We start from the raw sequence: 920508 nt of genomic DNA, 5'->3' as shown, positions 1-920508 counted from the left end.
CAAAGCGCGCGCCAAGTCCGGCAAGCTTTTCATTGATACCTGCAAGCTCCGTCTTGCCCGCCTCATCGAGCTTCGCACCGGAGCGGACAAAACCTTTCCATGTCTTTTCAAGAACGCGTTTGGTCTCGGTGTCGAGGTCCAGCATATCGCGATTTTCATAGAGCGCGTCGATGCGGGCGAAAAGCACCGGGTCCATCATGATGCGCGAATAATGACGCGACATTTTCGGCGCCATCTCGCGTTCGAGCGCCTGGATCGTGTCGTTGCTATGCGCACCAGCGCGCATCCAGAAAATCGATGAAACGCGGTCGAGCGCCTTGCCGGTCAGCTGGAGAGCTTTCAGCGTATTATCGATGGTCGCTTCATCGGTCGCCTTCGCGATGACTTCCACTTCTGCGAGGTCCGCAGCCAACGCGGCATCGAATGCAGACGCGAAATCGTCATCCTTGAAAGCGGTGAAATCCGGCAGGCCCAGGGGTCCGCTCCATTCAGTCAGCGCGCGATTGTAAGCGGTCTTGTCGGACATGATGAGACTCCGGTTCAGATGAATTCGATATGGATCAGACTTAGGAGTTAAGCAGCAGAGGGGCAAGGGCTGGAAGGCCGCTTTCACGGTTTCCACATCGCGGGCGTCTTGCTGCCGGGGCAGGAGCTTGGAAAAAGCGTTCGACATCGTCTCGCAGGGCTTGACTTTATTGGCGACCCAGCGCAAATCACGCTCGCAGCCGAATTTCTGCGGCAGCATTTTCAACCGGAGTTTTATTCTCTTATGCCCAGCGACAGTCACAGTCGATTGTTTCAGCCGTCAAGGCAGTTCGTGATCTGATCGCTTGCGGTCGGCTTGCACGGTCTGCCTTTGACGGCGGATCGACAGAAAGGCAAGCCCATGACCGACAACAACTTCTTCCAGGAAGTACTCAATGTTGCCGACCTTCCTGCTGCTGCCATCGCAAGCCGCATTGCGGACATGCGTACCGGCGACGCAGTGGAACTCGTTAACGAACTCGATGCCGATGATGCAGTCGCCGTCATCGCACAGCTTTCGCACGAAGATGCCATCCGTCTGCTCGACCAGCCGGAACTTCACCGTGCTACCGAAATCATCGCTACCCTGCCGCCCGGCCTCGCGAGTCTCCTGCTCGATGGTATGTCGGCGGACCGTGCAACCGACGTTTTTCAGGAACTGGAAGACGACGACCGCGCACGCCTGTTTCCCATTCTCGCGCCTGAAACCAAGGTCGCGCTGAAGAAATTGATGGGCTATCCGCCGAATACGGCGGGCTCGCTCATGACCATCGAATTCATCGCCGTGCCTTCCAACTGGAATGTTGGCCAGACGCTGGAATATATCCGCAAGGTCGAACGCACGCGCGAGACGGTTTATGCGATCTATGTGGTCGATCCGGCCAGCCGTGTTCTGTTGGGTGTGGTCAGCTTGCGCCGCCTCATCATCCGTCAGCCGGACGAACCGATTCTGTCCATTGCCCGCGACGAAGAGCCGATCACCATTTCGCCGCTGGCCAGCCGTGAAGAAGTGGCGCGTCTGTTCCGCAAGCACGACCTTCTGGCCGTGCCCGTCGTGGACGAAAGCCGCCACATTATCGGCATTGTGACTGTCGATGACGTGCTCGACGCCATGACGGAAGAGGCAAGCGAGGACGCTTACCGTTTCGGCGGTATGGAGGCGCTGGATAAGCCCTATATGCGCATCGGCTTCGGCGAGATGCTGAAGAAGCGTGCGGGTTGGCTCGGTATCCTTTTCCTTGGCGAAATGCTGACCGCGAGTGCGATGCAGCATTTCGAGCTGGAGCTTGAAAAGGCTCTGGTGCTGACGCTGTTCATCCCGCTCATCATGTCATCCGGCGGTAATTCCGGCTCGCAGGCGACGTCGCTGATTATCCGCGCGCTGGCCTTGCAGGAAATCAAGCTCAAGGACTGGTGGCGTGTTGCCCTGCGCGAATTGCCAACGGGATTGGCGCTTGGCGGTTTCCTCGGCGTCATTGGCATCATTCGCATCGCCATCTGGCAGACGCTCGGCATCTACGACTATGGCGAACACTGGATTCTGGTGGCCGCGACCGTCGGTATGGCGCTGGTCTGTATCGTGACTTTCGGCTCGCTGACAGGCTCCATGCTGCCCTTCATCCTGCAAAGGCTCGGATTCGATCCGGCCAGCGCATCGGCGCCTTTCGTTGCAACTCTGGTCGATGTGACCGGTCTTGTGATCTATTTCAGCGTCGCGCTGGTCATTTTGTCAGGTACGCTTTTATAAGGCTCAGGCATGTCGCGAAAAAGTGGAAACCGGTTTTTCGATAACGACATGCCTGAAAAGAATTCAAAAAACTGTCAGAATGACAGTGTAAAAACGCAATGAAATTCGGGTTTTTCGGGTTAATTGAGGGGCAGTTTCGCGCTGCCCCTTTCTAAAATGCAAAAAAACCTGTAAGAGCGCCGCATTGTTTTTCCGCGCGGGTCTGTTGGCGCGGCTCCCAACTCATATAGAAGTGATCTCCATATGGAATTGCGTAATATCGCTATTATCGCACACGTCGATCATGGCAAAACCACTCTGGTCGATGAACTCCTGAAGCAGTCCGGCTCGTTCCGCGACAACCAGCGCGTCGCAGAACGCATGATGGATTCCAACGACATCGAAAAGGAACGCGGGATCACCATTCTCGCGAAGGCCACTTCGGTTGTCTGGAAAAACACGCGTATCAACATCGTCGACACGCCGGGCCACGCCGACTTCGGCGGTGAGGTTGAGCGTATCCTTTCGATGGTGGACGGCGCTATCGTTCTCGTTGACGCTGCCGAAGGCCCGATGCCACAGACGAAGTTCGTCGTCGGCAAGGCGCTGAAGGTTGGTCTGCGTCCGATCGTTGCGATCAACAAGATCGACCGTCCGGATGGCCGTCATGAAGAAGTCATCAACGAAGTGTTCGACCTCTTCGCCAATCTCGACGCGACCGACGAACAGCTCGACTTCCCGATCCTGTACGGTTCAGGCCGTAACGGCTGGATGGCGTTGAACCCGGAAGGCCCGCAGGACGAAGGTCTGGCTCCGCTGTTCGACCTCGTGCTCAAGCACGTTCCGGCACCGAAGGTTGCTGAAGGTCCGTTCCGCATGATCGGTACGATCCTCGAAGCCGATCCGTTCCTGGGCCGCATCATCACCGGTCGTATCCATTCCGGCTCGATCAAGCCGAACCAGGCCGTCAAGGTTCTCGGTCAGGATGGTTCGTTGCTCGAAAACGGCCGTATCTCGAAGATCCTTGCATTCCGCGGTATCGAGCGTCAGGCCATTGACGAAGCCCATGCAGGTGACATCGTCGCTATCGCCGGTCTTTCCAAGGGCACCGTTGCCGACACCTTCTGCGATCCTTCGGTAAGCGAGCCGCTGGCTGCTCAGCCAATCGATCCGCCGACCGTGACCATGTCCTTCATCGTCAATGACAGCCCTTATGCGGGCACCGAAGGCGACAAGGTGACGAGCCGCGTTATCCGTGACCGTCTGCTCAAGGAAGCTGAAGGCAACGTTGCACTGAAGATCGAGGAATCGACCGAAAAGGATTCGTTCTTCGTGTCCGGTCGTGGCGAATTGCAGCTTGCAGTTCTGATCGAAAACATGCGCCGTGAGGGCTTCGAACTTGGCGTTTCGCGTCCGCGCGTCGTCATGAAGGACGGCGAGAACGGCGAGAAGCTGGAGCCGGTGGAAGAAGTCGTCATCGACGTCGATGAAGAATATTCCGGCACGGTTGTGCAGAAGATGTCCGAACGCAAGGCCGAAATGGTCGAGCTGCGTCCTTCCGGCGGCAACCGCGTTCGTATGGTGTTCTACGCACCGACCCGTGGTCTGATCGGCTATCAATCGGAACTTCTGACCGATACGCGCGGCACGGCGATCATGAACCGTCTGTTCCACGACTATCAGCCGTACAAGGGTGAAATCGCTGGTCGCAACAATGGCGTTCTGATCTCCAACGATCAGGGTGAAGCTGTTGCTTACGCATTGTTCAACCTTGAAGATCGCGGCCCGATGATCATCGACGCTGGTGTCAAGGTCTATCAGGGCATGCTGATCGGCATTCACAGCCGTGACAACGATCTGGAAGTCAACGTGCTCAAGGGCAAGAAGCTCACCAACATCCGCGCCGCAGGCAAGGATGAAGCCGTGAAGCTCACCCCACCGATCAAGATGACGCTGGAACGCGCTCTGTCGTGGATTCAGGACGACGAGCTGGTTGAAGTGACGCCGAAGTCGATCCGTCTTCGCAAGCTCTACCTCGACCCGAATGAGCGCAAGCGCTTCGAAAAGAGCGGCAAGTCCAGCGCTGCTTAAGTTGACAGAATAAAGAAAACGGCGCCTTCGGGCGCCGTTTTTGTTTGCACGTTTAACGTGAACTTCAGCTCTTTGGTCGATTATGAGATCAATTGGGGGCGCTGATGATATTCTCGCGTTATGAGCGATTTGTTCTGACTGTCGTTGGTGCGTTGGGCGCAATCGACATTCTTCTGATTGCCGCGAAGGGCATTCGCGTAGACTGGACAGGCTACGGAATGATCGGGGCGATCGGTCTTGGAACGATCATGCTCGGCCTGTTTTATCGCTTCGTAAGGAATGATGCCCGGATTGCGGAGACACTCATTCTGACTGCGGGCTTCATATTGTTCACACTGGTCGGGTCGGTCTTTAACTATATGTTGCTGCCGATCCATTTCCCGCGAATTGACGAATTCCTGGTCGGCGTCGATCGACTGATGGGATATGATTGGCCAAGTCTGGTCACATACATTGCGCAGTGGCCCGGTGTTTCAGCACTGTTGAAGATAGTTTACTTCACTTCCCTGCCGCAGTTGGTGATGGTTGTTCTGTTGCTCGGCTTTTCGGGGCAATCAGAAAAACTTGCTCATTTCCTGATGACTGGAATTGTAGGCGCTCTTCTCAGCATCGTGGTGTGGGCCTTTTTTCCAACATTCGGTACATCGGCTGTATGGAACCTGCCTGATGATGTTGTGAGAAGTGCAGGATTGGCTGTCGGTCCGTCCTATGGCTTGGAATTGATCCGCTTGTCGAAGGAAGGGGTAGATTATCTGACGCCAGCCAATGTGCTCGGCCTGATCGGATTCCCGTCCTTCCACACCGTCATGGCTGCCATGTCCGTGGTCTTTACATGGCGCATCGCATGGGTGCGTTTACCGGTACTCGCTCTGAATATATTCATGGTACCCGCGATCCTGCTGCACGGCGGACACCATCTGAGCGATGTCTTTGGTGGACTGGCAGTTTTCACCATTGCCTATTTTATCGCGCACTATGCGATCAACGTTCTCCGCGACGATAGGGCTGCATCAGCGCCTGCGGGACACGTGCCCGCCGCGCCATCACGATGAGCGCCACAATCGACATGATATAAGGGATCATCAGGAAAAGCTGATACGGAACGACCTTGCCGTAGACCGTCTGCAGACGCAGCTGGAATGCGTCGAATAGCGCGAAGAGCAAGGCACCCAGAAGCGCACGAGCGGGCTTCCAAGAAGCGAAAACGACGAGCGCGATACAGACCCAGCCGCGTCCCTGCATCATCGTCGGGAAAAACGAATTGAAGGCGGAAAGCGTAAGGAACGCGCCGCCGACAGCCATGAGCGCGCTGCCGAACATGATTGTGAAAATGCGTACGCGGATCGGGTTGATGCCCTGCGCTTCAGCTGCGTGCGGGTTTTCGCCAGTCATGCGGATCGCAAGGCCGAGCGGCGTGCGGAAAAGCACATAACCAAGCAGCAGTGCCAGAGGAATGGCGATCCACGTGAGGGCCGTTTGCGTGCCAAGCACCTGTCCGACGAACGGGATATCTGCAAGCCAGGACGGATTGACCGGCTGGAATGGTGTGATCGTCGGCGGAGTTGAAGAGAGCGGCACCAGAAGACGAAACAGGAAATAGCTAAGGCTCGATGCAAATAATGTGATGCCCAAGCCCACGACATGCTGCGACAGGCCGAGCGGCACGGTGAGGGCTGCATGAAGCAGGCCGAACAGAGCGCCGGAAGCGGCGGCGGCGAGCACACCGACCCACAGGTCGGCACCATTATAGACAGTCAGCCAGCCGATCATCGCGCCGAAGGTCATGATTCCTTCGATACCGAGATTGAGCACGCCCGCCCGTTCGCAATAAAGCGCACCGAGCGTGCCGAAGATCAGTGGCGTTGCAATGCGCAGGACCGAGACCCAGAGGCCTGCGGAGAGCAGGATATCCATCAACTCGTTCATCGGGCGATCCTGTATTGTGTGAAGAACAGAGCAACCAGCATAGTCAGAAGCGACAGCGCCACGGTGACATCGGCGATGAAGCTCGGAATGCCAATGGCACGGCTCATGCCGTCGGCACCGACAAACATTGCGGCAGCAAAAAGTGCGGAGAAGATCGCGCCGATAGGATTCAAATTGGCCAACATGGCGACAATGATGCCGGAATAGCCGAAGCCCGGCGACAGATCGGTCGTGACGTAACCCTTAACGCCCATGACCTGTATTGCGCCTGCAAGTCCTGCAAGACCACCGGAAATGCAGGCGACTTTCACCAGTGTCTTGCCAAGCGGAACGCCTGCAAAACGCGCGGCTTGCGGGTTGAGACCGGCAGCCTTGGTTTCCAGCCCGAACACGGTGCGCTTTTGCACATAGGCGATGATGAGCGCAAGAGCGATAGCGATGACTATGCCAATGTGAAGCCGCATGCCCGCCATGATTTTCGGCAGCACCGCCGCATCCGGCACAGGCTCGGATTGCGGCCAGCCAAAGGCGAGGGGGTCTTTCATCGGCCCTTCGATCATCATCGAGACGATGAGCACGGCAACGAAGTTCAAGAGTAGTGTCGTCACCACTTCATCGACACCGAAGCGCAGGCGAAGCCCGAGCGGGATGAGCAGGAAAATCATGCCTGCAATCGCGCCGACCACGAGCAGCAGCGGAATGAGAATAGCGGCTGGAAGCTGCAATTGCGTCCCACAGGCGACCACCGCCAGCGCACCCATATAGAACTGGCCTTCGGCGCCGATATTCCAGAGTTTGGAGCGGAAGGCGACGGCAGCGGCAAGGCCGGTCAGCATCAGGGGTGTTGCGCGGGTGAGTGTTTCGGTGATCGAAAGCTTGTTGCCGAAAGCGCCGATGGCTATCTGGCGGAAGGATTCCAAAACCGGCGCACCGGCAGCGGCAATGAGCAGTCCGGCAAGCACAAAGGCGGTCAAAACGGCGATAATTGGTGCGGTTGCTACCAGTGCCATGGGCCGTGTTTCGCGTCTTTCAATACGCATCAGTTCAGCCCCTTCGTGAGATTAGTCTGCCATTCCCCAGCCATCATCAGGCCCAGCCGTTGAGCATTGGCTTCTCCGGCGTCAATCGGCGGCGAGAGGCGGCCCTTGACGATGGCCTGTACGCGGTCGGCAAGGCCGATAATTTCATCCAGATCTTCCGAGATTAGCAGAACCGCTGCTCCCTTTGCCCGCGCTTCCAGAATACGGGCATGAATGGCTGCGACGGCACCTTCATCAAGGCCACGCGTCGGTTGCGCCGCGATCAGAATGCGCGGAGCCGTTTCCAGATTGCGACCCAGAATAAGCTTCTGCATGTTGCCGCCGGAAAGCAGGCGAATGCGGCTATCAGGCGTGCCGCCACGCACATCGAAATCCTTGATGATGCGGTCGGTAAATTCACGCGCAGCCGCGCGATTGACCAGAAGACCATTGGAGAACTGCGGATCGCGCACGCGTTCAAGCACAGCATTTTCCCAAAGCGTCAGGTCACCGATTGCGCCTTCCGCATTGCGATCTTCGGGAATGCGGCCAACACCTTCGGCCACAAATTGGCGCGGGTCGAATTTGGTGACCGTTTGCCCGAACATGACAAGTGAGCCACTCGCAGGCTGGCTGAGACCCGAAACGAGACGCCCGAGCGCTGCCTGCCCATTACCCGACACGCCAATGATGCCAAGCGTTTCGCCAGCGCGAAGGTGAAAGTCGAAGTCACTAAGGCGGGCCGCGCCATCTTCCACCACTGTTACATTCTTCGCTTCCAACAAGGTTTCGCCGGGCGTGGCCGCTGCACGCGAAGGGCGTGAAACGCGACGGCCAACCATCAGTTCAGCGAGTTCCTCTTTTGAGGTTTCGGAGGCCTTGCGCTCAGCGACAAGCTTTCCACCGCGCAGGACGATCACCCGGTCGGCTGCCGACATGACTTCATGCAGCTTGTGCGAGATGAAGATCAATGACAGGCCTTGACGCGCCATTTCCTTCAATGTCGCAAACAGGTTCTCGGCTTCCTGCGTGGTCAGAACGGCGGTCGGTTCGTCGAGGATCAGAATGTCGGCGTCGTTATAAAGCGCTTTGAGAATTTCCACGCGCTGCTGTTCACCGACCGAAAGATCGCCAAGCCGTGCATCGGGATCAACCTGCAGGCCGAAGCGTTTGGCGATTTCCGCGATCTTTTTATGCGCCGCACCGTGCGCGGATTTGAGTCTCCAGAGGCTTTCAGTGCCGGTGATGATGTTTTCAAGCACTGTGAGGTTGGGCGCGAGCGTGAAATGCTGGTGCACCATGCCAACGCCTGCATCAATGGCGGCGCGGGGCTTGCCCTGCGGGATTTCTGCACCCTTGACGAAGACACAGCCCTCATCCGGTACATAATGGCCGAACAGGATATTCATCAGCGTGGTTTTGCCTGCGCCATTCTCGCCCAGGAAAGCGAGAATTTCGCCGCGTTCAAGCTTCAGCGAAATATCGTCATTGGCGGTAAGCGTGCCAAACCGCTTGGTGATGTTCTGCAGTTCAAGAACGGTCGTGGTCATGTGTGCAACCCCGCAACGGGAAATTTGTGCTGCCAACGCTGGTCCGCCTCCAGACGCTGGCCAAGGCTCAAAAGCAGCCGGTCCGCGCCCATCGGGGCCACAAGCTGCAAGGCGACCGGCATGTCGTTGGTATCCGTCCCAAAGGGAAGCGAGAGCGCCGGAAAACCGGAAATATTGGCGAGCGCCGCATAAGGTGCGAAGGCATTCATCTTCTGCCAATGCGCATCGACATCGCCGTGATTCATGGAAAAGGAGCCGAGCGGCATCGGCCCTCGCGCGAGCATGGGTGTAATCAGCACGTCGATGTCGCGGAAAATCTGCCAGAGCATATGTGCGGCGCTGACGGCTCCGTTCATGGCGCGGTAAAGCGCGGTGGCTTCCATGCGCCGCCCGCGCTCCGCAACGGCGCGAGTGAGCGGTTCAAGCTTGTCTTCATCAAGGGCCAGAAAATCGATTGCAGCCGCAAGATTGACGGAAATGATACGGTCAAATGCGCGTGCGCTGGAAGCGATCAGCGGGCTGAATTCCGAAGCCGGGATTTCGCGGATTGTGTGCCCCTGTGCCTCAAGGAAATGCGCTGCATCTGCCACAACCTGCAGGCGCTCTGATGTGATTGGATAGTTTGCGAGATCGCCGGTCACTATGCCGATACGAAGGCGGTCCGGCACATCGCCTGCCTGCATCGCCGGGTCGGGCAGAAAGCCTTCCGTTTTGCCTTCGACAAGCGGCAGTAACGCTTTCGCATCACGGACCGAGCGGCAAAGCGCAAATTCGCTCGCAATGCCTGCGAGATAATTGCCGAAATGCGGACCAGCGGGCATAGCACCGCGACTTGGTTTCAGGCCGACAAGCCCGCAGGTTGCAGCGGGTACACGGATGGAACCACCAGCGTCGGTAGCGTGCGCAATTGCGACTATCCCGGCTGCAACCGCTGCTGCCGCTCCGCCGGATGATCCACCGGGTGAAAGCGTTTCATCGAAGGGATGGCGTGCGGGAGGAGCTCCCGCTGGCTCGCTCGCAAGCGCCAGACCGAATTCGGGAACGGTGGTTGTACCGAAGAAATTCAATCCGGCTGCGCGTAGCCGGTGGCCGAGTTCGGAATCCATCTGAGGTGAGGCATTGAGGAATGCCTGCGAGCCGAGCCGGATCGGCAGACCGGCACAGGGCCCGCCCAGATCCTTGAACAGGGAGGGAACGCCCGCGAAGGCAGCTCTGGATGGCGCTGCATCGAATGCAATGGCACCGGCGCGGCCAAGATCGCGATCGAGATATGCAATGGCGCCCAGGGGGCGCCATTTTTCTGCTGCGTCAAGAGCAGCATCCATGGCCTGTTCGGCACTGAGGATTCCTTCCGCAATCGCCTGCGCGAGCGCGGTCGCATCCTGCTGGTTCATGTCGATTGCCACGATATGCTTGCCCGTCCTGAATGACTACTTCGGTTCGGCCGGGTTCGGCTTGTACTCGAACTTGCCTTCCTTCAGTTCCACACGGCGGGCTTCCATCTTGGCTTCCGCTTCGGCAGGGGCAATGCCCTTGACGTAGATGATGTCGTTGCCGCCTTCCTTCATCAGGCTGAACGGCGTGTAATCCTTGCCGGTTGCCTGGCTGGCCTTCACGTCGGCGATAGCCGCATTAAGGATCGGGCGGAAATTCCAGATCGCATTGGCGAAGACCGTGTCGGGATAGCGCGGCGTATAGTCGATCAGCGAGCCGATGGCCTTGATACCACGTTCCTTGGCGGCATCTGCCGTGCCGATGCGTTCACCGAACAGGATGTCGGCGCCCGAGTCGATCTGGGCAAGTCCGGCTTCGCGTGCTTTCGGCGGGTCAAAGAAGGTGCCGATGAACGACGCGATGAACTTCGCATCGGGACGGGTTTCCTTCACGCCATCCTGAAAGGCATTGATGAGCATGTTGACTTCCGGGATCGGCACGGCACCGACGGAGCCGAAGGTACCAGACTTGCTCATCGCGCCTGCCAGCATGCCCGCGAGATAGGCAGATTCAAAGTTCCAGGTGCCGAAAACACCAAAATTATCGCCCTGCGGCTTGCCGGAGGAGCCCATGACGAAAGCCGTCTTCGGATAATCGCCTGCCACCTGGCGCGCTTCGCGTTCGACGGCATAGGATTCGCCGACGATCAGCTTGATGCCCTGTTCGGCATATTCGCGCATGGCGCGGGGATAGTCGCTTGCCGAAACGCCTTCGGAGAAGACATATTCGATGACGCCTTCGTCATTTGCCTGCTTAAGTGCCTCGTGAAGGCGGGAATTCCAGGCATTCTCGACCGGCGAGGCGTGGATGCCTGCGACTTTCAGCTTTTCATCGGCCGCAAAGGCGCGGGTGGTCATTGCCGTTGCGCCGAGTGCTGCAGACATTGCGAGAATGTCGCGACGGGTAAAGTTCGGTGCTTTGATGATTTTGGTCATAGGACCCCTCTTTTGTGTTTTCGGCGTGCCGGGAATGCACTGCCGGTTGCTTCGTTTTGTGTGAGCAGAATGTATGAGCAACGGTTCTATCTTTGCTCAATCTGCCTCGAATACAAGCGAATTAGGCTGCGGCCTGAAAATTAGGCATGGGGCTTCAAGCCGCGACTGTTCCGGTTCGTTCATCCGGCAATGTGCCGGGTAGGCCGAAACTGTTGATATTATTAGCCGATTGGCGCGTAATCAGCCCCGTCAACCGAAGACGGACGGCCTTCGAGATTGATGCGGCTTATGCGCTGCGGGGTTTCGGCGATGACCTTGCCGCGCTTCACGACCTTGAGGCGGTTTGCCTTGAGCCGCAGCGCTTCAATTGGATCGCGCGCCTGCAGCACCACGAAATCGGCATTGCAGCCCTTTGCAAGACCGTAGCCTTCGAGGCCCAGCGCCTTGGCGGAATTGACGGTGAGTGCATCGAAAACCTGTTTCTTGCCTTCGATGGAGGTCATCTGTGCGACATGGATCGCCATGTGGCCGACTTCCAGCATGTCGCCGGAACCCATCGAGTACCAAGGGTCCATCACGCAATCGTGGCCGAAAGCGACATTGATACCGGCAGCCATCAGCTCCGGCACGCGTGTCATTCCGCGGCGCTTCGGATAGGTGTCCGCGCGGCCTTGCAGCGTGATGTTGATGAGCGGGTTCGGGATGGCGTTCATCTTTGCTTCCGCAATCAGCGGGATGAGCTTCGAAACGTAATAATTATCCATGGAATGCATGGAGGTGAGGTGCGAACCGGAAACGCGGCCCTGCAAGCCGAAGCGCATTGTCTGCGCCGCCAGCGTCTCGACATGGCGCGACATCGGATCGTCGCTTTCGTCGCAATGGATATCGACCGGCAGCCCGCGTTCAGCGGCAATGCGGCAGAGTTCCTCCAGCGAGGCTGCGCCATCAGCCATGGTGCGCTCAAAATGCGGAATGCCGCCGACGACGTCGAGGCCCATATCGAGCGAGCGGTTGACGAGATCGACTGCGCCCGGCGAACGGTAGTAACCATCCTGCGGAAAGGCCACGAGCTGCAGATCGATGTAAGGCTTTACCTTCTCGCGCACTTCGATCATCGCCTCAGCAGTGAGAAGACGCGGATCGCTGACATCGACATGGCTGCGGATCGCCAGCAGGCCCTGCGAAACGGCCAGATCGCAATAACGCAGCGCGCGCTCGACCATGGCTTCAACGGTCAGCATCGGCTTCAGTTCGCCCCAGAGCGCGATGCCTTCAAGAAGCGTACCGGAACGGTTGAGGCGCGGCAGGCCGAGCGACAGGGTCGCATCCATGTGGAAATGCGGATCGACGAAAGGCGGGGTTACGAGCCGGTCGGTCGCATCGATTTCCTGAGCCGCCTGATGCTCCCCCTTGGAGGGCCCGATATCGGCAATCTTGCCGTCCTTGACCAAAATGTCCTGCTTCTCGCGACCGTCGGGGAGATTGGCGTTTCTCACGATCAAATCGAACATCGGCGGGACCTTTCGTCTGGATATGCAAGAACAGAGCTCAAAAATATGGGCTCATTTTCCAATTGCCTTATACCCTATATCCGGTGGGCGCAATGCCGGGGGAAGCTGGAAGGGGTCGTCATCCTCAATGGAAAATGCTAGGCCCCGCAATCATCTTTGTAGGATTGCCATGTTCACGATCAGTCGCGTCGAAACCTTTAGTCAGGAGATCAAGAAAAGTCGATTTCTGGCCATTGCTGCGCCTGTCGCAAACGAGCAGGCGGCGAAGGATTTTTTGAGCGAGCATTCCGATCTGTCGGCGAGCCATAATTGCTGGGCCTGGCGCATGGGGCAGAACTACCGTTTCAGCGACGATGGAGAGCCGAGCGGCACGGCAGGAAAGCCGATCCTGCAGGCAATTGACGGCCAGCAGCTGGACAATATTGCAGTCGTGGTTACGCGCTGGTTCGGCGGCATTCTTCTGGGAAGCGGTGGCCTGATGCGCGCCTATGGCGGCACTGCCGCTACCTGTCTGCGACAGGCTGAGAAAACAGAAGTTATTCCGCTGGTCGGATTTCAGTTCGCCTGCGATTTTTCAGATCATGCGCTGCTGAAAGCACGCCTGACAGCGGTGGAAAACCTTGCCATCGCGCAAGAGAATTTCACCGGCACCGGCGTGGAAATGGCGGGCACGATGCCCATCGCCGCGCGGGATGAACTATCCCGCCTCGTCACCGATCTGACGCGCGGCAAGACGATTATCGCATTTGATGACTAGAGCATGTCTCCCAAAAGTGGGGACCGGTTTGGGATAAAGACATGCTTAAAAACAAAGAGATAGAGGGTTTCCAATGATTCAATCAAAACAGGAAATGCTCTAGATTGTACCGCTCGTATACTGCTGGCGCTTGTTCTCATACATCAGCAGGTCGGCGCGCTTGGCAACGGTTTCCAGCTTCTCGCCCGGCATGCTGGTCGCAGAGCCGATGGAAAGATTGAGCTTGAGTTGGGAATAATACTGGTTGTTGATATCGACCAGCCGCTGAATGTCCTCGACCATCGCCTCGGCGCCGCGCTCATCGACATAAGGCAGCACAACCGCGAATTCGTCACCGCCAATGCGTGCGGCATGGCCCGGCTGCTTCACGGCTTCATTCAGCACTTCTCCGATGCGTCGCAGCAATCCGTCGCCTGTCGCATGGCCCCATTGATCATTCGCGGCCTTGAGGCCGTTGAGATCGATGATGATGACTGAAACGGGCGTATGGCCCTTGCGCTCAAGCCGGTTAAGCTCATCGACATAATAGGCGCGATTGTGCAGCTTGGTCAGCACATCGTGCTTGCCCAGATATTCCAGATAGGCCTCGGCCTTCTTGCGCGCCGTGATGTCGGTAAGTGCGACCTGCACCAGCGACCAGTCCGTCTCATGTCCCGGTAGAACAGAGAACTGCAGCAGAACATGCCGTTCGGATCCATCGAGCGCATAGTTCACCACTTCGCGACGCTGGAACAGAATCCCGTTCCACAGGTCGATCAGTTGTTCGCGGAAAGAGGCTTCCATCTCGTCCTTGAAGATATGCGGCAGGTTCTGCAGCAGCGTTTTCTTGTCGGACGCGAGGAAGAGGGCCGTCGTCTCCGTGTTGATTTCGAGCACGCGGATTTCGCTCATGCACTGGCGCACGAATTCTGGATGCACGTCGGTAAACACCCGAAAATCAACGATGCCGCGCTGGCGCACATCGTCCATCAGTTGCTTGATGCGGCTGAAATCCTCGACCCAGAGCGAAACCGGTGAATGTTCGAAAAGGCCCACTGCGTGCTGTTTGTGCCGATCCTGCTCGCGGCGGGCATTCTCGCGAGCGGTCACATCCTCGATGGAAAGCAGAACCCGCTCCCAAGTGTGTTCATAGCCGGGAAGCACGACGCCCTTGAGCTGGATGTCGAGCCGCTTGCCGCCGAGCGAATAGTTGATGGTGTCGCTTGAGAAAGTACCGCCGCCGTTCCAGAGCTGGACCATCTCATCGATATGCGGGTCCAGCATGTCGTCGCGAAACACGCGTTCGAGGTTGGCGACCAGATGACTGACGCTGTCCGCCTCGAAAAGCGAAAGCGTCTTGCGGTTGACCTTCAGAACCCGGATATGGCTGGTACAGATGCGCAGCCGGGTTGTGTCTTCGTGCAGGAAAGCCCCGAGATCGGTAACGCCAAGCGCGCGCCATTCTTCGAACTGCTTGCGCAGACCGCTATAATCCTCAAGCCACAGGGAAATTGGCGCAAGGTCAAAAATATTGGCGCTGTCGCTCAAGGCAGACTCGATATTCATGGATTTCCCGCTCTACCATTGGCTTCCCGCATTTCCGAAACTGAGACGTTCAGGATATGCGTCCAAACCGGATTCTCTTTTCCCATCGGGAAAAGCCGCGATGGATTATTGGGAGCGCGTTATATTACGTGAGGCTCAGATAAACTAGAGGTTTTAGTGTAAAAACACTTCGCTTTTTACGAAAAATACAAAGGGCGGCCCCTTGGGGCGCCGCCCTGAATAGATATATAGGCGGCTATCAGTTCTCGATCGGCAGCCGATGGCGCACGAGCGTTGTCCAGTACGAGCAACCCCAGGCAATGACATCGTCGTTGAAGTCATATTTCGGATGATGGAGATTGGCGCTCGGGCCGTTGCCGATATTGATCATCGCGCCCGGCACCTCGTTCAGCATGAAGGCAAAGTCTTCACCGCCAAGCGTTGCCGGCATATCCCGAGCCACGCGGTCAGCGCCCGCAACTGCATCGGCAGCGATTGCGGCCAGTTCCGTTTCGCGCTCGTGATTAACGGTGACCGGATAGCTGCGCTGATAGTCGAGCGTGGCCTTGGCGCCGAAAGCATCGGCAATGCCCTGCACGGCGCGAGCCAACTTTTCCTCGATATGGTCGCGCACTTCCTCACGAAGCGTGCGGACGGTACCGGTCAACCGAATTTTCTGCGGAATCACGTTGAAAGCATCACCACCCTGAATGGTGGTGATCGAGATCACTGCGGAATCCAGCGGGTCGACGGTGCGTGCGGTCAGCGTCTGGATTGCCTGAATGAGTGCTGCCGTCACCGGGATGGGGTCGATGGTCTGGTGTGGGGAGGCCGCATGTCCGCCAACGCCCTCGATGGTGATGTCGAGAATGTCAACCGATCCCATGATCGGGCCGGAATTGATGATGAAGTGTCCGACGGGAAGATTAGGGCGGTTATGCATGCCGTAGACTTCATTGACCGGCCAGCGCTTGAACAGGCCGTCGTCGATCATCGCCTTTGCGCCTGCGCCGCCTTCTTCGGCAGGCTGGAAGATAACGATGACGGTGCCGTCGAAGGCGCGGCTTTGCGCCAGTTCGCGGGCAGCGCCCAGAAGCATGGTCGTATGGCCGTCATGGCCGCAGGCATGCATTTTCCCCGGCACTTTCGATGACCATTCCGCGCCGGTTTCTTCGAGGATCGGCAGCGCATCCATGTCGGCACGCAGGCCGATGGCGCGACCGGAACGGTTCGACTGCCCATGAATGACGCCGACGACGCCGGTGCGCCCGATGCCGGCCACCACCTCATCGACGCCTGCGGCGCGCAGCGCTTCGGCAACCTTTTCTGCAGTCCGGTTTACATCGTAAAGCAGCTCCGGGTTTTCGTGCAGGTCACGACGGAACGCGACGAGTTCGTCCAGCTGGTTCGATGTCCAGTTTTCAACCGGCATGTCAGGCTCCTTTTGTGTTGTCTTCAGTCTTGTCGAGACGGTAGCGGAAATCGCAGTGGCTTGCGCCCTTCATGATGGTCTGCGAGCGTTCCAGCTTCATTTCTGGGTTGTAGCCGATGCAGAAATCGCCATCGCGATTGCAGGAGAGCAGGTGGCCGATATGGCCAAGACCCATCTCGCGGTACATTTCCGAATAACGGCATCGCGTAACGTTGAAATCGAAATGATCTTCGCCCTGCGAAATCACGTCGATCTCCAGTGCGTTTTCCTTCGTCCACAGCGGCTGGATATCGGCAAAGTCCTGTATCGTTGGCGTGCGGCCCAGCTCGTCGGCAAAACTCTTGCCCTGTTCGATGGCCGAACGGCTGACGGCTTCGCCGATTGCAGCCTGCGCTTCTTCCTCACCGGAGCGTTCGCGAATAACTTCGTAAACATTCTTGAGAACCAGCGCTTCGATGCGGCGACGTTCGAGAATTGACATTTGATTCATGGACCTGACCTTTCACATGAACGTTAAATGAGCGGAACTAAAGATTTGGCTCGGAGAGATCCTTGCGCCGAAGCCATGCGAGGTAGAACGGGGCAATCTTTCGCGCGACTTTATGAAAAGGCAGCGGTGCCGGTTCCGAGACGGGCAGGGCAAGTTTTTGCACAGGCTCGCCGTCGAGCGCACGTGCAAATTCCCGCCCGAGCGATGTGCCAAGCGCAACGCCGCGACCGTTGCAGCCGATCCAGGCCCAGCCATTGGGGCCGAGCTGATGAACGCGTGGAAAGCGATCCCATGTCATGCCGATATAGCCGCTCCACACATGGGTGATTTCCGGCTCGCCAAGCGCTGGAAAGGCTTCCGCCATGTTGCGCGCCGTCTTGCGCTTGACGCGTTCTGCGATGTTGAAATCGCCCATCACCACGCCGCCGGTAATCAGCCGGTTGCGGGCATCGTAGCGGAAGAAACGCAGGTCGCCGCGGGTGTCGGAAACGGCCTGCCGACCGGGCAAAATCGTTGCGCGCAGATTATCGCTGACCGGCGCGGTCGCCATCTGCCACGAGAGCACCGGCACGATGGTGCGGGCAAGGCGCGGGGCAAGCCCTTCACGCAACTCGCCGGTATAGGCGTTGGTGGCGAGCAAAAAGCCCTTGGCGCGCACTGTGGCGCTGGCGGTCTTGACCTCCCAGTGATCACCCACTTGGGCATAGGAGATGACCGGGCTTTGTTCGTGAATGATCGCGCCGTGGCGTTCGGCAGCGGCGGCAAGACCGCGTGCGAAGGCCAGTGGATTGATATGACCGCCGGTCGGGTTGAACATGCCGCCATACCAGAAATCGCTGCCCAACAGCCGCGATGTTGCGGCGCGGTCGAAAAATTCCGCCGGGAAGCCGAAGCGTTTCCATGCGTCCACGCGGGTTTGCGAAAGCTTCACCCGGCCCGGCGAATGGGCAGGCTGGAACCAGCCGTTCTGCTCGGCCTCGGCCTCGATGTTTTCATCACGCACGATGGAAAACAGAATGTCGGCGCTATTGCCGATCAGTCGAGCAAAACGTTCGCCCGATGCGCCGTAGCGTTTGGCGATTGCATCGGGTTCCGCCGAAGTCATGGTCGGAATGACCTGTCCATTGTTGCGCCCCGATGCGCCCCAGCCGACCGCATTGCCTTCCAGCAGGATGACACGCTTGCCGCGTTTCGCCAGATGGAGCGCTGCTGAAAGTCCCGTAAAGCCACCGCCGACGATGGCGATATCGGCTTCCGCGTCATTGGTCAGCGGCTTTGCCGGTATGCGGGCAGGGGCAGTGGCAGCCCAGATGGAGGGTGGAAAGACTATGTTCTGCATGGTGTCACGCATTTTCCAAACGAGGAGGCGTCCAGCCCTTGCCGGGAATGGAGGCAAGGAGGCGCTGTGTATATTCATGTTGCGGATTAGCGAAGACTTGCGCCGTCAGACCTGCTTCGGCGATCTCACCCTTCGACATGACGATGATGCGGTCGCAAAGCTGGGCCGCGACGCGCAGATCATGCGTGACGAAAAGAAGCGACAGATTGAGCCGTTCGCGGAGGTCGGCCAGAAGCCGCAACACCTGAGCCTGTACGGAGACATCGAGCGCGGAGACCGGTTCGTCGGCGACGATGATGCGCGGCTCCAGCGCCAGCGCGCGGGCGATGCCGATGCGCTGCCGCTGCCCGCCGGAAAATTCATGCGGAAAACGGTCGGCTGCGGCAGGCGAAAGCTCGACCAGCTCCAGCAACTCGCGGGCCTTTGCGTGCGCCTCTGCCTTCGGTACGCCATGGACGATTGGCCCCTGTGCGATCAGGTCCACGACGCGGCGGCGCGGGTTGAGCGAGGCCATCGGGTCCTGAAAGACCATCTGGATGTCCTTGCGCATGGCCCGCACTTCACGCGGGCTGGCGCTCAGAAAATCTTTGCCATTCACATCGACCTTGCCGCTATCGGCTTCAAGCAGACGGGTGACGATGCGCGAAACGGTTGTCTTGCCCGACCCGCTTTCGCCCACGACGCCAAGCGTTTCACCCTGACGTAGTTCAAACGAAAGGTCCTTCACGGCAGGAACGGCACTTCTTTTGCCGGTCAGCAATCCGCCGCGCGCCTTGAAGGTTTTGCGTAAAGCGCTCGCCTTGAGAATGATCGGCTGAGCGTCCACAGATGGCTTCGGTTCGGGCGGAGTGAGAGCTGGAACCGATGCAATCAGCGCCTTGGTATATGGGTGCTGCGGATGGTTCAGCACTTCGTTTGCCGGGCCTTCCTCGACCAGTTCGCCAAGCCGCAGAACGGCAACGCGGTCGGCAATTTCCGCCACCACGCCGAAGTCATGCGTGATGAACAGGATGCCAGTATCGTGTTCGCGTTGCAGGTCGCGGATCAGTTTCAGGATTTGTGCCTGCGTGGTCACATCGAGCGCGGTGGTTGGTTCATCGGCAATGATGAGGCGCGGTTTCAGGATAAGCGCCATGGCAATCATGACGCGCTGGCGCTGTCCGCCCGAAATCTGGTGCGGATAGGCGTTGTAAGCGGATTCCGGGTCCGGAATTTTCACTTCCGCCAGCATGTTCAGCACGGCGGCGCGACGTTCCTTGCGACCGAGTTTCGTGTGCAGGCGCAACACTTCATCGATCTGCCAGCCGACCGTCTTCTGCGGGTTGAGTGCGGTCATCGGCTCCTGAAAGATCATGCCGATGCGGTCGCCGCGCAGCTTCTTCATGTCGGTTTCGCTGAGCGAATAGAGATCGGTGCCTTCCAGCCTGATTGTGCCATTGGTCACGCGCACATGCGGTTCCGGCAAAAGGCGCATGATTGCGCCTGCCGAAAGCGATTTGCCGGAGCCGCTTTCGCCGACGAGGCAGACGATTTCACCGGGGTTGATGGTCAGTGTCAGGTCCTGCAGGGCGTAAGGGCGGTCGGCACCCTTTGGCAGCGCGATCTGCAGATTTTTGATTTCGAGAACGGGTGCAGCGGTCATTATTTCTTCTGCCTCGGATTAAGCGCGTCGTTCAGGCCTTCGCCAAGCAGGCTGAAGGAAAGAACGGTGAGCAGAATGGCGATGCCGGGAATAACCGAGCAGAACCAGTCAGTGCGCAGCACGGCGCGACCTTGGCCGATCATGTTACCCCAGCTTGCATAGTTTGGGTCACCGAGGCCGAGGAAGGCGAGCGCGCTTTCCATCAGGATGGAAGTGGCCATCACCACGGATGCGAAGACAATCACCGGCGGCAGGGCATTCGGCAGGATTTCACGGAAGATTATTGAGGCATTCCCGACGCCGAGATTGCGCGCTGCATCGATGAATTCGCGCTTGCGCAGCGCCAGAAATTCGGCGCGCACCATGCGGGCAGGCGCGGTCCATGACACGATGCCGATGCAGATGATGATATTTTCGATCGATGAGCCGAAGATTGCTACCAGTGTCAGAAGCAGTACGAAGCTTGGAACGGTCTGGAAGGCTTCGGTGATGCGCATCAGAACGTCATCCACCCAGCCACCATAATAGCCGGCAAGCGCGCCGATGATGATGCCGATCACGATAGAAATCAGGGTGGCGACCACGCCGATCAGAAGCGAAATGCGCGCGCCATGGACAATGCCTGCCATGATATCGCGCCCAAGCTGGTCGGTACCAAGGGGCGTTGCAGCATTGATGAATGGCCAGACGAGCGGATCGCCTGCGCGCCGCAGCGGGTCGCCGGGCGCAATGACATCGGCCAGCAACGCGATCAGGACCACGGCGATGAAGAGGATAAGGCCCAGTACGGCAGCGCGGTTGCGGCTGAAGCGCTGCCACAGAATTTTTGCGCGCGAGACCTGCGGGCGGGTGAGGGAGAGGTCCTGTGGAGTCATGACAGTTCGATCCTGGAATCAAGCCGCGCATAGATGAGGTCGGTGATGAAATTCACGATCACCACCAGCACCGAGCACAGAAAGATGATGCCCATCAGCGTGTTGAGGTCGCGCTTGATCACGGAGGTGTAGGCAAGCTGGCCGAGGCCGGGCAGAGAAAAGATTGTCTCGATCACGACCGAGCCGCCAAGCACAGTCGAGAATTGCAGTCCGAGCAGCGTGACGACGGGCAGGAATGCGTTACGCATGATGTGATGGAACATCAGCCTTGCACCGCTTGCACCCTTGGCGCGTGCGGTGCGAACATAATCAAGGTCGGCCACTTCCAGCACACTGGTGCGCATCAGGCGCATGTAGAAGGCGAGATAGATGAGCGAAAGCGCCGTCGTCGGCATGACGAGGTGCACGGCAATATCCCAGACATTCTTCCAGCCGGTATAGAAACCGGCAATCGTCTTGTAGCCACCGACCGGCAGCCAGCCCAGCTTGACCGAAAAGATGAACATCAAAATGAGGCTTAGGAAGAAGCTCGGCATGGCGTAGAAGACAAGGCCGAGCGTGGAAATCGCATTGTCGGTCAGCGAATAAGCCTTGCGCGCGGCGAAAGCTCCGAGCGCAATGCCGAAAATGAAGGCCACCGAAAGCGAGGAAACCATGAGCAAGAGCGTCGGCACGAGGCGGGCCATCAACACGTCCAGCACCGGCTGCTCGTAGACATAGGACCAGCCGAAATCGAACTGTGCCAGCTTGGTCATGTAGATCCACAGCTGCGTCCAGACCGGCTGGTCGAGGCCGTATTCGGCGCGCAGATTGGCGACGAATTGCGGGTCTGCGCCGCCCATGTCGCCAACAAGCGCGTCCACCGTGTCGCCGGGCGCAAGCTTGATCAGCAGGAATGACCCGATCATGATGAGAAGAATGACGGGGATCGCCTGCAAGATGCGCCGCAGCGCAAAAGTCAGGATCGGGGGCAGGGGCATTGCGGGTTATCCTGCAAGATATTCATTTCAGCATTCATAAAACTGGGGAGCCGCTGCCGGATGACCGGCAGCGGTTGGTATTGTTTATTGATCGATCCACAGATCGTACCAGCTGGAAGAATCCCAGCGCGGCGTGTTGTGGTGGTTCTTCAAGACCTTATTGGTCACGCCGACGAACGGATGTTCGATGGCGAAGATGACCGGCAGGTCTTTCATCTCAAGCTGCTGGATCTGGTGATAAAGATCGGCGCGCTTGGCCGGGTCGAGCTCGCTCGCGGCCTTGTCGATCAGGCTGTCCATTTCGTCCGATTTGTAGTCGAACTGGTTGGACCATGCGGTGCCGACCGGAGCGCCGGAGCGCAGCCAGACGGTGGTGGAAACAGCCGGATCGGAGCGGAACTGGTGCCAGCCGCTTGCCGTGTCGAAGTCATGGTCACGATAGACACCGTTCAGAAAGCCCGGCGCATCGTTGGTCAGGATCTGGACGTCGATACCGACTTCCTTCATCGCCTGGGCATAATACTCGGCCCAGAGCTGCGTATATTCACCCCATGGTGCCGGGCGATGACGCAGCTTGAAGCGGATGCCGTCGGGGCCAGCCGGGTAACCGGCTTCGTCGAGCAGTTTTTTCGCCTTTTCAACATCATACGGGTAAGTCTGGACCTGATCCGTGTAATTGGCGCCGCCAGCGCTTGGGATCGGGCCACGGCCCGGCTTGGCATAGCCGCGCATGATCGTCTTGATCGCAAAGTCGATATCGAGCGCGTGATAGATCGCCTGGCGAACTTTCAGATTGGCAAGGATCGGATTGCGCAGATTGAACTCGATGGTCGAGTGGGCAACGTTGTTTTCGAAACCCTTGGTGCCGGTGTCAAAGCGGCCATCCTTCTGGAGGCGCTCGGTATCCGACATGGAAATACCGTTGAAGGCGGTTTCCATCATTTCACCGGCTTCAAGCGCTGCGGCAGCAGCGGCCTTGTCCGGCATGAAACGCCAGACGATGCGGTCGAGATAAGGATATTCCTTGCCACGCCAGTAATCGTCGTTGCGCTCGGCAATGATGTGCTGGCCGCGCTCATACTCGACGAACTTGAACGGTCCCGTGCCCACCGGCGCGGCGTTGTACTTGTTCTTGAGAATATCAGTGCCTTCATAAAGATGCTTCGGCACCGGATGGCCGAGATCAGGCATGGCAGCGACGAGCAGTTCCAGCGGCATCGGCTTGGAATAGCGGAACACTGCTGTGTAAGGATCGGTGCAATCGACGGCTTCGAGATTGGCCTGAAGCGTGGTCGAATAGTTGAGCAGCTTCTTCCAGAGGTTCATCGCGCTGAACGAAACGTCATCGCAGCTGAAAGGCTGACCGTCATGCCAGCGCACATTCTCGCGCAGCTTGAAGGTGATGGCCTTGCCGTCTTCCGAGGACGACCAGCTTGTGGCCAGAACCGGCACATAGCCCTCATAAGTGCGGTCGATCAGCGGCTCCATGATACGGCCGGTGATCTGATAGACGCCGGTGGAGGCGCGCAGCGCAGGGTTAAGCACACCCTGCTCGGTGTTCATATGGACGATGACAGTGCCGCCGCGCTTCACTTCTTCGGCGTGCGAAGACGCCGTCGCAAGCGAAAACGCCGCTAGAAACAGGCCAAGGCCAGCTTTTCTGATATGCATTCTCTGTTCCCCTGAAGGACGTTGAGGGAGGGCTTTTTAGCCTCTTTTCCCGCACGTCCCAATATTGTTCAAGCCCCTGAAATCGCAACGAAATGCCACCTCAGAGGGTCTTTATTGTATGCAAGCATTGATATGCTAGAATCCGTGGCGATAATGTCAAGATAAACTAATATCGCGGGCAAAATTGGTAAAATTTCTCGACCAGCCTGCGTTAATAAATGTCGATTTTCTACGACGGAGTTTGTTGATGAGTCAGAATTCCCCCGAGCAGAACGCAAACTCGGGCAAAAACGAGCGCGGTGCGGTCTGGATCACCGGCGCCGGGTCCGGCATCGGCGCTGCCATGGCACGACGGTTCGCGCGTGAAGGCTGGCGCGTCGCGCTAACGGGCCGCAAGGCGGATGCACTTGCAGTGATTGCCGAGGAGATCGTCTCCAATGGTGGCGAGGCGCAGATATTTCCGGCGGATGTTCTCGACCGGGAGGCGGTTGCCGCTACTGCCGGAGCTATCGTCGATTGGGCAGGTCGTCTTGATGTGCTCTGCAACAATGCCGGTCTCAATATTCCGCGCCGTAGCTGGGCGGATATTGATTTCGATTCATGGGACGATGTCATCGACATCAACATCAAGGGTGCGATCAATGTGATTGCCGCTGCTTTGACGCCCATGCGCGCACAGGGTGGTGGGTTGATGATCCACACATCGTCCTGGGCAGGGCGGTTTTCATCGCCCGGCGGCGGCGTCCCCTATGGTGCGTCCAAACATGCGCTCAACGATCTGAGCGCCAGCCTGAATGCGCAGGAAGGACCAAACGGCATCCGGTCGACGGTGCTATGCCCCGGTGAGGTGGCGACGCCGCTTCTGGCGCGTCGTCCGGGCTTCGATCTCTCTCGCATGGATGATGTCATCCAGCCCGAGGATATGGCTGAAACCGCCCTCTATGTTGCCAATATGAATCCCAAGGTTACGATCCACGAGATCGTTCTGGCTCCGACCAAGAAATAGAAAAGGAAGTTTTGTATGTCTCATCCGGTCAAAGGCGTCGATCATATTTTCCTGCTGGTCGGCGATCTGGAGAAAAGTGCCGAACAATATCGCCGTTTCGGATTCACACTGAGCCCACGTGGACTCCACAGCAAGGAAAAGGGCACCGGCAACTACACCATCATGTTTCCGGAGGATTATTTCGAGCTGCTCGGCATCGTTGCCGAGACGCCGGGTAATCTGCATCAGCGTGAGAAACTGGCAGCGCAGGGCGAAGGCCTCCATGCCATTGCCTGCCGCATCGACAATGCGCGCGATGCCAAGGCGGAACTGGACGCACTTGGCATCAAGACCGGCGAGGTTGGCGCGTTTCAGCGTCCCGTAGAACTGCCGGGCGGCGGCGAGGGTGTTGCGGCTTTTGAAACGGTGTCTTTCGCGGAAAGTGAAGTGCCGCAAGGTATGGTCTTCATGTGCCAGCACAAGACCCGCGAAACAGTCTGGCTGCCGGAACTGATCGAACATGCAAATGGTGCAAATGGCCTTTCCGCCATTGTTGCCATCTCATCCGATCCGGAAGCTGCTGCCAATGGTTTTGCCCGCCTGTACGCCAATGGCAAGGCAGAGGTACAGGATGGTGGCTGGAAGGTTTCGACAGGCTCACGTTCGGCAGACATATGGGTTGTGAGTGAGGAGAAAGCCGCTGCAATCTATCCCGGTGTGGATTTTGCCCGGACACCGGGCAAGGCTTTCGCCGTTCTGCGCATCCGGGTCGCTTCGCTGGACAAGGCGCGCGGCGTTCTCGATACCAACGGAATTTCCCACGTGAAGACATCTGCGGGCATCGCCGTGCTGCCGGAAAATGCCAGCGGCACGGTTCTGGAATTTTCCGAACAGTAAGAATTTGAACAGGCGGGGCTGTGAGGCCCCGCTTTGCTAATCAGCGCGGAAAGCGCTGGTTTTCTTCCAGCACGTTCAGGTCCATGTGGTTGCGCATATAGCGCTCGGACGCCTTTTGCAGCGGCTGGTAGTCCCATGGATAGTAGGCGCCGTTGCGCAACGCCGGATAGACGACGTGGCGACGCGCCTGACTGGCCCGGACGTCGGCATCGTAGCGTTCCAGATTCCAGCGTTTTTCAGCTTTGGCCAGAAGGTCGTCCAGAGCGGTTTTGAATTCCGGCAGTTCCGCCAGATTGCGCAGCTCGTCGGGATCGTCGGCAAGGTTGAACAATTGTGGCGGGTCGGCGCGGCACAGGTTGAGCTTCCAGTCGCCATCCCGCAGCGAGATCATTGGCGCAATGGTGCCTTCGGCTGCATATTCCATAGGCACCGCCCCGCGCTCCGCGCCAGAGGCAACATCTGTCAGTGAAACGCCGTCGGTCCACGGCATGATGCCCTTGAGGTCGATCCCGGCAAGGTCCGCCAGTGTCGGCAGAACGTCGAGCGTCGAGACGGGCGCATCCACGCGGCCAGCCCGCAATTGCGGGGCCGCAATCATCAACGGGACGCGAGCGGAGCCATCGAAGAAGCTCATCTTGAACCACAAGCCGCGTTCGCCAAGCATATCGCCGTGATCGGAAGTGAAGACGACAATCGTGTCTTCCGCCATGCCGCAGCGTTCGACGACATCGAGCAGGACGCCGATCTTGTCATCCACATAGGAGATATTGGCGAAATAGGCCTGACGTGCCGTGCGAACCTTCTCGCGGGTCAGATCGTAGTCCTCGGCCTTGCAGGCCCGTAACAGGCGTTCGGTGTGCGGGTCGATCTCGCTTTCAGCCAGCGGTCCGATTTTCGGATCAAGTTCGGGAATGTCCGCATAGAGATCGAAGAAGCGCTTGCGCGCTACGTAAGGGTCATGTGGGTGGGTAAAGCTGACAGTCAGACACCATGGCCGCTCGTCGTGGCCGCGCGCCAGATCATAGAGCTTCGCTTCGGCCTGATAGGCAACTTCATCGTCATATTCGAGCTGGTTGGTGATTTCGGCGGAACCCGCTCCGGTGATCGAACCGAGATTGTGATACCACCAGTCGATACGTTCACCAGGCTTGCGATAATCCGGCGTCCAGCCGAAATCCGCCGGGTAGATGTCGGTGGTGAGCCGCTGCTCGAAACCGTGCAGCTGATCCGGACCGACGAAATGCATCTTGCCGGAAAGCGCCGTCTGGTAGCCAGCGTTGCGAAGGTGATGCGCATAGGTTGGGATTTCAGACGAAAACTCCGCCGCATTGTCATAGACGCCAGTTCGAAACGGCAACTGGCCCGACATGAACGACGCACGCGCCGGGGCGCAAAGAGGGCTTGCCGTGTAGCAGTTGGCAAAACGTGCGGAACGTTCGGCAAGCTTTCTCAGATTGGGAACATGCAGGAATTCGGCCGGGCCGTCCGGAAAGAACGTGCCGTTCAGCTGATCGACCATGAGGATGAGGATATTCGGCTTTTTCATTGTGCGGGACCGTTGGCAAGTGTGGGAACGCGAAACGGCGGGCGCTGAAACGCCCGCCTGCAAAGTGCGTGTTGTTCTCGGTTAAAGACCGAGGTTTGCCTTGACGGCTTCCGCGCCCGGTTCGCCCTTGAAGGTGGTGACGCCCGCAAGCCATTTGTCGATCTGGTCCGGATGCGCCTTCAGCCATTCCTTGGCGGCTGCAGGACCTTCCGCACCTTCATCGAGAATCTTGCCCATCAGCTCATTCTCGATATCGACAGTGAAAGTGAGGTTCTTGAAGAACGTTGCGGCATTCGGGCATTGGGCGGCCCAGCCGGTGCGGCCAAGCGTGTAGACTTCCGCGCCGCCGAAATTCGGGCCGAAATAGTCATCGCCACCCGCCAGATATTCTATCTTGAGCTTGTTGTTCATCGGGTGCGGCGCCCAGGCCAGAAACACGACCCAAGCCTTATCCTTGTTCTTGCGATCCACCTGCGCGAGCATGGCCTGCTCGCTCGATTCCACCAGCTTCCAGCCATCGAGCTTGAACTTGTGGTCCTCGATGATTTTCTGGATGTTCTGGTTGGCAGGTGCACCCGGCTCGATGCCGTAGATTTCCTTGCCAAATTTGTCCGCATGGGCGGCGAGGTCGGCAAAGTCCTTCACGCCTTCGCTTGCCACATAATCCGGCACGGCCAGCGTGAACTTTGCCCCTTCGAGGTTTTTCACGATGACTTCGGCGGCTTTCGCCTTGTCGAGATCGTCACGGAACTTCTGTTGTGCGGGCATCCAGTTGCCGAGGAAAACGTCAAGATTGCCAGTCTTGAGCGCCTCATAGCCGATGGGCACGGACATGGTTTTTACATTGGGCTTATAGCCGAGACCTTCCAGCAGCACGCTTGCGACGGAGTTGGTGGAGGTGATGTCGGTCCAGCCCGGATCGGACAGCCGGATGGTTTCGCAAGCGGCGGGATCGGCAGCAGAAGCCGCTCCTGAAAGCCCCGCCAGTGCCGTGAACGCCAGTGCCGCAATCTTCAAGTAGCGCATTTTGTGACCCCTCCTATAGATTAAGACCAGTTATGTCTTATGTTCCTACTTTAAGGAGAACATCATTTAGGCTAAGGAAAAACCCATTCATTTTTTATCGAAGCTATAGAAAGTATTTATGGTTTCTCCATCCTGGGACCTTGGCAGCCTTGGCGTTTTCGAAGCGGTGGGACGATTGGAAAATCTGACCCTTGCAGCGCGTGAACTCGGCATGACGCAACCGGCCGTCAGCTATCAGATAAAACGCATCGAGGAGCGTCTGGGCGTCGCATTGTTCGCCCGGCGGGCGCGCGGCGTTGAGATATTGCCCGAGGGCCGCATTCTTTATGAAGCAGTGCGCTCCGGTCTCGATGGAATCGATGAGGCTGTGCAGCAGATCAAACGCCGTCAGCGCGCGCCGGGACTGCGGATCGCGACCGACTATGGCTTCGCGACGTTCTGGCTGATGCCGCGTGTCGCGCAGTTTCGCCCGAAACATCCGGAGGTGGATGTGCGCATCACGGCATCATCCATGCTTCAGCCGCTCGACCGGCGTGACGCGGATATTTCGGTCCTTTTCGGCGGTCGCGAGGATTTCCCGAAGGACGCTATCGCCTTCATCGGTGAAAAAGTCGTGCCGGTCTGTTCGCCAGCCTATCTTGCCGAACATGGCCCGTTTCCGGATGGGAAAAGGCTGGGTACCGCTTCACTGCTGCATCTTGATACGCTGCAGGGTGATCGCTGGTTCACATGGCAGTCATGGCTCGATGCTATCGGTGAGGACATCGAGGACGGCAATTACGGGCTGGTCTTCAACACCTATAATCTGGTGATCGAGGCAGCCATTGCCGATCAGGGGGTGGCGCTTGGCTGGGCGGGGCTGATCGACGGGGCCGTGCAGCGTGGGCAGCTTGTCCATGCTTGCGAGGTGTCGCAGACGAGCGACAAAGGTTATTGGCTGGTCTTCAATCCGGACATTTCTGCGGGGGCGCGCAAGCTCGCACTGGAATTGCTGCAAGCAGCAGACGAAAGCTGATATTGTAAGAAAGCAGTCGCGATCCTACTTTTGCACATCATTCAATATCTGACGCGCTTGCCAAAAGCGCGCGGTTTTTTAAGAGGTGTCGATATGATTACCTGGAACCGGATCGATGAAACGAATTGAACTTCTGATCGAAAATATCATTCTGGCGTCACGCTGGCTGCTGGTTGTCTTCTATCTCGGTCTCGCCGTTGCGCTGGCGATCTATGCTGTATCCTTCGTGGGCAAGCTGTTCGATTTTGCAACGAAAGTTACCGCGCTGAATGATACCGACACGATCCTGAAAGTCCTCGGGCTCATCGACGCGGCGTTGATTGCGAGCCTCGTGGTGATGGTCATCATTTCGGGCTATGAGAATTTCGTCAGCCGCTTCGATCAGGCCGGCGACGAGGTGCACTGGCTTGGCACCATCGATGCAGGCTCGCTCAAGATCAAGGTTGCCTCGACCATCGTGGCGATCTCGTCGATCCATCTGCTGCAGATATTCCTCAACGCCACCACCTACACGTCAAACCAGTTGCTGTGGTTCACCATCATCCATCTGGCATTCGTGTTTTCGGCGCTGTTCCTCGCCTATATCGACAAGCTCACGGCCAAGGATAAAGGCGGGGCTAAAGGCAAGGGCAAGATCGAGCCGAATATCTGATGCTCTCGGATATAATTCATTGAAAAGACCCGGCTTTTGCCGGGCCTTTTGTTTTGAAAGACGAATGCAGTAAAGTTGGTTTCAATCAATGTGAAGAAGCTGCCGCTATGCATTGCTGGCAGCGGTGTGGCTCCATTTCAACCTTGTGCTAGACTGACCTTCTTTGAGAGGAAAGGCTGACCATGACACGTCTGACGGCGAAGGATTTCCCGCAAGAACTTCTCGAACTCTACGATTTCTATGCCCATGGCCGGATAACCAAACGAGAGTTTCTGGACAAGGCTGCAAAGTTTGCGGTCGGCACCATGACGGCCACAACCATACTGGCCTCGCTCAGTCCCGATTATGCGATGGCGCAACAGGTCGAATTCACCGATCCCGACATCCATCCCGAATACATCACCTATCCGTCACCGGAAGGAAACGGCGAGGTCCGCGCATATCTGGTGCGACCGGCCAAGCTGCAGGGCAAGCTGCCCGCCGTCGTGGTAGTGCACGAAAATCGCGGACTGAACCCGTATATCGAAGACGTCGCCCGCCGGGTCGCAAAGGCCGGTTTCATCGCACTCGCGCCCGACGGTCTCACCTCGGTTGGTGGCTATCCCGGCAATGACGATAAGGGCCGTGAATTACAGCAGCAGGTCGACCCGACCAAGCTGATGAACGACTTCTTTGCGGCGGTCGATTTCATGATGAAAAGCGATCTGACGACCGGAAAGGTCGGCATTGCCGGCTTTTGCTATGGCGGTGGTGTTGCCAATGCGGCGGCAGTCGCCTTTCCGGAACTCGCAGCCGCTGTGCCTTTCTATGGCAGGCAGGCCCCGGCGGATGACGTGCCGCGCATCAAGGCGCCTATCCTGTTGCACTACGCCGAACTGGACACCCGCATCAACGAGGGCTGGCCCGCTTATGAGGAAGCGTTGGAAAAGAACGGCAAGACCTACGAGGCTTACATCTATCCGGGCGTCAATCATGGCTTCCACAACGATTCCACACCGCGCTACGACGAAGCGGCGGCGAAGCTCGCATGGGATCGGACAATCGAATGGTTCAAGCGCTATCTGGCCTGAAGTTAGAGCATGTCTCCCGAAAGTGGGAACCGGCTTCGGGATGAAGACATGCGTGAAAACGAACAGATAGGGCGCCGATCTGATGCAATCAGATCGAAACGCGCTCTAGGCCTTCGCTTTCAGGGCCTTGAAGACGTTGACGGCTATCACGACGACAATACCGATTAGAACCGCAAGTACAGCCTGCAGGAAGGAGGTGGCGATCCATTCGAAGGCGGCTGCAAACCGGGTGCCCTCGGTCGGCAGGTGCGAGACGATGGAATGGATGAAGGCTTCAACGCTATGGATGCCGATGGAATCCAGCCCATGTACGATGATGCTGCCGCCGACCCAAAGCATGGCGATGGTGCCGACAGTGCTCAGAACCTTCAATATGATGGGCATGCCCGCGACCAGCCCCTTGCCGAGTTGCCTGCCGAAAGCCGTGTGACTGTTGCGCACGAGCGAGACGCCCATATCGTCGAGCTTCACGATGATGCCGACCACGCCATAAACGGCGAAGGTGATCAATATGCCGACTGCGGCGAGGATGGCCGCCTGCGTATAAATGCTCGACGGAGCCAGGCCCGCCAGCGTCAGTGCCATGATTTCCGCCGACAGGATGAAGTCCGTGCGGATCGCACCGCTGACGGTTGTTTCCTCGATCTCCTTGGCAGTCGTGCCCTTGGTTTCCTCATGTTCCTCTTCCTTGTGCGGGATGAAGAACTCCACCAGCTTTTCCGTTCCTTCAAAGGCCAGATAGACACCGCCGATCATCAGAAGCGGCATGATGAAGGATGGTGCGAAATAGCCGAGGATGAGCGCCAGCGGCAGCAGGACGATGAGCTTGTTGCGCAGCGATCCCTTGGTGATTTTCCAGATGACCGGCAATTCACGTTCCGGCTTCAGCCCCACAACATATTTCGGCGTGACGGCCGTATCATCAATTACGATGCCTGCTGCCTTGGCGCTGGCCTTTGCCGTCTGTCCTGCAACATCGTCGAGCGAAGCTGCCGCCATTTTCGCAATGGCTGCGACATCATCGAGAAGCGCGAACAAGCCGGACGCCATGGGGAGCCTTTCTATATTGCTGTTGCAGGTAGCTAAACTTTGAATGGGCAGTACGTCTAGATGGAAATCATCATAGCCTGCAACTGTATCTGAAATCGATACAATCTGTGCATGATTGTCAATGTTTCAATGATCATACCGATGGCTATATTGGCGGTAACACAACAGGAGAGATAGCCATGCTTAATCAGATCAAGGGCCTCCACCACGTGACCTCGCTTGCCGCCGATGCGCGCTCCAATAACCGCTTTTTCACCGATACTCTGGGACTGCGCCGCGTCAAGAAGACTGTCAATTTCGACGATCCGAGTGTCTATCATCTCTATTATGGTGATGAACTAGGCACGCCCGGCACTGTCATGACCTATTTTCCATTTCCCGGCATGCCGCGCGGTCGCGATGGTACGGGCGAGGTGGGGACGACGGTATTTGCTGTGCCGCAGGGTTCTCTTGGCTTCTGGGAGGATCGTTTCGAGCAATCCGCCGTCAAGATTGAATCCGAAGACGAGGCGTTCGGCGAAAAGCGTATCCATTTCCGTGGACCGGATGGCGACAGTTTTGCACTGGTTGAAGTGAAGGACGATCCGCGTGCGCCGTGGGCACATGAGGGGATTGATGCCGAGCACGCCATCCGTGGCTTTCATTCGGTCTCAATGCGGCTTCGCGACGAAGGCGCGACCTCGGAATTGCTGAAATATATGGGATACCAGAAGCTCGATGCGAAGGACGGTGTCACCCGGCTCATCATGCCGGAAGGCAATGGTGCGGGCGTCATCGATCTGGAAACCTTGCCAGCAGTTGGTCGCAACCAGCAGGGTGCCGGTTCCGTGCATCATGTGGCATTCGCCGTCGAAAACCGCGAGAAGCAGCTGGAGGTGCGCAAGGCGCTGATGGATACGGGCTATCACGTCACACCGGTCATCGACCGCGATTACTTCTGGGCGATCTATTTCCGCACGCCGGGCGGCGTGCTGTTCGAGGTGGCCACCAACGAACCCGGTTTCGACCGCGACGAGGATACGGCCCATCTCGGTGAAGCGCTGAAGCTGCCGGAGCAGCACCAGCATCTGCGTGGCTATCTCGAAGAGCATCTGGACAGGATCTGAAGACGTCGGGACAGGAGATCGAACATGACAATCCAAACCTATGAGCACCGGCTGAAGGCCGGTGCGAACGGAGCGCCGCTGTTCATCGTGTTTCACGGTACGGGCGGCGATGAAAACCAGTTTTTCGGTCTGGCGGAACAGCTTTTGCCGGAAGCGACCATCGTGTCGCCACGCGGTGATGTGTCGGAATATGGAGCTGCGCGCTTCTTCCGCCGCACAGGCGAGGGCGTCTACGATATGGAAGACCTTGCTCGCGCCACCGACAAGATGGCCGATTTCATCGCTGGCCTTGTGGCTCAGCACAAGCCATCCGAAGTGATCGGGCTCGGCTATTCCAATGGCGCCAATATCATGGCGAACCTTCTGATCGAGAAAGGCAGGGTGTTCGACAAGGCGGCACTTCTGCATCCGCTGGTGCCATTCAGGCCGAAGGACAATCCGGCGCTCGAAGGCGCGAAAATTCTGATGACTGCCGGGCGGATGGACCCGATCTGTCCGCCGGATCTGACAGAAGCGCTTGCATATTATTTCGAGCGCCAGAAAGCTGATGTCGAGCTGGTCTGGCATCCGGGCGGGCACGAGTTGCGCCAGACGGAACTGGCCGCCGTTCAGTCACTGCTCCAGAATTGAGCTCAAAGCCGCCGTTCAATTTTGTACGGCGGTATTACTGTTCTGGCTCTCTTGAAAAAAACAATATACATTATATTTAATTGTATATTGAAAATTGGGTGCCATGATGGATGCGATTTCGGGCCGAGTGCCAGCCCATGAAAACAAGATGACGCGCACGGAAATGGAGGGGCGGGCAACCGAGGTTGCCGAACTCCTCAAGACGCTGTCGCATCCGGCGCGGCTTATGCTGGCCTGCACGCTTGCAGAACGGGAATATTCGGTTGGAGAGCTGGAGGAAGCGCTTGGCATTCACCAGCCGACGCTGTCGCAACAGCTGGGCGTGCTGCGCGAAGCGGGCATTGTCGAAACCCGTCGCGAAGCGAAGCAGATTTTCTACCGGCTGACGGAAGCCAAGGCTGCACAACTCATCGAGGCGCTTTACGGCATTTTTTGCGCACCGGAGGAACGGGCATGATCACAACCTATCTGCAATCATTGGCAGGCGGCATGTTGCTCGGTCTTTCCGCAGTCCTGCTGCTCGTCTTCAATGGGCGCATCGCCGGGATCAGTGGCATCGTCGGGCGGCTTCTGGGTGGCAAACAGATTCCAGCCAATGCGGTCTTTGTCGTCGGCCTCGTTCTGGGACCGATTATCTATGAGGCGATTTATGGTTCATTTCCCCCGGTCACGATGGCTATGTCCTGGCCCGTCATCGTCGTGGCAGGACTTCTGGTCGGCATCGGAACGCGGATGGGATCGGGCTGCACATCCGGTCATGGCATCCTCGGCATGGCGCGGTTTTCCAGGCGTTCGATAGCCGCAACGCTCACCTTTCTTGTAACCGGCATTGTGGTGGCCAGCATTTCGGGAGCATTGCTATGAAACAGTCGGCATATGCGCGTCTGGCCATGACGCTGCTTGCGGGCGCGATCTTTGGGTTTGGTCTGTCGCTGTCGGGCATGATCGATCCATCGCGCGTGACGGGCTTCCTGAATATTACCAGCGGCCATTGGGACCCAAGCCTTGCCTTCGTGCTGGGCGGTGCCCTCCTGGTGGCTATCCCCGGCGTGATGTTGCAGCGGCGTATGGCGCGGCCGGTGCTGGACCAGTCTTTCCATCTGCCGGAGAATACTGAGATCGACCGTCGGTTGATTACCGGTTCTGCCATCTTCGGCGCGGGTTGGGGGCTGGCAGGCTTTTGTCCCGGCCCTGTCGTGTCCGCACTGTCCATGGGGTTGCCGCAGGTATGGCTCTTCGTTGCGATGATGGTTTTGGGAATGATTTTCCACGATCGTATTATGATGAAGTCTTCATAGGAAAATCATTCCGGGCGGCGAAATTCGGACAAAAGCCAGCAGAAGCATTCAAATCTTGAACTCTTTGGTCAAATTACCCTTTTAATAGGGAGATGAATGAGTTAGGCACCCTTTGAACGATCTTGAGGGAACCGTGCCATGGCTGGATTGCTGAAACGTTTTGCCGGATATTATCGTCCGCATCGTGGGCTGTTCGCGCTGGATTTTACCAGCGCCGTGGCATCCGGCCTGCTAGAGCTTGCCTTTCCGGTTGCCGTTACGCTTTTCATCGACAAGCTGTTGCCGACCGGCCAGCTCGGCGTGATCGCCATTGCTGCGATCGGCCTGCTGGCCATTTACGTCGTCAATGCCTTCCTGCAGGTCATCGTGACCTATTGGGGGCATATGCTTGGTATCAAGATCGAGACAGAGATGCGCCGCAAGGCCTTCGATCATCTGCAGAAACTCTCCTTCGGCTTCTTCGATAATCAGAAGACCGGCCATCTTGTGGCGCGGCTGACCAAGGATCTGGAAGAGATCGGCGAAGTGGCGCATCACGGGCCGGAAGATGTCTTCATCGCGATCATGACCCTGATCGGCGCCTTCATCCTGATGCTGTGGGTGCATCCGCAGCTTGCGCTGATTACCGCCGTCATCGTACCGCTGTCGGCCTATGTCACCGCCCGCTATGGCGGACGCATGACGCACACATGGCACGCGCTTTACCGGCGCGTCGGTGATTTCAACGCGCGTATCGAGGAAAATGTCGGCGGCATCCGCGTTGTTCAGGCCTTTACGAACGAAGATCATGAACGCCAGCTTTTCGCGGAGAGCAACGACAAGTATCTCACCACCAAGCTCGCCGCCTACAAGATCATGGCCGCGTCGATGTCTCTGTCCTATCTGTCGATGCGCTTTGTGCAGGTCGTGGTGATGCTGGCGGGCGCATGGTTCGTGGTGCGCGGCGAACTGACGGCTGGTGGATTTGTCGGCTTCCTGCTGCTGGTGAACGTGTTCTTCCGCCCGATTGAAAAGATCAATTCGGTCATCGAAACATATCCGAAGGGCATTGCCGGTTTTCAGCGCTATACGGAATTTCTCGATACGCGCCCGGATATTGCAGACCGCCCCGGTGCGCAGTCCGTTGCACGTCTGACCGGCGATATCGAATATCGCGATGTCAGTTTCGGCTATAGTACCGAGCGTCCCATTGTCGATGGTCTCGATATTTCCATTCGTGCTGGCGAAACGATTGCCTTTGTTGGTCCTTCAGGTGCAGGCAAGACGACGATCTGCTCGCTGCTGCCGCGCTTCTATGATGTGACGAAGGGCGCGATTCTTGCCGACGGCAGCGACATTCGCGATATGACCCTGAAGTCTCTGCGGTCGAATATCGGTATTGTCAGTCAGGATGTGTTCCTGTTCGCCGGAACGATCCGGGAAAACATCGCTTATGGCCGTCTCGATGCGACCGACGCGGAAATCGTCGAGGCTGCGCGCCGCGCGCGGCTTGATGGCGTGATTGCCAATCTGCCGGAAGGCTATGACACGGTTATCGGCGAGCGTGGCGTCAAGCTTTCCGGCGGGCAGAAGCAGCGCATGGCCATTGCGCGCATATTCCTGAAGAACCCGCCGATCCTGATCCTTGATGAGGCGACTTCCGCGCTTGATACGGAAACCGAACGTGCCATCCAGCAATCGCTCGCCGAGCTTTCGCAAGGGCGCACGACTCTGGTGATCGCACACCGCCTTGCAACCATCGTCAATGCCGATCGCATTCTGGTGGTGGAGGGCGGGCGGATTGCCGAACAGGGCAGTCATGCCGAGCTTCTGTCCATGAAGGACGGACGCTACAAGCGCCTCCATATTGCGCAGGCCGGGCTGGATCAGGGGCATTATTCAGCGGCGGAATAGGCTGATCTGCATATCAGGATACGCTTAATAAAGGCGGCCTTTGGCCGTCTTTTTATTGTCTGACAACGAGCGGAAGAGTTTCCTTTGATATCTGATGTATCAGATATTGACATATCAGATTCGCTGTTTCAGGATCGGAGCGTGAATTCAGTGACAAACAGGTGTTGCCTTGGGTGATAACGTTTCCCCCCTTTCTCCGATCAAGGTGAAGAGCCTCAGAGACCATGTGCATGACAATCTGCGGGAGGCGATTATTTCCGGGCGGATCAAGTCCGGCGAAAAGCTGAATGAGAGGCAGCTGGCATCCGATCTGGGCATCAGCACGAGCCCTTTGAAAGAAGCGCTGCGCCAGCTGGAAGGAGAAGGGCTGGTGCGCACGGAGGCCCGTCGTGGAACGTTCGTGTCGTTCAATGCGCGGCAGGCCGAAGAGATGACGCTCGCTCGTGCCGCGCTTGAAAGCATCATTGCGCGGCAGGCGGCCAAGCATGGCGGCGAGGAGGCGTTCGGCTTTCTTCGCGCGGTGATTGAAGAAATGCGGGCGGCGGTCGAGGCAGGCAATGTCGATCAGCTGATCGAGCTGAACGAGAAGTTCCACGACGGCATCCATGAGGCATCGGGATGTGAATATCTGCGCCGGTTGCAAAATGCACAGCGCATGTACGACCACGCCGCAAGGGTGACTGTTCTGTCGCGCGAGGATGTGCGTCGGCAATCCTTCAACGAGCACGAAGCAATCATGAAGGCAATTACGGCACGTAACGGCGATCTGGCTGAGCGTCTGATGCGCGAACACATCGTGAAAGCGGGAGACACGCATATCGAACTGGTCTTCTGACCAGTACATTGGGAGGAAATAATGGATCTAGCGGAATACCGCCGGGTGCTTCGGGGCATTTCGGGTGTGCACGCGACTGCCTATGATACAGATGGTGAAATCGATGACGCGCTGACGGCGAAAATTGTCGAGCGGATCGCCGGCGCCGGTGTGCATAATATCGTTACCGGCGGCAATACGGGCGAGTTCTACAGCATGACTGTGGATGAGGTCATCCGCTTGCAGGCTATCGCGGTGAAAGCGGCAAATGGCAAGGCTGCTGTGACAGCCGCAGCCGGCCGTTCCGTGCGTGATGCGATCAGGATTTCACAAGCAGCACAAGCCGAAGGTGCCGATGGCGTGATGATCCATCATCCGCTAGATCCCTTTGCGGCGCCGCATGCGCAGGTGGATTATTTCATCGCGATTGCCGAAGCCATAGACTTGCCAATCGTTGCCTATATCCGTTCGGATCTGATTCCGCTCGATGAAATGGTGCGCCTTGCGACCCATGCCAAGGTCGCAGGCGTCAAGTTTGCATCGCAAAACACGATGCTCTTCTTCGAATGCTGTCGGGCGACAAAAGGCATGGATGCGACCTGGATCTGCGGCTTGGCGGAAAGCTGGGCCTTGCCTTTTTATGCCCTTGGTGGCCGCGGCTTTACCTCTGGCCTCGTGAATGTTGCACCGAAGCGTTCGCTGGCGGTCTGGAATGCGCTGGAAGCGGGAGATTTCGCAAAAGCGCGGGCGGTAGTCGAAAGCATTGCCGATTTCGAGACCATGCGCACCAAGTACCGTAATGGCGCGAACGTGACTGTTGTGAAGGAAGCGTTGCAAATTCAGGGGTTTGAGGTCGGAAAAGTGCGACTACCCGGATTGCCGCAGCTTGAAGCGAATGATCGCGAGGTGCTCCAGACAATCGTCTCGGGCTGGGAGACTGATGGCATTGTCTGACAAATGAAACCCGGCCGTCCTGACAGGGAGAAGAGGGGCGCACCGGAAAACCAAAAAGTGGAGGAGAACATGAATAAGGGAATTTCACGTCGTACATTCATGGCGGGGGCCGGGATTGCGACCGGCATGGGTATCATGCTGCCGAAAGGCGTATGGGCACAGTCGGCGAAACTGCCGTCGTCGCCAGTAGCGCTCAACGTCATTGATGCCGCTGGCAATCTGGCCCTGACCCAACCGATCTTCGACAATTTCGCAGCCGAGCAGAAAGCGCTGGTTTCGCGCTTCACCTTCAACAAGGCACCGGCGCCGGAACTGCCGGGGAAAATCAAGGCGCAGCAGCGCGCCAACCGAATTGACATAGACATGGTGATCGTCGGGCCGGATGCGCTTTCCGCCGGACTTGCCGATGACATATGGACCGACATCATCGCGTTGCCGGATAACGGCTTGCCGAAGCTTCAGGATATCTATCTTGAACCAGCATGGCGTATGCAGGAAATGTCGAAGGGCAAGGGCGTTGTGGTTTCCTATTATCCATCTGGCCCCCTTCTTGAATATCACCCCGACAAGGTGAAGACACCGCCCAAGACCGCTGAAGAACTGCTGGCCTGGACGAAGGAAAACCCGAACAAGTTCATCTATGCTCGCCCGGCCAATTCCGGTCCGGGGCGCACCTTCCTGATGGGGCTTCCCTATCTTCTGGGTGATAGTGATCCGAAGGACCCGGTCAAGGGCTGGGACAAAACCTGGGCCTATCTGAAGGAACTGCACAAGAATATTGAATACTACCCGGCAGGTACGGGCGCGCTCATGAAGGAACTGGGCGAAGGCACGCGCGATATGACGGTGACCACCACTGGCTGGGACATCAATCCGCGTGCGCTCGGTGTGGTGCCGAAGGAAATGGGCGTCAGCAAGCTGGAAGGCTTCCACTGGGTTTGCGATGCGCATTACTTCGCCATTCCTAAGGGCGTGTCCGAGGAAAAAATCGCAGTGCTGATGGAGTTCATCAAGTTCTCGCTCAAGCCTGACCAGCAGGCCTATTCCTACGATGCCGGTTATTTCTATCCGGGTCCTGCTGTGAAGGACGTCACCATCGAAATGGCGCCGAAGGAAAGCCAGAACATCATCGCGGAGTTTGGCCGTCCGGAATATGCCGACTGGATTGCAAATAATCCGATCGAGCTGCCGCTCGAACCGGAGGCGCTGGTCGCTGCATTCCGCCGCTGGGACGAAGACGTCGCCGCTGGTTGATTGACCGAAGGCTGGGTGGTGGGCCGTGAAGGGCTCGCCACTGGCCGCTGATAGTCGCCAATTCTAAATCATGGTGCTTGTGTCAATGTCCTTTCAAGAACTCCGGCTCGACCGGATGAGCCGATCATTCGGAACTTTCAATGCGCTGAGGGAAATCAACCTCACAATCCGGAAAGGCGAGTTCATCGCACTTCTGGGACCTTCCGGCTGCGGGAAATCGACGGCTCTCAATTGCATCGCCGGACTTCTCGGCACGACGAGCGGCGGTATCTATATCGATGAACGGCGCGTGGACCAGTTGAAACCGGAGGATCGCGGTTTCGGCATGGTGTTCCAGAACTATGCGCTGTTTCCGCATATGAATGTCCTGCAAAATGTCGGGTTCGGTCTCAAGATGCGCGGTCTGGCAAAAAGCGAGATCGACGAACGTGCGCGCGCCGCATTGGCTTTGGTGCGCTTGCAAGGACAGGAAGAAAAACTGCCGGGACAGCTTTCCGGTGGCCAGCAACAGCGCGTGGCAATTGCCCGCGCCATCGTCATCGAGCCGCCGGTGGTTCTCATGGATGAGCCGCTTTCCAATCTCGACGCGAAGCTGCGGCTTGAGATGCGCGCCGAAATCCGCCGCATCCATAACCAGCTCGGCTCAACGACGATCTATGTGACCCACGATCAAGACGAAGCCCTGTCGCTGGCCGACCGCATCGTGGTCTTGCGCGACGGTGAAATCCGTCAGGTCGGCAAACCGCACGAGCTTTACGAAGAGCCCCGCTATCGTGATGTCGCCGCCTTCATGGGTTTCCGCAACGCCTTGCCAGGCAAGGTCGTGCGCGTCGAGAACGGGCAGGCGATCATTTCCGTCGCGGGAAACGAACTCGTTGGCCGTGCGATGGATGGGCTTGAGCCGGGTGACGATGCCGTGCTGATGGCACGCGGCGATGATGTCGTGTCCGGTTCGGGTCATCGCAATGACCTGCAGGCGACCGTCGAGACCATCGAATATCGAGGGCGCGAATATGTCGGTACAGCCCGCACCGAAACCGGGATGGAGCTGATCTTTCATGGGCCGCAGGGCGTGGAGCCCGGCAGTCGTATCGTGTTGGGCGTCGATGCTGGCCATGCGCTGGTTTTCCCGGCGGAGGGCTGAGCGATGGTGGCTGAGACCTATGCGGATGCACCGCTTAAGCCCGGTTTGCGACAACGGCTTGCAAATCGCGGCTTCGACGGCGTCACCCTTCTGATCCTGCCCGCGCTGCTCTTTGTGGTGGGTGTATTCATCTATCCGTTTCTTTACGGGCTAGTTCTGTCCTTCAATCCAATTGATGGCGGCGGTGCACTGGCCAATTACACCAAGTTCTTCTCCGATCCCTATCTTTACAAGACCATCGGCGCGACGCTTTGGCTTGCGATTCCTGTAACCGTCATCAGTGTTCTTTTCGCGGTTCCCATCGCCATGCGCGTGCGTCTGATGCCGCGCCAGCGCCTGCTGACCACGATCCTCGTTCTGCCGGTGACGCTCGGCACGGTTCTGATTGCTGAAGGTCTTTTGAATTATCTGGGGCCGCAAGGCTGGTTCAGCCGCACGCTGATCTATATTGGCCTGATCGATAATCCGCTGAAGCTCACTAATAATTACTGGGGGGTCTTTGCATCGCTGGTCATTACGGTTTTTCCGTTCACCTTCCTGCTGACGCTTTCCTACATAACCGGCATTGATCCCGCACTGGAACGGGCCGCCGCCACGCATGGCGCCAATAGCTGGCAGCGCTTTCGCCATGTCATGCTGCCATTGCTGGTGCCGGGGCTGGTGGTCGCAGCCTGCCTCACCTTCGTGCAGGCATTTGCTGTGTTTCCATCCGCTGTCCTCTTGGGCGCGCCGTCGGGACCGACCCGCGTGATATCCATCGCTGCGGCACAGGCGGCCTTCGAGCAATATGACGACTCCATGGCTTCATCCATCGCCATGATCATGGCGGCAGTGCAATTGCTCGTCGTCGGGGCACTGCTCGGTGTGCGCTCGCTCTTCTATCGCGGCTCGACCGCTGGCGGAAAGGGATAGATCATGATCCGCGATACTTCCATCCTTTCCAAGCTCTGGATCACTCTCGTCTGGCTCGTAACCGGCTTCTTCGTGCTCAATGTTCTTGCTGTCATCGTGGCCGTGGTGGTTTCAAGTTTCGGCACGCGCTGGCTGGGTACATGGCTTCCAGACGCGTTTACCACGCGCTGGTATGCAGCCGCCTGGGCCGAATTCCAGCTTGATCAAGTGCTTCTGGTCACCTTTCAGGTCGTCTTTGCAGTGGTGATCCTGTCGGGTGTTCTGGGCGTCACGGCAGCTTACGCCATGGCGCGCCGCGATTTTCCCGGCAAAAAGCTTGTGCTGCTGATCTTCCTGCTGCCGCTTCTGGTGCCGCCGATAACCTTCGGCATTCCGCTGGCAACCGTGCTTTACAAGTTCGGGGTGGGCGGTACCTTCTGGGGCGTCGTTCTCGCCAATCTCGTGCCGACGGTACCCTTCGTCATTCTGGTGATGATCCCCTTCATCGAGCAGATCGACCCGAAGGTCGAGGCGGCGGCGCGTGTGTTTGGCGCAGGCACATTCAAGCTCTTCATCCATGTGCTTCTGCCCATGCTGTTGCCCGGTGTGCTTGCGGCCATGCTGCTGGTTCTGGTGCGCACGGTCGCGATGTTCGAGCTGACCTTCCTGACCGCAGGACCGACATCGCAAACGCTCGTCGTCGCGCTCTATTATTCGGTGTTCGCTGCCGGGGTCCGCTCCGTCCAGTCCATCGACGCCATGGCGGTCATTTACATGGTCACCTCGCTGGTTTGGCTGCTTCTGGCCCTGCGTTTCGTCAATCCGACGCAGATCGTTGCGCGCAACCGTCAACCGTCCGCGCATTGAGGCACAACAGGATGAAAATCATCGCTATCGAAACGGTGCAGCTTCCGCACCTCAACAACATAGTGTGGGTGCAGGTCCACACCAATGAGGGCATTGTCGGACTTGGTGAGACTTTCCGTGGTGCAAATGCGGTCGCCGCCTATATCCACAGCGATATCGCACCGCTGCTCGTCGGCCAGAACCCGCTGGAGATCGACCGTATCTCCAAACTGCTGCTGGAGCCTTATGTCGGCTTTCGCTCGTCAGGCGTGGAAATCCGTGCCGCCTCGGCGATAGACATCGCGCTTTGGGATATTTTTGGCAAGGTGACCGGCCAGCCAATCCATCAGTTGCTCGGTGGTCTGTCTCGACAATCGATCCGCACCTACAATACCTGCGCGGGCTACACCTATAACAAAAGCGGCGCGCGCCGATATATCGGTGATGCCGATGAGGCAACGGAAGGGCCCTACGAGGACCAGCTGGCTTTTCATAGGGACGCAGGTGCACTTGCCGAAAGCCTTCTGTCGGAAGGCATCACGGCCATGAAAATCTGGCCCTTCGACCCGTTCGCTGTCGCATCCGGCGGAAACTTCATCCATGCCGGCGATCTCGACAAGGCGCTGGCACCGTTTCGCCAGATACGCGATGCGGTCGGCGAGCGGATGGAAATCATGGTCGAGTTCCACTCCATGTGGGACTTGACGTCGGCTCTGGCCATTGCGCGCGAACTGAAAGTCTTCCGACCGTTCTGGTCGGAAGACCCGATCAAGATGATGAACCCGCAGGCGCTGGCCGTTTACGCACGCCAGTCCGGCATTCCGGTCTGTGCCAGCGAAACCATGGCGACGCGTGCGCAATTTCTCGATGTCCTACGCGCCGATGCCTCCGATTATGTCATGCTCGACATTTCATGGTGTGGCGGGCTTTCGGAAGCGAAGAAGATCGCCACCATGGCCGAGGCATTTCAGCGCCCCATTGCGCCGCATGACTGCACTGGTCCGGTGGTGTTCGCGGCCTCCGTCCATCTGTCGCTCAATGCGCCCAACGCGATCTTTCAGGAATCTGTGCGGGCCTATTACACCTCATGGTATCGCGATCTGGTGACGGTGATGCCGCGCATAGAGAAGGGCATGATCTATCCGTTCGAAGGAGCGGGTCTGGGATTGGAGTTGTCTGATTTCGTACTCAGTCATCCCGATGTCATTCGGAAAAAGACGGGAGCTGAATGATGGGACCGTTTCGCTGCATAGCCGATCTTCGCGGGCAACTGATGGAAAGTCCGGTTTGGGATGACCGCAGGGGAACACTTTTCGCCTGCGATATCTATGGGCGCCGCATATATGAAATCGACATTGACGTCGATAGGGGTGTGCTTCGTGAATGGTCCTTTACAAGCGAGGTAGCAAGCTTCGGATTGACAGAAAGCGGACGTCTCGTGGTGGCGCTTTCACGTGAGGTTGTCCTGTTTGATCCTGAAACCGGCATTCGTGAACCGCTATGGGCGGGGTACGATGAGCCGGGAACATCCCGCCTCAATGACGGCAAGGTCGGTCCTGACGGTGCGTTCTGGATCGGCAGCATGGATGGCCGTCATGAGCGGGAAGCCATCGCGCGGCTCTACCGAGTAACATGGGACGGCGAGGCTTCTGTTAAGGCCGAGGGTTTTGAGATTTCTAATGGTCTCGCTTGGACGGCGGACGGCAGAACCATGTTCCATACGGATTCCCGCAGGCCGTGGATCGACCGTTATGACTTCGACCCGGAGACCGGTGAGATTAGTGGGCGCAAGCGCATTTGCGACCTCGATGAGCAAAGCGGCAGGCCGGATGGCGGCGCCTGCGATGCTGAGGGTGCTTATTGGAGCGCGGGTGTATCCGCTGGCATTCTGAATCGCTTCGACCGCGAGGGTAATCTGCTTGAAAAGGTTCCGGTACCGGTTCCGGCTCCAACAATGCCCTGTTTTTGCGGACCAGACCTGACACTTCTGGCCATCACCTCGCATCGCCAGCTGCCGGAAGCGACCCTGGAGGCCGCACCTCGGTCTGGTGGCGTATTTCTGGCGCAGGCTTCGGTTGCAGGAGCCCCTGTGGCCCGGATGAACGGAGTGTAACGTGATCGCGCAGGCACTCCTGAATATTTGTTTTGAATTGAATATCATCTCGAAGCCGTTTTACGCCCTTCGGGATATTTTCTGATCGGGAAGGTAGGGAAATGACCAGAAAGACCTATGGAGATCTGCGTTCGGCGCGCTGGATGCTGCCCGATGATCAACGCTCGTTCGGCCATCGTTCGCGCACCATGCAGATGGGATATGATCCGGTCGACTGGGAAGGTCGTCCGATCATCGCCATCATAAACACCTGGTCCGAGGCCCAGCCTTGCCACATGCATTTCAAGGATCGGGTGGAATGGGTCAAGCGCGGCATCCTGCAGTCAGGCGGATTCCCGATGGAGTTGCCAGCATTGTCGCTGTCGGAAAACTTCGTGAAGCCGACAACCATGCTCTATCGCAATCTGCTGGCGATGGAGACCGAGGAACTTCTGCGCTCGCATCCTGTCGATGGTGCGGTGCTTATGGGCGGTTGTGACAAGACAACGCCGGGTCTCGTCATGGGGGCCGTCAGTATGGGACTGCCGTTCATTTTCTTGCCCGCCGGACCAATGCTGCGCGGCAATTATGCCGGTAAATATCTGGGGTCCGGCACTGATGGCTTCAAATACTGGGACGAGCGCCGCGCAGGCACCATTTCCAAGGAGGAATGGCAGGGGATTGAAGGTGGCATCGCACGGTCCTACGGCCATTGCATGACCATGGGAACCGCATCGACCATGACCGCGATTGCCGAAGCCATGGGGCTGACGCTTCCCGGTGCATCATCGATCCCGGCTGCGGATGCCAATCATCAGCGCATGTCCACGCAGTGCGGTCGCCGCATTGTGGAAATGGTCTGGGAAGACCTGACGCCGGAAAAGATTATGACGCCCGCTGCAATAACCAATGCGGTCACTGTTGCGATGGCAACGGGATGTTCGACAAATGCCATCATTCATCTGATTGCGATGGCGCGCCGGGCAGACGTGCCACTGGAACTGGACGATCTGGATCGCATCGGACGCACGACGCCTGTGATCGCGAATATCAGACCTTCCGGCACGATCTATCTGATGGAAGATTTCTACTATGCGGGAGGGTTACGAGCGCTCATGAAGCAGCTTGGCGACAAACTCGATCCTTCGGCCGTGACCGTGACCGGCAAGCCGCTGACCGACGGTCTGGATGAGGCTCATATCTGGAACGATGACGTGATCCGCCCGCTTTCCAATCCGGTCTATCATGAAGGCTCGCTTGCGGTGCTGAAAGGCAATCTCTGCCCCGATGGCGCGGTGATAAAACCTGCTGCCTGCGACCCCCGCTTTCACCGCCATAGTGGCCCGGCGCTTGTCGCGGACAGTTACCCCGACTTGAAAAAGATCATCGACGACCCCGATTATCCCATGACGCCGGATACGGTTCTGGTGCTGCGTAATGCCGGTCCGCAGGGCGGGCCGGGAATGCCGGAATGGGGCATGATCCCCATGCCGAAAGCGCTGTTGAAACTTGGGCTGCGCGATATGGTGCGGATTTCGGATGCGCGCATGTCGGGAACCAGTTTCGGTGCCTGTGTTCTGCATGTCGCGCCGGAATCCTTCATCGGGGGACCACTCGCCCTGCTGAAGACGGGCGACATCGTCGAACTCGACATTCCAGCCCGCAGCCTCAACATGCTGGTTTCGAACGAGGAGCTGGCGGCACGGCGCGCGGCCTGGCAGACGCCACCACCCAAATATGAGCGCGGCTATGGCTTTGTCTTTTCCAAGCATGTCGAACAGGCCGACAAGGGCTGCGATTTCGACTTCCTGAAAACCGATTTCGGCCGTCCTGTCGACGAACCGGTTATCTATTGAGAGGCAGTTTCGATGTCAGATTATGTGCTTTCCGAGGAAACGCGGGCCAAGCTGAAGACGGTTTCGACGGCTTCCGTTGCGACAGCGCTTTACAAGCGTGGTCTGCGCAACCAGTTCATTCAGGGCGTGTTGCCGGTGGCGCGCAGGCGCGAGAACATGGTCGGTCAGGCCTTCACGCTGCGCTACATCCCGGCGCGTGAGGACCGGAATCCCATCACGGTTTTTCGTAATCCGGACCACAAGCAGCGCGTTGCGATAGAGACTTGCCCACCCGGTTTCGTGCTGGTGATGGATGCGCGCAAGGATGCGCGTGCGGCGACTGCGGGGTCTATCCTCGTGACAAGGCTTGCCTTGCGCGGCGCGGCGGGCATTGTTTCTGACGGCGGATTTCGCGATGTCAGCGGGATCGGCGAGCTTGATATGCCTGCTTATTGCTCAAAGCCATCTGCGCCGACCAATCTCACGTTGCATGAGGCGGTGGATATCAATGTGCCGATAGCCTGCGGCGATGCGGCAGTGTTTCCGGGCGATGTGCTGGTTGGCGATGCTGACGGTGTCATGGTCATTCCGGCTGGTCTTGCGGATGAAATCGCAACCGAATGTATCAGCATGGAAACTTATGAGGATTTCGTCCTGGAAGAAGTGCTGAACGGCGCTACCATTGTCGGCCTCTATCCGTGCACGAAAGAAGAGACCGAGCGCAAGTTTGAGAACTGGCGCGAACAAAATGGCCGTTAGCGCATCCCGAAAAGTGTGAAACGGTTTCCGGATAAGAATCGCGACAAAACAAAAAAAGAGAGGCGTTACGCCTCCCTTTTTCATGCAGCTTTGTTGCCGTGTTTTAGTAGAGCACGTTCTTGGCTTCCGGCTGGTCGATATTGTCCTTGGTGACGACGACGGCGCCCGTATCGACAACCTTCTCGACCTTTTCTTTGTTCAGCACCTTCAACAGGGTTTCGATGCCCTTTTCGCCCATCTGGTAGGAACCCTGAACCACGATGGCATTGAGCGTGCCGTCCTTGACGAATTCCTGCAGGTCCTGATTGCCGTCGAAGCCGATGGCGGTCAGCTTGCCGGACTTGCCTGCCTGCTTGATCGCGCGGCCCATGCCGATGGCAGTCGGTTCATTGGCACCGAAGATGCCGACGAGGTCGCCATTGGCCGCCAGAACGTCGGTGGTCTGGTTGAGCGCTGTCGCCATCTGCGATTGTGAGTAGTAAGGACCGACGACTTCCAGCTTGGAATTGGCCTTGATGTAATCCACGAAGCCGCCGACGCGACCGATTTCCGAGCCAGCGCCCGCAACATAGGACATGACGGCGATCTTGCCGGTCGTGCCTGCCTTGTCGATCAGGGCCTTGGCTGCGGCTTCACCGGCCTTGCGGTTATCGGTGGCGAGGAACGACTGGTAGTATTTGTCGGCACCATCGGCGAGCTGCGAGTCAATGATGACGACCGGAATGCGGGCTTCCCATGCCTTCTTTACCGCAGGCGTCAGCGCATCCGGATCGGACGGGGCAAGAAGGATTGCATCCACTTTGCGGTTCACGGCATTTTCCACCATGTTCACCTGATCGGCGATGGCCGATTCAGCCGCCGGACCCTGGAAGGTCATGGTGTGATCCTTGGAATCCTTGATCGCAGCTTCGGCACCCTTCTGAACGTTCTGCCAGAAAGTCGAATTCACGGTCTTCACGATAACGGCGATTTCGCCCGCCGAAGCGCTTGCCGCTCCAGTAAGCACAAAGGCCGAAGCCATCAATGCAGAAACCAGTCTACGCATGTTTTCCTCCTGTTATCGAGCTCTTGGCTCTACCCTTTTCCGGAATGTCCTGACACATTCCGTCTCCCCTCTCATCGACGGTTGCGCATCTGGTCGATCCATACTGTGACCAGAATGACGAGGCCGATGATGATCTGCTGTGTGAAAGCGGAAATGCCGTTCATGTTGAGGCCGTTCCGCAGGATTCCGATGACGAACGAGCCGATGAACGTGCCCGAAATCGTGCCGACGCCGCCGATGAGCGAAGTGCCGCCGATGACCGCGCTCGCAATGGCGTCGAGTTCATAGGCGACGCCTTCATTGGGCTGTGCGGTCACGAGGCGGGACATGAGAACGCAGCCCGTCAGACCCGCCAGTGTTCCCGATACGACATAGGTGAAGGCCGTTACACGGGCGACGTTGACGCCCGAAAGCCGTGCAGCCTCGGCATTCGATCCGATGGCATAGATGTGGCGGCCAAGCACGGTGCGGTTCAACACGAGTGCGGCCACGATCGCGATCACGATCATCAGCACAACCGGGTAGGGGATGCCGGGGAAGGTGACGACCGGAAAGCCCTGTTCGTCGATGCGCTCGATGCGAAACAGCGAGCCGTTGCCCAGCACGCCGAAGGATTCGCCAAGGCCGGAGACGGCACGCGCACCGGTGATCTGAAGGGCTACACCGCGCGCGATCAGCATCATGCCGAGCGTGGCAATGAAGGGCGGTAGCTTGAGTTTTGTGATGACGACGCCGTTGATGAGGCCGCAGAGCGACCCCGTCAATATACCGAGCAGCATGGCGAGCGGGATCGGCAGCGAAAGATCCTTGACCGCAAGTGCGGCCACAACACCGGCAAGCGCCAGCACGGAGCCGACCGAAAGATCGATGCCGCCGGTTATGATGACATAGGTTGCGCCGATGCCGAGAAACGCGATTGAGGTCACCTGCAAGGCGATGGTCATCGCATTGTTGACGGTCATGAAGGCGCTGCTGGTGACGGAAAAGATCGCCGCCAGAATGATAAGGCTGCCGACAGCCGCAAATTTCTGGATGATATCCTTCTGACGGTCGCTGAGCCCCTTGGATTTTGCCGTCTGCTGGGGCTTGTCCGTAGTGATTTCGGCCATTACTGCGTCCTCATTTGTCCTGCCGGCCCCGACCGGAGGCATAGGTCATGATTTCTTCCTGCGATGTCGCGGCCGTGTTCAGGACGGCGGTGATGCGCCCCTCGTGAAAGACCGCCACACGGTCCGAAAGCCCCAGAATTTCCGGTAGCTCCGAGCTGATCAGCACAATGCCGATGCCCCTTGCGGCCAGTTCGTCCATGATCTGGTAGATCGCGAATTTTGCACCGACATCAATGCCCCGCGTCGGTTCATCGAAGAACATGATACGCGGTTCGCGGAACAGCCATTTGCCGATGATGATCTTCTGCTGATTGCCGCCCGAAAGCAGCCGAACGGGCTGGGCCAGCCCCGGCGTCTTGATATTGAGAAGATCGACATAACGCTGGCTCGCCTGCCGCTGTCGCTCGAAATCGATCACGCCATAGGCACTGCTGACCGCTTCCATATTGGCGAGTGTGAGATTGGCATCGACCGGCATCTTGACCGCCAGTCCTTGCGCCTTGCGGTCTTCAGACAGATAGGCAATGCCTGCCTCGATGGCGTCGCGCGGGCTGGAGATGGAAAGCGTCTCGCCTTCAAGCACAATCGTTCCGGCATCGTGCGGATCGGCGCCGAAAATCGCCCGCGCTACTTCCGTGCGCCCTGCGCCCATCAGTCCGGCAAAGCCGAGGATTTCTCCGCGCCGGAGTTCAAAGCCGATATTCTCGAAGAGGCCGCTTCGTGTCAGTCCGCTGATGGAGAAAATCACTTCCTCCGTCGGCTTTCGGGTCGGTTCCGGAAACTTTTCATCAAGCGAGCGCCCGACCATCCCGGCCACGATTTCATCCACGGTCACAGCGTCAAAGTCCTTGGTCCAGACATAACGTCCGTCGCGCAGGATGGTGACGCGGTCGACGATCTCCGCCATTTCATCGAGACGGTGCGAAATATAGACGATGCCGGTGCCTTGCGCTTTCAGTTCGCGGATGACCTTGAACAGAAGCTGCGCTTCCTGTTCGGTTAGCGAGGAGGTCGGCTCGTCCATGATGAGGACGGAGGCATTGAGCGAGAGGGCCTTGGCGATTTCAACCATCTGGCATTGGGCGACGGACAGGTTCAGCACCTGTGCAGACGGGTCGATCTTGACGCCAAGCCGGTCGAGGCAGTGCTGCGCGTCCTGCTTCAGCTTGCGGCGATCGACGAAGAAGCCGCGTTTCGGCTCGCGAGCGAGATAGATGTTTTCGGCAACGCTCAGATGCGGAACGAGGTTCAGTTCCTGATGGATGATGGCGATGCCCGCCGCTTCCGATTCAAGCGTGGAAGCAAAGCGGACAGTCTGGTCGCGATAATGGATCGTCCCGCCATCAGGCTGATAGACGCCACTGACGATCTTCATCAGCGTCGATTTGCCCGCACCATTCTCGCCGCAGACAGCATGAACCTCGCCCGCCCGCAATTCGAAGCTGACATTCGACAGAGCTTTGACGCCTGGAAATTCTTTGGAAACGGAATCCAGCTTGAGCAAGATAGGCGCGGTATCGGCGCGCACAGTGGCTGACGGCAATCCTCCCATCGCGCTTCCTCCCTCGCGCAAAGTTTCGTCACCTATGCATGGAAGAAGTAGAAGCCTGCTGGTTTCTGGTCAAGCCAATTTTGCGCGAGCAGCAAAAACCCGCCACATCGCGGACTGGCCCTCCAGAATTTCAGTTATTAAACCTAATTGGCCTGACCAGACCATGATTTTGCGGTTTTACCTGCATCGTGTATCATTTACTGAAAAGAAGAGAAAAGGCAGCTACTGCTGGCCAGAAGAGAGCACATAAGTACTGCAATTCCGACAGTATCGCAGTATTTTGTGTCGCGGCCTCTGGAAAGAGGGGCGGTTCCTTTCTATCATTATATTCCGATTATCTGATCCCGAGGGGCAGTTTTGTACTTTGAAATAATTACGGTCGTGCTGTTGACGATCCTCAATGGTGTTCTCGCCATGTCGGAACTCGCAGTGGTTTCCTCCCGCCCAGCGCGACTGAGGGTAATGGCCGACAAGGGCAGCCGCGGCGCCCGCATGGCCATCGAGCTTGCCGATAATCCCGGCCGTTTCCTGTCCACCGTCCAGATCGGCATCACGCTGGTCGGCATTCTGTCGGGTGCATTTTCTGGCGCGACGCTGGGTGCCCGTTTGTCGGGCTGGCTTCTTGGGCAAGGCTTGTCGCCAGCCCTTGCCGATGCTGTTGGCGTCGGTTCGGTGGTCGTGGTCATCACCTATCTGTCGCTGATTGTCGGCGAACTCGTGCCAAAGCAGATCGCACTGCGTGAGCCGGAAGCGGTTGCAAGCCGTGTAGCGCCGACCATGACACTGCTGTCCAAGATGGCTGCACCGCTGGTCTGGCTTCTCGATACATCGGGCCGTCTGGTCTTGAGACTGCTTGGCCAGTCGGGCAAGTCGAGCGACGGCGTGACCGACGAAGAGATCAAGTCCGTTCTCGCCGAAGCGCATAGCGCGGGCGTGATCGAAACGGAGGAATCCCGCATGATTGCAGGCGTTATGCGCCTTGCGGACCGGACGGCACGCGGGCTGATGACGCCGCGCATGGATGTCGAAATGGTCGATGTGGATGATAGTTTCGATGAAATTCGCCTGCAACTGCACAATACAAGCCGTTCGCGGCTTCCTGTGCGCGGCGAAGATTCCGATGAAGTGATCGGCGTCTTACAGGTGCGCGACTTCTTCAATCAGCTGTCCTCCAGGGGCAGTGTCAATCTGCGCGAGATCGTCCGTGATGTTCCGGTCGTGTCGGACTTTTCCGATGCGCTCGACGTGGTGGAAGCCATTCGCGGCACGCCAACGCATATGGTGCTCGTCTATGACGAGTACGGTCATTTTGAAGGTGTGATTACTGCGGGCGATGTGATGGAAGCGATCATCGGCGCCATGCAGGAGGACCATATCGAGGAAAAGGCTATCGTGCGCCGGGCGGATGGTTCTTATCTCGTCTCGGGCTGGATGCCGATTGACGAGTTCTCGGAGTTTTTGCGTTTCCCGATTGACGACGATGCGGAATACAACACCGTTGCCGGGCTGGCGCTTGAGGAACTGAAGCATCTGCCGGATGTGGGTGAAACCTTCGTCAAGAACGGATGGGTGTTCGAAATCGTTGACCTTGACGGACGCCGCATCGACAAGCTGCTGCTGACGGCGGAAGAACAGTCGACTGAGTAATTCCGGGATAGAACATTCCCTGGTTTGTCCGAACTGTGGCGCATGGCATGGGTTCCTGCGCGTCCCTAACTATTGTTGAGCGCGCGCCTCAAGCGGCATGTCGATGGTATGCCTTGTCCGCCGAAGTGATCGTCTTGATTGAACTGCCGTACCATTGGCATTTTAGATTGTATGCATGTTATAGTTGTCAGTCGGGGGCAGGTTTGCTGTCATTCCTTTTTAATCAGGACACGAGGGGCGTCCCGATTGGAAAAAAGCTGAACGTGCTCTGGCCAGTGGTGGCGTTTAAATGGGGTCGAGAACTGAATATTGGCTTCAACTGGTCAGGTCGGCCTATGGCAGGCAGGACAGCCCGATAGCCGACAAGATACTTGCGGACCAGCTCAGGGAGATTTGCGACGGCGCGCGCTTCTCGATGCCCATCAGCACGATTCTGTCCGTGCTCATTTTACTGGTCCAGATTGCTGCCGGGCATTTCTGGATGCCCATCATCTGGTTCGCGCTGGTCAATATCATCAATGCGCTGCGCTTTATCGATGCGATAGCCTATTATAGAAGCCCGGCTGCGCCAGTTGAGAATATCGCGGTTCTGCAGCGCCAGCTCGCCCGCTTTCAACTGCTTGGCGCTATGGCCGGTTTCGTCTGGGCCGGTATCGCCATTCTTTCCCATGGGTTCTCTGATCCGCAATCGTCGGTCTATCTGGTCATTCTGGCCGGTATCTGCGCGGGCGCCGTCACCTACGGCTCGTCCTATGCCGCCGTTGCAATCAATTTCATAACGCCGCCGCTTGTCGTGACGGTGGTGTGTCTGGTCCTGCAAACCGACCTGCAATATGGCGTGATTGCCGTTGCAGTTGTTCTGTTCTGGCTCGGGCTTACGCGTGGCGCACTTTTGGGGCAGAACCGCTTCATCCAGACCAGCAGGTTGAAACACGAAGCCAAGCAGCTGGCTGACGAAATGGCGCTCAAGTCGCAGGAGGACCCGTTGACGGGGCTCTTCAACCGGCGCGGCTTTGAAACCTCCATTCGCCTCTATCCTGTGAAAGACGGCCCGTTCATCGTCATGCTGATCGATCTCGACGGGTTCAAGTCCGTCAACGACACCTATGGTCACAAGGTGGGTGACGACCTCCTTGTCGCCATTGCGCAGCGTATCCGTCAGGTCTCGCCGGAGCGTTCCGTTCTGGCGCGTATTGGCGGTGATGAATTCGTACTCGCTTATCCCGAGCCCTCAGCCAAGATCGAGGCCGGATTGGTGGCCGCACGCATCATCGGCAGTCTGACCGCCCATTATGAGGGGATTCTGTCGGTGGAGATCGGCGCCTGTGTCGGCATTTGCCGGCTGGAGCGTCTCGATCCGGTCGAAATGTTGCTGCGCGCCGACTTCGCGCTTTATGCGGCCAAGAAACGCGGACGCAACGAATATTATTTTTTCGAGAAGCGTCTGCAGCACGAGTGGGAGCGCAAGCAAAGCATAGAGCGAGACCTGCGCATTGCAATCGAAACCGGGCAGGTGCAAACCTACTTTCAGCCGGTGGTGCAACTCTCCAGTGGGCGCATGGTTGGTTTTGAGGCACTGCTGCGCTGGGATCATCCGCAGCACGGCACAATTCCCCCGCCGGAAATCATCGATGTTGCGTGCGAAGTGGGTGTGGTGCGTCAGCTGACGAATAATGTGCTCTTCAATTGCTGCGAGATGATCGACAAGCTCACCGAAGGCGGGCGCAGCGATCTGACAGTTGCCATGAATCTTTCCCCTCGCGAACTGGCGGGGGGACGCATTCCGCACGAAATCCTGTCCCAGATGGAAAAACGCGAACTTCCGATGTCCATGCTTGAAATCGAGATAACGGAGGAAGCTCCCTTCGATCAGCGGGGGATGAGTGACAGTCTCGGAGTGCTGTCGAGCGCTGGTGTCTCTATCGCACTTGACGATTTTGGCACCGGCTTTGCTACTTTCGCCTCCTTGAAGAAGGGCCTCATCACCAAGATCAAGATCGATAAGGTTTTCGTGCGCGGCATTGCCGAATCCGAAGGCGATCAGCACATCGTGCGCGCCATGGTCGAGCTGGGCGATGCTCTTGGCATCAAGGTCACTGCCGAAGGGATCGAGACCGAGGAAGATCGCGACATGCTTTGTAAGCTCGGTTGCAATGCCGGGCAGGGCTTCCTGTTTTCACCAGCTTTGCCGGCGAGCATGGCTCTTGATGCCCTTGCCAAAGCGAGTGCCAGCTCACGGTTCGATCAGGCTGTCCGGTAGTTTAGGTGGATAATCCATCTCGATTTCGTCCTGACCGTAAATAGGGCTCTTCAGGTTGGGGCCGGTCAGGATGGGGCGGATCTTGTATTTTCCTGTAGTCAGCCCTTCGGGAAAGAACGGCGAATAGGCGTCATCGTCGCCGACCGGGTGATAGATCACAAATTGCCCGCCGCGCTTCTGTACGGGATTATCATCGAGTGTTTCGCTCTTTCCCGGCTCAAGGGTCTTGTTGAAGAGATCATAGAGCTTATGAGTGGTTTGCTGGCCGTCGGCAGATGTGAAAATCAGGTGCAATTCACCATAGCCGAGTTCTACGGCTTCGCGGCTTTCATTGGCCAGCGTCAGCGTGAACAGGTGCTTGTAATAATCCTGATCCTTGTCGACCTCGCTGTAATCCGCGAGACCGAGCTGCAAGGATTGTAGTTTTTGCCCGTTTTCCGCCTGCCAGGCCGCAAGGTCATAGGCCTCTTTCAGGGATATCCAGCCCTCCAGCGGCCCGGTTTTGCCCTGATAGGCAATTTTCATCCAGTCATCGCCGGCAAAGACAAGCTTGCGCGCCTTGTCGCCTTTGGCCAGATAGGAATTTGTGGTGCTTTGCCGGTCAGGATCGCTGTACAGGGCCAGCTTTTCTACAGGAACCTCCCAGCCTTGTTCCGTTTCATCCGGTGCCAAAGGCACTTCAAGAACGCTGTTTCCCTGTGCGTCATAGGTGACCATGCGCATGGGTTTCATCAGGTAGGGCCAGCCAGACATCTGCTCTTCCGGGCGCGATTGTTCCACAAGCCGCACCGTCTGGTCGCGATCAATCGACAGGATGTCGACGCGGTTATAATGCCCATCCAGACTACAGCTGCTTTTGATCAGCTTTCGTTCCGGGATGCGTTCGACATTCCACAGCTCGCCGCAATTCAGTTTTCCGCCAAGTTCGTCCTCGATAATCAGTGGGGAAAAGGCTTTGGCTTTTGGATTATAGAGATAAAGCGCGACGCCAACGTCGAGGCTTCCCGCTTCGCGGGCGCCCAAAGAAAAATCGGTGTAGCCATCGAAGTCATAGTCGCCGGTTTCGAAGCTGACAGGCCCGTCCAGTCCGTTGAGCCAATCGGAATCCAGCAAAACGAGTTTCGATCCATCGGGCTGGGTCAGAACATAACCCTCTTTGCGTCTTTCGATATGCGCGCTCACGCCCGGTTCTGGCAGAAGGCGAGGAAGATTTTCTTCCGCGAAAGCAAGGTTCATCAGGCCTGGCGATAGAAATGCCAGACAAATTCCGCGTGCCGCGAGGTGGAAAAATCGTCTCATTGCCATCTGCTTGTTTGATGTGGTCAGCTTTGCTTACACGAGACATGGCTGAAACGGGAGTTGTTCTTTCCTGTCATCCAAAGCTTGGTCGCAAACCGGATGAGATGTATGGTCCCAGCAACGAAGAACCGGCGGGAGACGCGATCAGTGGAGGAAACGTAATGACCGATAAAAAACCTGACGGTCCGGTACTTTTGTCGGGCGGCAATCCCCAGATTGCAAAAGGGGAAGGGGATGCGCCGGTTCAGGCCTATATCGCTGCCATGCCGGGATGGAAAAGCGAAGCAGGTCGCCGCCTGGATGCTCTCATCGTGCGTACCGTTCCCGATGTGCATAAAGCGGTCAAATGGAATTCCCCCTTCTACGGAATGAAGGGAGAGGGGTGGTTCCTCAGCTATCATTGTTTCGACAAATATATAAAGGTTGCATTCTTTCGCGGCGCAAAGCTGAAGCCGATGCCGCCGGTTGAATCCAAGAGCCAGGATACGCGCTATTTCCACATTCATGAGCACGACGATGTGGATGAAGCCCAGCTGACGGACTGGATCAGGCAGGCAAGCCAGCTACCGGGCGAGAAAATGTAGGTTGGAGCACAGATCGAAAGACGCTCTGGGAGGGGTTTCATGACAGATGATAATGACGCTTCAAAGCTTATTGACGGGCGGATTGTCGAGCTCGATGACTGGCGCGGCGAGACGCTCGCCCGAATGCGGGCGCTCATAAAGAAGACCGATCCCGACGTGATCGAGGAATGGAAATGGCGTGACGTGCCGGTATGGTCGCATGACGGCATCATCTGCACCGGCGAGACTTACAAGAAGGTCGTGAAGCTGACTTTTGCCAATGGCGCAGCGCTGAACGATCCCACCCGCATCTTTAATTCCAGTCTTGAAGGCAATACGCGCCGCGCGCTGGACATAAGCGAAGGTGAAGAGGTCAACGAAGATGCCTTCATCGCACTCGTTCAAGCTGCCATAGCGCATAATACAGCCAAGCGGGCGCAGCGAAAAACCAAACGCAGCTGATTGCCCCCTAATTTGCGAGAATTCTTGTGAAATCCGTCGGTTTGCGGCGGATTTTTTAATGCGCATTTCGATGCTCGGGTGCGTGTCTGTCGTGCAAAAGGCAGTCTCAAAGTTACGAGCACACGAAATCGCGAAGACAAAACATGTATCTATGTCTATCTTTATTTCTTATAATTGATCATCTTGTAGAGCGTTTATTTTAGTAAATACTAATGAAAGTAACAATAATATATATTTAATAAATTGTAATATTGTATAAGTATCGTCTCGATACAAAAATAATTGCCACTTGATCTATGGCTTTTTGTTGTGGCGGTAAAGAGGATATTCAGATGTGTATAGCCTGTAATCCGGGTATGGTGGCGTTTCTGCGGTCCACGGCCTCAAGGCGCGATTTTCTCAAATATCTCGGCGCTGCCGCCGCGACTTCGGCCTTTGCCTGTTCTTCGCCGGGCATGGCATTCGCGCAGCAGGCTGCAGCACCCGCGGGCGATATCATCTTCAAGGGCGGGACAATCCTGACCATGAATGACAAGGCGCCGCGTGCCGAAGCGATTGCCATTCGCGGCAACAAGATATTGGCCGTCGGCAAGCTGGATGACGTGCAATCCGCCATCGGTTCCGGAGCGCAGGTGGTGGATCTTCAGGGCCGCACCCTGATGCCGGGCCTGATCGATCCGCATATGCATTTCGTGTTCACGGCATTCGAGGACTGGATCGATGTCAGCCCGATCACGACACCGGATTACGCGACCGTCTGGTCGAAGTTGCAGAAAGGCGTGGCTGATGCCAAGCCGGGGGAATGGGTGCGCGCGCAGCAGTTTGATGCCAGCATCACCCGCGATGCCAAAATTCCGACGATTGCCGAACTGGATGCACTTGCGCCCAACAATCCATTTTTCATGCAGGAAAGCAACGGCCATATCGCCTATGCCAACAGTGCCGCCTTCAAGGCCGCCGGTATCACCCGCGAGACGCCTGACCCGTCCGGTGCGCGCTTTGTGAAGGATGCCGATGGCAGCCTGACCGGGCGCCTGGAAGAGATGGCGGCGCAACAGGAATTCCTTGGCGTCATGCCGTCTCCGACTGCGGCGGATATGATCGGGCGCGTCCAGCGTTTTCTGGATCACGCAAGCTCCGTTGGCTGCACCATGCTGCACGATTGCGGCATCGGCATCATGGCCGGTGCGCAGGATCTCAAAATCCTCGATGCGGTTCTGGGCGGAGGCAAGGCCCCGGTGCGCTATCGTGGTATGCTCGTGTCAACGATCATGGATGAATGGGAAAAGGAGGGGATCAAACCCGGTCGCGGCAATGATCTTTTCCGCGTCGATGGCATCAAGGCGTGGGCCGATGGTTCCAATCAGGCGCAGACCGGTTATCAGCGCGAGAACTATCTGGGCACCGATGCGCGCGGCGCCCTGAACTACAGCCTTGAGCAGGTAACGGAAGTGATCCGCCGGGCGCATGAAGGCGGCTGGCAGGTTGGCGTTCACGCCAATGGCGATGCGGCAATCGACATGGTACTGGATGCTTACGAGGCCGTTCTCGGAAAGTCCTCGAACAGCGATCTTCGCCATCGCATCGAACATTGCAGCGTTTTCCACCCGGAGCAGATGGTACGTATGAAGGATATGGGGCTTTCGCCGTCCTTCCTGATCGGCCATGTGCGCTGGTGGGGCAAGGCGTTCCGCGACCGTCTTCTGGGGCCTGAGCGCGCCCGCTTCTATGATCCGTGTGCTTCCGCGCTGGCTGCGGGTCTCAAGATTTCGCTTCATTCCGACTGGAACGTGACACCGATTGAGCCGCTGCGCTATGTCGAGGATGCCGTCACCCGCGTGATGAACGAAGGTGGCGACGTGTTCTTCCCCGAAGAACGTATTCCGGTGGATGCAGCGCTGCGCGCTGTTACCATCGATGCGGCCTGGCAGTGTCATATGGAAGACCAGATCGGTTCGCTGGAAACCGGAAAGTTCGCAGACTTCGCCATTCTGGAAGAAGACCCGACCGCGCCCGATGTGAAGATCGGCAAGATCAAGGTCAGCGAAACCTGGATGGATGGCACCAAACGTTATGCGGCCTGACCGGAAAATGCGGCGACAGAACGAAAACTGTCGCCGGATTGGTTCGGCTTCACAGAATATCGGCGGCGCGGTGATGTTTATCGACGCCGTCGATCAGAAACACCTCTCCTTCCGATCCTTGCCGGCGCCATTCGATAATCGCCTGATAGGCAGGCGAGGCATACCAGTTGCGTGCTGTTGCTAGATCGGGAAAAGCGATGACGATCAGATCGTCCGGTGACAGACCTTCCAGTTCATCCTTCGGTCCACCGTGAATGATGAAGTGTCCGTCGAAGGGCGCCAGAGTTCCATCGATGGCTTTCAGATAATCGACAATTCCCTGATTGACCCTGACATTGCGAAGCTGGGCGATTGCATAAGCCGTCATTTGAGGTCTCCGTTCGATCAGAATGCGGTTTGAGGGATGCGGGCGGCGCGAACTTCGAGCCAGGTAAGCACAGTCACAGCCGCGGCCTGTCCAACGAGAAAAACCCAGCCGAACAGATTGGGAAAAATCATCCCCGCAACAGGCAGGAAAAGGCTGGCTGCTACCCATGCGCCATTGCCAAGAATGACGAGGTTTACCGCCCATGCGGGAGGATTTGCGCTCCGCGACACCCAGGCCATAAAGGCTGCGACTGGCAGCAGCAGTATGCCTGCCCAGTAAAGCAACGACGCTGGAATTCCAGTCAGTTCGCCCACCGGTGCTGAGGCAGTGACAAGCGCGGCACCCATCGCTGCGCAGGTAACGGCATCGATTGCGACGATTGGCTTGAGGGCAAATATTGGGTGTGTGGTTTTCATCCTATCGACCTTTCAATTTGGCGTCCCGTTCTTCGGGCTGGCTGCATATTTGCCCTGTTGCGTTCTGGGGTCGATTACGTGAGAGGTAATTGTTGCTATGAATTTTGCGACGCATTCCAGAATGCACCTGCCAGCCATGATGGGCAGTCAAATCGTTGAAGGGATCGGACAAGCCTATGACCGAAACACAACAGACAGTCGGCTCGCTTCTCCGGGAATGGCGGCAGCGCCGCCGCTTCAGCCAGCTATCCTTGGCGGTCGAGGCCGAGATTTCGCAGCGTCATCTGAGTTTTCTTGAATCAGGGCGCTCGGTGCCGAGCCGCGACATGGTTCTGCGTCTGGTCGAACATCTGGACGTGCCGCTGCGGGCGCGCAACCGGATACTGGTTGCCGCCGGATATGCGCCCGTTCACAGCGAGCGAGGGTTGGAAGCGCCGGAATTTGCCGCCGCGCGACGCGTGATTGAAGCCCTGCTGCACGGACACAACCCGCATCCCGCCCTTGCAATCGACAGGCATTGGACCCTGCTTCTGGCTAACAAGGCGGTAGGTGTTCTCACGGAGGGTGTGGCGGAACATCTTCTGCAGGGGGAGGTGAATGCGCTTCGCCTCAGCCTGCACCCGGAAGGACTGGCCCCGCGCATCCAGAATTTTCGGCAGTGGCGCAGCCATATTCTTGCGCGCCTTGCTCGCGATGCGGACAATTCAGCCGATCCGCGACTGGCAGCACTTCTCGATGAACTGAAATCCTATCCGGTCCCCGCGCGCGCGGTGTCTTCGGGTGGGGGAACTGTCACTGATAATCCGGTGGCCATTCCGCTCAGGATCGACAGCCGTGAAGGCCCGCTGGAGTTTTTGAGCGCGACGACGGTATTCGGCACCGCCGTCGATATCACGCTGTCGGAAGTGGTCATCGAGACCTTCTTCCCCGCCAATGAGGAAACGGCAGCCGCCATGCGGCGGCTCACCGTCGAGTCGTAGTTTAAACAGCCCGCGTCAACCCGCCATCCACACGCAGGTTCTGGCCGGTGATGTAGGCGGCGCCATCCGATGCGAGGAAGGCGATCGTCGCCGCGATTTCCTCGCTCTTGCCATAGCGCTGCAATGGAACGCTTGCCCGGCGCTCTTCCGTCTTCGGCAGGCTGTCGATCCAGCCCGGAAGAACATTGTTCATGCGAATATTGTCGGCAGCATAGGTGTCGGCGAAAATCTTGGTGAAAGAGGCGAGCCCTGCGCGGAAAACCGCCGAGGTTGGGAACATGGCGCTCGGCTCGAATGCCCATGCGGTCGAGATATTGATGATGACACCAGACTTCTGCTTCTGCATCGTCGGCACGACGAGACGCGACGGGCGAACTGCATTCAGGAAATAAGTGTCCATTCCCTTGTGCCAGTCTTCATCGGTAATTTCGAGGATCGGCGCACGCGGGCCATGACCTGCGCTGTTTACCAGCACGTCGATACGGCCCCATTTTTCCAGAACAAGGTCTACGAGGCGCTTCAGATCATCATTCGACTGGTTCGAGCCGGTGACGCCGAGGCCACCCAGCTCCTGTGCCAGCGCTTCGCCCTTGCCGGAGGATGAGAGGATTGCAACCTTGAAACCGTCCTGCGCAAGCCTGCGCGCGGCGGCTGCACCCATGCCGCTTCCGCCCGCCGTTACAATCGCTACTTTTTCTACTGTCATGATGCGTTCCTTTTTCCGAAATGTTGCACTAGGTCGCAACTGTCGACAACCATTATTTGACGTTATAGCGGAGAGCCATTATCGTGACGAACGAAAACGCGTAACGTTAATCAATAGAAATTCTATCGAGTTTAACTCATGAAAAGGCTTCCCTCGCTCAATGGTCTGCGTGTGTTTGAAGTCGTCACGCGACATCTGAATTTCCGGCTGGCAGCGGAAGAACTTGGCGTGACACAGGCAGCAGTGGCCCAGCAGATACGCGGGCTTGAGGCAGAGCTTGGACTGAAACTCTTTGAACGCCAACCCCGCACGCTGGTCATGACCGAACCGGCTCGTGCATATATTGCCAATGTGCGACGGGCTTTCGACCTGCTTTCGGAGGCGACCGAAATGCTGCGACCCGAGCCGCAGCACCTGACCATCAGCGTGACGCCGACCTTCGCGTCGAAGTGGCTGATCCCGCGATTGGCGGAATTTACGCACACACATCCCGATATAGAATTGCGCATTGTCGCCAGCGACAAGGTCGCCAATTTCCAGACCGATGCCGTCGATCTGGCGGTACGCTACGGCGAGCCGCCTTTCGGTCCGGGACTGAACGCGGAGCTGCTTTTCGAGCACGTGATTGTCGCCGTGGCAAGCCCGGTGCTGGTCGAAAGGCTTGATGATCCGGGGCTGCCGGAAAACCTGGAACGCTATCCGCTGCTGCACGACGCACATAATTTCTGGCCGCAATATCTGGAAAAGGCTTTTCCGGACGGCGTGTCGACATCGCCGAAGAATATCCGCTTTAACCAGACGTCACTTGCCATCGATGCGGCGATTGCCGGGCAGGGGCTGGCGCTGGCAAGCCGCTTCTTCGTGGAAAAGGAAGTTGCAGCGGGCAGCCTCGTCCAGCCAATGGCCACCGAGCTGCGGGTGGGCGCGGATTTCTATGCGGTTTCCCTGCGAAAACCGCGTCATCCGGAATCGGTCGACGCAGTCAAAGCCTGGTTAAAAAGCGCATCCCGAAAAGTGTGAAACGGTTTTCGGACTAAGATGCGCGTCAGGTTGATGGCTCGGGCACTTCCAGCGGGGCTTTCTGGCTGCGGGTCGGTATGGTGATGCAGACAAGGCAGATGACAACCAGAAGAACACCAAACCAGCCGAGGGCGGAAAGGCGTTCGCCGACAATCACCACTGCGAAGAACGCGGCGACAACCGGTTCAAAAAGTGTGATCGTCGTCGCCACACTGGTTTCAACGCGGCTCAACCCGTAACCGAAGCAGACATAGCCGAGGAACATCGGCACGAAGGCCATGTATAGGCCGACAGCTGCATTGTTCCACGAGGCGAGGAACGGTCCGCCGGTTGCGAGCAGAACCGGCATCAACAAAAGACCGCCTATACCGAAAGTCGCGCCCATGGCGGTTGTCGATGATATGCCGCCCTGCATCAGCTGGCGCGCGCATGAGGAATAAAGCGCATAGGTGAAGCCCGCCACCAATCCGACCAAGGCTCCCATGAGTGTGGAGCCTTCTGTAGACGCGGCATGGCCGCCGCCGTCCTCCGACATGCTGAGCAGGACCATGCCGACAATGCCGATGATCGCACCTGCCAGCCAGCGCAGCGAAGGGCGAAAGCCGCTTTGCCGATACTCAATCCCTGCCGAAAGAAGCGGGGCGGAACCGAGCGAAATGACTGTTCCGATGGTCACGCCAGCCATCCGCATGGAGCCATAGAAAGCGAGGGGATAGATCGCGACGCAGACGGCTCCCACTAACAGGACGCGCCATTGATCGGCCAGCGCCTTTCGTGAAGCGATCAGTCCGCGCCAGGCGATTGCTGCCTGCGCCAGTCCGCCAAGTCCCATGGCCGCGGCGCCGATCGCCGCCGCGCCAACCTCGGGCGCAAAGGTTGCTGCGGTGCCTGTCGTGCCCCAGATGGTGGAAGCGACGATGATGGCGGTCACTCCCAGAAGATAGTTTTTTGATGATTGCATTTTACACTGGTTTCAAAATTGTCGTGACCATGGCCTTGGCCTCGCCAAGACGCGCACTATTGCCTTCAAGGCCAGCCCGCATGATTGCTCCTTCGAGAATGAAGGAGAGCTGCACGGCGAGCTGGCGGACCCGGGGCGGATCGTCCGGGATCAAGCCGGTGAGATGTGTCACAAGCAGGCCTTCGACTTCTTCCTTGTGTTTTCTCACCGCCTTGCGGCCCGGATCGCCAGCGGGCAGTTCTGCTGCCGCATTCAGCAGCCCGCAGCCGCGAAACCCGTGTTCGTAGGCAAATTCCGCGTGATCGCGGTAAGCGTCGAATATGGCCAGTATCCCATCCATCGGGCTTGCTGCCTTTTCCAGGCGATTGTCATAGAGGCCCAACCATTCGGCATGGCGATGCTCCAGATAGGTGGCCACCAGCTCCGCCTTGGATGCGAAGTTGTTGTAGAGGCTCTGCTTTGCCACGCCCGCACGCTGGATGATCGCGTCGATCCCGGTCGCCGAAATACCTGCATCGTAAAACAGTTCCGCTGCCGCTTGCAGAAGCCGCTCGCGTGCCGGTTTTGAACTAGGTGTCGCGGGATCGTCCATCATATTTCATCCGAATAATTAGGTAGACCAGTCTACCTAATTGAAAGGTGGAGTCAATCGGGGGAGAAAAACCGTTTGGAAGTCTCACTGGAGGAGAAGTTCTGCGCCGGTTTTGGTTTTAACCCCTTGTCCCTTGGGAGAGATTCACGTATCCGCTCTATTAGGCAGATGGAACGGGAGGTCGTCCGGTGCCGCAGAGAATTTCCCCCCTGGCGCCTTTCCAATACAAAACATTTCGGGCGCTCTGGTCAGCTACATTGGTTTCCAACCTCGGCGGTCTGGTGCAGACGGTCGGTGCTGGCTGGATGATGGCAACCATCGCCCATTCGGACGATATGGTTGCACTGGTGCAGGCTTCGACAACTCTGCCCGTGATGATCTTTTCAGTTGCTGCAGGCGCCTTGGCCGATAATTTCGACCGCCGCCGCATCATGCTCACCGCGCAGGTTTTACTACTGATTGTTTCGGTTGCACTGGCGGTTTTTGCCTATCTTGGCATTCTCACACCATGGATGCTGCTCAGCTTCACATTCCTGATCGGCTGCGGCGGGGCCTTGCACAACCCGTCATGGCAGGCGTCGATGGGGGACATCGTGCCCCGCACCAATCTGCCCGCAGCTGTAGCGCTCAACAGCATGAGCTTCAATCTCATGCGAAGCATTGGTCCTGCCATCGGCGGTATCATCGTTGCGGCAGCGGGTGCTGCTTTTGCCTTCATTTTCAATGCGTTCAGCTATTGTGCGCTTATTCTGGCGCTATGGCAGTGGAAGCCGGAAACGGTCAAATCCACCCTGCCGCGCGAAACGCTGGGACCGGCCATGGTGGCAGGGCTGCGTTATGTCGCCATGTCGCCGAACCTTCTCAAGGTGATGTTCCGGGGGTTTCTGTTCGGCCTGTCCGCGATTGTCATTCTGGCGCTTTTGCCGCTCGTCGCGCGCGATCTCGTCCACGGAACAGCGCTCACCTACGGTATCATGCTGGGCTTTTTCGGGCTTGGCGCCATTGGCGGCGCCTTGCTCAGTGCCCGGCTTCGCGAACTTCTCGGCAATGAATGGTTGGTGCGCGGCGCTTTTGTGGCCTTTGCGATCAGTTGTGCCTTGCTGTCGATCAGCCGGAATATGTGGCTGAGCTGCATTTTCCTGCTGCCTGCGGGTGTTTCGTGGGTTCTGGCGCTGTCGCTGTTCAACGTTACTGTGCAGCTTTCCACGCCGCGCTGGGTGGTGGGGCGTGCTCTGGCGCTCTATCAGACGGCGACTTTCGGCGGGATGGCGGCAGGTAGCTGGCTCTGGGGCTCTGTCGCAGATGAATATGGCGTGCCAGGCGCGCTTCTGGCTGCTGCCGTGGTGCTGATGTTCGGCGCGCTGATCGGTCTGCTCCTGCCGCAGCCTGAATTTGAAGACCTCAATCTCGATCCGCTCAACCGTTTCAGCGAGCCGCAGCTTCGGCTGGATTTGCGTTCGCGCAGCGGTCCAATCATGATCATGGTCGACTATAAGATCGCACAGGAAGATGTTCCAGCCTTCCTTTCCGCCATGGCTTTGCGCCGCCGTATGCGCATCCGCGACGGTGCCCGGCAATGGGTGCTGCTGCGTGATCTGGAGAACCCGGAAACCTGGACGGAAAGTTATCACGTGCCAACCTGGGTCGAGTATGTCCGCCATAACCAGCGTCGCACCCAGGCCGATGCCGAAGTGTCGGAACGGCTCCTTTCTTTGCACAAGGGGGACAAGCCGCCGCTCGTCCATCGCATGATCGAAAGGCAGACTGTTCCGGTTCATGACGACATGCCGCTAAAGGCACATCTGGACCTGTCTTAGAGCACCGATCTGATTCAATCAGATCGGTGCTCTAAACTTTTCTTCCCAAAGCATAATCTTACCGATCCTCTTTTCACTTCGATCGGATTATGCACCAAGCGCCGATTTCAAATTAAGGCAAGTTCGGGATTTGTGTCCGTTCGGCGCTGAAGCGGCATTTCTTGGAGCAAAACCTGCTTATTTTGCATCAAATTTTGTGGCGACGGGCGGACGAAAACAAGGCGAAACAAAGGCTAGAAGCCCAGACGCTCCCGCAACGCTTTTCGATAGGATCGCGAGACTGGCCACGACTGATCGATGCCGCGCATCCTGACCAGCCATTTGTCGATGGTACTTCTGTCCAAGTCCGATACATGCAGCACGTTTATGAACGTCGTGCGGTGAATGCGAAAGAAGACGCTAGCGGGAAGAATGCCTGCCCATATGCCAAGCGGTCTGGAATCAAGAACGGAGGAACCATCGCCAAGCCATATCTCGCTGTAATTGCCAGCCGAGCGCACCCCGATGATTTCCTCCGGGGACACTCCGCGCATTACCCCGCGTTTGCTGACATAGATTACTGATGTCGGGTCAGGCTCTTCGTCTGACACCGCTTCCTCATCGGAGGTCGAATATTTCGCCTGTGCGATCAGGCACGCACATTGGAACATGGCTTTGATTTCTGCGCGCGACCAGTGTCTGGCTTCCACGGTCGTATCGAAACCGACGATCCCTCGCAGCCGACGCTGATGAAAAACCGGTATGCTGAGTATGCTTTGATTGCCCTGACGCAGGAATTCAGCCTGAATGGCGCGCGCGGTGCGCGGCAGCCCCCTGACATCGTGGACGGCGACGGCCTGTCCCTCGCTCAGATAGCGGTGCAGCCAGCCAATCAGCGTGGTTGGGGTTTCCTGAAGTTCGGAAATATAGGCGGTTGTATCGCCTTTACACCATTCATGCGTGTTACAAAACCGCAGCAGATCAGGCGAATACTCAATCATCCAGGCGCGATCAGCCCGCGATGCATTGCCCACGAAGGCGAGAAACTCCGAAATCGCGTTCTCGAAGGGCTCTCGGAGCAGGTGCAGTGCGCAAACATAGGGCCAGTCGAGTGCAGGTGCGTCCGAGCACTCCTTTTCAGAATAAATCCGGTAGGCCCCAACTGCGCTGTCCAAGCTGCCTCCCAAAATGTTGCGTTATCGAAATCGGTCGTCCTTTAATAGTAAGACAGTATATTGAATATAGTTTTTCGCTATTTGCAATGGAAATCATGCTGTGGCTGCAACCATTGTGCCAGTTGATTTACCTATCAGAGTGTAGAATTATCTGGAATGGGGCGGCGTAATGGACATGAAACGGCCAAAAGCCCCGGAAAGCCTCGGTATGTGTGGTGATAGCATAATCATACCGAGGCTGCGCATTTGCCTGATTCCGCCGAAGCGGTGCGCTGGATCAGATTAGTGATCATTGCGACAGAAAGAAGTCTTACTTCATGGCCTGATGTAATGCCTGTGGATCAATTAATTTGTATGCAAATTATTTCCATATCGCAGGCATTTTATTTCAAATACTTCGCGCGGCCATGCCCTCGATTTCGACCTTCAGCTCGGGCCGTGCCAGTCCGGCGACATAAACGAGCGTGGTCGGTGGAAGGCTGTCACCCAGCAACTCAGCGCGGATTTTTTTGGCGCGTTCCGGGTCGAGCCGGTCCACGAGGAAGATGTTCAGCTTCACCAGACTGGCCGGTGTGAGGCCCTGACTGTCGAGGATGCCGACAATGTTGCGCAGAGCCAGCTCATATTGCTTTTCCGGCTCTTCGGGAACTGTACGGCTCAAGTCCATGCCGACCTGGCCTGCAATAACCAGAAGTTCCGTGCCGGACGGAATGACTGCCAGATGTGAATAGGCCGCTATAGGCGGTGCGACATTGTCAGGGTTTAAAATCCGAACGGAATTCTTTGTTTCGTCTGGCAAGGTCGCCTCTATCTTTGGAGAGCATTCAGGCCCGAAACGGGTCCGGGCCTGACATAGAAATCAACCGATATCTTCGACCTGATCGAGATACTGACCATATCCCTCCGCTTCCATTCGGTCTTTTGGAACGAAACGGAGTGAGGCCGAATTGATGCAATAGCGAAGGCCGCCGCGATCAACCGGCCCATCCGGGAAGACATGGCCCAGATGACTGTCGCCATGTGCCGAGCGCACTTCGGTCCGTACCATGCCATGCGAGATATCGTTCAGTTCGGCAACATTGGCGGGTTCGATCGGCTTGGTGAAGCTGGGCCATCCGCAATGGGACTCATATTTGTCGGCTGAGGCGAAGAGCGGCTCGCCCGAAACGATATCGACGTAAATTCCCGGCTCTTTGTTGTAGAGATATTCACCGGTCCCGGGGCGCTCGGTGCCGCTTTCCTGCGTGACGCGATATTGCTCGGGCGTGAGCTTCGCAATCGCTTCGGGGTTCTTGCTGTAGGTCATGATATGCGCTCCCTTGATATGTGCCCTGAATCTAGGACGAAGGGAGTAACTATTCCAGCCCGTCGCAAGTGACGAACTGTTGAAGAAGGGAGGTTGCGTGCGAAGAAGATTTTCTTCACACGCAACAAACGCTTCAATTGCAGAGTTCAGTCAACTGCGATCATCACGTCGGATGCCTTCACCACGGCATAAGCGCCGCCGCCAGCTTTCAGGCCAAGCTCGTCGACAGCCTCATTGGTGATGGAGGAGGTAACGATCACACCATTGCCGATATCGATCCGGACATGGGATGTGGTTGCCCCTTTGGTGACTTCGACGATTGTTCCCTTTAGTCGATTGCGGGCGCTTATCCTCATTGTGCAGTCCTTTCGAAGGTTGATTTCGATCGCTGAATATAGAGTGACTTCACATATTTGGAACAGAAAAACCCCCGCCGGAGCGAGGGTTCTGTTTCAATAATTTCGCGAAGATGAACCTTATTTGGCAGTGACCACTCGCTCTGCAGGAGCGGCCTTGCGGGCACCTGCGAGAAGCAGAACAGCGATGCCGCAAAGGGCCGCAAGCGTGTAGAAACCAGCATCATGATTGCCCACTGCGACATCGGCCCAATTCTTGATTTGCGGCGCGAAGAATGCACCGAGATTACCGATGGAAACAATGAAAGCGATGCCGCTGGCCGCGCCGATCCCGCCCAGATAACGGGTAGGCAGGCTCCAGAATACAGGTTGCGAAGCTGTGAGGCCCGGCACGGCAATGCAGGCCGCAAGAAGCATCAGCCATGGGTTGCCGGTGAGCCCGATGACGGCGAGCGCCACTGTTCCAGCGATGACCATGCCCATGCAGACAAGCCGATGCTGGTTGGTCTGGTCGGCCAGAACCGTGAAATAACGGGTTGCGATGACCGAGCACAGCCAGGGAAGGGCGAGAAGCGAGCCGATAAGAAGATTCATCTGCCCATTCGATGCTGCCTGTGCGAAGCGCGATGGGAAATAGAAGGTCAAAGGCGCGGTGCCGATCTGCAGAAAGAAGTAGATGCCAATGAAAGCCCAGACGCGGCGGTCTTTCAGTACCGACATGGCTGAATGCTGGGCCTGTGTTTCTTTTGCGGCTTCTTCCGCGGCGATAACCCGTGTGAGGGCATCGCGCTCCTCGACCGAGAGCCAGCGCGCTTTTTCGGGGCGATCCGTCAGGTAGAAAAGGGCGATGATCCCGACCAGTGATGCGCCGAGCCCTTCGACCACGAACATCCATTGCCAGTTGGTGAGGCCAAAAATACCGTGATGGGTCAGCAACCAGCCGGAAAGCGGGCTTCCCAGGACGAGCGCCAGCGGAACGCCAAGATAGAAGATACCGGTCGCGCGTGCGCGCTGCTTCGCGGGGAACCAATAGGTCAGATAAAGTAGGACGCCCGGATAGAAACCGGCCTCGCAAACGCCGAGCAGAAAACGCAGCGTGTAGAAGACGCCTTCCGTATGAGCGAACATCATGGCGGCGGAGACGATACCCCACGAAATCATGATCCGGCTCAGCCAGAGGCGTGCGCCGACCTTGTGCATGATGATGTTGCTGGGAACTTCAAAAAGCGCATATCCGATAAAGAATATGCCGGCTCCGAATGCATAGGCAGCATCACTTAAGCCCGTGTCAGCCTGAAACTCGGACTTGGCGAAACCGATATTGGCGCGGTCCAGAAAGGCCAGGATCAGCATGATTGCCAGAAATGGCAGAAGTCGCTTTGTCGCCTTGCCAACGGCGGAATCGACGAGATTGTCTTGCATCGTTGAGCCTCCTCCTCAATGCTGCCCCTCCGGGCACGATGGTGAAGCGGAAACTAGTCACAATTCTCTGATAAATACATAGCGCATATATGAATATGTGGCGACGTATTTGAGGCTTTACCGATATATCCGGTGCGATGACAGCTGCTTTAATCTTTGGTTCTATGTGTAAGTTGAGGTATAATTTTTATATGAATAATATTTTTAGTATGCGAGTTTTGATGACTTATCAACGGATAGTTTCCTGCTGGAATAATCCGTGATTTTGCGTGTCGCTCACCGGCTGATCCTTACGCGCGGGAAAATTTCCATGGTCAGATAGTGCTCATCGAAGCTTGAAATATGGACGAGAGCTGACCGGTTCAGAAATTCGACCTCATTGTTGCGGAAGACGAGAAGATCGTCCTCACGAAGTTCACGCAGCATCCGGTTGATATGGATCGGCGTAAGCCCCAGCGCATCGGCCAGCTCGCTTTGTGTCAGCGGACAGAAAAAGCTGTTTTCATCGCCCGTTCCGTTGATCCGCGCCCTGTGCCCCAGTTCGAGCAGGAGATGTGCGATACGCACAAGTGCACTTCGGCGGCCTATGCTGATGAGATGCTCAATCAGAATGGCACGCTGACGCGCCATCAGTTCCATGAATGTCATGGCAAGGCGAGGGGAGTTGAGAAGGCTTTCGGTGAGATGATCCAGGGAGATTTCGAGGACAGAAAGCTCGGTAACCGAAATCAGGGTATAATAGTTGAAGCCGAGCCCGGTTCGGAAACCCAGAAAATCACCTTTCATGGGAAAGTCCAGAATCTGGCGGTCGCCATCGGGAAGATCGCGATAGATGCAGCCCCAACCACTCTTTATTATGTGAACCGAATTGGCCCAGTCTCCCTGGCTGCTCACCACGGTGTGCGGGGCATAGTTTTTTGAGGATATAGGCAGGGCGCTAAGAACGCTCAGGTCACTTTCATTGAAAACCGCACTGATAGGCGCGCTTTCCAGAAAATGGCGCAGCGTTTTTGCTTCGTCGGCATTTACCACCATAGAGCCTACCTGCCGTTTCGCCCAGCGTGAGTGCATATAAGTTTTAAGTCGAGCGCCCCCCACGGTTCGTTTCCCCCGGCTCTTCCAAGGAGGCCAGGTATCTAAAGAGTTTCAGCGAGGCCATTTGTTTTGGCAAGGTAGTAATTTCTACCACTAATTGGGTATATATCCGCGCTTTGTCTAAACCATATTTTGCCGAAACCCTTAATCTAGGTTAATGACACTCAAAGAATTTTCAGGCAGTCTTTTCATCAAAATAAGAACAAAAACAAGAATTGCTTCCGGGGTTTTGTCTAGATCTCAAGAAGAAAAATATAACAGGTAACCGATGCGCTTCCGTGATTGTGATGTGCAAACAATGGGGTCGTGCGCATAAGTCGGATTAGAGGGCGAACAGATGAACATTTCTCCACAATTCAGTAGCAGGACGAGTGAATTAAAGAATAATGGCTTTGGGGCGTCAAAAGATAGTTCTTTTAAACCTGAACAGCCTAACGACAGCATGTTGCCGCTACTGGTCATCATAGACAACCGTGCGTTGGATCGCGAATGCCTCGCACATGGATTGACAAACCACAGCATCGAAATGTCGATCGCCACATTCAGCTCGTTCGAGCAGTGGCAACATCAGCGCAAGGGCCGCACCGCAGGTGCAGTGCTCTTCAACATCGGTGGCCAGAAGGTTTCGGACCCGGCTGTCGGAAATTATCTCAATCGCATTGTTACTGACTGCGCTCCGGCACCGGTCATTCTTCTGGCCGACAAGGAAGAAATCTCGCAGGTTCTCAAAGCGCTCGACCATGGCGTGAAGGGGTATATTCCAACATCGGTGAATGTGAATGTCTGCGTTGAAGCATTGCGGCTTGCCATGGCGGGCGGAACCTTTGTTCCAGCCAGCAGTGTGCTCGCTCTGCGTCACGCCACCGATCCGAACTCACAGCGGCTGCAACCTCTCGGCGGAATGTTTACCCAGCGTCAGGCCGAAGTGGTCAATGCGCTGCGCCGCGGCAAGGCGAACAAGATCATCGCCTATGAGCTGAAGCTGCGGGAAAGCACGGTCAAGGTTCATATCCGCAACATCATGAAGAAGCTGAAGGCGTCCAACCGTACCGAAGTGGCTTGCATCATCAACGAGCTGTTCCCGTCGGAAACATCGTTCTCTGACTTGCAGTAGGGCGCAACTGGCGGCAGCGAAGCCGCCCGGCCGACGGATAGAATTGTTCCGTGAAGGAGACTTTTGGTGATTATCTCCGACGTTTCAGCAGGAAACGGGCGGCAGCCGGTGGCTGACCTGCTCGACACTATAAAACGTAGAAGGATGATGCTGATCGTACCGGTGCTTGCAGGCATCGGTGTCGGCTTCGCAGGGTATCTTACAGCACCAGTCAGTTATGTGTCGGAGTCTGTGCTGGTGCTGGATATGCGGCGATTGCAGGCGCTTCCCAATGAAAGCGCGATCACGCCACTGCCGCAGGACAGTCCGGTTCTGCGTTCCGAACTCGATATCATCAATTCGCGTATGATGGCGCGCAAGGTCATCGACATTCTGCAAGCGGAGAACATTGTCGTGCCGACGGAATTCCGTTCGCGCACGGTGTTGTCGTCTGCTTCGAATACAGGATCGCAGGCGAAGAGCGCACGCGATGTCGATCCGGCCATGCGGGAACGCCAGCAGATCGACCTTCTTCTTTCGCGGTTGCGGGTCACAAATGATGGCCGTTCCTATACGATCTTCATTTCTTATCGCGCTTCCGATCGGGTTTATGCGGCCCAGGTCGCCAATGCCTTTGCCACGGCCTATCTCAATCATCAGATCGACGTGCAACAATCGGCCACGCGGCGTATCAGCGAATGGCTCGGCGAAAAGCTTGGTACGTTGCGCAGCGATCTTGAAAGTGCCGAAAGTGCTGCGGAAGAGTTCCGCCAGAAGTCGCGGCTTGCGGGCGATCAGGGACAGATCAGCTTTCAGGCCCAGCGCGTCGCGGCTCTGAACAATGAAATTGTCGCCGCAACGGGAGCAGTCTCGCTCGCCGAAGCGCGACTGCGCACGGCATCAGAGCTGAAGAACAACAATGAAGCGCCTGCACTGGCCGAGGTTCTGGCTTCGCCTGCGATCCAGACCTTGCGCAATGAGGCAGCACGCGTCGAACGCCAGCTTGGCGAATTGCAGTCGAATGGCGCGTTGAAGAGCGCTGAAATTCCTGTGCTGAAGGCGGAACAGGAAGCGTTGAAGCAGCAGATTTCGAGCCAGGTCGGCGAAATCATCAAGAGCCTTGGCAATGAAATCCAGATTGCGCGTCAGCGGCGCAGCGGACTGGAAGGCGCATTGAAAGATGCGGAAGCCGATCTTGCCGAAGCCAATCAGGCGCAAGTCAGGGCCGGGCAGCTGGACCGCGAGGCCAATGCCAGCCGCACGGTCTATGAAAGCTATCTCACGCGTTACAAGCAGCTGATCGAACAGGACGGCATTGCCGCGCCCGAAGCACAGATGATCTCGCCTGCGGAGCCGGCGATGGCCAAGGCCAGCCCGAACCTCGCCAACTGGCTGCTGCTGGGGCTGGGGTTGGGCGGACTGGTTTCACTTGCAGGCACCATGCTGAAGGAAACATTCGACAAGATCAGGCCCGCACAGACGGCATCTCTGATGCTGCCCGGCATTCCGGCTGCGACGTTGCTGCCGGTTTCGCCGCAGCTGACTGTGCCGCTTCTCGTCAATCGCGGTCTCGATCCGGCAAGCCCGTTCGGTCGTGCAATCAAATCCGTGCACGATCGTCTGCGGGCACTGACACGCGGCCGGGATTCCTTGGCGCTGTCCGTCGTCTCCCTGTCCGATGGCGAGGGAAAGACCCTGTTGATCACCGCGCTCGCGCAACAGATCGCCGCGACCGGCTTAACGGTTGCAGTCATCGATGCGACAAACAAGCGGTCGGGCCTGTCGGAGGCCTTCGGGCTTCCGCATGGTGATTACGGTGCTGTTTCTACAGGGCGTCCGCTTTCCGGTGCAACGCTCGTGCATGATCACGGTTCGGGGATCGATATCATCAAGCCGAACAGGCAGATGCGTGACGGAGACTGGCTGGCCGAGCTGATTGCCCAATTGCGCGCGGATCACAAGATCATCCTTGTCGATCTGCCGGCGGTCATGGAAGACAAGCGCTCGGTTCTCCTGTCGCGGGCGACGGATACGGCGCTTCTTGTGGTTCCGTCCGAGCGACAGGACCAGCTTGCGACCAATGCATTGATACAGACGATGGCGTCGTTCGGGCGCAAGCCCGCGCTGGCGGTCGTGAACCATAATTCTTCGTCTTATCGCAGCTGGATAGTGCTCCCCGTGGTGCTTTGCGGACTGGGCTTGCAGAAAGCACGGCGGAGCATAAGCGCGATATTCGCGCGGCGCCGGAAACCAGATGCGGATGGCGCACAGGAACAGGCGTGAGGGCAAACCATGTCATACAGGATCATCAAGAATCGCATTGGTACCCATCTTCGGGCCACTATGCTTTCGGGCCTCATTCTGGTCGGCGGGGCTTTTGGAGCGCTTGCGGACGGACAAGCCTATCGGGTCGGCGCAAATGACGTGCTGCAGGTAACCGTTTATGGGCAACCGTCACTCACCGGACTTTACCCGGTCGATGTGGACGGCAATATCGGTTATCCGGTCGTGGGCAATATTTCCGTCACCGGGCTGACCACCAATGAGATCAGCGAGAAGATCGCGGGATCGCTATCCCAGCATATTCCGGGACTGACGGTCACAGCAACGATCAATCAGTATGCGCCGGTATTTGTCGTTGGTGATGTGAAGGCACCGGGAAAATATCAGTTCCGGCCCGGAATGGTGGTGCTTGAACTCATGGCGCTGGGTGGCGGAGCCGGAAAAGCGGAATCTCCAGCCCTCACCGCCGGGATGCAGCTTATTTCCGCGCAGCAGGAATATGTCGACCTGCAGATGCAGATCACTGCCATGGCAATTCGGCGGGCCCGTTTCGAGGCGGAACTGAACGGCACGGATTTTACTTATACTCTGCCGGATCAGGCGGCTGCGAACAAGGAAACCGTGGCCCTGACGCAGAAGATGCTGGACGGTGAAAAGACAGTGTTCAACGTCCGCCGCAACAATCTTGCAGCCGAGCGTCGGGCGCTTGAAGCGCAAGCAGCGAGCTATGGCGATGAAATCCAGACCCTGCAGCAGAGTATCAAGCTGCACGACACCGAAATCGGGCTGTTGCAGGAGAATGTGGATTCCAGCAAGTCACTGGTGGATCGCGGCCTGGCCGCAAAATCCAACCTGCGCGACATGGAGCGTGATCTGTCGGCCACACGGCGAGCCGCGCTGGAGCTTGCTTCGTTTCTTGCACGGGCGAGACAGAACCAGCTTGCCATGGAGCAGCGCATCGCCAATCTGGAAGAAATTCGCAAAAGCGAAGCGGCTACCAATTTGCAGGATATTGACCTCAACATTGCCCGCATGGAGCGCCGCAGCAATACACAACTCCAGGCTATGGCCGAGATTGCCAAGTCTTCCGGTAATATTTCCGCAGCCACGCTGCGCCAGAAACTGGTGTTCTCGATCAGTCGTATCGTGAATGGCAGCTTTCAGGATATCGTCGCCGACGAAAGCACGGAAATCAAACCGGGTGACATCCTGCGCGTCGAGCTGGATATGAGCAGGGTCGGCGGCTCACCGTCATAGGTTGAGAGTTTCACTTCAATGGAAACTTAGGAAGGCGCGGCGTCTCTTCGTGCTTCGAGACGACGCTGCGCGTCTCCCCGGCATGAGGGATGCCGAGGAGACTTGTCCAGGATCGACAATGTCGAAGAAAACGTCGCGCTTGATCGGAAAAGCGGGTCCCGCTTTTCCGGGGGCTTCAAGCGGCGACAGGATCGGCGGCTTCCTCCAACCAATCGCGATAGACTTCACGCAGGCCGTCCTCCAGACGAATTTGCGGCTTCCAGCCCAGCGCCCGCATCCGCGACGTGTCGAGGAGTTTGCGCGGTGTACCGTCCGGTTTGCTGAGGTCGTGTTCAAAGCGACCTTCGTAACCGACGACGCGGGCAACGGTCAGTGCCAGATCCTTGATCGAAATCTCTTCACCCGTCCCGATGTTCATCGGCTCAATGCCGTCGTAGAAACGCAGCATGTGCAGGCAGGCATCGGCAAGATCATCCACATGCAGGAACTCCCGCAAGGGCTTGCCGGTGCCCCAGAGCGTCACATGGTCGGTCCCTCGCACCTTGGCCTCGTGAATCCGGCGGATCAATGCCGGCAGGACATGCGAGGTGTTGGGATCAAAATTGTCGTTTGGACCGTAAAGATTGGTCGGCATCGCCGTCATGAAGTGATTGCCATATTGCCGTGCGCAAGCCCGAGCATATTCAAGCCCTGCGATCTTGGCGACGGCATAAGCTTCGTTGGTCTCTTCCAGCGGGCCTGTCATCAGGGCATCCTCGGTGAGAGGCTGCGCTGCGTCGCGGGGATAGATGCAGCTTGATCCGAGCCACAACAGGCGTTCGACACCGTTCTGATGGGCGGCGCGGATGAGGTTCATGCCGATGGCGAGATTGTCATAGAGAAAATCTGCCGGATATTGCGAATTGGCAAGGATGCCCCCAACGCGGGCGGCAGCGATGATGATGACATCCGGCTTGCGACCGCTGATGAAATTCTCCGTCGGTCCCTGCCGGGTCAGATCGAGTGCGCTGTGCGCTGCAGTGATGATGTCGCAATCCGTGCCTTGCAGGCGGCGCAGAATGGCCGAACCGACCATGCCTGTATGCCCGGCAACGAACACCTTCTTGCCTTCGAGTGAATAAAACGGAGCGGGGGTGATGTCAGCCGTAGAAGTCATTGCGTCCAACCTCCCGCATGATGTTGCGCAAATCCCAGTCGACCATTTCGGTGACAAGATTGTCGAAGCCCGTTGTATGCTGCCAGCCGAGGCGATTTTTCGCCTTGGATGCATCGCCGAGCAGGAAGTCGACCTCGTTCGGACGGAAATAGCGGGGATCGATCTCTATCAGCATTGCCGGATTTTCGGTCGCGGCCGATTTCTTCCACGCCGTTACCGTGCCACTCGATCTCCTTGTCGACGGCCTTGAAGGCGTGTTCGACAAACTCGCGCACCGTGTGCGTTTCGCCGGTCGCCAGCACGTAGTCGTCGGCGGTGTCTTCCTGCAGGATACGCCACATGCCCTCGACATAATCACGCGCATGACCCCAGTCGCGACGGGCATCGAGATTGCCGAGCCGAAGCCTGTCTTGCAGGCCGCGTTCAATGGCCGCGACAGCACGGGTGATCTTGCGGGTAACGAAGGTTTCGCCGCGAAGCGGGCTTTCGTGATTGAACAAAATGCCGTTGGAGGCATGGAAGCCATAGGCGTCGCGGTAGTTTACCGTCGTCCAGTAGGCATAGAGCTTTGCTGTCGCATAAGGACTGCGCGGGGCAAAAGGCGTCTGTTCGTTCTGTGCCTGGGGCGAGCTGTTACCGAAAAGTTCCGACGTGGAAGCCTGATAGAAACGGCATGTCTTGCCGAGACCCAGAATACGCATGGATTCGAGCAGACGCAGCGTGCCGAGCGCATCGGCATTGGCCGTATATTCAGGCGTTTCAAAGCTTACCTGAACATGGCTTTGCGCGCCGAGATTATAAATCTCGTCGGGTCGCACTTCCTGAATGACACGGCACAGATTGGTTGCATCGGTCAGGTCACCGAAATGCAGGCGGAAGCGAATGTCCTCCTCATGCGGGTCCTGATAGAGATGATCGATACGCGCAGTGTTGAACGAGGAAGACCGCCGTTTCAGACCATGTACGCGATAGCCTTTTTTGAGCAGAAGCTCGCTTAGATAAGCGCCGTCCTGTCCGGTCACACCGACGATGAGAGCTGTTTTCTCTTGCAAGGGCTTCCCTCCGACCAAAGCTTTCCAAAGCTGCAATGAAACCATGTTAGCGATTTCCTGCGTGGGCAGAACGGCTCCAAAACGGCAATTGCGGGCCGGAACATCCCTCTTCGGATGAGGCTTGAGGCGCGTCCGGTATGTCCGGTTTCACCCAAAGAGGTAGGCAGTTCGCCCGGTGTCGGTGCATGCCATGCCTTTGTGTTTCTTGCGGTATCTGCTGCGCAGTTGCGATGCTCGTTTCAACGGGATCGAACAACAGGACGTGAAATCATGCGTGTGGTGCTTGCCAATCGTTACTTCTACCCGGACCAGTCGGCGACGAGCCGGATGGTGACGAGCCTTGCCCATACGCTTGTGCGTGAAGGCATCGAGACGACAGTGCTGGCAAGCCGCAGCTATCACGACAAGCGGAAGGACGTGTTGCCCGCGCGTGAAACGATCGACGGCATAGATGTGCATCGCATATGGACCTCGGGCTTTGGTCGGGGCAAACTTGTCGGGCGCGCGGTCGATTATGCAACCTTTCATCTGTCCGCGGCCGCCTGGTTTGCATCCAATGCCCGCAAGGACGATGTTTGCGTCGTCTGTACCGATCCGCCGCTTCTTTCCGTTTCGGCAGCGCTGCCTGTTCGCCTGCGACGGGCAAAGCTGGTCAACTGGGTGATGGATCTTTTTCCCGAAACGGCAATGGAACTCGGCCTCATCAAATCCGATACCGTTTCCGGTAAGCTCGCCCTGATCCTGCGCAACTGGTCGATGCGTCAGTCGGCATTGACCATTTGCCCGATAGAGCGCATGGCGCATTACCTTTCAACACGCGACATTCCGGCGGAAAGCCTCAGCGTGGTTCACCACTGGGCCGACCGCAATGAGATCGTTCCGGTGGAACCGGCGCAAAATCCCTTGCGCCGCGCATGGGGGCTCGGTCGGAAATTCGTCATCGGCTATTCGGGCAACTTCGGACGCGCGCACGAATTCAAGACAGTTCTCGATGCTGCCGAACGGCTTCGGCATATGAAGAGCATCATCTTCCTGATGATAGGCGAGGGACAGCAGCGCGGGTTCGTTGAAAGCGAGGTCAAACGACGCGGCTTGACCAATGTGATGATGAAACCGTTCCAACCCGTTGATAAACTTTCCGAAAGTCTCGGCGCGGCGAATGTGCATCTGGTTTCGCTGAAGCCGGAGCTGGAACATTGCATCGTGCCCAGCAAGTTCTATGGCGTGCTCGCAGCCGCGCGCCCGACAATCTTCATTGGCGATACGGAAGGCGAGATCGGCACGATTGTTCGCGATTTCCAGTGCGGCATGGCGCTGCGGCCGGGCGAAGTCGATGCGCTGGTCAATGCGATCCTTCATTTGCGCCATTCGCCGGTCGGGCGCATGTCGATGGGCAACAATGCCCGCTATCTGATGGAAACGGCCTATTCGCGTGAATATGGCGCAGCCGTCTGGCAATCCGCCATCTCGCGGCTCGAGGAAAAGGTGGTGCCACAAGCCATGCCGGTTCTGGACCGGCAATTCCAGCCGAGGGAACTATGATGGACGGGTCGGTCGTTGTCAGCCAGCTTGGCGCGCGCATGCATTATGCAGTCCCGCGCATTTTCGCAAGCCGGGACAAGCTTGCGCATTTCTATACGGATATATGCGCGCTTCAGGGGTGGCCACGATTGCTGAACAACCTGCCGCCGTCAATGTTGCCCGCATCCGTGCGGCGACTGGTGGGGCGTACACCGCAAGGGATTCCACAGGAGCGCATGACGACATTTCCGACGTTCGGTCTGCACTCTGCCGTGCGCAGGCTTTCCAACCAGACAGGACCGAAATCCACGGCTAATGCCATTTGGGCGGGCGAAACTTTCGGCAGACTGGTGTCGACAAGCGGCTTTCACGGTGCAAGCGGTGTCTATGCTTTCAGTGGCGAAGCGCTGGAATTGCTAACGGTCGCAAAGAGACAGGGATTGTGGACGGCGGTGGAGCAGATGATCGCACCGCGCACCATCGTCGATCAGTTGGCCTGTGAGGAAGAGGTGCTTAATCCAGGCTGGCAGCTTCCGGTCGCAAATGATGTTCATGCCGATGTTTTTGCCGCGCGTGAGCAGGCGGAATGGCAGATCGCCGATGCCGTGGTCTGTCCATCCGATTTTGTGGCGCGTCATGTGATCGAAGCGGGCTGCGCACCGGGAAAAGTCGTCGTTGTGCCCTACGGCGTCGATGATCGTTTTCTGCTGAATCCTTGCCCGCGTTTGCTGGGGCCGCTGCGGGTGCTGACTGTCGGTGCGGTTGGTCTTCGCAAAGGGTCGCCCTATGTCGGCGCGGTGGCGCGAGAACTTGGCGACAAGGCACATTTCCGCATGGTGGGGCCAATCGATGCCCAGCCGGAAGCGCAGGCAAAGCTTGCCACGACGGTCGAACTGACCGGGCCAATACCGCGTAGCGAAATGCGGGCCCAGTTTGAATGGGCGGACGTGTTTCTGCTGCCATCGCTCTGTGAAGGGTCGGCGACAGCAGTTTATGAGGCGCTTGCCGCAGGTTTGCCGGTCATCTGCACGGACAATACTGGCAGCGTCGTGCGACATGGCATAGACGGTTACATCGTCCCGATCCGTGATGTGAGTGAAACCGCCGAGATATTGCGGCAATTTGCCGCCAATCCTGCAACGCTGGCCCGGATGAGCGACAGCGCAAGGGAGAGGGCCAGCGATTTTACTGTTTCACGCTATGGCGAGCGACTTCTACAGGCGCTGTCAAAACATTCGAGGGCAGATGCAAAATGAAGATCGTTCACGTCATCGGTTCCTACGATCCTGCTAAAGGTGGCCCGCAGGCTGTCGTTGTACGCCTTGCGGCGGCACAAGCCTCGCTCGGTCATGAAGTGACAATCGTCAGCTATTGCGATGATGAGGTGAGCCGCCGCGCCAGCAAGGCCACGGCGACGATACCCGACTTCGGGAAGGTGCGCACGTTGCTTCTCCCAATGCCCGATCTGCGGGAAACCTTGTCCGGCGGAGCTGCCGCGAAAGCGATGGAAGCGTTGGTTCGTTCCGCAGATTTCGTACACCTGCATGGCGTATGGGAGACCAATCTTCTGCGGGCTGCAATGCTCTGCCGCCGCTTTTCCGTGCCTTACTGCATATGTTGTTGCGGCATGCTTGACATGTGGAGCATGCAGCAGCGCGCATGGAAGAAGAAGCTTGCAATGGCGCTGGGCTTTCGCCGCATGCTCGACAGCGCGGCCTTCATTCAGGCGTTGAATGCGGATGAAGTCGACCTGATGCGCCCCCTTGGACTGAAACCGCCATCGATGATTATCCCGAACGGTATCTTCCTCAATGAGGTTGAGGGCGACGGTGACGTCGCGGTGCCCGGATTGCTGGGACGGCCTTATGTGCTGTTTCTGTCCCGGCTTCACTACAAGAAGGGCCTGGATATTCTTGCGGATGCCTTTCGTCGGGTCGCACCACTGTTTCCCGATGTGGATCTGGTGGTCGCTGGTCCCGATGGCGGGGCTGAAGATGAATTCCGTGAACGTATTCGTCTGTACGGACTTGAATCGCGTGTTCATATGACCGGCGGGCTTTACGGTCCGGCCAAGATCGCTGCCCTGAAACAATCGGCCTGCTTCTGCCTGCCGAGCCGTCAGGAAGGGTTCAGCGTTGCTATAACTGAGGCGCTTGCCTGCGGTGTACCGGTAGCGATTACCGATGCCTGCCATTTTCCAGAGGTTGCCGAAGCGGAAGCCGGGGTGGTCTGCTCGCTCGATCCGATGGCGGTGGCCTCAGCGCTTGAGCGGATTCTGGAAGACCCGGACGGGGCAAAGCGGATGGGCGCAGCCGGTGCAAGGCTCGTGCGTGCCAATTACACCTGGCCGCGCATCGCGCTCCAGACGATTGCGGCCTATCAGAGCTTCCAGTCGCTAAAGAGCGATGCCGTTGCGGGGCGCAGGCGTCTTCGATCCGTTCCCGCCGCCAGATAGTCAAGGCTTTCGCCTCGGGCGCACCTGCTTGGCCGGATTGCCAGCATAGACCTTCCATGGGGCCATATCACGGAAACTGACCCCACGCGCGCCAAGAACTGCGCCTTCACCGATGGTCACGCCGGGCCCGACAAAGGCTTCAGCTGCAACCCAGCCATAAGGCTCGATGCGAATGGGCGCTGCCGTGAGCGGAAAATCAGCCTGGTCAATATTGTGTCCCGCAGTGCAAAGATGTGCGCGCTGCGAGACGATGGCGAAGGGCGCAAGCGTGACATGCGCGACGTTATAGCAAAGCGCGTCCGGCCCGAGCGATGAATGAGCGCCCATGGTCAGATTGGCTGGCCACCAGATGCGCGCGCTGCCGCGTACGATGGCAGTCTTGTGAATCTTGGCACCGAAGGCACGCAGCACAACGCCGCGCCAGCGCCACAGGAAGGACGGCGTCCATGCCGCCAGTACCAGCCAGCTTGCCTGCCAGATTAAACGCTGGACACGATGTCCGAGAGTGAAGGTTGCCCCGCCTTCCATGGGGCGTGACGATGTCTTGCGGCCGCTGATCGGAATGGGTGGGTTCTGCTGCGATGCGACGGACATTACGATCATCCTTACAAGAATTGTGGCATGGCAGCGCTTCGCTGCGGCATGGGCAGGTTAACTGAGCTGTTGCGGATGCGACAGAATGAGAGGACAGGGATCAGGAAAAGCGCCATGTGCAGCCAGACTGTGATGACCCAGTCGGTCTGGTGGGAAATGGCATGCATCGCGGGCACGATCGACATCATATAGACGAGTTGCCCCAGCATCTCGTCCGCCATGGCAGTCTCCCAGAGCCGACGCATGGCCCAGGCGAGCACAAAGAACTTCAGCGCTCCGAAATACCAGAACGACGAAAAGGCATCGACAAGGCCGGTCTCGGTCGTTCCGGTGACCGGATTATAGTCGCGGCTTGGCTGCGGCGTATCAAGACGGAGCGAGTCTTTGATGCCTGCGCCGACGAGTTGCGCGGGCACGAAGGTGAACACGATGCGGTTCCAGTGGAACTTGCCATAGTCGAATTCCAGCCTGCGGTCGATCTCGTCTATACGTTGCACGGCATTGCGCATTTCCAGACCGCCGCGTTCCAGCGTCTCATTGAAGTTGGCGGTGTAGTCGATCTGCATGATGTCATCGAGAACGAAGCCTGAAGCCGCGCGCGTGATCTGCCGGTAATCGCCCATGCTGGTCATCAGGAATGTCCCTGCAAAAATACCGACAAACATTATGACGCGTGGCACGACCATGCGGCGGTAGAACCAGAAGGCAAGCAAGATCATCAGGAGGAGCTGGATTGCCTCGGCACGTTTTCCGGTCACCAGAATGCGGTCGAAATAGAAGACGAGATCGAACAGGATGATCGCCAGTGCAAACCATGAGGGGCGTCGCACACAGCACAGAAGGGCGATGCCAAGGCCATAGGGCATGAGCTGAGCGAAGAAGAGATAGACGACTGGCATGCCGGTCATCTGCATGCCTATGGAGACATCGCCCGGGAGGCGACTCAAGAGGAAGTAGAACACCGCGCCGAAAACCGATAGGCCGGCTGCGGCCCGTATCAGCCTCCGTTCGCTGAAGCTCATTCTGAGAAACCTGATCGGGTGCCTTGTCATGCGCCAGCCGAGGACCAGCATGGCAAGGGACAGAATGCCCATGATCATTGTCTTGGCATAAGCCCCCGATGGCAGAAACTGGTCATGAACAAGGGCAGGAAGCTGCGGCAGCAGGAAGCCGAAAGTCATCACACCGGCAAGGAACGGAAACTGATACATCCGTTCCGGGCGGAAGAAGAGACTGCCAGCCATGAGGTACAGGACGAAACCGGCGAAAATCCAGGTGAGCGGGAGGTTCATTGGGCGCCTCCTGCCAAAGTGCATACGGCCGAAAGATCAGGCGCCGGTTCGCCTGAGGAAAGGTCGTACGGGAAGATGCGGCCCGAAAGCAGATACCAGCCGAGTTTCACATATTCCTTCGCGACGAGTTCCATGTCTGCGGGCGTGGCCGGAAAACCGGGACGGCCGCCATCGCCACCGATGGGAGACGAGATAAAGCGCATCTGCGGGCAGGCGGCGCGAAAGCTCGCAATGGCGCGGCGCGAATGATACCAGTTGGTCACGATAACGGCGCTTCTCGCCCGTATCTTCCGCATGACGGGCGCCGAAAACTGCGCGTTCTGCCACGTGCTACCTGACTGGCATTCCACGAAGATCGCGGATGGCTTAACGCCGTTGCGCACTATGACCTGCATGTTCGAAATACAGTCACCGTCACCCGTAACGAGGATGAACGGCGAGCGCCCCTCCCTCCAGAGGCGGGCGGCCTCCGCCGCGCGCGGCGGGCCGTCGCCGCCGGGGACCACAATCACATCGGCTCTGCCGCCGTCGTCCTGCAAGGTCAGAACTGGCTCGGAGAAGAACATCGCGGCAAGCCCCATAATAATGGCAAGGGTAGAATAAGGATAGCCATCATACCATACGCCGTTCTGGCGCTTCGGTTTTCAGCGGGTGCATGGCATCAGGAGATCCGGCGGGAAGGGCCGATTGGCGCTGGCGCTGCTCTTCCGCTTTGATGACGATCATGAACTCGTATGCTGAAAGCAGACGGCAATAGAGATAGCCGGGTTTGCCATCGAGAAAGCCGCCGCGCAGCACATACATGTAGATGAAGCGCAATGTAGGCCGGCACGGTAGATTGTAGGACAGGGACTTCATCGCCCGCCGCCGTCTTTCGGGACTGGCTGACAGGAGACCACCCCAGTCGATGCGTCGCTCCAGCCGTCTCGCTGCCGACAAATTCGCCTCGGCGGATGAGTAGCGATTATGCTTGTCGTACCAGGCTTCGAGGCCTTTATTGAAGCTGTAATGGATGAAATGGGCCTGCAATGCACCCTCCGGCCCGCCGCTTGCGCGGGAATGTACGGAACGCTCGAAACGGACCCGGTCGGGCCTTACTAATCGGGCTATCCATGTCGGATAGAGGCTTGCGTGACGGATCCAGCGCCCCATGAACATATTCTTGTAACGTGCCTTGAAGAAGACTTCGGGCCGCTCGGGATCGGCCGCGATCGCCAGCATTTCATCACGCAAATCCATGGGTGTAATTTCATCCGCATCGGGCGTGTAGACCCAGTCATGCTTGAACTCGATTTCCGTCAGGCCATACATACGCTGGCGGTCTTCGGTATCGTAGGAACGCTGGAAAACGCGGGCGCCTGCCGCCTTCGCGATCTCGACCGTGCGGTCGCTGCTGTAGGAATCGAGGATGACGATGTCATCGCACCATTCGAGCGAGGCGAGACAAGCAGGCAGGTTGACCTCTTCGTTCAGCGTCATGATGAGTACGGAAACGTTCATGAAGTTGCACCAGGATAAGTGATGTTCTGTTTGGTAGTCGGGTTGGCCTCGGCCATCGAGGCGGCAACGATCGGACATTCGCCCCGGGTCATGCGCAGCACGAAAAGCGTATGTGCTGCGGCAGGGATCGCCAGTGCGAGAAGCATTGGCCAGACAGGCATGTCGAGCCGCATGGCGAGATAGGCGATGGCTCCGGCAAGGAAGTTGAGCGCCATGACCGCCACGGCTGTTTGCCCGCACGAAAGCCCTGCATCCATCAGCAGGTGATGCAGATGCTGACGGTCCGGTGAGAATGGGCTTCTGCGGGCAGACATGCGGCGCACGATCAGGCTCAGCGTATCGATGACGGGCACGAAGACGATCCAGATCAGGATGGGAAAGGCGACGGCGGCGGCTCCGCTCGCAAGAATGAGGATAAATCCGGCAAGGGCTGCACCAAGAAAAGTGCTGCCCCCGTCACCAAGGAAAAGGCTCGCTTTGGCGCGCCAGCGATGACGCATGTTGAATACCAGAAAACCGAGACAGGCAGCGGCCAGCGCAAGCGCCTGCAACCCGAGGCGATGTTGGCCAAGGCCGAAGCCGATCACGGCGAGCCAGAAGAAGGCTGCAGCACTCGCTGATCCAGCCAGTCCGTCAACGCCATCACTCATATTGACGGCGTTGACGAGACCGACAATGAAGGCAAGCGCGATAATAAGAAAAAGCGGCCCGGTCAGAGACTGAATCGGGATGAGTGTCGGCAATTCCGGCGATGAGGCTGCCGCCGCTTCAAGACTGCCGGGTGCTAGCCCGAGATAGAGCTGGTTCAGCCCGGCAATGCCGATAATGAGGAAAGCCGCAAGCAGCTGGATTCCCAGGCGCGGTGCGACAGGCAGGCTGAAACGGTCATCGAGAACGCCGGTGATCAGGATCAGCACAAGCCCAGGCAGCAAGACAATCGCATTGGCATGGCCCGAATTGCCGATCGCCAGAAGCGCGGCCACGGAAAACGAGAGAAAAATGGCAATGCCACCGCAAAGTGGAACGTTTCCGTCGTGTCTCTTGCGGGCATCAGGTATGTCGATGAGATACCATTCGCGTGCCAGCCCGCGAAAACCGAGGCAGAAGGCAACGGAGAGCGCGAAGGCCAGAAGCGTGATCCAGGAAAGACTCGTCATGTCTCCTCCGAGGCGCGTTCAGAAGTCAAACTCGGGAAATTTTTACCCTCAGCCGCTGCCGACCACGACTTGGCTTTAGAGCGTGCCGCATACTCCTTTCAGGTCAGGTGCTAACACCAAGGGCGACATTTCGTGCTCGCGGCAAAAGCTTATCCTTGGCGAATAATGTGAAGGGCGGAACGGCCGTCTTTCAAATGTCCGGACAAACGTTCTGGGGGGCAAGGCATCGTGAAACCAAACTTGCAGAACACATCCGGGCTCCTTTCAAGGAGCAGATCATGAGCGGCAGTCGCAGGGGCATTCTCATGGCGGCACTAGAGCAATATGCCGCACTGATCTTCAATTTTCTCACGGTCGTTGTCGTTTCGCGTTTTCTCGACCCTGCCGAAACGGGCATGGGGGTCATCGGCCTCAGTATTGCCGCCATCGTTTTTTCGCTGCGGGAGTTTGCAAGTGCCGAATTTCTCATCAAGCTCGACCGCGTGGAAGACAAGGACCTTCAGACATCGCTGACCTATCTGATGGGCGTTACGCTGCTGCTTTCGGTGGGGCTTTATGTGCTGCGCGATTTTTTCGCCGCGTCCTATCGCGATCCGATGCTTGGCTTCTTTCTCGATATCACCATCGCTGCCGCCATTGTCGAAAGCCTCTCCATGCCGATCATCGCGCTGCTGCGGCGTGACATGGCCTTTGGCGTGCTTGCCCGTATCCGAACCGCCGGTTCGGGCGTCGGAGCCCTGGCCACAATCGTTACGGCTTACATGGGGTTCGGCTATCTTTGCTTCGCGGTCGGCCTGCTTGCAGCGGCCGCGGTCACGACCGCGCTTGCCATCACGATCCATCCGTTGCGACGCCTGTTGCGACCCACCTTTGCCAGCATTGATGCGGCCTGGCGGTTCGGCATCTATCTCGGTGCGAATGCCAGTCTCGGCAAAATCTGTGAAACCTTTCCGCAGCTCATACTGGGCCGCTTCATGCCCATTTCGCAGGTCGGTATCTATAATCGTGCAAGCACGGTCAGCGGATTACCCGACCGGGTTATCCTCTCGGCGATCTTTGCCGTCGCGTTTCCCATGCTGTCGGCGCAGGTGCGCGAAGGCGTCGACATACGCATATCCTATATCCGTGCACTGTCCTATATCAGCGTGGTCTATTGGCCGGCGCAGACCGTACTGGCTTTTCTGGCCTATCCGGCCGTGCGCATCATTCTGGGGGATGGCTGGCATGAGGCCGTCCCGATCGTCGCCATATCCTGTACCGCAAACATGTTCTGGTGCCCGGTGCTGCTGACCTATCCGCTTTTGATGGCGCTCGGTCACAACCGGGATGCCTTCGTGTTCAGTCTGATCTCGCGTTCGGTCGTGGCGCCGTTGCTTTGCGTTGCCGCGTTCTTCGGCCTGTTCGCGGTTGCGCTCAGTCAGTTCATCACCTCGCCGTTTCAGATGGTCGTTTCAATCCTCTATGTGAAAAAATACGTTTCCTTTTCACGCCGGGAGCTTTTCGGCGCATTCGCGCATAGCGGCCTTGTGACGGCGCTCACGCTTGTTCTTCCCTTGGTCGCACTGGTGGCAAACGGGTTTTCATTCGATTTTCCGCCGCTTCAAGGTGTTGGCATCGGGGTGCTCGCTGCCGTGAACTGGGTTGTCGCCGTCTTTGTCACGCGGCATCCGTTCGCCGAGGAGCTGAACCAAATCTTCATGACATTTGCCAATATGAGCGTGTTCAACCGCCGCATCTTCCGGCGTTGGCGCAACGGGCTGACATCTTCAACCCCGGCGAAATAAGCGTTGATTGCAAGGGAGTGCGCATGCAAACTGTCGATATCGCCATCCCGAACTACAATTACGGGCATTATCTGCGCGAATGCGTCGAAAGCGTATTGTCACAGTGCGGGGTGAATGTGCGTGTGCTGATTATCGACAATGCATCGACCGACGACAGTGTGGCGATTGCGAGTGAACTTGCGGTAGAAGACAGCCGGGTGGAACTGCGTCTGCGGGAGCGAAATCTCGGGCCCCATGCTTCGTTCAACGAGGGGGTGGACTGGGCAAGCGCTGAGTATTTTCTGATCCTATGCTCCGACGATCTGCTCGCGCCGGGTGTGCTGGCAAATGCCGCCGCATTTCTCGATGAGCACCGCGATGTGAATCTCGTTTACGGACATATGTCGATGATCGCAGCCGGTACCCGTCGGTCAGAGATAGAATTACCGGAGCCGGGTAAGGCTGGCGGGTGGAAGGTTCGGTCGGGACCGGATTATATCGCAGCCTGTTGTCGCAATGCGATCAGCCTTGTCGACGGCCCATTGGCGATTGTGCGTACCGCAGTGCAGAAAAAGGTAGGTCATTATCGCACAAGTCTGGCTCATACGGACGATATGGAGATGTGGCTACGCTTTGCCACGCAAGGCGCGGTTGCAGAAACCGAAAGCATTCAGGCTTTTATTCGTGCGCATCCGCAAAGCCGTTCCTCCCATATCGCAGGAATATTGCAATGGAACCGGGAGGTTGAAGAAGCTTTCGTTTCCTTTTTCGACCATGAAGGGCGTGACCTGCCCAATGCCCCGCGGCTTATGGCGGAGGTGAGGGACTGCCTTTCGAAACGGGCCTACTGGTCTGCCGTATCCAATGTGTTGCGTCGCGAGAAGGGGGCGGGGGCGCTCCTCGCAGCTGCATTGAAACGAAAGCCTTTGATGGCGATTGTTCCGCCCTTCGATTACCTTCTGCATCGAAGCGAGCGGCGTAAGCATCTGAAAGCTATGAGTTAGTGCGCTCTGTTGCGTCGTGTGTCTAAGCCGTTCTTGTTTTTCAGAAGTTTCTGGTGAAGGTTCTGCTCCTGCCATTCGAGGCGCAGCCGGTACTGATCAGTGCCCGCCCGCACGGCTTGTTCCAATTCAGGGCGACGAAGCAGCATATTGTCTATCTGCCGGATCAGAGTTGGCGGGTCGAAGCTTTCCACATGGTGGCAGAATTCGCTCAGGCCATTATCTGCGAGAAGCACATCGTTCTTTCGCGCATAACTCAACGAGATTGTGGGCCGTCCCATATGGAGCGCGCAGATCACATTGTGATAGCGGCTCGCCAGGACAATATCCGTTTGCGCGATCTGCTTCATCAGATCATGCAGCGAGGTGACCGGCTCATAAATGAGTTGCTGGTTGTGGTCGGTCGGGGGCAGAAGCGCCATCAGGTCGTCGATAGCTGCACGGTCGATATTGTCGCCGGTCAAAAGACGCACGGTACGGCCCTGCTGAAGCTGCGACTGGATCACGACGGACATTTTTTCTAGGTAGTTGCTGTAGATGGAGTCGCCATTTCCGTCGCGTCGCTTCCAGCCGCGATAAGCCATGATCCCGATACCTATCCGCTTGATATGTTGCTGCGGATCGTTATGCGGCAGGATTGTTTCGGCTGCCTTCGGCAAGGAGAAAGCAAGATCGGCACTGGCGCTGTCGCCGGCCTGCTGAACCCCCAGCGTTTTCATGAACTCATGCGAAATCGTATCTCGATACGATCTGAATGTGGCCATCAGCGCGGATTGCCGCATGAACCATCGGCTGAGTGGATGATTGATCGGGCCTGCGCCGACGGAAACCATGAGAAGCTCCGCACCGCTCAGCCGGGCGGCGAGCGACCATCGCAATATCACGAACGGCCAGCCGAAAGGATCGGCGCTGAAATCGTCGAGAAAGCCGGTGCCGGGTACGATGAGAAAATCGAGCTTGCGGCTCAGCGCCATCGAATTTGCAAAATTACGAATACGGCGGGGTGCCTGCATCAAGTACCGGTCGGCCTTTCGCAGGAACCGGTTGGCGGGAGGATCGCCGCCGATAGGAACGGTTTCTATGCCATATGTGTTTCTGATGACGTCAGGCCCGGAACATATGCAAATGACCTCGATCTGGGGATCGGTTCGCTGCAACTGCCGCAACATGGCCTCCAGCGAACCGTCATTGCCGGTATTGCCGGAACCAAATTGCCCGAAAAGTCCTATTCTCATGCGCGTGTCTCCCGCTGCACCGACAAGCTTAGGCCAGACCGACCTGCAGGAAAACTGGCAGAAGGGTGAACACTATACTCTATTGTAGGATGGGGTGTACCCCTCATAGCCGAAATGCGTGGCAGAGCAATTTCGATACACTGGCCAGCGGTATATCCATTGCCCCCCGATATACCGGAGTAAGGCTTCGAGGGAGTTGTTCCCTCGAAGTCTTGTCTCCCCTGAGGTGTTTCTGTGGCAACAAGGTTCTGGCCATGAAATGTGCTTACTTTGTCCGTCCTCACATAGGCGGGACCTATTCGGTTTTCACGCGTCTGCGCGCCTCGCTTGCCCAGTCGGGCATAGAGCTTCGCTGGCTTGCTGCAGGCGCTGCTGGCGATACGGTCAATGTGCCGACAGGGCAGGGGCTTGATGATGCGCTTCGCAAGGGCGATGCCATCGACCGCATGGGTGTGCTGGATGAAGAAACTCGCGCAAGGCATATGATCAGCTTCCTGCGCGAAAACCATTTCGACGCCGTTTTCGTCAATGTTCTTGCGAACCGTTTCGAAACCAATCTGGCGCGCTATCTGCCCGCCGATATTCTGCGCATCATGATCGTGCACAATATCACACCCGGCACCTACGCGGCGGCGCGGGCAATCCGTGATCATGTTCACGCAACTGTCGGCGTTTCAAAACGCTGCCGTGACGATCTCGTGCGCCAGCATGGTTTCGATGCGTCGCGCACGCTTGTCATCCCGCATGGACTGAACCGGGACATTCACTTGTCGCGCAATGTTCAAAAGCCGGATGAGTCCGGCCCGCTTCGCCTGCTTTATCTGGGGCGGATGGAAGACAACTCGAAGGGCATTTTCTGGCTGCCGAATATTCTGCGCGAGCTCGATTGCTCCTATCACCTGACGGTCGCCGGTAATGGTCCCGACCTGGAACAGCTGCGGCATCGTCTTGCGCCTTTCGGTGACAAGGTCAGTTTTAGTGGCTGGGTTGCGCCTGCCGATGTTCCCTGGCTGGTGAACCAGCATGACGTCATGATCATGCCGTCACGCTTTGAAGGTTTCGGTCTGACGCTCATTGAAGCGATGAGTCAGGGATGCCCGGCGGTCGTCTCGAAGATCGCTGGTGTGACCGATACGATTGTCACCGATGGCGAGGACGGGCTCTTGTTTCCCGTCGGCGATTTCCGTCAGGCTGCGCGTCATATAAACCGGCTTGCACGCGACCGAGAGCTACTTGCCGGCATGGCAGCCGCCGCCCAGCAGAAAGTGGAAACGGTCTTCGACAACGATATTGCTGGTCGAGCCTATGCCGGTCTTCTCGAACATCTCGCGGAGGATCGCCCAGCCATTGCGCCACCACTGGCGCTTTCGCAATGGTCGATGCCGAACGCACTTCATTCCAGTTTGCGCAGTCGCTTGCCAAAACCGGTAAAGAACTGGCTGCGTCAGGTGCGCGAGCGCCTGCATACGAGATGGTCGGCAGCATGATCTGTGAATAAGAAAGGAGAAGGGGCATGAACCTTTTCACATCGCAGTTCCGCAATTCTCAGTTGCTCGCCAGCAAGGCGCACGCGCTCATTCCGGGCGGCTGTCACACCTATGCCAAGGGTGACGACCAGTATCCGGTACTCGCGCCCGGGTTCATCCAGCGCGGGTCCGGTTCGCATGTCTTCGACGTCGATGGCCATGAATATATCGAATATGGCATGGGCAATCGTGCGGTCGGGCTTGGCCATGCCTACCCGCCCGTCGTGCGCGCCGTGCGCGACGCCTTGCAGGACGGATGTAATTTTACGCGCCCAAGTGCCATCGAAGTCGAATGCGCGGAAAGTTTTCTGGAGCTGATCGACGGCGCCGAGATGGTGAAATTCTGCAAGGACGGCTCGGATGCGACCTCCGGCGCGGTGCGATTGGCGCGTGCCTATACCGGACGTGACATGATTGCCTGTTGTGCCGATCATCCATTTTTCTCGACCGATGACTGGTTCATTGGAACGACGAAGATGAATGCAGGCATTCCAGCTTCGGTTTCGGCTTTGACGGCAACTTTCCGTTACAACGATATTGCAAGCGTTGAAGCCCTGTTCGAGGATTATCCGGGGCGTATTGCAGCCATTATCCTCGAACCTGCAAAGGCTGACGAACCGCAAAACAACTTCCTGCAGGAAGCAAAGCGCATCGCCCATGAAAACGGAGCCTTGTTCATTCTGGACGAGATGATTACCGGCTTCCGCTGGCATATGCGCGGCGCGCAGAAGCTTTATGATGTCGAGCCGGACCTGTCCTGTTTCGGCAAGGCGCTGGGCAACGGTTTTGCAATATCAGCGCTGGCAGGCAAGGCGGAATATATGCAGCTGGGTGGACTGACACAGACCGACCATCCTCGCGTTTTCCTGCTTTCGACCACCCATGGCGCTGAAACCCATGCCATGGCAGCCGCGATTGCCACGATGACCATCTATCGCGACGAACCGGTGATCGAAAGACTCTATGAGCAAGGTTCCAAACTGGCAGAGGGCGTGAATGCGACGATTGCCAGTCACGGCCTGCAGAACCATGTTCGCCTGTTCGGGCGTCCTTGCTGCCTTGCCTATGGAACGCTCGACGAGCAAGGGCAGCCGTCGCAGGCATTTCGTACTTTGTTTCTTCAGGAAACGATCCGGCGCGGTGTGCTGATGCCATCTTTGGTCGTGAGCTATACCCACAGCGACACCGACATTGCGCGCACGGTGGATGCCATCGACGGTGCGCTCGACGTTTACGTCCGGGCGTTGAACGACGGTGTAAGCTCTTATCTGACCGGACGTCCTTCACAGGTGGTCTATCGCCGCTTCAATGAAGCGCCGACTTATCCGCCGACGATGCGATGAAGCGTTTTGTAGTCGCCATTATCGCCACGATCCTGCTGTTTATGGCAGCAGGATCGTCCCATGCGACTGCTTCTTTTCCGATCAAGATCAGCCAGGACCGGCGTATATTCGAGGATGCAACAGGTAAGCCGTTTCTGTTGCATGGCGATACCGCCTGGTCGCTGATCGCGGAGTTGAAGCGCGAGGATGTTGAGGACTACCTGCAGGATCGCAGGAAGCGCGGCTTCAATGCTATTTTGGTCAATCTGGTCGAACACCAGTTCTCCCGCCATCCCCCCGCCAATGCTTATGGCGAGAAGCCCTTCAACGGCGAAGCCTTCGTCGATCTCAACCCGAAATATTTCGACCATGCCGCCTGGGTGATCGAACGGGCGCAACAACTGGGCTTTGTCGTTCTTCTCGCGCCAGCCTATCTTGGGGTGAGCGGCGGCGATCAGGGCTGGTTCCGGGATATAGAGGCCGCGGGACCGGAAAAAATGCGTCTCTACGGCCAGAAAGTTGCGGAACGATTTCGACAATACCCCAATATTGTCTGGGTTTTTGGTGGGGATTTTAATACGCCGGACGAGAACCTGGTTTCCAGCATGGCCGAGGGGATCATGAAAATCAGTCCGTCCTCGCTGAAGACGGTTCATCCCAGCCCCGAGACTAGCACCGCCGAGATCTGGGGCAAGGAGAACTGGTTCTCCTTCGACACGCTCTATAGCTACAAGGACGTCCACGCCGGAATGCTGAAGCGCACGGCGGAAGACACGGCCATGCCGGTCATTCTGTTGGAAACATTCTATGAGAAGGAATGGGAGTCGACACCCCAAACGATCCGGCGAAACGCCTATGGCGCCTTGCTGGCCGGCGCTGCGGGACAGTTCTTTGGAAATAATCCGATCTGGCATTTCAGCAGTTCAGGGCTTTTTGCTTATGACGGCACCTGGCCCGATGCGCTGAACAGTCCCGGAGCACGGTCAATGGCGATTATGAAGGCGTTGTTTGGAAAACTGCCCTGGCCGCAACTGCAGCCTGATCGCCAAAGACGCATCGTCGTGAACCCGGAAAGCTATGGCTCCTCCCTGTCAGATGGCACATTGTCGGTCATCTACGGCGATGCGGATGGTTTCGCAGTGCAGAAGGATGTCGTCAGGCAAGGCTGGCAGGCAGTCTGGTTTGATCCCGTTTCCGGCTCATTTGCGGATGCGGTTCAGCCGGAGGTGGATGCCTCGATTGCGATCTACACGCCGAGGCAGTCGAAGAATGCGGGCGGGGGAACAGACTGGCTTCTGCTGATCGGCAGCAACGAGCGTCTGCAACCCATCCAAAAGAGGTAGGCGATACGTCCTTTCACGCTTTTTATAAACGCTTGTCCTAATCGGGCATGCCTTCGGTCAAGTCGTCGCTCCTGTCCTCTCTGGCTAACATGCATTTATCAAAGCTTGAGGAGTCGGACATGAAAGTACTGGTTACGGGCAATCAGGGCTATATCGGATCGGTCATGGTACCGGTCCTCATGAATGCGGGGCATGAAGTGTCCGGCTATGACATCGGCCTTTACGAACATTGCCTCTTTGAAGAAGGCGGTGCCGTTATGAACGTGCCGACCATCCGAAAGGACGTGCGCGATGTGTCGCCGCGCGATCTGGAAGGGTTCGACGCGGTCATTCATCTAGCCGCGCTCTCCAATGATCCGCTGGGTAATCTCAATGAGGAATTGACCTACGACATCAATCACCGGGCAAGTGTCGCCATGGCGAAAGCGGCCAAGCGGGCAGGTGTCGGGCGTTTTCTGTTTGCATCATCCTGCAGCAATTACGGCATCAGCGATGCTGATTTGATCGACGAAACTGGAGAATTGAAACCGGTAACGGCCTATGGCCGGTCCAAGGTGCGGGCGGAACAGGAGATCCGGGAACTGGCGGATGCAAGCTTCTGCCCGGTCTATCTGCGTCCAGCAACGGCTTACGGTGTTTCGCCTTTCCTGCGCTTCGACATAGTGCTCAACAATCTCGTGGCATGGGCGGTGACGAAGGGGCTGATCTATCTCAAATCCGATGGCACGCCATGGCGACCCATCGTGCATATCCGCGATATTTCCCGCGCCTTCATGGCGGCTATGGAAGCACCGCGCGAAAAAGTCTGGAACGAAGCTTTCAATGTCGGTTCGACGGAGCATAACTACCGCATCCGCGACATTGCGGGCATCGTCGCCGAGAATGTTCCCGATTGCCGTATCGAATATGCGGATGATGCCGGACCGGATACACGTTCCTATCGCGTCAGTTTTGAAAAGCTGGCGCGGGTGCTGCCAGAGGCAAAACCGGAATGGGATGCCGTTGCTGGCACGCGCGAACTGCTTGCCGCCTATAGCCGCTCGACGCTGACACTTGAGGAGTTTGAGGGCCCGCGCTTCCAGCGCATCGCGCATATTCGCAAGCTGATTGCGGAAGGGGTCTTGGATGCCGATCTGCGGCGCGCCGACGATGAACCGCAACCGCTTCGGGCAACGGCGTGATGGATACGGGGGCCGGGCACAAGGGCGTTGAAATTGCCATTCCGCCATTGTCGAACGGGATGGCCATCTACGATCTTGCTGCCCGCCTCTATCCAGTCTGCCGCAGTCTCGCCGGTGATGGCGTGCGCGAAACGCTTGCCATCATCGGGGAACATTTGCCGCTGACGGTTCATCAGGTTCCAACGGGCACTCTGCTTTATGATTGGAAAGCGCCGCAGGAATGGATCATCCGTGAGGCCTATATCGCGGACATGAACGGCAATCGCATCGTCGATTTTGCCCGGCATAATCTGCATGTGGTGAATTTCAGCGTGCCTGTGCGGGTGCGAATGCCGCTCAACGCGCTGAAGGAGCATATTCATACACTGCCCGATCAGCCGGACCTCATTCCCTATCGCACCTGTTACCATGCGGAGGGCTGGGGCTTCTGCATGACGCATAACGGGTTTCTGTCGATGCAGGACGGCGACTATGACGTCGTGATTGATGCGGAGCGCCGGGACGGTTTTCTGACCTTCGGCGAGTTCATTCACCGGGGGGAAACCGACGAGACGTTCATCCTGTCGGCACATTTTTGCCACCCGTCGCTGGCCAATGACAATTGCTCCGGGCTGGCGCTGCTGGCGCGTCTTGGCGAAGTGCTGCAATCACGGCGCACGCGCCTGACCTACCGGCTGCTTTTCGGCCCGGCGACTTTCGGCGCTCTTGCATGGCTAAAGCAGAATGAAGAGCAATTGGGGCTGGTCCGGCACGGGCTGGTCCTGTCTTGCGTCGGCGATGCTGGCGGGCCGAATTACAAGCGCAGCCGTCGCGGTGATGCGGAGATTGATCGCATCATGGGCCATGTCCTTGCCGGTTGCACCAATGCGACGCTTCATGATTTCTGGCCATATGGCTATGATGAGCGCCAGTTCTGTTCTCCGGGATTCAACCTGCCAGTCGGTATGTTCCAGCGCAGTCTTTATGCCACCTTTCCGGAATATCACACGTCAGCCGACAATCTCGATTTCATCAAACCGGACTATCTTGAGCAATCGTTCAACATGGTCTTGCAGGCTGTTGAAATTGCTGAGCGAAACTGGCTTCCGCTGAACACGTCGCCAAAGGGGGAGCCGCAGCTTGGGCGGCGTGGCCTTTATGGAAACATGGGCGGAGACAGTCGCGCCGCGCAAAACGCCATGGCGCTGCTGTGGGTGCTCAATCTGGCGGATGGCGAGCACTCCATTCTCGATATGGCAGAGCGTGCGAAACTGCCATTCGCAACCCTTGCCGATGCCGCAGACCGGCTCCGCGATGCAGGCTTGTTGGTGGAGAGCTAAAGCAGCGGCCAGGCCAGATCCTTATCGGAAATGACGCTTGGCCTGTTCGGCCATGGTATGCCGAGCGACGGGTCGTCATAGCGTAAGCCTGTCGCATAATCAGGTGCATAGGGCTTCGAGATCATGTAGCGCACGAGGACGTCAGAGGTGAGGGTCTGGAAGCCGTGTGCGCAGCCTTCGGGGATGTAGAGCTGGACGCCGTTTTCGGCGGATAGTTCCACGCCGGCCCAGCGCCTGTAGGTCGGCGAATGCGGGCGCAGATCGACCAGAACATCCCAGATGACACCCTGCAGGCAGGTGACGAGTTTGGTCTCCGAATGTGGCTCGTTCTGGTAGTGAAGGCCGCGCAATGTTCCTTCTTCGCGTGAGAAAGACAGGCTGTGCTGCGGAAAATGTGTTTCCATCTGTCGCTCGGCGAAGGCGGCTTCGCAATAGACCCGCGCGAACCAGCCGCGCTCGTCCTCAAGCCTTTCCGGCTCGATAGACCAGGCGCCATCGATGTTGAGCGAAGTGAAACGCATGTTTTGCTCCGATTTCCATACATGCGCATTCTGACAGCGGGATTATCGGGCGATAGAAGTTTCTTCGATGCATCCAAATAGCCTTCCGGGCGAGGCCAACCTGTCCGAATGAGGTAGGCGCCTACGCCCACGTCGCCATAGGGTGAAGATCGGGTATCTACTCCTCGTAGTCCGTCCGGTGAATGTTGCGCCCGATCGTATGTACGGCTCGCCCCTGATGACAGTCTCGGCAATTTTTAGGCCGCTTAGTAGTTTTGATTATCCGACGTGGATCGGAGTTCAACCCCATCAACCCGTAACGGACCAGTCCGAAGGTTCGTTGAGGCGAGGAACGACGTATGACCATCCAGACGCCGGATATTTCGCGGAGCACGAGCATGGCGCAAGAGCAGACCGGCTGTCGCCTGTGCGGTAAACTACTCAAACACACCTTTGTTGATCTTGGGATGTCGCCGCCTTGCGAAAGCTTCATTACGGCGGATCGCCTCGACCGCATGGAGCCTTACTACCCGCTCTACGCGCTTGTCTGCGATCATTGTTATCTGGTGCAGTTGAAGGAGTATTTCTCGCCTGCCGAGATTTTCACTGAATATGCCTATTTCTCGTCTTTCGCCACCAGCTGGGTCAGCCATGCGAAGACCTATTGCGACGAGATAACCGAGCGGCTGGGACTGAACGAAAACAGCTTCGTGGTCGAGATCGCCAGCAATGATGGTTATCTCCTGCAGCATTTCCTGCCGAAGGGCATCCCCATCCTCGGCATCGAACCGGCGGCCAATGTGGCCGAGACTGCCATTGCCAAGGGCGTGCCGACACGCGTGGATTTCTTTGGCTCGACGCTCGCTGCCGAACTGGTTGGTACAGGACGCAAGGCCGACCTCCTGATCGGTAACAACGTTCTGGCGCAAGTCCCTGATCTCAATGACTTTGTGCGTGGTCTGCAGCTGTTGCTGAAGCCGGAAGGCGTGATTACGCTGGAGTTTCCGCATCTCGCCAATCTTATCGAACAAAACCAGTTCGACACGATCTATCACGAGCATTTCTCGTATTTCTCGTTGCTGACGATCCGGTACATGGCGCACCGCCATCACCTGAAGGTCATCGACGTGGAGGAACTGCCAACCCATGGCGGATCGCTCCGGGTGTATCTTGCGCATAACAGCAGCAAGCGGAAGGCAGGACCGCGTGTGGCCGCCCTTCTGAAGCGCGAAGAGAGTTTCGGCCTCAACGAGATTTCGACCTATGAGCAGTTTGCCGAAAAGACCCGGCGCACCAAGCGCGATCTCCTGTCCTTCCTGATTGCAGCCAAGAATGCCGGCAAGCGCATCTGCGGTTATGGCGCGCCGGGCAAGGGCAATACGCTTCTGAACTATTGCGGCATTGGCACGGATTTCCTGGATTTCACGGTCGATCGCAACCCCTATAAGCACGGGCGTTTCACGCCAGGCATGCACATTCCGATCTACGATGTGTCGGCGATCGACAAATACCGGCCCGATTACATCCTCATCCTGCCGTGGAACTTCAAGGACGAGATCATCCGGCAGATGCAGCACGTGGTCGAATGGGGTGCAAAGTTCATCATTCCGATCCCACACGTCACGTTGATTGACCCGGCACTACTCACAGAGGAGCGGTAAGTCATGAAAGTCGTTCTGTTCTGCGGCGGTCTTGGAACCAGAATCCGCGAATATTCGGAGAACATCCCGAAGCCGATGATCCCGCTCGGCCATCAGCCGATCCTGCATCACGTTATGGAATATTACAGCGACTACGGGCACAACGAGTTCGTTCTGTGCCTGGGCTACAAGGCCAATGTCGTGAAGGATTTCTTCCTGACGATCCGCCCGCAGACCTTCGCGGACTGTGTGGTTTCCGATGGCGGGCGCAATGTGCAATTGCTTGAGGAAGTGGATCGTGACTGGAGCGTGACGTTGCTCGATACGGGGATCTGGCGCAATATCGGCGAGAGGCTCTGGAGTGCGCGGTCGCATGTGGCGAATGAGGATATGTTCCTTGCCAATTACAGTGACGGGCTCAGTGATGTCGATCTCGACGACATGACGGAACGTTTCCGTGCCAGCGGCAAGATTGCCTGTTTCCTCGCCGTCCGCCCGCCGCTGACCTATCACCTTGCAGATATTGCCGAAGGCGGCGACGTGCGGGCTTTCCGGACTTCGAACACCTCCGATATCTGGATCAATGGCGGTTACTTCCTCTTCCGCAAGGAAATCTTCGACTATATGCGCGAAGGGGAAGAACTGGTGCTTGAACCATTCGGTCGTCTGATCGCCGAAAACCAGCTGATGGCCTATAAATATGAGGGTTTCTGGCGCTCGATGGATACGCTGCGCGACTGGCAGACACTTGAGGACATGGTCGAAAAGGGCGACATGCCCTGGAAGAGGCACAAGGCGGAAGAGGCCGAACGACGCGCTACCAATGTCGCGATAGCGCTATGATCGATCTGCGTTCGCTCGCTAATCAGAGCCGTCCGCTGCAGTTGCTTTGTCTGGGCGCGCATTCCGACGATATCGAAATCGGTTGCGGCGGCACGCTTCTGAGCCTGATCGAGAGCGGCACGCCATTGCATGTGGAGTGGTGTGTTTTGTCGGGAAATGAAGAAAGGCGCGCGGAGGCAGAGGCTTCCGCGCGCGATTTTCTGCGCGGGATAGACAGTTTCAACATTCATCTTGCCTCGTTCGAGGATAGTTATTTCCCGGCGCAAAGCCGTGAGATCAAGCAATGGCTGATCGAACAGCGCGGCGAGGGCAGCCGGATATGGTCTTTACTCATCGCCATGGCGATGCGCATCAGGACCACCGCACGGTCAACGAGCTGACATGGAACCTGTTTCGGGATCAGGTGATCCTTGAATATGAAATCCCGAAATGGGATGGCGATCTGGGCCAGCCCAACGCCTATTCGGCGCTACCGGCTGCGATCATGGATCGCAAGATCGACCTGTTGATGAAACACTTCGGTACGCAGCGCTCGAAGGACTGGTTCGACGCGGAAACCTTTCGCGGGCTTGCCCGGCTACGCGGCATGGAATGCCGTGCACCTGAGACCTACGCCGAGGCGTTCCATGCCCGTAAGTTGCGGTTGTTTTAGTTTGCAACTGGCTCTGCATTTGTGTCGACACGGACGACCACCGACATGCCGGGCACTAGACGTGCCGCATCCGGTTGATCTTCATTGATGGCGATGCGAACGGAAAGGCGCTGCGTGATCTTGGTGAAGTTGCCGGTCGCGTTGTCGGATTTGATGACGCTGAATTCGGAACCGGCAGCAGGCGCAAAGGCTTCGATGTGCCCCTTCAGCTCTGCGTGGCGCAGCGCATCGACGGTGAATGTGACCGGCTGGCCAATCTTCATGCCGTAGAGCTGAGTTTCCTTGAAATTCGCCATTACCCATTTGATCTTTGGTACGACGGAGACGAGCTGCGTTCCCGCTGTCACATATTGACCGAGACGCACGCCCACTTCGCCGAGCGTGCCGTCACGTGGTGCAATGATATGGGTGTTCTGCAGGTCGATCCGCGCCAGTTCAACGGTTGCTTCCGCATTGGCGATATCGGCATTGAGGCTGTCGCGATTGACGATGATGGACTGCAGGTCCTGTTGTGCGACGGCCAGCGCTGCCTGAGCTTCCTCGACGGAGGCCTGCGCCTGAAGCAGGGTGCCGTGAGCCGTATCGGCAGAACTTTGCGTGGTCACACCGCGCGGCAGCAAAGCCTCGACGCGCTTTGCATTGGCTTCGGCCACCTCAAGTGCTGCCTTGGCGCCGGAAATCTGTGCCTGCCGCGACTGGATCGTCGCTTCAGCCGAACGCTGGCTCTGTTCTGAATTGGCCAGGGCTGCCTTCTTGCTGTTGAGTGCGGCCAGCGCCTGATCCAGCTTCTGCTGATAGCTGCGGCTGTCGATCTCAAACAGTAGGTCGCCCTGTTTTACTGTTTGATAGTCGTTGACATTGACCTTGGTGACATAACCGGCGACCTGCGGACTGATAACCGTCACCTGTCCACGGACATAGGCGTTATCGGTTGTCTCGACGGTGTGTTTGAAAGGCGGCAACTGCCACGCCCACAGCACCATCAGAACGCCTGCAAGGCCGATGATGAGGGCGAGGCCGCCGCGAATATACTGTTTTCCAACTGACATTTTCAAATACTCGTCGATTTAACCAGCCACCGTAGCGTTATGGTGGGTGTGCATGTTTTCATAGAAGCGATAGGCGATCAGGCAAACGAGCGAGAGGCCCGCAATGACGGAGATTGCGAGAAAAGCATCGTTATAGGACAGCACCGTCGCTTCCTTGGTGACCTGTTGTCCGAGAAGCGCCAGCCCTTCGGCCTTCGTCAGTCCCTGATCAGCCAGAACCTTTGCATAGGTGCCGGAGAGCGCCTGAACGCGCTGGGCGACGACGGGGTTGGACATAACCAGTTGCTCCACCAGATAGGCGGAATGATACTTTTCGCGGATCGCGATGAATGTGCTGAACACGGCAGAGCCGATAAGACCGCCGATGTTCTGCGTGAACAGGAAGATGACGATGAAACTCGTCATGTAGGTCGGTCCTTGTTTCAGCGCCTTGGTGATGCCCGCAAGCATGGCCGGGGGCAGGAACAGAGCGCCGCCGAAGGCTATCAGGCCCTGACTGAGATAGGCGTTGTGCGGGCGGGTCAGGTTTGTGGCATGGCTGTCCAGAAAGGCACCGACCGCGATGAAGACCAGCGCCAGCCCGAAGATGAACGATACGCGTTCAAGCTTCATCCACATGCCGCAGGTAATGCCCCCCGCCGAGGATGCAGCGAGAATGACGAGATAAAGGCCGCGGCTCTGGCCGTCCTGCAGGCCGAATGCCTGAAAGAGGCCGACCGCACCGGTTGTCTGCTCGGCAAGCACGATGCGGAATATGAAGAGGATCAGCGTGAAGCGCAGGATTTCCGGTTGGAACAGCCAATGCAGGTTCATCAGCGGCTGCTCGCGGTTGAGTTCGATTGCGGCAGCGCAGGCAAGAACAGCGATTGAGATCGCCAGACATATGCCGATCCAGGGGGCTTCGAACCACCAATAGTTCTTGCCCTGAACCAGTACGACCGCGAGAAGCCCAAAGCCGATGGCAATCAGTCCGTAAGCGACGAAATCCAGCCAGTGCAACACTTTTGCACGCGGCGCTTGTGTCATCGGCAAAATATAGACCACGGCGAAGGCTGCGAGCGACAGGCCGATTTCGACCATATAGAGCTGCTGCCATTGGCCGATATCGAAAAGTAGCGGTGAGATTACACGCGCCAGTGGGCCTGCTGCAGCCGAACAGGTGAGCGCAAGGCTGAGGCCCCAAGTCATTTTCTTGGCGGGCGGAAAGGCTTCGAGCATGTAAAGAAAGCCGATGGTCGAGATCGGCGCCGCAGCAGCGCCCGCAATGAAGCGGATCGGGATCGCCGACCAGATATCATAGACAAGCAGATGCAGCAGGGAAGAAATCAGGAAAACGGCAATCGCGATTTCCGCAAAGCGGCGCAGACCGAACTGGGTGCGTATCTTGATGAGAAGGATCGTCAGGCTGGCATAGGGAGCCATATAGGCTGCGATAAGCCACGAGGTTTCCGTCAGCGTTGCGCCGAGTGATCCCTGTATCTGCTGCGTGTTGGCCGAGATGAAATACATGCTGAGACCGCGCGTCGACCACATGAGGACAGACGCGGCTATGTAGATAGCGGACATGTAAACCGGCATATGCGGAACGGCAGGCGTTGCAGCCGGTTGGCTTGCCGGGGAAGCCTGTTGTCCTTGCTGATCGTTGTCTTCTTCCGACATGGTTCTAGCGGTCTTTCCCCGCGAGTGTCGTTTCCACCGTTTGGCTGATTTCCTGAAGAACAGTAAGGGCAGTTTCAAGTGACTTCTGATCGAACTTTTGCAAGAGCTCCGACCGAATGTTGCGGGTGATTTCCTGCAGCTCGCGCACCTGCGCCTGCGCTTCACCCGTCAGCTCGATACGTTTCGCGCGGCGATCGCTTTCAACCGCGGCGCGATAGATCAACCCCTGCTTTTCAAGCCCATCCAGAAGGCGCACCACGGAAGGGTGCTCGATTTCCAGAGCATCTGCCAGCTCGCGCTGATTCCAGTCGCGCTGCTGGGCGAGAAGCAGGAGTACGCGGGCACGTGCCAGCGTCAGCCCGCGTTCCCGGACGCGGGAATCGAACAGGTTACGCATTTTGCGCGCGGCCGTGGAAAGCTCCATCGTGAAAGCCGCTTCGAGATCATGTTTTGACTGAGACATTGTATAGCTATCTATTATATGTGTAGTTATATATAATGTTTAGAACCTGCTAATCAATGGGTTTGATGGCACTCAGATGCAGGAACGGAAAAATATTTGCGGCTTCGGGAATAAATCGCGGTCGTCGATTGTCTTATCTCCATATCGCATGTCGCGATTGGAACCCCGTGAGGCAGATCATGAAAACGTTTGGTTTTATGTCCGTACTGGCAATCGCTACCGTGGCGGCGTCAGCCGCGCTGGCCGCGCCATCCGTCAAGACGATGGAAAGCTCTAAGGGGCAGGTGCTGGCAGGCACCAAGGATATGACGCTCTACACTTTCGACAAGGATAGCAAGGGTGAATCCAGCTGCTATGATACTTGCGCGAAGAACTGGCCGCCCTTCATGGCGATGAAGGGAGCAAAGGCTTCCGGCGCATATACGCTGGTCAAGCGCAAGGATGGCAGCGAGCAATGGGCGAAAGACGGAATGCCGCTCTATTACTGGGTGAAGGACAAGAAGCCCGGCGATGTCACCGGAGACGGCGTTAATGGAGTCTGGCACGCAGCAAAGCCATGAGGCCGATGTGAGCCATCCCGCTCCCGAAAGTTTCGAGGGCCAGCTTCTGGCCCTCCTGCCGGTCATGCGGCGTTATTCGCGTAGCCTTGCCAAGTCCGATGCCGAAGGCGAGGACCTTTTGCAGGATTGCGTGGCGAAGGCGTTGTCGCGGCGCGGCCAGTGGCGTGGCCTCAATCTGCGTGGGTGGATACTCACGATGATGACCAACCTCTATCGCAATGGCTACAAAAGCCGCGCCCGGACCCGACATGAAACGCTGGATGCCGCTGAAAATGTCAGTGTCGCTGCGACGGAGACGGATCCGTTCCAGCTGCAGCAGCTTGAAGAGGCGATCAACACCCTGCCGGACGATAACCGCGCGGTGCTGATGCTCATCGTCGTCGAAGGCTACAGCTATGGCGAGGCGGCGGAAATGCTGGGCATACCTGTCGGAACGGTCATGTCGCGGCTTTCACGGGCAAGACATCGCGTTGCCGAACATATGAGCGGCTCGAATATTGTAACGCTTCGGAGAAACCGATGACAGAACGCAATTCTCCCATAACCGAAGCGGAACTGCTCGGCTTTGTCGACGGGCAATTGTCCGAAGCAGAACATGCGCGCATTGCCGGGCTTCTTGAAAGCAACCCCGAGCAGGCGGCGCTGGCTGCCGAATGGCGCAGACAGAACGAAGGTATCAGGCAACTCTTTTCCGGTTATGCCGAGGCAAAGAACGACGATCCCGGAATGATCCGCTCAGCGGGGATACGCCAGTCGCGCACCTATCGCAGCGCTGTTGCCGCAGCGGTTCTGGCGGCCTTGTTGATCGGCGCCGCAGGCGGCTTTGCAGGTGCGCGCCTGTTTGCGGAAGCCGAGCCGCAATTGGCGAGCGTGCAGACTTTGCCACAGCAGTCGCAGGCGGCATATCTCATCTATGCCAGCGAAGTACGGCATCCGGTTGAGGTCTTTTCCAACGAAGAGGCGCATCTTGCGACATGGCTTGGCAAACGGCTCGACATACCCGACCTTCGTGTTCCCGATCTCCGCTCGTTGGGCTTTCAGCTTGTCGGTGGGCGCCTGTTGCCGGTTGACGGCAAGGCTGGCGCCTTCTTCATGTATGAGGACGAGGCAGGAAAACGGCTTTCGGTGATCGTCGGTCGCAATCCGGATAACCGCGATACGAGCTTCCGTTTTGCTTCAAGCGATGGTGTCGAAACTTTCTACTGGATCGACAACGATCTTGGTTATGCAGTAAGCGGCGAGATTTCGCGCGAACGGCTGCGGCAGGTGGCGGAAGAATGCTACCGCCAGTTTCCGGGTTGACCTGCTTATCGGTCGTCGCTGAAAGCGTGAACCATCGCATCCTTTGAGCTGCCACTCGCGATCAATGCGGCAAGCAGGATGCGCGCCTGACCCGGGCGAAGCGTATGTGCGTGAATGGCTCCAGCTTCGCCAAGATCATATCCGCCGCCGCCGCCGCCATAGCCGGGTGTCAATAGGCCTTCCGGTACGCGGCTTGAAACTGCAACGGGAATATTGCGGCGCGAGCATTCGCGGACAGCTTCGACAACGCAGGGTGTGGTATTGCCCGAACCGAGCGCTGCAAGAACGATGCCGCTGGCACCGGCTGCAATGCTCGCTTCTATGTGGAGGGCATCGCAGCCGGGATAAATGGCAATCGTGTCGATCCGGCGGTCACCGACAGGAGCGGGAAGCGTCGGGCTCTGGATAGGGATCATACGTGCAGAGCGGAAGGCGTCGGCGCTGTCGCTGCTGAACTTGTATGCCCCCCAAGCCGGTACGATCCGTCCACCGAAGGCAATAAGGACGCCTTTGTCGGCATTGGCCGGATCGCAGGCAAGCCGAATGGTGGTGGCGAGATTTTCCGGCCCATCCGCCTGCGGGTGGTCGGCGGTAAACTGTGCTCCGGTGAAAATCACGGGTTTGCTGATGCGGCGCTGCAGATGCACCAGCAGCGCCGTTTCTTCCATGGCATCCGTTCCGTGCAGGACGACGATGCCGTCGACGTCGCCATCCTTGAGGCAGGAACCGACGGCATCGCTGATGCGCTGCATGTCGGAAAGGGTGAGGCTTGCAGAATCCTTCGCCATCAGGTCGACCGGGCGAAGCTCCGCTTCAAGGCCCGGTACGAATTCCAGCAGATCCTCACCGGACAGGACCGGTGTGCTTGCTCCGTCTTTCCCACGCTTGCTGGCGATGGTGCCGCCAGTGGCGATCACCGCTATGGAAGGCTTTGCAAGCGTCATATTTCCGAATCCTCTCACTTACCGGGAATGCTGGCGTCTACAGCACGTTCGGTAGCAAGTCGATGGATGCGTTCACGCATCATATACCAGCCGAGGATGAGGGCAGGGCCGATGATTGCCAGTGAAGCAATCGTCCATGTGCCGACTGGATAGTCGAGCGCCATCAGGACAAGCACGCCAAGCAGGAATGCGAGTGTGAGGATGCCGGTGTAAGGTGCGCCGAACATGCGGAAATCCGGGCGCACGATTTCGCCGCGACGCGCAAGATGCCAAAGTTTCAGCTGGCAAAGGACGATGACGCCCCATGCCGTGATGATGCCGAGCGCGGAGAGATTAAGCGCGATTTCAAAGGCTGCCGCAGGCACGACAGCATTGAGAACAACACCGATGACAGTGACGACAGCGGTAACCGCGATGCCCATATAGGGAACGCCGTTCTTGTTCATCTTGGCCAGTGAGGCTGGCGCCGAGCCGGAAATGGCCATGGAGTGCAGGATGCGCCCGGTGGAATAAAGCCCGGCATTCAGCGACGACAGAACCGCAGTCAGGACGACGAGGTTCATGATGATATCCGCACCTTCGACGCCGATCTTGCCGAAGAAGGTCACAAACGGGCTCTCGCCAGCAGAATAGGCTGTGTAGGGAAGAAGCAGCGAGAGCAGCAGAACAGAACCTACATAAAAGACGAGAAGGCGGAAGACCACGGTGCGGATTGCGCGGGGCATGACCTTGCGCGGGTCTTCGGTTTCTCCCGCTGTGGTGCCCAGCAACTCGATGGATGCATAAGCGAAAACCACACCCTGTATGATGATGAATGCAGGCAATATGCCGTTCGGGAAAAGGCCTCCGCTATCCGTGATGATGCTGAAGCCAGCCGAATGACCGTCAATCGGTGTGCCGGAAACAACGAAGTAAATGCCGACAACCAGAAAGGTCACGAGCGCAATGACCTTGACGAGACTGAACCAGAATTCCAGCTCGCCAAACACTTTCACCGACAGAAGGTTCATCGACAACACGATGACAAGGGCCGTCAGTGCGAACACCCATTGGTCAATGCCTTGCAGCCACGGCACATAGTGCTTGAAAAAATTCATATAGAGCGCGACAGCCGTTACGTCCGCGACCGACGTCATGGCCCAGTTGAGCCAGTACATCCAGCCTGCCACGAACGCCAGTTTTTCACCGTAGAATTCGCGGGCATAGGAGACGAAGGAACCGGAGCTGGGGCGATGCATGATGAGCTCGCCCAGTGCACGCAGCACCAGAAAGGCAAAGAATCCGCAGAGGGCATAGACGAAGACCAGGGCCGGACCTGCCATTGCGAGGCGTCCGCCTGCACCGAGAAAGAGCCCGGTTCCGATCGCGCCGCCGATGGCGATCATCTGGATCTGACGCGGTTTCAGGGCTTTGTGATAACCACGGTCCTCTTCAATGAACACTTCGCGTTCGGCCGGGGTGGCCTTCATGGTTTCGATCGGCATTGCTCCTCCCTGAGAGCGCGGTTTCGACAGGCGACCGTTCGGCGTGAAAGGCCAATTAGGGCGCGCCGCCGGTCATTCAATGAGGGTATGGAATTCATCCCTATTTGATGGGTATTCTGTAAAGCTGCATGACAGATCTTGAAGCCGGTTTTAACGCATATCGCAGAACGCGCGTCAAGTATTCGGCTTCAAATGAGAAGCATCGCATGCATTTCCGAAATAGGCTGGCAGGGAAAAAATCAGCAGGAATAAAGTGTTACCGGCATGTGCTTATCTGGCATGAAAATGCCGCGCCAAGCCAGATTGGCATGAATAATCTGCGCGAATCCTGTGTAAAGCGGTGGTCCTGCAATTGTGGTGTCAGACCTCATCCTTGCCGATGATCGTCGTTACAGCAGTCTTGACTTTGCTCAGATGCGCTTCCATCGCAGCGCGGGCATCAGTTTCCGATCCCGCCTCAATAGCTTCGACAATCAGGCGATGTTCGACATTCGAAGCTTCGCGGCGGCCAGACATCAGGTTGACGAGTTCAGATTGCTGGATCAGCGCCTCGCGGGCATCAGCGACAATCTTGGAGAAGACCGTGTTTCCGGAAGCCTCGGCAATCGCGCAGTGAAATTCGGAATCGAGCAATTCCCATTTCTGTGGGTCCGTCTGGCGGTCCATCTTGTCGCAAAGTTCAAGCAGGTTGGCGAGTTGTTCGGCGCTGCGTCGTAAAGCTGCCCAACCTGCCGCCGGCACTTCGATGAACGGGCGTGCCTCGATCAGATCACGCGCGGAATAGCCGCCATAATTCAGTTCGCTCGCGGGGGAAGCATTCAGGACATAGGTGCCACTACCTGTCCGGGTCTGGGTTAGGCCCAGTGTCTGTAGTGACCGCAGCGCCTCGCGCACGATTGGGCGGCTGACACCGAACCGGCCAGCGAGTTGAGTTTCAGAGGGCAGGCGGGTGCCCACGGCAAGGCGACCGGATGTGATGGCCGAGCGAATATCGTCGAATACAACTTCAGCCGCATTCTTTCGTGTGACCGGATGTGTGTCCGATAACCAGTCGGCCAATTCGCTCATGTCCGAACCTCCGTCAATTGCTTCGCTCCTGTCAAGCAGCTAGGCAATTTTCAGAAGGATATCAATCCCAAAGCGGTTCAAAAAGGCAGATCAAGAGACACAAAAAGCCCTGCGCTCCGGCTGGAGCGCAGGGCTTTCCTATTGGAACTTATCAGGCCGCTGTGGCGGCCGTGTTCAACTTGTTGGCCGACAGGATGCTGATGAACGCTGCACCATAAGCCGTGAGCGGCGCCATCTTGGCAAGCGCGCTCGCAATGGCGTCGTGGTGGCTCAGCTCTTCCTCGGAATCGTGGCGGAAGGATACGCAAACAGTTTCGCCATCTTCACCGATGAATTCTACCTGATAGGAATTTTCCTTGCCGCATCTTTTGACCAGAGCATCGACAATTTGCATGCAATCATTCTCCTTCCGAGCCGCATGAACGCGCTGGAATGAAGATGGTTCCATAAAATTTTATCTTTTTGTCCAATCTCAGTTCCGGCTTGACAGGCGGGCTGCACCCAGTGCCGCTGCGAACGCAATGGCAAGCATGACAAAGGTGAATTTGGCAACCGCAGACCATCCATCCGCAACCCAGAAATAGCCGCCTGCTGCACCGGCAACACTGGAGCCGAGATAGTAGGCGAGCAGATAGAGCGATGACGCATGTCCCTTTGTGTGGAGTGCCAGCCGACCGACCAGAGCGCTGGCGACCGAATGGCTGACGAAGAAGCCGACTGTCACGAGGATGATACCCACAATGATGACAGGCAGCGGTGCAAAGAGGGTCAGAAGACAGCCCGCAGCCTGTATGGCAAGCCCGATGGGAAGCACGGTGAAATAGCCGAGCCTGTCGCCCATTCTGCCAGCAAGCCATGAAGCTGCAATGCCGAACAGATAGACCGTGAAAATGGCGCCGAGCGCTGTCTGGCTGAGGCTATAAGGCGCCGTCACGAGGCGGAAACCGATATAGTTATAGATGGTGACGAACGAACCCATCACGAGAAAGCCAATGGCAAAGAGCAGTGGCAAGGCCGGGTTGCGGATGTGACCGATCCACGCGCCGAGGTGAAACCGTGCATTGAAGCCGGGACGCGGGACAAAGTTCTGCGAGGCGGGCAGCAGGAGGAGGAAACCAATGGATGCGGCTAGTCCCAGCAGGCCCATACCTGCCAGGCCGACGCGCCAGGAGAAATACTCTGCGAGCGTTCCGGCGATGACACGGCCCGCCATGCCGCCGAATGCATTGCCAGCAATATAAAGTCCCATTGACGCGCCAAGGCCACGCGGGTCGATTTCTTCTGCCAGATAGGTCATGGCGACCGCAGGCACGCCGCCAAGCAGCAGGCCTGCAGGGCGCGAATGACGAGCAGCATATGCCAGTCCGGCACCAATGCACTGGCTATTGTGCAGAGTGCGGAGCCGAGAAGCGAGGCGAACATCAGTGTCCTGCGTCCGAAGCGTTCGGATACAGCTGCGGCACAGAAAATTGCAAAGGCTAGAAAGCCTGTCGAAACAGAAAGCGACAAGGAACTGGCTGCAGGCGTGATGTTAAAATCATGCGCGAAAAGCGGCATCAGCGGCTGGACGCAGTAAAGCAGGGAGAAGGTCGCAAAGCCGGACAGGAACAGCGCGATGCTCGCATTGCGGAATGCCGGCGTGCCCTTGACGAGATAATTTTTCTGTTCGGTTGCCGTGGGAGCTGAAACGAGCTTGAGCTGGCTTTCCGGTGTTCTGACGCTGTCGAGGCTGCGTTCTGCGAGGCGTGACATGACTTTGCCTTTTCAAATCCTCCCGTTTTTTGATCTAGTCAAAGATGTTTCATTTGTCCAATATATGGAAGTGACGATTGTAATAGCTTTTGGATATGGCGATGGAACTGCGTCATCTGCGTTATTTTCTGGCCGTGGCCGAAGAGGGCAATTTTACACGCGCGGCTGCGAAGCTCGGTATCGGCCAGCCACCGCTCAGCCAGCAGATACGCGACCTCGAAAACGAGATCGGTGTTGCGCTATTTCATCGCGTGCCGCATGGAGCCGAACTGACCGCAGCAGGAACTGCATTCCTCGGTGAAGCGAAGGCTTCTCTTGCTGCCGCCGAGAAGGCGAAGCTCGCAGCGCAAGGCGCGGCACGGGGAGAAACCGGCAGGCTGGCATTGGGCTTTACCGCTTCGTCTGCCTTCAATCCGGTCGTCAGCGGCACGATCCGTAAATTTCGCGCCAGATGGCCCGATGTCCGGCTGACCCTGACGGAGATGAACAGCCATCTTCTGATGGAAAAGCTGGTCAGGGGGGAAGTGGACGCCGCCTTCATCCGACCCGGTTTGGAAAACCCCAAGGATGTGCGCATGAAACGGCTGGCTGATGAGCCGATGCTGATCGCCCTGCCGAGCCATCATCCGCTTGCCGTCCATCCCAAGCTGCCGATTTCAGCTCTGGCAAATGAGGCATTCGTGCTTTTCCCGCGCATTGTGGGGCTTAGCCTTTACGACGATGTGGTTGAGGCTTGCCGAAATGCAGGCTTTGAAATGATCGTCGCGCAGGAAGCACCGCAGATGCCGTCGGTCGTAAACCTGGTCGCCGCCGATCTTGGCGTTTCGATTGTTCCCGCTGCCATTGCCCAGATCAAGCTGGCCGGAGTGACTTACCGTCCAATCGAAGGCGAGCCGCTTCTGGCTCGGCTGGGGCTGGTTTCGATGAAGAACAACCGGTCGCCGCTCATCGATAATCTGACTAGCCTGTTGCCGGATCAGTAATCATGTCCGTTCCGTCGCCGGAAGCGATAGTTTGCTGGCTGTGTCGGCGTTGACCGTCACTTTTGGACATGTATGATGGTTGTCGCGGCGACGTACCTGGGAGGGGACGCTGCTTTTCCATCCTTAAGATAACCGTTCACGAGGGCTCTGACGCCCACAAGCCGAACGGTCGAATTTTGCCCTATCCCGTCCGATTGGAGATTTTCGTGAAAAGACTTCTGATTACCGGTGCTGCGGGCGGACTCGGGCGCGTAATGCGAGATAAACTGGCCGGCAAAGCCGAGCTGCTGCGCCTGTCCGACGTTGCCGATCTCGGCAAAGCCAAACTCAATGAAGAGTTGGTTCAATGCGACCTCGGCGATTTAGATGCAGTCATGCGTCTTGTCGAAGGTTGCGACGGTATTCTGCATCTCGGTGGTATTTCGACCGAGGCGTCTTTCAGCAAAATACTCAACGCAAATATCGTCGGGATGTACAATCTGTATGAAGCTGCGCGGGCGCATGGCCATCCGCGTATCATTTTTGCCAGCTCAAACCATACGATCGGTTTCTATAGACAGGACGAATATATCGACGCAAAGGCGCCCACACGTCCAGACGGTCTTTACGGCATTTCAAAATGCTTCGGTGAGTCCATTGCCAGCATGTATCATGACAAGTTCGGTCAGGAGACGGCAATCGTTCGCATCGGCTCCTGTTTTGAGGAGCCGCGCAATCATCGCATGCTTTCGACCTGGATGTCGTATGACGATTTCGCCGGTCTGATTGAGTGTGTTTTCCGGGCGCCGATGCTGGGATGTCCCGTTATCTGGGGTGTTTCGAACAACGATTCGGCGTGGTGGAACAACAGCCATGCCCGTTTTCTCGGCTGGCACCCCAAGGACAATGCGGAACGTTTCCGGGTCGAGCTGGAGAAGACAACGCCGCGACCAGCGCCGGATTCAGCACTCGCGGTCTATCAGGGCGGTACATTTGTCGATGAACCGATCCATCAGGATGATTGATCGGAACCTTTCTGTTTAACGGCAGAAGCCTCGTAAGGTCAGGGCTCCTCCGGTTTGATAACACCTTGGAGTGCATATTTTGCTTTACGTACCTCAAAACGAAAGCTAAGCTTTTTATCGTGACGCTTTGGGAGGAGTTCACGTGCAGCCAGAACTATCGGCAAAGAGCATATTAAAGACGCAAAAAATGCGGCAGTTCGCTGTGGGCGGTTGCGCATGAGTGCGCCAGATAAAGATGACGGGCCAGCACTGTTGGAAGCTGTGTCGCTTTCCAAATCATTCGGTCCTGTTCAGGTTCTGAAAAATATCGATTTGCGCATTTTCGGCGGCGAAGTCCATGCGATCATCGGCGAGAATGGAGCCGGGAAATCGACGCTGATGAAGTTGCTTGCAGGCAATGAGCGTCCTACGAGCGGAGAAATCCGCATCGACGGCAAGCCGGTTATTTTCTCGGGGCCGGTAGAGGCCGAAGCGCAGGGCATTGTGCTGGTGCATCAGGAAATTCTCCTCGCACCCGATCTGACCGTCGCGCAGAACATCTATCTTGGTCGCGAGCTTAACCGTGGACTGGTCGTCGATGACAAGTCGATGCGCGAAGGTGCGCGCAAGGCCATCCGTGATCTTGGTGCCGATATCGATCCGGATGCAGTTGTCGGCTCCCTGTCGATCGCACAGCGCCAGCTCGTGCAGATTGCGCGCGTGTTGCTGGTGCCGCATCGTGTGGTGATTTTCGACGAACCGACCGCCTCGCTGACACCGTTTGAGACGGAGGCGCTGCTGAAAGTGATCCGGGATATTCGTGCGAAGGGTGTCGCCATCCTCTACATCTCGCATCGTCTGCCGGAAGTGAAGGAAATATCCGATCGCGTGACTGTGCTTCGCGATGGCAAGCTTGTTTCAGCGCATTTGTCTTCGGAATTGCAGCCATCGGACATGGCCCGCCTGATGGTCGGTCGTGACGTTTCAAAGCTTTATCCTGACCGCGCAAGCCAGCATGACAACGCTGCCATTCTCGAAGTCGATAACTTCAGCGTACCCGGCTACGTGCAAAATGCGAGCTTCCATCTCAACCGGGGCGAGATACTCGGCTTTGCCGGTCTGGTCGGCGCCGGACGCACGGAGCTGATGGAAGGGATCGTCGGTCTGCGACCCGGTAAGGGGGATGCACGCCACAATGGCAAGCCGGTTCATTTCCGCAATGCGCATGAAAGCCAGAAGGCGGGAATTGTTTATCTCAGTGAGGATCGGAAGGGCAAAGGGCTGCTTCTGTCCAAGGACCTGGGCGTCAATCTCACGCTAGCTTCATTGAAGAAATTCGTCAGCGGTTTGCAGATCGACCGCAACCGGGAACGCACTGCGCTCGATGATGCGATCCGCGAGTTCGATATTCGCACAGGCCGCAAGGACATTCTGGCAGGTCAGCTTTCGGGGGGGAACCAGCAGAAGCTTTTACTTGCCAAGATGATGATGCTCGATCCGTCCATCGTCATCATTGATGAACCGACACGCGGTATCGATGTTGGCACAAAGGAGCAGATCTACCAGTTCATTGCCAATCTGGCAGATGAGGGGAAATCGATAATCGTGGTTTCGTCGGAAATGCCGGAGCTGATCGGTATCTGCGACCGCATCGTCGTGATGCGGGAAGGGCGGGTTGCCGGTGAGGTGACAAGCGACCGTATGACGGAACATGACATCGTCGTGCTTGCAACCGGCGTAGAAGCCGAAAATGCCGCATAAAAACAATAAAGTGGGAAGTAGATGACACAGGTTGCGACCGATAAAAGCTCAGTGGCGAGAACATCCAAGGATTGGGATTTAAGGGCCATTGCCCCGTTCATTGCGCTCGCCTTGCTGCTTGTACTTGGTGCTATCGCTAGTCCGAATTTCATAGGCCTAGACAATTTACTCAATGTCATGACACGCGCTGCATTTATCGCGATTATTGCAGTGGGCGCGACCTACGTAATCTCTTCGGGCTGTCTGGACCTGTCAGTAGGATCAATGGTGGCTTTCGTCGCCAGCATCATGATCCTGTTCATGAATAGTGGGGTGATTGCCGATCCGGTGATGATGCTGATTGCGGCCGTAATGCTGGCATTGATCATCGGTGCAGCCTGCGGTCTGTTGAACGGGCTGATAACGACGGTTGGCGGAATTGAGCCTTTCATTGCAACGCTTGGAACCATGGGTATCTACAGAGGTTTGACGACTTGGCTGTCACAGGGCGGCGCGATCACTCTTCGCAATTCCGAAATTCAGGCCATGTATCGCCCGGTTTACTACGGACACATAGCTGGTATTCCGGTCCCCGTTATCTTCATCTTTGCGACGGCGGCGCTAGCAGCTTTTGTGCTTTATCGCACACGCTATGGCCGTCATTTGCTGGCGGCAGGTTCCAACGAAGATGTGGCGCGCTATTCCGGTATCTCGGTCAAGAAGGTGCGCACTGTTGCTTATGTGGTGCAAGGGTTGTGCGTGGCTGTTGCGGTGCTGCTTTATGTGCCGCGTCTCGGCTCCACCTCGGCCCAGACCGGCATGATGTGGGAACTGAATGCCATTACCGCTGTCGTCGTCGGCGGTACAGTGATGCGCGGCGGCGTGGGCCGTATCTGGGGCACGATCTGCGGCGCGTTCATTCTGGAGATCATCGGAAACATCATGATCCTGTCGAACTTCGTCAGCGAGTATCTGCTCGGGGCAATTCAGGGCGCGATCATCATTATCGCCATGCTGGTGCAACGTTCGCTGTCGCGAAGATAGGTCTAATGCATGTCTCCCAAAAGCGGAAAGCGGTTTTGGGAGACATGCATGAAAACAAAAGCTTAAAGCGTGTCATACGAGTACGATAAAATGTGACACGCTTTAAGGATTGGCGGAATTGTTGGGGCGATTCCAGCCTGAGAGGAATGAGAGCCCCGTGTTTACTGGGAGGAAGACTATGCGAGGGAATTTGATGAAGCTTGCTTTCGCCGCCTTGACGGCGGGTGCGCTTGCCTTTGGCAGCGCAGCAAGCGCACAGGACAAGAAAGTGACGATCGGCGTGTCGATTCCGGCGGCCGATCATGGCTGGACGGCAGGCGTCGTCTATCATGCCGAACGCGTGGCGAAGCTTCTGATGGCTGAGCATCCGGGCCTCAACGTCATCGTCAAGACGTCGCCCGATGCGGCATCGCAGGCCAATGCGTTGCAGGATCTGGCCGTACAGGGCCTCGACGGGCTGGTTGTTCTGCCAACCGATCCAGATCCGCTTTTCAACGCCATCAAGGAAATCAAGGACAAGGGAACCTTTGTCGCTCTGGTCGACCGTGCGCCGAGCAGCAACGACAATTCCATCCGCGATCTTTACGTGGCGGGTAACAACCCGGCACTCGGACAGGTCGCCGGCGAATATATCAAGAAGACCACGCCCGATGCCCAGGTCGTCGTCATTCGCGGCCTGCCGATCCCGATCGATCAGCAGCGTCAGGACGGTTTCGACAAGGGCATTGAAGGCTCCAACGTGAAGGTTCTGGATCGCCAGTATGGCAACTGGAACCGCGATGATGCTTTCCGTGTCATGCAGGACTTCCTGACCAAATATCCGAAGATCGATGTGGTCTGGGCACAGGATGACGACATGCTTGTCGGCGTTCTCGAAGCCATCAAGCAGGCCAACCGCAGCGACATCCAGTATGTTGTGGGCGGCGCAGGCTCCAAGGACATGATCAAGAAGGTGATGGATGGCGACAAGCTTGTGCCGGTTGATGTTCTCTATCCGCCAGCAATGGTTTCAACTGCCATGGAACTCGCCGCCGGTCATTTCTATGACCAGATTCCTGTGAGCGGCAGCTACATCCTCGATGCAACACTCGTCACCAAGGACAATGCGAAGGATTTCTATTTCCCGGATTCGCCGTTCTAAGGTGCTTGAATACCGTGCGCCTGTCTGGGCAGGCGCACGGCTTTTCTTTTCATTCCCGATATGCAGCGCGAAGCGCGCTCTCAAATTGCTCGATGCCGGTTGATGGCGGGGTCCGAGCATATTCAGGAGAAATTTGATGAAGACGATCAAGGGTCCCGGGATTTTTCTTGGGCAGTTCGCAGGCGATGAAGCGCCGTTCAACACATGGGATGGCATCACCAAATGGGCTGCCGAAAAAGGCTATGCCGGGGTGCAGGTTCCCACATGGGCCAGCCAACTGATCGATCTGAAAAAGGCTTCTGAATCGAAGGATTATTGCGACGAATTCGCCGGGGTCGCTCGCCAGAACGGCGTCGAAGTCACGGAGCTTTCGACCCACTTGCAGGGCCAACTCGTTGCGGTGCACCCGGCCTATGATGAAGCTTTCGACGGTTTCGCAGTGCCGGAGGTGCGCGGCAATCCCAAGGCGCGTCAGGCCTGGGCGGTTGAGCAGGTAAAGATGGCGATCCGCGCCTCGCGCAATCTCGGCATCGGCGCGCATGCAACCTTTTCCGGCGCGCTGGCCTGGCCGTTTGTCTATCCATGGCCGCAGCGTCCTGCCGGTCTGGTCGAAACCGCATTTGAGGAACTCGCCCGACGCTGGAAGCCGATCCTCGATCATGCCGACGAGCACGGGGTCGATATCTGCTATGAAATCCATCCGGGCGAAGACCTGCACGATGGTGTGACCTTCGAGATGTTTCTGGAGCAGGTCAAAAATCACCCGCGGGCCAATATGCTTTACGACCCGTCGCATTATGTCCTGCAGTGCCTCGATTATCTGGACAATATCGACATCTACAAGGACCGCATCAAGATGTTTCACGTCAAGGATGCGGAGTTTAATCCGACCGGGCGGCAAGGTGTCTATGGCGGCTATCAGGGCTGGGTCAATCGTGCAGGCCGCTTCCGCTCGCTCGGTGACGGGCAGGTGGATTTCGGCGCTGTATTCTCCAAGATGGCCGCGAACGATTTTGACGGCTGGGCCGTTGTCGAATGGGAATGCGCGCTGAAGCATCCTGAAGATGGAGCGCGTGAAGGCGCGGAGTTCGTCAAGGCGCATATCATCCGCGTCACCGACAAGGCATTTGACGATTTCGCATCCGGCGGCACCGATGACGCTGCCAATCGCCGTATGCTCGGCCTATAAGATACAGGGATCGATATGACCATCGAAGCAAAGACCACGGAAACAGCTGCTCCCCGTATCCGCCTCGGCATGGTGGGTGGTGGTGCTGGCGCGTTTATCGGCGGCGTTCACCGTATGGCGGCGCGGCTCGACAACCGGTTCGAACTGGTGGCAGGCGCTTTGTCGTCATCAGCGGAAAAGGCGCAGGCCTCGGGACGTGAACTGGGGCTGGCCGAAGACCGTATCTATTCCAGCTACAAGGACATGGCCATTCGGGAGGCGCGGCTGAAAAACGGCATTGAAGCCGTTTCCATCGTAACGCCGAACCACGTTCACTATGAAGCTGCCAAGGAGTTTCTGCGGCGCGGCATTCACGTCATCTGCGACAAGCCGCTGACCTCGACGCTTGCCGATGCGAAGAAGCTGAAAAAGGTTGCCGATGAAAGCGGTGCCTTGTTTGTTCTGACGCATAATTACACCGGCTATCCGATGGTGCGGCAGGCACGCGAGATGATCGCCAATGGCGATCTTGGTGATCTTCGTGTCGTACAGGTGGAATATGCGCAGGACTGGCTGACCGAAGCGGTTGAGGCAACCGGTGCAAAGGGCGCTGTCTGGCGCACCGATCCGGCGCAATCGGGACTTGGCGGCGCGACCGGCGATATTGGCACGCACGCGTTCAATCTCGCCTCCTTCGTGACCGGCCTGACGCTTGACAGTCTTGCCGCTGATCTCGACAGTTTTGTCGAAGGACGTCGCCTGGATGACAATGCGCATGTGATGCTGCGTTTTGCGGGTGGTGCCAAGGGCATGCTCTGGTGCAGTCAGGTTGCGCCCGGCAATGAAAATGCGCTGCGCCTGCGCGTATATGGCACAAAGGGCGGCATCGAATGGGCGCAGGAAGACCCGAACTATCTCTGGTTCACGCCTTTTGGCGAGCAAAAGCGGCTCATCACGCGGGGCGGTGCCGGTACTGGCTCTGCGAGCGCCCGCGTGACCCGCGTACCGGCTGGGCATCCTGAAGGTTATCTGGAAGCTTTTGCCGCGATTTATTCGGAAGCGGCCAATGCCATCGAAGCTCATCGCAACGGCAAAAAGCTGGACAGTGCCGTGATCTATCCGACCGTCGATGACGGATTGAAGGGCGTTGCTTTCATCGATGCCTGCGTGCGCTCGTCACAGAAAAACGGCGGCTGGGTCAAGCTTTAGAAATTGACATGTAATAGAAGAAAGGGCGCTGGTGGCGCCCTTTTTTGTATCCGTCGATTATTGGCTTCAAACGTAGCGATTGACGACGTTTTCGAGATACTCCTGGCGGCCGGATTTCGGCTGCGGATTGATGTCCTTCGTTTCGACTTCAGCCGTGATCTGGTCCAGCGAGAGGCCAGTCAAAAGCTTCTTGCCGAAATCGCCGTTCCAGCCTGCATAACGCTCATCGAGCGGCTTGGACAATGCGCCGTCTTCAAGCATTGCGGCGGCTGCTTTCAGCCCGCGTGCACAGCAATCCATGCCACCGATATGGCCGATCAGCAGGTCCTGCGGATCGAGCGACTGACGGCGCAGCTTGGCGTCGAAATTCGTGCCACCGGTGGTGAAGCCGCCTGCAAGCAGGACCTGATAATAGGCGAGTGCCATTTCCGGCACATTGTTCGGGAACTGGTCCGTATCCCAGCCTGACTGATAGTCATTGCGGTTCATGTCGATGGAACCGAAAATGCCAAGTGCACGGGCAAGCGCCAGTTCATGCTCGAACGAGTGACCGGCGAGAATGGCGTGGCCCTGCTCGATATTGACCTTCACTTCGTTTTCGAGGCCGTAACGCTTCAGGAAGCCATAAACCGTCGCGACGTCGTAATCATATTGATGCTTGGTCGGCTCCTGCGGCTTCGGTTCGATCAGGATCGTGCCCTTGAAACCGATCTTATGCTTGTATTCGACTACCAGATTGAGGAACCGTCCCATCTGGTCAAGTTCGCGTCCAAGATCGGTGTTGAGCAGCGTTTCATAGCCTTCGCGACCACCCCAGAGCACGTAGTTCTCACCACCGAGCCGTTTCGTTGCGTCGATGCAGCTTTTTACGGTCGCTGCGGCAAAGGCGAACACATCGGGATCTGGATTGGTTGCGGCCCCGCCCATATAGCGGCGGTTGGAAAAGAGATTGGCTGTGCCCCAGAGAAGCTTTACGCCGGTTTCGGCCTGCTTCTTCTCGAAGATATCGACAATTTCATTGAGATATCGCGTGTTTTCCGCAAAGTTGCGCCCTTCGGGCCGCACATCTGCATCGTGGAAGCAATAATAGGGCGCGCCAAGCAGGGAGAAAAACTCAAAGGCCACATCAGCCTTGAGCTTTGCTGCATCCAGCTCGTTGGAATACCAGGGACGGTCGAAGGTGCGTCCGCCGAACGGGTCGCCACCCTCCCAGGCAAAGCTGTGCCAGTAGGCGACCGCAAAGCGCAGATGGTCTTCCATGCGCTTGCCCAGCACGATTTCATCCGGATTATAGTGACGGAATGCCAGCGGGCTATCACTGTCCGGCCCCTCATATTTAACCTTTTGAATGTCGCCGAAAAATCCGGTGCTCATTGTGTCCTCCCGTTCGAATGTCGTCATGTCTGATTGTTTGCGGCAGCGTCACTAACCGGCGAGGGCGTGAAGTGCCGGATAAAGGGCGTGATAGCGCTGATAGGCTTCCCCATAGGCAGGGAGCAGGGCGGCTTCCGGCTCTATCGTGCGCTCCGTACGCGGTGGCGTGCAGACGGCAAATGGATCGACGCCGGTTGCCGCAATGAGGCCCAGTCGTGCGGCACCAAAAGCGCCACCGAAGTCGCCTTCTTCCGGCAAGGCAATCGGTACATTCAACGCGGTCGCGATTGCCTTCAGCCAATAGGTGGAGCGCGAGCCACCACCGACGGCGGTCAGCGACTTGATATCGGTGCCAGCCGATTGCAGCGCGGCGAGATTGTCACGGATAGCGAAGGCGACGCCTTCCAGAACGGCTTGCGTTAATGCGCGCTGATCGGATTCATGCTCAAGGCCTGAAAATACGCCGCGTATCTTCGCATCGTTATACGGGGTGCGTTCGCCCGAGAGATAGGGCAGGAATGTCGCGCTGCCCGGTGCATTCAGCGTGTCGCCGAGTTCCTTATCGAGTTCATGTGCCGTTTTGCCGACAAGCCGTGCATACCAGTCAAGCGCGCTCGCTGCGGACAGGATGACACCCATCTGGTGCCATGTGTCGGGCAAGGCATGACAGAAGGCATGAACCGCACTTTCAGGCTTCGGCTGATAGGCACCATTTGCGGCAAAGAGTACGCCTGATGTGCCGAGCGAAACGAAGGCATGGCCGGGCTTGACCGTACCCATGCCGCAGGCCGAGGCCGCATTGTCGCCAGCGCCGCCCGCCACGACCGGTTGACCGGCGATACCCCATTCGGCGGCAAGTTCGGCCCGCAGCCGTCCGGTTGCGTCCGTGCCTTCGGCAAGGCGCGGCATCTGGTTTTCATCGAGGTTGGTCTTGTCCAGAAGCTCGCGCGACCAGCGGCGTGCACCGGTATCGAGCCAGCTTGTACCTGCCGAATCCGACATGTCGGAGACATACTCCCCGGTCAGCCAGAGGCGAAGGTAGTCCTTCGGCAGCAGCACCTTACGGATGCGCGCGAAAATCTCCGGTTCGTTATTGGCAACCCAAACCAGCTTCGGTGCGGTAAAACCGGGAAAGACAATATTGCCGGTGATGGCGCGAAACGCCGGATCGGCATCGAGTTTGGCCGCTTCGCGATAGCTGCGCGTATCGTTCCAGAGGATGCAGGGACGCAATACCTGATCCTGTTCGTCCAGCAGGGTGGCACCATGCATCTGGCCGGAAAGGCCGATACCGGCAATCGCCGAAAACTCTTTCGGATGGGCCGCGCGCAGGCCATCAATTGCAGTGCGGCAGGCCTTGATCCACTGTACCGGGTCCTGTTCGCTCCAGCCCGGATGGGGGCGGGACACGTCCAGTTCGCCATGGGCCGAACCGATCACCGTCTGCGCGTCGTCGATCAACAGCGCCTTGACACCGGATGTTCCTAGATCGAGCCCGAGATACATATTTGCTCCTGTTGGAAAGGCGTTGTGGCCCGCGCGTCAGTCGAAATGCGGCAGGTTGTCTTTAAGGAAAATTTCGATGCGGATGTGTTCCTGTCCCGGAACGATCGCCAGACGATCCGCAGATGCTTTGAGAACCCGGATGGCGCTGCGGATTTCATGGCCCGCATCCTGCGCCAGCACCGCATGGATAATGCCATCTGTCAGCGCTTTTGAGGTCACGCTGTCGCGTTCGTGCGCGATGACGAGCGGTCGATTGGATGTATGCTCAGCCAACGCCTTCACAAGACCGCTGTTGCCAGCGCCGAGGCTATAGATCCCGGCAATGTCGCTGCGCTCGTCAAGCAGCTTGCCGACAAGGTGTTCCACACGCGATCCTTCATCGAAGCCTTCCAGAACGGGCAATATCTCGCGACCCGGAAAGTCTGCTTTCATGGCTGCCGTAAAACCGTCGAAACGTTCCTGATGATCGCGGACTTTCAACGAACCGGCGACCACTGCAAGAGCCCCCTCCGTTCCGTTGGCAAAGAGCCCCAGAAGCCGCGCTGCCGTGCGTCCGGCTGCGCCGTTATCGACGCCGACATAATGCGTTCGTGTGGAATGCCCAAGGTCGGATACGAGCGTGACGGCGTGCATGCCTTGCTCACCCAATCGGGCGCAGGCTTCGCGCACGGGATCGGTGTCGACTGCCACGAATGCAACGCCGTCGGGCTTGCGTGAGGCACATTCGTCCAGTGCTGCGACAAGTGCTGCTTCATCGAAGGCCGGAACGAGTACGACATTGACCAGTACACGCTCAGCCAAAGCCCGTTCTGTCGCGGATTGCAGTTCCGCGCGCAGGCTCAGCATGAAGGTATTTTCATTGTCCGGCAAAATAAAATCGAACTGATAAAGCCGTCCGCGTGCGAGGTTGGCAGCGCCCACATCGCGCACATAACCGAGCGTGTTCATCGCTTCCATAACCCGGTCGCGCGTCTTTGCTCTCACACCCGGACGTTCGTTCAGCACACGGTCGACCGTGGCAAGGCTGACGCCCGCTGTTCTGGCTATATCATGGACTGTAGGTTTCATCCTCGCTCCTCGATGCGGACCATAAGATCAAAAATGAGGTACGTAAATCAAAAAATGCTTGCTATTCATTTTTCTTCACGTATCAATGGTTCCCGAGGATGGGGCAGTGTGTCTTTTGCATGCTGTCCCGATGGAGTGATCTTGGCGCACCGCGCCTATGGGAGGATCAGCCATTCAAGGAATAAGCAGCTCTGAAGAGGGCTGTTTTATCGTGCCGAACTCCGGGGGCGGAACACGTTCGGGGGCGCGGTTTGATATCAGCCGGTAGCAAGCCGGTGTTGTTTGGAGGAGATTTGCATGAAACGTCGTAATTTTCTGACCGGCGCGCTGGTTGCCGCGGCTTTGGGCATTGGCGCCATGGCGTCCACGCCGGTCTATGCTTCGCCGGAAAACCCGGTCATTGGCTTTTCCATCGACGATCTTCGCGTCGAGCGCTGGGCGCGTGACCGCGACTATTTCATTGAAGCGGCGAAAAAGCTGGGCGCCAAGGTCAATGTACAGTCGGCTGACGGCAATGAGGAAAAGCAGGTCAAGCAGGTTGAAAACCTGATTGCGCAGGGTGTTGACGCCATCGTCATCGTGCCCATGAATTCCAAGGTTTTCGATGCGGTCGTGGCTGACGCCAAGGCATCCGGCATCAAGGTTCTGTCCTATGATCGTCTGATCCTCAATGCGGATATCGATGCCTATATCTCGTTCGACAATGAGCGCGTCGGCTTCATGCAGGCCGAAGCCGTCCTGAAGGCCAAGCCGGAAGGCAATTATTATCTCCTTGGCGGCTCGCCGACGGATAACAACGCCAAGCTTCTCCGTGCCGGCCAGGAAAAGGCTCTGAAAGAAGCTATCGATTCCGGCAAGGTGAAGGTCATTGGCTCGCAGTGGGTGAAGGAGTGGAGCCCGACGGAAGCGCTCTCCATCATGGAAAATGCTCTGACGGCTGCACAGAACAAGATTGATGCGGTTGTCGCTTCAAATGACGGCACCGCCGGCGGCGCCATTCAGGCTCTTGCCGCGCAGGGACTGGCTGGAAAGACTGCTGTTTCCGGTCAGGATAGCGACCTTGCCGCCGTCAAGCGTCTGATTGACGGTACGCAGACCGTTACGGTCTACAAGCCGCTGAAACTCATTGCTTCGGAAGCTGCCAAGCTGACCGTCCAGATGGTCAAGGGTGAAACGCCTGAGTTCAATTCCAAGCTCGACAATGGCGGCAAGCAGGTCGACACGCTTCTGCTGACGCCGACTGCCGTGACCAAGGACAATATCGACATCTACGTTCAGGACGGCTTCTACACCAAGGAGCAGATTGAAGGGAAGTAAGCTTTTCCGGCGACTTATCCTTGAGAGAATAGTGGGGCCGGAAGTCTGGAAATCATGATCCAGCTTCTGGCCTCACCGACTTGTCGATGCTGTCTGTGACAGCGTTGTCCGGAACATTCCCGCCAGAAGATGGTGTGGTTTGAAACCGGACGGCTCATGCTGCTGCGTTACTGCAAGGTCATATGCGATGTCCGAATATCTTCTAGAGATGCGCAATATCGGTAAGGACTTCAACGGCGTGAAAGCGCTTGACGGTATTTACCTGAAAGTGCGCGCGGGGGAGTGTGTCGGCCTTTGCGGTGAGAACGGCGCGGGCAAATCCACGCTGATGAAAGTGCTTTCCGGCGTTTATCCCCATGGCACCTGGAGCGGGGAAATTTTCTGGGAAGGCCAGGAACTGAAGGCGACGGGCATCCGCGATACGGAAGCCGCGGGTATCGTCATCATCCATCAGGAACTCATGATGGTGCCGCATCTGTCGGTTGCGGAAAACATCTTTCTGGGATCGGAGCCGACAAGCGGAGGCTTCATCGATTATGACCAGATGAATGCGCGTGCGACGGAACTTCTGGCGCGCCTCAAGATCCATGACATCAATGTCGCGCTTCCGGTCTATCATTATCCGGGTGGCAAGCAGCAGTTGATCGAGATCGCAAAGGCGATCAACAAGAATGCGAAACTGCTCATTCTGGATGAGCCGACATCGGCGCTGACGGCATCCGAAACACGCGTCCTTCTCGATCTCATCAAGGACTTCAAGGCGCAAGGCATGGCCTGTGTCTACATCTCCCACAAGCTGGATGAAGTGGCCGAAATTTCCGACACGGTGACGGTCATTCGCGACGGAACGCATATCGCGACGAAGCCGATGGCGGAACTCACCACGCCAGCCATCATCACCATGATGGTGGGGCGCGAGATGAAAAACCTGTTTCCGCGCGAGCCGCACGATATTGGCGAGGTTGTTTTCGAGGCGCGCAATATCAACTGCTGGGATGTGACCAATCCGGATCGCAAGGTGGTCGACAATGTTTCATTCGCGCTGCGACGCGGTGAAATTCTCGGTATTGCCGGGCTGGTGGGCGCGGGGCGCACGGAACTGGTGTCCAGCCTGTTCGGTGTCTGGCCCGGAGCGCATGACGGGCAAGTCTTTCTGGAAGGCAAGGAGCTGAAGATCCGCACACCGCGTGATGCGGTTCGACAGGGCATCTGCATGGTGCCGGAGGACCGAAAGAAGGATGGCATCCTGCCGATCATGCCTGTGGGCTATAATATGACGGTCTCCGTGCTGGATCGCTTTTCCTTGCGCGGATTGCTCGACAAGGAAGCGGAACTGGCCACGATCCAGCGCGAAATTCTGCGCCTCAAGGTGAAGACTGCCGATCCGATGCTGGAAATTGCATCCCTGTCCGGTGGCAACCAGCAGAAGGCGGTGCTGTCGAAGATGATGCTGCCAGACCCCAAGGTGCTCATTCTCGATGAGCCGACGCGGGGCGTCGATGTTGGTGCGAAATATGAAATCTACAAACTGATCTTCGCACTCGCGAAACAGGGTGTCGCGGTGCTCATGGTCTCTTCCGAAATGCCGGAAGTTCTTGGCATCAGCGACCGTGTTCTCGTGATCGGTGAGGGCAGGCTGCGTGGCGATTTCCCCAATGAAAATCTTACCCAGGAGAAGGTGCTTGCCGCTGCAATCGGCAAACCGATGACCAATGCGGCCTGATCCTCGAATAACTCTTTGTTTTCACGCATTTTCCTTATGCAAAACCGTTTCACATCTTTGCTGGAAATGCTCAAATTTGACCGGTGCATGATATGACATTGACGGGCAAAAGCCTTCGGAAGTTTCTGGCGGATTATAAGATTGTCGCGCTGCTGATTGTGGTTGCGCTCATCTGGGCATTGTTTGCGATCCTCACCTACGATCCCGAAATGGGACGTTCGCAGTTCCTGACGGCACGCAACTTCTCCAATCTTCTACGCCAGATGGCCATTACCGGAATGCTCGCATCGGCGATGGTTTTCGTCATTGTTGCCGGCGAAATCGATCTTTCTGTCGGCGCATTATTAGGGCTTCTGGGCGGTGTCGCCGCTGTTCTCGATGTGATCTACGGATGGCCCTTATGGGCGACGATCAGCACGGTTCTGGTTCTCGGTGTGGCGCTTGGCGCCTTTAACGGCTGGCTGACTGCCTATCTCGGCATACCGTCCTTCATCGTCACGCTCGGCGGCCAGCTTGTGTTTCGCGGCATCGTGCTTGGCATCATGGGTGGCGTCACCATTGCGCCGATCTCTCCGGAGTTCAAATATATCGGACAGGGCTATCTGCCGGGCTGGCTTGGCAATCTCTGCGCTATTGCCCTGTTCGGCGTGCTGATCCTGATGACGCTGCGCACGCGGGCCAGCAAGCGCAAGCATAATCTCCAGACACTTTCATCCGGGATGGAAGTCGCAAGGCTTCTCGGTATTGGTATCCTGATCCTCGGTTTTATCCTGATCCTCAACAGCTATCAGGGTGTGCCGGTTCCGGTGCTGATCCTGCTGGTGATCCTTGGCGTCTTCACTGTCATTGCAAAACAGACCGTGTTCGGTCGCCACATCTATGCGGTTGGTTCGAACACCGAAGCGACGCGCTTTTCCGGCGTGAACGTCAATTTCGTCAAAATGGCCGTCTTCGCACTGATGGGGTTGATGGCGGCGGTGGCTGGCCTGACAACGACCTCACGCCTCGCGGCAGGCACGCCATCGGCAGGCATGGGCGGCGAACTTGACGCCATTGCCTCCTGTTTCATCGGCGGCACCTCCATGCGCGGCGGCGTTGGTTCCGTGCTGGGTGCACTGGTCGGCGCGCTCATCATGTCGAGCCTCGACAACGGCATGTCCATGCTCGGCGTCGATACGTTCTGGCAGCAGATCATCAAGGGCAGCATTCTTGTTCTGGCTGTCTATCTCGACATCGTATCTTCCGGCACGCGGCGTGGATAAGTGCGGGTCTATATATTAAACAAATAAAATATATTGAGCCCTACCAATCAGCTGGCTAAACTGCGGCCATGACGATGCTCAAGGATATCGGCGGTCTGCTCGCTCTGACAGCCCGTCTTCTGGCACGGTTATGGCCCCAGCTGCTGCTTATCGGTACGCTGGGCTATATTGCACGCGACTTGCTGCTCGATGCTGCGGTACGCGCGGGCGGATACTTTCCGCTCGCCGGAATGGTCGTGCTTTCGCTGGTCGTACTTGTGAAGCTGCTCGTCGTGGTGACGATGTTCGCCACGCTGCGCCCCGGATTGCCAGCGCTTGCTTCGTTGCGCCAAACCGCTACGGCAGGAACCGCACCGTCGCCCGGCAATCGCAAGGCCGACCGTATGCTGATGGTGACGGCAGCTGTCATTCTGCCGGTCTTCGCCTATTACGCCGCATGGGGCTTTCTTGGCGACACAGTGCGCGAATATTCGCGGCTTGCTTTTGAGCGCACAGCCTTTGGCGAGAAGATGCACATATTCGACCTTGTGCGTTCCGGTAGCCTGATCGCGGCAATTTTCGTCTGCTGGCTGATCCGCTGGATTGCCAAACGGGCGAATGAGAAAGTCCATTCACCTTGGTTGCGGCTGTTGATTGTCGCCGCCGACGCAAGCTGGATATTCATAGGTCTGTTTGCGCTCGACAAGTGGAAGGATGATCTCATCCGCTGGATTGGGGCCGGGTCCCTGCTCGACAGTTTCGATGTCAGTGCTGCATGGTTTTCGATGAGCGCTTACGCTGCCGAAAATTTTGTGCCCGTGGAGTTCCAGCAACCGAGCTTCTGGGTACAGGCGCAGAATCTGTTCTTCTATGCGCTCCTGCCGATGGTCTGGCTGGTGATGACCGCAATCATCTACGGCTATGATCTGTCCGCCAGGAAAGCACCGGTTCCGCCAGCCCCATCTCGCGGAACGACCTTCCGGAAGTGGTTGAGCGACTTCACTGCACATTATCTGGGCGGTTATCGCAGCCGCTACCGGCCTGTATGGACCTGCCTGAAACTGGTCGTCGGGGCAGGGCTTGGAACCCTGCTGTCGTTTATCGTTCTCTACCGTGCGATAAGCTGGACCGGCGCATGGATCTGGTACGGTACGACCCATTATCTTGGACCATACGATATCGAAATTTGGCAACGCATCGCCAATGTTCTGGCTATTCTGATCGGTAGCCCGACGGAGCTTGATGGCGGCATCCTGCTTGACGCAATACGTATCGCACTTCTGGCGGCAGTCCTCGAATATGCGTTGGTGAGCCAGAAGAACAGGGCTATTTCAGAACCAGATGCTCAGGCTGTTTCCCCAGCATAGAGAGCGATAGCGAAAGCTCTCCGACGTTTTCGGGAACAAGAAAGCTCTCGACGATACGAACCGGGGCGCTGCCATTTTCATTGGCAAGATCGTAGCATTTCGGCTTGTCGGCGGCTTCCGGTTTCAGTTTTTGGATTACTTGATTGGATACATACAACGTCGACCAGCTGCGGCCTTCAGTGTCCGTCGCAGTTACGAAACAGGGGATCAACTGTTTCAACTGTTCACCGTCCTGAATAGTCACTTCGATTTCTGCAAGCACGATATTCGTCTTTGGCAATGTGCCTGGAAACTTGTCCAATGCGACCAGTTTCCAGTTGGCACCAGCATAAGTCTGCACATCGCCACGCGGCACGACAATCGGCTCTTGCAGGTTCTGCTCGATCCATCGCAACAAACCGCCGTCGGAACGCACGAAAACAGCAAGGGGCAGGGCGATAATCAGGAGAGCAAGGCATATCCAGAACGATTTTCGCTCGCCTGAAGAGGCTGCTTCACTCATTGGCTGACCTCCAATTGCCAGGGCATGATGGTCCCCATGCGTTTGACCGCGATTGACTGGCTGACATTGTCCTGCGCCGTGGAGTTCATGCTGATCTGCACCTGTTCTGAAAGAGGGGTCAGTGAAGATTCGGCAATGAGCAGCTTTCCACCTGCGATCTGGTCACGCGGCAATTCAAACACCATCAGTATAGGACGTGGAATCCCCGGCTCCAGTCGTTCTGAGCCGACTATACCGGGCGCATAAGTCGGACGTTTGCTCATGGCGTAGCGGATACCGTTCGGCCCAAGCCATTCGACAGCCGCGAGGCCAAGGCTCTCGATCTTTGCTTTGGCTGCGGCCTCGATGACCAGCCATTCGCCATCCGTATTATAGGCGCGGGTCCTTCCGATGCCGGGTGTCGTCAGTTGCCGGGCCCGATAAACATTCACGATGCCGACGACAAAACGACTGGTTTCTGCTGGCTTTCCCTGCTGTCCTTCAATGGTTACGGAGGAAAAGATATCGCTGTAATAGGGGGTGGAATGCTGCATGCCATATAGCGCGGCGGCGGCCACGCACAGCATGAGAGTGTTTTTGAGCCAGCCCATCATCCTTCGCTCTCGGCAGATGACATATGAACAGGCAATTGGATGACCGCGATGGGGTCCCGATCAAGCCATGTAGAGGCCCCATAGAGATTATCCCGCTTCTTGTAGATTTCACTGCCAATGAGGAGCCGCACTTCCTGCGGCGGAGTTTCACCTTGCGGCCATTCCCATACTACGGTCAGCTTTTCCGGCATGCGGGATTGATCGGGCTCGCAATCCATTTGTCCTTGATGATGTAAACGATTGGGTCTTTCAGCGCCGGATTTGGCGGATCGAGGGTGAGGAGCCTTCGCGATGCATAGGCTGACGACGCGGAGCGATTGTCCAGATTGACATCGACCATGAGGTAGTTCTTGGGCTCGTAAGGTTTCACACCGGTCGGTGGAACAGAGCTAAAGCGCGCACCGGTTATCGCCACGTGCCAGCGTCCAGTATCGACCGTCTCGCCGGGGTTCAGTTCCCGCATAGGCTCAGGATTGGCTGCTTCATAAATTGCTGCTGCATAGGAGAATACGCTTGCGGCGGCCGTGCCGATACCCGCAATGACGATGGCAGCCAGTCGCTGCCGGAAGCTTCGACGCTGTTCGTCCGCCATGACACCTCCCTCTGTGCTGGCGATTCAAACGACAATACAGGCCCCCGGCCAAGCCCCCGGTTCCTATAGCATATCAATGCTCCAGCGTCATCTTTTGGCTTAACCTAGGTTAACCTTCCTCGACGAACACCTCGTCGCGCTTCTTGCGTACCGATGGAAGCAGCACGACCACGAGAACGGCCGCAGCTATGGCGAGCAGAATGGCGCTGATCGGGCGGGTGAAAAAGGTTGCCGGGTCGCCGCGTGACAGGATCATGGCGCGTCGCAGATGTTCCTCCAGCAACGGGCCGAGAACGAAGCCAAGCAGCAGGGGGGCGGGTTCGCAGCGCAGTTTGGCCAGCAGATAGCCGATGAAGCCGAAGAAGGCGACTGCGTAGAGATCATAGACATTCGAATTGACGCTATAAACGCCGATTGAACAGAAAGTCATGATAATCGGAAAAAGCACATAATAGGGCACTGTCAGAAGCTTTACCCACAGGCCGATCAGTGGCAGGTTCAAGATGATGAGCATGAGATTGCCGATCCACATCGACGCAATCACGCCCCAGAACAAGGCGGGTTGTTCTGTTGCAACATTCGGGCCTGGCACGATGCCCTGAATAATCATGGCGCCGATCATCAATGCCATGACCGGATTGGCTGGAATGCCGAGTGTGAGCATCGGAATGAAGGATGTCTGCGCACCGGCATTGTTGGCGGATTCCGGTCCTGCAACGCCTGCTATCGCGCCCTTTCCGAACTCTTCCGGCGTATCGGAAATACGCTTTTCCACCGTGTAGGAAGCAAAAGACGCCAGAATGGCGCCACCGCCGGGCAGGATACCAAGCGCCGAACCGATGACCGTTCCGCGCAGGATTGGCGCAGTCATGCGCTTGAAATCGTCGCGCGTCGGCATCAGTCCTGTGACTTTGGCCATCAGCACTTCGCGCGCATGTTCATTTTCGAGATTGCGCAGAATTTCAGCGATGCCGAACACGCCGACAGCAACGGCAACGAAATTGAGGCCATCCGCATATTCTGTAATGCCGAGCGTGAAACGCGGTGTGCCGGTGTAGATGTCAGTACCGATAAGACCGAGCAGCAGCCCCAGTACAACCATCGCCAGAGCCTTGATGATCGAACCGTGCGCCAGTGCCACGGACGACACCAGCCCGACGACCATCAGCGAGAAATACTCAGCCGAGCCGAATTTCAGGGCGATTTCTGTGAGTGGCGGAGCGAAGATCGCCACCAGAAAGGTGGAGACAGTGCCGGCGAAGAATGAACCGATTGCCGCGATTGCAAGTGCTGCACCGGCACGCCCGCGGCGCGCCATCTGGTAGCCGTCGATGGCCGTCACCGCCGACGAGGATTCTCCCGGCATGTTGATGAGAATTGCGGTTGTCGACCCGCCATATTGGGCACCGTAATAGATGCCAGCAAGCATGATCAGTGCGGAAACCGGATCGCCAATCTGGAACGTGATCGGAAGAAGCATGGCAATGGTCGCGGTGGCACCGATGCCCGGCAAAACGCCGATCAACGTGCCAAGCAATACGCCGACAAGGCAAAAGCCGAGATTGGCAAGCGTCGATGCTGTTGAGAAGCCAAGCGCAAGATTGTTGAAAAGCTCCATGCTCGTGCCCCTTTAGAACGGCCACCAGGGCCCGAAACGCTGATATGGCAGCGCGAGCGCGTAGCTGAAGACAATGACCGAAAAGACCGTGATTGCAGCGGCAAGAATGATTGCTGCAAGTGGTTTCATACGCATCGAGGCGAAAGAGGCGATGAGACAGGTCAGAAACAGCGACGGTACGAAGCCGAGGCCGCGCACGGTCAGGCCGAAGAATATCGGCGCAGGTAGAATAAAGAACAGGCCGCGCCAAGCGATCGGGCCGATAGGCTCGCCGGAGACACGTGTAGCCTGAATAAGGATGACCAGTCCAAGCAGGATTAGCACACCGGAAAGGACAAGTGGGAAATATCCCGGTCCCATACGTAGCGATGTGCCGAGGTCCAGACCAAGCGACTGATAGGCAAAAAAGGCACCTGTCAGTGCGAGCAGTGCACCGCACAATCCGTTGGTCGGATCTATTGAGAATTTCCTTGAGGGCTCGTTCATGGCCAATCGTCTTTCGGATTTGCCGTTGAAAGGGCTATGCCGGAAGATCGGCATATGACGTCGGTCGTGTATCCCGTCGACTGCAGTTTGATGTGCAGCCGAAGGGAAAACGACAATCAAGGCGCGTCAGATGACATGCCTTGATTGTTTCCTGTACGATCAGTCCGCGTATTGTCCTGCAGCTTCGATAATCGGCTTCCAGCGCGCGATTTCGGATTCGAGCTTGGCCTTCAATGCCGCCGGTGTCGCATCGGATTCCGGAGATGGCTTTGTGCCGAGTTCGGCAAAACGGGCAACCACATTCTGGTCTTTCAAGGCCACCTGAAGCGACTTCGACAGACGTTCGGTGACTTCCGCCGGGGTTCCCTTGGGGGCATAGATGCCGTGCCAGATGCCCACTTCCATGCCGTCCAGACCGGCTTCCTTGGTAGTCGGAAGGTCTTTCAGTACGTCCAGACGTTCAGGCGAGGTAACGGCATAAGCCTTGATCGTGCCGGCCTGAATCTGCTTCGTCGTGTTGGTGGTCTGGTCACACATGATGTCGACCTGTCCACCGAGAAGATCGGTCATGGCCGGGCCGGTTCCCTTGTAGGGAACTGTAACGAGCGGCGTTTCAATCGCGCTCATGAACAACATGCCGCAAAGATGCGATGCCGCGCCGATACCGGCATTGGCGACCGTCGCCGTATCCTTGTTGGCCTTGGCATATTCGATCAGTCCCTTGAGATCGGTTGGCTCAAGGTCTTTGCGTGCAACAATCGTCATCGGAACTTCCGTGACAAGACCGACATATTCAAATGCATTCAGCGTGTCATAGGCGAGCTTGCGGTAAAGCGTGGCGCTTGTGGCCATGCCGATATGGTGAAGCAGAAGCGTATAGCCATCCGGATCGGCGGTTGCGACACGCCCGGCGCCGAGTGTTCCACCTGCGCCGCCGACATTCTCGACGATAACCTGTTGTCCGAGATCCTTGGACATGGATTCTGCCACCAGTCGCGTGACAGTGTCGGTAGGCCCACCGGCTGAGAAAGGCACGACCATGGTGATCGTCCGTTCCGGATAATTTTGTGCCTGTGCGGTGAAAGCTGCGGTGGAAATAGCAAGTGTTGTCGCCAGAGCGGCGATAGTTTTCATCATAGCGTCCTCCCAGACTATGTTGCGGCGGGCGTGCCGGTATTCTGAATTTGGTTCCCCACGCCTCTTTGGGCGCTTCGGACAATCAGATGCGATACTATTCAATGACTGCAATAAAATATTTCTGCACCGTTGTTGCTCTTGAATCGGCCGAATTATTCGGTGCGCTTGAAAAAGAATGTAGATGTATCCCGGCGGCTTGCCAATGCCTGACCTTCAATGAAAGCGCTTGTACTACCAAAGTCTGGGTAGCTCGCTTGCCATGTTTTCGCCGTGCGTTGGGGTATCGTCTTGAAGGTTCTTTCTGATCGGGGCTAATCTTATGCAGTTTTGATTGCGGGAAGCTCAGCATTCAAGACGAGGTGATCGACGAGGCTCCTGGCCGGTGTGGCTAGTTCTTCTAAGGATTGCACCGCTATTGCCAGATTTCTTCTTGCCCAAGCATCGGAGATAGCGACCGTTGCAATGGGGAGTGTCTTTCTAAGGCGTCGGGCGGCGGTCTGCGGAATGATCGCAACACCTACGCTGGCAGCCACCATATTACCGACCCCTTCAAACGTGCGGAGTTTCGTCCTGATTTTAAGCCTGCCGCCTAGCCGGGTTGCCTGAATTTCGAGGTGCTCCTGCAGTGCGCCAGCTGATAGACCGATGAACTGTTCCTGCAGGATGTCAGAGAAACTCACGCGCTTATGTTCAGCCAGCGGATGGCTTCTGGCAGTGATCAGTACCAGCTGATCTATTGCAAAAGGAACCAGCTCCAAACCCGTAGTTTCCACCGCATCCGATAAAATTCCGATCTCAACAAAGCCGCGCAAAATGGCACGAGCAATATCGCTGCTCTGCCGTTCTTTCAACTCCACATCGATGCGAGGATTTTTTGCCATCCAGGCGGCGAGTTTTGCCGGAAGATATTCGGTGACGGTAGCGGTATTGGCCGCGACGCGAATGGCTGTGCGCATGGCTTTGGCATGTGAGCCCAATTCGCTATGCAGGTCGGCCATCTGCCGCATGACCGCTCTTGCGTGATGGACAAGGGCTTCGCCTGCTTCGGTAAGGGCAACGCCGCGTCGTCCCCGCTCCAAAAGCGAAACCTGCCCGGAGGCCTCCATGTCACGCAGGCGCTCGCTTGCCGCTGGAAGCGACAGGCCGACTTCAGCCGCACCATGAGTGATGCTGCCGGTATCGGCGACAGCGAGGAAGAGGCGAAGGTCGGTAAGATCAAAGCGCATAAGCGATGTTAGCGCGAATTCTGCCTATGGAAAAGCCGAAGGCTCTATAAGGAACTTCCGCATTCCGTCCGATGGCCAAGTCGCTATAGCAGGGACATGATTTATTCATTACCCTTGATCCTGACGATTGCGGTAACGTTCCTCGGTGCCGGCTTTGTCAAAGGCCTGACAGGAATGGGGCTGCCCACAGTTGCCATGGGCATATTGGGCGCGCTCATATCTCCGCTCGCAGCTGCAAGCCTGCTGATTATTCCGTCCTTCATCACCAATCTTTGGCAGCTTCTGGCGGGGCCTAGCTTCGGTCAGCTTATGCTTCGTCTCTGGAGCATGATGCTTGCCATTGCAGTCGGGACCATTGCGGGAACTGCGATTCTGGTCGGGGGGAACATTGCAGTCACCACATCGATGCTGGGATTCTCGCTCGTTATCTATGCAGCCTACACGTTGTTCGCCCGCCAGCTACAGGTGTCGGAAAAGCTTGAACGCCTGCTGTCACCTGTCATCGGGTTGCTGACCGGCTTGATTGCGGGCGCTACAGGGATATTCGTCATACCGGCTGTGCCCTATCTGCAATCGCTAGGATTCAGAAAAGATGATCTTGTGCAGTCGCTTGGGCTTTCCTTTACTGTCTCGACTGCTGCACTTGCGGTCGGGCTTTCGAGCAGGCAGGCATATTCCGGTGATCTCCTGCTGGCGTCTGTTCTGGCCATTGTTCCTTCACTGGTTGGCATGTTCCTAGGGCAGGCTTGTCGCCGCAAAATCCGATCAGAAACCTTCCGTCGATGGTTTCTGATCGGCCTTATGATCCTGGGGCTTGAAATGACATTGAGACCATTGTTCTCGATGAGTTGATGAACGGGGAACAATTTTTCCATTCCGGCAAGCGGATACGGATTTGCTTTCTTGTTCGAATCCGGCAAGGGCAGGATATTGTCTCACCCCCAAGAGAACAGTCTTTAGCTTCAACGGGTTTTCGCTGAAGCGTCCCCTATCATCGGCCTGATTGACGGAATGACCCAGAGAGATCCAGAACAACACCAGTCGCGTGCGCTCCGATTGTTCAAGCCGGTTCTTGCCGGTGCAACGCTGCGAGAACGTTCGATTGCTTGCCTCGGTGCCTTGATTGGTATCGCGCTGACCGGATTCATATCGAGCATGCTGCTGGGAAGCGGTCCGCATCTGCCTTTGATCGTAGCGCCGATCGGTGCTTCGGCGGTTCTGCTTTTCGCAGTTCCAACCAGCCCGCTGGCGCAGCCGTGGTCGATCATCGGCGGCAACACGATTTCCGCCTTTGTGGGACTGGCCGTCACCCAGTTTGTTGATGATCCGGCTTTGGCGATCGGCCTTGGCGTGGCGCTCGCCATCGCGGCAATGTCGGTTACCCGTAGCCTCCATCCGCCCGGCGGCGCAGCGGCGCTGACTGCAGTTCTGGGTGGTTCTGCGGTTGCCAAGTGGGGATTGCTGTTTCCGCTTGTGCCGGTCGCGCTGAACTCTTGCCTTCTCGTCGGCCTTGGTATCCTTTTTCACAAACTGTCGCGTCGGAAATATCCGCACGTGGCGGCGGCTGCTCCGGTAAACAAGCACAGCACTGAAGATTTGCCGCCTTCGGTCCGGATGGGCATCCGCGAGGAAGATATCGACCGCGCCTTGCTTGCACTGGATGAAAGCTTCGATATCGATCGCAACGATCTTGGACGTCTGCTGCGGCAAGTGGAGCTTGAAGTGTCCATTCGTTCCCACGGCGACCTGACCTGCGCCGACATTATGTCTCGTGATGTCGTCAGTATCGATGAAGATGCAACGGCGAGTCAGGCGCGCGACCTGATCTTGCGGCATAATCTACTGACCTTGCCGGTACACACGGCCGACGGTCGTCTGAAGGGCGTAGTCGGTTTGCGCGAATTGATGCATCCGGGTGACGATTTCAGAAACTATATCGTGGAAGCGCCCACCGCTGCGCAAGCCGATCCGGTGATGAGCCTTCTGCCCAGCCTGACCGATGGATTGGCGCATGCTGTCGTGGTTGTTGATGAAATGCGCCGCATCATCGGTTTGGTGTCGCAAAGCGATCTTCTGAGCACACTCGCGCGTTCACTTCCCGATGAAAAGCGGGCGCCTCTGAAAGCGGCATAACCTGCCGGGCCTGCGCTTCTCTATTGAATTGGAATGGTTTTCCGGGCAGGGTTTCCTGACCCGGAAATCTGCAGCAGGTGATTATGTCCGTCCAGCGCGCGAGCTTCTATATTCTACTGGCACTGGTCACCATCGCCTTTGCATGGCTGCTGTTGCCTTATTATTCGGCGGTTCTCTGGGCAGTCATTCTCGCCGTGGTTTTTTCGCCAGTACAACAGCGCCTGGAACGTCTGCTCGGCGGCAGGAAAAACATTGCCGCTCTGCTTTCAGTACTGATGTGCATCTGTCTGGTCATCATTCCAATGCTCGCGATTTTCGGTTCGCTGGTACAGGAGGGGAATTCTCTCTATCAACGCCTGAGCAGTCGTGAGTTTGATCTGAACAGCTATATCTCACGCATTCTGGGCGCCTTGCCGGATTCGCTGGAGGAGTGGCTGACCCGGTTCGAGCTAGGTGATTTCGCGGAATGGCGGGCGCGCATATCGTCTGCGATCATGCAGGGCAGTCAGCTTTTTGCCGGAAAACTGGTCAGCTTCGGCCAGAACACGCTGCAATTCTTCATCGGCTTCGGCATCATGCTCTATCTGCTGTTCTTCCTGTTTCGCGACGGTGCGGACCTTGGACGGAAGATCAGGCAGGCCATTCCGCTCAATGATGATTACACGCGGCAGTTTCTGGAAAAGTTCATCGCTGTCATCCGCGCGACGGTGAAGGGCAATATCATTATTGCCATCATTCAGGGCACGATCGGTGGCGTGACTTTCTGGTCCTTGGGCGTTGAGGCGGCTTTGCTCTGGGGCGTGTTGATGACATTCCTTTCCATGCTGCCAGCGGTCGGCGCAGCACTGGTCTGGGTGCCGGCAGCGGCCTGGTTCTTTGCAAGCGGAGAATGGATCAGCGGAGGTATTCTGGTTTTCGTGGGCGTATTCGTGATCGGACTGGTCGATAATCTCCTGCGCCCGCCTCTGGTCGGAAAAGGCACCCGCATGCCGGATTATGTCGTGCTGATCTCCACGGTTGGGGGCATTTCACTGATCGGGATCAATGGTTTTGTGGTCGGGCCGCTGATTGCCGCGATGTTCATTGCTGCGTGGTCGCTTCTGGCAGAAGAGCAGAAGGGGAATAGCTCCGCTCAACTGCCAAAGAACTAAATCTTACGCGACCTTCAGCTCCGCGATGGGAAGTCCGGTTTCGGTCATCTTGTTGTCGACACCATTTTCATCGAGAAACTGCTTCATCTCGGCATAGGTCTCGAACCATGCCCGGTTATACTTGTCGAACAACGACTGGTCCCAATAGTCTTCCAGCCGGAAAGGCTTGTCGCTGAAGACGTCATAGCTCGGTATCTTGTAGGTTTCGGCAAATTCGGCTGTACGGCTGTCATAGGTGAAATAGATGGACGGCACGCCGTTGGCCAGCGCCATCAGATTACCATGCAGGCGATAGCCGAGAACGAGCTGTTGCCTGCGCACCAGTTCCTCGTAATCAGCAACGACATCCGAATAGAACATGCGATGGCGATAGAGGTTTTCTATTGTCTCGTCGAAATACCAGTCCGCTGTCCAGCGATGGTTCTTGAGCGCTGCAATGGCCTCCTCCTTCTGCTCCGCAGTGCCGAAGACCATTTTCTTCTCATCGATCTCGCCCTGAGCCATCAAGGTCACATCGAAGCGCCCGGCCATGGTTTTGATAAGGTCGCGGTGACGCGTCAGATATTGCTCGATATCCTGTGCATAGGCTGGTGAAACCTCGCGGCGAACCGTAACGCCGACTTGAGTCACGTTTTCCAGTGGTGGCAACTTGATACGCAAATGCTGGTTGTTGCGGCGAAACGCAGTCGGACAACCGACGATGCGCACATTGCGGATGCCGATATCGTTCAGTACCTGCGCCGTGTAAGCGCCGCGCACACCGATGGATGTCGTCGAATCTGCAATGATGCGCAGGACCGCCTTGGTCTCTTCGGAAAGCTGTATTTCCCCTCTGACCGGCGCTTGTGCTCCGATACCGAATGCTATGACCGGCAGTTTAAGCCGTTGCAAGACCGGGATCGTGTCGCGCCAGTTCATATCCTTGTTGATATAGTTCGAACCGCGCAGGATCACATAATCATACTCTTCACGCAGCTGATCAATCTTCTCAGGTGAGAAATTGGTGATCGGAAGTTCGGAAGCCTTCTCGTAATTCATCAGTTTCAACGATGACTCGAACACGAAGGCATCGCCGATATTGTGATAATGATTGATGCTGCCCTGAACGTCGGTGTGACGATACCAGCGGACATTGTCGTGATCGTACACTTCTCCCGCAGGGATCATGACGAGGGCGCGTGCCATACGGTCTTCCTTCTGTTTCACTAAGGTCAAGCCAGGCTCAGCTTGCCTGAGAAAGAGCAGTTTGCGTAACTGCCGGTTTCTGTCTGCGGGGTTTTGACCCACGCAGCCGGTTGTAGAGGTCCAGATGTTCCTTTGCGCAATCGACATAGTGGACCGGATTGCGGATGGAATGATGCAGTCTATCCCATATGCTCGGCTCGCTGAGCACTTCTGTAAAACGGTCGGCCAGATCCTCGGCGCTGCGAACACGGAAATGCAGGCCGTCTTCGCCATCGCGGATTTTCTCAGCCATGCCGCCAATATTCGAGCAGATGACCGGACGGCGATGGTGCAGCGCCTCCTGAATGACAATGGGTGAATTTTCCCACCAGATTGAGGGCATGACCACCCAGTCGACCGACTGCATGAGGCGCGGCATTTCAGCATTCTGGTACGCACCATAGAAACGCACACGCGGACCAGCCTCTTCAATCAATTTCTGCATGCGTTCCTGAAAAGCGGGTGGCTGCTTTTCCAGATTGCCGCCGAAGATCATCAGGCGGGAATCCTCGCCCCATACCTGTTCCGGCACACGCGATACGGCATCGACCAGAACGTCTATGCCCTTGAACGGGTTGATCTGACCGAAAAAGGCAAAGCGACTGCGACGCGGGTTCGGGCCGGTCAGCTCACGCGGAGGGGTAACATCACGGATGGCGATGCCGTTCTCGATGACTGCCATCTTGTCGGGGTTGAGGCCCCATTCCAGATAGCGGTTGGCAAGGAACTCGCTCGGCGACACAAATGCGTCGGCCAGTTCCAGCATGCCGCGCACGAAACGTTCGCGCTTGAGAAAACGCGCTGGCGGTATCTGCGGAAAACAGCCGTGGCAATCGATAGGGGACGCCTCGTTGCAGAGCTTGGAGGTGCCAGCTTTGACCATCTGGCCATCATTGTTGCAGATCGACAGGAATTCATGAAACGTCACCAGAATGATGCGATCCGGCAGTGCCTCGCGGATGGCATAGAGCGTTTCAAGCCCGAGGCCGAGAACATGATGGAAATGCACGATGTCCGGATCGAAGTCGCGGACAAAGCGCAGCAGGTCACGGCGGATTTCATCGGTGTTCTTGTTCGACAGATAGAAGTGATCGTATTCGTCGGCATGGAACAGGATTTCGTCGCTGGCGCGCCGCATGCTCATGAGCGCCGTCGTGCCATGCCGCGGGATCGGATGAGCGGCGCGGGCCAGATAGACTGACTGAACATCGGGAATGGTGTTCAGCCCCTTGTGCAGATTGTAGGAAGCGATTTCACCGCCACCGAGCGAGATCGATGGGTGAGCGTGCGAGATGACGAGAACACGGAGTTTATCGCTCATGCGGGTTCCTCCACCTGTACGTTACGCCTGCCAGCGAGAATGGAGGACCACCGTGCATCGAAGACCTGCCGGTCAATGCGCTCAATGAGCGCTATGGTCGATGCCCTGTCAGTTACGGATGTATCGTCTGCTCCCAGCATCTGCGCTGATGGTAACCAATAGGAGCGCAAGCCCGATTGTTTGAGTTTCAATCCGAGATCCAGTCCCTTTTCATGGGTGCCGAGATAACCGCGCGTGAAACCACCGACGGAAAACAGGGCTTCACGCGGAAGGATGCAGCACTCGAACGTAGCCGTTGCGACTTCCGTCAAGGACATTCCTGAAACGGCGTCGATGGGATAACCGGCGTAGCGGCTAATCAGAGCGCGATCCGCCGACATGCCGGATTGCGGTCCGGCAACCCAGGTTCCCGCCCAGCGAATTGAATCATCCTCATAGGCAAGGGTGGGAGACAGCACGCAGTCCTTGTGCGCTTCATAGGCGCTGATGAGCTTGTTCAGCCATCCGGAGCGGCGCGGCAGCAGCGATCCGGCCAGAAATATGACCTGATCTGTCGAAACCGTGCGGGCGCCGACTTCCAGTGCATCGTAGAGGTCTTCCGACCCCGTAGCTGAAACGAGCCTGATACGCAGGCGGTAGAAATCCGCAAGACGCCTGATTTGTACGCCGACGCGATCAATGATCTCGGTTGCAGCTGCGATTACGATTGGCGCGATGCGGGTTTCGGGATCGAGCGCGAGAAGCGCCAGCAAAGGTTCGACTTCCTCGACGCGCTCGTCGATACCGATGATGATCGCAGGCCCTATCGCATCTTCGAAGGGGCCGAGATCGACTACACCAAAGACTTCCGGCGCAGGGCGGTTGACGCCGCGCAGCAGCGGCACGAGCTGCTGGTCGACAATATGGCGCAGCGCCCATGCATTTGGATCGGTCGCGCGGATTTGCCGTACGATAGCGTCACGCGAGGTGACGCGGGTTGGCGTCAATGGAAAAAATGCGCGCCGTCCGTCGCTGATTGCAAGTTCTAGATAGAATGGCGACGTGCTGTCGCCTGCAAGCTCGGGTGCGAAGGCAACGAAACCATGCGCGTGACGGCTGGGGTCCAGCCCGGCATTGAATGGCGGCTGATTGTCGAATTCGTGGGTGACGTCGGGCCGGTCGATGCGGGTCCAACTGGTATCGATCTGGATTTCACCGCGATGACGGCGCAGCTTCACACTTTCCACGTGGCTATCGGGATCGAGCAGCCAGCCCGAAACCAGCATGCCGCTGCCTTCCACCCGGAAGACATTGTCTATCCCCATCCGGACAGGAAAGGGAAGGCTGGATACCGTGTCGGCACCATCGAAACGATTTGCGGCGGAACGCATGCGCAGCAGGATGTCTGTCGAGCTGCGTACCCGCGGCAGAATTGCCCGGATATGGCCCGGCGTTTCGCGCGAGCCGGACAGCAGCCTGCGGTCGTAGACTTCGGTAAAACGCCAGCCCCTTCGCCCGCGAAACAGAAGCCGTTCGATATCAGTCGGTTCGACCGGTTCGTTGGCAAGAAGAAGGCCTGCAAATCCGGAAGCTTCATCATTGAGATCTGGCCGTGCGAAAACGCTGACTGCGCATTCCGCAAGCGAAGGGTTCTTGCCGCTGATCAGCAGCCGGGTTACCGCAGGTGTCAGATCCTGCGCCCAGCCCTGAACGAAAATCTCGCCTTCATCGCTGCCGCCGATGAGTTCGATGCAGCCGTCAGAACGGGCCCCCGCCTGTAGCAGAACGGTGATGGCCGAAAGTTTCTTCCGGCTGATAGGGCCGGAAATCAGACCTTCCACCAGTTCATCGATGACGCCCGGCAAGCTCGGTCCGGCTAGATCGCCGATCATGGCGACAAAATCGGCAATAGAAGCGGAGCGCGATGCGAAATTGTAGCGGGCGACCTTTGCCCGGTGTTGGAACATGATCGTCTTGAGAGTGCCACGGCGCAAAGCAGCCGTTGGCACGACGGCGACGAAACCATGTGTTCCGGCAGGTGAAGGCTCCCTGAGTGGCCATGTAATCAGGTTCGTCTTCACGCTCATGGCAGGATCGCCATTCAGGAACGCTGTTACCTGATCGTTTGTTGCACTGCCGATGCCGAGCACCAATGCCAGCGTGTCTTCGATCGCGCTGCCGACGACCATTTCACCCTCCATCATCATGGGAGGGCGATCCGGTGCACGAGTTGGTCTTGCCATCGACTGTTGCGTGATAGGTCTCTCGTCTTGCGCCATAAGGTTTTTCCTCAGGGCATGACCGCAAGGGTCAGCAATGCGCCTGCGACAAAACCCGTCAAGACGGCAGCCAGCAAGATCAGGAACTTGAGGTCGCCGCCGCTGCGCTTGCGCACGTCATCCAGACGCTGTTCCAATCCTGCAACAACGCCGTCCATGCGCATGATGTGCACGTCAAGTTCGGTCATGCGCTGATGGAGATCGGTTCGCAAGCCGTCGACGGAACTTGCAATGTCGAGCAGTTCTGCCGGGGCGGCATTGCCGGATGCATCAAGGGTAGGCGCGACGCGTTGCAGCGAACGCTGATTGACTTGCAACTGGCGCTGCGCTGCCATCAGCATGTCGAGCTTGTCCAGAATGCGCGTCATCGGCGCGGCGATAAGCGCTTCGGCCGCCTGTTCGTCGGGCTTCGGTACGCGTAGCTTCTGCTCCGCGCCAGACGCATTGGCGGCGACGACAACGAGTTCGCCAGCCCGAGCAGCGGCAAACTGCGGCAGCATCACCTCAAAAGCGTGCTTGCCATCGCCGATACCGTTGCGCTTCAGATCAGGACGATCCTTGTCGGCGGGTGCTTCAGCAATAGGCTTGTCGTCCAGCAAAACGCGGATCAGAAGCCGTTCTGTCGGAACGGATGGATCGAAGGCCCAGCCATAGAGACGGCCTTCCTCGATGGCATCAACGCGTCCTTTCATGGCTTCGGTCCTTTGAGGCGCGGCAGCGGCATTGGGTGCCGCTGCATGTTTGGTTTCCCCCTCGGATGGAACTTTGGTCGCGATGTTCATGATTTACCTCTTATGCTGCCTCGACACGCGCGATACGCAATGTCCCGATCAGATCGAGGTAGCGTGCGGCGGTCGTGTCGATGGTGTCCGGATGACGCGCATTCTCGCTGAGCGACTGGCGCAAGTCCGGGTTTTCCGCCATTCGACGCATCGCCTGGGCGAGCGCGAGCGGATCATTTGGCGGAACGGTAAGGCCATTGACCTCATTCTCAATCATTTCGGCCATTCCGCCGATATTGCTGCATATGACAGGACGGTTTTGTCCCTGTGCTTCCTGAATGACGAGCGGAGCATTTTCCCACCAGATCGACGGCATGATGGCGCAGTCGACGGACCGGATCAGCTGGGCAATGTCCTCACGACGATAAGCACCCCGACGCTGGACAAACGGCGATGTCTCGGCAAAGAGCCGGTCGATTTCGCTGACAAAGCTTTCGCTTTGAAATGGCGCTGCACCATGCACGCGCAATTCGAAATCGAAACCCTCGGAAATAAGCTGCTGTGCTGCTTCAAGCAGGACCGTTGCGCCCTTCCACGGATTGAGATTGCCGAAATAGCCGAAGACCGGTTTGTTGCGCTCGACCTGCCGCGTTTCGGCTGCGGGGCGTTCCGGTTGGCCATTGGGAATGACGCTGATCAGCTCTTCCGCAAGTCCCCATTCGACATAGCGTTGTTTCAGAAACTCACTCGGTGAGACGAATGCATCGACTGCGCTGAGGAGCGATTTGATATGCCGTTCACGCAGTACGAATTTATCAAGCGCGATGTCCTTGAAACAGGCATGGCAGCGGTCAGGACCGGCCTCATGACACAGTTCCTTTCCAGTGGTGCGAACCATCAGGCCATCATGGTGACAGATGGGGTAATAGTCGTGCAAAGTCAGAATGATGCGGCAATCCGGTAAAGTTCGGCGCACGATATGCGGGAATTCGGCGCCGAGCAAAAGCAGATGGTGCAGATGGACGACATCAGGCCGGAAATCCTTCAGTAGTTCGACAATGTCGGGAACGATCCCGTAAAGGTCGATCTGGCTCATGTAGAACCGGTCGAAATGACCGGACCAGAGCAGGATTTCATCGCCGCCATTACCGATGCTCTGAAAGCTCGTACCGGGACGAGCCTCACGATGCACCTTGTTGGTAGCACCCATGAACATGGCTTCGCAACCGGCGCGCTGATAGGCGCGGAAAAGATCATGTGCGAAAATTTCAGTTCCGCCGGGGTGCAGAGATGGATGGTTATGGGCTGCTATGAGCACACGCTGGGCCATCAGGCAGCACCTCGCGAGGCGATGAAAAGATCCTGATAGTGATCCGCTTCGATGCCGCGCCAGTGACCGAAGGATCTTGTCTCTAGTGTCAGTTTCGCGCCGGCAAGCGCACGATCCAGAAAGCCGTTTTCAAACCCGACCGCCGCAAGCGGCGGCAATTCCGGTACGAACCAGCACGGTCCGTTGCCATGGCGTTCAAATGCAAGTCGTTTGTCCCGTTTGCCAAGGCGGTCGCGCGCGGCCACATCGTCCACGACGAAGGCCGTCATGAATAATTTTCCACCGGGAACGAGGACGCGAGAAATCTGGTCGAGATAGGTCTTGACCTCGTCTGACGTCAGATGCGTGACCACCGATGTCATGATGATGAAGTCGAAGCTCTTGTCCGCGAAAGGCAGGACGAGATTGAGCCCGTTGACCGCCCCTTTTGGGTTATAGAGATCGTGGGCAATATCGATGTGTCGGAACTCGAAGTTCGGATAACGCGATGTGATGTTCTGGCGACACCAGTTCACGCCGCCTGCCACGGGATCAATCCCGGAATAGCGGGCTTTTGCCGAGTCGAGGTATTGCGTCAGCGGCACTGCCATGCGACCGATACCCGAACCGATATCGAGCACACGGGCGTCGGGTCGAAGCCCGCCCTTGCGAATGAAATGACCGAGAAATTCGGCGCCGACTGCACGATAATCCCCGTCGCCGACGAACACGCTGTTCGGGTCGGGGGAGGGCAAAAAGCGGTTCTTCAAAACAGACTGCATCAGCCAATCGGTCTGCGCATCCGGTATTGCTGGTTTGGCTTCAAATTCTGGCTGTTTCAGCGCTACCACGTCCGTCAAGCGGCGCTCCTTTCAGATTTGGTCATGATCACATTGGACAGGTCGGCAGCGCCTTCCTGTTCCTGGGGCAGGACCATCAATTCGGTAATGTCATCATCCCAGCGCTGTGTGTGGAGCCAGGAATTATATTGGCTGGCGAGGCCGCGCATGTAATCCGTGCTGCGGCGGATCGAACGGCGCTCGAAATGGTAAAGTGCTACGGCGGGTTCATAGAATATCTGGAAGCCAAGTTGCCTGATCTTCAGGCAGAGATCGCTGTCCTCGTAGTCGCCGATGACATAGTCTTCCGTAAAGCCGCCGACGAGATCGAAGATATCCTTGCGTGTTATCAGACACGCACCGGTAACCCCCGGCACCTCCCTCGAACGAAGCGCAGGCGGATAGTTGCCCGGCATACCCTTGTAATAATGGTGGTTCAGCCAGACACCCTGACGGTCGCGGGCAAAATAAAGCCCCGCATGTTGAAGCGAGCCATCCTCGAAAAGAAGGCGAGGGCCGATTGCTCCGAGCTTGGGCTGATCGAACAGAGGCTGGATCAGCTGCTGCAGCCAGCCATTTTCCGCAGGAACGACGTCGGAATTCAGCATCACGATAGTCGCTCCAGTCGCAATGCTGGCGCCTGCATTGCAGGCACGCGCATAACCACCATTGCGGTTCATGATGGCGAGCTTGAATGGCATGTCGTGCAGAATGTGCAAGCCGCCCAGCATATGCTCGGTGTCGTCCTGAATTTCAGGAGAATCCAGCACGAAAATGAACTCTGCATTCTCCATCAGCCAAGGGTCCGTCGCCATCGACGAGAACTGGAAACGCAGAAAATCCAGGTTGCGGTAGAGTGGAATAACGATGGATGCGAGTGCGGAGGCGGGCGTTGTTCCGTAATCCTTCACTTCGGATATCCGCACCGTTGCGGCGAGCTTCTTCTCAACTTCGGTGAGAGCTGGTCCCAGAATATGCGAGAAGACGTGAGGCCTTGCTTGCTGCGGCGGCACGGACCGCAAGATGCGATTACGCTGCGCCGATGGCTCGAAGGGTTGCGGTGCGGGGACGAGGGGCGCGGTGGTGCCGGACGCGAGACGCATCTGGAACCGCGGCTGCAAGAGCGGCCCAAGATTCTGCACCGAAGGAAGCCAGGCTACAAAGCCCGTCACGTCCTGCTGTGGCGTATCTTCCCGCTTGGCAATTTTGGCTGGAAACTTGTGAAAGTTCGGCTTCAACGACAGTGCGCTTCCGTTTTCGGGAATATATTCGATATCGGTAAGCATGGCGGCGGGGTCATGCATCCATCCGCCAACAATCAGTCCGCCATCGAGCGCCAATGCGAGATCGATTTCCGCTGCCGGATGGGTGGCAGATTGTGCGATCTGACGAACGGGGAGCGGAGTGCGCGTTTGCAGGTCGATGGCGACCGCAGCACCGGAAGGGCTTAGTTTGCCGAGCTGGCGAACAAGAAATTCCCGCAAAGCACCATTGCCCTGCCATTTGGTCCACCATTTGGCGAAATCTGTTTGTTCACCGGTCGTTGCCGCAAGCTTGCGAACGGCAACGCCTTTCTGGCCGGTGAACACCAGCAGCAGCGATGACGGCAGGTCTTGCGCTGCTTCCAGCAGAAAATGGCATGGCTGCCAGGCATTGCGAGCCTGCCTGCCCACCACAAATCGTGGCGGAATAACCGTGACGCTGCCGGGTGTGATGCCATAAATGGCCGAAATCTCGCCCAGCATCGGGTCGACTGCGGTTTCAAGAAGGTGATGTCCCTGAACCGGTTCGCCGCAATGCTGGGCCTCGCGCGGTTCCGGCGTCAATGCGAAAGTCAGGTCACGCACGAGGGATGCGAAAGTCTGGTTTCGCGACAGCCGGAAAGTGCTGCGCCACGTGGTCAGAATATTGGTCAGAAGCTTGATGTGGCCGGGTAAGGTGAGGTCGCTCACGACATACTCGACGTCAAAGGGAGCAAGCTCATTAGTAGGATACACGATAGCCTGAGCCGTAGGGCCGAGAGAGCCTGCGGAGAGCGAAAGTTCGACGGGTTCTTTACCCGTGCGCATGGCCCAAAACATGCGTAGGCCGCCATTCTCGAGCGGAATGCCAACGCTCAATAACGGAACCGGTTGGGCCGCCATTTCAAATGTGCATTTGGTGGTTGTGCGAGCCGGGCCTGGGATATCCCAGATGACCACAGCGACATCGGCGCAAAGACGGCAAATAGAGAGGTTCTCGGTTTTGCTTTCAGTGTCCGCCGAATGATCGAGGTTCAATGTGAGGCCCTTTCATTCTTGCAGGAAAGTTCGGCTTGCAGGAAGTTCCGGGCAAGCAAAAGTTAGGGAAGATGCGTGCCCGGTAAAGACGAAACGTGCCCGACGGGAGGATTGCCGGGCACGCTCTCAATTGTTCAATCAGTGAACAGTGAAGTACTGGTCGGGATGAGCCTGTACATCGTCTGCATTGGTGTTCACGAGGGTAACGGAATCGCCATTGCCGAGATCGACAACGACATTGCCACCAACCTGCGTGACACGATCGGCAAGATCGTCTGCGGAAGCGATATCAAGGCCATTGATACCCTTCTGAATTTGCAGAATGTCTTCGCCGGGATTGAAGTCGAGAATGACGTCGTTTCCGCCGCCACCATTGAACAGGAATGTATCGCTGCCATTTCCGCCGATGAGAACGTCGTTTCCGGCACCGCCATCGAGGATGTCGCTGCCATTCCCACCATAGAGAATGTCATTATGCGCGCCGCCAAAGAGCAGGTCGGAGCCGTTGCCGCCCTGGAGAATGTCATCTCCATTGCCGCCATACAGCACGTCGCTGCCATTGCCGCCGCTCAGGACGTCGTTTCCTTCATTACCGAAGAGAATGTCGTTCCCGTTTTCGCCGAACAGGGTGTCGTTACCCGTGCCGCCGAAAAGGATGTCACTCCCGTTACCGCCGAAGACAGTGTCGTTACCATCGCCTCCGAATACGAGATCATCACCGCCATGGGCGCGGATGAAATCGTCAAAGCGGGAGCCGAACAACACGTCGTCGTAGGCGCCGCCTTCTAAAGTGGCCATCTGCTTCTCCTTGTGTTCCTGTATGGGGTTTCCACAAGCCGGAATGCTCCGACCATTATGCTCTTAGTAGTCTGCTCTGCATTAACTGGAATTGCAACATTGGTAATTGGTATAAATTTGGCAACGATAAGTAACAAATTATTACCATTAATTTATATTGCAGTTATGTAAACAAAAATATGAATGATATTTATAGTAATTATAATTTCTATTTAAGTTGTATTTACAGAGAAAATAGTTCTAAATTTGAAATATCTGAGTGATGAAAAGAAAAATGAAAATATTTCAATGAGATGACGCCGCGCATGAAATGTCATGCGCGGCGTCCCTTCTTTTCGGAATTTCAACCTATGATTCGAGTTTTTACTTTGAAATTATCTGATCATTAATCTTCACGGAATGCCCGGTTCAAACTATCAGTGATAGGTGAGACCAAGTAATCGATGGCGCGACGCTCCTTGTGCACGATGATTATCTCGGCGGGCATGCCAGGATAAAGTCGGGCAGTCGGATTTGCGGCAAGTGACGCCGGAGTAATTTCGGCTCGCGCGACGAAAAATGCGGTATCTGTCTTTTCATCGAGTGATTGATCGGCGGCAATATAGGTCAGTTTGCCGTCTAGCGGCGCCATTGAGCGCTGATTGTAGGCAGTTAACCGGATCTGTGCGCCTGCGCCAACCGATATGCTGTCGATATCACGCGGGCTGATCTTCATTTCAACGACCAAAGGTTCGTTCTCAGGAACGATATCCATGATCGCCTCGCCCGGTGCGATGACGCCGCCCGGTGTTCGCAGCCGGATATTCGCGACAATACCATCCTGCGGCGAGCGAACTTCCACGCGACGCATCACGTCCTTCGCGGCAACGATACGTTCCTGCACATCGGAAAGCTCGACCTGACTGGAGGTGATTTCGCCTGCGATCTCCGACTGGAGATCGCTTTCGATCCCTGTCAGGGCGAACTCTGCACCAGCTTTTGCCTGTTCGGCTTTCGCCTTGTCACCGGCATATTCACCGCGGTCGCCCGCAAGCTGGCTGAGGCGTGTATCGATTTCCGTGAGTTTCGATTTCTGGGCAAAGCCTTTTTCAACAAGGCTGGCAATCGCCTTGCGCTGTTCGCTGATAAGCTCGATCTGTCGGTCGGTTGCCGCTATCTGCGATGTGGAGGCCTTGGCCTGTTCAGTATATTGCTCAATGGTCTTCTGCTGGATGTCGATCTTGCTCAGTTTCTGCGCAAGTCGTTTCTGGAAGAAGATGTTTTCGGCGCGAATGGCGTTCTGTGCATTCTCGCCGCCATCGGCGAAACCTTCCGGAAAACTGATTTCTTTTTCACCGGATTGCTCGGCGCGCAGGCGGGCCAGTTTTGCGATCAGGCCGATGCGCCTGCTCTCCAGAGATTGGAGATCGGAGCGTGCCTTGGTGTCGTCAAGCCGGAGCAGGGGCTGGCCGACCTTGACTATGTCGCCTTCCTGCACGAGCAGACGATCAAGAATGCCACCTTCGAGATGGCTGATTGTCTTGCGTTTGGAATCGACAATCACCGTGCCCATTGCGACTGCCGCACTTCCCAGATTGGCGGAATAAGCCCAGGCGAAGAATCCGCCGAAAGCGACACCGATTGTGGCGAGGCCTGCAATGATGAGACCGCGCAGCGGTGATCTTGAATCCTCTCGTTCCAGATCAAGCGCCCATTCAGGTTTGACACTGCCGAAACGGGTGAGAGTTTTGTGATCCGATGATTCTGCTCGCGGCGCGAGCAGGCTGGAGACACGACGAGAAATGACTGATTTACCCATCATGCGTTTGCTGCTCCCATTTGCGGGCCGTTATTGGCAGGTGTCAGTGATGCGACGACATCGGTGCGCGGACCGAACTGTGAAATCCGCCCGTTTTCGAGCACCAGCAGCTTGTCGGCGACCTGCATGATAGATGGCCGATGTGCGATCATGATGACAATGGCGCCATCGTCGCGGGCATGTTCGACGGCTCGGATCAGCGCACGTTCGCCGACGGCGTCGAGATTTGAATTCGGCTCATCGAGAACGATCAGGCGGGGGCGGTTGTAGAGGCAGCGGGCGAGCCCGATTCTCTGGCGCTGACCGCCAGAGAGGGTGAGGCGACCGTCGCCGACCGGCGTGTCATAGCCGAGCGGCATGCGTCCGATCATCTCGTGCACATCGGCAAGGCGCGCGGCTTCCAGCACGCGATGCGGGTCGCTGTCACCCATGCGGGCGATGTTGTCCTTGATGGTTCCATCAAGAAGTGAGACCGACTGCGGCAGATAGCCGGCAATCTCACCGAAAGAGCCACGTTCCCAGAGATAAACGTTATTGCCGTCGAGGAAAACGCCGCCTGACGTGGGTTTGACGATACCGATCAACAGTCGGGCCAGCGTTGATTTACCAGCAGCCGAAGGACCGACGACGCCCAGCACTTCACCTGGCGAAATCGAGAAGGAGATGCCCTTGATGATCGGAACGTCGACGCCCGGCGCTGCATAGATCAGCTTGTCGATCACGAGATCGCCGTTGGGTCGCGGTGTTGGCATGGTCTGGCGAACGGCCAGATTTTCCGAAAGCAATGACTGAACGCGTTTCCAGCTGGCAATTGCGCTGACCCACTGGCGCCAGTTTTCAACGATTCGATCGAACGGCATCAGCAAACGACCGATGATGATGCTGGTTGCGATCATGGCGCCGGGAGTGATTTCCTGCTGCATGGCAAGCAGCGTGCCGATACCGAGCGATCCAATCTGGATGATGAAACGTGCCGTGCGGGCAATCGAGGATAGGGCACGGGCGCGTGTTCCACCAAGATCGAGTACTTCCAGCGCCTGAACCTGCATCGTTCGCCATCGACGAGCGAGCGCTGGAAGCATGCCCATGGCTTCGATGACTTCGGCGTGGCGCAAGCTGCTGCCGATTTTGGAAACCGCTTCGATGTTAGCTTGATTCGCCTCCTGAATCAGATTTCGGGTCAAAAGGTCGGTGAGCAGACCACACGCCACCAGAATGATGACGGCGACGAGACCGATCACGCCCAACATCGGGTGAAGCAGGAACAGAACGCCGAGGAAAATCGGCGACCATGCCGCATCGAGCGGGGCATTGATGGCCGGGGATGTAAGGAAACTGCGCAACTCGTTGAGATCGCGCAACGTCTGCGTCGCTTTCGGCATCCCCTGATTCACAGAGGCCTGCACCGCTGCTGTCAGAACAGCTAGGTTCAGGCGGCGCACGAGCGCGCTGCCCATGGCCTGGAAGGAAAGCGAGCGGATATATTCCAGCACGCCGAACACCAGCATCGCACCAATGGCGAGTACGGTCAGCATGGTGAGCGTGTCCATGCTTCGGCTGTTCAGCACCCTATCATGAACCTGCAACATATAGAGAGGTACAGTGAGTTGTAGCAAATTGATACAGGCGCTCAGCAGCACTGCATAAAGTAGTCCCGACAGGAAAACGCGGCGGGCCTTGAAAATCAGGCCTTTGGGCGTAGTTACCGAATCGTCCTGCCTCTTTTTGTGCGCAGGGCTCTTGCCAATCGATTTGAATTCGCGAGTATCATTCATACGCTATCTGCCTTGGAATGGTCACAGGTGGCGGATATCCCTAAAAACTGTGTGCTAGTTCTCAAGATCAGTAAAGTAATACTGCAGAGAATGTGACAGAAAAAAGGTTCTTACGGCGGGGAAATGCGAAAGGAGCAAAGAAAATATAACTGCAAATTTCTTCAAAATTTGAAGTAAAATTGAAAATGGAGAGCAAAAGATGCAAAAACTTCTACACGAGGGAGTGGAAGTCGAAACATCAGTCGATGGCTTTACTGCCGTTGATTTTCCTGAAGTTACCGCCGAAAAACAGGAACGCAGACATCCGGTCCATACAGTCGTTATCACGCATTTCGAACTGGCCCGGATGATAGAACGAGTAAACCGCCGCTTTGTGAGCTTGCTGAAAACCGAGCTGACGAAGTTGGGCGTGGAAGATATCGGCCCGGCCCAGACCCTGGTTCTGATGGCTATCGGCGATGTCGAGCTCACTGTGGGTGAATTACTGGATCGCGGACATTACGTCGGTTCCAACATTTCCTATTATCTTAAACAGCTTACCGATGGTGGGTATGTTGATCGTGTCGCCTCGCAGAGGGACAAACGGTCTGCCCGTATCCGCCTGACGGACAAGGGTGAGCGGCTGTGTGCAAGCTTGCGGAATGCAAGCCGGGCCTACAACCATATCCTCACTCGCGATGATGACGATCTCAGAAATCTCGAGATCGCCTATCAGACTCTGCACAGACTGGAACTCGTGTGGGGTAACGCCGCACGATTTGGCATTTGATGTGTTGCGACGCTTTTTCGGCCACTAGCCGAGCACGTTTCGTAACATGCGTATAGCATTTGTGCACAGGCGCGGTTTCGGCCAGTTTGCTGCTTTAGCCGAAAGTCTGGCTACCAGCGGACATGATGTAAGCCTGATCTGCGAGACAGTGGACCGTCGCCTCCCAGCGGTCCGCGTCATCCGCCACAGAGTGGAATCTGGTCCTCGCACCGGCGGTGCGATGGCCAGATATCTCGAAGTACCCGATCATCATACGAGGATCGGGTACCGTGTGGCCGAAACCCTGGAATCCATGGCTCATCAAGGCCAGGCGCCCGATATCGTCATCGGTCATATTGGTTGGGGCAGCTTGATGTTCGTCAAGGACGTGCTGCCGTCAGCACCAGCTCTTGGTTATTGCGAGTTCTTCTATCGCGCCAATGGTGCGGATGTAGGATTTGCGCCCGGCGACCGACCAGACATCGAAACTCGCAAGCGTCTGCGTTTGCGCAACATGGCCCAGCTCGTCACCCTTGAAGGAATCGATGGTGGGTTTAGCCCGACACACTGGCAGAAAAGCCTCTACCCGCGTTCCGTGCAGAATCGCATCGCCGTGGTGCACGAAGGGGTGGATACAAAACTCTTCTATCCAGACCGTCACGCCACGATTCAGCTACCCGATGGACGCACGCTGAAGGCAGGAGAATCGCGCGTGATTACATTCGTCGCACGCGATCTCGAACCCTATCGTGGATTTCCGCAAGCGCTCGAAGCCGCTGCCAAGGTCGTTCGGCAGAACGATGATGCGATCTTCGTGTTTGTCGGCGGTGATGGTGTCAGCTATGGAACGCCACCGCCCGGTGGCGGATCGTGGCGCGAGCATCTGGTCAAGAATTTGGATCTGCCGCCGGATCGCATCGTATTTCCTGGTACAATTCCGCACGCCCAACTCCGTAAGCTCTACCAGATATCCACCGCACATATTTATCTGACATATCCGTTTGTCCTGTCCTGGTCGGTGGTGGAAGCGATGGCCTGCGGCGCGCTTATCATCGGTTCGGACACGCCGCCTGTTCGGGAAGTGATCCGCTCAGGTCAAAACGGGCTGCTCGTGCCGTTTTTTGACTCGGATGTGTTGGCGGAAGTGATCATGAATGTCCTTCGCGATCCCGATGCATGCCTCCAGATGCGTGCAGCCGCACGCCGGACAGTCGAAAATCGGTTCAGGCTGTCGGATTGTTTACAGCAGCAAAAAACCTTGATCGATGCAGTATTGAACGGGAGATAGTCAGTATGTGGCGACAATCGGGCGTGCAAACAGTGATAATGAAATATAAAATGCCGTATTTCTGCGTGTTTACGACGTAAACGCAATATATATGCACATTGTTTCAAATTTTGAATTAAAGTTGTTCCAAATATTCGCAATATTATCATATAGTTGATGCTATAAGGCTGTTGACAATACATTGACTGTATTTTCTCATTGCAAGTGCAGGCCGAGACTCCCAAGTCGGCCATCACACAATGGATGATTATGTTGAGCACACCACTTCCTGCGATCTCGGCGCGGAAATCCCGCCGATATGCCATTGCTTCGATGCGTGATCGTGAAGCGCTGGAAGCGACGTCTCTGGGCGGGCTGACCACTTTTGTTGAAGGGGATGGAAAACGTCTTCGGCTGGCGAATACATTTCCGCTCATCGCGATTGCTGCTTCGCAAGAGGGCGAGGACGAACTGAAGACGGTTCTGCAACAGGTTTATCGTCTGAGCACCATTCCGGAACTTCCCGTTGTGCGAATCGACGATGCGACGGCGGAAACCGTTCCCCTGCTGGTCACCCAACTGCTTGAGAGCAGTTTGGATCGCCTTGTAGGCCACGTCAGCAAGGTTCACACCGAGCTCGCCATGCTGCGTCGCGAGCGTGAGACAATGTTTGAGAATTACCGGGCGATTGAAGACGCGTTTCACGCTCGCAACTGGGATTCCTCAACGGAAATCTTCAGCCATGCCCCTCTGGTCGACCCGAAGGACGAAGGCTTTGCGCGTCTGCTGCGCGAATCGGAGATCGAACAGCTTTTCCCGGTTTCGAGCTATGCCGTTTCCGGTTTTGCCCTGCATTTCCGTGAGTTGCCTGCTAATCGCAATGGCCAGCTGATCGTTACGCTGGACTATCTTGAAAACGGTGAAGGGATCGCCGAATGGCTGGTGCCTTACGGTGCGCTGCATTCGGAGTGGAACTTCTTCTCGCTTCCGAAGGCGTGCGATGGCAGCCATCGGACATTGCGTCTGCGCATCTCAGCTTCGGGCGGGGTTCCACCAGAATTGTCGTTGGGCAATGTGATCGCCAATGAGCGTTATGCGGCGCGTGCGCGTATTCCACATGCTGATCTTGACATGCGCCCTCTGGCATTGCGGATTTTCACAGGCCTGCCGGGCGTCCGTCCGGCATCGCTGCCGAATGCCATTGTACCGACTGCGCTGATCAATGGCCGCAGGGTTGATGATTACCGTCTGCCCGTTGAATTGCTGCGTAACGTGGCCAACGTGTCCGTCACACCTATTACGCCCGACTTTCCGACTGTGCGGTTTCTTGAACATGAAGATGCCATCGGCTGCCATCCGCTTGAGGAGGGGGTCACCGCAGCTGCAATCCGTCGTGTGGTCGCGCCGGGCACAGTTCGAGTTTCAGCGCGGGCTGTGATCGATCATCCCGAAGGCCAGCCCTGCGCAGTGGGACTGCTGCTGGTCAATCTGGCGTCGGATGTGAAGGAAGAAATCGATGCGATTTCCAGCCTCGACCGCCGCCGCCAACAGGTGTTGTTCAGCGGCTGGTCGGAAGTTGCACCCAATCGTCCGATCGACATCAACTTCATGCTTGAGGAACCGATCGACCGCACGATGGATCTCGTCGTCCTGAGCAAAGCCGCAGCAGGTTCCGTGGATTTTTCCTGGCTCAAAGTGTTCAACTTCCGGCTGGTCAAGCACATTGAGGCGCGCCCCAGTCAGGAAATAACCAAAGAGGCCGCGAATGTACGATAGGTCGAAAGATTTGATCGTTGTCGCCATGCCACTCTATGGTCATGCGGCGCTGGCTCTCGAAGCGCTGGAAACCGTTCTCGCGTCAGAAACGGTTTTCCGCACGCAGATCGTGGTGTCCGTCGATGGTGATCCGCGCCGCGAAGTGTTTGATAGCCTGACGCTTTATGCGGCGGCTCATCCAAACATTCACATCATCTTCGGCGAGAATGCAGGGCCCGGCGGGGCGCGCAATCGTGCTGTCGACTATATTCTCGAAGAGATGCCGGATGTTAAAGCGGTTTATTTCGTTGATGCCGACAACCGGGTACAGCCCCACACCATCGATACGCTCTATCGCAAGCTTTTGGCGTCGAATGCGGGCTGGGTTTACACCAATATCGATACCTTTTCGGTCAACTGGCGCGCTCATTATGGCGACAGCTATTCGCGCCTGATCCACTGCATCACTGATAATATCTGCGATACCGGATCAATGATTTCTGCGGAGGTTTTCCGCAGCGGTGTCCGTTTTGATGATGATCGTCAAAATGGCTTTGAAGACTGGGAGTTCTGGCTGTCCGCCATTGAGGCAGGCTTTGTCGGTGCGCCTTGCCACGATACCGGCTTCGAGTATCGCCTGCGCGCGGAGAGCCGTTTCAAGGAAGCCAATCGTGATCGCTCCGGCTCAATCAGTTTCCTGCGCAAGCGGCACAAGGCGCTGTTCCGTCGCCCGACGCTTGTGGGTTTCGAGCATGAAGAATGTCCGCGCTATGGCGTGATCCGCGCAGGCGAGGGGACGGTCAGCCTTTTCACCGACCTCAGCCTTGGCACCTCAGATCTTAAATTTGATGATGCCATTCGCGCCTTCTGGGGCAGTGTGTCCGAACCGGACAATTTTCACTTTCCGCCGTTTCTAGCCTCTTCGAATACAGAGACATTGAAACTTCTGGCGCGTTCACGACTGTTGCCGAATATCCTGTCGCGGCTCGAAAAGCTTTCTGAACAGGCCAATATCGTCTTTGTGGAACTCACCAATGTCGAAGACGAGCGGCGCATCGATACTGAGATCATGCCTTCCGGCACGCGCCAGCCGCACGCTGATCTGATTTTCGTCTCGACGAAACTGATCAAGGACATCATCGAAAACGATGCGCTGGATTGGTTCGCATCATTGGGCACGCAGCAATTGTGGCCCACATCGGCGCGGATGAAAGTGCGTTTCCCGTTCCCGCGTGTGCGTCAGCGCCGGGCCTTGTCACGGCCTGAACAATCGATGCTCAATCTGGTGACGTCGATTGCGACCAGCCCGCTCAAGCAAAGTGCGGCCATGCGCTGGACATGGCGTCCGCGTCGCCTGCCCGCACTTTCTGAAATGTATCAGGTGCTGCGCAATGAACTTGGTGGCGGGCCGGTGCTGCCACTTGCGCATAATGCAGCAAGGAAGAAAACGGCTGCCGTTCTGGTGCCGAATGCCTCGTTCGGCGGGGCGGAGAAGGTTGCTTATGCCGCCGGGCGTGAGTTGAAAAACCAAGGATTTGAAACCCACCTCTTCGTGCTTGGCAATGAGCGGATGGATGTGCTGGACGAGTTCGACCAGTCCTTCGACTACCTGCATTTCTGGAAGGATGGCATTCCCGCCTGGGGAGACACAAATCGCTTCTTGGGGCAGGATTTTATCACCGACGATCATCCGCTTGATTGGGGCATCCTGCGTGGCCAGCTTTCAGGATTCGACCTTGTCGTGAACAATCACGTCATGGCGGCGCATCCGTTGATGGGTAAACTTCGCTCTGAAGGCACGCGCACGGCCTGCTATCTGCATGTGGTGGATGAAACGGTCTTCCGCCGTCAGGCGGGGCAGCCCTATGCCGCGATTGCCTTTGAACATGCCTATGATGCATTTCTGACCTGTTCGGATCAATTGAAAATCTATCTGCACAGCTTTGGCGTGCCGTATGAAAAAGTGTTCTCCGTGCCAAACGGAGCTAGTTTTTCAATCGATACAAAACTGCGTGCGCAAGTCACCGCAGCGCGCAAGCAAGGCCGCAAGGGCGAACCGATGCGAATGCTCTATATGGGGCGTCTCGATCGCCAAAAGGGTATCGACAGGCTGCATGATGCAATCGTCAAGCTGAAAGAGCAGGGTATTCCCTTCGAAGCGCAGGCAATTGGCGGCGAAATCCTCTCCGACGATCCAAGTGCCTCTTGGATGACGCGCCTGAAGGATGCGGGTGTGAAAGTCTCGCCACCAGTCTTTGACGGCAAGGACATTGCGAACCATCTCGCATGGGCCGATGTTCTCTTGATGCCATCGCGCTGGGAAGGTGCGCCGCTGATGATTGCCGAAGCACAGCAGCTTGGCTGCGTGCGGTTGCGACGGCGGTTGGTGCTGTCGATGAGCTGATCAATCATGGCCGCGATGGCATTCTCATCCGCAATGGCAACGATGCGCAGATCGTCTCCGACATGACGCGCATTCTGACCATTCTTGCGCAGGATCGCGAAGCCCTGATGCGAACCGCTGAAGGTGCGCTCGCCTCCGCTGCTCACCGCACATGGAGTTCGGCTTTCTCCGAATTTACCGATTGGGCGAATGAAATTCGTCCCGCTTATCCGAAATCCCGGTCTTCCCAGCCGGATGTTGCAGATGCTGCCAGCACGATTGCCGTTCTCCCCGGCCGTGCAGTTGCCTGATTATACCAGAAAGGTCGACCTATGAGCCGCCCAACCAATCCAAGAATCCTCGTCACAGGCATTCCGAGCCATCTGACGCGCCTTATCCAACGTGCGGATAAAGCGCAGGTCCATTATTCGGAAAAACAGCGGGATTCCGAATCCAGGGATAATTTCATCCAGGAGCTGAAGAATATCAGCAATACTGGCAATTATCTGATCGGCGAAGGTGCCATGACGGCGCTTCTGCCGAGCGCCAAGCACATCCCGTTCTGGCATCTCTATAATTGCGTGAACAATGGAACGGGTCTCGAAGAGGTCAACAAGGAATTCGATATCTGCGTCTTCACCTGCGCAAACCTTCTGCGCAAAGGCCTGTCTGCGGATGCGGAAGCCCTCGTTCTGTCCAAGCTCGACATGCCGGTGGTTATGCTCGGCATCGGCATCCAGAACCGTCCTGACATTGAAGGCGAAGACGGCCTGCCAGCGGGCACGAAGAAGCTTTTGGAAGTACTCAAATCCCGTGAGCATTATTTCCTCACGCGCGGTGAAAATGCTGCCGGATATCTCCGCGATCAGGGCTTTTCCTATGTTCGTCCGGTCGGCTGTCCGTCGCTCTATTTCCGTCCGGATAATATGCGCAAGGCGATCAGTCGTCTGCCCGATGTGAAGGTGGGCGAGGGTCGTACCGTTTTCACCGGCTATATGGGTGCGGAACTTGAAACCATTGGTGATATGAACGCGCTGAGTTCGGATGATGGTCGTTCTGCCTATGTGGTTCAAGATGAGCTGCTGCACTTCGACATGCAGCTTGAATCCGATGCCAATGGCCGCGCCTACGATTCCACAACCGGCGAACTCGTCGGTCCGTTGACCTACAAGGGCTCGGACGATCTCAAGAAGAAGATCAGCGTTCACGCCTTCCTCGATACTAATCAATGGCGCGCCTGGTGCTCGACTATGGATTTCTCCTTCGGTCGTCGTTTCCACGGCAATGTTATTTCCATGCAGGCTGGTGTGCCGAGCCTGATGGTCGCTGTCGATGATCGTATGCGAGAGATGCTGAACTTCTCAGGCCTTCCGAAAATCGATGCCCGAGACCTCAACGCGGCCAATGACCGGCGGGCTTTCGTGAGCGACCACATCGCCGCGATGAATATCCCCGAAGTCATCGAAAACTACTCGGCGCGAGAACGCAATTTCCGAAGTGTGCTTTCAGAAATCGGCATTGGATAACTCCCAGTCCAGCCCGGTCTGAAGCAGGCTTCAGATTTATATTGTTCGCATGTCTTTGTCCCAAAACCGGTTCCCATTTTTGGGAGACATGCCTTAACTCCAGCGAAGATGGATCACCATGCGCATAATGATCACCGGCATCCCGTCCTATTTGATGCGGACCGTCGAAAGCGTTTCTGGGGCGAGTGTCAAGCATCGCCCCTATTTCGAGCCCATCCGCACGAAGAAGGATGTGATCGATCAGGTCAAGAAGATTGCCAATACGGGCAATTATCTCATCGGTGAGGGCGCAGCCAACGCCGTGCGCGGCCATGATGTAACCTATGTCCCGTTCTGGCATCTGGCCAACAGCCTCAATTCACCGGATACCTATGCGAAGCTCAACGAAAGCTTTGATCTTTGCCTGTTTGCCTCAGCCAATCTTCTGCGGCCCGGTTATGCGGCAACGACGGAATCCTTCGTCTTTGAAAAGCTGAACATGCCGATTGTGGTCATGGGCATCGGTATTCAGAAGAAGGAAAATCTGAAAGCGGAGTTGCCAGAAGGCACGCGACGGTTCCTCGAAATTCTGCGCCGCAAGGAAAGTTTCTTCCTCACGCGCGGGCATTTCACCGAAGAGTTCCTGAAAGATGCGGGCATGAAATATGTCCGTCCGACCGGCTGCCCATCGCTCTATTATGCGCCGGATCAGATGAAGCTCTCGCTGAGCCGCCTTGCCGATCCTAGCCTTGCAGACGCGCAGAAAATTTCCTTCGGTGGTTATCTCGGCAGTGTGGCGGATACGATTGTTGATGCCCATGCACTGCTCGAAAAGGACAGCGTTGCAAGCTACGTCATTCAGGATGAGGTCATCGTCTACAACATGAACATGGCGGGTGAAGATCATTCCGAAGCCTATGATCAGGCCGCAAGCCGCATCACGGCGCCGGTCGATTACAAGCACATGGAAAAATGGCAGCGCAAGAACGAGCTGCTGGTATTCTTCGATACGCACAAATGGCGCAGCTGGATTTCCAGTCAGGATTTCGGCCTGAGCCGCCGTTTCCACGGCACGATCATCGGAATGCAATCGGGTGTTCCGGGGCTGATGATCGCGGTCGATGACCGTATGCGCGAAATGCTCGGTTTTGTCGGCTTTCCGCATATCGATGCGAGCGTCTGGAACCGCGAGCCGCAGAAAAAAGCCTATCTGCGCGACTTCCTTTCCAGGATCGATGTGCCAGCGGCCATCAATCGTTATTCGGAATGTGAAGCCAATTTCAACGGCGCGCTGAAGGATATTGGTATCCGATGATGCAAACGCGCAAGAGCATCGGGAGTGGGGTGGTGGCAGTGGTGGCGCTTTTAGGCGGCATGTTGTTAGCAGCCCAATCTGAGAGCGCTTTTGCCGATACGCGCTTTGGCGTCAACAGGGTCAACATGGCCTGGCTCAAGCCGGCAGAGCGCAAACAGATCTTCGATCAGATGGTCGAAAACGGCGTGGTGGCAGTTCGGTTGTCGCTCACACGACCGATTGATCAGAGCATCGATGCTGTGCGCCTTGCCCATGAGAAGGGTCTGGCCATTCTGCTCGAAATATCGCTCAACAATGCAGACTTCTATCCTGAAGGAACGAAGCCCCGTTCCGGGCGTGGGCGTATCTGGGACATGTATCGGCTTTCCGACATATCTCCCGAGCACTTTCAGCAGGCAATGGGTGACGCCTTGCAAAAGATTGATGCGCTGGGGGTCCCGCTCGTTGCCGTTGAACCCGGCAATGAGATCAACTGGGGTGCCTATAATGGCGATCTTGCCATTCTGCCCAAGGAAAAGATGAAGACTGCCCGCTCTTTAAGCGAGATGGAGGAGATTCCTCTGGTCGAAAAAGGTGCTGAAAAATACGTCGAACTTTTGCGTATTGTCCGGGCAGAGCTGGCGAAAACCAAGCATAGCACCGAGGCAAAGGTCGTATCTGCGGGTTTGTCCGATATCCCTTTCATCGATGCCGACCGGCGCGGAATCGACACTGTCGAACCCGCCGCCTTTACTGATCTTCTCAAGAAGTATGGTTTGGATGGCGCTGCAGACGGCTACGGCATTCACATCTATCCGGGCAGCAGTGGCACGCGGGCCGCACGTGCAAAGCACATCAGCAATGCGCTTTCGTTCTGCGGTGGGGCGGATGGCAAGCCTTGTTGGATCACGGAATGGGGCTTTGCCAATACGTCCAAGGCCTGCCCGGCCAATGACAATAATCGCGAACAACTGGTCGAGAAAGCACGCGACCGTTTTCGGCAGATGATGGATAGCGGCCGGATCGCAGCTGCTTATTATTTTGATTGGGATGCAAGCACTTACGGTGTGTGGCGTTGCGGTTCGCTAACGCCAGCCGGTAAGGCTGCAACGGTGACGAAATGAAACTCAAGACTGTAATCATCGGTGGTTCAAACACTGTCATGCTGCCCGGTTATCTGCCGACGCTTTTATCGACGATGGCGAAACGCGGGGTGGAACTCGACATCGTCGCTGATCTTGCGGTCGGGGGCACGACGAGTGCGCTCGGTCTTTATCAGCTCAAGCAGTTCGAACAGCTCGAAGAGTGTGAGCTGTTGCTGATTGAGTACGCGATCAACGATGCCTTCGTTTATGGCGATGAACGGCGTCCATTCCGTCATTGGGCACGGTTTTACGAAGGGATCATTCGTTACGCGCTTGAGCGCAACCCAAACTTGCGTATTGCAACGCTTGTGTTCGGCGCACGCAATGGCTCATTTCTGAATTCCGTTCCCTCTATTGATGCCGGCATCAACTACATTTCGCAATGGTATGGAACGATCTCAGCCGATGTCTCGCGAATGCTGATGCAACAATATGGCCGTGATGTCGTAAGCAATCCGGCTTTCTATCTCGATCAGGGCCATTATGCGCGCCCTGTTTCCACAACCATCGTTGCGAATTTGATTGCGGATGTTCTTGAACCGGCCTTGTCAGTTCCGCATCGTCCGAAGGCGCTGCCATTCGCCATAGATCCAGACCATTTCGCCAATGCGCGCGCGCTGAGCGGCGAGCAGCTTTGCAAGCGGCTGGGGCGCGTGCCGGTCCAATACAGCAATCGCCGGTTCTCGATCTCGGCTCTCGATCTCGGTTCAGACAGAATGCGCTTTGAAGTTGATAACGGGCAGCTGCTGGCGCTTGGCTATGTTTGTGACCCCCGTATTCCGCCGCTTGATGTTGCGATGGGCGGGGAGGTGCACCGCGCGGCAATGATGAAGGGCGGCGTACGCGACGGAACCTACAAGTTTCTGGTTTCGATGCTGAGTTTCGAGTTTCTTTACGGCACTAAATTGCTGGAAGCACGCGGGAATGTGGCGCTTACTCTATCCGGTGCCGAAGAGGGCGTGGAACATAAGCTGCATGTTCCCAAAGATAGTGCCCATCACGAGGAACTGCCTTTGGAGCCGGTGCTTCCGATAACCGGCATGCTGTTTTCCGGCAATTTGAAAGTCATGTCGCTGGAGAAGAAAGCTGCGGAAAACACCGTTCTATCAGAAGCGGCCCAGTAGCCGTTATTCTACGAAAATGTTGACGCTGGCGGCCCGTCCGGCAGCGTCGACCACGGTCAACGTCGAATATCCGGTTCCGTCCGGTTGCCAGTTTGTTGTCCGCCGCCGTTCAATCTCAGCAATGGGCTTGCCATTGGCAAGCCAGCGAAACGGTGCGCGTCCGCCCTGTAATTTCAGCACCAGCGGCGAGGCATTATCGGTCAGGGCTTTCAATTCGACATGCGCGCCATCAGGTGGAAACACGATGCGCGGCGCAGGCTCAATCGAGGCTTTGAGAACCGGCAGAGGATCGCTGCTCGATGAAAAACGTATCTGCGTCACCGGAAGATCAGCGCGTGCTGTGCGAAATGCGCCAGCAGGCGCACGCGGTAACGGCACGGAAACAACGCCTGAGCGCACAAAGGCTTCAAACAGGATGGGCGCCGCCGAAACATAGCCCGCAAGGCCCGGCACCGAGCCACCATCGGCACGCCCGACCCAGACACCCAGCACATAACGCCCGTCATAACCGACCGACCAGGCATCACGATAACCATAGGACGTTCCGGTCTTGTAAGCGAGGCCGAGGCGTTTAGCACCCTGCGGCGGCACGACACCGGCCAGAATATCGCCAATCTGCCACGATGCCTGCTCGGTGAGAATAGGGGCCGATGGCTGCACCGGCTCGGTACCTTCGGTGCCGTCACGAAGGGCTGCACCGCGACCGCCATTGGCAAGGCCTGTATAAAGCTGCACCAGATCGCGCAGGCTGATGCCCGCACCGCCAAGTCCGATGGCAAGGCCCGGCGCTTCGCCTTTCGGCAATTGGAGATTAACCGCCGCCTGACGAATACGCGTGGTGAGCCGTGCTGTACCGACTGCATCGAGCAGGCTGATGGTCGGCACATTCAGCGACATTTGCAGCGCCTGACGGATGCTGACATCGCCCTGATAGCTCATATCGAAGTTACGCGGACGATAACCCGCAAAATCCTGCGGGCGGTCCTCGATGATGGTTTCCTGCGCAATCAGTCCCTGCTCGAAGGCCAGCCCATAGATGAAAGGTTTGAGCGTGGAACCGGGCGAGCGCACGGCGCGGGTCATATCGATCCAGCCCTGCCGCTTGCCATCGAAATAATCAGCGGAGCCAACCTCGCCAAGAATATTGCCGTTGCGGCTGTCGGCCAGCACCATGGCGACCGATACTTTTGGCCCAAGCTTCGCAGCAGCTTCGCGTGCCACAACTTCAAGCCCAGCCTGCACCGACTTCTTAAGCGTCAGCTGATGCCGGGCCTCGGTCGGTGCCTGCTTCAATGCGAGATCGGCAAAGTGGGCGGCCAATGAAGGCAAGGGATGACGCGTCGCGGATATGCGCTCACGCGATGCGCGCTCGGCTTCTTCGCTCGTGAAAACATCAGACGAAACCATGCGTTTTAGAACGCGATCCCGCGCAGCAACCGCATTCTCCATCTCGCGATCCGGGCGGCGGCGCTCCGGCAATTGCGGCAGGGCAACAAGAAGCGCTGCTTCCGATATGGTGAGGCGCAGCGGCTCCTTGCCAAAATAGGCTAACGATGCCGACCGCACCCCCTCCAGATTGCCGCCATAAGGCGCGAGTGTCAGATAGCGCTCCAGAATTTCAGACTTGCTTAACCGCCGTTCGATCTGGATTGCACGCGCCAGCTGTCGGAACTTGGAGCCGAAGCTGCGGCTTTCGCGAGGTTCTATCAGGCGGGCAAGTTGCATGGACAGTGTGGAGCCGCCGGAAACAATACGACCACTCCCTGCAAGCTGATAAGCGGCACGCAACAGCGCCCAGCCATCAATACCGCCATGATCGTAGAACCGCTTGTCCTCATAGGCGATCAGCATTTTCACGAATTTCGGATCGACATCCTCAATCCGTGTATTGAGCCGCCAATAGCCGTCCGGCGTTGCATAGGCGCGGAGCAAAGCGCCGTCACGATCCATGACTTCGGTGGAAATGGTCAGCCGTTCCGGCAAAGGCGGAGGATAAGCGCGGTCGAGCCAGTCAAGCCCAGCAACCGTTCCTACAGCGGCGATGCCGAGAAACACGGCACCGCCAATCGCTATTTTCCACCGCCTTTTCATTCGTCTGGCCGCGCTATGGCGCGGCCACCTCCATCATGCCCGTTGCCGTGCGCGCTGCAAATTGCGGACGATACATATCCTCAACCGTTGCCGCCGGATGCGTGTAAAGACCCGGCGTCACCGCACGCACCACATAAGCGAGTGTGATCGGCTTCTTCTCGCCTGCGGAGCGGTCGAAAGCAGCCACGAAACGATCATTGCGGAATTCGAGATGGGCCGCTTGCGTGCTTTCGAGCCATGAGAAATTGCCAAGATCAGCGCTGGAAACAAGGCCCGGATTGTCGATCTCAAAACCGGCTGGCAAGAGATCAGTCACAAGCAGACGCGACTGCCATTGCTGCAGATCATCGATTTTCAGAACAACCACATAGCGCTCATTCTGGTTGACGCCGGTGACATTGGCCGGTTCGCCATCAAGCGTATAATAAGTGCGCTCGATTGCGAAACCTTCGCCACCGGCAGGCAGTGACTGCGCAGGCGGTGCAACTGCGGTCACGACCGCATCAACCGAACCCTGACCCTTGTTGGTGACGACCAGCGGCTGTGCTTCAAGGGCTGCACCATTGAGACGCTCGGAGAACGCGCCCTGATGCGCTGTGCCATTGATGTCGAGGCTGATTGCGCCATTGTCATCCTGAAGCCCGCGTGCTGCAAGCAGCATCCATGCCTGATCCTGCGTACTGAGATAACGTGCCTTTTCGCGCTGGAACTCGACCAGCGTAATCAGCGATGGCAGCACTTTCGGCGCAGGCTTGGTTTCCGAAGCAAGCGCCAGCATGGCCGCACCATCACGCAGCGGCGAGCCATAATCAGAGCGGTTATAGTCATAGCTCGACTGGCTGGTTGCAAGCTGGAGCGACGCATTGAACACGCGTTCCGAACGCGGCTGATCACCATAAAGGGCAAGTGCTGCACCCAGCTGGGCGACGGCCATCGGGCTTGCAAAGTTTTCAAGCTGGGTATCGACAAAGTAACGCAGATCACCAACAGAAGCCTTCTTGTTGCGGGAGAGAACATAAAGCGCATAGGCAATGTCGTTACCGCGTTCCTTGACGTCGGTGGTATAGCCGAGCGCATTTTGCAGATTAGAAAGTGCGGACAGCATCGCCTGCCGCGGCACGTCATAGCCCTTTTCGCGGGCACGCGTCAGGAAGTCCGTCACATAGGCGTCCATCCAAAGATCACCCGATCCCGGCGACCAGAGGCCAAACGACCCGCTTGAAGACTGGTTGTTGAGCACGCGGAAGATGGAATCCTGTACGCGCTTTTTAAGTTCTTCCTGACTTTCCAGACCCGCTGCTGCTTCTGTGCCTGCCGCCATTTCGCTCAAATAGAGCAGCGGTAACGCGCGGCTGGTGGTTTGCTCTGTGCAGCCATAAGGATAGCGGTCGAGCGCCATCAACAATGCTGGCACATCAAATGCGGCACTTCGCGTTACACCAACGCTGACAAAAGCACCATCAAGCAGGCTTTCAGACAGAAGGCCGCCATCGACTCGCACACTTCCGCCATTGGCCGTGAGATTGACGACATGGCGGCTCGTGACCGGCAGATCGACCGGACGCACCGGCAATGCCAAAGCCTGTTCAACATTGAGGCCTGCATCATTGGAAAGCCGGATCGTCACACCACCGGCACCCGTTGCCACAGCATTGAGCGGCACGGTGATCGACTGCCGTTTGCCACCTGTAAGCGCAATGCTTTCAGGATAGGAGCCAACCTCGACACCGAGATTATCTGTGGTCTCTAAGCTCACACGATAATCGCCATCCGGTGCATCCGTATTGGCAATATCGAAGCGGATATTGGCCTGATCGCCGGGGGCCATGAAGCGCGGCACACCAGCGGTAATAACCACCGGATCGCGGATGATGACATCGGTGACGGCGTGGCCGACAGCCTTCTTGGTCCATGCAACCGCCATGACACGCGCGGTGCCGTTGAACTGCGGTATGTCGAAGGTGATCGTAGCCTTGCCGTCACTGTCGAGTTCAACAGGGCCGGAGAACAGCGCAACCAGCTTTTCGGTGGGCGGGCTGCCTTCCGCTGCCATATTGCCACCATCGCCACCTGTGCGCAGCTTGCCGGTGACGCCGAGCGAACCATCGATCAGGCGACCATACATATCGCGCATTTCAAGGCCCAGCTGACGCTGGCCGAAGAACCAGTTTTCAGGGTTCGGCGGCTGATAGCGTGTCAGATTGAGAATGCCGACATCGACTGCCGCGACCATGACATAGGCCTGTTCGCCACCCGCATTTTCAACCGAAACCGGGATGGAAAGTGTGGAACGCGGCGTGATCTTTTCAGGCGGGGTCAGCTTGACAGCAAGCTGCTTGTCGGCAGGATCGACCTTCAGCCATTTAAGACCAATGGCACGAGCAGGCATACGGCTTTCAATCGCCTCACCCGGTCGGAACAGCGTTGCTGTTACATAGGCGCCCGCACCCCAATCCTCACCAACTGGAATATCGATGGTCGTGCCACCTTCCGGCACACTGGCCGTGATGGTCTGGAGCAGCTTCTCTGCACCAATGGTGATGAGTAACTCACCGGCAAAACGTGGGGATACTTTTAGTTCAGCCGTATCACCCGCCGCATAATGTTCCTTGTCGAGCGCGATTTCCAGCCCGTCCGGTGTTTCGGTCGAAGTGGAGCTGACAAACCAGCCCGCATCGAATTCATAGCTTGTGGCCGGACCCGAAGCATCAGCTGTTTCGATTTCCAGACGGTAACGACCCCAATCGACCGGCAGACTGATTTCAGCTTCGCTATCGGTTGTAAGGTCAATCTTGCCGTTGGCAATAGCCTTGGTGAAAGTCACCGGTTCGTAGTTCCAGCTGTTGCCACTGCGATACCACTGATAATTACGCTCGATCTTGACCAGCGACCATTGTGCGCCATCAAGCGCCTTGCGATCACCCTTGCTGTCAGAGGCGATCAGGCTGAACTTTGCAGTGCCGCCCTGCGGAACTTCATCGCCAGCGAAATCCGGGCGAATGCCGATGAGATCGGTTTCCGGCTGAATGGCCACATCGATTTTACGCTCAACCGCACGACCTCCGGTTTCGCGCATACGAACGGTCACGGCTGCGTTTACGAGACGCGTTGTTGACGGCATTTCATCGATTGTAACCGGGAAAGTTGCCTTGCCGTTGTCATCGACTTTTGACAGGCCATTGAGCGGCAGGCGTGTGGCTTCGCCCTGTTCTTCATCGGCGAGGCCGAAGTAATAGCCCTTGAAGCGGTCCCACTGACGCTTGGTCGAAAGCGTGACTTCGCCTTCAAGCGCAAGACCGGCGGCAGGCGCGCCATAGAGGAAACGACCGTCCACGGTGATATTGGCGGTTTCGCCAACAGCAATTTCTGGTTTGTCAGACGTCAGATCGAACTCGATCCGGTCCGGTACAAAATCTTCAACCAGAAACATCTGCGTTGCAATCGCTGGCTGCTTGGGATCGGTATAGACCGACACAGACCATGTGCCGCGCATGGCGTTGGTTGGCAATGTCAGGTCGATGGCATGACCACCGGCCAGTTTGCTGTCGGAAACGAGACGGCGATCTTCCACGCCATCGGGACGCGTGAAGATGAAGGTGAGCGGCAGATCATCGATTGCGGTTGCGGTGTCGTCACGCGCAAGCGCGCCTACATGCACAACTTCGCCAGCGCGGTAGATACCGCGCTCTGTCCATGCATAAAGATCAAGCGCTTTCGGCACCGCACGGCCCGTCACACCACGATCGGAAAGATCGAAACCGGCGCGCGCCATATCGAGGAATGTGAAATCCTCATCATGCTGACTTGCCATCAGCACCGCTGGCACCATGCCGTCCGTGCCGCGTGTCAGTCCCGGCGTAAACGTCGCACGGCCATCGCTGTCGGTGGTCGCTTCGCCCAGCACTTCATTGTTGCGTGCAAGCAGCGTCAGCTTCACGCCTTTAAGCGGCTCTGCGCTTTCCAGCGAACGGGCAAACACATTGATGCCGTCCTGTCCGGTATAGGTCGAAAGGCCGATGTCGGAAACAACAAACCACTGCGTTGCCTTGGTGCCATATTCGTCATCGGACTTCTGAACCAGAGGTTCAGCGGTCAGCACATAGACGCCGGGCTTGCGTTCCGGCAGTGCTTCATCAACCGGGAAACTGGTCGTTGCTTCCTTGTTCAGCTCATTGCCTGCAACCTCGATTTCACCTTCCCAGACAGGCGCACCCATCTGATCGGAAACCGTGCTGATGTCGTAGCTGTCCAACTGGCGCAGGAACTGGTAGCCGGAGAGAAGCTGTGCCAGCGAACGGTCGCCGACGCGGTAGAGCTTGACCTTGGCTGTACTCAAATTGACGCTGACCAGCGGAATGCCGCGACGTGCCTTGGCAGGCAGCACGAAGCTGTCGCCGGTAAAGCGCACGGATGGCGCACGGTCCTGCACATAGATCGAAAGATTGACCGGAGCTGGCAGCACTTCGCCAACAGCCGATGGCAGACCCTGACGGAACGTCACTGTGTAATTGCGGCCATGTTCCAGACCTTCGACACAGATCTGACGATCCTTGGCTTCAACTGCCTGCGGCGCGCCATTGTCAAGCTTGACGAAGCTTGAATAATCGACACCACTCTTGACCAGTTCTTCCGAGAACTGCGCGCAAATGCGCGGGGCGGCATTATCATTATCGACCGTGTTGTTGACGATGCGGAAGCCTTTGCGGGCTTTCAGATCTTCATAGACTGCACGAACGGATGCGGAATTGACGAGATCAAGGCTCGCTTCATAGGCCTGTAAGGCCGGGCGCGATGCATCGCGCGTTTCCAGTGCCTGCGCCATGACGGCAAGCGCTTGCGCGCGCTCATCCTTGGTGCGTGAGGTCTGGTAGGCAAACCACGAGGCCGACGTCGCATCGCGCTGGAACTTGGAACGTTCCTGACCGTTGGACGGCTCGGTCGCAAGCGCTGAAAGCGCATATCCGGTCCAGATTTCGCTTTCATCCGGCGACATGCTGGCAGCCAGGCGGAACTTTTCCATCGCCGTGCGCGGATCGCCATTCAGGCCCGCTGCACCTGCTTCATTTCGCAAAGTGCGCAGGCTGTCGGAGCTTTCAAGGCCATTGATTTCGCGCTTCAGACGACGGGCTTCGTCAATCAGATTGGCGGCGAAGAACGAGATGCTGGGCGGAGCGCCAATATCTTCTACTTCGCGGGCTGCAGCGGATTGCGTGACGACCTTACCCGCAATAGAGCCAACGGACTGATTGAGCTTGTTGAAATCGGATTTCAAGAAACACCACTTGACCTTCGGATTATAGGTGAAGGCGAGGCAAGCATTGTCACCCAGACAAATGTTTTTGCACTGGTCGAGCGAGACATTCTTCTCCGTACGCAAGTCGAAGCCGAAATAATCGCTATCTTTGGTGATCTCTATCCGCCGGGTTTCGGCCGCTTGTGTAGTGTGTGGAGCTGCCGACAGGCAAGCTGTGACTGCAAAGGCCCAGAAAAGCCGGTTGAAACCAATAAGCATTTGCATCCCCTCACGACGACCGGTGCCATTTCCAATTCTATTAGAAAAGGCGAAAAGAATCCGGCTCATGTGAAGCCTCACCGCGACAAACTGTCAAGGCGAATAGGGATTATCTACAACTATTAGGATAAGTTTAGGGAATAATACGCTCTACGAGGTAAATGCCTCGCAGAGCGTGCACGGGTAATCTAGATGATCCCACCATTGGCGCGCAATATCTGGCCATTTACCCATGCACCGTCGGGTCCGGCCAGGAACGCAACCACCCCTGCAATGTCTTCCGGGGTCCCCAGACGTTCGAGCGGGCTCATCTTGGCCATGCGTGCTACCAGCTCTTCGGATTTTCCATCGAGAAAGAGATCGGTCGCAGTGGGGCCGGGCGCAATGGCATTGACGCTGATGTTTCGACCGCGCATTTCCTTGGTCATGATCGCCGTCAAGGTTTCGACTGCGGCCTTGGTTGCGGCATAAACACCGTAGTTTTCCAGTTTCAGGCCGACGACAGTGGTGGAAAAATTGATAATACGCCCATTGTCGCGCAGTCGTTTACCAGCCTCCCGCATGGTATTGAAGGTGCCCTTGAGGTTGACCGAAACGAGCTTGTCGAAATCTACGTCCTCTGTTGTGGCGAGAGGCGACAGGGTCATGATACCGGCATTGTTGACGAGAACATCTACGCCGCCGAAAGCGTCTTCGGCCGCATCGAACATTCTCTTTACTGCGGCAGGATCGGCAACATCAGCCTGTGCTGCTCGCGCAATGCCGCCCGAAGCCTCGATCTTGTTGACGACGGCGTCGGCGAGAGCGGCATTGCCTGCATAGTTAACGATGATAGTAAAACCGTCGTGGCTCAGTCTTTCGGCAATGGCAGCGCCAATGCCGCGCGATGCTCCAGTGACGATGGCAACCTTGTTTTTCATATCGGACATTGTCTGCTCCGTTCCGGTGGTTTGGGTTTGTACAACCCACAGCAAGATCGCACTATTCTAACACCGTTTAATCCGGCATTATTTGTCATTACTATCCGAAAGTAGCGAACAATCAGATGGACCGGTTTGATGCGATGCGGGTTTTACCCGTGTACTGGAACGACGCAGTTTCACATTGGCGGCGGAAGATCTAGGGATCCCGCGTTCAACCGTCACCGACGCGATCAAGCAGCTCGAAAGACGATTGGGCACGCAATTGTTCTTGCGCACTACGCGTCACGTTAATCCAACGCTTGATGGTCAGGCCTATTATCAGCGCTGCATAGAAATCATAGCTAGTATCGAGGATGCCGAAGGCGGATTTTCTGGCGCAATGCCGAGAGGTTTGCTTCGGGTGGAAGTGCAGGGCACGCTTGCGCGGCATTTTCTGCTACCGGAATTGCCAGCTTTTCTGGAAAAGTATCCGGATATTGAACTTTATATGACCGAGGGCGATCGGTTCGTTGATCCGGTTCGGGAAGGTATCGATTGCGTTCTGCGTGTGGGTCTCCTGCAGGATAGCGACATGATTGCCCGGCGTGTTGCGATGCTGGATGAGGTTACCGTCGCATCTCCTGCCTATCTTGCACGATTTGGGGAACCCCGACATCCAGATCAACTGACTGATGGCCATCAGATGATCGGCTTCCGAGCCAGCGGCAGCATAGCCCGTATGCCCCTGGAGTTTATGGTCGACGGCAAATTGCGAACAGTGACAATACCGGCTCCGGTTTCGGTCAATGCCGCTGAAAGCTATACGGCTGCGGCCAGCTTGGGCCTTGGGATCATTCAGATACCTCGCTATCATGCGATACGACATATTGCGGATGGAAAATTAGTACAGATACTCCACGCTTATCCGCCCAGCTCGTCACCGGTATCTGTTGTATATCCGCGCGATCGGCAACTTTCTCCCCGGGTCAGGGTATTTATCGACTGGATTGCCATGATACTCGCCCGTCAGAACAATTGAGGCCGTTAACCCCTCATTAAGAATTTGGAACAAGATGGCTTCTTACGTGTTAGAATAGAGCCTGCAGAAATGCAGAAAGCACATCGCTACGCACCACGGGAGGGAGGGCAGAGATGAGCAACATTCTATTCTGGACCGCTTTGGTAATCGTTCCTGTGCTTCTGGGCACAGCCTACGCTTATGTGCAATCGATACGGCATAGGGACGACTTCTAGAACGCAAGCATAGGTGACGGAAAGCTGCTCTTATCTTGAAGCAAGCGAGTGGTCGCGTGCTTCAAGATAATTCTATTGCATAGAATTTTGTATCGACAGCCATCCGCGGAAAATCTTCCGGTAAATCTGTATGGGAGATTTCCACGAAGCCGTTCTTTTCATAAAACCGATGTGCGCCCAGAAACTTCTCGGTCGTTCCAAGCAATACTTTGGTAACGCCTCGTTCGTGAGCGTGCGAAATGAGCGTTGCAAGCAATTTGTGCGCAGTACCGAATTCGGAACCGCGATAAGCCTTGGCGACAAACATTTTCCGCAAAGCAGCCTGACCTTGCCCTATATCCTTGAGGGCTATGGTGCCGACGATGTGACCATCGGCTTCGGCTACCCAAAATTCACCGCTTCCCTGACGATAGAACCCCTCCACGTCTCGTATATCAGGTTGGTCGTCTGCGCTGATCGGAATGTCGAACTCGCATTGTTGTATTGGCAAGATTACAGCAAAAACACTGTCCGCGTCGCCCGTCTGGAATGTTCTAATTCTGATCAAGTCCGCTTTGCTCGTCATTGTGCTGCCGTTCATCTCGCCCGCGAATCTACATTGATTTAATTGTTAATGAATCCGCTTCTCGGATTCTGGGTCAAGAGACGTTCAAATCTGTCCGGCTGACGGGATTTTCGTAGATAAAGCTAATATTGGGCTCTTTTAGAAGGTTTTGATCACATTCAGTTGGTATTCGGTTGCTTACACCAATTTCAACCAGAGCGCGCTGTGTGCGGTAGCGTGTGAATCCCCCTATTCAGGGGGATCAAGGCGAATATATGAGCAAAATTAGCAGTTTACGCTATAAAATATATTTCATGCTATTTTACTCGGAAGAAAAGGTGTCATATTTTGGTAATCGATATGGTTGCTTTGAAATTTTGATTATCTTTGTTTTGTGGAAGTAGTTTCACTTTTGAAGTGATATTTTACGTTGCCTAATGAAAGAAAATACCCTTCTATTGTTTTGAGTAGAGCACTGCAAAGAGCTGAGGGGTTTCAATGCATTGTCGCAACATCGGCTCGCGCGCCATCCGTTTTCTGTCCAGCACAGCGCTCATATCCTTAGGAACGGTTTTGCTACAAAGCACTCCCGGCATGGCTGCATGTTCGTTTTCGCCGACGCTAGGTGATGACACATTCATTTGCGACAGCGGCACATCTCCCGGCGGTCTTACCGACCTCAATGGTAACAATACATTGCTTTTGCCGACTGGAGGGACAGGCACCGTCAGCGGAGATGTAGCGTTCGGCTCCGGTGTGGACCGCGTGGAAGTCCATTCCGGTTCGATTGTAGGGAATGTCAATCAGGGCGATGGTTTCAACAGCTTTCTCATTACGGGCGGAAGCGTTACAGGCAATGTTCGTCAGGGAAATGATATTGACGAGTTCCGTATAACGGGCGGCGAGATTGGTTCGCTCAATCAGGGTAACGGGTACGACCAATTTTTTATGTCGGGTGGACGTATCGTCGATGCCTTTGACGATGGCGATTATGCAGTGATGACGGATGGACGCATCGGACGCGTCAATCTCAAGCTTGATGATAATTATTTCAACATGTCTGGCGGAACAATTGACCGCAATCTGATTGCCGGGCTTGGTAATGATACGATTATCGTTTCTGGCGGTATGATCGGCGGCAATATAAGCATCAGTAGTGGAACCGACAGTGTAACCATGACGGGCGGCACGGTTGCAGGTGATGTTCTGCTCGGTTTCGGTAATGATCAGTTTTCATGGAGTGGTGGCGGCATAATCTATGGGAAGATTGATCTTGGCCCGGATAACGATACGGCCGTTCTTGCCAACCTTACAGATGCCAATATAGGCGCTACTGCACGGCTTAGCGGCGGCGATGGGAATGATGTTCTCACGTTCAATAATGTGAAAACAGGAAAAGTCTCCCGTTTTGACAGCTGGGAAACAATCAACCTTACTGACGATACGCGCCTTGTTTTCGACAGCGCTCTTACGTTGGGCGACGCCGGAACGGGAACGGGGACGCTCAATATCGATGCGACGAGCACCGTCTATGGCGGTGCTGCAATGGGTAGTGTGAACCCGTTCGCAGTAAGCCAACTGGCCAGTGTCTTCAACGCCGGGCGTATTGATCTCACCAATGGAGGGACGAGCACTACTGACACATTTACGATCAAGGGCAATTACGTCGGGCAGAACGGTCTTCTGTTTTTAGATACCGTTCTGGCTTCTGATGGCGCTCCTTCGGACAAGCTTGTGATCGATACAGGTGTTGCATCAGGTAACACCGCCATTGCGGTTACCAACGCGGGTGGGGCAGGCGCTGCAACAAATGCGAACGGCATTATGGTCGTACAAGCATTGAATGGTGGTTCCACCAGTCAGAATGCTTTTTCACTGAACGGTCGTGCTGCTGCCGGTGCCTACGAATATTTTCTGTTCAAGGGCGGTGTAACGGCGAATACCACCGAGAACTGGTATCTGAGATCAACTTTGGTTCGTGGAAGCGAACCGCCTGCTTCGACGGGGGGAACATCCGTTTCGCCGGAAGAGCCCGAAACAACTGCGCCGCCACCCGCACTCGAGCAGCCTCCAGCGACTTTGCCTGTCGACCCGGATACAGAAACGCCGGTAACAGAAGATGCTTCCGCTCCCGATGCACCTCCACCTCCCGTATCGGCGGAGGCTCCTAATCCACCCGACAATACGACGGGTCAACAACAGAATGTTGTCCTTCCATTCGACGGAGCAGTTCCGCCTTCACCTGGTGCAACGAGGGTTAAGGGCGACGTGATTTCTCTCTATCGCAAGGAAGTGCCGGTTTATTCAGCATTGCCGCCTGTGGCGTACCATCTGGCGCTTTCTACGCTCGGTACGTTTCATGAACGTCGTGGCGAGCAGGATTTGCTGAAAACTGCCGGATATCTGCCTGCGAGCTGGGGCAGAGTCTTCGGGCAGGATATTGATATGAAATGGCGAGGAACGGTTGCACCGGGTCTCGACGGAAAGCTCTTTGGTATTCAGGCGGGACAGGATATTCTGGGTCGCGAAACGGATGGCGGACATTTTGACCGTTTCGGTCTGTTTTTCGGTTATGCCCGCGCAACAGGTGATATCACCGGGCAAGCGCTCGGCTGGAACGATCTCGCTGTTGGCGATCTCGAAGTTACGGGTACGAGTTTCGGCGGGTACTGGACTCATATCGGGCCGCAAGGCTGGTATCTCGACGCCATACTTATGGGAACGTGGTTCGGTGGTGATGCAACCTCGAATGAAGGTCAGAGTATTGACCTCGACGGGCATGGGGTTACGGCTTCGCTCGAAGGAGGCTATCCTCTCGCCCTGAGCGAAAGCTGGACACTGGAGCCGCAGGCGCAACTGATCTGGCAGCATCTCTCGCTTGATGATCAGGCTGATCGTTATTCCTCGGTAGCGTTTGATACAGGTGATGCATGGACGGGCCGGATCGGGTTCAGATTGCAGGGTGAACAAGAAACTTCGGTCGGGAAATTACGGCCATATCTGAAAGCCAATCTTTGGCAGAATTTTTCATCGGATCAGACTGTGCGTTTTGCCACTGATCCGATTGTGACTGATCTCAAGGGCACATCGCTGGAACTGGGTGGTGGGCTGACCTTGGATATTACCGAGAAAGCCAGTTTGTTTGCGACTGCAGACTACACGACCAATCTTGGTGGCGAACGCAACCGGATATGGGAGGGTAACTTGGGGCTGAATATAAAATGGTGAAGGCAATGGCGATCGGAGATGATCGCTGTAATGACAGAGGAGGGAACAACGGTAATGGGTAGACGTGCATACGAAAAGCTCGCGAGAATCTGTGCATCCCTAAACACATCCGAGCAGGAGCTGGCCCACTCTCTCGGTATTTCGCGAGTTGCGCTGAAAGCGATAGATCGCACTGATGCGCCGCTTTATCTTCGATTGGCATTGGCCGCTCTGGTATCGGAAATGGATCCGGATCAAGTGCTGAACTCCAAACGAGGGAGCTCAGAAATGGAAGCACCTCGTCAGCTCTTGTCGGTGAGGTGATCATCAAAAGTTATGGGTTTCAAAGGTGTTGTGGTGGCAAAATCTTTCGCCTTGCTTCTTTTGATTGGACTGTTCTGTTTCCCGCAATTGGCTGCCGCGTCCTGCACGCGTGCAGCCGGTGCTGCGGATATGATGACGCAGCGCCAGCTTTCGGCACTGCGCGCGCTGGAACGCAGCCGTGGTTGCAAGGGTGGCGACGAACGCGGCGGTTTTTTCAATCCTTGCCGCGATCTTTCTCAAAGAATAGCTGAAATACAGCGGCAGCTTTCATCCAGTTCGCTTTCTTCCCGATCATGCGTAGAACAACCGGCTGCCAGTCCGGCAGCAAAAGTGAAACTTGATCGTCCCAAAGTTGCGTCTGTCGCAACGAACGACAAGCCATGGGTGCCGAATGGTATCAAAGGCGCCCTGACTTATTGTGTGCGTTTGTCGGATGGTTATCTATTCCCAGCTCCGCATTCACAGTTTCAGAAGTCCGACAGCGTGACGGAAACAGTGGCACAATGCCGTTTTATTTGTCAGGGGGAGAATGTCGATCTCTACGTTCTGAATGATCCGAACGGCGAAACGGCCGATATGGTGTCAGTCTCGAACGGTAAGCCCTATGTCGAGTTGTCTACCGCATATAACTATCAGGGAAGCGGTGATTTCAGAAGATGCAACTGGGCCGGTTATGTCGACAAGATCAGTGAGCTGCGGGCCAGTAACAAGGGCGGTCGCGCGTTCAAAAATGTCGTTGTTCCCATGCCAGATGCTCGACCGACTCGTAATGATGACGTAGCTGCTTCAGCGGCGTCTTTTGCTCCCATAACAGACCGTAGTGTACGTGTTGTCGGCCCTGCCTTCATTTTTGATGACGGCGCGGGAAACATGAAGCTTACTGCACACTGACGGTGGTGAACCAAATCCTCAAGTTCAATTTGAATGAGACGTGTCGCGATTGGGACTGAACCGCTCGCTTTCCGTCTGTAACCTCCCTGAAACGGGCGTTGTCAATTTGCGTCCGGAGACCATCGATCATTGCATTGTTTGAAATCTGTCAGTGTTGTTCGACCTGGAGGAGGTAGACATGAGCAAGAACCGTGGCGTCGTTTATTTGCGGCCCGGGACAGTCGAAGTGCGCGATATTGAAGATCCAGCGTTAGCGGCACCGGACGGGAGGAAGCTGGACCACGCCGTTATATTGAAGGTAATCTCGACAAATATTTGTGGTTCCGACCAGCATATGGTTCGCGGACGCACGACTGCGATGCCCGGTCTCGTGCTGGGGCATGAAATTACCGGTGAAATTATTGAAAAAGGCAGCGATGTCGAGATGCTCGATGTGGGCGACATCGTTTCAGTCCCGTTCAATGTCGCTTGCGGTCGCTGCCGTTGCTGTAAATCCCAGGACACAGGTGTTTGCCTGACGGTCAACCCGTCGCGTGCCGGTGGCGCCTATGGATATGTGGATATGGGAGGCTGGATTGGTGGGCAGGCCCGCTATGTCATGGTACCCTATGCCGATTTCAATCTACTCAAGTTCCCTGATCGCGAGCAGGCGATGGAAAAAATCCGCGACCTGACGATGCTTTCTGACATCTTGCCGACCGGCTTTCACGGTGCGGTGAAAGCCGGCGTCGGGGTTGGTTCGGTTGTATATGTCGCGGGTGCGGGACCGGTGGGGCTTGCTGCTGCGGCATCCGCTCGCATTCTGGGCGCTGCGGTCGTTATGGTCGGTGACTTCAACAAGGAACGGCTCGATCACGCGCGGAAAGTGGGTTTCGAACCAATCGATCTTTCGGCAAGTGATCGTCTCGGCGACATGATTGCAGAAGTCACAGGCAGCAACGAAGTGGATAGTGCTATTGATGCTGTTGGGTTCGAGGCGCGCGGTCATAGCGGTGGCGAGCAACCGGCGATCGTGCTGAACCAGATGATGGAGATAACTCGTCCCGCCGGGGCAATTGGTATTCCGGGGCTTTATGTCACCGAAGACCCTGGTGCTGTCGACAATGCTGCGAAACAAGGCAGCTTGTCGTTACGGTTTGGTCTCGGTTGGGCCAAGGCGCAGTCATTCCATACCGGACAGACACCCGTTCTGAAGTACAATCGCCAACTGATGCAGGCGATCCTGCATGGACGCCTGAATATCGCCGAGATCGTAAACGCTCAGGTCATTTCACTTGAGGATGCGGCGAAGGGCTATGAGAGCTTTGATCAGGGTGCGGCGAAGAAATTCGTTCTCGATCCGCATGGCCTCGTGAGCAAGGTGGCCTGATTCAAGTCGATTTCGAAATGCAGGAAGGGCGCTCTCACGAGCGCCCTTTTCGTTTGGGATTGTTTCAATCTGTAACGTTACAGATTCATAGACCTTGAGTGTTTCATGCTGAATATCAAACGAGATAAAACACAAGATGATCCTTTCACACCAAAAAATTTCTTTCAGGAAAACAACAAAAGATCAATCTGTTAAACTCTGCCTGAGTGCTAGATCCCACTTGTCAGAAATTAAGGACTTGCAAGCGAGATGGTTTTGAATACCATATCTGTAACGTTTCAGATTTGGGAGGATATGGAATGTTACCAGAAAGAGCAAAAGTTCTCGCCACATCTGTTTGTCTCGCTATGACAACGTTGACAATGGCAGATTCAACTTCTGCGGCTAATCTTGAAGTTACGCATTGGTGGACATCAGGTGGTGAAGCGGCAGCTGTCAAAGTTCTCGCTGAAAAATATGACGCGCTCGGCGGCGACAAGTGGGTCGATGGGGCGATTGCCGGTAGCGGTGCTACAGCCCGCCCGATCATTATCAGCCGTATTCTCGGCGGTAATCCAATGGGAGCGACCCAGCTCAATCATGGACGGCAGGCTGAAGAACTGGTTCAGGGCGGATTGATGACGGATTTGACCGAGCTTGCCGAAAAGGAAGGCTGGGCCAACTTCATTCGCCCGAAGAGCCTCTTGGAATCCTGTACTTATGAAGGGCGCCTCTACTGTGTGCCGCTGAATATTCACTCATGGGAATGGATGTGGATCAATCCGCAAGCCTTTCGCGAGGCCGGAACCGAACCTCCAAAGAACTGGAATGACCTTATAGCTGCAGCTCCCAAGCTGAAGGAAAAGAACATTGTGCCGTTGGCGACCGGTGACGGTTGGCAGGTGAATGGCATGCTGACCGTCCTGACAACTGCGATTGGCGGTAAGGACCTCTATCTAAAGGTCAATAAGGACAAGAACGCCGATGCGGCACGCGGTCCTGAAATGAAGAAGGTTTTTGAAGCGCTGGCTCAGGCGCGCTCATTGGCTGACCCGGGTTATGTGGGCCGTTCATGGAACGAGGCGACCAACATGGTGCTGACCGGCCGCGCCGGTACGCAGATCATGGGAGACTGGGCGCAAGGCGAGTTTGGGACAGCAGGCAAGGTTGCAGGCAAGGATTATGACTGTTTGCCAGGACTCGGCGTTCATCAATATCTGGATACTGGCGGTGATGCGATCTACTTCCCGAAGAACAAGGATCCGGAAGTCACCAAGGCACAGCTCAAGCTGGCAAGCATGCTCGTTTCCAAGGAAACGCAGGTTGCCTTCAATCTGGCCAAGGGTTCGCTGCCGATCCGTGGCGATGTGGATCTCGATTCAGCCTCGAGCTGCATGCGTGCGGGTATCGATATTCTGAAGAACCCGGACAACATCGTTCCCTCTGTGGAGCAGTTGCGTGCGCCGGATACCCAAGGGCAAATCGAAAGTCTGGCTGCCGAGTTTTTCTCCAATCCAGACATGACGGTCGATGATATTCAGGAACGTTTTGCGGAGATTATCGAACAGGCACAATAGTCACGTTCAAGTCCTGCGCTGTCGATGAGGACGACGGTACAGGACACTCCGAGAACCGGAACAGGGAGGAGTATCATGGCCGTCATGGAAGAGGGCAGTCGTGGAAAGCCGTCGGGAATATTTCGCAATCTGAATGCAAAGGTTGCAGCACTTCCGATGATCGCGACGGTTCTCGTGGTCTTCATTGGCTGCACGCTCTGGACGGTTGTTTATTCCTTCACGTCCTCCAAATCGCTGCCTATGTTGAATTTTGTCGGCTTCGATCAATATACGCGCCTGTTTTCTGCAACCCGCTGGCATGTGTCAGTCCGCAATCTGGCGATCTATGGCGTCCTCTGCATGGGCTTTTCCCTTGTGGCGGGGTTTGTCCTTGCTGCCCTGATGGACCAGAAAATCCGCTTCGAGAACACATTTCGCACGATTTTCCTCTATCCCTATGCCCTGTCGTTCATTGTGACGGGCCTTGTCTGGCAGTGGATATTCAATCCCCAACTCGGACTGGAGAAAGTCATTCGCGATATAGGCTTCGACAACTTCCAGATGGCTATCCTGTCGAGCCGCACCTACGTCATCTATGCAATTGTCATTGCCGGGCTCTGGCAGATGACGGGGTTGGTCATGGTTCTGATGCTGGCCGGGCTGCGCAATGTCGATGATGAAATCTGGAAGGCTGCACGAGTTGACGGCATTCCGAAGTGGAAAGCCTATCTCTTCATCATCCTGCCGATGATGCGCCCCGTTCTGGTGACGACCGTCGTTCTTATCGCGACAGGCATCGTCAAACTATACGATCTGGTGGTTGCCATGACCAATGGCGGTCCCGGCATAGCGTCGGAAGTACCAGCAAAATATGTCTACGATTTCATGTTCGGCTGGGCCAATTTGGGGCAGGGGCTTGCTGCTTCTACCGTCATGCTGACCACGGTTCTGATCATTCTCGTTCCTTGGACAATGCTAGAATATAGTCGGAGGAAAGCGCGATGACTGAAGCTGTCCTCAACAGGAAGAGGCCAGCCGAAACTGAGGCTGTAGCAGCCCAGGCTCGTCCGGCACAAAAGCGGGCTTCGCAGCCGTGGGGTCGTAAGCCAAAACGGCGCTTTGCACCGGCCACCATCATGCTCTACAGCATTTTGTTCGTTGCTGCCGTCTATTATCTGTTGCCGCTTTACGTGATGGTAGTCACTTCTCTGAAGGGTATGCCGGAGATCCGGCTCGGCAACATCTTTTCACCGCCAGTCGAAATCACCTTTGAGCCATGGGTCAAGGCATGGAGTCAGGCTTGTACCGGCCTTTATTGTGAAGGCATTAGCGCGGGTTTCTGGAATTCGATCAAGATCACCGTGCCGAGCGTGATCGTTTCCATCACCATTGCTTCGGTCAATGGTTACGCGCTGGCCAACTGGAAGTTCAAAGGATCGGAAATATTCTTTTCAGTCTTGTTGTTTGGGGCATTCATTCCGTATCAGGTCATGCTGTATCCGCTCGTTATCATTACGCGCGAGCTTGGTATATTCGGCACGCTGACCGGCGTTGTCTTCATTCATACCATCTTCGGCATGCCGATCTTGACGTTGTTGTTCCGCAACTATTTCGCCGGCCTGCCGCCGGAACTCTTCAAGGCAGCGCGTGTCGACGGAGCCGGGTTCTGGCGCATTTTCTTTCAGATCATGCTGCCGATGTCGCTGCCGATCTTCGTGGTTGCAATCATTCTGCAGGTGACCGGTATCTGGAACGACTTTCTGTTCGGCGTGGTATTTGCGGGAACCCAGAATTTTCCGATGACCGTCCAGCTGAACAATATCGTCAACTCCATGCAGGGCGTGAAGGAATACAACGTCAATATGGCCGCCACCATTCTTACCGGGGCTGTGCCATTGCTCGTCTATTTTGTTTCTGGTCGGTATTTTGTACGCGGCATTGCCGCTGGCGCAGTGAAAGGATGAACTGATGAACTCCAGCGTTTCCATCCAGGACCTATCGCTCGGCTTCGGCTCGGTCAATGTGCTGCAAAATCTCAATCTGGAGATCGGGGAGGGTGAATTCCTCGTGCTTCTTGGGCCTTCCGGTTGCGGCAAGTCTACGCTGCTCAATTGCGTGGCGGGCCTTCTCGATATTTCGGAAGGCAGCATCTTCATCAAGGGGCGTAACGTTACGTGGGAAGAACCGAAGGATCGCGGTATCGGCATGGTGTTTCAATCCTATGCGCTTTATCCGCAGATGACTGTCGAAAAGAACCTTTCCTTTGGTTTACGTGTTGCCGGGCTGCCCAAAGGAGAGATCGATAAGCGTATCAAGCGTGCTGCTGAAATTCTCCAGATCGAACCTTTGCTGCAACGTAAACCCTCAGCCCTGTCCGGCGGACAACGTCAGCGTGTTGCGATCGGTCGTGCGCTGGTGCGCGATGTCGACGTGTTTTTGTTCGATGAACCGCTTTCCAATCTGGATGCAAAATTACGTTCTGAGCTGCGCGTTGAGATCAAGCGCCTTCACCAGAAACTCGGCAATACCATGATCTACGTCACGCACGACCAGATCGAAGCCCTGACATTGGCGGACCGCATCGCAGTCATGAAAGGTGGGGTGGTCCAACAACTGGCTGATCCGTCGACGATTTACAATCGCCCAAAGAACAGGTTCGTAGCGGGTTTTCTCGGCTCGCCGTCGATGAATTTCTTTACGGGAGAAATTACGGCTACAAATGGCAAGCCAGTCTTCCATGTTGGCGAGACCGCCGTTCAGCTTGATGGATATGACGGTGGGCTGACACCCGGACGTAAGGCCACTCTCGGGGTTCGTCCTGAGCATACTAGACTTGATGTCGAAGATGGTTTTGAGGCGACCGTCGATCTGGACGAGCCGATGGGTGCCGACAGTTTGGTCTGGCTTCGCCTGAACGGACATTCGCTATCCGCACGGGTGGAAGCGGGGAAGCGCTATCGGGCAGGTGAGAAGGTCAGGATTGGTTTCAAGCCGGATGCCCTGTCGCTTTTCGATGCGCAAACGGAGGAGAGGCTTTAGATGAATAGCGAAGAACGCTCCCCTTAAGAGCCTCTCCTGCGAGAGGCGAAGCTATTGGCTTTCAATGGACGGCACGAGGGCTTGCCTCGGACCGTGCGGGGATTTTTTGCTCGCAAGAAAGCCCGACACAATTCTGGATAGAGTTCTGAGGACGAGGACATGAACGGATATTCCTATCAACTTTACAGCTCCCGCAACTTCCAACCGTTGGAACGAACGCTCACCATGCTGCGGGATCTCGGCTATCGTCGGGTGGAAGGCTATGGGGGGATTTATGGTGATCCTGTTCGATTAAAGAAGGACCTCGACGCATTGGGACTTTCCATGCCTACCGGGCACTTTGGTCTGGATATGCTGGAGAACGAAGTCGACCGTGTTCTGGAGATTGCCAAGGTCGCCGATATGAAGGCTATTTTCTGCCCTTATCTCGATGCAGACCGCCGCCCGGATAGTGTTGCCGGTTGGCAGGAGTTCGGAAAGCGCCTTGCTATCGCTGGAGAGCATTATCGCAAGGCGGGCTATGCATTTGGCTGGCACAACCATGACTTCGAATTCCGCCCGTTGGCCGACGGTTCCGTGCCACAAGAACATATCCTCGATGCTTCGCCCGATCTTGCATGGGAGGCGGATATTGCGTGGATTATCAAAGGTGGTGCCGACCCGCTTGAATGGATCAGGCGCTATGGCGACCGAATCCTTGCGGTCCATGTCAAGGATATCGCCATAGCCGGTGAAAAAACCGACGAAGACGGCTGGGAAGACGTCGGACATGGCACTGTGGACTGGGCTGAATTGTTTACGGCTTTGCGCAAGACGCCCGTCCGCTATTTCATCATGGAACACGATAATCCGTCGGACGACACCCGATTTGCGAGCCGTTCCATCGAAACCGTAAAGAATTTCTGAGTTGGAGAGCGAAATGACCAAGACACTTGGTGTCGGCATTATCGGTTGTGGTAATATATCCACTGCCTATCTGCGGCTGTCTCCCATGTTTCGAGGTATCAAAATAATGGCGTGCGCGGATATAAATCCTGCTGCAGCAAAAGCGCGCGCAGACGAGTTTGGTGTAAAAGCGCAGACTATCGACGAGCTGCTTCAGAATGACGACATTGACATCGTCGTCAACCTGACAGTTCCCGATGCTCATTATGCTGTCACGAAGCAAATTCTGGCCGCAGGCAAACATGCATACTCAGAAAAACCTTTGGTTCTCTCGATGGAGCAGGGGCTGGAACTGAAGGCGCTCGCCGATGGTCGTAACCTGAAAGTGGGGTGCGCGCCGGATACGTTTCTGGGTGGAGCCCATCAGCTGGCGCGGCGCGAAATCGATAATGGTAATGTCGGTCGCATCACTTCCGGTACATGCCATGTCATGAGCCATGGCATGGAGCATTGGCATCCGAATCCGGACTTTTTCTTCCGAAAGGGCGGTGGGCCGATCCTTGATCTTGGACCGTATTACATCGCCAATCTCGTTAATCTGATTGGCCCCGTGAAGCGTGTCGCCGCTTTGACTTCTGTAGCTACACCGACGCGGACGATTAGCTCTGAACCACGCAAGGGCGAAGCCATTCCTGTGGAGACGCCAACGACCATTCACGCATTATTGGAATTCGAACAGGGCGCAACAGTAACACTATCAGCCAGTTGGGATGTCTGGGCGCATCGCCATGCGAACATGGAGTTGTATGGCACCGAAGGATCGCTTTACCTGCCCGATCCCAATTTTTTTGGCGGAGAAGTTCAAATGGCTAAGCCGGGCGAACCAGTAGAGCCAGTTAAAAATTGGGAGCATCCATTTGGCGTTGCCAATGAACAGCATTCTCAAGGTATGATGGCTAACTATAGAACGGCTGGTCTGGCAGATATGGCGGCTGCTATTCTGAATGGCCGCGATATACGTTGTTCACTGGAGCGTGCACTGCATGGGGTCGATGTCATGCTGGCTATTTTGAGATCAGGCGAGGAAAAGCGTTTCATCGACATCGAAACGCGTTGCACGCGCCCGGAAGCACTGAACATTAAAGCGGCTGAGGCTTTGTTGCGGCCAGTTGAAAATGGAAAGAAACGGGCGGCGAACTGACTTTGCATCGCTCCTCCCGAGCGATAGGAGGCTATTCCGGGCTCACGGGTCCGGAGTGGCCTCCGCCCATTCTTATCCGATGGTCTGCAAGGACCTCACATCGATGCCGTTAATCCGGCCCAGAATGGCTTTGCCAAGCTGCTGCCCGGCCAGCTTGAAACTTTCCTCGACGACAATCAGCCCCGGGCGAAACCAATGCAAAATCTGCGTCGATTGTTTGGCTGCGACATCGACTTCATTACCGATACTCAATCCCGCATCTTCTACACCGGCAACAATTGCCAGAGCGGCTGCACTGCCAGAGCAGATGATACCGTCCGGTCGATCAGGCCTTTTCATCAATTGAGCTATATGCTGTCGCAAATCCTCAAGCGGTGTATCGAGATCAACGTCTTCGAGCGGCGATCCACCACAGTGAAAGGCACGCAGACCTTCATAAAATCCACCTACCATATGCCGGTAATAGGTGAGATGCGCGGGTGGAGTCAGTAAAGCGAGCCGCTTTCGTCCGCGCGCCGCTAGTTTGCCAACCATATCCAGCGCGAAAGTGAAATTATCAAAGTCGTGAAAAGGGTGCTCAATGCCCGTATCAGTGCGACCATGGGTGGCAAACGGAAAATCATGTTCCGTCAGATAATGGACGCGCTGATCGTCCGGTTCTGTACGCGAAAAAATAATACCGTCGGCTGAACCCGTTTCCACGATGTAGCGGATTGGTTCGATTGGTGCCCGCGAATGAAAATAGGGTGTCAGAATGAGATGATATTGCGTTTCGGCAAGAACATCCGCGACGCCATGAATGACCTGGCTGGTAAAGCCCATGATCTCGTCCTGTGTGTTCAGGACAAGGGCAATGACATTCGTCTTGCCGGTTCGAAGGCGCACACCGGCACGATTGGGACGATAGCCGATCTGTCGGGCGATCAGTTGTACGCGTTTTCGTGTTTCCGGACCGATTTCCGGTGCATCCTTTAAAGCACGCGAAACCGTGGTCACGCCAAGGCCGGTCATGAATGCAATTGTCTTCAGCGTCGGACGTTCATTTTCAAAGAACGATTTGGCTGGATTTTGCGGCTTGGAAGCCTGCGGGCTCCGTTTTTCATTCATGCGTATTTCGTCCGGCAGCGAGGAACGATGTGTACGGGAAAAAGCTAGAATTCGCTTTATCTATCAATAGCTTGTTTTAACGTACTTGTCATCTTTTATGATGTTAAATCAATATTTCCAGATACCATTTCGAACGGTTTTTATTGCGCTCCGCACGCACTCGCTGAGGCATGCTTTCCATCGTCTCGGTGCTTGTCATTGCCAGCGATAAGAACTTCTCCTTGAACGCTGTTTTGACTGGATTGTCATGAATAAATTTCAGTATAATAGGACAATTCTGGATATGTCATGATGGAGTTGGTAGACGCATGTGGGAACCCATGTTGGAAATGCGCAAGGGCGTCACCAAGCATAGGCTTTTGACAGATAAAATTGTCGACGATATCGAGAAAGGCGTTCTTTTGCCGGCCACGCGTATGCCGACCCATCGCGATTTGGCGCACAAGCTCGGGCTTTCGGTGCAGACGGTGAGTATCAGCTACAAGGAGGCAGAACGGCGCGGTTATTTACGTGGTGAGGTTGGCCGGGGAACCTATGTCTGCAACCGGGTGACGGAGCGGGCTGATCGTTTCATGCTTGATCGGGATCCCAGCGGAACGGCGGATCTGTCGATCATTCGCGCCGTCTATACAGAAGCCCACGAGAATGCATCGCGTCGTCTGCTGGAGGAAATGAGCCAGTCGGACAATGCGAGCTTCATGCGCCCTTGCCGTCCGATTGCGGGGCTGGATCGGCATCGTGCTGTCGCGCGGGACTGGTTGCGTGGTCTTTCCGTGGATGTCGATCCGGGCCGGATCATCATCACGAATGGCGCTGCTCATGGCTTGTTTCTTGCCGTCGCTGCTGTCGTCCAGCCGGGAGAGGTGGTACTGACGGAAAGCCTGACCGATCATGGCATCATAGGTCTTGCCAATGTGCTTGGCTTCACGCTGCGTGCGCTGCCGACGGATAGAGAAGGTATTCTGCCCGATGCCTTTGAAATTGCATGTAAGGCGGGAGATGTAAGGGCGCTAGTACTCATCCCGACGCTTGGCAATCCGACCAGTCATTTAATGGGCGCTGAAAGGCGCATTGCTGTTGCGGATATTGCCCGGCGATACGGCGTTTGTGTCATCGAGGATGAAGTCTATAAGCCGATCCTTGAAGAGCCTCTGCCATCAATGCCGGAACTGCTGCCAGAACTGGGCTTCTTCGTAACAAGCTTCACCAAGACGGTTATGACCGGCTTGCGGACAGGCTATCTTGTGGTGCCTGCGCATTATTCCATCCGCGTAACGTCGATTTTGCGCGTCACGAGCTGGAGCGGCGTTAATCTCGTTGCAGAGATGGTCAGCCGCTGGATCGAGGACGGAACGGCGACCGGGCTTCTGGATATTCAGCGTAGCGAATTGCGTTCAAGGCAGACATTGGTAGCCGATATTCTTGAACCGCACATTGCAGGCAGCAATCCGCTGTCGCTTTGTGCGTGGTTGAAGATCCCGCGCAACTGGTCGGAGGATGGTCTGGTCCGTGCTCTGGCAAGCAAAGGCGTTGCTGTCACACCTTCTGATCCGTTCGTGGCGGGCGGTGAACGGGGGGATGGGGGCATCCGCATTTGCCTCGGCGGAAGGCTTTCGCGATCTGCCTTGCAGACAGCTCTTGAAACTATTCGCGAAACCTTCGCGCAACTACCGCCGGTCTATGATGTCAGTTCTATAGCCTGAGTGCTATAGAACTGATTGCAGAAACTCTTTGGTCCGCTCTTCGGTCGGAGACTGGAATATCTGTTCGGGCGTGCCCTGTTCGCAGATGCGTCCCTTGTCGAAAAAACAGACACGATCGGAAACTTCGCGTGCAAAGCGCATTTCATGGGTGACGAGGAGCATTGTCAGATCATGTTCTTGCGCCAGACTGCGAATGACCGCCAGAACTTCGCCGACAAGCTGTGGATCAAGTGCCGATGTAGGCTCGTCAAAGAGTAGAACACGCGGACGCATAGCCAACGAACGCGCAATCGCAACGCGCTGCTGCTGGCCACCTGAAAGCTGTGAAGGGTAGTGATCTTTCTTGTCTGTCAGGCCGACAAGAGCAAGAAGATCGAGTGCACGCGCCTCGGCTTCGTCCCGCTTCATACCGAGAACGTGTACAGGCGCTTCGATGATATTGCGCAGCACAGACATATGCGGAAACAGGTTGAAGCTCTGGAACACCATACCGACATGCGATCTGATTTTACGCAAGTGGGCTTCGCTCGCCCGAAACTGTCCTTTGCCGTTTGGTTGGTGATAGGACATATCTGCGAGTTCGAGCGTACCCTCCTGAAACGGCTCCAGTGTCATGAGAATACGGAGCACCGTTGATTTTCCCGATCCTGATGGACCGATCAGCGTTACTTTCTCGCCTGTCTTGACCGAGAAATTGAATTGATCCAGCACAGTCAGTGCGCCGAAACGCTTGGCTACGTCCTGAAAGCGGATAATTTCCTGGGTCATTTGAGGGCGATCCCGTTCTTTGGAAGTGTGCGTTCGAGCAGGCGTATGAGCGCCGAGCAGATAAGTGTCAGGATGAGGAAGATCAGGCCGACCATCGACAGTGGCACCAGATATTCGAAGGTGCGGTCGCCGATCAGATTGGCGAGGTTTAGCATGTCGACGATACTGACGACAGACAGAACCGGGGTCTCCTTCAGCATCGAGACAAGGTAGTTGCCCATAGCCGGGATGATCCGGGGTATGGCTTGCGGAATGACGATATCGCGATAGGTGCGCCATGGTGTGAGGTTCAGCGCACGTGCCGCTTCCCACTGTCCGCGCGGAATGGCCTCTATACCTCCGCGATAAACCTCCGACGTATAGGCCGAATATTGAAGGCCAAGCGCCAGAGCGCCGGTCAGGAATGCGGGCAGTACGATGCCGTAGACAGGCAGCACGTAGTACAGGAAAAACAACTGCACCAGCAGCGGCGTATCGCGCAGAAACTCCACAACGACCACGGTCGGCCAGGATATGATTTTGTATGGGCTGCGGCGCAGAAGCGCAAAGACAAGGCCGAGCACCAGTGCAATAGCAAAGCCGGTGGCTGCGGCTTTCAGGGTTACCGTCAGACCAATTGCCAAAATTGGCAGAATGGAAATCGCAAAGGAAAGCGTGGACGAGGTGTCCCATGCATAGCCGTAGATCATGCGAAACCTCCTGCCATTGTCTGGCGTTTCAGTCGTCGCTCAAGCCAGCGAATAGCGGAGGCGAGCACCAGAGCCATTGCAAAATAGCCGAGTAATGTCAGTGAGTAGATCGTTACATTGTCCAGCGTCAGATTGCGCAAACGCTGGGCCTGGAAAGTCAGATCGCTGATGGCGATAAGCGAGGCGAGTGCTGTATCTTTCAGATTATGAATAGCCAGATTGCCGAAAGCCGGCATCATCTCGACAACCGCCTGTGGCAGGACGATGTGAAACAATGTGTGGCCTCTGCTGAAGTTGAGGGCTCTTGCGGCTTCATGTTGCGCTTCAGGAACGGCCTGCAAGGCACCACGCACGACCTCAGCACCATAAGCACCGATATTGAGGCCAAGCCCCATAATGCCGGTCGTGATCGGATCGAATGAAATGCCGATCAATGGCAGGGCGTAATAGAGCCAGAACAATTGCACGAGCAGTGAAGTACCCCGGAATATCTCGATATAGATCACCGCAATCGTGGAAAGGATCGGCCCACCCGCAAAACGGGCAATGCCGGCTGCGAACGCCAGCAGAGTGCCGATAGCCATCGAACTGAGGGCAAGAACGACGGTGATTTGTGCGCCTTTGAAAAGGGCGGGAAGATACTCCGTCCAGTGCATATGGTCTTCTCCCGATAGAGATGAGACAAGGCCCGCCGAACCAATCATCATGGCACGGCGGGCGACAAAAGCGTTACTTTGCGTTGCAGAGGGTGGCCGTATCAACAGTCCGGGCCGCCTCTACGCTCTCTTCGCTAAGCCCGTAAGTCATCAGGATTTTGGCGTAGTCATCAGTTTTCTTGAACTCGATGAGTTCCTTATTGAAGGCGTCGTAGAATTCCTTGTCCTCCGGACGGAAGCTGAAAGCGCCGAAACTGCGCGCGGACTTGCCATCCACAACCGGATCGGTAAATGGATGTGCCTGTTCCAGTTGTGGCGAATTTTCAACGAGCTTGGCCACTGTCAACTCTGTTGCGGCATAGGCATCCGCACGACCGGTCTGAACCGTGGATGGAGCGTCAGCATTGCCCTGAATCATGATGATCTGCGATTCATCGATACCCATTCCATGCAGGAAATCAATCTGATCGGCACCCGAAACGATTGCGACTTTCAGAGACGGATCTTTCTTGATGTCGTCATAGGAATGAATGTTTTTTGGATTGCCTTTTGGCACCAGGAGACCTTCACCATAGCTGGAATTGGCCACCGTGAACTGAACCTGTTTACAGCGGTCGGGCAAAACATTCTGCTCGGCGGCGACAAACTCAAAGCGTTTGGCCTTCAATCCGGGAATAAGCGAGCCGAAAGGCGTAACAGTCCAATCGACTTCTTCAATTCCGAGTTTTTTGAAAATTGCTGCGGCAACGTCAGGGCCGATGCCTTTGGCTGCGCCACTTGCGTCCATATAACCATAGGGCACTTCGTTGGCGGTCGCTCCTCGCACAAACCCTGCGCTTTTCAGATCGTCAATGGTGACGGCCTGTGACGGGATTGTAAGAGCTGCAAATGCTGCCGCGGAAAGCAGAGCGGAAATCGTATGAAGTTTCATGCGCATGGTGTTCACTCCTCTTTATGGATGCCGGTTGTTTTTGGTCCGGCTTTTCAATTGGTTGGTACTGATTGATTTAAGACGAAGAAGGCTCCTCGCTGATCGTGGCGATGACCGAAAGGCAATCACCCATCTTGATGAGACCCGGAAAGTGTCGTGCCGCGAGAATTCCGTCGAGTGCGGCGCGGTACTCCTGCGGAGCTACGCCGGTGCGCGCCACATTATGAACGCGGGCAATGAGGTCGCCCTTGCGTATTTCCGCGCCAAGATCGACCAAAGGTTCAAGCAAACCTTCGGTATCGGCAAAGCCGAAGCATTCCTGCGATGGCATATCGAGCCATGTGGTGGGCGAAAGCTCCACCTCTCCTTGCAGAATGCCTGCGTGGCGCAATAGGTTGCGAATGCCACGCTTGGCGATTGCTGCCGACCGTGCTGAAATCGTGCCGCCGCCAGAAAGCTCGGTCGTCACAAACACCTTGCCCGCTTCTTCAGCGGTCGTGTCGTACATGCCTACAGCATCGATCTCGATCATTCGCATGGAGAAAGGGGCGGAGAATGCTTTGACGGCAGCAAAGCATTGGGCTTCCTGAGTTGCATCGGGCAGGGCGTGCGCGGCGGCATAGGGCAGGAAGTCGAGTGTTCGTCCGCCGGAATGAAAATCCATGACGATATCGGCTGTGGGCAGCAGATAGCGGGTGAAATAATCGGCGATCTTTTCAGTTACCGTGCCATCCGGACGGCCGGGGAAACTACGATTGAGATTGCCTTTATCTATCGGCGATGTGCGTGTTCCGGCCATGAAGGCCGGGAAATTCATTGCAGGAACAATAATAACGCGTCCGTTGATCTCAGCTGGTTTCAGATTGGCGGCTAGATCGTAGAGTGCAACCGGCCCCTCATATTCATCGCCGTGATTGCCACCCGTAAGAAGGGCGGTCGGGCCGTTGCCGTTACGAATGACACAGATTGGCAGCATCAGCGAGCCCCAGGCGGAATCGTCTCTGGACCATGGCAACCGCAAATGCCCGTGCTGTACGCCGTCGCGGTCAAGATCGACAGTCGGCGTGATCGGGGAGGGACGTGATGGAGGCGAGCTAAGCATCATCGCAGCGTCCTAATCCTTGACCACGAGTTTGCGTGGCACATTCGACAGGCATTCGACGCCGGTTTCGGTGATCACGATGCTCTCGGTGATCTCCAGCCCCATGGTTTCCAGCCAGAGACCTGTCATGAAATGGAAGGTCATCCCGGGCTGCAACTCGGTGTGATCGCCGGGGCGCAGGCTCATCGTGCGTTCGCCCCAATCCGGTGGATAGGACAGGCCGATTGAATAGCCGGTGCGGTTGTCTTTGATGATCCCGTATTTCTTCAAAACAGCGAAGAAGCCGTTGGCGATATCTTCGCACGTGTTGCCAGGGCGAGCAGCAGAAAGTCCCGCTTCCATACCTTCGAGCGTTGCTTTTTCTGCATCAAGAAAAGCCTGCGTCGGCTTGCCGAGAAATACAGTCCGCGACAGTGGGCAATGATAACGCTTATAGCAGCCGGCGATTTCGAAGAAAGTACCTTCTCCGGTCTTCATCGGTAGATCATTCCAGGTGAGATGCGGGGCGGAGGCATCGGGTCCAGAAGGCAGCAGTGGCACGATGGCAGGATAATCGCCGCCGAAATCGTCAACGCCGCGCGTGCCTGCATCGTAGATTTCGGCAACCAGATCGCATTTACGCATGCCCGGCTCGATTTTATCGACGATGCGCTGGTGCATGGCTTCCACGATGCGACCGGCTTTGCGCATATAGCCGATCTCGGTTGAACTCTTCACCGCCCGCTGCCAGTTGACGAGACCTTGCGCATCTTTGAACTGTGCATTGGGCAGATGCTTCTGCAGAGCATGGTGGGCCGCAGCAGTGTACCAGTAATTGTCGAACTCGACGGCTATCGTCTTGTTACCCCATCCCTTTTCCTCAAGGATTGAGGCCAGAAGGTCCATCGGGTGGCGTTCCAGCGATTGCACGTAATGGTCGGGATAGCCGATAATGTTGTCATGGCTGATCCACGCGGTGCGTTTAGCACCGTTGCCATCCTGACCACGACCATACCAGATCGGTTCGCCTTCCATCGAAAGCACAACGCATTGATGGACATAGAAGGACCAGCCATCATAACCGGTAAGCCAGTGCATGTTGGACGGGTCTGTGACGATGATGACATCGAAGCCTGCCTTCTCCATGGCGCGACGGGTTTTGGCTATCCGCTCATCATATTCCGCGCGGGTGAAGTTGAGTTCCACACTCATCGACTGGCTCCTGCAGTTTTGGTTGAATCAATTTTCGTGCCTGCGTCGCGCAGGCTGGCGCGCTCCGTCGCAAGACGGGCGATTGCAGTATCCTGAACCCCGGTGCCGGTGAGGTCGCAGAAGGTTATGTCCTCTGCCTTCCGCTGGAATGTGGGGGCATTGAGAACGATCTGGCCCAGTTCTGGAAAGACAGTATCCGCTGCAACAATCCCAGCCGAAATTGCGTGGTGCAGTTCGCCAAGCCTGCGTGTCTGGGAGAGGCTGTCAGCGACATAGATGATTGATCGCTGGAAAAGGGTGGGGTCGATCTCGTTCTTATGTTCGGCATCCGATCCCATAGCAGTAACGTGCTGACCGGGTGCAAGCCATTCAGCCTTTATGAGTGGCGTTTCCGATGGCGTGGTCGTGACGATGATGTCAGTGCCATCACAAGCTTCCTTTGCATCTGCAATCGCCGTCACCGGTATTCCGAGCTTTTGGGTGAAGTTTTGCGCGGCTTTTTTCGCGCTATCGAAGTTGCGTGCCCAAATCCGCGCCTCGGTGATGGGGCGCACGAGCGTCAGCGCTTCAAGCTGCATTCCAGCCTGCATGCCCGCACCGATGATGGTGGCGACACGGGCATTTTCCCGCGCCAGATATTTTGCTGCGACAGCACCGGCAGCCGCTGTACGCACATCGGTCAGATAGCCATTATCCAGCAACAATGCTTCGATAAGCCCTGTCTTTGCCGAAAACTGGATCATCAGCCCATTGGTGGATGGTAAGCCGATGGAAGGATTATTGAAGAAGCCGGGACTTACTTTGATGGCAAAGCTGTCTATCCCGGGAATATAGGCCGTCTTCACATCGACTTCGCCACGTTCTGCGGGGATATCCAACCGAAGAATGGGCGGCATGCTGACACCGCCACTCGCGAGTGCCCGGAAAGCATCCTCCACGCACGCCACGCTTTCAAGTTCGAGGGCTATGATCTGTCGCAGATCAGCTTCGGTCAGAATTCTCATTTCAGCCATCAGCCTGCCCTCCGATAACGGTCTTCCACGATTGCGCGATGTTGTTCGGGATCGATATTGCCACCAGAAACAATGATGGCGGTTGGTCCTGTCGGCCTGATCTTGCTGCTCAACAAGGCGGCAATACCGACGGCCGCGGCCCCTTCGATGACTTCGCCTTCTTGCGTTGCGGCATGTCTGATCCCCGCTGCGATCTCCTCTTCATCGAGCAGGATCACATCATCAAGCAGCGAGCGGCACATCTCAAAAGTCCAACGGTTATCGAGGCCTATGCCACCACCGAGGGAATCTGCCAGCGTATCCTGTTCCTCAACATTGACTGGTTTGCCCGCTTCAAGGCTCGCTTGCATCGCCGCGCCGCGGCGCATGGAAATTCCAATTACCCGCGCTAGTGAGCGTTTTGCTTTCACTGCTGCAGCCACTCCGGCGGCAAGTCCACCACCAGAAAGCGGAACAAGCACGGTGTCCAGTTCAGGGAGGTCTTTGACAATTTCCAATCCCATCGTTCCCTGTCCGGCAATGATGCGCGGATCGTCGAATGGTGGGATGGCATTCATGCTTTCATCACGCACAAGTCGCACGACTTCTTCCATCGCATCGTCCTGTGAGTTCCCAACGATGCGCACATCCGCACCAAGATCGCGGATTGCCTCGACCTTATTGCGCGGTACAAGCGATGAAAGACAGATTGTGGCGGTCAACCTTTGCATGGACGCCGCATGAGCCAACGCGCGCCCATGATTTCCGGTAGAGGCTGTGACAAGTCCCTGCTTGCGTTCATTTTCGGACAGGCTGAGAACGGCATTTGTTGCGCCGCGAAGCTTGAAACTACCCGTTGGTTGGCGGTTTTCAAGCTTGAGAAAAACCGGCACGCCTGATCGCCTGCTGAGACTTTCGGAGTGGATCAGCGGTGTTCTTTGGACATGACCATTCAGCCTGTCTTGGGCTTGCTCTATTTCGTTGAGACTGATCATTTGCGACACACTTCCCGACATCCGCACCGCCGTTCAAAGCGGCGTGACAATGGGGAGCGCTGCACCAAGCAAAACACGTCTTCGCTGCAGGCGAGCAAATTGAGGGCGCAATAATACGCTACGTGCGAAACCGTAAGGCCGCATCTTCGTTCCCCATATGTTTGATTTTTTGTTCTTGGCTCTATGTGTGAAAGACCTATAGGATCATGTCAATAATTATATTGGATCATTACAATTTTGATCTGTCACGACTTTTCGATGTCGGAGCCTTGTCAGCGGCGCAGGGGCGTGCCAATGAGAACAGGAATGTTTGCAGATGCTGGATCAACAGAATGAAAGCCGCCTTGAAGCTCGACGCCGTCGATTTGCGTATTCTCGAAGCCGTTCAGGAGAATGCGCGGATCACCAAGCTTGCCTTGGCGGAGAAGAGCGGGCTTTCTGCGACACCCTGCTGGCTGCGACTGCGCAAGCTGGAAGAGGCGGGGATTGTCACGGGCTATCATGCGCGCATCGCCTACCGTAAAATTGCTCCCATCGCGCATGTCATTGTGCAGATCACTCTGGGCAATCATCGTCAAAGCGATTTTGACCGGTTCGAAAGAGCCGTCACAGCAGTACCCGAAATCGTGTCCTGCTGGTCGGTTGGCGGTGGAGTGGACTATTTTCTGATGATCGTGGCGCGCGACATTGATGGCTATCAGCGTCTGATTGACCGTCTTCTGGATCAGAATATCGGCATAGAACGCTACTTCACCTATATCGTGACTAAGCTGGTCAAGGACGAGAAAGCGAGTGCACCTTTGTCGCTGTTCAAGGAAGTCGCGGACTAGCCCAAACAGACTGTCTGGCTTTTAAATTTAGTCCAATTCGAATGTTCGTCGGGCTGCCTTTGGTCCGAATCCAGAGCTATCCTGTGACAAACTTCTTCCTGAATTGGGAGAAGAACAATGAATGCCGTTCTGGATCATCCGATACAACATGATGGGCTTGGCAGGCTTCGCGATAAGCATCTTTTTCGTGAGCTGGGCTATGTCGATGGACGCTGGGTAGCGGGACAAAAGGCCGAAACCTTCCCTGTTCTCGATCCTGCAACGGGTCAACGGCTTGCCCGTGTGGCTAGTCTTGGCGAAGCTGAGACGACGCTTGCGATCGATGCGGCAGTAAAGGCGTTTTCGGCCTGGCGTGATAAGCTGCCCCACGAACGATCCGCGGTCTTGCGGCGTTGGTTCGAGCTGGTCACGGCAAATCGCGAAGATCTCGTATTGCTGATGACGCTGGAGCAGGGCAAGCCGCTGGCGGAATCGCGCGGCGAAATCGACTATGGCGCATCTTTCATCGAATGGTTTGCAGAAGAGGCCAAGCGTCTTAACGGCGAAACCATAGCGAGCCATCTCCCCAATGCCGAGATGCTCGTGCGCCGTGAGGCGTTGGGTGTCGTAGCACTTGTTACTCCATGGAATTTTCCGCATGCCATGATCACACGCAAGGCGGCTGCAGCGATTGCCGCCGGTTGCCCGGTCGTCGTGCATCCGTCTTCAGAAACACCGCTTTCTGCACTCGCCCTCGCCGAACTGGCCGAACGTGCGGGAATGCCTGCGGGCATATTCAATGTGGTGACGGGCAAAGCCGCGCCTATCGTCGATGTATTGTGCCGCGACGAGCGTGTACGGGCGCTGAGCTTCACCGGTTCAACGGAAATCGGCAAGCTGATCGCTACCAAATGTGCGAATACGATGAAACGGCTTGTCATGGAGCTTGGCGGACATGCACCTCTAATCATCTTCGATGACGCCGATGTCGAGCGGGCGGTCGATGTTGCTATGGCCGCCAAATTTGCGACCTCTGGTCAGGATTGCCTTGCTGCCAATCGTATCTTTGTTCAGCGCGGCATTCTGAAAGCATTCACAAAGGCTTTTGCTGTGCGCATTGAGGCGCTGAAGGTCGGCAATGGTCTTGATCTGACGGTGGAGATTGGGCCTCTGATGCACAGCCGGGCGGTGGACAAGGTCGAAGAGCACGTGCGGGATGCTGAAAAGCGAGGCAGTAAGATACTCGTCGGCGGCAACCGGCTGAGAGAGAACTCGCTTTTCTTTGAACCGACATTGCTGGTCGATGTGCCTGACGATGCGGCGATTATGCACGAAGAGACATTCGGACCGGTAGCTGCTGTCACGGTTTTTGATGATGAGGACGAAGTCATAGCCCGCGCCAATGCCACACAATATGGCCTCGTTGCTTATGTCGTAACGGTGAATGGCGCCCGACAGCTCCGCATGGGGCGCGCACTCGAATATGGAATGGTAGCGATCAACCGCGCGAAAATCACCGGCGCACCGATCCCTTTCGGCGGCTGGAAGCAATCCGGGCTTGGCCGCGAAGGCTCCCATCAAGGCATCGAAGCCTTCACCGAACTCAAATATCTCTGCATCGATAGTGCCGCGTGAAAGCGTGGCGACTGGAAAGGAACATAACCATGTTGAACAATAGCAATGAACTCACCGCCTGGGACCGGGATCACTTCTTTCATCCGTCCACGCATATGGGTATGCATGCCCGTGGTGAAACGCCAACGCGCGTGTTGGAAGGCGGCGAGGGCGTGTACATTGCCGATGTAAATGGCCGGAAGAGCCTTGATGCCTTCGCGGGTCTTTATTGTGTCAATGTTGGTTATGGCCGCACAGAAATTGCGGATGCGATTGCAGAACAGGCGCGCAAACTTGCCTATTATCATGCCTATGTCGGTCATGGCACTGAAGTGTCGATCACGCTTGCCAAGATGATCATCGACCGCGCGCCAGACCACATGAGCCGCGTTTATTTTGGTCTGTCCGGTTCGGATGCGAACGAAACCAACATCAAGCTGATCTGGTATTACAACAATATTCTTGGCCGCCCGGAAAAGAAGAAGATCATTTCTCGTTGGCGCGGATATCATGGTTCGGGCGTGATGACGGGAAGCATGACGGGTCTTGCAACCTTCCACAACGCCTTTGACCTGCCACGTGCACCGGTCCTGCATACGGAATCGCCATACTATTTCCGTCGCGCGGATCGCTCGATGAGCGAAGAACAATTCTCGCAACATTGTGCCGACAAGCTCGAGGAAATGATCCTTGCTGAAGGTCCGGATACGATTGCTGCCTTTATTGGTGAGCCGGTTCTGGGTACGGGGGGCATTGTGCCGCCACCGGCTGGTTACTGGCAGAAGATTCAGGCTGTTCTTGATCGCTACGATATTCTGCTCGTTGCCGATGAGGTCGTTACCGGCTTCGGCCGTCTTGGCAGCATGTTTGGTTCCGACCATTACGGCATGAAGCCAGATCTGATTACCATCGCCAAGGGATTAACCTCGGCCTATGCTCCGCTTTCCGGCTCGATTGTATCGGACCGCATGTGGCAGGTGCTGGTTCAGGGATCGGACAAGATGGGGCCAATTGGCCATGGCTGGACCTATTCTGCCCATCCGATCTGCGCTGCAGCAGGCGTAGCCAATCTCAAGCTCATCGACGAGTTGAAATTGGTTGAAAATGCCGGCTCCACAGGTGCCTATTTCCGCAAGGCACTGCAGGATGCTCTTGGCGATCACAAGCATGTCGGCGAAATTCGCGGCGAAGGTCTGATGGCGGCAATCGAATTCGTGGAAGATCGCGACGACCGCAAATTCTTCGATCCTTCGCTGAAGATCGGCGCACAGGTTTCAACGGCACTTCTTGCCAACGGCGTTATCGCTCGCGCTATGCCTGAAGGCGATATTCTCGGATTTGCTCCACCACTCTGCCTGACGCGTGAAGAAGCAGACAAGGTTGTTGCCGCGACGAAAAAGGCAGTTGCGACCGTCTTTGCTTGAGCCAGTAAGAGCCGTGGCTGTCGGATATTCAATGTCTGACAGCCACGGCTTTTCTCTTTGTTCGCCAGAACAGAAATGTCGCCTTGTCGAAGCCGTTCCATTCGCCATATGTGTTGGTGAGGCATTGAGGAACCATTCCTATGACGACGATTGGCTTGAAGCGTATTTATGAAGCTCCTTCACCGAACGATGGCTACCGTGTACTCGTGGATCGTGTTTGGCCGCGCGGTATGACAAAGGAGAAGGCGGATATAGATCTTTGGGCCAAAGATATTGCCCCGACCGCCAATCTTCGCAAATGGTTCTGCCATGATCCGGCGAAATGGAATGATTTTCAGATAAAATATCGCGAAGAGTTGGAAGGTAACAAGCCAGCACTGAAGGATTTGATCGCGACCGCCAAGGCAAGAGGTGGGCGACTAACGCTCTTATATGGCGCGAAAGACGAAGAGCATAATCAAGCTGTCGTCTTGCATGAATTCATGCAAACTCTGTAGACGGCCTCAAAGAGTGCCACAACCGTGGCACTCTTTGGTATTCAATCTCAAAATCACCACTTGGTGTGGACCTTGAGTAGCGCTTTACGCCCTTCACCATAGCCGCAGACATAAATGCCCTGACAACCAGCGACATAGTTCTTGTCGAACAGATTGGTGACGTTGAGGTCGACCCCCCAATTGTCTTTTTCGTAACCGAGCTTCAGGTCGGCAAGCGCCACAGCTGGCACCTTGAGTGTATTTTCCTCATCGGCATAAGAGGAACCGAGGTAGCGTACACCGCCGCCGAGCGTCACCCCTTGAAAAGCACCGTCTGGCACCTTGTACTCGACAAAGACGGAAGCCTGTTGTTCCGGCAAGAGGTAAGGACGATTGCCGATAATATCGGGGTTGCTGTCATTCTCTTTGATTTTCAGGTCGTAGGCAGTAACCGAAGCAGTCACTTTCCAGGCATCGGTGATATTGGCCTGAACTTCCAGTTCGAAACCGCGCGAGTTGACCTTGCCAAGCTGCTCACGCGCGAAGCTGGAGCCAGTGAGGGCATTCTCCTTGGTCAAATCAAACAGTGAAGCGGTGATCAAACCGTCGAACAATTCCGGACGGTATTTGACGCCCACTTCATACTGTGTTCCCGTCTCCGGTTGAGCATAGCTGCCATCTGCCAGCGTTTCGATGATCGGATTGAAGAAGGTCGCGACGCTGACATAAGGCGTTATGCCATTGTCGAACTCGTAGCCCAGTCCAGCGCGGCCTGAAGCTTTGCCCTTGTTATATTCGTAGCTCGGCAATCCTGCCGCGTCAGTTTTGACATAGTCGTAGCGACCGTTGAATGTTGCGATCCAGCCGTCGCCGAACTCTACTCGATCCTGTGCGTAAATGCCGATCTGGTGACGTCGCAGATCCTGATCGATATAAGGGTCGAACATCGGGCCCTGTGGTTCACCATATACCGGATTGAAACCATCGATAACAGTCGCCCCGCCGGTCTGCTGCATCTGTTCAATACGGAAATAACGGTACTCGACACCAAACAGAAGATTGTGTGTCAGAGCATCGGTCTCGACTGTTCCCTCAAGCTGGTTGTCGGCAAGGAAGGTATTGACCGTCGTATCGTGCCTGAAATTGATGCGCGCAATGTTCGGATTTCCTGGTGCCGGCTGCGGCAAGAAACCTTCATAACCATAGGCGTAAAGGGTGTGTTCTTCACATGTGAAAACCATAGCGAACGTTCTGCCGTACAGTCCAGTCATTGTCGAACTGATGCTCGAATTCATAGCCGATGGAGGCCTGCTCGCGCTCGTAGGAATCAATGTCGGGCTCGGTGAAATTTCGCTTGCGCGAAATCTTGCCGAACTCGGTTGGAACGACAGTGCCGTAGTAGGGAAGAAAGCCTCCGCCATCGTGGGTCAGATCAAGATGGGTATAGTTGCCGAGAATGGTCAGCTTCGTCGCTTCGTCCGGCTTGTATTCAATGCTTGGCGAGATGACGCCGCGAAATTCCTTGGCGAAGTCTGTATAATTATTGCCACCCTGAATCTTGCCGTTCACACGGTAATTGACCGTATCGCTGGCTTTGTCGCCGATGTCGAAGCCAAGATAGGCATTACCGTAACTATTGATGCCCGTTTCTAGATATCGCAGCCGCTCGTCGGTCGGACGCTTGCTGATATAGTTGACAATGCCGCCCGGATTGGACCCGCCGTAAAGGGCAGACGATGCACCACGCAGAACGTCGATACGTTCAATGCCAAAGCTATCGATCAGGAAACCACCGAAGCCGTAGCTGAAGTTCTGCAAACCGTCGAGATAGGTGCCGTATTGGGTGGCTTCGAAACCGCGAATATAGAGCCAGTCGGTATCGTTATCGACACCGAAAGGCTGTCCGAGCACACCTGGCGTATAGCGCAATGCTTCGTCCAGCTTTTGCGCGCCGATGGTATCCATCTGCTTGCGCCCTACAACTGATACGGATTGTGGAATCTTTTCGATGGCAACGCTGTCTTTCGAGCCGGTTGTCGTTGCTGTTGGAACAAAGCCGTTTACCGGCGCAACACCCTCATCACTACGACCATTTCCCGTCTGTACGACAACCGTGTCAAGGCGAACCGTATTGTTAGCCTCTTGCGCATAGGTTGTCGAAACCGGCAGAAACGCAAATGCTGCGTTGCCGGCCAGCAGCATCAGGAAGTGTTGCTTTATCGATGTGGTCATTCGGTGCAAGCCCCTTGAGAAATCCTATATCTGACCCAACTTGCCAACGTCCGATAAGACAACAGCCAGGTGCGGCGAATGCGTCAGCGCTGCAACGCATTGCAAATTAATATGAGTATTTACATCAAGATATTGCTAGAAGATTGTTCGTTATTTCGCCTAATTGAATGATCTTTGGCTAATGTAAAATGTCCTCAAATATCGCTCGTGCTGGGTTTACTGTTGGTGTTGTCTGACCCAGGCGGCAGGCGTAATGCCGGTCAGTTTCTTGAAAACACGGGTGAAATGCGCCTGATCGGCGAAGCCCGTGAGAGCTGCGATATGGGGTAGGGACACGTTTGGTTGCAGAAGCAGCATCTGCGCTTGATCAATGCGCTTCCGCATCTGCCAGGCGTGCGGTGAAACACCTGTCGAGGCCTTGAAGGCGCTGCAGAAATAGGATTCGGACAATCCGGCGAGCGTTGACAGTTCTTGAAGGCGGATAACGCGCGCGTAATTATCCTCCATGAATTCAGTAACGCGGCGAAGCTGTCGCGGTGAAAGCTTGCTGTTAAGTGTCCTTTGTTCCAACTGCGCTTCAAAGAGTTCTGTTACAAGTGCGGTTAGCAGGCCCTCTCCATAAAGGTCATGCATCGGTGCTTTTGAAATGCATTCTTCGGCCAGCAAGGAACCAATCTGTTCGATCTTCGAGTTCGAAAAGAACAGGCGAGGCTTTTCGATGCTACTTTTGTCCAGTACGTGACCGAAGCGTTGTTGTAGGGCAGCAATATCGAAATGCAGATCGAGATGCTTTAGTTTTCCCGGACGTGTTACGCGGCTCCAGATCGTCATGCCAGCAGGGACGTAGCAAAGCCTTTGCCGCGGTTGAACACTCGCCAGCGTATGGTTGGTTTGTTCGGGGCGGATTGCCAGTTCCCCTCGGCTTTCAAGCACAAGAAAAAGGCGCGGCGCTTCCGAAACATATTCTCCGCGTGCGCCTGGTCCGCAATCGACCGACCATACGTCGGCTATTGCGCCATTCCAAACGCGATAATGGAGATCGTCCAGTAAGCTGACGTCTTCAATGTGACTTTTCATATGCGGATGGAAGCCCAAACTCTTCTTCCCGATGGTGTTTCTCAAAACATGTATATCTTTCTCATATTTTGCTATCAACCTTCGATGAACTGCTTTATTGCAGGGCAGATATCTAGGTCCTGACCCTAGAGTTGACCAAAATCAGGAATGAGAATGATGACCTCCGCTCTGTTCGAACTCGAGAATGTCACCTTTTCAGCCGCCGGGCGCGTCCTGTTGCAACCGCTGACGATGTCGATACCGGTGGGAAGCCTGACAGCGCTTATCGGGCATAATGGTTCAGGCAAATCAACACTTCTGAAGATTTTGGCTCGGCAGCAGCCAGTGTCCGGCGGGACTGTACGCTTTGCGGGTAAGGCGCTTGGTGATTGGGGTGACCGTGAGTTTGCGCGTAAGCTTGCCTACCTGCCACAGCAGACTGCACCTGCGGCAGGCATGCTGGTCAGGGAACTTGTCGCTTTGGGGCGCTACCCCTGGCACGGTGCTCTAGGGCGCTTCGGCGCAACGGACCGTCAGAAGGTGGAAGAAGCCATCGAACTGACCGGGATCGGAGCCTTCGCGGACCGATTGGTCGATACCCTTTCGGGCGGTGAGCGTCAGCGCGTCTGGCTCGCCATGCTGGTTGCTCAGGATGCGGAATGCCTTCTGCTTGATGAACCGACTTCGGCGCTGGATATCGCGCACCAGATCGAAGTTCTCTCGCTTGTGCGTAAGCTGTCACACGAAAAGGACCTGAGCGTCTTCGTCGTCTTGCATGATGTCAATATGGCCGCACGCTTTTGCGATGAAGTGTTTGCACTCCACAGCGGCAGATTGATCGCACAATCCACGCCTAAGGGAATTATGGTGCCAGAACGCCTGGAGGAAATCTATGGCATTCCGATGGAAGTCATGCAGCACACTTCTACGGGACAGTTGATCGCTTCGCCGCGATAGGCTGTCAGTCCCTACCTTCTTCGGGCGTTCCTAACGGAAACAGATGACGGAATGGTCGCGCTTCGTCGAGTGCGCGGGCATAGCTCGGCCGTGCAAGCAGACGTTTGCGATAGGTCCACACATTGGCGAATTTTTCGGGAATGGCATAGGTCCAGTCTGCGTAGAGCAGGGCAGGCGCCGCAGCGCAGTCGGCAAGGCTGAAATCATCCCCCGAGACCCATTTGCGCCCTTCCATATGTCGATCCAGAAACGCATAGGCTGTATCGAAGGCTGCTCGCCAGCGGTTGCCCCCGTCGTCATGCTCGCGACCAAGTGCGATATAGACGAGGCGTTGCTGCGGGTAGTTTATGTAATTATCGAAGAAACGATCCCACATTCTCACGTCAGCGCTGACAAGCGGGTCCGATGGGATCAGTTGTCTGGTGTGGGGATGGGTGGCGTCGAGATACTCGATGATACCGGTCGCTTCAAACACCAGTTTTCCATTATGCGTTAGCACGGGGAATTTACCGAAGGGCCAAACGGCGTTGAACTCGCTCGCTACCGGTTCCGTACCATCAAGAATTCTTGCTTCGAAAGCTATGTCCTTTTCATAGAAGGCGGTTATCGCTTTTTGGCAGTATGACGAAAAGGGATGAAGGTAGAGTTTCAAGGTCATCGTGGTCCTCCCAGACAGATGGCAGATGAACTTCAATCGCCGTTGGCGCGATAGTCCGCGCGATTGATGCCATGACGCTGCATCTTATCGTAAAAGGTCTTTCGCGGAATACCGAGCGCCTCAATCGTTTCCTGAACATTGCCATTATGGGCGGCAAGCGTTTCGCGGATAAGCGTTTCTTCGTAGCGCTCGAGCCGTTTTGGAAGTGTTTCTTGATTGCCGACCATCGATTGCAGCAAGTGAGCCGGTTTCGCAACGCCAAGCGCTACGCGGTCGGCAAAATGTGCCAATTCGCGGACATTTCCCGGCCAGCTATGGTTCATGAGATGTCGGTGTGTCGCTGTATCGATAGCGGGCACATCGCGATTGAAGCGTTTCGACGCTCGCGTCAGGAAATGTGCGAAAAGCAACGGAATGTCGTCTCGTCTTTCTCTCAGCGGCGGGATGGAAAGCGTGACGACATTCAGCCGGTAATAGAGGTCCTCACGGAAGTCGCCTCTCTGGGCGGGGTCACCGAGGTCGATCTTTGCTGCAGCCACAACCCGCAGATCGACCGGGCGAACCTCATTCGTGCCGAGTGGAGTGATTTCGCGCATCTCAAGGACGCGCAGCAGTTTCACTTGCGTTGCTGCAGGCATGCTTTCAATTTCATCGAGAAACAGCGTGCCACCACTTGCATGTTCAACCCGTCCGAGCCGCTTTTTCTGAGCTCCCGTGAAAGCACCTGCCTCGTGACCGAACAGTTCGCTTTCAATCACCGTTTCGGGCAAGGCCCCGCAGTTGAGTGCTACGAAATTGCCTTTGCGACGATGGCCCCAGTTGTGCAGCAACTGTGCGACGACTTCCTTGCCACTGCCAGTTTCACCAGCCACGAGCACATCAACATCCGTATCGGCTATATCGCGCAAGGTACGGCGCAGATTTTCCATCGCCGGTGTCTGGCCGATCAACGGCAGATCACCTTCCACATTCTCGGCGGCTTCGCGTAAGGCGCGGTTTTCAACGATAAGCTGTCGCTTTTCCCATGCACGACGGATGCTGTGCACGAGCCTGTCGGCTGCAAACGGCTTGGCGATGAAATCATAGGCACCGTCCTGAATGGCTTGCACCGCCATCGGAATATCACCGTGGCCAGTAATCAGGATTACTGGCAAATCGGGGTCAATGGCTTTGATCCGGGCAAAGAATTGGAGACCGTCGATCTGCGGCATGCGGACATCGGTAACGACAACGCCATCATACTCAAAAGTAACGTTGTTCAACGCATCCAGTGCGCTTGGAAAATCAGCAACTCCGAAACCGGCAAGCTCAAGCGTTTGACGAGTGGCGCGGCGGAGCGCCTTGTCATCGTCGACAAGAATAACGAAGGGTGACTTGTCCATCATGCTTTTCTCAGTTCGATGCGGAAAGATGTGCCTGCGGCATTACTTTCGGCAGAGATGGTCCCGCCATAGTCAGTGACGATCTCCTTGACGATCACAAGACCTAGACCGAGACCTTTTTCCTTCGATGTATTGAAAGGCGAAAACAGATTGTCGCGAATATGCTGCGGCATACCCGGTCCATTGTCGGAAACCAATATGATGACTTTGTCACGATCTACATGAGTACGGACTTCTATTTTTCCATCATTCTGTTTTAAATCAATGGCTTCCAGTGCATTCTGGAACAGGTTGATGAAAACCTGCTCCAGCCGGATTGAATGACCGATAACTTGCAGTTCCGGCGGTGGTAGTGCGATATCGAGCTGATCCATGTGCCCAGAGAACCTGCTTCGCAACAGTACCAGCGCACCCGAAATGACCTGACTGAGCGAAGTCGGTTCGGAAGGAGTACGTCCCTTGCGGGCAAGTGCTTTAAGGTCACCCGTGATTGTACCTATGCGGTCTGTTAATGCGGCGATTTCACTGAGGTTTTCGGTTGCGTTGGAAAGGCATTTCCGTTCGATGAAGGTTTTTGCGTTGTCTGCATAGGCGCGAATAGTTGCGACGGGCTGGTTGATTTCATGCGCCACGCCAGCCGCTACTTGCCCCATGATGGCCAGGCGATTGGCGTGCACGAGGTCCTGCTGCACCCCTTGCAGCATTGTTTCGGTGCGACGATGGTCGCTGATCTCAGCTTGCAGTCTGTCGCGTGCCAGACTGAGATCGCGGGTGCGCTCTTCCACGCGTTCTTCCAGTTCCATCTGTGTACGTTGTGCATTGGCGATGCGTGTCGCGATTTTCTGCCTGCGACGTAGAAGAAGTCCGGCAACCATTGCGATAGCTGAAAGGATGATAAAGGTGAACAACCGGGATTCACGAATGGCGGAAGGAATCTGCGGGCGAATTGGCGCGAGACTGTACATCTGCCAGGGAGTGGAAGGCACGATCGAACGGATTGCGAGAAAGTCGGTATTGCGCGCATTGCCGGGCAGCAGCGCATCAATCAACTGTACATCCTCGCCGTCAATTGACTTGATCGACAGGGGCAAGGGCTTAAGTGGCGCGTCACCAAACTGCAGGCTATCGCGGATAGACTGAAGCTGCTCCTGATCGATCGAGCCAATGGTCATGAAACGCCAAGACGGCAAGCTTGTAATCAGAACGATATTTCGTTCATCCGTCACGAAGGTCGGCCGTCCGGCATTGTTCCAGTCACTTTCCAGCCTGTCGAACTCCAGCTTGACAACGATCACCCCCAACGGACCGCTTGGGCCATCGATGCGACGAGATATGTAAAGACCGGGGCGATTGCTGACATTGCCGAGCGCAAAGTACTCTGCATCCCCGTTTTTCAAAGCGTTGTGAAAATAGGGGCGAAACTTGTAGTCGTTGCCGACAAAACTCGTTGGTCCGCGCCAGTTGCTTGCCGCGATGGCAATGCCGTCCATGCCCACAAGATAAATGACGGCCGCTTGAGTCCCATCCGCCAATGCTTCGAGTTTCTCATTCAAGGGATCGATTGTTGTGGCTGTTTTGTCCAGTAATGCAGCTTCCAGCGCCTTATCCTTTGACAGCACCAGAGGCAAAGCACGTTGCTTGTCGAGAACAGCGCGCAACAATGCAGTGTTGAGGTTGGCATCGATCCTTGTCTGCTCGCTTAATGCGAGGACGGCCTTGTCTCGTGCCATGTCGCCGACGACCCAGAATGCAAGCGCGAAAACCGCAGCCCAAAACAATCCGAACAACGCCCATGTCCGTCGGTTGATGTTTGTGGGTCGGGTGCGGCTGTCCGCTGGGGAGGGGTTCGAACTCATTGCTCTCATTGTGCAATATTTCACACAAATAGGAAATAAAAATGTGCGGATAATCGCACTTCTGCTAGATTTACTTCGATGCGAAAACTCACAAATTTAAAGAAAACAACACGTTAGTGATCTATCTCCAAACTGGCACGGACATTGCAATCAATCAGTTCAGCAGCGGCTGGGACCGCTGGAATTCGAGACTGAAGGCTTGGGAGGCTGGACAGGTTCCGGACTGAGCCGAACGGAGGACATCATGATTGCAGTACCGACAGGTGCCGCGGCTGCGCCGCGCGGCCCAATCCCCTTTTACAAGCATCTTTATGTACAGGTATTGGTGGCTATTGCTGCCGGTATTCTGCTTGGCCATTTTTACCCCGAGCTGGGCACGCAGTTGAAGCCGCTTGGCGATGCGTTCATCAAGCTCGTGAAGATGATTATCGCGCCTGTCATCTTCCTGACCGTTGCAACCGGCATCGCCGGAATGACCGACATGAAAAAGGTCGGTCGCGTTGCCGGTAAGGCAATGATCTACTTCCTGACGTTTTCGACGCTTGCCTTAATTATTGGGCTTATCGTCGCCAACGTCGTGCAGCCGGGCGCCGGGATGCACATCGACCCGGCTTCGCTTGATCCGAAGGCCGTTGCCAACTACGCCGCCAAGGCACATGAGCAGACCATCACCGGCTTTCTGAGCAACATCATCCCGACAACGATTGTTGGAGCATTCGCAGACGGCGACATTCTGCAGGTGCTGTTCTTCTCGGTTCTGTTTGGTATTGCGCTGGCTCTGGTCGGCGACAAGGGCAAGCCTGTCACCGATTTTCTTCACGTCCTGACAGCACCCGTTTTCAAGCTGGTTTCGATCCTCATGAAGGCCGCTCCAATCGGGGCTTTCGGTGCCATGGCATTCACCATCGGCAAATACGGCATCGGCTCGATTGCCAATCTCGCGCTTTTGATCGGCACATTCTATCTCACGGCCCTGCTGTTCGTGCTTGTCGTTCTGGGAGCTGTCGCCCGTTACAATGGCTTCTCGATCCTCGCGCTTATCCGCTATATCAAGGAAGAGCTGCTGCTGGTTCTGGGCACATCTTCGTCTGAAGCCGCACTTCCCGCGCTGATGGACAAGATGGAGAAGGCTGGCTGCAAGCGCTCTGTCGTTGGCCTCGTCATTCCGACGGGCTATTCGTTCAATCTCGACGGCACAAATATCTACATGACGCTGGCAGCCCTCTTCATCGCGCAGGCGACGGATATTCCACTGTCACTGAGTGATCAGATACTGCTTCTACTGGTGGCAATGCTGAGCTCAAAAGGTGCAGCAGGCATTACGGGTGCCGGTTTCATCACGCTTGCGGCGACACTGTCCGTCGTTCCAGCCGTTCCAGTCGCGGGCATGGCCCTGATCCTCGGTATCGACCGCTTCATGTCAGAATGCCGCGCTCTGACCAATCTCGTTGGCAACGCGGTCGCAACCATCGTCGTGGCACGTTGGGAAAATGAACTCGATACCGACAAGTTGGCCGCAGCGATGAACGGAACGCCTGTTGTCACAGACCTTGTTCCGCAGCTGGAACCTGCCGAATAACGGCATATCAGACAGTAAGAGAAACGGCCCGCTTCCGGCGGGCCGTCTTCCATCTAGCGCTCTACAGGTTTGCCTTGCGTTATCAACCGAGCGCTATGCTGGCCGGAGATGTAAGTCCAGAGCCAGCTCCAGGCGACGGCGGCACGGCTTCGCGTTCCAATAAGGAAGAAGATGTGCGCAATGCCCCAGAACCACCAGGCGATGAGTCCCTTGAGCTTGAAGCGCCCCATATCGACCACAGCGGCGCCTCTGCCGATGGTCGCAAGATTGCCCTGATGCTTGTAACGGAATGGCATCGGTGGGGTCTTTCCTTCAATGCGGCTTTTGATGACCTTCGCAACATAGGCACCTTGCTGCTTGGCGGCAGGGGCAATACCCGGAACCGGCTTGCCGTCCGGTCCCTCGACCCATGCGGTATCACCAATGACGAAGATATCCTCATGGCCAGGTACATTGAGGTTGGATAACACCTTCACGCGCCCTGCTCGGTCACTCTCGGCGTTGAGCCACGTTGCAGCTGGAGAGGCAGCCACGCCTGCTGCCCAGATTGCTGTCCGGCATGGAATGAACTCTTCGCCGACAGTCACGCCCTCGGCTGTAATGTCCTTGACCGGAATTCCGAGCCGTACTTCCACCCCCAGTTTTTCGAGCGCTTTCAACGCATAATTGGACAGGTCTTCTGGAAACGCCGCCAGAATGCGCGGACCGGCTTCAAGCAGCATCACGCGTGTCTGCCGCGTGTCTATATTGCGAAACTCCGGCCATATGGTTTGTTTGGCCAACTCAGCGATAATGCCTGCTAGTTCAACGCCCGTCGGCCCGCCACCGACGATGGCAAATGTCAACAACGCTTGCCGCTTTGCTTCATCGCTTTCACGTTCTGCACGCTCAAAGGCGAGAAGCAGGCGACGGCGAATGGTGGTTGCGTCCTCAAGTGCCTTCAGTCCGGGTGCTAGCGCCTCCCACTGATCATTGCCGAAATAGGCGTGTCTTGCACCGGTGGCGAGTACAAGCATGTCGTACGAAATTTCGGTGCCGTTTTCGAGCAGCACCTGACGGTGTTCGGTGTCAACATCGGTGACTGTGCCCAATAGCGTGGTCACTTCCTTGCGATCTTTGAACAGATGCCGGATCGGCCAGGCAATTTCGGACGTGGCGAGGATAGTTGTTGCCACCTGATAGAGAAGCGGCTGGAACAGGTGATGATTGCGCTGATCGATCAGCGTTATTCGCACGTCGACGTTTCTAAGATCGTGGATCAGTTGCAATCCGCCAAAACCGGCGCCGACGACAACGAGATGGGGGGCTCGCTTTTCATTCATTACTTCAGCCTGCTTTCATCCTTAAAATGCTCGTCAATCACCCTGTTGCAAGAGGAGGATCGTCGTCAGACATATTTTATGTCTGTGTCCTGCTTTTTCCAGACATCTTACCCCGATATTGATCTATTTTAAGTTTTCATCACAGAACGGTGTAAAGAGATTGTCTCCGTTCCAGAATAGAACAATTCCAGAAAGCACTTTCAACTTTTTGAGCGATCTTGTGTTTGCTGTCATTTCTTTTAACATTTTGTGTTTGCGGCCTCTTGTCTTTGGTGTTTCCGCTCTAGCTAACCCTAGGTTGTTATCGGAGCTTGGAGGGACGGATGCATTGGCTTCAGGCAATATTTCAGCAGGCACCCGAAATTGCTTTGTTCCTTTCCCTGGCCGGCGGGTATGCGGTCGGCAAGATACACTTCGGCAAGTTCCAGTTAGGAGGGGTTGCCGGGTCACTGCTTGTCGCGGTGATAATCAGCCAGGTGGGCGTTCAGATCGATAATGGGGTGAAGGCTCTGCTCTTCGCCCTTTTTATTTATGCGGTCGGTTTCGAAAGTGGTCCGCAATTCTTTAGATCACTCGGGCGGCAATCCTTGCGTGAGATCGCAATGGCCGCGGTGCTCGCTATCAGCGGTCTCGCGACCGTCGTCATCATGGCGCGCATATTCGGTTTGGACAAAGGTCTTGCGGCGGGTATCGCAGCAGGTGGGCTAACGCAATCTGCAATCATCGGAACGGCAAGTTCGGCCATTTCCAAGCTTGGTCTGGCAGCTGACGAAGTACAGCGATTGCAGGCCAATGTCGCTGTTGGATATGCTGTGACCTATATTTTCGGTTCCTTCGGAGCGATCATTGTCTGCGTCAATCTGCTGCCGAAATTCATGGGACGCACTATCCGCGACGATGCCATCAAGGCGGAAGCCGAACTTTTGGCTGGCATAAGGGTCTTGGGGCAGGGCGAAAGCGAAGCAGCTCCTGATCTTGTGGGGCGCATCTATAAGGTGGAACAGGCATCAGGAAAGACCGTGGCCCAGATTGAGGCGATGACCTCTGTTGAAGACGCCATAACCATTGAACGGGTCAAACGTGCTGGCAAGATCATCGGCCTCGCACCCAATCTCCATCTGGAAAGGGACGACATCGTTCTTGTGGCCGGCAGGCGCTCAGGCGTTGTCGCTTCTGGCAACAAGATCGGCACCGAATTGCAATCTTCTGAAGGCATGGATGTCGTCGTGCAAATCCGTGACGTGACGATCACTTCACCGGATTATGTCGGCAAGACCGTTGCTGCGATCAAGGAGAATATAAGCTCTGAACTGCGCCATGGCGTCTATGTTATCGGCGTCAAACGTGCCGACAAGCCTTTGCCGCTGCAACCTGATACGGTCATCAGTGCTGGCGATGTCGTTTCACTCTACGGAACCGATCAGGATTTGCAGCGTGCGGCGAAGTCTATCGGTCCGGTGATCGTTCCGAGTGACAAGACCGATTTCGTGTTTCATGGTCTTGGTATCGCATTCGGTCTTCTGATTGGTCTGGCTGTCGTGCGCATTGGTTCGATACCGCTGACACTCGGCAGCGGCGGCGGAGCGCTTCTGTCAGGTCTGCTCTTCGGTTGGTATCGCAGCCGGAACATGACCATCGGCAACATGCCGACGGGTGCCTCCACATTGCTGCGCGATTTGGGCCTCGCTGGCTTTGTTGCAGTTGTCGGCCTCCAGTCAGGTCTGCAGGCCGTGCAGACAATTATCAGCAGCGGTCTCACCATTTTCCTGATCGGTGTGGTCGTAACCATTCTGCCGCTGATCATCACGATGTTCTTTGGCCGTTACGTGCTGAAATATGACAATGTGGCTATATTTGCTGGCGCTCTTTCCGGGTCGCGCAGCGCAAATCCTGCCTTCGGCGAAGTGCTCGACAAGGCAGGCAATTCCATTCCTACCACCCCGTTCGCAATCACCTATGCGCTTGCCAATGTCTTTTTGACATTGCTCGGGCCGTTGGTGGTCGCTTTCTCCTGAGGAGTAGATCATGGCGAAGACTGATTATAGCAAATATGCAAAGCTAAGCCCGTTCGAACTCAAGGACGCACTGATCCAGCTGGCTTCAAGCAAAGCTGATCTGACCATGCTGAACGCCGGGCGCGGCAATCCGAACTTTCTTGCCACCTTACCACGTCGTGCCTTTCTGCGGCTGGGGCTATTTGCAGTCGCAGAAGCCGAACTTTCCTATTCCTATATGTCGACAAGCGTGGGCGGTTTGCCGAAAGTCGAGGGAATTGAAGGGCGTTTCCAGAGATTTCTTTCAGATAATGGCGACCAGCCCGGGGTGAAGTTTCTCGGGCGTGCACTGTCTTATGTGCGCGATCAGCTGGGCCTTTCCCCATCAGAATATCTGCATGAAATGGTGGAAGGCATTCTTGGGTGTAACTATCCGGTTCCACCGCGCATGCTGAAGATCAGCGAAGAGATCGTGAAGCATTATCTCGTGCGCGAGATGATCGGCGGTTACATGAGTTCCGATAAACTCGATATATTCGCGGTCGAAGGCGGAACTGCTGCCATGACCTATATTTTCGACACGCTGAAACAGAACAAGATACTTGATGAAGGCGATACAGTCGCCATCGGCATGCCAGCTTTCACGCCCTACATCGAAATACCGGAACTGAACAATTATCGGTTGAAAGAAGTGCACATCAATGCCGACCCGCACCAGGGCTGGCAATATCCGGAAGCGGAGCTGAACAAGCTGCTCGACAAGTCGGTCAAGGTCTTCTTCCTGATCAATCCGAGCAACCCGCCGTCGGTCAAGATGGATCAACGCGGCCTTGAGCAAATCGCGCGGATCGTCAAGGAAAAGCGTCCCGATCTCATGATCTTGACGGATGACGTCTACGGCACTTTTGCAGATGACTTCAAGTCGCTCTTTGCGATCTGCCCTTACAATACAATGCTCGTCTATTCTTTTTCCAAGTACTTCGGAGCAACCGGCTGGCGTCTTGGTGTTGTCGCCATGCAGAAGGACAATCTTCTGGATGAAAAGCTCAAGAACCTCCCGTCATCGGCGAAGAAGGAAATGAATGAGCGCTATTCCTCACTAACGCCGGATGTCTCAAAACTGAAGTTTATTGACAGGCTTGTTGCCGACAGCCGCACTGTCGCGCTTAACCACACAGCAGGGCTATCAACGCCGCAGCAAGTGCAGATGGTTCTGTTCTCGCTTTTCGGTCTGATGGACGAAAAGGATTCCTACAAGGCCGAACTCAAGAAGTTGATCCGTCACCGTGAAGCGGCGCTTTACCGCGAGCTTGGGCTGGAACCACAGTCCGACGAGAATGAAGTCGATTATTATACGCTGCTCGATCTGGAGGATATCGTTCGCCGCCTCTATGGCGATGATTTCGCGGCCTGGGTGAAGAAGAATATCTCTCCAACAGAATTGCTTTTCCGTATCGCAGATGAAACCGGCATTGTTATGCTTCCGGGCACTGGCTTCGGTACTTTGCAGCCTGCAGGGCGTATCTCGCTGGCGAACCTCAATGAGTATGAATATGCCGCTATCGGGCGTTCGCTCCGGCGTATGGCGGAAGAGGTTTACGACAAGGAATTCAAGCCAAAGAAGAAAAACAAATAAGTTGTTGGGCAGGGGCGCGAAAAGCGCCCCTTCAGCCATTAGGCTGACGACAGAACCAGCAAGTCGCGGCGGACGTCATCACCGTTGCCGCTTATGAGCTGCTTCTCGATATCCGCATGTGTGGCCTTCCATATCGGCACCGCTGCAGCAAGAGCTGCTTTTCCCTCAGGCGTGAGTTGCAATAAACGCTCGCGCCTGTCCTTCGGGTTGATAACGATCTCCACCCAACCTTGCCGTTGCAATGGCTTCAACGCTGCGGTCAAAGTCGTCTGATCCATGGCCAACAGTTCTGCCACCGGCTTCATTGGCGGCGGCGACGGGCGATTGAGCGACATCATCAGCGAGAATTGACCGTTGGTCAGCCCAACTGGACGCAGAGCGTCGTCAAAGCGGCGGGCGAGCGCACGTGCGGCGCGCTGAACATGCAAGCAAAGGCAGGTATCACGAACCAGAAGTGTTGTTTCAAAAGGTACATCGAGGCTATTTGACATGATTTATTAATATTGATATCAATGTAAATCGTCAAGCGGGAACATTGATATCTGGGCATAGACAGGGAGCAAAAGCCGGAGGAGGGCTTGCACCATGAATGAGGTTGTATCCCGAGAAGTTTGGCTTGAGGCGCGACGTGCGCTTCTGGCAAGTGAAAAAGAAGCCACTCATCTGCGCGACAAGGTCAATCGTGAGCGGCAGGCACTGCCATGGGTGAAGGTTGATAAGGACTATGCATTCGATACGCCTTCGGGTCGGAAGTCGCTTTCCGAACTGTTCGACGGGCGTAGCCAGTTGCTGGTCTACCATTTCATGTTCGGACCCGACTGGGATCAAGGTTGCACAGGGTGTTCGTTCCTTGCTGACAATCTTGATGGCGCCGTGACACATCTCAACAATCACGACGTCACGCTAATTGCCGTTTCGCGCGGGCCTCTGGCAAAGCTGGAAGCTTACAAAAGGCGAATGGGTTGGCATTTTCCATGGGTTTCGTCAGAAGGCAGTGATTTCAATTTCGATTACCACGTCTCCTTTACGAAGGATGAGCTCGAGAATAACCGTGTTTTCTACAATTTCGACAAGCTGGCTGCTGAAGATGCTTTTGATGAGCTGCCCGGCATGAGCGCTTTCTACAAGGACGACAGCGGTGCCATCTATCACACCTATTCCAGCTATGCCCGAGGCATCGAGGAGTGGATAGGTACTTTGATGATCCTCGACCGCGCCCCCAAGGGCCGGAATGAAAATGGCACGATGCATTTCGTCAAACGGCATGATGAGTATGAAGCACAGGCTTCCAAGCACAGCTGCTGCGGCTGATCATTCAACTGCGAAAGAAATCCAAGGGAGTACTTTCAATGAAAAACGGCTCTTCTCCGTTCGTCTGGTACGAACTTATGACAACAGATGCTGACAACGCACAGGATTTTTATACAAAAGTCGTCGGCTGGACAGCGAAAGATGCCGGGGTTCCCGGCATGAAATATACATTGTTCGAAGTGCCCGGATGCATGATTGCAGGCATGATGTCGATGGCGGATATGCCAAAGGAAGATTGCGGAGGCGAACCCGGCTGGATCGGTTATGTCGGTGTCGCAAATGCAGACGAATATGCCAAAAAGGTTCAAGCTGAAGGTGGCAAGGTGCTCAGAGCAGCGCAGGATATCCCGGACATTGGACGGTTTGCGATCGTTTCGGACCCGCAAGGTGGTATCTTTGCACTTTTTGAACCGAAAGACGACATGCCGCCACCGGCTGACTTCGGTTCGCGCAAACCGGGGCATCCGGGCTGGCATGAACTGTATGCTCAAAACTGCGAGACGGTATTTCCGTTCTATGAGAAAGTTTTCGGCTGGAAGCTCTCACGAAATTTCGACATGGGGCCTATGGGCAATTACAAGGTGTTCAGTGTCGATGGTGCCGATCACGGCGGTATCATGACCGCACCTCCCGGCACTCCTGTTGGCTGGGGTTTCTATTTCATGGTCGATGGCGTGAAAAATGCTGCCAGCCGGGTCAAGTCTCTCGGCGGAGCGGTTTTGCAAGAGCCGATGGAAGTGCCGAACGGGGAATGGGTTGTTCAATGCAAGGATCCGCAAGGTGTGAACATCTCGCTCGTGGCGCCAAAACCGTAGGATAATTGCGCCTTGCGATTGACTGCCGATACATTTGCGATGATTGGTTGGACCATCGAAACGTATCGGCGGAAGATCGATCATGCACGACAGAAGGATGCGTCAGTCTCGGCAGGCAGGTACTGTTTTTGCCGCGGATGTTGGTGGGTCCTTCATTCGGCTGGCCCGCTCTGTACATCCGGGACACATCGAACTTCTTGAAAAGTTGCCGACCCCTGCAAGCAGTTGGGATGAGTTCGGGGGCGCATTGGAAACTGTGCTTCGAACCCGCGCATCGGACGAGGTGGGGCCACTTGCACTTTCCATCGCTGGATTGGTTGATCCAGTAACAAGTTCCGCTTTCTCGGCGAACATTCCTTGCATCACCGATCACAGATTAAGTCTTGAACTCGGCGAGCGATTGGAGCGACAGGTAATCGCCGCCAATGATGCTGATTGTCTGGCCCTTGCAGAAGCTATCGAAGGGGCTGGTGAGGGGCACGACATAGTTTTTTGCGCAGTGCTGGGCACAGGTGTTGGCGGCGGGCTTGTTATCGACGGTCGATTGGTTCGCGGTAAAGCCGGTTTGACTGGCGAATGGGGGCATGGCCCGATCCTCAACACATGTGTAGAAATAGACGGACAAACAGTGTCGGTTCCTCGCTTCGATTGCGGCTGCGGTCAGAGCGGTTGCGTCGATACGATTGGCGGCGCGCGCGGGATCGAAAAACTGCACCAGTTTTTGAACGGTATAGATGCGAGTAGCCATGCGGTCCTGCAGGAATGGCTGGAAGGCAGACCGGAGGCGAGACGGACGATTACCGCTTATCTCCAGCTGGTTGCCGATCCGCTTGCAGCCGTCGTCAACATAACAGGCACGTCGATTATTCCGGTTGGTGGTGGACTTGCTACTGCTTCCGAATTGATCTCCGCACTTGATACGGCCGTCAGGGCCAGAATTTTGCGGAAAATGAACCAGCCATTGGTCGTTCCGGGTGTATTCGGCAGTGATGGCGGTTTGGTTGGGGCCGCAATATTGGGGCATCAGACGTGAGCGTGTTACTTGAAGTCTGCGTAGATAGCGCCGAAGGGTTGCGGTCGGCAATAGAAGGTGGTGCGGATCGTATCGAGCTCTGTTCTGCGCTTGAACTTGGTGGTTTGACGCCTTCGCTGGGATTGATGGAGCTTGCCTCGAAAGCGCCAATCCCGGTTTACACAATGATCAGACCGCGCGCGGGCAATTTCTGCTTTTCGACAGAAGATGAAGCCATCATGGTGTCGGATATTCGTAATGCCAGAAATGCCGGTTTGGCCGGTGTTGTCATTGGTGCTTCGCTGAGCGACGGTTCTCTTGATGTCGCCATGTTGGAAAGACTGGTTACAGAAGCAAAAGGCCTTGGAACGACGCTTCATCGCGCATTCGATCTCGTTCCGAATATGGAGATTGCCGTGCAGCAAGCAATTGCACTCGACTTCGAGCGCATTCTGACGTCTGGTCTGTCACAAACTGCGGAAAAGGGGTTGGATAATCTGCGGGTGCTGGCTGAGTTGGCTGGTGGCCGCATCCGCATCATGCCCGGCAGCGGCGTCAACGCGGAGAATGCGAGACGGATCGTGGAGGCAACGGGCGCGGCAGAGATTCATGCTTCATGCCGTGTCCCGGTCGAAGAGAAGGATTCTCGCGCTATCGCTTTCGGTTTTGCCGCAGAACAATCATTTCGGACATCAGCTCAGCGTGTAAGCGCGTTGAAAGCCGCCATAGAAAAAATTTGAAGGACATTCATTCCAAATTTTGTAAGTCGCTGAGTGCAACATTCATAAACTGATCGGCAAAAGAAATGGAAATTTCTCATACACTTTAAGGCGACACTTAAACCCTATTGCCACCCTGAAAGAGTTTGAGTAGAAGTGACATCACATCAAGAGTTGGGGAGACGCCCAACGCCAACCTGCCTCTCCGGGCAAGGTGGTACTCTCTGTAAAGAGAGGATGTGGCCAAACCGGCAAATATACGGATAAAGCCACTCGCGTCCTCCCCCAACATAAACTAGGGACCGACGCGACATGCCGATTAAAATTCCTGATGATCTGCCAGCAACCAGTGTTCTCCAGGCCGAGGGCGTCATGGTCATGCGCGAAGCAGATGCCATTCGTCAGGATATTCGTCCGCTGAAGATCGGCCTTCTCAATCTGATGCCGAACAAGGTCACGACAGAGACGCAGATTGCGCGTCTGCTTGGCGCGACACCGCTGCAGGTCGAGCTAACTCTTGTTCGTATCACCAACCATGTGGCGCGCCATACGCCTGCCGATCACATGTTGTCGTTCTACCAGCCGTGGGAAGAGGTGCGGGACCAACGCTTTGACGGTTTTGTCATCACCGGTGCTCCGGTCGAACGCCTCGAGTTCGAGGAAGTCACCTATTGGGATGAGATGCAGCGTGTCTTCGATTGGACGCAGACCCATGTGCACCGGTCACTGAATATATGTTGGGCCGCACAGGCTGCCGTCCATCATTTCCACGGCATGGGCAAGTACGAGCTGCCGGGCAAGGCGTCAGGCGTCTATAGCCAGCGCAACCTTGCGCCGTCGTCTCCCTACCTTCGTGGCTTTTCGGATGATTTCAAAATCCCGGTTTCACGTTGGACCGAAGTGCGCAAGAGCGACATTCCAGCCGAGAGTGAGCTGAAGGTTTTGGTCGATAGTCCGGAAACGGGCCTTTGCCTGCTGGACGATCCACGTCATCGCGCGCTGCATATGTTCAATCACGTGGAGTACGACACAACGTCGCTTGCCGATGAGTATTTCCGCGACATTCAGGCTCAGCCTGAAACAAAGGTTCCAGCGAACTATTTCCCCGGAGATGACGCGACGCGCCAGCCGGAAAACCGCTGGCGCAGCCACGCGCATCTTCTGTTTGGAAACTGGATCAACGAGATGTATCAATCGACGCCTTACGACCTGCAAAATATCGGGAAGCGTTAAGGGCACACAGTAAGGAAAGCGCAACCAGAATGCATCCGATCCACGGCAGGGCTTGCAAGTGCCAGTGCCGTAAAGCAAGTCCGCCCGTGGCCGTGCCAAGCGCTACACCTATGTGCATGGCAGATAGATTGATCCCGACACCGGCATCTGCCGTTGCGGGATCGGTCGTGATGAGAAAGCTCTGAACGACGGGTGATATCATCCAACTGATACAAGCCCAGATCATCAGTACTGCGCCGAAAATAGTGCTGGACCCTGTTGCAAGTGGTATCGTTGCTAACGCCGTCATATAGAGAAGTGGCGTCAGCACGATAGCCAACCTTGGTGAAAGCTTGTCGACGAGCAGTCCGCCGAGATAACCGCCTGTCATTCCGGCCACGCCGAACGCCACCATCGCCCAGATGACTTTCTGTGAAGAGATGTGGACAGCCTCCAGAAGATAGGGTGACAGATAGGCGAACAAGACGAAATGACCGCCGATCATCAGGATGGAAACCAATTGTGCTGATACCAGCCGGAAGGATTTCAGGTGCGGCATATAAGGTGGCAAGCCACGCAGGCTTCGACCTGCACGGGGCAGGGAAAGCAACGACAGGAGCAGCACCAAAGCTGCCGCCAGTGCCAGGCACAGGAAGACCGCACGCCAGCCCAGCCAATCGTTGACAATCATTCCCGTGGGGACACCGGCCACCATCGATCCGCTTATACCCATGAATATGATCCCGATGGCGCGTCCGCGCATTGCGGGACTAACCAGCTCTGTCGCCAGCATGGTGGCAATCAGGCAGACGACTGCACTTGCGGAGGCCATGCCGATGCGCGCGATAAACAGGACAGCATAATTGGAGCTAATGCTCGCGATGATATTGCTTGCGATGAAAACGCCCAAGGCGAAGACGAGGATGGCTTTCCGTTCGAAGCGCGTTGTGAGAACGAGTGCCATTGGAGCGGTAAGCGCAAAGGTAATCGAGAAGATTGATGTGAGCTGCCCAGCAGCACTGACTGAGACATTCAAACCGGGTGCGATGCCCGGAAGAATGCCGACGATAATGTTCTCGGCGGTGCCGGTAACGAAGGTTGCCAGCGCCAGCACAAATAACCGGACGTCCATATTTGCCATTCCCTTTCATGGTAACACCATGCGGGCAGCAAATGGCCCGGCATGGCGATATTGCATGCCGGGTTTCGAGGCAAAGCTTCGGTTATCCCTGATATAACTTCATAACATCCAAACTGGCTTCTGGCCAGTTTCTCGCTGTTTAGCTGGCGGCACGCGCCAGCCATCTGTGCCAGTCGTCCTCTGAGCCGTGGAAAACGTTCAGGTCAATCTTACCGTTCACGCCCTGCGACAGACCCGACCCGGAATACTGCCAGAAGGTCCATGGGCGACCCGGATAGACCTTCGACGGATGCTGGGCAACGGCACGCAGCCAGAATGGATAGTTGGTGAAGGCACCTTTCAGGTTATCGTCATAGAAGTCCGGAGCTGTATAGATGATTGGCCGCTTGCCATAATGCTGCTCCAGCCTGTCCATGAAGACCTGCATCTTTTCCCGCACCTGCGCCGGAGAAGGCCGACGCTTGCAGGAGGAATCGCCGTTCCATTCTACGTCGATGACAGGTGGAAGCGCATCGGCTTCCTTTGGAACATTGCGGATGAACCAATCGGCCTGCTGGCTTGCCACGCGGCACCAGTAGAAAAAGTGGTATGCACCGCGTTTGATGCCCGCTGCTTTCGCTTCGCGCCAGTTCTTGCGGAACATGGGATCGAGGTGGTCGCCGCCGTCGGTCGCCTTGATGTAGGCGAAGTTTGCACCTTGCGTGCGCAGTCTCACCCAATCGATATCACCCTGCCAGCGGGAGACGTCCACACCGTGCACTGCCAGCTTGCGCGGCGACGAGCGTCCAAAATTGATTGGTTTCGCATCACGAAAGCGGTGGCTGTAGACTTTCGATCGTTCCTGTGGTGCGAGGCGCACCGGCGGATAGGCTGCGACTTCCGGCTTTGGAACAGAGATGCGCGCCTGAGGGCGTTCCTGCAACTGCGGTTGCTGTGTAACGGGAGCAGGCGGCTCTGCCTTGAACGGACCCGCATCCGGAATGGGGCCGGCCCAAGCCAGAACTTCTTCCTGCTCGGCAGCTGGCATCGGCTGCGGTGCGCTCGCCATTTCGCTCAAGGGGGCGGGCGGAACCGGGCGAGCCACCGAACTTGTGGTCTCAGCCGATGTCTTCGACTGGAGCATAATGCTGTCGATGCCCGAACTTGACGTACAGCCCGTCAAAGCGGCGCAGGCAAGGGCAATGACTGATACAACCGAAGAACGCATGAGCACCCGTAACGCAAAACAAATGGGCTGCAACGCTCCCTCCGAGCTAATTGCTAATCAAAGCTTACCGGGAAATGCTGAATCCAAAGTTTACGAAATTGCTAATGCACATTCTCTAATTCGATTGTTGAAGAATTTTTATCAGCGCTGTTGCCGAATTCTCCAATGCGGTTTCATCAAATCCTGAGAATCCGAGGATAAGCCCCTGACGTGGCGTCAGTTTTGTATAGAGCGTTGATAGCGGATAAACCTCGATACCAGCATCTGCGAGAATAGTGGCAAGGCGCGTATCGCTTTTCCCGTCTGGCAAAGCCAGCAGCAATGAAAGCCCGGCAGGAGGGGCCTCAATCTGGAACAGTTCCGGCTCTCCAGGCGCCAGTGCTGCAATCAGTTTACGCCGCCGCGATGCATGTATGCGCCGCATGCGCCTGATGTGCTGTGCAAAGGCTCCCGTTTCGATAAAACTGGCCAATGCCGGTTGGGCCAAGGGCGATGGCGCTGGGAATAAGGTTTGTCGCAGCGCCCTGAATCGAGTGGTCATGTGCGACGGTACAATCAGAAAACCGAGCCGCAGGAGTGGCGAAAAGACCTTGGAGAAACTTCCGATATAAAGGATGCGATCTGGATCAAGCGACATCAGGGATGGCAATGGCTGGCCGACATAACGGTGCTCGCTGTCATAATCGTCCTCGATGATGATGGCGTCGCGTTCCCTTGCCCAGGCAAGCAGCTCCAGACGGCGCCCTAATGGCATGGTCACGCCTGTCGGGTGGTGCCGTGCCGGTGTGACAAACGCTCCACGCGCATTGTTGGCCTTGTCTCGCGCGGTCGAAACATCGAGACCTCCGCCATCAATGGGGACGGGAATGATGTCGAGGCCATTGACGCCAAGGATCTTGCGCGCGGGCGGATAGCCCGGTTCCTCCATCCACAGTCTGTCACCCGGTACAAACAGGGCCTCCCGAATGAGGGAAAGAGCGTCCGCGCTGCCGCCGGTAATGATAATCTGTTCTGGTGACACAATCATCCCGCGCCACTCGTGCAAATGACGGGCCAGTGAAGATCGCAAAAGATGAAAGCCGAACACATCGTCACTGCTTAGCAGCTCAGGGGATGGGTTGCGCCAGATGCGCCCGAGCAGCTTCCCCCACTCGTCGTGTGGGAAATGATCACTATCAAATACACCAAGATGAAAAGGTTTGGCTTCCTCGTGATGTAACTGCGGCTGGACTATCGCGTCGAGGGGCGGATGGTCGACTGTCAGGCTGGTGTCGGGAAGTTCGGCGGTGACATGGGTTCCGGAACCTTGACGTCCTTCGAGATAGCCCTCGGCAATCAACTGGTCGAATGCCGCGAGAACGGTTGTTCGTGACAGGCCTAGTTCCAGAGATAAGGCGCGGGTAGACGGCAATCTTGAATCGGGTTTCAGGCGTCCGGCTAAAACCGCTTGTCTTATCTGATCAACCAGTTGGGCGGTCAGCGAGACATCGCTGGAGCGATCAATCCCGAATTCTGGAAGTGTATTCGAAATTGGCATTATATTATTCTCTTAAAGTGGCTATTTTCTCAAAGCCACTATGACGGCAGTTTGGCCGAATATAAAGGAGAAAAATCGGCCATGACGACAGCCCCTTCTGAACGCAGCCGTGTAAAACGCTTGCATGAGCGCGGTGCCTATGACGCAGCCACGGTTCACGCAATCATCGATGCGCAGCCTCTGGCGCATGTGGCCTATGTGTTCAACGGAACGCCCTATGTCACGCCTACGCTGGTCTGGCGTGAAGGCGATTTCATTTACTGGCACGGATCGTCCGCCAGTCGTATGCTGGAAAGTTGCGACGAAGCAGAAGTGTGCGTAAGCTTTACGTTGCTCGACGGGCTGGTTCTCGCTCGCTCGGCGTTTCATCACTCCTGCAATTACCGTTCGGTCATGGCTTTCGGGACAGCGCGCAAAATTTCGGACATCGCGGTAAAGGAACATCACTTGCACAGCTTCGTAAACGGCCTTTTTCCGGGTCGCTGGGAAGGCCTGCGGCCGATGATGGCAAAGGAGCTGAAGGCCACCATGCTTCTGGAACTGGAACTGAATGAAGCGTCAGCAAAGGTTCGCTCCGGTCCGCCGAAGGATGACGATGCCGATTATGCCCTGCCAATTTGGGCAGGCGTCATTCCCATGACCACCCAGATGGGCGCGCCGGTGGATGACGGTCGTATTCTGCCGGGCGTTGCTGCGCCGGATGCCATCATGCAGTTTGGTTATGTGGCTGAAGCGGCGGAATAGGCAGCCGAAGGTTCAGGCGGGTCCGAGAAAGATGTGTGTCTCGGATTTCGCGATTCCGTCCATGGCGCGGATACCTGTTACCAGCCGGTGAAATTCATTCATGTTGGGGACTTCGATCTCGGCGATCAGGTCCCACGTACCATTCGTGGTGTTCACCGCGGAAAAGCCGGGGTTCTTGCGTAAAGTCGCTATCACGCTTTTGATGTTTCGCCCGGTCAATTCGATCATCATGATGCCGCGGATCATGTCGGTGGCACCATGATCCTTCAATCTGACTGTAAAGCCTGCAATGACGCCTGATGCGATCAGGCGCTCCATCCGGCTTTGGATCGTGCCCCGCGCCACACCCAAAATGCTGGCGAGAGTCGGAATGGACGCACGCGCATTGATGCGCAGTTCTGATATTAATCGTTGATCCAGATCATCCATCACCACACCGCCATTTGACGATTTCGTCAGTTTGATTGCGTTTATCGCAGATTGCTGGACATTTCTATACAGAATTGACGTTTTCGTTGATCCTTTGCTCCGTTAGCGTGCTTGAAAACAAACAAGCCGGATAAGCAAGCAACGCAACCGGCAAGGGGAGTTTCGGAGGTGGATCGATGGAGCTTTTCTTTCTCCCGCTGCTGGGTAACCAGAGCATATCGTTCTTGCCTGTTCCGAATCTGTTTTCCCAAGAAATTTGCCGTCGCCCGTCGGGCGTCGACGATCTGGAAAGATGCGTCCAGCCGGGCGCTCGGAACGGGCATCGCCCGTGATCGCGATACGATCACTTAGGAGAAAATGAAATGAAAACCCTTCTGTCTTCGCTCATTGCCGCTGGCGTCGGTGCGCTGATGATGCTCGCTCCCGCTCATGCGGACGACCTCGAAAAGGTCAAGCAGAGCGGCGAATTGCGCATCGGCATGAGCGGTGTTTTCCCGCCATTCAGTTTTGTTGATGGTCAGAACCAGGTGGTCGGTTTCGACGTCGATATCGGCACCGAAATTGCCAAGCGCCTTGATGTAAAGCCGGTTGTCGTGACCACCGCTTTCGACGGCATCATTGCAAGCCTGCGCGCAGGCAAGTTCGATGTGGTCGTCGGCAGCATGAGCATCACGCCGGAACGCGAAAAGGCTGTCGATTTCGCAGGCCCTTACTATCGCGGTGGCCGTGGAATTTTCGTGACGGAAGCCTCGCCGGTGAAGTCCATGGACGAACTGAAACATGGCAAGACCATTGCCGTGACGCTTGGCGAAACCAGCGACAAGTGGGCGCGCGAGCAGGGCGGCTGGACCGTCCGTACCTATAAGGGCATCCCGGAACTGCTGCTTGAGCTTCGTTCAGGTCGCGTGGACGCCATTGCATCGGATGACATTCCGATCCTGATCGCCATCAAGGAAAGCGGCGAAAAGGTTCGTCAGCTCGATACGCCTGAACTTCAGGGCACCGACAATGTCGGCATCGCTCTGCGCAAGGGTAACCCTGAGCTTAAGGATGCGATCAACAAGGCTCTCGACGACATGAAAGCGGACGGCACCTACGAGAAAATCTCGACCAAGTGGATCGGTCGCGACATCCGCTAACCGCATGAAACCCCGAGCCGGGACAGCTATTAACGCAATTGTCCCGGCAACATTTCTTTCCGGCTTGGTTTTCCAGACAGGAAAGGGGAGATAATGAACTTCTCTTTGATGGTGGAGGTCTTTCCATATTTTTTGGAGGCCGCCCTGGTTACCGTCGAAATATCGGCGCTTGCCATTTTGATCGGGTTGAGCGTCGGTGCGCTTGCCACATCTGCAAAACTATCGCGTTTCTGGCCGTTGCGTTTTATCGGTACGGCCTATGTCAGCGTTTTTCGCGGCACACCATGCCTTCTGCAGCTTTTCGTTCTCTATTTTGGCGGCCCGCAGATCGGCATCAATCTTGAGCCGTTTGCAGCCGGTGCCATCGGTCTCGGTCTTAATATTGGCGCTTATTACGCCGAAGCCATGCGAGGCGCCATTCTGACGGTCGATACCGGGCAGAACGAAGCCGCCCGTTCCATTGGCTTCAGCAACGGACAGTCGATGCGCTTTGTGGTGTTGCCGCAGGCAGCGCGGCTCATGATCCGTTCGCTCGGTGTCAATACAGTCATGCTGATCAAGGGGTCTGCTCTCGTTTCCGCGATTTCCGTGGTCGAACTGACTTACACGGCTCAACGTTTCATCGGCTCGACCTATCGTCCGTTTGAAATCTTCGGCATCGCCGCGGCCATCTACATGGTCCTCATTTATATCGTTGCACGCTTCGTCGATTTCCTCGAAGCCCGCTATGCACTCAAATAGGCGGTGATCCCATGCAACTCGATTTCTCTATCGTCCCGCCCTATACTGAACTTCTGATGACCGGCATCTGGTGGACGCTCATCATCGCCGTGTCCTCATCCATCGTCAGCTTCTTCGGCGGTATCGCTTTTGCCTTGCTCGTTCTCTATGGCAACTGGCTGGTGCGTTACCCTGTCCGTTTCTTCATCTGGCTGTTCATGGGCACGCCGCTGCTTCTGCAGCTGTTCCTGCTCTATTACGGCCTGTCGCAGATCGGCATCAACATTCCAGCCGTATGGACTGGCATCATCGGCCTTGGCCTGCATTTTGCGGTCTATAATTCGGATATCTTCCGCACCGCGATCCTGACTGTCGATCCGGGGCAGAATGAAGGTGCCCGTTCGCTGGGTTTCGGCAGCGGTCAGACGCTGCGCTACATCGTCGTGCCGCAGGCCGTCCGCAATGCGTTGCCACAGGTGGGCAACAATCTGATTGCGCTTTTGAAGGACACGGCGCTCGTGTCAGTAATCGGTATTACCGAGCTGGTTCACGCTTCGCAGCAGGCGATCAGCGAAACCTACAGCCCGTTTGAATTCTACATCACTGCCGCAGTGATCTTCTACGTACTCAATCTCATCCTGGAAGCCGGATTGCACTGGATGGAAAAGAAAGTCGAGGCTTACCGATGAGCAACAGCAAACCCATGGTGGAAGTGCGCGACGTCCACAAGTCTTATGGCGCGCTCGAAGTTCTCAAGGGCATCAACCTGTCTGTTGAACGCGGCCAGATTATCGCCATTATCGGGCCGTCCGGTTCCGGCAAAAGTACTTTGCTGCGCTCCATCAACCATCTGGAAACGGTCAACTCAGGCCAGATATTGCTGGACGGCGTGCAGGTAAACCAGTCGTTGAGCGGACGCTCCTTCGAGCGGCATATCAATGCCGTGCGCCAGCAGATGGGCATGGTTTTCCAGCACTTCAATCTGTTTCCGCATCTCAATGTCATGGAAAACATCACACTCGGACCCATCAAGTTGAAGGGCAAGAGCAAGCAGGAAGCGCAGGAGCTGGCCGTTTCTCTTTTGAAGAAGGTCGGTCTTGCCGATAAGGCGTCAATGTATCCGTCGCGTCTGTCGGGCGGGCAGAAACAGCGCGTGGCTATTGCCCGTGCACTGGCGATGCAGCCGAAAGTCATGCTGTTCGACGAGGCGACTTCTGCGCTCGATCCGGAACTGGTCGAGGAAGTCAATCAGGTCATGAAACAGCTCGCGCAGGAACACATGACCATGCTGATCGTGACCCACGAAATGCGTTTTGCCGCCGAAGTTTCAGACAAGGTTCTGTTCATGGACAAGGGCGTCGTGGTCGAAGAAGGCAAGCCGGACGTGATCTTCACCAATCCGGAAAATGAAAGAACGAGAGCGTTCCTGCGAAAGCATCTCAACCAGTAAGTCGACGTTTAAACCAGATTTGAAAACCCGCCTGTGCCTTCCCCAAGGCACGGAGACGGGGAACTATTGAGCGAGGAAAGACCGTGGCATCCCCAAATGAATGGAACCCGACAGAACGGGTGCGAGAACTCTCCTATCGCATGGTGAGATGGCCGAGCGAAACGGGAACACCTGACGAGGCATCGTTCGGGCCGAAGCTGGCCGAGCTTTTACGCGAGATCCCCTATTTCCAAAAGAACCCTGACGATATTGCCGTCATCGACAGTCACGGCTCGCCGATGACCAAGAATGTTATCGCCGTCGTGCGCGGCGCCGGGCGACGAACCCTGGCTCTGGCGGGGCACTTCGATGTGGTGGAAACTGCAAATTATCGCGATTTGAAACATCTTGCTTTCGAGCCGGATGCTTTGCTGGAAGCTCTTCTGGCCGATCTTACCAGCCGTCCGCTTGCACCGAACGAGGAAAAGGCACTCGCCGACTTCCAGAGCGGAAATTACATTCCCGGTCGGGGCATGCTCGACATGAAAAGCGGTGTTGCAGCCGGTATCGCAACGTTGGAACATTTCTCGCAGCGGGTAGATCGCGAAGGCAATCTGATTTTGTTTGCGACACCTGACGAAGAGCGTGGTTCGCGGGGAATGCGCAGCCTGCGCGATGCGTTGCCGGAACTTGCCGAACGCTGGGGCCTCGATATCGTTGCCGGTATCAATCTAGACGCAACGAGCGATCAGGGTGACGGTGTGGAAGGCCGAGCCATCTATCGGGGCACAATCGGCAAGCAGCTTCCCTTTGCTTTTGTGGTCGGACAGCCTTCTCATGCGAGTTATCCGTTTGAAGGTGTCAGCGCGCATCTCATTGCATCGGAAATCATGCGGGCGGTGGAAGCCAATGCAGCCCTTTGCGATACGGCGGATGGCGAAGTTTCGCCACCTCCAATCTGCCTTGAAGCGCGGGATTTTCGCGGTGGTTATGAAGTGACCACACCGGAACGGACGTGGATTGCTTTCAACTGGCTGACCCATTCCGTCTCGCCTGATGCTTTGTTCCAGCGGTTCAAGGCAATTGTCGGTGAGGCGCTGGATCGGGCGATCACGCACTTCAATGTGGAGGCAGAGCGCTTTGCAAAGCTGGTTGGCAGCGATGCAGATGCTAATCACAAGGGCAGAATTCTAACCACGGCCGAGTTGCGCGACGAAGTCCGGCGTATTGGTGGTGATGCGGCACTGGAACGGATAGCGGTGCTGGAAGCTGAAATTTCAAGCAGCGATAATCCGCTTCTCATCACGCGGGAGCTTGTCAACGCCATGGTTGCCGAGGCACGCGTTACAGGCCCGACGGTCATTATCGGCTTCGGAAGTCTCGTCTATCCGCATGTTCGCATGGGGGTCGAAACGACCGAAGAACGGCGTTTCGCAGAAGCTCTGGAAACCGCACGCGTGCATGCGGAGCGCCAGTTCGAAACGACGATCCGATACAGGGAAATCTTCGCCGGTATTTCAGATATGAGCTTCTTCGGTCATATCCCTGACGCGACGGATAGTGAAGTCATCGCGGCCAACACACCAGCGGCTCAATTTATCGACCGCGCCAATCCGAAAGCGCTTTCCTATCCGGTGGTGAATATCGGCCCGTGGGGCCGCGAGTATCATCAGCGGTTGGAGCGGGTCTATGCACCCTATGCCTTCACGGTACTGCCACAGTTTCTCAACGGCATCGCTACGCGCTTCCTGAAGTCTTAGCGGTTCGCGAATAGCGGCGCGGTGTCCTTCACTTTGCCTGATTGACGGTTATAGCGATCATGTGGAGGACATCGTCAGCGCTGCACCCGCGTGAGAGGTCATTAGCGGGTTTGGCGAGGCCCTGAAGCACGGGGCCTATGGCCTGCGCCCCACCAATACGTTGGGCAATCTTGTAGCCGATATTGGCGGCTTCGAGATTGGGGAACACAAAGACGTTGGCATTGCCCTTGAGCGGTGAATCCGGCGATTTGGCATGGCTGATTGCCTCGACGAATGCCGTGTCGAACTGTAATTCTCCATCGATGCACAGATCAGGCTTACGCTCCCGCACCGTCCGGGTTGCCTGAACGACCTTTGACACACGCTCATGCGCAGCGCTGCCGCCGGTGGAGAAGGACAACATGGCAACGGCCGCATCTTTTTCCGTGAGCTGGCGGTATGAATCTGCCGACTGTATGGCGATGTCGGCAAGTTGTGCGGAATCCGGTTCCACCATGAGGCCGCAATCGGCAAAGACGAAAGCGCCTTTCTTCTGATGATGAGACTGGCACAGCAGCATCAGGAAGAAGCTTGAGACGAGCGATGCGCCGTCGGCCTTACCAATGATCTGCAGGGCATGGCGCACCACATCGGCTGTCGTTGCGACTGCGCCAGCCACCGTCCCATCCGCATCGCCTTCGCGTACCATCATGGCGGCGAAGCCGAGTGGCGTCTTCACCATCGCCTCGGCCTGTTCTTCCGTCATGCCCTTGGCCTGACGCAGCCGATAGAGTTTTTGCGCATAATCCGCGCTTTTGCCCGATACTACTGGATTTATGATCGCGATCTTTGAGCCGTCAATCTGCCTGCTGATGACGCTTTCGGAGCCCAGAAGCGTGATGCGGGCAATGGCTTCGCGTTCGGCACGGAGCGCCGCATCGATGATGCGCGGATCTTCGCCCTCGGCCAGCACGATGTGACGTGGCCTCGAACGAGCTTTCTCAAAAATCTTTTCCAACGGCAGCATGGCGCATTCTCTTCAAAAGGCCGGGAGTTGCGCTCCCGGCCTGATCACTGACGGACTGGTTCAGACGGGCATTTGCTGGCGCATGTCGGCCTTGTCGATGCCGGCCACGACAACGGGTTTCTTCATCGCATCGCGGCGGAATGGTTCGCCCAGTTCCTGATTGAGCACGACTTCGATGAAGGTAGTCACCCCCTTGGCCTGCTCGTCGATTGCCGTCTGCAAGGCTTCGGTCAGCGCCTGCTGGCTATCGACGGTCACGCCTTTCAGGCCGCAGCCATCCGCCACCTTGGCGTAGCTCAGGTTCGGATTGAGTTCGGTGCCGACGAAGTTGTTGTCGTACCACAGCGTCGTATTGCGCTTTTCAGCACCCCACTGATAGTTGCGGAAGATGACCATGGTGATCGCAGGCCAGCCCTTGCGACCGATGGAGGTCATCTCGTTCATGGATATGCCGAACGCACCGTCGCCTGCAAAGCCGACCACTGGCGTGTCAGGCTGGCCGATCTTGGCGCCGACGATGGATGGGAAGCCATAACCGCAGGGGCCGAACATGCCCGGCGCCAGATATTTGCGTCCGTGTTCGAAGCTTGGATAGGCGTTCCCGATGGCGCAGTTATTGCCGATGTCGGTGGACATGATGGCGTTCTTCGGCATGCCAGCCTGAATGGCACGCCATGCCTGCCGCGGCGACATGCGGTCCTTCTCGCGCTCGCGCGCACCGGCATTCCAATGCGTGCCCGGATCGTCATCCTCATGATCCATCGAGGAAAGTTGCTGCAACCAGGCGGATTTACGCTGATGGATGAGCTGCTTGCGCTCGTCGCGACCTGCATTGCCCGCATTGGCTCCCATCTGGTCGAGAATCTGCTGCGCAACCTGCTTGGCATCGCCGCAAATGCCGACCGAGATCTTCTTGGTGAGGCCGATACGATCAGGATTGATGTCGACCTGAATGATCTTTGCATCTTTCGGCCAATAATCGATGCCGTAGCCGGGTAGGGTCGAGAACGGATTGAGACGGGTGCCGAGCGCCAGAACCACATCGGCCTTGGAGATCAGCTCCATCGCGGCCTTGGAGCCATTGTAGCCGAGTGGACCTGCGGACAGCGGATGGGTGCCGGGAAAGGCATCATTATGCTGATAGCCGCAGCAGACCGGCGCATCGAGCCTTTCGGCAAGCGCGATGGATTCAGGGATCGCACCGCCGATAACGACACCGGCCCCGTTAAGGATAACCGGGAATTTCGCATTGGTCAGTAGTTTTGCAGCCTCGGCAATGGCATCGCGTCCGCCGCTCGGGCGTTCCAGTCGAACGATCTGTGGCAGGTCGACGTCGATGACCTGGGTCCAGAAATCACGGGGAACGTTGATCTGTGCCGGTGCACAGCCGCGCCATGCCTTCTCGATCACGCGGTTCAGCACTTCGGGAATGCGGGTCGCATCGCGCACTTCTTCCTGATAGCAGACCATCTCTTCGAACAGGGCCATTTGGTCAACTTCCTGAAAACCGCCCTGACCGATGGTCTTGTTGGCAGCCTGTGGAGAGACAAGCAGCATCGGCGTGTGGTTCCAGTAAGCAGTCTTGATGGCAGTCACGAAGCCGGTTACGCCGGGCCCGTTCTGAGCAATCGCCATGCCCATCTTGCCTGTCACGCGGGTATAACCGTCGCAGATCAGCGCCGCATTCGTCTCATGGGCGCAATCCCAGAAGGTAATGCCCGCCTTCGGAAACAAATCCGATACCGGCATCATCGCGGAGCCGATGATCCCGAATGCATGTTCTATCCCATGCATCTGCAAGACCTTAACAAATGCTTCTTCCGTCGTCATTTTCATGGCGCGTACCTTTCCTTGGAATTCAGAGAACTTCGTCTTTCAGCGCATACCAGTGATACATTGCGCGCTGGCCTATGCGCCTGAATGGCGTCAGCATGCCGTAACTCGGCAATTCGGAGGTGAAGATCGGCAGGTCGAGTTCCTGTCCCCGACCCGTCATCAGTTGGGCAACCCGGCGTCCGGCCTGCGCTGAATACATCACGCCGTTGCCGCCGTAGCCCATGGCATAGTAGATTTCCTGCGTCGGATCAGGACGATAGATGCGGGGCATCATGTCATGACTGACATCGACCCACCCCCACCAGGAATAATCGATCTTGATGCCTTTCAGAGCCGGGAACTTCCGGTAAAGGCCCGAAAGCAGCAGATCGTAATGTTTAGGGTTCGGTGCATCAGCCCCGGTAATCGCGCTGCGGCTACCGATCTGCATCCGCCCGTCAGGCAGAAAACGATAATAGTGACGAAGCGTGCGCGTGTCGGTTAGCGGAATACCGGTCTTGGGGCCGCATGCTTCAATTTCATCGGGTGTCAGCGGTCGTGTCACGACAGAGTTCGACAGCACCGGCATCAGCCGGTAACGGGTGAGAGGATGGAGGCCGGGCGAGGTGTATCCCGCTGTCGCGAAGCAAACCTGTCGCGCCGTGACTGTACCGTTCGGCGTGTTGAGATGGAATACATTGCCGTTCTTGCGGCAGCTGAGAACCGGGCTTGCGGTGTGCACCTTTGCGCCCAGCTTGCGTGCAAGCCGGAGATAGCCGAAGGCAAGTTTCGCGGCGTGAATGCCAATGCCGTCTGGCTCATACATAGCTCCGCGAGCTTCTTGATCCCGGATGAAATCGCGGTGAATCTCGTCGCGACCGACCATGCGCGTCCGATAGCCGAATACGTCGTTCAGCAGGCGGGATTCTTTCTCCAGCGAAGGAATGACCTTGTCGCGATGGGCGATGTAGAGATGACCGCCATCCTGCGGATCACAATCAATTTCCGGTTCGGCAATGAGTGAACGAAAGAGATCAAAACCCTCGGCAATTTCCTTATGCAATTTCCGGGCGACGTCCACACCCCAGCGCTCGATCCATTGTGAACGCTTGAGCCGGCCGGCTGAAATCTGCGCCTGACCGCCATTGCGGGTGCTGCAGCCCCAGGCGACGCCATTTGCTTCCAGCACCACGGCCTTGACGCCATGATCCCGAGCGAGATGGATTGCCGCCGAAAGACCGGTATAGCCTGAGCCGACGATAACGACATCGGCATCGACGTCTCCGCGAATAGGGCCATCGTCTTCCGGCGCCGGTCCGGCAGTGCCTATCCAGTAAGTCGGGGCATAGTCGCGGCCTTGTCCTGGCGTCTTCGAAACCACCGGATCATAAGCGGGGTCGAATGGCTGGGTGGCCGAGAAACTGTTAAGAGTGTGGGTATCCATATGTCGGTCCTCCAAAACACCGACTGGCGATGTTGGGGCTTACGCCTTCAGCAAAGGCCGGTTCTTGCGGAATGCCTGTTTGCGGACGATCTTGCCGTCGCGCTGTGTGAAGAGATCGCAGCCTTCTGCCTCGACGCGTGCGCCGTTGGCATCCGTTCCGCGAAAGGTCCATTCGGACACGGCACGGTCGCCGCTCACGAAATGTCTGTGTCCGTCCCATTTCACGTCGGGCATCGCGGCCCAGACGCCGGAAAAAGCCTTGGCAATCGCATCCTTGCCTTCGAGACGGGTGCCGTAAACTTCCTCACCACCGATGGTGTAAAACACGCAGTCGTCGGCAAAGAAGGCCATGATCGCGTCGATGTCGTGCCGGTTAAAGGCATCGAAGAGGTCGGAAAAATGCTTCTCTGTGAGTTGTCCGGCGGACATTCGAATGCTCCTTGATACGTCTGAAATCTGCCCTGATTTCGGGCAAAGCTTCCCTGTGGCGCGGCAGAGTTACCGCGCGATTGATATTGCGAATTGGATTTCGGTCGGGCTGGTTAAAGCGGTTGTAGCGCCATCAGACTTTACCCTTCCACGGGATGAGGACCTTTTCCATGTAACGGATCAAAAGGTCGAAGGCGAAAGCGAATACACCGATGACGATGATGCCCATGATGACGGTGTCGCTGGCCAAAAACTGCGCTGCATTGAGTACCATGAAGCCAAGACCGCGATGTGCCGCCACCATTTCCGCCGCAACCAGCGTCGTCCAGCCCACACCGATCCCGATGCGCATGCCGGTGAAGATTTCCGGCATGGCCGCTTTCATGATGACCTGCGTTATTACCTGCGTCCGGGATGAGCCCATCGCATAGGCGGCATGGATCTGTTCGGTTGAGACCGAGCGCACGCCAGCTCTCGCTGCGATCGCCATTGGCGCAAAGATCGCGAGAAAGATGAGGAACACCTTCGGGAACTCGCCAATACCAAGCCAGATGATGATCAGCGGCAGGTAGGCAAGCGGCGGCAGTGGTCGGTAAAATTCGATAATCGGGTCCAGCACGCCACGAACGAAGCTGCTCATGCCCATCATGATGCCGATGGGAATTGCCGTGATGCAGGCAATCGCGAAGGCACCCAATACACGTCCAAGGCTGGCGAGCGTATGTTCGGCCAGAGTGGAGTTTGCCACGCCGTCTGTCATGGCAACCATGAACTTGCCATAGACAGCGAAGGGAGAGGGGAGAAACAGCGGTTTGACCCAGCCCATTCCCGTTACGAGAAACCAGAGCCCCAGCAAAATCAGTGCGGTTACAAGGCTGATGAAGCCGCTATTGCCGTCGCCGGGGGCGCCATAGATTTTACCGGGTTTGACTGGTCTTGCCCGAGTTACGAACTCAAGCATGGACCAGTTCCGGGTTTCCTGATGCACGTTCATCGCCATAGATAATCCCCAGAATTGTCTCACGCATCTTGATGAAGTCGGGACTGGACTTGACGGCGCGCGCGTCACCGCATTCCAGAAAGCGTCGGTTGAAATCCAGATCATAGGTATGGGTGATCCGTCCGGGGCGCGGCGACATGACGATCAGCCGCGAACCGAGGAACAAGGCCTCTTCGACGCTGTGAGTGATGAAGAAGAACATTTTGTTGGTCACTTGCCATACCCGCAAAAGCAATTCCTGGATTGTTTCGCGGGTGAGGGCATCAAGCGCTGCCATGGGCTCGTCCATAAGCAGCATCGCCGGGTCGCAGGTCAGTGCGCGAGCAATGCCGACACGCTGCTGCATACCGCCGGAAAGCTGGTAAATCTTGTGATTGTGGAAATCCTGCAGGCCGACCAGCGCCAGATTTTTCGTGGCACGCGCCCGGCGTTCTGCCTTCGGTACACCTTGAAGCTTCAGGCCAAACTCGGTGTTGTCAACGACATTGAGCCAGGGAAGCAGAGCATGTTTCTGGAACACGACACCCCGGTCGGCGCCGGGACCACGCACTTGCCTTCCGCCCAACGTGATTTCGCCGGATGACGGGATCATGAACCCTGCCATCAGATTGAGAAGCGTGGTCTTGCCGCAGCCGGACGCACCAAGCGCCACCACGAAATCCCCGCTGTCGATCCGCAAATTAACGCCCTTCAGCGCAATCACGGCTTCTTCCACATAAAGACCGGGATAGGTCAGACTGACATTCGATACGTTCAAGGTTTCCATTACGTCACCTTTCGGGAACGAAGAAGCGGTTCCGGCAAAAGCCAGAATGCACACACAGCATTGCAGGAACCGTCTCGGTTCAGCGGCTTGCCCGAAGGCATGCCGCTGGCGGAGGCGCTTGAATTACTTTACGTAATTACTTCGCTGCGGCTTCGGCAAAACTGCCATTCACGTTGCCGCTATAGTCATCCAGAGCTTGGTCGAGCTGTTTTTGGTCGACAAGAAACTTTGCACTCTGGGTGACGGATTTGAGCGCTCCGCTGTCCTTGCCACCGCCGAGCCATGTCGGGGAGGCTTGTTCTTCCACTGTGGGGAAGGACAACAGCGCGAGTGCGCCCGGTATGTCAGCGGCATTGCCACCGATCAGCTTGACCATGCCTTTGACCTGTTCGGAGTCTGCTGTCCACTGGCCGCCATTGGCCTTGTAGTCGGCATAGGCATCCTTCAGCACCGTGGTGAAGGCGGTCATGAATTTGGGGTTTTCGCTGGCGAAGCTCTTATCCACCACAAGGCCGTCGAAAGTCGGGACACTTTTCGCGCCGATTTCTTCGGAATTGGCAATTTCCTTGCCGGTCTTGAGGATTTCGGAAAGAGCAGGGGGCCAGACATAGGCCGCGTCGATATCGCCGCGCTGCCAGGCGGCAACGATCTGCGGCGGTGTCATGTTGAGTATTTCCGCGTCGCGCGGATTGATCTTCCAGATGTCGCTCATGCCGACAAGGAGATGGAAATGCGAGGTCGAGACAAAAGGCACGCCGACCTTCTTGCCCTTGAGGTCTTCCGGCTTCTCTATGCCCGAACCTTCGCGCGCTACCAGTGCTTCCGATTTGCCGATATTATCGAGAATCCAGAAGAGTTGAAGGTCAACACCGCGTGTGGCGGCTGCTGCGATGCCTGTTGAACCGATAACGCCTATCGGCACGTTGCCGGAAGCAAGTGCCGTTGAAATATCGCCACCCGATGCGAACTGGCGCCAGTCAATCTTATATCCGGCTTCCTTGGCTGCCGCATCGAATTTTCCGTTAGCGATTGCGGTCAGAAACGGCCCGACGATCTGCTGATAACCGACCACGACCGTCGTTTCGGCATAGGCCGCAGACGTTGAAAGCGCTGCTACGGCCGAAAATAACACCACCCGTTTTATGCTCTTGAAATAGTTCATGGAGTTCCCCTTCCATTTAAGAACCATGCCTGACTTGGTCACGACTGTTGACGTTTTTCGCCAATCTGCAGTTCCAGTTACAAACGATAGCCATCTCATGAAATTTGCCTTATATCCAGTTGGAATAGTCAATAAGTCCAGTTTGGCATTAAAGATGGCGCTACCCGGGAATTGGGGTTCGTGCTCACGTTACCGTCGAAATTATTCCACGAGGAGAAACAGAAAGAAGAAACGCTATTGCTAAGTAGAGCACGAAGCGGAAAAACTGACGCGAACTTGGGTGTAATCGCAGATTCACTAATGGAGCAGCGTTTTGGATGCCGTCTCGCCGACGATCTTCTTCATAGATGGCAGCAGAAATACCGGATTGCAGTCGCAAATCCGGGAAACAACGGTATCAGCCATTCTTTCCGGCGCTGTTTTGCCCGGTGCCCGCATGCCCTCCACGCGGCGGCTGGCGGATTATCTGAAAGTCTCGCGCCTCACGGTAACGCTGGCCTATCAGGAGCTTGTGTCCCAAGGTTATCTGGAAGTGCATTCCCGCAGTGCCTATCACGTGGCTGCAGCGCCGCCCATCAGCCGTCCAGACAAGGATTTTTTGCAAGCGCCTGACACCGCCGTCGATTGGTCATCCAAGTTGCGTCTCGGCTTCAACATTGCCAAGACCATTCGCAAGCCTCTGGATTGGCGGAAGTATCGCTACCCCTTTCTCTATGGCCAGATGGATCAGACCTTGTTTGATCTCGCCGCATGGCGCGATTGCGCACGGCGCGCGCTGGCCAGAGAAGACTTTATCCTTATGGCGGGTGATTTTGCCGCTGCCGATGATGTGGAACTTGTCAATTATATCCGTTCGCGCACGCTGCCTAGCCGCGGAATACACGCGGAGCCAGACGAGATACTTGTTACCGTTGGCGCGCAGAACGCGCTTTGGATCATCAGTCATCTGCTTTTGACACGGCGCTCGCATGTCGTGTGCGAAAATCCCGGACATCCCGATATTAGTGCCACACTCCATCTGACAGGGGCCAATGTAACGGCGCTTGACGTCGATGAAGGCGGCTTGCCACCCGAGTTGCTGCCAGATGAGATCGACGCGGTCTTCGTCACGCCGAGCCACCAGTCACCCACGGCCGCCACTATGCCACGTGCGCGGCGTATCGCACTTCTGGAGGCTGCAGCCGAGCACGATTTCGTCATTGTGGAAGATGATTACGAATTCGAGATGAGCTTTTTGCAGCCGCCGACGCCGGCGCTAAAATCGCTCGACCAGTATGGCCGCGTTCTCTATGTGGGCAGTTTTTCAAAGTCGCTGTTTCCGGGGCTTCGGCTTGGCTACTTGGTTGCTCCGGCACCTGTCATCCGTGAGGCGAGGGCGCTACGCGCGCTCATGCTTCGTCATCCGCCCGGACATTTGCAGCGAACAGCCGCCTATTTTCTGGCTCTTGGTCACTATGATGCGGTTATTCATCGTATGCGGATTGAATATCACAAGCGCCATATTGTCATGATCGAGGCCCTTAATCGCGAAGGATTGAAAATCGCTGGTAAATCGGCCTTTGGCGGTACGGCATTCTGGATCGAAGGACCGGAGGGCATGGATGCCGACAAACTCGCGCGTGATCTGCGCGAGGACGGCGTGCTGATCGAGTCGGGGTCCCCTTTCTTCTGGAGCGATGACAGGCCATGCCGCTATTTTCGCATCGCTTATTCTTCCATTCCGATTAATCGGATTGCGGAAGGCGTCGAGCTTCTAGCCAAAAGAATGCGGCAAATCTCGTAGTTTTGGAACGCTTGGGTTCAGGCTGCGTTCATGTGGATTACGATAACGGATTTGTGAAGTTGCCGGAATTTGTCCCAATTCGATGGATATCGCTGGCGGTTCTACGGCGTCTTTGCCCGCGATTCTGTGGATGAGACGCATATCAATTCTGCCTTCCAGAAGGAGAAGGATTTATGTCTATTCGTTCGAAGCTTCTTGCCACTGTTGCCGTGCCGGTTCTGTCGGCCTCTATTCTAGCGCAACCCGTACTGGCGGATTCATTGATGGCTCCAATCCTGCTGGCACAGGAGAACGGAGACCAGCCATCCGACGAGCAGTTGCAGCAGCAACAGCGCGAGGCTGAAGAACAGCAAAAGGCAGCGGAAGAAGAAGCCCGTCGGGCTGAGGAACAACAGCGCGCTGCCGAGGAAGAAAATCGTCGTCAGGCCGAAGAGCAGCAGAAGGCTGCTCAAGAGGAAGCCCAGCGTCAAGCGGAAGAACAGAAGCGCGCTGCGGAGGCAGAGGCGCAACGCCAGGCTGAAGAGCAGCAAAAAGCCGCCGAGCGCGAAGCACAGAAGCAAGCCGAGGAACAACAGAAGGCAGCCGAGCGCGAAGCGCAGAAACAGGCCGAAGAGCAGGCCAGGCAGGCTGCCGAACAGAAAAAGGCTGACGAAGAGGCACAGCGTCAGAGCGAACAGCAGCAGAAGGCCGCTGAAGAGGAAGCTCAGCGTCGCGCTGAAGAACAGAAGAAGGCTGATGAAGAGGCTGCTCGCAAGGCCAATGAGACGCAGGAACAGACCGCTCCCGCTGAAAAGCCGGTGAAGGAAGAGCCTGCACAGGAACCGGAAGCGAAACCTGAGCAGCCGGCGGCGAAAGAACCGGCCAAGCAGGCCGAGCAACCTGCCAAGGAAGCTCCGGCGCAGGAACCGGAAAAGCCAGCCGAACAACCGGCAGACGCATCTCCGGTCTCGCCTCCGCAGAAAGAACCAGCGGAAGAATCCGCTGTTGAGCATCCCGAAGAAGCTCAACCGCAAGAACCGAAAGCAAAGGAAGAGCCACAGAATGAGGCTCAGCCTGCACAGCCGGTCGAACAGCCGCAATCAACCGAAGACCAGCAAAAACCGTCTTCGGAGCTAGCGCCAGAGATAGTCGATCAGCGTTCGACCGAGGAAAAGCAGGAGATTGCGAAAGACCCTGCGAAGACGGACGATACGGTTGTCTTGCCAGTCGAAAATGGCGCTGCCATTCTCGACAGCGACAAGGACGCCGACAATTCCGGCGGAAGCCAGTCGCGTGAAGAGCGTCGCAAGCAGCGCGAACAGCAACGTTCCGCTGAGGAAAGTGCACCACCGCCCGCAAATGATGCGGCGGCACAGGTTGCGATTCCAGAGGAAGTGAAGGCAGCGCTGCCGCAGAAGATCGAAGCCAATCTCAAGGAAGAGGGCACCCGTATCAAGGAAGCGCCGGTTTTTGCCGTGCCGGAAACCACCAATATCATCAACAACACGGTGGTGAACAATACGGTCATCAATAATACGACGGTCAATAACGTGACCAACAATGTCACCAACGTCAAAGTGATCGAGGAGGTGGATAATCGTGTCATTCTGGACGTGGGCGACCGTATCTTCGTTCGCGGCGATGATCGCCCAAGGTTGCGCCGTGATGCCGAGGAAACCTATTACGATGAACTGCCGCGCGGGCGCACCCGTGAAACCATTGTCCGCCCGGGTGGCAACCAGATCGTTACGGTTTATGATCGCTACGGCGATATTCTTCAGCGTTCCCGTATCGACCGGGACGGCAATGAATATCTGATGATCTATGCGCCGGAATATGACGACAATCCGCGCGCTTCGATTATCGATGTTGGTTACGAACTGCCGCCGATGCGTCTGACCATTCCGGTAAGAGATTACATCATCGACGTCGCAGACGATCCGGATCGCGATTTCTATGACTTCCTTGCCATGCCTCCGGTAGAGCGTGTGGAGCGTGTCTATACGATCGACGAGGTTCGTCATTCAGCCCGCCTGCGCGACAAGGTGCGTCGTATCGATCTGGATACAATCCACTTCGCGACGGGCAGCGCCGAGGTTTCGCTTTCGCAGGCGAAGACGCTACGCAAGGTTGCAACCGCCATGCAGAAGGTACTGGCAAAGGATCCGGGCGAAACCTTCTTCATTGAAGGGCATACGGATGCGGTTGGATCGGACCGTTCAAATCTCGTCCTGTCCGATAAACGTGCTGAATCAGTTGCAAGCCTTTTGACGGAAGTCTATGAAATTCCACCAGAAAACCTTGTCACGCAAGGCTATGGCGAACGCTTCCTGAAAATTCGCACGCAGGCAGCCGAACAGGAAAATCGTCGTGTCACGATCCGCCGCGTGACTCCGCTTGTCCGCCCGGTGGCTCAGCGCTGAACAAACAAACACCCGGATGCGATTTTGCATCCGGGTGTTTTTCATGAAGTAATTTTGCTCAGGCAATCTTGGGCTGGATCGTCGTCACACGGTCGAGCATCTGTTCGCTCAACGGACGTGGTTTGACCGCTTCGATCTGCACCATGAGTTCGGCGATCTTCTCGGCATCCATGACGCCGCATTCATAAATCTGGATGATTTCGCGCGCCATTTCGTCTTTTTGGGGAGAAGTGATTGGACAACGAGCCATCGCTTCACACGACTTGACATAAGCCGCTTGCAGCTCCTCCAACTCAATGGGCTTGAAACGCCCGAAGTAGTAATCTCTCGAAAATGGCATTTTATGCATTCCGCAGATGGCGACAGACAGATAATCCGATCTGAAAGCCTGAAAATTCTTGCGACCCGCTATACTAAAACATAGCTGATTGCAAAGCATTATAATCCAGAATTATTTAGTTTATGTAAAATATTCAGTCAGTTGCAAAACCGAAAGCATTAGAGAGCTAAAATTTGCTGAGGGATCGTAAGCAGACTCTTTTCCAACCAATGCCGTTAAACGCGATCAAGTTCCAGTTTGGCTACTATTTCAGCGATCTTGTCCGGATTTTGTTCACCGGATTCAAATGTTCTTATAATTGCGCGTGCAAGCGCTTCTTTGCTTTCGTGCGTCGTTGAACATCGATCAAGCAGTGCGCAGCAGCGATTATAGGCAATCTGCAGCACTTGGAGATCGTTTGGCGCATATGTTCCCTGATATTTGTTGCCGCGAAATGGCATGGACGCCTCCCCGTTTGATTGATTGAACCTCTAATTCAGAGGGAAAGCAACAGATCGTTTTATGACAGCGATATCAGGCGCATCACGATAGTGTTCTTGGTGATCCGGTTCTTCCGAATATAAATAGCGATAATCTCTGGCTACCGGTTTACGGGGTTCGAAATCTCGCCGCGAGTTTGTTGAAAGCTGGTTGAAAGCTTGCCTGCGCTAACCATTCAAAACCGATTGAGGAATCGGCTGCATATCAGGAGGGGTCTGGCATTGCCGGGCCAACAGGAGCTCTCGGAGGAGCGTAGATGAAAATCTCTATCGATTCATGCCGCCATCTATTTGGCGCGGCCTTCATTGGCGGCGCAATGGTACTTGGTGCAGGCGTTGCCCATGCCGAAAAGCTGACAGTGATTGTCGGCGGTATGGAAAAGCAGATTTACCTTCCGGCAGTGCTGACGGAAAAGCTGGGTTACTTCAAGGATGAAGGCCTTGATGTCGAGCTGATCAACAGCCGCGCCGGCGTGGATGCTGAAAACGAACTTTTGGCCGGTGCGGCTCAGGCTGTGGTCGGTTTTTACGATCACACGATCGACCTGCAGTCGAAGGGCAAGTTTATTCAGTCCATCGTCCAGTTCAGTCAGGCGCCGGGTGAAGTGGAACTCGTTTCCAGCAAATATGCCGACCAGATCAAGTCGCCGGGCGATTTCAAGGGGCATACGCTTGGCGTCACCGGGCTCGGCTCCTCGACGGACTTCCTGACTCAATACCTTGCCATGCGCAATGGCCTCAAGCAGGGCGACTACACGCTGCTTCCTGTCGGAGCGGGCAATACTTTCATTGCCGCCTTCAAGCAGGATGCCGTTCAGGCAGGCATGACCACGGAACCGACCGTCGCCAATATGCTGAAGAGCGGCGATGCCAAGGTGCTGGTCGATATGCGCACGCCCGACAAAACCATCGAAGCGCTTGGTGGACCTTACCCGGCTGCGTCGTTCTATGTGCAAAGCGCATGGCTCGAGACGCACAAGGAAGACGCGCAGAAGCTTGCCAACGCTCTGGTCAAGACCATGCGTTACATCGCTTCGCACAGCGCTGAAGAAATCGCCGACCAGATGCCCAAGGATTATTACGTCGGTGACAAGGACTTTACGTAAAGGGACTTGCCGAGGGCAAGGCACAGTACACGCCGGACGGCCGGATGCCGAAGGATGGCCCTGAAACGGTTCTCAAGGTTCTCGCAACCTTCAAGAAGCCGCTTCAGGAGAAGCAGGTCGATCTTTCGAAGACCTTCACGACCGAGTTCGTGGACAAGGCCAACGCAACGCTTGACGCTGCAAAGTAAACAGCCTTCGACTGGCGTTCAAACATGAACGTCAGTCCCGCTGTCCTCCAAAGATTCAACCGCATTGCAGGCGCGCGACAGAGCATTTCCAGCAAACGTGTAAGACGGTTTTGCGCTCGGAGATCTTTGATAACGAAACTATCGCGCGCGAGCGGTGCCGCATACCCGCGAGGAACCCATGCTGATGGAAGCCCCCAGAACCATTGCGCGTGAGAAAGCTACTGCAATCGCGCTCAACAATGTAACTCGCCGTTTCGTCACCCCCGACGGCAAGATGATGACCGCATTGCGCGACTTCACCATGAATGTTGCGCAGGGCGAGTTTGCCTGTGTTGTCGGTCCGACCGGCTGCGGCAAGTCAACGACGCTTAATCTCGTAACCGGTCTCGCCAAGCCAAGTGCCGGCGAAGTCCGCCTGATGGGCAAGCCTATCGAAGGTATCAGCCCTGATATCGGCTTCGTGTTTCAGGCCGATGCGCTTTTTCCGTGGCTTAATGTCATCGACAATGTGAGTGCCGGTCCGCGTTATCGCGGTATGGGCAAGGAAGAAGCCTATGAGAAAGCGCGTAGCTGGATCGCCCGTGTTGGTCTGGCCCGTTTTGAAAAGCACTATCCGCACCAATTGTCTGGCGGCATGCGCAAGCGCGTGGCGCTGGCACAGACCTTCATCAACGAACCGAAAATCCTGCTCATGGACGAACCGTTCAGTGCGCTTGACGTACAGACGCGCACGCTGATGCAGGGTGAATTGCTCGATCTCTGGCAACAATCTGGCGCGTCCGTCATCTTCGTCACGCACGATCTCGAAGAAGCGATTGCGCTGGCCGATAAAGTCTATGTGCTGACCGCCGGTCCAGCCACGGTCAAGAGTGTCTACGATATCGACATCCCGCGCCCGCGCGTCATGGAAGACATCCGCTACGACAGCCAGTTTGTGGATATCGCCAAGGTCATCTGGGACGATTTGCGCGAGGAAGTGCAGATCGGCCAGAAGCGCGCGCTGGCAAACGGAAACTAATCGGAGAAAATGATATGACAACACAAGCTCTCTCCGCGTCACCAAGCTTGCAGGTCAATGCAAGTGCCGACGAACTTGCGCGCACCGAAGCGAAATTTCGCGCCGATATAAGCCGCCGCCGAGCGGTCGTTATTCTCGTACGCCTCGCCATTCTTGTCGCTGTTCTGGGCGGCTGGGAACTCGGTGCACGGACCGGCCTCATTGACCCATTCTTCTTTGCAAGCCCGTCCGGCATCGCCGACCAGATATGGATCTGGGTCACGGAAGGCACGTCACAGGGACCGCTTTCGGAACAGATCATCGTAACACTTGAGGAAACCGCGCTTGGTTTCCTTATCGGTGCGGTCGGCGGCGTCATTTGCGGCATCCTGCTGGGTCGCAACAAGTTCCTCGCCGATGTGTTCTCGATCTATATCAAGATCGCCAATTCCATCCCGCGTGTCGTGCTGGGTTCGATCTTCATTATTGCGCTTGGCCTCGGCATGGCATCCAAGGTGGCGCTGGCCGTCGTCATGGTTTTCTTCGTCGTATTCGCCAACGCGTTTCAGGGCGTGCGCGAAGCCGACCGCGCGCTGATCGCCAATGCGCAGATATTGGGTGCATCCCGTTCGCAGATCACGCGCACCGTCATCGTGCCGTCGGCCATGAGCTGGATTCTGGCAAGCCTTCACGTCAGTTTCGGTTTCGCGCTCGTCGGCGCGGTCGTCGGTGAATTCCTCGGCGCCAAGAAAGGCGTTGGCCTGATGATTTCCACGGCGCAGGGCACATTCAATGCCAACGGCGTCTTTGCGGCCATGGTCATTCTGGCGGTACTGGCGCTCGTCGTGGAATACATCATCACGTTGGTCGAAAACCATCTGGTGAAATGGCGTCCACAGGCACTTTCCGAACAGGGAAGCTGATAGTCGGATAGATGCAATCGAGTCAGGCGGCGGGCAAGGTGACAGTCACCGTAAGCCCGCCGCCTTTCGTTTGGGAAAGCTCGACATGGCCGCCCGCCGTGTCAGCAACTTCGCGCACGATGGCAAGGCCCAATCCGCTTCCATCCGCGACAGTGCCTGGAACACGATAGAAACGCTCGAAAACGTGTTCATATTCATTTGCGGGGATGCCTGGTCCGTTGTCCTCGACCCGTATGTCGATTTTGGGCCCGTCCTGATCAATCACAAGCGTTACTGTGCCGCCTTCGGGCGTATAGGTAAGGGCGTTGTCCACCAGATTGACGATCATCTCTCGCAGCATGGTGCCGTCGCCAGAAATGATGGCTTTGGTTGCTTTGAGCTCGAACCCGAGATCGATCTTGCGGTCGAACGCCTTGCCCGCGAGGCTTTCCAGAATTTGCTGTCCCGCTTCCGCCAAATCAACCCGATCGGCGCGAGGACGCCTGCTGCCTGGTTCGGCACGCGAAAGCGTCAGCAATTGTCCAGCAAGCCGCGACAGCTGCATGGTGGTATTCTTGATACCTGCCAGAACGTCTTTGCGGTCACTTTCGCAGGTTGTCCGTTCTGCGAAACTGGCCTGCGTTGATAGTGTAGCAAGTGGCGTGCGCAACTGATGTGCTGCATTCTGGATGAAACGGTGCTGCGCCGACATCTGCTTGCGCACGCGTTCCATATACTGGTTCAGCGCTGTGACGAGCGGTCGAAGTTCGGTCTGAACTGTCTGTGGATCGAATGGTTCCAGCTCGGATGTGCGATTGCGAACTTCGTTGCGGAGCCGAATCAACGGGCGTAATACAAAGCGCAAGCCCATTAACGAAAGGGCACCGGCAACAATGATAAGCAGCGATTGTTCCAGTACGGAGTTCAGCCATAGCTCCTGCTGCATGGCGGTGTATCCTGCGAGGGTGACACCCACGACCACGTCGACAGCTTGTGGCAGGTTGGACGGTGCTGCAACGGGATGGCGCAAGACAACCAGACGCAAGGGATGGTCGCGATAGCTGCCCTCATAATGGAGTGGGTCGTAATTCGCGATTTCAGCCGGTTTCGGCAAGTCGGGAAACCCTGCAAGCAGGCGTCCGTCAGAAGTTTCAACCCGATAATAGACCCGGTCGCCATTTCCCGTCGAAAACATCTCCAGCGCTACCGGCGGAATGACAGCATCGATGGCATTATGCGAGGCAGCAGTCGCTTCGCCAATGGCGCGTGCTGACGCTGTCAGCATTCTGTCTGACACGATCCCGGCCATATTTTCCGACGCACGCCATGCGGTCCAAAGGTTGATCCCGGCCACGACAATCAGCGGAATCACGATCCAGGAAACGAGCTGTGCACGCAGGCTTGGGAGAGGCGAGTGAACAGCCGTTTCATCTCAACTCGCCTCACGCAGCAGATAGCCCAGGCCGCGCAAGGTTACGATCTCGGCTTTGCTGCCCTCCAGCTTTTTGCGCAGACGATGAATGTAAATCTCGATGGCGTTCTCATCAGTCTCGCTGTCGAAATCGTAAATACCTTGAACAAGTGTTGTCTTGCTGACGGTGGTTCCGATGCGCCGCAGAAGCTGCTCCAGAACTGCATGTTCTTTGGGTGCAAGCGACAGCGGATCGTCTCCGAGTGAAAACAGCCGGGTGTTGGTGTCGAAACGTAAAAGGCCGCAGGTCACAACAGGCGCTGTCCGCTGACTGGCTCGGCGAAGATGAGCACGGATGCGCGCTTCAAGTTCGCTGAGTTCGAACGGCTTTGCCAGATAATCGTCAGCACCGGCATCCAATCCGCGGATACGTCCGTCAAGACTTGCATTGGCCGTCAGGATGATGACGGGCACCTCATTGCCTCTGCCGCGGATGTGCTCCAGCACGTCGAGCCCGGTTTTGTCCGGCAATCCGAGGTCGAGAACCACGAGATCATACTCCGTGAAGGCGAGCGCCTGTTCCGCATCCGCCGCGTCGTGCACAGTATCGACGCTGTAGTTCGACTGCTGCAGGCTTTTTGCCAGCCAGTTTGCGAGGGTGAGATTGTCTTCGACGAGCAGAATTCGCATGAGTGACGATGATAGTGGTTTCTGTTCCGCGTCAAGAAGCTTGGACGTTGAAACGATGGATGAGATGAATATCTTCCGGCTCGCGCTTGAAGAGCAATGGATCAGGCGTCGTGGTGACTTTTGCACCTTGCTTCACATAAAAATCGATGGTCCGCCGTGTGGGTGTCGCAGAAATATAGAAACCTTCTGCTCCGGCCTCCTTCGCAATGGCCACGCTGCGACGATAAAGTTCACCAGCAAGTCCCAATCCCCGGACTGTCTTCCCCACATGCATGAAGCCGAGCTGGTACAATTCGGGATAGGCGCCGACAGGGCGTACATCCGTAACTGCGACGGCCACCAGGGTGCCATCGAGATAGGCGCCAAGAAATACGCCGCCATGGTCGTGACAGTCGAGCAGGATATGTGTGTAGATTTCCGCTTCGCCCTCCGGCCAGCCCTGCACATCGTAGAATTGCGGCTCCAGCAGGAGTTGCTCTCCTTCGAGGCGATACATTTCCTCGATGATCTCGCTGCGATCAATTTGCCAGATGTCAGTCACTTCGCTGCACTGCAGTGGACGTATGATGAAATCCGCATGCTTCTTTTCGTGTACCATGACCGCCGCCTTCGAAATTTCATTTGTACGATGAACTATCGTTTCATCGATAGGCACTCAAGGGGGAGCAGAAGTGGCGATCGCAGTGCTTCAACGAACTTGTTGGCAATTTGTCAGGAGGAACCTCTCATATTGCAAAAACTTACAATAATTTTGACCAATATCATGGCTACTCCCCGCCATTTGTCTCGGGTACTGCTGAGTACAGGTGCGAGGAATATTGAGGCGTGTGGGAGGCTAACAGCTAACTTCAATCGGACGAATTGGACCAAAACAGCTTGTTGAGGGCAGAAAACTGCCTGAAAATGAGCAATTTCGCATCAACTCTCCGATCTGCCCTTGCGAGAGCGGGGCCTGAGTTCTATCAGCATCATCAAAAATTGCAGTCTGAGGAAGGTTCGGCAATTGCATTGCCGGAACGTCCTGATGCCCGCCGCCATCTTGTATGGCGTCGGTGAAATGATCGATGGAGCCGAGTTGAAAAACCATCACGATATCTGGGATATCGTCGACGCCAAGAGCGCCGCATATTTCGAACTGAGCGATACGGTTTGGGATAATCCTGAAACAAACTACGAAGAGTACAAATCGAGCGATGCCCATGCGGCGATGCTGGAAGCCGAAGGGTTTCGCGTCGAGCGTGGTATTGCGGGCCTGCCGACTGCGGTGATGGGCGAAGCTGGCGACGAAGGACCGGTCATCGCCATCCTTGGTGAGTTCGATGCATTGCCGGGCCTCAGCCAGATATCTGGACTGGTTGAAGAGCAGCCAGTCGAGGCCGGCGGCCATGGACATGGCTGCGGTCATAACCTGTTGGGCTCAGGGTCGTTGCTCGCTGCTGCGGCAGTGAAGGATCATCTTGCCGCACAGGGCATCAAGGGCCGCGTGCGCTATTACGGTTGTCCGGCGGAAGAGGGCGGTTCGGCCAAGGGGTTCATGGTCCGGGAAGGACTTTTTGACGATGTGGATATCGCGTTCTGCTGGCACCCGGCGCCTTTTGCCGGTGTAAACGATCCGGTTTCGCTTGCCTGCAACGAAATCAATTTTCACTTCAGCGGTCGCGCAGCCCATGCTTCGTCAGCCCCGCATCTGGGGCGCAGTGCGCTGGACGCAGTTGAATTGATGAATGTGGGCGTGAACTATATGCGTGAGCATATGCCGTCTACGGCGCGCATTCATTACGCTGTGACCGATACGGGTGGTTTTGCGCCGAATGTCGTGCAGGCCAAGGCAACGGTGCGTTATCTCGTTCGCGCCCGCAGCCTGCCGGAAATGCAGACCCTTCTGGAACGCGTCAAGAAGATTGCCGACGGCGCGGCGCTGATGACCGAAACGACGGTGCGCAGCGAAATCGTCAGCGGCGATGCCGATCTGATAGGCAACACGCCGCTGGAACAGATGATGCAGCTTCAGCTTGAGCGGCTCGGACCTCCGGACTTTGATGAGCAGGACCGCGAAACCGCAAGCCGTTTCCAGAAGACCCTGTCTAGGGAAGACATATCAGATGCTTTCCGCCGCTTCGGCGTGGAGCCCAAGGATGGCCTCGCGCTTTGCGAAGATATCTATACGCCCTATAAAGGCGACAACACTCTCGTCGGCTCTACCGATGTCGGCAGCGTGAGCTGGATCGTGCCCACCGTGCAGATGCGCGGCGCGACCTGCGCAATTGGCACGCCGCTTCATTCGTGGCAGATGGTGGCGCAGGGCAAGCTGCCCGCCGCGCATAAAGGCATGGCCCATGCTGCAAAGATCATGGGCAGCACGGCCATCGAATTGTTCCGTAATCCGGAGCAGATTAAGAAAGCCAAGCAGGATCACGAAAAACGGCTCGACGGAACCGTATTCGTCAATCCGATTCCAGATAGCGTTCAACCCGCTCTGCCCGAAACCGCGAAATGACGCGGGCGGGCAGACAGAATCTGAAAATAGAAATGACATTCAATCCCCCAATTCCAACAGGGCCTGACGCATCATGAAGCAGATGGGCTTTCTCGATATTTTGAGCTTCGGGCCCGACGGCTGGGGCTACGTGCTGATGATGGGTGCACTGGTGAGCGTGGCGCTCGCCGTCCTGGGCTTCCTTCTTGGCGCTGCCATCGGCGTTTTTGCTGCCTGGGCGAAGATTTCCGGCGGGCGCACGCTTCGCGCTGTCGCCGACGGCTACACCACGATCATTCGCGGCATTCCGGATCTCCTCGTCATCTATCTGTTTTACTTCGGCGGCAGTGCGGCAGTCACCGCACTTGGCAAATATTTCGGTGCGGAAGGCTTCATTGGCTTTCCGGGCTTTCTTGCGGGTGTGCTGGCAATTGCCATTCCTGTGGTGCGCACCACACCGAAGTGTTTCGTGGTGCATTCCGGGCCGTTTCCAAAGGTGAACTCGAAGCCGCTACTGCTTGCGGCATGGGCCAGATGCTGAAATTCCGCCGTATCATCGCGCCGCTCGCGCTGCGACACGCATTGCCGGGGCTTGGCAATGTCTGGCAGGTTTCACTCAAGGAATCCGCTCTGGTGTCGGTTGCCGGTGTGGTTGAGCTTCTGCGTCAGGCACAGATCGGCGCTGGCTCGACCGGACTGCCCTTCAACTTCTTCCTCATTGCCGGTGCGCTCTACCTGCTGATTTCGTCTGTTTCCGGCGGGCTTCTGCAGTTTGCCGAGCGTCACTTTTCGCGTGGCGTCCGGAGGGCAAAATGAACCTTGAATTCTATTCCGACGCATTCTTCCAGATGCTGGGCGGCGTGCCGCTGACCCTGAAGCTTGCGGCAACTTCCATCGTGTTTGGCGCCATACTTGCCTTGCTTTTCGCCTTGATGCGCCTGTCGGGCATCAAGGTGCTGGACTGGATTGCCCGCCTTTATGTGTTCGTGTTCCGCGGAACACCGCTTCTGGTGCAGATATTCATCATCTATTACGGTCTCAGCCAGTTTCCGGCCATCCGTTACTCGTTCCTGTGGCCGGTTTTGCGCGAGCCTTACTGGTGTGCGATCATTGCGCTGACATTGAACAACGCCGCCTATGCGAGCGAAATCATCCGTGGTGGCCTGCTGTCGGTGCCGCACGGCCAGATCGAAGCTGCAAAAGCCTGTGGCATGTCGTCCTTCACCTGCTTCCGTCGCATCGTCATGCCACTTGCGATCCGTCAGGCATTGCCGGGTTACGGCAACGAGATGATATCGATGATCAAGGCAACCTCGCTTGCATCGATCATCACGCTCATGGAAGTGACCGGTATTGCGGCAAAGCTGATCGCCGAGAGCTATCGGGCCATAGAAATCTTCGTGATCGCCGGTGCGATCTACCTTGCCATCAACTTCGTTCTGACACGTGCGCTGATGTTCGCAGAATATAAGCTGACCCCTTATCTGCGCCAGCCGGTCGTCAAGCTTTCCTCCGAAGGACAAACATCGTGAGCAAAATCGTTTCCCCCAATGCACCGGTGGCGCTGAAAGTCGAAAACCTGCGCAAGAGCTTCGGTGCGAATGAAGTGCTGAAAGGCATTTCGCTTGAAGCACGTGAAGGTGAGGTCATTTCGATCCTCGGTTCGTCGGGTTCCGGCAAGTCGACTTTCCTGCGCTGCATCAATCTTCTGGAAACACCGACGTCGGGCACTGTGACGGTTTCGGGCGAAACCATCCGTATGGCGCAGAATTCGAAGGGTGAAGCCTACCCGACCGACAAGAAACAGGTTTCGCGCATTCGTTCGGAACTGGGCATGGTGTTCCAGAGCTTCAATCTGTGGTCGCACAAGACCATTCTGGAAAACATCATCGAAGCGCCGATCTATGTGCAGGGACGCCCGCGCGCGGAATGCGTGGCAGAAGCAGAAGTTTTGCTGGCAAAGGTCGGCATTGCTGACAAGCGCGATTTCTATCCGGCCCATCTTTCGGGCGGACAGCAGCAGCGCGCCGCAATCGCCCGCGGACTGGCGATGAAGCCGAAGGTCATGCTCTTTGACGAGCCGACTTCAGCACTCGATCCGGAACTGGTCGGTGAAGTGTTGCGCGTCATGCGCGGCCTTGCCGAAGAAGGCCGCACCATGCTGGTCGTGACCCACGAAATGGGCTTCGCGCGCGACGTCTCCAACCGCGTCGTATTTTTCCATCAGGGTCTGGTGGAAGAAGACGGTGCGCCGGAAGACGTGTTCGGCAACTCGAAGTCGGAACGTTTCCGCAAGTTTATCAGCCACGAAAACGCTGCCTAATTACCGAAATTCCGTGTTCCGGCGTAAGCCGGACAGAAATAACCGCAACAGGATATCTGCAATGAAGACCACCGGACTTTTCAAAGCCGTGTTCATTTCCGCTCTCGCTCTGACGAGCGTCTCGGCCCATGCCGAGGAAAAGAAGTGGACAAAGATCACCATCGCCACGGAAGGTGCTTTCCGTCCTTACAACTTCACCAAGCCCGATGGCTCGCTGGATGGCTATGAAGTCGATCTCTACAAGGACCTCTGCGCCCGCATGAAGGTTGAGTGCACGATGGTTGCGCAGCCTTTCGACAGCATCATTCCGGCGCTCAATGCCGGCAAGTTTGATGCGATCATGGCTGGCCTTACTGCTACGCCGAAGCGCGAGGAAACCATCAGCTTCTCGATTTCCTATGGCCTGACGCCGCAGACCTTTGCGACGCTGAAGGACAGCCCTTACGCCAAGCTGCCGCATACCGGCGAAACCCTTTATCTCGCCAAGGATGAAGCGGCTGCCCAGAAGGCAATCGACGAAGTATCGGCTGAAATCAAGGGCCGCACCGTCGGCGTCCAGACCGCTTCGCTCGGCCTGTCGCTGCTCGACAAGTATTTCAAGGATGGCATCGACATCCGTGAATACAAGACCACGGAACAGCACGACCTCGACCTGAAGTCTGGCCGTGTAGACCTGATCGTAGCTTCGCTCGCTTACCTCACGGACGCTGCCAAGAAGCCGGGCAACGAAGACATCGTCATGACCGGTCCGTTCTTCAAGGGCGGCATTCTGGGCCGTGGCGTTGCTGTCGGTCTGCGCAAGGACGATACCGAACTGAAGAAGATGTTCGACGTTGCCATTGAAGCTGCAAAGGCTGACGGCACGATCAAGCGTCTGTCGGAAAAGTGGTTCGGCTTCGACGTTACGCCGTAATTTTCGAGTGACATCATAAGCAAAGCGCCGCCTTTGGGCGGCGTTTTCATTTGGGAGTATGCAAACCTTCACATCAAACCGGCAAGCGCCTATAAGATCGCCAGAAGTCTGCTGAGAGCCCAAAACTTACTGTGAGGGTGTGATGGTAAAGATCGGTTTCGTGACTGTTTCCGACCGCGCAAGTCGCGGGGAGTACGAAGACCTGAGTGGCCCTGCCATGGAAGCATGGCTGAAAAGCGCTGTCGTCACGCCTTACGAAACAATTCGCCGCGTCATTCCCGATGGCATGGAATCGGTACGCGATACGCTTATCGATCTTTGCGACAACGAGGCCTGTGATCTTATCCTGACCACGGGTGGCACGGGACCAAGCCCGCGCGATGAAACACCGGAAGCCATGCAGGCCGTTCTGCACAAGGAGCTGCCCGGTTTCGGCGAACTGATGCGCCGCGTCAGCCTTGAACAAACCCCGACCGCCATTCTCTCCCGCCAAACGGCAGGCAGTCGCGGCAAGAGCTTCATCCTCAATCTTCCCGGTAAACCAGCTTCAATTGCCATGACCTTGCAGGCGATTTTTCCGGCAGTGCCTTATTGTCTCGACCTCATCGAAGCCGGGCGTATCGATACCGATCCGGCAGTCGTGAAAGCTCATCGACCGGGCTGAATTTTCGCCAGAGCTATGTTTGCGGGCGTAGTAGATCGCACCTCGGGGCTCATGTCGCGACGAAATTGCGCAACCCAGCTTTGCGCTTTTGCATAATTTCCATGCTTGCTTTTCCCTGAGTCAGGACTGAATAATAGGGAAAAAGAAGGGGAATTAAGTGAAGCCATTTGACGAGATGCTCAACCATGGCGGGAATGTCCGCCAACCATATGAATTTCTCAAGCAGTGGCTCGACCAGCAGGACCCGCACAAACTTCTGCAGAAAAGCGATGACGCCGAAAGCGTTTTCCGCAAGACGGGCATCACCTTTGCTGTCTACGGCGATCAGGAAGCGGGCGAGCGCCTCATTCCCTTCGATATCATCCCGCGTATCATTTCAGGTCAGGAATGGCGGCGTCTGTCGCAGGGCATCGAACAGCGTGTAATGGCGCTTAACGCCTTCCTCGATGACATTTATCACCGTCAGGAGATTGTCCGGGCAGGGCGCATTCCGAAAGACCTGATTTCAAAGAATGAAGCCTTCTTGCCCGAGATGATCGGCTTCCGTCCTCCGGGCAATGTCTACACCCATATTATCGGCGTGGATATCGTGCGCACCGCCGAGAACCAGTTCTATGTGCTGGAAGACAATGCCCGCACGCCATCCGGCGTTTCCTATATGCTGGAAAACCGCGAGACGATGATGCAGCTCTTTCCCGAGCTGTTTCAGAACGTCAAGGTTCGCCCGGTTGAGAATTATCCGCAATTGTTGCGCCAGTCGCTGGCAAGTGTTGCGCCTCCCGGCACGCAGGATGTGCCGACCGTCGCGGTGCTGACGCCCGGCATTTATAATTCAGCCTATTTTGAACACGCATTCCTTGCCGACCAGATGGGCGTCGAACTGGTCGAGGGAAGCGATCTGCGCGTCGTTGACGGACGTGTCGCGATGCGTACCACACAAGGTTATCGCGCTATCGACGTGCTCTACCGGCGCGTGGACGATGCGTTTCTCGACCCGCTGACATTCAGGCCGGATTCGACGCTGGGCGTTGCAGGCATCATGGATGTCTACCGGGCAGGGAATATCACTATTGCCAATGCGCCCGGAACCGGCATCGCCGACGACAAGGCGATCTATTCCTACATGCCGGAAATCGTGGAGTTCTATACGGGCCGCAAGGCCATTCTCGAAAACGTTCCGACCTGGCGTTGTTCCGAACCAGATAGCCTTGCTTATGTGCTCGACAATCTTGCCGAGCTTGTCGTCAAGGAAGTTCACGGCTCCGGTGGTTATGGAATGCTGGTAGGCCCCGCTTCGACAAAGGCCGAACGCGATGCTTTTTCAGAGAAACTGAAGGCAAGGCCGCGCAACTATATCGCGCAGCCCACGCTTGCGCTCTCAACGACGCCCATCTTTACCGAGAGCGGGCTGGCGCCACGCCATGTCGATCTGCGCCCATTTGTTCTGGTTTCGGATCGCATCCGCATCACACCCGGCGGGCTCACCCGCGTGGCATTGAAGGAGGGATCGCTTGTCGTGAATTCCAGCCAGGGCGGTGGAACCAAGGATACGTGGGTACTCGACGACTGAAACTGCATTAACGTGCTGCAACTGACGACAAGATCAGGGCGCGAAAAGGGGAATGATTTATGCTTCTTGGCCGTACGGCAAACGGACTTTACTGGATGTTCCGCTACATAGAGCGTGCCGAAAACATGGCACGTCTCGTCGATGCGGGGCTTCGCATGGCGCTGACGAAAACGTCTGACGCACCGGAGGAGTGGTCTTCGGTCGCGGTTTCAGCGGGTGCAAGTCAGGGCTTCTCTGCAAAATACGACGTCTATAACGCCGCCAATGTTGCGGACTTCCTGCTGCGCGATGCAGACAATCCATCAAGCGTGATGACCTGCATTGAAACCACGCGTTCCAATGCCCGCATGGTGCGCACGGCGCTGACGCGCGAGGCGTGGGAAAGCGTCAACGAAGCATGGATGTCACTGAAAAAGTCGCTGTGTAAGCCGTTGAAGGAAAGTGACCTTCCGCAGCTTCTCGACCAGATCAAGCGCGAGACGGCGCTCATTCGTGGCTCTTTCCATGGCACGATGCTGCGCAACGAAATCTTCGATTTTGCAAGCCTTGGTACTTTCATCGAACGCGCTGATAATACGGCTCGTATTCTCGATGTGAAATATTATGTCCTGCTGCCTGCGATATCCTATGTCGGCACGACGCTGGACAATTATCAATGGGAATCGATCCTGCGGTCGGTCTCCGCGCACCGCTCTTATCGGTGGGTCTATGATGGTGATTACCGTCCGGCGCAGGTCGCGGACTACCTGATCCTGAACGGCCGTATGCCGCGTTCGCTCCATTACTGCTATCGCAGCATCGCCGAACATCTGGATTATCTGTCGAAAGATTATGGCAATCGTGCTGCCTGCCACGCGACAGCGGACAAAATCTATGCAAGCCTGCAAAACCAGGACATATCCGCGATCTTCGATGTGGGCTTACATGAGTTTCTGACCGAATTCATCACTCGCAACAACCGGCTCGGCAACGAGATTGCTGAAACCTATAATTTCTATTGAGGTCTTCGCTTGCTGCTCAACATCCGGCACGTTTCGCATTATCGCTATGAGCATCCGGTTCCTTATGCGGTGCAAAGGTTGCGGTTGCGTCCGCCAACAGTGCCGGGCCAGATGGTCAAGCACTGGGAGTTAAAAATCGAAGGCGGTGAGCCGGAGGCTTCCTATGTCGACGGCTTTGGCAACAAGACCGATCTGGTCCAGCATTCTCGCAATATCAATGAAATTGTCATAACCGCCAGCGGCAGCGTCGAGATGGAAGACCGGGCCGGAGTGCTTGGACCGGTCTATGGTTATGCGCCGCTCTGGCTCTTCGAGCGCGAGACGCCACTGACTGCGCCGGGCGAACGCATCAAGGCGCTGGCAGCTGATCTCACGACCGGGCAGGAACGGCTTGCCCTGATGCACGATCTGATGAACACCATCCACAAGGCGGTCGCCTATATGCCGGGGACGACGAGCGTTTCAACGGATGCTGAAAGCGCTCTGGAAAGTGGGAAGGGCGTTTGCCAGGATCACACGCATGTTTTCCTTTCCGCAGCCCGACTGATCGGCATTCCGGCACGATACGTATCGGGGTATCTGATGATGGAAGGTGTGGAAGAACAAACCGCAAGTCACGCTTGGGCTGAAGCCCATATCGATGGCCTGGGATGGGTGGGGTTCGATGCCGCCAACAATATTTGCCCGAATGACCGTTACGTGCGGATTGCAACCGGCCTCGACTATCGTGATGCGGCCCCGATTTCCGGCGTTCGTTTAGGCGGTACAGTGGAAAGCCTTGCGGTTCACATCAATGTAGGGCAGTGATCTTTCTGGATAGCGAGTTGCCTGCCGGATATTGCTTATGACCTATTGTGTTGGAATGAAAATCGATCGTGGCCTTGTGTTCATGTCCGATACACGGACGAATGCCGGGCTCGACAATATTTCTGTCTTCTCAAAAATGCGGAGCTGGTCAGAGCCCGGCGAGCGCGTGATTGTTCTGCTTTCGGCGGGAAACCTTGCGACAACGCAAGCCGTTGCAAGTCTTCTGGAAGAACGGATGAAAGCTCCGGCAGACAGGCACCCCTCGGTTTTCGACGCGCCTTCCATGTTTCAGGTTGCGCGTCTTGTCGGTGACACCGTCAAGGAAGTGATCCAGAACTCCGCTACCGGTGGACAGAATGCCGATGCTTTCGGCGCATCGTTCATTCTCGGCGGACAGATCAAGGGCGGGCAATCGCGCCTTTTCTATATCTATCCCGAAGGCAATTTTATCGAGAGCTCGGCCGATACGCCTTTTTTCCAGATTGGCGAGAACAAATATGGAAAACCGATCCTCGTGCGCGCTTATCAGGAGCAGATGAGTTTCGAGGAAGCGGTGAAGCTGCTGCTGGTTTCGTTCGATTCCACACTGAAAGCCAACCTTTCAGTTGGGCTTCCGCTCGACATGCAGATTTATGAAGCGGACAGTTTTGAAACTGGCGCTCGCAGACGGTTCGAGGCCACCGATCCTTATTATCAGACCGTATCGGAAAGCTGGTCGGAAGCGCTAAAATCCGCGTTGGAAAAATTGCCGCCGTTCAGTTTCGACGACAAGTAAAAAGGCCGGGCACTTTGCCCGGCCTTTTCGTATCGCCATCAGTTCTTTGTTACGGTCTGAACATAGTTGGCATCGGCCACCATGTTGAAATCGTGCACATTCGGACCCGTCACAGCCGTTTCAATCTGCTGATAGATGATTGCGAACGGGCTTGTTTCCTGAAACTTCTTTTGAAGATCATGATACATCGTCTCACGTTTGGCTGTATCGCGCTCTTCAACAGCAGCCATTGTTTCCGCCGTCAGTTCCGGAATTTCCCAATGCGCCTGCCAGGCGTTGGTGCGCATCGAGACATCTTCGCCATTGTTTGGATTATTGGTGAACGTCACCGCATTGGTATGCGGATCCCAATAATCCGGTCCCCATATACCCAGCGCCAACTGGTGCTTGCGTGCGCGAACCTTGGTGGTGGTCAGCTTGCCGTCACCCTGCAGGATTTCCACCTGAACGCCTGCCTTACCCATCGTCTGCTGAATGCTTTCCGCTATGCCGACGAATGGCTGGCTGTTACGTACATCGAGCGTCACCTTGAAACCGTCCTTGAGGCCAGCTTTGGCGAGAAGTTCCTTGGCTTTATCGACGTCGTAGGTGAATGGCTTGTCGCCGACAGCACCGAACATGCCGAGTGGCAGGAAGGACTGGTGCGTGCGACCGATACCCTTGATGAGCTTCGCTTCTATCGTATCGTAATCGACCAGGTATTTCAGTGCCTGCCGAACTTCGGGCTTTGCGAGTTCAGGTACATTCTGGTTGGCGACCAGATAATAGACGCGCCCCTTCGGTGCGTTGATGACATGGTACTTCTGATCCTTGCTCAATTCTTCGATATCGCCAGGTTCCAGATTGCGTGCAATGTCGATGTCGCCCGCCTGCAACAGCAGACGCTGCGAAACGCCTTCTTTCACGTGGCGATAGATAACGCGCTTCATTGCCGGTTTTGCATCGCTATAATTTTCGTTGCGCTCCAGAAGCAGGACTTCATTTGCGCGCCATTGCTTCAATGCGAAAGGACCGGAACCGGCGTAATTGGTCTTCAGCCATTCATAACCGAAATCGGTTTCGTAAGGAAAATCCTTTGTCTTCTCTGCCTTCTGCTCATGTTCCTTGACCAACTTGCTGTCGACAATCGACGCAACGCTGGATGTCAGACAGTTCAGGACAAAGCTTGGCGCAAACGCCTTGCCGGTCGTGAACACAAGCGTTTCGTCGTCGGTGGCAACAATATTCTGATCGGCATTATCGCGAGTGAGACCGAACTGGCTGAGAATGAAGGCCGGGCTCTTGTCGAGCTTGATCGCGCGCTGCAGCGAATAAGCGGCGTCGTGTGCCGTCAGCGGGTTGCCGGAGGCGAATTTTAGGCCCTTGCGGATTTTGAACGTGATCGACTTACCGTCATCGGAAAAGGCCCAGCTTTCGGCAATCTGGGGGATGATCTTCGTGGGGTCCTTGGTGTCAGTCGTGACGAGGCGTTCATAGGTGCTGGTGAGCACTTCAGACGTCGTGATCTCGAAGATTTCCGCCGGGTCGAGCGAAATGACGTCATCTATGCTCATGGCAATGACGAGCGTGTCAGTCGGTGTAGCTGCTTCCACTGCCTTGGGTGATGCCGACAGAAAGAGCGTGAATGCCAGTGCGGCTGGAATCGATGCGCGCAGCAGCTTTCGTGCAAGGCCATGTCTTGTTTGGTCTGCCTTCGAGTTATTCTGAATGAGTGACAGTATTACGGTCGTCATGCAACTTCCCCTCCGGGCTGTGCAATCCGCATATGTCGCGCAATTGCAGCCCTGCATTGATGAAGCCTCAAGAGCCTGTCGCATTGTTCGCGACTCTCTTCAAAGCTTCTCCATTACAGCCAGCTTTTGGGGAGGGGACAACGGTCTGATGAAATATTTTTCCGCGGAAATGCAAAAGCCGGAGGAAAATTCCCCCGGCTCAATTCATACAGTACAATCAGGCGATTAGAAGAACACTTTGAAGCGATCGCCATCGTCCATGAAAGCCTTTTCAGCAAAAGGCTGTTCGTTCGAGCCGAACGGCATCTGTGCGCGGAGCTTCCACGAAGCCGGAACGTCCCAAGCCTTAGCGACTTCGTGGTCGATCAGCGGGTTGTAGTGCTGAAGGCTGGCACCAATGCCGGCGTTGGCGAGCGCGGTCCAGACCGAATGTTGCGCCATACCGCCCGACTGTTCGGACCAGACCGGGAAGTTGTCAGCGTAAAGCGGGAAGTTTTCCTGAAGACCCTTAACGACGTTCTGATCTTCATAGAACAGAACCGTACCTGCACCGGCGGAGAAGCTGTCGATTTTGGCTTCGGTCTGGGCGAAAGCGTCGGCAGGGACGATCTGGCGAAGTGTTTCCTTCACGATGTTCCACAGCCTGTCGCTCTCGGCGTCAAACAGGATCACAGCGCGCGAGCTCTGCGAATTAAACGAAGACGGCGTGTGCTTGACCGCTTCACGGATCAGCTCGGCGGTGTCTTCATTCGACAGCGGAAGGGACTTGCCCAGAGCGTACTGTGTGCGGCGCTTCTTGATGGAATTCAGCAGGGAATTGTTCATTATTCTGTCCTGTGTTTCAGCGGTCCAACAGGCTGTCTGGCTTGGGATTTTCAAGACAACCTCATGAATGATGTTGAGGGAAATATTGTTATTTTGGCTGTCGAAGCCAGCCCGTGTTTCTGAAACACACTGTCAACGATCCGTTGCTAGCCGGGTTTTACTGTTTACATTTTGATCGTTGCATCCATGCGCTGTCCGCGCCTGCAGGCGTCTGAACAGGGCAACCTTCCCAGCTTTATGGGGTTTACAAGGGCGATTGTTTATTGGAATCTAACTAAAACAGTGGGATTTAAAAACGATAGTTTGACGACGCGCTTTTCTTATCGTTGTCGTGAAAAGGGACGAGGTCACGATAGTTTGAAGTCATTCATTATCATCGGAGCGGGCGCAAGCGGCATCATCCTGGCTGCACAATTGCTTCGGCGCTCACCAGATTCGACTGTGCGGATTTTCGAGCGTTCAGGTCAATTAGGGGCAGGCATCGCATACGCGACGGAAAACCCGAGCCATCTTCTCAATGTCCGCGCCAGCAATATGAGCGCATATCCCGATCAGCCGGATCATTTCCTGAACTGGTTGCAGTCGAGCGACATTGCCGCTCCCGGCCATTTGTGGGAACCGCACAGTTTTGCACCACGCAAACTCTACCGCTCCTATCTGAAGCATCTCATCGCGCCTTATCTTTCTGACGATGATACACGTTTGAAGGTTGAAAAGACCGGCGTCGTCGATGTCGCGCTGAAGGACGGCAGACCAGCCGTTACCGCTGAGACAGGAGACACGTTCACTGCCGATACGGTGATTGTGAGCACGGGCAACGAAGCCGCCATCGCGAAATCCGGCAATCACGTTACGGAATACTGGTCGAGCAATGGCTATTTCGATGTGCCGACAGATGCGCCGGTGACGATATTCGGCACAGGTCTGTCGATGATCGACAGCGTCCTGTCGCTGCTCGACAACGGGCATCGTGCGGAAATCTATGCGATTTCGCGCCGTGGGCTTCTTCCTGCGGTTCATGCCCCTGCGCAAGCTTTCCCTGTCGAGGCAGACGATCTCCCGGTATCGCTGGGCCTTTCCAAGCTTGTGCAGCACGTGCGTGCCATGATGACGGAAGCGGAAAAAACCGGTTCCGGCTGGCGTGGCGTGATGGATGGTCTGCGTCCGCATACACAACATATCTGGGCGAGCCTGCCGACGTCGCAGCGCCGCAGCTTCCTCCGTCATCTGCGTCCTTGGTGGGATGTGCACCGGCATCGCATGGCACCGGCTGTCGCAAAGCGTATTGAAGCTGCCGTGAACAGCGGCCAGCTCAAAGTCGCGGCAGGCCATCTGGTTTCGGTGCGCGACCAAGGCGGCGAGATTGAAGTCCGTTATCGCCCTCGGCGTAGTGAGCATGTCGAAAAACTGCAGGTATCGACGGTTATTGATTGTCGTGGCGGCAATCCACGTTTTTCGACAACCCGCAATGCGGCGCTGATTGGTCTCATGGAACATGGCTTGGCCCGACCGGATGCACTCGATCTCGGTTTTGACGTCACACGGGATCTGCAGATTCTCAATAAGCGAGGAGAGCCATCCGGTCCGTTTTACGGTATCGGACCTGTTACGAAAGGCGCGTTCTGGGAGGTTACTGCCGTACCGGACATTCGTGTTCAGGCCGAACGGCTATCGGCGATTTTGCTTGAAGGATGAAGCCGCATCTGCGGTAAAATTCATGGCAAGTTTCGTGTCATCCGGCTGAAAGATTTTCGGGTCAGTATGGCCGACAGTCAGGCGTCGCGGTTCGCAGCGGTTGATAAATTATAGATTTTTCGGCGCAGGGAACAATAAAATGATTCAAATCTATGCGATAAGCCATTGAAAGCTATTGCCATAATGTTCCGTGGCCGGTCATAATAAGGCCATCGGAATATATGATTCCTCACTACAACTTGCCGGAGCGATTCTGTTGCTGTTTTCTTGAGCGGTGCCTGCTTCGGATCAACCTTGATTTCGGCTAGGAGGCCTGTGGCGCATGACGATGGACGGCAGAATGCTTTTCCTGCTTGTCCTTCTACCATTCTTGGCAGCGCCATAACCGGCTTATTCAGAGGGGCGGATCGTAGCGGTTCGGCCTGGTTTACGGCAGCGATTGCGCTTGTTGCCTTTATTGTCACCGCCAGCCTTTATCCCATCGTGTCGGATGGCAAGGTGCTTCATGGCACTGTGGAATGGCTTCCGGCCTATGGCCTCAATGTCACCTTCCGAATGGATGGCTTCGCCTGGCTTTTCGCGATGCTCATCACGGGTATCGGCCTGCTGGTCGTCATTTATGCGCGTTATTACATGTCGCCCGAAGATCCCGTGCCGAGGTTCTTCTCGTTCCTGCTGTCCTTTATGGGATCGATGCTCGGCGTAGTTCTATCCGGCAATCTGATATTGCTCGCCGTGTTCTGGGAGCTGACCAGCATCTTCTCGTTCCTGCTGATCGGCTATTGGTATCACAATGCCAGTGCCCGCGACGGCGCGCGCATGGCGCTGACCGTGACGGGTATCGGTGGTTTCTGTCTGCTGGCAGGCGTTCTGATCCTCGGCCATATTGTCGGAAGCTACGATCTCGACACAGTTCTGGCAGCGGGGAACATCGTTCGGACACATCCGCTTTATAGCGTGGCGCTTATTCTGATCCTGCTCGGTGCTTTTACGAAAAGCGCGCAGTTTCCGTTCCACTTCTGGCTTCCCAATGCGATGGCAGCGCCGACGCCTGTTTCTGCCTATCTGCATTCGGCCACCATGGTGAAGGCCGGAGTCTTCCTGCTGGCGCGCCTGTGGCCGGTTCTCAGCGGAACGGAAGAGTGGTTCTGGATCGTCGGTTCGGCAGGGCTGATCACGCTTCTGATTGCCAGCTTCTTCGCAGTTTTCCAGCAGGACCTCAAAGGGCTGCTTGCCTATTCGACCATCAGTAACCTTGGTCTGATTACCGTTCTGCTTTCTCTTGGCAGCCCACTTGCTGCGGTTGCCGCGATCTTTCACATGGTCAACCATGCGATTTTCAAGGCATCGCTGTTCATGGCTGCGGGCATCATCGATCATGAGACCGGCACGCGCGACATGCGAAAGCTGAGCGGGCTGTTGCGCCCCATGCCGTATACGGCAACGCTTGCCATGGTCGCGAGTGCGGCAATGGCAGGCGTACCGTTGCTCAACGGCTTTATTTCCAAGGAAATGTTCTTCGCTGAGGCGGTGGAAACGCACATGGCGTCGTGGCTTGATACGATCACGCCCTATGTCGCCACGATTGCCGGTATCTTTACGGTCGCCTATTCGGTGCGCTTTATTTATTCGACGTTCTTCGGGCCACCACCGCATGACCTGCCGCATGAGCCGCACGAACCGCCGCACTGGATGCGTCGTCCCATTGAACTTCTGGTGCTGCTTTGCCTGTTGATCGGCGTCATTCCGGGCCTTTCCATCGGACCGTTTCTGCATTCGGCAGTTCTGTCGGTGCTGGGCAAGGCGACGCCTGAATATAGTCTCTCGGTCTGGCACGGATTCAACCTGCCGCTGATGATGAGTATCGTCGCCATGATCGGCGGTATTCTTCTGCACTGGATGCTGAAAAACTATCTTGCCACCAGTGAAGACGGTCCCCCCTTATTCCGGCATTTGCAAGGGCAGCGCATTTTCGAACGTGTTCTCGTGACCTTGTCATGGAACTGGGCACGTAAGGCAGAATCCTTCCTCAGCACGCGTCGTCTGCAGCCGCAGCTCCGTATCGTGGTTGCGGTGGCCGTCCTTGCAGCTGCCTGGCCGATTTTCGTTTCCGGCTTGCAGTCAGGTTCGCTTGGCGCCCAGCCCGTGGACCCGATTTTTGCCGGACTTTGGATACTTGGTGGTGCCTGTGCTATCGGCGCGGCCTATCAGGCCAAGTACCACCGACTTGCGGCGTTGATCCTCCTCGGAGGGGCGGGGCTCGTTACCTGCATCACCTTCGTCTGGCTGTCCGCGCCCGATCTTGCTGTGACCCAGTTGCTGGTCGAGATCGTCACCACTGTTCTGCTGCTGCTCGGGCTTCGCTGGCTGCCGAAGCGTTGGGAGGATCCTGATCCGCTCCCGGTGCAGATAGGTCCGCGCATCCGCCGTTATCGCGACTTGCTGCTTGCAATCGGCAGCGGGGCAGGGGTCGCTGTCATCGCCTATGCTGTTATGACGCGTATTTCGCCCAGCAGCATCGGCGACTATTTCCTCGAAAACGCCTATTCAGGCGGCGGTGGCAAGAATGTCGTAAACGTCATTCTGGTCGACTTCCGTGCTTTCGATACGTTTGGCGAAATTGCCGTCCTCGGTATTGTGGGCCTCACGGTTTTTGCGCTCCTGCGTCGTTTCCGTCCTGCCCCTGACACAACCGGATCGACAGCCCAGCAGAAAATCCAGGACGCTTATGACGAGGCAGCGCCTGACCGCAAGGCAGGTGAAACACTGGCCGATTATCTGGCCGTGCCGTCCGTCATCATGCAATGGCTGTTCCCGGTTATCATTGTGCTGGCAGTGCATCTGTTCCTGCGCGGTCATGATCTGCCAGGCGGCGGATTCGCGGCCGGTATTACGCTCGCAATTGCATTTTTGCTGCAATATCTGGCGTCTGGTGCACGCGTGGTCGAGGACCGCTTGCGCATTCTGCCATTGCGCTGGATCGGGCTCGGACTGCTGTTTGCAGCGGCAACAGGTGCTGGGTCGTGGTTCTTCGGCTATCCGTTCCTCACCACATTTTTCCAATACACGGAAATACCGCATATCGGAAAAATGCCGACAGCCAGCGCCCTGCTGTTCGATCTTGGCGTCTTCACCCTCGTGGTTGGCGCTACCGTGCTGGTTTTGATTGCACTCGCACACCAATCACTCCGTAAACACCGTGTCGAGAAGCTGGCCGCAACGAAGGAGGAGAACTGATGGAACTCGTTCTTGCTCTGGCAATCGGCGTGTTGATGGCATCCGGCGTATGGCTCATTCTTCGCCCGCGTACCTTTCAGGTGGCAATCGGCCTGTCGCTGATTTCCTACGCGGTCAATCTCTTCATCTTTTCGATGGGACGCTTGCGCACGAATGCTGCCCCGGTGCTCGATAGCGGTGTTGACGTTCAGGCCGCACAATATACCGATCCGGTACCACAGGCGCTCGTACTGACCGCCATCGTCATCGGTTTCGCAATGACCGCACTTTTCCTTGTCGTGCTGCTCGCTTCGCGCGGGTTGACGCGTACGGACCACGTAGACGGCAAGGAGAACTGATGTTGGACTGGAAAACGCACCTCATCGTTGCTCCAATCATTCTGCCGCTCGTCACGGCAGCAATCCTGCTGCTGTTCGATGAGCGCAAGCGCAAGCTCAAGATGGCCATCAACTCCATCTCGACATTGGGTTTGATCGCGATTGCCATCACGCTTGCTGGCATGGCGAGCGACAAGGCGCCTGACGCTCTGGTTTACCTGATTGGCAACTGGCCTGCACCGTTCGGCATCGTGCTGGTTCTGGATCGTCTCGCGGCCCTTATGCTTGTGCTGACTAGCTTGCTCGGCATGGCTTCACTCAGCTTCGCACTTGCGCACTGGCACAAGGCCAGCCCGCATTTCCATACAATCTTCCAGCTTTTGCTGATGGGGCTGAACGGCGCATTTCTGACTGGTGATCTGTTCAACCTCTTCGTGTTCTTCGAAGTGATGCTGGCGGCATCCTACGGCCTGGCGTTGCATGGGTCAGGTCCGGCGCGCGTAAAGGCCGGCATGCATTATATTGCCGTCAATCTCGTCGCGTCGTCTCTGTTTTTGATCGGCGTCAGCCTGATCTATGGCGTGACCGGCACCTTGAATATGGCCGATCTTGCACAGAGAATTCCGCAGGTCGCAGCTGAAGATCGTATGCTGCTTGAAGCAGGTGCTGCGGTTCTGGGCGTTGCATTCCTCGTCAAGGCAGGCATGTGGCCCCTCAATTTCTGGCTTGCGCCAACCTATACGGCAGCAGCAGCACCGGTGGCGGCGGTCTTCGCCATCATGAGCAAGGTCGGCATTTACGTCCTTCTGCGCCTGTCGCCGCTGATGTTCGGCATCGGTGCCGGTTCTTCCTATGGTTTCGGCAATGACTGGCTCTATTTCGGTGGAATGGTCACGCTTGCCTTCGGCCTGATCGGGGTGGTCGCATCGCAAGCAATGGGACGTCTTGCCAGCTACAGTATCCTCGTGTCTTCCGGCACGTTGCTGGCTGCCATTGGCAGCGGTAACACCGCCATGACCGGCGCCGCGCTGTTCTATATGGTGAGTTCCACGCTTACCATCGCGGCTTTTTTCCTGCTGATTGAACTGATCGAACGCGGTCAGGATGCGGCTGCAAACGTTCTCGCCGTTACCATGGAAGCCTATGGTGACGATGAGGAGGAAGAAGACGAAGACGAAGTCGGCGCAGTACTGCCCGCAACCCTTGCCGTTCTGGGAACGTTTTTCGGCATTTGTGCGATATTGCTGATCGGCCTGCCGCCATTCTCTGGATTCATTGCCAAATTCCTGATCCTGGCAGCGGTTTTCAACGGCGACAGTCCGACACCGCAGCTCGCAATGCCAGTCAGTCCGGCAAGCTGGGCTTTGGTCGCGCTCCTTCTGCTGTCTGGTCTTTCAGCGCTGATCGCGATGACACGTACCGGCATTCGCACTTTTTGGGCATCGCTCGAAGGCAACGTGCCACGCGTTCTGGTCCGGGAAGTCGTGCCGATTGCGGGGCTTCTGGCAATCTGTCTGGCGCTGACAATCGCTGCCGGTCCGGCGATGAGTTATATGGATGAAACGGCGCGTTCGCTGCACAATCCCGCATCCTATATCAGCAGCGTACTCAACGCGCCGCGCGCAGGCACCGAAACGGAGGGGGCTCAATGAAAAAAATCCTGCCTTACCCGCTTCTGTTCGCCTCGCTGCTCCTGTTCTGGTTGCTTTTGAACGGCTTCACACGGGCACAGCTCCTGCTTGGCGCGATCATCGCGCTCGTGGCGTGTCTCATCATGACGGCCCTGCAACCGCAGAAGAACCATATTCGTTCGATCCCGACGATGCTCTTGCTGTTCGGCACCATGAGCTACGACATCCTGCAATCCAATATCGCGGTGGCAGGTATCATTCTGTCGCGCAAGCGCAAGCGGCGTCCCGGCTTTGTCGTTATCCAGCTCGATCTGGAAAACCGGACCGCTCTTGCCGTTCTCGCCTGCATAATCACAGCGACGCCGGGCACGGCCTGGGTGGATTACAACGCTGCAAGGCACGAACTGACCATCCACGTACTCGATCTGGATGATGCGCAGGCGTGGCGGGACACGATCAAGGGAAGATATGAGCAGCCGCTCATCAAGATATTCGGAGCGGCGGACGTCATGGAAAAGGAGAAATCCGCATGAGTGCAGTCATTATCTTCTGGTCCCTGCTTGCTGCTCAGCTGATGCTTCTTGGCGCTCTGGCTTGTGTGGTTTATCGGCTGCTTGTAGGCCCGCGTGCGCAGGATCGCATTCTTGCGGCCGATGCGCTCTACCTCAACGCGCTGCTTCTCCTGATTACGTTCGGCATACGCACGGGCAGCATCATTTATTTCGAGACGGCGCTGATTATCGCTCTTCTGGGTTTCGTTGCCACCGTGGCGCTTTCAAAATTCCTCATGCGCGGGGAGGTGATCGAATGATCAATGCAGGTGAACTTCCCGTATGGGCCGCTGTGATCATTGCGTTTTTTCTGGTCTCCGGCGCCTTCCTGACACTCGTCGGATGCATCGGACTCGTCCGCTTCAAAAGCTTTTACGAGCGTGTTCACGCCCCCACGCTTGGCTCGTCGTTTGGCGCTGGCGGAATCTTGATCGCGTCGATCATATTTTTCTCCATCTTGCAATCGAAGCCGATTCTGCATGAAGTGCTGATTACCGTCTTTGTGGTCGTCACAACGCCGGTAACGCTCATGCTGCTCAGCCGCGCCGTGATCCATCGCGACAGAACGCAGGACAGCAAGGAGCTGCCTTCATCTTCCGACCCGCTATAGGTCTGTAGGTATCATGCTTGAAGGTGCGGAGAGGGCGGAAAGCTTGCGTTTTCCGTCGCACCAAATGGGGAAATTCGCTGCTCCGTCATGGAAGCAGCGGCTGTTGCTTCCGGGCTGACCGGAGACCTGTTTTGGAGTTCGCTTCAAGACCGGCTATCCTGCCGATCGGAAACATTATCTGCCATTTGCCGAATCTCTGGCTTGACTGCCTACCGACTGCGGAGCGGAAGCGGTGGCCTATCGTGTTTTCGGGCATTTGGAGGAGTGTCCGGGGCTGCGGCCAATTGTCCATTCGGGCTTTCGCCCGGGACAAACGGATTGAAGGTTCAAGCCATTTGAATTATCTGAATTTCAGTAATTTCTGAAAGTTCAGAATTTACGGGAGAGAGAATTTTGGAATTGTCGCCAATCGTTCAGTCGTTCGTGCTCCACTTCGGAGAAATGGGCAGCCGTTGGGGCATCAACCGCACGGTGGGGCAGATCTATGCACTGCTTTACGTGTCGCCTGAGCCTCTTTGCGCTGACCAGATCGTCGATGCTCTCGGTGTGTCACGTTCGAATGTGTCCATGGGTATTCGTGAATTGCAGGGCTGGAATCTGGTACTGCTGAAGCACATTCCCGGTGATCGCCGCGATTTCTTCACGACGCCCGACGATGTGTGGCAGATTCTGCGCACGCTCGCTGAAGAGCGCAAGAAGCGCGAGATCGATCCCACGCTCTCGGTTCTGCGTGAAATCCTGATGGAGCAGCCGAAAGGCGACAGCGATCTTTATGCGCAGGATCGCATGAAGGACATGTACGGCCTGATCGAAAGGCTGACCAACTGGTACGACGACGTCAAGCGACTCGATACCGACCGTTTGACAAGTCTTCTGGCGCTTGGCGCCAAGGTGACCCGCTTCCTTGAAACCACGGACAGGATCGTGGCGCTCGGACGCGGGCGAACATCGGCCAAAAAGGAGCCTAAGAGAGAGTGACGTCCGTTGTCCCCCGAACGGAAACTTTGACGGCAGAAGACGGCGAAGCGGCAAGCGACCAACAACGTTCGCGCCGCTCGCAGCGTCGTCCTGTTCCGTCTTTGCTGAAGCGGGGGGCATATCTTCAGGCGTTAGCCGCACTTTTGTGGCTGCCGCAAGCGGGCATTCTCGCATACGCAATCGGACGACTGGCCGACACCGGCTTCGATAATTCCATCTATTACAGCGCGGCGGGCATATTCGTTCTCGGCTGTCTGCGCAGCCTTCTTGATAGTGCAGGCGCTACCAAAGCTTTCGACGCCGCCCGACTGGAACTTTCCCGACTTCGAACCAATGCTGTTTCAGCGCTTGCGCAACGTTCACCGCTTGATGTGACGCGCCCGTCATCCGGTGAGGCGGCAAGTATTCTTGCCGAACAGGCGGAAATGGTCGTTCCCTATCTTTCGCGCTTTGTGCCGGCCCGCATCCGCGTGATGCTGATCCCATTCGCAATACTTGCCGTCGTACTCTGGTATTCCTGGGCTGCAGCACTTGTCCTGATGGTGGCCGCACCGCTGATACCGATCTTCATGGCATTGATCGGCTGGCGTGCAAAGGCCGCCAGCGAAAAGCAACTGACAGCCCTTGGCGGAATGAACGGCTTTCTGCTTGACCGTCTGCGGGGCCTTGCAACCATTCGCACATTCCATGCCGTGGACGCGACGGCGAACCGGCTGCGCCAGAACGCCGAAACCTTGCGTTCCAAGACGATGTCTGTCCTGCGCATCGCATTTCTGTCTTCGGCTGTGCTTGAACTCTTCGCTGCTATCGGCGTTGCCATGGTCGCGGTTTATATCGGCTTCCATCTGCTGGGCCAGCTCAACTTCGGAGCGTGGGGCCATAAGCTGACTTTGGCCGAAGGTCTTTTCGTCCTGCTTCTATCGCCTGCATTCTTCGAACCATTACGCGATCTTTCAGCGGTCTGGCACGACCGTGCATCGGGCGAAGCTTCAATTGATGCACTGGAAAAGCTGGCTGAACATCCGATGCCAATTGTCGGCAAGGTTGGAAGCCACGCAACAACTGGTGATGCTCCTACCGTAACTCTACACAATATCGACTTTGGTTATGGGACTGGGGGCAAGGTTCTCACCGCATTCAATCTCGATATTGCGGCAGGCGAGCACGTGGCTCTGCTGGCGCCGAGCGGCTATGGGAAATCGACTGTTCTGGCCCTTGTTGCCGGGCTGACGGCTCCTCAAACTGGCCAAATCGAAATCGGTGGAATCGGGTTGGCCGACGATACGGCAGAGGCGCTTCGCTCAAGGATGAGCTGGATCGGACAGAAGCCACATATCTTTGCCGGTTCTGCTCGTCAGAACATCACGCTCGGTCGGCAAGCCGATGTGGAAACCACCAAAGCCATCATTGATGACATGGCGCTCGGTCATGTTCTGGGTGTCACCGGCAACAGTCTCATCGGCGAGAACGGTGCGGGAATATCCGGCGGCGAAGCCCTGCGGCTGGCGCTGTCTCGAGCGGCAGTTGATCTCAATGCCGATATTATCCTGGCCGATGAACCTACAGCCCATCTTGACCAGGAAACCGCGAAGGTCATTGCCGACAGCCTTCTCAGGCTAGCCAAAGGCAAGACGCTCATCGTCGCTACCCATGACGAAACCCTTGCCCGCAGGATGGACCGTATCGTCCGTCTGGACGGCAGCGTGGATAACGATCCTGTCTGGCAGAGGAGGGCGGCAGAATGAACGGTTTTCAATCGTTGCAACCGATCCTGCGCCTCTTTTTCCGCACCAAGGGGACAGCACTTCTTGCCGGTATAGCGACGGCTACTGTAACGGTCCTTGCCGGTATCGCTCTTCTCGGCCTGTCAGGCTGGTTCATAACGGCAACGGCGATTGCGGGCTTGAGCATGGCGACGGCGGTTGTGTTCGATGTGTTCGCTCCTGCAGCCGGTATTCGTCTGCTGGCGATCCTGCGTACCGGTTCGCGTTATCTGGAGCGGCTCGTCACCCATGATGCAACGCTTGCGATCCTTGCCGCACTGCGCGAAAAGCTGTTCCGTAGCTGGGCGCGCCCGACCGCTGCAAACGCGCTATTGAAGCGCCCTGCGCGTCTTCTGTTCCGCCTGACGGCAGACATTGATGCACTCGACTCGCTTTATCTGCGCGTGGTGGTGCCTGTCGGTGCTGCACTCGCTACCGCGCTTGTGGCTGGCATCGCTCTCGGCCTGATGAGCCCCCTTTTCGGGTTGCTGGTTGCTCTTGTCCTGCTTGTTGCCGGTTTGGGCCTTCCGCTTGCTGCGGCTCGTCGTTCCGAAAAATCCATGCGACAACGTGCAAAAGGTACGGAAGCACTGCGCGCCCGCACTGTCGATCTCGTTGCGGGGCAGACTGAACTTCTTATGGCTGGGCGCCTCGAAGATCAGAAGCTGGCTTTGGTCCGTGCAGACGGCTATGTCGCCGCTTCGGATCGCAAGCTTAATCGCATAGAGATCGCTACCGGGGCTGGTTTCGGGATCGTTCATGCCGCATTGCTTGCTGGCGGCCTTGTTGCCGTTGGATTGTTGATGCAGTCAGGAATGATCGGCGCGCCCGTCGCAGCGCTCGGAATGCTTATCATTCTTGGTGCGATGGAGCCGTTTTCAGCATTGCGGCGCGGCGCGATGGAACTCGGGCGCACGATACTTGCTGCCAGACGGGTTGCACCTCAACTGAACGATGACGCTGAACTGGCTGCACCCAAAAAACCTGAGAATGGCGCAGCGGTTCATCTGAAAAACGTGTCGGTTCGTCACGGGGGCGCGGATCACGATGCCCTCAAAAACCTCGATCTCGATACTGCAGCGGGTGAGCGTATTGCCATCGTCGGCACAAGCGGCGCAGGCAAATCGACCTTGTTCAATCTCCTTGCCGGAGAAATTCCGGCCGATCAGGGCAGCGTTTCGGTTTTGCCCGCGCGCCTTCTCACGCAGCGGACAGAGCTATTTCAGGATAGTCTTCGCGACAATCTCCGGCTGGCGCGTGCCGATGCGAGCGATGATGAACTGATTGACGCTTTGCGGGCTGCGGGCCTTGGCGCGTTTATCGATGAATTGCCTGCCGGACTGGACGCAATGCTGGGCGAGGGCGGACTGGGGCTTTCGGGCGGGCAAGCACGTCGTCTGGCCCTGGCGCGGCTTTTCCTGACCGATGCGCCGCTCTGGCTACTGGATGAACCGACCGAAGGTCTCGATAACGCAACCGCACAGGATGTTCTCGATCGCCTCAAGGCGAGAGCAGGTTCGCGCGCATTGCTGATCGCAACGCATATCAGTCGCGAAGCGCGAATTTGCGAACGGATCATTGTTTTAAATCAAGGCGCTCTAGTTGAGTCTGTAGGTAAGAGTTCGCCGCGCTTCGGCGAAATCCTCGAAACCATGAGGTGAGCTGCGCGGACATGGAAATGATTTGAAGTCCGTGTCCATATCTGGACCAATATTTGAAATTGATGCGGAGTACGGTTTCCGGGAAGCCGCCGTATTCAAAAGGGGGCCGCGCTGAAGCGCCGCTCATAACACCAGGAGGGCCGGGTTACCGGCTTAAAGAGATGGAACTCGATATTGTCTCCCTGTCGCGATTGCAGTTTGCAATCACGGCACTTTATCACTTCCTCTTCGTACCTCTGACCTTGGGTCTTTCCGTGTTGCTTGCCATCATGGAAACCGTTTACGTGATGACGGGGCGACTCATCTGGCGGCAGATGACGAAATTTTGGGGTACGCTGTTTGGCATCAACTTTGTCATGGGCGTCGCGACGGGCATCGTGATGGAATTCCAGTTCGGCATGAACTGGAGTTATTACAGCCACTATGTCGGCGACATCTTCGGCGCACCGCTCGCCATCGAAGGCCTTATGGCTTTCTTCCTTGAAGCAACCTTCGTAGGTCTGTTCTTCTTCGGCTGGGATCGCCTGTCGAAAGTCGGGCACCTCATGGCGACTTATGCGGTCGCGGCAGGTTCCAACTTCTCGGCACTGTGGATTCTGATCGCCAATGGCTGGATGCAGAATCCGGTCGGGTCGGCATTCAATCCCGAAACCATGCGTATGGAAATCACCGATTTCTTCGCAGTGCTGATGAACCCGGTCGCGCAGGCCAAGTTCGTGCATACGGTTTCTGCCGGTTATGTCACCGCGTCTGTTTTCGTCCTCGGTGTTTCGGCCTGGTATCTGCTCAAGGGACGCTCGGTAGAACTCGCCAAGCGCTCGATGACCATTGCAGCATCGTTCGGTCTTGCCGCGACACTTTCCGTCGTCGTCCTTGGTGACGAAAGCGGCTATCTGGCCAACGAACATCAGAAGATGAAGATCGCGGCGATTGAAGCCATGTGGGAAACAGAACCGGCTCCGGCTTCGTTCACCGTCTTCGGTTTCCCGGATCAGGCAGCACGCGAGACCCACTTCGCGGTGCATATTCCGTGGGTCATGGGCCTGATCGGTACGCGTTCTCTCACCACCCCAATTCAGGGCATCAACGATCTTGTTGAAAGTGCGGAGAACCATATCCGCAATGGCATCGTCGCCTATGACGCCTTGCAGAAAATCCGTGCGGCTGGCGACACGAATGCCGTTCCGCAGGAAGTGAAGGACGTCTTTGCCGATAACAGTCAGTGGATGGGCTATGCGCTTCTGCTGAAGCGCTATGTCGACGATCCGCGTCAGGCAACCGACGCACAGATCACACAGGCCGCAAACGATACCGTTCCCGGTGTCCTGCCCCTGTTCTGGGCCTTCCGCATCATGGTCGGCATCGGCTTCTTCCTGATCCTGTTGACGGGCACATTCTTCGTGCTGTCTGCGCGTCGTAAACTCGACCGTTATCCGTTCCTGTTGCGGATTGCCGTGTTTGCAATACCGCTACCGTGGATCGCAGCCGAAATGGGCTGGATCGTCGCGGAGTTCGGCCGCCAGCCATGGGTCATCGAAGGCATATTGCCGACGGCAGTCGGGGTTTCCAATCTCGGAGCATCCACAGTGCTGCTGACCATACTTGGTTTCGTGGCGATCTATACGGTTCTCTTCATCATCGAGATGGGCCTGATGATCCGTGCTATCAAGGCTGGACCTGAACCCGACAGCAAGCCGGAAGCAATGCTCGCCCCGGCCAGCATCGCACCTGCGGAGTAAGGATCATGATACTCAGCGATTTGTTGGACTATGAAACCCTGCGTCTCATCTGGTGGGTGCTGCTCGGCGTATTGCTGATCGCTTTTGCCGCGATGGACGGGTTCGACCTTGGTGTCGACATACTCATGCCCGTCGTCGGCAAAACCGATGTCGAGCGACGCATCATCATCAACACGATCGGCCCGGTCTGGGAAGGCAATCAGGTCTGGTTGATCCTCGGGGGCGGTGCTATTTTCGCTGCCTGGCCACAGCTCTATGCGGTGTCTTTCTCGGGATTCTATCTGGCGATGTTTGTCATCCTGTTCGCACTCATCCTGCGTCCGGTCGGGTTCAAATATCGTTCCAAGCGCGAGAGTGAGGCCTGGAGGAGAGGCTGGGACTGGGCGCTTTTCATCGGCGGTTTCGTTCCTGCCCTTATCTTCGGCGTTGCCGTCGGCAATGTCCTACAGGGTGTTCCATTCCGTATCGCCGACGACTTTCAGATATTCTATGAAGGCTCGTTCTTCGGTCTGCTGAATCCGTTTGCACTGCTTTGCGGCGTGCTTTCGGTGACCATGCTCTGCATGCATGGCGCTTCTTGGCTGATGTTGAAGACGACCGGGGATATTCAGGCGCGTGCCCGGTCCTACGGCAGCATCGCAGCTCTTCTGACTGTGGTGCTCTATGTGCTGGCTGGGGTTGTCAGCTGGTTCTGGGTTTCGGGCTACCGGATCACGAGCGCCATCGTCACTGACGGGCCATCCAATCCGCTGCGCAAGACTGTGGAACTGGATCACGGTGCATGGTTCACCAACTATGTGAACTATCCTGTCCTGCTGATCGCTCCGGCGCTCGGCATTTTGGGGGCATTGGCAGTCTTCATCGCATTGCGTAGCCGTCGTGAATTGGCCCCGCTGCTGTTCGGAAAGCTGTCGATCTTCGGCATTATTTCGTCGGTCGGCGTGTCGATGTTCCCGTTCATTCTGCCATCGTCGCTCGATCCGCGCTCAAGCCTGACGGTATGGGATTCGTCTTCCAGCCATATGACACTGTTCATCATGCTGGTTGTGACGCTCATCTTCCTGCCGTTGATCGTTGTCTACACGTCCTGGGTTTACAAGGTCCTGTGGGGCAAGGTCGACAAGGACATGATCGAAGACGACAGCAATCACGCTTACTAGAGTGCATTTCGATCTGATTGCATCAGATCGGCGCTCTATAAGTTTCGTTTCAACGCGCATCCTGAAAACCGTTTCACACTGTTCAGGATGCGCTTGGAACAACCGAGAAAGGAAAGCGATATGTGGTATTTTTCCTGGTTGTTGGGGCTTCCGCTCGCTGCGGCTTTCGCCGTGCTCAACGCCATGTGGTATGAGCTGATGGATGACCGGGCGCGCAAGCGTCTCGCGGCCGATCCAACAGCGGATCTGGCTCGTGAAGGCAAGAAACACCATTAGAGCACGTTTCGATCTGATTACATCAGATCGGCGCTCTAACGTCCTCTATTTCAAGCATAATCTTATCGATCCTCGTTTCACTCCGGTCGGATTGTGCTTTGACATGAAATAAAAACGGCCCGGAAACGGGCCGTTTTCTTTGATGGAGGTCGCTCAAGGTTGGGGTATTGTCAGCTCGGCTACGAAATCATAGGCATCGCCGCGATAGAGTGATTTTGTAAACTCCACCACCCGACCGGACGGCAGATACGAAATCCGTTCGATGGACAGACCCGCATCGCCTTCCTTGACGCCCAGAATGCGTGCGTCGGGGTCTTTGATGTTGCAGGCTGCTATGCGCTGGACCGCACGCACAGGGCGAAACCCGGTGCGGCTCAGCTCGGCATAGAGCGAGCCCTTGACCGCATCCGGGTCGGGCAGGATTTCGCTTGAAAGACTTGCGCGCTCGATGGCCAGCGGCATGTCACTCGCAATGCGCAGGCGACCGAGGCGGGCAACGCGGGTTTCCGAAGAAACGCCCAGCTTCATCATCTCTTCAGGCGAAGGGTAGTAAAGGCCGCGCTCCAGCCATCGGGATTGCGTGGTGATGCCGCGGCGCGCCATGTCCTCAGTAAATGAAGTCAGCATCGAGAGCGACTGCTGCACGCGTTCGCTCGGGCGCACGACGAACGTGCCCGAACCATGACGGCGCACGAGAAGCCCGGCCTTGACGAGATCATCCACCGCCTTGCGCACCGTCACACGGCTGATATTGGCATATTCAGCAATGTCGCGTTCCGGCGGCAGGGCTTCGCCATCAACCAGCTGCCCGGCGCGGATCGCAGTCTCCAGTGACTGACGCAGCTGCATGTAGAGTGGGCCACCAGAAGAGGGAGCAGAACCCTGCAGGTTCTTGGGCAGGAAAGCGCTGAAATTTCCGCTCATTCACGCGCCTTTCCATTTTGCGACCCATATCGCTTGAGGGCCAGTTGTAGAGCGCCTGTCAAAGCATCCGCCGCAGGCTTTACCAGAAGCTTCTGCTGGTGTGGCGGCAGCCACTCCACATAAAGCGGTGCCATGCCGCCTAGCAGGCTGATGCGTTCAGCGCCCTGTTTGATCAGTACGTCAAGCGTTTCACTTACATAACCAGCAGAACGCTCCAGCAACATCCGCGCTGTCGCGTCTCCCTCGTTCGCATACTGGAAAATACGTGGAGCATATTTGCCAAAGTCACCGGGCTTCGCCGTCCACGCAAATTCGACCAGATTATCCGGATTGTTGTCGAACTCGTTGAGGAGGTCGGTCGTCAGGCGTGTGCGTGGATGAATGCCGTCATGCACGAGCAGGCTTTCCTGCAACAAGCTTTGACCGAGCCGCGCACCGCTGCCGAGATCGCTCAAAGGAAAACCCCATCCGCCGACTGAATGAATTCGACCGCTCCGGCGTGTGATGTAGGCCGTGCCCGTGCCGAGAATGGCAACGATGCCGTCCTGATCGCCAAGCGCACCCTGCAGGGCGATCACGCCGTCAAACTCCACATTGGAGTGCGCGAAGGGCAGGCCGCGTTCTATCGGGGTGCCTGCACCCACGACATTGCCGCCTGCCAGACCGAGAACCGCGTGACTGGTCGCATAATGCGCCTTATCCAGCCCGGCATCATCAAAAGCGTTATCGATCGCCGCAATCACATTGATCAGCGCCGTTCGCGGATCGGTGACGATATTGGCGGAGCCGCTGCGCCCCGAACCCAGAATCGCACCATCGCTACCCGCCACCACGGCGCGACATCCCGTGCCGCCACCATCGACGCCAATGAAGAATTCAGTCATGAAGATACCTCCAGCTTGAAGATACCAAAAAAATACCATTAACCAAGCAGATTTGTCGGCTTGTGAGAAAAATGATTAATTCGTTGATAAAACTTGAGAAAAACGACTGTTTTAAATTTTTATGCGCGAAAGTTGTAAACTTCTCTGGACAATTGGTACGTTTTTGGCATTAATTTCAACAGAAGGGGAGCGCAATGCCGCTGAGGGCGAGGAGCACGCGGAATAGGGATGGAGATCACCGGCGGGGGCCGGTACTTTTCCCATAACGCGAGGAGCGATCGTACTGAAGCGGTCTGGCGTACTTTCGCCTCTGTTGCGCATCCGCGCTAAAAAACGGGAGAAGGTCAAATGGTTCGTAATACGTTGAAACTCATGCTGCTGGGTTCCACGCTTTTGGCGTCGGGATCGGCTGCGCTTGCCGAAGATGTCACACTGACGGTCGAAAGCTGGCGTAACGACGATCTGCAGATCTGGCAGGAAAAGATCATTCCGGCTTTTGAAGCCAAGAATCCTGGCATCAAGATCAATTTCGCACCGAGTGCGCCAACCGAGTATAACGCGGCCCTCAATGCCAAGCTCGACGCCGGTTCAGGCGGCGACCTTATTTCCTGCCGTCCGTTCGACACGTCGCTCGAGCTTTTCAACAAGGGCAAGCTCTCCGACCTGACCGATCTCGAAGGCATGAAGAACTTCTCCGACGTTGCCAAGTCCGCTTGGAGCACTGACGACGGTTCAAAGACCTTCTGCGTGCCGATGGCTTCGGTTATTCACGGCTTCATCTACAATCAGGAAGCCTTCGACAAGCTGGGGCTCAAGGCTCCGACCACGGAAGCCGAATTCTTCGAAGCTCTCGACAAGATCAAGGCAGACGGCACCTACATCCCGATGGCCATGGGCACGAAGGATATGTGGGAAGCCGCAACCATGGGCTACCAGAATATCGGACCAACCTACTGGAAAGGCGAGGAAGGCCGCAAGGCTCTGATCGCCGGTACAGAAAAGCTCACCGATCCGCAGTGGGTCGAACCGTTCAAGGTTCTTGCCAAGTGGAAGGATTATCTGGGCGACGGTTTCGAAGCGCAGACTTATCCGGACAGCCAGAACCTGTTCACGCTTGGCCGCGCCGCCATCTATCCGGCTGGTTCGTGGGAAATTGGCCTGTTCAATACGCAGGCGCAATTCAAGATGGGTGCCTTCCCGCCACCGGTCAAGAATGCAGGCGATACCTGCTACATCTCCGACCACAACGATATCGGCCTTGGCCTCAACGCTTCGAGCAAGCACGCAGAACAGGCAAAGGTTTTCCTGAACTGGGTATCTTCGCCTGAGTTCGCTGAAATCTACGCCAATGCGCTGCCGGGCTTCTTCAGCCTCAATTCGACGGCAGTGAAAATGAGCGATCCGCTGGCACAGGAGTTCGTTTCCTGGCGCGAAAAGTGCAAGCCAACCATTCGTTCGACCTACCAGATTCTCTCGCGTGGCACGCCGAACCTCGAAAATGAAACCTGGGTTCAGTCGGCCAACGTCATCAACGGCACTGTGACGCCGGAAGATGCCGCGAAGAAGCTGCAGGAAGGTCTGGACAGCTGGTACAAGCCTGCGAAGTAAAAACGCGGGACAATATGGGCGGCGATCGCGGGGGCGCGCCGCCCATATCTTTCGTCTGTCGCATCGACATGCAGTTTTGCAATCGGTGCATTCCGTGTCAGTTTAAAATGACGCGAGCGGGCAGGGATGGGAAATATTGTTTCCCGGTTTGCACGCATTCTCGTGAACGAGAACGCTAACCATCGGTTTTATGCATTTCCGAACGCAAATGGTTCATACCTTTGCTGGAAATGCTCTTGAAGAGCGAATGCCTATATGAGCCAATCTGCCGACATGACAGGTATTGTGCACAAGCGCCCAAGGCGTTGGCATATACTTGTATTTCTTCTGCCCTGCGTCCTGATCTATACGGCGGTGATGGTGCTGCCATTGATCGAGACACTTCGGCAGGCATTCTTCAATGTCGTCGACGGACAGCGCGCTTTTGTGGGGTTCGCCAATTTCCAGGCACTTTTCGGTGATCCGAACTGGTCACGCGATTTCTGGAATGCGTTGAAAAACAACGTTATATTCTTTTGTATTCACATGCTTGTTCAAAACCCGATCGGCATTCTGCTGGCAGCCATGCTGTCCCTGCCGAAGCTGCGTTTTGCTGCCTTCTACCGCACGGCGATCTTTCTCCCAACGCTGCTGTCCTTCGTGATCGTGGGCTTTATCTGGAAGCTGATCCTGTCGCCGATCTGGGGCGTCGCACCGTGGATGATGGACCTTGTCGGTCTCAAATGGCTGTTTGGCCCGTGGCTCGGCAAGGCGGATACGGCGCTTGTCACCGTGTCGCTCGTCTCGGTCTGGCAGTTCGTCGGCATTCCGATGATGCTGATCTATGCAGCTCTTCTGAATATTCCCGATGAAATCATCGAAGCGGCCGAATGTGACGGCATCACCGGTTGGAGCCAGTTCTTCAAGATCAAGCTGCCGCTGATCCTGCCTTCAATCGGCCTGATCTCGGTGATGACCTTCGTTGCCAACTTCAACGCGTTCGACCTCGTCTATTCGATGCAGGGTGCGCTTGCCGGACCGGACAAGTCGACAGATATTCTGGGCACGTTCCTTTATCGTACTTTCTTCGGCTTCCAGCTGCAGCTTGGCAACCCGTCCATGGGCGCAACCATCGCCGCCGTGATGTTCCTCATCATTCTGGCAGGTGTGTCGCTCTACCTTTTCGGCATCCAGCGCCGCATGCGCCGCTACCAGTTCTGAAGGACGAGACCATGTCGAAAGCACGCACATCGCCCATTCGCACCACTCTCGTTCATGCGGCCCTGATCTTCTATATGCTGATCGCCGTGTTCCCGGTGGCGCTGACGCTGATCAATTCGTTCAAGGATCGCAATGCGATTTTCCGCACGCCACTGCAGTTTCCGACACCGGAAAGTTTCAGTCTCATCGGCTATGAAACGGTTCTGAAGCAGGGCTCCTTCCTGACTTACTTTCAGAACAGCACCATCGTCACGGTGGTGAGCATCTTCCTTGTGATCCTGTTCGGTGCGATGGCAGCCTTTGCGCTCGCTGAATATCGCTTCAAGGGCAACACGCTGATGGGGCTTTATCTCGCCATCGGCATCATGATCCCGATCCGGCTCGGCACGGTTGCACTGCTGCAAGGCATGGTAGCCGCAGGTCTGGTCAACACGCTGACGGCGCTGATCCTCGTTTATACCGCGCAGGGCCTGCCGCTTGCGATCTTCATCCTGTCGGAATTCATGCGAACAGTATCCGACGATTTGAAGAATGCCGGGCGAATAGACGGCATGTCGGAATATGCAATCTTCTTCAAGCTGGTGCTGCCGTTGATCAGGCCTGCCATGGCCACGGTCGCCGTTTTCACCATGATCCCGATCTGGAACGATCTCTGGTTCCCGCTGATCCTTGCGCCAAGTGAAGCCACCAAGACGGTGACGCTCGGTTCGCAGCTGTTCATCGGTCAGTTCGTCACCAACTGGAATGCGGTTCTGTCAGCGCTTTCGCTGGCGATGTTCCCGATCCTCGTCCTTTACGTCATATTCTCGCGGCAGCTGATCCGCGGCATCACCGCGGGGGCTGTAAAATGAGTTCTGCAATGCAAAATCCTGTTCGTGTTCTTTCCGCCGGTCTCGGCAATATGGGCCGCAGCCATGCACTGGCCTATCACCGCAATCCCGGCTTCGAGGTCATCGGCCTCGTCAATCGCACCAAGGTTGCCGTTCCGGATGAACTGGCAGGCTATGAAATTCATCCTTCCTTCCATGAAGCACTGAAGGAACTGAAGCCCGATCTCGCCTGCGTCGCTACTTATTCGGAAAGCCATGCGGATTATGCCGTCGCGGCGCTGGAGCAGGGCGCGCATGTGTTCGTGGAAAAGCCGCTGGCAACGACGGTTGAGGATGCGCGTCGGGTAATCGACTGCGCACGCGCCAACGGACGCAAGCTCGTCATCGGCTATATTCTGCGCCATCATCCGTCGTGGATGCGGCTTATTTCCGAGGCACGCCAGCTCGGTGGACCTTACGTCTTCCGCATGAATCTCAACCAGCAATCCAGTGGCGCAACCTGGGAGACGCACAAGAACCTGATGAACACCACGTCGCCCATTGTCGATTGTGGGGTGCATTATGTGGACGTCATGTGCCAGATCACTGACGCCAAGCCGGTGGAAGTGCGCGGCATGGGATTGCGCCTCTCCGACGAGATCAAGCCGGACATGTATAATTACGGCCATCTTCAAGTGTTGTTCGATGACGGCACGGTCGGCTGGTATGAAGCGGGCTGGGGACCGATGATGTCGGAAACGGCCTTCTTCGTGAAGGACGTCATCTCGCCGAACGGCTGCGTCTCGATCGTCATGAACGAGGCCGTGACCAAATCCGATGATGTGGACGCCCATACCAAGACCTCGACCATCCGTGTTCACCGCGCCGAGCGCGGAGCAGATGGAAAGTTCCTGAAACCGGATACGGACCTCTCCATGGCCGACGAGCCCGGACATCAGGAATTGTGTGAACGCGAGCAGGCTTACATGCTGAAGGCCATTCGCGAAGATATCGATCTCAACCGACATATGGATGACGCGCTGCAATCGCTGCGCATCTGTCTTGCGGCAGATGAAAGCGTGCGCTCGGGCCAGCCTGTCAAACTGTAAGCCGGTAGAAATTAGAGCGGTTCCAGTTAAAACGGATTCGTGGAACCGCTCTATCTCTTTGTTTTCACGCATTATCCTACGCAAAACCGCTTCGCACTTTTGCTGGAAATGCTCTAAGGGAATTAGTTACGTGGGATCGCTGCTACTCAAATCGGTACACAAGCGCTACGGCGCACAGGAAGTTCTGCAGGATATCAATCTTGAAGTGCAGGACGGCGAATTCATCATCTTCGTCGGACCTTCCGGTTGCGGCAAGTCAACGCTGCTGCGCTCCATAGCCGGTCTGGAAGATGTTTCTTCCGGTCAGGTGCTCATCAATGGCGATGATGTTACCGTCACGCCGCCTTCCAAGCGCGGCATCGCGATGGTGTTCCAGTCCTATGCGCTTTATCCTCACCTGACGGTCAAGGACAATATGGGGCTTGGCCTCAAGCAGGCAGGCACGGCCAAGGCTGAAATCGAAATACGCGTTTCGAAAGCTTCGGCAATGCTGTCGCTTGACCCTTATCTGGGTCGCCGTCCGGCTGAAATGTCAGGTGGCCAGCGCCAGCGCGTCGCCATCGGGCGTGCACTGGTGCGCGAACCGGAACTGTTCCTGTTCGATGAACCGCTGTCGAACCTCGATGCTGCACTTCGCGTGCAGACGCGGCTTGAAATCGCCAAGTTGCACCGCGAGCTCAAGGCGACGATGATCTATGTCACGCATGATCAGGTTGAGGCCATGACGCTTGCGGACCGTATCGTTGTCCTCAATGCCGGCCGCATCGAGCAGGTCGGTTCGCCGATGGAACTCTATAACAAGCCTGACAATCTGTTTGTCGCGGGCTTCATCGGCTCGCCGCAGATGAATTTCGTGGACGGCACCCGTGTTGGCGACGCAGGAGCGAAGACGGTCGGTATCCGTCCCGAGCACATTTCCGTCAGCCGCGACAGCGGCAAATGGAAAGGCAAGGTCATCCACGCCGAACATCTCGGTGCCGATACGATCCTTTACGTCGAAACCGAAGCTGCAGGCCTGATCACGGTGCGGCTCTTCGGCGAACATCACTACAACGAAGGCGACATGATCTTCATTACGCCTGATGATAGCAAGACGCATCGGTTTGATGCGAACGGCAAAGCGATCCGCTGAACCGAACATTTCGCAGCTTCTTACCAAGCCGTATCCACAAGCCGCGCCCTCGGGTGCGGCTTTTCTTTTTGGAGAATCGGCGTCGTTTGATGGACGTAATTCTCGCTGGGATACATGGACAAAACGCCTCATGCTGAGTTTGTGAGAAACGAAAACCGCGCTTGAAAGGGCCGAAAGAGTACCAACAAGTACTGACGTTTTCGTCAATCAAAAGCAATATTATTGCGGTACTAGATAGTTAAACATTCCACTTAAAATCCCATCGAAATCACGGGAATAAGCTTGTTTCGTCCGGTGCACCTTAGCTGCTGCCAAAGCACGAGCGAACCCGTTTCAAAAAAGAGTGCCGAAGCGGCCGAAAAATAATCTTGCTTTATTTTTAAACCCGTTCCACCCTGAAAACGGATGGTGCCGAAGGAGGAAATCGGCGCCATGTCGCATGGGAGGAACAAGGTCGGCAGATGTGACCAACAACGCCGACGATAGGGTTTCCGAAACGCACGGAACCAATCCAATATTCTCCCGTTCGACATTTTGTAAGTTCCCTAGGCCAGTTGCGAGGCCAGTTTCGAGGGTTACCCGCATGAGTGATGATGTCGTACTATCCCTGCATGTTCCCGAGCCGGAGTGGCGGCCTGGCGATGCACCGGATTTCTCCCATGTCAAAATCCCGCGTGCGGGAAGCGTTCGCAGGCCGGAAATCGACGAAAAGCCGGAAGCGATGCGCGATCTGGCTTTCAGCATCATCCGCGTTTTGAACCGCGAAGGCGAGGCGGTCGGTCCCTGGGCGGGCACCCTGACCGATGATGAGTTGAAAGACGGGCTTCGCCACATGATGATCCTGCGCGCCTATGATGCGCGTATGATGATGGCCCAGCGTCAGGGCAAGACCTCGTTCTATATGCAGCATCTCGGCGAAGAGGCAGTCAGCTGTGCTTTCCGCAAGGCATTGCGCAAAGGCGACATGAATTTCCCGACCTATCGTCAGGCCGGTCTGCTCATTGCCGACGATTATCCGCTCGTCACGATGATGAACCAGATTTTCTCCAACGAGCAGGACCCGCTGAAAGGCCGTCAGCTTCCGGTGATGTACTCGTCACAGGACCATGGCTTCTTCACCATTTCCGGCAATCTCGCGACGCAATATACGCAGGCCGTCGGCTGGGCCATGGCTTCGGCCATCAGCCACGATACGAAGATCGCTGCAGCATGGATCGGCGATGGCTCGACCGCAGAAAGCGATTTCCACGCCGCATTGGTTTTCGCTTCGACCTACAAAGCCCCGGTGGTGATGAATATCGTCAACAACCAATGGGCCATTTCCACCTTTCAGGGCATTGCACGCGGCGGCTCCGGCACTTTCGCAGCGCGGGGCCACGGCTTCGGCATTCCTGCCCTGCGTGTCGATGGCAATGACTATCTGGCCGTTCATGCGGTAGCCAAATGGGCTGTGGAACGCGCCCGGCGCAATCTCGGACCGACCATCATCGAATATGTGACCTATCGTGCTGGCGGACACTCAACCTCTGACGATCCATCCGCCTATCGTCCGAAGGCCGAAAGCGACGCATGGCCGCTTGGCGATCCAATCCTGCGGCTCAAGAACCATCTTATCAAGCGCGGCGTCTGGTCGGATGAACGTCACAAGCAGGCCGAAGCCGAAGTGATGGATCTGGTGGTGGCTGCACAGCGCGAAGCGGAAGCCATTGGTACATTGCATGACGGTCGCAAGCCATCGATGCGCGACATGTTTGAGGATGTCTATGCCGAAACGCCGCCGCATCTTATCCGCCAGCGTCAGGAGGCGGGGTTTTGAGCATTTCCAGGAAAAGTGTGAAGCGGTTTTCCTGGAAATGCGGAGGAAATAATTCATGACCAAGATGACCATGATCGAGGCGATCCAGAACGCCCACGATATCGCCATGGAACGCGACAAGAAGGTCGTCGTGTTCGGTGAGGATGTCGGTTATTTCGGCGGTGTTTTCCGCTGTACGGCTGGCCTCCAGAAGAAATATGGCAAGGAACGCTGCTTTGATGCGCCGATCAGCGAACTCGGCATTGTCGGCACCGCCATCGGCATGGCCGCTTACGGTCTTCGCCCCTGCATCGAAGTGCAGTTCGCGGACTATGTCTATCCGGCCTATGACCAGATCGTTTCGGAAGCGGCACGCCTGCGTTATCGCTCGGCGGGCGAGTTCACCTGTCCTATCGTAATCCGCATGCCATCCGGCGGCGGCATCTATGGCGGCCAGACGCACAGCCAGAGTCCGGAAGCGCTTTTCACCCATGTGTCGGGCCTGAAGACGGTCATGCCGTCGACGCCTGCCGATGCCAAGGGACTGCTGCTGGCGGCCATCGAAGACCCTGATCCCGTTATCATGTTCGAACCGAAGCGTCTTTATAACGGTCCTTTCGACGGGCATCACGACCGTCCGGTGACATCCTGGAAGAAACATGATCTCGGTGATGTGCCGGAAGGCTATTATACCGTGCCGCTAGGCAAGGCTGCCATTCGCCGCGAGGGCAGCGACGTGACGGTGCTTGCCTATGGCACCATGGTCCATGTGGCGCTTGCCGCCGCCGAGGAAACCGGCGTCGATGCTGAGGTGATCGATCTTCGCACGCTGCTTCCACTCGATACGGACACCATCATGGCGTCGGTGAAGAAGACCGGGCGCTGCGTAATCGTGCATGAGGCGACGCTGACCTGCGGTTACGGCGCGGAACTTGCCGCACTCGTGCAGCGTGATTGCTTCTATCATCTGGAAGCGCCGATCCTCCGCGTTACCGGTTGGGACACGCCTTATCCGCATGCGCAGGAATGGGCCTATTTCCCCGGACCCGACCGGGTGGGCCGCGCGCTAACATCCATCATGGAAGCTTGAGGGGGAGGGAAACATGGCACATTTTACAATTAAACTCCCCGATGTTGGTGAAGGCGTTGCCGAGGCCGAATTGGTCGAATGGCATGTGAAGGTTGGCGATGTCGTGCGCGAGGACGATCTTCTCGCAGCCGTCATGACCGACAAGGCAACAGTGGAAATTCCATCGTCACGCGGCGGCAAGGTCATCGCCGTCAATGGTGAAGTCGGCGAGAAGATCGCTGTCGGGTCTGAACTCGTCCGTCTGGAGATCGAGGGCGGTGCGACGGAAGAGAAATCCGAAGGGAACGCAGAAGAACCGGCTCCGACTGCTGTTGAAACGGCCAAGCCGCAACCGGCACCAACTCCCGAAACACCGGTTCTGTTGCAGACGCCGGTTCCTCCGAAGCCCGCTGCGCCGAAACGTGAGAGTGCAGGCCGCGCATTCTCTGGTGCGGGTCCAATACGCAGCGAGGGCGAAAGGCCGCTGGCAACACCCTCCGTCAGACTGCGCGCTCGCGATGCAGGCGTCGATCTGCGTCGCGTTCGCGGTACGGGTCCGGCGGGACGTATCACGCATGAAGATCTGGACCTCTTTTTCCAGCAGGAAACAGGCGCGTCACCGGCTCTGTCCGGTTATGCAACCGACACCTCGGTCAACGAGATCAAGGTCATCGGCCTTCGCCGCAAGATTGCCGAACGCATGGCCGAGGCGAAGCGCCATATTCCGCATATTACCATCGTCGAAGAGGTCGATGTTACACAGTTGGAAGAGCTGCGTAGCGGCCTCAATAATGAAAAGAAAGAAGATCGCCCGCGTCTGACGCTTCTGCCTTTCATTATTCGGACTATCGTCAAGGCAGTGAAAGAACAGCCCGGTCTCAATGCGCATTTCGATGACGAGGCCGACATCATCCGCCAGTTTGGTGGTGTGCATATCGGCATCGCCACGCAGACGCCCAACGGTCTGATTGTGCCGGTGGTACGCCATGCGGAAAGCATGAGCGTGTTCGCTGCAGCTTCTGAGTTGTCGCGCGTTACCGACGCGGCGCGCAACGGTACGGCGAAGCGGGAGGAACTGACAGGTTCCACCATCACCATCACATCGCTTGGACCGCTCGGTGCAATCGCCACGACACCGATCATCAACCGCCCGGAAGTCGCAATCGTCGGCATCAACAAGATGGCGGTGCGTCCTATGTGGGACGGCGTGCAGTTCGTGCCGCGCAAGATGATGAACCTGTCGTGCAGTTTCGATCACCGCGTAATCGACGGCTGGGACGCTGCGGTTTTCGTACAGAAGCTGAAAAGCCTTCTGGAAACGCCAGCGATGATTTTTGTAGAAGGCTGATCGAATGAGCGAGATTTCCTGCAAACTCCTGATCATCGGCGGCGGCCCCGGCGGCTATGTATGCGGCATCCGGGCAGGCCAGCTTGGCATTGATACGGTGCTGGTGGAAAAGACACGACTGGGCGGCACCTGCCTCAATGTGGGCTGCATCCCGTCCAAGGCACTGATCCACGCAGCTGATGAATTCCACCGCCTTTCCGTCTTTGCATCGAAGGGCGCGCTCGGCATTACGGCACAGAATCCGGCCATCGACTTTGTGAGAACGCTTGAATGGAAAGACGGCATTGTGAGCCGCCTTAATGGCGGTGTGGCTGGTCTCCTGAAACGGTCACGCGTGCGCATGTTCCATGGACAGGCACGCTTTCTCGACGGGAAAACCGTTCTGGTCGAAACCGATACCGGCCGCCAGACGATCCATGCCGAAAACATCGTTATCGCAACCGGCTCCGTTCCGGTTGAAATTCAGGCGCTGCCATTTGGCGGAAAAGTCATTTCGTCCACTGAAGCGCTGTCGCTGGAAAAGGTGCCGGAAAAGCTGGCTATCGTCGGTGGCGGCTATATCGGGCTGGAAATCGGCACGGCCTTTGCCAAGCTTGGCGCGAAAGTCACTGTGGTGGAAGCCACTGACCGAATCCTGCCGCAATATGATGCCGAGCTGACGCGTCCGGTCATGGCGCGTTTGAAGGCGCTCGGCGTCGAAGTCCTGACCAGCACTTCAGCCAAGGGACTATCGAAGGATGAGGCAGGGCTTGAAGTCCTGACTGCCGACGGCGCTACGAAGACCATCGAGGCCGACAAGATCCTCGTCACTGTGGGCCGCAAGCCGCAGACCGACGGTTGGGGTCTCAGTGAAATTCGTCTCGATATGGATGGACGTTTCATCCGTATCGACGAGCGCTGCCGCACTTCCATGCGCGGTGTCTATGCCATTGGTGACGTGACCGGCGAGCCAATGCTTGCGCATCGTGCCATGGCACAGGGCGAGATGGTGGCGGAAATCATCGCAGGCGGCAATCAGCTTTGGGACAAACGCTGTATCCCCGCCGTCTGCTTCACCGATCCGGAAATCGTTACGGTCGGGCTATCGCCGGATGAGGCGCGCAAGACCGGTCATGAGATTCAGGTGGGCATTTTCCCGTTTCAGGCCAATGGCCGGGCAATGACGATCGAGCGTGAAGACGGCTTGATCCGCGTCGTTGCACGTGCGGATAATCACCTCATCCTCGGTATTCAGGCTGTTGGCGTCGGCATATCCGAGCTTTCATCATCCTTCGCGCAGGCGGTGGAGATGGGGGCAAGACTGGAAGACATCGCCGGTACGATCCACGCACATCCGACATTGAGCGAAGGCTTTGCCGAAGCCAGCATGAAAGCGCTCGGCCACGCGTTGCACATCTAGCTCTTCAACTTACGCTCGTGCCGCCAGAGGAAAATGGCGGCACCGGCAACCATGGCAGCAAGCGCAAACCATGTGATTGCATAGGAAAGATGGCTGTTACGGAATTTCACGACCGTCAGTCCACCAATGGGAAGCGCTCCCGCGCCAGCTGTTGCATCCGCATCGATGAAATAGGGCGCAGCAGATCCCAGATTTTCCTTCCGCGCAAAGGCCGCAACGTCGCGTGAATTCCAGTCATTGCGCGCCGGATCGTTCGGACGCAGGAAGAACCCGTCAGGTTCCGGCATACGCAACAGGCCTGTTACGGTCGTTTCACCAGCAATCTGCGTTTCCTGCCGCGATGACGGATCGCGCTTGTCGCTTGGAACAAAGCCGCGATTGATGAAAGTCAGTGCGCCATCGGATGAACGCATCGGCGTCAGGACCCAATAGCCCGCGCCGCGCTCGGTCAGCGCATGGACCAGCACTTCCTTGTCGTTCAGATAGGTGCCGGTCAACGTGACATGACGGTATTCATCGTCTTTCTGGTTGACGTTGGCCCAATCGTCCGGGCCCGGCGCTGCAACTGGTTCGGCATGAACGCGCGCATCGACCCTTGCGATGAGATCGAGCTTCCATTGCAGACGCTCCACCTGCCAGATTCCCAGCCCCATGAAGAGAATGAAGAAGAAGCCCACCAGAATCGTCAATAACCCCAGAAAGATGCCAGACTTCTTATTTTCCGGCTGTCCGTCGGTTTGAGCGGGCGAGGGCATAGCATTTCCTTGATGTCTGGATGAAGAGAGACAATTGCTATCCCTTACCCCAGACGTCTCCTTTTAAAAAGGGTAGGGCTGGAACAAGACCGTGATCGACACTGCCGACCAGCAAATATCGGAAAATAAAAAATGCAGCGCCTGCTGCGCTGGGATGCGAGCGACGCTGAAGAAAAACGTGATACGATTAATTAAACTCAGGCTAGTTTATGAATTCTGCGTCTGCGGTGCGAATAGCCACCCTTCGACAGGCGCAATACGTTGCAAACCTGTGTTTTGTCTTCGGAGGGCTTTGGCATCTGCTCATGAATGCGCAGCAAAATCTGCTGCGTAACTGTACGATCCTTTTCGGTAGCCGCAGGACCGATAATAATGCTCTTCATCGATCATTCTCCCTATCTTCTGGGCGCGAGACCGCTTTCGAGGCTATCTCGACCGATTATCAAGAATGTACGAATGAACTAAGTATTAACCAAATTTTACATCTTGACAAGCGCATTGGCGCAACAGTTTCCAACCCATTGGCAAGGCACAGCAAAAAGCCGAATCGCGTGTGCGAACCGGCTTTTTTTAACTTGGATTTAGCAGTGATCAGTCGCGGTTGCCCGTCAGGATCTCGCGCTTGCCGACATGATTGGCAGGGCCGACCAGACCGTCCTTCTCCATACGCTCCACGAGCGAGGCAGCACGGTTATAACCGATACCGAGGCGGCGCTGGATATAGGATGTGGAGCACTTCTTGTCGCGCATCACGACCTTGATGGCCTGTTCATATACGTCGTCACCATCTTCCGAACCCATCGAGGTTGCATCGAAAACCGCTGCGTCCTGCGTTGCGTCTTCGTCTTCCTCGTCTTCCGTGACGGTCGCCAGATAATCCGGACGTCCCTGTTCCTTCAGGTGGTTGACCACTTTTTCGACTTCCTCATCGGAAACGAACGGGCCATGGACACGGACGATGCGTCCGCCGCCTGCCATATGAAGCATGTCGCCCTGACCGAGAAGCTGCTCGGCACCCATTTCACCGAGGATCGTGCGGCTGTCGATCTTCGAGGTGACCTGGAACGAGATGCGGGTCGGGAAGTTTGCCTTGATCGTGCCGGTAATGACATCGACCGAAGGGCGTTGGGTTGCCATGATGAGGTGGATACCGGCGGCGCGGGCCATCTGGGCAAGACGCTGGACGGCGCCTTCAATGTCCTTGCCAGCAACCATCATCAGGTCGGCCATCTCGTCGATGATTACCACGATGTACGGCATGGGCGTCAGGTCGAGCTCTTCCTGAATATAGGTCGCTTCCCCCGTTTCCTTGTCGAAGCCGGATTGCACCGTGCACATCACGGTTTCGCCCTTGCCCTTGGCCGAGGCGGCGCGGGCATTAAAGCCTTCGATGTTACGCACGCCGAGGCGGGCCATCTTGCGATAGCGTTCTTCCATCTCGCGCACGGCCCATTTCAGAGCGACGACGGCCTTTTTCGGATCGGTAACAACCGGGGTCAGCAGGTGTGGAATACCATCATAGATGGACAGTTCCAGCATCTTCGGATCAACCATGATCAGGCGGCATTCTTCCGGCTTGAAACGGTAGAGCAGCGACAGGATCATCGTGTTGATGGCGACCGACTTACCCGAACCGGTGGTGCCTGCCACCAGAAGGTGAGGCATTTTGGCCAGTTCAGCGATGATCGGCTCGCCACCAATACCCTTGCCGAGGCAAAGCGGCAGACGGTAGTTCGATGCCTCGAAGGTACGGCTATCGATCATTTCACGCAGGTAAACAGTTTCGCGATTGGCATTCGGCAGTTCGATGCCGATGACATTGCGGCCGGGAACCACAGCCACGCGGGCGGAAAGCGCCGACATGGAGCGGGCGATATCATCGGCAAGGCCGATGACGCGCGAGGACTTGACGCCAGGCGCCGGTTCAAACTCGTAGAGCGTGACGACCGGACCAGGGCGGACATGAATGATCTCACCGCGCACGCCGAAATCCTCCAGCACGCTTTCGAGCAACCCCGCGCTGCGTTCCAGCATTTCCTGCGTGATGACATTTCCGTCCTGTTCGGGCGGCATCTGCAGAAGGTCTCGCGGCGGAAACTCATAGCTGCCGTGAATGACAGGCGCTTCGGCACGGGGGAGGGGCTGCGGCTGGTACAATGCAATCGAAGGCGCCGCCTTGACCGCGGCGGGCTTTTCGACGACCGGCTCCGGAACCACTACCTCCTCGACGACATGTTCCTCCGCTTCAGCAACGGTGAGTACAACTTCGTCCTCGGTGGCTTCGCCGATAACTTCGGGTGCGATCTCAGGCGCAGCCACAATCGGCTGCGGCGCGGGCGTTTCGATCCGAACGGTGGCAACAGGTTTCGGTGCAACCGTTTCAACTGGCGCAAGGGCTGCCGGCGTCTCTACGACTGGCTGAATCGGGGCGACTGCAGCTGGCTCCGGTTGCTTGTTCCATTCGCGAATACGGAACTGTGCCAGAATGGATTCAACGGTCGGCAAAGGCTTGCGCGGTTCTGCTGGAACAGCAGAAACCAGAGGCTCCGCAGGCACGATTGCCGTATCGATGTCGCAACCTTCCCAGAAAGCGAAGTCTGAAAGATAGGCAAAGGCCGATGGCTGGGCCGGATTTACAATGTCAGCCGCGACCGGTTCAACCGCAACTGGGGCTACTTCCAGAGCGGGCTCTGCAGGAGCTGCGACAACTGCCACAGGAACCAAAGGCATTGCAGGCGGCACCGGTGCTATTGGCGAGCGAACCATGCTCTGCGACACGGTCTTCTGCAATTGGGCGACAGCCATAGGCTGGGCCTCGGCAACCTTCTCGACACTGATCTCTGGCGCAGCTTCAGCTTGAGTGCGCTCATTGATGCTCGGGAGTTCCTCGCCGCGACGACGCAAAAGCTCAACTTCTGGCGTGCGGGTAAAACGAACATTCGCACCGAGCGAAAAATGGATTTTCCAGGCATCGTCACTGGCGGGATTTTGACTGCCCGTCTGACCGCTAGGCTGCTTCGGGTCCTGAGCGTTCTCTGCACGATTTCCTGTAGACTGGGGGAAATTTTCTCTCAAATTACGCATGATACCTGAACCATAGATACTGTCGCCTGAATGAGCCCAAGTAATAAAAAATGAAGGTTAACAACCCCCTTCCGAAAACGACCCAAAAGACAGAAATTTCTTGCGGGACATATATCCTCATGCATAGCCTCCCAAAGGCTATATTACCTTCGGTTGCATATATAAAATCAGCAATATCAATCTAATAAAGGTATTTCTTATATTGATTTATGCGCAATGCAACAATCAAGGGTAGTTTCCGCTACCTGTTAATTCTGCAGCCGTGAACGGCATCCGGCGGCAGAGAGGCCTCAAGTCCGAGACTCACTGATCAGTCCCGTGCGAGGGCGACGACCGGATCGAGTTTGGAGGCGTTGCGAGCCGGAATAAAGCCGAATCCGATGCCGATCAGGCTCGAGCCGACAAGCGCAACCACGATGGAGGCGGGAGAATAGATGAGCTGGAACATCGAACTGAACTGCGCAAACAGCAGGCCGAATCCGGCAGCGATGAGAACACCAAGCACGCCACCGATCAGACAAACGAGAATCGCCTCGATCAGGAACTGCTGCAAAATATCGCTCTGGCGTGCGCCAATGGCCATGCGGACACCGATCTCGTTGATTCTTTCCGATACGGCGACAAGCATGATGTTCATGACACCGATGCCGCCGACAAAAAGCGATATGCCTGCAATGCTGGACACGAGAAGGGCAAGCGTCGCTGTCGTGGCCTGAATGGTCTTTTGCAGGCTGTCGGTATTGAAGACTGAGAAGTCCTTCTCGCCATGCCGTTTGGTCAGGAAAGCCGTAATCAGTTTTTCGGCTTCCGACGGGTCCATTGTGTCGGCGACGCGAACGAGGATCATCTGCAATGAACGTGAGCCGGTCATGCGTGTCTGCACAGTCGTGTAGGGCAGGTAGACTTCAAGCGTTTGCGCGCCACCCGGTCCGCGTTCCTCGGCCTTGACGACACCGACGATGCGCACTGGCACTTTGTTCAAAAGGATGATCTTGCCAATGACAGAGCCTACTTCATGGGGAAAGAGTGTCGTCTTGGCTGTTTCATCAGCTACAGCCACTTGTTCCAGATCATCGACATTGCGCTGATCGAAAAACCGGCCTTCGAGCAATTTGCTGTTGCGTGTGACGAAATATTCCGCACCCACACCGTTCACCGAAACGCTGACTTCCTTGTCGCCGACACGGATCGTTGAGTTTGTCGAACCGGATGGCGTCGCAGCCACCACATAGGGCAGTTTCGCGATCTCCTTGGCATCGTCCAGATTGAGCGTTGTGATCTGCGCGGCTTTCAGGTCGCCAAATCCCCTGCCGGGACTGATGTAGAGCGTATTGGTGCCAAGATCGCTGATCCGCTCGAGAATCTGCCGCTGTGACCCTTGCCCCAGCGCCACGACGCAGACGACAGATGCCGTGCCAATAATAATGCCGAGCATCGTCAGAAACGTGCGCAGCCGATGCGCATTCATCGACCGGAGCGCCATCGCGAATGCCTCGTTGAAGCGGTCGCGAAGCCCGGCGAGCAGTCTTGGCTTGGCCTGCTGCTGCTCAACCGGCACAGACATCACTCGCCGCTCGGTCTCACCGTTACGTGTGTCGGAGATGATTTCGCCATCGCGAATTTCTATGATGCGCTGCGCCCGCGCTGCAACCTGCCGGTCATGCGTGACGATGACGATGGTGCGTCCTTCGCGGTTCAGTTCCTGAAGGATGCCAAGGACTTCCTCGCCGCTATGGCTGTCGAGCGCACCCGTTGGCTCGTCCGCCAGAATGACATCAGCATCGTTGATGAGGGCGCGGGCGATGGAAACGCGCTGCTGCTGGCCCCCGGAAAGCTGGCTGGGCCGGTGATGGGTGCGTTCGCCCATACCAAGCCGCTAAAGGATCATTTCAGCCTTTTCGCGCCGTTCCGCCTTTTTCTGGCCTGCATAAATGGCCGGGATCTCGACATTGCCTACGGCGTCCAGTTCACCAAGCAGATGATAGCGCTGAAAAATGAAACCGAAATGCTCACGCCGCAATTGTGCCAGCTCATCAGCTTCAAGTTCCGACGTAGCGCGACCGGAAATCAGATATTCGCCTTCCGACGGACGATCCAGACAGCCGAGAATATTCATCAGCGTGGATTTGCCCGAACCCGACGCGCCAATGATCGCCACCATCTCTCCGCGCTCGATGGTCAGGTTCACATGGTTCAGAACCGTCGTGAAGTCGTCACCCGACGGATATTGTCGGGAAACGCCCTTGAGCGAGAGAAGCGGCGTATCGCTCATGTCAGAAACTGTCCGGGGCAGGAGCAGTAACCTGATTATCGGTCACGACCTTATCCCCCTCGTTCAGACCCGAACGGATTTCGGTATTGACCTTGTCGGTAATGCCGGTTTCGACCGTGCGTTCTTCGATCTTGTTGGCGCTTGTCACCACGCGAACCGTGGCCTTGCCCGGTTCACTCGTGTCCTTGAGAGCGGTCACAGGCGCAATCAAGGCGTCTTTTGCCTTCGCAAGCAGAATATGAACTTCGGTCGTCATGTAGGTTCTGAGCAGCCCATCCGGATTGGGAACGCTGAAAATACCCTTGTAGTAAATGGCCGAGGCTGTCGCCGAGCTCGATGCGCTCACAGCCGTTGTCGTGAAGCTTTTGTCACTGACGATAGAATCCGGAGCCGGTTCAATCTTTTCCAGCGTCGCGTCATAACGCTTCAGGTTTTGTCCCGATATGGTGAAATAAAGCGGCATTCCTTCGCGAACCTGAGTAACATCCGCTTCCGAAATGTCCGCCTCGACGGTCATCGTGTCGAGCTGCCCGAGAATAGCAATCGTCGGCGCGCTTTGCTGCGCGTTAACGGTCTGGCCTTCCTGAACCACCGTCGCAAGGATCGTGCCGTCAATGGGCGCTGTGATGCGGGTATAAGCGAGATTGGTTTCGGCGATCTGGACGTCGACTTTCGCCGCCGCAATCGCCGCTTCGCTGTTGGCGACCTGTGCTTCCTTCGACTTTACGGTGCTGACCGCCTTGTCGTAATCCGCACGTGCAACGGCATTCTTGCCGATCATCATCTGGTTTCGCGCCAGATCCTGCCTGGCCAGCTCCAGATCGGCAAGGTTCTGTGCACGGGTGGCCTCGTTCTGGCGAAGCGATGCCTGGGCCTTGTTCAGCTCGTTCTGCTGATTGGTCGAGTCAATCAGGGCAACGACTTCGCCGGCCTTTATCTGCTGGCCCGGTTTGACTTTGAGCGAGAGAATGCGGCCTGTCGCCTGCGCACCGATGGCAACCAGGTTTTTTGGCCGCAAAGTACCCGTTGCAAGAACCGAACTTTCGATCTCACCGCGCTTGATTTCAGTCGTGGCGGGCAGAGGTTCTTCTTTCGTGAGGGAGCGGACGACAAAATAGCCCACGATCAGCAATGCGATGAGGATGGCCAGCCACAGGCGCCAGCGAAAACGGCGTTTCGACTTGGGTTTCATAGTGGTCTCTTATCGGTTGTCAGCGGAGGAAGCGGCGGGGTCTTGACGATACGCGGACCTGTATAGCCGTCAACGACTTCAGGTTTCGCAACATCAATGATGCCGTTCCAGCCGCCACCCAGTGCTTTCTGCAGGGCGACATAATTCAGGACCAGATCGGTCCGGGCCTGACTAAGGTTGGTTTCTGCGTTCAGAAGGTCGCGTTGCGCCGTCAGCACATCAACGAAGCTCTTCGTGCCAGCTCTATATTGTTCCAGCGTCAGCTCGTTGATCTTGCGGCTGTTGCCAACGATTTTCTGTAGCTGCGCGGTGCGCAAACGGTTCTGGTTGAGCGATACGCTGGCATTCTCGACTTCGCTGAGCGCCGTCAGGATGGACTTCCGATAGGCGATAAACGACTGGTCGCGTGCAGCTTTCGCCGCGTCGACATCCGCACTCAGCTGGCCGCCATGGAAGATCGGTACGCTCAAACTTGGACCGAAAGCCCAGCTGATTGTCGACAGTTTTCCAAGGTCACCGAAATTGGGGCCGCCGGTGTTGATGTTACCGGTGAGCGAAATGCTTGGATAGAGCAGGGCCTGCTTCTGGCCGATGCTGGCAGTTGAACTTGCATAATCGCGTTCCGCTGCGCGGACATCCGGGCGGCTGAGCAGCAAATCGGCAGGCAGGCCGGCTGAAATTTTGCGTGGGATCGCGGGTATCGGACGTGATTTGTCCAGAACACCCGCAAGTGCCGAAGAAGACCGGCCCGTTAACACTGACAACTGATTGAGATATTGGGCGTAGCTGATCCGCAGACCCGGTATCTGGGCTTCAGTCGATGCTGCCTGTGTCTCGGCGCTCAAAAGATCGACCTGCGAGATTTGTCCGGCTTCCAGCTGGCTGCGCGTCAGTGCTACGGTCTGCCGCTGGGACGCCGCATTGCGCTGCGCAATGGCAATATTGGCCTGCGCACCGCGCAAGTTTGCATAGTTGGTTGCGATGTCGCCGATCAGCGTAACGAGCGCTGCCCGCAATTGCTCATTTGCGGATTCGACATTGTAGTAGGCTGCTTCCACACCGCGCCTGTTGCCGCCGAAAAGATCGAGTTCCCATTGGGTTTTAAACCCATGCTCGACTGATTGGAGGCAAGAGTAGTTCCACTGTCAGATCGCGTGAAGCTTCCGCTTCCATCCAACTGCGGATAAAGCGCGCCACCGGCCGAGGTGTAATTGGCGCGGGTCTGCCGCACCTTCGCCTTCGCAGTAGCAACATCCGGGCTACCGGCAATTCCGTCCGCTATCAGCTGATCCAGAACCGGGTCTTTCAGGTTTTTCCACCAATCACCCAATTGAGGGGCACGCTTGTCAGCCTTGCTGTTCCAACCAGCAAGCGTCAGCACATTTGGCTTCTGATAGTCAGGACCAACGGTGACGCATGCCGCCAGCAATGGCAGGATACTTCCCAGTACAGTCAGGCGAACAAACGATGTCGTCAAAAAATTGGTCCTGAAATTTCAGCGCTGTCATCGATTCGGCATATGACTGCCCCGAAAACGAAGCGCCCTTATACCGGCAACGGTTGTGCCTAAGCAGCCCAAACTCGTGGGAGCGTGCCATGGGTCGCGCCGAGTCGCGGTTTTGCAGCATATTGCCATCCTTCGACTTCGACCATTAGGGAATGATCGAAGCCAAATGTGGCAATACACAGAAAATATCAGGATTTGATGTGGACCCCGTCAGAGGTTGCCGCGTCTAATCTTTGTTGCTTTCCAGCCAGTCGGCCAGCGAGCGACGGTTTGCGGCGCGTCCGCGCATAGGTTCAGCCATGCACATGGAGTTGAGGACGGCTTCCTGCGTGCATTCAACTGCCGCGCGAAACAGCGTATCGATACGGTTTTCGTTGAGCACCGCGATTTCAACCATATCACGCGTTTCATCATGGTCGAATGTCACAGCCGTTGAAAAGCCGATGGCGATATCACCGCTTCCGTGGCCCCAGAATGCACCGAGGCGTGCCAGTCCCGCGCCACAGCGGCGGGTCACGCGCTTCAACTGGCGGTGTTCCATCGGAACATCTGTCGCCAGCACCAGAATGACTGAACCTTTTTCCGGCTGTGCTTCGGCCTTCGGTGAAGGCCTGCGCCCATCCGGAAGAACCAGATCACCGGCGCGGCCAAAATTGGTCAGCGCCAGAACACCGAGGTGATGCACCTTGCCGTCGAGTTCGAACCGGCGCGAGGATGTGCCCATGCCACCCTTGAAACCGAAACAGCTCATGCCGGTTCCTGCACCGACATTGCCTTCACCAACGTCCGTTCCCGCAATCTGCAAGGCTTCCTGCGCATCCGCTTCCGTGACGGCCATGGCCTGAATGTCGTTGAGCGGACCGTCATTGCATTCCAGAACGACCGGATTGACGGTCGCCGTGGTGCGCCCGATATCGGGATTGTCTGCAATCGCCTCTCGGATCAACGCATTGGCGCAGGTTCCGACGCCAAATGTATTGGTGAGCAGGATCGGCGTTTCCAGCGTGCCCAGTTCCTCGACCTGCACGAGACCGGTGCTTTTGCCAAAACCATTGATGACATCGCAAGCGGCCAGCACCTTGCGGCGATATATGTTGCCGCCATGCGGGATGATTGCTGTCACGCCGGTATTGATATCGCCGTTGCGCAACGTGCGGTGCCCCACGCGCACGCCCGGCACATCGGTGATGGCGTTGTTTTCGCCCGGCTGCATGATGCCGCAGATGATGCCGTAGTCGCGTGCCTTGCCTGTCATGGTTTTTTCCGTGTGCTGGCCTCGATAATGCGCATGAGGAAAGCCCACAGCAGCGGGCCTTCCTCTAGGATTCTATCGTTTTGCAGAAAACAGGTCTTGTTCGCAACCTTGCAGGCAAAACCCGTTCGTTAGTCACGGCTGAAGTACCGGCTCAGATCCCGTGCGAGCCATATCCATGTAGATCTCCTGCAAACGGCGAGTGATCGGCCCCGGCTTGCCGTCGGAAATCGTATGATCCTGAATGCCGATGATTGGCGTCACGAAGCTCGATGCGCTCGTGAGAAACGCTTCTTTGGCGGCCTTCGCCTCATCGACCGTGAACAGGCGCTCTTCAATGCGAAGGTGCTGTTCTTCCGCGATCTTGATCACGGCGCGGCGCGTGCAGCCGGGGAGGATAGCGTGCGAATTCGGCCGCGTTACCAGCACATTGTCATTGGTGATGATGAATGCCGTCGATGAACCGCCTTCGGTAACGAAGCCGTCTTCAACCAGCCAGACTTCATGGTAGCCCTTGCTCTTGGCCTGTTTCTTTGCCAGCACCTGCGCCAGAAGCATGACGGTCTTGATGTCGCGGCGCGCCCAGCGCGTATCCGGTGCAACATCCACCCTTACGCCATTCTGGACCGACGGCGAACTGGCGAGGTTCTTGGCCTGCGTGAACATGACGAAATTCGGCTTGATGTCGTCGGTATAGACGAAATCGCGTTCGGCTTCGCCGCGCGTCACCTGCATATAGACGACGCCTTCATGCAGTTCATTGCGCTTCATCAGCTCGATCTGTGCGGCGCGAATGGCGTCCAGCGAAGCAGGCAACGGAATTCCGAGTTCCCTGACGGAGCGCTCCAGACGGGCGAGGTGAAGTTCGTTGTCAACAAGGCGGCCATCGATGACAGCACTGACTTCGTAAATACCGTCACCAAACAGAAAGCCGCGATCGAACACCGACACTTTCGCCTCGTTCTCAGCAACGAAAGCGCCGTTCAAATAAATTACCCTGGCCAAAACACGTCCTCGGACATCTATGTGATTGATTGTGCGCACCCCGAAAAACGTGAAGCGGTTTTCGGAACAGATGCGCGTTTAACAGTTTTGCCGGACGGTATGGAAAAAGCTTGGGAGCTGCCAATGCTATGTTTTGCAATCACTATGCAGAAATTGCATAAGGGGTAAGGCAGCAGGAAAAAGGTCTCGTTCGAGCCGAACCAAACATACTGCCCTATTGCCATACTGCCTTATTGCCCTTTGCTGGAAAGGCCCCGACCCAATGGAACTGAAATGGCTGGAAGACTTCATCGCGCTGGCGGCAACGTCCAGTTTCTCGCGCGCGGCGGATACCCGGCATGTGACGCAATCCGCGTTTTCCCGTCGCATCAAGCAGCTTGAACTCTGGCTTGGCGTTACTCTCGTCAATCGCGCGACTTTTCCTGCAGAGCTTACTCGTGAGGGACGAACTTTTCTGCCGGTCGCGCAGGATACCGTTCGCCAGTTCTACAACACACGCAAGGCACTGCAGCCGAGCCGCGAGGTCCAAAACCCCGTCCTCACATTTTCAGCCTTGCACACGCTGACAGTCACATTCTTTCCGCACTGGCTGAAGCAGATCGATGACGATGTTGGCAGCATACGCTCTCTGCTCAGTCCGGATCGGGGTGGTTTCGAGGACAATATCGCGACGCTGACGGAAGGAGAGGTTCATTTCTTCCTGACCTATGCGCACAATTCCGTGCCGATCCTGATCGACCGCACACAGTTTCCGTACATCGTACTCGGCACGGAACGGCTGATGCCGGTCTCGCGCCCGTCTCCGACAGGCCCGATCCTCGATCATGCCGTTGCCAGCGGGGCGCCATTGCCATATCTGAGCTATGGTGACTTTTCCTTCTTTGGCGCTGCCCTGTCGCAGAAATTTGCATCCGGTACCGCGTTCAAGCGTCAGGTGGTTCACGAAAACACCATGTCGATCGGTCTGAAGGCCATGGCGCTTGCAGGCTGGGGGATGGCCTGGCTGCCCGAAAGCCTCATCTATGACGAACTGCAACGCGGCGAGCTAGTGCCAGCCTCAACTGATCCCTATTGGGATTTCACGGTCGAGGTCCGTATCTATCGTCACGATGCGGCACTTCCGGCCCATGCCGAGAGCTTCTGGGAATATTTGCAGGCAAAAGATCGGGCAATATCTGAAAAGGGCGATTGACAGCAGCCCATCGTCGGCGCTGTAAAAGGCAGCATATCTTCAGCCGGTAGCAGGGGACACGTCGCGGCATGAAAGTTACCATCGAACAGACGCTCGATCAGGCGGGTACGGGCGCATTTCAGCGCGGTCTTCTGGGTGTGTTTGGCCTTGTCTGGGCCGCCGACGCCATGCAGGTGCTGGCGGTCGGCTTTACTGGTGCTGCCATTGCAAAGACTTTTGGCCTGACCGTCCCACAGGCATTGCAGACCGGCACGCTGTTCTTTCTCGGCATGCTGATCGGTGCAGCTGTGTTCGGAAGACTGGCGGATAAATACGGTCGCCGTCGCGTGCTTCTGATCACTGTCGCCTGCGATGCCGTTTTCGGACTGCTTTCGGCATTCGCGCCCAGTTTCAGCATTTTGCTCTTCCTGCGCTTCATAACTGGCCTGGCAGTCGGCGGAACATTGCCGGTCGACTATGCGATGATGGCCGAATTCCTTCCCGCCAAGAATCGCGGTCGCTGGCTTGTGATGCTCGAAGGTTTCTGGGCGGTCGGCACCGTTATCATCGCCCTTGCGGCATGGGCCACCAGCCTTGCAGGCGTAGAAGATGGATGGCGCTATATCTTCATCGTCACTGCTGCACCGGCGCTCATCGGCATCTGGCTGCGCCTCTGGGTGCCGGAATCCCCGATGCATCTTCTGAAATCGGGACGTCCGGAAGAAGCCAAATCGGTCATGAACCGCGTGCTTCGCCGTAATGGCAAACCGGAGTTGCCGCCGAAGGCCCGGCTAGAAGCGCCCCTTATGGTGACAGGCGAAAAGCTTCTTTCGCCAAATCTGCGCCAGCGCACGCTGACGACGCTGGCAATCTGGTTTCTCGTTTCGGTGTCCTATTACGGTATTTTCACCTGGATACCGGCCAAGCTTGCCGGTGATGGTTTTGGCTTCGTCCGCGGCTACGGCTTCCTTGTCGTGGTTGCACTGGCTCAATTGCCGGGCTACGCACTCGCCGCCTATGGCGTGGAAGCGTGGGGACGCAAGAAGACGCTGATCACCTTTCTGTTCATCAGCGCTGCGGCCTGTGCTCTCTTTACAGTGGCCAACAGTTCAGCGGTTGTCGGTGCATCCATTCTCATCATGAGCTTTGCCCTGCTTGGCACATGGGGCGCGCTCTATGCCTTCACACCGGAGCTTTATCCGACGGGATTGCGCGCAAGCGGAATGGGAGCGGCGGGCGCGATGGCTCGCCTTGGCGGCTTGCTTGCGCCGTCCGCGCTGGCACTCGTCATCAGCCAGAGCTTCTATGTCGCCGTGGCACTGTTTGCGGGACTTCTGGCGCTGGCCGGTATTATCGCCTTTTTCATCGATGTGGAGACACGGCAGAAAGCGTTGAACTAGAACATGTCTCCCAAAAGTGGGAACCGTTTTTGGGATAAAGACATGTTAGGAAAAGCAGCCCGGAGATCATTTTATTTCAGGGCATATTATATATTATTTCAGTAATTTATGCCGTATTCCTAATCCATTGCTTTCGGTAAGCGGCGTAGGCTTCATTGCCCGGTCTGAAAATCCTGCCGTGTTTCTCCGGAACCGTTGCACCTGCGAGCAATCCAGCACCAAGCGACGTGCCGGTCGATCCTGATACAGCTTCGACGTCTCGTCCCGTAAAATTCGCCAGCGCTTCAAGATAGACCGGGTTTCCGGCAAACGGCCCTTCGACGATAACCGGTCCATCGGCACCCAGCAGGTGGAGACAGGTTTCCGTCATCAGCGCCGCATAGATGCAGGCGGCAACATAGCGCTCAGCATCGCTGGCTGTGTCAGCATTGATCCAGCGAAGATTGGAACTCGGATAGGGACCGCAACCCGGCACGGCTGACGGCAGCGCCATGATGTGCTGCGCTAGAACCTTTGCTGCAGTATCGGGCTGGTCGATGACCGGGGGAACGGTCAGTCCTTCCGTCATGATATCGAATTCGCGCCCGCCCATGTAACGGGCGGATGGAACAGCACGGCCATAGGCATCGACATTGGCAAGCGTGTCGCGTTCCGGGTCAAGCCCGTCTAAATTACCGCCAACGGCGAAACTGACCACCCACGTCCCGGTCGAGACGACCGAGAACGGACCCTCCCGATCCATCAGATGCGCGAGCAGCGATGCATTGGAATCGTGAATGCCGCAATGAACCGGTACGGCTTTGCAAAGGCCGATTTCTGATGCAATCTCGGGCAGAACTTCGCCCAACGCATTGAAGGCAGACCGAAGCGGCGGGAATTTTGCGCGAATGTCCAGCCGGTCGACAAGTGGTGAGAAGGCGGTTTCCTTCGGCAACCACAGATCCGTATGACAGCCAAGCGATGTCACCTCCGTAGCGGCGACACCGGTCAGGCGCCAAGCCCAATATTGTGGATAGGTGAATATGAAATGCGCCCGCGCAAGATCGGCGGAAAATACCGTCTTCAGATAATGAAGCTGCGCACCGAGATTGAGACCGAGCGACAGCGGTGGCGAGAATGTAACTTTGAAGTCCGGCTTTATGGCCGCATAGGCCGCGCGGATTTCAGCCGGATAGTCGAGTTCATAGTCGAGGACAGGCATGGCCAGCGTGCCGTCCTTTGCGACGAGCACCGCCGCCGCGCCATGCGTGGTGATGGAAATGGCGTCGAAGCCCGGCTCGTTGACAAAAGCGGCAAGGCTTTTCAGGAAAAAGCGCCACAGAGCCTCGATGTCATAATGTGGATAGGGGCCATCGCACAGCACCGTATTGGAGATGCGGTTTGCGACGATTTCTTCGCCGCTTGCCGCATCAAGCACAACGACTTTAGCGTTTGTTTTGCCTATATCCAGAATGGCAATGCGCTTCATGGCATGTGAAACACTGGCTTGAGGTCCACGGAAACCGGCGAATTATCGGCATTCGTTGCCATGATATCCGCCATATGCGCCCACCACTTTTTCATCACCGGATGATCAGGCAGGGCGGCCATGCCGTGATTGGGCTTACGTACCAGCACGCCGAACAGGATATGGGTCTCTTCATCGAGATAGATCGCGTAGTCCGACACGCCTGCTGCGTACAGAAGGTCCACCAGTTCCGGCCATATCTCGTCATGCCGGCGGCGATATTCCGCTTCCATGCCCGGATTGAGCTTCATGCGAAATGCATAGCGTTCGCCAGTCATGCTGCACGCCTCGTTTTGAACTGCCTGATGAGGATCGGCAGTGAAATGGTGACGATCAGCAGGAGGCCGATGAAGATCGACATGACGATGCCCGGCACATTGAGAAGCCCAAGCCCGAAGGTCACGAGACCCATCACGAAAGCGGCAATCACCACGCCGACGATTGTGCCCGAGCCGCCGAGGATCGACACGCCGCCCAGCACGACCATGGTGACGATTTCCAGTTCCCAGCCTTGTGCAATGGATGGGCGTGTCGAGCCGAGGCGCGAGGTGAGGCAGACGGCGGCGATACCGCTCATCACGCCGGTCAATAAGAAGAGCACGAATTTGGTTTTCTCGACCGGAATGCCGGAGAAGCGGGCGGCGAATTCATTGTTGCCGATGGCATAGACGCGGCGACCGAAGCTGGTGGCATGCAGCAGTATGCCAAACAGCACGGCAAACAGAACGAACAGTGCGAATTCGAAAGAGATCACCCAGAACACATAGCCCTGTCCGAAATAGGCAAAGCTTGCCGGGTAGCCGCCAAATGCCTGATCACCCAGCACGATATAGGAAATGCCGCGGAAAAGGCTCATCGTGCCGATGGTCACGACGATGGATGGCAGTTTCAGCCCGGCCACCAGTCCGCCATTGATCGCGCCACAGACAAGACCGGTGCCGATGCCGATCATCACGAGGCCGGGTGTGCCGACACCTGCCTGCGCCGCTGCCCCCATCGCCGTCGAGGCGAGCGCAATGATTGCGGCGACTGAAAGATCGATTTCGCCGGAAATAATGAGAAGCGTCATCGCAAAGGCGATCAATGCCTTTTCGGTGAAATTGAACGTGGCGTCCGACAGGTTCCAGGCATTGAGGAAGTAGGGCGAGGCAAAGGAATTCGCGATGAAGATCGCAATCGCCACGCCAAGCAAAAGCATTTCCCAGCTTGCGAAGATGCGGGAGAATGGCGTTCCGAGCCGGTCGGGGATATGACGGCGCTGTTCATTATTCATGCCGCAACCTCCTCGTAAGTTTTTGCAGCCTTGTCGCGCAGGATGATGCGTCCGCGCCGCTTTTCCTGTCGTGCATTGAAGATCACGGCCAAGATGATAACGGAGCCGGAAATCGCCATCTGCCAGAAGGGCGATATGTCAATGACGGGGAGGGCGTTCTTGATGACACCGAGGAACAGGGCGCCAAGAACCGCACCGGCAACAGAGCCTATCCCGCCAAGTGTCGAGATACCGCCAATGACGCAAGCCGCAACGCTGTCGAGTTCGAATCCGGCTGCAACATCCACATAAGCGACGGCGTAGCGCGACACCCAGAGATAGCCGCAAAGCCCGGCGAGCGCACCCGACAGCACGAAGGCGAAGAAGCGCGTGCGGCCGACGTCGATCCCGGTATAGACGGCTGCGGTCGGATTACCGCCGGAGGCATAAAGGGCGCGACCGAAGAATGTCCGCGTCAGCAGCACATAGACGAGCGCGACGATCAGGATTGCTGTCCAGCCGAGGAGCGGCAGGCCAAGAAAGGGCGTGCGCGGCGTGTTGAGAAACGGCGCCGTCATCTGATGGGCATTCACCCATGCGCCGCCGGAGAGCACAAAGGCCATCCCGCGATAGATGGTGAGTGTGCCGAGCGTAACGACAATCGCCGGAATGTTGAGCTTCCAGACCAGAATGCCGTTGATGGCGCCCAGAACCGCGCCGATGCCAATTGCCAGCACAATGAGAAACACGAGCGGCAGGCCCGGATAGGTCGCATTCAGCATCGCCACCGCCATGCCGGTAAAGGCGAGGTTGGCGGCGACCGACAGATCGATCGACTTGGTCAGGATCACCGCCATCTGTCCAAGCGCGACAATGATGAGGATGGACGTATCGTTGAAAATATTCGCCAGATTATGCGCGCTGGCAAAACCCGGAGCGCGGCTTGCAAACAGCCCTACCAGAATAGCGATGATGACAAGAAGCAGAAGTTCGCGCTGCTTGAGCAACTGTTTCATCGTCTACTCCGTGTTTCCGGTGGCGGCGCGCACCAGCACTTCCGCGTCGAGGCTGGCGCGCTCAAAGATGCCTTCCATCAGTCCTTCGCGCATGACCATCACACGGTCCGACATGCCGATGATTTCCGGCAGTTCCGACGAGATCATGATGATGCTCAGCCCCTCGGCGGCCAATTCGCTGATAAAGGCGTGAACCGCTGCCTTGGAACCGATATCGATGCCTTTGGTCGGCTCATCGAGAATGATGACCTTCGGATTGGTCGCGAGCCACTTGCCGATGACGACCTTCTGCTGGTTGCCGCCGGAAAGGGTTCCGACAGGGACCGAAAGCGCTGCTGCGCGCAGGTCGAAACGCTCGGCATATTTTCGCGCCAGCGCCAGCTCTTCCGCCATGCGCAGAAAACCATTGCGCGAGGTGCGGGCGAGCGATGGCAGCGAAACATTCTGAAAGATCGGCAGTTGCAGCACCGCGCCGTGGCGTCCGCGCTCTTCCGGCACATAGACGATCCCATGCGCCACTGCATCGCCGGGGCGACGAATGCTGATCTCGCGATTTTCGAGCGTCACGCGGCCACGGGATGGTTTGGTGATGCCGAACAGCGATTGTGCGAATTCCGAGCGACCGGCACCCACAAGGCCGTAAATGCCCAAAATTTCGCCCTTGCGCAGCTCAAAGGAAATGTCGCGAAATTCGGTTGGATGCGAATAGTTTTCAACCTTCAGCACCGGTTTGCCGATGGCGACATCCTGCTTGGGAAAGGCCTGATCCACGGATCGCCCGACCATCATGCGGACAATCTCATTCTGCCGCGTATCGGCAAGCGTGCCGTGGCCGACGGCGTGCCCGTCGCGGAAAACCGCGTAATTGTCGGCGATTTCATATACTTCATCGAATTTGTGGCTGATGAACAGGATGGCTTTGCCCTGTGCCTTCAGCCGCGCCACGATGCGAAACAGGTCGTCTACTTCCTTGCGCGAGAGCGCCGCGGTCGGCTCGTCCATGATGACGATGCGCGAATCCACCGACAGCGCGCGGGCAATGGCAACCAGATGGCGCTGGGCGATGGAAAGTTCTTTCAGCTTGATACGGGCATCGACCGTCGTTTCGAGCGATGACAGCAACGCCTGCGAGCGCGCATAGACAGCCTTCCAGTTGACGAAGCCAAACATCGTGCGCGGTGCATGGCCGAGATAGATGTTTTCGCCCACCGACAATTCGTCGAAAAGCACAGTTTCCTGATGAATGGCCGTCACGCCGTGGTCGGTCGCATCCTGTGCGGTTGCGAAATGTACCGGCTTGCCGCCGATTAAGATTTCGCCTTCGTCGGGCTGATAGATGCCGGTCAGGATTTTCACAAGCGTGGATTTGCCAGCGCCATTCTCTCCGATCAGCGCCGTCACCTTGCCGGGATAAAGCGCGATGTTCACGTCATCGAGCGCACGCACGCCCGGAAACGTCTTGGCTATGCCGCGCATTTCCAGAATGGGCTGATCCGTGGTGGAAAGCGTCCGCTCTCCGCCAGATGGGCCGCTGGATTGAAAGGCTGCATTCATCGCAGATACCTGAAATCGATCAAAGTGTTCCGGGGAGAAAAAATGCGGCAGGCGATGTGTGCGCCGCCTTTTTGAAGACGCGTCCCGAAAACCGGTTTCCACTTTTCGGGATGCGCTTACCGATCAGAAGACCTTGGAGAACTCGTCGATATTCGACGCGTCATAGACGAAAGGATCGCTCATTGCGGCTTCGCCGTTTTCGCCGATCTTGATCTTGCCCATGCGTCCGGCTTCGATTTCCGAGCCCGGCTTGCCATCGGCATCACCCTTTACGAGGTGATAGGCGATCTGCGTGGCCGAATAGCCAAGGTCGATCGGGTTCCAGATGGCGAATTCCTTGGTTGCGCCCGACTTGATGGCGCCGGCCATTTCGGACGGAAGGCCAAGCCCGGTCACATAGACATCGCCGATCTTGCCCGCATCCTTTACGGCCTGCGAGGCAGCAAGAACGCCAACGGTGGTGGGGGCCACGATGACCTTCACATTTGGATTTGAAGTCAGCAGGCCTTGCGCTTCACGGTAGCTCTTGTCGGCCAGATCGTCACCATAAACGGTGGTCACCAGATTGAGGCCGGGGAAGTCCTTGAGCTGCTTCTTCATCTCGCCAATCCAGATGTTCTGGTTGGTCGAGGTGGTGGTGGCAGACAGGATCGCGAAATCGCCCTTGCCGTCCGGCAGGTGATCGGCTGCGAGCTTGAGGCACATCTTGCCGATCAGTTCGTTGGAAGACGGGTTGAGGTGGACGATACGGCCTTCAGGTGCGACGCCCGAATCCCACGAGATCACCTTGATGCCGCGCTGTGCAGCTTTCTTCAGGGCAGGGACGACAGCATCCGGATCGTTGGCCGAAATGGCGATGGCGTCCACACCCTGCGCGATCAGGGAATTGATGACCTCGATCTGGCCCTCTGCCGTCGTGGTGGTCGGGCCGGTATAGATGACCTCTACGCCGCCCAATTCCTTCGCAGCTTCCTGCGCGCCCTTGTTGGCGGCTTCGAAGAATCCGTTACCGAGCGACTTCGCGACAAGTCCGATCTTCATGTCGGCGGCCTGCGCATGAGTGGCCATGAAGGCAACAGCCAGCGCAGTTCCTAGTGCCAGTTTCTTGAAAAGTTTCATGTCTCATTCCTCCCAGTATAAAGACATATGTTTCGCTTTTTCCGGCTCAGGCCACCTCGGCGGAATCCTCCCGTGGGTCGCCCTTGCCGGCATTTGCGGAGACCTGCGCCACGATGAGCCTGATGCCCGCATTTTCCACCATGCGCCGCGCGTCGTCCGAAATGCCGTCATCGGTGATCAGTGTGCTGACCCGGTCGAGAGGGCAAAGGATGAGGCTGGAGCGGCGTGTGAATTTCGTTGAATCAACCATCAGGACAAGTTCGTCCGCCTGGCCCATCAGTTTCTGCTCGCTCTGGATGATCAGCGCATCGGATTCCATGACGCCGAGCGGACTGATCCCCTGACAGCCCATGAACATGCGCCGTCCGTAGAAATTACGAATAACGTCATTGTCGAAAGGCGACAGGATAAGGCTCTGGTCGCGATAGATCGCACCGCCGGGCACGATCACCGTGCTTTTCGACTGGCGTAACAGATGTTCGGCGATAGCAAACGAATTGGTCAGCACCTGCAGGCGGCGCGGAGCAAGATAATGCACCATCTGGAAAGTCGTGGACCCGCCATTGATGATGATGCTGTCGCCTTCCTCGCAAAGCGCCACGGCTTCGCGAGCGATTGCACGTTTGCGGTCCGTGTTTTCGGTCTCCGAAACCTTGAAAGGACGGCCTGCGAGATTTCCGAACTGCGGCGGATGAATAGCCTCTGCGCCACCACGCACGCGCTTGATACGGCCCTGCATATGGAGCGAAGCAATATCCCGGCGAAGGGTCGCTTCCGACGCCTCCGTCAATTCCACCAGATCCTGAATGGTAATCACCGGCTTTTCCTGAACAGCACTCAGGATGATGCGGTGGCGCTCTCTTTCGTGCATGGCTCCTCCTTGTCTTTGTATCGGGCATAAATGTCGCGCCTGTCAATCACAAACAATCACAATGGGGCACAATAGTCACATTAATGATTGATTATGATCGTTTATGATTGACAGCAATTCGTTTGATACGTCATATCTGCCGCAACATGATCGCTGGCACATTGGACATGCATGCGGACGGACATGCAGACGTACAGGCGGCTTGCGATTCACCATAACAGAATTGGGAGGATGACATGGTGGCCCAGAGCAGGCTTCTCGAAAACCGGTGGGATGATGCCAGAGCGGCAACGATGGATGAGCCGGGCAAGCTGCTTTATCGCTCCAATCTGCTCGGTTCCGACAAGCGCATCACCAATTACGGCGGCGGCAACACGTCTGCGAAAGTCGAGGAAATTGATCCGCTGACCGGCGAAAAGGTTCAGGTTCTCTGGGTCAAGGGTTCGGGCGGCGATGTCGGAACCATCAAACTTGATGGTTTCGCCACGTTATATCAGGATAAGCTCGATGCGCTGAAGGGCATCTATAAGGGCGTCGAGGACGAGGACCGCATGGTCGGTTTCCTGCCGCACTGCACCTTCAACCTCAATCCGCGCGCCGCTTCCATCGATACGCCATTGCACGGATTTGTCGCCTTCAAGCATGTGGATCACATGCATCCCGATGCGATCATAGCAATCGCTGCATCCAAGAATTCTCGTGAACTGACTGCCGAGATTTTCGGCGGCGAAATCGGCTGGCTACCATGGCGTCGTCCCGGTTTCCAGCTTGGCCTCGACCTTGAAGCCTTCGTGCAGTCAAATCCCAACGCTAAGGGCGTTATCCTTGAAAGTCATGGACTTTTCACTTGGGCCGATGATGCTAAAGCCTGTTATGAAACCACGCTTGCCATCATCAACAAGGCCATTGAATGGCTGGATCAGAATACGGCAGGCAAGCCCGCTTTCGGCGGTACTGTCACGCAGAGCCTCCCAGGTTCCGAGCGCCGCGCCATTGCAGCACGGCTGATGCCGGAAATTCGCGGACTTATCGGTAAGGACGAGCGCAAGCTTGGTCACTTCGATGATCAGGATGCCGTGCTGGAATTTGTAAATTCAAACGATCTGCGCCCGCTGGCAGCGCTTGGCACGTCCTGCCCGGATCATTTCCTGCGCACCAAAATCCGCCCGCTTGTCGTCAATTTCGATCCGGCCAAGCCGGATGTGGACGCCATCGTTGCCGGGCTTGAGGATGCGCTTGAAGCCTATCGCGCCGATTACCAGCGCTATTACGAGACCTGCAAGCACGACAATTCGCCCAAAATGCGCGATCCCAATCCGGTGATTTTCCTGATCCCCGGCGTTGGCATGCTGTCCTTCGCGCGCGACAAGGCGACGGCGCGCATTGCCGGAGAGTTCTATGTCAATGCGATCAATGTGATGCGCGGTGCATCCGGCGTATCTGAATATCAGGGCCTGCCTGAACAGGAAGCCTTCGATATCGAATATTGGCTGCTTGAGGAAGCCAAGCTGCAGCGTATGCCGAAGCCGAAAAGCCTCGCCGGGCGCATTGCATTCATTACCGGCGGCGCTGGCGGCATCGGCTTTGCCACAGCGGAACGGCTGGCAGGCGAGGGTGCTTGCGTGGTTCTGGCGGATATCGATGCAGGATCGCTCAAAACCGCTCACGAAAATCTCGTAAAGCGCTTTGGTGCCGATCAGGTGCGCAGCGTCGAACTGAACGTCGCCGACGAAAAAGGCGTCGCGAATGCGTTTGTCGAAGCCAATGTCGAGCTGGGCGGCATCGACATTCTGGTTTCCAACGCTGGTATTGCATCATCCGCGCCGGTAGAAGCCACCGAACTTTCCATGTGGAACCGCAATATCGACATTCTGGCGACCGGTTACTTCCTCGTTTCGCGGGAGGCGTTTCGCTTGTTCCGCCGCCAGAAAATCGGCGGCAATGTGGTATTTGTCGCCTCGAAGAACGGGCTTGCAGCTTCACCCAATGCTTCGGCCTATTGCGCTGCAAAGGCTGCTGAAATCCATCTGGCGCGTTGTCTGGCGCTGGAAGGCGCGGATGCAGGTATCCGCGTCAATGTGGTCAACCCTGATGCGGTTCTGCGCGGCTCCAAGATATGGGACGGCGAGTGGCGCGAACAGCGTGCCGCATCCTCCAAGATTGATGTTTCCGAGCTTGAAGAACATTATCGCAAGCGCTCCATGCTAAAGCTGAACGTCTTCCCCGAAGACATAGCAGAGGCCATCTACTTCCTTGCAAGCGATGCTTCGGCAAAATCGACCGGCAACATCATCAATGTCGACGCCGGAAACCAGCAGAGCTTTCCGCGCTGACCATATAATCTGGACATTCTGGGAGGAACCATGTCCGAGCAACGCATTGCGGCAGATTTCATCGCCGAGCATAATTCCGGTTTTGAGAAATCATTGAAGAGCGATTATCAGGCGCTCGGCGAACAGCTTTTGCGCCGTGGCATCGAGATCGACACGATTACAGACAAGGTGGCGGCCTATTACGTGGCCGTGCCATCCTGGGGCACAGGCACAGGCGGCACCCGCTTCGGGCGCTTTCCGGGCGGGGGCGAGCCGCGCGGCATTTTCGACAAGCTGGACGATTGCGCCGTCATCAACGAGCTTTGCCGTGCCACACCGAATGTTTCGCTGCATATTCCGTGGGATAAGGCAGATCCGAAGAAGCTGAAGGCTCATGCGCAAGCGCTGGGTCTCGGCTTCGACGCCATGAACTCCAATACATTTGCCGACGGCGCAGACCAGAAGCTTTCCTACAAATTCGGGTCGCTTACCCATGTCGATCCGGCAGTGCGGGCGCAAGCCGTAGAGCACAATATCGAATGTATCGAAATCGGAAAAGCCATAGGTTCCAAAGCCTTGACCGTCTGGTTGAGCGATGGTTCCAACTTTCCGGGCCAGCAGAATTTCACCCGCGCCTTTGAGCGCTATCTGGCTTCCATGGGTGAAATCTATCACGCACTACCCGACGACTGGCGCCTGTTCTCCGAACACAAAATGTATGAACCGGCCTTCTATTCGACGGTGGTGCAGGATTGGGGCACCAATTACCTCATCGCCTCGACGCTAGGGCCAAAGGCGCAATGTCTGGTCGATCTTGGCCACCATGCGCCCAACACCAATATCGAAATGATCGTCGCGCGGCTGATCCAGTTCGGGAAACTTGGCGGTTTCCATTTCAACGACAGCAAATATGGCGATGACGATCTCGACGCCGGCTCTATCGATCCGTATCGATTATTCCTTGTTTTCAATGAGTTGGTTGATGCAGATTATCGAGGAGTAAAGGATTTTCATCCAGCTCATATGATCGACCAGTCGCATAATGTGACCGATCCGCTGGAAAGCCTGATCTCATCCGCCAATGAAATCCGCCGCGCCTATGCACAGGCGCTTCTGGTGGATCGTGAGGCACTGGAAACCTATCAACAGGAAAACGATGCGCTGATGGCATCCGATACATTGAAACGTGCCTATCGAACAGATGTCGAACCGATCCTCGCGGAAGCACGTCGCCGCACCGGCGGGGCCATCGAACCGATTGCCGCCTACCGAGCCAGTGGCTACCGCGATAAGGTTGCGAAGGAGCGTCCGGAGAGTAAAAGCGACGGCGGGGCGTTTAACTAAAACTCCACTTGCCACAAAACCGCCACATAATGAACGGTCCTTCGCCGCAATTAAAAGGCGATTTCTGTCGCTTGTCCGTTCCGAAAATCGCGTTTGGCAACTGTCAGCGCGATTTTCGGAATGTCAGATTGAGGCGAAACGGACCCAGTTTTTCATGCTCGCCGCGCTTCAGGGCGAGTATGCCATGATAGAAGAGACGTGAAGGTCCGCCCCACACAACCACGTCACCGTGATGCAGGATATATCTCGCTATCGGGTCGGTTCGCTTCAACCCGCCGAACTGGAAAGTCGCAGGCAGACCGAGCGACACCGAAACAATCGGATTGTTGAAATCCTGTTCGTCCTTGTCCTGATGCAATGAAAGTTTCGCACCCGGTTCATAACGATTGATGAGACAGGCATCCGGCTCAAAATCAGGATAACCGGCTTCACGGGCAGCAGTTTGGGCAAGCGCGCGGAAGGCATCCGGCATCGTCGGCCAGAGAAGGCCGGTTTCCGGATCGTCGGCACTGTAGCGATAGCCGGTCCGGTCCGTGACCCAGCCGAATTCTCCACAATTCGTCATCGCAACCGACATGCGATATCCGCCCGGCGTGGTCATATGACGAAAGGGGGCCACGGCAGAAACATCGGCCACGGCTTTCAGAACAGCATCCTCACTTGGAAGCGCAAAGCCACGCAGAAGCACAGCGCCCGGCGCCAGGATTTCATGCGGTTCAATCTGGTCGAAAAGGTCTCTCATGGGGCCTTTCTAGCATGAGATCAGGAGACAGCCTCCCGAAACCTGCTTTCAAACTCAAGCCAGTCCTGTGGCTTTCTCGAAAGAGCGCATGAAAAGATCATTTTCTTCCGGCGCACCGACACTGACGCGGATGAAAGTCGTGTAGCCCTGCTGCTTCCAAGGCTTCACGATGACGCCGTCTTCCAGCAGTTTTTCGGCAAACGCAACAGAATCCGATTTCACGTCGATGAACAGAAAATTCCCCTTGGAGGGCGCAAAACGGATTTGTCGCTCGCTCAGGAAACCGGCCATCCGGTCCCGCTCGCTAAGCGCGAGCGCGATACCCTTTGCGAGATGGTCTTTATCCCGGCGCGCAACCAGCCCCGCAGCCTGTGCAATGCCATTGGCGTTGAAAGGCGTGCGGGCGCGGTCCAGAAACCCGCGCAAGTCCGGGTCGCTGACAAGCCCGAACCCGAGCCGCGCACCGGCCAACCCATAAGCCTTGGAGAAGGTACGCAGCGCCACCCAGTAAAGGCCGCTGTCGCGCAGAAGTGTAGCGGCAGACGGATAATCGTCACCGGCTGCATATTCAGCATAAGCTTCGTCCACGACCAGCAGCGTCTCCCGCGAGACCGCATTGACAACGCGCTGCAAAGCCTCCGGTGTCAGCCAACTCCCGACCGGATTGAGCGGATTTGCGAACATCACGAGACGTGGAGCGGTCGCAACTGCAGCCACCAGCGCATCAACGTCGACTTCAAGCGACGGCGTCACTTCAACCCGTTCGACACTTGCCCCCATGGTCGTCGCATAATCCTCGTGCAACGGAAAGGACGGGTAAAGTGTGACCACCCGGTCGCGCGGCCGCAAAACGGTGCGGCAGATTACGCCGATCAGGTCTTCCGATCCGTTGCCGAGAATGATGCGGTCCTGCGGCCAATCGAACTCGATCGCAATTTCCTGCGCCAGTTCGCGTCCCGACGGGTCGGGGTAGAGCCGCAGCAGATCATGGGCACCGGAAAAGAGCGCCTGCACCTTGGGTGACGGTCCAAGCGGGTTCTCGTTGGAGCCGAGTTTTGCGATTGCCGGAGGATGATAGCGCGCCTCCACCTCGGCAATGGTGAGACCGGCATTATAGGGGCTGAGACCACGGATTTCGGGTCGAATCAGATCGCCAAACCGGGCATTTTCCTGCGCCATTCACGTTCTCCTCTGGTGCAGCGCGTCACTTGTCGCGCGCCTTTGGGAGAGAAGTTCTAAGACTAAAATCCAATTTTGTATATATATGTATAGACAAGTTATGAAAAAGATGTTCCTATGCTGGGGAGACCACAAAAAATTGCTAAACATTCGACCCGGAACAGTTAGAAGTTCGGGCAACAATATTGTTTTGCCAAAGGTCCGCAGGGGAACATGATGCAGGTTTTATCGCTTTTCGACCTAAGCGGGCGTAAAGCGCTGGTTACCGGTGCAAGCCGGGGACTGGGACAGGCCATTGCCGAAGCGCTAGCCTCGGCTGGTGCTGATGTCGCCATTACAGCGCGCAAGTCCGACGACCTCTCCGAAACGGCATCCCGTATCGCCGCCCATGGCCGCGCCTCGGCCACCCTCTCGCTCGATGTGCGCGATGTTGCCGCCTGTGGTGCCGCGGTCGCGCAAGCGGCAGAAGCTCTTGGCGGCCTCGATATTCTCGTCAACAATGCGGGCTATGAAGAAATCCGCCCCTCGCTCGATGTGGACGAGGCGCTCTGGGACCGCATCGTGGCGACCAATCTCAAAGGCGCGTTCTTCTGTGCGCAGGCTGCTGCCCGCCAGATGACGGAGAGCGGAAAGGGGGGAGCGATCATCAATCTGTGCTCGCTGACCTCCTATGTCGGTGTGCCAACCGCCGCTCCCTACGGTTCTTCCAAATCCGGCCTGATGGGCATGACCCATGCTCTGGCGACAGAATGGGCGCCTTCCGGCATCCGCGTCAACGGCATTGCGCCGGGCTATTTCCGCACTGCCATGACCGATGTGTTTTACGAGAATGACGACTGGCAGAAGGCGATGCTGGGCAAGATACCGCAGGGCCGTTTCGGCGCAATGGAAGATGTTGCGGGCGCCGTGGTGTTTCTGGCAAGCGCCGCGTCGTCCTATGTCACGGGGCAGGTGATCCCGATCGACGGAGGCTACCTTGCATCCATTTGATACTCTCCAGTGGAATATCAGCGGATTGTGAAACAGGATTGAAATAACTTCATAAAGTACCTTCCGGTGCTTTGACTGAAATGGGAAACAACGATGAATACAACCGAAACCGGAACTGGCCGTAAAGTCTCCAACGGACCGGCTGCCGTATCGGTCAACAATGTCAGCATGATCTATAACGGCTTCCATGCCGTGCGTGCGGCATCTTTCGATCTCGCCAAGGGCCGTTTTCTGACCATTCTCGGGCCGTCCGGCTCCGGCAAGACGACACTTCTCCGCCTCATCGCCGGTTTCCAGAAACCGAGCATCGGTGAAATATTCATCAACGATGAAGCTGTCAGCGCCGTACCGCCGCACAAGCGCTCCATCGGCATGGTTTTCCAGAAGCTTGCGCTTTTCCCGCATATGACGGCCGCTGAAAATGTCGCCTTTCCGCTGAAAATGCGCCGCTTCGATGCGCGTTCGATCCCCGAGCGCGTAGAGCGTTATCTCGACCTCGTGCGTCTGAACGGCCTCGGCGGACGGCGCGTGCACGAGCTTTCCGGTGGCCAGCAGCAGCGTGTCGCCATCGCGCGCGCCCTCGTTTTCGAACCGGACCTGCTTCTGCTCGACGAACCTCTGGCAGCGCTTGACCGCAAGCTGCGCGAGGAAATGCAGCTCGAATTTCGCCGTATCCAGCGCGAACTTGGCGTTACGACCATCAATGTCACCCATGACCAGCGCGAAGCGCTCGTCGTATCTGACGAAATCATCGTCATGGATGGCGGCGAAATTCAGCAGATGGCGCAGCCATCCGAGACCTATCGCAATCCGTCCAACGCCTTTGTGGCGAACTTCATCGGCGTCACCAATTTCATTTCCGGCAAGGCGTCTTCGCTCGACGGCAATCTCGTGCGGGTCGATGCCGGAATAGCTCTGGTAGGCATGGCAGGCGAGGGGCGCGAACCGATTGGCTCCGGCGCAAATGTCTCGTGTGCAATCCGCGCCGAACAGATCCGTATCGGCGGCAGCGCCGCGGCACATGCAGAACTCGATACCGTGCTTGAAGGCATCGTTACCGACGCGATTTTTGAAGGCGAACGCATCGTCTATGAATTGCAGGTTCCTGCCTTGGGAGATGTGTTGATGCGCGTCTTCGACCACGATCCCATCGGCCATAGCCAGTTTGCGGAAGGTGAAACCGTGCATCTTGGCTGGAACGCCCGCGATCTCATCGTCTTTGCCGCATGAATTGAAACGTTACGGGGAAACTCCAGAGGAGAAACAAAATGAGCAATCTGAAGAAACCTTTTCTGATACTCGACCGCCGCCGCTTCCTGCAGAGCGCAGGCGCTTTTGCCGCTGCAGCCGGCACGACATCGCTCGGCCTGTCGCGCGCATTTGCTGAAGAGCCAGCTAAGCCGAAGGAACTGATCGTGCGCGCTTGGGGTGGTAGCTGGGTGGAGGCGCTTAAAGCGGGCGTGTCCGATCCATTTACCGCCAAGACCGGCATTTCCATCCGTCACGACCTGACGGAAGACAACGAAATCCAGCCGAAGCTCTGGGCTGCGGTCGCGCAGAAGCGTGTTCCACCGATCCACGTCAACTGGGATACGACCACCAATGCGACCAAATCGGCATTGCGCGGCGTGACGGAAGACCTGTCGGACCTGTCGAACCTCAAGAACACGACCGATCTTGCCAAGCCGGTTGGTCTCGACGGCTATCCGATCGTCAACACCTATGGCTATGTCTATGTGCTGGCCTATCGTCCTGAAGCCTTCCCGGATGGCCCGCCGAAGTCGTGGCACGCTCTGCTCGATCCGAAGTTCAAGGGACGCATTGCGCTCTATAATGATGGCATCGGCTTCCACTTCCCGGCGCAGGTTGCCGGTGGTGGCAAGCTGGAAGACATTCCGGGCAACATGCAGCCCGCATGGGATTTCATCACCAAGGTGAAGCAGCAGCAGCCGCTTCTCGGCGAAGACCCGGATTTCACCACCTGGTTCCAGAAGGGTGAAATCGATCTGGCCTGCACCATTTCCACCAATGCGCGCGAAGCTCAGAAGAACGGCGTCAAGATCGACTGGACCGTTCCGGAAGAGGGCGCGAAGTTCGACACAGACGGCCTTTGGATTCCAAAGGGCCTGCCGGAAAACGAGCTTTACTGGGCCAAGGAATATATCAACTTCGCGCTTACCAAGGATGCGCAGCAGGTCTGGCTCGACGGCCTCGGTCTGCCGGGCGTCGTGCCGGGCCTGACCCCGCCCGCCGATCTGGTGAACGATCCGGCCTATCCGACCAAGGACGAGGATTTCAAACACCTCATCCGTATTTCGGCAAAAGTGCAGGTGGAAAACGAGAGCGAATGGTTCTCGAAGTTCAAGGCCATCATGCAGGGCTGATCCAGCTCCTTGAAAAACACGACGGGTCGCCCGAAAGGGCGATCCTGATGCCCGACATCTTCGGGCAAACATTTCGGACAAACATTCAGGAATTGAAACATGCGAGCGGCACGCACTGCCTATCCCATGACATGGCGCATCATGGACGCGCTGGAAGCAATCGCAGCCTTTTTGTGGCCCGCGCGGTTCAATCGCGCCGTGCCTTATCTGATGCTGCTTCCGGCGATTGTTCTGGTCGGACTGCTGGTGCTGGGCTTGATCCAGATCGCGGATACCAGCCTGCGCACGCTCGACACTTCGACGTTCCTGATGTCGGACTATTACACGCTCGCCAATTACAAGCGCGCACTGACGGAAAGCCTCTTTGCAACCGTGGCATGGCGCAGCCTGTTCGGCTCGCTCGTCGTGACCGCATTCACGCTTCTTCTGGCATTTCCCTATGCCTATCTCATGGTGCGCACGCCATCGGCTGCATTGCGCAAATTCCTGCTGATCGCGCTGTTCCTGCCCTTCTTCATCGGTCAAGTCGTGCGCGCTTATGGTTGGCTCATCATTCTCGGCAATCAGGGCATGGTCAACGAAGCGCTTGGCCTTGTCGGTATCGCGCCAATGCGGCTGCTCTATAATTATCCGGCAGTTCTGTTCGGCCTCATTCAATATATGTTGCCATTCGCCGTGCTGATGCTCGCACCGGCGCTGACCGCCATTCCGGAGGAAATGGAAGCGGCGGCAAGCTCGCTTGGTGCAAACTGGCTGCGGACCTTCGCCCATGTTGTCCTGCCCATGGCCCGTCCGGGCCTGATCGGCGCGGGACTGGTGGTGATGACGCTGTCGCTCACCGATTTTGCCGTACCGGCTATTCTGGGCGGCGGGTCGCAGGATTTCATCGCCAATGCGATCTATGACCAGTTCTTCCGCACATCCGATCAGGGGCTGGGCGCAACGCTTGCGCTGCTTCTGGTCGGCGTCGGTTCCATCCTTGTCGGGATCGTGTTCACGCTGTTCGGGGCTGGCACACTGGCCATGGGCAGGGCGCGCAAATGACCTCGCCACTGTCGAAATCCATCGTCATATGGACATTCGTGATCGCCGTTCTGGTGCTGCTTTCCGCACCGACCATCGTGGTGCTTGGCGCATCCTTCACATCCGGCAACATGATTACCTTCCCGCCGGAAGGGTTCTCATTGAAATGGTATCAGAAGATCGCCGGAACGAGCGACCTCTGGGATGCATTTCTGCGCTCGCTCTACGTCTCCTTCATCTGCACCATTGTCGCCATTCCGGTCGGAACGCTCGCTGGCATAGCGCTGGCGAAATATGCCGTGCGGTTTGAAAAGACAATCCAGATTTATCTGCTGTTGCCCTTCACCATTCCGCTGATCGGTTCCGGAATCGGTCTTATGCTGGTTTTCGGTCAGGCAGGAATTCTGGGCCAGCTCTGGCCGGTCGGGATTGCAGCCTGCGTCATCAATCTGCCCTTCATGATCTGGGCCGTAACGGCAAGTGCCGCCAATCTCGATGCCGATCTGGAACTCGCCGCCGCCAATTGTGGGGCTGGGCCGATCTCGACCTTCTTCTTCGTCACGCTGCCGGTCGTCGTGCCGGGCGTCATCAGCGGCTCGCTCTTGATGTTCATTCTGGCGCTGAACGAATTTCTGGTAAGCCTGCTTCTGGTCGATGCACGCATCGTCACGCTGCCGGTGCAGATCTACAATTCGATCCGGTCCATCATCACACCGGACCTTGCGGCCATCTCCGTCGTCTTCATCGCCTGTGCCGCTGCTGCTATCTTCCTGCTCGACCGGCTGGTCGGGCTCGACATCTTCCTCAAATCGAAATGACGGGTTGCGCCACCACCGCAGCCAACAAGGAGCCGATCATGTCCGATGTTTCTTTTCACGAACTGGCTAAACTGGACGACGCAGCGCGCGCCGAACTTCTCAAGCGCTCGGAAACCGACCTGTCGGGCTTTATCGAGAAGGTTAAGCCGATCATCGAAGCCGTTCGCACCGAAGGCGACGCGGCGCTTGTCCGCTTTGCGCGCGATCTCGACAAGGCTGAAGTCGATCCGGCGAACATCAAGGCAACGGAAGCCGAGTTCGATGCCGCTTTCGACAAGGTGGAAAAGGACGTGATCGAGGCGATCCAGTTCGGCATCGACAATATCCGCCATTTCCACGAGGAGCAGAAGCCGGAGGCCATGTGGCTGAAGGAAATGCGTCCGGGCGCTTTTGCGGGTGACCGCTTCACCCCGATCCGCTCCGTCGCGCTCTATATTCCGCGTGGCAAGGGAGCCTTTCCGTCCGTCACCATGATGACCGCCGTTCCGGCTGTCGTTGCAGGCGTGCCTGATCTTGCCATCGTCACTCCGCCCACGCCGGATGGTTCGGTCGATGCCGCAACACTCGTTGCAGCACGGCTTGCAGGTGTAGAAACCGTCTACAAGGTCGGCGGTGCGCAGGCAGTCGCTGCTGTCGCCTATGGCACGGAAACGGTGAAACCGGCGCTCAAGATCGTCGGCCCCGGCAGCCCATGGGTGGTTGCAGCCAAGCGCCTGCTTGGCGGCGTCATTGATCCCGGCCTGCCAGCTGGCCCTTCCGAGGCTGTCATTTTCGCGGACGATACGGTGAAGGGTGGACTTGCGGCACTCGACCTCCTGATCGAGGCGGAACATGGCCCGGATTCGTCGGCGTGGCTCGTCACGCACAGCCGCCGCGTCGCGGAAGAGGCGCTTGCCGCATTGCCGGACCATTGGGCGCGCATGACCGAACAGCGTGTCGGCTTCTCCAAAACCGTACTTACCGGCAAATATGGCGGTATCGTCCTGACGTCTTCCGTGGAAGAGAGCTACAAGTTCATCAACGACTATGCGCCGGAACATCTGGAGCTTCTTTCGACCGATCCGTTCGCGCATCTCGGCCATATCACAGAAGCTGCCGAAATCCTGATGGGACCGCACACGCCGGTAGTCATCGGCAATTTCGGCCTTGGCCCGAACGCCGTGCTGCCGACAAGCCGCTGGGCGCGGACCTATGGTCCGCTTTCGGTAACGGATTTCGTCAAGCGTTCGTCCATCGGCTATGTGACGGCTTCCGCCTATCCGGAATTTGCAAAACATGCCCGCACACTGGCGCGTTACGAAGGGTTCTCCTCACACGAGAACGCCGTGTCGGAAATCCGCAAGGATTACCTCTAGAAAGAGCCGGGGAGGCTGACGATGAAGGCTGTCCGGCTTTATGCGGCGAAGGATTTGCGGGTCGAGACAATCGACCCGCCGTCGCGGCCTGAGCCGGGCTGGGTCCGGCTGAAAGTGTCTGCTGCCGGTATCTGCGGCTCCGATCTGCATAATTTCATGACCGGGCAGTGGATCAGTCGTTCGCCTTCGGTCGCAGGCCATGAATTTGCAGGTGTAGTGACCGAAACTGGTGCTGGCGTGACCAGCTTCAAACCCGGCGATACGGTGATCGCGGACTCCCGCTACTGGTGCGGCGAATGCCAGTCCTGCAAAAGCGGCAGGCACAATGTCTGCGAAACGCTGGGGTTCATCGGTGAAGTCTGCGATGGCGGTTTTGCCGAGGAGACAGCACTTCCTGCACGGCTCCTCGTTCATTACGATCCGGCCATCAACCCGGTGGTCGCCTCGTTGGGCGAACCGCTTTCGGTGGCGTTGCACGCCATCCGCAAGCAGCGCGTACCGTCGGGCGAGGCGGTCCTCGTTGTGGGTTGCGGGCCAATCGGCGGGCTTGCAGCGCTTCTTCTTTCCCGCCTGCATGACGGTCCGGTGCTGGTCTGCGACCGCAACGAGCAGCGCGCCAATCTTGTTTCAACTGTCACCGGCGCAACCAAGGTTCCGCTCGACAAGGCGGCAATTGAAGCCGCACTCGATGGCCAGCCAATCCGCTATGCCATTGATGCCACCGGTAATATCGGCGTCCTCAAGGCAATGCTCGACGTGCTTTCCGGCGGCGGTTCACTCGCACTTGTCGGCATATCCCACGGCAGGATCGAGCTTGATCCGAATAGTCTGGTCGAGCGGGAGATCAGCCTGATCGGCTGCCATGCCTATCAGGACGAACTGCGTGAAATTGCAAAAATCCTGCCCGATCTTGAGGCGTCGCTGTTGCAGCTTGTCGACCGGGAAATATCGCTCGATGAGGTTCCGGACGCCTATGCCCGGCTGATTGCCGGTGAAGCGGACGGCTTGAAAACGATCATACGGACAGGGATGTGACTCATGGGTGCTGGCGACAAATCGGAATCCCATCATGCCGCCGACATGGAACTGCCCGAAACCGCCGGGCCGCTCTATGAGAAGGTCAAGGCGCAGGTGCTGGACAACATCCGCTCCGGTCGCTGGCCCGGCAATCATCGCCTGCCTTCGGAACATGAACTGGTGGATGCACTCGGCATTTCCCGGATGACCGTCAACCGGGCCCTGCGCGAACTGACCGATCAGGGCATATTGAAGCGTATTCAGGGCGTCGGCACTTTCGTCGCGCCCCCGAAGCCGGAAACGACGCTGATCGAAGTCGTCAACATCGCCAATGAAATCAAGGCGCGTGGCGGGCAGCACCGCGCCGAAGTCGTCACCCTCGACATTATCGAACCGACGCCCGAACTGCTCAATGCGTTCGAACTGCATAAGAGTATCCCCATCGCCCATTCGCTGATCGTGCACCTCGAAAACGAGGTGCCGGTGCAGCTTGAGGAGCGGTTCGTCAATACGAGTCTCGTGCAGCATTACGAATTGCAGGACTTCCGGGCTATCACGACTTACGATTATCTTCAGAAAAGCACTCCGATGACCGAGGTTGAGCAGGTTATTTCGGCGATAACACCAGACGCGGAAATTGCGCGTCTGCTGCGTCTCGATGATGGTATTGCCTGCCTGCTTCTGGACCGCCGGACATGGACGGGTGAAACGGTTGCGACCGTCAACAAGCTGATCTATGCCGGAAATCGTTACCGTCTTGGCAGCCGTTACAAGCCTGAAATATATAGATAATCCAAACCACTCCGTAACGATCACATTTATCTGACCCAGTGCTTTTCACTGGTTGTGTTGACATTTACTGATTCTCGTAACATTTATAGTTACATGAAAAGAGACAGCAAATTATCGGGCGTTCTGCACGTCCTTCTCCACATGGCGGAACATAAAGGGCCGGTCACATCGGAGGTTCTCGCCAAGGCCATGACCACCAATCCAGTCGTCGTGAGACGTGTCATGGGCGGCCTGCGAGAGCAGGGCTATGTTCGCTCGGAAAAGGGACATGGCGGCGGGTGGGAGATCGCCTGCGACCTCAATAAGGTTACCTTGCGCGACATTTACGAGGCCATCGGAGAACCAGCGCTTCTGGCCATGGGAAACCGCACCGAAATGCCGGGCTGTCTGGTGGAGCAGGCAGTCAATGCCTCGCTCAGCAAGGCATTCACCGACGCCGAAAACCTTCTTCTGGAGCGTTTTGGCGAGGTCACGCTCGCCATGCTGAGCGCGGATTTTCATCAGCGCGCGCTGGAGCGCGGCGTAACATTCGATCTGGAGAGCAGTCATGCATCATGATGCAATCATTATCGGCGGCAGCTTCGCTGGCTTGTCTGCCGCAACCTATCTGGCGCGCGGCAGACGATCTGTCCGCGTGATCGACGCTGGAAAACCGCGCAACCGTTTCGCCGAACATTCGCATGGTTTCTTTGCGCAGGACGGCAGCAACCCGCTGTCCATGCTGGAAACGGCAAAAGCGCAGGTCGAAGCCTATCCGACTGTCACGTTCACACAAGGGAAGGCCGTTTCCGGTAGTGGCGAAATCGACAACTTCGCGATCGAACTTGATAGCGGCGAAATCGTTGAAGGGCGCAGACTGATCCTTGCTTTCGGTATATCGGATGAACTGCCGGATATTCCCGGCCTCGCGGAGCGATGGGGCAATTCCGTCATTCATTGTCCTTATTGCCACGGCTATGAATTCAGCGACCGTCAGCTTGGCGTTCTCAATATGTCGCCGATGTCGGTGCATCAGGCCATGCTGATCTCCGAATGGGGATCGACAACCTTCTTCATTGACAAGGGACTGGAGCCGGATGCGGAGGCATTCGCAGAACTGGAACGGCGCGGCGTGAAGATAGAACGCAGCCCGGTCCGTGCGTTGCACGGCGAGGGGATCGACATTTCAGAGATCGAACTTGAAGACGGGCGACTGGTCCCACTCAATGCGCTTTACATCGGGCCACGCAATTGGCTGAATAGCCAGATTGCCGACACGTTCGGCTGCGCAATGGATGAACTGCCACTCGGCAGAACGATACAGACAGACGGGTTGAAGACGACAACGGTACCAGGCATTTTTGCGGCGGGCGATATTACCCGTGGCGCACACAGCGTCGCCTGGTCGGTCGCTGATGGCGTGACGGCAGGAACTGCGGCGCATCGATCTCTGGTGTTTTAGCCTCCCACTTTGTTGCAATCCGGCTACATTGGCACATCTGTCTGCGGCCGTCATATATCAGCCCCTTGCTTACACGCTCCAGTCCTGCAAATTCAGCGTTCGTGGCCCTTTCCGCAGTAGGGATTCTAGGGCCGGATCGAGGAATCCATGGTCACCGGGTCAGTTAACTCAAGACCGCTCGCAGGCATCGCGCTTGCTTGCGGCGGTTACGCCTGTTTCGCCCTTCAGGACGCGATGGTAAAATGGCTCGTCGCGACCTATCAGGTGCCGCAGATATTGTTCATGCGCAGTTTGGTGATCGTAGTCATTACCGGCGTACTGATCCGCTATCGCCGCCATCCGTCCATTTTCCGAAGCCCTTATCGCAACACCATCGTCCTTCGTGCCGCACTTATGCTTGGCGCGTGGCTGCTGTTCTACAATGCGGCCCGCCATCTCGAGCTTGCAGAACTGACCACGCTTTATTTCTCCGCACCGATCATGGTCATGTTCCTGTCGATCCTCGTGCTCAAGGAGAAAATCGGACCGGGGAGGTGGATCGCCTGCGCCGTCGGTTTTGTCGGTGTAACGGTTGCTGCTAATCCCACCCATTCGCCCAATCTCATTCCCGCCGCCATGTGCATCGTGGCAGGTTTCTGCTGGGCGTGGAGCACGATCCTGGTCCGGCTCGTCAGCCGCAGCGAAACCACGATGACGCAGATGTATGCCACCGGCCTGCTTTTCGGTCTGGCCTGCGCGCTGTCCTTTCCGTGGACATGGCAGGACCCCGATCTCTCCGGCTGGCTTCTGATGATCTGTCTGGGACTTGTATCGACGCTCGGCCAGTTCCTTCTCTATGAAGGATTTCGCCATGCACCCGCCTCGGCGCTGGCGCCAGTGGAATATAGCGGGCTCATCTGGGCCTTTATCTACGGTTATCTCATCTGGGCGGAGGTTCCGGCAGCAAATGTGTTTGCCGGTGCATTCCTCATCGTGCTGGCAAGCCTGCTGCTCATCGCCTGGGAGCAACGGCAGGCAAACCTGCGCAAACGCCGCGCCCCCTGTTGAAAGCCCACTCCAAAACTCGCCCTGTGTGGCTGCAAATGGCAATTTGTCTCCGTTCCGGTGCTCATGTACCCAAAAGTACATTGTGCTCCGGTGCTCGAAAATCACCATTTTCGCACACACATGCCGCTTTTGGATTCAGCCTCTAAGGCGCGGCCGCGTCACTCTTGAAGCGATGTCAAACCGCTTCTGCGGTCTGCCCGAGCGGTAGCGGGAACAGTCTGTCATATGCAATGTTGAACACAAACGCATAGACCAGATAGAAAACGACAATCGCTATATCCATCACAAGGGCGGCAATCAGCGAAATTCCCAGATACCAGGCGATGAACGGGATCAGCAGCACGATCAATCCGGCTTCAAAAAGGATTGCGTGAAGAACACGGACAGCCATGCTCTTGTTGACGCTACCCGTGAAACGCAGCATCGCCTTGTCAAAGCCCAGATTGAACAGAAAATTCCACACGGTTGCGGTGGTTGCCGAAACAACCCCGATCACGCCCATCTCTGCTGCAGGCTTGTCCAGAATGAAGGCGGAACCGGGTATGAAGATCGCCAGACCGATGATTTCGAACATCGTTGCGTGGCGGACACGGTCCATAAAACTGCGCATTTCCTTTAATCCCTGTTGTTAATGCGCGTGCTTCTATCTTAATCTGGCAATAAGAAAAGTTAGATATTATCGGGATTTGCGATAGATGAGTATCGAACTCGAACAACTAGAAGCCTTTGTAGCCTCAGCGGATCACGGCTCGTTCTCCGCTGCCGCGCGATATTTGCGCAAGGCGCAGTCCGCCGTCAGTGTGCTGGTTTCCTCGCTGGAGGATGATCTTGACGTCAAGCTGTTCAGCCGTGCATCCCGCAATCCGGTGCTCACGGAGGCGGGTGCGAGGCTGTTGCCGGAAGCGCGGTTGCTGCTTGGCCGGCGTGAACATCTGATTTCCGTCGCCAGAAATTTCGGCGATCATGTTGAAAGCCGTCTCGTGGTCGCAATCGACGAGCTTTATCCCGAACCGGCTATCGCGACGCTGTTTGCAGCCTTCGCGCAGGAATACCCGCATGTCGAACTGGAGCTGACTTTTCCGCCGTCAACGGCAATAAGCGGGCTTGTGCTGGAAGGAAAGGCGGACCTCGGGGTGATGTGGCGCGCCGAGCAGATGCCGGATGAACTTGGCTTCCACACCATCGGATGGGTGCCTCTGGTTCTCGTCTGCGGGCGAGAGCATCCACTGGCTCATACGGCGGTCAGCTGGGAAGATTTGAGATCGTTTCGCCAGATCATGGCCCGAAAGCACAGCGATACGGCTGAAAGCCGTCGTCTGCGGGTGGGTGCCGAGGTCTGGTGGGTGGAGAGCCACTGGGTTATCCTGCAGATCCTCACGCGGGGGATCGGCTGGGCATTCATTCCCGAACATATCTTGCAGGATTCACCGCTGGCGCCGGAACTCGTCATTCCGAAACTGCAGTTCGACGAAGGTGCGCATCCGGTCGCGCTTGAGCTGATCTGGAACAAGCGGCGACGGCAGGGGCCAGCCGCCCAATGGCTGCAGGAGCGCTTTGCCAAGAGCCGCTTTTGAACTTCCGGCGACGAAGGTGCAAAGGGCAGGGAATACCCCTGCCCAAAGCGGATTATGCCTTTGCGGCTTCCACAAAACGTGGATCGAAAGTTTGCGCAAATGAGATATCCGCACTTGCCAGTTCCGGATCGAGCGCCTTGAGCATTTCGAACAGGCTCTTGAAGCCGTCTTCCGCAATCAGGCCCTTTTCGGAATACATGGCGCGGGACTTCTCGAAGCCGGTCTTGTAAAGCTCGCGGTCGCCGAGCAAATATTCTTCTGGAACGGCATCTGCCACTTCATCGGCAGAAGCCTTGTGAATCCAGTTCAGCGATTTGACGAAAGCGTTGACGACCCGCTGCGTCGTTACCGGATTTGCATCGATGAAGCTCTGCTGCACATAAACAGTCGCGGCCGGATTGGTGCCACCGAAAAGCTGGCGCGTGCCTTCTTCGGTGCGCGTATCCAGAAGCAAGGTGATGTCGCCATCCACTTCCAGGCGCGTGATGACCGGGTCAAGATGGACGAGGGCTGCAATTTCGCCCTTCTTGACGGCTGCGACCGCGCTTGCGCCACCGCCGACACCGATGATCGAAGCGTCATCTGCTGCCAGACCGTTCTTGATGAGCGCATATTGCAGCAGCAGCGAGGTTGAAGAGCCCGGCGCCGTGACACCGACATTCTGGCCCTTGAGATCAGCAATCGTCTTGATTTCGCCTGCGAGGTCCTTGCGCACGCCGATGCAGATGCCCGGAAAGCGGCCAAGCTCGCAGACGGCCTTGATGTCCTGTCCCTTGTTCTGCATGCGAATGGTGTGTTCGTATGCGCCGGTTACCACATCAACAGAACCGCCGATCAGCGCCTGCAGGGACTTTGCGCCGCCACCAAAATCATTGATGGTCGCCTTGATGCCTTCTTCCTCGAAGAAACCCTTGCGCTCGGCAATGGTGAGGGGAAGGTAATAGAAGAGCGGCTTGCCACCAACACCGAACATCAGCTCCGGCTTTTCCGGCGTCGCAGATGCATCCTGCGCATAGGCAGGCAGGCGCGAGGCAATACCCGCAAGCCCGAAGGCGGCGGCTCCCAGCAATATATCTCTACGTGTTGTCCTCATGGTTTCCTCCTTGAATCCTCTTAACCGTTGTGTCCGGCAGCTTTCGGGCGCCAGACAAGCAGGCGCTCCTCGACGATGGACACGCCCCAATCGATGAGCAGTACGAATGCTGTCAGCACCAGCATGCCGGCAAAGACACCGGTGACGTCGAACACGCCTTCCGCCTGATGGATCAGGTAGCCGAGACCTGCCGACGAACCGAGATATTCGCCGACAACCGCGCCGACGACGGCAAAGCCGACAGCCGTATGCAGGCTTGAAAACATCCAAGACAGCGCCGATGGCAGATAGACATTGCGCAGAAGCTGGCGCTCGTTCATGCCAAGCATACGCGCATTGGCGAGCACTGTCTGATTCACTTCCTTCACGCCCTGATAGACGTTGAAGAAGACGATGAAAAAGACCAGTGAGACGCCGAGCGCCACCTTCGACCAGATGCCGAGGCCGAGCCACAGCGCGAAGATCGGCGCCAGCACGACGCGCGGCAACGAATTGGCAGCCTTCACATAAGGGTCGAAGATCGCCGCGAGCAGGGGCTTACGTGCAAACCAGAACCCGATCAGCACGCCGCCAATTGCGCCAATGGCAAAGGCCAGCATGGCTTCAAGCAGCGTGATGCCGAGATGATACCAGATCGTGCCTTCCGCAAACCACTTGTAGATGCGTTGCGCCACATCGCCCGGCGTCGCAAAGAAGAACTTCGCCTTGGCCGGATTGCCTAGCAGATGGGTGGCGGTGAAGAGGTGCCAGACCAGAATAACGGCGACAGCCACGCTGAGCTGCGCCAGAAACAGCATAGGCTTTTTCATTTCTTTTCCCCACTCGTCTGCTGATAGCCCTTGAGAACCTCTTCCTTGAGCGCGCTCCATATTTCGCGATGGATTTCGTGAAACTTGTCGTCGAGACGAATTTCGGAAATCTCGCGTGGGCGGGCGAGGGGGATTTTATATTCGGCCATGATGCGGGCACGTGGCCCCGCAGACATGATGACAACACGATCCGCCAGCGCGATGGCCTCTTCCAGATCGTGCGTCACGAACATGACCGCCTTCTTGTCCTGAGACCACAGGTCAAGCAGGAGGTCGCCCATGATAACCCGCGTCTGCGCATCGAGAGGACCGAATGGTTCATCCATCAGCAGATATTTCGGATTGCGGATCAGCACTTGCGCAAGGCCGACGCGCTTGCGCTGTCCACCCGACAGCATATGCGGATAGCGGTCGCCGAAACTTGCAAGACCGACGCGGCCGAGCCACTCACGGGCCTGTTCGCGCGCCTGAGCCTTCGAGGTGCCTGCAATTTCCAGCCCGATAGAGACATTGTCCAAGACAGTCTTCCAGGGCATGAGGGCATCCTGCTGGAAAAGATAACCTGCCTTGCGATTGAGGCCTTGCAGCCGCTGGCCGCTGATTTCGACAGTACCGCTGGCTGGCACGAGAAGCCCGGCAACGGCATTGAGCAATGTGGATTTTCCGCAGCCCGTCGGACCGACAATCGCCACGAATTCGTTTTCAGCAACTTCAAGATTGCTTTCGGCGACAGCATCGAAGCGGCCGCCATCGGCCAGCTTGAACGAAATCTGCACATCCTTGAGCGCGATTGCGGTCTTGCGTGTTTCTTCCGGCTGAATACGGCTTGGTTCGGCGCTCATCGCTCGTCACATCCGGTGAACTGACGATGTGCTTTGCCATAACGGCTCATATTTCCGCTCCTTTTCGGGTAGCGCCTCATGAATGGGGGAACAGACAAGACGCGGGATCTTGCCATCTAAAATGAGACGCAAAAATTTGCGATAGAGTCCTTTCGTATAACGTCCCGGTAAGAACATGCAACGAAAAGCGGACAACGCATTTCATTCTGTCGACAATAATATGTCTATACGAAATATTATTGCGATCAGCCGCGCCAGGTCAAGAAACGCTTCTCGATCTGCCCGATGATGAAATTGACGATCAGTCCCATCACCGACAGGATTGTGACTCCGGCAAACAGCTTTTCAAGATCGTAAAGCGATCCGGCTTCAAGGATATAGGAACCGACGCCGAACTGGGCGCCGAGCATTTCGGCTGCGACCAGCAGAATGATGGCGATGGAGATCGACACTCGCAGCCCGGACAGGATCGCCGGAAAGGCTCCGGGCAGGATGATCTTGCGCACGATCGACCACCATCCGAGACCAAAGCTCTGGCCCATGCGCACAAGCGAACGATCCACATTGTCGACCGCGCCGTAAGTGGCGACGACGGTGGGCGTAAAGGTGCCGAAGGCAATGAGCATATATTTCGACATTTCATCGATGCCAAACCAGATCACGAAGAGTGGCAGGAGTGCGATCTTCGGGATCGGAAAGAGGGCGGCAACGAGCGGCACCAGACCAGCGCGGACATAGCTGAACAAGCCGATCATTACCCCGAGACTCACACCGACCGCGATGCCGAGACTGGCGCCGACAACAAGCCGCCGCAGCGATGGCAGCAGATGCTGCCACAGGAGGCCGGTCTGCCAGAGCTGGACGAAGGTTTCCAGCACGGCGGATGGGCGCGGCAATGTCAGATTGGATATGAAGCCGCTGCGGGTTCCGATTTCCGCCAGCGCCAGCAGCGCTATAAACAGGATCAGGGCCATGTGGCGCACCGGCTGAGGTGCGAAACCGCCCCCCCGGAAAGGAACCGGGCGAACATCCTGGCTGGATTGCTTCATTTCTGCGATCTCAACCATTGATCAACTCCTGATCTGCTGCCTGCGCTTCCGCCCGCATCAGCTCCCAGAGCTGCTTCTGCTTTTCTTCCAGAACGGGGTCGCCAAGGTGACGCTCGGAAAGTGGAATATCGATATCGACAATCTCCCTGATCCGTCCCGGTCGTCGCGACAGCACCACCACTCGATGGCCGAGCCGCACCGCCTCGTTGAGATTGTGCGTGACATAAACGGAGGTGAATGGCTGGCGCGTCCACAGCGCAATCAGGTCGTCCATCAGCAATTCCCGCGTCTGGCTATCGAGCGCCGACAAGGGCTCATCCATCAGCATGACGGCAGGGCGTACCGACAAGGCGCGTGCAATCGCCACGCGCTGGCGCATGCCACCCGAAAGCTGCTTCGGCAATGCCTGTCGGAAATCCGAGAGCCTGGTACGCTCCAGCACATTGGTTACGATCCTGTCCATTTCCGCCCGGCCAAGACCGTGATCCTCCAGCACCAGCTTGATATTTCCTTCCACGCTGCGCCATGGCAGCAGCGCAAAGTGCTGGAAAACATAAGTGAGGGGATTGAGTGAATCCTTCGGCGGCGAACCTATCTGCAGCACTTCGCCCGAGGATGGCCGCTCAAGACCGCCCAGAAAACGCAAGAGCGTGGACTTCCCGCAGCCCGAAGGGCCGATCAGGCAGACGATCTGCCCCTGCGGGATGGTAAGCGATATATCTTTGAGAACTTCGACCGGACCATAAGAATGGCTGATGTTTTTCAGTTGCAGATCCATTTCAACTCCAGTCAGAAAGTCCGCCCTTCGACGTTAGAGCGCGTTTCGATATGATTGGATCAAATCCGCGCTCTATCTCGTTGTTTTGACGCGCATCCCGGTTTGGAATACCTGTCGTCGGGCTTTGCGCCCGACAAAACCTGTCGGGCACGGAATGTTCAGTTTCAACCAGCCCTAGCCAGTTTCAAATTGTCTTGACATAGGATGTGTCGAACAGCTTTTCCTGTGTGACGGCTTCCTTGACCATGCCTTCGGAGCGGAACCAGTCGAGCTGCTCCACGCAGCTGTTGAGCGACAAGGCCAGCCCCTTGTTGATGCGCATAGCACCATCGATAAGGTTCTGTTTTGCCGTCTCGAACGGGCTGTCGCTTTCGACATATTTGTGCACGATCTTTGCAATGTCGTCGCGCGCTGCATCGTCTGCAGTGTTGTCGACAAAGGCCGCATTATAATCGTCGATTGCCTTGGAATAGGCTTTGACGAAGGCTTCGGTCATGGCGCGCTCGTCGGACGCATTCTTAGTAGACGTGAATGCTGTCGTGACCTGATAATCCGGCGCATAATCGGAGACGAGACCGATCTGCTTTGCAGCGCCCTCACGGATGAGCTTCTTGGCGATATTGGGCTGGATGGCCCAGGAATCGATCTGCCCGGTCGACAGGGCACCGACAACAGCGCCGAGCTTCTGCAATGGGCGCAGCTGGATTTCAGAAAGAGGAATATTGTTGGCCTTGGCAATCTTGTGCGCCATGAAATGGAATGACGATCCTGCCGTGGTGATGCCAAAACTGTGTCCCGCCAGCTTGGACGGTTCCGTCAGCCCGCCTTCATAGGCCTTGTTGGAGGCCAGAATGACATTGCCGGTAATGCCTTTTTCTTCTGCAAGCGCACCGCCTATGACCTTGATCGCACCCTTGTCGGCCAAACTGATCAGACCGCCGCTCATTGCCGTCACACCGAAATCGGCATCACCGGATGCGATGGCGACAGCCATGGGCTGGGCGGCTTCGAAGAACTTCAACTCGATATCGAGACCAGCATCTTTGAAATAGCCACGCTCGTGCGCGATATAGCTCGGCGCATGGCTCGCCAGATGGAGAACGGCCAGATTTCGCGTCGCGGCGCGGGCAGGGGAGCCGAAAGCCGTGCTGATGCCCAACGCACCAAGTCCCATCAATGTCTGACGGCGTGTCAGGGTGAAATCCATTCCGGTTCTCCTCCGATGCGGGTGTCAGCCTGGCGCAACAGATTTCCTGCTAGGCCCGGCAAACAAAATTTCATTACGTCTCTGCCACGGAAAAATATGGAAGATTGCTTTCGCATAAAGTCACATAGCGGGATTTTCAATTAGATTAACGGTCACGTACTTGTTCTGCCGCCAATGCACCGGCATCGCTTCTCCGCAGAAACGGGTCTAACCCAGCCAGTATTGGACCTGAGGCCATCTCAGGCAGAAGATGCCCGCCAGCCAGTCCTTCGCCGTCAATATCGATGGCCCAGTCTGCCCATATATCGAGCGGTTCGCGCCCGCCGCCATAGCGTCGGCCTTGTTCCCAGAAAACCAGAACCGGCGCATGAATGCGCCGTCCTGCCGCCCGATCCGCAAGATCGTCAGCTTCATCCACACCTGCGCCTGCGCGGTAATCCTCGCATATCCAGTGCCGGACTTCCGCACTGTCAAAGGCTTCCCGATAATCCGCAAGTGCAAGCGGATGCAGCTTGTCGAGACCATGCGCCATCTTCTGCAAGGTCGTATCGATCATGAAACGAGGATTGCCGGAAAGAAGCATTTCAGGCAGCGGTTCGGGCTGTGCCAGCATGAACCAGTGCCACGCCCCCATACCGAAAGCCTTGCTGGCGCCTTCCCACATTTCCGGAGTCGGTACGACCGTCACGGATACCAGTCCAACCACATTGTTCGGGTGATCCAGTGTCATGCGATAGGCGACACGCCCACCGCGATCATGCCCGATCACAACAAACCGCTCATGCCCGAGCGCCTGCATCAACGCGACCAGACTAGCGGCCATCCGGCGTTTTGATCCGGCACCAACCGGATTGGACGTGATGCGGCTTCGTCCATAGCCCGGCAGATCAGGCACGACGACTGTGCGGGAGCGGGCGAGTTCAGGGGCAATGCGATGCCATGCGGCCATCGTTTCCGGATAACCGTGCAGCAACAGAACCGGCAGGCCTTTACCACCAGTCATGACCGCGAAACGAACATCATTCGTTTCCACTTCCCGCATCTCAAAGCCGGGAAAGAGCTGCTCGATTGCTGGTTTCATACCCCACCGTTTTGATCTCGTCGGAAACTGATTCAGTTGAAAGTGCTATGCTAGAGCATTTCCTGCTTTGATTGAAACATTGGAATCAGGCCACCGCGCAACCCGTCCGCGCGATGGCCATACAACCAGCCTTTATTTCATTTGCTTTGAAGAGACAGCCAGCGGGTTGCGTGTATGTTCATCAGATTGTCGCTGTAGCCTTCAACCTTATCTGCCACGAGCGCTTGTGATGAAGGATAGAGCAGTGGGATGACCGGAACCTCTTTCAGCAGAATGCGCTCAGCCTGAGCAAGGGTTTCAGCCCGCGCTCCGGTGTCGGTCATCGTTTCCGATTTTGTAATCAGCGCGTCATAATCCTTGTTCGACCAATCTGAATTATTGAAATAATTGTCGGTCGTGAACATGCTCAGGAAGGAATAGGCGTCGTTGTAATCGCCGATCCATGCCTGATAGGCAAAATCATACATGCCTTTTTCATGCAGATAATTGAAATAAGTCGCGCCTTCGACTTCGTCCTGTGAAGCATTGATGCCAATATTCTTGAGCATGTCTGCGATAGCAATCATCGTGTTCTTGTTGTTGACCGAAGTGGCATAGCGCAGCTTGACCGACAGGCTTCCCGGTGCGACACCGGCCTCCTTCAGCAATTCCCTGGCCTTGTCCTCACGATCCAGAATATCGATATTCATGTAATCCAGCCGGGGCGCGTCCACGACATAGTTTTCAGTACCGGGAGGCACCATCGAATAACCCGGCATCATCATGCCACGCCGGATTTCATTGGCCAGAAACTTTCGATCAATCGCCATCGATATGGCTTCACGCACACGAGGATCGCGCAACTTACTATCCGGTTCGCCTCTGACACTGACATAAAAGGTGCCGAAATAGGGGGCGACACGCAGATTATGCCCCAGATTGGACTTGATGTAGTCCATCTGCTCGGCGGGGACCGTACCGCAAATGTCGATCTCCCCGGCCTCAAACCGGCGCATGCACGACGCCGGTTGCTCGAATGGAATCCAGTTCACCACGTCGATCTTTACATTGGATGCATCCCAGTAGTTCGGGTTTTTCTTCATGACGATCTGCGCATTTGGTGTGAAGCTGGCCAATGTATAAGCACCATTCGACACCATGTTTCCCGCCAGAGTGAACTTGTCGCCATATTTCTCGACGGCTTTCCTGTTTAGCGGCAAGGTCGTCTGATGGGTCAGCAGTGAAAGGAAATAAGGGGTAGGGGACGTAAGCGTGATTTTCAGCGTGCGGTCGTCAAGCGCCTCGACGCCCAGCTGATCCAGTGGGAGCTTGCCGGTATTGATTTCCCTGGCGTTCTTGATCGCATAGAGAACATTGGCATAACCCGCACCAGTCTTCGGGTCGATGATACGGTGCAGCGAATATTCGAAATCACCTGCGGTAACCGGATCGCCGTTCGACCATTTTGCACCCGCGCGCAAATGGAACGTATAGGTCAGTCCGTCGGGAGAAATATCCCACGACTGCGCCACACCCGGTATCAGCTCGCCCTTTGCATCTTCGGTAACAAGCCCCTCATAGAGATCACGCAGCAAAGCGCTTTCATTGACCGTCGTTGTACGGTGCTGATCCAGTGTTGATGGATCGCTGCCGCTGTCACGGTTCAACACGGTTTCGGCTGACGCGACGGTAGCCAACGAAAAACAGCAAGCGCCTGCAAGAAAGAAACTGCGATGCATAAAGCCCTCCCATTGATGGCGCGACCCCGATCCGGAGTCGCCAGACGCATCGACTGCATATTTCTTGTTTTAATCTTACTATTTTAAGTAATAACTCCCTAATTATTGTGATAATTACTTTAATAGCACACATATAAGCACGCACTATAATTCGCTTATTAGAATTTGCGATTATAGAAAACGTTTTTATGTTTTACATTGGCGACGTTTTAGACCAGAAAGTATTTCCGGTCATATTTTTATATTTGTGAGGGGACATGAAGTTTACTTTATCGCTGGCAGGCTGCATTGCGACGGCATGCAGTGCATCTGCAGCCTATGGCGCAGATGCAGTCATCGCGCCGGAACCGGAATCGACACAATACGTCCGGGTTTGTGACGCATACGGCGCGGGATATTTCTATATTCCCGGAACTGAAACATGCCTGCGGATACATGGCTATGTCCGCTATCTTATGCAGGGCGGGGACGATGTTTATGGCCGCGGCTTCACTGACAAGGACGGCACACCTCATCTCCAGCGTAACAGCAAGCGCGATAGCTGGGACAATTCTGCCCGTTTCACATTACGTGCCAGCACGGCATCCGAAACGGAGCTCGGCACACTAAAAACCTATGCGGAAACCCGCTTTCAGTGGGGCAATGGCAAAGATTCCGGCTCCACCGGCTCGTTGCGCGTCGCATATATCGATCTGGCGGGACTGCGTGTCGGCCTCGATTTTTCGACGTTCATATCCTTCGTGGGGTATCTCGGCGACGTCTTTAACGATGATGTGATCCTTGCAGGCGGCTATCGTACAGGCTTGATCAGCTATACCTACTCCGGCAGCAATGGCATTTCGGCAATCCTGTCGCTGGAACAGGGCAACAATCTCGATACAGATAAGCAATACGGCTTTGATGGCACTATAAGTGACTATACCCCGCACGTCGTCGGTGGTCTGAAATATGCTCAAGACTGGGGCGCGGTCATTACAGTTGCTGCATACGATGCCCGGAACGAAAAATGGGCGGGCAAGCTGCGTGGCAATCTCAACATCAATGACAAGCTGTCCGTATGGGCCATGGGTGGCTTTAAGTCCAACAAAGACAGCTATATGGACGTCAAAGGCGACAACGGACAAGTTGCAGGCCAGGTTCGCGCGATCAATAGTTTCTACGGTCAATGGGGCGGCGACTGGGCTGCCTGGGGTGGCGGTGCTTACAAAATATCCGACAAGGCCATCATCAATGCCCAGCTTTCCTACGATGCCACAGACACGTTCTACACGACGGCAAACGTCGCTTACGAACTGGTTCCTGGCTTCACGGTCACGCCCGAAATCTCTTACGTGCGCTGGCGTGACAAAAAGTCTGTCCTTAACGGGTCAGACGCGTGGCAAGGCCTGATCGCGCTCCAGCGGACATTCTGAGACAGACAGAAAGAGGCGCCTGAAAAGGCGCTTCTTTTCATGAGCGATCAAGCTTCCCTTGGCACCAACATTGTTTTAGCAAGTTAAGGATGCGACGTTTCCAGCAAGATAGAAATGCGACAGGCGGTGACGTTCAGCCCCCATTCCGAGAGGCTGGTCAGGGTTGCAAGCGAGGAATGGGGGCGGGTGAATATACGGCTCTTCGGCTTCAACCTCTTTAATCACCAATATAGTGCGCACCCCTTTGCTTGCCGTTGATAAAGCTGGTATGCCTTCGACATGACTAAAGGCGTTCTCAGATTTTTCTTCGATTATGGTGCAGGCGGCTGCCTATGGGCTGGTGATCCTGCCACACGTGACAGCCTTGGCACAGGACCTGTTGATGCGGTGTTTTTTAATCTACAAGGGCAAGTAATCAAACCTGCCTGCGTGGAACTTTCTGAAATAGCTAAAAGTTTAAGGGATCAACTTGACTTTGAGCACTCTGGCTATCTTAACCCTTTGTATCCGCCTGACCCCAGTCTTTGGTCTCAGGCGCTCTGTGATCGTTTCAACGCGAATGTGGACAGATTAGTAGCGCTCTTACGCCAAGAGATTGGCAATGACTATGACATCTTGGACGAACAAATCCGTTATTTGGAAGATCCTCAACTTGATCACTATCTGATGCGCAACTCAGAGCTTTCCAAATTGAACGAAGTCAAAGCTTCAACTGTCCGCTAGGACTAAAGATTCCAATTATCTATCAACCGCCTTCATACGCGCCAGCGCTTTCTCCCGGCGGGCGATAACATCGGGATCATTCATGTAAGCGGTGCGCGATTTACGCTCGCGCTTCTGATAGCCATTGGCTATGCTGCCGTCGCGAATGCCAAACATATGGTTTGTCTGTCCTGTTCGACGCGGCCCACTCTTACTGCGCTGCTGTTCTCGACCAGCCTGCATCTCGGCTACGAGCGCAAGCGCGTCATCCAGTCGTTTGTTCTCTACAATAGACGACCTATGAACCGAGCGCAGCTTGTCAAACGTTTTATAGGGCAGGGTGTCCGTGCCATGCATGATCTCCAGACGCCCATCGGGGTAATCGCAGACTATGACTTTCTGTCGTGCCAAGCGTTTTGCAAACTCCGTTGGTTCCAAGATGAACAGCACCTTGTCGTAACGCAGTGTCAGTGTTTGTGACAGTGTCCGCACTTCCTTCCGACACATCGCACTATCAATGTTCTCATGCGCGGCCAGCGGTCGATGCATATCTTTTGGATTGCGAGGCTCCTTGCCAAAACGGGTATTGAAATCTGCAATGAACTCCGGTGCATAAGCATTTGCTGCTTCCATCGTATCAATGCCGTGCAATCGCAATTCCTTCACCAGACGATCCTGCAGAGTCCTGTTTGCCCGCTCGACACGGCCCTTGGCCTGCGGGGTGTTGGCACAGATAATGTCGATGTTGAGCTCATAAAGCGCGCGCCCAAACTGGGTCAGGCCACTCGTGCGATCTTTCTGCGAACCATGAGTGGAGCGAAACACACCATGCTTGTCACTGTAAAAGGCCAGCGGCTTGCCCCATTGCTGCAGGTAGGCCTTCGTTGCATGAAAATAATCAAACATATTCTCTGATCCAGCAAAGCGCAGATGCAGAAGCTTGCCGGTGGCATCGTCAATATAAACGAGGAGGGCGCATTTGGGACCCCGCTCCTCGAACCACCAATGATGTGAGCCATCCATCTGCACCAGCTCACCAAAACAATCGCGCCGGGCGCGCGGTTGGAATACCCGTTTTTTGCGTTCACGGCGTGAAACCCATATGCCTGCCGCCGTCATCCATTGGCGCAGTGTCTCCTTGCTGATCGAAATTTGATGTCGTTCAACAAGCTTCTCACATGCTAGTGTCGGCCCAAAATCCCGATAATAAACCCGCACCAAATCCAGCACGGTATTCCGGAAGTCCTCGCTGTAACGTCGATTACTCGGGCGACCGCGTCTTCCAGTAATCAGGCCTGTGTGTCCAAATCTATCGTAGGCCTGTAAAAGACGATGAATTTGGCTGCGGCTGAGATCAAGTAATGTTGTTGCCTGAACAACGCTCAGACGGCGATCTCGTATCTTCTGAATGACTTCTAATCTATTGAGTTCTTTCTGCGACATCGTGATCAAACAAGACATGACGGCTCCCATCCGTTGCTTGTATCCGGAACCCCAGTCTTCCTTTCTTTGTTTTGTTTGAATAGGGCAAGCGACCTAAAAATGTCGCATCTCTAATTTGCCCATGTGTCGCATCTGTATATAGCTGCTATATGGCTTAGTCGCATAACCCTTATTATGGAACATCTAGGCGGTTTGCGGGCTGTTGCGTTCTGGCCTGAAACCGCGTTTTCCACGACTGTGGAAAACCGTAGATGCTGCGGTTTGCTGTGTTGCGTTTAACCGAACCGATGGCATTGTTGCTTTCGTTGAGAAACGCGAGTGACCATGCCGATCATCAATATAAGAAATGCAGCCCTGCCGCCATCAGCACGTGGGCTTGTCGCTGTCGGTTCTCTTGGCGTCCCACGGTTTTGGGCCACCATCTGGAGTGACGTCCTGAACCCAAGACTGGAACCATCGAGCCGACAGAAGTATCTGACGGCCATTGATCGTTTCTACGAGGCAGTCTGCGAGCAACACGGTACCGACTGTCTGGACCGTCTTATAGCCGAAGCCGATGGAGATGCTTTGGAAGAATGTCTTCTGGGCTTCTTCGCCCAACTCAGGAACGCGGCCGTCGTCGAGAACGCGGACAAGTCGTCCACATGGAAGTTTGCGCTCGACTTCGCGACGGAAATGCTTCGCCAGGCCGGTAGCACGGCCGGTGCGCGGGCGAACGAAATCCAGGCAAAGGTACATCGCCTTGAGACCTTCTACCGCAACCTAGTTCCGAACCCCCAGAAGCCGCCACCGCCGATCCGGGCACTTCCGCCGCTCGTAATCGAGGACCTTTACGAAATCTTCAGGCCGGATTCGACGCGAAACCCCTTCAAGACTGAAGCGCTGCGCTGGCGCAACCTCTTGGTCTTCATGTTGCTGTTGCGCCTTGGGCTTCGGCGTGGTGAAGGCGCGTTGCTGTACGCTTCCTCGTTTAAGGAGGACTTCGACCCAGTCGCTCGCAAGACCGTCCACTGGTTGGATGTCGAGGAAGTCGATGATCCGGACCCACGGTACGAACAGCCTGGGCTGAAGACGGAGACCTCGCGACGCCAGCTTCCGTTACAGGAAGAGATCGTTGAACTCGTCAGGTTCTACATCCGCAACTATCGCGGACGGGCAAACCACCCACACCTTCTGATCTCTCAAAAAGGCCTGCCACTTTCGCTGCGATCCCTCAGTGAAATCTTTGAGGTTGCGACGAAGGCCCTGTGCGACGAGGCTAAGCAATCTCTGAAAAAGCAAGGGCTTAAAGGCGTCTCTTGTCACGATCTCCGCCATACATCCGCTGTCGTTAGGATGCGTCGGTATCAGGACACGGGCAATGATCTGGACAAGGCTCAGGAGAAGCTACGGACATTTTTTGGGTGGTCGAAGAAGTCGGATATGCCGCGCCTCTATGCCAAGGCCTACTTCGAAACCAGCCTGGACGAAGCCTGGGGCGAAAAATTTGACCATTTTGTGGATGCTCTTCGACGCACTGTTCCGGAGACATCCCATTGAAAGCCGCCGTCACGCTTCAGAACGACCGCCTCGTCGCCGATATTGATCGCCTGACATCGAGATTGCCGCCGCTGCCTGCGGTGGTCAAATACTACGATGATTTTGCGAACGAGATATGCTCCGTCCGAGACCTATCCGAAACCGACCAAGTCTTCCTTGCCTTGGACGGCCGCCAGCATTCAATATCGTTCAATGCGTTTGGTCCCGCAACGCAGGTAATGAAACATGTGTTCGCCGAATGGCTTGGCGAGCACGACCTTCACTACGTGACGATCCTGTTTGGCAGCACCCTGAGCTATCTCGCACGTCGCGGCGTCGCCTCTCTCATCGAGCTATTAGTGTCACAGCCGTTCGATGCTCGATCCCATTGGAACACATTCGTTCTTGCAGAGGTAAGTGCCAGGGAAAGTTACTCGCTAAGAGCCATTCTTCATTCCCTGTGTCGGCTCAACATTGGTCATTGGACGCCCACGGCGGCATCGATCATTCGGGCTCTGAAGAGCCCAAAGGTCGACAAGTATCGCGTCGTTCGCATCGGTGATTGCTTCCTGCCACTGGATCACCAAAGCATCATCGTCGACCACATCGATGCGATGTGCGCCGCGCTATCGAATGATCCTCAGTCGATTGATGACGAAGCGCTACGGGACGTGTGCATCTTGGTCACGTCATACCAGTATGCCTTCCGTCCGGGGCAGATAGCGCGGATCGAGACGGCCGATGTTCGGCTGTACTCGACTGGTGCGGTGCATGTTGCGGTCACCCGGATCAAGCAGAAGGATCACCGCAAGCGCATTCGAGAAACCCGGCGGATCAAGCGTGAGTGGGGGCCGCTCTTCAATGAGTTTGTGAAGCGCCGGGACGCAGGAATCGTCATGATAGAGGAGGGCGTGCCCCCTCGCCTCCTCTTCGGCCTCACGCCGTCCGGTGTTGGCCGGGTCATTCTTGAGCTTACGTCGGACTTGACAGGAGAAGCCTGGTCTCCAACCGACCTGAGACATACGGCGGCACAACGTCTCGCGGACGGCGGCATCTCGCACGCTGGCCTCTCGGAGTTCATGGGACACTCCAGCGACCGCGTGGCCAATGTCTACTTCGACGCATCGCCACCACAAGCCAAGCGTATCAATGATGCCCTTGCAATCTCGCCCATTTACAAGAACGTAGCCAAGATCGCGACGACGAGAACCATCGATAAGGAGATGCTTCTGGGCCTTCCGGCCGAGAAGCAGATCGGAGGTGTGCCTCACGGGATTCCTATCGCAGGAATAGGTGGTTGCAACTTGGGTCAGAACCTCTGCATGAAGAACCCGGTGCTTGCCTGCTACACCTGTTCCCAGTTCATGCCCCTCAACGATCCCGAAATCCACCAGGACGTCGTGGAGAGCCTTCGTCCGGTCGTCACTGAGTTCGCCGCCGCGTCCCGCAACAACCAGCAATCCCCTGCCTACGCTCAGTTGAAGAGCACGCTCGACGCCGCAAGACGTGTTGCCGAGGAACTGAAATCCGATGGCGGGGACGAGCCATGAACCCGTTCTATGCCGAATACATTGCCACGGCCAAGAGGCTGGCCGAAGAACGCGGCCTGAGCTGGAAGCTAGTCTTCGACGGTGAGGGCAAGGTCACCAAGGAGACGAGGTGGAACCTGACGGAACTGAGGGGTGGCCTTTCCAAACCGGTCTCATGGCTTGGTCAGGTTGGCGTGGACGCCGCGCCATTCATAAAACTGAACGAGATCAGAGTGGAAATGGGACAAGGTCTCTTGGTCGCCATGCCCCTGTCCCCCCACTGGCTGGACTTCTTCCAGGCTGTATTGATCCACCAGCTTCTCCTTGGTCAGACGAAGCCCGGAAGCGCCGTTCAAGTGGGCGCTGGCATCCGACGGCTGGCACCTGCAGCAGAGGATACACCGCCCTGGGCGGTAACCCCCGATCAAATCCAGCAGGCCTACAATGCCGTTCTTCGGTCATCGGAATCCGGCAAGCAAGCGCTCGACTTCGTGACCATGGTCAGGAACGTCATCGACAGACAAAAGCTCGCCGACATCCCTGCTTTGGCTCGTTTCTGCCAACCCTATTCCAGCAAGGAAGCGTTGGCAGCGCAGCAGCGGGCCGATGCGGTCAAAGACCGCCAAAACGCACATGGTGGCCGCAAGAGCCTGCGGCGCAGCCTGGCTGAACGGAAGTCGGCGTCGAAGCTTCCGGATGAGAAGGCCTTCTGGGAACTGGTTCGGATTGTCTTCACCGAGACGCCCCTGTCCTTCTCGGATGCGATCCGGTTTGCGGCATTTAAGGTCCAGATCATCATGGGCTTCCGGATCGGAGAGGCCGCCCTTCTTCCATTGGATTGGAAGCGTTGGCGCGAATATCTGGACGCCGACGGCCGACTGGCCGGAGAGCATGGTGGGTTCTCCCGTTCCCTGATAATCAGGTACTTCGCTGAAAAGCAGGAAGAGGACGACCTTGCCGAGGGATTGGCTCTGTACGAGAACATCCAGCACGTCCCGCCGATGTTCGAGGAGATTTTGGTAGAGACGCTCGACCACATAGCCACCATTACCGCCCCGCTGCGGGAGCGATTGAAACGGCAGGCTGAAACAGGTCGCATCTTTCCCGAATATGCTGAGGACGCGCTCGTTCCTGCCTGGGAGATGTACGTCCGCATTACAGGAAATGCGGTGTTCTCGGACGCAGAGGTTCCGCCGCAACTGATCCAGCAATATCGCGAAAGCTACGACCCGCAGTACCTCGACACCATCCGCGATCTTCAATTAGGCGGCAGACCCGCTGGTTTGTCGCAGTTCTGGACCAATCCGGCTCAACGCAACATTCCGATCCGGACATCGGCGGGCGTGATCGAAAACGGCAGGATTAACTGGCGATTTGCATTCGTCCGCGTTGGCGATGTCGAGGAACACATCCGGGAGAACCGCGCGACGAAGCTATCCGCTACCAAGCCGACCGCGACGACCGACGGTACGGTGTTTTATCCCTACGACCTCCTGTTCTTGATGCCGATCAGAAACCTCATCGAGGGGCGCAACAACGGCCTTCTTGACACGACCTTGTACTCTGCCATCGGCATTTTGGACAAAGGCCCTCTGAACGGCTCCTTGAGCGGCAAGGCAAGCGGGGAGACCCTCTTCCAGCGATACGGCCAGACGGACGAGGACCGCGCGTTGACGCTGACTTCTCATTCCCTGCGGCACCTGCAGAACACCGAGCTGTTCCGTCTCGGCGTCGCTGACACGATGATAACCAAGAAGTTCGGCCGCCGTAGCGTTCAGCAGAGCTACGAGTACGATCACCGAAGCCTTCATGAGGATATCGAGCATATCGACGTTCCCCCGGAAGCCGAAGATTCTCTCGGCGACAAGGCGCTTCAGGTCTACAAGATGATCGCCGCCAACAAGGTGCGAGGACCTATCGTCGACGAGTTCCGGCGTGTTCAACGCGAGTATGGCGACGATGCAGCCTTCGACTACCTGAATGCCGAGGCCGACGGTCTTCACGTCACGCCCTACGGGCTGTGCGTGAACAGCTTCACCAGCGATCCCTGCCCGAAACATCTCGAATGCTTCAACGGCTGCCTGCATCTAGCCCGAACCGACGTCGTAGAGGAGCACGACCATCTCGAAACGATGCGCGACCGCTTCGCGAAAATCATCATCCAGTTGGAATCCGTACCCGAGGGCCGTCGATATGCCGGATGGGCGAACCAGATCGCCCACGCCCGCATCCGATACGAGAATATCGGCAAGGCTCTCGCGACCGAACCCGGTGACCGCCCCTTCCCCGATGGCAAAGACCTCTCCGTGACGCCGGAGCAGAAGTTCGGTAACACCATCATCGACACCATGAGCCGCCTGAGAGACCTTGATGATTGATAAGATCGCCCATCTTGAGGAAATGTTGGAGGCGATGATCGCCGAGGACGAAACCATCACCGCGAGAGCCATCGTCCGGCGCAGCGGCGGCGTGTTCAAGAACGCCACTGACATCACTCGGAATGTGGACCGTCGCACCAAGTTCGAGGGTGCCCAGCGAAAGCAGGAGACTATAAGGATCGCGATTGGTCGCAGCAGCGGTAAGTCTCGCGCAGAGCTGGAGCGACTGGTCGAAGTGAAGAACGCCGAGATTGACCAGCTTCAGGCTGATCGGCAGCTCGTGATCGCGTCACACCGCATGATGATCCTGGCTGTCGCCGAAATGGGCGGCTTCTCAAAATGGAAACGTCTGTTCGAGGGATATCAGGAGACAGTCAACAAGCTCGACGGAATGAATGCCATTCCTTCTGGCGAGGTCGTAACCCTTCCTCCGAGGAAGTCCTAATGGCGCGAGGAACGGGCAAAAGCGGTGTCGAGGTTGCCCAGGAGCATGTCGATGCCCTCCAAGAGTATCTGGAGAACCTCGGTGACCAGCCGCTTCCCCGCTACGGCGGCGTCGAGCTGAACAAGAGCGCCATCGCCAAGGCCTGCGGCTTCGACCGTCAGGTGTTCCGCACCAATCCGAGATGCGCCGAAATCCTGGGCAACGCAGACGACCGTGATCGCAAGGCTAACCTGACACGCCTCGAACAGGCGGAAGCGGACCGCGAGCAGAAGGCCAAGGTCGATGGCAATCAGATGGCTTTGGAGGAAGAGAACCTTCGGCTGAAGGCGGAGAACGCCTCGCTGCGCCGCGACCTTGACCGCATGAAGCGGTTGAGCGCGGTGATCGCCGAGACTGGGAGACTTCCATGATTGGGTGTTTGAAGTCTGGTCCTCGGAGCCGCGCCGTCGTGGCCCCGACAGGCCGTGGGAGCTGGATCGCAGTGAATGAGGCACAGGGACCCGCGACGGCACGTCGTGGGTGGCCGCAGTGAACGGAGAGCCAGAGCCCATGGCAGGGGCCAATCAACGACGGGGTGGCGCAGAGGGGCAGACGTTCCTGGTCCTTGGTGAGCGTTCTGAGCAGTCTTCCTGGGAGCTGTCCATCACCTCCGTTCATGCCAGCCGGTTCGGCGACCATGTCATCATTGGCCGTGACGGGACCGAGCAGCTCCGTCGTGCACTCGTCCCTTCGAAGAGGTCGCCGCGCGATCCGGTCGCAGGGGAGACGTGGCGTGTCACGGGTCCTGTCAAACTCCATCCCGAATATGGGCCGCAGCTCCATGCCGAGGTGGCCCTGCCCTTGGTCACCAAGGGGCGGGCGATCATCCGCCATCTGGCCACCGACAAGCGCTTCGTAGGTATCGGCTGGGCTACGGCGGAGAAAGTCTGGGAGCGCTTCGGCGAGACCATCTACTCCATCATCCGAGATCGTGACCTGAAGGCGGTCGCGGACGTCGTCGGCGCGGATCGGGCCATCGCCATCGTCGACGGCTTCGGCATGCTCGCCGAGGAGGTCGAAATCTTCCGCTGGCTGGATCGATACGGCGTCTCGCCTCGTGTGGCTGGTGCTGCCGCCCGTCTCTGGGGTCTCGGAGCCATCGACCGCATCAAGGCCGATCCGTTCACGATGACATTGCTGGAGCCGTGGAAAGACGTGGACGCGAGAGCGCTTCGTCTTGGAGTCGCCCTCGACGATCCGAGGCGGCTAACGGCCGCCGTCGAGGAGGCCTTGGCCATCCGGTTCCGGACAGGGAACATGGCCTCCCCTTCCCCAGTTCTGAAGCCTCTGGTGAAACGCCTGCTCGCGCCTTGGAGCGGCGATCCGGCGAGTGCCATCGACCTGGCCTTGGCCAGCAGTCGCGTTGTGTCGCCAACCCCCGACCTTTTGCAGTCGAGGGCCTGCCGGTTCATGGAGGAAGAGGTCGCGCGACAGGTCAGCGAGCGCGTTGGTCGTGAAGTTCCGGCATTCGACGGTAAACTCGTCGTTGACGCCATCGCCAAGGTGGAAGAGGAAATCGGCTACGCGCTTACCGATGCCCAGCGAGAGGCGGTCTACATGGCCACGAGCTGCGGCATCTGCGTCATCAGCGGTGGCGCAGGCACGGGCAAGACGACAGTCGTGCGTGCAATCCTTGCCGCACTGGAGGCCGTCCGCGACAGTCTTCCAGCTTCGCAGCGCCAAGGCGTCGAACACCTGCAGGTGGCTCTGGCAGGCCGCGCCGTCAGACGGATCAGCGAAGCGACAGGCCGCCCGGCAAGCACTCTTTCGCGACTGGTGCACGACATCGAAAATGCTGGCCGCCGTGTTCAGTCAGGGACCGTCATCTTCGACGAGTCCTCGATGCTCGACACCCCGTCGATCTATCGGGTGCTCGCTCAGTTGCCCATCGAGGTCAACCTGATCTTCATTGGCGACCCCGGTCAGCTCCCGCCTATCGGACCCGGCCTGCCCTTCCACACCATGGTCAAGGCGACGCGCATCCCTTCGGTCACTTTGGATGTCGTCCATCGTCAGGATGATGCCACTGGCATTCCCGCCGTCGCCTCTGCGGTGCGATCAGGTAAGTCCGTCGCCCTCCGGCGCTTCGATCCAAACGTCGCCCTCTCGCCGGGCGTCTATCTCTTCCCGGCGACGAAGGAGGATGTGGCAGCAAGAACCTTGGCCGCCTTCCGCGCCATGTGCGGTCGGGTGCCCGCCTACGGCAGGACGGCCGCCCTGCACGATATGGATGTCCAGATACTCACTCAGGTGAAGAACGGACCGGCCGGATCGAAGGAGCTGAACCGCGCCATCGAGATCGAATACATGGCGCGGCAGGCCAACGTCGAGGACTGGGGCCTGAGCGTCGGCTCGAAGATCATGTGGTTGAAGAACGACTACTCCAAGGCACCGCAACTGGATGCTGATGGCAGTCCCCTACTCGACAAGGTGACCGGCGAACCTGTCTGCTCCGGGTTCATGAACGGCTCTCTGGGCGTGGTCACCAAGCCTCATCCGAAGGGTGCTTGGGTTAGGTTCGATGACGGCGCTGAAGATGCGGTCACTGCGGCCGACCTTGAGAAGGTTACTCATGGCTGGGCGATCAGCGTTCACAAGGCGCAGGGCTCGGCTTTCCGTAGGGTGATCGTGCCGCTCGTCGGCTCGAAACTTCTTGACCGGACCCTGCTCTATACGGCCGTCACCAGAGCCGTCGAGACGGTCGTCATTGTTGGTGACCCGGAAGTCCTTCGTCGCACGATTGAAGAGCCGCCCACGGCTCTTGATCGAAGCAGTTCGATGAGCTTGGAGGCGGAACAATAGTTGCTCGAAATCGCGCTAAGGCCGAACGGAGCGGGAACGGCCCACCGGGCGCATCTCAAAAAGGGCATCAATAATCGGGCATTCCGGAACCTGGTCGCCGCTGCATTGCGCTGCCATATCCGACATGACCCGCTCCAGACGCCTTAGATCGGCGATTTTCTGACGGATATCTTTCAAATGTTCGATTGTGAGCGCGTGAACCTCCTGGCAGGTGTGGGCGTGGCCATCGACAAGTTGCAATAGCCCACGCAGTTCATCGAGGCTGAAGCCGAGTTCCCGGCCGCGCCGCACGAAATGTAGCCGCCGCGTGTGGTCATTGCCGTATACACGATACCCGCCTGCGCTGCGGGCGGGCTCCGGCATGACGCCGATCTTCTCGTAGTAGCGGATCGTCTCGATGTTGACGCCGCTGCGTTCAGACAGCACGCCGATCGAGAATTCTTCTTCAGTCTGCTTCATCACGATGTGCTCACAAATTGGTGAATTTTTCCCGCTTGACCCTGTAGTCGCTACAGACGCTAGGGTCACGATAGATCAATTTTGGGAATATGTGAACGATGACGCAGGACGAAACTCAGACGCTGAGAAATACCGCCGTAGAGCCCGAGGAAAAAGGATTTGATCGGGCGGCGTTGCTGTCAGTTGGCGGCATCGTGGCGGCACTGGGCGCGGCAACCTGTTGCGTGGTGCCTTTTGCCTTGTTCTTCGCCGGCATCAGCGGCGCATGGATCGGCAATCTGACTGCCTTCGAGCCCTATCAGCCTGTGTTCGTCACGATCGCGCTCGCCTGCCTCGGCTATGGCTTCTATCTCGTATACCGCAAGCCGAAGGCCGCGGAATGCGTCGAAGGCTCCTATTGCGCGCGCCCGTCGTCCCACCGGAACGCCAAGATCGGCCTCTGGATCGCAACGGTCCTCATCGTCGTCGCTGTGGGCTTTCCCTACGCTGCGCGCTTCCTCCTTAACGCCTGACCTGAAGGAAATCCTCATGAAAATCCTACCCCTCGTTGCCCTCACCGTATCGCTGCTTACGAGTGTTCCCGCCTTTGCCGCCGAGCAGACGGTGACCTTGAATGTCGCCAACGCCACCTGCGAACTTTGCGGCCCGATCGTGCAGCGGGCTCTCAGCGACGTGCCAGGCGTACTCGATGTCGACGTGTCGGAGGCGATTGGCGCGGCAATCGCCAAGGTGCGCTTCGATGACAGTCAGACGAATGTTGAGGCGCTGATCACCGCAACCAGCAATGCTGGCTATCCCTCCAGCCTTTCGCAGTAGGGAGGCTCAGCATGACTGATGGAAAGTTCATCGGCTTCGGCGTCGTCGCGCTTCTGGCTATCACCTGTTGCGCCGCCCCATTTCTGCTGGCTGCTGCGGGCTCTTTCGTGGCTTACGCATGGTTCGCGGCAGCGGGCCATATGCAGGTCCCGATCGCGCTCGCTGCCATTGGGGTAGCTGCATTTTACCTTTACCGGCGCAGCCGTTCCGGATCGGCGGCGGATGCCGCTTGCTGCGGATCGCCGACAGAAAACAAGGAAGAATTGAATGTGTGAACACTGCGAACCCACTTCGAACAAAGGCAATGGCCGTTACGATCTCGTTGTCGTCGGGGCCGGCTCGGCCGGATTTTCCGCCGCAATCACGGCCGCCGAACAAGGCGCGCAAGTGGCCCTTGTCGGGCATGGCACGATCGGCGGCACCTGCGTCAACATCGGCTGCGTGCCCTCGAAAGCCCTGATCAGAGCCACGGAGGCCGTGCGTCACGCCAATGATGCGGCTGCCCGTTTTGATGGTGTCGAAAGCGGTGCGCGGGTGGTCAATTGGGCCGCCCAGATCGCCCAGAAGGACGCTTTGGTTTCCGCTCTGCGACAGGCGAAATACGCCGATCTGCTGCCGGAGTACAACAACGTGGTCTATCGCGAAGGGCAGGCCCGTCTTGTAGACGGCGGTGTCGAGGTGGCAGGCCAGCGGCTCGCCTCCGAACGGATCGTCATCGCGACAGGCGCGCGTCCAGAACTGCCGGAAATTCCGGGGATCGCCGACGTATCGCCGCTCGACAGCACGACGGCGCTCGCCCTGACCGAACTGCCGCGTTCGATGATCGTGCTCGGCGGCGGCTACATCGGCTTGGAGCTTGCCCAGACTTTCGCGCGGGCCGGTGTCGCGGTGACGCTCGTGTTCCGCAGTCGGCTTCTGCCGGAGGCTGAACCCGAAATCGGGTCTGCGCTTGCTACCTACCTGGCCGACGAGGGCATCCGGATCGTCGGCGGCATCAGCTACGAATCCGCCCGCAGGACCGATGACGGCGGCATTGCGCTCGCCATCGTGCGGGACGGTCGTCCGGAGACCCTGACGGCCGAGCGGATTCTTGTAGCGACGGGACGCCGCCCGAACACCGAGGCCCTCGGGCTCACTGAGGCCGGCATAGACTTGTCACCTGCCGGTGCCATCGTCGTTGACGACCGCATGCGCACCTCGAAGACGGGGGTCTATGCGGCCGGAGACGTGACCGGCAAGGATCAGTTCGTCTACATGGCTGCCTATGGCGCAAAGCTCGCCGCCAGGAACGCCTTGAACGGCGACGGCCTGCGCTACGACAACACCGCAATGCCCGCTGTGGTGTTCACAGACCCGCAGGTGGCGAGCGTCGGCCTGACCGAAGCGCAGGCGCGCGCCGCCGGACATTCGGTTCGCACTTCCGTCCTTTCCCTCGACAATGTGCCGCGGGCGCTGGCGGCGCGCGACACACGCGGCCTGATCAAGCTGGTGGCGGACGGAGCAAGCCGGAAACTGCTGGGGGCGCACATTCTCGCGCCGGAAGGTGCCGACAGCATCCAGACGGCCGCGCTGGCTATCCGTGGCGGCCTGACGATTGACGATCTGTCGGAGACGATCTTCCCGTACCTGACAACCGTCGAAGGTTTGAAGCTTGCGGCTCAGACCTTCGACAGGGACGTGAAAAAGCTATCCTGCTGCGCGGGTTAAAGGTGAAAGGGAAACGGGTGCTTGCTCAAGTTGTAGCATAGACGGAGCGGGCACCTCATCCCTGACGCGCATAATGGTCACGGCATCGTCGGTGCCTTCTGGCCAAGCTTGATGATCAGCGCTCCGATTGTTGCGTGCCTCGCGTCGAACTATGCCGCCAGAACCGACGCTCTACGGAGCAACAAGGGAGGGATAGAGCGGTGCAACAATGCTGCCAAGTGTAGCGAAACGGGCCGACCACCAAAGCAACAAACGGTGTCAAATCATTGCTGCAACACCTTGTCCCGAGGTCATCCTCCGGAAACCATTGCAACGCATGGCGATCGGCTCACTCACTCACCCAGCTTCACTGCCGAAACCGCACTCTTTGGAACTAACCCATATCCATCTGTCCTGAAACATCGCGACTCGCTTGCGGCGCTGTCGACATCTGAGCTCCTTCGAGACTTAGATGTGAACCCTGAATATCAGCCCAGAGTACTAGCGACGCTGAGCGATATAGAGATGGCCTGGAACTGGCGCTCCTTGTTCGCTGCGCACGACGATATCTTCGCAACGCACACAATCCATTCCGTGGTTGTCGAGCATTGCACGCACATAGGTTTGTGCGTGTGCAAAGCGCTGATAGTCTCCGACCATGAATGCACGCCCGGCAAGCCTTGTATCGTCCAGCGTCTCGCTGGAGAAGCCGAAATATCCGCCCGGCAGCAGATGCGCGGCAACGCCCGTGAAGAATTTGTCGAGTTCGCCCATATATGGCAAAACATCGGTAGCCACGATCAGATCCCAATCCTGTTCGCTCGTGGTTTCGAGAAAACGAACGGCTTCGCCGACGAACAGCACCTGATAGTCGCCTTTCTCGTAAGCGACTTCGATCATGTTCTCCGAGATATCGACGCCGGTCTTATGTCCGGCCATGTCATCGAGCGCATCAGCTGACAAGCCAGTGCCGCAGCCCAGATCGAGCATGCGTTCAGCGAAAAACTCGTCGTTCATGTCGAGGAGCATTTCCCGCAGCTGCAGCGGAACGTCATAACCGAGCTGGTCAACAAGGATCGTGTCGAACATTTCGGCATGTTGATCGAAGAGTGTCGACACATAGGCATCCGGTGCCTTTAGAGGTACCGCGCCGCGTCCCATGCTCGCAAGCCGCACGGCTGCGCCGCCATGGTCATCAGGATCGATTCGCAGCACATCTTCATAGGCCTTGGCAGCGGCATCGAAATCGCCAGCTTTTTCCAGTGCAAGCGCCCGCTCATAGGCTTCTGCAAGCGCTTCCTGATCAAAAGCTGGTTGGTCATTCTCAGCCATAAAGATCGGCCCTTCTTCTGTTCTTGACATCTGTTAGGTGCGGTATGTAAGTGTTTGTAAAATCTGTAATTTCTTACTTTGGTGGACATTCGAGCGCGTAGAGCAAGAGTATCCCTCCCCGCTTCCTACGCTTATCTGGAAAATCTCGCAAGCGGGGTCGCTGCAATCAGATGGTTCCCTACTCGGCAGCTGCTGTGACGCGCTCGTCTTGTCCTTTATGATCCGCCAGCTTTCGTGCAATCACAGCACAGGCCATAAGCTGGATCTGGTGAAAGAGCATCAAAGGCAGAACAATGCTGCCGACATTCGCACCGGCGAAAATCGCGCTTGCCATTGGAGCTCCGCTGGCGAGGCTCTTCTTTGATCCGCAGAACATGATCGTGATGCGGTCGGGACGATTGAAACCGAGCAACTTGCTGCCGTACCAGGTGGCCAGCAGCACAACGACCAGCAGAACGATGTTGACGCCCACCATCATGCCGAGATCGTGCCATGAAACGGTACGCCAAAGACCTTCAACCACAGCCTCGCTGAAAGCCAGATAAACGACCATCAGGATCGAGCCTCGGTCAACAAAGCCGAGTGCTTTGCTGTGCCGCCGCATGAAACTGCCGATCCATGGCTGCAGAATTTGTCCGAGCACGAAGGGTGCGAGCAGCTGCAACAGAATGGATTCGAGCGCATCGACCGATATTCCACCACCGCCTTTGACTGCGAACAACAAGCCGACCAGCAAGGGTGTGAGAAACATGCCGAAAATGTTCGACGCAGATGCTGATACGATTGCCGCTGAAACATTGCCGCCCGCAATTGAGGTGAAGGCTATGGACGACTGTACCGTCGAAGGCAAAACACAAAGAAAGAGGATACCTGTGTAGAAAGCTGATTGCGACAAGCCGGGAATGGTCCAGCCTGCCGCCAGACCGAGGATCGGAAACAGGATGAACGTCGATGACAGGACTGCCAGATGCAGTCTCCAGTGCGTTATGCCTGCAACGACGGCCTCACGCGAGAGCCTCGCACCATGCAGAAAGAACAGAAGCCCGACAGCAAATTTCGTCGCCAGCGCAAACCAGTCTGCAAAATCACCGTGCACGGGGAGCACGGACGCAAGCAGAATGGTCACGATCAGCATGCTGGTGAATTTGTCAGGCAGGAAGCGCATCATATCGTCCAATCTTGCAGGCATCGCGGAGCGCGACGCCCGCTTCATTCAAAACTCACATTCGTTCATAAACCTCTCGGGAGGAGTTTCAATCCTCCCGATATGGCGCGATAGCTCACACTTTTGAGATGTGGCTTCCAATTTACAATCCAAGCTGGTTCATTCGTAACCGTTGGGGTTCTTCGATTGCCAGTGCCACATATCCTGGCACATTTCGCGGAGGTTCTTCTCTGCGGACCAGCCGAGGAAATCGCGGGCAAAGGTTGGATCAGCGTAACATTCAGCAACGTCGCCTGGACGGCGCGGCGCAATCTCGTATTTGATCTCGCGGTTCGAAACATGCTCGAAGGCCTTCACGACGTCCAGAACGCTATAGCCCTGCCCCGTGCCGAGATTCACCTCGAAACACTGCGGCTCATTCAGCTTCTTGAGTGCCTTCAAGTGGCCGGCGGCCAGATCCACTACGTGAATGTAGTCGCGAACGCCGGTGCCATCGGGCGTTGAATAATCATTGCCCCAGACATTCAGTTTTTCGCGACGACCGGTCGCGACCTGCGCGATGATCGGCATCAGATTATTCGGAATGCCCTTTGGATCTTCGCCGATCAGGCCGCTCTCATGTGCGCCAACCGGGTTGAAATAACGCAGGATGGCGATCTTCCAGCTGTTGTCGCCGTTATAAATATCGCGAAGCATGTCTTCGATGACGAGCTTGGTCCGACCATAGGGATTGGTTGCCGATAGCGGCTGGTCTTCCGTGATTGGCAATTTCTGCGGATCGCCATAGACCGTGGCTGATGAGCTGAAAACCAGTGTCTTGACGCCGGTTGCTTCCATGGCCTGCAACAGGCGGAGCGTGCCCACCACATTGCAATCATAATAGAGCATCGGCTTTTCGCTCGATTCACCGACGGCCTTCAGACCGGCAAAGTGAATGACGGCAGTGCATTTGTGATGCCGGATCACTTGTTCCAAAAAAGCGCGATCTCGAATATCACCTGCTTCCCGGCGCGGCGTGCGCCCGGTAATCTTTTCGATGCGATGCAGGGCTTCCGGGTGGCTGTTGTCAAAATTGTCGACCACAACGACGTCGTGGCCTGCCTCGATGAGCTGAACACAGGTGTGCGAGCCGATATAACCAGCGCCGCCAGTCACAAGAATTGTCATCGTTTATGTATCCGCTTGTTGAACATACCGCCCCGATGTGCGATCCCCGGCTGACTATGCAAAATCAGTAACAGACTTCAAGCCATCCGGTGCGATTCTCTTGAATGGTTGCAATAGATCAGCCAAGTTTGACGGAGCGATGATGAAACCATCCCGCAATATCGATCGCCTTCTGGAAATCATGGCAGCGCTCCGTGACCCCGAAACCGGCTGTCCATGGGATGTGGAGCAGAGTTTCGAATCCATCATGCCCTATACGCTTGAGGAAACTTATGAAGTCCTCGATGCCATAGAGCGCAATGATATGGACGATCTGCGCGAAGAACTTGGCGATCTGTTGTTGCAAGTGGTGTTCCATTCACGCATGGCCGAAGAACAGGGCAGCTTTGCATTTGGCGATGTTGTCGAAGCTATCACGCACAAGATGATACGTCGGCATCCGCATGTTTTCGGTGACGCTGAAGCCAGAAATGCAGGCATGGCCAAGGGCTCGTGGAATCGCATCAAGGCTGAGGAAAAAGCCGAGCGGGCCGAACGGCGTGAGAAACTTGGACTTGAAACGGCCGAGAAGAACGGTTTTCTGGACGATATTCCACACGCCTTCCCTGCGCTGCTTCGTGCTTTGAAACTTCAGCAGAAAGCCGCGAAAGTCGGCTTCGACTGGTCTGAGGCAGCACCGATCCTCGACAAGATCGCCGAAGAAACCGCAGAGCTGAAGGAAGCTATGGCGGCGAAGGAGCGCGCGGATATCGAAGAGGAATATGGTGACCTGCTGTTTGCCATGGTCAATTTGGGCCGCCATCTTGAGATCGATGCGGAAACTGCGCTCGTCGCAGCCAATGAGAAGTTCAAGCGGCGGTTCCATTTCATCGAAAAAACGCTCGGTGAAACCGGAAGCGACCTTAACGCCGCTACTCTCGATGAAATGGAAGCAATCTGGGGCGAAGCCAAGAAAAAAGGCCTCTAACTATTTGTTTTTAAGAATTTCTGGGCGCAAAACCGTTTCACACTTTCGCTGGAATGCTCAATCGGCCTGTTTTTCGTCTTCCCATTTTGGACGGAACATCTGATAGACGCTTTCCGTCGTGGCAAAATCCATATAGCCAAGCCTGCTGACAGGTCTGGCTTTCGCGATATCGATGAGACCGTTGGTCAGGACCTGTTCATCGATATGCACGCCGACAACCTCGCCGATCACCATGTAATTGTCGGTCGGCCTGCCCTCTTTGTCCTGCAATCGTTTGATTTCCACCGCGACACATTCAAGCGCTGCATAGGCCTCCTTGACGCGTGGGGCTGCGATAAGCCTGCTCGACGTCTGGGTTAGTCCGGCATATTCGAACTCGCTGATACCGCGAGGCGCGTCGACAGATGATGCATTCATCTGGGTTCTCAAATGATCGCTCACCAGATTTGCGGTGAACTCGCCGGTTTCTTCGATGAATGAAACGCTGTCCTTCACACCACTCGATGAGAACATGACCATAGGCGGCGTGTCACAGATCGCGTTGAAGAAGGAGTAGGGCGCGAGGTTGACGGCGCCCTCCTTCGATTTCGTCCCGATCCAGCCTATGGGGCGTGGTGCAACGATTGCCTTGAACGGATTATGGGGCAGCGGGTGCCCTTCCCTCGGTTCATAAAACATATGTTTATCCGCTTATTAGAAAGTCTTGTTGAAGTCAGTTCTAAGCTTGCGTCCATGGGCCGGAATATTCGGTAACGATCTTGTCCATGTCGGCTCTCGGGCGTTCCGGCATCTTGTTTGCCGCCGTTCCGATATGAACAAACCCGGCAACACGTTCATTGGGTGCCAGTCCCAGAAAAGCGCGGGCGGAAGCGTCGTCCGAATACCAGTTTGTAATCCAGTTGCTGGCATAACCAAGCGCGTTCGCAGCCGTGCAAAGGTTCATTGCGACAGCGCCAGCCGAAAGGAATTGCTCCCATTCCGGAATGCGTTCATGCGCGACAGGCGCCGACACGACACCGACGACGAGCGGCGCACGCGAGAAACGCGTAAGCTCTTTTTCCTTGCGTCCTTCCGGCATCGGACCTTCAATTTCTTCGGCACGTTGGGCCAGATACTCGCCGACTTTCAGCCGTGCATCACCGCGATACAGGATGAAACGCCAGGGCGTCAGGCGTCCGTGATCAGGCACACGTGCTGCAACTTTCAGCAAGGCTGCAAGTTCCTCGCCCTCGGGTGCTGGTCCGGAAATTGCCGAAATCGGGGTGGAACTGCGCTGTGCCAGAAAATCGAAGATCGGATGGGCCACGGATAACCTCGTCACTAAAATGCTGCTTATATTGCTCCACTTATTCGGGGCTGCTTCTTCTCGCCCTTTGCATCCGCACTGTAAAGTCAAAATTCCAGAAACGATTAATCAACAGAAGTTGGAGAAATGCGGGTGCCGGAAGCGATTTGGCCTTGAATTCGCCACCCGCATGGGCTCAAAAATACAACATGTCGGATCGCTTGAACCTGTTTTACCCAAAGAGAAAAATTGCCCTGCGCGGAGGATCGTTTTTTACGGCGTTCGCGTTTGCCGTCAGTGCAATGCCATCGTTGGCTCAGAGCCTAGATCCGCAGACAAATATTCCACAGTTGCAGACCACCACGACTGGCCTGCCAGACTTGCCGCAGCCAGCGCTCGATCTTCCGACACTGAACACTTATGCCGCCCCATCCAGCCCGGAGAACAATCCGCTCGTCCAGACGCGTGAACTCGATCTCAAGGCGCGGTTGAGTGAAGGTGGCGGTGACATTCCGGCGGGGCTTGTATGGCGCGTGTTCTCGCCGGATGTCGGAGCGGATGGTCAACTGCCGTTGATCGCAAGTGCAAAGGGCGGCGGCGCTGTTTTCAATCTGCCCGAGGGCAGCTATCTGGTGCATGTCGCCTATGGGCGCGCCGGTGCTACCAAGCGGATCACGGTCGGCAACGCGACCCGTCATGAAGTGATGATGCTCGATGCGGGCGGGATGAAGCTCAGTGCGATTCTGCCGGATGGCGGCAAGATTAATGACGATCTCCTGCGTTTCTCGATCTATGCGGACGAAGACAATAATGATCGTTCGCTGATCGTGCCCGACGTCAAGCCGAACGCGATCATTCGCCTCAACAGCGGCACTTATCATGTTGTTTCCAACTATGGCACGGCCAATGCCACCATTCGGGCCGATATTCGCGTGGAAGCCGGAAAACTGACGGAAGCGACCGTTCAGCATCGGGCCGCGGAAGTGACGTTGAAGCTTGTGCGCGAGCGCGGCGGCGAAGCGCTTGCCGATACGTCATGGTCAATTCTGAACGCTTCCGGCGACGTGGTACGCGAAAGTGCTGGCGCTTATTCGTCGATGGTCCTTATCGAAGGCGATTATGTTGCCGTCGCCAAGAACAAGGATCGCATCTACCAGCGAGACTTCAAGGTTTCTTCTGGCAAGAACGAGGAAGTCGAAGTCGTCGCCAATGGCGAGTCCGAATCCGTTCAAGACAGCATGGATTGAGTTTAAACTATCTTCAAAAGCAAAAGGCCGCGCAATGCGCGGCCTTTTTATTGTTAGCCACCATTCTTGAGGCGGAGCAGATCGGGCGGGGTCGCCTCTTCCACCAGCCGTGCAATGGCTTCATCGAGCGTCATGGATTCCTGATCGCGCGAACCGAGACGGCGCATATTGACCGTATTTTCTTCGGCTTCACGCTTGCCACAGACGAGGATCACCGGAACCTTCTGCAAGGAATGCTCACGAACCTTGTAGTTGATCTTCTCGTTGCGCAGATCGGTCGAGACCTGCAGTCCGGCGGCTTTCAGCTTTGCCGCAGCCTGCGCCGCATATTCGTCGGCATCCGAGGTGATCGTGGCGACGACAACCTGCACCGGAGCAAACCATAGCGGCATGTGACCGGCGAAGTTCTCGATCAGGATGCCGAGGAAGCGTTCCATCGAGCCGCAGATCGCGCGGTGGATCATCACCGGCTGGCGCTTTTCAGAATCCTTGTCGATATAGAAGGCGCCGAAGCGTTCCGGCAGGTTGAAGTCCACCTGCGTCGTGCCGCACTGCCATTCACGACCGATGGCGTCCTTCAGCGTATATTCGAACTTAGGACCGTAGAACGCACCCTCGCCCGGCAGAATGCCGGTCTTGATGTTGTTGGACTGCTGCTGGATCTTTTCCAGCACCGACATCATCACGCTTTCGGCACGATCCCAGAGCTCATCCGAGCCGACACGCTTTTCAGGACGGGTCGACAGCTTGATGGTGATCTCTTCGAAACCGAAATCCTTGTAGACCGACAGGATCAGGTCATTGATGCGCAGGCATTCGGCAGCCATCTGCTCTTCTGTGCAGAAGATGTGCGCATCGTCCTGCGTAAAGCCGCGCACGCGCATCAGGCCATGCAACGCGCCTGACGGCTCGTAACGGTGCACATTACCGAATTCCGCAAGCTTGATCGGCAGGTCGCGATAGGACTTGAGGCCATGCTTGAAGATCATGACATGGCCGGGACAGTTCATCGGTTTCAGCGCAAAGACACGATCGTCATCGGTTTCGTCACCGGCAACGGTTACCTTGAACATGTTGTCGCGATACCAGCCCCAGTGGCCCGAGGTTTCCCAAAGCGATTTGTCGAGCACCTGCGGCGCGTTCACTTCCTGATAGCCATGGCTGTCGAGGCGGCGACGCATATAACTCACCAGATTCTGGAACATCTTCCAGCCCTTGGCGTGCCAGAACACAACGCCCGGTCCCTCTTCCTGGAAATGGAACAGGTCCATTTCACGGCCAAGGCGGCGATGATCGCGCTTTTCGGCTTCCTCAAGCATATGGAGATAGGCCTGAAGATCGTTGTCGTTGGCGAAAGCCGTACCGTAGATGCGGGTCAGCATCGGATTGTTGGAATCACCGCGCCAGTAAGCCCCGGCGACCTTCATGAGCTTGAAGGAATTGCCGATCTGGCCGGTTGAAGCCATGTGCGGGCCACGGCAGAGGTCGAACCAGTCGCCCTGATAATAAATCTTGAGGTCCTGCCCGGCAGGAATGGCTTCCACCAGCTCGACCTTGTAGTTCTCGCCCTTGTCGGCAAAAACCTGCTTGGCTTTTTCACGCGACCAGACTTCCTTGGTGAAAGGCTTGTTGCGCTGAATGATCTCGCGCATCTTCTTTTCGATCACCGGAAGATCGTCGGGCGTGAACGGTTCGTTGCGCGCAAAGTCGTAGTAGAAGCCGTTCTCGATAACGGGGCCAATGGTAACCTGCGTGCCCGGAAAAAGCTCCTGCACGGCCTCTGCCAGTACGTGCGCCGTATCGTGACGAATGAGTTCGAGCGCGCGCGGGTCTTCGCGGGTCAGAATCTCAATCTTGCCGGAAGCGCCGAGAGGATCGGAAAGATCGCGCACGGTGCCATCGACGGCATAGGCAACAGCTTTTTTGGCAAGAGATTTGGAAATCGATTCCGCGAGGCCCGCGCCGGTCATCGACGCATCGTATTCACGCACAGAGCCATCGGGAAATTGCATGGAAACGGTATTCGACATTCTGATCATCCTTATCCAGTCCCGCCAACGATTGCGGGTGGGTTCATGCGTATGAAAATGAAGGTTGGGTTCTAGTCTTTTTTGCCCAGCCAGTAAAGCGCGACAGACTGACAGCGTCAGGTCGCGCTCATCTGTGCAATTGAAATGAAATCAGTTCCGAATCGGGAGACAGTCGATCTTCTGCTGCTTCAACTGCGAGCATGCCTTTTCGGCGGATGCTGAGTCCCTGAAACCGGAAAAACGCGCACGATAGACCTTGCGGCGCTTTTCTGCAGGCGAAATTTCAGCTTTCAGACCCGGCGCGACTTTGTCGACCGCCGGACGATATTTGGCCAGCAGCTCCTTGGCACCGGAAAGTGTCGGTGGAGCGCCGAGCTGAATCGTCCAGGCCGATGCTCCAGCGGCTGAGGCGATCAGGAAGCCACCATCGCCCTGCTCGATACGGGAATCGTCGATCAGGTCTGCTACTGCATCTGCTTTCGGCTGGGCCGGAGCTGCCTGTTTGGCGACGGGCTGCGGCTTTGCCATTGCAACGAGCTGCCCCGTGGCCTCAGTGCCTTCCGTGCCGAACCGGGTGAGCAGTTTCGCCATCTGGTCGTCGCGCTGCCGCGCCGATCCAGCCCCCAGTACAACGCCGACAAGGTGCTTGTCGTTGATGACGGCTGAGGAAACGAGGTTGTAGCCGGATACATCCGTATAGCCGGTCTTGATGCCATCGACGCCCTGATAGCGATACATCAGATTGTTGTGGCCGTTGCGAACACGGTCGCGGAAAGTGAAGGAGCGCTGCGAGAACAGCTCATATTGTTCCGGAAAGTCACGGCGGAGCGACATGCCAAGCACGGCCATATCCCGCGCTGTGGTCAGCTGGGTTGACTTCGCCGTTAGTCCCGACGGATTGACGAAGAAAGTGCTCTTCATGCCGATCTGGCGCGCACGCTGCGTCATCAACCGGCCAAAAGCCGCTTCCGATCCGGCGATATATTCGCCCATGACCGTCGCCGCATCATTGGCCGACACGATAATCATGCCATTGATCGCATCGCGGACGGTAATCGTCTCACCCGGCTTCAGCCAGAGCTTCATGCGAACCTTTGCAGCCGCATTTTTCGATACAGGCATTGCATCGTCCCAATGCAGCGTGCCGGTCTTGAGACCTTCAAAGGCGAGATAGAGCGTCATCATCTTGGCCAGTGAAGCTGGTGCACGCTGCACATTCGCATCGTCCTGCCCAAGGATTCGCCCGCTATCGGCGTCGAAAACAACCCAGGACGTATTCGCCATCGCCGCAGACGTACAAAGCACACTCGCACCGAGCGCTAAGGATGCAATGAGACGTGAAAGACGGGACGATGATTTCAGCATAACAGCTCACAGGAATAGGGACGCCGGGGGGACATGCAGGCAAATTGCGGCCCGAAAAAGACCACAGCACTACCTTAAATTCCAATTCTCAATGAAACGTTGATATCCTTAATGAATTATAATCAGCTAACAAAAAACTGTCAGAATTCACAGCTGGGGGTAATTCGGGGAAACTGGGAGACGGCTCTGATAAAGCGCATCGCGCCCTAAGATGCCTGTTCCAAAAGTCGTCCTGTGTGGCTGCAAATGACGATTATCTGCGTGCTGGTGCTCATGTACCCAAAAGTACACTCCGCTCCGGTACTCGAAAATCACCATTTTCGCACACACAGGCCGCTTTTTGATTCAGGCATCTAAGATGCCGAGCAGCGCCAATACCGCCAGGGCAGATACCATTTGAGATCGCTGGAGAGTGCACGCGGCACCGGATCGAAACCGTGGGTTCCGAACGGCCCGCAACGCACGACGCGAAAAAGCCCCATCCATCCGCCGCTCCACAGGCCGTGGCGAGCAATGGCTTCATAGGCATATTCGGAACAGGTCGGCAGATGGCGGCAGGAATTGCCGATGAGAGACGACAATGTCACCTGATAGAAGCGCACGAACGAAGTGCCGATCACTCTTCCGGGTGTCTTGCGCCACGGATCTGTAAAATTCCGGCTATAGCGCTTTGGTGCGCCCTCGCCTGCGTGATTCTTGCCGCAAGAGCACATCAGGCAGCTTTGGCCTTTTCCTCGATTTGCCGGATGCAATCGACAACCGCATCGAATGTAAGCAGCGTGGAGGCGTGGCGAGCCCTGTATTCGCGGACAGGTTCGAAATATTTCAGGTCGGCAAAACGCCCTTCCGGCGCCGGACCTTCTTCCTTCAGCATCTTGTACATTTCATCGCGGACGGCTTTCAGTTCCTCTGCGGAAGCGCCGATGATATTGCGCGCCATCACGGACGAAGAAGCCTGCCCAAGTGCGCAGGCTTTCACCTCATGCGCGAAATCCGTCACAATGCCGTCAGCCATTTTCAGGTAGACGGTAACGGTCGATCCGCACAGTTTGGAATGCACTTTGGCAACGGCATCGGGCTCAGGAAGGCGCCCCAGACGCTCCATGTTTCCAGCGAATTCCAGAATACGTTTGTTATAAATATCATCGATCATGGAGGCGAACCTTCCGCAGTGCCGGAGAAAAACATAATTTTGTCGTCCGACTGCGGTTTGAAGTTGCAATTTAATGTCTATATAATAGGCAGGTAGCGTCTGCGCTATGGGTAACATTAGCACAGACCCGGGGGCAGTCGCACGAAAACCTGTCCGGTGGCCTCAAGCGCCGGATCAATACATCGCCCGCTCGCAAAGCGCATCGTTGTATTGTCCGTTTAACTCGTCTCCTCCTTGAAGGAGACTACTGGAGAATACTGATGGACGCTCGCATCCTCAAAGAAGATGACGAATCCGGCCTGCCGAACAAGCAGGCAGATGTAACTCTTTTGCATGGCAAGCCGACGCAGGCCGATGCAGAAGCAGCCGTACGCACGCTTTTGCTTTGGGCCGGAGACGACCCGGAGCGTGAAGGTCTTCTGGAAACGCCGAAGCGCGTTGCCAAGGCCTATAAGGAACTGTTCGCAGGCTATACGGAAAGCCCGGAAGAAGTCCTCGGCACGGTGTTCGAGGAAGTCGGCGGCTATAACGATCTTGTCCTCGTGAAGGATATTTCGTTCCATTCGCATTGCGAGCACCATATGGTGCCGATCATTGGCAAGGCGCACGTCGCCTATCTGCCTGATCACAAGGTGGTTGGCCTTTCCAAGATTGCCCGCGTCGTGGATATTTTCGCGCGCCGCCTGCAGACACAGGAAAGCATCACCGCACAAATCGCCGATAGCATCCAGCGCATTTTGAAGCCGCGTGGCGTCGCCGTCATGATCGAGGCCGAGCACATGTGCATGGCCATGCGCGGCATCCGCAAGCAGGGTTCGACGACCATCACCAGCACTTTTACCGGCGAAATGCAGGTGAATGCGGAGGAACAGGTTCGCTTCATGACCCTGACCCGCAGATAAGCGGCAGACTATGAGCTTCTTTCCTGTCCAGCCTTCCGACAAGAAGGCCATCGAAGAAGGTGTGACATTCATGCCGCGCTTTGATGCATCGGGTCTCATCACAGCCGTTGTAACCGATGCGCGTGACGGCGAGTTACTGATGGTCGCCCATATGAATGAGGAAGCCTTGCGCCTTACCCTCGAAACGGGAATTGCGCATTACTGGTCCCGTTCGCGCGGCAAGCTCTGGAAGAAGGGCGAGACGTCGGGCAATCTGCAAAGCGTTGTCGAGTTGCGAACGGATTGCGACCAGGATGCGCTTTGGCTGAAAGTGCGCGTCGCCGGTGACGGGCCGACCTGCCATACAGGCCGCCGCTCCTGCTTCTATCGGCAGGTTGTTGCCGAGAACGGCGATATATCGCTGGCTATTGAAGGCGCTTGCGATCACGAGCATTAATCTTGGTCAAAAAGATGTGATGGCGCGAATATGAGTCGCGCCATCAATTCGCAGCATTTATTCTTTGGATACTATGTTTCGCTAATCTGAAGCGGTTCCATTCAAACGGAGTTGTCGGAATCGTTTTAGCCATTTGTCTGTGCATTTCCTGACGCAAACCGCTTGAGTCTTTTGTCGGAAATGCTCCAAATCGAGACGAAGAGGTATCCATCGTGATGCTTGCATGGGGGCAGAGGCGGAAGGCTGCGAATAACGACCTTGCACCGCCGACAGAAGAAATCGTTGAAAAACCTGAAATCAAGCGTGAGCCGCGCCGGATAGCCTTGGCGCTGGGCGGCGGAGCTGCGCGTGGCTGGGCGCATATCGGCGTTCTGCGCGCGCTGGACGAAGCCAATATCGATATCGAGATGATTGCCGGAACTTCCATCGGCGCGCTTGTCGGTGGCTGTTATCTGGCCGGAAAGCTCGATGAACTGGAAGATTTCGCCCGTAGCCTCACACGGCGGCGCATGTTCAATCTTCTCGATATCACCTTTCGCGGTAGCGGGCTGTTCGGCGGGATGAAACTCGATGGTCGCCTGCGCGAGCATCTGGACGGGCTGCGCATCGAGGAACTGGATCGCCCCTTTGTTGCCATCTGCACCGAATTACGCACCGGTCACGAAATCTGGCTGTCATCTGGCCCGCTTATTGATGCCATGCGTGCTTCCTATGCCCTGCCCGGGGTTTTCGAGCCCGTACGCTGGCAGGAGCGTGTTCTGGTCGATGGCGCATTGGTCAACCCTGTCCCCGTATCTGTGTGCCGTGCTTACGAGCAGCGCCTCGTTCTTGCGGTGAACCTGCATTACGACCAGTATGGTCGCGCTGCAGTCATCAAACATGCGCAATCACGCCAGGAAGGTCTGGCTGAGGCAATTCATGGCGAGAAGGAAGCGCGCCTTGGCATTACGGGCGTGATGATGGAAGCTTTCAACATCATTCAGGACCGCATCTCGCGAGCCCGCATGGCGGGCGATCCACCGGATGTCACGCTTATGCCGATTGTGGGACAGATCGGGCTTGCCGATTTCCATCGCGCATCCGAGGCAATCGACGCCGGATACACGGAAACGCTGAAGCGTCTTGAGGATATCAAGCGCTTGCAGGGCATCGCCGGGTAATTTTTTGGCGATTGAGGCGAATCCGAATGAATCGGATTCGTCGGATTCGCTCTTGTTGCCCCTGGCAGCCCTTTGTTCCACCGCTACACTCTCGTTCGGTGACGTTTTTCGGAATTTTTTTTGATTTACGGAAGCCTTTGAAAAAGCCCGGAAATTCGGGGTTTCAACGATGTCTTCGATGATTGCGTGCCGGCTTTTTCGCATTCTTTTTCAAAAAGATTGCCGGAAGATGCAGATGGGGCTTGTGCACCCCAAAGTGATTTGCTAAATGCCCACTCGCCGACGGAGTTCGGCTCCTACCACGGGCGGTCGTGGCGGAATTGGTAGACGCGCAGCGTTGAGGTCGCTGTGGGGCAACCCGTGGAAGTTCGAGTCTTCTCGACCGCACCATCTTCTCTCAAGAACAATTTAAAATTCTTTCCCCGCAAGGGGTTAAAGTTGTTTCTTGATTAGAGGCTTTCACTTTTCATCGATGCAATACAAACAAAAACGCGCCCTTCGATGAAGAGCGCGTCTGGTTGATGACACTATTCTCGTTCAGCTTTTGCCGATTTCCGAAAGAATGATGTTGCTGTGTTCTCCCAGCTTCGGCGAACGCTTGTCGAGCTTTAATTCGGCATCGGAGAAGCGAATAGGCGTCCGCAGACCGGGAACGCCTTGCGGGTCGATCTTCATCGCCCTCGCCTCGAATTGCGGGTCTGCGAATACATCGGCAACCGTGTTGATCGGACCGGCAGGCACGCCAATTCTGGCAAGCTCAGCCAGAAGATCGTCGCGCTTCCACACCCGAGTCTTGTCTTCCAGAAGTGCCGTGAGAGCCGCCCGGTTGGCCACGCGCGCCGAATTGCTGACAAAACGCTCGTCGACAGCGATGTCACCAATGCCAAGCAATGAGGTCAGTTTTCCGAACTGTCCATCATTGCCGCAGGCGATGATGAAATAGCCGTCGGAAACAGGCAGCGTCTGATAGGGCGCAATATTCGGATGGGCATTGCCCATGCGCTTTGGTGAAACACCGGACGCCAGAAAATTCATCGCCTGATTGGCCAAAACCGCTGACATACAGTCAAATAGCGCCATATCGATATGCTGGCCGATGCCGGTGCGCTCGCGCATGATGAGGGCGGACTGGATCGCAATCACGCTGTAAAGCCCGGTGAAAATGTCGGCGAAAGCCACGCCGATCTTCTGCGGCTCACCGTCAGGTTCGCCGGTCAGATCCATGATGCCGCCCATGCCCTGAATCATGAAATCATAGCCTGCACGCTCGGCGTATGGGCCGGTATGGCCGAAACCGGTGATCGAGCAATAGATCAGGCGTGGATTGATGGCCTTCAGGCTCTCATAGTCGAGGCCGTATTTATCCAGCCCACCCAGCTTGAAGTTCTCGATGACAACATCGGCGTCAGCCACGAGCTGGCGCACCAGTTCCCTGCCCTCATCAGTGCGGAAATCCGCCGTAATAGAGCGCTTGCCGCGATTGCAAGCATGGAAATAGGCGGCGGACCGTTCGCCTTCCACATCGATGAATGGCGGGCCCCATTTGCGCGTATCGTCACCTTCAGGGCTTTCCACCTTGATGACATCGGCGCCAAGATCGGAGAGCGTCTGCCCTACCCATGGTCCGGCAAGAATGCGCGCCAGTTCTACCACCTTGAGACCGTCAAGCGGCGTGTTCTGCATTTTCAGCAATCCCGTACAAAAATAAAGAGGCCCGCCCGCGAACTGCGAACGGGCCCGAATGGAAGGCTTGGCGATACAGCGATCAGAAGAAAGCCTGAATGCCGGTCTGGGCGCGGCCCAGGATCAGCGCATGAACGTCATGCGTGCCTTCATAGGTGTTCACTGTTTCCAGATTCTGCGCATGGCGCATGACGTGGTATTCGATCTGGATACCATTACCGCCGTGCATATCGCGGGCCTGACGGGCAATATCGAGCGCCTTGCCGCAATTGTTGCGCTTCACGATGGAGATCATTTCCGGGGCCATCCTGCCGTCGTCGAACAGACGACCGACGCGCAAGCTTGCCTGAAGGCCAAGAGCAATTTCGGTCTGCATGTCAGCCAGCTTCTTCTGGTAAAGCTGCGTACCAGCCAGCGGCTTGTCGAATTGCTTGCGATCAAGACCATACTGACGAGCACGGAACCAGCAATCTTCTGCAGCGCCGAGGACGCCCCAGGAAATGCCGTAGCGGGCGCGATTGAGGCAGCCGAACGGACCCTTGAGACCGGAGACATTCGGCAGAAGTGCGTCTTCCGAAACCTCGACACCATCCATGACGATTTCGCCGGTGATCGATGCTCGCAGCGAGAGCTTGCCGCCGATCTTCGGTGCGGAAAGCCCCTTCATGCCCTTTTCGAGGATGAAGCCACGAATGGCGTTGTCATGCGCAGCGGACTTTGCCCAGACGACGAACACATCGGCGATCGGTGAGTTCGAAATCCACATCTTGGAGCCGCTGAGGCGATAGCCACCGTCGATCTTTTCGGCGCGGGTCTTCATGCCTGCCGGATCGGAGCCTGCATCGGGCTCGGTCAGGCCGAAGCAGCCGATCAGCTCGCCGGAGACGAGGCCCGGAAGATATTTCTTGCGCTGCTCGTCCGAGCCATAGGCATAGATCGGATACATCACGAGCGACGACTGCACGCTCATCATCGAACGATAACCGGAATCGACACGCTCGACTTCGCGCGCCACCAGGCCGTAGGCAACATAGCCGGCATTGGCTGCGCCATATTCTTCAGGAAGCGTCACGCCCAGAAGACCAGCCTGCCCCATCAGACGGAACAGTTCCGGATCGGTCGTCTCATCCAGATAGGCCTTTTCAACGCGGGGCAGCAGAACGTCCGTCGCAAAAGCCTTAGCCGAGTCGCGGATCATGCGCTCGTCTTCGGTCAGCTGGTCATCCAGCAGAAACGGGTCTTCCCAGCTAAAAGCCGCACGTGACATCAGTGTATTCTCCTCAATGAAAATTTACAGGAAATATGAACTGTGCCGAGGTCTGGTGCAATCGACGTTTACTCATCGATCTATTCCATTTAGTAATGGATCATGACTTCGATATCACGCCGCTTGCTCCCCTCCACCAGTGCGCTTGCCGCCTTCGATGCGGTTGCGCGGCATGAAAGCTTTTCGGCTGCAGCCGAGGAACTGTCGCTCACGCAAGGCGCGGTGAGTCGACAGATTGCAACACTCGAAGAGCAGCTTGGAACAGCGCTTTTCGACCGCACCAGCCGCAATGTGGTTCTATCCGATGCCGGGCGCGTCTATCTGAAGGCGGTGGGGCCAGCGCTGGCATCCATCCGTGCCGCTTCGCTGCAAGTCATGTCGCATATGCGTGGCACCACGCTCAATCTCGCTTTTCTGCCGACATTCGGCACACGTTGGCTGATCCCGCGCATACCGCGTTTCGTGGCAAAGTATCCGGATATCATCCTCAATTTTGCGACGCGTATCGGGCAGTTCGATTTTGATCGCGAAGGACTGGATGCAGCGATCCATATTGGCCAGCCGGACTGGCCCAACGCCGATAGTGTCTTCCTGATGGATGAAACGGTTGCGCCTGTGTGCAGCCCTGCATTTCTACAGCAGAATCCGGTTCATGCGCCTGCCGATCTGTTGCCGCTTCCCCTGTTCAATATGGCTTCACGCCCCGGTGCATGGGACCACTGGTTCAAGAGCCTCGATATCGCGGCTCCGGTTTCACCGGGAATGCGCTTTGAACAGTTTTCGAACGTCTCGCAGGCTTGCATTGCAGGCCTTGGCGTTGCGCTGATGCCGCTGTTCCTCATTCGCGCCGAAATCGATAGTGGCCAGCTTGTGGTTGCCTGTCCGCATACGGTCAAAAGCCCGAGCAGCTATTATTTTGTGACGCCGAAGGCTCGTTCGAGCACTCCGGCGGTGTCGGCTTTCCGGGATTGGCTGTTGGCGGAAGTCAAAAGCGAAAACAGCCGCTCAGGCGATTGATTGGCCGATTGAACGGCTGGCGATCTCGTATGAATGCAGACGCTTCTTGTGATCATGTATCATGCCGGTCAACATCAGTTCATCGGCGCCGGTGCTTTCTGCAAAGGCGTTGATGCCTTTCGCTACCGTGTCCGGTCCACCGACCACACGGCATGACAGCATCTGGCGAACAAGCGCCTGCGCTGCCGGATCAAGCCGCTCCGCATAGCCTTCGACCGGTGCAGGAAGCTTGCCGGGGCGACCGCTGCGCAGGTTGACGAAAGCCTGCAGTTGCGACGTGAAAAGATGGTTCGCCTCTTCGTCCGTGTCGGCTGCGATCACGTTGAGGCCCAGCATCACATAAGGCTTCTGCATATATTCCGATGGCTCGAACCGCTCACGATATAGAGCGATGGCGCGCTCCATTTCGGCAGGCGCGAAGTGCGAGGCAAATGCGTAAGGCAGCCCCAGCATTGCGGCAAGCTGCGCGCCGAACAGGCTGGAACCGAGAATCCAGACAGGCACATTCAACCCCTCGCCCGGCACTGCGCGCACGCGCTGGCCCGGTTCGGCAGGTTTGAAATAGTTGAGCAACTCGACCACATCCTGCGGAAACGCATTGGCGTCACTGTCGAGATTGCGACGAAGCGCATGAGCGGTGATCTGGTCAGTGCCCGGAGCGCGCCCAAGACCGAGATCGATACGCCCCGGAAACAGGGAAGCCAGCGTGCCGAACTGTTCTGCAATCACCAGAGGTGCGTGGTTGGGCAGCATGACGCCGCCAGCACCGACGCGAATGGTTGAGGTGCCGTTGGCGACGTAACCGATGACCACAGATGTGGCGGCACTGGCGATGCCCGGCATATTGTGGTGTTCGGCAAGCCAGTAACGGTGAAAGCCGAGCCGTTCGGCATGTTGCGCAAGCTCCAGCGTATTATGCAGCGATTGTGCTGCATGGCTACCTTCGGGAACGGGCGAAAGATCGAGAACGGATAAGGGTATCATACTGGCTCATATGGGTTGGAACGCAGCGTTTGCAACGTTAGCAAAAATCAAAAGGGCGACCTATTTCTAGGCCGCCCTTTGTCATTGGTTCAACGCAAGTTTCAGTGATGTTGCGCTGGAGCCGGTTCGCCGCCTTCATCCGAGGACGCAACATATTCGCCTTCAACATCCTTCTTGGCGATGAAGGTGTAGAACATCGGCACCACGAACAGCGTGAAGATCGTGCCGATCACGATACCAGTGAAGATCACCAGACCCATCGAGTAACGTGCGGCTGCACCGGCACCGGTCGCGATGATGAGCGGTACAACGCCAAGCGCCATGGCGGCAGTGGTCATCAGGATCGGACGCAGGCGGGTTTCAGCCGCGACGATGATCGCATCCCGGCGTGAAAGACCATGCAGACGGCGTTGCTGGTTGGCGAATTCCACCATCAGAATACCGTGCTTGGTAATCAGCCCGACAAGGGTGATGAGACCGACCTGCGTGTAGATGTTGAGAGTGCCGAGACCGATGTTCAGCGGCACGATGGCACCGAAAATCGACAGCGGAACCGACATCATGATGATGAACGGATCACGGAAGCTTTCGAACTGTGCCGCCAGCACGAGATAGATCACGATGACGGCGAGGCCGAAGGCGATCAGGATCGTGTTGCCCTGCTCCACTTCCAGACGCGACTGACCGGAATAATCCAGGAAGAAGCCTTCCGGCATCTTGGATTTGGCCAGATCAACCAGAGTTTGCAGGCCCTGCCCGGTTGTGACGCCAGGCAGCGGCAGAGCTGAAATCGTGGCCGAATTCAGCTGGTTGAACTGCTCGATTGCTGCAGGCGATGCGTTCTGGCTGATCGTGATGACCGACGACAGCGGAATCATCGAGCCGGAAACACTGCGCACATAGAAGTCGCCGAGCTTTTCCGGGTTCGAACGGTATGCATCGGGCACCTGCGTGATGATGTCATAGCTGTTCGAATCGCGGTCGAACTTCGCCACCGATGCGCCACCGGTCAGGAGACCCAGTGTCGAACCGATATCGCTGATCTGCACACCCAGCGTTGCTGCGCGGTCGCGATCGATGGTGATCGTGACCTGCGGTGCGTTGAAGGAAAGCGAGTTCTGCACGATGATATACTGGCCGGAAGCCTGTGCTTCGTTCTTGATTTCCTCGGCCAGTGCGAAAACCTGATCGGCTGGGCCAGTCGATTGGATAGCAATCGAGATCGGCAGGCCGCCACCCGTTCCCGGCAGGGACGGAGGCGCGAAGATGAAAGCTTCAACACCTGCGACCTTGGAAATACGTGCGGTCAGGTCTTCCTGAATCTGCTTCTGCGAACGGGTACGCTCGTTCCAGTCCTTCAAAACCCACAGCGCGATACCGGATGTCGTGCCACCGTCCATGCCGACGATCTGGAAACGGGTCTTCAGTTCCGGAAGATCCTTGGTCAGTTCGTCGATCTGTTCGGCATAGAGATTGGTATAGGCCGAGGTTGCATATTGCGGAGCCTGGAACATCGAGAACAGCGCGCCGGAATCTTCTTCCGGTGCCAGTTCGCTCGACGTGTTCATGAAAAGGAAGCCCGTCAATCCCATCAGCGCTACGACAATTGCGAGCGTAATGCCGCGATAGTTGAGCGAGTTGGAGACACGACGGTGATACCACTTTTCGAAACGCGAGAAGGTCCGGTCGATGAACTTCTGGAACCGGGTCTGGTCGCCATGCTTGAGCATACGCGCACACATCATTGGCGAAACCGTCAAGGCGGCAACGCCCGAAATGATAACGGCGCCAGCCAGCGTGAAGGCGAATTCGCGGAACAGGGCACCCGTCAGGCCGCCCGTGAAGCCGAGTGGTGCGAACACCGCCGCCAGCGTGATCGTCATGGCGATGATCGAGCCAGTGATTTCCTTCATGCCCTTGAAGGCAGCGTCCATGGGCCGGAGGCCCTCTTCGATATGCCGGTGTATGTTCTCCAGAACCACGATGGCATCGTCGACCACAAGGCCGATGGCGAGAACCATCGCGAGCAGTGACAACAGGTTGATCGAGAAGCCGAGCGCATAAAGGAAGAAGCACACGCCGATCAACGAGATTGGGATCGTGACAATCGGAATCAGCACCGAGCGGAACGACCCGAGGAAGACGATGATGACCAGAATGACGATAGCCACAGCTTCGCCGATGGTCGTGAAGACTTCCTTGATCGAAGAGCTGATCTGCTCGGTCGCGTCATAGACGAGAACAAGCGACATGCCTTCCGGCAGCGACGCCTGGATCGACGGCAGTTCCTTGCGGACGGCAGCGGCCATGTCGATGGGGTTTGCCGCCGGTGTCGGGAAGACGCCGAGGAAGGTACCAGCCGAGCCGTTGAACGAAACGATGGTGTCCGTGCTTTTCGCAGCCAGTTCGACCCGCGCAACATCGCGCAGACGAACGACGTCGTCACCCGAAGCCTTGATCGGCATGGCGCCAAAGGCTTCCGGTGTCTGCAAGGTCGACTTCAATGTGATCGATGACGACACATATTCGTTCTTGGTCGTGCCGGGCGCCGACAGGAAGTTGGAAGCGTTGATTGCCGCCAGAACTTCCGGTGCCGTGATCTGACGTGCCGCAAGCTGGATCGGGTCGAGCCAGACACGCATCGAATAAACCTGACCGCCCAGAATTTCAGCCTTTGCAACACCCTGAATGGTGGACATGCGCGGCTGGATAACGCGTTCTAGATATTCCGTGATCTGTTCGCTCGTCATATTCGGGTTCTGCGCTGCCAGATACATGGTAGCGAAGTTTTGACCCGTTCCCTTGACGATGACGGGATCATCGGATTCGTCCGGCAGGTCGCCGCGAACCTGATTGACCTTGGCGATTACTTCCGTCAGCGCCGCGTCGGGGTTTGCGCCGAGCTTCATCTGCACGGTCACCGTGCTCGACGACGGACGGCTCGAAGACGTCACATAGTCGATGTTTTCAGTCGTAGCGACTGCTTCGGCGATCGGCGCGGTGATGAAACCCTGAATGAGATCGGCGCTCGCGCCGGCATAGTTTGTTGTGACCGTGATAACGGTTTCATCGACCTTCGGATATTCGCGCACCGTCAGCTGCGCGATACCCTGAAGGCCCAACAGAATGATCATGAGGGCAACTACCGTGGCAAGCACGGGTCGCCGGATGAAAATATCAGAAAAGCTCATCGGGATCGCCTATTGCTTGTCAGCCGGTTGGCCGGCCGGAATCGGATTGACGGTGTTGTCGATGTTCACCGGTACGCCGGGCGAGAGCCGGTTCTGGCCTGCCGTGATGATGATGTCTCCAGCCTTGAGGCCGCTCGTCACTTCGACAATGCCGGAATAGCGGCGTCCAAGCTTGATGAAGACCTGCTGTGCGACCTGCTTCTCGCCATCTTCCGGCTTGGCATCGGCAGCAGGAGCCTTGGCGGTGTTGTCGCCTTCGGCAGCCTTCGCGCCTTCCTGCTTCTGTTCCGGACGGACCGCATAGACATAGTCGCCGTACAGGCTGGAGATGATCGTGGTCTGCGGCAGAGCAATGACATTGTCTTCTTCCGGCAATTCGACGCGAACCTGCACAAACTGACCCGGTGTCAGTTCATGATCCGGATTCTGTACTTCCGCGCGCACCGAAACGAGACGGGTCGTCGGGTCGATCTTCGGATCGATACCGATAATTGTACCGGTGAAGTTGAGTGCTTCTGCAGTCGAACCGACCTTGACGGTTTGTCCAAGCTTGATGGAGGCAAGCGACTGTTCCGGGACAGTGAAGTCGATGCGCATCACGTCGGTGTTCTGTAGCGTGGCAATGACCGTGCCGGGCGTCAGATACTGGCCGAGATCGACCTTGGAAATGCCGATAACGCCTGAGAACGGAGCCTTGACCGACTTCTGCGCCAGCGTTGCACGCATCTTTTCCACCACCGCACCGGCGGCATTGGCGACCGATGCGGTCGTATCGACATTCGATACAGCACCGACACCGCGCGTGCGCAGCGTATCGGCGCGTTTCAGGTTCTGCTGGGCAAGAACGGCTTCAGCTTCGGCGGCTGCGAGGTCCGCCTTCTGAATGCTGTCTTCCAGCTGAAGCAGCAGGTCGCCTTCCTTGACTTCCTGATTAGCCTTGAAGTTGATCTTCTGCACGAGGCCGTCAAGCTGTACGGTCAGATCGACGCCATTGAGCGCATTGGCCGTGCCGATGGCTTCCACACCAGGCTTCCATACGCCCGGCTCCACTGTCACGGTCGAAACCGTCTGGGCGGGCTGCTGCATGTTGGCGAAGAAGTCTTTGATGGCCTGTGATCGGAACAGGTTAAAGCCAACGAGGCCTCCAACGACGATCACGAGGAATATTATTGCCAGAATAAGGCGCTTGATCATTGCGGATGCACTCCAGATGGCTCCCTGATCGATCAGGGTTGGGGGATTGGCCGCGGCGCCTTCTTTCGCAGTCACGCAAAGGTCGCGCGTATTTTACTTGAATGAAAGTGGCGAATAACTGTACCGTCTGGACGGTATTGTCAACATACGAACTGTCAGGAGACACCAGTAAATTGCTAACAAAAAAGAAGGTCTCGTCGCGCGAGCGTATTTTGCGCGCTGCTACTGAGCTTGCCCGTGAGATCGGACCCGCTCACCTGTCTCTCGATGCTGTAGCAGCCCGTGCGGGCCTTTCAAAAGGCGGATTACTTTATTCTTTTCCGACAAAGGCCAAACTGCTCGAAGCGGTGGTCGAAGAATATATGAAAGAGCACGAACACGCCATGGAGGTTCAGGAAACACTTCAGAAGGGCGACAAAAACCGCGTGGCACGGGCTTTTCTCGATGTTTACCGGGTTCAGGCCGATGATGAGCCGCCAGCTTGTGGTGTCCTTGCCGCGCTTGCTGAAGATCCGGGTTTCATGGTGCCGGTTCGCCAATATCACAGGGCATTTCTCGACCGCATGATCAAGGACACGACCGATTCCGATACCGCGCTGATTGTCTACCTGGCCGTCGCGGGTCTCGAATGCTCCAAACTGATGGAATGTGAAATTCTGAACGATGAGGAACAGCGCGCCGTTCTCGTCCGTTTGGAAAACATGCTGACAGAAAACTGACAGCTATAAAGAAAAAGGGCGCCGGGCGCCCTTAATTTTAGCAAGTTTCGAATCAGAGCGCGGGAATATCACCCCTCGCCCATCCTTCCGAGGTTTCGGCGGAAAAATCGCCGAAGCGCCCGTCGGCAATCGATGCGCGGATGCCCTTCATCAGATACTGATAATAGGCCAGGTTATTCCAGGTCAGGAGCATGGCGCCGAGCGCTTCACCGGATTTTACCAGATGATGCAGATAGGCGCGGCTATAGTCGCGCGATGCCGGACAATCCGATTCCGGATCGAGCGGGCGATGATCGTCTGCATGGCGCGCATTGCGCAAGTTCACTTTGCCAAAGCGCGTAAATGCGAGGCCGTGACGGCCTGCGCGCGTCGGCATCACGCAATCGAACATGTCGATCCCGCGCGCCACCGACTTCAGAATATCGTCCGGCGTGCCGACGCCCATCAGGTAGCGGGGCTTTTCCGATGGCAGGATCGGGCAGACCACTTCCAGCATGTCGAGCATGACCTGCTGCGGCTCGCCGACCGCAAGTCCACCGACCGAATAGCCCTTGAGATCCATGGCCTTCAGCGCTTCCGCCGATTTCTCACGCAGACGCGCTACATCGCCGCCCTGCACGATGCCGAACATCGCCTTGCCCGGCTGAATGCCGAAAGCGACCTTGCAGCGCTCGGCCCAGCGCAGCGACAATTCCATTGCGCGCTCGGTGTTCTTTTCCGGTGAAGGCAGCGCCACGCATTCATCGAGCTGCATCTGGATATCGCTATCCAGCAGCCCCTGAATCTCGATGGATCGCTCCGGCGTCATTTCATAAGGCTTGCCGTCGATATGCGAGCGGAATGTCACGCCGTTCTCGTCGAGCTTGCGCAATTGCGCGAGCGACATGACCTGAAAACCACCGGAATCGGTCAGGATCGGGCCTTTCCAGCCGCCGAACTCATGCAGGCCACCCAGCCGCGCCACGCGCTCGGCACCCGGCCGCAGCATCAGGTGATAGGTATTGCCAAGGATGATATCGGCGCCAAGTTCTTTCACCTGGTCCATATACATGGCCTTGACCGTGCCAGCCGTACCGACCGGCATGAAGGCAGGTGTGCGCACCACGCCGCGCGGCATGGAAATCTCGCCCTGACGAGCAGCGCCGTCGGTTGCCAGCACTTTGAATTCGAAATTTTCGCTTGTCTTTAGATTTTCCAGAGTCATGCGGTGTCTTTAGCTTTGTCGGCTCGCTCAAGCAAGCTGCCGTCACCATAGGAATAAAAGCGATAGCCATTGCTGATGGCGTGTTCATAGGCGGCGTGCATCGTCTCAAAGCCACTGAAGGCCGATACCAGCATGAACAGCGTCGAGCGCGGCAGATGGAAGTTGGTCATCAGCAGATCGACTGCACGGAACTTGTAGCCCGGCGTGATGAAGATATCGGTCGCACCGGCCCACGCACGGATGATGCCATCTTCGCCCGCAGCACTTTCGATCAGGCGCAGCGACGTCGTACCGACGCAGATGATCTTGCCGCCCCGCTCGTGCACAGCATTGAGCGCATCGGCGGTCCGCTGCGACACATAACCGATTTCAGAATGCATCTTGTGGTGGGTCGTATCGTCGGCCTTGACCGGCAAGAACGTTCCCGCCCCCACATGCAACGTTACGAAATGTTCTTCAACGCCTTTGGCCTTGATCTTTTCCAGAAGGTCCGGCGTGAAATGCAATCCGGCAGTGGGAGCGGCAACAGCGCCCTCCTCGCGGGCATAGACCGTCTGATAGTCCTTGCGGTCGCGCTCGTCTTCGGCGCGCTTCGACGCGATATAGGGTGGCAGTGGAATATGCCCGACCGATGCGATGGCCTCATCCAGCATGGCGCCGGAAAGGTCGAACACGAGAAGCGCTTCGCCCGCATCGCCCTTTTCCGCCACGGTGGCATCAAGTGTACCAAGGAAGCAGCTTGAACCGGAATGGCCGAAACGGATGCGGTCGCCCTCCTTTACGCGCTTGCCCGGACGCAGAAACGCTTTCCAGCGATCTGGACCGGTGCGCATATGCAACGTGGCGCTGACCTGCGAAATATTGCCATCGCGCTCGCGCATGCCTTCAAGCTGCGCGGGTATCACCTTGGTATCATTGAAAACAAGCGCATCGCCGGGTTGCAACAGATCGGGCAGCTCGAACACCTGTCGATCTTCGAATGGCTGGCCGGGACGGACACGCAACAATCTGGCGTGATCACGCGGCTCCGCTGGACGCAGAGCAATGCTCTCTTCCGGCAAATCGAAATCGAAAAGATCAACACGCATTATGAACCTCATGACTACGGCCCCGGTATGAACCGGAGCCGTAATTTCTCAATGAAATTGGTAGGATCAGATGTCGGCAGCGATGCGGGCCGTCACGATCGTGTCCGGATCGGCAACAGGCTCACCGCGCTTGATCTTGTCGACATTGTCCATGCCTTCAATGACCTGGCCCCAGACGCTGTACTGGCGGTCGAGCCACGGAGCGTCGGCAAAGCAGATGAAGAACTGCGAATTGGCCGAATTCGGGTTGGCCGAACGGGCCATCGAAGCAGTGCCACGCTTGTGCGGCGTGTTGGAGAATTCAGCCTTCAGATCTGGCTTGTCCGAACCGCCCATGCCCGCACGCGAGCCATTGAAATGCGCGCCGCCGGTCTTGCCGAACTTCACGTCGCCGGTCTGTGCCATGAATCCGTCGATTACGCGGTGGAACACAACGCCGTCATAAGCGCCTTCGCGAGCCAGTTCCTTGACGCGCGCAACATGATCCGGCGCGAGGTCTGGATAGAGTTCAAGAACGACGTTGCCCTTGGTGGTTTCCAGAACGAGCGTGTTTTCAGGGTCTTTGTAAGCCATTGGGCCTCTCCTTGTATTTACTTCTTATCGTATTTTACTTTTTATCGGCCTGAAGCGTGGCCTTGATGATCTTATCGGGGTTTTCCACGGCGCCATTATCGGCTTCGCTACCCTTCTTTATCTTGTCGACGATCTCCATGCCGCTGACAACCTTGCCGACCACGGTGTACTGGCCGTTGAGGAATGCGCCGTCCGCAAACATGATGAAGAATTGCGAATTGGCTGAGTTCGGGTTCTGGCTGCGGGCCATGCCGACCGTGCCGCGCACGAAGGGTTCTTTTGAGAACTCTGCTGGGATATCGGGATAGTCGGAACCGCCGGTGCCGACGCGCGAAGCATCGAAACCCTTGTCCACGTTACCGAACTTTACATCGCCGGTCTGTGCCATGAAGCCTGGAATGACGCGGTGAAATGCAACGCCATTATAAGCGCCTTCCCCGACCAGCTTTTCAATCTGGGCGACATGCTTCGGCGCGAGGTCGGGACGAAGCTGAATGGCAACGTCGCCGTCCTTCAGCTTGAGAACGACGGTGTTTTCAGCATTGGCGGCGGAAGCCATCTGGACCGCTCCTTGCGACAGCGCGAAAAAGGCAACAGCGGCAAGCGCCGAACGGATGAAAGACATGATCGAAAAACTCCCTGCAGTCAGGATTTGAATTTGGTGTTCAAGGCGGCAGCAACAGCCGCAGGAACGAAGGGCTTTATATCGCCGCCCATGGAGGCAATCTGGCGGACCAATGTGGCGGTAATTGTGCGTACTGCCGGGTCTGCCGGCAGGAACACGGTCTGCAATTCCGGCGCCATAGTTCCGTTCATGCCCGCCATCTGCATTTCATAGTCGAGATCGGTGCCATCGCGCAAACCACGCACCATCAATTGTGCGGCATGTTTGCGCGCTGCATCGATGACCAATCCGTCGAAGGAAATGACCGAAACCCGGCCTGCATCCTTGCCCAATATGGCCTTGGAGCTTTCACCGATGAGCGCCACACGCTCCTCGAAGGTGAAGAGAGGTTTTTTGCCGGGATGAACGCCGATCGCGACAATAACCTCGTCGGCAAGGCGCAGGGCACCTTTAAGGACATCCATATGGCCGTTTGTCACCGGGTCGAAGGAGCCCGCATAAATCGCGATCGTCATTTCTTCCAGCTAGCCTTTTCTGACGGGATTTTCAACAAGAACCACTGCGATAAGAAAACAGAAACCAAGAAACCAGATGAACGCGATATGAACAGCGATTTCACGACAAGTTCACAACCGATTTACCAAGATAGGTGCAAGTTTGGTGCAACCTTTTCGCTTCTGAAGCGTATGTATGTCGAAAGGATAACACGATGATGATCTTTCTTCTGGCATTATCCATGATGGTCGCGATGGCTGCATCGGCAATCATACTCCTTCTCGAAGAGAATGAGTCCAAACGTCAGCGCGTGCGTCAGGTGACATTTGACATCAATAGCTTGCGCAACATGCGTTCGCGCTAAGTATTAGCAGCCGAGTTCACGCAATAGCGTTGGAGCTTGCTGTGAAAGAGTTTCTGTGATCGCCAATTCCTCCAGTCTTGGCATCTGAAAAAGGCCGATGGTTCCCGCCATCGGCCTTTTTCATTGATCTATATAAAAAGCCCGGGTCCGTTGGTTTGTCGCATTATCCGACGCAAAACCGTTTCACACTTTTGGCTCGAAAATGCTCTAACCCGGGCTTCTCTATTATTCTTCGGTGTCCGCGATTGGTGCTTCGCCTTCAGAAGCTGCCTCGCCCTCACTGCCGTTTTCTTCGTCGCTATCCGCTTCGGATATGCGTTCGACCGAGACAACCTTTTCGCCATCCGCCGTGTTGAAGATCGTGACGCCCTTGGTGGAACGTCCGGCAATACGGATACCGTCAACCGGTACGCGAATGAGCTGTCCGCCATCGGAAACAAGCAGAATCTGATCGCTCGCCTCGACCGGGAACAGGGCAACAAGCTTGCCGATTTCGTCGGTCTTCGACGTGTCGGTAGCGCGGATGCCCTTGCCGCCACGGCCTGAAACGCGGAACTCGTAGGACGAGGAACGTTTGCCGTAACCGTATTCGCTGACAGTCAGCACGGTTTCTTCGCGGGCCTTCAGCTCCTGATAGAGCTCTTCGGTCAGTTCCGCATCGGTTCCGACTTCCTCGCCGACGACCACGATGTCGTCTGCGTCGTCCGCACCCTGCGCCCGGCGCTCGGCAATCGAACGCTTGAGATAGGCAGAACGGGTTGATGCATCGGCATCGACGTGATGCAGGATCGCCATGGAGATGACCTTGTCGCCATCGGCCAGATTGATGCCGCGCACACCGATCGAGTTGCGGCCTGCGAAGACGCGCACATCGGTAACCGGGAATCGAATGCACTGGCCACCGGCACAGGTCAGAAGCACATCGTCGAATTCCGTACAGGTATCGACGGAGAGGATTTCATCGCCCTCGTCTTCCAACTTCATCGCGATCTTGCCGTTGCGGTTGACCTGAACGAAGTCGGACAACTTGTTACGGCGAACCGTACCGCGCGTGGTCGAGAACATGACGTCGAGATTTGCCCAGGATTCTTCATCCTCCGGCAACGGCATGATTGTGGTGATGCGCTCGCCCTGCTGCAACGGCAGCATGTTGATGAGCGCCTTGCCACGGGACTGCGGCGTGCCGACGGGCAGACGCCAGACCTTCTCCTTGTAGACAATGCCACGCGAGGAGAAGAACAGAACCGGCGTATGCGTATTGGCGACGAACAGGCGGGTGACGAAATCCTCGTCCTTCGTGGCCATGCCGGAGCGGCCCTTGCCGCCACGGCGCTGCGCACGATAGGTCGTCAGCGGAACGCGCTTGATATAGCCTGCATGACTGACGGTGACGACCATATCCTCACGGGCGATCAGGTCTTCGTCATCCATTTCGGCGCCACCGAAACCGATTTCGGTGCGGCGTGGCGTGGCGAACTCGTCACGAACCGCAATCATCTCATCCTTGACGATCGTCATCACGCGTAGGCGCGACGAGAGAATGTCGAGATAATCGCGGATTTCCTCACCGATCTTGTTCAGTTCGTCCGCCACTTCGTCGCGACCGAGCGCGGTCAGGCGCTGCAGACGCAGATCGAGAATGGCACGAGCCTGTTCTTCGGAGAGGTTATAGGTGTCGTCTTCATTGATACGATGGCGCGGATCGTCGATGAGACGGATCAGCGGAGCCACATCGGCTGCAGGCCAACGACGTTCCATCAACTGCTCGCGGGCCGTCGTTGGATCGGGCGCACGACGGATGAGTGCAATCACCTCATCGATATTGGCGACCGCAATTGCAAGGCCGACCAACACATGCGCGCGGTCGCGCGCCTTGTTGAGCAAGAACTTTGTGCGGCGCGTCACGACTTCCTCGCGGAAGGCAACAAAAGCGCGCAGCATGTCGAGCAGATTGAGCTGTTCCGGCTTGCCGCCGTTCAGCGCCACCATGTTGCAACCGAACGAGGTCTGCAGCGGCGTGTAACGATAGAGCTGGTTCAGAACGACATCGGCAACGGCGTCGCGCTTGAGTTCGACCACAACGCGATAGCCTTCGCGGTCGGATTCGTCACGCAGATCGGAAATACCTTCGATGCGCTTGTCGCGCACCAGTTCGGCCATTTTCTCGATCATCGAAGCCTTGTTCACCTGATACGGGATCTCGGTGATGATAATGGCTTCGCGGTCACCGCGCATCGGCTCAATGGTGGCGCGTCCGCGCATGATCACCGAACCGCGCCCAGTCGTGTAGGCGGAATTGATGCCTGCGCGTCCGAGGATGATGCCACCGGTCGGGAAATCCGGACCAGGGATGATCTCAATCATTTCTTCCAGCTGAATAGCCGGATTCTCAATGAGCGCTACGCAGCCGTCAATGACTTCACCGAGATTGTGTGGCGGAATGTTGGTCGCCATGCCGACAGCGATACCGCCCGAACCGTTGACGAGCAGGTTCGGGAAGCGTGCAGGCATAACCACAGGTTCCTGCTCGCGGCCGTCATAATTGTCCTGGAAGTCGACCGTGTCCTTGTCGATGTCCGACAGGATGGATTCGGTAAGCTTTTCCAGACGGCATTCGGTGTAACGCATCGCTGCCGGCGGATCGCCGTCGATGGAGCCGAAATTGCCCTGCCCGTCGACAAGCGGATCGCGCATGGAGAAATCCTGCGCCATACGCACGAGAGCGTCATAAATAGAAGCGTCGCCATGCGGGTGATACTTACCCATGACCTCACCGACCACACCCGCCGACTTACGGTACGGGCGGTTATAGGCGAGGTTCATCTCGTTCATGGCGTGGAGAATGCGGCGATGTACGGGCTTCAGGCCGTCGCGCACATCGGGCAGCGCACGGCTCACGATAACGCTCATCGCGTAATCGAGATAGGAGCGCTGCATCTCCTCGATAATGGAAATCGGTTCGATACCGCTAGGGCCGCCGTTTGGGCCACCATTCATATCATCGGAACCGGGTGGAGGCGTTTGATCTGACACTATTCAGATTTCTTTCTCAACAGAATCGATAAAGTCACTTTATAACGGAAACCAGCAAAAAACGCCAATTTCACGACCGTTTCGGCGGGCTATTTCCGTCTGTCAATTCAATGACTTAAAAGATATTCACATAAAGATTGAGCAACGATGTTGCCCGTACTGGCGCTTTGCGTCGACCATGTGCCGCTGATCGTCTACAATCCATGTATCCGATTGAGCATCACATGCCAACAAGAAGGGCGCGTGCAGTATGGGGTTCTACGATACGGTTTTCAGCGCGTTCGTCACCCTGCTTGTTACAATCGATCCGCCCGGTCTTGCGCCATTGTTTCTGGCACTGACGCCGGGCATGGAGCGGCACCACCGCGGACAGGTGGCGCTTCGCGCCTCCATCATCGGTTTTATCGTGATGGCGCTCTTTGCCATTGCGGGCGCGCAGATACTCGGCATGTTCGGCATTACCATCGGTGCGTTTCGCGTTGCCGGTGGCCTGTTACTGTTCTGGATCGCATTTGAGATGATTTTCGAGAAGCGGACAGAGCGCAAGGAAAAGAGCGCCGAGGTGGCCATCACCAAGGACCATATCCGCAATATTGCCGCCTTCCCACTTGCCATTCCACTGATTGCCGGTCCGGGCGCAATTTCGGCTATCGTTCTGACCTCGGACTCTTTCCACGGCGTCGGGCCGCGTTTGGCCCTTCTTGGCGTAATTTTCGTCTGCCTGCTGATTACCTATCTCGTGCTGTTGCTGGCAGAGCGGGTCGACCGGTTTCTCGGCGAAACCGGCCGTTCCATCTTGACACGCCTTCTCGGCGTCATTCTAGCCGCGCTTGCGGTTCAGTTCGTTGCAGATGGCGTGAAATCACTCATTACTGGTTAGAACGGTTCATCAGAACCGCTCTAACTTTTATCACGCATTTCCGAACGCAAAACCGTTTCACACTTTTGCTGGAAATGCTTTTAAGCCGATTTCTGTGCCTTCTTGCCAATCATGGCGTGACGCAGCTTGGACGAGAACCAGTCGATCACGGCAACAGCGATCAGGATCATGATGATCAGGAAGGAAACGTCCTGAAGGTTCAGAACCTTGATCTGTTCCGCCAGATGCGCGCCGATACCGCCTGCCCCGACAATACCAATGATCGTCGCCGAGCGGGTGTTTGACTCGAAGAAATAAAGCACCTGACTGCCGATCAGAGGCAGAACCTGTGGCAGCACGCCGAAGCGATAGCCGTGCAGCTTGCCGCCACCTGATGAGACCACGCCTTCGACCGGCTTCTTGTCAGCACCTTCAATGGCTTCCGAGAACAGCTTGCCGAAAGCGCCGAAATCCGAGCAGGCGATGGCGAGAATACCGGCGAAAGGTCCAAGCCCCACAACCGACACCCAGATCAGTGCCCATATCAGCGTATCGACGCCGCGAATGGTATCGAGGAAGCGGCGAATGCCAAAATGCAGGAAGACATTCGGAATGATGTTCTTCGCCGCCAGAAAACCGAATGGAAAAGCGAGGATCGCTGCCAACAATGTGCCGAGATAGGCAATCGCCAGCGTTTCCATCATAGACCACAGATAAAGACTGAAACGACCGCCGGACGATGGCGGCATCATCATCAAGGCGAAATCACCGAGGCGACCGAGGCCGTTTAGAATGCGCAGCAGTGAAAAATCGAGCCAATAGAAAGCGAACCAGACTGAAGCGATAAGCGCTACGGTTAGAATCGCCAGATTACGCCATGTGCGCCCATTGCCGAACAGATCGGCATATTCGGTCCTCAATTCCTTTTCGTGCGCATGTGCTTCGCGGGAGAGACTTTGTGCAATGTCGGTCATAATTCTCTCCTCAACCAATACGGCCAAGCAGTGCGTGACGCACGCGCTGGGTGACAAGATCGATCACGACGATCGTCACGATGATCAGCAGCAGAATGGCGCTGACATCGCTGTAGTAGAACTGGCGGATCGAGGTGAGCAGTTCCTGCCCGATACCGCCTGCCCCCACAAAACCATGACGGAAGCACCGCGCACGTTGACTTCAAAACGCAGCAGGCCATAGGAAGCAAAATTTGCGGCCACTTGTGGCAGCACGGCAAAGCGGATGACCTGCAGGCCGGAGCCGCCCGATGCGCGAATACCTTCTACCGGGCGCATGTCGATATTCTCGACGACTTCGGAGAACAGCTTGCCCAGTGCCCCTGTCGTATGAAGCATCAGTGCCAGCACACCGGCCATCGGCCCAAGACCGAAGGCGATAACGAACAGCAGCGCGAAGACGATTTCAGGAACCGTACGCAACAGCTCCAGCCCGCGACGAACGATGAAGCGAACCGTCGAATTCGGAGCCATGTTGGATGATGCTGCGAAGGAAGCCGCAAAAGCGACCACAGCACCGATCAACGTCGCCAGATAGGCGATCAACAGCGTCTCAAACAGCATCTTGAGCCAGCCGCCGAGGTTCCAGTACCAGGCAGCGAGGTCGCCCCAGAAATTGGCGATGGTCAGATCCGGCAGAATGCGACCGAGGTAGCTTGTAAAGCGAAAGAGATTTTCGACCAGTGTGCCCGGCCGAACATCGGCAACGACGGAGGCAGCAATGGCGACAACGACAAGCGCGAGGAGCAGCGCGATACCATAGAGACGCCGTTTGCCGACTTCTCTTCGATAATCGGCAAGCAGAGTTTTTGCACCGTTGCCGTCGAGTGAGGATACCGTCATGCGAGATTCCTTTAATCAAGCATGATCTTGTCCGAAAACCGGTTCCCACTTTTCGGGATCATGCTCTAAAAAAATGCCCGAAGCTTTTGCGGCTTCGGGCACTTCAATTGTTCTACGGATTAGGACTTGCGAGCCTTGTCGTTGAACTTGAGCATCTCGATGATTGGTTCGAAATCCTTGGCTTCGGTCGCTACGAATTCCTGATCCTTGCCGTCGGAAAGGGCATCAAAACCTGCCTTGTCCTTCTTCGGCATATCGAGGAAAGCCTGCTTGATGTCGGCCTTCAGCTGGTCTGGCAGAGTGTTGAGAACAGCGAACGGACCTTCTGGAAGGAAGTCCGACTTGAAGATGACGCGGAAATCATCCTTCGTCATTGCCTTGCCGTTGGCGTCTTTCAGCACGCCGCGGCTGACCATGCGGGTCAGGTTGGAATCGTTTTCCGAGTTCCAGGAGTTGGCAGCGGCATCAGCGGTGCCCTGCGCAAGAGCAAGAACTGCATTTTCATGGCTGCCAGCAAAGAAGTTCTTACCGAAGAACGTATCGACGCTATAGCCTTCGCGGTTGAGGAAGAAGCGCGGCGCGTTGTTGCCCGACGTGGAGTTCGGATCAACGAGAGCAATGGTCTTGCCCTTCAGGTCATCCATTTTCTGGTACGGGCTGTCGGCGCGAACATAAACGACCGAGTAGTAGCCGTTGACGCCGGTGTCATGGCGCTGGTTGACGAGCGGTGTGGTTTCAACGCCGGTCATGACGGCACGGGCATAAGAAGCCGGGCCATAGAATGCGATCTGGATGTTGCCGGCGCGCTGGCCTTCAATGACAGCGGCATAGTCGTTGGCGACGCGCAGCGTGACCTTGGTGCCAAGTTCCTTGCCGAGATAGGCGGCCAGAGGCGCATAACGGTCGGAAGTGGTCGAGGCGTTTTCAGCCGGGATAACGCCCAGAACGATTTCCGGATAATCCTTGCTCCAGTCAGCAGCCTGAGCGGTGGAGGCCATCATTGGCATGGTCAGCGTTGCGGTAAGCGCAGCCGCCGCCAGAAAGTTTCTACGGTTAAGCATAGGTATCTCCTGTTAATCCTGAGTTTGGAGCGTGTTTTTTTCCGGAGCTTTATGCGCTCAGGCGGAAAGCTGGCGCAGAACGGCTTCAGCCGACTGCGGAACTGGCATTGGCATTGTTTCAGCCTGTTCATCGGCGTCGATGACGTCAGCGGCTTCCATGCCGTAAAGGTCGCGTGATGCCATATCTGTCAGCATCGACGGTGTGCCACGGAATACGATCTTGCCGGCAGACATGCCGACGAGGCGGTCGCAATAGCTGCGCGCAATATCGAGCGAGTGCAAATTGCAGAGAACCGTGATGCCGTATTCGCGATTGATGCGGCGCAGGGCGTCCATGACGCTGCGGGTGTTGCGCGGATCGAGCGATGCAATAGGCTCGTCGGCAAGAATAATGCGTGGCTGCTGCACGAGCGCGCGGGCAATCGCCACGCGCTGCTGCTGGCCACCCGAAAGTTCATCGGCGCGGTGCGCCGCAAGATGCGCAATATCGAACTGCTGCAGAGCGGAAAGCGCGATCAGGCGTTCTTCGTCGCTCCAGATACGCAGGAGCGACTTGGGCGTCGAAACATAGTTGAGACGCCCCATCAGAACATTGGTCAGAACATCAAGACGATCGACCAGATTGAAGTGCTGGAAAATCATCGCACATTGCGCGCGCCAGTCACGCAATCCCGAGCCTTTAAGGCCCGTAACATCACGACCATCCCAGTGAATTGTTCCCTCGGACGGCTCGACAAGGCGATTGATCATACGCAGAAGCGTCGACTTGCCAGCGCCTGAGCGCCCGATAATTCCCACAAACGTGCCCGGCTCGATTTCGAGGTCCACGCCCGAAACCGCCACCTTGTCATTATAGCGGCGCGTTATGTTGTTCAGTTGAAGCATGAATTGGTCTCCATTCATGCTTACTTTGAATTGCTTCCATGACACTGCAATGAAAGCATAATGACGTTTGTGTAAATTTATACGCCGCTATAGATCTTTCACTTAAGCAATTGTTTTAACAGTTATTTCCTTCAAATGACGAAGGAAGGTCTCTGTGGATGCATTGACATCACCTGAATTGTCTATTGTGACAACATCTCCGGCATCGTCATCGAAGCTCACTTCACGCGCAAGCCGCGCGGTGATTTCTTCCCGGCTTTCACGACCACGCGACGCAAGCCGTTCTGCCAGAACGTCCGATCGGGCCGTTATCACAACCACAGAGCGCGACGTGTAGAGCCTGCGGATATCGCCCAGAACCCGGCGCGAAACGTTGGCTATCACCACCGTGCCCTCAGCGATTTCATCCTCAAGCGATTTCGGCAATCCATAGCTCAGGCCATGTGCCTGCCAGTGCAGAGCGAAGGCTCCCTCGCCTGCAGCTTTTGCAAAAGATGCTTCATCCAGACTGTCATGATCTTCCGTGCCCGGCATTTGCGGGCGGGTGATGATGCGGCGCACAAAATGAAAACGCGTGTCGCCCGCAAGAGCCACACGCGCTGCATCCATGATCGTATCCTTGCCGGCCCCGCTGGGGCCGACAACGGCGACGAAACAGCCTTTCGGCATATCGGATTGCATCTGCATCAAAGCACCCGATCACCTTCGCGCCAGACAGTGCGCACAACCGGAATCGCACCTTTGGGGCGCACGCGAACCAGATCGGCACGCTTGCCGATGGCGATTTCGCCGCGATCATCCATAGCCATGGCATCAGCGGGGTTCTTGGTCACGAGGCGGACAGCCTGTGGCAGCGCAATCGGACGTTCGCCCGAAGCAAGGCCGAAAGCCGACTGAATGAGGCTGAACGGAATATAGTCCGAAGACAGAATGTCGAGGCTGCCATTATCGACGAGATCGCGTGCGGCGATATTGCCGGAGTGCGAGCCACCGCGAACGATGTTCGGCGCACCCATCAGGATCGAGAGGCCTGCGCCTTTCGAAGCATTGGCCGCTTCCATCGTGGTCGGAAACTCGGCAATCCGCACGCCATGGTCGAGCGATTCATCGACATGCGCACTGGTCGCATCGTCATGGCTGGCCAGAACGATGCCACGTGTCGCAGCCATTTCGGCAATGGCGCGGCGATGATTGGCCGAATAGGCGTCCGAATCCGCCATGCGCTTCTCACAATGCACCCGGAACTCCTCATCCGTGAGCTTCATCTTGCGCATGTAATAAGTGCGATAGGTCTCAAGATCAACGAATTGACGCTGTCCCGGCGCATGATCCATCAGCGAAGCGAGTTTTACGCGGTCATCGCCCGCAAAAAGCTCGAATGTTTCAAGGCAATCTGCAGATGACACTTCGCAGCGCAGATGCAGAAAGTGGTCTGCACGCAGCCGGTTTTCGCGAACACCGCTTTCAATGGCATCCGCAAGCATGCGCATATCCTTGCCGACGAAGTCGCGGTCATAGTCGGAGCCGACGCGCATCGCATCGAAAACCGTCGTGATGCCCGATGCTGCAACCTGCGCATCATGGGCCTGAACCGCAGCGTCGACATTCCAGCGCACTTTCGGACGCGGCGCGTAATGGCTTTCGAGCTGGTCGGTGTGCAGCTCGATGAGGCCCGGTATGACATAATCGCCATCCATGTCATCGCCGCCATTGGCATAGCCCTGATCGATGGCTGCAATTTTGCCGTCACGGATCAGGATAGAACCGGAAACAATCTCGTCAGCGAGCACGATCTGCGCATTTTTCAGAACGATTTCATTAGCCATGGGATAGCTCTTTCATCACCGCATTCGTGTTAGCGGCAGTTTCATATTTCGAGAGGAAAGCTTCGATATCGAGCGCGCGGAAATCATCGAGCGCTTCATGCAGACGATCATGGCTCCAGTCCCACCAGGCCAGCCGATCCAGACGATTGCCGGTCGCGGCATCGAAACGTTCGCGAATGAGACGCGCAGGCACACCGCCCACAATCGTATAGGGTGCAACGTCCTTGCTCACCACTGCTCCGGCCCCAACAACCGCACCATTGCCAACCGTCACACCCGGCAAGATGGTGGAGCCATGGCCAAGCCATGTGTCGTGACCGATTTTCACGGCATTGCCGCGACGCCACTCAAAAAAATCCGTCTCATCCTTTTCCTCCGGCCAGTAATCACCGGCACGGTAGGTGAAATGATGCAGCGTCGGACGCCATGTCGGATGGTTGGTGGCGTTGATGCGCACATGGCTGGCGATATTGGAAAACTTGCCAATCTCCGCACACCAGATTTCGCAATCGACGCCGAGATAGGAATAGTCATCGAGCACAGTTTCCGAAACGCGGTTGCGCTCGCCTATCTCTGTGTAGCGACCGAGTGTGCAACCGCTGACGATGGCGGTTTCATGCACCAGCGGTTCTACCGATAGCTTGGTCATGCGGCAGCCCTCGGAGAGAAAGCTGTCACGTCGATAATCCGGTCCGCAACCTCCGTACGCACATCTTCATCGTGGAAGATGCCTAGCATGGCGACGCCCTGCTCCTTCTTGGTCTTGATGAGATCAACCACGACAGCCCGGTTCTTCGCATCGAGCGAGGCCGTCGGCTCATCGAGCAGCAGTATCGGATGATCTGTGATGAAACCGCGCGCGATGTTCACGCGCTGCTGTTCGCCGCCGGAGAAGGTTGCAGGCGGCAAGGCCCACAGCCGTTCCGGCAGGTTGAGCTGTGACAGAAGCTCGCGTGCGCGGTTCAACGCTACTTCGCGATCGACGCCACGCGCAACCAGAGGCTCGGCAACCACATCGATTGCCGCGACGCGCGGCAATGTGCGCAGAAACTGGCTGACATAGCCAATCGTATCGCGCCGCACCGCCAGCACTTCACGTGGATCGGCTGTTGCCAGATCCACCATACGGTCTTCGTGACGAATGAGGATCGAACCTGCATTCACGGCATAATTGCCATAGACCATCTTGAGAATGGAGCTTTTACCGGCACCGGAAGGTCCGCCAAGCACGGCGCATTCACCTGCTTCGAGATTGAAGTCCACGTTACTTACGACTGGCAACTGAATGCCACCCTGCAAGTGCATCGTGAACGTCTTCGCCAGACCCGACACCGCCAGCGGAGAGGATGTTCTAACTTGTGTCATTTCTCACCTCACGCATGAAGTTTCGCTAATTTACGAACAACACGCTGCAAACATCTGTTTTAATTTACTAAACCTGCAAAATAGACGACACGAGCAGTTGCGTATATGGCGCCTGCGGGTCATCCAGTACGCGGTCGGTCAGGCCCTGTTCGACAATATGGCCGTCTTTCATGACCATGATCCGATGGGACAGAAGCCGGGCTACGGCAAGATCGTGAGTAACGATGATCACCGACAGACCAAGATCGCTGACGAGGCCGCGCAACAGGTCGAGAAGACGTGCCTGCACAGACACATCGAGACCGCCGGTCGGTTCATCCATGAAAACAAGTCGCGGAGCCGTCACCAGATTGCGGGCAATCTGCAAGCGCTGACGCATGCCGCCAGAGAAGGCACGCGGCTGATCGTCGATACGGTCGGAAGCGATTTCGACACGTCCCAGCCATTCCGTGGCCGTCGAGCGGATATTGCCATAGTGTCGCTCACCAACAGCCATCAGGCGTTCGCCGACATTGGCACCAGCCGAAACCGTCATACGCAATCCGTCTGCCGGGTTCTGGTGCACAAAACCCCAGTCGGTCCGCATCAGGAAACGGCGTTCCGCTTCACCAATCTTGTAGAGATCGCGGAATTCACCGTCACGCATCCGGTATTCGACGGTACCCGAAGTCGGCTCCAGACGGGTTGCCAGACTGTTCAGGAGCGTTGTCTTGCCCGAACCGGATTCGCCGACGATGGCCAGCACTTCGCCTGGCCACAGATTGAAGGAAATGTCTGCACAGCCACGGCGATTGCCGTAAAACTTCGACAGGCTGTTTACTCTCAGCAGGGGTTCGCTGTTCATTTTACGGTCTCCTTGGCCGCGGCCTCCTTGTTTGCAGCCAGATGACCGAAATGGCCGTTGGCCTGACGGTCTTCGCAAAAATCAGTGTCGGAGCAGACGAACATCGAGCCGCCGCGATCATCGAGCACGACTTCATCCAGATAGACACCCTTGGCACCGCACAGCGCACAGGGTTCCTTGAACTTCTGCACTTCGAACGGATGATCCTCGAAATCGAGGCTGACCACCTGCGTATAGGGCGGGACGGCATAAATGCGCTTTTCACGACCGGCGCCGAACAGCTGCAATGCCGGAGACATATGCATTTTCGGATTGTCGAATTTCGGCGTCGGCGAAGGCGCCATCACATAGCGGCCTTCGATCATCACCGGATAATCGTAGGTCTTGGCGATATGACCGTGGCGCGCAATATCTTCATAAAGCTTCACATGCATGAGGCCATATTCGGCAAGCGCATGCATCTTGCGAGTTTCCGTTTCGCGTGGCTCCAGAAAACGCAGCGGTTCCGGGATCGGCACCTGATAGACAATCACCTGCCCCTCGGTCAGCGGATATTCCGGGATACGGTGGCGGGTCTGGATGATGGTCGCCTCGCCCGTATGGGTGGTGACGGCGACATCGGCAGTCTTCTGGAAGAAGGCGCGGATGGAAACGGCATTGGTCGTGTCATCGGCACCCTGATCGATGACCTTCAGCACATCATTCGGCCCCAGAATGGCAGCCGTCACCTGCACGCCGCCGGTGCCCCAGCCATAAGGCATCGGCATTTCACGGCTGGCAAAAGGCACCTGATAGCCCGGTATTGCGATGGCCTTCAGGATGGCGCGGCGGATCATCCGCTTGGTCTGTTCGTCCAGATAGGCGAAGTTATAATTGGCCAGATCGCTCATTCTGCGGCCTCCTTCGTTACGCCTTCAGTCTCATTGTGCGCTTGGTCATATTCCGCACGCATGCGGCGGATGAGGTCGAGTTCTGCCTGGAAATCCACGTAATGCGGCAGTTTCAGATGCTCGACGAAACCCGTCGCCTGCACATTGTCGGAATGCGAGATAACGAATTCCTCGTCCTCGGCAGGTGCCGTCACATCCGCATCGAATTCCCGCACGCGCAGTGCACGGTCGCAGAGCGACATGGACATGGCCTTGCGTTCGCTCTGGCCGAAAACCAGACCGTAACCGCGCGTGAATTGCGGCGGCTGCTTGGCCGAACCTTTGAACTGATTGACCATCTGGCATTCGGTCAGCTGCACACGACCGAGCGAGACGGCAAAACCAAGTTCCGGCACGTCGAACTCGACATCCACTTCGCCAATGCGGATTTCGCCGACGAAAGGATGGTTGTTGCCATAGCCGCGCTGGGTGGAATAGCCGAGCGCCAGCAGGAAGCCTTCATCACCGCGTGCCAATGCCTGAAGCCGCAGATCGCGCTCCATCGGGAATGTCCACGGTTCGCGGGTCAGGTCGCCCGGTTCGTGACCTTCCGGTAGGGAACCATCATCCTCAATCATGCCGACCGCGCCAAGAATATCGGTTACACGCGGCGTTTCTTCCTTCACGGCTTCCCGCATTTCGGGTTCCGGAACGGCAACATCACCGGCCAGATCTGGGTCGAGCAGACGATGCGTGTAATCAAAGGTCGGTCCGAGCAACTGACCGCCCGGCAGATCCTTGTAGGTCGCAGAAATGCGACGTTCGATCAGCATTTCAGCGGTTTCCATCGGCCGCGAATAGCCAAAACGCGGCAAGGTTGTGCGGTAGGCGCGCACCAGAAAGATTGCCTCGATCAGATCGCCGCGCGACTGACGAACAGCAAGTGCTGCCAGTTCGCGATCATAGAGCGAACCTTCGGCCATGACGCGATCAACCGCCAGCGCCAGCTGTTCGGCAATCTGATCGAGACGCAGTGCCGGAACCGAACGGTCGCCGCGACGACGATCATCTAGAAGACGGTGGGCATTATGGATGGCCGTTTCGCCACCCTTTACGGCAACATACATTTTCAGCCCTCCAGAGCAGAAACGCGGGTTGTGCGGGGAAGCGCTGCAACAGCGCCGTCGCAGACCAGAACAAGATCAATGCCGAGCGGGTATTGTGCGCCGTTCTCACGCCATTGCTGGATGAAATCCTGCGGCAGGCCATCAACCTGAAGTGCACGTTCGCCATCAATACCGGGGCCTTTCAGCACAAAGCCCTGTCCGCTTGTCAGCGACGCAACAGCGAGAACAACGGTTGTCGAACGGTCGGGAAATTCGGCATCACCCTGCGAAAACCCTGCCAGAGACGGCAGCAGCGAAACATTGCTGGCCAGAGCGAATTGTGCGGCATTCGCACTTTCGACACGCGGTGCGCCCGTGTGGAAAGTAAGCCAGGCGGTTGCGCTTTCATCAGCTGCTATCGCTGCATCGCACCAGACAGTTGCATCGTGATCGAGCAGGGTTGCTGCAATAACGCCCAGTTCAGGCGTCAGCGGCTGCGGTGGTGTGGCTGTGCGCGCCAATGGATAAATGCGACCGGGATTAGCCATGGCGTGCATGACGGCATGAAAAGCCGACTGCGCATTCGTCACCGGATCGTCAAAGCCACCTTCAAACGCAGAGGAAGTGCTGTTTTCGAGAGAAAAAGGAAGCATCAATTGTCTCCCCGGACCATTGTGAAGAAATCGACCTTGGTAGCGGCGGCTTCGCCGCGCAGCTTGACGTCGGCATCGTCCAGCCGCTTGCGCAAGACATTCAGCACTTGTGCCTCCACGGCATCGCGATGGCCTTCATTGAGCCACAATGCATCAAAGACAGCGGCAAGCCGCGCCTTTTCCTGATCGCGACCGAGCGCATAAGAGTGGCCGACCGATCCGTCGGAGAGCCGCACCGTAGCGCGCGTCACCGTTGCCTCGCCGACATTGAAGGGTGCGCCGCCGCCGCCAATGCGGCCACGCAGCATTACGAGACCGGTTTCCGGTCCGCGCAGAACTTCAAATTCCGACTTGTTGGACCATGCCTGCCAGAAAGCTTGCAGCTCTTCGCCGCTTGCACGTGCAAGAACTGCCATGCTTGCCTGCCGTGCGGCTTGAACTGAATCTGGCACTGCATCCGGCACCGTTCCGCTTTCAGTGGCGGAACCGGCTCCGCCTCCCTTCGCACTTTGCTCCGTACCGTACATGAGCTTCCCTGCCCTGTTAGTTCCAGAGCGCGCTTTGACCTGATTGCATCAGATCGTCGCTCTGGAGTTTGTTTTGAGGCGCATCTTGTCCGAAAACTGTTTCATGTTTTTCGGGATGCGTTCCCGTTGACTTGACCTCTCAAATTGTCTAGTTATATAGACAACTATACAATACCAGAATGATTACACCCTGCCAATGACAGGACGATGACAGTTGATGACAAAGACCAGACGAATTGAGAGAAACAGCGGCGTGGCGATCTGGAGGCAGATTGCCGACGAGATACGCGGTGAGATCAGGGCTGGCAGGCTTCAGTCCGGTGCGCGTATGCCCGCCGAGATGGAACTTGCCGACAGGTTTGGAGTCAATCGCCATACGGTGCGCAGCGCCATCGCCGCGCTGACGCAGGAAGGCGTACTGCGTGCCGAGCAAGGGCGCGGCACCTTCGTTGCCAATGCAAAGCGCCTCACCTACCAGATCGGACGTCGCACCCGCATTTCGCAATCGCTGGCTTCGCAGGTGCGCGACATGAAGGGCGCGCTGCTCGCTTCCGGCACAGCGCCTGCCTCTCCGGATATAGCCGAGGCGCTAGAGATCGAGCCTGGTTCACCGGTCCTGCGGCTGGAAACCTTGCACAGCGCTGACGGACGCCCTGTGTCGCGCGCAACGCTCTGGATCAGTGCCGAACAATTTCCGGAAATCGCCGAGGATTATGCGGCAAGCGGTTCAATAACCGTGGCTTTCCGAAAAGCAGGTATTGCCGACTACTTCCGTAAATCGACAATCATATCCGCCCGCCATGCGGATTCGGATGATCTGAAACATTTGAAGCTTTCGCCCGGCGCCATTGTGCTGACGGCTAAGGCAATCAATGTGAACACTGACGGTGTGCCCATCCAGTATTCGCTGACACGGTTTTCAGCCGATAATATGGAGTTTTCTATCGACACTTATCCCGGCGACCCGCAGATGAATGATATGAACTGACCCATGCTGGTGCCAACCACGCATGGTGCTTTCAACACAGACAGGAAACTCCCGATGACCGTCACTATTTTTCACAATCCGAAATGCGGCACCTCGCGCAACACGCTGGCAATGATCCGTGCGAGTGGCGAAGAGCCCGTCATCATCGAATATGTGCAGAATCCACCCACGCGGGAACGTCTGCTCGGTCTGCTGGCGGCAATGAACATGACACCGCGCGAACTGCTGCGCGAGAAAGGCACGCCCTATGCTGAACTCGGGCTGTCCGATCCGAAATGGACAGACGACGAGCTGATCGATTTCATGATGGCCCATCCGATTCTGATTAACCGGCCCATCGTCGAAACGCCGCGCGGCACCAGGCTTTGCCGTCCGTCTGAGCTGGTTCTGCCGCTTCTGGAAAACCCCGTCGCATCATTCACCAAAGAGGACGGCGAGCAGGTTAAATCTGAGGGCAAATCACGCTGACGAGCTCGCGATCAGACATCATTTTTCCTAGAAAATCGGAAGTATGATCCAATAGAAAAGGCGCTGTAAAACAGCGCCTTATCGTAATTCACTTATAAACTGGATTATATTCGTTCTCAGAAAGGAATTTCGTCGTCCAGATCGCGCGAGAAGCCACCGCTGCTGCCACCCTGATTGGATGGGCCAGACGAGCCGAAATCACCGCCGCCACCGGAATAATCAGACATCTGGTTACGGTTGCCGCCACCGCCGCCGAACGAACGGCCTTCACCGCCGCCTTCACCACGGCTATCGAGCATCTGCAGCTCACCACGGAACTTCTGCAGCACGACTTCCGTCGAATAACGGTCATTGCCGTTCTGATCCTGCCATTTGCGGGTCTGGAGCGCGCCTTCGATGTAAACCTTGGCGCCCTTCTTCAGATATTGTTCCGCAACCTTGGCGAGGTTTTCATTGAAGATGACAACGCTGTGCCATTCGGTGCGGTCCTTGCGTTCGCCGCTCTGGCGATCGCGCCAGCTTTCCGACGTTGCAATGCGCAGATTGGCAACCACGTCGCCGGAATTCAGACGACGAATTTCCGGATCGGCACCAAGATTGCCGACCAGAATGACTTTATTGACGCTACCAGCCATCGAAAATTACTCCGGGTCTTGCATGCACACTCTTTCCGCACTGCTTCGCGCGGACAAGAGGCACTTTTCAAATGAAAGATCAGGCGCAACAATGCGCCATCACCAGAAACTCATATGTTCACCTTACAGGACTGGCTCAAAGCGCGCTCAATCCGGGCCGGTGAATTCTTCAATGTCCACAGAGTTTATGTTCTTGTTTTGTTCAAAATGCAACCTTCCGACATTAAAAAGCCTTGCGTACGCCATAAATTTCAGTGGGTTTTTGCACCGTTTACCGCGCTGATAATGCAGTTTGCCTCATTTCAGGGGCTGAAACGGCATCTGCCTTAATTTCAAAACAGCCTTGCCGACAACCTTCATAAAGCAATAGCTGCCTGCGCTTGGCAAACGGGATCAACTTCCAAGGAAAAGCCCTGCCGCTCACTGTATCTTTGGCGCGCAGGGCTTGGGGTTTGAGCAATGCTCATGTGTCGACATTAATTCGTCGGCAGGTCTTTTCGGATCGCAAAGGCGCACGGCCATTTGCATTCCGCGCAAATTCAAATTGTCGGCAATCACACTTTCGATCAACGAGGCATCATTCCTTGCGAAAAGATGCTGCCGCAACCGAAACGGATTGTGCTTTCATCTCTGTGAAAGCTAGGCACTGTAGTCAGGTGGACTCATGCTCCTTTACCTCCCTACTGGGTCTCCCCGCCTCCTGCGGACCTCTTGCCGATGCCGTGTCATCCCACCGCGGCACCTCTCCGCTATCAGCGAGTAAGGGTAGTCTGCTCCTGTCAGGAGTGACAGTCAACGCTCTTGCGTTCACATTTCGTATCGCCTATCAGAAGGCTGGTTGTTCGATATTTGTTCTAATGATAAGAGTGCACCGATGAATGACCGGAGCCCCCTTCTTATTGGAGCGTTTCACCCCATATTAGACACCGGCGCGACGTGTTTTACCATTCGGCGCCCGTTATCCATGGCATCATGAGCAGGCAGGACGCGGAATGAGCGATCAGAAATTCATTTCCATACGTGGCGCGCGCGAACACAATCTGAAAAATGTCGATCTCGATCTGCCTCGCGACAAGCTGATCGTGATGACGGGGCTTTCCGGCTCGGGCAAATCCTCGCTTGCCTTCGACACGATCTATGCGGAAGGCCAGCGCCGTTATGTCGAAAGTCTTTCGGCCTATGCGCGCCAGTTCCTCGAAATGATGCAGAAGCCGGATGTCGACCAGATCGACGGCCTATCTCCTGCCATTTCCATTGAACAGAAGACGACGAGCCGCAATCCGCGTTCGACGGTCGGCACCGTCACCGAAATCTACGACTATATGCGCCTGCTCTTTGCGCGCGTGGGCGTGCCCTATTCGCCTGCAACCGGCCTTCCCATTGAGAGCCAGACCGTCAGCCAGATGGTTGATCGGGTCATGGCGCTGGAAGAAGGCACGCGCCTTTATATCCTCGCGCCCATCGTTCGTGGCCGCAAGGGCGAGTACAAGAAGGAGCTGGCAGAGCTTCAGAAGAAGGGCTTTCAGCGCGTCAAGGTGGACGGCACCTTCTATGAAATCGCCGACGTTCCGGCGCTGGACAAGAAGTACAAGCACGACATCGATGTTGTGGTGGACCGCGTTGTGGTGCGCCCTGACCTGTCAACCCGCCTCGCCGACAGTCTTGAAACCTGCCTCAAGCTTGCCGAAGGTCTGGCCGTCGCTGAGTTTGCTGACAAGCCGCTGCCGCCGGAAGAAACGGCTGAAGGTGGTGCTGCAAACAAGTCGGCCAACGAAACGCATGAGCGCATTCTGTTTTCGGAAAAGTTTGCCTGCCCGGTTTCCGGTTTCACCATTCCAGAAATCGAACCGCGCCTGTTCTCGTTCAACAACCCGTTCGGCGCCTGCCCGACCTGTGATGGTCTCGGCACGCAGCAGGCCATTGATCCGAACCTGATCGTTCCCGACGAAACGGCAGTGTTGAAGGACGGCGCGATTGCCCCATGGGCGCGGTCTTCGTCGCCCTATTACAATCAGACGCTGGAAGCGCTTGGCAAAGCCTATGGCTTCAAGATCGGTGCGCGCTGGGTTGATCTTTCGGAAGAAGCCCAGCAGGCCATTCTCTATGGCACCAAGGGCAAGGAAATCACCTTCCAGTATGATGACGGCCTGCGTTCCTACCAGACGACGAAGCCTTTTGAGGGCGTGATCCCCAATCTGGAACGCCGCTGGAAGGAAACCGATTCCGCCTGGTCGCGCGAAGATATTGAGCGCTTCATGGCCTCGACTCCCTGCCCTTCCTGTAACGGCTACCGCCTGAAGCCGGAAGCGCTTGCGGTCAAGGTGGGCATGAAGCATGTTGGCGAGATCACGGAAATGTCGATCCGCAAGGCCGACGCCTGGTTCCGCGACATCGATAGCAGCTTTAACGACAAGCAGCGCGAGATTGCCGCCCGCATCCTCAAGGAAATCCGGGAGCGCCTGCAGTTCCTCAACGATGTCGGCCTCGACTATCTGACGCTGGCGCGCAATTCCGGCACGCTGTCGGGCGGTGAAAGCCAGCGTATCCGTCTTGCTTCGCAGATCGGCTCTGGCCTGACCGGCGTGCTTTACGTACTGGATGAACCATCCATCGGCCTGCATCAGCGTGATAATGCGCGTCTCCTCGACACGCTGCGCCATCTGCGCGATCTCGGCAACACGGTCATCGTGGTCGAACATGACGAAGATGCGATCCTGACTGCCGACTATGTGGTCGATATCGGCCCTGCGGCAGGTGTCCATGGCGGCAAGATCATCGCTCAAGGGTCGCCGCAGGACGTGATGTCCAATGCGAACTCGCTGACTGGCAAATATCTGTCAGGCGCGATGGAAGTTGCCGTTCCGGCGGAACGCCGCAAGATTTCAAAGTCCAAGCGCATCAAGGTCGTCGGCGCGCGCGGCAACAATCTGAAAAATGTCTCGGCGGATATTCCGCTTGGAACCTTTACCGCTGTCACCGGCGTTTCAGGCGGCGGCAAGTCCACCTTTCTGATTGAAACCCTGTTCAAGGCCGCTTCGCGCCGCATCATGGGTTCACGTGAGCATCCGGCTGAGCATGACCGTATTGAGGGACTGGAGTTCCTCGACAAGGTGATCGATATCGACCAGTCGCCGATTGGTCGTACGCCTCGTTCCAACCCGGCAACCTATACGGGTGCCTTCACGCCGATCCGCGACTGGTTTGCGGGGCTGCCGGAAGCCAAGGCGCGCGGTTATCAGGCGGGCCGCTTCTCGTTCAATGTGAAGGGCGGACGCTGCGAGGCTTGCCAGGGCGATGGCGTCATCAAGATCGAGATGCACTTCCTGCCGGATGTCTATGTGACTTGTGATGTCTGTCACGGCAAACGCTATAACCGCGAAACGCTGGAAGTCCTGTTCAAGGGCAAGTCCATCGCCGATGTGCTGGATATGACAGTCGAGGAAGGCGCGGAGTTTTTCTCAGCCGTGCCTGCGGTGCGCGACAAGATGGAAACGCTCGTTAAGGTGGGTCTCGGCTATATCAAGGTCGGCCAGCAGGCGACGACGCTTTCGGGTGGTGAAGCGCAGCGCGTGAAACTTGCCAAGGAACTGTCACGCCGCGCAACGGGCCGCACGCTCTATATTCTGGACGAACCGACAACCGGCCTGCACTTCCACGATGTGGCGAAGCTGCTCGAAGTGCTGCACGAGTTGGTGGAACAGGGCAACACAGTCGTTGTGATCGAGCATAATCTCGAAGTCATCAAGACTGCCGACTGGGTGATCGACCTTGGACCGGAAGGTGGCGATGGCGGCGGCGAGATTGTTGCCGTGGGCCGTCCGGAAGACATCGTGCAGGAGAAACGCTCCTACACCGGCCACTTCCTCAAGGAACTGCTGGAACGCCGCCCCAAGCGCAGTTCAGAGGCTGCTGAATAAGCGGCAGGCAAAGAGAGTTATTGGAAGTCGGGCCCAGTGCCCGGCTTTTTTGCGGATACTCCTCTGTCTGAACGGGCAAGGACCTGAGAATAAAAACGTTAGTCGCTATAACGGCCAGCGCGGTCACATCATGCCCTGAGGCAATATACGACTTTCTAATACTCCGGGTCTGTTCCCGATCTCGAATTTATACGCCGGGACTCATAGCTTGTTCACGCCCGGCAAGACTGCGTTCTGAATGGCTTCTGCGACATATGCGAGGTTCGTTTGCGGTCGAAGGTTCGGGTAACGGAGATCCAGAACAATGGCTTATGACGAACTCAGAACCAGATTGCGCGGAGTAACAACCGCTCTTGTTACCCCATTTGAAAACGGAGAAGTGGCGCACAAGGCTTTCGCCGAGTTGGTGGAGTGGCAGATTGGAGAAGGCATCCATGCTCTTTCTCCCTGTGGCACGACCGGGGAGGCCCCAACTCTCAATACGGCGGAAAAGATCAGCCTCATCAAAACCTGTGTTGACGTCTCTGCAGGACGTGTACCCATTGTTGCAGGAACAGGCACCAACGATACTGTATCGACAATTGCATTGACGAGCGCTGCAGCTGCCTGCGGTGCTGACGCCGCCCTGATTGTGACGCCATACTATAACTGTCCGTCTCAGGAAGGCTTGTATCGCCACTTCGAAGCCGTGGCTCGCAATGTTCAGATACCAATCATCCTTTATAATGTCCCGAAGCGAACCGGCGTCGATCTTTCTCTGGAAACTATCGAACGGCTGAGTGAACTCCCGACCGTCATTGGTATCAAGGACGCGACTGGTGAACTCGACCGGCCCAAACGCATCGTTCGTCGTATAGACGATCGGCTGATACAACTATCAGGACATGACGCGACCGCCGTTTCCTTCAATCTTGAGGGGGGAGACGGAATGATTTCAGTCATATCGAATGTGCTTCCAGCAACCACTGTCGAACTTTACGAAGCCTGTAAGCGAGCCGATGCCTGCGCTGCCAGAACGCTCGGCTTCAAATTGAAGCCTCTTCTGACTGCCATGGAACAGGATACCAATCCCGTTCCGGTGAAGTACGCCTTGCACCATCGGCGCGGTTTCTCGCCAGATGTACGGCTGCCGTTGGTTGGCGTCAGCGAAGAAACCGCCAGCGCCATTCGTCGGGCCTGTGCTGCCATTGACCATGTGGAAGAAACACCCTCGGCGCTCATAGCGCAGCATCAGCAAGCGGTACTTTCCATCACACTGGCGGCGCGCTGAAACACCGCCAGCCTAGCCCCCCAGCAATTGAAACATTCGTGTAACCATCAGAAGTGAGGTTTCGATCATGTACGGAAAATTGGGCCTGTTTTTACTCCTGAGCAAAGCAAAGCGTACGCATGCAGGGTCCCGGAACATCAGTTCAGCCATTACCGAGGAAGAATTGCGCCAGGACATCAGCATACTGCTCCGCTTGATGACCGTGATTGGAGCCGGCGTTCTGGTGACGTTCCTCATCATGCAACTTACACAGTGAATGCGGTTGCGTCTCTGGACGGAGCACTCGCTATGACCACAAAAAAACAGAGAAACGCCGCCGTTCCACTGCCGCGCTTTATCGTCGACAAGGAAGCCGCACGGCGCTGGGTCGTCTATGACCGGCTGGGACTTGTCGGGGGACTTTTCACAGATCGCGTCTCAGCACTGCGTTTTGTGAAGTCCATTTGTGATACGCGGCCTGCTGCTACCTACAGACTTTCTCGTAAAGGCACATTGTGCACCGATATGATCTTCGGGAAGCGCACTTCCCTGCTGAAGATCGTCCGCTAGTCCATTGAGCCGCCAAATGGTGTCATTTGGCGGTGCAATCTCGCAAGATCAGCCGAGCATTCTTTCACTCATGAAAAACCCGGATATATTTTTCGACTGGCTGCTACCATTGGCAGCCGTTTTCGCACTGGCCAGAATCCTGACGGATATTTTTGGTTCTTAGAAGCCAACATCCAGTTGCAAGTACTCATTCACGCTTACTACACTTACGAAAAAAGCCCGGCAATGCCGGGCCTTCTCGACAGCCATTCGCGATCATGCCGCGATGGCTGGAAATTTAACGTCACGATCCGTTCGAAGAGCTTTCACTCTCCAGATCATGATTAGCCGTTTACGGCGTCCTTCAGGCCCTTGCCAGCCGAGAACTTCGGCACATTGCGAGCCGGAATAGCAACTTCCTTGCCGGTCGATGGGTTACGGCCGGTCGAGGCAGCGCGATGCGAAACGGAGAAAACGCCGAAGCCAGGCAGACGGACTTCTTCACCAGCCTTCAGGGCGCCGGTAACAGCAGCGAGTACGGCGTCAACAGCAGTACCGGCATCAGCCTTCGTCAAACCGCCCTTTTCCGCAACTGCGGCAACCAATTCGTTCTTGTTCATTGGCATTTCCTTTCTTTATCTACCGGAACGGATAACGTGACCGGATTGGTCGGAGTTTATTCAAATCGTTTCACAAACCAAGCCTGTCAACGTGAAAAAACCCCGGAAAACCGGGGTTAAACACAGAAATGCCGGGCAAATTGCCCGGCATTTCAATTGTTGGTCCTGATAGACGCCTTCCAGCGGGGCAATCTGACTGAAACAGAATCGCCCGCTGGACGTTCATTTCGGTGCATTACCTGTAAGCAAACCGCTTCGCACGTTTGCCGGAAATGCCTTAATGAGCGGTCGTGGCCCCTGCTTCTTCCTCGACCGAAGGCACGGTCGCCGGGGTTGCCGGCTCGGTCCATTCAATCGGCTCAGGTTCGCGAACCAGAGCATGCTTGAGGACTTCACCCACGCGAGACACCGGAACGATCTCAAGACTGTTCTTCACATTGTCCGGAATATCCGCCAGATCCTTAGCGTTTTCTTCCGGGATCAGAACCTTCTTGATGCCGCCGCGCAGAGCTGCGAGGAGCTTTTCCTTCAGGCCGCCGATTGGCAGGACACGACCGCGCAGGGTGACCTCACCCGTCATTGCGATGTCCTTGCGAACCGGAATGCCGGTCAGAACGGATACGATCGCCGTGACCATGGCGATACCGGCGGACGGACCGTCCTTCGGCGTTGCACCCTCCGGCACGTGCACGTGGATGTCGCGCTTGTCGAACAACGGAGGTTCGATACCGAAATCGATGGCACGCGAGCGGACATAGGAAGCCGCTGCGGAGATCGATTCCTTCATCACGTCGCGGAGGTTACCCGTGACAGTCATGCGGCCCTTGCCGGGCATCATGACACCTTCGATGGTCAGCAATTCACCGCCAACTTCCGTCCAGGCAAGACCTGTCACAACGCCAACCTGATCTTCGCCGTCGATCTGACCGAAGCGGAACCGCTCGACACCCAGATAGTCGGAGAGGTTCTTTTCGGTGACTTTCACCGACTTCTTCTTCGACTTCAGGATTTCGGTCACGGCCTTACGTGCCAGAGTCATCAATTCGCGTTCGAGGCTACGCACACCTGCTTCCCGCGTGTAGAGGCGGATAACATTGCGCAGCGCATCGTCCGTGACCGAAAACTCCTTCGGCTGCAGGGCATGATCCTTGATTGCCTTCGGCAACAGGTGCCGCTTGGCGATCTCGAGCTTTTCATCCTCGGTGTAGCCGGCGATACGGATGACTTCCATACGATCCAGCAATGGACCGGGGATGTTCAGCGTATTTGCCGTCGTCACGAACATGACGTTCGACAGATCATATTCCACCTCAAGGTAGTGATCCATGAAGGTCGAGTTCTGTTCCGGATCCAGCACCTCAAGCATGGCCGATGACGGATCGCCGCGGAAATCCTGGCCCATCTTGTCGATTTCATCGAGCAGGAAGAGCGGGTTGGACTTCTTCGCCTTCTTCATCGACTGGATGACCTTGCCGGGCATCGAACCGATATAGGTACGGCGGTGACCGCGGATTTCAGCCTCGTCACGCACGCCGCCGAGCGACATACGGACATATTCACGGCCGGTAGCCTTGGCAATCGAACGGGCAAGCGAGGTCTTGCCGACGCCGGGAGGTCCGACGAGGCAGAGGATCGGGCCCTTGATCTTGGTCGAGCGAGCCTGCACCGCGAGATACTCGACAATGCGCTCCTTGACCTTTTCAAGACCAAAGTGATCGTCGCCAAGTACGCCTTCGGCAAAGTTCAGGTCCTGCTTGATCTTCGACTTCTTGCCCCACGGAATGGACAGCAGCCAGTCGAGATAGTTGCGGACGACCGTTGCTTCGGCAGACATCGGGCTCATGCTACGCAGCTTCTTCAGCTCAGCCTGGGCCTTTTCGCGGGCTTCCTTGGAAAGCTTGGTCTTGTTGATGCGTTCTTCGAGTTCAGCCGCTTCATCGCGACCATCCTCGCCATCGCCAAGCTCCTTCTGGATCGCCTTCATCTGCTCGTTGAGATAGTATTCGCGCTGCGTCTTCTCCATCTGGCGCTTGACGCGGCTGCGGATACGCTTCTCAACCTGAAGAACCGAAATTTCGGCTTCCATGAAGGAAAGTGCCTTCTCGAGGCGCTCGCGCACCGAGAGGATCGACAGCATTTCCTGCTTCTCGGGAATCTTGATCGCGAGATGCGAGGCAACCGTATCGGCAAGCTTCGAATAGTCGTCGATCTGGCTGGCAGCGCCAACCACTTCCGGCGAAATCTTCTTGTTCAGCTTGACGTAGTTTTCGAAGTCGGAAACCACCGAGCGGGCAAGCGCCTCGATCTCGACGGCATCTTCTTCAGGCTCCGGCAAAGCCGCAGCATAGGCCTCGTGATAATCTTCGCGGTCGGTAAACTTGGAAACCTTGGCGCGCGCCGTGCCTTCGACCAGCACCTTGACGGTGCCGTCCGGCAGCTTCAGGAGCTGCAATACGTTGGCAATCGTGCCGATTTCATAAATCGCGTCCGGTGCCGGATCGTCATCGGCAGCGTTTTTCTGGGTGGCAAGCAGAATCTGCTTGTCCACGCCCATCACTTCCTCCAGCGCGCGAATGGACTTTTCGCGGCCGACAAAAAGCGGAACGATCATATGCGGGAAAACGACAATGTCACGCAACGGCAAAACGGCATAGAGCCCGTCCGAACCGCCCGCTTCAGAACCACCCAATGGGGTCTTCTGTTCAGTACCCGTCATAACTCAAGTCCTTTCTCAGGTCTTTCAACCTGACTGCCACGTCCGCGCCCCCTTTCATCATGAGGCAGGTCACGAATGTGCTTCGTTCCATACTTGGAGAGCCGAACCCGGCAATTCAATAGCCTCGATCGGGACGGCTTTCATAGAATCGGCATCTATCCTGCGCTGTACCGTCATTAAGTACAATATCTAGCTTAGGCTGTACCCCGATTGCTGCGCCTGCAATAGTGACAGGATCAGCCCGGCGCAAGTTTGCACATGAAAAAGGCCGCTTACGCGGCCTTTTTATGGATTAGGTGCCCCCGCTTAAGCGGAAACATTACCCTTTTCATCCTGGCGCTCGGCATAGATATAGAGCGGACGGGCGCTGCCATCCACCACATCGCCGGAAATGACCACTTCCTGCACACCTTCCAGCGTCGGAAGCTCGAACATCGTGTCGAGCAGGATCTTTTCCATGATCGAACGCAGACCGCGTGCACCCGTCTTGCGCTCGACCGCCTTGTTGGCAATCGCCCGCAGGGCGTCGTCGTGGAAGCTCAGCTCGACACTTTCCATGTCGAACAGGCGCTGATACTGCTTCACGAGCGCATTCTTCGGCTCGGTCAGGATCTGCACCAGAGCATCGACATCGAGGTCTTCGAGCGTCGCGATCACCGGCAGACGACCGACGAATTCCGGAATGAGGCCGAACTTCAGAAGATCTTCCGGCTCCAGTTCCCTGAAGACATCACCGATACGGCGCTCATCGACCGAACGAACGGTAGCGCCGAAGCCGATGGACGTCTTCTCGCCGCGTGCGGAGATGATCTTGTCGAGACCGGCAAATGCGCCGCCGCAGATGAAGAGGATGTTCGTCGTGTCCACCTGCAGGAATTCCTGCTGCGGATGCTTGCGGCCACCTTGCGGCGGCACGGAAGCGACGGTGCCTTCCATGATCTTCAGAAGCGCCTGCTGGACGCCCTCGCCCGACACGTCGCGCGTGATGGACGGGTTATCCGACTTGCGGCTGATCTTGTCGACTTCGTCGATATAGACGATGCCGCGCTGCGCACGTTCCACATTGTAATCGGCGGCCTGAAGCAGCTTCAGGATGATGTTCTCGACATCTTCACCGACATAGCCTGCTTCCGTCAGTGTCGTCGCATCGGCCATGGTGAATGGCACATCGATGATGCGTGCGAGCGTCTGGGCAAGATAGGTCTTGCCGCAACCCGTCGGACCGACGAGAAGAATGTTCGACTTCGCAAGCTCGATATCGCTGCTCTTGGACTGATGGGCGAGACGCTTGTAATGATTGTGTACCGCAACCGACAGAACGCGCTTGGCATCCTTCTGGCCGATGACGTAATCGTCAAGGACGGCCATTATTTCCTGCGGCGTAGGCACGCCCTCGCGCGACTTCACCATCGAGGATTTGTTTTCCTCGCGGATGATGTCCATGCAGAGTTCGACGCACTCGTCGCAGATGAAAACGGTCGGGCCTGCAATCAGCTTGCGCACTTCATGCTGGCTTTTGCCGCAGAACGAGCAATAAAGCGTATTCTTGGAATCGCCGCCGCTGTTGCTGACTTTGCTCATCGCAGTTTCCTTTCAATTGACCGAAATGAACCTTGGGCGTTCATATCGATCGTTTCTTCCGGTTCGGACCCAGTACTGGAGGAGAAACGCGCCTCCCGCCGGTCACAACGGCAGCAGATACGCGCTGCCTGTCATGTAGGGCCTGTAGTCTCAGGATTCCTGTCACCGTATAGCTCCCCGACCGAAGGAGCCATTTGGCGACTTTTGCAGAAGCTGCACCGTCAAACAAATGAAAAATAAGTTCCCGGCAAAGATTCGGCATAATCTGACCAAGTTTAGCGCCCCGAACCCCAACAGATGCTTAACGTGGCGCGTTAACCATCACGTAGTTGCAAGAATTGGGCCCCTTTTGTGGCAAAGGGCGCTAAAAACGGGTGCGAGCCGGAGATTCCGGCTCTTACTTCGATTCGTCCGCGCCCACGTCACGCGATTCAACCACCTTGTCGATAAGGCCGAATTCGAGCGCTTCCTGCGCGGTCATGAAATGGTCGCGGTCGAGCGTGCGTTCGATCGTCTCGTAATCGCGGCCCGTGTGCTTGACGTAGATCTCGTTCAGGCGGCGCTTCATCTTGATGATGTCCTGCGCATGACGTTCGATGTCCGAAGCCTGTCCCTGGAAACCGCCCGATGGCTGGTGAACCATGATGCGGGCATTCGGCAGCGCATAACGCTGGCCTGTCGCACCGGCGGTCAAGAGCAGCGAGCCCATCGAAGCAGCCTGCCCCATGCAAAGCGTGGAAACCGGCGGACGGATGAACTGCATCGTGTCATAGATCGCCATGCCGGAGGTTACGACGCCGCCAGGCGAATTGATGTACATGTTGATCTCTTTCTTCGGGTTTTCTGCCTCGAGAAAGAGAAGCTGTGCGCAAACCAGCATCGACATTCCGTCTTCAACCGGTCCGTTCACGAAGATGATGCGCTCCTTGAGAAGGCGCGAGAAAATATCATAGGCCCGTTCGCCACGGTTGGTCTGCTCAACCACCATCGGGACGAGGTTCATGACGGTTTCGATCGGATCTCTCATTATGGGCCTCTGGATATATTTATGGCGAAGTGAATAGTTCTGAATCGTAAGTGTTCCATACATAGGGCGTTGCGCCCCTGTTCCGCAAGTGGCGTAGCGCTACCTGCCTCACTCCCAATCCGACTCCGGCTTTTCGGGGCGAATGCCGCGCTTCTCGTCCAGCGTTTTGCGGGCCACTTCGGTCAGTCGCGCCTTGATGCGAACGGAGCCATCTTCCAGATTCTCGCGTTCGACGCTGCTGCCATGCTGGTAAATCCAGTCGAGAAGATGGAGCTCGAATGGTGACAGCACAACATCGACCGGGCCGAGCGAGCCCGCTATCCGGGTTTCGATAAGTGAAAGCAACCTGTCAACACCTTCACCGGTAATGGCTGACAGAGGGATCGGGCGCCCCTCCTCACTACCGGCGGCGGCCAGACGCAGGGCGGCTTCGCGCCCGCTTTCGTCAAGGTTGTCGATCTTGTTCCAGATTTCGACGACACGCTTACGGTCCTGCGGCTCGATGCCCAGCCCAGAAAGAATGCTTTCCACGTCTTCCGCCTGCGCGGCATTGTCCGGATCGGAAATGTCGCGGACATGCAGGATCAGATCCGCCTCCACCACTTCTTCAAGGGTGGCACGGAAGGCAGCGACGAGATGGTGCGGCAGGTTCGAAATGAACCCGACCGTATCCGACAGGATAACCGTTTCACCATGCGGAAGGCGAATACGCCGCAATGTCGGATCGAGCGTGGCGAAGAGCATGTCTTCGGCCAACACTTCCGCACCCGTCATGCGGTTGAAAAGCGTAGATTTTCCGGCGTTGGTATAACCGACAAGTGCCACGATCGGATGCGGCACCTTGCGCCGCTTCTGACGATGCAGTGTGCGTGTGCGCACCACCGTTTCAAGCTCGCGCTTGATCTTCAGAATCTTGTCCTGCAGCAAGCGGCGGTCGGCTTCGATCTGGGTTTCACCCGGACCTCCGAGGAAGCCGCCACCACCGCGCTGACGCTCAAGGTGGGTCCAGCTTCTGACCAGACGGCCCTTCTGATAATTCAGATGCGCCAGCTCGACCTGCAAGGCACCTTCCTTGGTGCGCGCGCGTTCACCGAAAATTTCGAGAATGAGCCCGGTGCGGTCGATGACCTTGACGTTCCATTCCTTTTCGAGATTGCGCTGCTGTACCGGTGTCAGTGCGTGATCGACGATGACCAGCCCGATAGCCTTTTCCTTGACGGTTTCGGCGATGGATTCCACCTTTCCCGCGCCAAGCAAGGTCGCAGGCCGTGGATTGGCGACAATCGCAATTTCGGCATGTTCGATGTCGAGATTGATTGCCCGGGCAAGCCCGACGGCTTCCTCCAGGCGCGCCTCGTTCGAGCGCTGAAATTCGGGGCGAGCCCCATCTTCCGCCGACGTGCCCGTATTATATCGCTCCGGCAGGACGGGAACGATGACGGCTGCCCTTGTGGGCTCTGGTTCTGAAAGCTCGAAAGCCTTGTCTGCATCGGCAGATGTCGGCTTTTTATCCTTGAACTTGGACAAATATATTCACTCCGGGACGCGGAACCTATTGTGGATGCATTTGGCTGAAAAAATCAGGTCAATGCACTATCTGCCAATGCAGATAAGTCGCCGCTAAAGCTGTTTCAAATGAAAGACGCCCCGGATTGTTTAAACATGACGAACCGGACAGGCAGAGCGTGTCCGGTTATCATCAGCAGAAACAAAACTGGAGCGAAACGACTTGGAGCATGTCTCCCGAAAGTGGGAACCGGTTTCGGGACAAAGACATGCGTAAAAATTATAGAGCATTTCCAATGATTCAATCAAAACAGGAAAAGCTCTAAGTCATCGCGCTCCAGTGGAATTCGCAAAGCGTCAGGCTTCTTCGCCTTCGAACATCTGCACAGGCTGGCTTGGCATGATCGTCGAAATCGCATGCTTGTAGACAAGCTGCGAATGACCGTCACGGCGCAGAAGCACGCAGAAATTATCAAACGACGTTACAATGCCGGTCAGTTTCACGCCATTGATAAGAAAAATCGTCAGGGAAATTTTCTGCTTACGTACAGAATTCAGAAAAAGGTCTTGTAGATTTTGCGATCGTTCAGCCATTGTTTTTATTCCTTTAATCGATCAGCAGCCAGCTCGCGATGTGTTAAACGAACACGCGCATGCACATAAATCAAGCACCGGAGCGTGCAAAACCGGGGCTCGACTGCAATTGCTGTGGAAAGACAACTGCTTCGCTATTTAGCTTCGGTTAACAGGATGGGAATCTTTGCGCAACCGTCAATTTCATTAGTCGCCCGGCAAATTCCGTCAGGCGAGATGGTTTCGTTATCTCAATCGGCCACGACAAGCTCTTCATTTTATAGAGATTCAAGCAGTGGCTGCGTGAAATCTATCGTGCGATCCAAAAACTTCCGGGCCGGAGCGAAACGAGCGTTCCAATCCGACAGGAGTTTGATGCCCCAATGCGTCAGAAGAACTCCAGACTTACGCGGAACATCTGCTCCACATGCTTTACGGCGTCAGACGTTGCGAAAATGACGACACGATCCTTAGGCTTGATCCGCACATCGCCATTGGGGCGGATCACCTGCCCGTCGCGATAGATTGCCCCGATTCGCAAGCCTTCAGGCAAGTCGAGATCGCGCAGCGGCGCACCGACGAGCGATGACGTTTCCAGCGCCTCGGCTTCGATCAATTCGGCCATGTCGCGATAAACACTATAGACCGCGCGAATGCGGCCCCGGCGCACATGCTGCAGGATTTTCGAGATCGTGACCGCTTTCGGATTGATGTAGGCATCGATCCCCACCATGTGGGTGAAATCCTGATAGGCGACCGTATTGAGCAGGGCCATGTTGGACTTGCAGCCCAGGCGTTTGGCCATGATGCTCGACAGGATATTGACCTGATCCTGATTGGTCAGTGCCACCATCAGGTCGGCATCCTGAATATCGGCTTCCTGCAGGAGATTCTGGTCCAGTGCGCTGCCGTGCAGGACATGGTGCGCTTCAGTTGATCGGCAATCGCGAACGCACGATCATGCTCGCTCTCGATCATCTTGACGCGCGTGTTCCACTTGCGGTCCTCGATGGCCTTGGCCACGTAGAGACCAATATTGCCGCCGCCTGCAATAACGATGCGGCTGGCTTCCGGTTTCTCGTGCCCGAACAAGGCAAGCGTGCGGCGAACCTGCTCGCGCGTTGTCACGACATAGGCCAGATCGCCCGCATTCAGCTCGTCGGATGAGCGCGGGATAAACAGGCTATCATTGCGCACCACGCCAACGACAGTCGCTGCAAGATCGGGAAACAGATCAGTCAGCTGTTTCAGCGGTGTATTGATGACCGGACATTCATCAAGACATTCGATCGCGAGGCCGATGATCTTGTCGTCCGCGAAGCGCAACACGTCTGTCGCGCCCTGCAACGCGATGCGCCGCAGAACCACCTCGCCCACTTCCAGCTCAGGCGAAATGATAACATCGATTGGCAGGTTTTCGCGCAGGAACAGGTCCTGATACTCGGCCTTGAGATAGGACTGCGCACGGATGCGGGCAATCTTGGTCGGCACGTTGAAGACCGAGTGCGCCACCTGACAGGCCACCATATTGACCTCGTCGGACAATGTGACCGCAATGATCATATCCGCTTCGTCTGCGCCCGCAGCCGCAAGCACATCGGGCTGCGATCCGTGACCGACAAATCCTCGCACATCAAGTGTGTCGCGCACGATCTCGACATGGCGTGCGGATGTGTCGATGACAGAGACGTCGTTCTCTTCGGCGGCAAGCCGCTCGGCGATGCCGTATCCGACTTGCCCTGCTCCGCAAACGATTACCCGCATGACTGCTCCGTCCGAGACAATGAGAGCATTTCCAGCAAAAGTGCGAAGCGGTTTTGCGTAGGATAATGCAACAAAACAGATATCTAGAGCGTCTCCAGCCTCTCCTCTTTGGCTGGAGCGCTCTAAATGCTTATACGCCCAGAGACTTCAGTTTGCGATGCAGCGCCGAACGCTCCATGCCAACGAACTCCGCCGTGCGTGAAATATTGCCGCCGAACCGGTTGATCTGGGCGATCAGATATTCCTTCTCGAAACGCTCGCGCGCCTCGCGCAACGGAAGCGCCATGATGTGCTGGTCGGATTCCGTTGGTGCGCGTGGCAGGGTGTCGCCGATTTCAGCCGGCAAAAGATCGGCTGTCACTGGCTCTTCTGGATCGTCGCCACGTGCCAGAATCATCAGGCGTTCGACATTGTTGCGCAGTTGGCGAAGATTGCCCGGCCAGCTATGCGCCTGCAGAACCGCCATCGCGTCCGGCCCGATCTTGCGCGGCTTGATGCCAGCCTGTTCGGCAATCTGCTTCATGAAGTAATCGACCAGAGACGGAATATCCTCGCGCCGGGATGCAAGCGGCGGCACCTGCACAGGGACAACCGACAGACGGTGGAACAGGTCTTCGCGGAACGTGCCTTCCGCAATCATGCCTTCGAGGTTCTGTGCCGTCGAGGAGATGATGCGCACATCCACCTTCACGCGCTTGGTGCCGCCAACGCGCTCAAACTGCTGGTCGACAAGCACACGCAGTATCTTGTTTTGCGTCTCGCGCGGCATATCCGCAACTTCATCGAGATAGAGAATACCGCCATGGGCTTCTTCCAGAGCGCCGACCTTGCGTTCGCCGCCGTCCATCTCGGTGCCGAAAAGCTCGATCTCCATCCGCTCTGGCGTGATGGTCGCGGCATTAACCGTCACGAACGGACCGCTGGCGCGGCTCGACTGCGCATGGATGGCACGCGCGGCAAGTTCCTTGCCCGCACCCGACGGGCCAGTGATCATGATGCGGCTGTTGGTTGGCGCTACGCGTTCAATGGTCTGGCGCAACTGGTTCAACGCCAGTGATGCACCGATCAATTCCAGATGGTCGCCAGTACGTTTGCGCAAGTTCGAGACTTCGCGCTTCAGCTTTGAGGTTTCAAGCGCCCGTTCCGCAACGAGGATCAGACGATCAGCCTTGAACGGCTTTTCGATGAAATCGTAAGCGCCGCGCCGGATGGCAGACACCGCCGTTTCGATGTTGCCGTGACCGGAAATCATCACCACCGGCAGTTCGGGGTGCTGCTTCTTGATTTCATCGAGCAGCGCCAGACCGTCCAGACGGCTGCCCTGCAGCCAGATATCCAGGAAAACCAGCCGGGGAACGCGATCGTTGATCGCCGCGAGCGCGCTGTCCGCATCGAAAGCCGTGCGGGTTTCATGGCCTTCATCGCTCAGAATGCCTGCAACAAGTTCCCGGATATCCGCTTCGTCATCAACTACAAGAATATCGGCAGCCATATCAAATCACCTGTCCAGCTATGTTCTTTTCGTTATTTCCCGCATTGGTGCCAGCCTCGCCGGCAGGTCCCGCATTCGCACCAGCTTCGTTGGCAGGCGCTTGCGGGAAGACCATGCGTATCATCGCGCCTCGGCCTCCGTGGAAATCCGAAGGCGCGTCATGCAATTCCAGATGCCCGCCATGATCCTCGACGATCTTGCGGACAATCGCGAGACCAAGGCCAGTGCCCTTCTCGCGCGTCGTCATATAGGGTTCGAGCAGCTTCTGGCGGTCGTCGCCCGGCAGGCCCTTGCCATTGTCGATAACATCGACAACCAGTTGCCCATCCGCCTGATAGGAACGGATGAGGATATGCCCGCCTTCGCCTTCCTTGGCGCGATCTTCCTTCGGCAGTCCGTCAATGGCTTCGCTGGCATTCTTGATGACATTGCCGAACGCCTGCCCGATCAGGCGGCTGTCGAAGGAACCGACCAGATTTTCCGCCCCGAAATCGTTCTGGAAGCGAATATCGCTGCGGCTGACTTCGATCAGGAAGGAGGCTTCGCGCAATGCCTCGCGCATGTCCATAAGCCGCATTTCCGGCTTCGGCATGCGGGCAAAGGCGGAGAATTCATCGACCATGCGCCCGATATCGCCCACCTGGCGGATGATCGTATCCGTGCACTGGTCGAAAACCTCGCGATCCTCGGTGATCACCTTGCCGTAACGGCGGCGAATGCGTTCGGCTGAAAGCTGGATCGGCGTGAGCGGATTCTTGATCTCATGCGCAATGCGGCGGGCGACATCCGCCCAGGCCGACGAACGCTGTGCCTGCACCAGATCGGTGATGTCATCCACGGTCACCACATAGGAATGATCTTCGGATTCCGTATCCTCGACGGTCACCTGCACGTTGAACGTGCGCGCCACGCCGCCGCGGGTCATGCTGACCTGCTCGCGGTGTACGGCACGTCCCGTTGAACGGGCGACCTCGAAAGCCTGCCCAATCTCTGGCGCAATGCTGGTAAGGCTTTTGCCAACAGCATCATCCGATGTGACACCGAACATATGCTCTGCGGAACGGTTCAGAATGGAGATACAGCCATCCGTTTCGATGCCGATGACGCCTGCCGTCACACCGGAAAGCACGGCTTCAGAGAAGCGACGGCGCTCATCGATCTGATCCTTGGCGGAAATCAACTCGTTACGCTGGCTCTTAAGTTCCGCGACCATGTTGTTGAAAGTACCGGACAATGCGCCGACATCACCGTCCGAAGCGCGCACCGGAACCGAGATATCGAGGTTACCAGCCGCCACGTCGTCCGACGCACCGATCAGCAGACGGATCGGGCGCACCAGCCGGTCAGCAACAGCAATACCGGTCCAGATCGCCGAAAGCAGAACGATCAGAGTCAGACCGAAATAGAGCAGCGCGAACGCGATCTGCGTTGGAATGCGGTTCGCATCCATTTCCTGATAGCGCTGGGTGTTGGCTTCCATCAGGCGCATGGCGTCGAGAATCTGCGAATCCACGGCGCGAACCGTATAGAGATAGACGTCCGGTATTTCGCGCATCTTGATAATTGCGCCGACGAAATTACTGTTTCCCGGCGGGATGATGACCGGCTTGCCGTCCGGTGCCGTCTTCAGTGCATCTTCAGTCGGCGGGGGCAAGCGATCTTCGACACCGGTATCGCTCTTGACGACCACTTCACCATTTTCACGCACCAGGAACGCACCGAGCAGACCGCGACCGCGCGTCTGCAACGTCATCAACTGGACGAAGCCGCCACGATCAAGACTGTAGATGGTGCGCTGCGCATCGAGATCCTGCAGCATCGAATAGGACGTGCTTTGCAGGTTGAGCGCGGTTTCGCGGATATAGGCGGTGGTCAGGCTCTGCGATGAACTCACAATGTCGCGGGTATTGGTGTCAAACCAGCGATCAAGACCCAGATTGAGCGTTACGGAAGCAACGATGGCCACCACGATGGCAGGAACCGCTGCAATCAACGAAAACAGCGCGACGATGCGGACATGCAGGCGCGAAGCGGCCTTTCCAAGCCGGCGGGCCATGACGATGCGATAGACTTCGCGGCAGATCAGCAGAATGAGGAACAGAATCAACGCGACATTGATGATGACCAATGCCAGCGTTACCGTCCGGTCAGGCGTGATCGGGGTGATGCCAATCAGAATGGCGAAGGATATCGATGCCGTAATCAGCGCTGAAACAACAGTGATGATACCCGGCAGCGCCAGAAGCCTGCGCCCCTCGCCGCCTTGCGATGATTGTTTCTCGCCGTTCATGTCCGTCGTCAGATTCGCCGTGCTCATGTTAACCATGTTACCCAATAGCGTTGCATCTATGCAACGCATTGTGGCGAAAATGCAACGTTTGTTTCGCACTCAGTTGTTGACGAAGGGTAACTCTCGTTCAGCGGCCATGCGGATACTCATCAGTCAACCTAATGGAGACAACATTCGGCGCTCAATTTTTGGCGCAATGCATCAGAAATTGAGTCTGGCCATTGCAAGTGAATCAACAAACTCTCCGGCTCGGAAAGCATCCTTCACGTGAATGCCCTCCGGGACGAAACCGAACTTCTCATAGAGATGGATCGCGGCGACATTGTCGACATACACGGTCAGTTCAAGCCGCTTCAGACCGAGCCAGTTATCGGCGATCTCGATCAGCTCGGTCATAAGTGCCGTGCCGATCCCCTTGCCGACATACTGGTCGTCTATTCCCATTATAATGCCTGCGGTATGGCTCCGTCTTCCGGTGCGCCGCAGCAAGCCAGCGTTTGCGACGATCTCTTCATTGATCGTCGCAACAATCACCGTCGATTCCGGTCCGAGCGAATCCAGCCATTTCTTCGTGGTCTCAAGGCGCTGGAACGGCGTGCGCAAAGTGCCGAACCGAAATCCCGGCATGTTCTGCAGGCGGGTGAGACCTTCAGCATCCGTAGCTTCTACTGCGCGAATGACGAGATTTTCAGGTCGCATTTGGACTCCTGATTTCAGTGTTCCTGCAATCTTCAGTTCGCAGGCTGGCAAACATCCAGACATGCTGAGATTGGCTGGCGATTTTTATCGCAGATACAACCGTTTGACGCGGAATAGGATAGTCCGGGCTTTTCCCGGTCGTAAAATGAATAAATTGCAACAAGTACGAAGCCTGAAATCGTCAGGCACAATATTTGATACATTTTGACCTCCCTTGCGCCGGAAGATCAACATTGTCCTTGCTGGCGGAGAATTTCTCAACGCCAACAAATGCCTCGTAATTATATGGATTAGCTATTGCGCGTGCGCGAGTAGCCCTTCTGACACAGCAACACCGCCCAAATTGGGCGGTGTTGCAAAATTCAGTATGCCGAACGACCCATTCGTTCTGCGCGATCAGTTTTCAGCGCCGTAGGCGTCGAAATCAAAGTACTTGTCGTTGACTTCCTTGTACTTGCCGTTCGCGCGGATCGCCTTGATGGCATTGTTGAACTTTTCGACCAGTTCAGGACGGCCCTTCTTCAAGGCAACGCCGACGCCAACGCCATGGATGTTGTCGTCGGACGGATAAGTGCCGACCATCTTGCAGCAGGCACCATCCGGCGTCTTCAGCCATTCGCTCAGCGTTACACTGTCGTCGTTGACGGCATCAAGGCGACCATTAGCCATATCGAGCCGGTATTCTTCGGCGGTCGGATAAGCCTTGATCGTGCTGTCCGTGAAGGCGTGTTCGGCATAGTTGGCGTGCGTCGTTGACACCTGAACGCCAATTGTCTTGCCGGCAAGGTCTTCCTTGGTCACACCCTTGATGTCGCTGTCCTTGGGGACCGCGATGCCGGGAGGCGTGTTGTAATACTTATTGGAGAAGTCGACCTGCTTCTTGCGCTCATCCGTGATCGACATGGAGGATACATAAGCGTCAAACTTTCCGGCCTGAAGTGCCGGAATAGTGCCATCCCACTCCTGCGTGATGAATGTGCACTCGGCTTTCATTTCCTCGCAGAGCGCCCTTGCGATATCGACATCAAAGCCCGACAGCGAGCCATCCGGATTGGTGAAATTGAACGGCGGATAGGCGCCTTCCGTTCCGATTACAAGTTTCAATGGCTCTTCGGCAGTTGCCGCGCCGATCACCAAACCATTTGCCGTTGCCGCGATCCCCACAATCGAAGCTGCCACAGCGATACGCTTTAATACGCGCATTCAGATCCCTCCCATTTCATTTTGGCTTTTCCAGAATTGATCTTCTGGTTAAGCCCCTGACAAGGGGAGGTTTAAGCAGGCAATGCAAATCGCCGACTCGTCATGATTTCTCCCCCGCCGCTATCAATAGATGGTTCGATGGAGCTTGCACAATGTCTTTTTGATTGCGGAAATAGTTCTCGATTCTGTCCCGATTGCACGCACAAACGCTGTCCATCAAGCTCATCAAGTAAATGGCGCACCCGACAGGATTCGAACCTGTGACCTCTGCCTTCGGAGGGCAGCACTCTATCCAGCTGAGCTACGGGTGCATTGCCGGAAGGCTCGAAGCCTTTACATGCGCGTTTCTAACTGAACCGCGCATATGCATCAATGGCTTATTTTGATTAAGCGGCGCAAATTTTGCCGTTAGAGCGCATCCCGAAAAGCGTGAAACGGTTTTCGGATAAGATGCGCACCAGAACAGACAGTTGAAGCGCCCTATGAACGCAACCCGGGAGCCTCCTGCCCCGTCCGCTCCACATATTCCGTATAGCCGCCGCCATATTGGTGAATGCCTTCCGGTGTCAGCTCCAGAACCCGGTTCGACAAAGCGCCGAGGAAATGCCGGTCGTGCGATACGAACAGCATCGTGCCCTCATAGGCAGCAAGCGCCTTGATGAGCATTTCCTTCGTATCGAGATCAAGGTGGTTGGTCGGCTCGTCCAGGACCAGGAAATTCGGCGGATCGAACAGCATGGCCGCCATGACCAGACGCGCCTTTTCACCGCCCGAAAGCACCCGGCACTTCTTTTCGATATCGTCACCGGAGAATCCGAAGCAGCCAGCCAGTGCGCGAAGTGGGGCCTGCCCTGCCTTCGGGAAGCGCTCTTCCAGCCATTCCAGTATCGTTGCATCGCCGTCGAGCACATCCATCGCATGCTGCGCGAAATAGCCGAGCTTGACGCTAGCGCCAACATTGACGTTGCCCTTGTCCGGCTCGGCAGCGCCTGCAACCAGTTTCAGCAGCGTCGATTTTCCTGCACCATTGATGCCCATGATGCACCACCGTTCGCGGCGGCGAACCATGAAGTCAAAACCGTCATAGATCGTGCGGCTGCCATAGGTCTTGTGCACACCCTTCAGGCTAACAACGTCCTCACCCGAACGCGGCGCCGGGGCAAAGTCGAAAGCGACGGTCTGGCGACGGCGTGGCGGCTCCACGCGGTCGATCTTCTCCAGCTTCTTCACGCGGCTTTGAACCTGCGAAGCGTGGGACGCGCGCGCCTTGAAACGCTCGATAAACTTGATTTCCTTGGCAAGCATGGCCTGCTGGCGTTCAAACTGCGCCTGCTGCTGCTTTTCGTTCAGCGCCCGCTGGCCCTCGTAAAAGGCATAGTCGCCGGAATAGGTCGTGAGCGAACCACCATCGATTTCAATGATCTTGGTCACGATGCGGTTCATGAATTCACGGTCGTGCGAAGTCATCAGCAACGCGCCGTCGTAGTTCTTGAGGAATGCTTCCAGCCAGATGAGGCTTTCGAGATCAAGATGGTTGCTCGGTTCGTCGAGCAGCATCACATCCGGGCGCATCAGCAGAATGCGCGCCAGCGCAACACGCATTTTCCAACCGCCGGAGAGCTTGCCGACATCGCCATCCATCATTTCCTGCGTAAAGCTAAGGCCTGCCAGAACCTCACGCGCACGGCCATCCAGACCGTAGCCATCCAGCTCTTCGTAGCGCGCCTGCACTTCACCGTAGCGCTCGATGATCGCATCCATCTCGTCCATACGGGCCGGATCGACCATCGCGGCTTCCAGCTCGCGAAGTTCAGCCGCAACCACGCTGACGGGTCCCGCACCTTCCATCACTTCCGCAACGGCTGATCGACCGCCCATTTCGCCGACATTCTGGTCGAAATAACCGACCGTCACGCCTTTTTCGACGGAAACCTGGCCTTCGTCCGGCAGTTCATCGCCGGTGATCATGCGAAACAGGGTTGTCTTGCCCGCACCGTTTGGACCGACAAGGCCGATCTTTTCGCCACGGTTCAAAGCGGCGGAAGCCTCGATATAGAGAATGCGATGGCTGTTGGATTTGCTGATATTGTCGATGCGGATCATGGAACGGGAGGACTTTGTTGAGTGGAATGGAGCGTAAGGTTGTCGCGTTGCGGCCTCCCTATGCCATGACAGCACGGGCAAGTCACCCCGCTTCGCGATCAAGTGTCGGATGGAAAGCTCAGGGAATATTACGTAACCATTGCTGGGTCGAGAATTTCTCGACCGCAAGCTTTTCCGCAGCTGCATATTCTTCCGGCGTAATCTTGCTGCTCACGCCGCCATTCAGCGACACGAACATATCCTTCATGCGCTTGATGACTTCTTCGCGCGGCAGTCCTGTCTGGCTGCGAACCGGGTCGACACGCTTGACCGCGCTGGCCGTGCCCTTGTCACTCAACTTCTCGCGCCCGATGCGCAGGACCTTCACCATCTTCTCGGCATCCATGTCATAAGCCATGGTGACATGGTGGAGAACTGTTCCCTTGGAAAAGCGTTTCTGCGCCGCACCGCCGATCTTGCCCTTGGAGCTCGAAATATCGTTCAGCGGTTTATAGAAAGCATCGATGCCGAGCGAGTTGAGCGCCTTCAACACCCAATCATCCAGAAATGCGTAGGAATCGGCGAAGCTCATATCCCCTACGAGTTCGCCCGGCGCATAAAGCGAATAGGTGATGGTACTGCCGGGTTCCACGAACATCGCGCCGCCACCGGTAACGCGACGGACGGTTTCAACACCGAATTCCCGCGTTGCGTCCATATCGACTTCATTGCGCAGCGATTGAAATGCGCCGATGATGATGGCGGGACGTTCCCATTCCCAGAAGCGTAACGTTGGCGCGCGGCGTCCGGCGGCAACCTCCTGCGCCAGAACCTCGTCAAGCGCAAGATGCATGGCAGGGGAAACCGGAGGCATTTCAACGATCTGCCATTCGAAATCCCGCCATGTGCGAGCAACACCCAAAGCCCGCCGGACGGCAATCGCAACCGCTTCGGGGCTGAAGCCGAGCATCATGGCGTCGGGCCGAAGACCTGCCCTCACAGCGTCGGCAATCTGCTCCGACGACGCATCGGCAGAGAGACCTTCGACAGCGTTGCGGATATCCTCCAGAGCCTCGTCCGGCTCCAGGAAGAAGTCGCCCGCCACCTGCACATTGCTCAGGCGCCCGTCACGAACATCCAGATCGACAACGACAAGTTTTCCGCCGTGGACTTTGTATTCGCCGTGCATATGGGCAGCCTTCCAAAGAGTGAACGTGAGTGTTTCACTCTCATTTCATGAAAGCTGCGGGAAAGGAAGCGGTTCAGGAGTGGTCGATGGATTATATTCCAGCTTCAGAAGGCGCGACGTGCTGATCAAGCGAGGTCTGGCGCACTTCCTTGGTCTTGTGGCCGACATAGAATCCAGTGGCAATCATGGCCGCCAGAACAACGACAATCGATTTGAAACTGAACGGCAGATGGTGCATTTCTGGTCCTCACTCCAGCTCCAAGCAAACCAGAGCAGGAAATGATTGTCGACCCCACATTCGTTCCAGCTCTTCGACACCCGCAAAATTCCTGTCAGGCGTTGCAAGCTTGCAGCTCTTTGTGAACTGCGCATTCATCCTCTGTTCAAGATATCGGAACTAAAGCATATTTCATCGATATCAGAGGGACTCATCATGACACCTGCACTCAAGACGACTGTTGCTTCACTATGCCTTGGCGGCCTGGTGGCCGTCCTCTCCCCGCTTGTAACGCCGGCGTCCGCAGCCAAGTTGCAGCGCTGCGCAAGCGAGAACGGAGTCTGCCAGCTGCCCTACCCGGCTGAAGTGGTCTATGGCACCGGCGGACAAAATACGTCGCGCTTCATTGATCGGCCACAGGTCACCTGTTCGAACCGCGTCTTCGGTGACCGGCGCCGGGCAAAAAGAAAAGCTGCTCCTTCGTGGTTCAGGATCGCTGGGAAGACAGGCCTGGCCGTCCGGGTCGCCCTGATCGCCCCGGACGCCCGGATCGGTATGATCCGTATGACCGCTATGATGACCGCGACCGCGACTGGAGCCGTTGTGCGAAGGAAGGCGGGTTCTGCGATTTTTACGGTCGCAAGCGCGTCCGCTACGGCGCAAACGGCCGGTTCACGGAAGGCGTCTTCCGCAATGGCGTCCAATGTGACAATCGCGCCTTCGGCGATCCCGCACGCGGTAAGGCTAAAGCCTGCTACGTACTCGATTAAGAGTCGGACGTAAGAATATAGAAGCCCGGACTGATCAGTCCGGGCTTTTTCTATCTAGCTAATGCAGAATCTCGAAAATATACATATCACGCTGTTTTTATTATACTTTTTTTCCAGCTTCACCGAAAATTCTATAGCAGTTACGACCTTTGCCCTTTGCCTCATAGAGCGCAATGTCCGCATTGCGGGCGAGTGTGTCCGGCGTTGTGCCGTCGCGCGGTGCGAGAACTGCCCCTACGCTTGCCGAAACATCCAGATTGACGCCGTGGATGAGGAAAGGTTCACGAAAAGCCTCAACCACCCTTCCTGCCACCGTCTCGATTATTTCCATGCAATCTTCATCAGGAAGAATGACGGCGAATTCGTCACCTCCCACACGCACCGGAATATCCGTTTCCCTTAAGGCGGAACGCAAACGTTGAGCCGCTTCGATCAGAAGCGCGTCGCCCATCAGGTGACCGTAGGTGTCGTTGACCGCCTTGAACCGATCGAGATCGATCAGCAGCGCACCAATCGGCTTGCCCTGCTGCAAGGCTTTTTCGATCATCGGAATGGCAAGTTCGGTGAGAGCCCCGCGATTATAAAGTTTGGTCAGGCGGTCGGTCAGTGCGAGGCGCTTGAGAGCGGTGGAATCGTCAGTGAGGAATTTGTTGGTCTTTTGCAACCGCAGCAATCCACTCGCAATGCGAGCAAAATCCTCAAGCTTGGCACGTTCCGTATCGGAAATCTTTCGCGGCCTGCTATCGACAATGCACAGGGAGCCGACCGTCAATCCGGCATCGACAGATACCGGTGCACCAGCATAAAAGCGGAAACGCGGTTCGCCGGTCACATAAGGCATGCTGCAAAAGAAATCGTTCTCGACCATATCCTCAATCACGAAGAGCTCACCGCTTTCCACCACGAAGGTGCAGGCAGTCAACTCGCGGGGACAACTGCTGACCTTTTCGCCAGCATTGGCAGCAACACGCTGCCAGTCCTCGTCAATGATATTGAGAGCAGATGTGCTGACGTCAAAAACGTCTTTCACAAGCGATACAAGGGTATCCAGTTCGGGCAGTCCAAGGCTGGACACGGAAACAAGACTACGGACGCTTTCAAGTCGCTCGACTTCATTGGCAGGAACCGAAAAAGGCTTCTTTTCCGTCATCGAACTATAGGCATCCATGCTCATCATTCTCACCGTCATCTATGCTCCCTTTTTGGATATAGATAGTGATGAGAACCTCGACAGCAAGCCAAGCTTGTCCGGACAGGCAGAGTTCGAACAGGTTTTTGTCAGGCGGAAGCAAGATGGCGAAACAGGTGTTTCACTATAAAACAAAAAAAAGCGGCGGCCGAATGGGCCGCCGCCTCTGTCGCTAGAAACATGGACTGGAGGTCATCATAGTTCTACGACAATGCGTGTGCTGAAGCGGGCACTATTAGCCAGCGTATCAGCTAGAATATCAGAACGAGCGCTGGAAGCGGATCTTGCCCTGCCAGGCGTCTTTGCCGTCCATGCTCGTGTTCTTGTCCTGCCACTTGGTGTAGGAAACTTCAGGCGTGATGGTGAAGCCAGGAACGATCTGGTAGGCAACGTTTGCCGTTGCAGCGAAGGTTTCGCTGTCGTCATAAGCGGCCTGTACGTTGAAAGTGGCCTTGCTGGTTGCCTTGTAAGCTGCGCCGCCCCAGACTGCCCAGTCACCGCCCCAGGTGCCGTAGAACGAGTCGATGATACGGACGCGATAACCGCCCGACGTGCCGTAATGATCGTCGTTGGACTTGTATGCGCCCTGCAGCCAGACCGAGAACTGATCGGTGATGTTAACATCGCCGCGGACCTTTCCGGCCCATTCCTCGTTACGGGCGTCATAGGCGACGACACCGGCGATCTTGCCCCAGCTCTGCTCGTATTTCAGGCCACCGACCACATGCGGCATGTAATCCTTGATGGTGACGTCTACGTTCGAGTCGGTGTTGCCACCTTCTTCAAAGGAGACAATGGCCGAGAAACCGTTCCCGCCCTTGAAGGTGTAGCTGATGAGGTTGGTACGGTAGCCGCCAGCGAGGATCACGTCGTCGCTGATGACGTTGCCGAGGTAACCGGTGAAAGTGACGAAAGCCGATTCATCCAGACCGACGCGCAGGCCGCCAAGCTGGATATAGGCGTAACGCAGCGAGGTGCTGGTGGAGCCGCCATTGTAATTGTTGGCTTTGCCGTTGCCGTCGCCGTTCCAGTCGTAACGCAGTTCGCTATAGGTCTTGAGCGTGCCGAGTTCTGTTTCGGAAGCGGTCGAGAAACGAAGGCTGACGCGGGCCAGCTTGTTCCAGGTGTCGCGCTCCAGCTGTGCGGGGGTACGAGCATAATTGTTGTCGCCACCGCTTGCGTCGTAGCGAACATAACCATGAATGCGAAGGCAGGTTTCCGTTCCCGGAATGTAGAAATAGCCAGCACCATATGCATCGCATACGCGGACATATTCGACTGCTTCCGGCTCAGGTGCCACGATCGCATCGGCTGCTTGCGCGCCAGAAATCGCTACGAGCGATGCTGCCGAACCGAGAAGAACTTTTCTGATATTCATAAATGCGTCTCCAGTAGATGAGTTAGACGCCACCGCTATATTTACTCACAATAACTTGATCAATGTTTATTCAATGTATTTTTTGTGAATTATTTATATGTGATATAAAAGTTACTTCATATATATTTTATAAATACAAAATTATTCAGAATAAGAATAAAGTAATTCCTGTCATCGCCGCTCCACGCAACGAATCCACCATATCAGCGATAATTTTATTCAGCCCCTTATGCCCTTCCAATCCGCGTAACGAGCGGACGCCCTCGCCTATCCGGCAACGGTGAAAGTTTTATAACAGCAACAAGAAATATACGTCGCGAGGCGGATAATTGCGCGTGTTTTCCAGTTCACGCTGGAAAGCCATAAACCGCGACTCGTCAATTCAAATGCATGGAATGTTGATTCGTCATTGTCGACCTGACGAAGTGAATTTCCTCGGTCATTCTCTGACCCAATAAAGAAAACGAAGGCAGCAGGGGTAATGCAATGGTTCTATTCTCTATTGTCATAGGCGTGCTGACGTCTGCGGTGGTAATTGCGGCGTGCATCATGCTTTGGAGATATGAACGTCCCTGAAATTTCCCACAGAAAGAGTGGGCGTGGCGACTGGCCCACTTCGACAGTCGAATCCAATAATAGCCTGGCCTACTTCGGTTGATTGCCCTGCATTTTGTTCGCTTCCGCGATTGCAGATACGGTGATGCGTGGAGCTTCCGTCTTCGCTTTTTCGGCAATGTCAGCGAGCATGCGCAGCCTGCCCACGGCCTTCCATTCGGCTTTTTCAGTCACCCTGGCGCGTATTTCATCAATTCGCTTCAAAATGTTTTCATTTGCTTTCAGACGCATTTTATTGCCAAGATTAGGCTCAAATCCGGCTCGCTGATATGCCCGTCTGCTGTCAGACCTTCAGCCAATTCCTTTGCGAACATTTCCTGCTTTGCATTTTTCAAGACTGGCTTATGCCCATCACCATAAGGATACTCTATGATGAGATCAGAAGACGCTCTGTTGCTGAATGCTATTAGCGCCCAGGCCGACCGGGCCGAATTGATTATACCCAAGACCCTTTCGCTAAATCCGATTGCCGAACGACTACACGACGAATTCCCACATCGATCCACTGCCGAAATAGAAACTCAGTGCCGAGTTGTCTGGCAGGATCGTTATCTGTTCTGGAACTGATATTCGCCTTCACAACTGGTTTTGGCGTAGACACGTCGTTATCGAGGCGCAGAACAAAACCGATCCAGTGCTGCCGACGCAGGGTCAGCAGTCACTACCCCGCTTCGGCGGGTTTTTGTTTAGGCAATAAGTGCGGTGGCTGTACGTGATGAGGCGGGCTCTTACGACCCGCTCATTTCGTTATTCTTTTTCTTTTTATCTTCGTCGTAATGCCACTTGATGGCGAAGAACATGGCCACGCCTAACACGAGAACCTTGAACACCACGAAGAATATCGGAATCCATTCCATCTTCTGAATATTTCCATACAGCTATCAATCGCGAGGAGCATTACCTCAGAACCGCTGCCTCGGCATCTTCTTTTTTGTGCCATTGGTACTTTGATAAAATCAGGCGGCATCGATTTCCAACCATTGCCGAGTTAGAAAGTTTGATGGATAGGGATTTTTCTTTAATTTCAATGAAGTGAATGGTGGGCGTGACAGGGATTGAACCTGTGACCCCTCCCGTGTGAAGGGAGTGCTCTCCCGCTGAGCTACACGCCCGATGAGCCAAGCTCGATCAAGGTGGTGCGGATATACTGGCCAGCGGCTGCATAAGTCAAGCGTCTCGCAAGCCTGTTTCCAAAGAGATTTCGATCTTCTCCCCCAACAGCTTCTGATCGCAAAGAAAAACGGCAATCACCCATCGATGATTACCGTTCTGTTTTGATACGGGAGGGATTTCAGAGCGCTGCGAGGCGCGAACCTGCCGTCTTGTCGAATGCTTTCTGCAATCCGGAATCACGGTCGTAAACATCGCCGTAATAATGGATTTTTCCATCCGCTTCCGGCCATGCGGTGAAATAGGAAATGAAGACAGGCACAGGTTCCTTGACCTTGATGCCACGCTCATTCTTGCCGAAATATTTTTCCAGATCCGTCACCGATGTCCCCAGAACCGCCGCCGCCATGTCACGTGGGCGTTCCAGACGAATGCAGCCATGGCTCAGGGCACGCATATCGCGGCTGAAATAGGATTTGGCCGGAGTGTCGTGCATGTAGATATCATGCGCATTCGGGAACAGAATTTTGAGTTCGCCCAGCGCATTGTCGAGGCTCGGCTTCTGGCGAATACCGACATGGGCTTTGCCCGCGGCAACTGCACTCCAGTTGACGGCGCTGGCGGAAACCTTCTTGCCGCCTGCATAGACCTCGTAACCATTGCGGTCGAGATAGCTCGTATCACGCATGACCTTGGGCAGCATCTCGTTCAGGATGATGGAGCGCGGCACGCCCCATGACGGATTGAAAACGACCGTCTGCACCTTGTTGTAGAAGAAGTAGGTCTGATGGGTTGGAGAGCCGATAACCACATTCATGGCCAGCTTCTCTTTTCCGTCCTCGAAATATTCGGCACGGTAAGCCGGCTGATTGACCATCACGTAACGCGTGCCGAAATCATGCGGCAGCCAGCGCAGGCGCTCCATGGAATAAAGGATACGGTCGCGTTTGATGGAAGATTGCTCGCCTTGAAGTGCGGAAAGCGTATTGCGACCGATGACGCCGTCCGGCGTGCTGCCCGAAAGCTTCTGATAATCCTTGATTGCAGAAACCAGTTCCGGATCATAGACGTCGCCGCTTGCATGCGTGTCCAGCACTTGCTTGTGCTGTGCCAGATAGCCAGCAGGCGCATGTCTCGAAATCAGCGCAACCACCTTGCTGAGCTGGTCATTGGTATCGCCCGGCTTGATGATGCCATTCAGCGAGATGCGGATTGGCTCGGCAGATGGCGGCTCGGTATTCGCAAGCTCGCGCTTCAACGCCGCATATTGCTCATTGCTCGGCTGGAAACCATGCAGATAGGCAGCCGGATCGCTTTCCGATGCCAGCTTTTCGAGAACGGCTTTCAGATCGACACGGTTGCGCGGCAGATCGTGGAAACCACTGAGGCGGTCTGCGATTACACGTCCCTCACCCGCATCGATGGCATAGCGCAGCGCGCGGGCAGACATGCGAATTTCAAATTCTGCGAGTTTCTGCTGGCGCTCAGATTCAGCAGCGCCATCGAAATTGTCAGCCGGGATCGTGACTGCATATTCATCCGGGTTGAGCCCGTCTTCGTCCGCACGGGCAAAGAAAGCCGCAACATTCTTGGCGCGGTCGAGCACTTTATCGTCGGCCGACCACATGAAAGAGCGCTGACTTGAATAATAGTCGACGATCGCCTGAGCGATCTCTTTCTCGGCTTTGACATTCACGGATTTCAGATAATTCGTCGCTGCATCGAAGGCACGCTGCCCCGGCGTTTCTTCGCGAATCTGCGGACGGATCGGCGACATGCCCGATGTCAGCGGATCGACGGTCACTGGTTCGGTTGCTGCAGTTACCTGCATATCGAGCGCGCTGAAATCGATATTGACCAGAGTATCCGGCTTGTAGTCGTAAATCTGCGGCCCTTTGACGGTCACGCGCTGGACTGGCGGAAGGCTGCGCACAGCGGCACGAGGAGCAGAAACGGCCTTCGGTGCTACAGGTGCGCGAGGAGTGACTTGCGGCTGAACAGGCTGGGCTGGCTGCACCTGCTGCTGGCGACGCTGTTGGAAAAGTTCCATCAACGAATTTGCGGCTTGAGCCTGTGCCGTGGGGAGAAACACCGAAGCTGCCAGAGCTATCGCGGCTGCGCGGCGGATATTTTGTCCGCGTGCGGCGCTGCTCTTTTCATCCATCTGCGAGTGTCTGGAAAACTGCATTTCAAACCGCCAAAGTTAATGCGTTCGCTCAAAAGCGAATCCGTCCGAATCTCACCCGTAGAATTTACCAATCTCGTATAGAAACTTTTAACGCTATTGTTTCCTGAAGCAATTTTCTGTTTTGCGTTCATCACAATTGTTTGAGGCTTCTTCTCGGGAGACAAACCCGGAATGCCTTAATGAACAAAGTGACGCAGTGGCATCCACTCCGCATCGCGCTAAAAGCCCCACAGACTATGGTTCTGAAGCATTTCTTCGGAACTTCGATCAACACATATCGCGCGAGCCGGAAACGATGACGACCTCCGGCTGGCGCAGCTGGCAAGCAAGCGAGGTACCGCGATGGCAGAAGCAAGCGCCGCCGATCTTTTTCCTCTTGGTGAAGACGACACCCCTTACCGCAAGCTGACTTCCGATCATGTCTCTGTCGATACGTTCAAGGGACAGGAAGTCCTGACTGTCGATCCGGAAGGGCTTCGCCTACTTTCGGAAGCGGCCTTTGCCGATATCAACCATCTGCTGCGCCCCGGCCATCTGCAGCAGCTTGCCCATATTCTTGAAGACCCGGAAGCAACGGATAACGACCGTTTTGTCGCCTACGATCTTCTGAAGAACGCCAATATCGCAGCAGGCGGCGTGCTTCCCATGTGTCAGGATACCGGCACGGCCATCATCATGGGCAAGAAGGGCCGTCGCGTCTGGACCGAAGGCGGTGATGCCGATGCGCTCGGCGCTGGCGTGCTCGACGCCTACAACAAGAAGAACCTGCGTTATTCGCAGCTGGCGCCTCTTTCGATGTTCGAGGAAAAGAACACCAAGAACAATCTGCCTGCCCAGATCGATATCTATGAAGAAGGCGAAGACGCCTACAAGTTCCTTTTCGTTGCCAAGGGCGGCGGTTCGGCGAACAAGACATTCCTCTATCAGGGAACGCCGTCGCTCCTGACGCATGACCGCATGATCGACTTCCTCAAGGACAAGATCCTGAGCCTCGGCACAGCTGCCTGCCCGCCTTACCATCTGGCAATTGTCATCGGCGGCACTTCGGCTGAGATGAACCTCAAGACGGTCAAGCTTGCCTCAACGCGCTATCTGGACAGCTTGCCGACCGAGGGTTCCGAAACCGGACATGCTTTCCGCGATCTCGAAATGGAAGCTGAAATCCATAAGCTGACGCAGTCTCTCGGCGTCGGCGCGCAATTCGGCGGCAAATATTTCTGCCATGACGTCCGCGTCGTTCGCCTGCCGCGCCACGGCGCTTCGTTGCCAATCGGCATCGGTGTTTCCTGCTCCGCCGACCGTCAGGCCAAGGGCAAGATCACCAAGGACGGCATCTTTCTGGAAAAGCTGGAAACCAACCCGGCCAAGTACATGCCGGATATCGACGAGGAAAAACTGTCGTCGCATGTGGTCAAGATTGACCTCAACCAGCCGATGCAGGACATTCTCAAGGAATTGTCGAAACACCCGGTCAAGACGCGCCTGTCGCTCTCCGGTCCGATCATCGTGGCGCGCGATTTGGCCCATGCCAAAATTCGCGAGCGGCTTGAAAACGGCGAAGCCATGCCGGACTATTTCAAGAACCACCCGATCTATTATGCTGGCCCGGCCAAGACGCCTGCCGGTTATGCTTCCGGCTCGTTCGGGCCAACCACGGCAGGCCGTATGGATTCCTATGTGGACCAGTTCCAGTCCTTTGGCGGCTCGATGGTGATGCTCGCCAAGGGCAACCGTTCGCGTCAGGTGCGCGAAGCCTGCGGCCAGCACCGTGGGTTCTATCTGGGCTCCATCGGTGGCCCGGCTGCCCGTCTGGCCCAGGATTGCATCAAGAAGGTCGAGGTTGTCGAATATCCGGAACTCGGCATGGAAGCGATCTGGCGTATCGAAGTGGAAGATTTCCCGGCCTTCATCGTCATCGATGACAAGGGCAACGATTTCTTCAAGGAACTCAATCTGGGCTAAAAAGTAAAAGGGCGGCGCAAGCCGCCCTTTCTGTTTCAGGCATTTGTGCCGCCATCGATCGTGAGCGTAGCTCCAGATACGAAACGCCCTTCGGGGCTGGCAAGCCAGGCCACCAGACTTGCAATATCATCAGGCGAACCGAAACTGCCGGTTGCGATAAGCTCGCGTTGCTGTTCGGCATGTTCCCCAGCCGCCGGATTCATATCCGTATCGGTGGAGCCGGGTTGAACGACATTGACCGTGACGCCCTTTGGGCCGAGGTCACGCGCCAGACCTTTCGTCAAACCGATCAGCGCCGCCTTGCTTGCCGCATAAAGGCTGATGCCCGGCCACGGCACGCTTTCGGCGAGGTTGGAGCCGATGGTTATGACGCGTCCGCCAGCACCAAGGTGTGGTGTGGCCGCTGAAACGGCGGCAAAGACAGCCCGGAAGTTCACAGCCATAACCTCATCGAAGTCGGCAAGTGTGACCTCTTCCAGCGGGGCCGCATGCCAGATGCCAGCACTGTTGACCAGTATATCCAGACGACCAAAATCCTTGACCGCTTTCTCGATTGCCGCCGCAATCTGGCTCGCGTCGCGATTGTCGGCCTTCAGCGCCAGAGCCTTGCCACCATTGGCTACGATTTCGGAAACCACAGCTTCAGCTTTTTCCTTGCCGTTCACATAAGTGACGACAACTCCCGCGCCATCTTTCGCGAGCCGTCGTGCAATCGCTGCACCGATGCCGCGACTTCCGCCGGTGATGAAGGCAACCTTTCCGTTCAAAGCTTCGGCTGACATACCATTCCTTTTTGTATTGATTGATACATAATTGCTGACAGGCTTGCACAGAACCGTCAAGCGATTTATTTAATGATCGATACAGAAAGGTTCGCACGTGGCAGAAAAAGGACGGCCCCGCAGCTTCGACCGCGAAACAGCGCTTCGTGCTGCAATGTTGATATTTTGGGAGAAAGGCTTCGACGGATCGTCGCTGGCCGATCTGACGATGGCTATGGGCATCAATGCGCCAAGCCTCTATGCGGCATTCGGAAGCAAGGAAGAACTCTATCTCGAAGCCCTCGCCCTTTATGCGGGTGAAGTGGGCATTGAAATCTGGTCGGCACTGGATGAAGCGCCGGATGTTCGTGCTGCTTTCGAGCGTTTTCTGCTTGCCACGATAGATGCCTACTGCGAGGAATCCGTGCCGCGGGGCTGCATGATTGCTCTGGATACGCTTCATCGGACGCATTCAAGCGACAAAGTCTGCGACGTGCTGCGCAATCACCGCCAGACCAATATCAAAATCCTGAAAAAGCGGCTCGAACGCGGCATTCGCGACGGCAATATTCCCGCATCCGTCAATTGCGAAGCGGTTGCGACCTTTTACGCGACAGTCCAGAACGGCATGTCCATTCTCGCACGCGATGGCGGAACGCGGCAAGATCTCACCGCAACGGCACTGGGCGCCATGGCAGGTTGGGAGAAACTTGTTCTCACCGAAACATCATCAGGCAACCAGCCTTAATCGCGGACCGTCATCAAGATAATCCGCCACCAGGGACGCCACTTCAGCACTCGCAATGATGCGGCGATGCCCAAGGCCATCCGCCCAGTGCACCCTGACATGAGAGCCTGCCTTGCCGGCCATTTCCGCGCAGATGGCGGGAACTTCCTTATCGTCATGCGCGTGGATGACCAGCGTCGGAATTGTCATGCGGCGCAGATGAACGTCGGTATCGAAATCCGTGATCGGGCGCGCTGCGAGATGACGGACTTGCTCCTTCATTGCGTTGCGCACGTCACGACCAAGCCCAAGCACTTTGCCGAAACCGTCAAAGACGCCTGCCATGGAGTGCGGGGAAGCAATTGTCACCAGCTTTGCTGGGCGATGTGACTGGTAGCACCCGAGAGAACCCGCTGCGGCATTGACGATGACCGCACCACCGAATGAGTGACCGATCATCGCATCGAACGGACCATACTGGCGCCACGCAACATCAACGGCGGCGATTGCCTGTATCATGTTGAGGGTGCGGCCTGCCGATGCGCCATGCCCCGGCAGGTCGATGGAGACAACTCGTTCCCCACGCGCAACAAGCTCGCGAATGATCGCTATCATATCCGCTGTGCGCGATCCCCAGCCATGAACGACAAGCGACGTTCTTCCCACATAAACATCGGGTTCGAACAAATAGGTTGCGATAAGCCCGCGATCGATAATCAGATCGAGCCGCTTTGCCTGACTGAGTTCGTTGCTCGCCTGTTCAAGCCGCGCGGCATAGGCCTTGGTCTTCGGCTTGCGGCTTGGCGTTCGACAGAAAATCCTGAACGCGGCGCGACCTGCCTTGTCGGCATCAATGCGGCCAAGCACACCCAGACCGAATCGCGTAACCTGCAAAGAAATCGATGTCATGACAGGGCCTCAATATGTTCAATCCTGAACAAATAATTGTACAAGAATGAACAAAATGCAAGACAAGACTCAAAAACTGCCGTGGGACAATCCGCGCTTCAAGAACTGGATTGCCGTTGCACGTGCCGGCAAAGCGGTGGAACGCGCCCTCGCCCAGGGGCTGGCGACCTTCGATCTCAAGATCGCCGATCTCGATGTGCTGATGAATGTTTATCGTCATCCCGGCGAATCCCAGCATGATCTTGCGCGCCGCATTCTCGTCGGACGTTCGAACATCACCATGTTGCTGCCGAAGCTAGAAAAGCGCGGCTTGCTGGTGCGCGAGGGCGACCCGGCAGACAAGCGCGTGATGCGGCTGACACTAACCGCCAAGGGCGAAAAGCTTCTGGGACATGCGCTGACGATCTATACCGACCTGATTGACCGCGTCATGGCGCAATCGACAAATGCGCAATGCAACGCGATGGGCGATGTGATGCGGCGCATATCCGAAATGCTGGAGAAAGAATGACCGGCAGGCGGGATCAACGATCCCGCTTCAGGCCTTTTTCGGCGAGCTCATCGAGATAAGTTTGCCATAACGTGTCCTTCTCGGTGCCGAGCTTGTGGAGATAGGTCCACGAAAACAGGCCGGTATCGTGCATGTCGTCAAACGTTATGCGGACGGCGTAATTGCCGACCGGCTCCATCTTCATGATTTCGACAGCCCGCTTGCCACCAACTGTGATGCGCTGTGCCGGCGAATGCCCCTGTACTTCTGCCGAAGGCGACAGCACACGCAGCAACTCGGCGGTCAGCTCGAATTTCTGGCCATCATCGAACGCCACAGTCATCAGTTTGCGGTCGTGTGAGACACGCAATTCAGTCGGCCAGACCTCACTCATCACCATTCTCCAGCTTGGTTCTTCGCCAGCTTTTGATAGGCCCCGCGTTAAAATATCGCAATAGTCGCGGTCATTATTGAAAGAGCTTCGCGTGCGTGAAACTGGACATTGAGGCTCGCAGATCCTATTTCTAGGTAGACGACGCGGATATTCCTCCGCATCCTGTGGAAACAACGGCTTAATGATGTACACAAACCAAGCCCAGCCACTTGTTTCCCCGACTGGACCCATGATTGATCCTTTCGGGCGTGCCATTACCTATCTTCGTGTTTCAGTGACGGATCGTTGTGATTTCCGCTGCACCTACTGCATGGCGGAACACATGACGTTCCTGCCCAAGAAGGATTTGCTGACGCTTGAGGAACTGGACCGGCTTTGCACCGCCTTTATCGACAAGGGTGTCAGGAAACTGCGCCTGACCGGTGGCGAGCCTTTGGTGCGCAAAAACATCATGCACCTGATCCGGCAGCTGTCGCGCCATCTGAAATCAGGTGCGCTGGATGAATTGACGCTGACCACGAACGGATCGCAGCTTTCACGCTTTGCCGACGAGCTGGCGGAATGCGGCATACGCCGTATCAATGTCTCGCTGGATACGCTCGATCCTGAAAAATTCCACCAGATCACCCGCTGGGGCGATCTTCCCCGGGTTCTTGAGGGTATTGAAGCCGCACAACGCGCCGGTATCCGCGTCAAGATCAATGCAGTCGCGTTGAAGGATTTCAACGATCACGAAATTCCCGAACTGATCCGCTGGGCCCATGGCCGCGGTATGGACATGACGCTCATCGAAACAATGCCGATGGGCGAGATCGAGTTCGACCGTACGGACCAGTATCTGCCGCTCTCGCAGCTGCGCGAGGACCTGTCGCAGCAATTCACGCTTTCAGATATTCCTTACCGTACAGGCGGCCCTGCCCGCTATGTTACGATTGAGGAAACCGGCGGGCGGCTCGGATTCATCACGCCGATGACGCATAATTTCTGCGAAAGCTGCAACCGCGTCCGGCTTACTTGCACCGGTATGCTTTATATGTGCCTAGGCCAGAATGATGACGCCGATCTGCGCAAGGCCTTGCGGGAAAGCGAAAGCGACCTGCTGCTCAGCCAGGCCATTGATGAAGCTATTTCGCGCAAGCCGAAAGGCCATGATTTCATCATCGACCGCGATCATAATCGACCGGCGGTTGCTCGCCACATGAGTCTTACCGGCGGCTGAGCGATTTATACTTAAAAAAGCACACAACCCGAAATAATTGTCGCGAGATCGACTTTAAAACGGTATGCAATCTTAAACTGGATTCTGTATCGTGCCGCAGTCAGCAAATTTTCGCGCAAGTATTTTCATGCTTCTCGCCATGGGCACCTTCACCATCGGCGATACGATCACAAAATACCTCCTGACCGAGATGAACAGCGGACAGTACATGCTGATCCGAGGCATATTCGCCACGGTGCTGATCGGTTTGCTCGCCTGGCGCCACGGTGCATTGCGCAATCTGTCGCTTGAAAAGATGACGATCCTGCGCGTCGTAGGCGAAGTTGTCGCCACCATCACCTATATTTACTCGCTCGGCCATCTCTCGCAGGCGTTCTGTTCGGCTGTCTTTCAGGCAACGCCGCTTGTCGTGACGCTTGGAGCAGCACTCTTCCTGAAGGAAAAAGTGGGCTGGCGTCGCTGGTCCTGTATTCTTGTCGGCCTTGTCGGGGTTCTCATCATCATCCGGCCCGGAACGGATGGTGCTGCAAGCCTTACTGCCGTCGCTGTACTTCTTGCCAGCGTAGGCTTTGCCGCCACGCGGGATATCGCCACACGCCGTGTGCCCGCTCACGTGCCGACCCTCTATCTCTCGACATTGACCGCAGGCGCGATAACATTGACCGGCGGCGCGCTGACCGTTCCAATGGGCGGATGGCAGCCCGTTGGAATTACAGCAGTCGGCGCCATGGCCATTGCCGCTGTCCTTCTCCTCGTCGGATATCACTTCATCATTCTCGCCATGCGTGAGGGCGAAGTGTCATTCGTTTCGCCGTTCCGCTATTCCAGCCTGCTTTGGGCAATCGGCCTCAGCACTTTGATTTTTGGCGAAGCACCCGACATATATACGATCATGGGATCGGTTCTGGTGGTCGGAAGTGGCGTCTATATGGTCTATCGTGAAAACGTGTTGAAGAAGCGGGAGCGCAACAAAAGCACATTGGCGACGATCCCGACCGGCGTGGAACCCTCATGATTGCAGGCGCAATCATCGCTGGCGGGCTCTCCAGCCGCATGCAGCAAGGCGGCGTTGCGGGTGACAAATTCCTTCAGCCGCTCGGCAGCACCGGCACTATTATTTCCCATGTCGTCAGAAGAATCAAACCGCAGGTCGAAGCGCTTGTCATCAATGCGAATAGCGATGATCCCCGCCTGACTGATCTCGGCGTGCCGGTGATCAAGGACCTGCCGGCAGAACATGGCGGCCCGCTGATCGGCATTCTGACCGCGCTGACGCAGCAGGCACAAGAGTCCTCATTGCTGCTAACGACAGCAGCCGATACGCCATTCCTGCCTCGCGACCTCGCGGACCGCCTTCTTGCACGTCGGAACCAAACCGGGGCGCGGATCGTTCTCGCCAGTTCCCTTACCCGGGTCCATCCGATTTTCGGACTATGGGAAACCGGACTGGCTGACGAACTCACCGTCTGGCTCACCAATACCAGCAGGGCCAGCGTCTTCGCATTCGCCGAACATATCGGATTTGAAACGGTTGATTTTCCGCTTGTCTTCGTTGGCGATAGACCGGAAACATATGACCCGTTCTTCAATATCAATCGGCCCGACGATCTTGTCGCCGCCCGAAAACTGGTTGAGGCAATGGAATGAACCAGAAGCTTTTCGGCATTACCGGCTGGAAAAACTCCGGCAAGACGACAATGACCGAACGTCTGGTCGCATGCCTTACGGCACGTGGATACCGTATCGCCACCATCAAGCACGCCCATCATAATTTCGATATCGACCATGAAGGCACCGATTCCTGGCGTCATCGAAAGGCCGGAGCAGCGGAAGTGGCTATCGTCTCGTCGCAGCGCTACGCAATCATGCATGAAGGTCTCGGCGAAGAAGAACCTTCTCTATGGGAGATTGCGGCCAAGCTGGCGCCTTGCGATCTGATTCTGGTCGAGGGCTACAAGCGGGAGACGCACAAGAAAATCGAACTGCGTCGCGAAGGCGGCCACGCCGGGCCGGCTCTCTCCGTTGACGATCCCGCCATCGTCGCCGTTGCCAGCGACCAGCAGCAACCCGGCGAAAAAGTGCCGGTGTTCGGCATCGATGAAATAGAGCAAATAGCCGATTTCATCGAAGGCGTTATGGGTCTCTGAGAGACTCTCTATAATTTCCCTCTTTGACAACACAATTCACCGCTTTCCGGTGAAGGCATGCAGAAAACGCCGAGGAATTCCCCCCTTGGACACACAATTTAATTACGCAGACCATCTTGCCAATCGTCTCAAAATGGTGGGAATATCGTTTGCAGATCTGATGGTGGGGACGGAAGCGCGAAAAAATATTGCGCATGATCGGCTCAACCATCTATTGGTAGTGGCCGGGGGGGAATCCGCTACCAAACGTGCAATTTAAAGTTTCACGGTCGTGACTACCCCTTAAGCGGCTGAACCAGAAGAAATAATCAGGGAACCAGCCAGAACAAAACGAGAGGACTGAAAATGCGCGTATTGAAGCGTATCGCCGCCGCGGCATCTGTTGCTGCGCTGGCAATTACGATCGGTAGCATGACTGCCGGTGTTGCAAATGCAGAAGAGCCACTCAAGCTCAAGATCGGCACCGAAGGCGCCTATCCTCCATTCAACTTCATCAAGCCAGACGGCACCCTCTCGGGCTTCGACGTCGATATCGCCAAGGCGCTCTGCGAAGAAATGAAAGCGCAGTGCGAATTCGTCACCCAGGAATGGGACGGCGCTATTCCTGCCCTTCAGGCTGGCAAGTTCGACGCCTTCATCGCCTCCATGTCCATCACGGACGAGCGCAAGAAGCAGGTCGACTTCTCCAACAAATATTACAACACGCCTCCCGGCATCGCAGCTCCCAAGGATACCGACATCAAGGGTGTGACCAAGGAAGACCTCGCTGGCAAGACCATTGGCGTTCAGGTTTCCACCACACACTCCAATTACTCGGAAAAGACTTTTACCGACAGCACGATCAAGGCCTATCCGACTGCTGAGGAATACCGTCTTGATCTCGCCAATGGCCGTCTCGACGCCGTCAACGACGATAGCGTGACACTGGCCGAATGGCTGAAGTCGCCGGATGGCGCCTGCTGCAAGATGGTCGGCACTTTCCCGCCGGTTATCGAGATCCACGGTCCGGGCGCTGGCGTTGCCTTCAAGAAGGGCCGTCCGGAGCTGGTTGAAAAATTCAACGCAGCCATCAAGGCGATCCGCGCAAACGGCAAATACAAGGAAGTCAACGACAAGTACTTCGACTTCGATGCTTATGGCGCCGAAAATTAATCAAAATTGACACCTATGCGCCGGTTTGCTTTCCGCAAATCGGCGCAAAACATTTGTATGGGCATGCCGTACAAGCCTTGCCGGGCAAAAACCTCGCAGGCGATAAAAACATAGGCAAATGCCTTTAGGAAAAAGAATAGGCGCATGGAACACTACGCCACTTTGTTGAGTTTCGGCCCCGACGGATGGGGTGCCAGTATTGCCTGGGGGCTTCTGGTAACCGTCTCGCTGGCTCTCGCAACACTCCCCGTTGGTCTCGCACTCGGATTTCTAGTTGCTATCGGCAAGCAGTCCACCGAACCATCGATCCGGCTCGCTTCAAACATTTACACGACTATCTTTCGTGGTTTGCCTGAGCTTCTAACCCTCTTTCTCGTTTATTTCGGCGCCTCTCTCGGGTTGCAACGGCTTCTCAGTCTGTTCGGCATCGAAGCGAATGTGGAAATCAATGCGTTCGGCGCCGGTATGGTTGCGCTGGGCTTCGTCTTCTCGTCCTATTCGAGCGAAGTCTTCCTTTCGGCGTTTCGCGCAATTCCGCGCGGGCAGTATGAAGGCGGTTATGCAGTTGGCCTGTCGCACTGGCAGACCATGCGCAAGGTCATCCTGCCGCAGCTGATCCGCATCGCCCTGCCCGGCCTTGCCAATCTTTGGCTGGTGCTGCTCAAGGATACGTCGCTGGTTTCGGTCATCACATTGTCCGATATTCTGCGGCAAACCTCCATCGCGGCACGCGTGACCAAGGAACCATTTCTGTTCTTCGGCATAGCCTGCCTGCTCTATCTGGTTCTCGCAATCATCTCGTCCTACTTCATCAATCGCATTGCCCGCTGGGCTGATGCGGGCGCCAACCGGTCGCGAGGTGCATGATATGAGCCAGACTGTTTCCACTACGACAATTCCCGCGATGGCTCCGCCACCCGTGGTCAAGCAATGGACGCGGATGCGCGTTGCCGGCCATATCATCGTTGCCTTCTGGTTCCTTCTTTTCGCTGGCCTTGCGATCTATCTCTACAATGCATGGCGTATCGATCTGTTTGAAACCTATGGGCCACGCTACTGGTCCGGGCTTCTGATAACGCTGAAACTGGTTGCCGTATCGATTGTCATAGGCGCCCTGCTCTCGCTACCGATCACGGCCGCGCGCATGTCCAACAATCGCTGGCTGCGCGGAATTGCTTTCGGCTATGTCTATTTCTTCCGCGGCACGCCGCTGCTGGCGCAGACATTCCTTATCTATTATGGCTTCGGCACCTTCCGTCCTTTTCTGGAAAGCATCGGGCTCTGGGTGTTTTTCCGCGATGCGTGGAATTGCGCCATTCTGGCGTTTTCGCTCAACACGGCAGCCTACCAGGCTGAAATCCTGCGCGGCGCTATCCAGAGCGTGGCGCTGGGCCAATGGGAAGGCGCTGCGGCGCTTGGCATTTCGAAGCGTGTGACGTTCTGGAAGGTCATTCTTCCGCAGGCGCTCATCGTGGCGTTGCGTCCTTACGGCAACGAAATCATCCTGATGATCAAGGGTTCGGCCATTGTAGCTATCATCACCGTGCTTGACCTGATGGGTGAAACGCGCCGTGCCTATTCGCGGACATTCGATTTCCAGACTTATCTCTGGGCTGCAGTCATTTATCTGCTTATCGTCGAATGCCTGCGGCACGTTTGGGATTTCCTCGAACGAAGGCTGACCCGCCATCTCATTCGTTAGAGATCACTAAACCGGCATAAAACCAAAATATCGCCCCCGGCAGCCTTGCAGCTTCCGGGGGCGTTCTGTTTAGAATACAGCTTCCAACAGTAAGGTAACAGGTTGAGTCATGCTGAAAATCTGGGGTCGTATCAATTCCACGAATGTGAAGAAGGCGCTCTGGACAGCGCGCGAACTCAATCTCGACTATGAACAGATCAATGTCGGTGGCCAGTTCGGTGGATTGAAAGATCCAGCTTACCTCGCACGCAATCCGAATGGGCTGATCCCCTTGCTGGAAGACGGCGACACAGTGCTGTGGGAATCCAATACCATCACGCGGTATCTCGCGGCAGCTTACGGCAAAGGCACGCTGTGGATCGAAGATCCAGCCAAGCGCGCGCAGGCCGAAAAATGGATGGATTGGGCTTCCGCATCCTTCTACACCAATTTCAGCAACGTCATGAAGCATCTGATCCGGCTGCCGGAAGCTGAGCGCGATCCAGCCATTCTGGAACAAGGTCTTCAGGGCCTTGCGCAATCAATGCAAATTGCCAATGAGGGCTTGAAGGAAGCTCCCTGGTTCTCGGGCGAGAACTTCGGTATCGGTGATATTCCCACCGGATGCTACGCCTATGCCTGGTTTGAGTTTCCGATTGAGCGTCCCTCTCTTCCGCACCTTGAAGACTGGTATGGCCGCCTCAAACAGCGTCCGGCCTATCAGGCGGCCGTTATGACGCCTCTCACCTGATTTCTAGAATTATCCAGAGGAATGAACGAATGACGACATCCGCTAAAGTCGCCTTTCTGGGCCTGGGCGTCATGGGTTATCCCATGGCAGCTCACCTCAAGAACAAGGGCGGTCACGACGTCACGGTCTATAACCGCACGACGGCAAAAGCCGAAAAATGGGCCAAGGAATTCGGGGGTAACTTTGCCGCGACACCTGCCGAAGCCGTGCGCGATGCAGATTTTGTTTTTGCCTGTGTCGGTAACGATGATGACCTTCGTTCCGTGACCATCGGCCCGGATGGCGCCTTCTCAACCATGAAGAAGGACGCGATCTTCATCGACAACACAACAGCCTCTGCGGAGGTTGCTCGTGAATTGGATATCGAAGCACAGAAGCGCGGCTTTCATTTCATCGACGCCCCCGTCTCCGGTGGTCAGGCCGGTGCCGAGAACGGCGTTCTCACGGTAATGGTCGCGCGCCGGAAGCCGTTTTCGAGCGTGCCCGGCCAGTTATCGATGCTTATGCGCGTATGGTCGGCCTCATGGGACCGGTCGGCTCGGGCCAGCTTGCCAAGATGGTCAACCAGATCTGCATTGCTGGTCTCGTTCAGGGACTGGCCGAAGGTATCCATTTCGGCAAGAAAGCTGGTCTCGATATCGAAAAACTGTTCTCGGTGATCTCGAAAGGCGCGGCTGGCTCCTGGCAGATGGAAAACCGGTCCGGCACCATGAACCAGGGCAAATATGATTTCGGCTTTGCCGTCGACTGGATGCGCAAAGACCTTGGCATCTGCCTTGAGGAAGCTGACCGCAATGGAGCACTTCTGCCTGTGACCGCCCTCGTGGACCAGTTCTATAAGGAAGTGCAGAAGATCGGTGGCAGCCGCTGGGACACATCTTCATTGCTTGCGCGGCTGGAACAGCCCTGAGACAAACGATCCTCAACAAAAAAGCCCGGCATTGCCGGGCTTTTCGTTTGTCACGCATCAAGCTTAGAACTTGACCTTTGCAGTGAGCGAAAGACCACCGACGAAGTCGTTACCGAACTCGCCCTTGGAACCAGTTAGGTTTGGCTTACCGTTGACAACCGTATCGTCGAGTTCACCCGAAGACAGCCAACCGGCGGCACCCGCCAGACGAACTTCAAACTGTTCATTAGGCTTGTAGTTGGTACCAAGGCCAAACAGCCAGACGTCGGTCTGCGAGGTCAAGCCTGTGCTGGTTCCGCGATCCCAGGTAACAGTACCGGCCACCGACCATTGATCATTAAACTTGTGGCCGACGCCGCCGCTAACCGTCCAGCCGTCCTGATAATACAGGTTCAGACTGGTGATCGTGGTGCCTTTGCGAGTGACATTGTTGTCAGATGCGTTGAAATCCACCTGTGTTATGGATGACCAATCTGTCCACTTGACCGAGCCAAAAGCAAGCCAGTCCGGAGCGATACCGGTCTGGAACTTGAATTCAACCGACTGTGGTGTATCAACATCGCTTTCAACATTGATCGGAATACCACGACCGCCGACAATCGCCAGATTGTCAATCGTGCCTTCAAGATTATACTTGAGCTTGGACTGATAAACCAACGTCGCGCGCATCGCATATTCTGGAATTTCATAGGCAGCACCGAGACGCCAGCCCACTGCCTCATCCTCAACATCCAGGGAACCGATACGGAAGGTGCCACCGAATGCAGAGCCAGGAGGTATCATCTTGGTCTGCTCGCCTTTGAGCTCCTGATAGCTCACACCGCCGAGGATACGGAAATAGCTTTTCTCGCCAGCTGCAAAACGATACGAGCAGTTTACGCCGTAATCGTTCGAAGAAATCTTCTGATCGATGGCAGTGAACATACGAACCGTATCAACGCCAACGTCGGTGTGAATTCCCCAAGGCTGACGATACTGCGCCGCACAGGCAAGGTCGTCGGTCAGGTCGAACTTTGCCGAAGCCTTGGGAACCCAATAACTCTTTGCTTCATCGACGCTGGTTTCATAAGGCTGTCGCGTGATCGGATTGATACCGCCGGTGGCCGCACCTACCCGCGAGCCACGGATATTCTTCAGCTTACGCTGTGGCGCCACATAGGTTCCGCCAGCTTCGACGGCATTGCCCTTTTCGAAGAGAATATCGAAATCCTGCGAGCTACGCTCAAAGCCGCCTGCATTGGCAGCAACCGCGCTTCCGAGGAGAGCTGCGACCATTCCTGCCATTTTCACGCGCTGTACACTCATAATGTCCTCCCAAACAGCAACGGTATTAACGTTGACGGAAACGTAAATCAGGAAGGATTCAGGCCGCAAGTCGCATTAATTTGGATTAGCATCATCGTACTTTCGGAGCATTCGTCAAAAATGGCTAAAACATCAAATATCGTGCCACTTCATTAGCAAAAATCGCCCGACACATGACAAAACAGGCCCAAATCTGCCAATTTTCCGCCTCTTTTTTGCCTTGTTGCGAAAGCGCAACATTGGTCGAAAACAATCGAAACCAGAGTTCGATCTACCGGTCCAACCCTTGAAACGGGTCCAAACTCTGTCCAGCCGCATAAAAAACGCCCGACAGTGAAATGCACTGCCGGGCGTTTGATTCGATAGGGAATCGTTTTCTGACGTCAGGTCAAATCAGCCCGCATCACGGATGCGTGATTCAGCAGTTGCTACACGCTGCGCCGATTCCTTCAGCTCAGCCAACCGCTCACGCTCTGCCTCAACGACTTCCTCACGCGCGTTCGCAACGAATTTTTCGTTGGAGAGCTTCTTCTCGATACGATCCATTTCAGCGGCAATCTTGCCGGCTTCCTTGGCGAGACGTGCTGCTTCAGCCTTGAGGTCAATCAGATTGCCTAGCGGGATGCAGATTGTCGCCTCACCAAGCAGCATCTGGGCTGAGCCCTTGGGGGCCTGTGCCTCGAACGAGACACTCTCCACGCGGGCAAGGCGCTTGATGGCAGCATCGTGACGGGCGAAACGTTCTACGCTTGTCGCGTTGGCATCCAGCACGACAACCGGGGCAATCGCACCGGCGGGCACATTCATTTCCGCACGGACAGAACGAATGCCGGTGACGAGATCAACGAGCCAGTTGATGTCAGCCGCGGCTTCCTCGTCCTCAAACGACAGTTCCGGCCAGGCAGCAAGCGCCAGTACCGTATCGCGTTTCTGTCCCTCACCTGCAGTCAGGGTCCAAAGCTCTTCGGTCATGAAAGGCATGAACGGATGCAGAAGCTTATAAACCTGATCCAGACAATAGGCTGCCGTGGCTTGTGCTTCTGCCTTCGCAGCTTCATCGTCACCCATGAAAATCGGCTTCAGCAGCTCCAGATACCAATCGCAGAACTGGTTCCACACGAAACGATAGGCAGCACCCGCAGCTTCATTGAAGCGGTAGGTGTCGATGCCTTCCGTCACGGCTTGCGTTGCCTTGGTCAGTTCCGTCAGAATCCAGCGATTGACGGCAAGCTTGGCGTTTTCCGGCTTGAAACCGGCATCAAGCTTCACGCCATTCATCTGGGCAAAGCGCGTTGCGTTCCAGAGCTTGGTGCCGAAATTGCGATAGCCGGCAATACGCGCCGGGTCGAGCTTAACGTCACGGCCCTGAGCGGCCATGATGGCAAGAGTGAACCGCAGCGCATCAGCACCGTATTCATCCATCAGCTCGAGCGGATCGATGACATTGCCTTTCGACTTCGACATCTTCGCGCCGTGCTTGTCACGAACGAGAGCATGCAGATAAACCGTATGGAACGGGATTTCGTCCATGAAATGGAGGCCCATCATCATCATGCGGGCAACCCAGAAGAACAGAATGTCGAAACCCGTAACCAGAACACTGGTTGGATAATAGGTTGCGAGTTCCGGCGTCTTGTCCGGCCAGCCGAGCGTCGAAAACGGCCAAAGCGCCGACGAGAACCACGTATCGAGAACGTCAGTATCGCGCTCAAGTGCAACGTCTTCGCCATAGTGAGCGCGTGCGGCGGCTTTCGCTTCCTCTTCGCTCTTTTCGACAAAATACTGACCATCCGGACCGTACCAGGCCGGTATCTGATGTCCCCACCAGAGCTGGCGTGAAACCGCCCATGGCTGAATGTTTTCCATCCAGTCAAAATAGGTCTTTTCCCAATTCGTCGGGACGATCTTTGTCTTGCCCTCGCGCACCGCCGCCATTGCTGGCTTGGCCAGTTCGCCAGCGTTTACATACCACTGGTCAGTCAGATAAGGCTCGATCGGAACGCCGCCGCGATCACCATGTGGGACGGCGTGCGTGTGATCCTCGATCTTTTCCAGATAGCCGCGCTCGTCCATCAGCTCGACGATGCGCTTGCGGGCTGCGAAGCGGTCCTGCCCTTCGAGTTCGTGGATCAGCGCCTTCAATTCCGGTGTCAGCTGCAGCCCTTCGAGGAAATCAACATTGTCCTTGATCGTGATCGACGCATTCGTCGTCAGAATGTTGATAGCGCGCAGCTCATTCCGCTTGCCCACTTCGAAATCGTTGAAATCGTGCGCGGGCGTGATCTTGACAGCGCCGGAACCGGCTTCCGGATCAGCGTAATCGTCTGCAACAATCGGGATATGGCGACCGACAAGCGGCAGCACGACATCGTTGCCAACCAGGGCGTGGTAACGCTCGTCCTTCGGATTAACCGCAACGCCGGTATCGCCCAGCATGGTTTCCGGGCGCGTCGTCGCAACGACGATGTAGGTATGCGGGTTCTCTGGATCGAATGGAACGTTCTCAAGCGGGTAACGGAAATGCCAGAGATTACCTTTCATTTCGCGCGACTCGACTTCGATGTCGGAAATTGCCGTCAGCAACTTCGGGTCCCAGTTGACCAGACGCTTGTCGCGATAGATGAGACCTTGCTTGTAGAGCGAGACAAAAACTTCCAGAACCGCGCGCGACAGTCCTTCATCCATGGTGAAGCGCTCGCGTGACCAGTCGCAGGAGGCACCAAGACGGCGCAGCTGGTTGGAAATCATGCCGCCGGATTCGGCCTTCCACTGCCAGACGCGCTCAATGAACTTCTCGCGGCCCATGGTATGGCGGTTTGGCTCCTGCCGTTCGGCCAGCTGCCGTTCGACAACCATCTGCGTTGCAATGCCCGCATGGTCCATGCCGGGCTGCCACAGCACGTTCTTGCCGCGCATACGCTCGAAGCGAACCATAATGTCCTGGATCGTGTTGTTGAGCGCGTGGCCCATATGCAGCGATCCGGTAACGTTCGGCGGAGGAATGACCACTGCGAACGGATCGGCTCCCGGCTTCGCGCCTGCACCCGCCTTGAATGCACCCGCTTCTTCCCAGCGTTCAGCAATTTTCGGCTCTATCGCCGCGGCGTCATAGGTCTTCTCAAGCATGGAATTATCCGGTCTTTATGCGCGATGAATGGATTGAAGGCTCAATAGCAACTAACAGCAGACAAATCACTTTAAAAGTGACAGCGCCACTTTCGGTCACTTTAAAAGTGAAAACCCGCCTGCTGCACAGGCGGGTAATATTTCAATGGATCGGCTTGATACCGTTTATCGCTCGCCACGCACCACACGTTCGATTTCTTCCCGGACAAGCCGCTCAACAAGCGTCGGCAGATTATTGTCGAGCCAGTCCTGCAGCATCGGACGTAACAGTTCCGTAGCGATATCGTCGAACGAACGGCGTGGCTCGGCCCGAACCACATGGTTCAAATCCTGAAATGCGGCAGCTACCTGACGTTCGGCAATCTGCGACAGCATATGAGCAGCAGGCTGCATCTTTGCAGCGGGCTCAGTAACTGGCGCTACCGCCTCGGGCCGAACCGAGGTTTCCTGCTCGGCAAGAGCTGCAGGTTCCTGCTCCATGTCCGCATCGAGTTCCGGTTCGAGCAAGGCGTCGACTGCTTCGGCAATTTCCGCCTCAACGGAAAGGTCGATTTCTTCCAGAGATATGTCCGCCTCTGCAGGCAGTTCCAAAGACTGCGTGGCCTTGGCGTGAGAATGATCGTCATTCTCGGCATTGAGAACAACTTCATCCTCGTCATCGGCTTCGATTTCAGGCTCTGGCGCTGCCTGCGCCGGTTCGCCAATCGGGCCGCGCAATGTCGGTTCGTCCTGGAATACGTTGCGCATCATTGCAGGCTTTTCCGGCTGTGCAACGGGCTGCTCGGTGACTGGACGACGGAACTCCGCAACCTCTCCACGAGCCGGAGAGGCCGTTGCCACCGGCGCTGGCTGGCGAGTGACATCACTATCTTCAATGATCCTGCGGATGGAAGCGAGAATCTCCTCCATCGACGGTTCACGTGCTGCGCTGGATGTCTGTGCCATGGCTACTATCCGCTTTCCTGTATTGCGACATTGTCTGCAAAAGACAGAGAATCAATGGATTAAAGGTAGCGGACGATCCTCTGTTTGAGAATCCCCGGCCAAGGCAAGCTGGATCAAACTCACAGCTTTATGGATTTGTTAAGAATTGCGGGCGCTGCAAAATCGAATCGCAGCAAACAAAAAGGCACCCGAAGGTGCCTTTTCAATTCTCACTATGCTTGCAAGCAATCACCGACCGTCCGGCGTGCGCAGACCAAACCACTTGTCCTTGACGGCTTCGTAATGCTCTTCCGGCTTGTACTGAGCGACCTGCAAGCCCATCTGGCTGGCAGTCATGCGACCGGTCGCATTGAGAAGAGCATAGCTGGCGACAATAACGTTACGCTCGGATTCGACCAGAGCGATCTGAGCATTGATCAGATCGTTTTGCGAATTCAAGACGTCCAACGTCGTGCGCTGTCCAACCTTGCGCTCTTCAATGACGCCATCAAGAGCAAGCTGTGCGGCGGAAATGCCGTCACGATTTGCCTTGACCGATGCGCGGGCAGCTTCAAGCTGCGACCATGCGGAGCCGATAGCCTGACGAACCTGATCGCGAACGACGTCGACTTCGATACGTGCCTGACCGAGCTGTTCCTTGGACTGGCGAACCTGAGCCGAACTACGGCCACCGGTATAGATTGGGATACTGACGCCGACGCCGATGGACGCCGAGTTGCCATCGGTCTGCGAGCCGCCCTCGCCGGAATAAGTATCAAGGTGGCTGGCGCTTGCCGTAAGGCCGACGGACGGAAGCAGAGCGCCCTCCTTGGCCTTCACGTTATATCCAGCGGCATTAACGGCATATTGGGTCGCAAGAATGCCCGGGTGTCCGGCAGTCGCAATGGAGAAAGCCTGATTTGGCGAGCTCGGCAGGTTCTTGGCTGCGGCTGCGGTCGCAAGCTTGTCCGGCTGAACGCCGATAACCTGCACATAGGTTGCTTCTGCCGACTTGACATCCGCACGTGCGGAATTCAACGCCGCTACGGCAGTCGAACGGCTGGCATCTGCCTGCGCAACGTCGGTACGCGTACCTTCGCCCACATCGAGACGGGCGCGAGCCGCACGAACCTGTTCGTTCAGGGCTGCAAGGTTGCGTTCACGCAGAACAGCGATCTGGCGAGCCTGATAGACATCCATATAGGCTGTTACCGCCTCATAGAGTCTGTTCTGCTCTTCGTTGCGGAGATTTTCGCGCTGGGCGAAGACCTGTGTTTCTGCGGCGGCGACATTGTTCTTGGTTTGAAACCCATCGAACAGCATCTGGTTCAGCTCGATGCCGAACGTGCCTGTCGTGCGATAACCCTGACTTGAAGGTGTCTTGCCACGCCCTACGTTATAAGAACCGGTAATCTGCGGACGATAACCGGACTTGGCAATGGCCACGCCTTCATCCGTGACGCGGACACCTGCGCGGGAGTAGTTCAGGTTAGCATTGTTCTTGTAGGCCTTCACGAGAGCGCCGGTTAACGTCTCCGAGAACGCCGCCTGCCCCGTTAAAATGGTGCCAGACAACAATGCTGCGGCCGCTACCAGTCCTTTGCACGTTTTGAACACCGGGTACCTCATATTAAGAACAAACGAATCCAACTATCGAACCGATCGGTTCGGGCAAATCCTAATAACCTCTAAATTCGGTTATTTCCATTGCCCCCGCCAGAGCTTGCACAAACAAATTCCGCAGCGTTGCAGAATTGTATCATCCACTAAAATTAAAATTCGAACTGCGGAACGCGCTCGAATCCCGGCAGTGGACGAACCGCAGTGTTGAACACACCGCGTCCCGATGCAACACCATTTTCTTTAACGTAAATCCGCGCAACTCCGGCGTTCCCCCGGCCTTCAACGGCAACGAGGCGTCCGCCGTCTTTCAACTGGCTGAGAAGTGCGTCCGGAACGAAATCGACAGCGCCTTCAATGACGATCACATCGTAAGGCGCTTCCGACGGATAGCCTGCCTGCAGTTCGCCTGAAACGATCACAACATTGTCATAGCCGAATTCAGCGAGACGGGCAGTCGCAGCAGCCGACAATACGGAATCACTTTCCAGACCGATCACAGAGCCAGCAAGCTTGGAGAGGATGGCTGCCGAATATCCGGTGCCGCAGCCGACATCGAGAACCACGTCGGTGTTCTTGATACGGGCGAGCTGCACGAGCTTGGCGAATGGCGAAGGTTCCATAAGGTAGCGAGGCTGCTTGCCTTCGCTTTCCAGAAGCTGGTCTTCATCGATATAGGCGAGAACCTGACGGGCTGCGGGAACAAAAGCCTCGCGCGGAACGGTCAGGAAAGCATCGATAACCGCCAGATCGGTTACGTCCGTCGTACGGATCTGGTTGTCAACCATCTTTGTGCGAAGATCCTGGAAATCGGCTGCCATAGCCCTAAACCCTTCCTTGTCGCGGAATGCGATGTTTCATGCCATTGGAGCGCCGTGCATCCTTTTGGACGCACAAAGAGCACCATAAACGAGATTTGCCGTTGATGTGGCAAAAATCGGGGGTCCAGTCAATGAAACACAGCATTTGCGGCATTTATGCTCACTGATACCCACTACAGTTGTCGGCATCTGGATATGAAGATGCCGGAAAGCTTTCCGCGCCCCGGCATCTCGGCGCCCGTTTTGACACACAGCCTGCCCGAAACCGTTTTACGCTTTTCGGGATGGGCTCTACCGTTCGCAGCACTTTGAAACAAGCGCCCCTCAAATCACATTATTGAGCGTTCGATGCCGGATAACCGGCCTCAGCCAGTGCGGAAAGAACGGCATCCTGCGAAACCTTGCCGCCGAATTCGACCTCTTTCTTGTCGAGATCGATTTCAATTGGTGCGATTGCATCGAGCTTGCGCAGTGCGACGGTAACGCTATCGGCGCAACCGCCGCACTTCATCTTGGGAATGGAAAACTTCATCAACTCAGTCACTCCTTTCAGGACTGAACATAAGATGGGGCTTCCCATCGTGGTAAGGTCAAGGGCTATACTGCCATTCTTCTTATGGCGCTTCGCAGGTCTCCGGCACGCTCTTTTCCAGTTCAAGGGGTGACTTGGTCAAAGACCCTGTCATGATCTGCATCGGCTTGAACGGCGGCTCTTCCTGCATGGCCGGATTTGTGAGGTGAATCGTGTAGCAGCCTGTAAAGACTTCCTTCTTGCCATCCGCCGTTTCGGCTTCGATGGCCAGTGGCTGGCTCCAGTAGATCTGTCCGGCGCCTGGATCGGGATCAGTCTTGCGCAGCGCGACTTTCACGCTCTTGGTATTCTCATAGCCTTTTACAAAGGTCTTGAAATCCGGCTCACGCCCTTCCTCGGAATAATAACCGTAGGCTCGGGTATATTCCTTGCGATTGATCGCATTGTAATAGGATTCGATCAGGGCATGTGGCGTCGAGCGATCGTCGCGATAATCCGGAACTGTCACGCCTCCGGCAGCATCCTGCGTCTGCTCGGAAGGCTTGGTTTCCTCCACAGGCTTGGAAGCGTTGTCATGCTTTTCCTGAACGTTTCTCGGCGTTTCTTCGGGCGCAGCCTTCGGCGGATTTTGCGCAAAAGCGCTGTCAGCCGAAATACCTGCAAGCCCCGTGCCCAGAAGGCCGATTACAGCAGCCAGCATCAGAGGTTTCATCCGGTCATTCGACATTCGCTTCTCCTCTTTCTAGCAAAGTTTTTGCGGAACGCGTCGAGGGCGCTCCCGATTTGGTGTATTGCAGTAATGATGTTACAACACTAACTATAGTGAAAACGTGGCAGGCGCAGAGGAAACTCAGCCTGTTGCGACATGATTGGACGATTCTCCGTCCATATGCCAGCACGATACCGGAAGAGAGAAAATGGGCCGTTTCGCAGTCATGACGCTAACTGACAAGGCAGCTGATCGCGTTCGCGAGATCATCGCATCGCGGGACGGCGCTCTTGGTATCCGGGTGGGTGTGAAAAAAGGCGGCTGTGCCGGAATGGAATACACCATCGATCTCGTCACGGAAGCCAAGGCAGGCGACGATGTGATCGAGAAAGATGACGCGAGAGTCTTCATCGCGCCTGAAGCCGTTCTTTTCCTGCTCGGCACCCAGATGGATTTTGAAGTAACGACGCTGCGGACGGGTTTTGTCTTCAACAACCCGAACCAGACATCAGCTTGCGGCTGCGGCGAATCCGTCGAAATCAAAGCGGCCTCCCCGGAAAGCCTCCGCCAGATGCAGGGCGCAGCCTAACTCAAGACAAGGTCCGTCAGCTAATGGATGACGAAGCTCTTCGCGATCTGTTGCAGGACTTCGGCCCCATCAGCATCCGCCGCATGTTTGGCGGCAAGGGCATTTATCATCAGGGCCTGATCTTTGCACTCGTCGTTCGCGACGAGTTGCTCTTCAAGGCTGACGAAGTAACCATCCCGGATTTCATTGACGCAGGCGCCACCCAATGGACCTATGAAGGTCGCAAGGGCGGTGATCCAATCGCCATGCCTTACTGGAGCGTGCCAAGTGAAGCTTTCGACGATCCGGAAGTGATGACGCATTGGGCGCGCCTTGCCTATGATGCAGCGCTACGAAGCGAAAAAACCAGGTCCAAAAAGAAATCGGCTGCGAAGCGCTAGCCTCGCAGCCGATTGATTCATTTCTTTACTGCTTCGGTCAGATTCCGGTCGGAATCAGCATGAAGGCCGGAATGTCGCTGCCGAAACCAACAGGCGTCGGGCCGTCATCGTCACGATCGCGACGGCGTTTCTGTTCGTGCTGCGGCTTGCCGCGGCGTTCGTCATTGGAAGCGCGGATCGCATCACGGCGCTCACTGGCTTCGATGATTGGTTGCGGCTGTTCGGCAAGATCGAGAACTTCGGCAGGCTTCGCCTTTGCCTTGTCTTTCGGCTTGTCCTTGCCCTTGGCATCCTTGCCTTTGCCGCGTGCATTCTTGCTCTTGCGCGGATCGTCTGCCTCATCAGAGGCTGGCAGGGTGGACAGATCACCATCGAGCCATTCGATCTTCTCGCCGATCATGTTTTCGATGGCTGCAAGATATTTTGTATCGGAAGGCGTCACAATGGTGAATGCCTTGCCAGAACGCCCCGCGCGACCGGTGCGGCCGATGCGGTGAACATAGTCTTCCGAGTGAATCGGAACGTCGAAATTGAAAACGTGGCTCACATCGGGAATGTCGAGACCGCGCGCGGCAACATCGGAAGCCACCAGCAGCTGCAGTTTGCCTTCCTTGAAGTTCGCCAACATGGTCATGCGCGCGCGCTGATCCATATCGCCATGCAAGGCACCAGCGTTGAACTCGTGTCGTGTCAGCGAGCGGAACAGTTCGGATACGTCTTTCTTGCGATTACAGAAGATGATCGCGTTCTTGAGCGTATCGCCTTCCGCACGGACGAGATCGCGCAGAACCGCGCGCTTGTCCCAATCCTTCTTGCTGGATTTCACCAGGCGTTGGGTCACGGTTTTGGCCGTAGACGAAGCCTTTGCAACTTCAACGCGCGTTGGCGAATGCAGGAACTGTTCGGTCAGCTTGGTGATTTCCGGCGGCATGGTGGCCGAGAAGAACAGGGTCTGACGCGTAAACGGAATGAGCTTGCAGATGCGTTCGATGTCCGGGATGAAGCCCATATCGAGCATACGGTCTGCTTCGTCGATGACGAGAATTTCAACACCGGTCAGGAGCAGCTTGCCACGCTCGAAATGATCGAGCAGGCGACCGGGTGTCGCGATGAGAACATCGGCACCGCGTTCCAGCTTGCGCTCCTGTTCATCGAACGACACGCCGCCAATCAGAAGGGCCACGTTCAGCCGATGATTGACGCCGTATTTGGTGAAGTTCTCCTCGACCTGCGCTGCGAGTTCGCGGGTCGGCTCCAGAATGAGCGTACGCGGCATGCGCGCCCGCGCCCGACCCTTTTCCAGAAGCGTGAGCATCGGAAGCACGAAAGACGCGGTCTTTCCGGTTCCCGTCTGCGCGATACCGAGAACGTCCTTGCGTTCAAGGGCTGGAGGAATGGCTCCTGCCTGAATGGGTGTGGGCGCAGAATATCCCGCCGCTTCTACAGCAGCGAGCACTTTCGGGGAAAGACCGAGTTCGGCAAATGTCGTCAATGGAGGCGCAGCTCTCTTGGTTTGGAAATGATTTCCACCCATCCTGTCATTGCAGCCGCGTCATCGGGCGCAGGAACGAAGGCAGAATAAGGCGTCTGCAACGCAATATGCGTTTTCTTGCAGCATCGCGTACGTCCACAGCGTGCAAAAGTCAACCAAAATACCATCGAAAGATATCAAATTGCTTCAATTGTGTTGCGACAATCGAAATCAATGCGGAACTTGAACAAATTTACTCAAATTATCAAAAGCCAAAGAGCATTTGCGAAGCTGAATTACGCGCCACTTATACGCTGAAACTAATGCCTGAACTGTTCTGTCAGGATGCGCTCGTCCCAGGAATGATTTCGATCAAAGAGGATGGCCACCTGGCTGTTCGGTGCTTCCCGCACGGTAACAGCCCTGACCGATTTGACCTCATTATTGTCCGCGACCGCATTGACCGGGCGTTTTTCGGTTTCCAACAAATCCATGCGAACGGTTACGTGCTTCGGCAATAGCGCCCCACCCCAACGGCGCGGACGGAAGGGACTCACCGGGGTGAGCGCCAGAAGCGGCGCTTCAAGCGGAAGAATGGGGCCTTGTGCTGAAAGATTGTAGGCGGTGGAACCTGCAGGCGTCGCGACCATCACACCATCGCAGACGAGTTCGTCCAGACGCACCTTGCCGTCAATCGTTATCCGAACCTTCGCAGCCTGATAGGACTGACGAAAAAGGGAAACTTCGTTGATCGCCAAAGCCTCGAATGATTGGCCGGATTCTGTTTCGGCGACCATGACAAGCGGGCGAATGGTTTCCATCTGCGCGGCCAGAATGCGCTCCGGCAGGTCATCCACGCTGAACTCGTTCATCAGGAAGCCGACAGAGCCGCGATTCATGCCATAGATCGGCGTACCGCTGTTCATGAAATCGCGAAGCGCCTGAAGCATGGTTCCATCGCCGCCAAGTGCAACGATGATATCGGCATCTTCAGCAGCCACATGACCGTAGCGGGCAACGAGTTCTTTTTGGGCGACAAGTGATTCTTCGGTTCCCGACGACAGAAAATGCAGCGCGAGCGATTTATCTTCCATATTTACAGTCCCGAATCTGGCCAACTCTGACAAGTTTGCCACTGTTTCCCCAACCCGCTATTGGCTATCACATGAAAAACCCGGTTGCCATGACCTGCTAGCGATGAATTTTCGTTTTACACGCGCTGCATTTGTGCTAATCGGGCGCAAGTGCCCTTATAGCTCAGTTGGTAGAGCACCTGATTTGTAATCAGGGGGTCGGGAGTTCGAGTCTCTCTGGGGGCACCATAAAAATCTCAATAATATCAATATATTGAGTGTTTCGGCGGTGCCGGTTTCCTTAAAATCCATGTCGCATTGTGTTACAACTAAGTGCAAGCAATTACAATGACTTAAACTGAGTCGCGGCTACTGGACGCGACATGCCATGCAACATGGAACAGGCAAAAACGAGTCGCCCTCGCCTATTCTCAATCGTCTTAAACCGTCTGAATAAGACGCCTTTCAGACGCTGAAACGTTTCGTAGGCGTTACAATAACGTTACGCGTAACGCTTTTGTTACGTCACGTGACGCTGTGACCTGTTACGTGACAGTCACGCGTCGCCGTCGAATTGCCGATATCATGGAGTTAAATCGCCATCGTTCATCCATCCAAACGGAGGGAACAATGGAAGGCATCTTCTCACCTGCCACATTAGCGAAGCGCTGGGAGTGTTCCGAAAAGCATGTCCGGCATCTGATCAAGTCCGGCGAGTTAAAAGCATTCAGGCTGGGCGGGAAGCTTTATCGCATCAAGCAGAGCGAAGTGGAGGCTTTCGAGTCGCGTGACGTTGAAATCGCTTCAGAACCCGGCGAGAAGTTGGTAGAGCGACTTGACCCACTCGCGCGAGTCACCCTGTCGAACTTGCGGCGCGGGCAGCAGCAGAGGTGAATGTTGATGCCAACTTCAAAAGCAACCGGACTACGTCTTGCCGATCTGGATAGAATGGCAAAGGCAGCAAAGCGCCATAACGTGCCGATTGAGATGCAGGACACTACAGGCAGAATTTTTCGGGTCTATCCGTCAACCGATGACTTGAAATCGTCCCCATCCGTTGATCCGGACATCGCGTACGGCGGGACGACTTTGGAAGAGTGGCGAAACAGAAAACGCCGCCGCTAAATCAGAATGGAATGGCGCCCATGCCGTTGCTTACAATAAAGCAAGCCGCGGAGGCTTTGGCCATATCGGTCCGTCATCTGATCAATCTTTCCGAGGATGGGGAAATCCCCTTTGTGAATGTTGGCCGAGGTACACGGAAAATCCGGCGCTACGATCCGGCAGATATCGAAGCGCTCAAGAACCAACGGAAAACGGATAGAGCTACTGAGCAGCAGCCCGCATCTTCAAGGCGTGTGCCTCACAGTTCGCCCCTGACTATCGTGGATTTCCGTGCCCTCTTGGAAGAGAGACGTTCTAAGAAACGAAAATGACCAAGCGAGCCGCAATCAAGCAAGCCGATTTACGCCGCATGGCCATCGTTGCCAAGGAAGAAGGCGTTATGATCGAAACCGAGATCGAGGGAATTATATACCGGATATCCCCCTACGCTCCGGAGCACAGCAACCTTTCACCGCGTCGCGAAAAGCCCGTAATTCGTTTGTGACCTCTTGTGGAAAGTTCCAGATTGACTCTCATTCCTGATGAGAACATTTTAGGAACATCGGTAGGCGGCCCGATAACATCATAGACATGCTTGGTGGCGTGTATGTCTGCTTCACTGGAGCAGAACAATGAATGCGGTTGCGCAGGGAAATGAATACGACGACGAGATTGACTTGGTTCTCGCCTACCACAAAGGCGATACGCGGGCCGCAATAGAGGCACTTCTCAAGGATCGGGACTTTCTCGTCAAAGAGATCGAATATGCCAGTTTGGCTATGTCGATGGGCTTTGCACGTGGCTGGAAGCCTACGGTGTTCGTGAAATGAGCGGGAGATCGCGCGGCGAACCGCCAAAGACGCTCATCAATAAGCATTATCCGTTTCAGGTCGTGCTTTTCTTGACTGATGAGCTGCGCATAAGGCTTTTGGAAGTGATTGCGGACGAACATCGGCTCGGTGCTTATCGCCTGCATGACTGCGTATATCATGAAGGCCGTTACTTCTCGATTGTGAAATTCCCAACCAAGGAAGGCCAGCAAGAGTTCATCCAGCTATATGGCAGCGTTCCCTACGACCCGGCAGACAAGAAATCCAAGCCGTGGGAAACCTATTTCGAGTCGATACCGTGCGAGCATCCCAATTCAAGCTGATCGAAATCGATACTTGCCTCGGCCATCTAGCACCATGGATGAGATTGGGCGCTGTGTGCGTTCAATGTCGCCGAACGGGTGAAGTAGATAGGTGGGCGTTGCAGCGCAAGATTGGCCTGAAGAGAAAGCTCAAAGACGTGGAAATGAACCTCTACTGCGAGGGGTGCGAGCTGAAAGGGCGCGGCTTCTTCATTGTTTCGAAAGAAAGGCGGTGAATTAACACTCACCTTCTAAATTATTGGGCTAATTTATCTCGACTTACGACCGCGACTCATTTTCATCTATCGATATGCATAAGTCTCGCTCAAAAGGGAGGCGGAGAGCAGATAGCGGTGGGGACCGTCGATCAATTGGGAAAAAGTACAGAACAACGCATCCAAGATTGGCTTGCAGACGATTATTACTGGTATCAACGTTTTGGACACCGAGTCAGAGCTTGGTGGAATAACAGTTATCGTATCCGTTTCTGGGGCAGTGCCCACTTAGCGTCCAAAACAGTAATGTCGTCGTCAGCGCCAGCTGCTGCGTATTATTATGGCACAGTTACTTTAGTTCAGGCATCAATCGTAAGCGGCTCCATTCTTTTATTGAGTGCATTGGTAGAATTCTCGAATAAGAGAAGTAAAGATAAACTCTCAAACGCACCTGAAATTCATGCCGACATGATGCTTCGAGTTGGCGATTTTTTCTCACTCATAAAGTTAAGAACAACAAAGAACGATAATGACGACGCAATTCGTTCATGTCTTGGAATACTTGAAAACTATGCTTGCCTTATTACTAATTCGCCCAAGGGACAGATTTCAGTCTCGCTTGTTTTGTATGCGGGTAGCAGCAAAACGCGTATGAAAATAAAGCATCGAAACCCCGGCAACACGAGGCCCACGAACAGAGAATTTGATGCGACTCAGTTGATGGGCTACCGGGCATGCTCAAGCGGCACAAAGCCTCGGGTAGTTCACGATCTAAAGTCGTTTGGAAAGTCTGCTGGCGATAGCCCGACTCAGTCTGGGGTGAACTATCGGTCTTTTCTTCTTATTCCTATTCAGTCGCCCGATGGAAATCGCATACGAGGGTTCGTTTCGGTTGATAGCCCTCGTCCCTTTGCGTTTTACGGGGAACGTAGTTCCGTGTTAATGGTTAGATGTGAGCCGATTTTAAATCACCTTAGTGATCTGATCGAGAGGACGTAAATATGTTGGCAGGCATAAAAGTCCCCACTGTTGACGGCACAAACAAGCCGATGAGCGACTCAGAACGTCTTGACTGGCTAAGGACAGAAGCAGCCAAAATTCGACAGGCTTACGAAAATCACCGGATTTCTGAGGCCGAAGCAGTTCGACAACTAAATCAATTAATTGCTGATGAAAGAAGTTTTCTTCGAAGACTGTTCGGTTTTTAATCGCCATACCTGAAACTCTTAAATCGACTGCCTCCTGACGGTCGTGCGACCTTGTGTGCGGCATATATATTGCTCCTTGGATGTATGTGGTTAGCTCAAGCAGGATACGATTTATTGCCTCGGAGGCGAGCCTGATATGACAAATGGATAATTTTGATCCGAAGTGGAAGTTGCGAAAAGAATTATTGATGGCGATGAGCCTAGCAAATTCGAGTACAAATTCGAGATAAGCATTGGAAGCGGGCAGTTGTGGATGAGCCGGGGTATCCTCATGGATGCCTTTAGCGCACAAGCATGTTTAACGTTGCTTAGGCGTGGGTGGTTTATGCGACCCGTTTCTTTGAGGCGGGTGTATCCGATCAGAGGTGAAGTGGATTAATATATGGCAAGTAAGACGCAGACGAAGGAGTTTGTTCAATTAAAGGCCGCTCTTTTCGAGACCGCGCTTTGTGTAACAAACATAAACGGCGTTTTAATGCCCCTTTTGTATGGTGATAAACTTGATCTGAAGGTTGACCCCATAATTAAGGCTAGGCAAGATTACGGAGTTCTTCAAACGAATATTCAAAAATTGATTAAGAGCTTGCAGGCGTTAGAGCGAGGAACTTCCGACGATGTCGAATAAGGAAGCCACCAACGTTGAGCTAAAAGCACTTATTGATATCAACCAAAAGCAAGCCTCGGAACTCCGCTCCTTGAAATCTGGTGGAGGCGGTGGCACATTTGATGGTATGGAAGCACGTGTTTCAAAACTGGAAAGCCTTGCAGAGGATACTCGCAGTACGCTTGAAAGCATACAGCGCCAGCTCGCACGCATTGATACAAAACTCGATGGAAAGCCTGACCAAGGATGGATCATCACGTTAATAATCGCGGTTTTTGGACTTTCGTTTGCCGTGATAGCCGCTACGGCTGGCATATTCGCATTGATTAAATAAAGCAGACATATGAGCCCAGATCAAAGGCAAAGCCCCGGCGCGAACCGGGGCTTTTTTGCGATGTCATACCACCACGGCGCGCACTGCAACTATCGCACCGAAAGGAACTAGCTCAAATCTGGTCCTAGCTGATTATGAGGGGAGTCCCCCCCCCGACGCGTGACCTGTTAGACGGACTGCGGCATAGTGCACCTACAAAGCAATGAGTCGAGGGCAATAGTTTGTGGCGAAAAGGGGGTAAATATGCCTGATTATGGGAAAATCGTAGTCGGTCGATCCGTATTTGATTATGAGCAAGTTGTGCATGGAATGCTTAGTGGTAGTGCCACAGTAGAAGCAGGTGGACATTTGATTTTGCACGGTGTCCTAACCGGCGATCTAATTATCAAAGAAGGTGGCAAAGCAACCGTGCATGGCATTGTGGAAGGCCATATTGCGAATGCTGGCGAGCTCTTCATTCATGGAATTGCTGAAAAGGGATACATCACTCGTAGTGGCGGGAAAACCACGGTATCTGAAGAAGCCTTAGTTCATGGCGAACGCGTTGGGAAAAGTTAATGTCAAAAGCGCATCAGGACGCCTATCAGCAGGCCGTTGAAAAAGGCCAACAAGCATGGCGAGACGGCAAGAGCGAGCAAGACAACCCTTACCCGCCAGAAGCGCCATATAATGACGGTTGGCGACGAGGTTGGGAAATCGAACGCGATCTGGAAACAAATTGACCAGTTCAGCACGATTGTGAACAAACGCGCAGAGTTTATTTTGCGGATTGTTTTTATGACGTTCGCGGCGATCCTAACCGCCGGAGTCATCGTGAAGGCGTTCGGCCTCGACCGATGAAGCAACATATGCCCCTCCGACTGCCGCGAGCCATGCTTGCGCGATGAGACTTGCTTGCATCGGAGAAAGCTTGAACCGTTGCCCTTCCACCTCAACGAAAATATTGTGGCCCTCACGAATAGGGTGAAGGCCGCGAATGAGCGAAATTGTCGGCGTCACTTATGAAAATAGCCCCAGAGTTTGAGGGTGTTCTCATAAAGGGATGCAATACCCACGATGATGGCCAGAACGGTAATTGCTACCCATTTACCAACACGGCCCAATGTTTGAAGCGTTTCCCAAAGGGTCATTACACCTTCGAGGTTCGATATATCCTTGTCATCCAGCTTCGAAAGGAACTCTTTCGTGTGGTCTGGAAGCTCGATCATCCGGTTGACGGTAGGTGCTTCGCTATCCATTGGGCTCATGCCTTCCACCCGCACATTTTTGCGCCTAGTTCATTATGAGTCAGCATCGCTGAAACCTCCCGATCAGTCATTGCCGCCAAAGCGACTGGAGAAGGCCGCAAAGGACTTGCGACCAGACAGAATGAGCCTTGCGGGCTGGCGCAGGCTGACAGGGCGCAGAATACAGCCAGTGCAATCACCTTGACCATTTCGACAGCCTTTCGCGGTTCTGCTGCGGATCGCGCCCCGCCACCGCTGCGTCAATTTCGTCCGCAACTGATCGAGCGGCAGAGCTTTCATCTTTCTGCCGGGTCTTTTCAGCACCTTTGCCATCTGCCCGGCCCTTCAGGTACAGGCCGAGCGCCCCGGCAATGGCGAGACCGATATAAGCCACCCATCCATTTGACGCGACGATAAGGCCAAGAATTGCTTCAAGCATGGTCTGCCTCTCCAACTTTATACCGCAGAAGGCGGGCCTTCTTGTTGATCCGGTGGCGGTCGTACAGCCACCAAACAAACACGATGCCATTCACGATGACGCCTATAAGGGCATCGGCTGCGCCGTCATCCAGCCAGCCGCGAGCAATCAGGAAACCGCCGACCACCTGAAGGATTTGCCGAATGATCGGGATAAGAAGGGCGATATCCATCATTTCCCCTTTCTGAAGATCGCGAGAATTGCCCGGAACAGATCGGCCCAGAAACCGGTTGAGATTTCCGTGGTCGGAATTCTGACTTCGGGTTTCGCCACTGATACGGGTGTGAGGAATTGCTTCCGCTCCGCCTCGCGACGGGTTGTAAGCCCCTTGAGCACCTGCTTTCTCCCGTTGACGGTGATCTTGTTCCACACAAGGAACTGATCGGCTGCGGCCTGTCGGTCGCCTGCATTCAGCCGCTTCAGCAAGGTCGAGCCTTTGAAAGCTCCCGCGCCGACATTGAATGCGAAGCTAACCAAGGCGTCGAATTCATTCTGGTTGAGCGGAACCTTTACTGCCGACGATACAGCGACTTCGAAGGTCGCCAGATCGCGAGACAGGATTTCAGAAGCCTGCGCCGCCGTGATCTTCATTCCGGCCACAACCTTCGGCGCTCCAGCTGCTGACGTATGGCCCACGCCAATAGTCCATATCCCGGCGCTATCCTTGTAGGCCGTCAGTTCAACGCCTTCGCGCTGTTCGATGAGCTTTCGCCCTGCTGCACTGGTTTTCATTGGATTTCCCTTTCAGGCACAAAAAAACCGCCTCAATGGGCGGTGCGTGTCGTCAGATTGTCAGAACGGTCAAACGGTCGCGAATTGCTCCCAGACGAAATCAACCTGCTCATCAGTCAGGCCGAGGATCGGGATAAGCTTCACAATCAGGTGATTGAGGCGGCGGAATTCGCTCGCATAATCCCATTCAATTTGTGCTTCTGACTTGTCTGGCTCAGGCAATGCGCCTATGGCCACATCCACACCGCTCAGCTTCCCCAAATGCAGCAGCCCGAGCCGGATTTGCCTCGCTGTAAGGTTTGGCATGCGCTCGCGCTTTTCTTCCGGCGTGAGCGCAGGCTCGACATAGGGGGTGATAATGTTTCCTTCAGCTTCCCATTCCGCAAGCATGGCGCGATGACGGTTCGTCATGTCATCAGGCACAGTCAGAACTTCACCGTCAATCTCCGCAACGATAAAACCGTCTTCGTTGAATTTAGCACTCTTGATCATTGTTCAAAGCTCCGCATCAAGTCGGCTATCAATTGTAAATTCACCTGCCCCTTGGGTGTTCGTGCCATTTACTCCAACAATACAAGTTTCAGCAGAGGCCGACGCATTTGCTATGGTGCTACTAAACCCGCTCTGCGTGACAACTGTAGCGGAAACAGTGGGGGCGGCTCGCATAGGTGGGCTAATTCGCATTCGGTTGAAACTGGTAAAACCTGTCGTCACATTCCCGGAATAGGTCTGCCTCACCACCGTGTAATATCGCTGGCATAGCGCAAATTCCTGCTGAATGTGGCGTGGTGAGGATGGATCGGCCTCTGCGATGGCGTCACCCTTGACAACAGACACGCGTGCCAACGAATAATTGCCGGTTGCTCGTGGGGTGAGAGTAAATGCAAGCGCCACGTACCCATCACTGGTCGTTCCAATCGTCTTTCCGGCGATTGAGGGCATATGTGTTTCGGCGTGGAATATTGACCCCACTAGCGGGCGAATACTTATTCAATTTTGACCCCCGCTAGATTTCATCCGAGGATCTGACTTTTAGTCAGCGGATGGAGTAGGGAGTTGAAAAGAGTGGATACGATTGCTCGTGTCCGGCGCGCCTTCCATGTTCAAGGCTGGTCGGTAAAGAAGATCACCAGAGAGCTTCATGTTTCTCGTAATACGGTTCGCAAAATACTGCGATCTGATGCGACGGAGTTTTGTTACAAACGTGAACATCAGCCCTTTCCGAGGATGGAGCCTTGGAAAGGAGACGTTGAACGTTTTCTTGTTTCCAACGAAGGTAAGGCATCTCGTGAGCGGTTGACGCTTATCCGCATTTATGAAGAAGTTCGGTCGCTGGGCTATGAAGGCAGCTATGACACCGTCCGCCGCTATGCCAAATCCTGGTCTAAGAAGCGCGGATTAGTGGCGAGTGACGCCTACGTTCCGCTCTATTACGCGCCAGGCGAAGCTTATCAGTTCGATTGGAGCCATGAGATTATTCGGCTCAATGGTGTGACGACGACAATCAAGGTTGCGCACGTTCGATTGTGTCATAGCCGGATGATGTTTGCGCGGGCTTACATGCGCGAAAGCCAGGAAATGGTGTTCGATGCACATGATAAGGCTTTTGTGTTTTTCCGTGGCGCTTGTACGCGCGGTATATACGACAATATGAAAACGGCTGTTGATGCCATTTTTGTTGGGAAAGAGCGGCAGTATAATCGTCGGTTCCAGCAAATGTGCAGTCATTACCTTATTCAGCCTGTTGCCTGTACTCCGGCATCAGGTTGGGAGAAGGGACAGGTTGAGAACCAGGTTGGCTTGGTTCGAGAGCGCTTTTTTACACCGCGTTTACGGGTCAAAAGTTTGGAGGAACTCAATGTCTGGCTCCTCGATAAATGTATCGCTTATGCAAAAGCACACCGCCATCCTGAACAAACCCAGCGCATGATCTGGCAGGTATTTGAGGAAGAACGCAAAAGTCTTGTACCATATATTGGCCCCTTCGACGGCTTTCACTGTGTTCCAGCGTCGATATCAAAAACCTGCACCGTCCGTTTTGACAACAATAAATACTCGGTTCTTTCAACTGCAGTTGGTCGTCCTGTAGAAGTTCATGCCTATGCAGATCGGATCGTCATACGGCAGGATGGTGTGAAGGTCGCAGAGCATACGCGTAGCTTTCATCGAGGTGAAACGATCTACGACCCATGGCATTATGTGCCTGTTCTTGCTCGAAAACCTGGCGCTCTACGCAATGGCGCACCTTTCCGCGATTGGGTTTTGCCAGCCGCAATGGAGAAAATCCGCAAACGTTTGCAGAGCGCTCACGATGGTGATCGGCAGATGGTCACCATCCTCGCATGCGTACCTTCCGACGGATTGGCTAATGTCGATGCTGCATGTCAGGAAGCGCTTGATCATAACGTGTATTCTGCGGCAGTTATCATCAACATTCTCGCACGCAGTCGAGACCCGGCTCCAACTCCCACACTCCAACTCCCCGACGCACTTCGATTGATGCATGAACCAATCGCCGACTGTTCACGCTATGACAGTCTTAGGAGGGCAAGCTGATGGAACGCACGCAGGTACTTGAACTCATGGGAACGCTGAAGCTCTATGGTATGCGCAGCGCTTATGATGAGGTGATGGGGAATGGAATAAAACGGCAGCACGAACCGCCACGTATTGTGGGTGAGTTGTTGCAGTCGGAAATTGCAGAAAAGCAAGCACGTTCCATTCGATACCAGCTCAGCATAGCCAAATTACCTCTTGCTAAGGACATTGAGGACTTCGACTTTACCGGCACCCCAATCAACGAAGGTTTGGTTCGCGAGTTGGCCACAGGCATTTTTGTTAGCGATCAAAGAAATGTCGTTCTGGTTGGTGGCACGGGAACAGGAAAAAGCCATCTGGCTATTGCCATTGCGCGCGCACTCATTCGCAATGGCACACGTGGCCGTTTCTTCAATGTGGTTGATCTGGTCAATCGACTTGAAACTGAAACACGCAACGGGAAGCAAGGCAGGACCGCAGAATATCTCAACCGTCTCGACTTTGTTATTCTCGACGAGCTGGGGTACTTGCCATTCGCTCAGGCAGGCGGGCAGTTGCTGTTCCATCTTATAAGCAAGCTCTACGAGCGAACCTCGATTATCGTTACGACCAATCTGGCGTTCGGCGAGTGGCCGACCGTCTTTGGCGATGCAAAAATGACAACTGCACTTTTAGATCGCCTGACGCACCATTGCGAAATCGTAGAGACAGGCAACGATTCATGGCGCTTTAAAAACCGCTCTCAAAGCTAAAGCCGAAACAGCTAATCACCCGCACTTGGCCTACCCTTTGCAACCCCGGCCAGCGTCGGGCAGGCCAAGTGCTAATCCGTAATCGGGGGGTCAATATTGGACAAGTAAAGGGGGTGAATATTCCGTTCCGATTGACACCCAGCTTCTCATTGACCTTCTTGGCGTACCGGCGAAGGTGTGTCAGTCCGATCATTACCCGCTTGGACTGGTGAAACTCGCACATGGGCAGCAACTGGCGAACCGCGTTGATACGATCTTCCGGGTTCTGTGCCACGCCACGCTTGATCTGTTTCAGCGGCAAGCCAAGCTGGTTGACCGTCTGTATTCTCGACTTTGCCCCGTTGCCCCACTCACGCGTTCCGATATCGTGCGGGAAGAAATGGCGCTGATACTTGAAAGGCTTGTCTCGCCCCAGTTCCAGCATCGCCTCTACACGGTCCTGAAGGCCTTTCGTGTATTCCGGCATTGCGGAAGGAATGATTTCCTGCGGCCCCAGATCAGAACACTCATAGAAATCGATAATGCGGACACGCGGTACGTCATCGATATAGCGGACTTGAAGAAACCAGATGACCGTATAGTCATCCACGCCCAAATCCCATGATGTGAACACCGGCAAGGCTGGATCGTATGGAAACCAGCCTACTCGACCGATCCGCTCCAGCGCCGCAATGTGCTTCGCGTAGTAAGCGCCTGCCGATATTCGTTCATAGCCGCCGCCCCAGACGTGTTCTGCCATTTCCGGGTCATTGGCGTAATCCGTGTCCTTTTCCTCGATCAGGACCTGCGGCACCCACGGATTATCGTACCAGTTGACCTCGACCACGATAGAGTTCTTTGGCCGTTCACCACCGAAAAAGAACTTGTCTACCGCATCAGTCTCATAGCGCGTATTCCATGAGAACCAGATTTCCGAACCTTCCTTGCGGATGGTCGGGCGAAGTAGGCGCAGCGACTTCTCGGAAAAGGTCTGCGCTTCTTCCACCCATGCAATGTCAAAATCTTCCAACGACTTGATGTTTTCAGCGTTGTAAGACTGCATTCCCTTGAAAACGATAAGGGAACCACGCGGCCCCCGGATTTCCGTTTCCAGTATATCGAAGTGCTTTCCCAGCCCGAGTTTCTGGATTTTCTGTATCAGGAGCTCGCGTACTGAGTCCTTGATGGTCGCTTGCACTTCACGGATACAGGCCACGCGGGTTTTCTGTCGGAAACACCGCGCAATGATCTGCTCAGCATAGAAATGCGATTTTGCCCCGCCTCGCCCACCCCGAGCAGCCTTGTATCGTGACGGCTGCAACAATGGAGCGAGCGCACGTGAAACCTCAACGTTTAGGATCGACAATGGTGAACTGAATGGCTGTTGGCTCGCCATCCTCCCCTTGCGGACCCGTCAATTCCATCTGCGTCCGGTCGCCGTATTTCTTTGGCCGGAGCTTTCCAGCCATCCATTTGCGGGCATCGATGCGAAGCTGCGACCGGCGTAGAGCCTCGCCATTTTCTTGCCAGCCTATGGCCTCGCCGTCTCTGCTGTGCTTTTCCATCCAGTCATTCTGTCCATCGTCCGCAATTTCCAGAATGTCATCAAAGATTGCGTCGGCCTGCGCCTCGCGTGCGTGCGCGTATTGGTCCGCGAAGGCTGAATTCTGTGAAAGCCACTTGAAAACCGTGGAACGCGCCGGAAAGCCTTCCTCACCGCAAATGGTGCGCAGACTATCGCCATCAGCTATGCGCTCACATATCGCGTCGGCCAGTGCCTGGCTAAACATTGTCGGCCTTCCCGTCTTTACCTCTTTATCTGACATTGTGTTTTCCTTTCGCCGGTTTGAGCGGTCGAAATGATTAGTCTTTGGCTTTCAGCACAACGCGGCGAGAGGGCAGATAGGCAACGCCTTCTCGATCAACGAGAATTGGCCTTTCCTTCTTCAGTGGTTCAAACCCAGCAAACGGGAATGGCCATATCTGACCGGGCTTGCGATCAACCCAACCGAGAAACCGCAGAATAGACCGGACCATTAATCGCCTCTCAGTGCTCCAGCAATCCACGCAATCCCTGCAAGGAATGTCCAAAGCAGAATGACTATGCCCGCGAAATGCCAGATTGATTGAAATGTAAATTCCAGAAAGTGCATATCGTTCTCCGATGAGTTGCCGGGCTTGCTTCACTTATCGCCTATAATGCGGGGAGCCACCCCGGAGCGGGAACGATGGTTCTAAGCCGCGAATGAAGCCTTGGCCCTAGCGCCCGGTGATCTAGGTCAGAATTCCCCGCTCCCATTTGTGTGTATTGTTTTACACATTTAACTTGACTGCACCCGGCTGTTTGTGTATTTATATACACATCGAAACAACACGGAGGGCCGATGCTACGAGACAGCAAAAAGATTGTGAAACGCCTTGAAAGCGAAGGGTTCGAACTAATCTCGGTGAAAGGTTCTCACCACAAGTTCAGAAAAGGGGATCGAACCGTGATAGTTCCCCACCCTAAGAAAGACCTTCCGCAAGGAACGGTAAAGGCGATAGCGAAACAGGCGGGCTGGGAATAACCAGCCTGCCATCCCGCAAAGCAATCTCGACAGTCCGAGCCTTGGCTCACGACCGAAAGGAAAACTTGTATGAAGCACTATTTCGCTTTGGTACATAAGGATGCAGACAGCGCTTACGGTATTCAGTTTCCTGATATACCGGGCGTCTTTTCCGCTTCCGATGATGCTGACGATATCGTCAAGAACGCGATTGAATCCCTTCAGCTTTTCGCTGAGGACGAAGCTCTGCCCGATCCATCCAGTCACGCCGATATCGTATCTCGCGATGACGTGCGGGCCGAATTGAACGCTGGGGCTTATCTGGTTTCCGTTCCATTCATAGAGGACGATAGCGCCGTGGTGCGTGTGAACGTCACCTTTGAGCGTGGCGTTCTCAAAGCCATTGACGCTGTTGCCAGGGATCGCGGGTTAACACGCTCATCTTTCTTGGCTCAAGCCGCCAGACACGAAATTGAGGTAGGCGTTTAATCGCCTACCCTTCTGTTTAGGAAACCCGGTTTCAGCAATATCACCTTGAATTGTCGATCATTGATTTCCAACGTGCCAAGGTCTGCGGCTCGTTTGCCCAAGACTTTAGCTCGGCGTCTTTGTCGATGGCTGCTGCAGCAATCATTTGCAAAAGCGCTCCTGTGGCTTCGACGGTAGTTACCTCACCCTCAGTATGCCACTTAAGAATGGCTCCAATGACTGATTTAAGACCCTTGTAATCTTCAGAACTTATTTTTACTGACATAATTTCACCCTTTATTGACAGACGCCGAATTGCTTTCAGGCAGTCAAATGTCAATCTCTAAACAAGGGTATAATCAAAGAAAAATTGCGCACCCCAAAAAGCGGCTCAAGGCCGCTTTAGAGACAGTTCTTCCGTCTATTAGTTGTCTCGCATGCTTCGTTACTAATGTCAAACCGTTTCGTATCCGTAATGAAATTATCGTGATCTCTAACGAAAATATCCGTCTATCATTAGTTGCAACGACTCATTATCGATACTTGCTTCGGGGGCAAAAATTGTCAGAGCCAGACAACGTAGTCGAAGAATGGAATTCCACGTTTCCGAAAGAAACGAACATTGCTCTTGATGGGCCTTTCGAAACGCAAGAGGACGGCCGGAAGTTTGGATGGCGTGTCTACTCCGCGATGCGTATCATTGGCAAATCGATCAATCTCGCCTCGCTAGATGGAATTACAATATCATCTGATTATCTTCAGGCGCTGGCATCCTTGGATCGGGGAAAAGATGGCCTCGCACCACTGTCTGCATCGTCGCTGGAGAACGACGGTGTTTTGGGTGTTGCAATGGCTCCCGCGGTGTTGCGAGGCGATGTGATCAAGACACACCTGATTTTCAACACGAATTACCTTTTGCCACTTGCTGACGACGACAGCCAACTATTTCCTCTTGCTCTCCACACGTTAGCCCACGAGTGCTCGCACGTAATGATCCATGAAGCTTTCGATCAGGCGTTTCCTGGCGTTATCCTTCAGAAAAAAAGCTTCAATTTTCTAGACCGCTTTCGGTTCGACGTTCTTAGCGCATGTTGGAATGAGTACGGAGCTACAAGACTGAGCGCGACGTGGGGAGAAGATCCCCTATCTGGGTATCTGGATACGTTCAACAAAGCGTACGAAAACGTTGAAGAAAACGCCAATGCAGCAATTCGCTTATATCGGCATCATGGCAATATGGATGAGTTATTGAACGCAGTGATGGGAGCCTACGGAACGACGCTCAAATGGTTTTCTTACCTTGCTGGAACAATGCACGGCCAAGGAAAATCCATCAACGATTTGCCTGAACTAAGCGCTACAATCGACCGGCATTGGCTTGGAAAACACCTGCGACAACTCGAGGACGTATTCCAAGATATTTGGTCCAAGTTCGGATTGTGGGAAGAAATGCACGATTTCGAACGAATTTGCGATATTGCCTGCGCTATTCTTGATGAAGGAGGGCTGAAGATCACCAAGGAACGTGAGGATCACATTCATGTAAATGTACCGCACAGCCCATCAACGACGCCCAACTACGAGATCGCAAAACTCCTGGGGCTGATTTGAGGGAAGCACGTTTTTTCCGATGCCAACTAACGCGAGATATTCCGGAGGTGTATCTGACAGATATCCTCGCCCGGATCCAAGATCATCCCAAGGATCGAATTGAAGACCTGCTGCCCTGGAACTGGACGCCAGCAAACGCTCGATGCGAGGCCGCCTGATGGCGCGCTCGAGGTTCATCTACACACTCAGACAAGTCGCCGACATGATCGGCGAGAACCTCGAGCTGATCGAAGAAGTGACCGCAAACTCGGACAACATCTCCGAGGGCGAACTGGTTTACATTAGCGATGGCACTGAAGATGGCACGAAGGGGCTGACCGAGAATGGCATCGAAGAACTTCAAAGCCTGCTTGCCGACATCAGGACGTGGGACGGCGGCATCCGCGAGTTTCTCATCGACACACAGTGCGATCCTGAAATAATCGACCGCATCATCGCCGATGAGATGAAACGCGGCCTATAGTTTCCATCTCTCGACACCCGAAAAAAGCCTTCGCCGGACGCTCACAGCCTTTCTGTTGGACTGTCTAAATGTCTTACTTGAGAAACTTTACCTTGAACCTGTGTCATTCGGCTGTCGCAATCAGTGCAGTGTTACTACTGGTCATGCATTTGCGTTCTTGCACGCTGGAAAAACTGACACCGCCCCCCCCCTAGCCCAAAGGTTCGCACGGATGGCTCGTTTGATGTCTTGAACGACTTCGGGATGTGGTTTATCGGTCGCGTTTAAGCATGTGATTTTCAGGGGGTACAATGAACGAGATGCCAACCAATCAACCTAAAATAGATCCAGATCCCTTCACCATAATTTCAACTATGTTGGCAGGAGTTTCGGTCGCCATTCAATTGATTGAAGTATACAGACGGAACAGTGATGTCACTAAACCCTCTAACGTTAACCGTTCAGTTCTTCTTCATATGGAAGAGAGTATTGAGAATTTTGAACGAAGGTTCGATGCGATAACGAGAACTATCGAGCGAGGTTCGGAATTTCCTGAAAAAGAATTCTTTGATGCGAAATTTGGTATAGCTGAAAGCTCTTTGCTCCTGGATAAAGAGAGTTATGGTCAATTCTCGCGGCAGATGTCCGATTATTTCTTAAGCGTTTCGACGTTTAGCACATGGACCAGCAATTTAATTGAGCGATCCCCTGATGTGGCTGCCTATCTAGGTGAGGTCATCATAAAGCAGTTATCCAACTCAACAAAAAGTCTTAACTCACTCCTCAGGTCAAGTGGTACAAACCGGGAGATTATCGCAGAGTGTCGTTTGGTACTTTCTGTGCTCAGACAATGCGTAACCGCGCTGCTAAACGACCGAAACAATTAAACTTTATAGCGTGGACAAATACTAGAGTGGCCTCGTACCGCTCTACTCTTTGTGCCAGTCAACCGATCCTTGTTGACTAACATGTGCAAACGCAGCCTTTGTGCAGGTCAATGCGGCCAAGTATGGGCTTGAACTCGGTGGCAGAAACGGCCTTGTTTTGACATCAGACTCAGGTTCTACATTCGTTTGAACCATAAGGAGGGCACCAATGCGATTAATTAAGCTGACGAGAACACTTCCATCAGGAGTTGCTGTTTATATAAACCCAATGAACATCGCCGCGATCGATAATCTAGGCAATCTTACCCGCGTGCTGATAAACGCTCCTGATAAGGATGGAGGTCTCATATCCATTGGCGTGATAGAACAAGCTCACATTGTTGCAGAGATGTTTGATCACGCAGTGAAAAATTAATCATCCATCCTGATCTGCGTCTATTTTGCGGAGATCAATTTGAGCGCTCATATACTTTAACTCAGGTGGGATTAAGATGGCTGACGAAGTCAATTACTACGTAAAGAGCATTCCACCAAGCCGCCGAGCCCGAATTCATCTGGGCAGCTGCAAACATTGCCGAAACGGCCAAGGGCAGGAAAACCAAGACAAAGGAACAGGACCAACCAAATGGCATGGTCCTTTCGCCACTTATGCTGAAGCTAAGAGCGCGATGAGTAATCTCGGCCCCAGATATACGGACGTTGGCAATTGCCAATACTGTAAGCCGAGCTAGAACGAAAGCAAAAGAGCGGCACAAGGCCGCTCTCGTGACAATTCTTCCGAAAATCGTGGTGACTCATAGTTCGTGACGAAATTTCAACTCATTACGAACCCGAAACGATGTGCTGCCCCCAAGGTGCCACCAGTTTGTAGAACCGCGCCAACTCTCGCAGATCGTTGTGCAGGACGTGGCCCATTTCGCGCTCTGTGCTGCCAAACCGCTTGGCGATCTCCTTAGTAGTCTTCCCATCAGCGCAGTATGCGATCAAACGCAAGGTCGAGCCAGTGCCCAGATACTTGAGCGCTCGCCGTAGCTCGTCCATCGCCTTGCAGCGCCCGTCGGTTAATCCGGGACGCGCATTGCCTGAGAGAGCTTCGAGGTTTGGCGACCCTACATTTGCAATTCCCGCCTTTTCCCAAACCTGCGCGTACTGGCTTCCCGCATGGTAGAACAGTGCTTTCACGTCTTTGACGTTCCCCTTCGCCCGCGCATATCGCCATTCGAATGTGCCAGGTAGCGCCCTGACAGATCTGTTCTCTGAACGGGTTGGGCTTAGACGAACGGCCACGTTGAAGATCTTTGTCCCGTCAGCGCCCGGATTTGGCAGCTTCTTCGGCTTGCGCTTTCCCTTCGGCTTGATCTGCATGTCCATGATATTCATAGGCGAAATTCCTTCAATCTGTTCATGATCCCACCGCGATTGCCGGCTTTCTTGACGCCCGCATCCGCTCGGCGCCGTTCAGCCTCAGCAATCATGCGTTCGGTCTCGAACTTCTTCACGGTGATGTTCTTTTCGGAAAGCTCACGGATTTTGATCGAGACCTCCCGCCATGTGCCACGCTCGATCACTTTGCGGCGCACACCATCCTCGATCATGTCCAGACACCATCCGCCGCGATGATATTCGCCGTCTGGCGTGTGGTAATATTCGGCGGTGACCACAGGCGCCCGATATCGGAAAGGCCGGTCAGAGTGCGCAAGGCGCTGGGCGTTGGATTTACCCATGAGCTTTTCCGCAATCTTCAGTTCGGTCGCCCCAAGTTTGGGGCCTCCTTTCCCACTCGGTTCCGAACCAAACAGCTTGGCGCGCATGCGGCGTTCAAGTTCTTCGTCGCTGATTTCTGTCATTGTGCCCTCGCTTTGCTGAGGTTGCTTTCCTCAATGGCCCTGACCGCCTCGACGGCATTCAAGCCGAAGCGGCTCTTGAGGTGAGGAATGACAGGCCGTGGCTTCGCAGAGTCTGGTGTCGTGGCAAGCCATACTGCAGCCTGTTTCACTTGGGAGGTTTCACGCGTCGCCATTGCGTTGCATCCTTCTTTGCAAAGAGGTCTTCACCGCACTTGTGCAGGCGGGTGTGATGCGTCCGGCAGAGCCAGCGCACCTTGAGCGGTTTCCGGTAGTCGTCGTGATGGGCATCAATCCGGACGCCATCAGCTTCAGAAGCCCCGCAGACCTCGCATGGCTGTTTGTTCAGCTTTCCCGAAGTAAGTGCCCGCTGTACGGCGATATGGGCCGCGTACTTGCTTGGGTTGGCCCGTCTCCAGTTCGCCTGTCTGGTGTCGCTCTTGAGGCGACCGGCGGCATTTTCCGGGGAGCTATTCTCCGGGGAAATTGCTGCCGGTGACGATGTCCTGACTGGGTCGCGCCGCTTGATGTTTACCGTTTGTTCTTGAGGCAAAATTGACCGATGCGTCATGCAACGCCTCCTGTGTCTCTTTTGGTCAACGAAAGGCGGATCATTTCGGAGTGGACGGCCTGACAGAACGCCTCGAACTCGATGCGTGACTGTTCTTCCGAAAGGCCGATCCGTTCGAAGTGCTTGCGATTGGCTGCTGCGACCTGTTTCCAGTACAGTTCAGCATCTTCCCCATGCTTGGTGATAAGCAGCGATGCGGTGTGCCGTACTTTGCCAAGTCGCTTGTTGAGGGGAAAAAGCAGGACGGTCATTGAGCACCGCCATTCACAGCCTTGCTGCGATTGATGCTGTCAACGAAAGCCTCACTGATTGATAGAGGCTGTGCAGAAGCTGTTCCCCTATATGGTATATTAATAGTGCGTGCTCTCGTCACACCATCGGCAGTGGGTTTTTGGTCGTTATGGTGTGCTCTCGTCACACGTGCGGTGTGCTCTCCGCATACCATTTTGGTATTCGTGGTGTGCTCTCCGCATACCAGTGGTGTGCCGTCGTCACACCGCGTTTTTTTCTTCGGCTGGTTCTCCGGACGCCATTTCATGAATTCCTTGGAGGCCGTGATTGATGGCGTTGGCTGGTCGGCCTTGTATTCGGTCAGAAGCCATGTAGTTGCACGGCCCCGACCGTTTTCACGTACCTTCCAGCTAAACGCGCCTTTCTCGACAGCAACGATAAAGCCTTTGTGCTGAAGCTCATCGAACGCCGCCAATAGGGGACGGTTGGAACAACCAACCGCCTCCATTGCTTCGCGGAACGACATCACTATCGCCCCGTTATTCACGCCATTGTAACGGCGTTTAAGCTCTGAATAGAGCACACGGGAATAGACGCCAAGCGACCGATAGGCGGGGCTTTTCAGCATCCACTCATACATTCGGATATGCGGGAGGTCTCGCCGCGTGTTACCGCGGCTGTCCTGTTTAGCCATGAGAAGAACCGCCTTTCAGCTTCGGCAGCACCCAGATTGACAATTCTGTGATGCCGCGAGCGATGCGCAGAAGAAGGAACGCGAGAGAAATTCGGATTGTTCTCATGTTCAATCCACCCATCCGTCAGCGTCGGCTATGCCCAATTCTGCCGGATCGTTCTCGCGCTCGTCATCTTCAAGGTCTGGGTCGCCGTCGATCTGGTCGAGAAGCTGTATCGCTTCCTCAATCCATTTTTCGAGCATCAGGCGGCGAAGTAGATAAACAGCAGGTGAAGGCCTCATGCTGACCTCCCCCGTTCCCAATCAGCAAAAGCCGTTGAGCCTGTCACGTCATCCGCCAGAAGTGGCGACCCATCATCGAAATGGATTTTCGGCTTCACACCCGAAAGCTTTCGGTCTCTACGGTGTAGCGTTCCCGGTGCATCGTCATCGCAATGAGTGATGATGTTGATCATTCCATTTTCATTCAGATCATAGTTCTGAATGCGGATAGGGCAGTCCGGATAGCGCTCGCGCAAGGCGATGACGATTTCAGCGAGAGCCGCGTCGATGCGTTCGTCTGGCGTTAACGTCGGTTGGGTCTGGGCAATTGCCGCAGCCGGAACCGTGAGAGCCACACCAGCAGCAGGGACGTTGCGGAGGAAGGAACGACGGTTCAACATTATGCGTCCTCCCCATCAAAGGAGTCTTGCAGCGCCCATTCAGCATCTCTGAAGATTTGCTTTGCATCCTTGTACGCCTGAGAACTGGGCTTCAAAGGCTTGAGCACATTCCATGCATCCCGATACGCGTACAATGCCTTCATCTGTTGGGCGTAGGTCTCATGAATACAAAAAATAACCGGGAAACAATGCGCGGCAGATGGGAAGATGGTCGCCATGTGATAGCCATCCACGTCATTGAGCGCTTCTGAAAGCTCAAGAGCCAGCCGCCTTACGCGTTCGCTTGGATGTTCTGGCGTTTTCGGAGCGCCTGTGATATCTACTTGCATGTTCTTTATACCTTTCGACGGGTTGGAACGTTGGCTCGGAGAGGTTGCCGCCTCTACCGGGCCTTTTGCTTTCTTGGTCATGCTGCTTCTCCGGCGAAAAACTCATTCAGGGCCTTTCGAGATGCTGCCCAGCGGTCTCCGACTTTCTTGGCCGGGATATGCCCCTTTTTCAGCATGTATGCCGTGGCCGCAAAGCTCTGACCGATGGCTTCTGAGATAGCTTCAATCCCCCAGATAACGTCCACCTGAGAAGCGCCCTTGCTGCGATCATTCGCACCCATTGTTAATCCTTCCTAAACCATGTTTCTCGAAACGATTTGCCCGTGTGTTATCCGTGTGGCATGTACTGTGTGCCATCGGTGTGGCATTGTTGTCAATAGATAATGTGAGGCATAGGTGTGTCATGGCGAGAGACGATCTTCATTTCCGTTTACGAATTCCGGAAGAGCTCAAAAATCGGATAGAAGCGGCGGCTCAAAAAAACGAGCGCAGTATGACGGCTGAAATGGTCGCAAGGTTGGACGAGAGTTTTGATACAGAACGATTGATGTCAAAGATGAAGGTTGAGCTTGAACATCACAAAATAAATACAGAGACAATTCATAGAGACATTTCTCGCTACAAGAGGGAGGCAGAAGACGCCTATAAACTCTATAAGGAATACGAGTTGCTTTATTCTGCCACTGCTGAACAACTAGAAAAGCGCGAGGCTGAATTCACGAAAACTAAAAATGAACTTGAACGGAGGATAAGTACGCTCAATCGCGTAGCCGATATACAAGGTGAAGGACTAGATAAATTTCATCCTTTGATGGTCTTCCTTGAAGACTTTATCGAAGAGTATCAGCGCCGGATGAAGGATTATTCAGATAAAACAGGGCTAAAAAGCGTGAAGATGCCCAGCCTTGAAGAACTGAGAGAAATGCAGGCCAAGGCCGAAAAGAATGTCGATAAGAAAGCGTGAATGGACGACGCCAAAGGGTGAGCAGAAAACCGCATGGGTTGTCGACTACAAGGACACCCAGGGCAAACGCCGCCTCAAGACTTTTGTGAAAAAGAAGGAAGCTGACACATTTGCCGCCAAAGCCTCGATAGAGGTGCGCGAAGGCGTTCACGTAGCCGACAGCGCAACCGTCACCGTCGAAGAAGCTGCCAAGCTGTGGATAGCTTCAGTAAGAGCCTCCAGCCTGGAACGGTCATCTGTTGAAGATTATGAGCGAACCATACGGCTGCATATCACGCCGTTCATTGGGGCCTTGAAGCTCACAGCGCTCAATACTGTGCGATTGCGAGCGTTTGAGGATGAACTTCGCGAGGCTGGCAGATCGGCGTTCATGACCAAGCGGACGCTGACGACGCTCGGCACGATGCTGGTAGACGCGCAAGAGCGTGGGCTTGTCGTCCGCAACGCTGCGCGGGAAATGCAATCCAAACGGGGAAGCGGGGCAAGCCGATCCGAGAAGCGTCAGAAAGGCCGCTTGAAGGTCGGCGTGGATATCCCTACCCGCGAAGAAATAACGAAGCTGCTTGGCGCTGTGGCTGGCCGCTGGCGCCCGCTTTTCATGACGGCGGTTTTTACTGGCCTGAGGGCTTCAGAGCTTCGCGGCCTGCGTTGGGACGACGTCAATCTGGAAAAGAAGATGCTTCATGTGCATCAGCGTGCAGACCGCTATGATGACATCGGCAAGCCGAAATCTATTTCAGGGGAACGGACTATTCCCGTTCCGCCACTGGTCATAAATACCTTGAAGGAATGGCGGCTCGCCTGCCCTCGCCGTGACACTGGAAAGAAAGATGCTGACGGGAACCCGGTTACTGTTCTCGATCTGGTTTTCCCGAATGGAGCCGGAAACGTCGAAGGGCTTCGCAATATCCTGCGCCGTGGGCTTCACCCGGCATGGGTAAGCGCTGGCGTGTCGATTAATACCGGGGAAGTCGATGAAAAAGGCGAGCCGGTTCTTGATCCCAAGTACACCGGCCTTCACTGCCTGCGGCACTGGTATGCTTCGTGGTGCATAAATCGGAAAGCAGACGGCGGACTGGAATTGCCGCCGAAGCTCGTTCAAGAGCGCATGGGCCATTCGACTATCGCGATGACGATGGACACTTACGGGCACCTTTTCCCACGCGACGACGACGGCAAAGAACTGGCGGCGGCGGCTGATAGCATCTTCAGCGGCAACAATTGATGCGACATGGATGCGACATGGATGATATGTACCCTATAAAACAAGACCTCGGACCTGATTTGTAATCAGGGGGTCGGGAGTTCGAGTCTCTCTGGGGGCACCAAATATCCTCACATTTTGGGGATAATTTATGAGTTATAACAATCGCTTATTGCGTCGTTTCACTTACATAATCCCCTCATCTGTAGGCCCAAATGGGGCATTGATTCCATTTAACAATCCCATTTCTTTTCCCTCACCTTTTCAGCCTGAACTTGCACATCTAGACGTGAGCGATTCAACACCATTTCGAAAGTCTGTTGACTCTCCATTCTCACCGTGAACGTAATAGGAACATCTGAGGGCAACCCGATAAACTCACAGGCATGCTTGGTGGCTTATGTGTCTGCTTCGCTGGAGCCGAGCAATGAATGCAGTTGCGCATGACCTGCAAAACGAAATCGCCCTGGCACTCTCGTACTACCAGGGCGACACGCGAGCTGCGATAAAAGCCATTGCTGGAAGGTCGCAGTTCCTGTCGAATCAAATCGCAATTGCATGCATGGCTGCCGGCCACAGATATACACGAGGCTGGAATAGTAGCCTCTGTTAACTCGGCGATAAGCGTCTCACATGAAGAACAGCAGCAAATTCAAGAATTTATCTACTTGTGGTTGCAGTTATCCGAATGATTGTACAGTCAATTCGTAGAGAAACTTGGAAAAGTTCATATAGACACCCCATATTATGCAGGCGTGGACAACCCAAATCACCTCGGCATTTTTTGGAACACCGACAGTCTGTTTAGGAGAATGTTTGATCAACTAGACTTGACAAACGTGGTCGAGTTGGCTTGCGGACACGGGCGCCATACCGCACAGATAGTGAACAGGGCCGGACGCATTACTGTCATTGATATTAATAAGGAAAACATTGATGTTTGCCGCAAACGGTTTTCCCAGAACTCTAATGTCTTTTACTCTGTAAACAACGGTGTAGACCTTCGCGAAATAAAAACAGAAACCGTCACCGCCCTATTTTGTTACGACGCTATGGTTCACTTTGAAGCCAGCGACGTGATTGGATACTTAAGTGAAATTGCACGCATTATGCGCCCTGGAGGACGGGCTCTTTTGCACTACTCGAATTGTGAAGATTTTCCCGAAGGGACATATGAAGATGAACCGCATTGGCGCAATTTTTTCTCTGAAAAGTTGATGCGACACTTTGCAAACCGTGCAGGATTTAGGCTGATTGATACCCAAATTACCCCTTGGCCCCCGACCGCGGTAACACAACCACGAATTGATGCAGTGACACTTTTAGAGAAATCACAACCATAACTATCACGGGTGAGTATCCACATCATCGTTCTTTGCGGGGTTTTTTTCAAACCTACTTCGCGACTAACAATTAGTAGGCTCGATATTCACCAAATAGATCAGTTCCCACCTGAACCAGACCAGAGTTCGTGATCGGAAGAGGGTTATTGGCGTCCGGGCAGATTTATCGCGTGCGGAAAGACTACTCTGTCATTGCCGCGTTGACCTGATCGTGATCAGCCTCGGCCTCTGCCCCCGGAGAGTAATGGACAGAACCTCCATAACTAACGGTTCTTGCGTTGGAGCAACATTAGCAGCAATCGGGTTATAGACCCGCAATCGTCTTTCATCAAATTTCGAAACCGTGCGCGGTGCCTACCCCCTTGGCTGTGAAAGCCACAGGACTAAAAGCCTCCTAAGCATAACGGGCCAAGGAATCACACAGATTTGGCCCGACAATCTGTTTGTTGGCCAACTGGGATCAGCGCCCGCATCACGATAATGTCTTCCTATAAATACTAGATCGTTTTGACCGTCGGTCGGATCGACATGGGCATAATCACAGGATGTTCAGCGTGTTAGGAGAGTTGACCGCCGGAACGGGAACCGGCATCGATCCAATTCGTTCATTTCGACGGCGGGTGCAAAACTAACAATGGATAGGTGCCATGTACAAATTTTCGGCAATGGCAGCGGCGATGGTGATTATGTCGGCTTTTGTTTCAGCCGTTCCCGCACAGGCCCAAAGTATTGAGATCGGTCCTAATGGTATTCAAGTCAACCCGGACAGCGACCGCCGGGTTATTCCTGATCGTCGTTCAGAACGGGATGAAATCAGTGAACGCCGGGCTGCGAGGATTGCACGTAGCGAGGGAATGGATGAAGTCGAAAGCGTTTCACGACGCAGAGGCGCGTATATTGTCCGAGGAATAGACCGTCGAGACAACGATATGCGTGTAGTTATTGATCGTCGCACCGGAGAAGTGCTTGAAGTGCGCTAGTCCAACGTTACCGTGCTGTCGGGCGCAATTTGATCCGTCTTGATCCACCGGGCTCTCCTCCCGAAGTCGTGTCGCGATTTCGGGAGGAAAACGCACACTACCAGTTGCGTACGCAATAGCCACGCGGTGTCAGATGATATCCGCGAGCGCAGACCTTATGGACAGGGCGGTTTCGCACACAAACGCCATTTCTGTTCAAGTGCCAGCCACGGGCGCAACGTGCTCTGGCCCGATTGGGAACACAGCGTCCATAGCGATTCATGTGCCAGCCAGGCCCACACCGCCACCCGACCTGCTCCGCAAGACTACCGGCATCATGCGTATTCGTGGGTTGTGGCATTGGCAAAGCGAATGACGGCGCCGAAAAAGACATGATACCACCGAAAACAAGAAGAGCAGTTAGGCTGCTTCTGACTGACATCGTTACATCCTCCATAGTCAGCACTCCCGCCTCATTGAAAATAGGCGCTGGCGATTGAATGGAAGATGAATGATAAAATTTTCGTCTAGGTGTCCACGAAATAAAAATGCGGCTCAAGAGCCGCATTTTGTTTGCTTCGATCAGATTTCAGTACCAGCCGACAGCCACCTGGGCCTCTTCGGACATACGGTCCGGCGTCCAAGGTGGATCGAATGTCATCGTGACTTCCACCATGGAAACACCCTCAACGGCGCTGACTGCGTTCTCAACCCAGCCCGGCATCTCGCCTGCCACAGGGCAGCCGGGAGCAGTTAGAGTCATTTCGATTTTCACGGTGCGATCATCTTCGATATCGATCTTGTAGACGAGACCGAGTTCGTAGATGTCGGCTGGAATCTCGGGATCATAAACCGTCTTCAAGGCCGCGATGATGTCGTCCGTCATACGCAGGAGGTCTTCCTGCGGGATGGCAGAAGCGGAAAACACCGAATTGCCTTCGGCTTTTTCTCCACCCTCGACAGGCGCGGTATCGGCTTTGTCCTGAACTTTCTGTTCCATATCGGTCATCCGAAAAACTTCCTTGCCTTTTCCAAGGCTTCCGCCAATGCATCCACTTCAGCACGGGTATTATACAGGGCGAAGGATGCACGGCATGTAGAGGTAACGCCGAAGCGTTTCAAGAGCGGCTGCGCGCAATGTGTTCCGGCACGGACCGCAACCCCTGCCCGATCGATCACCATCGAAACGTCGTGCGCATGAATTCCCTCCAGCGCAAACGAGATGATGGCTCCCTTGTCCGGCGCATTGCCGAAAATGCGCAATGAGTTGATCCGGCCGAGCTGCTCGTGAGCATAATCGCGCAGGTCTTCCTCATGGGCGAGGATCGCATGACGACCGATCTTCTCCATATATTCAAGCGCGGCGCCAAGACCGATGGCCTGAACGATAGGCGGCGTACCCGCTTCAAAACGATGGGGCGGATGGTTATAGGTGACGTTTTCTTCCGTCACTTCCTCAATCATTTCGCCGCCGCCCTGGAAAGGACGCATCTTCTCAAGCATTTCCGAACGGCCATAAAGGACGCCTATGCCAGATGGTCCGTAAACCTTGTGGCCGGTAAAGACATACCAGTCGCAGCCGAGATCCTGCACGTCGACAGGCAGGTGCACAGCGCCCTGGCTGCCATCGACCAGAACCGGAATACCACGCGCATGGGCAAGCTCGACGATCTTCTTGATCGGCGTCACCGTTCCAAGCGCATTCGACATATGCGTGATTGCGACAAGCTTGGTTCGCTCCGTCAGACGCTTTTCGAATTCCTCGATATGGAAGATGCCTTCATCGTCCACCGGCGTGAAGACCAGCTTTGCGCCCTGTCTTTCACGAATGAAATGCCATGGCACAATATTGGAGTGATGCTCCATGATCGACAGAAGGATTTCATCGCCTTCGCCGATATTCGGCATGCCATAACCATAGGCGACCGTGTTGATCGCTTCGGTCGCGTTCTTCGTAAAGACAATTTCGTCCACAGAACCGGCGTTCAGAAAGCGCCGTACCGTCTCACGCGACTTTTCATAGGCATCCGTTGCCGCATTTGACAAAAAATGCAGGCCGCGATGAACATTGGCATATTCGTTGGAATAGGCGTGCGTTACAGCGTCGATGACGCTCTGAGGCTTTTGCGCCGATGCGCCATTGTCGAGATAGATCAGCGGCTTGCCGTGCACTTCTCTCGAAAGGATCGGAAAGTCGCGACGGATCGCCTCGACGTCATAGCGCGCTACAAGCGGATTCTTCTGGTCCATGATCGTTCCTCTTGCCGTTTCGGCAGGAAAAGGCAGAGCGTGCATCTGCACACTCTGCCTCAATCAATCAGGCGTGGGTGGCGAGCCAGTTGGACAGCACTTCTTCCAGTGCCTCAACCAGCGTTTCGTCTTCCAGCTCTTCGATAATCTCGGCGATGAACGCCTTGATCAGCAGGCCACGTGCCTCGTTTTCGGGTATGCCGCGTGCCATCAGATAAAACAGATAGTCCCTCGACAATTCGGCAACCGTCGCACCATGGCCACACGCCACGTCATCGGCAAAGATTTCGAGTTCAGGCTTGGCATCGAACTCGCCTTCATCCGAAAGCAGCAGCGTGTTGCAGGCCATGCGGGCATCGGTCTTCTGGGCGATCTGTGCAACGCGGATCATGCCCTGGAAAACGCCACGCGCACGGTCCTTGACCACGTTGCGAATGATCTGGGTCGAACGCGTGTTTTCCACCAGATGGCCGACCGTCATGGTGACATCGGTGTGCGTGTCGTCAGCCAGAAGATTGAGACCGCGAAGCTCGAAGTCGGAATCCTCACCCGTCACATTGACGTGCACTTCCTGACGAACCAGCTTGCCGCCCGCATTGACGATATAGAGCGTGAGCTTGGAGCCCTTGCCAATCGTCGCATTGAACTGCGAAAGCTGCGTTGCCTGACCGAAATCACGCAGGATGATCCAGAGAATTTCAGCGCCGTCGCCAACGGTCACATGGTTGACAGAGGTGGAGAAGGCATCGCCTTCGCCGCCGTTCTGGCGTTCCACGATGGTGCCCTTGACATTTGCACCGATGCGGACAGGAAAACGAGTGTGTCCCTGTCCGGCCTTCTGGATGTTCTGAAGCTCCAATGGCGCTTCCAGTTCGGTGTCATCGGCGATGGAAACCATCCAGCCATCGCTGACATAGGCAGCGTTGATCTGGCCGATCGTATCGTCGAAGCCGCGCGACCGAAGCTGGGTGACGAGCGAGCCGTCGGCCAACGCCTCGCGAACCGGGGTCAGCGACACACCTTCAGGCGCTTTCGCGGCAAGAGCCACGCCATTGCTTGTGGCAGCGATGGACGAACCGGCGATGAGCGCAGGCAATGCCTGTGTTCCGGCAGCGGCATCGAATGGCGCCACGCCCTTCAGAAGCGTACGGAAATCCGTGTAATGCCAGCTTTCGACGCGGCGGGACGGAATGCCGTTCTCCTTGAGAGTTTCAAGCGCCGCATCACGTGCAACGACAACATCGCCATTGCCCGGCAGGTCGCCCATGCGGTCGGCAAAACTGTCGATCAGCGCGCTTTCAGCGGGCGTTCGCGGTTTGGTAGCCGGGGCGGTCTGGATATTCATGATCCATCCCTCCTCAGGCAGCTTCGCCGATTACGTCGGCATAACCATTTTCTTCAAGGTGCAGCGCAAGGTTCTTGTCACCAGACTTGATGACCTGGCCCTTGTAAAGCACGTGCACGCTATCCGGAATGATATGTTCGAGCAGACGCTGATAGTGCGTGATGACGATCACGGCGCGGTCCGGCGAACGCAGGGCATTCACGCCTTCCGAAACGATCTTCAGCGCGTCGATGTCGAGGCCGGAGTCGGTTTCGTCGAGGACGCAGAGGCTCGGCTCCAGAAGCTGCATCTGAAGAATTTCAGCACGCTTCTTCTCGCCGCCAGAAAAGCCAACATTAAGCGGACGCTTCAGCATGTCCATGTCGATGCTGAGCTTGCCAGCAGCGTCCTTCACGCGCTTGATGAATTCCGGGATCTTCAGTTCCGGTTCGCCACGCGCCTTGCGCTGGCTGTTCATCGCAACCTTCAGGAATTCCATCGTGGCAACGCCCGGAATTTCCATCGGATACTGGAATGCGAGGAAGATGCCCTTGGCGGCGCGTTCAGCGGGATCGAGTTCGAGGATCGACTCGCCGTTGTAGAGAATGTCGCCTTCCGTCACTTCATAGTCTTCGCGACCGGCGAGGATATAGGAAAGCGTGGACTTGCCCGAACCGTTCGGACCCATGATCGCAGCAACTTCACCCTTGTTCACGGTGAGGTTCAGGCCACGGATGATCTCGGTATCCGTGTCGGCGATCTTTGCATGGAGGTTCTTGATCTCAAGCATGAATGTAAACCTTGTTCTAATGCCAGGAAAAGGCTGGCCAGAAAAATCACTGGGAAAGAGGCGATCGGTTAGCCGACACTACCTTCAAGCGAGATGCCGATAAGCTTCTGGGCTTCGACGGCGAATTCCATCGGCAGTTCCTGAATGACTTCCTTCACGAAGCCATTGACGATGAGAGCGATTGCCTCCTCTTCCGGAATGCCGCGCTGCATCACATAGAACAGCTGGTCTTCCGAAATCTTGGAGGTGGTTGCCTCGTGTTCGAACTGCGCCGTGGCGTTTTTCGCCTCGATATACGGCACCGTATGCGCGCCACAATCGTTACCGATCAGGAGCGAGTCGCACTGGGTGAAGTTGCGGGCGTTTTCAGCCTTGCGATGGGCGGAAACCTGTCCGCGATAGGTGTTGTTCGACTTACCGGCCGAAATACCCTTTGAAATGATGCGGCTCGACGTGTTCTTGCCGAGGTGCAGCATCTTGGTGCCCGAGTCGATCTGCTGATGGCCATTCGAAACAGCGATTGAATAGAACTCGCCGCGCGAATTATCGCCACGCAGAATGCAGGACGGGTATTTCCACGTGATCGCAGAGCCGGTTTCAACCTGCGTCCACGAAATCTTGGAATTATCGCCACGGCAATCGCCACGCTTCGTAACGAAGTTGTAGATGCCGCCCTTGCCGTCCTTGTCGCCAGGGAACCAGTTCTGGACCGTCGAATATTTGATTTCGGCGTTTTCCATCGCAATCAGCTCAACGACAGCTGCGTGCAGCTGATTTTCATCGCGCTGCGGTGCGGTGCAACCTTCCAGATAGGAAACATACGCGCCTTCATCAGCGATGATGAGCGTACGTTCGAACTGGCCGGTGTTCTTTTCGTTCATGCGGAAATAGGTCGAAAGTTCCATCGGGCAGCGAACGCCCTTCGGAACGTAAACAAACGAACCATCCGTGAAGACAGCCGAATTCAGCGTCGCGTAATAGTTGTCCGAAACAGGAACCACAGAAGCCAGATACTTCTGCACCAGTTCGGGATGTTCGCGGATCGCTTCCGAAATCGAACAGAAGATTACGCCCGCTTTGGCGAGTTCTTCCTTGAAGGTCGTAACCACCGACACACTGTCGAACACGGCATCAACAGCAACGCGGCCGGACGCATAGACATTGTCGGAAGGATTGCCATCGATTTCGCTCGGCTCGCCCTGCTTGCGAACGCCAGCAAGGATTTCCTGCTCGCGCAGCGGAATGCCAAGCTTTTCGTAGGTCTTCAACAGCTCCGGGTCAACTTCATCGAGCGACTTCGGGCCGGACTGGTTTTTCGGCGCCGCATAATAATATGCGTCCTGGAAATCGATCTTCGGATAATCGACGCGAGCCCATGTCGGCTCTTCCATGGTAAGCCAGCGTTCATAGGCTTTCAGACGCCATTCCAGCATCCATTCCGGCTCGTTCTTCTTGGCGGAAATGAAGCGAATGATATCTTCGTTCAGGCCCTTGGGGGCCTTCTCGGCTTCGATCGTCGTCTCGAAGCCATACTTGTACTGGTCCACGTCAAGGCCGCGGACCTGGTCAATGGTCTCCTGCACTGCAGGCATTGGCGTTCTCCATCCTCGTCGGGGTCAAGGCCCGACAGTTGCAAACGTCAAGGTGATATGTCTTGAACAATACCGCCTCAATATAGTGTGCGTGGCCCTTCTTTAAAACCTCTCTAAACTGAATTTCAAGCACCGGGTTCAAATTTGCCCCTAAAAATGCCGATTAAAACGATCAACTTAATGAAACAGTCCGATGAAACGGCGATCGCAGACGACACATCCCGGCTTTGACGCCTTGATTTTCTTTGAAGAATTGGAATTTCCGGGCAGCCTATCAGAATCATGCCCGCCCTTGCCTTGTGCATGTAGGAACATAGATAGCCAAAGGAAAGGGAGACCATAATGAACACCCAAAATCTGCAGGACTATGTAAAGTTTCTCGAACAACAGGTGAACGACGAAGGCCGCACCATCAATCAGCTGAAGTTTTTTCAGGACGCCCACGACAAGTTCAACATTTCAAATGCCAGCGCTTCCGACGATATCGCCGCTGATATCGCCAAGCGGGAAGAATTTAAAACGCGCTACGAGGGCTATATCGCCGCTGCAAAGCAGAAGCTCGGCCTCGATTTTTGAATCGCAATCACGCCTTCTTGGCGCGACGCTCGATAATTTTGCGGAACACGTCGAGAAACGCATCGACCTGATCGGGTGTGGCCGTTGGTTCGAGTGACACGCGGATCGCCCCGAGGCTGTCTCCATGTCCCATGGCCGACAGCACATGGCTGGGACCTACTTTCCCCGACGAGCAGGCCGAGCCTGCCGAAAGCGCAATCCCGCCGAGATCAAAGGCGATCTGTACGGTTTCCGCCTTTTGCTCCTCAAGGGAAAAGAAGGTCGTGTTCGGCAATCTGCCGACCGATTTGCCATAGATCACCGCATCCGGGGCGATCGCCTCCAACCCGACCTCCAGCCTGTCCCGCATCGCCGGGGACCAGCCCTCGCCGTCCAGTCGTGTCTTAGCGGTATCTGCCGCAGCACCGAAACCTGCGATCAGCGGCAGAGCTTCCGTTCCCGCTCTATGCCCCTTTTCCTGACCGCCGCCGCGAACAAGCGCGCGCGGCATCATGAGGTCGGAAATGGCGATAATTGCACCGACGCCTTTCGGGCCGCCAATCTTGTGCGAAGAAATTATGAGATAATCACCACAATTATCTGAAATATCTAATTTAATGCGTCCTGCCGCCTGGACTGCGTCGACGATATAAATGCCGCCCGCAGCCTTCACGATAGTGGCAATTTCCGCAATCGGCTGGATGATGCCGGTCTCATTGTTGGCGGCCTGTATGGCCACGAGTGGCAGCCCCTGGCTTTTGTCATGACCGGCAAGCGCAGTTTTCAGGGCATCGAGTTGTACAATGCCATTTCCATCAACCGGTAGAACGGTGACGTCCTGCGCTGCAAACTGCCCTCCAGACAGCATGCAAGGGTGTTCCGTATCACTCACGTAAAGATGTGACAGGCGGACCGGCGAACGTCCCATCATATAATTGGGTGTCAGCAGCGTCGACGCGGCTTCCGTTGCTCCCGACGTAAAGAAAACATGGTCTGGCCTGGCATTGACGAGCGCTGCAACGCTGCGGCGCGCTGCTTCGACGAGCGCACGCGCGGCGCGGCCTTCACGATGCACGGAAGATGGATTGCCGGTAATGCCGAGCGCATTGATAACCGCTTCGCGTGCTTCATCAAGCAACGGAGCACTGGCATTATAATCCAGATAGAGCCTCTTGCCGCTCCCGTTCACCGTACCTATCTCCTAAACAAAATTCTGGAAGCGCAATTTTCTTGAATTTTCAATCAAGAAAAGCCTATTAAGCCCCCATAGGAACTGAAACTCGCTTTCAGTCTGTCGAAATTTCCAACCGGTTCTAGAAGCGGCGTCCAACGACGTCAAGTTTCGCCGCCCCAGTCCGGTCTTCCCGTTACGAGCGGAGTACACATGCCAGAAGTCATTTTCAACGGCCCTGCCGGACGCCTCGAAGGTCGCTATCAGCCTTCCAAAGAAAAGAATGCTCCAATCGCGCTTATCCTTCATCCACATCCGCAGTTCGGCGGAACGATGAACAACAAGATCGTCTACGACCTCTTCTACATGTTCCAGCAGCGCGGCTTCACCACGTTGCGCTTCAATTTCCGTGGCATTGGCCGCAGTCAGGGCGAATTCGATCATGGTGCGGGCGAGCTTTCGGACGCTGCAAGCGCACTCGACTGGGTGCAGGCGCTGCATCCGGATTCCAAGACGTGCTGGGTCGCCGGTTACTCGTTCGGTTCATGGATCGGCATGCAGCTCCTGATGCGCCGCCCGGAAATCGAAGGCTTTATTTCGGTTGCGCCGCAGCCGAATACATATGATTTCGCCTTCCTCGCACCCTGCCCTTCGTCCGGTCTCATCATCCATGGCGATCAGGACAAGGTGGCGCCGCCAAAGGATGTGCAGGCTCTGGTCGACAAACTGAAAACCCAGAAGGGTATCACGATCACCCAGACGACGATTCCGGGCGCGAACCACTTCTTCACCGGTCAGGGCGATGAGCTCATCGAGGATTGCGCAGAGTATCTGGATCGCCGCCTTGCAGGCGAACTGGTCGAAGCGCGTCCGAAGCGCCTGCGTTAAGCTTACAAGAAATTCAGCTGTCGTTTTCCAGATTTTCAGCGTCTCATCCGGCGGGTCTCCCGCCGGATTTTTTATGCGATGCTACCATCGCGATCCAATGATTCGTTTTCTCAAATCCATCTCATGAGCGTGACATGCCGGTTTATGCCATTCTTGCTATCGCCATAGTGTCCGAAGTCATCGGAACGCTTAGCCTCAAGGCATCAGAAGGCTTCACACGGCTTGGGCCGTCCTTGATCGTTGTCATCGCTTACGGTCTGGCTTTCTATTTTCTTTCCATGACCTTGAAGAGCATTCCTGTCGGGATCGCCTATGCGGTCTGGTCTGGGATCGGCGTCACGCTCGTGGCCCTGATCGGCTGGCTGGTGTTCGGCCAGAAGCTCGACCTCGCGGCAGTGCTCGGCATGGGATTGATCATTGCCGGTGTTATTGTGCTCAATCTGTTTTCGAACACGGCGCAACACTAGAGCGCGTTTCGGTCTGATTGAATCAGATCTGTGCTCCAACTGTTTTCTGACGCGCATCTTATCCGAAAACCGTTTCACACTTTTCGGGGATGCGCTCAACGAGCAATGAAGCCAAATTACTGGTTCGCAACCCATCAATTCGGGAGTTTCCTTGTTATTGGCGGTTGATTGGTGCTAAAGGCGGACATATCACAGGGGTGCAAGCAGCCGCTTGCGACCAGTTTCAACTTCGCCTTATCAGTCAGGGAAAAGGAATGTCCGGTTTCAAATCCGATTTTCTTCGCACGCTTTCCGAGCGTGGCTTCATTCATCAAATATCCGATGAAAGTGGCCTCGACGAATTGTTGGCCAAGGAAACCGTGACGGCCTATATCGGCTTCGATCCTACGGCTCCAAGCCTTCATGCGGGCGGTCTGATCCAGATCATGATGCTGCACTGGCTCCAGCAGACCGGGCACAAGCCTGTTGCGCTGATGGGCGGCGGCACCGGCATGGTCGGCGATCCGTCCTTCAAGGACGAAGCCCGCAAGCTGATGACCGAAGATACGATTGCCGAGAACATTGCCGGCATCAAGCGCGTCTTCGCCAACTACCTCACCTTTGGTGACAGCGCCACCGATGCCCTGATGGTCAATAATGCCGACTGGCTGCGCAACATCAATTACCTGGAATTCCTGCGCGATGTGGGCCGTCATTTCTCGGTCAATCGCATGCTTTCGTTCGATTCGGTGAAGACGCGCCTCGATCGTGAGCAGTCGCTGTCATTCCTCGAATTCAACTACATGATCCTTCAGGCCTACGATTTTGTGGAACTGAGCAAACGCTACGATCTGCGTCTGCAGATGGGCGGTTCGGATCAGTGGGGCAATATCATCAACGGTATCGATCTCGGTCACCGCATGGGAACCCCGCAGCTTTATGCCCTCACCTCGCCGCTGCTAACGACAGCATCGGGCCAGAAGATGGGCAAGTCGCTTGGCGGCGCAATCTGGCTGAACGCTGAAATGCTGAGCGCCTATGATTTCTGGCAGTACTGGCGCAACACGGAGGACGCCGATGTCGAGCGCTTCCTGAAGCTCTACACGACGCTTCCGCTGGACGAAATTGCCAAGCTGGCGGCGCTCGAAGGCGTCGAAATCAACGAAGCGAAGAAAATCCTCGCGACGGAAGTAACGGCCATGCTCCACGGTCGCGATGCGGCCGAGGAATCCGCAGAAACAGCGCGCAAGACTTTTGAGGATGGCGAACTGTCGGAAAATCTTCCGACAGTCGGCGTTCACAAGGCAACGCTGAACAGCGGCATCGGGGTTTTGGCGCTGATGGTTCTGGCCGAACTCTGCACGACTAATGGCGAAGCGCGCCGTCACGTTGAAGGTGGCGCCGTACGTATCAATGACGAACCAGTCAGCGATCCTCGCATGACCGTAGATGCTGGTGCACTGAACGATCAGGGCGTTATCAAGCTGTCTCTTGGCAAGAAACGCCATGTACTGATCCGCCCGGCATAAAACGGGCGACAACTGAACCAAAAAAAGCCGGGCCTCGCGCCCGGTTTTTTTGTTATCAAAACTCAAAGATTGAGCGGAATATGCCCGGCGCGATGACGGAGATCGGATTGACGACCACCTGCGGCTGCTTGGCGCTGCCAGTAAGCTTGTAAGTGATTCCGATCAAGCCGCGATCGCGACCATTTCCGAGCAGCGCGCCAAAGATGGGTAGTTCGCCGAACAGCCGATTGACACCATAGGCGGGCATGAATGTGCCGGTGATCGACATATTGCCCTGCTTGTCATAGAGCGTTCCCTGGAAGGTCGTGCCGACGGTCGGACCGCGAACGACACCCTTGGACAGGTTCAGATAACCGTTGCCCTTCTCAATCAACGAAAAACCGCGCTCGATATCAACGCGCGAAACATCGATATCCCTTTTTACGGCCTGATTGAGACTTGTGCCGCCGCTTGATGGCGAACTGGAAACGATTTTCGCAAGACGCGGTTCGTTGATGATCGCAAAATTGCGCGCATCGATCTGACCACGCAATGGGCCGTTGCCCTGTGCGGCGAGACCAACCGTGATCTTGCCACCGCGCATTTTGTCGTAGAAATCGAAGAACCGAAGAACCGCTCCTGCATCATTCGATTGCAGCGAAATGGAGCGCGCATCGCCCTGGTCATTGTTCGTTGCCACAAAGGATTCGCCAGACGACGTTACAGCATTGACCGATACGCCCGATACTTTGCTGCCCGCGCTCTCGTAGGAGACAGCGACATTGCTTAAAGCTTCACCGTTAAAGCCGCTGACTGCATCGATCTGAGCGCTCACGACCACGCGCGGATTATTGCTTTTACCGCCGCCGCTGCCCTTCTCGCCAAGGTCGGAAACCTGCTTGATCAGAGCCCGCGCATCGAACTGCGAACCACGCACATTAACCCGATAGCCGCCGCCGCTCTTGGTCGCTTTGACTGCAAGATTATCGTTTCGGTTCAGGCGTATCTCGCTGAAACTCGCCGATTGAAAATCGCCTTTCGCAATGGAAAGATCGCCCTTCGCTCCAAAGGCATCGCCAGAGAAGACAAGATTATTGATGTCCATCTTGCTCTTGTCGTCCGCGCTCTGGACCAGATCGAAGGTTGCCTTCGCCGGTATGCCTGCCCCTTTGCGCCATCCGAGCCATGGCAGATCGATCTGCGTCTTGCCGAGATCGGCTGAAACATGGCGCTTGCCGCCATCATCCATCCCAAGATCAACAGACATGGGGCCGGAGAAGATGGAATTCAAACCGGGAAAGACTGCATCACGGGTCTTGTCGTCGATATCCAGCTTGACCTTCTGCTCGCGCTTGACCGGACCCGAACGATTGACGGGCTCGACCATGCTGATTTTTGCAGGAACACCATCCAGTTTTGCATCGGCAGTAATAATGGCCGCCGACTGATCTACTTTGATACTGCCTGTCGCATCATTGACGGACGATCCGGCTATCGGCTTCGAAATGTCGAGACCGGTGAAGCCAATGTCAGCGTTCCAGCGAAGCGTGCCGGGCGGCGGATCCTTGGAAACGGCAAAGTTTACCTTAACGCGCGACTTCACATCACCGGTCACGTCGCCGGGCAGAAACGGCACATTCTTCAAAACGTCGATAGGCTTGTTCCCGGCAATTTCAGCGATTGCCGATGCCTCACCGGAAACACCGAGATCCAGTTCTGCGATAACCGGCCGTTGTGGCCCCCATGGAATGATGAGCGTGCCGTCAGACACATCAACTTTACGGTTGTTTGGCGTGTAGGCCACGCCTTTCAAAAGTTTGATGGTCGTATAGGCGCCACGAACCGATATCTCACCATCGGCATCGCGCACGGGCGGCAGTTCTCCAACGACATCAAAACGTGTATCGAAAACCTTGAAATCAGCCTTGATTTCGTCACCAGTCAGCGGTGGTGGCAGACCGGGTCCGTTGAAACGACCGCCTGCGAGCGAAATATCGATGCGGCTGTCTTTAAGAGTTCCGCCAAAGAGGTTTTTAAGCACCCATTCGCGTGCGCCATCCGCAACATCGATGGGCCATAGGTGCTTGGCGTCTGCAACCGGCATTTGAGGAATGCGCAGCAGGAAGATCATCTCCGGCGAACCGGCACCGAAGCCCATGCTTCCCTGACCAAAGAGCTGACCGGTTTCCGTCTGCACATCGAGATTGGCAAACTGGATGCGTTGCTGGTCGGCCATATAGCGCCCAGCTATCCGTGTTGCGAAGGATAGCGGCGGATCGGTCGATTCCGATGGCATACTCGTCGCCGAAGTGGTCAGAACCTCGAAGCGATATGTCGGACCGCCCGTATTGTTTTCAGCTTCGGGTTCCGGACCAAATGCTCCGTTGAACTGTGCCTGCATTCCGCCAAGCTGCAGCCGGGACGACTTGATCTCGATCTTGCGGCTTCCTACCGTATGTTCAAGATTAAGGCGAATACCACCACGCACGTCTTCAACCTTGCCGAGCTGCATATCTATGCCGTCGACAGCGAGTTCTGTTGCAAGACGTTCCGGCTGATCGCCATCGGCAGCCGATCCTGTCAAGGACAAGCGTGCCGATGCTTCCAGTTCGAAATGGGCCGGATTGACACGATTGCCATTTATGACGGGAGAAACTTCTGGCGGGGAACCCAATGCAACGGGAATATCGCGGACATTCAGCTCGAAGCCGGCCAGACTGTTGTCACCCGCATGCCGGTCGATCTTGCCATCCAGTGCAATTTTCTTGCCTTTCCAGATGACGCTGCCGGTGATGTCGATCTTCCCACCATTTTCGATGAGGCGGGCCTGTTCGATATCCAGAACCTGCTGTTCATCGCCAACCTTGAATGCAACGGTGCTGTTGAAAATGCCTATGACATGCGTGTCCTGCGCACGCAAAAGCTCCAGACTGCGGCGCATGGCGGCGAAAAGCTCACCCGAAACCGCATCGAAATCGACAATGCCATGTTCGTCGTAAGGCAAGGACTTCCAGAATCCCGGACCTTTTGTTTCTGGCATTTCAAAGGAAACGCCATCCACCTCGAGCTGAGCAACACGTACCTTGCCGGTCAAAAGCGGCAACGGCGCCAGCCCCAGGCGCACAGATTTGATTCCGCTGATTTCGACGCCCTGTTTCGGATCAGCGATCGATACATCACGGGCTTCGAGCGCAACGTGACTATCCTGATCCAGCGATAGCGCCGCACTCCCGATGGAGGCGGACGCACCTTCACCGAGAATATGCGTCAGGCTTTTCTGTGCTTCGTCACGCAGAAGATTGCTATCGACACCGCTGCGAAGGATGACAAAACCGGCACCGACTATGAGAACCAGAAGGATACAGATCGACAAAATCGCATGGGAACAGCGCGATAAAAAAGAACGGCTCGGACGGGCCGGGCCGGGCAAAAAGCCACCCTCGCCGTCAGCGGCGAGACGCTCGATTCTTTTCATGTCCCGCTTGCTGAAGCGGATCTTCTGCGGTTTCTCTGTCAACAACCCAGCCAGAAAAAGAGTGCCATTCCATACAACCCTTCAGAGTTTACTTCATTAAGTGATCGTAATTATCTGTTTTATAATTGCTTCCTGTCCGCATCGCATACATGCATAGGCAGCCTTGCGCCTTTCAACCGACATCGCGGTGACGCCAGCATCAATGGTTGCACAAGCCCTGCCTGAATGCGATAGCTCAGACTGTAACAGGTGGTTTCCATCCTAATCCATAAAAGAAAGGCGCAGATATGGCTCATCCCCAAGTTGGCGATCCGGCACCCGATTTCACTCTGCCTTCGGATAATGGCGAAATCTCCCTGTCGTCTCTCAAAGGCAAGCCGGTTGTCATCTACTTCTATCCGAAAGACGACACGTCCGGCTGCACCAAGGAAGCGATTGCTTTTTCGCTGCTGAAGCCGGAGTTCGACAAGGTCGGCGTTCGCGTCATCGGTCTTTCTCCCGATAGCGCGACGAAACATGCAAAATTTCGCAAGAAGCACGATCTGACCGTCGACCTTGCTGCCGATGAAGATCGTGTAGCGCTCGAAGCCTATGGCGTGTGGGTTGAAAAAAGCATGTATGGCCGCAAATACATGGGCGTGGAACGCACGACATTCCTGATCGATGCAGAAGGACGCATCGCTCAAGTCTGGAACAAGGTCAAAGTCGACGGCCATGCCGGGGCAGTTCTGGACGCCGCACGCGCGCTTTGAGCGATGACACGCAAGCCATCATACGAACAGACACTGCGCGGTAATGCCATCCGCGCCATATCCGCCAGCGATCTCGACGAAAAGGTCAGGCTGACGCGAGATACCGCTGCTCGCTGGTTCGGTCGCACGCTGTCGGTTCGTAGCCCCCTCGATCCGCCTTTGCCTGAGCGTCCCGGACGCCCTGAAAAGCCGGAACTCGTGCCTCCCCGCATGTTGAAAAAGCGGTCGCTCAACACGGAACATGGGCGCATTGCGCTGATGCACGCGCTCGCCCATATCGAACTGAACGCCATCGATCTTGCGCTCGACATCGTTGCCCGTTTTGCGGCCAAACCAATACCGCGCAGTTTCTTCGATGGCTGGATGAAAGTCGCCGACGACGAAGCAAGGCATTTCACGCTGCTGCGTGATCGTCTCAAATCACTTGGCGCAGACTATGGCGATATGCCTGCCCACGATGGGCTTTGGCAGTCTGCTCACCAGACCCGCAACGATCTAGAGGCCCGTCTCGCTGTCGTGCCGCTCATACTCGAGGCGCGCGGGCTCGATGTCACGCCATCTCTGCTTGAGAAGATGATCGAAACCGGCGACCACGAGACTGCAGCAATTCTTGACGTCATCTACAATGACGAGAAAACCCATGTCGCTGTTGGCGCTAAATGGTTTCGTTTCTTCTGCGCCCGAAACAAAATCGATCCGGCAGCGCGATTTCGCGAACTGGTTCGCGCCAATTTCCGTGGCGAACTCAAACCACCGTTCAATGAACTGGCACGTGCCGAAGCTGGGCTGACGCCGTCTTTCTACCGCTCTTTATCACCGGTATCCATCTAGTCGTTTCTTTAAACTCTTCAGTAAAAACAAAACTGCTCGCATGGCCCGCGCAAGCCTCGAATGTAAAGGTCTGTTAACCCTAATAAGTTGTAATCAAACAAGGGAATCGAGAAGGGGCATGCGGCTGGCATGACTGGGAATCAGGCAAAGACATCGACGAAAAAGGTGTTCGGAGAGCGCAAGGAGCCGCCTGTCCTGATTATTGCGCGCGGCGAAAAGATCAGCCATTTCACATTTCGTCCATGGATGGCCGCTCTTGGAGGTGCTGCTTTTCTGGCGCTTTCGACCGGATATTTGGGAGCAACTGCCTATCTGGTGCTTCGCGACGACCTGATGAGCGCCGGTATTGCGCGCCATGCCCGCAACCAGCAGCTCTATGAGGACCGCATTTCAGCCCTCCGCACCGAGGTTGATCGCATCACCAGCCGTCAAATGCTCGATCAGCAGGTGATGGAGAACAAGGTCGCCGAACTGATGCAGCGCCAGCAAACGCTGAATGCGCGCGACGGAAAACTCGCACCTCTGCTGGAACGAGCTTCGCAATTGCAGCCAATGCCGGAAATGCCGGCGGAAGGCGTGCCTGATCAGGAGCAGCATAGCCAGCTTATCCCCGATGACGCGCTGGCAGGACGTGAATATCCAGGTGTAGACCCGATCATTACCGGTCCCGTACCCGGAAAGACACCTGCAGGAAAGCCTGATCGCCGCGCCGATGCCGGCTCCATAGGGCTGCGTCTTTCTGGCGGACTTTCGGGTGAATCGACACTTGAGACTTCCGACAAGATATTGGCCACGATCACCCAGAACCTTCATCGCATCGAAAGCGAGCAGAATGGCAAGGTGCGTGTTCTGGCTGACGCCGCCTATGAAAAGGCCGACAGCATCCTCGATACTTTGAACGCCGCCGGGCTGCGTATCGAAACGCCTGCCAATGCGGCTGTTGCAATGGGCGGGCCGCTTATCCCGGTTTCGTCGCCCGGTATGGTGGTCAATGATTTCGACATGCAATTGCGCAATCTCGACAGCGCGCTTGATCGGCTTGATCAGGTACGCAAACGCGTAAGCGCCCTGCCCCTGGCCAATCCGGCTCCGGGCAAGCCCGTTACCAGCCTGTTCGGCGTGCGCCGCGATCCATTTCTAGGTACGGCTGCGTTCCATTCCGGTATCGACTTTCGCGCAGCATACGGTCAGACGGTGAAGTCCACCGCAGCGGGCAAGGTTGTAAAGGCAGGTCGCTTTGGCGGTTATGGCAACATGGTCGAAATCGATCATGGTAATGGATTCTCGACCCGTTTTGCCCATCTGAGCCGCGTTCTGGTACGCGACGGTCAACAGGTTGCCGCGGGAGTCATTGTCGGCGAGGCAGGAAGTTCCGGACGTTCCACCGGCAGTCATCTGCACTATGAAGTCCGCGAAAACGGCCGGGCGATCAATCCGGTCAATTTCCTCAAGGCAGGCAAACAGATAGAACCATTGCTCTGAGCCTCTGAAACGAGAAAACCCGGCCAAAGGCCGGGTTTCGCTTTCTGTACGCATGTTTGCGAATGATCAGTCGATATCGTCGATCATTTCGCCGCCACCCTGAATTCGGTGGGCAAGTGCGGCTTCCATGAACGGCGTAACAGAGCCATCCAGCACTTCCTGGGGGTTGGTGCTTTCAACGCCGGTACGCAGATCCTTGACGAGCTGATAAGGCTGCAGGACGTAGGAGCGAATCTGGTGTCCCCAACCGATTTCGGTCTTGGTGGCATTCGCCGCATCCGTCGCTGCTTCGCGCTTTTTCAGTTCCTCTTCATAGAGGCGAGCGCGCAGCATCGACCAAGCCTTTTCGCGGTTCTTGTGCTGTGAGCGTTCCGCCTGACACTGCACCACGATTCCGGTCGCAATATGTGTGATACGCACTGCCGAATCGGTGGTGTTGACGTGCTGGCCGCCCGCGCCCGAAGCGCGGTAGGTATCGATGCGAACATCCGCTTCCGTAACCTGCACATCGATATTGTCATCGATGACAGGATAAACCCAGATGCTGGCAAAGGACGTATGACGGCGGGCGTTGGAATCATAGGGCGAAATTCGCACCAGGCGATGGACGCCCGATTCGGTCTTCATCATGCCGTATGAATTGTGCCCCTTGACGAGAATGGTCGCGGACTTGATGCCCGCTTCTTCGCCTTCGTGCACTTCCATCACTTCGACCTTGCGGCCGTTACGCTCGGCCCAGCGCGTATACATGCGCAGGAGCATCGACGCCCAGTCCTGGCTTTCCGTACCACCAGCACCGGCATGCACTTCGACATAGGTGTCGTTCGCGTCGGCTTCGCCCGACAACAGCATATCGATCTGGCGACGGTCGATCTCTTGCTTCAGTTCGCGGATGGTGTTTTCCGCATCCTGAATGATCGACTTGTCGTCCTCTTCTTCGCCCATGGCGATAAGTTCGATGCTGTCGTTCAGCGTCTGCTTCAGATGGTTGATGCCATTGATGCTATCTTCCAGCTGCTGGCGCTCGCGCATCAGCTTTTGGGCTTCCTGAGCATCATTCCAAAGCGTGGGATCTTCGGCTCTCTGATTGAGATAGCCGAGACGTTTTATCGCCTGATCCCAGTCAAAGATGCCTCCTCAGCAGGCTTATGGCCTGCTGGATTTCGTCAACCAGCGTCTCGATTTCCGCGCGCATGGGCAAATCGTTCCTTCATTATCATTCTATTTATTTGAGAAGCTGAACCGGTCGTTACGAGGCCCAGACTTTCGGGCATGGACGAATAGCCCAAGCGCCGCGGACCATAGTCAGCACGCGGCGCGGTGTAAAGGGCAAAGCCCTGCTTTCCCGGTCAGTAAAGTCCGCCAGATCCCGAGTTGATCGCACGTGTTGCCTGCGGCGACTGTGGTGCAACCGGAGAACCTTCGCGGAAGGAATCCATGCCGATAACCGAATAGCTGTCCGATGGACCCGTCCCCGGTTTGAACGCTTCCATGATCACATTCGGATCGCCCTGATTGGCGCGCATGCCAGTTTTGCGGTTGATAGCGATGACCGTCATGCCTTCAGGTACGCGGAAATCGACTTTCGGCGTCCCGACCAGAGCCTGTTCCATGAACGACTTGAACACAGGCGCTGCCAGACCACCACCGGTATTGCCGCGACCGAGCGGCGTCGGCGTATCGTAACCCATGAAGACGCCGACTACGAGATCGGGCGTGAAGCCGACGAACCAGGCATCCTTTTCGTCGTTTGTCGTACCGGTCTTGCCAGCCATCGGACGGTCGAGGCTTTTCAAGATCTGCGCTGTACCGCGCTGAACGACGCCTTCCATCATCGAGGTGATCTGATAGGCGGTCATCGGATCAAGTACCTGATCGCGATTGTCGATCAGCGTCGGCTCATCCTGATTTGCCCAATCCTGTGCATTGCAGCCCTCGCACTGGCGGGCATCGTGCTTGAAGACCGTCTTGCCGTAGCGGTCCTGAATGCGGTCGATCATCGACGGCGTTATGCTCTGGCCGCCATTCGCAATGATGGAATATGCGGTCACCATGCGCAGAACAGTCGTTTCGCCGGCACCAAGCGCCATCGAAAGAACCGGCAGCATCTTGTCGTAGATACCGAAGCGTTCGGCATATTCGGCTACAAGTTTCATGCCCATGTCCTGTGCAAGACGCACAGTCATGACGTTACGCGACTGTTCGATACCGTAGCGCAGCGTAGAAGGACCGGAGAACTTGCCGGAATAATTCTTCGGCGCCCAGACGCCGAGCGTACCACCCTGATTGACTTCCAGCGGACCGTCCAGAACAACGGAAGCAGGCGTATAGCCATTGTCGAGAGCCGCAGCATAAACAAACGGCTTGAACGAAGAACCGGGCTGACGATAGGCCTGTGTTGCGCGGTTAAATTCCGATTCCGCATAGGAGAAACCGCCAACCATGGCCAGAACACGGCCGGTATGCGGGTCCATGGCAACGAGCGCACCTTCAAGCTTCGGCGGCTGCTGGAGACGGAAACGGGAATCACCTTCCTTGGAGACATAGACAATGTCACCCGCCTTCAGAACGCCTTCCGGCGACTTGGTGCTGGTGCGCTTGCCACCGATATTCACGACACGCATGGCCCACTTCATATCATCAGCAGCGATGAATGCGCGCTTGCGCTCCTTGCTGCGCGAGCCTGATGCCTCAAGCGGTGGCTGCAGACCGATGTCTGCGCCAGCGGCAGAAACATTGAGGACGATCGCAAGCTGCCATTCCGGCACGTCCGCGTAGGACTGCATGTCACCGAAGGCCGTACCCCAGTCATTGCCAAGCTCGACATTCTTCATGGGACCGCGCCAGCCACGCGCCTCATCATAACGAAGCAATGCCGCCTGCAGGGACTTGCGAGCCTCGACCTGCAAGGTCGGGTTCAGCGTGGTGCGAACAGAAAGACCGCCTTCGTAAAGCGCATCGACACCGTATTTCTGGATGATCTGACGGCGCACTTCCTCAGTGAAATATTCCGACGCGAACACATAATGGGCGTCTGAACGTTCCTTCACACCGAGCGGCTGCTTTTTGGCTTCCGTCGCTTCTTCGGCGGTGATGTAGCCGTTTTCGCTCATCCGGTCGATCACCCAGTTGCGGCGCTCGATAGCGCGCTCGGGCTGGCGGAAAGGATGGTAATTGTTCGGACCTTTCGGCAGGGCTGCGAGATAAGCGCTCTCTGCGATGGAAAGTTCGCCGACCGATTTGTCGAAATAGGTCAAAGCCGCGCTGGCAATACCGTAGGAACCAAGACCGAAGAAGATTTCGTTGAGATAGAGCTCGAGAATGCGATCCTTCGAGTAGGCCTGCTCGATGCGCATCGCCAGAATGGCTTCTTTGATCTTGCGATCATAGGTCTGCTTGGACGTCAGAAGAAAGTTCTTCGCAACTTGCTGCGTGATCGTGGATGCGCCAACCGGGCGACGACCAGAGCCCATATTCTTGACGTTCGTTATCATGGCACGGGCGAGACCCGCAAAATCGAGACCATGATGTTCGTAGAAGGTCTTGTCTTCAGCCGAAACGAAAGCGGCTTTCACACGGTTCGGCACGGCCTGAATAGGAATATAAAGACGGCGCTCGCGCGCGAATTCCGACATCAGACTACCGTCCGAGGCGTGAACACGCGTCATGACGGGCGGCTCGTATTTTGCGAGCACCTCGTAATCTGGCAAATCCTTCGTGAGACTTCCGACGTAAAGGGCGACGCCACCTGCCACGAGGAGCATCAGCACCGTTCCGATCCCGAAGAAATATCCGATAAGCCTTACCATAAATGCGGAATCCTGCCTTCAGATTATTCACATGATAAGGGTCAAAGCACGAACAGCCAACCCTTTAACCCAATTATGCCGTATGGCAACTACTGGCTTAGTGACCAGCAAATGAGTCAAAGGCAAGATGGTTTACGTGTTTTTACCAATTTAACGCGGTCACTTTCGTCTGCACGACGAAAATCCACAAAACTGTTGCAAGCATGCATCTTATAAGCTGAAGTGCATGTAACTCCAAGTGGGACATCTCCACTTTTCAGGTCCCTACCCTTTGCTCACGCTTGCGGGATGCTTCAAGGCTTCAAAAGCCCTGATCGCAATCGCCAGCCGGTCTGCAAGCTTCTTGCGCCATTCAGGATTGCTGATCAGCTTTTCGTCCTCGGCATTGGACAAATATCCAATTTCGATCAAGACGGACGGCACATCCGGCGCACGCAGCACCTGAAAACCGGCAAAGCGATGCGGATTATTGATGAGATTCACTTGTCCTTGCAGCGAATGAATCACCTTCTCGGCAAAGCTCAGCGAGAATGTATGCGTTTCGCGTCTCGTCAGATCGAGAAGAATGTCGGTGACCTCGGGCTGCTCCTCAGGCGCCGCACCTGCAAGGGTGTCAGACTTGTTCTCACGCTCAGCCATGGCGCGCGCAACGGAATCCGATGCCTTGTCGGAAATTGTGTAGACCGTCGCACCGCGAATATCATGCTGATTGATCGTATCGGCGTGGATGGAAATGAACAAATCCGCTTCGTGCTGGCGCGCAATTCGCACGCGTTCTGAAAGTCTCAGATAAGTGTCGTCATCACGCGTCATGAGAACTTTGATATTCTTGTCCTGCGCCAGACGATCTCTGAGCTCCTGCCCGAAAGCGAGGGTCAGGTCTTTTTCCTTGATGCCGCTCAAGCTTTCTGCACCGCTATCGATACCGCCGTGACCAGGATCGATCATAACGGTAAACGGACGCGTGGCGGGCGTGCTCTGGGATGCGGCCTGAACAGGCTTTTCACTGCGATCCGTGGAACTTGTTATTTCCTCGTGCCCCTTGAGTTGATCTGCAAATTCGCGATCCGAAGTCGCAACGATATCGGCCACAAGGCGATAGCCCGATGCGCTGTCATTTTTCAGAACACGGAGATCCTCGACCTTGAACGGACCGCGTAATGTCAGGATGAGGCGTGAACGACCCTTGCCCACCAGCCCGTAACGAACTCGGGATACCAGTCCTCGGGCTTCGAGACTTTTTTCATCAAAACCAAACCGCGTCTCAGGCAGGTCGACAACCAGACGATGTGGATTATCCAGAAGCAGGGTCGACAGCTTTGGCTCCTGATCGAACATGACAACAATGCGCGTTCGCAGATCGTCGCCGGCCATCCGGAAAGTCAGTGCTGATAATGGAGACGTCACGCGATCGGCAGCGGAAACAGATACAGCCTGCAACAGCAAAATCGACAAGAGAGCAAACAATGCCAGAAGGCATCGCAAACTCGCCAATCGTGTCATAGCGTTTTCAGCGCTTCGAAAATGCATCGGCTGCCACAATCAAGAACATCATTGAATGACTGGTATCAATAATTGCGATACCGGCACGTTTGCCCCTGCACCATCTCGCCCGAATACCCATTAAAACACTCGTACAAAACTACAGTTAAGGAAGGATTTCCAGCCGTATTTCGACCTTGAAAAGGGCCTATACTCAGCTTTCGGCGAAATTGCGATGCGAATGTCAAATGATATTCGCACTTGTCATCGTTCAAACGACGCCATAAAAGCTATGAAAGGTTTTGGGTGAACTATCAGAATCGTTTGCCGGTTCTCAAAATGAACCGCAAGGAATGATAGTGAAAACAGCGGCATATTCATTCGTCGCCCCCGATAACCAGTACAGAATTCAGCGGAGATGTGGCTCCCCCGCCCTCCGTTTCTATCGGCCGACTGCGCATCTTTACGCGCTGTCGCCAATGCTCGAAAAGAGCACAGAGGTCGGCCCGGCTTTTCCGGGTCATATATGAGGTCGTTTCGTTCGGAACAGCTATGGGTCAAGCAAGACTGACCACTGCAAGCCTGAAGACCGTGATCGCCACGAGGCCGTCGCGCGCGGAGGCAGCAGCTTTTTTTCCGACGAACCCAGAACCATCCGGCAGATGCAACGCAGTGAGCACGACAGCCCTCAGGGTTTCGTCCGGCGCACGCGTTTTGCGTCTTGGCGCCGGCAGGAAAGACAATAATGTCCAACAAAATGCTTATAGATGCCTCCCACCCGGAGGAGACCCGGGTTATCGTCACTCGGGGCAACAAGATTGAAGAATTCGACTTTGAGTCGGAACACAAGAAGCAGCTGAAAGGCAATATCTACCTCGCACGCGTTACCCGCGTCGAACCTTCGCTTCAGGCTGCGTTCGTGGAATATGGTGGCAATCGCCATGGCTTCCTCGCATTCTCGGAAATCCACCCTGACTACTACCAGATCCCGGTAGCAGATCGTCTTGCGCTGCTCGAAGCGGAAGCTAAGGCCGCACGCGCCGAAGACGATGAGGACGAACCGCGCGCCAAAAGTGAACGAAGCGAGCGCAGCGACCGGAACGATCGTTCGCGCCGCAACCGTCGTCGCGGTCGTCGTGACGGCCAGAATGGCGACGCGCAAGCCAATGCAGCCGACAAGGGATTGCCTGCAGCCGAGCCCGTCGGCCCGGCTTTTGAGAATTACGTGCCCGGCACACCGGCCATGGCTCTTTCGCAGAAAAGCGATGTGATCTCCGAAGCCCTCGATAACGGCGACGAGGACGACATCGAACATGAAGAGGACATGGTCGAATCTGTTGGTTCGGAAGATGCACTTGAGGAGCTTCCGACGCCTGCCCGTACCAATCGCCGCCAGTACAACATTCAGGAAGTGATCAAGCGTCGCCAGATTCTTCTGGTGCAGGTGGTCAAGGAAGAGCGCGGCAACAAGGGCGCTGCTCTCACGACCTATCTTTCGCTGGCCGGTCGTTATTCGGTGCTGATGCCCAACACCGCGCGTGGCGGTGGCATTTCGCGCAAGATCACCCAACCGCAGGATCGCAAGCGCCTGAAGGAAATCGTCAAGGAACTCGAAGTGCCGCAGGGCATGGGCGTGATCCTGCGTACCGCTGGCGCCAATCGCACCAAGGCGGAAGTCAAGCGCGACTACGAATATCTGATGCGCCTTTGGGAAAATGTCCGCACGCTGACCTTGCAGTCGACGGCACCTTCCCTCGTCTATGAAGAAGGCAGCCTGATCAAGCGCTCGATCCGCGACCTTTATAACAAGGACATCACAGAAATCCTCGTTTCCGGCGAGAACGGCTATCGCGAGGCCAAGGACTTCATGCGCATGCTCATGCCGAGCCATGCCAAGGTGGTCCAGCCTTATCGTGAACAAGTGCCGATTTTCACACGCAACGGCGTCGAAGCCCAGCTCGACCGCATGCTGCTGCCGCAGGTGACGCTGAAATCGGGCGGCTACCTGATCATCAACCAGACCGAAGCGCTGGTTGCCATCGATGTCAACTCCGGTCGCTCGACGCGCGAACATTCCATCGAAGACACCGCGCTCCAGACCAATCTGGAAGCAGCCGAGGAAGTGGCGCGCCAGCTGCGCCTGCGCGACCTGGCCGGGCTGATCGTCGTCGACTTCATCGACATGGAAGAAAAGCGCAACAATCGCGCTGTCGAAAAGAAGATGAAGGATTGCCTGAAGGACGACCGCGCCCGCATTCAGGTTGGCCGCATCTCGCATTTCGGCCTACTGGAAATGTCGCGCCAGCGTATTCGCGCATCGGTGCTGGAAAGCACGATGCAGGTGTGCCAGCATTGCGGCGGCACTGGCCATGTCCGCTCGGATTCGTCGATGGCGCTGCATATCATTCGCGGCATCGAAGATTATCTGCTGCGTCATTCGGGCTTTGACATCAATGTTCGCACGCCAGCGGCTTCGGCGCTTTATGTGCTGAACCACAAGCGTCAGTTGCTGGCGGATCTGGAAGGCCGCTTCGGCGTTGCCATCAGCATCGACGCCGACGAAAGTGTCGGCCATCAGCATTTCGTTATCGACAAGGGCGCGCGTCGACACGGCCTATCACCCAGCCTCCGGTTCAGCCGATGGCCTATATCGAAGACGATATCGAAGACCCGGAAATCCCGGTCGATGAGGACGAAGCCGAAGAAGAAGCGACGGCTGACGTTCAGGCTCGCGAAGATCGTGGTGACGAAGGTGATCGCAAGCGTCGCCGCCGTCGTCGTCGTCGCGGCGGTCGTGATCGCGAGAACCCGGAACAGGCTGCAAAGACCGATTCCGTTTCGGAAGATGCCTCCGACGAAGACGATGACGCCGATGACGCGCAGGAATCATCTTCGAATGCTTCGCTGAGCGAAGAAGATCGCCGCAAGAAGCGTCGCCGTGGTCGCCGGGGCGGACGCAAGAATCGTCGCGACGACGAACCGCGTGTACGCAAGGTTCCAGATCCGGAGTTCGTCGGTTACACGCCGGTTCTGCCGGTTAAAGCCGAGGAAGCTGTTGTCGAAGCAGTTGCATCGGTAGCGGTGGAACAAGCGGCTGAAGTTGCTGTTCCGGCTATTGAAGCAACAGCCGAGGAAAAGCCTGCCAAGACTGCCCGCAAGCCCCGCGCTCGCAAGTCTGCGAAGACTGAAGAAGCGGCTGAGGACGTGGTAGTCGCGGAGGCGGAGGAAAAGCCCTCCAAGCCTGCGCGCAAGACCCGTAGCCGCAAGAAGGTTGCCGAAGAAGCTCCTGCTGAACCGGTAGCGGTCACTGAGGAGCCAGAAGCAGAAGCGGAGAAGCCAAAGCGGCGTACCCGCAGAGCTGCTGCGAAGCCAGCTGTCGAAGTCGAAGAGACGGTAGCGGTCGAGGCAGAAGTAGCAACGATTGCCGAGCCGCAGAAAAGCGCTGAGCCCGTTGTGACTTCAAGCGAGAGCGAAGACCAGAAGCCCAAGCGTGCTGGCTGGTGGCAGAAGAAGGGTTTCTTCTGAGATCTGTTTCATGATTGAAATGAAAAAACCGGCGGAAACGCCGGTTTTTCTTTATCTTTCGATATTGGTAAATGGTTGGAAGAAACCGGAACCGGCTCAGGCTTTCTGTTGTGGCAGCCAGCCTTCAAGGCGACGGACAGCCTCTTCCATTTCCTCGATCTTGCCAGCGTAGGAAAAACGCATTGTGCGATGTCCATCCAGCGGATCGAAATCGCGTCCCGGTGTTGCTGCTATATTGATTTCGGCAATCATGCGGCGAGCAAATTCCATACTGTCATTGGTGAAACGCGAAACGTCGCAATAGGCATAGAATGCGCCATCCATTGGTGCAGCCAGGCTGAGACCCATGCGTGGAAGATGATCCCGCAGGATCAGTCGGTTCTGACGATAGCGATCCTTTACCCGCTCAAGTTCCGCCGTTGCATGGAAGGCTTCGATGGCAGCGCGCTGCGAAAGCTCCGGTGCGGAGATATAAAGGCTCTGGCTCAGTCGCTCGATTGCGCGGATATCGTCTTCGGGCAGAACCATCCAGCCAATACGCCAGCCGGTCATGCAGTAATATTTGGAGAACGAGTTGATGACCGTCACATCATCGGAAATCTCCAACGCCGTGACATCGTCCGTTTCATAGGAAAGCCGATGATAGATTTCGTCTGAAATGACCCGGATACCCAGATCACGGGCAGTTTCAATGATCGCTTTCAGTTCCGGCTTGTCGATGACCGCGCCGGTCGGATTGGCCGGGCTTGCAAACAATACCCCTTTCAAGGGCTTCTCGGCATGTGCCGCAGCAAGCGCTTCAGCAATCAGTGACGCCGATGTTCCATTGCCGGTCGGTATTTCCACGACCTCAAGGCCTAGCGCCGTCAATATATTGCGATAGGCGGGGTAGCCGGGACGGGTAATAGCAACCCTGTCGCCCGGATCGAAATAGACCACAAAGGCCAGATTGAAGGCAGCAGACGAGCCAGTCGTGACGGCAACACGTTCCGGTGAGACCGAAACACCGTAATGATCGGCATAATGCCCAGCAATGGCCTCTCTCAGTTCAATCAGCCCCAGAGCGTCAGTGTAACCAATGCGACCGTCCTTCAAGGCACGTTCAGCGGCTTGTCGAACGACTTCCGGTGCCGGATCAGCAGGCTGGCCTACCGCCATGGAAATAATCGGGTGCCCGGCCGCGCGACGACGGTTTGCCTCAGCCAAAACGTCCATAGCGTGAAAGGGCTCGACCGCACTGCGGCTGGAAAGAGTGACCAACTTTACCTCCAGAAACTTGCGAGTTTCGCATTCTACATCCGCCGTATAATCGCCGGATTGGTAAAGCAACAGCACTTTACGAGAAAATACGACCAAATCCCGAGATGGAGATTATGTCTCGCCTGCCTATCGATGATTGAATGCAAAGGCTATAAGATTCGCGCCGGTTTGAAGAAGGAAGAACAACACGATGGGGACGATGACTACACCTTTCCCAGCCAGGAGATTTTCTTTCCATAGTTTGGTTCGCCGTTCGGTCGCCGTAGTGGCCGCAACGTCCATAGCTGTTACCAGTGCCCTCCCTGCATTCGCGCAGTCGCGTGGTGGTGGTGTGCCTATCGTCCGGGACGCGGAAATCGAGGCACTTGTTGCCGATTATGCTGCGCCAATCCTCAAGGCTGCAGGTTTGGGTGGTCGCGGCGTTCGCGTTATTCTGGTCAATTCGCAAAGCTTCAACGCCTTCGTTGATGGACGGCGTATTTTCATAAATACAGGCGCAATCATGCAGGCGGAAACGCCCAATGAAATCATTGGCGTGATCGCACACGAATCGGGACACCTTGCAGGCGGGCATCAGGAGCGTTTGCGTGAACAGCTCAGCCGCGCCCGCAACATGGCGATCATTGGTATGCTGCTTGGCGTTGGCGCCGGCGTTGCAGGCGCTGCGAGCGGCAGCGGCAACGCCGCGGGTGCTGGCGCAGGTATTGCTATGGGCTCAAGCGAAATAGCCATGCGCAGCGTACTCAACTATCAGCGCACGGAAGAAATGACCGCCGATCGTCTTGCCGTGAACTATCTCAATGCCACCGGTCAGTCGACCAAGGGCATGCTCGATACGTTCGAGCGTTTCGCATCGGCTCTGTCGCTTACGGGCACCCAGATCGACCAATATCGTATCAGCCACCCTCTCCCACGTGAGCGAATTGCCAATCTGGAAGAGCTTGCACGAAAGAGCCCATACTTCAACAAAACCGATTCTCCGGCCTTGCAGATGCGCCATGATATGGCGCGCGCGAAGATTGCTGCTTATTCGGGCAATATGGGCGCGCTGCAGCGCATGTTCCGCAGCAATCCCGGCGGGCTCCCTGCCCGCTATGGCAATGCCATCACAACATTCCTGAACGGCTCTGCCCGCTCTGCGCTACCGAAATTTGATGCCTTGATCAAGGAACAGCCAAAGAACCCGTATTTCCAGGAAATGCGCGGCGAAGTCTTGCTGAAAGCCAATGATGCCGCGGGAGCGGCAAAGGCTTTCCAGAAGGCGGTTTCGCTCGATCCGCGCAAATCGCCGTTACTGCGCATGAGCTATGGGCGTGCGCTCATGCTCACCGGTGCCAAGGCAAACATGCCGACGGCGATCAAGGAGATCAAGGCAGGTATAGCTTCCGATCCGGAGTTTCCGGGCGGATATGGTTATCTGGCACAAGCATATGGCCAGCAAGGCGATATGGCGTTGGCCGACCTCGCCACTGCCGATATGAACTACTATTCTGGCAAGCTTCAGCAGGCCCAGATCTTCGCAATCCGCGCGCAAAAGCAGATGAAGCCCCGTTCGCCCGATTGGCTTCGCGCGCAGGACATCATTAATGCCAAGAAAAGCAAGTAAGGCCGTTTGCGCCTGATAGCGATATTAAAGACAGATTGGAATTTGGAATGAAGAACATAGTTTCCATAACAGTTGCCAGCGGCATTGTGGGCATCGCAGCTCTTGCAGCGGGTTATTATGCAGGCACTGCCCGGCAGGCTCCAGCTGCCGTGGAAAGCCCTGCTGCTTCCGCAGCCCCGGCAGCGATGAACCAGCAGGCCATTGAAAACGTCGTGCGCAACTATCTCATCCAGAATCCCGAACTGATGCTGGAAGTGCAAAGCGCGCTGGAAACCAAGCAGGCACACGCGGCGCAGGAACAGATCAAGCAGGTGCTGACTGCCAATCGCGCCGCCCTTTATGACCCCAAGCATGATGCAGTCTTCGGCAATCCGGACGGCGACGTGACGGTCTACGAGTTCTTTGATTACAATTGCGGTTATTGCAAGCGGGCACTGCCCGACATGGAAGCGATCCTGAAAACCGATAAGAATGTCCGTTTTGTCATGAAGGAATTCCCGATTCTTGGTCCGGATTCGGCCAAGGCGCATATCGTGGCACAGGCATTCAGAGCGCTGATGCCGGAAAAATATGCTGAATTCCACCAAGTACTGCTCGGCGCGCAGGAGCGTGCAACGGAAGATTCGGCCATCGCCGATGCCGTAAAGCTCGGCGCCGATGAAGCACAGCTGCGCGAAAAGATGAAAGATCCGGCCATCACCGGCGCATTCCAGCAGACCTATCAGCTGGCGCAACAGCTCAACATTACCGGCACGCCATCCTACATCATCGGCGATGAACTGGTTCCGGGTGCAATCGGCGTCGATGGTCTGGTTGAGAGAATCGCAGCAGCGCGCGCTGCTGCGAAAAAATAAGCTGATCGGCCATGGCTTGACTGATCACTTTTGTGAAACAGTTTATGCCGTGGCATCCAATGTTTATGTTGCGTGAAGAGAAATTGCCTTATCGGCTGCTTATTTTGCAAAGAATAGCGGGAAAAACCGGTTCGGCAAAACATCTGCAATGATTTAGAGGGTTTCGGCTTGCTTCCAAGCCCTCTATATGAAATGCGAAGTGTACCGAAATTTCGCGGTAACGCGTTATCAGTCGCGGACGGATATGGCAAAAACGGTTTTTGTTTTGAACGGCCCCAATCTCAACCTTCTCGGTAAACGAGAACCGGGGATATACGGTGTTGCAACGCTCGAGAATATCGAGGCGGACTGCAAGCGTGAGGCTGAACAACTCGGACTTGATGTCGATTTCCGTCAGTCCAATTACGAAGGCGATCTGGTGACCTGGATTCAGGAGGCTGGCGATAGAAACGCCTATGTCCTCATCAATCCAGCCGCTTACAGCCACACTTCGGTTGCTATTCATGATGCAATCCGCTCGGCCAAGGTAACGGTCGTGGAAGTGCATCTTTCGAACATTCATGCGCGTGAGGCTTTCCGGCATCACTCCTATGTATCCGCAGTCGCCAAAGGCGTTATTTGCGGCTTTGGCGCGGAAGGATATCTGCTCGGTCTGCGCGCGCTTGCGGCAATTGCCAAAGAAGAAGAAAACAACGGGCAAAGCGTTAAAGGGGCCTGATATGTCCAGCAAAAATTCCGTCATCGACAAGGAAACGATCCGCGACCTGGCGGACATTCTCAATGAAACCGACCTGACCGATATCGAAGTCGAACATGGCGATCTGCGTATCCGCGTTTCGCGCAAGGTCACGGTTCAGGCCGCAGCAACCGTTATGCCAGCCGCAGCCCCTGTTGCTGTTGCTGCCGCGCCAGCTGCTGCAGCCGCCGAACCGACCAAGGCCGATCTGTCGAAGAACGCCGTTCCATCGCCGATGGTTGGCACTGCCTATCTCGCTCCGGCTCCGGGTGCTCGCAACTTCATCGAAGTCGGCGCACAGGTGAAGGAAGGTCAGACGCTTCTCATCATCGAAGCCATGAAGACCATGAACCAGATTCCGGCCCCGCGGGCTGGTACGGTCAAGGCCATCCTCATCGAAGACGCTCAGCCGGTTGAATTCGGTGAGCCGCTCGTCGTAATCGAATAAGACAACAGATTACGGCTTATTCAATGAACGGGCAGCAAAGCGCAATGTTTCAAAAGATACTCATAGCCAATCGTGGCGAAATCGCTCTTCGCGTGCTCAGGGCTTGTAAGGAACTGGGCATCAAGACCGTCGCCGTTCACTCCACGGCAGACGCCGACGCGATGCATGTGCGTCTGGCAGACGAAAGTGTCTGCATCGGGCCGCCGCCATCGCGCGACAGCTATCTGAACATCCATCAGATCGTTGCTGCTTGCGAGATCACGGGCGCTGACGCAATCCATCCGGGTTATGGCTTCCTGTCGGAGAACGCCAAGTTCGCGGAAATTCTTGAAGCGCACGGCATCACCTTCATTGGCCCCACCGCTTCGCATATCCGCATCATGGGCGACAAGATCGAAGCCAAGCGCACTGCAAAGCGCCTCGGCATTCCGGTTGTTCCTGGTTCTGACGGCGGTGTGACGGATGACGTCGAAGCCGCTCGCATCGCGAAGGAAATCGGTTATCCGGTCATCATCAAGGCTTCGGCCGGTGGTGGCGGACGCGGCATGAAGGTTGCCCGCACCGAAGAAGATCTTTCGGTAGCACTTGCAACCGCGCGGACCGAAGCTGGTGCAGCCTTTGGTGACGACGCGGTCTATATCGAGAAATATCTCGAAAAGCCGCGCCACATCGAAGTTCAGGTCATGGGCGACGGTGCCGGCAATGCCATCCATCTGGGCGAACGCGACTGCTCGTTGCAGCGCCGCCACCAGAAGGTTTGGGAAGAAGCCAATTCACCGGCGCTCAATGCAGAAGCACGCGACAAGATCGGCATGGTCTGCGCCAACGCCTGTGCGGAACTGGGCTATCGCGGTGCGGGAACGATCGAGTTCCTTTATGAAGACGGCGAATTCTATTTCATCGAAATGAATACGCGTCTTCAGGTGGAACATCCGATTACGGAAGCCATCACGGGTATCGATCTCGTTCACGAGCAGATTCGCGTTGCAGCTGGCCTCGGCCTGTCGGTAAAGCAGAAGGATATCCGCTTCTCCGGCCATGCCATCGAATGCCGTATCAACGCTGAAGACCCGCTGACTTTTGCGCCTTCGCCGGGCCTGATCACGCATTATCATACGCCGGGTGGCCTCGGCATCCGCGTGGATTCGGGCGTCTACTCCGGCTATCGTATTCCGCCTTACTACGACAGCCTTATCGGCAAGCTGATTGTGCATGGTCGCAATCGCGTCGAATGCATGATGCGTCTGCGCCGTGCGCTGGACGAGTTCGTGGTGGATGGTGTGAAAACCACCCTCCCGCTTTTCCAAGACCTGATTGCCAATCAGGATATCGCTAACGGCGATTACGACATTCATTGGCTTGAAAAGTATCTGGCCAAGAAAACCAAGAGCGAAAGCGCCTGACGACAGTGACCGCAGGAGTATCCCCGGACGACTATTCAATCGAACCGGAGCTACTCCTGCGGGCCTATGCCACGGGAATATTTCCCATGGCCGAAGAAGCCGACGATCCCGAAGTCTTCTGGGTTCGTCCCGAGAGGCGCGGTGTCATACCCCTTGATGGCTTCCACATGCCGAAAAGCCTCCAGAAGACCATCCGCCAGGGTATTTTTGACATAAAGCTCGATAACGATTTTGATGGTGTGATCGAAGGTTGTGCCAGCGGAACAGGTGAACGCGCGCGCACATGGATCAATGGACCTATCCGCGAAGCCTATAAGAATCTGTTCGAGATCGGACATTGCCACACGGTCGAAGCCTGGCATGACGGACAGCTCGTTGGTGGACTTTATGGGGTAACGCTTGGGCGTGCCTTTTTCGGCGAGAGCATGTTCACACGAAAACGGGACGCGTCAAAGGTCTGCCTTGCCTATCTGGTCCAGCATCTGGTGAAGCAAGGCTTCGTGCTGCTCGACACGCAGTTCACCACACCGCATCTCGAAAGATTCGGCGCTGTGGAAGTTCCAAGGAAAAAATACGAGAAACTGCTGGAAAACGCGCTGGATGGAATCGTGCGCTTCTAAATAGCTGCGGTTAATTGCGCTGATCCGGCGGAGGGACTTCCGACTTCTGCTTGCAGTCCTTCAGCCAGACGTCATAGATCGGATGCTCGACAGCATTGAGACCCGGACTATCGGCGAACATCCAGCCGGTAAAAATACGGCGAATCTTTCGGTCAAGCGTGATCTCTTCGACTTCAACGAAACCGTCGGTGCGTGGTGCTTCGTTCTCTGTGCGCGAATAACAAACTTTCGGCGTTACCTGAAGGGCGCCGAACTGAACTGTCTCATTGATATAGACGTCGAACGTCGTGATACGCCCGGTGATTTTATCGAGACCCGAGAACTCAGCAACCGTATTGGTGATGCGTTCGGCCATTGCTGCTTGAAAGCTGCTGGTGGTCGCAATGAGCGAAATCAAGGCAACCTGAACAGCCCTTTTTATCGGGTTTTTTCCGTTGCCAGCCGCGCCGTGAGATTGCTTCGTCAAAACGGAGATCCGCATCCAAAGGGTTTAAATTAAGCCGGAACAATTCCTAAGCATGAAATGTGACGATTCGTTGCCCAGTCGCAAGCTGCAATGCTGCCGCTGGTCTTAAGCGAGCCGTCTATCCTCAAACCTTTTCCGCTATAGCGTCAAAAGGCGGACACATAATAAATCCGGCGCGGATGAACGCGCCGGACAAAATCAAAACCGATTATCAGTTGCCCGGTGTCCAGGCATCGTATTCGCCGGTCACGCGCGGACGTTCCGCAGGTTCCGTGCCCGGACGAGCAATGGCGCCTTTCGGACGATACGCCAGCGGAGAACCGGTCAGGTTCTGCAGATGCGGCTTCTGCCAGTCGCGCGGCTTGTAGTCTTCCTTGGTAGGCGGCGTGTCAACGCGATGATGCATCCAACCATGCCAGCCGGGAGGAATAGCACTTGCTTCCGCATAGCCATTGAAGATTACCCAGCGACGTGTGCGACCTTCGGAGTCCTTGCCGCCCTGATAATAGATATTGCCGAACTCGTCCTCACCGACGCGCTCGCCCTTGCGCCACGTATGAAACCGCGTGCCGAGCGTCTGGCCGTTCCACCAGGTGAAAACTTGCGTAATAAATTTCTTCATGACCTATTCCAGATCCATTATTGCCACAGGTGACCGAAACCACCGGGTTTTCTTGCTTATGGCCCTATCGACTGGCCATGGCAAGGGTCAAGTTGCCGCTGTCACAAGAGTATGATGGGCCCAAAACGCCGCGCGCGTCAGGCTTTTATATTCTCGCATGTCTCCCCAAAGCGATCTCCACTTTGGCGAGACATGCTTTACATATTCCAGCTTTCGAGCGACTTTTCCATAACCAGCACCGGTTCCTTGCAATTGGGATCGCCCCAATCCTCGTTCCGGCCGACTTTGGTATAGCCTTTGCGCTCGTAGAAATTCACCGCCTTGGTGTTTCGCTCGATCACTTCAAGCTTCATCGTTCGAACATCAGGAAAAGCCATCTCGATTTCGGCGAGAAGCATCGTTCCAATACCTTGAACCTGCGTGTCGGGACGAACATAAAGCTGATGCAGCGAAGCCTTGCCTTCTTCGGACTGGCTGGCAAAAGCCATTCCGTCGATCCCACCATTGCCGTTATCGGCGACAATGAATTCCGAATAAGGCTTCTTCAGATTGGCCTTCAGAACAGCGATGCCGTGCCACCGGGCGGTAACGGCATCCACCGTTTCCCGCCCGAGGATGTCGTCAAAGGTCGCGTGCCAGGTCGATACCAGCAGCTCATGCACTGCCTTGAGATCAGCCTCTGTCGCGCTCCTGACCCACATTACTCTTCAATCCCGAGCTTGGCCTTGACCAGTTCATTCACGGATTGCGGGTTGGCCTTCCCGCCCGTTGCCTTCATGACCTGACCAACGAACCAGCCAGCCAGCGTCGGCTTGGCTTTCGCCTGCTCAACCTTTTCCGGGTTGGCAGCAATGACATCGTCCACGGCCTTCTCGATGGCACCGGTGTCCGTAACCTGCTTCATGCCACGTTCTTCAACGAGCTTCTTCGGGTCACCGCCCTCATTCCAGACGATCTCGAAAAGATCCTTGGCGATCTTACCGGAAATCGTACCTTCCTTGATGAGATCGATGACTGCACCGAGCTGTTCCGGGCTGACCGGCGATTCCTCAATGTCCTTGCCAGCCTTGTTCAGCGCGCCGAGGAGATCGTTGATGACCCAGTTCGCTGCGGCCTTGCCGTCACGACCCGCAGCAACGGATTCATAATAATCAGCAATGGCCTTCTCGGTAACGAGAATCGATGCATCATAGATCGAGATACCCTGCTTCTCGACGAGGCGCTGCTTCTTGACGTCCGGCAGTTCCGGCAGATCCACTGCCAGCGCATCCACGAATGCCTGGTCGAACTCGAGTGGCAGAAGGTCCGGATCAGGGAAATAGCGATAGTCATGCGCTTCTTCCTTGGAGCGCATGGACCGGGTTTCACCCTTTACCGGATCGAACAGACGCGTTTCCTGATCGATGGAGCCACCGTCCTCGAGAATAGCAATCTGGCGACGAGCCTCATATTCAATCGCCTGACCGACGAAGCGGATCGAGTTGACGTTCTTGATTTCGCAGCGCGTGCCGAATTCCCCGCCCGGACGGCGCACGGAGACGTTTACGTCAGCGCGCATCGAGCCTTCGTCCATATTGCCGTCGCAAGTGCCGAGATAACGCACAATCGTGCGCAGCTTGGTCAGATAAGCGCGTGCTTCATCGGAGGAACGCAGGTCCGGCTTCGATACGATTTCCATCAACGCCACACCAGAACGGTTCAGGTCCACATAGGACATGGTCGGATGCTGATCGTGCATGGACTTGCCCGCATCCTGTTCCAGATGCAGGCGCTCGATGCCGATTTCCACGTCTTCGAACTGGCCCTTATTGTCCGGGCCGACCGAAATCATGATCTTGCCTTCGCCAACGATAGGCTGCTTGAACTGTGAGATCTGGTAGCCCTGCGGCAGATCGGGATAGAAATAGTTCTTGCGGTCGAAAACCGACTTCAGATTGATCTGAGCATTGAGCCCGATTCCCGTGCGAACCGCCTGTTTGACGCATTCCAGATTGATGACCGGCAGCATGCCCGGCATGGCTGCATCAACCAGAGAAACATTCGAATTCGGCTCCGCGCCAAACGAAGTGGAAGCGCCGGAGAACAGCTTCGATTCTGACGTGACCTGCGCATGGACTTCCATGCCGATGACGACTTCCCAGTCGCCGGTCGCGCCGGAGATAAAGCGTTTGGGTTCAGGTATACGCGTATCGATTAGGGACATTACTGGCTCGACAATACTGTGATTGGGCTGAAACTGATTGTTGTATTGGCTAGAGCAAAGCCCCACCGGATGCAAGCTTTTCAGCCACCATTACCATGATCGCAAAACGAAAAGGCCGCGCTATGCGCGGCCCCTCCGAATTCATGCTGGAAGTGAAGATCAAGCCTCTTCGGACTTGCCTTCGTCGGCCTTCTTCTTAGGAGCGGCCTTCTTCTTGGGAGCAGCCTTCTTGGCAGGCTTTGCTTCCGAAGCTGCATCTTCGTCTTCAGCCGTCAGCTCTTCCTTCGAGACCTTCTTGTCGGTCACGCTGATGTTGGCGAGCAGATGGTCAACGACCTTTTCTTCAAAGATCGGGGCGCGAAGGTTGGCAACGGCATCCGGCGTCTTGCGCAGGAATTCGTAGATTTCCTTTTCCTGGCCCGGATAGCGACGAACCTGATCGTAAACAGCGCGCTGCAGTTCTTCTTCAGAAACTTCAACGCCAGCCTTTTCGCCGATTTCCGACAGAACCAGACCGAGGCGTACGCGACGCTCAGCGAGCTTGCGATATTCTTCGCGAGCAGCTTCTTCGGTGGTTTCTTCGTCTTCGAACGTGCGGCCAGCCTGCTGCAGGTCGAAGTTGATCTGCTGCCAGATATTGTTGAATTCAGCGTCAACAAGCTTCTGCGGCGTTGCGAACTGGTAGTCACCGTCCAGAGCGTCGAGAATCTGACGCTTTACCTTCTGGCGGGTGATCTGGCCGTACTGGCTTTCGATCTGTTCGCGAACAACCTGACGCAGACGCTCAAGCGATTCGATGCCGAGCTTCTTTGCAGTTTCATCATCGAGAACGAGTTCGTTCGGCTTGGCAACTTCCTTGACGGTAATGTCGAAGGTAGCTTCCTTGCCAGCCAGATGGGCAGCGCCGTATTCTGCCGGGAACGTCACAGTGATGACCTTCTCGTCGCCAGCCTTGACACCAACGAGCTGCTCTTCGAAGCCCGGAATGAACTGGCCCGAACCGAGAACGAGCTGCGCATCGTTGTCCGCGCCGCCTTCGAACGGCTCGCCGTCGAGCTTGCCCAGATAGTCGATCGTGACGCGATCTTCGTTTTCGGCCTTGCCCTTCTTGGTTTCGAAGGCGCGGGTCGACGAAGCGATGCGCTTGACCTGATCGTCAACTTCCTCATCGGAAATATCGACGACTTCACGGGTAACGGCGATCTTCGAGAAGTCCTTGACTTCAATTGCCGGCAGAACTTCGTAGTTCAGCGAGAAAACGAAATCGGCCTTGCCGTCGAGAACCTGTTCGGCCTCTTTTTCGTCTTCCGACATGATGACTTCAGGCTGCGTAGCCGACTTTTCGTTACGTTCAGCGAGAAGCGAACGCGACGAGTCGTTGAGGATTTCGTTGACGATTTCCGCCATGAAGGACTTGCCGTACATCTTGCGGAGGTGAGCCGCAGGCACCTTGCCCGGACGGAAGCCGTTGATCTTGGCGCGGTCACGCGCAGTTTCCAGCCGCTCTGCGAGCTTGGCTTCGAGGTCCTTGGCCGGAACCACGACTTTGATCTCGCGCTTCAGCCCTTCATTGAGCGTTTCGGTAACCTGCATGTTCAAACCTTCACTTCTTGTCATTGTCCCGCCGTCACCGGCTTGTTTGCCTTGTCGCGGGAGAGAAATTCTTTTGCCTTATGGCAGTTGGTGCGGATGGAGAGCAGCCGCACCATACCCCCTGCATTGATTTCCTTGTACAAATTCTGCCAAATTGGCAGCTCTGTATCCCAGTTTGTGTCACAGTACGTATCGCAAAATTGCGCCGTAAAATCACACGTTGGCGCACCTACTACAATCAGAGCCTTCAAAAGACAAGATCGGAATGAACGCCAGTTGCCCGCAAAGGCAAAATTTTAGCACCCATCAGTGGCAGGAATGAGGTGTCAGTCTCTATTCGTCGGTCTCTTAAATATGGCGATACTGTGTTGTCTTTTTGTCGTCTTTGTTGCATTCGAGGGTAAGAGTGTATTTCAAAAAGATTCGTCTGGAGATTGAATTGGGGATTCAAGAGAGGAAAGACGTATACGCGGCGATAGAAAAAAAGCTGGAGACCCGCGTAGTTACATATGTGACAGGAGATCGCCCAAGTCTGGAGACGCAAATCAGTCCAGATTGCTTTGATATCTTCGTCGACGTGTTGGACGAGATCGGTCCAACAAAGAAAATATCGCTCATACTTCATACAAATGGAGGAAGTACGTCAGCTGCGTGGCGATTGGTCAATCTCATAAAGACCTTTTGCGATGAATTCGAAGTGATTGTCCCCAATAAAGCAATGAGCGCAGGGACGCTCATTTCGTTGGGCGCAAATTCAATTATCATGACAAAGCAGGCTGCACTCGGACCAATTGACCCGAGTCTAACGCATCCACTCGGTCCGCAATTTCAAGCTGGAAACCAATTAGCCCGAATACCCGTCAGTGTCGAAGCGGTGCGCGGATATTTGGATGCTGCGAGAGAAGACCTAAAGGTTACAGACGCAACAGTTTTGGGCGGGCTTCTAAACAATTTATCGGATAAGGTTCACCCTTTAGTTTTGGGTGAGATTTTTCGTTCGCAGGCTCAGATCCGTTATCTCGGAACAAAGCTGCTTAGCGGGCATATTCAGGATCACGATAAGGTTAATGAAATCGTAAATTTTTTATGCGCAGAGTCCGGTAGCCATGACTACACTATTAATCGTCGAGAAGCCATAGATCTCGGCCTGAACGTAGTAAAACCAGACAGCGAATTGTATGAGCTATTGAAGGCGCTCCATAAAGACTACGTAGCCGAAATGGAGCTGCTAACACCTTTCAACCCGCTTAATACCGTGCCAGCAAATGGTGTTTTTGACTATTTGTTTACACGGGGATTGATTGAGAGCACACTAGACGCTAATTACGCGTTCGTCTCGGAAGGGCAACTTCGGCGAGATGGCAACAACAATATCGGCGATCAACGGAATTTCGAAGGATGGAGGGAACAATGACTTTTGAATTCCGGAATGCGGATGCATCTTACATATACCGTGAGTCTAGCTCGTCATCGAGCTATCGCCTGGACGGAACAGCAAATACAGGTTCATTGTTCGAGTTGATGCGCGATACCGTTGTAGCTTTTGGAATTACAGATCCACGCCACAATAACGAGAGTGGGATCCCCTCTTCAGCTGGCGGTGACGTGAAGGCTGTATTTCGACAACGATAGTCTTCTAGATTGTTCTAGCCCCGCTCCGGCGGGGTTTTTTATTGCACAAACATGAGAGTCCCGGAGGTTCTACGGATTTCATGCCTTTTCAATGGCTTGCAAAAAAGTGGGGCAGAAAAGCATGCGTTCAAAACATTATGTTTTTTCATACGTCTGCCCCACATTTCAGCAGCCAAGCAACCCAGCTTATGCACCGAATTTCCACAACCGGAAAATGCAGATTGACTAACTTTCAAAATGAGAACATTTTAGGAACATATCCACATTGAGCGGAATATGTTCCTGAGCGCATAGGTGCACGGGGCAGGTTACGCTTGCCCTGATTTTGGAGTGTGCCTTGCGCCTTCCTGAGACTATAGAGCGTCTTTATTTGGACTTTGACGGCTTTTTTGCGAGCGTCGAGCAGCAATGCGACCGGCGTTTACGTGGTCGCCCCATCGGAGTCGTGCCCTTCGAAGGCACCGACCGCACTGCCGTCATTGCCTGCTCAAAAGAGGCGAAGAACTTCGGCGTTAAAAACGTCATGCCGATCAAAGAAGCGAAGCGGTTATGCCCCGATCTTATCCTAGTCCCGCAAAAGCCAGATCTTTACCGGCGCGCTCACAATGCCCTGCTCTGCGAGATCGAGACTGTCATCGCAATCGACACAGCCAAAAGCATTGATGAGCTGACATGCGTTCTCGACGACAGCGGCAAGCGAGATCCGGAGCTATTGGCAGCGCGCATTAAATCGGCGATCTCTGACAACATCGGCCCCTTCATCACCTGCTCAATCGGATTCGCCGCAAACCGCCAGCTTGCAAAGATCGCCTGCAAGGCCGGGAAAGAAGAAACAAAGCGTCGAGGATCCTACGGCAATGGACTGGCCATTTGGTGGCCTGCGATCATGCCGGACCCGCTTTTGCGCGTCGAGCTGGAGGATATACCCGGGGTCGGATCGAATATGGCAAAGCGGCTTTATCGCAATGGCGTGTTTACAACCACCCAGCTCTACGCCTTACAACCGAAACACATGCGGAAGATCTGGAACAGCGTCAACGGTGAGCGACTTTGGTATGCCCTTCACGGCTACGATATCCAGGCGCCAGCACAGCAGCGCGGAATGTTTGGCCATGGTCGCGTTTTGCCACCTGAAGCCCGCTCAATAACGGGCGCTTATGAGATATCCCGGCTACTGCTGACCAAAGCCGCCCGCCGTCTTCGTCGTGAAAATTTCTATGCAGCAGGGTTGTGGCTATGGCTTTCAGTGCGTGACGGATCATGGTTCGGCAAACATTACTTGCCGGTAGTGAATGACGATCAAGCTATTCTGTCGGCGCTGCGCCTGCTCTGGCAACGCGTGCGAGACGACCATCCGCGAGGCATAACCATCTTTCGGGTCGGCGTGACGTTGTATGATCTGTCACCAGCAGGCGAGCGTCAGATGGATATGCTGAATAATGACGATGCCGTGCGCCAGAAATGGGAAAAGGCAAACAACGCCGTCGATACGCTCAACACGAAATATTCCGGAACCATCGTAAGCATGGGCGAATGGAAACCGCCTGCAGGCGGGCACGTGGGCGGCAAGATCAGTTACACCCGCATCCCGTCCGCAGAGGATTTCTGGTAATGGGCAATTGGAAATCCACAATCAAGGTCCGAGATCTGGATGATGAACAGCGACTTGAATTGACCTGCAAAAAGTGCGGTCGCGTGACTTACACAACCAGGCAGATGCTTTGCACGGGCGCTGATCGTTCTCAAAAGTATCTTGATGAGATCGAGGCGAAGGCCAGGTGCAAAGGGCGCGGCTGTCGCGGTCATATGCGTATGGCAATGGTACGCCTGCAGGAAATGAGCGGATTTGTAGGGGGACTTGCATGAGCGAAACGACGAAGACCCTTTGGCTGGACAGCGAAAATTAATGCCCTACCTAAATCCAGACCATCGAAGGAGGATCGAATGTTCGGACCAAAACAGCCCGGCGATTATCCCGACCGTGAAATTGATTGTCAGGAAGCGATTTCGCAGGGCCTCGCTGACCTTGTTGAGCAACAGGTAGCGGCTGGCGCGACGGAAGCTGAAGCCACTGCGGCGCTTTCGGGCGCAAACGTCGTGGGTGTCCGAGAGCTTATTCAGGATGCGGTCGATGCTGGCTGGTCAGAAGAAGAAGCGGCAACAGCCATCCGTGTTGTATCCGAAGGATTACACCACGGAGCAACCGGCACAGAACCGAACGAATAAGCGACGACGAAGGCAAGACACCATCCCGACCGGTAGAAAAGAAAAAGCCCGCCGCGTCGGGTGACGGGCGGGCGCTTGGTCATTCATATTATAGCGGATCGCTACCGTTTTACCGCGTTAGGGACGCCGCTGCCCAGCCTCCAGACGCTGCAGGATCTCCATCACAACACGGACATCCCCACGCACTGTCGTTAATGTTTCCTGTATTTCCTTCGAATTATCAGCTGCGCTTTTGATCGCCTGGGAGTTTGAGGCTATCTGATAGCTCATGCTTTCCTGGTTACTGGATAGCTTGCGGATATCGGCCTCTATAGTTTGGAACCGCTGATCGTTTTTTCCCTTATCCTCGCGCACTTCGGCTAAGCGCTCTTTATGATAAGCCTCGTGCGAGAGCTTCCACTTAGTGAGATCCTCAATATCGCGAGATCTGTTGACCCAAATCGTCACGCCGCCGAGGATGAGGACGGCGATCTGCCCGAGCTGCAGCAGCGTGTTGAAGTTCCACTCAAACTTTCCTTTGTTTGGTAACCGCATCGCACCTTCCCTCACCGTAGCCCCCTTGCCCAGCCGTCATAAAATTCCGCGCATCGATCCGTTCGCGCATTCTGCCTGTCCAGCGCCGCTCGCTCCCTTTTAAGGATGGAGCGGACTTCCGCCCCCTCGATCAACGGCGCATGCGGCTCTTTCTTGCGACAGTCATCGGGATATTCAGGCGGGACAATGCGCGCTTGCGCCTTACCCTGCTGTTCAGCAGCCTCCTGCAGCAGTCGATCACTGGCGCAGGAACTGCAAATCATCGCGATCAAGCAGACAGGCACGGCCCGCCGCTGCCAGCTTCTTCTCATAGTCCGCTATCTCCTGTTCAGATTTTTCGATCTGTGCGGCCTCAGCTGCGCGAGCGTTCCGCAACTGCACCTGGTAGGCTTCAATCACAATCGCGTTGGCTCTGCCCTGCCGTAGCAGCTCGTCGCGTTCCGCCCGCAGCGCCGCCGCCTGAAATTCGGGAACAAGGCCTTTCTTTGCCTGCCCCTCGAAAACAACGCCGAGATAGGGAACATCTTTGAGAACCGGCACGCCGTTAAAATAGATCGCAGACAGCACGATCCCGACGGCGCAGCCAGCGCCAATCTTGAGATAGTCCAGCAAGCCGAACATCACAGACCTGCCAGACAGAGTTCCAACTCACCGATGCGCTGAGCGTCACCCAGTTCGCGGCGCTTTTTCAGACCGTCCACGACCTTGCCCCCAGCGCGATTGAAAGCGGTCATCGCGTTGCAGGCTGCACGCCATTGCCGCTCGCTCATGCGGCGGGCGGCGGTCGATTTGCAGGCCGCACCAGTCCCGATGTTATAGGAGAGATCCAACATCGACGCCTGCACGCTGATAGGTGCCTGATCGAAAGTGCGGATGCACTTGCGAAGCGGTTGCCGGAAATCGTTCTCCAGTCGGGTGATGAGCTTTTCGCGGCACTGCCTGTCAGTATAATAGTCGCCTTTCTGCACGCCCTTGGTTTCACCCAGGCACACAGTCCAGACCCTGCCGAGCTTGTCATAATAGGCATGGTTTTCCATACCCTCCCACGGCGCGGTCAGATAAGTCGCCGTCAAAGCGACGAGACCCAGACCGGATGCCAGAGCAGCCTTTGCGCGCTTACTCGCCATTTCGGAATACTTTCTGAGAAACGAGGCGCATCACGAAGGCTGCGACCACCACGAAGAAGGTCAGCAAAGCGAACACGCCGGAGGGGATGGGGAAAGTGTCACCAAGAAGCGGCAACACGGCTTCAATACCGGTCAGAACACCGGCAAGCAGGATCAGGCGGACAGACCACGCCTTTCGCAAGACGCGCCGCCAATCGGGCACAAGCTGCATGACAGCCTCTATTTAACGATGGATATGAGGGAGATTTTCAGCTGCAGGCTGACATTGTCGTAGGCGACGTAGCTCCAGCCGATCCAGCAACCACAGATCCTGCCGAAGATCTTAAAGCGGGCGCGGTACGAGAAAAACAGTCGACCTTTACTGTCTCGATACACGCCCTCATAAAACGTGCCGGGTTTCGACCAGTCAAAGCCGCCGCTATCGATCTGATAAACGGTGGTAACGCCCTCGAACCTGAAACCGAAAACATTGGCCGCAAATCCGTAGGCCGGGTTTCGCATGATCCATCGTGTTCGCTGCCACCACAATTTGAAGCCCTTGGCTTGCGGCCATCCAAGCTGATGTTGCCCGCCGTCCAGATCGTCATCATGCGTATGAAAAAGCGAGAATGGATATGGCAGAACCGAAGCCCCTGCCAACACCGACCAGAGAGCCAAGATTGGCGCGATCAGGATCGCTACCAGCTTAGCAATAAGCAGCAAGATCCCGTAGATCGCCCACTTGATGAAGGCGACCGGATAATTCCGGATAATATATTTCATGATTGCCCCGTTGGAAATTCGAGCGGCGCTAGGCGCGACCTATACCCATGCCCATAGGTGACCCGCCCGTCGTCGAGTTTGCGGGAGCTTGCGGCTTTGGATCTGGCACCGCTGGCGTTTTCGGGCTGTTCTCGTTCGTTTTCGAGGTGCTGGCCGCAGTGGACTTTTTCTTATCCTTGGATGCCTTACTGGCGACCGGCTTTAGCTTCGCCTCGATATCGGTCATATATCCCGACTTGCTGATGCGGTGGGTTGCTGTCTCGATAATGAATTCTATGCCGTCAATTTCAGGCCGCACATTCTGGTAGGAAAACGGCGCGCCTGCCCGAATGGTCGGATCGCCAAACACTGTGACAAAGGTTTTGACAGTTTCCGCCTTGAGGCTTTCAGCCTTGGACTTCGCAGCCTTTTTCGCTTCGGCTTCCGTGCTGAAATTTTCCTTCACCGTGAAATCGGCGGTGCCTTCATCGTCACTATCTTCCTCGACCTCGACCGTCTCAGCCTTGGCGCGGTCGCGAACCTTTGCGCGCACTGTTTTGACTTTCTTGCGATAGGCAAAATTAATGCGGCATGTGCCTTGCACGATCTCGAACGGCCCGACGATAACGGGTGTAAGGTCTTTTCCACTTGCTGACTTTCCACTGCCACGCTTGGCGAAGATCAGCTTGCCATCCTTTACCGAGAACAATGCACCGTGAATGCGAGCCAGACGCTCGCAGACATGCATATCGCTCTCATCTTGCTGTCCGAACCAGTCATACTTGTGCGAAGCGACTTCATCGTCGATGACGGGCTGCAAACCGTTTTCGGAAGCGATCTGCTGGAGGATCTCGGCGACAGTCTTTTCATCCCAGTGGCGGGAGCGGCTTTGCTTGAACTTGTCGCGGATATTCGCCCCTCGCCCGCGAATGTTCATGCCGTAAGGAAGGCAGCGGATCTCTGGGTCATCTACAGTGAACGCACCGAAAGGGAGTATGTCGGTCTCTGCATAGCCAAGCGACACCTCAATCTTGTCACCCTTTTTAGGGATGGCGGCGAACGGGTTGCCATCATTCAGGTCGACATCAATCGAGTCCGAGCCGACACCCTCTTTGTCAGTGACAGTCAGCGAGATAATCCGTTCATTCACAATGGACGCGACGGCTTTGCCGTTGACTTTTATTTCAAAGGCTGGAGTCTTCATAGAATTAGCCTATTGGGGAGCATCCAGCCTGTTGAGCCGGAGGGGATATGAATTTTCTGAGATTTTGTTGCGCCGGAGCCGCCGTACTTTGCACGACATCCGCTCTAGCCGAGGAAAAGTTTACTTGCGCGGATTACATAAGAGACACCGAATCCGCCTACCTGCACGGCGGCGAATTGATGAGTGCGACCAATCACGGGTTGAACCAAGTCACAATGTTGGCGATGGGTGCCTTTCTGGCAAACAAGGGCATGAGATTTTCACGCGCAACAAGTGCAGATCAAACGACCGCTTTCGTTAGCATGTATCGGTTCTGCCAGAGGAACCCGAATGAACTTGCCGTTGATGCAGCAATTATGGCAGCAACCCCAGTTACGGACAACTCACAGGTCACTCAAGATGAGCCAAAGCGAGAAACAAAACCGGAGCCACAATCCCACAGCATTACCGCCGCCGAAATTCTGTCTGGCATCAATAGAAACAAGACAGAACTCGAACAGCAAGCATGGTGGGACAAGAATATGTCAGGCCAGATTTATGAATTAACGGGCGCAGTTACCGAAGTAGAAGAAGGCATGTTATCCGGTTACTGGGTCGACATCGATCTTGGTCGCAATGTGTTGGTGCGCTGTGGCATGTCGAGGAAATGGAGCAATATCGTGATAAAGCTGCATAAAGGCGACAAGTTCACCTGCAAAGGCAAGGTCGACAGGAGTTGGACATCACTCTACAAAACTATGTTTCAGGTTGATGCTGGCTGATTAATCCCATAGCGAAACAACAGCCTGCCTATCATCTGCCTTACTCAATTCTGGCAGGTGAATTTTTGTCCCCAACGGCAATCGATGAGGGAGCGCCGCCAAGCCTGGGTTCGCTTCCAGCACCTGCTCGACATATCCGCTTTCATCGCCATAAATCTTACGGCAGATCGCGTCCACCATTTCACCCTGTATCGTTGTATATACACGCCCCATGGCATCACCCGAACAATGATTGAATGACCGAAATCGGCGAGAAGCTACCGCCAGTGTAGCGCTTGAGCTGGATGCGAAACACATCCATGCGCGGCTGACCGAGCGCAGTATGATACGACTGATCTTCGCTGATACCTTCGATCACGTGCATGCCGTAGACGTTGCCTGCCAATGTGATGAGCGGCAACACAGCACCGGCAGTAGCCGCCCCGCGAAGCCCCTCCAGAACAGCCAAACCACCGAACTCGTGTGGGAACAACACCCCTTCGATCGTAGTGCGATCATCATCGCCGCCAGTCCACTGCAGGCGGTTCAAACCGCCAACGGTGCTGACATCAGCCCAACGAGTTGATAGATCACGCTTCAGCCCTTTGTAGCCAAAACGCAAGGAATGAAACATAAACGGCCCCAGACACATTGGAATTGCCATCACATTCCCCCATCTGAATATGCGCCGCCCGACGCTGCGCGGAATTGAGCAGCGACCGCTTGTGCCGTCTGAGACGCGATTTGTTCCGGCGAAGCACCGGTTTGCACGTTCATATGAACCGTCACCACGGGAGCCGGTTGCGGATTGGTAACTCGTACATCTTGCGTTCCGCTCGGCATTGTCTGGACCGGATTTGAGATCGAAACAGATGGGGTGTCGACAATTGAAACGTCCGTCGGACCTTTGCCAATACCGACAGTCGGCGACGGTGCGGTCAGAGCATCCCAAATAGCCCCAAGGCTAAAGGGCTGTGGCGCGTTTTGCGCAGGCTGATTAGGCAGCGGCGCTGCGGGCACTATTTGTCCGACACCAGATCCAACCTTGGCCTTTTGCTCATTCGATTTCTCTACAAAAAACTCAGGGTCAATGTATCGCGGATCCGACGGTCCCTTTGCTTCCAGTCCCTTATAGAACCCGTAGGCGACAAGCCCCCATAAGCCGCCACGAGCGACCATACCACCCGTGCCGCCGCCAGCTCCCAAAATACGGCTAAGCCACCCCGCACTCGCTCCACCCGCCGCTGCGGTTCCACCGCCAGCGACAGTAGAAGCCGCACCCGCAGCAGCTGTTCCTGCAATCAGGTTCCTCAATTCGAGCAATGGCCCTGCGACAGCCAAAAGGCCTGCGCCAATTGTCACCCAATCCACTAACGAGAGTTTCGTCAGGTTATCTGCAAACTCGCCAATGCTGTTCGCACCTTTCACAGCATCGATCAGCGTGATTGCGGTAGCAGCAGCCAACCCGATTCGCCCGAAAGGAGAAAATGCAAGTCGAGTGATACCGCGCCCCATAGTCAGCATCGCTGCGCCAGCGGCAGCAATTCCAAGCGCACTTATGACGGTGGCCGAGCCTGACATTTTGCTGAGAGCTTCCGAGATATTCCCAGCAGCGCCGAGAATATCGCCCGACCCGATATCCTTGGCGAAGGCTTTCAGGTCGAGACCGATCTTCCGGAAATTGTTCGAAAGCTTGGCCAGATCAATCATACGCTGATCAACCTGTGTGCTGTCACCTTCAAAAGCCTTACCGAACAGGAGATCGCCGAGATCATTGATAAGCTGGCGCGTGCCGCCCTCGCCGCCATACCCGAAACCGCTCATCAGGCCCTTGACGGCCATTTCGATCTTGTCGATGACGCCCACACGCTTATCCAGCGTGTCCAGCACATCGCCGATACCCAGGCTCATATCCTTAATCGTCGGTAGCCAGCTGTCACCGACGCCGATGCCATAGGCTTTGATCTTGTTTCCGAGCAGCTGCAAGGCGTTCGCGGTCGTTTCGGCGCGAACCATATATTCCTGAAACGCAGATCCGCTGTAGTTTGCCTCACTGCCGATCATTGCAAGTTCGCGGCGAAGCTCTTTCGTATCGGCGATGATCGGCATCAGCGCCCGCGCCTCATCACCAAACAAGGCAGAAGCGATGCTGATATGCTGATCTTTCGGTAGCTGCTGGATCCGCTCGATCACGTTCAACGTGGTCTTGAGCGCATCTTTCTGCATGTTCTTCGATACCTTGACGGAATCGAGTCCCAGCTTTGCGAATGCCAAACGCTGCGACTTAGTCGCCTGCTCACCTTTGGTCAGTGCGCGCCCCATATTGCGGAACGAGGTTGCCGCAACTTCCGCCTCGGCACCTGCCGAAATCATAGACGCGCCGAAGGCGAGCGTCTGGGTATCGGAAAAGCCGAACATCTTGCCGGTTGCGGCGACGCGCTTGTCAAACTCGACAAGGTCGCGAGCAGCCGAAGCGGTATTGTTCGCAAGATGATTGATGGCATCTGCATGCAAACCGATCTGGTCGACGTTAAAGCCAAGCTGGGTTTTGATCTTCGCCAGTGCATCGCCGGTTTCTCCCTGCGACGTGTCCCATGCCACACTGACCTTTGCCGCCATTTCCGAGAACTTGGTCAGTTCCTGCAAGGCAACGCCAGACTGACCGGCAGCGGCATAGATTGAGGCAAGGCCATCGGCAGTGACCGGGAGTTCCTTGGATAGGCCAAGGATCTCGGATCGAACCACTGACAATTGCGCAGGTGTGCCGTCGACGACCTTGCGGACATCGGCGAACGCTTCCTCGAATTTCATGGCAGCACCGACGGTGCCGCCGATACCTTCGCGAACGCCGACATACCCGGCACCGATGGCGAGGAGATTGCGAGCCAGCGCCCCGACCGAAAAGCCGCCGCCCGCCCCCATGATTGCGGACGTTGTTCTGCTGGCACGACGGTTAAGACCGTCGAGCGCAGCAGCAACACCGCGAGCGGGACCAGTGATCTGATCGACAAGCGAAACAACAAGCTTGGAACTCAGGACAGCCATTATTTTCTCTTTGCTTTCATCAGATCGACGGCCTCATCCCGCCACAGCAAAACTTCCTGCGGCGTCATTTCCAGAAACGTCGATATCGGGGTGTATAGGTTCTGGCTAAGCCAGATGGTCAGGCGTCGCCATCCGAGGTGCCCTGCCGCAAAAAAGGCGACACCACTTTTGTGCAACGTTCGTAATCGGTTACACTGAATTCGGCTACCTCCGGATAGGTCGACCCGGATAGCTGGGCAATCATCAGTGCCATAACCTGATTGTTGCCTCCGCCTTTTGCTACGTTTTCGACGGCGATGAGGTCTGCCAGCTTTGGCTCGCGAAACTCTATCTGGTTGGTATTCGTGCCCCCAAGCTTATAAGACTTGGAAAGCACGACTGCTAATTTATCAGTCATTTTGTCATATCCTTGAAAGTTAGCTGATTATGCCAGAAGCGCACTGCGGACGGATTGAGTGCGCGAGGTGCCACCGATGGAAACATCAAACGGTGTCATTTCGATCAGGGTGGCCCCTTCGACTTCCAGCTTGTAATAACGAAGCGTGATCGAGAAATCGTTCTCGGCCATGTCACCCGGCTTCCAGGCACCATGATCGTTTTTGATGAGACGACCGCGAATATAGGCGGTTGCATTGACGACGGTGCCGTCCTCATGCACGAGCGCACCCGTCACCATGAACTCGCGTTCGGAACCGACTTCCAGGCCGAACAAAGTAATAACCTGCGGGTCAAAGCCGGAGAGCTTGAAACTCGCCTCCATCTTTTCGTAACCCATCGGGACATCAATCGGCAGCACCATACCGGCATTGCGAAGTTCCTCGACCTTTTCCGTCGGAACTGGCAGCGTGATCTCGCTTGCCTGCCCGATCTTCGAAACGCGGTCTGCAAATATGGTGCAGTTCCGCAGGATATAACGCGGCATGTCAGACATGAGCCTAACCCCTTAATGATGTTGAAGTAGGAGAATTTGAGCGGAAAGGGCTGGCAGTTAGCCAGCCGATCCGGAAGTGATTTCCTGCGCAACCTGGTTGAGCAGCAGCGTATAGCTCGCGATGTTGCGGTATGCCGTGATACGGATATCGACCATCGGCGCAGGCGGTTCGAACTTCACACCAAGCTTGATGATGCCTTGCGCCATATCGTTGTCGGTGTTCGTATCCAGCAGCCAGCAATCATGACCAGGCAGAATTGCGCCCTCCGCTTCCATCTGCCGGAGGAATGCGCGTCCGCCCTCGACCATGAATTTCAGATTGGCGCGGGAGAACGGCTTGTCGACAAATTCGAGATATGCCTTTTCCAGTGCTTCATTGATGGCGTCAGCAGTGCGCCGTACGGAAATGAACTGCCAGAGAAGTTCTGCAGCGCAGGTCCAGACACCCCAGAGCCGGAAGCCGGTATTATCGATGTTGACGATAGTGTTGACCCGGTTTTCGTTGAGGTAGTTCGACTGGTCGCCATATTCGATAGGACGATTGACGCCGACAATACCGGAGATACCGACGTTCGAACCGGACCACCAGAAACCCTGCTCCAGATCCATTTTCGCTTGCTTGGCGGCAAAGATCGGCGAGGACGGCGCAGGTACATTGGCATCAAGTTCCGTGTCGAACTTCAATACCTTTGGATCGCAGATCGCTATGCGCCCGGAATTGATGAGCCCGCGATACTGCACCGCCGCTTGATCGGTCGTGTCCGGACCGTCGACATAAGCAACGGCTTTCAGCTTTTCCGCCACACCCATCAGCTCGGCAACAACCGGGTTCATAACAGAACCGATATTGGCGGTTGCGGTCGCATCCTTGGAGCCAGCCTTGCCGGTGATTGTAACCCCCGGCGTTCCTGTATAGCCGTAGCCCGGCTTGCGAATGATGATGGCTGTAACAGCACCTTCGACAACAACAGCCTCAGCGACCGCACCGGATCCGGTGCCCGTAACCGCGACCGTTGTCGTGTCAGCGTCGTAACCGGTGCCGCCTGCGGTCACATTGATCGAGGCAATGCCGTCGGCGGGCGAGGTTTGAGTGAAACCGGGAGCAATAAGCAACTTAGGCTTATAGAGCCCGTCGGACGATGCGCGCCGGAAGGCATGGACGCCGGTAAAGGCAGTCTGGTCGCCGATCAGGTTCGACCACGTCTCCGCAGTAGTTTCACCTTCCTCGACACGCACCACGATAATCGGACAACCGACCTGGTCGAAAATGCTGTCGATTGCCGATTTCAGCGTACCGGAATTGCCGAGCGTTGCTGCGCCCTGCGGGCGCAGGATCTGCACCGGCTTATTCAGCGGGAACAACAGCGGGTCAGCATCCGGCGCGGTGCCGATCAAACCTATGACAGCAGTGCGCGCAATGCGTACCAGAAGCGGGGTGTCGGCACTTTCGAATACACGCGTGCCATGGTGAAAGGACACAGATGCCATAGCGGCACTCCTTGGATTGAGACCTCAGCGGGTCAGGTTTTCAGGGGAAAATCAGAGCGCCGGTTGCGGCCACTCTATCGCATCAACGATGGCACGCGCTGCGGCCTCATCTTCGGCAGCATCAATGTCGCGCTTGGCACCAAGCCGAATGGCCTCGATAGCAGCACCGATCTGCTGCCACTGGGCGTAGGCAGCAAGAACCACGTCCGCCACTTCATCAATTGTCGGCGCGGTAATGCCCACTTCCGACGAGAGCATCGGGAAGGCTTCCGGCTGCGGATCGGTCGCAGCTTTGAACGCCTGCGCTTCCGTGACCTTCTGCTGATAGGTCATAGCCTGCCCATTGCCCGGCGTGATGTATTTCAGGCGCTCGTTTTCCGCGAGAGCATCGATTTCAACCTTGAGGCCAGCTTTTATGGTCGCAAGTGTTACCACTAAAGCCGGATCAGAAATCAACTTCCCATCCGACCAAAGAAGATGCTGTTCAGAAGTCCACAAGGCATACTGTTCAGCTGTTAGTTCAACGGCCTCATCTGGAAGCACCTCACCAACATTAAGGACACCAAAACCGTTGAGACGACCATTGTCTTTCAAATAAGCATAATAGCGCATTCCTAGCGTCCTTTTGCCATCCAGTTAATACGTACCGTTGTGGAAGGGGCATCGATGTAGAAATTGAAGGCATCGACGGCCGGGATCGGGAAAATAGATACTGGCTTACCACCAAATGACGCGTCAGCGGTTCCGTTGCAGGCAACAACCATGAAGTTTGATGTTGGAAACGCCTCAGGCAGATATATTGTGCCGTATCCGGAGGCATTGGTTACCACGACTGACGATCCCCATTGTTCGATAAGTCCACCGTCATGCTTCTTGATGCCATTTACAGCCAAGGTTTGACCGAGCTTCGCATTGATTGCAGCATCGGCTGAGAATATCAGCCAGTTATTCCCGTCGCTTAATAAAACCAACCACGATTTGTAATCGAGAGTGACCGTAGCAAGCAGCGGGTTATTCGAAAACTGGAATGTATCGCTACCCGGAACAGATGTGGCTGCGTTGACTATCACTGGCTGGTTTAGATTGTTCATAAACCCGATATAGCCAACGCCAAAATCACTAGCCTTTGGCAGATTGTAAGTGGTTGTTCTGACATTGCTGCCATAAAACATACCGCCCAAAGCCGCTGCTGTCAGATTGACCGTAGCCGTCGCAGGGTTCTCGATTCTGTTCAATGGAGATGGCAAATTGTTTGCGGCAAGAAATTGGAAGCGTGTTCCGTCATATACAAAGCTTGATAAAGCTCCTGTGCGCCAGTCCTTTGATTTGACAGGCGCTTGATCATAAGCGCGAACGATTGACTTCGCAGGCAAACCATTGACCGAAAGTGTAGATGGCCCCTGACAATCGGAGGACATCAAAACATTGACAACCATCCCCGCTACGTAAGCCAATGGTGCAGGCGTTAGGTTAACGGTGAGCGCGGTTGCTGTACCGCCAACCGCCGCGTAATTCCATTTGCCTGATTGCGCATCGAGTGCCAGCTTTTCGACATATGCGCCGCCGATCTTCTCAAACACGCGCCCATCAGGAAGGCTTACGCCGTGGCCATCAGGTGGCGTTATAATCCCCCAACCCGCCGCAGTGAATTCGGCGATCTTCCCCGACTGTCCTGCCCACGATCCTGTCGAGCCTGTCGGAACGAGAAACGCATCACCTATTGCCGGAGTCGCAGGTGGAGCGGTCACGCTCATCGAAAGAACCGGAATCCATGGCAAACGTGAAAGCCGCTGCAATGGAACGGTGAATGCCGGGTCGACAACGATTGTCACGCTCGCAATGTTTGAGAATGCAACTTCAAGACGGACCGTGCCTTCAACCGTTTGCCCGCTTGCAGGAACCGGCTTATTGATCGGCGGATCATACCGAGCAATAGCGATCAGATCGCCTGCATCATCATAAAGACCCGCCTCACGGATCGTGTAAGGGCCTTCGGCAGCGGCAAGGAAAATATCAAAATACGCAACATTTGATGCACCTGCCACGGTGCCATGACCCGAAATCGCCTTGCGGGAAACCTCATGATAAAGCGCTGTTTCCCCACCAGACGGCACGGTTGTACCATCACCAATCGCAATATGCGTGATGACGATAGCGGTGCCGTTGGCAAGTGCGGCAGCTTCCTTGGCACGGCCAAGGTTTGTCATAAGCGCGAATGAGTTTTGAGCCATAGTTTCTAAACCTTGTAATGAGCTGTGCCGGAAACGAACACGCAGGGCGCGCCACCGACAAAGCTGGAAGCTCGTAAGACAGGAGGATCAAAGGCAAAGGGGTGCGCGATGGCCGCTATATGGCTTTGCGCGATTGCGCCCAGATAGACACTGCCCCGCGCCTGCAACACTGCGCGGGTTGTAAACACGCGGGATTTTGGCTTGGCGGCATCGACAGACGAGATTGCCGCCGCCTGTGTTTCCAGATCAAAGACAGGACTGCCGTTGCGATAGAGGATTTCGACGCGAAATGTGCCGCGCCGTGATCCATCTTCCCACCATTCCACAATGCGGGTCTCAAGATCAAAAGCCGCAAGCGCACGCTCGACAGCGCCTCTTGTCCCCTTCAACCTGTGCACCATGGGCGAGGCAGCAATTACCCGTCGCTGCTGATCTTCCGGCCAGTCTGCAGACCAGACATCGACGGACACACCCATAGCCAGATATGGCAGCAGCACTTTGGGACAGATGGCAGGGTTCCAGATCGTCGCAATAACGGTGGGATCTACTGTCGCTATTCGTGCCAGTTCAGCAGCGAGCAACGCGACAGTCAGCGGCGATGATCGGGCCGGCAGAATGGAACGGGCAAGATCGGCGACAGCATCAATTGCTTGCGCTGCCGTCATTGCCATGATCCTTGCGTCTGGACGGTGTTGACCGTGATGACACCAACCTGCCCGACACCTTTCGACCCCGGCTCGATATCGGCAGCAGGTGAGATTACTTCCACAGTCACATTGTCATCGACCGCAGCACGACCGCCAATAACCTCACGCTGCACAGCAAGGCCAATGCGACGACGCGATTGCGCATAGGCTGTTAATCGTCGCTTGGCCTCAGCAGCCATGGCCGAAACATCGACGCCCGGCGCATAATAAAGCGTGACCTCGATATTATATGGCACCAAGGTTGCCGGTTCGATCCGAACATTGTCACCGATAGGCCGCACATCCTTCGGCGTCACAGCCTCAAATGTACGATCCAGCAGGGATTGATCTGCCGCGCCATAGGTCACAGTCGGCAGCACCACGATCAGCACTTCCGGCGCAAGCACCGGATCGCCATTATCGCGCCCGGTGAAAGGTGTCGGGATCAGGCCCATGGAATAGGCATCTGTATGCGGGCCGTTAGAATAGACCGCCGCATCTTCCTCGGAATAGACCGCCACATCGGCAATATCGCGAGTGCCATCCAGTTCAAGCGCATGGAAGGTATAAGCCCCCTCAGGCCCAGCCGTCGAAAATGCTTCATAGGCCAGCAATATGCGAGAGCGAAAGATATCGTCGAGTTCAACCCACTTGCCGAGAGCGTCATCCCATTGCGAGTTATCCGGCTGATCGTCGGGCGCATTGTCATAGACAAGGCGCGATATACCGGCATAGGTTGCTGCAATGTGATCGAGATCACCGCCGATAGCCGTTGCGAGCGACAAGGCCCGGATCGCCTCATTCACTCGCTGGCGAAACTTCATTTCTTGATAGCCGCCGCCTTCGGAAAAGGCGATCACCATAGGGTCGGTTTCAAGCTTCGCCACATCGAAGGTCACGCCGAAGCGCTCGAGGGCGGCAATCAGATATTCATCGCGGGAGGCTTTGATTTCCTCAAAATCCACCGCGACGACACTTGGAACATCGCCAAGGTCAGCCAGATTCGGCGCAACAAAGCGGCTCATGACATCGTCCTTGCTATTGTGATGTTCGTGGTTGTCTCGCCTTCGGTCACGGAAAAATCGCCTTTGTGACCGTTCGGGTAATAGACACCCCGTATCTGGAGATCGATGACGCCCTGTTCGTTCAGATCGCCAATGTTTATACCGGTTACCGCAAAGCGCGGCTCCCATTTCGCAATGGCCATCGCGCAGGCTGAATAGACGCCGAGAATGACTCGGTCATTCATCGGTCTATCGATCAGGCCCATCAGCTCGGAACCAAAGTCCCGACGCATAACGCGAGATCCAACCGGCGTTGTCAGGATGACCTCAATCGACTGCCGAACATGGTCAAAGCCCGCCAGCAGTGAACCACCCACGTTCGAAAAGCCGAGCGACGACATGGCTTAATCCTTGACCGGGCGAACAGCCTTTTGCCGGTCGGAAGGCTTTTCCAGCTGATGACCGTAAGGAGCCATGAATTGCTTTGCCACCGCATCCGGCATTTCCTGCTCAGCAGTTTTGGCTATGTAGTAGGTGCCGCCGTAAAAGCCGCTTTCCTTCACGATGACTTTCATCGCCTGTTCTCCTTTGGTCAGTCGCACGACCACTTGGTCGCGCCAGAAATGAGACTAGCGCCGCAACCTGTCGTGTCGCCGGTTCGCGCCACGGGATCGCCTTCGCAGATGAATTTTGATGATCCCGACACAATTGGCGTGACGCCGTGACCGGGAATGGGACAGGAATGCAGATCGCCTATTCTGGCGATGAGCTTTCCCTCGCAGCTCCACTTGTCAGCAGAAGAAATTACGGTGCCGCCATGACTGGAGGTATCACCGAGACGAACGATCAGTGGCATCAAGCGAGATTTCCGTTGGAGGCGGTAAAGGTTATATTTGCCGCATCAATCGTGACAGTGTCGTCGCTGATGAAGAAGCGTACCCCACCCTTGACGATAACTGCGTCGGGCCCGTCATGCGGGCGTGGGTTCGCGTTCGAATGCGTCGAGAAATCGATGACGGCGTCAGTCAGGTCACCGCTTTCCGACATGACATCAACCTGCTGTCCTACCGTTGGCGGGATATGGGTCGAGATCTCGCCAGCTGCGATTTCCTTCCACGGGATCCAGCCAGTTCGGAAAGGTTGCTCGCCGCCTTCGATTTTCACGCGGGCGACACCCTTGCCATGGTCAATCTCATCAATCACACCAGTTCGACGATGATTGGCCAGGCGGCGCTCGACCTCGAACAGTCGGCGTTGCAGCTCGACGAGAATATCAGCAAGAGTGTCAGCCATCAGATTTTCTCAAAATCGATCCGCGAAATGTCCGGTTCTGTCGCTTCCGCCGCTAGCGGTGGCACATCGCAAAGCGCCCTCGCCTCATCCAGTGTGAAACCGAACCGTCGGCGCTGCTCTATTGAATTCCGCTGGGTAACGGTAAGCCCCATCAATTCTTGCAAGGTCTGCAAATATGGATGCTCCACGGCTTCCATTTGGTTGAGCAGCTTCTGCCAGACAGAAGTCGGGGCAACCGGCTCGCCGAAAACAGGATCTGGAAGAAGGTCGCAGGTGATGCTTTGCTGATGCGCCGCCATGCGGGTGCCGGTTTCAGCATCTGCCGTTCGCCTGCGCTCGACTTTCACGATATCGCGAACAAGCGTCCGCCAGATCTCTGCCCATGGATTGTCGGGATCCATCAATGCGGCGATTGATTGCCTATCGACAACATCGAGAAACAATTCGAAGGCAGAGTCAGTTGCGGGTATTCCCGGAATGATCGTGCTTTCACCTGTCTCCTGATCGGTTTCGACCATCGACGCTGCGACGCCGGTTTCAATCAAAAGTTCCGTAAGTCCGTTCTGCCAGAGGCGTCGCGCACCGCTCAGATCTTCCGCCTTCGATCCGTCGGTATAGACCGAGATAAAGGGCTTCTCCTGATCCGTGCGAAGGCTTCCGTCCGCCCCTACATCTATCGATCCAATTTCACTGTCGAGAACATTGGAACCGACCGAGGTCGCACCGTTAAGCGCTTCGATTGTCGCGATACGCAGTGCAATTCGACCTATAGACATCAGATCTGCCCCAGTTTCACGACGATGAGATTGCTATATCGATCCGATACTGCGGCGACTTCAAACCAGGGCTTGCCCGCCCGATCATTCGCGCGGACCTTGTCGCCAACTTTCGGAACTGGACCGGTATAGGTTGAACGATCAAGAAACAGTTCCGCCTCACCAAGCGAAAGGCGAGATCGATAAGTCCCAGTAGGGCCAGGTGAACGGGAGTCGTCACCGCCAACGTGCAGGATCGCATCGATCTCAATCATCTGCCGGTCAGGATCCGCGACCTGCCCTTTCATAAAAGACAGGCGAACCGACTCGCCATAGCTACGCGTCATCTTTTGATCGACCATAGCTTCCAGTTTTCGCCAGTTCGCCATGTCGCTTATACCGAAAGACGCACCGCGCCGAAGTCGGATGGGTTCGCTGCCGCTTCGGTAGCGTGACCGATGAAGGTGTTACCAGTCGCTGTGGTCGAGATATTCTTGTCAGCGGCAACGTAATAGACCTTGGCACCCACCGACCAAGCCTGCGCGGAAACCTTCGGCAATCCGAAGACGCCCTTTGTTGCGATTTCAACATCATCGCCAGCTTTTGCGGAGAACTGGGCAACGCCGAACAGATCGCCGACAACGACCAGGTCGCCAGACTTTACGTCAGCCGGAGCCGGAACGGTGACGCTGTCACCGGGTTGAATGTAATTTTTCATGGGAGTTCTTCCTTGTGAAGGATCAGAGCGGAAAGGATGGCGGATCCAAATGACCCGCCCTATTTCAATCAGGCCCCGGCGTTCTTGTAGCCAAAGCGGTAGTCAGTCGCGCCACAGCCGAAGTCGTGTTCAACAGACATGCTGAAACCCTGACGACCGAACGGTTCATCCATGCGCACGCGCGGTGCCTCGTAGCCTTCCAGATAACCCCAGCGGTAGTTCGAGCCTGCTGCCGGATCAGAGAACAGATGCCAGGCATTGCCCTTGATCTGGGTGCTTTCGATCAGCTCAAGCCTGCCAGAGAAAATGTTGACATTCGCAACTGTCGCGGGCGTGATCGAGGTCAGAAGCTTTTCGGCCTCGGTAAGCTTATCCGGCCCGACAAGCATGATGCGCGGCGAGTTGGACAGCAACGGATTTCCATCCTTGCTTTCCTGCTTGCCCATAGCCGTGCGGCCAAGCCCAACGCTGTCGACGGTGATGGCAGCAGCCGTAGCGGCAAGGTTCTTATGATCCGCATCAAATACGGTTTTGCCGTCGGCAAGTTTGCCGTTGAAGGCCCCCGCATAGAATGTGACTTCCTCGAACAGCGCCACTGATGCACCATAGCTTGTCAGAAGCTCCGAGATTGCACCCAGATCGTCATTGATCAGCATCTGGCGGCTGATGTTGAGCGCGATGGCGTAGCTAAACGCCTGCACCTGTTCCTTGCCTTCACCAAACGAGCCATACTTGATCTCGCCGTTTTCCAGCACCTTTTTCAGGAGCGGGAAATCGCCGACCTTGACGGTGGTATCGGGACGGAAATCCCGGAAGTTTCGCTTGCGTGCGAAACGTTTAAACGTCGGCTGGGCAAGCGCATAACGCTGTTCCAGAGTCCGGTTGACCGCACCTTCGAAGATCGCAGGGAAATCCGATGTCGAATGCGAAGCGCGCGTGAACACATCGTCGATATCGCGGGCATTCATCATGCGGCGACCACGATAGTTGACACTCTCTGCCGCGAGGTCGACGAGACCCATACCCATATACTGACGGGCAGCTGCGGAAGGGCCAGCCTGCGGCGTCGGTGCACCAAGGCCATAAGCGAGCGCCTCGATCTGGGCAGAGCGACGAGTGACGGCCTCATCATTGACTACATCGACGCGTACCCGGCTGTCGGTCGGGCTCTGGCGCTCATTCGAGACCATGTGATCGAGAAGCAGGCTGCGGAACTGCTCGACCGGTGTGCCGGAGCGAACATGCTCGCGACCGAGATCCGGAAAACCGGAACGGGTAGCCAAGTCCTCAATAATGCTGGACCGCTCACGCTCGGCGCGCACGCCTTCATCAACAGCAGCTCGGACCGAAGGATCAACGGTCGGTGCGTTGCGCTGTTCATTTTCCATCCGGGTTATATCCGAACGGACCTGATCCGCCTCAGCCAGAATGCCCGCATGTTCCTGCTCGATTGCCCGAACCGCATCTTCATCCAGATCGTCGGTAATGCGAGCTCGCGTAGCTTCCGCACGGTCAGTGATTTCTTTCAGCTTGGAACGCAGACCCAGCAAGGCAACGTTGGCACCGATCAGGTGCATTCCGTCAGGCTGAACGAAAGCACGATAATCGAGGGATGCTGCATGCGATGGATCTGCGGCGAACAACGCCATTGCCAGACCGACGCAGAAAAATGCGGCGACGGTCGCGAAAATGTAAGCACCCTTTTTCATGGTGTGCGTTTCCTTCTATGTACCGGGCAAAACAAGCGCCGTCGCCCTGCAACCCCGGAGAATTGCAGGCGGCAAACTGGAAATGGATGATTGCTGAATTAAGCGAGGCGGCGGACGGCTTCCGCCATTCTCATCCGCGCTGATGCCGCAAACGTCGAGACGGGCTTACGGTCGATCATGAGCGGGAAAGTATCCGCGTGGTTGCGGACCTGCGCTCCGGGATCTGCCGGAACCGTCACGAACGAAATTTCGTTCGGCGTCCATCGCTCGACGAACACCTTTTCGACCTCGCCCTTTCTCTGGGCTTCCTCGATACGGATCTTGTCGATGGAATAACCAACCGACACATTCTTGATAATGCCATCGGAGACAAGGCCGAACATGCGGTCGGCGCGCTCGTCGATACCGGCTTTTGGAAAGCGGACCTTGGCTTTACCCTCGCCGCCGGCAACCCACGCCCGTTCGACGACGGCGACCTGCGAAAAGGTCGACCAGACGGAATGACTATCCAGAACCGGCGCACCTGCATTCATCCGCGACAGATCGATTGCCTTGTCGCTGACAATCAGGATCTCGTCGAAGGGAACGACCGTATCCCACCCGACATATCGGCGACGGCGAACGGTTGCGCCGGTAGTCCATACCAGATCCAGCGTTCGCGTTTCAGTATCAACACCGGAAGGCAACAGCCGGACTTCCTGCATCTGCATAGGCAGACTGTCCGGCACTTTGCGCAGGTTAAGTTTCGTCATCGTTTTCGTCCTTCTCAGGAGGATCGTCGGTATCGACGGGCTGCTGGACTTGACCTGCCTGCGATATGCGGCGCGGATCGCTGTCGAGAATGATGCCGCGCTTGTCGAGCTTAGCATTGTCCGACGCTATTTCATCCAGCACATCATCAGTGTTTTCACCGGTCTCGGCGATTGCGGAAGACAGCGAGCGGAAACCGGCGCGAACTTCCTTGATCCTGGCATTCACATCTTTCAGCGGGTCCGCTGAGTAGAAGCGCGGCGGCGACCAATCAACCGCCACTGTCGGGGTGCTGATCTTCCCGGCGAGATAGGCAGCTTCACAGAACCAGTCCCACATCGGCTGCAACAGCATCGGTATGATGATCTGCCACTGCAGCATTGAGATCATGCGCCGGAAGCCTTCCAGACCGATCTTGCTCGACGAGTAATTGACCTTGTCCAGCCGACCAGTCATGAGCGCGTAGGGAACGCGCCAACCAGCTGAGATCGTATGCAGCATCGAAACTTTATAAGGATCGTAGCTGTCGGTTACGGCAGGCTGTGAGAATTTCATATCTCGACCGCCGACCGCATTGTAGAACATACCCGGCGTGAACTTTTCGACACGCTGCCCGTGCACATTATATATGCCCGGTGTTGTCGCATCGCCGTCCTTGCCGGTCAGCGGCATGCCTATCGTGTCGTCTATGTCACCGCCAGTCATCACCCCGACAATGCAGGACTCAAGACGTTTTCTGACAAGCTCTGACTGCTCATACTCGGCAAGGTCGAATGTATCGTCCATTGCTGGCGTCCCCCATGGAACGCCCCTCACCTGTGTGCGCTGTTTTTCGAAGACATGCGCAATATCAGCTGCCGGAACTGGCTTCGAAACAATGGTCGATTGAGGGTCAAAAAAGCTGTTTCCGGGGTGAGATCCGAACATCCAGTAGGCGCGCTTGCGGCCTATCGCATCAAACTCGATACCCTGAATTGCTTTGCCGCCACCGGACAGCACGCCCTCTTTGGTGCTATCGAGCAGGTCAGATTCAACGACCTGCAATTGCAATGGCACAGGCAGGCCATCTTCCAGCCTACGGCGGCGGCGGCGTACTATGCCGTCGCCGCTTTCAAACATCTCTCGAACTGTCAGGGCAACGATGCCGTTGAAGTCGAGATCGCCATCAGCATCGCAAACCTTGCTCCATTCCTGGAACAGCTTGATTGCTTCCTTGTTTTTCGAGCGCGGAATGATGCCGTCGCCGATGGCATGGCTGACCAGCTCGGAGACTGCTTTCGCCGCATAGGGATTATTGCGGACCAGATCCCGCATACGGTCGCGGAGCTTGCGACCGGCGCGAGCGATCTCGGCATCTGCCGATGTCGATTTCGCGCGACGACCGGATTTCAGGCGATTGGTTTCCGCACCGGAATAGCTGCGCTGGACAATCTCCATTGCAGCGCGGTGACGAACACGGCGCAAGCCTGCCTCCGGCGACACATAGCCGATGGCCTTATCAAGAATGTTCACGATACCCATTAATCTAACGCCGCCAGAATGGTGCGAGGACCACGCGATTTACGGGCCCGAAGATCCGCAAGCGCCTCCCGCATATCTTTCAAGGAATGATATTCCACCTCACGGCGGGTTCCGCCTGAGTGGAAGATGACTTTTTTCGCGCCCGTAAGAATGGCTTCCTCAAGCGCTGCGATCTGATCGTCAATTGAAGCCACGACTATAACCACTCCGAAGGTGCAATTTGTGGGAGGGATGAAACGGGTTTGATTTCCGGTGGTGTCGACAACTCGCCCTCTCGGTGCGCCCAGTTCGCATTCACCATCTGGCGAGCGGCGAAGGCATAGACCGTGCAATCGAGAGCTTCGTGTCGTCGACCCGGCACGGGCACGAATTGCCGAACCGTTTGTCCGCGCGAATATTTGACAACCAGCTGCTCGCCCACGAGTTGTTCAAACCAGACATCGGGCAGAGATTTCGAGAAGCGCATGGAACTGGCACGAGCCAGCCTACCGAAAATGTGGCTCTTGATGCCGTCGACGCCGACGATGAAAAGCTTGCCACCCTTCACGGTCGACTTGGATTTCTCAATCCAGGGTCTGTTACCGCCGACGCCCTTGATCGCAAACACGCGCCTGCGGAACCGTGGGAATGCATAACGATAGACAGTTTCCATCGTTTCGCCGTCCGAGCTGTCGATGCAGGTGGCATCAACCTTGATCTTTCCGCCGAGCGGATGATCCCATTGCGTGCCGAGCGCGATATCCAATTCCGACCAGGTCGTGTGATCGTCGTATCGGCCCCAAATCACCTCATGTCCGAGGGCGTAAGGAATGCCCTCTTTGTCCCAGCCAATGAAGGTGATTTCCAATCGATCATCCTGCACGTCGACGCCTGCGGTGATGATGAGAACATCAATAGGGATGCCGGTCGTGGCCGTCGCATCACCATCCTCTGGAATTTCTGCAACCAGGCTGAAATCTTCGGCGCGGCTTGCAAGCTCGATATCATCCAGCTCATCGGTGTTTTCCTTCCAGCCTTGCGCAAGGATCGTGTTGATGAAGGTTTGAAGCTTCGACGGATCGTTCTTCGCGCCGACAAACTCTTTCGCCAATCGGCCCCAAGATGCATTCGGTAGCAGCGAAATCAGGGCATTCATCCGAAACCCTGCATGGTCTTTTACTTCCGGCCTTAGCGCCCGCCAGCGACCATTTGCAACCATGCCGGGCTTGTGGCGCTCATCGATAACCGAGCCGCATTCCCGGCAAACATAATAAGCTTTTTCCGGTTCACCTTCTGGCCACTGAATGTCTGACCACTGGATCTCATGGAAGTGCCCACACTCGGGACAAGGCACTTCATAAATTCGCTTATCCGACTGTTCATAGGATTGCAGCACATGGCTGGTTTCCTCATAAACCGGCGTTGACCCCATGACGATCTTGCGATCCGCAAACGATAGGGTACGGCGCTCGGCGAGCAGGATCGGCGAACCTTCCTTCGTCGCCGACATGCCATCCGCTTCGTCGATAAACAGGATGCGCACATTATGGCGGCGCAGGTTGCGCGGTGCCTTTGCAGCAATGACTTTCAGAAACCCGCCCGGAAAACGCCGGGAAAGCAGAGTGTTTCTGCCGCCCTCATCGACATCGCCGGTCAACAATCCGTTGAGCGCTGGCGAAGCATCAAAGATCGGCTCGACATCCGAAACCATATAATCGCGGCAGTCAGCCTCGGTCGGCAGAAGCGACAGGATCGGCGATGGATCATTCGAACAGAAACTTGCCATCGCGCTTGTCAGCAGCGTCGTGAAGCCGACGCGAACCGGCTTCACCAGAGTGACACGCTCCAACGCGCTATCGCCAATTGCGTCGGCAATCTCGCGCTGCGGTGGCCAGAGCCTAACCCGACCCGTGAGAGATGAAACACCCTCCGGCAGATAAACTGTCTGCTCAATCCATTCCGAGAGCTTCAGTTTCGGTGGCGGCGTCAGGGCTTCCCATACTGCCCGCCGCAAGATCGCCAGAGCCGTCGTCATCGTCCTTTTCACCAAGCTCTGTAAGTGCCGTGCGAATTTCCTCGTCGATCAGATCGACATCGAAGGTGGTGAGGTGGGGCAGCATCTGGCGGCACCTGGATGGAACCGCCATCATGACGTTTCGGACCCGTCGGGCTATCGAAACCCATTCGTTGCGAACCTCGGCAATCGGGACCAGTTCCTTGCGCATCGCCGCATTTCGGAGTGCAGCCTGGTCGGCCTGCTCGCGCGCCAGTCTGGCGCGTTCGGTTGCGAGCGTATCGACATTGTCACCGCCGCGACCTGCCGCGATCCCGCGCAGGTGCTCGCAATAAAGCTGGACAGACTTGCGCAGGTCGAAGCGATTCCGACCTGTCTTCACGATGATTCCACGCTCGACGTAATCGGATATTGCCCGCTTCGAAACACCGAGGATCTCGGCGAGATCCGCTGCTGTTATCCCGGCTTCGTTTTCAGGCTGTTCGTCATCCTCCACCGGATCTTGCTCCGGCAAAAGTGGCTGTGCGGCCTGATCGACGTGCTTCTTGTGCGATTTGGCAGCAAAGCTGGGGCTGACATTGAACTTTTCCGCCGCCTGCCGGACGGTATGGCCTTCCTCAATGAAGGCTATGACCTGCTGGCGCAGCTCGTCTGAATACCCTTTGGCCATGTGATTCCGATTCCATTCAAAGGGCGGTGGAATCCCCCTGTAAAAATTCGCAGAGACCGAAATCCCGCAGTCGCGCTCACCCGCTCCGGTGATAGGCCCGGAAAAGGACCCAATGGAGGGGGGCTGGGGTCAGGATCGGTCGGTCGGTCGGTCGGTCGGTCGGTCGGTCGGGAGACGATACCCGCCCTGCACTCAATGCAACCTCCAAACAATCGCCCCACCCATCACGACGAGACATGCAATCAAAACCCAAGCAAACAGCAACGCGGCCATTGGATTGCCACATCGTCTGAATGGAAGGTCTTCTGGCGGCGGTGGGATTCTATGCATGATTTACGGCAGTAGCTTTTTGAGCGCAGCATCGACGCGCTGTTGCAGCAATGGTGCCGCTGTTCTCTCAAATGCCGATTTCGTTGCGCCCTTGGTCATTTCCACCGGGATGAAAACGCCCGACCGGGTGTAGGTGATCCTGGTTCCAGACTTGTTCAACCTATGGAAAGCATGGCCGTAAAACTTTGGAACGTTGACGCGACCGGGAAAGCGCCCGCCTTTCAGAAACGATCCGGCGAACAACTTCCGCTGCCCGAAGGGCTTTGCGGAAACGCCTGCACGCAATTCACGAGGCGAAAGATATTTCAGGCGAATATCACCGCCTCTTGTCACCATTTCGTAGGAAAGCTTGCCCGGTCGAGCAACGCCCGGATCCCCGACCGCCTTGACGATTGTCTTGCGCGCCAGTCCCGTCTGCTTGGTCAGGTTTCGTATAACCTGTGTCTTTGCCCGGTTGCCAACCTGATTAACGATACGCGGTAGCACCGTTGGAAAGCGCGAATTGAGAACCGCAAGCCTCGATCCGAATAGCGAAAGGTGCTTGTCAGCCCAGTGTGCTGTGATCGTTGCCATGGTAGCAATTCCACGTCACTTGCAGGCGCTACTGCTGAAATAGTCATCCATGGTGCAGAAACGCTTTGCGCATCCACTCAGCGCGAAGATGACCAGTAACAGTGCGATCAGGACAAACAGCCGATTGTCGATAGTTCTGATCATTGCCCGACCTTTCAACAAATCCGTTTATCCTTAGTACAAACGAAAAGAGCGCCAACAGGCGCTCATCGTTCGGTGAAGTCTGGACATAGCTTACGCACTGGCCCTGAATCGATGTCTGCCGTTTTTGGCAGTCAGGGCGGGGTCCGAGCGCGACCACCTCAGGAACTAGTCCCCACGTTTTACCGTGTATCGAGGTTCACTATTCATACCGGATCATCCCGTGAGCAGATTACGCTCACAAAGGTTCGAGAATTGCAATAGGCACAGTCATAGCCACTGGCCTGCCCATAATCGAAAGCTCAATCACAACCAGACCGTTGCCCTTTGTTCCACCCGAAACCAGTTCTGCACGGCAACCGGCAAAAGGACCGTCGGCAACACGTGCCCATTTCACCCCGATAAACTTCCGGTGAAAATGCTCGTAATCATATTTACCATCTTCGGCTTTCGCTTTGAAAAGATATACCTTTTCAGCACTGACCAGAAATGGCGCTTCATATCCACCAAGGATCGAAACGACGTGATCGAAACTCAGCAGACCGGCAAGGCACTCGTTTAAAACTGCACAGCGTACCAGCACGTAACCATTCATGACGGGCTGCTGTTTTGCCGGAATGACTCGATGCTGTCGACGAACCACAGGCCCCATTTTCATGGGGACAAGCACTTCGATATTTTCTTTTTCTAGCGCTTCCCGCACCGAAAGTTCGCGTCCTGACACCACCTGTAGCACCAGCCAAGGAGAATCATAGCCCACGCGATTCGCAGCCGCCGCCCTCATTCGAGCGACCCTGCGACGCTCTGTAAGCACCTTGTCGATAGCGCAAGCCTGCTCGAATGTCGGCTGTCTGGTGATAGCATCTGCAATCTGCTTTGCGTCAATTGCCATCATTTTCACCCAATCCCCTCAGTGCGATTTCGAAACCGTTCAAACCCTCCGGCCCACCAGCCGGGAAATAAGCCCACTCGGCATTGCCGGGATCAGGGAACCATGGCCAGCCTTGCTGGCTGTGGAAATCGGCCCATGCCTTCCACTCGTCGCCGCCAATGCGAACCTGCACGAGCAAATCCTTGATCGCCTGTAAGCGAGCTGGAACAAGCGCTCCGCGCCCACCGGCTGCACGCTCGAAAAGCTCATTGACTGCCGGGAAACCTTGCTTGGCCTGCTTGTCGTGCAGCAGATATTCCTCGGAATAGCGCCCGCTATCGACCAACCCTTTTTCGATCTGGGTCAAGCCAACAACGCGAGTTGGACCGTTCAGCAAAAGCTCATAGACCCTCGCACCCCACATCTTGCCCAACGGCGCCGCCTGCGCAGATCCGGACTGCTCGACTACGGCTTTAGCCGGTAGTTTTTCCCAGCGTCTTTCGCGAAGATAAACCGCATAGGAGCAAACCAGCTTCCGACCCGTCGCTTTCGCCGCTTCGACATAGCGCGGAGCTTCATCGACTGCTGCCTGTCGTTCCTCTGGCGTCAGAGACAGCCAGACGCGGAATGCCTCAGGCTCGCTATCGGATATCGCTGTGGGCCAACCATGGAAACCACGCTTGAACGAACGCTCGACCGATTTCCGGCTTTCCCTTCCGTCGTCATCGCTCTCGCGCGCTCTCTCAGATGGAGTGGTATTTGGAATGTTTACTGGACTGGTCTTATCTTGGTGGACGTGCTCCACCACCTTCGACCCCTCAATTCCACCACCTTCTGGAACGAAATCCACCACCTTTTCCGCGTCAGAAGGTGGTGGATTTGCTCCACCACCTTGATTCTGATCATCCGGCGCGCACGCGGCGACGAGATCGCGCTCCGGCCATCGCGCAGCGTACTCTTGACGCTTCCATCGCTGCCCGCGATACCCGTGCTGTGACACTGCAATCCAGCCCGCATCACGAGCTGTTCCGAGGTGCTTGAGGACTGTTTTCTTGTCGAGGCCACTGTAGCGGCAGATATCGGCGACGGATGGGTAGCACCCCTCACCTAACTCATTCATGAACATACCAAGCGTGTGCAAAACTGCCTTGGTTGTCGACGGAAGATCAGACGATGCGAAAGCGTGGCGCCATGTCCACGCGCGCGAAGATCCGTTCATTGCACCACCCTCAGCCACGCCTCGAAATCGGCGCGCAAATCGCTCCACCGATCCGCTGCAGCGGCATCGCTATTCAGTTCTTTTCTTGATTTGATGCGCAGCACGGCGCGCAATGCGTCTACTGCTGTTTCAGCCGTCAAAGGCCCCTCGGCGCCGTGCCGTTCTTCCAGATAGATCCGGAAGGAAGCCTGATCGCACTTCATGGCAGCTTCCGCCGCGAAGTCCTTAGAAACACGCTGTTTTTTCTGGACAGGCGCAGCCTTGCGAGACGCTGCGATTGCGCGGTCGACGAGACCAAGCAGAAACCCAACCATATCAGGCGCATTGACCAGAAAATCGATTTCATCCGGCGTTGCACCGGGATGAAAATTCGCAATTTCGAGCAGTTCGCCATTGTGTGTTTTCGCCTCGACAAACGTCCTGTTGTCGACACAGCAAAGCTGCCAGCGAGCACCATCAAGCGCCCGAAACCTATCCTTGATTTTCCGCAGCTGGTCGGCGTCAGAGGTCATATCGCCTCCAGCCATTCGATGATGTCTATGCCGCAGTTGAGCGCCAACTGTCGCTCCGCACTCGCCCCCTTGGACGCCCGCCACCCAGGCAGCAACACTATCGTGTCGGCCTCCAGGCAGATGAAGTTGCAATATGACGCGAACGCTTGCCGGATCGGGAAAAGCTCCGGTGGCCCCTTGTGCGGATACTCGGCGGGATTATAGACGCGATGCCCCGCCAAGCGGAGGGCTGCGGCAGCTCTGCGAAAGGCCGGATAATTGAAATCCGGCAACCCCGTCATTGGCCCGGAAAGATAGATGATGCGCGGGCTTCCCAATGAAGCGATAAAGCAATTTGAGCACATTATGCAGCCTCCGCTTCGTCGGCAGGCGCTTCATATCCCCACACATCCCAGCCGGGACGCTTACGCCGCGCATTCAATTCCAGCTTTGGGAGATCTGGATAGAATTTCTCGATTTGCTCGGCGAAATATTCCGGCTTGGCGGAATGCTCGCCCTTCTTTTCGACATAGACCGTCGGCGGCAGCATTTCCGGCAATGGACACGCGACATCCCCGCGCCTGCCAATGAGTAAGAGTTCGTGTCGATCCCTGCCCCAGTAGCCGGTACCGATATCAACCTTGTCCCAAACCCAGTGATGCACATAGGTGAAGCCGCAAGCCTGCATGACCCGCAGCGAATCCATGAGCATCGGATTGGTTGCCCAAAGAAAAAGAACTGCAGGATGATTGCCGCCGATCAGTTCGACCATCAGGTCGACGATTTCGTCGGTAGTCATCGTCGGATAGTGATTCTCGGCGCTCTTTTCGCGCCCCGTCACTTCCGAATGAACCTTATACTTCCAGGCCGGATCTGCGTAATAGACCGGATAGATCCGATCCAGCTTTGCCGGTGCTGTCGCCTTGCCGCGTTCGGCGGTCAGCGCCATTTCGGTAAGCCTGACAGCATGGCGCACTTTTTGTTGTTGGGCGCGAATGCTCTTGCTCTCGACCTTGATACGCTTTTCTTCTGCCAGCGCGCCCTCGACCCACGCAATTTGTGCCACGTCCGACGGGAGGGCTTTGAGGCGATCCAGCGACACGCCATTATCGAGCCGGGTGCCGCGCAACTTGTCGAGTGCGGCCTTGCAGATCTTTTCCCCACGCTCGGCATCGCGTCGAATGCTTCGCTCTGGCTTTCCGGTCAGCTCAGCCGTGGCGGCAACAAAACTCTTACGCTCTGCCCGGTCCACCAAGTGGCCAACTTGGCCGCTTGATTTGCGGTCGCCACCGTGTCCCGTTTCCGGATATTTCAGCAGGTAGAGTTCCTTGCGCCGGAAAACAAACATGGCGCGATCAGCAGGCGTCAGCTCGGCACGAGCAAGATTCTCGTCAATTTCCCAAAGCTCGGCATCGAGCGCACTTTCCTTGCGCACAAATGCCGGGATTTCATCCCATCCAATAGCTAGTGCAGCCGCCAATCGGTGCGCGCCAGCCGACAGAATGTAAGGCGAAGCGCCTTTACGTTTGCTGTCATTTGCTCGAACCGTGATCGGCGTCCGCAAGCCCAATTCTGTAAAGGACGGCTTCAAAGCCTCGACTTTCGCCGGATCCACGTCGCGCAGGCGCTTGCCCGTATCGATATCGGCTATCCGGATAATTTCAGGTACTAGCGCGTCCATGTCACCGCCCCGCAAGAAACAGAAAGAAGATGAGAAAAGCCGCGACGGGTGACTCAGCAACCAACGCGGCACAAACGATCAGCGCGACTTCGCGCGGTGGGAAACGGGCCATCATGGGCCTATCCGCCGAAGCGGCTCCCTGCCGTGCAGCTTGCGAAAATCGTCGCGCAGCTCGACGAGCTTTTCCCAGCCCACGACCTGCCAGCGCCCATCGACCCGCTTGACGGCAAAGCGATTGCCCTTGCGTCGAACCTCGACGCCAAAACCCTGCAATTCATATTGCGTGGCATCAAAACTGGACCTGACACCGGCTTCGAAACGACGGGGTCCGCCATGATCAGCCAACCATTGCTCGACGAGTGAGGAAACAGCGGTCATTTCCCCGCCTCCAAACGCCGCAAGACATTTTCAAGGGCGCGGATAGCCTCACGCACTTCCTTGGTGATTTCCCGCTTTTCCCCAGCGTCAATGCGTCCATCTTCCAGCGCCGTAACGATGGATTTCGAAACGTCCATCGCCTCGGACATGACGCGATGTGCGTCCATTTCAGTAAGTGGCGCACCGTCCGAGGATTTTCCCGATGCTGATGATGCCGGGACAACCTCATATCCGAGCAACCCGGCTGCAGCCTTTATGATCGTCGGCGTTTGTGCGCGTCGGTCGACCTCGACCACGACATCAATCGGCATGAAGCTGTCGGCATGTTCCTCGCCAAACGATGCGTATTTGGAAAGCGTCGACACGCCGACACGGGTAAAGGGCACGATGCAGGAAATGCCGCCCGACAGCATGTATGCGCCGTCGGTAGCAGACTTGAGGGAACGCTGTTCTTGCTCGGAAATTGTGCGCACGGAAACACCCCTGAAAAGTTCAAGGAAAAAAGTTCGTCAAAGGATTCGATGAAGTTGGTCAGATCTGCCCGTAAGGTCGGGCTTCAAAGGCTACGGAGGCAGCAATGCAGGGATCGAAACAGAGCGGCAAGCGCGCCAGCGCCGGAAGAACCGGCGCGCTTGCCATCCACCATGGCGCATGTCCTCATGCGAGTGTGAAAACACAGGAGAATCAGGGTCATGGGGGAAGCTATTGCGAAAGTATTTCTGGATACGCTCGACTACATCTGGCGCTATCAGTTTTCGAACATAGTTTCGGTGGCTAGTCTTGCCATGGCTGCGACGAGCCTCACGCTGTCCTGGCGTCACCAGAAGTGGATACGGGCAAACACAGAGCCGGAAGTCCAGGTAGAGCTTTCGGAAGCCCCGGTTACGGGCGATTGGTACAAGCTCACCATCAGGATCAGAAACAATCGGGGATACGTTCTCAGAGGCACGGAAATCCGGATCAAGTCCCCACGCGGAGTCAAGATCGTCCCCTATCGAGATCACACCACCTTGAACCCGGAAACCGGTGAAATCATGATAACCGGCGTCGAGATCGATAAGTACAGCAACCGAGCGCCGTTGCACATCTACTGCGACAAGGCGGGAACCGAAAAGAGCGAGCAGAGAGTGCCAATGGCGAAGGGGAATGGAGATACAGATCAAGAGGATTTTCTCCTCTCGTTCCACTCTAATTCGCACTTATACACATTCTCATATTCAGGCCACTTCTCGAAATCCAATTCGCCGCGCCGCGCCCGTTCATACAATTCATCATGCAAGCGCTTGAAATGCTTCATCTCTTTAGCATTCTCAAGAATGGACATGGAGGCATTCCAGACCATCGCAGTGACAGCAACGCAGGCTGACAAATAGCAAATAGAAATACCCCAAAGAGCATTATGGAGATTGAAAACATCAGACATGGCGCACCTCAGAAACAGGAGCCGGGGCGCGTCCGGCGTCATCCTTACGGCGCGCCCCGGCTTTTACGCCCGATGGGAGGATATCAGGCGATTGGAAACTGGTTGCAGGAGCGGGATTCGAACCCGCGACCTGTTGGGTATGAACCAACTGAGCTACCGCTGCTCTATCCTGCGACAAAGAAGCTGGAGCGTCCGAGGGCGGCAGGGACGCTCCAGCATCACCCGCAGAGGAACCAACGGGCGAATTCGTTTCAGGGCATTTGCTTGCAATGCCTGAAATACGGTCAGCGCAAAAAAAGTCTTCACGAACAAGATCGACACCAGTGGCGCGGCAGTATTCGAGAAGTTTCTGCTGATCACGAAGGGGGATAATGCCGTCGCAACCTTCACGCTTTGAAGACGGATACGCCCAACGATAGATACGCGATGGATGCTTGCCAACGATAGCCGCTACCGCCTTCGCTCCACCCAGATAATCAATAATCGTTTTTGCAGGTTCCATATCCATAGCATGGATATTTGCGATCTTCGCAATTTTAAGTCAAGAGGGTTTTGCGATCTTCGCGATAGAAATAATCGCGACTATCGCAAATATTAAAGCATGGATATTCAGAAGCGCATCAAAGAATGGATCATCGGCGAGCTCAAGGCGCGCGGGCACGGATCTAAAAGCAAACTGGCGGCACATCTAGGCGTCAGACCTGATGCCATTACGAGAATGCTTAACTTGGCGCCGAATAAAGAAGTGCGAATTATTCACGCAGAAGAGCTTGTAAAGATAAGCGAATTTTTGGTTCGCCACCTCCTGGCATTGCCGACACAATGTCATTCAACGACGACGAGTTTCTTCAGGCTTACAATGCGGCTGATGATGAGACAAAGGCGGATTTGAAACGCTATTTAAAATTCCTGACTGAATCAAAACAAACATAAGAGCGCGCTTTTCCTCATCAGTGAGAAGCCTCCAGCATTCCAGCCCGTCATCACTCATTTATACCCACCTCACACCCTTTTCCCGGTGAATGATGCTGGAACAAGAAGAACAAAACAAGAATTAATTTACTATCCACACATACACACAGCGAATCGCATAAGCGCAAGTTGCGATGATCGCGATACTCTCATATTTGATATTTTGCGATGATCGCAATTTTTAGATTGACAATTTTTTGCGATTATCGCAATTATTGACTCGCCCCCAACGGAAAGCTGACCGCGCCGGATCGGGTTTGAGTAGAAGGCGCGGTCGGCTCTCCGGATTGAAGCGGAGAGACCAATGCCGAATGTCATATTCAAAGCCACATTGACCGGAGAAGACAGCTTCACTGTCACTCAGCGCGCCGATGCTGCATTACGGGAATGCGGCTTTTCTGTCGGACGCATGCAGGCACATTCCCCGCGCGGCATCCTGTTCGGTGATTTCGATATCCAGAAATGGAGGAACCTCGATCTCGCGGACCGGGAAGCCTTGCACGGTCAGGTAACACACCTCGCCTATTTCGGCACCGAGCAGCAGCTTTACGGTTATGGTGCTGAGATTGTGCTTTTTGACCGAGCACCGGTTGAGGCAGCGCAAGCGCTGGCAACACGCCTCGAATGCACAGAAAGTGTATCAATCGACATCCCAGCACCGAAGTCATGGGATTTGCTTAGCAACACAAACCGCCTGGGGCAGCGCGTGAAGTGGCGCGGAACATCAGGTTCGCGTAGCGAGGGCCTGATTTCCATATCATTTGTCAGCAAGACAGGTGAAGTAAAGCGCCTACTGATCGACCTTGAACAGGCAGCTTTACTGCATGCCTCAATCGAGGACTATCTGCCCGGATCAGTCAGAACGTCAGCCGCCGAGGTGTCAGCATGAGCACCCGAACGACTGCGAAACACACCTCAGCCAAGAACGAGACGATAAAGCCCGAAGCAAAACAGGCCTATGCCGACAAGGCTAAGTGTTGTCCCGATGAGCGTGAACCTGTGCGGGTTGCCCGTGATGGTGCCGACTGGCCTTCCAAAGTCATCGGAGTAGATCGACTGCTGTATCTGACGATTCCGCATTTGTCCTACGCCATACAGGATCATGCCAAGGGCAATCAAAAAGGCGTTCTTATCGCTTGCGACAATGGATGGAACACCCATCGCAACCCCAGCCACGACAAGCGCTATAGCCCATTGCGCATGATCGCGCAGTTCTTTGGCATCCATAAACAACAGCCCGCCTTTGCAGAAATCCAAGTCCGATTTCATTTGCAGTCAGACGGATCGTTTTTGCAAGAGACGATCCTGCCGCGTGGCTGGGTTGTGGTGGCTGCACCTTCAAGCCAAACCGAGGCGTCGTCATGAACAATTATGCGAAAGATTCCGCAATCCGAAACGATCCCACGCTTTCTGGCCAAGCGGCCTACGAAGCATCGCTCGCAGCTTGCCCACACTATCAGAATGGTGACCCACGCCCAGCATGGGCGCAACTTAGTGATATTGCTCAGTGGTCGTGGTCGCGCCCGCAAGAATCTGTAGCGCCTTGAAAGGGGCAGTGACATGGCAGCGCATTTCAGTATTAGCCCGCACATGACGGCAGCGGATTTCGATTGCCCCATTCGGAATACATATCTTGGTCAGGCGCATATCGCCGGGACAGGACCGGAAGGGACAACCTGCCGCCAGTGTAAGCACTGGGGAAAAACGAAATCAGTCAAGGACGAACACGGCAATTACGTCGAAAAGTTTGCCCCCCCCAAGCGGAATGGCAAAAAGCACAAGCTCTTTCCGGGCGAGCCGAAAGACGCCTACTGCCTCAAACCCATCCTCAACAAAGCAAAGCGAGCCATCCCGCATCGCGCGTTGTCGTGCCGATTTTTCGAGCCGAGCGAGAACCCGATGCCCATTCTCACCGGTAAGGATGCGTAACCATGCAGGATAATCACGAGTTTAAAACCGAGACAGGCGGCTTTCACCTGCCGACGGCATATCAGAGTGATGACAACGATCTGAATTTCATGATCGTGCTATCCACCCTGATTGCATGCGTCGCCTGCGCAGCCATTCTGGCATCGCGAATTTTCGGCTGATCGACCGAATTTTATGGCCCGTTGGTCAGATCAGGGAGAGCGGCAGGCCATAGCGGACGAAACCCGCGATGCCGTTCTCGATACGATCTTTAACCAATGGCGCGAGATCCGCACATCCGGCGCGTCTGCCGAGGACGCCCTGGACGGCTTGACCGAAGGCCTGCTGGCAGCGGTCGCATCACTCATCACCACCGTAACCGTGCCGGAGAGGCGCGAGGCAATGCCGCGATTAGCGGCAAACCGTTTGATTCATCAATTCAAAATCACCCGCGAGAGGGGCTTGGATCCGCATGACTAAGATTGTTGCATACAAAGGCTTTGACGCCGAGCTGCGCTGCCGAGGATACCAGTTTGAGCTGAGTAAGAGCTTCCAGCATCAAGGCGGCGTTGTCGCTTGTGAAAGCGGCTTTCATGCCTGCGAATACCCTCTTGATGTCTTTGGATATTATCCTCCAGCGAGCAGCCGTTATGGAGAGGTCGAGCTTTCCGGCGACACTAGCAAGGAAGGTAAAGACACCAAAATCGCAGCAGCCGAAATCACCATCAAAGCCGAGTTGAAAATCCCGGAATTGATCGCAGCCGCAGTGCGCTACATCGTCGAGCGGGCCAAACGCATTGATGGTCATCACGCATCTGGCGAACGCGAGCTAATAGAAGTTCAAGGCGACCGATCGATTGCAACTGTATCAGGACACTGGAGCGCTGCCACTGCATCGGGAGACTGGAGCGCTGCCACCGCATCGGGAGACCGGAGCGCTGCCACTGCATCGGGAGACCAGAGCGCTGCCACCGCAACGGGATACCGGAGCGCTGCCACCGCAACAGGATGGCGGAGCGCTGCCACCGCAACGGGAGACTGGAGCGCTGCCACCGCAACGGGAGACCGGAGCGCTGCCACCGCAACAGGATGGCGGAGCGCTGCCACCGCATCGGGGAGCTGGAGCGCTGCCACCGCAACGGGAGACTGGAGCGCTGCCACCGCAACGGGGAACCAGAGCGCTGCCACCGCAACGGGAGACCGGAGCGCTGCCACCGCAACAGGACGCTGGAGCGCTGCCACCGCAACAGGTTATCAGTGCAAGGTACGTGGCAAAGAAGGTTGTGCGCTGTTCCTCGTCGAACGTAACGACCAGATGGAGATCGTCGCGGTATGGGCGGGCGTCGCCGGTCAGAACGATATTAAGCCGGATACGTTTTACATCCTCCAGAACGGCCAGCCAGTCGAGACCGAGTAATGGGCCGCTCTCGCAAAAAACCTCCAATGACTGCCGAGCGTGTGGAAAACGCGCTCGACATCCTCGCGCGCATCATGGCCGGGGCACCGAAGGGCGAAGCCGTCCTTATGGTTCCGCTATGGAAGCGCTTGGAATCCGAATTGGAGAAATTGCGAGACGCTGAGGACGTAGTAGCCAAAGCAATCAACCGCTTACAGGCACGAACTCAAGTTTCACCCTAGGAAGTAAAAGACAATGGATTCTGAACATCGACTCGACGGATTGCCCGTCGATTGCCAGCTCCTCACGGTTCATGTTCCAGATGGCCATGACCGGACACAGCCAATCCCCCTGCGCATTCGCGTGGACTATGATAATCCGAATTGTTTCGCCACTGCGAATGGCAAGCGGGTGTTTGTTGAGCGCGAATGGGCTGAAAAGTCTATGCTCATGGACACCGACGCCTACCGCGATGCGATAAGCCGTCGTGCCGAGGCCTCGCGCCTAGTCAAGGCTACCATCGTCGAAAACTGGAATGGCTGGATAACCTGCACGGGCGAGGAGGACGATTATTTTGACAGCGTCGACAGCTTGCTTGAGCGGTACGCAGATCGCGCAGCGCAGTGGAAAACACCGAACGGTGAGGATCCTACCGAGAATGAAATCAAGGAAGCACTGCCAGCGTGGGCATTTTGCACCACCGAGGAAGTGTTCCACTTCGACATTATCGACGCCGTCGAATGCTATCTTTCCGATAACCACCATGATGACGCCCGCGACTTTATCACCGGCTGGGATCAGCTTGAGAAGTTTTGGAAGTCGTGGAGCGCCAAGCAAACCGGCCTGACTTCATATTTCATCGACTACAGCCGCATCATTGTCATCGACCCAGAACGGTTTGCTGCCGAGATGGCGGACGCACAGCAGTATCTGGAAGGCAACCGACCATGAACATGAACACTTTGCGCGCCGCCAACGTCGCCCGCGATCAGGAATGGAACACCGGCAGCGAACGTGTGTCGATGACGTTCCGCGCCACCGAGCTTGCCGGTGAAGTCGGCGAGGCCTGCAACGTCATCAAGAAGCTGGAGCGCGAGCGCATCGGGCTTGTCGGATCCCGCGACACGAAAGAGCATCTGGCCGAAGAACTGGCAGATATTGTTATCTGCACAGATCTTGTCGCGATGGACGCTGGTATTGATCTGGACGCTGCCATTGCCGCCAAGTTCAACGCCACGAGCGAGAAGAACGGATTGGCGACCCGCCTTTCGCTTCCCGCACCTGCGACGACACTTGCTTTCGAAGCAACCCCGGCAATGGTCCAAGCCGCGCTCGATCTCGTATGGGAAGAAAGCGAGACACATAGCGATCTCGTTAGCCGGTTGTGGCGCGCCATGGCGGCAGTCGCTCCGGACAAATCAGCCGCAGCGCTTGGCATGTCGGCCCATTCAGAAGCCCTAGAAATCAAGCTTACGACAGCTCACGAATTGATAGAGCGAGCGCAGGAGTTGGTTTCTGAAAAATATGCCAGGTGGTACCAGGACGCCCGCGCCGTGCTGGGAGGGAAGCCGTCATGAGCTTCGATACCTACAGCACAAGAGGGGCAATCTGCCCCCACTGTGAGCATATGCATAAACCAGAAGACGACAACTATTCCCTCTACAGTGAAGATACTGACGAATGGGTCTGTGAAAGCTGCGGGGAAGAATTTCGTGTGGCGGTGTTCGTTTCCCATTCTTGGACAACCGATCCTTTGGAGAGTGACGAATGACTTCTGACCTCATTACCCGTCTCTCCAAGCTAGACGCGCCTGACAACCGGATTGATGTGCTTGTCGAAGTGGCGCTTTTCAAGCCCGACAAACGATATGCTTCCGCCCGCGCAAACAAGGCAGGGACGAAGGTTATTTTCACCACAACGAAAGGGGAACGCGAAACGTACTGGGCTTACGATTACACGCTCACGCCAGAGCGACGGGCCAAGTCCATCGCCCTTTTGCGCGCAAAGGAGACCACCCGATGACACCTTGGACATGGTTTGCAGGTGAGATTGATGAAGATATCTATGATCTCGCTGAGGAAGATACGCGAGAGAAAGTCATCGAAGCTGCGATGAGACACCTGTCAGTTGGTGACCAGTTTCGCATCATCGAAGCGCGATCCAGTACCGCAAAGAAGTACGAAGGATCAGATTTCGTTCCCTTTCTTCGGACCCGAAACGCTGAAATCATCGAAGTGGTTGAGCCATGAAAGTCAACATGAATGTAAAAATATCCGACGATCCGCGATCCTGCATCCTTGCAATTGAGGCTGTGACCCGTGAGATTTGCCGCAACACTGGGCGCGATCCAGCGGAAGGCGTAATGATGCTGCTGACTGCTGCCGTTCATATGACGAACACCTATTCAGGCGGGTCGTTAAAGGATCAAGTCACAACGCTCGCGTCAGCCCTGGGAAGCGCCACAGTAGCGGCAGATGAGTTCTTCAAGCTTCGAGGCGTGCCTAAAAATGGCGATAACACGAATGAGGCCGGTAAGCCATGAACAAGCCTAGCGATGTTGATATCCGCAATGCCATTGATTACGCGCTGCGCCGCTGCCCGATTGAAGAATCAGCCGAGGGCGATGATGGGGAGTTTGTGATGGAAATCACAGATCCAGCAACAGTAACACCGTTCGTCATGTGCCTATTGGAAGAGCTGGGCGTCTTCTAAACGATAGCCGGACTAAAAGGCAGGGCGATTTTCTTGAGCTCGCTTTGCCGCCAATCCAACGAGCCGCCCATGCCGTACCGGGGGCGCTCGATTGTGTGCCCCATCAACAACCGCCGCAGCTCATCATCCAGATTAGCCTCTTTCATTCGATCCTCAAAAGAATGGCGGAATGAGTAGATCTTGTGCTGGGGCGTCGGGAACAGGCTGTTTTCCTTAAAATACTTGTTTAGCGTGGCGGATAGATCATTCTCGCGGTTACGGTAACGCGGGAATCCCTGCTTGTGCTTGCGAAAAACGGCGAGCGCTACGCCGACCAAAGGTACGAGGCGTTCAGACGAAGTCGTTTTGATCTCACGCGGATCGTCCGGATCATCGCGCGGCTCGATAGCAATATGCGGAACCTTGTGCGAAAGCCGGATCGACGACGCAGTCAAGTTTGCCAACTCACTTGGTCGCGCCCCTGTTTCGATCAGCGCTAACACAATCCCTCGCGCTTCATCATTCAAAGTCGCCAGATTTCCCGGCTTCATTATCGTTCCGGTGAGCCATTCACGAGGGAACGGCGGGCGGGAGCGCTTTTTGCGCGTAGAGAAGTTGAGGCGCGCGAACGGGTTTGCCCTGCCTTCCTCGCCGATATACGTGAAATAGGCGTCGTAAAGCACCCGCATGTTGCCGATGTCGCGATTGCCAGACGAAGCCGAGTGAGTGGATTTCCCCTCTTTGGGCGCGATCCTGGACAACCAGTGACGATACAACTTCATAGCGTCATCACGCGTTATGTCGGTCATCGCCTTATCGCTCTCGACGAGAGCGATAAAATTGTTCACGGCCCGCAGCTTCACCTTTTTCCATTGCGCCTTTTGAACAGCACTCTTGTTCACCAGCTCATCCGGCACGATCTCATCGCAATAGATCTCGAAAGCTTTGCTGACAGTCACATCAGGAACGGGAATACCACCGGCAACACCTTGCGCCAGCTCTTGCGGCAGGCGCTCACTAGCAACGCGTTCAAGTCGGGTAACGATCTCATCAAGGGATGATTGCGCGCTCATCGTCTGGGCTGATCGGTAGGTCAGTCCGAGAGCTTCGACGCGCTTCATCGACGCTTCATATCGAGAGCGCGCCGGATCACGGGGCTCATCGAGCACCATGGACGCCCAAAGGATATTGTCAGCCTCCTCCATCAAATCGCGCTTGGCACGGGCAAGAGCGAGATCATCTGTTTTCAGGCTGACACGAATCGTTGGGGCGCGCTCATCGCGAAGCGCGAGATTGTCCGGCACGCGACGGCGGTAATAGTATTTTCCTGACCTCAGAAACAGGAACCTGTCGGCATCTTTTTTAGATGAATTTCGCCCCATCAACCCACCATATCGCACCGAAAAAACGAGCTAAAAAACCCAGTTTGTAGCACAATATGTATCACAGTTTGGGGCAAAAATGTAAACCGCCAATTTTTACTTTGGCTGTTTTTCGTTTGTTTTCAATTAGTTACTAATTTGAAGGGAAGTAAATTGTGGTGCGGATGGAGGGACTCGAACCCCCACGGTCTCCCGCCAGAACCTAAATCTGGTGCGTCTACCAATTTCGCCACATCCGCTTCTGAACCGAAGCACATTCCTCAGAACGCGCCATTATTCGTCTCAGATATTGAACCGCCCCTCGAAAGCGCGCGTCTCTATATCATCCAATTTTCCCGGTTCAAAGGAAAAAAGCCGCCTTCCTTGCATAGATTTACAAGGTTCGATCAGGCTGAGCTCTTCCTACCCTTTCCGTCTCTATATAGCGATCCTGTCGCATCAGCCAACCCTTTTGAAACAGGGCGTGATGACAGGATCAATAAAGAGGCTCCTGATAAAGCTGCTGGCCGTCTTCCTGCAGGGCTTTGATGACCGGCGTTCCGTTCGGATCGACCGCCACAACGGCAGTAATCCGCCGCTCGCGCTGGCTGTCTTCAATCGCACGTCCCTGCCCCTCGGGTACATAATACCGTTCAATGCCAAAATTGAGACGAATATTCGATTCCGCATCATCGGATATGGAATAAGCAGCCTCGCCCCGAATCTGCTCCTCACCGGAGGTAAGGTCTGAAAGCGGAACGAATGACGCGCGTGAAAACCGCGCTATCCCGTTTGTATCGGGCTTCACGGCCACATAGACGGTTCGCGAACCGGCAGGACGCTCGCCCTGAATATCCTTTCGGGACAGACTGGAAATCTCGTACCCCAGAACGACATAGTCGCCGCGCATCAGATCGCGCGGGTCGAAAGGCTCCGTCTGCAGCGTCACTTCCGCACCCGAACGCAGGACAGAGGCGCGCTTTTCTATGCCTGCATAAAGAATGCCGGTCTGCAGCAATGCAGTGACGGTTGCCCCGACATAGAGCCATTTGAGCCGAATAGTCATAGGCGGGCCTCCACGCTGCTTTTCCTTCCGAACCGGTTCTCCATGCGTCTCACAAAAGCAGCCAGCAGCAGCACGAGAATGCCCGCAGTCAGGAAGAAGCCGGATGTTCCGATCATGGTGCCAACCGTCTCGAAAGCCAGATAGAGAACCTGGATCGAAAATGCGGCATAGGCGATGGAACGCAGGCCGCCATTATTTCGACCGGCAACAGCAATCGCCCCGATCGCGAGCGCCAGTATGAAGATGCTATATAAAATGTCCCTATCCAGATTTGCGGTAACGCTGGAATAGGAGAACATCTGGTTGATCTGAAGCGTAACAAGCGCCAACAGCGCGAGAGCCAGCCCGTATGCCGCGAGCGGATGAGCGAAGCGGGTCAGTCTCTGCACCGTATCATGGGCAAAACCGTCAGCCAGTATCAGACCGATTCCCACGACCAGCATAAGCACCAGCACCGTATTGCTCTCATGCTCCGCATAGACGAGCAAAGCCCAGCCGATGGAGAACATTGCCCACAGATGGGCTGCATGTCGCGAGCGCGTGAACAAGGCCGCTGCAGCACCGAACAGCAAAAGCAGCGGTCCGATCCAGCGATAGGTCACGTCATCATAGGACGAGGTATCAAAAACGTAGGTCGAAAGATAAAAGCAGGCGACACCGGCACCGAAAGCCGCCAGCACCGGCGCGCGTAGAAGAAAAGCCGAAACCAGAACGCCTATGGACCAATAGATTGCGGCGGAATGGATGTCGCCGGACAAATGATACATTTGCCCCACAAGCGCCAGCCCTGCCCCGAACGATGCAGCACCCACAATATAGAGCGTAGCCGGAAACAGCTTGTCACCACGAGACTGCCGCCAGGCTCCACCGAGATAACTCACCCAAATAAGAACGAATATGAGGCCGATGCGCATGAGGCGCGGCATTTCCTGCCAGTTCGCGGCAACCAGCATGATAACGGCTGCGCCGAGAAGCAGCCCGCCAAGCGTGGCCAGAACGGAACCAAGGCTGAAGACCGAAGCGCGCTTTTCAAGGTCGGCATTCAGTTTCGATGCTGTTTCCGCATCGATCAGACCGTCCCGCTGCCATCTCTCGATCAGGCGTTCAACAGAAATGGAAAATGACAAATTAGCTCCTGGTCATTCTGTCAGTTGTTGCTGTCGCAACCGTAAGCGTTTGAGAACATATAGGAAACTGCGCTGCCGGCAAAGAGTGGATCAAATCGCTTTGCGGCAATTTTGTGCCATACCAGTCTAATCGATTTAACGTGTCGTGCAGAACCCGCAGAGCAGCTATGCAAACTCGGGTCTGCAACCTGCGAAAACAATAGCTTATATCATGGGCAACAAACGAGATGAATTGAACAGAACTCCAGTTCCTCAACGATGAAGGAATAGCACGATGAACCTCCTCCGCTCTTACAACAACTGGCGCCGTTACCGCGACACCGTCAATGAACTCAGCCAGCTCTCCACCCGTGAGCTGAACGATCTTGGCATCTCCGCGCGGACATTCCGTTCGTGGCTCGCCAGACCAAGGCCCGTTAATTAACGAGCCTCACAGTTTCTCCCGATAGGGGTTTCTCCAAGTCTGGATCCTCCTCCCACTAGACTTGGTTCATCGCAGAACCATCCTCCTCCCAGGTTTTGCGATAACAAGACCGGTTCTCCTCCTCCCAATGCCGGTCTTACCATAATGGCATCCGTCGCTCCTCCTCCCGCGACGGATGCCATTTCTTTTTGCGGCTCGATTCCCATCCTTAGCGAGCCTTCTCCATTGAAGGCGTTCAGCAAAGGCGATAAGGGAATGGCCCATGTCAAACACATCCGATCTTTCTCCCGTTCACGTCGTCGGCGGCGGTCTTGCCGGTTCTGAAGCTGCATGGCAGCTCGCGCAGGCGGGCGTGCCCGTCATACTGCACGAAATGCGCCCCGTACGCGGCACCGACGCCCACAAGACCGAGCAACTGGCCGAGCTTGTCTGTTCCAACTCTTTCCGCTCGGATGATGCCGAAACCAATGCCGTCGGCGTTCTTCATGCCGAAATGCGCCTTGCCGGATCGCTCATCATGGCGTGCGCCGATGCACATCAAGTTCCCGCAGGTGGTGCGCTGGCTGTCGACCGCGAAGGCTTTTCGCAGGCCGTCACTGCCAAGCTTGAAGCCCATCCGCTGATTACAATCGTTCGGGAAGAAATCACCGGCCTGCCGCCAGAGGAGTGGGGAACGAGCATTGTTGCCACCGGGCCCCTGACCGCGCCTTCACTGGCTGAGGCCATTCAGGCGCAAACAGGAGCGGATGCTTTGGCCTTCTTCGATGCCATTGCTCCAATTATCCATTTTGATTCGATCAATATGGATGTCTGCTGGTTCCAGTCGCGCTATGACAAGGTTGGCCCCGGCGGCACCGGAAAAGACTATATCAACTGCCCCATGGACAAGGAGCAGTATGAGGCCTTCGTGGCCGCATTGGTCGAAGGCGACAAGACCGACTTCAAGGAATGGGAAGGCACGCCCTATTTCGACGGTTGCCTGCCGATCGAGGTGATGGCCGAACGCGGGCCGGAAACCTTGCGTCATGGGCCGATGAAGCCGATGGGCCTTACCAACGCCCATAATCCGACTGTGAAGGCTTATGCCGTCGTGCAACTCCGTCAGGACAATGCGCTCGGCACGCTCTACAACATGGTCGGTTTCCAGACGAAGCTGAAATACGGCTCGCAGACCGGCATCTTCAAGATGATTCCGGGTCTCGAAAATGCGGAATTCGCCCGCCTCGGCGGCCTTCACCGCAACACCTATCTGAATTCTCCCGTGCTGCTCGACGGTACGCTTCGCCTGAAATCACGCGAAACACTGCGCTTTGCCGGTCAGGTGACGGGTTGTGAAGGCTATGTCGAATCGTCAGCCATTGGATTGCTGGCAGGTCGTTTCACTGCAGCAGAAAAGCTGGGGCAGACGTTGACGCCACCTCCCGGAACAACCGCATTCGGCGCGCTGCTCGGTCATATTACGGGCGGACATATCGTTTCCGACGACGAGCCCGGAAAACGCTCGTTCCAGCCCATGAATGTGAATTTCGGGCTTTTCCCGCCCGTCGATGTTCCAAAGCCGGAAGGCAAGCGTCTGCGCGGCAAGGAAAAGACTATCGCCAAGAAACGTGCGCTTTCCGCTCGCGCTCTGGCCGATTGCCGAAAATGGCTGGGCTTGGGGCTGGACTTGGAGCTGGGCTCGGGACTAGGACCGGCTGAGTGATATTGCGATGGGCTTCGGTTCGAAGTGGACTGAAGCCCATCGGTTCCGGCTACTCAGAAGTTGGCTCTGAACATGAGCCATTGCTTCCGGATGGCTGAAATGTCCGCCACCTTTTCCGCAGCCTGTGCGCCCAGGCGTTCGATTGCTCGCAGATAGGCCGGAACAAGCGCCAAAGGCAGAAACGCTGGAACAAGGCTCTTCGGCAGCTGTGACTTGTTCTTCTCGAAAATCGCCAGATGTTCACGCGCGAAAGCCAGCATGATGCTGATCATGCGCTCGACAGCAGCCTTGTCTTCGCCAGCAATGAAAGTCTCGCGGGTCACACCGACTGCCTGCAACATATCGGCAGGCACATAGAGCTGCCCACGCCGCCGGTGAATAGGCATAAGGCGAAGCAAGCCGGTTACGGCCTGTGCCACGCCAGCATGGCCGGTTATTTCCGTCTGTGCCTGCGCGGCATCCCTGTCCAATATAAAGCCGGCTAACTGGATGATTGCCGATGCGGTTTCCCCGCAATAACCTTCCAGATCATTGCGGCTGGGCATCGGATCGTCATAAAGATCGAAGATGCGCGCTTCGCAATAATTGTCGAAAGCAGTTCGAGGCAGCTCATATTTTTCAATGGTGTTGATCAGCGCTGCGGCAACGGGATGTGCTTCCGCACTGCCCCTCGCCTCGCCGTTGATGAGATCGCGCCACCATTGCAGCCGGACTTCGCCCGGCAGCGGTTCGTGAACCAAATCACGGATACGCGCAACTTCCGCATTAAACGCATACAACGCAGCCAGACCGCCGCGACGATCCTCCGGCGCATAAAGCACTGACAGATAGCGGTCCCGGTCAGCTTGGCGAAGCAATGCCAGGCAATGTGCCTCATTCTCGTTCATGATGTCAGTCTACAGCAATCAACGCCGCTGCGACCGCACGATCTTCGGCCAGAAGCACATTATAGGTGCGAACGGCGGCACCTGTACTCATCGGATCGGAAGAAATGCGGTGTTCGCGCAGGATAGCGCGCACATCTTCTGGAATACGGCGCAGATCCATGCCCGTGCCTACCAGCAGAATTTCAATATCGGATGCCTGCTCAAGGATCATCTTGAGATCGACTTTGGCCAGTATCGGCGGCGTCGCAGGTTCCCAGCCATGAATGCCGGAAGGCAGGCAAAGAATGGAACCGCGATGCGACATTTCGGCAAAGCGGAATCCACCGTCGCCATAGGCGTCAATGGGAGCACGGCCCGGAAAATGGGCCTCGCGTATCTCTATCCCTTTGGCCATTTTCAGCTTTCCAAATTCAGCGATTGCGCCAGTTCATCATCCATTTGATCGCTGGATTCATCCGGCCCACGCGGCTTGAGGCCGAACTGAACCAACAATGGAGCGGCGATGAAGATCGATGAATAGCTTGCAACAATGATACCGACGCTCAGTGCCAGTGCAAAGCTGCGAATATCCGCGCCACCGAAGGCATACAGTGGAATATGCGCGAGAAAGGTCACAAAGGACGTCAGCAAGGTACGCGACAGCGTCTGGTTGATCGAGGCATCGATGATGGCAGGCAGTGGTGCGCTTTTATAGACGCGCAGGTTCTCACGCACGCGGTCGTAGATCACCACCGTATCGTTCAGCGAATAGCCGATGATCGTCAGAATTGCTGCAACGCTCCAAAGATTGAACTCCATGCGGAAGACAATGAACATGCCCGCGAGAATGATGACGTCGTGCAAGGTTGAAAGCACCGCACCAAGCGCGAGCTGCCAGCGGAACCGGACCCATACGTAAATGAAGATACCGATCAGCGACAGAATGACCGCCAGAACTCCGGCGCGCGAAAGCTGTTCCGAAACGGTCGGCCCGACGACTTCAACGCGCTGGAATGAGTAGTCCTGCTCGAACTCTCCGCGCAGTTTCACCGCGACGGTTTGTTCGGCATCGTCGCCGACTTCCTGACTGCCGATAATGACAAGGGCAGAGCGCGGAGACTTTGCCGGCAGAACGCGGGCGCTGTCGATATTGAGTTCGGTAAGACGTTCGGTGATGTCTTCAATATTGGCGTCACCGCTGCGGGCCTGCAGTTCAACCATCGAACCGCCACGGAAATCAATGCCGTAGTTGAAGCCGATATTGACGAACAGCGCGACCACGATAGCGCAGGCCAGCACCGAGATGCCGAGCGTCACGAATTGCAGACGCATGAACGGAATGTGCGTTACAGTCGGAACCAGTTTCAGACGACGCTTCGGCACTTCCTTCGGTTTGGCTGTGCGCACCCACTGCGCGATCAGCAAGCGGGTGAAGGTGAGCGTCGTGAAGAGCGTGGTGCCGATGCCGACCGCGACCGTCAGCGCGAAGCCATGAACCGTCCCCGACCCGAGCAGAAACAGAACGAGCGCTGCAATAAGTGTGGTGAGGTTTGCGTCGATGATGGTCGAGAGTGCGCGATAGAAGCCGGATTCCATCGCCTGGACAACGGAATAGCCCTTGCGGCGATCTTCGCGCACACGTTCGTAAATCAGGATGTGGGCGTCAACAGCCAAACCTATGGTCAGTACCAGACCGGCAATGCTGGCGAGACTGATCGAAGCGCCGATCAGCGAGAGTATGGCTGTCAGAATGATGATGTTGACGGCCAGTGCGACCATGGCGATCACACCGAGGATACCGTAGGACAAGACCATGAACAGGCCGACGAGCAGTGCCGCAAGCAATGCTGCCAGTGCGGCCGCGCTGGCATAGTCCTCGCCCAGAGCCGACGCAATCGTGCGTTCTTCCAGAACCGTTACATCTTGCGGCAGCGCGCCGGAACGCAGCACAACGGCCATATTGTTGGCCGCCTGAAGATCGAAAGCGCCTGAAATCTGCAGCTCATTCGTATCGAGCTTCTCATCGACGGCAGGCGCGGAAACGATCTGATTGTCGACGACGATAGCAAAGCTACCACCAACCAGATGCGATGTTGCTTCGGCAAGATTTTTGCGGCCTGCATCGTCCAATGTCAGCGTGATGACAGGCTCACTATCGTCATCCGACAGCGTCGCCTTGGCATCCGTCACATTGGCGCCAGTCAGGATCGGTTGCTTCTTGACGAGATAGCCGACAGGCGGATCGTCATAGGAATAGATGATTTCACTGTCAGCGGGCGGTGTACCGCGAATGGCATCATCCGGTGACATGGTGCTGTCGACGGCGCGGAAAGAGAAATTGCCGCGAACGCTGAGAATGTCTTTCAGAAGCTGCGCGTCATAGACACCGGGAACTTCAACCCGAATCTGATTGCGGTTTTCCTCTTCGACGAGAGGTTTGCCATAACCAAGCTCCTCCAGACGCTGCCGCATGATATTTGCGGTGCGCTCGAGCTCCTCTCGTCCGGGATTCTGCACCTGCAGGACCAGACGTGAGCCGCCGGAGAGATCGAGCCCAAGGGCGATCTGCTGCTTCGGCAGGAAGTTTGGCAGTTTTGCCAGCGTTTCACGCGAGAAAAAGTTAGGGGATGCGATGATGAAACTCACGAGAACCGCGAGCCAGATCAGGGCAGATTTCCAGCGTGAAAAATAGAGCATAGAGCAGCAATTCCGTATCAGCTTGGATAGAGCATGCCGGAGTTCACCTGTTGCGAACCGCTCTCCGGCGTCGTGGCACGCGCATCGTATATTAGCGCGCACCGAATAATGCGCAGGCCCCGGTTATGGAAACCTTACCGGGGCCTGCGTGTCGTAAAAAGAATTACTTGTTCTTGTTGTCGGCGACGGGCTCGCCCTTGACGCGAACATCCATCAGCGTGCTGCGCATAACGCGGATGCGCACGCCTTCAGCGATTTCGACTTCAAGTTCGTTGTCGTCAACAACCTTCTGAACCTTGCCGACAATGCCGCCGCCGGTCACGACGGTATCGCCACGACGAACCTGGGTCAGCATTTCCTGACGCTTCTTCATCTGGGTCCGCTGCGGGCGGATGATAAGGAAGTACATGATCACGAAGATCAGGATGAACGGCAGAATGCTCATGAGCATATCTGGTCCAACAGCGCCGCCGGATGCCTGAGCGAAAGCCGGTGTTACGAACATTAGGAACTCCTCTGAAGTCTCGAAGACAAATTATTATCGGCATTACAATGGTTAGCGCGCCAAATGCAACCGGCGATGATCCCGCCTGCGCCAAGGTCGCACACTTTTCGCCTCCGCTGTGACATGTTAAGCCGTTAGCCCTATCATCAGGGGCATGAAATGACGACCGAAGACATACTCAGCCAGAAACTGGACCGTTTGATCGCCGCTCTGGAACGCATTGCGCCGCCGGAAGCCAAAACACCCGATCTTGATGCCGCAGACTGCTTTGTCTGGGCTCCCGAACGACTGACCCTGGATCCGGTCAAGCGCGTCAACCGAGTGGATATCGCACTGATCCGTGGCGTAGATTTGGTACGTGATCAGCTCGTGGACAATACCCGGCGCTTCGCAAAAGGATTTCCGGCAAACAATGTTCTGCTCTGGGGTGCGCGCGGCATGGGCAAATCCTCGCTCGTCAAGGCTGCACAGGCAAGTGTGAACGCTGAAATGGCGGATCGCGCTCCGCTCAAGCTGATCGAAATTCATCGCGAGGATATCGATAGTCTTCCGACATTGATGAACCTAATCAAGGATACGGACTATCGCTTCATCCTGTTTTGCGACGACCTTTCCTTCGATCATGACGATACGTCCTATAAATCGCTCAAGGCCGCGCTTGAAGGCGGCGTCGAAGGTCGCCCCGGCAATGTGATCTTTTATGCAACCTCGAACCGGCGCCATCTGATGCCGCGCGACATGATCGACAACGAGCGCTCGACGGCGATCAATCCTTCGGAAGCGATTGAGGAAAAGGTATCCCTGTCGGACCGTTTCGGCCTCTGGCTCGGCTTCCACAAATGCAGCCAGGACGATTATCTCGCGATGGTCGATGGCTATGCAGCCTATTTTAAGCTGGCTTACGATCCGGCCAAGATGCATGCCGAAGCGCTGGAATGGTCCACCACGCGCGGAAACCGTTCGGGGCGCGTTGCCTGGCAATATATCCAAGATCTGGCAGGTCGCCTTGGAATAGCAATGTAAAGAAGACGGAACCAACCAAAAAAGAAGGCGGGCTTTTGGCCCGCCTTCTTTCATTATTAGATTTTTGTCACGATTCCAGATACTTGGAAGGATTGACCGGGGCCGAATTTTTGCGCACTTCGAAATGCAGCTTCGGGGATTTCGCGTTGCCGCTCATGCCCGATTTTGCAACTTCTTCGCCACGGCGAACCTTCTGTCCGCGCTGAACCAGTATCTGGCTGTTGTGACCATAAACGGTGACGAGGCCATTGTCGTGGCGGATCAGAACGGTCTGTCCGAACTCCTTGAGACCGTCACCGGCATAGATGACGACGCCGTTCTCAGCAGCTTTCACCGATGTGCCTTCCGGAACCATGATGTCGATACCGTCGCTTACCGATGTACCGTCACGCTGGCCGAAGCTTGCGAGAATACGGCCGCGTACCGGCCAGCGCATCTGTGAAATACCGGTGGAAGAAGGCGCTGCCGCCTGATCCTTTTCGGCATCTTCGATCACCTTGTTGCTCGCCTGCGGCGGCGTGTAAGGCTTCACATCGGCGTTGGCGGCTGGTGCGGCAGCCTTGGCCGGGTTTTCCGGAGGCTGTGAAACCGCTGCGACCTGCGTTGCATTGCCCGCTGCAGCAGAAGGAATGACGAGCGCCTGTCCGACGCGGATAGCGCCGTTCGACAGACCGTTTGCCTTCTTCAACTGCTCGACAGGAACATTGTGCTTCTGCGCGATGGAGAAGAGCGAATCACCACTCTTAACCGTGTAGGTGCCGTTCGGCGCTGGCGGCGTCGTAGCATTTGCGCCTGCCGAAGCCATATCGTTCGCCGACGGCTTCTTGCCGTTGACGGCAGGCGCCTGCGGGACAACCGCGATATTATTATCCGTTGGCCGGGGCATGGCTGGGTTCGCCGGAAGCTGCCCGAGAACCTTTTCCTGCGCACCATTTACGGTGTTGCGCGTAGATGTTGCTGCGCTGGCGACTTTGGTTTCTGCTGCATTGACCGTGTTGTTCACACGGTTTGCGGCCATGTCCTGCGCCTGCCCGACCTGATTCTGAATGTTATTGGATGCCGCTGCGACCGGAGCCTGAACCGACTGCCGTGCCGCCGCGACCGGTGCTGCCATCGGCGCCGAAGAAACCGGAGGCAATGAATTGCGCTGAACGGAACCGCTCGATGCGGGAGCCACGGGAGCCGCAGATGCATAAAGATCGCCAGCCGGCTGCTGTGCGACACGCTGACTGGACGTAGAGCCCGTACTGATACCATCAGTGAAGCGCATCGTATCGGCACTGCACCCGGCACCAAAACCGGCAATCAGAACGATCGCGACATTCCGCAGGAGACGTTCAGACGTGTGCTGCAAAATTTGTAAACGCATGTTCAACTCGCCCATACTCGAAACTCAGTAAGGTGATTAAAACGCGTTAATGTTACTCTCTGGTTAAGAACGGCAAATCTTCGAAAAAAGATTCACCAATTAAATACCATAAGCGCACAAAGCGACCGAAAGCCCTCCCTGGCACTACCAAAGAGAGCCTGATAGCCATCATTTTGACGAATCGATACGCGCTCCGTTCACAGAACGGATGAAACGCCCTCGATGAAAGGCTGATAGCGGACCACCATCAGGTCCTCCTGCTCGAATCGGCTGCCGACCTTGGCGATACGTGTCATGATCTGTCGACCATCTCCCGGACCGATCGGAGCTATCAGCACGCCATGCGTTGCCAGAAGATCAACGAAATGACGCGGCACTTCGTCGAAAGCAAGCCAGATCAGGATGCGGTCAAAGGGGCCACCCGGCATTCCATGGCGACCATCGGCATGTTTGACCATGATGTTTTCGCGCTTAAGCGACACGAATTGCTGCAAGGCGTGGTCGCAGAGCTTGCGATAACGTTCGACCGTTGTGACACGACCGGCGAGCGAAGACATAACAGCAGCCGTGAAACCGGAGCCGGTTCCGATCTCCAGCACACGATGGCCGGGTTCCAGCTTGAGCGCGGCGATGGCGCGAGCCTGATCATCAATGCCCTCCATGTACTCGCCGCAGTCGAGCGGCGCAGTACGGGAGCTGTAGGAAAGATGAGACCATGACGACGCGAGAAAGCTCTGGCGTGGTGTGGACTCGATGGCTGCAAAAAGGCGCGGATCGTCAATCCCGTACCCGCGCATTCGCATAACGAAGGATGCGAATCCTTCTCTGTCCGAAAGCCGTGGGCGCTCAGACGCTGCCTGCCTCATGCTTCAACCCCAAGTGCTGCGCTCAATTCTGCCCGAACCTTATGCGCGGTCAGATCGAGGTGCAACGGGGTTACAGAAATGCAATCGGAACGAATGGCTGCAATGTCGCTGTCATCCGCAACCGGCGCCTTGCCCCGACCAAAATGCAGCCAGAAATACGGGAAGCCACGCCCGTCGCGACGTTCGTCGAGGCGGGCATCATGGCTGAGCTTGCCTTGAGCTGTGACGCGCGTTCCCTTGACTTCATCCGCACCGCAGTTCGGGAAATTAAGATTCAACAGGACGCCTTCCGGCCATCCTGCCTCCATCAGCTTTTTTATAAGATCAGGCGCGTGCGTTTCCGCCGTTTCCCACGGCACGATGCGGCGATCGCCTTCATATTCATATTCCTGCGACAGCGCGATAGACCGCACACCGAGCAACGTGCCCTCCATGGCGCCGGCAACCGTACCCGAATAGGTGACATCGTCGGCAATATTCGCGCCGGAGTTCACGCCCGAAAGAATGAGATCGGGCGCACCCGGCAGAACGTGGCGCACACCCATGATGACGCAATCGGTCGGCGTGCCGCGCAATGCGAAATGACGATCATCGATCTGGCGAAGGCGAAGCGGTTCCGACAGCGTCAGCGAATGCGCGAGGCCGCTCTGGTCGGTTTCCGGAGCGACAACCCAGACATCGTCGGAGAGCTTGCGTGCGATCCGCTCCAGAACTGCGAGGCCTTCAGCGTGGATACCATCATCGTTCGTCAGCAGAATTCGCACGTCGTCACTCCTTCATTTATCAATAAATGTGATTCACGCAGCTTTCTCTATCCGCGTGAGGCCGCCCATGTATGACTGCAATGCTTCAGGAATATGAATGCTGCCGTCTTCTTCCTGATAATTTTCCATGACAGCGATCAGCGCACGACCGACGGCAACACCCGAACCGTTCAGCGTATGCACGAAACGGGTCGACTTCTCGCCTTCCGGACGATAGCGGGCGTTCATGCGACGGCCCTGGAAATCACCGCAGACCGAGCAGCTGGAAATTTCGCGATAGGTGTTCTGGCCGGGCAGCCATACTTCAATGTCGTAGGTCTTCTGTGCGCCGAAGCCCATATCGCCCGTGCAAAGCACGACGGTGCGGAACGGCAGGCCAAGGCGCTTCAGCACTTCTTCTGCACAGGCGGTCATGCGCTCATGCTCTTCAACCGAGCTGTCGGCATCGGTGATCGACACCATTTCCACTTTCAGGAACTGGTGCTGGCGCAGCATGCCACGCGTGTCGCGACCGGCAGAACCCGCTTCCGAACGGAAGCATGGGGTCAGCGCCGTATAGCGCTGGGGAAGCGACTTGGTATCGACGATTTCATCTGCAACCAGATTGGTCAGCGGGACTTCGGCGGTTGGAATCAGCCAGCGACCATCCGTCGTGCGGAACAGATCTTCCGAAAATTTCGGCAGCTGGCCCGTGCCATAGACAGCTTCATCGCGCACCATCAACGGCGGCATCGTTTCGGTATAGCCGTGTTCCATCGTGTGCAGGTCGAGCATGAACTGGCCAAGCGCACGTTCGAGACGCGCAAGCGGCCCCTTCAACACGGTAAAGCGCGAACCTGCGAGCTTTGCAGCGCGTTCAAAATCCATGTAACCGAGCGCCTCACCCAACTCGAAATGTTCTTTCGGCTGAAAGGCAAAGTTTCGCTGGTTGCCGACGCGACGAACTTCGACATTGTCGCTTTCGTCCTTGCCGAGTGGCACGTCTTCGAGCGGAATATTGGGAATGGTCGACAGAGCGTCGTTCAGTTCCTTGGTCAGGCGACGCTCTTCGTCCTCAGCCCGCGCAAGAAAATCCTTCAACTCCGCAACTTCGGCCTTCAGCTTGTCAGCCGTCGCCGCGTCCTTCGCAGCCATGGCCTTGCCGATTTCCTTCGAAGCGGCATTGCGGCGCTCCTGCGCAGCCTGAACCTTGCCGACATATTCGCGGCGTTTTTCGTCCAGCGCCATCAATTCGGACGACAGCGACTGAGCCCCACGCTTGGCGAGCGCTTTGTCGAGGGTTTCAGGGTTTTCGCGAATCCATTTGATGTCGAGCATGGGAAAAGCCGTTTCGTGAAATTGAACAGAAGCGAGGCCGCACAACCTGCGACCTCACAGAATCATAGTGACAAATCAGGACGATGAAGCGTTGTTTTCAGCGTCGGAAGCTTCCTGCGCCTCATCCCGCTTCTTCTCGATCATACGAGCCACGATGATTGAAATCTCGTAGAGAAGGATTGTTGGCAAGGCAAGGCCGATCTGGCTCGCCGGATCGGGCGGGGTCAGGACCGCTGCAACGACAAAAGCAATGACAATTGCATATTTGCGCTTGTCCTTCAGGCCAGCCGACGTCACCAGTCCGACACGGGCCATCAGGCTCGTTACCACCGGCAGCTGGAAGACCAGACCGAACGCAAAGATGAGCGTCATGATAAGGCTCAGATATTCCGATACCTTCGGCAGGAGAGAAATCTGCACTTCACCGGCGCCGCCAGTCTGCTGCATTGCGAGGAAGAACCACATCACCATCGGCGTGAAGAAGAAGTAGACGAGCGCGCCGCCTGTCAAAAACAGGATCGGCGATGCAATCAGGAACGGCAGAAACGCCATGCGCTCATGCTTGTAGAGGCCGGGCGCCACAAACTTGTAAATCTGTGCTGCAATGATCGGAAATGCCAGCACGATGCCGCCGAACATGGCCACCTTCACCTGTGTGAAGAAGAATTCCTGCGGCGCGGTATAGATCAGTTCCGCTTTCGAGCGATCCATGCCCGCCCAGTCGAGCGCCCATTGATAAGGCACGACAAGCAGGTTGAAGAGCTGTTTGGCAAAAGCGAAACAGAAAATAAATGCCACGAAAAATGCCAGAATTGCCCAGATCAGGCGGCGGCGCAGCTCGATCAGGTGCTCAAGCAGAGGCGCTGCGCTCTGTTCGATTTCGTCCTCGTCGCGTGTCACGCTTTGGTTCCTGTCTTCTTCGTGGCCTTCTTGGCAGTTGTGGCGGCAGCAGCCTTGACCGTTCCAGCCTTTGCCGTTTCCGCTTTCGCCGCTGCGGGCTTTCGGGGAGCAGGCTTTGCAACGGAAGCCGCCTTCGGCGCAGCCTTCGTTTTGGCTACAGTGACTTCGGCCGCTTTATTCTCTGCCTTCGGTGCAGTCTTTCGGGTCGCCTTCTTGGGCGCTGCGGCTTTTTCCACAGCAGGCGGAACCGGTGCGCCACCGGCATCAACCGGCGTCGTCACTTCAGCGACTTTTTCGGGTGTCGCCGGAGACATGGAAGACGTGGACTGAAGGCCCGAGCGCAGATCCTCGCCCGCACTTCGAATCGGATCGAATACCTGCGTGATCTTCGAGCGCGGGTCGAGCTTGCGGGTCTCGTCGATGATGTTCTTGACGTCGTCAAGCTCAGCCTCTTTCAAGGCTTCGTCGAACTGCTGCTTGAACTCATTGGCGGTGGCACGCATGCGCGCTGTCGCCTTGCCGAATGCACGCAGCATTTTCGGCAAATCCTTGGGACCGACCACCACGATCATCACGATCGCAATAATCAGAAGTTCAGACCAACCGATGTCGAACATATTCTTGATACCCCGCGCAATTCGCGCGCGCGTCCCGTCTTTCGGCGGAAAACCGCACTTGTAAATGGCAAAATATGCTGCGCGCGCTTGCACGTGCGCAGCATGCTTTATCCGTTAGATCAGGACTTGGTGGTTTTCTTGACGTCGTTGACGGTTTCGTCAGCCTTGGCGTCGATCGTACGACCCGAATCCCGCGCGTCATCCTTGGCGTCTTCGTCGGACATGCCCTGCTTGAAGTTCTTGATGCCCTTGGCAACATCACCCATCAGCTCGGGAATCTTGCCGCGGCCAAACAGAAGAAGGACAACCGCCAGGACGATCAGCCAGTGCCAGATGGAAAAGCTACCCATTTTATTCCTCTCATTGCCGCGAACGCGCGGCATGTTCCTGCAATGCCAGTTACGATTTAAGCGCTTTCAACAAATCTTTCAAACAGAAGTGTGACGGTGAACGGCTTTGCGACAAATAAAATTGGCTCCAAAGGCCATACTGAGACTATTCACCGCGTGGGGCGAGCAAGCCAAGGCTTTCCAGATCGATATCTTCGAGCGGCTCTTCATCTTCTGTCAGCTCATCCGGGTCGATATTCGGCACCGGAACGGCAAAGCTCGATGGCATACGTGCCGAGAGCAGCCCTGCCCCGCGCAGCTCTTCCAGTCCCGGCAAATCGCGGATTTCCGGAAGGCCGAAATGGTCGAGAAACGAGTCGGTCGTGCCATAGGTGACCGGACGACCGGGCGTACGGCGGCGTCCGCGCAATTTGATCCAGCCGGTCTCCATGAGGACATCCAGTGTGCCCTTTGAGGTCTCCACACCACGGATATCTTCCAGCTCGGCGCGCGTGACCGGCTGGTGATAGGCGATGATGGCAAGCACTTCCATCGCGGCGCGGGACAGCTTGCGCTGCTGCACAGCTTCGCGGCTCATAAGAAAGGCGAGATCGGGTGCCGTACGGAACGCCCACGCACTGCCAACCTGAACAAGGTGCACGCCGCGCGTTTCATATATTTTCTGCAAATGTTTCAAAACTGGCGCGACGTCAACATTGGCAGGCAGACGTTCAGCCAATGCGCGTTCGGAAACCGGTTCAGAGGACGCAAAAACAATGGCCTCGACAATGCGCGCAAGATCAGCAAGCCCCTGCGTCAAGACAGAAACTTCCGTTTCGATCTGATCGTCGTCACTATCGATTTCAGCCAGATTTCGACGTTCCGCCTCAGACATCCTCGTCCTCATCCAATTCGCTGATATCTCCTGTCGCCCGGATATAGATCGGCTCGAAAGGAGCGTTTTGCCTGACTTCCAGTTTGCCTTCACGCACAAGCTCAAGACTGGCGGCGAAGGAACTCGCGAGCGCCGAAGCTCTTTCTCGGGGCGAAAGCGCATAATCGATCAGGAAGCGATCGAGAGAAATCCAGTCGCCCACCGATCCCATCAAACGCACGAGTGCCACACGAGCTTCCTTCAATGACCAGACTGCGCGCTTGGCAATCTGCACCTGCGACACGGCCTGTCGCTGGCGCTGCGAAGCATAGGCGGTAAGAAGATCGTACAGCGTTCCAGAAAACTGGCTGGTCCTGTCCACCATGACCATTTCCGGCATACCGCGCGCAAAAACATCCCGCCCCAGCCGGTTGCGGTTGACGAGTTTCGCCGCCGCATCGCGCATGGCTTCAAGTCTCTTCAAACGGTAATGCAACGAAGCAGCCAGTTCTTCGCCGGTCGCTCCATCATCGCCCTGTTGCTTCGGGATCAGCAGCTTCGATTTGAGATAGGCAAGCCATGCCGCCATGACGAGATAGTCGGCCGCAAGTTCGAGGCGCAAGGCGCGTGCCTGTTCCACGAACACCAGATACTGCTCTGCAAGCGCAAGAACGGAAATACGGGCGAGATCGACGCGCTGGCTCCGCGCAAGATGGAGCAGCAAATCAAGCGGGCCTTCAAACCCCTGCACATCGATGAGAAGCGACGGTTCACTTTCGCTACGTTCGGAATCGCCCTGCCACAGCGCATCCATCGGCACGAGCGTGCCGTCTTTGCCGTCTGTGTCTGCTCCCGATGCCGCCAAACCCGTTTCCCTGCTGATAAGGTCCACCGGCGGATCAGCCCGCCGGTGATGTCAGTTTACCAAGTTTTGACGATTACGCTATCAGTTCGAACATGGCGTTGAATTCTGCGCGCAGTTCGTCCTCATCGGAAAGATCGGGATCGCCTGCATAGACTTCCGCCAGATCGGCACGACGCTTCGCCTTGCCTTCAAGAACCGGCACACGCGCTGCAACCTGCTTCAGTTCTTCCATCACACCTGCGCAATAGAGAACCATATCGCAACCGGCACCGATGATGCCGTCCGCAATGTCACCGAGTCCGCCCGAAAGCGCCTTCATGGAAATGTCGTCGCTCATGACAAGACCATCGAACTGGATGACATCGCGAATGATCGTGTTGATGACAGTCGGTGACAATGTCGAAGGGCGTTGCGGATCGATGCAATCGAATACGACATGCGCCGTCATTGCCATTGGCAGGTCATTGAGCGCCTTGAACGGCACGAAATCATGCGCAACCAGCTCATTCAGGGGAACCGTGACACGCGCCAGCTCCTTGTGGGTGTCGGCAAACGCACGGCCGTGCCCCGGCATATGCTTGATCACAGGCAGCAAACCACCGGCAAGCAAGCCTTCAGCAGCAGCTCGCCCCATTTCTGCAACCGCATGCGGGTTCTTGGAATAGGCTCGCGCGCCGATAACATCATGTGCGCCTTCGACGGGTACGTCCAGAACCGGCAGGCAGTCCACATTGACACCAACCTTCAGCAAATCGAATGCATGCAGGCGGGCATGAAGCCACGCAGCTCGCAGACCTGCTTCCCGATCACGCGCATAGATCGCACCGACTTCCGAGGCCGAAGGATAGTTTGGAACGAGCGGCGGGCGAAGGCGCTGCACGCGTCCACCTTCCTGATCGATTAAAACCGGCGTCTGGTGCCGGCCCGTCAGGTCGCGCATGTGCGCCGTCAGCTCGGAAACCTGTTCCAGACTTTCGACATTGCGCGCAAAAGAATAAAGCCCCAAGGTCTTTCATCGCGGAAAAACGCGATTTCGTCCTCAGTCAGTTTCGTTCCCGACACACCGGCAATCCATGCCTTGCACTCTTTCATGCGCTCTTCCCCAAAATTGTCTGGAAATGCTGTACTCAAACAACCCTGCCCCGGTTTAACCGAAAAGAACAAGGCTTGGTAGTGGACCATGAAAAAGGGCGACCGAGGCCGCCCTTTCCATATTCAATGTCCGACAAATCACTGCGTTACGAAGCAGCTGCCGCCAGCGGACTTAAGGCGTCCGCAAAGTGCGGATGCATCTTCCTTGGAACCACCCTGAACACGGACACGATAGTAGGTGCCCTTGCCCGGAATGTCGGCGCGCTTGATGTCGACGCTGCGGCCACCGATTACGCTGCCATACTTTTGGGCCATATTGGCATAGGACTTCTGTGCCAGCTCGGCAGATGGCTGCGAAGCAATCTGGATGAAATAACCGCCTGCACCTGCTGCCGATGCAACCTGCGGCGCTGCCGGAGCAGGATTGGTTGCAGCGGGGGCCTGCGTGCGCTGCGGAACATTGCCGACGATGTTGACCGGTTGTTCGGCAGGCCGTGATGGCACCACCGGAGCACGGACAGGAAGACGCGGCGCTTCCGCAGCCGGCTCAGGCTGTTGTGCCACAGGAGCCGGTGCAGGTGTCTGCGCAGCCGGTTCTGCCGGTGCATTGCCAGCGGCCAGCGCAGCAATTTCATCACCACCGGCGGGAGCCGCCGGCTGAGCAGTGTTTGCTGGTGGCAGCTGCGAGGCTGTTTCCTGCGGAGCCGGAGAAGGCTGGACAATAGAGCCGTCTGGACGAACAATCATGGTTTCCACTTCGCGCGGCTGGACCAACGGCGCATTGTGGTTCGCGTTCTGATTCTCGGCCGAAGCATTATTCGTCACTGGCGGCTCGTCAGGCGTATTGTCCGCCATGTTCTCGCTGTCATCCGTGCCGGAAATGTCCACTGGCTCTTCACCGGAAGTAATCAGAGACTTTTGTTCCGGATTGTTCGGCAGCGTACCGGCAACGCGGTCATAAACTGCCTTGTCCTGGTTCGGTACCGTGGCACCGCCCGGATTTTCCGGCTGCATTTTGATCGGCTGATTGTCGGCACGAATCACGACCGGCTCACCGGACCCGCTACCTCCGAGGAAGTGATAGCCGATCCCGCCAAGAAGCACCGCCGCACCGGCCACGCTGGCCAGAATAAGACCACGACGGCCACGAACCGGGCGATTACGATAAGCTTCGGCAGCGCTGCCAAGATCATCCTCCGCCTGCATCGCAGCGCGTTCGCCAAAGTCGCCTCCTTCAAGGGTCTGTGCACCCTGGGCTGCCCAATGGTTATAGAAGTCGTCTTCATTGCCCAACGGATTGGAGGCTTTTGGCTGTGCTGGCGCCTGGGCTGTTGCCTGTGAGCGGCCATACGCTCCCGCAGCTGCGGCAGCGCCGACGCCCACTGCTGCAGCACCGACGGCAGCACCAAGGCTGGCGCCGGTGTTTGGCAGATAGCTCGAAGCGCTTTCGCGGAATATGTCCTCAAAAGCCCTGTCAGCTTCGCTCTGTGCGTCTGTTTTTGCCGATTCATCCACACCAACCGTGTTGAAGACCTCGGCGAATTCGGCTTCGAGATCAGTCAAACCGGCGTTGGCTTCTTCTTCGCCGTAGTTGATTTCCGGTAAATCGAGGGAATGCGTCTGCTCGACCTTTTCTTCGGCCACGCTCAAGGTTTCGACTTCGGGCGCCGGGGCGCTGACCGCAGCCGTATGAGCACTGCCGAACTGCTGGAACGAAGTCGATGAAGAACGGTAATCGTCGTCCGAACGCACCGCATGTGCGTAGGCGGTGGCTTCTTCTTTAGGTTCCGAGCTCAGATCGAGATCATCTTCCATGAAGAAATCATCTTCGCTGAAAGCGTTCTCATCCTGAATGCTGGAAACATCTCCGGACGTTTCGAAACCGAAATCATCTTCCGAAAGGCTGATTTCATCCAGCTCCGAAAGATCGTCTTCGGTTCCTTCAGCAGCGATTGCAGCCGCTGTTTCCTCAACATCAAACGAAAAATCGTCGTCGAAAGAGAAATCGTCGTCGTCGCCAAGAGAAGGCGCTGTTTCTGTAACCGGCGCATAGTCGGTCTGTGGGGCTGTCGCCACTGCGTCCTGCCCTGCGATGCCCGAGGAGAAATTGCTCCGCGTATAGTACGGATATCCTGCAGGCACGACCTGAGGCTGAGGCGCATAGGTTTCAACGGGTGCAGCCGTCTGTGGTGCGGCATCATAAGCCGGCTCATCGAGCTGCAGATCATCGAAATGCAAATCTGCAAGCTCGGTCTCGTCCTGATATCCAACATTCTGCACCGGCACCACGTCGTGGTGGACGTAGGGCTCCTCTGCCGGCGCGACATGAGAAAACCGGGTCTCGTCGTGAGACACTGGCTGCGGCTCATCGCCGAAAAGGAGATTTTCCAGCTCGTCCTCAAGCGAAACCGGCGCAGCGGCGGCATAGGGCTGTTCGGCAGGCTCAACAGCCTGAACGCTCCAATCATGATCGCGCGCAGGCTGATAAGCCTCTTGATGCGGCTCTATGGCTGGCTGATAGATGGTCGGATCGTAATCGGTCTGATCGACATGAAGCGGCTCGACAGTTTCCCGGCGAGCGTAGACCGACGACGATGCGACATAGGTCTCTTCGTTCGAATCGCGTGCAGCCGAATAATCACTGTAGTCGAATTGCGGCACAGGTTCAGTTCGGTCAGTTTCTTCGAACTCAAGTGCTTCGAATGAGGGCGTTTCCAATTCCGGCGCCTGCTCATCTTCATCCATTTGAAGATCAAGCTCGTCTTCCAGAGCCGAAGCAAGTTCTTCCTCATGAATCAGAGGCTCATCCAACAGATGAGAATCATCTTGTGCTGGGGTCGCTGCGAACTGGGACTGGTCCTTAGGCTGAGAATAATCATTGAAGTCACCGAGCAATTCGCGCTCCAGATCCAGCGATGGATCGAAGCCCGGCTCTGTCCGGTTATCTTCAAAGTAACTAGGTCGGCGCTCATTCCAAGCGACGTTGTCATCAGCAGGCGTGCCGAAGTCCATGATCCGCGACAGTTCCATCAGTGGATCGTCTTCGTGCAACGGACGCTCGCCGTAATTACGGGGATTTGCACTGCTGTCCGTCATAGCGTGTTCCTAACTCAAACCCTGGACGTCGCAAGACGTCTCCATACATTGCTTTGTAGCGAGGCAATGTGGGCAAAAGTTGACGGAAGTTTCCTGCGCCAGAAGGAAGACCAATGACTTGCGTTCATTATGGCCTTCCACCTGTTCGACTTGCCAACTTTTGCCTTCAATCAGTCTTTCGACCTGAAAAGCTTCGTGACAGTCGCCTGACCTCCGAAGTCATCTCGAACCACATAGTGCGGCCCGTGAGCTGCGGAGACCATTCTTCGAGTATAATCCATCTCAAAAGGCTTTCACCTTCGAACTATACTCTAGCGCATTTCCGTTGGAGCATCCGCACCGATTATCGTCAATCCGGAAGTCAGCACATCGGAAACAACCTGTACCAGCCCTAGCCTGGCTAATGACAAGTCTGGATCGTTAACCTTAATAAAACGTAAGTCCGGGTTCTCTGTGCCTCTATTCCACTGCGAATGGAACGCGCTGGCGAGATCATAGAGGTAAAAAGCAAGCCGATGCGGCTCCTGGTGAATGGCCGCAGCCTCGATCAGACGCGGATATTCGGCCAGCTTGCGAACAAGAGCAATTTCGCTCTCATCGGTCAGCTTGTCAAAATGCGCAGCCATACCGACTCGGTCGAGATCGGCGAGGCCAAGCTGATCGGCAGCCTGACGGAAAACCGAATGGCAACGCGCAGAAGCATATTGCACGTAGAAGACCGGATTATCCTTCGACTGCTCCGTCACCTTGGCAAAATCGAAATCCAGCGGCGCATCGTTCTTCCGGTAAAGCATCATGAAACGAACCGGATCGCGGCCGACTTCATCTACGACGTCGCGCAGCGTGATGAATTCGCCTGACCGCTTCGACATGCGCACAGGCTCGCCATCACGGAACAGCTTGACCAGCTGGCAGAGCAACACCGTCAGCTTCGCCTTGCCATCGGAAACAGCCCTTGCGACCGCTTCCAGACGCTTGACGTAGCCGCCATGATCGGCACCCAGCACATAGATCATCTCGTTGAAGCCGCGGTCGTACTTGTCCTTGAAATAGGCCACGTCGCCTGCAAAGTAGGTGAAAGCGCCATCGGACTTCATCAGAGGACGGTCGATATCGTCACCCACTTCCGTCGAACGGAACAATGTCTGCTCGCGATCTTCCCAGTCTTCCGGAAGCTGACCCTTCGGGGGCGGCAGCTTGCCCTTGTAGACATGGCCCTTGAGCGTCAGATCGTTGATTGCATTGCGAATCGCCCGTGCGTGATCAACATGCAGCTTGCGCTCGGAGAAGAACACGTCATGGTGCACGTTGAGCGCATCGAGATCGGCACGGATCATCGCCATCATGGCATCGATCGTGCGATCCTTTACGAGAGCAAGGGCTTCGGCTTCCGGCATTTCCAGAAGCTTCGAACCAAATTCCTTGGCAAGCTCCTGCCCGACCGGAACGAGATAGTCGCCGGGATAAAGACCAGACGGAATTTCACCGATATTTTCACCGAGTGCTTCACGGTAGCGCAGCATGACGGACCGCGCCAACACATCGATCTGCGCACCGGCATCGTTGATGTAGTATTCCTTAACCACATCATAGCCTGCAAATTTCAGCAGATTGGCCAGAACATCACCCACGACTGCGCCACGGCAATGGCCCACATGCATCGGGCCCGTCGGGTTTGCCGAAACATATTCGACATTGACCTTCGATCCTGCACCAAGCTTGGAGCGACCGAAATCCTTACCTTCATTCAGCATCGCCGAGAGTTCGCGTTGCCAGTAAGTGGCCTTCAGACGCAGATTGATGAAGCCTGGACCGGCGACATCAACCGTGTCGACGTCGGTATCCGAGGCAAGAGCCTCGGCGATGCGACCGGCAAGTTCACGCGGATTCTGACCGACGGCCTTGGAGAGCACCATCGCAGCATTGGTTGCGATATCACCATGGGAAGCATCTCGCGGCGGCTCGACACCGATGCGCGAAAGGTCTAAATCGCCACCGTCTTTCGGTTTCAGATCAATATCTTGCAACGTCTTTTTGATACGTGCGTCGAAATCTGCAAAGATATTCATGGTCTGTCCTGTCAGGCTTACGCCGGGCTTTGTTTTGTCGCATTGTCCGACGCAAAACCGCTTCGCACTTTTGCTGGAAATGCTCTAATCCTGTACGGAATCCGGTCAAACTGCCGATAGATGCCGCTTCGTTTGGCCCCCGATTAAGCTAAATCGGGTGTGTGGTCAAACAATCGTCGGTGTTCTCGCACGGCATAATTGTCAGTCATCCCGGCAAGATAGTCAGCGACCCGCCGCGCCCGCGCCGCCTCATCCAGCGTCTCGCAGCCCGATTGCCACTCTGACGGCATGATCGACGGATTGGTGAAACAGGTATCAAAAAGGTCCTGCAATATCTTGTCGGCGGCATGTCTGCGCACCACGACGCTGTCGTGGAAATAGAGGTTCTTGAACAGAAACCGCTTCAGCACTTTTTCGTCGGTGCGCATGGTATCGGAAAACGCCACCAGTGCGTGCGACTGGCCATGCACATCTTCAACGCTCTGCGGTTTTGCCACTGCCAGACGGCGCTGGGCCTCCTCGATCACATCTTCCACCATGATGGTGATTTGCCTGCGCACCAGCTCATGTCCGGTTCGCACGGGATCGAGATCGGGATAACGCGCCCGCACGAGATCGAGCAGGCGTTTCGTCAACGGCACTTCGTCAAGCGCATCAAGGCTCAAAAGCCCTGCCCGCAAGCCGTCATCGATGTCATGAGCGTTATAGGCAATATCGTCGGCAATGGCCGCGCATTGCGCTTCGAGACTGGCGAACCGCGTGAGCTCCAGATCATAGCGTTTATTGAAGTCGAGGATCGGCAACGGAACAGCGGCATCCGGATGTGCTGCATGAGCGCCCAACAGCGGCCCGTTGTGCTTGACCAGCCCTTCCAGCGTTTCCCACGAGAGATTAAGCCCGTCGAAATCGGCATATCGATGTTCGAGCTTGGTCACGATCCGGAGCGACTGTGCATTATGGTCGAACCCGCCGAACGCCTTCATGCGATCGTTGAGCGCTTCCTCGCCCGTATGGCCAAAGGGTGTGTGGCCAAAATCGTGGACAAGCGCTACCGCCTCGGCCAGATCTTCATCGAGCCGCAATGCGCGCGCCAACGCACGCGCAATCTGGGCGACCTCTATCGTATGCGTAAGCCGCGTGCGGTAATGATCGCCTTCATGAGCGATAAAAACCTGCGTCTTATGTTTCAGACGACGAAATGCTGTGGAATGGATGATACGGTCGCGATCGCGCTGGAATGGCGTGCGGGTCGGGCTTTCCGGCTCTGGCACCAGACGACCACGGCTCCGTGCAGGACCACAGGCATAGGGCGCGCGTTCTCGATAACCGAAGCCTATTCCTTCCAGCGACATTGCGATGCATCCTTCACTGTAATATGATTACACAAAACCGGTGCGAATATTGACTTCCGCAGTTCGCGTTCATAGCTATCAGCTAATCATGAAGGCAAGTATGCGGCTATCGGAAATCTGGAGAAATCACCCGGTTCGATATTCGCAATTGCAAACGGAACAAGGCAGATGACAGGCATTACCGTTTCAGATTCCGCAGCAAAGCGGATCGCCAAGATTCTCGGATCGGAACCGGGAAAGACTGCCCTTCGCGTTTCTGTCGAGGGCGGCGGGTGTTCCGGCTTCTCCTATAAATACGATCTGGTTGATGAGCAGACCGACGACGACATCGTCATCGAGAAGCTCGGCGCCAAGGTGCTGATCGATTCCATTTCAGTTCCCTATATGGATGGTTCGGAAATCGATTTCGTCGACGATCTGATGGGACAGTCGTTCCAGATCCGCAATCCGAACGCCACTTCGGCCTGCGGCTGTGGAACCAGCTTCGCCATCTGACGGGCGCGCGAATACGCGAATAGAAGATTTAAAACCGGCTGCCATGTGGCGGCCGGTTTTTTCATGGCTGCCGGAACACAACCGGCCTCAAACCTTTACCGAAGCGACCGTCGCTTCGATATGATCCACCAGGGCATCCGGCAGGCCGAGACGACCAGCCAGCATATCCAGATATCCACGTTCAGCCCTGTTATCGGGGTCTATTGCAAGACGCGAAGCCGTATAAAGCTCGACCTTCTGCTCCTCAGTCTGCGCGGCTGAAACCAGAACATTGAGATCAACGGGATCGGCAAGCTCCTTCTCAAGGAAGGCTTCCGCCTCGTCATCAAGACCGGAAATCTTCACCTTCTCCATGATGCGGGCCCGCTCGGCATCATCAATATGACCGTCGGCTTTGGCGGCGGCAATCATCGCCTGCACGAGTGTCAGCGCAAAACTGTTGCTCATAGCGGGAGATTGCGGGTGAAACGGAGAATCGGCCGGGGGCGGAGGAAGAAGCTCGGGCTCCTTCGCGACCGGCTGTTCGGCCGTCTGCGGTGCCTGACCGGACTTGTAATTTTTGTAGGCAAGATATCCCAATCCGGCGATGGCAGCGATGCCGCCGACGGTCGCTACATTGCCCGCGAGCTTGCGCCCGGTCTTCGTGCCAAGAATGGCGGCGGCAATGGCTCCCGTTGCAAGCGGGTTCTTTTTTGCCAGGTCTGTCACCTGCCCGGCCTTGTCGCGGACACTTCCCGACGTACCGGGTACTTGTGATCCCAGAAACTGCTCGAGAAGTTTCTTGGCGTCGAACATTCGAATATCTCCTGTTTGGCTCCTGTCCAGAGCAAATAGGAATGCAAAACCGCCAATACAAATAGTCTTGAGCCGATTTTTCCCCGGATATCGAAATTGTGGCCGATGAAAAGCTGTGACGCGCGATTGCGCCCTGCTTGCCCTCACCTCCCCAAGCGCATAATCATAGCGATATGAAAATCGCGACCTGGAACATCAACGGCGTCAAAGCCCGTATCGAGAACCTCCAGCACTGGCTGAAGGAGTCCTCGCCCGATATTGCCTGCCTGCAGGAAATCAAGTCGGTCGATGACCAGTTTCCGCGCCTGGAGATTGAAGCGCTCGGCTATCATGTGGAAACACACGGCCAAAAGGGCTTCAACGGCGTCGCGCTTCTGTCCAAGAAATCACCGGATGAGGTCAATCGCGGTCTTCCCGGCGACGATGGCGATGAGCAGGCGCGCTTTATCGAAGGTGTCTACTCGACGGACAAGGGCGTTGTCCGCGTCGTTTCACTTTACCTGCCGAACGGCAATCCCGTGGACACGGAGAAATTTCCATACAAGCTTTCGTGGATGCAGCGGCTTGAGCTGTGGGCGAAAGATCGCCTTGCTCTTGAAGAACCTTTGGTGCTTGCCGGTGACTATAACGTCATTCCCGAGCCGGACGATGCCAAGAATCCCGAGCAGTGGGTGGGCGACGCGCTCTTCAAGCCACAATCGCGCCAGGCATTCCGCAGGCTTGAAAATCTGGGCTTTACCGATGCAATCCGTGCGTCAACCGACGATAGCGGGATTTACTCGTTCTGGGATTATCAGGCTGGTGCCTGGCAGAAGAACAACGGCATCCGTATCGACCATCTGATGCTGTCGCCGGAGGCGGCCAATCGTTTCATATCGAGTGATGTGGAAAAGCACGTTCGTGCGTGGGAGAAGCCATCCGACCATGTGCCGGTGACGATAACGCTTTCGGTCTGAGAACTGACGCTAAATCAAGACCATAGCGTTTCCAGCTAAATCAGAAGTCGCCTTTGGTGACGTAGTCACTGGAGAGTGCAATCGCATTACGACGGTCCGCTTCGCCGGCAATCGAGAATGCCTGCTCCTGCATATCGCGTATCCATGGGCAATCTTCGGTCGGGCAGCGTTCGAAAGCTGCGGTCATCATAGCGAGGCCACGAACGGTCTTGCCTGCCTGAAACAGCATGTTGCCGAGCATGGCTTGCGCACCGGCATTACCCTTCTTGGCGGCAAGCTGGAACCAACGTGCGGCCTGAATGGAATTGCGTTCTCCGCCGTCGCCGTCGAGCAGCATTTTGCCAAGCTCGAACTGGGCAGCGGAATCACCGAAATTCGAGGCGGCCTGCACATAGAGATTGCGTGCCATACCCGGATTGGCATTGACCGGCGAGCCCGGAATGCCGCGCTTCACATAGCCTGCAAGCGCCACGAGAGCGTCAGCCACATAAGAGTCGTTTTCCGAACCCGGTTCCGAACCTTCGCGAACGATCTTTTCGAAAATCTTATAGGCTTCATAGTCATTTTCCGGCACGCCGTCGCCATCGGCATACATGCGGGCCAGTTTCCACTTCGCACCCTGATGGCCGCGATCCGCAGCATAACGCAGTGCCTTGATCGCTTCGTCCTTATGACCATTCTTGTATGCGGAAAAGCCGAACTTGAAGAGTTCAAACGGGCTTCTCGACTTTTCGGAATCGTCATTAAGGTCGAAAGCAAAGGCGCTGTTACAGGCAATGGCCAAGCCGAGAGCCATAGCAAGGGCGCTATATGAAAAACTGCGGATACGCATCACAACGCTGGTCTTTCACATTCAGAGGAAACATTCATAGAGGACAGAATGCACGCTGTTTTCGTCAAGACTGAGACCCGATCTTGGCCGAAAAAAGCCTTACCATCATTGGAAAGAATAAGGGGTGCGCGAACAGGGGTGATCCTGTTCCCAATCCGTTTGCTGTGCAACAACGCGCCCTTCGTCATTCCTGCCTATCCTGCTGGAGCCTGACAGCTCTCAATACTTTGGTGGCTTCTGCCTTTCCATGATCGGTGACGCCAGTTTGTGGCGGGAAATGGGCAAAATGTGCCTGAGCTCTTTCTAACCTAAAGCAACGGTAAAGACTGTTGCTAATTGACAACAAACTGACTGTTGTTCCGATCAACAATCTGCTCTTGTTGACGTCAGCGACAGGAGCTCGCAGTCTGCGCAAAATGAAGGATGCCGGGGAGTCGCGAAGCTATCTATGAGCAAATACCGTCGCCCTTACAGACGTCCCTATCGTCTGGCTCGCAAAAGCAACAGCATAAGCTTTCGCAGTATCTTATTGACTATATTACTATTTTCTTTTTTAGCCGTGCTTATCGCCTATCTGCCAATCCAATCGGCGCCTAAAGAGGCATTGAACGGGCCGGTCTATGTGATTGATGGCGATACTGTCGTTCTCAGCAAGAAACATATACGTCTCAAGGGTATCGACGCACCGGAGATGCAACAGCAGTGTGTTCGGGCAGGAACCCCTTACGATTGCGGCAAGGAAGCCCGCAATATCTTGCGGGCCAGAATCGGGAAGTCCTCGATTCGGTGCGAGAAAGAGGGACGAGATCAGTATAATCGCGACCTGGCGCGCTGTTATCTTGGGGAAACCGACCTCAACCGCTGGATGGTTGAACAGGGCTGGGCCGTCTCCTACGGCGATTATCAGCGCGAGGAACGCGATGCCCGCCGCAACCGGCTTGGCATCTGGGCCGGTCAGTTTGAGCAACCGTCCCTATGGCGCAAGGACCATCGCGATCTTGAAATTGAACAGCCGTCCGGCCGCGAACCGTTGCTGGCTGTAATCGGCGATGGCTTTACCTATATTAGGGAACATATTCGAACCTTCATCGAAATGATCCTGCCCCGAAACTGATAGTATTCATGGAAAAACTGGACGAACTCAGTCACTCGATCCGGGCTTGCCGCATCTGTCGCGACACACCGCAGTTTCCGCCGCCCCTACCGCACGAGCCCAATCCCGTCTGCATCGTCTCGGATACAGCGAGAATTGCCATTTGCGGTCAGGCTCCCGGCATTCGCGTGCATAACACCTCCCTGCCGTTCAACGACCCGTCTGGCGATCGCCTGCGGCAATGGCTCGGCGTCTCACGTGAGGAGTTTTATGATCCGTCACGCTTTGCCATCGTCCCGATGGGCTTCTGCTTTCCCGGTTATGACAAGCATGGCGGTGATCTCCCGCCGCGCCGCGAATGCCGCCAGACCTGGCATGACCGTGTTTTCGCGGCAATGCCGCAGCTGGAATTCATTCTGGTCGTCGGACAATACGCCCTAGCCTATCACCTGCCCGACTATCGGGGCCGCAATCTGACTGAAACCGTCAGGAACTGGCGGTATTTCTTGGAGACACCCAATCCGGCGGGTCGAATCGCCCTGCCCTTGCCGCATCCATCCTGGCGCAACAGCGGCTGGCTCAAGCGAAATCCATGGTTCGATGCTGAAGTTGTGCCTGTTCTTCAGGCAAAAGTGCGAGACCTCATCCAAGACGATAAATAATTTTTACTCCATTCGTTTTCATCAGAATATTTTTCCTGTAACTTCGGATCATTGCGAACCATAAGGTATGACGTTTCACCTATTCGCATAGTTCGGGAAACGATTTCTAAAACCGGGAACGGAAACGCATGGACAGGCTCGACAGGAAGATACTGCGCTTATTGCAGGAAGACGCGACACTTGCGGTGGCAGACGTTGCCAAGAAAGTTGGCCTTTCCACGACGCCATGCTGGCGCCGCATCCAGAAACTTGAAGAAGATGGCGTCATCAAGCGCCGTGTCGCCATTCTCGATCCGATCCGCGTCAATGCGCGGGTGACGGTGTTCGTATCGGTGCGCACAAGCTCCCACAGCCATGAATGGCTGAAGCGCTTTTCTGAAGTGGTTCAGGAATTCCCTGAAGTCATCGAATTCTACCGCATGAGCGGTGATGTGGATTATCTGCTTCGTGTAGCCGTGCCGGACATCGGCGCTTATGACGCTTTCTACAAGCGCCTCATCAGCAAGATCGAAATTCGCGACGTGTCTTCGTCCTTCGCCATGGAGCAGATCAAGTACACCACCGAATTGCCGCTCGACTACATGGTACTCGACAAAGACAACAACTGACGCTCTTAAATCTTTGATTTAAATGATAAGCCCGCCAAATGGCGGGCTTTTTTGACGATGCGGTGACCGTTATTTCGAACCGGATATTCCAGCCTGTTCGAACGTGGCCATGCCGCTGTGGCACAGCGCTGCCGCCTTGACGATACTGGCTGCGAGCGCCGCACCAGTTCCTTCACCAAGGCGCATTCCCATATCAAGAAGCGGCTGCTTGCCCATCTTCTCCAGAAGCTTGCGATGGCCCGGCTCGGCAGAAACATGGCCGAACAGGCAATGGTCGATGGCTTCCGGATTGGCGGCATAGAGAATAGCTGCGGCAGCGCTTGCCACAAAACCGTCGACGATGACCGGAATTTTCTCCATGCGCGCCGCCAGAATTGCACCGGCCATGGCTGCGATTTCACGACCGCCGAGACGGCTCAGCACTTCCAGCGGGTCCTGTAGGTGTGCCTGATGGAGCGCTACGGCCTGACGAACGGCGGCGAGCTTGCGCTGCAGCAGTTCACCCGTTGAGCCCGTGCCCGGCCCTACCCAGTCTTCCGCCGTACCACCGAAGAGTGCCAGCGCGATTGCCGCTGCAATCGTAGTGTTACCGATACCCATTTCGCCGATGCACAAGAGATCGGTTCCACCGGCAATCGCTTCCATGCCGAAAGCCATGGTCGCGGCGCAGGTGCGCTCATCCATGGCCGGTTCTTCGGTAATGTCACCAGTTGGATGCTCCAGCGCCAGATCAAAAACCTTCAGGCCAAGATCGTTGGCAATACAGATCTGGTTGATGGCTGCGCCACCGGCGGCGAAATTCTCGACCATCTGTGCCGTGACACTTGGCGGAAATGGCGTGATGTTCTTGGCCGTAACCCCGTGATTGCCAGCAAACACCGCGACCAGCGGGCGATTGATCTGCGGTGTGCGCTTGCCAGTCCATGCGGCAAGCCATGCCACGATGTCTTCCATGCGTCCGAGCGAGCCGGCAGGCTTGGTCAGTGTAGCTTCACGCTCGCGAACGGCCCTTTCCGCCCCGAGATCAGGCCCCGGCAGATTTCGGATCAATTCTCGGAAATCGTCAAAAGGTAGGCCGCTGGCGCTCATAAGTTCAGTCCAATCAATGATGGGAGGTGTAAATTCGTTGGGCTCGTCCTATAAGCACTGACGCGAATTTTCAAATCACCTCTTTGAGTTGAAGCAACATTGAGGCGAATTATCGCGGAAATCCATTTCGGGAAACAAAGTGGAACAGTCACTTGCAGCGAAATAGTCTCATTGGCGACACGATCCGGAGTCTGGGCTTTCTAAGCCGCCTGCCGCTTCCACAGAGCTGGTTCGAGAACGGCGATGATTCGTTGCCGCGCAATGCCCGTGCCTTTCCGCTCGCGGGAGCGGTTCTGGGCCTGCTGGCAGGCGCTGTGCTTTTCATGGCCTATAAAGTGAACCTGCCACCCCTTGCCTGCGCGCTGCTCGCGATTGGTGCCCTTGCGGCTATGACCGGCGCGCTCCATGAAGACGGTCTGGGCGATACTGCTGACGGTTTCTTCGGTGCTTCTTCGCCTGATCGTCGGCTGGATATCATGAAAGATTCCCGCATCGGAACTTTCGCCGCGCTGACGCTGATTGTCTTCGTCGGTTTGAAAGCGGCTCTACTGATGGCGATCATCGACCGCGCAGGCGCGGGATACGCAGCACTTGCGCTGGTCGGATGCGAGGCGGCAAGCCGATCAGGCATGCTGGCATTCTGGCACGCCCTTCCTTCCGCGCGTCCCGGTGGACTGTCCGACAGTGTTGGCCAGCCACAATGGGAGACCGTTGTTTGCGGTTTCGGGATTGGGCTGGTCTTTCTTGTCTTCACGCTCATTCCAGTGGGTGGATTTCTCTCGCTCATCAATGCGCTTGTGCTGGCAACAGGTCTGCTTTTCGGCTTTGCCAGACTTTGTATCGCAAAAATCGGCGGACAGACGGGCGACACGCTAGGCGCGGCGCAGCAGATCGGTTCGGTTGCCGTCCTCGCCGGGCTTGTCATGGCCCTTTGATGCAACCACATTGCATTCATGGACACGACAACCATCGAATCCCCGTGCATATTGGTTTGCACGATAGATACGGAAACCGGCTTCTGCCTCGGCTGTGCCCGGACGCTGGATGAAATCGCACACTGGTCCAGCATGAGTGCAGAAGAGCGAATGGCCGTCTGGGCGCTTCTCGCCGACAGGCATGAGATTATTGTAGAAAAGAGAATTGGCTGATGGGGCGCTTTTTCTGGCTCATTATTGCGGCAGTCGCGATTGTTGTCCTGCTGCTGATGTCCAACAATGACAGTGGCTCAACGCTTGGCATGGACAATGACGTGTTTGCCCGCGCAGCCTATCTGGGCATTTGGGGCGTCGTGCTTGCCGCTGGCTTGCTCGGCTCCGGCATCAAGCTGACCGACTTTGCGCGCAACATGGCCATGTGGGCCGTGATTATCCTCGGTCTCGTCGCAGGCTACCAGTATCGTTATGAGCTGCAGGACGTCGCCAGCCGGGTCACGGCCGGGCTAATCCCCGGCAGTCCTATTTCGGGCCGCAATGCCGATGGTGCCCTGACTGTCACGCTTGCAAAGGCTGCAAACGGTCATTTCGAGGTCAACGGGCGCGTAAACGGCGAACGCGTTCACTTTCTGGTCGATACCGGCGCATCTTCGGTCGTCCTGTCACAGCAAGATGCAGAGCGCGCAGGCATAGACACCGCCTCGCTCAACTATTCCGTTCCGATCATGACGGCCAATGGCACGGCAAGTGCAGCAGTCATCAATATTGCTACATTGCAGATTGGCGATATCGAACGCCAGAATGTGCGCGCCATGGTGACAAAGGAAGGCCTGATGACCGGCAGCCTGCTCGGCATGAACTTCCTGCAAACCCTCGGCGGGTTCACTGTCCGCGGCGACCAGCTTATTCTGATTGATTAGAGTGCATCCCGAAAAGTGTGAAACGGTTTTCGGATAAGATGCGCGTCGAAACAAATACTGAGAGCGCCGATCTGATCCAATCAGATCGAAACGTATTCTAAGCAGCTTCTGCTGCCGCTTCAGTCACGACGGCATAGGCCTGACGCAGCACGTCGCTGTTTGCGCCCGGCCTGGTGGCGTCTGTCGAAAGGATTTGCCGCCAGCGCCGCGCGCCCGGCTGTCCGGTAAAAAGCCCGACCATATGGCGGCTCACATGCGAAAGCCTGCCGCCTGCCGCGATATGGCGATCAGTGTAAGCGCACATGTCATCGATGATATCAGCGATCGAGGTATCTGCCTGATCGCCGCCATAAAGACGCGCATCCACCTCCGCCAGAATCTCGGGGTTATGGTAAGCGGCGCGACCGAGCATCACCGCATCGACCGTCTGCAAGTGCTGCTCTGCTTCGTCCAGTGTATTGATCCCGCCGTTTATGCCGACGAAAACATCACCAAGCCGCGCCTTGAGGCGATAGACGCGATCATAGTCAAGTGGTGGAATCTCGCGGTTCTCCTTGGGCGATAATCCTTTCAGCCAGGCCTTGCGGGCATGGACCCAAAGCGCATCAGCGCCCGCGTCAAGCGTCAGATCGGTCAAAGTGTCGAGCGCAACTTCCACATCCTGATCATCAACGCCAATACGGCATTTGACCGTAACGGGCACGGAAACGGCCTCTTTCATGGCTGAAACGCAACGCGCCACCACATCCGGGGTTTGCATGAGACAAGCGCCAAATGTACCTGACTGCACACGATCCGACGGGCAACCGACATTGAGATTGATTTCATCATAGCCGTAATCGGCGCCGATCTTCGCAGCCTCTTTCAGCTTCACCGGATCGGAACCGCCCAGCTGCAGTGCCACAGGATGTTCGGCGGCATCGAAACCCAACAATCGGTCACGCGGGCCGTGAATGATAGCATCCGCCACGACCATTTCAGTGTAGAGCAATGTGTGCCTGGAAAAGAGCCTGTGAAAGTAGCGGCAATGTCTGTCCGACCAGTCAATCATGGGCGCAACAGCAAAGCGCACGTCCGGATAGTTGCGTTTTTTTGATATCATTTCAGTCATTTATACAACAATCCTGAGAATGCGATTCAGTCGCAGTCGACGCTTTCGGCATTTATTTGAATTCGGAAAGGTGCCAAAAGCCACAATTGATCGAAATGATCAAGTTTCACCAATATTGCAGTCGCTCCTCAATATAGTGAGCCGAAGCGAATTTTCATACCCGATGTGGGGACTCTGGCTGCTCCAAAGACTGTCTTCTCACCCAATAAACATTATGATCAATCACAGAAGCATTCTCCCGATTCTCATCTGCGTAGTTAAAGGACATTCAGCGTGACCTCCTTTTCCCCTTTCGGCAAATCATTCGATGCGTTTCTTTTCGACATGGACGGCACGATATTGAGTTCCATCGAAGCGACCGAACGTGTGTGGAGCGAATGGGCGATACGCCATGGCATCGATCCGGTCACTTTCCTGCCGACGATCCACGGTGTTCGGGCCGTCGAAACCGTCCGTCGCCTCGCTCTGCCGGGCGTGGACCCGATCCGCGAGGCGGAGATATTGTTTCAGGCCGAAATGGCAGATCTGGACGGTATCGCACCTATCGACGGCGCGTATGACTTTCTCAGTTCATTGCCGCAAGACCGTTGGGCAATCGTCACCTCGGCGCCACTTGAACTTGCAACCCGCCGCGTCGCCGCAGCAGGATTGCCGATGCCGAAGACCATCGTTTCCGCCGAAGATGTAGAGCGTGGCAAGCCGAGCCCCGAATGTTTCCAGCTTGGCGCGAAACGACTTGGTTTCGATCCGCACAATTGCCTTGTGTTCGAGGATGCGCCAGCCGGTATCGTTGCCGGAGAAACTGCCGGTGCGAGCGTTGTCGTGGTCACCGCAACACATCCGCACTCCCCAAAGACATCCCATCTGAGCATTGAAAGCTACCGCTCTCTGCAGCTCGATATTCTGGATGATGGCAGACTGGCGCTGGAACCGACCACGCTCATCTCGGTGGGGTAGAGCATAATCCGACCGGAGTGAAACGAGGATCGATAAGATTATGCTTGAAATAGAAATATTTAGAGCGTCGGTCTGATCCAATCAGATCGATGCTCTAAATAACCCGCCGTCCCTCTCGCCAAACGGTGCGGATGATCGGAACGTGATCGGCAATCTGCACACGAACCAGATCAGCCCGCTTGCCGGCAACAATCTCGCCGCGATCATCCAGCCCTACCGCTTTGGCAGGGTTGGCGGAAACCAGACGAATGGCTTGCGGAAGCGAGATATTCTCGACGACATCAGCGAGAAAAAACGCCGACTGCATCATGCTGGCCGGGATATAATCCGACGATATGATATCGAGATGCCCGGCTTCGACCAGCTCGCGCGCAGACACATTTCCCGAATGCGAACCGCCGCGCACGACATTCGGCGCCCCCATAAGCACCGACATTCCGGAATCTTTTGACGCTTTCGCAGCTGTATGTGTCGTGGGAAATTCCGCGACGCGTATTCCCTGTGCCTGTGCTTCCGCGACATGCTCTGTCGTCGCGTCATCGTGGCTCGCCAGAATAACCCCGCGCTGGTGGCACAATTCGGCAATCGCCTTGCGTGTCGGCGCGGAATATTGCTGGGACTGCCCGATACGCCGCTCGCAATAGAGCCGGAACTCTTCTTCCGAGAATTTCAGCTTGCGAATAAAATATGTCTTGTAGGTTTCGATATCCGTGAACTGCCGCTGCCCCGGCGCGTGATCCATCAGCGATACCAGCCTGACCAGCGCCTGATTGCCGAACTGTTCGAAGGCAGGAAGGCAGTCGGGTGCGGAAACCTCGCAACGCAAATGCAGGAAATGGTCGGCGCGCAGACGGCCCGCATCGCGGCCTTCGGCAATCGCCGACGAAAGCTTGCGCATATCGTCGATACCCGTTTCGGCGTCGTCATCGAAACCGATACGCAATGCGTCGAAAACGGTGGTGATCCCGGAGGCGGCAATCTGGGCATCATGCGCCTGTACGGCGGCAATCGGGTTCCAGCGCACCTTGGGGCGCGGAGCATAGTGTCCTTCGAGATGATCTGTGTGCAGTTCCACCAGTCCCGGCGTCAGGAAGTCGCCTTCCATATCTTCGCCAATACTGGAGGTGCCGGTAGAGATATCGGCGATCTTGCCGCCGACGAGCTTCAGAGAACCGAGAACGACATCGTCGGAGAGCACGATACGGGCGTTGCGCAGAACCGTTTCATTTCCCATTGCTTACGGCCTCCCAACCGCTCGTGAGGCCCGAGCAGACGCAACCTGGCCACCGGTCAGAGGATGCAGCGAATGAATCTCGAAAGGAGCCCCTTTCTCAGGTTCCACGAACAGAGCGAGATTCGCAACCTCTACGGCGTCATCCAGCAGCGGCGTGAAAAATTCGTCCAGCGTCCGCTCCACGCGAGCGCGGTCCTTCTCCTCCACCGGGCCGGTCAGGGTCATATGAAAGCGGAACTCGTCAAAAACATAGGGATAGCCCCAGCGTTCGATATTGTGGCGCTGCGTCTCGCTGAGACGCTCCGGCCGCCGCTTTGCAATTTCCGCCTCAGTGAGCGGTGCGCGAAACCGGTCGAAGGCAACGACAACATCATTGGCGAGCTGGTTCAGCTCAGCAACCGGCTCTTCCGGCACGAGCGCGAAGAACGGGCCAATTGCATGCAGCTTCAAACGGGGAATGACGACCGGTGACGCCGACGATGCGAAATGCATCAATGCGGAAAGCAGGTCATTTTCAGTATGTTCTTCATCCAGACGGAACGGCGCTTTCATGGTCGCATGAAAACCATAACGGCGCGGCTCTTCGGTCAGCTGGGCGATTTCAGCGGTCGCGAGCGAGCGAATCGCAGGCATCTTGACCGGTTCCCCGCTGAACGCATTGCGCCCGAGCCAGTTTGCGGCAACCTTCAAAAGCGCATCATTGGATGGCGGCGTGAAATAAATCGCATAACGCATGTCAAATCCTTGGCTGAGGTTCGCTACACGACGTCAGCGGAACTCCAAAATATCAGGTAATGCATCGTGCTTTTGAAAAGCTATCCCGATTTTGAGGGCGATGCAGTCGGGGGATGCTTACACAATGAATGTGGCAAGTCGATAAAGGCTGGATGACTACCGACAAACCAATTTTACATAACGGCAAATTAGTATAGGCGTTAGCCCCATTGGAAGTGAGGAGACTGACATGGGCGGATTTGCGTCTATCGGCGAATGCATGATCGAGCTTTCAGGCAATGAAGGCGATCAATGGCGCATGGGTTTTGCGGGTGATACGCTGAACACCGCCTGGTACATGCGGGCACTGATGGAGAAATCCTACCCTGTCGAATATGTGACCGCTTTCGGCGAAGACAGCTTCTCCCAGAAGCAGCGCGTATTCCTGACATCAAATGGAATCGGAATCGCCCATAGCCCCATTATTGACGGACTTCATCCCGGTCTTTACGCAATCACGCTCAACGGCGCCGAGCGTTCCTTCACCTATTGGCGGAGCGACGCCGCCGCAAGGCGTCTCGCCAGCGACCGCGAAGCCCTTGAAAAAAGCCTGACCGGCCGTGACATCATCTATTTTTCGGGCATTTCAATCGCCATCATCCTGCCCGAGCATCGCGACACGTTTTTCGATGTCTTGCGGAAGTGCCGCGCCGCTGGCTCACGAATCGCATTCGATCCGAATTTCCGCCACCAGCTCTGGCCAGACCGGAAAGTTGCGCAGGAGATCATCAGCGAAGCGATGCGCATTGCGGATATTGCCCTACCCACATTTCCCGATGAACAAGCGCTCTTTGGCGACAAGGATGCCGCTGCTTGTGCAGATCGCCTTGCCGCACTCGGCGTGAAAGAGATCGTCGTCAAGGACGGCACCGAACCGGCTCTGGTCGTCTCCGGCGATGAAAGTGTGTCAGTACCGTCCGTTGTGGCGCAAGCCGTGGACACCACCGGCGCTGGCGACAGCTTCAACGGTGCCTATCTTGCTGCGCGATTGAACGGGCTTGCTCCGGTGGATGCAGCCCGCAAGGCGCATCTGGTTGCAGCGCGTGTCGTTGAGATACGCGGCGCGCTCGCTCCGATGGAAACCGCACGCGCCGCTTTTGCTGATTGATTATTTTTCGCGTGAAAAGCTGAAATGGCTGGTCTGGGCGTAAATCTCACCCGGACGCAATATTGCCTGCGGGAAATACGGATATTCCAGCGATCCCGGCCATATCTGCGGCTCAAGACAGAAACCCGCGTGTTTTCCGTAAGGCTTGCCCATCAGGCCGATGCAATCATTGGCCATGGTGTTGCCTGCATAGAACTGAACGCCCGGTTCTGTCGTTGAGATATCGAGACGAATACCGGAACGAGCGCCCTTGACCGACGCGCATGGGCGCAATGGTCCCCGCGCTGCGGTCAGGCAGAAATTACTGTCATACTGGACCTGACTGCCATTCTCCTCAAAGCGAATCGGACGGAACTCCCGGAAATCGAAAGGCGTTCCTTTGACCGGCAGAACGCGTCCGTCCGGAATGAGAGCATCATCGACCGGCATATAGGCGTCGGCGTCGATCTTGAGCTGATGATCGAGAATATCGCCCTCGCCGCCATCATCGAGATTGAAGTAGCTGTGATGCAGCAGGTTGCAGACGGTCGGCTTGTCGGTCACCGCTTCCAGCCGCACGATTAGCGTCCCATCCCCGGTGAGCATATAGGTGCAGCTGACATTCAGGTTGCCGGGAAACCCCATCTCGCCATCGGTTGCCACTGTCGCAAGCGTCACGAAATCCGGACCGTTTCCGGTTATCTTCCAGACGCGATTGCCGAGCCCCTTGCTGCCGCCGTGCAGATTGTGGCGGCCCTGAAAATTCGGCTCTACCTCGTAAGTCGTTCCGTCCAGATCAAACCGGGCATTGCGGATGCGATTGGCCGAACGACCCGCAATCGCACCCAGATGCGGTGAATGGGCCGGATAATCGGCAAAGTCGCGATAGCCGATCACCAGCGGAGCCGCATGGCCCTCCATGCGCAGATCCTGAATGGCTGCGCCCCAATTGATGATCCTGGCCGTCAGCGGGCCATTGGAGATCGTGAGCCGGTGAACCGCCTGCCCGTCCGGTGCATATCCAAAGATTTCCGAATTCACTTTTGCCCGCCTGTCAATGATGCAGCGATGAGATGCTCATGAAGCCGCATCATCGTGCGGTACGCAAGACACATCGTGATCAAATAATGATTTTGAACCAATCTTGATTGAATGCATGAACAAGTAGTTTTCACACTATTTTCTTCTGAAGAACCAATGATATCCTGAGCTATAAATTACTGTTTTTTTTCGATAAATACTAAATTAGAGGCTTTTTCAATGAAGTCGAATTTCCAGAAAGTCATGCCTTATATTTTTAGTGAAGAAGGCGGATATGCAGACAATCCCGCTGATCCCGGCGGCGCAACCAATATGGGTATCACCATCGCAACCCTGTCCGCGTGGGACGGACATCAGGTATCGCCCGAAGATGTAAAGGAAATGACGCCAGCAACTGCCACGCAAATCTATCAGGCGCAATTCTGGAACAAGATCGACGGAGACAACCTGCCTTCGGGTCTCGACTACGCCCTGTTCGACTTTTCTGTCAATTCAGGTCCCGCACGCGCGGCAAGGATGCTGCAAGGTATTCTGGGCTTGCCCGAAGATGGAATAATTGGAGCCCAGACGGTTGCGGCCGCCAATATGCGATCTACCGACGAGGTCATCAATGCTTTGTGTGATGCACGCGCATCCTGGCTGGAAAGGTTGTCTACAGCCTCGACCTTCGGGAAAGGCTGGCTCGCCCGTGTCGAACGGGTGCGTTCTCGCGCTCTGGCGCTCGCTGCCAACGCGCCCATCATCCATGCCGCAGGACCGACGAATGATATCTCACCCAAGGCCCGTCAGGGCGATATGGCCGTCACATCTGTTTTGAAGCACCCGGAAGCTTTGGGGGCAATGGGGAGCGTGACATCAGGCCTCGTGGCAATTGCATCGGGGAATGGCCCGGTGCAATACGCACTGGCAATTGTGATGATCGCCTGTGCTGTGGTTGGTCTTTGGTATTTTGTGAGACGCGTCAGAAACGAACCCTAGCCCAGTTGTAATAACTCAGTTTTGAGAATATTTCCAAAATTAGAGTTTGTCTTTATGTTGCGCTTCGCATGTTACGCGCCTTATATGCGGTTTTGAAAGCTCGGTGACTATGAAAGTAATATGACTTTCCCTGTCACCGGAAAAACGCTAGACACGCGCAAACAGTCAGATGCGTGCCAACTGTGGCACCGCCATGAATAAAGGAATCGAAACTTGTCCTCTACTTTTGACAAAGTCGCCGACATCATCGCCGAAACCAGTGAAATCGACCGTGACACCATCACGCCAGATAGCCACACCATCGACGATCTGGGCATCGACAGCCTCGACTTCCTCGACATCGTCTTCGCCATCGACAAGGCTTTCGGCATCAAGATTCCGCTTGAGCAGTGGACCCAGGAAGTGAACGAAGGCAAGGTTCCGACCGAAGAATATTTCGTTCTCAAGAACCTCTGCGCAAAAATCGATGAGCTGGTTGCAGCCAAAAAAGGCTGATCCGGCACATAATATGGCGGTATTGAGGGGTGAACAGAAATGTTCGCCCTGATTCCGTTTCTGGTAGCGCGAATTTTTCGCGTGTCAGAGCAGTCTCAGCATCGACGGACAAACGGGACCCATGCAGAACAATAAAGTCGTCATCACAGGTATCGGCATCATCTCCTCGCTCGGCGAAGGGGTCGATGTGCATTGGAACGCTTTCTCGAAGGCTGGCACTGAGCCGCGCCTCGAAAAGGAAGCCTTTGCGCCTTACACTGTTCATCCATTGGGTGAAGTGGACTGGAGCCTGCAGATTCCAAAGCGTGGCGATCAGCGCCAGATGGAAACCTGGCAGCGCCTTGGCACCTATGCCGCAGGGCTTGCTCTGCAGGATGCTGGCATGAAGGACGACGAGGCGCTTTGCGCGACCATGGATATGGTCGTGGGTGCCGGTGGCGGCGAACGCGACATCACCGTCGATATGCAGATTCTGGATGAAGGCCGCACCCGCAACGATCGCGGCGTCATGCTGAACGAGAAACTCTCGACCGAACTGCGCCCGACCCTGTTTCTGGCGCAGCTTTCCAACCTGCTCGCAGGCAATATTTCGATCGTCCACAAGGTGACCGGTTCTTCGCGTACCTTCATGGGCGAGGAAGGTTCCGGCCTTTCGGCTATCGAAACCGCAGCCGCGCGCATTCGCACGGGTCAGAGCACTCATGCGCTGGTTGGCGGTTCCTACAATGCCGAACATTTCGACATGATTCTCGGTCACGAGCTTGGCGGACTGCTCAAGCATGATGGCTGGGCACCGCTCTGGCAGCGTGACGGTTCGGCTGGCGGCGGCATGATTTCCGGTTCCGGCGGCGTGTTCCTTGTTCTGGAAAGCGCTGACCACGCAGCCAAGCGCGGTGCACGCGCTTATGCGGAAGTTGCCGGCATCGAAAGTGCACAAATCCGACGCGACAGCGCAGACCTCACAAACACCATCCGCGAACTCATCCTTGCAGCCAATGGCGGCAAGGATCCCTCCTATGTTGTTTCCGCTGCTTCCGGCGCCCATGAAGCGACCGGCGCGGAGAAAACCGCATTGGACGCTCTGTCAGCCACTTATCGCGGCATTTCCGGCCTGACCGGTCATTTGCGCGAAGCGCAGTTCCCGCTGGCGCTGGCACTTGCGGCCATATCCGTCTGGAAAGGCGAGGCTTTTGCACCGCTGGATGCATCCGAAAAGGATGCCAGTGGTCCAATCAGCGAAGCAATTGTCACCGCAGTCGGAGCGACTCGTGCCGAAGGCGCAGCAAAGCTGGTGAGAGTATAAGATGACGAAATATACAGACCATCTCGGCCGTCCCATTGTCGCCATTACCGGAGCAGGTGTGGTTTCCTCGCTCGGTCAGGGCAAGGAAGACAACTGGGCTGCATTGACCGGCGGAAAATCGGGTATCCATGCCATCACCCGCTTTCCAACCGACAACCTCAATACACGCTTCTCCGGAACGGTTGATTTCCTGGCCGAAAGCGATGTGGGCGCATCGGCGCTCTCCGAAGCGCTGGCCCGGCTCGCAGGTGAGGAAGCTCTTGCCCAGTCCGGTCTTTCGTCTACCGATTTTGGCGGTCCGCTTTTTCTGGCAGCTCCTCCGGTCGAACTGGACTGGAAAAGCCGGTTTGCACTTGATGCGACCGTGAAGAATGAAGGTCCGGCAAGCTATCAGCTCCTGCTGGAAGCATGCCGCCGCGCCCGTCAGAATGACCTCTTCAATACGACCCAGTTCGGCTATATCGCTGAACGCCTGTCGGAAGCTTTTGGCACGCGCGGCCTGCCGATCACGCTTTCGACCGCATGTGCCTCGGGTGCGACTGCGATCCAGCTTGGTGTCGAAGCCATCCGTCGTGGCGAAAGTGATCGGGTTCTTTCCATCGGAACTGACGGCTCCGTCTCTGCCGAAGCCCTGATCCGCTTCTCGCTGCTTTCGGCCCTTTCCACCCAGAACGACAAGCCGGAAAAGGCTTCCAAGCCTTTCTCCAAGGATCGTGATGGTTTTGCCATGTCGGAAGGTTCCGGCGCGCTGGTGATGGAATCACTCGAAAGCGCTGTTGCACGCGGCGCCAAGGTTCTGGGCATTCTGGCCGGTTGCGGCGAAAAGGCCGATGATTTCCACCGCACCCGTTCCAAGCCGGATGCTTCACCTGCCATTGGCACGGTGCGCGCCGCATTGGCCGATGCCGGTCTGACCGAAGAGCAGATTTCCTATATCAACGCCCACGGCACCTCGACGCCGGAAAACGACAAGATGGAATATCTGGCGCTTTCGACCGTATTCGGCGACAAGCTTGCCTCAATCCCGGTTTCCTCCAACAAGTCGATGATCGGCCATACGCTGACCGCTGCGGGTGCAATCGAGGCAGTCTTCTCGCTGCTGACGATCCAGACGGGTACCCTGCCCCCGACCATCAATTATGACAATCCGGACCCGGCTATTCCGCTTGATGTCGTGCCGAATGTAAAGCGTCAGGCGGAAGTTTCTGCCGTGCTTTCCAACTCGTTCGGTTTCGGCGGACAGAATACGAGCCTTGTTTTGGCGGCAAATCCGAATTAATCGGTCCGACAAATACGAATTTTCCCATGATCCCGGACGGTTCGCCGTTTCCGGGATTATGTCTTGAAAAGGATTACTTCATGCGCGCCTTGCAGCTTCTCGACGATCGCCGCCTTGAAATCACCGATATCGCACCGCCGCCTGCCCCCGGCATTGGCGAGGTAACCGTGAAGATCAAGGCCGTTGCGCTCAACCACATCGACGTGTGGGGCTGGCGCGGCATGGCGTTTGCCAAGCGCAAGATGCCGCTGGTTATCGGTGCGGAAGCTTCAGGCGTTGTGGATGCTGTCGGCCCCGGCGTTTCCAATCTCCTGCCCGGTCAGCTCGTCTCGATCTATGGTGCGCGCACCTGTGGTCTTTGCCGCGCCTGCCGCGAAGGCCGTGACAATCTGTGCGAACATGTCGGCGGCGTGCATGGTTTCCATCTCGACGGCTTTGCGTGCGAGGCAGTGAACCTGCCTGCCCGTCTTCTTGTTCCGGCACCTCCCGGTGTGGATGCCATCGGCGCCGCCGTCGCCCCTGTAACCTTCGGTACGGTCGAGCATATGCTGTTCGACAATGCCAAGCTTGAGCCCGGCGAAACCGTACTCGTACAGGCTGGCGGTTCCGGCATCGGTTCAGCCGCCATCCAGCTTGCCAAGAAGATGGGCTGCACGGTCATCACGACAGTCGGTTCCGACGACAAGATCGAGAAGGCCAAGGCACTCGGCGCCGATCACGTCATCAACTACCGGGAAGACCGCTTCGAGGGCGTGGTGCGCAAGCTCACCAAGAAGAAGGGTGTGGACGTGGTGTTCGAGCATGTCGGCGCGGATACTTGGGCCGGTTCGATGCTTTGCATGAAGCGCGGTGCACGTCTCGTCACCTGCGGCTCGACCTCCGGCGTCTCGACCAATATGAACCTGATGCAGCTCTTCCAGCAGCAGCTCAAGATTCTGGGTTCGTTTGGCTGCCGCATGGAAAACATGGCAGACGCCATGCAGAAAATGGCGCGCGGCATCGTGCATCCGGTCATCGACACCGTGGTCGGCTTCAACGATATCGATACGGCGCTGAAGCGCATGGAAGGCCGCGACGTCTTCGGCAAGATCATTCTCGAGATCGACTGAGTCGCCCACGTCCATGATGTTCAAGCTGAAACTTCTGCTCTTCCGCTGGACCCGCAAGCTGAAGCAGTTCAACTACTGGCTCTGGGCGCAGGCCGTCTTTCTGCTGCTTGGCCTGTTGCGCCTTTTTCCGGCGAAGGCTGCAATCAGCTTTTCAGCCAAGGTGGCCCGTCTGATCGGGCCGCTGACGCCGCGCCACAAGGTTGCCACCGATAATCTGCGTCAGGCTTATCCTGAGAAAAGCGACGCGGAAATCGAGGAAATCGCGCGCGAAATGTGGGATTCGATGGCGCGCCTCTTCGCGGAATATATCTTCCTCGATGCTGTTTTCGATTTCGATCCCCATTCGACGAAACCGGGACTGGTCGAAGTGGAAGGCATTCCGATTTTTGAACGCCTGCGCGACGAGAAGAAGCCGCATATCTTCTTTACCGCCCATACCGGCAATTTCGAACTTCTACCAATCTGCGCCGCCACCTTCGGTCTGAACGTTACGGCGCTCTTCCGCCCGCCAAACAATCCCTATATCGCCAACAAGGTTCTGAAAGCCCGTCGCACCAATATGGGCCATCTGGTGCCGTCGAAAGCCGGGGCCGCGTGGTCGCTTGCGCATATCCTCGATGAAGGCGGCAATGTCGGTATGCTGGTGGACCAGAAATTCCGCCGCGGTGTGCCTTCCACCTTCTTCAACCGCCCGGTGAAGACCAATCCACTGTTGGCCAAGCTTGCGCGGCAATATGATTGCGACGTCTATCCGGCACGCTGTATCCGCCTTCCCGGTGGACGCTATCGTCTCGAACTCTATGAGCGCATGGAATTGCCGCGCGACGACAAGGGCGAGATCGATGTTGCCGCAACCGCACAGCTGTTGAACGATACCGTTGAGACGTGGGTGCGCGAATATCCTGGCCAGTGGATGTGGTTCCACAAGCGCTGGGGATAGGATTCTTGCCCCTCATGTGCTAGGGGCTGGCCAAAGTTACGGAGATCACATATGCGCCCCATCGCCATCGCCCCGTCCATTCTTTCCGCCGATTTCGCCCGTCTTGGCGAAGAAGTCGATGCCGTGCTGGAAGCCGGTGCCGACTGGGTGCATATCGACGTCATGGACGGGCATTTTGTGCCGAATATTACTTTCGGCCCGCAGGTGGTGAAGGCGATCCGCCCGCGCACCAAGGCATTGTTCGATGCGCATCTGATGATTGCGCCCTGCGACCCGTATCTGGCACCGTTTGCCGATGCTGGCTGCGATCTCATCACAATTCACGCCGAAGCCGGTCCGCACACGCACCGTTCTCTGCAGTCGATCCGCGCTCTGGGCAAGAAAGCCGGTCTGGCGCTTAACCCGGCAACGCCCGCCGAAGCGCTGACGAACGTCATCGATGATGTCGATCTCGTCCTCGTCATGACCGTCAATCCCGGTTTTGGCGGCCAGAAGTTCATCACGCCGATGCTCGACAAGATCAAGCGCGTCCGCGAAATGGTTGGCGACCGCCCTATCGATATCGAAGTTGACGGCGGTATTACACCGGAAACCGCAGGCTCGGTCGTTGCAGCAGGCGCCAACATTCTCGTGGCCGGTTCTGCCGTTTACAAGGGCAACTCCGTCGAGAGCTACCGCGCCAATATCGACGCCATTCGTGCTGCGGCTGAAGCTGCCCGCAATCGTTAAACTCCCACTTTCTACAGGATGCACCCATGATCCCGCGCTATTCCCGGCCTGAAATGGTCGCCATCTGGTCGCCCGAAACGAAGTTCCGCATCTGGTTCGAGATCGAAGCCTATGCCTGCGAGGCGCTGGCGCAACTCGGCGTCATCCCGAAGGAAGCGGCCAAGACCATCTGGGAAAAGGGTAGCGTGGCGAAGTTCGACGTCGCCCGTATCGACGAAATCGAAGCCGTCACCAAGCATGACGTCATCGCCTTCCTGACCCATCTGGCGGAATTCATCGGCCCGGACAGCCGCTTCGTGCATCAGGGCATGACCTCTTCGGACGTGCTCGACACCACGCTCAACGTCCAGCTCGTACGCGCTGCCGATCTGCTGCTTGCCGACATGGACCGCGTTCTGGAAGCCCTGAAGAAGCGTGCTTTTGAACACAAGGATACGGTCCGCATCGGCCGCAGCCACGGCATCCATGCCGAACCGACGACCATGGGCCTTACCTTTGCGCGTTTCTATGCCGAAATGGCGCGTGGCCGTGCCCGCCTCGTTGCGGCGCGCGAAGAAATCGCAACCGGTGCCATTTCCGGCGCTGTTGGCACGTTCGCCAATATCGACCCACGTGTGGAAGAATATGTCTGCGCCAAGCTCGGCCTCGAAGCAGAGCCGGTTTCGACGCAGGTGATCCCGCGTGACCGCCATGCAATGTTCTTTGCAACGCTCGGCGTCATCGCCTCTTCGATGGAAAACATCGCCATCGAAATCCGCCATATGCAGCGCACGGAAGTTCTGGAAGCGGAAGAATTCTTCTCGCCGGGCCAGAAGGGTTCGTCGGCCATGCCGCACAAGCGCAACCCGGTTCTGACCGAAAACCTGACCGGCCTCGCCCGTCTGGTTCGCATGTCGGTAACGCCTGCGATGGAAAACGTGGCTCTCTGGCACGAACGCGATATTTCGCATTCGAGCGTCGAACGTGCCATTGGCCCGGACACCACCATCACGCTCGACTTCGCGCTCAACCGTCTGGCTGGCGTGATCGAAAAGCTGGTCATCTACCCGGATAACATGCTGAAAAACATGAACAAGTTCCGCGGTCTGGTGCATTCTCAGCGCGTGCTGCTGGCGCTGACACAGGCTGGCGTATCACGCGAAGACGCCTATCGTCTCGTGCAGCGCAACGCCATGAAGGTCTGGGAACAGGGTGCCGACTTCCTCGAAGAACTGCTCTCCGACGCGGAAGTACGCGCGGCCCTTTCCGAAGAACAGATCCGCGAAAAGTTCGATCTCGGCTACCACACCAAGCATGTAGATACGATTTTCAAGCGCGTCTTCGGTTGAGATTTCGGCTCTGACGGCCTGCAAATCGCGTCTTACTGCGCTTCCGGTGCTCACGTAGTTATTCTATTCGCATGGTCTTGTCCGAAAAGTCTGCAACTTTTCGGGACCATGCGTGAAGCACACTGCGCTCCGGTTCTCGCAAGCCACGATTTTCGGCACGTCATAACCAAAATCTGCGCCCCCCTTTAGAGCGCGTTTCGATCTGATTGAATCAGATCGGCGCTCTAAGTTATTATATTTCAAGCATAATCTTATCGATCCTCGTTTCACTCCGGTCGGATTATGCTCTAATTGGTTCATAATTTGAATCCGAAAAAAGCCCCATGTTTATGAAAACATGGGGTTTTTTACATTCTGGAGATGGGCTGGTTACGCCTTGGTCTTGATCGTATTGACCACGTTGCCCCATGGATCCACGAAGGTGCTGTTGTTACCGCCACGCGTGTCTTCCAGCTCAACCCAGCCGAGGCCGGTCCGATCTTCGTCACGCTTGCCCGCACCGGCACTCTGCCAGGCATTGGCAGCGATATGGTGATGGTAGCGCCCGGTGGACATGAACACAGCCCGGTCACCATAGGTTTGAACGGTTTCAAGGCCGAGTTCGTTATGCCAGAAGGTTTCGGCTTCATGGGCATTGCCGACGCGCAGATGAACGTGACCAACCACGGTGTTTTGCGGTGCGCCGTCCCATTCTCCGCCCTCGCGCTTGATGACATCGAGCAGATTGCTGACATCGAGCGGATCGGTGCTCATGGCAACACGGTCGCCATTCCATTGCCACTCATTATTCGGACGATCTGAATAGATTTCGATACCGTTGCCCTCGGGATCGGTCAGATAGATGGCTTCGCTTACCTTGTGATCCGATGCACCGCTGACCGGCAATTGCTTGTCGATGGCGCGGCGCGACCAGCGCGCAAGGTCGCCACGTGTCGGCAGCAGGAACGCGGTGTGATACAGACCGGCGCTGCGCGGATCGTCCGGCCTGGCCGCCGAAAACTGTTCAATTTCCATCAGTTCGCGGTCGCCGGCGCCGAGTACAATCGACGCGCCGCGACGCGTCATCTCACGCAAGCCGACGACATCGCGATAATATTCAGCCAGTGTTTCGGCATCGCGCGCCTTCAGGCCAACGCGAGCCACACGCATTGGCGTGGTCATTGCGAATGGAAGCGGAGCAACCGTACGTTCGGTTTCGACTGCGGTTGCTCTCAAATGCTGTGTCATGTCGCCCTCCTTCGACGGCATTTCTGCGCGAACAGGAAGAATGTTGGCCATGACAGCAGTCCCGGCAGCGCCGAGGATATTACGTCTGCTGATTGTCATGCCAGTCTCTCCGTCGTGTTTCAAATCTTGCCTAAACATCACCATTTGGGACATGTTTCACAAGATCACGATCAGCGAACAGGCTGTTCATCATTCGCATGCCTTCTATACCAAGCATACAACAAGCACGGCTTGAAGAAGTTACAAAGCCTCTCTAAATGGGAAGCCATGAAAGTCAAAGACGCAGATATCCTCATCATCCCCGGCTATACCAATTCCGGCCCCGACCACTGGCAGACCCGTTGGGAGAGCAAACTCTCGACGGCGCGGCGCGTCGAGCAGGCCGAGTGGACCAAACCTGTTCGCGAAGACTGGATTGGTGAAGTGGTAAAGGCCGCCAATGCGGCGACCAGGCCGATTGTTCTCGTCGCGCATTCGCTCGGCGTTGCAACTGCAGTTCATGCCTTGCCGCATTTTCAGCACAAGGTGGCTGGAGCCTTTTTCGTGGCGCCTCCGGATGTTTCCAACGACAAGATCCGCCCCAAGCATCTGATGACGTTCGGCCCCTACCCGCGTGAACGTCTGCCATTCCCCACGATCACCGTGGTCAGCCGCAACGATCCCTTCTCCAGCTTTGAAGCTGCCGAAGATGTCGTGAAGGACTGGGGTGCAATGCTGATCGATGCTGGCGAATCCGGGCATATCAACTCGGAATCCGGGCATGGACCGTGGCCGGAAGGCTCGATGGTGTTCGCCGAGTTCATGACGCAACTACAGGCGCCCAAGCATCACTGATGTTTATTCATACAGCATGAAAAAGGCGGGGCATTAGCCCGCCTTTTCTTGTTCAATATCTTGCAATGGAATTAGTCGCGAACCGCTTTGGTCAGCGTTTCTGCTGCGAGCCGGATATAACCGCCATCGTTGCTGAGTGTCAGGAAGCGGAAACCAAGCGGAATGTAGCGACGCGCAAACTCCGGCGAAGGTGAATAAATACCGGCGATCTTTCCTGCCGCAGCGGCCTTGCGGCAATATTGCCGATAGGTTCCACAATCGCATCCGAATTCGGATTGGCCTCACGCCCGTTGCTCCACGCAATGGAGAAATCCGCAGGGCCGACGAAAACGCCGTCGATGCCGCGAACATCCAGAATGGCATCCAGCGCATCGTAGGCATCGCGCGTTTCAATCATCGCGAAGGCAAGCGTATCGTGATTGGCGGTGGTCAGATAATCGTTGGAACCCGGTGCGCCGTAATCCGCATTGGCCCGGAATACGCCCCATGAGCGTTCGCCCACCGGCGGATATTTCATGGCGGCTGCAAACCTGCGGGCATCCTCGACGGAATTGATCATCGGAGCGATGACCGCCTGCGCACCAAAATCCAGCGCACGGCTTGCCATGTCGAAGCGTCCGACAGGAACGCGCACGACCGGCGGCTTGCCAGCGTTCAGGATAAGGCCAAGAGAGCGAAGAACACTCGCCTCGTCGTGGCCGCCATGCTGCATGTCCAGCGTTACGGCATCGAAGGCGCTATGGGCGAGAATTTCGACCGTCAGGGGTTCGGGAAGGGAGGACCATGCAGAAAGCACTGTTTCCCCGGCGCGAAGGCGCGAAGACAACGACATTCGAATTTCCTTCATTTCAAAAGGATCAGGGCGGAAGTGCTATCTATCCTTCCGCCCCGAACCATCCATCAATCCTGCTTTACCTGGCGGATTGCCTCTTCAAGGAAAGTAAACATCTTCTCACGAATAACTTCGTCTGCAACGCTTACACTTGCGGCATCGAAGTCGGCGCGCACCTTGCGGAAAACATCCTCATCGCCAGCTTCTTCAAAGTCGGCGGCAACGACTTCCTTGGCATAGGCTTCGGCATCCGCATCTTTCTTGCCAAGCTGGTCTGCGGCCCAGAGTCCCAGAAGCTTGTTGCGGCGTGCCTCCGCCTTGAAGCGCAGTTCCGCATCAAGCGCGAATTTCTTTTCAAAAGCGTCGCGGCGATCATCCATGCCAGTGGTCATTCATAAAGCTCCCAGACTTACAAGTTAGAAGAGATCGTCATCCGTTCTCTTGCCTAAAGCTGGCAAGGGGAGCAAGATTATACAAGAGCTAAAGACTACTTTCTTGCGACTCATGCATAAACTTGCATCAGAAACAGCGAAAACGGGGGAACGGGCACAAAGCAGGATTGTTAAAAGCCCACAATTGCTATAGGTAGCCCGCGAGAATAGCGGCTTAGAGCCGATCACCATAAATATGGAAATCCGAGAAAAGCCATGAACCGTCGCCGCCGTATTTACGAGGGCAAGGCCAAGATTCTTTATGAAGGCCCTGAACCCGGTACGCTCGTCCAATTTTTCAAAGATGATGCAACCGCTTTCAATGCAAAGAAGCATGAAGTCATCGACGGAAAAGGCGTGCTGAACAACCGCATTTCCGAGCATATTTTCACCCAGCTTAACCGCATTGGCATTCCAACGCACTTCATCCGCCGCCTCAACATGCGTGAGCAGCTGATCAAGGAAGTGGAAATCATTCCGCTTGAAGTGGTTGTGCGCAATGTCGCTGCCGGTTCGCTGGCAAAGCGCCTTGGCCTTGAAGAAGGCACCGTGCTGCCGCGCTCGATCATCGAGTTCTATTACAAGGCCGACGCACTCGACGACCCAATGGTCACCGAAGAGCATATCACGGCTTTCGGCTGGGCAAGCCCGCCGGAAATCGACGACATCATGGCGCTCGCCATTCGCGTCAACGACTTCCTGACCGGCCTGTTCCTCGGCATCGGCATCCAGCTTGTCGATTTCAAGATGGAATGCGGTCGCCTGTGGGAAGGCGACATGATGCGCATCGTCGTCGCCGACGAAATTTCTCCGGACTCTGCGCGTCTTTGGGATATCACCACCAACGACAAGCTCGACAAGGACCGTTTCCGCCGCGACATGGGCGGACTGGTTGAGGCCTATCAGGAAGTGGCTCGCCGTCTCGGCATCATGAACGAGAACGACACGCCGCGCCCGGCTGGCCCTACGCTTGTAAAGTAAAATGATCCGCCCAGCCCGGAAGGGCACGATCCCGGAAAGTCGACACGGTTTTCGGGATCATGCCAAGTTAAGCCTTCCGGGCTGTTTCATTCGTTCTAAAATTGCAGGAACTACAGAGTGATCAAGGCACGCGTCACCGTTACACTGAAAAACGGCGTTCTCGACCCGCAGGGCAAGGCAATCGTCGGCGCGCTCGGCAGCCTCGGTTTTGACGGCGTCAACTCGGCCCGTCAGGGCAAGGTTTTCGACCTCGAACTGAATGGCTCCGACAAGAGCAAGGCCGAAGCCGACCTGAAGGCCATGTGCGAAAAGCTGCTCGCCAACACGGTGATCGAAGACTATTCCATCGCCATCGGCTGATCAGGCAAAGGACAGAGACGCTCATGAAATCCGCAGTCATTCTCCTTCCCGGTCTCAATCGCGATCGCGACATGATCGCAGCACTCACCAAGATCACCGGACAGGCACCGGTGACCGTCTGGCAGACCGATACGAGCATTCCCGACGATGTGGACCTGATCCTGATTCCGGGCGGCTTTTCCTACGGTGACTATCTGCGCTGCGGTGCGATTGCAGCCCGTATGCCGGTGATGCAGGCCGTTCGCGAGAAGGCCGATAAGGGCGTCATGGTCATGGGTGTCTGCAACGGCTTCCAGATCCTCGTCGAAGCCGGGCTTCTGCCGGGCGCATTGATGCGCAATGCTTCGCTGAAGTTCGTCTGCCGCGAAGTAAAGCTCGAAGTAACCAACGCCAACACGTCGTTCACGCGCGGCTACAAGCCGGGCCAGATCATCCGCTGCCCGGTCGCGCATCATGACGGCAATTATTTCGCCGATGCCGAAACGCTGAAGCGTCTCGAAGGCGAAGGCCAGGTTGTGTTCCGCTATGCCGAAGGCACCAATCCGAACGGATCGGTCAACGACATTGCCGGTATCGTCAACGCACACGGCAATGTGCTCGGCATGATGCCGCATCCGGAAAACCTGATCGAATCCGCGCATGGCGGTGATGACGGTCGGGCGCTCTTCGCAGGCGCGCTGGGCCTCGCTGCATAAGCTGGCACACTGATAAACGGAAAAGGCGGCTCGATTGAAGCCGCCTTTTTTATTGCGCCTGCTCTGACGCCTCAGCTGCAAAACTGCACTGGCAAAGCGTCTATTTTCGTGGCAGCTTGACTTCGGGAGGGTCCTGATCAGGAGGAATCGTCGGGATCGCCCCATATTTGTTTCATGCGCTATCCTGGCAAGAGCGTTCACACTTTTGCTGGAAATGCCTCGCACATTTTAGCGATAACGAATCAGGGGAACTTCATTCATGCAGCTTTATTCCAGACCTCTTTCCCCTTACTCGGCCTTTGTCCGCGGGGTTCTTTACCTGAAGGACCTGTCGTTCAAGCCGATGAACATGCCCTACCCGTTCCCAGCCGATTTCGGCAATATCACACCGCTCCGCCGCGTTCCCGTGCTGATTACCAGTTCCGGAGAAACGCTGTACGAAGGGACGGTGATCGCCGAATATCTCGAAGATCATTTCCGGAAATATCCGTGCTGCCCGGAACGCCGCGCGAGCGCGCACTTATTCGCCTCCTTGCCCGCGTGACGGAACTGGACGTGCTTGGACCCGCGATGAAGCTTTTCATCCTTTTGAGCAAGCCCGAGCGCGACAATGCAAGCATCGAACGCCTGTTCGAAAAGATGCATACCGGCCTGAAAGTGGTCGAAAGCCGTCTCTCGGACAAAGCCTATGCCGCCGGAGACGAGCCGACCCTTGCAGATTGCTGGCTGTTGCCGGTGCGTTTCCTGATGGAACCGTTGAAGAAACTCTCGGGCAAAGCGGATTTGCTGGACGAATTCCCGAAATTCGATGCATATGCAGCCAAGGCAAAACAGCATCCGGTTTTTGAGCGCATCTGGAACGAGATGGATGACGGACTGAAAGCTTTCATGCCGCAACTAGCCTGACACTGTTTACCCCCACCTCTCATGCGTGCCTTTTGAAGGCACGCACCATCGGAGCCCCTCCTTGAAGACCAAGACTTTCGCTCTTCTGGCCCTCCCGGCCGTTGCATTGCTTGTAGCCTGCACTTCCAGCAAGCCCACGGGGCCTATCGCCGTCGACGCCAGCAAGGCGGCACTACCAACCATGGAGCGCATCGCGCTGGCAGCAAATAGCTGCTGGTTCAAATCCAAGGACAAGGATTTCCGCGGTTACTCACTCGCGCCGGAACTGAATTCCTTCACCGGACGTCCGCGCATTCTGGTCGTGCCCGCCCGCAATCCGGCATTACGTCCGCTGCTCGTCGTGCAGGCGCAAGGCAATCCTGCACGCGTCGAAGCTTTCGGTCCCATGATGCAGGAAAGCCATGGCGGCAGGATCGCCGCCGACGTCAACCGCTGGGCTTCAGGCCAGAGCGGTTGCCAGTAATCAAGCTGTCGCGGAAAGCTGCTTTCCGCGACATGCTTCAACGCAAGTGAAAACGCACCTTACGCGCTTCGCGCTCTGCTTCGTCGCGCTGTAGTCCGATATCGCGCAACTGATCGTCGGTCAGTTCGCCGAGGGCGATCCGACTGCGCCGCAGCATCATTCGATAAGACATCCAATCCAGAGCCTTTCCAGCAAAAGTGCGAAGCGTCTTCGCAGGGAAATCAGTCCGCTGGACTGATTTCTTTTCCAGCTTCGATGCGTAAGAACAAAAAGAGACAACGCGCCGTACATATCCGATCTGCGGTTGGGATGCCGCCATCAGATTGACCTGCAAAGCTTTTGGCAAATCCGTAATGCTATCAGCCACGGGCACAGGAAGAATTGTATCTATTGTCTCGGTCTGCGGTCTAAAGTAAAACATTGGCTCGGTCCATTTCATTGCCAGTTGGGCCAGTTGGGAGCTGGGAAGCAGTCGAGACAAACCTTATGTTTAGCTCGATGTCTGCATTGTCACCAAGTAGCGACGAATTGACTCTACAATTGACTTGGCAATAGGTACAATTTATAAGTTGTCACCATGACAAATTGGATTCCAGACCTTGCCGGTAAATCCGGTCCATTTTACCTGCAGCTCGCCGATGCCATCGAAGAAGCCATCGGGAATGGTGGATTGCCAGCGGGTATCAAACTTCCGCCACAGCGCAATCTCGCATTCGACTTGAAGGTGACAATCGGCACAATCGGTCGCGCCTATGCGCTGGCCCATGAACGCGGTCTCGTGACGGGCGAAGTCGGTCGAGGAACTTACGTTCTGGGCGAAGAACCGGCAGACAATGCGCTGACCGCCTCTGGCATTGCCGGTACAAAGCCTGCTGATGTCCCTTCTGGGAAAATACGTTTCGACACGACTGCGGCGCCGGATGTCGGCCAGCATGAAGTTCTGGCCAAAATCAATGCCGACATTCATCGGGATTTTCCGCAGGATATTGCGAGCTATTCGCGCTATTTTCCGCAGCACTGGCTGGAAGCCGGGCAGAAATGGCTTTCGCGAGCCGACTGGCGACCAGATCTTGACAGCATTGTCGTTACAAATGGGGCGCAGGCTGCGAGCATCGCCATCATCACGGCCTTCACGAATCCGGGCGATCGCATCCTGTTCGAAAATCTGACCTATGCGCAGATCAGCCGCTCCGTGCGCCTTCTCGGGCGCCGTACCATTCAGGCCGGTCTGGATGAATACGGTCTGATCCCGGAAGAATTCGAACGAGCCTGCCGCCAGCAGCATCCGACCCTCGCCTTTTTGATGCCGACGCTGCACAATCCGACCCTGTCCGTCATGCCGGAAGAACGCCGTCGTGCAATCGCCGACATCGCAAGGCGTTACAATGTCTGGCTTATCGAAGACGATATCTATGGCATCATGTGCGACAGCCAGATTCCACCCTTGGCAAGTTTTGCGCCTGAACGCACATTCGTCGTCTCCGGTCTGTCAAAGGCCGTTGCCGCAGGCATACGCAGCGGATGGGTCGCCTGCCCTGCGCATTGCGCCCAACGCGTGAAGGTAACGCACAAGATGGTCACAGGCGGCGCAGCGTTCCTGCTCGCTGAAACCGGCGCTCAGCTGGTGTTGTCCGGCGAGGCAGACGCCATTCACAGCAAATGCCGCGAAGAAACGGGCATTCGCGAAAAGATGGCGCGAGAAATCTTCGACGGTTTCGATTTCGTATCCCGTCCGACAGTTCCATTCCTGTGGATGGGGCTGCCCGAGCCGTGGCTTTCGGGCACGTTCAAGGCCGCCGCCTATGAAAGCGGAATCCTGATCGACGACGAAGATGAGTTCAAGGCCGGACGTGTCGATCAGATCTATCACCGGGTCCGCGTTGCCTTCTCGTCTCCGGCTGATCGCAGTGTCGTCGAAAACAGTTTTCTGACACTCCGTCGCCTGCTCGAAAACGAACAGGCAGGATATGAAGGGAGTGTCTGACAGGCTCGGTCTCTTTTTATCGTTATTGATATAGGATTGAGGCTGGGAAAGCGGCATTTTCCTGTCGCACTTCATGAAAACTTAGGTTAAAGAGGCGCCTTGAAACCTTAGGTATCCAGCCTTCGGCAGAAGGTTTTCGGGTGCCGCAGCCTGCGACGGGGTTCCCCATTTCCATGACTATTTCCAATACGCGAGACATCACGCCGGAATTGATCGAAGCGCATGGTCTTAAGCCGGACGAGTATCAGCGCATTCTTGATCTGATCGGACGCGAGCCCACCTTCACAGAGCTCGGGATTTTCTCGGCGATGTGGAACGAGCATTGCTCCTACAAGTCCTCCAAGAAATGGCTTCGCACGCTTCCGACAACCGGACCGCGCGTTATTCAGGGCCCTGGCGAAAACGCAGGCGTGGTGGACATCGGCGATGGCGATTGCGTCGTCTTCAAGATGGAAAGCCACAACCATCCGTCCTACATCGAGCCCTATCAGGGTGCAGCGACCGGCGTTGGCGGCATTTTGCGCGACGTGTTCACCATGGGCGCGCGTCCCGTCGCGGCAATGAATGCGCTCCGCTTTGGCGAACCGGATCATCCGAAGACCCGCCATCTGGTATCTGGCGTCGTGTCGGGCGTCGGCGGCTATGGAAATGCCTTCGGCGTGCCGACCGTTGGTGGCGAAGTGAACTTCGACAAGCGCTATAACGGCAATATCCTCGTCAATGCCTTTGCTGCCGGTCTTGCCAAGCATGATGGCATCTTCCTGTCGGAAGCCAAGGGCGTCGGCCTGCCGGTTGTCTATCTGGGTGCCAAGACGGGCCGCGACGGTGTCGGCGGCGCGACCATGGCATCGGCTGAATTCGACGAGTCGATTGAAGAAAAGCGCCCCACCGTTCAGGTCGGCGATCCATTTACCGAAAAGTGCCTGCTCGAAGCCTGCCTTGAGCTGATGGCCTCCGGCGCGGTTATCGCCATTCAGGATATGGGTGCGGCTGGCCTCACCTGTTCGGCTGTCGAAATGGGCGCCAAGGGTGACCTCGGTATCGAACTCATTCTCGATCATGTTCCGGTGCGCGAAGAGAACATGACGGCCTACGAAATGATGCTGTCGGAAAGCCAGGAGCGCATGCTCATGGTTCTGAAGCCGGAAAAGGAAGCCGAAGCGCAGGCGATCTTCCGCAAGTGGGGTCTCGACTTCGCTATCGTTGGCAAGACGACTGACGATCTTCGTTTCCGCGTCATTCATCAGGGTGAGGAAGTCGCCAATCTGCCGATCAAGGATCTGGGCGATGAAGCACCGGAATATGATCGTCCGTGGATGGAGCCAGGCAAGCACGCGCCGCTTCCCGCGAGCAATGTGCCGCAAGTGGAAGATTACTCCACTGCCCTTCTCAAGCTGATTGGCTCGCCGGATCTTTCATCCCGTCGCTGGGTCTATGAACAGTACGATACGCTCATTCAGGGCAACTCGTTGCAGGTTCCGGGCGGCGATGCCGGTGTGATCCGCGTCGAGGGCCATGACACCAAAGCTCTCGCCTTCTCATCCGACGTGACCCCGCGCTATTGCGAAGCCGATCCATTCGAGGGTGGCAAGCAGGCCGTGGCCGAATGCTGGCGCAACATCACTGCGACTGGCGCTGAGCCGCTGGCATCGACCGACAACCTGAACTTCGGCAATCCTGAAAAGCCGGAAATCATGGGTCAGCTCGTCAAGGCCATCGAAGGCATCGGTGAAGCCTGCCGTGCGCTGGATTTCCCGATCGTTTCGGGCAATGTCTCTCTCTATAACGAAACCAACGGTCAGGCCATTCTGCCGACGCCGACCATTGCCGGCGTAGGCCTCATCCCTGACTGGACACAAACCGCCAAGATCGGTGGCATGCAGGATGGTGACACGCTGGTTCTGCTTGGTGGCGATGGCACACATCTCGGCCAGTCCATTTACCTGCGCGATCTGTTTGATCGTGCCGATGGTCCTGCCCCGACCGTCGATCTTGCGCTTGAAAAGCGTAACGGCGAGTTCGTCCGCTCGGCCATCCGCAACGGTCAGGTCACGGCATGTCATGACCTCTCCGATGGCGGCCTGGCGATTGCCGTCGCGGAAATGGCGATCAAGTCCGGTAAGGGTGCAGAGCTCGATGCCGGTGACGGTCTGCCGCACGCAGTTCTTTTCGGTGAAGATCAGGCGCGCTATGTCGTCGCGGCTACGGCGGAAATGGCAAAGCTCATTGCCCTCAATGCTGAAGGCGCAGGCGTTCCGTTCCGCGTGCTCGGCACGGTTGGCGGCGACAGCCTGAAGATTGGCAACGTCGTCGATGTCAATGTTGCCGATCTGACTGACGCCTTTGAAGGCTGGTTCCCGGGCTTCATGAGTGGCGAACCGGTCAGCGATAACTGATCGTATTTCTTACACCTGAACTCTTTGTTTTACGCATTATCCGACGCAAAGCCGCTTCGCATTTTTGCTGGAAATGCTCTAATTGCCGCCCGGATGGAACCCCTGTCCGGGCGGTTTGCTTGTCGGCTGTTTAAGCGTTAGACAGATGTTAGTTGACGTTCCACGATGGTGCGTTACGATTCGATAAAATGAGAAGAAGAAGCCGGAAACGGCGGGAGATTTTGCATGGCTATGGACGCACATGAGATCGAAAAACTGATACGCGAGGGGATTCCCGACGCAAAGGTGACGATCCGCGACCTTGCCGGAGACGGAGACCATTATGCCGCCGAGGTTGTCGCGGAAAGTTTCCGCGGCAAGTCCCGCGTGCAGCAGCACCAGATGGTCTATGATGCGCTGAAGGGTAATATGGGCGGTGTGCTGCACGCACTCGCCTTGCAGACCAGCGTACCGGAATAACGGAAGGCCGTTCTGGGGGAGCCCCATCTCGAGGAGCAAATCCTGCTGCGGCAAGATGCAGCTCCCCTTGATACGGATTTCTTGAGCATTTGACTTGCATTCGCCCCAACGGGGTGGTTACCAGCATTCAAATGACTATATTGGGAAAAACCTCCCTGTTTGCGTCGAAATTTGCCTCGACGTATTTGTTTAGCGCATAATCCTGTCCGAAAAGTCAGGCGACTTTTCGGGGTTATGCTTGGAAAGGACCGCAAATGACCGGCATCAACGATTTCATCGCGAATGAAGTGAAGACCAACGACGTCGTGCTTTTCATGAAGGGCACGCCGGGTTTCCCGCAGTGCGGTTTCTCCGGTCAGGTCGTGCAGATCCTCGACTATCTCGGTGTGGAGTATAAGGGCGTCAACGTTCTGTCTTCGGATGAACTGCGTCAGGGCATCAAGGAATATTCGAGCTGGCCAACCATTCCTCAGCTTTATGTAAAGGGCGAATTCGTCGGCGGCTGCGATATCATACGCGAAATGTTCCAATCGAGCGAGTTGCAGGCACTTTTTACCGATAAGGGTATTGCCACAAAGGCAGCTTGAGGATTAATTGCCGGTTATACGGCTTCAGCCTCACCTTTTCCAAAGGCGCCGTTCTACGGCGCCTTTTGCATTTGCTAGAGCGGTTCCAGTTAAAACGGAGTCGCTGGAATCGCTCTAAGTATTTTTCCGTCGCATTATCCTACGCAAAACCGCTTCGCACTTTTGCTGGAAATGCTCTAGATGCTGCAACGACAGATTTTCATCTGTCTGCTTCTGCTTTCTAAATTTTGTCTTTCGTATCGTGTCTCGCGACGCGATGCGCCACTTTGCCAAGGAATGCCAGTCATGCCGCTCGACATCAAGAACGGTTCGTCGGACCAGAAGACTTCCATGCGTGGACGCGGCGAATTCATCGCGCTCATCGCGGCGATCATGGCCATCAATGCGCTGGCGGTCGACATCATGCTGCCCGGCCTGCCGCAGATCGGTGCAAGCCTCGGCGTTCAGTCGGAAAACCACGTCCAGTTCGTGATCACTGCCTATCTGCTCGGGTTTGGCGTTTCGCAGCTCTTCTACGGCCCCTTGAGCGACCGCTTCGGCCGCAGGCTGCCGCTGTTCGCCGGGCTCGTCATTTATATTCTGGCAGCTCTGGGAGCGGCCATCGTCACCGATTTCACGACGCTTATCATCCTGCGTGTCTTGCAGGGGCTTGGCGCTGCTGCCACGCGCGTGATCGCCGTATCCGTCGTTCGCGACAAGTTCGCCGGGCGTCAGATGGCCGAGGTCATGTCGCTCGTCATGATGGTTTTCATGATCCTGCCCGTTGTTGCGCCCGCAACCGGCCAGCTCATCATGCTTTTCGGCGAATGGCACCTGATCTTTCTGTCAATGGCTTTCATGGCATTTGTCATCGGTATCTGGGCGTTTCTTCGCCTGCCCGAGACCCTGCCTGCTACCAACCGGCGCCCGCTGACGGTCAAGAGCGTGATTGGCGGTTTCGGCATCGTTCTTTCGAACCGCGTCGCCCTGTTTTATATGCTCGGCACCTCGTTCATTCTCGGCGCGCTGTTCGGCTATATCAACTCGGCTCAGCAGATTTTCGTCGACATCTACAAGCTCGGCGCCTTGTTCCCATTGGCTTTCGCTGCCGTCGCCATGACGCTGGCGCTCGCCTCGTTCATGAACTCGCGCCTGGTCGGTCGTTACGGTATGCGGCGAATTTCCCAGACCATGTTGCTGGTCTTCACCAGCTTCAGCCTTTTGTGGATGGTACTTTCGGTCACGATGGAAGGCCCTGTTCCCTTCCCGATCCTGATGGCGATCTACATGACCATCATGTTCTCGTTCAGCCTCGTGACCGCCAATTTCAACGCACTGGCGATGGAGCCTCTCGGCGAAGTAGCCGGAACAGCCTCGTCCGTTCTGGGCTTTGCTCAAACGGTGATCGGTGCAGCATTGGGCGCGATTATCGGTCAGGCCTTTGACGGCACCACAACGCCGGTTGCAACCGGCTATTGCGTGCTCGGATTCGTCGCGCTCGGCTGCGTTTTGATAGCCGAACGCGGACGGTTGTTCAGGGTGCAAAACCCGCCCGCAGAACACGTGATCTGATCGATTTCGCGATGCCAAAACAATGAAGGCCCGCCGATGTAGCGGGCCTTTCGTATTGGATAATACTCTGACGGTTTTATTCTTCCCAGAGCGCGGCGTGAATGGATTGCCAGCTGTCCTTGCTGGGCGCAGCCAGAATGCCGCCGCCGGTATGTGACGGCAGATAATCGCTTCCATCCCAGCGCGCGAGATAGCCACCGGCTTCCTGATGGATCAGCGCACCGGGCAGATGATCCCACGGCATCAGCTTGTTGTAGACCACGAAATGCGCGCCGCCTGTGGCGAGGATGCGATATTCGTGCGCTGCACAGCGATAGCCGATCTGGGACAGAAATTTCGTATGATTACGCGCCAGACGCGACCGTGTCGGCTCAGCCGTATACTGCCAGGAAATCGAACCGGTCATCTGGTTGATAGAAGTCGGTTCGGCAACGCCGACCTTGCTCACATCTCCATTGGCGTGGCGGATGTAGCTTCCGCCTCCCTTTGAAGCCATGATCCAGTCATTACCGACGGGGTCATGAATGATACCCGCAACGGTTTCGCCTTTCAACACCACCGCAAGCATGACACCAAAGAGCGGAACACCAGATGCAAAGTTGAAAGTGCCATCGACCGGATCGATTGTGAAGGCAAGCTCCGCATCATCGAGGCCGGTCAGCAAAGCCGGATTGTCCGAGCAGGCTTCCTCACCGACGATCACCGCATCGGCAAAGCGTTCCTTGAGCTTGGCAGTGATGAACCGTTCAGCATTGACATCCGCTTCCGTCACCAGATCGGCGGGTGACGTCTTCTGCCGGATATCACCGACGTCCAGCCTGCGAAACCGGGGCATGATTTCCTGACGCGCCGCATCTGCCAGCAAATCGGCCAGCCAGTCCATCTGTCCTTCGTCAAACCGCATGGTCACCCTCTCCCTCGCCATTCAGCATCAGTCCTGCAAAATCGAACAGTTTGCGATCCAGCAAATGGCTCGGACGCACATTCGTCATGGCACGGATCATCGTGTCCTTGCGCCCCGGCATACGCTTTTCGATGTCGGTCAGCATGGCTTTCATCGCATTGCGCTGCAGCCCTTCCTGACTGCCGCACAGGTCGCATGGAATGATCGGAAACTGCATGGCCGTCGCAAATTTCTCCAGATCGTCCTCCGCCGCATAAGCCAGCGGACGGAACACCATCAGGTCTCCTTCGTCGTTCAACAGCTTCGGCGGCATCGCAGCCAGACGCCCGCCGTGAAACAGGTTCATGAAGAAGGTTTCGAGAATATCTTCCCGGTGATGGCCAAGAACAATCGCCGAACAGCCCTCTTCACGCGCGATGCGATAGAGATTCCCCCGGCGCAAACGCGAGCAGAGCGAGCAATAGGTGCTGGTTTCAGGCAGCTTATCGGTCACAATCGAATAGGTATCCTGATATTCGATACGGTGTTCGATTTCATAACGATTGAGGAAATCCGGCAGAATGTGCTTGGGAAAGTTCGGCTGCCCCTGATCCAGATTGACCGCCAGCAGCTCAACCGGCAGCAGGCCGCGCCATTTGAGATCGAGCAGCAGCGCAAGCAGGCCATAGGAATCCTTGCCACCCGAAAGGCAGACCATCCAGCGCTCGCCGGGCTTCACCATCGAGAAATCCTCGATAGCCTGCCGCGTCAAACGCAAAAGACGTTTACGCAGCTTGTTGAACTCGACCGTGGTCGGCACATCGCGGAATAGCGGGTGACAGCCATCGCTGCCCGCGTCTTCTGCAATATCTGGATCGAAAGCGTTCATGGTGCTTCCCGGAAAAACGATTGAAGATGTTGAAGGCTTAATAGCGAAAACTGGCTGTCGGGAAAACCGTCAAACAAGATTTCTTTATGATTGCGTGCATCAGCACACGTCGACCACCGTTTGCCAGCAAAAATGTATGAGTGTTTGCAGCTGCCTTTTGCTCTAGAACTCATGCAGGCATTCACGGATGAGATATCTATGGCTCAGTATGTTGGTTCTATAAGTGTTCTTCGGCGAAAGCCGCACATCATCGCGCTCCGAAAACTGTCCTTACTGTTATTCATTGGAGCATTGTTGTCGGCCTGCGCCACATATCATTCCGACCGGCAGATTGACGATACGCTCGGCCCTCCTGGCCCCATAGCCAAAGTGCCGGGATAAAAGCAAAGAAAAAGCCGCGCTGCAGTACAGCGCGGCTTTTCGATTTCGGCACATATCCAGCGCGCCAGAGCGCGCCTGGAATTAACGCGAATAGAATTCGACGACCAGGTTCGGTTCCATCTGGACAGCGTAAGGCACATCCGTCAGGGTCGGAACGCGGGAGTACGTCGCAACCAGCTTGTTGTGGTCGACTTCGATGTAATCCGGAACATCACGTTCTGCGAGCTGAACAGCTTCGAGAACGATAACCAGCTGCTTCGACTTTTCGCGAACTTCAACAACGTCACCGGTCTTCAGGCGGTAGGACTGAACGTTGACGCGGCGACCATTCACATTCACGTGGCCGTGATTGATGAACTGGCGGGCAGCAAAGATCGTCGGAACGAACTTGGCGCGATACACAACTGCGTCAAGACGCGATTCCAGCAGACCGATCAGGTTTTCACCGGTGTCGCCCTTGCGGCGAGCGGCTTCTTCGTAGGTCTTGCGGAACTGCTTTTCGGAGATATCGCCGTAGAAGCCCTTGAGCTTCTGCTTTGCGCGGAGCTGTACACCGAAGTCCGACAGCTTGCCCTTGCGGCGCTGGCCGTGCTGGCCCGGGCCATATTCACGGCGGTTTACAGGGGACTTCGGACGGCCCCAGATGTTTTCGCCAAGACGGCGATCAATTTTGTACTTAGCGGATTCGCGCTTGCTCATCGCATTTCCTTCAAAAGGTTATAGCGCCCGGAGGCGCTGGAGGAAACGCGCCCTCCTCTGCCCTCCGTTTGAGAGGACTGACAGGATGAAGCGCGCGAGCGCAATCTTCATCCACGGGACACGTCAAATGAAACGCCGGTGCGAGAACGCGCCAGCGATGGGCGGCTTTTAGTCATGCAGCTGTTATCTTGTCAAGCTCAAGTAGTCGAAAAAGCCTGAAAAACCGGACCGCTGAGGGTGTTTCCTACCATTTGCTACGACCTGCCATCAAGCGTGAAGGAACGCCATCGCCTGTTTCATCATTAGTCATGACGGATCCGCAATTCATGAGGCATCAATGGCTTTGTCTTTTTTCCTGCCCGGCAAGGGTGCATTCACCGCTCTGATTGCCTTGGGCCTTGTTGCGATGCCGTGTTTTTTAGGCATCGATTCCAATCAAGCACAGGCGCAAACTTTCATCGAACGCATCCTGAAACAGGACGCCCAAAAGGCAAAACAGCATCGCAAACGCCCGGCGGTAAAGCGCAGCCAAAAGAAACCGGCTTCGAAACAGCAAACGGCAACGCAATCTGAAAGCGCTCCGGCAAAAGCCGAAACCAAACCTGCTCCCATGATACCCGTTCCGACGCCTGCCCCTCGCCCGGAAAATACAGCAACCAAGGGGGCAGAACCGGAAACTCCACCCATTCCAACGGAAAAGCCGGAGGCAGAACCCCAAAATCAACCGCTGGCCAAGCCTGCTCCTACAACCCCGACCCAGGCAGACCCGCCAAAACCGGCTGATGATCCGAAGCCGATGGACGAAAAACTGCAAGAAACGAAACCCGCCCCCGATCAACAGCCAAAGCCGGAAAAGGACGAGCGCGTCTATCAGGTATCCTGCCCGGCGCTGATATCCGGCGATGTAGAGGGCAAGCTGCTGCCTCCGATCAAGGATGGCGAACAATGCGGCGCTCACTCTCCGTTGTCACTGACCGCCATTGGCAAGGACGCCCCTTTGAAATTTGCCAATGCCGTCACCACAAATTGCGCAATGGCGGTCACGCTGGCGCAGTGGAGCAGCGAGGTGACCAAGGCAGCCAAAGATGTTTATGGACCGGATTCGAAAATCGCTGAAATCGGCACCGGCTCGGACTACCAGTGCCGGAAGGTCAACGGCGCGTCCACAGGACGCGTTTCCGAACACGCCTTTGCCAACGCGCTCGACATCATGTCGTTCAAGTTTTCGGATGGCAGCAAGACGGAACTGGAAAGCGGCTGGAACGGCACCGACAAGGAGAAGGCTTTCTGGCGCGCCGTGCATAGCGCGAGCTGCAAGCTTTTCATGACGGTAATCGGCCCGGACGGTGATGCCGCACATCGCACCAACATGCATCTCGACCAAGGCTGCCACGGCAAATCCTGTCTTGCGCGCATCTGCCAATAAGATATCGTCGTAACCGTTGGAAATTCATAAAAAAATCAGAATCGCGTCTGTAGTCTCTATTTCATTATCGATTCAATTCCGCCGCCCGCCACCGAGCGACGGGTTTCCAGAAGGACATGGGCATGAAATCGACCAAGTTTATAATTTCTGCAATTTTAGCACTGGGCTTCACCACCGCCGCGAATGCAGATTCCGTCCCGAAAAGATCGAAGGATTTTACGGGCAACTATCAGACACTCGTGAAGGATCAGCAAGCGGCTCCACAGGTCGCGGATTGCGTTGCCAGCGCTTATGATTACGTCAAGAAAAGTAAAAAATATGATCGTCTCGGCTTCACCAAAGATGACATCTCTTCGGCAGAAACCAATGATAAGTCTGCGAAATTCAGCACCAGCGATCCACGCAAGGTTTCGGCTGTCATCTCGGTTCCCGGTGAAGCACGAACCAAAGGCGCATCAACAAAATGGGATAGCGTCACGCTGCGCTGCGGCATTACCGATGGCAAGCTGAAAGCAATCGAGCTGGCTCCGAACAAATCTGGCAAGTAACCATCTGGCCAATGCGGCGAGTGCCCGACGGCGCTCGCCAATTCTATTCAGTGTTTTTTCTTGTCATCTACGTGTTCCGGCAAGCCTTTGCGCTTTGTCTCGGCAAATTCCTCTAGTTCCTTCTCGGTCATCGATTCATACATTTCCTTCGACGCACCGAAGAGTTCGCTTTTCTTGATTTCACCGCGTTTGGCAGCAAGCGCAGCGCCAGCGGCTTTCTGTTGGGCCTGGGATTTCGCGGGCATCAGACTTCTCCTGTTTGAAAGACAAACGCAAACGGACTAAGGCCGGTTCCTTTTTATTCAATGCTTCCATCAAAACGTGAGCGGGCGTCGCGAAGAAAATCGCGGTTCCTGACGGCCCATTGCCCCAGCACGTCGATAGGCACAGCAAGAGAGTGTCCAAGTTCAGTCAGCGAATACTCCACTTCGGGCGGAGAAGTCGGGCGCACACGTCGAGACACGAGGCCATCCCGCTCCAGCGATCGTAGCGTAACGGTCAGCATGCGCTGTGAAATACCCTCAATGGTCCGTCGCAACGCATTGAAACGCATCGAGCCTTCCTGAAGATTGAAAATGACGAGAATGCTCCACGTGTCGCCAACCCGATCCAGCACTTCACGGATCGGGCAAGAACCGTCACCATCGTTTTCGAAGGCAGGTGTCGACGAAAGCAAAGGTGTTTTCCCGTCAGGGCGCGTCGGTATTGTCATCTTTTTCTCCACAAAAACCGGTTGGCAGACCGGCGTTTTCTCCATCGGTCAAGTTAGAGATTTTCACCAGATTACGCATCAGCCACGCGTCATAACATTTGTAAAAACAATTAGTTAGAGCAGCTTCATCGTTCTGTTTCGACCGGAGCATCTCTGAACACTTGCCTTTGAAGCGGTTACTTCGGTGTATCCTGCTCATGTAAAAGTGCGTTCTTCACAAGCATGATGGCATCACATATGTAGTTATCAGAAATAACCTGATTATGAAACATACCTTAATTCGTTTGATACGAGAAGGTCGAAAAAAGGAGAATGCCATGACCAAGATCGCACTGATCGGCGCAACGGGTTTCGTAGGCGCTGCAATCCTCAAGGAAGCTGCTGCACGCGGCGGCAAGGTTACTGCACTCGTTCGTCATCCGGAGAAAGTCGAAAAACTGCCTGATGTGATGGCGGTAAAGGCCGACGTGTTCGATACCGACGCGCTTGCAAAGCAGCTTGCAGGGCATGACATCGTGATTTCCGCCTACAATCCGGGCTGGAGCGACAAGGACATCCGCGAAAAGCACATCAACGGCAGCCGTTCCATCACGGAAGCCACCAAAAAAGCAGGCATCAAGCGTCTTATAGCAGTCGGCGGCGCAGGTAGCCTTTCGATCAATGGTAACCAGTTGGTCGACTCGCCGGAATTCCCTGCCGAATGGAAGGAAGGCGCGCTCGGCGCCCGTCAGGCACTCGACGACCTGCGCGGTGAGAAAGAACTGGAATGGTCATTCGTGTCACCGGCGATCATTCTTCAGCCGGGCGAACGCACCGGGAAATATCGTCTCGGCAACGACGAACCGGTTTTCGACGACAAGGGTGAAAGCAAGATTTCAGTTGCTGATCTGGCCGTCGCCATTCTGGATGAGGCTGAAAAGAGCCAGCACATTCGCAAGCGTTTCACAGCCGCCTACTGATGCCAATCACAAAAACGCCATGTTTTCGACAGGCGTTCGCCGCAAAATCGGTGGTGAAATACGCACATCACCACCGGTTTTTCGCGTAAAAAGACCGCAAAACGGGTTCGCCTCCGTTTTGCCTCAATCAGATCGGCGCTCTCACTCACACCAGTTCCACATCCACGACGCCCTGAATGGCTTTCATGGCGCTGGCGATCTGCGGACTGACGCGATAGCGATGCGGCAGCTCGATCTCGACTTCACGCTGACCGTTATCCTTGATGACGATGAGGCTCACCTGCCCGTCGCCGCGCGTGTTGAAATGCGGTGCGATATGACGAACCGCATCGGCCGAGCGCAGGTAAAGCCGCAACGCCTTCTGCATACGGCAGGCCTCATCTTCAAGCGACTGGACCGTCTGGATACGCAAGCCTATACCTTCAGGACGGTTTTCCGCCTGAACCGTGATCACCACCGACTTGCCGCTCTCCAGAAGGTCGCGATATTGCGCCAGCCCTTCTGAAAACAGCACCGCTTCGAACTGGCCGCTGGCATCGGACAATTGCACGATACCCATCTTGTTGCCGGTGCGTGTCTTGCGCTCCTGCCGAGCAGTCACGGTGCCCGCGAGACGACCGGCATTGGCGCCGCGTTTCACGGCTGCTGAAAAATCTGCCCAGCTTTGAACACGCATGCGGTTCAGCACATCGCGATATTCATCGAGCGGGTGGGCTGACAGATAGAAGCCGACCGCCTGAAACTCCCGATGCAGCATTTCCGATGGCAGCCAGGGAGCCGCCTGCGGCAGGATAAGCGTTTCCTTCGGAGCGCCTGACAAACCAAAAATATCGGACTGACCGCTTGCGGCATTTTCCTGCGTGCGCTGGGCAAAGCCCATGATGCGGTCCATGCCCGCACTCATGGCCGGGCGCTCACGACCGAAACAATCCATCGCACCGGCATTGATGAGACTTTCCAGCACGCGCCGGTTGACGATGCGCGGATCGACCCGCTCGCAGAAATCCTCAAGGCTTTCAAAAGGTTTCTCGGCGCGCACATCGACAATATGATCGACGGCGGCCTCGCCGACGCCCTTGATGGCGGCAAGCGAATAAAAAATCTGCTTTTCGCCGACTTCAAACGGACGGAAGGACGTCATCACCGAAGGCGGCACGACCTCAATGCCCAAACGGTTCGCCTCGCGGCGGAAATCGTTGAGCTTGTCGGTGTTCGACATATCGTAGGTCATCGACGCGGCGATGAACTCGACTGGATAATGGGCCTTCATATAGGCCGTCTGGTAGGACACGATGGCATAGGCGGCGGCGTGCGACTTGTTGAAGCCGTAGTCAGCGAACTTGGCCAGCAGATCGAAGATCATGTTGGCCTGCGCCTTGTCGACACCGCCCTCAATCGCGCCATCCACGAAGCGGACGCGCTGCTTGTCCATTTCCTCGCGGATCTTCTTGCCCATGGCGCGACGCAAAAGGTCAGCTTCCCCGAGCGAATAGCCGGAAAGCACCTGTGCGATCTGCATCACCTGTTCCTGATAGACGATAACGCCCTGCGTTTCCTTGATCAGGTGATCGATCTTCGGGTGAATGGAGGCAATCTCCTCCTCACCGTTCTTGCGCGCATTATAGGTCGGGATGTTCTCCATCGGACCAGGACGATAAAGCGCCACAAGCGCGATGATATCTTCGATCCGGTCCGGGCGCATACCGAGCAGCGCCTTGCGCATACCCGCACTTTCCACCTGGAACACGCCGACGGTTTCGCCGCGCGACAACATCTCATAGGTCAGTTCGTCGTCGAGCGGCACATGGGATAGGTCAATCTCAACGCCCTTGCGCGCTACCAGTTTGACCGCCGTTTCAAGAACGGTCAGCGTCTTGAGACCAAGAAAATCGAACTTGACCAGTCCCGCCTGCTCGACCCATTTCATGTTGAACTGGGTGACAGGCATGTCGGAACGCGGATCGCGATACATCGGGACCAGTTCCGACAGCGGACGGTCACCGATCACGATACCGGCGGCATGGGTCGAGGCGTGGCGGTAAAGCCCTTCAAGCTTGAGAGCCATATCCAGCAGCCGTCCGACCACCGGCTCTTTCTCACGTTCCTCATTGATCTTCGGTTCTGTGTCGATGGCTTGTGCCAGTGACACTGGATTGGCCGGGTTTTGCGGCACCAGCTTGCAGAGACGATCGACCTGACCGTAAGGCATTTCCAGAACGCGACCGACATCGCGCAGCACAGCGCGTGCCTGCAGGGTTCCGAATGTGATGATCTGGGCTACCTGATCCCGCCCGTACTTTCCCTGCACATAGCGGATCACCTCTTCACGGCGGTCCTGACAGAAGTCGATATCGAAGTCGGGCATCGAAACGCGATCCGGGTTGAGGAAGCGTTCGAAAAGCAGCGAGAACCGCAAAGGATCGACGTCGGTAATCGTCAGCGCATAGGCGACGAGCGAACCGGCACCCGAGCCACGGCCCGGCCCGACCGGAATGCCATGGGCTTTCGCCCATTTGATAAAGTCCGCAACGATCAGGAAGTAGCCCGGGAACTTCATGCGGGTGATGATGCCGATCTCGTATTCGAGACGCTCGGCATATTGCTCTGTCGTATAGCCTTCTGCGAGACCGACGGTCTCCAGGCGCATCTTCAGGCCTTCGCGGGCCTGCCGCGCCAGCTCGTCGGCTTCCTCCTGAACGGCGGCCTCCGCGTCATCGGATTCGCCGGTAAACCGTGGCAGGATCGGTGCACGGGTCTGCGTGTACCAACTGCAACGCTCTGCAATTTCGACGGTGTTGTCGAGCGCTTCCGGCAGATCGGCAAAAAGCGCAGCCATTTCCGCACGGCTTTTCATGTGATGGTCCGGCGTCAGGCGGCGGCGATCATCGTTTGAGAGAATCTGGCCTTCCGCGATGGCAAGAAGCGCATCGTGAGCTTCGAAATCTTCCGCCTTGAGAAAGAAAGCCTCGTTGGTGGCCACCAGAGGCAGATCCATCTCATAGGCAAGCGCGACGGTCTTTGCTTCCAGCGCACGGTCGTAACCTGCCTGACGCTGCAATTCGACATAAAGCCGGTCACCAAAGGCTTCACGCAGGAAAGCAAGTCGCGCCTCTGCCCTGTCGGGACGGTCGGCGGCAAAAGCGCGACCGATTGGTCCCAATGCGCCGCCGGAAAGAACAATGACGTCTTTCGACAATGGTGGCAGCCAGCTTGCTTCGACATGCACCGGATCACCTGCCGGTGTTTCCAGAAACGCGCGACTGACGAGCCGCACGATATTCGCATAGCCCTCTTCCGTTGCAGCCAGCAGCACAACTGGAGCGAGGTCCAGCGCGACACGGCGATTGACGCTGCGGCCATTATCATTGTGATCGCCGAAGGCGATATCGACCTGACAACCGATGATGGGTTGCAGCCCGTCTTTCGATGCCTTCTGCGCAAATTCAAGCGCACCGAACAGATTATTGGTGTCGGTGACTGCGATAGCCGGCGCCTCGTCGGCAATCGCCTGTTTGATGATCTTGCCGAGCGGCAATGCGCCTTCCAGCAAGGAATAGGCCGAGTGTACCCGCAGGTGCACAAAACGTGGCGTCAAAGCACCGTCTTTTGCTGCATTACCTGCTGCTACGTCACTCATTCCATCGACCCCGATCATCTGCTGAGCCGCCCGGATGGACATACATCCGGCGCTCTAAATCCAAGCATCACGCTTTCCGAAAACCGATTCCGATTTTCGGGCCGATGCAGTAGCCGCCTGATAGCACATTGCTTGCAAGATGGGCCACACGCATGGCCCATCGCGGCTGGCGACTCTGTCGCCTGATAGCATCAGTTTCGGGGAATGATATGGCGATGTCCAGTAAGACTATCGCCACCTTGCAGCGGGTTCACAAGAACCAGCCAGAGCATCTCCAATTTTTCCGGGGTCATCGGAAATGACCTATTGTTTTCACGCATGTCTATATCCCAAGATCGGTTCCCACTTTTGGGAGACATGCTCTATTTCCTTCAGATCGCACTCACCCAGATGGCGAAAGTTGCAATAAACAGGCTTACCGAAATGAAAGACAGAACGTCGTGGACGAGATCGGTCATGTTGGAAACTCCTCTGTGTTCACGTATGTTTATTTTTTGTTCTATTTTTGTTCCAAAGTCAACACCCGTTCTAGCCCGCCATTCATTTTAGGGTTTACGAATAGTGAATATACAACCGCAGACGCTGGCTGCGTGAGCGGGGAACGAACGCGCCATATTCAGGCGGAGACGCACCTCGCCCTTCGAGACGCCACCTGTGGCGGCTCCTCAGGATGAGGTGCTGGGAGCGCTTCCAAGACCACCCCGAACGCCAAGACACTTGTACGGGAATATGGTCCTGCAAGCCTATACCGCCCGATCAAACGCACGTCAGAACAAATGGGTGGAGCAGAGGTCCTGTTCGAGCAAACCGGAACGCGCAGGCAGCGGAACCGCACCTCGCCCTTCGAGACGCCACCTGTGGCGGCTCCTCGGGATGAGGTGCTGCTGTGACCTGAAAGGCTTACAGATCGACGACCTTGCCGTCCTTCAGCGTGACGCGCCGGTCCATGCGGCGGGCGAGTTCGTGATTATGGGTCGCGATCAGAGCCGCAAGCCCCGACTGACGCACGAGAGCCTCAAGAGCTCCGAAGACGTAAGACGATGTCGTTGGATCGAGGTTGCCGGTCGGTTCATCCGCCAGAAGAACGAGCGGCGCGTTGGCAACGGCGCGGGCAATGGCGACGCGCTGTTGTTCACCGCCGGACAGTTCCGACGGGCGATGCGAAGCGCGCTTGCCGATCTTCATATATTCAAGAAGCTGCTGCGCACGCTCTGCTGCTGCCTTCCTGGACAGGCCGCGGATCATCTGCGGCATCATCACATTCTCCAGCGCGGAAAATTCCGGCAGAAGATGGTGGAACTGATAAACAAAACCGACGTCGTTGCGGCGCACGGCCGTGCGCTCATCATCGGACAATTTGCTGCAGGAACGCCCATCCAAGAAAACGTCTCCGTTGTCGGGACGCTCCAGCAGGCCTGCCGTGTGCAGCAATGTCGACTTGCCCGCGCCCGATGGCGCGACAAGCGCAACCATTTCGCCACGACGAAGTGTGAAATCGGCATCCTTCAGAATGACCAGTTCGCGGTCGGCTTCCTTATAGGCGCGGCCGACACGCTCCAGCCGCATGATGATTTCAGCCGCCATTTATTCGTACCTCAATGCTTCGACCGGATCGAGCTTGGCAGCGCGCCAGGCCGGGAAAATGGTGGCAATGAACGAAAGCACCAGAGCCATGACGATAACGGAAATCGTTTCGCCGGGGTCCATCTTCGCAGGCAACTGGCTCAGGAAGTAAAGTTCCGGATTGAAGAGCGTGGTTCCCGAGAGCCACGAGAAGAACTCCCGCAGGCGCTCGACATTGAGGCAGACGACAACGCCCAGAACAACACCGGCTATGGTGCCGGTGACGCCGATGGCAGCACCCGTCATCAGGAATATGCGCATTACGGCGCCACGGGTTGCGCCCATGGTTCGCAGGATTGCGATATCGTGCCCCTTGTCCTTCACCAGCATGATAAGGCCGGAAATGATGTTCAGCGCCGCCACGAGCACGATCAGCGTCAGGATCATGAACATGACATTGCGCTCGACTTCCAGCGCCGAGAAGAAAGTCTGATTGCGCTGGCGCCAGTCGACAAGCGAGAGCTGACGTCCCGCTGCCTCTTCCACCGGCGCGCGCATCGCATCCACCTTGTCGGGATTATCGACAAAGATTTCAAGCGATTGCACCTTGCCTTCCTGATTGAAGAAAAGCTGCGCCTCGGACAGCGGCATCATGACAATCGACGAGTCGTATTCCGACATGCCGATCTCGAAGATCGCGACAATCGGATAGGCCTTCACGCGCGGATTGACGCCGAACGGGGTCACATCGCCATCCGGCGAAATCACCCGTAGCGTATCGCCGATTGAAAGGCCGAGATTTTCGGCCATGCGGGTTCCGATGGCGACGCCGCCGCCCTGATCGAAGCCCTGAAGCGTGCCCTGGCGAATATTGCCTGAAACGAGCTTGAGCTTGTCGAGATCCTCTTCACGAAGACCGCGCACCAGTGCACCCGTTCCTGCGCCGATATTCCCCTGGACGAGCGCCTGCCCTTCCACCACGGGAATGGCGAACCTGATGCCGGAAATACCGTCGATCCGCTTGATGAGATCGGCATAATCATCCAGCGGACGATCAATCGGCTGCATGATGAGATGGCCATTGATGCCGAGAATTCGCGAAAGAAGCTCGGCACGGAAACCGTTCATCACCGCCATGACGATGATGAGGGTCGCCACGCCCAGCATGATGCCGGTAAACGAAAAACCGGCAATGACCGAGATAAAAGTCTCGCGGCGGCGCGCGCGCAGATATCGCCAAGCGATCATCCGTTCGAAAGCCGAGAATGGACCTGACTTCGGAGCCTTTTGAGCTGCCTTTGTCTGATCCCCGGATTTTGCTGCCGCCGCGCTGCTCATGCTTCTGCCGTCAACAGATTGATCGCAGCTTCAACGCTCAGGCTCTGGCGTTCACCGGTCTTGCGATCCTTGATTTCGACTTCACCGGCGGCAACGCCACGCGGGCCAACGATCACCTGCGTCGGCAGGCCGATCAGGTCCATCGTGGCGAACTTTGCACCCGGACGGTCATCCGTGTCGTCCAGCAGAGGATCGACGCCTGCATTGGTCAGCGCTTCGTAGATCTTCTCGCTTACAGCGTCGCAGCCTTCGTCGCCCGGCTTCATATTGACGATACCGGCACCGAACGGCGCGATGGCTTTCGGCCAGATGATGCCCGCATCGTCGTGGAAGGCTTCGATGGCAGCCGCGACGAGGCGCGACGGACCGATGCCGTAGGAACCCATGGAAACCAGATGTTCCTTGCCATCCGGGCCCTGCACTTTCGCGCCCATCGGTTCGGAATATTTCGTGCCGAAATGGAAGATGTGCCCCACTTCGATGCCACGGGCCGAGACCTGATCTTCCGGCTTCACCTTGGACCAGTCGGCTTCGTCGTGCATTTCGTCGGTTGCCGCATAAGGCGTCGTCCAGCGATTGACGATATCGGTCAGCTGCGCATCGTTGCGGAAATCGGTGTCCGCGCCCGGCACGGTCAGATCGAGATAGGCCTTGTCGCAGAAAACCTGGCTTTCGCCGGTTTCGGCCAGAATAATGAATTCGTGGCTGAGGTCGCCGCCAATCGGTCCCGTATCGGCGCGCATCGGGATGGCCTGCAGGCCAACACGTGCAAAAGTGCGCAGATAAGACACGAACATGCGGTAGTAAGCCATTTTCGCGCCCTCATAATCGAGGTCGAACGAATAGGCATCCTTCATCAGAAATTCGCGCGAACGCATGACGCCGAAACGCGGGCGCACTTCGTCGCGGAACTTCCACTGGATGTGGTAGAGATTGAGCGGCAGATCCTTGTAGGAGCGCACATAGGAGCGGAAAATGTCGGTGACCATTTCCTCATTGGTCGGACCAAAGAGCATATCGCGCTCCTGACGGTCCTGAATGCGCAGCATTTCCTTGCCATAGGCATCGTAGCGACCGCTTTCGCGCCACAGGTCTGCGGACTGGATGGTCGGCATCAGGATTTCATTGGCGCCCGCGCGGTTCTGCTCTTCACGAATGATATCGCAGACCTTGTTGAGAACCTTCAGACCGATCGGCAGCCAGGAATAGATGCCGGCCGACTGTTGACGGATCATGCCCGAGCGCAGCATCAGCCTGTGGGAGACGATTTCCGCCTCCTTGGGGTTTTCCTTCAGAATAGGCAAAAAATACCGCGACAGACGCATCGTAACCACCAATCAAGAGGGACTGCCTGAGTGCTTCAAGAATCAGGCAAAAATTAAGCATATTTGTCGGTTTCTTACCGGGTTATACACCGGTTGGAAACCCGCCTGAAAAAGCTTTCGCGATAGCGGATTTCCCCATCCACAACCATGATCGCCTGTCGAAAGAACCAGAGACGCGAAATGCGGCCTCCGGATTCACATTCAAATTCAATATATTACAGATATATCACTCTCATTCGGGAAAATTTGCGAAAGAAATATGACGCCATAGAAGATTTTTCGTGACAAAAGCTGTGCAGTTCGCTATTTTTTTCAGCATAAGAGCAACAACGGAATAAAACCGTTGGTTTCACGCGGTCAAAGTCTTGGGAGGATGGATCCAGGCGCGACTTTCGCAGCCGCCAGTCAAATGGAAACGGATCGAACGCGTATTTGATTAGCAAGGCGAAAGCCTTGCTTTTTTTTGAACTTGCAGAACCTCCATGCTTTCCGCAGTTTCCCTATTTTATAGCTTGCAATAACACATTGATTTTGTGGGATTTATCGCAACGCCCTCTGCGCATTCAAGTATTAAATTTCACTTAAGTATAAATCGATTTATATGAAGAACATTGCTCAGGGAGCGCTATCGCTGTCACAAATGACGCCGGGTTGTGCTGTGTCGTAAATTCAATACGTTACGCCAACAAGCTCGATATCTGACGCAACCCATGGTAGGCGCGTCCACTTTTCTTTATACAAAGAAAGGCTGCCTATAATTTAGGCAGCCTCAAAAATTCATGTCGGAACGTGAACGAATGCTCAGGTCAGATCCGGGAAGAAATGCGGGATATCATCGAGGCCGAAACCGCTGATCTGCGTCACATAATAATAGAGCAGGAAGATGAGTGTTGCGACGATGGTCGTCCGCAGAAAGGCACGACCGATGCGTGGTTTTGCCGGAGCGCTGGCCACCGTGCCCAAAGTCACTTCGTTTTCTTCAGCCTGGGTGCGCAAGCCAACCGGCAGCAGCGCGAACAGCGTCGTCCACCAGATGATGAAGTAAATCGCGATTCCTGAAACCAGAGACATGATTACACCTCTTCCAGTTCGATCAGTGTGCCGTTGAAATCCTTGGGATGCAGGAAAAGAACCGGCTTGCCATGGGCGCCGGTCTTCGGTTCGCCATCTCCAAGGATACGCGCACCCTCCGCCTTGAGGCGGTCGCGAGCGGCAATTATGTCCGCAACCTCATAGCACAGATGGTGCATCCCGCCGGAAGGATTCTTTTCCAGAAACGCCGCAATCGGCGACCCCTCACCCAACGGTTCCAGCAATTCGATCTTGGTGTTGCCGACATCGATGAAAACCACGGTTACGCCATGTTCAGGCAGTGCCTGCGGCTCGGTGACTTTCGCACCGAGTTTGCCGCGATAAAGCGCTGCCGCGGCATCGATATCCGGAACGGCAATCGCCACGTGGTTCAAGCGTTCGAGCATCAGCACCTCCCATGCCGGTCATTTTGCAATCCGTATGACTACCGTATCCTATTCACGAATACGGTCACTACCGGCTTTTTGCCCCATGCTTCATTTGCCGCAGCGCGAACGGCACGGCGCACGGACTCCCGGACAAGCTCGATATCCTTGCGGCGAACGCGCGGAATGCTGTCGATGGCCTCGATGGCTGCATCCAGCAGGATGTCTTCCAACAGATCGCCCTGTGCGTTTTCCTCCGGCACCCCGAAAGTCACAAGGTCGGGCTCATCGATGATCTTGTGTTCACGGTCCAGCAGCACCGAAACGGCGACATGACCGACATAAGCGAGCTTGCGACGCTCGACCATGCCGATTTCTTCCTCGTCACCGATCAGCTTGCCGTCCTTGTAAATCCGGCCAACCGGCGCTTCATCGATAATTTCGGCCTTGCCGGGTGCCAGACGCAGCATGTCGCCGTCACGCACCTGCGCGACCTGCTCGATGCCCTCCATCGCGCCAAGAGAACCTTGCGCGACCAGATGAGCGGCTTCGCCATGCACCGGCACCAGAATTTGCGGACGAACCCAGGAATACATGCGACGTAATTCGCTGCGCCGTGGATGGCCCGACACATGGACCAATGCATCCTCATCACCGATGATCTTGATACCACGATCAATCAGGCGGTTCTTGATGTCGAGAATGGATTTTTCATTGCCCGGGATGGCACGCGATGAATAAATGACCGTATCGCCCGCCGTCAGCGCGAGGCTGCGCATTTCGTCACGCGCCAGTTTGGCGAGTGCCGCGCGCGGTTCGCCCTGACTGCCGGTAAGGATCATCACCACGTTTTCGCGTGGAATATAGCCGTAATCCTCTTCGCTGAGATATTCCGGCAAGCCTTCCATATAGCCAAGTTCTGTGGCGACGGAGATGGCGCGCTTCATCGAACGCCCAACCACCAGCACCTGACGGCCAGCATCGCGTGCTGCTTCGGTAATCGACCGGATACGACCGACATTGGAAGAGAAAGTGGTGATGGCCACACGACCGCGCGCATTTTCAATCAACTCGCGCAGGCTCTCGCCCACCTGACGTTCCGAAGGAGACTCGCCCTCGCGCAAAGCATTGGTGGAATCGCAGATCAGCGCCAGAACGCCTGCATCACCGATAGCGCGGAAACGCGCCTCATCGATAACCGGTCCGAGCGATGGTTCCGGGTCCATCTTCCAGTCACCCGTATGCACGACCGTGCCGAGCGGTGTCGTAATAGCCAGCGAAACCGGCTCGGGAATGGAGTGGGTTACTGCGACAGCTTCGAGCTTGAAAGGCCCGACTTCGAATTTCTCGCCTGCCTTGTAGATCGTGATTGGAATTTCGGGCGCGCCATGTTCCGACTGTCGCTTGGCTTCAAGCAGACCGGCGGTGAATGGCGTCGCATAAACCGGAACCTTCAGGCGCGGCCACAGATCGAGCAAAGCACCGAAATGGTCTTCATGCGCATGGGTGATAACGATGCCGCGCAGATTGTGCTTTTCAGCCTCGAGATAGCGGATATCCGGCAGGATGAGATCCGCACCCGGCTGTTCAGGCCCCGCAAAGCTCACCCCCATATCCACGACAAGCCATTCACGGTTATCCGCAGGACCGAAGCCATACATGGCCAAATTCATGCCGATTTCGCCTACGCCGCCAAGCGGCAGAAAGACGAGTTCAGTAGTATTGGATCGGGCCATGAAATTTCCTCTGTGATTAATCCCGCCTTGCGGCATCAACTGGACCTAAAGTTGTCCTGTTGCAACCCTAGCAAGACAAAACAAAACAATTATTTGCGAATTGTAGCAGCAGTTCCGAAATAGACATCGCCAGCCGTTACCGCAACTCGCGAACCTTCGTCCTCGCGAATAACAAAACGGCATGCCTCATCGATTGTCTCAAAACGACCTTCGATGATACGGCCTTCAACCTGCATGGTTACATTCTGGCCAAGGCCATGCGCGCGCTGCAGCCAGCGCTTGCGAATATCGTCGAGACCGCGCCCTTCATTCCAGACGCGATAGTTGACCGACCAGGCATCCGACAAGGCTGCAAACAAAGTCTCGGCATCGCATTTGCTGCCGAGAGCCTGCAACGACGTTGCTGCATAAGGCAGATCATCGGGAAAGGCGACCACATTGGTCCCGATACCGATGGCAACGGCGAACAAATTCTTCGCCAGAATGGACGATTCAAGCAGGATGCCGCTGAGTTTCGCGCCATTGACCAGCACGTCATTCGGCCATTTCAGGCCGATTGTCGGCGGCACGGCAGGCCCTGTTGCAGCGAATACCGCATCAAGTGCATCGGCAAGCGACAAGCCGGCAACAAAACCAAGCGTCGCAGCCGTCTTCATTTCATAGGATTCAACAAGAAGCAGCGTGGAGGCAAGATTGCCTTCCGGCGTAGACCAGGCACGGCCCCGTCTTCCGCGACCGCTTTCCTGTTTCTTCGTAACAAGCCAGAGCTTGCCCGGATCACCGCTGGCTGCCCGTTCCAGAGCAACCGCATTGGTGGAACCTACCGTCTCGAAAGTTTCGAGACGGTAGCCCTCATTTGCCGCAACAGGCGAAAGCGCAAAACTCATTTATGCTTCCGCCTTTTGCTCTCTCATTATATTCCTACGCATGTCTTCATCCCAAAACCGGTTCCCACTTTTGGGAGACATGCTTTAGAAAAACGTCTTGGCTGCGGCTTCGGCAAATCCGCCGATCGGACCAGCAAGGAAGACGTAGAAGAGCACGAAGGCACCCGTTACGCCGAGAACGAGACGAAGCTCGCCTGCGACCGGAACGAAACCACCCGTCGGCTCATCGAACCACATGATCTTGATCATGCGCAGGTAATAGAACGCGCCCACGACCGAAGCCACGATACCGATGATGGCAAGCGGATAGAGGCCTGCTTCAACGGCGGCAAGGAAGGTGTACCACTTGCCGAAGAAACCGGCGAGCGGCGGGATGCCGGCGAGCGAGAACAGGAAGATGGTCATGATCGTTGCCAGCACCGGATTGGTGCGGGACAGACCGGCCAGATCCTCAATGCTCTCCACATTGCCATCCTTGGTGCGCATTGCGAGAATGAACGCGAAGGTGCCGAGCGTCATGGCAAGGTAGATTGCCATGTAGATCATCACGCCCTTCACGCCGATCACCGTTCCGGCGGCCAGACCAACGAGCGCATAGCCCATATGGCTGATCGAGGAATAAGCCATCAGGCGCTTGATGTTACGCTGGCCGATGGCGGCAAACGCACCGAGGACCATCGAGGCAAGCGCGATGAAAATCACGACCTGCTGCCAGTCATGGGTGACCGGAGCAAAGGCTTCGGAGACGACGCGGATGATGAGCGCCATGGCAGCCATCTTCGGGGCGGCGGCAAAAAATGCCGTTACCGGGGTCGGCGCGCCTTCATAGACGTCCGGCGTCCACATGTGGAACGGAACGGCAGAAATCTTGAATGCCAGACCGGCCAGAATGAAGACGAGACCGAACACCAGACCGAGTTCACGCTGACCGCCGGAGACGGCCTGGGCGATTTCGGTAAAGCCGATGTGGCCGGTGTAACCGTAGACGAGCGAAATGCCGTAAAGCAGCATGCCCGAGGAAAGCGAACCGAGAACGAAGTATTTCAGACCAGCTTCCGTCGAACGGACGCTATCGCGGTTGAATGCTGCCAGAACGTAGAGCGCCAGCGATTGCAGTTCGAGACCGAGATAGAGCGACAGCATGTTGGATGCTGAAACCATCAGCAACATGCCGAGCGTGGAAATCACGATCAGGACCGGGAACTCGAACTTGTCGAACTTCTCCGCCTTGGCGAAGCCGACCGACATGATCAGCGTCACGATGGAGCCGATCAGCGTCAGCACCTTCATGAAGCGGCTGAAGCTGTCATTGACGATGGCACCGCCGAATGCGGCGCCGTTCGTTGGGAAAAGGACCACCAGAGCCAGCGCTGCAATAAGCACCGCGACGGATAATCCGTTGACGAGCGTGGTCGCCCGTTCGCCGGAGAACACGCCAATCATGAGCAGTGCCAAGGCGCCTACAGCAAGGAGAACCTCCGGTGCTGCAAGGGTCAGATGAGCTATCAGATCAGTCTGCATGACCTACGCCTTTATTTCTTACTGTGCCAGCACGGCGCTCGCGGTGCCCGCGAGTGCTGCGTCGTAATGTTGGACCAGGGCGTTCACGGCACCGGCGGTCACGTCGAAGACCGGGGTCGGATACACACCGAAGAAGATGGTGAGCGCCACAAGCGGGTAGAGAATGATCTTCTCACGCGGGCTCAAGTCGAGGAGCGCCTTCAGGCTTTCCTTCGTCAATGCGCCGAAGACTACCTGACGGTAGAGCCAGAGCGCATAAGCCGCCGAGAGGATGACACCCGTGGTTGCGAACAGTGCCACCCAGGTATTGACCCGGAACACACCGAACAGCGTCAGGAATTCACCGATGAAGCCCGAAGTACCCGGCAGGCCCACATTCGCCATCGTGAAGATGAGGAAGGCCACCGCATATTTCGGCATGTTGTTCACCAGACCGCCGAACGCCGCAATTTCACGGGTATGCATGCGATCATAGATCACGCCGACGCAGAGGAAGAGCGCGCCCGACACGATACCGTGCGACAGCATCTGGAAGATGGCGCCCTGAATGCCCTGCTCGTTCGCGGCAAAGATACCCATGGTCACATAGGCCATGTGGGCAACCGACGAATAGGCGATCAGCTTCTTGATGTCTTCCTGAACCAGAGCGACCAGGGACGTGTAGATGATGGCTATGACCGACAGCGTGAAGATCAGCGGAGCGAAATCGGCGGACGCCAGCGGGAACATCGGCAGCGAGAAGCGCAGGAAGCCGTAACCGCCGAGCTTCAGCAGGATACCCGCCAGAATGACCGAGCCTGCCGTCGGCGCTTCAACGTGCGCATCCGGCAACCAGGTATGGACCGGCCACATCGGCATCTTCACGGCAAAGGACGCGAAGAAGGCGAGCCATAACCATGTCTGCATCCCGGCAGGGAAGCTGTACTTCTGCAGTTCCACGATGTTCATCGTGCCAGCCTGCCAGTACATGGCCATGATGGCGATAAGCATCAGAACCGAGCCCAGAAGCGTGTAGAGGAAGAACTTCAAGCTCGCATAGACGCGACGCTTGCCGCCCCACACGCCAATGATGATGAACATCGGGATAAGGCTTGCTTCGAAGAACACGTAGAACAGGAACAGGTCGAGCGCGCAGAACACGCCGATCATCAGCGTTTCCAGAATGAGGAACGCGATCATGTATTCCTTGACGCGCTTTTCCACCGATATCCAGCTTGCGAGAATGCAGAAGGGCATGAGGAAAGCCGACAGCACCACGAACAGGACGGAGATACCGTCCACGCCCATGTGGTAGCTGATGCCGCCACCCATCCAGTCGATCTGTTCGACCATCTGGAAGCCGGGGTTCGAATTATCGAACCCTGCCCAGATGACGAGCGACAGGATGAAGACGAATATCGTCGTCAGCAGCGCGACATTGCGGATATTGCGACGCGAAGCCTCGCTGTCGTCCTTGATCAGAAGGATCAGTAACGCGCCGACAAGCGGCAGAAACGTGACCGTTGAGAGAATTGGCCAGTCGGTCATCAGAAAGAGCTCCCGAGCATCATCCAAGTGACGAGCGCGGCGACGCCGATCAGCATCGCGAATGCGTAGTGATAAAGGTATCCGGACTGCATCTTGACGACGCGGTTGGTGACATCGAGCACGCGAGCCGAGATGCCATCCGGGCCGAAGCCGTCAATAAGCCAGCCGTCGCCACCCTTCCAGAACAAGCGGCCAAGCCAGCGAGCCGGACGTACGAAGAGGAAATCGTACAGTTCGTCGAAGTACCACTTGTTGAGAAGGAACTGGTAGAGGCCACGATGACGGGCAGCCAGCGCCTTCGGCGTTTCCGGCGAGCGGATGTAGAAGATCCAGGCGACGATGAAGCCGAGAACCATCGAGATGAACGGCGACAGCTTAACCCACAGAGGAACATGGTGGTATTCCTCAAGGATCTGGTTGGCAGCCGAAGTGAACAGCGCGCCCTTCCAGAATTCGGCATATTCGTGACCGAAGAAGAGTTCCTTGAACACGACACCGGCAAAGAGTGCACCGACGCCGAGGATCAGCAGCGGAACGAACATGACGGCTGGCGATTCATGGACATGATGCATGACTTCCGCCGAAGCGCGCGGTTTGCCGTGGAAGGTCATGAAAATCAGACGCCATGAATAGAAGCTTGTGAAGAGCGCTGCAACGATGAGAAGCGTCGAAGCGTAGCCGCTGGCAGCACTGTGCGAAGCGAAGACGGATTCGATGATCGCATCCTTGGAGAAGAAACCGGCGGTACCGATGATCGTGCCCGGAATACCGAGGCCCGTAATGGCAACCGTACCGATGACCATCATCCAGTAGGTGATGGGGATCAGCTTGCGCAGGCCGCCCATGCGACGCATGTCCTGCTCTTCCGAAACGGCATGGATAACCGAACCGGCGCAAAGGAACAAAAGCGCCTTGAAGAAAGCGTGCGTGAACAGGTGGAACACGGCGGCGCCATAGGCACCTACACCGAGCGCTGCGAACATATAGCCGAGCTGCGAACAGGTCGAATAGGCGATCACGCGCTTGATGTCGTTCTGCACGAGAGCGACCGTTGCCGCAAAGAAGGCAGTGGTGGCGCCAATGATGGTCACGACCAGAAGTGCGGTCTGCGACAGTTCAAAGATCGGCGACATGCGGGCGACCATGAACACGCCCGCGGTAACCATGGTAGCGGCGTGAATGAGAGCCGAAACCGGGGTCGGGCCTTCCATGGCGTCCGGAAGCCAGGTGTGCAGCAGGAACTGCGCCGACTTGCCCATCGCGCCCATGAAGAGCAGCAGACAGGTGATCGTGATCGCGCCCTGCTTGTCGAGCTGATAGCCGAGGAAGTTCAGAACGACCTGATTGGCATCGGCAGCACCTTCAGCCGGCAGATAATTGGCTGCGGCAGCGAAGATCGTGTTGTAGTCGACCGACTGGAACAGCGCGAACACGCCGAAGATGCCGAGCAGGAAGCCGAAGTCGCCGACGCGGTTGACGACGAACGCCTTCATGGCGGCGGCATTGGCCGAAGGCTTCTGGAACCAGAAACCGATCAGGAGGTACGAAGCCAGACCCACGCCTTCCCAGCCGAAGAACATCTGGACCAGATTGTCCGACGTGACCAGCATGAGCATGGCGAAAGTGAAGAGCGACAGATAGGCGAAGAAGCGCGGACGATGCGGATCGTGGTGCATATATCCAATGGAATAGATATGCACGAGAGCCGACACCGAGTTCACCACGACCAGCATGACGCCGGTGAGCGTATCGACGCGCAGCGACCAGTCAAAGGAAAGCGCGCCCGACGTCACCCAGTGAAGAACCGGGATGCGGACGGTTTCTGCATCGTGGCCGAGCGGAATCTGGAAGAAGACGACCCACGACAGGATCGCGACAATGACCATGAAACCGGAAGTGATGTATTCGCTCGCCTTGGCTCCGATCTGATTGCCGAAAAGACCGGCAATCAGGAAGCCGAGAAGCGGAAGGAAGACGATCGCGTAATAGAGCATTTGCCCGTCAACCTTTCATAACATTGACGTCTTCCACCGCGATGGAGCCGCGATTACGGAAGAAAACAACGAGAATTGCCAGACCGATGGCTGCTTCGGCAGCAGCAACAGTCAGAACGAAAAGGGCGAAGACCTGCCCGACCATGTCGCCGAGCTGGCTGGAGAACGCCACGAAATTGAGATTGACCGACAAAAGGATCAATTCGATCGACATCAGGATGACGATGACGTTCTTGCGGTTCAGGAAGATGCCGAAGACGCCAAGCGTAAACAGGATGGCCGAAACGGTGAGATAGTGGGCGATACCGATTTCCATATGCTTATCCTCAGATGCCTTTGCCCGTTTCGACCTTCTTGATCTCGATCGCCGTTTCGGGCGTGCGAGCTACCTGGGTCGGGATGGACTGGCGCTTGACATTCGGCTTGTGCCGCAGCGTCAGAACGATGGCGCCGATCATCGCGACCAGAAGGACGAGACCAGCAACCTGGAAGTAGAAGACGAAGTCGGTGTAGAGAATGTCACCCAGAGCAGCGGTATTGCTCCGCTCGGCGATATTCGGGATCGGCACGGAACCCTGCCCCAGCTTCGGCGCAAACATGTTGCTTGCGAACACGAAGATCAGTTCGCCGAGCAAGATCAGACCGACCAGAGCGCCGACCGGTGCATATTGCAATGCGCCGCGCTTCAGTTCGGAGAAGTCCACATCCAGCATCATGACGACGAAGAGGAAGAGAACCGCCACTGCACCGACGTAAACGACGAGCAGGATCATGGCGAGGAACTCGGCCCCGGTCAGCAGGAACAGAGCTGCCGCATTGAAGAACGTGAGGATCAGAAATAGCACCGAATGCACGGGGTTGCGTGCCGCAATCACCATGAACGCACTGGCGATCATGATGAAAGCGAACAGATAGAAAAACGCTGCCGCAATACCTGTCAGCATGGGGATCCCCCAACACCTTTCCGTGAGCAAAGCCTTATTGCCTCGCTCGCTTTAGTCTTTGTTTGCCGCGAATATTCGCGAAACTTAAATTCCAGCAACAAGATGGGCCGCCCCTTCCTGTTGCCGCTTTTCAAACCGGATGCCGAAACGAGGTTTCAGCAAAACCAATCAGCGATATGGCGCATCCATCGCGATATTGCGCGCGATTTCGCGTTCCCAACGGTCGCCATTGGCAAGGAGCTTGTCCTTGTCATAGTAAAGTTCTTCGCGGGTTTCGGTCGCGAATTCGAAATTCGGACCTTCCACGATGGCATCCACCGGGCATGCTTCCTGGCAGAAACCGCAATAAATGCACTTCACCATATCGATGTCGTAACGCACCGTGCGGCGGGTGCCGTCGTTGCGGCGCGGACCGGCCTCGATGGTGATGGCCTGCGCCGGGCAGATCGCTTCGCAAAGCTTGCAGGCGATGCAGCGTTCTTCACCGTTCGGGTAACGGCGCAGCGCGTGCTCTCCACGGAATCGCGGAGAGACCGGGCCCTTTTCATGCGGGTAGTTCAACGTCGCCTTGGGCGCGAAGAACTGGCGCATGGAAAGAAAGAACGCGCCGACGAATTCCTTGAGAAGGAGCGATTTGGCTGCTTGAGCGAATGAAGCCATAGTTATTACTCCTTACGCCAGACCGAAGACTTTGAGGAAGGTCGCGGTTGCGACAACCATGAAGAGCGAGATCGGCAGGAACACTTTCCAGCCAAGGCGCATCAGCTGGTCGTAGCGGTAACGCGGAACGAAAGCCTTCACCATTGCGAAGAGGAAGAAGCAGAAGCAGAGCTTCAGCATGAACCAGATGATGCCCGGAACCCAGTTGAGGAACCAAACGTCAACCGGAGGCAGCCAGCCGCCAAGGAAGAGCGTCGTCATCAGGGCGCACATCAGCGTGATCGCCACATACTCGCCAAGGAAGAACAGAAGGAACGGCGTGGACGAATATTCGATCATGTGACCGGCCACAAGTTCGGATTCAGCTTCGACAAGGTCGAATGGCGGACGGTTCGTTTCGGCAAGTGCCGAAATGAAGAAGATCACGAACATCGGGAACAGAGCCAGCCAGTTCCAGTCGAGGAACGAAGCCGGAAGGCCAAGCATGGTGCCAAGGCCCGTATTCTGCGAAAGCACGATATCGGTGAGGTTGAGCGAGCCAACCGTCAGCAGAACCGTGACAATCACGAAGCCGATGGAAACTTCGTAGGAAACCATCTGCGCGGCAGAACGAAGCGCACCGAGGAACGGATACTTCGAGTTCGATGCCCAGCCACCCATGATCACGCCGTAAACTTCGAGCGAAGAAATGGCGAAGATATAGAGAATGCCGACATTGATATTGGCGATGGCCCAGCCTTCATTGACCGGAATGACCGCCCAGGTTGCCATTGCAAGCACGGCAGAAACGAAAGGCGCAAGGAGGAAGACACCCTTGTTTGCGCCAGACGGAATGATTGGTTCCTTGAAGACGAACTTCAACAAGTCGGCGAAAGCCTGGAACAGACCCCAGGGACCGACAACGTTCGGACCGCGGCGAAGCTGTACCGCTGCCCAGATCTTGCGATCTGCATAAAGCAGGTAAGCAACGACGATCAGCAATACGACGAGCAGAACGACCGACTTCAGCGCTATGATAAGCGCGGGCAAGACGTAAGCTGCAAAAATACCTTCCATTGTTCCGTCTCTCTCTCGCTTACTCGGCAGCCTGCTGGAAGCCGCCAGCCGCGAGCGCCGAGCATTCGGCCATGACGGCGGAAGCGCGCGCAATTGGGTTCGTCAGGTAGAAGTCCTTGACCGGGGAAACGAACGCAGCGCCGCCGCCCGGATTGGATGCTTTCGCTGCCAGCGCCACGAGATCGTCGGCGGAAGCAGGCGTGATGGTGTCGATGGCCAGCATATGCGGATAGTCCGCATAGAGCTTGGCGCGAAGCTGCTGCATCGAATCGAACGGCAGGCGCTTGCCAAGGCTGTCGGAAAGAGCGCGCAGGATTGCCCAGTCTTCCTTTGCCTCGCCCGGTGCGAAACCGGCGCGGCTGCCAAGCTGCACGCGACCTTCGGTGTTGAGCCAGGTGCCCGACTTTTCCGTGTAGGCTGCGCCCGGCAGGATAACGTCGGCAGCGTGTGCGCCGGCATCGCCGTGCGTGCCGATGTAAACGACGAAGCTCGAACCCTTTTTGGTCATGTCGAGTTCGTCTGCACCGAGTAGGAACACGACATCAAGATTACCCAGCATGTCGCCAGCCACCTTGCCGCCCTCACCCGGCACGAAGCCGAGATCCAGAGCACCAACGCGCGAAGCGGCAGTGTGCAGAACGGAGAAGCCGTTCCACTCGTCCTTGATGGCGCCGACGTCCTGAGCAAGCTTGGCTGCGGTCGACAAAACTGCAGAACCGTTTTCGCCGGTGAGCGCGCCCTGACCGATGATGATCAGCGGACGCTCGGCCTTGGCCAGCACGTCGCGGAATGCGTTCTTACCGGAAGCGACTGCTGCGAGCGTTTCAGCGCCAGCACCCAGATATTCATATTCGTAGCGCAGTTCAGCCTGTTCGCCGATCAGAGCGACCGGGAAATGGCCCATGCGCTGACGCTTGCGGATGCGAGCGTTCAGAACAGCAGCTTCAACGCGCGGATTGGAACCGATGATGAGCAAAGCATCAGCGTTTTCCATGCCTTCGATCGTTGCGTTAAAGAGATAGCTTGCGCGACCCAGAGCCGGGTCGAGTGCAGCGCCATCCTGGCGGCTATCGATATTGGCAGTGCCGAGTGAAGCCATCAGGCCCTTCAGCGCATAGATTTCTTCAACCGAAGCCAGATCGCCAGCGACTGCGCCAATCTTGTCGGCGGAGGTTGCGGAGACCTTGGCAGCAATAGCGGCAAAAGCTTCCGGCCAGCTTGCGGCGGCCAGACGGCCATCCCTGCGAACATAAGGACGGTCGAGGCGCTGGGTGCGCAGACCATCCCAGATGAAGCGGGTCTTGTCGGAGATCCACTCTTCGTTCACCGCTTCATTGACACGCGGCATGACGCGCATCACTTCGCGGCCACGAGTGTCGACGCGGATATTGGAACCGACCGCATCCATCACGTCGATGGTTTCTGTCTTGTTCAGTTCCCACGGACGGGCCTGGAACGCGTAAGGACGCGAGGTCAGAGCGCCAACCGGGCAAAGATCGATAACGTTGCCCTGCAGTTCCGACGTCATGGCGCGTTCGAGATAGGTGGTGATCTCGGCATCTTCGCCACGACCGATGAGGCCCAGTTCAGAAATGCCAGCCACTTCCGTCGTGAAGCGGACGCAGCGCGTGCAGTGAATGCAGCGCGTCATCACCGTCTTGACGAGCGGGCCGATATATTTGTTTTCAACGGCACGCTTGTTCTCGCGATAGCGCGAACCGTCGGTGCCGAAAGCCATTGCCTGATCCTGCAGATCGCACTCACCGCCCTGATCACAGATCGGGCAATCCAGCGGGTGGTTGATGAGCAGGAATTCCATCACGCCTTCGCGGGCCTTCTTGACCATCGGCGTGTTGGTGAAGATTTCAGGCGCTTCGCCATTCGGGCCGGGACGCAGATCGCGCACGCCCATGGCGCAGGATGCCGCCGGCTTCGGCGGTCCGCCCTTTACTTCAACAAGGCACATGCGGCAGTTTCCGGCGATGGAAAGCCGTTCGTGGAAACAAAAACGCGGGACTTCAGCCCCCGCGGCTTCGGCAGCCTGAAGGAGCGTATAGTGATCGGGTACTTCGATCTCTGTGCCGTCTACCTTAATATTTGCCATCGCTTATCCAAACCTGCGGCTTATGCCGCATCTTCCAGATCTCAAACTTTCGAGCGGTCTTCTTCAAACCGCATGCAACTCGTTAAGCCTTATTCCGCTGCTTCCAGACGGATATTGCGGCTCTGAACGGCGTTGCGGGTATAATCGTCAATGCGCTTTTCAATTTCCGGACGGAAATTGCGGATCAGGCCCTGAATAGGCCATGCAGCAGCATCACCGAGAGCGCAGATCGTGTGACCTTCAATCTGCTTGGTCACATCGAACAGCATGTCGATTTCACGCTTCTGCGCGTTACCCTTGACCATGCGTTCCATCACGCGCCACATCCAGCCGGTGCCTTCGCGGCAAGGCGTGCACTGGCCACAGCTCTCGTGCTTGAAGAACGCTGCCAGACGGGCAATCGCCTTGATGATGTCGGTGGACTTGTCCATGACGATCAGGCCGCCGGTGCCGAACGACGATTTCTTGTCGCGCATGCCGTCAAAGTCCATGATGGCATCCATCATGTCTTCGCCCTTGATGACCGGGCACGATGCACCGCCAGGAATAACCGCCAGCAGATTGTCCCAGCCGCCACGAATGCCGCCGCCGTGCTTTTCAATCAGATCACGAAACGGAATGCCGAGGCCTTCTTCGATGACGCAAGGCGTGTTCACATGACCCGAAATCTGGAACAGCTTGGTGCCGACATTGTTCGGGCGTCCGATGGACGAGAACCAGGCCGCGCCACGACGCAGGATCGTCGGCGCAACGGCAATCGATTCCACGTTGTTCACGGTCGTCGGGCAGCCATAAAGGCCCATATTTGCCGGGAATGGAGGCTTCAGACGCGGCTGGCCCTTCTTGCCTTCAAGGCTTTCGAGCAGAGCCGTTTCTTCGCCACAGATGTAAGCACCGGCGCCGTGGGATACGAGAACATCCATATCCCAGCCGCACTTGTTGCCCTTTCCGAGCAGACCGGCTTCGTAGCACTCGTCGATAGCGGCCTGCAGCGCTTCACGCTCACGCATGAACTCGCCGCGAATATAAATATAGGCGGTGTGTGCGCCCATGGCGCAACCGGCGATTACGCAGCCTTCGATCAGCGTATGCGGATCGTGGCGCAGAATTTCGCGGTCCTTGCAGGTGCCCGGTTCGGATTCGTCGGCATTGACGACCAGATAATGCGGGCGACCGTCGCTCTGCTTCGGCATGAACGACCACTTGAGACCTGTCGGGAAGCCAGCGCCGCCACGGCCACGCAGGCCCGACGCTTTCATCTCGTCGATGATCCAGTCACGGCCCTTTTCGATCAGGCCCTTGGTGTTGTCCCAATGGCCGCGCGCCATGGCACCCTTCAGGAACTGATCCTTGAAGCCGTAAATATTGGTGAAGATGCGATCTTTATCAGCCAGCATGTCTCACCTGTTTCCGTTCGTGTTTGCCAATATCGAAGTCATCATACCGGCTTCTTTCCGAATACCTTGATGTATTCCTCGACGCCGCCCTTGGCCAAAGCCTTGGCCTGCTTTACCCAGTCTTCACGCTCGATGCGACCGTGGAAGCTGAGATAGCCGTCGACCCACTCGCGCTCGGCCTTCTTCCAGGAAGCGACCTGCTTGAAGGTGAAGATACCCAGCTCATGCAAGGTTTCCTCAATCTTCGGGCCAACGCCGGAAATCAGCTTCAGATCGTCAACAGCTTCCGGACGCTCCATGGCAACCGGACGGTTCTTGTCATCAAGCTTGAATGCCTGCTTGCTGTCGACCGACGCGGCCTTTTCGGCAGCCTTCGACACCTTGACATCCGAAGGCGTCTTGAGCGCCGGATCGGTTTCAGGTGCATTGGTTACCGGCTTTGCAGCATTCGACGGAGCGACGTTCTTCGCTTCGTCGGCAGCTTTTGCAGCGGCTTCCGCCTTGGCCTTCTCTTCAGCTTCGGCCTTCGCCTTGGCTGCGGCGGCATCAGATGCCTTGCGGGTCTCAAGACCGACCTTCTTGTAGTCGAGATCTTCGGTCAGAGCGGTCAGGCCATTGATCGGCTCGGACGTCACACGTCCATCCTGCGGACCCGGCTTCACGGTGTCGCCCTTGCCAGCTTCAAAAGCATCGATGATTTCGGCAAGACGCTCCGGCGTCAGATCTTCATAGGCGTCCTTGAAGATCATGACCATCGGTGCATTGGCGCAAGCGCCCTGGCATTCCACTTCTTCCCACGACAGCGTTCCGTCGGCATTGAGCTCAAACGGGTCGTGGTTGATCTTGTGGCGGCAGACATCCATCAGCGCTTCCGAACCACGCAGCATGCATGGCGTGGTGCCGCAAACCTGAATGTGAGCGCGTGTGCCAACCGGCTTTAGCTGGAACTGCGTATAGAAAGTCGCGACTTCCAGAACGCGGATCAGCGGCATTTCGAGCATGCCTGCGACATGTTCAATAGCAGCTTTCGTGACCCAGCCGTCCTGCTCCTGCGCACGCATGAGCAACGGAATAACAGCCGACTGCTGACGGCCTTCGGGGAATTTTGCGATCGTCTTGTGCGCCCATGCCTGATTTTCCGCGTTGAACGCGAAAGCGGCTGGCTGGACGGCATCATCTGCGAGACGGCGAACGGACATCAGCGGTCAACCTCACCAAACACGATATCGAGCGAGCCAAGAATTGCCGACACGTCAGCCAGCATATGGCCGCGGCACAGGAAATCCATGGCTTGAAGATGGGCAAAGCCCGGAGCGCGCAGCTTGCAGCGATAAGGCTTGTTGGAGCCGTCCGACACGAGGAAGACGCCAAATTCACCCTTCGGTGCTTCAACTGCTGCGTAAACTTCACCGGCAGGCACGTGATAGCCTTCCGTGTAAAGCTTGAAGTGATGGATAAGCGCTTCCATCGAGCGCTTCATCTCGCCGCGCTTAGGCGGCACGATCTTGTTGTCGGCATTGGAAACCGGACCGACGCGCTCCTTGCCGAGCAGAAGATCAACGCACTGGCGCATGATGCGTGCCGACTGGCGCATTTCTTCCATACGGATCAGGTAGCGATCATAGCAGTCGCCGTTCTTGCCGATCGGAATGTCGAATTCCATCTCGTTGTAGCACTCGTAAGGCTGCGACTTGCGCAGATCCCATGCCGCGCCCGAACCACGCACCATGACGCCCGAGAAGCCCCATGCCCATGCATCTTCCAGCTTCACGACGCCGATATCGACGTTACGCTGCTTGAAAATACGGTTCGGCGTGATGAGATCATCAAGATTGTTGAGCGTATTGAAGAACGGATCGATCCATTTGCCGATGTCTTCAACGAGCTGATCCGGCAGGTCCTGATGGACGCCGCCCGGACGAAAATAGGCTGCGTGCATACGTGCGCCACAAGCGCGCTCGTAGAACACCATCAGCTTTTCGCGCTCTTCGAAGCCCCAGAGCGGCGGCGTCAAGGCACCGACGTCCATGGCCTGGGTGGTCACGTTCAGAAGATGGTTCAGGATACGGCCGATTTCCGAATAGAGAACGCGGATCAGTTGGCCACGCTTCGGCACATCGATACCCAGCAGGCGTTCGACGGCGAGTGCATAGGCGTGCTCCTGGTTCATCGGCGCCACGTAATCGAGGCGGTCGAGATAAGGCAGAGCCTGAAGATAGGTCTTGGCTTCCATTAGCTTTTCGGTACCGCGATGCAGCAGACCGATATGCGGATCGACGCGCTCGACGACTTCACCGTCGAGTTCAAGCACCAGACGCAGCACGCCGTGCGCGGCAGGGTGCTGCGGACCGAAGTTGATATTGAAATTGCGGACCTGAGTCTCAGCCATGTTCAGCTTCCTGTTTGGCTGCAAGAGCCGCCAAGAACTCCTCGCCGGTCATCCGGTGGGTGTCATTGGCAAAATCGTAATTCGCAGGCTTGTTATCGATGAAGATTTCTTCGGCGAAATGAAAACGTTCCGGCTCGGCAAAGGCCTGCATCGAAACAACCGTCATTCCATCATGGACACCGCGCCAGAACAGCGACGAACCGCACTTCGAGCAGAAGCGGCGTTCGCCCCATTCCGAAGAAGAATAAGTCGCCAGGGCAGCTTCGTTTTCGATTTCAACCGAAGTGCCGCAATTGACGGCCATGAAAGCACCCCCCGACCAACGCCGGCACATGCTGCAATGGCAGACATCCATTTCCATCTTCACCGGAGAAGCAGTGAATTTCACCTCTCCGCAAAGACATTGACCGTTCAATCTTTCGCCTGCGCCCATGAGTATGCCCTCAGTTCGCCTTGGCTTTCTCGTCGCCCGGCAGAACGTAATCCGTTCCTTCCCAAGGCGAGAGGAAGTCGAAGTTGCGGAATTCCTGACGCAGCTGGACAGGCTCGTACACGACACGCTTCAGCTCGTCGTTATAACGAACTTCAACGAAGCCGGTGAGCGGGAAGTCCTTGCGCAGCGGATGGCCTTCAAAACCATAGTCGGTCAGGATGCGGCGCAAATCCGGATGGCCGGAGAAGAGAACGCCGTACATGTCGTAGGTTTCGCGCTCGAACCATTCGGCACCAACGAAGACCGGCACTGCGGAAGGCACCAGCGTATCTTCGTCAGCCTGAACCTTGACGCGGATGCGCTGGTTCTGGCGCGGAGACATCAGCTGATAAACGACATCGAAGCGCTTGGCGCGCTGCGGATAGTCGACGCCTGAAATATCCGTCAGGTTGACGAACTGGCACTGCACGTCGTCACGCAGGAAGGTCAGAACGCTGATGATGCTCGCGGCCGGAACCGAAAGCGTCAACTCGCCATAGGCAAGTTTCGCCTCTTCGATCGCGTCGCCGAGGCGTTCCTTGATATAGCCGGAAAGTTCACCGAGAGCTTCTTCGCTCATTTTCCTAACTTCCTTCTTTAGAACTCACACCGCACTTGCCTTTTGGGAGGCCCTTTTCAGGGGATGGCAGGCAGTCGAACCCTAACAAAACTTGTCTTGCGCAAACCGGTCGATAACCGGCTCAGCGCTCAATCGTACCCGTGCGACGGATCTTTTTCTGAAGCATCAGAATGCCGTAGAGCAGTGCTTCAGCGGTCGGAGGGCAACCCGGAACATAAATATCGACCGGAACCACGCGATCGCAGCCACGCACCACCGAATAGGAATAGTGGTAGTAGCCGCCGCCATTGGCGCAGGAACCCATCGAGATAACGTAACGCGGCTCCGGCATCTGGTCGTAGACCTTGCGGAGAGCGGGTGCCATCTTGTTGGTCAGCGTGCCGGCAACGATCATCACGTCGGACTGACGCGGTGATGCGCGCGGAGCGATACCGAAGCGTTCGGCGTCGTAGCGCGGCATGGAAATGTGCATCATTTCCACGGCGCAGCATGCCAGACCGAAGGTCATCCACATCAGCGAACCGGTACGCGCCCAGGTAATCAGAGCGTCAGCGGATGTGACAATGAACCCCTTGTCGGACAGTTCGCTGTTCAGATCGTTGAAGAATGCATCGTCGGAACCGACAGGCTTGCCCGTGCGCGGGTCAAGAATGCCCTTCGGCTGCGGAGCCACGAGCGTTGTGTTGGCTGTGGTCAATCCCATTCCAGCGCTCCCTTCTTCCATTCATAAATGAAACCAATGGTCAGAACGCCAAGGAACACCATCATCGATGCAAAGCCGAACCAGCCAATTTCGCCAAAGGACACAGCCCATGGGAAAAGGAAGGCGACTTCCAGATCGAAGATGATGAAAAGAATCGACACCAGATAGAAACGGATGTCGAACTTCATACGGGCGTCATCGAAGGCATTGAAGCCGCACTCGTAAGCAGAAAGCTTTTCGGGGTCGGGCTGTCTATAGGCGACAAGAAACGGCGCAACCAGGAGGGCTACACCAATTACCATCGCAATGCCGAGAAAGATGACGATCGGCAGGTAGGAACTTAAAAGCTCGTTCATGGTCCTTTATCCGGCTTGAATACGAGGCTGCGCCGCCTGTCATAAGCTTTTTGGAGCTGACGACCATGCGACACATTGCATCTGTTGCAACCTCGTCGCCCAAGCAGCTTCAAAAGGCATGCCGTGCGAACTAAGCGCTTTTCGCCGGGACGGTTATCGCAGCGCGTTCACAAGCGCAACCCCTCCGGCATGATCTATTGGGCAAAGACGAGCCAAGATGCTTAACAAGCCATGGCATCAAGCCCGCATATCCCACTGAAAACCCGTATAACATGAAAAGATCATAATTTCGTGAGGAAAAGTCGCACGGACTGGTCGGCTTAGCAATCGCCAGGAGAATCAATTGCCTGCAACTTGGGAATGAAAGTTGGGGGTTTCAGCTCTCGCTTTAAAATGAACTCATGGAGCAGCAGAAGCCGTCACCCCGACCAGCCTACCGGGCAGATAAAGCACAAGCGATGCAGCTCCCTTGATTGCAGAGGCACCGTCTGCCAGCACCGCCTGCCCCGTTGTCTGCTTCTCCCGCCCGTTCAGAGCGTCCAGCGAAAGGCTGCCATCACTGACCAGAGCCATGAGCGATGGCGACGATGCAAAGACATTATGTTCGCCTCCATCCAAATCGGTAGCGTCGATCACCGCGATTCCATATTTCTGGAGCGTCGGAATACTGGTGCCGTCCCCTACTCGCGCATGGCCGCCCGTAATAAAGGATGAGACCCCGAGCGCACGATCGCTGCGCGACGTCATCACCGCCGTTGGGCGCGGCATGGGATCGATATCCTTGATCTGCTTTTCGAAGACGTCGAGATCGATGTCCGGTGCGGCGAGCAACAGCGCATTGATGCGACGCAACACATTCTTTTCGCCACGCAGAGACAGGGTTCTCAGAGCCTCCATAGTCACGAAGCTGCCCATGGAGTGCCCGACGAGAACAATACGCTCCGCCTTGCTGCGGGCGACGAGTTCCAGCAATCGTGCCAGACCGTCACGCGCGAAGTCCGCGCTGTCACGATCATAGACATAAAGCCCAAGATCGCCGCCCGACGGCCAGGCATATTCGACCGCCACCGACTTCATTTTGTAATCATGGACAAATTGCGCAGTGCGGAATGTGCTGTCGGCAAAATTATTGTTGTAGCCATGCACAAAGATCAGGATTTCCTTGTCCTTCGGTCCCTGCTTCGCCAGGGCGGCATTCAATTGCGCGAGAAACTGCTCGGCATTGTCGTAAGGCTGGTATGCCGTGGCGGCGAAATTTTTGGCGGGATCAGGCTTGTAGCCGGTAGACTCAACCTGTCCTTTGACGTGAGCTGCCGGAATCCCGACATCAACCTGCGCAAAATTCAGCGTTTCCGAGCGCTTTGAATTGTAAGGCTGCGAGAAATTATCCGAGCGCTGGCGGCTCGTCGCAACATAAATAGGAACTACCGCCGCCGCTTTTGCAGGCTTGACGATAGCGGCTTCGGCTGCGGCCACCGATTGCGGGCTTGAATTCGGTCCATGCCACAGCACAGCGCGGGGTGTGCCACACCCGGCAAGAATCAAAAACGTTGCAAGCACACCAAGATAAGCGCGTCGGGTCATCGTCGCAGCGATCCGTTCCTGTCATCCGATTTCACGCGATTGAAAACAGGAAATTCGTTCCATGGCAATGCATGGACCAAATGGGCCGCTTCTCGCCAACTCAAATTGTCGCGAAGTGCCTGCGGCGCGGACATTGAGAAATTCCGTTCGCGTTTATCGAGAAAGTTGGAATGGAAGCGTTCCAAATGCTGCAAGCTTTGCGAAGCCATGCCTTCAGATCGCGTTCGCCCCGGCTATCATGAAGCACATTGTCGGCCAAAGTATCGCAAGGAGGTCACGTATGAGCCATTATCTGCTCGCCAGCGGCGATCTTCTCGCCATTGCCGCGATCATCCTGTCAGTCGCCTATCTATCCTGGAAGCAGTTTTCCAAATAGCAGGCGTACGGTTCGGCGAAACAGCTACGCTCCGGCAATTCCATCAAGATTCTTTGAAGATGCGGCGACCCGAGAGACAAGGCGGTGGGCGCCACTTTCGTGTCAACGTTCAATCTATCGATTTGTTGAGAGGAAAGTGGCGCGAGTGACGGGGCTCGAACCCGCGACCTCCGGCGTGACAGGCCGGCACTCTAACCAACTGAGCTACACCCGCGCATTTCTCGGCAACCTTTCGGTTGCGTCGCACCGGCGTTTCCGTCCGGTGTGAGCGGTCGTTTAAGGGGTTCTCGAACAAGTGTCAAGCAAGGGTCACGAAGAAAGAATAAGAATTTTCGATTTTGCTGCAGAACACCCGATTTCCGGGCTTTTTCAATGACATCAAACTTATCCACAAACCCGGCCCTGTACTCGAATCCAAACCAACTTTCAGAATCATCCGCATCGCAATCACCGACAGCCCTCCCCGCAGCAAATAGTGATACGTCAGTTGGCCACTTGATTTCATACCAACCAGTTGGTATTGTATCTTAAGGAGCACGATTATGGCACGCAAACAAAATCCAATGACCCGGTCCAACCTGCTTGATGCAGCATTAAGCGTTATTCGCACCAAGGGTTATGCCGCAACGACGGTCGATGACATCTGCAACAAAGCGTCCTTATCCAAAGGTGCTTTCTTTCATCATTTTTCCAGCAAGGAAGATCTGGCCGTTGCTGCCGCGAATTACTGGTCGGAAATGACCGGCACGTTCTTTGCGGAGGCCACCTATCATGCTCCCGAAGACCCGCTTGAGCGCGTGCTGGCCTATGTCGAGTTGCGTAAGCAGCTGATTCAAGGCGAGTTGCCTGATTTCACCTGTCTCGTCGGCACCATGACACAGGAGGTCTACGAGACCAATTCCGTGATCCGCGATGCCTGCTGGGACAGCATTTCAAGCCATGCAGACACGCTTGTTCCGGATATCGCAGCCGCGATGGAACGCTATCCGGCTGCAGATGAGTTCACCGCTGAAAGCCTGGCTCTGCATACGCAGGCGGTCATTCAAGGCGCTTTCATCATCGCCAAGGCAAGCGGTGATCCGCTGCGTGCGGTGGAAAGTGTCGACCATCTCAAGCGGTATATAAGCCTGCTCTTCAAACACCCCGCCAATACCCATTGAACAGAAAACCGACAAAGGGAGGAAACCATGCCCAGCACTATTCGCCTGCACCGTGTATTTGCCACCAAGCCGGAGAAGGTTTATCGCGCATTCGTCGAGCCGGATGCGGTGGCCAGCTGGTTGCCGCCATATGGCTTCACTTGCACCGTCTATGAACTGGACGCAAAGGTCGGCGGCAAACACAGAATGTCGTTCCGGAATTTCACAACCGGTCACAGCCATTCCTTTGGCGGCACATATGTGGAACTCGTTCCGGGAGAACGGCTGGTCTATACGGACAGTTTCGACGATCCGAACCTGCCCGGCGAAATGAAGGTCACGATAACCTTGAAAGCCGTTTCGGTCGGAACGGAAATCAACATCGAACAGCAGGGCGTCCCCGATATAATTCCGGCTGAAGCCTGTTATCTCGGCTGGCAAGAATGTCTGGACAAGCTGAAGAAGCTCGTCGAGCCTGAAATCAACCAGTAACGCTGTTTCGGCGATGACGCATGGCTTGTTGCCGACCGTGCGTCATCGATCCGATAATCCCTACACAGCCTGTGGCTGCCTCACCGAAGAGAGATGGCGAACCACAACCGGCACCAGCAGCAGCAGCCCCACGATCGACGAGTAAATCTCCGGCGCGACCAGAAGAATGGCTGCAAAAATCATCAGGACATTTTCCCAGGCCTTGGTCCGCACCAGGAAGAAACCTGACAATGCGGCACCGAGAGCGGTGATGCCTATGGCGCAACCAAGGAACGCCACCAGGAAATCCGGCCAGTTGAAGTCCGATGTAACCAGCAGGAGTGACGGAGAGAAGACGAAGACAAACGGCACGAGCACCTTGCCGAGACCGAGCCGGAAGGCCGTATTGCCTGTCTTGAACGGATCGGCGCCCGCCATACCTGCCGCCGCATAGGCGGCAAGCGCAACAGGCGGCGTGATATCCGCCAGCACCCCGTAATAAAAGACGAAGAAGTGAGCCACAATGGGCTCAACACCCAGCAGCCCCAGCGCGGGCGCGGCAATTGTCGCCATGATGATGTAATTGGCTGTCGTCGGAATTCCACAGCCCATCAGAATGCAGACAATCCCCGTCATGACGAGCGTGAAAAGCAGCGTCAGTGTCTGCGGACCGAACCAGGCGGCAGGCAGAATGGTGCCGAAATAGGTGGCAAGCTGGCCTGCAGTCGACGTCACGATATAGGAAATCTTGAAGCCAACGCCGGTAAGCGTCACCACGCCGACAATAATGCCGACGGTCGCCGCCGCAGCGCCAACGGCGAGCGCATATTTGGCGCCGTCGCGCAGTCCGTCAAAAATCTCGCCTATCGACATGCGCTTGCGCGGATTAAGCAATCCCACCGCAATACAGAGCGTAATGCCCCAGAACGCAGCCAGATAAGGCGTATAACCCGACAGCAGAACACCGATCAGCACGATCAGCGGAATAACGGTCGGCCAGTCGCGCTTGAATGCTTCCTTCAGGTCAGGCAGTTCTTCCTTCGTCATGCCGCGCAAGCCGTTGCGCTTGGCTTCGAAATGAACCTGCATCAGAACGCCGAAGAAATGCATGAAGGCTGGCACGATGGCTGCCAGAATGATCGTCGTGTAAGGCAGGTTCAGAAATTCGATCATCAGGAACGCCGCAGCGCCCATGATCGGCGGCGTGATCTGCCCGCCTGTCGATGATGCTGATTCCACGGCAGCGGCAAAGTGGCGTTTATAACCGAGCCGGATCATCGCCGGGATCGTCAGCGAACCGACTGTCACCGTATTGGCGACCGACGAGCCCGAAATCATGCCGAACAAGGCGGAGCCAAAAATGGAGACCTTTGCCGGACCGCCTGCGAAACGGCCTGCTACCCAGGCCGCGCAGTCCAGAAACAGCTGACCGAGACCGATGCGGGTTGCAAAAACCCCAAACAGCACGAAATGGAAAACATAGGTCGCGACCACACCGAGCGCGATACCGTAGATACCTTGTGTCGTCAGATAAAGATGATCGACAAGCTGGCTGACCGTTGCACCCGGATGCACGAGAATGCCCGGCATATGCTGCCCATAGAGCGCATAGAGCATGAACAGGACCGATATGATCGGCAGTGGCCAGCCGACGGAGCGCCGCGTCGCTTCCAGAAGGACCAGAATGAGAAGGCCGCCGAGAACGACATCCGTGGTCGTCGGATTGCCGACGCGGAAAGCCAGATCGTCGAGCGGTATCATTGGAACGTGGGCGACGGACACGACCGCGATGATTGCCAGCGCCCAATCGATAATGGAAATGCCAAGCGGTCTCAGCCACGACGATGTGGTGGGCTTGTCGTATCCCTTGCGGGAAAACGGGAAAACAAGAAAGACGAGACCGAGTACGAAGGAAAGGTGAATACCGCGATGCACCATTTCCGACAGAAGGCCGAAACCCGCAGTGTAATAGTGGAAGATGGAAAGTGCGATCAGCAGCGCGCCAACGATGCGGGCTGCGAGCGGCCCCAGCGGGCGAAAACGAATCTCGGAGTCGAATTTCTCTTCTAGCTCGCGCGCCTTGGCTTCATCCAGTTCCATGGGCGACAGTTTCGCCTCTTGCTCGCTCACCATACTGGCCTCTCCATCCAGAGCGCAGCTGATCCACTTGAATCAAAAAACACTCTAATCGCTTGTTTTGAAATGCTTATATACCTGAAAGATGCTTTGTACCGGACTGGAAGCAAATGCACGGAGTTCCGGTGAAACTCCGTGCAACTTGTTCATCCGAACCGGAATGGTCGGCTTATTTCAGAACGCCTGCTTCCTTGTAGAAGCGTTCTGCGCCGGGATGTAGCGGAATGCCAAGGCTGGTCGTTGCCGTATCAAGCTTGATGAGCTTGCCCTTTGCGTGCCCGGCATCGAGTGCTTTCCGGCTGTCGTCGTTAAACAGGGTTTTGGTGATGTTGTAGACGAGTTCATCCGGTTGCTTGGCGCTCGTCACCCATTGCGCCGCGACAGCCAGAGTTTCGGTCTGACCGACATCCTTGTAGGTATCGGCAGGAACAGCATCCTTCGAGAAGAACGAGTATTTCTCAAGAATCTTCTGCGCTTCCGGACCGGAAATCGGAACCAGCGATATGCCGTTCGATGTGGCAAGCTCCGAGATTGCGCCGGTCGGATAGCCGCCAACGAAGAAATAGGCATCAAGCGCGCCGTCCTTCAGACGCTCTCCTGCAGGTCCCGGCTTCAGATGTTCAGCCTTGATGTCGCTTTCGCTCAATCCATACGCTTCCAACACGATGCGGGCATCAACGATCGTACCCGATCCCGGTTCATCGATGGAAACGCGTTTTCCCTTGAGATCGGCAACGGATTTGATTCCTGCATCCTTGCGGGCGACCAGATGAATGGTTTCGGGGTAGAGCGTAGCAATCAGGCGCAGATCTTCGACATTGCCCTTGCCGTCATAAAGACCGGTGCCGGTATGCGCCCAGTAAGCCACGTCCGACTGGGTGAAGCCGGATTCCAGCGATCCGGACTGAATAGCGTTGATATTGGCGACCGAACCGTTCGATGAAACCGCCGTCGCCACCAGACCGGGAACGCCTTTATCCCCTGCCCCGGAAATCGCGTTGGCGATCAAGCCACCGATCGGATAATAGGTGCCCGCTGTTCCTCCGGTGCCTATACGAAAGAAGGCGGGAGCCTGTGCAAGAGCGATGCTGGCTCCGACAGCCACAATTCCTGCAAATGCAGCAACCACACCGCGCCGGGTGAACTTTCCCATTGTCATATCTGCTCTCCGTTCCCAGAATAATTTTGTTCAAATTGTGTCGCCGAGCATGGAAAGCTGGGCGCGGCTTGTCAAGCGTCCAGTCCGCCATTGGCCAGACCTGCTGAATTTTGATATAATCTCAAAGCTCGAAGCGGTATTCTATCAAAATTAAAACCTCGATAAACAAGAAATAACAAGATTTATAAAACTACAATATGATAAATCATCGAGTAATTTAAATAAAAAATCAAAAACTATACATATTTACTTGTAAACCACATAAATAACCGTCAGAAATCGAATTCCAACTCCATAAACGACTTGAAAGCGCAGAATTTGTCGCTATCTTGGCTTCATGGCGTGTGCTGCGTGCGCCCAGGGATTACCCTGAATACGGAGACTGTTTTTAACCGTTTCTGTCAGGGAGCTGCCATGGCTGGTCGCATTCAAAATACTATACGCAATTTTCTTGATAGTGAGTCGTCAGGCGGCCTGCTGCTTATAGCTTCTGCGGCAGCGGCATTGCTGGTGGCAAACTCGCAGTTTTCAGAAGCTTATTTTGGCGCCCTTCATGCCTATCTCGGACCGCTTTCTGTCCAGCACTGGGTGAATGACGCGCTGATGGCAGTGTTCTTCCTCATGGTCGGGCTGGAGATCAAGCGCGAGATGGTTGACGGCCACCTTTCGTCATGGCCACGCCGCATTCTGCCCGGTGCAGCAGCAGCGGCAGGCATGGCAGTGCCGGCGCTCGTCTACCTTGCCTTCAATCTCAATAACGGTGCTGCCCATGGTTGGGCGATCCCGGCTGCGACCGATATCGCGTTCGCGCTCGGTGTTATTTCCTTGCTGGGGCCAAGAGTTCCGACATCGCTGAAGGTGTTTCTTGCAGCTCTTGCCATCATTGACGACCTCGGCGCAGTGATTGTCATCGGATTGTTTTATACAACCGGCGTTTCACTGATGGACCTTGGTTTGGCTGCAGCAGTCGTCGCTGCCCTGGTAGCCTTGAACCTGAGCGGCGTGAAGCGTCTGACACCTTATCTTCTGCTGGGCCTCGTGCTGTGGTTCTTCACCTATCGCTCGGGCGTTCACGCGACCATTGCAGGCGTTTTGCTTGCGCTGACCATTCCGATCAAGCGCACCCCCGCGAAGCCTGAAGCGACCGTCTCCGAAAGCCCGTTGCATCTGCTCGAGCATAGCCTCATCAAGCCGGTTTCGTTCATCATCGTGCCCATATTCGGTTTCGCCAATGCAGGCGTCAGCTTCTCCGGTCTCGGCATGGAAGCCTTCTTCGCACCGGTGACGATGGGTGTTGCCGCCGGTCTGGCCATCGGCAAGCTTGTCGGCATATTTGGCGCGGTGTTGCTGCTGGTGAAAACCGGAATCGTCGGCCTGCCCGCCGGGGCAAGCTGGCCGCAAATGCTGGGAACGACGCTTCTGTGCGGTATCGGCTTCACGATGAGCCTCTTCATCTCGCTTCTCGCTTTCGATGACGTGTTGCTGCAGAACGAAGCGAAAATCGGGATATTGATTGGCTCGCTCGTTGCCGGTCTCGCCGGGTTCATCGTGTTGCGTTTTTCAAAACGTGCCGATGGGCGGAATTTCAGCCAGTAAGTCGGATACAAACAATGCCCGGATGCTGAGCATCCGGGCATTGTTTCATCACTCCACCTGAACTTATCGAGGGTCTGCTATCCTCGTTGCGCATTGAGCGTTTCGTCGGATGGTTTCCAGATTCTATAGCGGATTTCAAAGCCATCTTTCGCATAGATGACGATCGGAAGCCGGCTGTTGTAGCGGAGCATGAAGTTCTCACCCCGAACCGGCACGAAATCGGTTCGCTTGCTGTCCTCCGGACAAGCCATGAGCGTGCCCGACATGCGGTCGCTTGCCGCCAGAGTGAAATAGTCAAAGCCCCAGCCCTCGACGGTGCTCGGCGTTAAACTTCCACCAAACCAGCTGATATTGCAGTCCACGGTTGCGTTGCGGCCCGCGATAATTTCAACCTTGGCATCCTGTTCTTTCTCCAGTGGCGGAAGATGGATGACATAACGGTAAGAGCCCGACGGTGCTGCCGGGAAAGCTTCGAGATTCCGTTCAGATTCGGTCTTGTCCTGAGCGCTCGCGCCATTTGGAACGCCGAAGCTGACGGCGACCAGCGCTGTCAGTAAGAAATGTCTGACCTTCATGTTCATGCTCTCATCTGTTGCAGGTTTTATTGCGCTTATTCAGCCAAACCACCGGTTCCGGTGGCGGTTGCGCTATCAAATAAGAGGAAGACGATCGGCGTGCCCGGCTCGCATGAGGCATCGGTACGCCTGGCACCGACTTTGCCCGCCACGGGCGCGGAATATTCAGCCACGACTTCCCCAAATGAATTTCTCTGACTAGCCACTTTTTGTCCCGCTTGCACCTGCTCATTGAGTTCAACGTGATGTTCGATAAACCCGCCATGTGTCGTCAGAACCGGCGCCATTCCATCCGCAGCGAAGAGACCGGAATCCTTGCTGGTTTTGCCTATATTGCCTTCAATGACCTTATGGTGTTTGAGAACATTCATGGTGCCTTCGACAAAAAGGGCAATCATCGCATGATCGAAGATACGCGGTCGGCCTATTTCTGGCGTGAAGGCTGGAATACCCTCATCGATCAGTGCATTTGCGAGAAGGCCGTGGGCGCCGAAATTGTCGAAAATCTGCTCTATCGGATAAAGCTCAGCCATCGCCCGAACTTCCGGCAGGTCCATTCGCGCCAGATGAAATGAGGCCATATCCATACCGGTGGCTGCGGTATGAAAATCGATCCCGTAGTCGAGATTGGGTCGCAGCAGGTGATTGAACACCAGCCAGGCGTGGCGTGCCGCCGCTTCCGGTGCGTTCTCGTTACCCGGAAACAGCCGGTTGATATCGATAAGGTCAATCCCGCGTCCTGAACTCGGCCATCGCCTTGCCATTGCTTCAAGCGCCGGGCGAGACAGATCGAAGACAGCGACAACAGAGCCGGACATTTTTTGCGGGTCGAGCTGATTCACGATGGTGTGCAATGTGTGCACCGGGCTCATTTCGTCGCCGTGCACGCCACTGATCAATCCGATCCGCTTGCCGGGCAACTTGCCCTTCATCACCGTGACCGAAACATGCCAATGCTGGCCCGTCGGCATCTGCACGCCCTGGAAATAGAAATTGTGCCGCTTGCCCGCTTCCAGATCGGAAATATCGAGAAAGGAAATCACGCGCTTACCATCTATGACATCACCGGTATAGACCGTGCCTGAACCCTTGCCGTCGGTATCCGGTTTTGCATCACCCGTCTGGGCCTGTGCCTGCCCGGATGCGAGCGCAACGGACCCTGCTGCCGCAATGGATGCGAGCATGAAATCGCGCCGGTCGATGCTCTGTGATTTTGTCTCGGTCATTCAGTTCCCCAGTATCGGACAATAGGTCGAAGGCTCCGTGAGGCTTCACTCATGTACTGTTTCAGAGGCGGTATCCTTTTTCTCATCCGTTTGCCGTCCGAGACGCTCGCTCAGGCGCTGGATGACGAAGTAGAGACCGGGGGTGAGAATCAACCCAATCGTGGTCGCGGCAAGCATTCCGCCGAAGATCGTCACACCGACAGCCTGACGTGCACCGGCGCCCGCGCCCGAAGACAGGATAAGGGGAAGAATACCAAGGATGAACGATACGGCCGTCATCATGACGGCGCGGAAACGCTGCTCGGCTCCTGTACGGGCCGCTTCTGCGGCTGTCAGACCGGCCTCGCGTTTTTCCTTGGCGAACTCCACGATCAGGATCGCATTCTTTGCCGCCAGCCCGATCAGCAACACCATCGCGATCTGGACATAGAGGCTGTTCTGCAGCCCGAAGAATGTAAGAGCGGCAACAGCCCCCAGCAGCGCAGCACCCAGCGAAAGGATAACCACCGCTGGCAATGCCCAGCTTTCATATTGGGCAACAAGGAAGAGATAGGCGAAGAGGAAGGCAAGCGCGAAGACGATTACCTCCTGACCGCTGCTTCTGCTTTCCTGGAAAGACAGTCCCGACCACTCGTAACCATAGCCATCCGGGAGAGCTTCCGAAGCGACCTGTTCCATGGCCGCCATGGCCTGTCCGCTACTGGAGCCGGGAGCCGGGACAGCATTCACCTGCGCCGAAACCGAGAGGTTGTAGCGGGTGATGACGAAAGGCGCCAATACCGTGGTCAACGACACCACGCTCCGCAATGGCACCATGGTTCCGTTCCGGCTCCTGACGTGGAGTTTCAGAATATCCTCGCTATGCGCGCGGAAATCGGAATCGGCCTGAAGATTGACCTGAAACACACGGCCATTCAGCGTGAAATCATTGACATAGCGCGAGCCGAAATTCGCACCGATAGAGGCGTAAATATCCGACACACTAAGGCCAAGGGCTTCCGCGCGGGCACGATCCACATCGACATAGATCTGCGGCACATTCGCGTTGAACGTGGTTGCCGCACCACCGATTTCCGGCCGCCGATTGAAGTAACCGAGCAAAGCGCTGGTCACCTGCGCTATTTCCTGCGGAGGCTGGCCCTGCAAGGCCTGCAGACGGAAATCAAGACCGCCAACAGCACCGATGCCCGCAATTGCAGGCGGTGCAAATACCGAGATATTTGCGCCCGGCACCTGCGAGAACTGCGCGCGCAAGGTGTTGATGATGTTGTTGAGCTGCAGCGCCTCCGTCTCACGATCTTCCCATGGGGTAAGGGCGGCAACCGCCATGGCGCCGTTGGGCGTGCTGGTCGACTGCAGGATGCTGAACCCGGCAACCGTTATGACATCCTGAACGCCTTCGGTCTCGCTCAGAACCTTACGCACATTTTCGACAATCAGGTTTGTGCGGTCGAGCGAGGCCGCACTTGGCAGCTGGATGTCGACAAAGAGCGCGCCCTGATCCTCGTCGGGCAAAAACGTCGCGGGAAGATTGACGAAAACGAAATAGGCCAACGCGAAACAGGCGACGATGCCGGCAACCGGCACTATCCAGTATTTCACCAGAAAGCCGACGATCTTGCCGTAGCCGTTGCGGGTTTTCTCCATGAAGCTTGAAAACCAGGCCAAAGGACCGCGCTTGTAGCCTCCCTGACCGCGCTTGAGCAAAAGTGCCGCAAGCGCCGGACTGAGCGTCAGGGCCACGAATGACGAAAGGATCAGCGCCGACGAGATCGTGACTGCGAATTGCCGGTAGAGTTGCCCGCCAATGCCTTCCAGAAACGCCGTGGGCGTGACCACAGCCAGCAGAACCAGCGTTGTGGAAATAATCGGCCCGGTGATCTGGTGCATCGCCTTGCGCGTGGCCTCGATGACCGAGATATCGGGCGTATCATCCAGCACGTGCTTGACGTTTTCCACGACCAGAATTGCGTCGTCCACCACAAGCCCGATGGCGAGGACAAGCGCCAGCAGGGAAATCATGTTCAGCGAATAGCCAACGGCGAGCAGCACCGCGACCGCACCCAGCATCGAGGCCGGAATGGCAAGCGCTGAAATGAGCGTCGCCCGCCAGTCCTGCAGAAAGATGAATGTAACCACGAGCACGATCACGAAAGCTTCGAACAATGTTCGCGCAGTCAGTTGCAGGCTGGCCTCGACAAACCGGGTCGCATCGTAGACGACATGATATTGCAGTCCCGAAGGAAATCTGGACGACAGACGTTCAAGCTCTGCCTGCACGGCAGTCGCGGTCTGGATCGCATTGGCATCGGGCGACTGGTTGATCTGCAGCATAGCCGACTCATGACCGGCAAAACTTGCGCGCGACGCATAGTTACGTGCGCCAAGTTCAAGACGTGCAATGTCGCGCAGAAACACTTTTGCTCCGTCCGCCCCGGTGCGGATGACAATGCCTCCAAATTCATCCGTATCGCGAAGCCGCCCTTGTGCCACCAGCGTATATTGTAGTTCGGTGCCCACCCGCATCGGCGGCGCGCCCGCCTGCCCCAGCGTTGCCTGAATATTCTGACGCTGGATCGCCGCCGACACTTCATCGACGGTTATGCCCAGCGCATCCATTCTTTGCGGGTTGAGCCAGACGCGCATCGAATATTCGGATGCGCCCACAACACTCGCTTCGCCGACGCCGGGCACGCGCGAGATTGCATCGACAATTGTAGTCGTGGTGAAATTGGTAATCTCAAGCGCGTTGAGGCTATCGTCCGGCGAATAGAATGCAATGCCCAGCACGAAATCGGGCGAACGGGAACGGACCGACACGCCTTGCTGTGCCACTGCCGCGGGCAGTCGGGAAATCGCCAGTTGCGCCCGGTTTTGAACATTGATCTGCGCCAGTTCGGGATCAGTCCCGACTTCAAAAGTGACCGACAGCGAATACTGCCCGGCGTTGGAGCTGGTCGATGACATATACATCATGCCATCCACGCCATTGATTGCCGTTTCCAGCGGGCCACCGACAACGTCGGCAATCACCTCCGCACTCGCACCGGGATAGACTGCCGATACGTTCACTGTCGGCGGCGTAATCTGCGGATATTGCTGGATGGGCAATGAAAAGATCGCAATCGCACCGGCGATGGAATGATGATCGAGATGACGATTGCGAGGCGGGTTCGTCGTATGAAGACTTCAGAAATCATTGCCCCACCCCTGCAGTACCGGAGATCGGGTCACGCGGGGATACGGCCTGCCCATCGGCGATGCGTTGCAAGCCCTCGACGACAATCGTTTCACCAGCCTTGAGGCCATCTGTAACCGACCAGCCATTGTCGATACGCGTGCCGGTCACGATCGCACGCCGGGAAACCGTATTACCCTCGTTGAGAACATAGACATATTTGCCCTGCCGGTCCTGTAACACGGAAGACATGGGAACTATCGGCAATTCACCAACCGTTTCATCCAGCAGATTGACGGCAACCACCTGCCCCGGAACCAGAATATGGTTGGGATTGGCGAACAGGGCGCGCACCGCCACTGTGCCGGTCTGCGCGCTCACTTCATTGTCGATGAACTGGATGTTTCCCCGCTCGCCATATTGCGTACCGTTGGCCAGCATCAAAGTCAGCTTGAAGCTTTCGGGATTGACCGTCCCGCCTCCTGCTTCCTTCTGGCGAATAGCGATCAGAGCGCGGTCCGTGATCGAAAACACGACACGCACGGGATCAAGCTGCACAATGCGCGCGAGCGGTCCCATGCCCGGGCCAACGAGGTTGCCGACGGTAAAGAGCGAGCGCCCTATTGTCCCGTTGATTGGTGATCTGACCTGCGTATAGGAGAGATTGAGCCGCGCATTGTTGAGCGCGGCTTCTGCGTTCCGCACATCCGCAGTCGCGATATCAAACGCTGCCTGTGCATCGTCGAGGGAAGCTTGCGAAGCGGTGTTGCGGTTGGCAAGCGTCCGCGTTCGCGACAATGATTGCCGCGCGGCATTCTGGGCAGCTTCGGCACGTGCAACCTGTGCCTCAGCAGACATAACTGCCGCCTGCATCTGGTCTGGCTCAATTTCAAAGAGGAGATCGCCTGCCTTGACCGCAGCCCCCTGTTCGAACGCCTTTTCCTTCAGGAAACCGGTGATCCGCGCCTGAATATCAACAGCTTCAATCGCCTCGACCTGCCCGTTGAAACGAAGCGGTGCGGTCGCAGGTGCCAGTTCCACCTGGCGCACGATCACGGGAGGCGCCGCGCCAGTTGGAGCTTGCTGAGCCAGACTTGGCTGCAGAAGCAAAGGCGACAACACGGCTACAAAGGCAGCGTTCACAGAACGACGAACGAGAGTCTTCTTCAATTGCGTGTCCTCCCTCCGGTCGGAAATCGACCGATCACTCACGCATTTCGGGTACTCAAGGCTATTCCGATATAGGCGACACCAGCGATCAGCAGTGCAATTCCCGCAATCGATCCTGATGGCAGGTCACGCGTCCAGGGCCATTTTACCACCAGTGCCGCGCTGGCAGTCCAGGCGATCAGGCCGGAAAGCGTAAACCACCACCAGCCGCTTGCCGGTTTGATTTTCCAGGATAGCGCCAGCTGAAGGAAACCATGCACAAACACCACGATGGCAATCAACAGAGTGATGGCAAGTGCACCCTTGAGCGGGTTCAGATAGATCATGATCCCGCCGACAAGCTCCACTGCTCCGGACAGTTCCTGCCAGACAAAACCCGCCCAGCTTTTGACCCAGAGCGACTGGATTATCTTGACGACGCCGATAGCCACAAGGACGAGGCCAAACATTGTGCTGGCTGCGAATTCAGAGAACACAGGCAAGAACAGGCAAAGTATTCCGCCCGCCATAAGCAAAGCGCCTATCCCGAGAAAACCTTTCCATTTTCTCTGTTCGACAGTTTTGCGTTCCAATACCTGCAGTTGCTGAACGTCCATTATAGACCCCTCTATGTTAAAAGGGATGCGTTACTGCGAATGCGAAAGTATGTGCATGTTTCGATATAATAGTACAGCCCGAAGGCAACAAATTTAGTGGGCTACCGACCAATCGCCATCTTCCAGTTTCAACCAGCTTGTAGACGTGATGCTGGAACGCAAGCAGAGTTGCGCTACCAGCCCTTCGACCAGACGATCGTCTTCCTTGCCGGCGAATAGCGTCGCCTCGACCTCGACTTCATCGCTGCCTTCTATGTGGTGGCTTCGGATCGCGTGGAACCGGAGCTTCTTCAGATCTAGTGTCTGGATTAGCAACGCCCTCACAGAAATCTCGCTTTCCGCAGGGCATCGGAACTTCACAAGATAGAATTGTTCGATTTCCGGCTCGACAAAGGAATAACGGTTCACGAGCACTGCAATTTTTGGCAGCGAAACATTGAGGCAGACAATGAAAAATGCCGTCTCCACGGCAAGAAGCCACAGTCCATAACCGGTAAGAACGCCAACTGCCCCCGTGCTCCAGATCGTAGCTGCAGTACTCAGTCCCTTGATGCTTGCGCCATCCTTGATAATCAGCCCGGCACCGAGAAAGCCAATCCCCGTAACAACTTGCGAGCCCATTCTGAGATCGCCTTCAAGTCCAAGAGCGTAGGGTAGAGAAGCATAGGCCGCCGCACCCAATGCCACGAGGCCATGTGTGGCGAGACCGGAATGACGTTGTTTGATCTGACGTTCCAGCCCGATTGCAGAACCGAGCAGGAGCGCCAGACCGAGATTGACCATGATGGATGGGATTGCGACGACTTCCGGCATGCAGTCCTCTTTATGCCTTGGACGACCAGGCGAAAAATCGCACGGAAGCCACAAAGCTGAAAGCGATCACGATATTTTAATTGGCGTTACAATTGAGTGACGCAACCAAAGCCGTTGTAGTAAACAGATGGCAGTATAGACATTATTTGTGGAGATTAGGAAGTCTTCTCACATCAGCCTCATCATATTTTATTATAGTACTTGAATTATTTCATCTAAAGTAGTTTCATCAGTAAATTCCGTACGCATTCTTTCCTACATCGACTGAGGGGTCAGATAGCATGGGTTTGCTTGGAATACTGCTCGGACTAGCTCTACTCATGTGGTTTGCCTATCGCGGCTGGAGTGTGCTTCTGCTTTCTCCTGTAGCAGCACTGCTCGCCGCGCTTATTTCCGGTGAACCTCTTCTGGCGAACTGGACATCGACCTTCATGGGCGGGACGGCCAGCTTCGTCGGCCGATGGTTTCCACTCTTTCTGCTCGGTGGCATTTTTGGAAAGTTGATGGACGATAGCGGCTCCATCACGTCCATCGCGAAGTATCTGACCGAGAAACTGGGCGTAAAACGCACCATGCTTTCCGTCGTGCTTGCATCTGCCGTCGTCACCTATGGTGGTGTCAGCGTGTTTGTCGCCTTTTTCGTGCTGGTTCCCATGGCACGTGAAATGTTCAAGGCGGCCAATATTCCTGCGCGGCTGATGCCAGCCGCCATCGGGCTTGGCGCTTTCACTTTCACCATGTCGGCAATGCCGGGCACGCCCTCCACGAACAACGCTATTCCGATGCCCTATTTCGAAACCACAACCTTTGCGGCACCGGGGCTTGGGATCATCGCATCCATCATCACACTGGCCTTCGGCATGTGGTGGCTGCAGCGCGCCGAAGCCAAGGCGCGGGCCGCAGGCGAAAACTATGTCGACGACACTGGCGATCTCGAAATCACAGAGAAAGTCAGAGAGCAGTCAACATTGTCGGGCGATTTCGATCCGGCCGAATTCGAACACGGCGCACGTCCCGACAATCAGCCGCCGTTTTTCTTTGCGGTTCTGCCCCTGCTTGTGGTCATCGTCGTCAATTTCCTGATGGCGCTCATCATCCTGCCCCGTATCGATTTCTCGTTTCTGGAACAGGAACCATGGGGGATCGATGTTGGCTCCTCAATCGGCCTGTGGGCAGTTCTGATCGCACTGGCAGCGGCTATCCTGACCCTGATAGCGGTCAATTTCGGGCGGCTTCGGGCAATCCGGGAAAGCCTCGACGCAGGCGCCAACTCCTCAGTTCTGCCGATCCTCACCATTGCAAGCCTCGTCGGCTTTGGCGCAGTCGTGGCGGCAATGCCTGCTTTTGCCGTGGTTCGCGATGCCGTGCTTGAAGTGCCGGGCGGCCCGCTTGTTTCACTGGTCGTCGCCATGAACGCGCTCGCAGCCCTCACCGGAACGGCATCCGGCGGCATGGCCATCGCGCTCAATGCGCTGGGTGAGGAATATATGCGGCTCGCGATCCAGTACGGGATCAATCCCGAACTCATGCACCGCCTGACCGTCATCAGCGCCGGTACGCTGGATGCGCTGCCGCATAACGGCACGGTGCTTCTTCTCCTGCAGATCAGCAAGCAAACCCACGCATCGAGCTATTTCGACATGGTCATGACCGTGATTGTCGGCGTGATCATATCGCTCGTCGCGGTTTTTTTACTGGGATCAATGTTTGGCTCCTTCTGAGCATGGCCATTGTTGTTGAAAGGAAGTTGAAATGAAAAGGACTTCTCTCCTGATTGCCGTCCTGCTCTCCTTGATGGCGAGCCCTGCATTCGCGCATCTCAATCCCGCAGAGCACGGTTCGTTCGCCGCAGGGTTTACACATCCCCTCTCCGGTGCCGATCACATACTTGCAATGGTTGCCGTTGGCCTTTGGGCTTCAATGCTTGGTGGACGCGCACTCGTCGTCGTTCCCTTGAGCTTTGTCGGTGTCATGCTTCTGGGATTCGTGGCAGCGCTTGGCGGAGTATCACTCCCCTATGTCGAACCGGTCATCCTTGCGTCAGTGATAGTGCTTGGCCTCCTTGTCGCCATGGCATTCCGCGCATCGACCCTGACGGCGGCACTTATCGTCGGCTTCTTTGCATTCTTCCATGGCTATGCTCATGGCGGAGAAATCGGCAGCGCTGCGTTTCTTTCCTACGGCGCCGGGTTTGCTCTTGCGACGGCATTGCTCCACGCGGCAGGCATCGGTGTCGGTCTTGCAGCAGGTCGCCTGCTGCAGGGGCGCACGGGACAGATAGTGATGCGAATAGCTGGCGGCTTTGCTGCCCTGAGCGGACTCTACCTTATGGCCGGGTGATGTGAGCATCATCTTGCTGGATCATTCGAAGAGACACGCTGAAGCTGATATTGAACATGATGGGTCAGTGCCGGAAATGCCTATGCATTCTCCGGCGCTGCCTATGCTGCATCTCATGCGGCTTGTCAGTCCCAGCCAGCCAGTTGGCGCGTTTTCCTATTCGCGCGGCCTCGAATGGGCCGTGCATGCGGGAACAGTCACGAACGAGGAAAGTTGTGCCGGATGGGTGTTCGGCCTTCTGGAACACAGTTACGCTGCGCTTGATGGCGCGATTTTCTGGCGCATGATTTCAGCATTGATGCGAAACGATGACGCCGAATTCTGCCGCCTGAATGACTGGATTGGAGCAAGTCGCGAAAGCAGCGAACTTGAGCTTGAAGATCGCCGCATGGGCGAATCCCTGCTCACTCTACTGTCGGAACTTGGTGTCGAACGGGCCCGTAGTTTCGCTTCGGAACAGCGAGCCACCTATCCCGCAGCTTTCTCCATTGCAGCATGTCACTGGAATATCGACCCCGTCGATGCGCTGCGCGGTCTCATGTGGAGCGTGGTTGAAAGCCAGATCATGGCTGCAATCCGTCTCGTCCCGCTTGGCCATACGGCGGGCCAGAGGATACTTATCGCTGGAGCAGCGAAGATTGAACGGGCCGTCGAAAAGGCCCGGACGCTGAATGACGACGAAATCGGTAACACAACTCCCGCACTGGCCATGGCCAGTGCCTGGCACGAGACACAATATAGCCGCCTATTCCGGTCGTGAGTGAAGCGTTTCACGGTATCGCCTGAGATTGTCCTCAGCCGAAGTCGCATCAGCCGGTGCGATGGGCACCAGCGCCTTGAAAGCATACTGACCGATCAGCATGACCCAGGTGACGAGCACGAATGTCGAGGTCAGCACCGGCATTCCGATCGGCTTCAGGAATATGGCGACCGAAGCCCAAAGCCATGTCGCCACGATGGCGCCGAAGATTGCGTAAAGAAAACTGCTCCAGCTGAAAACAAGGAAGAAACCGCCGAGCGCAATTGCCGTCAACGCCGCGTTATAACCGAAGAGCCCATCGCGAATGGCGCCTTCCGGACCGCCGAAGGCGGCGGCAACCACAGCTCCGGTTACGGCTCCCAGAAGCCCCATCAATGCGCTTATTCGCGAATGGATCGCGATACCGGCAAGGATGATGTAACCGGTGATCCAGTTATCCTGAAAGAATATCTGCCCGATGGCAGTGCCGATGCCCATGTACCAGGTCGGAAGCACATAAGGGACGGCGTAGGAAAACTGTTCCGGCGATACCGGCTTTGCCATCGGACCGGCATCTATGGCATCGAATTTGAGTATCGCGAACAGAAAGAGCCAGCCGACGAGTACGAATGGCATTGTCAGGGGTGCCACCTTGTGCGGCCCCAGAAGCGTAGCGATACTGGCGAAAGCCATGGTGGAGAAAGCGGCGCCACAGATGAGATAGATCGTCATGGCAGACGACGGCAGGGCACCGCTGCGGAAATCCGCACTGGTAAACGCTATCAGTGCAAGGGCGACCAGAGCGCCGTTGAACCCGAACAGGCCATCCCGGATCAGCCCTTTGTCAGCCTTGAGGATGATTGCCGTCAACGTGCTGGCAACAACGCCAAGCACGCAGATGAAAGCATAAATCCAGGAATTGACCAGAATGGCGAACAAAATGACCAGCCCCGACAGAGGATTGTTCTGGAACACCACCTGCCCGATACCGCGCAGCGTCCAATCAACAAACCCCAGAGAAGGATGATCCTGCAAGGCATTGAGCTGCATGGATTTATTCCCCGTCTTTCGTGATCTATTTTCCGCTGACTAGAGCATTTTCTGTTTTGATTGAATCACCGGAAAAACTCTATCTCTTTGTTTTTAAGTATGTCTCCCGAAACCGGGTCCCACTTTCGGGAGACATGCTCTAAAACAGAAAATAACGCTGCGCCATCGGCAGAACGTCAGCCGGTTCGCACGTGATCAGTTCACCGTCCACCCGCACCTGATAGCTCTGCGGATCGACCTCCAGTTTGGGTGTAAGCCCGTTATGGATCATGTCCTTCTTGCGGATCGTCCGGATGCCCTTCACCGCAACCAGTTGCTTGCTGAGTTTCAGCTTCTCGCCGATGCCGTCATCCAGCGCCGCTTTCGAGACGAAGGTGACGCCGGTGGAACCAAGCGCCCGGCCCAATACCCCATACATTGGCCGATAATGAACCGGCTGGGGCGTCGAGATCGATGCGTTCGGGTCGCCCATCGGTGCAATCGCAATCATGCCACCGATCATCACCAGGCTCGGTTTCACGCCGAAGAATTCCGGCTTCCACAACACCAGATCGGCCCGTTTTCCGACTTCGATTGAGCCGATCTCATGGGCAAACCCGTGTGTGATTGCGGGATTGATCGTATATTTGGCGACATAACGTTTGGCGCGGAAATTGTCATTCCGGCTGCTGTCCTGGCTCAGCGGGCCTCGCTGCACCTTCATCTTGTGGGCAGTTTGCCAGCAACGCAGCGTCGTTTCACCGATACGGCCCATGGCTTGAGAATCCGACGACATCATCGAAAACACGCCCAGATCATGGAGAATGTCTTCGGCGGCGATGGTTTCGCGCCGGATGCGGGATTCCGCGAATGCCACATCCTCGGGGATTTTCGGACTGAGATGGTGACAGACCATCAGCATATCGAGATGTTCATCGACTGTGTTGATGGTGTAGGGGCGGGTCGGATTGGTTGAGGACGGCAGGATATTTTCTTCGCCCGCCGCTGTGATGATATCCGGCGCATGGCCGCCACCTGCACCTTCCGTATGGAAACTGTGGATGGTTCGGCCTTTCATGGCAGCAAAGGTATCCTTGACGAACCCGCTCTCGTTCAGCGTATCCGTATGGATAGCGACCTGAATGTCTTCCTCATCGGCAACGTTCAGGCAATTATCGATGGCGGCTGGCGTGGTTCCCCAGTCCTCATGCAGCTTCAGGCCGACAGCACCGGCTCTGATCTGCTCGCGAAGCGGTTCCGGCTTGCTTGCATTGCCCTTGCCGAGCAGTCCCACATTGATCGGAAGCGCTTCGACAGCCTCAAGCATGCGATGGATAGCCCATGGCCCCGGTGTAACTGTGGTTGCAAGCGTGCCGACCGTCGGCCCCGTTCCGCCGCCAACCAAAGTCGTTGTACCGCTAGCCAGAGCTTCTTCGGCCTGTTGCGGCGCAATGAAGTGAATATGGGTGTCGATACCGCCAGCGGTGAGAATCTTGCCTTCGCCTGCAATGACGTCGGTCGCAGGTCCGACGATAATGTCGACGCCGGGCTGAATATCGGGATTACCGGCCTTGCCGATCCCTGAGATACGACCTTCCTTGATGCCGACATCGGCTTTGATGATGCCCCAATAGTCGAGAATGATGACATTGGTGATGACCAGATCGGCGGTTTCGGACGAGGGTCGTTGCCCCTGCCCCATACCGTCGCGAATGACCTTGCCGCCGCCGAAGGTTACTTCTTCGCCGTAGATGCAGCGATCTTCCTCGACCTCGATGATGAGCTCTGTATCGGCCAGACGCAAACGGTCACCCTTGGTCGGGCCATACAGTTCGGCATAGGCCTGTCTTGAGATCCTTCCCATCTGTCCCTCCTAGAGTTTTCCGTCGATTTTTGCGTTGAAGCCATAGACTTCCCGATTGCCATCCAGCGCCACCAGTTCGACTTCTCGGTCCTGTCCCGGCTCGAACCGCACCGCAGTTCCGGCCGGAATATTGAGCCGGAAACCTCTCGTCCGCTCCCGGTCGAAGGCTAGCGCCTCGTTCGTTTCATAGAAATGATAATGCGATCCAACCTGTATCGGCCTGTCGCCCGTGTTCTCCACGGCGATGGTGCGCGTTTCGCGACCATTGTTGAGGTCGATCGACCCGTCTTCGATGAAATATTCACCCGGTATCATGATCGTCTCCTGAGACGCATCCCGAAAGACGTGAAACGTTTCGGACAAGATGCGCGTAAAAACAAAAACTCAGAGCGTTCCGCAGATTTAGGGAATGCTCTACGGAATTGGGTTGTGAACGGTCACAAGCTTGGTGCCGTCAGGAAAGGTGGCTTCCACCTGAATGTCGTGGATCATTTCAGGCACACCCTCCATCACCTCATCACGGGTGAGAAGCGTGGCACCGTAGGACATGAGTTCCGCAACTGTCTTGCCGTCACGGGCCCCCTCCAGAATTTCGGCGGAGATGTAAGCCACGACTTCCGGGTAGTTAAGTTTTACCCCTCGGGCTCTCCGTCGCTCCGCAACCAATGCTGCGGTGAAGATCAGAAGTTTGTCCTTTTCACGTGGCAATAGTTCCATTTGTAGGCCCTCTCCAAAGTGAGTTATGTTGCCCAGATGCGTGGCGCAGCTGCCGGTTTCCCCAGTCCGGTTTCGCGCAGAACTTCCCAGGCTTTTCGAAACAGTGTCTTGGCTTCCGACATGCGCCCGCCGAGATAGCGACAGACGATCACCCGCTCGAGCCGCGACACCGAGAACAGATTTCTGGCTGCATCGCCGACCGCTTCGCGAATAGCGTGAAGCGCGCTTTCATCTGCCGGACCGGCATAAACCATCGTCGCGACAATCGGTTTTGCGCAGAAGGCAAAAGCGGCATTCAGCGCCGGGTCGGCACCATGAAGGCGAAACTGCTCGAACCAGATCGGCTTGCCATCCCTGAATATTTCGACCCTTTGACGGACTTCGCCAGTGTCGAAACTTTCCTGACAGGCCGGCCGTCCGAGACTGATAATGTCCCACCCCAGATAGACCGCATCTCCACTCAGGAATACTTTCGTGCCTATGGAAGCCTTTGCGCCATCAAAAACGATTGTTTCCTGCGGGAGATATTCGCATATGCCGCCCTCACCCACATCGATCCTGGTCGTCTGGGTACTCTGGCCCGTCTCGCTACGATAGAATTTGGTAGCGCCGGGCGTCGTTAGAACGGTTCTGGCGCCACGTCCTAAAAAACAAGAAATATCAAGGACATCGTCACCAGCCACGCCACCGGGTGGATGAAGAAGATAGACGTGCGCACTGCCATCCTTTTCAGGATAGAACGGTTGTTGCACCGCAAGTGGCCCCACATGGCGTCGCCGCATGAGCCGCGTCACTTCGCGATTATGCTCGAACCGCAGTTCAAGCTCGGCATGCCAACCCGTGCTCATCGACGATTGCCACCTCTATGTTCTCAGGGAACTACGATGCGTTATCGATACCGAACAATAAAACCAAGGCAGGATGAAATATTCAGGCAGATTAACTCGCTAGATCACTATAGACAAGTTCAATTATAGACTTGAGTGATGCACCATCAACTTGTTCAGTCGTGAGCCGCACAAGAAGCTTAACCTAGTTTATCATTGAGGGTCCACTGTCACGGTGTGGTGCCCCTACCGTGAACCCAGGCGATCGATCACACGTGCAGGCAGATGAAGGGCCAGCGAGGCCTGTTCGAATGTACCCTGCCCGGCGGCGATGAAAGTATCATCCATGCCTGCATACTCATCTGTAATAAGTCGGCGCAGCAGATAGCCCGAACCCAGAAACTTGATCAGCGTGTTCGAGCTGGCAAACAGACTATGACCACCGCTATCAACCTGAGAAATATCAAGAACCTGAATATTCTTGTTCTGCAGGAAAGCTATATCAAAGCCGCTACCGACCCGCGGCGCCCCACCTGCCAGTCTGCGCGAGATATCGAGAGCCCGATCACGCCGGGATACGACAATCGTGAAAGGCTGAGGCAAATAGTCGATATCATCAATCTGGCTGCGGAAAAGATCGGGATCGAGATCGGGAGCCGCAAGCAGCACACCCTTGATGCGCTTCAACACGTTAAGGCGTTTATCTGCAGACAATGTCCGCAAGGCTTCCATAACGACGACAGCGCCCATCGAATGGCCGACAATGACGATGCCGTTGGCTTTTGTCTGTGCTGCAATTTCGAGTGTTTCAGCCAGTCCCCTACGCGCGATGATCGCACTGTCGCGATCGTAGAGATATCGCGTAAATGCCGCAGCGGACGCCCATGAAAAATGAACAGGCACCGAGGAGACATCATAGTCGTGGACAATCTGCGCATTGCGGAAAAGTCCCTCGGCAAAGTTGTTGTTATAGCCGTGGACGAAAACGAATATCTCACGCTGTGCCGCCGGTCGGCTTGCAAGACGCCGGTTCAACTCCCGGATCATGGCTTGTCGATCAGGCAACGGTGCATAGTTTGAGGCTATGAAATTCCTTCGGGGATCAGGTTTGCCCGACGCAGTTTCTACATTTCCTGGACGGTGCGTTTCCGGGATGTGCACGTCAATCGTCGAGAAGTTCAGTACTTCAGACCTGTCGCGCGAATAGGCGATACTGGGATCGTCTATTCGCTCGCGTACGGTCGCAACCGTAAACGGAACCACCACTTTGGAAAGGGTCTGGCCAGACACATCCATTCCCAGACCAGTGACAGCCCTGCTTCCGGCGCATCCCACTGCGACAAGCAGAACAAATGCGAGGATGAAAATCTGCTTCAAATCATGCCCTCGCTCGATAATCGAGGCAAAACGGCCACGTTGTCGCGATGGTGTCGCACCGCCGGTTTCTGGACAACACCGCATTTATGAGGTTGTCGGCAACGCTCCCTCGAGTGCTTCCTTGAGGCGCTTTTCCTGTTCTAGAGACAAGGACGTTTTCAGGACCCTGCCGCGCAGGTCAGGGAAATCGGCCATGACCCTATCCCACTGGATTTTGCGCAGGAGAACGAACAAGGCGGACGAATTCTCCGGGATGGTTTCGCCAAGAGACACGATGAACTTGTCATCGATGCCGTAATCGGCGAGCGAGCCCGACAAGGCTCCGGCGCCCGCCCCTACAGCGCCACCAAGCGCCATGCCGGCAAGCGGATTGAGGAAAATAAGCCCTACCAGTCCGCCCCAGATCGCTCCGGAAAGCAGCCCCGATCCAGCGCCCATGGCGGGCAGATTATATTTCTGCTTGAGATGAACCTTGCCCTGTTCATCCCTGACGACAATCACGGCGTCCTCAAGATCGACGAGATATTCCTTCTGAAGCTGATTGAGCTTCAAAAGAACAGCATCCGCCTCTCCTACCGTATCAAATCCAATAACAACCAGTTCTGACACAACCGTGCTCCTTTTCCTCGACAAGCCTGAAATGAAGACATCACATGGATCAGCGACGCCATCTCACCGTGCGGACATTGGTAATTCTGCCGTCTCTGGCCCGAACCGTTACATCGTAAGTTCTACGAGACCGATCAGCCCGATACACAAAATGACTCCCGCGGCAATCGAGTGCGCGAACATTGCGGAAACCGCGCATTCTCAACAATCGGACACCTTCGGAACACCGTATCCTGTGTCCGTTGTTGATCCGCACGCCCACGGTAACCGAATAGCTCTGGCTGAAAGCCGGAACCGTCTCGGCAACGGTTCCAATCGTAAAAATGGCAGTGAATGCAAGAATAGCCCCGATCGAATGCAGCTTCATGTCCCCTCCAAAGTAACAAAGAACCACAACTCACCAGCCGAACCCGTTCGCCGGTTTCATGATTGGCGACAGGCATAAAAAGTCCCGAAGCGGATGAACAGGTTCGGGAAAATGTCATGAAAACAAACCTTTGGAGCGCCTATCTGATACAACCAGATCGAGAGACGCTCCAGATATCCAATGCATAGATGCGGCACAGCCGTATCAGGACCGCAAGTCTCTATCCCGAAACCGGTTCCTGTTTGCGGGAGACATGCTCTAGCGGCAACGTGCTTCGTAAATACGGCCGTGCTGATCACGATAGCGGCAGTACTGAACGCCATTACGGGTCTGTGCGACGCCTACGAGCGTACCTGCGGCTGCACCGATGGCTGCGCCGGTGAGAGCGCCACGCGTGTCACCTCCAATGGCAGCTCCGGCAAGCCCGCCAATCGCGGCACCGCCAACACCATAGCCGGCTGTTCTTCTTTCGTCGGTTGTGCACCCGCTCGCAGTGGCGCCAATTACGGCCATCGTCAAGACGCTGTACAGGATCATTCTCATAGAAATATCCTTCCCATTTTGATTATGCCCATTCCCAGATATTACATAGGCTGCATCTTGAAAGGTCAAGGCACCCGCTTGAGACCCGATTACTGGTTCTTCCATCGTAAAGCTTTGAACGTTATTCGCGGGAAAAGCCGAATATTTCGGCAAACCAGCTGGTAGCGGAATATTGCGCGCAGAAAGTCAGGGCGACGATTGTGATCGGGACGCCTATAAAGGCTCCGAAGATACCCCAGAGCGAGCCCCAGGCGAACACGGAAAAGAGCGTTGCAAACGGCGACAGGGAAATTGTCTTTCCCGTCAATCGAGGCTCTATCACGCTTCCGATGACAGATTGTATGATGTTCAAACCGACAAAGACCGCGAGCACCCATTGCCAGCTGCAAAGTGTGTGTAGGCAAACGCTGTAATAAAAAGCGTGGCGACCAGCGGTCCGAGAAAAGGGATGAAGTTCAGAATGAACGCGACAAATCCCCAGGTTTCGGCAAACGGCAATCCGATCAAACGGGTCAAAAGCCAGACAAACGAACCAGTCGCAAGGCTCATCAAAGCCCTAAGCAGCATATAGAACCGGACTTTTGTAGCGGCTGACTGGCTGGCACGCAGGAATGAATTTGCAGCCTCCTGATTTTTCAGCTGCTTGATCCGCGCGCGAAACTCATCGGTTTCGGCAAGTCCCAACAGGACATAGACCAGAGCCACGAGCCAGAAACTGAATGTATTGTTGAGGCGGCTTCCTATCGATTGAAGCATCCGCAAAGTCCAGCTTACGCTGAAATTCTCCGACCATAGAACTGAAGCCGCGATACCATGCCCCTCAAGCCAGATTTTGAGCTGCTCATAGAGGAGCTGATACCGAACTGCATCGATCAATATGCGGCGACCGACCTGCCCGACTGTCCACGCGAGCAGCCAGCCAAAACCGAGCAGAAGGAAAACCACCAGAAGAAAAGTGATCACCAGTGCAAGATAGCGCGACATGAGCGATGAAAGCCTGCGCTGGACCGGCCAGACGAGCATAATGATAAACAATGCAAAAACGACCGGCGCAAATACCGCGCCGCCGTAATGGAGCAATGCAATCAGGACGCATCCTGCAATCAGGATCAGGGTTGCATTGCCAGCCTTCAGCATAAAACCTCCCCATACCCAGCCAAGAAATCAACTCATGATTTCAGGGTATTCTTGTGAATTTGACCGTCTTTCATGACGACCGCCAGCGTCTGTTCCGGCTTTTCAAGCACATGAATATCATCGAGCGGATTTTCGTTCAGAACCAGAAGATCAGCGAAAGCGCCCGGTTCTACGAGGCCGAGCTTGCCGGGATAAGGATTGCGCAGATTGGAAAGGGCGAGCAATTCCGCATTGACCGATGTAGCCGCACGAAGCACTTCCGCATTGGAATACCACTGGCTCAAATGGGTCAGCATGAAATTCTGGCGCGGGGTCAATGCGGGTGAGAACAGAACATCTGAACCCCAGGCGGTCTTTATCCCGTATTTGCGCGCGAACTCGTAAATCCTTGGCGTGCCTGCGAAAAGCTGCTGAATCCGTTCGGCGCCTGGCCCTGTCTGTGACGCCGCATCCTCCATCGTCAGGAAAGGCTGCATGCTCAACCAGACATTCTTTTCCGCAAACATGCGCGCGGTTTCCTCATCCATCAGGTGCGCATGTTCGACACATGCAACACCAGCTCTGATGGACCGCTGGACCGTATTCGACGCATAGGCATGGACCGTGACATAGGTGTTCCAGTCCTTTGCCACATCGACCGCCGCGCGAATTTCGTCCTCACTGAATGTCGACATGTCGAGCGGACTGCGCGGCGAGGACACACCGCCGCCAGCAACGATCTTGATCTGCGAGGCGCCCTGCAACAGCTGCTCGCGCACACGAAGCTTCAAGCTGCCTGCATCATCGACGATTGCTGAAGCCCCCATCAATTCACCAGTACTGAGTTTGCCTCCGTCGCGCGGAATTTCCGTTGGCAGCCTCAGATCACCATGACCGCCGGTCGTCGTTATCATCGCACCTGCGGGAAAGATGCGCGGGCCGGAGATGATCCCCGTATCGATCGCGCGCTTGAACGAGAAAGTCGGCCCGCCCATATCGCGCACCGTCGTAAAGCCGCGCAGAAGTGTGCGTTCTGCTTCTGCCGTAGACGCTGCGAAAATTATACCCAGATCTCCCTCCAGAAGCACCGGCAGCGGCACCGCCGCATAAACGGCGTGCCAGTGCGCGTCGATCAGACCCGGCATCAGCACGCGGTCGCCGCAGTCGATGACCGTCGCGCCTTCGGGCGGAGCACTGTTTGTCGTATCGACAGCAGCGATGCGATTGCCCTCGACCAGAACCTGCACACCGGATTTCAGAGTGTCCGCCTTGCCGTCGAAAAGCCGCGCCCGCGTCAGGAGAATTTTAGGAGACTGTGCGAAAGAGCGATCCGCGATCATCGTTGCCGCTGCTGTCGCCGCAGCTCCTGCAAGAAAATGTCTTCGCGACAAGCGATCCAGACGCCGGGAAACCTGTTGCAACATGGGGTTGGAACAACCGCAGCTGTCACCGTGAATGAAATGCTGATATTTTCCACCCAGTCTAAACATGGCAACTCCCGATTGAATCAGTTATTCAAACCAACTATTCGACTATCTTGAAGTAATATACGTCGATGAACCTTCCCCTGACGTCGTTTTCGACACGACCCCGAATTTCAATTTTGTTCTTGGTGTTTATTTCTCTTCCGCGCCAGACTTCTCTTTCGATCCGAACTCTCGTTCGTCCAGTGCGATCCTGAAAAACATACTGAGCCCTCCTGACATTGCTTTTGATCGAACCGGTGAGCACCACACGGGTTCCGACCGGCATCCGGGTAATGGCATCAGCCGTTATTGTATTTCGGGCTTTGAAAGCATCGAGAAATTGTGCACGGGAAACATCAATAGAGCCCAGAGAGAAAAGGCCCAGCATCAACGCAAACTGAATCATATACTGCTTTATCGAGGTCATGGATTTTCACCTCCTCATAGCAATGATTGAATTTCTTCTTCCGTATCAAATAAACTGCTGTCGATGATTAGCTGTATTAGGGGAAGACACAAGACATATTCCCCATGAAATTTCAAAATCGCAAGTACCGGACAGGTAACACCCCAATTTTGGGCACTTGTCACATCAGGCTCAGAGCAACCCGTTGCGCAACTTAAAGCGCCGGAAACCGCCGACATTGACGCTACGGCCCCGATTGAGCAACTCGCGCATGATGGGCTCGCGCTGCTGAGCAGGCATATAGTCCAGAATGCGTGCGCAATCATGTTCGAAAAGAAGACCGCGAAGAAGCAGATCACGCTTGATCAGCGGACTATCCATCGTTCTGTGAAACAGCCCAAAACCATAGTGAACCTGACTGCCATTCATGACGATCCCCATCATGTGATTGACCAGGACCTCTCGCCTCACCTGTTCGCCGACAAGCCTGCCCCGGTCGTCAGCGGGCGATGTGTCAACACGTCCCTTCATCGCCTTTGAATATTGGCTGATGGTTGGCGTCAGGTTCATCTCATCGATAGCCGCAGGCTTTGCGTTCCGCTTACCGGAGCGTTTGGAAAGCATTTTACCGGTATAGATCGCGCCAGCCAGAAGCGGCTCAAGTTCATAGCTGCGAAAAGCGCCATTTGGCAGATAGCGAAGATTGGATACGATATCCGGCATCGCCATTTTGTCGAGTTTGAGAGCCAGCTTGTCAGTGGAGTACAGCACATCGATGTTGTAACCGCAGCGCACGAAGCATTCTGACAGAGCCACCTCACCCTTTCTGATGGCATGAGGTCTGATATCGTATGGGCGATATCGCGACCAGAAACGCCGCACCGCAGCATCGTTGAATACTTTGCCGGAAACGCTGAAGGCATAGCTGCCAACATGGTGGATGAATTCGTGATTCTCGTTCGTGCCGACGACATCATACGCACTATCGGCAAGCGATGCGATCATGTTTCGAAGGCCAGCACCGGGAACATACATGATGCTGTCGTTGAAATAGAGCAGTCGCCGGAGTTGCAGCCCTTCAGCAGCAAGAAGCAATGTAGCTGCGCGATAGGCGCCAAAATCGCGGCCGATATTCTGGCGGACGAGAACGCGTTGGGCCACGGCTTTGATTGCGTCATGCTCCGGTTGCGACAGTCTGCCATTGCAAACAACAATGGGATTGATGTTCTGATGACGCAGTTCATTCAGGAGATGCAGAAAATCGGGCGTAACACCAAACTTGTTATACTTGACGACGATTGCATAGAGATCGCCGTTCGGCTGGCGTGTTGTTTCATCCGATAGAAATCGCGGCGTTTTTTCCATGAAAATATGCGGCGCCTGAACAAGCTTGGCGCTACGTATATAAGCGCACACAGCCAACCAGTTCATTGCTTTTCCAATGCGCATTCCTGCCCCCCCGGCTCAATTTCTTTGTGAATAACACCGGGCCTCGCTAAAATAAATTGACGTGCTCCCGTTAAAATAGGCCATTCAGAACTGGAATTTTCCACTTGTGATCCCTTATTGGGGAGAAGGAGATTTTCGTGAAAGCATCGAAGTTTTCGGAAGCGCAGACCAAATCCGCTTTTCAGAAGTCCACACATTGGACTTTCTGGGCAACCACTGCCGAATAGCAGCGCAGAATCTGGATCTCACGGATATCGTTTTTAAATTGGATGATGGCGTTCTGGTTGCAGCGCTACCAGATGCGGTGCAGATCACAGTTCATGATCGATGGTCCCGCTGAGGCAACGCCTGATCCCATGTGGGGCAATATCTGTGTGATTTGTGCATATAAGTATTCGCCCATAATCGGCTGGGGCAAGGCTCAACTGTATGAAAATGATAGGGATGGTATCTGGAGACTGGTAGCCGGCGGTCCACCATACTCCGCCGATTGCCCTCTATAGCTCGCTATTGCCGCCGATCACGGCAAGGCCTATTCTGATCTTACATTTCATAAGCGATATGTCCGCTTCTGGCTAGACCTGCCCAATAGCGGACGGTCTGGCACCGGCCCCATTCCGGTCAATACGAATGCCGCTTTGGCACGAGACATATGGCAAAATTCCCCTTTTTCCATATGTTGATAGCATGGACTACCGGATATCAGCTTTGCGCCTTCCTGCGGTCGTTCGACTGGCACCTGCAACGTCGCGAAAGCTGGTATTGTCTATGGAGTAGTAGAGCGCCAGTCGATTGTTTCGGTGTAAAGGTTTGAACTCCACCTGATCCGACAAAATTTCTAATTCTGCTCTATTTAATAGCGCCAACGCCGCCGTCTTTTGCGATGATTAAATTTAGAAGATACGCATGCACTCTAAATCGCAGCAGAAACCACAATCTCGATACGCATATCGGGGTCGGCCATGAATACTTGCCCGCAGCATCGCGTCGGCGGGTTGGCTGTATCTATCCAACTGTCCCAAACCTGATTCATCGCCGCGAAATCCGACATGTCTTTCAGCCAAATCTGTGCGGTAAGTAGGCGAGATTTGTCGGTGCCGGCACGTGCCAAAAGATCGTCAATCTTGGCGAGTGTTTCTATCGTTTGCTGAGTAATGTTCCCTGCAGAATCGGAAAATTGGCCCGATAAGAAACACATGCCATTGTATTTTACGAGACGACTGCGGCGGTGATTTACGTCAAGTCTTTCAATCTGCATTTGGTTTCCTTCAGGGTTCAAGATGTTGAAATATTTCACTTCATGGCTTTATGAGGCAGGCGAAAACTATATTGCGTGGCCAAGGCAATCGCGCAGTTCATCGATGATCTTGGGAAGCCAATCTTCCGTCATCATCTCGAGCGGTGCGGTGAACGAAATCGCGGCATTCAGTTCATAAGGATTTGTAGCGCGCACCGGTAAGCCGAGCCCGCCTTCTCCCGGCAGGTAGTACGCCATATTGACAGCAAAACCCCGCCGTCTAGCATCTTCAATCTGGGAAATTACGACACTCTTATCGACGTACTGAACTGATGGGTGACTAAGATAACGCGGTGCATTTGTTTCAAGCAGTGCGAGACAGTCGGCTTCAGGCATTATGGACATGAGTGCGATGCTTCCGGCTGCGACACCCATAGGCACGCGTCCGCCAACCCCCATGGTAAACTGGCGGTCCGGAAATCGCGAAACCATCTCGGCGCAGACAGCATCAATGCCCGCCTGCACCATCATATAAACGGTATGCCCGCTTCGCCGCGCAAACTCGGTCATCCCTGGCCGAAACTTCGAAATCAGGGGTTCAAGACGGGCCTGCCCTCTCGCGAGCATTGGGATAGCAGGTCCAAGCCGGTAAAAGCCATGCTTGCCAGCCGGTTCGGCGAAGCCCTTTTGAAGAAGCGAAACGAGGCTACGATGCACGGCTGGTTTAGCTTCGCCAATGCGTTCAGCAATCTCTGCTAGAGCCAAGCCATCTGCGCCTGCTTCCCCCAGAACTATTAGAATATCAAGTGCGCGTACTGCATTGCTTGATGCGTTCGTAGTCACGTCTAACTCCAAAATTCTAATTATTAGAATATTTCATAAAATTCATTCCAATAAAAGGAATAGGTTGACTTCTGTCACATTTTTCGCTGTCATTCAACCACGGCGTTAAGTCTTTGAACCGAGGGAGGAGCGTTCAAAGATTGCTGTCTTTACACCTGATTTCAGGTTGCTGACGCACGTCCCTGTCATGCTCCCCCATCATCTGTTTGAGGCGAGGACAACAGTATGGTGTCGTTCCTGATCAAACGAATGGGCTTCGCGCTCTTCACGCTGTTCAGCGTGTTGACGTTGGTCTTCGTAATCGTTCGTGTTCTGCCGGGCGATCCGGCTCTTGTGATCCTTGGCGATCAAGCCAGCCCCGCAAGTATCGCTGCACTGCATCACAAGCTTGGCCTGGATCAGCCGATCATTGTCCAGTACGGGAGCTTCATGCTGGGTGTACTCCAGGGCAATCTTGGGACATCCATGATAACCGGTCGCTCGATTACGGCCGAGATCATGAACGTCCTGCCCTATACGATGGAGTTGACAATCGCATCGCTCATACTGGGGGTGCTGTTGGGTGTTCCCGCAGGTGTTTGGGCAGCAGTGAAACGAAATAAGCCGGCTGATCTGTTGCTGCGCCTTGTTTCCCTGTTGGGTCTTTCGCTTCCAGCGTTTGTTGCAGCGATCATTTTGCTCATGATTTTTGCAATCCAGTTGCGCTGGTTTCCTGTGATTAGTTCAGGTGGCGGCGATGGATTGCTGGACCGCTTGAGGCAAATGGCACTGCCAACCATTTCGCTGGCACTGATCATGATGGCGTATATTACACGTGTCACCCGCTCGGCCATGCTCGAAGTTTTGAACCAGGACTTCGTGCGCACGGCGAAGGCCAAAGGCGCTTCACATCACGCAGTTGTTTGGCGTCATGCGCTTGGTAACTGCACGATTCCAATTACGACGGTTGTGGGGCTCTATCTCGGTATTCTGATCGGTAATTCCGTTCTGACCGAAATCGTCTTCTCTCGCCCAGGTCTTGGTAAGCTAATTCTCAACGCCTTGACCCAGCGTGACTATACCCTGCTGCAGGGGATGATCGTCATTTATACGCTTATGGTTGTTGCGGTGAACATGCTGACCGACCTGACCTATGGTTTCCTCGATCCGAGGGTTCAGTACAAATGACATCCATCACCACCAATTCATCTGCCGCGCCGCGCGTGCAGTCTCGATGGGAATTTCTACGTCGATTGAATTTCTCTACCTGGCTGGGTGTAGCGATTGTTCTGACGCTCATCCTGTGCGCAGCCTTTGCTCCGATCTTGGCGCCATATGATCCGAATGAACAGAACATCATCGTTTACCTGTCGCCGCCAAGTGCAGAAAATCTGCTGGGCACGGACCAGTTCGGTCGTGATGTTCTTTCGCGATTACTCTACGGAGCCCGTTATTCGCTAACCATCGGATTTCTGGCCATTCTGGTCGCGCTGATAATTGGCTCGTTTCTGGGCATGATTGCTGGTTATGTGGGGCGCAAGACCGACATCATTGTGATGCAGATCATGGATGTCGTACTGGCATTTCCATCATTGATTCTTGGTTTGGCACTCGTCGCCCTTATGGGGGCCACGCTGACGAATATTGTCATCGCCATCGCATTCACCGCTATACCGGCCTTTGCGCGAATTGCCCGCGCAGGTGTTCTGACACAGCGCGACCGCGAATATGTTCAGGCCTGTCACGCGATGGGCTTTTCCCACACGCGCATTCTGTTCGGCCATATTCTGCCTGCCATTCTGCCTGAGATCCTGGTCATGGCATCACTTTGGATGGCCACTGCAGTTCGCACCGAGGCGTCGCTCGCATTCATTGGGTTAGGGCTGGCCCCGCCGACGCCGACTTGGGGTGGCATGGTTCGCGAAGGCTTCGACAATATTCTGAGCTCCTTCCATCTGGCTCTTTATCCGAGCCTTGCAATTCTGGTGCTCGTTCTCGCTCTCAACCTGATCGGCGACGGTTTGCGTGACGCAATCGATCCACGACTGAAGGATGCCAGCTAATGACTGTCCAGCCTGCGATCATTGTTCGTGATCTCAAGATTTCATTCGCCAGAAAGCCGGTTGTCCATGGGATCAGTTTCCAGATCGAGCCTGGCAAGACACTAGCTTTGGTGGGAGAGTCCGGCTCTGGCAAGAGCGTTACTTCTCTGGCGATCATGCGTCTTCTGCCTGATCGCATCGCCAAGGCCGAGGGCGCTGTAATGCTTGGCCAACAAGACTTGCTAAAACTGCCTGAAGCGGACATGCGAGGCGTGCGCGGCGGCAAGGTCAGCATGATCTTTCAGGAACCGATGACCTCTCTTAACCCGGTACAGACTGTTGGAGCACAGCTTGCCGAAGTTCTGAGAATTCACAAGAAGCTCAAGGGGAAAAAACTGCAGGAAGCGGTTCTGGAGCTTTTGCGCAAGGTGCGCATTCCCGATCCGGAGCAGCGCGTCAATCAGTATCCACATACGTTTTCAGGTGGTATGCGACAGCGTGTGATGATTGCGATGGCACTGGCATGCGATCCTGATCTCATCATTGCTGATGAGCCTACAACCGCGCTTGATGTGACTGTGCAGGCTCAGACGCTTCAACTGCTGAAGGAGTTGCAGCAGGAAACTGGAACGGCGGTTCTGTTTATAACGCATGACATGGGCGTTGTTGCCGAAGTTGCTGATGACGTTCTGGTCATGCGCCATGGGCGCGTCATTGAGCACGGCTCGGTGATGGAAATTTTCAGCAATCCTAAAGATGCCTATACACGCAGCCTTATCGAAGCGGCCCCGAGTTTGGTCGGCAAGTTGCAGGCCAATACGATTCCGGCCAGACCTGTCGACAGTCCCTTGATGGCGAATGCCGCAACGTCGGTTCTCGAAGTGAGCGACCTTTCGGTAAGATTTCCGGTCCACGGTGGCCTATTTGGCCGTGCCAGAGGCGCAGTGCATGCGGTCGAAGATGTGTCGTTCAGCATTGGCAAAGGTGAGACACTTGGACTGGTTGGCGAGTCCGGTTCAGGAAAATCCACCATTGGTAAGGCGATTATCAATCTCGCACCCGTGCACAACGGCAAGATCACAGTTGGTGGGGAGACGATCGACTATCTGGATCGCAAAAGCCTGTCGTCATTGAAACGGCAAGTACAGATGATCTTCCAAGATCCCTTTGGTTCTCTTGATGCACGTCAGACCATTGGCTCGGCAATCATGGAACCAATGAAGGTTCATGGTTTGGAGACTGGCGTAGCCGCACAACAGAAGATGGAATGGTTGATGGAGCGTGTTGGGTTGGATCCCAATCGCGCATCCAGTCTACCGCATGAATTTTCTGGCGGACAGCGCCAGCGTATTTGTATTGCGCGTGCTCTCGCAATGGCTCCACGGCTGATCATCGCAGATGAAGCGGTGTCGGCGCTTGATGTCGCCATCAAGGGTCAAATTATTGATCTGATGATTGATCTTCAGAAGGAATTTGACATTTCGTATCTGTTCATCAGCCACGATATGTCCGCAATCGAGCGCATCTGCAACCGTGTTGCGGTGATGTATTTCGGTGAAATCGTGGAAATCGGACCACGTGATGACGTGATCGGACGACCGGGGCACGAATATACGCAACGGTTACTTTCGGCGATCCCGATAACACATCCCGACCAGCGGGGAACAAGGCGGCGAGCCGCCGATGCCGGTCCACCCAGAAGTCCGCTCAAACCCCTCGGTTATAGCGCACCAGCGGCACGCTGGAGCATGGCTGCGGACGGTCATTTCATTCGTATGGCGAGCTAGATTGGAGTCCTTCGGAAATGCATGCCCTAACTCAACTTGCTGAATTTGTGTCTGGCCACCCCAAAGGCGCGTTGCCATCGGAAACGCGCGAAGCCATCTCGCTGCTGCTGCTCGACTTGATGGGCGCAACCGCAGCAGGCCTTCATTCACGCCTGGCTGCTTCGGCGAGGCAAGCAGCATCTGATGTCTACGGTTCAGGCGTAGCTCAGGTCTGGCTCACGGATTTGAAGCTGAGCGTTGTGGGCGCTGCCATGGCCAATAGTGCGGCGGCCAGTGCGCTCGATATTGATGATGGCCATCGTGGAGCGGCAGGCCATGCGGGGGCTGGCGTCATTCCTGCGGCACTTGCTGTCGGCCAATCCATCAATGCCTCGGATGCGGAGATGCTGGATGCCATTGCACTGGGCTATGACGTCGCTCTGCGTGTTGCCACATCACGCCCGACCAACACCATCGAGACTTATGCCAGTGGCAGGTGGGTCAGCTATGGTGCAGCTGCAGCTGCCGGACGCTTGCTCAGGCTTGACGCTGAAGAAATGGCACATGCGCTGGCGATTGCAGGCTCTGAAGGCCCTATCGTTTTCCCGACGGGCTCCTCCAAGTTTCAGGGCAGCACGGTAAAAGAAGGGATCCCACCTGCTGTCGTTGCCGGTATCACCGGGGCTTATCGCGCAAGGGCGGGAGCAACCGGACCGGTAGACCTGCTCAACAATGAAGATCGCTATGATCCCAAAATCTTGCTGGGGCAGCTTGGTGAGGTGTGGGAGTTGCAGAAGTGTTATCTCAAGCCTTATGCATGCTGTCGTTATATGCATGCTGCCATCGATGCTATCCTGAAAATGCGTCAGGATGGGCGTCACATTCACAGGCTCCGCATCGAAACCTTCCCGCAGGGGCTTCGTCTCGCCAATGAGCGCACCCCAAGCACGTTGGAGGGCGGCCAGTATAGTTTCTATTTCAGCTGCGCGCTTGCGGCGCTGCGTGGGCAGGAGGCGCTTCAGCCCGTCGATCCCGACAGTCTAAAAGACATAGAGGTACTCGGCCTTGCGAACCGGATCGAACTTGAAACGTCGATCGATTTCGCCACGGCGTTTCCAGTTCGCACGCCGGCGCGTGTTCTGATCGATCAAGGCGACGGTGAAAAAGAGCTGGTTATCGACCACCCGCTTGGCGATGTGGCGAACCCGATGAGCTGGGATCAGGTCGCTCACAAGTTCAAGAATATCGGGCGTGTCAGTCTGAGTACCCAAAGTCAGGACAGCATTATTTCCGCGATCAGCCAACTGAACGAAGCGGGCTTCACCCCACTGCTCAGTGCGCTCAGCAAATCTCAAGACAATAATCTGCAATAAGAAGGGAACAGGCATGAAACTGAAAAGCATCATGGGACCACCGGCACTTGCCGCTCTTATGGCCTTTACGGCACTTGGTACGCTCTCAGCTTCCGCGACACAGACCGAATTACGGCTTGGTGCGGCAGCTGCTGATATTGGCAATCTCGATCCACATTTTGCCGCCAGTACCTCTGACCGTACCCTTGTCGCATGGATATTCGGAGGGCTGGTCAGATTTGCGCCGGGCTCTACTGATCCGGCAACGATTGAAGGAGATCTTGCGGAGAGTTGGGAAGCAACAGACAATAATCTGGTCTGGACCTTCAAGCTGCGGCCCGGCGTGCAATGGCAACATGGCTATGGTGAAGTGACGGCCGACGACGTCGTTTTCAGTCTGCAAAAGGCGGCCGATCCGAAGCGCTCTGCATTCGCAACGGACTATAAGGCCGTCAAGAGCGTCGAGGCTGTAGACCCGCACACTGTGCGCATAACGCTTGCAAATCAAGTCCCGAGCTTGCTCGGTCTGGTGACCAATTATTCGGGTGGCTTTATCATCAGCAAGAAGGCGTACGAAGAGCGTGGAGAGGGTTTTACCCGCAATCCTGTCGGCTTTGGGCCTTTCCAGTTTGAATCAATCGAACCCGGCGTTGCGGTCCATTTTACCGCTCATGAAAAATACTTCCGTGGCAAGCCGAAGATCGAAAAGGTGACATATCGTTTCCTTAATGCAGCGGCAGGCCGTGATCTTGCCTTTACCGCTGGTGAAATCGATGTATCCGCCGGCAATGCCGATCGGCGCTGGTTGCAGCGGATGAAGGAAACGCCCGGCGCCAAGGTCGACATCTTCGATCCCGCCGAACTGACAGTGGTGCATATCAACCGCAATCAGAAACCTTTTGACGATATCAAGGTGCGGCAGGCCGTTGCTTACGCGATCAATCCTGAACAGATCGCACAGTTTCGTGGGCCTGAATTCACGCGTGTTGCAAAGTCAGTCATTCCTTCAAACAATCTCGGGCTCAATCCCGATCCGGGCCTCATCCAGCCAGATGTGGAGAAGGCCAAGGCACTGCTAGCAGAAGCGGGGTATCCCAACGGTCTCACCGTCAAGATGATTTCAAGCCAGATGCCTAGTTATGCGACGACGGACCAGCTTTTGCAGGCGCAGCTTGCCAAGGCTGGCATCAAGCTTGAGCTTGAACCGGTTGAGCACGCGACCTGGCATCAGATGATCCGCAAGGATTTAAGCCCGCTTGTTGATTACGGCGCAGCACGCTTCCCCGTTGCGGATACGTTTCTGACGCAGTTCTATCATTCCAGCAGCGCGATTGGGGCTCCGGGGCAAGTAACGAACTTCAGCCATTGCTCAGTCGCCGATAAGCAGATCGAGGCCGCTCGCACCGAGATTGATCCCAAAAAGCAGATGGAACTCTGGCAGGAAGCACAAAAGCTGATCGTCGCTGATGTTTGTGCTGTGCCGGTGACAGAAACGGCACAGGTCTGGATCAGGAACGAGAAGCTTGACTGGGGCTTCGAACTCAAGGGTTCGATGTCGCTGGGCCCGCTACTCACTGAACAAGCTCACTTCAAGGAATGATAAGAGCAATCGGGATGGTGCGATGCACTATCCCGAAATCTTTCAGGCACCAATATGACAAAGCTAACCTATCCTCGCTATTCCAATCTGTGCGGTTGGAATGCCATGCTCCCGCCGCGCCAGCAGCGCGCTGCACTGAATCAAGACATTGCGGTCGATTACGCAATCGTCGGAGCCGGGTTCACCGGTTTCGCTATCGCACGTCGATTGCGTGAACTGGACCCTGACGCCAGTATCGCAGTGATTGAAGCGACGACGGTGGGGGAAGGTTCTTCCGCCCGAAACTCGGGTTTCACGGGGTCCGACGTGCTGCCGCGCAATGCCTCGATAGAAATGGCTGAAAAGGCACGTCTTCAGTCGGGCTTCTTCACCGAAGCTTTTGAATGGCTGATGCGGATCATCCGTGAAAATAATATTGATTGTGACATGCGGCAGGTGGGATCGATCCGCGGTGCAGCAACAGAACTCGGCGAAGCCTCTTTACGCAAAGTCGCTGAAGTAGCTCGCGTCAATAATATTGCTCATACTCTCCTGTCGCGCGAGGACATTCATCGTCGTATCGGGAGCGCGTATTATCGCTTTGGCATCCACATGCAGGATACTTGGTTGCTACAACCCGCAGCCCTGATCCGTGGTCTTGCCGATGCACTACCAAACGACATTGCGCTCTATGAAAACACACCGGTTACAACATTGACCAAGCGCGACGGCTGGGTTTTGGAGACGCCAGGTGGCGTTGTAAAATGTAAGAATCTGGCGCTGGCGACCAACGCATTCATCCGAAAGTTCGGCTATCTGAAATCACGTATGGCGACCATTTATACTTATGCTGCGGTGACTGAAGAAATTGCCGATAGCCGGGTTGATGAACTAGGCGAGTCCGAGGCATGGGGATTGTTGCCCTCGCATCGGCTTGGCACGACGTTGCGTCGCATTGGTCGTAACCGGATTATGGTGCGCAGTCTTTATGCGCATGAGGCCGAACTCGGTGAGCGCGAAGCTGTAAGCAAGCTCAGAGATCGTTTTGAACGTCGATGGCCTAATCTCAAAGATGTGCAGTTCGAATATTTGTGGGCTGGTACGACTGCGTTCACGATGAATGGGGCGCCGTGGTGGGGTCGCGTTGAGGACGGCCTCTATGCATCGGGTGGCTGCAATGGCAGTGGTATCGCGAAAGGTACAATGCTTGGGCGACACCTTGCCGAACTTATGCTGGGCAAGGGCGAGCATACAGCAATGTCTGGTGTAATGGGTATGGCAAGTTGGATTGCACCTGAGCCCTTCCGGTCAATTGGCTTCAATCTTATCTCAACGCTGGAAAGCCGTAAGGCAGGCCTGGAGATGTGAAGCCAGAACAGGTTGACGGCATTAACGACCGCCCTTGAACGTGTCCAATTGAATCCAACCGCACGTTCACGGTTCCGTTCGGGTCGTAAGAGCCTGGGACGGGTAGCCACGAAGAATCTTGACTGGCAATCAGGTGGTTGTGCCGACAGCTAATGATGCCCACTTCACTACATTCTTGGCTGGACCGGAGTCTGCTTCCGGTCCCTGTGCGGTCGTTTCAAATGGCACATATGATAATAATCACATTTTTCCATATGTCTGTTTTCAATGTTTGGACGTGTATCAAACTAGCGCCAATATGCTGGCGGCGTCCAATTGGCGGCCGAATTGTTGACGAGTGTACAGATCGACGTCGACATTTGGTCTGTGAAAAACAAAAGCTGTCTATTCATTATCCCTTCTCCGCCCCTCTGCTTCGCTTCCCGTAAAAATCACGAACTCTTCACTGTGCTGTTCATCAATCGACGGGTCTCAGGCCCTTCAGCGCTCGAAAACCAGCTTGGCGTTTCTCATCCAGATACTGACCCGAACGTAGAGTCTGTTCTCCAAGACGCTTCATCCATTGAATCGTGGCAGCTAAGGGCGAACCGGGATGTTCCAGGACGTCATGTATCAAAATTCGAGCGCATATCCGATATCATTCCAAATTTAATTGAATGATGCCGCAGGAACTTTAGGGAGTTTTGAGGAATAAAGCTCGCGCCATCGCGCAATAGGCTTGCCCTAGCAACAGCAACACAGTTGCTAGGCTGTTGCTAGGTGAAAAATGCAAACAACCGCGCAATCTATTCAGTCAAAATTTACAAGCAATTTCAGGGAGATAAGTGGTGGGCGATGAGAGACTCGAACTCCCGACATCTTCGGTGTAAACGAAGCGCTCTACCAACTGAGCTAATCGCCCGACTGTTTCGCCAAGTGTCTGGCCAGTCGCTGTGAGAGCCGTTTAGGCAATTCGCGCGACAAGCGCAAGTGCAAAAATCAGCCTTCGACGTCTTTCTTGTGTTTTTCTATCGTCCCTTCCATGCTTCCCTCGATAGAGAAGCCAAAGTGAAGCTCGGCCACCCGAAAGGCGCTACAATATCGGCAAAGCGTACACGTCTGACGCCGACATTTGCCGGAGAAGCAAGTTGTGGGAGCGGCGAACATTCAGCCGCCGCCTTGGATATTATCCAGCCAGTCGTTCGGGCGAACGCAAGATGGATGCACCGCCGGCTGCCTGCACGGCAAGGCTTCCATATTCGATACCGGCAGCAAGTGCTCGGTGAGAATCATGACCTTCGAGCCACGCATCGATGAAGCCGGCATTAAAAGCATCGCCTGCCCCGGTCGTATCGATAACCGGCACGTCCTTTGCCGCCATATGAAGGTCCGCATCGGCAGTGCGCAGCCACGCCCCTTCTCCACCGCCCTTGAGAGCCACGATTGGAAAGTGCTTCGCAAGCGCATTGAGCGCCTTTGCCGGATCGTCGTGGCCAGTGATGGCCTGCGCTTCCTCGCGGTTGGGAAGGAATATATCGACGCCCTCACAGGCCGCGAGCAAACCCGGATCGTAGATCAGCGTTTCATCCCAGCTTGGGTCGAGCGAGACTGAAAGGCCTGCCGCCTTTGCCTGCTGTACGAGCTTGGGGATTTCGTGCAGCGTTGCGAATTCAGCAATGTGCAGATGCCCCGCATCCTTCCATTGCAACGCGGCTTCGAGCGTCGAAGGCAGCGCCGAACCGGCACGGCGCGAGAGGAATGCGCGGTCGTTGCCGATCACGCTTGCCACCGTCACCTGCGGTCCGGCATCGTCGGCACGTTCCAGAAAGCGCAGATCGACACCGTCGATCTTCAGGTCCGGTTCAAGCCCGCGTGACAGGCCGTCAAAGCCGAGACGTGCGACCAGCGCCACCGCCCTGCCCGCATGGGCAAGATGGGCAGCCGAAATGAAGGCGCCTCCACCTGCCGCCATCTTCATGTTTTCGGCAAAAACCTCTCGTCCGGGCTGCGGCAGTGATTGTAGCCCGGTGAAGATAAGGTCGCAGTAAATCCGCCCGATACTGAGGACAGCCGGAGACTTGAAATGCCGTTTGAATTGTTGCGGCATCATAGGCGGCCCAGTCTTTTCTCGGTCTTGGCATCGAAGAGATACAGGCTTCCGGCAGGCGCGGACACGGAAAGCGTGCCGCCCGTTGCGGGAATGATCTTCCCCGGAGCAGTTGCAATCACCGAGACGCCGTTAACGTCCAAATGAACCAGCGTTTCGGCGCCGAGAGGCTCAACGGCCGTCACAGTGCCCGTGAGCGAAAGGGCATCGGGTGTGCCTTCCTCAACTTTCAAATCATGCGGGCGGACGCCGACCAGAATGTCGCCATCAGGTGCAAGTTCCACGCCTGATCCATTGCGGCGACCCGCAATCAGGTTCATCGACGGGCTGCCGATGAAGCGCGCCGTAAAAACATCGGTCGGATTTTCATAAAGCTCGGTCGGCGTTCCGGTCTGGAGAATGCGACCGTCACGCATGACAACGATACGGTCGGCCATGGTCATGGCTTCAACCTGGTCATGTGTCACGTAAACGGTCGTCGTCTTGAGACGCTGATGCAAGCGTTTGATTTCGATGCGCATCTGCGCGCGAAGCTGAGCGTCGAGGTTTGACAGCGGCTCATCGAAAAGAAAAGCAGACGGATTGCGCACCATGGCGCGACCGATAGCGACGCGCTGGCGCTGACCACCGGACAATGCTGCCGGTCGACGGTCGAGATAGGGTTCCAGCCCAAGCGCCTTGCCGGTTTCCTCGATGCGCTTGTCCTTCTCGGCCTTGGACAGTTTCGACGTGTAAAGCCCAAAACCGATGTTCTGACGCACGGTCATATGCGGATAAATCGCATAATTCTGGAACACCATGGCGATGTTGCGTTGCTTTGGATCGCGTTCATTAACGACCTCGCCACCGATCTTCAGGTGGCCGCCGGAAATATCCTCAAGCCCTGCGATCATGCGCAAAGTCGTGGACTTGCCACAGCCGGAGGGGCCGACAAAAACGACGAACTCGCCGTCCTTGATCTGGAGATCGATTGCCCGGACCGCCTCGACCTTGCCATAACGCTTGACCAGCTTTTCAAGTTCGATGGTTGCCATCAACGTGCCTCCACAAGTGCACTGAATTTTTCATTGAGTTCGCGGGCAGCCTTTGCTTCAGCGGCTGCATGGTCAAAAGCGACTGCCTTGAAGCGACCAGCTTCCGCCTTATGCCGCGCAAGTGCTGCATTCATCGCTGTCGGTGCCGGACCGCCGAGACGATCACGCACAGCCACGAAATGTTGCGGGGAGACTAGTTCCTCAAACTTTTCGCGCCCGAAGGATGGCTCGCGCCCGGCGGACTCGCGGAAAGCGTCAAGGAAAGGTTCAAACCCATCCTTCTCCGGACCGCCGCCCATGGCGACGACAGCGCGCGCAACCCTGGCTGCGATTTCATGCGCCTGCCGGAACGAAAGACCTTCGATGCGCACCAGCGAATCCGCCAGTTCGGTGATCGTGATGCAGGAGCGACGGATATTTTCTGCCACACGGGCCGGATCGATACGGATCGCGCCGATGAATGCGGCCAGAAGATCAAGCACGCGACCAGCGGAGGCGAATGCCTCGTAGCCCATCTGCTGCGTCTCGCCCTCACTGTCATTCATGTCGGTGAACGGCGTATTGTGCATGACGTCCAGAACGGTGCGGGCACGGCCCATGGTCTGGCTCGCCAGATGGCGCATATGTTCGATCGGAACCGGATTGCGCTTCTGCGGCATGATTGATGAAATCTGCACGAAGGCATTCGGCACGTAAATCTGGCCGACCTCGAAACTGGTCCAGAACTGGAAGTCCTGGATGAGGCGTCCCAGATGCACGAACATCAGCTCCAACGCCGAATAGGTCGAGGTGATGTAATCCACCGCTGCAATGCAGCTGTAGGAATTCGGCAAGGGGGCAGCAAAGCCCAACAGGCTCGCCACTCGTGCGCGATCGATCGGGAAGCCTGAGGTGGTGATGGCCGCCGCCCCCATGGGTGACAGGTTGACGATGGCGCGCGCGGCTTCCATCCGTTCCATATCCCGGATGAGAACCTCGACTGCCGCCGAAAGATAGTGACCGAAGGTCGATGGCTGTGCAGGCTGACCATGCGTATAGGCGACGATCAGTGTCTCCTTTTCACGCTCGGCAGCAGCAATCATCGCATCAAGCACATTGCGCGCCTGCGTCATCAGCGTATCGATACGATCCTTCAGACCAAGCTTGAACAGCGTGTGGTCAATATCATTGCGTGAGCGCGCCGTGTGAAGACGACCGGCGGTGTCGGCACCAATGCGCGCCTTCAGCTCCTTCTCGATGAGGAAGAAAAAGTCTTCCACCTCACCCGTATAAGTGAGCTTCGAAGGATCGATTTCCTTGTCGATAGCTTCCAGCGCACCCGCAATGGCCGCTGCCTGCGCACGGTCGAGAATGCCGGTTTCGGTCAGCATAACGAGATGGGCGCGGTCGATGCGGCGGAAGCCGTCGACATGATGGGTCTTGGCGCCGTCAAAAAGCGGGCGAAGCACGGTTTCCTTGTAAACCGGATCGGGGAAGACGCTTTTATCGGACAGCCGTGGATCGAGATCGGACATGGTTCAACCCTTGAGGCCAGCAAGCATGACACCGCGCACGATGTAACGCTGGAGAAGAAGAAAGACGACGAGCGTGGGAAGCGTGGCGATTGCCGCGCCGGTCATGATCATTTCCCACTGGATGGATTGCTCGACGGCGAAGCTCGAAAGCCCGACCGGCAGCGTGTAAAGCTCCGGGCTGGTCGCAACAATCAGCGGCCAGAAGAATGCGGTCCAGTTGCCGAGGAAGGTGAAGATCGCGAGCGCCGAGAGTGCTGGCGTCACCAGCGGCATGGCAACTTTCCACCAGATTTGGAATTCGTTGAGGCCGTCGACGCGGGCAGCTTCCAGAAAGTCGTTGGGAACTCCTTCGAAGAATTGCTTCATGAGGAACGTGCCAAAGGCAGTCATCATGCCGGGGAACATGATACCCCAGTAGCTGTCCAGCCAGCCGAGCTTGCTCGACATCAGATACCATGGGATCACCAGCATTTCGGTGGGGATCATCAGCGTGGACAGGATGGCGAGGAAGATGAAATAGCGACCGCGGAACTGGAATTTCGCCAGCGTATAGCCGACAAGACTGTCGAAGAAGACATTCGACAAGGTGACCACGACCGCAACGATCATGGAATTCAGGAACCAGCGCAGGAAGCGCCCATCGGCAAGGATAGTGACATAGTTCTGCAATGTCGGCTCTGCCGGGATCAGGCGCAGGTCGTAGACCTGACCTGCCGTCTTGAGCGAGGTGGAGAACATGAAGGCCAGTGGTGTGACCATGATGAGGCCGCCGATGAGCAGCAACGTCCATGTCAGGATGCGGCCGGGCCGCAGATTCTGGAACGGGAGCGGTTTGTTTTGAGCGGACGCTGTCATTTCTTTTCCCTCAGGATCCAGAGCTGCAACAGCGAGACGCAAAGCAGGATGGTGAACAGAACGACGGTTTGCGCGGCCGCATAACCCATCGCATAGGAGGAGAAGGCCGTCTGATAGATCATCAGCACCAGCGGCTTGGTGGAGCCGAGCGGTCCGCCGGGATCGTTCGTAGTCATGTTGTAGACCTGATCGAAGATGCGCAGGAAACCGATGGACGAGAAGACGACGAGGAACACCGTGGTGGGCTTCAGAAGCGGGATCGTGATCTTGCGCAGGATCGCCCATTCGCCGAGGCCATCAATGCGTGCGGCTTCATAAAAAGTGTTGGGAACAGCGCGCAGGCCAGCCATGAAGATAATGATCTGGAAGCCAAGACCGGCCCAGATGGACGTCGCCATGATGGCATAGAGACCCTGATCGACCGAGCGCAGGAACCCCTGCTGCGGGAGCCCCACTGCACTCAGAATATTGTTGATGAAGCCGATGGGTGCGGGCTGATAGAACCAGCGCCAGACCCATGCCATGGCCGCTGCCGTGGTGAGATAAGGCAGGAAATAGAGTGCACGGATAAAGCCGTGCATGATGCGCACGCGATCCAGAAAATAGGCGATTGTAAACGCCACCACGAGGCTTATCGGCGTGCCGACTAGCAGATAGGTGAAAGTGTTCTTGAACACTTTCCAGAATTCCGGATCAGCGAAGAGCTTCTGGTAATTGGCGAAGCCGATGAACTTCGGTGGGTTCATCAGGTCCCAGTCTGTGAGAGAGAGCCAGAAAGCCTCTATCGTCGGGTAAAAGCGGATGACCGAATAGAACAGTATCGGGAGAGCCAGAAAGCTCCACACCCAGATCAACCGTCTTGTGCGCATGGAAAGACGGTCCGTCAGGCGGTTGCCCGAAGGCCCCTTCCCCGCGCCGCCTGTTTCAGCCGTCCCGGCTTCTACAGTGATTGTCATGTTTTAGTATCCTTCGGCTACGGATTAGCCGTGCCGTCAACAGGCAGGAGAAGATGAAGCAGCGGGAGCCGCTTCATCTTTCGCGTTTGCCTTACTTGGCTGCGTCGAGCACATCCTGCTCGGCCTTGGCTGCCTGATCGAGGGATTCCTTGACCGGCTGCTTTTCGAGAATAACGCGATTGGCCATATCGACAGCGATCTGGCGCTGCTTCAGCTCGTCCACGAACATGGTCGTGTGCGCATATTCCAGACCCTTCAGGAACGGGCCGTAGATCGGATCGGCAAGGTTCGTTTCCGTCAAGGCTGCCGAACGGCGCGCAGGCAGTTCGCCAACATCCTTCAACCAGATTTCCATGGCTTCCGGCGAGGAGATGTAGTTCAGGAACTTCTTGGCAGCTTCCAGTTTCTCGCCGCTTGCCTTGGCGCTAATGCCGTTGGCGAAGTAGCTCGCATAGTTGGAACGCACGCCTTCGGCATTGGCCGGAAGCTCGGTCACACCCCATTCGAAGTCCTTGATGGTGCGGAACGAACCGAGACGGAAGGTGCCGTCGATGGTCATGGCCGCCATGCCAGCGCGGAAAGCAGCCTGCCCTTCATCCATGAACTTGACTTCGCCGACCTTATGTTCGGTCTGGAGGCCAGTATAGAAGGCAAGCGCCTTTTCACCGGCGGCGTCGTTATAAGCAACCTTGCGGTCATTGTCGGTATATGGCTGGCCGCCGAACTGGCGCACCAGAACTTCACGCCACCAATGCTGGTCCTGTCCCGGCATGTCGAGCGTGATGCCTTCGGCCAGAAGATTGCCGGAAGCGTCGCGCTTCGTCGTCTTCTTGGCAGCTTCGACCATTTCATCTAGCGTCTTGGGCGGATTGTTCGGGTCGAGGCCAGCGTCGGTGAAGAGCTTCTTGTTGTAGAACAGGGCCAGCGAGCGCACAGCAGTCGGCAGACCGTAATACTCATCGCCGCGCTTCATCGCCGAAACAATCGGGAAGAATTCGCTCTCAATCTTGTCATGCGGGAACGTGTCCTGCGGCAGCGGCTGCAGAATGCCGCCAGCCACGAATTTGTCCAGCCAGCCGTAGAAAAGCTGCATCACGTCCGGGCTCTTGCCCGCCATCTTCGCTGCGATTACGCGCGTCTGATAGTCGTCGTACGGGAACGTGACCTGCTTGACCTTGATGTCCGGATTGGCCTTCTCGAAATTCTCGATCAGCTTGTCCATCGCCTTGACGCGTGTCTCGAAGACATACTGCCAATATTCGATTTCGACAGCCTGAGCGGCATTGATCGCAAAGGTGCTGAGCCCCGCAACCAAACCTGCCAATAACAGCTTACGCATTTAAACCTCCCTAATGCCCCGCCCACCGGTTCGAATGCGGTCGCCAGGCACGGCTGCGGCAGTGCTTCGCACAATCCGCATATTCCACCACATGCCGCGCAGATGATGCGCAGCGCCCATTTTTTCCCATGCAGGAACCCACTTCCCCGACATGAGCCAAGGCGGTTCTTCACCACCCTGCCCTTACGGTTCAATGTTGCGAGCGTTTTGTCAATAAGATAATTTAGTTGAATTAATATATTGCTGTTAAAAGCGGCTCGCGTTATCTCTTTTGACGGGAGACAGGAGGGACCATGACATCGAAATCAGATGGGCAATCCGAAGACGGGCGGGCCAATACGCCTGCCGCCGTACAAGGTGGGTCGCTTGCGGTCACTCTGGGCAAGAATCCCGAGCGAATTCGTGACCATAACCGACGTGTAGTGCTTGATGTCGTGCGCCGCCACGGTCCTCTCGGCCGGATGCATATCGCCCGCCTGACGCATCTGACCGCACAGGCCATCGCCAATATCGTCGATGAGCTGGTTTCAGAGAATCTGCTCATGCAGCTGGGGCGACTGAAAACGGGGCGCGGCCAGCCGCCGATCCAGTTTGCCGTCAATCCCGAAGGCGCGATGACCATCGGTGTGGAAATGGGTTCGACGCATATGGTGACGACGGTGCTTGATCTTTCCGGCAAGCCGCGCACGCAGCACGTGCGCCCCATTCAGGATGTCAGCCCCGACAGGCTCTCCACACAATTGCGAAAAGAAGTCGATGCGGTGAAGACTTCGTTTCCCGCGCGCCTGCTCGGCATAGGCGTCGTGATGCCGGGTCCGTTTGACATTGAAGGCATGAGTTCTGTCGGTCCGACGACCCTGCCCGGCTGGTCCGGGATCGATGCAGCGGCGGTTCTGAGCGAAGCCTGCGGCGAATCCGTTCTGGTCGAAAACGACGCGAATGCCGCCGCTGTCGGCGAACGCCTGTTCGGCGCGGGACACGCGATTTCCAATTTCGCCATGATCTATTTCGGTGCCGGTATCGGGCTTGGCATGATTCAGGACGGCGCACCGTTTCGAGGCGCTTTCGGCAATGCCGGTGAAATCGGTCATATCGTCATCACGCCTAATGGGCGCAGCTGCGCCTGCGGCCAGAAGGGTTGCCTCGAAACCTATGCCTCCCTTCATACCTTGCGCGAGAAGCTTCACGCGGCAGGGATTGAGGACACCAATTTCGACGCGCTGGAAAAGCTGCATGAAGGCCGCAACCCAGTTCTGATGGGCTGGGTACAGGAGGCCGCCGACCATCTGGCTCCGATGATTGCCATGATCGAAAACATTCTCGATCCCGAGACGATCATTCTGGGCGGCATGTTGCCCGATGCGATCATCGATGACCTGATCTGGCATATGGGTGGTCTGCCGATTTCGGTTGCTAGCCGCCGCGCCCGTGCGTTGCCACGGGTCATTCGAGGGCAGACGGGACAGTTCACCGCCGCCCTGGGCGCTGCATCACTGCCGATGTTCGAGGCCATGACGCCGAAGCTTGATACCAATTCGGAAATCTGACCATGCTCACCGCCCTTCAGCGCATCGAGCGCCAGAAGTCGTCTCCTGCCCTCGTCCGTCTGCATCGCGCTCTAAGCAGGCTGCGCTCGACCGTCACGCTGATGCATACGGGTGCGCACCCTGACGATGAGCAGAGCGGCCTGATGGCCTATTTGCGGTTCGGACTTGGTATACGGGTGGTGATCGCCTGTTCGACACGCGGCGAAGGCGGGCAAAATGCGCTTGGCCCGGAACGCGGTGGTGCGCTCGGCGTGATCCGCAGCCGTGAGATGGAAGAAGCAGCGCGCATTCTCGATTGCGACGTGCATTGGCTCGGCCATGGTCCAGACGATTCCGTCCACGACTTCGGTTTCTCCAAGGATGGTGACGGTACCTTTGCCCACTGGGGTGAGAAGAAAACCGTCGAGCGGCTCGTACGCGCCTATCGCACCGAGCGTCCGGATATCGTGCTGCCGACCTTTCTCGATGTTCCCGGCCAGCATGGCCACCACCGCGCGATGACACGGGCTGCGGAAACGGCCATACGGCTCGCCGCCGATCCCGATGCCTTTCCCGAACATTTTGCCGAGGGATTGATGCCGTGGCAGGTGGCAAAATTCTATCTCCCTGCCTGGTCAGGCGGCGGCGACACCTATGATGACGAGCTTCCTCCGCCCGACACCACATTGACCGTTCACGCGGCGGGTCGCGACGCTGCGACCGGTGCCGATTACGACCGTATCGGTGAATGGTCGCGTGCCTGTCACGCCACGCAGGGCATGGGGCGCTGGCCGGAAACGCCCAAGAGCGAATGGCCGCTGCATCTGAAACTGCCGGAAAGCTGTGCTGAAACAACAATTCTTGAAGGTATTCCGGAATCTCTCGCAACACTGGCTGAGGTCGATGGGCTGACACTTGAAACCCGGAAGCAGCTTCTTGACGCTCATTTGTCTGTCGAGCGGACTATTGCGGCTTTTCCTGAGCGCGAAACCATTGTCAATAATCTTCTCGGTGCTGCAAAAAGCCTGAAAACTGTACTGACCGGCGCACCGCAAGGTTTCCTCGTGCAGCACGGGCACAGGCTGGAACGCAAGCAGTGGGAAATCGACGCCGCCTTGATCGAAGCAGCGTCTTTGTTCGAGCGGGCTTATCTGGAAGAAGCCATATTGCCTACAGGTGGAGAAACCCGCCTTGTTGTCGAATACGGCCCCGGAGCGATGGCCGTCGCAATAACAGCCGACCCCATATTGCCAGAAAGCTGTTCGACCGCTTGCGAGTACGTGACGCCCGAGAGGGAAATTCTGGCTGTGTCACTGGCAAAGGAGGCAGCACTTTCCCCGCTTTTTGAACCGGCTTGGCGGTCACTCGGCGGCAACGGACAGGCCTATATCCGATTAAAGGCGCAGTTTGACGATCACCTGGCTGCGTGCAGCTTCGATCTCGAAGAGCCGCTTGCCATTGTTCCATCTGCCTCGTTAAGGATTGATCCGCCAGCAGTCATCATATCGGGCAAGCAGTATCCCTCGCCGATCCGGCTTGTGGTCGATGGCGAGACCGGCCAAGTCACATTCACAGCGGAAAACGGTTGGAGCGTCGGCGTAATCGGGCAGGATGCTGTTCTACACGGGCCTTTCGATCCAGAGCCCGGCTTGACTGCGCTACAGGCCACGATCAACGGACGTCTTGCATGGCAGACGCAGGTAGCCAGCTACCCGCATATCGGTAAAACCGTCTGGCGTGAGCCTGCCGTGCTGCCTGTATTGGCACTCGACGTGAAATTGCCTGATGCGCGTATCGGCTATATCGGCGCTGGGGCAGACAATGTTGGTCTTTGGCTGAAACGCATGGGATTTGATGTCACCGATGTCGAAGCACGCCATCTTTCCGGTGATCTTTCGCAATTCACCACCATCGTGGTCGGTATATTCGCCTTCGGCCTGCACGCTGATCTCGCCGCAGCAACGGACAATCTGCATCGATTCGTCGAGAATGGCGGACATCTGGTGACGCTCTATCATCGTCCATCCGATGGTTGGCATCCGGATCGGACACCACCGCGAAAATTAGCCATCGGTTCCCCGTCATTGCGCTGGCGCGTTACGAATCCCCATGCCGCAGTTACAGTTCTCGATCCAGAGCATCCCTTGCTCGTCGGCCCCAATATTATCAGCGAACGTGATTGGAATGGATGGCACAAGGAACGTGGGCTTTATTTCGCTTCCGCATGGGATGACGACTATCAGCCGCTGCTTTCCATGCATGATGAGGGAGAACAGCCGCTCTTCGGCGCGCTTGTTTCAGCCAGTATCGGTAAAGGCCGCCATACGCATACGAGCCTCGTCCTGCATCATCAGCTCGACAAGCTTGTGCCCGGTGCATTCCGGCTCATCGCCAATCTGGTACAACCTGTGAGATAATTTCGTGCATATCGTTATGTTGAAATATTTATGACGCTTATGTCGCTCCGGACAGAAACTATTTTCGTTATATTTCATTTCACTAATTAATTTTTCTTGAGTTCCCTTCGCCGGAAAATTCGCTCTATCTCAGCGTGTATTTGACTCATGGAGATGAATTATCATGCGCAATCTGGTACGTGTTTCTTTGACCGGTCTTTTCCTCGGTGCAAATCTTACGATGGCTTTTGCACAGGCAACGCCTGAACAGATGGAGATGGCCTATAACGCAGCTCGCAACCAGCTTGGCGTACTCCAGTACTGCCAGGAAAAGGGTTATACCGATGGCGGCGCCATCGAAATCCAGACAAAAATGATTGCGCTGATCCCCGCCCCATCCGACACCACCAAGGCCGACGCTGCCGAAGCAACCGGTAAGCAGGGTAAGGTCTCTGCGATGGGCATGGAACAGGATATTGCCACCAGCGCAAAAGCACAGAATGTCTCCGAGGAGAAGCTCTGCCAGACCATGGCTGATGCCGTTAAGCAGGCTGGCGCCCAGCTGCCGCAGTAAGGCAGATCGCAGCTTCCAAGAAAAAGAGAGCCTCGCGTAAGCGGGGCTTTTCCTTGCCTGAAGATTTATATTCGATATCGCTTAAATACAACGTACGACGCTATTGCAGTTTTCGTTTTTAATTCAGCACTTTATTAATCATATGCGATACTCACCTTCCGTTTACCATGCAACTTAAGAGGGTGCACATATTTGCCGGGTAGTTTGCTCTCAGGTCACAGAGACCACTAAACAAGCAAGAATGATCTCAGGAGCAACACATGACCAAGCTTATTGCACGCTTTCGTAAAAGCGAATCCGGCGCTACCGCCATCGAATACGGCCTCATCGCGGCTTTGATTGCTGTCGTCATCATCGGCGCAACGACGTCTCTCGGCACCACCATCCGCACCCAGTTCAATGCCATTGCGACCGCTATTGGTGGTGCTGGCGGCAGCTAATAGGCTCTGCAAACGCGACAATAATGCCACCGCCCTTCGGGGCGGTTTTGCTTTTTGCGGAGACGTTCTGCCTTCTCAACAGCAACTTTTGAAATCCCCACGCGTTTACTAAGTATGTGTGGAACATATTTCACGGCCTTATGTGGAGGTTTGATCGCAGCTAACCAAGCTAACGCTCTGCAATCTTTATTGATTATGGGCTTCAGATAGAAACGCGCATAATCCCTCTAAATAGTGGTTCGCCGCGTGGTTATTGCGTATTCCAGCGCTGGCCCCGGCTTTTTCGGGAGTAGCGAACATGTCATTGAAATCCATTTTACTGGCGCTCGGCATCGGCGCTGCCAGTCTGACGCTCAGCGGTTGTGTCTCCGAGGGCTATTACGGCTCTGGCTATTCTGATCCCTATTATGTTCGCGGCGGTTATGTCGGCACGGGGGTCGTTTATAATAGTGGCGGCTATTATCGGAACTACCCACGTTATCCACGCTACTATAGAGATTCACGCTACTATCGTGACCGTGATTACTATCGTTATCGCGACCGGGACCGTCCACGTCGTCCTGACACCAACAGACCGGATCGTCCGCGTCCACCGCGACCGGACCGTCCGCCATCAGGCAACGATGGTGCAGGTCGTCCTAACCCGGGCAATCTGCCAGTTATCCAGCCGATCAGGCGTGGTCCGCATAACTGAAACAAAAACACCCGCCGAAATTCGGCGGGTGTTTTGCATAGAAGGAACCAATGTCAGAGCTTGATGACATATTCCTTGCGGGTGGTCTCTATGACTTCCCAGCTTCCCTTGAACCCCGGTCGGATGACAAAACTGTCGCCTGCAACGACTTCGCGGCTTTCGCCGCCCTCTTCGCTGATGACCGACCGGCCGGACAGGATGTGACAGAACTCCCATTCATCATATTCGATGCGCCATTTACCCGGCGTGCTCTCCCATATGCCAGCAAAGAGCGTGCCCTCGGTATTCTCCTCCAAATTCCACGTGCGGAATTTCGGGGCACCGGAAATAATGCGCTCCGGTAGCGGCGCGCCTTCCTCCGGTTCGATGCCGGTCAGGTCGAAATCGAGAAACCGGCTCATGGATCAGACCTTTGCCAGCGCCTGCTCAATATCGGCAATGATATCGTCCGCATCCTCGATACCGATAGACAGGCGCACCACGTCCGGGCCAGCGCCAGCCGCCACCTTCTGCTCATCACTCAGCTGACGGTGGGTGGTGGATGCCGGGTGGATGACCAGCGAGCGCGTGTCGCCAATATTGGCCAGCAGCGAGAACAGGTCGAGGCTGTCTACGAACTTTACGCCCGCGTCGTAACCGCCCTTGAGACCGAAGGTAAACACCGAACCGGCACCCTTCGGCGCATATTTCTGCTGGAGCGCATGAAATTTATCATGCGGCAGCCCGGCATAATTTACCCACGACACTTTCTCGTGGCCATGCAGCCAGGATGCGACCTTCAGAGCATTGTCGCTGTGACGCTGCATGCGCAGCGGCAGGGTTTCCGCGCCGGTGAGAATCTGGAAGGCGTTGAACGGCGAAATCGCCGGGCCGAAATCACGCAGACCCAGCACTCGGGCAGCGATTGCAAAGGAAATATTGCCAAAGGTCTTGTGCAGTTCCAGACCCGCGTAATCCGGACGCGGTTCGGTCAGAAGCGGATAATTGCCGGACTTCGCCCAGTCGAATGTACCGCCATCGACCAGAATGCCGCCCATGGAATTGCCATGACCACCGATAAACTTGGTCAGCGAGTGAACGACGATATCCGCACCATGTTCGATCGGGCGCACCAGATAAGGCGATGCAAGCGTGTTGTCCACGATCAGTGGCAGGCCGTTTCTGTGCGCAATTTCGGCGATAGCCTCGATGTCCACCACGATGCCGCCCGGATTGGCGAAGCTTTCGATAAAGATAGCACGTGTCTTGCTGTCGATCTGCTTTGCGAAATCGGTCGGGTTGGTGGCATCGGCCCAGCGGACCTGCCAGCCGAAGGACTTGAACGACTGACCGAACTGATTGATCGATCCGCCGTAAAGCTGGCGCGCGGCGACGAAATTGTCACCCGGTTGAAGCAGCGTATGGAAAACAAGCAACTGCGCTGAGTGACCGGATGCAGTCGCTACAGCCGCCGTACCGCCTTCGAGTGCGGCAATGCGCTCTTCCAGAACTGCGGTCGTCGGGTTTGTGATGCGCGTATAGATATTGCCGAACGCCTGCAGGCCGAACAATGAAGCTGCGTGGTCCGCATCTTCAAACACGAACGAGGTCGTCTGATAGATCGGCGTTGCACGGGCACCTGTCGTCGGATCGGGCTTTGCCCCTGCGTGAACGGCAAGTGTTTCAATTCCGGGAGAGCGTTTCGACATCATTTCCTCCTGTGTCCCAAACCCCAAACAGGTCTGGAACCTAGGCTCTACAGCGAGGAAAGCAAAGGAGGATTTTCCGCCAAATACTGGATTCGCAGAAATTAAATCCGAAAGCTCTTATCAACCGATCAGGCGGGGATATTCGATTGCCGGACAGCGGTCCATGATGACGGTCAAACCTGCTTCGCTGGCACGATTTCCAGCCTCTTGGTGCACGACACCCAGCTGCGTCCAAAAGATCTTCGGGCGGTGCTTCATTGCAAGAACTTCGTCCACGATACCCGGCAGCGAATAAGGCTCACGGAAGACATCCACCATATCGACTGGCTCTTCGATATCAGCCAGACGCGCCACGACACGCTGGCCATGAATGTGTTTTCCCACCTGCCCCGGATTGACCGGAATCACGCGGTATCCCTTGGAAAGCAGGAATTCCATCACGCCATTGCTCGGGCGTTCCGGCTTCGGTGATGCGCCAAGAAGCGCAATCGTTTTGACGGAACGGAGGATCTCGCGAATCTGATCGTCGGAAGGGTTTTGCATTTTATCCTCTTCGGTCGCTGGAGCGAGCGCTTGCATGAAGGGTGGCGCTCCCTTTATTGATAAATAAATTTGGGAGGAGCGCATGAATATCAATACCGCGCAGGAGCGGAATGCCGCCATGGTGGCAAGCCGGTCGTTGAGCCCTGTCATGAACATTGAAGAGCTGCGCGCATTCATGAAGCGCGAGTTTCCGCAACTTGGCAACGCTTTCGAGATCACGGCAATTGGTGACGGTTCGGCAACCATGCAGCTTAATGCCGATGCACAACATCTGCGCCCCGGCGGTACTGTGTCCGGCCCTTCGCTTTTTGCACTCGCCGATGTGACGGCCTATGCAGCCATACTGGCCCATATTGGCCCGGTGGCACTGGCCGTGACAACGAACCTGAACATCAACTTTCTGCGTAAACCCTCTCCCGGCACGGTCGAGGCCGTCGCACACCTCCTGAAACTCGGCAAACGGCTTGCTGTACTCGATATCAGTCTGACCGATGGTACAAGTGGCGAGCTGGTGGCCCATGCAACGACAACTTACTCGATCCCGCCGCGATAAAGCATCCAATAAAGATACGGTATTATAATACCAAACATTTAACATATTGATTTTACTGTGTTTTTAAAACAAAGCTCTGAATATAGGACTTGACGCCCACTCGGACATTGTGTATCGACCCGCCAGTGAGTTGAGCAGAAGTTATCTTTTGCCCGCTCGTTCGGGTTGGACACGATCCAACACAAGCAACAAAAAAAGCCCTGATTTTCAAGATCGGGGATTAAGTCAAGGAAGACTTCAATGGCAACTTTCTCTCAGAAGCCGGCTGAAGTGGTGAAGAAGTGGGTGCTGATCGACGCCGAAGGCCTCGTGCTCGGCCGTCTCGCCACCATCGTCGCCAATCGCCTGCGCGGCAAGCACAAAGCAACCTTCACCCCGCACGTTGACGATGGCGACAATGTCGTAATCATCAATGCCGACAAGGTTGTTCTGACCGGCAAGAAGTACACCGACAAGGTCTATTACTGGCACACCGGTCATCCGGGCGGCATCAAGGAGCGCACTGCTCGCCAGATTCTCGAAGGCCGTTTCCCGGAACGCGTCGTCGAAAAGGCCATTGAGCGTATGATCCCGCGCGGTCCGCTCGGCCGTCGCCAGATGAAGAACCTGCGCGTCTATGCAGGCCCGAACCATCAGCAGGAAGCTCAGCAGCCGGAAGTCCTCGACGTCGCCGCGCTGAACCGCAAGAACAAAGGGAATGCATAATCATGGCTGAGCAGCTCAACTCGCTCGAAGAACTCGGCACTGTTGCCAAGACCGAAGCTGCCGCTCCGGTTCATGTCCAGAAGCTGGACGCACAGGGCCGCGCTTATGCCACCGGCAAGCGTAAGGACGCCGTTGCACGCGTATGGGTCAAGCCGGGCACCGGCAAGATCACCGTCAACGACAAGGAATTCGAAAAGTATTTCGCACGTCCGGTCCTGCAGATGATCCTGCAGCAGCCGATCGTTGCTTCGAATCGCGCTGGTCAGTTCGACATCGTTGCCACCGTTGCCGGTGGCGGTCTCTCCGGTCAGGCCGGTGCTGTTCGTCACGGCATCTCCAAGGCCCTCACCTACTACGAGCCGGGCCTGCGCACGGTTCTCAAGAAGGGTGGCTTCCTGACCCGCGATAGCCGCGTTGTTGAACGTAAGAAGTACGGTAAGGCCAAGGCTCGCCGTTCGTTCCAGTTCTCCAAGCGCTAACGCGCTTAGGGCCAGTTCTCCAAGCGCTAGTATCTATCGCTTCAGAGCTTACGGAAAAGCGGACCTTCGGGTCCGCTTTTTTGTTTCATTCAATGCCGGATTTCAGCCGCCCCAACTGCGGATGGACTTGCGGTTGATCTCAAGCTGTTTTTCAGGCGATTGTTTGTAATAATCGGGTGCCAGCCCGGAAACCCAGTCGCCATAGCTCGGATTGGGTAGCATGAAGAACTTCGTCCCGAAGGCTTCGCGATTGGCTTCTACGAATGTGCGTCGCTGCTGATTGTTCTTGTGATAGGTCGCAGCTCCAAAGTCGTTGAGATTGTCACCGACGTAAACGACAACATCAAAGCCATCTGCTTTGACAGCATCGAAACGGCTCTGCTTGTTGGACTGACCGCCATTCAACAAAAGTGTTTTCGCAGATACGCCGGGGAACCCCAGTTTTCTTATGTTTGCTGCCGTTGACTCAAATGACTTCGCATCGCGGTTCGTGACATAGAACATCGTGCCGCCATTCGCGTTGACATGTCTGGCAAACTCCACGGCACCTGCAATTGGACCTGCCTGTTCGGCAGCCATCCAGCGCGCCCATGTCTTCTCCGTGTAGGGCACGCTTTGTTTGACACGCCATCCGGCATAGGCGGTATTATCGATCATGGTCTCATCGAGATCGACGATCACAGCCTTCCGCCTTCCCTTTGTCGGTTTTACTGCATCGAAAGCCTGACGCGCACCGTTGAACGTCTGATAGGCCAGCGCATCATACTCGCCTGACTGCTGCATCCAGTTGATTGCGCTTACATTCTGCTGCTCGAGCTGAAATCTGGCCGTACGCTGATCCGTTGCACAACCCGCAAGGGAAGCAGAACAAGCAACAATGACCGAAATAGTAAGTAAAGTTCTTCGCATAATGTCCCTCTTTGAAAGAGGGACATTAGCGCCGATGAATTCCCGCGCCTCAATCGCCGATATGTGCCCTCAACATTGTGGGCGGCAGTGCGGCTTCATCACAGTTGCAAGCCGGTTCGATAGTCGTCATGAGTATAAAAAAGCTGAAGCCTCTCCGACCACTTTCACGAACGGATAAGCCCATGTCCTCGTCTGCAGCACCAAGCCGCTTTGCGGTCACACCGGAGCCTCCTTATCTGATCGTCACCTTCGCTTCGCAGCGTATCATCGGCGAGGATGATGGCTATGGCGAGATGGCGGTTCAGATGGGAGAACTTGCAGCGAAGCAGCCGGGCTATCTCGGCATTGAAAGCGCGCGCGACGCGGAAGGCTTCGGCATCACCAGTTCTTTTTGGGCAGACGAAGCCAGCATCCATGCATGGAAGCGCGAAGTGGACCATCTGGTGGCGCAGAAGCTCGGACGCCAGAAGTGGTATGAAACCTATCGCGTACGTATCGGTCGCGTAGAGCGTGCTTATGGATTTGATGCCAAAAGCGAATGAAACCGCTATAGAAATCTAACCTTATCCGGGTAACAGCCATGCCTTCAAAGACTATCGACCACGCGATTACTGCCCGCAGCCTGACAAGCGCAGCAACGGACCCGACCCACGCCGGTGTATTGTCGTTCATGCGGCGTATGTACACGAAGTCGTTGAAGGGCGCAGACGCCGTTGTCTGGGGTATTCCGTTCGATGCAGCCGTATCCAATAGGCCCGGCGCACGTTTCGGTCCGCAGGCGATCCGGCGGGCGTCGGCGATCTTCGACAATGATCCGCAATACCCTTTCGAGCGCGACCTTTTCGAGAATCTCTCCGTCATCGACTACGGCGACTGCCTGCTCGACTATGGCAATCACACCAAGACCCCTGCCACTATTGAACGCGAAGCTACAAAAATCCTGAAATCGGATGCGTTTCTGCTAACGCTTGGCGGCGATCATTTCATCACATGGCCGCTGCTCAAGGCCCATGCCACGAAATATGGTCCGCTGGCACTCGTTCAGTTCGACGCGCATCAGGATACGTGGTTCGACGATGGCAAGCGCATCGATCACGGCTCTTTCGTGGCCCGCGCGGTGCGCGATGGCATTATCGATCCCGCTCACTCGATCCAGATCGGTATCCGCACGCACGCGCCAGAAGATTGCGGCATCAAGATCATTTATGGCCATGAGGTCGAGGACATGTCGGCGGCGGCGATTGCCGATGAAATCCTGAAACGCTCCGATGGCAGGAAGACATATTTGACATTCGACATCGACTGCCTTGATCCGGCCTTTGCGCCGGGAACCGGCACACCGGTCGCAGGTGGACCGTCGTCTGCAAAGATGCTGTCCATCCTGCGCAAGCTGACGGCTCTTGACTTTGTGGGCGCGGATGTGGTCGAGGTTGCACCGGCTTACGATCATGCCGATATAACAGCAATCGCGGGAGCGACGATCGCAATGTATTATCTGGGCCTTCTGGCTGAGAAGAAAGAACGACGATGAGCCGCTTGTTCATAAATTGATTCAAGCAGCTCGAAAACTGATTCCGAATATTGTCGTAACTTTCTGAATTCAAAGGCAAAATGCATGAAACCTAAAATCTTCATCGATGGCGAACACGGCACCACCGGCTTGCAGATCCGCACCCGTCTGGCCGAACGCGACGATCTTGAAGTGATCTCCATTCCGGAAGCCGAGCGGCGCAACAAGGACTTGCGCGCCGACTATCTGCGCGCAGCCGATATTGCGATCCTGTGCCTGCCGGATGATGCTTCCAAGGAAGCGGTTTCCCTGCTCGAAGGCCATAACTCAACCCGTATCATTGATACTTCGACTGCTCATCGCGTGCACCCGGACTGGGCCTATGGTTTCGCCGAACTGGCCAAGGGCCAGCGTGAACGTATCGCCGGCGCCCGCCTGGTCGCCAATCCGGGTTGCTATCCGACGGGTGCAATTGCGCTTGTCCGCCCGCTGCGCGATGCGGGCCTGCTGCCTGCCGACTATACGGTCAGCGTCAACGCCGTTTCGGGCTATACGGGCGGCGGCAAACAGATGATCGCGCAGATGGAAGACAAGAACCATCCGGAGCATCTTGCTGCAAACAATTTCCTCTACGGCCTGCCGCTCAAGCACAAGCACGTGCCGGAACTGCAATTGCATGGCCGTCTGGATCGCCGCCCGATCTTCAGCCCCAGCGTCGGACGCTTCCCGCAGGGCATGATCGTACAGGTCCCTCTGTTCCTGACCGGACTAGAGGGAACGCCGTCGCTTGCAAAGGTTCATGCCGCACTGACAGAGCATTATGCCGGTCAGGACATCGTTGAAGTCGTGCCACTTGAAGAAAGCACCAGTCTGGCGCGTGTCGATGCGGAAGAGCTTGCCGGCAAGGACGGTATGAAGCTTTTCGTCTTCGGCACTGAAGGCGATGGAGAGGTCAATCTGGTGGCGCTGCTCGACAATCTCGGCAAGGGCGCATCGGGCGCAGCCGTTCAGAACATGAATCTCATGCTCGGCAAAGTCTGATGATGAAGAAGCCGGTATTTCCTATCGAATGGAGTATCGGCTCATTCGAGCCTCTGGCGGATACGCATTCAAGCCTCGTCTGGAAGGTCGAACGCACTGATCATCCAGGCGAGGTTTTTGTCATCAAGCAGTTGAAACCAGCCGGAATGGAAGAGCTGCGCGGCGCGCATTATCTCGACTGGCAGAACGGCCATGGTGCGGCGCGATTATACGACCTCAATGGTACATCAATGTTGCTCGAACATGCGGGCGACTATCACCTTGATGAGCACCTGAAACGCGGCAAGGATGCCGAATGTCTGCTGATATTCGGCGAGGTTCTGAACGCGCTGCATACGCCCTCTCCCGCCCCGATACCGGCTGATTTGCAACCACTGGACAAGCATTTTTCCGGTCTCTTCGCCGTAACGAATGAAAGTCCGATCTATGCGGAAGGCACGGCGGTCGCGAAACACCTGCTGGCAACGCCGCACGAGGCCATTCCGCTACATGGCGATATTCACCATGAGAACATCATCAAGGGACCGCGCGGCTGGCTCGCCATCGACCCGCACGGACTTGTCGGCGACGCAGCGTTCGACGCGGCCAATATCTTCTACAATCCGCTCGACCGGGACGATCTCTGCCTCGACCTTGAACGCGCCCGGCATATGGCCGAGCATTTCGCGCCGATCATCGGGCGCGAACCCGCCTACATTCTGGATTATGCCTTCGCCTATGGCTGTCTCTCAGCCGCGTGGCACCGCGAAGACGGCAATGACGCAGACGAAGCGCGGGAACTGAAGATCGCTTCCGCGCTCAGGCACCTGCGCCAGACGGTTTATCCTTCATAGGCACCTTTGGTTGCACGCCAGTGCGCAACCGCGAAAGCCAGCACGATTAGCGCAAAGAACTGGTGCGTCAGGCCCAGATGCAGTGGAACGCTCATCAGAAGCGTGGCAATGCCGATGACAGCCTGTATGAGAACCAGTCCGACGAGAACGATAGTGCGGCGCGCATGGGTCGTGCCCGGGGCCTGCTTCCAAACCTGCAAGGAATGCAGGACCGTCAGAACCAGAACCGTATAGGCGAACATGCGGTGCACGAACTGCACCGTCTTCGGGTTTTCGAACAGGTTGCGCCACCATGGCGACTGGATGAACAGGTCGGACGGGATGACGGCGCCATCCATCAGCGGCCAGGTATTATAGGTCAGACCGGCATGAAGCCCGGCCACCAGACCACCCAGATAAATCTGCACTAGCACGGCAAACACGATCCATCCGGCAAAGCGCTGGATCGACCTTTCTGCCGGTCGCTCACTGTAGGTGACAAGCCCGCGCGCAATATAGAACACCGCTGTGATGATGATACAGGCTGTCGTCAGATGGATCGCCAGACGATACTGGCTGACACTTGTCAGCTCACTGAGACCGGAAGCGACCATCCACCAGCCGATAGCGCCTTGCAGGCCGCCGAGTGCAAGCAGGCCCAGCATGCGGTATTTGAGGCCACCCTTGAGACGCCCTGTCACCCAGAAGAAGGCCAGCGGAACCGCAACCAGAAAGCCGACAAAGCGCGCCAGCATACGGTGCGCCCACTCCCACCAGAAGATCGACTGAAAGGCTTCAAGGGACATGCCCTTGTTGATCTGCTGGTATTGCGGAATCTGGCGGTACTTGTCGAACTCCTCCAGCCATTCGGCGTGGTTAAGCGGCGGAATGACACCATGAATGGGCTTCCATTCGGTGATCGACAGACCAGATCCCGTCATGCGGGTAGCCCCGCCGACCATCACGATGGCAATCAGCACGACGAACACCGCATAAAGCCAATAACGCACAAGGCGACGGTCGTGGTCCTCTTTCGATGACCTGGAACCCTGTCCTACACGCTGCGCCGTTGCTGCCGTCATGCCATTCACCCTTCAATATTGAGCAGAAGGATACATGCCGCATAGGCGAACCCGTTACAAGTTGCCACCACGCGACATGCCGCCGCGTTTTTGCCCTTTCGCTACCCCTTCTCACGCGCTAGTGATGTGCCGGGAAAAGGAGAACTGCGCCATGCCCGTTCGGCTGAAGAAACTGATCGGTACTTTTTTGCTGGTTTCACTGGTCATCATCTATGCGGTGTTCGCGACCATTATCGCCGTGGCGCATCTCGCTGAATCGAGCGCATGGGTGCACCTCCTTTATTTCTTCGTGACCGGCATTCTCTGGGTTCTGCCAGCCATGGGCATCATCTGGTGGATGGCGCAACCGCCACGCAAGAAGCAACATTAATCCCATTTGAGGATGCTGCAGACGATGGCGGGTGAAGTTGCAGCGTACATTCTTACAGATTTCAGCGATATTAGCCGGCTCTGGAGCGATCCCGCGGCTATTCACGGTGCGCCACAATCGTTCGCATGGATCGATAGTTGGCGCGCAATCGTCAATGCCGACAGTTTCGTCATCGGGCTCTTTGACGGCGATGGTCCAATCCTGCTCGTGCCGCTGGAAGTCGTAAGCCAGAGCGGCGCGAAAATTGCGCGCTATCCCGGCGGGAGCCACGCCAATTGCAATTTCCCGTGGCTGCGAAAGGAATATGACGGCCTCCTCGGACCCGAGATGGTCCGGCAACTGATCGAGAAAATCCGCAAAGCACGGCCCGACATCGACGCACTGTCACTGACACGCCAGCTATCGGAACTGCAAGGCGTGACCAACCCGCTGCTCACTCTTAGAAAAGCGCCCAACCCAAATCCGGTTCTCGCCGCCTCGCTTGGTGGTGGCTTCGATGCCGTGCTTGATCGCGCCAATCGCAAGCGAAAGCTGAAAAAGCATCGCCAGCACAGTCGTCGCTACGAAGAAAGCGGTGGCTGGAGAATTGCTGAGCCTCAGAACCAAGCGGAAGCAAACACGGTTCTCGATCTTTATTTTGCGATGAAGGCCCAGCGCTTCCGGAAGATGGGAATCCGTGATCCTTTCGCCGATGAGAATGTGCGCAATTTCTTCAAAGCTTTCTTCGGCGAAGGATTGGTGAAGGGGCGGAATCTGCATGAGCTGCGCTTTCTTGAAGTTGGCGGAACCCTGCGTTCGATCATCGGAAAGCTGTTTGGCGATGCAGGCCCTACCGTCGAGTTCGCCGCGATCGCAGAAGACGAACTGACTTCCGCCAGTCCGGGTGAATTTCTCTTCTTCGAGGATATCAGCCGCAGTTGCGACGAAGGCCGTTCGATCTACAGTTTCGGTATCGGTGATGAGCCGTACAAGCGCGAATGGTGCGACATCGAGCTCACGATCTATGACACGCTGGTACCGCTTTCCGCCAAAGGAAAGCTTTTCACGGCGCTGCAATCAGTCCGCAATGCCATTGCCGGAAGTCTCAAGCGCAATCCGCGTCTTTGGGGCCTTGCCAAGACACTGCGCAGCAGGTTCGCAAGAAGGTAGAGGTGCTTAGCAATCTGATTCAGAAACAAGGTCTAAGACGCTGTTCCAGAATCGTATTTGGCAATCAGACGGTTTCGTCCATCAGAATGACGACGTCTTCATAACCACCCTGATCGAGATCGAGAGCAGCCAGCGCAACGCCCTTGTCATCCGGATCGACGATACTCATCACGACGGACGCAGGTCCATCGGCAATGCGTCGAATCTGCTCCGAAGATGACGGACCGCATTCCACCACAACGAAATCATAGACCGTTTCCAGCGCATCCAGAATGAGCGGCAGGCGATCAGCAGAACGCATGGCGGTTTCAGGATCGGCCTCGCCCAGCGGAACGACATGAGCCTGCGAGAACCGGTCACTGTGGATGACCTCATTGAAGCGGCGCTCGCCGGACAGAAGCTCGGTAATGCCGGGCAGATGCGTACCGTCCAGCATGGCAAGCCCAACAGTCCCTTGCGCGGTCATATCCACGAGAATTGCACGTTTGCCACGGTCGGCAAATTCACGCAGCAGACGCACCGCTCCCGCTGATGCTTTATCGCCTTCTGGAGACACGACCACGATACGTTTCAGCTTTCCGCCGGACAGCAGATCGGCAACAGCCTCCACACCATTGGGATTGCGTGGTCTCATCTCGCGTTGCTTGGTCTCACCTTGCTTTATCATGGGAAACTCCTCCACGGATTTCCTCGTTTCGGAAACCGGCGGCTTCGCCGCAAACGGCATAGTCCATGAACGGCGTCGCGCCAGAATTGTTTCCTCGGAAACGCCATCACGGCGTTCAGCTCTGGACGGCGGCACGGCAGCCGCTTCAGCGGCAGCAGCAATAACCGGCATTTCGATTTCCTCGACGGCCGCAACCCTTTGACCATCCGTCGTCATGAACGCACGTCCGCTGAACAATTCACGCAAGAGAACGAAAATCGACAGCAAAAGCAGGCCAGCCGCAAAGGTTGAACCGACAATCGGCAATATCATTGGATAATAGGGAACTGCTGGTGCTTCGGCGGAAGAGAAAACCCGAGCATCAACCGGCACATAATTGCGGTCGGTACGCGACGCAGCTTCGCGATAGCGCGTCAGATAGGTTTCCAGAAGCTGGCGCTGTGCCGTCGCCTCGCGCTCCAATGCGCGCAACTCAACTTCCTGATCGCCCGCTTGCGCCGCCTGTGCCTTCACGCGGTTGAGTTCACGATTGAGTTCTTCTTCGCGCAGCTTTGCCGTTGAGACTTCATTATCAAGACTCGCAACGAGCTTGCGGCCTTCAATCCTGATCTGCTGGTCGAGATCGGCAAGCTGCGAGCGTAGTGCCTTGATGCGGGGATGCCCTTCCAGAAGTGTCGTCGAAAGGTCGGCGATCTGGGCGTTGAGCTGAATGCGTCTTTCCGCAAGGCGCTGCATCATGCCGGAAGCAACTACATCCGGCAGCGTATCGATGGGAGCACCGGAGGCCAGCGATTTACGAATGCTTTCCGCCTTTGCTTCTGCGGAAGCGCGGCTGGTGCGGACCCGTGTCAGTTCGGTCGAGACTTCCGAGAGCTGTTGTGTCGCAATCGTACTGTTGCTCTGCCCGGTCAAAAGCCCGCGCGAAGCACGATAATCCGCAACCTTCTTTTCCGCATCGCGAACGCGGTTGCGCAGATCGTCAATCTCGGGTGCGAGCCAGCCGGTGGCATCGTCATTCGACTCCAGCTTCGCGGCCTGCTGAAACAGGATGTATTGATTGGCAAGCGCATTGGCGATGGTCTTCGCCGTCTCAGGACTTGCCGAATTATATTGCACCACGATGACGCGCGAAGCGGTGACGGCAAAAACCTGCATATTCTTGCGAAGCTTCTGTAGAACGCGCTCTTCCGGGGTCAACCGTGCGGGATCGGTCCGCATGCCGAGCATGATGAGAACGCGGGTCCACGGCTTCACTTCCGTTGTCGTGAAGGCTTCGTTGCTGGTCAGCTTGAGTTCGTCGGAAACTTTTTTTAGGAGATCGCCGGAAGAGAACACTTCAACCTGGCTCTTCACGCCTTCGGCGTCGAAGACAGGTCGCTCGGCTGCTGTTTCGCCATTGGGGCGGGTATAGATGGATTCGCGGGCCTCGATCATGATGCGCGCTTCAGCGCGATAATCCGGCGTCAGGAGAAGGCAGATGGCCCACGCTGCTGCCGCCATGAGAAGCGCACCAACGACAATGAACAGCCAGTGACGGCGCAAGCTGGAGAACAGCGCGCCGATATCAATATCTGCGTCCCTTGATAACGGATCGACTTCTGCCATTCCCCATTCTCCATGGACTTCGCGAGTGCGCTTGCGCGCGTGATCGCTCTCGCCCGCGTGGGGTAATGCACCCCCGAATCTGGCCGGAAGGTAAAGGAACAAGGTAACCAGAGGGTTAAGCAGGATAAGTTCCCAACAGTTGGCGAGCTACAAAGATTTTGCGCCGAACCCCGTCTTCTTTACCAGCCATTAACCCTAATCAATCGATAACGCTTGCAACCGATATTCGTAATCGCGCTGTCAGTACCGCGTCGATTGCGTTCGTAAGAAATATTGCTTTTCGGAAGAACCGAGGCGGAAGATGACGGCGAAGACAATTCATAACAAGCGCAAAGGCCACGCTCTGCTCGTGGCGCTAGGCCTTGCCGCCATGACGCTTTCCGCATGCTCCAGCTATCGCCCTGCCCCGCCTGCGTTCCACGAGGCGCTGAACCAGCCTTACATGCTGGATGCTGGTGATCGCATACGTATTACGGTGTTCGAGCAGCCGAGCCTCACAAATACCTATAGCGTCGATCAGGCTGGCTATATCGCCTTCCCGCTCGTCGGCAGTATTCCGGCACGCGGCAAGACGTCCAAGCAGCTTGAAGGCATCATCGCATCAAAGTTACGTGGCGGTTATCTGCGTGACCCCGACGTCAGCGCGGAAATCGACCGCTATCGCCCGATATTTGTGATGGGTGAAGTCGGCGCCGCTGGCCAGTATTCCTATGTTCCGGGCATGACCGCGCAAAAGGCAATCGCCGCTGCTGGTGGTTTCAGCCCACGCGCCAATCAGGAGAATGTCGACATCACGCGCCAGTTCAACGGCAAGGTTCTGACTGGTCGCGTGCTGATTTCCGATCCAATCCTGCCGGGCGACACGATCTATGTGCGCGAACGTCTGTTTTGATGGCGATTGATGGCTGATGACACCAATGCCTCCCCACTGCGTATCATCCACTGTTTCCGCGAACCGACCGGCGGGCTCTTCCGTCATGTTCGCGATCTCGTGGGCCTGCAGGCGGAAAAAGGCCACGCGGTCGGCATCGTCTGCGATGCCACGACAGGCGGCCCGCGCGAAGACGCGCTTCTGGAAGAATTACGGCCAAAGCTCATGCTCGGCCTTCATCGCATTGCCATGCAGCGCCATGTCGGACTGGGCGACGCAGCGGCAGCGTACAAAGCATATCGCATCATCAAGAAATTGCAGCCAGACATATTGCACGGACATGGCGCCAAAGGTGGCGTCTATGCACGTTTGTTCGGCTCAGTCTTACGGGTTTTTAGGTCTCGCGTAGCCCGTATCTATTCACCGCATGGCGGTAGTCTGCATTTCGACCGGAAGACGCGCCGCGGCGGCGCTGTCTTTCTGGTTGAGAGAATGCTGGCTCCTATGACCGATGCAGTGATGTTCGTTTCCAACTTCGAAAAGCGTATCTACGAAGAAAAGGTAGGGCGGCCCTATGGCCTCCACGCCGTCGTTTATAACGGCCTGGCCGAGGACGAGTTCATCCCGGTTGCCGATGCGCCCGATGCCAGCGATTTTCTCTTTGTCGGCACGATGCGTGAACTGAAGGGACCAGACCTTCTGATCCGTGCCCTTGCACGCCTGCGCGACCAGCACCAGCGCATTTTCACTGCAACGATGGTGGGAGATGGTGCGGAAAAGCCCGATTTCATCAACCTGACCGACGAACTGGGAATTTCCGGACAAATTCGCTTTCTGCCCGGAATGGCTGCGCGAGAAGCTTTTGCTTTGGGGCGAATAATGGTGGTTCCATCGCGTGCCGAAGCATTTCCCTATATCGTGCTGGAAGCGCTCGCCGCCGGAAAGCCTGTCATCGCCAGCAATGTCGGCGGCATTCCCGAGGTGTTCGGACCTCGTTCCTCGGCGCTGGTGGAGCCCAAGGAGGAGGCACTTGCGAACAGGATGCTGGACGCTGCAGATGATCTCACAACGTTTCGAGCCGCGATGCCGGAGGTGACCCGGCTGCACGAGCGCTTCAGCCAGCAATCCATGGCGCACTCGATCGAGACAATCTATTACGAGGCGCATCCGGATCGAGCCATCCCGGAAGACTGACGGATACTTCCCTCAGCCCACCATCGCAGCGAAGGGTTCGGACGCAGATACCGACCGCTCGAACTGTGACCGAAACCCGCCACGCGCCGCAAAATAGATATAGTGGAATGCGTCGGCACGCCCGCCGATGAGCGAAATATCCTCGCGTTGCCATTCCCAGGGTAGCATGTCGAGCTTGTCTTCGAATGGGTCTGATATGGTTGCCGACCAGAAAGCAGCAATGCCATTAGGCTTCAGTGCCCTTTTCACCAGCCTCAGACCGTCATCTTCATAGATTGCGCCATTGGCATCGCGGACGGTAAAATCCGGTCCATTATCCGTGTCCATCAATATGGCATCATATCGACCAGGCTCTGCGCGAAGAACATCCATCACGTCGGCGACCCGAACATCGACACGCGGATCGTTCAATGGATGGTTGGCCAGATGACCGATATGGGTCCGGTTCCACTCCACGATCTCGGGGACGAGCTCGCATACCGTGGCTCTGGCATCGGGTCCAAGCAGATCGAGTGCTGCCCGAAGTGTGAAGCCCATGCCAAGTCCGCCAATAAGCATATGCGACACTTTCCGTCCGTGCAGGCGAAGCGACCTTTCAGCCAGCACGGTCTCGGACTGGAAATTGACGTTGGACATCAATTCCAGGCCGTTATAGCGAATTTCATAGATGTGATCGCGTTTTCGCAACAAAATTTCATCGCCGGCATGATTGCCCGCTCTAGCCAGTTCGGCCCAGATAGTCATGATCAACCCTAGAGCGCCCTCCAAAACACTAGAACGGTTTAGATAAAGCGCTTTAAAACAAACAGTTAATGCGACCTTGAAAGATCGCAGCGTGAATTGCTGTCATCAGGATTTTTTGGGTCGCTGAGCGGTCAGGCGCGCAGCAACCCCATGACATCGTCTGATCTGGTGCCGATCAGGAGCGGAAACAAAGCTGGTCTGTTGGCGGCAACATGTGCCGAACAGTTTGACGGCAAAATGCCGCCCGCAGCTTTATCTTCCAACGGTTTCATATCACCGTCCTAGGCAATATAATGAGACAAGGCAAGCCTTGCACTGGCTTGGCTTGCGACAACTGGCGCGTATCGGTTCCTGCAGCCAATGCTGTATCAATACGGACGGAGATCATGCTATTTTAGCCGTTACTAACAGTAACAGCTTTCAACCGAGTATTTAATTGAGTGTTTACCTAAGTCAAAAGCTTGTCACGCGACATTTATATTCTGCTTAGGATTCTCGGTCTAATTACTACGCTGTCATTTTACGATCAGGGGCAATGTTGTGCGAGATAATGATGCGCTTTCTCCTTTTGGCCGCAAAGCCATAGAAGCCAGCAGCAAGCAGGAGACCGGACAAGATTCCAAGCCGAAAGGCCCGGTGAAGCTTAGCCCACTGGCGCGCCAGATGGCTGAACAATATCAGCACGATACGTTTTCGCCGCTGATGCTGAGCGGCGTCATGCGCATGGTGGAGTTCGGGCTTGTCTTTTGCTCCGGCATTCTGAGCTTTCTGCTTTATGTCGGCATCCGCACACATCTGGTTTTCTACTATCCCCTTATCATGATTGTGGGCGGCGCGCTTTTTGTCCTGCTGATGGAAATCAACGACGGTTACCAGATCAATATATTGCGTAGTCCCGGTCGCTATCTGCGGCGGCTTTTCATTAGTTGGGCAGCCGTGCTTGGTACCCTTGCCATTGCCGGTTTTCTGCTCAAAGCATCGTCCGATTTCTCGCGCGGCTGGTTCCTTTATTGGGCGCTCAGCGCCTGTGTCCTGCTTTTAATTGCCCGTATCTTCGTCGCCTGGAAAATCAAGCGCTGGGCACGCAATGGCACAATGGAGCGCCGCGCTGTCATCGTCGGCGGCGGCCCCAATGCAGAAGCGCTTATCCGCTCGCTCGAACAGCAGCCCGACAACGATATCCGTATCTGCGGCATCTTCGATGACCGCGACGACAAGCGCTCTCCCCCCATCGTTGCTGGCTATCCCAAGCTCGGCAATATCAACGAACTGATCGAATTTGCCCGTATCGCCCACATCGACATGCTGATCGTATCGCTACCGATCAGCGCCGAAGCCCGCGTGCTGGCACTACTCAAGAAGCTATGGGTTCTCCCGGTCGATATCCGGCTGTCAGCGCTCAACAACCACCTGCGCTTCCGCCCGCGCTCCTATTCCTATGTCGGCGCGGTGCCGATGCTGGATATTTTCGACAAGCCTATCAACGATTGGGATTCTGTTGCCAAGCGCATCTTCGACGTTGCCTTCAGCATTGTTGGCATCGTTCTTCTGTCGCCGATCATGATCGGCACGGCGATTGCCATTAAGCTGGACAGCAAGGGCCCTGTGATCTTCAAACAGAAGCGGCATGGCTTCAATAATGAAGTTATCAATGTCTGGAAGTTCCGGTCCATGTACACCGAGATGTGCGACCCCACCGCCAAGCAGGCCGTTACCAAGAACGATCCTCGCGTCACCCGCGTCGGACGCTTCATTCGCAAAGCCTCGATCGATGAGCTGCCGCAGTTCTTCAATGTTCTCGCCGGTTCCCTGTCGCTCGTCGGCCCGCGCCCGCATGCAGTCGCCGCCCATTCGCACAATGTGCTCTATAATGAGGTGGTCGATGGCTATTTCGCGCGTCACCGCGTGAAGCCGGGTGTCACCGGCTGGGCGCAGATCAATGGCTGGCGCGGCGAAATCGACAATGAGAACAAGATCCGCATGCGCACAGAGTTCGACCTTTACTATATCGAAAACTGGTCGCTCTGGCTCGATCTGAAAATCCTGTTCCTGACACCGATGCGACTTCTCAATACGGAAAACGCCTATTGACCAGCATGGCGCAACGGTTTGACGGCAGTTCGCGTCCAGCCCTGATGCTGTCGGCAGATTTGGCGCGCAAACGCGCGCTCAACCGCCTCATCGCCAATATCGCAATCGGCTTCGGCGTTTTTCTGCTCGGCTTCGTGATGAGCGAGCCTGCGCCTTATGAACTCTATATGGTCGGCCTGATTGCGCTGGCACTATTGTTCGGATTGCGGCTGACCCGCACAAGTCTTGTGCTGTTCGCCCTGCTTGCTGTCTTCAATTTCGGCGGCATGATTTCGGTCATGCAGATGGCTGACGTCAAGAAAGCACCGCTTTATATCGCCGTCTCGCTGTTTCTGGCTTTCACATCGGTATTCTTCGCCGCTGTCATCGAAGGTGACCACCGGCGTCTGAAGACCATCTTCAACGCCTATCTTCTTGTCGGCGTGCTTTCTGCCGTCCTTGGCATTGCCGGTTATCTCAGCCTCTTTCCGGGCGCAGAAATCTTCACGCGCTACGGACGTGCGCAGGGCGCATTTCAGGACCCCAATGTCTACGGACCTTTCCTTATATTGCCGCTGACCTGGACGCTTTACCGCATCATGCGCGGGGGCTTTCGCGATATGGCCGTCTATCTGCCTTTCTGCTGCCTGCTGACGCTCGGCGTTCTGGTATCCTTCTCGCGCGCGGCTTGGGCGATGGTTCCCCTCTCCTTTGCCGTTCTGTTTGGCGTGCTCTTCCTGCAAAGCAACAGCAATCGTTTTCGGTTACGCCTGATAGTGATTGGTCTGCTTGCAGTTGTAACAATTACTCTCGCGATCCTGATTATTCTGCAAATCCCCGGCGTCGGCGATTTCTTCCGTGAGCGCGCGCGTCTCGAACAGAGCTATGACAGTGCAAGGCTTGGGCGCTTTGCGCGGCACTGGCTTGGAATGATCCTTGCAACACAGCATCCGCTTGGCATCGGGCCGCTCGAGTTCGGGCCGATGTTCGGTGAGGATACACACAATGTCTGGCTCAAAGCCGTCCTCGACTATGGCTGGATCGGCTTCATCGCCTTTCTGACGCTGACATTCCTGACACTCGGGATCGGTTTCAAGCTTCTGTTTCGCAATCGCCCCTGGCAGCCTTATCTTCTGGTTGCCTACGCAACCTATCTCGGGCATGTCCTGATCGGCAATGTCATCGACACCGATCACTGGCGCCACTTTTATCTGCTATTCGGGATCATCTGGGGTTGTGCAGGGCTGGAATACAAGTATCAGTTTTCGCTCAAACTTGGAGAACGCTCAGGAGAGCAGAAACTTGCAATTCGCGATATACGCCGCAGCAGCCCTCTTTGAAATTGCCGGATGCTTCGCCTTCTGGGCATGGCTGAAGCTCGACAAGTCGCCGCTTTGGCTGGCACCCGGCATGGTGTGCCTCGCATTGTTCGCCTATCTGCTCACCCTGATTGAAAGCAACGTGGCCGGTCGCGCTTACGCAGCCTATGGTGGCATCTATATCATCGCGTCGATTTTGTGGATCTGGTTTGCCGAAGGAGCGCGCCCCGATCGCTGGGATGTGGTCGGCGCATGCACGGCTTTCGCAGGCACATGCATCATTCTTTTCGCACCGCGATCCTGATGCTCAGAACCATGCATGAATGTTATGTGCAATTTGCCAGTTTCGAGAAATTATCCCTTGCGTGCCAAGTCGTTATAATCTACGGCTTTCCCAGGCTCGGAGCGTAGCGCAGCCCGGTAGCGCACTTGACTGGGGGTCAAGGGGTCGTGGGTTCGAATCCCGCCGCTCCGACCATTTTTCTTCCCCAAACCTTTATTTTCATACGATCTTTCCTTTGCACACAACGTGCAAATCGGATTAGCTCTGCCATGAATTGCATGGAGGAGAGTATGAAGAACGCCCTGATCACTGGTGGCAGTCGCGGCATTGGTCGCGCTACCGTTCTGCGCAGCGCAGCGCAAGGCTGGTCTGTGGCTCTGAACTATGCGGGGAACGAACAGGCTGCGCAGCAAACGGTGGCCGAAGCAGCGAAGCTTGGTGCGAAGGCGCTTGCGATCCAAGGCGACATATCCAGAGAACAAGACGTGATCGCCATGTTCGACAAGGCGGAGGCCGATCTTGGTCCGCTGAAAGGCGTTGTCCTGAATGCCGGTATCGTTGCTCAGACCATGCCGCTTGCGGATATGAGTGCTGATCGTCTGAAAATGATGTTCGACGTGAATGTTTACGGCACCTATCTAAGCGCCCGCGAAGCAGCCCGGCGCTTGCAGCCTGACAGTGCCATCGTCATCGTGTCATCGATGGCATCGCGACTTGGATCGCCGTTTGAATATGTAGATTATGCCGGAGCGAAAGGCGCACTTGATACGCTGACCACTGGCCTGTCGAAAGAGCTGGCGCCGAAAGGCATTCGCGTCAATGCCGTGCGTCCAGGCCTGATCGATACCGACATCCATGCCAGTGGCGGCAATCCGGATCGCGCGGCGAGGTTGGGCGCCGGTACACCTATTGGACGCGCCGGCAAGGCAGAGGAAGTCGCGGAAGCCATTTTCTGGCTGCTCAACGACGCCCCCGCCTATGTAACCGGAACATTCATCGACGTTGCCGGTGGGCGTTAGTACTAAACCGCCTCAATCTATTTCTCACGCAGCTGATAGGTTTCCGCAACGTAGCGATAGCCCTCGCCTTCCCGCTTGAGATAGGCCAGTGCCGGAAACGGCATATGATAACCGATGAAAGGAAGCCTGTCGGTGGCGATCATGTCAAACATGCGCTTGCGGGTCTGGACGGCAGCATCCTTGTCGATATCGAAGGAAACGTGCCATTCGGGCCGCTGCAACGTAATGACGAAATGGTTCGCCGTATCCGAGACCAACATCAACGACTTGCCGCCCGTTTCGACCCTGAAAGCCAGATGACCCGGCGTGTGGCCATAAGCTGCCACCGAATGAATACCGGAAATGACTTCGCTATCATCGCCCAGGAACGTCATCTTCTCCGCGAGAGGCTTGACGTTTTTGGCCACCATTTCAGCAACGGTCTTGGCGGGGCTGTCGAGCCGCGCGGGATCGGTCCAGAAGTCGAATTCTTTCTGTCCGGTGACGTAGCGCGCATTGGCGAAGGCTGGCTTGCCGTCTTCCATCAGTCCACCAATATGATCAGGGTGGAAATGGCTCAATACGACCAGAGACACATCGTCCGTCTTGTAGCCCGAAGCTTCAAGAGCACTGGCCAGTTTGCCCAATCCCGCTCCGCGAGCACCTGCTCCCATGCCGGTGTCAAACAGGACAAGCTCCTTACCTGTATTGATGAGCACTGGCGTGAAGCTGTTGACGAAGCGGTCGGCGGGCAGAAGATTTTCCTCAAGAAGTGCGGCAACCACTTTCGGGTCCTGATCGACCGCATATGTCTTTTCGGGCGCTTCGCCTGCTCGGCGCCCATCGGAAAGCGTGGTGATCTCGAAATCACCAAACTGAAAGCGATGGAAGCCCGGATTTTCTACCTGTGAAGGGGTTAGCACTTTAGGACTGCCTGTTTCGGCTGCCGCCTTGTTGAGCTCCAAAGGCGATAAAGCCAATCCGGCCCCGGCAGCAGATGCTGTAACAATGAAATTACGTCTTGAGATGGTCATCAATCGATCTCCCGGCATAATCTATGGATAAGAACGACAGGATACCCGAAAAAGCTCCCTGATCCATGGGATACGCGATCAAGTTTCTGTTGGCGCGATATGGACGACGCCCTCTTGCCTCTCCGTTCAAGAATCACTATTTTCAGGGCCGCGCGGGACGACCCGCGCCAGTGTTCGCATCGGGGACGGCCCCATAGGAGGGTGTCCTATGGCAGGGCCGATCGAACAATTCGCAATCAAGCCCATCGTTGAACTTGGCGAAATCGGCGGTCAGCCGGTTGCTTTCACCAATTCGGCACTCTTCATGGTGCTGACGGTGCTGGGCGCGGCTGCGTTCATGTTCCTATCGTCCCGCAGGGGCACCGTTGTGCCGGGGCGCTGGCAGTCCTCAGCCGAGATCCTCTACGAATTCGTGTCGAAGACATTGCGCGAGAACGCCGGGGAAAAGGGTATGGCTTTCTTCCCCCTCGTCTTCTCGTTGTTTCTGTTCATCCTGTTTGCCAATCTGATCGGCATGTTCCCCTATGCCTTCACCGTGACAAGCCACATCATCGTAACGTTCGCGCTTGCGATGCTGGTCTTCCTGACGGTCACGATCTACGGTCTCGTTCGACACGGGTTCAAGTTCTTCCGACTGTTCATGCCTGCGGGCGTACCGGTTGTGCTGGCGCCGATCATCGTGCCGATCGAGATCATGTCCTATATCTCGCGTCCGGTCAGTCATTCGGTTCGTCTGTTCGCCGTCATGCTTGCAGGACACATTACGCTGAAAGTCTTTGCGGGGTTTGTCATCGGGCTGGGCAGTCTCGGAACGCTCGGCATGCTAACCGCTGTACTGCCGCTTGCAATGACCGTCGCGCTAACCGCACTCGAATTGCTGATGGCAGTTATTCAGGCTTACGTATTTACTATGCTGACCTGCATGTATCTCAATGATGCACTGCATCCATCACACTGATTAGAGCGCCGTGCGCAGTGACTTCGCGGGAAGGACGGCCTTCCCGCTTCTTCAACGAACGGGACGGCCCGTTCAGAACCCTTGTGAGGGAGCATTAGAATGGCATGGATTTATCTGGGACTGGCTGGAATTCTTGAGGTCATCTGGGCCTATTTCATGAAAAAGTCGGAAGGCTTTTCCCTTCTGACACCGAGCGCCATCACCATCGTGACGATGATCGGCAGTTTCATTCTGCTTTCCATCGCCATGCGCAGCCTGCCGCTTGGAACAGCCTATGCGATCTGGACCGGCATCGGGGCAGTGGGTGCGTTTCTGGTGGGCATATTCATTCTCGGCGAAGCTGCAACCTTCTTCCGCGTTGCAAGCGTGACACTGATCCTCGCCGGCATCATCGGATTGAAACTCTCGTCCAGCTGATTCAATCCGCGTACAAAAGCAAAGGGAGGCGAAAGCCTCCCTTTTTCATGCGGTCCGAAATCGATCAGCGCACCTGATCGAGAAGACGCTTGCATTCGAGAAGATCGAACAACGCCTCCTGCAGAAGCGAGCGGTTGTCCTTTGAAGGCCGCTTTCCATCAGCTCCGATGGGGCCATCCTCCTCGCCCTTCAAGAGACCGAAGAGCTTGCGCGCCGGTTGCGGCGCCTTGATGCCGCTCGGCAGAGCCATTTCATTGTCAGCCGCCTCTTCGGCAGCCCGCTTATCAGCGGCAGCCTGCTTCTGGCGCGTAATCGCCTCAATCGCCTGAACGTCGCCATTGCCAAGCGCGATGATAAACTGTGCATTGTTTTCGCGAAGAAGACGCTGCACACCCTTGATCGTATAGCCCTGATCATAGAGCAGATGGCGAATGCCCTTGAGCAATTCGACATCGAGCGGCCGGTAATATCGGCGACCGCCGCCCCGCTTCATAGGCTTGATCTGGGTAAAGCGCGTTTCCCAGAAACGCAGCACATGCTGCGGAAGATCAAGATCATCCGCTACTTCACTGATCGTCCTGAATGCATCAGGGCTCTTGTCCATCCACTTGCCCTTTCCAGTGGTTCAGGTTTCGCCGTTGCGGCGCAACCTCGCCGATCCAGATAGTTCAACTCGCTGCCAACGCGAACGCGTCTGTAACACGAAAGGCGCTTGTTACCATCGGATTTTAGAAGACGGGAGTTAACAAACTCCAGCGTGCGGAAAGACACGGCGCAAACGTCATTCAAAACCGGACGGTGTGCAACACGAACTCTCTCTGAAAAGCCAGCCGCTTTCCAGATTTCAATATCAGCGAAGCGATTCGCTCCACTGAATCCATTATATAATATCAGAGCTTTATAAGCATCCCTTCATGCGAAGCCGAAAGCAGCATGGCCAGTTCGTGGCAAAAGACTATTATGACGGTTGCAACCAACACAAAAAACAGCCGTCCTGCACGCGACCATAAGTCGGGGGCAAAAGCGATGTCAGTTTTACAAGGATGGTGCCAAAACAAAATGCTGCCCGATGGGCAGCATGCTAGTGGTCTGATTCCGACATTTGCATCCCTCGGATATGAGCGCTGAGCAAATGTCGGGATCAAAAAGACCACTGGTAACGTTATGAATCTAGTAGATTTTTCGAGCTTGACGTTTTGAAACGTGATTTATATCGGACGGGTATCAAACGTCAAATTCAATCCACTAGCAATTACTTCTGGCTTTTGGTTTCACGCTTCTGATGTTCCTGCAGAATACGCTGCTTGAGAACGTTGGAAGCTTTGAAAGTCATCACACGACGGGGAAGAATTGGAACCTCCTCGCCTGTTTTCGGATTACGGCCAATGCGCTCGTTCTTGTCGCGAACCTGAAATGTCGCGAAAGACGACAACTTCACGGTTTCACCGTTGACGATAGCGTCACAGACTTCATCGAGAATCATCTCGACAAGAGCCGCCGACTCCGTTCTGGAAAGGCCTACCTTCCGGTAAACAGCCTCTGCCAGATCAGCTCGCGTGACCGTCTTACCTCCCATGACCGAACCTGCCTGGTTAGCGTTTGAACAGATAATATCCTTACGTGACAGGACGTTACACAAATAAAAGCGCAACGGTCAAGCCGCGAGTTTCCTCACGGCAGATCAAATTTGTCGCTTACCAGCGCAACAGAACCGCGCCCCACGTGAATCCGCCACCCATTGCCTCCAGAAGAACGAGGTCGCCCTTCTTGATGCGGCCGTCCGCAACGGCGGTCGCGAGCGCCAGTGGAACCGACGCCGCAGACGTGTTGCCGTGGCGATCCACTGTGATGACAACCTTGCCTTCAGCGATATTCAGCTTCTTGGCGGAAGCATCGATAATGCGCTTGTTGGCCTGATGCGGGACGAACCAGTCGATATCCTCGGCTGTAAGGCCGGTTTCCTCGAAAGATGCCTCGATAACGTCCGTAATCATGCCGACTGCATGTTTGAAGACTTCGCGGCCTTCCATGCGCAGGTGACCAACAGTCTGGGTCGTTGACGGGCCGCCATCCACAAAAAGTTTTTCCTTGTGGTTGCCGTCCGAGCGCAGATTGGCGGCGAGAACGCCACGATCCGAGGTCAGCCCGTTACCTTCGGCAGCTTCGAGAACCAATGCGCCGGCACCATCGCCAAACAGAACGCAGGTCGTGCGGTCATTCCAGTCGAGGATGCGCGAGAAGGTTTCCGCGCCGATGACCAGAACGCGCTTCGCCATGCCGCCGCGAATATAGAGATCAGCCGTCGTGATGGCATAGATGAAGCCGCTGCACACAGCCTGCATATCGAAGGCAAAACCCTTGGTGATTCCCAGTTCGCGCTGGATTTCCACGGCACTTGCCGGAAAGGTATGGTTAGGCGTCGAGGTTGCCAGCAGAACAAGATCGATATCAGTCGGCTGCAAGCCGGCATTCTCGATTGCTGCGCGGGCCGCAGCCGTGCCAAGCGAAACCGTGGTTTCGTCATCGCCTGCAATGTGGCGCTCACGGATACCCGTGCGCTGCACGATCCACTCGTCGGAGGTTTCGATAATACCTTCGAAATCGGTATTCTTCATGACCCGCTTCGGCAAAGCCGAACCGATACCCCGCACGACAGATCTTATCATCTCTTATTTCCTGTCCTTACATGCGACCGGCGCGGCGAACATTCACGCGCGCAGTCGAAAATTCTGGCCCTACACATACTCGGTAAAAGTTACTTCACCGCTTCGGCGCCGAAAAATAATCGGCAACCGCAAATCTTGTCGAATTCCGTCTTCCGGATGGCTTTGCCGGAATTATGCCTTTGCAGCCTCGCCACCATCATTCGATACATGCGGATGACTGTGGTGGAAATGCGCCAGATCAGCCTCGATCTTTTCCAGAAGACGATTTCTCACCATGTCATAGCCGACTTCCACTGCCGAGCAGAAGCCTTCTGCATTGGCGCTGCCATGGCTTTTGATGACGATTCCACTGAGACCGAGGAAGACGCCACCATTGACCTTGTTCGGATCCATCTTTTCGCGCAGGCGATCAAACGCACCCTTGGCGAAAACATAACCGATTTTGGCAAGCAGCGTCCGGCGCATGGCCTGACGCAGCAGTTCACCCATCTGGCGGGCCGTACCTTCCGCAGCCTTAAGCGCGATATTGCCGGTAAAGCCTTCGGTCACCACCACGTCCACCGTACCCTTGCCGATATCATTGCCTTCAACAAAACCGGAATAGGCAAGTCCGTCGAGCGGTGTGTCGCGCAGAATCTGACCTGCTTCCTTGATCTCGTCGAGACCCTTTACCTCTTCCGTGCCGACATTCAGGAGCCCGACGGTCGGTTTGCGCACCTCGAACAGGGCCCGCGCCATACCAGCCCCCATAACTGCGTAATCGACGAGCTGGCGCGCATCGGCGCCAATGGTGGCTCCAACGTCAAGCACGATGCTTTCACCGCGCAGCGTCGGCCAGATGCCAGCAATCGCCGGGCGCTCGACGTCCGACATCATACGCAGACAAAATTTGGACATGGCCATCAATGCACCGGTATTACCGGCGGAAATACACGCCTGGGCGTCGCCGGTCTTCACTGCCTCGATGGCCTGCCACATGGAAGATTTACCGCGACCGGCCCGCAGCGCTTGGCTCGGCTTGTCATCCATGCTGATGGCAACCTGGCTCGCGCGGAACTCGGATGCGGCTTTCAGCTTCGGATAACGTGCCAGCACGGGCTCCACCTGTGCGGGGAGACCGAAGAATATGAAACGGATGTCAGGATGGCGCTCAAGCGCCTTCGCTGCGCCGGGGATGACCACTTCAGGGCCAAAATCACCGCCCATCGCGTCAATCGAAATTTTGATCACTCTTGATTGTTCCTGTGCGATCCCTGCCCCTGCTCTGCTTTTTGCAGCAGACAGGTTTTTGGCGAAAATAGTGTTTTTGCGTTTCCGCACAACCAAATTCTGTCAAACCACTCTGAATTACGGCTTCTTTTGCCATTCTGAAAGCTTCGCAAACGGCGAAACGGGCTTCTCTTCACCGTCGTCGTCCCCGAAAACCTTAGGCTCACTCTCGTCCGGCAAACCCGGCTTGCGAGGATAAGGATCGATGGCGAGATCGAAGAATTCCTCGGCAATTGCGCCGACATCGATCCTGTCGCCGACAAAAACTTCCGGAATGTCCGCGCCTTCGGCATCGAGCAGCATTTCGCCGCTTTCATCAAGCTCAATCCGTGCAAGCCTCGAATTTTCCGGCACGAAGATCGTGTCGACGTCTTCGGCAATGCTGTTGGTCAGCGGCTCCAGCGTCACGATGCAGGACTGGACGATTTCCGCATCGATACGACCCCGCACCCGGATGCCGTCCTTTTTCCAGGGTGTAATCAGAAATTCCGCAGCAAAGGCATTTACAGCCTCTAGCCCATGGGCTGCCGCGAGTGCTGCGCGCTCTTTCTCATCCGTGCCTATTTTCACCGTCACGCCCTTTTGCGGCAGGTGAAGAACCGGAACAGGATAGGTGAGCGCCGGTTTGTCAGTCATTCTCATTGGCCTTTTCAGCATTGTTTTTTGGCGCAAAGTCCATTTGATCCGCATCCATATAGGAAATGTCGCCTGCCGCCAAAGCATCGTCCGCAATTTTTTGCAGCCGGTCACGGCATCCCAGAACATATTCACTTAAATGGTGGGCATGCGGCCAGAATTCGAGGTCCGGGCGGATATTTCGCGTGAGTGCGGCAGCCAGCGCGTCTGCATCATTTGCATCCAACGCCTCCCCATAAGCTGCGACCCGACCATAGAACATGCGTGCAAGCTTCTTCATGCGCTTCGGGACGCCCTGGTCACCGATACCGAGTTCGCGCAGCGAATGATCGACATCCTTGAAAAACTCGTCGGCGATTTCCTGTGCCAGATCGGCAAGCGCCTTGTTTTCTCCCCTCATCCGATGCAGGGCGAGGAAAATATGCAGCGAAAGCATTTCATAGCGGCCAAGCGGCGTATCAGGCACCTGAAATTGTGCATAAAACCGTTTTTGCCGCGCCGCCGCCACGATCACCTCGTAAACGCGAAGCATAATTGCCTCGTTTGCTTTCGATTTGCGGCGGAATAGTTGGAGAATCATGTCCGTACGACCGTTCCAGTTGCATAAATAAGCAAGGTGGTTTACCGAAGTTCTCCCGACGGCGAAAGTGCCGCGCTGATTTAGAATGTATGGAGAGGTCTTTGTTGCAGCGAATTTTTCCAAGTGCATCCTCTGGCGTACGCAAGCAGGGTGCCCTTCTCGCAGGCACGGCAATTCTCGTCGCAGTAGCTCTTGCCGGATGTAACACTGCATCCACGCTCAATCCGTCCGAAACGCTGACAGAGGGTTACGTACTCGATCAGGGTGCGCTTGATTCGGTTCCTGTCGGCTCCAGCCGCGAGCAGGTGCTTCTGGCGCTCGGTACGCCGTCCACCACCGCGACCTTCGACAATGAAGTGTTCTACTACATTTCGCAGAAGCGTTATCGCGCCGCGCAGTTCATGAAGCCGAAGATCATCGAGCGGCAGATCCTCGCCATCTATTTCAACAAGGACGGCAAGGTCGAGCATATCGCCAATTACGGCCTGAAGGACGGTAAGCTGTTCGACTTCGTGTCGCGCACCACGCCGACAGGCGGCAAGGACCAGACCTTCCTCGGTCAGATCATTCAGGGCGTTTCCAAGGCCCCGACATCGTTGCCGGGAGCTGCAGGTGGCGCCAGCAACTGATCCGGTCATATCCTGACAAAAAGAAAACCCGCCTTTACGGCGGGTTTTCTTTTTTCACAATGCATGTCCGTCAGGACATATGCGCCAACACAGCCAACAGAAGAAGGGCCACGATGTTGGTGATCTTGATCGCCGGATTGACAGCCGGACCGGCCGTATCCTTATAGGGATCACCAACCGTATCGCCGGTCACTGATGCTTTATGCGCTTCCGACCCTTTCAGGTGCTTCACGCCGTCGGCATCGGTAAACCCGTCCTCGAAGCTCTTCTTGGCATTGTCCCATGCGCCACCTCCGGACGTCATGGAAATCGCGACGAAGAGGCCGTTGACAATAACGCCCAGAAGCGATGCGCCGAGCGCTGCAAAGGCTGCAGCCTTCGAGCCTGAGATAAGCAGCACGCCGAAATAGACCACAATCGGCGCCAGCACAGGCAGGAGCGACGGGATGATCATCTCGCGAATGGCCGCCCTGGTCAGAAGATCGACCGCACGGGCATAGTCCGGGCGCTCCTTGCCGGTCATGATGCCTGGCTTTTCACGGAACTGGCGGCGCACTTCCTGCACGACCGCGCCTCCGGCCCGGCCCACGGCGGTCATCGCCATGCCACCGAACAGATAAGGGATCAGGCCGCCAAAGATCAGCCCCGCAACCACATAAGGGTTGGAGAGATCGAAGGAAACCGGCCCCATATCGGCGAAATAAGGATAGGTCTGTCCGTTGGCGGCAAAGTAGGCCAGATCGTTGGAATAGGCCGCGAACAGCACCAGTGCGCCAAGCCCTGCCGAACCGATAGCATAGCCCTTCGTGACGGCCTTGGTAGTGTTGCCAACGGCATCGAGCGCATCGGTGGCCTTGCGGACTTCCGGGTCGAGACCGGCCATTTCCGCAATGCCACCCGCATTATCCGTGACCGGACCGAAGGCATCGAGCGCAACGATCATCCCGGCAATACCAAGCATGGCAGTGACGGCGATTGCCGTACCGAACAGACCAGCCAGCTGGTAGGTCGAAATAATACCGCCGACAATCACGATCGCTGGCAGAGCCGTGGATTCAAGCGAAACCGCCAGCCCCTGAATGACATTCGTACCGTGCCCTGTTACCGAGGCCTGCGCGATGGAATTGACCGGACGTTTGTTGGTGCCGGTATAGTATTCTGTGATCACAACGATCAGACCGGTAACGATCAGACCGATCAGTCCGCAAATGAAGAGATTGGTGCCGGTAATGCTTTTACCAGCCACAGTACCGATTTCACCCCAGCCAACGGTCAGCGTATTGGCAATAGCAAGACCAACGATGGAAAGCAGGCCCGTCGCTATCAGCCCCTTATAGAGGGCACCCATGATGGAGCCATTGACGCCGAGCTTGACGAAAAATGTGCCCACGATTGACGTGATGACACAGGCGCCGCAGATCATCAGCGGATAGAGCATGACGCTCGAAAGAATGTCCGATCCGTTGAAGAAGATTGCGCCGAGAACCATGGTTGCGACGACTGTCACCGCGTAGGTTTCGAAAAGGTCGGCAGCCATGCCTGCGCAATCGCCGACATTGTCGCCGACATTATCCGCAATGGTCGCTGGGTTGCGCGGATCATCCTCTGGAATACCGGCCTCGACCTTGCCGACAAGATCGCCGCCGACGTCAGCGCCCTTGGTGAAGATACCACCGCCAAGACGCGCGAAGATCGAGATCAGCGAAGCACCGAAGCCGAGCGACACCAGCGCATCGATAACCGTGCGGTCGGACGGCGAATAACCAAGCCAGACAGTGAGAATGAAATAGTAAACGGATACGCCGAGCAGCGCGAGCCCTGCCACCAGAAGGCCGGTAATGGCCCCTGACTTGAAGGCCAGCTCAAGCCCTCCGGCGAGGCTGAGTGAAGCTGCCTGGGCGGTGCGCACATTGGCGCGAACCGAAACGTGCATTCCGATAAAGCCGGTAACGCCCGACAGAACCGCGCCAATCAGGAAACCGATTGCGGCACTGATCGACAACAAATACCAGGCTGCCAGAAAGACCACGACGCCGACAATGGCAATCGTCGAATATTGTCTTGTGAGATAGGCTGAGGCACCCTCGCGGATGGCTTCAGCAATTTCCTGCATGCGCTGCGTCCCCTGATCGGCTGCAAGAACCGAACGGATCGCCCATATGGCGAAAAGAACGGAAACCACGCCGCAGGCAATGACGAGAACTAAGACTGCCACTCCCATTTGCATAAAGGCCAACTCCCATTGAGCTCGCGCTGGCTACCGTCAGACCGCGAGCCGCGATTGTCGGCAGGCACATGCGCAGGTTAGGCCCGAAAACCCCTCCCCGGACCCGATTGAGCGGCATGGAAGTGCCTGAAGCCAATGCAAGATACCGGGCTTCTTCGGTATATTCACGTCTGGAACTTACGCCTAAAGCGGATCGCGATCTTTCAGATTCGCTCTCAGCGCTTTATGTCTCTGATTTCAGGCCTGTCGTTCTCGCAAAACTGCTACGCACTTTTGCGCGACATGCCTGAGAAATCAATCAATTGGCGCGATTCCTTGCATTTCAGCATTCTCAATGCCGCGTACCCAACATGCGAAACGGTTTAACAAACGTCAAGTCGTTCTTTGCCAGCGTACAATGAAAGAAGGGCTGCGATTTCTCACAGCCCTTTTTTCATGATTATTGTCAGGGAAGCCGGATCAGCGCGGTTTCACACCGCGGCTCTCGCCACGAATGACGAATGCCAGGCGATCAAGTACGGCATTGACCAGCTTCGGCTCGTCTTCTGTGTAGAAAGCCTTGGCGATATCAACATATTCCGACACGATAACAGCCGTCGGCACGTCTTTGCGTGTCTGCAATTCCCAGGCGCCAGCACGGAGAATGGCGCGCAGGGTCGAATCGAGACGCGACAGCGGCCAGTCTTCCGTCAGCGCCTGATGGATCATCGGATCGAGCTTCAGCTGTTCATCGACGACACCAGCCACGATTGCGCGGAACCATTGCGGATCGGCATCAAGATACTGCGTGCCATCCACTTCCTTGCCGAGACGGAAAGCTTCGTACTCAGCCACCACTTCCAGAACACCTGTTCCGGCAACATCCATCTGATAAAGCGCCTGGACTGCAGCAAGACGGGCAACACCGCGCTTGTTCGCCGTGCGTGGGAGATTGGGGGTTGGGCGGCCTTCGGTAGATGAATTCATAATGATCAGACTCCGAACTTCTTGCGCAGGTCGATCATGGTCAGCGCAGCGCGGGCGGCAAAACCGCCCTTGTCCTTGTCTTCACGGCGGGCGCGTACCCATGCCTGCTCTTCGTTTTCGACCGTCAGAATGCCGTTGCCGATGGCGATGCTTTCCTCGACCGAAAGATCGGTGAGTGCGCGGCAGGATTCATTGGACACGATATCAAAATGATAGGTTTCGCCACGGATAACCGTACCAAGCGCAACAAAGCCATCATATTCCTTGCCGCCATTGTCTTCACCATCGAGTGCGAAAGAAATGACCGCCGGAACTTCCAGCGCGCCAGGCACCGTCACCACGTCGTAGGTGGCCCCTGCCTCATCCAAGGCTGCCTTTGCGCCATCCAGAAGCGCGTCGGCGAGATCATCGTAGAAACGCGCTTCAACAATAAGCAAATGCGGCGCATGCGCCTCGTGCTTGGACATGAGAGACTCCATGACAAATTTTGCGGACCGCAACGATTGCGGTCAACGCTTAAAATCGGGATATGCTTTTACAGCCTGGGAATTTAGGCTGTAAGCCTATTTCTGATATTGCGCAAGCCTTGCTGCGTAACGTGCCAGCTGGTCGATCTCGATATTCACCTTGTCGCCTGCTTTCCGCTCGCCCCAGGTCGTGACTTCAAGCGAGTGGCGGATCAGAAGCACATCGAACTCGTTGCCATTGACGCCATTAACCGTCAGCGAGGTTCCATCGAGAGCGACCGAACCCTTCTGGGCGATAAACGGGGCCAGTTCTTCCGGCGCACGCAGGGTGAAGCGCACTGCATCGCCTTCTTCCTTGCGCTCGACGATTTCAGCCTGCCCATCGACATGGCCGGAAACGAGGTGGCCGCCCATTTCGTCGCCAAGTTTCAGAGAACGTTCCAGATTGATGTTCCGTCCGCTCTGCCATTTGGAGATTGTGGTCAGGCGCAGCGCTTCTTCCCATGCCTCGACCTCGAACCAGCGGGCATTCGTGCCTTTTTCTGGCAGCGCCACCACTGTGAGGCAGACGCCTGAACAGGCAATCGATGCACCAAGCTCAATCGTTTCGGGATCATAGGCAGTTTCAATGCGCAGAAGAACGCCTTCATTCAGCGGCTTGATCCGGTCAACCTTGCCGATATCGGTAATAATGCCTGTAAACATCAAGTCTCCTTCGTGCCTGATCCAAAATTCGCCATGTCTTGGCTCGCAAATAGCGGTTTCCTGCGCTTCCGGCGCTCATGTACTTAAGTACACTGCGCTCCGGTTCTCGAAAACCACCATTTTTGCTGCGACCTGACGCTTTTACATTCTGGCACTTACATATTCCGCATAGGCATCGTCGCCGTAGCGAGCCTGCCTTAAGATTTTGAACTTGTCTGCGATATGGGTTTCAAGCCCGTCCACGGCAACCCCAAGTTCTGAGCCGATTTCAACCGGCGAACGGAAGATGGCAAGCCGGTCCACCAGCCCCTCGCCCAGAAAGCTCTTCGCAACACCTGCTCCGCCTTCAACGAGAACCGAGGAAATGCCTTGCGCAGCGAGATCGTCCATCAGTTCGGGCAGAGCGATGCGGCAATCATAAGCTTCGGTCGCGAGAATCCGGCAACCGGCCGCCTGCAACTCGTAGCGCCGCTCCGGCAACGCTTCTTCACCACAGGCGATCCATAAGGGCTGGGCATCAGCGGTCTGTACAAGTTTCGAGGAAAGCGGCAAACGCAATCCGCTATCGAGCACCACCCGAACAGGCGAACGCTGTTCCAGCCCCGGCAGGCGGCAGTTCAACACCGGATCGTCGGCCAGGGCGGTTTCGATGCCAATCAGGATAATATCGGTCTGGGCCCGCAGGATATGCGACTGGGCGCGCGCAACCGACCCCGTTATTGCAAGCTGTCCCTCGCCCCGACGGCCGATCATGCCATCGGCAGAAAGTGCAAGTTTCAGAATCACTTCCGGGCGCTTCTTCGCAGATCGATTCAGATAGCCCGCAAGATCATCGGCAGCCTGTTCGGCAAGAATGCCTGGCACAACCTCAATCCCTGCCTCGCGCAGAATGGCAAAGCCTCTTCCGCTGACCCGTTCGTCCGGATCGGTCGCGGCAACCACGACACGCGCCACACCCGCCCGCACCAGCGCTTCCGCGCAAGGCGGTGTGCGTCCGTGATGCGCACAAGGTTCCAGCGTCACATAAGCCGTCGCGCCACGCGCCGCTTCTCCCGCGTCTGCAAGCGCCTGCGGCTCGGCATGAGGCCTGCCGCCAATTGCAGTCACGCCACGTCCGACGATGACGCCATCCTTGACGATGATCGTGCCGACGGCCGGATTGGTTCCCGTCAGCCCCTTGTGACGCCGTGCATAACGGATCGTCGCTTCCATGAAGCGGACGTCATCCGCAGTTGCATTCGAAGGCGGAAATTTGCTGCCACTCATGCCTAAACGTCCAGATCGTCCTCGGTTTCAGCAACTGTCAGTTCATCAATGACATTGTGGAAATCGACGGCCTTGCTGAAATTGCGATAGACCGAAGCAAAGCGGATATAGGCGATATCATCGATGCCTTTCAGCGCATCCATGGCCAGCCGCCCGATTTCGTCGGACGTCACCTCCGCCTCACCCGAACTTTCAAGCTGGCGGACAATGCCGGAAATGGCGCGTTCCACCCGGTCATTATCGACGTCGCGCTTGCGTAGCGCCACTTCGATAGACCGCGTAAGCTTGTCGCGATCGAAAGGAACTCGGCGCCCGCTTTTCTTCACAACCATCAGGTCACGCAACTGTACGCGCTCAAAGGTCGTGAAACGGCCTCCACACACCGAACAGACACGACGCCGGCGAATGACCGCACCGTCTTCCGCCGGACGGGAATCCTTCACTTGCGTATCTTCAGACTGGCAATAGGGACAACGCATGGAACACTTTCGATTTCAATATCGGCAATTTCAATATCGGCAGCTTTAGCACTGGCGACGAACAGCTCATATGTGGGGACACCCCCGCCAAAAACTCAAGAGCTTTGCCATCGTCAACCGATTCCCGGCGATCATAGCCCATAAGCGGTAAGCTACCTACCAGATGCGACAATGAAAAAGCCCCGCTCAACAGAGTTGAACGGGGCTTCATCTCAATCATGGAAGCAGGCTTAACCCTGATAGCCATACATCGGGAAACGGTCGGTCAAGGCCATGACCTTTTCCTTCACGGCCTGTTCGACAGCGGCATTGCCTTCATCGGAATTGGCAGCCTTCAGACCATCCAGCACTTCGGCGATCAGCGAACCAATTTCCTTGAACTCGGTTACGCCGAAACCGCGCGTGGTGCCAGCAGGCGTGCCGAGGCGGACGCCGGACGTGACAAACGGCTTTTCAGGATCGAACGGAATACCGTTCTTGTTGCAGGTGATGTTGGCGCGGCCAAGAGCAGCCTCTGCACGCTTGCCGGTTGCGTTCTTCGGACGCAGATCGACCAGCATCAGATGGTTATCGGTGCCACCCGAGACGATGTCGAGGCCATTGGACTTCAGTTCTTCGGCGAGCGCGCGCGCATTGTCGACGACGTTCTTGGCATAAAGCTTGAACTCCGGCTTCAGCGCTTCGGCAAAAGCAACAGCCTTACCGGCGATGACGTGCATCAGCGGACCACCCTGAAGACCCGGGAACACAGCCGAATTGATCTTCTTGGCGATGTCGGCGTCGTTGGTGAGGATCATGCCACCGCGTGGTCCGCGAAGCGACTTGTGCGTCGTCGTGGTGCAGACATGCGCATGCGGAACCGGCGAAGGATGGACGCCACCGGCAACGAGACCGGCAATATGCGCCATATCGACCATGAGATAGGCACCGACTTCATCGGCGATCTCGCGGAAACGCTTCCAGTCCCAGACGCGCGAGTAAGCAGTACCGCCTGCGAGGATGAGCTTCGGCTTGTTCTCGCGTGCGAGGCGGGTAACTTCATCCATGTCGAGCAGATGGTCGTCCTTGCGAACGCCATAGGACACGACATTGAACCACTTGCCGGACATGTTGACCGGCGAGCCGTGGGTCAGGTGACCACCCGAATTGAGGTCGAGGCCCATGAACGTGTCGCCCGGCTGAAGAAGCGCAAGGAACACGGCCTGGTTCATCTGGCTGCCCGAGTTCGGCTGAACGTTGGCAAATTCGGCGCCGAAGAGCTTCTTGGCGCGTTCGATGGCCAGTTCTTCCACGACGTCGACATACTGGCAGCCGCCATAATAGCGCTTGCCCGGATAGCCTTCGGCATATTTGTTGGTGAGGATGGAACCCTGCGCTTCGAGAACAGCGCGCGAAACGATGTTTTCCGAGGCAATCAGCTCGATTTCATGGCGCTGACGACCGAGTTCGTTGCGGATTGCTCCGAAAATCTCGGAATCGATATCCTCGAGGCTTGCATTGAAGAAAACGTCGGACGACGCGTTCTTGGCGGCGGCGTTGGCTTGAGACATGTTTCACACCCTCCGGGTTAGCCGGTAAAAGCTATATGGATGAGGCGCATTATCACACTTGAATGCACAAGGCCAATGGTCGCAAAGCGAAAAGCTTATTCCAAAATGCGGCAAACCGATTTGATAAATGCCTTGCAACTAAAAAGCCGCCCGGAACGGGTCCGGACGGCTTTGGAAAATCAAACTCAAGATGAGAATCAGGTGTCGGTGCCAAGAGCGAGTTCGGTTGCGCCATCCATCTTGTAGATGTCGTCGCGGAACTGCACCACGCCGTCGCCGGTAGACCATGCAGTAATGTAAACAAAGTGCAGCGGAACCGGATCGGCGAGCTGGATCGGCGTGTTCGTGCCCGACTTGATCGTGCTTTCGATGTTCTGACGATCCCAGCCTGCGGTGTTCTTCAGCAGCCACACATCGAGGTCGCGCACGTTCTGGACGCGAACGCAGCCCGACGAGTCGAAACGCATGAGCTTGTTGAAATAGCTCTTCTGCGGCGTGTCGTGCATGTAAACGGCGTACTGGTTGTGGAAGTTGATCTTGGTAGAGGACATGGCGTTGATCTTGCCCGGATCCTGACGGAACATCAGCTTCACTGCATCGTCCGTATTCCAGTCGATGCTTTCCGGCGCCACTTCCTGACCGGACTGGTCGTAGAGGCGGATCTTGTTCTTCGCCAGATATTGCGGGTCTTTCCGCATCAGCGGAATGATATCCTTCTGGATGATCGACTTCGGCGCAGTCCAGTAAGGATTGAGAATGACTTCGTGAATCTTCGAATTGAGGATCGGCGTCTGACGGTCGATCTTACCGACAACTGCCGTATGGCGCTGCATGACGCTGCCACCTTCAACGGCCTCGATACGCGCAGCCGGGATGTTGACCATCACGAAACGCTGTTCCTGCAGGCCCTGATTGGCGAGAGGCGAGAGACGCTGCAGATTGGTCTGGAGCTGGCCGAGGCGCGTATTCGCGTCCACATTCATGACCGCATAGGTGAACTGTCCCATGACGCCGTCGGCCGGCAGACCATGACGGGACTGGAAGCGCTTCACGGCAGCATCGACATAGGTGTCGAAAGAACTGGAAAGCCCGGCTTCCTGTGGCAGATCGCCAGAAATCATGAGGCGCTTGCGCAGTGCCTGGACAGACGGATCGGTGACGCCGATCTGGAGTTTTGTATTACCCGGAACGCTCGGCCAGCCACCGCGACCGGCAATGTCGGTATATTGAGCGATAGCGGTCTGGAGATTGCCAACCGTCTGCGGGCTCAAAACCGGCTGGTTGGTTGCGACCCGCTGGCCACCCGTCGCGCGGGCATCGAACTGGTCAGCCCAGTTGCCGCGACGCGACGATGAGATAACATCGGTCAGAGCTTGTTGAGCGTAAGCCGAGGAAACCATGGCGGAGGCTGCCGCGGAAAGGCCGGCGGTTGCCGCGCCGCGCAGGAAACTGCGGCGGTCTACTCTTAAAGTATCGGCTGGTCTGTCGGTCTTGGTCATTTTGCTTAGTCCCAAAAGGCTAACCGCTCACGCGGGATCTTCCCAGAGAATATCAGCAATAGGTCAACAAGGCGATATCCGGACTGCAGGCGATGCAAAGCTGCTCGCTCATCCGAAATTCGATTTCGAGCCCATTCCTGACTGAAGGTGGCACAATATTGCCCGTGCCGCTCTAAAACGCTTATGTCGTTTTTTATGGCTTAATCATGTCGCATGGCCGGAATTTCAAGCCATGCGCCTTACGATTGGGAGCTTCACAGCGCCTTATTCTTCTCAATGGCAGCCTGTTGTGACAGTTCTGCAACAAAGCAGTCAGTCAGTTAACACCGACCCGCTTTCTTTAGAGCCGGTAAGCGATGCTGTCGTTCCAGAAACGGTCGAGACGCTGTAGCGACTTGTTCATCGCCGTGAATTCTTCGACCTGAATACCGCCAACCTGTTCGATCGAGGAGATATGGCGTTCGTAGAGCGAAGCCACCTGATCGGCAATAGCATTGCCCTTGTCCGTCAAGCTGACGCGCACCGAACGACGGTCAACGCGCGAGCGCTGATGATGAATGAAGCCCATTTCGACCAGCTTCTTCAGGTTGTACGAAACGTTTGAGCCGAGATAGTAACCGCGCGAGCGCAGTTCACCGGCGGTCAGTTCCGAATTGCCGATGTTGAACAGCAGAAGCGCCTGCGTCGCATTGATGTCGCTCTGGCCATTGCGGTCGAACTCGTCCTTGACGACATCGAGCAGGCGGCGATGCAGGCGCTCGACCAGCTGGAGCGCTTCCAGATAAAGCGAACGAAGTGCGGTTTCCGGTGTCGTGAGCGGAGCGGATATGTCCGTCTTGCGCTGTGCGTTGATCATTTCTTTTGCCTCTCTGTCGGAGCCGCATTCCATGAAACCATGATGCAGCTCTCTGTCCTGTTTTATGCGGTGTATTGTTTCTCACCGTGTCTTGAGAGGAATTTAGGGGAGATGCATAAAATTCGACTTAAAAGTCAGCCTTAACAGTAACTTACCGGACAGATTGACCATTCAGGCTTAATGTTTGCTTACTCCGCGCCATTTGCGGGACCGCGCCCGGATACATTGTTACAGCGCAAGAATGCCGGTTTTCCGGGCGTTGGAAAGGCCTGCTACATTAAACTTTCGTCATTTGAGAAGTGTCTGGATAGTGGCTAAATACGAGCCATCAACAATCCATTGGAGGGACCATGGCGCTTCGTCTTGCACATTATTTCGTGGTCGGCGGGCTGTTAAGCTTTACCGGCTTTGTGAGTTTCGCTCATGCTGAACCGGTTACCGCGGCTCCGCAAATGATCATGTATAAAGATCCCTATTGCGGCTGCTGCGAGGGCTGGGCTGAACATATGAAAGCTGCTGGCTTCAATGTGACGGTTAAAGTCGAGGAAGCGATGGACACCGTAAAGGCAAAGTATGGCGTTGGTGCCAATCTCGCCTCATGCCACACGGCAGTCGTCGATGGATATGTCATCGAGGGACATGTTCCTGCCGGTGCGGTCAAGCGGCTGCTGGCAGAACGTCCACAGGCAACGGGGCTGACTGCACCCGGCATGCCGATGGGATCGCCGGGCATGGAAATGCCGGGCAGCAAAGCCGATACCTATGATGTTCTGCTTTTCAAAGGCCAGATGACGAAGCCCTTTGCCCGCTATGAGGGTACGCAAGCGCTCTAGAAGCTAGATCGGCAGGCTCGCACGGGCCTGCCGTCTCTTTTCGAAGAAGAGCAGAATACGAAAAGCGATAAAAATGACGATGCAGGCCGCGTTGAAACCAACTGTCAGCGGCTTGTATTCGAAATGCCGGGAAAAAACGGAATAGATGGCGATTTCGCCGAGTGCTGCTACGAACCAGAGCACAGGGCCCCACGGTGCGCGCATCCACAGACCTGTCGCAGCAACGGGCATCAGAACGGCCAGAGCCACAACCGCAGTCTGCCAGGGCCATGGCATCAGATCGAAACGCCATAGAAGTCCCGGTTGAATACCGATCAGCCTGATCCAGTAGAAAACACCACTTGCCAGCGCCACAAGGGCGAGTATCCGAACGAACCATGTGAAGGCCCATTCGGTTCCGCTCGGCTGGGTATGCTGGCGCAGCTCGTTCATATGCATCAGCCGATCCTCACCACAAGGTCAGTTCCTTGTCACCCAGATTTGCAAAATAGACATTGACCTGTTCGGGCTTCACTTCGTCGAGCGTTGCGGGTTTCCAGTTCGGCGCACCGTCCTTGTCTATGAGCAATGCGCGAACGCCTTCATAGAAGTCGTGCGCTTCCAGCATCCGGTTGGCAATGCGGTATTCCATGCGCATGCAATCATCGAGATCGAGCGGACGACCATCGGCAATCTGGCGGAAAGTAACCGCGACACTGGTTGGTGAACGCGTGGCGATCACCTTCACGATGTCCATTGCGGCCTTGCTGCCCGCTTCGGCTTCCTTTTCCAGCGAAGCCATGCAATCGGCAAGCGTTGCGCCGGAAAAGCATTCCGCAATGATCTGGCGCGTTTCAACAGCGGTTTCAAAATCGGGATACTGGCTGCGCGTCAGAGCCGCATCAATGTCGGCGGTTGCGATGATGTCGTCCCGCACATCCTGCAGATCACTTGCGGCGATGGCATGTGTCGCAATCCCGCTCTGCAGGCAATCGCCCCAGCGGATTCGGTTGCCGGTCAGCGCAAGATAATATCCGAAATTGTCGTGCAGATGCGGCAGGAAAGCGCTGCCGCCCACATCCGGGAAGAAGCCGATGCCGGTTTCCGGCATGGCAAACATGGTGTTTTCCGTCACGATGCGGTGCGAACCGTGAACGGAAATGCCCGCACCACCGCCCATGACGATCCCGTTGATCAGCGAGATATAAGGTTTTGGAAACCGGCCAATGCGCGCATTGAGCCGATATTCGTCGCGGAAGAATTCGTAAGCAGGTGTTCCGGCCTGACCGGCCTTGTAGGCGGCAACCACATCACCGCCTGCGCAGAATGCGCGCCCTTCGCCTTCGAGAATCACACAGGCCACTTCAGGATCGTCTTCCCAGGCCTGCAATGCGCGATCCAGCGCCAGAATCATTTTATGCGTGAGCGCATTGAGGGCCTCGGTCCGCGTGAGCTTCACAAGCCCCGCTTTTCCCTTGCGTTCAAAGCTGATTTCGCTGCCGCCGCCGAAGTCAATCTGCATATCGTGTCTCCCGTTCCATCAAATGGGTAGAAAGTGAGACGCCCCGCGTCAATCCTGCACAGGTCAATGTTCTTGGTTTCATCACTTTTCCCATGATAAACGGTGCGCATCCGATATCAGCCTCCAAAATTTGGGAATTAAGGCTTCACTTCTCGGGATTATTCAAATGACCGACCGCCAATCCAAATATCTGCCCACCAATATCAGCCAGCATGTCGATGACGTTACCGGCAGCAGACGTCTGCGCCGTATGCGCAAGGCCGACTGGTCGCGCAGGCTGGTGCAGGAAACCCGGCTGACAGTTGATGATCTCATCCTGCCGTTCTTCCTGACCTATGGAACCGGTGTAGCAGAACCTGTGGAAGCAATGCCTGGTGTCGAACGCTATTCGGTCGATATGGCTGTTCGCATGGCGGAAAAAGCCGCCAGGCTCGGCATTCCCGCCATTGCCCCCTTCCCGCGCGAAAAGCTGGAAGTGAAGACTGAGGACGGCGCTTTCGTCGCAAGCCCGGACAATCTGATCAATCGCGCCGTGCGCGCAATCAAGAAGGAAGTGCCTGAAATCGGCATCATCACCGACGCGGCGCTCGATCCCTTCACCACGCACGGCCATGACGGCATTTTGCGGAACGGCGAGATCGTCAACGACGAATCGGTCGCCATGGTGGTTCGTGGTGCGCTTTCGCAAGCTGAAGCCGGTGCGGATATCATTGCCCCGTCCGATATGATGGACGGTCGCGTCGGCGCCGTGCGTCAGGCGCTGGACGAACATGGGTTCTGCCATCTGCCGATCATGTCTTATGCCACCAAATTCGCTTCCGCCTTTTATGGTCCTTATCGCGATGCCATCGGCACGCAGGGGCTGCTGAAGGGCGACAAGAAGACCTATTATCTCGATCCGGCCAATCCGGAAGAAGCCGTGCGCGAAGCCGAGCAGGATATTGCCGAAGGCGCAGATATGCTGATGGTCAAGCCGGGCTTGCCCTATCTCGACATCATCCATCGCCTGAAAAGCGAATTCCGCCTTCCCACCTATGCCTATCAGGTGTCGGGCGAATACGCGATGATCAAGGCCGCCGGGATCAATGGCTGGATCGACGAAGAAAAGGTGATGATGGAGAGCCTTATGGCGTTCAAGCGCGCCGGTTGCGACGGAATTCTTACTTACTTCGCAATCGAAGTGGCTGAAAAGCTTAAGCAACAGGGTTAAACGGCAAGTCCTTTCGGCAGGAAATCTTCAAATTTCCTTGAAACCGCCGGTTTTGGTTACCATGTTGATGACTGTTCCGCTGAGGTAGCGGGACAGCGCCGGTTGTCACACTCCCCCGGACGCTTCCTTGGAAACGACTGGAAGGAAAAATGTCCGACCATATTCTGCACGGCGAAGTCATGGGCCCGCGTTATGAAAGCCGCGCATTCTTTGAAGGCGTGCGCACGCGCCGTATTATGGCTTTTCTTATCGATTACCTGATTGTCTTTCTGCTCTGCATCCCGGCAGCAATCGTCATTGCAATCCTCGGCATCATTACGCTCAGCCTTGGCTGGATGCTCTATGGCATCATGTTTCCAATGGTGGCGTTGTTTTACATTGCACGCACTCTGGGTGGACCGCAGCAGGCCACCAAAGGCATGCAGATGATGAACATCAAGCTCGTCCGGCTCGAAGGCGGCACGGTCGATCCGATGCTCGCAATCGTGCACACGGTTCTGTTCTGGGGTCTCAACGTGGTGCTGACACCGCTGATCCTGCTCGCTTCGCTGGTTCTCGACCGCAAGCGCACGGTGCATGATCTTCTGCTCGGCACGGCTGTGATCCGTTCAGATCGATAAACGCATAGAGTTGAATCAACGCATCGACCCCAAAGTCTATTCGGATTTTCGGGTCGATGCTTCAGATCAAAAAAATTCAGAGCCGGCTGCGCAAAATGCCTATTGACGTTTTGTGCCGTCGGCTCAATCTTTAGAGATAGTATCGTGATGGTTTTGCCAGAGCATTTCCAGCAAAAGTGCGAAGCGGTTTTGTGTAGGAAAACGCGTCAAAGCGAATAAGTTAAGCCATTTCGTGGATATTGAATGACCCATCAACCGCAACAGTCTCCGCAGTTCTTTCTGACAGCTCCGTCGCCTTGTCCCTATCTTGAGGGTCAGATGGAGCGAAAAGTCTTTACGCATCTGGTCGGCGACAAAGCGAACGAGATCAACGATCTTCTGACCCAAGGCGGCTTCCGCCGTTCCCAGAACATTGCCTATCGTCCGGCTTGCGAACTGTGCAGGGCCTGCATATCCGTTCGCATCCTTGCCGGAGAGTTCAAGATGACGCGCAACATGCGCCGCGTCTGGACGCAGAATAATGACCTGATCGGGCGCGTGCACAAGGCACAGCCCAGCACCGAACAATATGCACTTTTTCGCGATTATCTCGACGCGCGCCATCGTTCCGGCGGCATGTCGGACATGACTGTCCTCGACTATGCGATGATGATCGAGGATACGCATGTGAACACGCAGATCATCGAATATCGCAAGCGCGGTCCGGAAAGCTTCATCAGCGCCAAAGGCGACGGCGAGCTGATCGCCGTAGCTCTCACCGACGTGATGGCCGATGGCCTGTCGATGGTTTACTCGTTCTTCTCACCGCATATGCATGACCGGTCGCTTGGAACCTACATGATCCTCGATCATATCCAGCGCGCACACGCCGCCGGTCTGCCGCATGTCTATCTCGGCTATTGGGTCGAGGGATCACGCAAGATGCAATACAAGATCCGCTTTACCCCGCAGGAGCATCTGGGCCCCCGCGGCTGGCAACGGTTTGAGGGTTAGACATAAAAAGCGGCGAAAGCCGCTTTTTTATTGATCCGTTTGCGCAGTGTCTGAATCAAAAAGCGGCAGGCCGTGGTGAAAATGGTGATTTCGAGAACCGCAGCGCAGCGTACATAAAGGTACGTGAGCACCGGAAGCACAGAAATTGCCATTTTAGACCGGCATGGCGACTTTTAGATCAGACACTTAGAACTTGCCTGAACGCGGAAAGCCCTTCGGCACCAGACGGCCCGCAGAGGCGCGTGCGCCGATCCACTCGACAAGCTCTTCCTTGTTGCGATTGAAGGTGCGCTCTGCCGAATCCTGCCAGGAAAGCCCCTCGGCAAGTGCAAAGGTGCGGACATCGGAAACACCGCCATCCTTGTATTTTTGCAGGCGCACGCCCTTGCCGCGTGTCATTTCCGGAATGTCGGAAAGCGGGAAGACCACCATCTTGCGATTCTCGCCGACGACAGCGATATGATCGCCGGAAACGCGCTGGCAAAGCTTTGCCTCGTCCGGCGCCTTGACGTTCATCACCTGCTTGCCCTTGCGGGTGTTGGCGACCGCTTCGTTTTCCGGAACGATGAAACCGTTACCTTCATGGCTGACAAGCAGCAGTTTCGCTGATGGATCATGCACGAAGGCCGTCAAGATATCCTGATCGTTTTCCATGTCGACAAGGATGCGGATCGGCTCGCCATGGCCACGACCACCGGGAAGCGTGTTTGCGCCGATGGTGAAGAACTTGCCGCCCGTCGTGAAGAACAGAAGCTTGTCCGTCGTCTCCGCATGGAAAGCGAGCTTGAGCTTGTCGCCTTCCTTGAAGGCGAGCGTCGAGAAATCGGCCAGATGCCCCTTCATCGCGCGCAGCCAGCCCTTTTCCGAAACCACGATCGTGACCGGCTCACGCTCGATCATCGCCTGATGAATATCTTCCAGATCATGGGTCGGCGCATCAGCAAAGGTCGTGCGACGCGCGCCGAGCTTGGTCTTCGGACCGAACTTTTCGCGCACCGACTTGATTTCGGCGCTGATCTTCTTCCACTGGCGTGTGCCCGAAGCGAGCAACCCTTCGAGATCGGTCTTCTCGACGGTGAGATCGTCGAACTCCTTGCGGATTTCGAATTCCTCGAGCTTGCGCAACGAACGCAGGCGCATATTGAGGATCGACTCGGCCTGAACGTCGGTCAGCTCGAAGGTCCGCATCAGGTCCTGCTTCGGCTCATCCTCCTCGCGGATGATGCGGATCACTTCATCCAGATTAAGATAGGCGATCAGGAAGCCGCCAAGGATTTCCAGGCGTCTTTCGATTTCCGCCAGACGGAATTGCGAACGGCGGACAAGCACTTCCTTGCGGTGGTCGAGCCACTCGCGCAGAACGCTGCCCAACGACAGAACATTCGGCACCTTGCCATGTGACAGCACGTTCATGTTCAGCGAAACGCGGCTTTCCAGCTCGGTCAGCTTGAAAAGCGATTCCATCAGCAGTTCAGGATCGACCGTCCTGTTCTTCGGCTCCAGAACGATACGGATGTCTTCCGCCGACTCGTCACGAATGTCGTCGAGCAATGGCAGCTTCTTTGCCAGCAGCAGCTCGGCAATCTTTTCGATCAGGCGCGATTTCTGAACCTGATAGGGAATTTCGGTGACGACGATCACCCAGGTGCCGCGATTGCCCTCTTCCTTCTCCCAGCGGGCGCGCACACGAAATGCGCCGCGGCCCGTGCGATAGGCTTCCAGGATATTGCCATGCTCTTCGACAAGGATGCCGCCGGTCGGGAAATCCGGGCCACGCACCTTGCACTTCAACAGAGCAGCCGGGTCGGTCTCGGCTTCGCGCTTCAGTTCTTCCCATTGCTCCGGCGAGGTAACGAGTTCCTCAACCGGCGCGTCAGGATGATTGATGATATAGAGCGCCGACGAGCAAAGCTCCGCCACGTTATGCGGCGGAATATTGGTCGCCATGCCGACCGCAATACCCGCCGAACCGTTTGCAAGCAGGTTCGGGAAAGCGCCCGGCAGAACGATCGGCTCTTCGTCCTCTTCATTATAGGTCGGGCGGAAATCGATGGCGTTTTCGTTGATGCCTTCCAGCAGCAACGTCGCCACTTCCGTCATGCGCGCTTCGGTGTAACGCATGGCAGCCGCGTTATCGCCGTCGATATTGCCGAAGTTGCCCTGCCCGTCCACGAGCGGATAACGCACCGCGAAATCCTGCGCCAGACGCACCAGCGCATCGTAGATCGACGCATCGCCATGCGGATGGAACTTACCCATCACATCACCGACGATACGGGCGCATTTTGCATAGGCCTGATCAGGATTGAGACGCAGCAGACGCATGGCGTGCATGATGCGACGATGCACCGGCTTCAAGCCGTCGCGCACGTCCGGCAGCGCACGATGCATGATCGTCGACAGCGCATAAGCGAGGTAACGTTCCTCGAGAGCCGATTTGAGATCGACCCGTTCGATGTGTTCTTCGCCGTCATCCGGCGGAATCAGACTTTTTCCCATGTCTCTCAGTACCAACTGCGCGATTCGCCAGCAAGACTTCAGGAGAACCAATCCAGTACATTAGTGTGTAATAGTCGCAATCCTGCCGCCATTTGTGTCCTATAGAGCTATTGGGGGCAAGTTTCCCCGGCTGCAATCGCAGGCTGAGGAAATCATGTTGTTATTGCGAGTGATTTCCGCCTATGAATGCCGCGCTATATTAGAGATTAGGCAGGAGCTTCGAATGCAGGTTTTCGTCAATATCAAGCCAGCGGCACGTGTTTTGGCTGCAGGTACAGCGCTTTCGCTGATTTTCGGCAGCGCGGCCATGGCAGCTGACGCCAATGCAGTCGCCGAGCGTATCAAGGCACTTTATGCGAAACAGGGCGGCGAACTGAGCTTCGCCAATGTTCAGGCGAACGGCTCCGACATCGTGCTCCAGGGCACCAAGATCAAGCTGCCGACGGTGGGCGAAAAAGAAACCGCCCTCGGCGACGTGACGCTCCAGAACGTTCAGGATGCGCCGGACGGCGGCTACAGCATCGAACAGGTCACCGTGCCCGATCTTGCCTTTGCTGGCGAGGAAGACAAGAACGACAAGGCCGAGATCAAGGGCCTTGCCATGCAGAACGTGCATATTCCGTCGGAAACCGCCAAGGGTCCGCTCGACAGCATGGTCATGTATGACAAGCTGAAGATTGACGAAATCCAGTTCGGCACCCCCGGCACGGATGGCGCCACTGTAAAGGGTTTCGACCTGTCGCTCGACACCTCCAACAAGGCCGAGAAGATCGGCTATGTCTGGACCATCGCCAATATCGACGCGACCTTTGAGAAGGGCGGCAAGAACCCGCTTGCACCGCTCGACATGAACACCTTCAACGGCTCGCTGAACTCCAAGGGCAGCTGGTCGCCGACTTCGGGCGACACATCGCTGGACCAGCTGGAACTTCAGGCCGAGGAACTTGGCAAGATCAACATCACCGGCAGCCTCGGTGGCTATGATCTGGCCTTCCTCGAAGCCGTCCAGAAGACACAGGAAAACATGAGCAAGGCCGACGCAGACAAGGATGCTGCCGGACTTGCAATTCTGGGTCTGGCGGAACAGCTGAACCTGAAGAACCTGTCGATCCGCTTCGACAACGAAACCCTGACCCAGAAGCTTCTCGACTATTACGGCAAGCAGCAGGGCGCGGATGGCAAGCAGCTTGGCGAGCAGATGAAGATGATGGTTCCGCTGATGGCGACACAGCTGAAGAACCCGGATTTTGCCCAGCAGCTCAAGGCCGCATCCGACAAGTTCTTCGACGATCCGAAGTCGCTGACCATCAGCGCATCGCCGGACCAGCCGGTGACCTTCGCTTCCATCGTTGCCACCGCATCGCTGGACCCGACGAAGATCATCCAGCTTCTCAAAGTCAGCGTCGACGCTAACAACTAAAATGAAAAGCCCGGTGAGAAGACTCACCGGGCTTTTTTCACCTAATAAAAAACCCCGCTCAAGGCCGGGTTTTTACTTTTTATAGAGGTCGTTTAGCTCTTCTGTACGGGAGCCAGACGAATATGCAGGTCGCGCAGCTGCGCGGGCGACACATCCGAAGGCGCGTTCATCAGAAGATCAAGTGCCTGCTGGTTCATCGGGAACAGCGAGATTTCGCGCAGATTCTTTGCACCGACCAGAAGCATGATGACGCGGTCGATACCGGCAGCCATGCCGCCATGCGGAGGTGCACCGTACTGGAACGCACGATAAAGACCGCCGAAACGCTCTTCCACATCCTGCTGGCTCAAGCCAACCTTTTCAAATGCCTTGACCATCACGTCAGGCAGCTGGTTACGGATCGAACCCGAGGCGATTTCAAAGCCGTTGCAGACGAGATCGTACTGGTAAGCCTTGATCGCAAGCGGGTCCTGGTTTTCCAGAGCGTCCATACCGCCCTGCGGCATGGAGAACGGATTGTGTGCGAAGTCGAGCTTCTTGTTGTCTTCGTCCCATTCGTAGAACGGGAAGTCGATGATCCATGCCAGTTCGAAACGATCACGATCGACGAGGTTCAGTTCTTCACCAGCGCGCGTGCGGGCATCGCCAGCGAACTTGTAGAACTTGGACGGCAGACCGGCAACGAAGAAGCAGGCATCGCCGTCTTCGAGACCCATCTGCGTGCGGATCGCTTCCGTACGCTCTTCACCGATGTTCTTGGCAATCGGACCAGCGCCTTCAAGCTTGTCGCCTTCCTTGCGCCAGAAGATATAGCCGAGACCCGGCTGGCCTTCGCCCTGCGCCCAGGAATTCATGCGGTCACAGAATGCGCGCGAACCGCCGGTCTTGGCCGGAATTGCCCAGACTTCGACCTTCCGATCGTTGGAGATCATGTTTGCGAAGACCTTGAAGCCCGAACCGGCGAAATGCTCGGTCACAGCCTGCATTTCAATAGGGTTGCGCAAATCCGGCTTGTCCGAACCATAGGTGCGGATCGCATCGTCATAGGCAATGCGACGGAACTGCTGCGTCACCGGCTTGCCTTCGGCAAACTCTTCGAAGATGCCGCGCATGACTGGTTCCATCGTTTCCCATACTTCTTCCTGGGTCACGAAGCTCATTTCGAGGTCGAGCTGGTAGAACTCGCCCGGCAGACGGTCTGCCCGCGGGTCTTCGTCGCGGAAGCACGGCGCGATCTGGAAGTAGCGGTCGAAACCGGCAACCATCAGAAGCTGTTTGTACTGCTGCGGCGCCTGCGGCAGCGCGTAGAACTTGCCTTCATGAATACGGCTCGGCACGAGGAAATCGCGCGCGCCTTCCGGCGAGGAAGCTGTCAGGATCGGCGTGGTGAACTCATTGAAGCCGATTTCGGTCATGCGGCGACGCATCGCGGCAATGATCTTGGTGCGGCTCATGATGTTCTTGTGCAGCGTTTCACGGCGAAGGTCGAGGAAACGGTACTTCAGGCGGATATCTTCCGGGTAGTCCGGCTCGCCGAATACAGGCAGCGGCAGTTCCTTGGCAGCGGCCAGCACTTCGATTTCGGTTGCGAAGATTTCGACTTCGCCGGTCGGCAGATTGGTATTGACCGCATCGCCTGCGCGGGCCTTCACTTCACCATCGACACGGATAACCCATTCGCCGCGAACGGTTTCGGCAACCTTGAAGGCGGGCGAATCGGGATCGGCCACGATCTGGGTAATGCCATAATGATCGCGAAGATCGATGAAGAGAATGCCGCCATGGTCACGGACGCGGTGAACCCATCCGGAAAGGCGAACGTTCGAACCAACGTCCGTCTTGCGAAGGGCTGCGCAGGTATGGCTGCGGTAACGGTGCATGATTTCTGCCTTTGGAATAATAAGTCAGTCCTTGCTGACGGAAACGCTTTAAATTCTCGCGGAAAAGCGCATTTTGACCGGGTTTTGTCAAGTCTGCATTCCCTGCGGGTTTTGGTGTTAAACCACCTTGACGTAACGTGTCGACAAAAAACACTATGTGCGTATTAAGTGGAGCGCCAGTTCCTGATTATTTCGCGACAAGCGGCAAAGCTCTGTCTCTTTGTTTTGTCGCATTATCCGACGCAAAACCGCTTCGCACTTTTGCTGGAAATGCTCTAAAAGGTAGACATGCATCTGATTACGACAACACAGGCTCTCGAAGAGGCCGTATCCGCCCTCGCCAAATCCGATTTCGTTACAGTCGACACGGAGTTCATCCGTGAAACGACGTTCTGGCCGGAATTGTGCCTTATCCAGATGGCCTCGCCTGACCATACGGCGCTTGTGGATGCGCTTGCGCCGGGGCTCGACCTCGCGCCGTTCTTCCGCTTGATGGCCGACGAGACGATCGTCAAGGTTTTCCACGCAGCACGGCAGGACATCGAAATCGTCTTCCACCTCGGCGATCTCATCCCGTCGCCTGTCTTCGACAGTCAGGTAGCGGCAATGGTTTGCGGGTTTGGCGATGCCATTTCCTATGACCAGCTTGTGCAGAAGGTCACCGGCAAGCAGATCGACAAGTCGTCCCGGTTTACCGACTGGCGCCGTCGCCCGCTTTCAGACAAGCAGCTCGACTATGCACTGGCCGACGTTACCTATCTGCGCGATATCTATCTCTATCTGAAGGAAGAACTTGAGAAAGAAGGTCGCAGCGAGTGGGTGAACGAGGAAATGGCGGTGCTGACTTCCCGCGAAACCTATGACATGCACCCTGACGATGCGTGGCGCCGGGTCAAGGCACGCGTCCGCAAACCGCTGGAACTTGCGATTGTGCAGGCTGTCGCCGCCTGGCGCGAACGCGAAGCGCGCGAGCGCAATGTGCCGCGTGGACGTATCATCAAGGACGACACCATAGCCGAAATCGCACAGCAGCAGCCGCGTGACGCGGAAGCACTGGGCCGTCTCCGCTCGATCCCGAAGGGTTGGGAGCGTTCGGCACAGGCTGCAGGGCTTGTCGCAGCGATCCAGTCCGCGCTTGAAATCCCGAAGGAAGATTTGCCAAAATTGCCGAAGCCGTCGCATTCGCCGGAAGGCAGCGCCGCCGCTGCAGATATCCTCAAGGTTCTGCTCAAGCTTGTGACGGAAGAGCACGGCGTCGCGGCAAAGATCGTGGCGAATTCCGACGACATCGACAAGATCGCCTCGGAAGGCGACAAGGCCAATGTGCCTGCCCTGCATGGCTGGCGTCGCGAGGTTTTCGGTCAGAAAGCCCTCGATCTGATCGACGGCAAGATCGTCATCAAGTTCGAGAACCGGCGGATCAGGGCGGTTGAGTTAGGGGAGTAAGGCAATAGGGCAGTAAGGCAGTGTGTTTAACGCGAGCATTAACATATTGCCTTACTGCCCTACTCACTTACTGCCTTATTCCCGCGTCCCCTCGATGGCTGCATCACCAACCGCGAAATAGATGTTCTTTCCGGTCAGCTTGGAGAGCTGCTGCAAGCGGCCTTCGGGACGATCCGAAATCAGATCGGCCAGGTCTCCCGGTACGACAAGCGCAATGCCGCTTTCTTCCTCACGCCAGATAAGGCGTGGGATGACGCCCGGCATCGAAGCCGACAGAAGGTAGACCACCCGCAGCAAGGCTCCAAGCAGCTTTGCCCGTTCACGCAGGCGCGGCGTGGCGAGCTGCATGATCTCCGGCGCAATCTCGTCTTCGATCAGCCCTTCATGGCGATAATAATTGGCAAGCGCCATGAAGGAACGTCCGGCGTGGTCGATACCGCCGAACGAGCCGTGAGCGATGATGTTCAGCGCCTGCGATCCGCGATAATCGGGATGCGCACGCCAGCTTATGTCGGCCACGAGGCAGGCAGCCTGTCGGTAGCGCGCTTCATCCTCGGTTTCGTCAAACCCGAGGACCGGCAAGGACAATGTTGTCCAGGTTGCCAGTTCGCGGGCATGACGCGGAGAGCGCGAGCGCAGAATGGACAGTTCGTCTGCCGAGGCCAGCAGCGGATCGAGCCGCTGCTCGTTCTTCGGCAGAAGCGAATAAAGATAGCCTTCACGCACGCCGAGCGCCGAGAAAACGATCTTGGAGGGTTTCATCAGACGGATCGTCTCAAGCAGCACCGTGGCGCCATAAGACAAAAGTTGACGGCGGTTTTTCGAAACAGCTTCAATGCCGCGCATCGTGTCGAGATTGCCCTTGGCAACGCGCTTGAGGAAGCTCTGCGCGTCCACCGGATTCATCTCGTAGCCGTGCATGACGTGCAGGGGATAGTTCTTCGCCGTCATATGCAACTTGGCAAGGTTACGCCAGGTGCCGCCGACCGCATAGAAAACCTGGCCCTGATGGGCTTGCAGAAGCGTCGCCTTTGCGAGTTCCGTGCGCGCAATCTTGGTTGCCTCTGGCAGCCGTCCATCGGACATATCCTGCAAGCGCAGGCCACCGAGCGGCAAGGTGATCCCCTCGCCTACCTCGTGGTCGTCCACCGCGATCAGCTCAAGGCTGCCGCCGCCGAGATCGCCCGTGACACCCTTCGGCTGGAAGAAACCGGAAATAATGCCGAGCGCTGAGTAATAGGCTTCTTCCTTGCCGGACAGCACCTCGATGTGCCGGCCGAGAATGGCTTCCGCCTGTGCGATGAAATCCGGACCGTTTTTCGCTTCGCGTGCAGCCGCAGTCGCCAGCGCGTGAATGGAAACCGCGCCGGCCTGTTCGGCCAGAGCGCGAAAACGCTTCAGCGCACGAAGGGCCGCTTCAACGGATTTCTCGTTGAGCTTGCCGGTTTTCGCGAGGCCCTTTCCGAGGCCGCAAAGTATCTTTTCATTGAAAAGCACCGTCGGCGAACGGACGATGCCTTCATAGATGACGACACGGATCGAGTTCGAGCCAATGTCGATGACCGCGACGGGCTTGAGTCCCTTGAGGCGGCCTTGTGCTACAGCTGGACTCATGCAGTCGTTTTTCTTTCCGCCTGCGCGCGCTTGCGATGCGCGATAAGGCGGGGGGCCGAAGACTTCAGCGACTTTCCGCGACCCGACAGGCTAGGATTGGTCATGAAATATTCCTGCGCGTTGAAAGCTTCCTCTCCTGCTTCTTTTTCTATCCGGCGAGAGGTGCCGTCCGCAAGTAGCTGATAGCTCTGTTGGTTATCAATTATGTTGGCAAACATGATTTGCGACAGGATTTGTTGATGCACTGTTGCATTTGTGATCGGAACAAGCGTCTCCACGCGGCGATCAAGATTGCGCGGCATCATGTCGGCGGAACCGATATAGACGATTGCCTTGTCGGAAGGCAGGTCATTGCCATTTCCGAAGCAGAAAATGCGGCTGTGCTCGAGAAAACGTCCGACAATCGACTTGGCGCGAATATTGTCGGAAAGCCCCGGAACGCCCGGACGCAGGCAGCAGATGCCACGCACGACCAGATCAATCTGCACGCCCGCCTGGCTCGCCACGTAGAGCGCGTCAATAATCTGTGGATCAACCAGCGAGTTCATCTTCATCCAGATCGCAGCCGGACGCCCCGCCTTCACATGCGCAACCTCGTCCTCGATGTGCTTGAGGATTCGCGCGCGAAGTGTGAAAGGTGAAATCGCTATCTTCATCTCTTCGGCAGGCTGGGCATAGCCCGTGATGAAATTGAAGATATGCGCCACGTCGCGAGCAATATCCGCGTCCGACGTAAAGAACGACAGGTCGGTATAGATACGCGCCGTGATCGGGTGATAGTTGCCCGTGCCCAGATGCACATAGGAGCGCAGCTTCTGATCTTCACGGCGTACCACGAGCGACATTTTCGCGTGGGTTTCAATTCGATGAAGCCGAACACCACCTGAACGCCCGCGCGCTCCAGATCGCGTGCCCAACGAATATTCGCTTCCTCATCGAAGCGTGCCTTCAGCTCGACCAGCGCCGTTACCGACTTGCCCGCTTCTGCAGCATCGACCAATGCGCGCACGATCGGGCTGTCATTGGAGGTACGATACAGCGTCTGCTTGATCGCCAGCACATCCGGGTCGGCTGCAGCCTGCCGCAGGAACTGCACCACCACGTCAAACGATTCATAGGGGTGATGGACCACAATGTCCTTTTCACGAATCGCTGCAAAGCAATCGCCGCCATGCTCGCGAATACGCTCCGGGAAACGCGGATTGTAGGATACGAATTTGAGGTCATCCCGCGGGATCGAAACGATCTCCGAAATCATGTTGAGCGCCAGAAGACCTTCATGCACGCTGATGCGGTTTTCCGAAACGCCAAGTTCCGTCGCCACGAAGACGCGCAGGGCTTCTGGCATTTCGCCATCAAACTCGATGCGGATCACCTGACCGCGACGGCGACGTTTCAGTGCTGTCTCGAAGAGACGAACGAGATCTTCCGCCTCTTCTTCCACTTCGATATCGCTGTCGCGGATGATGCGGAACGTACCGGCGCCGCGCACTTCGTAACCGGGGAACAGTCGCCCGATGAACAGGCTCACCGCGTCCTCGATGGTGATGAAGCGGTAGGTGTTTTGCTGGTCTGTCGGCAACTGAATGAAGCGCTTGAGCGCGACCGGAATACGCAGAAGGGCCGTCATCGGATGATTATCGGCGCGGCGCGCAAGCTGCAGGGCGATGGAAAAGCCGAGGTTCGGAATGAACGGGAACGGATGCGCCGGATCAATGGAGAGTGGCGTCAGGACAGGGAAAATCGTTTCGAGGAAGTGGTTTTCAAGCCATTCCTTTTCGGGCTTTGAAAGCGCCGACGGGCGAACAATCTCGATGCTGTCCTGTTCCAGTTCCTCGCGCAGCATACGCAGGCGTTCCTGCTGTTCTTCCTGCAAGCGCCCTACTTCGTCCAGAACGAAGTCGAGCTGTTCCTGCGGCGTGCGTCCATCGGCGCTGCGCATCGCCACACCGGCGCGCACCTGAGCGGCGAGACCGGCAATGCGGACCATGAAAAATTCATCGAGATTGGCGGCGGAGATAGACAGGAAGCGCAGGCGTTCAAGCAGAGGCTGCCGCATATTCGCGGCTTCTTCGAGAACACGCCGGTTGAATTGCAGCCAGGAAAACTCGCGATTCACAAAGCGATCGGAACTTTGCATCAATTCGCCGTTCAAAGCTTTGTGAACGTCAGGGGCTACGTCCGCATCGGGAACGACGGTTGGGTTGGGGGCTAGTCCGGCTGTCATTTCGTGTGTCCCGCCTTCAATCGCGTTGGGGGTTTCGCTCGCCATAACGCTGTTTTCGCTCATTTTTCCTGTCCCGACTTCCGCCGGAACATTCCGGCTCTGCCTTAAGCCTATGGCTGTCATATGACAGTTTGATAGCAATTAGCTTGAAATGTCCTCAGAATTGATGAAAACGCTTCCGGAAACAAGACTTTCGCGGTACACGCATGCCAATGTCTATGCATGATCCTGTCCGGGACCCGGTTCAGGATCATGCTCATACCGCCCATCGACCAGAACCGGAGCATATTATGTCCGATCACATTATTCCTCACTTTCAGAACGACGCCGGCCATGCGGCCATCGAAATCGGCGTGAAGGAATTCATGTGCGTCGGTGCAAACCCGCCTTTCGATCATCCGCACGTGTTTCTCGACATGGGTGATGAAAGTGAAGTCGTTTGCCCGTATTGCTCGACCCTCTATCGCTACAACGCCAAGCTCCATGCCGACGAAACCGTTCCGGCTGGCTGCGTTTACGAAGCACCCGCCGACAAAGCTGCCTGATCTGGGCAGCCTCACGGGGCTGAATGCCGGATGATCTCATCGACATGAGCAAAGGGCGCATATTGATTGCCGGGGCCGGAGTTGCCGGTCTGTCGGCAGCATTGGAGCTGGCAGCTCGCGGCTGGAATGTCCGCCTTGTCGAAAAGGCCGAGACCCTTTCGGAAGTCGGTGCTGGCCTGCAACTTGCACCCAATGCGATGCGTCATCTGGAACGGCTCGGCGTTGCCGACCGTCTTTCTGCACAAGCCGTAACGCCGGAAGCGCTCTACCTCATGGATGGGCGCAAAGCGCGTCCGCTGATGGAGATGAAGCTTGGCGACAAGGCTTCTCAGCGCTGGCACCATCCCTATGTCGTTTGCCATCGCGCCGATCTGCAATCCGCTTTGCTCGATGCCTGCCGTGAAGAGCCCGGCATCGACATCAGCCTCGGCGCTGAAATCACAAATCATCGCGTCGAAAACGGCGCTGTTGCAGCCACTATCCGCCGTGGCAATTCCGAAGAATCTGTCGACGCTGCATATCTGATCGCCTGCGATGGCGTCTGGTCGGCGGAGCGCTCGAAGGCAGGCTTCAGCAAGGCAAGGTTCAGCGGCCATATTGCCTGGCGCACTACGCTCGCGGCGGATGCCCTCCCCGCATCGTTTTCGTCCGCTGTTGTAACAAGCAACGCAGTTTCAGCATGGCTCGGCAGGCAAGCGCACTTCATCACCTATCCGGTCAAGGGCGGCAGTTTCTTCAATTTCGTCGCCATCACGACGGGCGAAAACCCCGGCGAAGTCTGGTCCAGAACCGGCGATCCGGCGCGCTTGCGCTCCATCTACGCGGAGTGGAGCGCTCCCGTTCGCGATGTGCTGGAGGCTGCCAATGAGTGGACCTATTGGCCGCTTTTCGAAATGGCAGATGCTCAATTCGTCGGGCCTGACCGGACGATTTTTCTCGGCGACGCTTCGCACGCGGTCACACCTTTTGCTGCGCAAGGTGCCGCCATGGCGATCGAGGATGCAGCGGCCCTTGCCGAGGCGCTGGACAGTGGCGAACATGAAGCAGGACTAAAGCGCTTCGATACCGTCCGCAAGGAGCGGATCGCTGCGGTTGCCAAGCGCGGCCAGTTGAACAGGTTCGCCTATCACGCCACCGGCATTTTCGCGCTTGGCCGCAACACGCTCTTCGCCATGCGCAGTCCGGATAGTTTCCTGAAGGATCTGGACTGGCTCTATGGCTATGATGCCATTGCGGCCGTGCGGAATTAAGCTGCGTCGCGCGCAGCTTCGAGCGTCGCAACGTCGAGCTTGACCATCTTCATCACGGCATCGGCCACGCGCTGGCGCTGTTCGGCTGTGCCGTTCTGCAGGACATCCAGCAACATCTGCGGCACGACCTGCCACGAGAAGCCATACTTGTCCGTCAGCCAGCCGCATTCCATCGGCGCGCCGCCCTCCATCAGTTTCTCCCAAAACATATCCAGTTCCACCTGATCCTTGCATTGGACGAAAAGCGAAACTGCCGGGGAAAACTTGAAGGTCGGCCCGCCGTTGAGGCCGGATATCGCCTGCCCGTCGAGCGTGAAGTTCGCCACAACCACATCCGTGCCTTCGGGCTGGTGTGCATGCTCAAATCGAATGAAGCCATCGACGGAAGCCGATCTTCCGCAAGCGCGGAAGATCGAGACATAGTGGTTCGCCGCTTCTTCGGCCTGCTTGTCGAACCAGAGACAGATTGTCAGACCTGACATTGTTTCCTCCTCAGCCCATAACCTTCTTGGCTTCTTCCATATCCATCCACATTATCTCCCAGATATGGCCGTCAAGATCTTCAAAGCTGCGTCCATACATGAACCCATAGTCCTGTTTCGGACCCGGATCCGCCTTACCGCCAGCGTTTACCGCTTTCTCAACGGTGGTATCGACTTCAGCCTTGTTTTCCGCGGACAAACAGACCAGCACTTCGCTGACCGTGTTGGCATCTGCGATCTTTTTCGGTGTAAACTGGCTGAACTTTTCGTGGTCAAGGATCATCACGTGGATCGTATCCGAAAAGACCATGCCGGAAGCCGTTTCGTCCGAGAACATTGGGTTTTTGGTAGCCCCGATGGCTTCGTAGAAGCTGGTCGACTGCGCAACATTCTTCACTGGCAGGTTCACGAATATCATTTTCGGCATAAGATTTCCTCCGTTGGAAGGCCAGGTGGCCTGATTTTATTTTACGATTATCTATCGCCTGCCCGGCTCCCCCGGCGATAAGATCGAGCCATGAGTCTGAGGCCCGACATGCAATCGATGCCTGAGCCTTCCGGGCGTAAAGCAATTCACGCAATTGGCATCGGAAGAACTCAAAGTTCGCTTGTACATAATGGCATATAAGTTATAATTAGCAACCATGAAGTTAGAAAAAATAACCAAACCGGGAAAACCAGCCGCCAAACGCAGTTATGACGATGCTTGCGCTGCTGCCCATGCCCTTGATTTGATTGGGGAACGCTGGTCGCTTCTGGTTATGCGCGAATTGATGTTCGGTCCCAAACGCTTCAGCGATCTGCGGGCTGATCTGCCGGGTGTGAGTGCAAATGTCCTCACCCAGAGGCTTGAAGGGCTGGAAGAAGCAGGCATTCTTCGCAAGACAAAACTTCCACCTCCCGCATCGGTGCAGGTCTACGAACTGACTGAATGGGGCTATGAGAGCGAACCCATCCTTCAGACGTTGGGTCGTTGGGCCGCGCGTTCACCAAAGCATGATCCCAACCTGCCGATTTCGACAGCTTCATTCCTGCTGTCGCTCAGAACCATGATGGATCATGACAGGGCTCTCGGTATGCGCGCCGTGATCGGTCTCCGTCTGGACGGAGAAGATTTTACCGCACAGCTGAACGATGAAGGGATTCGGATAGAGCGCGGCACAGCGCAGAAATACGATCTCCATTTCGAAAGTTCACCGCGTATGCTGGCTGCCGCCATCTATGGCGGACAGCCCCTTTCAGTGCTGGAAAGCGCCAATATTCTCAAGGTGATAGGCGACCGCACCCTTGCAGAAAAATTCGTGACGTTGTTCCCGCTTCTCGACAAGGCGACCGCACCCGAATAAAATATGCAACTTTTTAGTTGCGTATTTCGTCAAGTACCCTATATTGGCAACCATTAAGTTGCCAATTACGGAGGATGCATATCATGACCATTGCAAGCAATACTGACCGCATCGCGAAAACCGTCGATATTCATGCAGGGATCGACCGCGTATGGCGCGCCCTCACCGATCATGAAGAGTTTGGGAGCTGGTTTCAGGTCAAGATCGACGGGCCGTTCATCGTCGGCACCCGTTCGACCGGCCACATCACCTATCCCGGTTTCGAGCACGAGCCTTGGGAATCACTCATCAAGGAAATGAAGGCACCGAGCTACTTTGCCTTCACCTGGCATCCCTATGCGGTGGACCGCAGTATCGACTATTCCAAGGAGCCGCCGACGCTGGTGGAATTCAAACTGGAACCGATCGAGACCGGAACGCGGCTGACGGTGGTCGAAAGTGGTTTCGATGCCTTGCCTGCCGAACGCCGGCCGCTGGCGTTGCGGATGAACGAGGGCGGCTGGGAGGAACAGGTCGGCAACATCAAAAGACACGTCGAAAATGTATGATAGGCCAGAGATGACCGGTATGGACATGTCCATGGTTTTCGCAGCGCTCGCCGATCCGACCCGGCTGGCGCTCATCGAAACCCTGAGTGATGGCGAAAGCCGTTCGATTGTGGTGCTGTCGCAAAACGGCAGCATCACCCGGCAGGCCGTCACCAAGCATCTGTCCGTGCTGGAACAGGCAAATCTGGTCGAGCGGGAAAAGGTCGGACGGGAGAGCAGGTTTCGCCTGCATCCTGCGCCATTGATTGACGCCCGCGCCTATCTCGCAACCGTTTCCAACCAGTGGGACGACGCACTCCAGCGCCTGCGCCGGTTTGTCGAGGATTAGAGCATTTCCAGCAAAAGTGCGCAGCGGTTTTGCGTGAGGCAAATGCGACGAAACAAATACTCAGAACACCGACCTGATTCAGTCAGATCGGTGTTCTAACGCTGGTTGAAAAGTAACGAGGATGTGCCCTTCACGAAGCCAAGCTTCTCGTAGAAGGGCACAAGCCGTTCCGGGCAGTAGAGCTCAAAACTTTTCACACGCTTCAACTTTTCATGGTTGAGAACGCGTTCAACAAGGGCTTGTCCGAGCCCTTGTCCACGATGCTTCTCCGACACGATCACATCGAAGACCATCGCCTTGAAGGTGAAGTCCGTGAGAACGCGGGCGAAACCTGCGATCCTACTTTCTGCGTCGAGGCAGAACAGAAGCAAATCACAATGGGCCAGCATGTTAGTGACGTCATCAAGCGTCCGCTCGCTCGTCCACCATTCTTTACTGTAAAACTCATGAAATTCGCTGTATTGCTCAGGCACGAGTTTCTCCACCCATTGAAAATCAGTCACTGCTTCCCTCTCCCGTGTCACGGAATAATCAGTCGCAAAGGCGTTTCAGAATGGCAATCCAGTTTGAGCAAACCTGTCCGATCTTTCGCATTTTCGACATAGAGAAAGCCCGTGAATTTTATCTCGGCTTTCTCGGCTTCAATCTGGATTGGGAGCATCGATTTGCCGAGGGAATGCCGCTTTATATGCAGGTTTCCCGCGGTGCGCTTGTCCTGCATCTCAGCGAGCATCACGGCGACGGAAGTCCGGGCGCCAATATTTTCGTGCGCATGCAAGGTGTTGAGGAACTGCACAAAGAAGTCAACGCACGCGGTTACCGCTTCATGCGACCAGGAATTGAGAATGAGCCGTGGGGCCGCGTAATGGCGGTCATCGACCCCTTCGGCAATCGCATCCAGTTCTGCGAAGGCCCGCACGACGAATAAACAAAAACACCCGCCGGCGAACCGGCGGGTGTTTCGATTTCAGGCCACTAATCTGATTAGTGCAGAATCTGGCTCAGGAACAGCTTGGTGCGTTCGTGTTGCGGATTGTCGAAGAACTGGTCCGGCGAGTTCTGCTCGACGATCTGGCCCTGATCCATGAAGATCACGCGGTTGGCAACCTGACGGGCAAAGCCCATTTCGTGCGTCACGCAGATCATGGTCATGCCTTCGGCAGCGAGGCTTACCATCGTGTCCAGAACTTCCTTCACCATTTCCGGATCGAGAGCCGATGTCGGTTCATCGAACAGCATGACTTTCGGGTTCATGCACAGTGCACGAGCAATCGCCACACGCTGCTGCTGACCACCGGAAAGCTGGCCCGGATATTTGTTGGCCTGTTCCGGAATCTTCACGCGGGCCAAATAGTGCATGGCGATTTCTTCCGCCTGCTTCTTCGGCATCTTGCGCACCCAGATCGGCGCGAGCGTGCAGTTTTCCAGAATGGTCAGATGCGGGAAGAGATTGAAGTGCTGGAACACCATGCCGACTTCGCGGCGCACTTCATCGATCTTCTTGAGATCGTTGGTCAGCTCGATATTGTCGACGACGATCTTGCCCTTCTGGTGTTCTTCCAGACGGTTGATACAGCGGATCATGGTCGATTTGCCCGAGCCCGACGGTCCGGCAACAACGATGCGCTCCCCGCGCATGACCTTCAGATTGATGTCGCGCAGGACGTGAAACTCACCATACCACTTATGCATATTGGTGATTTCGATGGCGACATCGGTTGTGGAAACCTGCATCTTCGAACGGTCAACATCCATTCCCAGCTCGGATTGCGGGAGGGCGTTTTGTGCACTCATTTCCATTATTCCCTTTATTCTTATCGTTTATGACCCGTGTCGAGCCGTCGTTCCATGAATATAGAGTATCGCGACATTGCGAAACAGAAAATCCAGAAAACGAAGCCCGCAAAGATGAGACCGGTGGCAGGCGTCTGTGGAGAAGCCCAATTGGCATCGGAAAAGTTCTGACGGACGATGCCCAACAGATCGAACATGCCGATGATGTAGACAAGGCTCGTATCCTTGAACAGACCGATGAAGGTGTTGACGATACCCGGAATGACAAGCTTCAGCGCCTGCGGCAGAACAATCAGTCCCGTTTTCTGCCAGTAGCTGAGACCCAGCGCATCCGCACCTTCATACTGCCCACGCGGGATAGCCTGAAGACCACCGCGCACCACTTCCGCCATATAGGCCGAAGCGAACAGCGCCACGCCGATGAGCGCACGCAGGAGCTTGTCGAAAGTCACGCCCGGCGGCAGGAACAAAGGCAGCATGACGCTGGCCATGAACAGCACCGTCACCAGCGGAACGCCGCGCACCATTTCGATGAAGATGATCGAGAAGGTCTTGATGACCGGCAGCTTTGAACGGCGTCCGAGCGCCAGCACGATACCAAGCGGCAGCGACACGGCGATACCGACAAAGGACAGCACAAGCGTGACGAGAAGCCCACCCCAGAGCGGCGTTTCCACATAAGGAAGGCCGAACCAGCCGCCGACCAGCAGGAAGAAGGCGACGATCGGGAACACGAAGAAGAACAGGATCGCATTGAGAGCCTTCTTCGGGGCCTTCGGAATCAGCAGCGGCACCAGCAGGACGACGAAGATCAGCGCCGTCAAATTGACGCGCCAGCGTTCCGAAATCGGATAACGGCCATAGATGAACTGCTCGTATTTCGCGTTCACGAATGCCCAGCAGGCGCCCGACCAGCCTTCCGGTTGCGTGCCGCCCTGCGCGACAGTCAGGCAGGCCGTGCGATCCAAACCCGTCCAAACGGCCTTGAAGAACAGCCACTCGATGATTGGCGGGAGGAACCACGCCACGGCCAGCAGGCCGAGAATGGTCAACGCCGCATCGACAGGCGTTGCGAACAGATTGACGCGCAACCAGTGCGAAATGCCCTGCACGGAGCGTGGCGGCGCTTCGCCATCCACCATCTGCGAGCGGACATATTGGAGATCTGCGTTTTCCATTGTCACCTCTCCACCAGCGCCATCTTGGCATTGAACCAGTTCATCAGGCCGGACACAATCAGGCTGATGCCCAGGTAGATCACCATCCAGATCGCCACGACTTCGACCGATTGACCGGTCTGGTTGAGGATCGTGCCACCTACGGCGACAAGATCGGGATAGCCGATGGCAATGGCGAGCGACGAGTTCTTGATAAGATTGAGATACTGGCTCGAGAGCGGTGGAATGATGATGCGCAGCGCCTGCGGCACGATGATGAGACGCATCGTCTGGCCGGGACGGAGCCCGACTGCATAAGCCGCTTCGGTCTGCCCCTTGTTGACGCCCAGAACGCCGGCGCGAACCGTTTCAGCGATAAAGGACGCCGTATAGAAGGAAAGCGCCAGAAACAGAGCCAGAAACTCCGGCTTGATCTGTGCGCCGCCGGTCAGATTGAACGTTCCGAGCTTCGGCGAGTCGAACGAAACCGGAAAACCGGTCGCGATCAGCGCCAGTATCGGCAGGCCGATAATCAGGGCGGCGGACACGCGTATCGTGTGAAAGGACTGGCCGGTTGCCATCTGGCGGCGTTTTGCCCAACGTGCAACGATGACCGAAGCGACGATGCCGATGAGAAGCGCTACCGGCAGAAGCCACGCCCCCTCACCCCATATAGGAGATGGCATGAAGAAGCCGCGATTGTTCAGGTAAGTGCCCAACGGGAGCGCGAAGCTGTCGCGGGCCTGCGGCAGGACCGACAGAACGCCGAAATACCAGAAGAAGATGACGAGCAGCGGCGGAATATTGCGGAATATCTCCACATAGACCGTGCAGATCTTGCGGATCAGCCAGTTGCGCGAAAGACGGCCGATACCAACCAGAAACCCGATGATCGATGCCGTAATGACACCCAGCGCGGCAACGTAAAGCGTATTCACGAGGCCAACCAGAAAGGCCCGGCCATAGTTCGAATCGCTGTTGTACTGAATAAGCGTCTGGCTGATATCAAACCCGGCACGCCCATTGAGGAAGGCGAAGCCGGATGCAATGTTTGCGCGCTGCAGATTGGTGACCGTGTTGCCGACAATCCAGTAGATCGCGCCAATGACCGCACCAAAGACAATGACCTGATAGAAGATACCGCGAATCCGCGGATCGTACAGGAGCGAAGTTCCGCCGCTGTCCTGGCGACGTTCAGTTGCAGAATAGGAAGCCATATGTTTCCTGTGCCTCTCGGCTGGCTGCATCGACCTCAAACAGGAAAGGCTGACCGCATCTGCGGAGCAATTCCTGAAATCGAGACATCGATTGCCGAACCGTTCGGTCTTGCCATCCCCAATTCAGGCTCATCTCGAGCTTGCGGGCCTGCAAGACGCGGTTGAATTCCAAAATGCAGCTTGTCAGCGTTCAGATGCCCTCACGATGCGAGGCCAGTAGCAAACGGACAAACTGCAGAGCCGACAAATCCGGCGGGCGCTGCTGCACCCGCCGATGATCAGTCTGGAAAGAAGAGCCCGTTAGCGCACAGGGACGCCGTATTGCAGGCCGCCCTTGTTCCACTGGGCGTTGATGCCACGTGCAATCTTGAGCGGGCTGCTGGCGCCGATATTGCGCTCGAAGATTTCACCGTAATTGCCGACGCCCTTGACGATCTTCACCACCCAGTCATTGTCGAGACCGAGATCGGTACCGATCTTCGTGTCTGCTTCCACACCGAGAAGACGCTTGATGTCCGGATTGTCGGACTTCTTCATCTCTTCGACATTGGCCTGCGTAATGCCGTATTCCTCGGCGTTGAGCAGCGCATTATGGGTCCAGCGAACGACGTCCGCCCACTTGGAATCGCCCTGACGAACGGTCAGACCGAATGGCTCCTTGGAGATGATTTCTGGCAAGATGACGTGATCATCCGGATTGGCAAGCGCCAGACGAACCCCGTAGAGGCTGGACTGATCGGTCGTATAGGCGTCGCAACGACCGGAATCGTAAGCGGCGTTGGCTTCTTCGATCTTCTCGAAGACAACCGGGTTATATTCCATCTTGTTGGCGCGGAAATAGTCGGCCATGTTCAGCTCGGTCGTCGTACCGGCTTGAACGCAGATGGAAGCGCCGGAAAGCTGCAATGCGGAATTGATGCCCGACAGCTTCTTTGAATTGATCATGAAGCCCTGGCCGTCAAAGTAGTTGATGCCAGCAAAATCAAGGCCAAGCGCAGTGTCGCGGCTGATCGTCCAGGTCGTGTTACGGATCAGGACGTCCACTTCACCCGACTGCAGGGCCGTGAAACGCTCCTTGGCGTTCAGCGGCGTGAACTTCACCTTGGTTGGATCGCCGAAAATCGCAGAAGCCACAGCGCGGCAATAGTCTACGTCAAAGCCGGACCACTCGCCCTTGTCGTTGGGCGAAGCAAAGCCGAGAAGACCCGTATTAACGCCGCACTGCAGAAAACCTTTCGCCTTCACATCGGAAAGCGTATCCGCGGATGCTCCCGAAGCTACGCTAAACAGCGCCGCCGCACCCAATACACCCGTCATAAGAGTTTTTTTCATCTGGCCTGCAACCTTTTGTTCCCTGGAGAGCGCTGAACCCTTGGCTCAAGCGTCTCTTGTTGCTTTATTTTTGCATAAACCCGTCGGAAAAGCCGTGTGACCTCCCAAGCCCATGCCCATACAGCAGGCTGCCCCTCGCCCGAGACCGCTTTCCGGTCTTCGATTCTTGTTTTTGAGCGCAGTGACAAACCTGCCGCCTTCACGGGTCTTATCGAAGGCGAAAAATTGCCTTTGGTCAAGGCAATAACGCAGCCCGGCGAGCTGGCCTCCAAAAAAGATGAGGGGGAAATATTTGAAAATTTACACGATTTCCCGATTTCTGGGTAGAAACCCTCTCCAGAGAAGATCATGTCGCAACCAGTTGGAGTACGGCATTATAACTCAATTAATTCAATTGGTTAAATTTGACTACCACCCTAGATGGGCAATGCCGAGAGCAACTCCTGATAGAAATCAGACGCGCGGCATCGCGCTTTCACCATCCAAAGAAAAAATAATATTTCGCGTCGCCATATAACGGGCAACCCACCATGTCGCCACGAATCCGATCGTCAGACCGGCTACGATGTCAGTCGGATAGTGTGCGCCCGCGGCAAGCCTGCTGATCCCGAAGAGAAAACATGCCGGGGCTGTAAGGACGCGCCAGCGCGGCAGGAATATCCAAAGCGAGACCATCATGATGCCAGCCATCATAGAGTGACCTGACGGGAAGCTTTCATAAAGAAACTGGCCTTTGAACGGTGAGAAATAGGCTGCGCCCACGTCATCGAGCAGGAACGGGCGCGCCCGACCGATGGCGAGTTTACCGATTTCAGTCGGGATGCTCCCCACAACAATCGACGTCAGCACCAACGTTGCCCAGCTATGGAGTTTCACGAACCACGGTCTGGCACTATCACGCAGTTTTGGCGAAAGCAGTATCGCTGTGACGAGCCAGACGACAATGCCGATTGCCAGCCAGACGATGGTGCGAATCGCATCCGTAACCGCACGCAGGAATTCCATGATAAAATTGGTGCTCTGCGCCGTGACGCGAACGATGTCAGCATCCCACAGATGCAGCACGAGAATAATGAACGGCAGAAGCACCACAATTGCGGTCATTTCAAGCGTCCATGGGGATGGCGCCCCCTTGTAAGCCGGGCGCAGAAGAGCTCGAAGGAGTTCCAGCGCCGCGCGAAAGGGATATAGAAAAATGCTTCCCGTGCCTGACGCCATCATAATAGAAATACCCTTTCAAAAGCTTCTTACGCAATAAATTGCACGCGAGGTTGCATCCGGAACGCGCGCATCCTATCCAAGTATTCAAAGTTTCCGCCGCAAACGGAATCGCAGATCTTTTTGCCGCAGCCGACCTTGATGCGACCCGGCAGAATCCTCTTGTTCGAGAATCGGTGGGCGAGAATCAGTGGGATAGCATGCAACATGGTCTGGAGGCATTTTCGTGACTAAGCAGCAGGGCAAGACAGAGAAGCTGGGTATAAACACACGGCTGGCTCACGATGGTTATCAGCCGCGCGATTATCATGGCTTCGTCAATCCGCCCGTTGTCCGCGCCTCCACCGTGCTTTTCCCGGATGCAGAGACGATGGCAACCGGTGGCCAGAAATACACTTATGGCACGCGTGGCACACCGACCAGCGATGCGCTTTGCGCTGCCATTGATGCGCTGGAAGGTTCGGCAGGTACGGTCTGCGTCCCGTCCGGTCTTGCCGCTGTTACCGTTCCGCTTCTCGCCTTCCTCTCGCCCGGCGATCACGTGCTGTTTGTCGATTCGATCTACAATCCGACCCGTCATTTTGCCGATACGATCCTGAAGCGCATAGGCGTGGAAGTCGAATATTACGATCCGGAGATCGGCTCTGGCATTGCAAAGCTGATGCGCCCGAACACCAAGGTCGTGTTCACGGAATCACCGGCGTCGAACACGTTTGAAATGCAGGATATTCCGGCCATCGTTGAAGAAGCGCACAAGGGCGGCGCCATCGTCATGATGGACAATACGTGGGCCACCCCGCTTTACTTCAAGGCGCTCGATTTCGGCGTGGACATTACCATCCATGCCTCGACCAAATATCCGTCCGGCCACTCCGATATTCTGTTTGGCACGATTTCGGCCAATGAAAAATGCTGGCCGCAGCTTCTGGAAACGCACGGAACGCTTGGACTGTGCACATCGGCTGACGATACCTACCAGATCCTGCGCGGCATGCGCACGATGGGCGTGCGGCTGGAACATCACCGCAAGAGCGCACTGGACGTCGCCCGTTGGCTTGAAAGCCACCCGGCTGTCGACCGGGTTCTGCATCCGGCACTGGAAAGCCATCCGGGTCATGAAATCTGGAAGCGGGACTTCTCCGGTTCTGCCGGCATTTTCTCCATCGTGCTCGCCAGCGGCGGGCAGAAGGAAGCCCATGCTTTCCTCGATGCGCTGGAGATTTTCGGCCTCGGTTATTCCTGGGGCGGCTATGAAAGCCTCGCGGTTCATGTCCGCCTCGATGATCGCACCGTGGCCAAGGGCGACTATCCGGGCCCGGTGATCCGCCTGCAGATTGGTCTGGAAGACGTGCCGGACCTCATTGCAGACCTCGAAAAAGGCTTTGCCGCGATCTAAGCGGGTTTTGCAGCCGTCATCTTGCGTGACCGCGCGCGGACCGTTTTCTTTGCCGCCTTTAAGGGCTTCGGTTCGATTTCAGAGAGGCCTTCCACGACGGCCTCTATCATGGTGCAGGCGACGAAATCCGCCTGCATTTCTTCCCGCAACGCCTCCCGGTCAACGGATCGTGCTTCGCTCGGATCGTGCCACAGCACCACGCCAATGCGCAGAGAGGGCCGCAGCCGTCGCAGGCGACGTACGGCAAAGCGGGCGTGACGTGCCGCCTGCTGATCTAGAAAGCAGATTATCAGCGTATCCCTGTCGGAAAGATCCAGCGCCCTGAGATTGGCGGGCTTGAGCGCATCATGCACGACGGCTTCTGCCGACGCGCCCTGCACGGCAAGCACCTGCGCCAGCATGATCGCAGCCGTGTCGTCGAGCCCCTTTCGTCCCCCGAATGTCAGCAGCGACCGGCCTTCGCCGGAGGGAAGTTCCAGATCGGATGCGCTAACATCGCCATCGGGATTCTCAATCGCGATCTCTTCGTCGTCCCCCTCCTCCTCGCTCGCAATCTGTTCCAGATTGGCCACCAGCGTCTTCGTGCTTTCGTCAACGATCTGCAATTGCGGCTCGGTCAGAACACCGCGCAGACGGTCCCGCTCCGCCATCAGGAGCGCCGGGATCGCGACCGAACCGTAAAACTCGACCAGATATTTCCGTTCCAGCATTTCCTCGGCATTATCCGTGGCCTCATCCGGGTCTCCGGCCAGGAGGCGCTGATAGAGACGTTCCTTCGGATCGAGCACAGGCTCGTTGCCGAACAGGATTTCCAGAAACTCGAATTGCGGCACATGACGCCCCAGCACCACGAGACAGACCGTCAGAGGCGTCGACAAGACCAGCCCGACCGGGCCCCAGAGCCAAGTCCAGAAAATGGCCGAAACGATGATTGCAAGCGGCGAAAGGCCGGTGCGCGAGCCATAGAGCCAAGGTTCGATCACATTGTTTATAAGAAGCTCGATGATGACGAAGAGCCCGATTGTCCAGAGGAGCAGGCTCCAGCCGGGTGCAACGGCAAAGGCAAGGAACAGCGGCAGGATCGCCGCCATAACCGGGCCAATATAGGGAACGAACCGCAAAACGATTGCCAGCATTCCCCATAGAGCTGCATTCGGAATACCCAAAATCCAAAGTCCGAAAGCGAGTGGCACTCCATAGGTAATATTCACCACAAGCTGCGTCAGCAGATATTGTCCAACCCGCTTTCCCGCATCCTGCAACGCTTCAGTCGTGCGGTGAAGATCGCCATAGCCGACCAGCCTTATGAAGCGATCCCTCAGCTCCTCCCGTTCGAGCAGCATGAAAATCACCACAACCACGACGAGACCTGTCGTCGCCAGCGGACCGACGAGCGGTTCGATTATGCTCCGGAGCGTTTCAACCGGATGGCGCGGCGCGAATATCTGGACGAGCAGCGGCTTTTCCTCCGGCTGATCCGAAGGCAGCGCCTGTGTTTTCTGTTCCGGCCTGTTGATTTCCGTGCCTATGCGCTCGGCAAAGCGGTTGAGCCTGTCAATGAAACTGTTGTCTGAGCTCGCTTCCTTGAGTGTCCTGATCTTCTCGATAATGTTGTACTGATAGATTGAAATATTCTGCCCAACCTCGGAGACCTGAAAGGCAACGACGGCGCTGAAGACTGCGACGATCAGAAAACCGCTGGCCACACTGGTAATCACCGCGAACAGCCGTGGAAGACCGGCCCTGCGCAGAAAGGCGACAATCGGCGCAAGCGCAAATGTCAGCAGTACCGCTATGGCAAGAGGCAGAAAGACGTCTTTTGCAAAGTAGAGAATGGCAACGGCAACAGCCATTGCCGCCAGAGTCGGCAGGCGTGGCGGCGCCGACGTGATCGGACGCACCGTGGAATCCAGACGGTCGATACTCTCCATGAACCCCTCTTTAGCCGTGTTGTGACCTTCGGCTTGTTAGCCGCAATAACTGAATAGGAGGGCGTTCGGTTCCATATTCCGTCGGAACAGAGAACAAATTAAATTAGCAGCAACTAACGAACATATTTCTCGAAATATCATGATAACTGTTGAGGTAAATATTAATACAATTAAAATATCGAAACTATCTAAAATACAGCAAGTACTGGAATTTTTTGGGGACGTGCTTTGTCGTTAATGCCAATGAATAGCTTCATAAACCACCATTTATACAAACATATTCTAATTCTACTTTTGGTGGTATTTCCATCAGCATCGTATGCGCAGCAGGCACCCAAGCCCGTGCAGGTCGGTGTTTATGTCAGTGAGCCATTCGTCAACAAACAGGGCAATGCGTTCTCCGGCATGGCTATCGATATCTGGCAGGACATTGCCACACGCATGAACCTTGCTTCGCAATATGTGGAGTATCCGAATTACACCGAACTGGTGAAAGCGGTTTCAGAAGGCAAAGTCGAAGCCGCCGTTACCAATCTGACAATCACGGAACAGCGTGCCGAGATCGTGGATTTCACCCATCCATGGTTCGATGCTGGCTTGCGCATCATGGTGCATACCCAGGCAGGAAGTGGCTGGGACGATCTCATCAGCCGCCTTGATGATGCGGGACATCTGGCGACTTATGCCTGGATCCTCGGCATTCTCGTTGCGGCCACGGTATTGCTGACGATCTTCGACAGGCGTTTTGATGAAGGCTTTCCGAAACGCTGGCGCGAGGGACTGGCAGAAAGTTTCTATCACGTGGTTTCCATTGCGACGTCTGGCAAAACTTCACGCAAAAACCTGTTCGGTTGGGTGGGACGCATCTGGCAGACATTCTGGATGGTGTTTGGCATAGCGATCATCGCCTACATGACTTCATCGATTACTAGCGTCATGACCGTCGCTCATATCGACAACAATATTTCCAGCCTTTCTGATCTGCAGGGGAAATCCGTTGGCGTTCGTGCAGGCGGTGTCGCAGAACGGTTTCTGAAGTCGCGCTCTATCGCGACTGTTCCTTTCGATCACATGCCCGAAGCGGTAAACGCACTGGTCAGCGATGAAATTGCGGCAATCGTCGGCGACGGGCCGGTTCTGGAATATTACGCCCACCAGCACGCCGACCAACCTGTCGATCTTGTCGGGAATGTATTCAGCCCGGACAAATATGGCTTTGCCTTCCCGCGCCATAGCGAACTCGTCAAGCCCGCCAGCGTAGCAATCATCAGTGCTCACGAGAGTGAAGAGGTCGCCAAGCTGAAAGCCAAATATTTTGGCCCCGAGAACTGATATTGCAGACATGGAAAAGGCGGCCAATGGCCGCCTTTCTTGTGCAGATTATTTACCGGCCCGCCACGATGGACGAAATGATTCCGGTTGCGATGCTGATCAACATATAATCGTTGTTGACCTTGACCCAGTGATAGCCGCGTGGCGGCTTGCGCAGCTTGTAGCCAGAATAGTTGTTCACGACGTGGCCGCGGTAGTTTGGCGGCAGGCGGTTGCCCTTCTTCCAGCTCTGGTGACGGCGATTGTCATATTTACGCGCATCATATTTCGGACCACCCTTGTGCATCTGGCTGTGAGACGGCTTGCCATGTTGCGACGGATACGGTTGGGCCATCGCAGCAGGAGCTGCAAGAAAGGAAAAGGCAGTAAGAGCAATAACGATCGGCTTCATATCGGCTTCCTTTGTTTATTCGATGTAAGGAAAATGCGCTCGCCAACGTGAACGCCAAGTGAATACTCCCATTAAATAAATTTAATGATTTCATACGATTAGTTTTCATCAAAGCGCACCATGTCCAATCAAAACAGGATCGGAGATCAGTCCAGCGAACTTATTTCCTTGTGTAGGCGCGTCGCACTTTTCGGGATGCACTCCAGCTCAAAGCCATTATGTTGCGTTTCCCATCCGACTAAAATGCGCTAGGTAGAACTCAAATTCGTACGCACCTCTCAATGAGGTAAGTGTCAAAGGACTACATCATGATGAACTGGGTTTTCATTCTGCAAGGCGTTATCGCGTTCGGACTGGCTGGGTTGGCGATTGCGGTCATCCTTCGCCATCGTCGCCACTAACGCGGTTTCGATCTGCGATATTTTTCGTCCGGGCCTGCAGGTTCGAACGCAACCGATCATGAAATCAATCGTTTAAGCTTAGTCTGGTATTTCTCAGGAGGAGACAGGGATGCGGAAAGTGGCGCTTGGTTTGGTGGCCTTGCTCGCAATAACGGGCTGCACGACCACCGAAAAGGATATTTCCATCGGCACCGGCGCAGGTGCCATCATTGGCGGCATTGCTGGCGGCGGACGTGGCGCACTGATCGGCGCAGGTGCGGGCGCATTGGGCGGCCTTCTGGTGCGTGAACTGCGCAATGGCAATTGCCAATATCGCGACCGTCATGGCCGCATGTATGTGGCTCGCTGCAGACGATAGTTCCAGCAATCCGCAAAGATCCTCGAAAGCGCCGGTTTTCCGGCGCTTTTGTTATTCGGCACGCACGCCTGTCTGCCCTGATTGGAACCTTCGCTCATCGATGTCGTTTTATAGACAATAGAGACAGTTCAGGGAGAACTCCGATGAAGCTTGCTCTCAAAGCCGCTCTTGTTGCCTTGGGCGTATTTGCGGCGGGCGCAGCGCAGGCCGCGAACGCCATATCCACCACCAACCTCAATATTCGAACAGGCCCCGGCACGCGCTATGCGACACTGGGTTCCATCCCAAGCGGAGCGCCTGTCACTGTGCGTGGCTGCACATCCGGTTATGGCTGGTGTCAGGTCAGCTACGGCCCGACTTATGGCTGGGCATCGTCGCGCTATCTGGCATTTCGCGAGGGAACATCAGGTGGTTACTCCGATGATTTCGGTCGAACAGCTGCACTCATCGGCATTCCGCTTATCGCTGGCGTTGCCATAGGCTCTGCTCTCAATGACCGGGATGACTATTGGTATCGTGATCGTCGCTACTATCGCGACAGGCATTGGGGTCGCCGTGGATGGCGTGATCGTCCAGGCTGGCACGGGAATGACCGGCCGCGTGTCTATATGAGGCACCGTGTTCCCGACGGTCCACACGGACAATAACGGACAACCGAACAGACATAAAACGCCGCGAAGTGCTCGCGGCGTTCTGTCTTCGTTGGAAGGCTCGTACCGTGCCCTATTGTGTTTTCAGGTAAACTTCGTGCCAGAGGGTGACACGGTCAGCTTCATCGAATTTCAAAAGCAGCATCGCTTCGAATTGATCCGTCGTCTCATCGAGACGCACGACCGTGGCAGTCATTGCCAGTACGGCTGAATTTCCTTCCACCACAACGTCTTGCACATCGTAGTCGATGGTGTGAATCGTGCTGCGGAAACCATTCAGAAAGGCCAAATAATTGGCATGATTGGCAGGATGGATGCGTCCATTGGCCTTGACTATGAACTGGTCCGCGAATTTCTCCGCTATGATTGCCTCTGTAAGCGCTCCGCCTTGAACCAGATGCTTTCGGTTCCAATCCAGAAGCCCCAAGGCCAATTGTGCCGTGGTTTGCTTGTGCAAGATGGCCTCCATGTCGGTTGCAATAAGGCGCTCCTCTGTCAGGCCTTTGCACTATGCTCAAGATCGAGCCTGTGCTTTTGGCCTTCTTGCAGTTTAAATTGGCCCAATATCGATATTCATTGCCTTTGTCGCTTCGTGAAGATCGTCAGTGCCAGACCGATCAAAACAAGTGTGACACCCGCAGCGAAATACCACCCCATCGAATCGCCAAACATGACCGACGAAGCCATGACCCCGAACACAGGCTGCAAATACTGAACACTGGCAGCCGTTCTGGCAGGAACCGTCCGCAGGAGATGAAGCCAGAGGAAAAAGCCAGCAACGCTAACAATGAAACCAAGATAGATCGCTGAAACGATTGCAACATAATTGAGCTGAAAATCGACGGTCGAGATTTCCCATCCGGCAAACGGCAAGAGTGCCAGCAAGCCGAACCAAGTGCTCCATGCGACAACTGTGGCTGTCCCGTACTGAACCGTGAGCTGAACGCTCCACACATAATAGAAGGCGATAGCGACTGCCGACAGCAGCAGGAAGCTTGCACCGACGAGACTGTTTTGCGTTCCAACCACAGACGGATCGCCCTTTTCCAGAGCGACCAGACCGATTCCCACAAAGGCGGTAACCAGTCCGAGCACCTGCACGCCTGAAACGGCCTGCTTCAGGCGAAGGGCTGCAAAAACGACGACAAACAGGGGAATGGTAGCGGAAATAATCGTTCCGGCTGATGCCGATGTGCCGGCAACACCCAATGTCTGTGAAACCTGACCAATGCCGATGCCCAGAACACCCAACCCTGCCAGTCTGGGAAAAGCCTTGAGTGGAAGTCTTTGTTTGCCCAGAACGAAGAGCAACAGAAGCGGAACAGCTATGCCAAACCGCAATGCGGTCAGCGTCAGCGGCGGCATTGTCTGGAGTCCGAGCTTGGTCACCGGAATGGACAACCTCCTCTTCGGCTGCCGTCGCGACCTCTGACGTAAGCTTGCACCACGCGAACAGCTGGCTGGGCGCAATGCCATGACGACGGGCGACCAGACTGACCGTTGCGTCCGCCTCGTAGGTTTCGTGGACAATCGCAAGTTTCTCCGCTGTACTCCAGCGTCGACGCCGCTCAGGGCCGGAAAGAATTTCCATCTTAATGCTATTACCAGTCATAATGTGAACAGTAGTCCTATTACTTATTTAAGTGGCAGAAACTGTCCGGGCAATTAAGGGGCTATTCCAGGATAGAATGAGGGGGCCGAATAAAGACGGGCTAAAATGACGGAACAAAATTTCGCCAACGTAGTTTCACGCAATGCATCGATACCACTCCCCGCCAGTACGGCTCATTCACCACTAGAACCGTCGCTGACGCAGCCCTGCCTAGCTCGTCCCTAGGGCAGGGCGCCTTTTTCTAGTTATTCGCTGGGTCCGTACGAAGCTCAGCGGATAGAGCGGACGGCAAGGACATGCACCTCATTTGCCGAGCGCGGCCCGACGACTCCGGGAAGAGCGTGTCGGGGCTTTTAAAATGAAGCCCTTGCCCGCGATCGCAAACACGTTAGTTTTTGTATTACCATGCCTCGATAACAACACTCAGGAATGGTAGGAAGCCCCGACGTTTGGAGAGGCGTCGGGGCTTTACTATTAAAGATCCTATCGTGTGCAATCCGTTTAGCGCTTTCAAATTAACCGGCTCAGAATTACGCCAGTACTTGCGCTGCAAACCACAACCAATGCCAGAAACTTCGTGAGTGACAATTGTTCGATCCATCGAACTACCCACAAACGCGGCGCTTCGACCGTCCTTTTGCTGTACATTCTCCCCTCCCTTTTTTGGAGAGACCTTTTATCGTACGGTCAAAAAACTGTCAGCACTTTCTTTCGTTTATATTGATGTCCCACAAATCAATCCTTAGGACTTTACAAACGCGAAGTTCTGAATAAAATTTTGGGTGCCGATGAGACATGACTTCAACCCGCGCGATCACGCCGCGGGGTTATTTTTTATGTGGAGCTGGATTTCCGAACATAAGATCGTTCGGGCTGCGTCAGAATAGTGAGTATCTTGCCCCTAAGTGACCTTAATTGTTCGCTTGCTATCAAATCACAAACAGTCCACCCTAAAGTGTCAGTGAATTGATTTAATACAGGCTCTGCTGACGTGGGTTGAATTACCCTTGCCCGCAATTTGAAAGGAGGACGCCATGTCTTCCAATATCCATAATGGCGATTTTCACTCAAACCATCGCATTCTGAAGCAGATGATTATTAAGGCTGGCTATCTCACGTCCAGGATGAAACCCCTACCAGGCCCCCATTATAATGAGTCAGCGTTAGTTCTGAAGAGTTTTATGGCTGGAGTAATGGGCGACATTCAAACGGACCCAGATTCACAGACGGAAGTGTCTTCTGCTTATGGCACGGCTCAATAATTATCCTTTGAGGGCGCCCAAACAGGGCCTCTCAAACAATAAGTTTGAAATCGTTATTTCATTGTAACAACAACGGAAATATTAAGATATTTAAGTATTTTTATCTGTTAAATTAGCCGAATCATATTAAAAATTTGACACAAATAATTAAAATTGCTACAATATAACATCGAGATTTTCTTGTTGAGATTAGCTTTCTGCACGATTAGCGCCGTGCGTTGACGAAAACTCCCTTTAAAAAATCGTTTCATCTCTGCGTTTGTTTCGAACGCGGCTATCAATATTTCTATGAAAGGGGTTCCTATGAACACCGGCACAGTTAAATGGTTTAATACAGCAAAAGGCTTTGGGTTTATTCAGCCTGAGAATGGCGGCGGCGATGCGTTTGTTCATATCTCTGCGGTTGAACGCGCAGGTATGTACTCGCTTACCGAAGGCCAGAAGCTCACTTATGATCTGGAACAGGATCGCAAGTCGGGCAAGATGTCTGCTTGTAATCTGCAAGCAGCCTAAATGAGGCTTTTTCTTTCTTGTGACCACGGATGTACTGGCACTGTTGAAAGAAATTAGCTTTGGGGCCAAGCATTGCTTGGCCTTTTTTTATTTTAATTGCTCGGCAAGGGAAACAACACGAAAGAGAGATTAAAATGAATAACCATGAAGAGAATATCGGCCTTACCGTACCCGCCACCAATCTTAGCATATTGAAACATGCTGTTGCTACGCCGCGCGAAATTGAAGACGCGCACAAACAGATGTCATCCCCCTCAGAAGATTGGACAAAGCTTTCCAATATACTTAGGCGGTGATGCGGTGGCTCATCGCGAAAGCGTTCTTTTCGTAGATAAGCGCTCAAAGGGTGCGCACGACTGGCTACGTTTACCTCCGCGTTTCCACAGCCTTAGGCCCCCACACGAAGTATAAGATCTTATTCAGATCATACATTCGGTTGGCCGCATCTTTTTCCCCAAACCGATAGCAGGCCTTGAAAATGTTGCCGGGTGCGAAGGACATGCCTTTATGCTCGATTAGGTCGTTCAGCTCGGTCGCGCCAGCTGGCAACTCATAATAGCTCGTGCTGCCGCCATCGGAGGTGCCTGCAGGGGGAAAGCCAGGGGCGTCTTCCATAGATGCGGCTTGCCCGGCAACGTCGGCGACGGACCCAACAGCCCCAGTTCCGCCGCCCGCTTGATGCTTTCGTGGAATGCCACTTTTTAATGCCGAGCGCAGTGGCAGCCTTAACCAGCGTGCCGTGCTCGCGGTAGGCCTCGGCGCGCCGCAGGAGTTCTTCGTGTGAAAGGCGCGCACCCGCGCCCTGTCTGTCATGGGACATACAGTCTCCTCGTGTTTGGTTGGTAGCCGTGGTGAGCGGCGCAAAAGGAAAATGAAATGTCTCGATAAAGGTGGTGTTAATGGGCAAATAAAAATCGCGGCGGCTTTTGATGGCGGCGCGCCATAACACAGGTTCGGACCAGTTAAGTGATCCCTCCCCGTTATCCACATATGCCCCCAGCGGGCGCACCCAAAGAATGTTAACACTAGATTTAGTATTTGCGGAGATCGGCGCGCAATGAGATAAACAAAGGGCAAGAAGCGAAATGATTCACTTCTTGCCCCTGTGTCGATAAAAACGGAGTACCAATCGGCACTCGGCGTTTTCTCGCCTTAGCAATCGAGTGATACGCCTCTAGGGACTTTCAATCAAGATGCTCTCGAAAGAGTCTACAACAAATGGCGAAGCCACCTCTAAAGCCAGGTAATATCACTCCCCGCTCCGGCCGGTATGCAACTATTGGACCGCGCGGCGGTGTTGGACCAGAAATAACTGGAGTGCAAGGAAAGCCCTTACCTCCAACCCCTAAGCCTGGCTCAAGCTATCGCTTGGTTGATCCCAACCAGCACAAATAAAAAATTGGCGCCCTTCGGGGCGCCTTTCTTATATGACATCGTCACCACGAGATATTGCCGCCGCACTATCCACCGGTTACAAGCGCACATGATTTCATTTCCTTGGTGGGTTGCCGCCCTCGTCTATATGTCAATCTACTGGCCGATTACCGTGATGATAGCGGCGGCTATAGTCATGACGGCATTCCTAGGCACAAAGAATGTCGGGTGGCGGGTTGCGTGGTGCGCGCTTGCAATCCCGATCGTGGCGCCCGTTATTTGGTTCTGTTCGCTGGCATAAATAAGAACTCCGGCGCAGCGGGGCGATTGATCTCATTAAGCCGTTGCATTCACATGACCCGGAGAGCACTTGAACCTGAAAATCAGTAGTGAGTTACTCGCGTCTCCAGCTGCCCAAAAATGAAACGAGCGGCCCGAAAGCCGCTCTCTCAAAAACTGGTTACTTAGCCCATCGGCCCTCGTACTTAAACTCGGCGGCCTTTTCGAGTTCTTCCTTGGTAGCGTTCATTTTCGCCGACCATTTCTTATCATTCTCAGAATAGACAATCTCGATGGCATCAGGGTCAACGACCACATACTTTTCGCCGACGCCCAAGAAGCCGCCGACCGATACGATATAGCCTTCGACGTCACCGTCGCCCATCACTACATCCTGAATCTTGCCGATGCTCTCATCGTTAGCATTCGTAACGTCAAGATTCAGGATACTACTAGTAATAACGTCGGTCGGCTTTGCGGTAACAAATGCCTCTTCTTGCATTGCGGTAGCGTTCTGCGCATTTGCAAAAGAAACGATTGCAGCAGTTGCAACAGCAGCTAGAAAAATACGACGCATATTATATTCTCCATTCATATTTGGTATTTCCGAACATATAATGCATGCGCAGTATCTTTGGTTCCAACCTTTCAGGAATTAAATTCTACTTCTAGCTGACTTAGGCTGCATCAGATTGTCAATCCGCTCGGTGAGCCCATCGATGCGATGCGCCACGCTTTCAATGGCCCGCATGATCTGCGACGCCTGTTCCTGCATGCCTGCCTTCGTGGCGAACGTCTCGGCTGCGCGCAGCTTGTAATCGGAAAGCTCCTGCCGCGTCAGGCTAGCAAGAGCGGTCGCAGCTTCGGCTTTCGCCGCGTTGCGCGTCTCAGCTTTCGCGATTTGGCTTTCGACGTACTTCCATAGACCTAACGGAAAGCCCATAATCATTACGATAAAGCCGACAGCGGCCATGATTTCAGCGCCGGTCATCCGGCGTCTTCCTAAGATTAGACATATGATTTACCGTTTCATAAATTTAACGCTTAGCGCAAACGTTCACGCAGCGTGACCGTGACGCTGTCTCCCGCAGACTTAGCAATCCGCTTGAGAAGGTCAGCTTTGATAGGAAGTTTGTGAGTCCGTCTCCGAGCGCCATGAAGGAACTTTCAAAGTCCACGCCGTCGACGCTTGCCTTCACTTTGACAAGGCCCCTTGTTCCAAAGAAAGCCGCTGCATCGGGCCAGACAATGTACGTCCAACCTCCTTTTTTCTGGCTTTTCTGAATTACCGCATCAAACGTCTTGTCCAGCGTGCTTGGCATTCAACCACTCCCTGAAAGTTGAAAAGTCACGCAGTTTATCAGCAATTGGGCGCGGGCGAACCTCCTTGCAAGACACGCCTTCACGGTTTCACTCCGCAAAGCTTTTCCAGTTTTGTGTTCTCTGCGAGGATCTGACGTTTCGTGCCATCAGTCAGGCTGTCCTCGACGCTCGGTCGGACAGGCCGGGCCACGTCGCAGTAGCTACCGGCTGTCGCGCAGCCACCGAGAAAGAGCAGCGTCAACATCGCCGCCGCCAAGCTTGCTCGTTTCATCTTCGATCTTCCTTGCTTTGTTGGCCTTGTCGCTGCCGTTGACGATTGCGCGGGCATCCTGCGGCGCAGCCCAGCCACTACCGAAGTGATCAGTCAGCCGCTTGCCCGTGAACTTGCCGTTGATCATCCCGTTGAACAGGATGCGCACAGCCACGCCGTCCTCAAGCGCTTTGTCCGGCGCGACGCCAAGGCCATACTTTTCATAATTGTCGCGCTCGGTGATCATCGCCAAACCGCGACCGCGGTATAGCCAGCCATCGTTGGCGCCGGTATTTCCTATGCGCCCGCCGTAGACCTTGTTAGCCAAGGCCTGCGGATTGCGCACATAAGGTTGGGCGCTCTGCACGGAGGAGAACCGCGACGGCCAGACCTGCCGGATGCGAGCCGCACTGGTGTAGTTCAAGTTTTTCTCGATCGGCTGCATCTTGCCGCCGGTCTCATGGAACGCCGTCGCGAGCACGTAAGCCGTCTGCTCGTCTGGCAGGCCTCGGCGCTCGGCCATAGCCAGAATTGCCGACGTACCGTCGACCTGCGCTTGGCTCAAGCGCCCGCCAAAAGGCGCGCGCCTCGCATACGCGAAGAACGCTGTTTTGTTCATGGGGATTTCCTGAAATTTAACATAAGAGGCTCTTGAAACCGTCGATGCGATCACTAAATCGAAGCCGTCATTCCAACACACTTCGTTCGATCAAATGGAGGTTTCGATGAGCGACCGTTTGTTTGACAGTCCAATTTTTGTGAAGGACGGCGAATACTTAATCCAAGAGATTGCAAGCATCGAAGATGCTATTGATTTTCTTTATGACTGGCCCGACGAACAACGCGACGTCATATTTGAGGTTACGTGGAAAACCTGCTGCGATGCACAGAATGGGCTTAAGCCGGTTCACGTAGCGCGTAACGCATTCGAAGGCTTCGCGAGAAAGCGCAATCTGCTTGAACAGCCGGAAGCGGCAATCCCATGGATGATGAGCAAAGCTTCGAGCGGCGGTAGAATTCCGATGTGAGGTGGTGTCATGCACTGGTATTTTCTAATTGAGGGCACAATCTTCGTTGCGCTGCTCTGGGTCATATCAATGCTTTTCTGGGACACCAGACGAAAACAATGAACATAGACCCCCGGCTCATTCCGGGGTTTTTCTTGAGGATTTTGTCGTCGGAGGGTTGTCCGACGAGCGAGCAAGGGCCATTACCGCCTGACCTCTCCCCAAGACAAAGGTAGTTCACCAAATGCTAGTAAGATGGTCCGGCTTCGGAATGGTATCGGTTTTTGTGCTGATTGCAGGAATGCTTGGAGCAACTTTCCTACTGCGGCCATATTTCATGCAGAGCATGGCACTTCATCCCGCCGCTTACGTCGCCAACGGTATCGGTCTAATCCTCGGTGCCGCTGCCAACCTTTTTGTGGCCGCAGCTTTCAACAAGATCTCTTCCGAAACGTATCACAGCTTCATGGGTATCAGCATGATTGGATGGTCGGTTATTGGTGCCGTCGGAGGTGTAGCCCTCGCTGTGTATGGATGGACGCTATAGTCGCTGCGTCTATGATATACTTCATCAGCGTGCCCATCGTGTTCGCCGCACGTGGAGGCGCGTAGCCCCGGCGTATTGGGAGACGTGCCGGGGTTTTCTTGTTCATCCCGAAACAGACTGTTTACAATATGCGAGATAAACGTCGACTGGGCACCTATTATTGCTTTCAGCGTGATTTCCCAAGGTGCTCGGCCCCAGTTCAGTGAAACCTTACTGGGGCCTTAAACCTGCCACTGCAAGGACTTGCCTGCCACGCCCAAATCAGTAAGCTGTGCTGGAGAACATGGGGAGCGTTATGCGTGGCGAATTTCTAGATAAGAACAGGCAAGAAGTAGTCATCAACTTTGAGCATGTTTTGTCTGTTGAGACCTTCCACCGCCGCTTCAGCCCGCGCAACTGCGTCTTCGGCAGCAGCAAGGATAGCTTCCGCATCGCCGTAGGACAGCAATCGCAACTCGGTGCCGGTATCGATGCAAAGCAGAGCCATACCTGGCATGAGATACTTAGCAGGAACCGGTTGATTGATGTTGGTAACCAGTGCGCGATTAATTGCGCCGGATAGCCGAGCCGCTGTAGGGCAGCGTGGCGGTCTTTCTGGGCTGGTGACAGTCCTCCCTGCCCGACCTTATTCTCGATCATCAGCAGACGCCCGAATTCACCATAGATGCGGAGGTCAGGTTCACCGCTGGTAATTCCCGTTGCGATTGCCTGAGCCTGAGCCATCGGGCCTCTCTTGCTCGCGTTCATGTCTCCCGCCAACAGGAACTGGCGCTGGTACTGTGGCAGTCGGCGCAATGCGGAAACCTGTGCCGCCTGTAATTCCCATTCGAGCGGCAGGGCTGGCTTTGTCGTCACATTGCCAGACTTGGTGCTGATCTTGACGCGGGCGCCGTTGATGCGGACGGTTTGGGTTTTGGTGACGGTTGTCGTCGTAGACAAAGGCGCGCGTGTGCGGCTGCGTGCCATGTGAGCTCCTCGTGTTGATTGCGGTATGCCGTTGGTAGCGGCAAGAGGAGTGTGGAATGTCTCAATAAATGTGGTGTTAATGGACAGGCAGAAAACGAGACGTTACCCTGCCATGGGGCAAGGCGCTTTGCGGTCCTCCAGTTACACCATTCACCGGGGGCGTCTTGTTGCCTTCCTCACATCAGGTTGTATTTTGGAAAATCCTAAAATCAGGAAAGTGCGCACTTCTCAAATTACGAGAACTGCGCCGCGCGCTTTGTGCGTAAGTTTCTATATAAGAACTTTTACGCACCAAAAGCAGCGTGCATTTGCGAACTTCTTTTAGGGTTTTCGAGAAGTGCGCAAAAAAGAGAGGGAGGACGTACCGCCTCCCTCCCGTGTGCGGCCAGAAAACTATGCCTTATTGATTTGGCTTATGGCCAAGTTCGTTAGTTTGTTATTTGTAGCTTTCTCTTGATCCAAAATTTGGGTCAGTAAGGTGTGCGCTTCCGTGTGTCCGAGCTCCTTTGCCCATTCGCGCAGCGAACCGTATCTGGAAATTTCATAATGCTCGACTGCCTGGCAAGCTGCGAGCAAGCCTGCGTCAAGAGCTGTTCCGCTTGCCTCTTCAATCAAGCCGTCGGCTTCCTTGATCAGCCCTTCGATAGCATCGCATTTCTCGGCAGTAGGCTTTAGCTTGAGAGACTTAAATACCTCATTCAGGATCGTGATCTGCCCCTTGGTTTCTTCGAGATGTTCCTCAGCGGCTTGCTTAAGTTTGGCACTTTTGGCCGCCTTGGCGACTTTCGGGAGAGCCTTCGTAATGGCATTCTCTGCGTAATAAATGTCCTGCAATGTATGCTCGAAAATATCAGACAAAGTTTTCATGATCGTCCTCCTGGTTGGAAAAGCGAAACGAACCATTTGCTGATATGTTCCTTATTATAAGTCCACAACTTGAGCGAGAACCTGCTGTATTAGTTAAGCTGGCCTATTGAACGCGGCGATAGCAGGCTGTATTTTTTGCGGGTTTCCGCCTTTTTCCCACTAAGGACCGTTTATGATTGCTGCCTATGTTTCATCGGCTGCCGTTGCTTCAGGCGTCTATCTCTTATTGAGACGGAGCCCTAGGAGAACGCGTATCACCGTCTCAGCATCCGTATTCTTGTTCCTTTGCGCAATTTTCAGCGTTTGGTTCATTAATACAGGGGGAACATACGGCATCATGGGTAAGAACGGCATCACACCGGATTGGTCGCAGCAATAAAAAAGCGGAGCCGAAGCCCCGCATTTCAAACCTTCGCACTAACTTACTAGCCTTCCGAAACTAGAACTTCGCACCAACCCGCAGTGCAATCGCGTGGTCTCGCGCACCGGATCCACCAAAGCCGGTTCGATACTCGACGCCTGTGGTCCAGGCATTATCAAAGCTGAAATCAAGCGACAGGCCAACATTGGCGCTATCGCTGCTTTCGCCTTCAACATCGAGTGCATAGGGAAGCCCGCCAAGCGCGCTATATCCCATAGCGGCCCGGCTGGAGCCCTGAAAATCATGAGCATATTCGGCGCGGACACCGGGGGTCAGAAGCCCCCATGTGTAGTCGATGGAATAATTGGCGCGCAAACCAACCACACCCGTGACAGTGTCCACGGTCTGATCGCCATAGGTCAGCCGGTAGATACTGTCACCACCTTCCGAATAACCATCAAGCCAGGAGCGCGACATTTCCATCCGGCCGTAAGGCGAAACAAGCCATGCTTCTTGACGAAATTCATAAGCAGCCGTCAGTGATCCGAACACTTGATGGCCATCACGTTTGCCGTCGGTCAAACTACCGTCTGCCGTGATAAAGCGGGTGGAGTCAAAATCCAGGATGCTGCCGCCGACAAGCGCATCGATAAAGAAATTGTCGATCGGCTTGAAGCTACCATAGACCGCAGCGCTGTAGGCATTGGCACGGCTGTCCGTGCTGTTGTCGCCAATATCTGTGCGATCCCGCCCGTATCCGACACCGAAGCCCGCCACGAAGCGTTCCGAGAACCGGTAGTCGATACCTCCACTCACGCCGACAAGCGTATGGTCCAGATCGAGCTTGCCGCTATCGCGCTGACCGAAGTTCACAAAGCCGCTGCTCCAGAATGCGAATGGTCCAAGGTCTGGGTCTATGGACGACGCAGCCTGCACCGGGTCTTTCAAGCCAATAGCCTTGCCCGGAAAGCTATCGCGCTGCTCGCGGGCATAGCCGAGATGTGTAATCCCTGCCGAAGGTGCTGACGAAGAGGGATTGGTCGGGTCTTCCGGTTGCTGTACGGTCGATGGACTGCCAAGTCGCACGCCGAGGCTAGACTTTCGCCGGTCGCCTTCATCATGCAACTGCTCAAGCCGGTTTTGGAAATTCCGGGTTTGAACCTGCGCAAAGCGTCGTGCGGCACTTGTCTGCGCGTTCAACAAGCCGATCACTTCGGGATCAAGCGTCGGGTCGGGGAAAACCATGGCCGCACGGTTGACCACAACCGTGTAGCTGCGATTGGCCCCACTTGGCGCAGTCACAACAATCGAAACCGTGTTCGCACCAATAGTCAGCCCTATAGGAGCACTAGAACTTCCAGAAGCAATGCTGCTCCCTGCAACGGTTACGCGAGCGGAAGGCTCGGAAACCGTCGGGGCGAAGGTTATGCTCTCGACCGTGTTTTCAACATTGAGAGAATAGCTGAGCGTCTCCTTGTCAAATGCCGGGTCCAGCGAGCCAACACTGGGAACGAGGCCAGCAAGCGTTGCATCCGCTGACGCAGCTCTGGTGACATTTACCGTATAGTTGCGCGTTGTTCCATTTTGCGCCGTGACGACCACCGTCAAGGTTGTCGTGCCGATGCCGAGCGGAAGCGCACTGCTCGCACTACCGGGTGGGACAATTGCTCCGTTGATCGTGATGGTTGCCGTCGGATCGGCAGAAGTGGGCGTCAGCTGTAACGACGATGTTTCGGTTGGAACCGCCAGCGCGTAAGTCGTCGCGCTCGGCGAAAATGCCGGGTCAAGAGATCCAGCGCTCGGAACAAGGCCCACCAGTTCGGCATTGCCGGACTGCGCGCGAATGACATTGACCGTATAGCTCTTCGTGGTCGTTCCATCCTGCGCGGTTACAGTCGTGGTAACCGTGTTGCTCCCCACCACCAATGGGATTGCAGCACTGGACGTTCCATTGGGCGTTAAAGCCCCGTTGACGACAGCCGTTGCGTTGATATCTGCAAGCGATGGGTTGAACGAAATGCTCTCCACATCGTTTGCGACATTCAACGTGTATGAGGTCGTGTTGGGAGCAAAGGCGGGCGTTAAAGTACCTGTGCTGGGTATGAGGTTCTGCAAGTCCGCGTTTGGTAAGGGATCAAGTATTAGGTTCAGTGCATTGGAACTGAAGTTGCCATTTCCTGCCACGTTGACGACAGATCCAGCTCGTACCCTCAATGTCGTAACGCCAGACCCAGACATTGTAACGACAAAGGTATATGTTATGTTGTCGCTAGTCGCCAATGAGTGCATGGTGCCATTGATCGCTCCGGCAGAAGAAATATCGAAATCGCCGAAAGTGAATCCCGTTACCGGCTCAGAGAATGTAACTGTAACATTTTTGATGGCGTCAAACTGTGTTGACGAAGTTGAAAGCGTAACTGTAGGGCTCGCAGTGTTGACCAATATCCCAGACGTGACCCCGACATTGTTGAGAGTTAATGCCGCTGAATCATTTGCGCTATTTCCGATGGATCCTCCGTTGGTCGAAAGCGCGCCAATCGCAATCCCATTCATGTCCATGTCGCCAGGGTGGACAGTATAAGAAAACGTGAGGGTGTTTGTACCGCTACCGCCCGCATATGCTGCTGGCTTTGTGTCGGAGCCGATAATAACTGACAATGAAGGCGTGCCAGAGACAAATACAGCTTGATCAAAATTAACCGAAAAATTCAGCATTGAGCCGACGTTGTAATAGCCGCTAGCCGGCACTGCAACTGACGTTACTCTCGGTTCGGCTGAAATCGTGAAATGGGCTGAGTTTTCGGAGAACTCGTTGTTTTCATCCGTGACCCGGAAAAGAAAGGAATCGTCGCCGACAAATTCAGCATTAGGCGTATAAGTAAAAGTGCCGTTGGCGTTTAACACAACACTGCCAGAGGCTGGGGCCGCCACTAGGCTGAATGTAACCCTATTCCCCGTAGCCGTGAGACTACCAGTTATCCATTCATTCTTCGAACCACTAAAGTATTGAGGCGAAGTCACTGGAGCGGAATAGGCGCTTTCCTGAGATAAGAGCAGCCCCAATACTCCTAAAAAAGCAATTAAATAGTGGCGCCATCTACAAACGCCAAACGCGCCCCTTATCCCCATTGCCCGCACATGCCCCCTGCTATAGCGATTAAATATAGTTTTATTGTCACTAAAAGAGATGAGCGACAAGAGGTTTACTGGATAAATAAAAGCAAAAAAGAAATACGGCATTTGCCGTATTTCTCAAACCGCCCTCACAAACGATGTCGTCTTCCGCTGTATCGGATCGCGCTCCTCGACCTTCGCCCAGAAGCCTTCCTTGAATAACGCCTTGGTTATGAGGCCCGCCCGCTTCTTCTGCACTTCGTCGTCAATATCCAACCCAAGCGCATAGGCCACGGCGTGACCAACCCAGTCTTTAACCTGCGGCGCCTGCTTATACATGCCGCCGTTTATAGCACCACGGATTGCATCTTTCTGCTCATCAGTAAGCCCTTCAGCCACTTCCTCGCTGGACGGCCAATGCCATTCCGTCACTACCGGCGCATGGTCCTGCGGCTGGGTTAGCCCTCGCCCATTACCCAAAGCGACGCTTTCGATGTGGCGTCAGTCTAGGCGGTGCGACAGCGGCGTAATATTCGACTTGCCGTAAGTGATCGGGAAGTAGCCAAACCTATCCATACCGGGAATGCAGGCCTCATTGGCCTGTCCTTCGGACATACGGTTATCTCTGATGAAAAATATGGCGCCTCACCGATACCAATACGTTCAGAAACAAACGACCAGAACACGGGCGTGTTGTCTGGTACTTCCGTATTGGCGATGGACCGCGCACGCGAATAAAGGTGAATATGGTTCTCCAGAATTCATTGTTCACTGGCGTTCACTCATGGGGGGACAAGATATGGCAATTGCCAGCCCGCCATCGAAATTTACACTTCAGTGGCTTGTGAAAAAATATGAAGCTTCTGCAGCGTTTAAGGCGCTAGCGCCAAGCACTCAGCGCACGCGGTCCAATATCCTGAAAGCAGTTTGCGAAACAGGCGGCAAAATGCTGGTTTCTCAGGTCACGCGCAATACCATCGCTGCCGGGCGCGACAGGCGCGCCGACACCCCACTCGCCGCAATAAATTTCATGAAGGTAATGGGTTACCTTTTCGAATGGGCGGTGGATGCAGGAATTGCCCGCGCCAATCCGGTTAGGGACGTGAAGCGACCGAAAGCGAAGGCTATAGGTCATACACCTTGGACATATGAAGACGTTTCCAAGTTCTACGACAAGCACATGCCGGGAACGTTGGCGGGCCTCGCGATGGATTTGCTTCTGTTTACAGGCCTGCGTCGATCAGACGTTTATCGCCTTGGCCCGCAACACATCCGTAATGCTGTGGTCGAGCTTAGGGCGCAGAAAAACGATGAGCCGCTTTTCATCCCGGTACACCCTAGCCTTCAGAAGTCGATAGATGCTTGCTCGATAAGCCACATGGCGTTCCTGACTACGCCAGTACAAGGACGACCATTCAAGAGGGAATCATCTTTCGGCAACTGGTTTGCTGAAGTGTGCGACGAGGCGGGAGTATCAGGGCGCGCCCACGGCTTACGCAAACTACTGGCCCAGATCGTGGCGGAAAGCGGAGGCAGCAATGCCGAACTGAAGGCGCTTTTCGGCTGGACGACCGATGCCATGGCGGTGCATTACATAAAGAATGCGAACGCAAAAAAGCTGGCTCAATTCGGCGCGAAGAAACTAAAGAAGAACATGCCATCCCCTCTCCTAGAAACCAAAGCCCCACACCTTAAAAAAGTTGAGCTTTTTCAGTCGGTTATAAGAGGAGAACTGTCATGTGACACGATATTTGGCCTTTGGGTTCAGTATAACCCATTGAGAATCCTAAGGTCAAATTCTGCCAGTTCCAGTTTGATTGCCTTTTTTGCCACGATATTTTACCCGTCATATTCTTAAGTGTCGCAAGTCTTGGGATTTTCGCGACGGCTTGACGAATCGGCACTTGACCTACAATGTTCTCTCGGCGTGGCCTGCGCCCAACCTCCTAGACCTTCCCCAGCATGGTCTTGAACGGAGGCAAAGGGACTTCCGTCTCGGGCCGCTTGTCTTGGTCCGATCGTGCCGGATGGGTTGCTGGGGAACTGTGTCCGGGACGTGAAAGGCCAGATCATGCCCCAAAACGGAAATCTTAAGCGCCGTGTGCGTGCCCGTGCTGCCAAAACCGGCGAATCTTACACGGCAGCTCTCCAACATATCCGCCAACCTCCGGACGAGCCTGCGATCCGTTCAATACGGATGGCGGTAGCCCAAACATCCCTTTTCAATGATCCGCGTGACGTTGCGGCGCTTCATGCCAGTGGAGCGGAGATGCGCCGCCTTATGCGTGACGCCCATAAAGCCGGGGCTCGCCTCTTACATTTCCCGGAAGGGACAACCTGCTGGCCACATAAACGGATCATGTCCGAAATCGGACCGAGCGAAATCGGCCCGTCCGATTGGACGCGCTTCGAATGGGGTGTTTTGCGTGAGGAACTGGAAGCGACCAGAGGACTTGCGAGCGAGCTTAAACTTTGGACGATATTCGGCTCTGTTCATGAGCTGTCCTCGCCGCATCGGCCGCACAACAGCCTGTATGTCGTTTCCGATCGTGGGGAACTGGTGACGCGCTACGATGAGCGCCTGCTATCCAACACGAAAATCTCGTTTATGTACTCGCCGGGGAAGACACCCGTGACTTTTGAGGTGGACGGTTTCCGTTTCGGCTGTGCGGTCGGCATGGAAGCGCACTATCCCGAAATATTCATCGAATACGAGCAGCTTAATGTCGATTGCGTACTGTTCTCGACAGCAGGAGAAACCGCTTCTGGTGCTCCGGCATTTGCTGCTGAGGTATTGGGGCATGCTGCAAGCAATACCTTTTGGGTCAGCTTTTCAACTCTCGCACCCCAGAGCACGGCTGCTCCTTCGGGCAATGCTTCGGTGGATGGTCAGTGGGCAGCGCAGTGCCCTATGAACGGGTTACCCGCTATCGCTGTCGCGGATATCAAAACCAACCCGGAGGGTCTTGCGCGGCCGTGGCGGAGAAAAGCTCGCAGCGATCTCTACACTCCTCACCACATAGAAGGTGATCCAAGAAGTGATGGCAGAAACCTATTTTAGCTGATCATCAATGATCGGGGCCGGCCTTCGGCCCCGACAACATGTTCATGTCGCGGAAATCCAAAGTTTCGCGACAAAATCGGCGGCACCGAATTTTTCAGGGAAAATTCTGTCGCAAAAGACGTGTGCAAAAGTCAGGCTTGCGGGACTTACTTTTGCACACGTCGCGGCCCGGAATCCGGGCCGCTGCGAACGTGATGCAGGTTTCAGGAATTGCCCGACAAAGTCATTAGCTCGAAAATTCTATTGGTTTCATCCTCGTTCCGAATCGATCCCACCGACCCCTGACAAAGCACGAGATCGCTTTTTGGTCCGCATCGTGATCGTGAAAGCCAGTGAGCGTTATACCTAGCGGGAGGAAGACGATGAAGCCGGCCACCTCAAATGTATCGGCCCTGCCGCTGTGTGCCCATAGCATTTCAAGTACGTCTTTCTCGGAGGACAGAAACAGATCTTCTGATCCGTATTTTACTGGCTCGCTGGCGTCTGGTGAAAAGCTGATTTCAACCAATGAATTTTGCTCGAAGATGACTACAGGCCTATCGGGTCCAAATAGGTAGCGGGCCGCATTCGGGGGGCTGCGCTTGATCACAGGATGCGTTCCCATGATGCCCTCAACCTCTGGCGGGGACATTCCAAACCGCAAAGGACCTGCTCCACCATACCCATCAATTTGCCAAACCATCAACGAACCTTAACTGGCCAGAAGCGGCCATTCCGAATCCTTTTCCTGTCGCAAAATTTCCACAACCTGCGACACGCTCTGCCATCGTAACATGTTCGATTTGTAATGCTTCGATCAACCCGGTGAGCGAAGGGAACGGGATCGGAAGTCGACCGTGGACGAAATCTATACGCTGAGTTTGCGTTGCAGTTTCGGACCGACGCAGAGGGAATGATCGTTGAGAAAGGTCAGAGATGCTGACCCAAGGGCAACATAGTGGCCAAAAAAGGCCAAATATCGTGTCATTCGACAAGAACGAAAGAGTGGTGATCCCGACAGGATTCGAACCTGTGACATTCAGCTTAGAAGGCTGACGCTCTATCCAACTGAGCTACGGGACCTCTCCTTTCGAAAAAGATCGAAGATATTTCAATTTGCACAGGGCTTTGCCAGCAAAGCCCTGCCGAATTATCGCATTGCCCGGCCTGAAACAAGTGTCAGGCTAAACAGGCAATCAATGCACCTCAATGCGTCCAGGGCATCGTCCGGTCGAAGCGGAAATTGTCCGAGTAGGAAACCTTGCGGCGCTTCGGCTCATTCGGTTCCGTAATGCGATAGGCGATGCCATTGCGCTTTGCATAATCGACTGCTTCTTCCTGCGTGGCGAAGAACAGACGAATCTGGCTCTTCATATCACCTGAAGAAGTGTAGCCCATCAAAGGCTCGACCATACGCGGGCTTTCCGGTTCATATTCCAGAAGCCATTGGTCTGTCTTAGCCTGACCGGACTGCATTGCCGTCTTAGCTGGACGGTAAATACGTGCAACCATTTGAAGAACCCTGAACTACTCTCTTGCCCCGCTGGGGGAGCTGAAAATCCACCAAGCCAATAGTTTACACGGGAATGCATGTCAACGCGATAAAGACGCACGCCACAGCCTGTGCCGGGGCGTTCAAATATCGACCATTTCAAATCTTGGGGAAGATGGTCGGAGCGGCAGGATTCGAACCTGCGACCCCCTGATCCCAAATCAGGTGCGCTACCAGACTGCGCTACGCTCCGTCGCTTTCAAGCGGTGCGGCTTCACTAGATAATCCAAAGAGATAAAGCAAGAGCAAATTTGCCAGTTTGTGTTTTTTCCATTCAATAAAAAAAGGATGACGCATTTTTGTGGTCATCATGTTCTGCGGAACCAAATCACGCGCGCGAACGTTCCCACTTCACCATCAACCAGCTGGAGACTGAATGTGAATAGAAACGGGCTTTATCTGATTATTGGCGCGCTGATTGTCGTGACTGCGGGTCTTGCGGTTTATGTCTATCGTGAAGAGACTAAACCCGCCGGGATTGAGATGAAAATCGGAGAAGGTGGTGTTTCCATTCAGGAAAACTGAAATCAGCAAGACGTTATAAACATATAAACCGATTAAGATTTCAAACGCTTACGCTTTGTGATGCAACGTTTCGGACTTCGCCATGTTATTTGGGGCACCAGATAAAACGGAGGACCGAAATGGGTATCCAGACTGTTTCCGACGAGCTTTATCGTCGTCATGAACGCGAATGGGCAGAGTTGCGCAACGCAGTTGAAGCAAGCGAAGCCAACCAACGGCAGCAGGAGAAGGCTTCAGGCCAAACCTCTTGCGATGACAAGACGTCTGGGCACCAGTAAGTCTTCACCAATCCACCTTGAAACGCCGCGAAAGCGGCGTTTTTTGTTTCCGCTTCGTCGTTCCAGCCGTTCGCGCCCGATGCTGCGGTAACCAAATGCGAAGGAACAATTGGTAGCGTCTCCCCATCGCGATTCGAAGAGGAGACAGACGATGGCTGCACGGAAACGCACCACCCGCTCGCCCAAGCGCTCCACAAAGCGCTCGGCCAGGTCGTCGGGCAAGTCATCCGGCTCGTCCACTCCCATGCTCGCGCTTGCCGCAATCCTCGGCCTTGGTGCTTTCAGCCTGTGGGCAACCTCGCAGCACAAGAGCCCGCAAGCCGCGATCACAGCCCTGTTCCAGCGCCCCGCTTCCAAGCCGAACACACAGTCATCTGCGAGAGCCGAGCCAAAGGCGACCGTCACCAGCAAAGCACCCGAGAACAAGGCCCCCGAGAACAAGGCGTGGTCGAAGGATTATGGCGCTGCCGTCGGCCCTGTGCCGCGTCCATCGGCGCCCGTTATGGCACCCGCACCGCAAAAGCCGGTACAGCAGGCAGCAATCCAGACCGCCACCCCGCCCCGCCCCACAAATCAGGTTGTCGTGTCCCCACCAGCCGCTGCACTGCGCTCCATGCCGCCGCGTGGCGTCAACACTCCCGCAAGCTCGCCTTCGGTGATTTATGCCAAGGCGCGACTCACCATCCATAAGAATGCGTGGGACAAGTCGCCATCCATCGGCGTCGTGGAAAAAGGCCGTGAGATGCGCTCCTATGGAAAGACCGGACGCTGGCATCGCGTGATCGTCCCGAAGACGAACATGATCGGCTGGGTGCATGAAGATCAGCTTATCGGTGGACGCAACAAGCCTGACAGTGCAAGCCTTATCACCGGCTCGATTGCCAGGAAGACGCAAACTGCAACGGCAGCCGCACCAAAACAGGCTCCAAATCCAGCGCATTCACGCATGGAGCCGCCCAAAGCTGTCGGCCAGAAAAACTAGAGCTGCTCCGGTTAAAACGGAACCGCTCTATCTCTTTGTTTTTACGCTTGTCTTTATCCCAAAAACCGGTTCCCACTTTTGGGAGACATGCTCTAATCCAGACCACGCGCCATTGCTTCGAGCTGCCGATCGCCCGGCAGATAATCGAATCCTGCTTCAATCAGTGATGAACTGTCTGCGACCAGATCACCATAAAGCTGGTCGTAGAGACCGCTTTTGCCCGCTGCCGATAGCAGGAGCCGCATGAAGACCGGTGGAACGGGTACAAGACGCAAAGGCTTTCCCAAGGCAGCACGCAGCTTCGTCACGAGTTCTTTTGTGGAGCGCGGTTGCGGCTCAGCAAGATGAAACACCCGCCCGGCAACCTTTTCGGCAGGCGCCACGCTTAAAAATGTCAGCGCATGGGCGACGTTTTCAAGCGACACGAAACTGCGCCTGTTGTCTGCCAGACCGAACGGCAACGGCAATCCGCTGTTGCAGAGCTTCATCAAGGCTTTCAGGTTCGCCCGCGCTCCGGGACCGTAAACGAGAACCGGGCGCGCGATGACGATCTCGATCCCGTTGATTTCGCGCAGATCGGCTTCCGCCTTCGCCTTGGCACGGCCGTAATCATCACGCGGCTTCAGTGGCATGTCCGGCCTCAGCGGCGACGGGTTTCCCACAATCGTATAGATCGTGGATACAAACACGAAGCGCTTTACGCCGGCGGCTTTTGCCTTGGTGGCGAGTTCCACGGCCAGTCGATGATTGACCGCATTGAATGTATCGGCATCCGGTCGTTCTGCGCCAGTGCGGTGAGCAAGTGCTGCACAATGAACAACCGTTTCAACACCTGAGAAATCTGGATCAGACAGTTCATTCCGGGACAGAGGCAGGACTTCATGCCCTTCCCCGATTAGCACTTGAGTGAGTGCGCTTCCGATAAAACCACCCGCTCCGGTGACCGCTATCTTCATCCTCAGCGTTCCGGCTGTTCGCTGCCCGCCAGAACCTGAGCGGCAAGCGTGCGCGTGATGCGGCTTTTCTGCTCAAGTGCCGCCCGGTCAAGCTTGTCGACGATCTGGATCGCAGACAGAAGCGAGCGCTCGATCCGGCTCACCAGATAGGCGACGACATGCGGCTCGACGCTTACCTGCCGGTCCGCGAAGAGTTTGTGAATAACGCCGGAAAGCAGCAGATCGTCCGGTTCCGAAATTTCCACGACGGTTGCAGCCTTGAGGCGCGAGGCAAGATCGGGAAGCTTTACGTTCCAGTTGGCTGGCCACAGACGGGAGGTCATGAGCAGGGAAGGCCCAACCCCCTGAGCCGCATTCTGCCGAACGCTGTTGATGAGATGGAAAAGTCCGGTTTCATCGAAAGGCGCAGCACCTATATCGTCGATCAGCACCGGATATTCGGCAGCGCCGTTTACAGCTTCCTCGGTAATGTTCGTGGGGTCTACCAGAAGTGCACCTGTTCCGGCGCGCCAGATTTCCGCCAGATGCGTCTTGCCTGATCCCGTCGGCCCGGCAAGGATCGTGACAGGCGACAGCCAGTTCGGCCAGCGATCGATAAGATCGACAGCGGCACGGTTAGAACCCGTGACGATCATGTCTTCCCGATGATAACCGGGCTGATGCTCAAGATTCAACGGAATCTGGCGCGGTGCCTCACGCATCGCGGCCTCCTGCAAATCCCGTTTCAAACCTTGTCCGGTTACGACCCAATCTCATTTCTCTTTGCCTGCATTCTCGCCTGCCTCGATCAGCGGCCCGGCGTCGGGGTTTGGCTGATGGTAGGCAGGATCATACATCGGTGAATGGAGATAGCTATTCAATGCGAACCGCACAAGCACCCCGACTGCAGCCGCTGCGGGCACTGCCACCAGCATTCCTGTAAAGCCGAACAGCGAGCCGAAGGCAAAAAGAGCGAACATAAGCCAGACCGGATGAAGCCCCACGGACGAGCCGACGAGCTTCGGCTGGAGGATGTTTCCTTCCACAAACTGACCAAGGAAAAACACACCCGCGACGGCACAGATCATGATCCAGTCAGGCCAGAACTGGACCAGCGCCACACCGATGGCGAGCGCCAGACCAACAAAGGAACCGATATAGGGAATAAAGCTGATGAGACCGGCAAAAAAGCCGATCAACAGGCCGAAATTAAGTCCGGTCAGCGTGAGACCGATGGCGTAATAGGTTCCCAGAATGAGACAGAGCGTTCCCTGCCCGCGAATGAAACCGGCGACGGCGGCATTCATCTCGCGGGCGATGCGGCGCACGGTATGAAGCTGGCGGCGCGGCACCCATGAATCGATGCTGCTGACCATGCGGTCCCAATCCAGAAGCATGTAGAATGCAACCACCGGAGTGACGACGAAAAGCCCCGCAATATCGATCAGCGATTTCCCCGAATTCCACAGGGATTGAAGCAAGGTCGACATGAACCCGGCGCCCTGCTGGAGCAGAGAACTCAGATTCTGCTGAATGACCGAACTGTCAATACCGATATATTTCTTCAGCCATTGCGAATCTTCGTTTGCCAGAAGCGACTGAAGTTGTGTGATGTAGTCTGGAATTTTAGAAATGAAGTCAGCTAGCTGGGTTGCCAAGATCGGCACAATAATCATCAGGCCGACTACCAGCGCCATCAGGAAGATGAGCAGGATGACGATTGTGGCCGTAAGCCGGGACAAGCCGAAACGTTCCAGCCTGTCTGCGACAGGGTCGAGGAAATAGGCCAGCGCCATGCCCGCAACAAAAGGCAACAGCACTGAACTGAATACGATCAGGAACAGAACGAAGACCGCGACGGTCCCCACCCAGAACATCGCCTGACGGCGCACCGAAGAGCCGGTCAGCGCGCCGACTTCCACATTGACGTGGATATCACCATCCCGAACTGTCGCTTCCGACTGACGGATCGTTCGGCTGGCGCTCGTGCGCGTGGGTGTCGGTTTCTTGACCATGTGCATCTATTTCCAGGAAACGAATTGGATAGAGCCAGTCCTGATAGCAGAATGGCGTTACGGATATCTTAGTGCGAACGGGAACAAGTTAGAACGGTTACTGAGGATTGCAATGTCTGTGCGAAAAGCCTGACGAAACACAACCTTCTATCGAGTTATGGACGGTGCTTTACGATTTCAGGCAGAATCCTGCACTGTTTCGCTCTTTTCGAGCTTTGTGGCCTTGCAGGCAGCGCCGTCTCGTGCCATTGCGCGCACATTCTCTGTTTATCGCATTTTTCTTGAGCAAAACCGTTACACGCTTTTGCCGAAAATGCATTAAACAGCTGCGTGGATAAGCACCCAATTTCAGGAGCAGGCCATGACCATGGAAAATAAGCCCGCCGATAAGCCTGTTGGCCAGAACGGCCTGACCTATGCGCAGGCTGGTGTCGACATCGATGCCGGGAACCTGATGGTCGAGAAGATCAAGCCGCTCGTGCGCTCCACGCGCCGCCCCGGTGCGGATGGCGAGATCGGCGGTTTTGGCGGGCTGTTCGACCTCAAGGCTGCTGGCTTCAAGGATCCGGTACTCGTTGCCGCCAATGATGGTGTCGGCACCAAGCTGAAGATCGCCATCGATGCCGACAAGCACGACACGGTGGGCATTGATCTTGTTGCCATGTGCGTCAACGATCTCGTCGTTCAGGGTGCTGAACCGCTTTTCTTCCTCGACTATTTTGCGACCGGCAAGCTTTCGCCGGATCAGGGTGTCGATATCGTTGCGGGTATCGCAGAAGGATGCCGACAAGCCGGTAGTGCACTGATAGGCGGTGAAACCGCTGAAATGCCCGGCATGTATCGCGACGGCGATTATGATCTTGCCGGTTTCGCGGTTGGTGCGGCTGAACGCGACCGTCTGCTGCCGCGTGGCGATATCGCCGAAGGTGATGTCATACTTGGCCTTGCTTCGTCCGGTGTTCATTCCAACGGATTTTCACTGGTACGCCGCATCGTTGAACTCTCCGGCCTCGGCTGGAAGTCCGATGCCCCGTTCCAGCCGGGCGCAACACTCGGTGAAGCGCTGCTCACCCCAACACGCATTTATGTGAAGCCTCTTCTTGCCGCAATCCGCGCTTCAGACGGTATCAAGGCGCTGGCCCACATCACCGGCGGCGGTTTTCCCGACAATATTCCGCGCGTCCTGCCGGAAGGTCTCGCTGCCGAAATCGATCTTACGTCGATTTCCGTTCCGGCGGTCTTCTCCTGGCTTGCCAAGACGGGCGGCGTCGAGCCGAACGAAATGCTGCGCACATTCAATTGCGGCATCGGCATGATTGCCGTCGTGAAGCCTGAAAAGGTCGAGGAAGTCGTGGCTGCCCTTGCCGCTGAAGGCGAAAAGGTTGTCACGCTCGGCCAGATGGTGAAGCGTGAAAAGGACGGCGTCGTCTACAAAGGCACGCTTTCGCTATGAGCCGCAAGCGGGTCGTCATCTTCATTTCGGGCGGCGGCTCCAATATGGAGGCGCTGATCCGCGCTGCGCAAGCCGCCGATTTTCCGGCGGAAGTGGTGGCGGTCTTTTCCGACAAGGAAGAAGCTGGTGGCCTTGCCAAAGCAAAGGCTGCCGGTATTGCGACACAGGTTTTCAAGCGCAAGGACTTTGCCTCGAAGGATGAGCATGAAGATGCCATTCTGGACGCGCTCGCCGCGTTGAAACCGGATATGATCTGCCTTGCTGGCTATATGCGCCTCTTGTCGGGCCGCTTCATTGCTCCCTATGAAGGCCGCATCCTCAACATTCATCCTTCCCTGCTCCCGCTTTTCCCTGGACTGCATACCCATCAGCGCGCGCTGGATGCGGGCATGAAAGTCGCAGGCTGTACCGTTCATCTGGTCACGGAAGAGATGGATGAAGGTCCGATTCTGGCCCAGGCGGCGGTGCCGGTACATGTTGGCGACGATGCCGAAGCGCTCGCAGCCCGCGTTCTCAAAGCCGAGCATCAACTTTATGCATTGGCTCTTCGCAAATTTGCCGATGAGCAAAACGGCCAGCCGGATATGGCCGATGCGATGGTTTTGAGCGCCTGATGGCGCTCTTTCCATGTTCAACCGCGGCAAATTAATCACAGACGAAGTTTTTTGTTAATAAAACTTTAATTTCCCGCAAAAAGCTCTAATTCCCCTTCGTAACGGAACTTGCTTCGGCAAATCTCGTTAAGGGACGTGTAAGCGTCTCTTTCAATGTGTGTTTTAGAAGAGGACAAGGACATGTCTCTCCGTTTTTCGACTTCCTTCCTTTCGGCAATGGCCGTCATTTCAGGCATTGCGGTCACGGCTCCAGCCATTGCTGCCGACTACGTAGCTCCTCCCGCTTCGGGTCGCACCCAGCCGCGCTCGGAAGTCGGCACGCTGTCCTGCGATATCTCCCCTGCCATCGGCGTCATCATCGGCAGCCAGCAGGATGTGGACTGCGTATTCAGCCCAGCCCGTGGACGTGGTCCGGCTGAGCGTTATACAGGGACGATTACCAAGCTCGGTATCGATGTCGGCTTCATCAATGGCGGTCGTGTCGCCTGGGCTGTGTGGGCTCCGACCGTTCGTCCCGAAGGCGCTCTTCAGGGCCGTTATGTCGGCGCATCTGCCAATGCCGCGATCGGCGTCGGCTTCGGCACCAACATCCTGACCGGCGGTTCGTGGAAGACGATTTCGCTTCAGCCGATCTCGCTTCAGGGCCAGCGTGGCCTGAATGCAGCTGTGGGCGTTTCCAAGCTGAAGCTGCGTTACGCTGGCTAACGAGCAGCGCGAATAAACAACAACGCCGGGGCGTATATAGTTTATATATGCGCCCGGCGTTGTTGGATAAATATTTATGAGTTTATTTTTCGAATCCAGATCTTGGTATCGTGCACCGCCAGCCCGCCATAGGGTGCGGCAGGTTCAGCGCCGATCAATATATTGATCCCCTCGCCGCGCTCGAATGTCGAATTCGGGAAAATGCCCTCCGACACCGCGACACCACGCTTTTGCCCGGCACGCAGCGCGGCATGAAGCACCAGCTCGCCACGATGATTGCCTATCTCGATCCGCTCGCCATTCTCGATGCCAAGCTCAGCCGCGTCATCAGGATGAATAAGCAATTCTGGCCGGATTTCCTTGGCGAGCGATGTCGGCGTCTCGGCAAAGGTCGAATTCAGGAAGTTATGCGCCGGTGAGGTCGTCATGCGGAAGGGATGCTCGGCATCCGCCGTTTCGATCACTTCCCAATGGTCTGGAAACTCCGGTATCGACTGGAAGGGCCCCTGCAGCCCCATGATTTCCGGCGGCTTGTTCGGCGACGGGCTTCCAGTCCAGTCGGGTCGGAAGCGGAATTTGCCATCCGGCCATTTGAAACCATTGATATAATGCGCTTCTTCGAAGGGCGGCTGCAGATCGACAAAGCGCTTTTCCTTCAATTCGTCGAATTGCGGCAGGTCGCTATTGGCATTCATGTTGTCGATCAGCGTGCGCTCGTCGAGATCAAAACCCGGCAGATGCGCAACGCCGAGACGTTTCGCCAATTCGTTGATAACGAAAATATTCGGGCGCGCATCGGCAAGAGGCTCGATCAGCTTCGGTCCCAGAACCACATGCTGCTGTCCACCGCCGCGATAGATATCATCATGCTCAAGGAATGTCGTCGCAGGCAGGACGACATCGGCCATCTTCGCCGTATCGGTCATGAACTGTTCGTGCACTGCAACGAAAAGATCCTCGCGCGCGAAACCTTTGCGAACCAGCCTCTGTTCCGGCGTCACATTCATCGGGTTGGTGTTCTGGATCAGCATCGCCATGACGGGTGGGCCGCCATAAAGAGCCTCACTGTCACCGGTGAGAATACGACCGATCTTCGACTGATCGAGAAAACGAAGACCTACATCCTGCATGGCGCGACCTTCGATCTCGCGCTTGTCCATCTTGAAGATGCCTGAGTTCGAGTGGAATGCACCACCGCCTTCATAAAGGAAAGCGCCTGTCACACAGGCAATCGAAGAAGCTGCGTGCATGTTCACCGCGCCGTTGCGCTGGCGGGTGAAACCATAGCCGAGACGGAAATAGGTGCGCTTGGTCTTGCCGACGAGATGGGCAAATGCCTCGATCTCTTCGACGGACAGGCCGGTGATGGCGGCTGCCCATTCCGGTGTCCGGGTTTGAAGATGCGCTTCCAGTCCTTTCGGATCATCGGTGTAGCGCTCCAGATAATCCCAGTCTGCAAGGCCATCACGGAACAGCACATGCATGACCGCGCAGGCAAAGGCGCCATCCGTACCCGGTTTCAGCACAATGCCCATATCCGCCTGCCGGACGGTCGCATTGGCGTAAACATCGATGACGACGATCTTTGCGCCGCGTTCCTTTCGCGCCCGAACCGCGTGGGTCATCACATTGACCTGCGTGGCGGCGGCATTGGTGCCCCAGATCACCACCACATCTGCCTTTGCCATTTCACGCGGATCGGGACCGGTCAGGCTTCCTGTTCCCGCAAAATAGCCAGTCCAGGCCATATTGGTACAGAAACTGTCGAACTGGTTGGAATAGCGCTTGGCGAAACGCAGACGATTGATCGAGTCGCGCTGCACCAGCCCCATCGTGCCAGCATAGTAATAGGGCCAGACGCTTTCGCTGCCAAACTCATGCTCGGCTTTCAGGAAGCGCTCGGCAATGAGATCAAGTGCTGCTTCCCATGAAGCTTCCTTCCATTGCCCCGCGCCTTTCGCACCGGCACGAACCAGCGGATGCTTGAGGCGGTCGGGATGATGGACACGCTCGGCATAGCGCGCGACCTTGGCGCAGATGACGCCAGCCGTGTAGCTGTTGTCCTTTGCCCCCCGCACACGCCCTATGGTGCGCTCATCGAGGATTTCGACATCGAGTGCGCAAGTTGACGGACAGTCGTGCGGGCAAGCCGAATGACCTGTTTTGATGTTCGAGATGGGAACGTGCTGGTTCATGTTACTTTATTATCTCAAGCCACTTCGCACAGAAACGAATTTCTGCCGGAAGATTGTCACTGTGACGAAATAAATTTTCACGACAGGCGGAGCGAAATCGCACCAAGAACGATAAGACCGGCAGCGATGAAACGCGGCAAGCCAACCTTTTCCTTCAATACCACAGCCGAGATGAGTACGCCGAAGAGGATAGCCGTTTCGCGAAGCGCCGCCACGACGGCAATCGGAGCCATGGTCATCGCCCAAAGTGCCAATCTGTAAGAACCGAGGGTTCCGACACCGCCAATCATGGCCGGTCGCCAGTGATTGCGCAGATATTGGATAAACCTGTTCGGTTCACGATAAAGAGCCCAGCCTGCCAGCGGCATGGCGTTCATCAGGAATAGCCACAGCGTATAGGAAATCGGTGCGCCCGAGACACGAACACCGAGGCCATCAATGATCGTATAGCTTGCGATGAAGCCCGCATTCGCGAGCGCAAGCAGCGCCGTGCGACTTGAGGCGCCACGATTTCTGCGGCGGGCATCCAGCGCCATCGCAAGAACACCGGAACAGATCAGCACGATCCCAAGCCAGCTTTGCCAGCCCATAACCTCGCCGACCAAGGGGGCACTCACCAACGCCACCAGCAAGGGCGGCGTGCCGCGCATAATCGGATAGGCTTCGCTCATGTCGCCCGATTTATAAGCCGCGGCCACGAGCGACATGTAGAATACCTGCGTGACGGTTGAAGCAACTATGTAGCCCCAGCTTGCCGGGTTCGGCAGTGGCAAGAATGGCAGGATAAAAAGAGCAATCAAACCGGCTGCACCGGTTACACTGGCTGCGCCGAAGAACTTGTCTCCGCTTCCCTTTACAATTGCGTTCCAGCTCGCGTGGAGAAACGCGCCAAAGAGGACGATCAGAAGGACGCCACCAGACATTTCGGGACTCGACTCAAAGCTACAGAGCGGATGATGAAAGTTGTATGTCACATTTGTGACAGGAGAGATATTGCAGGAACGACGCAGACCTGGGTCTTTTTGGATATCACTGCCTCTTGCCGAAAACTGGCCGACATGAAACAAGCGCAACCATGAATTATCGTCACGCCTATCACGCCGGAAATTTTGCGGATGTCGTCAAGCACGTCATCCTGACGCGCCTCGTCGAGTATCTGAAACGCAAGGATCAAGCCTTTCGCGTCATCGACACCCATGCAGGCATTGGCCTCTACGACCTGAAGGGTATCGAAGCAGGCAAAACCGGCGAGTGGACGGGCGGTATCGACCGCATCATGGACGCGGTGAAGAAAGGGCAGATCGAGCAGCCCGCGCTTGAACTTCTGGAGCCCTATCTCGCTGCTGTCCGTGCGGTCAACAACGGTGAAAAGCTTCGCCATTATCCGGGTTCGCCGCTTGTCGTCCGGCATTTGCTGCGCAAGCAGGATCGCCTGTCCGCACTGGAACTGCATCCGCAGGACTCCACCAAGCTGGCGAAACTTTTCGACGGTGATTATCAGGTCCGCGTGACGGAGCTCGACGGCTGGCTTGCGCTGGGCGCCCACCTTCCGCCCAAAGAAAAACGCGGCATGGTTCTGGTTGACCCGCCTTTTGAAAAGGATGGCGAATTCGATCGTCTGGTCGACGGTCTGGCCAAGGCCTACAAGCGCTTCGGCGGCGGCATCTATGCACTGTGGTATCCGGTGAAAGATCGCAAGGAAACAGAACGGTTCACCCGGCAGCTGCGGGAAACCGGCATTCCAAAGATCATGCAGATTGAGCTTGCGATTCGTGCACCGTCCGCTGAACCACGCCTCGATGGCACCGGCATGATTGTCGTTAATCCGCCCTATACACTCGAAAGTGAGATGCAAACCCTGCTTCCCTGCCTTACCAAGCTTCTGGCCGAGGAAAAAGGGAGCAATTTCAGCATCAAGTGGGTGCGCAGCGAGACGGATCGCACTTGACCCGCGCGAATTGCTGACAGAAACTGCGCCTCAACGCTTCGGCTATCACAGATTAGAGCGGGTGCGAGCTCGCAATTTGGGACAGGACAGAGATATGCAACGAACCCTGGAACGTATCGGACAGTATTCACGCGCAGCCCTGTTTGCTGCGTCTGTCCTTCCCCTGACGCTTGTGTCTCTGCCGGCCAGTGCCGCAGACTATCTCACTCCTGCTCCAGCAGGCGTTGCCGATGCAGGCGCTTGCAGCCAGCAGAGCGTTTTGCGCTCGGTGGTTTCCGATTTTGGCTATCAGGTACGTCATGTCCCGAACCTGCCGCAGGTCGGTATTTCGGCGATGAGCGATGTTCAGCTGACACGCTATGAGCCGAAGACCAATCCGGCCCAGATCGAACGTACCTATTGCAAGGCAACCGCCGTTCTGACCGACGGTCAGTACCGTTCGGTCTGGTATATGGTCGAAGAAGGTCAGGGCTTTGCCTCGATGGGCCGCAACGTCGAATTCTGCGTCGATGGTTTCGACCGCTGGTATGTTTACGACGCGAGCTGCCGCGTTCTTCGCTAGTGTCTGCTCCAAAAGTCGCCATGCCGGTCTGCAAATGGCAATTTGTCTGCGTTCCGGTGCTCACGTACCTTTAAGTACGCTCCGCTCCGGTACTCGAAAATCACCATTTTCGCCTCGGCCTGTCGCTTTTTGATTCAGACACTGAAGCCTTGAGCAACGATTGAGTGGAGGGCATATGCTGCGGAATTTTGGTGCAGCTGCGTTTACGTTGCTCGCAGCGGCAGTTGCGAGTGTTTTGGCAGTCGCACCAAGCCATGCTGATGACGTTGCGGGCGAGTTCGACTTCTACGTCCTCGCCCTCTCCTGGTCGCCGAGCTATTGTGCCTCCGAAGGCCCCCGCGCCAACAAGCAGCAATGTGGAACCAACCGTCCTTTCGGTTTCGTGGTGCATGGTCTCTGGCCACAGAACGAATGGGGCTATCCGGCGAACTGCCAGTTCGACAATGCCCGCAGTCGGGGCAGCTATGTGCCTCGTCCAATCATTTCCCGCCTGTCGGATATCATGCCTTCTGCCGGTCTTGTCGCTTATCAATGGCGCAAACACGGCAGTTGTTCGGGCCTGTCGCAGGACGAATATTTCTCAACGCTGCGTAACGCTTTCGATCAGGTCAACATTCCGCCCAGCCTGCGCAATCTGGCGAGTGGTCGGCGTGTTGATCCCCTTCTCGTCGAAAAAGCCTTTATCGCAGCCAATCCCGGCATGAAGCCGGACGGAATTTCGATAAGCTGCAAGCGGAACTATCTTCAGGAAGTTCGCATCTGCATGACAAAAGACCTGCAATACCGCGCTTGCGGTCAGGTCGATGCCAATGCTTGCCGAAGCCGCTCCGTCATGATGCCCGCCACGCAATAAACTTTACATATCCGGTTTAGGAACGAACGATGACACAGATTCTCTATTCGCCTGCTTCGCCCTACAGCGCGAAGGTGCGCATGGCCGCTCACTATGCTGGCATTCCGTTTGAAAGCGTCGTCGTCAACACCTCGGCGGAACCGGAGAACCTCATCCATGCCAATCCGCTCGGAAAAATTCCGACGCTGGTGACGGATGATGGCAAATCGGTTTTCGACAGCCGTGCAATCATCCAATATCTGAACCGGGTTTCGGGTAACAAGCTCTTCCCGCGTAATGCCGAAAAGCGCACCGATGCAGAGCGCTATGAAGCCATTGCCGACGGTCTCTGCGACGTGCTTCTGGCACATGTCTATGAACGCCGTATGCGTCCCGAAGAAAAGATTCATCAGCCCTGGCTCGACCTGCAATGGCGCAAGGCTGAACGTGCGCTCGATCTTCTGAACGAAGCACCGCCACGTCTGGCGGGCAAGCTGCATGGCGGTCATATCGCTGTCGCCGCCACGCTGGGCTATCTGGCGCTGCGCTTCGAGGGCAAATGGGAACGTAACCGTCCCAAGCTCAAGCGCTGGATGAAGCGCTTTCAGGAAGTGCATCCGGAATTGACTGAACTGCTGCCGCGCGGCTGATCGGTCTGGAAAGAAAAAACCCCGGATTTTCCGGGGTTCTTTTTTGCGGCCTATTGCTTGTTGTCGAGCGCCTGCAATATCCGATAGGCAGCCTTTACGCGCTCATCGATCGGATAATTCCGGTTGGCAAGCAGAACAATTCCGATCTTCTTCGCAGGAATAAAGGCCGCATAAGCGCCAAAGCCGTTGGTTGAGCCTGTCTTATTGATCAGCACATCAGCTGACGGTTGGCGAGGTGTATCGAATTTCTCGATTTTGTGCGACTTCAGCGCCATGTCCGACGAATTGCCGGCAAGAAGTGTCTTGAGCGCAGTCGGATAGTTGTAGAACTCCCAGCCAAGTCCCTGATTGTTCGCTCCGACATGGTAGTAACCGGTATGCGTTGCGGCGACGGCTTTCTGGAAATCAGGCTCCAGAGATGAGCTGTCGATGTTCAGTTCGACGAAGCGGGCAAGATCAAGCGCGGTGGTCTTGATGCCATAGGCTTGTGCATCCAGCGCCCCGCCCGATACCCGGATCGGCTTGTTGGCTTTGGAATAGCCGTAGGCGTAGTTCTTCATCTGGCTTTCCGGCACATTGATGAAGGTGTTCTTCAGGCCGAATGCAGGCAGAAGCTTTTGCTCCATCAAAACGTCGAACGGCTTGTCCATGCTTCGTGCCGCCAGATAGCCGAACAGGCCGATGCTGGGATTCGAATAGCGACGCTGCGTCCCTGCCGGGTAATCGGGTTTCCAGTTCTTGAAATATGCCAGCATCGAACTGTCATCGGTGACAGCATCGGGAAACTGGAGGGGCAATCCGCCCGGCGTGTAGGTCCCAAGATCAAGCATGGTGATCTTGTCGAAGCTGCTGCCTGCCAGTTCAGGAGCCCATTTGGTCGCGGGATCGGACTGGGAGAACGCGCCCGTCGCCAGCCCGTAGCCGCCAAGCATTGCAGTGAAGGTCTTGCTGACCGAGCCGATTTCGAAAAGCGTGTTTTTGTCTACTTTCTGTCCGCTTTCCTTCGATGCCACACCATAACCGAAGAAGTGGCTCTTGCCGTCGATGGTTATGGCAACCGCCATGCCGGGGATTTTCTGCTCGGCCATGAGCGGGCGCACCGTTTCATCGACAATACGGCGCAAGTCGCCATCATTCACCTTGCTCGCAGCCAGCGCGCTGTTATTCGGGATAATAGCGGCAGTGGTGAGGAAACCGATCAAAAGTGTCGTAGATTTTCTCATGACAGATAAATAAACCTCATGATTATGCGTTCCGCTGCATCTTTCTCAAGACATAGCCGGTATTGCGCGGTCCATTATATTGAAGCCCGCTTTGCGGGATATAAGCCTTTCAGTCCCAGCTTATATACGATGCTTGCGCTGGCGCGACAAACGACGTTATCTAGCACTTGGCATTAGAAAAATTTGAGGCAACATGGTTCGACCGCATCTCCCGCTCAATTCCCTGCGCGCCTTCGAGGCATCGGCGCGCCACCTGAGCTTTACGAAGGCCGCGATTGAACTTTGCGTCACGCAGGCAGCTGTCAGCCATCAGGTCAAGAGCCTCGAAACCCGTCTGAACGTGACATTGTTCGAGCGCCTGCCCCGCGGGCTGATGCTGACGAGCGAAGGAGAAACGCTGCTTCCCACATTAAAGGACGCATTCGACAGGATTGCCGGAACGCTAGAGCGTTTCGAAGCGGGGCATTATCGGGAAATCTTGCGTGTGGGTGCTGTCGGCACCTTGGCCGTCGGCTGGCTACTGCCACGTTTGCGCGATTTTCAGAATCGCTACCCGTTCATCGATTTGCGGCTTTCGACCAACAACAACCGGGTGGACATTGCGGCGGAGGGACTGGATTACGCGATCCGTTTCGGGAGCGGCGCGTGGCACGGCATCGACGCAACCCGATTACTGGAAGCGCCCCTGTCGCCACTTTGCATCCCGGAACTGGCGTGCGAATTGCGAACACCTGCCGATCTCGCACGACATACTTTGCTGCGCTCCTATCGTGCCGATGAATGGACGCAGTGGTTTGTGGCAGCAGGCGTCACGGGCGACATGCCCCTGCCGCGAAGCATCATGTTCGATTCGTCGCTCGCGATGATGGAAGCCGCCATGCAGGGAGCGGGCATTGCGCTTGCCCCGCCACTGATGTTCTCCCGGCAATTGCTGTCGGAAACCATTGTCCAACCGTTCGAGACGACGGTGACGATGGGCAGCTACTGGCTGACAAGGCTACAATCGCGGACGGAAACGCAAGCGATGGCCGCATTTCGCGACTGGCTGACAGATGCCGCGAACAACTGAGCTAAACAGCGCAACAAAAAACCGGGCAGTTGCCTGCCCGGTTTTCCGTGTTCAATTATCAGATAATTAGAACTTGTAGCCAACGCCGACGCGGATGTCGTGGGTGTCGAGCTTGTTACGAACCGATTCGTTGCCGAGGTCGTAGGTCTTGTTACCGAACTGGGTGTAGCGGTATTCAACGCGGCCCAGGATGTTGTCCGTGAGCTTAGCTTCCAGACCGGCACCAGCAGTCCAACCAACGCGGAACTTGCTTTCGTCGTCAAAGCCGTTGTCGAGCTTGACCTGCGAACCGGCAACACCAGCCGTGATGTACGGCATAACCGGGTTCAGGTCGTAGCCGAGACGTGCACGCAGCGAGCCTTCGAAGCCCTGCTTAACTTCCAGACCATCCTTGGTCTTCTTGGCCCAGGAGTAGCCGGCGTCGCCTTCAACACCGTATACGAACTGGTCCTGCTGGAAGTTCCAGCCAGCGTAAGCGCCAGCCTTCATATCGTCAGGCTTAACGGTGCCTACGGTGTCGGTCTTGGCCTTGTTCCAGCCGTAGCCGAGGTACAGACCGGTGTAGCCACCAGCCCAGCTGTACTGCGGAGCCATTTCGACCGGAGCCGGAACAGGAGGCTGTTCCTGAATGGCATCAGCAGCGAAAGCAGTCGCAGAGAACGGCAGCAGCGCAGCCGAGGCGATTACGAGAGACTTAAGAGTGCGCATAGCATTCTCCTTACACAAATTACCTTTAGCGCGGTCCCTTATCGGGCGGGCGATGTTGGGAGCAAATCGTCCATGCCGCGCTGACAGGATCGACATATCGGCGGTAATTGCGGCACGAAATGCCCGCTTCTGTGGAGAGAACCTGACGAGAACATGGCAAAAATACGATGTTGCATTATCGCAACGCCGAATTCAGCCACCTATATAGTGGGATAACGTCGATTGCAGTGACGGCAACGCGCGGCGAAGTGACACGAAGCCGCTGAAATCTCTACAAATTTGTCAGTTGTGAACATTGCAGGCGCTGTTTTTAGCTGCAATCTTCCGACCGAAATGGCATGAAATCGATTGAAGAATCTCGATAAGAAAGTGTTTACCGTGTTGAACGATCAAGAGCCTCGCCTGCTTGCTAAATGCCCGGTTCTGGTCACCGGCGGCGCACGGCGCATTGGGAAGGCAATTGTCGAAGACCTTGCCGCCCATGGCTTCCCGGTCGCCATACATTATAATCACTCCATCGATGAAGGCGCCGCCCTTGCAGCGTCCATAAATGAACAAGGCGGCAAAGCCTGTGTCGTGCGCGCGGACCTTTCGTCCGAATCTGATATTCGCAATCTTGTGCAAGATGCGTCGCGCCAGATCGGGCCGATCCAGCTCCTCGTCAATAATGCATCGCTCTTTGAAGATGACCGTATCGGCCAACTGGACATGACGCTGTGGGACAAGCACTTTGCCATCCACCTCAAGGCGCCTGTCCTGTTGGCTGAAGAAATGGCAAAAGCCCTGCCCGATGGTGAAGAAGCGCTTGTCGTCAATGTCATCGACCAGCGCGTCTGGAAGCTCAATCCGAACTTCTTTTCCTACACGCTTTCAAAGACGGCCCTCTGGAATGCCACCCGAACGATGGCACAAGCGCTTGCTCCGCAGATTCGGGTCAATGCAATAGCACCTGGTCCAACATTGCCGAGCGAACGGCAGAAGCCAGGCGATTTCGAACAGCAGGTCGAGAAACTTCTTTTGCAACGTGCGCCGGAATTGTCGGAATTTGGGCGTACTGTTCGCTATTTCTGGGAAAGCCGCTCCGTCACCGGCCAGATGATCGCACTTGATGGCGGACAGCATCTGGCGTGGGAAACCCCGGATATTGCAGGAATCACCGAATGACCGGAAACCGCAAGAACAATGAGGATGCCGTTGCAAACCTGCCGTCAGATGACGAGCAGGATGTGGCCGGTATTATCATTGGTGATGCGGAAACCGACGATGATGACGAGACGGACGATATAGTCGACGCTCCTGCCTCGCCGTCCGCTGCCGATTCCATTCAATGGGATTCTTCGGATGGCCTGCCGGACATTGAAGGCCTGAGCGGTCAGGACATCATCAATGCTTTCGTGAAGCGCCTGCCGAACAATCCGGGCGTCTATCGCATGTTCAACAGCGATGGTGACGTGCTCTATGTCGGCAAGGCACGCAATCTCAAGAAGCGCGTCTCCAATTATGCGCGCGGGATCGGCCATTCGAATCGCATCACCCGGATGATCCGCGAAACGGTGACGATGGAATTCGTCGTCACCCGGACGGAAACCGAGGCCTTGTTGCTGGAAGCAAATCTCATCAAGAGATTGCGTCCGCGCTTCAACGTGCTGATGCGCGACGATAAGTCGTTTCCCTATATTCTCCTGACTGGCGACCATCGGGCACCCGGCATTTTCAAGCATCGCGGTGCACGGTCCCGCAAGGGAGACTACTTCGGCCCATTCGCCTCTGCCGGTGCTGTCGGTCGCACGATCAACGCGCTTCAGCGCGCCTTTCTGTTGCGGACATGCACGGATTCGGTTTTTGAGACACGCACCCGTCCCTGCCTTCTCTTTCAGATCAAGCGTTGTTCCGGCCCCTGCACGCACGAGATCAGCGATGAGGACTATGCCGAACTCGTCAACGAGGCCAAGGCGTTTCTGTCCGGCAAGAGCCAGTCGGTAAAAGACCACCTTGCAACGGCAATGCAAGCCGCATCGGCTGATCTCGATTTCGAACATGCAGCTGTTTACCGGGATCGCCTGGCTGCGCTTTCACACGTCCAGTCACATCAGGGTATCAATCCACAGACGGTCGAAGAGGCTGACGTTTTCGCCATCCATCAGGAAGGCGGCATGACCTGCATTCAGGTTTTCTTCTTCCGTACCGGCCAGAACTGGGGCAATCGCGCCTATTTCCCCAAAGCGGACAGTTCGCTCGGCCCGGCAGAGGTTCTGGGGGCATTCCTGTCCCAGTTCTATGACGACAAGCCGTGTCCACGGCTGGTTCTCTTGTCCGAAACGGTTGAGGAGCAATCGCTTATTGCCGAAGCGCTCTCGACGCGCGCGGGCCATAAGGTGCAGGTCAACGTTCCACAGCGCGGCGAGAAGAAAGACCTTGTCGATCACGCCCTGACCAATGCGCGAGAAGCGCTTGGACGGCGGCTTGCAGAAACATCGTCACAGGCGCGCCTGTTGCAAGGCATGGCTGAGACCTTCGGCCTGTCCCAATCCCCGCGCCGCATCGAGGTCTACGATAACTCGCATATCATGGGCACGAATGCCGTCGGAGGCATGATCGTCGCCGGGCCGGAAGGCTTTGTCAAAAACCAGTACCGGAAGTTTAATATCCGCTCGACCGACATTACGCCGGGCGACGACTTCGGCATGATGCGCGAGGTTATCGAGCGGCGCTTCTCACGGCTGGTCAAGGAGCATGGCACGCCGGAAGAGCCCGCTGACGCAGAAGTAACCGATACATTTCCCGCATGGCCCGATGTCATTTTGATCGACGGCGGTCAAGGCCAGGTCGGTGCGGTCAGGCAAATTCTCGGGGAGCTTGGAATCAGCCATCTCGTCAATGCAATCGGTATTGCCAAGGGCGTCGACCGTGAAGCGGGGCGCGAGCGTTTCTTCGTGGAAGGCAAACAGGCCTTCACGCTGCCGCCGCGCGATCCTGTACTTTATTTCATCCAGCGCCTGCGCGACGAAGCGCACCGGTTTGCCATCGGCACACACCGCGCCCGTCGCAAGAAGGAAATGGTCAAGAATCCGCTCGATGAAATTGCGGGAATCGGCCCATCGCGCAAGCGTGCCCTGCTGCACCATTTCGGGACTGCAAAAGCGGTTTCCAGAGCCGCGGTTGCCGATCTGATGCAGATCGAAGGTATCTCGGAAGCCATGGCCAAGACGATTCACGATCATTTTCGTGACAGATGACGCAATTTTGTCCGGGATTTATGCACAAGCGTCATTAGGTCCCGGCAGAACATATTCGCAGGTGTTGATTTTATCGGTCATCCCTGTTGATGTGCGCTAACAACGACGTGGCGGAACAATGCAGAAAAATCATACCCTCTCCTTGCCCAATATCCTCACTTACGGCCGGATCATCGCCGTTCCCCTTGTGGTATTGTGCTTCTTTGTCGAGGGGCGGCTGGAATCAAGCGATTTCGCCCGATGGACAGCTCTGGGATTGTTTATCGTCGCCAGCATTACAGACTTTTTCGACGGGTACCTCGCCCGCATCTGGAAGCAGACATCGACCATCGGTCGCATGTTGGACCCGATTGCCGACAAGCTGCTCGTATCCGCCATCCTGCTGCTTCTGGCAGCTGATGGCACGATCGCCGGCTGGACGCTGTGGGCCGCAATCATCATCCTTTGCCGCGAAATCCTTGTTTCGGGGTTGCGTGAGTATCTTGCCGAACTGAAGGTCAGCGTTCCCGTCTCCCGTCTCGCCAAATGGAAGACGACAGCACAAATGGTTGCTCTCGCTTTTCTGCTCGCAGGCCCTGCTGGTGACAAAGTCGTGCCCTATGTAACCGAAATGGGTATTGTCCTGCTTTGGATATCGGCTCTTCTGACGCTTTATACGGGCTGGGACTATTTCAAGGCGGGCCTCAAACACGTAATGGATTGATCCAGTGACGGTAAAACTCGTCTATTTTGCATGGGTGCGCGAGAAAATCGGCAAGGGTGAAGAGTTAATCGAACTTCCCTCACCCAAAACGACAGTGGCTGACCTGATCAGCCACCTGAAATCGCGCGGTGATGAATATGAAGCCGCCTTCGAGCACGAACATGTCATCCGTGCCGCGATCAATCAGGAACATGCCGAGCACGTTGAACTCGTGAATGACGGCGATGAAGTTGCGCTCTTTCCGCCCATGACGGGAGGATGAAGTGAGCGGGCAAGAGCATTTCCAGCAAAAGTGCGGAGCGGTTTTGCGTAGGATAATGCGTAAAAGAAAACATAGGCCATTTTCAATGATTCAAGCAAAACTGGAAATGCCCTAATGACATGCCCACTTTTCGTCGGCATAAGAAGTGAAGACTTCGACACGGCAGCGGAACTGCGCAAGCTTGAGCATGGGCGCACGGATATCGGCGCTATCGTCACCTTTACCGGGTTGTGTCGCGATGAAAGCGGCTCGCTTTCCGCTCTGGAACTGGAGCATTATCCGGGTATGGCCGAAGCTGAAATCACCCGCATCGCCCGACAGGCCATCGAGCGCTGGCCGATAACAGCCCTCACGATCATTCACCGTTATGGACTCATCAAACCGGGCGAAAACATCGTTCTGGTTGCAGCAGCGTCGTCGCATCGACATGCGGCTTTCGAGGCCGCCTCATTCCTGATGGACTACATGAAAACCGACGCCCCCTTCTGGAAGCGGGAACATCTCGCAGATGGTTCGGTTGGTGGCTGGGTGTCGTCCAAAGAGGAAGACGAAAAGATCCGCGAACGCTGGAAACAGTCGTAATCTTTCGATTGCCAGCTATTCTGTTGATCTCTATTTCTCATTTTAATCGTGAATTAACTATTTAACCCCCTAGAATAATGACTAATTTAGGTGGTGTGTTCTTGCGCTGCCACAATTTTCACATGAAGATTTCGCTAATGTCGGCATGATGAATCAGACGCTGACAAGCGATAATGAAAGACAGATTGGAAACCGCATCAGCGCCATCTGTCTTGCAACAGATGACGCGTGCGGGAACGGAAGTTTCGGGCTTTGACGATGCGAAATGGACTGGCAAAAACCCTTTCAATTACTGCGGCACTCGTGGTCGGCATTGGCGCGCTTGGTGGCGCTGCCTTATTCCTGACCACGTCGATGCCGACGAGCAGCATTGCCGCGGAAAAAACCGTCAGCGGCAAGGTGATGTATCGTGAGCGTATCGCGCTGCCACCGGAGGCAAACCTGACGGTTCAGCTTTCCGATGTCTCGCTGGCCGACGCTCCTTCCAAAGTCATTGGCGAAACGCGGATTGAATCCGTTCAGGGATCGCCGATCCCGTTTGCCATCAATTTTGATACGGACCAGATTCAGCCCGGTCATACCTATGCCCTGCAGGCGCGCATTTCGGCAGGCGATACGCTATGGTTCGTCAATGACGAGCGCTATACCATCGATCCGGAGAACCCCGGAGAACCGGCAGAAATCAAGGTTGTGATGGTTCGCAAGAGCGGTGATGAAGGCGTTGCCATCGGCATCGAGGGCAAGGACTGGCTCGCGGAAGACATTCAGGGCGGCGGCGTGATCGACAATGCCCAGACGACGCTGACGGTTTCGAGCGACGGTGCCGTCAGTGGCTCAGGCGGCTGCAACCGTTATTTCAGCAAGGCGGTCGTGACCGGGGAAAACATTTCCTTTGCCGATATCGGATCGACCTATGTCCAGTGCCCGCCTGCCCTCATGAACCAGGAACGCAAGTTCCTCGATGTGCTCGGCAAAACCAAGTCCTACAAGATCGACATGGGCAAGCTTGTTCTCTTCGATGACGAAGGGAAAGAGATGGCAAGGCTCGCACAGAGCCTCTGAGATTTGCTTCTGCGCGTCATCTCACCCAACAAAAAAAGCCCGGCAATGCCGGGCTTTTTCTTTGAATTCTCGTTGAGATTAGCCGACGATTTCGGTGCCCGAGAACCAGTAAGCGATTTCTTCTGCAGCGGTTTCCGGAGCGTCGGAACCGTGAACCGAGTTTTCGCCGATCGACAGGGCGAATTCCTTGCGGATGGTGCCTTCGTCAGCGTTGGCCGGGTTGGTTGCACCCATGACTTCGCGGTTCTTGGCGATGGCGTTTTCGCCTTCCAGAACCTGAACGATCGTCGGGCCGGAAGACATGAATTCGGTCAGTTCGCCGAAGAACGGGCGATCCTTGTGAACAGCATAGAAGCCTTCAGCTTCACGCAGGCTCATCCAGACGCGCTTCGAAGCGACGACGCGCAGGCCAGCTGCTTCGAGCTTGGCGGTGATTGCGCCGGTCAGGTTGCGGCGGGTCGCATCGGGCTTGATCATGGAGAAGGTACGTTCGATTGCCATTATGACACCTTGTTCGCTAGGAAATTTCAGAAAAGTGAGGCTCTATACCGTCGATAGCCCTAATTGCCAAGAGGCCACACCATTTTGAACACATCGCATACCGCCTAGCAGCTTGAGACGACGGAAATTTGAAGGCATAGATAATGCCACTCTGATTCAGGCTATCGGGTAGCGGGGAACTTGTATGGAACAGCATTTTCAAATGTTTGCGTGGTACAATCGCTGGGCCAACGAACTGCTCTATGCCGCTGCCGCCGATCTGAGCGACGAGGAATACCGGCTCGATCTTGGGCTGTTCTTCGGTTCGATCCATCGCACGCTCAACCATCTTCTGGTCACCGACCGCATCTGGATGAAGCGGTTTACCGGCGAAGGCGACCATCCAAAGCAACTCGACGCCATCATCACCGACAATTTCATCACGCTGCGCGATCTGCGTCATGCCGAAGATGAACGCATCTGCCGGTATACCGACTCCTTGAACGCCGACAAGCTTGCTGGACGTTTTACCTATACGACCGTTTCGGACATGCGCACGATGAGCCAGCGGCTTGCGCCTTCGCTGGCGCATCTGTTCAATCACCAAACCCATCATCGCGGCCAGATCCACGCGGCATTGACGCGGCTCGGTACCGACGCTCCGTCGCTCGACCTCTCACAATTCCAGCGAACCGAAGGCGGACGCCGCTTCGCCTGACTGATGTTGATACTTGCGGAAACGCTTCAAGCCGTGCAAAAGCGCTTTCACCATGCTTATCCTTGACGACATCTCCGTACGAATTGCCGGACGCCTCCTGATCGACCACGCCAGCGTAACGCTGCCTGCGGGATCGAAGACGGGTTTCGTCGGCCGCAACGGCACCGGCAAATCCACGCTGTTTCGTGTGATCACGGGCGATCTTGCGCCGGAAACAGGCAGCATCTCGCTTCCGAAAAATACCCGTATCGGTCAGGTGGCGCAGGAAGCGCCCGGCACCGAGGACGCACTGATTGAAATCGTCATGAAGGCGGACAAGGAGCGCACAGCACTTCTTGAAGAGGCCGACACGGCAACCGATCCGCACCGCATTGCGGAAATTCATACACGCCTTGCCGATATCAATGCGCATTCGGCGGAAGCTCGCGCAGGCGCCATTCTGTCCGGTCTCGGTTTCAACGCCGAAGCACAACGCCAGCCTGCGTCCGCCTTTTCCGGCGGCTGGCGCATGCGCGTCGCTCTGGCCGCAGTTCTTTTCGCCGAACCGGACCTGCTGCTCCTCGACGAACCGACCAACTATCTCGACCTTGAAGGCGTGCTGTGGCTGGTCGACTATGTGAAGCGCTATCCGCACACCGTCATCATCATCAGCCACGACCGTGATCTCCTGAACTCGGCGACCAGTTCGATCATGCATCTCGACCAGAAGAAGATCAGCTTCTGGCGCGGCAATTACGATCAGTTCGAGCGCCAGCGTCACGAAATGCTGGAATTGCAGCAGAAGGCCCACGCCAAGCAGGAAGCCCACCGCAAGCACATGGAATCCTTCGTGGAACGGTTCCGTGCCAAGGCCACCAAGGCCCGTCAGGCACAATCGCGCATGAAGGCTTTGGAAAAGCTCAAACCAATCGAGCTTTATGTTGAAAGCACTGTGCAGCCGTTTCGTTTTCCAGACGCTGACAAAAAGACGGCATCGCCTGTCATCGCGCTTGATAATGCCGATGTCGGTTATGTGCCCGGCAAGCCGGTCCTTCGCAATGTGACCTTGCGCATCGACAATGATGACCGCATCGCCCTCCTCGGCTCGAACGGTAACGGTAAGTCAACGCTTGCAAAGCTGATTGCCGGTCGTCTGACGCCGGAAAAAGGCACGCTCACGCTTTCGCCGAGCCTGAAAGTCGCATTCTTCGCACAGCATCAGATGGACGATCTGATTCCTGAAGACAATGCCATCGAGCATGTGCGCAAGCTGATGCCGATGGAACCGGAAGCGAAGGTGCGCGCGCGCGTTGCGCAGATGGGCCTGTCGACCGAGAAGATGCTGACGCCGGCCAAAGACCTGTCCGGTGGCGAGAAAGCGCGTCTCCTGATGGGACTTGCGACCTTTCATGGTCCCAATCTGTTGATCCTCGACGAACCGACCAACCATCTCGACATCGACAGCCGCGAGGAGCTAGTGCATGCGCTCAACGCTTTCAACGGCGCGGTTATCCTGATTGCCCACGACCGCCATCTTATCGAAGCCACGATGGAACGACTCTGGCTGGTCCGCGAAGGCGGTGTGAAGGCGTTTGAAGGCGATCTCGATGAATACCGGCAGATCGTTCTTGCTGATGCCAAGGGAGAACCGGCTGCCGACCGCGACGATAACGCCAAGGTCAACAAGGCTGAACAGCGAAAGCTCGCCGCCCAGAAGCGCGAAGCCATGGCGCCGCTGCAGAAAAAGATCAAGGAAACCGAAGCCTTGATTCAAAAACTGCAGAAACAGATTCAAGGCTTCTCGTCGCAACTGGAAGACCCGGCGCTTTACGAGAAGGAACCCCAGAAGGCGGTCCGGATCAACAAGGACATGAGCGATACCCGTTCTGCACTTGCGGATGCAGAGGACAAGTGGCTGGAGCTTTCCACCGAATATGAAGAAGCTATGGCCGATTGAAAATCGGCCTTCTGTCTGTCGGCAGAGTCCTACGTGAACATAAGCAAGATCACGACCCCCAACAGGATCCAGCCGATGACACGCATGGTAACCGGCAGAGGACGGGGCATGAACCGCACCGCGAGAAGCGCGAAAATGACGGTCAGAACGGGAAACCCGAAATAAAGGGCGGCGTAACCGCTCTGCCCTTCAAAGGAAGAGCCGAAGACGCCAAGCTTTTCGAGCGGTATCAGCGCAACCAGCGCTGCAAGAGCCGAAAGCAGCAACAGCAGCAACCTGTCGGAAATTTTGCAGAGCATCGTCATTGGTCAGTTCTGGGGACGCAAACGCGTGCGCATCAAAGCATAAAGACCGAATGCACCGAGGATCAGACCTATGGTCGTATAGACCTCGTCCGGCGTTTCCGCTCCACGACGCAATACGAGATCGGCTTTTGAAAGCTGAAGCCCATCCGTGTTTCCCTGCACCAGACGAAATGCATAGAGCCCCGGAATGACCGGATCGATGTCCCCGGCGCTCTGGCGCAGAACGCTGCCATCCTGCGGGCGGTCCGTATTGATGGAACCGCTGGTGGAGGCAAAATCGAGTCCCTGGGAGAGAACCGGCTGACCGTCGCGGCTGACCGCAAGGGTCACCGCCGAGCGCCTTTCCGCAGGTACGTAACCCGGCAAAGGCGTTGCATCAATGAACACACGCACCGGCCCATCGTCCGCCGACAGCCTGACTTCCTGTATCTTGAAGCCGCTTTGGCGGTTTTCAAGCATGGTCCAGCGCCCGATTTCGCTGCCAGTGAAATGGCGCATATACCAAGGATAACCGATGGCGAGCCCGAAACCGGCGACGATCATCAAAATGAATAGCACTCGCGTCACGCTTTGCGCTCCCAACGGCGATCGGGCGTCTGCTGCCAGTAAGTCAAGTCGTGGCTCCCCGCCTTGAAATTTTTCCACTGCCCTCGGGCAATATCGAGCTGATCCTGATCGTGGCCGTCGAACATGACAACAAGACGTTCATAGGCATCCGCCCGTTCCAGTCCTGCGCCTTCAACGAGAAAGCGCACCGTCGCTCCATTCGGATTGGCTTCACTGGTCGTCAGCAGAACCGGCTGGTGTTCGGGATGAGGCTCTTTATCGGTGCCATGCGCCACGAAGGACGTATCGGAGAAGGTCCAGAGCAAACCATCCAGCGCATCGCGTCTTTCCTCGCTGACAGTCTGGATCGTGACGCGCCAGCCGCGCCCGAGCGAGCGCTCGACCAGACCGGGCAAGGCCTCATCGAGTGTCGATTCCGTCAGATGGTAGAAGAGAATTTCCGCCATGCGCTATCCGTTTCGGGAATGGGTGAAGAAATTGATTCCGCTTCTCCACCCATCCTTTTGTTTGGAAAAGATTTTAGCTTTCAAAATGATCCCGGACAAGGCGGTCCAGCAGGCGGACGCCATAGCCGGAAGCCCATGTCTGGCTATACTCGTTTGCTGGCGACCCCATAGCCGTTCCGGCAACGTCGAGATGCGCCCAAGGGGTTTCGCCGACAAAGCGCTTCAGGAACTGTGCCGCCGTGATCGATCCGCCGTAACGGCCAGCGCTGTTCTTCATATCGGCAAACTTCGAATCGATCATCTTGTCGTATTCGGTGCCAAGCGGCAGGCGCCACAGCTTTTCACCGGTCAACTGGCCTGCATCATAAAGCTGATCCGCAAGCTCGTCGTCATTGGAGAAGAGGCCGGCGTGATACTGGCCGAGAGCAACCATGACAGCGCCCGTAAGGGTGGCCAGATTGATGATGAAGCGCGGCTTGAAACGGTCATTCGTGTAGTGCAGCGCATCGGCGAGAACGAGACGGCCTTCGGCATCGGTGTTGATGACTTCAATCGTCTGTCCCGACATGGATGTAACGATGTCACCCGGGCGCTGGGCATTGCCATCCGGCATGTTTTCAACAAGGCCGATAATGCCGATGGCATTGACCTTTGCCTTGCGTCCAGCCAGAGCGCGCATCAGGCCAGTAACGGCTGCCGCGCCACCCATGTCGCCCTTCATGTCTTCCATGCCAGCGGCAGGCTTGATGGAAATACCCCCCGTATCGAACACCACGCCCTTGCCGACAAAGGCAACCGGCTTTTCCTTGCTCTTCGCGCCCTGCCATTCCATGACAACCAGTCGCGGCGGGCGAACGGAACCCTGTGCCACGCCGAGAAGCGCGCCCATGCCGAGCTTCTTCATTTCCTTCTCGCCGAGAACCTCGATCTTCACGCCAAGCTTTTCGAGCTTTTCAGCTTCCTGTGCAAATTCGACCGGGCCGAGAATGTTCGCAGGCTCATTGACGAGATTGCGTGCCTGGATAACGCCGTCCGCAACCGCCTCAGCAACTTCAAAAGCCCGCTTCGCCGTGTGCGGATCAGCGACGCAGATGCTGATCTTGGCAGCGTGTTTCGGATCGCCATTTTCCTCATTGTTCTTGCGCGTCTTATAACGCTCGAACTTGTAGGAGCGCAGAATCATACCAAGCGCGAGATCAGCTGCTTCGTCACCGGCAATGGTGGTTTCGGGCAATGCAAGCGTCACCGTTGCGCGCTCGGCTTTACCGATTCGTGAAAATGCAGCGCCGCCGATCTTCAACCAATCGTCATTGCCAAGCTTGCCCGGTTCACCGACGCCGACCAGAACAATCTTGTCGACACCACTGGACGTGGTTTCGATCGCCTCAGCGGTCTTGCCGAGAGCACCGGTGAATCCGGAAATTTCGGCAATGCGCTTGATCTTTTCCGCACCGCCAGCAGCCTGAGCCGCCTCATCCGCAAAGCCGCCGCCCTTGGCGACGAGGACGATGGACACGCCTTTTTCCGGTGCTGCAAAATCGCTGAAAGAGATCGAAGGACGTTTAGACATGACAACTCCAAACTTGGTGTCGATTTGAGAATGACACGATTGTGTCGCGACTTTTCCCCACTCATGTGAGACGAATATGGCGAAACAGCAAGAGTTGATGCCAGATTGTCCAGTTTTAGCCCGAGGAAAACCGTGCAGGACACAATTGCAAACCCGTCTTACCTGCTCCGCACAAAAACTGGTTGCCATGAGCCGACTCATCGCTCATTAACAGGGCCCATTAATGGGAGTAGCAGAGCTGGCATCTTCCTAATGCTTTTAGTAGTCTGTTAACCGCGTTTATTGGGCCAATCTTAGCCAAGCGTCATTAAGTTTAATGATTATCACGAGTGCTGCTGCCCTTTCGGGTGCGCACTCCTTCAACGGAACCGGGATGTAGACTCCACCTATGCGATTGATTGAGTTGTACATCTTGCGCCGGGTGGCGATCATGTTCCTAGCAGTGCTTGGGGCGGCGGTCGGTATTACCTGGACTGTTCAGGTGCTCCAGCGCATCGACTTTCTGACCACAAGCGGACAGACATTCCAGACAATCATTCAGTTCAGCTCGCTGTTGATCCCGTCGGCCATCCCCCTCGTGATGCCGTTTGCGCTGATTATTGCAATCACTCAGACGCTTTCGACCATGAACCAGGATTCCGAGCTTGTCGTCATCAATGCGTCGGGCGCACCGCGCAGCGCGGTCATGCGTCCAATCCTGATTCTTGCAGCCGTCATTTCCGTCGTCTCGTTTCTCGTCGCCAATTATGTCGATCCCTATGCGCGCATGAACATGCGCGCGATGATTGCCAATGCCAGCGCCGACCTGATGAATGTCATCGTTCAGGAAGGCAACTTCCGGAAACTGGCGGATAATCTCTATATTCAGGTGGCGGAACGACGCGCCGACGGCAGCATTGGCGGGCTTTTCATTGCCGATTCACGCGATCCGTCGCTCGACCTCATCTATTACGCCGCAGATGGCGCGATTGCGTCGACGCCGACTGGCGACATGCTTTTGATGCAGAACGGTGAAGTGCAGCGGCGTGATGTGTCGGATGGCACCGTTTCGATCATCAAGTTCAATTCCTACGCATTCGATCTCAGCCAGTTCGCCTCGGCTGGCGACGATTTCGTTATCTACGCGAAGGATCGTCCGCTTTCCTACCTGTTGAATCCGGACCCGAACGATCCGATCCTTCAGACCCGTCCATTGCGCTACAAGGCCGAATTGCATCGCCGTCTGACGCAATGGCTCTATCCGGTTGTCTTTGCAATGATCGCACTGGCTTTTGCTGGCGATTCCCGCTCGCATCGCGAAGCCCGCGTATCGGCGTCCTTCTCGGCGATCAGCATCGCCCTTCTCGTCTATTGGGCAGGCTATTTCGCGTCCGATCGGGCCGACAAGGATGCAGGCTATATCGTCGTTATGTATCTCGTTCCTGCCGCCGTCATTCTTGTGACGGGCTTTGCGCTTGCTACCGGGCGACGGATCGGCCTGCCGGACAAATGGAACGACCGTATTCTCGACAATTTCGACAATCTGAGAAACCGTGTTTCGGAGCGCTATGCCCGTCTCACCGGACGTTCGCGCAATAAAGCCGGAGGTCAGGCATGATCGGCTGGACGCTTGGACGCTATTTCTTCATCCGCTATGTGCAGATCACACTCTATTTTCTGCTCGGTATCTTTGCATTGTCCCTGCTTCTCGATTTTACCGAGAATGCGAGCAAGCTTTCAAACCTGCCGGACTATTCGGTCTGGGCGGCGCTTGGCCTTTCCGCCATGCGCGTCCCGTTCATCATGCAGCAGATGATCCCGTTCGTTGCCTTGTTTTCCGCAATGGCGACGCTCATCTCGCTCAACAGAAAATACGAACTCGTTGTCGCCCGCTCCGTCGGCGTTTCCGCCTGGCAGTTCCTTCTTCCTGCCTGTTTCGGCGCTTTCCTGTTTGGCCTTGCCACGATCTTCATCCTCAATCCGTTTGCTGCCTACGGCTTTGCCAAGGCCGACGAGATTGCATCGACATGGAAGACCGGGAAGGTTACCGACGTTTCCGCCTTGCGCGACCCATGGCTTCGCCAGAAAACGGATGAAGGCGAAACCATCATCGGCGCAAAAAGCATTCTGGATCAGGGCGCTACGCTTGCTGACGCGACATTCATTCAGTTCGATGAAAAGAAGAACATCAACGTCCGCTACGATGCGCGGACTGCGCAGCTGAAGGACGGTCATTGGGAGCTTACCGACGTGACGCGATTCGCGCGCGGCGAAGAACCCCAGAAAATGGCGAGTTTCCAGATAGAGACGCAGCTGCGCCCGGAATATGTGGAAGAGAAGCTCGCGACGCCCGACACGATCCCCTTCACGCAGTTGCGTCACAAGATCGAAGTCGCGCGTTCGTTCGGTTATTCGGCAAACGCATTTGACATGCAATACCAGTCACTTCTGGCATTGCCGGCATTGCTGATGGCGATGACTCTCATTGCTGCAACAGTGTCGTTGAAATTTGTGCGATTTGGTCAGTCAGGAGCGATGATTCTGGGTGGCGTTATCGCAGGCTTCATGCTTTATGTCGTTTCGGTGCTGGTGAAGGCATTCGGGAATGCGGGATTCGTTCCGCCGTTCGTGGCTGCCTGGGTTCCGGTTGTTATCGCGACATTCTTTGGTGTCTCCTTTCTGTTGCATAAGGAGGATGGTTAGTGGGTTTGAGTAACGCCCGCATGGTATTGCCCCATTCGCTCTCGCGTCTTGCGCGCGGGACTGCCTTGGCGTGCGTCCTTGCTTTACCTTTCATTTCTGTCGCAGCCCTGCCCTCTCCTGCATCGGCACAGGACGCTCTCGCATCCAATTATGAGAGCGATCCGAATGCGCGCATGCTTCTGCAAGCAGACGAGCTCGTCTATGATCGCGACATCAATACCGTCACGGCTCAGGGCAAAGTGCGTATCGAGTATGACGGCAACCATCTCGTCGCCGACAAGGTAACCTATAACCAGCAGACGCGGCGTATGACCGCGACGGGTAATGTTGAAATCGTCGAACGCGACGGCAACAAGATCTACTCCGAACATATGGATGTCACCGACAGTTTCCGCGACGGCTTCGTGAACGGCCTTCGTGTCGAGACGACGGACAACACCCGCTTTGCCGCCGAAAGCGCTGAACGCAGCAACGGCGAAATCACGACGTTCAACAATGGCGTCTATACGGCCTGCGAGCCCTGCGCGAAAAATCCGGACAAGCCTGTTCTCTGGCAGATCAAGGCGCGCAAGATCATCTGGAACAGCACGACGAAGACGGTTCGTTTTGAACATGGCCGCTTCGAGTTCTTCGGCATGCCGCTTGCCTATTTTCCGGCATTCGAGATGGCAGACCCGACGGTGAAGCGCAAAAGCGGCTTCCTGTTTCCGGGTTTCTCCTACAAGGATGATCTGGGCGTCGGCATCAAGAACTCATATTTCTGGGCACTCGCACCGAATTATGACGTCACGCTTTCCACGACTGCCTACACCAAGCAGGGCTTCCTGACCGAGGCTGAATGGCGTCATCGCCTGGAAAATGGCACCTACAATCTTCGCATCGCGGGCATTCACCAGAACAAGCCGGGCGAATTCGATGTAAACACCGTTGACCGCGAAGAAGACAATCGCGGCATGGTCGCATCGAAAGGCGATTTCAATCTTAATTCGCGCTGGCGTTTTGGTTGGGATGTGATGGCACAGACCGACCGGAATTTCAGCCGCACTTATTCTCTTGACGGCTACGGCGCCGAAACTCAGGTTTCGAAGATATACCTCACGGGTATTAATAACCGGAATTATTTCGACCTGAACTTCTACCGTTTCAATGTGCAGGAATCTCTCTTGTCGGATAATCCGAACGAGATGCATTCGAAGCAGCCTTGGGTTTTCCCAAGTCTGGATTATTCCTACACGATGCCTGAGCCGGTCTATGGCGGTGAGCTGAACTTCAATACCAATCTGCAGGTTCTTTATCGTCAGAATGCAAATTATACGCCTCTCGGCACGAGGTTCCCTCGCGTTCCTGGCTTCGAAGGAACCAATGCACGTCTGACCACCGAAGCGGAATGGAAGCGGACGTTCATCACGCCTGCCGGTCTGGTCATCACGCCGTTGCTGGCACTGCGCGGCGACGCCATTGGCGCCAATACGAACTTCAATCTGGCAGATGCTGGCTATACGGATGCACTCGTGCGTTCAGAAGCGCTTCGCGCCATGGCAACCGCAGGGCTTGAACTGCGCTGGCCGATCCTGTTCTCGACCACCAGCTCAACCCATATCATCGAGCCGATTGCCCAGCTTTATGTTCGCAACAACGAACGCTATGCAGGCGAGTTGCCGAATGAAGATGCCCAGAGCTTTGTCTTCGACGCGACGAACCTGTTCTCGCGTGACAAGTTCTCCGGTTATGATCGTGTTGAAGGTGGCACCCGTGCCAATCTCGGCGTCCGCTATTCGGGCAACTTCAACAATAGCGATTGGGCGCTTTATGCTCTCGGCGGTCAGTCATTCCAGCTGGGTGGCGTGAACTCCTACGGCACCAGCGATTTCGTGAATGTCGGCGCAGATTCCGGCCTGCAAGATGCCCGCTCCGACTATGTTGCCATGATCGGCACGTCCAACTCGACAGGTCTTGCTCTGGCTGCTCGCGGACGTTTCGACAAGGACAGTTTCGCAGTTCAGCGCGGCGAGCTTGAAGCCCAGCAGAGCTGGCAAAAGCTGACAGTTTCTGCACAATACGCCTATATCGCGCCCCAGCCGGCCTATGGATATAGTGATCTTCGTCAGGAAATTACCGGTTCGGCAACAGCGCGTATCAATACGAACTGGCGCGTCTTCGGCTCAGGCACCTACGATATGGTATCTGAAACCTTGGTCCGCGCATCGTCAGGCCTCGCCTATGATGATGAGTGCTTCACGTATTCCATGGCTTATGTCCAAACCCGCAATCCGGGTGATGATAAAGCGTCCCATAGCGTTGGCTTCAACATTTCGCTGCGCACCCTCGGCGACATAGGCAGCGGTAATCAGACTTTCTAATCTTGATGGACCGGAAGCGTTGGAAATGCTTCCGGTCTTTCCATTTAATGCGACAAAGAAATTTGCTCATCAAAGCCTGATTTGGCATCCATTCTTCAGTATTCAGACGATACAAGCTTCCTAAAATAGCTTTTGGGTCATTGTTTCGCCGCACTAGCTCATCTATACAGGCAGCTTATGATCAGCCGCTGATATGATTGCTTGTTGGGCTGAATAGCGGCAATGACTATAATGGGATATGTCCGGTAAGGATTGTCGTTCGTCGACCGGAAGGAATCGGGAAAGAAAGATGATGATTGCAAGACCTCTCTTCGCCTCCATGCTGAGCGCCGCAGTTTGCCTGACGACGCTTGGAACCGTTGCGGTTCCGGCATTTGCTGCAGGTGCAGGGTCCGAGGTCAAAGTCATCGTTTCCGGCAATGCCATTACAAACAGCGACATTCAGCACCGCGTCGCGTTCCTGAAGCTGCAACGCAAGGGTGGCAATCTCAGTCAGGTCGCGAAAGAAGAACTGACCGATGAAATGTTGAAGCGCATCGAAATGAAATCGCGCAGCATCAACATTACCGACCAGCAGGTCGATGAGGCTTATGCCGGGTTTGCCAGCCGCAACAAGATGAGCCTGTCTCAGCTCAATCAGTTGATGAACCAGTCAGGTGTTACGCCCGACCATTTCAAGAAATACATCATGGTCCAGATGGGCTGGGGCCGCCTCGTCAGTGCCCGTTTCCGTGCGACCGGCATGGTCAGTGAACAGGAAGCCGTTCAACGCATGTTGAAGGATGGCGGTAAGAAGCCTGTGGCAACCGAATATCGCCTTCAGCAGGTCATTTTCGTGATCCCCGCTTCCAAACGCTCTCCTGCCCTGCTTTCCAAGCGCAAGCAGGAAGCCAATGCGCTTCGCTCGCGCTTCCAGAGCTGTGACGCGACCCGTCAGCAGGCCAAAGGCATTCTTGACGTGACCGTCCGTGATCTCGGCCGCATCATCGAACAGCAGTTGCCGAACGAGTGGGCGAAAGCGGTCAAGGCAACATCCGTCGGTGGCACGACCCCGCCACAGGAAACCGAAAAGGGCGTGGAATTCCTGGCAGTCTGCTCGACCCGCCAAATATCGGATGACCGCGTTGCTCAGCTCGTCTTCTCCATGGAAGGTGCGGATTCCCCTGCCGGCCAGGAAAAGAAAGCCGAACAGCTCAGCGAGAAATATCTGAAGGAACTGCGCGAAAAGGCGACGATCGTTAATCGCTAAACCGACCGGACGGTTCATCCGTCCTCTATGGAATATGACGTGATGTCCGCCGCACCTGTTCCTCCCCTCGCCATCAGCATTGGCGACCCTTCTGGCATCGGCCCCGATGTTGTGCTTGCAGCCTGGCTTCAGCGCAGCGAGCTTTCGCTGCCGCCTTTCGCCTTGCTGGCAGATCCGCTGCAACTGGCTGCCCGTGCGCGACACCTCGGTCTTGATGTTGAGATAGAGGTTATTTCCGCTATTCCTGCCGCAAGCGGTGTCTTTTCTCGTGCGTTGCCGGTGCTTCCGCTCGGGAACAAGCTGACGGATAATGTCGGCAAGCCGTTGCCAGAAAACGCTGCAGGCATCATCGAAGCCATCGAGCGCGCGGTCGCGCTCACACTGAAAGGTGAGGCTTCGGCAGTCGTTACCTGCCCAATCTCGAAGAAGCCGCTTTATGAAGCCGGGTTTCAGCATCCCGGCCATACGGAATTTCTGGCGGAACTGGCAAGCAAACATCTTGGAAAGCTTGTTACGCCGGTCATGATGCTGGCCGGGCCACAGCTTCGCGCCGTTCCGGTCACCATACACATTCCGCTTTCCGAAGTACCCGTACGCTTGCGTACTGCCGATATCATCGAAGTATCGCGAATCACCGCCACCGAACTGCGCGAACGGTTCGGCATCGCATCACCCCGTCTGGCCATATCCGGACTCAACCCGCATGCGGGCGAAGGCGGAGCCATGGGCAAAGAGGATGATGCCGTCATCCTTCCCGCAATCGAGGCGTTGCGCCGTGAGGGGATCAATGCGCGCGGCCCCCTGCCCGCTGATACGATGTTTCACGCGCCAGCCCGCGCAACCTATGATGCTGCGGTCTGCATGTATCACGATCAGGCTCTTATCCCTGCCAAAGCGCTGGCTTTCGACGAAACCGTGAATGTGACGCTCGGGCTTCCCTTCATTCGCACATCGCCGGATCATGGCACGGCCTTCGACATTGCGGGCAAAGGCATCGCTCGCCCGGACAGCCTTGTCGCGGCTATTCGCCTTGCGCAAGAACTGGCTGAGAATGCAGCCAACGGACATTAACGAGTACAAATGGCATGAGTATTGATGGCCTTCCCCCGCTTCGCGAGGTAATCGAACGGCACGATCTGATGCCGAAGAAATCGCTCGGCCAGAATTTCCTTTTCGATCTCAATCTGACATCGAAGATCGCCCGGCAGGCGGGCAATCTGCAGGACCAGCCCATCATCGAAGTTGGTCCGGGTCCCGGCGGACTGACCCGCGCACTTCTTGCCCAAGGCGCTTGTGTCACGGCGATCGAGCGCGATGAACGATGCCTTGATGCTCTTGCCGAAATTGAGGCCCATTATCCGGGTCGTCTGCGCATCATCTCAGGCGACGCTCTTGAGCAGGATTTTTCGACATTATTTCCAGATGGGCCAAAGCCGCGCATCGTTGCCAATCTGCCTTACAATGTTGGCACGCAGCTTCTGCTCAACTGGCTGCTGGTCGAGCCATGGCCACCTTTCTATTCGTCGATGACGTTGATGTTCCAACGGGAGGTCGCCGAGCGTATCGTCGCGACGCCTGACAGTGATCATTATGGACGCCTTGGTGTGCTTGCCGGGTGGAGAACTGTTTCGAAGATCAGCTTCGATGTGCCGCCGCAAGCATTTACACCACCGCCGAAAGTGATGTCGTCGGTCGTCCATATCATTCCGCGTGAAGACCCGCTGCCTTGCAATGCGAATGCGCTCGGGCAAATTACGCAGGCCGCCTTTGGACAGCGCCGCAAGATGTTACGCCAGAGCCTGAAACCGGTTGGCGGGGCCGAGCTTCTTGAGAAGACAGGCATCGACGGAACACGCCGTGCCGAAACGCTCAGTGTGGAAGAATTCGTCGCGCTGGCAAACGCCTATCGCCCGATCAAATAGTTAGAGCGGTTTACTCCTTTAATGACGGTCACTTTTCCCGGTGGCTGCCTTCGCCGCTTCAGGCGCAGCAGGCATGACTGGCAGCTTCATTTCATTGACGATCTGCCCCACGTGGTCGATCTCTTCACGGAAGCTGTTCAGGGACGAGCCAGTCAGTTTTTCACCAGCGTTGAGACGTGCCGTCAACGGATTGACATACTGATCGCCGACCTTGAGCTCATAATAGAGGTGCGGGCCGGTTGAATACCCCGTCGACCCGACATAGGCGATTACTTCACCCTGTTTGACGTGTTCGCCAACCTTCAGGTCTTTTCTGGCCGCTGAAAGATGCGCATAGGTCGTGCTGTAGCCACCCTGATGACGGATACGGACATATTTTCCATATCCCTTCTGATACGAGATAAGCTCCACCACACCGTCACCCGCCGCAACGATGGGCGAGCCGATCGGCGCATCGTAATCCACGCCATTATGGTGTTTGCGAACATGCAGAACGGGATGTATGCGCCAGCCAAAACCATCATTGAGACGGCCATTCGGAAGAGGTTTCTGCATGAGATATTTCGTCATGGAGGAGCCGTCCTCATTAAAGTAATCCGCACCGCCATTGCCTTCATGACGATACAGGCGGCGGCTTTTCCCATCCGTTGTGAACTCGACAAAAACCAGTTCCGGTTCCGTCTCCGCACTTTTGCGGAAGAGCAGGTCGATCAAGTCCGGCCTTTTACCACCATTCAGCGAAATACCATTCTGTGAAGCCAGCCTCTCGACTTCACCGACGATTGCTTTCGGTGCGCCCGCCTGTGCCAGCCGGGACGGAATGGAGCCGCTACTGCTGACCTCATTTTGTGGGTGGTAGGCTGTCAGCATCGCATCGCGCGACAGTCGTGCAAAAAGGCGTTCATTGCCGGTAGCGCGAAAAACGCCATCGTCGGCACGTCCATAGACAGCTTTATCGATATCGCCATGCTCGAAGCGCGCAAGCGCGATGTGCTGTTCGCCATCAGCGCCAGCGTCTTGCCCCGATTTATCGACCAGTAGTTCCAGACTGTCACCGGGTACCAGTTCGGTTCGAGCCAGAGCCTCCTCAAGCCGCTTGCTGTCCTCGATTGCTATGCCTGCTGCCTGCAACAACGCGCCCAAACGTTCGCGTGACTGCGGCGCGACAATAATTTCATGAACCTTGGCTTCTGTTCCTACGGCTGGTCTGGCGAGACTGACATTGACCGGAATACCCCGCTCCAGTGCTTCTTCGGCTGGTTCCGAACGAGATTTCAGCGAGGAAATTCCTCCGCGAAACGCATCATCAATCGCGGCATGTTTCGAGCCTTTGACGTCAAGAACCACGTGCTGGTAGGTGTAAAGGCGCGCGTCGCCGTCCTCGACGCCTTCAGCTATGTCGATGCGTCTTGATACCCGACTTCCGGGGGTAATACTCCCTTCCGGCACCAGTCGCGCTTCTTTCGGTGCGGCGCGGTTCCTTCTCAGTGTAGTTGTATTGAACATGACCGGTTGTGCAGGCCGCCCATGCCGCACCAGCCGCCCTGTCGTAAACAAAAATCCGCCCCCGGCAATGACGGTAGCGGCTGCCAGTGCCAGACAGAACCGCAGATGTGTATGCAGGGAAAACCGGACCTGCCGGAATGGTCTCAGACTGTGGGAAGAAAGTGGCTCGCCCTTGAGGGCAGCTCCGAAGGACGCAAGATCTGGCTCCGCCGTCGCAGCAACTAGTCTTTCGTTTGCTGGCGCTGACCAGAAGACCATTTTAAATAATTCTCCGCCAAGGATTATCGGCGGAAGAGTGGCAAAGACAGCGGCCAAAATAAGGCTTCTGGCGGGATATCCACCAGAAGAGAATCACATTCAGCGAATTGTGAAGATCAGGCCTTCACCCGCCCCCGGCGATGTTCGACCAGCATCGACCATGTATAGAGCGCAAGACCGGCCCAGATCAGCGCGAAAGCACCGAGCTGAGCTGTCGAGAACGGCTCGTGGAAGATGAAAATCGCAAAGAAAAACAACATCGTCGGCGTCATGTACTGCATGAGGCCGAGCGTCGTATAGCGCAGCAATTTGGCACCACCTGCATAAAGGATCAGCGGGATGGCTGTAAAAGGCCCCGCCAGAAGCAGCATCGTCACGTTAAACGCTGGGCCGGTCGAGAAATGGTCCTGACCGTTTGCGGCCAGCCACAGCACATAGCCCAGCGCCGGAATGCACAGGATGAGCACTTCAAGTGTGAAGCCCTGCAACGGCGGCATTGGCAGTGACTTGCGGAAAAAACCATAGAGGCCGAAAGTCAGTGGCAGTGCCAGCGATACCCACGGCAAACCGCCTGCATTAACGGTCAGCAGTATCACAGCAGCGAAAGCCAGTCCCACGGCAACATATTGAACCCTGGTCAGCCTTTCGCCGAGGAAGAGACCGCCAAGGACGACATTGAACAGTGGATTGATGTAATAGCCGAGCGCTGCACCCATCACCTGATCATGAGCCACAGCCCACACATAGATCGACCAGTTGATGGTGATAAGCCCGGCTGTCAGAGCAGCCATGGCCAGCATACGCGGCTGGCGCACGGCGCTGAGAATGCCTTTGAACTGGCCCAGAGCCAGCAAAAGCAGCAGCGCGACCGGAACCGACCAGATCACGCGGTGCGATACGACTTCCATTGCCGGGATGTGGCCAAGCGCCTTGAGATAGAACGGTAGAGCGCCCCAGAGGCCGTAGGCTGCCAGAGCCATCAGAAAACCGCGCGACCCGTCAGAAAGGCGCGTATCGGTGATGGTCTGGTCGGACATGTCTCTCTCCTCGGCGAAACTGAAGATGTCGCAAACCGATTGCGGCAGGCGAAGCATCAAACTTCACCTGCTATGCGCCCAACAACCCATAAAATCCATTCAATTAAACTGATCGAAGCATCAATCGCCGTGAACAGATGGGTTTACTCAGCAGCAGCCAGTCCGGCCATCGCGCGGTTCTTCATCAGCTTGTAATTGACCGAGTCCATCAGTGCCTGGAAGGATGCGTCGATGATATTGTCCGACACGCCAACCGTGCGCCAGCGGGCACCGGTCGCATCTCCGGATTCTATCAGAACGCGCGTGATAGCCGCCGTACCGCCATTGAGGATACGCACCTTGAAGTCCACCAGTTCAAGATCCTCGATTTCGGCCTGAAAACGCCCGAGGTCCTTGCGCAATGCAATATCGAGCGCGTTGACCGGGCCATGTCCTTCGGCGACCGACATGCGAACCTCGCCATCGACCTCAACCTTGACCACGGCTTCGGAAACGGTCTTCAACATGCCGTTGGCATCGAAACGACGCTCGACGAGGCAGCGGAAGGATTCGACCTTGAAGAATTCCGGCTGTGGCGTCAGCATATTGCGCGCGAGCAGCTCGAAACTCGCATCCGCGCCTTCATAGGCATAGCCTTCGGCTTCGCGCTCCTTGACCACGGCAATCAACGTATCGAGACGCACATCGTCCTTCGCAACGCGAATGCCCCGGCGTTCCAGTTCGGCGATGAAATTGGACTTTCCACCCTGATCCGACACCATGACACGCCGGCTGTTGCCAACGGATTCCGGTGGCACATGCTCATAGGTCTGCGGTTCCTTGAGCAGCGCGGAAGCATGAATTCCGGCCTTGGTCGCAAATGCGGAAGTGCCGGTATAGGGTGCCTGCTCCGTCGGCGGACGATTCAGGATATCATCGAAGGCGCGCGAAATCCGCGTGATCCCCTTCAGCGCAGCTGGCTTGATCCCCAGCTCAAAACGCTCGGCCCAATAGGGTTTCAGCGCCAGTGTAGGGATCAGCGAAACGAGATTGGCATTGCCGCAACGCTCGCCTATCCCGTTGAGGGTCCCCTGCACATGGCGAACACCCGCATCGATAGCTGCAAGCGAGACGGCGACCGCCTGCTCGGTGTCGTTATGGGCGTGGATGCCAAGGCTTTCACCCGGAACTACAGCCGTCACGGCGGCAACAATTTCGGCGATTTCCGACGGTTGCGTGCCGCCATTCGTATCGCAAAGCACAACCCAGCGCGCACCTGCCGAATAGGCAGCCTTGGCACAGGCAAGCGCATATTCGGGATTGGCCTTGTATCCGTCGAAGAAATGCTCGCAATCGACCAGCGCTTCCCGTCCTGCCATACGCGCAGCCGTGACGGAAGCGGTGATCGACTCCAGATTTTCCTCATTGGTACAGCCCAGCGCCAGGCGGACATGATAGTCCCAGCTCTTGGCAACGAAGCAAACAGCATCGGCAGAGGCCTGAAGCAGACTGGAAAGGCCGGGATCATTGGATGCCGAAACGCCTGCACGCTTCGTCATGCCAAAGGCCACGAACTTGGCGCGAGCGGTCTGGCGACGCTTGAAGAAAGCCGTATCAGTCGGGTTGGCTCCCGGATAACCGCCTTCCACATAATCGACGCCGAGCTCTTCCAGCAGCGCGACAATCGACTTCTTGTCCTCCACGGAAAAATCAATGCCGGGTGTCTGCTGCCCATCCCGCAAAGTGGTGTCGTAGATATAGATGCGTTCGCGTGCCATTGTGCCTGCCTGTCGGTGGGTCTGCGGTCCGGTCAACCTTGCTGTTGCGGCCAGCTTTCAGTGTCGTAATCGGGATGCTGGTAGGAAATCATCGTTCGTACAAATTCGATGCTCTCCGGATCGCGTTCCGTTGTGTAGCCGGGAAGATTTGCAAGTTCCGGCACATAGGGCAGCTGCTTTTCGATGCCCCACTGAACCGTCGGCTCGATTTCCTCCGGCGCATCGAAAGCGCCTATGGCAAGCGCGATCCCGTCGGGCGCTTCGTAGGTAAGCGGCGTGCCGCATTCGGGACAAAAGCCCCGCTGCACATGATTGGACGAACGAAAGCGCTTCGGCTCGTTGCGCGTCCATTCCAGCTTCGCATCGCTCACCGAAACCAGCGGCGCATAGAAATTACCGAACGCTTTCTGGCACATGCGGCAATGGCAGATCGATGCGGAGCCCATCGCGCCGTCGACGCGAAAGCGAACCGCACCGCACTGGCATCCGCCGGTATAGATCGGTTTGTTATCAAGCGTCATGTCATCCTCCCTGCTCCATAAGCTTGTTAGCCTACCACATCCCAGCTGGTTGTGCGTTCGCCCGTTACCGGGTCCTTGCCATCCTTGAGCTGAACACCTTCCTGAAGCAGTTCGTCGCGAATGCGATCAGCCTCGGCCCAGTTCTTCTCATTGATGAAGCGCAGACGCTCCGCGATACGTGCTTCGATGGCTTGATGATCCACTTCCGCCTTTGCAAAGACAGGAATATCTTCAGCCATAACGAAATGCGGATCCAACAAGCCCAGCAGCGCCATGCCCTCGCCTAATCCGGTGATATCGCGTGCTTTGAAAGCCTTGCGCAATGCGGTGATCGCCGTCCAGCTGTTCAAATCGTCAGACAAGGCCTCAACGACTTCACCAACTGCGGTCAGCGTTTCCGGTACAGTGAACTTCCTGTCGCGCAGCAAGCCATACCAGCGATGCAGTTCGTCGGCGGATTCTGCCAGACGCTGCGCCGTCCAGTTGATCGGCTCACGATAATGCGTCTGTAGCATCGACAAGCGTGCCGCCAGACCGATCCAGCGATCACGCGCATCCACGTCATCCCATACGCCCAGTTGCGGCAGGCCTTCGTTCAGCACATCGCGAATGGTGATGAAATTGCCGAGCGATTTCGACATCTTCTGCCCTTCGACCTGCAAGAAGCCGTTATGCATCCAGATGTTTGCCATCCGCTCAGTGCCGAATGCGCAGCATGACTGCGCAATTTCGTTCTCGTGATGCGGGAAGACGAGATCGATGCCGCCGCCATGAATGTCGAACTGGTTCTTCAGCGGATCATCGCACTTCAATCCGCCACCAAACGGCTCAAGCAGCTTGGCCATCGACATGGCCGAGCACTCGATGTGCCAGCCCGGCCGGCCCAGCACCGCAATCCCCGCAGGAGACGACCAGCCCGGCTCGCCCTCTTTCGACGGTTTCCACAAGACGAAATCCATTTCGTCCCGTTTGTAAGACGCGACGTCAACGCGGGCGCCAGCCAGCATCTCATCCAGCGAACGGCGGGCGAGCGCACCATAGCGCGGCCCCTTCCGTTCATTCATGGCGGACGGCGAGAAGAGGACATGGTCCTCAGCCACATAGGCCACACCAAGCTTCACGAGACGATCGATCATCGCGCGCATCTCGTCCATATGCTCGGTTGCACGCGGCTGAACACTGGGCTGCAGATTGCCGAGTGCCGTCACGTCAGCCTGAAACTGCGCATTGGTGCTTTCCGTCACCCGACGAATGGCTTCATTGAAGGCAAGATCAGGGTAATCCCGCGCGGCACGGGCGTTAATCTTGTCATCAACGTCGGTAATGTTGCGCGCATAGGTGACATGTTCTGCGCCATAGACATGACGCAGCAGACGAAACAACACGTCGAAAACGATCACCGGACGGGCATTGCCTATATGCGCGAAGTCATAAACCGTTGGTCCGCAGACATACATGCGCACATTGTCAGCATCGAGAGGAGAAAACTCCTCCTTCGTGCGGGTCAGCGTGTTGTACAGACGCAGTTGTGGCGCATAAGCCATTGTAAATATTCCCCAAATAGACCTGTGAAATCAGTGCGCAACTGACCGCAGCCGACTGGCCGGGGCGTTATCATCCAATTTTTATGAAAGGGAGACGAAAACGGCCGGGCCAGCAAACTGCTAGCCAATAATAATCGCACAAATACAAATGATCGTGGTCGGCGTTTTCATGGCTGCACTTATCCTCAGCAGGAGTGCTTCCGTCAAGAACTTTCGCTAAGCGGCTGATAGTTTAGTGAGATCACCAAGCATGTTGTATTTTTGCAACCTGCATATCCCCCTTTCCCGCGTTAACCGGAAAACCGCAAAACCGGCTCCAAACAGCCTTCATTCGGTCTCAATCAATCACAAAATGGTGAGCAGGCATTATCGAAAGGAAGGACCAATGTCTAAGAGTGAACTGCAACCCCGCCAAGACCGACTGGTTGATAAATACCGCGAAATCGGGCCTGCCGTGCTTGTTGCAGCATTGCTGAACGCAACGCGGCGCAGCAGCGACGGTCGTAACGACAATCGCCGGCGTTCCATTCTCGCCGTCAAGAAGACAGGCTGAAGAAGCTGATGTCGTTCAGCGCCGAGCCGCGCAGGCTCGGCAATCAGAGTCGGTGGATGCGTAACAAATAGCGCCAGTTCAGCAAGACTGGCGGTCACGGTCAGAACATCGAAAGCTGCCCGCCATTTCCGTCATCGGATTCGGGCTTGTTCTTTCGCTTTGGCTTTGCATGCTCCGAAGGAACCTGTTCCTCTACACGCTCCTGCAAATCGGGCGTTGTGTTGGCCACCTTGTTGACCTTGTCCGACACCGGAATTGCTTCAAAGAAATCATCCTGAGCCGGACGCATGATATCCGCTACTTCGCGCGGCAGAAAACGTTTGCAGTCCAGCCAGCGGGCAAAATCTTCCGGCTGCACAACAACAGGCATCCGTTCATGGATCGGCCGCAACAGGCCGTTGGCACTCGTCGTCAATATGCCTCCGGTATCGATCTGCGATCCGTCCGCACTGCTCCATGTCTCGATCAAGCCGCCAAAAGCGACAATTCCGCCCTTTCGCGGGCGCACCCAGTAGGCTTGAGCCTTGTTCTTCCCCTCACGGCGCCATTCATAGAAACCCGATGCCGGGATCAGGGCTCGCCGATGGTTCAGCGCCGCACGGAACGAATTCTTCTCTGCAGCCGTCTCGGAGCGGATGTTGAACATGAGCGGCCAGTCGTTCGGGTCTTTGACCCATGACGGGACAAAGCCCCATCGCACCAGCAAGCCGACGCGATCCGGCCTGTTGCTGCCCGGCGGTGGCGTTTCCCCGCCCAGAATAGTCAATATGGGTTGCGTTGGCGCGATGTTGTATCGTGGAGGAAAATCCTCTGCGATCAATGCGGCCGCGAAGGCTTCCAGCTCCTCCCGGCTTGCAGTCAATGAAAAACGTCCACACATGGTAGCCATGTTTAGCGTTTTTCTGCGCCGGTCAAGGGGTGCTTTTCCATTACCAACGGTGTAGCTCTAGCGTGATGAAAACAGTTCCCGTAGTTCCGATACCTCTGAAGATTCATGGTGTTTCGCTGATCTGCAGACGCGAAGGGCGCTTCCTTCTGGTCGAGCGCGGGAAGGAGCCGTGGAAAGGCTGGCTTGCCTTTCCGGGAGGAAGTATCGAACCGGGCGAAACACCCGAACAAGCCGCGATCCGCGAACTCAAGGAAGAAACGGCGCTTGATGCAAGGTCGCTATCTCACGTCATTACTGTAGATCTGGCGCTTGAGGGAAAGGCATATGACAAGAGCTATTATCTGTCTGTGTTCCGGGCCATCGAAGTTTCGGGGCAGGAAATTGCCGGAGACGACGCCGCATCCATTCACTGGCTGACAATAGAAGAAATGGCGTCCGCAAAGGTGACGGACAGTACCCTCGATGTCGCCCGCACGGTGGCGGAAAATGAAGACGAGCGCTTGGATATTAATCCTGTTTAGCGATCTGCCTTGAAGAGGCCCCGATTTATAGCAATAGCTCATTTTCAGGTGAGAGGTTTTCGATTGAAAAGCATTCCGTTTTTTCGACCGGCTATCTGCTTCTCGATCGCTTTATGGGTCGGGGCGGCATGTCCGGCTTCCGCTCAGGACGCGCCCTATGAAGGGAAGATGTTGCGGCTCGCCGAAATTCTCGGCTCGCTTCACTATCTGCGCAATCTGTGTGGCGAAGCTGGCAGCGAATGGCGAGATCGGATGGATGCGATTGTGACGGCGGAAAAGCCTTCCGAAGCCGAACGGGTGCGGCTCATTTCGAGCTTCAACCACGGGTATCGCGTGTTCAGCGACAATTATACCCGTTGCACCCCTTCGGCGCTTGCGGCGATTGATCGCTACATGAAGGAAGGCGAGGACTTGTCGAACGAGATCATCTCGCGCTATGGAAATTAACCAATCATTCACTCTTGTGCGGATTGACAGGATTAGTTCGTTCAAATCCGTGATAATCTGTTAACACTGTCTTAAGCAGGCAGTCACGTTGCCAGATGGTTGAGCTCCCGCGAAACGGTGAGACACCGACAGTGCAACAGAAAGGCGAAAGCCAGGATGAAGTCTATGGAACATGCACCGGCCGATCTGGACGAAATGATTGCGCGCGAGAAGAAACTCGTCGCAATCGAATATCACAACGAGGCCTGGGCAGACGGTATCTCTGAAGGTATCGAACCGGAAATCCTTGCCGAAGCAGCCTTTACGACCGCGCTCACTGAACTGATCCGTGAAGCGGGCGACGATTGTGCGCTGGAGCTGATTGAGAAAATGCGCGAACAGATTGTAGCGGGAACCTTCCTGCCGCAGCGCATTCTTCAATAGCATCGATAAAGCGCCGGTCGCGGGACCAGACCGGCGTAGCAGTTCCCTCCCGGCGTCCCTCTCCTTGCGCCAAATGTCATTCCCGATCAGGAACTTCGCCTCGCTCCGAGCTTTATTGGCCGGGTTATTCCTTGCCTGTGGCATTGCCTTGCCCGCAGCTGCGGCAAGCTCTTTTGACCTCGCGCTGGCGGACCAGTCGGACTTCCTGCAACGCCCCGGCGGCCGTGCAGTGACGGACGAAAGCGACAGCTCTTCCCCTATTCCCCTGCCTGGCGCGCTTCCTCGCGCGGTGCCAAGAGTGTCGCCGGACAACGCACCTGCCCCGGCTGCATCCTCCAAGCCCATGCCGGAAATCCACCGCGATTTCGACAAGCTGCCCGAGCCTGTGAGGCTGACGCGTGAGCGCATGCTGGAAGCTGCCCGCTCCGGCGACATTGAGCAATTGCGACCGCTCCTCGGCGTCGAGGACAAGGCCACCCAGCTCTCGCTTGAGGATCATGAGGAAGACGTTATCGATTTCCTCAAATCGCTGTCGGGCGACGAAGCAGGCCGTGAAGTTCTGGCAATCATCGTCGATCTACTGGATACCGGCTATGTGCATCTGAATGCAGGCAAGGACGACGAGGTTTATGTCTGGCCCTATTTCTACGCCATGCCCCTCGACAGACTGACGCCGCCGCAGATCGTGGAGCTTTTCGAAATCGTCACCGCCGGTGATTTCGAGGATATGAAGAAAGCAGGCGGCTATATCTTCTACAGTATCGGTATCGGGCCGGACGGTAGCTGGCGCTTTTTCACTGCGGGTGAATAGTCAGACCCCGAAACGTACCCGGCTCGGCGGCTCGTTGTAGATGCGTTGCCAGACCCGGCGAAACTGCCGTGCGGAAGCAAAACCCGCTTGCGCCGCTACATTCTCGATATCGAGCTCGGAATTCAAAAGCATCTCGCGCGCAAGGCTGATCTTGAGACGATTGACATAGTCGGTCACCGTCATTCCGGCATATTCATTGAACAGACGCGAGAAGTTGCGCGGACTCGCACCGCCAATATCCGCCAGTCGTTCCACCGACCATTCCGCCGCCGGATCGTGCGCGATGGCATCCTGTGCGCGATGCACAACCGGATTCATATGGTTTCGCCCATCAAGCCAGGGCGATAGTTGCGGATCACTGCCACTGCGCCGCAGATAAACGACCAGATAACGCGCAACCGCCAGCGCCGTGGCGTGATCGGTCAGCCCTGCAACGATGTGCAGCATCAGATCGATGCCTGCGGTGATGCCCGCGCTCGTCAGCCGCTCGCCGTCTTCAACGAACAGCCTGTTCTCATGCACGCGTGCAGCAGGCGCCAGCCGTTCGAGTTCACCAAGCGTTAGATGGTGCGTGGTGCAGGAATAGCCGTCGAGTAATCCCGCGCGCGCTGCGAGCAGCGCACCGGAACAGATCGTCACCAGCCGCACACCGGGGCGAACTGCCCGGCGAAGCCATAGAACGATTTCATTTTCCAGTGCCGCATCAGCGGATCGGTGGATCTCCGCGTTTCCAAGCGGAATATCGGCAGCACCCGAAACAATGACCAGTGCGTCATCTGGCAAGGCTTCTGGCAAAGGCTCCACCCCCGCCACTGGCAGACCGATGGAACTAAGCACGGTCGATGCTGGCCCGATATAACAAACGTCGAACCGTAACTTATGCTGTTCAAGATTTGCCTTGCGCAAAACCTCCAGCGGTCCCGCCACGTCGAGCAGAAGCACACGCGGCGGGATTACGACATAAACCGGAACTACCCGGACAATGTCCGCTTGGTCACTCATGCTGCCTTCCGTTCTCCGGACGTGGCGAGCGCCTGTTCCACAGTTACGATACGAGCAAAGCGATTGACAAGAACAAGCTCGGTGCGAGCCTTGATGTCCGCAGCGCTCCACTCATGGCCGCTTGCGTCAGTCATGGGAAAGGTCAATGTCGCTTCACTGACGAAATCGACGTGATATCCAAAATCCGATGCCTGCCGTGTTGTCGTCTCGCAGCATTGCTCTGTGCGGATACCGGAAATCAGCACGCGACGGATACCATTGGCAACCAGCCACACATCAAGCCCACTTCCCACCAGCGCGCTGTGGCGACGCTTGCGGAAAACCGCGTCGGGTTCAATCGACAGGGGCGAAATCGCCTTCACCAGACCCGATGCTTCCGAGAATGGGCCTTCATTCTCGACATGGAAAATCTGCACCACCGGAATACCGGCACGCCTGGCGCCATCGATCAGCGCCTGCTGGCGTTCAATATAGGCGCCAACCTCTTCGTCCCGGTAGTAAGGCCGGTGGCGGAATGACTCCTGAGCGTCGATAACCAGCAAAGCAGTATCTTGAGCGGACATTTTTGTTCTCCTTATAAAAAGACTATAGGGAGAGAATACGCCTTGCAACTTGGATCAAAAGCCACCTGACGGACAAAGAGCGGACAGATTACGCCAATACGTTGCCAGCTCCTTACCTTAAAGAAGATCACCAAGAGGAGGCGCATACTTTGCTGGCGTAAACTCGACGACGTCATAAGTTGCCAGTCCGTGTTGCCTGAAAGGATCAAGCCTCAGTATCGCGTCCAGCTCGCTCTTGCTGACTTTACCGCTTGCGAGGATCACGCCGCCGTCTCGTGGGTTTTTCGGCCCGGAAGCCAGGAAAACGCCATCCGCATATTGCCGGTCCAGAAATTCCCGATGCGCTTCGAGATGCCTCCCGATCTCCTCAAGAGGCTTGATGTAGGTCAGGTTGACAACGAACATGAGACGACCTTCAGCGATGCGGCAATGCCTCGAGGAATTCCACCGGCTCGCCCTTGTTGGCGTTGACGATCTCCGCTTCCCACATCACCTTTATGCCGCGCACGAAAGTGCCAATCGGCCATCCGGTAACAGTCTTGCCATGATAGGGTGTCCAGCCGGCTTTCGAACCGGCCTGCTCATGCGTGATCGTTTCGCGGCGCTTCATGTCCACGATGGTCAGGTCGGCATCGTAGCCGACTGCAATACGACCCTTGCGCGCCATACCGAAAATACGGTTCGGGCCATGGCTGGAAAGATCGACGAAGCGCTCCAGCGTGAGCCTGCCCGCATTGATGTGATCAAGCATGATCGGCACCAGTGTCTGCACGCCTGTCATGCCGGACGGGGAAGCCGGATAAGGCTTCTGCTTTTCTTCGAGTGTATGCGGAGCGTGGTCAGAACCGAGCACATCGACAATACCCTGATCGATGCCCTTCCATACGCCATCGCGGTGACGCTTGTCACGGACAGGCGGGTTCATCTGGATGAGATTGCCGAGCGTCTTGTAATCGTCTGCCGACAAGGTGAGATGATGCGGCGTTGCTTCGCACGTCGCGACATCCTTGTGATCTTTCAGGAAGTCGATTTCTTCGGCTGTGGAGATATGCAGTACGTGAATGCGGGCGCCGGTATCGCGTGCGATGCGCACAAGCCGTTCCGTGCATTGAAGTGCTGCAACTTCATCGCGCCAGACCGGATGGCTCGACGGGTCACCCTGCACGCGCAGGCCTTCGCGTTCTTTCAACCGGAACTCGTCTTCAGAGTGGAAGGCCGCGCGACGGCGCGTATTCTTCAGGATCGAACGAACGCCATCATCGTCTTCAACAAGCAGATCGCCGGTGGACGATCCCATGAAAACCTTGATCCCGGCAGCGCCCGGCAAGCGCTCCAGTTCAGCAACGTCGTTTGCATTGTCGCGCGTACCACCGACCCAGAAAGCGAAATCGCAATGCATGCGATGGCGGCCACGACGAATCTTGTCTTCCAGCGTCTCGGCGGAAGTGGTGAGCGGCTTGGTGTTCGGCATCTCGAACACGGAGGTCACCCCACCCAGCACGGCTGCGAGTGAACCGGTTTCGAGATCTTCCTTGTGTTCAAGGCCAGGTTCGCGGAAATGGACCTGGCTATCCACCACGCCGGGCAGAATATGCAGGCCGGTGCAGTCGATCACCTCACCTGCCGTATGTGTGGAAAGAGAGCCTATGGCAGCGATGCGACCATTGCGAATACCGACGTCGCGTTGGCCTATACCGTCGTGATTGACGATGGTTGCACTCTTCAAAATCGTATCGAATGTTTCGGCCATAGTTGTCTCCTGCCAGATTGATAGGACTTGCGAGCCTTTCCATTGGGGCTTACGTAACGAAGGCGCGAAAGGCAAGGACGAAGCGATGACGACGGCAGTTGAAGTGGTAAATCTTTCAAACAGGGCTTTGGTTCATATCACTGGCGAAGAGGCGGAAAAATTTCTGCAGGCTGTGATTACCACCGACCTCGACAAGCTTGGACCGGACAACCTGAAACCGGGAGCATTGCTCGCTCCGCAAGGGAAAATCCTGTTCGATTTTCTCGTTTCACGCATTGATGGCGGCTTGCGTTTCGATCTCCCGGTAAGCATTGCCGCCGATTTCATCAAACGTATCACCCTCTATAGGCTGCGTGCGAAAGCCGAAATAACGCAACTACCAGAATCGCTTGTCAGTGTTTCCTGGCAAACTCAATCACATCCTTCACAGAATGATTCAATCAAGCGGGACAGCCGCTTTCCGACCGAGCTGAACGTACACCGGATTTACGGTCCGGCCGATGGCACGACCGATGAAAGCGCATGGACAAAGCTGCGCGCAGAGTATGGCATAGCGGAAGGCGAAACGGATTTCGCTTATAATGACGTATTCCCGCATGACGTCAATTTCGACCAGACCGGCGGCGTTTCCTTCCCGAAAGGCTGTTTCATCGGGCAGGAAGTCGTGTCGCGCATGCAGCATCGCGGTACGGCTCGGCGGCGCGTTCTGGTGGCACACTCCGATGGAAATCTGCCTCCGATGGGTACGCCTATTACCGTTGATGGGCGCGAGATCGGCACGACAGGAAGCTCCGCTGACACTATCGGCATCGCGCTTGTGCGCATCGATCGCGCCAAGGATGCGATAGATGCGGGTAGTCCGATTCTGGCTGGCGAAACGCCCATAACACTCACCTTGCCGCCTCACGTGCGGTTCGGGTTTCCGGAAGCTGAAGCGGGTAACGCCTGATGGCAAGCGCCGACCGATCTTCCGGCAAGACACGTGCCTGGCAACGCATGTTGTCGGGACGCCGTCTCGACCTGCTTGACCCCTCGCCGCTCGATATTGAAATCGAAGATATTGCTCACGGCCTTGCCCGTGTTGCGCGCTGGAACGGTCAGACTGTTGGTGAACATGCTTTTTCGGTCGCACAGCATTCGCTGCTCGTGGATCAGATATTCAACCGGCTGGTGCCCGATGCCAGCGTTGAATGGCAGCTATTGTCACTCCTGCACGACGCACCGGAATATGTGATCGGTGACATGATCTCGCCCTTCAAGGCGGTGATGGGTGGCAATTACAAGATAATCGAAACGCGGCTGGAAAACGCAATTCACCTGCGCTTCTCGCTGCCGGTAACTGTGCCTGCGCAGCTCAAGACGCTGATCAAGCGCGCGGATCAGGTTGCCGCTTTCTTTGAAGCCACGCGACTTGCCGGTTTCACCGAGACCGAGGCCGTTAAATATTTCGGGCGCCCGCGTGGCTTCGACCCCGCAGGGCTGGATATCGCACCGCGCCCCACACAAGACGTGCAGATGGATTTCCTGGCGCGATTTGCGGCATTGGACAAGGCACGACACCCCCGATGAGCCGGATCGTCGTGACGCCCTTGTCGCAACTGGCAACACAACTCGCATCGCACCAGCCCAGCCATGTCGTGACGCTTGGAAGCGAGGCCCCGGCGGCTCTGCCTGATGGCTACGATGCCGTCCGTCTGTCGCTGACATTCAACGATATTATCGAATTGCGCGAGGGGTTGGTCGCCCCCGATGAAACCCATGTGCGGGGACTTCTGAACTTCGCGAAGAGCTGGTCCATGGATGCGCCTTTGCTCATCCATTGTTATGCTGGCATTTCTCGTTCTACGGCCGCGGCTTATATCATCGCTTCGGCTTTAAACCCGGCGCTGGATGAAAGCGAGCTTGCCGCGCTTGTTCGCAGCCTGTCACCATCTGCGACGCCGAATATCCGGCTCATATCGCTCGCAGACGAAGTTCTGGGGCGAAACGGACGAATGACTGCGGCCGTACGCGCAATCGGACGCGGAGCGGATGCCTTCGAAGGTGAGGTTTTCAGCTTGCCTGCGAGACATTGATCGCTCGCCCGAGAGCATTCAAAAACCCGCCGCGCGCATCAGGCGGTGTTACAGCACGCGGCTCCCAGACATGCCGCATCAGAAAATAGCCGGTCATCGTGAAGGCATGATCGATGTCGTCATAGGACGACGCGCGAACAGCAGTATTGTTGACGAAGCCGGGCAGCAGCAGCAGCTTGTCGGCCCAAGGCGCCCCGGCATCACGGCAGACCGCGCGCCCGGATTTCGGCGACACATAGATCAGGTCTTCCTTGACGCCTGTTGCCGCGCATTTCTTGAGATCAAGGCCGAAGCCCAGCTCTTCAAGCATCATCACTTCGAAACGCAGCACCAGTTCGCCAGAGGCCAACGGATCGTCAAAATGTTCGATGATGAGCCGCAATGTCTCATAGAGGCCGCGATGCGGATCGCGTTCCGGCAGGAGACGCAAATGGGAAGCCGCCAGTTGGATACCGTATAACGCCACTGGCGTTTCGATGAGGCGGGCGGCGGCAAATTCCAGCGGTTCGATGGTAAAACTGCCCATATGCTCGTCCAGCCGCGCCCACCATGTCACGTCCACATGATTGCCCGGCTGTAGCAAAGGCTGCATGCGGCGGGAACGCCCGCCGCGCACCATACCCATATGGCGGCCATGCTCACGGGTCATCACTTCCACGATGGCGCTTGTCTCGCCATGGCGTCGTGTCCCGAGAATTATGCCTTCATCGCGCCATTCCATGGCCGCCAGTCTTATAATTTAGGTTGGAAAATCAAGGCCCATTTCACGATAGCGTTCCGGGTCGTTGCCCCAGTTCTCACGCACTTTCACGAAAAGGAAGAGATGAACCGTCTGTTCCAATATCTCGGAGATTTCCTTGCGCGCGGATTGCCCGATTGCCTTGATCGTCTCGCCCTTGTGGCCAAGCACGATCTTCTTCTGGCTTTCGCGCTCGACATAGATCACCTGCTCGATGCGGACTGATCCATCCTTGCGCTCTTCCCAGCGTTCGGTTTCCACCGTCGACGAGTAAGGCAGTTCTTCATGCAGGCGCAGATAGAGCTTTTCGCGCGTGATTTCGGCTGCAAGCTGCCGCATCGGCATGTCGGAAATCTGATCTTCCGGATAATACCAAGGACCGTTCGGCACGTTCTCTGCGAGATATTTCGCAAGATCCTTGCAGCCCGATCCGTTCAGCGCCGAGATCATGAAGGTCTGGTCGAATGCGACCAGCTCGTTGGCCTTGCGGGCAAGGTCCAGCAAAACCGGCGGATCGACACGATCAACCTTGTTGAGCACCAGAACTTTCTTCTGGCGCACGTCCTTCATGCTTGAAAGCAGCGCTTCGGCGTTCTCGTTCAAACCGCCTTGCGAATCGAGAAGAACGAGAATGATGTCGGCATCTTTCGCACCGCCCCAGGCCGTGGTGACCATGGCACGGTCGAGCCTGCGCTTCGGCCGGAAAATACCAGGTGTGTCCACCAGGACGATCTGCGCCTGATCTTCAATGAATATGCCGCGCACAAGAGCGCGTGTCGTCTGCACCTTGTGCGTGACGATAGAAACCTTCGTTCCCACAAGGTGGTTGACCAGCGTGGATTTCCCCGCATTCGGCGCCCCGATCAACGCCACGAACCCGGACCGGGTCTGGCCTGCCTCGTTTTCGCCGTCAGCCGGCGTCGTCCGATTGTTCATTTTTTATCCTTCCAGACGATATTTCCTTGCAGAACGCCGCCGTCCCCTGCGTACGGCATTCCGGATACGACAAAACCGCCGACGAAAGCGACACATCGTAATTGATTGATTATAACCGATCTCGACTTAAAAAACGCCAACTCTTGCATCAAGCGGAATCGTCACGCTTCCAGACGCCTTCGCGATAAAGCATCGCTTCCGCCGCATTCTGTTCGGCTATTCTTTTGGAACGCCCCTCACCCGTTTCCGTGGCAAAGCCCTTGACCGTAACCTCCACCGCAAACAGCGGATCATGTCCGGACCGGTGCGGCTTATGATGGCGTATGAAGGATGGACGTTGCCCTGCTGGTGTGCCCATTCCTGCAATTCCGTCTTGGCGTCACGGCGGGCAGCGCCCGTTTGCAGAGACCGCTTCTCCCAGTAGCGCTTGACGAAAGGCCGCACGGCCTCCAGTCCGCCATCGAGATAGATCGTGGCGATCAGTGCTTCGACAACATCGGCGCGGACATTCAAAAGACGCTTGTCATTCAGCGACTTGATATCGGAACCGGTATGGATGAGGTTAGCGAGACCGATCTCATCGGCAATCGCCGCACAGGTTTCTGCGTTCACCAGCGCATTGAGGCGAACCGACAGTTCACCTTCGGATGCGTCCGGAAACTCATCGAACAGCATTTCCGCGACGGTCAGTCCCAGAACGCGGTCACCGAGAAATTCGAGACGTTCATAATTTGCGCGCGATGGCGCCTGCACACTTGAGTGGGTGAGCGCACGATCCAGCCGTTTCAAATTGAGAAAACGGTGTCCGGTGCGCTCCTCCAGGATTGCTGCTGCCTGATTTGCCGAAGCCATTTCAGTTTCCGGTTACAGCTGTATGCGGCGCGGCATTGACTGAACTGAACAGTCGGCCAAAGCGCACATCAGTCGGCCATTTCCAGATTTCCAGCGGGCTCGCCTTGTCGGCAATGGAGAAGAAGATGATGTTTGCGCGCCCGACAAGATTCTCAAACGGAACATAGCCAACGCCGAAACGGCTATCGAGCGAGTTGTCACGATTGTCGCCCATCATGAAGTAATGACCGGCCGGAACCTCGAAAACACGCGTATCGTCACCGATGGAGTTTGGCGACAGATCAAGCGTGTCGTAGGTCACGCCGTCCGGCAAGGTTTCACGATAGACTTCGACGGGGCGGTTCTGTTCGGTGACATCGGGATTGTTGATCGTGCCGATGCGATCGCGCTTGACCGCCTGATCATTGATATAGAGCACACCACCGCGCATCTGCACACGATCACCCGGCAGGCCGATCACGCGCTTGATGTAGTCGACGGAAGGATCGCTCGGCAGCTTGAACACCACCACGTCACCACGCTTCGGTTCGGCACTCCAGATGCGACCTGAAAACAAATCCAGTCCGAACGGCAGTGAATAGCGCGAATAGCCATAGGCATATTTCGAAACAAACAGATAATCGCCTTCGAGAAGCGTGGGGCGCATGGAGCCCGACGGTATGCTGAAAGGCTGGAAAAGAAGGGTGCGGATGACCAGTGCCAGCAGCAGCGCCTGCACGATAACGCTGATGGTTTCGCCAAGGCCGCCGGATTTTTTTGTCTCACTCTTGCTGGACACGCTCATTGTATCTCCGCTTCCGATAACGCGATCTAATAACGACTATGAATGCATGACGCAATCAGGCCACCGGCAGAACGCCGGTTTATCGCACGATTATGAGCAGGAGTTTACCTGTCACAACCACAACTATTTCGTCTCTGTGCCTGATCCAAAAGTCGCTATGCCTTGCTGCAAATGGCATTTTTCTGCGCTTCCGGTGCTCATGTACCTTTATGTACACTGCGCTCCGGTTCTCGAAAATCACCATTCTCGCTGCGGCCTGACGCATTTTGATTCAGACACTCAGGCAGGGCTTCGATGATCACGAACGCCTGCGCGAGAGGAAAATCATCGGTAATTGTCAGATGTATGGCGGCGCGTGTTCCGGCGGGCAAGAGTTTCTGCAGCTGCTTTGCGGCACCACCGGTCAAATGCATGGTGGGCTTTCCGGAAGGGGCATTGACCACGCCCATGTCCCGCCAGAAAACGCCCTGAGCTATGCCAGTTCCAAGCGCCTTCGCACAGGCTTCCTTCGCCGCAAAGCGCTTTGCATAAGATGCAGCACGCTGCTTGCGCCCGTCCGATTTTTTCTGCTCGACCTCGGTAAAAACCCTGTTGCGAAAGCGATCGCCGTGTCGTTCCAGCGCGCTTTCGACACGACGAATATCGATGAGATCGCTGCCTATACCGACGATCATACTTTCTGAAGCTCCTGTTCGCGGTGCAGGCGATGTTTTTCGGCAAGGCGTTCGATACGGCGACGGCGGAAGGCCGAAACGGCAAACCGGGTAACGAAATAGACCACGACAGCGAATGCTGCGCCCAGAATCGTTGAGCCGAATAGCATCGGCTTCAAAAGCGGCGTCCAGATTTCATCGAAATGCATGGTTTCCAGTGCCCGCCCGAGATGAACTGGCGGAGCATCGTCGATGCTTCCATTCATGATGAAGCGGCCCAGCTCGAATGTGCTGCCCCAGATGAATGGCAAGGTCAGCGGATTGGCAAGCGTCGTGCCAAGTGCCGCGGCGGCAATATTTCCGGCAAGGAAATAGGCCAGCACGATTGCGATGATGAGATGGAAGCCAAAGAAAGGCGTGAACGCCGAAAACACGCCCACGGCCAGACCGGCTGCGACAGCATGAGGCGAGGCAGTGATGCGCAGAATCCGCTTTCCACCGTACCGGAAGGAACGGGAGAAGGAGCGGCGCGGCCAGACCAGAAGCCTTAAGCGCTCTTTTCTGGTCGGAGGATTACGGCGTTGAAACAGCATGCGCTTCTATTAATGCTCTCCCATCGCGGAGACAATTGTTATTATTCGGCCAAAACTGCGGCGTTGTCGCTGCGCTCAAACGGAACAGTGTCCAGTCGAGGCAAATAAAACCGCGGCGAAACACCGAGCATCCTGCGGAACATCGTCGTGAAAGCGGAAACGCTGTCATAACCCAGATCCAGTGCCACGCTCGTCACCGCCTCCCCTTCTGCCAGGCGGGGAACTGCCGCAAAAAGACAGGCCTGCTGGCGCCAGACTGAAAGGCTTACGCCAGTCTCCCGTTGGAAATGCCGGGTGAACGAGCGCCGGCTCATCGCCATCCTGTCCGCCCAGTCATCAATTGTGGCGCGCGAAGAAGGCTTTTTCACGAATTCACGACACAGTTTCTGCAAGCGCGGATCCGATGGAAAAGGCAGGCCCAGCGAGCGTTGCGGCAATGTGTGAAGGTCCCGCAGGATCAGTTCGATTACCAGAGCATCGCGACTATCCGGTTCCGGCGTGCTGTCCTGCGTCGTTGCATCCGTTATGAGGCACCGCATGAGATCGGTAAGCCCGACCACGTGGAGATAATCCGGTACGCCCGAGACGGCATCGACGCAGATGTAAATCGATCGCATAAAGACTTCGCCGAGGATTTCAACCGAGTGCTCCACACCTGCCGGTATCCACATGGCGTGGTCACTGGGAATCATCCAGCGTCCAGCATCCGTCGTCACCAGCACCACTCCTTGTGAGGCGCAGAGAAGTTGTGCCCGGCTATGGCGGTGGCGCGGCACAAAATAGCCGTCGGGATAGCGTGTCGGCAAGGCAATCACTGGCCCGCTCATGCCCTCCAGCATGGCAATACGCTGCTCGTGGAACTTCTGCAGCTCCTCGCTTCCCGGCAGTAAAAGCCCCGGCGGAGACTTTGGTTTCATTGCAGTTCTGCCCTGCGTTTGGCCCACTCTCGAAACTACTGGACCAAATCACGAAAGCGGGCGAGAGGCAATAGTCCTATTAATGGCTTGCTGAGAATGGGTCGCGACATTCGCTGGCGGAATGAATTTGACGTTTGAATCGGACAAGTACCGGTTCAGACGTCAAATTCGTGAATTTTCGTTGGTTCCTCATCAACACCCCGTAATTTTCTTGAGGGTCTTGTTTCCTGTTTTCGGATGGTATCTGCAGGAAATATGCCTGAGAGCCTGGATCAAAAAGCGTCATGTGTGTGCGAAAATGGTGATTTTCGAGTACCGGAGCGCAATGTACTTCTAAGCATGGTCCCGAAAAGTTGCAGACTTTTCGGGTAAGACTACGCACCAGAGAAAGCTACATGAGCACCGGAACGCAGACAAATTGCCATTTGCAGCCACACAGGGCGACTTTCGGAACAGGCTCTGAAGACCGGCTTTCATCTTCGGAGAAGTAGTATGAGCATGAGTGCTGCACAGCAGCCATCAAACAGCGGCGCGGATAATACTGTCCTCGCTATTATTCTGGCCACAAGCATGGGCCATTTCCTGAACGACATGATGCAGTCGCTCCTTCCTGCCATCTATCCGATGCTGAAGGATAACTACAGCCTGTCATTCTGGCAGATCGGCCTCCTGACATTCACTTTCCAGATGACGGCATCGATCCTGCAGCCGCTCGTGGGTATCTATACCGACCGCAAGCCGATGCCTTATTCCCTGCCTTTCGGAATGGGCTGTACGCTTGTCGGGCTGATCTTTCTGGCAACGGCACATCACTATTCGATCTTGCTTCTGGGGGCGGCTTTTGTTGGTTTCGGCTCGTCCGTCTTCCATCCGGAAGCAGCTCGCGTGGCGCGTCTGGCCTCGGGCGGGCGTCATGGCTTTGCGCAATCCCTGTTTCAGGTGGGCGGCAATTTCGGCTCGTCGATTGGCCCGCTTCTGGCAGCGTTCATCGTTCTGCCTTTCGGCCAGATCAGCGTGTCGTGGTTCTCCGTCGCCGCACTGATCGGCATGATGCTGCTCTGGTATGTCAGCAACTGGTATAATCGCTACCGGATTGCCAATGCCAGCAAGGCGAAGCCCGACAAGACCCTTCCGCTTCCACGCAACAAGGTTCTGGTGTCCGTTGGCGTTCTGGCAATGCTGGTCTTCACCAAGTACATCTACATGGCCAGCCTGACGAGCTACTACACCTTCTACACCATTAGCCATTTCGGCGTGACGGTGCAGGCATCGCAGCTGCTCTTGTTCCTGTTCCTCGGTGCGGTAGCTGCGGGAACGATCATAGGTGGCCCGATCGGCGACAAGATCGGTGCGCGCAAGGTGATCTGGGCATCGATCCTCGGCGTCCTGCCGTTCACGCTGGCCCTGCCCTATGCGAACCTGGAAATGACGGCGATCCTGACGGTTATCATCGGCCTGATCCTCGCCTCGGCCTTCCCGGCAATCGTGGTGTTCGCACAGGAATTGCTGCCAGGACGCGTCGGCATGGTGTCGGGCCTGTTCTTCGGCTTTGCTTTCGGCATGGCCGGTATCGCAGCCGCCGTCCTCGGTATCGTGGCCGATCACAAGGGCATCGAGTATGTTTACACCATCTGCTCGTATCTGCCGCTGCTCGGCTTGCTGACGATTTTCCTGCCCAAGCTGGAAAAGAACCGCAAGGCCTGACCCATATGAAAACGCACAGCCCGAGAAGCAATTCACGCTCCTCGGGCTGTGCTCAAAATAGTGGAGCACCGCACGTCCCCCAACGGCGGTGCTCCCATGCTACTGACCTTTTGACGGCCCGGTGCAGCAGCATTCTCTTGATAGAGCATCTTCCGCTCTATCTCTTTGTTCCAACGCAAGTTCAGACGGCGAAACTGAAGCCGTGCATCGTCTCCCTGCGAAATTCATCGAAAGCAGCCGCAACCAGACGGATCAGCGGCTTGCCGTCGCTTGTTGCGCTGATGACACCACTGCGGACTTCCACCAGACCATCAGCCACCAGAGGCCGCAACAAGGCCAGCTCGTCGGAAAACTCCACGCCCGGCGCCGTGGTATTCAGATCGACCCGGAAATTGCACATCAGGGCTGTGATGATTCCGGCACGGATACGGTCACTTTCGCGCATGGCATAACCGCGAACCGTTGCAAGGTCGCCCGCTTCAACCCGCTTGGAATATTGCTTCACGTCCGAGATATTCTGGGCATAACCACCGGGGAATTGCGAAATCGATGACGGTCCGAGACCGATCAATGTCTGGCAGCGATCATCCGTATAGCCCTGGAAATTCCGGTGCAGCGTTCCATTGCGCGCAGCGACGGCCAGATTGTCATCCGGCAATGCGTAGTGATCGATCCCCACCGGCTCGTAGCCGAAACCGATGAAGCTGTCCGCCACCACACGTGCCTGAGCGAAGCGCTCGTCAGCATCGGGCAGAAGGCTTGCATCGATCAGGCGCTGATTGGCGCGCCGCTGCGGAAGATGCGCATAGCCATAGCAGGCAACACGGTCAGGCTTGAGCACCGCAACCTTTTCACAAGTCTCACGCAATGTCTCGACGGTCTGCAACGGCAGGCCGTAGATAAGATCGAAGTTGAGGCGATCAATGCCGACTTCCCGCAGCAGAGTTGCAGCCTTAGCAACCGTTTCTATCGGCTGAATGCGACCGATGGCTTTCTGAACCTCGGCATCGACATCCTGTACGCCGAGGCTGGCGCGGTTGACTCCCATGAGCGCAAGCGTTTGCACCAGCTGTGGGGTAACCGTGCGCGGGTCAAGCTCGATGGCGTGTTCCATCTCAGGCGCAAAATCGAACGCAACGCGCAGAGCGGCCAGAATGCTCGTAAACTGACGCGGGTTCAAAATTGAGGGCGTACCACCGCCCCAATGAAGATGGACGACACTGGGCCGTGCTGTCAGGCTCTTGCTGACAGTTTCGATTTCGCTGAGCAAAGAAGTGCAGAAGTTTTCGACCACGTCGTTGCGGACCGCCATCTTGGCATGACAACCGCAATAATGGCAGAGCTGCCGGCAATAAGGCACATGGATGTAAAGGGAGACGCTTTCTTCCGGCCCGATCTGGCGCAACCAACGATGAGTCGTATCGACCCCCACAGGCATGAAATCAGCAGCTGTCGGAAAGGACGTGTATCTGGGAACCGCCAACGCGGCGTAGCGTCTTATCGCTTCTTCATGCATAGCGCGTCCACCTTAAGCGTCGGGCGCTCCGGCGAGGCCCTGCCGGATATGCGCGCACCAGAACCGGGGCGACATTCCGCGGGGCAAGACGGCATGATGCGGCAAGGAAGCCCGCATGCATGACAGCCGATATTGCAATTCCCAGCCACAACAGCACCTGTTTTCCCCATTTTGAACGTGCAATCCTGCAACGGATCGCATCAATCTCTATGATCAGGAATAGGCTGTTCTGCCGGGTGCTGCATTGATTTGAATCAACGGAAATACACCCGGCTTTTAGGGATGGCAGCTTGAATTCAGAGGTTTTCCGGGTCCATTCCGGCAACGGCCGCCAAAGACCGGCGGGACAGGATCTCAACCGTATTGGCGTCAAGCAACTGGATCAGCCCCTGAGTCTTCAGCTTTGTGAAGCTCCGGCTGACAGTTTCAATGGTCAGGCCGAGATAATCGGCAATATCGGTACGGTTCATCGAGAGATGCACCGGGTTCGGCTTCTCGCCGCGCTTTTCAGCCCGCGCGGACAGCACCAGAAGAAAGCTCGCAAGCTTTTCCACCGGTGCAAGGCGCCCGAGAACCAGCTGATTGTCGCGCGCCGTGCGAAGAGCTGCCCGCGTCATCTGGTGCAGACGCTCCTTCAATTTCGGGAAACGCTCCATCAGATCATCCATCTCTCTGGTGGAGAAGGCGCACAAAACCGACGGTACGACCGCTTCAGCAGACTGGGAGTACGTCTCGTCGTCAGCCAGACCGAGATAGTCGCCAGGGAACAGGAAACCTGCAATCTGCCGACGTCCATCCGGAAGCGACGTGTAGATTCGCAGCATGCCGGAGGTCAGGCTGAAGACACGGCGCTTCGGCTCCCCCTCTTCCACCAACTGCTCATTGGCATCGAGACGCTTAGACGTCATGATTGCTTCGAGAGCACCGAGATCGCCGTCGTCAAGTGCCGCACAAACCGCCGTTCGTCGGACATCGCAATCCACGCATACCCCACATGGCGCACGGTAAGGCGATCTGGGGTCGAATCTGATAGGCGCTACACTCACGATGGAACCCTGTTTGTGGAAGCTGGAAGAACGTTTTTGCAGTTACCCCTTAAATAGGTAACTAGAACGCGTCCCGCAAAGCGGAATTTCGCCGCAGGGGTGTATCGTCCCCCGCAGCGTTTCAAAAGCGGTCGGTGTACTTGTTTAAATGTTGCGGCTACCGGGCTTCACAGCCGGAATTGCAGCAAGCTCCGGCGGCAATTTATCCGCAGGATAGGCCGGAACTTCATATTCGGCGAGAGCAATCAGCCTCGTGCCAACATCCGCCTTGCCCGCCGAGCGGTCGACGATGCAGGCCGCAGCCACAACTTCAATGCCGAGGTCCTTCATGCAGTCGATCGTTTCGCGGATGGAAAGTCCGGTCGTGACGATATCTTCCACGATAACGACTCGCGCGCCCTTCGGCACATCGAAACGACGCAGGCGGAACACACCGTTCTCGCGCTCTACCCAGACCGACGGAACACGCAGATGGCGTGAAGTTTCGTAGGAGGGAATCAAGCCACCAATTGCCGGACCAACCACATAATCGATAGGTCCAAGATCTGCCGCCTGGATTTTCTCTGCAAGCGCTTTGCATAGCTTTTCCGTCTTGTCGGCATGCATGAAAACACGCGCCTTCTGAAGGAAAACAGGACTGCGCAGGCCTGACGTAAGAATAAAGTGGCCTTCAAGGATCGCTCCCGCTTCGCGGAAGACGGCAAGCACATCTTCGGTGTTCATCTTAGTCCTATCCGTTCACGCGTTTCGCGCCGCTGACGCTCGCGCTTTCTTTCAATTGGGAAATGATACGGTTGAGATGCTTGAGGTCCCAAACCTCGACATCGATAATCATCTCGGTGAAATCCGGTGCGGTGCGTACCATGGAGAGATTGTGAATATTCGCGTCGTTAGCAGCCACGATCTGCGCGATCTCCGCCAGAGAGCCGGGCGAATTGATGGCCGATACGCTGACGCGAGCCGGGAAACGCTCACTCATCTGATCATCGATGTCCCAGCGCACGTCGATCCAACGTTCCGGCTGATCGTCATAGGCTGTCAACGCAGGCGACTGGATCGGATAGATCGTTATACCGGCGCCGGGCTGCAGGATACCGACGATGCGATCTCCTGGCACGGCCCCCTCCGGGGCAAAGCGCACCGGCAAATCCGAGTTGGTGCCGCGTATCGGCAGCGCCTTTTTCCCGGGCTTCGCCACGGCATCCGCATCGGTCTTCGCTGCATCCTCACTGCCCTCAGGCACCTTGAAGATCATGCCGGCAGCGTTCTGGATGTTGAACCAGCCCTTTTCGCCAGTCTTCGCCGGACTATTCTGCGATGTGACGCGTGTGTCCTGATAGTCCGGATAGACCGCCTTGACCACATCGGTGGACGGCAGCTCTCCGCGTCCGACTGCGGCCAACACATCCTCTACATCCTTGCGTGCCAAACGCGGAAGTCCTGGCTTCAGAATATCCTTGCTGAACGGCTTACCGGCACGTTCGAATGCGCGTTCCAGAATGCGCATGCCAAGCCCCGAATACTGTTTGCGGACAGCCGAGCGGGTCGCGCGGCGAATGGCTGCGCGCGCCTTACCGGTTGCAACAAGCGACTCCCATGCCGCAGGGGGAACCTGCGCCTTGGAACGGATGATATCGACCTCATCGCCGTTCTTCAGTTCGGTCATCAACGGCATGATGCGACCATTGACCTTCGCACCGACGCAGCTGTCACCGATATCGGTGTGAACGGCATAGGCGAAATCGATCGGCGTCGCACCACGCGGCAGAGCAATGAGGCGGCCCTTGGGCGTGAAGCAGAAGACCTGATCCTGAAAGAGCTCTAGCTTAGTGTGTTCAAGGAACTCTTCCGGATTATCGCCTTCTGAAAGCTGCTCGATTGTCTGGCGCAGCCATGCATAAGCATTGGTCTCGGTCGACATTTTGTGCGGATTATTGGCGCTGCCACGATCCTTGTAGATCGAGTGGGCTGCGACACCAAACTCCGCAATCTCATCCATTTCGCGTGTGCGAATCTGCAGCTCGATACGCTGGCGCGACGGACCGATGATGGTGGTGTGGATCGACCGGTAATCGTTCTGTTTAGGCGTTGAGATATAATCCTTGAACCGGCCCGGAACCATCGACCACGTCGTATGAATGAGACCGAGCGCCCGATAGCAATCCTGCGTGGTGTCGACCATCACGCGGAAACCAAAAATGTCGGAAAGCTGCTCGAATGAGAGACCCTTGGTTTCCATCTTGCGGAAAACCGACCACGCTTTCTTTTGGCGGCTCTTCACACTGGCCTTGATGCCATGCTTCTCGAAAATCTCGGACAGGTCCTTTTCGATCTTCTGCAGCAGGCCGCGGTTCTTTTCCAGAAGCTCGGCCAGGCGATCCGTCACGCGCGCCATGCATCCGGATTAATATAGCGGAAGGCCAACTCTTCGAGCTCTTCCCGCATATCCTGCATACCCATGCGGCCAGCGAGTGGCGCATAGATATCCATCGTTTCCTCGGCAATACGCAGGCGCTTGTCTTCCCGCATCACGCCCAGCGTGCGCATATTGTGCAGACGATCCGCAAGCTTCACCAGAAGCACGCGGACATCTTCTGAAATCGCCAAAAGCAGCTTGCGAAGGTTTTCCGCCTGCACTGCTTTTTTCGAAACGAGGTCGAGCTTTTTGAGCTTGGTCAGTCCCTCGACGAGCTTGCCAATTTCAGGGCCGAAGAGCTGATCGATTTCCTGCCGAGTGGCCGTCGTATCTTCGATCGTGTCGTGCAGGAGCGCGATTGCAATCGTCGCTTCATCCAGATGCATATCGGTGAGGATCGCAGCGACTTCGAGCGGATGGGAGAAATAGGGATCGCCGGAAGCACGTTTCTGACTGCCATGCTTTTGCATGGCATAGACATATGCCTTGTTGAGAAGCGCCTCGTTCACGTCAGGCTTGTATCGCTGAACACGCTCCACAAGCTCATATTGGCGCATCATCTACGAGAACTCCCTTTCGAAACCGGTACTTGTACCTGCACACATACCGGGCATTGTGACCCAAAATCGCCGAAAATCGAATAGTTCTCGACGTTTAGGCTTAATTTTCTGCCGACAATATTAATTTCCGGCAGAAATCGCTCGTCATCTGGTCATTCTAACCGGCAACAAGCATTCAGAAACTTCTCGACCAGTCAGTGTGTAGACCGTCGGCGCATAAAAACATGCGCCGCGACTGGAAAGTCGCGACGCATGCACTAAAGAGAAATAATTCGAACGACGATTAGAAGTCGTCGTTCTTCTCTGGTGCGACGAGGCCTTCGATACCGGCGAGCAGCTCTTCTTCCGACATACGGTCGAAAGCAACCACATCTTCCTCGGCAGCGTCTGCAATGCCTTCTGCAACTTCTTCCGAAGAAGAAGCAATCTGTGCAGGCGCAGCGGCTTCTGGCTCGTCGACTTCCACATGCTTCTGCAAAGAGTGGATGAGATCTTCCTTCAGATCATCTGGCGACAGGGTTTCATCAGCGATTTCGCGCAGCGCAACAACAGGATTCTTGTCGTTGTCGCGGTCGATGGTGATCTGTGCACCCTGGGAAATTTGGCGAGCACGGTGACCAGCCAGCAGAACCAGTTCAAAACGGTTCTCGACCTTATCTACGCAGTCCTCAACAGTGACGCGGGCCATGCGCGGTCCCTTTCATTTCTCGAACTTTATTGGATTTTTCCCCACATAACGCTTGTGGAGCCAAATTACAAGCAAAAGCGGAATTGCTCGTGCCTCACCTCATGAAATCTGCCAAAAGAACGTCAATTTCATGGATTCACCCGATAAAACACGGCGGCGCGTCAAAACGGCACAATATTTTGTAAGCCAGAACGGGATTACTGAGACAAGACTCCCTTATAGGTAATTTTGTGCAGGTAAATAACAACCCATGGTTGCTTGTTTTTCTGTGATATATCCTTAGAAGGCAATAAACGCATTGGTAAAATTTGATACCACCCGCCGTTTAGAAAACAAACTGATAAGCGGTCGTCGGTCCACTCCCGTCCGGCCGTAGAGTGGATATATTGCACGATGTTCGATTCTCGTGAAAAAATTGCCCTTTTTATTGATGGCGCCAATTTATACGCCGCCTCGAAAACTCTGGGGTTCGATATTGATTATCGGAAGCTTTTGAAGGCATTTCAGAAGCGTGGCTATCTGCTTCGTGCATATTACTATACGGCATTGGTTGAAGATCAGGAATATTCCTCGATCCGCCCGCTGATCGACTGGCTGGATTATAACGGCTACAAGGTCGTCACTAAGGCTGCCAAGGAATTCACGGATTCCACCGGGCGTCGCAAGGTGAAGGGTAATATGGACATCGAACTGACAGTCGATGCCATGCAGCTCACCGATACAGTCGACCATTTTGTGATTTTCTCAGGCGACGGCGATTTCCGCTCACTTGCCGAAGCACTTCAGCGCAAGGGCCGCAAGGTTTCGGTTGTCTCGACCCTCACCACCCAGCCGGCCATGATTTCCGATGAGCTACGCCGCCAGGCCGATCATTTCATCGATCTGGTCTCGCTCAAGGCTGAGATTGGCCGCGATCCGTCGGAACGCGCACCGCGCCGCCAGGATGACGATCTCGACGACAGCTATTGACGCCGTCGTCGAGCCGGTTCATGCAGGGGCATGATTTCCGAACCATCTCCCAACTGTGATATCTGCCCCAGGCTGCACGCATTCCTGCAGGAATGGCGCCGCAAGGAGCCTTCGTGGCATAATTCACCGGTTCCACCGTTTCTGCCAGCGCATGATGACGATGTTCGGCTCCTGATTGTGGGGCTGGCGCCAGGTTTGCGCGGCGCCAATAGAACCGGACGCCCCTTCACCGGCGACTATGCCGGTGATCTGCTCTACAGCACACTGTGTGAATTCGGTTTTGCCACTGGCAAGTTCGAGGCTCGTCCTGACGACAGTTTGCGCCTGCTGGATGCCAGCATCGTCAATGCGGTGCGCTGCGTGCCGCCGGAAAACAAGCCCATCGGCGCCGAGATCAACAATTGCCGACAATTCCTGTTGCCGATGCTGACCCGATTTCGGAATCTGCAGGCAATCGTCACACTGGGAACGATTGCGCATCAATCGACGGTTCGTGCACTTGGTGCGCCGGTTGCGCGACATCCCTTCGGTCACGACCGGGCAAGCGACATTGGCAGCCTGCGCATTTTTTCCAGCTATCACTGCTCGCGCTATAACACCAATACCGGGCGGTTGACGGATACCATGTTCCGAACCGTATTCCGGAATGTACGCGACTATCTGAATCAAAAGAGCGCCTGAGGCGCTCTCATACTTTGCTGATCTTTATCCCTTATCCCGCATCAAGCGAGCCTTTTCACGATTCCAGTCGCGCTTCTTTTCCGTCTCGCGCTTGTCGTGAGTCTTCTTGCCTCGCGCCAGCGCCAGTTCCAGCTTCGCGCGACCCCGATCATTGAAGTAAAGCTTCAATGGCACCACGGTCATCCCGTCGCGTGATACCGAGTTGAACAGGCGGGACATTTCGCGTTTGCTGATGAGCAGTTTGCGCAAGCGCCGCGGCTCGTGGTTGAAACGATTGCCCTGCGTATATTCCGGAATATAGGATTGATAAGCCAGAACTCGCCATTCTCAAAGCTCGCATAGCTCTCCGCTATGTTGGACTGATTGGCGCGCAGCGACTTGACCTCGGTGCCGGTCAGGACGAGACCGGCTTCGAGCGTATCTAGAATTTCAAAATTGAAGCGCGCCTTGCGGTTTTCCGCGATGATTTTGCGCACAGGAGAATTCTTGGGCTTGTTCATGATGGCACCATATAATGTGCAATGCCTGAAATGAAAACGCTCCCGAAGCTACGGGAGCGTAAAAATCAGCGAAAGCGGTAAACTTGACGGGTCAGTTGACCAGACCCGCATGCTTCATGGCCTGATCGATCTTCTCTGCCGTCGCGGCTTCCACAGTCACCATCGGCGAGCGCAAGGCATTTTCCACGCGGCCGAGGCGCGACAGCGCATATTTCGGGCCTGACGGGTTTGGCTCGATGAAGAGTGCCTTGTGCAGCGGCATGAGGCGATCCTGCAATTCGAGTGCCTTGGAGAAATCGCCGGCCTGACATGCATCCTGGAATTCGGCGCAAAGACGCGGCGCAATGTTGGACGTCACCGAAATGCACCCTACCCCGCCATGGGCGTTGAAACCAAGAGCCGTTGCGTCTTCACCGGAAAGCTGGATGAAATCCTTGCCGCAGGTTGCGCGTTGTTCGGATACGCGCTCGATCTTGCCAGTCGCATCCTTGACGCCCACGATGTTCTTGTGATCGCGAACGAGTGCGCCCATCGTTTCCGGTGTCATGTCGACGATCGAACGACCGGGAATATTGTAGATGATGAGCGGGATCGAAATGGAGCGGGCCACACGCGAAAAATGTTCGTAAAGACCACGCTGGTTCGGCTTGTTGTAGTAAGGCGTGACGACGAGAACGGCATCAGCGCCAGCCTTTTCGGCATGTTGCGCCAGTTCGATCGCTTCCACAGTATTGTTGGAACCTGCACCGGCGATCACGGGAACGCGACCAGCTGCAACCTCAATGCAAACCTCAATGACGCGCTTGTGCTCGTCATGCGACAGGGTCGGTGTTTCACCAGTCGTGCCGACTGGGACGAGCCCTTTGGTGCCTTCTTCGATCTGCCAGTTTACAAATGCGCGAAAGGCTTTCTCGTCGAACGCTCCTTCGGAATCGAATGGCGTGACAAGCGCGGTAATTGAGCCCTTCAGCATTAGTGAACTCCTGAAAAAAGAAAGACTGGACCTCATTCCACCGATCAGCTTGGGATCACCCTGGGGCTTCTGACCGGGTTGAGGCGTTGCACAATAGTCTTGCCACACGAGTGGAGCAAGCGGGGTATACAGGCAAAACAAGGGCAATACGGCAGTTTTGCGACAAAATTTAAAGCGATCCCCAAGCTCCACCGGCTATTCGCTCGATTGCCTTTAGAAACATCGGCGGCCCGAAACAACCAAGATGCGGCAACACCGAAGCGATAACGCTTTATTAAGGATAGATTCATTCCTTGAGCCTATCCTCATCATTGAAATAGCCAGTCAAAAACCGGGCTAAGAAAAGCCGGATTTCAACAACATATTGCACATCAACCAAGTCTTTGTTCTAGTTAGCCAATGTCAAAACAAGTCGCAGCGATATCCCTGAAAAGAAAAGCTCTCCTCGCGAGTTGCTTTGTTGCGGTTGCTCTGCAGCCGGTGATTTCGCTCGCCCAATCCTCGCTGCCGTCCGGCGTTCCCACCCCGCTTGCGCGTCCCTTTGCACCGACGACGACACACCAGTCGCCGATGAATCTGGTGACACCGAAACCGCGTCCGGCCACGCCTGATCCGGTCGTGACGTCAGCAGTCAGCCGCATGGAAAACCCGGCAGCGATTGGTGGAACGCTGAAAAGCGGGCTTGATGCCCTTTCCTCCCGTGACACGGCAAGTGCTATCGCATTCCGCAACGGGATGCCTCGTGGTTCGCTTGACCGCCAGATTCTGACGTGGGCTATCGCGACATCCGGTCTTGATGGTGTGCCGAGCGCTGAAATTGCAGCGGCGGCAACAGATTTGCGCGGCTGGCCGGGGACATCGGTTCTGCGCCGTAACTCTGAACGGGCCTTGTTCAAGGAAAATCCAGCTCCTGCGACCGTAATCGCAACATTCGGCAATACGCGCCCGCAGACTACAGAAGGCATGATTCTTCTTGCCCGCTCCTATGTCAGCACTGGAAATGCGGGCAAAGCGCGCGAACTGCTTTCACCATGGTGGGCTACACAGCGCTTATCAGCCGATGACGAGCAAAAGATCCTGAAAGAGTTCTCTGACGTTCTGACGCGCGAAGATCATCAGCGCCGTATTCTGCGTTCTCTTTATAATGACCGTATGCAGTCCGCAAAACTGCTTGCAGGTCCGGCACAGGCCCAATCGCTTTACAACGCTTTTGCGGCAGTAGCACAGAAGTCTCCGAATGCCGCCAAGGCGATAGCGGACGTCGACCGCACGTGGCAGGGAAACGCCGCCTATCAGTTCCTGAAGATTCGCTATATGCGTCGCGCCGAACGCTATAACGAGGCGACAGACCTCATGCTCAAGGCACCACGTCAGGCGTCGGCGCTTGTCGATCCGGATGCCTGGTGGGTCGAACGCCGCATCCTGTCACGGGAACTGCTCGACCTTGGCAAACCGCAGCTCGCCTACAAGCTGGTTTCGGCCCACGCCGCCGAATCGCCCACAATGGCCGCAGAAGCGGAATTCCATGCCGGATGGTATGCACTGCGCGCCCTGAACCAGCCGAAGACGGCTGCGCCACATTTTGCCAAGATCGCAGAAATCTCCTCGCGTCCGATTTCGGCGTCTCGTGCTTTCTATTGGCTCGGACGGTCGGCCGAAGCAGGTAGCGGTGGCGATGCGCGCGACTATTATCGCCGCTCCGCACATTTCGGCACAACATTTTACGGACAGCTTTCGGCAGCCAAACTGAGCGAAAAAGCACCTGAGCTTATCTATCCAAGACCAACGGAAGCGGATCGCGCGCGGTTTGCGGGCCGTCCCGCCGTGCAGGCAATCAAGCGGCTGGAACAGGTCGGCTATAGCAGTCGCGCAACGACGCTCTACAATCAGCTTTCGCAGGAACTCGACAGTGTCGGCGAACTGGCTCTGCTGGCGGTCATGGCCGAGCGCAACGAGAACCACTATCTGGCGCTGCGCGTCGGCAAAAATGCTGCATTGCGAGGTCTTGATGTTGGTGCTCTCTCGCATCCGCTTGGCGCAATTCCCGCCAATGCCAATATAAGCGGATCAGGTAAGGCTCTAGCCTATGCTATTGCCCGGCAGGAAAGTGAATTCAACGTCGGCGCGGTTTCAAAAGCTGGCGCACGCGGTCTGCTGCAACTTATGCCAGCAACGGCCAAAAGCGTGGCGACCCGCAACGGCATGAGCTTCTCCGCGCCACGCCTCACGACGGATGCAGGGTATAATGCGACGCTTGGCGCCCATTTCCTCGGCGAGCAGCTTGACCGTTTCAATGGGTCTTACGTTCTTACCTTCGCCGGTTACAATGCAGGCCCTCGCCGCGCATCCGAATGGGTCGAGAAATACGGCGATCCACGTGGCAAGCCTATCGATCAGGTCGTCGACTGGATCGAACGTATCCCCTACTCCGAGACACGCAACTATGTTCAGCGCGTGATGGAAAACTACGAAGTCTATAAGGCCCGCCTGACCGGAAGTGCGGATATACAGACCGATCTGATTTACGGTCGCCGCTAGAGCGGTTCCGGTTAAAACGAAGTCGCTAGAACCGCTCTATCTCTTTGTTTTCACGCATGTCTTTATCCCAAAACCGGCTCCCACTTTTGGGAGAGATGCTCTAAAACATCTCGCGCCTATATTGAGATGGTAGAAATGCTCTGAAATGAAAAAGCAGGCTATTCGCCTGCTTTTTTTGTCCGTCGCGATTTTGGTTTAGCGGCTGTTTTGCCGGGCTTTTCCGATTTCCTTGCGCTGGCTTTATTTGCTGCATTCGCCAGTTTCGTGGCTTGTGCGATCCAATCCTCGCGCTCCACGCGGCGTGGAAAACCTATACTCCGTTCGATCCAGCGTGATTCGTCATCGTTCCAGCTGGCAATCTGGTCGTAGTGAAACACGCCGATCCCGTTGAGCAGCCCCTGAACTGCCCCACCAATACCCTTAACGACTGTCAGATCATCAGGCTTTCCAAGGCGTGCAGCATCCAGAAGCTCTGGACGCCCCGGATCCTGATCCGGTTCCGTATTCACATCCGGCTTTTCCGTTTGCGAAGGCCAATTTCCGACGACTTCTGCGTCCGGCACGGCTTTCATTTGAGGCTTCTCTGGTTCGCTCGGCTGGGGCGAAGCCTTGGGTTCTGCAACCTTCTCCGGTATTTTGGTCTGCGTCACCGCTTCCGGCTTTTGATCGACAGGCAATGTAGCATGCGCCGCTGCAATGATCGTGCGCTCACGGTCTGGTATCGACGCACCTCTGCGCCGCACGAACCGGCCCAAAAGACAGCCTATAACGAAAGCGATGGCGACAAGAACAGCCAGTTGAACAATCAGCAACGGCATATGGTTTCCTCGTACTCCAAATTACTCAAATCCGACGAACATATTCGCCGTCAATTTTCCCCGCCCCAATTTGCCGCCACTACTTCGGACCGGTCAACCAGCCCACGCCCGCACCGATAAGAACCGCCGCAACGAGAACCGGCCAAAACGATACGGCTAGATAAAGCATTGTCAGGCCCGCCTTCTGTTCCGGAAACGGAAGATATGATCCGCTATGCCTATTCATAAAGAGAAAGGAAAGGCCCGAACAGGCGGACTGTCAATTCCGAACAGAAAACTAACGGGGGACGAGGATCCAAATCTGCTCAGCCCTCCCTGCGATTTGATCAAGGTTCGCGAATTTCGGCTCGTTCCAATTTCAGGCCAAAGGGCAGCGGCTGGTCCAATTGGGCTTGTATCTTTCGATAGCCGGCATTGTCTGCAGTCTCGCCCTTGATCGAGATATTGAGATCGGACATCTCGATCTCCCCTTTCGTCAGGTCAGAAACGAGTTGCAAAGCAAACTCCACCGAATCAACAAAGTTTGCGGGACTGCCTCGCCCTACAGCCATCTCGTCATCGAGCGGAATGCCAGGAGCCGCGCTTTCGGCGATCGTCATGATACGGTCTCTAACATCGTTGTCGGGTACTGAACCAGACAGGACTATGCCGTCGGCACTCTTCTTTATCTGTAGCTGGTAAGGTGAAACGAGCGGCAGAACACTCGTCAAGTCGGTGATCTCCCGAATCCCTCTTACCTTTTCAAGCGCATCCCGCGCAGCGGATTGCGTATCTGGATCGGGCGCTATGCCTTTCAGCGTGACGTCGCGACCATCGACGTCGAAACCGGTCCATATAAAAGGAGTGAGTGCTTCGCCAGTACGTGTTGCGATGTCCGTCTCGACCCGGTCTGCACCAAACCAGAGCGCCAGCGCTGTTAGCGCTGCGGTCCACGTTACACCGGGCCAAAACCATTTGAACATATCGTGGCGTCTCCACGCTGGAAATCATCGGATGCAAAGCGGCGAACACGTCCCGCTTTCTATTCGTACAAAGACCGAGTTTTCCGCAAAGGCAAGATCACAAACGTAAAAATCGGCAAACAAAAAACCCGGCAGCGATGCTGCCGGGTTCTTTTTGAACAATCCCAGAGGGATTAGAACGAGCGCTGGAAGCGGATCATGCCCTGGAAAGCATCTTCGCCGTCGAGGCTGATGTTTTCGTCATCCCACTTGGTGTAGGAAACTTCCGGGGTGATCGTGAAGCCAGGAACCAGTTCGTAAGCAACGTTTGCGGTTGCTGCGAAGGTCTTGGTGTCGTCGTAAGCGAGCTGCAGGTTGAAGGTAGCCTTTTCGGTTGCCTTGAATGCAGCGCCACCCCAGACAGCCCAGTCGCCGCCCCACGTGCCGTAGAACGAGTCGATTACGCGGTAGGAATAACCAGCGCCGTCAACTGCATAGGTGTCGTCGTTGGACTTGTAGCCGCCCTGTACCCAAACCGAGAAACGGTCCGTGATGTTAACGTCGCCGCGAACCTTACCAGCCCACTCTTCGTTACGAGCGTCGTAAGCTGCAACAGCTGCGATAGAGCCCCAGCCACCAGCGTACTTCAGACCGCCAACGATGTGCGGCGTGTAGTCGTTCAGCGTTACGTCAACGTCGGAGTCGCCGTTGCCGCCTTCTTCGAGCGACAGGATAGCCGAGAAGCCGTTGCCGCCGGTGAAGGTGTAGCTGATGAGGTTGGTGCGGTAGCCGCCAGCGAGGATCACGTCGTCGTTGATGACGTTGCCGAGGTAACCAGGGAAGGTTACGAAGGCCGATTCATCGAGACCAACGCGCAGGCCGCCGAGCTGGATGTAAGCATAACGCAGCGAGCTGTTTTCGCTCGAGCCGTATGCGTCTTCTTCGCCGTCGCCGCCGCCGTTCCAGTTGTAACGCAGTTCGGTGAAGGTCTTCAGAGTGCCGAGCTCGGTTTCCGAAGCGGTCGAGAAGCGGAGCGTTGCACGGGCGTTCTTGCCCCAGGTGTCACGGTCCAGATCGCCAGGCGTACGAGCGTAAACGCGATCACCGCCCGAAGCGTCGTAACGAACATAACCATGGATACGCAGGCAGGTTTCGGTGCCTGGGATGTAGAAGTAGCCAGCGCCGTAAGCATCGCAGACGCGGACATATTCAACGGCTTCTGGCTCTGGCGCGACGATTGCGTCGGCAGCCTGAGCGCCGGAAGCTGCAACCAGAGCTGCAGCGGAGCCAAGGAGAAGGCTCTTGATGTTCATTTCTGACCTCCAGTCAAGAATCGGAGGCTTTCGAAATAAATAAGTATTTTCAATGTGTTATAGAGTTTGCAGATTCGGAACTCAAAAAGTCAGCAAATCGGAAGTGATCCGACATGCGTCGAATACGGGGCGTAAAAGCATCGGAATCGCACATCGCGTGGCAATCTGGATCTGATTTTTATGAAGAGATTTGCTTGAGGCAGCTGGCGGAGAGGATGGGATTCGAACCCACGAGACCCTTATGAGGTCTACTCCCTTAGCAGGGGAGCGCCTTCGACCACTCGGCCACCTCTCCGGTAAGGGCGAGATAGCTGGTACGCTTTGTCATTTCAAGCGAATTGCGCGCCAACTGGTAAAATTTCCTGCGAATTATCGCACTTTATATATACGCAATCAGGAATATGCGTGGAATCGGCCGCTTTCACCAGGCGTCGGCAGCCTCATTTCGAGCTGTATAACAAGAAAGATTCGCACCCAAATCAGCTAATGTGGCAATACGCGACGGTGCTTTGACATATTCTCCACTCGGAGCACGGGAAGTCATGGATCTCGCGGGCTGAAAACCGCCACGATGCCAAATATCGCGTGTTTTCAAGCGTTAAGACCCGTTAATTCGCGTTCACTCATGTTAATAAACTCTAAATAGCCCACCCTGAAACGGGCAATTTCGTGTCTTTTCTGCAACAACCCTCCCTCATAGAAGCACCAGAAAGGTTGGGAGAGTGTATTCGATGTTGAAACGAAGGAACGGGCGAGTATCTTCACATCCAGAAGAAGGAGCGCTTCAGGGCGACTTTTTCAAAGGGGATGGGGACAGGTTGTCCTTCAGCCAAATCAGAATGCCCAGACCCATTTTTAACTTTGACTGGAGGTCAGAAATGAACATCAAGAGCCTTCTCCTTGGCTCCGCTGCAGCTCTGGTTGCAGCTTCCGGCGCTCAGGCTGCCGACGCAATCGTCGCGCCAGAGCCAGAAGCCGTTGAATATGTCCGCGTCTGCGATGCTTACGGCGCTGGCTACTTCTACATCCCAGGCACCGAAACCTGCCTGCGTATTTCCGGTTACGTTCGTTACGACGTAAAGGGTGGCGATGATGCCTACTCCGGCGTTGAACTGGGTGGCTGGGTGAAGCGTGCACGTTTCGCACTGCGCACGCATACTGCGACTGAAACGGAACTGGGTACTCTTCGTACGTTTACCGAAAACCGCTTTCAGTGGGATGCCGTTCCAGGCAATCTCGGTGACACCGGTTTTGAAGGCTATGGTGCTGATCGTCAGTCGACCACGCTGCAATTCGCTTACATCGAACTGGGCGGCCTTCGCGTAGGTCTCGACGAATCGTCGTTCCATACGTTCACTGGCTATCTTGGCGATGTCATCAACGACGATGTTGTAGCTGCAGGTGCTTATCGTACTGGCAAGATTTCTTACACCTTCACTGGCGGCAACGGCTTCTCGGCAACTGTTGCTCTGGAAGAAGGCGGCGAAGGCTACGTTGTCAACGATTATGTTCCGCACGTTGTTGGTGGCGTGAAGTATGCCGGTGGCTGGGGTGCGATCGCAGCTGTAGTTGCTTATGACTCCGTTATTGAAGAATGGGCGGCTAAAGTTCGCGGTGACGTAAACCTCACCGACCAGTTCTCTGTCTGGGTACAGGCTGGTTATTCCTCGGAAGAGTCTGACGATCAGATGTATGGTCAGTGGGGCGGTGACTGGGCCGTCTGGGGTGGCTTGAAGTACAAGGCCTCTGAAAAGGCTGTCATCAACGTGCAGGCTGCATACGAAGACTGGGGCAAGACCGCAGTTACCGCAAACGTTGCCTATCAGCTGGTTCCGGGCTTCACCATTACGCCTGAAGTCTCTTACACCCGCTGGGACGATGACCATCCTCTGCGTGTTACCAAGGATGCATTCCAGGGCATGCTTCGCTTCCAGCGCTCGTTCTAATAAGAACGACGTTGAAAAAATGCGCCAACGGGAAACCGTTGGCGCTCATCCATTTGAAACACCGCTTACGATTAAGTGACACGATCCTTTCGAACAGGGAATTTCGAAAAGGATCGATAAACGAGGGGAATTCGGGGACGACAGAAAGCTGGGGGCAAACATGGTCTTTTAGAAAGGTCCAATCATGTCTCCGCATAAAGTTAGCTCACTTATCTTGTGCTCCGGGAATTATTTCATTAGTTGTACGTCCTACAAAAAGAAGGGGGGCGTGCAATGATCGTCGTTGGGGAAACGAAGATCGACACGGGCGACAAGTTTGCGCCGATAGTCGACTACAACTTAAAGTACACATCCAGCAAAAGTCCGAACCACCGGCTTGTCGAGCAATTTTCGGTGGCGGAACTGACGGGGAAATATGTCAACATCCTGTGGGATGATGGATCACACAAGTATAATGTGAAGTCGTTTCTCGGCGAGATTGATGAGATTTTGAAGGGCGAACGCTTTTCAGGTTTCGATCAGCAAATGCTTGATTCCGTCATCGGTTCGCTTCGTGAGCGTGGCAACAGCAATGCAACCATCAATCGAAAGATGGCTGCGCTGAGCAAGCTGCTGCGAAAGGCGCACAAGATGGGAGATATCTTTAATCTACCGGAATTCGTCCGGCAGAAGGAGCGTGTGGGACGTATTCGATTCCTCGAATATGAGGAAGAAAAGCGCCTGTTCGCCGCGATCAAGTCGCGCTGTGAAGACAGTTATCGGCTTTCCCTTTTTCTTGTCGACACGGGCTGCCGCCTTGGAGAAGCAATCGGTGTCACCTGGAACGATGTTCAAGATCAGCGGGTTACGTTCTGGCTCACCAAATCAAATCGCAGCCGCACTGTCCCACTCACCCGCCGTGCCCGCAAGGCTGCACATATCCCGCATGAGAAGCTCAAAGGCCCCTTCTCCATGCTCAATCAGGTCCGGTTCCGCCAGATCTGGAATGAAGCGAAGATGGAAGTCGGTCTTGGTACGGACGATCAGGTCGTTCCGCATATTTTACGTCATACCTGCGCATCCCGTCTCGTCCGGGGCGGGATCGATATCCGTCGTGTTCAGATGTGGCTGGGGCACCAGACACTCCAGATGACCATGCGTTACGCCCATTTGGCGACACATGATCTCGATTCATGCGTGAAAGTGCTCGAGGTCCACTAAAACGCATCTCGGAATGGGTAAACCGGTTTCGGACAAGGTGCGATATGGTTGAATGCTTGGAACGTCGATCTGATTCAATCAGATCGACAGGCGTTTTTGATGGCTCCGGCACTGCGCGTTGTGCTTGTGGTTGTGAGACACCGACGGTGCGCACGCGCGCCTGAGGCGTGCAGATGTTCGGGTTCCGACCCGTTTCACTCTGCAGATCCTTATCGTTTAACTCGATCGGCGGGCAGCAAGCCTGATCGTTCGCTTGGATTATTCAATCGACTAGAATCATTGTGATGGCACCAGTCACTACAAGTTGCTATGCCTTCCGAGCTGGACAGGCGTAGGTGGATAAGATTTTCTCCAGCTCTTCGACTGCCCTCCTCACACGTTGATGGACTGAGAATCGACTGGAAATCGCCATGGGATCGCCTCGCCTTACACCACTCGTCGCAAGCTTGCCTTCTACTGTTCCTTTTACCGGCCCCGAAACGCTGGAGCTACAGCGCGGAAAGCCTTTCAAGGCACGGCTCGGCGCGAATGAAAGCAGTTTTGGTCCAGCGCCGTCTGTCCTTGATGCAATTCGGACCGAAACGAGCGAAATCTGGAAGTATGGCGATCCTGAAAACTATGAACTGCGCCATGCCATTGCCGCACATCACGGCGTAAAGCCGCAACACATAATGCCGGGAGCAGGTGTCGACGCCTTGCTCGGGCTGGTAGTCAGACAATATGTTCAGGAAGGTGACAGGGTCATCAACTCGCTGGGCGGCTACCCAACCTTCAACTACCACGTTGCGGGTTATGGCGGAAACCTGGTTACTGTTCCTTATATCAACGACAAATCGGACCTCGACGGCCTGCTCGATGCGGCCCGCAAGCAAGATGCTGCAATTCTGTACCTCGCCAATCCGGACAATCCGATGGGAACCTGGCATATGGGTTCGGACATTCAATCCTTCATCGAGCGCGTTCCTGAAACCACCCTCCTCATTCTGGATGAAGCTTATTGCGAAACAGGGCCAGCGTCCGCCTTCCCGCCTTTTGAAACCGACCGACCCAACATTCTTCGGATGCGCACCTTCTCCAAGGCTTATGGTCTAGCGGGAATCCGATGTGGATATGTTGTCGGCAGCGCCGAAACCATCAAGTCTTTCGACAAGATTCGCGATCATTTCGCAGTGAATCGCCTTGCGCAGGCAGCAGCTATCGCCGCCCTCAAGGATCAAGCTTATCTGCGTGACGTAGTCGCGAAAATACAGGCAGGGCGCGATCGCATCGCTGCAATCGCTGAGGCAAACGGCCTTTCGGCCATCCCATCCGCTACAAATTTTGTCGCTATCGATTGCGGCAGGGGCGGAGCATTTGCCACTGCGGTTCTGAATGGACTGATAGCGCGTGATATTTTCGTACGCAAACCGGGCGCCCAGGTTCTGGATCGTTGCATTCGCGTAAGTGTTGGCATCGAGCAGCAACTCGATCTCTTCGAAGCAGCCCTTCCTGCCGCCTTGGAGGAAGCCCGGAAACACGCGGATTCTCGCGAAACTGCCTGAACGGTGGAGACCCATATGAAGATTCGATCCGACAGTCGGTCTCAGAACATTCTTTTCAGCACGCTTGCCGGGCTGTGCGGTGCCCTTGCAATTGCCGCTTATGCGGGAGCCGCCCATGGTGGAGAGAACCATCTGGGCAACATCGCTCCCCTGCTCCTCGGCCATGCGCCCGCATTTCTGGTGCTATCTCTCATTGTACCGTTCAGCCGTACCGCTTATCTGGGCGGCGCATTACTTGTGATCGGTCTCGCCCTGTTCTGCGGCGACCTCTTCATGCGTGACATGACAAGCGACCGGCTATTTCCAATGGCCGCGCCGATAGGTGGATCGTTGATGATACTTGGCTGGCTCGCAGTCGCGGTCGCGGGCTGGTTCTCACGAACCAAATAAGAAGGGGAAAATAGGCCCCTTCTTATTCGAATAATCCTGATCAAATCAGGAATTGCCTTTCAGGCGTGCATTGCAGAGGCTGTAGTAACCGCCACCTTTTTGAATCCACTTCAAACCACCCAATGCATTGGCATCTTTCAGCCTATAATACTGCTCAAGGCAGGTGTGCATACGAGCCTTGCCAGCTGATTCGTTCGAAAACTTTGCAGAAACTGCCGTTGGAAATTTGACGCCTCTGGGCGCCGCAATCGTTGGGGCAGTTGGTTCACTGGTACCGTCGGTGCTGAAGGCAACTGGATCTGCACCAGGTCCGCATTCAGCCTTGCGGAAATCGTTCCATTTTGCAACATTGTCAACACCAGCGTCTTTTGCCGCCTGATACTTGGCGCTGCACTGCTTCATCGTTAAGCCCTTGGCGCTGTCATCAGCAGCAGTGCTTTTTGCCGTTTTCTTAGCTGGAGAAGCAGGTGCAGGAGCTGCGGCGGCATTTGCACCGCATTGCGCCTTGCGGAAATCGTTCCATTTCATGCCGCCAAGCGTGCCAGCATCTTTGGCAGCTTGATATTTCGCGCTACATTCCTTCATTGTCAGGCCCTTGGCACTGTCGTCTGCGGCAGGGGCGGCTGCACTCTTGGTTGCCTTTTTGGCTGGAGCTGACGGTGCTGCGGCAGCATCTGCGTCGTCTCCACATTGCGCCTTGCGGAAATCGTTCCATTTCATGTCGCCAAGCGTGCCAGCATCTTTGGCAGACTGATATTTTGCGCTACATTCTTTCATCGTCAGGGCGTTGGCGGGCGATGAAAAGGCAAATGCAGCAGCACTCATGATGATGGCGGTGCCGGCCATGGCGGTGATGGTTCGAATTGACATCTTGTCACTCCCTATCGAATGCAGCTCTTTCGATCACTCGGTACCTTTTACGCCTTGCGATCTTACTAATATAGAGGAACGGTAGATGTCATTGTTGCTCTGACCCGTTCCGTTTATACGCCAACATTGCGCTCCACAAAGTTGACTGTCAATCATTCGGTGAATATTACCTTCAGCTCAATACAAATTTTCTAACGGGCTTTCTTTGCTCGTTATGGTCATGCAGGTGCCATGAAGTAAAATTATAGTACTTCCTACCTCATGTCCGATTTTTATTCGAACAGAGTTAAAATCCGGAGACGATGCAGGTGATAGAGCGGATCATGATCATAGGCGGCGCCGGTTCGGGAAAATCAAGCCTTGCGCGTAGGCTAGGCGAGATTACCGGCTTACCGGTCATTCATATCGATACCCTCTACTGGCAACCGGGCTGGATAATGCGCCCGCGTGACGAGATCGGCCGTCTTACCAACGAAGCAGCAGATCAGGACACATGGATATTCGAGGGCAATCATAGCGAAACTATGATTTATCGTGCATCGCGAGCCGATACTCGTTTTTCTCGATATATCGACCGTGCGTCGCCTGTGGCGTGTATTCAAAAGAACCATAATCCATTACGGACGCTCACGCCCGGATATGGCGGAAGGTTGTGTGGAGCGTTTCGACTGGGGCTTCCTGAAATGGGTGGCAGGCTATCGCAAGAACGGTCGCATTCGCGCACTGGCCTTTCTGGAAGGTGCGCCTCAGCATCTCGCCAAGCGTCATTTGCGCAGCCCGCTTGACGTCAAACGCTTCCTCGCGCAGATGACGCACGAATAAATCAAAACAAACAGCCGTCGCAATTGCGATAAATCTACAAACACGACCGTGAAATAACAATATTTCAAGCCGTGCGAAGCGTCGAAACGGCTGTTATATTTAACCGTCTCCCAAGACTTGACGCCGCGTGCTTTGACCCAACCCTCTGCACAGCGCGAATGCATGACAAGCCGGAATTCATTCCGGCACCGTAATCTATTTGCCGGATTACCGGCTTCTCGCTGTTCTGGAGTTTCCACGTGGCCGATATCGCTGATAACGCCGCCCCGCTCATCGATGCGTCGAAAGCCGCCGCATCAGACCGTCACCGCCTCTATGAAGATGCGATGGCTATGCTGATCGGCACGTCCTTCATTGCGCTCGGCATTACGCTTTATAGTCAGGCTATGCTGATGACCGGCAGCACGGCTGGTATCGCCCTTCTCATCCAGTATGCAACAGGCACGGAATTCGGATTGCTCTATTTCCTGATCAATCTGCCATTCTATTATTTCGCCGTGCGTCGAATGGGTTGGGCGTTCACCATCAGAACCTTTGTCGCAGTGGCCATGATGTCGGGCTTTGCTCGACTGATGCCCATGAGTGTCGATTTCTCAAGCGTCAATCCGCTCTTCGCAGCACTCATGGGCGGCACCCTGATGGGTATGGGGGTGCTGGCACTTTTCCGGCACCGCTCCGGCGTCGGCGGCGTCAATATATTGGCGCTCTATCTACAGGACGCTTATGGGATAAGAGCCGGCTGGTTTCAGCTCGGCCTCGATGTCCTTATCATGCTGATCTCGCTGTTCTTTATCCCGTGGGAAAACATGGTGCTTTCCCTGATCGGAGCGATTGCCATGAACCTCATCATCGCAATCAACCACAAACCGGGCCGGTATCTCGGTATAAGCTGAGTCAACAAAAAAGCCGCCTTGAAGGCGGCTTTTTTCATAACGACTATCTTGCCAGTCAGTGGGCGGTCATCCACTCACGCGCACCGCGCAGCGCTGCTGCCAGTTCGCCCTTGCTCATCGTCGCTGCCACCTGATTGCGCATACGGGCGGCCTTCTCGCTGCCGCGGATGGCGGCAATGTTCAGCCACTTATGGGCTTCCACCACGTCGATCTCGCAATCACGGCCGATGGCAAATTTCATGCCCATTTCGAGAAGAATGCGATCCTGTGCGACTGCGTTGTGCGTATTCGAGAAGCTCTGAAACTGTGCCATTTTTCTCTGTCCCTGTTAAATCCCGAGAACCGTCCAGTCTTTATTTTCAAAGCCTGATTTCATTGCTTTGAAACTGCCGTCTCTGTCGTTCCGTTCATGCTCTCAAATCTACGGGAAAGGGTTGAAATGCGCGTTAAACCAGATGCTTAACGAGCAACCAACAAAATCCGAACAAGGGGTAAACTTGGGATTTTGTTAAACATGCAAGTGTCGCCGATTGCTGGATGTTTGCAAAATTCGATTCAAATCCGCACGGTCGAACGAAACCAGTTGCTAACTATAGACAACATTCGAATGCGGCTGTGTGTGGAAAAAGGGCAGTATTTCAGGTGCCAAGCGAGACACAAATATCCCTCTTCCGCTTCGCCAAAAACTGGTTTACGTTTACGTTTTCGTAAGCTTGACGGATGTTCGAGGAGGGCTTCTGTCTCAAACTTCAAAACGCATCACAGCGGTTTCATCGTTGCGACCGGCAAAGCCGGGACTGGCGGCGATTTGGGAGGAAAGAATGATCCGCACACTTATTCTTGGAATGACGCTTGCAGCCACTTTTGCCGCCCCTGCCCTTGCCGACGAAGGGATCGTCGGCACGTGGAAGCGCCCGAACGGCACGATCATCAGCTATGCGTCCTGCGGCGCCAACAAGTTCTGCGGTACGGTGCAGACCGGCGAGTACAAGGGCAAGTCCATCGGCACGATGTCAGGCACGGGCGGCAGCTACAAGGGGGAGGTCAACAAGCTCGACGAGGGCAAAACCTATACCGGCAAAGCCAGCGTCAAGGGCAACACGCTTTCACTTTCCGGCTGCGTGATGGGCGGCCTGATCTGCAAGAGCGAGAGCCTCACGCGCCAGTAATATTCAGTGGCATCCAGAATAAGAAAGGGCAGCCTCGAAGCTGCCCTTTCTTTTGATCGCTTATTCAGCGTGCCTTTTGGCCAAAGAGAATTTCCTGGGCTTCCTTGTCCGTCGCCAGATTGGATTTTTCTCGCTCTTCTTTCCCGACAAGCAGACCACGCTGAACCGCAGGGCGCGCATTCATTGTCTCATGCCAGCGCTTCAGATTCGGGAAATCATCCAGGTTCTGGTCGTAGTTCTTATGGGCATTGATCCAGCCGATCGAAGCCATGTCGGCAATTGAATATTCGCCTGCAATGTATTCCTTGCCTTCAAGCTGCGTGTTCAACACACCATAGAGACGGTTAACCTCGTTGGTATAGCGGTCGATGCCGTACTGAACCTTTTCCGGCGCATAGACACGGAAATGCCCGGCCTGCCCGGACATCGGGCCGAGGCCACCCATCTGCCACATCAGCCATTCGTCAACTGCGACGCGCTTGCGTTCGTCGGTCGGATAGAACTTACCGAACTTCCGCCCGAGATACTGCAGTATAGCTCCAGACTCGAACACCGAGATCGGCTGGCCGCCCGGCCCTTCCGGATCGATGATGGCGGGCATACGGTTGTTAGGAGCAATCTTCAAAAAGTCCGGCTGAAACTGATCGCCCTTGCCGATATTGACATACTTGACCTCGTAGGGAACGCCCAGCTCTTCCAGCATAATGCTGATCTTGAAGCCGTTCGGCGTCGGCCAATAATACAACTCGATGGGCTTGGTCTGTTCGGCCATGGGCTCTCTCCCGCTGATCCTGACGTTGAGCGGGACTTATGTTCCCGCATTCCAATGATGGAAAACATAAGTCCCTTTCCAGCAGGCACAAGAGCCACACACCGCAATAAACGGAACATCAATATTTTTGAACGCCGCATGAACGACCCTCTCAGGGAGGGTTCAGGCGCAATGGCTAAATTGATGAGGGAGAACAGAAATCATTACGGCTTTGGGGGCCAACCGGTATGCTTCGACGTTTAACAATTGTCTGCCTGATGATCGCTGGCTTTGCCGCTGTTGCCAGCATTTTCGCTGACCAGAGGTACAACCTCTACCGGGATCAACCGGTAATCGGACCTGTCGCCGCGTTCACCCAGAAGCCTGTCGGAGAGCGGCCATGAAAAAAACCCGGACCATCGCCGCAATCGCCCTTCGGGTTTTCTTTTTCACCGCCATTTTCACCGGTCCGGCAGCCACCTTCGCCTACACGCAGATTGGCCAGCATTCCCAGATGAGCGGCATCGGCCTCGTGCTTTATGTAAGCCTGCAACGCGTCGCATAAACTGGGTCATATACCAGTCATGGACTCTGCTATACTAGGCCATGACACAGCGAATCGAACATCCTTTTTTGACCGAGATCAAAACGCCTTCGACCGTTGATCCGGAGGTTTTCACCGATGCCGGTGCGGCGGTTGCCGCCCTGCAAAAGCTCTATGATCGCAACACGGCTTTCCTGCGCGATGCGTTCGAGAAGGTTGCCCGTGGCGAAATTCCACCGCAGCGTTACCGCGCTTATTATCCCGAGATCTGTCTATCCACATCCAGCTTCGCTCATGTGGATTCACGGCTGGCCTATGGCCATGTCTCGACGCCAGGTGATTATTCCGCAAACATCACGCGGCCCGACTTGTTCGATCATTATCTGAACGAGCAGATTCGCCTCCTGATGCGCAATCACGGTGTGACCGTGACCGTGAAGGAATCGTCGACGCCGATCCCGATCCATTTTGCCTTCAAGGAAGGCACCTATGTCGAGGCTTCCGTCGCCAACGCCTTCACGCATCCGCTGCGTGATCTGTTCGATGTACCCGATCTGGCGGCGACCGACGACAAGATCGTCAATGCCGATTTCGAGCCCGCCCCCGGCGAACCGATGCCGCTTGCACCATTCACTGCCCAGCGCGTCGATTATTCACTGCATCGGCTGGCGCACTACACGGCGACAAGCCCGGCGCATTTCCAGAACTTCGTGCTGTTCACAAACTACCAGTTTTATATGGACGAGTTCTGCGCCTATGCCCGCGAATTGATGGCAGAAGGCGGCGGCGGTTATGAACAGTTCGTTGAACCGGGCAATCTGATTACGCGCGCGGGCGAGACCGAACCAAGCAGTGGCAGCCCTCTGCCCCGCCTGCCGCAGATGCCAGCTTATCACCTGCAACGGGGCGACCATTCGGGCATCACGATGGTCAATATTGGCGTGGGACCGTCCAATGCCAAGACCATAACCGACCATATTGCAGTGCTTCGCCCTCACGCATGGCTTATGCTCGGTCATTGCGCTGGCCTTCGCAACAGCCAACAGCTTGGCGATTACGTTTTGGCACACGCCTATATGCGTGAGGACCATGTTCTCGATGACGATCTGCCCGTCTGGGTGCCATTGCCGGCACTTGCGGAAATTCAGGTTGCGCTGGAAGAAGCCGTCGAGGAAATCACCGGTCTGGAAGGTTATGATTTGAAACAGATCATGCGTACCGGTACGGTCGCGACCATTGATAATCGCAACTGGGAACTGCGCGACCAGCGCGGCCCGGTGCAGCGCCTTTCACAGGCGCGTGCTGTCGCACTTGATATGGAATCAGCCACAATTGCGGCCAATGGTTTCCGTTTCCGTGTGCCTTACGGCACCCTGCTCTGTGTTTCCGACAAGCCGCTGCACGGCGAACTGAAACTGCCGGGCATGGCGACCGAATTTTACAAGCGGCAGGTGGCACAGCATCTGCGCATCGGCATCCGCGCGATGGAAAAAATTGCGGCCATGCCGGATGAGCGGCTGCATTCCCGCAAGCTTCGCAGCTTCTACGAGACGGCTTTCCAGTGACGCTAGGGGAATAGGGTGGTAAGGCAGTAGAGCAATATGTTGGTTAGCAACAGATGATGCTCTTAACATACTGCCTTACTCCCCTAACGCCCTATTGCCTTCACCTCCATCATCGCGCCGTATTCGATAGCTAGAGGCATTTCATGTCGAAAAGCCGTGAAAACCTTTCATTCCTGTTGCTGCTGGCTGCTGTCGCGCTGTCGGTTCCGCTCGTGCTGGGATTTCTTGGAGCGGTGCACCCGGCTCTCGATTCCTTTTCGCATTTTCGAGCTCACCTGTCCGTCCTGCTGGCAGTGCTGACCATTCCCTTGCTTTTCACCAAGATGCGGCGTGAGGCGGCGATGCTGCTACTCTTTGCCGTCATGGCTCTAGGCACGACTGTTGGTGCTGCACGCGATTTCCTGAGCGGCTCCACGGGCGCCCATGCGCAGGAACAAGGCGGCGCACGCTACCGTCTCGTCCAGATCAATTTGCGCGAAGACAATCCCGAACCGAAACGCATTCTCCAGATGATCGCGCGGGAGAAGCCGGACGTCATCACCTATGAGGAGGCGAGCGACCAATGGACCAAGTGGCTCACCATTCTCCAGGGCTCCTATCCCTACCATCTCAATTGTGCTGACGATCCCAACACATGGGGCGTGGGCATCCTGTCGAAGCGGCCTTTCAGCGAAGATGCACAGACGGCCTGTGTCGGCGATGGTTTGCTCGCAATTGCGCCGATCAATTTCGGCGGAACGACCGTGCATGTCGCAGCACTGCACTTTTCATGGCCATGGCCGCGTTGGCAGCCTTATCAACTCCGCTACATCGAACCGGAACTGCAGAAGCTGAAAGGCCCTCTGGTTGTCGCCGGTGACTTCAATGCAGCGCCGTGGAGCAATGCCGTTCGCCGCGTCGAACGTGCCTCCGGCACCCGCCATATGACCGGTATTGGCGGCACGTGGATGACGCACCTACTGCCTGTTAAGCTCGCTCCTTACATCGGCCTGCCGATTGATCAGATACTCGTAAGCCCTGAAATCGGAGGGGCGAAGGTTTCGGCTCGCGAAGATGCTGGCTCCGATCATCTGCCGGTGCGGCTCGATTTTTCCGTTCCACCACCCGTTCGGCCAGATGAAGAAGAACCGGAAACCCAGTCCGTCATGCTGCAATAAAAAAGGCGGTCCCAGACCGCCTTTTTCTTTTACATGTTTACGTAAACAGGTCCCTCGCCGCCTTGTGGCGGCACCCAGTTGATATTCTGGTTCGGGTCCTTGATGTCGCAAGTCTTGCAGTGCACGCAGTTCTGCGCGTTGATGACAAACCGCACATCCTTTGCCTGCGGATCAGCTGCGGAGTTGCCGTCGGCATCCACCCATTCATAAACACCCGCAGGGCAGTAACGCGTCGACGGACCAGCGAAGACGTCGTGTTCGGAAGTCTGCTGCAATTTCATGTCGCGAACCTGAAGATGCACAGGCTCGTTCTCGTCATGGTTCGTGTTCGACAGGAACACCGACGACAGACGATCAAAGGTCAGAACGCCATCCGGCTTCGGATAATCGATCTTCGCGTGTTTTGCAGCCGGCTCAAGCGACTGCGCATCGGTCTTGCCATGCTTCAGCGTTCCAAAGATGGAGAAACCGAAAAGCTGGTTGGTCCACATATCGAGACCACCGAGCGCCACGCCGGCAATCGTGCCGAACTTCGACCACAGCGGCTTGACGTTGCGCACCCGCTTCAAATCCGTGCCGATCAGGCTTGAACGCCAATTGCTCTCGATCTCGACCGGCTCGTCATTGGCGCGGCCTGCGGCAATTGCCTCGGCGATCTTGTCGGCAGCGAGAATGCCAGAAAGAACCGCATTGTGGCTGCCCTTGATGCGCGGCACGTTGACCAGACCAGCCGAGCAGCCGATGAGCGCTCCACCGGGGAACGACAGCTTTGGCACCGACTGGAAGCCACCTTCGGTAATCGCACGTGCGCCATAGGAAAGACGCTTGCCACCCTCGAAGACGTCCTTGATGGCCGGATGCGTCTTGAAACGCTGGAACTCTTCAAACGGCGACAGGTACGGGTTCTTGTAGTTGAGATGCAACACGAAGCCGACCGCAACCATATTGTCTTCCAGATGATAAAGGAACGAGCCGCCGCCCGTCTTCATGTCGAGCGGCCAGCCGAAGGAGTGCTGGACCAAACCCGGCTTGTGCCTGGAAGGATCAACCTGCCATAGTTCCTTGAGGCCAATACCGTATTTCGCCGGTTCACGGCCTTCGTCGAGCTTGAACTTGGTGATCAGCTGCTTGGCAAGCGAACCGCGCGCGCCTTCGCCGACCAGCGTATATTTGCCGAGCAGCGCCATGCCGCGCGTGTAGTTCGGACCATGCGTTCCGTCGCGCTCGACGCCCATATCGCCAGTGGCGACACCGATGACCGCGCCCTCGTCATTGTAGAGCACTTCGGTTGCTGCAAAGCCCGGATAGATTTCTACGCCAAGTTCTTCGGCTTTGGTGCCGAGCCAGCGGCAGACATTGCCCAGAGACACAATGTAATTGCCATGATTGCTCATCAGAGGCGGCATCGCGAAATTCGGCAGGCGCACTGAACCTGCGGGCCCCAGCACGAGGAAATGATCGGCGGTAACCGGCGTCTTGAAAGGGTGCCCCTCTTCTTCGCGCCAGCCCGGCAGGAGCTGGTCGATACCCACCGGATCAACGACAGCGCCGGAAAGAATATGCGCGCCGACTTCCCCGCCCTTTTCGAGGACGACGACGGACAGCTCGGGATTCGCCTGCTTCAAACGGATTGCCGCAGCAAGGCCCGCAGGGCCTGCGCCGACGATCACAACGTCGAATTCCATGCTCTCGCGTTCGGGAAGCTCCTGGTTCGCATATTCTGGGGCTTCAGACATTCATCCCTCCGTCCGGTGTAACATCGTCTTCTCACTAAGGTAGCCCAGACGACGCATCCAATTGTTTTTGTGCATGATCTAATCGCGAATACCCATGAACCGACTGCCCGTCAGCACTGGCGGTACGAAAAGATCGCCGTTTCCCCGTATTCTGCCTTACCCTGTCGCAGAGTTGGAGACTGTCGCAAATGCGTCCAATTGTCCAAAACAGGCATCCTACGTCCTCAAATTGATTTACCTTAACGTAAACGTCAAATTCATTCCATTCAAGAAGCCGCGATGAAGATTTGTTTGTGATGGTAGAAGAAGCATGTCCTCATGTCATGTCAGGACCATGTTCGCACCTTGCCTGGCTATATGCGCATCAAACAGGGTATGAACTGTCACTAACAGGCCAAACGAACCCTAAATCCAAACCGGGCTCTTGCATTCACCTGCAAAATTCGCCACCTCAGAGGTGAGGTAGATAATGGCTGATAATCGCGAAACGCTGGATATTGAAGGTTTGCTCCGCTTCTATGCGGAGGCAGGCATTGACATGCCGCTTTCCGAAACGCCGATAGACCGGTTTGCAGAGCCTCAACGCCCTGCCTCTTCGCAGCCAACCGCGCAGATGCCGAATTCACCTGAGCGCGCCCGGCAGCAACAACCGCGCCCAGCGCCGGCACCCGCCCCCACCAGCAAGCCTGTGCAAGCCGCAGCCGACCTTCCCGATACGGCGCAGATTGCGCTCGCACGCGAAGCGGCGGCACAGGCTTCAACGCTGGAAGAATTGCGGGAGAAGCTTGCGGCATTCGACGGCTGCAACCTGAAATTCACGGCGAAGAACCTTTGTTTCGCCGATGGTGATCCGTCATCCGACATCATGTTCATCGGTGAAGCGCCCGGACGAGATGAGGATATGGAAGGATTGCCGTTTGTCGGAAAATCCGGACAGCTTCTCAATCGCATGATCGAATCCATCGGCCTGAAGCGAGAAAGCGTCTACATCGCCAACACTATCCCGTGGCGTCCGCCCGGCAACCGTACGCCGACACCGCTTGAGACGGAACTTTGTCGGCCATTCATCGAACGACAGATCGAGCTTGCCTCACCAAAAGTTCTGGTTGCACTGGGCGGTCCTGCGGGCAAGGCCCTCACCGGCGCGACGGAAGGCATCCTGCGCCTGCGCGGCAACTGGAAAATTCATCGTACGCCCAACGGCCTCGAAATTCCCGTCATGCCGACCCTGCATCCCGCATATCTTCTCAGGACACCGGCACAAAAGCGTTTTGCATGGCGCGATTTTCTGGCTGTGAAGCTGAAATTGGCCGAATTGATGAGTTGAAATCTTTTTAGTTCAGTGGCATCGGCAGGCGACGCAGGCGGCACTGTCACCAACATGCCGCAAACTTGTTCTATTTCGCCGCTTGCCAAACCGCCTTTCGGCGACAAGTAGCCCTAAATTCAGTTTCCCCATGGGATTTCACTGTGGAGTTTTTCATGGCTGGCCAGCTCCTGCCCATAGCCGCTTTGCTTGCAAGCACCTTTCTGATGCTGCTCGCCGGTGGCCTTGCGGGTATTCTTCTGCCCCTGCGGGGCGGCATGGAAGGCTGGTCGACCACGACCATCGGCTGGATGGGTACGAGCTATTCCCTCGCCTTCACGATCGGCTGCATTGTGGTGCCGCATCTGGTGCGGCGCGTTGGGCATGTGCGCGTCTTCTCTTCGCTTGCGACGTTGCTTTCGATGGCGCTGCTTTTCCACGCACTGGTCGTCAATCCTGTCGCATGGATGATCTTCCGTGGCGTTGCGGGCTTTTCGCTCGCAGGCAGCTACATGATTATTGAAAGCTGGCTGAACGAGCGCGTAACCAATGAATCGCGCGGTCGCATCTTTTCGATCTATATGATCATCACCATGCTCGGCCTGCTCTGCGGGCAGTACATCCTGCCGTTCGGCGATGCGGGAACGCAGACGCTCTTCATCATTTGTGCCATCATCTATGCAAGCGCACTGCTTCCAACCGCCCTTTCAAGCGCGCAGTCACCCAATCCGCTGACGCAGGTTTCGCTCGATTTGAAGGGACTTTATCGACGGTCACCTGCTGCGGCTGTTGGCTCGCTAATTGCAGGTATTGTTGCAGGTACCTGGAACTTCCTCGCCGCGATTTACGGTGAGATGAATGGCCTCTCCACCTTCGGCATCGCCACAATGCTTGCCTGCGCCATGATCGGTGGCGCTATCTTCCAGTACCCGCTCGGACGAGGATCGGACTTTGTCGATCGTCGCTATGTCATGGTGATCGCCGGTATCATCGGCTTTGCTTTGTCGATGGTGATGGTGCTGTTCCATCCTACCTCGCCCTATGCGCTTTACGCGATGATGTTTCTGTTCGGTTCGGTGATTTATCCGATCTACAGCCTCAACGTCGCTCACGCCAATGACTACGCAGATGCCAGCGAATTCGTGAAGGTCTCCGGCGGGTTGCTGATTATTTACGGCGTGGGCAGTGTCATCGGGCCTGCCCTTTCCGGCCCGTTGATGGATCTGATTGGCGCATCGGGCTTCTTCGTAACCATGGCCATCGCCTACGGCTTATACGGCCTGCATGCCTTTTGGCGCATCCGTCGCTTCGAGCGCCCGGCGATCAGCGACCAGAAGACCGAGTACAAATTCCATACGCCGGACGGCCAGTCCACGCCGGAGACCATGCAGCTCGATCCCCGTGCAGAAGGCACACCCGGTCAAAGCTGAATTCATTGCGTCTGCGGTGCGTTAACCTTGTGGGGCGCAATCGAAAGCTTGTGCTCGCGGTAAATGATGAAACCGCCTGCCGCCATGACGATGGCGCTACCGGCCAGCATTTCGAAGGTCGGAATATCGCCGAACAGCAGAAAGCCGATGGCTAGTCCCAGCAGCATCGACGTGTATTCGAATGGAGCAATCGTCGACATCGGCGCATGGCGATAGCACTCGGTCAGAAGAATCTGGCCGACGCCCCCGGCAAAACCAGCACCGACCAGCATGGCAAGCTGCGACCAGTTCGGCACGATCCAGCCAAAAGGAAAGCTCACCAAGGAGATGACGCTCGCGGATATGGAAAAGTAGATCACGATGGTCGAGGTGCGTTCCGTCTGCACGAGGCGACGTACAAGCATCATCGCCACCGCAGACAAGATAGCCGCACCAAGAGCGGCGAACGCACCCATGGCCTCGTCATGCCCCATGCTACCGCCGGAAAAAACCGTCAGCCGCGGCCAGATGATGACCATCACCCCACCAAGCCCGATGAGCACTGCGCTCCAGCGATAAAGCCGCACGACTTCATGCAGGATGACCGCGCCAAGAATGACGGTAATCAGTGGTGAAGCGTAGTTGATCGCGATTGCTTCGGGCAGCGGCAGCTTGGTGAGAGCGAAAAAGCTCATCGACATGGAACAGACACCCACCAGTCCGCGCCAGAAATGGCTGAAACCGTTCTGGGTGCGGAACACGCCAGAAAGCTGCCCGCGCCACCCCAGATAGAGCAATATAGCGAAGATTGCGAAGAACGACCGGAAGAAGATCAACTGTCCGACAGGCACGCCTTCAGCTGCTTTCAGCAAGGTGGACATGGCGACAAAAACAGCAACGGAAGCGATTTTGAGACCGATGCCGAGCATCGGGTTCGTTTCAATATGGGCAGCCTCGACAGGCGCGCTCGCATGAGCGTTCACAACGCAATTCCTTAAAACATGAAACGCAGGTTCGCCCAAAGTATTCGAGCGCCTGTTTTCTTATTCCTGTTTGTGACACAGCACCAGTAGCACAAGGTTCAAGCTGAAAATTATTTGGCAAAGCGCGTGTTGTTTGTTTTGTCGCATTATCCGAAGCATCGAAGCGGGAATGGAAATCAATCCAGTAAACTGATTTCCCCGCGCAGACGCTTCGCAGTTTTGCTGGAAATGCTCCGGCCACAAAAGGCCAGTTGGTTGTACTGGAATTGAGTTTCCCTTGGCGGCAATTTTAGGTACGAATCTAGCATCGTGAGTTCAATGAGAGTTCAGGGAGAGAGTTTCGCTATGCGTACTGAAACCGGCCAGACATTTCGTCTCGAAGATTACCGTCCGACCCCTTACGCCATACCCGAGACGAAACTGGACTTCTCCCTGGAACCGGAAAAAACCATCGTCCGTGCGACCCTCACGATTGAGCGTCGCGATGGCACTGCAGCTGGTACGCCATTGATTCTCGATGGTGACGAACTGAAACTCGTCAGCATCGCCATCGACGGCAAGCAACTCGCCGACAACAGCTATATCGCAACGCCCGATCAGCTCGAAATCAGCGACCTGCCGGAAGGCAAGCGCTTCACGCTTGAAGTCGTGACGGAAATCAATCCAACCACCAACCGCCAGCTATCCGGCCTCTATCGTTCAAGCGGAGTCTATTGCACGCAGTGCGAGGCAGAAGGCTTCCGCCGCATTACCTATTATTATGATCGCCCGGATGTTCTGTCAGTCTATACCGTGCGGGTTGACGCCAACGAACAAGCCGCTCCTATTCTTCTGTCCAACGGCAATCCGGTCGAGAGCGGGTCGGTCGAAGGCAAGCCGGACCGGCATTTCGCCATCTGGCATGATCCGCACCCAAAACCATCCTATCTCTTCGCGCTCGTTGCCGGATCGCTCGGCGTCGTGAAGGATCACTTCACCACGAAGTCAGGACAACCGGTCGATCTGGCGATCTATGTCGAGCATGGCAAGGAAGGCCGCGCACTCTACGCGATGGATGCATTGAAACGCTCCATGCGCTGGGATGAGGAGAAGTTTGGTCGCGAATATGATCTCGACGTCTTCAACATCGTTGCCGTTTCCGATTTCAACATGGGCGCCATGGAGAACAAGGGGCTTAACGTCTTCAACGACAAATATGTGCTGGCCGACCCTGAAACCGCTACCGACGTTGACTATGCGGGCATCGAGGCGGTGATTGCACATGAATACTTCCACAACTGGACCGGCAACCGCATCACCTGCCGCGACTGGTTCCAGCTCTGCCTCAAGGAAGGCCTGACAGTCTATCGCGATCACGAATTCTCCGCCGATGAGCGCTCGCGCCCGGTTAAGCGCATCGCCGAAGTGAAAATTCTCAAGGCGCAGCAATTCCCGGAAGATGCCGGACCACTCGCTCATCCCGTGCGCCCGCGCGAATATCGCGAGATCAACAATTTCTATACGGCGACCGTCTATGAAAAAGGTTCGGAAGTCGTGCGCATGATCCGCACGATCATTGGGCCTGAGCTGTTCCGCAAGGGTATGGACCTCTATTTCGAGCGCCATGACGGGGAAGCCGCAACTATCGAGGATTTCATCAAGGTCTTCGCCGATGTTTCCGGTCAGGACTTTTCACAGTTTGCGCTCTGGTACGATCAGGCCGGAACGCCGAAGGTGGAAGCTGCTTTCTCCTACGATGCTGCGAAGGAAACCTTCTCGATTGAACTGGCACAGTCGCTGGGGGCAACGCCCGGACAAACAGTCAAGAAGCCGATGCATATCCCGATAGCTTTCGGCCTTATCGGAACTGACGGCGAGGATATGGTTCCAACATCCGTCGAAGGTGGGGACGTGCGCGGCGACGTTATTCATCTGCATCGTCCGTCCGAAACGATCGTCTTTCATGGCATCAAGGAACGCCCTGTTCCGTCGCTGTTGCGCGGGTTCTCGGCTCCCGTAAACCTGTCGGCGCCCCTATCGGACGATGATCGTGCATTCCTGGCCCTGAACGACAGCGATCCGGTCGCCCGCTGGCAGGCATTGACCGGAATTTTCAACCAGGCTCTGCTTGAAGGCGCCAAGCGTATCCGCGGCGGTCATGCACCGGCAGTTGACGATAAAATCATCGAACTTGCCGGAAACGTTGCTTCCGACGAAACGCTTGATCCAGCCTTCCGCGCGCTCTGCCTCACGCTGCCGAGCGAAAGCGACATCGCGCGCGAAATGGGCAGCAATGTCGATCCCGATGCGATTCTCGCCAGCCGAAACCACTTCGTGGACGCCATTGCCGCCCGTTATGCTGGCGATTTCACCAAGCTCTACGATGCCCTGAAACAGGACGGCGCCTTCTCGCCAGATGCAGGCGCGGCAGGCAAACGTGCCTTGCGGAACGTGCTGCTCGATTATCTGAGCCGTCACGAGAAAAGCCAGAAACGGGCCACCAGCCAGTTCGCCAATGCGGATAATATGACCGACCGCTTCGCGGCCCTGGCCGTGCTGGTACACCGCTTTGGTGATACGAACGAGGCAAAGGACGCACTGGCAAGTTTCGAACGCCAGTTCGGCAAGGATGGTCTTGTGATGGACAAGTGGTTCAGCGTGCAGGCGAGCCGTCCCGGCGACGAAGCCTTGCAGGCCGTGCGCGATCTTACGAAACACGCCCTCTTCTCGCTCGACAATCCAAACCGCGTCCGCTCGGTGATTGGTTCGTTCTCGGCATCCAATCCAACCGGCTTCAACCGCAAGGATGGTGCGGCCTACGAGTTCTTTGCAGATACGATCCTGTCCATCGATCCGGAAAATCCACAGCTTGCCGCACGGCTTCTGACGGCGCTTCGCTCCTGGCGTTCGCTTGAAGATACCCGCCGCGAACATGCAAGGGCAGCGCTGGCGCGTATTTCGGGCGCGGGCAAACTGTCTACCGACCTGCGCGATATCGTGGACCGCACTCTCGCCTGATTCGCGACCTATCCTGATCGTTGTGATGATTTGCTCGTTCTGGATGCTTTACCGGCAATCGGAACGAGCCTTTTCATGCTGATGAACGCAGAGGCAGTGGACGGTCAGCTTTCATGAGTCTTTTCATGCCTTTAGGCGAATCAGATGCAATATCGATTCCACTTAAGAGCTTGAGATTCATGAATAAATCGGCTGATAAAACCCCGATTTTTACGCCTCGTTAACGAATTCGCTGGACAGCGCGAATCACTTTTGATTCATTGATGACATTCGGAGGTGGCGTATTCCGAATCACTTCACTCGCAGGGAATTCACGAGGGACCATTATATGGCGAGCACCGACGCGTATGGCGCGCCGGCGGGGACGCATTGCGAATCCGGTCGGAAAAGAAGGAAAGGCAAGCTCTCGGGCCATGTCAGTCTTCTTGCTGGTCCGGCCTATGGCAAGTTCATCTCAATCGAGCCTATCCTGCGACGCCTCGTTCCGGCGCTCATCATTATCTTTCTGATTATTCTCGGCGTAGCGCGCGTCTTTTCGATGCTGGCGTGGCGGGAAGATATCGAGCAGCAGCATAAGGCATTTCTGTCGGCTGCAACCGCCAATCTTGCACAGATGATCGAACGTGTTGCCAACGGCACCGACGCGGGCGCACAGATCGCCGCGAAGGATATTCAGGACACAATGGCGGAGTTTCGCTCGCGTGGGCTGTCCTCGTCCGGCATGACGCTTGCCGTCATCGACCCGCAATCCTCCGTGGTCGCAATATCCGGCCCGATATCCGATCTGTCCGGCAAGCCGGTCGATACGATCCTTACCGAAGCGCAGCCGTTATTCCTGTTTGCAGAACGTGCAGGCGTGCTGAAAGTCATGCTGCAAGGTGAACCGGCTTTCGGCGCCTTGTCCAAGCCGATGACCCTGCCCTATTCCGTTATCGCCGTCGAACCGGAAAGCACGATCTTTGCGGAATGGCGCCGGGCAGTGTCGCTCAATGTGACACTCTTCGCAGGCACGACCGGCGTGATGTTCGCCATCCTTTACGCCTATTTCAGCCAAGCGGCGCGAGCTCGCGAGGCCGACGATCTTTCCGGCCAGATCCAGCGCCGTATCGATCTGGCACTGGGGCGCGGTCGCTGCGGCCTGTGGGATTGGGACATGGCACGCGGTCGCATTTACTGGTCGCGCTCCATGTATGAGATGCTGGGCTACGAAGCGCAGGATGCAGTGCTGCCTTTCGGCGATGTGGCTGCAATCATCAACACGGAAGATGGCGACCTCTATTCCATCGCCGAACAGGCCGCCGCGGGCGATATCTCGCACGTTGACCGCGTCTTCCGCATGCGCCATGCCGATGGTTCATGGGTGTGGATGCGCGTTCGCGCCGAAATCGCCAGCGAAGGCGATCTTCATCTGGTCGGCATTGCTTTCGATGTCAGCGAACAGCACCGCTTTGCGCAGCAGACGGCCGAAGCCGACATGCGCATCCGCGAAGCCATCGAGAACATTTCTGAGGCCTTCATCCTGTGGGATTCCAACAATCGCCTCGTCATGGCGAATTCCAAGTTCAGTGAATATGCTGGCCTTCCCGTCTGGACGCTGAAACCCGGCGTGCCGCGCAACGAGGTCGATGCCCATACGCGCCCGTTCACCTTCGAGCGCCGCATGGCCAATGAACACAATCGCGCCGGTGGCCAGACCTTCGAACGTCAGCTCAGCGACGGACGCTGGCTTCAGGTCAATGAACGCCGCACGCAAGATGGCGGGCTTGTTTCCATCGGCACCGACATTACCCAGCTCAAGCTGCATCAGGAACGTCTGGTCGACAGCGAACGCCGCCTGATGGCGACTATTCACGACCTGTCGATTGCGCGCAAAGGCGAACGGGACCGCGTGCGTGAGCTGTCCGAACTTGCCCGCAAATACGGTCAGGAAAAGGAACGCGCCGAGGCTGCGAACCGTGCCAAGTCAGAATTCCTCGCCAATATGTCCCATGAGCTGCGTACGCCGCTCAACGCGATCATCGGTTTCTCGGAAATGATTCAGGCAGGCACATTCGGTCCGCTCGGTTCCGACCGCTATGAGGAGTATATCAACGACATCCATACGAGCGGCAACTTCCTGCTCAACGTCATCAATGATATTCTCGACATGTCGAAGATCGAGGCCGGCCATTTCTCGCTGGACCGTGAGCAGATCGATCTCTGCCCGCTCATCAATGAAACAGTACGTATGATTTCGCTGCAGGCGGATGAGAAGAATATTGCGGTCAATACGCGCATTGAAGAAGCAATGCAGCTCTATGCCGACCGGCGCGCGATCAAGCAGGTGCTGATCAACCTTCTCTCCAATGCGGTGAAGTTCACATCCTATGGCGGACAGATCACGGTGCGGGCACGCAAGACCGGCTCGGCTCTTTTCATGACGATTCAGGATACCGGCGTCGGCATCCCGAAATCGGCAATCAAGAAGATCGGCCAGCCCTTCGAGCAGGTGGAAAACCAGTTCACCAAGACCCATACCGGTTCCGGTCTCGGACTTGCCATCACCCGTTCACTGGCTGAGCTTCACGGCGGCTGGCTTCGCATTCGCTCGACCGAAGGCGTTGGCACCGTGGTTTCGGTCTGCATCCCTGATCGCAAGCGCGGTCACGTTGGACATGGTGCGGAAATCCACGCGGCCTGATTAGAGCGGTTCCAGTTAAAACGGAGTAGCCGGAACTGCTCTAAGTTTTTGCTTCGTCGCATTATCCCACGCACTGAAGCGGGAACAGAAATCAGTCCAGTGAACTGATTTTCTCGCGCAGACGCTTCGCACTTTTGCTGGAACTGCTCTAAATATTCAAAAGCTTCTCGAAACTTGTCCGCACTTCAACGGCGACTTCCGCCAGGTGATGCTCGACACGTTTTATATCGGGCATGTCAGCCGCACGGCATAGCAGGTCGATCATGCCAGGTATGAATTCTTCACGCTTGGCATCGCCTCCAAGACACAGACGGATCGTCTGGCTCAGATTGGTATAAAGGCGATGGGCGCCGACAAGATTATCGGCAAGCGCCGGATCAGCAAAGGACGGGTCGAGGGCTGACAGGATTTCCTCAGTACCCAAGGGACGTGGCTTCCGGTCGAGCTTGTTGGCCAGCACGGCAAACTGAGCGATGAATTCCAGATCGACAATGCCGCCGGGCTTCAACTTGAAATCCCAATCATCGGCAGGTGGCTTTTCCTGATAGATGAGGTCGCGCATCTCGCGCACATCCTTGGCAATCTTCTTCACATCGCGAGGGGCGACAAGAACCTCGTCAATCTCGCTTCTGATGTGATCCATAAAGGCCTCGTCGCCATGGATCGGGCGCGCGCGTGTCAGGGCCATATGTTCCCATGTCCATGCTTCGCTGCGCTGATATTTGCCAAAGGATTCGATATGGGTCGCAACCGGCCCCTTGTTGCCGGAAGGGCGCAGCCGCATATCGACTTCGTAGAGCACGCCTTCCGCCGTTGGCGCGGAAAGTGCCGCAATGAGCCGCTGGGTCAGGCGGATATAATATTGCGAGGGAGCCAGTGGCTTCTCGCCATCGGATTCGTCCGTCTCCTTGTCGTGATCGTAAAGCAGGATCAGATCCACATCGGAGCCAGCTGTGAGTTCACGACTGCCGAGCTTGCCCATAGCCAGGAGAGCCACCTTGGCGCCCTTCACCTTGCCGTGGCGTCGCTCCAGTTCGGCTTCGACAACCTCGAATGCCCTACCGATCATCAGTTCAGCCAGATCGGAAAATGCGCGACCAGCGCGCACGCCATCAATGGCGCTCGTCAGCAAGCGGATACCGATCAGGAAGCGATGCTCGGCAGCGAAGATGCGCAGCCGGTCCAGCACTTCCTCATAATCGGTCGCAGGTCCCAGAAACACGCGAAGGCGTTCTTCCAGATAGGCGCGTGTCGGCATTTCCGAGAAAATCGCCGGATCAAGCAAACCGTCAAAAACATGCGGGTTACGGGTGATGATTTCGGCAAGCCGAGGTGCAGCGCTCATGATCATCACGAGGAGGTTCAGGAGACGGGGATTGGATTGCAACAGGCTGAACAGCTGGATGCCCGCGGGCAAGCCCTTTAGAAAACCATCGAAACGCAAGAGTGCTTCATCCGCACGCTTGGTTTCGGCAAAGGCTTTGAGTAGAGCGGGCGTAAGCTCGGTCAGACGCTCGCGCGCTTCTGCCGATTGTGTGGCACGATAACGCCCGAAGTGCCACGTGCGGATCACGCGACATATATCGCTCGGGCGTTCATAGCCCATGGATGCGAGCGTCTCCAGCGTGCCCGGATCATCCACATCGCCGGTAAAGACCAGATTGCCGGATGAGCTTCCAAGTTCGGGAGCCTGCTCGAACAGGGCCGCATAGTGCTTTTCAACGACCTTGAGCGCATCGAGAAAAACATCGGAAAAGGCCGCCGGATCAGCATAACCCATCATATGGGCGACACGCGCAAAGCCTTCATCGTCTTCCGGCAGAATATGCGTCTGCTCATCGGCAATCATCTGGATGCGATGCTCGACGTCACGAAGAAAATAATATTCCTTTGCCAAGGCATCGCGCGCCTTCTCGGTGATCCAGCCCCGCTCCGCCAGTCGTGCGAGCATCGGCACCGTCTGGTTGCCGCGCAATTCGGGAAATCGTCCGCCAGCGATGAGCTGCTGCGTCTGAACGAAGAATTCGATTTCGCGGATGCCGCCGCGTCCGAGCTTCACATTATGCCCGCGCACGGCAATATCGCCGTGGCCCTTGTGGGCGTGAATCTGGCGCTTGATCGAGTGCACGTCTGCAATGGCTGCATAGTCGAGATACTTGCGCCAGACATAGGGGGAGAGCTCCGCCAGCACCTGCTTTCCGGATTCGCGGTCCCCCGCAACGGGCCGGGCCTTGATCATGGCTGCGCGTTCCCAGTTCTGGCCGCGCCCTTCGTAATAATGAAGTGCTGCACCGACAGGAATGGCCAGCGGCGTGGAACCGGGGTCGGGACGCAGGCGAAGATCGACCCGGAAGACATAGCCATCGCCGGTACGGTCCTGCAGGATGCGGACAAGGCGGCGCGTCAGCCGTGAAAAAGTTTCGACGCATTCATACGGATCACCGATAGCCGGTCTGGTTTCATCGATGAAGACGATCAGATCAATATCGGACGAGTAATTGAGTTCCCGCGCGCCGAACTTGCCCATGCCGAGAACAATCCAGCCACTGTCCTTGTCGGGCTGGTTTCGGTCAGGAAGTTTGATCTTGCCCGCACTATCAGCGTCAAGCAGCAGAAACCGGATGGCAGCGCCAGTGCAGGCCTCGGCCAGATCGGTGAGCCAGCCTGTCGTTGCTTCCGTATTGAAAATGTCAGCGAGATCACAAAGTGCGATCAGGACATGCGCCTCGCGTTTCAAAACGCGCAGGCTGGTCATGAGGGAGGCTTCCATCACGTCCGCGCTTGCAGCACTGGCGGAGATTTCCGCCAGAATATCTTGTAGTGCAGCCTCCGGCGCTTTGGCGACGATGCGATCAAGAATACGCGGATGACGGGTCAGCGCTTCGCGAATGAATGGAGAAAGATCGAGAACGGCGGAGAAAAAACTTTCAGCTTCTGCCTTTTTTAACAAGGCTACGACACCTGTAAGTCCCTCTTCTCCGGCGCGCACCGCAAGGTCGGCCAGAAAGGTTTCCGCCCTTGGGGGATCAAGCGGCGTCAAAGCACGAATCTCTCTCTCGAAGAATAGTGCCGTTGCGTTTTCTGCCGCCATGATCCCCTCTTAAGTCACGCCATTATTCGACCTTGTCCGATGGCAACGGGAACTCCAGCACGGCGCGCAGGCCCGGATCATTGCCTTCAAGACGAAGTGCGCCACCGTGCAATTTCATCACAGCCTTGGCAAGACTTAAACCGAGTCCCGAGCCGGGCTGTGTGCGGCTTTCCTCAAGACGGACAAAACGTTCCGTTGCCTGTTCGCGTTTTTCTTCAGGAATACCGGGACCGTTATCGGCAACGATGATGCGGACCCAGTTCGGATCACGTTCCATCGAAAGATTCACGGTCGCGGTCCGCTCATCGCCACCGGCATATTTAATTGCATTGTCCACGAGATTGGAAATCGTCTGCCCGACCAGTTCGCGATTGATATGAAGCGCAACTTCATCGAGATCGCCAAGTGTCAGGTTCACGCCCACGTCCTCGGCAACGGGCTCATACATTTCGGCCACGTCGCGAAGGATCGGCGCTACCGGCATATTCTCCAGACTTTCGGACGAATAACCTGCTTCAAGACGCGAAATCATCAGGATCGCGTTGAAGGTCCGGATCAGTTGATCCGACTCGCCAATGATATCTTCAAGCGCTTCACGATATTCAGGCCCCGCCTTCTTGCCGGAAAGAGCTTCTTCCGCGCGGTTACGCAGACGCGTCAGCGGCGTTTTAAGATCATGTGCGATATTATCGGAGACCTGTTTCAGCCCCTCGTTCAGTTCCAGAATTTTGCCGAGCATGACATTGAGATTGCTTGACAGACGATCGAACTCGTCACCAGAACCATTGACCGGAAGCCTCCCTGTCAAATCGCCATCCATAATGCGCTGCGACGCCCGCGAAACCTCATCAATGCGCTTCAATGCACGGCGCCCGACTACCAGCCAGATCAAGAGCGCGCCAACACCCATGATGCCCAGCGCCAGCATCAGCGACTGGCGAATAACATCGCGGAACCGTTCTGGTTCACCCAGATCGCGACCGACCAGAAGCCGCATGCCGTTCGGCAAGGCAATCACGACTGCAATGGCGCGATGTTCCGTTTCCGTGCCCTGCTCGCCATAGCGCCGATATTTGAACCCGCGCTCGATAACGCCATCGGTGTCCAGAACACCGGGTTCTACGCTTTCAACATTGCCTGCAAGGATGCGGCCTGTCGGGTCGGCCACCAGATAGAGGTAAGCACCTGGCTGGCGTGAACGATAGTCGATTGTGCGCACGAGCTGCGGGATGCCGCCTCGCGCATAGCTTTTGCCGATGCTGCCGACTTCTTCGCCCAGCGACTGCTGGGTCTGCGCTGCCAGCATGGAGGCCGATAAATTGGTCATGTAGAAAACCAACGCTATCGCACCCACGATGAAGAGCAGCAGATAGAGCGTTGATAGTCGAACAGCGGTTGTGCGCATGAGCGCTGAGAAGCGGCTCATCAATCCACCTTGGCAGCTGCAGATTGTTTCGCTCGCCCTGCCTTCAACATGTAACCGGCGCCACGCACAGTATGAAGCAGCGGACCGTCAAAGCCCTTCTCGATTTTCGAACGCAGCCGCGAGATATGCACGTCGATCACATTGGTCTGCGGATCGAAGTGATAATCCCAGACGTTTTCAAGCAACATCGTGCGCGTGACGACCTGTCCGGCATGGCGCATCAGATATTCGAGAAGACGAAACTCGCGGGGCTGAAGCGTGATATCTACATCCTGACGGCGCGCAGTATGCGCAAGCCGGTCAAGCTCCAGATCACCGACGCGGTAGATCGTGTCCGCCTCACGCGGGCTGGAACGACGCTGCAGGACCTCGACGCGAGCCAACAGTTCGGAAAATGCATAGGGTTTGGTCAGGTAGTCGTCACCACCGGCGCGCAAGCCCGTGACGCGGTCATCCACTTCGCCGAGCGCGGAAAGGATCAGGACCGGGGTTTCCATACCCCTGGCGCGCAGACCAGCCACGACGGACAAGCCATCGCGCTTTGGCAGCATACGGTCGACTACGAGGACATCGTAGCTTCCATTCTCGGCCAGCGTATAGCCGGTTTCGCCGTCTCCGGCGATATCGGCGGAATGTCCGGCCTCGGTGAAGGCCTTCTCCAGATAGCGGGCCGCTTCGCGGTCATCTTCAATAACGAGAATCTTCATGGCGCTACTTATAATACCGTTTGATGATAAGGCGATGCCAGGCGGAGAACCGCCTGGCATCGAATTGCTCAGAGCCTTAAGGGGCTGCCGGTCATCATCCCTGATCGATCGGCAGGGCCACAAAGCGGCTCTGATCGTTGCTCTGCAATTGCAGCAGCACTGCCTTGCGACCCGACTTGGCGGCTTCGCTGATGGCGTTGTTGATATCCTTGGCGCTCTTCACCGTCTGGTTATTGACGCTCATGATGATATCGCCGGAACGGATACCGCGATCGGAGGCATCGCTGTCGGGATCGACATCGGTTACCACTACGCCGTTACCGTCTTCGGACGGGGTCACGGTCAGGCCATAGGAGTCGAGGGTCTCGTTCTGACCACCGCCATTGTCGCCCAAGGCGCTGGCCGCCTTGCCGAGATCGCCCGGCATCGCTTCAATGGTGATATCGACTTCCTCGGCCTTGTTCTTGCGCCAGACGGTGAGTGCCGCCTTTTCGCCAGGAACAATGCCAGCAACCTTGCGCGCCAGATCGCGCGGATCCTGCACGGTTTCGCCGTTGACAGCCGTGATCACATCACCGGACTGGATGCCCGCCTTGGCAGCAGGACCGTCCTTCTGCGGCGACGCAACGATTGCACCCTTCTCTTCGGCAAGGCCGAGCGAAGCAGCAATATCCTTCGTCACCGGCTGAATCTGAACACCGATCCAGCCACGTTCCACCGAGCCCTTCTTGATGAGCTGGTCAACAACCTGCTTCGCGGTCGAGGCCGGGATTGCGAAGGCAATGCCCACGCTGCCGCCCGAAGGCGAGAAGATGGCGGTGTTGATGCCGATCACTTGACCAGACAGGTTGAAGGCCGGACCACCGGAATTACCCTTGTTCACAGCCGCGTCGATCTGGATGAAGTCATCGTAAGGACCGGCGCCGATATCACGGCCACGAGCCGATACAATACCCGACGTCACCGTGCCGCCAAGGCCGAACGGGTTGCCGACAGCCACGACCCAGTCACCGACGCGAATCTTGTTGTCATCGCCAAATGCAACATAGGTGAACTTCTGCTTCGGATCGTTGACCTTCAGCACGGCCAGATCTGTGCGCGGATCGGTGCCGATCAGCTTCGCGTCAAGTTCCGTGCCGTCATCCATGACAACGCTATATGCATCGCCATCGGAAACGACGTGATTGTTGGTTACGACATAGCCGTCTTCGGAAATGAAGAAGCCGGAACCCTGAGCGACCGGACGTTCATGACCGGGGCGCGGGCCACGCTTGCCGGGGCCGCGGCGATCCGGGCGAGCGTCGGGACGTGCATCGCCACGCGGGTCCATGCCGAAATCACGGAAGAAGCGCTTAAGCGGATGATCGTCCGGAAGCTGATCAAATCCTGGAGGGCCCGAGAACTGGCCACTGCCACCGCGATCAGCAGTTTGCTGCACGTCCTTCTTTACACGAACGCTGACGACAGCCGGACGAACCTTCTCAACAAGATCGGCAAAACCCGCAGCCTGCGGTGGTGGCGTTACCTGCACGGCTTCCGCGCGGGCGTCATTGAGCGCACCGAGCGGGCCGGTCGCGACAAAACCACCGGCGAGAACAGCCGATAGTGCAATCGCGGCAACGCCTTTGCGATAGTTGGAAATCCTGGCTCTGGACATTTATTTCTCCTTACGAGCAGCAATCCGGCCGTCCCTGATCCTTCAGGAAACGTGGACCTGTGAAACCTTTATAGAGCGTAAGATAGTCAGGGCTACCTTACCGCTCCGTTTCCACAACATGAAAGTTTCGTAAGGTTACGAATAACAACCGCAGGCGACCAGCGCTTATTTTCCGTCCAGCAGACGCGCGAGTTCCGCCTTTTCGCTTTCGGTGAGCGGTTTAGGCGCTTCGTCTGCCTGTTTGCGTCCGCGAAAGGCAACAACCAGCGCGACCGCACCGATCAGAAGCACGGCGACAGGAAAGCCCCACAGAAGCACTGTGCGCGCATTGAGACGCGGCTTCAGGAGCACGAATTCGCCGTAACGGTCGACGATGAAATCCATGACCTGTTCGTCGCTATCGCCTTCTTTCAGCCGGTCACGGACGAGAACGCGAAGATCGCGGGCAAGCTCGGCATTGGAATCGTCGATGGATTCGTTCTGGCAGACCATGCAGCGCAGTTCGCCGGAAATGGTTCGGGCGCGCTTTTCAAGCGCCGGATCGGACAGGACTTCATCCGGATTAACTGCGAACGCCGCCGTCCCTTGAATAGCCAGAGCAGCACCGAGCAGGAGCGCCGCAAATGCCGAGCGCTTTCTCATGCTGTGGCCTCCGCTTCTTTCGACGCGGACTTGCGACTGCGCGAAGGTGCGCCAACCCGCAGGCGACGATCTGCAAGGGAAAACAGCGCACCCACCATCATCACGAGAGCGCCATACCAGATGAGTGTCACGTCAGGCTTCCACCAGATGCGAACGACGGCTGATCCATCGCCCGGTTCATCGCCAAGCGCGACATAGACCTGACTGAACCACAGGGTTTTGATGCCCGATTCAGTTGTTGGCATCTGGCGTGCTGGGAAAAAGCGCTTGGACGGCTCAATCTGCCCGAGACTGCGCGAGCTGGAATCGAGCAGCGTGAAAGTGCCCCGGTTTTCGGTGAAATTCGAACCGGTCAGCGGGCGCAGGCCGTCGAAGCGAAGTGTGTAATTCTGCACCTTGGCCGTGTCGCCCGGACGCATGATCAACACATTCTCAGTGCCAAACGTGGTCACGCTCACAATGCCGAGCAGCGTTACGCCAAGCCCGATATGGGCGAGCGCCGTGCCAAAGACCGAACGTGGCAAACCCTTGAAGCGCGCAACTGCCTTGCCAGCGGATACCTTGCCGATGCCAGACTTGAGAACAAGATCCGTCAGGCTGCCGAAAATCAGCCATACGGCAAGCCCGATACCGCAGGCAGCGAGAACCGATTTCGCCGATGTGCTCCACAGAACGATCGCCGCAGCCAGAAGCGAGAGCGCGAAAGCTGTCATCAGCCGCTGCGACACGCCGTAAAGATCACCGCGTTTCCAGGCGAGCAGCGGGCCGAAGGGAACCGCAAAAAGAAGCGGGATCATCAGCGGACCGAACGTCATGTTGAAGAACGGTGCGCCGACGGAAATCTTGTCGCCGGTCATCACTTCCAGCAGCAGCGGGTAGAGCGTACCGATCAGCACAGTTGCGGCAGCGGTCGTCAGAAACAGATTGTTGAAGACGAGCGCGCCTTCGCGCGAAATCGGGTGGAAAATGCCGCCTGCCGTCAGGCTCTGCACGCGAAATGCGAAAAGCGACAGCGATCCGCCAATGAAAATTGCAAGGATCGCCAGAATGAAAAGACCGCGCCCCGGATCGGTGGCGAAGCTGTGAACCGAGGTCAGAACACCGGAGCGGACAAGGAATGTACCAAGCAGCGACAGCGAGAAAGTGAGGATCGCAAGCAGCACGGTCCAGATTTTCAGCGCCGAGCGTTTTTCCATCACGAGAGCCGAATGAAGCAATGCGGTGCCGACCAGCCACGGCATGAACGAAGCGTTTTCGACCGGGTCCCAGAACCACCAGCCGCCCCAGCCAAGCTCGTAATAGGCCCAGTAAGAACCCATGGCGATGCCACCAGTCAGGAACATCCAGGCCACGAGGGCCCACGGACGTACCCAGCGCGCCCATGCAGCATCGAGACGCCCCTCGAGCAGTGCCGCTACGGCAAAGGAAAAGCATACCGAAAAACCGACATAGCCGAGATAGAGCAGCGGCGGATGGATCGCGAGACCGATATCCTGAAGGATCGGATTGAGATCGCCGCCCTCCATCGGAGCCGGAAAAATGCGGGTGAACGGGTTCGAGGTGAACACAATGAATGCCAGAAATGCGACACCGATCCAGCCCTGCACGGCAAGGACATTGGCGCGCAATGTTTCAGGCAGATTGCCAGAAAATGCAGCGACCAGCGCACTGAAAAAGGTGAGAATGAACACCCACAGCAGCATTGAGCCTTCGTGATTGCCCCAGACGCCCGTGATTTTGTAGAGGAGCGGCTTTTGCGAATGCGAGTTCTCAACCACGTTCAGGACCGAGAAATCCGACACGACATAGGCATGGACAAGCACCGCCGATGCAAGGCAGATCAACGCGAAGACTGCAATTGCCGTCGGCGCCGCGACTGACATGAGCTGCGTATCCCGGCGATGCGCACCAACCACCGGCACGATCGATTGGACAATCGACAGGGCCAGTGCCAGAACCAGAGCGAAATGGCCGATCTCGACACTCATCTGCAGTCTCCATCAAGCATTTCGTATCGGACCACCGGTCCGATACGAAATGCCCTAGTTTTTATTTGCCTTCCCAGACGCCCTTTTCCTTCAGGCTGTCGGCAAGGTCCTTGGGAACGTAATTCTCATCGTGCTTCGCCAGCACATTATCGGCGCGGAACACGCCATCGTCTCCGAAGCGCCCTTCGGCGACAACGCCCTGCCCTTCGCGGAAGAGATCAGGCGGAATACCCTCGAACACGACCTTCACGGTCTTGATCGTATCGGTCACTGTAAAGCGCAGCTCGCTGCCCTCGCGGCTGACGGACCCTTCCTCGACGAGGCCACCGAGACGGAACCGCGAGCCGGAGGCCATATCCTGTTCCGTCAGGTCGGCAGGTGTACGGAAGAAGCGAATGTCCTGACTAAAGGCCATCAGCATCAATCCAACCGCTACGGCCAGAACCGCCAGTGCGCCGCCGATCAGGAACAGGCGCTTGCGCTTTCTTTGGCTGACGGTTCGGGCAAAATTACCCGCCGGTTTGGCACCACGTGCGTTGTCTTCTGCGGTCGCGCTCATTTTTGTGCGTTCCCTGTCTCCAGTCCAAGACCGGCTGCGAAACTCTGCAAGTTCGTCCGGCTTTCGCCCTGAAGGGCTGTCATGCCGCGATTGAGAGCGTCCAGCGCTGCATCGCGACGGTTGAGGATCATATAGGAGCGCACGAGACGCTTCCAGCCTTCGACATCCCCACTATTCTGGCGAAGACTTTCATCAAGACGTTGAACCATGCCTTCGATCATCGCCTGCCGGTCCTCCGGGCTGAGCGACGAAGCGGCATCGACATCATCCGCTGTCGGCCCTTTCGGCTGCTGTTCACCGTTGGAAGCAGGGTTACGAAGCCGGGCGATAGCCTGTTCGATCTGACCGCGCCACGGCGCATCGGCCGGCGCCTTGTCGAGGAACGCCTGCAGGCGATTGGCGGCTATATCCATACGACCGTCCTGCATCTCGCCCTGTGCGAGGTAGAACTGCGGGCGAACATCATTCGGTTCGAGATCGGCAGCTTTCTTGAAAAAGCCTTCAGCCTCGGCGGTCACGGTGCCGCCCGAAGCGGTTGCCAGTGCTTCACCCAATCCCAAAACGCGTGGGAAATTCTCACCGGCGATGCGAATGGAGCTGCGATAGGCATTGACGGCATCAGCGGCGCGACCAAGCCGCAGATAGATCGGCGCCAGCACGTCCCATCCACGCACATCGCCCGGATTTTGCGCCAGATGCGCTTCGGCACGCGCTACCAGTTCATCGACAGAGCCGCGATCCGCACTGGCCGAAAGCCGTTCGGCGAGCGGCATGGAAGGCATGTCAGGTTTGCCGAAAAGCGGATAGATGCCCCAGGCGATCAGCGGCACTGCAAGCACGGCGATGAAAGCCAGCATCCGGCCCGGCACTGCCTTGCCCGCGGCTTCCGCAGCTTCCTTGCCGGACTTTTCAGCATTCAAAATGCGACGCGAGATTTCGATGCGTGCCTGTTCGGCGCTCTGCGGGTCGATCATGCCGCGTGCAGCGTCGGCTTCGACCTCGCGCAACTGATCCCGATAGACCTCAAGATCGTTCTTTTCAGCGGGCAAGAATGCCTGCTTGCGCCGCGTGAGAGGCAACAAAACAGCCAGAGTGGCTGCCAATGTCAGTAATGCTGCAATAAGCCAGAATCCCATGGCTACGACTTAAGCGCAGCCAAGGGAAAAACCAACTATTACCTGCAGTAAGTTGCTACCTAGGGCAATTCGCCGCAAAGGTAGGACGCGAGAGTTAGGTCAGAGGAGTCCAGCTGCCGTCTGGATTGCGACATGCTGTTCCACGGGAAGTCTGCTGCGACCCGCCGATGTTGAAGCTGTGCGAATACTGGCGGCAATTCTGAGAGCCGACCTGATAAGGCTGCGCCGCCGTCACGTCGCCGGAATTCGACCCGCTCCCGCTCCAGGATACGGCCTTGCCTGCCGGTGAATATTCAAGCGCACGATATTCAGCCTCAAGGGCCTTCTTGCGGTCGGCTGCGTTCAGCTGATTTGCGGCGCTGCCAAGGAGACCGTTTCCAAGAGACGTCAACAGGCTGGTTTCGGGCTTCTGTTCCGTAGAACCACCGCCCAGCGAAGCAAGACCAGTGCCCTTGCCGGTCGTGCCACAGGCTGACAATGCGAGCGCCACGGCAAGCATCATCGAAGCGACTGAAACTGGGTGAGAAAACCTGGATACCATCATCATAACAACCGGCCTTCATGAACAATTAGCATGCACACTATATCGGCATGTGACTTTTTCAGTTTATCTTCTAGTTGGCTTTCGACCAAAAACAACCTTCAATCTTCCGTCAGCGGCAACACGACCCGAACACCCAATCCACCAAACGCACTCTTGCCCAGATGCAGGCTGCCGCCATATTCGCGAACGGTATCCTGCACGATTGCCAGCCCAAGCCCCGTTCCCGGTTTTGTTTCATCGACGCGGCTGCCGCGCTTCAGCGCTGCCTCGATATTGTCTGATGCCAGACCTGGACCGTCATCTTCTATCAGGACTTCAAACTGCCGTTGCTCCCCAGAAATAGGGGCAAGCCCGATATTGATACGTTTGCGGCCCCATTTGCCCGCATTCTCCAGCAGATTCCCGACGATCTCTTCCAGATCTTCCCTTTCGCCAGCAAAGACCGCATTGGGCAGTTCATTCCTGAAGTTAACGCTGAAAGCCGGATTGAGTTTCGCCGTGACGCGCTGCATGCGTTCGAGAACCGGCGTCACAGGTGTACGGAACACCACACTGTCACGCTGCGCGGCAATGCGCGCGCGCTGCAGATAGTGCTGTATCTGCACCTGCATCGCCTCGCTCTGTTCCTGAACAATGCGTCCATGTTCACCACCCATGCTCCGTGCTTCATTGACCAGCACGGAAAGCGGAGTTTTGAGAGAATGGGCGAGATTGCCGACCTGCGTTCGCGACCGTTCGACAATACGGCGATTGTTTTCGATCAGCGCATTCATTTCACTGGCGAGCGGCGCAATTTCGACAGGCAGCGACGCATCGAGCTTGGACGAACGTCCCTCGCGAATATCGGCCAGCGTTTGACGCACCTTGTCGAGCGGACGCAGGCCGAACAGGATCACAGCGGCATTGATGAGGATACTGCCGATGCCGAAAATCGCCAGATAGGTCGCGAGGCTGGTTCTGAAATCGGATATCTCCTTCAGAACCTCGCTGAGATTGCCCATGACACGAAAACGCGCAACGCGATTGGCAGAATCCAGAACCACTTCGGTTTCAACGATGAAGAGCTCCTCGCCGTTGAGGCCGGGCAAGGTGTAGCTACGCATGAAGGAACTGTCGAAGGGTGCCTGCGAGACCGGCATTTCCGGTACGATGCGCCCTATCAGCGATGGCGATTGCAATTTTCCGGTCAGGTTCGGCGTGACGGGATCGACGGACCAGTACCAACCGGAGAGCGGGCTGGAATAGCGTAATTCGCCCAGTTCCGGGCGCCCCTGCAAGGAGCCCTCGCCCGACGTGCTGACGGCACCGACCAGACTGAACAGGTGGGCGGTCAACAGGCGTTCAAAATTGCTGCGCGCAGCTTCGCCATAAAGTGAGCCGATGAAAGTCGCCACCACCACAAGTGCCACGATGACCCAGATCGTCGAAAGAGTAACGACGCGGACTGCGAGCGAACGTAGCGGAGGAAAGACGCTAAGAAGCTTCAGCTGTCATCGCCTTTCGTTTCGTCCCCGCCCTCTTCAGAGCGGATGCGATAGCCCATGCCGCGCACGGTCTCGATCAGGTCGACACCCATTTTCTTGCGCAAGCGACCGACAAAGACTTCAATCGTATTGGAATCGCGGTCAAAATCCTGATCGTAGAGATGTTCGACCAGTTCAGTACGCGAGACCACCTCATCCATATGGTGCATCAGATAGGACAGAAGCCGATATTCGTGCGAGGTAAGCTTGAGCGCAACGCCGTTGACACTTGCCTTCGACGTTTTCGTATCAAGATAGAGCGGCCCGCAGACGAGTTCCGACGAAGCATGTCCCGCAGCGCGGCGGATCAGCGCGCGCAACCGCGCAAGCACTTCCTCGATATGAAAGGGCTTGGCCACATAATCGTCGGCTCCGGCGTCAATACCGGCAACCTTGTCGCTCCAGCGATCGCGGGCCGTAAGCATGAGAACAGGCATTGTACGCCCGCTGCGCCGCCAACGCTCCACGACGCTGATGCCATCCATACGTGGCAGGCCGATGTCGAGCACCACAGCATCATAGGGCTCCGTATCGCCGAGATAATGCCCTTCCTCGCCGTCATAGGCACGGTCGACCACATAACCGGCAGCAGCCATTGCTTCGGAAAGCTGCCGGTTCAGGTCCTTGTCGTCTTCAACGATCAGGATACGCAAGCGGACATTCTCCCTCAATCTACGAAAAACAGCGGCAAAAGCTGTAGTTATTGAGCGGGAACAGCCACTTCAACGCGGCGTGGACGCTCGCCATCGCGGCCTGGCACAAGCACCACGACCACGCACATGGGACGCCCGTTCTGAGTCGTGGCGGTGGCCTTGGCAAGCTGACCGCCCTGCTGGGCAGCCACCTGTTCGCCGACCGCCGCACAATCTCCGGCGGCAGCGACAATGAGATTGGATTTCTGCGGCGCAGTCATCGGCAAGGCACCGGCATCGACCGGCAGCAAGCCAATACTAACCGCTAGAAGCGCGAAAACTTTGAGTGCAGAATTTTGTTTCATCATGCCGCCTTATATAGCGCCCCACAGCTGAACGATGCATGAACAACCATTCCTCTTCCGGGCCCAAAGGAAAATTCAGCCCCTGACTATCACGCTTTGTGAAATTATGAAATGCGTGAAGTGCCTTCTATACGACCGAATACCGTAACAATTCCGACAATTGCGGTCACCTGTTGTAGCAGAATTTCCGTTAAAGCATCCTGATCGATCAAGACGGTTGCGGTTCCGGAAGCACTAGAGAATGATTAAAAAACGAAACGAAACGAAACGAAACCAGTTGAACCAGGATCGACCAAGGCCATCCTCTATTTCAACCAATGAGCCTTTCTTTCTGGGGAATTATTGTCGACATGCGGAGGACGACTGAACCTACATGTCCGTTCCTTGCCCAGACCCATACAACACTAAACAGGAATGCCATGGACGAGATCGGTCTGTCTTCTGACATATCGACAAGTGTCTAGGTCTGACTGCTTTTTGCTTCCTCTATAGCAAAACAGCTAGGGGGACACTTGATTCCCGAAAGGTGGCTGCCAAACTCCCCTTGAACGCCGAGAACAGTATTTTACGATTTCATCCATCGTCAGGATTCGTCATCCTTTCTTTTTCTTCAGGAAGTAGCCCGGGTATAGGCGCATGTTTCAGTCGTTCGGACAAATGCTGAAAAACCCCGAGAACCGACCACGCCGCCAAGCTTGTAACCGCGGATCCTATCAACATCAGTTCCTCCCGGCCAAGCAATCCTCCAAGAGCCAATACTTCTGAAATCTTGACGCCCGCTGCGCCACCGAAAACAATGCCACAGATCACGCCGACCGCGAAACGGATCGCAGCTTCTCGCTTTCCTCGCGGAGCCATATAGGCGAGCGACATAAAAGAGCCTGCCATTGCACCCGCCATCTTGGCGAACCAGATCCACGTAACCTCAGAGGTAAATATTGCATCCTTAAGGTCAATCATGATGGTTTCCTTTCATGTTGCAGAACCAGATGCCAACCGCATCGCATTTTTTCTGTCTATGAAAACTACTCCGCAAGTGTACTGCCCCACTGAACTCCGCCTCATGAGTTTAATCGGGAGTTTTGTTGCACTTGCGGCGCGGCGCGAGATCATCTTTTCGTTGTCCGAAGAGAAGAAGACCCAAATTGGCCAATGTCTCATTACGATTTTTGCGGCAAAAACTTTATCCTCGACCAGTGGCCTCAAAGACATCACCCTGAAAAGCCTCCACAGCTTTTCAGGGTGATGTTTGCATGCGTCGAAGGGAGATAAACCTGATTAGTCAGAACTCTTTGATTGTATATGAAACCTAGCGAAGCAGCGTTACGCAGTCAAGGATTATTTTCCTATAATTGATTTTATTCCTGACGCCAAAAAGCTGCGAGCGCCTTAACCATTTCACATGAGGTGTGGCTTATTTATCTGCTATGATGGAACGGTAATTTCGCCTTTCTCCGAAACCAACCATGCCGAAGTCAGTGTTCATGCGTAAAACGGCAGATAAAGACCCCGAAAGCGAGAAGCGCAAACCCTTCAGGGCATCGCGCCTGATCGGGCTTGACGCATGGATCGATTCCACTCTCTACAGCCTGCGCTACAATCTCGGCGAGTGGTGGGAAAATATCACCATTTTCTCACGGCGTTTTCGCGTGCGCGGCTTCCGGCGTTTCGTGGTCGAAGTTCTCGATGAAGGGTTTACGCTCGGCGTTGGCGGTGCGGTGTTGATGCTCGTCCTCGCCCTGCCAGCCTTCGAGGAAACCAAGAAGGACTGGCGCGCGCAGGACGATTATGCCGTTACCTTCCTCGATCGCTACGGCAATGAAATCGGCCGGCGCGGCATTCTACATCGTCAGGCCGTGCCCATCGACGAATTGCCGGATCACGTCATCAAGGCTGTGCTCGGCACTGAGGACCGGCGCTTCTTCGACCACTACGGCATTGATTTCTGGGGCCTGACCCGCGCACTCAGCCAGAACATGCGCGCCAATGGTGTCGTGCAAGGCGGCTCGACCATCACGCAGCAGCTTGCCAAGAACCTTTTTCTCTCCAACGAGCGCACCATCGAACGCAAGATCAAGGAAGCCTTCCTCGCGCTCTGGCTGGAAAGCAATCTCAGCAAGAAGGAGATCCTGCAGCTATACCTCGACCGCGCCTATATGGGCGGCGGAACCTTCGGTATCGCTGCCGCTTCGGAATTCTATTTCGGCAAAAGCGTGAAGGATGTCTCGCTGGCAGAAGCCGCAATGCTGGCCGGCCTTTTCAAGGCGCCCGCCAAGTTTGCGCCGCATGTCAATCTGCCCGCAGCGCGTGCGCGTGCCAATGTCGTGCTTTCCAACATGGTTGAAAGCGGCTTCCTGAGCGACGGACAAGTGGCCGTTGCACGCCGTCATCCGGCAAGCGTCATCGACCGCGCCAAGAATGAGAGCCCGGATTACTTCCTCGACTGGGCTTTCGAGGAGGTGAAAAAGGTCGCTGCCAAAATTCCACAGCACACATTGATCGTGCGCACGACGCTCGACCGCAACCTGCAGAAGGCGGCAGAGGAATCACTGGAGTATCATCTGCGCCAGTTCGGCAAGGATTATAATGCTGCAGAAGCTGCGACCGTGGTCATTGCCAATGACGGGTCCGTCCGTGCGCTTGTTGGCGGGCGGGACTACGGCGAAAGCCAGTTCAACCGCGCCACCAAGGCATTGCGGCAGGCCGGTTCGTCCTTCAAGCCCTATGTCTACGCGGCAGCGATGGAAAAGGGCCTGACGCCCAGCACCATCGTTTCGGATGGTCCGATCAGCTGGGGTAACTGGTCGCCTCGTAATTACGGCCGCAGTTTTGCCGGTCGTGTGGACCTGACGACCGCACTTGTCCGTTCATTGAACAGCGTACCGGTGCGGCTGGCGCGCGATTATCTGACCACAGCCCCCATCGTAGCCCTCACCAAGGCGATGGGCGTGGAATCGCCGATCTCGTCACACAAGACCATGGTGCTCGGCACATCGGAAATGACGGTGATGGATCAGGCCACCGGCTTCAACGTGTTTCCGAATGCGGGCATGGCCGGTAACCGTCATGCATTTACGCAGATCGTTTCGTCGGAAGGCAAGGTTTTGTGGGACTTTGGTCGCGATGCACCGAAGCCGCACAGGGCGCTGTCGGAAAAGGCCGCACTCGAAATGAATTCCATGCTGGTGCAGGTGCCCGAACGCGGCACCGGACGCCGGGCGGCATTGCCGATGACGCGGGTCGGTGGCAAGACCGGCACGACACAGAACTATCGCGATGCATGGTTCGTCGGCTTCACCGGCAATTTCACGGCGGCTGTCTGGTTCGGCAATGATAATTTCACGCCGATGAAAGACCTGACCGGCGGCATCCTGCCAGCCATGGCCTGGCAGCGCATGATGGCCTACGCGCACCAGAATATCGAGTTGAAGCCAATACCCGGCGTTACTCCGCCTTTCCCGGCGCCGCCCAAGAAGAGCGAGCCGCAAGTGGCAAATGCCAAGCCGGAAGAAACCATGGCAGCACCGCCGCGCATACTCTCGCCCATGTCGACAAAAGTTATCAAAGAACTGCATGACCGCTTCCTTGCGGCTCCGCCTCTGCCTAAGATCGCCGAACGCACGAAAATATCGGTACTCTGAGGGGCGATGTTCAAAAGGATATTCAACACGGCGATTGTGCTTGTGCTGGCGCTTGGCGGCGGCATCTGGAGCGTCGACAAGGTTCTCGACCGGTTTGAGGGTTTCGGAGAACTTCGTGTCGGGGTCTGGAGCGCCTATCCGGCGGCAGGCACACCCGATGCCGACCCCTATTCCAAGGCTCGGGCTGCTCGCAAAGCCTATCTGGCGCTTGGAACGGCTGAAGGCCTGCCCTTCTATGCGCGCAGCGACAATAGCGGGCGCACCCTCCGGCGCGGCTGCACCTATCGCCAGAGTGGCTTGACGCCACCGGCCCGATTCTGGACCGTCTTTCCCGCCTCACCTGATCTCGAACCGATCCCGCCGCGCGAAGGACTGCAGGCAGCGCTGCATTCCCGCGAAGTGCTTTATGACGATGACGGCAGCGTCACGATCACCATCGGCCCCGATGCAGCTTCCGGCAACTGGTTGCCAGTGGAAGGAAGCGGCGATTTCGTTCTTGTCATGACGCTCTATGATACGCCTGCGGCATCATCCTCCGGCCTCTCCGATCTGGTGATGCCAGGTCTCACCCGTGTTCCGGGTGCAAACAAGGGGGCGTGCCGTGGCTAGAATTCTCCACCTCGTTCTCCTCGGCATCGTCGGTGCCGCGATTGTGCATATCGCAGTTCTTTTCCTCGTTCCCTTCTATTCCGACAAGAACGCCTGGTCGCGGATCGAAACCGGAAGCGAGCCATACCGTTTCCACAGGCTGGACGAAAAGACCGGCCCGGTCAGCGACAGCGACCCGCTGGTACAGGAAGCCACCTGTCGCTTCGATCTTGCCGATGGTCCCGTGCACATCACGACCGGGGCAAATGTGCCCTATTGGTCGCTCTCGATCTATGCGCCCAACGGAGACAATCTCTATAGCCTCAACGACAGCGTTTCCAACGAACGCAAGCTCGATCTGATCCTTGCCGATCCCA

At 56.0% G+C, this 920508-nt stretch carries 849 protein-coding genes, 12 tRNA genes, 32 pseudogenes and 1 riboswitch (2 of these 894 only partly in view); of the genes and pseudogenes, 407 read left to right on the top strand and 486 right to left on the bottom strand.

Annotated features, from left to right (window positions below; all coding sequences use genetic code 11):
• On the bottom strand, positions 1-526 hold the beginning of the coding sequence (locus LJ361_RS07685) for a M3 family metallopeptidase (RefSeq protein ID WP_264813148.1). 1523 nt of this gene lie to the left of the window's left edge; only the first 526 of its 2049 coding nucleotides appear in the window; it begins with the start codon at positions 524-526; its stop codon lies beyond the left edge, outside the window.
• Between the two features lie 360 nt (positions 527-886).
• On the opposite strand from LJ361_RS07685, the gene mgtE reads away from it, so the two are divergent.
• From mgtE to LJ361_RS07670, 3 genes are all read left to right on the top strand, one after another.
• A complete protein-coding gene (gene mgtE, locus LJ361_RS07680; protein WP_264813147.1) occupies positions 887-2272 on the top strand; it encodes a magnesium transporter in 1386 nt (461 codons plus the stop codon).
• Between the two features lie 243 nt (positions 2273-2515).
• Positions 2516-4342, top strand: coding sequence for a translational GTPase TypA (gene typA, locus LJ361_RS07675; RefSeq protein ID WP_010658502.1), 1827 nt, complete (start codon positions 2516-2518; stop codon positions 4340-4342).
• Positions 4343-4446: 104 nt separating this feature from the next.
• Positions 4447-5394 carry a phosphatase PAP2 family protein gene (locus tag LJ361_RS07670; protein WP_010658503.1) on the top strand — a complete coding sequence of 316 codons (948 nt, stop codon included), beginning with the start codon at positions 4447-4449 and terminating at the stop codon, positions 5392-5394.
• On the opposite strand, the gene LJ361_RS07665 is transcribed toward LJ361_RS07670, so the two are convergent.
• The 6 genes from LJ361_RS07665 to LJ361_RS07640 form a co-directional block, all read right to left on the bottom strand.
• Positions 5324-6268: an ABC transporter permease gene (locus LJ361_RS07665; RefSeq protein ID WP_029927800.1), complete on the bottom strand. Its 945-nt coding sequence runs from the start codon at positions 6266-6268 to the stop codon at positions 5324-5326. The two genes, LJ361_RS07670 and LJ361_RS07665, sit on opposite strands and share 71 nt — an antisense overlap.
• Positions 6265-7308 (bottom strand): ABC transporter permease, encoded by a 1044-nt coding sequence (locus LJ361_RS07660; protein ID WP_010658505.1) that lies wholly within the window; start codon positions 7306-7308, stop codon positions 6265-6267. Before LJ361_RS07660 ends, LJ361_RS07665 begins: the two co-directional genes overlap by 4 nt.
• Complete coding sequence (locus tag LJ361_RS07655) at positions 7308-8837, bottom strand: ABC transporter ATP-binding protein (RefSeq protein WP_264813146.1); 1530 nt, start codon at positions 8835-8837, stop codon at positions 7308-7310. Before LJ361_RS07655 ends, LJ361_RS07660 begins: the two co-directional genes overlap by 1 nt.
• Entirely contained in the window at positions 8834-10231 is a 1398-nt protein-coding gene (locus tag LJ361_RS07650; protein ID WP_151665376.1) for an amidase, read from the bottom strand. The genes LJ361_RS07655 and LJ361_RS07650 overlap by 4 nt, the downstream gene beginning before the upstream one ends.
• A gap of 36 nt (positions 10232-10267) precedes the next feature.
• Positions 10268-11266, bottom strand: a complete 999-nt coding sequence (locus tag LJ361_RS07645) for a BMP family protein (protein ID WP_036583166.1) — start codon at positions 11264-11266, stop codon at positions 10268-10270.
• A gap of 221 nt (positions 11267-11487) precedes the next feature.
• On the bottom strand, positions 11488-12777 hold the full coding sequence (locus LJ361_RS07640) for an amidohydrolase family protein (protein WP_151665312.1): 1290 nt from the start codon (positions 12775-12777) through the stop codon (positions 11488-11490).
• Positions 12778-12946: 169 nt separating this feature from the next.
• On the opposite strand from LJ361_RS07640, the gene LJ361_RS07635 reads away from it, so the two are divergent.
• On the top strand, positions 12947-13534 hold the full coding sequence (locus LJ361_RS07635) for an IMPACT family protein (RefSeq protein WP_151606344.1): 588 nt from the start codon (positions 12947-12949) through the stop codon (positions 13532-13534).
• A 99-nt stretch (positions 13535-13633) separates the two neighbouring features.
• Here the strand turns inward: LJ361_RS07635 and LJ361_RS07630 are convergent, their stop codons facing one another.
• The 8 genes from LJ361_RS07630 to LJ361_RS07595 all read right to left on the bottom strand — a co-directional run bounded on the left by LJ361_RS07630 (position 13634) and on the right by LJ361_RS07595 (position 23487).
• Positions 13634-15079: a GGDEF domain-containing protein gene (locus tag LJ361_RS07630; RefSeq protein ID WP_036583158.1), complete on the bottom strand. Its 1446-nt coding sequence runs from the start codon at positions 15077-15079 to the stop codon at positions 13634-13636.
• Between the two features lie 238 nt (positions 15080-15317).
• Positions 15318-16490, bottom strand: a complete 1173-nt coding sequence (locus LJ361_RS07625; RefSeq protein ID WP_036586555.1) for a M20 aminoacylase family protein — start codon at positions 16488-16490, stop codon at positions 15318-15320.
• A gap of 1 nt (position 16491) precedes the next feature.
• Positions 16492-16980 carry an L-2-amino-thiazoline-4-carboxylic acid hydrolase gene (locus LJ361_RS07620; RefSeq protein ID WP_010658513.1) on the bottom strand — a complete coding sequence of 163 codons (489 nt, stop codon included), beginning with the start codon at positions 16978-16980 and terminating at the stop codon, positions 16492-16494.
• A 37-nt stretch (positions 16981-17017) separates the two neighbouring features.
• Positions 17018-18319, bottom strand: a complete 1302-nt coding sequence (locus LJ361_RS07615; RefSeq protein WP_191192461.1) for an NAD(P)/FAD-dependent oxidoreductase — start codon at positions 18317-18319, stop codon at positions 17018-17020.
• A gap of 4 nt (positions 18320-18323) precedes the next feature.
• Positions 18324-19961: an ABC transporter ATP-binding protein gene (locus LJ361_RS07610; protein WP_036586553.1), complete on the bottom strand. Its 1638-nt coding sequence runs from the start codon at positions 19959-19961 to the stop codon at positions 18324-18326.
• The gene (locus tag LJ361_RS07605) at positions 19961-20836 is read right to left on the bottom strand and encodes an ABC transporter permease (protein ID WP_151606350.1); all 876 of its coding nucleotides are present in this window, start codon (positions 20834-20836) and stop codon (positions 19961-19963) included. Before LJ361_RS07605 ends, LJ361_RS07610 begins: the two co-directional genes overlap by 1 nt.
• The gene (locus tag LJ361_RS07600) at positions 20833-21816 is read right to left on the bottom strand and encodes an ABC transporter permease (protein WP_010658517.1); all 984 of its coding nucleotides are present in this window, start codon (positions 21814-21816) and stop codon (positions 20833-20835) included. The genes LJ361_RS07605 and LJ361_RS07600 overlap by 4 nt, the downstream gene beginning before the upstream one ends.
• Positions 21817-21900: 84 nt before the next feature.
• Positions 21901-23487 (bottom strand): ABC transporter substrate-binding protein, encoded by a 1587-nt coding sequence (locus LJ361_RS07595; RefSeq protein ID WP_036586552.1) that lies wholly within the window; start codon positions 23485-23487, stop codon positions 21901-21903.
• A gap of 247 nt (positions 23488-23734) precedes the next feature.
• On the opposite strand from LJ361_RS07595, the gene LJ361_RS07590 reads away from it, so the two are divergent.
• Entirely contained in the window at positions 23735-24493 is a 759-nt protein-coding gene (locus LJ361_RS07590; RefSeq protein WP_029927780.1) for an SDR family oxidoreductase, read from the top strand.
• A gap of 15 nt (positions 24494-24508) precedes the next feature.
• Positions 24509-25369 (top strand): VOC family protein, encoded by an 861-nt coding sequence (locus LJ361_RS07585; protein ID WP_029927777.1) that lies wholly within the window; start codon positions 24509-24511, stop codon positions 25367-25369.
• 40 nt (positions 25370-25409) lie between these two features.
• On the opposite strand, the gene betC is transcribed toward LJ361_RS07585, so the two are convergent.
• Together betC and choX are read right to left on the bottom strand one after the other, a co-directional pair.
• Positions 25410-26915, bottom strand: a complete 1506-nt coding sequence (gene betC, locus LJ361_RS07580) for a choline-sulfatase (RefSeq protein ID WP_029927775.1) — start codon at positions 26913-26915, stop codon at positions 25410-25412.
• 81 nt (positions 26916-26996) lie between these two features.
• On the bottom strand, positions 26997-27941 hold the full coding sequence (gene choX / locus LJ361_RS07575; protein ID WP_029927773.1) for a choline ABC transporter substrate-binding protein: 945 nt from the start codon (positions 27939-27941) through the stop codon (positions 26997-26999).
• Positions 27942-28059: 118 nt separating this feature from the next.
• Here choX and LJ361_RS07570 point away from each other — a divergent pair, with 118 nt between their 5' ends.
• The 3 genes from LJ361_RS07570 (at position 28060) to yghX (ending at position 30678) form a co-directional block, all read left to right on the top strand.
• The gene (locus tag LJ361_RS07570) at positions 28060-28956 is read left to right on the top strand and encodes a LysR substrate-binding domain-containing protein (RefSeq protein WP_012092760.1); all 897 of its coding nucleotides are present in this window, start codon (positions 28060-28062) and stop codon (positions 28954-28956) included.
• A gap of 115 nt (positions 28957-29071) precedes the next feature.
• Positions 29072-29608: a TIGR00645 family protein gene (locus LJ361_RS07565; RefSeq protein WP_010658524.1), complete on the top strand. Its 537-nt coding sequence runs from the start codon at positions 29072-29074 to the stop codon at positions 29606-29608.
• A 182-nt stretch (positions 29609-29790) separates the two neighbouring features.
• Entirely contained in the window at positions 29791-30678 is an 888-nt protein-coding gene (gene yghX / locus LJ361_RS07560; protein WP_264813144.1) for a YghX family hydrolase, read from the top strand.
• Positions 30679-30783: 105 nt separating this feature from the next.
• Here the strand turns inward: yghX and LJ361_RS07555 are convergent, their stop codons facing one another.
• A complete protein-coding gene (locus tag LJ361_RS07555) occupies positions 30784-31728 on the bottom strand; it encodes a DUF808 domain-containing protein (RefSeq protein WP_010658526.1) in 945 nt (314 codons plus the stop codon).
• A 179-nt stretch (positions 31729-31907) separates the two neighbouring features.
• Here LJ361_RS07555 and LJ361_RS07550 point away from each other — a divergent pair, with 179 nt between their 5' ends.
• From LJ361_RS07550 to LJ361_RS07475, 16 genes are all read left to right on the top strand, one after another.
• Positions 31908-32834, top strand: coding sequence for a VOC family protein (locus LJ361_RS07550; RefSeq protein ID WP_029927768.1), 927 nt, complete (start codon positions 31908-31910; stop codon positions 32832-32834).
• Positions 32835-32858: 24 nt separating this feature from the next.
• On the top strand, positions 32859-33464 hold the full coding sequence (locus LJ361_RS07545) for an alpha/beta hydrolase (RefSeq protein ID WP_029927766.1): 606 nt from the start codon (positions 32859-32861) through the stop codon (positions 33462-33464).
• A 106-nt stretch (positions 33465-33570) separates the two neighbouring features.
• Positions 33571-33921, top strand: coding sequence for a sulfite-sensing transcriptional repressor BigR (gene bigR / locus LJ361_RS07540; RefSeq protein ID WP_036563524.1), 351 nt, complete (start codon positions 33571-33573; stop codon positions 33919-33921).
• Positions 33918-34328 carry a YeeE/YedE family protein gene (locus LJ361_RS07535; protein ID WP_029927762.1) on the top strand — a complete coding sequence of 137 codons (411 nt, stop codon included), beginning with the start codon at positions 33918-33920 and terminating at the stop codon, positions 34326-34328. Before bigR ends, LJ361_RS07535 begins: the two co-directional genes overlap by 4 nt.
• Positions 34325-34762, top strand: coding sequence for a YeeE/YedE family protein (locus tag LJ361_RS07530; RefSeq protein ID WP_029927760.1), 438 nt, complete (start codon positions 34325-34327; stop codon positions 34760-34762). Before LJ361_RS07535 ends, LJ361_RS07530 begins: the two co-directional genes overlap by 4 nt.
• Before the next feature lie 138 nt (positions 34763-34900).
• Entirely contained in the window at positions 34901-36655 is a 1755-nt protein-coding gene (locus LJ361_RS07525) for an ABC transporter ATP-binding protein (RefSeq protein WP_029927758.1), read from the top strand.
• A 226-nt stretch (positions 36656-36881) separates the two neighbouring features.
• Positions 36882-37490: a GntR family transcriptional regulator gene (locus tag LJ361_RS07520; protein ID WP_010658533.1), complete on the top strand. Its 609-nt coding sequence runs from the start codon at positions 36882-36884 to the stop codon at positions 37488-37490.
• Positions 37491-37511: 21 nt separating this feature from the next.
• The gene (locus LJ361_RS07515; RefSeq protein WP_010658534.1) at positions 37512-38423 is read left to right on the top strand and encodes a dihydrodipicolinate synthase family protein; all 912 of its coding nucleotides are present in this window, start codon (positions 37512-37514) and stop codon (positions 38421-38423) included.
• A gap of 99 nt (positions 38424-38522) precedes the next feature.
• On the top strand, positions 38523-39677 hold the full coding sequence (locus LJ361_RS07510; protein ID WP_043063088.1) for an extracellular solute-binding protein: 1155 nt from the start codon (positions 38523-38525) through the stop codon (positions 39675-39677).
• 70 nt (positions 39678-39747) lie between these two features.
• Positions 39748-40821, top strand: a complete 1074-nt coding sequence (locus LJ361_RS07505; RefSeq protein ID WP_029927756.1) for an ABC transporter ATP-binding protein — start codon at positions 39748-39750, stop codon at positions 40819-40821.
• Between the two features lie 3 nt (positions 40822-40824).
• Positions 40825-41733, top strand: a complete 909-nt coding sequence (locus tag LJ361_RS07500; RefSeq protein ID WP_010658537.1) for an ABC transporter permease — start codon at positions 40825-40827, stop codon at positions 41731-41733.
• A gap of 3 nt (positions 41734-41736) precedes the next feature.
• Entirely contained in the window at positions 41737-42579 is an 843-nt protein-coding gene (locus LJ361_RS07495; RefSeq protein ID WP_029927754.1) for an ABC transporter permease, read from the top strand.
• Positions 42580-42590: 11 nt separating this feature from the next.
• Positions 42591-43790 (top strand): mandelate racemase/muconate lactonizing enzyme family protein, encoded by a 1200-nt coding sequence (locus LJ361_RS07490; protein WP_010658539.1) that lies wholly within the window; start codon positions 42591-42593, stop codon positions 43788-43790.
• Positions 43787-44671, top strand: coding sequence for an SMP-30/gluconolactonase/LRE family protein (locus LJ361_RS07485; protein ID WP_029927752.1), 885 nt, complete (start codon positions 43787-43789; stop codon positions 44669-44671). The genes LJ361_RS07490 and LJ361_RS07485 overlap by 4 nt, the downstream gene beginning before the upstream one ends.
• Before the next feature lie 101 nt (positions 44672-44772).
• Positions 44773-46506 carry an L-arabinonate dehydratase gene (gene araD / locus LJ361_RS07480; RefSeq protein WP_010658541.1) on the top strand — a complete coding sequence of 578 codons (1734 nt, stop codon included), beginning with the start codon at positions 44773-44775 and terminating at the stop codon, positions 46504-46506.
• 12 nt (positions 46507-46518) lie between these two features.
• Positions 46519-47244 (top strand): ribonuclease activity regulator RraA, encoded by a 726-nt coding sequence (locus LJ361_RS07475; protein WP_029927750.1) that lies wholly within the window; start codon positions 46519-46521, stop codon positions 47242-47244.
• Positions 47245-47347: 103 nt separating this feature from the next.
• On the opposite strand, the gene LJ361_RS07470 is transcribed toward LJ361_RS07475, so the two are convergent.
• The 3 genes from LJ361_RS07470 to LJ361_RS07460 all read right to left on the bottom strand — a co-directional run bounded on the left by LJ361_RS07470 (position 47348) and on the right by LJ361_RS07460 (position 50950).
• Positions 47348-48289 (bottom strand): ABC transporter substrate-binding protein, encoded by a 942-nt coding sequence (locus tag LJ361_RS07470; protein ID WP_029927748.1) that lies wholly within the window; start codon positions 48287-48289, stop codon positions 47348-47350.
• 71 nt (positions 48290-48360) lie between these two features.
• On the bottom strand, positions 48361-49398 hold the full coding sequence (locus tag LJ361_RS07465; RefSeq protein ID WP_264813141.1) for an ABC transporter permease: 1038 nt from the start codon (positions 49396-49398) through the stop codon (positions 48361-48363).
• Between the two features lie 10 nt (positions 49399-49408).
• Positions 49409-50950 (bottom strand): sugar ABC transporter ATP-binding protein, encoded by a 1542-nt coding sequence (locus LJ361_RS07460; protein ID WP_029927745.1) that lies wholly within the window; start codon positions 50948-50950, stop codon positions 49409-49411.
• Between the two features lie 357 nt (positions 50951-51307).
• Between LJ361_RS07460 and LJ361_RS07455 the strand changes: the two genes are divergently transcribed.
• Both LJ361_RS07455 and LJ361_RS07450 read left to right on the top strand, forming a co-directional pair.
• On the top strand, positions 51308-52597 hold the full coding sequence (locus LJ361_RS07455) for a hemolysin family protein (RefSeq protein WP_012092780.1): 1290 nt from the start codon (positions 51308-51310) through the stop codon (positions 52595-52597).
• A 289-nt stretch (positions 52598-52886) separates the two neighbouring features.
• Positions 52887-54857 (top strand): putative bifunctional diguanylate cyclase/phosphodiesterase, encoded by a 1971-nt coding sequence (locus LJ361_RS07450; protein ID WP_264813139.1) that lies wholly within the window; start codon positions 52887-52889, stop codon positions 54855-54857.
• On the opposite strand, the gene LJ361_RS07445 is transcribed toward LJ361_RS07450, so the two are convergent.
• A complete protein-coding gene (locus tag LJ361_RS07445) occupies positions 54831-56156 on the bottom strand; it encodes a hypothetical protein (RefSeq protein ID WP_235819907.1) in 1326 nt (441 codons plus the stop codon). The two genes, LJ361_RS07450 and LJ361_RS07445, sit on opposite strands and share 27 nt — an antisense overlap.
• A gap of 161 nt (positions 56157-56317) precedes the next feature.
• On the opposite strand from LJ361_RS07445, the gene LJ361_RS07440 reads away from it, so the two are divergent.
• The 3 genes from LJ361_RS07440 (at position 56318) to LJ361_RS07430 (ending at position 59265) form a co-directional block, all read left to right on the top strand.
• Complete coding sequence (locus LJ361_RS07440; protein WP_012092783.1) at positions 56318-56740, top strand: DUF1801 domain-containing protein; 423 nt, start codon at positions 56318-56320, stop codon at positions 56738-56740.
• A 39-nt stretch (positions 56741-56779) separates the two neighbouring features.
• A complete protein-coding gene (locus LJ361_RS07435) occupies positions 56780-57181 on the top strand; it encodes a DUF1801 domain-containing protein (protein ID WP_264813138.1) in 402 nt (133 codons plus the stop codon).
• Between the two features lie 332 nt (positions 57182-57513).
• Positions 57514-59265 (top strand): amidohydrolase, encoded by a 1752-nt coding sequence (locus tag LJ361_RS07430; protein ID WP_029927737.1) that lies wholly within the window; start codon positions 57514-57516, stop codon positions 59263-59265.
• 49 nt (positions 59266-59314) lie between these two features.
• Here LJ361_RS07430 and LJ361_RS07425 read toward each other — a convergent pair whose 3' ends face one another.
• Entirely contained in the window at positions 59315-59632 is a 318-nt protein-coding gene (locus LJ361_RS07425) for a DUF1330 domain-containing protein (protein ID WP_010658552.1), read from the bottom strand.
• Between the two features lie 17 nt (positions 59633-59649).
• Entirely contained in the window at positions 59650-60048 is a 399-nt protein-coding gene (locus tag LJ361_RS07420; protein WP_029927735.1) for a hypothetical protein, read from the bottom strand.
• Between the two features lie 176 nt (positions 60049-60224).
• On the opposite strand from LJ361_RS07420, the gene LJ361_RS07415 reads away from it, so the two are divergent.
• On the top strand, positions 60225-61028 hold the full coding sequence (locus LJ361_RS07415; RefSeq protein WP_036586530.1) for a helix-turn-helix domain-containing protein: 804 nt from the start codon (positions 60225-60227) through the stop codon (positions 61026-61028).
• A gap of 1 nt (position 61029) precedes the next feature.
• Here LJ361_RS07415 and LJ361_RS07410 read toward each other — a convergent pair whose 3' ends face one another.
• Entirely contained in the window at positions 61030-61734 is a 705-nt protein-coding gene (locus LJ361_RS07410) for an SDR family oxidoreductase (protein WP_012092789.1), read from the bottom strand.
• Between the two features lie 138 nt (positions 61735-61872).
• Here LJ361_RS07410 and LJ361_RS07405 point away from each other — a divergent pair, with 138 nt between their 5' ends.
• Positions 61873-62754, top strand: coding sequence for a LysR substrate-binding domain-containing protein (locus tag LJ361_RS07405; RefSeq protein ID WP_029927730.1), 882 nt, complete (start codon positions 61873-61875; stop codon positions 62752-62754).
• 25 nt (positions 62755-62779) lie between these two features.
• On the opposite strand, the gene LJ361_RS07400 is transcribed toward LJ361_RS07405, so the two are convergent.
• Both LJ361_RS07400 and LJ361_RS07395 read right to left on the bottom strand, forming a co-directional pair.
• Entirely contained in the window at positions 62780-63715 is a 936-nt protein-coding gene (locus tag LJ361_RS07400) for a DMT family transporter (protein WP_029927728.1), read from the bottom strand.
• Between the two features lies 1 nt (position 63716).
• Positions 63717-64307 (bottom strand): TetR/AcrR family transcriptional regulator, encoded by a 591-nt coding sequence (locus LJ361_RS07395; protein ID WP_029927726.1) that lies wholly within the window; start codon positions 64305-64307, stop codon positions 63717-63719.
• 188 nt (positions 64308-64495) lie between these two features.
• On the opposite strand from LJ361_RS07395, the gene LJ361_RS07390 reads away from it, so the two are divergent.
• Complete coding sequence (locus tag LJ361_RS07390; RefSeq protein ID WP_010658559.1) at positions 64496-66124, top strand: MFS transporter; 1629 nt, start codon at positions 64496-64498, stop codon at positions 66122-66124.
• 233 nt (positions 66125-66357) lie between these two features.
• Here LJ361_RS07390 and LJ361_RS07385 read toward each other — a convergent pair whose 3' ends face one another.
• The 6 genes from LJ361_RS07385 to LJ361_RS07360 form a co-directional block, all read right to left on the bottom strand.
• On the bottom strand, positions 66358-67278 hold the full coding sequence (locus LJ361_RS07385; RefSeq protein WP_029927724.1) for a LytTR family transcriptional regulator DNA-binding domain-containing protein: 921 nt from the start codon (positions 67276-67278) through the stop codon (positions 66358-66360).
• Between the two features lie 388 nt (positions 67279-67666).
• Positions 67667-68077: a RidA family protein gene (locus LJ361_RS07380; protein WP_010658561.1), complete on the bottom strand. Its 411-nt coding sequence runs from the start codon at positions 68075-68077 to the stop codon at positions 67667-67669.
• A 60-nt stretch (positions 68078-68137) separates the two neighbouring features.
• Positions 68138-68584, bottom strand: coding sequence for a peptide-methionine (R)-S-oxide reductase MsrB (gene msrB, locus LJ361_RS07375; protein WP_010658562.1), 447 nt, complete (start codon positions 68582-68584; stop codon positions 68138-68140).
• Between the two features lie 146 nt (positions 68585-68730).
• Positions 68731-68940 carry a TOBE domain-containing protein gene (locus LJ361_RS07370; protein WP_029927722.1) on the bottom strand — a complete coding sequence of 70 codons (210 nt, stop codon included), beginning with the start codon at positions 68938-68940 and terminating at the stop codon, positions 68731-68733.
• A gap of 120 nt (positions 68941-69060) precedes the next feature.
• Positions 69061-70362, bottom strand: a complete 1302-nt coding sequence (locus LJ361_RS07365) for an MFS transporter (RefSeq protein ID WP_029927720.1) — start codon at positions 70360-70362, stop codon at positions 69061-69063.
• Between the two features lie 276 nt (positions 70363-70638).
• Positions 70639-71397, bottom strand: coding sequence for a Crp/Fnr family transcriptional regulator (locus LJ361_RS07360; protein ID WP_010658565.1), 759 nt, complete (start codon positions 71395-71397; stop codon positions 70639-70641).
• A gap of 397 nt (positions 71398-71794) precedes the next feature.
• On the opposite strand from LJ361_RS07360, the gene LJ361_RS07355 reads away from it, so the two are divergent.
• The 3 genes from LJ361_RS07355 (at position 71795) to LJ361_RS07345 (ending at position 76090) form a co-directional block, all read left to right on the top strand.
• Positions 71795-72571: a response regulator transcription factor gene (locus LJ361_RS07355; RefSeq protein WP_012092799.1), complete on the top strand. Its 777-nt coding sequence runs from the start codon at positions 71795-71797 to the stop codon at positions 72569-72571.
• Positions 72572-72637: 66 nt separating this feature from the next.
• Positions 72638-74833 carry a GumC family protein gene (locus tag LJ361_RS07350; protein ID WP_264813134.1) on the top strand — a complete coding sequence of 732 codons (2196 nt, stop codon included), beginning with the start codon at positions 72638-72640 and terminating at the stop codon, positions 74831-74833.
• A gap of 9 nt (positions 74834-74842) precedes the next feature.
• Positions 74843-76090, top strand: coding sequence for a polysaccharide biosynthesis/export family protein (locus tag LJ361_RS07345; RefSeq protein WP_036586526.1), 1248 nt, complete (start codon positions 74843-74845; stop codon positions 76088-76090).
• A gap of 175 nt (positions 76091-76265) precedes the next feature.
• On the opposite strand, the gene LJ361_RS07340 is transcribed toward LJ361_RS07345, so the two are convergent.
• Both LJ361_RS07340 and gmd read right to left on the bottom strand, forming a co-directional pair.
• On the bottom strand, positions 76266-77246 hold the full coding sequence (locus LJ361_RS07340) for a GDP-L-fucose synthase family protein (protein WP_264813132.1): 981 nt from the start codon (positions 77244-77246) through the stop codon (positions 76266-76268).
• Positions 77230-78298: pseudogene (gmd, locus tag LJ361_RS07335) on the bottom strand (GDP-mannose 4,6-dehydratase). The gene LJ361_RS07340 and the pseudogene gmd overlap by 17 nt, the downstream one beginning before the upstream one ends.
• 270 nt (positions 78299-78568) lie before the next feature.
• On the opposite strand from gmd, the gene LJ361_RS07330 reads away from it, so the two are divergent.
• Genes LJ361_RS07330 through LJ361_RS07320 form a run of 3 tightly spaced genes read left to right on the top strand, consistent with a single transcriptional unit; the run spans position 78569 to position 82274 of the window.
• Positions 78569-79840, top strand: coding sequence for a glycosyltransferase family 4 protein (locus LJ361_RS07330; RefSeq protein ID WP_264813131.1), 1272 nt, complete (start codon positions 78569-78571; stop codon positions 79838-79840).
• On the top strand, positions 79840-81075 hold the full coding sequence (locus LJ361_RS07325; protein ID WP_264813581.1) for a glycosyltransferase family 4 protein: 1236 nt from the start codon (positions 79840-79842) through the stop codon (positions 81073-81075). The genes LJ361_RS07330 and LJ361_RS07325 overlap by 1 nt, the downstream gene beginning before the upstream one ends.
• On the top strand, positions 81072-82274 hold the full coding sequence (locus LJ361_RS07320; protein ID WP_264813130.1) for a glycosyltransferase: 1203 nt from the start codon (positions 81072-81074) through the stop codon (positions 82272-82274). The genes LJ361_RS07325 and LJ361_RS07320 overlap by 4 nt, the downstream gene beginning before the upstream one ends.
• Here LJ361_RS07320 and LJ361_RS07315 read toward each other — a convergent pair whose 3' ends face one another.
• Genes LJ361_RS07315 through LJ361_RS07295 form a run of 5 tightly spaced genes read right to left on the bottom strand, consistent with a single transcriptional unit; the run spans position 82275 to position 86817 of the window.
• A complete protein-coding gene (locus tag LJ361_RS07315; RefSeq protein WP_264813129.1) occupies positions 82275-82868 on the bottom strand; it encodes a putative colanic acid biosynthesis acetyltransferase in 594 nt (197 codons plus the stop codon).
• Between the two features lie 11 nt (positions 82869-82879).
• Positions 82880-84160: a hypothetical protein gene (locus LJ361_RS07310; RefSeq protein ID WP_264813128.1), complete on the bottom strand. Its 1281-nt coding sequence runs from the start codon at positions 84158-84160 to the stop codon at positions 82880-82882.
• Positions 84157-84726, bottom strand: coding sequence for a YdcF family protein (locus LJ361_RS07305; protein WP_264813127.1), 570 nt, complete (start codon positions 84724-84726; stop codon positions 84157-84159). The genes LJ361_RS07310 and LJ361_RS07305 overlap by 4 nt, the downstream gene beginning before the upstream one ends.
• 46 nt (positions 84727-84772) lie before the next feature.
• A complete protein-coding gene (locus tag LJ361_RS07300) occupies positions 84773-85660 on the bottom strand; it encodes a glycosyltransferase family 2 protein (protein ID WP_264813126.1) in 888 nt (295 codons plus the stop codon).
• The gene (locus LJ361_RS07295) at positions 85657-86817 is read right to left on the bottom strand and encodes an MraY family glycosyltransferase (protein ID WP_264813125.1); all 1161 of its coding nucleotides are present in this window, start codon (positions 86815-86817) and stop codon (positions 85657-85659) included. The genes LJ361_RS07300 and LJ361_RS07295 overlap by 4 nt, the downstream gene beginning before the upstream one ends.
• Before the next feature lie 278 nt (positions 86818-87095).
• Here LJ361_RS07295 and LJ361_RS07290 point away from each other — a divergent pair, with 278 nt between their 5' ends.
• A complete protein-coding gene (locus LJ361_RS07290) occupies positions 87096-88601 on the top strand; it encodes an oligosaccharide flippase family protein (protein WP_264813123.1) in 1506 nt (501 codons plus the stop codon).
• 23 nt (positions 88602-88624) lie between these two features.
• A complete protein-coding gene (locus tag LJ361_RS07285; RefSeq protein ID WP_264813121.1) occupies positions 88625-89584 on the top strand; it encodes a glycosyltransferase family A protein in 960 nt (319 codons plus the stop codon).
• On the opposite strand, the gene LJ361_RS07280 is transcribed toward LJ361_RS07285, so the two are convergent.
• The gene (locus LJ361_RS07280; RefSeq protein ID WP_264813119.1) at positions 89581-90816 is read right to left on the bottom strand and encodes a polysaccharide pyruvyl transferase family protein; all 1236 of its coding nucleotides are present in this window, start codon (positions 90814-90816) and stop codon (positions 89581-89583) included. The genes LJ361_RS07285 and LJ361_RS07280 overlap by 4 nt on opposite strands.
• 254 nt (positions 90817-91070) lie before the next feature.
• Between LJ361_RS07280 and LJ361_RS07275 the strand changes: the two genes are divergently transcribed.
• The 5 genes from LJ361_RS07275 (at position 91071) to LJ361_RS07255 (ending at position 97507) form a co-directional block, all read left to right on the top strand.
• The gene (locus LJ361_RS07275; protein ID WP_010658582.1) at positions 91071-92303 is read left to right on the top strand and encodes a glycosyltransferase family 4 protein; all 1233 of its coding nucleotides are present in this window, start codon (positions 91071-91073) and stop codon (positions 92301-92303) included.
• Between the two features lie 26 nt (positions 92304-92329).
• Positions 92330-93685: a glutamate-1-semialdehyde 2,1-aminomutase gene (locus tag LJ361_RS07270; protein ID WP_012092814.1), complete on the top strand. Its 1356-nt coding sequence runs from the start codon at positions 92330-92332 to the stop codon at positions 93683-93685.
• On the top strand, positions 93682-95007 hold the full coding sequence (locus tag LJ361_RS07265; RefSeq protein ID WP_264813118.1) for a DUF4038 domain-containing protein: 1326 nt from the start codon (positions 93682-93684) through the stop codon (positions 95005-95007). Before LJ361_RS07270 ends, LJ361_RS07265 begins: the two co-directional genes overlap by 4 nt.
• Before the next feature lie 119 nt (positions 95008-95126).
• Entirely contained in the window at positions 95127-96188 is a 1062-nt protein-coding gene (locus LJ361_RS07260) for an NAD-dependent epimerase/dehydratase family protein (protein WP_264813117.1), read from the top strand.
• Positions 96188-97507: a DUF4910 domain-containing protein gene (locus LJ361_RS07255; protein WP_264813580.1), complete on the top strand. Its 1320-nt coding sequence runs from the start codon at positions 96188-96190 to the stop codon at positions 97505-97507. The genes LJ361_RS07260 and LJ361_RS07255 overlap by 1 nt, the downstream gene beginning before the upstream one ends.
• On the opposite strand, the gene rfbC is transcribed toward LJ361_RS07255, so the two are convergent.
• Complete coding sequence (gene rfbC, locus LJ361_RS07250) at positions 97504-98028, bottom strand: dTDP-4-dehydrorhamnose 3,5-epimerase (RefSeq protein ID WP_010658587.1); 525 nt, start codon at positions 98026-98028, stop codon at positions 97504-97506. The genes LJ361_RS07255 and rfbC overlap by 4 nt on opposite strands.
• A gap of 338 nt (positions 98029-98366) precedes the next feature.
• Between rfbC and LJ361_RS07245 the strand changes: the two genes are divergently transcribed.
• The 3 genes and pseudogenes from LJ361_RS07245 to LJ361_RS07235 all read left to right on the top strand — a co-directional run bounded on the left by LJ361_RS07245 (position 98367) and on the right by LJ361_RS07235 (position 101142).
• On the top strand, positions 98367-99668 hold the full coding sequence (locus LJ361_RS07245; RefSeq protein WP_036586513.1) for a class I SAM-dependent methyltransferase: 1302 nt from the start codon (positions 98367-98369) through the stop codon (positions 99666-99668).
• A 3-nt stretch (positions 99669-99671) separates the two neighbouring features.
• Positions 99672-100490, top strand: coding sequence for a sugar phosphate nucleotidyltransferase (locus LJ361_RS07240; protein WP_010658589.1), 819 nt, complete (start codon positions 99672-99674; stop codon positions 100488-100490).
• Positions 100487-101142: pseudogene (locus LJ361_RS07235) on the top strand (PIG-L deacetylase family protein). Before LJ361_RS07240 ends, LJ361_RS07235 begins: the two are co-directional and overlap by 4 nt.
• Here the strand turns inward: LJ361_RS07235 and LJ361_RS07230 are convergent.
• The 3 genes from LJ361_RS07230 to LJ361_RS07220 are packed head-to-tail and all read right to left on the bottom strand — an operon-like array spanning position 101139 to position 104313.
• Positions 101139-102191: an HlyD family secretion protein gene (locus tag LJ361_RS07230; RefSeq protein ID WP_029927685.1), complete on the bottom strand. Its 1053-nt coding sequence runs from the start codon at positions 102189-102191 to the stop codon at positions 101139-101141. The pseudogene LJ361_RS07235 and the gene LJ361_RS07230 sit on opposite strands and share 4 nt — an antisense overlap.
• Before the next feature lie 18 nt (positions 102192-102209).
• Entirely contained in the window at positions 102210-103850 is a 1641-nt protein-coding gene (locus tag LJ361_RS07225) for an MFS transporter (RefSeq protein ID WP_264813116.1), read from the bottom strand.
• Between the two features lie 4 nt (positions 103851-103854).
• Positions 103855-104313 carry a MarR family winged helix-turn-helix transcriptional regulator gene (locus LJ361_RS07220; RefSeq protein ID WP_029927683.1) on the bottom strand — a complete coding sequence of 153 codons (459 nt, stop codon included), beginning with the start codon at positions 104311-104313 and terminating at the stop codon, positions 103855-103857.
• 179 nt (positions 104314-104492) lie between these two features.
• Here LJ361_RS07220 and LJ361_RS07215 point away from each other — a divergent pair, with 179 nt between their 5' ends.
• Genes LJ361_RS07215 through LJ361_RS07205 form a run of 3 tightly spaced genes read left to right on the top strand, consistent with a single transcriptional unit; the run spans position 104493 to position 106175 of the window.
• Positions 104493-104873, top strand: a complete 381-nt coding sequence (locus LJ361_RS07215; RefSeq protein WP_264813114.1) for a hypothetical protein — start codon at positions 104493-104495, stop codon at positions 104871-104873.
• A complete protein-coding gene (locus LJ361_RS07210) occupies positions 104845-105396 on the top strand; it encodes an RNA polymerase sigma factor (protein WP_010658595.1) in 552 nt (183 codons plus the stop codon). Before LJ361_RS07215 ends, LJ361_RS07210 begins: the two co-directional genes overlap by 29 nt.
• On the top strand, positions 105393-106175 hold the full coding sequence (locus tag LJ361_RS07205; protein WP_264813113.1) for an anti-sigma factor family protein: 783 nt from the start codon (positions 105393-105395) through the stop codon (positions 106173-106175). The genes LJ361_RS07210 and LJ361_RS07205 overlap by 4 nt, the downstream gene beginning before the upstream one ends.
• 5 nt (positions 106176-106180) lie before the next feature.
• Here the strand turns inward: LJ361_RS07205 and LJ361_RS07200 are convergent, their stop codons facing one another.
• The 5 genes and pseudogenes from LJ361_RS07200 to LJ361_RS07180 form a co-directional block, all read right to left on the bottom strand.
• Positions 106181-107119, bottom strand: a complete 939-nt coding sequence (locus LJ361_RS07200) for an asparaginase (RefSeq protein WP_264813112.1) — start codon at positions 107117-107119, stop codon at positions 106181-106183.
• Between the two features lie 14 nt (positions 107120-107133).
• Entirely contained in the window at positions 107134-108603 is a 1470-nt protein-coding gene (locus LJ361_RS07195; RefSeq protein WP_010658598.1) for an amino acid permease, read from the bottom strand.
• 360 nt (positions 108604-108963) lie between these two features.
• Positions 108964-109671 carry a FadR/GntR family transcriptional regulator gene (locus tag LJ361_RS07190; RefSeq protein ID WP_264813110.1) on the bottom strand — a complete coding sequence of 236 codons (708 nt, stop codon included), beginning with the start codon at positions 109669-109671 and terminating at the stop codon, positions 108964-108966.
• Between the two features lie 151 nt (positions 109672-109822).
• Positions 109823-110065 (bottom strand): hypothetical protein, encoded by a 243-nt coding sequence (locus LJ361_RS07185; RefSeq protein ID WP_010658600.1) that lies wholly within the window; start codon positions 110063-110065, stop codon positions 109823-109825.
• Positions 110066-110143: 78 nt separating this feature from the next.
• A pseudogene (locus tag LJ361_RS07180) lies at positions 110144-111423 on the bottom strand (MFS transporter).
• 101 nt (positions 111424-111524) lie between these two features.
• On the opposite strand from LJ361_RS07180, the gene LJ361_RS07175 reads away from it, so the two are divergent.
• The 7 genes from LJ361_RS07175 to LJ361_RS07145 all read left to right on the top strand — a co-directional run bounded on the left by LJ361_RS07175 (position 111525) and on the right by LJ361_RS07145 (position 119691).
• Positions 111525-112406: a LysR family transcriptional regulator gene (locus LJ361_RS07175; RefSeq protein WP_036586663.1), complete on the top strand. Its 882-nt coding sequence runs from the start codon at positions 111525-111527 to the stop codon at positions 112404-112406.
• Positions 112407-112612: 206 nt separating this feature from the next.
• A complete protein-coding gene (locus LJ361_RS07170; protein ID WP_010658603.1) occupies positions 112613-113410 on the top strand; it encodes an NAD-dependent epimerase/dehydratase family protein in 798 nt (265 codons plus the stop codon).
• Positions 113411-113626: 216 nt separating this feature from the next.
• Positions 113627-115150: a sugar ABC transporter ATP-binding protein gene (locus LJ361_RS07165; RefSeq protein WP_264813109.1), complete on the top strand. Its 1524-nt coding sequence runs from the start codon at positions 113627-113629 to the stop codon at positions 115148-115150.
• A 21-nt stretch (positions 115151-115171) separates the two neighbouring features.
• Positions 115172-116173: an ABC transporter permease gene (locus tag LJ361_RS07160; RefSeq protein ID WP_264813108.1), complete on the top strand. Its 1002-nt coding sequence runs from the start codon at positions 115172-115174 to the stop codon at positions 116171-116173.
• Between the two features lie 178 nt (positions 116174-116351).
• Entirely contained in the window at positions 116352-117314 is a 963-nt protein-coding gene (locus tag LJ361_RS07155) for a substrate-binding domain-containing protein (RefSeq protein WP_264813107.1), read from the top strand.
• 136 nt (positions 117315-117450) lie between these two features.
• Positions 117451-118503 (top strand): sugar phosphate isomerase/epimerase family protein, encoded by a 1053-nt coding sequence (locus LJ361_RS07150; protein WP_010658607.1) that lies wholly within the window; start codon positions 117451-117453, stop codon positions 118501-118503.
• Positions 118504-118518: 15 nt separating this feature from the next.
• Positions 118519-119691: a Gfo/Idh/MocA family protein gene (locus LJ361_RS07145; RefSeq protein WP_264813106.1), complete on the top strand. Its 1173-nt coding sequence runs from the start codon at positions 118519-118521 to the stop codon at positions 119689-119691.
• A gap of 66 nt (positions 119692-119757) precedes the next feature.
• Here the strand turns inward: LJ361_RS07145 and xylA are convergent, their stop codons facing one another.
• Genes xylA through LJ361_RS07130 form a run of 3 tightly spaced genes read right to left on the bottom strand, consistent with a single transcriptional unit; the run spans position 119758 to position 123639 of the window.
• Positions 119758-121065: a xylose isomerase gene (gene xylA / locus LJ361_RS07140; RefSeq protein ID WP_029927659.1), complete on the bottom strand. Its 1308-nt coding sequence runs from the start codon at positions 121063-121065 to the stop codon at positions 119758-119760.
• Positions 121066-121116: 51 nt separating this feature from the next.
• Complete coding sequence (xylB, locus tag LJ361_RS07135; protein WP_264813105.1) at positions 121117-122571, bottom strand: xylulokinase; 1455 nt, start codon at positions 122569-122571, stop codon at positions 121117-121119.
• A gap of 36 nt (positions 122572-122607) precedes the next feature.
• Positions 122608-123639 carry a LacI family DNA-binding transcriptional regulator gene (locus LJ361_RS07130; RefSeq protein ID WP_264813104.1) on the bottom strand — a complete coding sequence of 344 codons (1032 nt, stop codon included), beginning with the start codon at positions 123637-123639 and terminating at the stop codon, positions 122608-122610.
• 297 nt (positions 123640-123936) lie between these two features.
• Between LJ361_RS07130 and xylF the strand changes: the two genes are divergently transcribed.
• From xylF to LJ361_RS07110, 4 genes are all read left to right on the top strand, one after another.
• Positions 123937-124956, top strand: coding sequence for a D-xylose ABC transporter substrate-binding protein (gene xylF / locus LJ361_RS07125; RefSeq protein WP_151665346.1), 1020 nt, complete (start codon positions 123937-123939; stop codon positions 124954-124956).
• A gap of 187 nt (positions 124957-125143) precedes the next feature.
• Positions 125144-126679: a xylose ABC transporter ATP-binding protein gene (locus tag LJ361_RS07120; RefSeq protein ID WP_036586501.1), complete on the top strand. Its 1536-nt coding sequence runs from the start codon at positions 125144-125146 to the stop codon at positions 126677-126679.
• A 92-nt stretch (positions 126680-126771) separates the two neighbouring features.
• Complete coding sequence (locus tag LJ361_RS07115; protein ID WP_012092841.1) at positions 126772-127941, top strand: sugar ABC transporter permease; 1170 nt, start codon at positions 126772-126774, stop codon at positions 127939-127941.
• Positions 127942-128009: 68 nt separating this feature from the next.
• Positions 128010-129287, top strand: a complete 1278-nt coding sequence (locus tag LJ361_RS07110) for a hypothetical protein (RefSeq protein WP_264813102.1) — start codon at positions 128010-128012, stop codon at positions 129285-129287.
• On the opposite strand, the gene LJ361_RS07105 is transcribed toward LJ361_RS07110, so the two are convergent.
• From LJ361_RS07105 to LJ361_RS07075, 7 genes and pseudogenes are all read right to left on the bottom strand, one after another.
• The gene (locus LJ361_RS07105; RefSeq protein WP_010658616.1) at positions 129247-129789 is read right to left on the bottom strand and encodes a hypothetical protein; all 543 of its coding nucleotides are present in this window, start codon (positions 129787-129789) and stop codon (positions 129247-129249) included. The two genes, LJ361_RS07110 and LJ361_RS07105, sit on opposite strands and share 41 nt — an antisense overlap.
• Positions 129786-130379 carry a hypothetical protein gene (locus tag LJ361_RS07100; RefSeq protein ID WP_376787375.1) on the bottom strand — a complete coding sequence of 198 codons (594 nt, stop codon included), beginning with the start codon at positions 130377-130379 and terminating at the stop codon, positions 129786-129788. The genes LJ361_RS07105 and LJ361_RS07100 overlap by 4 nt, the downstream gene beginning before the upstream one ends.
• Positions 130379-130974: pseudogene (locus LJ361_RS07095) on the bottom strand (hypothetical protein). The gene LJ361_RS07100 and the pseudogene LJ361_RS07095 overlap by 1 nt, the downstream one beginning before the upstream one ends.
• A gap of 109 nt (positions 130975-131083) precedes the next feature.
• On the bottom strand, positions 131084-132592 hold the full coding sequence (locus LJ361_RS07090; RefSeq protein ID WP_264813098.1) for a tripartite tricarboxylate transporter permease: 1509 nt from the start codon (positions 132590-132592) through the stop codon (positions 131084-131086).
• Between the two features lie 12 nt (positions 132593-132604).
• Positions 132605-133078, bottom strand: a complete 474-nt coding sequence (locus LJ361_RS07085) for a tripartite tricarboxylate transporter TctB family protein (RefSeq protein WP_010658620.1) — start codon at positions 133076-133078, stop codon at positions 132605-132607.
• Positions 133079-133237: 159 nt separating this feature from the next.
• On the bottom strand, positions 133238-134215 hold the full coding sequence (locus tag LJ361_RS07080) for a tripartite tricarboxylate transporter substrate-binding protein (RefSeq protein WP_012092847.1): 978 nt from the start codon (positions 134213-134215) through the stop codon (positions 133238-133240).
• A 317-nt stretch (positions 134216-134532) separates the two neighbouring features.
• Entirely contained in the window at positions 134533-135441 is a 909-nt protein-coding gene (locus LJ361_RS07075) for a LysR family transcriptional regulator (protein ID WP_264813096.1), read from the bottom strand.
• Positions 135442-135537: 96 nt separating this feature from the next.
• Here LJ361_RS07075 and LJ361_RS07070 point away from each other — a divergent pair, with 96 nt between their 5' ends.
• From LJ361_RS07070 to LJ361_RS07060, 3 genes are all read left to right on the top strand, one after another.
• Complete coding sequence (locus LJ361_RS07070) at positions 135538-136293, top strand: sulfite exporter TauE/SafE family protein (protein ID WP_264813094.1); 756 nt, start codon at positions 135538-135540, stop codon at positions 136291-136293.
• Positions 136294-136452: 159 nt separating this feature from the next.
• On the top strand, positions 136453-137574 hold the full coding sequence (locus tag LJ361_RS07065) for an HPP family protein (protein WP_010658624.1): 1122 nt from the start codon (positions 136453-136455) through the stop codon (positions 137572-137574).
• An 83-nt stretch (positions 137575-137657) separates the two neighbouring features.
• Entirely contained in the window at positions 137658-138725 is a 1068-nt protein-coding gene (locus LJ361_RS07060) for an AI-2E family transporter (RefSeq protein ID WP_012092851.1), read from the top strand.
• 3 nt (positions 138726-138728) lie between these two features.
• Here LJ361_RS07060 and LJ361_RS07055 read toward each other — a convergent pair whose 3' ends face one another.
• The 10 genes from LJ361_RS07055 to LJ361_RS07010 form a co-directional block, all read right to left on the bottom strand.
• Complete coding sequence (locus tag LJ361_RS07055; RefSeq protein ID WP_010658626.1) at positions 138729-139910, bottom strand: polysaccharide pyruvyl transferase family protein; 1182 nt, start codon at positions 139908-139910, stop codon at positions 138729-138731.
• A 37-nt stretch (positions 139911-139947) separates the two neighbouring features.
• Positions 139948-141270 carry a glycosyltransferase family 4 protein gene (locus tag LJ361_RS07050; RefSeq protein WP_010658627.1) on the bottom strand — a complete coding sequence of 441 codons (1323 nt, stop codon included), beginning with the start codon at positions 141268-141270 and terminating at the stop codon, positions 139948-139950.
• Complete coding sequence (locus tag LJ361_RS07045) at positions 141267-143528, bottom strand: glycosyltransferase family 2 protein (RefSeq protein ID WP_151615611.1); 2262 nt, start codon at positions 143526-143528, stop codon at positions 141267-141269. Before LJ361_RS07045 ends, LJ361_RS07050 begins: the two co-directional genes overlap by 4 nt.
• Positions 143529-143539: 11 nt before the next feature.
• Positions 143540-144310, bottom strand: coding sequence for a hypothetical protein (locus LJ361_RS07040; RefSeq protein ID WP_151615612.1), 771 nt, complete (start codon positions 144308-144310; stop codon positions 143540-143542).
• 10 nt (positions 144311-144320) lie between these two features.
• The gene (locus LJ361_RS07035) at positions 144321-145580 is read right to left on the bottom strand and encodes a glycosyltransferase family 4 protein (protein WP_264813092.1); all 1260 of its coding nucleotides are present in this window, start codon (positions 145578-145580) and stop codon (positions 144321-144323) included.
• Positions 145580-146419 carry a class I SAM-dependent methyltransferase gene (locus LJ361_RS07030; protein ID WP_264813091.1) on the bottom strand — a complete coding sequence of 280 codons (840 nt, stop codon included), beginning with the start codon at positions 146417-146419 and terminating at the stop codon, positions 145580-145582. Before LJ361_RS07030 ends, LJ361_RS07035 begins: the two co-directional genes overlap by 1 nt.
• Positions 146416-148677 (bottom strand): glycosyltransferase family 2 protein, encoded by a 2262-nt coding sequence (locus LJ361_RS07025; RefSeq protein WP_151615613.1) that lies wholly within the window; start codon positions 148675-148677, stop codon positions 146416-146418. The genes LJ361_RS07030 and LJ361_RS07025 overlap by 4 nt, the downstream gene beginning before the upstream one ends.
• 138 nt (positions 148678-148815) lie before the next feature.
• Positions 148816-149475, bottom strand: a complete 660-nt coding sequence (locus LJ361_RS07020) for a calcium-binding protein (RefSeq protein WP_010658633.1) — start codon at positions 149473-149475, stop codon at positions 148816-148818.
• A 385-nt stretch (positions 149476-149860) separates the two neighbouring features.
• Entirely contained in the window at positions 149861-151276 is a 1416-nt protein-coding gene (locus tag LJ361_RS07015; protein WP_010658634.1) for an HlyD family type I secretion periplasmic adaptor subunit, read from the bottom strand.
• A complete protein-coding gene (locus LJ361_RS07010; RefSeq protein WP_264813090.1) occupies positions 151273-153048 on the bottom strand; it encodes a type I secretion system permease/ATPase in 1776 nt (591 codons plus the stop codon). Before LJ361_RS07010 ends, LJ361_RS07015 begins: the two co-directional genes overlap by 4 nt.
• Positions 153049-153247: 199 nt before the next feature.
• On the opposite strand from LJ361_RS07010, the gene LJ361_RS07005 reads away from it, so the two are divergent.
• The 8 genes and pseudogenes from LJ361_RS07005 to LJ361_RS06970 all read left to right on the top strand — a co-directional run bounded on the left by LJ361_RS07005 (position 153248) and on the right by LJ361_RS06970 (position 164269).
• Complete coding sequence (locus LJ361_RS07005; RefSeq protein ID WP_010658636.1) at positions 153248-153817, top strand: MarR family winged helix-turn-helix transcriptional regulator; 570 nt, start codon at positions 153248-153250, stop codon at positions 153815-153817.
• A 46-nt stretch (positions 153818-153863) separates the two neighbouring features.
• Positions 153864-155084: a glycosyltransferase family 4 protein gene (locus LJ361_RS07000; protein WP_264813089.1), complete on the top strand. Its 1221-nt coding sequence runs from the start codon at positions 153864-153866 to the stop codon at positions 155082-155084.
• A 249-nt stretch (positions 155085-155333) separates the two neighbouring features.
• A complete protein-coding gene (locus LJ361_RS06995; protein ID WP_151665355.1) occupies positions 155334-156839 on the top strand; it encodes a DUF6212 domain-containing protein in 1506 nt (501 codons plus the stop codon).
• Positions 156829-159512 (top strand): annotated as a pseudogene (locus LJ361_RS06990) (glycosyltransferase). Before LJ361_RS06995 ends, LJ361_RS06990 begins: the two are co-directional and overlap by 11 nt.
• A 21-nt stretch (positions 159513-159533) precedes the next feature.
• Positions 159534-160727 (top strand): polysaccharide pyruvyl transferase family protein, encoded by a 1194-nt coding sequence (locus tag LJ361_RS06985; protein ID WP_071630835.1) that lies wholly within the window; start codon positions 159534-159536, stop codon positions 160725-160727.
• Between the two features lie 118 nt (positions 160728-160845).
• The gene (locus tag LJ361_RS06980; RefSeq protein WP_094541075.1) at positions 160846-162021 is read left to right on the top strand and encodes a polysaccharide pyruvyl transferase family protein; all 1176 of its coding nucleotides are present in this window, start codon (positions 160846-160848) and stop codon (positions 162019-162021) included.
• Complete coding sequence (locus LJ361_RS06975; protein WP_151665357.1) at positions 162018-163124, top strand: glycoside hydrolase; 1107 nt, start codon at positions 162018-162020, stop codon at positions 163122-163124. Before LJ361_RS06980 ends, LJ361_RS06975 begins: the two co-directional genes overlap by 4 nt.
• Positions 163121-164269 carry an SGNH/GDSL hydrolase family protein gene (locus LJ361_RS06970; RefSeq protein ID WP_151665358.1) on the top strand — a complete coding sequence of 383 codons (1149 nt, stop codon included), beginning with the start codon at positions 163121-163123 and terminating at the stop codon, positions 164267-164269. The genes LJ361_RS06975 and LJ361_RS06970 overlap by 4 nt, the downstream gene beginning before the upstream one ends.
• A 3-nt stretch (positions 164270-164272) precedes the next feature.
• Here LJ361_RS06970 and pbpC read toward each other — a convergent pair whose 3' ends face one another.
• From pbpC to LJ361_RS06955, 3 genes are all read right to left on the bottom strand, one after another.
• A complete protein-coding gene (gene pbpC, locus LJ361_RS06965; RefSeq protein ID WP_264813085.1) occupies positions 164273-166360 on the bottom strand; it encodes a penicillin-binding protein 1C in 2088 nt (695 codons plus the stop codon).
• 13 nt (positions 166361-166373) lie between these two features.
• On the bottom strand, positions 166374-171878 hold the full coding sequence (locus LJ361_RS06960) for an alpha-2-macroglobulin family protein (RefSeq protein WP_151665379.1): 5505 nt from the start codon (positions 171876-171878) through the stop codon (positions 166374-166376).
• A 182-nt stretch (positions 171879-172060) separates the two neighbouring features.
• Positions 172061-172801 (bottom strand): SDR family oxidoreductase, encoded by a 741-nt coding sequence (locus LJ361_RS06955; RefSeq protein ID WP_010658646.1) that lies wholly within the window; start codon positions 172799-172801, stop codon positions 172061-172063.
• Positions 172802-172917: 116 nt separating this feature from the next.
• On the opposite strand from LJ361_RS06955, the pseudogene LJ361_RS06950 reads away from it, so the two are divergent.
• A pseudogene (locus LJ361_RS06950) lies at positions 172918-173813 on the top strand (LysR family transcriptional regulator).
• A gap of 276 nt (positions 173814-174089) precedes the next feature.
• On the opposite strand, the gene LJ361_RS06945 reads toward LJ361_RS06950, so the two are convergent.
• Positions 174090-174608: a GNAT family N-acetyltransferase gene (locus tag LJ361_RS06945; RefSeq protein WP_226622724.1), complete on the bottom strand. Its 519-nt coding sequence runs from the start codon at positions 174606-174608 to the stop codon at positions 174090-174092.
• A 462-nt stretch (positions 174609-175070) separates the two neighbouring features.
• Here LJ361_RS06945 and LJ361_RS06940 point away from each other — a divergent pair, with 462 nt between their 5' ends.
• From LJ361_RS06940 to LJ361_RS06900, 9 genes are all read left to right on the top strand, one after another.
• On the top strand, positions 175071-177800 hold the full coding sequence (locus LJ361_RS06940) for an autotransporter domain-containing protein (RefSeq protein ID WP_264813082.1): 2730 nt from the start codon (positions 175071-175073) through the stop codon (positions 177798-177800).
• Positions 177801-178232: 432 nt separating this feature from the next.
• Positions 178233-178994: a DUF2865 domain-containing protein gene (locus LJ361_RS06935; protein WP_264813079.1), complete on the top strand. Its 762-nt coding sequence runs from the start codon at positions 178233-178235 to the stop codon at positions 178992-178994.
• 178 nt (positions 178995-179172) lie between these two features.
• A complete protein-coding gene (gene fdhA / locus LJ361_RS06930; RefSeq protein ID WP_029927596.1) occupies positions 179173-180363 on the top strand; it encodes a formaldehyde dehydrogenase, glutathione-independent in 1191 nt (396 codons plus the stop codon).
• 299 nt (positions 180364-180662) lie between these two features.
• The gene (locus tag LJ361_RS06925; protein ID WP_043063068.1) at positions 180663-181919 is read left to right on the top strand and encodes an ABC transporter substrate-binding protein; all 1257 of its coding nucleotides are present in this window, start codon (positions 180663-180665) and stop codon (positions 181917-181919) included.
• 75 nt (positions 181920-181994) lie between these two features.
• Positions 181995-182903: a carbohydrate ABC transporter permease gene (locus LJ361_RS06920; protein WP_010658654.1), complete on the top strand. Its 909-nt coding sequence runs from the start codon at positions 181995-181997 to the stop codon at positions 182901-182903.
• On the top strand, positions 182900-183862 hold the full coding sequence (locus tag LJ361_RS06915) for a carbohydrate ABC transporter permease (protein WP_012092878.1): 963 nt from the start codon (positions 182900-182902) through the stop codon (positions 183860-183862). The genes LJ361_RS06920 and LJ361_RS06915 overlap by 4 nt, the downstream gene beginning before the upstream one ends.
• Positions 183863-183866: 4 nt before the next feature.
• On the top strand, positions 183867-184937 hold the full coding sequence (locus LJ361_RS06910; protein ID WP_010658656.1) for an ABC transporter ATP-binding protein: 1071 nt from the start codon (positions 183867-183869) through the stop codon (positions 184935-184937).
• Positions 184938-185096: 159 nt separating this feature from the next.
• Positions 185097-185843, top strand: coding sequence for a sugar phosphate isomerase/epimerase family protein (locus LJ361_RS06905; protein ID WP_010658657.1), 747 nt, complete (start codon positions 185097-185099; stop codon positions 185841-185843).
• 13 nt (positions 185844-185856) lie between these two features.
• A complete protein-coding gene (locus LJ361_RS06900; protein WP_151615627.1) occupies positions 185857-187023 on the top strand; it encodes a Gfo/Idh/MocA family protein in 1167 nt (388 codons plus the stop codon).
• Positions 187024-187095: 72 nt separating this feature from the next.
• Here LJ361_RS06900 and LJ361_RS06895 read toward each other — a convergent pair whose 3' ends face one another.
• On the bottom strand, positions 187096-188130 hold the full coding sequence (locus LJ361_RS06895) for a LacI family transcriptional regulator (protein WP_010658659.1): 1035 nt from the start codon (positions 188128-188130) through the stop codon (positions 187096-187098).
• A gap of 308 nt (positions 188131-188438) precedes the next feature.
• Here LJ361_RS06895 and LJ361_RS06890 point away from each other — a divergent pair, with 308 nt between their 5' ends.
• Positions 188439-189833, top strand: coding sequence for a PLP-dependent aminotransferase family protein (locus LJ361_RS06890; RefSeq protein ID WP_264813074.1), 1395 nt, complete (start codon positions 188439-188441; stop codon positions 189831-189833).
• 3 nt (positions 189834-189836) lie between these two features.
• Here LJ361_RS06890 and ehuA read toward each other — a convergent pair whose 3' ends face one another.
• The 8 genes from ehuA to eutB all read right to left on the bottom strand — a co-directional run bounded on the left by ehuA (position 189837) and on the right by eutB (position 197157).
• Complete coding sequence (gene ehuA, locus LJ361_RS06885) at positions 189837-190601, bottom strand: ectoine/hydroxyectoine ABC transporter ATP-binding protein EhuA (RefSeq protein ID WP_029927582.1); 765 nt, start codon at positions 190599-190601, stop codon at positions 189837-189839.
• Complete coding sequence (gene ehuD / locus LJ361_RS06880; RefSeq protein ID WP_010658662.1) at positions 190598-191290, bottom strand: ectoine/hydroxyectoine ABC transporter permease subunit EhuD; 693 nt, start codon at positions 191288-191290, stop codon at positions 190598-190600. Before ehuD ends, ehuA begins: the two co-directional genes overlap by 4 nt.
• A complete protein-coding gene (gene ehuC / locus LJ361_RS06875) occupies positions 191287-191946 on the bottom strand; it encodes an ectoine/hydroxyectoine ABC transporter permease subunit EhuC (RefSeq protein WP_010658663.1) in 660 nt (219 codons plus the stop codon). The genes ehuD and ehuC overlap by 4 nt, the downstream gene beginning before the upstream one ends.
• Positions 191947-192019: 73 nt before the next feature.
• A complete protein-coding gene (ehuB, locus tag LJ361_RS06870; protein ID WP_151615630.1) occupies positions 192020-192883 on the bottom strand; it encodes an ectoine/hydroxyectoine ABC transporter substrate-binding protein EhuB in 864 nt (287 codons plus the stop codon).
• Between the two features lie 70 nt (positions 192884-192953).
• Positions 192954-193982 (bottom strand): N(2)-acetyl-L-2,4-diaminobutanoate deacetylase DoeB, encoded by a 1029-nt coding sequence (gene doeB / locus LJ361_RS06865; protein ID WP_264813072.1) that lies wholly within the window; start codon positions 193980-193982, stop codon positions 192954-192956.
• Between the two features lie 9 nt (positions 193983-193991).
• Entirely contained in the window at positions 193992-195170 is a 1179-nt protein-coding gene (doeA, locus tag LJ361_RS06860; RefSeq protein ID WP_029927576.1) for an ectoine hydrolase DoeA, read from the bottom strand.
• The gene (locus LJ361_RS06855; protein WP_151615632.1) at positions 195167-196183 is read right to left on the bottom strand and encodes a cyclodeaminase; all 1017 of its coding nucleotides are present in this window, start codon (positions 196181-196183) and stop codon (positions 195167-195169) included. Before LJ361_RS06855 ends, doeA begins: the two co-directional genes overlap by 4 nt.
• The gene (eutB, locus tag LJ361_RS06850) at positions 196183-197157 is read right to left on the bottom strand and encodes a hydroxyectoine utilization dehydratase EutB (RefSeq protein ID WP_043063069.1); all 975 of its coding nucleotides are present in this window, start codon (positions 197155-197157) and stop codon (positions 196183-196185) included. The genes LJ361_RS06855 and eutB overlap by 1 nt, the downstream gene beginning before the upstream one ends.
• A 344-nt stretch (positions 197158-197501) precedes the next feature.
• On the opposite strand from eutB, the gene LJ361_RS06845 reads away from it, so the two are divergent.
• The 4 genes from LJ361_RS06845 (at position 197502) to LJ361_RS06830 (ending at position 201501) form a co-directional block, all read left to right on the top strand.
• Positions 197502-197987, top strand: coding sequence for an Lrp/AsnC family transcriptional regulator (locus LJ361_RS06845; protein WP_264813579.1), 486 nt, complete (start codon positions 197502-197504; stop codon positions 197985-197987).
• A 117-nt stretch (positions 197988-198104) separates the two neighbouring features.
• Positions 198105-199601: an NAD-dependent succinate-semialdehyde dehydrogenase gene (locus tag LJ361_RS06840; RefSeq protein ID WP_151615633.1), complete on the top strand. Its 1497-nt coding sequence runs from the start codon at positions 198105-198107 to the stop codon at positions 199599-199601.
• A 29-nt stretch (positions 199602-199630) separates the two neighbouring features.
• On the top strand, positions 199631-201004 hold the full coding sequence (locus tag LJ361_RS06835; RefSeq protein ID WP_151615634.1) for an aspartate aminotransferase family protein: 1374 nt from the start codon (positions 199631-199633) through the stop codon (positions 201002-201004).
• Between the two features lie 140 nt (positions 201005-201144).
• A complete protein-coding gene (locus LJ361_RS06830) occupies positions 201145-201501 on the top strand; it encodes a DUF488 domain-containing protein (RefSeq protein WP_010658672.1) in 357 nt (118 codons plus the stop codon).
• Positions 201502-201554: 53 nt separating this feature from the next.
• Here LJ361_RS06830 and LJ361_RS06825 read toward each other — a convergent pair.
• A pseudogene (locus LJ361_RS06825) lies at positions 201555-203712 on the bottom strand (TonB-dependent siderophore receptor).
• A gap of 216 nt (positions 203713-203928) precedes the next feature.
• A complete protein-coding gene (locus LJ361_RS06820; protein ID WP_235916957.1) occupies positions 203929-204789 on the bottom strand; it encodes a helix-turn-helix domain-containing protein in 861 nt (286 codons plus the stop codon).
• 156 nt (positions 204790-204945) lie between these two features.
• On the opposite strand from LJ361_RS06820, the gene LJ361_RS06815 reads away from it, so the two are divergent.
• Entirely contained in the window at positions 204946-205725 is a 780-nt protein-coding gene (locus LJ361_RS06815) for an ATP-binding cassette domain-containing protein (protein WP_029927561.1), read from the top strand.
• 4 nt (positions 205726-205729) lie between these two features.
• Here the strand turns inward: LJ361_RS06815 and LJ361_RS06810 are convergent, their stop codons facing one another.
• The 3 genes from LJ361_RS06810 to LJ361_RS06800 are packed head-to-tail and all read right to left on the bottom strand — an operon-like array spanning position 205730 to position 209630.
• The gene (locus LJ361_RS06810) at positions 205730-206383 is read right to left on the bottom strand and encodes a glutathione S-transferase family protein (RefSeq protein ID WP_029927559.1); all 654 of its coding nucleotides are present in this window, start codon (positions 206381-206383) and stop codon (positions 205730-205732) included.
• A gap of 32 nt (positions 206384-206415) precedes the next feature.
• Positions 206416-207765: a sigma-54-dependent transcriptional regulator gene (locus tag LJ361_RS06805; protein WP_029927557.1), complete on the bottom strand. Its 1350-nt coding sequence runs from the start codon at positions 207763-207765 to the stop codon at positions 206416-206418.
• On the bottom strand, positions 207765-209630 hold the full coding sequence (locus tag LJ361_RS06800) for an ATP-binding protein (protein ID WP_376787373.1): 1866 nt from the start codon (positions 209628-209630) through the stop codon (positions 207765-207767). The genes LJ361_RS06805 and LJ361_RS06800 overlap by 1 nt, the downstream gene beginning before the upstream one ends.
• A 235-nt stretch (positions 209631-209865) precedes the next feature.
• Between LJ361_RS06800 and LJ361_RS06795 the strand changes: the two genes are divergently transcribed.
• Complete coding sequence (locus LJ361_RS06795; protein WP_012092900.1) at positions 209866-211200, top strand: dicarboxylate/amino acid:cation symporter; 1335 nt, start codon at positions 209866-209868, stop codon at positions 211198-211200.
• 53 nt (positions 211201-211253) lie between these two features.
• On the opposite strand, the gene LJ361_RS06790 is transcribed toward LJ361_RS06795, so the two are convergent.
• Positions 211254-212522, bottom strand: coding sequence for an NAD(P)/FAD-dependent oxidoreductase (locus LJ361_RS06790; protein ID WP_151615637.1), 1269 nt, complete (start codon positions 212520-212522; stop codon positions 211254-211256).
• 323 nt (positions 212523-212845) lie between these two features.
• Here LJ361_RS06790 and aspT point away from each other — a divergent pair, with 323 nt between their 5' ends.
• Together aspT and LJ361_RS06780 are read left to right on the top strand one after the other, a co-directional pair.
• Positions 212846-214537 (top strand): aspartate-alanine antiporter, encoded by a 1692-nt coding sequence (aspT, locus tag LJ361_RS06785; RefSeq protein WP_010658681.1) that lies wholly within the window; start codon positions 212846-212848, stop codon positions 214535-214537.
• Between the two features lie 10 nt (positions 214538-214547).
• On the top strand, positions 214548-216152 hold the full coding sequence (locus tag LJ361_RS06780) for a bifunctional aspartate transaminase/aspartate 4-decarboxylase (RefSeq protein WP_010658682.1): 1605 nt from the start codon (positions 214548-214550) through the stop codon (positions 216150-216152).
• A 38-nt stretch (positions 216153-216190) separates the two neighbouring features.
• Here the strand turns inward: LJ361_RS06780 and LJ361_RS06775 are convergent, their stop codons facing one another.
• The gene (locus LJ361_RS06775; RefSeq protein ID WP_010658683.1) at positions 216191-216643 is read right to left on the bottom strand and encodes a MarR family winged helix-turn-helix transcriptional regulator; all 453 of its coding nucleotides are present in this window, start codon (positions 216641-216643) and stop codon (positions 216191-216193) included.
• A 94-nt stretch (positions 216644-216737) separates the two neighbouring features.
• On the opposite strand from LJ361_RS06775, the gene LJ361_RS06770 reads away from it, so the two are divergent.
• From LJ361_RS06770 to metA, 5 genes are all read left to right on the top strand, one after another.
• Positions 216738-217463: a DUF899 domain-containing protein gene (locus tag LJ361_RS06770; RefSeq protein ID WP_029927551.1), complete on the top strand. Its 726-nt coding sequence runs from the start codon at positions 216738-216740 to the stop codon at positions 217461-217463.
• Positions 217464-217501: 38 nt separating this feature from the next.
• Positions 217502-218278, top strand: coding sequence for a VOC family protein (locus LJ361_RS06765; RefSeq protein ID WP_029927550.1), 777 nt, complete (start codon positions 217502-217504; stop codon positions 218276-218278).
• Between the two features lie 82 nt (positions 218279-218360).
• Complete coding sequence (locus LJ361_RS06760; protein ID WP_151615638.1) at positions 218361-219311, top strand: ROK family protein; 951 nt, start codon at positions 218361-218363, stop codon at positions 219309-219311.
• Positions 219308-220030 (top strand): copper homeostasis protein CutC, encoded by a 723-nt coding sequence (locus tag LJ361_RS06755; protein WP_264813065.1) that lies wholly within the window; start codon positions 219308-219310, stop codon positions 220028-220030. The genes LJ361_RS06760 and LJ361_RS06755 overlap by 4 nt, the downstream gene beginning before the upstream one ends.
• A 138-nt stretch (positions 220031-220168) precedes the next feature.
• Positions 220169-220278, top strand: a riboswitch (SAM-I-IV-variant riboswitch).
• A 43-nt stretch (positions 220279-220321) separates the two neighbouring features.
• The gene (metA, locus tag LJ361_RS06750) at positions 220322-221242 is read left to right on the top strand and encodes a homoserine O-acetyltransferase MetA (protein ID WP_010658688.1); all 921 of its coding nucleotides are present in this window, start codon (positions 220322-220324) and stop codon (positions 221240-221242) included.
• Here metA and LJ361_RS06745 read toward each other — a convergent pair.
• From LJ361_RS06745 to LJ361_RS06735, 3 genes are all read right to left on the bottom strand, one after another.
• Entirely contained in the window at positions 221187-222353 is a 1167-nt protein-coding gene (locus tag LJ361_RS06745; protein WP_264813063.1) for an MFS transporter, read from the bottom strand. The two genes, metA and LJ361_RS06745, sit on opposite strands and share 56 nt — an antisense overlap.
• 148 nt (positions 222354-222501) lie before the next feature.
• Entirely contained in the window at positions 222502-223569 is a 1068-nt protein-coding gene (locus tag LJ361_RS06740) for a GH25 family lysozyme (RefSeq protein ID WP_264813062.1), read from the bottom strand.
• A gap of 115 nt (positions 223570-223684) precedes the next feature.
• Positions 223685-225106 (bottom strand): PLP-dependent aminotransferase family protein, encoded by a 1422-nt coding sequence (locus LJ361_RS06735; RefSeq protein WP_029927538.1) that lies wholly within the window; start codon positions 225104-225106, stop codon positions 223685-223687.
• Between the two features lie 81 nt (positions 225107-225187).
• On the opposite strand from LJ361_RS06735, the gene LJ361_RS06730 reads away from it, so the two are divergent.
• A complete protein-coding gene (locus tag LJ361_RS06730) occupies positions 225188-225850 on the top strand; it encodes a pyridoxamine 5'-phosphate oxidase family protein (RefSeq protein ID WP_029927536.1) in 663 nt (220 codons plus the stop codon).
• A 12-nt stretch (positions 225851-225862) separates the two neighbouring features.
• Here LJ361_RS06730 and LJ361_RS06725 read toward each other — a convergent pair whose 3' ends face one another.
• Positions 225863-226279, bottom strand: a complete 417-nt coding sequence (locus tag LJ361_RS06725; protein ID WP_010658693.1) for an Lrp/AsnC family transcriptional regulator — start codon at positions 226277-226279, stop codon at positions 225863-225865.
• Positions 226280-226641: 362 nt separating this feature from the next.
• On the opposite strand from LJ361_RS06725, the gene LJ361_RS06720 reads away from it, so the two are divergent.
• From LJ361_RS06720 to LJ361_RS06700, 5 genes are all read left to right on the top strand, one after another.
• Positions 226642-227418: a transporter substrate-binding domain-containing protein gene (locus LJ361_RS06720; protein WP_264813057.1), complete on the top strand. Its 777-nt coding sequence runs from the start codon at positions 226642-226644 to the stop codon at positions 227416-227418.
• 93 nt (positions 227419-227511) lie between these two features.
• The gene (locus LJ361_RS06715; protein WP_012092914.1) at positions 227512-228159 is read left to right on the top strand and encodes an amino acid ABC transporter permease; all 648 of its coding nucleotides are present in this window, start codon (positions 227512-227514) and stop codon (positions 228157-228159) included.
• Between the two features lie 11 nt (positions 228160-228170).
• On the top strand, positions 228171-228827 hold the full coding sequence (locus LJ361_RS06710) for an amino acid ABC transporter permease (protein WP_264813055.1): 657 nt from the start codon (positions 228171-228173) through the stop codon (positions 228825-228827).
• A complete protein-coding gene (locus LJ361_RS06705; RefSeq protein WP_029927530.1) occupies positions 228824-229588 on the top strand; it encodes an amino acid ABC transporter ATP-binding protein in 765 nt (254 codons plus the stop codon). Before LJ361_RS06710 ends, LJ361_RS06705 begins: the two co-directional genes overlap by 4 nt.
• Before the next feature lie 140 nt (positions 229589-229728).
• Complete coding sequence (locus LJ361_RS06700; protein ID WP_264813578.1) at positions 229729-231327, top strand: M20/M25/M40 family metallo-hydrolase; 1599 nt, start codon at positions 229729-229731, stop codon at positions 231325-231327.
• A gap of 28 nt (positions 231328-231355) precedes the next feature.
• Here the strand turns inward: LJ361_RS06700 and pta are convergent, their stop codons facing one another.
• The 7 genes from pta to tauA form a co-directional block, all read right to left on the bottom strand.
• Positions 231356-232333 carry a phosphate acetyltransferase gene (gene pta, locus LJ361_RS06695; RefSeq protein ID WP_010660450.1) on the bottom strand — a complete coding sequence of 326 codons (978 nt, stop codon included), beginning with the start codon at positions 232331-232333 and terminating at the stop codon, positions 231356-231358.
• A gap of 60 nt (positions 232334-232393) precedes the next feature.
• Positions 232394-234169, bottom strand: coding sequence for a sulfoacetaldehyde acetyltransferase (gene xsc / locus LJ361_RS06690; RefSeq protein WP_012092919.1), 1776 nt, complete (start codon positions 234167-234169; stop codon positions 232394-232396).
• A 22-nt stretch (positions 234170-234191) separates the two neighbouring features.
• Positions 234192-235592, bottom strand: a complete 1401-nt coding sequence (locus LJ361_RS06685) for an NAD(P)/FAD-dependent oxidoreductase (protein ID WP_029927523.1) — start codon at positions 235590-235592, stop codon at positions 234192-234194.
• Positions 235593-235631: 39 nt separating this feature from the next.
• Positions 235632-236021 (bottom strand): nuclear transport factor 2 family protein, encoded by a 390-nt coding sequence (locus tag LJ361_RS06680; RefSeq protein ID WP_012092921.1) that lies wholly within the window; start codon positions 236019-236021, stop codon positions 235632-235634.
• Between the two features lie 133 nt (positions 236022-236154).
• Positions 236155-236982 (bottom strand): ABC transporter permease subunit, encoded by an 828-nt coding sequence (locus LJ361_RS06675; protein WP_264813052.1) that lies wholly within the window; start codon positions 236980-236982, stop codon positions 236155-236157.
• Complete coding sequence (locus LJ361_RS06670) at positions 236975-237787, bottom strand: taurine ABC transporter ATP-binding protein (protein ID WP_010658704.1); 813 nt, start codon at positions 237785-237787, stop codon at positions 236975-236977. The genes LJ361_RS06675 and LJ361_RS06670 overlap by 8 nt, the downstream gene beginning before the upstream one ends.
• A gap of 136 nt (positions 237788-237923) precedes the next feature.
• Positions 237924-238949, bottom strand: a complete 1026-nt coding sequence (tauA, locus tag LJ361_RS06665; protein WP_040128344.1) for a taurine ABC transporter substrate-binding protein — start codon at positions 238947-238949, stop codon at positions 237924-237926.
• A gap of 313 nt (positions 238950-239262) precedes the next feature.
• Between tauA and LJ361_RS06660 the strand changes: the two genes are divergently transcribed.
• Together LJ361_RS06660 and LJ361_RS06655 are read left to right on the top strand one after the other, a co-directional pair.
• On the top strand, positions 239263-240732 hold the full coding sequence (locus LJ361_RS06660; RefSeq protein ID WP_264813050.1) for a PLP-dependent aminotransferase family protein: 1470 nt from the start codon (positions 239263-239265) through the stop codon (positions 240730-240732).
• Between the two features lie 173 nt (positions 240733-240905).
• Positions 240906-243134: an OmpA family protein gene (locus tag LJ361_RS06655; protein WP_264813048.1), complete on the top strand. Its 2229-nt coding sequence runs from the start codon at positions 240906-240908 to the stop codon at positions 243132-243134.
• Positions 243135-243192: 58 nt separating this feature from the next.
• On the opposite strand, the gene LJ361_RS06650 is transcribed toward LJ361_RS06655, so the two are convergent.
• Together LJ361_RS06650 and LJ361_RS06645 are read right to left on the bottom strand one after the other, a co-directional pair.
• Positions 243193-243474, bottom strand: a complete 282-nt coding sequence (locus tag LJ361_RS06650; RefSeq protein ID WP_010658708.1) for a hypothetical protein — start codon at positions 243472-243474, stop codon at positions 243193-243195.
• A gap of 215 nt (positions 243475-243689) precedes the next feature.
• On the bottom strand, positions 243690-243914 hold the full coding sequence (locus tag LJ361_RS06645) for a hypothetical protein (protein WP_010658709.1): 225 nt from the start codon (positions 243912-243914) through the stop codon (positions 243690-243692).
• Between the two features lie 296 nt (positions 243915-244210).
• Between LJ361_RS06645 and LJ361_RS06640 the strand changes: the two are divergent.
• From LJ361_RS06640 to LJ361_RS06630, 3 genes and pseudogenes are all read left to right on the top strand, one after another.
• Positions 244211-245247: pseudogene (locus tag LJ361_RS06640) on the top strand (ABC transporter substrate-binding protein).
• Positions 245248-245425: 178 nt separating this feature from the next.
• Positions 245426-246265, top strand: a complete 840-nt coding sequence (locus tag LJ361_RS06635) for an ABC transporter ATP-binding protein (protein ID WP_010658711.1) — start codon at positions 245426-245428, stop codon at positions 246263-246265.
• A 14-nt stretch (positions 246266-246279) separates the two neighbouring features.
• Complete coding sequence (locus LJ361_RS06630) at positions 246280-247167, top strand: ABC transporter permease (RefSeq protein WP_264813045.1); 888 nt, start codon at positions 246280-246282, stop codon at positions 247165-247167.
• A 22-nt stretch (positions 247168-247189) separates the two neighbouring features.
• On the opposite strand, the gene LJ361_RS06625 is transcribed toward LJ361_RS06630, so the two are convergent.
• The 3 genes from LJ361_RS06625 to LJ361_RS06615 form a co-directional block, all read right to left on the bottom strand.
• Positions 247190-248500, bottom strand: a complete 1311-nt coding sequence (locus tag LJ361_RS06625; RefSeq protein WP_320109280.1) for a sensor histidine kinase — start codon at positions 248498-248500, stop codon at positions 247190-247192.
• 78 nt (positions 248501-248578) lie between these two features.
• Positions 248579-249247: a response regulator transcription factor gene (locus LJ361_RS06620; RefSeq protein ID WP_151615646.1), complete on the bottom strand. Its 669-nt coding sequence runs from the start codon at positions 249245-249247 to the stop codon at positions 248579-248581.
• A gap of 31 nt (positions 249248-249278) precedes the next feature.
• The gene (locus LJ361_RS06615) at positions 249279-249845 is read right to left on the bottom strand and encodes a GNAT family N-acetyltransferase (protein WP_264813044.1); all 567 of its coding nucleotides are present in this window, start codon (positions 249843-249845) and stop codon (positions 249279-249281) included.
• Between the two features lie 426 nt (positions 249846-250271).
• Between LJ361_RS06615 and LJ361_RS06610 the strand changes: the two genes are divergently transcribed.
• The 10 genes and pseudogenes from LJ361_RS06610 to LJ361_RS06565 all read left to right on the top strand — a co-directional run bounded on the left by LJ361_RS06610 (position 250272) and on the right by LJ361_RS06565 (position 259776).
• The gene (locus LJ361_RS06610; protein WP_264813042.1) at positions 250272-251744 is read left to right on the top strand and encodes a M20 family metallopeptidase; all 1473 of its coding nucleotides are present in this window, start codon (positions 250272-250274) and stop codon (positions 251742-251744) included.
• 73 nt (positions 251745-251817) lie between these two features.
• Positions 251818-252539: pseudogene (locus LJ361_RS06605) on the top strand (ABC transporter permease).
• Positions 252536-253255, top strand: coding sequence for an ABC transporter permease (locus LJ361_RS06600; RefSeq protein ID WP_010658718.1), 720 nt, complete (start codon positions 252536-252538; stop codon positions 253253-253255). Before LJ361_RS06605 ends, LJ361_RS06600 begins: the two are co-directional and overlap by 4 nt.
• On the top strand, positions 253252-254046 hold the full coding sequence (locus LJ361_RS06595) for an ABC transporter ATP-binding protein (protein ID WP_264813041.1): 795 nt from the start codon (positions 253252-253254) through the stop codon (positions 254044-254046). The genes LJ361_RS06600 and LJ361_RS06595 overlap by 4 nt, the downstream gene beginning before the upstream one ends.
• Before the next feature lie 61 nt (positions 254047-254107).
• Positions 254108-254959 carry a transporter substrate-binding domain-containing protein gene (locus LJ361_RS06590; protein ID WP_010658720.1) on the top strand — a complete coding sequence of 284 codons (852 nt, stop codon included), beginning with the start codon at positions 254108-254110 and terminating at the stop codon, positions 254957-254959.
• Between the two features lie 142 nt (positions 254960-255101).
• Positions 255102-255623 carry a molybdopterin adenylyltransferase gene (gene mog, locus LJ361_RS06585; RefSeq protein WP_010658721.1) on the top strand — a complete coding sequence of 174 codons (522 nt, stop codon included), beginning with the start codon at positions 255102-255104 and terminating at the stop codon, positions 255621-255623.
• A 157-nt stretch (positions 255624-255780) separates the two neighbouring features.
• Complete coding sequence (locus LJ361_RS06580) at positions 255781-257193, top strand: circularly permuted type 2 ATP-grasp protein (RefSeq protein ID WP_010658722.1); 1413 nt, start codon at positions 255781-255783, stop codon at positions 257191-257193.
• A gap of 59 nt (positions 257194-257252) precedes the next feature.
• Positions 257253-258194: an alpha-E domain-containing protein gene (locus LJ361_RS06575; RefSeq protein WP_264813039.1), complete on the top strand. Its 942-nt coding sequence runs from the start codon at positions 257253-257255 to the stop codon at positions 258192-258194.
• A gap of 9 nt (positions 258195-258203) precedes the next feature.
• Positions 258204-259001 (top strand): transglutaminase family protein, encoded by a 798-nt coding sequence (locus tag LJ361_RS06570; protein ID WP_151615651.1) that lies wholly within the window; start codon positions 258204-258206, stop codon positions 258999-259001.
• Positions 259002-259038: 37 nt separating this feature from the next.
• Positions 259039-259776: a proteasome-type protease gene (locus LJ361_RS06565; RefSeq protein WP_151615652.1), complete on the top strand. Its 738-nt coding sequence runs from the start codon at positions 259039-259041 to the stop codon at positions 259774-259776.
• A gap of 38 nt (positions 259777-259814) precedes the next feature.
• Here LJ361_RS06565 and LJ361_RS06560 read toward each other — a convergent pair whose 3' ends face one another.
• Together LJ361_RS06560 and LJ361_RS06555 are read right to left on the bottom strand one after the other, a co-directional pair.
• Positions 259815-261509 carry an ABC transporter substrate-binding protein gene (locus tag LJ361_RS06560; RefSeq protein WP_264813038.1) on the bottom strand — a complete coding sequence of 565 codons (1695 nt, stop codon included), beginning with the start codon at positions 261507-261509 and terminating at the stop codon, positions 259815-259817.
• Between the two features lie 225 nt (positions 261510-261734).
• The gene (locus tag LJ361_RS06555) at positions 261735-262334 is read right to left on the bottom strand and encodes a nitroreductase family protein (RefSeq protein ID WP_010658727.1); all 600 of its coding nucleotides are present in this window, start codon (positions 262332-262334) and stop codon (positions 261735-261737) included.
• Between the two features lie 357 nt (positions 262335-262691).
• On the opposite strand from LJ361_RS06555, the gene LJ361_RS06550 reads away from it, so the two are divergent.
• The 13 genes and pseudogenes from LJ361_RS06550 (at position 262692) to cydX (ending at position 277952) form a co-directional block, all read left to right on the top strand.
• On the top strand, positions 262692-264029 hold the full coding sequence (locus LJ361_RS06550; protein ID WP_264813036.1) for an FAD/NAD(P)-binding protein: 1338 nt from the start codon (positions 262692-262694) through the stop codon (positions 264027-264029).
• Between the two features lie 322 nt (positions 264030-264351).
• Positions 264352-267266, top strand: a pseudogene (locus LJ361_RS06545) (monovalent cation/H+ antiporter subunit A).
• Complete coding sequence (locus LJ361_RS06540) at positions 267266-267604, top strand: Na+/H+ antiporter subunit C (protein WP_010658730.1); 339 nt, start codon at positions 267266-267268, stop codon at positions 267602-267604. The pseudogene LJ361_RS06545 and the gene LJ361_RS06540 overlap by 1 nt, the downstream one beginning before the upstream one ends.
• A 2-nt stretch (positions 267605-267606) precedes the next feature.
• Positions 267607-269235 (top strand): monovalent cation/H+ antiporter subunit D, encoded by a 1629-nt coding sequence (locus LJ361_RS06535; protein WP_151615694.1) that lies wholly within the window; start codon positions 267607-267609, stop codon positions 269233-269235.
• A complete protein-coding gene (locus LJ361_RS06530; protein ID WP_264813034.1) occupies positions 269232-269747 on the top strand; it encodes a Na+/H+ antiporter subunit E in 516 nt (171 codons plus the stop codon). The genes LJ361_RS06535 and LJ361_RS06530 overlap by 4 nt, the downstream gene beginning before the upstream one ends.
• On the top strand, positions 269744-270025 hold the full coding sequence (locus LJ361_RS06525; protein ID WP_010658733.1) for a K+/H+ antiporter subunit F: 282 nt from the start codon (positions 269744-269746) through the stop codon (positions 270023-270025). Before LJ361_RS06530 ends, LJ361_RS06525 begins: the two co-directional genes overlap by 4 nt.
• Positions 270022-270375, top strand: a complete 354-nt coding sequence (gene mnhG, locus LJ361_RS06520; RefSeq protein WP_010658734.1) for a monovalent cation/H(+) antiporter subunit G — start codon at positions 270022-270024, stop codon at positions 270373-270375. The genes LJ361_RS06525 and mnhG overlap by 4 nt, the downstream gene beginning before the upstream one ends.
• 393 nt (positions 270376-270768) lie before the next feature.
• Positions 270769-271353, top strand: coding sequence for a GbsR/MarR family transcriptional regulator (locus tag LJ361_RS06515; RefSeq protein WP_012092941.1), 585 nt, complete (start codon positions 270769-270771; stop codon positions 271351-271353).
• Positions 271350-273098 (top strand): thiol reductant ABC exporter subunit CydD, encoded by a 1749-nt coding sequence (cydD, locus tag LJ361_RS06510; RefSeq protein WP_151615656.1) that lies wholly within the window; start codon positions 271350-271352, stop codon positions 273096-273098. Before LJ361_RS06515 ends, cydD begins: the two co-directional genes overlap by 4 nt.
• On the top strand, positions 273095-274777 hold the full coding sequence (gene cydC / locus LJ361_RS06505) for a thiol reductant ABC exporter subunit CydC (RefSeq protein ID WP_264813030.1): 1683 nt from the start codon (positions 273095-273097) through the stop codon (positions 274775-274777). Before cydD ends, cydC begins: the two co-directional genes overlap by 4 nt.
• Positions 274778-274938: 161 nt before the next feature.
• On the top strand, positions 274939-276516 hold the full coding sequence (locus tag LJ361_RS06500) for a cytochrome ubiquinol oxidase subunit I (RefSeq protein ID WP_012092944.1): 1578 nt from the start codon (positions 274939-274941) through the stop codon (positions 276514-276516).
• A 5-nt stretch (positions 276517-276521) separates the two neighbouring features.
• Entirely contained in the window at positions 276522-277676 is a 1155-nt protein-coding gene (gene cydB / locus LJ361_RS06495; protein ID WP_010658740.1) for a cytochrome d ubiquinol oxidase subunit II, read from the top strand.
• Positions 277677-277796: 120 nt separating this feature from the next.
• Positions 277797-277952: a cytochrome bd-I oxidase subunit CydX gene (gene cydX / locus LJ361_RS06490; protein ID WP_029375948.1), complete on the top strand. Its 156-nt coding sequence runs from the start codon at positions 277797-277799 to the stop codon at positions 277950-277952.
• A gap of 153 nt (positions 277953-278105) precedes the next feature.
• On the opposite strand, the gene LJ361_RS06485 is transcribed toward cydX, so the two are convergent.
• Together LJ361_RS06485 and LJ361_RS06480 are read right to left on the bottom strand one after the other, a co-directional pair.
• Entirely contained in the window at positions 278106-278876 is a 771-nt protein-coding gene (locus tag LJ361_RS06485; RefSeq protein ID WP_010658742.1) for a GntR family transcriptional regulator, read from the bottom strand.
• Entirely contained in the window at positions 278873-279760 is an 888-nt protein-coding gene (locus LJ361_RS06480; protein WP_010658743.1) for an N-acetylglucosamine kinase, read from the bottom strand. Before LJ361_RS06480 ends, LJ361_RS06485 begins: the two co-directional genes overlap by 4 nt.
• Positions 279761-280108: 348 nt before the next feature.
• Here LJ361_RS06480 and LJ361_RS06475 point away from each other — a divergent pair, with 348 nt between their 5' ends.
• From LJ361_RS06475 to lpdA, 9 genes are all read left to right on the top strand, one after another.
• Positions 280109-281368 (top strand): ABC transporter substrate-binding protein, encoded by a 1260-nt coding sequence (locus LJ361_RS06475; RefSeq protein ID WP_010658744.1) that lies wholly within the window; start codon positions 280109-280111, stop codon positions 281366-281368.
• Positions 281369-281623: 255 nt separating this feature from the next.
• A complete protein-coding gene (locus LJ361_RS06470; protein WP_010658745.1) occupies positions 281624-282568 on the top strand; it encodes a carbohydrate ABC transporter permease in 945 nt (314 codons plus the stop codon).
• A gap of 11 nt (positions 282569-282579) precedes the next feature.
• Positions 282580-283419: a carbohydrate ABC transporter permease gene (locus tag LJ361_RS06465; RefSeq protein ID WP_010658746.1), complete on the top strand. Its 840-nt coding sequence runs from the start codon at positions 282580-282582 to the stop codon at positions 283417-283419.
• Complete coding sequence (locus LJ361_RS06460; RefSeq protein ID WP_012092947.1) at positions 283416-284486, top strand: Gfo/Idh/MocA family protein; 1071 nt, start codon at positions 283416-283418, stop codon at positions 284484-284486. Before LJ361_RS06465 ends, LJ361_RS06460 begins: the two co-directional genes overlap by 4 nt.
• A 130-nt stretch (positions 284487-284616) precedes the next feature.
• On the top strand, positions 284617-285618 hold the full coding sequence (locus LJ361_RS06450; RefSeq protein ID WP_151615659.1) for an ABC transporter ATP-binding protein: 1002 nt from the start codon (positions 284617-284619) through the stop codon (positions 285616-285618).
• Between the two features lie 583 nt (positions 285619-286201).
• Positions 286202-287434 carry a 3-methyl-2-oxobutanoate dehydrogenase (2-methylpropanoyl-transferring) subunit alpha gene (locus LJ361_RS06445; protein WP_151615660.1) on the top strand — a complete coding sequence of 411 codons (1233 nt, stop codon included), beginning with the start codon at positions 286202-286204 and terminating at the stop codon, positions 287432-287434.
• 55 nt (positions 287435-287489) lie between these two features.
• A complete protein-coding gene (locus LJ361_RS06440; RefSeq protein WP_010658750.1) occupies positions 287490-288503 on the top strand; it encodes an alpha-ketoacid dehydrogenase subunit beta in 1014 nt (337 codons plus the stop codon).
• 13 nt (positions 288504-288516) lie between these two features.
• Entirely contained in the window at positions 288517-289830 is a 1314-nt protein-coding gene (locus LJ361_RS06435; RefSeq protein WP_264813025.1) for a dihydrolipoamide acetyltransferase family protein, read from the top strand.
• Positions 289831-289834: 4 nt separating this feature from the next.
• The gene (gene lpdA, locus LJ361_RS06430) at positions 289835-291229 is read left to right on the top strand and encodes a dihydrolipoyl dehydrogenase (protein ID WP_151615662.1); all 1395 of its coding nucleotides are present in this window, start codon (positions 289835-289837) and stop codon (positions 291227-291229) included.
• On the opposite strand, the gene LJ361_RS06425 is transcribed toward lpdA, so the two are convergent.
• From LJ361_RS06425 to LJ361_RS06385, 9 genes and pseudogenes are all read right to left on the bottom strand, one after another.
• Positions 291226-291984 (bottom strand): SURF1 family protein, encoded by a 759-nt coding sequence (locus tag LJ361_RS06425; RefSeq protein WP_010658753.1) that lies wholly within the window; start codon positions 291982-291984, stop codon positions 291226-291228. The genes lpdA and LJ361_RS06425 overlap by 4 nt on opposite strands.
• Before the next feature lie 197 nt (positions 291985-292181).
• Positions 292182-292367 (bottom strand): hypothetical protein, encoded by a 186-nt coding sequence (locus LJ361_RS06420; RefSeq protein ID WP_010658754.1) that lies wholly within the window; start codon positions 292365-292367, stop codon positions 292182-292184.
• A gap of 208 nt (positions 292368-292575) precedes the next feature.
• Positions 292576-294888: a DNA translocase FtsK gene (locus LJ361_RS06415; protein ID WP_413775053.1), complete on the bottom strand. Its 2313-nt coding sequence runs from the start codon at positions 294886-294888 to the stop codon at positions 292576-292578.
• Positions 294889-295378: 490 nt separating this feature from the next.
• Positions 295379-297340: pseudogene (locus tag LJ361_RS06410) on the bottom strand (MacB family efflux pump subunit).
• A 1-nt stretch (position 297341) separates the two neighbouring features.
• On the bottom strand, positions 297342-298532 hold the full coding sequence (locus tag LJ361_RS06405) for an efflux RND transporter periplasmic adaptor subunit (RefSeq protein ID WP_010658757.1): 1191 nt from the start codon (positions 298530-298532) through the stop codon (positions 297342-297344).
• A complete protein-coding gene (locus LJ361_RS06400) occupies positions 298529-299590 on the bottom strand; it encodes a TolC family protein (RefSeq protein WP_264813023.1) in 1062 nt (353 codons plus the stop codon). Before LJ361_RS06400 ends, LJ361_RS06405 begins: the two co-directional genes overlap by 4 nt.
• Positions 299524-300009, bottom strand: coding sequence for a TolC family protein (locus LJ361_RS06395; RefSeq protein WP_264813022.1), 486 nt, complete (start codon positions 300007-300009; stop codon positions 299524-299526). The genes LJ361_RS06400 and LJ361_RS06395 overlap by 67 nt, the downstream gene beginning before the upstream one ends.
• A 256-nt stretch (positions 300010-300265) precedes the next feature.
• The gene (locus LJ361_RS06390) at positions 300266-301294 is read right to left on the bottom strand and encodes a P1 family peptidase (RefSeq protein WP_151615666.1); all 1029 of its coding nucleotides are present in this window, start codon (positions 301292-301294) and stop codon (positions 300266-300268) included.
• A gap of 132 nt (positions 301295-301426) precedes the next feature.
• Positions 301427-302296: a D-amino-acid transaminase gene (locus tag LJ361_RS06385; RefSeq protein ID WP_029375951.1), complete on the bottom strand. Its 870-nt coding sequence runs from the start codon at positions 302294-302296 to the stop codon at positions 301427-301429.
• A 262-nt stretch (positions 302297-302558) separates the two neighbouring features.
• Between LJ361_RS06385 and LJ361_RS06380 the strand changes: the two genes are divergently transcribed.
• Both LJ361_RS06380 and LJ361_RS06375 read left to right on the top strand, forming a co-directional pair.
• Positions 302559-303488 (top strand): LysR family transcriptional regulator, encoded by a 930-nt coding sequence (locus LJ361_RS06380; protein WP_010658761.1) that lies wholly within the window; start codon positions 302559-302561, stop codon positions 303486-303488.
• A gap of 68 nt (positions 303489-303556) precedes the next feature.
• On the top strand, positions 303557-304867 hold the full coding sequence (locus LJ361_RS06375; protein WP_264813020.1) for an MFS transporter: 1311 nt from the start codon (positions 303557-303559) through the stop codon (positions 304865-304867).
• Positions 304868-304973: 106 nt separating this feature from the next.
• On the opposite strand, the gene LJ361_RS06370 is transcribed toward LJ361_RS06375, so the two are convergent.
• From LJ361_RS06370 to LJ361_RS06340, 7 genes are all read right to left on the bottom strand, one after another.
• Positions 304974-306335 carry an FGGY-family carbohydrate kinase gene (locus LJ361_RS06370; RefSeq protein WP_151615669.1) on the bottom strand — a complete coding sequence of 454 codons (1362 nt, stop codon included), beginning with the start codon at positions 306333-306335 and terminating at the stop codon, positions 304974-304976.
• Entirely contained in the window at positions 306332-306652 is a 321-nt protein-coding gene (rhaM, locus tag LJ361_RS06365) for an L-rhamnose mutarotase (protein ID WP_151615670.1), read from the bottom strand. Before rhaM ends, LJ361_RS06370 begins: the two co-directional genes overlap by 4 nt.
• Positions 306649-307647 carry an ABC transporter permease gene (locus LJ361_RS06360; protein ID WP_010658765.1) on the bottom strand — a complete coding sequence of 333 codons (999 nt, stop codon included), beginning with the start codon at positions 307645-307647 and terminating at the stop codon, positions 306649-306651. The genes rhaM and LJ361_RS06360 overlap by 4 nt, the downstream gene beginning before the upstream one ends.
• Complete coding sequence (locus LJ361_RS06355; protein ID WP_010658766.1) at positions 307644-308642, bottom strand: ABC transporter permease; 999 nt, start codon at positions 308640-308642, stop codon at positions 307644-307646. The genes LJ361_RS06360 and LJ361_RS06355 overlap by 4 nt, the downstream gene beginning before the upstream one ends.
• A gap of 3 nt (positions 308643-308645) precedes the next feature.
• Positions 308646-310196, bottom strand: a complete 1551-nt coding sequence (locus tag LJ361_RS06350; protein WP_151615671.1) for a sugar ABC transporter ATP-binding protein — start codon at positions 310194-310196, stop codon at positions 308646-308648.
• A gap of 123 nt (positions 310197-310319) precedes the next feature.
• On the bottom strand, positions 310320-311315 hold the full coding sequence (rhaS, locus tag LJ361_RS06345; protein WP_010658768.1) for a rhamnose ABC transporter substrate-binding protein: 996 nt from the start codon (positions 311313-311315) through the stop codon (positions 310320-310322).
• A gap of 46 nt (positions 311316-311361) precedes the next feature.
• On the bottom strand, positions 311362-312186 hold the full coding sequence (locus LJ361_RS06340) for a DeoR/GlpR family DNA-binding transcription regulator (protein ID WP_010658769.1): 825 nt from the start codon (positions 312184-312186) through the stop codon (positions 311362-311364).
• Positions 312187-312422: 236 nt separating this feature from the next.
• Here LJ361_RS06340 and LJ361_RS06335 point away from each other — a divergent pair, with 236 nt between their 5' ends.
• Complete coding sequence (locus LJ361_RS06335) at positions 312423-314519, top strand: bifunctional rhamnulose-1-phosphate aldolase/short-chain dehydrogenase (RefSeq protein WP_264813018.1); 2097 nt, start codon at positions 312423-312425, stop codon at positions 314517-314519.
• 30 nt (positions 314520-314549) lie between these two features.
• Positions 314550-315842 (top strand): L-rhamnose catabolism isomerase, encoded by a 1293-nt coding sequence (gene rhaI, locus LJ361_RS06330; RefSeq protein WP_151615673.1) that lies wholly within the window; start codon positions 314550-314552, stop codon positions 315840-315842.
• A 103-nt stretch (positions 315843-315945) separates the two neighbouring features.
• Here rhaI and alkB read toward each other — a convergent pair whose 3' ends face one another.
• The gene (gene alkB / locus LJ361_RS06325) at positions 315946-316584 is read right to left on the bottom strand and encodes a DNA oxidative demethylase AlkB (RefSeq protein WP_036582603.1); all 639 of its coding nucleotides are present in this window, start codon (positions 316582-316584) and stop codon (positions 315946-315948) included.
• Between the two features lie 54 nt (positions 316585-316638).
• Positions 316639-317763, bottom strand: coding sequence for a histidinol-phosphate transaminase (locus tag LJ361_RS06320; RefSeq protein WP_151615674.1), 1125 nt, complete (start codon positions 317761-317763; stop codon positions 316639-316641).
• Between the two features lie 216 nt (positions 317764-317979).
• Between LJ361_RS06320 and LJ361_RS06315 the strand changes: the two genes are divergently transcribed.
• The 12 genes and pseudogenes from LJ361_RS06315 to LJ361_RS23575 form a co-directional block, all read left to right on the top strand.
• Positions 317980-318753 carry an SDR family NAD(P)-dependent oxidoreductase gene (locus tag LJ361_RS06315; RefSeq protein ID WP_010658774.1) on the top strand — a complete coding sequence of 258 codons (774 nt, stop codon included), beginning with the start codon at positions 317980-317982 and terminating at the stop codon, positions 318751-318753.
• A gap of 93 nt (positions 318754-318846) precedes the next feature.
• The gene (locus LJ361_RS06310) at positions 318847-319983 is read left to right on the top strand and encodes an ABC transporter ATP-binding protein (protein WP_029927431.1); all 1137 of its coding nucleotides are present in this window, start codon (positions 318847-318849) and stop codon (positions 319981-319983) included.
• A gap of 38 nt (positions 319984-320021) precedes the next feature.
• Positions 320022-321137 carry an ABC transporter substrate-binding protein gene (locus tag LJ361_RS06305; protein WP_010658776.1) on the top strand — a complete coding sequence of 372 codons (1116 nt, stop codon included), beginning with the start codon at positions 320022-320024 and terminating at the stop codon, positions 321135-321137.
• 99 nt (positions 321138-321236) lie between these two features.
• Complete coding sequence (locus LJ361_RS06300) at positions 321237-322181, top strand: ABC transporter permease (protein ID WP_029927429.1); 945 nt, start codon at positions 321237-321239, stop codon at positions 322179-322181.
• On the top strand, positions 322178-322978 hold the full coding sequence (locus LJ361_RS06295; RefSeq protein ID WP_010658778.1) for an ABC transporter permease: 801 nt from the start codon (positions 322178-322180) through the stop codon (positions 322976-322978). Before LJ361_RS06300 ends, LJ361_RS06295 begins: the two co-directional genes overlap by 4 nt.
• Positions 322979-323016: 38 nt before the next feature.
• Positions 323017-324333 carry a histidinol dehydrogenase gene (gene hisD / locus LJ361_RS06290; protein WP_010658779.1) on the top strand — a complete coding sequence of 439 codons (1317 nt, stop codon included), beginning with the start codon at positions 323017-323019 and terminating at the stop codon, positions 324331-324333.
• Between the two features lie 21 nt (positions 324334-324354).
• Positions 324355-325368: a zinc-dependent alcohol dehydrogenase gene (locus LJ361_RS06285; RefSeq protein ID WP_151615675.1), complete on the top strand. Its 1014-nt coding sequence runs from the start codon at positions 324355-324357 to the stop codon at positions 325366-325368.
• A gap of 3 nt (positions 325369-325371) precedes the next feature.
• Positions 325372-326142: a histidine utilization repressor gene (gene hutC, locus LJ361_RS06280; protein WP_010658781.1), complete on the top strand. Its 771-nt coding sequence runs from the start codon at positions 325372-325374 to the stop codon at positions 326140-326142.
• Between the two features lie 93 nt (positions 326143-326235).
• Positions 326236-326700, top strand: coding sequence for an Rrf2 family transcriptional regulator (locus LJ361_RS06275; RefSeq protein WP_012092979.1), 465 nt, complete (start codon positions 326236-326238; stop codon positions 326698-326700).
• Positions 326690-327583 carry an NAD(P)/FAD-dependent oxidoreductase gene (locus LJ361_RS06270; protein ID WP_010658783.1) on the top strand — a complete coding sequence of 298 codons (894 nt, stop codon included), beginning with the start codon at positions 326690-326692 and terminating at the stop codon, positions 327581-327583. The genes LJ361_RS06275 and LJ361_RS06270 overlap by 11 nt, the downstream gene beginning before the upstream one ends.
• 147 nt (positions 327584-327730) lie before the next feature.
• Positions 327731-328630: a DMT family transporter gene (locus LJ361_RS06265; protein WP_010658784.1), complete on the top strand. Its 900-nt coding sequence runs from the start codon at positions 327731-327733 to the stop codon at positions 328628-328630.
• A 35-nt stretch (positions 328631-328665) separates the two neighbouring features.
• Positions 328666-328796 (top strand): annotated as a pseudogene (locus tag LJ361_RS23575) (flagellar basal body P-ring protein FlgI); the annotation flags it as partial.
• A 9-nt stretch (positions 328797-328805) separates the two neighbouring features.
• On the opposite strand, the gene LJ361_RS06260 reads toward LJ361_RS23575, so the two are convergent.
• On the bottom strand, positions 328806-329240 hold the full coding sequence (locus tag LJ361_RS06260; protein WP_012092982.1) for a PACE efflux transporter: 435 nt from the start codon (positions 329238-329240) through the stop codon (positions 328806-328808).
• A gap of 85 nt (positions 329241-329325) precedes the next feature.
• Between LJ361_RS06260 and LJ361_RS06255 the strand changes: the two genes are divergently transcribed.
• Complete coding sequence (locus LJ361_RS06255; protein WP_264813015.1) at positions 329326-330204, top strand: LysR family transcriptional regulator; 879 nt, start codon at positions 329326-329328, stop codon at positions 330202-330204.
• 52 nt (positions 330205-330256) lie between these two features.
• Here LJ361_RS06255 and LJ361_RS06250 read toward each other — a convergent pair whose 3' ends face one another.
• The 8 genes from LJ361_RS06250 to LJ361_RS06215 all read right to left on the bottom strand — a co-directional run bounded on the left by LJ361_RS06250 (position 330257) and on the right by LJ361_RS06215 (position 338781).
• Positions 330257-331297, bottom strand: coding sequence for an ABC transporter substrate-binding protein (locus LJ361_RS06250; protein WP_264813014.1), 1041 nt, complete (start codon positions 331295-331297; stop codon positions 330257-330259).
• A gap of 20 nt (positions 331298-331317) precedes the next feature.
• Positions 331318-332106: an ABC transporter permease gene (locus LJ361_RS06245; protein WP_029927414.1), complete on the bottom strand. Its 789-nt coding sequence runs from the start codon at positions 332104-332106 to the stop codon at positions 331318-331320.
• A complete protein-coding gene (locus LJ361_RS06240) occupies positions 332103-332948 on the bottom strand; it encodes an ABC transporter ATP-binding protein (protein ID WP_010658789.1) in 846 nt (281 codons plus the stop codon). The genes LJ361_RS06245 and LJ361_RS06240 overlap by 4 nt, the downstream gene beginning before the upstream one ends.
• Positions 332949-333193: 245 nt before the next feature.
• Positions 333194-334015, bottom strand: coding sequence for an ABC transporter permease (locus tag LJ361_RS06235; RefSeq protein WP_012092987.1), 822 nt, complete (start codon positions 334013-334015; stop codon positions 333194-333196).
• A complete protein-coding gene (locus LJ361_RS06230; RefSeq protein WP_010658791.1) occupies positions 334008-334775 on the bottom strand; it encodes an ABC transporter ATP-binding protein in 768 nt (255 codons plus the stop codon). The genes LJ361_RS06235 and LJ361_RS06230 overlap by 8 nt, the downstream gene beginning before the upstream one ends.
• A gap of 184 nt (positions 334776-334959) precedes the next feature.
• Positions 334960-335982: an ABC transporter substrate-binding protein gene (locus LJ361_RS06225; protein ID WP_010658792.1), complete on the bottom strand. Its 1023-nt coding sequence runs from the start codon at positions 335980-335982 to the stop codon at positions 334960-334962.
• A 145-nt stretch (positions 335983-336127) separates the two neighbouring features.
• Positions 336128-337063: an alpha/beta fold hydrolase gene (locus tag LJ361_RS06220; protein WP_264813012.1), complete on the bottom strand. Its 936-nt coding sequence runs from the start codon at positions 337061-337063 to the stop codon at positions 336128-336130.
• A gap of 137 nt (positions 337064-337200) precedes the next feature.
• Entirely contained in the window at positions 337201-338781 is a 1581-nt protein-coding gene (locus LJ361_RS06215; RefSeq protein WP_264813011.1) for a peptide ABC transporter substrate-binding protein, read from the bottom strand.
• 257 nt (positions 338782-339038) lie between these two features.
• On the opposite strand from LJ361_RS06215, the gene LJ361_RS06210 reads away from it, so the two are divergent.
• Both LJ361_RS06210 and LJ361_RS06205 read left to right on the top strand, forming a co-directional pair.
• Complete coding sequence (locus LJ361_RS06210) at positions 339039-340193, top strand: porin (RefSeq protein ID WP_029927407.1); 1155 nt, start codon at positions 339039-339041, stop codon at positions 340191-340193.
• A 279-nt stretch (positions 340194-340472) separates the two neighbouring features.
• Positions 340473-340916 (top strand): hypothetical protein, encoded by a 444-nt coding sequence (locus tag LJ361_RS06205; RefSeq protein WP_264813008.1) that lies wholly within the window; start codon positions 340473-340475, stop codon positions 340914-340916.
• Positions 340917-340931: 15 nt separating this feature from the next.
• Here LJ361_RS06205 and LJ361_RS06200 read toward each other — a convergent pair whose 3' ends face one another.
• Complete coding sequence (locus LJ361_RS06200) at positions 340932-342356, bottom strand: ISNCY family transposase (RefSeq protein WP_264813007.1); 1425 nt, start codon at positions 342354-342356, stop codon at positions 340932-340934.
• A gap of 306 nt (positions 342357-342662) precedes the next feature.
• Between LJ361_RS06200 and LJ361_RS06195 the strand changes: the two genes are divergently transcribed.
• The 6 genes from LJ361_RS06195 to LJ361_RS06170 all read left to right on the top strand — a co-directional run bounded on the left by LJ361_RS06195 (position 342663) and on the right by LJ361_RS06170 (position 351049).
• Complete coding sequence (locus LJ361_RS06195) at positions 342663-343877, top strand: tyrosine-type recombinase/integrase (protein WP_264813006.1); 1215 nt, start codon at positions 342663-342665, stop codon at positions 343875-343877.
• Positions 343874-345406 (top strand): site-specific integrase, encoded by a 1533-nt coding sequence (locus LJ361_RS06190; protein ID WP_264813005.1) that lies wholly within the window; start codon positions 343874-343876, stop codon positions 345404-345406. Before LJ361_RS06195 ends, LJ361_RS06190 begins: the two co-directional genes overlap by 4 nt.
• On the top strand, positions 345403-347763 hold the full coding sequence (locus LJ361_RS06185) for a hypothetical protein (RefSeq protein WP_264813004.1): 2361 nt from the start codon (positions 345403-345405) through the stop codon (positions 347761-347763). The genes LJ361_RS06190 and LJ361_RS06185 overlap by 4 nt, the downstream gene beginning before the upstream one ends.
• Positions 347756-348208: a hypothetical protein gene (locus tag LJ361_RS06180; protein WP_264811912.1), complete on the top strand. Its 453-nt coding sequence runs from the start codon at positions 347756-347758 to the stop codon at positions 348206-348208. The genes LJ361_RS06185 and LJ361_RS06180 overlap by 8 nt, the downstream gene beginning before the upstream one ends.
• Complete coding sequence (locus tag LJ361_RS06175; protein WP_264813003.1) at positions 348208-348618, top strand: hypothetical protein; 411 nt, start codon at positions 348208-348210, stop codon at positions 348616-348618. The genes LJ361_RS06180 and LJ361_RS06175 overlap by 1 nt, the downstream gene beginning before the upstream one ends.
• A 418-nt stretch (positions 348619-349036) precedes the next feature.
• Positions 349037-351049, top strand: a complete 2013-nt coding sequence (locus LJ361_RS06170) for an ATP-dependent RecD-like DNA helicase (protein WP_264813002.1) — start codon at positions 349037-349039, stop codon at positions 351047-351049.
• 15 nt (positions 351050-351064) lie between these two features.
• Here LJ361_RS06170 and LJ361_RS06165 read toward each other — a convergent pair whose 3' ends face one another.
• Positions 351065-351508 (bottom strand): MerR family transcriptional regulator, encoded by a 444-nt coding sequence (locus LJ361_RS06165; RefSeq protein ID WP_264813001.1) that lies wholly within the window; start codon positions 351506-351508, stop codon positions 351065-351067.
• Positions 351509-351606: 98 nt separating this feature from the next.
• On the opposite strand from LJ361_RS06165, the gene LJ361_RS06160 reads away from it, so the two are divergent.
• Genes LJ361_RS06160 through merA form a run of 4 tightly spaced genes read left to right on the top strand, consistent with a single transcriptional unit; the run spans position 351607 to position 354031 of the window.
• Positions 351607-352020: a mercuric transporter MerT family protein gene (locus LJ361_RS06160; RefSeq protein ID WP_142174824.1), complete on the top strand. Its 414-nt coding sequence runs from the start codon at positions 351607-351609 to the stop codon at positions 352018-352020.
• A gap of 16 nt (positions 352021-352036) precedes the next feature.
• Entirely contained in the window at positions 352037-352324 is a 288-nt protein-coding gene (locus tag LJ361_RS06155; protein WP_142174825.1) for a cation transporter, read from the top strand.
• Between the two features lie 11 nt (positions 352325-352335).
• Positions 352336-352599: a hypothetical protein gene (locus tag LJ361_RS06150; RefSeq protein WP_142174826.1), complete on the top strand. Its 264-nt coding sequence runs from the start codon at positions 352336-352338 to the stop codon at positions 352597-352599.
• A complete protein-coding gene (merA, locus tag LJ361_RS06145; protein ID WP_142174827.1) occupies positions 352592-354031 on the top strand; it encodes a mercury(II) reductase in 1440 nt (479 codons plus the stop codon). Before LJ361_RS06150 ends, merA begins: the two co-directional genes overlap by 8 nt.
• 480 nt (positions 354032-354511) lie before the next feature.
• Here merA and LJ361_RS06140 read toward each other — a convergent pair whose 3' ends face one another.
• The 3 genes from LJ361_RS06140 to galE form a co-directional block, all read right to left on the bottom strand.
• Positions 354512-355342, bottom strand: coding sequence for a class I SAM-dependent DNA methyltransferase (locus LJ361_RS06140; protein WP_036581764.1), 831 nt, complete (start codon positions 355340-355342; stop codon positions 354512-354514).
• A 178-nt stretch (positions 355343-355520) separates the two neighbouring features.
• Positions 355521-356507 (bottom strand): bile acid:sodium symporter family protein, encoded by a 987-nt coding sequence (locus LJ361_RS06135; protein ID WP_036563726.1) that lies wholly within the window; start codon positions 356505-356507, stop codon positions 355521-355523.
• A gap of 159 nt (positions 356508-356666) precedes the next feature.
• On the bottom strand, positions 356667-357674 hold the full coding sequence (gene galE / locus LJ361_RS06130; protein WP_264812996.1) for a UDP-glucose 4-epimerase GalE: 1008 nt from the start codon (positions 357672-357674) through the stop codon (positions 356667-356669).
• A 142-nt stretch (positions 357675-357816) separates the two neighbouring features.
• Here galE and mazG point away from each other — a divergent pair, with 142 nt between their 5' ends.
• Complete coding sequence (gene mazG / locus LJ361_RS06125) at positions 357817-358641, top strand: nucleoside triphosphate pyrophosphohydrolase (RefSeq protein ID WP_010660096.1); 825 nt, start codon at positions 357817-357819, stop codon at positions 358639-358641.
• A gap of 57 nt (positions 358642-358698) precedes the next feature.
• Here the strand turns inward: mazG and LJ361_RS06120 are convergent, their stop codons facing one another.
• Together LJ361_RS06120 and LJ361_RS06115 are read right to left on the bottom strand one after the other, a co-directional pair.
• A complete protein-coding gene (locus LJ361_RS06120; RefSeq protein WP_043062547.1) occupies positions 358699-359319 on the bottom strand; it encodes a flavin reductase family protein in 621 nt (206 codons plus the stop codon).
• Positions 359320-359359: 40 nt separating this feature from the next.
• The gene (locus LJ361_RS06115) at positions 359360-359947 is read right to left on the bottom strand and encodes a nitroreductase (protein WP_010660098.1); all 588 of its coding nucleotides are present in this window, start codon (positions 359945-359947) and stop codon (positions 359360-359362) included.
• Between the two features lie 281 nt (positions 359948-360228).
• On the opposite strand from LJ361_RS06115, the gene LJ361_RS06110 reads away from it, so the two are divergent.
• Entirely contained in the window at positions 360229-361173 is a 945-nt protein-coding gene (locus tag LJ361_RS06110) for a hypothetical protein (protein WP_376787369.1), read from the top strand.
• A gap of 53 nt (positions 361174-361226) precedes the next feature.
• Here the strand turns inward: LJ361_RS06110 and thrS are convergent, their stop codons facing one another.
• From thrS to LJ361_RS06090, 4 genes are all read right to left on the bottom strand, one after another.
• Complete coding sequence (gene thrS / locus LJ361_RS06105) at positions 361227-363203, bottom strand: threonine--tRNA ligase (protein WP_029924832.1); 1977 nt, start codon at positions 363201-363203, stop codon at positions 361227-361229.
• Between the two features lie 150 nt (positions 363204-363353).
• Positions 363354-364568 carry a D-alanyl-D-alanine carboxypeptidase gene (locus LJ361_RS06100; protein ID WP_029376106.1) on the bottom strand — a complete coding sequence of 405 codons (1215 nt, stop codon included), beginning with the start codon at positions 364566-364568 and terminating at the stop codon, positions 363354-363356.
• 353 nt (positions 364569-364921) lie between these two features.
• Positions 364922-365281, bottom strand: coding sequence for a membrane protein insertion efficiency factor YidD (gene yidD / locus LJ361_RS06095; RefSeq protein ID WP_010660102.1), 360 nt, complete (start codon positions 365279-365281; stop codon positions 364922-364924).
• The gene (locus LJ361_RS06090; RefSeq protein WP_010660103.1) at positions 365281-365721 is read right to left on the bottom strand and encodes an iron-sulfur cluster assembly scaffold protein; all 441 of its coding nucleotides are present in this window, start codon (positions 365719-365721) and stop codon (positions 365281-365283) included. The genes yidD and LJ361_RS06090 overlap by 1 nt, the downstream gene beginning before the upstream one ends.
• 260 nt (positions 365722-365981) lie before the next feature.
• Here LJ361_RS06090 and folE point away from each other — a divergent pair, with 260 nt between their 5' ends.
• The 4 genes from folE (at position 365982) to LJ361_RS06070 (ending at position 368609) form a co-directional block, all read left to right on the top strand.
• Positions 365982-366623 carry a GTP cyclohydrolase I FolE gene (gene folE, locus LJ361_RS06085; protein WP_264812993.1) on the top strand — a complete coding sequence of 214 codons (642 nt, stop codon included), beginning with the start codon at positions 365982-365984 and terminating at the stop codon, positions 366621-366623.
• 10 nt (positions 366624-366633) lie between these two features.
• Positions 366634-367059, top strand: a complete 426-nt coding sequence (hisI, locus tag LJ361_RS06080; RefSeq protein ID WP_105529062.1) for a phosphoribosyl-AMP cyclohydrolase — start codon at positions 366634-366636, stop codon at positions 367057-367059.
• A gap of 212 nt (positions 367060-367271) precedes the next feature.
• Positions 367272-368219, top strand: coding sequence for a patatin family protein (locus LJ361_RS06075; protein ID WP_010660105.1), 948 nt, complete (start codon positions 367272-367274; stop codon positions 368217-368219).
• Positions 368220-368524: 305 nt separating this feature from the next.
• Positions 368525-368609, top strand: a tRNA-Leu gene (locus LJ361_RS06070).
• A gap of 147 nt (positions 368610-368756) precedes the next feature.
• On the opposite strand, the gene LJ361_RS06065 is transcribed toward LJ361_RS06070, so the two are convergent.
• Positions 368757-369902, bottom strand: a complete 1146-nt coding sequence (locus LJ361_RS06065) for a CaiB/BaiF CoA transferase family protein (protein WP_105529061.1) — start codon at positions 369900-369902, stop codon at positions 368757-368759.
• Positions 369903-369984: 82 nt separating this feature from the next.
• Complete coding sequence (locus tag LJ361_RS06060; RefSeq protein ID WP_010660107.1) at positions 369985-371169, bottom strand: acyl-CoA dehydrogenase; 1185 nt, start codon at positions 371167-371169, stop codon at positions 369985-369987.
• A gap of 102 nt (positions 371170-371271) precedes the next feature.
• On the opposite strand from LJ361_RS06060, the gene LJ361_RS06055 reads away from it, so the two are divergent.
• Positions 371272-372186 carry a LysR family transcriptional regulator gene (locus LJ361_RS06055; protein WP_010660108.1) on the top strand — a complete coding sequence of 305 codons (915 nt, stop codon included), beginning with the start codon at positions 371272-371274 and terminating at the stop codon, positions 372184-372186.
• On the opposite strand, the gene LJ361_RS06050 is transcribed toward LJ361_RS06055, so the two are convergent.
• The 3 genes from LJ361_RS06050 to LJ361_RS06040 form a co-directional block, all read right to left on the bottom strand.
• The gene (locus LJ361_RS06050; RefSeq protein ID WP_105529060.1) at positions 372175-373170 is read right to left on the bottom strand and encodes an LLM class flavin-dependent oxidoreductase; all 996 of its coding nucleotides are present in this window, start codon (positions 373168-373170) and stop codon (positions 372175-372177) included. The two genes, LJ361_RS06055 and LJ361_RS06050, sit on opposite strands and share 12 nt — an antisense overlap.
• A gap of 101 nt (positions 373171-373271) precedes the next feature.
• Positions 373272-376361, bottom strand: a complete 3090-nt coding sequence (locus LJ361_RS06045) for an efflux RND transporter permease subunit (RefSeq protein WP_010660110.1) — start codon at positions 376359-376361, stop codon at positions 373272-373274.
• A 9-nt stretch (positions 376362-376370) separates the two neighbouring features.
• On the bottom strand, positions 376371-377555 hold the full coding sequence (locus LJ361_RS06040) for an efflux RND transporter periplasmic adaptor subunit (protein WP_012092065.1): 1185 nt from the start codon (positions 377553-377555) through the stop codon (positions 376371-376373).
• Positions 377556-377656: 101 nt separating this feature from the next.
• On the opposite strand from LJ361_RS06040, the gene LJ361_RS06035 reads away from it, so the two are divergent.
• Positions 377657-378274: a TetR/AcrR family transcriptional regulator gene (locus LJ361_RS06035; RefSeq protein WP_373418770.1), complete on the top strand. Its 618-nt coding sequence runs from the start codon at positions 377657-377659 to the stop codon at positions 378272-378274.
• 52 nt (positions 378275-378326) lie between these two features.
• On the opposite strand, the gene tgt is transcribed toward LJ361_RS06035, so the two are convergent.
• From tgt to coaD, 5 genes are all read right to left on the bottom strand, one after another.
• Positions 378327-379478: a tRNA guanosine(34) transglycosylase Tgt gene (gene tgt, locus LJ361_RS06030; RefSeq protein ID WP_010660113.1), complete on the bottom strand. Its 1152-nt coding sequence runs from the start codon at positions 379476-379478 to the stop codon at positions 378327-378329.
• Positions 379475-380566 carry a tRNA preQ1(34) S-adenosylmethionine ribosyltransferase-isomerase QueA gene (gene queA / locus LJ361_RS06025; protein ID WP_264812989.1) on the bottom strand — a complete coding sequence of 364 codons (1092 nt, stop codon included), beginning with the start codon at positions 380564-380566 and terminating at the stop codon, positions 379475-379477. The genes tgt and queA overlap by 4 nt, the downstream gene beginning before the upstream one ends.
• Positions 380567-380632: 66 nt before the next feature.
• Positions 380633-381139, bottom strand: a complete 507-nt coding sequence (locus tag LJ361_RS06020; protein WP_012092069.1) for a peptidylprolyl isomerase — start codon at positions 381137-381139, stop codon at positions 380633-380635.
• A gap of 34 nt (positions 381140-381173) precedes the next feature.
• On the bottom strand, positions 381174-381764 hold the full coding sequence (locus tag LJ361_RS06015) for a peptidylprolyl isomerase (RefSeq protein ID WP_010660116.1): 591 nt from the start codon (positions 381762-381764) through the stop codon (positions 381174-381176).
• A gap of 20 nt (positions 381765-381784) precedes the next feature.
• Entirely contained in the window at positions 381785-382279 is a 495-nt protein-coding gene (gene coaD / locus LJ361_RS06010; protein WP_012092071.1) for a pantetheine-phosphate adenylyltransferase, read from the bottom strand.
• Between the two features lie 194 nt (positions 382280-382473).
• On the opposite strand from coaD, the gene LJ361_RS06005 reads away from it, so the two are divergent.
• Positions 382474-382623 (top strand): hypothetical protein, encoded by a 150-nt coding sequence (locus LJ361_RS06005; RefSeq protein WP_010660118.1) that lies wholly within the window; start codon positions 382474-382476, stop codon positions 382621-382623.
• 225 nt (positions 382624-382848) lie between these two features.
• Here the strand turns inward: LJ361_RS06005 and gyrA are convergent, their stop codons facing one another.
• Complete coding sequence (gyrA, locus tag LJ361_RS06000; protein ID WP_029376107.1) at positions 382849-385620, bottom strand: DNA gyrase subunit A; 2772 nt, start codon at positions 385618-385620, stop codon at positions 382849-382851.
• A gap of 286 nt (positions 385621-385906) precedes the next feature.
• Here gyrA and LJ361_RS05995 point away from each other — a divergent pair, with 286 nt between their 5' ends.
• Entirely contained in the window at positions 385907-386536 is a 630-nt protein-coding gene (locus tag LJ361_RS05995) for a MarC family protein (RefSeq protein WP_010660120.1), read from the top strand.
• A gap of 80 nt (positions 386537-386616) precedes the next feature.
• Here the strand turns inward: LJ361_RS05995 and phnE (LJ361_RS05990) are convergent, their stop codons facing one another.
• The 13 genes and pseudogenes from phnE (LJ361_RS05990) to phnG all read right to left on the bottom strand — a co-directional run bounded on the left by phnE (LJ361_RS05990) (position 386617) and on the right by phnG (position 397396).
• On the bottom strand, positions 386617-387489 hold the full coding sequence (phnE, locus tag LJ361_RS05990; RefSeq protein WP_010660121.1) for a phosphonate ABC transporter, permease protein PhnE: 873 nt from the start codon (positions 387487-387489) through the stop codon (positions 386617-386619).
• A 10-nt stretch (positions 387490-387499) separates the two neighbouring features.
• A pseudogene (phnE, locus tag LJ361_RS05985) lies at positions 387500-388371 on the bottom strand (phosphonate ABC transporter, permease protein PhnE).
• 119 nt (positions 388372-388490) lie between these two features.
• A complete protein-coding gene (gene phnD / locus LJ361_RS05980; protein ID WP_094513756.1) occupies positions 388491-389432 on the bottom strand; it encodes a phosphonate ABC transporter substrate-binding protein in 942 nt (313 codons plus the stop codon).
• Positions 389433-389489: 57 nt separating this feature from the next.
• The gene (gene phnC / locus LJ361_RS05975; protein ID WP_012092077.1) at positions 389490-390317 is read right to left on the bottom strand and encodes a phosphonate ABC transporter ATP-binding protein; all 828 of its coding nucleotides are present in this window, start codon (positions 390315-390317) and stop codon (positions 389490-389492) included.
• A gap of 102 nt (positions 390318-390419) precedes the next feature.
• Complete coding sequence (gene phnN / locus LJ361_RS05970) at positions 390420-390998, bottom strand: phosphonate metabolism protein/1,5-bisphosphokinase (PRPP-forming) PhnN (protein WP_105529150.1); 579 nt, start codon at positions 390996-390998, stop codon at positions 390420-390422.
• A 5-nt stretch (positions 390999-391003) separates the two neighbouring features.
• Positions 391004-392143 (bottom strand): alpha-D-ribose 1-methylphosphonate 5-triphosphate diphosphatase, encoded by a 1140-nt coding sequence (locus LJ361_RS05965; protein ID WP_029924865.1) that lies wholly within the window; start codon positions 392141-392143, stop codon positions 391004-391006.
• Entirely contained in the window at positions 392136-392792 is a 657-nt protein-coding gene (locus LJ361_RS05960; protein ID WP_105529056.1) for a DapH/DapD/GlmU-related protein, read from the bottom strand. The genes LJ361_RS05965 and LJ361_RS05960 overlap by 8 nt, the downstream gene beginning before the upstream one ends.
• Complete coding sequence (phnL, locus tag LJ361_RS05955; RefSeq protein WP_036563687.1) at positions 392789-393508, bottom strand: phosphonate C-P lyase system protein PhnL; 720 nt, start codon at positions 393506-393508, stop codon at positions 392789-392791. Before phnL ends, LJ361_RS05960 begins: the two co-directional genes overlap by 4 nt.
• Before the next feature lie 67 nt (positions 393509-393575).
• The gene (phnK, locus tag LJ361_RS05950; protein ID WP_010660129.1) at positions 393576-394352 is read right to left on the bottom strand and encodes a phosphonate C-P lyase system protein PhnK; all 777 of its coding nucleotides are present in this window, start codon (positions 394350-394352) and stop codon (positions 393576-393578) included.
• A complete protein-coding gene (locus LJ361_RS05945; protein WP_264812986.1) occupies positions 394349-395242 on the bottom strand; it encodes an alpha-D-ribose 1-methylphosphonate 5-phosphate C-P-lyase PhnJ in 894 nt (297 codons plus the stop codon). Before LJ361_RS05945 ends, phnK begins: the two co-directional genes overlap by 4 nt.
• Positions 395239-396348: a carbon-phosphorus lyase complex subunit PhnI gene (locus LJ361_RS05940; RefSeq protein ID WP_010660131.1), complete on the bottom strand. Its 1110-nt coding sequence runs from the start codon at positions 396346-396348 to the stop codon at positions 395239-395241. The genes LJ361_RS05945 and LJ361_RS05940 overlap by 4 nt, the downstream gene beginning before the upstream one ends.
• 2 nt (positions 396349-396350) lie before the next feature.
• Complete coding sequence (phnH, locus tag LJ361_RS05935) at positions 396351-396980, bottom strand: phosphonate C-P lyase system protein PhnH (RefSeq protein ID WP_105529054.1); 630 nt, start codon at positions 396978-396980, stop codon at positions 396351-396353.
• Positions 396980-397396 carry a phosphonate C-P lyase system protein PhnG gene (gene phnG / locus LJ361_RS05930; protein ID WP_413775052.1) on the bottom strand — a complete coding sequence of 139 codons (417 nt, stop codon included), beginning with the start codon at positions 397394-397396 and terminating at the stop codon, positions 396980-396982. Before phnG ends, phnH begins: the two co-directional genes overlap by 1 nt.
• 325 nt (positions 397397-397721) lie before the next feature.
• Between phnG and phnF the strand changes: the two genes are divergently transcribed.
• Together phnF and arsC are read left to right on the top strand one after the other, a co-directional pair.
• The gene (phnF, locus tag LJ361_RS05925) at positions 397722-398495 is read left to right on the top strand and encodes a phosphonate metabolism transcriptional regulator PhnF (protein ID WP_162998213.1); all 774 of its coding nucleotides are present in this window, start codon (positions 397722-397724) and stop codon (positions 398493-398495) included.
• A gap of 54 nt (positions 398496-398549) precedes the next feature.
• Positions 398550-398963: an arsenate reductase (glutaredoxin) gene (gene arsC, locus LJ361_RS05920; protein ID WP_105529052.1), complete on the top strand. Its 414-nt coding sequence runs from the start codon at positions 398550-398552 to the stop codon at positions 398961-398963.
• A gap of 116 nt (positions 398964-399079) precedes the next feature.
• On the opposite strand, the gene ssb is transcribed toward arsC, so the two are convergent.
• Entirely contained in the window at positions 399080-399598 is a 519-nt protein-coding gene (ssb, locus tag LJ361_RS05915) for a single-stranded DNA-binding protein (RefSeq protein ID WP_029924876.1), read from the bottom strand.
• Positions 399599-400590: 992 nt separating this feature from the next.
• On the opposite strand from ssb, the gene uvrA reads away from it, so the two are divergent.
• From uvrA to LJ361_RS05900, 3 genes are all read left to right on the top strand, one after another.
• Positions 400591-403515: an excinuclease ABC subunit UvrA gene (gene uvrA, locus LJ361_RS05910; protein ID WP_010660138.1), complete on the top strand. Its 2925-nt coding sequence runs from the start codon at positions 400591-400593 to the stop codon at positions 403513-403515.
• A 304-nt stretch (positions 403516-403819) separates the two neighbouring features.
• Positions 403820-404785: a 4-hydroxy-tetrahydrodipicolinate synthase gene (gene dapA, locus LJ361_RS05905; protein WP_105529051.1), complete on the top strand. Its 966-nt coding sequence runs from the start codon at positions 403820-403822 to the stop codon at positions 404783-404785.
• Positions 404786-405073: 288 nt separating this feature from the next.
• Positions 405074-405334 (top strand): hypothetical protein, encoded by a 261-nt coding sequence (locus LJ361_RS05900; RefSeq protein ID WP_029924881.1) that lies wholly within the window; start codon positions 405074-405076, stop codon positions 405332-405334.
• A 323-nt stretch (positions 405335-405657) separates the two neighbouring features.
• Here the strand turns inward: LJ361_RS05900 and LJ361_RS05895 are convergent, their stop codons facing one another.
• The 16 genes and pseudogenes from LJ361_RS05895 to LJ361_RS05820 form a co-directional block, all read right to left on the bottom strand.
• A complete protein-coding gene (locus LJ361_RS05895; protein WP_006470422.1) occupies positions 405658-405933 on the bottom strand; it encodes an HU family DNA-binding protein in 276 nt (91 codons plus the stop codon).
• Positions 405934-406210: 277 nt separating this feature from the next.
• Positions 406211-408649 carry an endopeptidase La gene (gene lon, locus LJ361_RS05890; RefSeq protein ID WP_029924884.1) on the bottom strand — a complete coding sequence of 813 codons (2439 nt, stop codon included), beginning with the start codon at positions 408647-408649 and terminating at the stop codon, positions 406211-406213.
• A 306-nt stretch (positions 408650-408955) separates the two neighbouring features.
• Positions 408956-410230 carry an ATP-dependent Clp protease ATP-binding subunit ClpX gene (clpX, locus tag LJ361_RS05885; RefSeq protein WP_010660143.1) on the bottom strand — a complete coding sequence of 425 codons (1275 nt, stop codon included), beginning with the start codon at positions 410228-410230 and terminating at the stop codon, positions 408956-408958.
• Between the two features lie 397 nt (positions 410231-410627).
• Positions 410628-411257, bottom strand: coding sequence for an ATP-dependent Clp endopeptidase proteolytic subunit ClpP (gene clpP / locus LJ361_RS05880; protein WP_010660144.1), 630 nt, complete (start codon positions 411255-411257; stop codon positions 410628-410630).
• A 108-nt stretch (positions 411258-411365) separates the two neighbouring features.
• Positions 411366-412784 carry a GTPase HflX gene (gene hflX / locus LJ361_RS05875; RefSeq protein ID WP_012092092.1) on the bottom strand — a complete coding sequence of 473 codons (1419 nt, stop codon included), beginning with the start codon at positions 412782-412784 and terminating at the stop codon, positions 411366-411368.
• A gap of 336 nt (positions 412785-413120) precedes the next feature.
• The gene (hfq, locus tag LJ361_RS05870; RefSeq protein WP_002964239.1) at positions 413121-413357 is read right to left on the bottom strand and encodes an RNA chaperone Hfq; all 237 of its coding nucleotides are present in this window, start codon (positions 413355-413357) and stop codon (positions 413121-413123) included.
• 5 nt (positions 413358-413362) lie between these two features.
• Positions 413363-413575: pseudogene (locus tag LJ361_RS05865) on the bottom strand (hypothetical protein).
• A gap of 149 nt (positions 413576-413724) precedes the next feature.
• Positions 413725-415100, bottom strand: a pseudogene (trkA, locus tag LJ361_RS05860) (Trk system potassium transporter TrkA).
• A 130-nt stretch (positions 415101-415230) separates the two neighbouring features.
• Entirely contained in the window at positions 415231-416592 is a 1362-nt protein-coding gene (locus LJ361_RS05855) for a sigma-54-dependent transcriptional regulator (protein ID WP_010660147.1), read from the bottom strand.
• A gap of 1 nt (position 416593) precedes the next feature.
• Positions 416594-418951, bottom strand: a complete 2358-nt coding sequence (locus LJ361_RS05850) for a sensor histidine kinase NtrY-like (protein ID WP_264812966.1) — start codon at positions 418949-418951, stop codon at positions 416594-416596.
• A 132-nt stretch (positions 418952-419083) separates the two neighbouring features.
• Positions 419084-419581: a GNAT family N-acetyltransferase gene (locus LJ361_RS05845; protein WP_012092095.1), complete on the bottom strand. Its 498-nt coding sequence runs from the start codon at positions 419579-419581 to the stop codon at positions 419084-419086.
• Between the two features lie 396 nt (positions 419582-419977).
• The gene (locus LJ361_RS05840; protein WP_105529050.1) at positions 419978-420784 is read right to left on the bottom strand and encodes an ABC transporter substrate-binding protein; all 807 of its coding nucleotides are present in this window, start codon (positions 420782-420784) and stop codon (positions 419978-419980) included.
• A 234-nt stretch (positions 420785-421018) separates the two neighbouring features.
• A tRNA-Arg gene (locus LJ361_RS05835) sits at positions 421019-421095 on the bottom strand.
• A gap of 169 nt (positions 421096-421264) precedes the next feature.
• Positions 421265-422887, bottom strand: a complete 1623-nt coding sequence (locus LJ361_RS05830) for an ABC-F family ATP-binding cassette domain-containing protein (protein ID WP_010660169.1) — start codon at positions 422885-422887, stop codon at positions 421265-421267.
• 118 nt (positions 422888-423005) lie between these two features.
• Positions 423006-424055, bottom strand: coding sequence for a biotin/lipoate A/B protein ligase family protein (locus tag LJ361_RS05825; RefSeq protein ID WP_010660170.1), 1050 nt, complete (start codon positions 424053-424055; stop codon positions 423006-423008).
• A 91-nt stretch (positions 424056-424146) separates the two neighbouring features.
• Positions 424147-424293: a hypothetical protein gene (locus tag LJ361_RS05820; RefSeq protein ID WP_155243322.1), complete on the bottom strand. Its 147-nt coding sequence runs from the start codon at positions 424291-424293 to the stop codon at positions 424147-424149.
• Positions 424294-424754: 461 nt separating this feature from the next.
• On the opposite strand from LJ361_RS05820, the gene LJ361_RS23470 reads away from it, so the two are divergent.
• On the top strand, positions 424755-425042 hold the full coding sequence (locus LJ361_RS23470; RefSeq protein ID WP_320109275.1) for a hypothetical protein: 288 nt from the start codon (positions 424755-424757) through the stop codon (positions 425040-425042).
• Positions 425043-425142: 100 nt separating this feature from the next.
• Here the strand turns inward: LJ361_RS23470 and LJ361_RS05810 are convergent, their stop codons facing one another.
• The 6 genes from LJ361_RS05810 to LJ361_RS05785 form a co-directional block, all read right to left on the bottom strand.
• Positions 425143-426231, bottom strand: a complete 1089-nt coding sequence (locus LJ361_RS05810) for a sensor domain-containing diguanylate cyclase (RefSeq protein ID WP_264812961.1) — start codon at positions 426229-426231, stop codon at positions 425143-425145.
• 259 nt (positions 426232-426490) lie between these two features.
• A complete protein-coding gene (locus LJ361_RS05805) occupies positions 426491-427609 on the bottom strand; it encodes a porin (protein ID WP_010660173.1) in 1119 nt (372 codons plus the stop codon).
• Positions 427610-428254: 645 nt separating this feature from the next.
• Entirely contained in the window at positions 428255-428455 is a 201-nt protein-coding gene (locus tag LJ361_RS05800; protein WP_036584043.1) for a hypothetical protein, read from the bottom strand.
• Between the two features lie 497 nt (positions 428456-428952).
• The gene (locus LJ361_RS05795) at positions 428953-429081 is read right to left on the bottom strand and encodes a hypothetical protein (RefSeq protein WP_010660176.1); all 129 of its coding nucleotides are present in this window, start codon (positions 429079-429081) and stop codon (positions 428953-428955) included.
• A 180-nt stretch (positions 429082-429261) separates the two neighbouring features.
• A tRNA-Val gene (locus LJ361_RS05790) sits at positions 429262-429336 on the bottom strand.
• 179 nt (positions 429337-429515) lie between these two features.
• Positions 429516-431498 carry a L,D-transpeptidase family protein gene (locus tag LJ361_RS05785; protein WP_376787370.1) on the bottom strand — a complete coding sequence of 661 codons (1983 nt, stop codon included), beginning with the start codon at positions 431496-431498 and terminating at the stop codon, positions 429516-429518.
• 366 nt (positions 431499-431864) lie between these two features.
• Here LJ361_RS05785 and LJ361_RS05780 point away from each other — a divergent pair, with 366 nt between their 5' ends.
• Positions 431865-433484: a fumarate hydratase gene (locus LJ361_RS05780; RefSeq protein WP_105529045.1), complete on the top strand. Its 1620-nt coding sequence runs from the start codon at positions 431865-431867 to the stop codon at positions 433482-433484.
• A gap of 35 nt (positions 433485-433519) precedes the next feature.
• Here LJ361_RS05780 and LJ361_RS05775 read toward each other — a convergent pair whose 3' ends face one another.
• Positions 433520-434266, bottom strand: coding sequence for an SDR family NAD(P)-dependent oxidoreductase (locus LJ361_RS05775; protein ID WP_264812956.1), 747 nt, complete (start codon positions 434264-434266; stop codon positions 433520-433522).
• A 97-nt stretch (positions 434267-434363) separates the two neighbouring features.
• On the opposite strand from LJ361_RS05775, the gene LJ361_RS05770 reads away from it, so the two are divergent.
• Complete coding sequence (locus LJ361_RS05770) at positions 434364-434993, top strand: TetR/AcrR family transcriptional regulator (RefSeq protein WP_105529043.1); 630 nt, start codon at positions 434364-434366, stop codon at positions 434991-434993.
• On the opposite strand, the gene LJ361_RS05765 is transcribed toward LJ361_RS05770, so the two are convergent.
• Positions 434976-435881, bottom strand: a complete 906-nt coding sequence (locus LJ361_RS05765; RefSeq protein ID WP_010661311.1) for an alpha/beta fold hydrolase — start codon at positions 435879-435881, stop codon at positions 434976-434978. The genes LJ361_RS05770 and LJ361_RS05765 overlap by 18 nt on opposite strands.
• 46 nt (positions 435882-435927) lie before the next feature.
• Between LJ361_RS05765 and LJ361_RS05760 the strand changes: the two genes are divergently transcribed.
• A complete protein-coding gene (locus LJ361_RS05760) occupies positions 435928-436392 on the top strand; it encodes a MarR family winged helix-turn-helix transcriptional regulator (RefSeq protein ID WP_105529042.1) in 465 nt (154 codons plus the stop codon).
• Between the two features lie 13 nt (positions 436393-436405).
• Here the strand turns inward: LJ361_RS05760 and LJ361_RS05755 are convergent, their stop codons facing one another.
• Positions 436406-436765 carry a gamma-butyrobetaine hydroxylase-like domain-containing protein gene (locus LJ361_RS05755; protein WP_105529041.1) on the bottom strand — a complete coding sequence of 120 codons (360 nt, stop codon included), beginning with the start codon at positions 436763-436765 and terminating at the stop codon, positions 436406-436408.
• Between the two features lie 229 nt (positions 436766-436994).
• On the opposite strand from LJ361_RS05755, the gene moaA reads away from it, so the two are divergent.
• The 9 genes and pseudogenes from moaA (at position 436995) to LJ361_RS05710 (ending at position 444625) form a co-directional block, all read left to right on the top strand.
• Entirely contained in the window at positions 436995-437984 is a 990-nt protein-coding gene (gene moaA, locus LJ361_RS05750) for a GTP 3',8-cyclase MoaA (RefSeq protein WP_029924909.1), read from the top strand.
• Positions 437985-438111: 127 nt separating this feature from the next.
• Positions 438112-438999 (top strand): DMT family transporter, encoded by an 888-nt coding sequence (locus tag LJ361_RS05745; protein WP_043062075.1) that lies wholly within the window; start codon positions 438112-438114, stop codon positions 438997-438999.
• On the top strand, positions 438996-439631 hold the full coding sequence (gene mobA / locus LJ361_RS05740; RefSeq protein WP_105529040.1) for a molybdenum cofactor guanylyltransferase: 636 nt from the start codon (positions 438996-438998) through the stop codon (positions 439629-439631). The genes LJ361_RS05745 and mobA overlap by 4 nt, the downstream gene beginning before the upstream one ends.
• Positions 439628-440131, top strand: a complete 504-nt coding sequence (gene mobB, locus LJ361_RS05735) for a molybdopterin-guanine dinucleotide biosynthesis protein B (RefSeq protein ID WP_036586792.1) — start codon at positions 439628-439630, stop codon at positions 440129-440131. Before mobA ends, mobB begins: the two co-directional genes overlap by 4 nt.
• Positions 440132-440476: 345 nt before the next feature.
• A complete protein-coding gene (locus LJ361_RS05730) occupies positions 440477-441283 on the top strand; it encodes an ABC transporter substrate-binding protein (protein ID WP_010661304.1) in 807 nt (268 codons plus the stop codon).
• 144 nt (positions 441284-441427) lie between these two features.
• On the top strand, positions 441428-442150 hold the full coding sequence (locus tag LJ361_RS05725) for an ABC transporter permease (RefSeq protein WP_010661303.1): 723 nt from the start codon (positions 441428-441430) through the stop codon (positions 442148-442150).
• Position 442151: 1 nt separating this feature from the next.
• Positions 442152-442985: an ABC transporter permease gene (locus LJ361_RS05720; protein ID WP_029376257.1), complete on the top strand. Its 834-nt coding sequence runs from the start codon at positions 442152-442154 to the stop codon at positions 442983-442985.
• A 109-nt stretch (positions 442986-443094) separates the two neighbouring features.
• Complete coding sequence (locus tag LJ361_RS05715) at positions 443095-443715, top strand: glutathione S-transferase family protein (protein WP_012092117.1); 621 nt, start codon at positions 443095-443097, stop codon at positions 443713-443715.
• 29 nt (positions 443716-443744) lie between these two features.
• Positions 443745-444625, top strand: a pseudogene (locus tag LJ361_RS05710) (NAD(P)-dependent oxidoreductase).
• 63 nt (positions 444626-444688) lie between these two features.
• Here the strand turns inward: LJ361_RS05710 and LJ361_RS05705 are convergent.
• The 7 genes from LJ361_RS05705 to LJ361_RS05675 form a co-directional block, all read right to left on the bottom strand.
• On the bottom strand, positions 444689-445930 hold the full coding sequence (locus LJ361_RS05705; protein WP_105529037.1) for an OmpP1/FadL family transporter: 1242 nt from the start codon (positions 445928-445930) through the stop codon (positions 444689-444691).
• A 393-nt stretch (positions 445931-446323) separates the two neighbouring features.
• A complete protein-coding gene (locus LJ361_RS05700) occupies positions 446324-449056 on the bottom strand; it encodes a valine--tRNA ligase (protein WP_105529036.1) in 2733 nt (910 codons plus the stop codon).
• 165 nt (positions 449057-449221) lie between these two features.
• Positions 449222-450001 carry a PopZ family protein gene (locus tag LJ361_RS05695; RefSeq protein WP_105529035.1) on the bottom strand — a complete coding sequence of 260 codons (780 nt, stop codon included), beginning with the start codon at positions 449999-450001 and terminating at the stop codon, positions 449222-449224.
• A 228-nt stretch (positions 450002-450229) separates the two neighbouring features.
• Positions 450230-451609: a TolC family outer membrane protein gene (locus LJ361_RS05690; RefSeq protein ID WP_010661296.1), complete on the bottom strand. Its 1380-nt coding sequence runs from the start codon at positions 451607-451609 to the stop codon at positions 450230-450232.
• A 143-nt stretch (positions 451610-451752) separates the two neighbouring features.
• Complete coding sequence (locus tag LJ361_RS05685; protein WP_010661295.1) at positions 451753-452421, bottom strand: protein-L-isoaspartate O-methyltransferase family protein; 669 nt, start codon at positions 452419-452421, stop codon at positions 451753-451755.
• A 334-nt stretch (positions 452422-452755) separates the two neighbouring features.
• Complete coding sequence (locus LJ361_RS05680) at positions 452756-452956, bottom strand: heavy-metal-associated domain-containing protein (protein WP_105529034.1); 201 nt, start codon at positions 452954-452956, stop codon at positions 452756-452758.
• Between the two features lie 79 nt (positions 452957-453035).
• Positions 453036-453680, bottom strand: a complete 645-nt coding sequence (locus LJ361_RS05675) for a hypothetical protein (RefSeq protein ID WP_264812951.1) — start codon at positions 453678-453680, stop codon at positions 453036-453038.
• 190 nt (positions 453681-453870) lie between these two features.
• Here LJ361_RS05675 and sufA point away from each other — a divergent pair, with 190 nt between their 5' ends.
• Entirely contained in the window at positions 453871-454251 is a 381-nt protein-coding gene (gene sufA, locus LJ361_RS05670; RefSeq protein WP_010661292.1) for a Fe-S cluster assembly scaffold SufA, read from the top strand.
• A gap of 23 nt (positions 454252-454274) precedes the next feature.
• A complete protein-coding gene (locus LJ361_RS05665; protein WP_105529033.1) occupies positions 454275-454631 on the top strand; it encodes a TfoX/Sxy family protein in 357 nt (118 codons plus the stop codon).
• Positions 454632-454668: 37 nt separating this feature from the next.
• On the opposite strand, the gene LJ361_RS05660 is transcribed toward LJ361_RS05665, so the two are convergent.
• Together LJ361_RS05660 and LJ361_RS05655 are read right to left on the bottom strand one after the other, a co-directional pair.
• Positions 454669-456123: a DEAD/DEAH box helicase gene (locus tag LJ361_RS05660; protein WP_264812949.1), complete on the bottom strand. Its 1455-nt coding sequence runs from the start codon at positions 456121-456123 to the stop codon at positions 454669-454671.
• Between the two features lie 299 nt (positions 456124-456422).
• Positions 456423-457196 (bottom strand): NAD kinase, encoded by a 774-nt coding sequence (locus tag LJ361_RS05655; protein WP_036583970.1) that lies wholly within the window; start codon positions 457194-457196, stop codon positions 456423-456425.
• Between the two features lie 152 nt (positions 457197-457348).
• On the opposite strand from LJ361_RS05655, the gene LJ361_RS05650 reads away from it, so the two are divergent.
• From LJ361_RS05650 to LJ361_RS05600, 12 genes are all read left to right on the top strand, one after another.
• Positions 457349-457424 (top strand) — tRNA-Thr (locus tag LJ361_RS05650).
• Positions 457425-457805: 381 nt separating this feature from the next.
• Positions 457806-458069, top strand: coding sequence for a helix-turn-helix domain-containing protein (locus LJ361_RS05645; RefSeq protein WP_264812948.1), 264 nt, complete (start codon positions 457806-457808; stop codon positions 458067-458069).
• Positions 458070-458311: 242 nt separating this feature from the next.
• Positions 458312-458611: a helix-turn-helix domain-containing protein gene (locus LJ361_RS23570; protein ID WP_413775051.1), complete on the top strand. Its 300-nt coding sequence runs from the start codon at positions 458312-458314 to the stop codon at positions 458609-458611.
• The gene (locus LJ361_RS05640; protein WP_264812947.1) at positions 458608-458784 is read left to right on the top strand and encodes a hypothetical protein; all 177 of its coding nucleotides are present in this window, start codon (positions 458608-458610) and stop codon (positions 458782-458784) included. Before LJ361_RS23570 ends, LJ361_RS05640 begins: the two co-directional genes overlap by 4 nt.
• Before the next feature lie 127 nt (positions 458785-458911).
• Positions 458912-459109, top strand: a complete 198-nt coding sequence (locus LJ361_RS05635) for a hypothetical protein (RefSeq protein ID WP_264812945.1) — start codon at positions 458912-458914, stop codon at positions 459107-459109.
• Positions 459106-459432 (top strand): hypothetical protein, encoded by a 327-nt coding sequence (locus LJ361_RS05630; protein WP_264812944.1) that lies wholly within the window; start codon positions 459106-459108, stop codon positions 459430-459432. Before LJ361_RS05635 ends, LJ361_RS05630 begins: the two co-directional genes overlap by 4 nt.
• A gap of 332 nt (positions 459433-459764) precedes the next feature.
• The gene (locus LJ361_RS05625) at positions 459765-460625 is read left to right on the top strand and encodes a hypothetical protein (RefSeq protein WP_264812943.1); all 861 of its coding nucleotides are present in this window, start codon (positions 459765-459767) and stop codon (positions 460623-460625) included.
• Positions 460626-460627: 2 nt separating this feature from the next.
• On the top strand, positions 460628-460834 hold the full coding sequence (locus LJ361_RS05620; RefSeq protein WP_264812941.1) for a hypothetical protein: 207 nt from the start codon (positions 460628-460630) through the stop codon (positions 460832-460834).
• Between the two features lie 382 nt (positions 460835-461216).
• Complete coding sequence (locus LJ361_RS05615; RefSeq protein WP_264812940.1) at positions 461217-461459, top strand: hypothetical protein; 243 nt, start codon at positions 461217-461219, stop codon at positions 461457-461459.
• A complete protein-coding gene (locus tag LJ361_RS05610; protein ID WP_264812939.1) occupies positions 461449-461772 on the top strand; it encodes a hypothetical protein in 324 nt (107 codons plus the stop codon). The genes LJ361_RS05615 and LJ361_RS05610 overlap by 11 nt, the downstream gene beginning before the upstream one ends.
• A gap of 243 nt (positions 461773-462015) precedes the next feature.
• Positions 462016-462330, top strand: coding sequence for a hypothetical protein (locus LJ361_RS05605; protein WP_264812938.1), 315 nt, complete (start codon positions 462016-462018; stop codon positions 462328-462330).
• 36 nt (positions 462331-462366) lie between these two features.
• On the top strand, positions 462367-462612 hold the full coding sequence (locus tag LJ361_RS05600) for a hypothetical protein (protein WP_264812937.1): 246 nt from the start codon (positions 462367-462369) through the stop codon (positions 462610-462612).
• Positions 462613-462767: 155 nt separating this feature from the next.
• Here LJ361_RS05600 and LJ361_RS05595 read toward each other — a convergent pair whose 3' ends face one another.
• From LJ361_RS05595 to LJ361_RS05575, 5 genes are all read right to left on the bottom strand, one after another.
• Positions 462768-463010: a hypothetical protein gene (locus LJ361_RS05595; RefSeq protein WP_264813576.1), complete on the bottom strand. Its 243-nt coding sequence runs from the start codon at positions 463008-463010 to the stop codon at positions 462768-462770.
• A 184-nt stretch (positions 463011-463194) separates the two neighbouring features.
• Positions 463195-463437, bottom strand: coding sequence for a hypothetical protein (locus LJ361_RS05590; RefSeq protein ID WP_264812936.1), 243 nt, complete (start codon positions 463435-463437; stop codon positions 463195-463197).
• Positions 463430-463651 carry a hypothetical protein gene (locus tag LJ361_RS05585; RefSeq protein WP_264812934.1) on the bottom strand — a complete coding sequence of 74 codons (222 nt, stop codon included), beginning with the start codon at positions 463649-463651 and terminating at the stop codon, positions 463430-463432. The genes LJ361_RS05590 and LJ361_RS05585 overlap by 8 nt, the downstream gene beginning before the upstream one ends.
• On the bottom strand, positions 463648-464208 hold the full coding sequence (locus LJ361_RS05580; RefSeq protein ID WP_264812932.1) for a lysozyme: 561 nt from the start codon (positions 464206-464208) through the stop codon (positions 463648-463650). The genes LJ361_RS05585 and LJ361_RS05580 overlap by 4 nt, the downstream gene beginning before the upstream one ends.
• 69 nt (positions 464209-464277) lie before the next feature.
• On the bottom strand, positions 464278-464700 hold the full coding sequence (locus tag LJ361_RS05575; protein ID WP_264812930.1) for a hypothetical protein: 423 nt from the start codon (positions 464698-464700) through the stop codon (positions 464278-464280).
• A 564-nt stretch (positions 464701-465264) separates the two neighbouring features.
• Between LJ361_RS05575 and istA the strand changes: the two genes are divergently transcribed.
• Both istA and istB read left to right on the top strand, forming a co-directional pair.
• Positions 465265-466764, top strand: a complete 1500-nt coding sequence (istA, locus tag LJ361_RS05570) for an IS21 family transposase (RefSeq protein ID WP_036589690.1) — start codon at positions 465265-465267, stop codon at positions 466762-466764.
• Positions 466764-467498 carry an IS21-like element helper ATPase IstB gene (gene istB / locus LJ361_RS05565; protein WP_036589688.1) on the top strand — a complete coding sequence of 245 codons (735 nt, stop codon included), beginning with the start codon at positions 466764-466766 and terminating at the stop codon, positions 467496-467498. Before istA ends, istB begins: the two co-directional genes overlap by 1 nt.
• Here istB and LJ361_RS05560 read toward each other — a convergent pair.
• From LJ361_RS05560 to LJ361_RS05550, 3 genes are all read right to left on the bottom strand, one after another.
• Complete coding sequence (locus tag LJ361_RS05560; protein WP_264812929.1) at positions 467476-468873, bottom strand: PBSX family phage terminase large subunit; 1398 nt, start codon at positions 468871-468873, stop codon at positions 467476-467478. The two genes, istB and LJ361_RS05560, sit on opposite strands and share 23 nt — an antisense overlap.
• Positions 468824-469267 (bottom strand): terminase small subunit protein, encoded by a 444-nt coding sequence (locus LJ361_RS05555; RefSeq protein ID WP_264812928.1) that lies wholly within the window; start codon positions 469265-469267, stop codon positions 468824-468826. The genes LJ361_RS05560 and LJ361_RS05555 overlap by 50 nt, the downstream gene beginning before the upstream one ends.
• A gap of 73 nt (positions 469268-469340) precedes the next feature.
• Complete coding sequence (locus LJ361_RS05550) at positions 469341-469514, bottom strand: hypothetical protein (protein ID WP_264812926.1); 174 nt, start codon at positions 469512-469514, stop codon at positions 469341-469343.
• Between the two features lie 347 nt (positions 469515-469861).
• On the opposite strand from LJ361_RS05550, the gene LJ361_RS05545 reads away from it, so the two are divergent.
• Positions 469862-470044 carry a type II toxin-antitoxin system HicA family toxin gene (locus LJ361_RS05545; protein WP_264812923.1) on the top strand — a complete coding sequence of 61 codons (183 nt, stop codon included), beginning with the start codon at positions 469862-469864 and terminating at the stop codon, positions 470042-470044.
• Between the two features lie 69 nt (positions 470045-470113).
• Positions 470114-470512, top strand: coding sequence for a type II toxin-antitoxin system HicB family antitoxin (locus LJ361_RS05540; protein WP_264812922.1), 399 nt, complete (start codon positions 470114-470116; stop codon positions 470510-470512).
• 40 nt (positions 470513-470552) lie between these two features.
• Here the strand turns inward: LJ361_RS05540 and LJ361_RS05535 are convergent, their stop codons facing one another.
• Positions 470553-470777, bottom strand: a complete 225-nt coding sequence (locus LJ361_RS05535; RefSeq protein ID WP_264812921.1) for a hypothetical protein — start codon at positions 470775-470777, stop codon at positions 470553-470555.
• Between the two features lie 47 nt (positions 470778-470824).
• Between LJ361_RS05535 and LJ361_RS05530 the strand changes: the two genes are divergently transcribed.
• From LJ361_RS05530 to LJ361_RS05510, 5 genes and pseudogenes are all read left to right on the top strand, one after another.
• Positions 470825-472102 carry a hypothetical protein gene (locus tag LJ361_RS05530; protein WP_264812919.1) on the top strand — a complete coding sequence of 426 codons (1278 nt, stop codon included), beginning with the start codon at positions 470825-470827 and terminating at the stop codon, positions 472100-472102.
• 41 nt (positions 472103-472143) lie between these two features.
• Positions 472144-472260 (top strand): annotated as a pseudogene (locus tag LJ361_RS05525) (transposase domain-containing protein); the annotation flags it as partial.
• Positions 472260-472565 (top strand): hypothetical protein, encoded by a 306-nt coding sequence (locus LJ361_RS23465; protein WP_320109274.1) that lies wholly within the window; start codon positions 472260-472262, stop codon positions 472563-472565. The pseudogene LJ361_RS05525 and the gene LJ361_RS23465, both read left to right, overlap by 1 nt.
• Positions 472566-472855: 290 nt before the next feature.
• On the top strand, positions 472856-473431 hold the full coding sequence (locus LJ361_RS05515; protein WP_264812917.1) for a hypothetical protein: 576 nt from the start codon (positions 472856-472858) through the stop codon (positions 473429-473431).
• Positions 473432-473639: 208 nt separating this feature from the next.
• A complete protein-coding gene (locus LJ361_RS05510; RefSeq protein WP_264812916.1) occupies positions 473640-473846 on the top strand; it encodes a hypothetical protein in 207 nt (68 codons plus the stop codon).
• Positions 473847-474253: 407 nt separating this feature from the next.
• Here LJ361_RS05510 and LJ361_RS05505 read toward each other — a convergent pair whose 3' ends face one another.
• The 9 genes from LJ361_RS05505 to LJ361_RS05465 form a co-directional block, all read right to left on the bottom strand.
• Positions 474254-474811: a DUF6456 domain-containing protein gene (locus LJ361_RS05505; RefSeq protein ID WP_264812915.1), complete on the bottom strand. Its 558-nt coding sequence runs from the start codon at positions 474809-474811 to the stop codon at positions 474254-474256.
• The gene (locus LJ361_RS05500; RefSeq protein ID WP_264812914.1) at positions 474808-475278 is read right to left on the bottom strand and encodes a hypothetical protein; all 471 of its coding nucleotides are present in this window, start codon (positions 475276-475278) and stop codon (positions 474808-474810) included. Before LJ361_RS05500 ends, LJ361_RS05505 begins: the two co-directional genes overlap by 4 nt.
• 145 nt (positions 475279-475423) lie before the next feature.
• Positions 475424-475762, bottom strand: coding sequence for a hypothetical protein (locus tag LJ361_RS05495; protein WP_264813575.1), 339 nt, complete (start codon positions 475760-475762; stop codon positions 475424-475426).
• A gap of 80 nt (positions 475763-475842) precedes the next feature.
• Positions 475843-476097, bottom strand: a complete 255-nt coding sequence (locus LJ361_RS05490) for a DUF6074 family protein (RefSeq protein WP_264812913.1) — start codon at positions 476095-476097, stop codon at positions 475843-475845.
• Positions 476094-476771 (bottom strand): hypothetical protein, encoded by a 678-nt coding sequence (locus tag LJ361_RS05485; RefSeq protein WP_264812912.1) that lies wholly within the window; start codon positions 476769-476771, stop codon positions 476094-476096. Before LJ361_RS05485 ends, LJ361_RS05490 begins: the two co-directional genes overlap by 4 nt.
• Before the next feature lie 108 nt (positions 476772-476879).
• The gene (locus tag LJ361_RS05480) at positions 476880-477053 is read right to left on the bottom strand and encodes a hypothetical protein (protein WP_264813615.1); all 174 of its coding nucleotides are present in this window, start codon (positions 477051-477053) and stop codon (positions 476880-476882) included.
• Positions 477050-477433, bottom strand: coding sequence for a hypothetical protein (locus tag LJ361_RS05475; RefSeq protein WP_264812911.1), 384 nt, complete (start codon positions 477431-477433; stop codon positions 477050-477052). The genes LJ361_RS05480 and LJ361_RS05475 overlap by 4 nt, the downstream gene beginning before the upstream one ends.
• Positions 477433-477843 (bottom strand): hypothetical protein, encoded by a 411-nt coding sequence (locus tag LJ361_RS05470; RefSeq protein WP_264812909.1) that lies wholly within the window; start codon positions 477841-477843, stop codon positions 477433-477435. Before LJ361_RS05470 ends, LJ361_RS05475 begins: the two co-directional genes overlap by 1 nt.
• Positions 477840-478043, bottom strand: coding sequence for a DNA-binding protein (locus tag LJ361_RS05465; protein WP_264812908.1), 204 nt, complete (start codon positions 478041-478043; stop codon positions 477840-477842). The genes LJ361_RS05470 and LJ361_RS05465 overlap by 4 nt, the downstream gene beginning before the upstream one ends.
• A 122-nt stretch (positions 478044-478165) precedes the next feature.
• Here LJ361_RS05465 and LJ361_RS05460 point away from each other — a divergent pair, with 122 nt between their 5' ends.
• The 4 genes from LJ361_RS05460 to LJ361_RS05445 all read left to right on the top strand — a co-directional run bounded on the left by LJ361_RS05460 (position 478166) and on the right by LJ361_RS05445 (position 482253).
• Positions 478166-478726, top strand: a complete 561-nt coding sequence (locus tag LJ361_RS05460; protein ID WP_264812907.1) for an Arc family DNA-binding protein — start codon at positions 478166-478168, stop codon at positions 478724-478726.
• On the top strand, positions 478707-479951 hold the full coding sequence (locus LJ361_RS05455; protein WP_264812906.1) for a tyrosine-type recombinase/integrase: 1245 nt from the start codon (positions 478707-478709) through the stop codon (positions 479949-479951). Before LJ361_RS05460 ends, LJ361_RS05455 begins: the two co-directional genes overlap by 20 nt.
• Before the next feature lie 791 nt (positions 479952-480742).
• Positions 480743-481273: a class I SAM-dependent methyltransferase gene (locus tag LJ361_RS05450; RefSeq protein WP_146113239.1), complete on the top strand. Its 531-nt coding sequence runs from the start codon at positions 480743-480745 to the stop codon at positions 481271-481273.
• A gap of 647 nt (positions 481274-481920) precedes the next feature.
• Positions 481921-482253 carry a PepSY domain-containing protein gene (locus LJ361_RS05445; RefSeq protein ID WP_010661288.1) on the top strand — a complete coding sequence of 111 codons (333 nt, stop codon included), beginning with the start codon at positions 481921-481923 and terminating at the stop codon, positions 482251-482253.
• Positions 482254-482350: 97 nt separating this feature from the next.
• On the opposite strand, the gene LJ361_RS23565 is transcribed toward LJ361_RS05445, so the two are convergent.
• The 6 genes from LJ361_RS23565 to sufB form a co-directional block, all read right to left on the bottom strand.
• On the bottom strand, positions 482351-482593 hold the full coding sequence (locus LJ361_RS23565; protein ID WP_376752910.1) for a GCG_CRPN prefix-to-repeats domain-containing protein: 243 nt from the start codon (positions 482591-482593) through the stop codon (positions 482351-482353).
• A 228-nt stretch (positions 482594-482821) separates the two neighbouring features.
• Entirely contained in the window at positions 482822-483241 is a 420-nt protein-coding gene (locus tag LJ361_RS05440) for an SUF system Fe-S cluster assembly protein (RefSeq protein ID WP_010661287.1), read from the bottom strand.
• Positions 483238-484482 carry a cysteine desulfurase gene (locus tag LJ361_RS05435; protein ID WP_012092130.1) on the bottom strand — a complete coding sequence of 415 codons (1245 nt, stop codon included), beginning with the start codon at positions 484480-484482 and terminating at the stop codon, positions 483238-483240. The genes LJ361_RS05440 and LJ361_RS05435 overlap by 4 nt, the downstream gene beginning before the upstream one ends.
• A 67-nt stretch (positions 484483-484549) precedes the next feature.
• Positions 484550-485827 carry a Fe-S cluster assembly protein SufD gene (gene sufD / locus LJ361_RS05430; protein WP_043062139.1) on the bottom strand — a complete coding sequence of 426 codons (1278 nt, stop codon included), beginning with the start codon at positions 485825-485827 and terminating at the stop codon, positions 484550-484552.
• Between the two features lie 13 nt (positions 485828-485840).
• Positions 485841-486596 carry a Fe-S cluster assembly ATPase SufC gene (gene sufC, locus LJ361_RS05425; RefSeq protein ID WP_105529031.1) on the bottom strand — a complete coding sequence of 252 codons (756 nt, stop codon included), beginning with the start codon at positions 486594-486596 and terminating at the stop codon, positions 485841-485843.
• A gap of 68 nt (positions 486597-486664) precedes the next feature.
• Positions 486665-488188, bottom strand: a complete 1524-nt coding sequence (sufB, locus tag LJ361_RS05420) for a Fe-S cluster assembly protein SufB (protein WP_264812904.1) — start codon at positions 488186-488188, stop codon at positions 486665-486667.
• A gap of 342 nt (positions 488189-488530) precedes the next feature.
• Between sufB and LJ361_RS05415 the strand changes: the two genes are divergently transcribed.
• On the top strand, positions 488531-488764 hold the full coding sequence (locus LJ361_RS05415; protein ID WP_029924926.1) for a hypothetical protein: 234 nt from the start codon (positions 488531-488533) through the stop codon (positions 488762-488764).
• A gap of 7 nt (positions 488765-488771) precedes the next feature.
• Here the strand turns inward: LJ361_RS05415 and LJ361_RS05410 are convergent, their stop codons facing one another.
• Entirely contained in the window at positions 488772-489932 is a 1161-nt protein-coding gene (locus LJ361_RS05410) for a cysteine desulfurase family protein (protein ID WP_105529029.1), read from the bottom strand.
• Between the two features lie 195 nt (positions 489933-490127).
• On the opposite strand from LJ361_RS05410, the gene LJ361_RS05405 reads away from it, so the two are divergent.
• The 3 genes from LJ361_RS05405 to tyrS all read left to right on the top strand — a co-directional run bounded on the left by LJ361_RS05405 (position 490128) and on the right by tyrS (position 492777).
• Entirely contained in the window at positions 490128-490802 is a 675-nt protein-coding gene (locus LJ361_RS05405) for an alpha/beta hydrolase (protein ID WP_010661280.1), read from the top strand.
• 134 nt (positions 490803-490936) lie between these two features.
• The gene (locus tag LJ361_RS05400) at positions 490937-491269 is read left to right on the top strand and encodes a DMT family transporter (RefSeq protein ID WP_105529028.1); all 333 of its coding nucleotides are present in this window, start codon (positions 490937-490939) and stop codon (positions 491267-491269) included.
• 254 nt (positions 491270-491523) lie between these two features.
• The gene (gene tyrS / locus LJ361_RS05395; RefSeq protein ID WP_010661278.1) at positions 491524-492777 is read left to right on the top strand and encodes a tyrosine--tRNA ligase; all 1254 of its coding nucleotides are present in this window, start codon (positions 491524-491526) and stop codon (positions 492775-492777) included.
• Between the two features lie 55 nt (positions 492778-492832).
• Here tyrS and LJ361_RS05390 read toward each other — a convergent pair whose 3' ends face one another.
• Complete coding sequence (locus tag LJ361_RS05390) at positions 492833-496231, bottom strand: AsmA family protein (RefSeq protein ID WP_264812901.1); 3399 nt, start codon at positions 496229-496231, stop codon at positions 492833-492835.
• Between the two features lie 287 nt (positions 496232-496518).
• On the opposite strand from LJ361_RS05390, the gene LJ361_RS05385 reads away from it, so the two are divergent.
• The 3 genes from LJ361_RS05385 to LJ361_RS05375 all read left to right on the top strand — a co-directional run bounded on the left by LJ361_RS05385 (position 496519) and on the right by LJ361_RS05375 (position 499296).
• Positions 496519-496983 (top strand): peroxiredoxin, encoded by a 465-nt coding sequence (locus LJ361_RS05385; protein WP_105529027.1) that lies wholly within the window; start codon positions 496519-496521, stop codon positions 496981-496983.
• Between the two features lie 3 nt (positions 496984-496986).
• The gene (locus LJ361_RS05380; protein WP_029924929.1) at positions 496987-497814 is read left to right on the top strand and encodes a ferritin-like domain-containing protein; all 828 of its coding nucleotides are present in this window, start codon (positions 496987-496989) and stop codon (positions 497812-497814) included.
• A 129-nt stretch (positions 497815-497943) separates the two neighbouring features.
• Positions 497944-499296, top strand: coding sequence for a M23 family metallopeptidase (locus tag LJ361_RS05375; protein ID WP_264812896.1), 1353 nt, complete (start codon positions 497944-497946; stop codon positions 499294-499296).
• Between the two features lie 66 nt (positions 499297-499362).
• Here LJ361_RS05375 and prfB read toward each other — a convergent pair.
• The 4 genes from prfB to LJ361_RS05355 all read right to left on the bottom strand — a co-directional run bounded on the left by prfB (position 499363) and on the right by LJ361_RS05355 (position 505330).
• A protein-coding gene (gene prfB / locus LJ361_RS05370; RefSeq protein WP_105529024.1) for a peptide chain release factor 2 occupies positions 499363-500491 on the bottom strand; the annotation gives its coding sequence in 2 pieces (ribosomal slippage) (positions 499363-500421 and positions 500423-500491; 1128 coding nt in all).
• A 154-nt stretch (positions 500492-500645) separates the two neighbouring features.
• A complete protein-coding gene (locus tag LJ361_RS05365) occupies positions 500646-503105 on the bottom strand; it encodes a penicillin-binding protein 1A (protein WP_264812894.1) in 2460 nt (819 codons plus the stop codon).
• A gap of 264 nt (positions 503106-503369) precedes the next feature.
• Positions 503370-504635 (bottom strand): N-acetylmuramoyl-L-alanine amidase, encoded by a 1266-nt coding sequence (locus LJ361_RS05360; RefSeq protein WP_376787368.1) that lies wholly within the window; start codon positions 504633-504635, stop codon positions 503370-503372.
• Between the two features lie 509 nt (positions 504636-505144).
• A complete protein-coding gene (locus tag LJ361_RS05355; protein ID WP_010661270.1) occupies positions 505145-505330 on the bottom strand; it encodes a hypothetical protein in 186 nt (61 codons plus the stop codon).
• Between the two features lie 2 nt (positions 505331-505332).
• Between LJ361_RS05355 and LJ361_RS05350 the strand changes: the two are divergent.
• A pseudogene (locus LJ361_RS05350) lies at positions 505333-508112 on the top strand (Rne/Rng family ribonuclease).
• Positions 508113-508208: 96 nt separating this feature from the next.
• Here LJ361_RS05350 and LJ361_RS05345 read toward each other — a convergent pair.
• Positions 508209-509372, bottom strand: coding sequence for a pyridoxal phosphate-dependent aminotransferase (locus LJ361_RS05345; RefSeq protein WP_264812891.1), 1164 nt, complete (start codon positions 509370-509372; stop codon positions 508209-508211).
• 190 nt (positions 509373-509562) lie between these two features.
• On the opposite strand from LJ361_RS05345, the gene LJ361_RS05340 reads away from it, so the two are divergent.
• The 6 genes from LJ361_RS05340 (at position 509563) to aat (ending at position 515039) form a co-directional block, all read left to right on the top strand.
• On the top strand, positions 509563-510978 hold the full coding sequence (locus LJ361_RS05340) for a M48 family metalloprotease (protein ID WP_264812889.1): 1416 nt from the start codon (positions 509563-509565) through the stop codon (positions 510976-510978).
• 47 nt (positions 510979-511025) lie between these two features.
• The gene (locus LJ361_RS05335; protein WP_012092146.1) at positions 511026-511832 is read left to right on the top strand and encodes a DsbA family protein; all 807 of its coding nucleotides are present in this window, start codon (positions 511026-511028) and stop codon (positions 511830-511832) included.
• 244 nt (positions 511833-512076) lie between these two features.
• Positions 512077-512550 carry a type II 3-dehydroquinate dehydratase gene (gene aroQ, locus LJ361_RS05330; protein WP_105529147.1) on the top strand — a complete coding sequence of 158 codons (474 nt, stop codon included), beginning with the start codon at positions 512077-512079 and terminating at the stop codon, positions 512548-512550.
• A gap of 1 nt (position 512551) precedes the next feature.
• A complete protein-coding gene (gene accB, locus LJ361_RS05325) occupies positions 512552-513016 on the top strand; it encodes an acetyl-CoA carboxylase biotin carboxyl carrier protein (protein ID WP_010661264.1) in 465 nt (154 codons plus the stop codon).
• A gap of 44 nt (positions 513017-513060) precedes the next feature.
• Positions 513061-514419 (top strand): acetyl-CoA carboxylase biotin carboxylase subunit, encoded by a 1359-nt coding sequence (gene accC, locus LJ361_RS05320; protein ID WP_010661263.1) that lies wholly within the window; start codon positions 513061-513063, stop codon positions 514417-514419.
• A gap of 5 nt (positions 514420-514424) precedes the next feature.
• Positions 514425-515039: a leucyl/phenylalanyl-tRNA--protein transferase gene (aat, locus tag LJ361_RS05315; protein ID WP_012092150.1), complete on the top strand. Its 615-nt coding sequence runs from the start codon at positions 514425-514427 to the stop codon at positions 515037-515039.
• 10 nt (positions 515040-515049) lie between these two features.
• Here the strand turns inward: aat and LJ361_RS05310 are convergent, their stop codons facing one another.
• From LJ361_RS05310 to tig, 5 genes are all read right to left on the bottom strand, one after another.
• Positions 515050-515520 (bottom strand): DUF2155 domain-containing protein, encoded by a 471-nt coding sequence (locus LJ361_RS05310; protein WP_264812886.1) that lies wholly within the window; start codon positions 515518-515520, stop codon positions 515050-515052.
• 196 nt (positions 515521-515716) lie between these two features.
• Positions 515717-516127, bottom strand: coding sequence for an NADH:ubiquinone oxidoreductase subunit NDUFA12 (locus tag LJ361_RS05305; protein ID WP_010661260.1), 411 nt, complete (start codon positions 516125-516127; stop codon positions 515717-515719).
• A 197-nt stretch (positions 516128-516324) separates the two neighbouring features.
• The gene (locus LJ361_RS05300) at positions 516325-516828 is read right to left on the bottom strand and encodes a GNAT family N-acetyltransferase (RefSeq protein WP_036583875.1); all 504 of its coding nucleotides are present in this window, start codon (positions 516826-516828) and stop codon (positions 516325-516327) included.
• Complete coding sequence (gene gatB / locus LJ361_RS05295) at positions 516828-518330, bottom strand: Asp-tRNA(Asn)/Glu-tRNA(Gln) amidotransferase subunit GatB (protein ID WP_012092152.1); 1503 nt, start codon at positions 518328-518330, stop codon at positions 516828-516830. Before gatB ends, LJ361_RS05300 begins: the two co-directional genes overlap by 1 nt.
• A gap of 159 nt (positions 518331-518489) precedes the next feature.
• The gene (gene tig, locus LJ361_RS05290) at positions 518490-519923 is read right to left on the bottom strand and encodes a trigger factor (protein ID WP_264813574.1); all 1434 of its coding nucleotides are present in this window, start codon (positions 519921-519923) and stop codon (positions 518490-518492) included.
• 406 nt (positions 519924-520329) lie between these two features.
• Between tig and LJ361_RS05285 the strand changes: the two genes are divergently transcribed.
• From LJ361_RS05285 to LJ361_RS05275, 3 genes are all read left to right on the top strand, one after another.
• Positions 520330-521337, top strand: a complete 1008-nt coding sequence (locus LJ361_RS05285; protein ID WP_264359142.1) for an SDH family Clp fold serine proteinase — start codon at positions 520330-520332, stop codon at positions 521335-521337.
• 555 nt (positions 521338-521892) lie between these two features.
• Positions 521893-523167: a Y-family DNA polymerase gene (locus LJ361_RS05280; protein WP_264812883.1), complete on the top strand. Its 1275-nt coding sequence runs from the start codon at positions 521893-521895 to the stop codon at positions 523165-523167.
• Positions 523168-523499: 332 nt separating this feature from the next.
• Complete coding sequence (locus LJ361_RS05275) at positions 523500-523781, top strand: hypothetical protein (RefSeq protein WP_264812882.1); 282 nt, start codon at positions 523500-523502, stop codon at positions 523779-523781.
• Positions 523782-523898: 117 nt separating this feature from the next.
• On the opposite strand, the gene LJ361_RS05270 is transcribed toward LJ361_RS05275, so the two are convergent.
• From LJ361_RS05270 to LJ361_RS05240, 6 genes are all read right to left on the bottom strand, one after another.
• Complete coding sequence (locus LJ361_RS05270; RefSeq protein ID WP_264812881.1) at positions 523899-524315, bottom strand: hypothetical protein; 417 nt, start codon at positions 524313-524315, stop codon at positions 523899-523901.
• A gap of 237 nt (positions 524316-524552) precedes the next feature.
• Complete coding sequence (locus tag LJ361_RS05260; protein ID WP_264812879.1) at positions 524553-524936, bottom strand: hypothetical protein; 384 nt, start codon at positions 524934-524936, stop codon at positions 524553-524555.
• Positions 524936-525442 carry a lysozyme gene (locus LJ361_RS05255; protein WP_140019568.1) on the bottom strand — a complete coding sequence of 169 codons (507 nt, stop codon included), beginning with the start codon at positions 525440-525442 and terminating at the stop codon, positions 524936-524938. The genes LJ361_RS05260 and LJ361_RS05255 overlap by 1 nt, the downstream gene beginning before the upstream one ends.
• Entirely contained in the window at positions 525432-525653 is a 222-nt protein-coding gene (locus LJ361_RS05250; RefSeq protein WP_151663696.1) for a hypothetical protein, read from the bottom strand. Before LJ361_RS05250 ends, LJ361_RS05255 begins: the two co-directional genes overlap by 11 nt.
• Positions 525654-525661: 8 nt before the next feature.
• Positions 525662-526204, bottom strand: a complete 543-nt coding sequence (locus LJ361_RS05245; RefSeq protein ID WP_264812873.1) for a hypothetical protein — start codon at positions 526202-526204, stop codon at positions 525662-525664.
• A gap of 28 nt (positions 526205-526232) precedes the next feature.
• Positions 526233-527387 carry a phage late control D family protein gene (locus LJ361_RS05240; protein WP_264812871.1) on the bottom strand — a complete coding sequence of 385 codons (1155 nt, stop codon included), beginning with the start codon at positions 527385-527387 and terminating at the stop codon, positions 526233-526235.
• A gap of 47 nt (positions 527388-527434) precedes the next feature.
• On the opposite strand from LJ361_RS05240, the gene LJ361_RS05235 reads away from it, so the two are divergent.
• Entirely contained in the window at positions 527435-528148 is a 714-nt protein-coding gene (locus LJ361_RS05235) for an OB-fold putative lipoprotein (protein WP_264812870.1), read from the top strand.
• Here the strand turns inward: LJ361_RS05235 and LJ361_RS05230 are convergent, their stop codons facing one another.
• The 32 genes from LJ361_RS05230 to LJ361_RS05075 form a co-directional block, all read right to left on the bottom strand.
• Positions 528149-528361: a tail protein X gene (locus LJ361_RS05230; protein ID WP_264812868.1), complete on the bottom strand. Its 213-nt coding sequence runs from the start codon at positions 528359-528361 to the stop codon at positions 528149-528151.
• A 4-nt stretch (positions 528362-528365) separates the two neighbouring features.
• Positions 528366-528791, bottom strand: a complete 426-nt coding sequence (locus LJ361_RS05225; RefSeq protein WP_151653073.1) for a phage tail protein — start codon at positions 528789-528791, stop codon at positions 528366-528368.
• Positions 528791-531172 (bottom strand): phage tail tape measure protein, encoded by a 2382-nt coding sequence (locus LJ361_RS05220; RefSeq protein WP_264812867.1) that lies wholly within the window; start codon positions 531170-531172, stop codon positions 528791-528793. The genes LJ361_RS05225 and LJ361_RS05220 overlap by 1 nt, the downstream gene beginning before the upstream one ends.
• Positions 531173-531290: 118 nt before the next feature.
• Positions 531291-531569, bottom strand: a complete 279-nt coding sequence (locus tag LJ361_RS05215) for a phage tail assembly protein (RefSeq protein ID WP_264812866.1) — start codon at positions 531567-531569, stop codon at positions 531291-531293.
• A 27-nt stretch (positions 531570-531596) separates the two neighbouring features.
• Complete coding sequence (locus tag LJ361_RS05210) at positions 531597-532103, bottom strand: phage major tail tube protein (RefSeq protein ID WP_264812864.1); 507 nt, start codon at positions 532101-532103, stop codon at positions 531597-531599.
• Between the two features lie 57 nt (positions 532104-532160).
• A complete protein-coding gene (locus LJ361_RS05205) occupies positions 532161-533591 on the bottom strand; it encodes a phage tail sheath subtilisin-like domain-containing protein (protein WP_264812862.1) in 1431 nt (476 codons plus the stop codon).
• A gap of 51 nt (positions 533592-533642) precedes the next feature.
• Positions 533643-534203: a hypothetical protein gene (locus tag LJ361_RS05200; RefSeq protein WP_264812861.1), complete on the bottom strand. Its 561-nt coding sequence runs from the start codon at positions 534201-534203 to the stop codon at positions 533643-533645.
• 2 nt (positions 534204-534205) lie between these two features.
• Positions 534206-535822: a phage tail protein gene (locus LJ361_RS05195; RefSeq protein WP_264812860.1), complete on the bottom strand. Its 1617-nt coding sequence runs from the start codon at positions 535820-535822 to the stop codon at positions 534206-534208.
• 5 nt (positions 535823-535827) lie between these two features.
• Positions 535828-536487 carry a phage tail protein I gene (locus tag LJ361_RS05190; protein ID WP_264812859.1) on the bottom strand — a complete coding sequence of 220 codons (660 nt, stop codon included), beginning with the start codon at positions 536485-536487 and terminating at the stop codon, positions 535828-535830.
• Complete coding sequence (locus LJ361_RS05185) at positions 536484-537533, bottom strand: baseplate J/gp47 family protein (protein ID WP_264812858.1); 1050 nt, start codon at positions 537531-537533, stop codon at positions 536484-536486. The genes LJ361_RS05190 and LJ361_RS05185 overlap by 4 nt, the downstream gene beginning before the upstream one ends.
• A complete protein-coding gene (locus LJ361_RS05180) occupies positions 537530-537913 on the bottom strand; it encodes a GPW/gp25 family protein (RefSeq protein ID WP_264812856.1) in 384 nt (127 codons plus the stop codon). Before LJ361_RS05180 ends, LJ361_RS05185 begins: the two co-directional genes overlap by 4 nt.
• Positions 537914-537916: 3 nt before the next feature.
• The gene (locus LJ361_RS05175) at positions 537917-538087 is read right to left on the bottom strand and encodes a hypothetical protein (protein ID WP_264812855.1); all 171 of its coding nucleotides are present in this window, start codon (positions 538085-538087) and stop codon (positions 537917-537919) included.
• A gap of 17 nt (positions 538088-538104) precedes the next feature.
• The gene (locus LJ361_RS05170) at positions 538105-538368 is read right to left on the bottom strand and encodes a PAAR domain-containing protein (protein WP_264812854.1); all 264 of its coding nucleotides are present in this window, start codon (positions 538366-538368) and stop codon (positions 538105-538107) included.
• Positions 538368-538805, bottom strand: a complete 438-nt coding sequence (locus LJ361_RS05165) for a phage baseplate assembly protein V (protein WP_264812853.1) — start codon at positions 538803-538805, stop codon at positions 538368-538370. Before LJ361_RS05165 ends, LJ361_RS05170 begins: the two co-directional genes overlap by 1 nt.
• Positions 538805-539581, bottom strand: a complete 777-nt coding sequence (locus tag LJ361_RS05160) for a hypothetical protein (RefSeq protein ID WP_264812851.1) — start codon at positions 539579-539581, stop codon at positions 538805-538807. Before LJ361_RS05160 ends, LJ361_RS05165 begins: the two co-directional genes overlap by 1 nt.
• Positions 539581-539949, bottom strand: coding sequence for a hypothetical protein (locus LJ361_RS05155; protein WP_264812850.1), 369 nt, complete (start codon positions 539947-539949; stop codon positions 539581-539583). The genes LJ361_RS05160 and LJ361_RS05155 overlap by 1 nt, the downstream gene beginning before the upstream one ends.
• A 5-nt stretch (positions 539950-539954) precedes the next feature.
• A complete protein-coding gene (locus tag LJ361_RS05150) occupies positions 539955-540278 on the bottom strand; it encodes a DUF2190 family protein (protein WP_151662619.1) in 324 nt (107 codons plus the stop codon).
• A 68-nt stretch (positions 540279-540346) separates the two neighbouring features.
• On the bottom strand, positions 540347-541987 hold the full coding sequence (locus LJ361_RS05145; protein WP_264812847.1) for a hypothetical protein: 1641 nt from the start codon (positions 541985-541987) through the stop codon (positions 540347-540349).
• Between the two features lie 98 nt (positions 541988-542085).
• Positions 542086-542739, bottom strand: coding sequence for a hypothetical protein (locus tag LJ361_RS05140; RefSeq protein WP_264812846.1), 654 nt, complete (start codon positions 542737-542739; stop codon positions 542086-542088).
• Complete coding sequence (locus LJ361_RS05135; RefSeq protein ID WP_264812845.1) at positions 542726-544258, bottom strand: phage portal protein; 1533 nt, start codon at positions 544256-544258, stop codon at positions 542726-542728. Before LJ361_RS05135 ends, LJ361_RS05140 begins: the two co-directional genes overlap by 14 nt.
• The gene (locus LJ361_RS05130; RefSeq protein WP_041545160.1) at positions 544258-544452 is read right to left on the bottom strand and encodes a phage head-tail joining protein; all 195 of its coding nucleotides are present in this window, start codon (positions 544450-544452) and stop codon (positions 544258-544260) included. The genes LJ361_RS05135 and LJ361_RS05130 overlap by 1 nt, the downstream gene beginning before the upstream one ends.
• A 2-nt stretch (positions 544453-544454) precedes the next feature.
• Positions 544455-546272 (bottom strand): phage terminase large subunit family protein, encoded by a 1818-nt coding sequence (locus LJ361_RS05125; RefSeq protein WP_264812843.1) that lies wholly within the window; start codon positions 546270-546272, stop codon positions 544455-544457.
• A complete protein-coding gene (locus LJ361_RS05120; RefSeq protein WP_264812842.1) occupies positions 546187-546921 on the bottom strand; it encodes a terminase small subunit in 735 nt (244 codons plus the stop codon). Before LJ361_RS05120 ends, LJ361_RS05125 begins: the two co-directional genes overlap by 86 nt.
• A 333-nt stretch (positions 546922-547254) precedes the next feature.
• Positions 547255-547824, bottom strand: coding sequence for a hypothetical protein (locus tag LJ361_RS05115; protein WP_264812840.1), 570 nt, complete (start codon positions 547822-547824; stop codon positions 547255-547257).
• Between the two features lie 15 nt (positions 547825-547839).
• On the bottom strand, positions 547840-547968 hold the full coding sequence (locus tag LJ361_RS05110) for a hypothetical protein (protein ID WP_264812839.1): 129 nt from the start codon (positions 547966-547968) through the stop codon (positions 547840-547842).
• Positions 547969-548203: 235 nt separating this feature from the next.
• Positions 548204-548860, bottom strand: a complete 657-nt coding sequence (gene nusG / locus LJ361_RS05105) for a transcription termination/antitermination protein NusG (RefSeq protein ID WP_235923507.1) — start codon at positions 548858-548860, stop codon at positions 548204-548206.
• Positions 548847-550055 carry a helix-turn-helix domain-containing protein gene (locus tag LJ361_RS05100; protein ID WP_264812838.1) on the bottom strand — a complete coding sequence of 403 codons (1209 nt, stop codon included), beginning with the start codon at positions 550053-550055 and terminating at the stop codon, positions 548847-548849. Before LJ361_RS05100 ends, nusG begins: the two co-directional genes overlap by 14 nt.
• Positions 550052-550567 (bottom strand): hypothetical protein, encoded by a 516-nt coding sequence (locus LJ361_RS05095; protein WP_264812837.1) that lies wholly within the window; start codon positions 550565-550567, stop codon positions 550052-550054. The genes LJ361_RS05100 and LJ361_RS05095 overlap by 4 nt, the downstream gene beginning before the upstream one ends.
• Positions 550564-550911, bottom strand: coding sequence for a DUF4406 domain-containing protein (locus LJ361_RS05090; protein WP_264812836.1), 348 nt, complete (start codon positions 550909-550911; stop codon positions 550564-550566). Before LJ361_RS05090 ends, LJ361_RS05095 begins: the two co-directional genes overlap by 4 nt.
• On the bottom strand, positions 550911-552227 hold the full coding sequence (locus LJ361_RS05085) for an MT-A70 family methyltransferase (RefSeq protein ID WP_264812835.1): 1317 nt from the start codon (positions 552225-552227) through the stop codon (positions 550911-550913). Before LJ361_RS05085 ends, LJ361_RS05090 begins: the two co-directional genes overlap by 1 nt.
• 111 nt (positions 552228-552338) lie before the next feature.
• The gene (locus tag LJ361_RS05080) at positions 552339-552605 is read right to left on the bottom strand and encodes a hypothetical protein (protein ID WP_264812834.1); all 267 of its coding nucleotides are present in this window, start codon (positions 552603-552605) and stop codon (positions 552339-552341) included.
• The gene (locus LJ361_RS05075) at positions 552602-553078 is read right to left on the bottom strand and encodes a phage regulatory CII family protein (protein ID WP_264812832.1); all 477 of its coding nucleotides are present in this window, start codon (positions 553076-553078) and stop codon (positions 552602-552604) included. The genes LJ361_RS05080 and LJ361_RS05075 overlap by 4 nt, the downstream gene beginning before the upstream one ends.
• Before the next feature lie 219 nt (positions 553079-553297).
• Here LJ361_RS05075 and LJ361_RS05070 point away from each other — a divergent pair, with 219 nt between their 5' ends.
• Complete coding sequence (locus LJ361_RS05070) at positions 553298-553978, top strand: hypothetical protein (RefSeq protein WP_264812831.1); 681 nt, start codon at positions 553298-553300, stop codon at positions 553976-553978.
• Positions 553979-554127: 149 nt separating this feature from the next.
• Here LJ361_RS05070 and LJ361_RS05065 read toward each other — a convergent pair.
• A tRNA-Met gene (locus LJ361_RS05065) sits at positions 554128-554202 on the bottom strand.
• Between the two features lie 427 nt (positions 554203-554629).
• On the opposite strand from LJ361_RS05065, the gene LJ361_RS05060 reads away from it, so the two are divergent.
• From LJ361_RS05060 to LJ361_RS04995, 14 genes are all read left to right on the top strand, one after another.
• The gene (locus LJ361_RS05060; RefSeq protein WP_264812830.1) at positions 554630-554920 is read left to right on the top strand and encodes a hypothetical protein; all 291 of its coding nucleotides are present in this window, start codon (positions 554630-554632) and stop codon (positions 554918-554920) included.
• A gap of 384 nt (positions 554921-555304) precedes the next feature.
• Entirely contained in the window at positions 555305-555889 is a 585-nt protein-coding gene (locus tag LJ361_RS05055) for a hypothetical protein (RefSeq protein WP_264812829.1), read from the top strand.
• Positions 555886-556365, top strand: coding sequence for a hypothetical protein (locus LJ361_RS05050; protein WP_264812828.1), 480 nt, complete (start codon positions 555886-555888; stop codon positions 556363-556365). Before LJ361_RS05055 ends, LJ361_RS05050 begins: the two co-directional genes overlap by 4 nt.
• Before the next feature lie 195 nt (positions 556366-556560).
• Positions 556561-556929, top strand: a complete 369-nt coding sequence (locus LJ361_RS05045) for a hypothetical protein (protein WP_264812826.1) — start codon at positions 556561-556563, stop codon at positions 556927-556929.
• Between the two features lie 2 nt (positions 556930-556931).
• A complete protein-coding gene (locus LJ361_RS05040; RefSeq protein WP_264812825.1) occupies positions 556932-557090 on the top strand; it encodes a hypothetical protein in 159 nt (52 codons plus the stop codon).
• Between the two features lie 13 nt (positions 557091-557103).
• Positions 557104-557388, top strand: coding sequence for a hypothetical protein (locus LJ361_RS05035; protein ID WP_264812824.1), 285 nt, complete (start codon positions 557104-557106; stop codon positions 557386-557388).
• Positions 557381-558325 carry a hypothetical protein gene (locus tag LJ361_RS05030; RefSeq protein ID WP_264812823.1) on the top strand — a complete coding sequence of 315 codons (945 nt, stop codon included), beginning with the start codon at positions 557381-557383 and terminating at the stop codon, positions 558323-558325. Before LJ361_RS05035 ends, LJ361_RS05030 begins: the two co-directional genes overlap by 8 nt.
• A 234-nt stretch (positions 558326-558559) precedes the next feature.
• On the top strand, positions 558560-559255 hold the full coding sequence (locus LJ361_RS05025) for a hypothetical protein (RefSeq protein WP_264812822.1): 696 nt from the start codon (positions 558560-558562) through the stop codon (positions 559253-559255).
• Complete coding sequence (locus tag LJ361_RS05020) at positions 559252-559881, top strand: MazG-like family protein (RefSeq protein WP_264812821.1); 630 nt, start codon at positions 559252-559254, stop codon at positions 559879-559881. The genes LJ361_RS05025 and LJ361_RS05020 overlap by 4 nt, the downstream gene beginning before the upstream one ends.
• Positions 559878-560075 carry a hypothetical protein gene (locus LJ361_RS05015; RefSeq protein ID WP_151662638.1) on the top strand — a complete coding sequence of 66 codons (198 nt, stop codon included), beginning with the start codon at positions 559878-559880 and terminating at the stop codon, positions 560073-560075. Before LJ361_RS05020 ends, LJ361_RS05015 begins: the two co-directional genes overlap by 4 nt.
• The gene (locus tag LJ361_RS05010) at positions 560072-560326 is read left to right on the top strand and encodes a hypothetical protein (protein WP_151662639.1); all 255 of its coding nucleotides are present in this window, start codon (positions 560072-560074) and stop codon (positions 560324-560326) included. Before LJ361_RS05015 ends, LJ361_RS05010 begins: the two co-directional genes overlap by 4 nt.
• Positions 560323-560553, top strand: a complete 231-nt coding sequence (locus LJ361_RS05005) for a hypothetical protein (RefSeq protein WP_264812820.1) — start codon at positions 560323-560325, stop codon at positions 560551-560553. The genes LJ361_RS05010 and LJ361_RS05005 overlap by 4 nt, the downstream gene beginning before the upstream one ends.
• Positions 560550-560846: a hypothetical protein gene (locus LJ361_RS05000; RefSeq protein ID WP_264812818.1), complete on the top strand. Its 297-nt coding sequence runs from the start codon at positions 560550-560552 to the stop codon at positions 560844-560846. Before LJ361_RS05005 ends, LJ361_RS05000 begins: the two co-directional genes overlap by 4 nt.
• Positions 560843-561016, top strand: a complete 174-nt coding sequence (locus tag LJ361_RS04995; RefSeq protein ID WP_264812817.1) for a hypothetical protein — start codon at positions 560843-560845, stop codon at positions 561014-561016. Before LJ361_RS05000 ends, LJ361_RS04995 begins: the two co-directional genes overlap by 4 nt.
• Here LJ361_RS04995 and LJ361_RS04990 read toward each other — a convergent pair.
• From LJ361_RS04990 to LJ361_RS04975, 4 genes are all read right to left on the bottom strand, one after another.
• Positions 561013-562377, bottom strand: coding sequence for a DUF6538 domain-containing protein (locus tag LJ361_RS04990; RefSeq protein WP_264812814.1), 1365 nt, complete (start codon positions 562375-562377; stop codon positions 561013-561015). The two genes, LJ361_RS04995 and LJ361_RS04990, sit on opposite strands and share 4 nt — an antisense overlap.
• A 156-nt stretch (positions 562378-562533) precedes the next feature.
• Positions 562534-562616 (bottom strand) — tRNA-Leu (locus LJ361_RS04985).
• Between the two features lie 236 nt (positions 562617-562852).
• Complete coding sequence (locus LJ361_RS04980; protein WP_094513707.1) at positions 562853-563422, bottom strand: GDYXXLXY domain-containing protein; 570 nt, start codon at positions 563420-563422, stop codon at positions 562853-562855.
• Positions 563419-564549 (bottom strand): DUF2157 domain-containing protein, encoded by a 1131-nt coding sequence (locus tag LJ361_RS04975; protein ID WP_094513706.1) that lies wholly within the window; start codon positions 564547-564549, stop codon positions 563419-563421. Before LJ361_RS04975 ends, LJ361_RS04980 begins: the two co-directional genes overlap by 4 nt.
• A 274-nt stretch (positions 564550-564823) precedes the next feature.
• Between LJ361_RS04975 and LJ361_RS04970 the strand changes: the two are divergent.
• Positions 564824-564969: pseudogene (locus LJ361_RS04970) on the top strand (DUF1127 domain-containing protein).
• 266 nt (positions 564970-565235) lie between these two features.
• Positions 565236-566675: a methylenetetrahydrofolate--tRNA-(uracil(54)-C(5))-methyltransferase (FADH(2)-oxidizing) TrmFO gene (gene trmFO / locus LJ361_RS04965; protein ID WP_105529017.1), complete on the top strand. Its 1440-nt coding sequence runs from the start codon at positions 565236-565238 to the stop codon at positions 566673-566675.
• A gap of 53 nt (positions 566676-566728) precedes the next feature.
• On the opposite strand, the gene LJ361_RS04960 is transcribed toward trmFO, so the two are convergent.
• The 4 genes from LJ361_RS04960 to yajC all read right to left on the bottom strand — a co-directional run bounded on the left by LJ361_RS04960 (position 566729) and on the right by yajC (position 570743).
• Positions 566729-567562 (bottom strand): phytoene/squalene synthase family protein, encoded by an 834-nt coding sequence (locus tag LJ361_RS04960; RefSeq protein ID WP_010661253.1) that lies wholly within the window; start codon positions 567560-567562, stop codon positions 566729-566731.
• Positions 567563-567566: 4 nt separating this feature from the next.
• Positions 567567-567956: an Mth938-like domain-containing protein gene (locus LJ361_RS04955; protein ID WP_029924945.1), complete on the bottom strand. Its 390-nt coding sequence runs from the start codon at positions 567954-567956 to the stop codon at positions 567567-567569.
• A gap of 2 nt (positions 567957-567958) precedes the next feature.
• A complete protein-coding gene (gene secDF / locus LJ361_RS04950; RefSeq protein WP_264812810.1) occupies positions 567959-570238 on the bottom strand; it encodes a protein translocase subunit SecDF in 2280 nt (759 codons plus the stop codon).
• A gap of 163 nt (positions 570239-570401) precedes the next feature.
• Positions 570402-570743, bottom strand: a complete 342-nt coding sequence (yajC, locus tag LJ361_RS04945; RefSeq protein WP_010661250.1) for a preprotein translocase subunit YajC — start codon at positions 570741-570743, stop codon at positions 570402-570404.
• Between the two features lie 159 nt (positions 570744-570902).
• Between yajC and LJ361_RS04940 the strand changes: the two genes are divergently transcribed.
• The gene (locus LJ361_RS04940; RefSeq protein ID WP_094513704.1) at positions 570903-571766 is read left to right on the top strand and encodes an ATP-binding protein; all 864 of its coding nucleotides are present in this window, start codon (positions 570903-570905) and stop codon (positions 571764-571766) included.
• 67 nt (positions 571767-571833) lie between these two features.
• Here the strand turns inward: LJ361_RS04940 and dipM are convergent, their stop codons facing one another.
• From dipM to LJ361_RS04875, 13 genes and pseudogenes are all read right to left on the bottom strand, one after another.
• Positions 571834-573150 carry a cell division endopeptidase DipM gene (dipM, locus tag LJ361_RS04935; RefSeq protein ID WP_043062152.1) on the bottom strand — a complete coding sequence of 439 codons (1317 nt, stop codon included), beginning with the start codon at positions 573148-573150 and terminating at the stop codon, positions 571834-571836.
• Positions 573151-573332: 182 nt separating this feature from the next.
• On the bottom strand, positions 573333-574001 hold the full coding sequence (locus tag LJ361_RS04930) for a protein-L-isoaspartate(D-aspartate) O-methyltransferase (protein WP_012092209.1): 669 nt from the start codon (positions 573999-574001) through the stop codon (positions 573333-573335).
• Positions 573998-574765: a 5'/3'-nucleotidase SurE gene (gene surE, locus LJ361_RS04925; RefSeq protein ID WP_071633074.1), complete on the bottom strand. Its 768-nt coding sequence runs from the start codon at positions 574763-574765 to the stop codon at positions 573998-574000. Before surE ends, LJ361_RS04930 begins: the two co-directional genes overlap by 4 nt.
• A gap of 33 nt (positions 574766-574798) precedes the next feature.
• Positions 574799-576082: a serine--tRNA ligase gene (gene serS / locus LJ361_RS04920; RefSeq protein WP_029924954.1), complete on the bottom strand. Its 1284-nt coding sequence runs from the start codon at positions 576080-576082 to the stop codon at positions 574799-574801.
• A gap of 75 nt (positions 576083-576157) precedes the next feature.
• Positions 576158-576982 carry a twin-arginine translocase subunit TatC gene (gene tatC, locus LJ361_RS04915; RefSeq protein WP_012092212.1) on the bottom strand — a complete coding sequence of 275 codons (825 nt, stop codon included), beginning with the start codon at positions 576980-576982 and terminating at the stop codon, positions 576158-576160.
• The gene (tatB, locus tag LJ361_RS04910; RefSeq protein WP_036564045.1) at positions 576979-577599 is read right to left on the bottom strand and encodes a Sec-independent protein translocase protein TatB; all 621 of its coding nucleotides are present in this window, start codon (positions 577597-577599) and stop codon (positions 576979-576981) included. The genes tatC and tatB overlap by 4 nt, the downstream gene beginning before the upstream one ends.
• 119 nt (positions 577600-577718) lie before the next feature.
• Positions 577719-577949 carry a twin-arginine translocase TatA/TatE family subunit gene (locus LJ361_RS04905; protein WP_010661242.1) on the bottom strand — a complete coding sequence of 77 codons (231 nt, stop codon included), beginning with the start codon at positions 577947-577949 and terminating at the stop codon, positions 577719-577721.
• A 145-nt stretch (positions 577950-578094) separates the two neighbouring features.
• Positions 578095-578823: an SMC-Scp complex subunit ScpB gene (gene scpB / locus LJ361_RS04900; protein WP_012092214.1), complete on the bottom strand. Its 729-nt coding sequence runs from the start codon at positions 578821-578823 to the stop codon at positions 578095-578097.
• A complete protein-coding gene (locus tag LJ361_RS04895) occupies positions 578816-579667 on the bottom strand; it encodes a segregation and condensation protein A (RefSeq protein ID WP_010661240.1) in 852 nt (283 codons plus the stop codon). Before LJ361_RS04895 ends, scpB begins: the two co-directional genes overlap by 8 nt.
• 73 nt (positions 579668-579740) lie before the next feature.
• Positions 579741-580759, bottom strand: a pseudogene (gene nagZ / locus LJ361_RS04890) (beta-N-acetylhexosaminidase).
• 138 nt (positions 580760-580897) lie between these two features.
• Positions 580898-583855 (bottom strand): SPOR domain-containing protein, encoded by a 2958-nt coding sequence (locus tag LJ361_RS04885; protein WP_264812804.1) that lies wholly within the window; start codon positions 583853-583855, stop codon positions 580898-580900.
• 311 nt (positions 583856-584166) lie between these two features.
• Positions 584167-585924, bottom strand: a complete 1758-nt coding sequence (argS, locus tag LJ361_RS04880) for an arginine--tRNA ligase (RefSeq protein ID WP_029924963.1) — start codon at positions 585922-585924, stop codon at positions 584167-584169.
• A 143-nt stretch (positions 585925-586067) separates the two neighbouring features.
• Positions 586068-587276, bottom strand: coding sequence for a deoxyguanosinetriphosphate triphosphohydrolase (locus LJ361_RS04875; RefSeq protein ID WP_264812802.1), 1209 nt, complete (start codon positions 587274-587276; stop codon positions 586068-586070).
• Between the two features lie 168 nt (positions 587277-587444).
• On the opposite strand from LJ361_RS04875, the gene erpA reads away from it, so the two are divergent.
• Positions 587445-587771 (top strand): iron-sulfur cluster insertion protein ErpA, encoded by a 327-nt coding sequence (erpA, locus tag LJ361_RS04870; RefSeq protein ID WP_006471759.1) that lies wholly within the window; start codon positions 587445-587447, stop codon positions 587769-587771.
• Between the two features lie 87 nt (positions 587772-587858).
• On the opposite strand, the gene LJ361_RS04865 is transcribed toward erpA, so the two are convergent.
• Positions 587859-588566, bottom strand: a complete 708-nt coding sequence (locus tag LJ361_RS04865) for a tellurite resistance TerB family protein (RefSeq protein ID WP_010661235.1) — start codon at positions 588564-588566, stop codon at positions 587859-587861.
• Between the two features lie 173 nt (positions 588567-588739).
• Between LJ361_RS04865 and xth the strand changes: the two genes are divergently transcribed.
• Positions 588740-589522, top strand: a complete 783-nt coding sequence (xth, locus tag LJ361_RS04860) for an exodeoxyribonuclease III (RefSeq protein WP_010661234.1) — start codon at positions 588740-588742, stop codon at positions 589520-589522.
• Positions 589523-589562: 40 nt separating this feature from the next.
• Here the strand turns inward: xth and LJ361_RS04855 are convergent, their stop codons facing one another.
• A complete protein-coding gene (locus tag LJ361_RS04855) occupies positions 589563-590354 on the bottom strand; it encodes a tetratricopeptide repeat protein (RefSeq protein ID WP_010661233.1) in 792 nt (263 codons plus the stop codon).
• Between the two features lie 448 nt (positions 590355-590802).
• Between LJ361_RS04855 and LJ361_RS04850 the strand changes: the two genes are divergently transcribed.
• From LJ361_RS04850 to LJ361_RS04840, 3 genes are all read left to right on the top strand, one after another.
• Complete coding sequence (locus tag LJ361_RS04850) at positions 590803-591468, top strand: thermonuclease family protein (RefSeq protein WP_029924970.1); 666 nt, start codon at positions 590803-590805, stop codon at positions 591466-591468.
• Positions 591468-592109, top strand: a complete 642-nt coding sequence (locus tag LJ361_RS04845; RefSeq protein WP_029376248.1) for a uracil-DNA glycosylase family protein — start codon at positions 591468-591470, stop codon at positions 592107-592109. The genes LJ361_RS04850 and LJ361_RS04845 overlap by 1 nt, the downstream gene beginning before the upstream one ends.
• 128 nt (positions 592110-592237) lie before the next feature.
• The gene (locus LJ361_RS04840; protein ID WP_010661230.1) at positions 592238-592717 is read left to right on the top strand and encodes an Lrp/AsnC family transcriptional regulator; all 480 of its coding nucleotides are present in this window, start codon (positions 592238-592240) and stop codon (positions 592715-592717) included.
• A 69-nt stretch (positions 592718-592786) separates the two neighbouring features.
• Here LJ361_RS04840 and cobT read toward each other — a convergent pair whose 3' ends face one another.
• Positions 592787-593806, bottom strand: a complete 1020-nt coding sequence (gene cobT, locus LJ361_RS04835) for a nicotinate-nucleotide--dimethylbenzimidazole phosphoribosyltransferase (RefSeq protein WP_029924973.1) — start codon at positions 593804-593806, stop codon at positions 592787-592789.
• A gap of 152 nt (positions 593807-593958) precedes the next feature.
• Here cobT and LJ361_RS04830 point away from each other — a divergent pair, with 152 nt between their 5' ends.
• From LJ361_RS04830 to LJ361_RS04820, 3 genes are read left to right on the top strand one after another with little or no spacing between them, the layout of a single operon-like run.
• A complete protein-coding gene (locus LJ361_RS04830) occupies positions 593959-594741 on the top strand; it encodes an adenosylcobinamide-GDP ribazoletransferase (RefSeq protein WP_029924975.1) in 783 nt (260 codons plus the stop codon).
• Between the two features lie 18 nt (positions 594742-594759).
• Complete coding sequence (locus tag LJ361_RS04825) at positions 594760-594954, top strand: DUF1289 domain-containing protein (protein WP_029924978.1); 195 nt, start codon at positions 594760-594762, stop codon at positions 594952-594954.
• Complete coding sequence (locus LJ361_RS04820; protein WP_010661227.1) at positions 594954-595658, top strand: TIGR02281 family clan AA aspartic protease; 705 nt, start codon at positions 594954-594956, stop codon at positions 595656-595658. The genes LJ361_RS04825 and LJ361_RS04820 overlap by 1 nt, the downstream gene beginning before the upstream one ends.
• A gap of 97 nt (positions 595659-595755) precedes the next feature.
• Here the strand turns inward: LJ361_RS04820 and dusA are convergent, their stop codons facing one another.
• The gene (dusA, locus tag LJ361_RS04815; RefSeq protein WP_029924980.1) at positions 595756-596769 is read right to left on the bottom strand and encodes a tRNA dihydrouridine(20/20a) synthase DusA; all 1014 of its coding nucleotides are present in this window, start codon (positions 596767-596769) and stop codon (positions 595756-595758) included.
• Positions 596770-597042: 273 nt separating this feature from the next.
• On the opposite strand from dusA, the gene LJ361_RS04810 reads away from it, so the two are divergent.
• Entirely contained in the window at positions 597043-597726 is a 684-nt protein-coding gene (locus tag LJ361_RS04810) for an HAD family hydrolase (RefSeq protein ID WP_029924982.1), read from the top strand.
• Between the two features lie 94 nt (positions 597727-597820).
• Here the strand turns inward: LJ361_RS04810 and LJ361_RS04805 are convergent, their stop codons facing one another.
• Both LJ361_RS04805 and LJ361_RS04800 read right to left on the bottom strand, forming a co-directional pair.
• A complete protein-coding gene (locus LJ361_RS04805; RefSeq protein WP_029924984.1) occupies positions 597821-598960 on the bottom strand; it encodes an alpha-D-ribose 1-methylphosphonate 5-triphosphate diphosphatase in 1140 nt (379 codons plus the stop codon).
• Between the two features lie 3 nt (positions 598961-598963).
• Positions 598964-599695 carry a DUF1045 domain-containing protein gene (locus tag LJ361_RS04800; RefSeq protein WP_029924986.1) on the bottom strand — a complete coding sequence of 244 codons (732 nt, stop codon included), beginning with the start codon at positions 599693-599695 and terminating at the stop codon, positions 598964-598966.
• 229 nt (positions 599696-599924) lie between these two features.
• Here LJ361_RS04800 and LJ361_RS04795 point away from each other — a divergent pair, with 229 nt between their 5' ends.
• Entirely contained in the window at positions 599925-600842 is a 918-nt protein-coding gene (locus tag LJ361_RS04795) for a sugar kinase (RefSeq protein ID WP_012092228.1), read from the top strand.
• On the opposite strand, the gene LJ361_RS04790 is transcribed toward LJ361_RS04795, so the two are convergent.
• Complete coding sequence (locus LJ361_RS04790) at positions 600843-601862, bottom strand: aldose epimerase family protein (RefSeq protein WP_010661221.1); 1020 nt, start codon at positions 601860-601862, stop codon at positions 600843-600845.
• 219 nt (positions 601863-602081) lie between these two features.
• Here LJ361_RS04790 and LJ361_RS04785 point away from each other — a divergent pair, with 219 nt between their 5' ends.
• The 8 genes from LJ361_RS04785 to purB all read left to right on the top strand — a co-directional run bounded on the left by LJ361_RS04785 (position 602082) and on the right by purB (position 610023).
• Positions 602082-602840, top strand: a complete 759-nt coding sequence (locus LJ361_RS04785) for a glycoside hydrolase family 108 protein (protein WP_029924989.1) — start codon at positions 602082-602084, stop codon at positions 602838-602840.
• A gap of 213 nt (positions 602841-603053) precedes the next feature.
• Positions 603054-603335, top strand: a complete 282-nt coding sequence (locus tag LJ361_RS04780; RefSeq protein WP_006466638.1) for an acyl carrier protein — start codon at positions 603054-603056, stop codon at positions 603333-603335.
• A gap of 121 nt (positions 603336-603456) precedes the next feature.
• Positions 603457-604638 carry a beta-ketoacyl-ACP synthase gene (locus tag LJ361_RS04775; RefSeq protein ID WP_029924992.1) on the top strand — a complete coding sequence of 394 codons (1182 nt, stop codon included), beginning with the start codon at positions 603457-603459 and terminating at the stop codon, positions 604636-604638.
• A gap of 1 nt (position 604639) precedes the next feature.
• Positions 604640-605917: a beta-ketoacyl-ACP synthase gene (locus LJ361_RS04770; RefSeq protein WP_010661218.1), complete on the top strand. Its 1278-nt coding sequence runs from the start codon at positions 604640-604642 to the stop codon at positions 605915-605917.
• Positions 605918-605997: 80 nt separating this feature from the next.
• Positions 605998-607026 carry a zinc-binding dehydrogenase gene (locus tag LJ361_RS04765; protein WP_010661217.1) on the top strand — a complete coding sequence of 343 codons (1029 nt, stop codon included), beginning with the start codon at positions 605998-606000 and terminating at the stop codon, positions 607024-607026.
• A gap of 13 nt (positions 607027-607039) precedes the next feature.
• Complete coding sequence (locus LJ361_RS04760; RefSeq protein ID WP_029924994.1) at positions 607040-607966, top strand: lipid A biosynthesis lauroyl acyltransferase; 927 nt, start codon at positions 607040-607042, stop codon at positions 607964-607966.
• A 51-nt stretch (positions 607967-608017) separates the two neighbouring features.
• Positions 608018-608695, top strand: coding sequence for a ribulose-phosphate 3-epimerase (rpe, locus tag LJ361_RS04755; protein WP_029924996.1), 678 nt, complete (start codon positions 608018-608020; stop codon positions 608693-608695).
• 26 nt (positions 608696-608721) lie between these two features.
• Complete coding sequence (gene purB / locus LJ361_RS04750) at positions 608722-610023, top strand: adenylosuccinate lyase (protein WP_122241982.1); 1302 nt, start codon at positions 608722-608724, stop codon at positions 610021-610023.
• Positions 610024-610392: 369 nt separating this feature from the next.
• Here the strand turns inward: purB and LJ361_RS04745 are convergent, their stop codons facing one another.
• Positions 610393-611349, bottom strand: coding sequence for a VOC family protein (locus tag LJ361_RS04745; RefSeq protein ID WP_012092236.1), 957 nt, complete (start codon positions 611347-611349; stop codon positions 610393-610395).
• 168 nt (positions 611350-611517) lie between these two features.
• Between LJ361_RS04745 and LJ361_RS04740 the strand changes: the two genes are divergently transcribed.
• Positions 611518-612084: an alpha/beta hydrolase gene (locus tag LJ361_RS04740; protein WP_010661212.1), complete on the top strand. Its 567-nt coding sequence runs from the start codon at positions 611518-611520 to the stop codon at positions 612082-612084.
• Positions 612085-612155: 71 nt separating this feature from the next.
• On the opposite strand, the pseudogene LJ361_RS04735 reads toward LJ361_RS04740, so the two are convergent.
• Together LJ361_RS04735 and LJ361_RS04730 are read right to left on the bottom strand one after the other, a co-directional pair.
• Positions 612156-612922, bottom strand: a pseudogene (locus tag LJ361_RS04735) (HpcH/HpaI aldolase family protein).
• A 62-nt stretch (positions 612923-612984) separates the two neighbouring features.
• Entirely contained in the window at positions 612985-613308 is a 324-nt protein-coding gene (locus LJ361_RS04730) for a DUF1476 domain-containing protein (protein ID WP_264812797.1), read from the bottom strand.
• Positions 613309-613563: 255 nt separating this feature from the next.
• Between LJ361_RS04730 and purC the strand changes: the two genes are divergently transcribed.
• The 5 genes and pseudogenes from purC to LJ361_RS04705 all read left to right on the top strand — a co-directional run bounded on the left by purC (position 613564) and on the right by LJ361_RS04705 (position 616752).
• Positions 613564-614328, top strand: a complete 765-nt coding sequence (gene purC, locus LJ361_RS04725; RefSeq protein WP_010661209.1) for a phosphoribosylaminoimidazolesuccinocarboxamide synthase — start codon at positions 613564-613566, stop codon at positions 614326-614328.
• A gap of 117 nt (positions 614329-614445) precedes the next feature.
• Positions 614446-614688, top strand: a complete 243-nt coding sequence (purS, locus tag LJ361_RS04720; RefSeq protein ID WP_010661208.1) for a phosphoribosylformylglycinamidine synthase subunit PurS — start codon at positions 614446-614448, stop codon at positions 614686-614688.
• Between the two features lie 23 nt (positions 614689-614711).
• Complete coding sequence (gene purQ / locus LJ361_RS04715) at positions 614712-615383, top strand: phosphoribosylformylglycinamidine synthase subunit PurQ (protein WP_036582329.1); 672 nt, start codon at positions 614712-614714, stop codon at positions 615381-615383.
• 259 nt (positions 615384-615642) lie between these two features.
• Positions 615643-616289 (top strand): annotated as a pseudogene (locus LJ361_RS04710) (glutathione S-transferase family protein).
• Between the two features lie 61 nt (positions 616290-616350).
• Positions 616351-616752 carry a hypothetical protein gene (locus LJ361_RS04705; protein WP_036582339.1) on the top strand — a complete coding sequence of 134 codons (402 nt, stop codon included), beginning with the start codon at positions 616351-616353 and terminating at the stop codon, positions 616750-616752.
• A gap of 37 nt (positions 616753-616789) precedes the next feature.
• Here the strand turns inward: LJ361_RS04705 and LJ361_RS04700 are convergent, their stop codons facing one another.
• Positions 616790-617191, bottom strand: a complete 402-nt coding sequence (locus LJ361_RS04700; RefSeq protein ID WP_043062169.1) for a DUF1127 domain-containing protein — start codon at positions 617189-617191, stop codon at positions 616790-616792.
• Positions 617192-617329: 138 nt separating this feature from the next.
• Between LJ361_RS04700 and LJ361_RS04695 the strand changes: the two genes are divergently transcribed.
• The 5 genes from LJ361_RS04695 (at position 617330) to LJ361_RS04675 (ending at position 623729) form a co-directional block, all read left to right on the top strand.
• The gene (locus LJ361_RS04695; RefSeq protein WP_010661203.1) at positions 617330-618736 is read left to right on the top strand and encodes a PLP-dependent aminotransferase family protein; all 1407 of its coding nucleotides are present in this window, start codon (positions 617330-617332) and stop codon (positions 618734-618736) included.
• A 173-nt stretch (positions 618737-618909) separates the two neighbouring features.
• Entirely contained in the window at positions 618910-621132 is a 2223-nt protein-coding gene (gene purL, locus LJ361_RS04690; protein ID WP_264812793.1) for a phosphoribosylformylglycinamidine synthase subunit PurL, read from the top strand.
• Positions 621133-621357: 225 nt separating this feature from the next.
• Entirely contained in the window at positions 621358-621591 is a 234-nt protein-coding gene (locus LJ361_RS04685; RefSeq protein WP_006466620.1) for a BolA/IbaG family iron-sulfur metabolism protein, read from the top strand.
• A 254-nt stretch (positions 621592-621845) separates the two neighbouring features.
• Positions 621846-622178, top strand: a complete 333-nt coding sequence (gene grxD / locus LJ361_RS04680) for a Grx4 family monothiol glutaredoxin (protein WP_010661201.1) — start codon at positions 621846-621848, stop codon at positions 622176-622178.
• Between the two features lie 285 nt (positions 622179-622463).
• Positions 622464-623729 (top strand): multidrug effflux MFS transporter, encoded by a 1266-nt coding sequence (locus LJ361_RS04675; protein ID WP_010661200.1) that lies wholly within the window; start codon positions 622464-622466, stop codon positions 623727-623729.
• 76 nt (positions 623730-623805) lie between these two features.
• On the opposite strand, the gene LJ361_RS04670 is transcribed toward LJ361_RS04675, so the two are convergent.
• The 3 genes from LJ361_RS04670 to rpsD all read right to left on the bottom strand — a co-directional run bounded on the left by LJ361_RS04670 (position 623806) and on the right by rpsD (position 626581).
• Positions 623806-624633: an inositol monophosphatase family protein gene (locus LJ361_RS04670; RefSeq protein ID WP_264812791.1), complete on the bottom strand. Its 828-nt coding sequence runs from the start codon at positions 624631-624633 to the stop codon at positions 623806-623808.
• Positions 624623-625501 carry a tRNA 2-thiocytidine(32) synthetase TtcA gene (ttcA, locus tag LJ361_RS04665; RefSeq protein ID WP_012092244.1) on the bottom strand — a complete coding sequence of 293 codons (879 nt, stop codon included), beginning with the start codon at positions 625499-625501 and terminating at the stop codon, positions 624623-624625. Before ttcA ends, LJ361_RS04670 begins: the two co-directional genes overlap by 11 nt.
• A 462-nt stretch (positions 625502-625963) precedes the next feature.
• Positions 625964-626581: a 30S ribosomal protein S4 gene (gene rpsD / locus LJ361_RS04660; RefSeq protein WP_010661196.1), complete on the bottom strand. Its 618-nt coding sequence runs from the start codon at positions 626579-626581 to the stop codon at positions 625964-625966.
• A gap of 406 nt (positions 626582-626987) precedes the next feature.
• Here rpsD and LJ361_RS04655 point away from each other — a divergent pair, with 406 nt between their 5' ends.
• The gene (locus LJ361_RS04655) at positions 626988-628007 is read left to right on the top strand and encodes an extensin family protein (protein WP_235907511.1); all 1020 of its coding nucleotides are present in this window, start codon (positions 626988-626990) and stop codon (positions 628005-628007) included.
• A gap of 122 nt (positions 628008-628129) precedes the next feature.
• On the top strand, positions 628130-628555 hold the full coding sequence (bspC, locus tag LJ361_RS04650) for a type IV secretion system effector BspC (protein ID WP_010661194.1): 426 nt from the start codon (positions 628130-628132) through the stop codon (positions 628553-628555).
• A gap of 47 nt (positions 628556-628602) precedes the next feature.
• Here bspC and LJ361_RS04645 read toward each other — a convergent pair whose 3' ends face one another.
• Complete coding sequence (locus tag LJ361_RS04645; protein WP_029925012.1) at positions 628603-628800, bottom strand: DUF3008 family protein; 198 nt, start codon at positions 628798-628800, stop codon at positions 628603-628605.
• 53 nt (positions 628801-628853) lie between these two features.
• On the bottom strand, positions 628854-629267 hold the full coding sequence (locus LJ361_RS04640) for a winged helix-turn-helix transcriptional regulator (RefSeq protein ID WP_029376244.1): 414 nt from the start codon (positions 629265-629267) through the stop codon (positions 628854-628856).
• 317 nt (positions 629268-629584) lie between these two features.
• Here LJ361_RS04640 and LJ361_RS04635 point away from each other — a divergent pair, with 317 nt between their 5' ends.
• The gene (locus tag LJ361_RS04635) at positions 629585-630226 is read left to right on the top strand and encodes an NAD(P)-dependent oxidoreductase (RefSeq protein ID WP_226622191.1); all 642 of its coding nucleotides are present in this window, start codon (positions 629585-629587) and stop codon (positions 630224-630226) included.
• Between the two features lie 145 nt (positions 630227-630371).
• Here LJ361_RS04635 and dnaE read toward each other — a convergent pair whose 3' ends face one another.
• The 25 genes from dnaE to LJ361_RS04510 all read right to left on the bottom strand — a co-directional run bounded on the left by dnaE (position 630372) and on the right by LJ361_RS04510 (position 660046).
• Positions 630372-633863 (bottom strand): DNA polymerase III subunit alpha, encoded by a 3492-nt coding sequence (gene dnaE, locus LJ361_RS04630; RefSeq protein ID WP_036586904.1) that lies wholly within the window; start codon positions 633861-633863, stop codon positions 630372-630374.
• Positions 633864-634763: 900 nt separating this feature from the next.
• The gene (locus LJ361_RS04625; protein ID WP_010661189.1) at positions 634764-635447 is read right to left on the bottom strand and encodes an ABC transporter ATP-binding protein; all 684 of its coding nucleotides are present in this window, start codon (positions 635445-635447) and stop codon (positions 634764-634766) included.
• Positions 635448-636764, bottom strand: coding sequence for a lipoprotein-releasing ABC transporter permease subunit (locus LJ361_RS04620; protein WP_151616348.1), 1317 nt, complete (start codon positions 636762-636764; stop codon positions 635448-635450).
• On the bottom strand, positions 636761-638089 hold the full coding sequence (gene proS, locus LJ361_RS04615) for a proline--tRNA ligase (protein WP_043062174.1): 1329 nt from the start codon (positions 638087-638089) through the stop codon (positions 636761-636763). The genes LJ361_RS04620 and proS overlap by 4 nt, the downstream gene beginning before the upstream one ends.
• Before the next feature lie 801 nt (positions 638090-638890).
• Positions 638891-639160, bottom strand: a complete 270-nt coding sequence (locus LJ361_RS04610; protein WP_012092254.1) for a DUF1467 family protein — start codon at positions 639158-639160, stop codon at positions 638891-638893.
• Between the two features lie 2 nt (positions 639161-639162).
• Positions 639163-639567: a methylmalonyl-CoA epimerase gene (gene mce / locus LJ361_RS04605; protein ID WP_006471802.1), complete on the bottom strand. Its 405-nt coding sequence runs from the start codon at positions 639565-639567 to the stop codon at positions 639163-639165.
• Positions 639568-639605: 38 nt separating this feature from the next.
• Positions 639606-641282, bottom strand: coding sequence for a ribonuclease J (locus LJ361_RS04600; RefSeq protein ID WP_010661185.1), 1677 nt, complete (start codon positions 641280-641282; stop codon positions 639606-639608).
• Between the two features lie 89 nt (positions 641283-641371).
• Positions 641372-642169, bottom strand: coding sequence for a biotin--[acetyl-CoA-carboxylase] ligase (locus LJ361_RS04595; RefSeq protein WP_036586852.1), 798 nt, complete (start codon positions 642167-642169; stop codon positions 641372-641374).
• A gap of 84 nt (positions 642170-642253) precedes the next feature.
• Positions 642254-643690 (bottom strand): NADH-quinone oxidoreductase subunit NuoN, encoded by a 1437-nt coding sequence (gene nuoN / locus LJ361_RS04590; protein ID WP_010661183.1) that lies wholly within the window; start codon positions 643688-643690, stop codon positions 642254-642256.
• An 18-nt stretch (positions 643691-643708) separates the two neighbouring features.
• The gene (locus LJ361_RS04585; RefSeq protein ID WP_010661182.1) at positions 643709-645217 is read right to left on the bottom strand and encodes an NADH-quinone oxidoreductase subunit M; all 1509 of its coding nucleotides are present in this window, start codon (positions 645215-645217) and stop codon (positions 643709-643711) included.
• The gene (gene nuoL, locus LJ361_RS04580; protein ID WP_012092258.1) at positions 645217-647211 is read right to left on the bottom strand and encodes an NADH-quinone oxidoreductase subunit L; all 1995 of its coding nucleotides are present in this window, start codon (positions 647209-647211) and stop codon (positions 645217-645219) included. Before nuoL ends, LJ361_RS04585 begins: the two co-directional genes overlap by 1 nt.
• 7 nt (positions 647212-647218) lie before the next feature.
• On the bottom strand, positions 647219-647527 hold the full coding sequence (gene nuoK, locus LJ361_RS04575; RefSeq protein WP_006466598.1) for an NADH-quinone oxidoreductase subunit NuoK: 309 nt from the start codon (positions 647525-647527) through the stop codon (positions 647219-647221).
• A gap of 10 nt (positions 647528-647537) precedes the next feature.
• The gene (locus LJ361_RS04570) at positions 647538-648155 is read right to left on the bottom strand and encodes an NADH-quinone oxidoreductase subunit J (protein WP_010661180.1); all 618 of its coding nucleotides are present in this window, start codon (positions 648153-648155) and stop codon (positions 647538-647540) included.
• Positions 648156-648323: 168 nt separating this feature from the next.
• A complete protein-coding gene (gene nuoI, locus LJ361_RS04565) occupies positions 648324-648815 on the bottom strand; it encodes an NADH-quinone oxidoreductase subunit NuoI (RefSeq protein WP_007874549.1) in 492 nt (163 codons plus the stop codon).
• Positions 648816-648827: 12 nt separating this feature from the next.
• On the bottom strand, positions 648828-649871 hold the full coding sequence (nuoH, locus tag LJ361_RS04560) for an NADH-quinone oxidoreductase subunit NuoH (protein WP_010661179.1): 1044 nt from the start codon (positions 649869-649871) through the stop codon (positions 648828-648830).
• A 19-nt stretch (positions 649872-649890) separates the two neighbouring features.
• On the bottom strand, positions 649891-651975 hold the full coding sequence (gene nuoG, locus LJ361_RS04555; RefSeq protein ID WP_151616346.1) for an NADH-quinone oxidoreductase subunit NuoG: 2085 nt from the start codon (positions 651973-651975) through the stop codon (positions 649891-649893).
• Positions 651976-652064: 89 nt separating this feature from the next.
• The gene (gene nuoF / locus LJ361_RS04550; RefSeq protein WP_264812778.1) at positions 652065-653372 is read right to left on the bottom strand and encodes an NADH-quinone oxidoreductase subunit NuoF; all 1308 of its coding nucleotides are present in this window, start codon (positions 653370-653372) and stop codon (positions 652065-652067) included.
• Positions 653373-653413: 41 nt separating this feature from the next.
• Positions 653414-654571 (bottom strand): NADH-quinone oxidoreductase subunit E, encoded by a 1158-nt coding sequence (locus LJ361_RS04545; RefSeq protein WP_010661176.1) that lies wholly within the window; start codon positions 654569-654571, stop codon positions 653414-653416.
• On the bottom strand, positions 654571-655761 hold the full coding sequence (locus LJ361_RS04540) for an NADH-quinone oxidoreductase subunit D (RefSeq protein ID WP_010661175.1): 1191 nt from the start codon (positions 655759-655761) through the stop codon (positions 654571-654573). Before LJ361_RS04540 ends, LJ361_RS04545 begins: the two co-directional genes overlap by 1 nt.
• A complete protein-coding gene (locus LJ361_RS04535) occupies positions 655754-656194 on the bottom strand; it encodes a GFA family protein (protein WP_010661174.1) in 441 nt (146 codons plus the stop codon). Before LJ361_RS04535 ends, LJ361_RS04540 begins: the two co-directional genes overlap by 8 nt.
• Positions 656195-656204: 10 nt before the next feature.
• Entirely contained in the window at positions 656205-656813 is a 609-nt protein-coding gene (locus LJ361_RS04530; protein ID WP_010661173.1) for an NADH-quinone oxidoreductase subunit C, read from the bottom strand.
• 121 nt (positions 656814-656934) lie between these two features.
• On the bottom strand, positions 656935-657516 hold the full coding sequence (locus tag LJ361_RS04525) for a NuoB/complex I 20 kDa subunit family protein (RefSeq protein WP_010661172.1): 582 nt from the start codon (positions 657514-657516) through the stop codon (positions 656935-656937).
• Positions 657507-657872 (bottom strand): NADH-quinone oxidoreductase subunit A, encoded by a 366-nt coding sequence (locus LJ361_RS04520; protein ID WP_006466588.1) that lies wholly within the window; start codon positions 657870-657872, stop codon positions 657507-657509. Before LJ361_RS04520 ends, LJ361_RS04525 begins: the two co-directional genes overlap by 10 nt.
• 399 nt (positions 657873-658271) lie before the next feature.
• On the bottom strand, positions 658272-659456 hold the full coding sequence (locus LJ361_RS04515) for an alpha/beta hydrolase (protein ID WP_226622193.1): 1185 nt from the start codon (positions 659454-659456) through the stop codon (positions 658272-658274).
• Between the two features lie 513 nt (positions 659457-659969).
• A tRNA-Asp gene (locus tag LJ361_RS04510) sits at positions 659970-660046 on the bottom strand.
• A 328-nt stretch (positions 660047-660374) separates the two neighbouring features.
• Here LJ361_RS04510 and LJ361_RS04505 point away from each other — a divergent pair.
• Together LJ361_RS04505 and LJ361_RS04500 are read left to right on the top strand one after the other, a co-directional pair.
• Entirely contained in the window at positions 660375-660992 is a 618-nt protein-coding gene (locus LJ361_RS04505; protein ID WP_226622194.1) for a TetR/AcrR family transcriptional regulator, read from the top strand.
• 27 nt (positions 660993-661019) lie between these two features.
• Positions 661020-661463: an SRPBCC family protein gene (locus LJ361_RS04500; protein ID WP_012092264.1), complete on the top strand. Its 444-nt coding sequence runs from the start codon at positions 661020-661022 to the stop codon at positions 661461-661463.
• 60 nt (positions 661464-661523) lie between these two features.
• Here LJ361_RS04500 and LJ361_RS04495 read toward each other — a convergent pair whose 3' ends face one another.
• Both LJ361_RS04495 and LJ361_RS04490 read right to left on the bottom strand, forming a co-directional pair.
• Positions 661524-663575 carry a TRAP transporter permease gene (locus LJ361_RS04495; RefSeq protein WP_010661167.1) on the bottom strand — a complete coding sequence of 684 codons (2052 nt, stop codon included), beginning with the start codon at positions 663573-663575 and terminating at the stop codon, positions 661524-661526.
• A 172-nt stretch (positions 663576-663747) separates the two neighbouring features.
• On the bottom strand, positions 663748-664737 hold the full coding sequence (locus LJ361_RS04490) for a TAXI family TRAP transporter solute-binding subunit (RefSeq protein WP_264812770.1): 990 nt from the start codon (positions 664735-664737) through the stop codon (positions 663748-663750).
• A gap of 414 nt (positions 664738-665151) precedes the next feature.
• On the opposite strand from LJ361_RS04490, the gene nhaA reads away from it, so the two are divergent.
• Positions 665152-666333 (top strand): Na+/H+ antiporter NhaA, encoded by a 1182-nt coding sequence (gene nhaA / locus LJ361_RS04485; protein WP_010661165.1) that lies wholly within the window; start codon positions 665152-665154, stop codon positions 666331-666333.
• A 77-nt stretch (positions 666334-666410) separates the two neighbouring features.
• Here the strand turns inward: nhaA and eco are convergent, their stop codons facing one another.
• The 6 genes and pseudogenes from eco to LJ361_RS04455 form a co-directional block, all read right to left on the bottom strand.
• Positions 666411-666908 carry a serine protease inhibitor ecotin gene (eco, locus tag LJ361_RS04480; RefSeq protein WP_010661164.1) on the bottom strand — a complete coding sequence of 166 codons (498 nt, stop codon included), beginning with the start codon at positions 666906-666908 and terminating at the stop codon, positions 666411-666413.
• 35 nt (positions 666909-666943) lie between these two features.
• On the bottom strand, positions 666944-668134 hold the full coding sequence (locus LJ361_RS04475; RefSeq protein WP_040129370.1) for a succinylglutamate desuccinylase/aspartoacylase family protein: 1191 nt from the start codon (positions 668132-668134) through the stop codon (positions 666944-666946).
• A gap of 45 nt (positions 668135-668179) precedes the next feature.
• Positions 668180-671334 (bottom strand): annotated as a pseudogene (locus LJ361_RS04470) (efflux RND transporter permease subunit).
• Entirely contained in the window at positions 671331-672482 is a 1152-nt protein-coding gene (locus tag LJ361_RS04465; protein WP_151609793.1) for an efflux RND transporter periplasmic adaptor subunit, read from the bottom strand. The pseudogene LJ361_RS04470 and the gene LJ361_RS04465 overlap by 4 nt, the downstream one beginning before the upstream one ends.
• Before the next feature lie 38 nt (positions 672483-672520).
• Complete coding sequence (locus LJ361_RS04460; protein ID WP_010661160.1) at positions 672521-673078, bottom strand: HdeD family acid-resistance protein; 558 nt, start codon at positions 673076-673078, stop codon at positions 672521-672523.
• Positions 673079-673171: 93 nt separating this feature from the next.
• Complete coding sequence (locus tag LJ361_RS04455; RefSeq protein ID WP_012092270.1) at positions 673172-673891, bottom strand: MgtC/SapB family protein; 720 nt, start codon at positions 673889-673891, stop codon at positions 673172-673174.
• A gap of 281 nt (positions 673892-674172) precedes the next feature.
• Here LJ361_RS04455 and LJ361_RS04450 point away from each other — a divergent pair, with 281 nt between their 5' ends.
• The 3 genes from LJ361_RS04450 (at position 674173) to LJ361_RS04440 (ending at position 676991) form a co-directional block, all read left to right on the top strand.
• Positions 674173-675612 (top strand): GntP family permease, encoded by a 1440-nt coding sequence (locus tag LJ361_RS04450; RefSeq protein ID WP_264812766.1) that lies wholly within the window; start codon positions 674173-674175, stop codon positions 675610-675612.
• Between the two features lie 31 nt (positions 675613-675643).
• On the top strand, positions 675644-676231 hold the full coding sequence (locus LJ361_RS04445) for a HupE/UreJ family protein (protein WP_012092272.1): 588 nt from the start codon (positions 675644-675646) through the stop codon (positions 676229-676231).
• 76 nt (positions 676232-676307) lie between these two features.
• Entirely contained in the window at positions 676308-676991 is a 684-nt protein-coding gene (locus LJ361_RS04440; protein ID WP_264812765.1) for an urease accessory protein UreF, read from the top strand.
• Here LJ361_RS04440 and LJ361_RS04435 read toward each other — a convergent pair.
• The 14 genes and pseudogenes from LJ361_RS04435 to LJ361_RS04370 all read right to left on the bottom strand — a co-directional run bounded on the left by LJ361_RS04435 (position 676977) and on the right by LJ361_RS04370 (position 690820).
• The gene (locus LJ361_RS04435) at positions 676977-678020 is read right to left on the bottom strand and encodes an urea transporter (protein WP_151616340.1); all 1044 of its coding nucleotides are present in this window, start codon (positions 678018-678020) and stop codon (positions 676977-676979) included. The two genes, LJ361_RS04440 and LJ361_RS04435, sit on opposite strands and share 15 nt — an antisense overlap.
• A 139-nt stretch (positions 678021-678159) precedes the next feature.
• On the bottom strand, positions 678160-679863 hold the full coding sequence (gene ureC / locus LJ361_RS04430) for an urease subunit alpha (protein WP_036583749.1): 1704 nt from the start codon (positions 679861-679863) through the stop codon (positions 678160-678162).
• A 9-nt stretch (positions 679864-679872) separates the two neighbouring features.
• On the bottom strand, positions 679873-680178 hold the full coding sequence (locus tag LJ361_RS04425) for an urease subunit beta (protein WP_010661153.1): 306 nt from the start codon (positions 680176-680178) through the stop codon (positions 679873-679875).
• A 99-nt stretch (positions 680179-680277) separates the two neighbouring features.
• Positions 680278-680580 carry an urease subunit gamma gene (ureA, locus tag LJ361_RS04420; protein ID WP_010661152.1) on the bottom strand — a complete coding sequence of 101 codons (303 nt, stop codon included), beginning with the start codon at positions 680578-680580 and terminating at the stop codon, positions 680278-680280.
• Between the two features lie 23 nt (positions 680581-680603).
• Positions 680604-681428 (bottom strand): urease accessory protein UreD, encoded by an 825-nt coding sequence (locus LJ361_RS04415; protein WP_264812764.1) that lies wholly within the window; start codon positions 681426-681428, stop codon positions 680604-680606.
• A 225-nt stretch (positions 681429-681653) separates the two neighbouring features.
• The gene (locus LJ361_RS04410) at positions 681654-682784 is read right to left on the bottom strand and encodes an alpha/beta hydrolase (protein ID WP_376787367.1); all 1131 of its coding nucleotides are present in this window, start codon (positions 682782-682784) and stop codon (positions 681654-681656) included.
• 84 nt (positions 682785-682868) lie between these two features.
• Complete coding sequence (locus tag LJ361_RS04405; RefSeq protein ID WP_010661149.1) at positions 682869-683393, bottom strand: DUF1269 domain-containing protein; 525 nt, start codon at positions 683391-683393, stop codon at positions 682869-682871.
• Positions 683394-684018: 625 nt separating this feature from the next.
• Complete coding sequence (locus LJ361_RS04400) at positions 684019-684303, bottom strand: glycine zipper 2TM domain-containing protein (protein WP_012092279.1); 285 nt, start codon at positions 684301-684303, stop codon at positions 684019-684021.
• Between the two features lie 121 nt (positions 684304-684424).
• A pseudogene (locus tag LJ361_RS04395) lies at positions 684425-685440 on the bottom strand (AI-2E family transporter).
• A 32-nt stretch (positions 685441-685472) separates the two neighbouring features.
• Positions 685473-686909: a metal-dependent hydrolase family protein gene (locus LJ361_RS04390; RefSeq protein ID WP_043062191.1), complete on the bottom strand. Its 1437-nt coding sequence runs from the start codon at positions 686907-686909 to the stop codon at positions 685473-685475.
• 34 nt (positions 686910-686943) lie between these two features.
• Positions 686944-687312: a NirD/YgiW/YdeI family stress tolerance protein gene (locus LJ361_RS04385; RefSeq protein WP_010661145.1), complete on the bottom strand. Its 369-nt coding sequence runs from the start codon at positions 687310-687312 to the stop codon at positions 686944-686946.
• Between the two features lie 171 nt (positions 687313-687483).
• Positions 687484-688722: a rhamnan synthesis F family protein gene (locus LJ361_RS04380; RefSeq protein ID WP_264812762.1), complete on the bottom strand. Its 1239-nt coding sequence runs from the start codon at positions 688720-688722 to the stop codon at positions 687484-687486.
• A gap of 931 nt (positions 688723-689653) precedes the next feature.
• Positions 689654-689998, bottom strand: a complete 345-nt coding sequence (locus tag LJ361_RS04375) for a RidA family protein (RefSeq protein ID WP_226622208.1) — start codon at positions 689996-689998, stop codon at positions 689654-689656.
• A gap of 66 nt (positions 689999-690064) precedes the next feature.
• Positions 690065-690820, bottom strand: a complete 756-nt coding sequence (locus LJ361_RS04370) for an IclR family transcriptional regulator (protein WP_043062553.1) — start codon at positions 690818-690820, stop codon at positions 690065-690067.
• A gap of 225 nt (positions 690821-691045) precedes the next feature.
• Here LJ361_RS04370 and LJ361_RS04365 point away from each other — a divergent pair, with 225 nt between their 5' ends.
• Genes LJ361_RS04365 through LJ361_RS04340 form a run of 6 tightly spaced genes read left to right on the top strand, consistent with a single transcriptional unit; the run spans position 691046 to position 698906 of the window.
• Positions 691046-691987, top strand: a complete 942-nt coding sequence (locus tag LJ361_RS04365; RefSeq protein ID WP_012092301.1) for an ABC transporter permease — start codon at positions 691046-691048, stop codon at positions 691985-691987.
• Complete coding sequence (locus tag LJ361_RS04360; RefSeq protein WP_061345496.1) at positions 691984-692862, top strand: ABC transporter permease; 879 nt, start codon at positions 691984-691986, stop codon at positions 692860-692862. Before LJ361_RS04365 ends, LJ361_RS04360 begins: the two co-directional genes overlap by 4 nt.
• Positions 692862-694628, top strand: coding sequence for an ABC transporter ATP-binding protein (locus LJ361_RS04355; RefSeq protein WP_264812759.1), 1767 nt, complete (start codon positions 692862-692864; stop codon positions 694626-694628). Before LJ361_RS04360 ends, LJ361_RS04355 begins: the two co-directional genes overlap by 1 nt.
• A gap of 17 nt (positions 694629-694645) precedes the next feature.
• On the top strand, positions 694646-695980 hold the full coding sequence (locus tag LJ361_RS04350) for an MmgE/PrpD family protein (protein WP_043062555.1): 1335 nt from the start codon (positions 694646-694648) through the stop codon (positions 695978-695980).
• A 13-nt stretch (positions 695981-695993) separates the two neighbouring features.
• Complete coding sequence (locus LJ361_RS04345) at positions 695994-697559, top strand: ABC transporter substrate-binding protein (RefSeq protein WP_012092305.1); 1566 nt, start codon at positions 695994-695996, stop codon at positions 697557-697559.
• 54 nt (positions 697560-697613) lie between these two features.
• The gene (locus LJ361_RS04340; RefSeq protein ID WP_264812757.1) at positions 697614-698906 is read left to right on the top strand and encodes an NAD(P)/FAD-dependent oxidoreductase; all 1293 of its coding nucleotides are present in this window, start codon (positions 697614-697616) and stop codon (positions 698904-698906) included.
• A gap of 825 nt (positions 698907-699731) precedes the next feature.
• Here LJ361_RS04340 and LJ361_RS04335 read toward each other — a convergent pair.
• The 7 genes from LJ361_RS04335 to LJ361_RS04305 form a co-directional block, all read right to left on the bottom strand.
• A tRNA-Val gene (locus tag LJ361_RS04335) sits at positions 699732-699807 on the bottom strand.
• 264 nt (positions 699808-700071) lie between these two features.
• Complete coding sequence (locus LJ361_RS04330) at positions 700072-700995, bottom strand: carbohydrate kinase family protein (protein ID WP_036588456.1); 924 nt, start codon at positions 700993-700995, stop codon at positions 700072-700074.
• Entirely contained in the window at positions 700992-702026 is a 1035-nt protein-coding gene (locus tag LJ361_RS04325) for an ABC transporter ATP-binding protein (protein WP_043062558.1), read from the bottom strand. Before LJ361_RS04325 ends, LJ361_RS04330 begins: the two co-directional genes overlap by 4 nt.
• Positions 702026-703540, bottom strand: a complete 1515-nt coding sequence (argH, locus tag LJ361_RS04320; protein WP_264812756.1) for an argininosuccinate lyase — start codon at positions 703538-703540, stop codon at positions 702026-702028. The genes LJ361_RS04325 and argH overlap by 1 nt, the downstream gene beginning before the upstream one ends.
• A 3-nt stretch (positions 703541-703543) precedes the next feature.
• A complete protein-coding gene (locus tag LJ361_RS04315) occupies positions 703544-704395 on the bottom strand; it encodes a carbohydrate ABC transporter permease (RefSeq protein WP_010661134.1) in 852 nt (283 codons plus the stop codon).
• Positions 704392-705264: a carbohydrate ABC transporter permease gene (locus LJ361_RS04310; RefSeq protein WP_036564035.1), complete on the bottom strand. Its 873-nt coding sequence runs from the start codon at positions 705262-705264 to the stop codon at positions 704392-704394. The genes LJ361_RS04315 and LJ361_RS04310 overlap by 4 nt, the downstream gene beginning before the upstream one ends.
• Before the next feature lie 178 nt (positions 705265-705442).
• A complete protein-coding gene (locus LJ361_RS04305) occupies positions 705443-706690 on the bottom strand; it encodes an extracellular solute-binding protein (RefSeq protein WP_010661132.1) in 1248 nt (415 codons plus the stop codon).
• Between the two features lie 293 nt (positions 706691-706983).
• On the opposite strand from LJ361_RS04305, the gene LJ361_RS04300 reads away from it, so the two are divergent.
• The 5 genes from LJ361_RS04300 to LJ361_RS04280 all read left to right on the top strand — a co-directional run bounded on the left by LJ361_RS04300 (position 706984) and on the right by LJ361_RS04280 (position 712320).
• Positions 706984-708237 carry an ROK family protein gene (locus LJ361_RS04300; protein ID WP_010661131.1) on the top strand — a complete coding sequence of 418 codons (1254 nt, stop codon included), beginning with the start codon at positions 706984-706986 and terminating at the stop codon, positions 708235-708237.
• A gap of 2 nt (positions 708238-708239) precedes the next feature.
• A complete protein-coding gene (locus tag LJ361_RS04295; RefSeq protein WP_264812754.1) occupies positions 708240-710633 on the top strand; it encodes a PIG-L family deacetylase in 2394 nt (797 codons plus the stop codon).
• Positions 710634-710796: 163 nt separating this feature from the next.
• Positions 710797-711186: a pore-forming ESAT-6 family protein gene (locus tag LJ361_RS04290; RefSeq protein ID WP_010661129.1), complete on the top strand. Its 390-nt coding sequence runs from the start codon at positions 710797-710799 to the stop codon at positions 711184-711186.
• Positions 711187-711446: 260 nt separating this feature from the next.
• Positions 711447-711626 carry a Flp family type IVb pilin gene (locus LJ361_RS04285; RefSeq protein ID WP_010661128.1) on the top strand — a complete coding sequence of 60 codons (180 nt, stop codon included), beginning with the start codon at positions 711447-711449 and terminating at the stop codon, positions 711624-711626.
• Between the two features lie 298 nt (positions 711627-711924).
• Positions 711925-712320 carry a hypothetical protein gene (locus LJ361_RS04280; protein ID WP_010661127.1) on the top strand — a complete coding sequence of 132 codons (396 nt, stop codon included), beginning with the start codon at positions 711925-711927 and terminating at the stop codon, positions 712318-712320.
• Between the two features lie 53 nt (positions 712321-712373).
• Here the strand turns inward: LJ361_RS04280 and LJ361_RS04275 are convergent, their stop codons facing one another.
• From LJ361_RS04275 to LJ361_RS04265, 3 genes are all read right to left on the bottom strand, one after another.
• Positions 712374-712721 (bottom strand): cupin domain-containing protein, encoded by a 348-nt coding sequence (locus LJ361_RS04275; RefSeq protein ID WP_010661126.1) that lies wholly within the window; start codon positions 712719-712721, stop codon positions 712374-712376.
• Positions 712722-712724: 3 nt separating this feature from the next.
• Positions 712725-714008 (bottom strand): O-acetylhomoserine aminocarboxypropyltransferase, encoded by a 1284-nt coding sequence (locus LJ361_RS04270; protein ID WP_010661125.1) that lies wholly within the window; start codon positions 714006-714008, stop codon positions 712725-712727.
• A 120-nt stretch (positions 714009-714128) separates the two neighbouring features.
• Positions 714129-714551, bottom strand: a complete 423-nt coding sequence (locus LJ361_RS04265) for a CoA-binding protein (RefSeq protein ID WP_029376237.1) — start codon at positions 714549-714551, stop codon at positions 714129-714131.
• Positions 714552-714633: 82 nt separating this feature from the next.
• Between LJ361_RS04265 and LJ361_RS04260 the strand changes: the two genes are divergently transcribed.
• The 3 genes from LJ361_RS04260 to rpsI all read left to right on the top strand — a co-directional run bounded on the left by LJ361_RS04260 (position 714634) and on the right by rpsI (position 716288).
• Complete coding sequence (locus LJ361_RS04260) at positions 714634-715104, top strand: PaaI family thioesterase (RefSeq protein ID WP_010661123.1); 471 nt, start codon at positions 714634-714636, stop codon at positions 715102-715104.
• A gap of 240 nt (positions 715105-715344) precedes the next feature.
• Positions 715345-715809: a 50S ribosomal protein L13 gene (gene rplM / locus LJ361_RS04255; protein ID WP_010661122.1), complete on the top strand. Its 465-nt coding sequence runs from the start codon at positions 715345-715347 to the stop codon at positions 715807-715809.
• A gap of 2 nt (positions 715810-715811) precedes the next feature.
• Positions 715812-716288, top strand: coding sequence for a 30S ribosomal protein S9 (rpsI, locus tag LJ361_RS04250; RefSeq protein ID WP_006466519.1), 477 nt, complete (start codon positions 715812-715814; stop codon positions 716286-716288).
• Positions 716289-716390: 102 nt separating this feature from the next.
• Here the strand turns inward: rpsI and LJ361_RS04245 are convergent, their stop codons facing one another.
• A complete protein-coding gene (locus LJ361_RS04245) occupies positions 716391-717197 on the bottom strand; it encodes a 5'-nucleotidase, lipoprotein e(P4) family (RefSeq protein WP_036588461.1) in 807 nt (268 codons plus the stop codon).
• Between the two features lie 182 nt (positions 717198-717379).
• On the opposite strand from LJ361_RS04245, the gene LJ361_RS04240 reads away from it, so the two are divergent.
• The 4 genes from LJ361_RS04240 (at position 717380) to LJ361_RS04225 (ending at position 720581) form a co-directional block, all read left to right on the top strand.
• Entirely contained in the window at positions 717380-717739 is a 360-nt protein-coding gene (locus LJ361_RS04240; RefSeq protein ID WP_264812749.1) for an antibiotic biosynthesis monooxygenase family protein, read from the top strand.
• Positions 717740-717777: 38 nt separating this feature from the next.
• Positions 717778-718728, top strand: coding sequence for an agmatinase (speB, locus tag LJ361_RS04235; RefSeq protein WP_036588464.1), 951 nt, complete (start codon positions 717778-717780; stop codon positions 718726-718728).
• An 84-nt stretch (positions 718729-718812) separates the two neighbouring features.
• Positions 718813-719748: an N-acetyl-gamma-glutamyl-phosphate reductase gene (argC, locus tag LJ361_RS04230; protein ID WP_036588466.1), complete on the top strand. Its 936-nt coding sequence runs from the start codon at positions 718813-718815 to the stop codon at positions 719746-719748.
• Complete coding sequence (locus tag LJ361_RS04225; protein ID WP_080692102.1) at positions 719748-720581, top strand: aminoglycoside phosphotransferase family protein; 834 nt, start codon at positions 719748-719750, stop codon at positions 720579-720581. The genes argC and LJ361_RS04225 overlap by 1 nt, the downstream gene beginning before the upstream one ends.
• Here LJ361_RS04225 and LJ361_RS04220 read toward each other — a convergent pair.
• Positions 720569-721642: a COX15/CtaA family protein gene (locus LJ361_RS04220; protein WP_036579935.1), complete on the bottom strand. Its 1074-nt coding sequence runs from the start codon at positions 721640-721642 to the stop codon at positions 720569-720571. The two genes, LJ361_RS04225 and LJ361_RS04220, sit on opposite strands and share 13 nt — an antisense overlap.
• A gap of 151 nt (positions 721643-721793) precedes the next feature.
• On the opposite strand from LJ361_RS04220, the gene LJ361_RS04215 reads away from it, so the two are divergent.
• Positions 721794-722012, top strand: coding sequence for a DUF2842 domain-containing protein (locus LJ361_RS04215; RefSeq protein ID WP_010661115.1), 219 nt, complete (start codon positions 721794-721796; stop codon positions 722010-722012).
• A gap of 24 nt (positions 722013-722036) precedes the next feature.
• On the top strand, positions 722037-723161 hold the full coding sequence (locus LJ361_RS04210; protein WP_036588524.1) for a GNAT family N-acetyltransferase: 1125 nt from the start codon (positions 722037-722039) through the stop codon (positions 723159-723161).
• A gap of 64 nt (positions 723162-723225) precedes the next feature.
• Here the strand turns inward: LJ361_RS04210 and LJ361_RS04205 are convergent, their stop codons facing one another.
• Positions 723226-725433, bottom strand: a complete 2208-nt coding sequence (locus LJ361_RS04205) for a GumC family protein (RefSeq protein WP_036588468.1) — start codon at positions 725431-725433, stop codon at positions 723226-723228.
• 301 nt (positions 725434-725734) lie between these two features.
• On the opposite strand from LJ361_RS04205, the gene LJ361_RS04200 reads away from it, so the two are divergent.
• Together LJ361_RS04200 and LJ361_RS04195 are read left to right on the top strand one after the other, a co-directional pair.
• Positions 725735-726325: a polysaccharide biosynthesis/export family protein gene (locus LJ361_RS04200; RefSeq protein ID WP_010661112.1), complete on the top strand. Its 591-nt coding sequence runs from the start codon at positions 725735-725737 to the stop codon at positions 726323-726325.
• 9 nt (positions 726326-726334) lie between these two features.
• Positions 726335-727498 carry a glycosyltransferase family 4 protein gene (locus tag LJ361_RS04195; protein WP_151665015.1) on the top strand — a complete coding sequence of 388 codons (1164 nt, stop codon included), beginning with the start codon at positions 726335-726337 and terminating at the stop codon, positions 727496-727498.
• 12 nt (positions 727499-727510) lie between these two features.
• On the opposite strand, the gene LJ361_RS04190 is transcribed toward LJ361_RS04195, so the two are convergent.
• Both LJ361_RS04190 and LJ361_RS04185 read right to left on the bottom strand, forming a co-directional pair.
• Positions 727511-728242: a spermidine synthase gene (locus tag LJ361_RS04190; RefSeq protein ID WP_010661110.1), complete on the bottom strand. Its 732-nt coding sequence runs from the start codon at positions 728240-728242 to the stop codon at positions 727511-727513.
• Between the two features lie 131 nt (positions 728243-728373).
• On the bottom strand, positions 728374-728514 hold the full coding sequence (locus tag LJ361_RS04185; RefSeq protein ID WP_155243290.1) for a hypothetical protein: 141 nt from the start codon (positions 728512-728514) through the stop codon (positions 728374-728376).
• Between the two features lie 268 nt (positions 728515-728782).
• Here LJ361_RS04185 and LJ361_RS04180 point away from each other — a divergent pair, with 268 nt between their 5' ends.
• From LJ361_RS04180 to LJ361_RS04160, 5 genes are all read left to right on the top strand, one after another.
• Positions 728783-730333, top strand: coding sequence for an undecaprenyl-phosphate glucose phosphotransferase (locus LJ361_RS04180; RefSeq protein WP_036588474.1), 1551 nt, complete (start codon positions 728783-728785; stop codon positions 730331-730333).
• Positions 730330-731652 carry an O-antigen ligase family protein gene (locus LJ361_RS04175; RefSeq protein WP_264812747.1) on the top strand — a complete coding sequence of 441 codons (1323 nt, stop codon included), beginning with the start codon at positions 730330-730332 and terminating at the stop codon, positions 731650-731652. The genes LJ361_RS04180 and LJ361_RS04175 overlap by 4 nt, the downstream gene beginning before the upstream one ends.
• Positions 731615-731935, top strand: coding sequence for a YnfA family protein (locus LJ361_RS04170; protein ID WP_006466505.1), 321 nt, complete (start codon positions 731615-731617; stop codon positions 731933-731935). Before LJ361_RS04175 ends, LJ361_RS04170 begins: the two co-directional genes overlap by 38 nt.
• Before the next feature lie 97 nt (positions 731936-732032).
• Positions 732033-732109, top strand: a tRNA-Pro gene (locus tag LJ361_RS04165).
• 95 nt (positions 732110-732204) lie between these two features.
• Entirely contained in the window at positions 732205-732933 is a 729-nt protein-coding gene (locus tag LJ361_RS04160) for an SDR family oxidoreductase (protein WP_036588479.1), read from the top strand.
• A 17-nt stretch (positions 732934-732950) separates the two neighbouring features.
• On the opposite strand, the gene LJ361_RS04155 is transcribed toward LJ361_RS04160, so the two are convergent.
• Entirely contained in the window at positions 732951-733946 is a 996-nt protein-coding gene (locus LJ361_RS04155) for an MBL fold metallo-hydrolase (protein WP_010661106.1), read from the bottom strand.
• Positions 733947-734154: 208 nt separating this feature from the next.
• Here LJ361_RS04155 and LJ361_RS04150 point away from each other — a divergent pair, with 208 nt between their 5' ends.
• Together LJ361_RS04150 and sugE are read left to right on the top strand one after the other, a co-directional pair.
• On the top strand, positions 734155-734904 hold the full coding sequence (locus LJ361_RS04150) for a F0F1 ATP synthase subunit A (RefSeq protein ID WP_010661105.1): 750 nt from the start codon (positions 734155-734157) through the stop codon (positions 734902-734904).
• 99 nt (positions 734905-735003) lie between these two features.
• Positions 735004-735321 (top strand): quaternary ammonium compound efflux SMR transporter SugE, encoded by a 318-nt coding sequence (gene sugE, locus LJ361_RS04145; protein WP_010661104.1) that lies wholly within the window; start codon positions 735004-735006, stop codon positions 735319-735321.
• A gap of 64 nt (positions 735322-735385) precedes the next feature.
• Here the strand turns inward: sugE and LJ361_RS04140 are convergent, their stop codons facing one another.
• The 6 genes from LJ361_RS04140 to LJ361_RS04115 form a co-directional block, all read right to left on the bottom strand.
• Positions 735386-735925, bottom strand: a complete 540-nt coding sequence (locus tag LJ361_RS04140) for a MerR family transcriptional regulator (RefSeq protein WP_010661103.1) — start codon at positions 735923-735925, stop codon at positions 735386-735388.
• A gap of 648 nt (positions 735926-736573) precedes the next feature.
• Positions 736574-736897 (bottom strand): integration host factor subunit alpha, encoded by a 324-nt coding sequence (locus LJ361_RS04135; RefSeq protein ID WP_010661102.1) that lies wholly within the window; start codon positions 736895-736897, stop codon positions 736574-736576.
• A 118-nt stretch (positions 736898-737015) separates the two neighbouring features.
• Positions 737016-737987: a beta-ketoacyl-ACP synthase III gene (locus tag LJ361_RS04130; RefSeq protein ID WP_010661101.1), complete on the bottom strand. Its 972-nt coding sequence runs from the start codon at positions 737985-737987 to the stop codon at positions 737016-737018.
• A gap of 171 nt (positions 737988-738158) precedes the next feature.
• On the bottom strand, positions 738159-739217 hold the full coding sequence (gene plsX, locus LJ361_RS04125) for a phosphate acyltransferase PlsX (RefSeq protein ID WP_010661100.1): 1059 nt from the start codon (positions 739215-739217) through the stop codon (positions 738159-738161).
• A gap of 117 nt (positions 739218-739334) precedes the next feature.
• Complete coding sequence (locus tag LJ361_RS04120; RefSeq protein WP_010661099.1) at positions 739335-739892, bottom strand: YceD family protein; 558 nt, start codon at positions 739890-739892, stop codon at positions 739335-739337.
• A complete protein-coding gene (locus LJ361_RS04115) occupies positions 739885-740472 on the bottom strand; it encodes a ubiquinol-cytochrome C chaperone family protein (protein ID WP_010661098.1) in 588 nt (195 codons plus the stop codon). Before LJ361_RS04115 ends, LJ361_RS04120 begins: the two co-directional genes overlap by 8 nt.
• A gap of 101 nt (positions 740473-740573) precedes the next feature.
• On the opposite strand from LJ361_RS04115, the gene LJ361_RS04110 reads away from it, so the two are divergent.
• Positions 740574-741101, top strand: a complete 528-nt coding sequence (locus LJ361_RS04110; RefSeq protein WP_029376233.1) for an outer membrane protein assembly factor BamE — start codon at positions 740574-740576, stop codon at positions 741099-741101.
• 70 nt (positions 741102-741171) lie between these two features.
• Here the strand turns inward: LJ361_RS04110 and LJ361_RS04105 are convergent, their stop codons facing one another.
• From LJ361_RS04105 to ldtR, 9 genes are all read right to left on the bottom strand, one after another.
• Complete coding sequence (locus tag LJ361_RS04105; RefSeq protein ID WP_010661096.1) at positions 741172-743328, bottom strand: sodium-translocating pyrophosphatase; 2157 nt, start codon at positions 743326-743328, stop codon at positions 741172-741174.
• Between the two features lie 459 nt (positions 743329-743787).
• Positions 743788-744294 carry a transcription antitermination factor NusB gene (gene nusB / locus LJ361_RS04100; protein WP_010661094.1) on the bottom strand — a complete coding sequence of 169 codons (507 nt, stop codon included), beginning with the start codon at positions 744292-744294 and terminating at the stop codon, positions 743788-743790.
• A gap of 5 nt (positions 744295-744299) precedes the next feature.
• Complete coding sequence (locus tag LJ361_RS04095) at positions 744300-744761, bottom strand: 6,7-dimethyl-8-ribityllumazine synthase (protein WP_010661093.1); 462 nt, start codon at positions 744759-744761, stop codon at positions 744300-744302.
• Positions 744762-744857: 96 nt separating this feature from the next.
• Positions 744858-745466, bottom strand: a complete 609-nt coding sequence (locus LJ361_RS04090; protein WP_010661092.1) for a riboflavin synthase — start codon at positions 745464-745466, stop codon at positions 744858-744860.
• A gap of 141 nt (positions 745467-745607) precedes the next feature.
• A complete protein-coding gene (gene ribD / locus LJ361_RS04085; protein WP_036588481.1) occupies positions 745608-746732 on the bottom strand; it encodes a bifunctional diaminohydroxyphosphoribosylaminopyrimidine deaminase/5-amino-6-(5-phosphoribosylamino)uracil reductase RibD in 1125 nt (374 codons plus the stop codon).
• Between the two features lie 2 nt (positions 746733-746734).
• A complete protein-coding gene (nrdR, locus tag LJ361_RS04080) occupies positions 746735-747211 on the bottom strand; it encodes a transcriptional regulator NrdR (protein WP_010661090.1) in 477 nt (158 codons plus the stop codon).
• Positions 747212-747441: 230 nt separating this feature from the next.
• Positions 747442-748761: a serine hydroxymethyltransferase gene (glyA, locus tag LJ361_RS04075; protein WP_036588484.1), complete on the bottom strand. Its 1320-nt coding sequence runs from the start codon at positions 748759-748761 to the stop codon at positions 747442-747444.
• Between the two features lie 197 nt (positions 748762-748958).
• Entirely contained in the window at positions 748959-750260 is a 1302-nt protein-coding gene (locus tag LJ361_RS04070) for a L,D-transpeptidase family protein (protein WP_264812740.1), read from the bottom strand.
• A gap of 340 nt (positions 750261-750600) precedes the next feature.
• Positions 750601-751116, bottom strand: a complete 516-nt coding sequence (gene ldtR, locus LJ361_RS04065) for a transcriptional regulator LdtR (RefSeq protein WP_010661087.1) — start codon at positions 751114-751116, stop codon at positions 750601-750603.
• Positions 751117-751466: 350 nt separating this feature from the next.
• Between ldtR and LJ361_RS04060 the strand changes: the two genes are divergently transcribed.
• Entirely contained in the window at positions 751467-751949 is a 483-nt protein-coding gene (locus LJ361_RS04060) for a DUF411 domain-containing protein (protein WP_036588486.1), read from the top strand.
• Positions 751950-751952: 3 nt separating this feature from the next.
• On the opposite strand, the gene LJ361_RS04055 is transcribed toward LJ361_RS04060, so the two are convergent.
• Together LJ361_RS04055 and LJ361_RS04050 are read right to left on the bottom strand one after the other, a co-directional pair.
• On the bottom strand, positions 751953-752387 hold the full coding sequence (locus LJ361_RS04055) for a DUF6163 family protein (protein ID WP_012092343.1): 435 nt from the start codon (positions 752385-752387) through the stop codon (positions 751953-751955).
• A gap of 10 nt (positions 752388-752397) precedes the next feature.
• Positions 752398-753450: an enoyl-CoA hydratase/isomerase family protein gene (locus LJ361_RS04050; protein WP_029925130.1), complete on the bottom strand. Its 1053-nt coding sequence runs from the start codon at positions 753448-753450 to the stop codon at positions 752398-752400.
• A 166-nt stretch (positions 753451-753616) separates the two neighbouring features.
• On the opposite strand from LJ361_RS04050, the gene hemB reads away from it, so the two are divergent.
• From hemB to LJ361_RS04035, 3 genes are all read left to right on the top strand, one after another.
• Positions 753617-754660 carry a porphobilinogen synthase gene (hemB, locus tag LJ361_RS04045; RefSeq protein WP_012092345.1) on the top strand — a complete coding sequence of 348 codons (1044 nt, stop codon included), beginning with the start codon at positions 753617-753619 and terminating at the stop codon, positions 754658-754660.
• 149 nt (positions 754661-754809) lie between these two features.
• The gene (locus tag LJ361_RS04040) at positions 754810-755280 is read left to right on the top strand and encodes an RDD family protein (RefSeq protein ID WP_010661082.1); all 471 of its coding nucleotides are present in this window, start codon (positions 754810-754812) and stop codon (positions 755278-755280) included.
• A gap of 243 nt (positions 755281-755523) precedes the next feature.
• The gene (locus LJ361_RS04035; RefSeq protein ID WP_012092346.1) at positions 755524-756273 is read left to right on the top strand and encodes an arginyltransferase; all 750 of its coding nucleotides are present in this window, start codon (positions 755524-755526) and stop codon (positions 756271-756273) included.
• Positions 756274-756459: 186 nt separating this feature from the next.
• On the opposite strand, the gene LJ361_RS04030 is transcribed toward LJ361_RS04035, so the two are convergent.
• Positions 756460-758772: a DNA topoisomerase IV subunit A gene (locus LJ361_RS04030; RefSeq protein ID WP_010661080.1), complete on the bottom strand. Its 2313-nt coding sequence runs from the start codon at positions 758770-758772 to the stop codon at positions 756460-756462.
• A 223-nt stretch (positions 758773-758995) separates the two neighbouring features.
• On the opposite strand from LJ361_RS04030, the gene LJ361_RS04025 reads away from it, so the two are divergent.
• Complete coding sequence (locus LJ361_RS04025; protein WP_010661079.1) at positions 758996-760192, top strand: hypothetical protein; 1197 nt, start codon at positions 758996-758998, stop codon at positions 760190-760192.
• 92 nt (positions 760193-760284) lie between these two features.
• Here the strand turns inward: LJ361_RS04025 and aspS are convergent, their stop codons facing one another.
• On the bottom strand, positions 760285-762072 hold the full coding sequence (aspS, locus tag LJ361_RS04020) for an aspartate--tRNA ligase (protein WP_036588488.1): 1788 nt from the start codon (positions 762070-762072) through the stop codon (positions 760285-760287).
• Between the two features lie 288 nt (positions 762073-762360).
• Here aspS and rnd point away from each other — a divergent pair, with 288 nt between their 5' ends.
• Positions 762361-763518, top strand: coding sequence for a ribonuclease D (gene rnd / locus LJ361_RS04015; protein WP_010661077.1), 1158 nt, complete (start codon positions 762361-762363; stop codon positions 763516-763518).
• Between the two features lie 75 nt (positions 763519-763593).
• On the opposite strand, the gene ppx is transcribed toward rnd, so the two are convergent.
• A complete protein-coding gene (gene ppx / locus LJ361_RS04010) occupies positions 763594-765132 on the bottom strand; it encodes an exopolyphosphatase (RefSeq protein WP_036588491.1) in 1539 nt (512 codons plus the stop codon).
• Positions 765129-767359: pseudogene (locus LJ361_RS04005) on the bottom strand (RNA degradosome polyphosphate kinase). The gene ppx and the pseudogene LJ361_RS04005 overlap by 4 nt, the downstream one beginning before the upstream one ends.
• 290 nt (positions 767360-767649) lie before the next feature.
• On the opposite strand from LJ361_RS04005, the gene LJ361_RS04000 reads away from it, so the two are divergent.
• Together LJ361_RS04000 and LJ361_RS03995 are read left to right on the top strand one after the other, a co-directional pair.
• Positions 767650-767904, top strand: coding sequence for a zinc-finger domain-containing protein (locus LJ361_RS04000; protein ID WP_010661074.1), 255 nt, complete (start codon positions 767650-767652; stop codon positions 767902-767904).
• A 44-nt stretch (positions 767905-767948) separates the two neighbouring features.
• Positions 767949-769154 carry an FAD-binding protein gene (locus tag LJ361_RS03995; protein ID WP_191192447.1) on the top strand — a complete coding sequence of 402 codons (1206 nt, stop codon included), beginning with the start codon at positions 767949-767951 and terminating at the stop codon, positions 769152-769154.
• Here LJ361_RS03995 and LJ361_RS03990 read toward each other — a convergent pair.
• The gene (locus LJ361_RS03990; protein ID WP_010661072.1) at positions 769151-769636 is read right to left on the bottom strand and encodes a VOC family protein; all 486 of its coding nucleotides are present in this window, start codon (positions 769634-769636) and stop codon (positions 769151-769153) included. The two genes, LJ361_RS03995 and LJ361_RS03990, sit on opposite strands and share 4 nt — an antisense overlap.
• 10 nt (positions 769637-769646) lie before the next feature.
• Positions 769647-770063 carry a VOC family protein gene (locus LJ361_RS03985; protein ID WP_010661071.1) on the bottom strand — a complete coding sequence of 139 codons (417 nt, stop codon included), beginning with the start codon at positions 770061-770063 and terminating at the stop codon, positions 769647-769649.
• 217 nt (positions 770064-770280) lie between these two features.
• Between LJ361_RS03985 and LJ361_RS03980 the strand changes: the two genes are divergently transcribed.
• From LJ361_RS03980 to LJ361_RS03970, 3 genes are all read left to right on the top strand, one after another.
• Positions 770281-770982 carry a winged helix-turn-helix transcriptional regulator gene (locus tag LJ361_RS03980; RefSeq protein ID WP_191192419.1) on the top strand — a complete coding sequence of 234 codons (702 nt, stop codon included), beginning with the start codon at positions 770281-770283 and terminating at the stop codon, positions 770980-770982.
• 83 nt (positions 770983-771065) lie between these two features.
• Complete coding sequence (locus LJ361_RS03975) at positions 771066-771530, top strand: SRPBCC family protein (RefSeq protein WP_010661069.1); 465 nt, start codon at positions 771066-771068, stop codon at positions 771528-771530.
• 10 nt (positions 771531-771540) lie between these two features.
• Complete coding sequence (locus LJ361_RS03970) at positions 771541-771858, top strand: ArsR/SmtB family transcription factor (protein ID WP_029376230.1); 318 nt, start codon at positions 771541-771543, stop codon at positions 771856-771858.
• Positions 771859-771953: 95 nt separating this feature from the next.
• Here LJ361_RS03970 and LJ361_RS03965 read toward each other — a convergent pair whose 3' ends face one another.
• Entirely contained in the window at positions 771954-772361 is a 408-nt protein-coding gene (locus tag LJ361_RS03965; RefSeq protein WP_191192418.1) for a GNAT family N-acetyltransferase, read from the bottom strand.
• A gap of 50 nt (positions 772362-772411) precedes the next feature.
• Between LJ361_RS03965 and LJ361_RS03960 the strand changes: the two genes are divergently transcribed.
• Positions 772412-772786 carry a glyoxalase superfamily protein gene (locus tag LJ361_RS03960; protein WP_029925143.1) on the top strand — a complete coding sequence of 125 codons (375 nt, stop codon included), beginning with the start codon at positions 772412-772414 and terminating at the stop codon, positions 772784-772786.
• 56 nt (positions 772787-772842) lie between these two features.
• Here LJ361_RS03960 and LJ361_RS03955 read toward each other — a convergent pair whose 3' ends face one another.
• From LJ361_RS03955 to LJ361_RS03940, 4 genes are all read right to left on the bottom strand, one after another.
• The gene (locus LJ361_RS03955; RefSeq protein ID WP_012092357.1) at positions 772843-773652 is read right to left on the bottom strand and encodes an amino acid ABC transporter ATP-binding protein; all 810 of its coding nucleotides are present in this window, start codon (positions 773650-773652) and stop codon (positions 772843-772845) included.
• A 20-nt stretch (positions 773653-773672) separates the two neighbouring features.
• Complete coding sequence (locus tag LJ361_RS03950) at positions 773673-774830, bottom strand: amino acid ABC transporter permease (protein WP_191192417.1); 1158 nt, start codon at positions 774828-774830, stop codon at positions 773673-773675.
• 2 nt (positions 774831-774832) lie between these two features.
• Positions 774833-776026 (bottom strand): amino acid ABC transporter permease, encoded by a 1194-nt coding sequence (locus LJ361_RS03945; protein ID WP_029925148.1) that lies wholly within the window; start codon positions 776024-776026, stop codon positions 774833-774835.
• A 300-nt stretch (positions 776027-776326) separates the two neighbouring features.
• Positions 776327-777358, bottom strand: coding sequence for an amino acid ABC transporter substrate-binding protein (locus LJ361_RS03940; RefSeq protein WP_010661062.1), 1032 nt, complete (start codon positions 777356-777358; stop codon positions 776327-776329).
• A 96-nt stretch (positions 777359-777454) separates the two neighbouring features.
• Between LJ361_RS03940 and LJ361_RS03935 the strand changes: the two genes are divergently transcribed.
• On the top strand, positions 777455-777685 hold the full coding sequence (locus LJ361_RS03935) for a hypothetical protein (protein WP_010661061.1): 231 nt from the start codon (positions 777455-777457) through the stop codon (positions 777683-777685).
• A 126-nt stretch (positions 777686-777811) separates the two neighbouring features.
• On the opposite strand, the gene lpxE is transcribed toward LJ361_RS03935, so the two are convergent.
• A complete protein-coding gene (lpxE, locus tag LJ361_RS03930; RefSeq protein ID WP_010661060.1) occupies positions 777812-778579 on the bottom strand; it encodes a lipid A 1-phosphatase LpxE in 768 nt (255 codons plus the stop codon).
• Between the two features lie 223 nt (positions 778580-778802).
• Between lpxE and LJ361_RS03925 the strand changes: the two genes are divergently transcribed.
• Complete coding sequence (locus LJ361_RS03925; protein ID WP_010661059.1) at positions 778803-779972, top strand: cystathionine beta-lyase; 1170 nt, start codon at positions 778803-778805, stop codon at positions 779970-779972.
• Here the strand turns inward: LJ361_RS03925 and LJ361_RS03920 are convergent.
• Positions 779969-781903, bottom strand: a complete 1935-nt coding sequence (locus LJ361_RS03920; protein WP_043062584.1) for an AI-2E family transporter — start codon at positions 781901-781903, stop codon at positions 779969-779971. The two genes, LJ361_RS03925 and LJ361_RS03920, sit on opposite strands and share 4 nt — an antisense overlap.
• Positions 781904-782131: 228 nt before the next feature.
• Here LJ361_RS03920 and LJ361_RS03915 point away from each other — a divergent pair, with 228 nt between their 5' ends.
• The gene (locus tag LJ361_RS03915) at positions 782132-783235 is read left to right on the top strand and encodes a transporter substrate-binding domain-containing protein (protein WP_029925157.1); all 1104 of its coding nucleotides are present in this window, start codon (positions 782132-782134) and stop codon (positions 783233-783235) included.
• Between the two features lie 52 nt (positions 783236-783287).
• On the opposite strand, the gene LJ361_RS03910 is transcribed toward LJ361_RS03915, so the two are convergent.
• On the bottom strand, positions 783288-783626 hold the full coding sequence (locus LJ361_RS03910) for an RcnB family protein (RefSeq protein WP_010661056.1): 339 nt from the start codon (positions 783624-783626) through the stop codon (positions 783288-783290).
• A 510-nt stretch (positions 783627-784136) separates the two neighbouring features.
• Here LJ361_RS03910 and LJ361_RS03905 point away from each other — a divergent pair.
• Together LJ361_RS03905 and LJ361_RS03900 are read left to right on the top strand one after the other, a co-directional pair.
• Positions 784137-784385 carry a YMGG-like glycine zipper-containing protein gene (locus tag LJ361_RS03905; protein WP_012092366.1) on the top strand — a complete coding sequence of 83 codons (249 nt, stop codon included), beginning with the start codon at positions 784137-784139 and terminating at the stop codon, positions 784383-784385.
• A 143-nt stretch (positions 784386-784528) separates the two neighbouring features.
• Complete coding sequence (locus LJ361_RS03900) at positions 784529-785032, top strand: SH3 domain-containing protein (RefSeq protein WP_010661054.1); 504 nt, start codon at positions 784529-784531, stop codon at positions 785030-785032.
• 76 nt (positions 785033-785108) lie between these two features.
• On the opposite strand, the gene LJ361_RS03895 is transcribed toward LJ361_RS03900, so the two are convergent.
• The 3 genes and pseudogenes from LJ361_RS03895 to LJ361_RS03885 all read right to left on the bottom strand — a co-directional run.
• Positions 785109-785492, bottom strand: coding sequence for a hypothetical protein (locus LJ361_RS03895; protein ID WP_235691865.1), 384 nt, complete (start codon positions 785490-785492; stop codon positions 785109-785111).
• A 116-nt stretch (positions 785493-785608) separates the two neighbouring features.
• Positions 785609-786424 carry a DMT family transporter gene (locus LJ361_RS03890; RefSeq protein ID WP_313733215.1) on the bottom strand — a complete coding sequence of 272 codons (816 nt, stop codon included), beginning with the start codon at positions 786422-786424 and terminating at the stop codon, positions 785609-785611.
• Positions 786420-786647, bottom strand: a pseudogene (locus LJ361_RS03885) (transposase); the annotation flags it as partial. The pseudogene LJ361_RS03885 and the gene LJ361_RS03890, both read right to left, overlap by 5 nt.
• 1034 nt (positions 786648-787681) lie before the next feature.
• Here LJ361_RS03885 and LJ361_RS03880 point away from each other — a divergent pair.
• Together LJ361_RS03880 and LJ361_RS03875 are read left to right on the top strand one after the other, a co-directional pair.
• A complete protein-coding gene (locus LJ361_RS03880) occupies positions 787682-787909 on the top strand; it encodes a hypothetical protein (protein ID WP_010661716.1) in 228 nt (75 codons plus the stop codon).
• Positions 787910-788212: 303 nt separating this feature from the next.
• The gene (locus LJ361_RS03875) at positions 788213-788422 is read left to right on the top strand and encodes a cold-shock protein (protein WP_010661715.1); all 210 of its coding nucleotides are present in this window, start codon (positions 788213-788215) and stop codon (positions 788420-788422) included.
• A gap of 1834 nt (positions 788423-790256) precedes the next feature.
• On the opposite strand, the gene LJ361_RS03870 is transcribed toward LJ361_RS03875, so the two are convergent.
• The 4 genes from LJ361_RS03870 to LJ361_RS03855 all read right to left on the bottom strand — a co-directional run bounded on the left by LJ361_RS03870 (position 790257) and on the right by LJ361_RS03855 (position 792267).
• On the bottom strand, positions 790257-790652 hold the full coding sequence (locus LJ361_RS03870; protein ID WP_264812731.1) for a PRC-barrel domain-containing protein: 396 nt from the start codon (positions 790650-790652) through the stop codon (positions 790257-790259).
• A gap of 78 nt (positions 790653-790730) precedes the next feature.
• Entirely contained in the window at positions 790731-791066 is a 336-nt protein-coding gene (locus LJ361_RS03865; protein WP_010661712.1) for a hypothetical protein, read from the bottom strand.
• Between the two features lie 46 nt (positions 791067-791112).
• Positions 791113-791397 carry a DUF1905 domain-containing protein gene (locus tag LJ361_RS03860; RefSeq protein ID WP_313733218.1) on the bottom strand — a complete coding sequence of 95 codons (285 nt, stop codon included), beginning with the start codon at positions 791395-791397 and terminating at the stop codon, positions 791113-791115.
• A 201-nt stretch (positions 791398-791598) separates the two neighbouring features.
• On the bottom strand, positions 791599-792267 hold the full coding sequence (locus LJ361_RS03855; protein WP_226622261.1) for a hypothetical protein: 669 nt from the start codon (positions 792265-792267) through the stop codon (positions 791599-791601).
• A gap of 106 nt (positions 792268-792373) precedes the next feature.
• Between LJ361_RS03855 and LJ361_RS03850 the strand changes: the two genes are divergently transcribed.
• Complete coding sequence (locus tag LJ361_RS03850) at positions 792374-792676, top strand: DUF982 domain-containing protein (protein WP_010661709.1); 303 nt, start codon at positions 792374-792376, stop codon at positions 792674-792676.
• A gap of 250 nt (positions 792677-792926) precedes the next feature.
• The gene (locus tag LJ361_RS03845; protein ID WP_010661708.1) at positions 792927-793202 is read left to right on the top strand and encodes a hypothetical protein; all 276 of its coding nucleotides are present in this window, start codon (positions 792927-792929) and stop codon (positions 793200-793202) included.
• A gap of 337 nt (positions 793203-793539) precedes the next feature.
• Here LJ361_RS03845 and LJ361_RS03840 read toward each other — a convergent pair.
• The 5 genes and pseudogenes from LJ361_RS03840 to LJ361_RS03825 all read right to left on the bottom strand — a co-directional run.
• A pseudogene (locus LJ361_RS03840) lies at positions 793540-793752 on the bottom strand (hypothetical protein); the annotation flags it as partial.
• An 809-nt stretch (positions 793753-794561) separates the two neighbouring features.
• Positions 794562-795035, bottom strand: coding sequence for a ferritin-like domain-containing protein (locus LJ361_RS03835; protein WP_010661706.1), 474 nt, complete (start codon positions 795033-795035; stop codon positions 794562-794564).
• Positions 795036-795474: 439 nt separating this feature from the next.
• Positions 795475-797442: an autotransporter domain-containing protein gene (locus LJ361_RS03830; protein WP_264812727.1), complete on the bottom strand. Its 1968-nt coding sequence runs from the start codon at positions 797440-797442 to the stop codon at positions 795475-795477.
• A 162-nt stretch (positions 797443-797604) separates the two neighbouring features.
• Positions 797605-798525 (bottom strand): annotated as a pseudogene (locus LJ361_RS23560) (Ig-like domain-containing protein); the annotation flags it as partial.
• A 123-nt stretch (positions 798526-798648) separates the two neighbouring features.
• Entirely contained in the window at positions 798649-798990 is a 342-nt protein-coding gene (locus LJ361_RS03825) for an ATPase (protein WP_264812726.1), read from the bottom strand.
• 319 nt (positions 798991-799309) lie between these two features.
• On the opposite strand from LJ361_RS03825, the gene LJ361_RS03820 reads away from it, so the two are divergent.
• Together LJ361_RS03820 and LJ361_RS03815 are read left to right on the top strand one after the other, a co-directional pair.
• Positions 799310-800368, top strand: a complete 1059-nt coding sequence (locus LJ361_RS03820; protein WP_105529142.1) for a tyrosine-type recombinase/integrase — start codon at positions 799310-799312, stop codon at positions 800366-800368.
• A 213-nt stretch (positions 800369-800581) separates the two neighbouring features.
• Positions 800582-801571, top strand: a complete 990-nt coding sequence (locus LJ361_RS03815; protein ID WP_264813573.1) for a carbon-nitrogen hydrolase family protein — start codon at positions 800582-800584, stop codon at positions 801569-801571.
• A 988-nt stretch (positions 801572-802559) separates the two neighbouring features.
• On the opposite strand, the gene LJ361_RS03810 is transcribed toward LJ361_RS03815, so the two are convergent.
• From LJ361_RS03810 to LJ361_RS03800, 3 genes are all read right to left on the bottom strand, one after another.
• Positions 802560-802636 (bottom strand) — tRNA-Arg (locus LJ361_RS03810).
• A gap of 123 nt (positions 802637-802759) precedes the next feature.
• Positions 802760-803065, bottom strand: coding sequence for an ETC complex I subunit (locus tag LJ361_RS03805; protein ID WP_010661699.1), 306 nt, complete (start codon positions 803063-803065; stop codon positions 802760-802762).
• A gap of 156 nt (positions 803066-803221) precedes the next feature.
• Positions 803222-803298, bottom strand: a tRNA-Pro gene (locus LJ361_RS03800).
• Positions 803299-803483: 185 nt separating this feature from the next.
• Between LJ361_RS03800 and LJ361_RS03795 the strand changes: the two genes are divergently transcribed.
• The 3 genes from LJ361_RS03795 to LJ361_RS03785 all read left to right on the top strand — a co-directional run bounded on the left by LJ361_RS03795 (position 803484) and on the right by LJ361_RS03785 (position 804890).
• Complete coding sequence (locus tag LJ361_RS03795; RefSeq protein ID WP_191192414.1) at positions 803484-803630, top strand: hypothetical protein; 147 nt, start codon at positions 803484-803486, stop codon at positions 803628-803630.
• Positions 803631-803749: 119 nt separating this feature from the next.
• Positions 803750-803908 (top strand): hypothetical protein, encoded by a 159-nt coding sequence (locus tag LJ361_RS03790; RefSeq protein ID WP_010661697.1) that lies wholly within the window; start codon positions 803750-803752, stop codon positions 803906-803908.
• A 151-nt stretch (positions 803909-804059) separates the two neighbouring features.
• Entirely contained in the window at positions 804060-804890 is an 831-nt protein-coding gene (locus tag LJ361_RS03785; RefSeq protein ID WP_036585749.1) for a hypothetical protein, read from the top strand.
• A gap of 92 nt (positions 804891-804982) precedes the next feature.
• Here LJ361_RS03785 and LJ361_RS03780 read toward each other — a convergent pair whose 3' ends face one another.
• Genes LJ361_RS03780 through LJ361_RS03770 form a run of 3 tightly spaced genes read right to left on the bottom strand, consistent with a single transcriptional unit; the run spans position 804983 to position 807840 of the window.
• Positions 804983-805846, bottom strand: a complete 864-nt coding sequence (locus LJ361_RS03780; RefSeq protein ID WP_010661695.1) for an NAD-dependent epimerase/dehydratase family protein — start codon at positions 805844-805846, stop codon at positions 804983-804985.
• Positions 805847-805848: 2 nt separating this feature from the next.
• Entirely contained in the window at positions 805849-806547 is a 699-nt protein-coding gene (gene hdaA, locus LJ361_RS03775; RefSeq protein ID WP_010661694.1) for a DnaA regulatory inactivator HdaA, read from the bottom strand.
• A gap of 51 nt (positions 806548-806598) precedes the next feature.
• A complete protein-coding gene (locus LJ361_RS03770) occupies positions 806599-807840 on the bottom strand; it encodes an AI-2E family transporter (protein WP_029376318.1) in 1242 nt (413 codons plus the stop codon).
• Between the two features lie 361 nt (positions 807841-808201).
• Between LJ361_RS03770 and purM the strand changes: the two genes are divergently transcribed.
• From purM to LJ361_RS03755, 3 genes are all read left to right on the top strand, one after another.
• A complete protein-coding gene (gene purM, locus LJ361_RS03765) occupies positions 808202-809293 on the top strand; it encodes a phosphoribosylformylglycinamidine cyclo-ligase (RefSeq protein ID WP_051517767.1) in 1092 nt (363 codons plus the stop codon).
• The gene (gene purN, locus LJ361_RS03760; protein WP_029925196.1) at positions 809290-809907 is read left to right on the top strand and encodes a phosphoribosylglycinamide formyltransferase; all 618 of its coding nucleotides are present in this window, start codon (positions 809290-809292) and stop codon (positions 809905-809907) included. Before purM ends, purN begins: the two co-directional genes overlap by 4 nt.
• 180 nt (positions 809908-810087) lie before the next feature.
• A complete protein-coding gene (locus tag LJ361_RS03755; RefSeq protein WP_010661690.1) occupies positions 810088-810612 on the top strand; it encodes a DUF992 domain-containing protein in 525 nt (174 codons plus the stop codon).
• 74 nt (positions 810613-810686) lie between these two features.
• Here LJ361_RS03755 and LJ361_RS03750 read toward each other — a convergent pair whose 3' ends face one another.
• Together LJ361_RS03750 and LJ361_RS03745 are read right to left on the bottom strand one after the other, a co-directional pair.
• Positions 810687-812807: a molybdopterin oxidoreductase family protein gene (locus LJ361_RS03750; protein WP_264812722.1), complete on the bottom strand. Its 2121-nt coding sequence runs from the start codon at positions 812805-812807 to the stop codon at positions 810687-810689.
• Positions 812808-812884: 77 nt separating this feature from the next.
• Positions 812885-813730, bottom strand: a complete 846-nt coding sequence (locus LJ361_RS03745; RefSeq protein ID WP_264812721.1) for a DMT family transporter — start codon at positions 813728-813730, stop codon at positions 812885-812887.
• A gap of 152 nt (positions 813731-813882) precedes the next feature.
• Between LJ361_RS03745 and LJ361_RS03740 the strand changes: the two genes are divergently transcribed.
• The 4 genes from LJ361_RS03740 (at position 813883) to LJ361_RS03725 (ending at position 816799) form a co-directional block, all read left to right on the top strand.
• Positions 813883-814755, top strand: a complete 873-nt coding sequence (locus tag LJ361_RS03740) for a 23S rRNA (adenine(2030)-N(6))-methyltransferase RlmJ (protein ID WP_010661687.1) — start codon at positions 813883-813885, stop codon at positions 814753-814755.
• A gap of 94 nt (positions 814756-814849) precedes the next feature.
• Entirely contained in the window at positions 814850-815317 is a 468-nt protein-coding gene (locus tag LJ361_RS03735) for a phage portal protein (RefSeq protein ID WP_010661686.1), read from the top strand.
• 175 nt (positions 815318-815492) lie between these two features.
• Positions 815493-816170: a ribonuclease T2 family protein gene (locus LJ361_RS03730; protein WP_012092380.1), complete on the top strand. Its 678-nt coding sequence runs from the start codon at positions 815493-815495 to the stop codon at positions 816168-816170.
• A gap of 29 nt (positions 816171-816199) precedes the next feature.
• Positions 816200-816799 carry a glutathione S-transferase gene (locus LJ361_RS03725; RefSeq protein WP_010661684.1) on the top strand — a complete coding sequence of 200 codons (600 nt, stop codon included), beginning with the start codon at positions 816200-816202 and terminating at the stop codon, positions 816797-816799.
• Between the two features lie 50 nt (positions 816800-816849).
• Here LJ361_RS03725 and blaOCH read toward each other — a convergent pair whose 3' ends face one another.
• Positions 816850-818022: an OCH family extended-spectrum class C beta-lactamase gene (gene blaOCH / locus LJ361_RS03720; RefSeq protein ID WP_264812718.1), complete on the bottom strand. Its 1173-nt coding sequence runs from the start codon at positions 818020-818022 to the stop codon at positions 816850-816852.
• A gap of 193 nt (positions 818023-818215) precedes the next feature.
• Between blaOCH and gcvA the strand changes: the two genes are divergently transcribed.
• On the top strand, positions 818216-819091 hold the full coding sequence (gcvA, locus tag LJ361_RS03715; protein WP_036585758.1) for a transcriptional regulator GcvA: 876 nt from the start codon (positions 818216-818218) through the stop codon (positions 819089-819091).
• Positions 819092-819157: 66 nt separating this feature from the next.
• Here gcvA and omp25 read toward each other — a convergent pair whose 3' ends face one another.
• Positions 819158-819799: an outer membrane protein Omp25 gene (gene omp25, locus LJ361_RS03710; RefSeq protein ID WP_010661681.1), complete on the bottom strand. Its 642-nt coding sequence runs from the start codon at positions 819797-819799 to the stop codon at positions 819158-819160.
• Between the two features lie 348 nt (positions 819800-820147).
• Here omp25 and LJ361_RS03705 point away from each other — a divergent pair, with 348 nt between their 5' ends.
• The 6 genes from LJ361_RS03705 (at position 820148) to LJ361_RS03680 (ending at position 825644) form a co-directional block, all read left to right on the top strand.
• Entirely contained in the window at positions 820148-820963 is an 816-nt protein-coding gene (locus tag LJ361_RS03705; RefSeq protein WP_036585760.1) for an SDR family oxidoreductase, read from the top strand.
• Positions 820960-823035, top strand: a complete 2076-nt coding sequence (uvrC, locus tag LJ361_RS03700) for an excinuclease ABC subunit UvrC (RefSeq protein ID WP_036585762.1) — start codon at positions 820960-820962, stop codon at positions 823033-823035. Before LJ361_RS03705 ends, uvrC begins: the two co-directional genes overlap by 4 nt.
• Before the next feature lie 118 nt (positions 823036-823153).
• Positions 823154-823738 carry a CDP-diacylglycerol--glycerol-3-phosphate 3-phosphatidyltransferase gene (gene pgsA / locus LJ361_RS03695; RefSeq protein WP_010661678.1) on the top strand — a complete coding sequence of 195 codons (585 nt, stop codon included), beginning with the start codon at positions 823154-823156 and terminating at the stop codon, positions 823736-823738.
• Between the two features lie 4 nt (positions 823739-823742).
• Positions 823743-824000, top strand: coding sequence for a molybdopterin converting factor subunit 1 (gene moaD / locus LJ361_RS03690; protein ID WP_010661677.1), 258 nt, complete (start codon positions 823743-823745; stop codon positions 823998-824000).
• A gap of 114 nt (positions 824001-824114) precedes the next feature.
• Positions 824115-824582 carry a molybdenum cofactor biosynthesis protein MoaE gene (locus LJ361_RS03685; RefSeq protein WP_029925213.1) on the top strand — a complete coding sequence of 156 codons (468 nt, stop codon included), beginning with the start codon at positions 824115-824117 and terminating at the stop codon, positions 824580-824582.
• Between the two features lie 258 nt (positions 824583-824840).
• Positions 824841-825644 (top strand): YbaY family lipoprotein, encoded by an 804-nt coding sequence (locus LJ361_RS03680; RefSeq protein WP_264813572.1) that lies wholly within the window; start codon positions 824841-824843, stop codon positions 825642-825644.
• Positions 825645-825722: 78 nt separating this feature from the next.
• Here LJ361_RS03680 and ndk read toward each other — a convergent pair whose 3' ends face one another.
• Entirely contained in the window at positions 825723-826145 is a 423-nt protein-coding gene (ndk, locus tag LJ361_RS03675) for a nucleoside-diphosphate kinase (protein WP_010661674.1), read from the bottom strand.
• 184 nt (positions 826146-826329) lie between these two features.
• Between ndk and LJ361_RS03670 the strand changes: the two genes are divergently transcribed.
• Positions 826330-826842 (top strand): DinB family protein, encoded by a 513-nt coding sequence (locus tag LJ361_RS03670; RefSeq protein WP_010661673.1) that lies wholly within the window; start codon positions 826330-826332, stop codon positions 826840-826842.
• 52 nt (positions 826843-826894) lie between these two features.
• The gene (locus LJ361_RS03665) at positions 826895-828778 is read left to right on the top strand and encodes an ABC-F family ATP-binding cassette domain-containing protein (RefSeq protein WP_264812715.1); all 1884 of its coding nucleotides are present in this window, start codon (positions 826895-826897) and stop codon (positions 828776-828778) included.
• A gap of 29 nt (positions 828779-828807) precedes the next feature.
• Here the strand turns inward: LJ361_RS03665 and LJ361_RS03660 are convergent, their stop codons facing one another.
• The 4 genes from LJ361_RS03660 to LJ361_RS03645 all read right to left on the bottom strand — a co-directional run bounded on the left by LJ361_RS03660 (position 828808) and on the right by LJ361_RS03645 (position 831666).
• Entirely contained in the window at positions 828808-829083 is a 276-nt protein-coding gene (locus LJ361_RS03660) for a hypothetical protein (RefSeq protein ID WP_036585766.1), read from the bottom strand.
• 3 nt (positions 829084-829086) lie between these two features.
• Positions 829087-829626, bottom strand: coding sequence for a type IV secretion system effector BspB (gene bspB, locus LJ361_RS03655; protein WP_036585768.1), 540 nt, complete (start codon positions 829624-829626; stop codon positions 829087-829089).
• A 20-nt stretch (positions 829627-829646) separates the two neighbouring features.
• Positions 829647-830096 carry a DNA polymerase III subunit chi gene (locus LJ361_RS03650; protein WP_036585770.1) on the bottom strand — a complete coding sequence of 150 codons (450 nt, stop codon included), beginning with the start codon at positions 830094-830096 and terminating at the stop codon, positions 829647-829649.
• Positions 830097-830169: 73 nt separating this feature from the next.
• The gene (locus LJ361_RS03645; RefSeq protein ID WP_036580666.1) at positions 830170-831666 is read right to left on the bottom strand and encodes a leucyl aminopeptidase; all 1497 of its coding nucleotides are present in this window, start codon (positions 831664-831666) and stop codon (positions 830170-830172) included.
• Between the two features lie 388 nt (positions 831667-832054).
• Here LJ361_RS03645 and lptF point away from each other — a divergent pair, with 388 nt between their 5' ends.
• From lptF to rsmA, 6 genes are all read left to right on the top strand, one after another.
• The gene (gene lptF, locus LJ361_RS03640; protein WP_264812713.1) at positions 832055-833263 is read left to right on the top strand and encodes an LPS export ABC transporter permease LptF; all 1209 of its coding nucleotides are present in this window, start codon (positions 832055-832057) and stop codon (positions 833261-833263) included.
• A complete protein-coding gene (gene lptG, locus LJ361_RS03635) occupies positions 833260-834348 on the top strand; it encodes an LPS export ABC transporter permease LptG (RefSeq protein WP_191192410.1) in 1089 nt (362 codons plus the stop codon). Before lptF ends, lptG begins: the two co-directional genes overlap by 4 nt.
• 20 nt (positions 834349-834368) lie before the next feature.
• A complete protein-coding gene (locus tag LJ361_RS03630; RefSeq protein WP_036585776.1) occupies positions 834369-836708 on the top strand; it encodes an LPS-assembly protein LptD in 2340 nt (779 codons plus the stop codon).
• Positions 836709-836997: 289 nt separating this feature from the next.
• The gene (locus LJ361_RS03625; RefSeq protein WP_191192409.1) at positions 836998-837957 is read left to right on the top strand and encodes a peptidylprolyl isomerase; all 960 of its coding nucleotides are present in this window, start codon (positions 836998-837000) and stop codon (positions 837955-837957) included.
• Positions 837958-837999: 42 nt separating this feature from the next.
• Entirely contained in the window at positions 838000-839028 is a 1029-nt protein-coding gene (gene pdxA, locus LJ361_RS03620) for a 4-hydroxythreonine-4-phosphate dehydrogenase PdxA (protein ID WP_010661663.1), read from the top strand.
• 14 nt (positions 839029-839042) lie between these two features.
• A complete protein-coding gene (gene rsmA, locus LJ361_RS03615; RefSeq protein ID WP_029925230.1) occupies positions 839043-839879 on the top strand; it encodes a 16S rRNA (adenine(1518)-N(6)/adenine(1519)-N(6))-dimethyltransferase RsmA in 837 nt (278 codons plus the stop codon).
• 18 nt (positions 839880-839897) lie between these two features.
• Here rsmA and LJ361_RS03610 read toward each other — a convergent pair whose 3' ends face one another.
• The 5 genes from LJ361_RS03610 to cysS form a co-directional block, all read right to left on the bottom strand.
• Positions 839898-841643 carry a M23 family metallopeptidase gene (locus LJ361_RS03610; protein WP_029925232.1) on the bottom strand — a complete coding sequence of 582 codons (1746 nt, stop codon included), beginning with the start codon at positions 841641-841643 and terminating at the stop codon, positions 839898-839900.
• Positions 841644-841759: 116 nt separating this feature from the next.
• Entirely contained in the window at positions 841760-842680 is a 921-nt protein-coding gene (gene rarD, locus LJ361_RS03605) for an EamA family transporter RarD (protein WP_029925235.1), read from the bottom strand.
• A 143-nt stretch (positions 842681-842823) separates the two neighbouring features.
• On the bottom strand, positions 842824-844437 hold the full coding sequence (gene cimA, locus LJ361_RS03600; protein ID WP_010661659.1) for a citramalate synthase: 1614 nt from the start codon (positions 844435-844437) through the stop codon (positions 842824-842826).
• Positions 844438-844469: 32 nt separating this feature from the next.
• Positions 844470-844958 (bottom strand): GFA family protein, encoded by a 489-nt coding sequence (locus LJ361_RS03595; protein ID WP_010661658.1) that lies wholly within the window; start codon positions 844956-844958, stop codon positions 844470-844472.
• Positions 844959-844984: 26 nt separating this feature from the next.
• Positions 844985-846502 carry a cysteine--tRNA ligase gene (gene cysS, locus LJ361_RS03590; RefSeq protein ID WP_123218616.1) on the bottom strand — a complete coding sequence of 506 codons (1518 nt, stop codon included), beginning with the start codon at positions 846500-846502 and terminating at the stop codon, positions 844985-844987.
• Between the two features lie 385 nt (positions 846503-846887).
• Here cysS and LJ361_RS03585 point away from each other — a divergent pair, with 385 nt between their 5' ends.
• The gene (locus tag LJ361_RS03585; RefSeq protein ID WP_010661656.1) at positions 846888-847055 is read left to right on the top strand and encodes a hypothetical protein; all 168 of its coding nucleotides are present in this window, start codon (positions 846888-846890) and stop codon (positions 847053-847055) included.
• A gap of 100 nt (positions 847056-847155) precedes the next feature.
• On the opposite strand, the gene LJ361_RS03580 is transcribed toward LJ361_RS03585, so the two are convergent.
• Positions 847156-847935: an SOS response-associated peptidase gene (locus LJ361_RS03580; protein ID WP_010661655.1), complete on the bottom strand. Its 780-nt coding sequence runs from the start codon at positions 847933-847935 to the stop codon at positions 847156-847158.
• A 74-nt stretch (positions 847936-848009) separates the two neighbouring features.
• Between LJ361_RS03580 and LJ361_RS03575 the strand changes: the two genes are divergently transcribed.
• The 4 genes from LJ361_RS03575 (at position 848010) to LJ361_RS03560 (ending at position 850146) form a co-directional block, all read left to right on the top strand.
• On the top strand, positions 848010-848465 hold the full coding sequence (locus LJ361_RS03575) for an NUDIX hydrolase (RefSeq protein WP_151665409.1): 456 nt from the start codon (positions 848010-848012) through the stop codon (positions 848463-848465).
• A 72-nt stretch (positions 848466-848537) separates the two neighbouring features.
• Positions 848538-848912, top strand: coding sequence for a TIGR02301 family protein (locus LJ361_RS03570; RefSeq protein WP_373418758.1), 375 nt, complete (start codon positions 848538-848540; stop codon positions 848910-848912).
• Between the two features lie 156 nt (positions 848913-849068).
• Positions 849069-849335, top strand: coding sequence for a hypothetical protein (locus LJ361_RS03565; protein WP_010661652.1), 267 nt, complete (start codon positions 849069-849071; stop codon positions 849333-849335).
• Positions 849336-849408: 73 nt separating this feature from the next.
• Entirely contained in the window at positions 849409-850146 is a 738-nt protein-coding gene (locus LJ361_RS03560) for a hypothetical protein (RefSeq protein ID WP_029925242.1), read from the top strand.
• On the opposite strand, the gene LJ361_RS03555 is transcribed toward LJ361_RS03560, so the two are convergent.
• The 4 genes from LJ361_RS03555 to LJ361_RS03540 all read right to left on the bottom strand — a co-directional run bounded on the left by LJ361_RS03555 (position 850147) and on the right by LJ361_RS03540 (position 853461).
• Positions 850147-851148 (bottom strand): GlxA family transcriptional regulator, encoded by a 1002-nt coding sequence (locus tag LJ361_RS03555; protein ID WP_036585787.1) that lies wholly within the window; start codon positions 851146-851148, stop codon positions 850147-850149. It lies immediately after the preceding gene.
• A complete protein-coding gene (locus tag LJ361_RS03550; RefSeq protein ID WP_010661649.1) occupies positions 851145-851711 on the bottom strand; it encodes an isochorismatase family protein in 567 nt (188 codons plus the stop codon). Before LJ361_RS03550 ends, LJ361_RS03555 begins: the two co-directional genes overlap by 4 nt.
• Positions 851712-851828: 117 nt before the next feature.
• Positions 851829-852116: a YciI family protein gene (locus LJ361_RS03545; protein ID WP_036585790.1), complete on the bottom strand. Its 288-nt coding sequence runs from the start codon at positions 852114-852116 to the stop codon at positions 851829-851831.
• 10 nt (positions 852117-852126) lie between these two features.
• Positions 852127-853461 (bottom strand): dihydroorotase, encoded by a 1335-nt coding sequence (locus LJ361_RS03540; protein WP_264812707.1) that lies wholly within the window; start codon positions 853459-853461, stop codon positions 852127-852129.
• A gap of 85 nt (positions 853462-853546) precedes the next feature.
• On the opposite strand from LJ361_RS03540, the gene LJ361_RS03535 reads away from it, so the two are divergent.
• From LJ361_RS03535 to LJ361_RS03525, 3 genes are read left to right on the top strand one after another with little or no spacing between them, the layout of a single operon-like run.
• Positions 853547-854410 (top strand): YgfZ/GcvT domain-containing protein, encoded by an 864-nt coding sequence (locus tag LJ361_RS03535; RefSeq protein ID WP_029925248.1) that lies wholly within the window; start codon positions 853547-853549, stop codon positions 854408-854410.
• Entirely contained in the window at positions 854410-855030 is a 621-nt protein-coding gene (locus tag LJ361_RS03530; protein WP_029925250.1) for a YfbR-like 5'-deoxynucleotidase, read from the top strand. The genes LJ361_RS03535 and LJ361_RS03530 overlap by 1 nt, the downstream gene beginning before the upstream one ends.
• Positions 855027-855536 (top strand): tyrosine phosphatase family protein, encoded by a 510-nt coding sequence (locus tag LJ361_RS03525; protein WP_264812706.1) that lies wholly within the window; start codon positions 855027-855029, stop codon positions 855534-855536. The genes LJ361_RS03530 and LJ361_RS03525 overlap by 4 nt, the downstream gene beginning before the upstream one ends.
• Here the strand turns inward: LJ361_RS03525 and recO are convergent.
• From recO to LJ361_RS03490, 7 genes and pseudogenes are all read right to left on the bottom strand, one after another.
• Positions 855514-856257 carry a DNA repair protein RecO gene (gene recO / locus LJ361_RS03520; RefSeq protein WP_010661643.1) on the bottom strand — a complete coding sequence of 248 codons (744 nt, stop codon included), beginning with the start codon at positions 856255-856257 and terminating at the stop codon, positions 855514-855516. The genes LJ361_RS03525 and recO overlap by 23 nt on opposite strands.
• A gap of 18 nt (positions 856258-856275) precedes the next feature.
• On the bottom strand, positions 856276-857211 hold the full coding sequence (era, locus tag LJ361_RS03515; RefSeq protein WP_036585794.1) for a GTPase Era: 936 nt from the start codon (positions 857209-857211) through the stop codon (positions 856276-856278).
• Positions 857212-857359: 148 nt separating this feature from the next.
• Positions 857360-858063, bottom strand: a pseudogene (gene rnc / locus LJ361_RS03510) (ribonuclease III).
• A gap of 1 nt (position 858064) precedes the next feature.
• Entirely contained in the window at positions 858065-858847 is a 783-nt protein-coding gene (gene lepB / locus LJ361_RS03505) for a signal peptidase I (protein WP_010661640.1), read from the bottom strand.
• A gap of 281 nt (positions 858848-859128) precedes the next feature.
• Positions 859129-859521: pseudogene (gene acpS / locus LJ361_RS03500) on the bottom strand (holo-ACP synthase); the annotation flags it as partial.
• Positions 859518-860093 carry a type IV secretion system effector BspA gene (bspA, locus tag LJ361_RS03495; protein WP_029925252.1) on the bottom strand — a complete coding sequence of 192 codons (576 nt, stop codon included), beginning with the start codon at positions 860091-860093 and terminating at the stop codon, positions 859518-859520. The gene bspA and the pseudogene acpS, both read right to left, overlap by 4 nt.
• Positions 860094-860134: 41 nt before the next feature.
• Positions 860135-860980, bottom strand: coding sequence for an AraC family transcriptional regulator (locus tag LJ361_RS03490; protein ID WP_029376309.1), 846 nt, complete (start codon positions 860978-860980; stop codon positions 860135-860137).
• Between the two features lie 522 nt (positions 860981-861502).
• On the opposite strand from LJ361_RS03490, the gene LJ361_RS03485 reads away from it, so the two are divergent.
• Positions 861503-862714: an MFS transporter gene (locus LJ361_RS03485; protein ID WP_010661635.1), complete on the top strand. Its 1212-nt coding sequence runs from the start codon at positions 861503-861505 to the stop codon at positions 862712-862714.
• 181 nt (positions 862715-862895) lie between these two features.
• On the opposite strand, the gene hemN is transcribed toward LJ361_RS03485, so the two are convergent.
• The 5 genes and pseudogenes from hemN to rpoZ form a co-directional block, all read right to left on the bottom strand.
• Positions 862896-864230 (bottom strand): oxygen-independent coproporphyrinogen III oxidase, encoded by a 1335-nt coding sequence (hemN, locus tag LJ361_RS03480; protein ID WP_036585796.1) that lies wholly within the window; start codon positions 864228-864230, stop codon positions 862896-862898.
• Positions 864231-864526: 296 nt separating this feature from the next.
• Entirely contained in the window at positions 864527-865276 is a 750-nt protein-coding gene (locus LJ361_RS03475; RefSeq protein WP_012092416.1) for a helix-turn-helix domain-containing protein, read from the bottom strand.
• A gap of 144 nt (positions 865277-865420) precedes the next feature.
• Positions 865421-865999, bottom strand: coding sequence for an orotate phosphoribosyltransferase (gene pyrE / locus LJ361_RS03470; RefSeq protein WP_036585798.1), 579 nt, complete (start codon positions 865997-865999; stop codon positions 865421-865423).
• A gap of 7 nt (positions 866000-866006) precedes the next feature.
• A pseudogene (locus LJ361_RS03465) lies at positions 866007-868252 on the bottom strand (RelA/SpoT family protein).
• A gap of 283 nt (positions 868253-868535) precedes the next feature.
• Positions 868536-868940: a DNA-directed RNA polymerase subunit omega gene (gene rpoZ, locus LJ361_RS03460; protein ID WP_010661630.1), complete on the bottom strand. Its 405-nt coding sequence runs from the start codon at positions 868938-868940 to the stop codon at positions 868536-868538.
• 393 nt (positions 868941-869333) lie between these two features.
• On the opposite strand from rpoZ, the gene LJ361_RS03455 reads away from it, so the two are divergent.
• Complete coding sequence (locus LJ361_RS03455) at positions 869334-869909, top strand: NYN domain-containing protein (RefSeq protein WP_012092419.1); 576 nt, start codon at positions 869334-869336, stop codon at positions 869907-869909.
• Positions 869910-869939: 30 nt separating this feature from the next.
• Positions 869940-870590 carry a uracil-DNA glycosylase gene (locus tag LJ361_RS03450; RefSeq protein ID WP_010661628.1) on the top strand — a complete coding sequence of 217 codons (651 nt, stop codon included), beginning with the start codon at positions 869940-869942 and terminating at the stop codon, positions 870588-870590.
• A gap of 24 nt (positions 870591-870614) precedes the next feature.
• Here the strand turns inward: LJ361_RS03450 and smpB are convergent.
• Both smpB and dapA (LJ361_RS03440) read right to left on the bottom strand, forming a co-directional pair.
• Positions 870615-871090: pseudogene (smpB, locus tag LJ361_RS03445) on the bottom strand (SsrA-binding protein SmpB).
• A 91-nt stretch (positions 871091-871181) separates the two neighbouring features.
• Complete coding sequence (gene dapA / locus LJ361_RS03440) at positions 871182-872063, bottom strand: 4-hydroxy-tetrahydrodipicolinate synthase (RefSeq protein ID WP_010661626.1); 882 nt, start codon at positions 872061-872063, stop codon at positions 871182-871184.
• Between the two features lie 399 nt (positions 872064-872462).
• Here dapA (LJ361_RS03440) and LJ361_RS03435 point away from each other — a divergent pair, with 399 nt between their 5' ends.
• A complete protein-coding gene (locus LJ361_RS03435; protein WP_191192404.1) occupies positions 872463-874601 on the top strand; it encodes a lytic transglycosylase domain-containing protein in 2139 nt (712 codons plus the stop codon).
• A gap of 158 nt (positions 874602-874759) precedes the next feature.
• On the opposite strand, the gene LJ361_RS03430 is transcribed toward LJ361_RS03435, so the two are convergent.
• The 4 genes from LJ361_RS03430 to LJ361_RS03415 form a co-directional block, all read right to left on the bottom strand.
• A complete protein-coding gene (locus tag LJ361_RS03430; protein ID WP_012092421.1) occupies positions 874760-875419 on the bottom strand; it encodes a 50S ribosomal protein L21 in 660 nt (219 codons plus the stop codon).
• Positions 875420-875745: 326 nt separating this feature from the next.
• Positions 875746-876381, bottom strand: coding sequence for a BON domain-containing protein (locus tag LJ361_RS03425; RefSeq protein WP_012092422.1), 636 nt, complete (start codon positions 876379-876381; stop codon positions 875746-875748).
• Between the two features lie 173 nt (positions 876382-876554).
• Positions 876555-877673 carry a porin gene (locus LJ361_RS03420; protein WP_029925272.1) on the bottom strand — a complete coding sequence of 373 codons (1119 nt, stop codon included), beginning with the start codon at positions 877671-877673 and terminating at the stop codon, positions 876555-876557.
• Between the two features lie 204 nt (positions 877674-877877).
• Positions 877878-877968 (bottom strand) — tRNA-Ser (locus LJ361_RS03415).
• Positions 877969-878551: 583 nt separating this feature from the next.
• Between LJ361_RS03415 and LJ361_RS03410 the strand changes: the two genes are divergently transcribed.
• The 4 genes from LJ361_RS03410 to LJ361_RS03395 all read left to right on the top strand — a co-directional run bounded on the left by LJ361_RS03410 (position 878552) and on the right by LJ361_RS03395 (position 882750).
• On the top strand, positions 878552-879619 hold the full coding sequence (locus tag LJ361_RS03410) for a porin (protein WP_040129537.1): 1068 nt from the start codon (positions 878552-878554) through the stop codon (positions 879617-879619).
• Between the two features lie 273 nt (positions 879620-879892).
• A complete protein-coding gene (locus LJ361_RS03405; protein WP_029925277.1) occupies positions 879893-880819 on the top strand; it encodes a tyrosine-type recombinase/integrase in 927 nt (308 codons plus the stop codon).
• 410 nt (positions 880820-881229) lie between these two features.
• The gene (locus tag LJ361_RS03400) at positions 881230-882360 is read left to right on the top strand and encodes a pyridoxal phosphate-dependent aminotransferase (RefSeq protein ID WP_264812703.1); all 1131 of its coding nucleotides are present in this window, start codon (positions 881230-881232) and stop codon (positions 882358-882360) included.
• Positions 882361-882375: 15 nt separating this feature from the next.
• A complete protein-coding gene (locus LJ361_RS03395) occupies positions 882376-882750 on the top strand; it encodes a DUF423 domain-containing protein (RefSeq protein WP_029925281.1) in 375 nt (124 codons plus the stop codon).
• A 45-nt stretch (positions 882751-882795) separates the two neighbouring features.
• On the opposite strand, the gene LJ361_RS03390 is transcribed toward LJ361_RS03395, so the two are convergent.
• On the bottom strand, positions 882796-883620 hold the full coding sequence (locus LJ361_RS03390) for an antifreeze protein (protein WP_191192402.1): 825 nt from the start codon (positions 883618-883620) through the stop codon (positions 882796-882798).
• Between the two features lie 534 nt (positions 883621-884154).
• On the opposite strand from LJ361_RS03390, the gene LJ361_RS03385 reads away from it, so the two are divergent.
• Both LJ361_RS03385 and LJ361_RS03380 read left to right on the top strand, forming a co-directional pair.
• Complete coding sequence (locus LJ361_RS03385) at positions 884155-884442, top strand: hypothetical protein (RefSeq protein WP_264812702.1); 288 nt, start codon at positions 884155-884157, stop codon at positions 884440-884442.
• 239 nt (positions 884443-884681) lie between these two features.
• Positions 884682-885335 carry a YitT family protein gene (locus tag LJ361_RS03380; RefSeq protein WP_012092428.1) on the top strand — a complete coding sequence of 218 codons (654 nt, stop codon included), beginning with the start codon at positions 884682-884684 and terminating at the stop codon, positions 885333-885335.
• A gap of 55 nt (positions 885336-885390) precedes the next feature.
• On the opposite strand, the gene LJ361_RS03375 is transcribed toward LJ361_RS03380, so the two are convergent.
• The gene (locus LJ361_RS03375; RefSeq protein WP_010661614.1) at positions 885391-885648 is read right to left on the bottom strand and encodes a hypothetical protein; all 258 of its coding nucleotides are present in this window, start codon (positions 885646-885648) and stop codon (positions 885391-885393) included.
• Between the two features lie 508 nt (positions 885649-886156).
• Between LJ361_RS03375 and LJ361_RS03370 the strand changes: the two genes are divergently transcribed.
• A complete protein-coding gene (locus tag LJ361_RS03370) occupies positions 886157-886504 on the top strand; it encodes a DUF2147 domain-containing protein (protein WP_010661613.1) in 348 nt (115 codons plus the stop codon).
• A 64-nt stretch (positions 886505-886568) separates the two neighbouring features.
• Here the strand turns inward: LJ361_RS03370 and LJ361_RS03365 are convergent, their stop codons facing one another.
• Complete coding sequence (locus LJ361_RS03365) at positions 886569-887276, bottom strand: glutathione binding-like protein (RefSeq protein WP_191192401.1); 708 nt, start codon at positions 887274-887276, stop codon at positions 886569-886571.
• 379 nt (positions 887277-887655) lie between these two features.
• On the opposite strand from LJ361_RS03365, the gene LJ361_RS03360 reads away from it, so the two are divergent.
• The 3 genes from LJ361_RS03360 to LJ361_RS03350 all read left to right on the top strand — a co-directional run bounded on the left by LJ361_RS03360 (position 887656) and on the right by LJ361_RS03350 (position 890521).
• Positions 887656-887820 carry a hypothetical protein gene (locus tag LJ361_RS03360; protein WP_162998228.1) on the top strand — a complete coding sequence of 55 codons (165 nt, stop codon included), beginning with the start codon at positions 887656-887658 and terminating at the stop codon, positions 887818-887820.
• Between the two features lie 41 nt (positions 887821-887861).
• Positions 887862-889364, top strand: a complete 1503-nt coding sequence (locus LJ361_RS03355) for an AMP nucleosidase (RefSeq protein ID WP_012092430.1) — start codon at positions 887862-887864, stop codon at positions 889362-889364.
• A gap of 143 nt (positions 889365-889507) precedes the next feature.
• Entirely contained in the window at positions 889508-890521 is a 1014-nt protein-coding gene (locus LJ361_RS03350; RefSeq protein WP_122241952.1) for an endonuclease/exonuclease/phosphatase family protein, read from the top strand.
• A gap of 29 nt (positions 890522-890550) precedes the next feature.
• On the opposite strand, the gene LJ361_RS03345 is transcribed toward LJ361_RS03350, so the two are convergent.
• Positions 890551-892257 carry an electron transfer flavoprotein-ubiquinone oxidoreductase gene (locus tag LJ361_RS03345; RefSeq protein WP_036585810.1) on the bottom strand — a complete coding sequence of 569 codons (1707 nt, stop codon included), beginning with the start codon at positions 892255-892257 and terminating at the stop codon, positions 890551-890553.
• 469 nt (positions 892258-892726) lie between these two features.
• Between LJ361_RS03345 and LJ361_RS03340 the strand changes: the two genes are divergently transcribed.
• Both LJ361_RS03340 and LJ361_RS03335 read left to right on the top strand, forming a co-directional pair.
• Positions 892727-893584, top strand: a complete 858-nt coding sequence (locus LJ361_RS03340) for a uracil-DNA glycosylase (RefSeq protein ID WP_029925289.1) — start codon at positions 892727-892729, stop codon at positions 893582-893584.
• Positions 893585-893739: 155 nt separating this feature from the next.
• Positions 893740-894993 carry an MFS transporter gene (locus LJ361_RS03335; RefSeq protein ID WP_036585812.1) on the top strand — a complete coding sequence of 418 codons (1254 nt, stop codon included), beginning with the start codon at positions 893740-893742 and terminating at the stop codon, positions 894991-894993.
• 2 nt (positions 894994-894995) lie between these two features.
• Here the strand turns inward: LJ361_RS03335 and LJ361_RS03330 are convergent, their stop codons facing one another.
• The gene (locus LJ361_RS03330) at positions 894996-895901 is read right to left on the bottom strand and encodes a DMT family transporter (protein WP_208398230.1); all 906 of its coding nucleotides are present in this window, start codon (positions 895899-895901) and stop codon (positions 894996-894998) included.
• 399 nt (positions 895902-896300) lie between these two features.
• On the opposite strand from LJ361_RS03330, the gene pepN reads away from it, so the two are divergent.
• Both pepN and LJ361_RS03320 read left to right on the top strand, forming a co-directional pair.
• A complete protein-coding gene (gene pepN / locus LJ361_RS03325) occupies positions 896301-898952 on the top strand; it encodes an aminopeptidase N (protein ID WP_036585816.1) in 2652 nt (883 codons plus the stop codon).
• A gap of 328 nt (positions 898953-899280) precedes the next feature.
• Complete coding sequence (locus LJ361_RS03320; protein WP_036585818.1) at positions 899281-901632, top strand: PAS domain-containing sensor histidine kinase; 2352 nt, start codon at positions 899281-899283, stop codon at positions 901630-901632.
• Between the two features lie 148 nt (positions 901633-901780).
• Here LJ361_RS03320 and LJ361_RS03315 read toward each other — a convergent pair whose 3' ends face one another.
• The 13 genes from LJ361_RS03315 to LJ361_RS03255 all read right to left on the bottom strand — a co-directional run bounded on the left by LJ361_RS03315 (position 901781) and on the right by LJ361_RS03255 (position 916862).
• Entirely contained in the window at positions 901781-904723 is a 2943-nt protein-coding gene (locus LJ361_RS03315) for a bifunctional [glutamine synthetase] adenylyltransferase/[glutamine synthetase]-adenylyl-L-tyrosine phosphorylase (RefSeq protein ID WP_191192400.1), read from the bottom strand.
• A gap of 22 nt (positions 904724-904745) precedes the next feature.
• Complete coding sequence (locus LJ361_RS03310; protein ID WP_264812700.1) at positions 904746-906152, bottom strand: sensor histidine kinase; 1407 nt, start codon at positions 906150-906152, stop codon at positions 904746-904748.
• The gene (locus tag LJ361_RS03305) at positions 906149-906856 is read right to left on the bottom strand and encodes a response regulator transcription factor (RefSeq protein WP_010661601.1); all 708 of its coding nucleotides are present in this window, start codon (positions 906854-906856) and stop codon (positions 906149-906151) included. The genes LJ361_RS03310 and LJ361_RS03305 overlap by 4 nt, the downstream gene beginning before the upstream one ends.
• A gap of 94 nt (positions 906857-906950) precedes the next feature.
• Complete coding sequence (locus tag LJ361_RS03300) at positions 906951-908513, bottom strand: Do family serine endopeptidase (protein WP_029925303.1); 1563 nt, start codon at positions 908511-908513, stop codon at positions 906951-906953.
• A gap of 165 nt (positions 908514-908678) precedes the next feature.
• Complete coding sequence (locus tag LJ361_RS03295; protein ID WP_264812699.1) at positions 908679-909155, bottom strand: cytochrome c-type biogenesis protein; 477 nt, start codon at positions 909153-909155, stop codon at positions 908679-908681.
• Entirely contained in the window at positions 909152-911143 is a 1992-nt protein-coding gene (locus LJ361_RS03290) for a heme lyase CcmF/NrfE family subunit (protein WP_010661598.1), read from the bottom strand. Before LJ361_RS03290 ends, LJ361_RS03295 begins: the two co-directional genes overlap by 4 nt.
• Before the next feature lie 61 nt (positions 911144-911204).
• Positions 911205-911702 carry a cytochrome c maturation protein CcmE gene (gene ccmE / locus LJ361_RS03285; protein ID WP_010661597.1) on the bottom strand — a complete coding sequence of 166 codons (498 nt, stop codon included), beginning with the start codon at positions 911700-911702 and terminating at the stop codon, positions 911205-911207.
• The gene (ccmI, locus tag LJ361_RS03280; protein WP_043062632.1) at positions 911699-912838 is read right to left on the bottom strand and encodes a c-type cytochrome biogenesis protein CcmI; all 1140 of its coding nucleotides are present in this window, start codon (positions 912836-912838) and stop codon (positions 911699-911701) included. Before ccmI ends, ccmE begins: the two co-directional genes overlap by 4 nt.
• Positions 912839-912932: 94 nt before the next feature.
• A complete protein-coding gene (locus LJ361_RS03275) occupies positions 912933-913385 on the bottom strand; it encodes a membrane protein (protein WP_012092444.1) in 453 nt (150 codons plus the stop codon).
• Between the two features lie 95 nt (positions 913386-913480).
• On the bottom strand, positions 913481-914791 hold the full coding sequence (locus tag LJ361_RS03270; protein WP_264812698.1) for an ATP-binding protein: 1311 nt from the start codon (positions 914789-914791) through the stop codon (positions 913481-913483).
• Positions 914792-914865: 74 nt separating this feature from the next.
• Positions 914866-915558, bottom strand: coding sequence for a response regulator transcription factor (locus LJ361_RS03265; protein WP_010661593.1), 693 nt, complete (start codon positions 915556-915558; stop codon positions 914866-914868).
• Positions 915559-915605: 47 nt separating this feature from the next.
• The gene (locus tag LJ361_RS03260; protein WP_010661592.1) at positions 915606-915902 is read right to left on the bottom strand and encodes a hypothetical protein; all 297 of its coding nucleotides are present in this window, start codon (positions 915900-915902) and stop codon (positions 915606-915608) included.
• A 573-nt stretch (positions 915903-916475) separates the two neighbouring features.
• Positions 916476-916862: a DUF6107 family protein gene (locus LJ361_RS03255; RefSeq protein ID WP_264812697.1), complete on the bottom strand. Its 387-nt coding sequence runs from the start codon at positions 916860-916862 to the stop codon at positions 916476-916478.
• Between LJ361_RS03255 and LJ361_RS03250 the strand changes: the two genes are divergently transcribed.
• The 4 genes from LJ361_RS03250 to LJ361_RS03235 form a co-directional block, all read left to right on the top strand.
• On the top strand, positions 916861-917148 hold the full coding sequence (locus LJ361_RS03250) for a hypothetical protein (RefSeq protein WP_264812696.1): 288 nt from the start codon (positions 916861-916863) through the stop codon (positions 917146-917148). The genes LJ361_RS03255 and LJ361_RS03250 overlap by 2 nt on opposite strands.
• 220 nt (positions 917149-917368) lie before the next feature.
• Positions 917369-919543: a penicillin-binding protein 1A gene (locus LJ361_RS03245; protein ID WP_264812695.1), complete on the top strand. Its 2175-nt coding sequence runs from the start codon at positions 917369-917371 to the stop codon at positions 919541-919543.
• Between the two features lie 6 nt (positions 919544-919549).
• The gene (locus LJ361_RS03240; protein ID WP_264812694.1) at positions 919550-920152 is read left to right on the top strand and encodes a DUF1214 domain-containing protein; all 603 of its coding nucleotides are present in this window, start codon (positions 919550-919552) and stop codon (positions 920150-920152) included.
• A protein-coding gene (locus LJ361_RS03235; protein WP_012092451.1) for a hypothetical protein crosses the window boundary here: on the top strand, positions 920145-920508 show its 5' portion. 179 nt of this gene lie beyond the right edge of the window; the window shows 364 of its 543 coding nt (coding positions 1-364); it begins with the start codon at positions 920145-920147; its stop codon lies beyond the right edge, outside the window. Before LJ361_RS03240 ends, LJ361_RS03235 begins: the two co-directional genes overlap by 8 nt.

The sequence above is a fragment of the Brucella sp. JSBI001 genome, from assembly GCF_026014005.1.
GTDB classification, from domain to species: Bacteria; Pseudomonadota; Alphaproteobacteria; order Rhizobiales; family Rhizobiaceae; genus Brucella; species Brucella anthropi.
This window is presented reverse-complemented; position numbering and strand designations above follow the sequence as displayed.

Excerpts from the sequence above, each read along its gene's own strand:
- mgtE (WP_264813147.1), top strand. The coding sequence starts at position 887 with ATGACCGACAACAACTTCTTCCAGGAAGTACTCAATGTTGCCGACCTT.
- typA (WP_010658502.1), top strand. The coding sequence starts at position 2,516 with ATGGAATTGCGTAATATCGCTATTATCGCACACGTCGATCATGGCAAA.
- LJ361_RS07670 (WP_010658503.1), top strand. The coding sequence starts at position 4,447 with ATGATATTCTCGCGTTATGAGCGATTTGTTCTGACTGTCGTTGGTGCG.
- LJ361_RS07665 (WP_029927800.1), bottom strand. The coding sequence starts at position 6,268 with ATGAACGAGTTGATGGATATCCTGCTCTCCGCAGGCCTCTGGGTCTCG.
- LJ361_RS07660 (WP_010658505.1), bottom strand. The coding sequence starts at position 7,308 with ATGCGTATTGAAAGACGCGAAACACGGCCCATGGCACTGGTAGCAACC.
- LJ361_RS07655 (WP_264813146.1), bottom strand. The coding sequence starts at position 8,837 with ATGACCACGACCGTTCTTGAACTGCAGAACATCACCAAGCGGTTTGGC.
- LJ361_RS07650 (WP_151665376.1), bottom strand. The coding sequence starts at position 10,231 with ATGAACCAGCAGGATGCGACCGCGCTCGCGCAGGCGATTGCGGAAGGA.
- LJ361_RS07645 (WP_036583166.1), bottom strand. The coding sequence starts at position 11,266 with ATGACCAAAATCATCAAAGCACCGAACTTTACCCGTCGCGACATTCTC.
- LJ361_RS07640 (WP_151665312.1), bottom strand. The coding sequence starts at position 12,777 with ATGTTCGATTTGATCGTGAGAAACGCCAATCTCCCCGACGGTCGCGAG.
- LJ361_RS07635 (WP_151606344.1), top strand. The coding sequence starts at position 12,947 with ATGTTCACGATCAGTCGCGTCGAAACCTTTAGTCAGGAGATCAAGAAA.
- LJ361_RS07630 (WP_036583158.1), bottom strand. The coding sequence starts at position 15,079 with ATGAATATCGAGTCTGCCTTGAGCGACAGCGCCAATATTTTTGACCTT.
- LJ361_RS07625 (WP_036586555.1), bottom strand. The coding sequence starts at position 16,490 with ATGCCGGTTGAAAACTGGACATCGAACCAGCTGGACGAACTCGTCGCG.
- LJ361_RS07620 (WP_010658513.1), bottom strand. The coding sequence starts at position 16,980 with ATGAATCAAATGTCAATTCTCGAACGTCGCCGCATCGAAGCGCTGGTT.
- LJ361_RS07615 (WP_191192461.1), bottom strand. The coding sequence starts at position 18,319 with ATGCAGAACATAGTCTTTCCACCCTCCATCTGGGCTGCCACTGCCCCT.
- LJ361_RS07610 (WP_036586553.1), bottom strand. The coding sequence starts at position 19,961 with ATGACCGCTGCACCCGTTCTCGAAATCAAAAATCTGCAGATCGCGCTG.
- LJ361_RS07605 (WP_151606350.1), bottom strand. The coding sequence starts at position 20,836 with ATGACTCCACAGGACCTCTCCCTCACCCGCCCGCAGGTCTCGCGCGCA.
- LJ361_RS07600 (WP_010658517.1), bottom strand. The coding sequence starts at position 21,816 with ATGCCCCTGCCCCCGATCCTGACTTTTGCGCTGCGGCGCATCTTGCAG.
- LJ361_RS07595 (WP_036586552.1), bottom strand. The coding sequence starts at position 23,487 with ATGCATATCAGAAAAGCTGGCCTTGGCCTGTTTCTAGCGGCGTTTTCG.
- LJ361_RS07590 (WP_029927780.1), top strand. The coding sequence starts at position 23,735 with ATGAGTCAGAATTCCCCCGAGCAGAACGCAAACTCGGGCAAAAACGAG.
- LJ361_RS07585 (WP_029927777.1), top strand. The coding sequence starts at position 24,509 with ATGTCTCATCCGGTCAAAGGCGTCGATCATATTTTCCTGCTGGTCGGC.
- betC (WP_029927775.1), bottom strand. The coding sequence starts at position 26,915 with ATGAAAAAGCCGAATATCCTCATCCTCATGGTCGATCAGCTGAACGGC.
- choX (WP_029927773.1), bottom strand. The coding sequence starts at position 27,941 with ATGCGCTACTTGAAGATTGCGGCACTGGCGTTCACGGCACTGGCGGGG.
- LJ361_RS07570 (WP_012092760.1), top strand. The coding sequence starts at position 28,060 with ATGGTTTCTCCATCCTGGGACCTTGGCAGCCTTGGCGTTTTCGAAGCG.
- LJ361_RS07565 (WP_010658524.1), top strand. The coding sequence starts at position 29,072 with ATGAAACGAATTGAACTTCTGATCGAAAATATCATTCTGGCGTCACGC.
- yghX (WP_264813144.1), top strand. The coding sequence starts at position 29,791 with ATGACACGTCTGACGGCGAAGGATTTCCCGCAAGAACTTCTCGAACTC.
- LJ361_RS07555 (WP_010658526.1), bottom strand. The coding sequence starts at position 31,728 with ATGGCGTCCGGCTTGTTCGCGCTTCTCGATGATGTCGCAGCCATTGCG.
- LJ361_RS07550 (WP_029927768.1), top strand. The coding sequence starts at position 31,908 with ATGCTTAATCAGATCAAGGGCCTCCACCACGTGACCTCGCTTGCCGCC.
- LJ361_RS07545 (WP_029927766.1), top strand. The coding sequence starts at position 32,859 with ATGACAATCCAAACCTATGAGCACCGGCTGAAGGCCGGTGCGAACGGA.
- bigR (WP_036563524.1), top strand. The coding sequence starts at position 33,571 with ATGGATGCGATTTCGGGCCGAGTGCCAGCCCATGAAAACAAGATGACG.
- LJ361_RS07535 (WP_029927762.1), top strand. The coding sequence starts at position 33,918 with ATGATCACAACCTATCTGCAATCATTGGCAGGCGGCATGTTGCTCGGT.
- LJ361_RS07530 (WP_029927760.1), top strand. The coding sequence starts at position 34,325 with ATGAAACAGTCGGCATATGCGCGTCTGGCCATGACGCTGCTTGCGGGC.
- LJ361_RS07525 (WP_029927758.1), top strand. The coding sequence starts at position 34,901 with ATGGCTGGATTGCTGAAACGTTTTGCCGGATATTATCGTCCGCATCGT.
- LJ361_RS07515 (WP_010658534.1), top strand. The coding sequence starts at position 37,512 with ATGGATCTAGCGGAATACCGCCGGGTGCTTCGGGGCATTTCGGGTGTG.
- LJ361_RS07510 (WP_043063088.1), top strand. The coding sequence starts at position 38,523 with ATGGCGGGGGCCGGGATTGCGACCGGCATGGGTATCATGCTGCCGAAA.
- LJ361_RS07505 (WP_029927756.1), top strand. The coding sequence starts at position 39,748 with ATGGTGCTTGTGTCAATGTCCTTTCAAGAACTCCGGCTCGACCGGATG.
- LJ361_RS07500 (WP_010658537.1), top strand. The coding sequence starts at position 40,825 with ATGGTGGCTGAGACCTATGCGGATGCACCGCTTAAGCCCGGTTTGCGA.
- LJ361_RS07495 (WP_029927754.1), top strand. The coding sequence starts at position 41,737 with ATGATCCGCGATACTTCCATCCTTTCCAAGCTCTGGATCACTCTCGTC.
- LJ361_RS07490 (WP_010658539.1), top strand. The coding sequence starts at position 42,591 with ATGAAAATCATCGCTATCGAAACGGTGCAGCTTCCGCACCTCAACAAC.
- LJ361_RS07485 (WP_029927752.1), top strand. The coding sequence starts at position 43,787 with ATGATGGGACCGTTTCGCTGCATAGCCGATCTTCGCGGGCAACTGATG.
- araD (WP_010658541.1), top strand. The coding sequence starts at position 44,773 with ATGACCAGAAAGACCTATGGAGATCTGCGTTCGGCGCGCTGGATGCTG.
- LJ361_RS07475 (WP_029927750.1), top strand. The coding sequence starts at position 46,519 with ATGTCAGATTATGTGCTTTCCGAGGAAACGCGGGCCAAGCTGAAGACG.
- LJ361_RS07470 (WP_029927748.1), bottom strand. The coding sequence starts at position 48,289 with ATGCGTAGACTGGTTTCTGCATTGATGGCTTCGGCCTTTGTGCTTACT.
- LJ361_RS07465 (WP_264813141.1), bottom strand. The coding sequence starts at position 49,398 with ATGGCCGAAATCACTACGGACAAGCCCCAGCAGACGGCAAAATCCAAG.
- LJ361_RS07460 (WP_029927745.1), bottom strand. The coding sequence starts at position 50,950 with ATGGGAGGATTGCCGTCAGCCACTGTGCGCGCCGATACCGCGCCTATC.
- LJ361_RS07450 (WP_264813139.1), top strand. The coding sequence starts at position 52,887 with ATGGGGTCGAGAACTGAATATTGGCTTCAACTGGTCAGGTCGGCCTAT.
- LJ361_RS07445 (WP_235819907.1), bottom strand. The coding sequence starts at position 56,156 with ATGAGACGATTTTTCCACCTCGCGGCACGCGGAATTTGTCTGGCATTT.
- LJ361_RS07440 (WP_012092783.1), top strand. The coding sequence starts at position 56,318 with ATGACCGATAAAAAACCTGACGGTCCGGTACTTTTGTCGGGCGGCAAT.
- LJ361_RS07435 (WP_264813138.1), top strand. The coding sequence starts at position 56,780 with ATGACAGATGATAATGACGCTTCAAAGCTTATTGACGGGCGGATTGTC.
- LJ361_RS07430 (WP_029927737.1), top strand. The coding sequence starts at position 57,514 with ATGTGTATAGCCTGTAATCCGGGTATGGTGGCGTTTCTGCGGTCCACG.
- LJ361_RS07425 (WP_010658552.1), bottom strand. The coding sequence starts at position 59,632 with ATGACGGCTTATGCAATCGCCCAGCTTCGCAATGTCAGGGTCAATCAG.
- LJ361_RS07420 (WP_029927735.1), bottom strand. The coding sequence starts at position 60,048 with ATGAAAACCACACACCCAATATTTGCCCTCAAGCCAATCGTCGCAATC.
- LJ361_RS07415 (WP_036586530.1), top strand. The coding sequence starts at position 60,225 with ATGACCGAAACACAACAGACAGTCGGCTCGCTTCTCCGGGAATGGCGG.
- LJ361_RS07410 (WP_012092789.1), bottom strand. The coding sequence starts at position 61,734 with ATGACAGTAGAAAAAGTAGCGATTGTAACGGCGGGCGGAAGCGGCATG.
- LJ361_RS07405 (WP_029927730.1), top strand. The coding sequence starts at position 61,873 with ATGAAAAGGCTTCCCTCGCTCAATGGTCTGCGTGTGTTTGAAGTCGTC.
- LJ361_RS07400 (WP_029927728.1), bottom strand. The coding sequence starts at position 63,715 with ATGCAATCATCAAAAAACTATCTTCTGGGAGTGACCGCCATCATCGTC.
- LJ361_RS07395 (WP_029927726.1), bottom strand. The coding sequence starts at position 64,307 with ATGGACGATCCCGCGACACCTAGTTCAAAACCGGCACGCGAGCGGCTT.
- msrB (WP_010658562.1), bottom strand. The coding sequence starts at position 68,584 with ATGACCTACAGCAAGAACCCCGAAGCGATTGCGAAGCTCACGCCCGAG.
- LJ361_RS07370 (WP_029927722.1), bottom strand. The coding sequence starts at position 68,940 with ATGAGGATAAGCGCCCGCAATCGACTAAAGGGAACAATCGTCGAAGTC.
- LJ361_RS07365 (WP_029927720.1), bottom strand. The coding sequence starts at position 70,362 with ATGCAAGACAATCTCGTCGATTCCGCCGTTGGCAAGGCGACAAAGCGA.
- LJ361_RS07360 (WP_010658565.1), bottom strand. The coding sequence starts at position 71,397 with ATGGTGGTAAATGCCGACGAAGCAAAAACGCTGCGCCATTTTCTGGAA.
- LJ361_RS07355 (WP_012092799.1), top strand. The coding sequence starts at position 71,795 with ATGAACATTTCTCCACAATTCAGTAGCAGGACGAGTGAATTAAAGAAT.
- LJ361_RS07345 (WP_036586526.1), top strand. The coding sequence starts at position 74,843 with ATGTCATACAGGATCATCAAGAATCGCATTGGTACCCATCTTCGGGCC.
- LJ361_RS07340 (WP_264813132.1), bottom strand. The coding sequence starts at position 77,246 with ATGACTTCTACGGCTGACATCACCCCCGCTCCGTTTTATTCACTCGAA.
- LJ361_RS07330 (WP_264813131.1), top strand. The coding sequence starts at position 78,569 with ATGCGTGTGGTGCTTGCCAATCGTTACTTCTACCCGGACCAGTCGGCG.
- LJ361_RS07325 (WP_264813581.1), top strand. The coding sequence starts at position 79,840 with ATGGACGGGTCGGTCGTTGTCAGCCAGCTTGGCGCGCGCATGCATTAT.
- LJ361_RS07320 (WP_264813130.1), top strand. The coding sequence starts at position 81,072 with ATGAAGATCGTTCACGTCATCGGTTCCTACGATCCTGCTAAAGGTGGC.
- LJ361_RS07315 (WP_264813129.1), bottom strand. The coding sequence starts at position 82,868 with ATGTCCGTCGCATCGCAGCAGAACCCACCCATTCCGATCAGCGGCCGC.
- LJ361_RS07310 (WP_264813128.1), bottom strand. The coding sequence starts at position 84,160 with ATGAACCTCCCGCTCACCTGGATTTTCGCCGGTTTCGTCCTGTACCTC.
- LJ361_RS07305 (WP_264813127.1), bottom strand. The coding sequence starts at position 84,726 with ATGTTCTTCTCCGAGCCAGTTCTGACCTTGCAGGACGACGGCGGCAGA.
- LJ361_RS07300 (WP_264813126.1), bottom strand. The coding sequence starts at position 85,660 with ATGAACGTTTCCGTACTCATCATGACGCTGAACGAAGAGGTCAACCTG.
- LJ361_RS07295 (WP_264813125.1), bottom strand. The coding sequence starts at position 86,817 with ATGACGAGTCTTTCCTGGATCACGCTTCTGGCCTTCGCGCTCTCCGTT.
- LJ361_RS07290 (WP_264813123.1), top strand. The coding sequence starts at position 87,096 with ATGAGCGGCAGTCGCAGGGGCATTCTCATGGCGGCACTAGAGCAATAT.
- LJ361_RS07285 (WP_264813121.1), top strand. The coding sequence starts at position 88,625 with ATGCAAACTGTCGATATCGCCATCCCGAACTACAATTACGGGCATTAT.
- LJ361_RS07280 (WP_264813119.1), bottom strand. The coding sequence starts at position 90,816 with ATGAGAATAGGACTTTTCGGGCAATTTGGTTCCGGCAATACCGGCAAT.
- LJ361_RS07275 (WP_010658582.1), top strand. The coding sequence starts at position 91,071 with ATGAAATGTGCTTACTTTGTCCGTCCTCACATAGGCGGGACCTATTCG.
- LJ361_RS07270 (WP_012092814.1), top strand. The coding sequence starts at position 92,330 with ATGAACCTTTTCACATCGCAGTTCCGCAATTCTCAGTTGCTCGCCAGC.
- LJ361_RS07265 (WP_264813118.1), top strand. The coding sequence starts at position 93,682 with ATGAAGCGTTTTGTAGTCGCCATTATCGCCACGATCCTGCTGTTTATG.
- LJ361_RS07260 (WP_264813117.1), top strand. The coding sequence starts at position 95,127 with ATGAAAGTACTGGTTACGGGCAATCAGGGCTATATCGGATCGGTCATG.
- LJ361_RS07255 (WP_264813580.1), top strand. The coding sequence starts at position 96,188 with ATGGATACGGGGGCCGGGCACAAGGGCGTTGAAATTGCCATTCCGCCA.
- rfbC (WP_010658587.1), bottom strand. The coding sequence starts at position 98,028 with ATGCGTTTCACTTCGCTCAACATCGATGGCGCCTGGTCTATCGAGCCG.
- LJ361_RS07245 (WP_036586513.1), top strand. The coding sequence starts at position 98,367 with ATGACCATCCAGACGCCGGATATTTCGCGGAGCACGAGCATGGCGCAA.
- LJ361_RS07240 (WP_010658589.1), top strand. The coding sequence starts at position 99,672 with ATGAAAGTCGTTCTGTTCTGCGGCGGTCTTGGAACCAGAATCCGCGAA.
- LJ361_RS07230 (WP_029927685.1), bottom strand. The coding sequence starts at position 102,191 with ATGTCAGTTGGAAAACAGTATATTCGCGGCGGCCTCGCCCTCATCATC.
- LJ361_RS07225 (WP_264813116.1), bottom strand. The coding sequence starts at position 103,850 with ATGTCGGAAGAAGACAACGATCAGCAAGGACAACAGGCTTCCCCGGCA.
- LJ361_RS07220 (WP_029927683.1), bottom strand. The coding sequence starts at position 104,313 with ATGTCTCAGTCAAAACATGATCTCGAAGCGGCTTTCACGATGGAGCTT.
- LJ361_RS07215 (WP_264813114.1), top strand. The coding sequence starts at position 104,493 with ATGAAAACGTTTGGTTTTATGTCCGTACTGGCAATCGCTACCGTGGCG.
- LJ361_RS07210 (WP_010658595.1), top strand. The coding sequence starts at position 104,845 with ATGGAGTCTGGCACGCAGCAAAGCCATGAGGCCGATGTGAGCCATCCC.
- LJ361_RS07205 (WP_264813113.1), top strand. The coding sequence starts at position 105,393 with ATGACAGAACGCAATTCTCCCATAACCGAAGCGGAACTGCTCGGCTTT.
- LJ361_RS07200 (WP_264813112.1), bottom strand. The coding sequence starts at position 107,119 with ATGACGCTTGCAAAGCCTTCCATAGCGGTGATCGCCACTGGCGGCACC.
- LJ361_RS07195 (WP_010658598.1), bottom strand. The coding sequence starts at position 108,603 with ATGCCGATCGAAACCATGAAGGCCACCCCGGCCGAACGCGAAGTGTTC.
- LJ361_RS07190 (WP_264813110.1), bottom strand. The coding sequence starts at position 109,671 with ATGAGCGAATTGGCCGACTGGTTATCGGACACACATCCGGTCACACGA.
- LJ361_RS07185 (WP_010658600.1), bottom strand. The coding sequence starts at position 110,065 with ATGCAAATTGTCGATGCTCTGGTCAAAAGATGCGGCAAGGAAAATTCC.
- LJ361_RS07175 (WP_036586663.1), top strand. The coding sequence starts at position 111,525 with ATGGAACTGCGTCATCTGCGTTATTTTCTGGCCGTGGCCGAAGAGGGC.
- LJ361_RS07165 (WP_264813109.1), top strand. The coding sequence starts at position 113,627 with ATGAGTGCGCCAGATAAAGATGACGGGCCAGCACTGTTGGAAGCTGTG.
- LJ361_RS07160 (WP_264813108.1), top strand. The coding sequence starts at position 115,172 with ATGACACAGGTTGCGACCGATAAAAGCTCAGTGGCGAGAACATCCAAG.
- LJ361_RS07155 (WP_264813107.1), top strand. The coding sequence starts at position 116,352 with ATGCGAGGGAATTTGATGAAGCTTGCTTTCGCCGCCTTGACGGCGGGT.
- LJ361_RS07150 (WP_010658607.1), top strand. The coding sequence starts at position 117,451 with ATGAAGACGATCAAGGGTCCCGGGATTTTTCTTGGGCAGTTCGCAGGC.
- LJ361_RS07145 (WP_264813106.1), top strand. The coding sequence starts at position 118,519 with ATGACCATCGAAGCAAAGACCACGGAAACAGCTGCTCCCCGTATCCGC.
- xylA (WP_029927659.1), bottom strand. The coding sequence starts at position 121,065 with ATGAGCACCGGATTTTTCGGCGACATTCAAAAGGTTAAATATGAGGGG.
- xylB (WP_264813105.1), bottom strand. The coding sequence starts at position 122,571 with ATGTATCTCGGGCTCGATCTAGGAACATCCGGTGTCAAGGCGCTGTTG.
- LJ361_RS07130 (WP_264813104.1), bottom strand. The coding sequence starts at position 123,639 with ATGAAACCTACAGTCCATGATATAGCCAGAACAGCGGGCGTCAGCCTT.
- xylF (WP_151665346.1), top strand. The coding sequence starts at position 123,937 with ATGAAACGTCGTAATTTTCTGACCGGCGCGCTGGTTGCCGCGGCTTTG.
- LJ361_RS07120 (WP_036586501.1), top strand. The coding sequence starts at position 125,144 with ATGTCCGAATATCTTCTAGAGATGCGCAATATCGGTAAGGACTTCAAC.
- LJ361_RS07115 (WP_012092841.1), top strand. The coding sequence starts at position 126,772 with ATGACATTGACGGGCAAAAGCCTTCGGAAGTTTCTGGCGGATTATAAG.
- LJ361_RS07110 (WP_264813102.1), top strand. The coding sequence starts at position 128,010 with ATGACGATGCTCAAGGATATCGGCGGTCTGCTCGCTCTGACAGCCCGT.
- LJ361_RS07105 (WP_010658616.1), bottom strand. The coding sequence starts at position 129,789 with ATGAGTGAAGCAGCCTCTTCAGGCGAGCGAAAATCGTTCTGGATATGC.
- LJ361_RS07100 (WP_376787375.1), bottom strand. The coding sequence starts at position 130,379 with ATGGGCTGGCTCAAAAACACTCTCATGCTGTGCGTGGCCGCCGCCGCG.
- LJ361_RS07090 (WP_264813098.1), bottom strand. The coding sequence starts at position 132,592 with ATGGAGCTTTTCAACAATCTTGCGCTTGGCTTCTCAACAGCATCGACG.
- LJ361_RS07085 (WP_010658620.1), bottom strand. The coding sequence starts at position 133,078 with ATGAACGAGCCCTCAAGGAAATTCTCAATAGATCCGACCAACGGATTG.
- LJ361_RS07080 (WP_012092847.1), bottom strand. The coding sequence starts at position 134,215 with ATGATGAAAACTATCGCCGCTCTGGCGACAACACTTGCTATTTCCACC.
- LJ361_RS07075 (WP_264813096.1), bottom strand. The coding sequence starts at position 135,441 with ATGCGCTTTGATCTTACCGACCTTCGCCTCTTCCTCGCTGTCGCCGAT.
- LJ361_RS07070 (WP_264813094.1), top strand. The coding sequence starts at position 135,538 with ATGATTTATTCATTACCCTTGATCCTGACGATTGCGGTAACGTTCCTC.
- LJ361_RS07065 (WP_010658624.1), top strand. The coding sequence starts at position 136,453 with ATGACCCAGAGAGATCCAGAACAACACCAGTCGCGTGCGCTCCGATTG.
- LJ361_RS07060 (WP_012092851.1), top strand. The coding sequence starts at position 137,658 with ATGTCCGTCCAGCGCGCGAGCTTCTATATTCTACTGGCACTGGTCACC.
- LJ361_RS07055 (WP_010658626.1), bottom strand. The coding sequence starts at position 139,910 with ATGGCACGCGCCCTCGTCATGATCCCTGCGGGAGAAGTGTACGATCAC.
- LJ361_RS07050 (WP_010658627.1), bottom strand. The coding sequence starts at position 141,270 with ATGAGCGATAAACTCCGTGTTCTCGTCATCTCGCACGCTCACCCATCG.
- LJ361_RS07045 (WP_151615611.1), bottom strand. The coding sequence starts at position 143,528 with ATGGCGCAAGACGAGAGACCTATCACGCAACAGTCGATGGCAAGACCA.
- LJ361_RS07040 (WP_151615612.1), bottom strand. The coding sequence starts at position 144,310 with ATGAACATCGCGACCAAAGTTCCATCCGAGGGGGAAACCAAACATGCA.
- LJ361_RS07035 (WP_264813092.1), bottom strand. The coding sequence starts at position 145,580 with ATGGCCCAGCGTGTGCTCATAGCAGCCCATAACCATCCATCTCTGCAC.
- LJ361_RS07020 (WP_010658633.1), bottom strand. The coding sequence starts at position 149,475 with ATGGCCACTTTAGAAGGCGGCGCCTACGACGACGTGTTGTTCGGCTCC.
- LJ361_RS07015 (WP_010658634.1), bottom strand. The coding sequence starts at position 151,276 with ATGATGGGTAAATCAGTCATTTCTCGTCGTGTCTCCAGCCTGCTCGCG.
- LJ361_RS07010 (WP_264813090.1), bottom strand. The coding sequence starts at position 153,048 with ATGAATGATACTCGCGAATTCAAATCGATTGGCAAGAGCCCTGCGCAC.
- LJ361_RS07005 (WP_010658636.1), top strand. The coding sequence starts at position 153,248 with ATGCAAAAACTTCTACACGAGGGAGTGGAAGTCGAAACATCAGTCGAT.
- LJ361_RS07000 (WP_264813089.1), top strand. The coding sequence starts at position 153,864 with ATGCGTATAGCATTTGTGCACAGGCGCGGTTTCGGCCAGTTTGCTGCT.
- LJ361_RS06995 (WP_151665355.1), top strand. The coding sequence starts at position 155,334 with ATGTTGAGCACACCACTTCCTGCGATCTCGGCGCGGAAATCCCGCCGA.
- LJ361_RS06985 (WP_071630835.1), top strand. The coding sequence starts at position 159,534 with ATGAGCCGCCCAACCAATCCAAGAATCCTCGTCACAGGCATTCCGAGC.
- LJ361_RS06980 (WP_094541075.1), top strand. The coding sequence starts at position 160,846 with ATGCGCATAATGATCACCGGCATCCCGTCCTATTTGATGCGGACCGTC.
- LJ361_RS06975 (WP_151665357.1), top strand. The coding sequence starts at position 162,018 with ATGATGCAAACGCGCAAGAGCATCGGGAGTGGGGTGGTGGCAGTGGTG.
- LJ361_RS06970 (WP_151665358.1), top strand. The coding sequence starts at position 163,121 with ATGAAACTCAAGACTGTAATCATCGGTGGTTCAAACACTGTCATGCTG.
- pbpC (WP_264813085.1), bottom strand. The coding sequence starts at position 166,360 with ATGAAAAGGCGGTGGAAAATAGCGATTGGCGGTGCCGTGTTTCTCGGC.
- LJ361_RS06960 (WP_151665379.1), bottom strand. The coding sequence starts at position 171,878 with ATGCAAATGCTTATTGGTTTCAACCGGCTTTTCTGGGCCTTTGCAGTC.
- LJ361_RS06955 (WP_010658646.1), bottom strand. The coding sequence starts at position 172,801 with ATGTCCGATATGAAAAACAAGGTTGCCATCGTCACTGGAGCATCGCGC.
- LJ361_RS06945 (WP_226622724.1), bottom strand. The coding sequence starts at position 174,608 with ATGAACGGCAGCACAATGACGAGCAAAGCGGACTTGATCAGAATTAGA.
- LJ361_RS06940 (WP_264813082.1), top strand. The coding sequence starts at position 175,071 with ATGCATTGTCGCAACATCGGCTCGCGCGCCATCCGTTTTCTGTCCAGC.
- LJ361_RS06935 (WP_264813079.1), top strand. The coding sequence starts at position 178,233 with ATGATGACGCAGCGCCAGCTTTCGGCACTGCGCGCGCTGGAACGCAGC.
- fdhA (WP_029927596.1), top strand. The coding sequence starts at position 179,173 with ATGAGCAAGAACCGTGGCGTCGTTTATTTGCGGCCCGGGACAGTCGAA.
- LJ361_RS06925 (WP_043063068.1), top strand. The coding sequence starts at position 180,663 with ATGTTACCAGAAAGAGCAAAAGTTCTCGCCACATCTGTTTGTCTCGCT.
- LJ361_RS06920 (WP_010658654.1), top strand. The coding sequence starts at position 181,995 with ATGGCCGTCATGGAAGAGGGCAGTCGTGGAAAGCCGTCGGGAATATTT.
- LJ361_RS06915 (WP_012092878.1), top strand. The coding sequence starts at position 182,900 with ATGACTGAAGCTGTCCTCAACAGGAAGAGGCCAGCCGAAACTGAGGCT.
- LJ361_RS06910 (WP_010658656.1), top strand. The coding sequence starts at position 183,867 with ATGAACTCCAGCGTTTCCATCCAGGACCTATCGCTCGGCTTCGGCTCG.
- LJ361_RS06905 (WP_010658657.1), top strand. The coding sequence starts at position 185,097 with ATGAACGGATATTCCTATCAACTTTACAGCTCCCGCAACTTCCAACCG.
- LJ361_RS06900 (WP_151615627.1), top strand. The coding sequence starts at position 185,857 with ATGACCAAGACACTTGGTGTCGGCATTATCGGTTGTGGTAATATATCC.
- LJ361_RS06895 (WP_010658659.1), bottom strand. The coding sequence starts at position 188,130 with ATGAATGAAAAACGGAGCCCGCAGGCTTCCAAGCCGCAAAATCCAGCC.
- LJ361_RS06890 (WP_264813074.1), top strand. The coding sequence starts at position 188,439 with ATGTGGGAACCCATGTTGGAAATGCGCAAGGGCGTCACCAAGCATAGG.
- ehuA (WP_029927582.1), bottom strand. The coding sequence starts at position 190,601 with ATGACCCAGGAAATTATCCGCTTTCAGGACGTAGCCAAGCGTTTCGGC.
- ehuD (WP_010658662.1), bottom strand. The coding sequence starts at position 191,290 with ATGATCTACGGCTATGCATGGGACACCTCGTCCACGCTTTCCTTTGCG.
- ehuC (WP_010658663.1), bottom strand. The coding sequence starts at position 191,946 with ATGCACTGGACGGAGTATCTTCCCGCCCTTTTCAAAGGCGCACAAATC.
- ehuB (WP_151615630.1), bottom strand. The coding sequence starts at position 192,883 with ATGCGCATGAAACTTCATACGATTTCCGCTCTGCTTTCCGCGGCAGCA.
- doeB (WP_264813072.1), bottom strand. The coding sequence starts at position 193,982 with ATGATGCTTAGCTCGCCTCCATCACGTCCCTCCCCGATCACGCCGACT.
- doeA (WP_029927576.1), bottom strand. The coding sequence starts at position 195,170 with ATGAGTGTGGAACTCAACTTCACCCGCGCGGAATATGATGAGCGGATA.
- LJ361_RS06855 (WP_151615632.1), bottom strand. The coding sequence starts at position 196,183 with ATGGCTGAAATGAGAATTCTGACCGAAGCTGATCTGCGACAGATCATA.
- eutB (WP_043063069.1), bottom strand. The coding sequence starts at position 197,157 with ATGATCAGTCTCAACGAAATAGAGCAAGCCCAAGACAGGCTGAATGGT.
- LJ361_RS06840 (WP_151615633.1), top strand. The coding sequence starts at position 198,105 with ATGAATGCCGTTCTGGATCATCCGATACAACATGATGGGCTTGGCAGG.
- LJ361_RS06835 (WP_151615634.1), top strand. The coding sequence starts at position 199,631 with ATGTTGAACAATAGCAATGAACTCACCGCCTGGGACCGGGATCACTTC.
- LJ361_RS06830 (WP_010658672.1), top strand. The coding sequence starts at position 201,145 with ATGACGACGATTGGCTTGAAGCGTATTTATGAAGCTCCTTCACCGAAC.
- LJ361_RS06820 (WP_235916957.1), bottom strand. The coding sequence starts at position 204,789 with ATGAAAAGTCACATTGAAGACGTCAGCTTACTGGACGATCTCCATTAT.
- LJ361_RS06815 (WP_029927561.1), top strand. The coding sequence starts at position 204,946 with ATGACCTCCGCTCTGTTCGAACTCGAGAATGTCACCTTTTCAGCCGCC.
- LJ361_RS06810 (WP_029927559.1), bottom strand. The coding sequence starts at position 206,383 with ATGACCTTGAAACTCTACCTTCATCCCTTTTCGTCATACTGCCAAAAA.
- LJ361_RS06805 (WP_029927557.1), bottom strand. The coding sequence starts at position 207,765 with ATGGACAAGTCACCCTTCGTTATTCTTGTCGACGATGACAAGGCGCTC.
- LJ361_RS06800 (WP_376787373.1), bottom strand. The coding sequence starts at position 209,630 with ATGAGAGCAATGAGTTCGAACCCCTCCCCAGCGGACAGCCGCACCCGA.
- LJ361_RS06795 (WP_012092900.1), top strand. The coding sequence starts at position 209,866 with ATGATTGCAGTACCGACAGGTGCCGCGGCTGCGCCGCGCGGCCCAATC.
- LJ361_RS06790 (WP_151615637.1), bottom strand. The coding sequence starts at position 212,522 with ATGAATGAAAAGCGAGCCCCCCATCTCGTTGTCGTCGGCGCCGGTTTT.
- aspT (WP_010658681.1), top strand. The coding sequence starts at position 212,846 with ATGCATTGGCTTCAGGCAATATTTCAGCAGGCACCCGAAATTGCTTTG.
- LJ361_RS06780 (WP_010658682.1), top strand. The coding sequence starts at position 214,548 with ATGGCGAAGACTGATTATAGCAAATATGCAAAGCTAAGCCCGTTCGAA.
- LJ361_RS06775 (WP_010658683.1), bottom strand. The coding sequence starts at position 216,643 with ATGTCAAATAGCCTCGATGTACCTTTTGAAACAACACTTCTGGTTCGT.
- LJ361_RS06770 (WP_029927551.1), top strand. The coding sequence starts at position 216,738 with ATGAATGAGGTTGTATCCCGAGAAGTTTGGCTTGAGGCGCGACGTGCG.
- LJ361_RS06765 (WP_029927550.1), top strand. The coding sequence starts at position 217,502 with ATGAAAAACGGCTCTTCTCCGTTCGTCTGGTACGAACTTATGACAACA.
- LJ361_RS06760 (WP_151615638.1), top strand. The coding sequence starts at position 218,361 with ATGCACGACAGAAGGATGCGTCAGTCTCGGCAGGCAGGTACTGTTTTT.
- metA (WP_010658688.1), top strand. The coding sequence starts at position 220,322 with ATGCCGATTAAAATTCCTGATGATCTGCCAGCAACCAGTGTTCTCCAG.
- LJ361_RS06745 (WP_264813063.1), bottom strand. The coding sequence starts at position 222,353 with ATGGACGTCCGGTTATTTGTGCTGGCGCTGGCAACCTTCGTTACCGGC.
- LJ361_RS06740 (WP_264813062.1), bottom strand. The coding sequence starts at position 223,569 with ATGCGTTCTTCGGTTGTATCAGTCATTGCCCTTGCCTGCGCCGCTTTG.
- LJ361_RS06735 (WP_029927538.1), bottom strand. The coding sequence starts at position 225,106 with ATGCCAATTTCGAATACACTTCCAGAATTCGGGATTGATCGCTCCAGC.
- LJ361_RS06730 (WP_029927536.1), top strand. The coding sequence starts at position 225,188 with ATGACGACAGCCCCTTCTGAACGCAGCCGTGTAAAACGCTTGCATGAG.
- LJ361_RS06725 (WP_010658693.1), bottom strand. The coding sequence starts at position 226,279 with ATGGATGATCTGGATCAACGATTAATATCAGAACTGCGCATCAATGCG.
- LJ361_RS06720 (WP_264813057.1), top strand. The coding sequence starts at position 226,642 with ATGAAAACCCTTCTGTCTTCGCTCATTGCCGCTGGCGTCGGTGCGCTG.
- LJ361_RS06715 (WP_012092914.1), top strand. The coding sequence starts at position 227,512 with ATGAACTTCTCTTTGATGGTGGAGGTCTTTCCATATTTTTTGGAGGCC.
- LJ361_RS06710 (WP_264813055.1), top strand. The coding sequence starts at position 228,171 with ATGCAACTCGATTTCTCTATCGTCCCGCCCTATACTGAACTTCTGATG.
- LJ361_RS06705 (WP_029927530.1), top strand. The coding sequence starts at position 228,824 with ATGAGCAACAGCAAACCCATGGTGGAAGTGCGCGACGTCCACAAGTCT.
- LJ361_RS06700 (WP_264813578.1), top strand. The coding sequence starts at position 229,729 with ATGGTGAGATGGCCGAGCGAAACGGGAACACCTGACGAGGCATCGTTC.
- pta (WP_010660450.1), bottom strand. The coding sequence starts at position 232,333 with ATGCTGCCGTTGGAAAAGATTTTTGAGAAAGCTCGTTCGAGGCCACGT.
- xsc (WP_012092919.1), bottom strand. The coding sequence starts at position 234,169 with ATGAAAATGACGACGGAAGAAGCATTTGTTAAGGTCTTGCAGATGCAT.
- LJ361_RS06685 (WP_029927523.1), bottom strand. The coding sequence starts at position 235,592 with ATGGATACCCACACTCTTAACAGTTTCTCGGCCACCCAGCCATTCGAC.
- LJ361_RS06680 (WP_012092921.1), bottom strand. The coding sequence starts at position 236,021 with ATGTCCGCCGGACAACTCACAGAGAAGCATTTTTCCGACCTCTTCGAT.
- LJ361_RS06675 (WP_264813052.1), bottom strand. The coding sequence starts at position 236,982 with ATGCTTGAGTTCGTAACTCGGGCAAGACCAGTCAAACCCGGTAAAATC.
- LJ361_RS06670 (WP_010658704.1), bottom strand. The coding sequence starts at position 237,787 with ATGGAAACCTTGAACGTATCGAATGTCAGTCTGACCTATCCCGGTCTT.
- tauA (WP_040128344.1), bottom strand. The coding sequence starts at position 238,949 with ATGAACTATTTCAAGAGCATAAAACGGGTGGTGTTATTTTCGGCCGTA.
- LJ361_RS06655 (WP_264813048.1), top strand. The coding sequence starts at position 240,906 with ATGTCTATTCGTTCGAAGCTTCTTGCCACTGTTGCCGTGCCGGTTCTG.
- LJ361_RS06650 (WP_010658708.1), bottom strand. The coding sequence starts at position 243,474 with ATGCCATTTTCGAGAGATTACTACTTCGGGCGTTTCAAGCCCATTGAG.
- LJ361_RS06645 (WP_010658709.1), bottom strand. The coding sequence starts at position 243,914 with ATGCCATTTCGCGGCAACAAATATCAGGGAACATATGCGCCAAACGAT.
- LJ361_RS06635 (WP_010658711.1), top strand. The coding sequence starts at position 245,426 with ATGCTGATGGAAGCCCCCAGAACCATTGCGCGTGAGAAAGCTACTGCA.
- LJ361_RS06630 (WP_264813045.1), top strand. The coding sequence starts at position 246,280 with ATGACAACACAAGCTCTCTCCGCGTCACCAAGCTTGCAGGTCAATGCA.
- LJ361_RS06620 (WP_151615646.1), bottom strand. The coding sequence starts at position 249,247 with ATGCGAATTCTGCTCGTCGAAGACAATCTCACCCTCGCAAACTGGCTG.
- LJ361_RS06615 (WP_264813044.1), bottom strand. The coding sequence starts at position 249,845 with ATGGTACACGAAAAGAAGCATGCGGATTTCATCATACGTCCACTGCAG.
- LJ361_RS06610 (WP_264813042.1), top strand. The coding sequence starts at position 250,272 with ATGCCCGCCGCCATCTTGTATGGCGTCGGTGAAATGATCGATGGAGCC.
- LJ361_RS06600 (WP_010658718.1), top strand. The coding sequence starts at position 252,536 with ATGAACCTTGAATTCTATTCCGACGCATTCTTCCAGATGCTGGGCGGC.
- LJ361_RS06590 (WP_010658720.1), top strand. The coding sequence starts at position 254,108 with ATGAAGACCACCGGACTTTTCAAAGCCGTGTTCATTTCCGCTCTCGCT.
- mog (WP_010658721.1), top strand. The coding sequence starts at position 255,102 with ATGGTAAAGATCGGTTTCGTGACTGTTTCCGACCGCGCAAGTCGCGGG.
- LJ361_RS06575 (WP_264813039.1), top strand. The coding sequence starts at position 257,253 with ATGCTTCTTGGCCGTACGGCAAACGGACTTTACTGGATGTTCCGCTAC.
- LJ361_RS06565 (WP_151615652.1), top strand. The coding sequence starts at position 259,039 with ATGACCTATTGTGTTGGAATGAAAATCGATCGTGGCCTTGTGTTCATG.
- LJ361_RS06560 (WP_264813038.1), bottom strand. The coding sequence starts at position 261,509 with ATGACGACCGTAATACTGTCACTCATTCAGAATAACTCGAAGGCAGAC.
- LJ361_RS06555 (WP_010658727.1), bottom strand. The coding sequence starts at position 262,334 with ATGAACAATTCCCTGCTGAATTCCATCAAGAAGCGCCGCACACAGTAC.
- LJ361_RS06540 (WP_010658730.1), top strand. The coding sequence starts at position 267,266 with ATGGAACTCGTTCTTGCTCTGGCAATCGGCGTGTTGATGGCATCCGGC.
- LJ361_RS06530 (WP_264813034.1), top strand. The coding sequence starts at position 269,232 with ATGAAAAAAATCCTGCCTTACCCGCTTCTGTTCGCCTCGCTGCTCCTG.
- LJ361_RS06525 (WP_010658733.1), top strand. The coding sequence starts at position 269,744 with ATGAGTGCAGTCATTATCTTCTGGTCCCTGCTTGCTGCTCAGCTGATG.
- mnhG (WP_010658734.1), top strand. The coding sequence starts at position 270,022 with ATGATCAATGCAGGTGAACTTCCCGTATGGGCCGCTGTGATCATTGCG.
- cydC (WP_264813030.1), top strand. The coding sequence starts at position 273,095 with ATGAACGGTTTTCAATCGTTGCAACCGATCCTGCGCCTCTTTTTCCGC.
- LJ361_RS06500 (WP_012092944.1), top strand. The coding sequence starts at position 274,939 with ATGGAACTCGATATTGTCTCCCTGTCGCGATTGCAGTTTGCAATCACG.
- cydB (WP_010658740.1), top strand. The coding sequence starts at position 276,522 with ATGATACTCAGCGATTTGTTGGACTATGAAACCCTGCGTCTCATCTGG.
- cydX (WP_029375948.1), top strand. The coding sequence starts at position 277,797 with ATGTGGTATTTTTCCTGGTTGTTGGGGCTTCCGCTCGCTGCGGCTTTC.
- LJ361_RS06485 (WP_010658742.1), bottom strand. The coding sequence starts at position 278,876 with ATGAGCGGAAATTTCAGCGCTTTCCTGCCCAAGAACCTGCAGGGTTCT.
- LJ361_RS06480 (WP_010658743.1), bottom strand. The coding sequence starts at position 279,760 with ATGACTGAATTCTTCATTGGCGTCGATGGTGGCGGCACGGGATGTCGC.
- LJ361_RS06475 (WP_010658744.1), top strand. The coding sequence starts at position 280,109 with ATGGTTCGTAATACGTTGAAACTCATGCTGCTGGGTTCCACGCTTTTG.
- LJ361_RS06470 (WP_010658745.1), top strand. The coding sequence starts at position 281,624 with ATGAGCCAATCTGCCGACATGACAGGTATTGTGCACAAGCGCCCAAGG.
- LJ361_RS06465 (WP_010658746.1), top strand. The coding sequence starts at position 282,580 with ATGTCGAAAGCACGCACATCGCCCATTCGCACCACTCTCGTTCATGCG.
- LJ361_RS06460 (WP_012092947.1), top strand. The coding sequence starts at position 283,416 with ATGAGTTCTGCAATGCAAAATCCTGTTCGTGTTCTTTCCGCCGGTCTC.
- LJ361_RS06445 (WP_151615660.1), top strand. The coding sequence starts at position 286,202 with ATGAGTGATGATGTCGTACTATCCCTGCATGTTCCCGAGCCGGAGTGG.
- LJ361_RS06440 (WP_010658750.1), top strand. The coding sequence starts at position 287,490 with ATGACCAAGATGACCATGATCGAGGCGATCCAGAACGCCCACGATATC.
- LJ361_RS06435 (WP_264813025.1), top strand. The coding sequence starts at position 288,517 with ATGGCACATTTTACAATTAAACTCCCCGATGTTGGTGAAGGCGTTGCC.
- lpdA (WP_151615662.1), top strand. The coding sequence starts at position 289,835 with ATGAGCGAGATTTCCTGCAAACTCCTGATCATCGGCGGCGGCCCCGGC.
- LJ361_RS06425 (WP_010658753.1), bottom strand. The coding sequence starts at position 291,984 with ATGCCCTCGCCCGCTCAAACCGACGGACAGCCGGAAAATAAGAAGTCT.
- LJ361_RS06420 (WP_010658754.1), bottom strand. The coding sequence starts at position 292,367 with ATGAAGAGCATTATTATCGGTCCTGCGGCTACCGAAAAGGATCGTACA.
- LJ361_RS06405 (WP_010658757.1), bottom strand. The coding sequence starts at position 298,532 with ATGAAACCCAAGTCGAAACGCCGTTTTCGCTGGCGCCTGTGGCTGGCC.
- LJ361_RS06390 (WP_151615666.1), bottom strand. The coding sequence starts at position 301,294 with ATGACAGGCAAGGCACGCGACTACGGCATCATCTGCGGCATCATGCAG.
- LJ361_RS06380 (WP_010658761.1), top strand. The coding sequence starts at position 302,559 with ATGGAACTGAAATGGCTGGAAGACTTCATCGCGCTGGCGGCAACGTCC.
- LJ361_RS06375 (WP_264813020.1), top strand. The coding sequence starts at position 303,557 with ATGAAAGTTACCATCGAACAGACGCTCGATCAGGCGGGTACGGGCGCA.
- LJ361_RS06370 (WP_151615669.1), bottom strand. The coding sequence starts at position 306,335 with ATGAAGCGCATTGCCATTCTGGATATAGGCAAAACAAACGCTAAAGTC.
- rhaM (WP_151615670.1), bottom strand. The coding sequence starts at position 306,652 with ATGACTGGCGAACGCTATGCATTTCGCATGAAGCTCAATCCGGGCATG.
- LJ361_RS06360 (WP_010658765.1), bottom strand. The coding sequence starts at position 307,647 with ATGAATAATGAACAGCGCCGTCATATCCCCGACCGGCTCGGAACGCCA.
- LJ361_RS06355 (WP_010658766.1), bottom strand. The coding sequence starts at position 308,642 with ATGAAACAGTTGCTCAAGCAGCGCGAACTTCTGCTTCTTGTCATCATC.
- LJ361_RS06350 (WP_151615671.1), bottom strand. The coding sequence starts at position 310,196 with ATGAATGCAGCCTTTCAATCCAGCGGCCCATCTGGCGGAGAGCGGACG.
- rhaS (WP_010658768.1), bottom strand. The coding sequence starts at position 311,315 with ATGAAACTTTTCAAGAAACTGGCACTAGGAACTGCGCTGGCTGTTGCC.
- LJ361_RS06340 (WP_010658769.1), bottom strand. The coding sequence starts at position 312,186 with ATGCACGAAAGAGAGCGCCACCGCATCATCCTGAGTGCTGTTCAGGAA.
- LJ361_RS06335 (WP_264813018.1), top strand. The coding sequence starts at position 312,423 with ATGGTGGCCCAGAGCAGGCTTCTCGAAAACCGGTGGGATGATGCCAGA.
- rhaI (WP_151615673.1), top strand. The coding sequence starts at position 314,550 with ATGTCCGAGCAACGCATTGCGGCAGATTTCATCGCCGAGCATAATTCC.
- alkB (WP_036582603.1), bottom strand. The coding sequence starts at position 316,584 with ATGAGAGACCTTTTCGACCAGATTGAACCGCATGAAATCCTGGCGCCG.
- LJ361_RS06320 (WP_151615674.1), bottom strand. The coding sequence starts at position 317,763 with ATGGCGCAGGAAAATGCCCGGTTTGGCGATCTGATTCGACCCGAAATC.
- LJ361_RS06315 (WP_010658774.1), top strand. The coding sequence starts at position 317,980 with ATGCAGGTTTTATCGCTTTTCGACCTAAGCGGGCGTAAAGCGCTGGTT.
- LJ361_RS06310 (WP_029927431.1), top strand. The coding sequence starts at position 318,847 with ATGAATACAACCGAAACCGGAACTGGCCGTAAAGTCTCCAACGGACCG.
- LJ361_RS06305 (WP_010658776.1), top strand. The coding sequence starts at position 320,022 with ATGAGCAATCTGAAGAAACCTTTTCTGATACTCGACCGCCGCCGCTTC.
- LJ361_RS06300 (WP_029927429.1), top strand. The coding sequence starts at position 321,237 with ATGCGAGCGGCACGCACTGCCTATCCCATGACATGGCGCATCATGGAC.
- LJ361_RS06295 (WP_010658778.1), top strand. The coding sequence starts at position 322,178 with ATGACCTCGCCACTGTCGAAATCCATCGTCATATGGACATTCGTGATC.
- hisD (WP_010658779.1), top strand. The coding sequence starts at position 323,017 with ATGTCCGATGTTTCTTTTCACGAACTGGCTAAACTGGACGACGCAGCG.
- LJ361_RS06285 (WP_151615675.1), top strand. The coding sequence starts at position 324,355 with ATGAAGGCTGTCCGGCTTTATGCGGCGAAGGATTTGCGGGTCGAGACA.
- hutC (WP_010658781.1), top strand. The coding sequence starts at position 325,372 with ATGGGTGCTGGCGACAAATCGGAATCCCATCATGCCGCCGACATGGAA.
- LJ361_RS06275 (WP_012092979.1), top strand. The coding sequence starts at position 326,236 with ATGAAAAGAGACAGCAAATTATCGGGCGTTCTGCACGTCCTTCTCCAC.
- LJ361_RS06270 (WP_010658783.1), top strand. The coding sequence starts at position 326,690 with ATGCATCATGATGCAATCATTATCGGCGGCAGCTTCGCTGGCTTGTCT.
- LJ361_RS06265 (WP_010658784.1), top strand. The coding sequence starts at position 327,731 with ATGGTCACCGGGTCAGTTAACTCAAGACCGCTCGCAGGCATCGCGCTT.
- LJ361_RS06260 (WP_012092982.1), bottom strand. The coding sequence starts at position 329,240 with ATGCGCAGTTTTATGGACCGTGTCCGCCACGCAACGATGTTCGAAATC.
- LJ361_RS06255 (WP_264813015.1), top strand. The coding sequence starts at position 329,326 with ATGAGTATCGAACTCGAACAACTAGAAGCCTTTGTAGCCTCAGCGGAT.
- LJ361_RS06250 (WP_264813014.1), bottom strand. The coding sequence starts at position 331,297 with ATGAGGACAACACGTAGAGATATATTGCTGGGAGCCGCCGCCTTCGGG.
- LJ361_RS06245 (WP_029927414.1), bottom strand. The coding sequence starts at position 332,106 with ATGAAAAAGCCTATGCTGTTTCTGGCGCAGCTCAGCGTGGCTGTCGCC.
- LJ361_RS06240 (WP_010658789.1), bottom strand. The coding sequence starts at position 332,948 with ATGAGCGCCGAACCAAGCCGTATTCAGCCGGAAGAAACACGCAAGACC.
- LJ361_RS06235 (WP_012092987.1), bottom strand. The coding sequence starts at position 334,015 with ATGGTTGAGATCGCAGAAATGAAGCAATCCAGCCAGGATGTTCGCCCG.
- LJ361_RS06230 (WP_010658791.1), bottom strand. The coding sequence starts at position 334,775 with ATGGATCTGCAACTGAAAAACATCAGCCATTCTTATGGTCCGGTCGAA.
- LJ361_RS06225 (WP_010658792.1), bottom strand. The coding sequence starts at position 335,982 with ATGGATTTCACCCTGACACGCCGTCAGACATTGATGGGACTTGGTGCG.
- LJ361_RS06220 (WP_264813012.1), bottom strand. The coding sequence starts at position 337,063 with ATGAAACCAGCAATCGAGCAGCTCTTTCCCGGCTTTGAGATGCGGGAA.
- LJ361_RS06215 (WP_264813011.1), bottom strand. The coding sequence starts at position 338,781 with ATGCATCGCAGTTTCTTTCTTGCAGGCGCTTGCTGTTTTTCGTTGGCT.
- LJ361_RS06210 (WP_029927407.1), top strand. The coding sequence starts at position 339,039 with ATGAAGTTTACTTTATCGCTGGCAGGCTGCATTGCGACGGCATGCAGT.
- LJ361_RS06205 (WP_264813008.1), top strand. The coding sequence starts at position 340,473 with ATGACTAAAGGCGTTCTCAGATTTTTCTTCGATTATGGTGCAGGCGGC.
- LJ361_RS06200 (WP_264813007.1), bottom strand. The coding sequence starts at position 342,356 with ATGTCTTGTTTGATCACGATGTCGCAGAAAGAACTCAATAGATTAGAA.
- LJ361_RS06195 (WP_264813006.1), top strand. The coding sequence starts at position 342,663 with ATGCCGATCATCAATATAAGAAATGCAGCCCTGCCGCCATCAGCACGT.
- LJ361_RS06185 (WP_264813004.1), top strand. The coding sequence starts at position 345,403 with ATGAACCCGTTCTATGCCGAATACATTGCCACGGCCAAGAGGCTGGCC.
- LJ361_RS06180 (WP_264811912.1), top strand. The coding sequence starts at position 347,756 with ATGATTGATAAGATCGCCCATCTTGAGGAAATGTTGGAGGCGATGATC.
- LJ361_RS06175 (WP_264813003.1), top strand. The coding sequence starts at position 348,208 with ATGGCGCGAGGAACGGGCAAAAGCGGTGTCGAGGTTGCCCAGGAGCAT.
- LJ361_RS06165 (WP_264813001.1), bottom strand. The coding sequence starts at position 351,508 with ATGAAGCAGACTGAAGAAGAATTCTCGATCGGCGTGCTGTCTGAACGC.
- LJ361_RS06160 (WP_142174824.1), top strand. The coding sequence starts at position 351,607 with ATGACGCAGGACGAAACTCAGACGCTGAGAAATACCGCCGTAGAGCCC.
- LJ361_RS06155 (WP_142174825.1), top strand. The coding sequence starts at position 352,037 with ATGAAAATCCTACCCCTCGTTGCCCTCACCGTATCGCTGCTTACGAGT.
- LJ361_RS06150 (WP_142174826.1), top strand. The coding sequence starts at position 352,336 with ATGACTGATGGAAAGTTCATCGGCTTCGGCGTCGTCGCGCTTCTGGCT.
- merA (WP_142174827.1), top strand. The coding sequence starts at position 352,592 with ATGTGTGAACACTGCGAACCCACTTCGAACAAAGGCAATGGCCGTTAC.
- LJ361_RS06140 (WP_036581764.1), bottom strand. The coding sequence starts at position 355,342 with ATGGCTGAGAATGACCAACCAGCTTTTGATCAGGAAGCGCTTGCAGAA.
- LJ361_RS06135 (WP_036563726.1), bottom strand. The coding sequence starts at position 356,507 with ATGCGCTTCCTGCCTGACAAATTCACCAGCATGCTGATCGTGACCATT.
- galE (WP_264812996.1), bottom strand. The coding sequence starts at position 357,674 with ATGACAATTCTTGTGACTGGCGGCGCTGGTTATATCGGCTCGCACACC.
- mazG (WP_010660096.1), top strand. The coding sequence starts at position 357,817 with ATGAAACCATCCCGCAATATCGATCGCCTTCTGGAAATCATGGCAGCG.
- LJ361_RS06120 (WP_043062547.1), bottom strand. The coding sequence starts at position 359,319 with ATGTTTTATGAACCGAGGGAAGGGCACCCGCTGCCCCATAATCCGTTC.
- LJ361_RS06110 (WP_376787369.1), top strand. The coding sequence starts at position 360,229 with ATGCCATCGTTGGCTCAGAGCCTAGATCCGCAGACAAATATTCCACAG.
- thrS (WP_029924832.1), bottom strand. The coding sequence starts at position 363,203 with ATGTCGAATACCGTTTCCATGCAATTTCCCGATGGCTCTGTGCGTGAA.
- LJ361_RS06100 (WP_029376106.1), bottom strand. The coding sequence starts at position 364,568 with ATGCTGAAATCATCGTCCCGTCTTTCACGTCTCATTGCATCCTTAGCG.
- yidD (WP_010660102.1), bottom strand. The coding sequence starts at position 365,281 with ATGTGCTCTTGCGGCAAGAATCACGCAGGCGAGGGCGCACCAAAGCGC.
- LJ361_RS06090 (WP_010660103.1), bottom strand. The coding sequence starts at position 365,721 with ATGATCGATGATATTTATAACAAACGTATTCTGGAATTCGCTGGAAAC.
- folE (WP_264812993.1), top strand. The coding sequence starts at position 365,982 with ATGGACGCTCGCATCCTCAAAGAAGATGACGAATCCGGCCTGCCGAAC.
- hisI (WP_105529062.1), top strand. The coding sequence starts at position 366,634 with ATGAGCTTCTTTCCTGTCCAGCCTTCCGACAAGAAGGCCATCGAAGAA.
- LJ361_RS06065 (WP_105529061.1), bottom strand. The coding sequence starts at position 369,902 with ATGCAGAACACGCCGCTTGACGGTCTCAAGGTGGTAGAACTGGCGCGC.
- LJ361_RS06060 (WP_010660107.1), bottom strand. The coding sequence starts at position 371,169 with ATGTCACGTGCGGCTTTTAGCTGGGAAGACCCGTTTCTGCTGGATGAC.
- LJ361_RS06055 (WP_010660108.1), top strand. The coding sequence starts at position 371,272 with ATGACTTCGATATCACGCCGCTTGCTCCCCTCCACCAGTGCGCTTGCC.
- LJ361_RS06050 (WP_105529060.1), bottom strand. The coding sequence starts at position 373,170 with ATGATACCCTTATCCGTTCTCGATCTTTCGCCCGTTCCCGAAGGTAGC.
- LJ361_RS06045 (WP_010660110.1), bottom strand. The coding sequence starts at position 376,361 with ATGAGCTTTTCTGATATTTTCATCCGGCGACCCGTGCTTGCCACGGTA.
- LJ361_RS06040 (WP_012092065.1), bottom strand. The coding sequence starts at position 377,555 with ATGATCAAGCGCCTTATTCTGGCAATAATATTCCTCGTGATCGTCGTT.
- LJ361_RS06035 (WP_373418770.1), top strand. The coding sequence starts at position 377,657 with ATGAAAGTGGCGAATAACTGTACCGTCTGGACGGTATTGTCAACATAC.
- tgt (WP_010660113.1), bottom strand. The coding sequence starts at position 379,478 with ATGACTCTGGAAAATCTAAAGACAAGCGAAAATTTCGAATTCAAAGTG.
- queA (WP_264812989.1), bottom strand. The coding sequence starts at position 380,566 with ATGCGTGTTGATCTTTTCGATTTCGATTTGCCGGAAGAGAGCATTGCT.
- LJ361_RS06020 (WP_012092069.1), bottom strand. The coding sequence starts at position 381,139 with ATGGCTTACAAAGACCCTGAAAACACGCTCGTTCTGGAAACCACCAAG.
- LJ361_RS06015 (WP_010660116.1), bottom strand. The coding sequence starts at position 381,764 with ATGTCTTTCATCCGTTCGGCGCTTGCCGCTGTTGCCTTTTTCGCGCTG.
- coaD (WP_012092071.1), bottom strand. The coding sequence starts at position 382,279 with ATGACGATCGCGATTTATGCGGGCTCCTTCGACCCGGTGACAAACGGC.
- LJ361_RS06005 (WP_010660118.1), top strand. The coding sequence starts at position 382,474 with ATGATGATCTTTCTTCTGGCATTATCCATGATGGTCGCGATGGCTGCA.
- gyrA (WP_029376107.1), bottom strand. The coding sequence starts at position 385,620 with ATGAATGGTGGCCCAAACGGCGGCCCTAGCGGTATCGAACCGATTTCC.
- LJ361_RS05995 (WP_010660120.1), top strand. The coding sequence starts at position 385,907 with ATGGGGTTCTACGATACGGTTTTCAGCGCGTTCGTCACCCTGCTTGTT.
- phnE (WP_010660121.1), bottom strand. The coding sequence starts at position 387,489 with ATGACCGACATTGCACAAAGTCTCTCCCGCGAAGCACATGCGCACGAA.
- phnD (WP_094513756.1), bottom strand. The coding sequence starts at position 389,432 with ATGCTTAACCGTAGAAACTTTCTGGCGGCGGCTGCGCTTACCGCAACG.
- phnC (WP_012092077.1), bottom strand. The coding sequence starts at position 390,317 with ATGCTTCAACTGAACAACATAACGCGCCGCTATAATGACAAGGTGGCG.
- phnN (WP_105529150.1), bottom strand. The coding sequence starts at position 390,998 with ATGCAATCCGATATGCCGAAAGGCTGTTTCGTCGCCGTTGTCGGCCCC.
- LJ361_RS05965 (WP_029924865.1), bottom strand. The coding sequence starts at position 392,143 with ATGGCTAATGAAATCGTTCTGAAAAATGCGCAGATCGTGCTCGCTGAC.
- LJ361_RS05960 (WP_105529056.1), bottom strand. The coding sequence starts at position 392,792 with ATGACCAAGCTATCGGTAGAACCGCTGGTGCATGAAACCGCCATCGTC.
- phnL (WP_036563687.1), bottom strand. The coding sequence starts at position 393,508 with ATGACACAAGTTAGAACATCCTCTCCGCTGGCGGTGTCGGGTCTGGCG.
- phnK (WP_010660129.1), bottom strand. The coding sequence starts at position 394,352 with ATGAACAGCGAACCCCTGCTGAGAGTAAACAGCCTGTCGAAGTTTTAC.
- LJ361_RS05945 (WP_264812986.1), bottom strand. The coding sequence starts at position 395,242 with ATGAGCGATCTGGCCAATTATAACTTCGCCTATCTGGACGAACAGACC.
- LJ361_RS05940 (WP_010660131.1), bottom strand. The coding sequence starts at position 396,348 with ATGTATGTTGCCGTAAAGGGTGGCGAAACGGCCATCCATAATGCCCAC.
- phnH (WP_105529054.1), bottom strand. The coding sequence starts at position 396,980 with ATGCTTCCTTTTTCTCTCGAAAACAGCACTTCCTCTGCGTTTGAAGGT.
- phnG (WP_413775052.1), bottom strand. The coding sequence starts at position 397,396 with ATGGCAGTTCTTGCACGTGCAAGCGGCGAAGAGCTGCAAGCTTTCTGG.
- arsC (WP_105529052.1), top strand. The coding sequence starts at position 398,550 with ATGACCGTCACTATTTTTCACAATCCGAAATGCGGCACCTCGCGCAAC.
- ssb (WP_029924876.1), bottom strand. The coding sequence starts at position 399,598 with ATGGCTGGTAGCGTCAATAAAGTCATTCTGGTCGGCAATCTTGGTGCC.
- uvrA (WP_010660138.1), top strand. The coding sequence starts at position 400,591 with ATGAGCGATCAGAAATTCATTTCCATACGTGGCGCGCGCGAACACAAT.
- dapA (WP_105529051.1), top strand. The coding sequence starts at position 403,820 with ATGGCTTATGACGAACTCAGAACCAGATTGCGCGGAGTAACAACCGCT.
- LJ361_RS05900 (WP_029924881.1), top strand. The coding sequence starts at position 405,074 with ATGACCACAAAAAAACAGAGAAACGCCGCCGTTCCACTGCCGCGCTTT.
- LJ361_RS05895 (WP_006470422.1), bottom strand. The coding sequence starts at position 405,933 with ATGAACAAGAACGAATTGGTTGCCGCAGTTGCGGAAAAGGGCGGTTTG.
- lon (WP_029924884.1), bottom strand. The coding sequence starts at position 408,649 with ATGACGGGTACTGAACAGAAGACCCCATTGGGTGGTTCTGAAGCGGGC.
- clpX (WP_010660143.1), bottom strand. The coding sequence starts at position 410,230 with ATGAGCAAAGTCAGCAACAGCGGCGGCGATTCCAAGAATACGCTTTAT.
- clpP (WP_010660144.1), bottom strand. The coding sequence starts at position 411,257 with ATGAGAGATCCGATCGAAACCGTCATGAACCTCGTCCCGATGGTGGTT.
- hfq (WP_002964239.1), bottom strand. The coding sequence starts at position 413,357 with ATGGCTGAACGATCGCAAAATCTACAAGACCTTTTTCTGAATTCTGTA.
- LJ361_RS05855 (WP_010660147.1), bottom strand. The coding sequence starts at position 416,592 with ATGGCTGCCGATATTCTTGTAGTTGATGACGAAGCGGATATCCGGGAA.
- LJ361_RS05850 (WP_264812966.1), bottom strand. The coding sequence starts at position 418,951 with ATGCGTTGCATAGATGCAACGCTATTGGGTAACATGGTTAACATGAGC.
- LJ361_RS05845 (WP_012092095.1), bottom strand. The coding sequence starts at position 419,581 with ATGCGACCTGAAAATCTCGTCATTCGCGCAGTAGAAGCTACGGATGCT.
- LJ361_RS05840 (WP_105529050.1), bottom strand. The coding sequence starts at position 420,784 with ATGCGCGTATTAAAGCGTATCGCTGTGGCAGCTTCGATTGTGGGGATC.
- LJ361_RS05830 (WP_010660169.1), bottom strand. The coding sequence starts at position 422,887 with ATGATCCGCATCGACAATATCAGCAAATCCAACAGCCATCGCATTCTC.
- LJ361_RS05825 (WP_010660170.1), bottom strand. The coding sequence starts at position 424,055 with ATGCACGGCGAATACAAAGTCCACGGCGGAAAACTTGTCGTTGTCGAT.
- LJ361_RS05820 (WP_155243322.1), bottom strand. The coding sequence starts at position 424,293 with ATGCACCATCTGCCGTTCAGTTTCAAATCGATTGTCGTTGTTCTGGCG.
- LJ361_RS05810 (WP_264812961.1), bottom strand. The coding sequence starts at position 426,231 with ATGACGGTGAGAATGATGAGCATGGATGCCTATAGTTCGATGACGGAA.
- LJ361_RS05805 (WP_010660173.1), bottom strand. The coding sequence starts at position 427,609 with ATGAATATCAGAAAAGTTCTTCTCGGTTCGGCAGCATCGCTCGTAGCG.
- LJ361_RS05800 (WP_036584043.1), bottom strand. The coding sequence starts at position 428,455 with ATGCGTCTGAAAGCAAATGAAAACATTTTGAAGCGAATTGATGAAATA.
- LJ361_RS05795 (WP_010660176.1), bottom strand. The coding sequence starts at position 429,081 with ATGGAATGGATTCCGATATTCTTCGTGGTGTTCAAGGTTCTCGTGTTA.
- LJ361_RS05785 (WP_376787370.1), bottom strand. The coding sequence starts at position 431,498 with ATGGATGAAAAGAGCAGCGCCGCACGCGGACAAAATATCCGCCGCGCA.
- LJ361_RS05780 (WP_105529045.1), top strand. The coding sequence starts at position 431,865 with ATGGCAGAAGCAAGCGCCGCCGATCTTTTTCCTCTTGGTGAAGACGAC.
- LJ361_RS05775 (WP_264812956.1), bottom strand. The coding sequence starts at position 434,266 with ATGTCAGCCGAAGCTTTGAACGGAAAGGTTGCCTTCATCACCGGCGGA.
- LJ361_RS05765 (WP_010661311.1), bottom strand. The coding sequence starts at position 435,881 with ATGACATCGATTTCTTTGCAGGTTACGCGATTCGGTCTGGGTGTGCTT.
- LJ361_RS05760 (WP_105529042.1), top strand. The coding sequence starts at position 435,928 with ATGAACAAAATGCAAGACAAGACTCAAAAACTGCCGTGGGACAATCCG.
- LJ361_RS05755 (WP_105529041.1), bottom strand. The coding sequence starts at position 436,765 with ATGAGTGAGGTCTGGCCGACTGAATTGCGTGTCTCACACGACCGCAAA.
- moaA (WP_029924909.1), top strand. The coding sequence starts at position 436,995 with ATGATTGATCCTTTCGGGCGTGCCATTACCTATCTTCGTGTTTCAGTG.
- LJ361_RS05745 (WP_043062075.1), top strand. The coding sequence starts at position 438,112 with ATGCTTCTCGCCATGGGCACCTTCACCATCGGCGATACGATCACAAAA.
- mobA (WP_105529040.1), top strand. The coding sequence starts at position 438,996 with ATGATTGCAGGCGCAATCATCGCTGGCGGGCTCTCCAGCCGCATGCAG.
- mobB (WP_036586792.1), top strand. The coding sequence starts at position 439,628 with ATGAACCAGAAGCTTTTCGGCATTACCGGCTGGAAAAACTCCGGCAAG.
- LJ361_RS05730 (WP_010661304.1), top strand. The coding sequence starts at position 440,477 with ATGCGCGTATTGAAGCGTATCGCCGCCGCGGCATCTGTTGCTGCGCTG.
- LJ361_RS05725 (WP_010661303.1), top strand. The coding sequence starts at position 441,428 with ATGGAACACTACGCCACTTTGTTGAGTTTCGGCCCCGACGGATGGGGT.
- LJ361_RS05720 (WP_029376257.1), top strand. The coding sequence starts at position 442,152 with ATGAGCCAGACTGTTTCCACTACGACAATTCCCGCGATGGCTCCGCCA.
- LJ361_RS05715 (WP_012092117.1), top strand. The coding sequence starts at position 443,095 with ATGCTGAAAATCTGGGGTCGTATCAATTCCACGAATGTGAAGAAGGCG.
- LJ361_RS05705 (WP_105529037.1), bottom strand. The coding sequence starts at position 445,930 with ATGAGTGTACAGCGCGTGAAAATGGCAGGAATGGTCGCAGCTCTCCTC.
- LJ361_RS05700 (WP_105529036.1), bottom strand. The coding sequence starts at position 449,056 with ATGCTTGAGAAGACCTATGACGCCGCGGCGATAGAGCCGAAAATTGCT.
- LJ361_RS05695 (WP_105529035.1), bottom strand. The coding sequence starts at position 450,001 with ATGGCACAGACATCCAGCGCAGCACGTGAACCGTCGATGGAGGAGATT.
- LJ361_RS05690 (WP_010661296.1), bottom strand. The coding sequence starts at position 451,609 with ATGAGGTACCCGGTGTTCAAAACGTGCAAAGGACTGGTAGCGGCCGCA.
- LJ361_RS05685 (WP_010661295.1), bottom strand. The coding sequence starts at position 452,421 with ATGGCAGCCGATTTCCAGGATCTTCGCACAAAGATGGTTGACAACCAG.
- LJ361_RS05675 (WP_264812951.1), bottom strand. The coding sequence starts at position 453,680 with ATGTCGAATGACCGGATGAAACCTCTGATGCTGGCTGCTGTAATCGGC.
- sufA (WP_010661292.1), top strand. The coding sequence starts at position 453,871 with ATGGGCCGTTTCGCAGTCATGACGCTAACTGACAAGGCAGCTGATCGC.
- LJ361_RS05665 (WP_105529033.1), top strand. The coding sequence starts at position 454,275 with ATGGATGACGAAGCTCTTCGCGATCTGTTGCAGGACTTCGGCCCCATC.
- LJ361_RS05655 (WP_036583970.1), bottom strand. The coding sequence starts at position 457,196 with ATGGAAGATAAATCGCTCGCGCTGCATTTTCTGTCGTCGGGAACCGAA.
- LJ361_RS05645 (WP_264812948.1), top strand. The coding sequence starts at position 457,806 with ATGGAAGGCATCTTCTCACCTGCCACATTAGCGAAGCGCTGGGAGTGT.
- LJ361_RS23570 (WP_413775051.1), top strand. The coding sequence starts at position 458,312 with ATGGCGCCCATGCCGTTGCTTACAATAAAGCAAGCCGCGGAGGCTTTG.
- LJ361_RS05640 (WP_264812947.1), top strand. The coding sequence starts at position 458,608 with ATGACCAAGCGAGCCGCAATCAAGCAAGCCGATTTACGCCGCATGGCC.
- LJ361_RS05635 (WP_264812945.1), top strand. The coding sequence starts at position 458,912 with ATGAATGCGGTTGCGCAGGGAAATGAATACGACGACGAGATTGACTTG.
- LJ361_RS05630 (WP_264812944.1), top strand. The coding sequence starts at position 459,106 with ATGAGCGGGAGATCGCGCGGCGAACCGCCAAAGACGCTCATCAATAAG.
- LJ361_RS05620 (WP_264812941.1), top strand. The coding sequence starts at position 460,628 with ATGTTGGCAGGCATAAAAGTCCCCACTGTTGACGGCACAAACAAGCCG.
- LJ361_RS05615 (WP_264812940.1), top strand. The coding sequence starts at position 461,217 with ATGGCAAGTAAGACGCAGACGAAGGAGTTTGTTCAATTAAAGGCCGCT.
- LJ361_RS05610 (WP_264812939.1), top strand. The coding sequence starts at position 461,449 with ATGTCGAATAAGGAAGCCACCAACGTTGAGCTAAAAGCACTTATTGAT.
- LJ361_RS05605 (WP_264812938.1), top strand. The coding sequence starts at position 462,016 with ATGCCTGATTATGGGAAAATCGTAGTCGGTCGATCCGTATTTGATTAT.
- LJ361_RS05595 (WP_264813576.1), bottom strand. The coding sequence starts at position 463,010 with ATGGATAGCGAAGCACCTACCGTCAACCGGATGATCGAGCTTCCAGAC.
- LJ361_RS05590 (WP_264812936.1), bottom strand. The coding sequence starts at position 463,437 with ATGCTTGAAGCAATTCTTGGCCTTATCGTCGCGTCAAATGGATGGGTG.
- LJ361_RS05585 (WP_264812934.1), bottom strand. The coding sequence starts at position 463,651 with ATGATGGATATCGCCCTTCTTATCCCGATCATTCGGCAAATCCTTCAG.
- LJ361_RS05580 (WP_264812932.1), bottom strand. The coding sequence starts at position 464,208 with ATGAAAACCAGTGCAGCAGGGCGAAAGCTCATCGAACAGCGCGAAGGC.
- LJ361_RS05575 (WP_264812930.1), bottom strand. The coding sequence starts at position 464,700 with ATGATCAAGAGTGCTAAATTCAACGAAGACGGTTTTATCGTTGCGGAG.
- istB (WP_036589688.1), top strand. The coding sequence starts at position 466,764 with ATGGAACGCACGCAGGTACTTGAACTCATGGGAACGCTGAAGCTCTAT.
- LJ361_RS05560 (WP_264812929.1), bottom strand. The coding sequence starts at position 468,873 with ATGGCGAGCCAACAGCCATTCAGTTCACCATTGTCGATCCTAAACGTT.
- LJ361_RS05555 (WP_264812928.1), bottom strand. The coding sequence starts at position 469,267 with ATGTTTAGCCAGGCACTGGCCGACGCGATATGTGAGCGCATAGCTGAT.
- LJ361_RS05550 (WP_264812926.1), bottom strand. The coding sequence starts at position 469,514 with ATGGTCCGGTCTATTCTGCGGTTTCTCGGTTGGGTTGATCGCAAGCCC.
- LJ361_RS05545 (WP_264812923.1), top strand. The coding sequence starts at position 469,862 with ATGCTACGAGACAGCAAAAAGATTGTGAAACGCCTTGAAAGCGAAGGG.
- LJ361_RS05540 (WP_264812922.1), top strand. The coding sequence starts at position 470,114 with ATGAAGCACTATTTCGCTTTGGTACATAAGGATGCAGACAGCGCTTAC.
- LJ361_RS05535 (WP_264812921.1), bottom strand. The coding sequence starts at position 470,777 with ATGTCAGTAAAAATAAGTTCTGAAGATTACAAGGGTCTTAAATCAGTC.
- LJ361_RS05530 (WP_264812919.1), top strand. The coding sequence starts at position 470,825 with ATGTCAATCTCTAAACAAGGGTATAATCAAAGAAAAATTGCGCACCCC.
- LJ361_RS23465 (WP_320109274.1), top strand. The coding sequence starts at position 472,260 with ATGGCGCGCTCGAGGTTCATCTACACACTCAGACAAGTCGCCGACATG.
- LJ361_RS05515 (WP_264812917.1), top strand. The coding sequence starts at position 472,856 with ATGAACGAGATGCCAACCAATCAACCTAAAATAGATCCAGATCCCTTC.
- LJ361_RS05510 (WP_264812916.1), top strand. The coding sequence starts at position 473,640 with ATGCGATTAATTAAGCTGACGAGAACACTTCCATCAGGAGTTGCTGTT.
- LJ361_RS05505 (WP_264812915.1), bottom strand. The coding sequence starts at position 474,811 with ATGAATATCATGGACATGCAGATCAAGCCGAAGGGAAAGCGCAAGCCG.
- LJ361_RS05500 (WP_264812914.1), bottom strand. The coding sequence starts at position 475,278 with ATGACAGAAATCAGCGACGAAGAACTTGAACGCCGCATGCGCGCCAAG.
- LJ361_RS05490 (WP_264812913.1), bottom strand. The coding sequence starts at position 476,097 with ATGACCGTCCTGCTTTTTCCCCTCAACAAGCGACTTGGCAAAGTACGG.
- LJ361_RS05485 (WP_264812912.1), bottom strand. The coding sequence starts at position 476,771 with ATGGCTAAACAGGACAGCCGCGGTAACACGCGGCGAGACCTCCCGCAT.
- LJ361_RS05480 (WP_264813615.1), bottom strand. The coding sequence starts at position 477,053 with ATGAGGCCTTCACCTGCTGTTTATCTACTTCGCCGCCTGATGCTCGAA.
- LJ361_RS05475 (WP_264812911.1), bottom strand. The coding sequence starts at position 477,433 with ATGTTGAACCGTCGTTCCTTCCTCCGCAACGTCCCTGCTGCTGGTGTG.
- LJ361_RS05470 (WP_264812909.1), bottom strand. The coding sequence starts at position 477,843 with ATGACCAAGAAAGCAAAAGGCCCGGTAGAGGCGGCAACCTCTCCGAGC.
- LJ361_RS05465 (WP_264812908.1), bottom strand. The coding sequence starts at position 478,043 with ATGGGTGCGAATGATCGCAGCAAGGGCGCTTCTCAGGTGGACGTTATC.
- LJ361_RS05460 (WP_264812907.1), top strand. The coding sequence starts at position 478,166 with ATGGCGAGAGACGATCTTCATTTCCGTTTACGAATTCCGGAAGAGCTC.
- LJ361_RS05455 (WP_264812906.1), top strand. The coding sequence starts at position 478,707 with ATGTCGATAAGAAAGCGTGAATGGACGACGCCAAAGGGTGAGCAGAAA.
- LJ361_RS05450 (WP_146113239.1), top strand. The coding sequence starts at position 480,743 with ATGTTTGATCAACTAGACTTGACAAACGTGGTCGAGTTGGCTTGCGGA.
- LJ361_RS05445 (WP_010661288.1), top strand. The coding sequence starts at position 481,921 with ATGTACAAATTTTCGGCAATGGCAGCGGCGATGGTGATTATGTCGGCT.
- LJ361_RS23565 (WP_376752910.1), bottom strand. The coding sequence starts at position 482,593 with ATGCCACAACCCACGAATACGCATGATGCCGGTAGTCTTGCGGAGCAG.
- LJ361_RS05440 (WP_010661287.1), bottom strand. The coding sequence starts at position 483,241 with ATGACCGATATGGAACAGAAAGTTCAGGACAAAGCCGATACCGCGCCT.
- LJ361_RS05435 (WP_012092130.1), bottom strand. The coding sequence starts at position 484,482 with ATGGACCAGAAGAATCCGCTTGTAGCGCGCTATGACGTCGAGGCGATC.
- sufD (WP_043062139.1), bottom strand. The coding sequence starts at position 485,827 with ATGAATATCCAGACCGCCCCGGCTACCAAACCGCGAACGCCCGCTGAA.
- sufC (WP_105529031.1), bottom strand. The coding sequence starts at position 486,596 with ATGCTTGAGATCAAGAACCTCCATGCAAAGATCGCCGACACGGATACC.
- sufB (WP_264812904.1), bottom strand. The coding sequence starts at position 488,188 with ATGCCTGCAGTGCAGGAGACCATTGACCAGGTCCGCGGCCTTGACGTG.
- LJ361_RS05415 (WP_029924926.1), top strand. The coding sequence starts at position 488,531 with ATGAACACCCAAAATCTGCAGGACTATGTAAAGTTTCTCGAACAACAG.
- LJ361_RS05405 (WP_010661280.1), top strand. The coding sequence starts at position 490,128 with ATGCCAGAAGTCATTTTCAACGGCCCTGCCGGACGCCTCGAAGGTCGC.
- LJ361_RS05400 (WP_105529028.1), top strand. The coding sequence starts at position 490,937 with ATGCCGGTTTATGCCATTCTTGCTATCGCCATAGTGTCCGAAGTCATC.
- tyrS (WP_010661278.1), top strand. The coding sequence starts at position 491,524 with ATGTCCGGTTTCAAATCCGATTTTCTTCGCACGCTTTCCGAGCGTGGC.
- LJ361_RS05390 (WP_264812901.1), bottom strand. The coding sequence starts at position 496,231 with ATGAAAAGAATCGAGCGTCTCGCCGCTGACGGCGAGGGTGGCTTTTTG.
- LJ361_RS05385 (WP_105529027.1), top strand. The coding sequence starts at position 496,519 with ATGGCTCATCCCCAAGTTGGCGATCCGGCACCCGATTTCACTCTGCCT.
- LJ361_RS05380 (WP_029924929.1), top strand. The coding sequence starts at position 496,987 with ATGACACGCAAGCCATCATACGAACAGACACTGCGCGGTAATGCCATC.
- LJ361_RS05375 (WP_264812896.1), top strand. The coding sequence starts at position 497,944 with ATGACTGGGAATCAGGCAAAGACATCGACGAAAAAGGTGTTCGGAGAG.
- LJ361_RS05365 (WP_264812894.1), bottom strand. The coding sequence starts at position 503,105 with ATGGTAAGGCTTATCGGATATTTCTTCGGGATCGGAACGGTGCTGATG.
- LJ361_RS05360 (WP_376787368.1), bottom strand. The coding sequence starts at position 504,635 with ATGCATTTTCGAAGCGCTGAAAACGCTATGACACGATTGGCGAGTTTG.
- LJ361_RS05340 (WP_264812889.1), top strand. The coding sequence starts at position 509,563 with ATGGGGACGATGACTACACCTTTCCCAGCCAGGAGATTTTCTTTCCAT.
- LJ361_RS05335 (WP_012092146.1), top strand. The coding sequence starts at position 511,026 with ATGAAGAACATAGTTTCCATAACAGTTGCCAGCGGCATTGTGGGCATC.
- aroQ (WP_105529147.1), top strand. The coding sequence starts at position 512,077 with ATGGCAAAAACGGTTTTTGTTTTGAACGGCCCCAATCTCAACCTTCTC.
- accB (WP_010661264.1), top strand. The coding sequence starts at position 512,552 with ATGTCCAGCAAAAATTCCGTCATCGACAAGGAAACGATCCGCGACCTG.
- accC (WP_010661263.1), top strand. The coding sequence starts at position 513,061 with ATGTTTCAAAAGATACTCATAGCCAATCGTGGCGAAATCGCTCTTCGC.
- LJ361_RS05310 (WP_264812886.1), bottom strand. The coding sequence starts at position 515,520 with ATGCGGATCTCCGTTTTGACGAAGCAATCTCACGGCGCGGCTGGCAAC.
- LJ361_RS05305 (WP_010661260.1), bottom strand. The coding sequence starts at position 516,127 with ATGAAGAAATTTATTACGCAAGTTTTCACCTGGTGGAACGGCCAGACG.
- LJ361_RS05300 (WP_036583875.1), bottom strand. The coding sequence starts at position 516,828 with ATGTGGGTCAGGAGCGCGACAGAGGCTGATCTCAAGGCAGTGCATGAG.
- gatB (WP_012092152.1), bottom strand. The coding sequence starts at position 518,330 with ATGTCCCTAATCGATACGCGTATACCTGAACCCAAACGCTTTATCTCC.
- tig (WP_264813574.1), bottom strand. The coding sequence starts at position 519,923 with ATGCAGGTTACCGAAACGCTCAATGAAGGGCTGAAGCGCGAGATCAAA.
- LJ361_RS05275 (WP_264812882.1), top strand. The coding sequence starts at position 523,500 with ATGTTCGGACCAAAACAGCCCGGCGATTATCCCGACCGTGAAATTGAT.
- LJ361_RS05270 (WP_264812881.1), bottom strand. The coding sequence starts at position 524,315 with ATGCGGTTACCAAACAAAGGAAAGTTTGAGTGGAACTTCAACACGCTG.
- LJ361_RS05260 (WP_264812879.1), bottom strand. The coding sequence starts at position 524,936 with ATGTTCGGCTTGCTGGACTATCTCAAGATTGGCGCTGGCTGCGCCGTC.
- LJ361_RS05255 (WP_140019568.1), bottom strand. The coding sequence starts at position 525,442 with ATGGCGAGTAAGCGCGCAAAGGCTGCTCTGGCATCCGGTCTGGGTCTC.
- LJ361_RS05250 (WP_151663696.1), bottom strand. The coding sequence starts at position 525,653 with ATGCAGCTTGTGCCCGATTGGCGGCGCGTCTTGCGAAAGGCGTGGTCT.
- LJ361_RS05245 (WP_264812873.1), bottom strand. The coding sequence starts at position 526,204 with ATGAAATATATTATCCGGAATTATCCGGTCGCCTTCATCAAGTGGGCG.
- LJ361_RS05240 (WP_264812871.1), bottom strand. The coding sequence starts at position 527,387 with ATGAAGACTCCAGCCTTTGAAATAAAAGTCAACGGCAAAGCCGTCGCG.
- LJ361_RS05235 (WP_264812870.1), top strand. The coding sequence starts at position 527,435 with ATGAATTTTCTGAGATTTTGTTGCGCCGGAGCCGCCGTACTTTGCACG.
- LJ361_RS05230 (WP_264812868.1), bottom strand. The coding sequence starts at position 528,361 with ATGGGGCGTGTATATACAACGATACAGGGTGAAATGGTGGACGCGATC.
- LJ361_RS05225 (WP_151653073.1), bottom strand. The coding sequence starts at position 528,791 with ATGGCAATTCCAATGTGTCTGGGGCCGTTTATGTTTCATTCCTTGCGT.
- LJ361_RS05220 (WP_264812867.1), bottom strand. The coding sequence starts at position 531,172 with ATGGCTGTCCTGAGTTCCAAGCTTGTTGTTTCGCTTGTCGATCAGATC.
- LJ361_RS05215 (WP_264812866.1), bottom strand. The coding sequence starts at position 531,569 with ATGACTGATAAATTAGCAGTCGTGCTTTCCAAGTCTTATAAGCTTGGG.
- LJ361_RS05210 (WP_264812864.1), bottom strand. The coding sequence starts at position 532,103 with ATGTCTGACATGCCGCGTTATATCCTGCGGAACTGCACCATATTTGCA.
- LJ361_RS05205 (WP_264812862.1), bottom strand. The coding sequence starts at position 533,591 with ATGGCATCTGTGTCCTTTCACCATGGCACGCGTGTATTCGAAAGTGCC.
- LJ361_RS05200 (WP_264812861.1), bottom strand. The coding sequence starts at position 534,203 with ATGCGCTATTATGCTTATTTGAAAGACAATGGTCGTCTCAACGGTTTT.
- LJ361_RS05195 (WP_264812860.1), bottom strand. The coding sequence starts at position 535,822 with ATGGCTCAAAACTCATTCGCGCTTATGACAAACCTTGGCCGTGCCAAG.
- LJ361_RS05190 (WP_264812859.1), bottom strand. The coding sequence starts at position 536,487 with ATGACGGCAGCGCAAGCAATTGATGCTGTCGCCGATCTTGCCCGTTCC.
- LJ361_RS05185 (WP_264812858.1), bottom strand. The coding sequence starts at position 537,533 with ATGAGCCGCTTTGTTGCGCCGAATCTGGCTGACCTTGGCGATGTTCCA.
- LJ361_RS05180 (WP_264812856.1), bottom strand. The coding sequence starts at position 537,913 with ATGTCGTCGCTCGGCTTTTCGAACGTGGGTGGTTCACTGCTGGCGGGC.
- LJ361_RS05175 (WP_264812855.1), bottom strand. The coding sequence starts at position 538,087 with ATGAAAGTCATCGTGAAGGAAAGCGGCTTTTACGGCGGCACCTACTAC.
- LJ361_RS05170 (WP_264812854.1), bottom strand. The coding sequence starts at position 538,368 with ATGCCACTGATCGTTCGTCTCGGTGATACCTCCAGTCATGGCGGCACC.
- LJ361_RS05165 (WP_264812853.1), bottom strand. The coding sequence starts at position 538,805 with ATGGCTGACACTCTTGCTGATATTCTCGTCGAGCTGCAACGCCGACTG.
- LJ361_RS05160 (WP_264812851.1), bottom strand. The coding sequence starts at position 539,581 with ATGTCTATAGGTCGAATTGCACTGCGTATCGCGACAATCGAAGCGCTT.
- LJ361_RS05155 (WP_264812850.1), bottom strand. The coding sequence starts at position 539,949 with ATGGCGAACTGGCGAAAACTGGAAGCTATGGTCGATCAAAAGATGACG.
- LJ361_RS05150 (WP_151662619.1), bottom strand. The coding sequence starts at position 540,278 with ATGAAAAATTACATTCAACCCGGTGACAGCGTCACCGTTCCGGCTCCG.
- LJ361_RS05145 (WP_264812847.1), bottom strand. The coding sequence starts at position 541,987 with ATGAAAAAGGGTGCTTACATTTTCGCGACCGTCGCCGCATTTTTCTGC.
- LJ361_RS05140 (WP_264812846.1), bottom strand. The coding sequence starts at position 542,739 with ATGACGAAACTTAACCTGCGCAAAGTGCCGGACAGTCTGCCTATGCAG.
- LJ361_RS05135 (WP_264812845.1), bottom strand. The coding sequence starts at position 544,258 with ATGGGTATCGTGAACATTCTTGATAAGGCCATCGGCTATGTGTCGCCG.
- LJ361_RS05125 (WP_264812843.1), bottom strand. The coding sequence starts at position 546,272 with ATGACGACGGCTCTGGCGATCTTGCGGCGGGCAGTATGGGAAGCCCTG.
- LJ361_RS05120 (WP_264812842.1), bottom strand. The coding sequence starts at position 546,921 with ATGGCCAAAGGGTATTCAGACGAGCTGCGCCAGCAGGTCATAGCCTTC.
- LJ361_RS05115 (WP_264812840.1), bottom strand. The coding sequence starts at position 547,824 with ATGGCAACGATCACAGCACACTGGGCTGACAAGCACCTTTCGCTATTC.
- LJ361_RS05110 (WP_264812839.1), bottom strand. The coding sequence starts at position 547,968 with ATGATCAGAACTATCGACAATCGGCTGTTTGTCCTGATCGCACTGTTA.
- nusG (WP_235923507.1), bottom strand. The coding sequence starts at position 548,860 with ATGATGGCAATTGACGCAAAGCAGATTGCAGATGCTATCACCAGACAG.
- LJ361_RS05100 (WP_264812838.1), bottom strand. The coding sequence starts at position 550,055 with ATGAACGGATCTTCGCGCGCGTGGACATGGCGCCACGCTTTCGCATCG.
- LJ361_RS05095 (WP_264812837.1), bottom strand. The coding sequence starts at position 550,567 with ATGACCTCTGACGCCGACCAGCTGCGGAAAATCAAGGATAGGTTTCGG.
- LJ361_RS05090 (WP_264812836.1), bottom strand. The coding sequence starts at position 550,911 with ATGTGCTCAAATTGCTTTATCGCTTCATTGGGAAGCCCGCGCATCATC.
- LJ361_RS05085 (WP_264812835.1), bottom strand. The coding sequence starts at position 552,227 with ATGGACGCGCTAGTACCTGAAATTATCCGGATAGCCGATATCGATACG.
- LJ361_RS05080 (WP_264812834.1), bottom strand. The coding sequence starts at position 552,605 with ATGACCGCTGTTTCCTCACTCGTCGAGCAATGGTTGGCTGATCATGGC.
- LJ361_RS05070 (WP_264812831.1), top strand. The coding sequence starts at position 553,298 with ATGGGGGAAGCTATTGCGAAAGTATTTCTGGATACGCTCGACTACATC.
- LJ361_RS05060 (WP_264812830.1), top strand. The coding sequence starts at position 554,630 with ATGGATATTCAGAAGCGCATCAAAGAATGGATCATCGGCGAGCTCAAG.
- LJ361_RS05055 (WP_264812829.1), top strand. The coding sequence starts at position 555,305 with ATGCCGAATGTCATATTCAAAGCCACATTGACCGGAGAAGACAGCTTC.
- LJ361_RS05050 (WP_264812828.1), top strand. The coding sequence starts at position 555,886 with ATGAGCACCCGAACGACTGCGAAACACACCTCAGCCAAGAACGAGACG.
- LJ361_RS05045 (WP_264812826.1), top strand. The coding sequence starts at position 556,561 with ATGGCAGCGCATTTCAGTATTAGCCCGCACATGACGGCAGCGGATTTC.
- LJ361_RS05040 (WP_264812825.1), top strand. The coding sequence starts at position 556,932 with ATGCAGGATAATCACGAGTTTAAAACCGAGACAGGCGGCTTTCACCTG.
- LJ361_RS05035 (WP_264812824.1), top strand. The coding sequence starts at position 557,104 with ATGGCCCGTTGGTCAGATCAGGGAGAGCGGCAGGCCATAGCGGACGAA.
- LJ361_RS05030 (WP_264812823.1), top strand. The coding sequence starts at position 557,381 with ATGACTAAGATTGTTGCATACAAAGGCTTTGACGCCGAGCTGCGCTGC.
- LJ361_RS05025 (WP_264812822.1), top strand. The coding sequence starts at position 558,560 with ATGGATTCTGAACATCGACTCGACGGATTGCCCGTCGATTGCCAGCTC.
- LJ361_RS05020 (WP_264812821.1), top strand. The coding sequence starts at position 559,252 with ATGAACATGAACACTTTGCGCGCCGCCAACGTCGCCCGCGATCAGGAA.
- LJ361_RS05015 (WP_151662638.1), top strand. The coding sequence starts at position 559,878 with ATGAGCTTCGATACCTACAGCACAAGAGGGGCAATCTGCCCCCACTGT.
- LJ361_RS05010 (WP_151662639.1), top strand. The coding sequence starts at position 560,072 with ATGACTTCTGACCTCATTACCCGTCTCTCCAAGCTAGACGCGCCTGAC.
- LJ361_RS05005 (WP_264812820.1), top strand. The coding sequence starts at position 560,323 with ATGACACCTTGGACATGGTTTGCAGGTGAGATTGATGAAGATATCTAT.
- LJ361_RS05000 (WP_264812818.1), top strand. The coding sequence starts at position 560,550 with ATGAAAGTCAACATGAATGTAAAAATATCCGACGATCCGCGATCCTGC.
- LJ361_RS04995 (WP_264812817.1), top strand. The coding sequence starts at position 560,843 with ATGAACAAGCCTAGCGATGTTGATATCCGCAATGCCATTGATTACGCG.
- LJ361_RS04990 (WP_264812814.1), bottom strand. The coding sequence starts at position 562,377 with ATGGGGCGAAATTCATCTAAAAAAGATGCCGACAGGTTCCTGTTTCTG.
- LJ361_RS04980 (WP_094513707.1), bottom strand. The coding sequence starts at position 563,422 with ATGACTATTCGGCTCAAATGGCTCTATGTCGGGGCAACCGTCACTGCA.
- trmFO (WP_105529017.1), top strand. The coding sequence starts at position 565,236 with ATGTCAAACACATCCGATCTTTCTCCCGTTCACGTCGTCGGCGGCGGT.
- LJ361_RS04960 (WP_010661253.1), bottom strand. The coding sequence starts at position 567,562 with ATGAACGAGAATGAGGCACATTGCCTGGCATTGCTTCGCCAAGCTGAC.
- LJ361_RS04955 (WP_029924945.1), bottom strand. The coding sequence starts at position 567,956 with ATGGCCAAAGGGATAGAGATACGCGAGGCCCATTTTCCGGGCCGTGCT.
- secDF (WP_264812810.1), bottom strand. The coding sequence starts at position 570,238 with ATGCTCTATTTTTCACGCTGGAAATCTGCCCTGATCTGGCTCGCGGTT.
- yajC (WP_010661250.1), bottom strand. The coding sequence starts at position 570,743 with ATGTTCGTAACACCGGCTTTCGCTCAGGCATCCGGCGGCGCTGTTGGA.
- LJ361_RS04940 (WP_094513704.1), top strand. The coding sequence starts at position 570,903 with ATGACGACCGAAGACATACTCAGCCAGAAACTGGACCGTTTGATCGCC.
- dipM (WP_043062152.1), bottom strand. The coding sequence starts at position 573,150 with ATGGGCGAGTTGAACATGCGTTTACAAATTTTGCAGCACACGTCTGAA.
- LJ361_RS04930 (WP_012092209.1), bottom strand. The coding sequence starts at position 574,001 with ATGAGGCAGGCAGCGTCTGAGCGCCCACGGCTTTCGGACAGAGAAGGA.
- serS (WP_029924954.1), bottom strand. The coding sequence starts at position 576,082 with ATGCTCGACATCAAATGGATTCGCGAAAACCCTGAAACCCTCGACAAA.
- tatB (WP_036564045.1), bottom strand. The coding sequence starts at position 577,599 with ATGTTCGACATCGGTTGGTCTGAACTTCTGATTATTGCGATCGTGATG.
- LJ361_RS04905 (WP_010661242.1), bottom strand. The coding sequence starts at position 577,949 with ATGGGTAGCTTTTCCATCTGGCACTGGCTGATCGTCCTGGCGGTTGTC.
- scpB (WP_012092214.1), bottom strand. The coding sequence starts at position 578,823 with ATGTCTGAGGCGGAACGTCGAAATCTGGCTGAAATCGATAGTGACGAC.
- LJ361_RS04885 (WP_264812804.1), bottom strand. The coding sequence starts at position 583,855 with ATGACGGACAGCAGTGCAAATCCCCGTAATTACGGCGAGCGTCCGTTG.
- argS (WP_029924963.1), bottom strand. The coding sequence starts at position 585,924 with ATGAATATCTTTGCAGATTTCGACGCACGTATCAAAAAGACGTTGCAA.
- LJ361_RS04875 (WP_264812802.1), bottom strand. The coding sequence starts at position 587,276 with ATGTCGCTGGAAGGAATAGGCTTCGGTTATCGAGAACGCGCGCCCTAT.
- erpA (WP_006471759.1), top strand. The coding sequence starts at position 587,445 with ATGACAGGCATTACCGTTTCAGATTCCGCAGCAAAGCGGATCGCCAAG.
- LJ361_RS04865 (WP_010661235.1), bottom strand. The coding sequence starts at position 588,566 with ATGTTCGACGCCAAGAAACTTCTCGAGCAGTTTCTGGGATCACAAGTA.
- xth (WP_010661234.1), top strand. The coding sequence starts at position 588,740 with ATGAAAATCGCGACCTGGAACATCAACGGCGTCAAAGCCCGTATCGAG.
- LJ361_RS04855 (WP_010661233.1), bottom strand. The coding sequence starts at position 590,354 with ATGCGTATCCGCAGTTTTTCATATAGCGCCCTTGCTATGGCTCTCGGC.
- LJ361_RS04850 (WP_029924970.1), top strand. The coding sequence starts at position 590,803 with ATGAGCAAATACCGTCGCCCTTACAGACGTCCCTATCGTCTGGCTCGC.
- LJ361_RS04840 (WP_010661230.1), top strand. The coding sequence starts at position 592,238 with ATGGACAGGCTCGACAGGAAGATACTGCGCTTATTGCAGGAAGACGCG.
- cobT (WP_029924973.1), bottom strand. The coding sequence starts at position 593,806 with ATGAGCGCCAGCGGCCTACCTTTTGACGATTTCCGAGAATTGATCCGA.
- LJ361_RS04825 (WP_029924978.1), top strand. The coding sequence starts at position 594,760 with ATGGACACGACAACCATCGAATCCCCGTGCATATTGGTTTGCACGATA.
- LJ361_RS04820 (WP_010661227.1), top strand. The coding sequence starts at position 594,954 with ATGGGGCGCTTTTTCTGGCTCATTATTGCGGCAGTCGCGATTGTTGTC.
- dusA (WP_029924980.1), bottom strand. The coding sequence starts at position 596,769 with ATGACTGAAATGATATCAAAAAAACGCAACTATCCGGACGTGCGCTTT.
- LJ361_RS04805 (WP_029924984.1), bottom strand. The coding sequence starts at position 598,960 with ATGGGAAATGAAACGGTTCTGCGCAACGCCCGTATCGTGCTCTCCGAC.
- LJ361_RS04800 (WP_029924986.1), bottom strand. The coding sequence starts at position 599,695 with ATGCGTTATGCGATTTATTTCACGCCGCCATCCAATGATGCGCTTTTG.
- LJ361_RS04795 (WP_012092228.1), top strand. The coding sequence starts at position 599,925 with ATGGGCGGATTTGCGTCTATCGGCGAATGCATGATCGAGCTTTCAGGC.
- LJ361_RS04785 (WP_029924989.1), top strand. The coding sequence starts at position 602,082 with ATGAAGTCGAATTTCCAGAAAGTCATGCCTTATATTTTTAGTGAAGAA.
- LJ361_RS04775 (WP_029924992.1), top strand. The coding sequence starts at position 603,457 with ATGCAGAACAATAAAGTCGTCATCACAGGTATCGGCATCATCTCCTCG.
- LJ361_RS04770 (WP_010661218.1), top strand. The coding sequence starts at position 604,640 with ATGACGAAATATACAGACCATCTCGGCCGTCCCATTGTCGCCATTACC.
- LJ361_RS04765 (WP_010661217.1), top strand. The coding sequence starts at position 605,998 with ATGCGCGCCTTGCAGCTTCTCGACGATCGCCGCCTTGAAATCACCGAT.
- LJ361_RS04760 (WP_029924994.1), top strand. The coding sequence starts at position 607,040 with ATGATGTTCAAGCTGAAACTTCTGCTCTTCCGCTGGACCCGCAAGCTG.
- rpe (WP_029924996.1), top strand. The coding sequence starts at position 608,018 with ATGCGCCCCATCGCCATCGCCCCGTCCATTCTTTCCGCCGATTTCGCC.
- purB (WP_122241982.1), top strand. The coding sequence starts at position 608,722 with ATGATCCCGCGCTATTCCCGGCCTGAAATGGTCGCCATCTGGTCGCCC.
- LJ361_RS04745 (WP_012092236.1), bottom strand. The coding sequence starts at position 611,349 with ATGACAATCAGCAGACGTAATATCCTCGGCGCTGCCGGGACTGCTGTC.
- LJ361_RS04740 (WP_010661212.1), top strand. The coding sequence starts at position 611,518 with ATGAAAGTCAAAGACGCAGATATCCTCATCATCCCCGGCTATACCAAT.
- LJ361_RS04730 (WP_264812797.1), bottom strand. The coding sequence starts at position 613,308 with ATGACCACTGGCATGGATGATCGCCGCGACGCTTTTGAAAAGAAATTC.
- purC (WP_010661209.1), top strand. The coding sequence starts at position 613,564 with ATGAACCGTCGCCGCCGTATTTACGAGGGCAAGGCCAAGATTCTTTAT.
- purQ (WP_036582329.1), top strand. The coding sequence starts at position 614,712 with ATGAAATCCGCAGTCATTCTCCTTCCCGGTCTCAATCGCGATCGCGAC.
- LJ361_RS04700 (WP_043062169.1), bottom strand. The coding sequence starts at position 617,191 with ATGAAATGGACCGAGCCAATGTTTTACTTTAGACCGCAGACCGAGACA.
- LJ361_RS04695 (WP_010661203.1), top strand. The coding sequence starts at position 617,330 with ATGACAAATTGGATTCCAGACCTTGCCGGTAAATCCGGTCCATTTTAC.
- purL (WP_264812793.1), top strand. The coding sequence starts at position 618,910 with ATGACTATTTCCAATACGCGAGACATCACGCCGGAATTGATCGAAGCG.
- LJ361_RS04685 (WP_006466620.1), top strand. The coding sequence starts at position 621,358 with ATGGCTATGGACGCACATGAGATCGAAAAACTGATACGCGAGGGGATT.
- grxD (WP_010661201.1), top strand. The coding sequence starts at position 621,846 with ATGACCGGCATCAACGATTTCATCGCGAATGAAGTGAAGACCAACGAC.
- LJ361_RS04675 (WP_010661200.1), top strand. The coding sequence starts at position 622,464 with ATGCCGCTCGACATCAAGAACGGTTCGTCGGACCAGAAGACTTCCATG.
- LJ361_RS04670 (WP_264812791.1), bottom strand. The coding sequence starts at position 624,633 with ATGCGGTTTGACGAAGGACAGATGGACTGGCTGGCCGATTTGCTGGCA.
- ttcA (WP_012092244.1), bottom strand. The coding sequence starts at position 625,501 with ATGAACGCTTTCGATCCAGATATTGCAGAAGACGCGGGCAGCGATGGC.
- rpsD (WP_010661196.1), bottom strand. The coding sequence starts at position 626,581 with ATGAGCAAGCGCGAATCCGCTAAGTACAAAATTGATCGCCGTCTTGGC.
- LJ361_RS04655 (WP_235907511.1), top strand. The coding sequence starts at position 626,988 with ATGCCGTGTTTTTTAGGCATCGATTCCAATCAAGCACAGGCGCAAACT.
- bspC (WP_010661194.1), top strand. The coding sequence starts at position 628,130 with ATGAAATCGACCAAGTTTATAATTTCTGCAATTTTAGCACTGGGCTTC.
- LJ361_RS04645 (WP_029925012.1), bottom strand. The coding sequence starts at position 628,800 with ATGCCCGCGAAATCCCAGGCCCAACAGAAAGCCGCTGGCGCTGCGCTT.
- LJ361_RS04640 (WP_029376244.1), bottom strand. The coding sequence starts at position 629,267 with ATGACAATACCGACGCGCCCTGACGGGAAAACACCTTTGCTTTCGTCG.
- LJ361_RS04635 (WP_226622191.1), top strand. The coding sequence starts at position 629,585 with ATGACCAAGATCGCACTGATCGGCGCAACGGGTTTCGTAGGCGCTGCA.
- dnaE (WP_036586904.1), bottom strand. The coding sequence starts at position 633,863 with ATGAGTGACGTAGCAGCAGGTAATGCAGCAAAAGACGGTGCTTTGACG.
- LJ361_RS04625 (WP_010661189.1), bottom strand. The coding sequence starts at position 635,447 with ATGGCGGCTGAAATCATCATGCGGCTGGAGCGTGTCGGCCGCGCCTAT.
- LJ361_RS04620 (WP_151616348.1), bottom strand. The coding sequence starts at position 636,764 with ATGAGCAGCGCGGCGGCAGCAAAATCCGGGGATCAGACAAAGGCAGCT.
- proS (WP_043062174.1), bottom strand. The coding sequence starts at position 638,089 with ATGCGTCTGTCGCGGTATTTTTTGCCTATTCTGAAGGAAAACCCCAAG.
- LJ361_RS04610 (WP_012092254.1), bottom strand. The coding sequence starts at position 639,160 with ATGTCTCTGGTTTCAGGAATCGCGATTTACTTCATCATCTGGTGGACG.
- mce (WP_006471802.1), bottom strand. The coding sequence starts at position 639,567 with ATGCTCGAACGCTTGAACCACGTGGCGATTGCCGTTCCGGATATCGAT.
- LJ361_RS04600 (WP_010661185.1), bottom strand. The coding sequence starts at position 641,282 with ATGGCCCGATCCAATACTACTGAACTCGTCTTTCTGCCGCTTGGCGGC.
- LJ361_RS04595 (WP_036586852.1), bottom strand. The coding sequence starts at position 642,169 with ATGAGTTTTGCGCTTTCGCCTGTTGCGGCAAATGAGGGCTACCGTCTC.
- nuoN (WP_010661183.1), bottom strand. The coding sequence starts at position 643,690 with ATGCAGACTGATCTGATAGCTCATCTGACCCTTGCAGCACCGGAGGTT.
- LJ361_RS04585 (WP_010661182.1), bottom strand. The coding sequence starts at position 645,217 with ATGACCGACTGGCCAATTCTCTCAACGGTCACGTTTCTGCCGCTTGTC.
- nuoL (WP_012092258.1), bottom strand. The coding sequence starts at position 647,211 with ATGCTCTATTACGCGATCGTCTTCCTTCCGCTTCTCGGCTTCCTGATT.
- nuoK (WP_006466598.1), bottom strand. The coding sequence starts at position 647,527 with ATGGAAATCGGTATCGCCCACTATCTCACCGTTTCGGCCATCCTGTTT.
- LJ361_RS04570 (WP_010661180.1), bottom strand. The coding sequence starts at position 648,155 with ATGCTGACAGGTATTGCGGCAGCGTTTTTCTATCTGTTCGCTTTCATC.
- nuoI (WP_007874549.1), bottom strand. The coding sequence starts at position 648,815 with ATGGCTTCATTCGCTCAAGCAGCCAAATCGCTCCTTCTCAAGGAATTC.
- nuoH (WP_010661179.1), bottom strand. The coding sequence starts at position 649,871 with ATGGAAGGTATTTTTGCAGCTTACGTCTTGCCCGCGCTTATCATAGCG.
- nuoG (WP_151616346.1), bottom strand. The coding sequence starts at position 651,975 with ATGGCAAATATTAAGGTAGACGGCACAGAGATCGAAGTACCCGATCAC.
- nuoF (WP_264812778.1), bottom strand. The coding sequence starts at position 653,372 with ATGCTGGCTGATAAAGATCGCATCTTCACCAATATTTACGGCTTCAAG.
- LJ361_RS04545 (WP_010661176.1), bottom strand. The coding sequence starts at position 654,571 with ATGTCCGTTCGCCGTCTCGCAGATGATGCCGTCCAGCCAGCCGCTTTC.
- LJ361_RS04540 (WP_010661175.1), bottom strand. The coding sequence starts at position 655,761 with ATGGCTGAGACTCAGGTCCGCAATTTCAATATCAACTTCGGTCCGCAG.
- LJ361_RS04535 (WP_010661174.1), bottom strand. The coding sequence starts at position 656,194 with ATGGGCGCAGGCGAAAGATTGAACGGTCAATGTCTTTGCGGAGAGGTG.
- LJ361_RS04530 (WP_010661173.1), bottom strand. The coding sequence starts at position 656,813 with ATGAGCGAAGAAGCTCTCGGTGAACTTTCCGGCTATATCAAGGAACGC.
- LJ361_RS04525 (WP_010661172.1), bottom strand. The coding sequence starts at position 657,516 with ATGGGATTGACCACAGCCAACACAACGCTCGTGGCTCCGCAGCCGAAG.
- LJ361_RS04520 (WP_006466588.1), bottom strand. The coding sequence starts at position 657,872 with ATGAACGAGCTTTTAAGTTCCTACCTGCCGATCGTCATCTTTCTCGGC.
- LJ361_RS04515 (WP_226622193.1), bottom strand. The coding sequence starts at position 659,456 with ATGACCCGACGCGCTTATCTTGGTGTGCTTGCAACGTTTTTGATTCTT.
- LJ361_RS04505 (WP_226622194.1), top strand. The coding sequence starts at position 660,375 with ATGGCACGCAAACAAAATCCAATGACCCGGTCCAACCTGCTTGATGCA.
- LJ361_RS04500 (WP_012092264.1), top strand. The coding sequence starts at position 661,020 with ATGCCCAGCACTATTCGCCTGCACCGTGTATTTGCCACCAAGCCGGAG.
- LJ361_RS04495 (WP_010661167.1), bottom strand. The coding sequence starts at position 663,575 with ATGGTGAGCGAGCAAGAGGCGAAACTGTCGCCCATGGAACTGGATGAA.
- LJ361_RS04490 (WP_264812770.1), bottom strand. The coding sequence starts at position 664,737 with ATGACAATGGGAAAGTTCACCCGGCGCGGTGTGGTTGCTGCATTTGCA.
- nhaA (WP_010661165.1), top strand. The coding sequence starts at position 665,152 with ATGGCTGGTCGCATTCAAAATACTATACGCAATTTTCTTGATAGTGAG.
- eco (WP_010661164.1), bottom strand. The coding sequence starts at position 666,908 with ATGAAGGTCAGACATTTCTTACTGACAGCGCTGGTCGCCGTCAGCTTC.
- LJ361_RS04475 (WP_040129370.1), bottom strand. The coding sequence starts at position 668,134 with ATGACCGAGACAAAATCACAGAGCATCGACCGGCGCGATTTCATGCTC.
- LJ361_RS04460 (WP_010661160.1), bottom strand. The coding sequence starts at position 673,078 with ATGGACGTTCAGCAACTGCAGGTATTGGAACGCAAAACTGTCGAACAG.
- LJ361_RS04455 (WP_012092270.1), bottom strand. The coding sequence starts at position 673,891 with ATGCCGGAAGTCGTCGCAATCCCATCCATCATGGTCAATCTCGGTCTG.
- LJ361_RS04450 (WP_264812766.1), top strand. The coding sequence starts at position 674,173 with ATGGGTTTGCTTGGAATACTGCTCGGACTAGCTCTACTCATGTGGTTT.
- LJ361_RS04445 (WP_012092272.1), top strand. The coding sequence starts at position 675,644 with ATGAAAAGGACTTCTCTCCTGATTGCCGTCCTGCTCTCCTTGATGGCG.
- LJ361_RS04440 (WP_264812765.1), top strand. The coding sequence starts at position 676,308 with ATGCCTATGCATTCTCCGGCGCTGCCTATGCTGCATCTCATGCGGCTT.
- LJ361_RS04435 (WP_151616340.1), bottom strand. The coding sequence starts at position 678,020 with ATGCAGCTCAATGCCTTGCAGGATCATCCTTCTCTGGGGTTTGTTGAT.
- ureC (WP_036583749.1), bottom strand. The coding sequence starts at position 679,863 with ATGGGAAGGATCTCAAGACAGGCCTATGCCGAACTGTATGGCCCGACC.
- LJ361_RS04425 (WP_010661153.1), bottom strand. The coding sequence starts at position 680,178 with ATGATACCGGGTGAATATTTCATCGAAGACGGGTCGATCGACCTCAAC.
- ureA (WP_010661152.1), bottom strand. The coding sequence starts at position 680,580 with ATGGAACTATTGCCACGTGAAAAGGACAAACTTCTGATCTTCACCGCA.
- LJ361_RS04415 (WP_264812764.1), bottom strand. The coding sequence starts at position 681,428 with ATGAGCACGGGTTGGCATGCCGAGCTTGAACTGCGGTTCGAGCATAAT.
- LJ361_RS04400 (WP_012092279.1), bottom strand. The coding sequence starts at position 684,303 with ATGAGAATGATCCTGTACAGCGTCTTGACGATGGCCGTAATTGGCGCC.
- LJ361_RS04390 (WP_043062191.1), bottom strand. The coding sequence starts at position 686,909 with ATGTTTAGACTGGGTGGAAAATATCAGCATTTCATTCACGGTGACAGC.
- LJ361_RS04385 (WP_010661145.1), bottom strand. The coding sequence starts at position 687,312 with ATGACCTCGATAAAGCAGTATATGATTCAGTTTGCGTTGATGCTGGGC.
- LJ361_RS04380 (WP_264812762.1), bottom strand. The coding sequence starts at position 688,722 with ATGAACTGGTTGGCTGTGTGCGCTTATATACGTAGCGCCAAGCTTGTT.
- LJ361_RS04375 (WP_226622208.1), bottom strand. The coding sequence starts at position 689,998 with ATGCAGATTGAAAGACTTGACGTAAATCACCGCCGCAGTCGTCTCGTA.
- LJ361_RS04365 (WP_012092301.1), top strand. The coding sequence starts at position 691,046 with ATGGTGTCGTTCCTGATCAAACGAATGGGCTTCGCGCTCTTCACGCTG.
- LJ361_RS04360 (WP_061345496.1), top strand. The coding sequence starts at position 691,984 with ATGACATCCATCACCACCAATTCATCTGCCGCGCCGCGCGTGCAGTCT.
- LJ361_RS04355 (WP_264812759.1), top strand. The coding sequence starts at position 692,862 with ATGACTGTCCAGCCTGCGATCATTGTTCGTGATCTCAAGATTTCATTC.
- LJ361_RS04350 (WP_043062555.1), top strand. The coding sequence starts at position 694,646 with ATGCATGCCCTAACTCAACTTGCTGAATTTGTGTCTGGCCACCCCAAA.
- LJ361_RS04345 (WP_012092305.1), top strand. The coding sequence starts at position 695,994 with ATGAAACTGAAAAGCATCATGGGACCACCGGCACTTGCCGCTCTTATG.
- LJ361_RS04340 (WP_264812757.1), top strand. The coding sequence starts at position 697,614 with ATGACAAAGCTAACCTATCCTCGCTATTCCAATCTGTGCGGTTGGAAT.
- LJ361_RS04330 (WP_036588456.1), bottom strand. The coding sequence starts at position 700,995 with ATGATGCCGCAACAATTCAAACGGCATTTCAAGTCTCCGGCTGTCCTC.
- LJ361_RS04325 (WP_043062558.1), bottom strand. The coding sequence starts at position 702,026 with ATGGCAACCATCGAACTTGAAAAGCTGGTCAAGCGTTATGGCAAGGTC.
- argH (WP_264812756.1), bottom strand. The coding sequence starts at position 703,540 with ATGTCCGATCTCGATCCACGGCTGTCCGATAAAAGCGTCTTCCCCGAT.
- LJ361_RS04315 (WP_010661134.1), bottom strand. The coding sequence starts at position 704,395 with ATGACAGCGTCCGCTCAAAACAAACCGCTCCCGTTCCAGAATCTGCGG.
- LJ361_RS04310 (WP_036564035.1), bottom strand. The coding sequence starts at position 705,264 with ATGCGCACAAGACGGTTGATCTGGGTGTGGAGCTTTCTGGCTCTCCCG.
- LJ361_RS04305 (WP_010661132.1), bottom strand. The coding sequence starts at position 706,690 with ATGCGTAAGCTGTTATTGGCAGGTTTGGTTGCGGGGCTCAGCACCTTT.
- LJ361_RS04300 (WP_010661131.1), top strand. The coding sequence starts at position 706,984 with ATGACATCGAAATCAGATGGGCAATCCGAAGACGGGCGGGCCAATACG.
- LJ361_RS04295 (WP_264812754.1), top strand. The coding sequence starts at position 708,240 with ATGCTCACCGCCCTTCAGCGCATCGAGCGCCAGAAGTCGTCTCCTGCC.
- LJ361_RS04290 (WP_010661129.1), top strand. The coding sequence starts at position 710,797 with ATGCGCAATCTGGTACGTGTTTCTTTGACCGGTCTTTTCCTCGGTGCA.
- LJ361_RS04285 (WP_010661128.1), top strand. The coding sequence starts at position 711,447 with ATGACCAAGCTTATTGCACGCTTTCGTAAAAGCGAATCCGGCGCTACC.
- LJ361_RS04280 (WP_010661127.1), top strand. The coding sequence starts at position 711,925 with ATGTCATTGAAATCCATTTTACTGGCGCTCGGCATCGGCGCTGCCAGT.
- LJ361_RS04275 (WP_010661126.1), bottom strand. The coding sequence starts at position 712,721 with ATGAGCCGGTTTCTCGATTTCGACCTGACCGGCATCGAACCGGAGGAA.
- LJ361_RS04270 (WP_010661125.1), bottom strand. The coding sequence starts at position 714,008 with ATGTCGAAACGCTCTCCCGGAATTGAAACACTTGCCGTTCACGCAGGG.
- LJ361_RS04265 (WP_029376237.1), bottom strand. The coding sequence starts at position 714,551 with ATGCAAAACCCTTCCGACGATCAGATTCGCGAGATCCTCCGTTCCGTC.
- LJ361_RS04260 (WP_010661123.1), top strand. The coding sequence starts at position 714,634 with ATGAATATCAATACCGCGCAGGAGCGGAATGCCGCCATGGTGGCAAGC.
- rplM (WP_010661122.1), top strand. The coding sequence starts at position 715,345 with ATGGCAACTTTCTCTCAGAAGCCGGCTGAAGTGGTGAAGAAGTGGGTG.
- rpsI (WP_006466519.1), top strand. The coding sequence starts at position 715,812 with ATGGCTGAGCAGCTCAACTCGCTCGAAGAACTCGGCACTGTTGCCAAG.
- LJ361_RS04245 (WP_036588461.1), bottom strand. The coding sequence starts at position 717,197 with ATGCGAAGAACTTTACTTACTATTTCGGTCATTGTTGCTTGTTCTGCT.
- LJ361_RS04240 (WP_264812749.1), top strand. The coding sequence starts at position 717,380 with ATGTCCTCGTCTGCAGCACCAAGCCGCTTTGCGGTCACACCGGAGCCT.
- speB (WP_036588464.1), top strand. The coding sequence starts at position 717,778 with ATGCCTTCAAAGACTATCGACCACGCGATTACTGCCCGCAGCCTGACA.
- argC (WP_036588466.1), top strand. The coding sequence starts at position 718,813 with ATGAAACCTAAAATCTTCATCGATGGCGAACACGGCACCACCGGCTTG.
- LJ361_RS04225 (WP_080692102.1), top strand. The coding sequence starts at position 719,748 with ATGATGAAGAAGCCGGTATTTCCTATCGAATGGAGTATCGGCTCATTC.
- LJ361_RS04220 (WP_036579935.1), bottom strand. The coding sequence starts at position 721,642 with ATGACGGCAGCAACGGCGCAGCGTGTAGGACAGGGTTCCAGGTCATCG.
- LJ361_RS04215 (WP_010661115.1), top strand. The coding sequence starts at position 721,794 with ATGCCCGTTCGGCTGAAGAAACTGATCGGTACTTTTTTGCTGGTTTCA.
- LJ361_RS04210 (WP_036588524.1), top strand. The coding sequence starts at position 722,037 with ATGGCGGGTGAAGTTGCAGCGTACATTCTTACAGATTTCAGCGATATT.
- LJ361_RS04205 (WP_036588468.1), bottom strand. The coding sequence starts at position 725,433 with ATGGCAGAAGTCGATCCGTTATCAAGGGACGCAGATATTGATATCGGC.
- LJ361_RS04200 (WP_010661112.1), top strand. The coding sequence starts at position 725,735 with ATGACGGCGAAGACAATTCATAACAAGCGCAAAGGCCACGCTCTGCTC.
- LJ361_RS04195 (WP_151665015.1), top strand. The coding sequence starts at position 726,335 with ATGGCTGATGACACCAATGCCTCCCCACTGCGTATCATCCACTGTTTC.
- LJ361_RS04190 (WP_010661110.1), bottom strand. The coding sequence starts at position 728,242 with ATGACTATCTGGGCCGAACTGGCTAGAGCGGGCAATCATGCCGGCGAT.
- LJ361_RS04185 (WP_155243290.1), bottom strand. The coding sequence starts at position 728,514 with ATGAAACCGTTGGAAGATAAAGCTGCGGGCGGCATTTTGCCGTCAAAC.
- LJ361_RS04160 (WP_036588479.1), top strand. The coding sequence starts at position 732,205 with ATGAAGAACGCCCTGATCACTGGTGGCAGTCGCGGCATTGGTCGCGCT.
- LJ361_RS04155 (WP_010661106.1), bottom strand. The coding sequence starts at position 733,946 with ATGACCATCTCAAGACGTAATTTCATTGTTACAGCATCTGCTGCCGGG.
- LJ361_RS04150 (WP_010661105.1), top strand. The coding sequence starts at position 734,155 with ATGGCAGGGCCGATCGAACAATTCGCAATCAAGCCCATCGTTGAACTT.
- sugE (WP_010661104.1), top strand. The coding sequence starts at position 735,004 with ATGGCATGGATTTATCTGGGACTGGCTGGAATTCTTGAGGTCATCTGG.
- LJ361_RS04140 (WP_010661103.1), bottom strand. The coding sequence starts at position 735,925 with ATGGACAAGAGCCCTGATGCATTCAGGACGATCAGTGAAGTAGCGGAT.
- LJ361_RS04135 (WP_010661102.1), bottom strand. The coding sequence starts at position 736,897 with ATGGGAGGTAAGACGGTCACGCGAGCTGATCTGGCAGAGGCTGTTTAC.
- LJ361_RS04130 (WP_010661101.1), bottom strand. The coding sequence starts at position 737,987 with ATGATAAGATCTGTCGTGCGGGGTATCGGTTCGGCTTTGCCGAAGCGG.
- LJ361_RS04120 (WP_010661099.1), bottom strand. The coding sequence starts at position 739,892 with ATGACTGACAAACCGGCGCTCACCTATCCTGTTCCGGTTCTTCACCTG.
- LJ361_RS04115 (WP_010661098.1), bottom strand. The coding sequence starts at position 740,472 with ATGATTCTCCAACTATTCCGCCGCAAATCGAAAGCAAACGAGGCAATT.
- LJ361_RS04105 (WP_010661096.1), bottom strand. The coding sequence starts at position 743,328 with ATGCAAATGGGAGTGGCAGTCTTAGTTCTCGTCATTGCCTGCGGCGTG.
- nusB (WP_010661094.1), bottom strand. The coding sequence starts at position 744,294 with ATGAATTCATCTACCGAAGGCCGCCCAACCCCCAATCTCCCACGCACG.
- LJ361_RS04095 (WP_010661093.1), bottom strand. The coding sequence starts at position 744,761 with ATGTCCAAGCACGAGGCGCATGCGCCGCATTTGCTTATTGTTGAAGCG.
- LJ361_RS04090 (WP_010661092.1), bottom strand. The coding sequence starts at position 745,466 with ATGTTTACAGGCATTATTACCGATATCGGCAAGGTTGACCGGATCAAG.
- ribD (WP_036588481.1), bottom strand. The coding sequence starts at position 746,732 with ATGAGTGGCAGCAAATTTCCGCCTTCGAATGCAACTGCGGATGACGTC.
- nrdR (WP_010661090.1), bottom strand. The coding sequence starts at position 747,211 with ATGCGTTGTCCCTATTGCCAGTCTGAAGATACGCAAGTGAAGGATTCC.
- glyA (WP_036588484.1), bottom strand. The coding sequence starts at position 748,761 with ATGTCTCAAGCCAACGCCGCCGCCAAGAACGCGTCGTCCGACGTTTTC.
- LJ361_RS04070 (WP_264812740.1), bottom strand. The coding sequence starts at position 750,260 with ATGACCAAGACCGACAGACCAGCCGATACTTTAAGAGTAGACCGCCGC.
- ldtR (WP_010661087.1), bottom strand. The coding sequence starts at position 751,116 with ATGATCAACGCACAGCGCAAGACGGACATATCCGCTCCGCTCACGACA.
- LJ361_RS04060 (WP_036588486.1), top strand. The coding sequence starts at position 751,467 with ATGGCGCTTCGTCTTGCACATTATTTCGTGGTCGGCGGGCTGTTAAGC.
- LJ361_RS04055 (WP_012092343.1), bottom strand. The coding sequence starts at position 752,387 with ATGCATATGAACGAGCTGCGCCAGCATACCCAGCCGAGCGGAACCGAA.
- LJ361_RS04050 (WP_029925130.1), bottom strand. The coding sequence starts at position 753,450 with ATGCAGATTGACTTCGGCGGCGGCAGCGAAATCAGCTTTGAACGCAAG.
- hemB (WP_012092345.1), top strand. The coding sequence starts at position 753,617 with ATGACCGACCGCCAATCCAAATATCTGCCCACCAATATCAGCCAGCAT.
- LJ361_RS04040 (WP_010661082.1), top strand. The coding sequence starts at position 754,810 with ATGTCCGACCATATTCTGCACGGCGAAGTCATGGGCCCGCGTTATGAA.
- LJ361_RS04035 (WP_012092346.1), top strand. The coding sequence starts at position 755,524 with ATGACCCATCAACCGCAACAGTCTCCGCAGTTCTTTCTGACAGCTCCG.
- LJ361_RS04030 (WP_010661080.1), bottom strand. The coding sequence starts at position 758,772 with ATGGGAAAAAGTCTGATTCCGCCGGATGACGGCGAAGAACACATCGAA.
- LJ361_RS04025 (WP_010661079.1), top strand. The coding sequence starts at position 758,996 with ATGCAGGTTTTCGTCAATATCAAGCCAGCGGCACGTGTTTTGGCTGCA.
- aspS (WP_036588488.1), bottom strand. The coding sequence starts at position 762,072 with ATGCACCGTTACCGCAGCCATACCTGCGCAGCCCTTCGCAAGACGGAC.
- rnd (WP_010661077.1), top strand. The coding sequence starts at position 762,361 with ATGCATCTGATTACGACAACACAGGCTCTCGAAGAGGCCGTATCCGCC.
- ppx (WP_036588491.1), bottom strand. The coding sequence starts at position 765,132 with ATGAGTCCAGCTGTAGCACAAGGCCGCCTCAAGGGACTCAAGCCCGTC.
- LJ361_RS04000 (WP_010661074.1), top strand. The coding sequence starts at position 767,650 with ATGTCCGATCACATTATTCCTCACTTTCAGAACGACGCCGGCCATGCG.
- LJ361_RS03995 (WP_191192447.1), top strand. The coding sequence starts at position 767,949 with ATGAGCAAAGGGCGCATATTGATTGCCGGGGCCGGAGTTGCCGGTCTG.
- LJ361_RS03990 (WP_010661072.1), bottom strand. The coding sequence starts at position 769,636 with ATGTCAGGTCTGACAATCTGTCTCTGGTTCGACAAGCAGGCCGAAGAA.
- LJ361_RS03985 (WP_010661071.1), bottom strand. The coding sequence starts at position 770,063 with ATGCCGAAAATGATATTCGTGAACCTGCCAGTGAAGAATGTTGCGCAG.
- LJ361_RS03980 (WP_191192419.1), top strand. The coding sequence starts at position 770,281 with ATGAAGTTAGAAAAAATAACCAAACCGGGAAAACCAGCCGCCAAACGC.
- LJ361_RS03975 (WP_010661069.1), top strand. The coding sequence starts at position 771,066 with ATGACCATTGCAAGCAATACTGACCGCATCGCGAAAACCGTCGATATT.
- LJ361_RS03970 (WP_029376230.1), top strand. The coding sequence starts at position 771,541 with ATGACCGGTATGGACATGTCCATGGTTTTCGCAGCGCTCGCCGATCCG.
- LJ361_RS03960 (WP_029925143.1), top strand. The coding sequence starts at position 772,412 with ATGGCAATCCAGTTTGAGCAAACCTGTCCGATCTTTCGCATTTTCGAC.
- LJ361_RS03955 (WP_012092357.1), bottom strand. The coding sequence starts at position 773,652 with ATGAGTGCACAAAACGCCCTCCCGCAATCCGAGCTGGGAATGGATGTT.
- LJ361_RS03950 (WP_191192417.1), bottom strand. The coding sequence starts at position 774,830 with ATGGAAAACGCAGATCTCCAATATGTCCGCTCGCAGATGGTGGATGGC.
- LJ361_RS03945 (WP_029925148.1), bottom strand. The coding sequence starts at position 776,026 with ATGGCTTCCTATTCTGCAACTGAACGTCGCCAGGACAGCGGCGGAACT.
- LJ361_RS03940 (WP_010661062.1), bottom strand. The coding sequence starts at position 777,358 with ATGAAAAAAACTCTTATGACGGGTGTATTGGGTGCGGCGGCGCTGTTT.
- lpxE (WP_010661060.1), bottom strand. The coding sequence starts at position 778,579 with ATGATGGCGTCAGGCACGGGAAGCATTTTTCTATATCCCTTTCGCGCG.
- LJ361_RS03920 (WP_043062584.1), bottom strand. The coding sequence starts at position 781,903 with ATGGAGAGTATCGACCGTCTGGATTCCACGGTGCGTCCGATCACGTCG.
- LJ361_RS03910 (WP_010661056.1), bottom strand. The coding sequence starts at position 783,626 with ATGAAGCCGATCGTTATTGCTCTTACTGCCTTTTCCTTTCTTGCAGCT.
- LJ361_RS03905 (WP_012092366.1), top strand. The coding sequence starts at position 784,137 with ATGCGGAAAGTGGCGCTTGGTTTGGTGGCCTTGCTCGCAATAACGGGC.
- LJ361_RS03900 (WP_010661054.1), top strand. The coding sequence starts at position 784,529 with ATGAAGCTTGCTCTCAAAGCCGCTCTTGTTGCCTTGGGCGTATTTGCG.
- LJ361_RS03880 (WP_010661716.1), top strand. The coding sequence starts at position 787,682 with ATGTCTTCCAATATCCATAATGGCGATTTTCACTCAAACCATCGCATT.
- LJ361_RS03875 (WP_010661715.1), top strand. The coding sequence starts at position 788,213 with ATGAACACCGGCACAGTTAAATGGTTTAATACAGCAAAAGGCTTTGGG.
- LJ361_RS03870 (WP_264812731.1), bottom strand. The coding sequence starts at position 790,652 with ATGCGTCGTATTTTTCTAGCTGCTGTTGCAACTGCTGCAATCGTTTCT.
- LJ361_RS03865 (WP_010661712.1), bottom strand. The coding sequence starts at position 791,066 with ATGACCGGCGCTGAAATCATGGCCGCTGTCGGCTTTATCGTAATGATT.
- LJ361_RS03860 (WP_313733218.1), bottom strand. The coding sequence starts at position 791,397 with ATGCCAAGCACGCTGGACAAGACGTTTGATGCGGTAATTCAGAAAAGC.
- LJ361_RS03855 (WP_226622261.1), bottom strand. The coding sequence starts at position 792,267 with ATGAACAAAACAGCGTTCTTCGCGTATGCGAGGCGCGCGCCTTTTGGC.
- LJ361_RS03850 (WP_010661709.1), top strand. The coding sequence starts at position 792,374 with ATGAGCGACCGTTTGTTTGACAGTCCAATTTTTGTGAAGGACGGCGAA.
- LJ361_RS03845 (WP_010661708.1), top strand. The coding sequence starts at position 792,927 with ATGGTATCGGTTTTTGTGCTGATTGCAGGAATGCTTGGAGCAACTTTC.
- LJ361_RS03835 (WP_010661706.1), bottom strand. The coding sequence starts at position 795,035 with ATGAAAACTTTGTCTGATATTTTCGAGCATACATTGCAGGACATTTAT.
- LJ361_RS03820 (WP_105529142.1), top strand. The coding sequence starts at position 799,310 with ATGGCAATTGCCAGCCCGCCATCGAAATTTACACTTCAGTGGCTTGTG.
- LJ361_RS03815 (WP_264813573.1), top strand. The coding sequence starts at position 800,582 with ATGCCCCAAAACGGAAATCTTAAGCGCCGTGTGCGTGCCCGTGCTGCC.
- LJ361_RS03805 (WP_010661699.1), bottom strand. The coding sequence starts at position 803,065 with ATGGTTGCACGTATTTACCGTCCAGCTAAGACGGCAATGCAGTCCGGT.
- LJ361_RS03790 (WP_010661697.1), top strand. The coding sequence starts at position 803,750 with ATGGGTATCCAGACTGTTTCCGACGAGCTTTATCGTCGTCATGAACGC.
- LJ361_RS03785 (WP_036585749.1), top strand. The coding sequence starts at position 804,060 with ATGGCTGCACGGAAACGCACCACCCGCTCGCCCAAGCGCTCCACAAAG.
- LJ361_RS03780 (WP_010661695.1), bottom strand. The coding sequence starts at position 805,846 with ATGAAGATAGCGGTCACCGGAGCGGGTGGTTTTATCGGAAGCGCACTC.
- hdaA (WP_010661694.1), bottom strand. The coding sequence starts at position 806,547 with ATGCGTGAGGCACCGCGCCAGATTCCGTTGAATCTTGAGCATCAGCCC.
- LJ361_RS03770 (WP_029376318.1), bottom strand. The coding sequence starts at position 807,840 with ATGGTCAAGAAACCGACACCCACGCGCACGAGCGCCAGCCGAACGATC.
- purM (WP_051517767.1), top strand. The coding sequence starts at position 808,202 with ATGACCATGGAAAATAAGCCCGCCGATAAGCCTGTTGGCCAGAACGGC.
- purN (WP_029925196.1), top strand. The coding sequence starts at position 809,290 with ATGAGCCGCAAGCGGGTCGTCATCTTCATTTCGGGCGGCGGCTCCAAT.
- LJ361_RS03755 (WP_010661690.1), top strand. The coding sequence starts at position 810,088 with ATGTCTCTCCGTTTTTCGACTTCCTTCCTTTCGGCAATGGCCGTCATT.
- LJ361_RS03750 (WP_264812722.1), bottom strand. The coding sequence starts at position 812,807 with ATGAACCAGCACGTTCCCATCTCGAACATCAAAACAGGTCATTCGGCT.
- LJ361_RS03745 (WP_264812721.1), bottom strand. The coding sequence starts at position 813,730 with ATGTCTGGTGGCGTCCTTCTGATCGTCCTCTTTGGCGCGTTTCTCCAC.
- LJ361_RS03740 (WP_010661687.1), top strand. The coding sequence starts at position 813,883 with ATGAATTATCGTCACGCCTATCACGCCGGAAATTTTGCGGATGTCGTC.
- LJ361_RS03735 (WP_010661686.1), top strand. The coding sequence starts at position 814,850 with ATGCAACGAACCCTGGAACGTATCGGACAGTATTCACGCGCAGCCCTG.
- LJ361_RS03730 (WP_012092380.1), top strand. The coding sequence starts at position 815,493 with ATGCTGCGGAATTTTGGTGCAGCTGCGTTTACGTTGCTCGCAGCGGCA.
- LJ361_RS03725 (WP_010661684.1), top strand. The coding sequence starts at position 816,200 with ATGACACAGATTCTCTATTCGCCTGCTTCGCCCTACAGCGCGAAGGTG.
- blaOCH (WP_264812718.1), bottom strand. The coding sequence starts at position 818,022 with ATGAGAAAATCTACGACACTTTTGATCGGTTTCCTCACCACTGCCGCT.
- gcvA (WP_036585758.1), top strand. The coding sequence starts at position 818,216 with ATGGTTCGACCGCATCTCCCGCTCAATTCCCTGCGCGCCTTCGAGGCA.
- omp25 (WP_010661681.1), bottom strand. The coding sequence starts at position 819,799 with ATGCGCACTCTTAAGTCTCTCGTAATCGCCTCGGCTGCGCTGCTGCCG.
- uvrC (WP_036585762.1), top strand. The coding sequence starts at position 820,960 with ATGACCGGAAACCGCAAGAACAATGAGGATGCCGTTGCAAACCTGCCG.
- pgsA (WP_010661678.1), top strand. The coding sequence starts at position 823,154 with ATGCAGAAAAATCATACCCTCTCCTTGCCCAATATCCTCACTTACGGC.
- LJ361_RS03685 (WP_029925213.1), top strand. The coding sequence starts at position 824,115 with ATGACATGCCCACTTTTCGTCGGCATAAGAAGTGAAGACTTCGACACG.
- LJ361_RS03680 (WP_264813572.1), top strand. The coding sequence starts at position 824,841 with ATGCGAAATGGACTGGCAAAAACCCTTTCAATTACTGCGGCACTCGTG.
- ndk (WP_010661674.1), bottom strand. The coding sequence starts at position 826,145 with ATGGCAATCGAACGTACCTTCTCCATGATCAAGCCCGATGCGACCCGC.
- LJ361_RS03670 (WP_010661673.1), top strand. The coding sequence starts at position 826,330 with ATGGAACAGCATTTTCAAATGTTTGCGTGGTACAATCGCTGGGCCAAC.
- LJ361_RS03665 (WP_264812715.1), top strand. The coding sequence starts at position 826,895 with ATGCTTATCCTTGACGACATCTCCGTACGAATTGCCGGACGCCTCCTG.
- LJ361_RS03660 (WP_036585766.1), bottom strand. The coding sequence starts at position 829,083 with ATGACGATGCTCTGCAAAATTTCCGACAGGTTGCTGCTGTTGCTGCTT.
- bspB (WP_036585768.1), bottom strand. The coding sequence starts at position 829,626 with ATGATCGTCGCCGGTTTCGGGCTCGCCATCGGTTATCCTTGGTATATG.
- LJ361_RS03650 (WP_036585770.1), bottom strand. The coding sequence starts at position 830,096 with ATGGCGGAAATTCTCTTCTACCATCTGACGGAATCGACACTCGATGAG.
- LJ361_RS03645 (WP_036580666.1), bottom strand. The coding sequence starts at position 831,666 with ATGTCTAAACGTCCTTCGATCTCTTTCAGCGATTTTGCAGCACCGGAA.
- lptF (WP_264812713.1), top strand. The coding sequence starts at position 832,055 with ATGCGATTGATTGAGTTGTACATCTTGCGCCGGGTGGCGATCATGTTC.
- lptG (WP_191192410.1), top strand. The coding sequence starts at position 833,260 with ATGATCGGCTGGACGCTTGGACGCTATTTCTTCATCCGCTATGTGCAG.
- LJ361_RS03630 (WP_036585776.1), top strand. The coding sequence starts at position 834,369 with ATGGTATTGCCCCATTCGCTCTCGCGTCTTGCGCGCGGGACTGCCTTG.
- LJ361_RS03625 (WP_191192409.1), top strand. The coding sequence starts at position 836,998 with ATGATGATTGCAAGACCTCTCTTCGCCTCCATGCTGAGCGCCGCAGTT.
- pdxA (WP_010661663.1), top strand. The coding sequence starts at position 838,000 with ATGTCCGCCGCACCTGTTCCTCCCCTCGCCATCAGCATTGGCGACCCT.
- rsmA (WP_029925230.1), top strand. The coding sequence starts at position 839,043 with ATGAGTATTGATGGCCTTCCCCCGCTTCGCGAGGTAATCGAACGGCAC.
- LJ361_RS03610 (WP_029925232.1), bottom strand. The coding sequence starts at position 841,643 with ATGGTCTTCTGGTCAGCGCCAGCAAACGAAAGACTAGTTGCTGCGACG.
- rarD (WP_029925235.1), bottom strand. The coding sequence starts at position 842,680 with ATGTCCGACCAGACCATCACCGATACGCGCCTTTCTGACGGGTCGCGC.
- cimA (WP_010661659.1), bottom strand. The coding sequence starts at position 844,437 with ATGGCACGCGAACGCATCTATATCTACGACACCACTTTGCGGGATGGG.
- LJ361_RS03595 (WP_010661658.1), bottom strand. The coding sequence starts at position 844,958 with ATGACGCTTGATAACAAACCGATCTATACCGGCGGATGCCAGTGCGGT.
- cysS (WP_123218616.1), bottom strand. The coding sequence starts at position 846,502 with ATGGCTTATGCGCCACAACTGCGTCTGTACAACACGCTGACCCGCACG.
- LJ361_RS03585 (WP_010661656.1), top strand. The coding sequence starts at position 846,888 with ATGTCTAAGAGTGAACTGCAACCCCGCCAAGACCGACTGGTTGATAAA.
- LJ361_RS03580 (WP_010661655.1), bottom strand. The coding sequence starts at position 847,935 with ATGTGTGGACGTTTTTCATTGACTGCAAGCCGGGAGGAGCTGGAAGCC.
- LJ361_RS03575 (WP_151665409.1), top strand. The coding sequence starts at position 848,010 with ATGAAAACAGTTCCCGTAGTTCCGATACCTCTGAAGATTCATGGTGTT.
- LJ361_RS03565 (WP_010661652.1), top strand. The coding sequence starts at position 849,069 with ATGAAGTCTATGGAACATGCACCGGCCGATCTGGACGAAATGATTGCG.
- LJ361_RS03560 (WP_029925242.1), top strand. The coding sequence starts at position 849,409 with ATGTCATTCCCGATCAGGAACTTCGCCTCGCTCCGAGCTTTATTGGCC.
- LJ361_RS03555 (WP_036585787.1), bottom strand. The coding sequence starts at position 851,148 with ATGAGTGACCAAGCGGACATTGTCCGGGTAGTTCCGGTTTATGTCGTA.
- LJ361_RS03550 (WP_010661649.1), bottom strand. The coding sequence starts at position 851,711 with ATGTCCGCTCAAGATACTGCTTTGCTGGTTATCGACGCTCAGGAGTCA.
- LJ361_RS03545 (WP_036585790.1), bottom strand. The coding sequence starts at position 852,116 with ATGTTCGTTGTCAACCTGACCTACATCAAGCCTCTTGAGGAGATCGGG.
- LJ361_RS03540 (WP_264812707.1), bottom strand. The coding sequence starts at position 853,461 with ATGGCCGAAACATTCGATACGATTTTGAAGAGTGCAACCATCGTCAAT.
- LJ361_RS03535 (WP_029925248.1), top strand. The coding sequence starts at position 853,547 with ATGACGACGGCAGTTGAAGTGGTAAATCTTTCAAACAGGGCTTTGGTT.
- LJ361_RS03530 (WP_029925250.1), top strand. The coding sequence starts at position 854,410 with ATGGCAAGCGCCGACCGATCTTCCGGCAAGACACGTGCCTGGCAACGC.
- LJ361_RS03525 (WP_264812706.1), top strand. The coding sequence starts at position 855,027 with ATGAGCCGGATCGTCGTGACGCCCTTGTCGCAACTGGCAACACAACTC.
- recO (WP_010661643.1), bottom strand. The coding sequence starts at position 856,257 with ATGGAATGGCGCGATGAAGGCATAATTCTCGGGACACGACGCCATGGC.
- era (WP_036585794.1), bottom strand. The coding sequence starts at position 857,211 with ATGAACAATCGGACGACGCCGGCTGACGGCGAAAACGAGGCAGGCCAG.
- lepB (WP_010661640.1), bottom strand. The coding sequence starts at position 858,847 with ATGAGCGTGTCCAGCAAGAGTGAGACAAAAAAATCCGGCGGCCTTGGC.
- bspA (WP_029925252.1), bottom strand. The coding sequence starts at position 860,093 with ATGCTGTTTCAACGCCGTAATCCTCCGACCAGAAAAGAGCGCTTAAGG.
- LJ361_RS03485 (WP_010661635.1), top strand. The coding sequence starts at position 861,503 with ATGAGCATGAGTGCTGCACAGCAGCCATCAAACAGCGGCGCGGATAAT.
- hemN (WP_036585796.1), bottom strand. The coding sequence starts at position 864,230 with ATGCATGAAGAAGCGATAAGACGCTACGCCGCGTTGGCGGTTCCCAGA.
- pyrE (WP_036585798.1), bottom strand. The coding sequence starts at position 865,999 with ATGAACACCGAAGATGTGCTTGCCGTCTTCCGCGAAGCGGGAGCGATC.
- rpoZ (WP_010661630.1), bottom strand. The coding sequence starts at position 868,940 with ATGGCCCGCGTCACTGTTGAGGACTGCGTAGATAAGGTCGAGAACCGT.
- LJ361_RS03455 (WP_012092419.1), top strand. The coding sequence starts at position 869,334 with ATGTTCGATTCTCGTGAAAAAATTGCCCTTTTTATTGATGGCGCCAAT.
- LJ361_RS03450 (WP_010661628.1), top strand. The coding sequence starts at position 869,940 with ATGATTTCCGAACCATCTCCCAACTGTGATATCTGCCCCAGGCTGCAC.
- dapA (WP_010661626.1), bottom strand. The coding sequence starts at position 872,063 with ATGCTGAAGGGCTCAATTACCGCGCTTGTCACGCCATTCGATTCCGAA.
- LJ361_RS03435 (WP_191192404.1), top strand. The coding sequence starts at position 872,463 with ATGTCAAAACAAGTCGCAGCGATATCCCTGAAAAGAAAAGCTCTCCTC.
- LJ361_RS03430 (WP_012092421.1), bottom strand. The coding sequence starts at position 875,419 with ATGCCGTTGCTGATTGTTCAACTGGCTGTTCTTGTCGCCATCGCTTTC.
- LJ361_RS03425 (WP_012092422.1), bottom strand. The coding sequence starts at position 876,381 with ATGTTCAAATGGTTTTGGCCCGGTGTAACGTGGACCGCAGCGCTAACA.
- LJ361_RS03420 (WP_029925272.1), bottom strand. The coding sequence starts at position 877,673 with ATGAACATCAAGAGCCTTCTCCTTGGCTCCGCTGCAGCTCTGGTTGCA.
- LJ361_RS03410 (WP_040129537.1), top strand. The coding sequence starts at position 878,552 with ATGAACATCAAGAGCCTTCTCCTTGGCTCCGCTGCAGCTCTGGTTGCA.
- LJ361_RS03405 (WP_029925277.1), top strand. The coding sequence starts at position 879,893 with ATGATCGTCGTTGGGGAAACGAAGATCGACACGGGCGACAAGTTTGCG.
- LJ361_RS03400 (WP_264812703.1), top strand. The coding sequence starts at position 881,230 with ATGGGATCGCCTCGCCTTACACCACTCGTCGCAAGCTTGCCTTCTACT.
- LJ361_RS03395 (WP_029925281.1), top strand. The coding sequence starts at position 882,376 with ATGAAGATTCGATCCGACAGTCGGTCTCAGAACATTCTTTTCAGCACG.
- LJ361_RS03390 (WP_191192402.1), bottom strand. The coding sequence starts at position 883,620 with ATGTCAATTCGAACCATCACCGCCATGGCCGGCACCGCCATCATCATG.
- LJ361_RS03375 (WP_010661614.1), bottom strand. The coding sequence starts at position 885,648 with ATGGCACAGTTTCAGAGCTTCTCGAATACGCACAACGCAGTCGCACAG.
- LJ361_RS03370 (WP_010661613.1), top strand. The coding sequence starts at position 886,157 with ATGATCCGCACACTTATTCTTGGAATGACGCTTGCAGCCACTTTTGCC.
- LJ361_RS03365 (WP_191192401.1), bottom strand. The coding sequence starts at position 887,276 with ATGGCCGAACAGACCAAGCCCATCGAGTTGTATTATTGGCCGACGCCG.
- LJ361_RS03360 (WP_162998228.1), top strand. The coding sequence starts at position 887,656 with ATGAAAAAAACCCGGACCATCGCCGCAATCGCCCTTCGGGTTTTCTTT.
- LJ361_RS03355 (WP_012092430.1), top strand. The coding sequence starts at position 887,862 with ATGACACAGCGAATCGAACATCCTTTTTTGACCGAGATCAAAACGCCT.
- LJ361_RS03350 (WP_122241952.1), top strand. The coding sequence starts at position 889,508 with ATGTCGAAAAGCCGTGAAAACCTTTCATTCCTGTTGCTGCTGGCTGCT.
- LJ361_RS03345 (WP_036585810.1), bottom strand. The coding sequence starts at position 892,257 with ATGTCTGAAGCCCCAGAATATGCGAACCAGGAGCTTCCCGAACGCGAG.
- LJ361_RS03340 (WP_029925289.1), top strand. The coding sequence starts at position 892,727 with ATGGCTGATAATCGCGAAACGCTGGATATTGAAGGTTTGCTCCGCTTC.
- LJ361_RS03335 (WP_036585812.1), top strand. The coding sequence starts at position 893,740 with ATGGCTGGCCAGCTCCTGCCCATAGCCGCTTTGCTTGCAAGCACCTTT.
- LJ361_RS03330 (WP_208398230.1), bottom strand. The coding sequence starts at position 895,901 with ATGCTCGGCATCGGTCTCAAAATCGCTTCCGTTGCTGTTTTTGTCGCC.
- pepN (WP_036585816.1), top strand. The coding sequence starts at position 896,301 with ATGCGTACTGAAACCGGCCAGACATTTCGTCTCGAAGATTACCGTCCG.
- LJ361_RS03320 (WP_036585818.1), top strand. The coding sequence starts at position 899,281 with ATGGCGAGCACCGACGCGTATGGCGCGCCGGCGGGGACGCATTGCGAA.
- LJ361_RS03315 (WP_191192400.1), bottom strand. The coding sequence starts at position 904,723 with ATGGCGGCAGAAAACGCAACGGCACTATTCTTCGAGAGAGAGATTCGT.
- LJ361_RS03305 (WP_010661601.1), bottom strand. The coding sequence starts at position 906,856 with ATGAAGATTCTCGTTATTGAAGATGACCGCGAAGCGGCCCGCTATCTG.
- LJ361_RS03300 (WP_029925303.1), bottom strand. The coding sequence starts at position 908,513 with ATGTCCAGAGCCAGGATTTCCAACTATCGCAAAGGCGTTGCCGCGATT.
- LJ361_RS03295 (WP_264812699.1), bottom strand. The coding sequence starts at position 909,155 with ATGAGAAAGCGCTCGGCATTTGCGGCGCTCCTGCTCGGTGCTGCTCTG.
- LJ361_RS03290 (WP_010661598.1), bottom strand. The coding sequence starts at position 911,143 with ATGAGTGTCGAGATCGGCCATTTCGCTCTGGTTCTGGCACTGGCCCTG.
- ccmE (WP_010661597.1), bottom strand. The coding sequence starts at position 911,702 with ATGAGCGCGACCGCAGAAGACAACGCACGTGGTGCCAAACCGGCGGGT.
- ccmI (WP_043062632.1), bottom strand. The coding sequence starts at position 912,838 with ATGGGATTCTGGCTTATTGCAGCATTACTGACATTGGCAGCCACTCTG.
- LJ361_RS03275 (WP_012092444.1), bottom strand. The coding sequence starts at position 913,385 with ATGATGATGGTATCCAGGTTTTCTCACCCAGTTTCAGTCGCTTCGATG.
- LJ361_RS03260 (WP_010661592.1), bottom strand. The coding sequence starts at position 915,902 with ATGAAACAAAATTCTGCACTCAAAGTTTTCGCGCTTCTAGCGGTTAGT.
- LJ361_RS03250 (WP_264812696.1), top strand. The coding sequence starts at position 916,861 with ATGATGGTTTCCTTTCATGTTGCAGAACCAGATGCCAACCGCATCGCA.
- LJ361_RS03255 (WP_264812697.1), bottom strand. The coding sequence starts at position 916,862 with ATGATTGACCTTAAGGATGCAATATTTACCTCTGAGGTTACGTGGATC.
- LJ361_RS03245 (WP_264812695.1), top strand. The coding sequence starts at position 917,369 with ATGCCGAAGTCAGTGTTCATGCGTAAAACGGCAGATAAAGACCCCGAA.
- LJ361_RS03240 (WP_264812694.1), top strand. The coding sequence starts at position 919,550 with ATGTTCAAAAGGATATTCAACACGGCGATTGTGCTTGTGCTGGCGCTT.